Here is an 858,287-nt window from a genome sequence, read left to right as displayed (position 1 = left end):
AGAATCCTAAGGCCGACGGAAGAAGCATTGTTAAGGAACTCGGCAAAATGACCCCGTAACTTCGGGAGAAGGGGTGCCCGTGTAACAGCGGGCCGCAGAGAATAGGCTCAAGCAACTGTTTAGCAAAAACACAGGTCTATGCAAAACCGAAAGGTGAGGTATATGGGCTGACGCCTGCCCGGTGCTGGAAGGTTAAGAGGAGAGGTTAGTGCAAGCGAAGCTTTGAATTTAAGCCCCAGTAAACGGCGGCCGTAACTATAACGGTCCTAAGGTAGCGAAATTCCTTGTCGGGTAAGTTCCGACCCGCACGAAAGGCGTAATGATTTGAGCGCTGTCTCGACAATGCATCCGGTGAAATTGAAGTACCAGTGAAGATGCTGGTTACCTGCGCCAGGACGGAAAGACCCCATGGAGCTTTACTCCAGCTTGATACTGGGATTCGGTATTGCATGTACAGGATAGGTGGGAGGCTATGAAATGGTAACGCCAGTTGCCATGGAGCCGCTGTTGGGATACCACCCTTGCAGTACTGGGTTTCTAACCAGCAGCCGTGACCCGGTTGGGGGACAATGTCAGGTGGGGAGTTTGACTGGGGCGGTCGCCTCCGAAAGGGTATCGGAGGCGCTCAAAGGTTCCCTCAGAATGGTTGGAAACCATTCGAAGAGTGCAAAGGCAGAAGGGAGCTTGACTGCGACACCGACGGGTGGAGCAGGTACGAAAGTAGGACTTAGTGATCCGGTGGTATTAAGTGGGAATGCCATCGCTCAACGGATAAAAGCTACCCTGGGGATAACAGGCTTATCACTCCCAAGAGTTCACATCGACGGAGTGGTTTGGCACCTCGATGTCGGCTCATCGCATCCTGGGGCTGTAGTAGGTCCCAAGGGTTGGGCTGTTCGCCCATTAAAGCGGTACGCGAGCTGGGTTCAGAACGTCGTGAGACAGTTCGGTCCCTATCCGGCGTGGGCGTAGGATATCTGAGAGGAGCTGTCCTTAGTACGAGAGGACCGGGATGGACGGACCGCTGGTGTACCTGTTGCAGTGCCAGCTGCATGGCAGGGTAGCCAAGTCCGGAAGGGATAAACGCTGAAGGCATCTAAGCGTGAAGCCCCCCTCAAGATGAGATATCCCATTCTATAAAAGAAGTAAGACCCCTTGAAGACGACGAGGTAGATAGGGCAGAGGTGGAAGTGCAGTAATGTATGGAGCTGACTGTTACTAATCGGTCGAGGGTTTGACCTGAGGGCTTAGAGATAAGCAGAGTGGTCGATCGCAAAGCAGTAGGAAGTGGATGTTGTGTGTATGCAGTTTTGAAGGTATATGCCTTTAATTGAATATAGGGGATTAGTTCAATGGTAGAGCACCGGTCTCCAAAACCGTCGATGGGGGTTCGAATCCCTCATCCCCTGTATAGTAAGAACAACAGTTAACTGTTGTTCTTTTTTTGTGTTGTATATCAAAAACCGATCCAGTGGACCGATTTTGCTTGCTACTTGTTATATCTTGTCATTTTAACTGTGAAATTATATAATAAAAACAGCTTGTACAGTGAATACAAAAGAAGGGGGAAGGAAGCGTGAAGAAGTTTATCAAAGAGTTTCGGGAATTTATCAACCGTGGAAATGTGATGGATATGGCTGTCGGTATCATTATTGGTGGTGCTTTTACCAGCATCGTATCTTCTTTGGTTGATGATATCATTAATCCGATTCTTGGACTGTTCGGTGGTATGAATTTTGATCAGCTGAAATGGAACATTTTAGGCGAGGTTACTTTGAATTATGGTAAGTTTATCTCAGCTGTATTGAATTTCCTGATTATGGCACTGGTGATCTTTACGATTATGAGAGTTATGAACAGTGCGGCTGCAAAGCTGAATCATAACAAAGAAGAAAAACCGGCTGCACCGACAACGAAGAAATGTCCTTATTGTAAGACAGAGATTGCCATTGATGCAACCAGATGTCCGCATTGTACTTCGATGCTGGAAGAAACGAAAGAGACGAAATAAAAACGATATATAGAAACTCCCCGGAGGATTTTTCTGGATACAGACCAGATACATCCTCCGGGGAGTTTTGTGTTATACAGGAATCGAGATTCGGGTTACGAGTTGGGTTTCGTTCTCTACTGCCATTTCATCCAGAACCGCTTCTTTATAGCAATAAGTTCCAGGTGTCAGGTTATTTTCTTGAATATAGTCCAGGAGAGTTTCAAAAGCCTGGTCAGCTTCGTAGTAGTCGCCTTTGAGATAGATAACTGCATATGTTCCTGCTGGTTTGCTCATCCAGGGATGACCGGTTGGTGGTTGGATCACCTTGGTGAAAAAGTGAGCATACACATCCTGATGTCCCTGCAACAGTTCCTCGGTGGCGAGCATGGCACCGTAGGGGTGACCGGCATTTAACAGGTTGTGGTTGCAGTATGCGATGTGCTGATAGATGGCGGAAAAGATCTTTTCGTGGTCGCTGGTATGTAACGGAGGGCTGACGATCAGATATTCTTCCGGGAAATCTTCGAGGCTTACGGCTGAGACGGAATCGGAAAATTGCAGATGTTCTCCGGCGTGGATCAGCTGCAATTTGGTGTCGATGACCTGACGGATCCGGTGGAGACGTGCAAAGTCAGCCTCCACTTTCTGTTGCTGCTGTAACAGAAGCGTCTGTAAGTCTTCGGGATTTTTATGGTCAATGTATTGTTTGATTTCTTTTAAGGGCATACCGATTTCTTTGAGACAGGTGATCGTAAAGAATGTGTCACACTGATTTTCACTGTAATAGCGATAACCTTTTTCATCGGTATACGCCGGGGAAAAGAGACCGATTTCATCGTAATGAATCAGTGTACGTTTGTTTGTGTTGCATAATTTTGCAAAATCACCGGTTTTTATGCAGGGAACAGAAAATTTTTGCATAAATATACATCCTCCTATTGACTATACCGTAACGGTATACTTTATTATAGACGAGGTTTGAAAGAAACACAAGTCCATACCAGGGGACATCAGGACAGAAAAGTTTAGTATTACTGAGTACGAAGTGAACAATACTTCAAAAAGTGACAGATGAGACAGGTATGGGCAGAAAAATAATATAGAAAATACAAAAAGCAAAGGAGAACATACAATGCCAGGATTAAGTAACAGGGTACAGACATTTACGGATTCGGTAATCCGCAGAATGACGCGAATCAGTGATGAGTATGGAGCAATCAATCTTTCTCAGGGATTTCCGGATTTTGATCCGCCGAAGGAGATTATGGATGCGCTGGCGAAGGCAGCTTATGAAGGACCGCACCAGTATTCAATTACTTTCGGAGCGGAAAACTTCAGGGAAGCGCTTGCAAGAAAACAGGGACGGGCGATTGGACGGACGATTGATCCGGATAAGGAGATTGTTGTGACCTGTGGTGGTACGGAAGCGATGATGTGTGCGATGATGACCATCTGTAATCCGGGGGATAAGGTTATGGTATTTTCTCCATTTTATGAAAATTATGGAGCAGATGCGATTTTATCCGGAGCAGATCCGATCTACATTCCTCTGGTTCCGCCGGAATATCATTTTGATATGAGCCTGGTGGAAAAAGGATTTCAGGATGGAGCAAAGGCAATCATCGTGTGTAATCCGTCAAATCCGTGTGGAAAAGTATTTTCCAGAGAGGAACTGATGGGAATCGGGGAACTTGCAGTGAAATATGATGCGTTTGTGGTAACGGATGAGGTGTATGAACATATGGTATATGCGCCGTATCATCACACCTGCATGGCATCCCTACCGGGTATGTATGAGCATACGATCACCTGCAATTCTCTGTCAAAAACATATTCCATTACCGGATGGAGACTGGGATATCTGATCGGACCGGAAGAAGTGATCGAGGCAGCGAAGAAAGTGCATGATTTCCTGACGGTCGGAGCGGCTGCACCGTTACAGGAAGCCGCTACGGTAGGTCTGAATTTCCCGGAGAGTTATTATACGGAGCTTCTGGAGACCTATACAAAGAAACGTGCCTATTTCCTGGATGGTCTGGATCGGATCGGGCTGAAACACAATGTTCCGCAGGGAACGTATTTTGTACTGATTGATATTCAGGAGTTTCTGGATCTGCCTCAGTTTGCGGGGTATACGGATCTGGAATTCTGTGAATGGATGATCAAAAATATCGGAGTGGCTGCGGTTCCGGGTTCCAGCTTCTTTAAGGAGGATGTAAACCATCTGATCCGTCTGCACTTTGCGAGAGAGGAAGCAACGATTGATGAGGCACTGGAGCGTCTTAGCAAATTAAAGGAGTTGTTGAAATAATGAATATAGAAGCAGTTTTCTTTTGTAATTATTCGATCGGAACAGATACATGGAAAGAAGTTCCCTTTGTGTGCGGGCTGTACGGAAAACGGATCCTTCTGATCGGTGGGAAAAAGGCACTGCGTGCGGGAAAAGAGCGCCTGGTGCAGGCAATTGCCGGAACCGGGATGGAAATTGTGGATACGGTTGTTTTTGGTGAAGACTGTACATATGAAAATATTCACCGCTGGGCGGCATATGCAAAAGAAAAACAGGTGGATATGATCTTTGGTATGGGTGGCGGTAAAGCGCTGGATACGGCAAAGGGAGCCGGATATGAGGCAGGATTTCCGGTCTTTACATTTCCGACGATCGCAGCGACTTGTGCGGCAACAACAGCACTTTCTGTTGTATACAAAGAAAATGGAACGTTTGACAGCTTTTATTTTTATGAGCGTCCGGCGAGACATTGCTTTATCGATCTGGAAGTGATTGCAAAAGCACCGGCAAGATACCTGCAGGCGGGAATGGGAGATACGCTTGGAAAATATTTTGAGTGCCATTTTGCGGCGCGGGGAGATCAGCTGGAACACAGTTCGGCACTGGGAAGAGAAATCAGCAATATGTGCTATACCCCGCTTATGGAATATGGCGTGCAGGCGTGGAAAGACTGCAAAGAAGACAAAGTATCCACAGCACTCAAACAGGCGGTACTCGCCAACATCGTAAGTACCGGGCTGGTATCGCTGGTGGTGCTTGATGAATATAACTGTGCGATCGCACATTCGGTATGTTACGGGCTGGATGTACTTCCGGGATTCGAGGAATCTTATCTGCATGGAAATGTGGTAGCTTACGGGGTGCTGGTGCAGCTGGCAGTAGACGGGCAGCTGGATGAGGCACGGAAGCTGAAACGGTTCCTACAGAAACTGGAGATTGCAACAACTCTGTGCGAAATGCAGGTTCCGCTGGAACGGCTGATCCTTGCACCGGTATTAAAAGAGACGGTAGAGGGTCCGGATATGGAACATATTCCATATGAAGTGACAGAGGATATGATCTATCAGGCAATGGAGGATGTAGAAGCACTGGAGTGCTGATGCTGCGTAGATCACAAACTGCAATCAGGAAAAGAAAAAACAAAATCTGAGTCGGAGAAACGGAAACGGTTGTCGATAGGAGGTTTTGAAAATAAAACAAAGAGAGGAAGAACGATGAAGGAAAATCATGTAAATGCGAAGAATCTTCTGAAGTTTATTCTTGGTTCTGCATTTGGAATCGCCATGTTTCTGGTGCCGATTCCGCAGGGAGAATCATTTACGACTTTACTGGATTATCTGAAAAACTTTTTAAAGAGCCTGTTTGGCGGCTCACTGCCGTATATCCTGCTGGTGATCGTTGTGGGATCGGCGATTCTCACGGTATATGACTATATCTGCAAACCGGACTGGATCCGGAAAAATCATTATCTGAGCAAGGCATTTTCGACGACACCGCTGTATCTGGTATCAAAAGTGATCGGTGCGATTGTGATCGCGATGGTTGTACTGGGAAAAGGACCGGAATTTATCCTGTCTGCGGATACCGGAGCAAGTATGGTAAGCTTAAGTGGTACGCTGTTTTGTATCGTACTGGGATTCAGTTTTATCCTGCCGTTTTTGACGGACTGTGGAATCATGGAGTTCCTCGGTGTGCTTCTGCGCCCGGTAGTACGGCCGCTGTTTCATGTACCGGGTAGAGCTTCGGTCGATCTGATGGCTTCCTGGTTTGGTGCGTCAAATGCAGCCGTTATCCTGACAAGAGAGCAGTATATGAAAGGATTTTACACAAAAAGAGAAGCCGGTTATATTATGACGAACTTCTCCCTGGTATCCATTCCGTTCTGTCTGCTGGTTGCGGATACGGTAGGAATTGCCAATCTGTTCCCGGCATTTTATCTGTGTATCTGCGTGGTTGGAATCATTCTGGCAGTGATCATTGCGAGAATCCCACCGATCCGGACAATCCCGGATACCTACCAGGAACAGGCGGGAAAACAGCTGCATGAGGAAGTGCCGCAGGAAAAAGGAATCCTGAATTATGCGCTGGAGATCAGCTGCAAGCGTGCGGAAGGATTTAACGCAAAAGGCGTGCTGGCAAGCGGTATGGAAGTTGTTATGGGTATGGTCTTTGACCTGATCCCGATCGTTATCGCATGGGGAACGATCGCACTGGTGATCGCGACTTACACACCGGTATTTAACTGGATCTCTTATCCGATGGGATTATATATGAAGCTGTTCGGTGTGAAAGAGGCATTTGCGGCGGCACCGGCTACACTGGTAGGGTTTACCGATATGTTTATTCCCGCACTGCTTCTCGGAAGCATCAGTGCGGTAAAGACCAAATTTATCGTAGGTGTGCTTTCTCTGGTACAGATTATTTATCTGACAGAGGTTGGAACCATCATTATCAAGAGTGAAATCCCGCTGAATCTGTGGAAACTGTTTGTGATCTTTATGGAGAGAACATTAATTGCGATTCCGCTGATTGTACTATTTGCAAATTTGTTTTTATAGGTTATAATGAAGTTTCGGTACAAAGAATATTGTACCGGAACTTTTTTCTATATAAAGAAAGAAGGCAGAAAACAGGGGAAAGTGAGCAAAAGGGAAATGGACTACAAGTTGTTACTGGATACAGCGGTGTTTGCCGGGGATATCCTGATGCAGAACGGGGCGGAGACATACCGGGTGGAAGATACGGTCTACCGGATCCTGCAGAAATCAAATCTGAAGACGGTGCAGGTACTGGTGATGATGACCGGATTTGTTGCCACGCTGGATGATCCTTCGATGGATTCGCTGACCGTTGTGCGACGGATCCAGAGTCATGGAACGAATCTGGAGAAGATCGACCGGGTAAATCAGATATCCAGGGAGTTTTGTAATGATGAACTTACGCTGGAAGAAGCGTTTAAACAGATGAAGGCACTGTGGAAAGAGAAAGAACGGCTGAAGATCCGGCTGTCGGCGTTTGCCTTTCTGACCGGAGGATTTGCCGTGATGTTCGGCAGCAACTGGGCGGAGGCGATTGTGGCGGCCGTTGTAGGAATTGTGGGAGCGGTGGTACAGTTTTCCTGTAAAAAGGGGCATATGCATATGTTTGTGGAAAATATCGTGTGTTCGTTATCTGTGGCGGTTGCCATCGGTTTTTTGACGGCGGCACTTCCGGGAACATATGATACAGACCTTCTGATCATCAGCTGTATCATGCCGTTTGTTCCGGGCGCGGCTATTACCAATGCGGTCTTTGATACGCTGCATGGAGACTATCTTTCCGGACTTGCAAGGGCGGCTGAAGCTTTTGTGATCGCACTGGCGGTTGCAATCGGTATCGGTATGGGACTGTTTGTGACGGCAGCAGTTCTTGGAAGATAGGGGGGAGAAGACGATGACAGACATGATCATACAGAGTATCGGCGGTATTGCCGCTGTGTACGGATTTGCCGGGATTCTCGGCGTACCGAAGAAGTTCCTTTTATGGGCGGGAATCGATGGAGGTATCGGCTGGTTTGTGTACCTGCTGGTGGGAGCAATGACACATTCGGAGCTTCTGGGAGCATTTTTCGGAGCAGCGGTGATATCTGTAGGCGCAAATGTGTGTGCAAGAGTATTTAAGACACCGGTGACGATGATATTAATTCCAGCGAATATGACACTGGTTCCGGGTGCGGGAATGTACCGGATCGTATATCATATTTTATATCCGGAGGGAGAGCAGGCGGCGTATTATTTTCAACAGACATTACTGATGGCAGGAATGATCGCGATTGCCATGTTTATTGTTAACATTATATGGAGTTCGGTAACGGGAGCCATGAAAAAAAGAAGGGATTACAGAAATGAAAAAGTGGAGTAAAAAGAAAAAAGGGGTTGTGATAGCAGCAGGAGTGGCGCTGCTTGGTCTGGCGGGCACATACGGATATCAGGTTTCGGTATATCAGAATCATTTTCTGCCGGGAACCAGGATCAACGAGTTGGACTGTGGAAAAATGACAGCAAAAGAAGCTGAAGATGCATACAGAAAAGAAACAGAGACCTATCAATTGACACTGACATTCCGGGGAGACGAAAGTGAAACCATAGCGGGAAAGGATTTTGATTATACTTATCAGGATGATGGAGAAATTGAAAGTTTTTTAAAAAAACAGAATCCGTTTTTATGGATGAAATACTGGTTTGAACAGTCAGAGTATGAACTGAAAAGTGGGATCGTCTATGATGAAGACAAACTGGAAAAGAAGCTGAACAATCTTTCGCATCTGTCCGAAGAATCACAGGAAGCACCGGTGGATGCGAAAATCGTTTATAAAGAAGATCAGTTTGTAGTCAAAAAGGAAAAACAGGGAACGACGATCGATACGGATGCATTGGGAAAAGCAGTGGAGCAGGCATTGAAAGAGGGTGAAGAAACACTGGATGTGGAACAGGCAGACGGATATGTGAAACCTGCAGTTACCAAAGACAGTGAACTTCTTGCGAAGCAAAAAAAGCAGTTAAACGAACTGGCAAATGTACAGGTGACATATGAGCTTCCCGAGGGAGAGAAAGTTCTGAATGGAAATACGGTAAAAAAATGGCTGAATCTTGATGAAGATGGCAATTATAGTCTTGATCAGGATAAGATGAATGCGAAGATCAAAAAATATGTTAAGAAACTGGCGGAGGAAGTAGATACGCTTGGAAAAGAACGACCGTTTCATACGACTTCTGGGCTGGATGTGACGGTATCCGGCGGGAATTACGGCTGGAAGATCGATCAGAAAGCAGAGATCAAAGCGCTGAAAAAGAATATCAAAAACCGACAGCAGGTGACGAGAAAGCCAGAGTACAGTCAGGAAGAGCTGTATACAGATAACTATGGTCTGGGGGATACTTACATAGAAGTCAATCTGACGGAACAGCATCTGTATTATTATAAAAAAGGAAAAGTGGTTCTGGACACCCCGTTTGTGTCCGGAAGAATGACAAAAGACCGGTTTACTCCACCGGGAGTTTATTTCCTGACATATAAGCAAAAAGACAGAATCCTTCGGGGACGTCCCAATGCCAGCGGACAGCCAAGTTATCAGTCTCATGTAAATTACTGGATGCCATTTAACGGTGGAATCGGGCTGCACGATGCTTCCTGGAGATCGAGTTTCGGAGGAACCATCTATATTTACAGCGGTTCCCATGGCTGCATCAATCTGCCGGGGAAAAAGGCGGCGAAGATCTATGAGATGATCGATAAGGAGACGCCGATCGTGTGTGTGTATAATGACGGGTATAAGCTGCATGGGTAAATAGATATTTAAGAAAAGGGGCTGCCTGCATAAAACTGCGGACAGCCCCGAAGTATTTAACAGATTTTTTGAAAAATTTAAAAAATATTAAGAAGATCTCCCGGGCATTGGATGGTATAATCAGGAGAAGAAACCTGACCAAATCCATAGGATGCGAAAACAAACGGAATGCCTGCATCTTTGGTGGCGTTGAAATCGCCGAGGGTATCTCCGACATAAACCGGAGTTTTCAGATTGTAATCCCGAATGATCTGGCGGATATTGTCGGCTTTGGCATTGCCGGTGTCTCCCGGACAAAGATGACCTTCGAAGTAAGAGCCAAGACCACTGGTTTCTAAAAAGACTTCGATATAACCCGCCTGGCAGTTACTTACGATGAACAGGCGGTATTTTTCCTTTAACTGACGCAGGGTGTCTTCCAAAGCAGGGTACAGCGGTGCACACTGAGCCAGCAGAGCTTTATGTTCTTCCTGGCAGCACAGTTCGATGAGACGAAGCTGTTCTTCTTTCGGGTAATCGGCAAAGAGCACACTGGCGATATCGGGAAGCAGACGACCGAAAAGGCCTTTCAGTGTAGGGGCGTCAATGGTAAGAGAAAGATCGGTTTCCCGGTGGATCGCATCGGTCCAGGCTTTCGCGCAGATTTCCGTGGAGTCCCAGAGCGTTCCGTCGACATCAAAAATAATACTGTCCATATGAAAAATCTCCTTTATTTGTACAAGATTATTGTTTACAAAGTAAATAACAATGTTTATTGTAGAGAGAAAGAGGAGAAAAAGCAAGAAAAACTTCCGGTAGACTAAAAAACAGAGAAGAGGTAACATGTTAGAGAATATTGTAGAACTACTGATAGAATGGTATGAAGAAAATCACAGAATCCTTCCATGGAGAGCGTCGAAGAATCCGTATTATATCTGGATCTCTGAGATCATGCTGCAACAGACGAGGGTGGAAGCGGTCCGACCTTTCTTTGAAAGGTTTATAAAAGCATTGCCGCAGGTAGAGGATGTTGCGGTCTGTCCGGAGGAACAGTTATTGAAACTGTGGGAAGGACTCGGGTATTATAACCGGGTGCGGAATATCCAGAAGGCAGCCATCCGTATCGTGGAAGAGTACGGAGGCAGACTGCCGGCGGATTATGAAAAACTGAAAGATCTCCCGGGTATTGGAAATTATACGGCGGGTGCGGTGGCATCGATCGCGTATGATCTTCCGGTTCCGGCGGTGGATGGAAATGTCCTCCGGGTGTATGCAAGGATCATGGAAGATGACAGTGATATTTTAAAACAGTCCGTGAAGACGAAGGTGGAGAAAGAGTTTCTGGAAATTATGCCGGGCAGCAGATCCGGTACTTTTAACCAGGCACTGATGGAGCTTGGAGCGATGGTATGTGTACCGAACGGTGCACCGAAGTGTGAGCAGTGTCCGGTAGCACAATACTGTCAGGCGAGGGCACATGGAACGGCGCTGGATCTTCCGGTGAAAAAGAAGAGCAAAGAACGGCGGAAAGAAGAAAAAACCGTACTGGTTCTGCGGGACGGAGAACGGGTGGCAATCCGAAAACGTCCGTCGAAAGGGCTGCTGGCAGGCTTATATGAACTGCCGAATCTGGAAGGATATCTGAGTGAGGAAGAGATCCTTTCGTGGGTGGAAGAACAGGATCTTACGCCGCTTCAGATCGTACCGTTAGTTGATGCGAAACATATTTTTTCCCATGTGGAATGGGATATGAAAGGATATCTGATCCGGGTGGCGGCACTCGAAGAAAGTGCCGATCCGAAGATGATCTTTGCGGAAATCCGTGAGGTGGAAAAGGAATATCCGATTCCGGCGGCATTTCAGGCATATGCCGAACAGATCCAGATGCGGCTCGGACAGGACAAATACAGATAAAAAGTAATAAAAAATAGATACAGACGAAGAAAAGGAGAACAAAAGTGAAGACACTGAGTATTACAGTACCATGTTATAATTCGCAGGAATATATGAGAAACTGTGTGGATTCCCTGTTAAAAGGCGGAGAAGATGTGGAGATCCTGATCGTGGATGACGGATCCAAAGACGATACGTTGAAAATTGCAAAAGAATACGAGGAAAAATATCCGACGATCGTAAAAGCCATTCATCAGGAAAATAAAGGACACGGCGGAGCCGTCAACACAGGTCTGGCGCATGCGACCGGACTTTATTTTAAGGTTGTTGACAGTGATGACTGGCTGAATGAGGAAGCTTTCCGGAAAGCAATTGAAGTCTTAAAACAGTGTGTCAGAGGACCGAAGACGCTGGATCTTCTGATCTGTAATTATGTATATGAAAAAGTGGGAGCGAAGAGAAAGACCGTGATGCGGTATCGCTCGGCACTGCCGCAGAATAAGATCTTCGGCTGGGATGATGTGAGACCGCTGGGTACCAGCCATTATCTGCTGATGCATTCGATGATCTACCGGACGGAACTGCTGTGGGAATGTGGGCTGAAACTGCCGGAGCATACATTCTATGTGGACAATCTGGTGGCATTTATTCCGCTGGCGAGTGTACAGAGCATGTATTATCTGGATGTAAACTTGTACCGCTACTTTATCGGAAGAGCGGATCAGTCTGTCAGCGAGAGTGTGATGATCGGCCGTATGGATCAGCAGATCCGGGTAAACAAGCTAATGATCGATTATATGGGACAGGTGAAGAATCTGCACCGCAGCCAGAGAGGTTATATGAGACATATGCTGATCATGATCATGACGGTATCCAGTATTTTCCTGATCCAGGCGAAGACGGATGAGTGTTTTGAAAAGAAAAAGGAACTGTGGCGGTATTTGAAAGTAAATGACCGTGCAGATTACGGTAAGATCCGCGTGAGCCTGCTCGGACGGCTGTGTAACCTCCCGGGAAAAGGCGGAAGACAGGTTTCTGTGACCGGATATAAGGTGGTACAGAAAATCTATGGATTTAACTAGAGCGTGTCTGAAAAAGGCTTTTCGTGAGCTGCGAGTCTCAGTTTGTGGGAGATTTTATGCGAATGAGGGCGGCGTAGCGGGCTACGGCAACCGAATGAGGGTAAAATATACCGCAAAGTGGGGCTTGCAGATTGCGGAAATGATTTTTCAGACACGCTCTAGAAAACAGATCAGGCAGTGCCAGGGGATGCTGGTGCTGTGAGAGGTGTGAAGAGAAGACAGGATATCAGAAAAAGAATAACCGGCGAGTGAAATTTTTCCACTCACCGGTTATTCTTTTTGATATAAAACTCAAGATTAAAATTCTACATATGTGTATCATGCTGATGAAGCGGGGAACGCTGTTTTGCTTTTGCGCCCTGCTTTTCGGTTACTCTTGCGTAAAACAGCACATGTGTTGCCACCGCGCAGGTAATACCTGTTGCCACATCGGCGATCGAGTGTTGTTTTAAGAACATCGTGGACAGAATGATCAGTGTGGTCAGGATAAATGCACCGATACGGATTCCTTTGTGTTTCTGTAATTTTTTACAGGTATGTATTGCCGAAAAAGCAGCCACGGAATTATACACATGAATACTTGGAAGTACATTGGTTGGTGTATCTGTCCGGTATAAAAACTGAACCATACGGGTAAAGATGGAATCATTGGAAAATTCCGTCGGCCGGATATTCAGTCCGTTTGGATATACATAAGATACAATTAAAAATAATGTCATACCGATGGCAAGATTCAGGATCAGGCTCCAGAACTCGGTTGTATTTTCGTTGAAAAGAAGAAAATAGCCAATGGTCACAGTGATGTAAAGAAACCATAAAAAATAAGGAATAATAAAATATTCGCAGAACGGAATCTTATCATCCAGGCTGGAATCAATAATATGATACCGTACATGCCGGTTCTCAAGATAAGAGAAACAAAGCAGATAAAAGACGGTATAAAGTGCTACCGGAATGACACGTTTGATACGGGTGCCTGTGCTCATAGTGAGAAACGCCTCCTCTTATTACGCGTTGGATTTTATAATAGTAGCAGCCTTCCAAAAAGCTATTGTGATTATAGCACAGAAGAATTTGCAAAGCAAAGGAAATAGAGAAGAATTTGGAACTTTAAGAAAAAGTTTAAAATTTATTCATAGTATTCATAGTTTTTTAGGGAGCAGTTCGTGGATTAAAATATGTATATAAAAAAGATTTTTTATTGATTTTTAATGCATCTATGCTATAATCGATGTAAAGTGTGATAAGTGTGGGCAAAAGTTCTGCACAAAATATTATATGATTAGGAGAAGTGTCTATGAAAGCCAGAAAGAAAAAAGCGGCCCAGAGAGCGGCGAAGAGAACAACAGAAATCACAGAAAAAGTTGCAGCAAATGCAGAAGATAAAAAGGCAGAAGTAGTAGACTCAACAGAAAAGACAGCAGCTGCACAGGACACAACCAAAAAAGAAGTGAAAGCAGAGCCGGCCAAGGAAGAGAAGAAGCCGGAAGTGAAAGCAGAACCGGTCAAAGAGGAGAAAAAAACGGAAGCGAAAGTTGAACCGGTCAAGGAAGAGAAAAAGCCGGAAGTGAAGGCAGAACCGGTTAAAGAGGAGAAAAAAACGGAAGCGAAAGTTGAACCGGTCAAGGAAGAGAAAAAGCCGGAAGTGAAAGCGGAGCCGGTAAAAAAAGAAACAGAGAAAGCAGAGAGCACAAAAGAGCTGGAACAGGAATTCGAGAGACGTATGGCGCATCATTACGATGAACTGAAATGGCTGTACTGCGAACTGTATGAAAACCGGATGGATATGTTTGAAGATCTGTGTAAGAATCTGAAAAATATCTACATGGATAGAAAACCAGATCTGAAAAAGCAGGACAGAGTCAGAGAGCAGAATCCGGAATGGTATAAGAAAAATGATATCCTGGGAATGATGATGTATGTCAATGCATTTGCAGGAAACTTAAAAGGTGTGAAGGAAAAACTGGATTATGTACAGGAATGTAATGTCAACTACCTGCACCTGATGCCGTTACTGGAGTCTCCAGAAGGAAAGAGCGACGGCGGATATGCGGTCAGCGATTTCCGAAAAGTACAGCCGGAACTGGGTACCATGGAAGATCTGGAAAGCCTGGCAGACGAGTGCCGGAAAAAAGGCATCAGCCTGTGTATGGATTTCGTCATGAACCATACATCCGAAGATCATGAGTGGGCAAGAAGAGCCAGAGCCGGAGAACGCGAATATATGGATCGGTACTATTTCTATGATAATTACGATGTACCGTCTCAGTTTGAGCAGACCGTTCCGCAGGTATTCCCGACAACTGCACCGGGTAACTTCACCTGGCTGGATGATATGAAGAAATTCGTTATGACGACGTTCTATCCATATCAGTGGGATCTGAACTACTGGAATCCGGTAGTTATGAATGAAATGATCTACAACATGCTGAACCTGACTAACAAAGGTATCGACGTCATCCGTATCGATGCCGTTCCGTATATCTGGAAACAGCTGGGAACCAACTGCAGAAATCTTCCGCAGGTACATAATATCGTCCGCATGATGCGTATGATCTGTGAGATCGTGTGTCCGGGTGTACTGCTTCTTGGTGAAGTTGTCATGGAGCCGGAAAAAGTCGTTCCTTATTTTGGTTCTGTAGAAAAACCGGAATGCCATATGCTGTATAACGTAACAACCATGGCAACAACCTGGAATACTGTAGCGACGAGAGATGCGCGTCTGCTGCGCCAGCAGATGGATATCATCAACCGTCTGCCAAAGGACTATGTATTCCTGAATTATCTGCGTTGCCATGACGATATCGGCTGGGGACTGGACTATGGATGGCTTGGACAGTTCGGTATCGATGAAGTGGCTCACAAGAAATACCTGAGTGATTTCTTCACAGGCAATTATGAAAATTCTTTTGCAAGAGGAGAACTGTACAATGCAGATCCGACTTCCGGAGATGCCCGCCAGTGTGGTACAACCGCTTCTCTGTGTGGTATCGAGAAAGCTGCCTATGAGAGAGACGAAGAGGCAACAAAGAGAGCAATCCGTTACGATCTGACACTGCATGTGTATATGCTGACGCAGTCCGGTATCCCGGTTATCTACAGCGGGGATGAGATCGGTCAGGAAAATGACTATACTTACCATGAAAATCCGAAAAAATGGGATGATTCCCGTTACCTGCACAGAGGAGATTTCCGGTGGGATAAAGCGGAACTTCGTCACACCAAAGGCACGATTCCGGGAGAAATGTTTGAAGGACTGGACAAGCTGGAGAAAATCAGAAAATCTCATCCGGTATTCGAGAGCACTGCGGACTGCAGAACCGTGGATACCTGGGATGATTCCATCCTTGGTCTGATCAAAGAAAAAGACGGAGAAAAACTGGTAGCTCTGTTTAACTTCAGCGAGTATGACAAAGTTGCATGGATCAACGAAGAGGACGGCATGTATGAGGATCTGATCAGCGGCAGACAGATGGAAGCAAGAGGAGTTCAGATTCCTGCATTTGGCTGCTACTGGCTGCTGAAGAAATAGGTATCCGTATGACAATCAGTGAGATTGCAAAACTGGCTGGCGTCTCAAGCGCAGCGGTCTCCCGTTACTTAAATGACGGGAGTCTCAGCCAGGAGAAACGGCAGCGGATCGAGAAGGTGATCCGGGAGACCAATTACCGGCCGTCGGAGTATGCCAGAACGATGCGGACGAAAAAGAGTAACCGGATCGGCGTACTGGTTCCGCAGATCGATTCCGAGGCAGTGCCGAAGATCTTATCCGGTATTTCGGAGCGGATGGATCAGAAGAATTATCACGTATTGCTGATGAATTCGAATCTGAGTCTGGAAAAAGAGATCGGAATCCTGGAAACATTTGAACAGAGCCAGGTGGATGGACTGATCTTTGTAGCTTCGATCCTTACGAAGCGCCACGAGGTGGCACTGGCACATATGGGTGTTCCGGTGGTGATCCTCGGACAGAAAAGTGACAGATATCCCTGTATTTATCACGATGATGAGGGCGCGGCATGTGCCATGATGACGGAACTTTTAAAGAGCGGCTGCAGGCATCCGGCATATATCGGTGTCGACAGGCGGGATAAGGCAGCAGGTAAGAGCCGTTATCAGGGCGTCTGTCGGGCACTGGAGACGTATGGACTTCATATGGATGAGATCGCATATCGGGAAGCGACATTCTCCGTGCAGGCAGGATATCAGGCGATGGAACAGATCCTTGCGGAAGAGAAGCGGCCGGATGGTGTTCTTTGCGCGACAGATATGATCGCAGCAGGTGTATTATCCTGTCTTTCGGAGCGGAAGATCGCAGTGCCGGAGAAGATGAAAGTTGCCGGTATGGGACACGGCGCTATCGCGGATCTTCTGTGTCCGCGACTTACGACGGTGCACTATCATTATCATACCAGCGGAAGGGAAGCGGCAGATCTGCTGCTGGATCTGATGCGGAAAAAGAAACCGCGGCAGGAAGCAAGGATGCTGGAATATGAGATAATCAGACAAAAAACGACATAATCGTTGGTTATTCAACACTCAAATACATACATGTAAAACTATTAGCACTCATTTGAAATGAGTGCTAATTTTTTTCTTGACATTTGGAAAATTCAGTATTAGTATTAAGGTCAGTGAAAGAGTTTTAGGTCTTTCAAAGAGAAAATGCAGGGAACGAAAGAGCCATTTAAAGAAAGCAGGTGGCTGAGTTCCGGTAAGAAAAGGAGTGTGTATAACCATGGGAGCAAAACATGGAAATCTTTCAATTAACAGTGACAATATTTTCCCGATTATAAAGAAATGGCTGTATTCCGATCACGATATTTTCGTTCGTGAGCTGGTATCGAATGGCTGTGATGCAATTACAAAATTAAAGAAACTGGAAATGATGGGAGAATATACTTTTCCGGATGATTATAAAGGAAAAATCGAAGTGATCGTCAATCCGGAAAAGAAAGCCTTGAAGTTTATCGATAACGGTCTTGGTATGACAGCGGATGAAGTAGAAGAATATATCACACAGATCGCTTTCTCCGGAGCAACCAAGTTCCTGGAGCAGTACAAAGACAAAACCAACGATGATCAGATCATCGGACATTTCGGTCTGGGATTCTACTCCGCATTCATGGTAGCAGATGAGGTTCATATTGATACGTTATCTTATAAAGAAGGTGCTGTACCGGTACACTGGGAGTGTGATGGCGGTTCTGAGTACGATATGCAGGACGGCGACAAGACAACCGTTGGTACAGAGATCACCCTGTTCTTAAACGAAGACAGCCTGGAATTTGCCAACGAGTACAGAGTCCGTGAAGTTCTGGAAAAATACTGTTCCTTCATGCCGACCGAGATTTTCCTCTCCAATGAGAACGCTGAACAGGAATATGAGACGATCGATGAAGCCGATCTGCGTGACGATGATGTTGTCGTAGAACATATTCATGAGGATGCGAAGACCGAGGAAAAAGAAAATGAAAACGGAGAAAAAGAAGTTGTAGAAGTTTCTCCGGCAAAAGAAAAAGTAAAAATCAACAAACGTCCGGTATCCATCAGTGATATTCATCCGCTGTGGATGAAACATCCGAATGAGTGCAGCGATGAAGATTACAAAGCATTCTACCGGAAAGTATTTATGGATTATAAGGAGCCTCTGTTCTGGATCCATCTGAACATGGATTATCCGTTTAACTTAAAAGGTATCCTGTATTTCCCGAAGATCAACACCGAGTATGAGTCCATCGAAGGAACCATCAAACTGTATAACAACCAGGTATTTATCGCCGATAATATCAAAGAAGTGATTCCGGAATTCCTGATGCTGTTAAAAGGTGTGATCGACTGCCCGGATCTGCCGCTGAACGTATCCAGAAGTGCTCTGCAGAACGACGGATTTGTCAAGAAAATCTCTGATTATATCAGCAAGAAAGTCGCTGACAAACTGACCGGTATGTGCAAGACAGCCAGAGAAGATTATGAGAAATACTGGGATGATATCAGCCCGTTCATCAAATTCGGATGCATCAAAGACGCAAAATTCTCTGACAAGATGGATGATTATATCCTGTTCAAGAATCTGGACGGCAAATATCTGACACTGAAAGACTGCATCGAAGAAAATAAAAAACCGGAAGCAGAAGCCGAGAAACCGGAAGAAGAGAAAAAAGACGGCGAGCAGGCGGAAGAGAAAGAGCCGGAGAAGACAACCGTTTATTATGTATCTGACGAAGTACAGCAGAGCCAGTACATCAACATGTTCAAGGAACAGGGTATGGATGCAGTAATCCTGAAACATAATATTGATACTGCTTTTATTACCCATGTGGAACAGAAACATAACGATGTAAAATTCCAGCGTATCGATGCGGATCTGACCGAAGACTTTAAAGAAGACGGTGAAGATCTGAAAGAAATGACTGAAGAGCTGACTGCAACCTTCAAGAAAGCGCTGAACAATGAGCAGTTGGATGTGAAAGTAGAAAAACTGAAAAATGAAAATATTTCTTCTATGATGACCCTGTCCGAGGAAAGCCGCCGGATGCAGGATATGATGAAAATGTACGGCATGGATGCCAATATGTTTGGTGGAGCAAACGGAGCCACACTGGTTCTGAATGCAAATCATCCGCTGGTAAAATATGTGGCTGAACACAAAGACGACGAGACCAATGTTCCGCTGATCTGCCAGCAGCTGTACGATCTGGCTATGATGGCTCACAAACAGCTGAGTCCGGAAGAAATGACACAGTTTATCGCCAGAAGTAACCAGATTCTGCTGGCACTGGCAAAATAAAAGGAAGCCGGAGGTAGTGGTATGACGATTGAAGAATTAAGCAGTGTATTACAGATGCAGGAAGAAATCCTTCAGTTTTCCAGTTTTACGAATGCAGATGCATGGGAACTGGGGAATCTGATCGTGGCAGAGGCAGCAAAAAGAGGTGCGGCAGTGCTGATACGGATCCGCTTAAACAACGGCTATACCGTATTCCAGTATGGTATGGACGGCACAAATCTGTACCATGAACAGTGGCTGACCAGAAAAGAAAATACCGTGCGCCTCACCGAAAAGAGCAGTCTGCGGATGTACATGGATCTGAGAGAGCGGGGAGAAACCCTGGCAGACAGACTTCTGGATGAGAAAGAGTATGCAGCCTGTGGCGGCGGATTCCCGATCCGTGTGGAAGAAGTGGGTGTGATCGGAACAGTCGCAATCACCGGTCTGGATCACGTATCCGAGCATGATCTGCTGGTAAAATGCATCAGCAAGTATCTGCATGTGGCAGAAGTGCCGCGGATTCGCGCGATGTAGAAAAGCAGGTATTACATGAAAAATAAAAAAGATCTGAGAAATGTGGAAAACGTTGGTTCTTTCTGAATTTTGGGTATAACCAAATGAAACATTAGCGGGTATCAAATTGATACCCGCTTGTTTTATAATAGATCCGAAAGAGAGAAAGAAGCTTTGGCAAACGGAAGATCTTCCATAAAGACTTTGCATTCACAATCCCGGTTTTCACAATCATATTTATAAACATTTGCATGTAAAAAAGTCTGCTTGCAATGAATTGGGGTATTCTGAAATTTTTTTCTGTAAGTGGCATGAAGTTTTGTGCTCATTTTTTCACACAGGGGACATTTACAGCCATGTTCTTTAGATTTAATGTAAGTATGTAAGCTATCTTCATCTTCAACATGATCATAAACATAATGGTTTTCATCAAGCAGAAAAGAATAATCTTGTGTTGGAATATAAGTACATATATTATATCATAAATACCCAAAGATAAGAAATAGATATTTATAGAAAAAGCAGATATTTTTCATACCTGCTTTTTGCTTGATATACTCAAAGTTCAGAAAGAACCAAAACGTTTCTCAGATCTTTTTTTGCACGAGCAACGAGCCAAAGTCCATGCTTGTTGCACGAAACCCTGGCGACTGCCGCGATAATCAAAATCAGTTTTTGCAACAACGGTATCAAGTATTACAGTCCGGAAAAAATTCTACCATATCTTCTGGCAGTGGAGACGTAAACTCCAGCGAAACTCCAGTGACAGGATGCGTAAATGCCAGCCGGTAAGAGTGCAGTGCCTGGCGGTTCATTAGAGCTGTTTCCGGATTATACAGCGTATCTCCGATCAGCGGGTGGCCGATGGAAGTCATATGCACACGGATCTGATGGGTGCGTCCGGTCTCAAGCTGCAACTGTACCAGAGAAAGTCCATCCTGTGGAACAGGTAAAGTTTCCGGATAGAAAGTCTTCGGATGCCAGCATTTTTGCAGATAGTGGGTGCAGGCAGAATCGCCATTTTCGTGATCCACCTGCCGCAGAATCAGAGACTGATCTGTACGTCCGATCGGACTGTCGATCGTGCCAGCGGGATCTGTCTTTCCCTCTGTGATAGCAAGATAGGTGCGGTGGATCGCTCTTTTTTTCATCTGGTCGGAAAGAATGGCACCGCTTAGCATATGTTTGGCGAGGATCAGAAGCCCGGTGGTGTCGCGGTCCAGCCGGTTGATGCAGCGGAATACAAAAGGGATATCCTGCTGGTGAAAGTACCAGGCAGCTGCATTTGCCAGGGTGTTTTCATAATTGCCGATGGAAGGGTGTACCGGCATATCCGCCGTTTTATCAATGACCATCAGATCTTCGTCTTCGTAGATAATATGAATCGGTAGATCTACCGGAACGATATTTTCCGAGGGGTGTTCCTCTTCCAGTGAGATTTCCAGCAGATCGCCGTTTTTTAGTGGAAAATAAAAGAGTGCTTCCTCGCCGTTCAGACGGACGGAACCGGGATGCTGTTTTAACCAGGTGCGGATGTGTCGGGAATATCCGTGGTGGTACAGGAAATCATAGATTCGCTGGTCGCTGTCGGATTCCGTTATTGGATAAGTTAAGATTCGTTTCATATGATAAATTCTCCTGAAAATTTATGTTCGTATTCAAAATTATCATAGTGAGTGTAGCATAGAAGAAAGACAATTCGCAAGTTTTTTAAGAAAGAATTGTGAAATAGTCAGAAATATGATAAAATAATCAATAGATATTAAAAAATACGCAAATTTTGCAAAGAAAGGAAAAAACATCATGGAAAAAGAAAAATACATTGCATATGTTGGAACTTATACACATGGAAGCAGTATTGGAATTCATTTGTATGACGTGAATGTGGAAGAAGGTACCCTGAGTGAACGAAAAGTAGTGCCGGTAAACAATTCGTCTTATGTGGTAAAATCGAAAAACGGCAAGTATCTGTATTCGATCGCAGATGAAGGCGTGGCAGTGTTTGAGATCAAACCGGATGGAGATCTGGAGCTGATCAACAAAGTGGGTATTGATGGAATGAGAGGTTGTTACCTGTGCGTGGATGATAGCGGAAAATATCTGTTTGTTGCAGGTTATCATGATGGCAAGATCACAGCAGTACATACCCACCAGGATGGCCGTCTGGGTCAGGTGTTTGACGGTGTATTCCACAAAGGTGTTGGAAGTGTGGCAGAACGTAACTTCCGTCCGCATGTAAGCTGTGTGAAGACAACGCCGGAAGGCAAATATGTATGTGCAGTAGATAATGGTATCGATCAGGTGAAGGTTTACCGGATCAATACGGCGAGAAACCGGATGGAACTGGTGGATATTCTTCGATGCAAGAGAGAGTCCGGACCGAGAGAGATCCTGTTCAGCAAGGATGGGAAATATGCGTATATCCTGTTCGAGCTGATCAATAAAGTGGGTGTATTTACTTATAAAGATACCGATAAGGGACCGGAGTTTGAACTGATTCAGTTAGTAGAGCCGCTGTCTGATCAGCTGGATCCGATGCATGACTGCGGAGCAGCCATGACGATGTCTCCGGATGGAAAGTATCTGTTTACTTCTACGGCGGGAGATGATTCGGTAGCGATGTTCGCGATTAATCCGGACGATGGTACGCTGACGAAAGAGTTTGCACTGCCGATCAGTGGAGAGTACCCGAAGGATATCGCATTGTTCCCGGATGGAAAGCATCTGGCAGTTGTCAATCATGAGTCGAACAGTATTACGACGTTTGCGATTGATTATGAGAAGAAACTGATCGTGATGAAAGGGAAACCGATGAAGGTGGAGACGCCGAATTGTATTTTGATGACGAATATTGAAGTAGAGTGAGGTTGAAAAAGGGGGACGCAATAGGCTCCGGAGTTCCTTTGCTGGTTTTTCAACTCGGGAGGGAGAGTGGTTGTGTAGGGAAAGTTTTGTGGATGCCAGTGGGGACGGTTCCGACAACCACCAAGAACCGTCCCCATTGGAAAGTTCAACAATAAAAGCCGTGGTGACATTAGGATGTGTTTTTTTATGTCACCGCGGCTTTTTAGGTGATGCGTTTATTTGTCGGTATAGATTTTTTTTACGTTGTCCATCGTTGCAGTCATGTTCAGCAGGAGTGCGTCGGCGAGGACGAGGGAAGTCATGGACTCTACGACTACTACGGCGCGGGGGACGATGATGGGGTCGTGGCGGCCTTTAATGGAGACGGAGATGGGTTCCCCTTGTTTGTTTACGGTGTCCTGGAAGGAGGCGATGGACGGGGTTGGTTTGATGGCTGCCCGAAGGATCAGGGGGCTGCCGTCACTGATTCCGCCAAGGACTCCGCCGGCGTGGTTGCTGGCTTTTTTGATGGTTCCGTTTTCTCCAGGAAGGAACGGATCGTTGTTGGAACGGCCGGTAGCAGATGCTACTGCCATACCATCACCGATCTCGATCGCTTTTACGGCACCGATGGAGAGGATTGCTTTTCCGAGGTTGGCATCCAGTTTTTCGAAGACCGGATCGCCGAGACCGGTTGGAAGTCCGTTTACGATACACTCTACGGTACCGCCGGAGGAATTCTGCTCTTTCATGCAGTAAAGCAGGTATTCGGATGCTTCCGCAGCTGCATTTTCATCCGGCATATACAAGTTGTTCTTTTCAATCTGTTCCTGATCGAAGGTCTGAATGGTGACCGGACCGATGGAACGGGTATAGGTGGTCATGGTGATACCAAGAGTGGCGAGCAGTTTGGAGGCGATTGCTCCGGCTGCTACACGGCCGATCGTCTCGCGACCGGAGGAACGGCCGCCGCCGCGGTAGTCACGGAAACCGTATTTTTCATCAAATGTGTAGTCGGCATGTCCCGGACGGTAGTAAGAAGCGATTTCCGAATAATCACGGGAGCGCTGGGAAGTATTTCTTACCAGCATGGAAATCGGTGTACCTGTGGTTTTTCCCTCAAAGATACCGGAGAGGATTTCCACTTTATCGTCCTCTTTTCTTGGGGTGGCAAACTTGCTCTGCCCCGGTTTTCTGCGGTTTAAAAAGATCTGAATGTCTTCCTCACATAAGGGAAGACCAGCCGGGCAGCCGTCTACGACAACGCCCAGTCCGGCACCGTGGGATTCGCCCCAGGTGGTGATACGAAAGATGGTTCCAAAAGATGATCCAGCCATAAAATCTCCTTATTATAATGGTTAAAAAATTATCAATAGAATATTAGAAAAATACTGATCTTTGGCTATTATATATCAGGGAAGAAAATTTGTAAAGAAATTGACAAACGGTAGTTGACGGCTTTATAATGAACTTAAATTTTGGCGTTTTATCAAGTCAAAGTGTGCACCCGAAAAAGAAATTTGTAAAAAGAGAAAACGGGTGCGATAGAAGTTTGAAATTGGGAAAGGAAGTGTGTTATAAATGGAAGCCGGGTCTGATCCTCGAGCGGATAAATATATAAAATATCTGAATAAGCCGCCCCTGGGACAGGAAGCACTTTCTGTGTCTTAGCAGTGGCAAACACGCAGAAGGGAGATTTATAACATGGTTAAGATTTTCAGAACCATAGATAATAATGTGCATCAGATCAATGAAGCACAGGAGGGAAGCTGGATCGCGCTGATCAATCCGACTGCCACCGAGATTGTGGAAATCGCAGAGAAATATAATATTGATGTGGATCATCTGCGAGCACCTCTGGATGAGGAGGAACGTTCGCGTATCGAAGTGGAGGATCACTATACACTGATCCTGGTAGATATTCCTATGATCGAGGAACGAAATGACAAAGAATGGTATGGAACGATCCCTATGGGTATCGTGGTGACGGACGATAAGATTTTTACCGTATGTCTGGAAGATACCCCGGTATTGAGTTCTTTCATGGACGGAAGGGTACGGAATTTTTTTACCTATAAGAGAACCCGTTTTATCCTGCAGATCCTGTACCGCAACGCATCGCTGTATCTGCATTATCTGCGAATCATCGATAAGAAGAGTGACGAAGTAGAACAGAAACTGCACAAATCACAGAGAAATCAGGAGCTGATCGAGCTGCTGGAGCTGCAGAAATCTCTGGTATACTTTACCACCTCCCTGCGGTCAAACGAAGTGGTTCTGGAAAAACTGTTAAAAGTGGAAAATATCAAGCAGTATCCGGAAGATACGGAACTCCTTGAGGATGTTATCATCGAGAACAAACAGGCCATTGAGATGACCAATATTTACAGCGGTATCTTGAGTGGAACGACAGAGGCGTTTGCTTCGATCATTTCTAACAACCTGAATATCGTTATGAAGTTCCTGGCGACGGTGACGATTGTCATGTCGATTCCGACGATGATCTTCAGCGCGTACGGTATGAACTTAAAATCGATCGGAATGCCGTTTGCGGATAATTCGATGGGATTTCTCTATGTGATCCTGCTGTCTCTGGTGTTCAGTATTCTGGTAGCCATTGTTTTCCGTAAAAAAGACTTATTTTAATTCTGATTTTAAAAGGAGAAAACTATGAATTTTTTGAACAAGATGGAGCGGAAATTTGGACGATATGCACTGACCAATCTGTCCATGTATATCGTGCTGACTTATGCGGCTGGATATCTGCTGTATATGGTAACTCCGCAGGTGCTTAATTATATGACGCTGGAACCTGCCATGATCCTGCGCGGACAGGTATGGCGGATCGTCAGCTGGCTGCTGATTCCGCCGTCTACACAGAACATTTTCTTTACACTGATCACTCTGATGTTTTACTATTCGATCGGAACTTCTCTTGAGCGAACCTGGGGTGCGTTCCGATACAATGTATACATTTTTTCGGGAATCCTGATGACGATCATCGGGGCGTTTATCCTGTATTTTGTACTGGACGGAAACGTTTTATTTGGCGGACTGTTCAGCACGTATTACATCAGCATGTCTATTTTCCTGGCTTATGCGGCTACTTATCCGAATAACCAGGTGCTGTTTATGATGATTATCCCATTAAAAATCAAATGGCTTGGCGTTGCCTATGCGCTGATGATTCTGGCAGAGATGATTCAGTCCGGATGGGCGGTAAGAGTTGCGATTATCTGTTCTTTGATGAACTTTATTATATTCTTTTTCATGACACGAAATATGAGCCGGTACAATCCGAAAGAGATTCACAGAAGGAAAGAATTTCAGAGAGCCGTTCATCGAAGCCAGGTAAACAACAATGGAATCACCAAACATAAATGTGCGATCTGCGGAAGAACGGAGAAGGACGGAGAACATCTGGAATTCCGTTTCTGTTCCAAGTGCAATGGCAATTATGAATACTGTCAGGATCATCTGTTTACGCATACGCACATAAGATAGGGAGGCAAACTTTATGAAGAGAACGAAAATTATCTGCACCATGGGACCGAACACAGATGACGAAGAGATGATGCGAAAACTGGCAAAAGCCGGTATGGACATCGCCAGATTTAATTTTTCTCACGGAGATCATGAAGAACAGAAAACCAGAATGGATCTGTTAAAGAAAGTACGAAAAGAACTGAAGCTGCCTATCGCTATTTTGCTGGACACAAAAGGACCGGAGATCCGTACCGGTATCCTGGAGGGCGGACAGAAAGTATATCTGGAAGAGGGAAGCCAGTTTACACTGACAACCGAGCAGATCGAAGGAAATAACACCCGCTGCAGCCAGACATATAAAGATCTTCCGAAAGATGTAAAAGCGGGAGATACGGTCCTGATCGATGACGGTCTGATTCAGCTGACTGTTGAGGAGGTAACCGATACCGATGTAGTCTGTCGGGTTGTCAATGGTGGAGAACTGGGTCAGAAAAAAGGAATCAATGTTCCGAATGTAGAAGTAAAACTCCCGGCAATCACCGAACAGGATAAGAACGATATTCTGTTTGGTATCGAGCAGGGCATCGACTTTATCGCCGCTTCTTTCGTAAGAAATGCAGAGGCGATCAAAGAGATCAAAGAACTGCTTCGCGCAAACGGCGGAGAGCGGATCGATGTGATTGCCAAGATTGAAAATGCGGAAGGTGTACATAATATTGATAAGATCATCAAAGCAGCCGATGGCGTGATGGTAGCCAGAGGCGATCTGGGTGTGGAGATTCCGGCACACGAAGTTCCACATATCCAGAAAATGATCATCCGTAAATGTAACGAATCTTACAAACCGGTTATCACAGCCACACAGATGCTCGACTCCATGATGCGCGCACCACGCCCGACCAGAGCGGAAGTGACAGATGTTGCAAATGCAATCTACGATGGTACCGATGCAATCATGTTATCCGGTGAAACTGCGATGGGTAAATATCCGGAGCAGGCGGTACAGATGATGGTGAAGATCGCGGAATGCACCGAACCGTATATGACACACAAACGTTTCCTTGATTACCGTGCACTGCGCGGCAATAAAAACGTATCAAGTGCTGTCGGCGTAGCTGCTGTACAGACCACAGAAAATCTGGGTGCAGACTGTATCGTAACACCGACCATTTCCGGACAAACCGCCCGTCTGATCTCTAACTTCAGACCGAAAGTACCGATCTACGCCGTAAGTCCGAATGAGTGGGCCAGAAGAAAGATGCAGATCTACTGGGGAGTCACTTCCGTAGCAGGTTATGAAGAAGATTCCACAGAGAATATCATTTCACATGCCATGTATATTGTGAGAAGAGAAAATCTGGTGAAGAAAGGTGACATTGTGGTATTTACCGCAGGAGACCCGGCTACCAATATGGTAAACGGGGAAGGCGCAGTGACCAATATCATGCAGGTTATTCAGGCAAAATAATGTAACAGAACACAACAGAGGAGATTATGAAAAAATGAACAAGAAACCATTTGTAACAAAGGAACAGCTGGATGAGATTACCGCAAAATTTCCAACCCCTTATCATCTGTATGATGAAAAAGGAATCCGGGACAATGCAAAAGCAGTAAAAGAAGCTTTCGCATGGAACAAAGGGTACAGAGAGTACTTTGCGGTGAAAGCATGCCCGAACCCGACACTGATTCAGATCATGAAAGAATATGGATGCGGATGTGACTGTTCCTCTCTGACCGAACTGATGCTTTCTCAGGCAATGGGATGCAAAGGATCCGACATTATGTTTTCTTCCAATGCAACGCCGGCAGAGGAATATCAGTATGCGGCAAAGCTGGGAGCTATCATCAACCTGGATGATATCACCCATATCGATTTCCTGGAAAAAGCAATCGGCTATATTCCGGAAACCATCAGCTGCCGTTACAATCCGGGCGGCCTCTTTAAGATCAGCAATGATATCATGGACAACCCGGGAGATGCAAAATACGGTATGACTACCGAGCAGCTTTTTGAGGCATTCAAGATTCTGAAAGCAAAAGGCGCAAAGAAATTCGGTATCCATGCATTCCTGGCAAGCAACACCGTAACCAACGAGTACTACCCGATGCTGGCAAAAGTACTGTTTGAGGTTGCTGTAAAACTGGAAAAAGAGACCGGTGCAGATATTGAATTCATCAATCTGTCCGGCGGTGTGGGAATCCCTTACAAACCGGATCAGGAACCGAACGACATCCGTGCAATCGGTGAAGGAGTACGGAAGGTATACGAAGAAGTGCTTGTACCGGCAGGAATGGGTGATGTGGCACTGTATACCGAGATGGGACGTTTTATGACAGGACCTTACGGCTGTCTGGTAACAAAAGCAATCCATGAGAAACACACTTACAAAGAGTATATCGGATGTGATGCCTGCGCGGTAAACCTGATGCGTCCGGCAATGTACGGAGCATATCATCATATCACAGTCATGGGAAAAGAAGATCAGCCGTGTGATCACAAATATGATATCACCGGATCTCTTTGTGAAAATAATGACAAATTTGCGATCGACCGGATGCTTCCGAAGATCGATATGGGAGATTACCTGGTGATCCACGATACCGGTGCACATGGATATGCGATGGGTTACAACTACAACGGTAAACTGAAATCTGCGGAGATCCTGCTGAAAGAGGACGGAAGTTTTGAGATGATCCGTCGTGCAGAGACACCGAGAGATTATTTCGCAACACTGGATTGTTTCCCGATTTATAACAAAATTTTTGAATAAGGAGACAAGGAGCTGTCGCATGAGCAATCGTGCTATGGCTCCTTTTACATACCTATGAAAAATCTGGTCTTTTGTTTAAATGCCACGCTGCCGATCTTTTTTACGATGCTTCTGGGATATGCCTTCCGGAGGATCGGACTGCTGGATGAAAGTTTTATCAAGAAAATCAACCGGTTCGTCTTCCGGGCAGCACTGCCGCTATTACTGCTGGAAGATCTCTGGGAGGCGGATTTTCAGACGCTGTGGGATGGAAAATTTGTCGGCTTCTGTGCGGCGATCACGATCGTCGGCGGGCTGCTCAGTGTATTGTGTTCGAGACTCGTCAAAGATGCGAAGATCCGCGGGGAGTTCGCACAGGCAGCTTTCCGGAGCAATTCGGCACTTCTTGGCATCGCATTTATCAGCAATATTTACGGAAAATCGGATATGGCATCCTTAATGTTAATCGGAAATGTGCCGTTTAACAACATTCTGGCGGTGATCATCCTGCTCTTTATGAAACCGGACGGGGAAAAGAAGGATGCAGGGAATCTGGCAAAGGAGACGGTGAAGGGGATCCTTACAAATCCGATCATTCTCGGTATCGCCGGGGGAATGCTTCTGTCCGTCTGTCATGTGCCGCAGGTGCCGATCGTCAGCAAGACAGTGCACAATCTGACCAGTCTGGCCACACCGCTTGGTCTCATGGCGATGGGTGGCTCCTTTGAGGGAGAGAAAGCAATCGGTCAGATCCGGCCGGCACTTGGTGCAACGTTTTTGCGACTGGCAGGAATTGCCATGATTGCCCTGCCGCTTGCAGCCCTGAGCGGATTACGAAACGAACAGATGGTAGGAGCACTTGTAGTGGCAGGTTCTTCTTCCGCAGTCAGTTGCTTTATTATGGCAAAAAATATGGGACACGAAGGAACGCTTACCTCGAGTGTGGTCATGCTTACTACGCTGGGAAGTGCTTTTACTATGACAGCATGGCTGTATGTGCTGCGTTGCTTCGGTCTGGTGTAGGAGAGTAACATGGAAAATCTGATATTTAGTCTGAATGCCACAGTGCCTATTTTTCTTACGATGATTCTGGGATTCGTCTTTCGAAAAGTGGGACTGATGGATGAAGAGTTTACCAATAAAGCGAATAAATTTGTCTTCCAGGCGGCACTGCCGGCGCTGCTGTTTTCGGATCTTTCCCAGGCAAACTTTCTGGATGTGTGGAACGGTACGTTTGTGGCATACTGTGCACTGACAACGATTGCCTGTATCGTGATCACCATTCTGATCTCCTGTCTCTGGAAGGATAAAAGTATTCAGGGAGAATTCGTGCAGGGAGCGTACCGCAGCAGTGCGGCGATCCTTGGCATCGCATTTATCCAGAACATCTACGGAACTTCCGGAATGGCACCGCTGATGATCATTGCTTCTGTGCCGATTTATAATATCATGGCGGTTACGGTGCTGGCATTTTTAAAACCGGAGAGAGACCGGCTGGATGGAGCGCTGATCAAAAAAACGCTGAAGGGAATCGCAACAAATCCGATCATTCTTGGTATCCTTGCAGGAGTCATCTGGTCAGGGTTCAAACTTCCGTGTCCGCCGATCCTGATCAAAACGGTGGATAATCTCGGAAAACTGGCAACACCGCTGGGACTGATGGCGATGGGTGCTGCGTTTGATGTGAAAAAAGCATTTGGAAAGATCAAACTGGCAGTTACAGCTACCGTGCTCAAACTGGTGGTATGGTGTGCGGTATTTTTACCGATCGCTGTGATGCTTGGCTTCCGTCAGGAAGAACTGATCGCGATCCTCGTTATGCTTGGTTCGGCGACAACGGTGAGTTCTTATGTTATGGCAAGAAATATGGGACATGAGGGGGTACTGGCGTCGAGCATTGTGATGTTGACGACATTTTTCAGCGGATTCACACTGACATTCTGGCTGTACCTGCTTCGCAGTATGGGAATGATCTGATGAGAAAGTATATGGTAAACATGATGGCGGAAACAACATGTGAAAACGGGACAGCCGGAGACAGGAACAGTGCTTAAAAAGCAGATAGAATATATATACAGGAGAACAAAAAGAATGAAAAGTGAAGTTGTGATTCTTTCCTGCGAAAGTTATGAGGAAGAACTGGTTTACAGCACACTGAAAAAGGGAATAGCTTTACTAGGGGGATGGGAAACTTTCCTGAAAAAAGAAGAAAAGATTCTGCTGAAACCAAATCTGGTACGAAAAACGGAAGTGGAGCGGGCAGTCATTACCCATCCGGCAGTGGTCAAAGGTATCGTAAGACTGTTGAAAGAAGAAGGCTATGTGCATCTGAGCTGCGGTGATTCCTGCGGTGTGGGGTCAGCGAAGAAAGTCATGGAAGGCACCGGCATGGATCAGATGCTGGAAGATTATGGTGTCACGATCGTTGATTTTAATGAGGGAAGTACGGTATCTTATCCGCAGGGACACACGGCAAAAGAATTCTTCCTGGCAAAACCGGTGCAGGAGACGGATGCGCTGATCAATCTCTGTAAGATGAAGACACATGCACTGGAGCGGGTGACCGGCGGGGTGAAAAACCTCTATGGCTGCATCAGCGGGCTTCACAAAGCCAAAGGACATACCCAATATACAAATGCAGATATCTTTGCAAGACAGCTGATCGACCTGAATCAGCTGATCGCCCCGCGGTTCTGTGTGATGGACGGGATCGTGGCGATGGATGGGAACGGACCGACCTCAGGGGATCCGGTGAAGATGAATGTACTGCTCCTCGGCAATGATCCGGTGGCGATCGACAGTGTATACTGCCACCTGGTACATCTCGATCCGCAGATGGTTCCGACCAATGTGCACGGAGAGACGATGGGACTCGGGACCTGGCGGGAGGAAAATATCCGGTTACTGTCAGAAGACGGCGAGATCACGATGCAGGAGGCGGTGGAACGCTTCGGCAACCCGGATTTTAACGTGGACCGCAAAAAACAGAGGAGCAATCTGTGGAACCGGTTCAACAATGGGTTCCTGCGGTATTTTCAGAAGAAACCGTATATTGTGACGGACAAATGTAAGAAATGCGGCGTCTGTGTGGAAGCCTGTCCGGTGGAAGGAAAAGCGTTGCAGTTTAAAAATGGCAGAAAACAGCCGCCGGTATATAATTACCACAAATGTATCCGGTGCTTCTGCTGTCAGGAAATGTGTCCGCACAAAGCAATTCAGGTAAAATAAATTTGCGATGAAGCGTGATTAATGGTATAATGTAGTCGCTAATTGTCGATTCTAACTTGCCGGTACGGGTGAGTTTCATATAAAGAAGGGAGATTGTTATGAAAAAGCTTGAAGAATATGTGAGAAGTATTCCGGATTTTCCGGAACCGGGAATTATCTTTCGTGATGTAACCAGTATTTTACAGGATGCAGACGGATTACAGCTGGCGATCGATTCGATTCAGGAAAAAATCAAAGATGTGGACGTGGATGTGATCGCAGGTACCGAGTCGAGAGGTTTTATTTTCGGTGTGCCGGTGGCATATAATTTACATAAGCCATTTGTGCCGATCCGTAAAAAAGGAAAACTGCCGTGCGAGACGATTTCCCAGGATTATGATCTGGAATATGGAAGTGCAACGATCGAGATGCACAAAGATTCCATCAAACCGGGGCAGAAAGTCGTTCTGATCGATGACCTGATCGCTACCGGTGGTACCATAGAAGCAGCTGCAAAGATGGTGGAACGTTTGGGCGGCGAAGTTGTAAAAATTGTATTTCTGATGGAACTTGCAGGACTGAAAGGCAGAGAACGTCTGAAAGATTACGATGTGGAATCTGTCATCTGTTACGAGGGTAAATAAAGAAAACAGGTGGTGAATCTATGGAAGATGGAAAAACAAAAACGGAAGAGGAACGAATCCAGGAGATCGAAGAAGTAGAAGCAAATGTCAAATGCATGAAGGATTTTACCAGTCCGGAGCAGCTGTATGAGGAACTGATCCGCAGTATTCGAAAATATCATCCGTCCACCGATATCTCCATGATCGAAAAGGCCTATCGGATCGCCGCAAAGGCGCACGAAGGCCAGAAGAGAAAATCCGGGGAGCCTTATATCATTCATCCCCTGTGTGTGGCGATCATTCTGGCGGATCTGGAGCTGGATAAAGAGACGATCGTTGCCGGACTGTTACACGATGTCGTAGAGGACACCGTGATGACAACAGAGGATCTGACGCGGGAGTTCGGCAGTGAGGTGGCACTTCTGGTAGACGGTGTTACCAAACTGGGACAGCTGAATTATTCTGCGGATAAGGTGGAAGTACAGGCGGAAAACTTAAGAAAGATGTTCCTTGCCATGGCAAAGGACATCCGTGTGATTCTGGTAAAACTGGCGGACCGGCTGCACAACATGCGTACCGCACAGTACTGGTCGGAGCCGAAACAGAAGGAAAAAGCCAGAGAGACGATGGATATCTATGCGCCGATCGCACAGCGTCTCGGTATTTCCAAGATCAAGATCGAGCTGGATGACCTTTCTTTAAAATATCTGAAGCCGGAAGTCTATTACGATCTGGTGGAAAAGATCAATCTCCGAAAAGGAGAGAGGGAAGCGTTTGTCCAGGGCATTGTGGATGAAGTAAAAGAACACATGGAAGAGGCGGATATCCAGGCAGAGGTCAACGGAAGGGTAAAACATTTCTTCAGTATCTATAAAAAGATGGTCAACCAGGATAAGACGCTGGATCAGATCTACGATCTGTTTGCCGTGCGTATTATCGTGGATACGGTCAAGGACTGTTATGCGGCACTCGGTGTGATCCATGAGATGTATACGCCGATTCCGGGACGGTTCAAGGACTATATTGCGATGCCGAAACCGAACATGTATCAGTCTCTGCATACCACGCTGATCGGACCCAAGGGAAGACCTTTTGAGATCCAGATCCGTACGTTTGAGATGCATCGTACCGCAGAGTATGGTATTGCAGCACACTGGAAATACAAAGAAGCTTCCGATGGCAAGAAACCGGTGGCACAGCAGGAAGAAGAGAAGTTGAGCTGGCTTCGTCAGATCCTGGAGTGGCAGCGGGACATGTCGGATAACAAAGAGTTCCTGAGTCTGTTAAAGAGTGATCTGGATCTCTTTAATGAAAATGTATACTGTTTCAGTCCGGCGGGAGATGTCAAGACTCTTCCACGTGGTTCCAGCACCGTAGATTTTGCCTACAGTGTACACAGTGCCGTGGGAAATAAGATGGTTGGCGCGAGAGTCAACGGAAAACTGGTTCCGATCGAGTATGAGATCAAAAACGGTGACCGTGTGGAGATCATCACCTCACAGAATTCCAAGGGACCGAGCCGTGACTGGTTAAAGATCGTCAAAAGTACCCAGGCAAAGAATAAGATCAACCAGTGGTTCAAGCAGGAGCGGAAAGAGGATAACATCCTCAAAGGAAAAGAAATGCTTGCCAGCTATGCCAAATTAAAGGGCAGAACACTGGGAGAACTGACCAAGCCGAAATACATGGAAGCCGTGATGCGTAAATACGGATTCCGTGACTGGGAAAGTGTGCTTGCCGCACTGGGACACGGAGGCTTAAAAGAAGGACAGATTCTGAATAAGCTGATTGAGGCTTACGAGAAAGAGCATAAAAAAGAGATCACCGATGAGAAAGTTCTGGAGGCAGCTGCGGAAGCAAAAGAAAAACTGCCGATCGTGAAGAAAGAAAAAGGCGGTATCGTTGTAAAAGGGATCGACGATGTGGCAGTACGATTTGCAAAATGCTGTAGCCCGATTCCGGGAGATGAGATTGTCGGTTTTGTAACGAGAGGTCGTGGTGTCACGATCCACCGCACAGACTGTGTCAACGTCATGAATCTTTCCGAGGCAGAACGCGTGCGTCTGATCGATGCGGAGTGGCAGGGCAGCAATCTGACCAGCGGACTTTATACGGCAGAGATCAATGTATATGCCAATAACAGAACCGGTCTTCTGGTCGATATCTCAAGGATCTTTACCGAGCGTAAGATCGACCTGACAACTATCAACAGCCGGACGAGCAAACAGGGACGTGCGACGATTTCCATGACATTTGATGTACACAGTACGGAAGAACTGAACAGTATCGTGGAAAAGATCCGTCAGGTGGAGAGTGTCCTTGATATTGAACGTACCACCGGCTGATAAAAGGAGTAATCCGAAACTATGAAAAAAGCAGTGATCGAACAGCTGGTACTGGGGATGGTAGGAACCAATACCTGGCTGATCAAAAATAAAGAAAACGGCGAACTGCTGATCGTCGATCCGGCGGATGAGAGTGCACGGATCGAAGAAAAAATTAACCGTATGGGAGGAAAGCCTGTGGCGATTCTCCTGACACATGGTCATTTTGATCACATGCTGGCGGCAGATGATCTGAGGGACGAATACGGGATCCCGGTCATCGCCTGTGCAGCGGAACAGCAGGTGCTCACCGATGCGATGAAAAATCTTTCGGGAAGCTGGGCAAGTGCTCATGTACTGCTGGCGGATCAGTGGGTCTGTGACGGAAAAAAACTGGATCTTGCAGGATTTTCCATTGAAGTCTTCCACACACCGGGACATACGGCGGGAAGCTGCTGTTATTATCTGCCGGAAGAAGAAGTGCTCTTCTCCGGAGATACGCTGTTTGCACAGAGTGTTGGAAGAACGGATTTCCCGACGGGAAGCGGTGCCGATATGCAGGCGAGTGTGAAACGCCTGTTAAAAGAACTTCCGGAGACAACGAGAGTCTGTCCGGGACATAACGAAGAAACAACAATAGGATATGAAAAGAGGTACAATCCTTTTGCTTAACAATATAGCGATTCGATTTAATAAAAAAGATTTTGAATATGATGTATACTCTCTGGTGAAAGCCTTTTATCCTCATGCACAGGTTACGATGTTCTATGAGGGAGAGGAAGAACCGGAGGGAGCGTACGGGATGCTTCTCCTGGTTGCCTATGGCAGTCAGGAGATTTGTCTGGCTGTTGAAAAAGACGGCACGGAGATTTTCAGACAGCAGGTAGCTGTGGATTATGAAAAAGACCGTCCGGAGACGAAAAACGTGCTGAAACGTCTGGTGTACGGCGCCCTGTGCCAGGTGACCGGGAAAACGCTTCCGTGGGGAGATCTTACCGGAATCCGGCCGACGAAGATCCCGATGAAACTTCTCGAAGAGGGATGGAAAAATACACAGATCGCGCAGTATATGCGGGAAACATATGGCGTAAGCAACGAAAAAACCGCTCTGGCGATCACGATTGCCAACCGGGAGAAGGCGTTGCTGCAGGATCTGGACTATGAAAACGGTTACAGTCTCTATGTAGGAATTCCGTTCTGTCCGAGTATCTGTCTGTACTGTTCCTTTGGATCTCATCCGTTGGAACGGTGGACGAAACGGGTGGATGAATATCTGGATGCTCTGTGCAAGGAGCTGACCTTTATCCGGGAAGAGATGGGAGAACGGAAACTGACGACGGTTTATATCGGAGGCGGTACGCCGACGACGCTGGAACCGGAGCAGCTTCGCAGACTGCTTTCTCACATTCAGACGACTTTTGATTTTACCTGGGTCAAAGAGTATACCGTGGAAGCGGGACGACCGGACAGCATCACCAGAGAAAAACTGCAGGTGATGAAAGAATTTCCGGTGACGAGAATTTCCGTCAATCCGCAGACGATGAACCAGAAAACGCTGGATGTGATCGGAAGAAAACATACCGTGGAAGATACGGTCAATATTTTCCATATGGCAAGAGAACTGGGATTTGACAATATCAATATGGATCTGATCATCGGTCTTCCGGGAGAGGGAAAAGAAGAAGTGGCGCATACGCTGCAGGAGGTAGAAAACCTGCATCCGGACAGCCTGACGATCCATTCCCTGGCACTGAAACGTGCGACAAGACTGAATCTGTTCAAAGATAAATACGAAGAAATGTCGTTTGAGAACAGCCAGGAGATCATGGAGATGACCCAGCAGTGTGCCAGAAATATGGGCATGGGTCCGTATTATCTGTACCGCCAGAAGAATATTGCGGGAAATTTTGAAAATGTAGGTTACGCAGAGGTTGACAAAGCGGGAATATACAATATACTGATTATGGAAGAAAAACAGACCATTCTTGCGGCGGGTGCGGGAGCATCCACCAAATTTGTGTTTGAGCACGGAACCCGGATCGAACGGGTGGAGAATGTAAAAGATGTCAACAATTATATTCTCCGGATCGATGAAATGCTCGAGCGGAAGAGAGTGGGAATAGAGAAATATCTGAACGGGTGACACCAAAGAGAGACATGCGGAGGAAAAGGATGATTGCGGTGAACAAATATGTCAATCAGCAGCATCTGCTACAGTACAGCCTGGATGAGCAGCTGATACACGGGATGCGGGTCAGCAACCTGGCGTATCAGGTGGCAAAAGAACTGGGAGAACCGGAAGAATTCTGCCATGACCTTGCGGTAGCGGGGATGCTTCATGATATCGGAAAAGAAGCGGTATCGGAGGATCTGGACGATATGGATGCGCCTCTGATCGTAGAAGAGATCCATTATGTCCGGCTTCATGCGCAGGCGAGTTATGAGATTCTGAAAGCAAAAGGCTATAAAGAATCCATTCTTCTTGCGGTGCGCCATCACCATGAAAATTATGATGGCAGCGGCTATCCGGACAATCTTTCAGGAGAAGGGATTCCGCTTGGTGCCCGTATTATCCGTGTCTGTGATGTATATGCAGCACTGACTTCAGACCGTCCGTACCGCAAGGCTTTTGAAAGCCAGTCGGCGGTGCAGATGATGATCGAAGAGATAAAAGATTTTGATGTAAAGGTATTTCTTGCCTTTCAAAGAATGATCCATAAGAATAAGGAAAAGGAGATTACATTATGGCATTAAAGAAAAAACCTGTGACAGGTATGAAAGATATCCTGCCTGCAGAGATGGCAATCCGTGATTATGTGATTCGCCTGATAAAGGAAACTTACGGTACTTTCGGTTTCTCATCTATCGAGACTCCATGCGTGGAGCATATCGAAAACCTGTCGAGCAAACAGGGTGGAGAAAACGAAAAACTGATCTTCAAGATTTTAAAAAGAGGAGAAAAACTGAAACTGGAGACTGCGGAATGTGAAGCGGATCTGGTGGATGGAGGTCTTCGTTATGACCTGACATTGCCTCTTTCCAGATATTATTCCAACCATGCCAACGAACTGCCGTCACCGTTCAAAGCCCTGCAGATGGGAAATGTATGGCGTGCAGACCGTCCACAGAGAGGACGTTACCGCCAGTTTATGCAGTGCGATATTGATATTCTCGGTGAGCCGACCAATCTGGCAGAGATCGAACTGATCCTGGCAACCACAACCCTGCTTGGAAAACTGGATTTCAAGAACTTTACGATTCGTATCAACGACAGAAGAATCCTGAAAGCAATGGCTGCCTACAGCGGATTTGCACCGGAATCTTATGATACCGTATTTATCATTCTGGACAAGATGGATAAGATCGGTCTGGAAGGTGTCAGAGAAGAACTGGAAAAAGAAGGATTTGACAAAGCATGTGTGGATAAATATCTTGCTATGTTTGAAAAAATCACCAATGATGTACAGGGTGTACGTTATGTAAAAGAAAAACTGGAAGGTGTACTGGATCCGGAATACGCAGACGGTCTGGAACTGATCATGAACAGTGTGGACGCTGTGAAAGCTGCAGACTTTAAGATTGCGTTTGATCCGACTCTGGTACGCGGTATGTCTTATTATACCGGACCGATCTTCGAGATTTCCATGGATGAGTTCGGCGGAAGCGTCGGCGGTGGCGGACGTTACGATGAGATGATCGGCAAATTCACAGGAAATAATACCTGTGCATGCGGATTCTCCATCGGATTTGAGCGTATTATCATGCTGCTGATGGAACGTGGTTTCCAGGTTCCACAGATCGGAACAAAGAAAGCACTTCTGATTGAGAAAAACATGCCGGCAGAGGGCATGATGAAAGTTCTGAAACAGGCAGAAGAAGACCGGAAAAACGGATCTGTTGTTACGATTGCGGTTATGAAGAAAAACAAAAAGTTCCAGAAGGAACAGCTTAAAGAAGAGGGATACGAAGAAATCGTAGAATTCTTTGCAGACAGAATGTAATTGGTGTGAAAACACACTGTTACGAATAGAGTGTTAATATTGGAGGAAGAAACAATGGCAGAGTCAATGAAAGGGTTAAAACGGACCCATCGTTGTACCGAGATTTCCACAGCAAATATCGGAGAAACCGTAACACTGATGGGATGGGTACAGAAGAGCAGAAATAAAGGCGGTATTATTTTCGTAGATTTAAGAGACCGTTCCGGTATCGTACAGCTGATTTTTGAAAATGGCAGCATCGATGCGAAAGGATTCGAAAAAGCAACGAAACTGAGAAGTGAGTTTGTTATTGCAGTGACCGGTGTGGTAGAAGCACGTTCCGGTGCGGTAAACAATAACTTAAAAACCGGTGAGATCGAAGTTCGTGCAAACGGACTGCGTATTCTTGCAGAGGCAGAGACACCGCCGTTCCCGATCGAAGAGAACAGCAAGACAAAAGAAGATCTGCGTCTGAAATACCGTTTCCTGGATCTGAGAAGACCGGATATTCAGAGAAACCTGATGATGCGTTCTCAGGTAACAACACTGATCCGTCAGTTTATGGCAAATGAGGGATTTCTGGAGATTGAAACTCCGATGCTGACAAAGAGTACACCGGAAGGCGCAAGAGATTACCTGGTTCCGAGCCGTATCCATCCGGGTAACTTCTACGCACTGCCACAGTCTCCACAGCTGTTCAAACAGCTGCTGATGTGCTCCGGCTATGACCGTTATATCCAGATCGCACGCTGCTTCCGTGATGAGGACCTTCGTGCAGACCGTCAGCCGGAATTTACACAGATCGATATGGAGCTGTCTTTCGTAGATGTAGACGATGTCATCGATGTAAATGAGCGCCTGCTGGCTTACCTGTTCAAACAGGTACTGGATGTGGATGTGAAACTGCCGATTCAGAGAATGACCTGGCAGGATGCGATGGATCGTTTTGGCTCTGACAAACCAGATCTGCGTTTTGGTATGGAACTGCAGAATGTATCTGAGGTTGTTCGCGGATGTGAATTTGCTGTATTCAAGAATGCACTGGAAGCAGGCGGAACTGTCCGTGGTATCAATGCCAAGGGACAGGGCAGTATGCCGAGAAAGAAAATTGACAAATTGGTTGAGTTTGCAAAAGACTATGGTGCAAAGGGTCTGGCTTATATCGCCATTCATGAAGACGGAACTGTAAAATCTTCTTTCGCAAAATTCATGACAGAAGACGAGATGAACCGTCTGGTAGAAGCCATGGACGGACAGGCTGGTGATCTTTTGTTGTTTGCTGCTGATAAAAATAAAGTTGTCTGGGATGTACTTGGGGCACTGCGTCTGGAACTGGCGCGTCAGATGAATCTTCTGGACAGCAGTGAATATCGTTTTGTATGGATCACAGAATTTCCTCTGCTGGAGTGGTCTGATGAGGAAAACCGTTTCAAAGCGATGCATCATCCATTTACCATGCCGATGGAAGAGGATCTGCAGTATATCGACAGCGATCCTGGCCGTGTACGTGCAAAAGCTTATGATATCGTACTGAACGGTACTGAGATCGGTGGCGGTAGTGTGCGTATCCATCAGGATGATATTCAGGAGAAAATGTTTGAGGTTCTTGGATTTACCAAGGAAAAAGCCTACGAACAGTTTGGTTTCCTGCTGACAGCATTCAAGTATGGTGTTCCGCCTCATGCCGGTCTGGCTTATGGTCTGGATCGTCTGGTTATGCTGATGGCAAAACAGGAGAGTATCCGTGATGTAATTGCATTCCCGAAGGTGAAGGATGCGTCCTGTCTGATGACAGAGGCACCGAACCTGGTGGATGAGAAACAGCTGGAGGAGCTGGGGATTGCGATTCGCAGTGAGGAATAATTAAATAGAGTTTCTTGCCAGATTTTTGGCAGAGGGACGCGGCAGGCTCCGGGTTTCCTTTGTCGCAACGTGGGCAGGGCAACTTTAAGCTAAGTCCTAAGAAGAACTAAATGCCAGTTCGCGGAGAGCCGCTCACTGTCAAGTCCTTCTAAGGACTGGATCTTAAAGCTTGCCCTAAGCGCCCACAAAGTGTTGCGACAAAGGAAACCCGGAGCCTGCCGCTGTGTTTTGGCAAAAAACTGAGTGGTGGATGTTAAAGATTAGAGCGTGTCTAAAAAGGCTTTTCGTGAGCTGCGAGTCCCAGTTTGTGGAAATGATTTTTCAGACACGCTCTAGGAAAGAGCGAATTGCTGAGCAGAAGAAGCAGTGTTGAAAAGGGAAAATATGGGGAAAGATAAATAAAAGCAGGTGCGAAGGAGAATATAATCTTTGTATCTGCTTTTTGTTGTGTTGTATCAATTGATTCAGTGGCTCAAGTTTGAGTGTTCTGAATCCGAAGAAAGTTGCCGGTGGCAGCTTAGGCAGGGTGATGTCAGATATCAGCTTTCCGGCTGCGTGAGAATAGTGGTGAGGGCTTCTTCCAGGTTTCCAAGGAGGGCGGTTGTGATTTCGTCGCTTTTGGTGATGCGCCAGTTTTTGCTGTCGTTGTTCAGGTGGATGGTTACAGGGGTGGTGGTGGTTTGAGTGCTGGTGGCGATACAGTCTGTCAGGAGAGCGGTGGCGTGGGTCTGGCGGCCTTCGGTTCCGTCTTCCAGAGCCTGGGAGGACGCCAGGTAGGCGGTGTATTGTTCCTGATAGGAGTATACAACAGAAGAAAAATCGCAACTGGTCAGATTCAGATCTACAGAGGCATCCATACCGTCTTCAGACAGGAGTTCCGACGTGATGGAGTAGTCCAGGCAGTTCAGAAGCTGACTGGCGATGGCTTTGACAACGGAACGGCTCGAAGTATCTTCGGAATTGAAGAGGAAGTCCAGTGCCAGATAACGGTTTAATTGTTCGGTGTCGAAAGCTTTCAGAGTATCCAGATGGATCGCGATGATCTCAGAGGGGGAAAACAGGGAAGCATCGGCCACGTAAGTGGAAAAGTTTCCGGTTACTGCAGCAGACAGGCTTTTCGGGGAATCAATGTTCCAGACTTTTCCGGATCGGGTGAGGGTGATCGTATAGTCAGAGGTAATGCTTTTATAATCATTGTTTTTTAGAACATTGCCAAGAAGCAGATAGCAGTCTTCCAGAGAAAAATCTACGGAAGCAGGACTTGCAGAGTTCTGAATCTGTTTGATCATTACCTGGCGGGAGTATTCTTTTGCCAGTGTTTTACCGTCAGGTGTGGTAAGGGAAACAGTGACCGAAGCTGAATTCCCCTGTTCCGAGAAATCTCTGATATGATATGAAAAATCATGAAAGAAATCAGCAAATACAGAGGTGATATCGGAAGATACGGACTGTTTATTGTCAGCAGACGGGAAAACATCATGGACATTAAGTGTTTTTGCAATGTCAGATTCTTTCCGGTGGGACAGAGAGGAAAGTTCGTGACGAACTACTTTGACAGGATCCTGCCGGTATGGCGTATGATTGCGGATGGTATAAACACACACACATCCGGCGATCAGTTCCACAATGAGAATCATAGGAATCCCGATCCGGAAAGAAGGATGCAGGGTTTTGTGATGAAATACACGCATACCGATGAGACAACCGACACTTCCACCAAGGATAGCGATGGCAAACAGTGCGGATTCCCGGATCCGCCATTTATGATGGATAGCTTTGTATTTGTCGATGCCAAAAGCGGCAAAGCCGGTCAGATTGATAACGGCCAGATAAGAAAGAATACCGGTAAGTGTCATAAGAACCTCCTAATATATATAAATTGTAACTGTTCAGTACCTTCACAGTTACGAGCCAAAATACATTTAAAATCACCTTCGGTGATAGCATTTTGGCTTGTATGTCTCGGGATTTTGGCATATTCATGCCAAAACACCTCGCGGTACAGTGGCTACTGAATAGTTGCTATAAAGCATTGTATTTTCAGAAAATACCGGAATCGCGGTAACAGATTTAATATAACAGAACCAGGAAAAATGTCAACTCCGGGGGCAGGGGAAAATGGCAAGAAAAGAATATCGGAAGCTACTATTCACTGGTAATATCCCGCGAGGTGTTTTTTGTGAGCAAAGGTCACAGAAAACCCGAGACATATCGCGCGAATTTATGCGATCAGCATAAATTCTGTGCATCGCGCAGCGTGTTGCTGGGCACGGAGTGAACAGTAACTATCGGAAATGTCCATAGAAATGTAAAGAAAAAGTAAGGAAGAGCAGAATGTACTATGATATACTGAAACCATGAGAACCTATCAGATACAGGAGGAAGACATGAAGAAAAAGAAAATTATTCTTATCGGAGCAGCTGTTGCAGCCGTTGTGGTAATCGGAATCGGTGCGCGGACATTGTTCGGCAGAACATCATCGGATGAAAGTACGGAAAATGTAGTATATGTAAACAGCGTAGATAATCTGATGAATCCGGGAAGTGGTAACGGGGCAGTGAATCGCTTTGCCGGTGTGGTAGAAACACAGAAACAGGTGGACATTCAGCAGAGTCAGGATAAAACAGTAAAAGATATTTATGTGGAAGTCGGACAGGAAGTATCCAAGGGAGATCCGTTATTCTCTTATGATACAGAAAAATCACAGGAAGACCTGGAAAAAGCAAAGCTGGAGCTGGAACGGATCGATAACAATATCGGAAATAAACAAAATGAGATTGCTGCACTGGAAAAGGAAAAAAGGAGTGCAGGAAATGATGCACAGCTTGACTATACAATGCAGATCCAGAGTGCCCAGATGGAACTGAAACAGAGCGAATATGAAAAGAAAAGCAAACAGGTGGAGATTCAGAAATTACAGGACTCCATCGAGAACTGTCAGGTTACCAGTGAGATTGATGGTGTAGTCAAATCCATCAATAACGGAAATCAGGACAGTTATTCTTATTCAGGAGACAGCCAGGCATTCATGTCCATAATTGCAATGGGAGATTTTCGAATTAAATGTAAGGTAAACGAACAGAATATCGCATCTGTAACACCGGGGCAGGCTGTAATCATACATTCCAGAGTAGATGATTCTGTCACCTGGAAAGGAACGATGGGTGCAGTAGATACAGAAAATCCGGGCAACGATTCCAATAATGGCTATTATTTCAGCAGCGGTGACGGATCCACCCAGTCCAATTCCTATCCGTTCTATATAGAACTGGATTCTTCTGAGGGGCTGATGCTTGGACAGCATGTTTATGTGGAAGCCGATTACGGACAGAGTGAGGAAAAGGCGGGTATCTGGCTGGATGAATCTTTCATCTGTGATGCAGATACGGACAGCCCATATGTTTGGGTTGACGATGGAAAAGGAAAACTGGAGAAGCGTTCTGTGACGCTGGGACAGCATGATGATGAACTTTTCCAGTATGAGATTGCAGATGGACTGAGTAAAGATGATATGATCACTTATCCGGAAGACGGATTAAAAGAAGGCATGAAGACTGCAGTGGGAAGCAACGGTCAGATGGGGCAGAGCAACCCGGTGACGGATGGAGACGATATGGATCTTTCGAATGAAGATTACTCAGAAAAAGATGGTTCCGGCAGTGATCTTTCTGATGAGAATGTGGATGGAGTGGATTCCGGCGAGACGAATCAGGAAGATCTCACAGAAGACGGGATGCAGCAGAATGAGTCAAATGCTGATGGCAGCGAAGATGTCATCGGAGGAACGGAGGATGCACAGTGATTCTTGAGTTAAAAGATATCTGCAAAGATTACCTTCAGGGAAAAATGGTGATTCCGGTTCTGAAACATATTGATTTTCAGATGGAACAGGGAGAATATGTGGCCATTATGGGACCTTCCGGTTCCGGTAAGACAACACTGATGAATATTGTAGGATGTCTGGATCAGGCGACTTCCGGCCAGCTTTTTTTGGACGGGCAGGATATCAGCAAATGTACGGAAAATGAAATGTCAGATCTGAGACTGAAAAAGATTGGGTTTGTTTTCCAGAACTTTCAGTTGTTGTCGAGACAGACCGCACTGGAAAATGTGGAACTGCCACTGACCTATGCGGGAGTTGCGAAAAAAGAGCGACGGGAACGGGCACTGCAGGCACTGACCCGTGTAGGACTGGAAGACAGAGTGAATTTTCAGCCGAATCAGCTTTCCGGTGGACAAAAACAGAGAGTAGCGATTGCCAGAGCACTGGTTAACCGGCCGAAGATCCTTCTGGCAGATGAGCCGACCGGTGCCCTGGACAGTACTTCCGGAGAACAGGTTATGGAACTGTTTCAGAGCCTGAACGATGAAGGAGTAAGCGTATTGATGATCACCCATGACAGCGAGATTGCAGCGAAAGCACAGAGAAAAGTAATTATCCGCGACGGCATAATGAAAAAGGAGGAGCAGCCATGAAGAAAAAATGGATTGTGGCTTTTATTGCTGCAGGAGTACTCCTGCTTGGAGGGGTGACTGTATATGCGGTGAAAACAAGCAGTCAGAGTACGGTAAAGGTGGTATCTGTCAGTGACATGTCAGGTGGCGGTGGATGGTCCGACAACAGTCTGTCAGGAAATATTACTTCAGATGTATCACAGAATATTTATCTGGCAGATTCACAGACAGTAAAGAAAATACATGTAAAAGAAGGAGATACGGTAAAGGTCGGCGATGATCTGCTCACGTATGATATGACCCTGGAGAATCTGGATCTGGAAATGAAAAAACTGGAAAAACAGGGAATCGAACTGAACATAGAGAAAGCAAAAAGAGAAATTACAAAATTAAAGAATACAAAACCGTCCAGTGATAACGACAATGAGGATCCGGGATTTGACATACCGGAAGATCCGGGCGAGGAACCGGAGAACCCGTCCATGGAGCCGGAAGAGCCGGCAGAGGCTTATCAGGAGCTTACAGCGGAGGCAGAACCGTATATGGGAGAGGGAACGGTGGAAGAACCGTATCATTTTCTGTGTGCTGCTGATGGTGTGATTCTGGGAAGCTTTTTAAACCGAATGGCAGAGGAACAGTGTTTCTTTGTGATTGAAGTCCGGGAGGGCGATGTAAGCAATGGAGAGCTGCTAAAAATCTGGGGACAGAAGATTACAGAAGATGATTTTCAGGTAGCGGATACTGAGCGGTTTCAGGTGAATCTTGAAAAAGAAACAGATGACAGTGATAGTCAACTGCCGGAGGATCTGAAAGCAGCAGCGGTTCTTGAAAAAGGAGCCAGTGCCTATCAGGGAGATGGAACAGAGAAAAAACCACTGACCTATCTGGTGAAAAAAGATGGTATTGTGAAAGGAAGCTTTTTCCTGGAAAGAAAAGAAGATGGAAAATATTTTCGTATTGAGGTTCGAGAAGAAAATGGTGATCTTATAAAGGCGTGGGAACAGAACGGAGCAGATGAGGATTTTGCATCAGATGTGAAAGAGGACGGGGAATATCTGGTGGATCTGAGTAAAAAGCAAAGTGGAGAGACACCGGGAGAGCCAACCGAACCGACCGATCCAAGTGAGCCAACAAAGCCGGGAGAAAGTCCGGAACCACCTGAACCATCGAATCCGGAAGAAAAGCCAACCAAACCATCGGTATCGCCGGAAGTTACTCCCGGAGAGAACTCGGAACCGACACCGGAAGCCGGCAATCCTCAGGAAACGGCAGGACAGGAAAATACCGTGGATGGAATGAGCACAAAGAAAAACAGTGCCGCTATTCGCTATCTGACAGTTACCAGCGTAATGGGAAGTGGAAGCAGAAAAGTGATCACTACCGATACTGGTTCTGATACGACAGGATCCGGTGATGCAGGAACTTCTTATGGAGGAACCGCTGCAGAGATTCAGCAGCAGATCAAGGATAAAGAAAAAGAAATCAGGGATTATCAGCTGGATATCAAAGAGGCCAATCTTGAGATTAAAGATATCCAGAAAAAGCTGAATAACCAGACAATTAAGAGTACATTAAATGGTGTGGTGAAAACAGTCGGTGATCCCGAAAAAGAAAGTAACGATGGAAAACCGCTGATTCAGGTGGTCAGCAGTGAAGGACTTTATGTGCAGGGAACGGTCAGTGAATCTAAAATGAATAAACTGAAAGTGGGAGCTACACTGAGCGGATACAGTTATGACAATGGTGTCAGCTTTACCGCAGAAGTACGGGAAATTTCTCCGTATCCATCCGATAACGGACAGGACGGAGCCAATGCATCTTCCTATCCCTTTACCGCATACATTGCAGATGCAAGCGGACTTAGTAATAACAGCTGGGCAGAACTTACACTGCTGGATGAGGGCGACGGACAGGGACAAGGAATCTATCTGGAGAAACCTTTTGTGCGGACAGAAAACGGCCAGTATTACGTCATGAAGGACGACGGAACCGGACATCTGACCAAACAGATAGTACAGGTTGGCGGTATTCAGTATGGATCCAGTTATCAGATCACAGGCGGTCTGAGTATGGATGATAAGATCACATTTCCTTATGGAAAAGATGTCAGAGAGGGTGCAAAGACAGAAGAAGGTACGCTTGATGACCTTTATAACTATTAACGGCAGATGGGAGGAACAACAATGCTAGAAAATATCAGATTGGCCTTTCGGGGGATATGGTCTCATAAGATGCGGTCTTTTTTGACCATGCTGGGGATTATTATAGGTATCGCTTCCATCATTTCCATCGCATCTACGATTCAGGGAACCAACGAGCAGATCAAACAGAATCTGATCGGTGCAGGAAACAACAATGTGGATGTACGGCTTTACCAGGGAGAAAGTGAGTACTGGATGGACAATGGTCTGCCGGATAATATTTCCGTGATTTCCGATGAACAGAAAGAACAGATTCGCAGTCTTGAAGGGGTTGAGAGTGCGACTTTTTATAACCGCAGAGGGTATGCGGACGGAATCACCTATCGGAACACCAGCCTGGACAGTGGAAGTGTGTACGGTGTGGATGCGGAGTTTCTGAAAACAAAAGGTTATGTAATACAAAATGGAAGGGATTTTGTAGAACGCGACTTTAAAGAGTTCCGGAAAGTGGTGCTGCTTGACGATGTGGCAGTGCAGACCTTATTTCCGGGAGACAATCCGGTGGGAAAAACCATAGAACTCCGTGGGGAACCATTTACCGTGGTCGGTTGTATCCGCAAGTCAGATGCTTTCGAACCGGTGATCAACAGTCTGGAAGATTACTATACGTATAATCAGAATACCAACGGAATCGTGCTGATTCCGGACAGTACCTGGCCGGTTGTCTATAATTATGATGAGCCGGAAGAAGTCAGCGTGATGGCTAGTGAGACAGACCTGATGAGTTCTGTAGGAAAAAAAGTGGAGGACATTATGAATCAGGCGGTAACCGGACAGACCGGTTCCGGTATGATTGATTCTGAAGAGGAAATGATGGACGGTGCCGGCAGCAGTGGTGCTGACAGTGGCAACGTCTCTTATAAGGCGGCGGATCTGTTGAAAACAGTTAAGAACCTGCAGAAAGTCAGTGAAAACACCAACAAACAGCTGCTTTGGATCGCAAGTATCTCTCTTCTGGTCGGAGGTATCGGTGTTATGAATATTATGCTTGTATCCGTTACGGAACGTACCAGTGAGATCGGTCTGAAAAAAGCAATCGGAGCGAGAAAAAACAGGATCTTGTGGCAGTTTCTTACAGAAGCTGCTGTGCTGACCAGTATCGGAGGGGTTCTTGGAGTAATCGCCGGAGTGATCCTGTCACAGGTGATATCGAAGATGTCTCAGACTCCGGTGGCAATCAGCGTACCTGTCAGTGTACTGGCTGTAGTATTTTCTATGGCAATCGGTATTATCTTCGGTTTGCTTCCATCCATTAAGGCAGCAAATCTGAATCCAATCGATGCACTTCGTCACGAGTAGAAAAAGGATACGAGTGTTCAGAATTAAATTAAGAAAAATATTAGAAATTATTCACGCGAAATTCACCATATCGGATGGAAAATGGGTTATACTGGTAATGGAAAACTGAAATGAAAGGGAAGAATGTCCGGTCATTTCAAAAAAAGATTTCTATGGGGGATTTATAGTAGATGAACATTTTATTTTTCTTAACACCAAAAAATGAAGTTGCCTATGTGGAAAATGATGACACTCTGCGTCAGGTACTTGAAAAAATTGAATATCACAAATATACTGCTATTCCGATGTTAAATAAGAACGGAAAATATGTGGGAACTGTAACAGAGGGAGATCTGCTCCGATATATCAAGGAGAAATGGTTTCTGAATATCCGGGAAGCGGAGGATTGCAGCATCAGCAGAGTACCTCTCCGATGGAAGTACCAGACAGTGGATATTAACTGTAACATGGAGGATCTGGTGGATACGGCCATGAAGCAGAACTTTGTTCCGGTGCTGGATGATGCGGATAATTTTATTGGTATTGTCCGCAGAAGTGATATTTTGAAATACTGTTATAAACAAAGCAAAGCAGGAAGACAAAAACAGGAAGAAGCATAGCAGATGAAAGAAAGACAGAAGTGATCCGTGGAATAAAAACAAACAATCGCTTCTGTCTTTCTTTATGTGGGCGGGGAATCTGGAGCGTGTCTGCATAAAAACAGTTGACAGAGGGGCAGACAGGGTGAATTCTTTTAGTTGACCAGCCTGTGTGCCCGTGATAAGATATAATGTAATGATTCTGACAAAGGAGTTTTAGGAAAGTATGAAAACAATAATCGAATTGATTTCCAATGAAGTAATGACCGCTTTTAAAGAAGCCGGTTATGATGAAAATATGGGAAAGGTTACGTTATCAAACCGACCGGACCTGTGTGAATATCAGTGTAATGGTGCTATGGCGGGTGCAAAAGTATATCATAAAGCCCCGATCATGATCGCCAAAGATGTAGTGGAAAAACTTGCCGACAGCAAGGTGCTTGAGATGGCAGAAGCTGTCAATCCGGGATTTATCAACCTGAAAGTATCCGGCGAATATATGGCACAGTATCTCGAAGAGATGAGAAACAGCGAGAAGATGGGTGTGGAGGAAGCAAAGAATCCACAGACCATGATCCTCGACTACGGCGGACCGAACGTTGCAAAACCACTGCATGTCGGACATCTGCGTTCTGCGATCATCGGTGAGAGCATCAAGAGAATGGGAAGATATCTGGGACATACAGTCATCGGTGATGTACATCTGGGAGACTGGGGATTACAGATGGGTCTGATCATCACAGAACTGCATAAGAGAAAACCGGAACTGGTGTATTTCCAGGAGAATTATGAGGGAGAATACCCGGCAGAAGCTCCGTTTACCATCAGTGAACTGGAAGAAATCTATCCGGCAGCCAGCGGAAAATCAAAAGAAGATGAGGAGTACAAGGCAGAAGCTCTGGAAGCAACGCATCAGTTACAGATGGGCAACAGAGGATATCGTGCATTATGGAAACATATTCTGCAGGTATCCGTTACCGACCTGAAGAAAAACTATGCAAATCTGAACGTAGACTTTGATCTGTGGAACGGAGAATCCAGTGTACAGGATACGATCGCACCGATGGTACAAAAACTGAAAGATCAGGGACTGGCTTACGAAGATCAGGGTGCGATTGTCGTAGATGTCAAAGAAGAGAGCGATACCAAAGAAGTACCTCCGTGTATGATCTTAAAATCAGACGGAGCAGCTCTGTATACAACCACAGACCTTGCTACTATCGTGGAACGTATGGAAAAATACAATCCGGATGAGATCATGTATGTGGTAGACAAACGCCAGGAGATGCATTTTGTTCAGGTATTCCGTTGTGCAAAGAAAGCAGGCATGGTAAAAGAAGATACCAAACTGACCTTCCTCGGTTTCGGTACGATGAACGGAAAAGACGGAAAACCGTTCAAGACAAGAGAAGGCGGCGTGATGCGTCTGGAAAACCTGATTCGCGATATCAACGAAGAGATGTATAAAAAGATCGTGGACAACCGCAGCATTAAAGAAGAAGATGCGAGAGCAACCGCAAAGATCGTAGGACTTTCCGCAATCAAATACGGTGACCTGTCCAACCAGGCATCCAAAGATTATATCTTCGATATCGAGAGATTTACTTCTTTTGAAGGAAATACCGGTCCGTATATCCTGTATACAACCGTTCGTATTAAATCCATCCTGAACAGATACAAAGAAGAAGGCGGTAATCTGGATATACTGAAGATCCTGGCAGCAGGAAGCGACAGTGAGAAAGCACTGATGCTGGAGGCATCCAAATTCAATCAGGTCATTACAAATGCCTATGAGGAGAAAGCACCGCATAAGATCTGTTCTTATATTTATGAACTGGCAAATGCATTTAACCGTTTCTATCATGAGACAAAGATTCTGGCAGAAGAGGATCAGGCAAAGAAAGAATCTTATCTGGCACTTCTGATGCTGGTAAAAAATATTCTGGAAGCATGCATCGATATGCTGGGATTTGAAGCACCGGAAAGAATGTAAGTGTGATTTCCGGAAGGAGGAACTATTATGAAGAAACCTTCAGGAAACAGAGTGAATCTGGCGATCATGATCATCGTGATCGTCGTGCTCGCTCTGGGTCTTGCAGCCATCCTGGGATATGGAAAAGCCAGAAAGCAGATGGAACAGATGCAGCAGGCACAACAGGAGGCAAAAGAAGTTTCGGTAACGCCGACACAGACGGTGACACCGGAACCGACGGAAGATCCTTCGGATCCTGTCGTACAGAAAAAGAATCTGATCGCTGCGATTGAAAAGGCAGTGGAAGATAACAATGTAAAAACGATGACAGCAGATCTCCGGTATGCGGCAGAGGATGGACAGATCGGAACGTATGAGAAAGAAGATGTGGCAGCGGTTCTTCTGCACCTGAAAAAGAATCAGGATGATTATCAGGCGTTTGTGGAAAAACTGCAGGATGAAAGTGTCACTGTGGGAGAAGAAGACGGAGTGCCGTATCTTCTTCTGACAGATTCCAACCTCAGAAAGATGACAGGGACGGAAGAACCTGTCGAAACGGTAGAGGCGGAGATCGTGACACCTACGCCGACGCCGGAAGGCAATGGAAAGAAAGTTGCGATTGATGCCGGTCATCAGGCACATGGAAACAGTGAACAGGAGCCAATCGGACCGGGAGCATCCCAAACGAAAGCAAAAGTGGCATCCGGAACAACCGGAAGAACCACAGGAGTGACAGAATATCAGCTGAATCTGGATGTATCACTGAAACTTCGCGATGAACTGGAAGCAAGAGGATATGAAGTCTATATGATTCGTGAGACGAATGATGTGGATATCAGCAACGCAGAACGGGCACAGCTTGCAGCAGAGTCCGGAGCGGATATTCTGGTTCGTATCCATGCCAACGGTTCGGACAATACTTCGGTAGCCGGTGCGCTGACGATGGCACCGAGCACTGCCAATCCATACCTGAGCCAGGAACTGATCGCAGAGTGCCAGAAACTGTCCCAGTGTATCATCACAACCTTCTGTGCGTCCACAGGAGCCAATAATCAGGGCGTATATCAGACGGATGAGATGAGCGGACTGAACTGGTGCAGCATCCCTGCAACAATCGTTGAGATGGGTTATATGACCAACCCGGACGAAGATACCCGGATGCAGACAGCGGAATATCAGCAGCAGATGGTAACGGGAATCGCAGACGGAATTGATCAGTATTTTGCATCGTAAACATGGTAACAGAAAGTAGCAGAAAAAAGAAAGGAGGATCTGAGAAATGAAGAAAGTGAAAATGCTTGGTCTCCTGGTCGTGATGTTATTGCTTGCGGGAATTTTCCCGGTAAAGACATATGCGGCGGGATGGATCCAGGGAGACAACGGTCTGTGGTGGTATCAGCATGAGGACGAAAGTTATACAACGTCGGGCTGGGAAACCATCGGAGGAAAAAATTATTACTTTGATGAGGCAGGCCGGATGAAAACGGGCTGGTTAAAGCTGGAAAATACATGGTATTACCTGAGCATATATGGTGATATGCAGACCGGCTGGAAAAATATCGGCGGAGCGTGGTATTATCTGAAGGAAGACGGAGCGATGCTGACAGGCTGGCAGAATATTGGAAATAACCGGTTTTATCTGGATGGAAGCGGAGCCATGTATACCGGCTGGCTGAAACTGGGAAACAACTGGTATTATATGAACAACAGCGGAGCCATGTTGAGAGGCTGGCAGAGTATCGGCGGGGCGTGGTATTATCTGAATGATGACGGAGTGATGCTGACAGGCTGGCAGAAGATCGGAAATAACTGGTTCTATCTGAATGGAAGCGGAGCCATGACAACAGGCTGGCAGAACGTTGGAGGAACCTGGTATTATATGAACAACAGCGGAGCGATGCTGACGGGCTGGCAGGTGATCGGCGGAGCGTGGTATTACCTGGACGGAAGCGGAGCGATGCACACCGGCTGGATACGACTGGGAGAGACCTGGTATTATCTGACTGCAAGCGGAGCGATGGCAGCGAACACCTGGATCGGCAGCTATTATGTCGATGAGAATGGTGAATGGATACCGGGAAAAGTCAGAAGCAAGATCATTGCGATTGATGCAGGACATCAGAGAAAAGGAAACAGTGCGCAGGAACCGATCGGACCGGGAGCTTCTGCGACAAAGCCGAAAGTAGCATCCGGAACCCATGGCAATGCCTCCGGACTGAATGAATACGAGCTGACTTTACAGGTTTCCCTGCAGCTTCGGGATGAGCTGGAAGCACGCGGATATGAAGTTTATATGATCCGTACCACACACGATGTCAATATCAGCAATGCAGAACGTGCACAGATGGCGGCAGCAGCAGGTGCGGATATTCTGGTTCGTATCCATGCCAACGGTTCTGATAATACATCCATTTCCGGAGCACTGACGATGGCACCGTCCAACAGCAATCCATATCTGACGAAGAGTGTCATCAGTGCAAGTCAGACGTTGTCCAGAAAAATTGTGGACAGTTTCTGTGCAGCTACCGGAGCCAAAAATCAGGGCGTGATGTCAACTGATGCCATGAGCGGTATCAACTGGAGTACGATTCCGGTAAGTATTGTTGAGATGGGTTACATGACCAACCGGGCAGAGGATCTGAAGATGGCAAGTGCTTCTTATCAGGCAAAAATGGTTCAGGGAATTGCCAACGGAATCGATGCCTACTATGGAGCAACAGCTTAAAAGAAAAGAGAGCAGGACGTAAATTATGTCACAAGTAATATTATTTGACCTGGATGGCACATTGACGGAATCCGGCGAGGGCATTATCAACTGCGTTGCATATGCACTGGAAAAGCTGGGAAAGAAAGAAGAGCACCCGGAAAAGTTACAGTGTTTCGTAGGACCGCCCTTAAAAGAACAGTTTATGAAATATGCAGGTCTGAGCGAGGAGGAGGCAGAACAGGCGGTGGTGTATTACCGGGAACGGTATACAACCAAGGGAATGTTTGAAAACTGTCTGTATCCAAAAGTTCCGGAATTACTGGAACTGCTGAAAATCAACGACAAGATCCTTGGCGTTGCTTCCTCAAAACCGGAAGTGTATGTGAAACAGATTCTGGAGCATTTTCAGATTGCAGACTATTTTACGGCTATTGTCGGAAGTGAGCTGGACGGAAGAAGAACCGATAAAGCAGAAGTCATTGAAGAGGCATTAAGACGGATGCATCTGGAAGAAGAACGGGACAAAGTTCTTATGGTCGGAGACAGGAGTCACGATGTGCAGGGGGCTGTCAGCTGTGGGCTTCAGTGTATCGGTGTCACATACGGATACGGAAGCCGTGAAGAACTGGAATCTGCAGGTGCTGTTTATATTGCAGACAGCGTGGAAGATCTGGGGATTCTGGCAAGTCCGAATGACGAAGAGACGACAGAAAAGGTAGAGTCGGTCAGAAAAGATACATCAGGTAGTATGATGCATGTATCCGCAAAGGCATCGTTTGCGAAGAAAATGGGACCGGTGGAAGAAAACACAGAGGAAGAACGCGAGAATGAATATCCGAAAAAAACATCCGGATACTCCACGGTACGTCAGATCTGGAGACTGGTGTATCCGTTCCTGATCCATTACGGCGCGACAATGCTGGCAACGATAGCTCTGTATCTGAGTTATATCTTTCAGGCAGGTGGCGTACAGGAGATCGCAAGCGCGGGAAAGAGACTGTTACAGAGTACCCTGTATGTGACTCTGATCGGAGATGTGGCGGCTGGTGTTATTCTGTATCTGTTTTACAGAAAAGATCAGCAGAGACGGAAAGAGGGATTCAGTGGAAACCGAAAGAATTTCGTGTGGGCACCGCCTGTTATCTGGTTCAGTGTGATTGTCCTTGCGATTGCGATAGGACAGTTCCTTAACGATTTTATCCAGGTGATTCATCTGAATGATCTGTTTCCGGGTTACAGTCAGGTTTCTGAGAAAGCATTTGGCGGACAGTCCATGGGACTGATGATCCTGGTAGTCGGTATCATCGGACCGGTTTGTGAAGAGCTGATGTTCCGGGGAATTATCTTTCACAGACTCAAAGACTGGATCCGGCCGGAAATTGCGATTGTGGTTTCCGCAGTATTGTTCGGAATCTATCATGGGAATGTTGTACAGTTTTTCTATGCGACCTGTATGGGAATCATGCTGGCGATCGTCTATGATAAGACCGGGACGCTGTGGACAAGCATCGTGGCACATGTGGCTGCAAATCTCTGGAGTCTTTTCGGGAGTGGACCGTGGAATGCACTGTGGCAGGGAATTCCGGCGGGAATGATCTTCAGTGTTGTCATAGAGATCCTTCTGTGCGTTATCCCGGTGTACTGGCTGTTTGGTTATAAAAGAAAATAAAAGAAGCAAGAAAATGGCTGACTGAAAAAAAGGTCAGCCATTTTTCTTATGGATTCGGAAAAAATATAAAAAAATACTTGTAACTGAAAAAACGTTATGCTATAATCAGCACGATGCATAAAACACCCATGCCGATTCCGAGAAGGTGCCTGTCAGTCAGGTCTCGAAAAGAATGAGAAGTATGGGGAAGATTAAAACCAAAAAAGGAGATTGAAATCATGAGCGTTATTTCAATGAAACAGTTACTGGAAGCCGGTGTACATTTTGGACACCAGACAAGAAGATGGAACCCTAAAATGGCAGAGTACATCTACACAGAAAGAAACGGAATCTACATTATCGACCTGCAGAAATCCGTTGGAATGGTAGATGATGCTTATAAAGCTGTATCTGACATCGCTGCAGAAGGCGGCACAATCCTGTTCGTTGGTACAAAGAAACAGGCTCAGGATGCTATTAAAGTTGAAGCAGAGCGTTGCGGAATGTACTATGTAAACGAAAGATGGTTAGGTGGTATGCTGACTAACTTCAAAACTATCCAGAGCAGAATCGCTAGACTGAAAGAGATCGAAGCTATGCAGGAAGACGGAACATTCGATGTCCTGCCGAAAAAAGAAGTTATCGCACTGAAAAAAGAGCTGGATAAACTGCAGAAAAACCTGGGCGGAATCAAAGACATGAAGAGAATCCCGGATGCTATCTTTATCGTAGACCCGAAAAAAGAGAGAATCTGTGTTCAGGAAGCTCACACTCTGGGAATCCCGCTGATCGGTATCTGCGATACCAACTGTGATCCGGAAGAACTGGATTACGTTATCCCGGGTAACGATGACGCTATCCGTGCTGTAAAACTGATCGTTTCCAAAATGGCAGACGCTGTTATTGAAGCAAATCAGGGAGCAACAGGCGAAGAAGAATTCGTTGAAGAAGCTGTTGAAGAGACAGTAGAAGAGTAAGACTCGATATCCATTCAGCTGTCGGAGGCAACTTCGGCAGCTGAGTAACTGTAAAAACTCAATTTTAGGAGGAAATCATAATGGCTATTACAGCAGCAATGGTAAAAGAATTAAGAGAAATCAGCGGCGCTGGTATGATGGACTGTAAGAAAGCTCTTACAGCTACCGAAGGTGATATGGACAAGGCTATGGAATTCCTGAGAGAAAAAGGTCTTGCAACTGCACAGAAGAAAGCAAGCAGAATCGCAGCAGAAGGTATTGTAATGCTGAAAGTTGCAGAAGATTCCAAAAAAGCTGTCGCTGTAGAAGTAAATGCTGAAACTGACTTTGTTGCTAAAAACGAAAAATTCCAGGCATACGTTGCACAGGTTGCTGAGCAGGCACTGGAAACAGAAGCAGCAGATATCGATGCATTCCTGGCTGAGCCATGGAAATTCGATACAAGCAAAACTGTAAACGAAGCTTTGGCTGGACAGGTTGCAGTAATCGGCGAGAACATGAAGATCCGTCGTTTCCAGAAAGTAGAAGAAGAAAACGGTTTCGTAGCTTCCTATACTCATATGGGCGGAAAAATCGGTGTTCTGGTTGACGTTGTAACAGATGTTGTAAACGATGAAATCAAAGAGATGGCTAAGAACGTAGCTATGCAGGTAGCAGCTCTGAACCCGAAATATACAAACAGAAACGAAGTAAGCGAAGAGTACATCGCTCACGAAAAAGAAATCCTGATGGCTCAGATCCAGAACGACCCGAAAGAGTCCCAGAAACCGGAAAAAGTTATCCAGGGTATGATCAGCGGACGTATCAACAAAGAACTGAAAGAAATCTGCCTGCTGGATCAGGTTTATGTAAAAGCAGAAGATGGAAAACAGTCCGTAGAAAAATACGTTGCAGAAGTTGCTAAAGCAAACGGCGCAAACGTAACCATCAAAGGCTTCGTTCGTTACGAGACCGGTGAAGGTATCGAAAAGAAAGAAGAAGATTTTGCAGCAGAAGTTGCAAAACAGATGGGAATGTAATTTCCACTGCGAACTTGCTTCTTAAAATCCCTGAAACTATAGGAAAATCAAGGGTTTCCGCTCTTTCGAGAGCAAAAATCCAGATATCGTAAAGTTTCGTAAAATATCGCAATTTATCAACGGTTTTTTGGTACAAAATTGGTAGGGATTTTGGTACAGAACTTTACCAAAATTTGAAACGAAAAGTTTGCGAAGTTTTTAATAAGTCTAAGGGATGTAGTATTTCCGCAATATGTCAAAACGACAAAATAACAGACCTGTATACTTGTAGATATATAAGTAAGCAGGTCTGTTTTAATATGTAAAAAGGATTCCTTGTTTACTGCATTTTCAAAACCCAGCGTTCCGAAGGATGCCCAGAACGACGGTTCCTAACAGGGCAGAGGGTCGGCTGGGCAAGCGTACTTTTGTAAAAAATGATATAAAAAAGGTACTAACCAAAAGCGATTAGTACCTTGAAAAATTTTGTTACTGAACTGCTCCACATTCTGAGCATACATTTTTGGTAATGGTTTCTGTCCATGCTTCTTTGTCTACTACCGTTTTGTACTCAGCGTCGTGCTGAACAGTTTCAGTATAAGCTTCCTTGTCTACGACATATGTAGCCGGGTACATGACGTTACGGGTGTCGTACTGTTCCATGATATAAGCTGTATGGAATGATGCACAGTTAGTATTTCCGTCGAGTACATTTGACTCCAAGTGCTCATTGTAATTGTTTGTAATATCTTCACCACAACCATTACAGAGCTCTTTAGCAACCTCATGATACATAGGAGTCTCAACCTCATAACCTATTTCGTTACACTCAACGGTCTTAGGCTCTACCCATTTACTATCTGTGTGCATATGTTTTGTGACCACAAAACGTGTTCCAGTAGTTCCATCGGCTTTTTCGTACTCTTCTTCGTACCCCTCTTTAGGCACTTGTACATACTCCCAGTGTCCCGGTACAGTAGCCTCGTAATGACCCTCTTCCTCATGAGGAATCTCCTCAGTCCATGCTTCCTTAACCAATTCCTGATGTGTTTCAGCAGGATGTTCTACAGTTGAAGTAACAGGTTGCCAGACATGTTCATGCTGTTGTTTATTAGGAACCCACTTACCAGATGCATCCACATAATAATTACCGATCCACTGATCGGTAAGCATAGCACCCGTAGGTCCCACATAGTAATCGCCTACCCACTGGTTGGAAAGCATAGCACCATCTGAGTTCATGTAGTACCATCTACCGTTGACTGACTGCCACCCGGTCTTCATAGATCCGTCATTCGCAGCACCGAGATAATACCATTTCCCCTTACTGAGAAACCAGCCGGAGCGCATATATCCCCGTGCATCAAAAGCATACCATTTTCCGTTGATGACTTTCCACTGGCTTACCGGATAAGATCCGTTATCCTCCTGCCACCACCAGCCGGTCTTGTTCTGCTTCCAAGACGTAGCCTGTACGCTGACCGGAGCAAGTGAAGATGCCAGTAAAAATGCAGACATTCCGATTGCAAGTCCTTTCTTGAGCATTTTGTTTTTCATGATTTTCCCCCTTTGTGAAGTATTTTATAAATTTACAGGTTGGAAGGCAATAATACCCTTTATATTACAGATGCATGAAATCCGATTTTGGTTTTGAGATTCCCTGTGTGAGCAAAATAACATTACAAAAGGGGTTTCCCCTCCCCCTTTTTTATGAACTCTATTGACAAGAAAACTTGGTATGTGTACAATTAAAACATGCAAAGAAAACTTGGTATGGAGGTGTTTTTATGAAAAAGGACGAAATCTTAAATGCAAGCAGAAAAGAACATCGCAATAAGGACTTGGCTGAAATGGAAGTGGTATATCAAGCCGGAAGTCACGCAAGCAGAGTTGGTGCTTTAGTGTGTTGTTTGCTTTCGCTGTTATCTTCTGTGCTTGCTCATACTATGATTTACAGTCCGTGGGTTATATACTTCAGCATTATTGCAACACAATGGTTAGTTCGTTTTATCAAAATGAAGCGAAAGAGCGATTTGGTCTTGACTGTTCTGTTTTTTGTGTTTTCCATTTTGGCATTTGTTGGATTTGTTAGCCATCTTTTAGAGGTGAGAATATGAAAGAACAATTACAACTGAAAAATCACTTAAAGGAAGTTCGCACAGAAGCAAATCTTTCTCAAGCTCAGCTTGCAGAAATGGTAGGGGTATCAAGAAATACCATTAGTTCTATTGAAACAGGACAGTTTAATCCAACTGCAAAATTGGCTCTAATTCTTTGTATTGCATTGGACAAAAAATTTGAGGAACTATTCTATTTTTAGGAGGTCATTATGGAAAATATTATAATGTTGATTTTGGGAGTGTTCATATCTGTTGTGGGAATTGTAAATATCAAAGGCAATATCAGCACAATTCACTCTTATAACAGGCGAAAAGTAAAGGAAGAAGATATACCAAAGTATGGAAAAACAGTCGGCACAGGAACGCTTATTATAGGTGTGTCTTTTGTATTAGGCTTCATAGTTTCGTTTTGGAGTGAAATAATTATAGATTATATCATTCTTCCAGCAATTATTGTCGGATTAGGCTTTATATTGTATGGACAGTTCAAATACAATAAAGGAATTTTTTGAGAATCAGGGAGGTATAAAGATGGAATTGAACACAATATCAGGTCTGGCGATAGCGGGAGTTATCTGCTCCGTTGTCCTCTCGATGGGGGTACCGATTGCTTTGTTCATTGCAGGAAGGGTGAAGCTTAAGGCAAGGATTTCCTCGTTCTTTATCGGAGCAGGAACCTATCTGCTGTTTACCATGCTGTTGGAGCAGCTGCTGCATGTTCTTGTCATTCAGGTCTGCGGACTGAACGCACAGAGCAGACCATGGCTTTACTATGTGTACGCGGCTTTGGCTGCAGCGGTTTTTGAAGAGACCGGAAGACTGATTGCCATGAAGTTCTGGATGAAGAAATGGCTGGATTTTCCAAATGCACTGATGTATGGAATCGGGCATGGCGGTGTGGAGGCCATTCTGATCGGAGGACTCTCCGGAATCAGCAATCTTGTGTCCATGCTGATGATCAACAGCGGAGCCATGCAGAATACGCTGGCGGCACTTTCTGCTGAGTCTGCAAACCAGACCGTGTCACAGCTGTCGGCCCTATGGACAACACCGGCACCACTCTTTTTTGTAAGCGGAATCGAAAGAATTAGTGCCATCATTCTGCATATCGGGTTGTCACTGCTGATCTACCGGGCGGTAAAGGCAGGCAAATGCAGGACAGCGGCTTTTACAGCGGTTCTTGCATATGGGATTCATTTTATCGTGGACTTCTTTGCCGTGGCAGGTTCGGCGCTTCTTCCCATCTATGTGATTGAAATTGGTGTCTTTGTGATGGCAGCCGGAACTCTTGTTATGGCGCTGAAGATGGGAAGGATGGAAGAACTGTGAATTCCAGTTTTCTGCTATCATAAAACAGAATATATCTGACAGAACGCACCGTAGAAATACGGTGTTTTTTGTTACCCCAAACCCATAATTCAATACATAACCACAGGTTAGTACAAATACCTTATGTGCTTTTTTGAAAGGCTTAGAAAGGGATATTTACCCCGATTTTCGCGGTGATCCGGGAACTTCCGACAGGAAAAGGATTTGCAGATATTTGTTTTATACCAAGAAAAATGTATGCAGATAAGCCTGCGGTTGTAGTTGAACTGAAATGGGACAAAAGTGCCCGGGGAGCACTGGAGCAGATAAAAGACCGGGAGTATGTGGAGGCGTTGAAGGAATATAAGGGAAATTTGCTGTTGGCAGGAATTAATTATGATAGGAAAACGAAAACGCATACATGTGTGATTGAAAAATTCCAGAAAGTGTGAGTTATCAGTATTGGTTTGAGAAAAAAGCGAAGAGGGTCTAGCGTGATGCCGGACCCTCTTTAGTAATACTATCTTTGTTTGAAAGAAACTCTTTCTGTAACATTCACATGAATTTTATCCCAGAGCCTGTTGCAAAGAACCGTATAAGCAGCACCGAAGATGTTGGTTCCGATACGGAGAACCAGGGCGTAAGGAAGACCGAAAAGTGTGGTGGCGATGGAGAGGGCACCAAAGGTGTTGAAAACGGTCTGCCATGGATAGCTTGCAGAGTATCCAACGCCGATTCCGCCGATCATTCCGATATATGGGTACATACTCTCGGGAAGCAGAAAATAGAGCACCAGAAAAACAGCGCATCCGATGATATTGTATAATCCTCTCGGAACAGCACGTTGTTCACAGTCTTTTGTAAAAGGAAGACATACGGACATACAGGCGATTCCTGCCCACATGGCACGGGGAAGACCTGCCAAATTTATAAAAAGCATGGCACTCGAAACGATAAAAGTCAGTTTCAGATACCAGCGGCTTCTTGCAGAGTGCAGATCGAATTCGCGGAAAAGATCTGAAAAAGTTCTGCGGTAGGGACGATTTTTCTGATTCTTATAGAAAATCCCCATACACAGGAGCATTCCCACGAAAAGACCGATGACGCGAAGCAGATAGGCATGTCCCTGCACATCATATCCGGTCAGAAGAAGATAACCAAGAACAAAAGTGGAATGATTATACATAATAACATTGTGGCATCCAAAAATCATTAGTAACAGGATGCAGACAAGATGCACAAGAAATCCTGCTAGTGGCGGAAGCATATTTGCGAGACGCGGTCCGGTCATGAGAATAGCAAAGAGGAGGACGATAACACCAAGTCCATGTGTGGTTCGAATCCCGAAATCGGCCTGCCGGAGTACCAGAATAGCCAGAAGTACCGTAACACCTACGACGCTGTTCTCGGGTTCAAGAAATTTGCTGAAAAGAGAAACAACCGCTACACAAAAAGCCATGACCAAATATACTTTAAAATTGTAAATCAGAATATGGCGCCTTTTTTCTTTTGGGGTGGTAGTTTTGTGAATCAGTTGCTTGGATCCGGCAGAACTTAACTGCAGTTCCTGATAAAAAGTCATAAATTGATCATCCTTTCTATTTAAAAAGTAAAACGTAGAGGGAACTATAACGCAAAACAGGAGAAAGGTCAAGAGAAAAAGAGTTTGGTTATGGGAATTTGATAGTGCGGGACAACAGCTGGGCATGAAACGAATCGTGAACTGTACAGAAAAACGCAAGACTTATAAAAAATATGAAAAATTTGTAAAAAAAGCCGATTGACTTTTGGAAAAAAGCAAGGTAGGATAGATAAAAACTGTAGAGTGGAAAATAATTACAGTTTGTTCGGGTGATAAAGGAAGTCATCCGGAGAGGTTTTATGAGAGGAGAAAAATATGAAAAACCAGAAGTACAGGAAGTTACTTGCGTCAGTGCTGGTCTGTTCGATGATACTGGGGAATGTACCGGCTGCGGTTTATGCGGAAAGTGATGTACGGATGCAGGAAGTGCAGGAACAGCAGCAGGAAGAAGCTTCCGTGGATACGGAAGGAAACGGGAATGTTGTGGATTCTGAAAAAGACAAAGATGAGAACACAGCAGGAAGCAATGAAAGTGTGGAGACTTCGACAAACGATGCAACAGGGAAGGTGACAGAAGGTACGCAGTCCACAGAGCAGAAAGAAGCATCACAGGATGCAAAAAGCAGTGATGCAGCACAGTCCGCAGATACAGCGCCACAGAGCATGTCGGCAACACAGGCGGATACAGCGGAAAAAACGCTGGAGATCCATGCAACAGATGCCGTAAAAGGAGCCGGACTGCTGAGTAAATTTAACGAATGGTTTGGTACAGCTACCAAATATCGATATACGCAGGGCGAAAAACAGGCGGAGGTTTCCGCGTTAAACGCTCTGACGGATTATCATTTTTCAGCTGGCAGCATGACCGTTGAAAAATATGTGAATAAAGGAAGTGTTTTTAAACCAAAGTATGTGTGGGAGACTGCCGGAAGTGTTACGGTTAAAATCTATTATAATGTAACATTCAGCATCACAGATCTCACAGAAGCCGGCGTGCAGATGGATGGTGCGGATGTAACCGGTACGGTGAAAGTATACAGTGATGAAAGCAAAACTTTTACCGTGAAACAGATAGAAGGCTATACGACAACGGTAAAAACCAGCGAAACCGTGATGAATCCGGAAGCGGATGGTACATATAAGCTTTCTGCCCTGACAGCGGATACAACGATCAGCGTTGTATATGAGGCGTCGGAAGGTGTCAATATCTATGTGACGACACCGTCCAATGGAAGTATCCAGGTAAATGGTCAGACCGCAGACAGAATCCGGGTGGGACTGAATGAGAGTTATAACGTCAGTGCAGTACCGGAAAGTGGTTATGCAGTAGAGAACATTCTGGTCAATGGGACACCGGTGGAAAATGTTACCTATCAGAATCAGACGGCAACCGTTACATTGAATTCCGGTGCTGTCAACGATGCTGAGATTCAGGTGACAGCTGAGACTGTTGCATGTAATCTGGACGCAGCAGATGCGGAAGTGTCTTACCGTGAAGGAATGTCCATGGATAAGGTGACACAGAATATCTTTGATGCAGTCATGGGAACGGAAAGTGTACCGGAGGTAACGCTCAACAATCTTACAATAGAATACGATGCATCACTGACCGGTCTTGGAAACTGGAAAGCACTGGGATATCAGCCGGAATGGTATGAACCTACCTTACACAGTTTCGGAAAATCAACAGAAAAAATACGGATCACCTATTCGGGAACGGAGAAATATCCGTCCATGAGCAAGACGGTCATCATTACTTTAAAGGATTTGCGTGAGGCAACTACGGTTTCTGTAAATGACGGAATCATGATGAAATATCAGAGCACCGAAATGATGGATGCAGTGATCCGGGTTTTGATCGCACAGAATGCAACGGTGACCGATGCAGAAGGAAATGTGATCGATACAACAGCAGATGACTTTTCCTATACTCCGGCAACAGACGAATGGTCTGCGGGAGAACAGGAAATTACCGTTACTTATAATGGAAATGATGACTATCTTTCCAGCAGTACGACCACGGTTATCACAATCAAAAAAGGGGATGCCAGTGTATGGGTGAACAGCCAGAATATCAAATACGGCGAAAGCTTTTCACAGGTATTTGCGGCAGATCCGGCAGATGCAGTGCCGATAGGCATGATTGTGGGAATTGACGGAAACGGAAAAACTTTTGTCGGATTCGATGTGTCCAATGTAGTGATCAAACAGCAGATCCCTGTTATTGGTACAACGATAGAAATTCCGCTGGAAAATGCGATTCTGACGCTGGTACCGAGTGGAAAAGTAAAGATCGGAAATCTGATGACTATTATCAATAAACTTCCGAATCTGGGAGACAATGCAGGCGTTATTTCCGCAGTCCAGAAAATTGTGGATGCCATTCTGAAGATTTATCCGGCAGCAGCGGATTTTGAAATCTCTTTCAAGCGTCCGACAGAGTCCGGGGTATATCTGGCAGTTGGAGCATCCACGAGTCAGAACTATGAGACGGCAGTTGGTGTCGGCTATCTGACAATCGCTCCGCAGACCGAGAACGTAAAACTGGAGTTCAATAATCCGCTTCCGGAAGGCTGTACACTGACCTATCAGGAAGCACAGAACTTTGGATTTGGCGGAAAAGCCGTACAGAATGGACAGACTGTTACAGCCAATGTAAAAGCAAAATATTCCGGTGTGGCAAATACAGGTGAAGTAATCACATGCAGTGAGGAACCACTTCGTGAGCCTGGATCTTATATAGAAACCATCTATACCATTGGCGGAAACTATGTGGCAGAGCCGGTCATCAGATGCTATACCGTGAAGAGAGCGGAGACAGAGATCCGGTTCGACGGTGCAGATGCCGATAATATCTATACCGTTCCATACGACGGCAATCCACATGGGGTGACAGCCGGTGTATACAGTGGAGAGGAAAGAATTGCGGAAGCAAGTATTATTTATATGAGTTCTTCCGGATATAAGAGTGAAATTCCGCCGACAGAGACAGGCATGTACCAGGTAATGGCATCTTATGCAGGCAGCGACAAATACAAATGTATCGAAGCTGTCTATGCAAGACTGTTTATTGTACAGAAAGAGGTAACCGTTACACCGGACAGCTGTGGACCGGTTTATTATCGTGATACACTGCCGGAATTCACCTATACAGTGACCGATGCAAATGAGAATGTACTGTCAGCAGAAGAAATCGCAACACTTGGAACAATTTCCGTTGTGAAAACAGATCCTGCAGAGACAGCAGGTTTCTATACACTGACAACACAGATCGAAAATGCAAATAAAAACTATAAAATCAACTGTGTGGATCGTACCTTTGAGATTCGGAAAAGACCGGTTACCGTACAGACCGATTCTCTGGAAATGACATATGGCGATACCGTGCCATCCGTTACTTATACGGTTTATGATATGGACGGAACAGTTGCAGCACCGGAAAAAGTCAATGTGGCAGAGGATTTCCCTTCTCTGACTTTCGGTATTGAAGGACAGGAGGAAGGAAAATATCTGGCAGCCAATCAGGCATATGCGATTACTGCGACCGGACTGGAAAATGAGAACTTTGAGGTGACATATACAGCAGGTACACTTACGGTACAGCCAAGAAAACTCAGTGTTACCATTGACCCGAAACAAAAGACCGAGGGAGAAGAAGATCCGGAACTGACTTATGTAGCAGCCAGAGTGACAGATGAGGTAACTGCACAGGCGGCAGAAGAAAATGCGCTTGTGGACGGAGACGAGCTGGGAATCACGCTGACACGTGAAGCAGGAGAAGAACCGGGATTCTATGACATCTATGTCAATACCGCACAGATGAACAGCAACTATGTGTTAGCACAGGAGCCGGATGGAGCAGACAAGTTTGAAATTGTCAAGAAAGCTACGGATCCGGATGATAACAAACCGATCACTCCGGAAGAGCCAGATAAGAATCCGGAGGAGCCGGACAAAAACCCGGATAACAAGGATGATGAAAACGGCGGAACCAATACACCGGGAAATACGGACAATAACGGTGGAACCGCTACATCCGGAAACACGGATAATAACGGCGCAGGACAAGATACCGTTCAGGAAAATCCGACAACTGGCGATACAGCGAACAGCACAATAAACAAAGTAAGTAATACGGCAAATACAGCTGGAAGCACAACGGAGAGCAAAGGTGTGAATACAGGGGATACATCGAATGTAGTGATGTATCTGTGTATGATGGCAATTGCACTTGTGGCTGTAGCTGCAGGTGTAATCTTCAAAAGAAGATACAGAAAACAGTAAAAGACAGTAGCACAGAGAACCACAGAGGACGTTTTGTATAAAACAGAACCTGTGGTTCTTTTTGTATACCGCTTTCGCAATCGCCACACCGCCAGTCACAGAAACGGTTTGTGTGCATATATTAACCAAAACGGTCATCATTGAGAGGAACTCTCAAAATGTCATCTCCTGTTATAAAATCCATGCAGACCGCATCCGACCGTGGTCAGCTTCAGATCCAGATTGTGTCTCGGATTCAGAACCGACCCATCCGGGAAGCAAAAATCAGTATCAGTTATACCGGAGCGCCGGGGCAGCCGTTAGAACAGGTACAGACGAACAGCAGCGGGCAGACGGAAATGCTGGAACTTGCAGCACCGCCGGTGGAGTACAGCCTGCAGCCTTCGGTGGAACAGCCGTATTCGAAATACAATCTGAATGTGGAGGCAGAAGGATACGAACCGGTGGAAGTATCCGGAAGTGAGATCCTGTCCGGTGAGATCAGCAGACAGAAAATAGAACTTCGACCGCTCAGCGACGGTGCCTATGAAGATGTGGTGATCCCGGATCATACGTTGTTTGGTGATTATCCGGAAAAAATCCCGGAGGAAGAGGTGAAACCGGTGAATGAGTCCGGGGAAATCGTACTGAGCCGTGTGGTAATCCCGGAATATGTAGTGGTTCATGATGGCTCTCCGTCAGATTCAACCGCCAATAATTATTATGTGAGATACCGGGATTATATCAAAAATGTGGCGTGCAGCGAAATCTATGCAACCTGGCCGGCAGAGACGATCAAGGCAAATGTCCTGGCGATCATGTCGTTTACACTGAACCGCGTGTATACCGAATGGTATAGAAATAAAGGATACGATTTTACGATCACTTCGTCCACCGCCTTCGATCACAAATGGATCTACGGCCGCAACATTTTCGACAGTATCTCCAACATTGTGGATGAACTTTTTGAAAATTACCTGTCCCGTCCGAATGTCCGGCAGCCGATCCTGACGCAGTACTGCGATGGACAGAGAGTGACCTGTCCGCAGTGGATGAGTCAGTGGGGAAGTAAGTATCTGGGAGATCAGAACTATACTGCGATCGAGATTCTCAGAAACTATTACGGGGACAGCATGTACATCAATTCCGCGGAGGAAATCTCCGGGATTCCGGCATCCTGGCCGGGATATGATCTGGATATCGGGGCGAGCGGTGTGAAAGTGAGACAGATCCAGGAACAGCTAAATACGATCGGAGAAGTTTACACGGAAGTTCCGCAGGGACCGGTGGACGGAATTTACGGAGAGCGGACAAAAGAGGCAGTCCGGCAGTTTCAGTCCGTGTTTGGACTGGGGCAGACGGGAATTGTCGATTATCCGACCTGGTATAAGATTCAGGAAATCTATGTGGGCATTACGCGGATTGCAGAACTGTATTGAAGAAAGTTCGGTGATTAGCATAAATTTTATGGATAAAATTTGTCAATAATGCCAGCATTACAATTTTGACAGGAAAACTATAAAGGATTATAATAGATAATCAGGGGAATATACGTGACGAGGAGCAACAGGAGGAAATACCAGAAAGTGATAAGAAAAAAATGGAAACGCATGCTGGCACTGTCCATGGCATGTACGATGACAGTATCTATGGCAGTGCCGGCTGTGGCTGCACAGGAGGGAGAAACCAGTTTACAGACGGCAGAGGCAGCAGAATTACAGGAGACCCCGGAACAGTTTGAGGCAAGAACGGGATATCATTTACCGGATGGATATACATATGTATTGAATAACGGTTTTGTGATCATACAGACAGATGGTTCGCCACAGATTACACCGGTTGCAACGCCGGAACCGACACCGGAGGAAACACCGACGCCAACAGTGACGCCAACGCCATCGGCAACACCGGATGTGACAACACCAACTCCGGCACCGACAGAGACAACCACACAGCCATCTGCGACACCGGAAGCAATCACAACACCGGAAGCGGCAGATCCGGCGCAGGAGGCAGAAGCGGAAAATATACCGGTTATTACCGCATTTCCACAGTCGGTAGAAGTGCCGGTGACCGTAGAAGATTATCGTTTCTGGACGGTATCAGCCAGCAAAAAAGCAGCACAGGCGAAGGCAAATCTGGAGATCAAAGAAGAGATGTCTGAGGATTCCCGGAGCGTGGGAAGTCTGAAAGAGGGCGGTATCTGCTATATCTTAAAGAAAGAAGAAGGCTGGTACTATGTGGAGTCCGGAAATGTCCGTGGCTTTGTAGAGAAAAAAGCGGTGAAAAAAATCGGAGATAAGAATGAAGCACTGCTGACTCCGGTTTATGCGGTGGAGATGATCGCACCGGCGGAAAATCAGGCGTACACCTATTATCGTGCGACGATTCAGCAGACCGAAGCAAAAAAAAGCTATGCACTGTGCAAAGGTGATGAGCTGAATATCCGGGCGGATAAGAACACAGACAGTGAGATCGTCGGAACGATGAAAAAAGGAAATCTGTGCTATATTCTGGCAGATGAGACGGAAGAATGGGTGTATGTGGAATCCGGAGAGGTCCGTGGATTTGTAAAGAAAGAATACCTGCAAACCGGCAAGAAAGTAAATAAAAAAGTGAAAAAGACCGGGGAGGATCAGTTTACACTGGCAGTTGCTCAGGTAGATCCGAAGGAGAATCCGGCACTTTATTATACAATTACTTCCATGAAAGCAGGAATTCCGGACGGAGCAATCCGTGATTCGATCGTGGATTACGCCAATGGGTTCCTCGGAACAGTCTGGGAGAAAGAAGGAACCAGTCTTTGCGAGGGAATCGACACGAAGGAATTTGCCGAGCAGATTTATGAGGCGTACGGATATGATGTTACGGATAAAGATGGAAATGTACAGGAACAGGGAAAGGTTTCTGTGGATCAGGCAAAACCGGGCGATGTAATCTGTTACGGATCCGGGGAGGAAGCAAGTGCAGCCGGTATCTATGTGGGTGACGGCAAGATAGTACAGGCTTCTGAGACGAGAGGAAAAGTAGCGACGGTAAAGGTAGATACCACGCAGGAGAGTTTTGCACTGGAACTTTTTGAAGATACGAAAGTGATCGCAGGAAGTAAGAATATCAGCGAGGTCAATGCAACAGAAGCGATGTACGGACAGGATCTGGGGCTTTTTAAGCTGACATATTACTGTGCCTGTGCAAAGTGCTGCGGAAAGGCAACCGGAATTACGGCTTCGGGAGCGAGAGTTGCGGAAGGAGAAACGATTGCGGTGGATCCTTCGGTGATTCCTTATGGAACGAAGGTTATTATCAACGGACATATTTTTACGGCGCAGGATTGCGGCAGCGGAGTGAAGGAGAATCATATTGATATCTATGTGGATGATCATGAGAGAGCACTGGCGCTGGGATGCAATTATGCGGAGGTGCATTTGATGAAATAAAGAGAAGGAACTGTCACACTCGGGTGAGTGTGGCAGTTTTTGTCTCTATATAAAAAATAAATTTCGATAAATGTATACACAATTAAGTGAATACAGCGAAGAAATGGGAAAATAAAAAGGATTTTGCGGGAGAGGGGTGGAATATATTTAACAGAATAGGTGAAAAAGAAATGTCTTTTTGGCGTTTTTTGTAATGGAAGGGGTGGTGTGTTTGAATATCAGGGAACGGGCAGAAGAACGGGAGTATCAGTATCTGAGTCCATATGCTTCGCACAGCAGGGAGTCGAAGGGACGGGCGCGTGTGGAGGAGGAGTGTGATATCCGGACGGTTTATCAGAGAGACCGGGATCGGATTATTCATTCGAAGGCGTTTCGGAGGCTCAAGGATAAGACGCAGGTGTTTCTGGCGGCGCAGGGGGATCATTATCGGACCCGGCTGACGCATACGCTGGAGGTGTCGCAGACGGCGCGGACGATCGCGAAGGCACTGGAACTGAATGAGGATCTGGTGGAGGCGATTGCGCTGGGACATGATCTCGGACATACGCCGTTCGGGCATGCGGGTGAGTCGGCGCTGAATGAGATCTGCCCGGAAGGCTTTGCTCATTTTAAGCAGAGTGTCCGGGTGGTGGATCGGCTGGAGAAGAATGGGGAAGGGCTGAACCTGACCTGGGAGGTACGGGATGGAATGTTGAATCACCGGACATCCGGCACACCGCATACGCTGGAAGGACAGGTGGTGCGGCTGTGTGATAAGATTTCCTATATCCATCATGATATGGACGACGCACAGAGAGCCGGGATTTTTCAGGAAGATGATATCCCGATTACAATCCGGGTGACACTGGGAGATTCCTGTAAGGAACGGTTAAATACATTGATTCATGATACCATTCGAAACAGTTACGGCAAAGATAAGGTGGAAATGACGCAGGAGATCGGAGAGGCAATGCGGGAACTGCGGGCACTGATGTTTCGAAGTGTTTATAATAATCCGGTAGCGAAAAAGGAAGAGGAAAAAGCAAAGACCATGCTGCAGGAGATGTACCTGTACTACAGCAAACACCCCGAGCAGATGTCCGGAGAATATCAGAAGCTGATCGCAGAAGGTGAGAGTAAGGAACGTGTGGTATGCGATTATATTTCCGGTATGACGGATCAGTATGCGATGGCAAAATTCAAAGAACTCTTTATTCCAGCAGCCTGGGCGGTATATTGATCAGACCAGATATCTGCCAAAGAAAAGAAATTATATAAAAAGACAAAACAGTAGCGAAAAACGCGAATTTTGTCGAAGAAAAAGAGAAGCCGGACAAATAAAAAAGGATATTGTCGCCGCACGGGGAATATATATATACGTGGGTAAATGACAACAGTGGATAAAGGAGAGAGAAAACATGCGTTATTCGGATGATCTGATCGAAGAAATTCGAATGAAAAACGATATTGTAGATGTGATTTCCGGCTATGTGAAATTGCAGCGAAAAGGAAGTTCTTATTTCGGACTTTGTCCCTTTCATAATGAAAAATCACCGTCATTTTCCGTAAGTCCCGGAAAACAGATGTATTACTGCTTTGGATGCGGAGCAGGTGGTAATGTATTTACCTTTCTGATGGAATATGAGAATTTTACATTCCCGGAAGCACTGGAGATGCTGGCGGACCGCGCAGGAGTGGAACTTCCGAAGCTGGAATATTCCAAAGAAGCAAAAGAACAGGCGGATCTGAAATCAGCACTTCTTCAGATTAATAAAGAAGCGGCGAAGTTTTATTACTATCAGCTGCGTCAGAAAGTCGGGGAACAGGGGATGGCGTACCTGAAAGGCAGAGAACTCAGCGATGAGACAATCAATAAGTTCGGTCTCGGGTATTCTGATAAGTTCAGCAACAACCTGTACCGCTATCTGAAGGGAAAAGGATATTCCGATGATCTGCTGAGACAGTCAGGACTGTTTAATGTGGATGAAAAACGTGGCATGTACGATAAGTTCTGGAACCGTGTGATCTATCCGATTATGGATGTAAACAACCGCGTGATCGGATTTGGCGGCAGGGTTATGGGGGATGCGAAGCCCAAATACCTGAACTCCCCGGAGACGAAGATCTTTGACAAGAGCCGGAACCTGTACGGACTGAATATGGCGCGTTCATCGAGAAAGAAAAACCTGATCATCTGCGAGGGTTACATGGATGTGATCTCCATGCACCAGGCAGGATTTAACAATGCAGTGGCGTCTCTGGGAACGGCGCTGACCTCCCAGCAGGCGAGTCTTCTGAAACGGTATACTGATGAAGTCCTGATCATCTATGACAGTGACGAGGCGGGTGTGAAAGCGGCACTTCGGGCGATTCCGATGTTAAAGACTGCCGGACTTTCCACAAAGGTGATCAATCTGAGACCTTACAAGGATCCGGATGAATTTATCAAAAACATGGGAAAAGAAGCGTTTCAGGAGCGGCTGGATCATGGAATGAACAGCTTTATGTATGAACTGAAAGCACTGGAGGGTCAGTACGATATGGAAGACCCGCAGGGCAGAACGGACTTTTTCAAAGAGACGGCAAAACGGCTGCTGCGTTTTGAGGATGAGCTGGAACGGAGCAGTTATATCAAAACCATTGCCCGAACCTATCAGGTGGAGCCGGAGGAACTCAGAAAAATGGTCAACCGGCTGGCGATGAAAGGTGCAGGAATGACAGAGACCGTCAAACCAAAATCGGGTCAGAACCGTAATAAAGAAAAGCAGAACGGATACGAGGTATCCCAGAAACTGATGCTTACCTGGCTGACATCTTATCCGGAGATTTTCGGGGAGGTGAGCCGGTATATCGGACCGGATGATTTTACCAGACCCCTCTATCATCAGGTTGCCGAACTGTTGTATGAACAGTACCGGCAGGGGGAACCGAACCCGGCAAGACTTCTGAACCAGTTTACGGACAGCGAAGAACAGACCGAGGTGGCAGCTGTATTTAACGCCACGATACCGCTGGATTCGGAACAGGAGAGGGAGCAGGCATTACTGGATGTGATATGCAGAATGAAGGAAGACAGTATCGCGCACCGCACGGAGCATCTGGTACCTACGGACATGCAGGGGCTGATGCAGCTGATGCAGGCGAAAAAAGAGCTGGAAGAACTGAAAGCCGGAAAGCTGCATTTGCATATTTCTTTTCGTTAAGGATAAAATATAAACAATATATGGAAGGATGGAAAAACAGATGGAAATGGATAAAGCCCAATTTGCAGAACAGTTGAAAAACCTTGTGGAATTAGGCAAGAAGAAGAAAAATGTGCTGGAGTATCAGGAAATCAATGATTTCTTCAAAGGAATCACCCTGAACAACGAGCAGATGGATCTGATCTTTGAATATCTGGAATCCAACGGTGTGGATGTACTCCGGGTAACCGAAGATGACGCACTGCTGGATAACGAAGACATGCATATGGAAGAAGAGGAAGTGGATCTGGAAAATATTGACCTTTCCGTGCCGGAAGGTGTTAGCATCGAAGATCCGGTCCGTATGTACCTGAAAGAAATCGGTAAAGTACCGCTTCTGAGTGCAGAAGAAGAGATCGAGCTGGCAAAACGAATGGAAAACGGAGATCAGGCAGCGAAAAAACGTCTGGCAGAAGCCAACCTTCGTCTGGTAGTCAGCATCGCAAAACGTTATGTGGGACGTGGCATGCTGTTCCTGGATCTGATTCAGGAAGGTAACTTGGGGTTGATCAAAGCAGTAGAAAAATTCGATTACACCAAAGGATACAAGTTCAGTACCTATGCAACCTGGTGGATCCGTCAGGCAATCACCCGTGCGATCGCCGATCAGGCGAGAACGATCCGTATTCCGGTGCATATGGTAGAAACCATCAACAAACTGATCCGTGTGTCCAGACAGTTATTGCAGGAGTTAGGCCGTGAACCTACGCCGGAAGAGATCGCAGAAGAGATGAACATGCCGGTAGAGAGAGTCCGTGAGATCTTGAAGATCTCTCAGGAACCGGTATCTCTGGAAACCCCGATCGGTGAAGAGGAAGACAGCCACCTGGGAGATTTTATCCAGGATGATAATGTTCCGGTACCGGCAGATGCGGCAGCATTTACCCTGTTAAAAGAACAGCTGGTAGAGGTGCTGAGCACGCTGACCGAGAGAGAACAGAAAGTACTTCGCCTGCGTTTTGGTCTGGATGATGGAAGAGCCAGAACGCTGGAAGAAGTAGGAAAAGAATTCAATGTCACAAGAGAACGTATCCGTCAGATCGAAGCGAAAGCGTTAAGAAAACTGCGTCACCCCAGTCGCAGCAGAAAGCTGAAGGATTACCTGGATTAATGGAATTATCCAGAAGACTTCGGATGAATGCTTCTTTTGTGACACCGGGGAACCGGCTGGCAGATGTGGGAACGGATCACGGATATATTCCGATCGCTCTGCGTCTCGAAGGCGTGATCCCGTCGGCGCTGGCGATGGATATCAATCCGGGACCGCTCGAGCGTGCAAAAGAGCATATACGACAATTTGATCTGGAAACAGATATACATACCCGCCTCTCCGATGGTGTACAGGCTCTGTGCCCTGGGGAGGCGGATTCTGTCCTGATTGCCGGTATGGGCGGGGCGCTGACGATAAAGATCCTGGAAGCGGGGAAAGATGTACTTTCTTCCGTACAGGAACTGATCTTACAGCCCCAGTCGGAGATCGACAAAGTGCGGTTGTACCTTCTGACCCACGGCTATGCGATCACCGGAGAAGAGATGGTGTTCGAGGACGGAAAATATTATCCCGCCATGCGGGCAGTACATGGGGAAATGCCGCTGTGGCAGGATGTGGAGTTACAGTATGGAAAGTATCTGCTGGAAGAGAAACATCCGGTATTACAGGAATATCTGAAAGAAAAAGAGAAAACCTGTAAAAAAATACAGGAAAAACTTGCAGCAGACGGGAAAAAAGCAGAAAAGATCACCGCACGGCAAAAAGAGCTGGAAGATGAACTCCGGCTGATCGGGCAGGCACTGGAGGTGTATGAACGATGACCTGTAAAGAAATCATGGAAAAACTGGAAGAACGGTGGAATCCTTCCTATGCACTGGAATGGGATAACGTAGGACTTCTGGTGGGAAGAGAAGACAAGGAGATCAAAAAGGTTTTCACGGCGCTGGATGCCACGGAGGAGACGATTGCACAGGCACTGGAATTCGGTGCGGATCTTCTGATCACGCATCATCCGATGTTGTTTTCTCCGGTAAAGAAGGTGACAAGTGCAGATTTTATCGGTCGCAGACTGATCACGATGATCCAGGCGGATCTGTGTTATTATGCGATGCATACAAACTTTGATGTGAAGGGTATGGCACAGCTGAACCAGGAATGTCTGGGGCTTGCGGAATGTGAAGTACTCGAAGAGACCGCTCCCGGGGAAGGGATCGGAAAAGTGGGTGTGCTGGATGCACCGATGGATCTGAAAACATTTGCCGAAAAAGTAAGAAATGACTTTGAGATTCCGGATGTACGGATGTACGGGGATCCGGCAAAAAGCGTCTGTCGTGTGGCAGTCAGCAGCGGATCCGGAAAAAGTATGATCCGTGGCGCGATCGCCAAGGGCGCGGATGTGATCGTCACCGGAGATGTGGACTATCATTCCGCAATCGATGCGGTAGCACAGGGAATCGCTGTGATCGATGCCGGTCATTATGGAACAGAATATGGATTTATCGCATATATGAAACAGGAATTGGAAGCAATGTTTCCGGAACTTGAAGTTGGCTCCGCCAGAGTACATCATCCGTACGAGGTGGTGTAGCGGCAGATGAAAGGAGTGGTGAAGATGGGACTTAAGATGTGTAAAGTAACAGTCGGTACCAGACAGAAGGAATATCCGGATGGAACGCCTTATGGAGAAATTGTCAAGGATTTTGACCAGGACTGTAAGTATCCGGTTGTACTGGTGACGGTGGATGGAAAGCTTCGCGAACTTCACAAAAAGATACACCGGGACTGTCAGATCTCACTAGTGACGGTGGCAGACAGTATCGGGCATAAAACCTACAAAAGAAGTATGAATCTGCTGCTGTTAAAGGCGATTTATCATGTGGCAGGACATGAGAAAATCAGAAAAATCGTCCTGCATTTTACGGTGGGAGAGGGATTTTATTATACGATCGACGGAGATGTGACGATCGATCAGCCGTTTCTGAATCGGGTGGAAGCGTATATGCACGAACTGGTGAAAAAACGTGCGCCGGTGATGAAACGGAGTGTGTCTACGGCTTCTGCGATTGATCTCTTTCACAAATATGGTATGTATGACAAAGAAAAACTGTTTCGTTACCGGAGAAGTTCCCGGGTAAATATCTATAATCTGGAGGAATTTGAGGATTATTTTTACGGGTATATGGTATGGCATACCGGATATCTGAAATATTTCAAATTGTATCCGTATGACGAGGGCTTTGTGATGCAGATGCCGACCCGGAAAGAACCGGAAAAACTGCCGCCGTTTACGCCGTCACCGAAGATTTTTCAGGTGCAGAAAGAAGCGGAAAAATGGGGCGAGATGATGGGAGTTTCCGTGGTAGGGGAACTGAACGAGAAGATCTCGAAAGGAAAAATGCAGGAACTGCTGCTGATCTCGGAAGCCCTGCAGGAGGGAAGAATCTCAAAGATCGCAGAGCAGATCATCGAGCGTGGCGGTGTAAAATTCGTTATGATCGCCGGACCGTCCTCTTCAGGAAAAACCACATTTTCTCATCGCCTGTCAATCCAGCTGGCGGCTCACGGGATGAAACCGCATCCGATCGCGGTGGATAATTATTTTGTGAACCGGGAAGATACGCCGCGGGATGAAAACGGGGACTACAATTATGAATGTCTCGAAGCCATCGATGTAGAACTTTTCAACCGTGATATGAATGCGCTGCTCAAGGGTGAGCGGGTGGAACTGCCGCGCTTTAATTTCAAACTGGGAAAACGGGAGTACAAAGGCGATTTCCTGCAGATGCAGCCGAACGATATTCTGGTGATCGAGGGAATCCACGGACTGAACGACCGGCTGAGCTATTCGCTTCCGACGGAGAGCAAATTCAAGATCTATATCAGTGCGCTGACGCAGTTAAATATTGACGAACACAACCGGATTCCGACGACGGACGGACGATTGATTCGCCGGATTGTCCGGGATAACCGAACCCGCGGAACGAGTGCGAAAGCAACGATTGCGATGTGGCCGTCGGTTCGCCGTGGAGAGGATGAAAATATCTTCCCCTATCAGGAACAGGCAGATGCAATGTTTAACTCGGCACTTCTGTATGAACTGGCAGTGCTGAAACTGTACGCGGAGCCGGTACTCTTCCAGATCGGTCCGGACGAACCGGAGTATCAGGAAGCGAAGCGGCTGTTAAAATTTCTGGATTATTTTGTGGGGATCCCCAGTGAGGATATCCCGAAGAACTCTATCCTGAGGGAATTTGTGGGCGGCAGCTGTTTTGATGTGTAAAATAATGTGCGAAAAATATATATTTATAAAAGATATATGAAAAAATGTCAGGGGTGAAAGTGATTTTGTCCCTGGCATTTTCAAAAGAAAGGGTGGAAAGTATGAAAGTATTGATGTTAAACGGAAGCGCAAAAAAAGAAGGCAATACATACCAGTCTCTTCTGGAAGTAGGAAAGGAACTGGAAAGACAGGGCATCGAGTATGAGATCTTTCAGATCGGCAGTCAGCCGGTGAGAGACTGTATCGGATGCGGACAGTGTAATGAAAATGGCTGTGTGTTTGCGGATGACAAAGTCAATGAATTCGTGGCAAAGGCGAAAGAGGCGGACGGATTTGTCTTCGGTACACCGGTCTATTATGCACATCCAAGTGGACGGATCCTGTCATTTCTGGACAGAGTATTTTACAGCAGCGGCAGAGCATTTGCCTTCAAACCGGCGGCTTCTGTAGCAGTGGCAAGACGCGGTGGATGCAGTGCTTCCTTCGATGTACTGAATAAATATTATGGCATCTGCCAGATGCCGGTAGCCGGCTCTACTTACTGGAACATGGTACACGGCTGTGAACCGGGAGAAGTGAAGATGGATGCAGAGGGAATGCAGACCATGCGGAATCTGGCAAAGAACCTGGCCTGGATGATGAAATGTTTTGAAGCCGGAAAAGTAGCAGGTGTGTCACTTCCGGAGACAGAGAGAGGAAATCAGACAAACTTTATCCGATGATGAAAAAACAATATTCTAAGGTTATAAAAATTGTAATCCAGATTCTGTTTTTTCTGTGGATACCGGAGTCTTTTGCTGCCAGTCTGTATGCGGTAAAAAAGCTGATCCATGCAGTTTCGGTGATGGATTTTACTTATGCGCGGGAACCGGTTCTTCTGCTGCTGGAAACTGTTGTAACAACAGCGGTTTTCGGACGGTATTACTGCGGATATATCTGTAGTTTTGGTGCGGCACAGGATCTGAGTTATGATTTGGGAAACCTGATACGAAAACAGACAAAATACCGTAAGAAACGTATGCTTTCGGTGAAAACAGACAAAATTCTTTCCAAACTGAAATATCCTGTTCTGGTGATTGTGGCAGTGAGTGCTGTCTGGAAGAAAAATCTGCTGGATGTCATCAGCCCCTGGAAGGGATTTGCCAGTCTGCTGTCCCTGCTGAGAGGAAATTTCAGCAAAGAGAATCTGATTTCTGCAGGTGTCTGGATCTGTATCATTGTTCTGGTCATATCGGCAGTATTTTTCAGAGCGTTTTGCAGATATCTGTGTCCGATGGGAGCAATTTATACACTGCTTTCCTTTTTCTCTTTGGACAGAAGAAAGCGAAGCTGCAAAAACAGCGGAGATTGTTCAATCTGTCCGTATCAGTGCAAACAGCAGAAAAGTAACCGCTGGGGTCTTGCGGTGACAATACTTGTCTTTTCCTGCATGAATCTGTATCTGTTAAAAGCAACGGGAAATGAAACGGCAAGCGTAACAGCAGATGTAAAAGTGACAGAGAAAGGGTCGTATACAGATGGAACGTATACAGGAACCGGTAATGGATTCCGTGGTAAGATCGATGTGACGGTCACTATTAAAAATGGAAATATTTCTGATGTGCAGGTGCAGGATTATGAAGATGATGCTACTTATATGCAGAGCGTTATCAGAGAGCTGATTCCGAAAGTGCTGAAAGAACAATCAACAGAGGTGGATACGGTTTCCGGTGCGACCTACAGCAGCAAAGGACTCCTGAAAGCTGTAGATCAGGCGATTTATCCGGAAAAAACAGAAAACGGGACAGATGTCACGAGTCAGATCCGGCTGAAAGACGGTAACTATGAGGGAACAGCCAATGGCTTTCGCGGAGAAATCAAAGTAGAAGTTACGGTAAAAGATCAGAAAGCAGAAAAAATCAGAATTCTATCTTATTATGACAATGAGGAATATCTTTTCCATGTGGCACCGGCAGTGATCACAGAAGTGCTGGAAAATAAACCGCTGGATACCGATGCTGTTTCGGGCGCGACATACAGCTGTAATGGTCTGACCAGAGCCATAGAAAATGCGTTGCAGGTAGAGGAAGATACCTATACCATTCTGGAAGCAAAACCACGCGCCGAAAAACATAAGAAAGCGCACCATCAGGTTCAGAAATTCGTAGAATCGGAGGAACAGTACGAAGAACTTGTGGAAAAATACAAAGAACTGATTTACGATTCCAACGGAAAGAAAAAAGAATAAAAAGTGATAAAAAGGAGTTTTCAAAAAACGTTTGTATGTTATTGAAAACTCCTTTTGTGTTTTGTTTGGTTGTCAGTTATCAAACATATGATCTTTCAGCTCCTGATACCAGTTTTCTGCCTGTATTTTTGTCGGAGCCGTAAGAAATACCGTGTATTCATCGGTCTGAATGGAAAGAACCGGGGATTCATCCAGCTCTACATACATTCTGCACGGACCGGTTTTCTTTCCTCTAAACACACCGAGCAGCTGATGCCCGTCAGCGGATCCGTTGGAGCGGACGAAGGAATCGTCCGGCAGGCTGTCCAGAAGCTGCAGATCCAGGATCTCGTCTGTAGAGAAAGAAGTGTCGGTGTAACCGGAAGTGATGGAAACTTGTGTACCATCTATGGACATCTGCACCGGAACAAAATCCATACGTAAGAACAGTCCGCACATCCAAATCAGCAGTCCGGCAACTACAACTGCCAGACCGGCGGTGAGAATCTTTCCTGCAGGTCTTCCCATATTGGTAGTAAAGTTCGTCCCGCAGAAACGGTCGGGAACTATAAGCCGGGGATCGACGGGATTGTTATACCAGCCGTTTCTCCAGTAATAATCGTCATCCACGTATATTGGTGCATCGTCTGCTGCAAGAATCTGTGCCTTTTTCTTCTTTACACGGAAGTAGATCACGAAAATGGTAACGATCGGAATCGTCTGGAAGATAAAAAAGAGCAGATGCGACCACCAGTACCATTCCAGATCGTTTGCCAGGAAAATCAGTTCACTGATAAAGGCCAGGCTGTTGCACAGGCTGTAGAAGAAAAACATCCAGGACCAGGAACGATGTTCCTGCATGTTGATAGCAAGATTAATCTCCGTATGGGCACTGTAGATTCGGTTACCGGTTTTCGAATAGCACCATGCGATCAGAAGAAAAAGCAGCCAGACGGCAATCCAGGTAACCAGAAAGAGTAAGCCGGTAGTATCGGCGTGGATATAGTTACGGACAGAGGAGAAAAACAACGGAATAAAAACCATCACCAGCGGAAGCAGATGCCAGTACAGAGGGAGTTTTGCCTTTCCTGTCTGTGTGGCAGTGTGAGTATCAACAGCTGCTGTGAAAGATTCTTCTGCCCTATTGCATAGTTTCAGATCCTGCTTCAGAAGATACAGTTGACGGTGGGCACTGTACAGCAAAGAGACTGCACGGATCAAAAACACACAAAGCCAGATACACCAGAGGATCATAGCCACAGAAGTCCGCCAGAAAAAAGGAGCGGCAACTGCAACACCCAAAAACAGATGCAGCAGATAAAACTGTCGGATACGTTTTTTGTAGCTGTCAGTCAGCTGAACTACAGGCGGGAGGGATGCAGCAGACTCCGGCAGATGAACGCCAAGGAGCATCCCGTCCCGATACGTTGCCGAACTTCCATAAACCGCCCAGGTAATGCCGACCATGATCAGATCGGTAATCGCAAGAATCCAAAAGAGCATCATTCCACAGCCACCTCCATTTCCACAAATACTTTGCTGCAAAGACTGAGAAAATCTTCCAGGTTCATTCCGCGGATCCTGGCTTCCGCACTTAAAAGTTCCAGTTCGTCCTCCAGTTTTTCCTGAAAAAGAGAAGAAGGTTCCTCGTTTTCCGGAATATGAACGATACTTCCCAGACGGCGGTCAGTATAGAGAAAACCTTCATTTTTCAAAAGCTGGTAGGCTTTGCTCACTGTCATGGTATTGATACCAAGATCGGCAGCCATCTGCCGCACGGTGGGAAGGGACTCACCCTCGGTCAGTTCCCCTTTGCCGATGCCTTTTACAATCTGGTTGCGAAGCTGCAGATACAGGGGAATCTGCGAGAGTGTATTGATTTTTATGATCATGAAAACACCTCCTTGTATTTTGTATTATACTACACGATACAAATAATACAATAGAAAATGTATTTGACGAAAAGTTTTTCCTGTGGTAGACTGATTCGGTAAGTAGAATAAATGGTCGCGGCTGACAGAACCGAAAGGGGTCAGGTGAGGAAAGTCCGGGCTTCAAAGGGCAGGATGCCGGATAACGTCCGGTGGAGGTGACTCCAAGGCCAGTGCAACAGAAATAAACCGCCAGGTTCGCCTGGTAAGGGTGGAAAGGCAGTGTAAGAGACTACCGCCTGTCTGGTGACAGAGAGGGCACATGTAAACCCCATCCGAAGCAAGACCGAACAAAAAACTATGTGGCTGCCCGTCACGTTTTTAGGTAGGTCGCTGAAGCCTGCTGGCAACAGCAGGATTAGATAGATGACCATTCAAGACATAACCCGGCTTATCGTTCTGCTTACTTTCACAGAATATGGCTGTCGTCCGGAACATGAAAAGAAGTGTTTCGGACGGCAGTTTTTTTACGTGAGCAACGAGTCAAAGTCTGTGCTTGCACAAGACCTTGACGACTGCTGCGATAATGAGTGAAATTCGCGAAGCGTATTTTATCTCGTTACTGTATTGTCTGAATGAAAAACGATTCACAAAAAAGAGAGAATATGGCATAATAATAGAAGAAAATACTGTCGCGGAATTGTAATTGCACAGGAACGGCAGAAGGGAGAAAACGGAGAATTATGAAAAATATTATACTCGCATCCCAGTCCCCAAGACGAAGAGAACTTTTAACACAGATCGGATTAGAATTCGAAGTGCATCCGGCAGACGGTGAGGAAATTATCACAAGCACAGATCCTGTGGAAGTGGTAAAATCGTTATCGACACAGAAAGCAGCTGCGGTGAAGGAAGAGCTGGAGCCACAGTTACCGGAGAACTGGCTGGTGATCGGGGCGGATACGATTGTGGTTTATGACGGGAAGATTCTCGGAAAGCCAAAAGATGAGGCAGATGCGATCCGTATGTTACGCATGCTGCAGGGGCAGACTCACAGTGTATATACCGGTGTGACGCTGCTGGAGGAAGGAAAACAGACAACCTTTGCGGAAGAGACAAAAGTATCCATGTACCCGATGACAGAAGAAGAGATTGCATGGTATGTCAGCACGAAAGAGCCGATGGACAAAGCAGGAGCCTACGGGATCCAGGGACTTTGTGCGCGGTTTGTAGAAAAAATCCAAGGAGATTATAACAATGTGGTGGGACTTCCGGTAGGACGGATCTATCAGAAACTGAAAAAAGAAGAATCCTTTTGAAAATAAAAATGTTGAAGTGAGAGAAAACGATTTGCGATGGTGCATTTTAAAATTGAAATCGCAAAAATGTGGAGAAAAACGACAGAACAGAAATGTATGGGACAGAAAGGGAAGAGACACAGATGGAAAGGACAGAACAATACCCGGGTTATAACCATCGGGTGCAGTATTATGAAACCGATCAGATGGGATGCGTGCATCATTCCAACTATATCCGCTGGTTCGAGGAAAGCCGGAGCGATTATCTGGCATATCTCGGCATGGATTATGACAAAATGGAAGCCGCAGGTGTGATCAGCCCGGTACTGACGGTGGAGGCAGCCTATCACTCCATGACACGGTACGGGGAAGAAGTATCTATTGAGGTGACAGTGAAAAAATATAATGGCGTAAAAATCTTTCTGGGATATCATATCAGGGATAAAAAAGACGGAACCCTGCGTTGCAGCGGACAGACCAGTCACTGCTTTCTGAACAGGGAAGGGAAACCGTTATCCTTAAAAAAAGAAAAACCGGAATGGCATGAGCTCCTGAAAAGAGAATGTGAACGGGCACAGGAACAAAACGGATAACAGAGAGAAGAACCGTCCGAAAAAGAAAAATGCAGAAAAAACACGGATAACAGCGTACATGAAAATCTCCAAAATTGATACAGCACGCAACGAATCCACAATTACAGGAAACAAATCCTATATTTTTCAGTTTCGCAGCATGGTATACTGAGTATAGTCTGTGAATAGAAAACAGACTGCAAAACATAACGGTGAATGTGAAAATCAGTGATGTAAAAAACAGTGATGTAAAAACAATAAACTGTGATGCAGACAGAGCGATAAAAAGGAGGACGAACATGGCAATTTATATAGACGAACAGAAAAAACTTTTTACGTTGTCAACAAACAATACAAGTTATCAGATGATGGCAGACAAATATCTGGTGCTGAATCACCTGTACTATGGAGAAAATATCGGTCAGGAAGATATGAGCTATCTTTTAGACTATCAGGATCGGGGATTTTCCGGAAACCCTTACGAGGCAGGAAATGAGAGAGACTATTCTCTCGATTCCAGACCACAGGAATACTCCACCAACGGCGTCGGCGATTACCGGATCAACAGTGTGAGCGTGATCAACGCGGACGGAAGCGATGCCGCAGACTGGCGTTATGCAGGATATACCATCGAAAAGGGCAAATATGCGATCCCGGGAATGCCGGCACTGTACGGAGAAGAAAAAGATGCCGATACCCTGATCGTGGAACTGGCAGATAAAGTAACCGGACTGCATGCATTTTTATACTACAGTGTGTGGGAAGAAAGAGATATCATTACCCGTTGCGTAAAATTCGTAAATCAGGGAACCGATGCGATCGTGCTGACAAAAGCTGCTTCCATGAATCTGGATCTGATGAGCGGTGACTGGGAACTGATGCATTTTCACGGAAGACACAATCTGGAACGCCAGATGGAACGGGTACCGCTGATGCGCGGAAAGATGACCGTGGAAAGTGTCAGAGGAGCATCCAGCCACCAGCATAATCCATTTGCCATCTTGTGCAGCAAAGATACCACCGAAGAAGCGGGATCATGTTATGGAACAGCACTGGTTTACAGTGGAAACTTCTCGATCGAAGCAGAAAAAGACCAGATGGGACAGACCAGACTGACTGCCGGCATCAACAGCCAGAGATTTGCCTGGACACTGGAAGCAGGAGCAGAGTTCTGGACACCGGAAGCTGTTATGACCTACAGCAGCGAAGGATTTGAAAAGATGAGTTCCAACTTCCATCATACCTTCCGGGAACATCTGTGCCGTGGCAAATACAAACACGAGAGACGTCCGGTGCTGATCAACAACTGGGAAGCAACCTACTTTGATTTTGATAAAGAAAAGATCCTGAACATTGCAAAAGGCGCATCCGAACTTGGCGTGGAGATGCTGGTTCTCGACGACGGCTGGTTTGGAAAACGTGAGGGAGATGTCAGCGGACTGGGTGACTGGTATGTCAACACCGACAAGCTGGAAGGCGGTCTGAAACCGATCGCAGACGGAATCAATGCCATGGGCATGAAGTTCGGTCTCTGGTTTGAGCCGGAATGCATCTCCGAGGACAGTGATCTCTACCGCGCACATCCGGACTGGGCGATCCAGATTCCGGGAAGACAGCCGAACAGAAGCCGTTACCAGCTGATCCTGGATATGGGAAGAGAAGATGTCCGGGATTATCTGTACGAACGCATGACGGCGATCCTCGACAGTGCCAATATCGAATATGTCAAATGGGATATGAACCGTCACATCAGTGATGTGTACAGTGCCGTTTTACCAAAAGAACGCCAGGGAGAGGCAAGCCATCGCTATATGCTGGGTCTGTATGATCTGCTGGAACGTCTGGTGAGCCGTTATCCGGATCTGTTACTGGAGGGCTGCAGCGGCGGCGGTGGACGTTTTGACCTTGGTATGCTGTATTATTCCCCACAGATCTGGTGCAGTGATGATACCGATGCAGTAGAACGTCTCAGTGTCCAGTACGGAACATCCTTCTGCTATCCGATCTCAACAGTCGGCTCCCACGTATCCGCTGTTCCGAACCACCAGACCGGTCGTATCACTCCGGTAGAAACCAGAGGAACCGTAGCCATGGCAGGAAGTTTCGGATACGAACTGGATCTAAACCTGTTAAGCGACGGGGAAAAAGAAGAGGTCAAAGAACAGATCAAAACCTTTAAGAAATACTACAACCTGACTCATGAAGGCGAATACTACCGCCTGACCAACCCGATGGAAAACCGTCTGTACGCAGCCTGGGAGTTCGTATCTCAGGATCAGAGCGAAGCTCTGGTACACGGCATGCAGATCCTGGCACAGCCAAGCGGCCCGTCCATTCACATCCCGGTAAGAGGGCTGAAAGCGGACGCCATGTACGAAGTAAACGGCGAACTGGTAAGAAGCGGCCGCGCCCTGATGCACGGTGGCCTGAACTTCCCGCGCCAGACAGGGGATTTCAAAGCGGTGGAGTTTTATCTTAAAGAAGTAAAATGAAGCATACCGCAGCAGAGTTGAATATCGATGATATCAAGGCAATGTGCGACGAACTGATCGAGGCGCATGGTGATTATGTGAGTATGTATAAATAAAAAGGTAGAATAAATATGATACTCCCGTCATTTCCTTTCAAAGGGAAGTGGCGGGAGTTTTTTGTATAGTATATCAATAATTGATCAGGCGGAGTGTTTGGGTGGAGATAATATTATTGAAAATACATTTAAAGGACCAATTCATCAGCAGCTTAGAGAAGCATTGCAATTTATAAAAAATTCAATTGTAACAAAGAAAATTGTTAAGAGTGCGGATAAAACAGAAGCGGATTGGGTATACAATTATCCATATGCAGCATTGGAGGAAGCGCTTGCAAATGCAGTTTATCACCGTGCGTATGATATCCGGGAACCGATAGAAGTAAGGGTTGAAAAGGAAATGATTGAAATTGTAAGTTTTCCAGGACCGGATCGTTCGGTTACAAAGGAAGGCTTAAAACGATATAAGGTATCAAATCGCAGATATAGAAACCGGCGTATTGGAGAAATTCTGAAAGAATTACATTTGACAGAAGGACGAAATACTGGATTTGGCAAGATTCTTAGAGCACTTGAAGAAAATGGATCGCCGAAACCTGAGTTTGAAACAGATGATGATCACAGTTATTTTATCTCAAGATTATTTGTGCATGAAGCATTTTTGAGAGAGGAAAAGAAAGAGTGTGAACAAAAAGGAGCCAAAAAGGAGCCAAAAAAAGGAGCCGAAAAGAAATGGGATATTTTACAAAGAATGAAAGAAGATTCGGCGATAACGCAGGTTAGACTTATGGAAGAATTCGATCTTACAAGAAAACAGGTCCAGAAAATAATAAAAGATCTGCGAGAGGATGGATTCGTTGAAAGGCAAGGATCCAATAGAAGTGGAAAATGGATTGTGAAAAAGTAAAGGGGCAGCCATGCTCGAACCACATACCGCAGCAGAGCTGAATATCGATGATATCAAGACAATGTGCGACGAACTGATCGAGGCGCATGGGGATTATATGAGTATGTATAAATGAAAAGATAAGGTATGACAATAAGGAAGGGTCTGTCGCACTGATATGGTGCGGCAGACCCTGTTTGCGTCAGGCTGGAATCCAGTTTCCAATCCAATGACCGGTTTCTATATTGTAGAGTCGTTTATATGTTTTCCCATTAACTGTTTTATATACCCAAACAACATTAGTGTTTCGAACAGTACATTGGGATTGGTAAGTAGTTAAAGTTGAATTGGCTAATGGAGAATCAACTGAAATGCTAGGACTTTCCAAAGCAAATATAAAAAAGACAAATAAGCAAGTCAAAAGTAGATGACTATTTTTCAGAAATAATTTTTTCATGTTTTCGTGCCTCCTGAATGTTTTTGTAAGTAGTAATACCGATAATGCAATGCTCCTTGTCTGGTAATGTTTCTATGTATTTGCCATATAGATAAAAATCATATTGACCATCGGGACATTCTATAACGAAGCAATTATCTTCGGTGGGAATAATAATATCATCAGTAAATAAATCTGCTGGAAAATAGTTACTTTCAAAAGTTATAAAATAAGATCCTAAATATAAGAAGATTGCAAAAAACAAAAAAGTTATTTTAAATGTATAGGAGTCTTGTCTTTTATTATTTTTTGTGATTGAGTCAAAACGTTGAACAAGAACTGAATCACAAAAGTTAATAGAAAAATCTGGTATGGATACAGGATTTTCTATTTGATAAGAAGCTGTTTTTAAAAGACAAGAAAGATATTCCACTTTATGTGCAGGAGTATCAGCCAATGTCTGATCAATCCGCATTTCTAATATCGTATCTGTGTCATTCTTTAAAAATCGACAAAATGGATTCCACCAGTAAATTATGCAGATGATATGTAATAAAAATTTTATATATAGATCTTTATGACGATAATGATTGACTTCATGTAATAAAACATAACGCCATTCTGTTTCTGATAGTTCCAAAGTGTTTGGAATGAGAATAAATGGCTTCCAAAGACCGTAGATTATAGGACTTTTAAGAAGCGGAAGAGCCAGTAATTGCATTTTTTGAATGCCTTTTTTGGTGGTTTCTAACTTGATTTGAGTGAAAACACGCATTTGTATACTGGATTCAGATAAAGCACTAGCATGCTTTTTTACATACTTTCGAAAAGCATGATTTCGATTAAAGTATTTTAGTGAGGAATATAGTATGCCACATATCCATACAAGCTCCAAAATATTCCACCACGATACCGTATCATGAAGAAAACGTGTACGGCGTGTTTCACCTACAATGGTAGTCAGTAAATCTGGAAGATATACATTGTGGGAGATCGGCAATAGTTCGACTGGAAATATCATGCGAACACAAATAAGAATCACGAATCCAACCAGTAGAGGAAGCCCCAGTCGAAACAGAATCTTACGATTTCGGAAAATAAGAACCAGAAAAATGATAAAAAGATTACTTACCAAAATCGCCATGTTTACAGAGGAGATAGAGAAATCTAACATAATTATGGCTCCTGTTCTTCCAAAGTCTTCTTGTATTCATCTAACATTTTCTGCAATTCATCAATCGTTTCCCGTGCTTTGACAGGATCTTCCTCCGTGTCCAAAAGCGCAGAGACCAGTAACGGCTTTGAAAGCGTTTTCTCGAATGCCAGATAATCAGAAGTTACCTCAAGAACAGCGAATTCTTCAGAGGTAATCGTCGGGCGGTACGAACGGGATAAAACCGTACCGCTGTATACGATATCCGCAACCTCAATTAACTGATATTTCAGAAGCTTTCGCAGAACTGCCTGAACAGTATTAATCGTAAGGTCAGGTCTGGCATCTGCTATTTCAGAAGCAATTAATGGTTTTTCATTTTCCCAGAGGATGTTCATAATATCAACTTCACGGGAAGTCAGTTTTGGAATTCCTTTTTTCTTAAATAACAAATAGAATCACTCCTTTATCAAATTGTAAATATAATATATACCAAAAAAGCAATTCAGTCAATTAAAAAGTATTGACAAAAATATATTGTATTAATATAATGACAATGTAAATTAAATACAATCTATAGAAATTAAACAAGCCACCAGCTGAGAAGGAGGTACTATATGAAAAACAAAATAAAAAAACTATTGACGATTATGGCAGCAGGAGTTATGTTACTTATAAGTGTTGTACCGGCAAGTGCACAGGAAATGCAGAATTTTCCGACACAGTCAAAGTCTGGTTATTATGCATCCTATGTAAGAGGCATCCAGACAATGTTAGTAAACTACAGCACATCAACGCGTAAGTATATTATTAATGCTGGCGGTGTAGATGGCAGTTATGGAAATGGAACCTGTAATGGAGTAAAAGCTTTTCAGGGAGCAGTTGGACTGGATATTGATGGAGCATGCGGAAAAAATACATGGACCAAATTCAGATCCACATTACGTTCTACAGGTACAACAAACAGTTATAAAAATTTTACCGGTAATGCTCCGTATTTCTCAGAAGGTTATAACATGAGACAGGTAAATGCATACAATGGAGCATGGCAATGTTATTGGTATGGTTGGAAATCTGTTGGTTAAATAACAAATAAGATAAAAACTGGTGGCTTGTTTAATAATAAATTGGAGACTATATGAAAAAAAATAAATATATATTTTGGTTAGCGTTCCCGATTTGCCTTGCGCTTACCGGCTGTGCCGAAAACCCGACAGAAGACATTGTGGTTAATAAAAATGAGGGAAAACTGGAACAGGCGATTCAGGGAGAAAATAAGAAAGACAGTGACGCATCAGTACCGGAAAAATATACGGATCAGTTTCAGGCAGATGGAGGAAAAATAGAGGTATCTGTGGATGCGAGTGTTACGGGACTGGAAGGAAACAAACCGGTGGTGAGAGTAAAACCGCATCTGATTACGGAAGAAGAGGCAAAGCGGTGGGCGGATGTGCTGTTTGAGGGTGCAACGGCATATGAACCTGGAGAAAAAAGTAAGACAGAGATAGAAGACAGGATTCTCCAACTGAAAGAACGCATAAGTGATCAGGATAAACTTCTGGAGGATTATGGAAGCCAGGAAGAGGCAGACCGGATAAAAAAGGAGCTGGAAGAAGAAATCAAAGAATACGAAAAACAATATGCGTCAGCCAGCGATGCCGATGAAAAAATTCCGTGTACATGGGAATTTCATCCATATGGCTATTATGATGACCTGCCAATGCCCAAATCCGGTGATGCAAATTATGAAGGACTTGACAAAACCAGTCAGCTGATCGCGCAGGCAACCGTGAACGGACATCAGGCGATGGTGGAAGTGGATAACAGAGAAGAGAATGACTATCGGTTAAATACACAATGGTTCCTGTATGAAGATGAACAGGAATGGATCAAAGAAGAAACAGGAACATTATCCAAAGAAGAAGCGGTAAAACAGGCAGATGAGATAAAAAATCAGCTGGGAATGGAAAACTGGAAATATGCGGAATATAAAGCATCGGAAGCAGAAAACATACAAAATGTAATGGTAACCTACACACCGTCTTATGAAAGTATTACGGCATTTCAGGGACCGCTGATTGATCTGAAAGCAGAAGATCTGTATGCGGCAAATTATTATTATTCATCCCTGAGTATTGGATTTGAAAACGGTGTACTGACGAGTGTGGAACTGATATCTCCGATGGATGTGGTACAGATAGAAAATGAAAATGTAGAAACGATGGATTTTGAGGAGATTTATCAGACATTCAAAAAACAGGCACAGGCACAGTTTACAGAATCTGCATTTCTGGATTTGGATGCAACGGAGACAGGAAAGATTCAGATTGAAATATCTGAAATCACAGAAGGGCTTTTCAGAATCAAAGAAAAAAGCAACACGGAAGATTTTCTTATGGTTCCAGCATGGTCGTTTTCCGGAACACTTCGTGTGGATGGTGAAGATTGGGGAAAACAGCAGTTTTTGATGATAAATGGGATTGATGGGAGTGTAATCAATACATCCCTCGGATATTAAACGGAGAAAATGAATGTTACCGTATGATAGAAAAAGAGCATTTCGAAAACAATGGCTGTACCTGGGAACTTTTCTTACTGTGATATTTCTCACCGTAACCAATCTGGAAATGGTGGCAGAGGTGCTGAGAAGTGGCAGGAAACTGAGTGCAGGATGGATGGAAAGTTATATTTTGAAAGTTCTGACGGGCGATGGGATTCGGTTGTATTTTCCCCTGTTGTGCACGGTACCGTATGCGACCGGATTTGTGGATGAATATAAAAGTGGTATTTATAAATTTGTACTGGTTCGAAAAGAACGAAAAAAATACATAATGTCAAAAGCAATCACAAATGCAGTTGCAGGTGGAAGTATTCTGGTAGCAGGGACAGTGGCTTTTATTTTGTGTACATGGATGGTTTTTCTGCCGATGGAAAAAGGATTTTCATGGAGGATTATACAGAATTTTTGGGGGAAATATGGACAGATGTTGTGTCAGTTTTTTGCTTTTGGAGCACTGGAAGCAGAAATTGGAATGTGGATTTCAACGTTGGTGAATCATCGATACATGGCATGGCTTGCGCCATTTATGAGTGAATATCTGCTGATTATTTTATGTGAGCGATATTTCCCGGAATGTCGGGTGTTTTATCCGCCGGATTGGCTGGTGGTACAGGCAGACTGGCCATTGCATGGCTGGTCTGTCTTTTTCTGGCTTTTGTTTCTGACCGGGATTGCAGGATATGCTTTTGCGGATGCAGCGAGAAGGAGAATAGGATATGCGTAGGATCAGCAGAATGATACTTGTTACAGCCGGTTATAATTTTCGAATGTGGAAGAAAAATATGCGCGTGATTGCAGCATTTTTGCTGGCGTTTATTTTATGTTTTATGCTGACAGATAAATTAGTTCTGTTTGCCAGGGAACAGGAGACAACCATGCAGTTGGTGGAGCCGTTTATATGGACGTTTGGTGATGGCAATTCTATTTTGCTTGGGTCCATGTTATTTTTGCTGCTGTTCGGTGACCTTCCCTTTATTACGACAGCAACGCCGTTTTTCCTGATCCGTGAAAACAGAAAGATATGGATTGCAGGGCAGTTTTTGTATATTGTGGGAGCCTGTGTATGTTATCTCATGTTTATCCTGGGTTCTACAGGAATACTGTGTATGAAATATCTTTTTCCCAAAAATACATGGAGTTATACAGCAGCAATGCTGGCATATTCGGAAAAAGGAGAAACACTGGGAATTCCTGCAGCAGTAAAAACACTGGAAATGAGCAGACCATACCAGACGATGTGCTGTATCTTTGTTCTGCTGTTACTGTATGCATTGGTACTAATGTTTTTGCAGATGTTTTTTACACTGTGGAAGGGGCAGCTGGCAGGGGTTATCAGTGCATTGACGTTCAGTGCATATGGGCTTTTGCTGAATCCGGATAATCTGAAAACATTGTTGAAACTTCCAGATGAATTTTATTATAAAGCAAGGGTAATTGTAGGATGGATTTCACCGTTGAATCAGGCAACCTATTCGATGCATAATTTCGGATATGATAATCTTCCAAGCCTGAAAGAAACTTTTTTGATTTTTGGCAGCATACTGACGATTCTGGTGTTTTTGAGTACAAGACAGATGAAGAGATATAATTTTCAATTCAGAGGGACGGAAGAGTAACAGGAGGAAAAGAATGCGTACGGTGATTAAACTGGAACATGTTTCAAAACAATTTTCCGAAGAACAGGTATTAAAAGATGTCAGTTTTGAGTTTCAGGAAGGGAAAATTTATGGGATCGTGGGAAATAACGGAAGCGGGAAAACGGTACTGATGAAATGTATCTGCGGTTTTCTGAATCCCTCCAGTGGAAAAATTCTGGTGAACTATAAAGAAATCGGGAAAGATGTGGATTTTCCGGAGGATATTGGTGTGATTATCGAAACACCCGGATTTTTGCCCAATCTTACCGGCATGAAAAATCTGGAGATCCTGGCGTCATTACAACATAAAATTGGAAAAGAAAGAATCCAGGAAGTACTTCTAACCGTAGGACTGGATCCGAAACTGAAAAAACCGGTATCCAAATATTCACTCGGTATGCGGCAAAGACTGGGAATTGCACAGGCGGTAATGGAAGATCCCTCCATTCTGATTCTGGATGAGCCGTTTAACGGACTGGATAAAAAAGGGGTAAAGCAGATGCACGAACTGATTCTGAGCCTGAAAAGTGAGAGAAAAACGATTTTGTTATCCAGTCACAGTCAGAATGATATCGATGTACTGTGTGATACGGTATGCGAAATGGATGCGGGAACGATGACATGTATCCGGGAAAGAGCGGGTGAGAAGGATGGATGAAATGTGTCTGGAAATGTGTAAGATTACCCGATGGGAACGTGGATATCGGCTGATTCTGGATCATGTGGATTTTTCGGTTCACAAGAAAGAGAAAGTGCTGATCAGGGGGAAAATCCAGGAAGATATCAGGCAGATGTTTCTGGTAGCTTCGGGAGTAACGGCAGCGCAGGAAGGAACATGCAGAATATCACGTGCGGGTATCATACCGGAGCAATTTCCGGATCTGGAGCGTATGAGAGCAATGGATTATCTGTTGCTGCCGTTGCTTACGCAAGGGTATGAGAGAAAGCAGGCGTGGGAACAGATAAAACCGGTGGTTAAAGCGAGTACATTGTGGGAAAAACGAATGATATATGTGAAAAATCTTACGGCATATGAAAAAGTCGTTTTACTAAGCATCGCAGCACTTTCTACAGAGCCGGAAATATTGCTGGCAGGAGATGGCATCAGTAAAATGACAGAAGAAGAACGTAAAAAGTATGGAACCTGGATTTCCGGGCGGCTGGCAGATTCGGGCATGGCTTTTGCGGCATTTGGAAATTTATGGGAAGATATTTTGTGCTTTGACAGAATCTGTGAGATACAGAACGGACATCTTCTGGAAATCCATAACACACGGGAGGAAAAAGGATGAGGCGAAACATAAGAAAAGTACTGTGTCTGCTGTTGCTTTTACTGTTTCCCATGCAGACATGGGGAGCGGTGGCAGCAGAGCCAGAGCCGACAGCGCAGAATGAAAAACTGAGACTGGACAATGAAAACCGGTACGAGGATATGGAAAAAGCGTACCAGGATGGTTATGAACCGGAAGTAAGTGGAGAGTGTGTGTCTGTGATTCTTCCACTGCTGTGGAATGGGAAAAATGAAGTGAATACGATAACTGCATCGCTGGATCTTGGAGATCAGAATACAGCACCGTTTATATTTCAGAATTATCAGAAGACATTTCGAAAGACAGAAGAAAAAATCAATGATAGCGATCAGACGAGAGAAGTCTTTCTGATAAAATTTGTATTAAAGCTAAAAAGTGACAGGAGAAATGGTGCTTATCCGGTACATATAAAAACGGCATTGCAATTGGAAAAACAGGAAATAGAACAAAATTTTACGGTGTATGTACAGATCAATGATGAAAAAACGGCAGAAATCACGCCAACAGCAACGCCGGAACCGACACCTTCTGATACGAGTGGTATTTCAGAGGAGACAGACAGTACCGTGCCGGCAGCAGAAATTGCAGGAGGAGGGGATGTTGCTGCCGCCGTTGTAGCGGGAGGAGAAAATAAAGAGGAAAAAGCGACATCCGAACCGAAAGTGATCGTGGCAGACTGTAAAGAGATTCCGGAACATATTTATGCGGGAGATTCCGTGACTTTGAAAGTGATTCTTAAAAATACGAATAAAAAGAAATATGTGCAGAATATGACCGTTACAGTAGGATGTGAAGGGGATGGGATTTCGCTTGGAAATACTGCGAATACGCAATATTATGAAAAACTTGGTGCGGGAAAAACACTGGAAGTTCCGGTAGAGATCCAGACAGATAAAAAGACAGAAGCAGGAAGATATAAACTGACGTTGGAACTGTCGTATGATAATCCGGACGCAGTAACACTTACCGCAACCGGGCAAATAGAAATAACGATTAAACAAAAAAGTGAACTTACGATGGAGATTGGTCAGATTCCGGAAGAAGTCAATGCAGGAGACCGTTTGCAGATACCGGTACAGCTGGTGAATGTTGGAAGAGGAATGGTTTATAATGCGAGATGCACAGTGGATGTTCCTGGGTTACAGACAGATAAGAGTCTCTTCCTTGGAAACATTGAGGGAGGAACCGCTGTTTCGGGTGAATTGGACGCTTTCGCAGGTGTGGTAAACGCAGGGGAAGTGACACCAGAAAAAAGATACGGACGGACAGGTGGAAAAATTCTTCTGACTTATGAGGACGAGGATGGCAACAGCTATGAAGAAACCAGCGATATTGTACTGACGATCCAGCCATTAAAGATAGAAGAAAAAAATACAGATAAAAATGGAAAAGAAAGCAATAAGATCGGTCGCCAGTTTCTTATCGGAGTAACCGCAGTTGTCGGTTTGGGTATTGTCGGAGTAGTTCTTCCGGGCTGGATTCGCAGAAGAAAACAGGGACAGTCTTATGAATAGAAGAGAAATACTCTGTTATACGGGAAAAATTGTATGGCGAAAAGATGCAATCATCATCTGCCTGTTTTGGAGTATGGTATTTTTTTGCCTGAATGCGCTGGTTGTTTGTGGGAAAAACATGAATGAACAGAAAAAGACCGCTGTGGATATTCTATGTGAGATTTCGCAGGAATATCAGGAGCAGATGGGGACTCTGCGGAATATGGAGGGGGTACAGGCGGTAACTGTGTGGGAAGAGAGTTCACAGCTGCTTGAGTGGAATGGATATGAAGCGGAAATCACGCTGACAGGAACGGATCAGGAATATTTGCAGACACAATTTCCGGAGGCGTACAGTCAGGGGAACCATTCATCCATGGCATGGGCAGTCGTAGATGGGAGTATAATAAAACAGCTGAAGGATACAAAAAAACATGCGATTCAGAGAGATTCGCCGGAAGATCTGTTGTATCAGATTGTGGAAATCAACGGGGAAAAAGTAAGGATATATGGAATCAACAGCCCAAAAGAAAAACAGGAAAAATCTCAGGTCTTTGTGTATACGGATATAGAAAAATACGAAGAAATAGTAATGGCAGATACAGAAAACAGAGAAAACGTTACAGATACCACAGCTACCTTGCAGGGAGAAACTCATACTGACCGGGAAGTATATCATTATCGGATTCAGGTGGTGAATGAAGCTGCAGCAGAAAAAGTTATTGATACACTGTCCCTTTCCGGAATTCCTGTACAGAATACGGAAGATCTGGAAAAACAGCAGGAACAGAGGGAAAGGAATCTAGGAAAAATATGGCAGTGGATCTTTGGGCTTTCGGGTTCTCTTATGAGTGGAATTATACTGATATGGCAGCAGGGGAAACTGTGGATGGCAGAACACCATGCATTTGTCCAATACATGCAACAGATAAGTCCCGAAATCTGGAAAAAGATCTGGAAAAACCGGAAAGTGTTCTATATCGTTGCGGGAGGGGCGGCAGGAGAAATCGTTTATTTACTGTTGCTATGCAACTTGAATGAAATATTATAAAATATACTGGTTGATATGGAAATTATAATGACCAAAATAAAAAAATATGATATAATACATATAACAAAAACGATATGAAAGAGCGAGCGAAGAAAATAATGGCAGGAGGTGAAAAAAATAATGAAGAAAAAGATACTCGTTGCGCTTGGAATCGGAATCGTAGTTATAGCGGGTGCAGGAACGGTTTATGCGACTCGCAGTCAGGAAGCAAAAAACAGCAGCAATCAGGCGTATGAGCTGGGGCAGATGATTCAGGAACAGGACAAAGAGACGGACACATCGGATGAGCTGTATGCGGTTGGAAAAGATATTCAGATCACGAAGCAGGAGATGGAAAATCATGAAAAGCGCTTCGCACTGGGCGAGGAAGATGCACAGGATTCGGTGACGGATGATGGAAAGTCTTCGGAAGAAAAGGCATTTCAGGCGCTGGTTCGGAGAAAGACACTGGCGGTTGCGGCGGAAGCGGCAGGGTATACAGTCAGTGATACAGAACTGGATCAGATCGTCAGCGAGAAACGGGAAGCCATGGATGCGGGCATCGATGATCCAGAAAATAAGGAATACGGGGAGATACTGAAAGCATTGTATGATTCCTTTGGCGGGGAAGATCAGTACTGGGAATACATGCGCGAAGAGACGAGAACATCAGCGGAGATCGAAAAGTATTTCGCGGATAAAGAAAAGGAGTACAAAGAACAGCTTGGCTCCGATGGAGAGACCGCTCAGACGTGGGATGAGGCACGGGAAGAACTGGTGGATCAGCTGATCGCGGAGCAGGATGTGAAAACTATTTAAAAATCAGACAGATGTAAAGATAAGAAAAAGGCAACTCCTGGAGACAGGGGTTGTTTTTTTGATGCAAACCACACTTTACAGTAGTAATTTACCGAAGGCTCATGTATAATAAAATACGGAAATGTTGATGCAAAAGGGAAGGGTCCTGGGACAGGAGCTTTCCTGCGTGAAAAAACGGAATATGGAAACATATTCTGCGAAAAAGGGAGAACAAGATGAGTAAGAGAAATGATGTACACAAAGTATTGATTATCGGTTCCGGTCCAATTATTATCGGTCAGGCGTGTGAGTTTGACTACTCCGGAACACAGGCGTGTAAAGCACTGCGCCAGCTGGGATATGAGATTGTACTGGTAAACTCCAATCCGGCAACGATCATGACGGATCCGGGGATTGCAGATGTCACGTATATCGAACCACTGAATGTAGAGAGACTGGAACAGATCATCGCAAAAGAGCGTCCGGACGCGATTCTTCCGAATCTTGGAGGACAGTCAGGGCTGAATCTTTGTTCTGAACTTGCAGAAGAAGGGATCCTGGACAAATACGGTGTGAAAGTCATCGGCGTTCAGGTGGATGCGATCCAGCGTGGCGAGGACCGTATTGAATTTAAGAAGACGATGGACCGTCTGGGTATCGAGATGGCACGAAGCGATGTCGCGTACAGCGTGGATGAGGCGCTTGCGATTGCTGACAGACTGGGATATCCGGTTGTGCTGCGACCGGCTTACACCATGGGTGGAGCAGGCGGCGGTCTGGTATATAATGTAGAAGAACTGAAAACTGTATGCGCCAGAGGTCTGCAGGCCAGCCTGGTAGGTCAGGTTCTGGTAGAAGAATCCATCCTTGGATGGGAAGAACTGGAGCTGGAAGTTGTCCGTGACTCCAAAAACAATATGATTACTGTATGCTTTATCGAAAATATCGATCCGATCGGCGTACATACCGGTGATTCTTTCTGTTCCGCTCCGATGCTGACCATCTCCGAGGAGGTACAGCAGGAACTGCAGAGACAGGCATATAAGATCGTAGAAGAAGTAGAAGTCATCGGTGGAACCAACGTACAGTTTGCCCACGATCCGGTCAGCGGAAGAATCATCGTTATCGAGATCAACCCGAGAACCTCCCGTTCCTCCGCACTGGCAAGTAAGGCAACCGGTTTCCCGATCGCACTGGTATCTGCGATGCTGGCTTCCGGTCTGAACCTGGACGAGATCCCATGTGGAAAATACGGAACCCTGGACAAATACGTTCCGGACGGAGACTATGTGGTAATCAAATTCGCGCGCTGGGCATTTGAGAAGTTCAAGGGCGTAGAGGATAAGCTGGGTACACAGATGCGTGCTGTCGGCGAAGTTATGAGTATCGGTAAAACCTATAAAGAAGCGTTCCAGAAAGCTATCCGAAGCCTGGAGATCGGTCAGTTCGGTCTTGGCTTTGCCAAGGATTTCCATGAGAAATCAAAAGAGGAACTGTTAAAGATGCTGGTAGAACCGAACAGCCAGAGACAGTTTATCATGTATGAAGCACTGCGAAAAGGTGCAACGGTAGACGAACTGTTTGCTCTGACAAAAATCAAACACTATTTCATCGAACAGATGAAAGAACTGGTGGAAGAAGAGGAAGCACTTTTGGCAAACAAAGGTCAGGTGCCGGCTCCGGAAGCCCTGAAACAGGCGAAACTGGACGGTTTTTCTGACAAATATCTGGGACAGATCCTGGAAGTTCCGGAAGAAGACATCCGTAATGCGAGAATCGCACAGGGTGTGGAGGAAGCATGGGAAGGTGTCCACGTAAGCGGAACGAAGGATAATGCTTATTATTACTCCACCTATCACTGCAAAGACGAAAGTCCGGTCAGCGATAACAAGAATAAGATCATGATCCTCGGCGGCGGTCCGAACCGTATCGGTCAGGGTATCGAATTTGACTATTGCTGTGTACATGCGGCGATGGCACTGAAAAAAGCAGGTTTTGAGACGATCATCGTAAACTGTAACCCGGAAACGGTATCTACCGACTATGATACTTCCGATAAACTGTATTTTGAGCCACTGACACTGGAAGATGTACTGTCTATTTATAAGAAGGAACAGCCGCTCGGTGTGATCGCACAGTTCGGTGGCCAGACACCGCTGAATCTGTCTGCAGATCTGGAAAAATACGGGGTGAAGATCCTTGGTACTTCTCCGGAAGTCATCGATATGGCAGAAGACAGAGATCTGTTCCGTGCGATGATGGACAAACTTGGTATTCCGATGCCGGAAGCAGGTATGGCAGTGGATGTGGATGAGGCACTTGCGATTGCAGAAAAGATCGGTTATCCGGTTATGGTTCGTCCGTCCTATGTACTGGGCGGCCGTGGCATGGAAGTGGTATACGATCCGGAAAATCTTAGAATCTATATGGAAGCAGCAGAAGGTGTGACACCGGATCGTCCGATCCTGATCGACCGTTTCTTGCGTCATGCGACCGAGTGTGAGGCAGATGCGATCAGCGACGGTAATCATGCATTTGTTCCGGCGGTTATGGAACATATCGAGCTTGCCGGCGTACATTCCGGTGACTCCGCTTGTATCATCCCGTCAAAAAATATTTCAGAGGAAAATCTGAAAACCATCAAAGAATATACAAAGAAAATCGCAGAGGAAATGCATGTGCGTGGTCTGATGAACATGCAGTATGCGATCGAAGACGGAACGGTCTATGTACTGGAAGCCAATCCGCGTGCATCCCGTACCGTACCGCTGGTATCCAAGGTGTGCAATATCTCCATGGTACCGCTGGCTACACAGATCATTACCTCCGAGTTCAGCGGCGCACCGTCGCCACTGGATGGTATGAAAGAGAAAGAGATTCCATATTATGGTGTCAAAGAGGCTGTCTTCCCGTTCAATATGTTCCCGGAAGTTGACCCGTTGTTAGGACCAGAGATGCGTTCTACCGGTGAGGTTCTGGGCCTTGCGGACACTGTGGGAGAGGCATTCTATAAAGCACAGGAAGCAACCAAGAGCAAACTGCCGTTAGAGGGAACTGTCCTGATCAGTGTTAGCGACCGTGACAAAGGAGAGGTTGTGGAAGTCGCAAAACGGTTTAAAGAAGCAGGATTTGCTATCCTGGCAACCGGTCACACGAAAGAACTGATCGAGCAGGCTGGCATCGAGGCAGAAAGAGTATTCAAACGCAGTGAAGGACGCCCGGATATCTATGATGTGATCACCAACGGTAAAGTACAGCTGGTAGTCAACACACCGAAGGGTGACGAGGATGGTCCGGATGATAGTTATGTGAGAAAGGCTTGCATCAAGAGCCGTGTGCCGTATATCACAACGATGGCAGCAGCACTGGCAAGCGCAGACGGTATTCTGGCAGAGCAGAAGCAGGAGAAAAATGAAGTAGTATCTCTGCAGGAACTGCACAGCCGGATCCGTGAAAAATAAAAGGCAAAAAGGGAGTAACGAAATATGATGGATATGAGAGAATTTCAGGAAAAACTGGAGCAGCTGATGGAACTGGCAGCAAAGCAGGAGAAGAATCTGAATAACGAGCAGATTCTTGAGATCTTTGGGCTGAATCAGTTATCTCCGCAGCAGTTGCAGAGTCTGTATGAATATCTTCGTATCCAGGGAATCCGTATCCAGGGGGCAGATCTTGCCCCTATGGATATCGGAAAGGCACTGGATCCGCAGGAAGAACAGGAGGAAGAGAAGAAGCCTGTGATTCTGGAAGCAGAGGATGAGCAGTGTCTGAAGGAGTATGAGGAGATGCTCCGGCAGTTCCCTTCGGAAAAGGAAGGGGAGCGGGAGGCTCTGCTTTTACAGGCAGTGACAGATGTTGCCGGTGTGCAGGAGCGTCTGGCACAGTTGTATCTGAAGGAGATCTTGCAGTATGCGAGAAAGCTGTGGAGACAGGGGATTTATATTGGTGACCTGATTCAGGAAGGGAATATGAGTCTATTGCTGGCGCTGGCGGAAGAGATGCCGGAGGAAGGTAAGGCGGGCTGGATGGAGCAGAGGCTGCTTGACGGTATGGAATCCTGGGTGAAGGAGCAGACGGAGCAGAAGTATCGGGATGAGTCGATGGTTGAGAAGGTTCGAAAGCTGGAGGCTGCGATCCGGGAGTTGTCGGATGATGAGGAGCAGAAGTTCAGTGTGGAGGAGCTGGCGGCTTATCTGGATATGGATGAGGAGGAAATCCGGGCTGTGCTGAGACTTACCAGCGAAGGGGCGGATGAAGAAAAGTAAGGATTGCCTGTTTTTTTGTTTGGTTAGACGGACGCTGCAGGCACCTGTTCCATGGGGTGTGGACAACGTGGGCAGGGCAACTTTGAACTAGCCACTAACTGCGACTATATTCACGAGGGTCGGCTGACCCTCGCGAAAGTCTCCGTAAGTGTCGGATTTCAAAGCTTGCCCTAAGCGCCCACAAAGTGTTGTCCACACCCCATGGAACAGGTGCCTGTCGCTGTGCGTTTAAGGCGGGAGAGAAAAAACAGAGGGAGATATTTTTCGGCATCCGGATAGAAAATGTCTGTTATATAATACATGATATGATAAGATAAGGAAAAAACTAAGAGCATATATAAAAAGAAAGCCAGCGGTGTTCGGTGAGGGAACGCCGCTGGCTTTTTATAGGGGTGAAGTTGAAGATTAGCAGAGTCAGGAATTACTTGTCTTGTTTTTCGGCTTCTGTCGTTGCTTTTGCATCCGCGTTTGTAGCTATGTCTGTTGGAACAACCGGGGGCTGAGCAGTTGGAGGAGTGATGTTCTCTTTTTTGGCTCTATGTCTGCGGAGCAGTTTGCGGATCAGCAGGATGATCACGATAAGGATGGCAGCTAGGACAACCAGGATTGGGAGGTTGGCGATGATGGCTACGAAGAGGTCTACGAAGAAATCGCGGACTTCGTAGAGGCTGTTTCGAAAGCCGTTGCTGATGCGGCTGCCTATGGTGTTGGAGGTGGACTGTTCGTAGGCTACTTCGGTGATGTAGAAGTAGACAGTGCTATAGTCTACCAGGTTATCGTAGGTTCGAAGCTGGGTTTCGTAGCTGTTGATCTGGTAGCGGAGGTCGGAGAGTTTGGATTCGAGGGCCAGGATCTGATCCAGTTCAGTGGCCTGTTCGAGAAGTTCACTGACACGGTCGTATTCGGTCCGGAGCGAATCCAGGTAGGCTTTCTGATCGACGTATCGGAGGGTGATGTCTTCGGTTTCGATATTTTTGTTGGTGACGGTGCCCAGAGCTCCGGCAGTTTCCAGGAAACTATCCAGGTTGTCGGAAGGGATCCGGGCAGTGACGTAGTAGGAGCGTCTGCTGTAGCCGTTCTGTGGAGTATCCAGGGTGGAGGATTCGATATAGCCACCGCAGGAGGTGATGGAGTTGTCCAGTTTCGTTCGGAGGGTGTCAAGATCTTCGGTGGCGATATCCATCGAGACGGTGCGGATCAGTTTCCGGGTGCTCTGGTCGTGGGTTGCCTCAGCAGCATCGGTCGCAGCATCAGAACCGGAAGAGTCAGAAGATGAACCGGCAGTTTCAGCTGTGGCGGTATCGTCCATCATATCCGCTTCGCCGTCATAGGAGAAGCCGGAGTCGTCCAGGGGTTCGCTGGCTTCGACAGCCCAGGAGTCTGCAGATTTATTCTGGTGGACCGCAGAGGTGGTTGCAGAACTTCCGCAACCGGAGAAAAGCAGGATGCCACTCAAAAAGAGTGACGGGGCAAGTAAGGTTTTCTTTTTCATAACGAATTCCTCCTTTTTCATGAAAATATAGAAAAATAAAAAAATTAAAATTTTTTGAAAAAAACACTTGCATTTTCCAAAAAGGTGTAGTATTATAATCATGCAAGGTTCGTTGGTCAAGCGGTTAAGACGCCGCCCTCTCACGGCGGAAACAGGGGTTCGATTCCCCTACGAACTGCTACTAACCCGGAAGTCGGAAATGATTTCCGGGTTTTTTGTTGCTATAGATAAAACCTAACTGTGAAGATGCCTGCCGAACAGTTAGGTTTTATCTATAGCAACAAAAGCATTGAAATAATGGGTGGTTAGCAAGTCTTTCTTTGTATTTATTATAAGTGATATATATAGAAAAGACAAGAAAGTTCAGAAAATCTTTGAAAAAGTTATAAAAATGTAAGCAATTGTGATCGCGGTGTGTGGCCTTGGCCCTATTGTCCATTTCTTTAATATCCATGTAACAGACTAACGGTTGAAAACAGAGAACACATATCAAAATTGGTCCACCGGACCAATTTTGATATGCAATGCAAAGAGCTGATGTCTATTGTTTCTCAGAAATACGTGCGGTGGATTTTCTTTCAATCAGCTGCGCATGCAAAAGGAATGTGCTGATGGAAACATGATTGAGAAGGCTGGACAATGCAAAAAATCCACTTTTACCAAGTTCGGTTCGATCCTGACGGATGGTGGTAAGGGGCGGTGATGTATAAGCAGCTATTGGCAGATCATCAAAGCCTACGATACTGACATCTTCAGGAACCCGATATCCGAGCTGTTGACACTGAACCAGAGCAGCACTGGCAATGGTGTCCTGGCTGCAGATAATGGCAGTCATTCCACTTTTTAAAAAGTTTGGAAGATGTTTTTCCATACATTCGGAAAGAAAACAGGAACAACCAGCATTGTCATAAGAAGCTTTCAGTCCGTGTTTGCGCATAGAACGGAAGAAAGCAGAGTATCGGATCTGGATAATCTGAGAACCAAGAGAATTGCTCAGATATGCAATTTTTTGGTGCCCCTGCCTGACAAGATGGGATACCGCCAGTTCCATCCCCTCGTCATTATCAATACCCACATAGGCAGTGGAAGGGTTGCCTGTAATATAGTTATCATAAAGTACAGTTGGAGTACAACTGTTTTCAAAATCCTTAAGCCATGGATCGGCAAGAGAAAAACCGATCACAAAAGACCCCACATAATCATGTTCCAGCATATAAACATCATAAGGCTGGTTGCGTTGTATCTGGATATCAACAGGTTCGATCACAACATCAAATCCCTGTGGCTCCGCCAGCTGCCGGAATCCCATAATGATATCATATGCAAAATGATAAGGTTCTTCATACTGTATATTATCTTTTTCTATTAAGACACATATTTTTCTGACAGAATTTCGATAACGCCGTAACTTTGTATAACCAAGTGCGACGGCAGTTTCTAAAACTTGTTTTCGCAAATTTTCGCTGATGTCAGGGGCATTATTCAGAGCCTTTGATACAGCACTTTTGGAAATCCCCATTTTATCAGCAATATCCTGGATCGTGGTCATGATTAAATGTCCTTCTGTGTAAAAAAGAGTTATTCTACCTTCGTTATATGATGAGGATTGTGAGAGTACGAAGTACGGAACAATCCGGTATCAAAGGGGTCAAAATACCTTTCGCCCACAATATCATTATATAGAATATGATTGTAAAAATCAATGGAACAGTGGAAATAATTTAGTAAAGTTTTGCTACAAAATCGGAGGGTCAATAATTAATAAAAATACAAGTGGATAATTATATAAAATGCATAAAATAGTATGGGAATAACAAAAAAGATTGACGCTGAAAAGAAAAAGAATTATAGTAAAGACATCGAAACAATTCGAAACAAATATCTAAAAATTTAGTTTGTTAAATAATTTGGAGGAAAATCAGATGGAATTTGCCGGCGTATATCATAAGACATCAGAACAGATGAGTTATGCATTGGACGAGAACCAGCTTGTTGTAAATATCAAGACCGGATATGATGTAAAGAAAATTTTTATTCATTATGGCGATCCCTTCGATGCAGGAATCCTGGGAGGAAATGAGAAGTGGACAGGAAAAAGGGAAGAGATTGTATACAAAAAACGTCTGTCCCACCAAATCTGGTGGACAACAACACTTTTGCCTGTGTATAAGCGATGCAAATATTATTTTGAACTTCATACAGAAAAAGAAGTCTGGTATTACTTTGAAGATGGTTTTCTGACGGAAGATCAGCTTAAGATGGACGGTCGTATGTTGCAGTGTTTTGTTGTACCGTGGATGAATCCGGCAGATATAAACCGTACACCTTCATGGGTGAACGATACGATCTGGTATCAGATCTTTCCGGATCGATTCTGTAATGGAACTCCGGAAAAAAACGGAGAAGACATTCTGCCATGGCGAAATCAGGGCAGGGTGACCAATGAGGAAAAATTTGGGGGAAATCTGGAAGGGATTCGTCAGAAATTATCCTATCTGGAAAAACTTGGAATTACCGGTATTTATTTGAATCCTATCATGGAAGCCGAGTCAAACCACAAATATGATACAACAGATTATACGAAAATTGATCCGTCTTTTGGCGATGGAGATACCATGAAAGTACTCTGTAAAGAGGCACACGAAAAAGGGATTCGAATCATGGTGGATGCCGTATTCAACCACTGTGGAAGAAAATTTGCTCCCTGGATGGATGTACTGAAAAATGGAAAGAATTCCCGCTATGCGGATTGGTTCATGGTTGAAAACTGGGAGCAGATCGGAAAGAGAGCGGATACCAGAGACAGACGTTTTTATTCTTTCGCATTTTCCGATGGGATGCCAAAGCTGAATACTAATAATGAAGAAGTGATTCAATATTTCTGCAAGATCTGCGAAGACTGGATTCGGGATTATGATATAGACGGAATCCGGTTTGATGTGGGTAATGAAGTATCCCATCGATTTTTAAAACGGATAAGGGAGCATCTGAAAAAGATAAAACCAGATATCTATTTGCTTGGAGAAATATGGCATGATGCAAGTCAGTGGCTGCTGGGTGATGAATATGATTCTGTAATGAACTATCCCCTGTTAAGTGGAATCCATGATTTTTTCCTGGATCAGACCATGAAAAAAGAAGAATTTGAATACATGGTAAATCGTTGTTATACGATGTATATGCAGCAAAATAACAATGTATTGTTCAATCTTCTGGATTCTCATGATACAGAGCGTCTGATAAACCGGCTTCATAATCTGGATATTTTTTACCAGCAGCTGGCAATTCTTTTTACACTTCCCGGAAGTCCATGTATTTATTACGGGACGGAGATTGCTATGGAGGGCGCTCATGATCCGGATTGCAGAAGGTGCATGCCGTGGAGCGAAATCGAGAGTGATGAGAACCAGGAGAGGATCGGGACGATCAATCGTTTGATCATGCTTAGACGGAATGAGAAAACCTGCAGAAGCCCACATTTTCATTTTCCAAATACCTATGAAAACGGACGATGTGTGGAATATGTAAAAATCGACGAAGAAGGAAATAAAATAGAAGTATTATTAAATGCGTCTAATGAAAATGTAAGAGTAAAAGGAGAAGGCGAAATCCTTTTTGCACGGAAATTTGATGGTGACATACTTGGAGCAAACGGAACCCTGATTCGTAAGATCGGAGTAACTATTCAGTAGCAAATATCCTGTCAGGCACCAAGGTCTAGAGCAAGCACGGACTTGACTTATTGCTCATGTAAATGAAAAGACGGCGGATTTTGTGATTGTACAAAACCCGTCGCCTTTTTGTCTGTGAAAATCAAAATATAAGGTTTCATGAGGAAAAACAGTAATTAATATTTTTTATGTTCTTCCTCGGACATAGCCTGATAATCATAAATTGGACGAAATTCCTTACTGCAATCAAAAGATTCATACTGCATAAAAATCCGATCCATAATATTCGGGATCGCGGATTCCAGAGGCTGGAACAGAAGAATCAGGTATTGCATGGAACTGTAACGAGTGTAGATATCGATTTTTCGAATACTCTTACGAATGATTTCTTCCATTTGTAATAAAGCCTGTTCAGCTTTTTCGATGCTTGGCGAGGTTTCACCGGTGGATTCCATGGTGAGCATGATCAGGTAACATCTGCAATGGTTTCGGATGACCAGTTGATGAATATAGGAATACTGTCTTGCAAAATCACGGTAATCCAGATTCAAAGCACCCATATAGCTGCCACTGTCCTGAAGAGATTTTGCAATCTGAGTCAGATTATTGCCGGCTCCGGATACACTGGTGGACAGATGGTCGATCTGAGGCTGATAGAAGGAAAACTGATTTTTTCCATTTTGCTTGGCATAATATAAAGCATTGTCGGCTTTTGAACTGCAATCAGGGAATGGTTCATTGCCGGAACACATATACAGGCCTGCAGACAGGGAGGCGTATTGAATCTCCGCATCATCTCTGGTGAGAACATGGAATTGATGGAACAGTTGTGTCATATGCTCTGAAGCTTCCTCATGGGTGATGTCAGGAAAGAAAAGCAAGAATTCATCACCACCAAGGCGACAGGCATATCCATTTGATGCAAAGCGTGCCAGAAGTTTGCCCAGAGTCATCAGAGCGCGGTCACCAGCCTTGTGTCCATGCACATCATTAATTTTCTTCAGGTTATCCATATCCACAAACGCAAGACATCCATTGTGATCCTGAACGGCACAGGCGATTTGTTTTTCACCAAGAGTACGCAATGGAAGACCGGTAAGGAAATCGTAGCTGGTGATATCTTCCTGACTTTTGATGGTAGTAAACACATCGGATATAAACTTATTGATCGTGTGATTGGAATCCATGTACAGAGAGTTTTCCATTTCTTTGTATTTGCTTGTAACATCCTCCAGATGCCCTTCGTCCATTAAGTCCAGAAGAATAGCAGAGATTCGAGGATCAAACTGTTTGCCGGCACTTTCCGAAAATTCTTTTCGAATCTGATCCTCAGACAGAGCATTTCGATAGATCCTTCTGGAATGCATGGCATTAAAACTGTCTGCCACGGCGACGATTCGTGCATAGAGAGGAATAGCTGCTCCGGAAAGACCTTCCGGATAGCCGGTTCCATCATAGCGTTCGTGATGACTTTTTGTTACTTCAACCAGGTGAGGAACCAGTGTAATATCTTTTAAAATATGGGCACCTATGAGGGTATGCTGTTTCATGAGGGCATATTCCTCTTCGCTGAGTCTTCCCGGTTTGCTTAAAATCTGATCCGGGATGCCGATGGCGCCGATGTCGTGCAGGTAGGCACAATCCTTCAGATTTTCTATTTCTTCAGAAGACAAACCAAGTCGTTTACCGATCAATGCTGCATATTCGGCGACACGGATGGAATGTCCGCAGTTATTTCGATCCTTTCCCTCAATGGTTGCAGCCAGGGTGCGCATCATTTGCAAGGTCATATCCTCTGTCTGCTTTTGCTTTCTTTCCAGTTCCTGTTGCTGACGCATATCTTCCATATGCTGGATTCCACGAACCGTACGGACTACATTTACAAATAATAGAATGATCATGCCGATACCGGTAAAGATACCGGACACCGAGGTGACAAAATATACAGAGGCAGATTCAATAGTCACACAAACCATGATGAGCAGCAATCCCACCAGCAGTAACCGGTCCGTGTGGTATTTGCTCTTATGCAGATACTGAAAGAGATGGACATATACCATGACAAAGACGGCAGCGAGGATAATCTGGCCCAATGGCAGCATCTCAATGTAGTCTTTCATACCTGTGCTATACAAAACAGAACTGATTGCAAAATTAGCCAGAACAATTCCGCCTGCGATCAGATACATACGTCTGTGCCGGCCATTTTGTATGCTGTCTGCATAAAGCAAAAGAGGAATCGGACACAGAATGATCATGACAAAACATAAGGAGCTAAGCGCCGAAGCATTGGGAATGAGAATCTGCCTCAATTTGGATTCTCCCAGCAGCCAGACAGCACCCATGGTCATGCACCAGCCAAGGTATTCCATATCAAAGTCAATATGATAGAGAAAACCAAGGATCATGCTGAATAAAATAATAGTCATTCCGGAAAAAAGAACAAAGAAACCGATAAAAGTGGTAGGTGCATATTGATGGAAGATAATCTGCCAGATGGCTGACTGATCTCCACAATAGATGGAATTAACTACCCCGGAATAGTTTGATGTATAAGTCGTCAGTTCCAGACGAAGTTCTTTTCCTGCATCCTTATAGGAAGTAGGGCAAAAAACAAATCTGCTGGCGGAATTCTTCCCAACCAATCGGGTTTCTTTGGTGGAGTATTCGGCTCTGAGTTCTCCTCCTATATAAAACTTTACATCCTGGAGAGAAGAACGAATAGCAAATGCTGTCTCATCATAATTATCCGGCAGTGTTGTGGTGAGAACCATAGTCTCTCCCGCCGGAACCCGGTACCTTCCCGGCACTTTAATTTCTTCGGAAGTCCCATCTGCCTTTTCCCATACAAAGGTACCGGAATAAAGTGCGGCTGTTGAAGTGCGGTTTGCACTCTGCTCATCTGCACCAAACAATTCCATGAATAAAAACCAGCCGAAGATCGCGGCCATTAGGATATAGAAAAAGTATCTCAATTTATGTAAATATGATGCTTGCGTGTTCAAGGAAAAGCTCCTTTCGTGCTTAAAAATATTACCGTTAACAATATACCATTTTTTTCACGGATAGTCATTAGATTTATCATTTTAAATTGTGAATTGTTTGTGATACGGATTCAGGACTTCGCTACAGGAATGTATGTGGAAATAAAAGAAATGGATGATAATACGGTTATAAAACGAAGATTAAGGATAAAACAGCAATATTAATAATTGGAAATCGGTGGTATAATACATATGTGATTTGGTAACAGTTCAGTATATTCACAGTTACCAAGTGTTCAAGAATAATGCATCAGATATAAAAATTATAAGAATTCCAGGTAGCTGATGCGAAATTATAAAGGAGATAAATAAAGAGTGATCAATCAGGCAGCAAAACGTATATTAAAAGCCTTATCTTTTGATGGTGTAGAAGTGGATGCATTTCGCCATATGGCAGACCTGAAGCGTCTGGATCCGATGAAGATATTTTACAAGAAGATAGACGAAAAAATATATAATGGAAGTCATGCAGTACCGGTTCGTATCTTTTTCCCTAATGAAAAGTGCTTTCAGGAAAGTAATGACAAAACCAGTGACAGCAGAGATAAGAAGCTGCTTTTGTTTATCCACGGTGGTGGCTGGGTAACGGAGAGTATCGATAATTATGAAAGAATCTGCGCACGGCTTGCAGATGCAACAGGACAGTATGTGGCAGCGGTAGAATACAGACTGGCGCCGGAGGATAAATTTCCATCCGGTCTGGAGGACTGTTATGTGGTTGCGAAAGCACTGTATACCGGGAAATTTGTGCTAAATGTAAAACCGGAAAATATCACTCTGATCGGCGACAGTGCAGGAGGAAATCTTTGCGCAGCACTGTCTTTGATGGCAAGAGACCGGGGAGAATTCATGCCGAAAAGACAGATTCTGATTTATCCGGCCACTTATAATGATTATACGGAAAAATCCCCATTTCCCTCCGTTAAGGAAAATGGAACGGATTATCTTCTGACAGCAGGAAAAATGCAGGATTATATTGACCTGTATGCGAAAAATGAAGAGGATAAACAAAATCCGTATTTTGCCCCTTATCTGGCAAAAGATGTGAGTCATCAGCCGGATACCCTGATACTTACTTCTGAGTTTGATCCTCTTCGGGATGAAGGAGAGGCATACGGAAAACGTTTGAAGGAAGCAGGAAATCATGTACAGATCCATCGTATCAAAGGTGCACTACATGGCTATTTTGCACTGGGAATCAAGCATCTGTATGTGCAGGAAAGTTTCACTTATATCAATGCGTTTTTGAAGGGAGAAGCATTGTGAATCAGAAAAAAGCACGTTGGAGAAGGCTGGACAATGCGGCAAAGCTGTATTCCGCAGCCAGTAACAAAAGGGATACCAGAGTATTCCGGTTTTATTGCGAATTAAAAGAAGAAGTCCGGAAGGAACTTTTGCAGGAGGCACTGGATCAGACTGTGGAGACATTTCCCATGTTTCTTATGGTACTGAGAAAAGGATTATTCTGGCATTATCTGGAGCCATGTAACCTGCATCCGGTCGTAAAGGAAGAGTATAAAGAGCCTTGCAGCAGGCTTTATGTAAAAGATAAGAAGACACTTCTTTTTGAGGTGACTTATTATAAAAAACGAATTAATTTTGAAGTGTTTCATGTGCTGACAGATGGTACCGGTGCAACGGAGTTTCTGAAGGAACTGGTGAGTAATTATCTGTATCTGGCACATCAGAAAGAGGGGCTTGAGCCGGTTTCCATGTTGCCGGAAGATATGACTGTTCAGGACCAGGAATCAGACAGTTTTCTGAAGTATTATTCCAAAGATCAGAAACGGCCGAAGGAAAAGAAAACACGTGCCTTCCAGATCCGAAGAAAAAAGAAGGATGGGAACCATCTCCATGTTCATGAAAGTGTGGTTTCCGTAAAGGAAGTGTTAAAGCGAAGCAGAGAACTGGGGGTATCCATGACGGTCTTTCTGACAGCTGTCTTTCTCAAGGCAATCCATGAAGAAATGTCAAAGATGCAGGAGAAAAAACCGATAGTTTTGATGGTGCCGGTAAATCTGCGAAAGTTTTTTCCGTCCACATCCATGTTGAATTTCTTCAACTGGATAGAACCGGGATATGACTTTTCAAAGCGGGACAGAAGCTTTGAGGAGGTGCTTGGATATACCAAAGATTTTTTCGAAGAACAACTGACAAAGGAAAAAATGTCTGCCCATATCAACGATCTGCTTGCACTGGAGCTGCATCCGATCCTGAGACTTGCTCCATTGGAACTGAAAAATCTCTGTATCCACGCAGGAGCAAAATTTTCTGAGAAAAATACAACGGCAATATTTTCTAACATGAGTGCCGTCCGTATGCCGGATAGTTATGTGCCTTATATTGAACGCTTTGGTGTGTTTACCAATACGCCGAAGCTGGAACTGTGTCTGTGCTCGTTTGAAGATAAGTTATCCTTCGCTTTTACATCCAGATACGATACCGTGAATATCGAGCGAAATTTCTATCGTCTGCTAAAAGAGCAGGGAATAACAGCAGAAAAAGTCGAACCGGAATTTCCAAAGCCCCAGATGCCAAGTGAACAGGAGATGAAAGTCTATAAAGTCTATAGTTTTCTGTGTCTGGTACTTGCTGCAGCTATGGTAGTTACGGATCTGAACTTTCATCCACGCATCCGTTGGACTTGGTTTACTGCCGGTGGTGTGGCAACAATGTGGATTGCCTCTTCGATTGGATTCTTCAAAAGGTATAACCTGCTGAAAAATGTAATGTGGCAGCTTTTGATCGGTTCGATTATCTGCTTTATCTGGGATGGTTTTACCGGGTGGCACGGCTGGTCGGCAGATCTGGCATTGCCCATCTTAAGTGTAGCGACTCTGGCAGGCATGTTTGTAATTGCCAAGGTGCAGAAAAGTCCGGTGAGGGAGTATCTCATTTACGAAATCATGGCCGCCGGCTATGGGTTGATCCTTCCGGTAATCCTGCTTTTATGCGGAATTGTTAAGAAGCCGATGGTGAGTATGTTCGGAGCGCTGATCTGCTTTTTGTTCTTAGTGGGCGTGATTTTATTTAAGGGGAGAGAATTTAAGGAAGAGATGCATAAGAATCTGCATGTGTAGCATCCTAAGATATTTTGTTGCTATGCAGTACCTTCATCACTTGCAGAAAGAGTGTGGAATTATATGAACTATAAATACGATGACAGGTCGTTCAAAGGAATCGAGAAGATGTCGTTTCAGCTTCATTGTCCCGCTCGGCAGTTTTTTGATAGCGAGCAAAGTTATGAGTGTCCAGACTGTGGAAAGATTATTCGCATTTCTGGTTGGAAGAGAGAATATCCAATGGGAGCTTTCGATTCTGAGGATGTGGATGTTGCCTTGGTGGAAGAAAACGATTAATAACCTTCGCAAAATTTACAATCCCTATTATGAAGTAAAATTTTAAGGAGGCTGGATATATGGCAGTAGTTACAGAAGCATTCGATATTCCGCTGGATATCATGACCAAGTTAGCAACAGGAGAATACCGCAGAATTGGAGGCGTTGTAAGAGTTGCAATGGGTCCAAACAAAGGACAGATTGTGAAGCACCTTAAACCAGTGAAATTGGAACAGGCTGCACAGGCGCAGAATGTTGGAGCTAAAGTTCTACAATTTGCAAAGAACAATAAAAAGGGACTGATTATTGGTACAGTGGTTGCTGGCACTATTACAGCCGGTGGCGTGGTGTACCATAAGATAAAAAACAGAGAGCCAGAAGTGGTGAAGAAGTATCATGCAGCATTACGAGACTACATCAACGATATTCGAAGTGGAGAATTGAGTATGAAGTCCATCAACCGTCTGATGGATGCATTGGATGAGCTTAAGCAGAACAAGAACTATGAGAAGATTAAGATTGAACTGACAACGGAAGAATTAAATGTTCTGGTTAATCGTATTTATGAGTATACTATTAAACCTGCCAGTGAAAATGCAGTTGAGCTAACAGATGACGAGTTGCGCTCTTCTGATAATACCATTCTTAATCTACAGAATTATCTCAAAGCACAGAAACGTATATTCGAAGCTGCAGCATAAAAAAACAGCCTTACTACCGGAGTGAAATCTAGTAGTGGGGCTGTACATTTATGCCTTGATTTCCTGACCATTCTTGAAGGTGAAACGAATATCGTCGGCACTGTAGATGGTGGCATATTCGACAAGGCTGTTCCAGCTGTCGATGCTGAACTCTTCCAAAGAGTCCTGCAGCTGCTTGAATGTCTTGAGGAAGGATTCGTATTCAGCTCTTTGTAGTTGCATCTGTTGCAGGTCGGCCATGAGCTGTTCGAGCCTTGCTTTTGATTTGTCGAATTTTGCCGAAAGACTGTCGTAGCGCTTCTGGTATTCGGTCTGGTCTAAGGCAACCGTAGAATTTTCCATGATGGCGGCTTGGACCATTTCGGAAATAAGCTGTGTCTCTTCGAGTAGTTCATCCTGTTCTTTTTGGATGAATCTGATTGGACAGTATTGTGTTTCAAGGACTTAAAGACGAAGAAAGTTGTTGGAGAGAAATACTTTCCAGCAACTCTGTCTTTAATAAATAGAGTTCATTTTTTTATTCAACTATTCCCATGATATATATGATATATACAATATGTAAATGTGCAATTCAAATATCAGTTTATGCTAAATAAAAATAACAATATTAATTACTATTATTGACAAAAGAATAATTATCATGTATAATACAGATATACAAGAAACAAAGTGTTAGAAAAATTGCTAGGAATTTGATAACAAAAATAAATCGACATTGAAAAGGGAAAATGACTATGAAAAAATATGAATGTGAACCATGTGGATATATTTATGATCCGGCAGTAGGAGATCCAGACGCCGGTATCGCTCCAGAAACTGCATTTGAGGATATTCCAGATGACTGGACATGCCCAATCTGCGGATTAGAAAAAGATGTTTTCGTTCCTGTAGAAGACTAAGCAGAAAATGCAGGTACGAAACTGCCAGACATTAAAAGAGCCTAAGAGAACATATAAAAGAAATGGAGGTCAAATTATGACTTACGATTTAAACATTACCTTTGATGACAATTTAGTAACAGGAAATAAAACAATCGATACACAGCACAAAGAATTGATTGACCGTATTCAGAACTTTGTAATTGCCTGTCAAAATGGCGACAGCAAGGTAAAGGCGATCAAACTTCTGGATTATCTTAACGAGTATACTGACTTTCATTTTAAAGAAGAAGAAGCACTTCAGGAAAAAGCCGGTTATCCAGAGCGTGAAAAACATTATGAAAAACATGAAGAGTTTAAAAAGACAATTCAGGAACTGTATGAATACCTTCAGGAGTATGAAGGACCAACAGATCGGTTCAGTGAACTTGTACAGAAAAATGTAATCGACTGGCTGTTTGGACACATTAAAACATACGACCGCTCTGTGGCAAAATTTATCTTTATGAAACAAAATCCAGACCGATGCTAAAATAAACCAGGGAACGAGTTCACTCAGAATGTAGACAACGTGATGAAGTAAATTAGGGGCTGTCACAATGCAGCCCCTTTCCTGTTATAGCGATATTCTAGGTAATATATTGCGCTGGCATGACATATTATTTTACTACTACTATATGGGAAGAGCAAGCAGCTCTTCTTTTTTTGTCCTATTTATCCAATTTTAAGTTGTAAAGTCACTTTTCATGCCAACAGTATCGGAGGAAAATGAATGAGAGAGAAAACTATATATGAGAAGATTGCAGAAAAGTATAACACAACACCAGAAGAAGTACGCAGAGAAATGCAGATAGCCATAGATGCAGGATTTGATAATCCTGACCCGGCTGTACAGGAAGAATGGAAGAAAATGACACTTAAAGGAGACAGCCCACACCGGAAGAAGTAATCAATTACGCAGTAAAAAAATTAAAAGGAAATTAAAAATATGAAGAAAAAGATAATTGCAGTAATTTCAGGAACAGCAATCTTGATAATTGCTGCAGGAAGTATTTATGGAAAATTTGAATCCAGTCATAAAGAAGGCGAACCAGATGTAGTTGGAACTTTTTCTGTAAATCGGGATGAAAATATAACCGTGGTCGCAAATAGGGAAGATATTGAGGATAGAGAAGCGTTTGCAAGAAAACTTTTGTAGATGTATAAGGATGATTCTTTTCATTCAACAAAATTCTCCACAGACAGAGGATATGCGACGAGCATTGATATGAACATCTATTTATGGAAAGAGGATATTGAAGACGGGGAATCGGTAATGACAGCCGAATATAGACCTGTAGAATACGGAAAGGACTATGATGTTGTCAATAATCCTGATAAATTTCAACTATATATAGATGGAAAAGAGATTAAATAGTAATCTCCTGAAAGCAAGCTTTTTGTCAATTATTTCAAAGAAAAATTAAAGGATAACAATACATAGTTTTGACAATGATATTTTGAAAAAATTTATAGGAATGCTCTATTATCAAATTGACATAGGAATATGGTAGCGTATAATTAGAATTGAATACACTGAAAAAATGGAGGAATTACATGAAAGCACATAAATATTGGTCAGTAGGAGCATTGCTCACAATGATTGGAACTTTTTATACAGGATATAAAGGGTTAAAAGCAGCACACAAATACTTTGCATTTGGCTCTCTGATATGCATGATTATGGCAGTCTATTCTGGTCATAAAATGATTTCAGGTAGTAAAAGAACAAGAAAACAGGTGGAAAAAACAAAAGCGGAGGAATAGTAAATGCTAGAGTTAGGAATAAAAGCACCGGATTTTGAATTGCCGGATCAGAACGGAGAAGTGCATAAATTAAGCGATTATGCAGGTAAAAAAGTGATCTTATATTTTTATCCAAAGGATAATACACCAGGATGTACGAAGCAGGCATGTGGTTTTTCTGAGCGTTATCCACAGTTTACTGAGAAGGGAGCTGTTATTCTCGGAGTAAGCAAGGACTCTGTAGCGTCTCACAAGAGATTTGAAGAAAAATACGGACTGGCATTTACGCTATTAGCAGATCCGGAGCGTAAAGTTATTGAAGCATATGATGTCTGGAAAGAAAAGAAAAATTATGGAAAAGTATCTATGGGTGTAGTGAGAACTACATATCTTATTGATGAGCAGGGAATCATTATAAAGGCAAATGATAAAGTCAAGGCGGTAGATGATCCTGAAAATATGCTTAAGGAATTGGCATAATGAAGATTATTTTATCACCTGCAAAAAAGATGATTGTAGATACCGATAACTTAGCACCGATTGAACTGCCTGTCTATATTGATAAGACAGCAGAAGTATTAAACTGGATGAAAAGCAAATCAAAAGAAGAACTGAGAGCTATCTGGAAATGTAATGACAAGATTGCAGAGCAGAACTTTAACAGATTGGAAAATATAGATCTTTATAACAGGCTTACTCCGGCTGTTTTAGCATATGAAGGGATTGCATTTCAATATATGGCACCATCTGTGTTTGAAATCCAGCAGTTTGAGTATTTGCAAAATCATTTAAGAATCTTGTCTGCGTTTTATGGCATTTTAAAACCAATGGATGGTGTGACTCCTTATCGTTTGGAAATGCAGGCAAAGGTTGGAATTGGAGATGCAAAAAATCTGTATGAGTACTGGGGAGAATTGTTATACCGCTCAGTAATCGATGACAGTAGGATTATCATTAATCTTGCATCAAAAGAATACTCAAAATGTATAGAAAAGTATCTGACACCACAGGACAGATATATTACGATTGTATTTTGTGAGTTATCCGGAGATAAATTGGTAACAAAAGGTACCTATGCCAAGATGGCTCGTGGTGAAATGGTCAGATTCATATCGGAAAATAATATTGAAAATCCGGTGGAAATTCAGAAATTTGACAGAATTGGATATTCTTTTAGATCTGATTTATCATCAGATTCAAAATATGTATTTGAACGCAAAATAAAATAGTTATTCAGGTAAAAGATTCTCAGTTTGGTAGCTTTTATAATAATGAGAATTATTACTATTTTTATTGGCAACAGGATAATAGTGGTGTATAATCCTTATTAAGAACTAATCCTAATAAGACGGACGAATGACAAGTAGGAGAAATACCATTCAAAAAGATCTTGTAAGAAATACCGTATACGAAATGAGAAGACACGTTACGGCAAATGATGGCATGAGATTTTGAAATAGTAGTAAAGAAAACGGAGGTAAAAGAGATGGCTGCTAACAAGTACACAGGAACACAGACAGAAAAAAATTTACAGGAGGCATTTACAGGAGAATCACAGGCAAGAAATAAGTATACTTATTTTGCATCCGTAGCGAAAAAGGAAGGCTACGAGCAGATGTCAGCATTATTTTTAAAAACAGCAGACAATGAGAAAGAGCATGCTAAGATGTGGTTCAAGGAATTAGCAGGAATTGGTGATACAAAGGAAAACCTGGTGGCAGCGGCAGAAGGCGAAAATTATGAGTGGACAGATATGTATGATGGCTTTGCTAAAACAGCAGAGGAAGAAGGTTTCCCTGAGCTTGCAGCAAAATTTAGAGCAGTAGGAGAAATTGAAAAGCACCATGAGGAGAGATATCGTGCACTTCTTAAGAACATTGAAACTGCGCAGGTGTTTGAGAAGAGCGAAGTGAAGGTATGGGAATGCCGCAACTGTGGACATATTGTAGTTGGAACGAAAGCCCCGGAAGTCTGTCCGGTATGCGCGCATCCACAGAGCTACTTTGAGCTTCACGCAGAAAATTACTAGAATAGAATTAAGAAAGATGTCTGAAAAGAAAAACTTATGAACAATATAAAAGAACGAATCAAGATATTCTCAGGAGCGCAATTGAAATATATCGCTTTTTTATCGATGTTCATTGACCATACGAATAAGGCATTGATCTATCCAAATCTGGATGGAGGAGCATTGAATCGATTGAGTGATTTTTTTGATATTTTAGGAAGAATCGCTTTCCCGATATTTATCTTCCTTCTTGTGGAAGGATATTTCCACACAAGCACTAAATGGAGATATTTAGTTACACTTCTTGTATTTGGAGTGATATCAGAGGTTCCGTTTGATATGTGCACATCGGCTAGATTTGTTGAAATCAACTGGAACAATATTATGTTTACACTGGCACTTGTGCTTGCTATGATCTGGGTGATCGATGTACTGAAAGAAAAGATGGCGTCACTACCGAAGGCTTTGTGGTATTTCGTATCATTTCTCATTGTAGCGGTGTTGTGCATTGTAGCAATGAATGCAAGTCTGGACTACGAACATCATGCGGTACTGATCGGTTATTTCTGTTATATTTTTCATGAGAGATGGGCACTTGGAATTCCGTTTTGTTACATCTCTATGTTTAAAGAGCCGTGGGCTCTGCTTGGATTTGGACTGACGCTTACTTACAATGGAGAGCGTGGAAAACAGAATAAGTTAGTAAATTATCTTTTCTATCCGGTGCATTTGCTGATTTTAGGAATCATAAGAATGTATCTTGGAATTTAAAAAGAGGGTGTAAATGTGAATGCATTTACGCCCTTTCGCTTCTATATTTGAGGACTTTTCATCTTAACTATTTAAAACACAATACCCGAATGGCATTTCCGTCTGTTCTTATTTTTCATGATGTTCCAGAGAGTATTGATTATGAAATGACATCAAAGCATTCGCCGGATGTGATTAAAGGAAAGATAGAAATTGCTTAGTAGTAACCAAATCCCGTTTTACTACCAACTTTACTACTAACAGCCCACAACAACTTGCTCCATCTTGCCCTATTTTGCCAAGATGTCAGCCAATACACACATTTCACAAATTCCCGAAATTCCTTGCAAAACATGGCATTCCGGGGCAAAACAAGGAGAAACAAAACTATGATTAAAGTACTTTTTATTTGCCACGGCAGTGTTTAATGGATGCTGTGAAAGCCTAGGCTTTAAAGGATTTTTTGATGATTGACGAATAATTTACACCTTATTTATACCTTTGGAAGACCGGATCGGAATAATAGAGAAATAAAGAAATAGATAAATATAACAGGAAGCAATTTTGTCATATTGGAAATAATTAAAATTTGCTGAACCGTGTTGATTTTATTGATTGAGTATAATAAAAGTAAGAACAGAAACTTCCATGTTTGAAGCGGTTACCAGAATTGACAAAGAAATGCAAGTTAGCCAATCCGGTAGTCCAGCATATTTTTTCATTGTCACCCGACGTTTTTACAAAACATATACTTATTCCGCTTGATGCGTCATTCTTGTTCTGAAAACAGGAACAGAATCCTTACAGCGACTGTAAGTGTTATTTATTGTGCTTCTGTGCTATCATTTACCCAGAAATGGATAGGAGGCATTCACATGAAACCAATTTTGAATATTGAAAATCTTACCAAAGTCTATGGGACGTTGCCAAACCAGACGAGAGCACTGAACGGAATCACTTTTCAGGTCATGCCGGGAGAGTTTCTCGGTATTATGGGAAGCAGTGGTTCCGGCAAATCCACGCTTCTCAACTGTATTGCAACTGTGATTCAGCCTACAGGTGGAAGCATTCAGGTGGAGGGAGATACTCTGCAATCCCTCAAGGAAAAGGCTCTTGCCGAGTACCGTGGCAAAAAAGTTGGTTATCTATTCCAGAACTTTGAATTGCTGGACAACCTGACTGGCAGGGAAAATATCCTGCTCCCGACTTCCTTGCATGGGGTAGCCGAAACAGAAAGCAGCCAGCGGCTGAAGCAGTTGGCTGACTATCTGGAAATTTCTGATGTTCTGGATAAGTTTCCGTCCAAGATGTCCGGTGGCCAGCGTCAGCGTGTTGCGGCAGCAAGGGCTCTGATCTTACATCCCCAAATGATCCTTGCCGATGAACCGACGGGTGCGCTGGATTCTAAGAACGCAAGAAGTCTTATGGAGAAGCTGTCCGGCCTGAATCGTGACGAACAAGCTACGATCCTGATGGTAACCCATGATTCCAATGCCGCCAGCTTCTGTAAGCGCATCCTGTTCATCCAGGATGGCGTGATCTTTCATGAGCTTCGGCGTGGAGACGAAAGCCAGCAGGAGTTCTACGGGCGCATCCTGAAGGTGATGGCGCAACTGGGAGGGGGCAGTGCAAATGTTCTCTAATCTCATTCTTCGGAACAGTCGCCGCAGCCGAAAGGAAAACGGTCTGTTTTTCAGCTCCCTGGTGATTTCTATTGTTGCATTTTACATGATTCTTTCCATCTCCACTCAAGATGTGATGCTCTTTTTGCAGAAAATGGAGAGTGACGCAGTTGACAAACTCCTGCTTCTGATTCCTGCGTTTTATGGGATGACCCTCGGTATTCTGTTCTTTTTGATCTATTTTGCCTGCAAGTATCAGTTCGAGCGCAGACGGCATGAGTTTGGTGTTTATCTAATGTTGGGGATGCGTAGAAGTAAACTGTTTGGTATGCTTCTGGCGGAAGATTTCCTGACCAGTATTCTTGCCATGCTCATAGGATTACCTGTGGCTGTGGTGCTTTCAGAAATTGTCAGTCTTGTCACCACCAAGCTGGTAGGCATGGGGATCATCGGTCATCAGTTTTCTTTATCCTGGTTTGCGATTGAATGGACGCTGGCAGGATTTCTGGCAATTAAGCTGACGGCACTTCTGATTTTGAGTGGACGAATCAGCCGCCAGGAGATCGGTACTTTGCTATCCCAGCCAACGAACCGCCCCAAAAAGCAAATGCCATCTGTTATCTATGGACTGGCTGCTATATGCGGAAGTGTGATGTTGGCAGTGGCTTACTACATGGCGATTCAGGGAATTGCATGGACAAAGGTAAGTATGATGGGACTGACTTTGCTGTTGGGCATAGTTGGTACGATGCTGCTTTTCTATGGGATGCGTGCACTGATTGCTTTGATTGTTAAGAAAGGAAAAGGAAATAAGCAGCTTCATGTATTTACCTTCCGGCAGATTCAGGAGAATGTCATTCATCAGTCAAACTCCATGGCCATCAGCTCCCTGCTGATTCTGGCGGCGCTGTGTTGTTTTGGTGCGGGCGTAGGAATTGCAGGAACGAATAACCTGTCTTCTGGCCATGTAATCGACTATACTTTTGAAGATCATACTGCAGAAGATTCATCGCAGGTTCTTCCGAATATAAAGGCAGTCCTGAAAGAAAACAGTTTGGAAAATCAATTTTCAGAGCTTTTTGAAATGAGGGTTGGGCGTATTCGCACCACAGAAGATTATGATAATGCCTACAGCATGGACGCTGTTATGGACTCTCTTCGGAGCCTGCCCCAGTCGGAAGACCGGGATGTCCTTCTGAACAATCTTGGTTATGCCACATACCCATATTTGATTTGTTTATCGGACTATAATCGTTTGTTGGAATTGTCCGGCAATCCGGCTCTCCAATTAGGCGAAAAGGAGGCCGCTGTCTATATTGATACAGAGTTTACTACGGTAAGCCGTACCGCAATGCTGAACCAAGTATTGGCCGGGCATCCCAAGGTGGAACTGGATGGTAGTCCGATTCATCTTACAGGAGAGGTTCAGTCTGTGAATTTGGTCACGGACCGTTCTATAACCTTGTCCTTTGCATTGATTCTTCCGGATGAAGCATTCCTATATTATAGTCAGGGAATGTATGATACCTATGTCAATGCGGTGCTCAGTGAGCAAGCTCTGAATGGAAATAGCCTTATGACTGCATATTTGGATTTGAACGAGAAGCTGGACGAAACTGACATTGAATATGAAAGCTATCTTCAGAATATGGGTCGTCAGCTTTTCTACACCATAGCATCCAGTTATATTACCCTCTATCTTGCGATTGTTTTCCTGGTAGTTGCCAACACCATCGTGGGTGTTCAGTTCCTGATGAGTCAGCAGAAAACCGGGCGCAGATACCAGACTCTGATCCGCCTGGGAGCTACTTACGAAACCCTTTGCCAGTCTGCTGGAAAGCAAATTACCTGGTTTATGGGACTTCCTGTATTGGTTGCGGCTGTCAGCAGTTTGTTTGGAGTCAGGGCGTTATTTACAGGGATACTCTCGTCCCGAACCCGTGGGACAGTGGCTGAAATGATGTTTGTATCTGCTGCTATGATTTTGCTGCTTTGCGTGATAGAATATATTTATATGAGAGTGGTCAAGCGCTCCAGTGATCGGTATTTGCTGACACTGATGCAGCCACAGAGAGAAGAATAATTTGGAAGGAGGTGCTGCCGTGAAAAGAATTGCTGTTGTGGAAGATGAAGTCTATATGCGGGAAGAACTCTGCAATATGCTTCAAAAGGACGGGTATCTTGCGGAGGCAATCACCGAGTTGGAAGATGCCGCTCGGCTCCTGGCAGCCCTCCGTCCTGACCTTGTGATCTTAGACCTGAATTTGCCGGAGATCAGTGGCTTTCAAATCTGCCAGGAACTAAAGAATAAAACCGCTATCCCCGTCCTGATACTGACTTCCAGAGATCAGGTAAAGGATGAACTGCAAGCGTTCCACTTGGGTGCTGATGAATATTTGACGAAGCCGTGCAGAAAAGATCGACTTCTTGCCAGGGTATCCAATATTCTCAAAAGGTATGAAGGCCGTACCAATCTCATAGAGGGACCAGATTTCCTGTTAGACCAGCAGACCTACACGCTTTATATTCATAATACCTCTGTCGTGCTTCCAAAAAATCAGGGAAAACTGTTGGTTGCTCTTTTGTCCGGCGGCGATGCTCTGGTCACGACGGAGCAACTTTGCATAGCACTATGGGGAACCACGGAATACATAGACGAAAATGCCTTGCAGGTTAATCTGACCAGGCTGAAAAAGACGATGTCCGGTCTTGAGATGAAGCAGCGAATCGTTGCGGTTCGTGGGATGGGCTATCGTCTGGAAACGGGGGTGGCTCCATGAAGCGGCTTTGGCGCATGATAGAACGGTACTACCCCTGGCTGCTGTTGCTGTTGGGCGTGGATTGCTTTTGTGCTATCATTCTTTGGATTTCTGACATTCAGGCATTTCAAACCTTGAGTGGGTTAGTAGTTCTGACAAGCCTCCTTTTGTTTTCAGCAATTCTGTTTGTACTAAACAAGCGGGAGACCACCCGCCGAGAGCTGTTCCGGGATTTCCTCAGTGATCCTGCCATCTGCAACGAGGAACGGCTGCTCAGTGCCATCAGCCGGGAAGAAGGAGAATCTATCCGGCTTCTGGCATCAGTTTTACAGGAACACAAAACTGAGAGTAACAGTATGGCAGATGCCCTACAGGACTATGAAGAATATGTGGAGGGCTGGGCACATGAAGCGAAAACGCCCCTATCGTTGTTGACCATGCTCCTGGATAATCGGAGCAACGAAATGTCTCCTCCCCTGCAAGCAAAACTGGATTATGTCCGCAGTCAGCTTCAGGAGGATGTCACTCAGATGTTATACTATGCCCGGTTAAAGAGCAGTACAAAGGATTATCAGTTTAAGGATATCAATTTGAATGACTGCTTGGGGGAAGTTCTGGAGGACTATGCCCCACTTCTGGAAGAAAAGCAGTTTGTAATTATCAATAAACTGCAATCTGAAACAGTCTATACAGACCGTAGAGGGCTTCAGTTTATGTTGGGACAGATCGTGAGCAATGCCATAAAATATAGCAGCGATAGTCCCATGCTAACAATCTCTATGATACATTCGGAGATCGCAGATGTCCTTTCAGTTGAGGATAATGGCATCGGTGTAAAAAAATATGATCTGCCGTATATTTTTCAAAAGGGCTTTACCGGGGATTCTACTGACAGCAGAAAGAAAGCTACCGGTATAGGGCTTTACCTGGTTAAGAAGATGGCTGACGATCTAAACCTTCGTCTGGAAGCTGCTTCCCCGTGGGAAAAGGGCTTTAAGATAGTCATCTTCTTTCCAAAATTGAAATCCAACGGAGGAAAATAATATAAGCAAAAAACGGGGCTGTAAAATAAGTCTCTGCTAAAGAAACGCTAGTTCCGACAAATGCTGGTTCTGGCGTTTCTTTACATTAATATATGTTTTTTGAAAATCGTCACTGTTTTATGTAAAAAGGGTACACTTAATAAGCTTGGATAGATTTCTTCTGTACGTCCATATTTTTTATATCTTACATGTTGTTTTCGTTTGAAAAGAAATTTACGTCCATTAGGGCATATAGGATTTCCGTTCTCATCTCTTATATAGTTTACAGCACGATAAGGATTCGTGTGATGTTTTTTATCTGCCGTTTCTTTTTTGTACATGGTAAATATCATTAAATTTTTCCATTAAAGGTACAAAGCATTCCATGCCTTGTCTTCCATAAAATCAATTCTACGTTAAAAACATACCGTCTAGACAGCTATTTTTTAAGCTATCATTTGAAAGACATATATAATATATAGGCTCAAATGGTGAAAGAGCCCATTTGGGCCTATTATTGTATGAATTCATACGTTACAACCAGAGCAAGATCCACCCGTGTATTACAGTATTGTCATTTTGACAATATTGTATTACTTACGAGTGGCAGACTTGATGGGGATTACGTCCCCATACCCACGTGAAAATATAATTGCTGGCAATTACATTTTAGCAGACACGCAAGCGTTTCTGAGTAAGTGTCACAGACAACAAAATAAGGAAATTTTGATAAGGCATTCACCTGGAATAGGTGAGTGTTTTTTGGCTTTTAAGTATTCAATTAACCGAAAAAATAAAAAAATTTTCCTCAGGGGGCTGTAAAAATGCCTCTCAGCGTTTCGTTTTATGTAAGGGTATTTTGGACAGGAAAAATTTAAAAAATTTTTATCAAGAACCTGTATTTATGCCCTTCATCTTTTGAATATGTGTAAGGACATTTTTGAGCCGGTATAAAAATGATTTTTACAACAATTAGAAACAGAAACGAGGCGAGAAAAGAATGAAATATGAATACATGAAGGAGTCAGAGCAGATGCTTCAGTACTTCCAGTTTCCGAAGTTTTTGCTCAAACTGCGCATTTCCCAAACTGCAAAATTTCTTTATATGATTTTGTATGACCGGGCACGGATATCGAGAAAGAATAGCTGGATAGACAAGTATGGAAATGTTTATCTGATTTTTCCGATAGAGGAATTGTCTGCTCAAATCGGCAAATGTAAATCTTCTGTAAAAACAGCATTGAAGGAATTAGATGATGTGGGACTATTGGTTCGCAGATCTGGTGGTTTTTCAAAACCCAATCATTTATATGTAAAAATTCCATCTGATGAGATTGGTTTACAGCTGGTTGAGAATAAGGCGGTTGAAAAGATGGTTGCAACAGAGTCGGAAAAGCAACCTTCATCTGGTCGTAAAAATGGCTGTGCAGGAGTCGGAAATGTGGCACCTAGTAAAGTAACTGAGAAATATAAAAGAAATAAATATCATGAAGTAAATTATTGCTATGGGGAAGGAGAGAGTTTGTGATGAGAGAAGAAGATACTGTATGTGTAGGCAGTGATGGTTTGCAATACTGTAAAGTCTGTGGGGAAGCGAAAGAAGCATTTTTTCCTGAGGGTGGATTTATGGGGATGAAGAAACATTCCAGGCAATGTGCCTGTGACAGAAAAGCGTATGAAGAAGAACAAAAATATTTTAAAGACAAAGAACACCGGGAATTAGTCAGCAGAAATACGAGCATCTGTTTTGACGAGAGCAGAATGGAAGAGTGGACATTTGAGAACGCAGATATGTCAGATGCGGTAATGCATAAGGCAAAAAATTATGTTGATAACTGGGAGAAAATGAAAAGAAATCATATAGGCTGTTTGTTCTGGGGACCGGTTGGTACCGGGAAAAGTTATGCTGCAGGGTGCATAGCCAACGATCTTCTTAAACGAGAAGTAACGGTAAAGATGACCAACTTCAATACCATTATCGATGATATATTTCCACTGGCAGACAAAACGGAATATATCAATGCATTGGCTTCGTATCAGCTTTTGATTATTGATGATCTTGGAGTGGAACGAAATTCAGAATATGCGTTAGGAATTATTTTTAGCGTCATAGACCGCAGGATTCGTTCGGGACGACCTTTGATCATCACGACCAATCTTCCGCTGAAAGAAATAAAAAGCGAGACCATGTTAGATAAAAGACGTATCTATGACCGTATTTTAGAAATGTGTACACCCGTGTATGTTGGAGGCACAAGCAAACGAGAAGCGATTGCAAGTATGAAAATGGAGAAAGCGAAAACGCTGTTGAACACAAACAAAGGGAAGGAGGAATGCGAATGAATCATACAGAAAAAACAATACCTGTTTGGAAGAAATATTCTTTAAATGTTTCCGAAGCAGCAGAATATTACGGAATTGGAGAAAAGAGATTGAGACAAATCGCAGGTGAAAATGAAGGAGCAGATTTTATTTTGGAAGTTGGTTCGCATATCCGGTTCAAAAGAAAATTATTTGAAGATTATCTGGACACAGCCAGTACAGTTTAAGTGACAGAATAGAAGAAATAGTAATGAAAATAATGTTCATTTTATCTTAGCGAAGAGAAGGTCTTGTGGTATAATGAATAAACCGAAACGGTCTTCCAAGTTAAATGAACATTTGATGAAGGAGACTAAAAAATTATGAGTGAAAAAAGGAGAGATCATAGAGGACGTATATTACACAATGGAGAAATACAGTTATCTGATGGCAGATATCGATTTAAGTATGTCGATGAGATGGGAAAGGAGCGCTGCGTATATAGCTGGCGCTTAGACCATAACGATGCAACTCCGAAAGGAAAGCGCCGTACTTTGTCGCTTCGAGAGATGGAGAAGAAAATTCAGGCGGATCATTTCGAGCAGATTGCAACAAATGGCGGAAATATGACAGTGCTGGAACTAGTTGAAAAATATACATCAACCAAAACCGGCGTCAGACCTACTACAGTTGCAGGATACGGAACAGTTATCAATTTATTGAAGAAAGATCCATTTGGAAAAAGAAGGATTGATACGGTTCGGATTTCGGATGCAAAATGTTGGCTGATACATCTTCAGCAGATAGAAAAGAAAAGCTATAGTTCCATCCATTCGATCCGAGGAGTTCTTCGTCCGGCATTTCAGTTGGCGGTGGATGATGACCTGGTCAGGAAAAATCCATTTCAGTTTCAGCTAATGGAAGTGGTCGTGAATGACAGTGTGACAAGAGAGGCAATCAGCAGAGCAGAGGAACGTAAGTTTCTACGATTTGTGAAGGAAGATCCTCATTTTTGCAGGTATTATGAGGGAATCTACATTTTATTTAAAACCGGTCTTCGCATCTCGGAATTTTGTGGTTTAACGATTTCTGATATTGATTTCAAGGAGCATACAATCAACATCGATCATCAATTGCAGAAGAAATCAAAAATCGGATATTATATTCAAGAGACTAAAACAACCAGCGGAACGAGAAAGATACCTATGACTGCGGATGTAGAGGAATGCTTTCGGAAAATAATAGAAAAACGAAACCCGCCCAAAGCAGAGCCTATGGTAGAGGGAAAAAGTGGATTCTTATACTTTGATAAAAACGGAAGTATTTGTTATTCTCTGCACTGGGAGCATTACTTTCAACATATCATTCAGAAATATAATAATACTTACAAAGCGCAGATGACTGTTATCACACCACATGTATGTCGGCACACCTATTGCTCAAATATGGCAAAATCCGGAATGAATCCAAAGGCATTGCAATATTTGATGGGTCACTCAGATATCAGCATAACGCTGAATACATATACGCATGTAAATCTTGAGGATGCCAGGGAAGAAATTGCTCGGATTCAGGTTGGGTAATTACGATTCTTAATTGAAAACAGCAAGGTGTAAAATGGAAAAACATACACCTTATTTTACACCTTTTGCTGACGATATTATGCGAAAATAAACCAGGTTATGCCAGAAAGCAAAAATTCACAGAGGCTTACAAAGCCCGAAATATCAAGAAAAACTAAGAAATGCGAGGTTATGCAACGATGATAAAAGTGCTCTTCATCTGCCACGGCAATATTTGCCGATCAACCCTAAGCGAGAGCGTATTTACCCACAAAGTAAATACCATTGGATTGGAAAACATGTTTGTTATAGACAGTGCTGCAACAAGCAGAGAAGAAATCGGTAATCCTCCACACAGAGGTACAGTGAATAAATTGAGAGAACTGGGAATTCCATTGGTGCCTCACAGAGCCAGACAGGTCACTTTAGACGACTATGACAAGTTCGATTACATTATAGGTATGGATACTGCAAATATACGAAACCTGAATCGGATGTTGAATCATGACCCGGAAGGGAAGGTATATAAACTGTTAAGCTTTGCCGGATCTGGAAGAGATATAGCAGATCCCTGGTATACAGGAGACTTCGATGAAACTTACAGGGATGTGGAAGAAGGAACAGAGGGGTTTCTGAATTATCTGAGAGAAAAGGGAGAAATATAGGAATCTACAATCTAAAGTACTTTTTAACTTGTTTCTATGTATAAAAATATGGTATAATAATCGGCAGTTTTCGTTAAGTACCCCAGTACCCCATGAAAAACCGCCGATTAATTATGTACGCGAGCAACGAGCCAAAGGAAAGTACCGGGGAGAGAAAGAATAGAAAGGAAAGTATTATGGCAAAGAAAGACAGTTATGACGCCAGTAGTATCTCAGTTCTGGAAGGTCTTGAGGCAGTCCGGAAGAGACCGGGTATGTATATAGGCAGCGTTTCCAGAAAAGGTCTCAACCATCTGATCTACGAAATCGTGGACAACTCGGTGGATGAGCATCTGGCAGGGTACTGTGATTTGATCCGGGTTACGTTGGAAGCAGACGGTTCCTGCACCGTGTCAGATAACGGACGTGGAATCCCGGTTGGAATGCATGAGAAAGGAATATCTGCGGAGCGTCTGGTATTTACCACCCTTCACGCGGGTGGAAAGTTTGATAACGGTGCGTATAAGACCAGCGGTGGTCTTCACGGCGTAGGTTCCTCTGTGGTAAATGCACTGTCTACCTATCTTGACGTAAAAGTCAGCAGAGAAGGATACGTACATCATGACCGATATGAGCGTGGAATTCCGGTAATTGAGTTGGAAGAGGGTCTGCTTCCGAAAATCGGACGTACAAAAGAGACCGGAACCTGTATCAATTTTCTTCCGGACCCAGAGATTTTTGAAAAAACAAGATTTACAGAGGAAGAGGTAAAAAGCCGTCTTCATGAAACTGCGTATCTGAATCCTAAGCTGACCATTCATTTCGAAGATAAACGGAAGACGGAACCGGAAGTTATCGATTATCATGAGCCGGAGGGGATCATTGGTTTTGTAAGAGATTTGAACAGAAAAAAAGAGACGCTTCATGATCCGGTTTATTTTTCAGGAGAAAGTGATGGAATTACGGTGGAAGGGGTTTTCCAGTATATCAACGAATTCCATGAAAATGTTCTTGGATTTTGTAATAACATTTACAATGCAGAAGGCGGAACCCATCTGACAGGTTTCAAGACCATGTTTACCACGGTTATGAACAACTATGCAAGAGAACTGGGAATTCTGAAGGAAAAAGACAGCAATTTTACCGGTGTGGATATCCGAAATGGTATGACTGCAGTTATCTCTATCAAACATCCGGCACCTCGTTTTGAAGGACAGACCAAGACCAAGCTGGATAATCAGGATGCATCCAAGGCGACAGCCAAGGTCACAGGAGATGAGATTGTTCGATTCTTTGATCGTAATCTTGAGACCCTGAAAACAGTTCTTTCCTGTGCAGAACGTTCTGCCAAGATTCGTAAGACCGAAGAAAAGGCAAAAACCAATCTTTTGACGAAACAGAAGTATTCTTTTGATTCCAATGGAAAACTGGCAAACTGTGTGAAAAAAGATCCGGAAAAATGCGAAATATTTATTGTCGAGGGAGATTCCGCCGGCGGCTCTGCAAAATCAGCCAGAGACCGTAATTATCAGGCTATTTTACCAATCCGTGGAAAAATCCTGAATGTGGAAAAAGCAACGATAGATAAAGTGCTGGCGAATGCAGAAATCAAGACCATGATCAATGCATTTGGTTGCGGATTTTCCGAGGGGTATGGGAATGATTTTGATATTACAAAGCTTCGGTATGACAAGATTATCATCATGGCCGATGCGGATGTGGACGGAGCCCATATTTCTACCCTGTTGCTGACTCTGTTTTATCGTTTTATGCCGGAACTGATCTATGAAGGCCATGTATACATTGCTATGCCGCCATTGTATAAAGTGATCCCTTCCAAAGGGGAAGAGGAATATCTGTATGATGACAAGGCACTGGAAAAATACAGAAAAACTCACACCGGATCCTTTACTCTGCAGCGCTACAAAGGTCTGGGAGAAATGGATGCCCAGCAGTTATGGGAGACAACTTTGGATCCGAAGACAAGAATTTTGAAACGGGTGGAAATTGAAGATGCGAGAATGGCATCTGACGTGACAGAAGCACTGATGGGAACGGACGTACCTCCCCGAAAAGCATTTATTTATCAGCATGCACAGAACGCACAGCTGGATATCTGATAGAACAATCAGGAGGAAAACATGGAAGGACAGATTATCAGAACCGAATATTCCGAGGTAATGCAGAAGTCTTATATTGACTATGCCATGAGTGTTATCGTGTCAAGAGCATTGCCGGATGTTCGTGACGGATTGAAACCGGTACAAAGAAGAACCCTGTATGATATGTATGAACTGGGTATCCGCTATGACAGGCCTTATCGAAAATGCGCCCGTATCGTAGGTGATACCATGGGTAAATATCATCCACATGGCGACAGTTCCATCTATGATGCCCTGGTGGTTATGGCACAGGACTTTAAGAAGGGACAGGCTCTGGTAGACGGTCATGGAAATTTTGGTTCCATTGAGGGTGACGGAGCCGCTGCCATGCGATATACGGAAGCAAGACTGGAAAAAATCACCCAGGAAGTATATCTGAGTGATATGGATAAGAATGTTGTAGACTTTATGCCGAACTTTGATGAGACAGAGAAAGAGCCGGTGGTACTTCCGGTTCGTGTTCCGAATCTTCTGTTAAACGGAGCGGATGGTATCGCGGTCGGTATGGCGACCAGCATCCCGCCACATAACCTGGTCGAGATTGTGGACGGTGTGAAAGCCTACATGAAAAATAATGAGATCAGCGTGAAAGGTCTGATGAGATACATCAAAGGACCGGATTTTCCGACCGGCGGTATCGTGATCAATAAAGATGAACTTCTGAAGATCTATGAAACCGGAAGCGGAAAGATCAAGATCCGCGGAAAAGTGGAAGAAGAGAAATTAAAAGGCGGAAAAGTCAACCTTGTGATCACCGAGATCCCTTATCCGATGGTGGGGGCCAATATCGGAAAATTCTTAAACGATGTGGCAGGTCTGGTAGAATCCAAGAAAGCCACAGACATCGTGGATATTTCCAACCAGTCTTCCAAAGAAGGTATCCGGATCGTTCTGGAGCTGAAAAAAGGCGCAGATGTGGAAAATCTGAAAAATATGCTCTATAAAAAGACCCGTCTGGAAGATACTTTCGGTGTGAATATGCTCGCCGTAGCAGACGGAAGACCGGAGACGCTGAGCCTGAAACAGATCATTGAGCATCATGTGGATTTTCAGTTTGAAGTCTGTACGAGAAAGCATCAGACCCTGTTAAATAAAGAACTGGAAAAGAAAGAGATCCAGGAAGGTCTGATCAAAGCCTGTGATGTGATCGATCTGATCATCGAGATCCTGCGTGGAAGTAAAAACCAGAAACAGGTAAAAGAGTGTCTGGTAAACGGTGTGACCGAGGGCATCCGTTTTAAGACCAAAGCGAGTGAGAAAGCTGCAAAGAAACTCTGCTTTACCCAGAGACAGGCAACCGCGATCCTGGAGATGCGTCTGTACAAGCTGATCGGTCTGGAGATCGAGGCGTTGATGGCAGAACATGAGGAGACGCTGAAAAATATCGCAAGATACGAAGAAATCCTGAATAATTACGATGCGATGGCACAGGTCATCATGGAGGATCTGGATCACATCAAGAAAGCTTACGGAAGAAAACGCCGCACCGTGATCGAAAACAGGGAAGAGGCGGTATTTGAAGAAAAGAAAGTGGAAGAGGCGGAAGTCTGCTTCCTGATGGATCGTTTCGGATATGCCAAGACACTGGATAAGAACACCTATGAGCGAAACAAAGAGACGGTGCACGGGGAATACAAGTATGTATTTACCTGTATGAACACCGATAAGATCTGTCTCTTTACGAACAAAGGACAGATGCACACGGTGAAAGTGATGGATCTGCCGCTTACGAGACTGCGGGATAAAGGTGTTCCGGTGGACAACCTGAGCAATTTCTTGAGTGCACAGGAAGAACTGCTCTGTGTCAGCAGTATGGAAGCGGTAAAGAATTCGCATATCATCTTTGTTACGAAATCCGGTATGATCAAACAGGTGCCGGGAACGGAATTTGATGTGATCAAGAGAACGATCGCCTCAACCAAACTGGCAGAGGATGATGAACTGGTGCTGGTGGATCTGTGTGATACGATGGATTATGTGGTGCTGCAAAGCCACGACGGATATTTCCTGCGGTTCTTAAAAGAAGAAGTGCCGGAGAAGAAAAAAGCGGCACTCGGTGTGCGGGCGATTAAGATGAGTGATAAAGATTATCTGGAACACGGTTATCTTCTGGAGAGCCGGATGGAATACCAGATCGGGTACAAAGAAAAACAGATGATCCTCAACAAGATCAAGCTCGGAAAACGCGATACCAAAGGAACGAAAGTGCGGGTATAAAGGAAAAAGCCTGAAAACGCTTGCATTTTAGAATAATAAATGGTATGATAACCATGTTAATAGATGATTACTAGTTATAAGAGTGGGCGATACGTCCACTCTTATTTGTTGCATTGCAGATCAAAATTGATATAACAGATCAGTTTTGACTGCTGTGGACAGCGGCGCTGTCCGTGTAGAAGGTGGTGAAAGCATGAGTGTAAGAGAACAGTATGAACAGAAAGCGGAAGCTATGGCACAGCCGATCATCGATCAGTTCGGTTTTGAACTGGTGGATGTGGAGTATGTAAAAGAGGCAGGAAACTGGTATTTACGTTTCTATATCGATAAGGAAGGCGGAATTACCGTAGATGACTGTGAGGCAGTCAGCAGAATTTTCAGTGATAAACTGGATGAACTGGATTTTATCGAAGATGCTTATATTATGGAAGTAAGTTCCCCGGGTCTTGGCCGTCCTCTGAAAAAGGAAAAAGATTATGCGAGAAGTATGGGAAAAGAGGTAGAGATCCGTACCTACCGTCCGATCAACAAAGAAAAAGAATTCTACGGGATTCTCAGCGCATATGATGAAAGTAGCGTGACGATCACCACAGAGGAGCAGGAAGAACAGACATTTGAAAAAGCAGATATCGCATTGATTCGTCTTGCTTTTGATTTTTAAGGAGGATAAAGAAAAAAATGAATACAGAATTACTCGAAGCGTTAACTATTCTGGAAAAAGAAAAAAATATCAGTAAAGAAGTTCTGATGGATGCCATCGAACAGTCTCTGATCCAGGCCTGTAAAAACCATTTTGGAAAAGCAGATAACGTACATGTAACCATCGACCATGAGACCTGCGAGTTCAGCGTATATGCTGACAAGACCGTAGTGGAAGTGGTAGAAGATCCGGTGATGGAGATTAGTCTTTCCAACGCAAAAATGATGGATTCCAAGTATGAACTGGGCGATATCGTACAGGTTCCGATCCAGTCCAAACAGTTCGGACGTATCGCAACACAGAATGCGAAGAACGTGATCCTGCAGAAGATCCGTGAAGAAGAACGGAAAGTTCTGTATGATGAGTATTTCCAGAAAGAAAAAGATGTGGTTACCGGTGTGGTACAGCGTTACATGGGAAGAAATGTCAGCGTAAACCTGGGTAAGGTAGATGCGATCCTGAGTGAAAATGAACAGGTAAAAGGTGAGGAATACAAACCGACCGAACGTATCAAAGTATATGTACTGGAAGTAAAGGATTCACCGAAGGGACCGAAGATCATGGTTTCCAGAACCCATCCGGAACTGGTAAAACGTCTCTTTGAAGCAGAAGTAACCGAAGTAAAAGACGGTATCGTAGAGATCAAGAGTATCGCGAGAGAAGCAGGTTCCAGAACCAAGATCGCGGTATGGTCCAACGACCCGGATGTTGATGCAGTCGGCGCCTGTGTAGGTATGAACGGTGCCAGAGTCAACACCATCGTGGAAGAACTGCGCGGTGAGAAGATCGATATCATCAGCTGGGATGAGAACCCGGCACTGCTGATTGAAAATGCACTGAGCCCTGCAAAAGTTATCACGGTACTGGCAGACCCGGATGAGAAGACCGCACTGGTTATCGTTCCGGATTATCAGCTGTCTCTGGCAATCGGTAAAGAAGGACAGAACGCCCGTCTGGCAGCCCGTCTGACCGGATTCAAGATCGATATCAAGAGTGAGACACAGGCAAGAGAAGCCGGTGATTTCGAATATTATCAGGAATCTGACGATGAAGAGGGTGAGGATTCCATGGAAGACGCTCTGGCAGGTGTAGAACTGGAAGAAGAACCGGAGACAGAAGAGTAAGACCCGAAAGAAACAGTGAGGCGGATAGCTATGGGAAATATAAAAAAGGTACCGCTGCGGAAATGTATCGGATGTAATGAGATGAAAAACAAGAAAGAAATGATGCGTGTACTGAAGACACCGGAAGGTGAGATCACACTGGATGTGACCGGGAGAAAGAACGGCCGCGGCGCATATGTTTGTTTTTCGAAGGAATGTCTGCACAAAGCCATCAAGAACAAAGGGCTGGAGCGTTCCCTGAAGATGCAGATTCCTCAGGAGGTCTACGAGAACCTGGAAAGGGAGCTGGATACGATTGAATTGTAATAAAGTACTATCACTGATCGGACTTTCCACCAAGGCAGGTAAGATTGTCAGCGGAGAGTTTTCAACAGAAAAAGCGGTAAAGACAGGAAAAGCCTGGCTGGTCATCGTCTCGGCGGAAGCGTCGGACAATACCAAAAAGAAATTTCATAACATGTGCACCTATTATGAAGTGCCGTGCTATGATTTCGGAGGGAAAGAGGAACTGGGAAGAGCCATGGGAAAAGAATTCCGTGCGTCTCTGGCAGTAACCGATGAAAACCTGGCGGCAGCGATGGAAAAACAGCTGAAATCTGAATAGTTACATTTCTTGGCATGGAACAGAAAGGTTGGTGGTAGAATGCCAAAAACAAGAGTCTATGAAATTGCACAGGAATTAAATAAAACAAACAAAGAAGTTATTGAATTTTTAAAGGAGAAAAAGGTAGAAGTTAAGAGTCATATGAGTACATTGGAAGAAAAAGATGAAAAAATGGTCCGGGATGCATTTGCCGGGAAAAAAGAAGGAAAAGAAGAGAAGAAAGAAAATACAGACCGCCCGAAAAAGAAATCCAATCTGATTCAGGTATTCCGTCCGCAGAACGCGCAGACACAGGAAGGCAAGAATTTCAGAAGAAACAAACCGCAGTCTGACAAAAACGGACAGGACAGACCGGCAAGAGGAAACGGCGAAGGAAACCGTGGTGGACAGAACCGTGATGGACAGAACAGAGACGGTCAGGAGAGAAGATTCAACGGAAGAAGAGACAATCAGAACCGTGACGGACAGAACAGAGACGGTCAGGAGAGAAGATTCAATGGTCAGGGAAGAAGAGACGGACAGAACCGCGATGGTCAGAACAGAGACAATCAGGGCGGACGCCGCTTCGACAACAGAAACGGTCAGAATAATAACCGTTATCAGGGACAGAATAACCGTCAGGACGGTGGAAACGGAAACCGCCGTTTCGATGGCAACAGAGACGGACAGAACAGAGATAACCAGGGCGGACGTCGTTTTGACAACAACAGAAACGGTATGAACCGTGACAACAGAGACCGCGACGGAAGAGAAAACAACGGACGCAGAAATGACCGCAGAGATTCCAGACCGGCTATGGACAGCATGGATCTGGGACTGGCAAGAAAACCGGTCAGAGACGTAAAGAACAAAGAAAAAGATAAAGAAAAAGAGCGCGAGAGAGAAGAGAAAAAGACGCAGGACAGAAGAAACGGACAGGGAGGAAACCGTCCGAACCAGGGTCGTTTCCAGAAGAGCAGACTGCCGAAGGCACTGCAGAAACCTACCCGTCCGCAGCCGAAGGAAGAAAAGAAAGAAGTAGTCAAAGAGATCACACTTCCGGAGAAAATGACCATCCGCGAGCTGGCTGAAAAGATGAAAATGCAGCCTGCAGTGATCGTTAAGAAACTGTTCATGGAAGGAACCATGGTTACCGTAAACCATGAGATCGATTTTGAAAAAGCACAGGAGATCGCACTGGGCTACGATATCATCGCAGAACAGGAAGAAAAAGTCGATGTGATCGAAGAACTGTTAAAAGAGGAAGAGGAAGATCCGAAAGATCTCGTTCCGAGACCGCCGGTTGTCTGCGTTATGGGACACGTTGACCACGGAAAAACTTCCCTGCTGGATGCGATCCGTAAGACCAATGTAACCGACCGTGAGGCAGGTGGTATCACACAGCACATCGGTGCGTATGTGGTATCCATCAAAGGTCAGAAGATCACATTCCTGGATACTCCGGGTCACGAAGCATTTACCGCAATGCGTATGCGTGGAGCAAACTCCACTGATATCGCCGTTCTGGTAGTTGCAGCGGACGACGGTGTGATGCCGCAGACTGTAGAAGCGATCAACCATGCAAAAGCAGCAGGTGTTGAGATCATCGTTGCGATCAACAAGGTAGATAAACCGAGTGCCAACATCGAGAGAGTAAAACAGGAACTTTCCGAGTACGAGCTGATCCCGGAAGACTGGGGCGGAAGCACCATCTTCGTTCCGGTATCTGCAAAGACACATGAGGGTATCGAAGACCTGCTGGAAATGATCCTGCTGACTTCCGAAGTATGTGAACTGAAAGCAAACCCGAACAGAAAAGCACGTGGTCTGGTTATTGAGGCACAGCTTGATAAAGGAAAAGGCCCTGTTGCTACCATTCTGGTACAGAAAGGTACCCTGCATGTCGGTGACTTCATCGCAGCAGGAGCTTCCTCAGGTAAAGTCCGTGCGATGATGGACGACAAGGGACGCCGTGTCAAAACGGCAGGTCCGTCTACTCCGGTAGAGATCCTTGGTCTGTCTGATGTACCGAATGCCGGTGAAGTTCTGGTAGCTACCGAAAATGATAAAGAAGCAAAGAACTTTGCAGCAACCTTTATTTCTGAAAATAAAAACCGTTTGCTGGAAGAGACGAAAGCGAAGATGTCTCTGGATGATCTGTTCAACCAGATTCAGGAAGGTAACCTGAAAGAACTGAACATCATTGTAAAAGCCGATGTACAGGGATCTGTAGAAGCCGTAAAACAGAGTCTGGTGAAACTGTCCAACGATGAAGTTGTCGTTAAGATCATCCATGGTGGTGTAGGTGCGATCAACGAATCCGACGTAACTCTGGCTTCCGCATCCAACGCGATCATCATCGGTTTCAACGTTCGTCCGGACGCAACCGCAAAAGCAACCGCAGAGCAGGAAGGCGTAGACCTGCGTCTGTACCGTGTCATCTATCAGGCAATCGAAGATGTGGAAGCTGCCATGAAGGGTATGCTGGATCCTGTCTTCGAAGAGAAAGTGATCGGTCATGCAGAAGTTCGTCAGATCTTCAAGGCATCCGGTGTCGGCAATATCGCCGGAAGCTACGTTCTGGATGGTGTCTTCCAGAGAGGCTGCACCGTAAGAATCTCCAGAGAAGGAAAACAGATATTCGAAGGACCTCTGGCATCTCTGAAACGATTCAAAGATGATGTAAAAGAAGTAAAAGCCGGTTATGAATGTGGTCTGGTATTCGAAGGATTCAACGATATCCAGGAACTGGATCAGGTAGAAGCGTATATCATGGTAGAAGTACCGAGATAGGCTTTGCATACCGGATTGAGGTGATAGAAAATGAGAAAAAACAGCATTAAAAATACAAGGATCAACGGCGAAGTGATGAAGGAATTAAGCCTCATCATCCGCCAGGAGATCAAAGATCCACGGATTCATATGATGACATCCGTCACTTCCGTGGAAGTGGCACCGGATCTGAAAACCTGCAAGGCTTACATCAGCGTGATGGGTTCCGATGAGGAAAAGAAAGATACCATCGCCGGTCTTCGCAGTGCAGAAGGATATGTACGCCGCCAGCTGGCAAAACGTCTGAACCTTCGCAATACCCCGGAGATTCAGTTCGTACTGGATCAGTCGATTGAATACGGCGTACACATGTCCAGATTAATTGACGAGGTAAACAAAGAAACCCCGGAAAGGGATGAAGAAGATGATAAATAATATTGCGTCTGTACTTGAGGGCGTAACCACAGCAGCCATCGCCGGTCATGTAAGACCGGACGGTGACTGTGTGGGTTCCTGCATGGGAATGTATCTGTACCTGAAAGAAAATTATCCGCAGATCCAGGCAGATGTCTATCTGGAAGAAGTGCCGGAAGTCTTTCATTTTATTCAGGATATCGACAAGGCAAAACAGGAGTGGGAGGACAAAGCGTACGACCTGTTCCTGGGCTTTGATGTCAGCAGTATAGATCGGATCGGCGTTGCCGGTCGGGCACTGGAGACGGCGAAGATGACTGCGTGCATCGATCATCACATCACAAACAAAGGACTTGCGCAGAAGAATCAGATCGTTCCGGATGCAAGTTCTACCTGTGAAGTGCTCTATGAACTGCTGGAGCCGGAAAAGATCAACAAAGCCTGTGCGGAAGCACTGTATACCGGAATTGTTCATGATACCGGTGTGTTCCAGTACAGCTGCACCGGAACCCGAACGATGGAGATTGCCGGACAGCTGATGGCAAAAGGCATTGATTTTACCAGCATCATCAAAGATTCTTTCTACACCAAATCCTACGCGCAGAACCAGATCATGGGCCGGACGATCATGGAGAGCATCATGCTTCTGAATCAGCGGTGTATCGTGGGTTATGTGAGACAGAAAGACATGGATTTTTACGGTGTGACACCGAAAGACATGGATGGTATCGTCAACCAGCTGCAGAACACCCGTGGCGTGGAAGTTGCGATCTTCTTATATGAGATTGGTGTGCAGGAATACAAAGTCAGCATGCGTTCCAACGGCAAAGTAGATGTGGCGAGAGTAGCTTCTTATTTCGGAGGCGGCGGTCACGTGAAAGCGGCCGGATGTACGATGCAGGGATCCGTGTTCGATGTGGTAAACAGTCTGACACTGGATATAGAAAGACAGCTGCAGGAGTAAACAGATGGAAAGAAGCGGTGTAATCAACATATACAAAGAAGCAGGCTACACTTCCCATGATGTGGTGGCGAAGCTTCGTGGAATCTTAAAACAAAAAAAGATCGGTCATACGGGAACCCTGGATCCACAGGCACAGGGTGTCCTGCCGGTCTGCCTTGGAAAAGGAACCAAACTGTGCGATCTGCTGGCAGATCATGATAAGGAATACGAGGCAGTGCTTCGGTTGGGAATCACCACCGATACCCAGGACATGGAAGGAAATGTCTTGCAGGAGTCATCAGTGCAGGTGTCGGAAAAAGAAGTCCGCACCTGCATTCTTTCGTTTCAGGGAGAACAGATGCAGGTTCCGCCGATGTATTCTGCGCTGAAAGTCAACGGAAAGAAATTATACGAACTGGCACGGGAAGGAAAAGTCGTGGAACGAAAAGCCAGACCGGTTACCTTTCATAAAATTGAGGTTCTGTGGATGGAACTTCCGAAAGTAAAGATCCGGGTGCAGTGTTCCAAGGGAACATATATCCGGACTCTTTGCAACGATATCGGGGAAAAACTGGGCTGTGGCGGCTGCATGGAAGAACTTCTGCGTACCAGAGTGGAACGGTTTGCACTGGAAGATGCGGTAAAACTCGATGAAGTGCAGAAAGCCATGGAAGAGGGAACGGTCGACAGCCTGATCTTTCCGGTTGACCGGATATTTGACCAGTATCCGACGGCAAAGACGACTACGCAGGGCGATCTGCTGGTGCATAACGGCAACCGGCTCTTTTCGGAACTGTTACAGGAAGAACCGGAGGCAGAAAGCGGTTATGTCCGGGTTTACGACAGCGAAGATACCTTTATCGGGCTGTTTGAGAAGAAGACAGACCAGCTGGTACCGGTGAAAATGTTTTACCGGAAAGAAAATTAAACGGAAAACTGGATGTATTGTATACAAAGAGAAGAATGGAAAGAGACATGAAATATATTACAAAGAATCTGGATTTTCAACTGGATAAACGAAGCGTGGTGACACTCGGAAAGTTTGACGGCGTCCATACCGGACACAGCAAACTGATCAACCGGGTGATGGAGATCGGCAAAGAAGGGTATGAGACAGTGGTATTTACCTTTGATGTCTCCCCTCTTGTAAAACTGGGAACCAGGATCAAACGGACGATCCTTACGAACGAAGAGCGCAGGATTCTTCTGGAACGCCGTGGCGTAGACTGCCTGGTGGAGTGTCCGTTCATTCCGGAGATCATACAGATGGAGCCGGAGGATTTTATCAGGGAAATCCTGGTAAAACAGCTGCGCGCCGCGTATGTGGTGGTCGGACCGGATTTTCACTTCGGATATGAAAGAAAGGGAACTCCGCAGCTGTTACAGGAGCTGGGAACCCGATATGGATATGAAGTGGAGATCTTAAGTAAAGAGACCAGAGAAGAACGACCGGTCAGCAGCACCTGGATCCGCGAAGTGCTTCAGGAAGGAAATATCGAGAAAGTCAATGATCTTCTGGGATACCGGTATTTTGTGCTGGGTGAGGTTGTACACGGAAGACAGCTCGGACGGACATGGGGACTTCCGACGATCAATCAGGTACCGGAGGACGGAAAACTGCTTCCGCCGTTCGGAGTCTATGCGTCGAAAACGTTTATCAAAGGGAAAACATTCTACGGAATCTCCAATGTCGGTGTGAAACCTACCGTGGAAGTGCCGTTTGCAGGTGTCGAGACCTATCTGTTCGACTGCGACGAAGATCTGTACGGGGAGGAAGCATGGGTGGAATTCTATCATTTCGTGCGTCCGGAGTGCAAGTTTGATTCGGTGGAAGAACTGAAAGCACAGATCCAGAGAGATGCCAATGCAGGAAAGCAATATTTTCAAAAAAGAGGTTTACATTCCTGAGAGCATATGGTATACTGTCCAAGTATGAGTTAGCCCATATTCAGATATCGGACACTCCGACCATTTCTTAATATGTGGCGATTGAAAAAATAGGAGGAAAACAAAATGATTTCTAAAGAAAAGAAACAGGCTATTATGGCTGAATACGCAAGAACAGAAGGCGACACAGGTTCACCGGAAGTACAGGTAGCTGTACTGACAGCAAGAATCCAGGAGCTGACAGAGCATCTGAAAACACATCACAAAGATCATCATTCCAGAAGAGGTCTGCTGAAAATGGTAGGTCAGAGAAGAGGTCTGCTGGATTACCTGAAGAAAACAGATATCGAAAGATATCGTGCACTGATCGAAAAATTAGGAATCAGAAAGTAATTCAACTGCACAGAGATAAGAATGGCGAGGGGTGGAAGGTATTCTTCCATCCCTTTTATCTTATACAGTGCAAAATGTACCTGTAAGACGCCGGAGAGGACGGCCGAGACCACTGAAAAGCACATTGTCGGAATGAAAAGAGAGTGTGTTTTTCAGTTGTTTCGGAGCATATCCGCCGGCAAAAATCGCCCGGAGAGGGCAGAAAAAGGAGAAAATGTATGTACAAAAGTTATTCTATGGAACTGGCAGGAAGAACACTGACAGTTGACATTGACCGTGTGGCAAAACAGGCTAACGGCGCAGCATTTATGCATTATGGTGATACCGTTGTACTTTCTACCGCAACCGCATCAGAAAAGCCAAGAGAAGGAATCGATTTCTTCCCGTTAAGTGTAGAATATGAAGAAAAAATGTATGCAGTAGGAAAGATTCCGGGTGGATTCAACAAGAGAGAAGGAAAAGCGTCCGAGCATGCAATCCTGACCTCCCGTGTGATCGACCGTCCGATGCGTCCGCTGTTCCCGAAGGATTACCGTAACGATGTTACCCTGAACAATATGGTAATGTCTGTAGATCCGCAGTGTAATCCGGAAGTCGTAGCAATGCTGGGTTCCTCTATCGCAACCTGCATCTCCGATATCCCGTTTGACGGACCGTGTGCAGCAACACAGGTTGGTATGATCGACGGCGAGCTGATCATCAACCCGACGCTGGAGCAGAATTCCAGATCCGATCTGAAACTGACCGTTGCTTCTACAAGAGAAAAAGTGATCATGATCGAAGCCGGAGCAAACGAAGTTCCGGAAGCTAAGATGATCGAAGCAATCTTTGAAGCTGATAAAGTAAACAAAGAGATCATTGCATTTATCGACAAGATCGTAGCTGACTGCGGAAAAGCAAAACACAGCTATGAATCCTGTGCAGTTCCGGAAGAACTGTTCGCAGCAATGAAAGAGATCGTAACACCGGAAGAGATGGAAGTTGCCGTATTCTCCGATGACAAACAGACAAGAGAAGAAAATATCCGTCAGGTAACAGCAAAACTGGAAGGAGCATTTGCAGATAATGAGGAATGGCTGGCTGTTCTGGGCGAAGCTGTATACCAGTACCAGAAAAAGACCGTTCGTAAGATGATCCTGAAAGACCACAAACGTCCGGATGGCCGTGCGATCACACAGATCCGTCCGCTGGCAGCAGAAACCGATATCGTACCGCGTGTTCATGGTTCCGCTATGTTTACAAGAGGACAGACACAGATCTGTACCATCACCACTCTGGCACCTCTGTCTGAGGGACAGCGTCTGGATGGACTGGATGAGTTCGAGACCGGAAAACGTTACATGCATCACTATAACTTCCCGTCCTACTCTGTAGGTGAGACAAAACCGAGCCGTGGACCGGGACGTCGTGAGATCGGTCATGGCGCACTGGCTGAGAAAGCTCTGGTTCCGGTACTGCCGAGCGAGGAAGAATTCCCGTATGCAATCCGTACCGTATCTGAAACTTTCGAATCCAACGGATCTACTTCTCAGGCAAGTATCTGTGCATCTACCATGTCTCTGATGGCAGCAGGTGTACCGATCAAGAAACCGGTAGCAGGTATCTCCTGTGGTCTGGTAACCGGTGAGACCGATGACGATTACATCGTTCTGACCGATATCCAGGGACTCGAAGACTTCTTCGGCGATATGGACTTCAAAGTAGCAGGTACTCATGACGGTATCACAGCGATCCAGATGGATATCAAGATTCACGGTCTGACCCGTCCGATCATCGAAGAGGCAATTGCAAAGACAAAACAGGCAAGAGAATATATCCTGACCGAAGTTATGGAAAAATGCATCGCAGGTCCGAGAGAGCATGTGAATGAATACGCACCGAAGATCGTTCAGATCAAGATCGATCCGGAAAAGATCGGTGACGTTGTAGGCCAGAGAGGAAAAACAATCAACGCGATCATCGATGAGACCGGTGTAAAAATCGATATCACAGATGACGGAGCAGTTTCTATCTGCGGAACCGAACAGAAGATGATGGATAAAGCAATTCACTATATCCAGACCATCGTAACAGACTACAAAGAAGGTCAGATCTTCACCGGTAAAGTAGTAAGCATCAAAGAATTCGGTGCGTTTATCGAGTTCGCTCCTGGAAAAGAAGGTATGGTTCATATCTCCAAGATCGCCAAAGAGCGTATCAACCGGGTAGAAGATGTTCTGACACTGGGCGACGAAGTGAAAGTAATCTGCATGGGTAAAGACAAGATGGGAAGAATGAGCTTCAGCATCAAAGACGTACCGGCAGACGCAAAATAAGATAAAAATGATGAGAAGTCGAAGAACTGGGACACAGTTTTTCGGCTTCTTTTTACGAAAAATCCGCTGAAAAACTGAAAGTACTTTCAAAAAACGCGGATTTTGCGGGGGGGGGTAGAAAAGATAGACACTGCGTCGAAAATACGTTATAATATATTCTGATATATTAGAGCGTGTCTGAAAAATCATTTCCGCAATCTGCAAGCCCCACTTTGCGGTATATTTTACCCTCATTCGGTTGACGTAGCCCGCTACGCCGCCCTCATTCGGATAAAATCTCCCACAAACTGAGACTCGCAGCTCACGAAAAGCCTTTTTCAAACACGCTCTAGAGTGATAAAGTTAAATAATATATAAAATGGTGATTATAGTGGCGGGGGGTTAGCAACAACCATTACATGGAGAAAATGCCAATGAAACAGATGAGAAAGAAAAAGATCCTGATTGTCGATGACTCCGAGATGAATCGGGACATTCTGACCGGGATGCTGGAAGATGAATATGAGATTGTGGAGGCGGAAGACGGGGAAAAAGCCATCGAGATCATGAAGGAAGGACGCTTTGGTTTTTCTATCGTGCTTCTGGATATCACGATGCCAAAACTGGACGGTTTTGGGGTTTTACGCGTGATGCAGGAGCAAAACTGGTTGAAAGAACTTCCAGTTATTATCATATCCGCAGAGACATCCAACGAATATATCGGACGGGCGTATGAGATGGGCGCAAGCGATTATTTCAGCCGGCCGTTTGATGCAAGAATTGTTATCAGCAGAGTAAGAAATACGATTGCACTGTTTGAGCGGGACTACATAGACCAGATAACCGGAGGATATAACAGAAAAGCATTTATCCGCCAGGTTGCCGGAGTGCTGAAAGAGAGAGAGACAGAAGAATATATTCTGTTATTCTTTAATATTAAAAATTTCAAAGCAATCAATGAATTGCTGGGAGTGGGCGGCGGAGATAAACTGCTGCAGTGGTTTTATCAGCGGATTCTCCGGTCAAAACTGGATCCGGTGGATATGGCACGTATCGAGTCCGATCATTTTGCCTGCCTGATTGAGAAAAAAAACTTGGATTTTGATTATCTGACAGAGTTCTGTGATTTCAGTTATGGCGAAGAGAAGAGACAGATGCACATTTACAGTACCTGTGGCGTGTATTACATCCAGGATGAAACCATGTCGATCACAAGTATGATCGACAGAGCAAAACTGGCGAAAGAATATATTACAGATGAATATCTGAAACCATATACGGTATTTAAAAATAATATGCAGGATACTTATGTGGATGAGATGGAGATCTGTTCGGAGTTCGAAGACGGGATCGCGAAACGGGAATTTCAGGTGTTTTATCAGCCGGTTGTAGATGTGAAGACCGGAAAGATCGCGTCGGCGGAAGCACTGGTGCGGTGGTTCCATGAAACCAAGGGATTTATCTCACCGGGACAGTTTATTCCGGCACTGGAAAAGGGAGGATATATTTCCGAACTTGACCGTTACATGGTTCGGAAAGTTATAGAATGTCTGGAACAGCGGAGAAAAGAAAGCCGTCCGGCAGTTCCGGTATCGGTAAACCTTTCCTGGATGGATTTTTACGATGAAAATATGCTGGAATGGATTGTATCGGGACTGCAATGTGGAGGGAAGGAAGAGGAAAAAATGATCCGTTTTGAGATCACGGAAACTTCCCTTGCCGCGATCGGAGAGAATCACACCCGGATGCTGATGCGTCTGAGAGAGAACGGAGCGAAGATCCTGCTGGACGATTTCGGAAGCGGCTATTCTTCGTTTGGAATGTTGCAGGACTATGATTTCGATATCCTGAAGATTGATATCAGCTTTGTGCGAAATATCGGTGTGAACAAAAAGACAGAGAGCATCCTGCGGGCGATCATCGATATGGCACACCAGCTGGGGATCCGCCTGGTAGCCGAGGGCGCGGAGACCGAAGAACAGGTAGCGTTCTTACGGGAGAACGGATGCGATTATATTCAGGGATATTATTATTACAAACCGATGCCACAGGCAGAGTTTCTACAGCTGCTGGAAGAGGGAAAATAAGAATCAGGAGAGTTATATGCAAACAAAAGCGTATGGCTCTTTTTTCGCGGGTAACGAACCAAAGTTCGTGATTGTACGAGAGTTTGGTGACTGCCGTGATGATCAAAGTTGTGCGATTTAGAAACAAAACTTAATAAAGAATATTAAAATATAAGTATAACTTATTAATAAGCTGCTTTTAAAACTATAAGTGAAAACCGGGCAAGGTATTGACAATCTATCTCAGATAGTGGTAGGCTTTTTTTGTACTGAAAATACATCAGACATTGTCTAAGAAAAAAAGGATGAGGTGTGTAAAATGCAGGAAATGAAACCTATTAAAGAAGGAAAAGTACGTGAGATTTATGATAACGGTGACAGCCTGATCATGGTAGCAACAGACCGTATCAGCTGTTTTGATGTGATCTTGAACAACGAAGTGACCAAGAAAGGTACTGTTCTGACACAGATGTCCAAGTTCTGGTTCGACATGACAGAGGATATCATTCCGAACCATATGATTTCTGTAGATGTCAAAGATATGCCGGAATTCTTCCAGCAGGACAAATTTGACGGCAACAGCATGATGTGCCGGAAACTGGAGATGCTGCCGATCGAATGTATCGTTCGTGGCTACATCACAGGAAGTGGCTGGGAAAGCTATAAGAAAACCGGAAAAGTCTGTGGTATCGAACTTCCGGAAGGACTGAAAGAATCCGATAAACTGCCGGAGCCTATTTACACCCCGTCTACCAAAGCAGAGATCGGTGATCACGACGAGAACATTTCTTTTGAACAGAGCGTAGCGCACCTGGAAAAATACTTCCCGGGAAGAGGACAGGAACTGGCTGAGAAACTTCGTGACAACACCATCGCACTGTATAAAAAATGTGCAGAATACGCACTGAGCAAAGGCATCATCATTGCAGATACCAAATTTGAATTTGGTCTGGATGAAGAAGGAAATATGGTGATCGGTGATGAGATGCTCACACCGGACAGCTCCCGTTTCTGGCCGGCAGATGGCTACGAAGCAGGACACAGCCAGCCATCTTTCGACAAACAGTTTGCCCGCGACTGGCTGAAAGCCAACCCGGATAACAACTGGACACTGCCGCAGGAAATCGTGGACAAGACCATCGACAAATACCTGCAGAGCTATGAGATGCTGACAGGAAAGAAACTGGGCGAATAATACAGCGTGCACTTGGTTGACAAGCGGAACATAATCATGTAAAAATAATAAAAAGCATACGAAGAACCGGAGAATGACTTTGCAAAGAGCTGTTCTCCGATTTTTCCGTTTTGTCTCGTTTATGGAGACGGTAAACCAAACAAAATATTGGCTTGTTCGTCGGAAAAATTCCAGGAGTACGGATAAGAGCAGGAGGAGGAAAACACATGGAATTAGTAAAAGGCATCAAAGAGAGAAGAAGCACCAGAAAATTTACCGATCAGGCAGTGAGCGAGGACGATATCCGTGAGATCGTTGCCACGGCTGCGTATGCACCGAGCTGGAAAAATACACAGACATCCCGTTATATTGCGGTAGTAAACCCGGAGAAAAAGCAGGAGATCGCCGATACCTGTGTCATGGGATTCGCCGGCAATCAGCGGATTATTGGAGAGGCGCCGGTACTGATCGTGGAGACAACGGTCAATGAGAGATCCGGGTATGAGAGAGACGGTTCTTTTTCCACTTCCAAGGGAACACACTGGCAGTCCTACGATGCAGGGCTTGCGGGAGAAGCCTTCTGCCTGGCAGCCTGGGAAAAAGGTCTGGGAACGGTTATCATGGGAATCTTTGAAGAAGAAAAAGTAAAAGAAGTTCTCCAGATCCCGGAGACGGAATCCGTATCCGCACTGATCGCACTCGGCTACCCGGAAGAAGTACCGGAGGCTCCGAAGAGAAAAGAGACGGAAGTACTGTTGAAAATTGTGAAATAAAAAGAAAAAGCATCGGATGGAAAAAACGCTTTGCCTTTTGAAAAGGGCAGGGCGTTTTTTCTTATATATAGAAACTATCAGGCAGAACCGGGAAAAGAGGGCATGCCCAAAAATAATAAAAGAAATTCAGAAAAACAGTTGACAATCAGAAAACTGATGATATAATAAAATCAAACATATGAACAAGTGCTCATATATAACATTGAAAACAAAAAGAAAGGTAAAAGGTAACGGATATGAAAAAAACATATAAGATCGAAGTAGACTGCGCAAACTGTGCAAACAAAATGGAAGAAGCAGCAAAGAACACAGCTGGTGTAAAGGACGCAAACGTAAACTTCATGACATTGAAGATGAGCGTAGAATTTGAAGAAGGACAGGATCCGAAAGCCGTTATGCAGGATGTTCTGAAAAACTGCAAGAAAGTAGAAGACGACTGCGAGATTTATCTGTAAGATACCATGACAGCGTAAAGAGAGAACTGCCCGGGAAAACGAAGTTGTTTCTTTACGCTGTATTTTTACGTGAGGGAGGCTTTATTATGAATAAGAAGCAGAAAAAAATGCTGATTCGTATCATTGTAGCGGCTATTCTGGTCGTTGCTTTTTCCCTGCTTCCGATCGAAGGATATGTAAAGTTCGGGCTCTTTATGATCCCGTATCTGGTGATCGGGTATGATATCCTGAAAAAAGCAGGAAAGGGTATCATGAACCGGCAGGTATTTGATGAGAACTTTCTGATGGCAGTGGCAACCATGGGAGCGATTCTTCTCGGTGACTACAAAGAGGGCGTTTCCGTTATGCTGTTTTATCAGATCGGAGAACTTTTCCAGAGTTATGCGGTTGGAAAGAGCCGCAGAAACATCAGTGATCTGATGGATATCCGTCCAGATTATGCAAATATTGAGAAGGATGGAAAACTGGAACAGGTCGATCCGGATGAGGTAGAGATTGGCTCGATCATCGTGGTACAGCCGGGTGAGAAAGTGCCGATCGACGGTATTGTGGTAGAGGGATCCTCCACACTGAATACCAGTGCCCTGACCGGTGAGAGCGTACCGCAGGATGCAAAATGTGGCGATGAGATTGTCAGCGGATGCATCAACATGAGCGGTGTATTAAAGATTCAGACAACTAAAGAGTTCGGAGAGTCCACCGTATCCAAGATTCTGGATCTGGTGGAAAATGCAAGTTCCCAGAAATCAAGATCCGAGAACTTTATCTCCAAATTCGCAAAATATTATACTCCTGCAGTCTGCTACGGAGCAGTAGCGCTGGCTGTTCTGCCTCCGCTGGTACGGATGCTTTTCATGGGTCTGTCACCGGAATGGGGCGACTGGATCTACCGTGCACTGACCTTCCTGGTTATCAGCTGCCCGTGTGCACTGGTTATCAGTATTCCGCTGAGTTTCTTCGCCGGTATCGGTGGCGCGAGCAAAGCGGGTGTCCTGGTCAAAGGCTCCAACTATCTGGAAACCCTGTCCCAGACAAAATATGTGGTATTTGATAAGACCGGCACGATGACACAGGGTGTGTTTGAAGTAAGCGGTGTACATCATAACGAGATGGAAGAAGAAAAACTTCTGGAGTATGCAGTGCTTGCAGAGTGCTCATCCTCCCATCCGATTAGTAAGAGCCTGCAGAAAGCGTATGGAAAAGAAATCGACAGAAGCCGTGTCACCGATATGGAAGAGATCAGCGGTAACGGTGTCACCGCGAAAGTGGATGGCGTGTCCGTAGCGGCAGGAAATGAAAAACTGATGGAAAAACTGGGCATCGAGTTTTTAGCGTGCAGCCATGTCGGCACGGTGGTGCATATGGCAGTAGACGGTAAATACGCAGGACATATCCTGATTTCCGATACAGTAAAACCGCATGCAAAACAGGCAATCAAAGAACTGAAAAAATGCGGTGTGAAAAAGACGATCATGTTGACCGGTGACCGGAAGAATGTAGCGGATTATGTAGCAAAAGACCTGGGTATCCAGGAAGTTTACAGTGAGCTGCTTCCGGGCGATAAAGTAAGCAAAGTAGAAGCATTACTTGCCAACAAGACAGAAAAAGAAAAACTGGCATTTGTCGGTGACGGAATCAACGATGCACCGGTACTCTCCAGAGCTGATGTGGGAATCGCCATGGGTGCGATGGGATCCGATGCGGCTATCGAAGCAGCCGATATTGTTCTGATGGATGATGATCCGCTGAAGATCGCGACAGCCATTCATATCGCAAGAAAATGTATCCGTATCGTATACGAAAACATTTATTTTGCCATCGGCATCAAGCTGATCTGCCTGTTACTCGGTGCAGTTGGTATCGCCAACATGTGGATGGCAATCTTCGCCGATGTCGGTGTCATGGTGATCGCAGTACTGAACGCGATCCGGGCACTGTTTGTGAAGAAATATGAGATGTAAGAAAACAAAATAGCATAGAGAAAATAGAAACACCTGTAGCATGAGGATAAAAATATTCCGTGTTGCAGGTGTTTTTTGCTTCCTTTCATAGTAATCATGGAACCAGGTTAATTACAGTTTTATGAAAAACAGATAGCAGATAAGGGGGCAATCGCATAGAATAAACCAGCGGTGCCAGTTCTGCTACTCTGTACATTGCGAAAGATTCTCGGTAAAGCAAAAAGGAATTGAAAAAACAAATGAGTTAGAATAAACTAACCATAAAGAGAAAGGAGTAGTGATAAGATGAATATAGAAGTTATTTATGGAATTTTGATTCCTTTTGCGGGAACAACGCTGGGAGCGGCGGGGGTATTTTTTATGAAGAAGGAGCTGAGTGATCTCGTACAACGGGCACTGACCGGTTTTGCGGCAGGCGTGATGGTGGCGGCTTCGGTGTGGAGTCTTCTGATTCCTGCGATGGAACAGTCGGAATCCCTTGGACGGCTGGCATTTCTTCCGGCAGCAGTGGGATTCTGGATCGGTATTTTATTCCTGCTGTTGCTGGATCACATCATTCCGCATCTGCACCGGAACAGTGAGAAAGCAGAAGGACCGAAGAGCAAACTGGCGAGAACGACGATGCTGGTGCTGGCAGTGACCCTGCACAACATCCCGGAAGGAATGGCGGTCGGTGTGGTTTACGCGGGATATCTGACCGGAAATACCAAGATCACAGCGATGGGAGCACTGGCACTTTCCATCGGTATCGCGATCCAGAACTTTCCGGAGGGAGCGATTATTTCCATGCCGCTTCGCGCGGAGGGTATGAAGAAATCCAAAGCATTCGTGGGAGGAACGTTATCCGGCATCGTGGAGCCGATCAGTGCGGCGATCACGATCCTGGCGGCAGGTCTGATCGTTCCGGCGCTGCCTTATCTGCTCAGTTTTGCAGCGGGAGCGATGATCTATGTGGTTGTGGAAGAACTGATCCCGGAGATGTCCACCGGAGAACATTCGAACATCGGAACCCTGTTTTTCGGGGTTGGCTTCTGCCTGATGATGATTCTGGATGTGGCACTTGGATAAAGAAATACAAGCGGATAGTAAATGAAAAAATTTATCATCAATGGAAGCCAAAAGCAGAATAAATAGTGGTAAAATAGTTAGAAAAAACTAATTGCGAACAGCTGCAACTGAACAAAAACAGTTGCAGCGAATCACGGAAACGGGAATACGCGGCAGCAGTTTTCTGAGGGAGAGGATGCGCCAGCGGAAAGCAATTAGAAAAAGGGAAAGAAAACCGGAGGAAGTTTATGTTTCTTACATTACAACAAATCAAGAAGTCCTTTGGACAGGGCGAGAGTAAGGTAGACGTATTAAAGGGAATCGATCTGGAAATGGAACAGGGAGAGTTTTGTGTGCTCCTTGGACCATCCGGATCCGGAAAATCGACACTGCTAAATATCATCGGTGGTATTGACCAGGCAGATGAGGGAGAAATCGTGATCCATGGCGAGCAGATGGCAGATATGAAAGAAAAACGACTGACCATCTATCGAAGAAAACATCTGGGTTACATTTTTCAGATGTATAATCTGATCCCGAATCTGACCGTGCGGGAAAATATCGAAGTCGGAGCTTATCTGAGTGATAAACCGCTGGATGTGGACGAACTGTTACATACACTCGGACTTTACGAGCACCGCAACAAACTGCCGAATCAGTTGTCCGGTGGTCAGCAGCAGCGAACCGCGATCGGACGAGCTATCGTCAAGAACCCGGATATCCTGCTCTGCGATGAGCCGACCGGAGCGCTGGACTATAAGACATCCAAGGAAATCCTGAAACTGATCGAAACGGTCAATGAAAAATACGGCAATACCATTATCATGGTTACGCATAACGATGCGATCAAAGATATGGCTACCCGCGTAGTGCGGCTAAAAGACGGCATGATCCGAAGCAACGTGATCAATGAGAAGCGGGTACATGCGGAGAATCTGGAATGGTAAGGGGGAAGAAGATGAAAAATCCACTGAGAAAACGTCTGCCCCGGGAACTGAAAACGGAATTTGGAAAATATCTGGTGATTTTTCTGCTGCTGGTAGCCACGATCGGGCTGATATCCGGTTTCCTGATAGCGACCAGCAGTATGCTGAAAGCCTACAACGATGGATTTGAAACATACAATGTGGAAAACGGGAATTTCCTTCTGGAAAAGCAGGCGAACAAAGCACAGATCAAAAACATCGAAGATGCGGGCGTAACGTTATATGAGAACTTTTATACCGAGGAAGCACTGACGAACGAGAGTACGATGCGTATTTTCAAAGACAGAGAGGAAGTCAACACGGTCTGCCTGATGAAAGGGGAAATGCCGATGCAGACCGATGAGATTGCCATTGACCGTATGTATGCGGACAATAACAGCCTGAAAGTCGGGGATACGATCGAGAGCGCCGACGGAAAATACAGCTGGAAGATCACCGGCTATGTGGCACTGCCGGATTACAGCTGCCTGTTCGAGGACAACAACGATACGATGTTTGATGCCGTGAAGTTCGGCGTTGGTATCGTGACACCGGAGGGCTATGCGGCGCTGGCAAACGAACAGCAAAATTACAGTTATTCCTGGAAATACAGGAATGAGCCTTCGGATGAACTGCAGGAAAAAGAGATGGCAGAAGATCTGATGGATGTGGTGAGGGATGAAACAAAATTAGAGACCTTTATCCCGAGATATCTGAATCAGGCGATCACTTTTACCGGGGATGATTTTGGAAGCGATAAGGCGATGATGACAGTGCTTTTGTATATTATCATCGTGATCATGGCATTTGTCTTCGGCGTGACGGTGAGCAATACGATCAGCAAAGAGGCAAATGTGATCGGTACGCTGCGGGCTTCCGGTTACACGAAAGGAGAACTGGTACGTCATTATATGACGATGCCGCTGGTTGTTACTCTGATCGGGGCACTGATCGGAAATATCCTGGGCTATACGGTATTTAAGAATTTCTGCGCCGGCATGTATTACGGAAGTTACAGTCTGCCGACGTATCATACGCTCTGGAGTGTGGAAGCGTTCTGGAAGACCACACTGGTTCCGCTGGTACTGATGGCAGTGGTAAATGCGGGAATCCTTTATAAAAAACTTTCCCTGTCTCCGTTACAGTTCCTTAGAAGAGATCTGAAAAAGAAGACAAAGAAGAAAACATTTTATCTCAGTAGCAGGATCCCGTTTTTTGCAAGATTCCGTATGCGTGTCATTTTTCAGAATGCGAGCAATTATGTGGTACTTCTGGTAGGAATTTTATTTGCCAATCTGTTACAGATGTTCGGACTGGCACTTCCGGCGGTACTGGATCACTACCAGAGTGTGCTGAAAGATAATCTTTTGAGTAATTATCAGTATATTTTACAGATCCCGGCGGAGGCGATGGACGAAGATAAGAAGCTGGAAAGTCTGGTACAGATGATGTATGTCCAGAGCCAGATGGAGACGGAGAACGAAGATGCGGAGAAATTTTCCGCGTACTCGCTGAATACGCTCGGAGATCAGTATAAGAGTGAAGAAGTCATGCTGTATGGAATCCAGCCGGACAGCCGGTATGTGCAGATCCCGGAGGACCAAATATCGAATGGAAATGCATATATTTCTTCTACCTATGCAGACAAGTATCAGCTGAAACAGGGCGATACCATCACATTAAAAGAAAAATACGAGGACGATCAGTATACCTTTACCGTCAATGGCATCTATGATTATGAGGGCGGACTTGCCATCTATCTGTCGCAGGATTCCCTGAATGAGACCTTTGACCTGGAAAAATCGTATTTCAGCGGTTATTTTTCGGAGACGCCGATCACGGATATCGATGAAAAATACATTTCCACGGTGATCGACCTGGAAAGTCTTACGAAAGTCAGCCGGCAGCTGGATGTTTCGATGGGAAGCATGATGGGGCTGGTGGATGCATTTGCAGTGTTGATGTTTATGATTCTGATCTATCTGTTGTCAAAGATTATCATTGAAAAGAATGCACAGTCAATCTCGATGGTCAAGATCCTCGGCTACAGCAACCGGGAGATCAGCCGGTTATATATCGTATCGACATCGATCATGGTGGTACTGTTCTTGCTGTTGAGCCTGCCGGTGGAATACTGGGCAATGGTATATCTGTTCCGGGCGGTGATGCTGGAGAGTATCAGCGGATGGATTACGTTTTATATCGAGCCAGCCGTTTATATCAAGATGTTCCTTCTCGGAATCGGAACATATGCGGTGGTGGCAGCGTTGGAATACCGCAGGATCTGTCGGGTACCGATGGATGAGGCACTGAAAAACGTAGAATAATGTACGCTCGGAATCTTTCTGTGCCTGATTTTGGGAGATGATTTTTTGTCAGTTGTGCCCAAATTTCTGAGGCGTACGTTGATGAAATTCGGGTGCGGATGGCGAAAAATCAGCCACAAAAGCAAGTGCAGAAAGAATCCGAGAGTACATAATAAAAGAATGGCTGAAAAGGGAGAAAAAAGATATGAAAAATAAAATCAAAGACAGGATTCTCCGACTGACTCTGGGCGTTGGCGTGGCTGCGGCTGTGGGAATGACCGGATGTGGAAAGACAGATACCTCATCGGACAGTGCGCAGACTGCGAAGACAGAAGATGCCAAGGAGGCAGCGTACGCACAGGAAGCATCCAAAACTTCGGATGATACCAAAAAAAAGGATACCGAAGAAAAAGACAAGACAGAAACGGTCTATGTAAAAAGCGATGCCAAAGGCAATCCGAGAGAGATCACCGTACAGACAAAGCTGAAAAATACCAGCGACGGCGATACAATTGAGGATTACACGAATCTGACGGATATCAAGAACAAAGAAGGGGACGAAGCCTTTACACAGAATGCAGACGGAACCATCGAGTGGGAAAATCACGGAGAGGATATTACCTATGAGGGAACCGGAAGCGAAGAACTGCCGGTGGATGTGAATATCAGCTATGAACTGGACGGTCAGCCGATCGAGCCGGAAGAACTGGCGGGAAAGAGCGGATCGCTGAAGATCCGGTTTGACTATAAAAATAAAACCACACAGACGATCAAAATCGAAGGAAAAGAAGAGCAGGTCAGTGTGCCGTTTGCGGTGATCTCCACGATGCTGTTATCCGAGGATCACGCGTCCAATATCAAGGTGGAAAACGGAAAAGTCATGGATATCGACGGACAGAAACTGGTCGTGGGATATGCCTGCCCGGGACTGACGAAGAGCCTGAAACTGACAACGTATGAACCAACGGAAGATATTGATATTCCGGAGTATGTAGAAGTGATGGCGGATGTCACGGATTTCTCTCTGGATTTTACGGCGACGATCATTTCCTCCGGGCTTCTGGAAGATATGGATCTGAAAGATCTGGATGATGTGGATGAGATGTCGGACAACATGAAAAAACTGGAAGAAGCAACCGACAAACTCTCTGACGGCGCCGGTACACTGGAAGACGGTATGAAAACATATCAGACCTATCTGGATCAGTACCTGTCCGGTGTGACAGCGCTCGATCAGGGAGCGGGTGCGCTGGAGAGCGGACTGCAGGTGATGAATGAAAAAAAAGGTGATCTGCAGGCAGGGGCAACCCTTCTGAAAGAAAGCCTTACCACGCTTCACGATACACTGGCAGCGATCCAGCTTCCACAGGGAAGTTCGGTGGATCTGTCCGGTATGGAGACAGCGGCAAAACAGCTGGAGGCAGACGAAACGAAGCTGAATGAAGTGCTGACGGAGATGGGAACCGGACTTGCCGAGATGCAGGAACTGGCGAAAGAAGCTGCCGGTTATCAAACAACAGTGGAAACACAGCTGGAAACCGCGAAGACGGCACTTGATGCGATTGACTGGACAAAGCTGGATCAGGCAGTGAGAGCGGACAGCCAGACAAAGGCAGATGCGGCGATTGACAGCGCGATGAAAAAAGCACTCGAAAACTACGGACTGAGCGCAGAACAGATCCAGGCGGCATCAGGAGAAGTAAAAACAGAGGTAAACGGAGCACTGGATCAGATATCGGTAAGCGATGAAGCAAAGGCGCAGATCAAGAAGGCAAAAGAGGCGCTGGAAGCCATTCCGACGATCACCATACCGGAAGTTTCTCTCGATACCGGAAAACTGACAGAGACGTTGAACGATATGCAAAAACAGATGAAAATTCTGGCAGGCTATAGTACCACTCTTGGCACGGTATCTCAGACGGCGGCAGCAGCCCTGCAGGAATTACAGACCGGTCTTACCGCATTACAGACCGGAACCGCACAGTTACAGGAGGGAAGCGGTCAGTTAGAAGCCGGAGTGGCAGCTTTTGGAGAAGGTATCCAACAGCTGTATCAGGGCTCCACCGCACTGCATCAGGGCAGCGGTCAGCTCTCCTCCGCAGGAACCGCACTGATCAGTGGTCTGGATACGATGATCTCCGGCATGGACAGCCTGCATCAGGGACTGATCAAATTCGACGAGGACGGTATCCGGGAACTGAGCGATCTGACAGGAAAAGATCTCACGAATTTGGCAAACCGTATCCGCGCTTTAAAGAAAGTAGACGGAAAATACGACAATTATGGCGGTATCCGCGAGGGTGAAACCGGAAGTGTCCGTTTCATCATCGAGACCGACGAAATAAAAGCAGAATAACCAATGGGGACGGTTCCAACAACCACTGAGAACCGTCCCCATTGGTTTTTTTAGAATTCCTAGAAAAATACTAAGAAATTAGTTGACAACTAGCAAAAGTTAGTGTACACTAATTTCAACGGTTAGATAAAACTAACAAAAGAAGAAACAGGTAACATTTTTAAGACAAAAACCGGTGAGATCCCGGATGGAGCGTTTATAAAAAGTATTTGACAAAACAGGAGGAATCATATGAGCGTTGTAATCGTAGGCGGACATGACCGCATGGTAGCGCAGTATAAAAAGATCTGCAAATCCTATAAATGCAAGGTAAAAGTATTTACCCATATGGGAGCAGATTTCAACAAACAGATTGGATGTCCGGATCTGCTGGTATTATTTACCAATACCGTATCCCACAAGATGGTGCGCTGCGCACTGGATGAGATCGACGGAAAACATACCGATGTGGTTCGCTGTCACACCAGCAGCGGAAACGCGCTGACCGGTATTCTGGAAAACTGCTTTGCAAACTAAGAGGATGTGACGGAGGAGAGACATGCTGGAAAAATATCTGATCGATCACTGTTCTCCAACACTGGCGTCTTTAAAGACAGCGAATATGTTCAGCTGTCCGTATGAGTCGGGCGAGAGCCTGGCGGAAGATGTCTGGCAGTGGAACCTGCAGATGAAGGACAAAGGACTTTATCTTACCATTCTTCGAAAGAGCGAAAAAAAAGCGCTGGTTTATCTGTGCAGACCACAGAGACTGGAAAACGATCTTCACAAACCGGGGGTGCAGAAGTTCCTGCGGGCGTGTGGATATCAGGGAGAACACTGGGAAGAGGCACTGAAAGAACTGAAAGAAAGATTACATATGTGCGAGAAGTTCCCACATGAGATCGGTCTGTTTCTCGATTATCCGCTGGTCGATGTGATAGGATTTATCCGTAACACCGGAAAAAACTGTAAGTGTTCCGGCTGCTGGAAAGCCTATGGCAATGCAAAAGAAGCAGAAAAAACATTCTGCAAATACAAAAAATGCAGAGAAATCTATTCCCGTCTGTGGGAAAATGGCAGGAGTGTTTTGCAGCTGACTGTAGCTGCTTAACCATAAAAACGGGGGGAATCCCGTAAATATCAGGAGGAATATAAAGATGAGTAAAGTAGCAGTTGTTTATTGGAGCAGTACAGGAAATACAGAAGCTATGGCAAATGCAGTAGTGGATGGAGCAAAAGAAAAAGGCGCAGATGTAACTCTGTATGAATGTGCGGATTTCCGTCCGGAACTGGTAGCAGATTACGATGCCATCGCATTCGGATGCCCGGCTATGGGAGATGAAGTGCTGGAAGAAGACGAATTTGAACCAATGTTTGACGGCTGCAAAGCTGAACTGAAAGACAAAAAAATCGCACTGTTCGGATCTTATGGATGGGGAGACGGTGAATGGATGAGAAACTGGGAGGAAAGCTGTAAAGAAGCAGGAGCTGTTCTGGCAACAGAGAGTGTAATCTGCAACGACATGCCGGATGATGACGGCGTAGAAAACTGCAAGGCACTGGGCGCAGCACTGGCATAAAGCTTTGACAAATAAAATCGAGGACCTTATGGATTCCGTAAAAAGAATCCGTAAGGTCTTTTTTTATGGAAAATCTTAGGGTATAATCAAAACATATTTTTACAGCACGACAGAAAAAGGAGCAGCAGGATATGACATTATTACAGTTACGCTATGCAATTACCGTGGCGGATTCCCGTTCGATGAATCAGGCGGCGCAGAAATTATTTATCTCCCAGCCCAGTCTCTCGGCAGCCATCCGGGAACTCGAAGACGAAGTGGGAATCGAGATTTTCCGGAGAACGAACCGCGGGATCCAGGTGACACCGGACGGAGAAGAATTTATCGGCTATGCCAGACAGGTCGTGGAACAGTATGCCCTGATCAAGGCACGGTATGTGGATAAAGAAAAAGTAAAGAAAAAGTTCGGTGTTTCCATGCAGCATTATTCGTTTGCGGTGCAGGCATTTGTGGAGATGGTGAAACGCTTCGGGATGGATCGGTATGAATTTTCTATTTATGAGACACAGACGTATGATGTGATCGAAAATGTGAAAAACTTCCGGAGCGAGCTTGGTATTTTATATCTGAATGATTTTAATCGGAAAGTGCTGGAAAAGATCTTTGAGGAAAATAATCTGGAATTTCATGAGCTTTTTGACTGTCAGGAATACGTTTACCTGTGGAGCGGTCATCCGCTGGCAAAAAAGAAAAAGATTACCCTGGAAGATCTGGAAGATTATCCATTTCTCTCGTTTGACCAGGGCAGCAACAATTCGTTTTATTTTGCGGAGGAAGTATTCAGCACCTATGAATACAAACAGTCGATCAAGGCAAATGACCGCGCGACGATGCTGAACCTGATGAAAGGACTGAACGGATATACGCTTTGCAGCGGCATTATCTGCGAAAATCTGAATGGTTCGGAATACTGTGCGGTAAAACTCTCCACAGAAGAAACGATGACGATCGGCTACCTGAAACGAAAGGGGATTCCGTTAAGTTCGATCGGAAAGGAATATCTGAAAGAGATCAGTAAATATAACGGTCAGGCATAGATCCTGGCGAAAAAACGGTCAGAAATCGTGAAAATGCGGGGAAAAGAGAAAAAATATATAACAAATTGGAATGGATAAATGCGTTGTCAGGATGCAGTTTCTCTGGTACAATGACAGACGCGTTACATTCAGGATATAAGTTGCAATAAGCATTGATAGAGAAAACGGTGCAAATCCGTTGCGGTCCCGCCACTGTGACAGGGAGCCGAGAATACGATCCACTGGGAGAGCGGAATTCCGGGAAGGGGTTTGAGGCGATGAACTGAAGTCAGGAGAACTGCTTATATCTTTGAGATGTTTCTCACGGCTGATGAGAACTCTTAAAATATGATAAAGTGATTTCCGGCATGATTCAGATGAAAACTTGTCTTATGACTGTGGAGGAGCCGGAAAACTACTGCGTCAGAAATTAAGAGAACAGTCTGCATAAAGCTACAGACTGTTTTTTCTATGCGATAAAACAGGAAATTTGCGAAACAAAAAGACAATACCAGACAAAACACAGGAGGAAAATCAGTGAAAAAGGAAAAGATACTGGCACTGCTGCTGGCAGGCGTAATGGCAACAACGGTTCTGGGAGGATGCGGAAGCAAAGGAAGTGACAGCTCCTCTTCATCATCAAAAGCTTCATCCGATGAGAAGGTTCTGAACTTCGGATGTGCAATGTACACCGACGGAAGCGTCAACACTGCAGGTGACGAGAACGGTGGCTGGAACGCGATGCGTTACGGAATCACAGAGACATTGTTCAAGTTCAACGATAACATGGAACTGGAACCATGGCTGGCAGAAAGCTATACCGTGAATGATGATCATACCGAATGGGTCGTTACCCTGAAAAAAGGTCTGAAGTTCTCTGACGGATGCGATCTTACTGCAAGCAAAGTAAAAGAAGCATACGAACATCTGAAAGAAGTAGGACCGTCCGGTTCCGCAAAACCGGAAAAATATCTGGAGTTCGAGGCAACCATTGATGCAGATGATGAGGCGGGTACACTGACAATCAAGACCACACAGCCTTACGCTAACCTGATGGGACAGCTCAGTCATCCGACCATGGGTATCGTAGACGTAGAGCATACGGAGAACTTTGATAACGGTACCATCGGAACCGGTCCGTACATGATCGATTCCTTCAACGGTGTGGGTGTCGGTTATACACTGGTCGCAAACCCGAACTTCCGGGAAGAAGTACCTTATGATAAAGTAAACCTGCTGTATATGGGTGACAACTCTGCGAAAGCAATGGCACTGGAAAGTGGACAGGTTGACCTGGTAGAGAACATCACCAACGTAGCAGATATCCAGAAATTCCAGGATTCTGATGATTATACCGTAGATATCGCAACCGGTGTGCGCTGCGGGTTCTCCTGGATGAACTTTGATGGCGTTCTGGGTAACAAGACACTGCGTCAGGCGATCCTGATGGCGATCGATTATGATACCATCTGTAATTCCAAGACGATCGGAGGACTGTATACACCGGGATTTTCCGTACTTCCATCCAACCTGTCCTATGGATATGAGAAACTGAACAATCCATACACCTATGATCCGGAAGGTGCGAAGAAACTGCTGGATGATGCGGGGATTGTAGATACAGACGGAGATGGTATCCGTGAGATTGATGGAGAAAATATCAATCTGCGTTATATTTCTTATGAAAACCGTCTGCTGAATGAATTTTCTGATGCACATACCCAGTATCTGACAGAGATCGGAATCGGTGTTACTTCCGAGTACGGAAGTTCTGATGATCAGTGGAGTAAGCTGGCAGCACTGGATTATGATTTTAACAACAACAACTGGATTACCGTAGGAACCGGAGATCCGTTCGCCTACATGGCAAACTGGGCAACAGAAAGCACTTACTGTGCATATTCCAATCCGGAATACGATGCCTTATATCAGGAACTGAAAAGTGAGATGGATGAGGACAAACGTGCAGATCTGATTTTCCAGATGCAGCAGATTCTGATCGATGATGCGGCAGTTCTGATCGACGGATACTACAACTCCAGTATGATCTATTCCAAAAATGTAGGATATGCGAAGATTCATACCGCAGATTATTACTGGTTAAGTACGGAGATTGTTCCGGCAGAATAAAAAACTCTGGAAACGCCTGGTTGTTTTTACAACCGGGCGTTATGCCGTTGCATGACAAGGTAACATGTATTTTTTGTAAAAGAAAGGTGTGAACGATTTGAATAAGAAGCAAATACTCATGCGTCTGCTGCAGATCATCGTGGTACTGTTCGGTATCAGTTTTATTACATTCGGTCTGACATATATGTCACCGGGAGACCCGGTGCGAAACATGTATTCCGCCAACGGTGTAATGCCGACCGAGGAGATGGTAGAGCAGACAAGAGAAGAGATGGGATTAAATGATCCGTTTTTTGTACAGTATGGAAGATGGCTTGGCAACTGTCTGCAGGGAGATTTCGGGAAATCCTATTCCCTGAACAAACCGGTAACAGAACTTCTGGCAGAGAGACTGTGGCCGACCTTAAAACTGACACTGATGGCGATGCTGCTGATGCTGGTACTTTCTATTCCCCTCGGTATGGCATCTGCTTTGAAAAAAGATACCTGGATCGATTATCTGGTACGGGGGATCACGTTTATCGGCTGTGCGATGCCGAACTTCTGGGTGGGACTTCTTTTAATGATGGCGTTTTGTGTCTATTTCCAGATTTTTCCGGTAATCAGTTCTGCGGGAGACTTTAAGAGTCTGTTCCTTCCGGCACTGACACTGGCGATCGCGATGACATCCAAATACACCCGTCAGGTGCGTACCGCAGTTCTTGATGAGCTGAGCCAGGATTATGTGATCGGCGCCCAGGCGAGAGGAGTAAAATGGTCCAGAATCGTCTGGTTCAATGTATTCCCGAACTCTCTGCTTCCTCTGATCACCATGTTCGGTCTGTCCATCGGATCTCTGCTTGGTGGTACGGCAGTAGTAGAAGTTATTTTTTCCTATCCGGGTCTTGGAAACCTTGCAGTGTCTGCGATCACTTCCAGCGATTATAACCTGATTCAGGGGTATGTACTGTGGCTGGCGCTGATTTATATGGTGATCAACCTGATCGTGGATGCTTCTTATGTATATATTGACCCGAGAATGAGATTAAAGGAGTAATGAGTATGAAAAAGAAGAATTTTTTTGCACAGTATAAGCAGTTTACCTTTTTTCTTATTCTGGCTGTTGTGATCATTCTGATTGCAGTATTTGCCCCGGTTGTGAGCGGGGGTGTGGATCCGCTGAAAGGAAGCCTGGATGAAGCCCTTCTGGCTCCGAGCAAGGCACATATCTTCGGAACCGATAAGATGGGACGTGATATCTTTGCCCGTGTGATCTACGGAGCGAGAGCGTCTCTGACAGCAACGTTCGGCGTAGTTGCACTGATTTTCTTTATCGGAACCACACTTGGCGTGATCGCCGGATATTTTGGCGGTATCGTGGACAGCATTATCATGCGAATCGCTGATATGATGCTGTCTTTCCCGGGTCTGGTTCTGGCACTTGCAGTAGCCGGTATCATGGGAGCAAGCATGAAAAATGCAATTGTAGCCGTTGTCGTAGTAAACTGGACAAAATACGCCCGTCTCGGACGAAGCCTGGTTCTGAAGATCCGTCACTGTGACTATGTGGAAGCAGCGATCGTAACCGGTTCGAAAACACCGTATATGATCTTACGTTATATGTTGCCGAATGCACTGCCTACACTGATCATCACGGCAGCTACCGATATCGGTGGTATGATGCTGGAACTGGCAGCTATGTCCTTCCTGGGATTCGGAGCAAAACCTCCGGCACCGGAATGGGGCTATATGTTAAACGAAGGAAGAGCATGTATTCAGTCTGCGCCATGGATGATGATTTTCCCCGGTCTGGCAATTTTTATTGTAGTTGTAGTTTTTAATATGCTGGGAGATTCTCTCCGGGATATTCTGGATCCGAAAGACGAGTAAGGAGGGCAAACATGGTAAATATGTTACAGTTGAAAAATGTGACCGTTTCCTATAAGAATGTACCTACCGTGCAGGATTTTAACCTGGATATGAAACAGGGACAGATCGTATCACTGGTAGGTGAATCGGGAAGCGGAAAGACTACCGTGATCCGTGCCGTTCTTGGACTTCTGGCAGGAGGCGGAGTGGTTTCCGGGGGAAGCATTACGTTTGAGGGAAAGGATCTGCTTTCCTATAACCGCGAAGAGTGGAGAAACCTGCGCGGCAGTGAGATCTCCATGATCTTTCAGGACAGCGGTGCGATGATGAACCCGACAAGAAAGGTTGGAGATGTATTTGTGGAATATCTGCGCACCCATGAAAAAATCTCGAAAAAAGATGCCTGGGCAAAAGGCTGTGGGATGCTGGAAAAAATGAATCTTCCAAGCCCGGATAACGTGATGAAATCCTATCCGTTCCAGCTTTCCGGCGGTATGCGCCAGCGTGTGGGAATCGCGATGGGCATGTCCTATCAGCCGAAACTGCTGCTTGCGGACGAACCGACCTCCGCACTGGATGTGACAACACAGGCACAGATCGTGCGCCAGATGATGGAACTGCGCGATGATTACGGAACCAGTATCATCGTGGTGACGCATAACCTCGGAATCGCAGCGTATATGTCTGATTATATCGTGGTTATGAAAGATGGAAAAATGGAAGATCAGGGAACGAGAGAATATATTCTGCATGAGACCCGGAATGCATATACCAGAAGTCTTCTGGGTGCCGTTCCTTCCGTGGGAGGTGAGAGATATGTCTGAATCAAAAGAAGTAATCCTGGAAGCAAAACATGTGACCCGGCGTTTTCGTACGACAGACGGACGGACACTGCTTGCCAACAACGATGTCAATCTGAAGTTTTATAAAGGAGAGACACTGGGACTGGTAGGAGAGTCCGGCTGTGGAAAAAGTACGTTTATGAAATTTCTGGTATCTCTCGATATCCCTTCCGAGGGTGAGATCCTGTACCGTGGAAAAGATATCACAAAATTAAAGGGAGAAAAACTGCGTCAGAACCGCCAGCATATTCAGATGGTTTTTCAGGATCCGACCGCATCCTTTAATCCGAAAATGAAGATCCGTGATATCATATGCGAACCGTTACTGAACTTCGGGAGAATCAAAAAATCCGAAAAAGAAGAAAACTGTCGCAGACTTCTGGAGCTGGTAGAACTGCCGGCAGAATTTTCGGATCGTTATCCACATAATATGAGCGGCGGTCAGAGACAGCGTGTGGCGATCGCCCGTGCCCTGGCTCTGGAACCGGAAGTGATCATCATGGATGAAGCAACCTCCGCACTGGATGTATCGGTGCAGAAGACGATCATCGAGCTGATCACGAAATTACAGAGAGAAAAGAATATTACGATCGGATTTATCTGTCATGATATTGCGCTGATCGAGCAGTGTGCCCATCAGATCGCAGTCATGTATCTGGGAAATGTGGTGGAAGTACTTCCGGGCGGACAGCTTTCCAAAGATGCTGTGCATCCGTATACGAGAGCACTGATGGGGTCTGTCTTCGATATTAACATGGATTTTTCCAAACCGATCGAGAACCTGGAAGGAGAAGCGCCAAGCCCGCTGGAGCTGCCGGAAGGCTGCCCGTTCCAGGGACGATGCACCAAATGCATGGCGATCTGCAAAAAAGAAGCTCCGCAAATGGTCAGCCTTACACCGGATCATCAGGTCGCCTGTCATCTGTATACAAAAAATATGCAGAAATAAATAAAACGGGAGAAAAGTAAGGTGAAAGAAAATAAGAGTAACAGTCTGATTGAAGGAAACATTGGGAAAGCAATTTTATTCTTTGTGCTGCCTCTGATCGTGGGAAGCCTGATCCAGCAGCTGTATGTGACGGTGGATGCAATCATTGTAGGACGGTTTGCAGGAAAAGTGGGATTGGCAGCGATCGATTCGATCAATACGCTGTTTAAGTTCCCGATCAACTTTATGAATGGTCTGGCGGCAGGAGCAACGATTATTATTTCCAGGTATTTCGGAGCGAAAGCTATAGAGCATCTGCATCGTTCGATCCGTACGGCGGTCACGATCGCATTTGTCCTGGGAATCATCAGTTCTTTCGGAGGCGTACTGCTTGCTCCGCAACTGCTGAAACTGATGCGTGTTCCGGCGGATATCTACAGGGATACGCTGATATACTGCACGATTTATTTCGGTGGTCTGTGGTCCCTGATCCTTTATAATATGGCAGCGGGGATCCTGCGTGCCTTCGGGGATTCGAAACGTCCGCTGTATGTACTGCTTGTGAGCAGCTGCATCAATATTTTAGGTGATCTTCTTTTGGTAGGTGTTCTGCACCTGGGAGTAGGCGGTGCGGCTGCTGCCACGGTTGCGGCACAGATCGTCAGCGTGGTTCTGACCTTTCTGTTCCTTGCGAGAGAAGAACATCTTCGCGGAAAAGTGCATGTCTGGCATCTGCATTTTGGCAGAGAGCATATGGCGATGATGATCCGTACCGGATTTCCGCTTGCCCTGCAGTCCATGCTGTTTCCAATCGCAAATTCCATCGTACAGGCGAGTGTCAATACGATGGGAACCGACAGCATTGCAGCCTGGAGTATCTGTGACAAGCTGAACATGCTGATCTGGCTGCTCGCCGACTCCATGGGACCGGCGATGACGACTTATGTTGCACAGAACCTTGGTGCCGGACAGAAAGAAAGAGTCAAAAAGGGAGCGGTGATCGGAACCGGAATCTCCGTACTTGCGGTGGGAGTCGTCAGCCTGTTTCTGTTTTTTGCCTCTGGATGGGTCGGTCCGTGGTTTATTGATAAAAAAGATGCTCAACTTTTAATTCCACTTGTGGTAAAATATATGCAGATGATGGCGCCGTTTTATCTATTTTATGCGATTGCGGAAGCATTATCCGGTGCAAGCTGCGGTTTAGGGGAGACCGTTGCACCGATGATTACGACGCTTCTCAGTATCTGTCTGTTCCGGGTATGCAGTATCTGGGTGATCCTTCCGAAGTTTGAGACGATGGAATGTATCATCTGGATCTACATTGCTTCCTGGATCGTGGCAGGTCTGTCTTTTATCGGATTATTCTGGTATAAGAGCAGAAGAAAATTACAGGAAGACAGGTAATGCATCCGGAAAACAGCTGAAACAGAAAATGTAAGATTCCGGACATACCTGTCGGAAAAGATGGGAGTATCGTATGGAATTAAGAGAATTACAGTTCTTCGTTGTGAGTGTGGATGCAGGAAGTTTGAGTCGGGCTGCGCAGATTTTGTATACGACGCAGCCGCATGTAAGTAAAACAATCAAAAAGCTGGAGAGAACACTTGGGTATCAGCTTCTCGAGCGAAGTAAAAAAGGTGTGGAGCTTACGAAAGAGGGAGAAAAAGTATACGATCAGGCGAGAAAAATGTTAAGCTCTATGGAAGAGATCCAGAGGATCCATACGGAGACACGTGAGAGCACGATCCGTATCGCATCCATGCCAAGCAGTCTTCTGAGCGAAGAATTTGCCACGTTTCTTGCCGAACATCCGGAACTGCGAGCCGTCTATTATGAGGAAGCACTTGAAAAGATCATTCATCATATCTGCCACCGGCAGGTGGAGGTCGGCTTTGTGTTTATCTCCAAGATGCAGCGGCAGGCGTTTGAGCGGATGATACAGAAGAGAAAGATGACGTTCACACCGTTAAAAGAAAAAGATATGGCATTGTATGTGGGACCGAATCACCCGTATTATGAAAAGGAGTATGTGACAAAAGAAGAACTGCGAAATCTTCGCTATGTACAGCATGAGGAAGATCAGATTTCTCTGCTTCATACCTCAGGACATCTGCAGGAAGATCTGATCGACGGCAGAGACTTTCAGCAGATCGTCACGGTAAACAGCAGTTCACTGATGCAGGAACTTTTGAGAGAGACAGATCTTGCCAATCTCAGCTGTGATCTGCAAAAGGAGAAAGAGAGGGACAGCCGGATCCGGACCATTCCGATCCGGAAAAGTCATGCGAAAGTCTGCTTCGGTTATCTGCACCGACAGGACTGCCAGCTCAGGAGCTACACGGAAACATATCTGAAACGATTGCAGGAAAAACTGAAATAATAGACAAAAAAAACAGGAAAAATTTGTTGTTTTCATACAAGGTCATGATTGCAAATCTTCCGGAAAATGGTATGATAAAGAATGACAAAATAAAAGAGATAACGATCCGGTCGGGAGGATAACGAAAAGGGGCGGAACGTTACGGGGAGAGATGTGACGAAAACGATGACAACAAAGAAAAAGATTCTGACAGGGATTGCAGGTGCGCTTTTTGCAGTCGTAGCAGCCGGATACGGTGCTGCAGCGTATTATTACAGCAATCATTTTTATTCTCACACAGAGATCAACGGTACGGACTACGGGGAGATGACCGTACAGGAAGTAAAAGATAAGATTACGGAGCAGTTACCGTCTTATCAGATTACAATAAAAGAACGAAACGATCAGGAAGAGACACTGACCGGACAGCAGTTACAGCTGACCTATCAGGATAACGGAGAGATCGATGACCTGATGAAAAACCAGAAGTCCTGGGGCTGGGTGCTGCATGCATTTACCGGGGTCCATGCGGAACTGAAAAACATGGTGGCAGTGGATGAGGATGCATTAAAACAGGCAGTGGAAAGTCTGTCCTGTATGCAGCCGGAGAACATGCAGGCTCCGCAGGATGCCTGTGTGAGTGCGACCGATGACGGATATGCGGTGATCCCGGAAGAACAGGGAACGACGTTGGAAGAAGAAAAAGTGATTGACGGTATTCGTCAGGCACTTGTAAACGGAGAGACGGTCTGTGATCTGGATGCCGCAGACTGCTATGCAAAACCGCAGATCTTACAGGACAATGCAGATCTTCAGGCGCAGGCAGATGCGATCAACCAGAAACTTTCGGCGAGTCTGACGATGGATTTTGGAACAGACCGGCAGGAGGTGCTTGATAAAACCACACTGAAAGACTGGGTGGTACAGGCAGAAGACGGAAGTTACGCGATCGACGAAGCAAAGGTAACGGAATACGTAGCCGGACTGGCACAGAAATACGATACCGTCGACAGCGAACGGTCGTTTACCACAACTTCCGGAAGTACGGTGACGCTGACACCGGGAGATTACGGATGGAAGATCGATCAGAACAGTACGACAGCGAACCTGCTGGATGCGATCAACAACGGAACACAGGGAGCGTTTGAAATTGTTTATTTAGCTACCGCGATGAGCAGAGAGGCAAATGATATCGGCAGTTCCTATGTAGAACTGAGTCTGACGGATCAGCATTTCTGGGTTTATGTGGATGGAAAGCAGGTGCTGGACTCTGCGGTGGTAACCGGATGCCTGAACAAGGGAACACAAACGCCAAAAGGTGTCTATAAAGTAAAAGGAAAAACAACGGACTATACGATGCGCGGCACGAAGAATGCCAGCGGCAACTGGTCCTATGAAGTGCACTGCAATTACTGGATTCCGTTTGCAGCGGAAAATACGATCGGATTTCATGATCTGGTCACCAGAAGCGACTGGAGCAGCACGGCATATATCAACAATGGATCACATGGATGTGTCAACACACCGTTGGATAAAGTAAAAGAGTTGTACAATATTGTCTCTTACAAATTCCCGGTTGTAGTATATTAACACAATAAAAGCCATTCTGACAGCAGACAGCTGTTGGAATGGCTTTTATTGTGTTTTAGGTCGATATTGACATGAAAAAAGGTCGGAATTAACACTGTCACTTTTAGCTGGAAATAGTATACTGAGATTGTTTCTGTTATGGGGATAGCAGCAAAATAAAGACAGGTTTCAGGCGGGAAAGGATTGAACAGGAGATGAATTCAAAAAAATTAACTGCGCAGTGTGCTGTATTACAGGGGAGTTATTGGGTGGCGGTCTGTGCGATCAATGGATTTGCAACGGTATTTTTATTACATATCGGATTGAAAAGTTCTCAGATAGGAGTCGTGCTGGCTCTTGGAAATATTCTGGGAGTTATATTACAGCCGTTTGTTGCAGCGGCGGCGGACCGTGCAAAACGGGTAACTTTACAACAGATGACTGCAGGGATGGCAATTGCCATAATCCTGCTGCTGATTCTGATGCAGTGTATGTCAAAAATGGTACCGGGAATCGTGCTGTCATTTTTGATTATCAATATGTTATTACAGGTGGTACAGCCACTGATCAATTCTATCAGTTTGTATTATGTGAATCATGGTATCTATGTGGATTTTGGAATCGGTAGAGGAGTGGGCTCTGCATCCTATGCGGTAGCAGCTTCATTTTTGGGGATTCTGATCGGCAGGTATTATGGTCTGGCAATTATGGCTGTCGGATGTCTGTCTTTTGCGGTGATGTTCGTTACCTTAATTTCCATGCCGGTTGTGAAGAATCCGAATGAAAGTAAAAAAGAAGAACAAAAAAATACTGCAAACAGACAGAGAGGTGGCGGGATTCTGGAATTTGCATGTCGCTATCGGAATTATATGCTGGTATTACTGGGAATGATATTAATCTATGTAGAAAGTACATATGTGAACAATTATCTGATCAATATTGTGGTAAGCCTCGGGGGAGATATAAAACGGATGGGAACACTGCTGACAGTATCTGCAATGAGCGAACTTCCTACGATGTTGTTGTTTTCCAGGCTGGTTGGCAAATGGGACAGCAGAAAACTGATTCGGTTTGCGGCGGTAATGTTTTCTGTGAAAGCACTGGGGTATCTGGTGTGTGGCAGTATATCGTTCCTGTATGTAGTGCAGATGCTGCAGATGTTATCATTTGCATTATGTCTGCCTTCTGCGGTATACTATGTAAATGAAACGATGGCTGTGGAGGACAGAGTGAAGGGGCAGTCGCTGCTGATTGCGTCAAGTACCATGGGAGGGGTATTTGGCAGTCTGTCCGGTGGTGTGCTTGTGGATTTTGCAGGAATAAAGGCAATGCTTGCAACCGGTCTGGGACTGTCCATTATCGGCACGGCAATCGTGTGCATTTTTGTATCGCGAAAAGACAACTAGGAGGAAACGATGAATTTTATCAGTGCGTTTGAGGTGATCGGCCCCAATATGGTGGGACCGTCCAGCTCCCATACAGCGGGAGCAGTATCTATCGGAAAGATGGCAAGAAAGCTTTTCAAAGAGAAAGTGACAGAGGTGACATTTACCCTGTATGGTTCTTTTGCAAGAACTTATAAAGGACATGGTACAGACCGGGCACTGCTTGGCGGCGTACTTGGATTTGAAACCGATGATCTGCGGATCCGGGATGCATTTTCCTGGGCAGAGAAAATGGGAGTGAAATATCAGTATATCGCTGATAAGGAGTTTGTTCCGGATCATCCGAATACCGTGGATATCCGGATGACAGGGGAAAACGGCACAAAGATGCAGGTGCAGGGACAGTCTATCGGCGGCGGCAAGATCAAGATCACGCAGATCAACGGCATCAATGTGGAATTTACCGGAGAATACAGTACGCTGGTGGTAAAACAGATTGACAAACCGGGTGTGGTAACACATATTACTCAATGTTTGAGTAATCAGAATGTAAATATTGCTTTCATGCGGCTGTTCCGTGAGGGCAAGGGGAAAACGGCTTATTCTGTTGTGGAGTCGGATGAGCGGATTCCGGATGAGATTCTGGAAGAGATTCGACAGAACCCGTATGTGCAGGAAATATTACTGATTCAGATATAGGAGAGACGGACAGATGACAGATTTTAAAAACGGACAGGAATTATTGGAAGTATGTAAGAAAACGCAGTGTTCGATCTCCGAGGTGATGAAACAGCGGGAGATCGAAGGCACATCCTCCACAAAGAAAGAAGTGGAAGATAAGATGCGAAAAGCCCTCGCCATCATGAAAGAGGCAGTAAGAAAGCCATTAGAAGACCCGAAGCCGTCCATGAGCGGTCTGATCGGCGGAGAGGCAAAGCAGATTACCGGATACCGAGAGAACGGAAAAAATGTCTGCGGAACCTTTATGAACAAACTGATCGCCTACAGCATGGCGGTTCTGGAAGTCAATGCCTCGATGGGTGTCATTGTTGCGGCGCCGACGGCAGGTTCTTCCGGTGTGGTTCCGGGCGTGCTCCTGGCATTGCAGGAGGAAAAAGGTTTTACGGATGAACAGATGGTAGACGCGCTGTTTCACACGGCAGCGATCGGTTATCTGATGATGCGGAATGCCTCGGTGGCAGGTGCGGAGGCAGGCTGTCAGGCAGAGGTTGGCGCTGCATCGGCGATGGCGGCTGCAGCTGTGACGGAACTGATGGGCGGAACCCCGCAGATGTGTTTGCAGGCGGCAGCCATGGCGATCTCGAATCTGCTTGGTCTGGTCTGTGATCCGGTAGCAGGTTTGGTGGAAGTTCCCTGCCAGAGTCGGAATGCGGTTGGTGCGGTCAATGCCGTGACCTGCGCGGAGATCACACTGAGCGGCGTGGTATACCCGATTCCGTTTGATGAGATGGTGGATGCGATGTACAAAGTAGGAAAGAGTATTCCGTTTGAACTGCGTGAAACAGCCATCGGTGGATGTGCGGGAACACCCACCGGATGTGGAATGCGTTGCAGAATCTGACGGAAAAACGACAGAAAAATAAAAAATGTATAAAAACTATACAAAAGAAAAATGAATTTTGTATAAATCGACAGTTGTGTGAAAAAAACAAAAGTGGTAAAACTAATATAAGCTCAGATAAAGAAAAACATTGATGAAGACAAATTACACAGGAAGATTTCTTTCAGAGAGTTGCCGGCTGGTGTAAGACAACAGAAAACCTGATGTAATATCCCTTCGGAGTATCCGCTCTGAAAATAGAGTAAGAGCAGACGGCACTCACCGTTATCGGAGATCTGTTATCACCGGAAAACCGGCTGACAGTACAAAAGAGATTGTCACTATGACAATAAAGCAGAGTGGTACCGCGGAAAAGATTCGTCCCTGCAGCAAATAAAGCTGCAGGGCTTTTTATTTTGAAAGAGTGAAAAACTCAGGGTATCCTTTATGCGACGGGGAAGTCGTTCATGTTTTCTGAATGAGTCAGAAAAGGAGGAGAAAAACATGAGTGGTATTATGATGATGGTAATTGCCATTGTGGTATTAGGCGGAGCCTATATCTTCTATGGCCGTTACCTCGAGAAAAAATGGGGCATTGATCCCAACGCCAAAACTCCGGCTTATGAAATGGAAGACGGCGTAGACTATGTGCCTGCTGATACCAATATCGTATTTGGTCATCAGTTCGCATCCATCGCAGGTGCAGGCCCGATCAACGGACCGATCCAGGCTGCAATCTTCGGATGGCTGCCGGTACTGTTATGGATCCTGATCGGTGGTGTATTCTTCGGAGCAGTACAGGATTTCTCTGCAATGTATGCTTCTGTAAAGAACAAAGGACGTTCCATCGGATCTATAATTGAAGCTTATATCGGAAAAACAGGAAAGAAGCTGTTCCTGCTGTTTTGCTGGCTGTTCTGTATCCTGGTTGTCGCTGCTTTCGCTGATGTCGTAGCAGGTACCTTCAACGGATTCTTAACCGCAGATGACGGAACGGTATCCAAGATCACTGCAAACGGCGCAGTAGCAACAACTTCCATGTTATTTATCGTTGAAGCTGTATGTCTTGGTATGATCCTTCGTTACGGAAAGCTTCACAAATGGGTGAACACAGCAATCGCAATCGTAATGCTGATCGGAGCAGTAGCACTGGGTATGAACTTCCCGATGTTTCTGCCGAGAACTACCTGGCATGTGATCATCTTCGTCTACATCCTGATCGCATCGGTAGCTCCTGTATGGAGTCTGTTGCAGCCTCGTGACTACCTGAACAGTTACCTGCTGATCTTCATGATCATTGCAGCCATCATAGGTGTATTCGTGGCAAATCCACAGTGTCATCTGGAAGCATTTACTTCCTTTAATGTAGACGGACAGACTCTGTTTCCAATTCTGTTTGTAACCATCGCTTGTGGTGCTGTATCCGGTTTCCATTCACTGGTATCTTCCGGAACTGCATCCAAACAGATCAAAAATGAAAAGAACATGCTGCCGGTATCCTTCGGTGCCATGTTGATGGAAAGTATGCTGGCTATCATCGCTCTGATCGCCGTTGCATCTTTCGCAAAAGGAGAAGCAGCAGCACAGGGACTGACCACACAGCCGCAGATCTTCGCAGGAGCAATCGCAAACTTCCTGGAAGTGATCGGTCTGCCGCATACTCTGGTGTTTACCCTGATCAACCTGGCAGTATCTGCATTCGCACTGACCTCTCTGGACTCTGTAGCCCGTGTCGGACGTCTGTCCTTCCAGGAATTCTTCCAGGATAACGATGTGGATGAAAAAGATTACACACCATTCCGTAAACTGATGGTAAACAAATATTTTGCAACTATCCTGACTCTGGTACTGGCTTACCTGCTGGCAAAAGTCGGATACGCTGAGATCTGGCCGCTGTTCGGTTCTGCCAACCAGCTGCTGTCTGTACTTGCTCTGGTAGCATGTGCCGTGTTCCTGAAGAAAACAAAACGTCAGGGTATTATGCTGTGGGCTCCTGCAGTATTCATGATGGCTGTTACTTTCAGTGCACTGGGTCTTACCATCTACAAACTGACAGGTGCTCTGATGACTACAGGTCTGGATTTTGGAAATACCCTGCAGCTGATCTTCGCAGTACTGCTTCTGATCCTTGGTGTGATCGTAGCAGTACAGGGTATCAAGAAACTGTTCGAAAAACCGCAGGAGAAAGCTGCTTAATCGGACAGGAAGTTATCTGAATAAAATAAAAATACATAAAAGGCTTTCGCAGCCGGAGATGAATGAATCCGAGCTGCGGAAGCCTTTTTTGTTGCAGTTCATATCAACCAGCGGTTCAGAGAAAGCAATGTTGATTCTTTCACTCTTTACCAAAATAAAATTTTTTGTAAAAAGCATAAAAACATAGTTGACAAGTAGGTATAAGGGGATTATAATACACTCAACAAAACAAAAACAACGTAACTGTTCAGTACATTCACAGTTACGAGGCAAAATGCATGAAAAATCACCTTCGGTGATGGCATTTTGACTTGTAGGTCTCGGGATTTTGGCATATACATGCCAAAACACCTCGCGGAATATTACCTACGGAATAGTTACAAAAAAATTATGTAGCTGCGAGGGGAACGAACGGTTGCGAAATAAAAAAGGAAAAGAGAGGAAATGTATTATGGGAAATATTTATAAGGGAACCTTAGGACTGATCGGAAACACCCCACTGGTAGAAGTGGTAAACATAGAAAAAGAACTGGGTCTGGAAGCTACTCTTTTGGTAAAACTGGAATATTTTAACCCGGCCGGAAGCGTAAAAGATCGTATCGCAAAAGCAATGATCGAAGATGCAGAAGAAAAAGGACTCTTAAAAGAAGGTTCCGTAATCATCGAGCCTACCTCCGGTAACACCGGAATCGGTCTGGCATCCATCGCAGCATCCAAAGGATATCGTATCATCCTGACCATGCCGGAAACCATGAGTGTTGAGAGAAGAAACATCCTGAAAGCTTACGGTGCAGAACTGGTGCTGACGGAAGGAGCAAAAGGAATGAAAGGAGCCATCGCAAAAGCAGACGAACTGGCAAAAGAGATTCCGAACAGCTTTATCCCGGGACAGTTTGTAAACCCGGCAAACCCGAAAGTACATCGTGAGACCACCGGTCCGGAAATCTGGAAAGATACTGACGGAAAAGTAGATATCTTCGTAGCTGGTGTGGGAACCGGCGGAACTCTGACAGGAACCGGTGAATATCTGAAATCCCAGAACCCGGATGTGAAAGTCATCGCTATGGAGCCTGCAACTTCTCCGGTACTTTCCCAGGGCAAGAGCGGTGCTCACAAGATCCAGGGAATCGGTGCAGGATTCGTACCGGATGTACTGAACACCAAAGTATACGATGAAGTGGTTACCGTAGAAAACGACGATGCATTTGCAGGAGCAAAACTGCTGGCTAAGAAAGAGGGTATTCTGGTAGGTATTTCTTCCGGTGCAGCTCTTCAGGCAGCGATTGAACTGGCAAAACGTCCGGAAAACAAAGGCAAAACAATTGTTGCACTGCTTCCGGATACCGGAGACAGATATTACTCCACACCACTGTTCACAGAATAAAAACAAGAATCAGAAAATACGGGCGGACTGTTGCGAAAGTGACAGTCCGCTTTCTTTGTTTTTATGTATTTTTATGCAGAACCGTCTGAACAAAGCAGCCGGGAAATTGTTGCGGGAAAAGCTTCTTGTATAAATATGCACTGAGAATACAAAAAATCGTCATTTTATGTGTCACTTTGTCGAACGAAAATGGGAAAAATGTGTTGTCATATCTTGAACCAAAAAAAGATTTTTTTTATAATAGAATCAGCATTTGGAACACAGTAATCTGTGGCAGGGCCCATACTTTCCAAAATACTAAGTAGATGGAGGAGTCAGTTTAGAATGGAAAAATTAAACGTAGCCATAGCAGATGATAATGAACGAATGGTAGATCTTCTCAGTACACTGGTGAAGGGAGATAAAGAGCTGGAACTCGTCGGACAGGCGGCCGACGGACAGGAAATATACAAGATCATAAAAGAAAAAGAGCCGGATGTTGTGCTGCTGGATATTATTATGCCTAAGATGGATGGAATTACAGTCATGGAAAAGGTGAATGAAGATCCTTCTGTCAGAAAGCGTCCGGCTTTTATTATTATATCGGCAGTTGGTCAGGAACGGATCATTGAAGATGCGTTTCGGCTGGGCGCCTGCTATTATATTATGAAGCCATTTGACAACGACATGGTATTAAACCGGATCAAACAGTTCCGCAAATTTGGAAAAGGAATCCGCAGAGACAACCGGGGCACAGGCGGTCTGGGAAGAGCAGGCGAAATATCGGAAAAAAATCTGCAGATTGATGTGACGGATATCATTCATGAGATCGGTGTGCCGGCACACATCAAAGGATACCAGTACCTGCGGGATGCGATCATGATGTCGGTGGAGGATATGGAGATGCTCAATTCCATCACCAAGATCCTGTATCCGACCATTGCCAAGAAACACCAGACTACACCGAGCCGTGTGGAACGTGCGATCCGTCATGCCATCGAAGTTGCATGGAGCCGTGGCAAGATGGATACGATCGACGCACTTTTCGGCTATACGGTGAACAACGGAAAAGGAAAACCGACCAATTCTGAGTTTATCGCTCTGATTGCGGACAAGATCCGACTGGAATATGAACACGGGACGCTTCATCGATAAATACAGATGAAAAATGCATAAAAAAACAGGCATAACCCCTTTCCTGTTTGGTAAAAATGCGGTATAATATAAGACAGATGTTGTTATAAGAAAAACAGGAGGTTATTCGCATGAAAAAGGTACTATATGTTGCATCGGAAGCCGTACCGTTTATTAAGACCGGAGGGCTTGCGGATGTAGTCGGCTCTTTACCGAAATGCTTTCCAAAAGAATATTTTGATGTGAGAGTTATCATTCCAAAATACGCCTGTATGAAACAGGAATTTAAAGATCAGTTACACTACATAACCAATTTCTACATGGATCTGAACTGGAGACAGCAATACGTAGGAATCTTCGAGCTGGAATATGAAGGAATCAAGTTCTATTTTATCGATAACGAAGAACATTTCAGTGGGGACAAACCATACTACGGCATGCCGGGAGATCTGGAAAAATTTGCATTCTTCTCCAAAGCGGCACTGTCGATTCTTCCGGTGATCGATTTCCGACCGGACATTATTCACTGCCACGACTGGCAGACCGGACTGATCCCGGTATATTTGAAAGAACGTTTCCAGGGAAGTGATTTCTACCGTGGAATCAAATCGGTTATGACGATCCACAACCTGAAATTCCAGGGCGTATGGGACATCAAGACTGTAAAGAGCATCACCGGTCTGTCCGATTACTTCTTCACACCGGACAAACTGGAGGCAAACAAAGATGCCAACTATCTGAAAGGCGGTCTGGTATACGCAGATGCGATCACAACCGTAAGTAATACCTATGCAGAGGAGATCAAGACGCCGTTCTACGGCGAAGGTCTGGATGGACTGATGCAGGCAAGAAGCAACAGCCTGCGCGGTATCGTAAACGGTATCGATTATGACGAGTACAATCCGGAGACCGACTCCATGATCGTAAAGAACTACAATGCAAAGACATTTCGGAAAGAAAAAGTGAAAAATAAGACAGCGCTGCAGGAAGAACTGGGACTGGAAGTCAATCCGAAAGCCATGATGCTCGGTGTTGTATCCCGTCTGACGGATCAGAAAGGATTTGACCTGATCGCTTACATGATGGATGAACTGTGCCAGGATGCGATCCAGTTAGTAGTGCTTGGAACCGGTGAGGAAAAATATGAAAATATGTTCCGTCACTTTGCATGGAAATACGATAAAAAAGTTTCTGCCAATATCTATTATTCAGAAGCAATGTCTCATAAGATCTATGCAGCGGCAGACGCATTCCTGATGCCGTCTCTGTTTGAGCCGTGCGGACTGAGCCAGCTGATGAGTCTTCGTTACGGTACCGTGCCGATCGTCAGAGAGACCGGTGGCCTGAAAGATACCGTACAGCCGTACAACGAGTTCGAAGGAAACGGAACCGGCTTCAGCTTCACAAACTACAATGCCCATGAGATGTTAAATACGATCCGCTACGCAGAGCGTGTATATTATGACCGCAAACGCGAGTGGAACAAGATCGTCGACCGCGGCATGGCACAGGATTATTCCTGGAAGAATTCTGCAAAGCAGTACGAAGAGATGTACACCTGGCTGGCAGGATATTAGAAAAATAATATAAAAATATGTATGATAGCAGGGAACGCCGGCGGATCTGCCGTCGGCGAAAATTCCTGTTCTTTTCTTAATTTTATTGCATTGTATATCAATAATTGGCTCAGTGAACCAATTTTGATTCTTACCCGGTAGATCGCCGAAATTGTTAGATTCCCCTCAAAAACCGAAAATACCAGTTGACAACAAAAGTAATTTGTAATAGTATGGAAACAGCAAAACGAACATAAGTTCGCACATGAAAAAAGGAGACCATTATGGCAAAAGAAGATAAATTAAAAGCCCTGGATGCGGCTTTGGGACAGATTGAAAAACAGTTTGGAAAAGGGTCCGTGATGAAACTGGGAGATTCCGGTAAGAACATGAATGTACAGACCGTACCGACCGGATCTCTGAGTCTGGATATTGCACTGGGACTGGGTGGTGTTCCGCGTGGACGAATCATCGAGATCTACGGACCGGAATCCAGTGGTAAGACAACCGTAGCATTACATATGGTAGCGGAAGTACAGAAGCGCGGCGGAATCGCCGGATTCGTGGATGCAGAGCATGCGCTGGATCCTGCCTATGCAAAAAACATCGGTGTGGATATCGATGAATTGTATATTTCACAGCCGGATAACGGAGAACAGGCACTCGAGATCACTGAGACAATGGTGCGTTCCGGTGCGATGGACATCATCATCGTGGACTCTGTAGCAGCCCTGGTACCGAAAGCAGAGATCGAGGGAGATATGGGAGATTCCCATATGGGTCTGCAGGCACGACTGATGTCTCAGGCACTGAGAAAACTGACCGGTGTGGTAAGCAAGTCCAACTGTATCGTGATCTTTATCAACCAGCTGCGTGAAAAGATCGGTGTCATGTTCGGTAATCCGGAAACAACCACAGGTGGACGTGCCCTGAAGTTCTACGCTTCCGTGCGTATGGATGTCAGAAGAACCGAGACGATCAAACAGGGCGGAGAAGTGATCGGTAACCGTACCCGTGTCAAAGTCGTGAAGAATAAAGTGGCACCGCCGTTTAAAGAAGCAGAATTTGATATCATGTTCGGAAAGGGAATCTCCAAAGAGAGTGATATCCTGGATCTGGCAGTGAATCTTGGTATCATCCAGAAGAGCGGTGCATGGTTCGCCTACAATGACGGCAAGATCGGCCAGGGAAGAGAGAATGCAAAGATCTTCCTGAGAGAGAATCCGGAGATCGCAGAAGAGATCGAACGCCAGGTAAGAGCACATTACGGACTGGGTGAAGACGGACCGCAGGATACCGCAAAAGAAGCGGATGAAGCAACCGGTGCACAGAAAGATACACCGGATGAGGAAGTATGAGAATCACAGAGATTGTCCCGGTGACAAAAGCGAAGTACCGCGTTGTGACAGATGAACAGCTCGCCTTTATGTTATATAAGGGCGAGCTTTCCCGTTATCGACTGAAAGAGAACGGAGAGCTTCCTGCGGAGACTTTTCAGGAAATCTTTAAAGAGATTCTGGTCAAAAGAGCGAAGCTGCGGGCGATGCATCTGCTGACGCGGATGGATTATACGGAAGCGGAACTGGAAAAGAAGCTGATGAAGGGCGAATATACACCGCAGGCAGTAAAGATCGCCATGGATTATGTGCGCTCGTATCATTATCTGGATGATGAGAGATATGTCACACGGTATCTGTCCACCTATCAGGGAAGAAAGAGCAGACGCCAGATGCAGTTTGAACTGGAGCGGAAAGGCATTCCGCGGGAACTGATCCGACGGGGACAAGAAGCCATGGAGGATGAAGAAGGGTGTGCGGATGAGACGGATATGATCCGCCAGCTTCTGGAGAAACGCTGCAGAAATCCAAAAGAGGCCGATGAAAAAGAAAAAAGACGGCATTACGGCTATCTGATGCGCAGGGGATTTACCTCTTCGGAGATCCAGTCGGTATTCCGGGAGTATTTTTCACGGGAAGAATAAAGGATTATAACTATATCTACGAAAATAATGGGGAATCCGTTGACAAATTTGTGAAATCATTATAGAATTATACTGTTGTAAACGTACAATGAAAACTAAATAAGGAGGTGCTCCTATGGCAGACGGAATCAATATATTAATTCCAATTATTGCTGTAGTCATTGCGCTGGTAATAGCGGTTCCTGTGGCTTGCAAGCTTGCCGTTGCCAAGAAAGTGAAGCAGGATGCGGAAAAAATTGGCACTGCGGAGGAAAAAGCAAGAAACATCATAGATGAAGCCCTGAAAACGGCGGAAACTAAGAAACGCGAAGCTCTTCTGGAAGCAAAAGAAGAATCTCTGAAAACCAAAAACGAACTGGAAAAAGAGACAAGGGAGAGACGCAGCGAACTGCAAAAGTATGAAAAGCGTGTGCTGGCAAAAGAAGAATCTGTAGACCGCAAGGCAAATGCACTGGAGAGACGGGAAACAGAGTATTCAGCAAAAGAAGCAGAGTTAAAGAAGAAAGAGAAACAGGTTGACGAATTACATGACCAGGGAGTACAGGAACTTGAGAGAATCTCAGGACTGACCTCCGAACAGGCAAAGGATTATCTTTTAAAATCTGTTGAAGACGAAGTAAAAATTGATACTGCGAAACTTTACAAAGAGCTGGAAAGCAAAGCAAAAGAAGATGCTGCAAAGAAAGCAAAAGAGTATGTGGTAACAGCGATTCAGAAATGTGCTGTTGACCATGTGGCAGAATCTACGATTTCCGTTGTACAGCTTCCGAGCGATGAGATGAAAGGAAGAATCATCGGTCGTGAAGGAAGAAACATCCGTACGCTGGAAACACTGACCGGTGTGGATCTGATCATTGACGATACCCCGGAAGCAGTTGTTTTATCCGGATTTGATCCGATCCGTCGTGAAGTTGCAAGAATTGCTCTTGAAAAACTGATCGTGGATGGACGTATTCATCCGGCACGTATCGAGGAAATGGTGGAGAAAGCACAGAAAGAAGTAGAGACCATGATTCGGGAAGAGGGGGAGAACGCTGCTTTAGAAGTTGGTGTTCACGGAATCCATCCGGAACTGATTCGTCTCCTTGGACGTATGAAATTCCGTTCCAGTTATGGACAGAACGCATTAAAGCATTCCATCGAAGTTGCACAGCTGTCAGGTCTTCTGGCGGCAGAAGTTGGTACGGATATCCGTCTGGCAAAACGTGCCGGCTTATTACATGATATAGGAAAATCCATCGACCATGAAGTGGAAGGATCCCATATTCAGATCGGTGTTGACTTATGTAGAAAGTATAAAGAATCTCCAATTGTCATCAACGCAGTAGAAGCCCATCACGGCGATGTAGAACCGGAATCTCTGATTGCCGGAATCGTACAGGCTGCGGATGCAATCTCAGCTGCCCGCCCGGGTGCGAGAAGAGAGACACTGGAAACATATACCAACAGATTGAAACAGTTAGAAGATATCACAAACTCCTTCAAGGGAGTAGACAAATCCTATGCTATTCAGGCAGGCCGTGAGGTTCGGATTATGGTATTACCAGATCATGTCAATGATTCTGATATGGTATTACTGGCAAGAGATATTTCCAAACAGATTGAAGCTGAACTGGAATATCCTGGACAGATCAAAGTCAGTGTAATCCGTGAAAGTCGTGTCGTAGATTACGCAAAATAAAGTTTGCAGATGACGACCGATGAGGACAGTCAACAACACCCCGGTGTAAAACGAAAGTTTTAGACCGGGGATTTTTAATATGGAGCAAAACGATGAAAAAAACGATAGTAAGGGAGTATCGACTCCAGTCTCCTTATATAAAAGAGAAACAGGAACTGACACTTGCCTTTTTGACGGATCTTCATGATCAGGTCACAGGTGAGGACGGGGAGCGGATTTTTCAACTCCTCGAAAAACAACATCCGGATCTGGTGTTGGTCGGCGGGGATGTCGTTGTCGGAAAAAAAGGGTGTGAAACAGAAAAAGCGTTTGGTTTTCTGAAAAAACTGTCGGAAACATATCCGGTATATTATGCAAGCGGCAACCATGAACAACGGATTGTCGAACATCCGGAGATTTACGGAGAGGTCGGGAAAAGATATGAGGCAGCAGTAGAAGAACTGCCATTACTGCGGCTACGGAACCGGAAAGTGCAGGTGGAGAAGAAGGGAATACCGCTTACCATCTGCGGGCTGGAGCCGGACGAACGATTTTATGAGAAAGGGCGTCGGAAAGAGGGCATGGTGGAAGAACTGGAAAAACGGTTCGGACAACCGGATCGTGACCGGATCACGATTCTTCTGGCGCATAATCCACACTATAAGAAAGAGTATCTTTCCTGGGGTGCAACGGTGACATTCTGCGGACATTACCACGGCGGGGTGATGATGCTCGGGAAGAGACGGGGAGCGATTTCTCCGGATTTTCGGATCTTTCCGGCCGAATGTGGAGGAATCCACAAAAAGGGAGAACATGCAGTGATCGTCAGTGCCGGGCTGGGGGAGCATACGATCCCGTTACGGATCCACAACCCAAGAGAACTAACGATCCTTCGAATCTGCGCTTTACAAAACCGGAAAATGCCTGTAAAATAAACATTCAGGTATAAACGAAAAGAAAAAGAGGAAGAAACATGGGAATACCGGTAAAACTGGAGGCATTTGAAGGTCCGCTGGATCTGCTTTTACATCTGATCGAAAAGAATAAGATTGATATTTACGACATTCCGATCGTAGAGATCACAGAACAGTATATGGAATATATCCGGCAGATGCAGGAAGAAAACCTGAATATCATGAGTGAGTTCATGGTAATGGCGGCAACGCTCCTGGATATCAAGTGTAAGATGCTTCTTCCAAAAGAAATAACTGAAGAAGGGGAAGAAAAAGATCCCCGTGAAGAACTGGTACAGCAGCTGTTGGAGTATAAGATGTATAAATATATGTCCTACGAGCTGCGGGACCGGATGGCAGATGCTTCCCGTTGTGTATACCGGGCGGAGAGCATGCCGAAAGAAGTGCTGGAATATCGACCGCCGGTGGATATCCAGGAACTGATCGGTGATCTGACACTGGCAAAACTTCAGAATATTTTCAATTCTATCATCAAACGACAGGAAAACAAGGTGGATCCGATCCGAAGCAAATTCGGTAAGATCGAGAAAGAAGAAGTCAGTCTGGAAGACAAGATGAGTGATCTGGAGCTGTATGCCAGAACACATCGCTATTTTTCCTTCCGGGGACTTCTGGAAAAACAATCGAGTAAGATTCAGGTGATCGTTACGTTTCTTGCGATCCTGGAACTGATGAAAACCGGTGTGATTATCATAGAACAGGAACATTTGTTTGATGATATTCAGATTACATCTTTAAAATATGAGGAGCAGCAGGAAGATGGAGAAACTGGAAGCAGCGATTGAGGCTATTTTATTTTCCGCGGGTGATTCGGTGGAGACAGGAAGAATCGCGAAAGCAATCGGGCAGGATAAAAACACGACGGAAAAAATCATCCGGAATATGATGTTAAAATACAATGCCAGAGATCGTGGAATCAAAATCCTGGAACTGGACGGAGCATTTCAGATGTGTACCAAGCAGGAATATTATGAATATCTGGTGGAGATCGCATTGCAGCCGAAAAAAGCAGTGCTGACAGATGTCATGCTGGAGACACTCTCGATTATCGCCTACAAGCAGCCGGTAACGAAACAGGAGATTGAAAAAATCCGTGGAGTAAAGTGTGATCATCCGATCAATAAACTGGTGGAATATAATCTGGTACAGGAATTGGGACGACTGGATGCACCGGGACGACCGATCCTTTTTGGAACGACGGAAGAATTTTTAAGAAATTTCGGGGTGCAGTCCACCGAGGATCTGCCGACGATCAGCCCGGTAAAACTGGAAGATTTCAAGGCAGAGGCGGAAGAAGAGATTCAGTTACAGCTGGATCTGTAAAAATAAGGTTCTAAAAGAAAAAGAGCCGCATATAGTATCTTTGGAAAACTGTGATAAAAAACGGGGGATACTATATGGGAAGAATAAAGCGGGGATTATTGTTGCTGCTTTTCCTGCTGTTGGGAACGCCGGCAGTGGGATATGGTATGCAGTTGAGTGAATCAGAACTTTATGCGCGTTCGGCATGTCTGATGGATGCAGACTCCGGACGTGTTTTGTATTCTAAAAACAGCGAGCAGAAGCTTCCGATGGCAAGTACCACGAAGATTATGACCTGTATTCTGGCACTGGAAGACGGACGGATGGACGATCTGGTCACCGTATCTGCCTATGCGGCGAGCCAGCCGAAAGTACATATGGGCGCAAAAGCAGGAGAGCAGTTTTATCTGCAGGATCTTCTGTATGCGCTGATGCTGAATTCGGATAACGATGCGGCGGTAATGATCGCAGAGCAGGTCGGGGGATCGGTGGAAGGATTTACGGAAAAGATGAATCTGAAAGCAAGGGAAATCGGCTGTGAAGATACTTATTTTATCACGCCGAACGGTCTGGATGCGGAGAATGAAAATGGGATCCACAGTACCACGGCGGAGGATCTGGCAAGGATTCTGCGATATTGTATTATGGAGTCTCCGAAGAAAGAAGATTTTCTGGCAATCACGCGGATGCCGTCCTATACATTCTGGAACTACAGCAAGACACAGGTCTATCAGTGCACAAATCACAATGCGTTTCTGGGAATGATGGACGGAGCGCTGACGGGGAAAACCGGATTTACGGGGAATGCCGGGTACTGTTATGTGGGAGCCTTACAGTGGGAAGGAAAAACACTGATCGTGTCTCTGCTTGCGTGCGGATGGCCGAATAATCGGGGATATAAATGGGAGGATACCAGAAAACTGATGACTTACGGGCTGACGAATTATGAATACCGGGAAGTCTTTGAAAAGAAGGATCTCGGACGACTTGCAGTGGTCAATGGGCAGAAAAAAGGGACTGCGATTGACGATGTGGCAACGACGCGTCTGGAATACGGGGCAGATACGGAGCAGATGCATCTGTCGCTGCTTTTACGGAAGGATGAACAGATTACCGTTCGTTATCAGCTGCCGGCACAGCTGGAAGCTCCGGTCAGGAAGGGACAGCAGGTCGGGGTGGTGCAGTATTTTCTGGGAGAAAAGTTGCTGCAGGAATATCCGGTGTATGCGGGAGAACGGGTGGATGTGAGAGATTATTACTGGTGTCTGGAACAGGTAGGTGCGGCGTACTGCGCCTGAGAGGAAGAAAACATGAGAAAAATGACAGAAGAACTGGAAGACTGCCCGGTAATTGCGGCAGTGAAAGATGAAAAAGGCCTGGAAGAGTGCCTGAAGATGGATGTGGGAATGGTATTTGTCTTATATGGAACGGTATGTAACATCGGCGAGATCGTAAAAAAGATCAAGGAAAAAGGGAAAATTGCGGTAGTACATATCGATCTGATCCAGGGGTTGAGTGGAAAAGAGGCGGCAGTGGAGTTCCTGAAAACCTATACCCGTGCCGACGGAATCATTACAACGAAACCGGCACTGGTCAGGTGTGCAAAAGAACTGGGAATGTTTACCGTGCTTCGCTTTTTTGTGATCGATTCGATGGCGTACGATAACATCCAGAGACAGACTGCGGGTTATCGTCCCGATGTGATCGAGATCCTTCCGGGACTGATGCCGCGCGTGATAGAAAAAATCCGAAACAGCGTGCGCTGTCCGGTGATTGCGGGCGGTCTGATCAGCGAGAAGGAAGATATTGTGGCAGCCCTGAAAGCCGGTGCTGTCGCAATCTCGACCACAAATGAAAATGTATGGAAAATGTAAGAAGATAGACAGCATTTGCCTGTTGTGTTTTCGGAAAGTTCGGTATATAATTTTTCCATACGAAGAAACGCTGTAAAAAGAGAAAACAGTAACACAGATAATGGAGGAAACAGCATGTTTTGTAAATATTGCGGAAACCGTCTGGATGACGGAGATCGTTTCTGTGGGGCATGTGGTCATCCGGTAGATGAAAAACCGGTGCAGGAAGCTGCGCCTGAAAAAGTCTATAAAAAACAGGAGGATGAAGCGCCCAAGATCAGAAAGAGAAATCCGGAACCGGAATACGATAACCGTATGACTGCCGGTATGGGGTATGGATATCGGGTAGATGAGGATTCCGATTCGGAAGATGACGATGAGGATGATTACGAAGAAGAGTGGGAGCGGGAAGAGAAAAAAGAAAAGATTACCTTTGCCGTTCTCGGCGTAATCATTGTAGTTCTCGTAGTTGCGATCGTATTTGGTGTGGTAAAACTGGTTGGCGCCGGAGGCGGTGATACGAAAAAAGTTTCTCAGCTGAACGAGCAGATGAAAGAAGATATGCAGAAGAGTCAGGAGAGAGATGATAACGAGACCGCGGAGGCAGCAGCCGAAGAACCGGAAACAGTGGCACCGGAAGTTACAGCGACACCGGAACCGACACAGGAAGTTGTGCCAACGCAGGAAGCGGAGGCAGCAACGGTGGCACCGACACAGCAGGCGACACCGGAACCAACCCCGGAGGTTGTGGTTCAGGAACAGAACGAAGCGGCAGCCAGTGACGCGGGAGCAGATACCGGAAGCGGCGATTATGTGATTCCGGACAGCAGTACCAGATATCTGACGAATGCAGATCTGAACGGACTCTCCGAGTGGCAGATCCGTATCGCGAGAAATGAAATTTATGCCCGTCATGGCAGAATCTTCAAGTCGGATGATCTGGCAGACTATTTTGCATCGAAAAGCTGGTACACACCAAGTGTATCGGCAGATCAGTTTGACAATTCGTATCTGAACTCGATCGAGATCGAGAACCTGAAACTGATCACCGCCTATGAAAAGGCTCACAATCTGAATCAGTAACAGAAAAGTCAAAAACAGGAATCTCCTGAAACAGAGAAACAAAGTATGTGGATCTGTTTCGGGAGATTTTTTTTGATACCGGATTATTCCGTACTTTATCCCCTGGTATCATTATAAAAAAATATGAAAAAAGTATAAAAACACTTGTATAACATAAAATAAGTGATATTATTAGTTAGTCGACGAAATATTAGTCAACGAACTAATAAGAAAGGAAGAGAGAACGAATGAATGAAAAAGAGCATTCCGCAGAGTTCCTGATGATGAAATTGCTTCATGTGTATGCGGCAAAGACGTTTCATCAGCTTTCTCATGTGAATCTGCACCCCGGACAGATGCCGATGCTAAATCTCTTGTATCAGCAGGACGGACTCAGCCAGAAAGAAATCTGCAGTAAACTGTGTATCAAACCATCGACGGTGACAGTATCTTTACAGCGGATGGAAAAATCAGCTCTGGTCTGTCGGGTAGCAGATGAAAAGGATAAACGGATCCAGAGAATTTATCTGACGGATTACGGCAGAGAGCTTCACCGGGAAGTGGAGAAAATACGAAAAGAAGTAAATGCAGTGATGGTGCAGGGGATGACACCGGAAGAGGTGGATCATCTGAAAGACCAGATTCTCCAGATGCAGGAAAATCTGGAAAAAATGCCTGGAAGTATGGAAATCAAAGGTTATTTTAGGGAAGGAGAACAATAGGTATGTTACGGATGTTTCGGGAACTGAAGGGTTCCTATCGTTATATCGTGCTGATCTTCGCCCTGCTGTTCGGGCAGGCATTCTGTGATCTGGCACTGCCTTCGTACACTTCGGATATTATCAATGTCGGTGTACAGCAGGGCGGTATTCCGGACAGTGTACCGGATCAGATCCGGGAAGAATCCATGGATCAGCTGTTTTTATTCATGGACAGTGATCAGCAGGAAGAAGTCAAAGAATATTATATACTGGAAGACGGTGTTTATACCCACGAAAAACTGAAAGATGAAGAAAGAGATTCTCTGAATACGATCTTCGGAAAGGCAATGCTGGCAGTGACCAGCCTGCAGCAGCCTGAGACGCAGGAGGCACTGGCACAGCAGATGCAGCTTCCGGACGGGGTGGATGTGATGGATGCGATCGCACAGCTTCCGGATGAAGCGAGAAGCCAGATGATGGAACAGATGACCGAAAAGCTGGAGGATATGCCGGAATCTATTGTGACACAGGGAGCCATCCAGTATCTGAAAAACGAGTATCAGGAGATGGGCGAAGATCTGGACCGGATCCAGATGCAGTATGTGTTGTGGTCCGGCATCAAGATGCTGCTTCTGGCAGCACTGATCATGGTCGCTTCTGTCTGTGTGACTTTCTTCTCCTGTCGGATCGCGGCAAAACTCGGTCATGATCTGAGAAATAAAGTGTACCGGAAAGTATTATCTTTTTCGAGCAAAGAAATGGATAATTTTTCCACCGCGTCTCTGATCACCAGAAGTACGAACGATATCCAGCAGGTACAGATGGTATTTACCATGTTGTTCCGTATTGTCTTATACGCGCCGATCCTTGGTATCGGTGGTGTGCTGAAAGTGCTGAACACAGACGCATCCATGACCTGGATCCTTGGAATCGCAGTGGCAGCGATCCTGATACTGGTAGCCGTTCTTTTCTGGGTTGCGATGCCGAAATTTAAAAAACTGCAGGATCTGATCGACCGTCTGAACCTGGTCAGCCGTGAGATCCTGACCGGTATTCCGGTGATCCGTGCGTTCAGCCGGGAAAAACACGAGGAAGAGCGGTTCGAAGAAGCGAACCGGAGACTGACGAAGACCAACCTGTTTGTCAACCGTACAATGACGTTTATGATGCCTCTGATGATGCTGATCATGAACGGAATCAGTGTACTGATCATCTACACCGGTGCACACAGTATTGATACCGGTAATATGCAGGTGGGTGATATGATGGCGTTTATCCAGTATGCGATGCAGATCATCATGTCGTTTTTGATGATCACGATGATGTCCATTATGCTGCCGCGTGCCGGTGTGGCTGCCAACCGTATCCTGGAGGTTCTGGATACCCCGCTTTCCATCGAAGATCCGGAAATCAGTGAAAAACCGGAAGAAAGCGAAAAAGGAACGGTAGTATTTGACCATGTAAGTTTTGCCTATCCGGGAGCGGAAGAGGAAGTCCTTTCTGATATTACCTTCGAGGCGAAGAAAGGTGAGACGGTTGCTTTTATCGGAAGTACCGGAAGCGGTAAGAGTACGTTGGTAAATCTGATTCCACGTTTCTTTGATGTGACAAAAGGAAGCATCCGGGTGGACGGTGTGGATATCCGCAGGATGGAACTGAAAGATCTGCGGGATCGCATCGGTTATGTGCCGCAGAAAGGGGTACTGTTTTCCGGAACGATCGACTCGAACCTCCGCTACGGAAGAGAGAACGCGACGAAAGAAGAACTGGAGAAGGCAGCAGCCATTGCCCAGGCGACAGAATTTATCGAACAGAAAGAGGAAGGCATGGAAAGCCCGATCGCACAGGGCGGAAGCAATGTGTCCGGTGGTCAGAAACAGCGTTTGTCGATCGCAAGGGCAATTGCAAAACAGCCGGAGATTTATATTTTTGATGACAGCTTCTCCGCACTGGATTTTAAGACGGACGCGGCTCTTCGAAAAGCATTGAAAGAAGAAACCGAGGAAGCCACAACCCTGATCGTTGCACAGCGCATCAGTACGATTCTGCATGCAGACCGTATCCTGGTGCTGGACGAAGGAAAGGTTGTCGGTATGGGAACACATAGAGAACTTCTGCAGTCCTGCGAAGTATATCGGCAGATTGCACAGTCACAGCTGTCACAGGAGGAACTGGATCATGAGTGAAAATAGCAGACGCCCCTCTAGAGGACCTATGGGACGGGGAAGAATGAGCGGAGAAAAGGCAAAAGATTTCTCCGGAGCAGTAAAAAAATTACTGCGTTATATGAGCAAATATAAGATCCGGCTGATCGGCATGATGATCTTTGCCATCGCCGGTACGGTATTTAACATCGTGGGACCAAAGATTCTTGGTAAAGCGACGACAGAACTGTTTAACGGATTGGTAGCTAAGGTCAACGGAACCGGCGGGATCGATTTTGACAAGATCGGACGGATCCTTTTGTGGACACTGGGACTGTATCTGTGCAGTGCGGCATTTTCCTTTATCCAGGGATTTATCATGACGGGAATCTCCAACGATGTCAGCTACTCCCTGCGAAAAGACATTTCCGGGAAAATGAACCGGCTGCCGATGAAGTATTACGAAAGCCGGACTTACGGAGAGGTGCTCTCCAGAATCACCAACGATGTGGATACCCTGCAGCAGGGGCTGAACCAGAGTATCACGCAGCTGATCACTTCGGTGACAACGCTGATCGGTGTATTTATCATGATGCTGAGTATCAACGTATGGATGACTTTATGTGCCCTGCTGATCCTGCCGTGCTCGATGTTCATTATCGGCAAGGTGATGAAGCGGTCCCAGAAGTATTTCCAGCAGCAGCAGAAATATCTGGGTGATGTGAACGGTCAGGTGGAAGAGGTCTATGCCGGACAAAATATTGTAAAGGCATTTAATAAGGAAGAAGCTGTGATGGCGACTTTCGAGGAGACGAACAAAAAGTTATACGAATCCGGCTGGAAATCTCAGTTTTTCTCTGGCATGATGATGCCGATCATGCAGTTTGTGGGAAATATCGGATATGTGATGGTGGCACTTCTCGGCGGTTTCATGACGATCAAAGGAGCCATCGAAGTCGGTGACATCCAGTCATTTTTCCAGTACATCCGAAACTTTACCCAGCCGGTACAGCAGATCGCGCAGGTTACAAATATGATGCAGTCCGCAGCGGCAGCTTCCGAGCGTGTTTTTGAATTCCTTGAGGAAGAGGAGGAAGAACAGACCGCCGAGCATCCGGTGAAAATGGAAAACGGCGTGGAAGGTCGCGTAACATTTGAACACGTAAGCTTCGGCTACCGCCCGGATCAGATCATCATCAAAGATTTCTCCGAGCAGGTGCAACCGGGACAAAAGATCGCGATCGTCGGTCCGACCGGTGCCGGAAAAACCACACTGGTGAAACTGCTGATGCGTTTCTATGATGCCAACAGCGGAAGAATCCTGATCGACGGACACGATATCCGGGACTTTAACCGGAGAGATCTGAGAGAATGTTTCGGTATGGTATTGCAGGATACCTGGCTGTTTAACGGTACGATCATGGAAAATATCCGTTATGGAAGACTGGATGCGACCGACGAAGAAGTGATCGCAGCGGCAAAAGCCGCGCATGCACACCGGTTTATCCAGACACTGCCGGAAGGATACAACACCGTGTTAAATGAAGAAGCCAGCAACGTATCCCAGGGACAAAAGCAGCTCCTGACGATCGCAAGAGCGATTCTTGCCGATAACCGGCTGCTGATCCTTGACGAGGCGACTTCATCAGTCGATACCCGAACAGAAGAACGGATCCAGAAAGCGATGGATTACCTGATGAAAGGCCGCACCAGTTTCGTGATCGCACACCGCTTATCTACGATCAAAGATGCAGATGTGATCCTGGTAATGAAGGACGGAGATATTATTGAGCAAGGAAATCATGAAGACCTCTTGGCAATGAACGGATTTTATGCTAATCTATATAATAGTCAGTTTGAGAAAGTCAGCTGACAGGCAAGAGAAAAAAGGGGGATGTTGCGATGACGCAGAAAACATCCCCTTCTTTATGCAATCTTAAGGAGGAAATCAATGAGAAATCTTTTGGTAGCACAGTCCGGAGGACCGACATCAGCAATCAATGCGACGATCGCAGGAGTGATCATGGAAGCGTATGCATCCGATCAGGTGGATACGATCTATGGTGCAGTCAACGGCATCAAAGGCGTTCTGGAGGAACGGTTTGTCAACCTGAGTGAGAAAGTACCGGGTGAGGACGAACTGGAGATCCTTTGCCAGACACCGGCAGCAGCACTGGGATCCTGCAGGGTAAAACTGAAAAATCCGGAAGAAGACGACAGTCAGTTTCAGGAAATCATCCGGATTTTCCGCAAACATGGAATTGCGTACTTTATTTACGCAGGTGGAAACGATTCCATGGATACGGTGGATAAACTGGCGGCATACTGTAAAGAACACGAAATAGAAGATATTCATGTCATGGGAGCACCGAAGACGATTGACAACGATCTGGTGGGAACTGATCACTGTCCGGGATTCGGCTCCGCAGCAAAATATATTGCAACTACATTTTCCGAGCTGGAAAGAGACTGCCATGTGTACGATACCAAGGCAGTCACGATCGTGGAAGTGATGGGAAGAAATGCCGGATGGCTGACCGCAGCTTCCGCACTTGCGAGAAATAACGGAGCAGAAGGTCCGAGCCTGATCTATCTTTGTGAGCCGGCATTTTCAGTGGAGAGTTTTCTTGCAGATGTAAAAGGAAAATTAGAGAAACAGGACAGTGTTCTGGTGGCAATCAGTGAGGGAATCAAAGACAAAGACGGTGTGTATATCTCCGAGCAGGTACAGAGCGGAGCCGTGGACAATTTCGGTCACAGCTATATCGCGGGAAGCGCCAGAGTGCTCGAAGATATCGTGCGAAGAGAAATCGGCTGCAAAGTAAGATCCATTGAACTGAATCTGATGCAGCGATGCGCCTCCCATATCGCAAGCAAGACCGACATCCAGGAGTCAAAGATGCTTGGCATGACCGCCTGCCGCTGTGCCCTGCAGGGGAAAAGCGGGCTGATGGCTTCGGTAGAAAGAATCAGCAGCCATCCGTATCAGGTGCGCTACACTGCGGTTCCGGTCTGCGAGGTGTCGAACCAGGAGAAAAAAGTACCGGCAGATTATATCAATGAAGCAGGAAACGATGTGACAGAAAAGATGATGGAATACTTGAAACCACTGATTCACGGCGAAACAGAAGTGATCTATGAAAACGGAATTCCGAAACATTTATACCTTTATTAAGTTTTTCTGAAGGCTTTTGTCAAAAAGTTATTGAAAAAAAAAGCAAAAAATAGTAGAATTATAATCGGCTGAAATTTTGTTTTCACTTAAATTTTTTATAAAAATGGAGGGCTGAAGTATGAGCAATACAGCACAAAGCGCAGCAAGCACAAGGATAGCCTCTTTGCTTGATGCAAACAGTTTTGTTGAAATCGGTGGACAGATTACTGCAAGAAGTACAGATTTCAACTTATCTGCAAAAGAAACCCCGTCAGATGGTGTTATCACCGGATATGGTGTGATCGATGGCAGTCTGGTGTATGTATACAGCCAGGATGCTACCGTACTGAACGGAACTGTTGGTGAGATGCATGCAAAGAAAATTGCAAGACTGTATGATTTCGCAATGAAGACAGGTGCACCTGTGATCGGTCTGATCGATTGCGCAGGTATGCGTCTGCAGGAAGCAACCGATGCACTGAACGGTTTCGGTGAGATCTACATGCAGCAGACAAAAGCAAGCGGTGTGATTCCACAGATCACAGGTATCTTCGGAACCTGCGGCGGTGGAATGGCTATGATTCCGGCACTGACAGATTTTACTCTGATGGAAGAGAAAAAAGCAAAATTATTTGTCAATTCTCCAAACGCCATCGAAGGAAATGAAATCTCCAAATGCGATACTTCCGCAGCTGAGTATCAGGCAAAAGAAGCAGGTCTGGTAGATTTCAAAGGAAGCGAAGAAGATGTTCTGGCACAGATCCGTGCGCTGGTAACTATGCTTCCTGCAAACAACGAAGATGATATGTCTTACGAAGAATGCACAGATGATCTGAACAGAGTATGCAAAGATCTGGCAAACTGTGCAGGAGATACTTCTATCGCACTGTCTCAGATCAGCGATAACAACGTATTCTTCGAAGTAAAAGCAGACTATGCAAAAGATATGGTTTGTGGATTCATCAAACTGAACGGTTCCACTGTAGGTGCTGTTGCAAACAGAACAGAGATCTACGATGCAGAAGGAAACCTGACAGAAACCATGGATGCAGTATTATCCGCAAGAGGAGCAAGAAAAGCAGCAGACTTCGTAAAATTCTGTGACGCTTTCAACATCCCGGTTCTGACACTGACCAATGTTACCGGATTCAAAGCAACCAAATGCTCTGAGGCAAACATGGCAAAAGCAGTTGCTGAACTGACTTATGCATTTGCAGATGCTACTGTACCGAAAGTAAACGTGATTGTAGGAAAAGCTTACGGAAGCGCGTACCTGGCTATGAACAGCAAATCCATCGGTGCAGATATGGTTTATGCATGGCCGAACGCTGAAATCGGTATGATGGATGCAAAACTGGCAGCAAAGATCATGTACGCAGATTCTGATGCAGCTACCATCAACGAGAAAGCTGCTGAATATGCAACCCTGCAGTCCAGCGTGGAATCCGCAGCAAGAAGAGGATATGTAGATACTATTATCGAAGCTGAGGATACAAGAAAATATGTGATCGGTGCTTTCGAAATGCTTTACACAAAGAGAGAGGATCGTCCAAGCAAAAAACACGGAACAGTATAATGAGGTGAGCATAAATGAAGCAGAGATGGAAAAAAATTGCCAGTCTGATGCTGGTTACAATCTGTGCATTTTCTCTGACTGCCTGCGGTAAAAAAGAAGAAACAGCTGCTTATCAGCAGATTACCGATGATATGGTAAGCAACTGTGCAGAGGTATCTCAGAGTGCGGTAGAATCTCTTGCAGGTTTCGATGATGAAACTCTGAATCAGATGACTGCAAACAGAGACACATTTACCAGACTTGCAGTATCAGCATGGATGGACCAGGAAAACGAACTTGGTAAATATGAGGAAATGGGAACCCCGACAACAGATATTGACCGTGAAGAAGGACAGGTAACTGTTGATATTCCGGCAAAATTTGACAAAGGTGATGCAGAAATCAAAGTTGTATTCAATTACAGCAGTGATTATGACCAGATGGTTCCTGCTTATATGACTATTTCCGAAGTTGAAACGACCGGAATGAAATTAAACGGTGCCGCTGTCAATACCGTTATGGGTGTTGGCTGTGTATTCGTTGTTCTGATCTTCCTGATTTTCGTTATTTCCTTATTTAAGTATGTTGGAAAGATCGGACAGAAAGAGACAGCACCGAAAGCAGCACCAGCACCTGCACCAGCAGTACCGGCAGCACCTGTTGAGGAAGACCTGACAGATGATCTGGAACTGGTAGCAGTTATTTCCGCAGCGATCGCTGCATCTGAGAACACATCCACAGACAGCTTTGTGGTTCGTTCCATTAAAAAAGTAAACAGAAGTAAATGGCAGAGAGCCTGAGCATAGGAGGAATATCACATGAAAAACTATACTATTACTGTTAATGGCAATGTATACAATGTAACTGTTGAAGAAGGACAGACAAGCGGTGCATCTGCAGCAGCTCCGGTTGCAGCTCCGAAGGCAGCACCTGCAGCAGCTCCGAAGGCAGCAGCACCTGCAGCTTCCGCCGGTTCCGTAAAAGTAACAGCCGGAGCAGCCGGAAAAGTATTTAAAGTAGAAGCAAGTGTTGGACAGGCTGTAAAAGCCGGTGATCCAGTGATCATCCTGGAAGCAATGAAGATGGAAATCCCGGTTGTTGCTCCGCAGGACGGAACCGTTGCAAGCATTGACGTTGCTGTTGGTGATGCAGTTGAAGCTGGTGCTACTCTGGCATCCTTAAACTAAGACTGAATTTGCAGACAATGTAAATTCCCAAACAGCGACGACTTGCTGAATTCAACAACGGGAGGTTAAAAACATGAGTATAATGAATACATTGTCAAACTTATGGGAACAGACTGCGTTCATGAACCTGGATTGGGGTAACTATGTTATGATCCTGGTTGCGTTGGTGTTCCTGTATCTGGCAATCAAACACGGATTTGAGCCACTGCTGCTGGTGCCGATCGCATTCGGTATGCTGCTGGTTAACATCTATCCGGATATTATGGCAGATCCTTACGTAGATGCTATGGGTATCGAACATGCCGGTGGTCTTCTGCATTACTTCTTCATCCTGGATGAGTGGAGTATCCTGCCGTCCCTGATCTTCATGGGCGTTGGTGCGATGACAGACTTTGGTCCGCTGATCGCCAACCCGAAGAGTTTTATTCTTGGTGCTGCAGCACAGCTGGGTATCTACAGCGCGTACTTCCTGGCTATTTTCCTGGGATTCAACGGAAAAGCAGCAGCAGCAATCTCTATCATTGGTGGAGCCGATGGTCCGACCTCTATCTTCCTGGCAGGTAAACTGGGCCAGACAGAACTGATGGGACCGATCGCCGTGGCAGCATATTCTTATATGTCCCTGGTTCCGATCATTCAGCCGCCAATCATGAAACTTCTGACAACTGAAAAAGAAAGAAAGATCAAGATGGAACAGCTTCGTCCGGTATCCAAACTGGAGAAGATCTTATTCCCGATCGTTATCACAATTGTAGTTTGTATGATCCTTCCTACAACTGCTCCTCTGGTAGGTATGCTGATGCTTGGTAACCTGTTCAAAGAGAGTGGTGTTGTAAAACAGCTGACAGAGACAGCTTCCAACGCGCTGATGTACATCGTAGTTATCCTGCTGGGTACTTCCGTAGGTGCATCTACAAGCGCAGAAGCATTCCTGAACGTAGATACTCTGAAGATCGTTCTTCTGGGTCTGGTTGCATTCTGTGTTGGTACTGCCGGTGGTGTTCTCTTTGGTAAGATCATGTGCAAACTGTCCGGTGGAAAGATCAATCCTCTGATCGGTTCAGCCGGTGTATCTGCCGTTCCTATGGCAGCCCGTGTATCCCAGAAAGTTGGTGCGGAAGCAGATCCGACAAACTTCCTTCTGATGCATGCTATGGGACCTAACGTAGCAGGTGTTATCGGTACCGCAGTAGCGGCCGGAACTTTCATGGCTGTATTCGGAGTATAATACGGTAATACAAAAGCCACAAATCCCGCTGTAAACATGGAGTTTGCAGCGGGTGATCATAGAAAGAAAGGATAAGACTATGACAGATATTGCTAAAAAACCAATTAAAATTACTGAAACAATTCTGCGTGATGCTCATCAGTCTCTGATCGCAACAAGAATGACCACAGAGCAGATGCTGCCGATCGTAGATACTATGGATAAAGTAGGTTACCATTCTGTAGAGTGCTGGGGTGGTGCAACATTTGATGCTTCCCTGCGTTTTCTGAAGGAAGATCCATGGGAAAGACTTCGTAAATTCCGTGACGGATTTAAAAACACAAAACTGCAGATGCTGTTCCGTGGACAGAACATCCTGGGATATCGTCCATACGCAGATGATGTAGTAGAATATTTTGTACAGAAATCTATCGCAAACGGTATTGATATCATCCGTATCTTTGACTGTCTGAATGATATGAGAAACCTGCAGACAGCAGTAAAAGCAGCAAACAAAGAAAAAGGTCATGCACAGGTTGCACTGTCTTACACACTGGGCGATGCTTATACTCTGGAATACTGGACAAACATTGCAAAAGAGATCGAAGAGATGGGTGCAGATTCTATCTGCATCAAAGATATGGCTGGTCTGCTGCTTCCTTATAAAGCAACAGAACTGGTAAAAGCTCTGAAAGAGACTGTCAAGATCCCGATTCAGCTGCATACACATTATACTTCCGGTGTGGCTTCCATGACTTATATGAAAGCTGTTGAGGCTGGTGTTGATGTAATCGATACAGCGATCTCTCCATTTGCGCTGGGTACTTCTCAGCCGGCTACAGAGGTTATGGTAGAAACCTTCAAAGGTACTCCATACGATTCCGGTCTGGATCAGAAACTTCTGGCTGAAATCGCTGACTACTTCCGTCCGATCCGTGACGAGGCTCTGGACAGCGGTCTGCTGAATCCGAAGAACCTGGGTGTAAACATCAAAACTCTGCTGTATCAGGTACCGGGTGGTATGCTGTCCAACCTGACTTCTCAGCTGAAAGAACAGAACGCAGAAGACAAATTCTACGATGTTCTGGAAGAAGTCCCGAGAGTAAGAAAAGACCTGGGCGAGCCGCCTCTGGTTACTCCGTCTTCTCAGATCGTAGGTACACAGGCTGTATTTAACGTACTGATGGGCGAAAGATATAAAATGGTTACAAAAGAAACAAAAGCTGTTCTCTCCGGTGAATATGGTAAAACTGTTAAACCGTTCAACAAAGAGGTTCAGAAGAAATGTATCGGTGACAAACAGCCGATCACCTGCCGTCCTGCAGATCTGATCCCGGACGAACTGGATACTCTGCGCAGCGAGATGGCTCAGTGGTCCGAGCAGGATGAGGACGTTCTGTCCTACGCACTGTTCCCACAGGTTGCTACTGACTTCTTCAAATATAGAGAGGCTCAGCAGACAAAAGTAGATGCTACGGTAGCGGATAATAAGAATGGGGCTTATCCGGTTTAAGATTGGGTAGGATTCCTTTTTAGAAAAATAGAAGAAAGTCTCACAAGATTTTTGAGTTTATCAGAGGTCTTGTGGGGCTTCTTTTTTTGTATTGGCAAAGGGGACGCCAGGACACGGGACTCCAAGGTCGGCAAACGTGGGCAGGGCAACTTTAAGCTAGCCGCTAACTTCGGCTATCGTTCACGAGGGTCGGCTGACCCTCGCGAAAGCCTGCGTAAGCGTCGGATCTTAAAGCTTGCCCTAAACGCCCACAAAGTGTTTGCCGACCTTGGAGTCCCGTGTCCTAGCTGAGTTTTGGCAGACACTAGAAAAGAAGAGCCGGGACTCTTGAAAAAGTGGGAGAAAAGATGGTAAGATAGTGCTGTTATGATTTTAGGATTGATGAGGAGTTTTGAATGAATATTATTAATATTGAGCATATCAGTAAGATTTTTGGGGAGAAGGTTATTTTTGAGGATGCTTCGTTTGGTATCCAGCAGGGGGATAAGATTGGTATTGTGGGGATTAATGGTACCGGGAAGTCTACGTTGTTGCGGATGATTGCGGGGGAGGAGGAGCCGGATGAGGGGCAGATTATCCGGCAGAATGGGTTGAAGATTGCTTATCTTCCGCAGAATCCACATTTTCCGAAGGGTGCTACGGTATCTTCGTATGCGTTGAACGGGAATGGAGATAAGGACTGGCTGGTGCAGAGTAATATGACGAAGCTTGGAATCGAAGTGTCTGAGCAGGAGGTGGAGAATCTTTCGGGAGGACAGCGGAGAAAGCTTGCGCTGGCGAAGGTGCTGGCGGGGGATTTTGATGTACTGCTGTTGGACGAGCCTACCAACCACCTGGATGAAGGGATGATCAACTGGCTGGAAGAATATCTGAAAGGATATAAGGGAGTGCTGGTGATGGTTACACATGACCGGTATTTCCTGGATAAAGTGTCCAACCGAATTCTGGAGATCAGCAGGGGAAATATGTATGGGTATGATGCGAATTATTCCCGTTTTCTGGAACTGAAGGCAGAGAGGGAGGAGATGGAACTTGCCAGTGAGCGGAAACGTCAGAGCATCCTGCGGATGGAACTGGAATGGGCGAAACGTGGATGCCGTGCCAGAAGTACAAAGCAGAGAGCACGACTGGATCGACTGGAAGACTTAAAACAGGGAAAAGCGCCGGTCAGCGATGCGGTTGTTGAGATGGATTCCGTAGAAACCCGGATGGGCAAGAAGACGATTGAACTGTATGAGGTGACGAAGAAATATGGCGATCAGATGCTTTTGAAGGATTTTACCTATACGGTTCTTCGCAATCAGCGCCTGGGAATCGTTGGACCGAACGGATGCGGAAAATCTACCCTGTTAAAGATCATGGCAGGACTGGAACAGCCGGATGAAGGTCGTGTAGAGGTAGGGGAGACGATCAAAATAGGATACCTGGCACAGGAAGAGCTGCCGATCAAAGACAGCAATCAGCGTGTGATCGATTATGTGAAAGAGATCGGAGAATATGTGCAGACAAGAGACGGCAGAATCAGTGCATCACAGATGCTGGAGCGGTTCTTATTCACACCGGATATGCAGTACACCCCGATTTCCAAACTCTCCGGTGGAGAAAAACGGCGGCTGTATCTGTTGTCTGTGCTGGTCAGCGGAGCGAATGTATTGATTCTGGATGAGCCGTCGAATGATGTGGATATCCCGACAGTTACGATCCTGGAAGATTATCTGAATGCATTTTCCGGTATTGTGATCACGGTTTCTCATGACCGGTATTTTCTGGATAATGTGGTGGATCGCATCTTTGAATTTGACGGAAACGGAACACTGCGCCAGTACGAAGGCGGTTATACGGACTACCGGGAGGCGAAAGAGCGCAGATTTGGAGAGACGGGAGCGATATCCAGCGTGCCGGGTGGAGAAAAAGAGAAGAAAGAAAAATCCACCGGAAAGGACTGGAAACAGAACCGCCCAACCAAATTGAAATTCACCTATAAAGAGCAGAGAGAATATGAGACAATCGATGATGATATCGCAGCGTTAGAGGAAAAAATCGAAAAACTGGACGATGATATGGTCAAGAATGCCACCAACTCCGGAAAGCTGGCAGAAATCATGCGGGAAAAAGAAGCTGCGGAAGCACAGCTGGAAGAAAAGATGGATCGCTGGGTATATCTGAACGATCTGGCGGAACAGATTGAAGCGCAGAAGAGTGGAAATTAAAACAAGACCGCGCATCAGAAAAGATGGGCGATCTTGTTTGTAAACAATACAAAAGGTTTTCTCGATAAAAACCATACCAGGAAGAAGCAGAATGCCAGCAGATACAGACATTCCAGATTGCTCTCAACCGAAGTCAGAATGGAAGAACCGTATCTGAGGCAGCTGTAGACGAAACCGTGGAAGATATAGATTGCCATGGTTCGTTCTCCCAGATAGGAGTAGGATTTCTTTTCGGTCGGAAGTACCAGCATGAACAGGTAGATCAGAAGAAAAGAGATCAGATAACAGCCGATGCGGACAAGTACACCTTCGACGGAACCCATATCCATATCTGCGTAGGAGTATCGTCCATAGAAAATTTTCTGATCCAGCCGATGATGGTAATTGTCGGTAAATAAAAAAACGGCAAAACCTCCCAAGATGGTCAGTGCACCCAGATACCCCTTCCGGTTCCGGAAGCGGGCGAGGGAGGAAGAATCAAATTTTTTCCCGGCAAGAAAGAACGGGAAGAAAAACAGAATACGCGGAATCGAAAGAAAATTCCCAAAATCCGTGAATCCAATAAGAATTCCGGCAATGACGGACAAAATCATGCAGCCGGGGATTTTCTCAACCAGAGGAGAGAACAGTCTCCAGGCGAACAGTGCCATCAGATACCAGAGAGAAAATTTCGGTCTGGCAAAATAAAACCCGGTCTCTTTGTCCAGAACAAACGTATATAAAAGATAATACAGGATCTCGTATACAAAATAAGGAATGACCAGTCCGCAGAGCATTTTCTTTAAGGACGGGATCCGCTTGGAAAAATATCCGGAGATAAAGATGAAAGCAGGCATGTGGAATGCCACGATTCCCCATTTTAATTCGTAGAGAAATGAATTCTGATCGTTGCTTGGTTCAATAAAGTGACCGATGACGACCAGAAGAATCAATAATACTTTGTAATTGTCAAACAGATATTCACGCTGATCTCCCGATACGGCAGGTGCCTTTACAGTAGTGTCCATGATGAATCCTTTCTATATAAAAAGTGCAATGATTACAAATCAGTAGCCATAGGTATTCTAAGAGTCATGGAGAAAAAATGCAAGGCGCAATATGGAGAAAATAGGAAGAAAAATAGATAAGTGATTGTTAAAAATTGACAGAAGTTTTTAAGAAAATTGACAGAAAGAAAAAGATACGACAAAATAAGAAAAGACAGTAGCAGAAAGGAGCAGAAAAATGGAACAGCAGAAGAGAAAAAAACGGGCGATGGCATTTGGTCTGGTGGCGATCGTACTGATTTTCTGGAATCTGATGCAGAATACAGCAGATCAGCAGAAATTACGGGTGGCATGTGTCGGGGATGAACTGACTTTTGGAACCGATGTGGAAGACCGGGAAGACAACTGTTACCCGGTACAGTTGCAGAAATACATGGAAAAGGCAGAGAAAAAATACCGGATCGGAAATTTCGGTGTGGAAGGTGCAGCGGTTCAAAAAAAGAGCAAAAAGCCATATACAAAAGAAGAACGATATGAGAGCAGTACCGAATATAAAGCGAATCTTGTTGTGATAATGCTTGGAACGAACGATACGACAGAGGAAAACTGGACAGATATCGATACGTTTCAAAAAGATTATCAATCCCTGATCAAAAATTATCAGGATTTAAAGAGCAGTCCGGAAGTCTGGCTGATTACACCGCCGATGATCCAGTCTGATGGAAGCACAGAAATGGAAGAGAGAGCCAAAAGAGTGGAAGAAGTCAAAGATGCGGTCGAAACCATTGGCGAGAAGAACAAACTGACAGTTCTGGATCTTTACAGCTACAGCCAGGAGCATCCGGAATGGTATCAGAAAGACGGTATTCGTCTGAACAAGGACGGAGCAAAGGCAGTAGCGGACATGGTAGGCGACTGTAGCGTAAATAAAAAGAAGTAGAAGCGGACAGAAACACGAAAATTTGCAGACATTCATATGATAAAGAGAAATAGAACTCAGAAATAAGGAGAAGAGAATGGATCCGTATCGTATGAATTGCCGGAACTCTTCCGGTAACTGCAGAAACCGGACCTGTGGCAACATGACAGGAAACAGAGAAGCGATGATGCCGATGGACACCAATGGCAAAACCTGCACCAATACACGCGATCGTGGTGCACAGGAAACATCTGTACAGGAGCATTTGCAGATGCTTCCACTGGCAATGGCGTATGTGCCAATGCAGAAATTCGGAAAGGTATACGAACCGGCCAGAGGATTTCAGCTTGGCACGATTTTCCCGGAACTTTGTAAACCATTTTGCGGGAAAGGAGGCGAATGCAGGCGATGATGGGACGAAACAACTGTACCTGCCAGGGAGAACGGAGCAAAGCACAGCTGATGGAGACGATCGGGCAGTCTGCATTTGCCGCTTATGATACCCTGCTTTATATGGACACCCATCCACAGGACCGGGAAGCCATGGCTTACTACCACAAACAGTCGGCAATCCGCCAGGAAGCTATGGAAGAGTATGCCAGACGCTTCGGTCCTCTGACAATGGATCTGATTGACGAGAGCAACTGCGACACCTGGGAGTGGATGATGCAGCCATGGCCATGGGAAAGATCCCGGAAAGGCAGGTGTTAGTGTATGTGGATCTATGAAAAAAGACTGCAATATCCGGTAAACATCACGAAGACAGACGCACGGATCGCGAAGATTATAGCAACACAATATGGTGGCCCCGACGGCGAGATCGGTGCCTCGATGCGCTACCTCTCCCAGCGTTTCACCGCTCCGAACCGTGTCTGCATGGCGGTTCTTACCGATGTAGCGACAGAAGAGCTCGGACATCTCGAAATGGTATCCACGATCGTTCATCAGTTGACTGCCAACCTCACTGTGGAAGAAATCGAGAACCAGGGATTTGCGGACTACTATGTGGACCATGCAGTGGGAATCTGGCCGCAGTCGGCGGGAGGAATTCCGTTTAACTCCTGTGAGTTCCAGTCCAAGGGGGATCCGATCACGGATATGTTTGAGAGCATGGCTGCGGAACAGAAAGCACGGAGCACCTACGACAATATCCTGCGGGTTGTGCGGGATATTCCGGAGATTGCGGATCCGATCCGGTTCCTGCGGGCGAGAGAAGTGGTACACTTCCAGAGATTCGGTGAAGCTCTCCAGTCTCTCCAGGATCAGCTGAACAGTAAGAACTTCTATCAGATGAATCCGAGTTTTGACACCGGACTGACGCGGGAACCGTGCGACTGCCAGGGAGAATGTGTACAGTAAAAACGTAGAAAATTCAGACAATATTTTATAAAAAACAAGCTGAAATGACAAATATAAAAAAACGATAAAAATTTTATTGACACAAACGAAATACAGGTGTAAGATACACCCATACAAAGCAAAGGCGCTATGGAAAAACATCCGTAGTGCCTTTTGTCGTATCAAGGGAAATCGCACACTCTGTTTTCTTATGATACGGCAGGGCTTGAAAAAAGCGAAACAACGGCGTTTTGCAGCTTCTTATATATAATAGAAGCAAAACGTCGTTGTTTCGCTTTTTTCATTACAAAGAAAAGAGGAGGACAAAAGTATGACAGAAGAAATTATGGAAGTTCTGAACGGTCAGGTATTTGGCGTATGGTTCCTGATCGGCGCTGCATTGGTGTTCTGGATGCAGGCTGGATTCGCGATGGTGGAGGCAGGTTTTACCAGAGCGAAAAACACGGGTAACATTATCATGAAAAACTTGATGGATTTTTGTATCGGTACCTGTACCTTTATCCTGATCGGTTTCAGCCTGTTACTGGGAGAAGATATGGTAGGGCTGATCGGAAAACCGGGATTTGATATTTTTACCAGTTATGCAGATTTTGACTGGTCGAACTTCGTATTCAACCTGGTGTTCTGTGCAACAACAGCAACAATCGTTTCCGGAGCCATGGCAGAAAGAACAAAATTCTTATCCTATTGTATTTACTCCGGTGTAATCTCCGCACTGATCTATCCGATCGAAGCACACTGGATCTGGGGCGGCGGCTGGCTGGCTCAGATGGGATTCCACGATTTTGCAGGATCCTGTGCAATCCATATGGTAGGTGGTATCTCCGCACTGATCGGTGCCAAGATCCTTGGACCGCGTATCGGAAAATTTACGAAAGATAAATCCGGAAAAATCACAAAAGTCAATGCATTTCCGGGACACAACCTGGCAATCGGTGCACTTGGTGTATTTATCCTGTGGCTTGGCTGGTATGGATTTAACGGCGCAGCTGCAACATCTGTAGAACAGCTTGGTTCTATCTTTGTAACAACAACCATCGCTCCGGCGATCGCAACCGTAACCTGTATGATCTTTACCTGGGTTCGTTACGGAAAACCAGATGTATCTATGTGTCTGAACGCTTCCCTGGCAGGTCTGGTAGCCATCACGGCACCATGTGATGTAACCGATGCACTCGGAGCAATCATTATCGGTATTGTATCCGGTCTGCTGGTAGTATTTGGTGTATGGTTCCTTGATTATGTATTAAGAGTAGATGACCCGGTTGGTGCAGTCGCAGTTCACTGCTTAAACGGTATCTGGGGAACGATCGCAGTTGGTCTGTTCGCAACCACATCCGCACCTGGAAATGATGATCTGGTTGGTCTGTTCTACGGCGGTGGATTTACCCTTCTTGGAAAACAGCTGATCGGTTTTGCAGCAGTAGCATCATGGACCGTAGTAACCATCACAATCACTTTCCTTGTGATCCGTGCTGTTGTAGGCTTGAGAGTTACCGAGGAAGAGGAAATCGTAGGTCTGGATGCAATGGAACATGGTCTGGCATCTGCTTACTCAGGATTCAGTATCATGGATGTTTCCAACACCATGATGATGGATGTCAATGAAAATACAAACCTTGGTACAGATGATTACAAAGCAGCATCTGATGCGCAGAAAAATGCAGCAGTTAAAGTAGTAAAAGCTCCGGCAGCAGCAGATACCGGTATGTATAAAGTAGTTATCATCTCGAAACTGTCAAGATATGACAAACTGAGAAAAGCTATGAACGATCTGGGTGTCACCGGTATGACCGTTACACAGGTTATGGGCTGTGGCGTTCAGAAAGGTGCCGGCGAGAAATACCGTGGTGTTGAAATCGATGCAACCCTGCTTCCAAAAGTAAAAGTAGAAGTGGTAGTCAGCAGCATTCCGGTCGATCAGGTCATCGAAGCTGCAAAGAAAGTTCTGTATACCGGACATATCGGCGATGGCAAGATCTTTGTATACAATGTTGACAGAGTCGTAAAAGTCCGCACCGGTGAAGAAGATACGGATGCACTGCAGGATGTAGAATAAAAAGTAAACATTCTCCTTAGATAAAGCAGAACCTCCGGACATCTCAGAAACATAAAAAAAGAGATGTCTGGGGGTTTTTTTCTCTTTTTAATAGTGTTATACTAAACAAAGATATCCGGTTGTTACCTTCGGCGGGATATCGATAGCAGGGGAGCATTAAAAGAAATGAGGGTATTGCATGGAACAAAAAGAGAAAAAAAGAAAGAAAAAGAAAAACTTTCGGGGTGGATATTATGATTATAATCTTCTTGCGATCGTAATCCTGCTGATCTGCTTCGGACTGATTATGCTCTACAGTACCAGTGCCTATGAGGCGCAGATGAAATTTCACGGGGATGATATGTATTATTTCCGCCGGCAGGCGCTGATCAGCGTGGGAGCGATTGTCATTGCAATTTTGATATCAAAATTGGATTATCATCTGATGATTCCGTTTACGGGAGCGTTGTACGTGATCTCGCTTATACTGATGGCAATGGTACGTTTTTCTCCGTTTGGTGTGGAAGCATACGGTTCCAGACGATGGTTAAAACTGGGAATCCAGTTCCAGCCGTCCGAGATTGCCAAGATTGCAATCATTACTTTTTTACCGGTTCTCATTATTAAGACGGGGAGAAAGGTAAGAAAACCGGGGACGGTAGCATTTCTTGTGCTGGTCGGTCTGATTCAGGCGGCAGGGGCATTCGTGCTCACCGATAACCTGAGTACAGGTATTATCATTGGCGGAATTGCCATGGTTATGATCTTTATCGCACATCCGAAGACCAAACCGTTTCTTGTGGTAGCAGCCATCATCGGTACGATTGCGGGAAGTATTGTTGCCTATATGGGACTGACCATGACAACCAGTGAGGATTTCCGTATTCGGAGGATTCTGGCATGGCTGCATCCGGAGGCAAATATGTCGTCCGGAGGATATCAGGCATTACAGGGACTGTATGCGATCGGAAGCGGCGGTTTCTTTGGCAAGGGTCTGGGAAACAGCGCTCAGAAACTTGGAACGATCCCGGAGGCCCAGAACGATATGATTTTTTCTATCGTCTGTGAGGAACTGGGGGTTTTCGGAGCGGCGCTGTTACTTCTAATGTTCGGCTATCTGCTGTATCGTCTGTTTTTTATCGCACAGAACGCACCGGATCTTTATGGAACGCTGGTTGTGGCGGGCATTTTTGTACATATCGCGCTGCAGGTGATCCTGAATCTCTGCGTAGTATTAAATCTGATGCCGACCACCGGTATCACGCTTCCTTTTGTCAGTTACGGAGGTACATCGATCCTGTTTTTGATGACGGAGATGGGGATTGCCCTGAGTGTTTCGGGGCAGATCCGGACGACGGAAGCGGAACGTGAAGAAATGATGGAAGTGGAAACAGAGCAATAACAAAGTTTTTTGCATATTTCCACGAATGGGTTGACAAATGATTTTATAATAGATATACTTTCGTTAAACAAAGGCGTAAGTCGAAAAAGCTTTATTAAGGAGATAAAAAGATATGCTGGAAAAAATGAGAGAGATTATTGCAGAGCAGTTAAACTGTGATGGTGAGACAATCGGTCTTGACACCTCATTTAAAGATGACCTGGGAGCTGATTCACTGGATCTGTTCGAACTGGTTATGGCTCTGGAAGAAGAATACGGACTGGAGATTCCTGCAGAAGAACTTGCAGATGTGGAAACCGTTGGAGACGTAATTGAATACTTAAAAAGCAAAGGTGTGGAGGATTAATTCCACACCTTTTACCTTGAATAAGGGGATTGTGAATGTGCTAAGCACACAGCAGTCCGGAATTACAGGTGTCAGAAGATTCAGTGACATCTACATTATAAATAACAGGAGAAAATATTATGAGCACAGTAAAAACAAGATTTGCACCAAGCCCTACCGGAAGAATGCATGTAGGAAACTTAAGAACTGCATTATATGCATACCTGATCGCAAAACATGAAGGCGGAAAATTCATGCTGCGTATCGAGGATACCGACCAGGAACGTTTCATGGAAGGCGCACTGGAGATCATCTACCGTACCCTGGCAAAGACCGGTCTGGTACATGATGAAGGTCCGGACAAAGACGGTGGTGTAGGTCCCTATGTACAGAGTGAGAGACAGGCACAGGGTCTGTATCTGAAATATGCAAAAAAACTGATCGAGCAGGGAGACGCTTATTATTGCTTCTGCGATAAAGAACGTCTGGAAAGTCTGAAGACAGAAGTAGCAGGAAAAGAGATCACCGTATACGACAAACACTGTCTGCATCTGTCCAAAGAAGAAATCGAGGCAAACCTGGCAGCAGGAAAACCATACGTTATTCGTATCAATATGCCGACCGAAGGAACCACAACCTTCCACGATGAGCTGTACGGAGATATCACCGTAGAAAATAATGAGCTGGATGATATGATCCTGATCAAATCTGACGGATATCCAACCTACAACTTTGCAAATGTTATCGATGATCATCTGATGGGAATTACTCACGTAGTAAGAGGAAACGAATATCTGTCCTCCGCACCGAAGTACAACCGTCTGTATGAAGCATTTGGATGGGAGATTCCGAAATACATCCACTGCCCGCTGATCACAAACGAAGATCACCAGAAACTGTCCAAACGTTGCGGACATTCTTCTTATGAAGATCTGCTGGATCAGGGATTCCTGACCGAAGCGATTGTAAACTTCGTAGCACTTCTGGGATGGAGTCCGTCTTCCGACAATGAGATTTTCTCTCTGGAAGAACTGGTAAAAGAATTTGATTACCACAGAATCAGCAAATCTCCGGCAGTCTTTGACATGGTAAAACTTCGCTGGATGAACGGCGAATACATGAAGAAGATGGATGATGACAAATTCTATGGAATGGCTCTGCCGTATCTGAAGGAAGTGATCACAAGAGATCTGGATTTCCACAAGATCGCAGCCATGGTAAAAACAAGAATCGAAGTATTCCCGGATATCAAAGATCACGTAGATTTCTTTGAAAAAGTACCGGAATATGAGACATCCATGTATGTGCATAAAAAGATGAAAACTAACGAAGAAACTTCTCTGCAGGTACTCAAAGAAGTACAGCCGTTACTGGAGGCGCAGGAAGATTTCAGCAACGATGCACTGTTTGCAATGCTTTCCGCTTACGCAAAAGAGCATGGATACAAAGTTGGTTATGTAATGTGGCCGATCCGTACCGCTCTGTCCGGAAAACAGATGACACCGGCAGGCGCTACAGAGATTCTGGAAGTTCTCGGAAAAGAAGAGAGCCTTGTAAGAATCCAGGCAGCTATTGAAAAGCTGACAAAAGCAGCAGAATAATTCCCATATGGAGGGAAAGAATGGAGTTTAACAGGGAACAGCAACAGGCGATGGAACACAAAGATGGTCCGATGCTTGTACTTGCCGGACCGGGATCCGGTAAGACGGAAGTCATTATCCGCCGTACCCGTAAACTGATTCAGGATTATCAGGTCGCTCCTTCATCTATCCTGGTGGTCACCTTTACCAAGGCGGCCGCAGGACAGATGAGGGAGCGATTTTTACACCTGTGTGGAGTAGAAAAAAGCCAGGTGACTTTTGGTACATTCCATGGAATCTTTTACGGCATCCTCCGGCAGGCATATGGTATCACATCGGCGAACATCGCCAGTGAAGAAATAAAATATCAGATTTTACGACAGATTTTGCAGAATTCCTCGATGCAGGTGGAAGATGAAAATGACCTGCTGGAGTCGTTGGCGAGAGAGATCAGCACGGTAAAAAACGGAAGGATCCCGTTAAGCCATTATTATTCGGCAAGCTGTCCGGATGAGGAATTTCGGAAAATCTATGAGACATACGAAAAACGGCTGCACGGGAAACGACTGCTGGATTTTGATGATCTTCTGGTATACTGTTATCAATTATTTCAGAAACATCCGGATATTTTACAGGCGTGGCAGAAAAAGTTTCGGTATATCTTGATCGACGAGTTTCAGGACGTCAACCAGTTGCAATATGATATCGTCCGTCTTCTGGCACTTCCGGAAAATAATCTGTTTTTAGTGGGCGACGATGACCAGTCGATTTACCGGTTCCGGGGAGCCAGACCGGAGATCATGCTGCAGATTCCGAAGGATTTTCCGCAGTTGCAGCAGGTGATCTTGAAGCAGAATTATCGTTGTACCGGAGAAATTGTGGAAAAATCTCAGAATGTGATCCGCTGGAACGATGCGAGATATGAAAAACAGCTGTTTACGGAAAATGACAAGGGAAAACTGATCGAGATCCGGACTTTTGAAAATGAGAGTGAGGAGACGACCTGGCTGTTAAAACAGATCCAGAAGGATCTGGCAGAAGGCTGTCCGCACAAAGAGGTTGCGATTTTATTCCGTACCAATCATAATTGCAGAATGACGGTGGAGCGGCTGATGGAGTACAATATTCCGTTTACGATGCGCGATGTCCTGCCGAATCTGTATGAACATTGGCTGGCGAAAAATATGGTCGCTTATATGCATCTGGCGATGGGCGGTCGGGAGCGAAAGGATTTTCTTGCCATCATGAACCGTCCGAACCGGTATCTTTCCAGAGAAGCATTTTACGAAAAAGAAGTGCCGTTTGAGATTCTGTATCAGTTCTACGAAGGAAAAGAATGGATGTGTGACCGGATCGAGAAGTTCGAGCATGATCTGAAGATGATGAAAAATATGGCACCGTTCGCGGCTATCAATTATATCCGATATGGGATTGGCTATGACGAGTTCCTGAAAGAATATGCGCAGTACCGGAAGATCAAAGTGGAAGAGCTGTATGATCTTTTGCGGGAGATCCAGGAGAGTGCCAAAGGATACAAAACATTTCAGGAATGGTTTGATTCCATGGATGCCTATAAGGAAAAACTCAAAGAACAGTCGGAGAAGGTGCGCCAGCAGGAAGGAATCGTTGTATCGACGCTGCACAGCGCCAAGGGACTGGAATTTGAACGGGTGTATATTCTGGATGTCAATGAGGGGTGTATGCCTTATCAGAAAGCGATTCTGGATCCGGAGATTGAAGAAGAACGCCGGATGTTCTATGTCGGCATGACGAGAGCGAAAAAGGAACTGCATCTGTATGCGGTGGAAGAGCGGTTCGGAAAGAAGATGGAACCTTCCCGTTTTCTGGTAGAACTGGAAGAAGCACCGAAGCGTGGCAGCGGGGGGCAGAAAAATGGAAAATAATGTAAATACAGAACATATTTTATGGCGGTCCCCGGATCAACAGACAGAAGTCTGGATGCAGCAGGTCAGCGGCAAAAAACCGGAAGAAAAGAAAGAACAGTCCCGGGCAGGATATTGCCTGTTGGCGGAAATGGTAAAAACGAGATATGGATATGATTTTTGGAAAGAGACAGATCCGGTAGTAAGAACAGAAACCGGAAAACCATATCTGCGTCTGCACCCGGAACTGTTTTTTAATATCAGTCATTCGGGGGACTGGATCGCCTGCGCGCTGGGAGATGCACCGGTGGGGCTTGATATCCAGTATCACAGAGAAATAAAAGTGGAACAGACAGCCAGAAAAATCTGCAACCCGGAGGAATGGAAACTTTTTCAACAGGCAGATACGGAGCGGGGGAAAAAGGATGTTCTGTTTCAGATCTGGACAAAAAAAGAAAGCTATCTGAAGTTCACCGGCGAAGGAATCCGCAGGGAGTTGTGCGAGATTTCTTACGAGGAATGCAGCTTTTACCAGTTGACGATGCCGGATGAGTATTCCGGTATGATTTGCGTAGGGAAATAGTTCTATTTACAGTCTGTCCACATATAGTAGAGGTAAGAGGTGATGTACATGAAACGGGAGGAAGTTATCCGTCTGTTTCCGGAGCGTATCCGAAAAATCTTACAGCAGGCAGACTGGAATCCACAGGGGTTGCAGGAGATTCGTCTTCGGGCAGGGAAACCGCTGATTTTGTGGCAGGATGGGCAGGAATATTTTGTGGCGGAACAGGGATTTTTGACGAGGCATCGGGAACAGGCATATATCGTATCGCAGGAAGAGATCCGAAGAACGATGGAGACAGTAGGAACGTATTCCCTCTATGCGTATGAAGAGGAATTAAAACAGGGATTTCTGACGATACAGGGTGGGCATCGGGTCGGTGTGGCGGGAAAAGCGATCATGGAAGAGCAGAAAGTAAAAGGACTTTCGCAGATTTCCTGTATTAATATCCGGTTTGCACATCAGATTACCGGCTGTGCGGATATGGTGATCCCGTATGTGACGGAAGAGGGAAAACTTTGTCATACGCTCATTATCTCCCCACCGGGCTGTGGAAAAACGACGCTGCTGCGGGATCTGGTGCGGCAGATTTCCGATGGCTGGGAGACGTTTCCGGGCTATACGGTGGGCGTGGTGGATGAGCGGTCAGAGATCGGCGGCAGCTATCAGGGAATTCCGCAAAATGATGTGGGAATCCGTACCGATGTGCTGGACTGCTGCAGCAAGGCGGAAGGGATGGTCATGCTGCTTCGCTCGATGGCACCGCAGGTGATCGCCGTGGATGAGATCGGTAATTATGAGGATATCCGTGCCATTGAGATGACGCTGAACAGCGGATGCAAACTTCTGGCAACAGTCCACGGAAGTTCCATCGATGAGATCCGGAAAAAACCGCTATTGGAACGACTGATGAAAGAACATGTTTTTGAACGCTATATCATCCTGCAGAAAGAAACGGCAGGGCAGATCGGAAAAGTCCAGGAAATCTATGATGAACGAGGAACCTGCCTGTACCAGAGGCAGCGGTCGGTGTGCTGAAAGCAGGCGGTGCTCTGCTGGTATTTTTTGCCGGCTGGGGCATGGGAAACTGGAAGAGCAGACAATATCAGCGGCGGATCGAAGACTTACAGATGTTACAGCTGATCATCAGCTGCCTGACCGGAGAAATCTCCTTTGCAAGAAATACGCTGCCGGAAGCATTTTCCAGGATCAGCACAAAAGTGGTGTCTCCTTTTCGGGAATATCTGCAATCCATTGCAGAGCGATTGAAAGCGCAGACCGGCGAAGCATTTGCAGGGATTTTGAAAGAATAGACACAGACGGTGCGGGAAAAGACCGGTCTTTGGGAAGAAGACTGGGATCTGTTTTTACAGACGCTTGGACATCTCGGTTATCTGGATGCAAGAATGCAGATCCGGCTTCTTGAGAACGGACGGGCAGAACTTGCGGCGAGGGAAGAGAAACTGCAGCATCAGCTGCCGGAACAGAAAAAAGTGTGGCAAAGCCTCGGGATCCTGGGGGGAGCCTTTCTGGTGGTGATCCTTATCTGAGACGGGAGGCGGTTGTGGAAGTCGGGATTATATTTAAAATCGGTGCAGTGGGGATCCTGGTATCCGTCCTGAGTCTGGTGTTAAAGCACAGCGGGCGGGAAGACCAGGCATTTCTGACCAGTCTTGCCGGGCTTGTGCTGGTATTGTTTTGGGTACTCCCCTATATTTATGATCTTTTTGAAACCGTAAAAAAATTATTTGCCCTGTAGTGTAGGCAGGCGGGGAGGATGGCGATATGGAAATTATCCGGATCAGTGCAGCGGGCATCGCCTGTGTACTGGCTGCGATCTTTATGAAAACGGCAAAGCCAGAGTATTCGGTCTATCTGACGATGGCGGCAGGACTCTTTATTCTGGCGTTCGCGGTGGGAAAGTTCAGTTATCTGTATGAATCCCTGAAAAAAATACAACAATATGTACCTGTAGATACTACATATATGAATATCCTTATGAAAATGATCGGTATCACCTATATCGGTCAGTTCTCGGCAGGAATCTGTAAGGACGCAGGCTATTCTGCAGTGGCGGGACAGATCGAGATCTACGAACGGCTGGCAGTACTGGCAATCAGTATGCCGATCCTTACCGCACTGCTGGAGACGATCCATGCGTTTCTGGGATAAGAAAAAGAGTGGGAAAATACTGAAAATAGCAATCTTCAGTCTGTTCCTGCTCTTTTTTTGTACCCGGATCTGTGTGTATGCTGCCGAAAATCAGGACTTTTCACGCGAGGAAGAAGCATTGGAAGAGCTGGATCTGAAGGACGTGGAGACGGCGGTGGATCAGCTGCTGGAAGAAAAACAGAGCATGCGCGGGATGATCCGGGAAATTCTGACAAGCGGACAGGCATTTTCCGCAGAGCAGTGGAAAGCCGTGATTCAGCAGGGCGTGTGGGATGCCATGGGGATCCAGAAGGAAACTTGCGTACACATTCTGGTGCTGGTGCTTCTTTCCGCAGTGTTCTATCATCTGTCCGGAGTTTTTCAGAATAACCAGATCGGAGATATTTCTTTTTATATGATCTATCTTCTGTTGTTTTTACTGCTTTTGCAGGCGTTTGATCAGATGGCGGGGCAGATGGAAAGCCTGCTTGAGGGTGTGGCGGTATTTATGAAAGCACTGCTTCCGGCGTATTATATCGCACTGACCGGGGCATGTGGCGTGGCAACGGCGACAGCATTTTACCAGATGATCCTGATTTTGATTTTTCTCACAGAAAAGATCCTGTTACTTTTTATCCTTCCGGCGATCCGGATGTATCTGGTGCTGGAACTGATCAATTTCCTCACAAAAGAAGAATTTTTATCGAAAATGACCGAACTTTTAAAGAACGGAATCCTCTGGGCACTGAAATCCATGGTAGGCGTGATCGTGGGGATCCAACTGATCCAGCGTCTGATCTCCCCGGCGGTTGACACCCTGAAACGATCATTGATCGGCAGGACAGCCGGTGCGCTTCCCGGGGTGGGAAACCTGTTTTCCGGGATCACAGAAGTAGTGCTCGGATCGGCGGTGCTGATCAAAAACTGCCTCGGTGCGGCGGCAATCGTGATTCTTCTGCTGGCAGGCGCAGCTCCCCTTTGTCGGATGGGAATCAGTGCACTCGTTTACCAATTTCTGGCAGCCCTGGTACAGCCGGTGACGGACAAGCGGATGGTAGGGTGCATCCATACGATGGGGGAGAGTCTCGGGATGCTGGTACGGATGCTTCTGACGATGGAAATTCTGTTTTTGCTGACGATTGCGATTCTGGCGGGATCTCTGCAATGAAAAAGTAGGTGTTCGAGGTTGAGTGTAGGGGAAATACAGGTGTTACAACAAGACGGAAGGAGGGAAAATATTGGAATGGCTTTCCCAGTGGGTGCGAAATCTGGCGTTTTATTTTATTTTCCTGTCGGTATTGATGAATGTGATCCCTCAGGGAGAGGAACGAAAATACATCCGTTTTTTTATGGGACTTTTGCTGATATTGGTACTGATCAAACCGCTACTGACCGTCGGAAATCTGGATCAGATCCTCTCCTGGGAGACACTTTCGGAAGGAATCCGGCAGGAATACGAGGACTTTTCGATGGAGAAAAAATATCTGGAACAGGAAGGAAATGATTATGTACAGGAAAACTGCCAGAAGGAGATGGAACGCCAGATAAAAGCGCTGCTGGAAGAGCTGTCTTACGAGAGTACAGAGGTCAGTGTGAAATTTTTTAACGGGGAGGAACTGGATGTGAAAGAAATCCGCTGTGTGATCCGGCGTATGGACGGGAATCCGCCCGGGGAAAGTGAGTCTGACGAGGTAAAAAGGAAACTTGCACAAGTCTATAATCTTCCGGAAGGGAATATAAATATAAAGATACAGGAGTAGTCTATGAAGGAGAGGGTGTTTGCAGCAGTCAGAGGGATGAAACGGGAGCAGTGGCTGATCTGCGGGCTGGCAGGTCTTTTACTTCTTGTGATTGCCGCTCCTGTAAAACAAAAGGAACAAAAAAAGACGCAGGAGGAGGTAACGGTACAGTCGCAGGAACCGACCGACGACCAGATCCGGCAGTCCTATGAAAAACAGCTGGAGAGTGTGCTGTCGCAGGTAGAAGGTGTGGGAACTGTGCAGGTGGCGGTGGCGATGGAATCCACCGGGAAGAAACAGGTGGAAAAAGACAGCCCGGAGGATACCAGCACGTCCAGTGAAAAAGGAGATTCCGGAACAGAACGAACCAGTCAGGCGGTAACCACGGGGGAAACTACAGTATACGAGGATACCGGAGACGGGGGACAGACACCCTATATATCCTCAAGTACCTATCCGGAGATCCGCGGCGTGATTGTCGTAGCCCAGGGAGGCGGCAACCCGGTGATCGTACAACAGATCCAGGAGGCGGTGATGGCATTGTTTCACGTCGAAGCTCATGAAATCAAAGTGTTAAAAATGAAATGAGCCCCAGGGATTGTGGAGTACGAAGTACGGAACAATCCGGTATCATAGTATCAGCAGAGTCAAAATGAATAAAAAAGGAGAGCAGCAGTGAAAAAAATATTTAAAAAGAATCAGATCATTATCACAGCGCTGGCAGTCATGATTGCCGCGGCAGGCTATATCAGCTATTCCGATGCACAAATAAAAGGAAAAAAAGATAAGACTGCAAAGACCGAGACCGCCAGTGAGACGGAGACTTCGGTCAATATGGATCAGGTTCTGCAGGATATGGAAAATCTGGATCTTGATGTTACGGATGAGACCGGTGCGGCGACCGCCAGCGACGGTACAGATGCCACGGCTTCCGGCGAAGGGTCATCCGGCACAGAATCACAGATTCAGGAGACACCGGGGGAGGCTGTTCTGACAGGTGCTTCTACATATATGGCACAGGCGCGCATCGAACGGGAACAGATCCGCTCCCAGAATAAGGAATCTCTGTTATCGATCATCAACAACGAAGCACTTTCCGAGACAGAAAGAGAAAGTGCGATCGCCAGTATGGTAAATATGACCGATCTTGTGGAGAAAGAAGCGGCGGCAGAACTGCTTCTCGAAGCAAAAGGATTTCCGGATGTGGTTGTAAATCTGACCGGAGAGACAGCGGACATTGTAGTACCGGATACCCAGGTGGACGATGCCAGCAGAGCGCAGATTGAGGATATTGTCAAACGGAAAACCGGCATTGCAGCAGAAAATATCGTGATCACGCCGATGAGCAGCCAGTCAGGTGACGAAACACAGGAAAATCAGTAAAAGGATCTGCTTGTAAATCAAAATAAAGGGTGCTACGATGGATACAGAATATAAAAAATGGTGATGTATACAAATGAATGAACAACAACATCTGGAAGAAGTGATCAAACGTTTTTTGCAAAGCACGCAGGAAAACGAAGAAATAGCAAAAGAGGATGCAGCTTATCTGAAACGCAGGATCCGCCCCGCCATGGAGTATCTGATCGGGCAGGAAAATATTGACGGGATGAAAAAACTGGAAGACAGGGGATGGTTTGGAGAACAGGAACTGAACGGGTTTCTGACAAAAGCAGGAGAACTGGAAAAATGGGATGCTTTCCGGGTATTGCTGGCTTGGAAGAACCATATTTCCGTAAAAGAAAAATCCACAGCCACAGAGACGAAACAGGAACTGATCGCCGGTCTGATGAAACACTGCAAAAATGAGTTATGCTGGCGGTATCCGGAGCTTGGCAGGGCGTTGCTGGAGCTTCGGGTACAGCCGGATGAGCAGGTAACCGCTATGGAGACAGACGGGGAGAGCCTGTATGTGAATCCGGAATATCTGATTCAACTTTTCGGAGAGAATCCGGAGAAGGTATATGAGAAATATCTCCGGCTGATCCGCCAGTGTCTTGAAATGCCGGAACGTTTTGGAGAGAAGACAGCGAAACAGAAAGCAATCTGCAAAAAATGGAAGGAAATCGCAGAAGAACTTGCGATTACCTACGGCGCAGGCGGAAAACGAAGAGGCGAGAACCGCGGTGGTCAGAGCGAAGAACTTTCTGAAATCGAGAAGGGAAAATATGACTACCGGCGGTTTTTACGTCGTTTTACCGTTACAAGAGAGGAGATGAAACTGGATCAGGATGCGTTTGACCCGGTTGCTTATTATTATGGGATGGAACGGTATGGAAATCTTCCCATGATCGAGCCTCTCGAAACCCGGGAGGGGAACCGGCTGGAGGAACTGGTGATTGCCATAGACACCTCCGGTTCCTGTAAAAAAGAAATGGTAGCCCGTTTCCTTGGAGAGACCAGAAGGATTCTGGAAGAAAAGGAAAATTTTTTCGAGAACTGGAAAGTATGCCTGATCCAGTGTGACAGTTTTATTCAGGAAAAAGTGATGATCCATTCCGCAAAAGAGTGGGAAACCTACCGGGAGCAGATGGTGATTCACGGAAGAGGAGGAACCGATTTTCGCCCGGTGTTCGAGGAAGTGGAGCGGATGCGGGAGAAAAGAGAATTCAGCGACTTGAAAGCACTGATTTATTTTACCGACGGTGACGGGATCTATCCGGAGAAGAAACCGGATTATGAGACAGCATTTGTATTTGTAAAAAAGAGTGAGAAGATGGACCGGGTGCCGGGATGGGCGAAAAAACTGCTGGTGACAGAAAAATAATACAGGGGAAAGAGAAAACAGATGAATATCAAAGAAGCAAAAGAAACGATAACACATACGCTGCAGGCGTATTTTCAGAAAGAGGAAAACGGGTATCCGCTGGTTCCACTGCGGCAGCAACGGCCGATCCTGATGATCGGACCTCCGGGAATCGGAAAGACTGCCATCATGGAACAGATCGTCGGAGAATGTGGCGCAGGACTGGTGGCGTACACGATGACACATCATACGAGACAGAGTGCCATGGGACTGCCGAAAATTGTGGAGCGGACGTTTGGCGACACGCAGGTCAGTGTGACCGAATATACGATGAGTGAGATCATTGCTTCCATTTATATGTGTATGGAACGAACCGGAAAAAAGAGAGGAATTTTATTCCTGGATGAGATCAACTGTGTATCAGAGACACTTGCGCCGGTGATGTTGCAGCTTCTTCAGGATAAAACGTTCGGAAACCAGAAGCTTCCACCCGACTGGCTGATCGTAGCGGCAGGCAACCCGCCGGAATACAACAAATCCGTCCGGGAATTTGACATCGCGACGCTGGACCGTGTCCGAAAGATCGTGCTGGAGCCGGATCTCGATGTCTGGATGGAATATGCACTGCTCCATCAGGTACATGGAAGTATCTGGTCGTATCTGGAAGCACACAGAGATCGCTTCTACCGGATCCGTCAGGAGGACGGAAAAAAACAGTTTGTGACGGCGCGGGGATGGGAGGATCTGTCTGCTGTGCTGAGAAGCTATGAAAAAATGGGATTTCCGGTAGAAAAAACACTGGTGGAGCAGTATCTGCAGGAAGAAAAGACAGCGGCGGAATTTTTTTCGTATTACCAGATTTATCAGAAGTACGGACAGGATTATCAGATTGGACAGGTTTTGGATGGAAGCCTTTCGGATACAGAACGGAAGGCGATTACCCGGATGGCAAAAGAAGGAACGCCGCAGGAGCGCAGCATGGTACTGGCGTTTCTGCTGGCTGTGCTGGATCAGAACATCGAACAGTATTTCCGGGAAAGGCAGATACAGAAGGCGCTGGCAGAAAGCCGCAGACAGCTCGGTATTTTCTGGGGCAATGATGCCGGAAAGACATTCGGAGACTGGATCGAGAGCAGAGAAAAAAGTTTGCAGATCCGTACAGAACGGGAACTGATCCGAAGAGAAAAGCGACAGATCGAAGAGGCGGTGCTGAAGATCCTGTGGAAGATCGATCAGGAGGCAAAAGTGGATCATGAGAGTGGACGGGAAGCACTGAACCGACGGCTCGAACAGGTCTGTGAGGAAGAGACGAAACGGTGTGACGAACGGCAGGAGGGCATCTCGCAGAAGTTGGAGCGGGGATTTGCATTTCTGGAAGAAAGCTATGGTACAGGGGCAGAGCTGGCATTATTTGCAGCGAATCTCACAAGGAATGATCGGATCCGGAAGTTCCTCGGAACCTATGGCTGCCCGGCTTATACCAGATATGAACAACAGCTGCTCGGCGGAGAAAAATTGCTGAAAAACAGATGCAGGGATATGGAAGAAAGGTCAAAGAACGGGAATTGACAGAAAGATTGCAGGACGTATAATGAGTAATAGAGCGTGTAACTGTTCCATAGGTAGTCATTGTGAAGGTACTGAACGGTTACTAAAATTTTTAAATGCAGAATAAAGAATGTGCCTTGTCAGGTACAAGTAAGACAACAGAGAAAGAGTCAGGAGGACACAACACTATGATTTGCAAAAAGATTGATATCAGCGTAGACAGTTATCAGGAAACCGCAACATTATATACCTATTTTCTGGACAACTCTCCGGAGATGATTCCGGACAGAAAACGTCCGCTCGTTCTGATCTGCCCGGGCGGCGGCTATGAGATGACATCCGACCGGGAGGCAGAACCGGTGGCGATTCAGTATATCGCAAAGGGATATCAGGCGGCGATCCTTCGTTACAGCGTGAAACCGGCAAAATATCCGCTGGCACTTTTGCAGCTGGCGAAAGCAGTGGCACATCTGAGAGAATATGCGGACGAATACCATATAGATACGGAAAAAATAGTGGTACAGGGATTTTCCGCCGGCGGTCATCTGGCATGCAGCCTTGGAGTTTTCTGGAAGAAACCGTTTCTTTCCGAAACACTTGGCGTGTCCGCAGAACAGATCCGGCCAAACGGAATGATCCTGTGCTATCCGGTTATCACTTCCGGGGAATATGCCCACAGAGGTTCTTTTGAAGCATTGCTTGGAGAAGATGCTTACGATCCGAAAAAACGGAAAGAACAGTCGTTGGAACTTCAGGTGACAAAGGATACCCCTCCGACTTTTTTATGGCATACAGAACCGGACGACTGTGTTCCGGTGGAAAATTCGCTGTTCTTCTTTGAAGCATTACATAAAAATAAGATACCGGTGGAAATGCATATCTACCCGGCAGGCGGTCATGGTCTGAGTCTCGCAAACGAAGAAACAAAACGCCAGGACGGCAGCGGCATCCAACCAGAGTGCCAGAGCTGGATGGAACTGGCTTGCGGATGGATGTCACGGTTGTAAAAAGTGGGAGTAATTGTGCAGTGAAATTAAAGAATGTATTGATCGTTGTAAAAGATATAGAAAAAGCAAAAAAATTTTATCACGATCTGTTCGGTCTGGACGTAGTGCTGGATCAGGAAGGAAACGTGATTTTGACCGAGGGACTGGTGCTTCAGGATGAAGCAATATGGAAAAAATATCTTGGTAAAGAGGTTGTTCCGAAAAATAATTCCTGTGAGTTGTATTTTGAAGAAAAAGAGATAGAAGATTTTGCTGAGAAATTGGAAAAACAATATCCGGAAATCTATTATGTCAATCGGTTGATAACACACAGCTGGGGACAGAAAGTGATCCGTTTTTATGACCTGGATGGCAACCTGATCGAGGTTGGAACACCGGTGTAGTGTACTATAGTATGGAATCTGCAAGAAAAAGAAGAGTAGAAAACTGGGCTGTTACAGAAAATAAAGAATTCTGTGACAGCCCAGTTTTTCTGTTGATATAGATATCAATACCTGTTATAATATATAAAACACATTATAGTATTTTATATACACATCTGATATACATATTCTGAAAATATTCCACAACCTAAAAATTAGAAAAAAGCATTTGTATAAAATTAGTAAAGGGAGCGATATATGGATAAAAAAGAAAAACATAGAAGAAATGCAAAATATGGATGATATCGCTATGATTCAAGATTTGCACTTCCGGTATATGATGGGAGTGGAGAAATTGAAAGACATAATATATTTCATGCATCATTGTTAATCAGACATGCATCAGATGGGAGAATGTATCTGTATGATATAATTGACATAAAAAAAGAAACGAGCAACTCCTTCAGTTTATAAACACTTACCGGACAAAAAACCTATTTCTTATGTATTAATAGTAAAAGTATTTTGAAGGTTCGTCAAGTCCTTTTGAAAATAAATTTATAGATATTTTATGTAAAAGGTAAGAGTTCATAATAAATAATAACTGAATGAAAAAGCGCTGTACAGTATAAATGTTTTCGCTTACAATAAAAATATCGGACGAAGGACGGAGAAGAAAGGATGAAGCGATTATGAAAATAAAAATTGTGAAAAAGACAGATGAATATTCCAGTGAATATCAGATCGGTGATATTTTTGAGGTTGAGGGCACCTGGTACGGAGGAGTGCACATTACTGGGAAAACAGGAATTCCGGTTTCTCTGGATAGAGAGGAATATGAAGAAATCACAGATATGACTCCGGAAGAATATCAGGCAGCAGCCGTTTACTGGGTGGAAAAAGATAAAGAAAGCAAACACATGGAACCGGAACAGCTGAAACAGGAGGCAGACGCCTTTTTACGTGCACACAATACCTGTGCCCTGGCAACCGGTGGGGACGGAGTGATCCGGTGTACACCATTGGAATACAGCTGGCACGACGGTGCTGTCTGGATCTTCTCAGAGGGCGGAAAGAAATTTGCGGGACTTGAGAAAAATAAGAAAGTAAGTCTTGCTGTCTATGAAACATATAGCGGATTTGGCAGTCTGAACAGCATCCAGATTACGGGTACAGCTGTGATTGTGCCTCCATTTTCAGAAGAATATCTACAGGCGGCTGAATTCCGCAAAATCCCTGTAGAAGCACTGAAAAAACTGGAGCATCCGATGCACCTGATCAAAATCGTTCCGGAGGAGATGGAACTTCTGAATTCTGATTTCAAGAAACAGGGATATGGAAGCCGACAGAAGTTAAGGTTTACGAAGACGGTATAAAAAATCTGGAAAATTCGATAAGAAAGGTCAGAATAAAAGGTAAAAATGAAGATTAGAAAAGCGAAAGAGGAAGATTTGTCAAGAATCGCAGAAATATTTATCTGCAATAATAGAATCAACTATTTTCCAATATTCAAAGATGAGAGCTACTCATTCGGTGAGCTGCAGGTTGTTCCCTTTATAGATAATTACCTGAAAAAAGACGAGGTCTTCAAAAATCTCTATATATATGATGACGGACTGATCCGTGGCTTTATCCAGATGAACGGAACAGAGATCTGTAAGCTGTATGTGGATCCATGGTTTCAGGGGCGAAAAATCGGTCATGAACTGATAACATTTGCGGTGGAACAGTTTGGTGCGGATCATCTGTGGGCGCTTGAGAAAAATGAGCGGGCGCTTGCATTTTACCGGCGTCACAGCTTTACACCGACAGGAAAGAGAGAATTTGAAGAAGGGACAACGGAGTATATTGTAGAACTCAGAAAAAAAACAGATGGAGAGAGAAGAACAGAAAACAGTGACCAGCGAATATGACAATAAAACATTTTTTGAGGAATACGCCAAAATGTCCCGCAGTCAGGAAGGTCTGCGTGCGGCTGGAGAATGACACCAGTTTAAAGAGCTTTTTCCAGAGTTACAGGGAAAAAAGTGCTTGATCTTGGATGCGGCTACGGCTGGCACTACATTATACTGGTCAGATGTTCCTGCGTCTGGGGCTTGCAACAGTGATCGTTGTTGGAAATACGCTGATCATGAAAGAGCAGATTACCTTATTTTCCTACCTGTTATTCCTGATCGCAGCATCCCGATTATATGATCCGCTCTCGGGAGCAATGGTAAATATGGCAGAATTATTTGCTGTGGATCTTCAGGTGAAACGTCTGAAAGGCATCCAGGATTTCTCGGTGGTATTCCAGAAGGTGGTGTTGTTTAATAATACGATTATGGAAAATATCCGTATAGGCCGGAAAAATGCAACGGACAAGGAAGTTATCGCTGCTGCGAAAGCCGCACGGTGTCACGAATTCATTGAGCGTCTGCCGCAGGGATATCAGACAGTGATAGGAGAAAACGGATCCACACTTTCCGGTGGAGAGTGTAAGCGCCTGTCCATCGCCAGAGCACTGTTAAAAGATGCCCCGGTGATCCTTCTCGATGAGGCAACCGCATCCCTGGACGTAGAGAACGAAACCGAGATATTTGATGCCGCAGCATTTAAGGAAAAATGAAAATATAAGGAGAAGATATGGAATCAGATATTATTAAAATCAGCCGTCTGAATAAAAGCTTTGGCGAAGTAAAAGCTGTAAATGATTTGAGCTTTTGTGTGAAAAAAGGAGAATTGTTTGCGTTTCTTGGAGTAAACGGTGCAGGGAAAAGTACAACCATTTCTATTCTCTGCGGACTGCTGAAAAAAGACAGTGGAACGGTTCAGGTAAACGGAATAGAAACTGACAAAGCCGGCGCACAGACAAAAAGGATGCTTGGTGTTGTATTTCAGGATAGCGTACTTGATAAACCGCTTACAGTGAAAGAAAACCTAATGAGCAGAGCTGCTTTGTACGGCATTACAGGAAATGCCTTTGATAAGAGATTACAGGAGCTGGTCGAGATTCTGGATTTTGACGAGTTTTTAAACAGACCTGTAGGTAAGCTGTCGGGAGGTCAGAGAAGAAGAATTGATATTGCCCGTGCATTATTGCACAGACCGGAGATTTTGATTCTTGACGAGCCTACAACAGGGCTTGATCCGCAGACAAGGCAGTTACTCTGGAATGTTATCGAGAAACTTCAGAAAACAGAAAATATGACAGTATTTCTGACTACACATTATATGGAAGAGGCTGCTAATGCCGGGTATGTTGTGATTCTTGACAAAGGAAGTATTGCAGCGGAAGGTACACCGTTTGAACTTAAAAATGATTATGTACAGGATATCGTGTCAGTTTATGGTGTTTCCGAAGATGAAATGAAGTCATTGAACAGAGAATATAAAAAAATACGTGACGGATATCAGTTAAAAGTAAGAAATACGAAGGAAGCAACGAGACTTATTGTAGAGCATCAGGACTTATTCACGGATTATGAAGTAGTAAAAGGCGGAATGGATGATGTATTTCTTGCAGTCACAGGAAAAAGGCTTGGAGGTGAGCATTGATGAGAACAGTATTGGCACTAATGAACAGGAACAGGAAACTGTATTTTAAAGATAAAGGGATGTTGTTTACATCAATGATCACACCAGTTATTCTGATTGTTCTGTATGCTACGTTTCTTGCAAAGGTTTTCAGAGATTCTTTTACAGCAGCGATTCCGAATATGATCACGATTTCGGATAAGCTCATTAATGGAACCGTGGCAGCACAGCTGACAGCATCACTTATGGCAGTGAGCTGTATCACTGTAACATTTTGTGTGAATTTGACTATGGTGCAGGACAAGGCAAATGGAACAAGGAAGGATTTTAATGTTTCGCCTGTCAGCAAAGGGAAAATTTATTTGGGATATTTTCTGTCAACAGTAGCTAATTCATTGATGGTCAATGGACTTGCGCTTATATTATGTCTGGGATATCTGCTTAAAATGGGATGGTATATGAATGCAGCAGATGTATTATGGGTATTATTTGATATGATATTGCTCGTCCTGTTTGGAAGTACGCTTTCAAGTATCATTAGCTTTTCATTGACAACCCAGGGACAGCTTTCGGCTGTGGGTACCATTGTCAGTGCAGGATATGGTTTTATATGTGGTGCTTATATGCCAATTTCAAATTTTGGATCAGGTCTTCAGAAGGTGCTGTCTTATCTTCCGAGTACATATGCCACTTCATTGATCAAGAATCATATGCTTCACGGAGTGTTCAGAGAGATGGAGAGAAAACATTATCCGGATGAAATGGTTGAAGTGATAAGAGACACTCTTGATTGCAATCCGGTATTTCATGGAAATGTGGTAAGTGTCAATCAGATGATCGGTATTATGATAGGAAGTATAGCTGTATTTGGAATTATTTATTATTTTGTTACATTGCTGCCGGAAGGTGAAGGCAGACGATAGATACGGTACTTACAAATTTTCCTTTGTTTTGTCTGAAGTGTAAAGAAGAAAGCCTGATTGATGCAAAAAAATTTATAGTAAAGGATGCCAGACGCTAGAATGCGTGCCAAAATGGTCGGACTGCTTGAATGGCTGGAAGAAAAAGATAATCAACTTAGAGAACCATACAGTAAAATGCTTGATGATGGAATATTTGAAATCCGGTGTACTGTTGGAAATAATATAACCAGGGTGGTGTATTTCTTTTATTATGAAAGAAAGATAATACTTACAAATGGTTTTATAAAGAAGACGCAGAAGACACCATCAAGACAAATCAAACTGGCGAAAAGGCGAAGAGCAGATTTTCAGGAAAGGATGGGAAGATCATGAAGACATTAAAAGAGTATAAAGCTGAACAGATGAGAGATACAGAATTTGTGAAAGAATATGAAAGTATTCAGCCAGAGACGGATGTTATCAGGGCGATTGTAGAAGCAAGAACCTCTCAGAACCTTACACAAAAGGAACTTGCCGAACGTACGGGCATCAATCAGGCTGATATCAGCAAACTGGAAAATGGAACCAGAAATCCTTCCGTGAATTTGCTGAAAAGACTAGCGGATGGTATGGGAATGGTACTCAAAATAGAGTTTGTGCCGGAACAAAAGGTATGATTACAGAGGAGAAAAGTATGATTACGACAATTTTATGGGATGTAGATGCCACGTTGCTGGATTTCCTGGCGGCGGAAAAGGCGGCGATAAAGAAACTGTTTCAGGAGTTTGCTCTGGGAGAGTGTACGGATGAGATGATCAGGCGGTATTCGAAGATCAACCGGTCGTACTGGGAGCGACTGGAATGTGGAGAACTTACCAAACCGGAGGTGCTGGTCGGAAGATTCCGGGAGTTTTTTGAGACGGAGTGGATCCGCAGCGATGTGGCGGAGGCGTTTAATGACCGCTATCAGCTATGTCTGGGAGATACCATCGTGTTTCGGGATGACAGTTATGAAATCGTGAAGTCCCTGCGGGGAAAAGTGAAACAATATGTGGTTTCAAACGGCACGGTCGTTGCCCAGGAGAAAAAACTGCGTCTTTCCGGTCTGGGAGAATTGATGGACGGCATCTTTTTGTCCGAAGCCCTAGGCGTGGAAAAACCAAACGTAGAGTTTTTTGAAAGGATGTTTGAAACCATCGATCCGGTCGAAAAAGACCAGGTACTGATCGTGGGAGATTCTCTGACCAGCGATATCCGCGGCGGCAACAACGCCGGGATCCAGACCTGCTGGTACAACCCGGATCATAAAGAGCGGTATGCGGATGTAAAGATTGATTATGAGATCGCGGATCTGCACGAAGTTTACGATATCATAGATGCCAACGAGCAGAGGTAAATGCAGTTTGTTTATTAGGAGCGGTGAATAGGTGTCCCTGATAACTGGGAGAGGAGTGACAAGCACCGAAAAGTGCAACTCATGATGTAATATATTATATAAAGAAGAGAAAAACAGCGATATCGTACAAGCTATATACCTGCATGATATCGCTGTTTGTACATTTTTGCACTTTTGCAGAAGCAGAAATATTATCAGCGAAAAACTACGTTATATCTGTATTACGGGCAAAACGGATATGCAATCTCCGTATCCGTCAGAATCTCATATTTCTCCGGGTGACGCCAGGCGCCGGGGCGTTCGTCTTCGCGGTAGCTCCGCAGCATGGAAAGATCCAGGGTTGCAAGATAGATGCCTTCTTCTTCCGGTGTTTCCAGCACACAGGTATCCCGGGAACCGGGTTCGTCAGGCAGATAAACCACACCATCAAAAAGCGTAGAGTGCCCGTTGCAGTCCGGATACGGAGCCGGATAGTTGCAGGTTGCGATGGCAAGCATATTTTCATAAGTCCGTCCCCGCAGCTGTGCCAGCCGGTTGATCTCCATCGGACAGGCATTTGGAACAAGAATCAGTTCCGCTCCTTTTAACATCATGATCCGGGCACTTTCCGGGAATTCCCTGTCATAACAGATCATGGCACCGACCTTTATCGGTCCTTTGGCGGTCTGTAAAGTCTTGACATAAAAAGTATCTCCCGGTGTAAGTCTTGCCTCCACATCAAACGCGCAGGTATGCACCTTCGCATAGCGGAGCACCGGTTTTCCATACATATCAAACAGACAGATCGTATTGCGCGGCGCCGGATGGTAACTTTCAAGAAACGTGATACCGATCGCCATTTGCAATTCTTTTGCAAGTTCCTGAAATACGGTTACAAAAGGACTGTCTACAGAAACCGCCAGTTTCCGAAGCGTCTCCGGTTCCTGGTCGATATCATAGCCGATATTCCAGATTTCCGGAAACAAAGCGATATCCGCCCCTTTTTCTTTTGATTTCCGGCATGCCAGCAGTCCCTTTTCCAGATTTTCTTCCTGCGTTTTCCCAGGAAGAAGCTGTAAAAATGCAATATTTAAATCCATAAAAATCCCCCTTTAAACATATAGAAATGTTGGAGGCAAAAGTATTTTCCCCCTTTGAGACCAGATTGTTCTGTATTTCGTAATCTACTGGTTTTATTATAACACAGAACACCGATAGATTCACACGATCTGATTTCGGTAAAGTTTCGGCGTGGTATGATAGTATTTATGAAAAAGCTCGCAAAAATAACTGGTATTGGAAAAACCACAGGTATAGGCAATGTCCGTAACCGAAAAGCCAGTGCTTCGCAGAAGTGTACTTGCCTTTTCCAGACGGTATTGCGTTACATACTGCACAGGCGGAACTCCGAGATATTTCTGAAACAGCATCGTACATTTGGTCTTACAACAGTTTCCAACAGCGGAAATATCCCGGAGCAGGATTTTATTCTGATAATTTTTCTGCACAAATCCAATCATTAACGTGAGCGACTGGATATCATCCGTATTGGTTTTCACATCAGAAACAGAATCCATATTTTCGGAGAGAAGACCGAGTATATGAGAAAATTTTTCCAGAATAAGAAAAGGCTTCAGCTTGTCCGTAGATTCTTCGTACAGGCTCAGAAGATCACGAAGAATCATATTTTGCCAGGAAATAGCAGGAATCAGTTTCTGGTAAGGAAAACTCGTATTCTGCATCAGAGGATCCAGAAATTGCCGCATAAAATATTCGTTGACAGAAAGAAGATGGGGCGAGAGCAGAATACAGATAAAATTGCAATCGGCATAGCGATCAGAGTAGCCATAATGAAAACACTGACTGCTTATAAAAATACCTTCCCCGGCCCGAAGCGAAATATGCTGCCCGTTGACATCATAGGACAATTCGTCGTCCAGCAGCAAAATAAATTCAAAATCATCATGCCAGTGACTGGTAGTACGAAAATTCGGATAGGTAGACAGCTGCCCCAGCTTTATATAGGCTGGAAAATCCGGAAGATTATAGACCACATTTTCAGAAAAATCAGAATTTAAAACGGTATGTGGATTGACTTTTATAGAAATCACCTTCTTTATAAATGCTTGAAACTGTTCAACAGATAGTATCCCGCGAGGATACTGAACAGTTACGAACGATTGTTATATAAGTATGTCAAATATTGGTATAAAAATCAACAGAAATATATTATTTTTGTAAAAGATAAATAAAAAAGTTTGCAAAATACAAAAAATCAGGAAAGATGGGGAGAATAAATTATGAACAATATTGAAAGAAGAGACGCAGGACTGCCTTACATATCAGATGCTGAGGTCCTTGAACAGCAGAAACCGGCAAGAAGACTGACACAGGCGTTAAATACAGCAGATCGTTCGGACTTTGATAAGATCGGGGCGATTGTAAAAGAATTGCTGGGAAAATCAGACGGCGCTTTTATCAATCCGCCATTCTACTGTGATTATGGTTTTAACATTGAAGTGGGTAAGAACTTCTTTGCAAACTATAACTGCACGATTCTGGATGTAGGTAAAGTTACGATCGGAGATAACTGTCAGATGGCTCCGAATGTGGCAATCTATACCGCAGGTCACCCGGTGCATCCGGATTCGAGAAACAGTGCGTATGAATATGGAATTCCGGTTTCCATCGGAGATAACTGCTGGATCGGTGGCAACAGCGTGATCTGCCCGGGCGTAAAGATCGGTAACAATGTAATCATCGGTGCCGGAAGTGTCGTGATCAAAGATATCCCGGACTGGGCGATCGCAGCCGGTAATCCATGCAAAGTGATCCGTATGATCACAGATGAAGACAGAAAATATTATTATAAGAACAATGAGTTCGATGAAGAAGCATGGAATGATCTGGCAGCCAGAGGATTTGCAGGTACAGAAAATAAAAACTAGAGCGTGTCTGAAAAAGGCTTTTCGTGAGCTGCGAGTCCCAGTTTGTGGGAGATTTTATCCGAATAAGGGCGGCGTAGCGGGCTACGTCAACCGAATGAGGGTAAAATCTCCCACAAAGTGGGGCTCGCAGATTGCGGAAATGATTTTTCAGACACGCTCTAGGACGGAAGCATCGGTTATCTGTCAGAGCCGATGCTTCCCTTTTTGCATTTTGCTTTTCGGCAGGATGCGATGTCGGCGAACGACGAATGGAGATCATGATAGAATCCGATGAGATACGAGGAGAATATATAATGAAAACAAATACATTATTAAAACAGATCAGACAGGAACATGCGTCTGCCTTTACCCACGGCGGAAAGTTTCATGCAGATGATGTGTTTTCTGCAGCTCTGCTGTTATATCTGAACCCGGAGATTACGATCACAAGGGGGAATAAAGTGCCGGAAGACTTCGAGGGGATTGTTTTTGATATCGGAAGAGGGCAGTACGATCATCACCAGAAAGACAGTCGGATCCGGGAGAACGGAGTTGCGTATGCTGCGCTTGGGCTTTTGTGGGAAGCACTGGGGGCAGAGATCCTGGGAGAAGAACTGGCACAGAAATTTGATGAAGCGTTTGTACAGCCATTAGATAACAACGATAATACCGGTGAGAAGAATGAACTGGCGGCGCTGATCGGAAACTTTAATCCGACCTGGGATGCCAACGGGAGCAACGACGAAGCATTTTTCCAGGCGGTCAGTGTGGCAGGGATGATTCTGGAGAATAAATTCGAGCGGTATCTGGGAAATGAACGGGCGGACAGACGGGTGGAAGAGATTCTCGAAGCGCATGAGAGAGCGTTACAGTCCGGCGAAAAGAAAGAAAACGAGGCGAAGATTCTGATTCTTCCGGAATTTGTACCGTGTCAGAAAAGACTGTCCGAGACGGAGATAGCCTTTGTGATCTTTCCGTCCAACCGGGGCGGATACTGTATCCAGCCACAGAAGAAAGAATATTCACTGAATTACAAATGCAGTTTCCCATCCGAATGGCTGGGTCTGGAAAATGAAGAATTACAGAAAGAAACAGGGCTGGTAAGTGCGGGATTCTGTCATAAAGGAGGCTTTCTGCTGACCACAGGGACGTTGGAAGATGCGGTGAAAGCATGCGAGATCAGCCTTGCAGAGTACAGGGAAGAACCGGTACTTGTGAACTTTGGTGGAGGTGCAGCGGCAGATGAACTGCTTGGAAAACTGCCGGGTCTGCAGACTGCGCGGATCATTCATATGGATTATGCGGAACTTCCGGAGCTGGAATTTCAGGGAATCTACGGGGAAGTTGTGATGGAAAAGCAGGAATGGAAAGCGTTTGTGAAAACACAGGTAAAGCAGATACTGAAATATAAACCGGAGGCGGTTTATGTGGCAGATCATATGTTTGAAGGGTATCCGGTTGTGCATGCGCTGAGAAAGAAACATATTCCGGTGCTGACGATGGTGGAAAAGGACGGACAGAAACTTCTGGTGAGAATCCCATCGGGATCATAAAAAAGGCAGCTTAAGCTGCCTTTTGGGTTCCGAGTGGTAATGGTGCATTTATAGAGGATTCTTTGTGAGGCGAAGTTTTTTGATACAGATAGAAGATACCTCCAAAGAATCCGAAAATCAGACCTGTGTAACCCGCAGAACAAAAGAGGACAACTGTTTGTGTAGAAAGGGAAACGGTGCTGATCAGGAAGACAACAGAACCGGCAAGCAGTCCGATCAGTGTCCATCCCGCCAGCAGCGCTGCGAGAAACATTGCTGAAACATGTGAGCTTTTTACATGATGGTTCATAAAATTCCATACAGTCTTATACATAACGATCCCTCATTTCTGTGTTTGATCTTATTCCTATTGTTTTCTTTTACTGTCATGATTATAAAAAAACTGTGTAAAATACGCATGCGCAGTAATGAAAAATTTATGTAAAACTTGCATGGAAAGCGTTGCAGGAAATTATGAGAATGCACAGTGTGGAGGGAGCTTCTACAGGATCTCCCCGTGAAATCCTGCAGCTTGGTTATAAAGTTGGATTGCAACTATTCAGTAGCCACTGTCCCGCGAGGTGTTTTGACATGAATATGTCAAAATCCCGAGACATACAAGCCAAAATGCCATCACCGAAGGTGATTTTTTATGCATTTTGGCTCGTAACTGTGAAGGTATTGAACAGTTACGTTGGATTTATTAACGATGCAGAAGTATGGCTGCTTATGTTAAAAAGGCGTAATACATCTGTCCATATATGGAATGAAGATGAAGTGAATGAAATGATCATACTGATACGTGACAGCTTTATTCCTGCTTTCAAGATTCTTACCGAGACATTATTGGAGAAACCGGACGAAGCAGAAAGTGACCGGAGGTAGGATAAGCATGTGTGCATTTTACCTGTACAGGTATCGCCGTACAACTTCGAGTCCCGGGACAGGGGCACAAAACTGCGTGTTACGGTTTCGACAGTTCTGGTATGTTTCTTCCAGATCAAACCACCGCACCGATTCCACCTCCTCTTTTTGCAGGACGAGTGTCTCGATATCGACAGGCTGCTGATAGACATAGACAAAGGCAATTTCGTTGTCCCGGAAGATTTTTCCGTGGAATTCTTCTGCAAAACTTCCGTGGATGCATCCGGCAAATGCAAGATCCTCCGGTTTGGCGTGGATGCCCAGCTCTTCCGCAAGCTCCCGCAGGCCGGATGCAAGTGGTTCATCGCCTGCCTGAATATGACCGGCGGAAGACGTATCGTATTTTCCGGGAAAAGAATCTTTGCTCATTGCGCGTTTTTGCATCAGAACCTGAAAATGTTCGTTTTTCCTGCAAACGATCCAGATATGAGCTGTTCGATGGCGGATTCCTTTCGTGTGTGCAAGGGTGCGGGAAATGATTTCCCCGGTCGGTTGTCCCTGTTCATCTACGATATCCAGATACTCCATGTGCGTCCTCCTGTGCGAGATTTTGTCATCGGTAACTATATGTCTTTCTGTATTATGATGTAAATACGCCATTTTATGGAAGTTCGAGGTGTTCAAGGGTTGCGGGAATTGCGTAGCAATGGAGCAATCCGATTACATCAATGAATGGCAAAATTTACTTTTGCCACTCACATCGTATTATAGTATACGGGGCAGGAAGTTACAAGAAGCAATTGATTATCGCGTGTGTTACCGTTCGCTGGTAATATCCCGCGAGGCGTTTTTCGTGTGACTGCACAGGAGAAAGACTGTGCTTGCATCTCGTACAAAATGCGGGTATACTCATAAGTAACTGTGGTTGCCGCAGATGTGTGACAATCGATGACAGAATATGGAAATGACTGGAGAAGGTAGTATGAACGAGAACAAATTAAGAGAATACGCGAAACTGATCGTAAAGATCGGAGCTAATGTACAGAAAGGACAGCGTGTCCGTTTGCAGGCAGGGGTCGATCAGATCCCATTGGTAACGATGGTGACGGAGGAGTGCTATAAAGCAGGAGCAAGTTATGTTGAGATGTTCTGGGAGTGTGGAGAAATCAACAAACTGCATTATCAGTATGCGTCAGCAGAGGTACTCGGTGAAGTACCGGTATGGGAAGAGGAGCGGGCGAAACAGATGACCGTGGATCTGCCGGTTCGTATCTTTATCGATTCTTCCGATCCAGATGAACTGGCAGGAATCCCAGCAGATCTGATTTCTACCGTCAGCCAGATGCGTCAGAAAGTCATGAAAAAATACCGTGATCAGATCGATGGTAAACATCAGTGGCTGATCGTGGCAGCAGCTTCTGGAAAATGGGCGAAAAAAGTATTTCCGGATGATACAGAGGATGTGGCAGTGGAAAAACTGTGGGATGCGATCTTTGACTGCGTATATCTGAAAGATGGTGAGGATGCGGAAAAAATCTGGCAGGCACATAACGAACGGATGACGCAGAAAGCAAATTGGTTAAATGAACAGAATTTTAAAACACTGCATTATACAAGCAGCAACGGTACGGATTTTCGTGTAGATCTGATTCCGGGAGCAAAATGGGGCAGTGCAGGAGATATCAATCATCTGAATCGTGCTTTCTTTGTTCCGAACATGCCGACAGAGGAAGTCTTCACAAGCCCGATGAGAGGAGAATGCGAAGGTCGTCTGGTTTCTACCAAACCGTTAAGCCGTTCCGGACAGGTGATCGATCATTTTACGGTTGATTTTAAGGACGGAAGAGTGGTAGACTGCCACGCAGAAGTAGGGGAAGAAGTTCTGAAGAAAATGTTTGCGATGGATGAAGGTGCTTCTATGCTTGGTGAAGTGGCACTAGTTCCGAAAGAGTCTCCGATCAACCAGTCTGGGTTAATGTTTTATAATACTTTGTTTGATGAAAATGCTTGCTGTCATGTGGCTGCCGGACGTGGATTTTCTGAGGTTATTGAAGGATTTATGGATATGACGGATGAGGAGATCTATGCGAAAGGGATTAATGATTCTATGATCCATATGGACTTTATGGTTGGCTCAGATGATCTGCATATTGTGGGGATCCGGGAAGATGGCAGTGAAGTGGATATTTTTGTGGATGGGACCTGGGCTGAGTAAGCTGGGGGAACATGCCATATAGAAAGGGTGTTCAAGACGGACGCCCGAAAACAGACCGCGCTGTCTGCGGCAACGTGGGCAGGGGAACTTTGAACTAATCCCTAACTTTGACTAAGACTCTCGCGAGAGCGCTCGAGCCTAAGTCTACGTAAGGGCTGGATTTCAAAGCTTCCCCTAAACGCCCACAAAGTGTTGCTGCAGACAGCGCGGTCTGTTTTCAGGCTGGGTGCTGGCTGAGAACTTGAAAGATGAACGAGAGGATTTTGAAGTAGGAGGTTCTGAAAGGAGAGCTGCTGAAAACTGCATTATATTATGCTATGAGGATTGTGAAAGTACGAAGTACGGAACAATACGGTATCAAAGGGGGCAGAATACCTTTTGAACCAAACAACATATCATATAAATGGAACATAGTATTATATAGATAAAACCGAGGGGAGAAGAGGGATCTCAGCCTCGGTTTTGTTGTGGTGTATATTTATAATTGATCCAGTGGATTAAGTCAATATTTGATATAGCCGGAATGTGCAGGAGAGTAATTTAGTGTATCTGTACTGCCTGGATCAGGCGGAAGACCTGTTCGGTGGTGGTGGTTAGGTTTTGGCGGGTGGTTTCGGGGTGCATGGCTTCTTCCAGGGTGGTTATGGTGTGGAGGATGGGGAAGAAGGCGTCGATGCCGTGCTGGTTGCAGAGGGTGGCTTCTTTGGTGGTGCAGCCGGAGAAGGCGAGGACGGTTTTGTTGTATTTTTTGGCGATGGCGGCGACGCCAATGGGGGCTTTTCCCATGATGGTCTGGCCATCGAGGCGGCCTTCACCGGTGATAACGATGTCAGCATCTTTGATGCAGGATTCCAATCTGGTTTCTTCCAGGACGATCTGGATGCCGGACTGGAGGATGGCATTTGTGTAGGAAAGGAAGGCGAAACCGAGTCCACCGGCGGCTCCGGTGCCAGGGTGGCTGGGGTCAGCGTTCGGGTATGTTTCCCGGGTGATGCTGGCGTAGAAGGCAAGCCATTGATCCATCTGGCGAATCATGTCCGGGGTTGCGCCTTTTTGCGGACCGAAGATGGCACTGCATCCCTGTGGACCGCAGAGTGGGTTTGTTACATCGCAGGCAATCTTAAAGTGACAATCTTTAAGTTCCGGGAGAACGTGTGTGTCATGGATCGTTGCAATCTGTGACAGACCGCTGGCTCCGAAGGGAACCGGCTGTCTGTTTTTGTCCAGAATATCGTATCCGAGTGCCTGAAGCATACCGATGCCGCCGTCGTTTGTGGCACTTCCTCCGATGCCGACGATGAAGTGCCGGCATCCGTTGGTGACGGCGTCGCGGATCAGTTCACCTACACCGTAGGTGGTTGTATATAATGGATTCCGATTCGATTCGTCCACCAGTGTGATACCGGCGGCAGCGGACATTTCGATAATGGCAGTTTTGGAAGCATCAAGAATCCCGTAAGAAGCTTCTACGGGTGTTCCGAGCGGACCGGTAACGGTCACTGTGCGGATCCGGCCGTTCATGCCGCGTGCGAGAGCCTCCACAGTTCCCTCCCCACCGTCAGCCAGAGGGCGGACAAGCACTTCTGCCTCTGGGAATACCCGGTGGATTCCTTCGCGGATGGCAGCTCCGGCGTCCAGAGAACTGATACTTCCTTTAAATGAATCGATGGCGATTACGACTTTCATATCTGAGATTCCTCCTTTAAGGCAATGGCGATTCCGTCCTCGTTGTTTGTGATCGTGACGGTATCTGCCGCTTCTTTTACCGCATCTTCTGCATTTCCCATAGAAACACCCCATCCGGCAGCTTTTAACATCGGAATATCATTTTCTGAGTCACCGAATGCAGCGGAGGCAGAGAGCGGGATTTCCAGACGGTCACAGATATCGGAGAGACCTTTTCCTTTGTTAATAGAGATGGGAATGATCTCCAGATAGAAAGGTGCGGTACGGACAACGGTAAGATCAGGAGTCAGATGCGAAGCGATGGTTTTCTGAACTTCAAAAAGTAAAGAGGGATCGACCGAAAGCAACAGTTTTACCGGTGCAAAATTCAGAAAATCCGCCAGGTTGTCCACCTGCGTACAGGACATCCGGTTACAGTGACATTCGTATTCCACCTTATAGCCGGAAGGATCAGTCACATAGAATTGTGTGCCGTCATCGAGAATCACAGTTACCGGAAGGGTTTCCAGAAAACGAAGGAGTTTTCGGGTCACTTCTATAGACATATGTGTCTCGGAGAGGATTGCTTCACTTGCAGCATCTACGATTTTTCCGCCGTTATATGCCATCAGGATTCCATGATATTTCTTTAACTGTAACAGTTCAGCAAATTCCAGAAGTCCATGGAGCGGTCGCGCGGAAGCAAGTACCAGCCGTGTTCCGTTTTCCTGAACGGAAAGAAGGGCATCCTGGGTAGCAGGAGTGATCTGTTTCTGATCGTTGGTAAGAGTTCCATCAATATCGAGTGCAATTAATTGTATATTCATAAGTACGTCCTTTCTGCTTTCTTTGTCTTTTAGTATAGCAGAAGAAAGAATCCATGTGTGAGGATTTTTCGGAGTAATCGTTGTAAATACACATATTTTTTTCGGAAATCATGCATATACAGACAAAATGTCTATACGATAGCAGGACGGTTGTGTTAAAATATAGAAAAATAGCGTTGGAAAGGTCACAACAAAATCTGATTTTTCCCACAGTGACGATGTGCGTAAATTTGTGCCGCAGCTTCAGGAAGAGAATCCTGGAACAGCAGGGCAGCAGCATGGCAAACTGGAACCGGAAATAAAATATATGAAAATAATTTGCGGAAGGAACGAAAAATGTCACTGGAAAAAGCAAAAGCATATCTGCGGGAGAAAGGCATGGAGGATCGCGTGATCCGGCTGGAAGATTCTACGGCAACGGTAGATGATCACAGCGCCGTGCGCCTGACCATCCCGGAACTGGAACGTATCGCCGGGGCAAAAGGCTGGGTGGATGTGTGTAAAGAGTAAACAGGCGAGAACAGAAAAGCAGGAGGGGATGCGTATGGATAGATTCAGAACCGTAATATCAGTAATTGGCATGGTGCTGGCCGGTGTGATCGGATATTATTTCGGAGCAGCACTGGGAGAATCGATGGGGTGTGCTATTCTATTTTCTGTCATTACGGGATTTGCCGGTGTGATTTATGTGCTGGATAATCCGAGAAAACAGTGATGACACACAGGAGGTTGGCAAAATGAAGTATGTTTCGTATCGGATAAGAAAATTACATCAGGAGGAAATAAAGATCTTAGACGATTTTCTATATGAAGCAATTTTTATCCCCGAAGGAACCAAAGCACCGCCGAAAGAGATCATCAAAGAGCCGGAGTTGCAGGTGTATGTTGCGGATTTTGGGAAAAAGAAAGATGATAACTGTTATGTTGCGGAAACGTCTGGGAAAATAGCAGGAGCGGTCTGGTGCCGGATTATGGATGATTATGGGCATGTAGATAATGATACGCCTTCACTTGCAATATCGGTTCTTGAGGAATTCCGGCATTGCGGAATCGGAACCGCATTGATGCAGCACATGCTTACCGCATTAAAACAACAGAGCTATCCACAGGTATCTCTGTCAGTGCAGAAAGCGAATTATGCTGCACGGATGTATAAAAAACTCGGGTTTGAAACTGTGGAGGATAAAGAGGAAGAATACATTATGGTTCGCAGACTGTGAACACAGAGATGAAGTCTGGTTTTACAACCTGGAACGAGTTGTACGCAGAGATGGGAGAAACAAAATGTATCGGTCATTTCCAGACAAAGGTATTAATTGCAGAAATGATTTTTTAGACACGCTCTAGAGCGTGTTTGAAAAACATTTTAAGTTGTTCATTTTAACCAAATTAATATTGAAACGATACATAAGAAGCCTAAGTAGGTGAATGCTAATTTATCATAACGTGTTGCTATTCGGCGAAATGCTTTCAATTTCAAAAAATAATTTTCGACCAGATGTCTTTCCTTGTAAAGCCACCAATCGCAACAACGGTCAAATTTAGCTCCTCGACGGGATGGAATGGTCGGCTCTCCTCCGTGGTCGTAAATGTAATCCATCAGTTGATTACTATCGTATCCACGGTCCGCCAGAACCTTGCTGCCATCTATTCGGATATGATCCAACAAAGGGATTGCGTAATTGATATCATTACGCTGCCCTTCACTGATCATAAAATACACCGGATACCCATAGGCATCTACTACTGCATGGATTTTGGTACTGGCTCCTCCACGGCTATGTCCGACTTCATTTGGGAGCCCCCCTTTTTAGCACCTGCACTATGCTGGTGAGCCTGAACAATAGAAGCATCTATAGATAGTTCTTCCAATTCAGCTTCCAGACTTAGAACGCGAAAAATATTATCCAGAATCCCATCATCAATCCATTTGCGAAAACGACTATATACGGTTTGCCAGGATCCATAACGTTCTGGGAGATCTCGCCAGGGTGCACCACTGCGTGCCAACCAGACCATCCCATTAAGAATGATGCGGTTATCTTTTCGTGGACGTCCCTGTTTCCCTGTATTTTCAGGCGGGAGTAACGGTGCAATGCGGTTCCATTCTTCATCTGTTAACTCATATCGTCTCAACATAGTGAACACCCCTTTTTCTTTATTTTATCATGAAAAAGGGAAATGAAACATGCGTTTTGTGCAATTTTTATTTTTCAAACACGCTCTAGTACTGACGCCGAAAGTACGAAAGGAGCAGGCTACGGGGATTCTCTGGATGCATGGGGGAGGATATATGACCGGAATGAAAGAAACGGTAGGATATGAAAATCAGGGGAAATTTGCAAAGGTATTTGCCGAAACATATGGTGTTTTACCGTTGGAGTATCGACGTCTGCCGGAAATAAGGAGCGTCAGAAGGAAGAAAAACGGATTCTGAGGAAATACTTGACACCGGGTACACCTGCTGTGGTATTCTTATCTAAAAAGAATTTACAGGAGGAATAAACTATGGAGAAATCAACCGTTTATTTTACGGATTTCCGATGTCCGGTAGGAACCAGTCAGCTGGATAAGCTGAAAAAACTCTGTGTCGCAGCAGGCATTAAAGATATCGATATGGATGGAAAATTTGTTGCGATCAAGATGCATTTTGGAGAGCTGGGAAACATGGCTTTCCTGCGCCCGAATTATGCAAAAGTGGTTGCAGATCTGTGTAAGGAACAGGGCGGGATGCCATTTCTGACAGACTGTAATACCCTGTATCCGGGAAGCAGAAAGAATGCACTGGAGCATCTGAACTGCGCGAATCTGAATGGATTTAACACGATCACAACCGGATGTCAGATCATCATCGGTGATGGACTGCGCGGAACGGATGAGGTGGAAGTTCCGGTCGTCAATGGAGAGTACTGTCAGACTGCACTGATCGGACATGCGATCATGGATGCGGATATTTTCATCAGCCTGAGTCATTTCAAAGGACATGAAGCAACCGGATTTGGCGGGGCGATTAAAAATATCGGTATGGGATGCGGAAGCCGTGCAGGAAAAATGCAGCAGCATGCAAGCGGAAAACCGGCAGTCAATGAAGAGGTCTGTCGTGGCTGCCGCCGCTGTGCAAAGGAGTGCGGCAGTGACGCGATCACCTATGTAAATAAAAAAGCAGTGATCGACTATGACAAATGCAAAGGCTGTGGACGTTGCATCGGAGCCTGCAGTTTTGATGCGGTATACAATCCAAACAGCAGTGCCAACGAACTGCTTGACCGGAAAATGGCTGAGTATGCACAGGCTGTCTGTCATGGCCGTCCACATTTCCATATTGCACTGGTACAGGATATCAGCCCAAACTGTGACTGCCATGGAGAAAACGACGCACCGATTCTTCCGGATATCGGAATGTTTGCAAGTTTCGACCCGGTAGCGCTGGATCAGGCGTGTGCAGATGCCTGTCTGCAGGCAACACCGATTGCAAACAGCCAGCTCGGAGAACATCTGGCAGAAGAAGGATGGCACTGCCACCACGACCATTTCAAAGATTCCAACCCAAACATCGAGTGGAAAGCAACGCTGGATCAGGCGGAGAAGATCGGTCTTGGAACGAGAGAATATGAATTGAAAAGAATAAAATAGGAACTGACGGCCAGACAAGAGAAAAAGATTGACATTTCCGACGGGACATTTCATAATGACGATGGTAGTTTGTTAAAACTAACAGGAGAAAGAATATGAGGCACTGGCAGAAACATATGTCAGTGACAAAACCGATGTTACAGAGGGAAAAGAGAGAAAAAGAAGGACTGGTGGCTTACCGAGGTAACGGTGGAGTTTGAGAAACTGCGAAAAGAAAATGCGGATATTGTGGCATGGATCCGTTTTGATGATCCGGACGAGATGGGCATTGATGATCCGGTGCTGTATTCCGGGGATAATGAGACATATCTGCGGAAAAATCTGCATGGAAAGATACATATTGCAGCCAGTATTTTTCTGGAAGGACTGAATCAGCCGGATTTTTCCGATTATTATAATATCCTTATCGGCTACCAGCCGGGAGAAGAATATCAGAAATTGATCGATCATATGGTAAATAATTCTTCAATCCAGACCGGAATAACTCCGCAGTCTTCCGACAAAATCCTGACATTGTCGACCTGTACGGGACAGGGCTATGAAAAACGGTTTGCGATACATGCGGTATGTGTGGATACACAGAGTGCAGATGTGAAATGAATGAGAAAATAAAATATGTATACAAAAAGGAGCTGTCGCACGAAAATCAGTGCGTCAGCTCCTTCTTGTATGTCAGGAATTAAAATATTTATTTTCCTTCGGTAGCAAAATACTCCTTCACCAGTTTCACAACGGTTCCCGACAACAGGAACACCGCGATCAGGTTCGGGATCGCCATCAACCCATTAAAGGTCTCTGCGATACTCCACAGAAGTCCAAGTTCCACGGTAGCACCAAGAATCGCTACCAGAGAATACACAACCATAAACGGCTTTACGATCTTCTCACTGGAAAACAGAAACTCGATACATCTTGCTCCATACAGTCCCCATCCGATGATTGTAGAAAAAGCGAAACAACACATCGCAACGGCTGTAAAAACAGAAATCCAACTGCCATATACAGAAGTAAATCCTGATATCGTGAGTTCTGCACCGGCAGCATGTCCATAAGTGACCGGGGTGCCGCTGCATAGAATAACCAGAGCAGTCAGGGTGCAGATGACAATGGTATCGGCAAATACTTCAAAGATACCGAACAGACCCTGTTTCACCGGTTTTCTGGTATCCGCACAGGCATGGGCGATGGATCCGGTACCAAGACCTGCTTCGTTGGAGAAGATACCACGGGAAACTCCTTTTTTCATGCTGAGGAAGAAGCTTCCTACCACACCGCCGGTTACAGCACGCGGGCGAAAAGCACCATAAATAATAGAATAAAAAACATGCGGAATATTACGGAAGTTGATCAGTACAACACCAAGTGCCAGAAGAATATAAAACAGTGCCATAAAAGGAACCAGTTTTTCCGTCACACTTCCGATTCGTTTGATACCGCCAAGAAGGATCAGACCAACCAGGATCGTGATCACGATTCCGATGATCAGATTCAGTGTGCTGACAGACTGATCAGAAATCAGGTGGAAATTGATCAGTGCGGAATCGACAGCCGTTGTGATCGTATTGACCTGTGTGGCATTACCGGTACCGAATACGGTAAGGACACCAAAAGCGGAAAACAGGTATGCCAGCCAGTGCCAGTGTTTTTTCAGACCATTTTTTATATAGTACATAGGTCCGCCGACGAGATCTCCCTGCGCGTTCGTCTCACGGAAATGAACGGCAAGTGTTACTTCGGCGAATTTGGTACACATGCCAAGCAGAGCCGAGATCCACATCCAGAAGACGGCACCAGGTCCACCGATGGCGATGGCACCCGCGACTCCGGAGATATTACCGGTACCGACCGTCGCGGCAAGAGCGGTACAGACTGCCTGGAATGGCGTCAGAGAACCGTCAGATGCGTCTTTTTTTCGGAACATACGTCCGATGGTGGTCTTAATTGCATAGGGAAATTTGCGGATCTGTAAAAAATTGGTGCGGATCGTCAGATACAGACCGACACCGATGATACAGATCATAGCAGGGACTCCCCAGATAAAATTGTTGACCGCCGAATTGATGGATTCGATTGTACTTAACATAGTTTATCCCTTTCTTTGGTTAAAATAAAAACTGATTTGTCCATTTGGCTGAAAAAAGCTGAATAGACTTTATCAGTATAGCATAGTTATGTGCAAAAGTGAAGAAAAAATATCCCCCATAGAGGCTTGTGAAAAAAGAAACAATCATGATATAATGAGCGGAAGAGAGCCAGAGGGAGCTTGCTCACTCTTGGCGAACGGCGAAATTATGGAGTGATGAAATCACGACATAATGGCATTTATGAGTGGATGGTACATGCGCGTATCAGATATAGAGGAAATGGTCGGGCGTACATCTAAGTTAAGCGGAGGAACGGAATATATGGAATTACTGGAACAGATAGAGGACTATTGGACCGACAGAGCCGAAGGGTACTCTCAGGTCAATCAGGAAGAACTGGCGGGAGACAACCGGACGAACTGGAGACGGGAACTTGAGAGTCATTTTCCGGAAAACAGAACAAACGAAACCTATAAGATCCTGGATATCGGAACCGGTCCCGGATTTTTTTCGATTATTCTTGCGGAAGCCGGTTATTCGGTGATGGCGGTGGATTATACGGAAGCCATGCTGGAAGAAGCAAAAAAGAATGCGGGAGCACTTGCCAAGAAGATCACCTATCGTCAGATGGATGCTCAGCATCTTGATTTTGCGGATGAAACCTTTGACGCGGTAGTCAGCCGGAATCTGACCTGGAATCTCGAAGATCCGGCACAGGCGTATAAAGAATGGATGCGGGTACTGAAAAAGGGCGGAGTTTTGTTAAATTACGATGCCAACTGGTATCATCATTTATTTGATGCGGAAAAGAGAGCGGAGTATGAGAAAGACCGTGAGATGGTGACCGAGTCCGGGCTGGAGGATCATTATACCTGTACGGATATCGACACGATGGAAGAGATCGCAAGACAGGTACCGCTCAGCAGGATCGGACGTCCGCAGTGGGATCAGAATGTGTTGGAGAAACTGGGTGCGGAACATATCACAGTAGACGCGGAGGTCTGGAAACAGGTATGGTCCGAGGTAGAAAAAGTGAATTATCATTCTACACCGATGTTTGGCATTGAAGCAGTTAAATAATGAAAGAGGAACATTATGAGAAACGAAAATAAATTTCAGATAGCAGGACAGGAGATAGCCCCGGGAGAGAGATGGCAGGGAATGCTGACAATCGGAGACGGGGAGTTTGTTCTTCCGGCAGCAGTCCTGCATGGAGAAGAAGAGGGAAAGACGGTACTGATCACGGCTGCTGTACATGCAGGGGAATATGTCGGCGTGGAGACGGCTGTGGAGCTTGCCAATGAATTAAAGATCGAAAAAATCACAGGAACCGTAGTGATCGTGAAAGTGGTCTGTCCTGATGAATTTGAACAGAGAGCGGGAAGTCTCTGTATGGAAGATGGGAAAAATCTGAACTGGCAGTTCCCGGGAGATGCACAGGGGACAAGGACGCAGAGACTTGCCAGTGCGATGGAAAAAGATTTGCACAGTGTGGCGGATTACTATATCGATCTGCACAGCGGAGATAATTATGAAGATCTGACCCCATTTGTATATTATGCGGGAAAAGGAGAAAAAGAAGTTATCGAGATCGCCAGAAAGATGGCACAACATGTGGATGTTCCATATATGGTACGTTCTAATGTGGCGTCCGGCGGTTCTTATAACTATGCTGCATCCTGCGGAATCCCGAGTATCCTGATCGAACGCGGCGGCATGGGACGATGGACGAGAGAAGAAGTAGAATCCAATAAGCGGGATCTGAAAAATATCCTGCGTTACCTCGACATTTACCGGACAAACCGCGGCTACTGGAACCACTATCCGATGGAAGTGAATGATGTGGTGTATCAGTCAGCGAACCAGGCTGGTTTGTGGTATCCGGAGAAAAAACCGGGCGATATGTTCCTGGAGGGCGAAAAACTTGGAAAAGTGACCGATTACGAAGGAAAAACACTGGAGACAAGTTATGGTGAGTATGATGGTGTGATCCTTTTCCAGACCGGAAGTTTACAGGTCACAAAAGAAGGACCGATGATCGCCTACGGAAGAATCGCCTACGAAAAAGATGACCGGAAAGAGAAAATCGCCGGTTACTGGACGAAACGAAGCTCGGATTTTAAAGAACAGCGAAGAGAAGAACTGCATAGTCCGCTGGCGGGACGCTGGATGGAAGAAATTGATAAGTATTTACCGAAAGGGGAACATCTGCGGATTCTGGATGTGGGATGTGGAACCGGATTCTTCACGATTCTGCTGGCAAAGAGAGGGCATCAGGTAACCGGTATCGATCTGACACCGGATATGATCCTCCATGCGAGAGAACTGGCGAAAGAAGAAGGGGCAGATTGTGAATTTCATGTGATGGATGCGGAAAATCCGGAGTACGATGACAATACCTTTGACTTCGTGATTTCCCGAAATCTGACCTGGACGCTTCCGGATGCGCAGAAAGCCTATAAAGAATGGATGCGCGTGCTGAAACCGGGCGGTGTGCTGTTAAACTTTGACGCCAATTACGGAGCCGTTGATTTTACAGACACCTCAGATCTTCCGAAAAATCACGCTCATAACCAGATTGAAAATACACTGATGCAGGAGTGCGAAGATATCAAACGCCAGCTCTCCATCAGCAATTACGCCCGCCCTGCCTGGGATCTGGAGGCTCTCAGTAACAGCGGCGTGCAGCAGTTCCAGATTGATGTGGGAGTCAGCCAGCGTGTCTATATGGAAAAAAATGCATTCTATAATCCGACCCCATTATTTGCAGTCTGTGGAAAAAAAGGTGACTTATGATCGATATCAAACAGTTAAAATGCTTCATAACCTGTGCAGATGTCGGCTCTTTCAGCGAGGCGGCATCTGTTTTGTATACCACGCAGTCCAGCGTGAGTAAAGTGATCCGGGCACTGGAAGAGGAGATGCAGGCATCCCTTTTCATCAGAAATCCCCACGGAATCAGCCTGACACCAAACGGTAAACAGGCGTACGCTTACGCCAGCCGTGTACTGGAAAATGTGGAAGCGATGGCAGAACTGTCCACTGCGGGAGACACCCAGTGGCTGAATATTTCGTTCAATCCGAGTTCCTGGATGGCGGATTGCTTTGTAAAATTCTATCAGTTGCATGGAAAAGAAAATCTGCACTGTCAGGCACACACGGGAAAAATGCGTGAAGTGCTGGAACGCATCCATGAATACAAAGACGAACTCGGCTTCCTCTACGTGACCACCCGCCAGCAGACCGATCTGCAATACCTGCTGGTACGAAAACAACTGGAATTCGTCCCCCTGAAAGAACTGGACACCTGCCTGTACCCCGGCGGCGGACACCTGCAAAAAGAGGGAAAACCGCTCACCCAGGAAGAAATTCAGAATCTACATTATATCCAGAACTTCCTCGAAGACGCCAGAAACTACGAAGGCTGGAAACTGGACACAGACGACAACCTGACCCTCGGTAAAATCGACGTCTCCGTCGTAACCAACAGCGACTACATCATGGAAAAAATGCTGGATCACGGAAACCTCGCCAACATCAGCGGTGACACTCTCACCCCAGCCAAAACAAAATCCCGCCCCAGCATCCGCCTCACCCACGAGTCCAGCAAAATAACCTTCGGCTATGTAAAACGCGAAAACACCCCCCTAACCCCACTCGCCGAAACCTTTTTAACTTATATCAAACAGGAATTAACAGAAGAATAAAGAACAAAAAGCGACTAATTTCTTATATGTATAATATAACATATAAAAAATCAGTCGCTTTTTACTATCAGATATCTTTAAATTTCCATCCACGTCAGTTTTAGCCAGTAACAAGAAACGGAACCCGGGGGCAGCGGTTGTTCCACCCCCTGCCCCCGGGTTCTGTTTCGGCCCCTAGACAAAACCTCCACAAAAACCCCTTGACATCCCCAAATCCCATATACTACAATATCTACCGTATGAGCAAAAACCCAATCCGGTTCCTACATATATAAAAGCAACCGGAATTCAAATAACAAACCAACAAAACCCAATTCGAAAAATGGAGGAAAACCCCTGTGACAGACTACACAAAAGAAATTCAAAAACGGCGAACCTTCGCCATCATATCCCACCCCGATGCCGGAAAAACCACCCTGACTGAAAAATTCCTTCTCTACGGCGGCGCCATCAACCTCGCCGGAAGCGTAAAAGGAAAAGCAACCGCCCGTCACGCCGTATCCGACTGGATGGAAATCGAAAAAGAACGAGGAATCTCCGTAACATCCTCCGTACTCCAGTTCAACTACGATGGCTACTGCATCAACATCCTGGACACCCCGGGACATCAGGACTTCTCCGAAGATACTTATCGAACCCTGATGGCAGCCGATTCCGCCGTCATGGTCATCGACGCATCCAAAGGAGTGGAAGCACAGACCAGAAAACTCTTCAAAGTCTGTGCCATGCGCCACATCCCGATCTTTACATTTATCAATAAAATGGACCGCGATGCCAACGACACCTTCGAACTCTTAGACGATATCGAAAAAGAACTCGGTATCCCGACCTGCCCGGTCAACTGGCCGATCGGATCCGGAAAAAAATTCCGCGGTGTCTATGACCGAGATACCAAAAAAGTCCTGACCTTCTCCGATACCATGAAAGGAACCAAAGAAGGCCATATCGAAGAAATCGATATCGACGATGCAAAAATCGACGAAGTCATGGATGAAGATCAGAAAGAACAGCTGATGGATGAGATCGAACTGTTAGACGGCGCAAGCGCAGAATTTGACATGGAAGCTGTAAGCTGCGGAAAACTCTCTCCGGTATTCTTCGGATCTGCTCTGACAAACTTCGGTGTGGAAACCTTCCTGCAGCATTTCCTGACGATGACCACCTCACCGCTGCCAAGAACCGCAGACTGTGGCGTGATCGATCCGATGACGGAAGAATTTTCCGCGTTTGTCTTTAAGATTCAGGCAAACATGAACAAAGCCCACAGAGACCGAATCGCATTTATGCGTATCTGCTCCGGCAAATTCGATGCCGGAATGGAAGTCTACCATGTACAGGGCGATAAAAAGATGCGACTTTCCCAGCCACAGCAGATGATGGCACAGGATCGCCATATCGTAGAAGAGGCGTATGCAGGAGATATTATTGGCGTTTTCGACCCGGGTATTTTCTCCATCGGAGATACCGTGTGCACACCGGGTAAAAAATTTGCCTACGAAGGAATTCCTACCTTTGCACCGGAACACTTTGCAAGAGTCCGTCTGTTAGACAGCATGAAACGAAAACAGTTCGTCAAAGGTGTCAACCAGATCGCACAGGAAGGTGCTATCCAGATCTTCCAGGAATACATGGGAGGAATGGAAGAGATCATCGTCGGCGTTGTCGGTGTCCTGCAGTTTGATGTATTAAAATACCGTCTGGAAAACGAGTACAACGTAGATATCCGTCTGGAAAACCTGCCATACGAACATATCCGCTGGATCGCTAACAAAGAAGAAGTTGATGTGGAAAAACTGACCGGAACCTCCGATATGAAGAAGGTAAAAGACATGAAGGGCAATCCGCTGCTCCTGTTCGTAAACTCCTGGAGCGTAGGTATGACACTGGATCGAAACGAAAACCTGAAATTGGAAGAATTCAGCAAAAACTAAGGCAATTCCCCTTTTAATTTACGCAATTTTTTGATATAATAAATATAAATAATGGTTCCTGACTGAAAAATCAGAAAAAATCAGGACAACTCTTGATTATAAGGAGGGTTTGAGATGACAGAAAATAAAAAAGATATGCGTGACACGTATACCATATATGACGATCAGACCATTGGAAAAGTACAGATTGCAGATGAAGTTGTGGCAATTATCGCAGGTCTGGCAGCGACCGAAGTAGAAGGCGTGGCTTCTATGGCAGGAAACATCACCAACGAACTGGTTGGAAAACTGGGTATGAAAAACCTGTCCAAAGGTGTAAAAGTAGATGTTCTGGAGAACGTGGTATGCGTGAATCTGAACCTGAATCTGGAGTACGGATACAGTATTCCGGAAACCTGCAAGAAAGTACAGGAAAAAGTAAAAACAGCCATTGAAAATATGACTGGTCTGGAAGTTTCCGATGTAAACATCAGCATTGCCAGTGTAGCACTGGAAGAAGGAAAATAAAATAGAACGCAGGACGGAAGGAAAGGGGGTCTGGATGAGGCTCCCTTTTTTACTACTGACGAATACGAGGAGAAAACCATGGGAAGAAGAGAATTAAGAGAAAGCATTTTTCAGCTGCTGTTCATGACAGAATTTAACGACAATCAGGAGATGGCAGAACAGAAGCAACTGTATCTGGAAGGAATCGAAGACATCCAGGACAAAGATCAGAGTTATATTCAGGACAAATTTGAAAAAATCCGTGAAAAACTGCCGGAGATCGATGAAGCACTGAACGAGGCAAGCAAAGGATGGAAAACCAGCCGTATGGGAAAAGTAGAACTTTCTATCCTGCGTCTGGCAGTTTATGAACTGCGTTACGACGATGATGTACCGGGAAAAGTAGCGATCAACGAAGCCGTAGAACTGGCAAAGAAATTCGGCGGAAACGAAGCACCGGCATTTATCAACGGTGTACTGGGAAAACTGGCGAAAGAAGCCGATGAGTAGTGTATATTCTGTAGAACAGGTCAACAGATATATTAAAAATATGTTCACCCAGGACTTTATGCTGAGCCGGATCTCCGTAGGCGGTGAGGTGAGCAACTGCAAATACCACAGTTCCGGGCATATTTATTTTTCACTGAAAGATGGCAGTGGATCTCTGGCGTGCGTGATGTTTGCGGGACAGAGAAAAGGGCTGGCGTTTGCGATGAAAAACGGTGACCGGGTGATTGTTACGGGCAGTGTGGACGTATACGAACGCGATGGAAAATACCAGATGTATGCGAGAAAGATCACACTGGAAGGTGCAGGGATTCTCTATGAACGATTTCTTGCGTTAAAAGAAGAACTTGAAGAGATGGGAATGTTTGCACCGGAATACAAACAGCCGATTCCGTCATTCGTTCAGACAGTAGGTGTGGTGACAGCGCCCACCGGTGCGGTGATTCAGGATATCCGAAATGTGACAGCCCGGAGAAATCCATACGTGCAGATCATCCTCTACCCGGCGCAGGTGCAGGGAGAGGGTGCGGCAGAGAGCATCGTGGAAGGAATCGAAGCGCTGGATCAGCTTGGCGTGGATGTGATCATTGTCGGTCGTGGCGGCGGATCTATGGAGGATCTGTGGGCATTTAATGAAGAAATTGTGGCAAGAGCGATTTTTCACTGTTCTACCCCGATCATTTCCGCGGTAGGTCATGAGACGGATGTGACGATTGCCGATTATGTGGCGGATCTTCGCGCACCGACACCGTCGGCGGCAGCGGAACTTGCTGTTTTTGATTATCGTGTGTGGCAGGAGCTACTCGCGGGTTATGTGCGGAGACTGGAACTGTCCATGGACAGCAAACTGGAGATGACCAGGCAGAGACTGACGGAGAAAGCAGCACGTCTGGCATATCTCAGTCCGGAAAACCAGATCCGGGAGAAACGAATGTATCTGCTGCGGGCAGAAGAGAAACTTACCGAGCGGATGGAAAAAAAGTTACAGACAGAGAAAACCAGGCTGTATCTGTATGCGGAACGACTGCGCGGTGTATCTCCGCTTGAAAAACTGCAGCAGGGGCTCGGCTATATGGAACATGAGGACGGAACCCGGATTTCTTCCGTAGGACAGGTACGGGAGGGAGAACGGATGAAGACTTATGTCAAAGACGGTGTGATCTGGTCGAACGTAGAAAAAACAGAGAACTCGGATGCGTGGATCGTCAGCAGAGGCAAAGAAACGGATAACTGTGAATAGTTGTCGCTGACAGGCGTTAGAAATAGAAAAGAGACAGAAAATATGCCAAGAAAAACAGTAAGCATGGAAGAGGCGTTTCAGGAACTCGATGCGATCCTGGAACAGCTGGAAGGAAAAGATATTTCACTGGAAGATTCCTTTGCTTTATATCAGAAAGGTATGGAACTGGTGAAAACGTGTAACAGTAAGATTGACACGGTTGAGAAAAAAATGATAACGATTCAGTAGGAAGTATCCCGCGAGGTGTTTTGGCATGAATATGCCAAAATCCCGAGACATACAAGTCAAAATGCCATCACCGAAGGTGATTTTAAATGTATTTTGACTCGTAACTGTGAAGGAACTGAACAGTTACGAAAAGATGATAACGATTACAAAATAATGAGAAAATCCCGTAAGGTTGGTGAATAGAGTGAATTTTGAAAAAGAATTGCAGGAAAAGAAAGAGCAATGCGAAGAGATCATCCGAAACTATCTTCCAAAAGAAGAAGGATTTGCCGCACGGCTGGCGGAAGCGATGAATTACAGCATGGAGGCCGGAGGAAAACGGCTGCGACCGATCCTGATGGGCGAGGCGTATCGGATGTTTGGAGGGACATCAGCTGTCATTGAGCCTTTTCAGGCAGCGATGGAGATGATCCATACCTCTTCTCTGATTCACGATGACCTTCCGGCCATTGACAACGATCAGTACCGGAGAGGAAAAAAGACCACCCATGCAGTATATGGGGAGGCACTGGGGATTTTAAGCGGCGATGCATTACTGAATTATGCATATGAGACAGCCAGTGCGGCATTTTCCATGGAACCGGCGAATCCGGCGATTGGAAAAGCCATGGCATTACTTACGAGAAAGACTGGCGTGTACGGAATGCTCGGGGGACAGAGCGTGGATGTGACCAACGAAGGAAAACCCATGGAGCGGCAGATGCTGGATTATATATATGAAAACAAAACCTCGGCTCTGATTGAGGCTTCCCTGATGGTGGGAGCGATTCTGGCAGGAGCCACAGAGGAAGAGACCGCGCAGATGGAACAGATCGGCAGTAAAGTAGGGCTGGCGTTCCAGATCCGGGACGATATCCTGGATGTGACAAGCACGGAAGAAGAACTGGGAAAACCGATTCACAGCGATGAAAAGAATCAGAAACAGACCTATGTGACACTTCGCGGACTTGAGGGTGCGGCGGAGGACGTGGAGAGAATTTCAGAGGAAGCACTGGAACTTCTGGATACATTTCCTCAGAAAAATGAATTTCTCCGGGAATTGATAGGATATCTGGTGAACAGGAGAAATTAAAAAGGATGAATGCGTATGATACTGGAAAAGATCAAAGAGGCGAATGATGTAAAACAATTATCTCTTTCGGAATGTGAGCAGCTGGCACAGGAAATCCGTGATTTTTTGATTCGGTCGCTCAGTGAGACCGGCGGACACCTTGCATCGAATCTGGGTGTGGTGGAGCTGACCATTGCTTTGCACCGATTTTTACATTTTCCGGAAGATAAGCTGGTCTGGGATGTAGGTCATCAGGCTTATACACATAAGATTCTGACAGGAAGAAAAGAACAGTTTGCCACCCTTCGAAAGACGGGTGGCTTAAGTGGATTTCCGAAGAGAAAAGAAAGTGACTGCGATGCCTTTGACACTGGTCACAGTTCTACTTCGATATCCGCGGGACTTGGTCTGGTACAGGCACGGGATCTGAAGGGAGAGGACTATCAGGTTGTCTCCGTGATCGGTGACGGTGCGCTGACCGGCGGTATGGCGTATGAGGCGTTAAATAACGCGGCGGAATTAAAGAAGAATTTTATTATTATCCTGAATGACAATGAGATGTCGATCACCCGCAATGTGGGTGGGATGTCTTCCTATCTGGATCATATCCGGACGGCGGCACCGTACACAGAGCTGAAAATGGGCGTAACCAACGCTCTGAAAAAGATTCCCAAAGTGGGAGATGGCATGGTGGATGCACTTCATAAGACAAAAAGCAGCATCAAACAGCTGGTGATTCCTGGAATGCTTTTTGAAAATATGGGACTGACTTATCTTGGTCCGGTGGATGGACACGATATGCGGCAACTGGGAAAAGTGTTGCAGGAAGCAAAACGGAAGCAGGGTCCGGTACTGATCCATGTGCTGACAGAAAAAGGCCGTGGATATGAACCGGCGATGCGCCATCCGGCCAGATTTCACGGGGCAGCACCTTATGAGATAGAGACCGGACTTCCAAAATCGAATGGAAATCCATCCTATACCGACATTTTTTCAACAGTCATGCGAAAATTCGGCGACCGGGAACCGGATGTAGTGGCGGTATCGGCAGCAATGGTACCGGGAACCGGACTGAAACGGTTCGGCAATATGTTCCCGGATCGCCTGTTTGATGTGGGAATCGCAGAAGAACATGCGGTGACTTTCGCTGCGGGACTGGCACTTGGAGGCCTTCGCCCGGTGGTCGCGATTTATTCGTCATTTTTGCAGCGCGCGATCGATCAGATCCTGCACGATGTGTGTATGCAGAATCTTCCGGTCGTATTTGCCGTGGACCGCGCAGGTTTAGTGGGAAGTGATGGAGAGACACATCATGGATGTTTTGACTTAAGTTACCTGTCCATGATGCCGAATATGACCGTCATGGCACCGAAAAATAAATGGGAACTTTCCGATATGATGAAATTTGCCATCCGGCAGAACGGTCCGGTGGCAATCCGATATCCGAGAGGCGAAGCCTATACCGAGTTGGAAGAGTACCGGGCACCGATCGAGATGGGAAAAGCGGAAGTTCTGGAAAAAGGAAAAGAAATTGCCATTCTGGCAGTGGGAAATATGGTACGGACGGCCGTACAGGTGACAGAAAATCTCCGTAAAAAGGGATATGAACCGACACTGGTAAATATGCGGTTTGTGAAACCACTGGATACGGAGCTTCTGGATATTATAAAAGAAGATCACAGTCTGATCGTCACCATGGAAGAAAATGTAAAATCCGGCGGTTTCGGAGAACAGGTGATGACATATTATGGAAGCAGAATGCATGGTCCGGCAGTGCGGATCGTTGCGATCGAAGACCGGTTTGTGCCGCATGGAAGTGTGGAGGATCTGATGCGTCAGCAGCAGATGGACAGTGATTCGGTGACAGAACGGGTGCTTCAGTGGCAGACGAAAGTAAAAACGAAGTAGTTATTCAGTATGCGTAACTGTGAAAGCAGTGAACAGTTACGGACAGAGCAAAACTGCAGATACAGAAATAAGACAGGAGATACAGGAATGAAAGAACGATTGGATGTACTGGTAGTCAGCCGTGGACTGGCACCGTCAAGAGAAAAAGCGAAAGCGATCATTATGGCGGGCAATGTGCTGGTTGACGGACAGAGAGAAGATAAAGCGGGATCCATGTTTAAAGATACGGTAGAGATCACGGTAAAAGGACATACCTTACCGTATGTCAGCCGAGGTGGACTGAAACTGGAAAAAGCCATGACACACTTCGGTGTTACGCTGAAAGATAAGGTCTGCATGGATGTCGGAGCTTCTACCGGAGGATTTACCGACTGCATGCTGCAAAACGGTGCGGTGAAAGTATATTCCATCGATGTCGGACACGGACAGCTGGACTGGAAATTAAGAAATGATGAGCGTGTGGTCTGCATGGAACGGACCAATATCCGTTATGTCGTGCCGGAAGATATTCAGGAATTATCCCAGTTTACTTCGATCGATGTATCATTTATTTCTCTGACCAAAGTTCTTCTTCCGGTGAGAAATCTGCTGACCGAAGACGGAGAGGTCGTATGTCTGATCAAACCGCAGTTCGAGGCGGGAAGAGAAAAAGTAGGCAAAAAAGGTGTGGTGAGAGATCCGGCAGTGCACCGGGAGGTCATCGAGATGGTGACCGCGTATGCACAGAGTATTTCTTTTGCACCGTGTCATCTGGAATTTTCCCCGATCAAGGGACCGGAGGGAAATATTGAATACCTGCTGCATCTGAAAAAACTTCCGGAAGGAGAACACTGCGAGGAAGTACCATTTGAGATTGCAAAAGTCGTGGAGGCGGCACACGAAGAACTGTCATCAACAACCCCGCATCCTGCACAGAAACGCTGAAAATACAGGATGATACGGGAAACAGAGAGTGAGCATCATGGATAAATTTACGATCATAGTCAACGGAGCAGAAAACAGAAGAGGGAAGAATCAGGCGGTTGCCGGAAAGATTGCAGACTATCTGAAAAATCATCAGAAAGAATGTGTGATTCTGCCGGCAGGTGAGAAGAAAGAAGGACAGTCCTATTCGTATACAGATCCGGAGCGGATCCCGGAGGGAACGGAATGTATCATTGTGCTTGGGGGAGATGGAACGCTTCTTCAGGCAGCAAGGGACGTGGTGGATCTGGAGATTCCGTTGTTTGGTATTAATATGGGAACGCTCGGTTATCTGGCGGAGATCGACCAGTATTCGATCTACCCGGCGATGGACCGGCTGATGAGTGACCGGTTTACGATTGAAAAGCGAATGATGCTGTTCGGAACCTTGATCCATGAAGGGCAGGCAGCGGGCAGCGATATCGCCCTGAATGATATTGTGATTAGCAGAGAGGGCTCTCTGCGTGTGGTACGGTTTAACAATTATGTCAATGATACTTATCTGAACACCTACAAGGCGGATGGAATCATTATTTCCACGCCGACGGGATCGACCGGCTACAGTCTGTCTGCCGGTGGTCCGATCATATCTCCTGCGGCATCCATGATTCTGATGACACCGCTGGCACCGCATACCCTGAATACCAGAAGCATTGTATTTTCACCGGAAGATGTGATCGAGGTGGAACTGGGAGAGGGAAGAGATGGCAGTATCGAGAGCGGCATGGCGTATTTTGACGGTGCAGCCGCGATGCCGATGGTGACCGGTGACCGGATACGGATCGAAAAATCAACCAAGGCAACCAGGATCATCAAGATCAACAACATTAGTTTTCTGGAAATTCTTCGTAAGAAGATGCGAAATAATTAGGAGCGAATAATCATGAAGATAGAGAGACATTCCCAGATCATCCGTCTGATCAGTCAGTATGATATCGAGACGCAGGAGGAACTGGCAGAAAAACTGAACGAAAGCGGTTTTCAGGTGACACAGGCAACGGTATCGAGAGATATCCGGGAACTGAAACTGACGAAAATATCCAAACCGGGCGGGGGTTCCCGCTATGCGGTACTGCAAAGCGTCGATCAGGAGATGAGCAGAAAATACACGAATGTGCTGCGTACCTCTTTCCAGTCGATGGATCTGGCACAGAATATCCTGGTCGTAAAGACCGTATCCGGTATGGCGATGGCGGCCGCTGCAGCACTTGATGAGATGCAGATTCCGGAGATTGTAGGCAGCATCGCAGGGGACAATACGCTGATGTGTGTGGCACGAAGTGCAGACGAAGGTCTGGTACTGATGGAAAAGATTCGGAAAATGATTGTATAGACAAAATTTTTATTAACATGGAGTACATTACTTAAAAAGGAGCAGAATGCTAACATATTTACATGTAAAAAACCTGGCCCTCATCGATGAGGCAGAAGTGGAATTCGGGCCGGGATTAAATATTCTTACCGGTGAGACAGGAGCCGGTAAATCTATCCTGATGGGTTCCGTAAACCTTGCACTCGGACAGAAAATGTCCAGAGAAATGCTGCGCGATGAAGAAAAACCTGCGCTGGTGGAACTCATTTTTCAGGTGGACAATCCAGGATGCGTGGAACGATTAAAAGAGAAGGAAATCTCTGTGGAAGAAGGGCAGATCATTATATCCAGAAAACTCACCGGAAACCGGAGTATCAGCCGATTAAATGGTGAGGTTTGTACGGCTGCCCAGATCCGGGAGATCTCTTCTCTTCTTTTGGATATACACGGGCAACACGAACACCAGTCCTTGTTGTACCAGGATCAGCAGTTAAAGATTCTGGATGCCTACGGGAAAGAAGCAATTCAGGAGAAAAAACAGACCGTCCGGGAGCATTTTCAGATCTGGAGTCAGAAAAAGAAAGAACTGACATCCTATCAACTGGACGAAGAAACCAGAAAACGGGAAATTTCTTTTCTGGCATTTGAACTGCAGGAGATCGAGGAAGCAGGACTTCGCCCGGGTGAGGATGAAGAACTGGAAAAACAGTACAAAAAGATGTCATCGAGCAGAAATATCCTCGAAGCGATGGCAGCAGTCAGAGGCTATACAGGCAACGACAATGGCGCACAGGATCTGGTCGGCCGGGCCGTACAGGAGACAAACCGGATGCTTGGAGTCGATGAAGCGCTGCAGCAGATTGCAAGCCTTTTACAGGATGTGGAAAGTCTGCTATCTGATGTGAATCGTGAAGTCAGCGACTATGTGGAAAATATGACGTTTTCCGAGGAAGAATTCTATGAGACAGAACAGAGACTGAACCTGCTGAACCGTCTGAAAGCGAAATACGGTTCTACCGTAAAAGAGATTCTGGCATGCCAGGAAGAAAAGCAGAAAGAACTGGATCGCCTGTATCATTTTGAACAGTATAAAGAAAAACTGGAAAAAGAGACGCAGAAAGCGGAGGAGGAACTGGCAGCTGTCTGTGGTGAATTGTCTGAATTGCGTAAAAATTATGGAAAACAGCTGGAAGAGCGGATCATTCAGGGATTACAGGATCTGAATTTCCTGGATGTGAAGTTTGAGATTAATTTTGAGATTACGGAACACTATACGGCAAATGGAAACGATAAAATCTGCTTTACGATTTCCACAAACCCGGGAGAACCGTTACGACCGCTGGCAAAAGTGGTATCCGGCGGTGAGCTTTCCCGTATCATGCTGGCGATCAAAACGATCCTTGCGGATAAAGATGAGACAGAGACGCTGATCTTTGACGAGATCGACACCGGTATCAGCGGAAGAACGGCACAGAAAGTATCGGAGAAGATGGCAGTGATCGGAAGAAACCATCAGGTGATCTGTATCACGCATCTGCCGCAGATCGCAGCGATGGCGGATGAACATTTTGAGATCGCCAAAAAGACGGATCATCAGGTGACAAGAACACAGATTCGTCTGCTGGATGAAGACGCTTCGGTAGAGGAGATTGCAAGGATCCTTGGTGGCGCGCAGATCACCGAACATACGATGGAAAGCGCAAAAGAGATGAAAGAACTGGCACGAAAGAAGAAGGAAGAACTATAGGGGGAATACCATGGGAGGATCTTTAAAAGAGACATCCTACGAAAAACGGATACAGCGACTGATGCTTCTCGGAGAAGACGGGGATCAGTATGGTCTGTATATTGACATTTCGAATAATATCGTATGGGAAGTAAAAAACCCGGAACAGGCGTGCTGGGAAGGCGAGACAGGGCGCGCCGGTGGAGTCACGGCGTGGCTGAAAAAGCAGATTTATCCGTACATTATGGATAACGAAGAAGAACAGAAATTCCGTCGTACTTTTATGCAGGGAGAACTGCTGCGGCTTTTCCAGTCGGGGCAAAGACAGGTACAGCTTGGCTACCGGTTCAGAAAAGGAAAGTACATTACTTATTATCATGTAAATATAGAGATGTTTGAACATCCCCGGAAACACACGATCGAGTGCTGTGCAATCTGGAGAAATGATACCATCCCGTATGTCAATCGGGTGATCAGCAAGGTACTTTTACAGGATAAATACCGGATGATCGCTGTGCTGGATATTCAGGAAAAAACAGTATTTGTACGGAAACATACATTTGATGATATGGAACTGGTCTGTGACCAGCCGCTGGAATACCGTGAGTTTATTGAAAAACTGTGTGAACATCGGGTGGAAAAGAAAGACAGAGACTGGTTTGTAACTTCCACTCGTCTGGACTATATGGAAGAAAACTTACAGATGGCAGGGACATATTCACTTACGGTTTATAATGAGGAGCGCGGAGCAGAACGATATACTTACCGATGGCTGGATAAAGAGTACCGGGAGGTGCTGATCGCAGTGGAAGACCGGACGGTGGAGATGGAAAAGGATCCTCTGACCGGTTATCTGAACCGCAGCGGATTTCTTCGAAAGACAGAGCATATTTTGAAAAAGAATGCAGATCAGTATCAGTTTGCTGTAATTTATTTTAATATCCGCAAGTTTTCTGGTTTGAATGATGTCTATGGCTATGAAAATGGGGATAAGATCATCCGCTCCTATATGGATCGGATCCAGAACAGCGTGCTTCGCCCACTGGCACTGGGACGGGTATCTGCTGACCGGTTCCATGCACTCGTCGATGTGAAGAATCTGGAACTTTCCGAACTGGGAAAACTGTTGCAGTATCCGGTGCGGATCCGCGGGGAACAGGTGGAAATCTACGGCCGCTGTGGAATTTATTACATTCCGGAGCACTGTGATCTGGATGTTTCTCAGATGTGCGATCTGGCAAAAATGGCAAAAAATAAGATTTCCAACCAGTATATGCAGCCGTATGAGATTTATCAGGAGAATATGAAGACCGAGTACGGGCAGAAAAATCTGGCACTTCTGAATCTGGAAAAGGCGCTGGAACAGGAAGAATTCGTAGTCTGTTACCAGCCGGTGGTAGATGGACAGACCGGGGAAATTGTATCAGCGGAAGCGCTCGTTCGCTGGAACAGTTCAGGGGCAGAACCGATGGTTCCGTCGGTGTTTGTACCGGAACTGGAGGACAGCGGATATATCACAAAACTGGATACCTATATTGACCAGACGGTTCATCGGTTTCAGGAAGAACGGTATTGTCAGGAAAAACGGATGGTTCCGGTGGCAGTGAATCTTTCAAGGATGGATCTGATGGACGGGCGGATGACGGAGCGGATCTTTACGGAGATTCAGGAAACAAAGGTTCCGAAACAGTATTTTCGATATGAGATTATTGAATCTGCATGCACAATTATCAGCACGCAGGGAGAAGAATTCCTGGAAAGTCTGAGACAACAGGGCGTTCAGATTTTTCTGGATGATTTTGGAACCGGAGTTTCCACGTTCGAGACGGTACGAGATTATACGTTTGACGCCTTGAAGTTGGATATGGGATTTGTCAAAAAAATCGGAAAAGATCAAAAAAGCGATGCAATCGTGGTATCGATCATTGATCTGGCGCATCGGATGGGAATGAAAGTCGTTGCAGAAGGCATTGAAAATCAGCAGCAAAGTGATTTCCTGCGTGCGCATGGCTGCGATTACTTACAGGGTTTCTACTATTATAAGCCGATGTCCGCAGAAAAATTTTCCAAGCTTCTGGATAAATAATGAAAAACAACAAAAAACTGCAAGTGTGAAATAAACGCTTTGTCACATACTAACGGAGAAGACAAAAACGAAAGGATGTGGCGGAAACTTGCAGGAAAGACAGAAAAAATATCGAAAATTTTTGTGGTACGCTCTGGCGGGGACGCTGCTGGGTTTATTTGTATTAATATATGGAACTTTGAAGGAAAACATACCGGATGAACTGTTTGTCTATGCAGACGAGGAGACGGACTGGGAGACATTTTTTGACGATCCGCTGATCTCTTACGATGAGACCGTGGAGGTTTCGCAAAATGACAGCTATCAGATCCGGTGCAGCTGGCTTGGTGTACTTCCATTAAAAACGATCAAAGTCAATACCGTGGAGAAGCAGGAAGTGCTGGCTGGCGGATCGCCCGTTGGGATCTACATGGAGACAAAAGGCGTCCTTGTGATCGACAGCGGCGAGATTACGGACCGGGAGGGAATCCGCCGGACACCGGCAGAACATATTATCCAGCCGGGAGATTATATCTGCGAGATTGACGGAGAAGTCCTTACAGGGAAAAAACAGCTGATGCAGCTGGTGAAAGAAAATCAGGGCGAACCGATGGAAATGCAGGTGATCCGCCACCAGGAGACGATTCAGCTGGAAATGACCCCGGTACAGACCGCAGACGGTTCCTATAAACTTGGTATCTGGGTGCGGGATAATATTCAGGGGATCGGAACATTGACGTTTGTGGAACCTGACGGAACCTTCGGAGCACTTGGTCACGGAATCAGCGATGTGGATACGGGAGAACGGCTGGAAATCTCAGATGGTGATCTCTACCATGCGGATATTTTATCAATCCAGAAAGGAACTGCCGGTACACCGGGGGAACTGCGAGGCGTGATCAATTACAGGGAAGAAAACCGGATTGGAACGATCAGCGGTAATTCCCAGTATGGCATCCGCGGGCAGTTAGATCCGGGTAAATACACGGAATCCATGGAAAAGATCCCGCTAGGACTCAAACAGGAGATCCAGACCGGAGCTGCCGCGATCCGCTGCGATATCGGGGATGGAATCCGGGAATACGCATGTGAGATTCTCGAAATTGATGCGAATGCAAGGGACACGAACAAATGCTTTGTCCTTCGGATCACAGATTCCGACCTCCTGTCAAAAACCGGTGGAATCGTTCAGGGAATGAGCGGATCCCCTGTGATCCAGAACGGCAAACTGATCGGTGCGGTAACTCATGTATTTGTTAACGATCCGACGAAAGGATATGGGATTTTTATAGAAAATATGATGGGATGATCCGAGAGGCAGAGAGTGCAAAAAATAGCTTTCCCAAAAATCCGGATGAAATTTGCCGGAAAGGATTGACCTGAAGTATGGTTTAAGGAGTATAATACATCTGTTATGCGCTGGATCATGGAATTAATTATATCGACCTAGAGCGTGTCTGAAAAATCATTTCCGCAATCTGCAAACCCCACTTTGCGGTATATTTTACCCTCATTCGGTTGCCGTAGCCCGCTACGCCGCCCTCATTCGGATAAAATCTCCCACAAACTGGGACTCGCAGCTCACGAAAAGCCTTTTTCAGACACGCTCTAGCGGGCGGTCATGCCGCAATCTTCCCGGAAATCGGAAAAGCACTGGAGGGAAGAAGAGAGAAACTATTCGATCATCAGCACCCTGACCCCGGATGACACCAAGGGAAAATGCGTATACTGCAAACACTGTCATCCATGTCCGGCAGGCATCGATATCGGTCTGGTAAACAAATATTACGATCTTTCCAGACTGGGTGATACGCTGGCAAAAGAACATTATAAAAGGAATTCATAGTAAGAAAGAAATAAAACAAGGGAAACGAAGAAATGGGACAGAAATTATATTTGGAATGTTATTCAGGAATTAGCGGGGATATGACGGTGGCAGCACTGTCCGGGCTTATGAAAGACCGGACACCACTGTTTCGGGTACTGGATCATATGCCGGTGGAAGGATTTTCCTATGAATTAAAACAGGTAAAAAAATCCGGGATCGACGCCTGGGATTTTCTGGTAAAACTGGATGCACAGCATGAGAATCACGATCATGATATGGCGTATCTTCACGGACACAGCCATACACATGACCATGAGCATCATCACGACCATGAACATCACCATGATCATGTACATGCAGAGGAGCATCGTTATGATCCGGAACAGGCGGAAACGATACATACGCAGGATGGAACTGGGCATGAAGAGAAGCACCATCACCATCATCACGAACATCGCGGACTGGGAGATATTTTCCCGATCATTGACCGGTGTGAGATGACGGATACGGCGAAAGAACTGGCAAAACATATTTTCCGGATTCTGGCGAAAGCAGAAGCGAAAGCGCACAATGTACCGGAGGATCAGGTACATTTTCATGAGGTGGGGGCAGTAGATTCTATTGTGGATATTGTTGCAGCTGCGGTCTGCATGGACAGCCTGCAGGTGGATGGCGTGATCGTTCCGTTTCTTTGTGAGGGAAAGGGAACCGTGCGCTGCCAGCATGGTATCCTTCCTGTACCGGTTCCGGCGGTTACCAATATTGTCCAGAACAGCGGTCTGAAACTGCGGATGACACAGGTAGAAGGAGAACTGGTAACTCCGACAGGAGCAGCTTTTGCGGCAGCAGTCCGCACAGAAGAAACGCTCCCTGAGACATTCCGCATCCTCAATGTGGGAATCGGCGCCGGCAAACGCAAATACGAGTGCCCGGGTATTCTCCGCGCGATGCTGATCGAGACGGAAGAGAAGAGAGAAGACAAAATTTGTAAACTGGAAGCCAACATCGACGACAGCACCGGTGAACAGCTTGGCTATGTTCTCGGCTCCCTGATGGATGCCGGTGCCAGAGATGTGCACTACACTCCTGTCTTTATGAAGAAAAACCGTCCGGGATGGCAGCTGAATGTGATCTGTATGGAAGAAGATCGCGAGAAACTGGAAGAGATCATCTTCCGGGAAACTACGACCATCGGCATCCGCAGACAGAACATGGATCGGACGGTGCTTCGGAGAACGAAAAAAACAGTACAGACGCCTTATGGGGAAGCCGAGGTAAAGATCTGTGAAAAAGATGGATTGAGAAAAGTCTACCCGGAGTACGAGTCGGTGACACGGCTCTGTAAAGAGAGCGGAGCAACGTTTCAGGATGTGTTTGAGAGTGTGAAACACTCGGCGGGGGAGACGATCAAAACAGTATAAGATGCATTAAAAACATTATTTTATATACAAGAAATGCCGCGTATATAAAATAATGTTTTTTTAATGTGTTCGCAATTACAATTTTTCAATATCCGCAATTAACTGCGCGACTTCCTCTTCTGTAGTAGCCCAGCTTGTACAAAATCTTGCAACAATTCCGTCCGGTGTATTTCCGGTTTTTTCAAATGTATAATTTTTGCCAAGAATATCCTGCTGCTGAGGGGAGAGAATCACAAACTGCTGATTCGTAGGACTCTCCACCCAGAAAGGAATCCCTTTTTTTGCAAAAGCATCCCGGATCTTCATAGCCAGCATATCTGCTTTCCGTGTGATTTCAAAATAAAGATCATTCTCCAGTAATGTATAAAATTGCAATCCCAGAAGCCATCCTTTTGCCAGAACCGCTCCGTTCTGTTTCATATAAGCCTTAAATCTGCGTTTCAGATTGTCCGAAGTGATCACAACAGCTTCTCCAAACAGTGCGCCACATTTCGTTCCGCCAAAATAAAAAACATCCGTAAGTGCTGCAAAGTCTTCAACCCGGATATCATTTTCTGCGGCGCCAAGCCCATATCCAAGCCGTGCACCGTCCACGAACAGATACATTCCGTATTTATCACATACTTTGCGGATCGCTTTCAACTCTTCGAGTGAATACAAAGTTCCCTGTTCGGTAGGAAAAGAAATGTATACCATTTTAGGCTCTGTGTAATATTCCGGTTCATTTTCTTCGTAATAGGAACGGGCACAGGCATCAATCTGTGCAGCGGTAATCTTTCCATCTTTATTTGGAAGCGTCTGAATCTTATGATTTGTATTTTCCACAGATGCAGCCTCATGACAGTTAATATGCCCGGTATCCGCAGCGATTACACTCTGTACAGAAGAGAGTGCGCTGGCGATCACAATAAAGTTCGCCTGTGTAGCACCTGGGAAAAAGTGAACGGCGGCATCCGGACAATTCACCTTTTTACGGATCAGATCAGCTGCCTTTTTACACCATTCGTCTTCGCCGTATCCTCCAAAACTATCGTTATTGATAACCGTGAGCGTCTCCAGAATCTTCGGATGAGCGCCGTGATTGTAATCATTGTTAAAACGTATCATAATATATAATCTCCCTACATAATAGTCTGCGTCGGCTCCGCAAGTTAAGCTCTGTGAGCCGAAAAACATCTGTAGTTATTGTATCGACTACAGGGAAAAATAGCAAGATGAAAATGCGATGCAGCAGATATTCTTGCTATCCGATTGTGAGAATGGTAAAATGAAATACAAGTAAAAAGGATGACAGGCGGATGATAACCTGTTGTCAAAAGAAAAGAGGAGAATAACAATGTATTATGTACCCGATGGCACCAGAGAGTGTGGATTTTATGAATGTAAAAAATGTGGAAACCGCTTTTTATCCCTACAAACTATGAAAAAAATTCCCTGCCCGGATTGTGAAGCAGAGATTGACTATGAAATCGGCCCGGATGAGTCTCTGGAGGATGTTCTTGATACCGCAGAACTCATTGAAAAAATTGAAGGCGTAGAAGAAGTAGAAAAAATGGATGCTCTGCTGAGCCTGGCAATCACTGGTGGAGATGACAGTTGGATTTAAAGAGAAATAAAATATAAAAGCAGCCATATAGAAGAATGAGATGTCCCTCAAAGTTTCTTTTATATGGCTGTTTTCATGTAATTATGGTTCAAAAGTATTTCAGCGAATTTTCAGCGTTTCTTCCCACACAAACTGATTCTCCGCCCAGATTGTTGCAAACTGTTCCGCAGGCACAGGGCTGTCCTGAAGTCCGACTTCGATGGTCAGGCTGGGGATCCCCTGATTCTGAATTGCCCAGTCTTTGTAGCCTGCGGGATCGAGGGACTGATAATCAGCATCGAGCGGATAACCGGTTGTTGCTGCGATGGTGTTGGCGAACGAGAGCGTCTGGTCATACAGATCCCCCTCCTGCCCGAAATACCAGTAGATCACATCTCCCTGGGTGTGATAGCTGATCGTGCGGGTAAACTGCTGTTGTAACGTAAGTTGAATCAAGGCAGCACTCTCGATTTCGCATCCGGGAGCTGTTCCCTTGTAATGGTCGGAGGAGGGATGTCCGGCAGGATCTGCATAACTGTCCCACAAAGCATCGAAATTCCGGTTCAGATCCACACCGTTTGCATTGGCTTTCCAGCGTTTCAGATAAGTGCTGTCAGCAAGAGAAGCCCCATCCAGCTGTGCAATCTGGCTCAGATTCTCCCGGACGGCATCCGTCTGTACGCCATCGAGTCCCAGCTGACTGATGGAGATCCCATCCGGATTCACCATACAGATCACATGGATCGCCGTATCCCGAAGCAGATCTTCATAGGAAATATCCCCATAAGAATCCCCGTTTGACAGATGTTCAAGAAAAGATACCGTCTGCTTCATAACCAGCTGACAGGTGATGTATTCCCGCGCATGGATGCCTCCATTGATCAGTATTTTCCTGGAAGCTTCTTTGTCCCCGATGACAAAATGAAGAATCTGCCGTCCATCCACAGTTTCTCCAAGACTGTCTGCAGAAAAAACAGAAGCATAGCGGGACTTTAAAATATCAGTATCAGACACCAGATTTTCATAGGTATAAACAGCTGGATCCTGGTCAATGATCAATGTTTTATGCTCCTTCCAATAAAAGAAACCGAAAAATATCAGTAAGATAGCTGCAAGAAAAACTGCAGGAATCGTCAGGCGAATCTGTTTTTTTTCCATAAATTTACCTCTTATAAAACAGTCTATGCAAATATCTTATCATGAAAGGCGTGTATTCACAACAGAATTAAATTTACAAAAAACAGATTTGTGATATGATAATTACAGCAATCAGAAAGAAAGGAAGTAACCAATCGTGTTTGATATCATAGAGCATCTGCAGATCCGACCAGAATTAAAACAATCGATTCTCTCTTTCCGGGAACAATATCTGGTGGAGGAGCAGCTTCAGTCCAGAATACCTGTTCCGGACAATATTTATTATGGAACGGATATCTGGGAAAAAGCAGTGACGGCGCTTCTTTGCGGAAAAAATATCCTGCTGGTGGGACATAAAGCGACCGGAAAAAATATTTTCGCGGAAAATCTTGCCGCTGTGTTTGGGCGTCCCCGCTGGGATGTCTCTTTCCATGTCAATATGGACGCGGCATCTCTGATCGGTATGGATACCTTTAAGAATCAGGAGGTAGTTTTCCGACCGGGTCCTATCTGCTGTGCAGCGCAAAATGGTGGATTTGCCGTGCTGGATGAGATCAATATGGCAAAAAGTGAAGCGCTGGCAGTACTTCATGGCACGCTTGATTTTCGAAGAAGTATCGATGTGCCGGGATATGAACGGATCGAACTTCATCCGGCGACCCGGTTTATCGCAACGATGAATTACGGCTATGCGGGAACCAAAGAACTGAATGAAGCGCTGGTATCCCGGTTTGTGGTGATCCAGATGCCGATGATCTCACAGGAGCATCTGATCTTATTATTACAGGATCATTATCCGACTTTGAAAACCGACGGGGCAAGAGAACTGGCAGCTGTTTATCTGGATCTTCAGAAAAAATGTGAAAATGCACAGATTTCCTCCCGTGCGATGGATCTTCGCGGCCTTCTGGATGGCGTGGCACTGATGGAAAAGGGGCTGGATGTACTGGATGCCCTGGATATGGGAATCACCAACAAAACTTTTGATTCGTATGAACAGACACTGATTCAGGATACGATTCGTGGAAGAATCTCGAAAAAACTGAAACCGGAGGATCTGTTTGAAAAAAACGGACAGGCAGCAGATGACAGAAAAAACAGGAGATAGAACAGAAGGACAGAAACATGGAACAACAGGAGATGCAGGAAGAACGGAGAGCGAGAAATTTTGTGTGGGCAGCGGCAGGTCACTACGGTCTGGAGCCGCTGTTTCTTGCCTATGCACCTGACGGAACGGCAGATATGTATTTAAACATGATCATCGGACTCAGTTATAAGTGGTATGATGCTGAAAAGCTGGAAACATTTTTTCATATGCTCGGTGGCAGGCAGGAAGAACTGTATCAGGGAATGTTGTGGATCGGTCTGGAACAGGCATTATACGAAAAAGAGAAAATACACCGTCCGGTGCTTGCCGAGCTTCGTCAGGAATACGCGCAGGAAAACCTGGCAAGATATCGTGTCCTGAAAGAGTATGAACTGATCGATCAGCTGCGAAACGGTCACTGCGCGGAGATTCTCGGAAAGTCCTCCGGTTTATCCGGACGGACAGAAGAACTGCTCCGGGAACTGACCTTTACCGGGGAGATGGGCATCGAACAGATCCTTGCGAAGATGAAAGAAATTCTATGGAAATATTTTTCCTATGAACCGAAAATGATAAAAAAAGAACGGGGAACCTATTTTCTACAAAAGCTGCTTCCGGCGTTTCATTCGATTGGAAAGATGCATGCGACCTATGTGAAGACAAAACGATATGACGATCTGTCATGGGAAGAGTCGGGAAATGGCGGAACGATGGAAAAAGCCAGACATTATCTGTTGCAGTTTTCCCGCCAGGGAGATGAAGAAAAAGACCGGGCATATATCGAGGGATGTTTTGGCGCAAATATTTATACACCGAGGGAACAGAAACTGCTCGAAGACGAGGTGTGTACGGAAAATCATAAAAACAGTCATCTGTATATCACACGGGGATATCCGATGGAAGAGCCGGTGACACAGACAGGGAGCAATACAACCGTAAGGCATCAGGAAGAAAGTACGGAGAGAGAGGCGACAGATCGCGGCAAAACAGCGAGCCACACAGCAGAGGATATCGGTCAGGTTTTCGGATCTGGCGCGATAAATAAAAGAGAGTCCCGGGAGATCCGGGAATTTCGTGAAAACAGCAGACGGCAGGCAGAAAAAAACCGACAGCATTACGAGAAAAACCGGACAGTATATGAGAACAGTATCCGCAGAATGACAGAAAAACTCCGTCTGGAACTGGACGCCCGGATGGACGATGTTCCGGTGCAGGCAAGACAGGGAAATATCCGGGCCAGCCAGGTCTGGCGTGCACTGTATCTGGAAGATCCTCGGGTATTTGAAAAAAGAGAAGAAGTCTCTGATGCAGGATTTTCGGTGGATATTCTGATCGATGCCTCCTCTTCCAGAAAAAACAGTCAGGAACAGATCGCGGCGCAGGCATATATTCTCGCAAAAAGTCTGGATCTTTGCGGGATCCCGCTACAGGTGTATTCCTATTGCAGTATTCGAGGTTATACCGTTTTGCGGCTGTTTCAGTCCTATGGGGAAAACAGAAAAGCAGAAGAAGTATTTTCCTATGTGGCAGCGGGAAATAACCGCGACGGACTGGCACTTCGCGGGGCGGGACATCTGATGGCACAGAGTGAACAGGAAAAGAAACTGCTTCTGGTACTCACAGACGGCAGCCCGCAGGATGACCAGATCGCCGCAGAGGGCGCATTTTACAAAAACAGGGAATACACAGACCAGATTGCCGTGGAAGACACCACCGAACAGGTGCAGCAGCTGAAACGGAGAAACATTCAGGTCGTTGGTATCTTCATGGGAACCGAACGCGGACTCCAGACCGCCCACCGGATCTTCGGCAGAGATTTTGTACGAATCCAGAATATCCAGCAGTTTGCAGAGGTTGTGGGAAAAATTTTGCAGGAGAAGATCCGTGAGATGTAATTTGCACGAGCAACGAGTCGAAACCTTGACGACTGCAGCGATAACCCAAATTGGTCCATGAAAAAGAAAATATTTGACAAATGCTTTTTACTGTGTTAAAGTAAATCAAAAGTAATCTATACCCGGTTTTCCAGGGGAAGACCGGGTTATTTAAAAACTATTTGTTCACAAAAGGAGAAAAAACGCTGTATATGAACAAGCAAGAAAGCGATATCATGAAAATATTATTACGGGAACCTTTTAGCAATCAGCGGATCCTGGCAGAGAGTTCGGGACATTCGCTGGGGGTGGTGAACCGTTCGGTGAAAGAACTGGTGGTGCAGGAGTATCTGGATGAGCAATTGCAGCCAACCGAAAAAGCGAAAAAAGAATTCCGGGCGTGTTCCCCGCAAAGGGCGATCATCCTTGCGGCAGGATTTGGGATGCGGATGGTTCCAATCAATACGGAAGTTCCCAAAGGCCTGCTGGAAGTCAACAAAGAGCCTCTGATCGAACGTCAGATCCGCCAGCTTCACGAAGCGGGGATCCGGGAAATCTATGTGGTGGTCGGATTTATGAAAGAGCGATATGAATATCTGATCGATGAGTTCGGGGTGGAACTGGTGGTGAATGCGGAATACATGACAAAAAATAATCTACATTCCGTATATCTGGTAAGAAACCATCTGAAAAATGCCTATATCATTCCCTGTGATATCTGGTGCGACCAGAATCCCTTCGATGCATACGAGTCCTACTCCTGGTACATGGTCAGCGATCTCGTGGAAAATGAAAGTTCTGTCCGCGTCAACCGAAAAATGGAATTGGTCACGGTGCAGGAAGGAAACGGCGGCAATGCAATGATCGGAATCTGTTATCTGACTGGCGAAGAGGCCGCTACCGCTGCAGAAAACATCGAGAAACTCAGCAGAGATTTCCGGTATGACGGTGCTTTCTGGGAAGAAGCATTATACCGAAAAGATAAAATGATCGTTGCAGCTAAGGTGGTGCACAGTTCCGATGTAGTGGAAATCAACACTTATGAACAGTTGCGGGAACTTGACAGCCATTCCAACCAGCTCAAAACCGATGCCATCCAGGTGATCTGTCAGGCACTCGATGTAAGACAGGATGAAATTACCGATATCACCGTGCTGAAAAAAGGAATGACGAACCGATCCTTCTTATTTAGCAGCAAAGGGAAAAAATACATTATGCGTATCCCGGGCGAGGGAACGGAGCAGCTGATCGACCGCAAAAAAGAGGCAGCAGTTTATCGTACCATTGACGGAAAGAAGATCTGCGATGACATCGCCTATATCAATCCGGAAAATGGCTATAAGATCACAGAATTTCTGGAAGGCGCAAGAGTCTGCGATCCGGAAAATCCGGACGATGTGGCAAAATGCATGAAGCGGCTACGCCGGTTTCATGAGATGAAACTACAGGTGGAGCATACTTTTGATATCTTCGGTCAGATAGAATTTTATGAAACGTTATGGAACGGTACACCGTCGGATTACCGGGATTATCAGAAAACAAAAGCGCATGTGCTGGAGCTACGCCCGTATATCGAACAGTGGAGTGGAGAAAAAGTGCTGACGCATATCGATGCAGTGCCGGACAATTTTCTGTTTACACAAAAAAACGGAGAAGAAGAGATCCGCCTGATCGACTGGGAGTACGCCGGGATGCAGGATCCGCACGTGGATATCGCGATGTTTGCCATTTATGCGATGTATGGAAGGAAACAGGTGGATGCGTTGATCGATGTGTATTTTCCGGAAGGATGTAAAAGAGAGATCCGGATCAAGATATACTGTTATATTGCGGCATGCGGACTTTTGTGGAGCAACTGGTGCGAGTATAAGAAAAGCCTTGGCGTAGAGTTTGGTGAGTATTCGCTGCGGCAGTACCGGTATGCGAAAGAATACTATAAGATCGTGCAGGAAGAACTGGAATAAAAACAGACAGAGCAAAGGAGTGCAAAAAATGAACAGAGCAGAACGGGCAATTATTATGGCAGCGGGTCTCGGCAACCGGATGCGGCCGGTCACGCTGACCACACCGAAACCGCTGGTGAAAGTAAATGGTGTGCGGATGATCGATACCGTGATCCGGGGACTTCATGACAACGGGATTACGAAAATCTACATCGTAGTCGGTTATCTGAAAGAACAGTTTTACACACTGGAAAAGGAATATCCGGGCGTGACGATCATAGAAAATCCTTATTATGACACCTGCAACAACATTTCCTCCCTGTATGTAGCGCGGGATCATATCGAAAATGCGATGATCCTGGACGGAGATCAGATCGTGTATAACAAAACGATCCTTTCCCCGGAGTTCGAACGATCCGGTTATAACAGTATCTGGACGGACGAAGAGACGGATGAGTGGCTGCAGACGGTAGAAGACGGAATCGTCGTTTCCTGCTGCAGAACCGGAGGAAAGGGTGGCTGGCAGCTGTACAGCATTTCCCGGTGGAGCAAAGAGGATGGAAAACGGCTGAAACATCACCTGGAAGTGGAATTTGAAGAAAAGCAAAACAGACAAATCTACTGGGATGATGTGGCGATGTTCTGTTATCCGAAAGAATACAAGCTTGGCATCCGACCGATGAATCCAGGCGATCTGATCGAGGTGGACAACCTGGAAGAGTTGATCGCTCTGGATGACAGCTACCGCAGTTACCTCACCGAAAAGGAGTAAAATAGTGATGAATAAAAAGAAAACAAATACAAAAGGAACAATTGACTGGATGATCACACTGGTTCCGCTGGGAATCGTGATCGCGCTGTGTATCCTGTTTTTCCTTCTTCCGGAACAGTCCAATGCAATCCTGAGCCAGATCCGCTTTTTCTTCGGAGACACCTTCGGCACGTATTATCTGGTGATCGGACTTGGGATTTTCCTGCTGTCTCTGTATATCGCGGGATCAAAATACGGAGATATTGTACTCGGTGAAAAAGGAGAGAAGCCAAAATATTCGTTCTTTTCCTGGGGCGCGATGATGTTTACCTGCGGTCTGGCAGCCGATATTTTATTTTACTCTTTCTCGGAATGGGTATTATATGCAACCGATCCGCATCTGGAGGAAATGGGAAGCATCCAGGAGTGGGCTGGTGTCTATCCGCTGTTCCACTGGAGCTTTATCCCGTGGGGATTTTATCTGGTACTGGCGGTGGCATTTGGTTTCATGCTCCATGTGCGAAAAAGAAACCGCCAGAAATACTCCGAAGCCTGCCGCCCGATTCTTGGAAAATATACGGATGGTTGGGCAGGAAGAATCATTGATCTGCTGGCAGTATTTGCCCTGCTTGCGGGAACGGCGACAACCTTCAGTGTGGCAACACCGCTGATGGCAACGATCATTGGGGAACTGTTCCACATTACAGTGAGCCGGACAGTCATCAATGTAATTATTCTGCTGATAACATGTGCTGTATATACATATTCTCTGCTGCATGGATTTAAGGGAATCAGCCGACTGGCAAATATCTGTATTTACCTGTTTTTCGGTCTGCTGGCGGTTGTACTCCTTTTTGGAGGAGAAACCCGATATATCATTGAGACAGGGCTGACCTCGCTGGGAACGATGATTCAGAATTTTATCGGACTGTCCACCTACACGGATCCGCTGAGAACCTCAAACTTCCCGCAGACCTGGACGATCTATTACTGGGCATACTGGATGGTGTGGTGTGTGGCAGCTCCATTCTTCATCGGAAGCATCTCCCGCGGCAGAACCGTCCGCCAGACGATCCTCGGCGGATATGTCTTCGGCGTGGGATCCACCCTGGTAAGCTTCATCATTCTCGGAAACTATTCCATGGGAATGCAGGTAACCGGAAAGGCAGATTTTATCGCACAGTACCTGAAAGACGGCGACCTCTATGGAATGATCGTCTCCATGATCAAAACCTTGCCGTGCGCGCCGGTCATCATGGTAGTCGTACTTCTGACGATGATTGCTTTCTACGCAACCTCCTTCGACTCCATCGCCCTGACAGCCTCCTGCTACAGTTACCGCAAACTCGAAGAAGGCGAACAGCCCCACCGGGGAATCCAGCTGATGTGGTGTCTCCTGCTGATCGCCCTCCCCATCGCTCTCCTCTTCGCAGAAAGTTCAATGAGCAACCTGCAAAGCGTAAGCATCGTAGCCGCCTTCCCGATCGGAGTAGTAATTCTGCTGATCGCAGGGAGCTTTTTAAAGGATGCGAAGAAATATATAAATGAAGAAAAGAAAGATTTGAACTGACTTCATTAAGAAAAATGTGAAAGTACTTGCAACATTCCCCCATTTGTACTATGATAGAACCATTGGATCTCCAAAAAATTCAATAAAATCATGAAAGTAACCGACAAACACACGAAAACAGACGCTGCCCTGTGCAGCCGAAACGTGAATACGAAGGGAAAAGGGAAAATGGGTAAATATTTTGGAACGGATGGTTTCCGTGGGGAAGCCAATGAAAACTTAACTGCAGACCACGCATATAAGATCGGTCGTTTCCTTGGCTGGTATTATGGAGAACTGAAACGCAGAAACGGGGATGACACTCCGGCGAGAATCGTCATCGGAAAAGATACCCGGCGTTCCAGCTATATGTTTGAGTATACACTGGTAGGTGGTCTGGTGGCTTCCGGGGCAGATGCGTATCTGCTTCATGTAACGACGACCCCATCCGTTGCCTATGTGGCAAGAACCGATAATTTTGACTGCGGAATCATGATCTCCGCGAGCCATAACCCATATTATGATAATGGGATCAAACTGATCAATGGAAACGGAGAGAAGATGGAAGAAGAAACCATCGCTCTCGTAGAGGATTACCTGGACGGAAAAGTGGAAGTATTCGGTGAGACTTACGAAGAAGTGCCGTACGCACACAAAAACCGGATCGGATGTACCGTGGACTATGTAGCAGGAAGAAACCGCTATGTCGGTTATCTGATCTCACTTGGCATGTATTCGTTCAAAGGGAAAAAAGTCGGTCTGGACTGTGCCAACGGAAGTTCCTGGAACATTGCCAAAACAGTATTTGATGCACTCGGAGCTAAAACCTATGTGATCAACGCCCAGCCGGACGGAACCAACATCAACAACAACGCCGGATCCACCCACATCGAAGGACTGCAGAAATATGTAGTGGAAAACGGACTGGATGTAGGATTTGCCTACGACGGAGATGCTGACCGCTGCCTGTGCGTCGATGAAAAAGGCAATCTGGTGGACGGAGATGCGATCCTCTATATTTATGGAAAATACATGAAAGAGAGAGGAAAACTTCTGACCAACACCGTAGTAACTACCGTCATGTCAAACTTCGGACTCTACAAAGCGTTCGATGAACTTGGCATCGGCTATGCGAAGACTGCGGTAGGAGATAAATATGTATACGAATATATGAACCAGAACGGCTGCCGGATCGGCGGGGAACAGTCCGGTCATATTATTTTCTCAAAATACGCTTCCACCGGAGACGGTATCCTCACCAGTCTGAAAATGATGGAAGTCATGATGGCAAAAAAAGCAAAGATGAGCCAGCTGACCGAAGGCTTAAGCATTTATCCGCAGGTGCTGGAAAATGTAAGAGTGCTGGATAAGACAGCCGCACAGGAAGACCCGGATGTGAAAGCAGCCGTGAAAGCGGTAGAAGAGGCACTGGGAGATACCGGACGCATCCTGGTACGCGAGTCCGGTACAGAACCACTGCTCCGTGTTATGGTGGAAGCCGAGACCGAGGAATGCTGCCGGAAATACGTTGACCAGGTAGTCAGCGTAGTAAAAGCCAAAGGTCACGTAGTCGGCTGACACAGACAAATAAAACGATGCAAACGATCTGAGAGGAGAAAAATAATATGTGTGGAATCGTAGGATATACCGGAATGCACAGCGCAGCCCCGGTTTTACTGGACGGACTGTCAAAACTGGAATATCGCGGATATGACTCTGCCGGAATAGCCGTCCGGGACGGAGAAAACCGGTCAGAAGTGATCAAAGCCAAAGGCCGGCTGAAAAAACTGGTGGAAAAAACAAACGGTGGCGACTCTGTACCGGGAACCTGTGGCATCGGCCATACCCGATGGGCAACGCACGGTGAGCCGTCTGAAAATAACGCCCACCCACATATGAGCGACGATGGCAATGTCGTAGCGGTTCATAACGGTATCATCGAAAACTATCAGGAATTAAAAGACAAACTGATCCGCAAAGGATATACCTTCTATTCTGAAACTGATACCGAAGTAGCAGTCAAACTGGTGGATTACTACTATAAAAAATACGAGGGCACACCGGTAGATGCGCTGACCCATGCCATGGTCCGTATCCGCGGATCCTATGCGCTGGCGATCATGTTCAAGGAGTACCCAGAAGAGATTTATGTGGCAAGAAAAGACAGCCCGATGATCCTCGGTGTGGAAAATGGGGAGTCCTATATCGCTTCCGATGTTCCGGCAATCTTAAAATACACACGAAATGTCTATTATATCGGCAATCTGGAGATGGCGCGCGTCAGAAAAGGAGAAATTACATTCTTTAATCTGGATGGTGATGAAGTGGAAAAGCAGCCGAAAGTCATCGAATGGGATGCGGAGGCAGCCGAGAAGGCAGGCTTTGAACACTTTATGATAAAAGAAATCCATGAACAGCCGAAAGCCGTAGCAGATACACTGAATTCTGTTCTGCATGACGGCATGATCGATCTGAATGATGTGGGACTCTCGGAAGAAGAGATCCGTAACATCAGCCAGATCTATATCGTGGCATGCGGATCCGCCTATCATGTAGGCATGGCAGCCCAGTATGTGCTCGAAGACCTTGCAAGAATCCCGGTTCGTGTGGAACTGGCGTCCGAATTCCGCTACCGGAAACCGCTGTTAGATAAAAATGGTCTTGCCATCATCATCAGTCAGTCCGGTGAGACTGCAGACAGTCTTGCCGCACTGCGGGAGGCAAAAGCAAAGGGTGTCCGCACCTTGGGAATCGTCAATGTTATCGGATCCTCCATCGCCAGAGAAGCGGATAATGTCTTCTACACTCTGGCAGGTCCGGAAATCTCTGTGGCGACCACAAAAGCCTACAGCACCCAGCTGATCGCTTCCTATCTGCTGGCGATTCAGTTTGCAAAAGTAAGGGAAGAGATCACACAGGAACAGTATGACGGTATGATCGCAGAATTACAGACACTTCCTGAGAAGATCCAGAAGATCATTGATGACAAAGAACGTCTCCAGTGGTTTGCATCCAAACAGGTCAACGCGAAAGACATTTTCTTTATCGGTCGAGGCATCGACTATGCGATCAGCATGGAAGGCAGCCTGAAAATGAAAGAAATCAGCTATATTCACTCCGAGGCATACGCCGCAGGAGAACTGAAACACGGAACGATCTCTCTGATCGAAGACGGTACGCTGGTGATCGGATGCCTGACGCAGCCGAACCTGTATGAAAAAACCGTCAGCAATATGGTGGAATGTAAGAGCCGTGGTGCTTATCTGATGGGACTGACAACGTACGGCAATTATAATATTGAAGATACTGCAGATTTCGTCACCTACATTCCGAAAACAGATCCGCATTTTGCCACCTCACTGGCAGTGGTTCCGCTGCAGCTGATGGGTTATTATGCATCTGTGGCAAAAGGTCTGGATGTCGACAAGCCGAGAAACCTGGCAAAGAGCGTGACGGTAGAATAAGCTGGGATGCGAAAAGGGGAGAAAATTCATCCGAGCGTACAATAAGGGGAAAGGGTAAATTCCAGGCGGTTCACGGAACCAACCGCTGATAGACAGGAACATAAAAACAGCCATGAAACAAAATATCTTATCATAAAAAAGATTTTTGTTTTATGGCTGTTTTTTACAGATGCATGCAAATATCAGGTATTACCCAAAACACTTCTTACAAGGCTCATATCCCCGGCTTTCCGCCTCCGACCGGCTGATTTCACTTGCCTTGCTCGGGTCAGTCCGTCCGCAGTTATTTTTATTATGATACTTGGAACCCGTAGCCGTGATCCATACCATTTCTTCATTGGAAGTGGAAGAAGTATCCTGTGGGGCCTCCGTCACCTGCGGGGTGGCTGTGATCTGGATGGAGCTGCCTGCGCTGGCGTCAGCCGCCTTGCTTTTCGAGGAAGATTTTCCGCTCTTGCCGGTGTTTGTACCGGAAGAACTGCTGTTCTCTGTCTCCGCTTTCTGCGTCTGCGTGCCCTGATCTTCTTTTTCACCCGGCGTATAGTCATTGCATGGTTCCTGATTCCAGGTGATCGTCGTTCCGTCGCTGACGGCAACAATCGTTCCCTGCTCATCGGTACGATACACCTGAATATCCATAGATTCCAGCTTGTCCATCACATCCTTCGCCGGATGTCCGTACTGGTTATCCTTTCCACAGCTGATCACCGCATATTCCGGAACGGTCGCCTGAAGGAAATCCCAGCTGGTAGCTGTGGCAGAACCGTGATGTCCCGGAACCAGCACATCACAGGAAAGATCAATGCCGGATGCACACATCGCCGCTTCACTGGTACTTTCCGCATCTCCGGTGAAAATAAAGGAATTTTCTCCGTTGGTCAGTTTGATGGCTACCGAGTTTTTATTGCTGTCATCCGGATCGATCGTTGCCGGAGCCAGAATCTGAAAACTTCCGGTTCCGAAAGAAAATTCCGTTCCAACCGCCGGATGCTGCATCGTAAGTCCCTGATCCGCAACTGCCTGGATAAACGACTGATACAGCTTGCTGTCATGTTCATAATCGCTGGAGATTACATTTTTTACATCGAAAGCACTCAGGCATCCGATCAGCCCCGCCATATGGTCGCTGTCATAATGCGAAGAAATCAGATAATCGATCGTGGTAACATTCTGCTTTTGCAGATAGGAAACTACAAAACTTGAAGTGCTTTTGTCTCCGCCGTCATAGATCATCGTCTGTCCGCCGGACTGCACCAGGATACTCAACCCCTGTCCGACATCCAGAAAATGCACTTTCATCTCCCCGGCTTCTTTCGTCGGTTCCGGCGTTGGCGTTTCCGTCTCTTCCGGTGTCGGCGCAGCCGTCGGAGTTTCGGTCGGTGTGGCTTCCGGTGTATCGGTCACGCTGCTGTCTGTAGCATCCGTCTCATCGGTCACAACGATCGTCCGCGACTGCACCGAACTTGCCGGAACAAACGGTGTCGCAGCAATAAAGAACAGAAGCGGCACCAGAAAAGGAATCCATCGGGCAAACGACATCCGTTTACCGAGCAGTTTCCAGACAAATGGAAAAATAAAGATTCCGGCAAATGTGATCAGCAGTCCGAACGGAACAGAAGCCGACAGATTCCCCAGTCCGCCGATGATCAGAAAGACCCCGAAAATATACCGGAGAATGTTAAAAATCTTTGCGTTTTTCATACAAATCCTCCCTTACAAAATCATCATTTTTATTCTACTATGCTTATACGAAAAGGTCAAAACAATAATCGTCATCATTGCCTGACAGCACCCCGAAAAACAGGATAGAATACACATGCCTGTTTGCGGACTTCCTGAACAGTCTGACTGTGACATTCTTTATCAATTCCCTGTAAGAGAGCAGGAAACAAATTATAACAGAGGAGAATAACATCCATGTTTTGGAAAAGGAAAAAAGCAAATCATCGTGAATATAAAATAGAAAGCGAAAATCTCGCAATCCCGGAGATCCATATGCGGCGCCGCAGAAATAATAAAAACCGGTCGAAAAAAGAGGGAAGAAAAAGGCAAGACTATCCGATTGGATAGTTCCTTTTCCTTCTCTCTTTTGTTATAATTATACAAAAGGTGAAAACTATAGAAGGAATGTGGAATATATATGGAAAAAGAAAGAATCAGACACAGAGAAAAAAGCTTTCTGACCGGAAAAAAACGAATGGAAAAATTAAAAGTGCTGATGAAATATGCCGGTATTTCCGTCTTTGAATATTTCCCGGATGCCGACCGGCTGGTACTGTATGACGAACAGCTGAAAGAAGAGCGCCGGATGCAGCCATTTCTTGGACGACTCGAAGAACTGTGTACCGTTTATCCGGAGAACAGAGAAAAACTGCGTGGATTTCTGACAGGGAACATCCAGGGAACCGTAGAACTGAAAATGCTGGAAAACGGTCATTATCGGATGGTCCTCCTGGATGCACTGCAACAGGAGGAAGATGATCCGTCGATCATCGGCTGCGCCAGAGATATTACGGAGATCCGAAAAAGAGAAGAGCTTCTCGAAGACCAGGCGCGGAGAGATTCCATGACCGGACTGTACAACCACGATACCGGAAAACGGCTGGTGAACGACTATCTGATGGAAAAACGGGCAGAGCAGCCCTGCGGACTCCTGATGATGGATGTGGACCGCTTTAAAAATGTCAATGATGTCTACGGTCATCTGTTCGGCGATGAGGTGCTGACCGGATTTGCCCGTTTTTTACAGAGTTTCTTTCGAAAAGAGGACATCCTGATCCGCACCGGCGGCGATGAATTTGCCGTATTCTTAAAAGAGATTAACCGGGAAGTGCTGGAAAAGAAAGTCGGGGATCTGGTGAAAAAAGTGGGAGAACTGACCTTTTCGAAGAAGGAATTTTCGATGACCTGCAGCGTGGGTGTCTGCTTTTTGCCGGGTGGCGCCGGAGCGTACAGCTATGAACAGCTTCTCGAACACGCAGATCTCGCTCTGTACCGCGCTAAGATCGCCGGAAGAAACCAGTATGCCGTAGGAGAAAAACTGGTGCCGCTGCAGAAGGGCGAAAAAGGCGAGACGGCAGTGAAACTGCTGATGGATGAAACCATGGAAAAGAGAGAATTCGAGATCTATTTTCAGCCGAAAATATCGCTTCATAATTATAAGATCGCAGGTGCGGAGGCACTGGTGCGCTGGCGCAGACCGGACGGGATCGTGGTAAAACCAGAACATTTCCTTCCGTTTTATGAAAAAAACGGGAAAATCACGGAACTGGACTATTATGTATTTGAACAGGTAGCGGTCTTTCTCGAAAAAACAAAAAGAAGCGGAATCGTTCCCGGTCCGGTATCGGTCAATGTATCTGCACTGCACGCGGAAGATCCGCAGACCACACAGCGCTATCTGGAGATCCTGCAAAAACACGGGGTTGATCCGTCGATGATCCAGATGGAACTGAAGGAAACCGATACGATCCGGTATGAAAATATCCGGAACCTGTTACACTCCTTCCAGCAGGCAGGCTTCCAGACGGCACTTGATAACTTTGGCGTCGGTTCTTCATTCCTCAATCTGGTCGGGGAAGTCCCGTTAAATGACGTGAAACTGGGACGGGGATTTATAGAAAAATGCGAAAAAGACCATCGCGGAACTGCGTTCTTAAAACAGCTGATCGAGATGCTCAAGAGCTTGGGATTTCAGGTGGTCTGTGAGGGCGTGGAATCGGCACGGCAGGTGGAAGTGTTAAAAAATGCGGGCTGTGACCTGGTGCAGGGAAACTGGTTTTCGATGCCGCTCAACACAAAAGAATTCGAAAACATGCTGTCTCTCCCGGGAGAACTGCGCTGCCGTTGCAGAGAATATACAGAATATACAGCAGGAGGGAAAACAGAATGAACGGAGAAGTCTATTTATGGCCGTCAGCCGCAGAGAAAAAACTGCGCACGGCATATCAGACCGAACTTCCGGCATACCTGTACGGCGTTACCGGCGTGGGAAAAACTTCTCTGATCGAACATTTTCTGAACAGGAAACCATACCAGTATTTTTCGGCGCTGAACACCACACCGGAAGATCTGGATACCGGAAAAATCAGTGCGCCGACCGTGGTACTGGATGACCTCTACACCATCGCGGATATCCGGCTGAAAGACGCGTATTTTCAGAAGATTCAGGAACTGATGGAACGAAAAGACCTGTGGGTGGTTCTGATCTCCCGCGCCCCGTTTCCGGCATGGCTGCTGTCTCTGCGGATGAAATATTCGTTTGTGATCATTCAGGAAGAGGACTTCTGCCTGACCAGAGAACAGCAGGATGAATATCTGGAACAATATGGACTGCAGGCGTCGGATGAGCAGCTGGCGAGAGCATGGGCGGTAGGCAGAGGCAATCCGATGGCCCTGCGCGTCTATGTGATGGAAAACGGTGATCTGGAAGCGACGATGCGGACCGTCTGGACATATCTGGAGAGTCATGTATACGATCAGTGGGATACGGAACTGCAGGATTTCTTTATGGATGTGTCGATCGTAAAAGAGTTCACGGTAGATCTCGCGGCGATGATCACCGGGAACAAACATGTGGAACATATGTTGGCGCAGGGTATGGAAACTGGTAACTTTTTTGAGAAAATGGGAGAAAAAGACGGGATCTGGCGCTGTAAAGACCCGATGCGCTGGTCGATGGAGCAGCGATTGCACAAAAAACGCTCCTCGGAACAGATCCGCCGCCTGTATTATAACGCCGGTCTGTACTATGAACTGGAGGGTGATCTTCCGAAAGCCCTGGAAATGTATAAAATATATGATGATACAGAAAGCATCTCCCGCCTTCTGGTGGCAAATGCCAGAAAAAATGCAGCCAGCGGCAATTACTACGAACTGCGGAAATACTATCTGGAGCTTCCGGAGGAGATCATCCGGGAAAATCCGGTTCTGATGATGGGAATGAGCCTGCTGCAGTCGATCCTGATGAATGTGGAGGAGAGCGAGCGGTGGTATCACGAACTGGAAGAATACCAGAAACGGGCAGAAGGAAGCGAGGCGCGGGAAGCCAGAGGACGGCTGATCACGCTGGATATCTCCCTCCCACACCGCGGCATCACCGGAATGACGGATCTGCTGCGGGCGGCAGGTGTGCTGCTTACGGACCGGAAAGTATGCATCCCGGAACTTTCCGTGACCAGTAATCTGCCATCGATGATGAATGGTGGTAAAGATTTCTGCGAGTGGAGCCGAAGAGATAAAGAACTGGCGGGAAGTATCGGAAAAGTCGTAGAATTTGTTCTCGGAAAATATGGGAAGGGTCTGGTTCCGCTGGCGCTTGCCGAGAGTTTTCAGGAAAAAGGGCAGGATGATTACGAAGTCATGGCACTGATCCAGAAAGGTCGCATGCAGGCGGACAGCGGCGGCAAGATTGAACAGGTCTTTGTGGCAAATGGTCTGCTCTGCCGGATGTACCTGATCCGTCAGGATCTCGAAGAGGCGATCCATGTGATGACAACGTTCCGGGAGCGGTGTGAAAAAGAAGCACCGCGGCTGTTGGACAATATCGATGCCTTTTTATGCCGGCTGCATCTGTACCGGGGAGATACGGCGGAGATATTGGCGTGGATGGATACGGCACCGGATGAAAACCGTGAATTTTACATCCTCGAACGGTTCCGGTATCTGACGAAAGCGCGTGTCTACCTGCAACAGGGCAAATACGAAGCAGCCTGCAATCTGCTGCAACAGCTGCTATACTATGCCAGAGAAATGAAACGAACCTATATTTATATAGAAAGTACGCTGCTTCTGGCTGTGACCTGTTACCGGATGGAGCGGGAAGCGTGGACGTCGCTTTTGCAGGAAGCTGTGAGCGAAGCAGAATCGTATCATTTTGTCCGTGTCCTGACAAAAGAAGCCGGTCTGTGGCTGCCGCTGTTAAAAAAAGGTACGAAAGAGATCCGGTGGAAAGATTCTGGATTTCGCAGGCAGGTACTCGAAGAAGGAAAACGGATGGCACAGATGTATCCCGGTTATCTGCGAACCAAAGCAGAAGGGGAAGTCACACTTTCTGATACCGCTCTGAAGATCCTGCGGATGCAGGCGGAAGGCGATTCGATGAACAAGATCGCCGGACAGCTTGGACTTGCCGAAGTGACGGTAAAATACCACTGTCGGGAGACCTACCGGAAACTTGGTGTGAATGGCAAGGCAGCAGCGGTCAACGAGGCGAGAAAACGAAAACTGATCTGAAACAGCAGTGTGGAATATGCAAGGATACCGGCGCGTACCCTTGCATATTTTATGCTTTTCTTTTATAATAAAACCTACGCGACCATGGTACGGGAGACAGCCGCTATACCGGTATCCCGTGGCAAAATACCTCGCAGGATCCGGTCAGAGCAGACAGCGGATCCGGAAAACAAAGGAGAAATTATTATGGCACAGAACGTACTGGCAGTGGTAGCCGGACACGAGATCACCGAAGAAGAACTGCAGGCATTTATCGGACATCTGCCGAAAGAACAGCAGGCATATGCAGCCAATCCGCAGTTCAAAGAACACTGCAAAGAGCAGCTGATCACCTTCCACGCACTGGCAAAATGCGGTGAGGACGAAAAACTGGAGGAAACTGAAGAATTCAAAAAAGGAATGGAAAGCGCAAGACAGGATATCCTGGTACAGATGGTGTTAAAAGAAACCATCGAGAGTGTAAGTGTATCCGATGACGAAGTAAAAGACTACTTCGAACAGAACAAAGCACAGTTTGTAAAGGGTGCTACCGTAAGTGCAAAACACATCCTGACCGATTCCGAAGAAAAATGTGCAGCTATTCTGGAAACAATCGTAAACGGCGAAAAGACCTTTGAAGAGGCAGCGAGAGAATCTTCCACCTGCCCGTCCGGCGCACAGGGCGGAGACCTGGGCGAGTTCGGAAAAGGTCAGATGGTAAAAGAATTCGAAGACGCAGCCTTCAATGCAGAACCGGGACATGTCGTAGGACCGGTAAAAACACAGTTTGGCTATCACCTGATCAAAGTAGAGAAGAAAAACGAAGCCAAAGAAGCAGGATTCGATGAAGTGAAAGATCCGATCCGCACAGAGCTCCTGAAAAGAAAACAGGATCAGGCATATCTGGCGAAAGTCAAAGAACTGAAAGAAAAATACGTGCAGAAATAATTCGAAAATTGTTAGAACTTTATCATTTCTTTTTCATAAAAATATTGTATAATAAACTATATTTGACAGCTAATGTCGAAATGACAGAAAAAAGGCAGGGAAAAACAAATGAAAAGTAAGAAAAAGACAAAAAAAGTATACATGATCCTGCTGATCGTCTGCCTGGTGATTATGGTGGGACTGGTTGCAGGACTGTTTGGGTATGCACACCATATGGGAACAAAAACCATGGGGAGCAGGATAAAAATCTTCGGAGAGGATGTATCCGGACTTACCGTGGAGGAGACGGCGAAGAAACTGGCAGATGATTTTCAGAAGATCCCCGTGACATTTCAGGAAAACGGAGAGACGGATTATCAGACGACACTCGGCGATCTCGGTTACAGCATCGACGAGACACAGCTGAAAAAAGATCTGAAAACTCTGAGAGACAAACGCTGGAAAGAAGACGGTTACTTCCCGAAACAGGCAGATCTTACCGTAACGTATCAGGTGAACCGGGACGATGAGACATTTTCTGCAGCGCTGACAGAAGAACATTTTCAGCTCTCCACGGAACGTGTGGATGCGACGGATGCCTATGTGGCATATGACGGTGAACAGAACGCCTATGTGATCGTTCCCGAGGTGGTCGGCAATCATATGGATCAGGCAGCCGTCGAGACCTATGTGGAAGAACAGATCCGTTCACAGGTTGCGACAGACTATCCGAAAACAGGACTTGAGATAGAGATTCCTTCAGATGTTTATCTGAAAGTGGCTGTTACGCAGGATTCTCAGGAATTACAGGAAAAAGCAGCAGCGTTAAATACCTCCCTGCAAAAATACCAGGGTGTTTCCATAACCTACACCTTCGGAAACGAGACACAGGTGCTGGATAACGCGACGATCTGTTCCTGGCTGGTGATCTCGGATGACAGCGTGTCGATCGATACCGCCCAGGCACAGGAATACATCAAGAATCTTGCGACAAAATACAACACGATCTACAAACCGCGTTCTTTCACCACCACAGGCGGTGAGACAATCACGATCGAAGGCAACGAATACGGTTACCGCGTGGATCAGGACGGCGAACTCGCCCAGCTTCTGACGGATATCGACGGCGGGGCAGCAGTGACAAGAGAACCGGTATACAGCAAATCCGGCTATTCCAGAAACGGAACGGATGATCTGAACGGAAGTTACATAGAAGTCAGCCTGGATCAGCAGCATCTGTGGCTGTACAAAAACGGGGTGCTGGTGACGGAAACCGATATTATCAGCGGACTTCCGGTCGATGGAAGGGAAACATACCGGGGTGCATGGCCGATCGCCTACAAAGCAAGCCCGTTTACTCTGAGCAGTGATGTTTACGGCTATGATACGGCCGTCACTTACTGGATGCCTTTCGTCTACGGACAGGGACTCCATGATGCCAGCTGGCAGACCAACTTCGGCGGGGATACCTATAAAACCAAAGGAAGCCACGGCTGCATCAACCTGCCGCCGGATCAGGCGAAGATCATCTATGAGACGATCGACAAAGGCTATCCGATTCTGCTGTATTAATAACAGATAAAGGATCCGGGCGTTTGTTCCAGGGTCTGCATATAAAAAACAGGAAGTGTGAACTGTCCCAAATTATGGCACAGTCTCCACTTCCTGTTTTTTATATGCAATCATTCGGACATAGCACAGATGAACGAATGAATACGTTTCCAAAATACTTATACTGCGTTCAAATCAGATCTCACACAGCGTCAGCAGATGTTCCAGAGAAAATACTTCCTCGTGCTCCAGCAGTTCCTCCAGTGTATTCAGATTCTGATCCGAATGTTCCAGTTCCCGGGAGAACCGGTAGCTGACAGAGACCAGATCTTCGAACGCCAGCGCCTCTTGTCTTTCCACAAACAGCCCAAGTACCAGTTCCTCGATAAAAAGAGTGCAGAGCACCGCCATCTTTCCCTTGGCAAAGATCCGTTCATCGTACACCGCCCCGCAAAAATACGTGTACAGCCAGTACACCATCAGCTGTTCTTTCTGCACCTGCCATTCCGGGAAAGTCTCCTGAAACGCAAGCAGCAGCTTCCGGTACGAGGTTTCCTCCGGACAGGCATGATACAGATCGGTAAGCGTCTGTCTGAGAAATCCCGTCCAGCTTGGGGAGAGCACTTCCAGTTTCGGAACGACTGTCTTCCAGATCTGCTTCATCAGATCCGTCCGGTCCACATCCAGAAAACAGCGATCGGAGATCTTCTCCAGAAAAGCAGAAGAGAAGCCGGAGCGCTCATGCCGTGCACGGATCGTCTCCCAGGAAAATAATTCCTGTTTTGCTACCGCGAGCTGAAAATCATGTGTACAGACCAATAGCTTAGCCACCCGATCCCGTACCGGAACACTTCGATCCTGAAGCACAGCGAGCAGGTAGTCTCTCGTATCCATCAGCGCGCTGAAAAGAAAATAGTCAAAATCATCGTAGGTCTCCTCAGCCGTCTCTTTTTCAAAAGTCCGGAAAGCCACCGGATCTGTCTGCGAGAGAATGATCCGCGCCGCCTCTGGACAGGAGAGTGACAACGAGATCTCCCGCATCCCCTCAAATTCCTCGATATGACGCGGATATCTGCGGCAGGTATCACAGAGCATCCCGGATCCCGCCTCGATATACATATCACAGAGATTTTCTTCATTTAAAAAGGCACACCGATGCCCGTACTGGCGGAACGCATGCTCCTCCCAGTCGATGTCATTGTGCAGCCGGTTTCGGAAAGTACCCTGGAACCGGCGGTATTTTTTCAGGCTTCTGTCATCAATCATGATCTGCCACCCGGCACAACAGGTATCCGGACAGGCATCCGCGATGCAGGAGAAGGCTTTATAATAGGAAGGAAAAGTAACTTGCATAATCAATAATAAACTCCTTTGTTTTCAATAAAAGATACTCCGTTGACCATTGTAGCACAGATTTCTCGAAAAGGGAAACGGGTTCTCGTTGTAAAAAATCATATCCTGATGTACAATAGAAATATTGAGCAACCGCAATTCGGAATATACAGAAAGAGAACATCATGAACAAGATACAGATTATCGTAAATAACGGCGCCGGTACCGGAAGTGCCGTACCGGTCTGGAAAGAAACAAAAGAATACTTACAGGAAAAAGAAATCCCATACAACGCCTATCTGACCCGCTACGAAAAACACGCAATGAAACTGGCAGGACAGATCTGTGAAAAATTTCCGGAGGGACCGATCTACCTGCTGGTAGTAGGAGGGGACGGAACCATCAACGAAGTCCTGAACGGAATCCCCGACTTTGACCGCGTCCGCCTCGGCGTGATCCCGACCGGCTCCGGCAACGATTTCGCCAGAAACCTGGGAATCCTCCGAAACACCAGAGGCAATCTTGCAGAAATCGTCTCCTGCATCGAACAGGAACAAAACGGAGAAGCCCTGCAGCGGATCGATCTCGGCGAAGTAAGCTGGGAAGACTGTACAAAACCAAGAATCTTCGGTATCAGCGCCGGTGCTGGACTGGATTCGATCGTGTGTAAGAAAGCGCTCCATTCCACTCTGAAAAAAGTCCTGAACCGGTTCCATCTGGGAAAACTGACCTACCTGATGCTGACCGTACAGACCTTATTTTCCATGAAAACCTTCCGGGCAACCGTGACCGTGGACGGAGAGACAGAAACCTGCCAGAACATGATCTTCGCCGCAGCCATGAACCTGCGCGCAGAGGGTGGCGGTGTTCCGATGGCACCGGACAGCACCCCATACGACGGAAACATCTCCCTCAGCAGCGCCTCCGGCATCCCGAAATGGAAAACGTTCTTCCTGCTCCCGCTCCTCGCACTGGGAAAACAGGGCGGGATCAAAGGCTTTGACGTCAAAGACGGCGCAGAGATCACCCTGGAACTGGATCAGTCGGTGGTGGTTCATGCGGATGGAGAGTATTGTGGGGATGTGCGGTACATAAAATTCTGTTGCCGCAGGGATACGCTGTGGCTGCTGCATCCACGCAGGGAAAAATGAGCCGGAAATTTTGCTTAAGAAAGTGTTAAGGAATTTATTAAAAAAGTATAAAATATATATTGACGAAAGATGACGGTCAAGGTAGAATTATTATAAATGTGTAGAAGTATATATTTTTATACTCCAAGTAATGTTTCAAAAAACACATAATTAATATTGGTAGAAGCATGTGATTACGAAACAGCAACTCTGAAGAAGTATTATGAAAGGGAGAACCTTCCACGAGACATGGGAGGAGAGGAACAAATGAGCAAATCCAAAGAAAACAGCAGAAATATCCATGTGAATAACGAAAAACGAAAGCATACACTGAACGTCCGGTGGCCACTGATGGTATATGACCTGATTGTGTATGCAGTCGTAGTAATGCTGACTTAGCTAGGTTCCTTAGTATGATTCTTATGATTTGTCCTTAGAGGAAACCAATCGTATTTCCAGTGGGAATATATATAATAAAGTGGTTTCCTGGATGCTCCGGATTAATGCTCTTCTTTGTGTAGCAATAATCCTATCTAGTTTTAAATCACTCAAATTTGAAGGCAATTTCTACAATTGTGGGGACGATTGTAGATTAACAAATAGATTACAAAAAAATGGAAGAGGAAAGAAAAAATCCATGTATAGAAAAGATTCTGAAGGATGGTTAAAACACACAGATTTTATAATCTTAGACATGATCTGTTTGCAATTAGCGTATGTTCTGGCATATGCAATTAGCGGATATGGATTTAATCCATATGAAACAATTATTTATCGAAATATGGCAGTTTTCCTTGAACTGGCAGATCTGGTTATGATTTTTGCATATGGCACCATGAAAAGCGTGTTAAAGAGAGGATACTATCGTGATTTTGTAGTTACGTTAAATCATGCGATTATGGTAGGTGCCTTAGCGGTTTTATATTTATTCCTGCTTCATGAAGGGCAGGACTTTTCAAGATTAACATTGATGCTGACCATAATAATTTATTTAGTAATGACGTATGTTGTCAGAGAACTTTGGAAAAAACTTCTGCGAAAACAGATGAAAGATGGCGGAGAACGTAAACTACTGATTGTAACATCAGAAGATGTGGCTGAACAAGTAGTGTTAAGTATGCAGGAAAACAATTATGCCAGATTCTCATTGGCTGGTGTAGCTGTAATTGATGCGGACTGGACTGGAAGAGAAATTCATGGAGTTCCGGTAGTTGCCAACGAAGAGACTACAGCAATGTATGTATGTCAGGAATGGATTGACGAAGTTCTGATTGTTGTTTCAGAAGTTCTTCCGTATCCGTCAGAGTTAATTGAGCAATTATCAGAGACAGGAGTAACCATTCATCTTAATCTTGCAAAGATCACAAGTGTGCCAGGGAAAAAACAGTTTGTGGAAAAGGTTGGTAATTACACAGTCCTTACGACAAGTATTAATTATGCATCAACCAGACAGTTAATGTTAAAACGATTGATGGATATTGCGGGTGGATTAGTTGGATGTATTTTTACCGGAATCATTTGTATTTTTGTCGGACCGGCAATTTATATTGCATCACCGGGACCAATTTTCTTTGCTCAGGAGCGAGTTGGAAAGAATGGAAAGAAATTTAAAATGTACAAGTTCCGCAGTATGTATATGGATGCCGAAGAACGTAAGGCAGAGCTTATGAAAGATAACAAACTTGGAGATGGAAAGATGTTTAAACTGGACTTTGATCCTCGTGTTATCGGAAATAAGATACTTCCAGATGGGACACATAAGACAGGAATCGGTGATTTTATCAGACGAACAAGTTTAGATGAATTTCCGCAATTCTTTAACGTATTACGTGGCGATATGTCGATTATAGGTACTCGCCCACCCCTTATTTCAGAAACGAATCTGTATGAGCTTCACCATCGTGCAAGGCTGGCAATTAAGCCTGGAATCACCGGCATGTGGCAGGTAAGTGGACGAAGTGATATTACTGATTTTGAAGAGGTAGTTCGTCTTGATAAAGAGTATATCACAAACTGGGACATTGGGCTAGATATAAAAATATTGTTTAAAACGATATTGGTAGTCTTTAAGAAAGATGGATCAATGTAAATCCTACAAGCAGCTTATTTTATAGAGAGAATAAGCTGCAAAAGGATAAATATAGATAAGTTGTAAATAGGGTATTTGGAAGGTGATGCGTCATATTATGTTATTGATAAAGTGAATGCAAAGCGGAAAATTCTTTGGGTGCATAGTAATTTTGACAATATTAAGAAAAATGAAGATGCATCTGTTTATAAGGAATATTTTCGTGAAGCTGATAATATTGGTTATGATGTTTATGGTCTTAGTGAGTGTCCAAAGGATAAGAATGATAAAGCAAATAATACCAATTTTATTAAATATATTTATATGAAACCGTATCCTGGAAAAGGTAAAATTAGAGGAGCAGGTTGGGTGGCAGATCAATTTCTTGGCTTTCATACATATAATGCTTTTGTTAAAGCCGTGAAAGATATTTTGACTGCTTCTGGCGCAGATGCCTATGGCTGCCGTATCGGTGGTGAGCAAAGTGGCCATATCATCTTCTCCAAATACGCCAGCACCGGCGACGGCATCCTGACCAGTCTGAAGATGATGGAAGTCATGCTGGCTAAGAAGAAGCCGATGAGTGAACTGGCAGCACCAGTGCACACGATGTGTTCTTCGTAGGTCGTGGCATTGACTATGCTGTCTGCTTGGAAGGTAGTTTGAAACTGAAAGAAATCAGCTACATTCACTCGGAGGCATATGCAGCTGGTGAACTGAAGCACGGGACCATCAGTCTGATTGAGCAGGGAACACTGGTCATCGGCGTGCTGACCCAGAGCGAACTCTATGAAAAGACTATCAGCAATATGTTGGAGTGCAAGAGCCGTGGTGCTTATCTGATGGGGCTCACTACTTACAATTATTGCTTCGCTTGGGTACATTTCAGCTATCGGACATCTTCTACAACACAGTCGGCGGAGTGCTCGGTGGATTGATGTATTGTGTGGTGATGAAGGCAAGAAAACATCTATAAAACTGGATGAAATTGTGATATACTGAAAGCGGTAGCTCCCTACGCTGCTCGGATAATCACACACCTCTCCGTGGTGAGCAGCAGGCAACGATCTTACAATCGGCGAAGATGTGAGAAAAGATAGTTGAAAATGAATCATACTACCCAAAAGAATAGGGGGTGTGTATTATGGGAATCTTGTCACTCTTTCAAAGAAAACAGAAAAATACACAAGTAGTTCTAAAAAGTAATACTTCTTTGGAAAGAGCAGCAGACAGTATTCTTAGCCAAAGAGGAAAGCAAATAGTAGATGGACTAAACAAACCCACAGCAAGTACCGGAACTCCGATGGATAAATTACATGGTGGAGCAAAAAGGATGGCTCAAATGTCAAACATAGGTGGTGGCTCAAAAGCAACTGGTGGAGGTGGTGTTGATGAAGGAATGAAAGCAATGCTACAATACACACAGGCCAACACTGTGAAAAAGATGGTGTCGCAGAGCGAGAAGAAAAAGATTTCAGGTAAGAAGTAATATTGCCCTCACCCAAACACAGTGCTATACTTAAACCACTAAAAAGGAAAGAGGTTATCACCTATGCCCAGAACAAAAGGCAGCAAAAACCGTCCCAAAACTACCTATACCGACTACGCATCTCAGATCACGGAGAAGCAGGAATCTATCACTTCCCTGACTGCTGAGATTTCATCCATCACCGCAAACATTGACACTTTGAAGACTGCTCTGAAGAAGGCCGAAAAAGAAGTGGCATCCCTGGAATCGAAGAAGGCAAAGGCAGATGCTAAGGCCGCTGAAGAAGCTGCTGGCCAGCGGCATGAGTGCGGATGAAATCCTCGAAAAACTGAAATAAGATCGGTCGTGTGGACAAACTGAACTCCAGAAGTTCACACGGTTTTTTTGAAGGTCACTATATAGTTTATAACGGAAATAAAAGAAATGGAGTGTGACATAAAATGAATTTATCAAAAATACATCATATTGCAATCATCGTATCTGACTATAAAGCAGCTAAGGATTTCTATGTGAACAAGCTGGGCTTCTCTGTTATCAGAGAAAACTACCGTCCAGAGCGTAAAGATTGGAAGCTAGATCTGCGTGTTAACGAACACACAGAGCTGGAGATTTTTGCAGAAGAAAACCCGCCGAAGCGTGTGAACCGCCCGGAGGCCTGTGGGCTGCGTCACCTTGCATTTTGTGTGGAGAGCGTGGAGCAGACAGTGAATGAGTTGGCAGAGGTAGGAATTGAATGTGAGCCAATTCGTGTGGATGATTACACCGGCAAGAAGATGACTTTCTTCCATGACCCGGACGGACTGCCGTTGGAGCTGCATGAGTAAAATGAAGAAAACAAGAAAACCAGGCGGTGGCCGGAAGAAGTTGAAGCCAGAGTACGATGCCGGGAAAAATCTGAAAGAGCAGATGGAAAGTGCTGTGGCACTTTATGATTCTGAGATGTCCTTGCAGGCCATCGGCGAAGAACTGGGATTAAATCCAATCAAAGTAAGAAAGCTGCTCATCACGGCCGGTGTGTATGAATCTGAAGTGGCGGAGAAGGTGCAAGCTACCTTTCAAGAATACCGTGAAACACAAGACTACAAAACCTCCATACTCTCAACTGCAAACACTCTGAAACTTTCCAAAGCCTCCGTCACCTCGTACCTGCCATATCGGAAAGGTGTGTACTTCCCAAGCACAGCAGAAAAAGGGAAGATCAGTGTCGGAGCAGAGCGGCAACGGAGATACAGAGCAATGAAGCGGTGGAGGGGTGATCCGACAGAAGAAAACTTCTGGGGCATGGTTGTGTCCTATGCCGGGATAGGATTTAAAACCTACTCTGGATTGCCATTCTCTTACGAAATTAAAAAAGGCAGGAACGGTGAGTACACAAAAGAGCTGTGGATCGACCGCCGGGAGAAGAGTAAAAGTCTAGCGTGGAGTTCAGTGCTGCTGGCGCTGAAGAATATTAAGGGAGAAGTGGTAGACCGCCCGAAAGCTCTGGGCGATATCCGGGGAGTGACTTACATCTACGGAATGTTCTATCGGTTTGGATTGATCGATGTGCCGGATGAAGTGAAGGAGAAGATGGGGCATCCTAAAGACCGCAAAAAATAGGTTGCTATGAGCAAAAGTCTACGGTAAGATGTGCCGTAACTGAGGATGTGAATCTCAGTTGGGAAGGATGGTAGCATTATAGAAAAATTGAAGAAAATGCTGGAAGAGTATTTGAAGAAAACGGAACCAGAGTATTATCCGCCAGTAGAGAACCAGAGATGAACGGTATAAATATGCGTGAAACGGAATGATATCATCTAGGGGTACTTCGTACCGTTAAAAATGGAATAGCCGTTCCGCAGTAGCGGAACTGGCATTCCGTTTAAGCATAATTTGCAGGGAACGCCCGGGAGCACGTTTCTTACTCATAATGAAACCTCCAAATGTAGTAAATTTCTACATCCTATCAAGCGGAGTGTAGTAAAAATCTATTTACTATCATTATGAGTTTAAAAACGTAGACAGTAAAGCTACCCAAGATTTAAGCGCTTACTTTAAAACGGCAACTGGATTACCATTCCGATATAAATTAAAGGTCGGTAAAAACGGAGAGTATAACAGAGAGTTGCTGATAGACCGAAGAGAGAAGAGTAAGAGTCTTGCCTGGAGTAGTTAAGCAATCTGGTGACAGCTCATGAGAACAAGTTAGTGACATCTCATGAGGTCAGTAACAGTTTCTGACCAAGGCAGAAGCTCTTCCAGAAAATTGCTATTTTTATCATCCATATGTTTTGGTATCTCTGTCAGCAGATATTCAAAATACTCATATGGCTTCAGCTGGTTTGCCTTCGCTGTTTCGGCTATACTGTAGATGATCGCAGAACTGGTGGCTCCATTGACGGTATCGATCATTTCCCAGTTCTTTCGATTATGTTCTACAGAGCATAACAAGAAGAACTGGATGACGATCAACACAGTACGTGGAGCCCAGGCAAGTGCAATGATCTACAGTATTACCGAAACGGCCCGTGCGAATGGCCTGAATGTTTATTACTATGTAAAGCATTTGCTGGAGGGCCTGCTGGAGATTGAACTTGCCGATGGAAGCATTGATGAAAAAGAATTAGAACAGCTGATATGGAATTGAGAGAAGATATTCTGCAGGAATTAAAGGAACAAAAACAGAAAGCCATATATAATCAGGAAGAATGGTTGGCTAATGAATTATGGTGTCTGATAGAAGTATATAACATACACAAAAATTATCTTGCTATGTTTCAACTGTTGAAATCAGGTAAATATGAAGAAGCATGGCGGGTGATGAATCGAATTGATATATCAATGGGAAATCTCAGAATAAATTTTGGCGAGGGGATGAATCATTATAATTTGACGTTTATTAATCAAATTATAAAATATTATGAGAAGGTATTTCCGGACTTTGTATATACGAGCAGGGAAGGGATTATCAAGTCAGAAAAGTGTTCTATTTGTGGAGAAAAAGTATCATTACGAGGGGGATGCAGTCATGTCCCGGGGAAATTGTATATGGGGGAGCTATGTTTAAGAGAAGTAACAGATTATGAGATCATTGGCGTGGCAATCGTTAAGCATCCATTAGATAAATATGCTATATTAAAGCTGGAGGGGCAGGAGTATAATTATCAAGTATTGGATTATTTAATGAGAAAATTAGATAGTCCATTTAGACCATGGTATATAGAAGAATTAAAGAGAAAACGACCGGAGTTTATGAACGTTGGGAGAAATGAAAAGTGTCCCTGCGGTTCAGGAAACAAATATAAAAGGTGTTGTTATAACACTCCCAAAGAATACGGTCTTCATTATAGGATCACTTTGCTGGGTGGTGAAAAAATGAAAGAAGAAGCTATCGAATATTCAGGAAGATGGGTAGAAAAACAAGCGATAAAATAACAGTAATGAAAGGTGAAAGAAAAATGTTTCAATCTGACGTAGTACAAGACTTGAAAAAAATTTATAAACAGGCAGCCGAATACTCAAAACGAAAAAATCATATAGATTTTTATATTTGCTTAAAAAGTTTTTTGGAAAAAGAAGCGTGCGCTACTGGAAATAAGGATCAGACATTGCAACAATACATGATTGCATCAAAGGCTTATATTGAAAGTGATCTACTGACATTTTGTATTAGCGTGATAGCGTTACTCGTGTCTATTTTTACGATGACAAATATTAAATGGAATATGTCAAAGGGGATTAATATAATTCTTATGGTTGCTTTAATAATAATTGTTTCTGCTTGGACAATATATCATCATATACAGAATAGAAAATTAAAAGAAATCTATTTGGTATTAGAGAACGACAAGTTGAAAACATGTACAGTTATGAATACGATCTGAGTTTGTACATGGGAGTGTGAGCTCATTAGTGGGCAGTAATGCACAGGCAGAGCTTGGAAAGTTGTCATCAGAAGTAGATAGCTATGTTCGCAGGGCATTGAGAAAGGCATTTTCCGATGAAAATATTAATTATGAAGAAACAACGGAAGATAAGAAACGCGTGCGAGAGTATTTGAGAAACCATTGGCCGTGCTGAGAAACCAGAATGGATACTTTGGTGATGATGGAAGTCTGCTTTATGTTTGGGAAGATGTTCTTATATACATCTGGTACCAAGAGGATAAGAGAAATCTTTTACCGTCAGCATATTGACAATCGCAAATCATATTGCTATAGTAGATACAACATATCTGGGAAGCAATTCTTCAACCATTCGGTTATCTGATTCCCCATATGAAAAAAGAAAATCTGGAGGAACAGAGAACGGAATGTCTGGGCAGGAAGCTCTGTTCCTTGTAGAAAGGAAAGGAGCATGCCTATGGGAAAGGTGGATACAGTCACCAAGGCCTATATGAGAAAAAACAACATTTTTGCAGATGCATTTAATTACCTGATCTATGAGGGAAAACCGGTCGTTGATCCGGAACGGCTGAGAGAACTTGATACAACAGAGATTGCCCTGCCGTTTGGTTCGCAGGAAAAGGAAAATGGGCAGTCGGATGATCTGGTTCAGAAGTATCGTGATATTTTGAAATCCGCAGTTGTGATGCAGGAAGATGAGGTCGCATATATCCTGCTTGGAATCGAGAATCAGACAGACATCCACTATGCGATGCCTGTCCGGAATATGATATACGATGCCCTACAATACGGAAAGCAGGTCGCAGATACTGCTGCGAATCACAGAAAAAGTGATAAGAGTTTCAGAAAACGTACAAGTGGGGAATATTTATCCGGATTTTACAAAGAGGATGTATTAAAACCTGTAGTCACGCTTGTGATACATTTTGGAGCGGACGAATGGGATGCGCCGTTATCGTTACATGAGATGATGGGAAGCCAGAACGAAAAACTGATGCACTATGTCCAGGATTACCGGATCCATCTGATCGACCCGGCGAAGCTTACCGAAAAGGATCTGAAAAAGTTTACGTCCAGTCTGCGGGAAGTGATAGAGTATATTAAATATTCGAAAGATAAAGAAAAATTATCGAGAATCTTAAAAGGCAATTCACGGATGCTGATAGACCGTGAGGCAGCGCTGGTGATAAAAGCAATCACGAATACAGCGATAGAAATTTCAGAAAAAGAGGAGAAGATTGATATGTGTAAAGCAATTGATGATATGCTGAGCGAGAGAGAGGCTAGAGGAGAGATAAGGGGGATTGAGATCGGAGAACTCCGGATGCTGGTTAAACAGGTAAAAAGGGGACGGCTAACGATAGAGGAAGCGGCTGAAGATGTAGCAATGAGCGTGGAAAAGTTCAGAAATGTGACAGATGATATGTTGAAGGAAGGTTAGAGATGTGACACCATAAAAGAGTCTGAGTGAAAGAGTAACGTTGATTTTCTTTGCTATGTGTGATATCATGTTGGTAAATATACACGAACCGGGGAAGGTAGTGTAAAAGCAAAGGAAGATACCAGGGCCACGGGAAACCGTGGCCTTGATGTTTTTATACACGAAAAATTTTAAAATATATGATCGGAGGTATTGCCATGATCAGATGTCGTCTTTCAGAGATCCGCAGTTTGAGCGAATAAGAAAATATTTGGAAAATGATGAACTTTAGATAGCCAATGCAGCCCAGGCATCAGGGAAAGATAAAGGACGATTATTGCCATTTGGCATGTTGAATGGTAATATTAAAATATCTTATGAAAAATGTAGATTTTTATACTGACTGGAAAAGAGAAAACAATATGTGGGAAAAAACAATAAGAGGATTAAAAAATCCTAAAAAACGAATAAGGGTTTCACTGCTCATCTTATACGATATTCTGGTAATAGGGATATCCGAATATATGGCGCTTTTGATCCGGTTTGAATTTCGCCCGGGAATGATTAAAAAAGTATTTCTGGAATCGATGATTCAATATACACCGGTGAATATTGGGTGTACATTGGTAATATTTGCGTTGTTTAGTTTATACGAAAGTCTCTGGCGTTACGCCAGTGTGACAGAACTTTTAAATCTTACACTGGCATGTATTGTGTCGTCCATGTTGCAGTTGGTAGGAATGTATATGATGGGATATCATCTTCCAAGATCTTATTATATTCTCTATCTGCTGATTTTACTTCCACTGATGATGGCGGGAAGGTTTTCGTATCGACTGCTCCGAATTTTTAAACAGAGAGTATATACAGATCGTCTGGAAAAACCGATTATTACAATGGTAATCGAGGCTGGGGATGCAGGAACTCTGATTATTAAAGAACTGCAGTCCAGTTATCATCTGAGCAACAAAGTAGTCTGTATTATTGATGATAATCCGCAGAAAAAGAATACAAAATTGCTCGGTATTCCGATTGTCGGAGGCAGGGAAGAAATTCTGAATGCGGTAAAGCATTATAAAGTGCAGGAAATTATCGTGGCGATTCCAACCATGCATCCAAAAGATAAAAAAGAACTGCTGGAATGCTGCAAGGACAGCGGCTGTAAGCTAAGAATTCTTCCGGGAGTTTATCAGTTAATTAATGAAGAGGTCAGTATCGCGAAGCTGCGGGAAGTTGAGATTGAGGATCTTCTGGGAAGAGATCCGGTGGAGACAAACCTGGAATCGGTATTACAATATGTACAGAATAAAAGAGTATTGATTACCGGCGGGGGTGGTTCTATTGGAAGTGAACTCTGCCGACAGATTGCTGCGCATCATCCGGCGCTGCTGATAGTTGTGGATATTTATGAAAATTCAGTATATGATATTCAACAGGAACTGAAGAGAGATTACCCGGAGCTGAATCTGGTAGTCCTGATCGGGTCAGTAAGAAATACTCACAGAATAAACAGTATTTTTGAAAAGTATCATCCGGAACTGGTGTATCATGCAGCTGCTCATAAACATGTACCGTTGATGGAAAGCAGTCCTAATGAGGCAATCAAAAATAATGTGTTTGGAACACTGAATACGGCAAAGGCGGCATCAGAAAATGGATGCAGACGTTTTATACTGATATCTACAGATAAAGCGGTCAATCCTACAAATATTATGGGAGCCTCTAAAAGAATCTGTGAGATGATCATACAGACATTGAATATGACCAGCAAAACAGAATTTGTTGCTGTTCGTTTTGGAAATGTGTTAGGAAGTAACGGAAGTGTGATTCCACTGTTTCGAAAGCAGATAGAGGAGGGCGGCCCCGTTACAGTGACAGATAAAAATATTATCCGATATTTTATGACGATTCCGGAGGCAGTATCTCTGGTATTACAGGCTGGAGCGTATGCTAAGGGTGGAGAGATTTTTGTGCTGGATATGGGTGAACCTATGCGGATAGATGATCTGGCACGAAATTTGATAAAATTGTCTGGACTCAAACCAGATGAAGATATTAAGATTGAATATACAGGGCTTCGCCCGGGAGAAAAATTGTATGAAGAACTTCTGATGGCAGAAGAAGGGTTACAAAAAACAGCGCATGAAAAAATATTCATTGGAAAGCCTCTGGAATTTGACCGGGAAGAATTTTTGAAACAGTTGCAGGAGTTGAAAAAAGAGGCTTATCAGGATGGAGAACATATTCGGGAATCTGTAAGGGCAATCGTGAGTACATACAGATATCAGTAAAAAATAAAATGCAAAATAATGAAGATCTTATATCTATCCGATTTTATGGAAATTTGGTCTGATAAAAGTGCCGGAACAGACAGAAAAACAGATAGAAGCGTTGGAAGATGAAAATGTACAGGCTGATCAGGAAAGGTTTTGAATAAATTGCTTGACAAAAGAAGAAAGTTATTACAGAATAGTAATGCGTAATTTTCCATGGGTTTATTATGTTTACTTGTGGTATTGAAAAATAGTAAAATAAGAAGGGAAAGAGGTATGGATAACGGACGAGGCAAAAAATGGTTAGTTGCTTTGTTAGCAGTAATTACTGTAGCTGCTGTTGGAGCATGTCTGTATCTGGTTATGAACAGGGATAAGACCCCGCCTGTGATTTCAATTGCAGATGATGGATTTATATATAACCAGAGTATGAGCAGAACAGATTTACTTGCAGGAGTAACTGCGCAGGATGACCGTGACGGTGATGTAACTGATCAGATTGTGGTAGAACAGGTAACGGTTAGTGAGGATGGTGCAACGGCAAGTATTACATATGCAGTAACAGATAACAGCAAAAACGTTGCTAAAAAAGTAAGAGAAGTACCTTGTAGTGATGAAGTGACTCAGCAAACAGCAGAAGAGTCTGTACAGGAAGAACAGGAGACAGAGACAACTACAGAAACAACAGATAATACGGAAGCAGATGTCCAGGATGAGGAAACAGAACCGCAGACTAATCCGGAAGCACCGGTAATTACATTGACAGATAAAGAAATAACAGTAGAGAAAAATTCCAGTTTTACAGTTCTGAAATATGTAAAAGAAATTACGGATGATAAAGATACTCAGAAGCGACTGTATAATAATATTGAAGTAAAAGGACATGTAGATATATCGACATCTGGTGAGTATGATCTGATATATTTTGTGACTGATAGTGATGGAAACCGCTCCAATGAAGCAGAGCTGAAAGTGACTGTACAGTAGCAAAAAGGAAAAGTACAATAGATAAGGAGAAAAACCAGTGAATAAACTGTTTATAAACGAAGATGAAATAATGAGCCAGCAGGCAAGAGAAGCATTTCGTAGTTTTCGAAGTAATATTGAGTTTACCGGTGTGGATAACAGAGCAATCGTGATTACCAGCTGTCTTCCGGCAGATGGAAAAAGTACAGTTTCATTACGTCTTGCTATGACTTTTGCGGAGTCTGAGAAAAAGACTGTGCTGGTAGACGCAGATATGCGCCGTTCTGTTCTGATGCGGAGAGTTCGAGCAGAAGGAGACAATACATCAGTTGGACTCAGCCATGTGCTTTCTGGACAAAAAAGTGTTACAGAGGCACTTTACGAAACTAATTTAAAAAATTTGTATGTGATTCCATCGGGAAAATTCCCGACAAATTCGACAGAGCTTCTTGGAAATTCCAGATTTGAAGAACTGATTATTGCATTGAAAAAGACATTTGATTATGTAATCGTGGATACACCGCCGCTTGGAAGCGTGGTTGATGCGGCAGTTGCTGCCAAACGATGTGATGGAAGTGTTTTGGTTATTTCCGAGGGAAAAGATTCCAGAAAAATGGCAAAAAGCGTACTGGAACAGTTAAAGGCGGCAAATTCGAATTTTCTTGGAGTTGCAATGAATAATGTAGAAGTTCGAAAAAATAGTTATTATTATAAACGGTATTACAATTATTATAGCCACGATAAAAGTATGAAGGAGGACTAGAAGATGAAAGAGAATATGTACGATGAGGATACAATAGATCTTCTGGAACTTGCTCGTGTATTGTTGAAAAAATGGTGGCTGATTTTATTATCGGCTGTTTTTGGCGGAGCACTTGCATTGCTGGTTACAATAACAATGATCAATCCACAGTATCAGTCTAATGCAATGCTGTACATTCTTTCGAAGACAACGACAGTAACTTCTCTGGCTGATCTACAGTTGGGTAGTGAGCTGACAGCTGACTTTGAAGTGATTGCAAAAAGTAAACCGGTATTGGACAGTGCGATTGAAAAACTGAAAACGGAAAGTGATAAAAAATTTACCAGAGATGAACTGAATCAGATGCTTTCTGTGAGTAATAAATCAGATACACGTATTCTGGTGATTTCAGCTACCAGTACAGATCCGACAGACGCAAGTCTTGTAGCTAATGCAGTAGCAGAAGCTACTGCTGAGCAGATGGCATACATTATGAAATCAGATGAACCGACAACAGTGGAAAAGGCGGAAGTGGAAAGCACACCGGTAAGTCCGAGCCTCAAGAAAAATCTTCTCATGGGAATTCTGGCAGGTATGGTACTTGCATGTGGTGTTCTGGTGGTGGGCTACCTGATGAACGATACTATTAATACAGAAGATGATATCAAACGTTATCTGGATGCGCCTACGCTTATTATAATCCCGGCAGAAAAAGGTCTTGCTAAAAAAGAAAAACGAAGACGGAAATAAAGAGGGTGAAGTTCTATGAGTACAGGACGTAAAGTGCTGTTTTGTCTGTTTGCGATACTTTTTGTCGGTGCGCTTACTTATGGAGGTTTATATATCCATTCGCAGAGAGAACGGGAAAAAGTGTATCAGGATATGGAAACAGAAAAAGACCCTGTAGAAACAGAAGAAGAAAAAGTACAGATGACGGAAACAGAAGATATTGCACAGGAAGAAACTGTAAAACCGGATATTCCGGTGGATTTTGAAAAACTCCAGAAAGAGAATCCGGATATTTATGCATGGATTACGATTCCGGATACAGAGATTGATTATCCGGTTTTACAAAGTGAATCAGACGATACCTATTACCTTAATCATACGGTAGAAAAAAAGAAAGGACTTCCTGGTTCTATATACAGTGAAAGCCAGAATCGAAAGGATTTTTCAGATCCTAATACAGTTTTATATGGACATAATATGAAGAATGGTTCCATGTTTGCAGGGCTTCATAAATTTTCAGACGAAGATTATATGACAGAACATCAGAAAGTAATCATTTATACACCAGAACATATTCTGACCTATAAAGTTTTTGCAGCTGTAGTTTATGATAACAGACATATTTTGAATTGTTTTGATTATTCGAAAATATCTGGAAAGGAAGAGTTTTTGCAGAGCTTAAAAGACTCCAGAAATTTGTCAAATATATATATTGATACAAATATAGATGAAGGGGACAGACTTCTGACATTATCTACCTGTAACAGTAATACAGAGCAGAGATTTATCGTAGAAGCAGTATTGACAGATGAGCAATAGAAGAGAAAAACATAAGAAAAAAATATCGGGCAAGGCAGTTGTCTGTGTAACTTTGAGTCTTGTAATTGGTGTGGGTGCTGGATGGTTGACATGGAAATATAAAGATCAGACAGAAAAAGCAGTCAGTACAGAAACAGAGCAGGTACAGACCACTGGTGATAATGTGATTTACGAGGGGAAAACTTATCAGTATAATAAGAACCTCACCAATATTCTGTTTATGGGAGTTGATAAGGAGGCACAGGTGCTTACCGGCGATATTCCCGGAACAGCGGGGCAGGCAGATTGCATTATGATTTTGTCTTTGAATCAATCAGATAAGACATGCAAAGTTCTTCAGATTTCCCGGGATTCAATGACTGGTATTGATATTTATGACAGTTCAGGCAACTATTATACGTCGATCAATGCGCAGTTGGCAACACAGTATGCGTATGGAACTGGTGGTGAAAACAGTTGCTGGGCAATGAAAAAAACAGTAAAAGAATTGCTTTACGGATTGCCGATTGAAGGTTTTTTTTCTATGAGCATTGAGGGAATTGGTACGTTTAATGATGCACTTGGAGGTGTGACGCTTACAGTTCCGGAAGATTATACGAATATTGACCCTGCTTTTGAGCAGGGAGCGGAAATTACCTTGTCAGGATCTCAGGCAGAAAAATATGTTCGAAGCAGAGATACAAATGTGGAAGGCAGCAACAATGGACGTATGGAACGGCAGGTACAGTTTGTCTCGGCACTGTTTTCTCAACTGAAAGAAATGGAAACAGCAAGTCAGATCAGCTATGAGTCTCTGTATCAGACGATGGAACCGTATCTTGTGACGGATTTATCGGTAGAACAGATCAAAGCAATGGCATCGTATACATATTTGCCCGATGAGACTGAATATGTGCCGGGAAAGGTTGTGCCAGGAGAAAAAAATGAAGAATTTCATGTGGACGAAGATGCGTTACAAAAATTAGTGCTTAAAATGTTTTACAAAGAAATAAAATAGTGATATAATAGCAACATATAGAGTTTATGCGCAACGAATGAGGAGGTATGCGAGATGAAAAAAATTTTAGCAGTATTATGTAGTGCAGTTTTGACTGTAGCTATGACAGTTACAGCATTTGCACAGCCAAGTGTAGTTGCCAGTGGTGTGGTAACGGGTATCAACAAAGCGGTTGATGCAGATGGTAATACAATTGGTGAAATTAAAATTGATCCAATTGAATCAAGATTTGATAACCTGACAGATGAGCAGAAAAAAGAAGTAGAAGCTATCAAAACTCTTGATAAACTGAAAGAAGTTCTTGGCGACAAATATCAGGATGGAATGTCCGTGGTAGATTTAAAAGATGTTTATCTGTATGGAGATGCAGATGTAAAATTCCCGATTACCATTACTTTTGATGTCCTTGGTGTAACTTCTTCTTCTAAAGTTGAAGTTCTGCATTATGATACTACAGCAAGTAAATGGGAAGTTCTGGAATCTTCTGTAGGAGAAGGTACTATTACAGCAACATTTAATTCCCTTTCACCGGTTGCTTTTGTGGTTGATAATCAGACAGCCGCAGCAATCGACAAAGCAAATGCAGGAACAACTACCGGAAGCAACACATCCACTGTTTCTCCAAAAACAGGTGAAGGCAATACCATGATGATGGTTGCAATGTTTGCAGCAATCGGACTTGCTGGAATGACAGTTGTAGCTGCAGGAAGAAAAAGAGCATAAATAAGGCGCATACGAGGAGCAGGGCAGTCGATGTCCTGCTCTTTTTGTGATTATATGAGGTTGTAATTTGATGGATTCTTTCGTATAATAAGCGAAGTAGTATAGTGAAATTGTGTAAACGTCAAACCATGCGCCTGACATTAAATGAAACGCCGCTTTTTTATGAGCGGCGTGGTTTCCTGCATTCGTCTGGAAGTTCTGATGACCAAGGCATCAGATCATCTAATTCCGCAGGATCTATATTTCCTTGTTTATCGCAGCGTTTCGGCAGCTCTGTGAGGATATACTTAAAGTAGTAATACGGCCGCAGGTTGTTCAGCTTCGCAGTTTCTGAAATGCTGTACACCAGTGCACTGGCATTCGCCCCGTTTGCGGTGTTGTGGAACATCCAGTTTTTCTTTCCGATGCAGAAGGTCCGGATCGCCCGTTCCGAAGCCGAGTTGTCAATGGGAACATCGCCGTCTTCCAGGAAAACTTTAAGATATTTTTCCTGGTTGATCAGGAAGTTCAGTCCCTGGGCCGTTTTTGATTTCGGCGGTACAGCACATTCCGCAACCTGTTGTTTTACCCACGCAAAGAATTCCTCAACCATCGGCCGGATCACCTCCTGCCGCTTTTGAAGACGTTCTTCCGACGAGAGCCCTTTTAGCTCCGTATCGATATTATAGAATCCTGCGATCTTTTGCAGTGCCTGATATGCAACCGACTGTTTGACCGCCTGTGGGTCTTTTTTATCGGCTGCTTTTACTGCATCTGCAAAATCGCGCCTTGCATGTGCCCAGCAGTTCGCGTTTGTTACCTCTGGGAGTTTCCTTTCAAGTACGTGGTACTGCTGGAGGCTGTCTGTTACAAGGATCCCTTTATAGTCCCGGTAAAAATCCAGAGGTTTGTGGTGGTCGCGCCCTTTCTGGTATTCATAGATCACGATGGGGCGCTCCTTATACAGTTCACCGGAACGGTGCACCCACATGTAACACTTGCTGTTGGGATGATCGCTGTCTGCGATCACCTGCGTCGGCGTTTCATCAGACTGTGTGACATGCAGCGACAGCAGTTCTGATTTCATCCGCTCAACAAAAGGTGCAAAGTATCTGTCAGCACATTTGATGATCCAGTTGGACATGGTCTGCCGGGATATCTTTACACCATTGCGCTCGAATTCCTGCTCGATCCGGTGAAGTGCGGATGAGTTTACATACTTTACGTTCAGGATAGCTGCCAGCAGGGACGGGGTCACAATGCTGTTCCGGAGCAGATCCTTTGGCCTTTCTCCGCGGATGAATTCGTCCTGATGGTCACCGTCAGTCCCAACATATACTTCGACCGTATGAACCTCAACGGTCCATGATGCCGGCTCGTAGCGAAGCCTCTTATAGATCTCACTTGGAATCTGACGCCAGTTGCCATCGCCATAGAAGGCATCCAGTTCTTCTTTGGAAACATGATACGGTGGAAGGATCTCTACCGGGAAATCTTTCAGGTCCAGATCCCGTTTTCCTTTTTTCTTCTGACTCCGTTTGGTGGGCAGGATCTCATCTGCAGAAGGTTCTGGAACTGATGCATCATATGCGGCTTCTGCTTCATCAAAAAAGGAAAGCTGTCCGTCGATCGATTTTAAAGTTTCCGTATGTTTGCCAAAACGATAGCTGTTGGCGAGGCGTACCTGTTCGATCAGTTTTTCTATGTTCTGGTTCAGCATATCCAGCTGTCCCTGCATGGAAAGAACCATGGTAATCAGTTCCTCGCGGCTGCAGTTATTCAGTTCAGTAAGTGTATGTTTATGATCCATTGTCCCGCTCCTTTTCACTGTATCCATTATAACAGAAACAACGGAAAATGGCGAATTTCCAAGAATGACGTTTTCGTCATTATGCCTATGTGCCAAAAAGCCGTATAACGTCCATAAACATAAGAAAATATAGTATTTTCAAGGTTCAAAAAATTTATTTTCAATCATTCTCAGATGCACTGAGTGCGTCTGGAAAGAGTGAAAACCTATGTTACAACGACTGATTTTTGACCTGATGAAAACGCTGAAAAAATCTCTGTTTTGCACAAAAGTCAGAGTGCTCTTTTCGGATGGACCTCTTTGATCTTTGGATCCAGTGGGTTCAGTCCGAGCATCAGATACTGGAACTGTTCCTCTGTAAGTTCTGCAGCTTCCTGTTCTGTCCTGGGCCAGGTCAGGGATCCGTCTTCTAAGCGTTTGTACAGAAGCAGGAATCCATCTCCCATCCAAAGCAGACCTTTGATCCGGTCGGATCTTCTTCCGCAGAAAAGAAAAAGAGTTCCTTTTTCAAAAGGATTCTGATGGTATCTGTCACCGATGATCATGGACAGTCCGTCAATGCCTTTCCTCAGATCAACATATCCGCAGGCGAGTACAACCCTGCGGATTCCTGCTGCATCGTTAAGCATGACGGATCACCTGGAAGATCCTGTCAAGCAGGGCTTCCGAAATATCGTTAGATATCGCAATGGATAAAGCACCATTTTTGATGATGGCAGCCGGAGGTTGTTCCTGAAAGGAGTGTATCGGTTCTTCCTGCCTGCTTAACGGAACAGAGATCTCAGCAAACGTGATTTCCGGAGATGAAGTGGCTGGTGGCATCTGCATTTGCTCATACGCTTCTTTGCGGAATTTTCGGAGCCAGTAATAATAAGATTTTTCTTTGATACCATTATCGGCAAGCCATTGCTTCACGGTCATATTTTCCGGCCTTTGCTGACATTGTTCTATAATGTTCAGCCAGTTGGTGCGTCTTACATCATGAGTTGATTGGTCCATACTTTAGTCCTCCTCTAAAAAACTAGTTAGTTTTTTCGTACTTTTTAGAGTATCTCATAAATGCGCTGATCCGGCTAGGCGAGTGGTTTGACGTTTACGAAATTGTGAAAAAAGAGAAAGGATTACTGGCAGCGAATGAAAGGAATATAGACGGTGTGAATTTTTTTCTGTAAATTCAGATCTTCTATGATAATTGATGCGGCTTAACAGCAGATTTCTGGGTTAAGCCGTTGTTTATTTAATAGCAAAAAATGGTCTGGCGGCTATCATCAAATTAAAATTTCACCTCGACCCATACTCACGCTGCATGTTTGCGTTCTGCAACCGTCGGCGTACTTCTATAAAAATCCTTCAATGGGACGGATCCGGATTCTGGATCCTGATGAAACGGCTCGACCGTAATGCCTTCCACTGGCCGGATACTCCGGACGAACTCCGTCAGGTGACTCTGAAAGAGATCCACTGGCTGTGTGACGGGCTTTCCTTAAATCCCAGGGGTGCATTTGAGGAACACCATCCAAAGATCATCCTGTAAGCATAAGACAGCGGAGCTGTCAATCCCGTAAAAATCATGAAAAACATGGCATTTCCCAGGGTGTGCAACTTTTATTTTTCAGACACGCTCTAAAGCAAACCACCCGTTGGACGGGTGGTCCTGATTATAAGATGACTGGATTGACATGGGAATATATGTCGATAAATGTCGAGTGAATGTTAGAAATTATGTTGTATTAGGAGGGATGGAGGAGTAAGATGAAAAATAAGGTATAATTTAAAATCAAAAATGTCAAGTACACTTACGATTTCAATTTTGAGATTTACATTGCGTGTTTTGAATACTTTGAAATCGATAGTAGTGGATTGATTCCACTGGAATATAGAGAGGCGGATGCTAGATGAAGTACAATATTCCCAAATATTATAGATATGTAATTTTGTTTAAAAAAGAGGAAATGGAAGATGTAGAACCTATTATTAAAGTACCTAATTTGTCCGAACTGAGATCAATTAATAAAGGCAGACTGCATCTGTTTGATGAAGAATTACTCTCTATATTACCAGCGATAGAGTACTGTCTTCACATGCCACGAACAGAACTTGACACATATGATACAGATACGGAGATATTGGATAAGGAATATGATGTTTCTCATGATATAGTGATTGGACCAGAAAGATTAATATTTTCAAGGCTTGATTTATTTCAACCTACACTAATTATATATTCTGATGATTGTTCAGAAAAGATAAAAAATGAGGTGAAAAAGTGTAAGTCTGAATTGGGGGCTGTATCGGTATTAGAATTGTCGCAAAGATTGCTTATTAGTCAATGGAATACTCTTTTCGAGAATAGAGTTTTAAGAGACGGAGAAAAGCTGGAAGACATTAATAAGCAGTTTTTGTTAGATGGAGAAAAGCAATTAGTATTACCTGCGCTATATACAGCTAGGCAGTATGGAAAAGCAGATTCTGTGTATAACGATGTTTTTAATTCCACGAATGTATTTGAAACATGTGCAAAATTGATGTGGAATCAGCTAGTACATCACAATGCATTGATGTCCTGTAAAGATTTTGTGGGAACAGATGGGACAGAATTTAAAAAAATGTATGTAGAGGGTATGGAAAATGCAGAAAAGACAACAAGAGTAAATGTTGTTATTACAATGCCAGGTGTTCCGAGAAGACAGATAACTTATGGTGGTTTGGCATCAGAAGTGCCAAACGATGAAAAAAAGGTCATCAGATTATTAGGTGTACATCGGGCAATTGCCAAAAAAGCCTTGTTGATTGAATTGCCAATGGTAGAAAAAGAATTATTTGAAAAGCTTAATGAATTAGAGATTAATTGTATACAAGGAACAAATAATAAGTATGTGCATAAGATCCTGCGAGACATTGGAAAGATGCTTGAAAGGAAGTTTACGAAGGCGCAATTGTGGGTAATAAATTGGTCGAAACATATTACTGTGTTTTCGGATTTTCCAATTGGATTAGCAATAATAGGAAACGCTAATACATCGCTGCAATGCTATAAGGAGATCTCTTATAGACCGTTAAGTCCACTGACAAGGTGCTTCCAAAATGAGATGGTTAAGCATAAACAATTGTTTTATGGCGCTCAATGCAAAATTGCATTTGCTGAATGTGTACTAAATGATGAACAGAATCAGGGAATTAGAGCTTGCTCTGATGCCATTGTCAATGTGTTGAAAGGATTGATCAAAGAAAATAAGAAATTGCAAGTTTCATACGGTGAAACATTGACAATATCTGATTTGAAAAAGTTTATTGCTGACAACATGGATGCAGATATTTTGCATATATCAGGGCATGGTTATTATGATCAAAGGAGTAACATGGCAGGACTGATGGTAGGAAATGAATTTTGGATGGCTGACGGGAATGATTATACGGTTCCACCAGTTGTGGTTTTAAGTGCATGTCATGTTAGTCCGAGAGGAAGCGGAACGGTGAATGTTGCAGATATGTTTATTCGTGCAGGGGCAGAAGCGGTATTAGGAACTTTTATTCCGATAGATGCAAAGAGAAATACGGTGTTGATTAGCCGTCTTTATACATATATAGCTGAAGCACAAAAAGGAAGCGAGCAGTATAAAACTTTGTCAGAAGCGTGGTCAGGTGTGGTTGCAACTAATGCTATTCATGAAATGGCGGAGACATCTAAAAAATTTTCTGAATGGATTTGGGGGATAAACAGTAAAGGCAAGAGACGAATGATAGATTTTACGATGGAAAGAAGTGTTGGAAGACTACACGGTTCAACAATGTATGCAGATACTATTTTGATTGTAAAAGAAATGCTTCATGAAGAAGGTCTGGATGGGAAATTTGACGATGTTCTTAATCAAGAAAATTATTTTCCGGAGTCATTTTTTTATCAATGGGTAGGTGTTCCGGAGAATATTTTTTTGTATAATGAAGTGTTTGCAGAAACAATGGATTTATAGGAAACGGATGACTTGTTAAAGATTCTACGGCTTGCTAGTTGGCGTGGTGGATGGTAAAATTAAAAGTACAGAGAAAGAAGGAATATTAATGAAAACAGGTATGCATAAGATATTTATTTCACACTCCAGTAAAGATGCAGAGTATGTAAGAGAAATTGTAAATTTATTGGAAGTGTTGGGACTCAGAAAAGATGAAATTGTCTGTTCATCAATGCCGCCATATTGTGTTCCATTAGATAATAAGGTGTATGACTGGCTGATAAATGAATTTCAGCAGAATAAACTTCGTGTTATATATATTCTTTCTGAAAATTATTATGCGAGTGCAGCTTCGCTGAATGAGATGGGTGCAGCCTGGGCGCTGAAACAGGAATGGACAGGAATTTTGTTGCCGGGGTTCTCTTTTGATGATATTACGGGTTGTATAGATAAGACTCGGATAGGTATAAAACTTGATGATACAGATAAAGATACATTAAATTATCGACTGGAAGAATTAAAAGATATTCTTGTAGAAGAATTTGGACTGCGCAGTATGCCACCGATAATATGGGAGCGAAAACGGAATGAATTTCTGAGAAACATAGAATTAATTACAAAAGGTGCAGGTGATAATGGGAAAACATTATTGACACGATTTTCTGATTTTATCGAGAAAGGAAAAACCTTTGATCTGCTTGGAGACTATACAGAATTTTGCGATATCAAATCGTGTGTAAATAAGGAAGCCCAGAATATTATAAAGATAAATACATATCAGAATGGTTTTGATGCAAAGGTGGAAGTTGATGATGAAAAAGAACTGAATCAAGAGGGATTTGCTATGGCTTTCTTTAAATATGTGCCCTGTGAGAACTGGAGAGAGTTTCGGGAATCCGGCTATCATCTGGAGTTTGACGCTGCAGGTACAGAAAATCTCCATACAGTACAATTAGAGGTAAAAAACAGTGAGGGATATAAAATCATAGATGAACCGCTGTATGTCAGTACAATGGAAAGTCATTTCAGCATACCGCTTTCTAAAAAAATGAGAGACAGTTCAGTGTGGGAAAGCGTGTCAGAACTGTGTTTTACGATGCTTTTTAATAAAGACTGTGTTACTGGAAATAAGTGGACACTGAGTGTCAGAAATCTGAAACTTTCAAAATAATCCATTGATGGAAGACGGGACGGCGTGAAAGTACACATGCTCATGTAGTAAATCACCATAAAAACAATGCAAGCTTTTCAGTTAACTATCAATTATGAGGTTCCCCTTATGGATAGACTTTTACGAGACGACCTTGGTCGTCTCGTATTTCTTTACACATTTCTTTTTCCACATATATATTCAAAAGTGAATTCGTTAGTTTTACTACTAACTTTACTGTATTTTGGAGAAACAGAGGAATCTCGAAGAATACCAATTCCTTTGGTTTTGATATCTGAGGTTAAGGAGATATTTTTCAGGTTGGATTCTTCGAGTAGATAATATTCTTCAGGAACAGTGAGACTTTTAAAGTTCTCCAGAAACTCAGAAATAGGTTGGTTGTTCTCATATCGTTTCTGCAAGTTATCAAGCTCGGTTTTAGAAATCAGTATTTTGGAACTGTTTAAACGGAGCTGTCCTTTTACAAATTCTAAGTCAGAAGTATCATCTCCCATTATATTAAGCGGTTTTTGAGAGATTAAGATTCGTTGTACGACAGGTAGGCGATTTCCACCGCTGGAAGTAGAAGATATTGTTCCCATGCGACATTCCAAAGACTGATTAAAAAGAAACATATGCTTAAAATTCAGAAAACAGATTTCCCCGATATCGGTATTAGTAAGAAGACAGTAACAGGATCCCATAGTCAGAGAAATAATAAGTTCTCCTGAATAACATTTTTTAATAGGTTTATTATTAGAATCAGTCTTTCCGGTGTCCAATGTCATTTTTGCCTTGCAAAAAGAAGAGGTCTTTGTATCAAAGGAAAGTGTGCCGGTCAATAAAAAAGATTCAGAAGAAATAGTAGAATACAGATACATATAGAAGGATTTATCTTTGTATCCGTTAAACGCAGGATGATTCTTATCCCGAATAAAAATCTGTTCATTGAGAAACTGTTCATTTATAATACCATTTTCTGTGTACGGTTCAAAATCGAAAGAAGATAAATCGGAAGAGAGATCTTTATTAATAGCTATAAGATCCTCCGGAGCTATTTTTAATGCTGTACATATTTTGAAAATATGCTGCAACGTTAATTTCATTTCGCCCTTTAACAATTTAGAAAGAGAGGACTGCCCTATATTGCTGAGATTCGCCAGGTCTGATTGCTTTATTTGTTTTTGTTCCATTATAGAAAGGATTCGTTTGATAACAAGCTGATCATATACTTCAGGTTTTAATGCTTGGGTGTTCATATGGATGCTCCTTTTCGATGAAATATTGACTATATAATAACATAACTATTTGAAAAAATGAAATGATAACATTAAAAAAGAAGAAAACAAATTGACAAATTCAAAAAATAGAAAAATATATACGAAATTTTCAATAACAGAAATTTCTTAAAAAGATAATAAAGATAAAAATAATAGAAATTCCATAAAATGTTGAAATGATTGTAAAAATATGCTAATCTATAAATAAATTTAATGAGAACGTTTCAGAAGCAAGAGTTTTAGGAAGTAGAGGAAGGATATCTATGAAGAACGAAAAAGCAGAGAAGTGGGTAAATATAATAAGTACATTTGGGGGTATAATAGCAATTTTAGGGGTCATTTTCAATAAAGAGACAATAATGATATATCCGGAGTATCGGAAGAAAATTGTGTTCTTGGGAATTGTATGGATAGTTAGTGGCATTCTGAGAGTTGTTTGGAAAAAAGGGGTAGATGGTGGAAAATTCAATGCTTACATAAGAAGGAATAAGTTGGAACATTATATTTATGCTATAATTATAATTTTAAATAGTGTGGTATTGGCAACGATTTTTATAGAGTGGCTTAAATATTCTATTTATCCACCAGCTTTAAAAATTACTGAAAGTGATATGTTCTATACAGTAGTATATGCATACGAAGAAGAGGAAAAAGTCCTTTATCCTAAGGTTTATGAGATTGGAAAGAATGAAGAAAACCCGACCGCATATATGGAATTTATGATTACAAACGAAATAAACCAGAGTGTTTCAATTGAAAGTATTAAGATGAATATTTTAAATTATAAATATGAAAAAAATCTCTTTATGTTTGCAAGAAGCGTAAATGCGGGAGGCGATGGAGAACTTTCAGACCATGTGTATCACACGAAGCTGGATACAGACAAAAGGTATAAAAAAATGGACTATTGTGGGGATTATACTTTAGATGATATTGATGAGAATTATGTGTTTGAGCCAGTGTTGAGTCATGTGAGTATTAATGGGAATGAGACGGATTTTTTTGATATTACATTTAGCACTGAAAATTCAGGAATTTATACGTTTGAAATAGAGATAAATTATGTTGTTAATGGTGAAAGGCGTTCTCAAAAAACAAGGACATATCAATTGTATTTTCCGACTGCATCTGAAATAAATAGTCAGGGAAGTTTTGATTTGCTAGATCAATCATCGGAAGAGGCAGGTTATTTATATGAGCGGACAAAAAATGATTATGCTCATCCAATAGTGCTTTCACGTAAAATGGACGAATGTGTAAGAACATTAAAAGATTTATATAGTGTAGCAGAACCACCTGTAGCTGCAACAGGAGATTCTGCACAGATTCAAGGAGGATATGATCTGAAAGATTTTGAAGGTTACTATTATTTTGGCGTAGATGAGGAAACTGGTAACGGAATGTCGACAGAGTGGCTTGACTGATGCTGCATGGTGTCATGAACATGGGATATCTCCGAGCTGTTTTTATAAGACGATTATCCGGTTAAGAAAAAGGGCATGTCAGATACCTGACCACATAGGAAAAGTAAGTTGGAAGCATTTCGGCAGGCACGGCAAACGCATGAGTAAATAAATTGTAAACAACGCCTCTTTTCTGATAAAATAAAAGAAAAGGGGTGTTGTTATATGCAGGAATTGTTGGAATGGATGGAGTATATCGAAGATACGCGTCAACAAAGAAAAGTTAGACATACATTAAAAGATATTCTTGTTATCGTATTGTTTGCAACACTTGCAAATGCAGATGATTGGGTAGAGATGGCAGTGTTTGCAGATTATTATCAGGACTATCTTAGAAAGTATATTGAACTAAAAAATGGGCCACCATCACATGATACAATTCGCCGTGTGATGGGAATGATTTCCCCTGAGATTCTCCAGCAACTTTATGGGAAATGGCAAGAACGTTTAAATCAGAATGATGGAGAATTATTGAAAAAAATCATTTGTATTGATGGGAAAACTATACGATCAAACAAACGCAAAGAGGAAAAAGCGGCTCATATTGTTTCGGCATGGAGCAAAGAGGGCGGATATTGTCTTGGACAAAAGGCTGTTGAAGAAAAAAGTAATGAGATTACAGCGATTCCGGAATTGTTGGATAAGATCCAGATAAGAGGCAAGATTGTAACGATAGACGCTATGGGAACACAAACGGTAATCGCGGAAAAAATAAAGAAAAAACGGGCAGATTACGTATTGGCACTCAAGAAAAATCAAAGCTGTATGTATGAAGAGATAAGAGAATATTTCTCGGATGAAGAGTTTTTAAAAGTAATTCAAACCGAAGGAAATCACAGAAAAACCCAGGAAAAAGCACATGGACAAATAGAAATACGTGAGTACTATCAAACGGAAGATATTAAATGGTTAAACCAAAAGAAAAATTGGAAAGGGCTGAAAAGCATTGTCATGGAAAAGAAAAGATTTGTAATTAGCTTGCGACCAATTCAATTTTTAGAAGAACTTCTAGAAGTTTAAAAAAGGCATTAGAGAAAGAAAATAGAAAAATAATCATTCATGCGTTTGTCGTGTTCGGCAGGCTATAGTATTTGACAAAACATAACTTTTAGGGTATGATAATCGTAAGCATTTTATATTTCTATTTTCTTTACGGCAATCAGTTGTATCTATTTTATTCAAACCGCATTCGCGGACTTAGAAATTTCCAATGCAGAATTAAATAAGAAAAGAGCGGAGGAGGATTCTGAGGAAGCGAAGCAGAGGATCCTTCTCTCAAAAGTCAGGAAGATTTGTTATGGGTAATGTAAAGGTAGCAGATGCTTATAAAGATTGATTATTTCGGATGATCTTTAATGACAAAAAGAAATTATTAGAATTTTATAATAGAATGAATGGGTCGGAGTATAAAGATGCCAGTGAACTACAGGTGGCGACACTTGAGAAGGCGATCTATTTAGCGATGAAAAATGATGTGGCTTATGGCTGATTTTCTGAAGAGAAACAGGGCGGAGGTTGTAAAAATGTGTCTTTATGAATATGACGAAGAAAAACAGCGAGAGTTCGACAGGGAAGAGGGCAGGATGGAACTGCTGAAGCAATTATCTCTGCAATAACCATAGCAAAATAATATTGGAATTGAAAGATCAGTTATAGTTACAGTTTGTAAAGAAAGTGACAGAGAAATAGAGGTTGATTCATTAGTATAGAAAAATATTCATTGGTGCAGAAGGAAAAAGAGGTTACAGAAAAGTTCATGGTCCTCCAAATGTATGAATTGACGGTGATAAGAGGAGTAGAGTATACTAAATAATAAAACAAAGCTTATATATGGGTGAAATTGAATGTATAATAATGAACGAGTAAGAATTGATATAAGAAAATATAGCTTAGACGAGATGGTTTATCGATATAGTCAAAATAAGATTTTATTTTGTAATCATAGATATGGATGGACAAAAGGGAATCCGAAGGAAAAATTAAAAGAAACGGTGAAAGCTCTGGCAAGGGGGATACCATTTCCGTCTGTATATGCATCAGAATTACAGACGGGTGAATTGCTGATATTAGATAAAAGTGAAAAATTTAGAATTTTATTAGAACAATTAAACTATGAAAATCTCGACAGGGATATTATGGACAGATATATGCTTAAAGATGTTTTGTACTCTCAGATAATTATTTATGTGATTGACTATATGAACCCTAAATATATGCATATGGAAGTTGGAGAATTTATTGAGGAATGGCAGCCATCTCAGGAACAGTCTGTACGTAACATTCTGTATAAAGAAGATAAAATGGAAATATTAGCAGAATTTGTAAAACAAATTAAGAATACGAGAACTTCCGAATTGCTCTTACAGTATTATTTTATATATTTCATAATGGCTGCGTTTATTAAATCGAGAGGATTGCATATATACGAAAATATTGATAAATACCAATTGTTAGAAAAGGTAATAAAGCAGTTTCACTATTTAACAACTGTAGAGTGGAACAATTTGTATAATGAATTTGAAGATGCATACAGATTGATGCATCAAAAATTTGTAAAAGGATATAGATACAAGATGCATTCAACGGAAACCAGAATGAAAATTTTGTGTTTTTTGTATTTATGTAATGGCTTTCGTCAGCAGGTAGAAGATTATGGCGATGAGTCGATATTTCAAATAAAGATAAAAAAGGTATTGGAATCATGCGATATGAGTTATGAAAGCATTATGAAAACTGCTGATATTTTAGAACGAGGTAGATTTTAACATGTTAAGAAAAATAGAGATAAATAATTTTAAATCATTTGAACATGCAGAATTTGATTTGAAAAACTTTACATTACTGGCGGGCAGAAATTCTATGGGAAAGACAAGTGTTATCCAGGCGATTTTTGCTATGATTCAAAACGGGAAAAATCCATTTCGTGGTGAGTATATGAATATCGGAAAAGTACAGGAGGTAAAAAATGCAATAACCGGAAATGGTGATATAGAATTTAAGATTTGTTATAAGACGAGTGAAAAAGAAATAGAAGCATCAAAGGTGATAACAAAAGAAGGAGTTAGTGAGTCAGGGGAAATAGACAAATTAATAAATGTAATATATTGTTCTTCGGATAGAATAGGCATTGAAGATACCTATAAAAAGTATTTAGGGGACAAGATTATAATTGGAAAGAATTGCGAGTATGTATTTCATTATTTAAATGCTCATGATGAAGACCAGATGGATCCTGACAGGGATTTTGTATATGATGTGGAGTCTTCTAAGTTGACATTTGGAGGACAGGTAAGCTATTGGCTGGATAGAATTATGGGATATCGCGTTAAAGCAAGAGAGATAGAACAAACAGAATTTATACAGGTATTGTATAGCAACGATAAGGTACCATTTGAAATGCGCCCGAAGAATGTAGGTACAGGTGTGACATACATTACGGAGCTTATCATTGCAGCTTTGGCGTGTAAAGCTAATGATTTATTGGTGATAGAAAATCCTGAGATTCATCTGCATCCGTCAGGTCAATCGGAATTGGTGGAATTTCTTGCCTTTTTGGCACAATGTGGAGTACAGATTATTGTAGAGACTCATAGTGATCATATCTACAATGGAATAAGAAAAAGTATTCGTTTGGATCAGATAGACGATGATAAAGTAAGCATATATTCTTTTGAACAGGATGAAAGAGGATGCAGTATTCCAATAAGTATACCAATCAATGCGAATGGTAAGGCATTGAAAAATGCGGAAGGTTTTTTTGATCAGATAAATAAAGATTTAGACGTAATTTTAGGGTGGTAATATGGAATTTTTGCTAAATGAAAAGTCTTTATGTGGTCAATTTCAGAATGTCAGCTCTTTTTTATATGCAACAAAATCTATTGTCAGATGTATAAAGCTGATTCATGAAAATACGGATATCCCTATATATAAGACTATGAATTTTTATAATTGTAATGTGACAAAAGATGAAACTTTATGTGATTTGAAATGTTATGGGCTTACAGATGAATTGTTGCGTTTTAAATCAAGTTTGGATAGGGAAATATATGAAAAACCCTACTGGGATCAAGAACCTGTACATGATGTGTCACAAAAGTTCTTTTGGAATGAAGAGGATGTATCAGCTACATCTTTAGCGGAGGCTGCGGTAAAAGAAGGTTCGTTATTATCCTTTGATTTGGAACCATTCAATGATAAAAAACTAACAATTTTGAGCGGCGATACAAATTACATAGTTGATTCGGTGAATACACCGAAGTATCTGGTACAAAATTATAATACTTACTTGAATGTAAATCGAAAAAAATTACTTCAAATAATTTTTGAAAATACCAGAATAGATTGTAGTACAATAGAAGATAAATATGGTGCGGATATTCTTGAAAGAGAAGAATTTGATGGTCTTATAAAATCGTTAAAAAAATTCGTAGAGCATGAGTCCTGGGAAAGTATTGCCTTGGATGATGGGTTGGAATACAAAAAATACACACCAAAAAATGACGAAAAAAACTGGTTTAGAGGATTAAAATACTCAGGACAGACGATTATGAAATTTCGATTTAGTAGTAAAATGAGGTGTTTTGGTTATCGGAAAGAGAATAAGTTTATGGTATTAAGATTAGAAAGAGACCACAGCATAAGTGAGAACGGATAATCTTGTAAGAAACCGTACCTTCTAAGAATATAGGATCACATATGGACAATGGATTCTTGCGAAAAAGGATTGGTCAGTTAAGAAACTGATTAATCCTTTTTCTTACAAGCAGAAACGTAAATGTCAGACCGCTCTTTTAATCTAAAGCTATAAGCGCTCGGAAAGGGAGATTAATATAAATATGAGTAAAGTATTTGCGGTTAATGAAATTGATGCACAGCAGACAATAGACAGGTTTGTTTCGGAAAATTTTCCGGAGAGCTATGCAATATTTTCGCAGTATGGGAATCGTAGTCAGACAAAGACAGAACGATTTACCACAGTACCATTCATGATGCTGAACGGAAGTATGCAATGGAAGGTTCCGCTGAAAGCAGCTACAATGGGGGATTTCCTGAAAACATTTGAGATACAGAACCATGAGACTGTTACAGTAGAAAATGTATCGTATGCTGTCGGAGATGAAACAGATCGTCAGGAATTGCTGAAAGTGTTTTCGGGATTTTACCGGGAATGTATAAGAAAATGGGAACCAAAGGGAAGGCACCTGGATTACAGATATTTTAAGCGTTTTATACTTTCGAAAGGGGTATATGTTTCGGATGTACTGCATGCTATTTGGATAAAAGACAGTTACACAGTTCATGAGTGTTCGGGAATTTTTCAAATTTCTCCCAAACATGCAAAGATGTTGCTGCAGGCAGCAGGATATCAGAAAAGAACCTGCGAAACATATTTCTGGTGTGATTATGCGAGAAAAGCGGCAATTGAAGAGTGTGTAGAAAAAGCGTTTAGTGTGCTGAGAGATTTGCCGAATGTGGCGAAAGCAAAGATGCATATAGTGAACTGGTTGGGAAATCAAATTACAAGTTTTGGAGATCGGGTGGCTGATCGTGGTCGGAGAATGACTTATATGACGGCTCCGAATCGTGTTTGGAAGGAACCGGCGTATAGTGAGAGAAAATATAAAAGAGAAAAGTTCTTTTCTGTTATCTGTCTGACGGTGATGATTGGTTTTTCGTTTGCTGTGATTGGACTTTTTATAAAACAATTCCAGACTTTGCAGCAACAAGGGGCGCCGGGAGCAGATTTTGGAACATTGTATGGATTTTACGGAAGTATCGTAGGTTCGGTTATTGCGGGATTGGTAACGATTTTTACTACATATCTGATCATTAAGAGAAGTTATAAAGTAGATAATCATCAGGAACGAATGGGTGCCCTTCCTCATTTTCGACTGAATACGGTTCCTGTAGAAGAAGATCGAATAGAGATGATGGAAAAACTGGAACAGACAGCCCCATGTTATATCCGGGATTGTGGTCCGGAAAGTATAGTGCTGGCAGTGGAAAATGTCGGCAAAGATGAAGCGTTTGACGTAACTGTGATGGGGTACGGTTTGGATGATGGATGCATGATAACAAGTATGCACGTAGGGGAGAAAAAATACCTGATGTTTGAATACAGACCCTATTCTAAAATAAAGATACAATATGGGGATATCTATGGAAACAGATATTACCAGGAATTTGATCCGGAGGGGAATGAGGGTAAGATCTGGTTCAACGCCAGAATTCCGGAATTAGTGCTTCGGACAGATCGGGTGAGGTATCAGCAATAATTGAGCAGACTGATAGCATATGAATGTAAAGATGAAAGGTGTCAGATAACATAAACACACCGAAACTTTTTTGATATGTTACAATGAGGTTGTATGTTTGGCTTTTTTATTATAGAATGTTAAAAAGTTATACAGTGAATAAAACTTTGAAAAGGAGAAAGTGGAGTATGGATACAACATTGAAATTACCGGTTGGTATCGAAGATTTTCAGGAAATCCGTCGACTCGGCTTTTACTATATTGATAAAACAAAACTGATTGAACAGCTCCTTGAGCAATGGGGAAAAGTCAATCTTTTTACAAGACCGCGACGCTTTGGAAAAACCTTAAATATGAGTATGCTCCGCTGTTTTTTTGAAATTGGAACAGATAAGACTTTATTTGATAATCTTTATATTTCAAAAAGAAAAGATTTTTGCGAAGAATATATGGGAAAGTTCCCGATTGTATTTTTGACGATGAAAGGTGTAGAGGGAAACACATTTGAAAAAGCAAAAGCAAAGCTGAGTAAATTAGTTGCGCTGGAAGCAGAACGCTTTTGCTTTTTGAAGAATAGTGACAGATTGACAGACAATGAAAAAGAAAGATACAAGGCGTTAATTCGGATAAAAGATGGAAAATATTCGATGGATGAAGAAACACTGGAATCAGCTTTGCAGACATTGTCAGAACTGTTATTTCGGCATTATGGACAGAAGACGATTATTTTGATCGATGAGTACGATGTACCATTGGATAAGGCATACCAAAATGGTTATTATCGAGAAATGGTATCATTGATTCGAGCTCTTTTTGGAGATGCGTTGAAAACGAATAATTTTTTACAGTTTTCTGTTTTAACAGGGTGTTTGAGAGTTTCAAAAGAAAGTATTTTTACAGGTCTAAATAATTTTAAGGTACTTTCTATTACAGATGCCCGTTTTGATGAACAGTTTGGATTTACAGAAAATGAAGTTGAAAATTTGCTGAAAGCGTATGGGATGGCCTCGCATCTTGAAGAAACGAAGGAATGGTATGATGGTTATCGATTCGGAGATGCAGATATTTTCTGCCCTTGGGATGTTATTAATCATGTGGACAGACTGTGCAAAGAACCGGATGCAAAACCACAGTCGTACTGGTTGAATACGAGCAGCAATGAACTTGTAAAATGTTTTATTGATAAGGCAAATAAAACAACGCGGGATGAAATTGAGCGTCTGATTGCAGGAGAGCCGATGGAGAAATTTATTCGGTTAGAATTAACATACGATGAAATTGATACCAGTATTGATAATTTATGGAGTGTTTTGTTTACAACAGGATATTTGACGCAGGCAGGGGTAACTGAAACCGGAGCATATAAGCTGATGATTCCTAATAGAGAGGTCAGAGAAGTATATAAATTGCAGATTCAGGAATGGTTCAGGGAAAATATATTAAGGAATACGGAAAACCTAACAGCATTCTGGAAAGCTGTGGAAGAAGGAAATACAGAATGCATAGAGAACTATCTGAATAGGACACTCAGTAATACGATTAGTGTTTTTGACACGAAAGCACCGGATGCAGAGAAAGAAAATTCTTATCATACATTTTTAGCTGGACTTTTGGCAGGAAATTCCAACTGGCTGGTAAGATCAAATGTAGAAGCGGGTGAAGGATTTGCGGATATTATTATTGAACCGGAAGATCCGGATGCAGGGATTATTTTTGAGTTGAAGCATGCAAGGGTAGCCTCTGGTTTGAATAAATCCTGTGAGAATGCGATTACACAGATACGGAATCGAAGATATGAGGAATATTTAAAAAATGATGGAAGAAATAAAATAGTATTATATGGTATAGCATTTTATAAGAAAAGATGTAAGGTTGTTGTTGAGAGAATCAATGGAGAAAGAGATTGATGAATGGTTTAATTCTACACGAGAAGAATAAATTTTAGATGATACAAAATAAAATAATCCAGACAGATGAAAACATTCAAGCTTGTCTGGATTGTTTTATTTGATGGTAAAGTAAAAATAAGGACGGTGTGAAATTTTTTCTGTAAATTCAGATCTTCTATGATAATTGATGCGGCTTAACAGCAGATTTCTGTGTTAAGCCGTTGTTTATTTAATAGCAAAAAGAAGCTGATATGTCAAGAGCGCCCAGAGAATTCTGGGCGTATATTTACTCTTGATATTCCGGCTTTTATTGCTATATCTGCATTCTGTCCGGGTACATGATTTCGAGTTCACCACGGACTTTGCCCCAATTACGGATTGGCATTGTCCATTTTTTGGCTATTTCAAAAGTCCCCAGGTATAGTGCTTTCAACAGTGCCTGTGAACTCGGAAATACGCTTCTCTGCTTGTTTAGCCTGCGATAGCATGAATTCAACGATTCAATGGCATTTGTAGTATAAAACGCAGTACGAACCTCTTTGGAAAATTTAAAAATCGGGGAGATTGCGTCCCAGTTATCATGCCAGCGGTTCATGGCACTCGGATATTGTCCCGACCATTTTTCGGTAACGGTCTTTAACTGTTTTCTGGCAGCTTCTTCATCGGCAGCTGTATAGATTGTTTTTAAGTCTTTAGCAAAAGACTTCATATCCTTGTTTGCAACGTATTTGAGTGTATTTCTCACCATATGCACTATGCAGCGCTGTTGTTCCGTTTCAGGAAATGCGGCAGAGATTGCATCCTTGATTCCTGTCAGTCCATCAGAGCAGAGAATAAGAATGTCCTGAACGCCTCGATTTTTCAGACTATTCAGCACTGACAGCCAATACTTGCTGCTTTCATTTTCACCTACAACAATGCTTAATACTTCTTTCATTCCGTCTTCGTTAATTCCAAGGACGACATATGCAGCAAGCTTTCTGATCACACCATCGTCACGCACAGAAAAATGTACAGCATCAATAAAAACGATTGGATATACCGCTGACAATGGGCGAGTTTGCCATTCTTCTATTCTGGGAAGAAGCTTATCTGTGATATCGGATACCATTCCTTCACTGACTTCAAAACCATAAATATCCTCTATCGTTTCTGAAATCTGTCGTGTGGTCATTCCTTTTGCATACATCGAAATGATCTTGTCATCGATGGAAGAGATGTCTTTCTGGCGTTTTGGAAGCACCTGCGGCTCAAAGGAACTCTGGCGATCCTGAGGAACATTGACCTCAAATTCACCATATTTGCTTCGAACGGTCTTAGGCTTGGTTCCATTGCGATAGTTAGGCTCGCCGGATCTTTCATAACGATCATAGCCAAGATGATTATCCATTTCTGTTTCAAGCATATCTTGGATTGTTCCGGACAGAAGATCCTTTAATGCCTCCTGGATATCGTCAGCAGACTGGATATCATACTCTTGGAGCAATCCCTGAATCAGATTTCTCTTTCCTTCAGTCATTGGTTTTGGTTTGTAAACTTCTTTTTTTCTGTTTGCCATAATAAAAGGCCTCCTATGATTTTAATATTTTATCATAGAAGACCTTTATATTGTTTAATTTACAGAATTTTTTTCACAGGCTCAAAATAAGAATCAGTATAAATAGATAAATCTACAAAGCGTATATTTGCACTTACGACAGCACACCCACATGCTTCTTAATAGCCTCAAAACTCTCCTTACTGATCACATGCTCCATCTTACAAGCATCTTCCGTTGCAATCTCTTCCGGTACACCCAGATGCATCAGCCAGGAAGACAGCAGCTCGTGCCGCTCGTAAATCATCTCTGCAATCTCTCTCCCGGATTCAGTAAGATATATGAATCCAGCATCGGTGACTGTAATATGCTGATGTTCTCTCAGGTGCTTCATTGCCACACTTACACTGGATTTTTTATAACCTAATTCAGTGGCGATATCTACGGAACGAACAACTGGAAGTTTTTTACTCAGTATCAGAATCGTCTCCAGATAATTTTCTGCTGATTCATTTTTTGCCATAATACAAACCCCCTTCATGTACAATTCCACTATAAATAAGTAAATCAAAACTAATCCACCCGATCAATTGTTGATATACAAAATAATAAAAGCAACTATCCAGAAAACTTATCTGAAACTTCCAAATACCGGATAGCTACTCATTAAGTATATGTAAGTATACCACAAATATTACAATATTACAACCGAGTAAACTGCATTTTTCTGTCGGAAATCAATTAATGAAAAAAATTTCCAATTAGTACTTGACATCTAATAGCTATTAGCATATACTAACCCCAGTAAGGAACAAAATCATTGTGTTCACATTGAAGAAAAGAGGTTGATATGATGCCGTTATCTATGGTAAAACCAGGAGAAACTAACACAATCAAAAAAGTTGGCGGAAAAGAAGAAACAAGAAAATTCCTTGAGAATCTTGGATTCGTAACTGGAGGAGAGGTTACGGTCGTGTCTGAAATCGAAGGAAACCTGATTGTGAATGTAAAAGATTCACGTGTGGCAATCGGAAAAGACATGGCAAACCGCATCATGGTATAAGCAGGCGGATTATCAAGGAAAGAGGGAGAATGTTATGAAAACTCTGAAAGAGATTGCTGTTGGACAGACAGTCACAGTAAAGAGATTGCATGGTGAAGGCCCTGTAAAAAGAAGAATCATGGACATGGGTATCACCAAAGGCGTAAGTGTATATGTACGCAAAGTTGCACCGTTAGGTGATCCGGTGGAAGTAACCGTAAGAGGGTATGAATTATCTCTTCGTAAAGCCGATGCCGAAATGATTGAGGTTGAATAATTTTTTTGCCTGTGCGTTAGCGAAAGCTAATAAAAGATAGCGCAGACCAAAAATTAGTAGGAATGTATAACAACATTTCAACAAATAAGAAAAAGGAGCAAAAAAATGTCAGTTAAAATTGCATTAGCAGGTAATCCTAACTGCGGTAAGACAACATTGTTTAATGCGCTGACCGGTTCCAATCAGTTTGTAGGTAACTGGCCGGGCGTAACGGTGGAGAAAAAAGAAGGTAAGTTAAAAGGTCATAAAGATGTGACTATCATGGACTTACCGGGTATCTATTCCCTGTCTCCATACACTCTGGAAGAAGTCGTAGCCAGAAACTATCTGATCAATGAAAGACCAGATGCGATCATCAACATCGTAGATGGTACCAACATCGAACGTAACCTGTATCTGTCCACACAGATCATGGAACTGGGTATTCCGGTTGTTATGGCTGTCAACATGATGGACCTGGTAGAAAAAGCGGGTGACAAGATACATACTGACAAACTGAGCAAACTGTTAGGATGCGAGGTTGTGGAAATATCCGCACTGAAAGGCACCGGAATCCAGAAAGCAGCTGAGAAAGCAATAAGTCTTGCAGAGAGAAAGAACGAAGTCACACCGGTACATGAGTTCGACAGTAAAGTGGAAGATGCGATCACGGCTGTAGGAACCATGCTTGGCACGGATATCCCGGAAGCACAGAAGAGATTCTTTGCGATCAAACTTCTGGAGAAGGATGACAAGATCAAAGAACAGATGAAATCTGTTCCGGATGTATCCGCTGAGATCAAAACTCTGGAAGATGCATTCGATGATGATACCGAAAGTATTATCACAAATGAAAGATATGTATATATCTCCTCTATTATCGGAAAATGCGTAACAAAAGGTCAGAAGGGCGGAATGACCGTATCCGATAAGATCGACCGTATCGTAACTAACCGTTGGCTGGCACTGCCAATCTTCGCAGTAGTTATGTTTATTGTTTACTATGTATCTATTACAACAGTAGGTGGATTCCTGACAGACTGGACAAACGATGTTCTGTTCGGTGATATCATTCCTCCGGCAATTGAGAAAGCGCTGGTAGCTGTGAACTGTGCTGACTGGTTACAGGGACTGATCCTTGATGGTATCGTAGCCGGTGTTGGTGCTGTACTTGGTTTCGTACCGCAGATGCTGGTACTGTTTATCTTCCTGGCATTCCTGGAAGGTTGTGGATACATGGCCCGTGTAGCATTCATCATGGACCGTATCTTCCGTAAATTCGGTCTTTCCGGAAAATCTTTCATCCCGATGCTGATCGGTTCCGGTTGTGGTGTTCCTGGTATCATGGCATCCCGTACCATCGAGAGCGACAGAGACCGTAAGATGACAATCATGACAACCACCTTTGTTCCTTGTGGAGCAAAACTGCCGATCATTGCCCTGATCGCAGGTGCATTCTTTAATAACGCAGGATGGGTAGCATGGAGTGCTTACTTTGTAGGTGTTGCTGCTATTATCTGCTCTGGTATTATCTTAAAGAAAACAAAAATGTTCTCCGGAGAACCTGCTCCGTTCGTTATGGAGCTGCCGGCTTACCATATGCCAACAGTTGGAAACGTACTGAGAAGTATGTGGGAGCGTGGATGGTCCTTCATCAAAAAAGCAGGTACCATCATCCTGTTATCTACCATCATTCTGTGGTTCCTGATGAGCTTCGGATGGGTAGACGGAAAATTCGGTATGCTGGATGCAGAACAGTTAAATGACAGTATTCTGGCATCCATCGGCAACGTGATCGCTCCGATCTTTGCTCCTCTTGGCTGGACAAAAGCCGGTGAAGGATGGAAGATGGCAGTTGCAGCAATCACCGGTCTGATCGCAAAAGAAAACGTAGTAGCTACCTTCGGTATGCTGTTCGGTTTTGCAGAAGTTGCAGAAAATGGTTCTGAGATCTGGGGCAACCTGGCACAGGTTATGACTCCGATCGCAGCATACGGATTCCTGGTATTCAACCTGTTATGTGCACCTTGCTTCGCAGCAATGGGAGCTATCAAACGTGAGATGAATAATGCAAAATGGTTCTGGTTCGCTATCGGATATCAGTGTGGTCTTGCTTATATCGTATCTCTGTGTATCTATCAGTTTGGTAACCTGTTTACCGGTGGTGGATTCGGACTGTGGACAGTAGTTGCGGTTGTACTGCTGATTGCATTCCTGTATATGCTGTTCAGACCTTATAAAGAAAGTAAATCATTGAAAGTTGCGTAAGAAAAGTCTGATCTGACTTTAAGAAAGGAGACCTTTGCATGGGAACAGTAGTTGTTGGCGCGGTTCTGGTTGGTGTGGTAGCACTTATCGTCCGCAGTATGGTAAAAGATAAAAAGAACGGAAAATCACTGCAGTGCGGTGGTGACTGCTCACATTGCGGAGGACATTGCAGCCATTAAAGGTACTATTTGGAGGTGTTGACATTAATTGCAGAAAGAGCCAAAGAGTATCATAATTTCAAAATTAAGAGAGCGTGGCTGCCGGATCACCCGGCAGCGGCGCATCATCCTTGATATTATTCTGGATGAGGACTGCTCTTGTTGCAAGGAGATTTATTACAAAGCCTGCAAACAAGATCCCAGTATCGGGGCCGCAACCGTGTACCGCATGGTGAATACATTAGAAGAAATCGGAGTGATCAACCGGAAAAACATGTATAAGTTTACCGGTAATGCTGATGATGAAGAGATGGAATGTGTTCCGTATTGCAGAATGGAACTGGATGATGGCACGGTACTTCAGCTTTCCGACAGAAAGTTTCGTCAGGTATTAACCTGTGGACTGGAGAGCTGCGGTTATATGACTGGAAAAAGAATCGTAAAGTATACGAATAATCCCGGACAGGCTTCCTAGAGCGTGTCTGAAAAAGGCTTTTCGTGAGCTGTGAGTCCCAGTTTGTGGGAGATTTTATCCGAATGAGGGCGGCGTAGCGGGCTACGGCAACCGAATAAGGGTAAAATATACCGCAAAGTGGGGCTTACAGATTGCGAAAATGATTTTTCAAACACGCTCTAGCCCCTCCGGGATTTCTTTTTGAGAAAAAATCTCAATTAGAAAAAAGTTCTTGCGAAATTATCGCGGGGCGATATAATAGTAGGTAAACAAATTTGATAAACACAAAGGAGATAATATTATGACAAACATTTTTAAAAATTTCGATGCAAAAAAAACTGGTATTTTCGCAGGTGGTGTACTGTTCGGTACAGCAGGAATCAAGATTCTGGCAAGTGATGATGCGAAAAAATTCTATGCAAACTGCACAGCAGCTGTTCTGCGTGCAAAATCCTGTGTCATGAAAGTTGTAACATCTGTTCAGGAAAATGCAGAAGATATCTACGCAGAAGCTCAGCAGATCAACGAAGAGCGTGAAGCAAAAGCAGCAGTTGTAGAAGATGAAGAAGTAACAGAAACAGCTGAAGAAACAGAAGAGACTGAAGAAGAAGACTTTACAGAAGCATAATTAACTTGCACAAGGACAGTGTTATTCTATGAAATTTATAATTAAACATGAAATTAAAGGACGTATGCGTGTCCATCTTCTTCAGAATCGTATGACATTTGGACAGGCGGATACGTTACTGTATTATCTGAGCAGCCAGAAACTGGTAACAGGCGTAAAAGTCCGGGAGAAAACACAGGATGCCACGATTAATTTTGTAGGTGACCGTGAAGAAGTGATCCGGGCACTGAAGGCATTCCACTATGAGACTGCCAAAGTGCCGGAAGTATATCTGAAGAATTCCGGTCGTGAACTACAGAATGAATATTGGGAAAAACTGGTAAATAAAGTGGTCATGCGTATGGGAAGCAAGATGTTCCTTCCTGTATCGGTGCGTTCTGTGATCACAGCGATCAAATCAGTGAAATATCTGTGGCATGGCGTGCGGACACTTGCAAAAGGAAAACTGGAAGTTCCGGTTCTGGATGCAACAGCAATCGGCGTATCGATCTTCCGCGGTGACTTTGAGACCGCAGGTTCCACGATGTTCCTTCTGGGAATCGGTGAAATTCTCGAAGAGTGGACTCATAAAAAATCAGTGGATGATCTGGCAAGAAGCATGTCACTGCATGTATCCAAAGTATGGATGGTAAAAGACGGTCAGGAGATCCTGGTTCCGGCAGATCAGATCCAGGCAGGAGACGAGATTGTTGTCCATATGGGTAATGTCATTCCGTTCGATGGCGTGGTAACGGCCGGAGATGCAATGGTAAATCAGGCATCCCTGACAGGTGAGTCTGTTCCGGTACAGAAAAATGCACAGAAGTATGCGTATGCGGGAACTGTTGTGGAAGAAGGCGAACTGACCATCTGTGTCAAAGAAGTAAATGGCGGAAGTAAGTTTGAAAAGATCGTTACAATGATCGAAGAATCTGAAAAACTGAAATCCAACGTAGAAGGAAAAGCAGAACATCTGGCAGACCGTCTGGTTCCATATACACTGGCAGGTACCGGTCTGACCTATCTGATCACACGCAATGTTACCAAGACACTGGCGGTACTGATGGTAGATTTCTCCTGTGCACTGAAACTGGCGATGCCGATCAGCGTACTTTCTGCGATCCGTGAAGCAAGCCTTTATGATATTACCGTAAAAGGCGGCAAATTCCTGGAGGCAATTGCAGAGGCAGATACCATTGTATTTGATAAGACAGGTACACTGACAAAAGCAGAGCCGACGGTTGCAAAAATCGAAACATTCTGCGACCGTTCCGAAGAAGACCTGCTTCGTATTGCAGCCTGCCTGGAAGAGCATTTTCCTCATTCTATGGCAAAGGCTGTTGTTGATGCTGCCAAAAAACGGAATATTTCCCATGAAGAGATGCATTCAAAAGTAGAATACATCGTTGCACATGGAATTTCCACAACGATCAATGGACATAAAGTAATCATCGGTAGTGCTCATTTTGTCTTTGAAGATGAACACTGTGTGATCCCGGAAGGTATGGAAGAAAAATTCGCGGCACTGCCGGAAGAATATTCTCATCTGTATCTGGCAATTGAAGGGGAACTGGCTGCGGTTATCTGCATTCATGACCCGATTCGTTCGGAAGCATCTGCAGTGATCAATTCTCTGAAACGTACCGGTATCAGCAAAGTAGTTATGATGACCGGTGACAGTGAGCGTACTGCAAAAGCAGTAGCAGCACAGATCGGTGTTGACGAGTATTACTCTGAGGTACTGCCGGAAGATAAAGCCGGATTTGTAGAGCGTGAAAAAGCAGCGGGACGAAAAGTCATCATGATCGGTGACGGTATCAATGATTCACCGGCGCTGTCTGCCGCAGATGTCGGAATCGCAATCAGTGACGGTGCGGAGATTGCCCGTGAGATCGCAGATGTGACAATTGGTGCAGATAATCTTTACGAAATTGTTACATTAAAAGCAATCAGTAACGGACTGATGAAACGGATTCATAAGAACTACCGTTCGATCATTTTGGTCAATGCCGGACTGATCGCACTTGGTGTAACCGGTATGATCCAGCCGACGACATCTGCACTGCTGCATAACACTTCTACTCTGGTTATCGGACTGAAGAGTATGCAGAATCTGATTGATTAAGTGCAAAAAAGCCTGTAAATAAAGGGAATTTTCTAAAAAAGAGAACCGAAGAGAAAAGATCGGTTCTCTTTTTGCATGTGGAAAAGAAAAAATATGCAGTGCGATACACCGGAAGATTTCAGGAAAAAATCAACAAAATCCACTGAAAATGTGAAAAGTCTGTGAACATTTTGCAAATTCTGAGATATACTTCTTGCATTTACAGGGGGAACGTGTTAGTATGTAAAAAGTAACGAAATTGTTACAAAGTCATTAAAAACAAAGTAACAAGGGCAACAAAAAGAGAGGTTTTACATGAAAAAAAGAGTAGTATGTGCGTTTTTGGGACTTGTAATGATGGTATCTCAGTCATTTGCCGTTTTTGCGGATACGGAATCCGATATCAAACAGCAGAAGGCGCAGGCAGAGAGCCAGTTAAGTCAGACGAATGAGACAATCGCATCTCTGTCTGAACAGCAGCAGCAGATCCAGTCAGAAATCAATGCTATGGATGCAGATATGGTAGACCTGATGATCCAGATTGATGCTACCAAGACAGACATTGCAAGTACAGAAGATGGAATTGCACAAAAAGAAGCAGATATTACAGAAAAAGAGGGAGAGATCGAGACAACCACCAGTCAGCTGGAGGCTGCGGAAGCAGATCGCGACAAGCAGTATGCGGATATGAAGAAACGTATCCAGTACATATATGAAAACGGTGGCAATGAAGCATGGCTGAATATGCTGAGCGGTGCGGACAGTATCACATCTCTTCTGAATAAAGTGGAATATGCACAGAGCATGCATGACTATGACAGAAAACAGCTGGAAGCTTTTAAAGAAGTAGTACAGCAGGTGTCTGATCTGAAGACAGATCTGGAAAATCAGAAAGCAGATCTGGAAAATCAGAAGAGCGATCTGGAGGCACAGGAAGCATCTCTGGAAAGCCAGCAGGCAGATCTGCAGAGTCAGCAGTCAGACTTACAGGCGCAGATGGATGCGAAGAAAGCAACCAGCAGTGATTATGAAGCACAGATTGCAACGGCACAGCAGCAGGCCGCTGAGATCAGTAACCTGATCAGCCAGCAGCAGGCACAGCTGGATCAGATCGCAGAAGAAAAACGTCAGGCAGAAGAAGAGGCAGCCCGTCAGGCAGCAGCGGAAGAAGCGGCAAGACAGCAGGCGGCAGCAGAAGAAGCAGCCCGTCAGCAGGCAGCGGCAAGCGCAGCAAGTTCTTCTTCCAGCAGCAGTTCAACTTCACAGAGCAGTTCCGGCAACAGTAATAGCAGCTCCAACAGAAATAACAGTACAACAAGTAACAGCAGTTCAAGCAGTAGTAACAGTACAGCAAGCTCCAGCAGCACCAGCAGTTCCACAAGCAGCAGCGGAGTATCCGGAAGTGCTATCGTAGCTTATGCCGATCAGTTTGTTGGTAACCCATATGTATGGGGTGGAAATTCTCTGACCAATGGTATTGACTGTTCTCACTTTGTATATCAGGTTCTGAAAAATACCGGAGCATACAGTGGTGGATATACAACATCCGCAGGATGGAGAAGTCTTGGAAAGGCAGTATCCAGTCTGTCCGAAGCAAAAGCAGGTGATGTCATCTGCTATTCCGGACATGTAGCAATCTACGACGGTAACGGTGGAATCGTGGAAGCAAAAGGAAGTAAATGGGGAATTACCCATGACAGAAGCGCAAACTGCAAGACCATTCTTGCGATTCGCCGGTTTACCTGATTGTGATACAGGTACTTTGAAAGTATCTAACGGTTCAGCAGGTAATATTATAATAGGTAGAAACACAGTAGATGTATCGTCAGAAGGATTCATGTAATGACCAGATGATATATATTGTGATATAAAAGAAAAGTGATCAGAATCTAGAGTTCTGGTTGCTTTTCTTTTTTTGCGTGAACAATGAACCAAAATCCATGCCTGCATGTGAGTTTATATAACATAGCAGTTTGAAAGGTTTTCACGAATTTTACTTGCATTTTCAACAGAACGTGATAGAATAAAATATGAAAATCAGCACTCGTAAAGAATGAGTGCTAACAAAAGAAGAACAAGGAGGAAACATCATGATTACATTGCCCATTTCTGACCTGTTGTTACTGCCAGGTGTGACATTTTTCTTTAAAAAAGATGTGTTTCCCAGTGGAGAGATAACAGCAGAGTCTGTTGGAGAAGATATATTATTTGTAATGGAAAAAGAAGAGAAGGAACAGATGACACCGGATGATTTCTATCCGATCGGTGTGATCGGCGCGATCGACAGCGTGGATGACGAGGGAAATGTGCGCGTGAAAGTGAGAGAGCGTGTACAAATCTCTGATATCGAGCTGGAGAAAGACGGCGTGATCACGGCGGATGCTTCGATCCTTCCGGATGTGGACGATTTCCCGAAGGAAGAGGCGAAGGCTCTGTTTGAGAAAATGAAACAGGATATTCTTCGGTTTATCAAAGGATTTCCGTGGGGCGTCTGGGCGCGTGGCGTGATTCTGCACTGGAAGAATGTGGAAGAGATCGGATGTGCGCTTTCATCTTATTTTAATATCACATGGGAAGAAAAATATGGTATCATAGAGACAGATTCGAAGAGAGAACGGTGCAAAAAGATTGAGGAAGCTGTTTATGAATTTATGGAGGTCTTCCAGGTGGGAGAAGAAGCCGAGGAAGCCCAGAAAGAGATTCATGAACAGGTGTACCGGGAATCTGCCATTAAAAAACAGATCGAACTGTTGCAGCAGCAGCTCGATGAGATGCATCCGGAAAATATCTCGGATGTGCGGAAGTTTGAGACGAAGATCGCACAGTCCGGTATGAACGAGGAAGCCCGAAAAGAGGCGGAGAAAGTTCTGAATCGAATGAAACAGGAAGGAAAAGACAGCCACGAATACGGTATGCTGTACGATTATCTGGATTTTGTGACTTCCCTTTCCTGGAAGACAGAGGAACAGACCGAGATTAATCTGCAGGAAGCAGAAGAGATTCTGGACGAAGATCACTATGGTCTGAAAAAAGTAAAAGACCGTATCATCCAGCAGCTTGCGGTAATGGCACTGAATAAAAAACAGTCCGGCTCGATCCTGCTGTTCGTGGGTGCGCCTGGTACCGGTAAGACCAGTATCGGACAGAGCATTGCGAAAGCGCTGCACCGTGAATATGTGAGAATCAGTCTTGGTGGTATCCGGGATGAGGCAGAGATCCGTGGACACAGAAGAACGTATGTGGGAGCGATGCCTGGCCGGATCATGGAAGGCATGAAACGGAGCAAAGCACAGAATCCGGTTATGGTACTCGATGAGGTGGACAAGCTGGCGAAAGATTACGGCGGAGATCCGGCGAGTGCTCTTCTGGAAGTGCTGGATCCGGAACAGAACTACAGCTTTACCGACCATTATATGAATGTACCGTATGATCTGTCGAATGTATTTTTCGTATGTACGGCAAACAGTACGGATACGATTCCGGAACCATTATTAAACCGTATGGAAGTGATCCAGTTCCCGGGGTATACACCGGTGGAGAAGTTTCATATTGCGAGAAAACATCTGCTTCCGAAGGCGATGAAAGCGATGGGAATCAAGGCGCAGAATTTGAAAGTTACCGATGGAGCGCTGGAAAAAGTCATTGCAGAATATACCGCAGAGTCCGGTGTGCGTGGTTTAAAGAAACAGATCGATGTTCTTTGCCGGCATGCGGCAGTGAAACTGGTAAAAGGAGAACAAAAGAGTATTACCGTCAATGAAAAACGGGTGCAGGAGTTTTTAGGACAGGGAATCATTCACGATACGATCCTGAAACATCCGCAGCCGGGTGTGATGACCGGCCTGGCATGGACCAGCGCAGGCGGTGAGATCCTGTTTATTGAGACTTCCTTCACGAAAGGATCCGGCAAGATCATCATCACCGGACAGCTGGGAGATGTGATGAAAGAATCGGCACAGATCGCGATCACACTGGTGAAAAAACGCTACCCGGACAAAGCGGATTTATTTAAAGAAAATGATCTGCATATCCATGTGCCGTCCGGTGCGGTTCCGAAAGATGGTCCTTCCGCCGGTATTACACTGGTGACAGCGCTGACTTCCCTGGTAACGGACACACCGATCAACCCGGAATACGCCATGACCGGTGAGGTATCCCTGCGTGGCGGTGTGATGCCGATCGGCGGTCTGCCGGAGAAACTGATGGCAGCACAGCGGGCAGGCATCAAAAAAGTATTGATTCCGGCGGAAAATGAACGGGATCTGGAAGAAGTAGCAGAAGAAGTGAAAGAAAAACTGGAAATTGTCCCGGTAGAGACGGTGGAGCAGGTTATGAAACTGGTGTTTGCCTGAACGAACGGGAAGGAAGCAGACAGAAAAGAACAGGGTGAACAAAGAGATGGATACAAGAGAAGTATTGGAAAAAGTAAAACAGGGTGAGATTTCTATCGAGGAAGCGGAGCATTATTTTCGGAAGGCTCCGTTTGACGAGATGGGTTATGCAAAGCTGGATATGCACCGGCAGATCCGCTCCGGATTTCCGGAAGTGATTTTCTGCAGCGGAAAGGCAGATGCACATCTGGTGCCGATCGTAAAGCGGCTGTATGAAGCAAACGGAGAGGTATTTGGAACCCGGGCTTCCGAGCAGCAGTATGAGATGTTGAAAGAAATCTATCCGGAGATTCAGTACGATCCGATTTCACATATTCTGAAAATAGAGAAAAAAGAAAAGAAAGAGGGTGTTGGTCTGATCGCTGTGTGTACAGCAGGAACGGCGGATATCCCGGTAGCGGAAGAGGCTGCACAGACGGCAGAATATTTCGGATCAAAAGTAGAGCGGATTTATGATGTCGGTGTGGCAGGAATCCACCGTCTCTTTGCCAGACTGGATGCGATCCAGGATGCGAACTGTGTGATCGCAGTGGCAGGTATGGAAGGTGCGCTGGCAAGTGTACTGGGCGGTCTGGTGAACAAACCGGTGATCGCTGTTCCTACCTCGGTTGGCTATGGCGCCAGCATGAACGGAATCTCCGCACTGCTTACAATGATCAATTCGTGCGCGAACGGAATCGCAACCGTAAATATCGATAATGGTTACGGCGCCGGTTACATTGCGACACAGATCAACCGGATGGGTTTGAAAGAAAAATAGAAAGATAAAATAAAAAGAAGGAAGATATCGAAACCACGATCATTCTGATGGCTCGATATCTTCCTTCTTTAAGTTTAATAAGTACCACTTCGTATCTTTTCCCGGTACTGTCGGGGTGTCATACCAATCTGCTGTCGGAAGTGATAACAGAAAGCAGCAGAATCACGGAATCCACAGGAATAGGCAATTTCTGTCACGGTATAATCCTGTGTCTGCAACAGTTTTGCCGCCGCGCGGATCCGGTACTGGAGAAGATATTGTTTGGGAGAAATCTGTGCCTCCCGCATGAAGATCTTATACAGATACGTTCTGTCCACACCTATATAATCCGCAATATCCTGAATCCGGAGATTGTAGGAATAATTGTTGGTGATATATTCAAGTGCCCGCTGATAATACTGTTCGTTATGATCGCTTCGCCCGCCGCTTTCCGGCCGGGTCATACAGGAAAACAGCTGTAAGAATGCAGAAGCGAGTGCCAGAGGATTCTTCTCCGGGGAAAAAAACAGGGTATTCAGCTGGAGCATAGGCTGACAGCACAGATCCGATGGACTGTAAAAGACCGGTGAAGAGCGAAGGACAGTTGTATTCAGTATCTTTTCCACACAATTTCCGTCAAATCCAACCCAGGCATATTCCCAGGGATCCTCTTTATCTGCCTGATAATAATGTGTCTGCATCGGTTCGATCAGAAAGGCATCTCCGGAAGAAAGGGCATATTCTTTTCCATGATACAAAAAGGTCCCCTTTCCGTGCAAAATCACGTGAAGTAAATAATGGGGGCGGATAGCCGGCCCCCAAAAATGTCCGGGAGCACATTGCTCCCTTCCGCAATAATAGATACGAAGTGCAGTGGTATGTTCCGTATTTGGATGTTCCACAGCCATAACATTCCTCGCTTTTATTTATTACGATGTCCTCTGTATTTTTCTTCACAGTATTTGCAGCGGTATACTTCTTTCTCCGGATCGGTCAGGATAAATACCTGATCCAGTTCCTGTTCAATCGAAGTGATACAACGTGGGTTTTTGCAACGGATCACGTTGACTACCTGAGAAGGCAGATGCAGTTCTTTCTTTGAAGTGATCTTGCCGTTCTGGATCACGTTCACCGTGATGTTGTGATCGATAAATCCGAGAATGTCAAGATCCAGCATATCTACGTTACACTCTACTTTGATGATATCTTTTTTGCCCATTTTATTGCTGCGGGCATTTTTGATGATGGCAACACAGCAGTCCAGCTTGTCCAGTTTCAGATCATGATAAATTGTCATGGATTTGCCGGCTTTGATGTGGTCCAGAACAAATCCCTCTTCGATACGTCCTACATTTAACATACTTTTACCTCCAGTAACGTCAGGATCAGTGCCATACGGACATAGACGCCGTACTGTACCTGTTTAAAATATGCAGCTCGCGGGTCAGAATCTATCTCAGTGGAGATCTCATTGACACGTGGCAGTGGATGCAGAACCAGCATATCCGGTCCGGCGAGTTTCATTTTCTCTTTGTCCAGAATATAGAAGTCTTTCATACGGACATAATCGTCTTCGTTGAAGAAACGTTCTTTCTGTACTCGTGTCATGTAAAGAACATCCAGTTTTGGCAGTGCGTCTTCGAGACGGGTTACTTCCTCAAACTCATGACCGCTGGCTCTCAGAACATCTTCACGGATATAGTCCGGGATACGGAGTTCTTCCGGGGAGATCAGGACGAATTTTACATTCGGATAGCGAACCAGAGCTTCAATCAGAGAGTGTACGGTACGTCCAAACTTCAGATCGCCGCAAAGACCGATCGTAATATTATCCAGTCGTCCTTTCAGAGAACGAATCGTCAATAAATCAGTTAATGTCTGGGTAGGATGTTGATGTCCACCGTCACCGGCATTGATCACGGGAATTTTGGAAACTAAAGAAGCGACCAGTGGGGCACCCTCTTTCGGATGACGCATGGCACAGATGTCTGCAAAACAGGAAACAACGCGAATGGTATCAGAAACGCTTTCACCTTTGGAAGCGGAACTGGAATCGGCGGAAGAAAAACCAAGAGCCTTTCCACCAAGATTCATCATGGCAGCTTCGAAACTGAGACGGGTACGGGTACTTGGTTCATAGAACAAAGTTGCAATTTTTTTACCGTCACAGGCGTGCGCGTATTTTTCCGGGTTTCGTTCAATGTCATTTGCCAGATCCAGCAGATGCTCAAGCTCCTCAACGGAGAGATCCAGAGGACTCATCAGATGTCTCATCATATACCTCCTTGTATGTCATAAAACTATACAGAGTACCATCATTTTTTACTCTGCCTAACATCATATAATAAATACTTTTGGATTGCAAGAGAAAAATGAAGGATTTTGTCGGAACCATAACGGAACAACTGTTCCTTGTCAAATGGTGTCGTTTGTACTATAATAACAACAGTTTACTCGCAATAGGAGGTTCCATATTTTATGGATTATATAAAAGCAAGAACATATATAGATGAAAGTCATCGGTTCGGCGGTGAGATGGGTCTGGAGGCGATTACCTGTCTGCTGGAGAAACTGGGAAATCCGCAGGATGATCTGCAGTTTCTCCATATTGCCGGAACGAATGGAAAAGGAAGCGTGGGGGCTTATCTGGCAGCAGTTCTTCAGGAAGCAGGGTACCGGATTGGCAGATTTATCTCTCCGACACTGTATGAATACCGGGAACGGATCCAGATCAACGGAGGATATATCACAGAAGAAGCATTTGGCCGTCTGATGGATCCGGTAGTGAAAGCAATCGGGGAACTGAAAGCGGAACAGAAGCCTCTGCCGTCTCCGTTTGAGATTGAAACGGCACTTTCTTTTCTATATTATAAGGAAAAGCAATGTGATTTTGTCCTGCTGGAGTGCGGCATGGGCGGAAAGACCGATGCGACGAATGTGATCCGGAATACAAAACTAGCGGTGATCACATCGATCAGTATGGATCATATGGAGTATCTGGGGGATACTCTGGGAGCGATCGCCGGGCAGAAAGCCGGTATTATCAAACCGGGCAGCCGGGTTGTTACCTGCAGACAGGAAAAAGAAGCGATGGATGTTATCGAACAGGTCTGTAAAGAGCAGGGATGTCCGCTGTATGTGGGAGAGAAAACACAGGCAGAGCTTGTGACGGCAGATCTTGATCATATGGTATTTACCTACCGGGAAGAAACCTATATGATTCATCTGGCAGGTTCGCACCAGCTGGAAAATGCAGTGCTTGCGCTGGCGGGAATCCGTGCTTTGCAGGATGCGGGCTATCGGATTTCTTTCGAACAGATCCGAAACGGAATGGAAAAAGCACGGTGGAATGGAAGATTTACTATTCTGAGAAAGAACCCGTATCTGGTGGTGGATGGCGCACATAATCCGGATGCGGCGAAAAAACTGCAGGAGTCTTTGCGGATGTATTTTCCGGATCGGGAGTTTGTCTTTCTGATGGGTGTTTTTCGGGATAAACAGTACGACGCGATCGCAAAACGAATGGCGCCGATGGCAAAGGAAATCGTTGCGATGGAAACGCCGGACAACCCGCGGGCACTTCCGGCAGAGGAACTGGGAGAAGTTCTGAAAAAATATCAGTCACCGGAACATGTTCACGTAGCCGGCTCTTTGGAGGAAGCCTTGCAGCTGGGGGAAGAACTGGCGAAAAAAGAAGATGTGATCGTGGCTTTTGGTTCGCTGTCTTTTATCGGCGATCTGACAAAATTAAGCGAAAAAATGGGATAGGAAAAAGAAAGTATGGATAATAAAACATTGGATTTACTCGAGATCAGAGATCAGATTGATACCATTGACAAAGAAATCGTAGAACTTTTCGAGAAACGGATGCAGCTGAGTGCAGATGTGGCGGAATATAAGATTTCCAACAACAAAGAAGTGCTGGATCCGAAGAGAGAAAAAGAAAAACTAATGACACTGGAACACTATGCATCCAACTCCTTTAACCGGGTCGGCGTATACGAACTGTTTCGTCAGATGATGGCGATGAGCCGTAAATTACAGTACCGTATCCTGGCTGAGCACGGAAAAGCAGGAAACATTTCGTTCCGCAAAGTGTCTTCCCTGCCGATGCAGAAGGCAAAAGTGGTATTCCAGGGTGTGGAAGGAGCATACAGTTTTACCGCGATGCACAGCTTTTTCGGAGAGTCTATCGAGAACTATAATGTGGAAACCTGGCGGGATGCGATGGAAGCGATCAAAAACGGCGATGCAGATTATGCCGTACTTCCGATCGAAAATTCTACTGCGGGCATCGTAGCAGATATCTATGATCTTCTGGTGGAATATCATCACAGTATCGTCGGCGAGCAGATCATTCAGGTGGATCATGCGCTGATGGCACTGAAAAATTCCACACTTGAAGACATTAAGACGGTATATTCTCATCCGCAGGCACTGTCCCAGTGTAAAAAATTCCTGGAAGAGCATCCGGAATGGAAAGCGGAGAAATATCTGAACACCGCAATGGCAGCAAAAAAAGTAAAAGAAGACGGAGATCTGACACAGGCAGCGATCGCAAGTCCATATGCGGCACAGTGCTTCGGATTACAGATTTTAAAACCGCATGTATTCTCCAGCCAGCAGAATTCCACCCGGTTTATTATCGTATCCAAAGAAGAAATCTATCAGGAAGAAGCAGGAAAAATCAGTGTATGTTTTGAGATCCCTCATGAGAGCGGAAGTCTGTATAACACACTGTCCCATTTTATCTATAATGATCTGAACATGACAAAGATCGAATCCCGCCCGATCCCGGAGAAAAAATGGGAGTATCGTTTCTTTGTTGACTTTGAAGGAAACTTAAGTGACAGCGGTGTGAAAAATGCGCTGTATGGTATTTCCAGAGAGGTGAATAATCTGCGGATTCTTGGAAATTATTAATGATACATGAGAACTGTCCGGCTGTGAAGACAGGGAACAGCCGGAATAAGCAATTACATATTAGATGTAAGAAAGACAGGTAAAGACAATGACAGGAATAAGAGAATGCATTTTATATCGTGATTTTGAACAGGGCGAATTGCTGGAGAAGATGACTATGTTGATGGAAGATATCTCTCATCCGAAGGTGCTCTACGGAAAGGGCGGGGAGTATTTTGCATGTATTCACCAGCTGGTAGAGATGGCAGGAACCTACGGATTTGCGGGAAACCTGTGGCATGATTATCTGACCTATCTGCTGGTCAATCATGAAAATGCGTTCAGTACTGCCTGTGAGATTGTAGGTCCGGTGGAAGGTACGATCAATGCGTTTGCAATGCATGATTTTGAGATCTTTAAACAGCTGTATGATTTTGATCTGAAAGAACTGGAAAAGATTTATCCATCCGTGGACAGCAGCCTGATCACCAATTATCAGAATATCAACGAGGGCAGCAAGTTCTTTAACAAACGCATCCGCGACCGGATCTGCACACTGGCAGAAAAACTGGCAAAGGCAGAGTCCACAAAAGAGTTCATGGATGATATGGTACAGTTTTATAAGGAATTCGGTGTTGGTAAACTGGGACTTCACAAAGCATTCCGTATTGACGGAACGGTGACTCCTGCCCGGATCGTGCCGATTACGAATATCGCACATGTGCATCTGGATGATCTGGTTGGATATGAGATCGCGAAGAAGAAACTGATCGACAATACAGAGGCTTTCGTACAGGGACGTCCGGCAAACAACTGTCTGCTGTTCGGTGATGCAGGTACCGGTAAATCTTCCAGTATCAAAGGTATCCTGAATCAGTATTATGATCAGGGACTTCGTATCATCGAGGCGTATAAACATCAGTTCAAGGATCTGAACGATATTATCGCACAGGTGAAGAACCGGAATTACAAGTTTATTATTTATATGGACGATCTGTCTTTTGAGGAGTTTGAGATCGAGTACAAATATCTGAAAGCTGTAATCGAGGGTGGTCTGGAGAAAAAACCGGATAATATTCTGATTTATGCGACCTCCAATCGAAGACATCTGGTTCGGGAGAAATTCTCGGATAAAGAAGAGAGAAGAGATGATCTGCATTCTTCCGATACGGTTCAGGAGAAGCTGTCGCTGGTTGCACGTTTTGGCGTGTCTATTTTCTTCTGCGCACCGGATAAGAAACAGTTCCAGAATATCGTGAAGACGCTGGCTGAGAGACACCATGTGGAGATGCCGGAGGAGGAGCTTTTGCTTGAGGCGAATAAGTGGGAGTTGCAGCATGGTGGGCTGTCGGGTCGGACGGCGCAGCAGTTTATTGATTATCTTTGTGGCAAGACGGAAAATGAGTAAATAAAATATAGGTTTCGGCTTAGGGAACGCGGCTGAACTGGGATTCCTTGGGTGAACAACGTGGGCAGGGCAACTTTGAACTAGCCACTAACTTCGACTATATTCACGCGGGTCGGCTGACCCGCGCGAAAGTCTACGTAAGTGTCGGATTTCAAAGCTTGCCCTAACCGCCCACAAAGTGTTGTTCACCCAAGGAATCCCAGTTCAGCCGCTGTTTGTTAGCAGAGAACTGTTTGTTGGCGGAAACCAATGGGGACGGAGAGTTGTGGCTTTTTTCGGGGCTTGCCGGTGGGGACGGAGTTTTATGGTTCTGCTAGAGCGTGTTTGAAAAAGGCTTTCTGCAAGATGTGCGTCACAGTTTGTGGGAGATTTTTCCTGAATGAGGGCGGCGTAGCGGGCTACGTCAACCGAACGAAGGTAAAATATGCCGCAAAGTGGGGCGTGCAGATTGCAGGAATGATTTTTCAAACACGCTCTAGAGAAGGGTTCGTGAGATTTTAAGTTTTTGGTAAGGACTTTGGTGGGGGAATGATGGTACACTGTAGGGGAACAGGTGGGCGGGTTGCCCGGTGGAGTACGAAAAAATATTTGGAAGTGACTGTTCTGTTTGGCAGAGAGGATTCTGTGAGGCAGGGATGGGTAACATTCTGAGAAATACATAATGGGATATGGAGGATATGGGAGATGAAAGAGACCAGAATTTTAGTTGTGGATGATGAACAGGAGATTGCGGATCTGTTGGAGTTGTATCTGATCAGTGACGGGTATCAGGTGGTGAAGAGTTCGGATGCGCTGGAAGGGCTTGCGATTATGGAGCGGGAGAAGATTGATCTGGTGCTTTTGGATATTATGATGCCGAAGATGGACGGGTTGGAGATGTGCCGGAGGATTCGGGAGAAGCACAATGTGCCGATTATTATGGTAAGTGCCAAGACACAGGAGTTAGATAAGATTGTGGGACTTACGACCGGGGCGGATGATTATGTGACGAAACCGTTTAATCCGCTGGAACTGATGGCGCGGGTGAAATCTCAGCTTCGGCGTTACCGGGATCTGAATCCGGCGAATGAGAAGAAGGAGGAGGAGGACAGCACGATCCGACTGAATCATGTAACGATTATCAAAGAGACACATCAGGTGTTTGTGGATGGAGAGAGTGTCAAGCTGACTCCAATCGAATTTGACATTTTGTATCTGCTGGCTTCTCATCCGGGACGGGTGTTCAGCACCGATGAGATTTTTGAAAAGGTATGGAACGAGAAGGTCTATGAGGCGAACAATACCGTCATGGTACATATCCGTCGGCTTCGCGGAAAGATGAAAGACGACACCCGAACCGACAAGATCATCACTACAGTCTGGGGGGTAGGATATAAAATTGAGCAGTAGATTTATTCGAACATTTGAGGGAAGGATTGCCTGGTATACGATCATCAGTCTGGCGGTTACCGGTATCATGGAAGTTATCATGGCATTTCTGATCTATAAGGTGGCGGGAACGCTGCGCTACATGGGATATCGCAGTGCCATGCTGGGACCGGACGGGCTGTATCCGAATTATCGCCTGCTGTTCCTTGCGGTCTGCGGAGCACTGACCTTTCTTCTTACTTTTTACACGCTGATCCACAAATACATGAGTTATGTGCGAATGCTGGAGCGTGCGATGCGGGATATTGCAAACGGGGATCTGAATCAGGAAATCCCGGTAGAGAATCTGGATGAATTCGGTGAGATCGCCCGGTATATGAACCAGATGGAGCGACATGTCAAAGATCTGATGGAACGGGAACGGGAAGCGGAACGGACCAAGAACGATCTGGTAACCAGTGTGGCGCACGACCTTCGGACCCCCTTGACTTCGGTGATCGGTTATCTGGATTGGGTAAGAAATAAACCGGATCTGGATGAACAGGTGCGGCAGCAGTATTTGGATATTGCCTATCGGAAAGCCATTCATCTGGAACAACTGACGAATGAACTGTTTGGATTTGTAAAGATGGAACATAAAGAGATGAGCCTGCATCTGGAACAGCTGGATCTGCAGAAACTACTGGAGCAGTTGTTGGATGAAGCGTGGCCAAGTTTTGAAAAGAACGGTCTGGAAGCACAGTTCAGCTGCGCGGAACATGGAATCCCCCTGGAGGGGGACGGTAATCTGCTGGCACGCCTTTTTGAAAATCTTCTGAATAATGCGGTCAAATATGGAAAAGACGGAAAAATCATCCGTGTGGCAGCAAAAGTGGTACATGAACATGTTCTGGTACAGGTGATCAACTATGGGTATGTGATCCCGAAAGAAGACCTGGAAAAGTTATTTCAGAAGTTTTACCGGGTGGAACAGTCGCGTTCACAGAATACGGGAGGAACCGGTCTTGGACTGGCTATCGTTCATCAGATCGCAGTGCTTCATGGCGGAGACGTACAGGTGAAAAGTGATCTTGACGGAACGGTATTTTCTGTATGGCTTCCGTTGCAACAGACAAAGGAGAGACAGACATGAGAAAACATATCCGGGGAATAGTACTGGTACTGCTGATCTTGCTGCTGCCCTGCCTGGTATGGGCAGAAGATGAGCCGGAGAACGACATTGAGATAACATTAAACTGGGGATTTAACGGCAAGGCGGGAAACAGTGATGCCTGCCTGCCGGTTACGGCAACACTGACAAATCATGGGGAAGCGTTTGAAGGACAGCTGGAGATGGAAGTGCCGGTTGCCGGCAATCAGGAATCTGATCTGGGAGAGAGTCTGACGATGATCGGCAATGATATGGACTATACCAGAAGTAAAGTGTGCGTATGGAAGAAAAATATAGCACTCGCTGCAGGGGAAACACGGCAGGAAACGTTTTATCTGACCTTTCCATGGGCTAATGGTACCGTACAGGCGTATCTGAAAGATGGGTCCCGAACAGTACAGACAGCATCACTGAGTAAGAACTTTTCTGCAAACCAGGACATTGCACTGATCGGAGTTATAGGAGCACAGCCGGAAGACGTGCAACAGCTTGACGGGATACAGATTTCTGCGGAAACTACCGAAGGCATGGGTGATATTTTTGTGTCTGTTTATCAGATGGATGCATCGGAGATTCCGGACAGCTGGAAAGATCTGGATCAACTGGATGCACTGCTGATCGGACCGGAGGCTGCGATTTCCGGAGAACAGTGGGTGACACTCCATCGCTGGCAGCAGGAAGGAGGTATCCTGCTTACTGTTGAAGAAGGGCAGGATTTTTTTGAAGTATTTGAGAATTTTCTGAATGGAGAATCACGACCAACATTTTTTGACAGGCTCAGTGAAAAATGGGGCTATGTTGTATATACCGGCTATGACACCAGTCAGATTCCGGTACGAAAACGCCCCAGTCTGATCAAATATTTTATACTGATTCTTTTTTATGCCTGTGTGGCAGGACCGGGACTGTACCTGATCCTGAAAAGACAGGGAAAAAGAAAATATTTCTGGTCAGGAGTTACACTGCTTTCCGTTCTTTTCCTTGGTATTATGGCAGTGATGGGGACAAGCACCAGACTGACTGCTCCGGTACTTACCATGAAACGGATGTATACCCAGCAGGATCATATCTGGGGAGAAACGATGCAGCTGGGTGTACAGGCACCATATAACAGTACATATCAGCTCTATCTGGATAAAAGTTATCATCTGACAATGTCTTCAGAAAGCGGATACAGTGTAGAAGAGGTCAATACAGATATCACGGATAAAGTGGAAATCTACGAAAAAGAAGACTGCTACAAACTGACATTCAGCAGGCTGCCGGTGTTTGCAGGCAATGCATTTTTTTTGAACCGGGATCATGCGGTATCACCGGAAGAAGAAATACAGATCCATGCATCCGGGGACAATGAGCATATCGAAGGCAGATGGAAGAACCCTACAGGATACAGAATCGAGAATGCGATTCTTGTACTCACGAACCGTATCGTATTTCTGGGAGATTTGGAACCGGGAGAAGAAGGTACTTTTTCCGAAAAAATCCATTCCTATGGAAATGGAGGTCTGGAAAAGATTCTGAGAAAATATCTGGATCTGAAAGATGCAGAGTATCCGGATTATGCGGTGAACGCCGTGATGGAACAGGTATGGGATGCACAGAGAAAAGAAACGGAAGGCGTCTGCCTCCTCGGAACGATTTCCAACAGTGATACTTCTTTTGAGATGAATTCCGGTTATGAAGTAGACGGAATCTCACAGTTTTATATGCCGGTGGATATCAGCTGGCAAAAGGAAGAGGGAACCATATTCTGTCCCAACGCAGAAGTGCTGGCTTCTGTGGAAAGTGGAAGCGCGACCGCGGGAACGAATCTGATGTACGGACAGGATGCAGTCCTTAACTATGATCTTTCCGGACTGGGAGAAATTACAGAGATAAAATTCTTTAAACCGGAATATGATGATCCGAAATATTTTGAACCATTTCGTGGGCAGGTTGCTTTTTATTGCTGGTCCAGTGGAGAATATGAGACGATTTCAAAATGGGAAAAATTGTTTGACGGGACGGAACTGGAAAAATATCTGTCGGCAGAGGGGACGTTGCGGGTTCGCTATCAGGTGGCGGACGATATGGATGTTACAAATAAAAACTGTACACTTCCCTGTCTGCAGATCACAGGAAAGGTGGTGACCCCGGATGCTTAAGATTGAAAGTCTGACCAGAAGGTATCCTCACGTAACGGCGTTGGACGGACTGAATATGGAAATCGGGCATGGACAGCTGTATGGATTTGTAGGACCAAACGGTGCCGGAAAAACGACCACGATCCGAATCATATCCGGATTACTGCGGCCGACTTCAGGAAAAGTGTGGATCGATGGTATCCGGGCAGAAAAGGAGACACGCGTCTTAAAAAGCAAGATCGGCTATGTGCCGGATTTTTTCGGTGTCTATGATAATCTGACGGTGATGGAATATCTGGAATTTTATTCGGCTGCCTATGGAATCGATGAAAAAGAGGGGCGCTTAAGGGCTTCGGAGGTACTGGAACGGGTACATCTCTTTCATATTGAGGACCGTATGGTAGATGAATTATCCAGAGGGATGCAGCAGAGGCTCTGTCTTGCCCGTGCCATGATTCACCGGCCACAGCTTCTGGTGATGGATGAGCCGGCATCCGGACTGGATCCGGGTGCAAGGAGGATCTTTAAAGAAGTTTTGCGGAGTTTGTGTGAAGAGGGATATACGGTACTGATCAGTTCACATATTCTGTCTGATCTGGCAGATATGTGCAGCAATATCGGAGTTATCCATCAGGGGAAAATGGTACTGGAAGGTCCCATCGATGAAATCATGACCTCTATCGACAGTTCCAATCCGATCCTGATCGAGGTATATCAGAATCTGGAGACTGCCGTTCACCTGCTGAACCGGCACCCGCTGGTATCCAGAATAGCAATCGATAAAAATATGATTTCCATTCTTTTTACCGGAAGCAGGGAAGAAGAGGCGCAGCTTCTGAGACAACTGGTGGAGCAGAAGGTGCTGGTAACTTCTTTTCGCAGAGAACACAATAATCTGGAATCTGTATTTTTCCATCTTACAGATCCGGTACAGGGAGGAACGACAGTATGAGGAAGAATCCGGTTCTGGAAAATGAAATGAAACGTTATACAAGAAATATGAAATGTGCCTGGATTATTCTCGGCGTGAATCTGGTTCTGGCATTGTTTGCCCTGATCGCACAGATGGGATTGAGCGGAAGAGAAAATTATATGACGATCCTGCAGTACCGTTTTCCGATCCAGTGCTATGTCCTGATGGGATATGGTTTGTTCCTTGCCATCTGTATACTGATCCCGGGACTGGCAGGAGGTGCCATTGCGGGGGAACGTGAGAGAAAGACCCTGGATCTGCTTCTCACCACCCATCTGAGTCCCTGGAAAATTATTCTGGGAAAACTGGAATCTTCTCTCTGCCTGATTTTCCTTATTTCCTTTTCAACACTTCCTGTAATAGGACTGGTGCTGATCTATGGAGGAATTACTCTGGTAAATCTGTTTCAGCTGATCCTGAATCTTGTCATCACCGGTATATTTATAGGAAGTATCGCTATCTTTTATTCGGCGATCATACGTAAAACTACGGTTGCGGTGATTTTAAGTTATGTGACAGTGGTACTTCTGGTGTTCGGAACGATGGGTATCCTGTTTGGAACCGGCTATATTCAGCAGATGCGGGGAATGTACCAGGAAGGCTTTACAGGCATCCGGCTTGGCGGGCTGGTTTATCTTCTGTATTTTAATCCGGCAGTCACGCTGTATGGACTGATCGGACAGCAGACAACCAACGCCTACGGACTGGTACGGCTGTGTGATTATTTTGGAGATTACAGCCATTCTTTTGGGGTGGAGCATATGGTAGAACTGTCGATTCTGGTACAGCTGGGCTGTTCCGCTCTTCTCCTGATCGCTGCAGGACGGCATATTAACCCGATGCGGAAATGAAGAAACCATGCGAACTTGTGGTGATCGCATACATTTTGGCTTGTATGTCTCGGGAGTTTGGCATATTCATGCCAAAACACCTCGCGGTACAGTGACTATTGAATAGTTATTATAAATTTTACAATTATAATTTGTAACCGTGTCGGAAAAAGGTTATAATATCTGTAAAGAAAATAGTAATGACTATCTGCGAAAGCGCAAAAAGACAAGTCGTTATGAAAACTGTACGAAAAGGGGTGAGGGTATATGAAGTTCGATATGCATTGCCATACCAAGGAAGGTTCCATGGATGGAAAAGTCATGATCGAAGAATATATCAAAAAACTGAAAGAAAAAGGATTCGGCGGGATGCTGGTATCCGATCACAACTCTTATGACGGTTACCGGGAATGGAGAGATTCCATCAAAGGAAAGAATCATACAGATTTCGTGGTGTTAAAGGGTGTGGAATATGATACGATCGACTGTGGACATATGCTGGTGATCATGCCGGAGGGAGTGAAGCTGAAACTTCTTGAACTGCGCGGTCTGCCGGCTCAGATTCTGATCATGGTGGTACACAAATACGGAGGAATTGTCGGACCGGCGCATCCATACGGAGAAAAATACCTCAGTCTGATCAAAACCCAGGCGAGAAAGAAGTTTCACGAAGAACGGCTGAAAAGTCTGATGGAACAGTTTGACTTTGTGGAAGTTTTCAATGCCTGCGAATCAGAAGAAGTGAACGAAAAGGCCAGAAAACTGGCCAGAAAGTATCATAAACCCGGATTTGGGGGAAGCGATGCTCACAGACTGGAATGTATCGGAATGGCGTACACCAAATTGCCGGATAATATCCGCTGTGAATCGGATCTGATCAAATATGTAAAAAGTGTTTCCTATATTACCTGTGGCGGAACCCGGTACGATAAAACAACCAAGGACAAACTGGGTCCCTTTAATAAACTGCTGGTGGAATCGTTCTTTGTATATAATAAAAGCGGTGAACGTCTGCGCCGGAGAAAACGAATGAAAGAACTGGAAAACCTCCATTGAGCGGTAAGATAAATATTAAAATTTTATTAAAAAATATTGTCTTTCCGGTGTAAAAATGCTATAGTAGGCAACAGTGCGGTTCTGACCTGAAGATGGGAACCGCAAAACACAGGGAGGAAAAAACATGGAAACAACGTACAATTTTTTACTGGATCTGGCATTGATCCTGCTTACTACGAAGATCCTTGGACTGGTAACACGTCGTTACAATATGCCACAGGTGGTAGGGGCATTGCTGGCAGGTCTCCTGATGGGACCGGCCTGTCTTAATATTCTCCATGAGACCACTTTTATTCATGATGCTGCGGAGATCGGAGTTGTGGTTCTGATGTTCTGTGCAGGTATGGAGACGGATATCGACGAGTTAAAGAAGAGCGGAAAAGCCTCGTTTGTGATCGCATTGCTGGGTGTTCTGGTACCTCTGGCAGGCGGGTTTGCCGTGGCATATTTCTTTAACAAGCCCGGAATTATCGATTCTGATGCGGGAGCCAGTGCGTTTTTACAGAATATTTTTATCGGTGTTATCCTGACGGCAACGTCTGTAAGTATCAGTGTGGAAACGCTGAAAGAGATGGGAAAATTAAAAACTCATTCCGGTAATGCGATCCTGGGAGCCGCAATTATCGATGACATTCTGGGTATTATTGCACTGACAATTGTTACCAGTATGGCAGACTCTTCCGTAAGCCTCGGTATGGTACTGTTAAAAATCGTAGGTTTCTTTGCATTTGCGCTGATTGCAGGTGTGGCATTCTATTATGGTTACAAAAAATGGGAAGAACTGACAAACAGACCACTGCATCGCCATGCAATCATGGTATTTGTATTCTGTCTGTTGCTGTCATATTGCGCAGAAGTATTCTTCGGCGTGGCAGATATCACAGGTGCTTTCGTGGCAGGTCTGGTAGTATCCAAGACACAGAGAACACAGTGGCTGGCATCCAAATTCGATACGATTTCTTATATGCTTCTTTCGCCGCTGTTTTTTGCAAGTATCGGTATCAAAGTTGTACTTCCGGCTATGAACGGAAAAGTTGTGGGATTTACAGTTGTTCTGGTAATCGTCGCAGTGCTGACGAAAGTGCTGGGCTGCGGACTGGGTGCAAAAGTGTGTGGATATAAGAATTACCAGTGTGCCCGTATCGGTGTCGGTATGATCTCCCGAGGTGAGGTTGCACTGATCGTTGCTGATAAAGGATCGGCTCTCGGATTGATGGGATCTTCCTTCCTGGGACCTGTGGTTATTGTAGTTGTGATCACGACTATCATAACGCCAATCCTTCTGAAATTTGTATTTCGTTTCGGACCAAATGGTGCAAGCGGAACGGGTGCTCTTGCAAGCAACTATGAGCAGATTGAAAAATACCGTGAGGGTGAGATGGAAAAATAAACCAGTCAGTATATCGTTTTTATGCAAAAATCATGCGAGAGCATGATTTTTGTGCTATCTGGAGCAAGACATTATTATTGACATATGAAAATGAGAAATCTATAATAGGAGAAAAATGAAAAACCGCATATGTACAGTTATGCACAGAGGAGGAAAACATGAAAAAAGTAGTGAAGTTTGGTGGCAGCTCTCTTGCCAGTGCGGAACAGTTTAAAAAGGTAGGTGATATCATCCGTTCGGATGAAGCAAGACGCTATGTGGTTCCGTCAGCACCGGGAAAACGTTTTGATGGAGATATCAAAGTAACCGACATGCTCTATGAATGTTATCGGGCAGCTGAAAAAGGTGAAAAGATTGCAGGAAAGATCAAAAAAATCCAGGCGAGATACCAGGAAATTATTGACGGACTGGGACTGGATCTGAAACTGGATGAACAGTTTGCAGAGATTGAGAAAAACTTCATTGCGCAGGCAGGAAGTGACTATGCAGCATCCAGAGGAGAATTCCTGAACGGTATCGTGATGGCAAATTATCTGGGTTACACATTTGTGGATCCTGCAGAATGTATTTTCTTTGAAGATAACGGAAATCTGGACGGTGAGATGACTTATAAAAAGCTGGCAGAAAGACTGGGAGGAATCGATCATGCAGTAATCCCGGGATTTTATGGATCTCTCCATGATGGAAGTGTGAAGACATTTTCCCGTGGAGGTTCTGATGTAACCGGATCCATCGTTGCAAAAGCGATCCATGCAGATCTGTATGAAAACTGGACCGATGTTTCCGGTATGCTGGTAACAGATCCGCGTATCGTGGATAACCCGGCCGTCATTGAGACAATTACATACAAAGAACTCCGGGAACTGGCTTATATGGGAGCCACTGTACTGCACGAAGATGCTATTTTCCCGCTTCGTCAGGAAGGTATCCCGATCAATATCCGTAACACGAACCGTCCGCAGGATAAAGGTACGGTTATTGTGGAAAGCACCTGCTACAAACCGGCCTATACGATCACAGGTATTGCGGGAAGAAAAGGATTTGCTTCTATTAATATCGAGAAAGATATGATGAACTCTGAAATCGGATTTGGCAGAAAAGTTCTTCAGGTATTTGAGGATAACGGGCTGTCCTTTGAACATATGCCTTCCGGCATTGACACACTGACTGTGTATGTGCATCAGAGTGAATTCGAAGAAAAGGAACAGAACATTATCTCAGGTCTTCACCGTGCGGTAGCACCGGATGCCATCGATCTGGAAGCAGATCTGGCATTGATCGCGGTCGTTGGAAGAGGTATGCGAAGAAACAGAGGTACAGCAGGAAGAATCTTCTCAGCACTGGCACATAAGCATGTCAATGTAAAGATGATCGATCAGGGATCCAGTGAACTGAATATTATCATCGGTGTGGAAAACCGTGATTTTGAGACTGCGATCCGTGCGATCTACGACATTTTTGTAACGGCTCAGCTGTAAAAGAGAGAGAACCGGATAGGAAGATGGGAGATCCATCCAGTTGACAGATAATTCTGAAAATGTTACAATATGACACAGGGATGAAAAGAAATTGTAACATTTTAGTAACTGTACGGAACAGTTACACATTTTAAAAATAAAAGGAGTACTATATATGAAATTAAAAAGGGGATTACTTGCAGGCGTGGTACTTTGCTGTATGCCGCTGATGACAGCCTGCTCGGCAAAAGATACGATTGGTATTCTGGTAGGCAGCAACAGTGAAGAGACACAGAAAGAAGAGAAAACGGTGGATCTGAACGCTGCCAATATTGACGACAGTGTGGGGAAACCGGAGATTACTTCCGAGATGGGAGATCCGGTGACTTATGATCTGCATGCAACAGCAGATCCTATAACCGTGGAAGCTACGGTATCAGAAGGAACATTAAGCTACCAGTGGTATCGTAACAATGTTGATTCCAACGGTGGCGGAACCGCGATCGACGGAGCAACAGAAGCTACTTATACACCGCCGACTACAGAATCCGGAACACTTTACTACTATGTGGTAGTAACCAATACCGTAGGAGATGGCGTTCAGCTGACAGCCAGCGGAACAAAATGTGTAACCATCACGGAACAGGAAGCTGCAACCGATGATACGGAAGCCACAGAAGAAACCGGAAGCTGGCAGCAGAGCGGCGATAACTGGTGGTATCAGAGAGAAGACGGTACTTATCCGGCAAATGGTTGGGAAGAAATCAAAGGAAAATGGTATCTGTTTGACGAAAACGGTTATATCCGTACCGGATGGTATCAGTGGGGAGATAACTGGTTCTATTTTGATGAAAACGGAGCAATGGTATGTGATGCAGATATAGATGGATATCATCTGGGATCTGACGGAATCATGCAGTAAACAGAAAGAAATATGCAAAGGATCTGTCTGTGAAAGGCAGATCCTTTTTTTGTTGCTTTTTTGCAGAATGTCTAGTATCATATAGATAGTTATACGTTTCTTGTTCCGAAAAAGAAATGCCGGAAGAGAATACGCGAGGTTTATGAGAAAAGAGGACAGAATATGAGTGAATATATAAAAGTTGCCGTGGACGCCATGGGTGGAGATTACGCGCCGCAGGAGCCGGTAAAAGGTGTCATTGATGCACTGAATGAAAAACCGGAACTGTTCGTGTATCTGGTAGGACAGGAAGAGGTCCTGAAAAAAGAGCTGGAAAAATATTCCTATCCGAAAGACCGCCTGGAAGTGGTTCACGCGTCCGAGATCATTGAAACCGGAGAACCACCGGTACAGGCAATCCAGAAAAAGAAAGACTCCTCTCTGGTAAAAGCGCTGCGCATGGTGAGAAGCCAGGAGGCATCTGCTTTTGTATCCTGCGGAAGTACCGGAGCGGTACTGGTAGGCGGACAGGTTCTGGTAGGAAAGAGCAAAGGGGTGGAACGTGCACCGCTGGCACCACTGATCCCTACTGCAACCGGTGTTTCTCTTCTGATCGACTGCGGTGCCAATGTGGACGCCCGTTCTTCTCATCTGGTGCAGTTTGCACGTATGGGATCGATTTACATGGAATATGTTATGGGAGTCAAGAACCCGAAAGTAGGTCTGGTAAATATCGGTGCAGAAGAAGAAAAAGGAAATGCGCTGGTAAAAGAGACATTCCCGTTATTAAAAGAATGTAAAGACATTAATTTTATCGGAAATGTGGAAGCAAGGGATATCCCGAAAGGTGTCTGTGACGTTGTAGTCTGCGAAGCATTTGTGGGAAATGTAATTCTGAAACTGTATGAAGGCGTTGGTTCTACGCTGATTTCCAAAGTAAAGGCAGGTATGATGTCCAGCCTGCGCAGCAAGATCGGAGCACTTCTGGTAAAACCGGCACTGAAAGAGACACTGAAAAGTTTTGATGCCAGCGAATACGGCGGAGCACCGCTTCTCGGTCTGAAAGGTCTGGTGGTAAAAGCACACGGAAGTTCAAAAGCAAATGAGATTAAGAATTCACTGATCCAGTGTATTGCATTTTCAAAAGAAGACATCTGCGGAAAGATTCAGGAGAATATGAAGCAGGAGAAAAAGGGGGAAAACTAGAGATGGAACTGGAAAAATTACAGCAGATAATTGCAGAAGTACTGAATGTGGATGCTTCGGAGGTAATGCCGGGTACTACATTTACCGACGATCTGGGAGCGGATTCCCTAGATCTGTATCAGATCATTCTTGGCGTGGAAGATGCATTTGACATCGAGATTCCACAGGAAGAAGCAGAAAAAATCGTGACGGTTGGCGATGCAGTGGAACTGATCCAGAGCGTTGTCGAATAAGAGAAATTGGGAGATATTATGAGAGAATTAAAGGAACTGGAAAAAAAGATAGGATATCACTTTCAGAATCCGGAACTTCTGGAAAAGGCATTGCGTCACAGCTCTTATGCCAATGAACACAGAATGAACCGGATCGAATGTAACGAGCGGCTGGAGTTTCTGGGAGATGCGGTGCTTGAACTGGTAAGCAGTGAGCATTTATTCACGCAGTTTCCACAGATGCCGGAGGGAGAACTGACCAGGCTGCGTGCGAGTCTGGTATGTGAGCCGACACTGGCGTTCTGTGCCAGAGAGATTGAGCTGGGAAGTTTTCTGCGTCTGGGAAAGGGCGAAGAGATGACCGGCGGACGACACAGGGATTCGGTGACCTCCGATGCACTGGAGGCAGTGATCGGTGCGGTTTATCTGGATGGTGGATTTGCTAATGCAAAAGAGTTTGTGTTGGATTATGTGTTAAATGATATCGAACATAAAAAACTCTTTTTTGATAGCAAGACTATCTTCCAGGAGATGGTACAGGGAAATTTTCCGGGAGAAATTTCCTACCATCCGCTGGGTGAGAGCGGACCGGATCATGATAAGACATTTTCTGTGGAAGTGTGGATCGGTGAACAGTGCATGGGACAGGGAAGCGGAAGAACCAAGAAAGCAGCCGAACAGATGGCTGCATACCGCGCGATCTGTCGCCTGAAAGCTGCGGAAAACAAAAAACAGTAGGTGACCGTATGTATTTAAAGAGTATCGAAGTACAGGGATTCAAATCCTTTGCCAATAAGATCGTATTTGAATTCCATAACGGTATCACCGGCATCGTAGGTCCGAACGGAAGTGGAAAGAGCAATGTCGGCGATGCTGTCCGCTGGGTACTGGGAGAACAGAGTGCAAAACAGCTGCGTGGAGGAAACATGCAGGATGTTATTTTCTCCGGTACAGAGACCAGAAAACCGCTTGGTTTTGCGTCGGTTGCCATTACGCTGGATAATTCCGATCACAAACTGGATATCGAATACGAAGAAGTAACCGTTACCAGACGGCTGTACCGTTCCGGAGAGAGTGAGTATCTGTTAAATGGAACCAGCTGCCGTCTGAAAGATATCAATGAACTTTTCTATGACACCGGTATCGGTAAAGAAGGATATTCCATCATCGGACAGGGACAGATCGATAAGATCCTGAGTGGAAAGCCGGAAGAGCGAAGAGAACTTTTTGACGAGGCTGCCGGTATCGTCAAATTCAAGCGAAGAAAAGCTACCGCGTTGAAGAAACTGGATGAAGAACAGCAGAACCTGGTTCGTGTGACGGATATTCTGTCGGAACTTACCAGACAGCTGGGACCTCTGGAACGCCAGTCAGAGACAGCCAGAATTTATCTGAAGAAAAAAGAAGAACTGAAAATTCTGGATGTGAACATGTATCTGGCAGAGAGTGCTCACATCAGAGAACAGTTAAAGGAAACAGAGGAAAAATACCGGATTTCTCAGGGCGAATTACAGCAGACACAGGCACAGTTTGACCAGACGAAGGCAGAATACGAACGTCTGGAAAAAGAGCTGGAAGAACTGGATACAAAGATTCAGGAAGCGAGGACCCAGGCAGGGGAGAATGCTCTGAAAAAGCAACAGCTGGAAAACAGCGTGGAACTGTTGAAAGAACAGATCCGGGCGGCACAGCAGAACCATCAGCACTACGAAGAACGGATGCAGGCGATCCGGCAGGATCTCGAACGCAGACAGCAGGAAGCGCAGGGACATGAACAGGAGCAGGAAGCCCTGAAAGAAAATCTCGGTGAAGCAGCTGTCAGAAAAAAAGAAGCGGAAGAAAAACTGGCGATCCTGCATCAGAGTATAGAAGAAACCAGTCAGATCATCGAGGATGGAAAGAGTGAGATCATCGAGATCCTGAATCAGCGGGCATCAACAAAAGGTAAGATGCAGCGTTACGATGCGATGCTTGAACAGATCGGGATCCGAAAAGCAGCACTCAGTCAGCGTGTGCTGAAACTGAAAAGTGACGAGTCCCAGCAGCAGGAGATCATCCAGGGACATCAGGAAAAATACAAAGAAATCAGCGTCCAGATGGACGGTATCCAGATGGAGTACCGGAAAGTGGAGCGGGAAGTCACTTCTCTGCGAAGCCAGATGGAAGAGCAGAATAAAAAACTCGAACAGGGGCAGACCGCCTACCACAGAGAGGCATCCCGTCTGGAATCTCTGCGGAATATCGCGGAGCGTTATGAAGGATACGGCAACAGTATCCGGCGTGTCATGGAACAAAGAGACCGCCAGCCGGGGATCCACGGTGTTGTTGCGGATCTGATCAAGGTAGAGAAAGCGTATGAAGTGGCTGTGGAAACGGCACTTGGCGGAAGTATCCAGAACATTGTTACGGATAACGAACAGACTGCCAAAGGGATGATCGAATATCTGAAAAAGAACCGGTACGGACGGGCAACTTTCCTGCCACTGACCAATATGAGAAACAGCAATTTTCAGAGTCCGGCAGCTTTAAAAGAACAGGGAGTGATCGGACTTGCCGATACGCTGGTGACGGCGGAGAGTACCTATCGTACCCTTCTGTCCCAGCTTCTTGGAAGAACATTGGTGGTGGATACGATCGATCATGCGATCGCAATTGCAAGAAAATACCGTCACACTCTGCGTATCGTAACGCTGGAGGGAGAGTCACTGAGTCCGGGCGGTTCGATGACCGGTGGTGCGTTCCGAAACAGCAGTAATCTTCTGGGACGGCGCCGTGAGATCGAGGAACTGGAAGGAAAAGTCGGTGCACTGAAAGAAGAACTGCAAAAGATCCAGAAAGTGATCCTGGACAAGCGGGAGAGAAGAAATGCCCTGCGGGATGAACTGACAGAGATGACCCGGCAGTTACAGCAGTTACAGATCGGTCAGAACACGGAGAAAGTAGGGATTACGCAGGCGGAAGCCCGCATCCGCGAAGTGCGGACCGGTTACGGACAGCTGAAGGCAGAAGGCCGTGAGATTGAAAACCAGATCGCAGAGATCAAAGGCAGCAGTTCGTCGATTCGTGAGGAGATGGAACAGTCGACGACCAGAGAACAGGAACAGGAAACCCTGGTGAACAGTCATCAGGAGATCCTGGAGCAGCTGCAGGAAAAAGAAGCCGCTTACAGTCAGGAACTGAACCAAATCCAGTTAGACTATGCATCTCTGGAGCAGAAAGTAAGTTTTGCAGGAGAGAATCTGAGCCGTATCCATCAGGAAGAAGCAACAATGCGGGAAGAACTGCAGCAGATGCAGGAAGCACTGGAGGCAGGCGGCAAGGAAAAAGAAGAAAAAGAACAGGGTATTCTGACGATTCAGCAGACGATTCAGGAAGCCGAACGGATCCGCGAGGAAGATGAGACGCAGATGCAGAACTATCTGGCAAAGAAAGAGGAGCTGAGCAGCCAGCATAAAACATTTTTCAGCCGCCGGGATGAACTGTCCGCACATATCAGCCGAATGGATAAAGAATGTTTCCGACTGAACAGCCAGAAAGAGAAACTGGAAGAACGACAGGAAAATCAGATCAATTATCTCTGGGAAGAATATGAAGTTACGCCGGGACAGGCGAATACTTACCGGATGGAAGAGATGCCGGAACGCGGTGAGATCCGCCAGCAGATTGCAGAATTAAAAGATGCGATCCGAAAACTCGGAAATGTCAATGTCAATGCAATTGAAGAATATAAAGAGATTATGGAACGTCACACATTCCTGAATGCACAGCATACTGACCTGGTAGAAGCAGCGGAAACGCTGAAGGGTATCATTGCGGAACTGGATGAGGGAATGCGCAAACAGTTTACGGAGAAATTCCAGGAGATCCGTCAGGAATTTGACAAGGTATTCAAACAGTTGTTTGGCGGTGGAAAGGGAACGCTGGAACTGATGGAGGATGAGGATGTACTGGAAGCAGGTATTAAGATCATCTCCCAGCCACCGGGAAAGAAACTGCAGAATATGATGCAGTTATCCGGTGGAGAAAAGGCACTGACAGCGATCGCACTGCTGTTTGCCATCCAGAACCTGAAACCGTCTCCATTCTGTCTGTTAGACGAGATCGAGGCGGCGCTGGATGATTCCAACGTTACCCGTTTTGCACAGTATCTGCATAAACTCACAAAAAATACACAGTTTATCGTGATCACGCACCGACGTGGTACGATGAATGCGGCAGACCGTCTCTACGGTATCACCATGCAGGAGAAAGGTGTCTCCACACTGGTATCGGTCAACCTGATCGAGAATCAGCTGGATGAGTAGAATTGTTTGCAAATCGAAAAAGGACTTGCAGTCGTATATACATCATTCTATAATGAGATAGTGCAGTAAAGTGAAAAAGATACAATAAGGAAGAAGTAAAAAAATAAGAGAGGAAACCATATGTCAGAGGAAAAGAAAGGCTTTTTCAGACGTCTTCGCGAAGGTCTGACAAAGACAAGAGATAATATTGTAGCCGGAATCGATTCTATTTTCAGCGGCTTTTCCAGCATCGATGATGATTTCTATGAGGAAATAGAAGAGATTCTCGTAATGGGGGATATCGGTATCAATACGACCACATCCATTATTGAACATCTGAAAGAAGAAGTGGCAGAAAAGAAGATCAAAGAACCTTCCGAATGCAAACAGCTTCTGATCGATGAGATCAAACGACAGATGGATGTCGGTGACACTGCCTATGAATTTGAAAACAGAAAATCCGTTGTGCTGGTGATCGGTGTCAATGGTGTGGGAAAAACCACATCTGTCGGAAAACTGGCAGGAAAGCTGAAAGATCAGGGCAAAAAAGTCATCGTTGCCGCAGCGGATACTTACCGTGCCGCAGCCGGTGAACAGCTGACCGAATGGGCGCATCGTGCCGGTGTGGATCTGATCGGAGGACAGGCGGGTGCTGATCCTGCAGCAATCGTATACGATGCCGTGGCAGCAGCCAAAGCGAGAAATGCAGATGTACTGCTTTGTGATACTGCAGGACGTCTTCATAATAAAAAGAATCTGATGGAAGAACTTCGAAAGATTTACCGCGTGCTGGAGAGAGAATATCCGGATGCTTATCTGGAGACGCTGGTTGTTCTGGACGGTACGACCGGACAGAATGCGCTGGCACAGGCGAGACAGTTCAAAGAGGTGGCAAATGTCACCGGTATCATTCTTACGAAACTGGACGGAACCGCAAAAGGCGGTATCGCCGTGGCCATCCAGTCCGAACTGGATATCCCGGTAAAATATATCGGCGTAGGAGAATCTATCGACGATCTGCAAAAATTCAATGCAGAACAGTTTGTAAATGCACTGTTTGATGTAAAAACAGAGGAGGAAGAATCATAATGCTTACAATTGACAAATTTGAAGAGGCTTCAGAGGTTGTAAAAAGAGTAACCCAGGATACAAAATTGATTTTCAGTGACTATTTCAGCCAGATGACAGGAAATAAAGTATATTTTAAACCGGAAAATATGCAGAGAACCGGTGCGTACAAGTTAAGAGGTGCGTACTACAAGATCAGCACACTGACCGAAGAAGAGAGAGCAAAAGGTCTGATCACCGCTTCCGCAGGTAACCATGCACAGGGTGTGGCATATGCGGCAAAAGCATACGGTGCAAAGGCAGTCATCGTTATGCCGACAACAACACCGCTGATTAAAGTAGAAAGAACAAAAAGCTACGGTGCAGAAGTTGTTCTGTACGGAGATGTATATGATGATGCATGTGCGCATGCGTATGAGCTGGCAGAAGAACACGGATATACGTTTATCCATCCGTTCGATGATCCGGCAGTAGCAACCGGACAGGGAACGATCGCTATGGAGATCATCAAAGAACTTCCGCTGGTTGATTATATCCTGGTTCCGATCGGTGGCGGCGGACTGGCTACCGGTGTTTCCACACTGGCAAAACTGCTGAACCCGAACATCAAAGTCATCGGTGTAGAACCGGCAGGAGCAAACTGTCTGCAGGTTTCTCTGGATAAGGGAGAAGTTACCACGCTTCCTACGGTCAATACGATTGCAGACGGTACTGCGGTAAAAACTCCCGGTGAGCATGTATTTCCGTATCTGCAGAAGAATCTGGATGATGTGATCACAGTAGAAGATGATGAACTGATCGTAAGTTTCCTGGATATGGTAGAAAATCACAAGATGATCGTAGAGAACTCCGGTCTGCTTACGGTTGCAGCACTGAAACACCTGAATGTAAAAGGTAAAAAAGTAGTTTCTGTTCTGAGCGGCGGTAACATGGATGTGATCACAATGGCATCCGTTGTTCAGCTGGGGCTGATCCAGAGAGATCGTATCTTTACGATTTCTGTTCTGCTGCCGGACCGTCCGGGTGAACTTACAAAGGTTTCTCAGAAGATTGCGGAGCAGCAGGGTAATATTATAAAACTGGATCATAACCAGTTCTATAGTACAAACAGAAATGCAGCTGTGGAGCTTAAGATTACTATGGAAGCGTTTGGTACGGAGCATAAGCAGCAGATTATGCAGGAACTGGAAAAAGATGGATATCGGCCGAAATTGATTCGGACGAATCTGTAAAAATGAATAGACGGAGGCGTCTGGCCGGTATGGGGACGCCCGAAAGCAGACTGCACCATTTGCGGCAACGTGGGCAGGGCAACTTTGAACTAGCCGCCAACTACGACTATATTCACGAGGGTCAGCGGACCCTCGCGAAAGTCTACGTATGCGTCGGATTTCAAAGCTTGCCCTAAACGCCCACAAAGTGTTGCCGCAAATGGTGCAGTCTGCTTTCGGGCTGGGTATCGGCTGTTTTCTAAAGAATCCCACATGTATAACATACTTCCAAATCTAGAAAGCTAACAGAAAAACTTCCGTCCTTTTCTGGTGTAAAAATTGCCGGACATGCATATTTTGCTATAATTCTTTTCCTTTCGAGTAGATGAAAGAAAAGTCAAAATTGGAATCGATAAAAAATAAGACTGAGATGTTACAAGTAGAAAGAAATTATTTGAGAAGAATCAGAAACCATGAAACATGATAAGAATATTGTCAATGTTTCATGGCTTTTGATTCTCCTATGATGAAAATAGTGTATGTTAAAAATGTATAGTTTTATTTGTTACCGCTCAGCTCTCTGTCCTTACCCATAAAGAACAGTGCAAGAGTATCCGGGCCTACGTGGCTGCCGGTGCAGAAGTCGTAGGAGGTATTGATGAATCCGCGGACTTTCACTCGTTTTTGGATCTCTTCCATAATGTACAGAGATTCTTCGTAAGCATCTGCATGGGCGATACCGATGATCTGTTTTTCCGGTTCTACGATGTTGTTGCAGACCAGGGAGATCAGTTCGTGGATCACGGATTTGCGGCCGCGGCATTTTTTGTACTGGACGATGTAGCCGTCCTTGTTTCCGCGAAGAATCGGTTTGATACTTAAGACGTTACCGATGACAGCGGCAGTTCCGCTCAGCCGTCCGGTTTTTGCAAGATATTTCAGATCGCCAACGGTGAAGACACCGTTCATTTTTGCCGGGCAGGTTTCCAGGATGTCAGCCACTTCATCAAAAGCCATGCCTTTTTCACGCATCTCACTGGCATAGATCGCGAGGATTCCCTGTGCCAGGGAAGCGTTGAGGGAGTCGATCATACGGATCTTTCTGGTATAATTACCGGATTCCATCAGATCTTCGGCAGCGATTCTTGCGGAATTATAGTTTCCACTGATATTTTTACTGAGAGAAAAATAAAGCACATCTTTATCCGCCTCCAGAGCCTCCCGGAACGCATCTTCAAAGACACCACTGCTGATCAGTCCGGTCTTGATATCCGCACCGGCACGAACCATATCATAATAATCTTTTCCTTTCTGACGCTCCTCCTCCGGCGTAAGATCCGGATCAAAACAGGTCATTTCTTTACCATTTACAAGATTTACAAAAGAAAGCACTTTAATCTTAAATGCCTTCACAAGCTCCGCCGGAATATTCGCAGCAGAATCAACAAAAATTTCAAACATAATATAAATATCCTTATCAGAAAATCAAGGTAAAAGGGTTGCAAAAAGCAGTATAGGAAAAATGGTGAGGAAAGTCAAGATACGTTTTTGTGGATGCGTCGTATTTTTATAGAATTTTTAGAAAAATGAAATATTAAAAATAATCAGAGCGTTTTGGGACAAAATGTGGGATATCAGCTGACAATGGATAAGCAAATATGATAAAATATAATTTATATATTCTGAAATATTGGATATAGGAAGAGGTTGAAATGAGGAAAAAACGAAGGAGGGAGAATATGTATTGTGAGAACTGTGGAGAAAAATTAAATGAAGACGATGCGTATTGTGGCAATTGTGGGACGCCTGTTAAAAAAACACCGAATCCCAGAAAAAAGAATTGGAAATGGTTTGCGATTCTTGCGATGCTTGGATGTATTGTGTTCGTATTGGCAGTATTTGCAGGAAGCGCAATAGCCATCAGCCGGGACAAAAAAGGGGGAGATGGAAACAATACCGTATCTTCAGATGGAGACAGTCAGCAGGAAGAGAAGGATGTTGCTGATGATGAAAAAGGAGCAACGCACGTTACATGTGAAGCTTTTTCGGAAGATACAGAACTTAATGGTGAAAAAACGGAGGGGGAATATGTCGTTGCAACCGGTTATGATGATTTCGAAAAGGAAATCTGGCAGTTTAAAAGTGACACTATTCCGATGACAGAAATGCCGACATATTATGAAGTTGGTATTCAAAATAATAATTATTATCTGGAAGTTGGAGAAACGCTATATGCATTCGCATTGTCCAATGGAGAACAGCTTTGGTCGTGTGAAGTGGGTAGCTCTATTTCCGGCCATGTTTTTGATGAAAACAATAACCTTTATGTGTGCTGTTATTACGGTCCGGATTTTTGTCATATAAATGAAGATGGAGAAGTGGTAAAACAAATAGATGCTTTTTATACAGAACCGGATGCAATGTTTTGGCCAAGTAAGATAGAATATGACAGCAATAAAGTAATTGTCACGATGGATGGTTCTTCTGATGGTGAGGGTGGAACTGTAACAGTTGATCTGAAAGATTATTCTTATACCAGATCCGATGAAGAACTTGTTGAGAGAAGAGAAAGTGCGAAAAAAGCAAAATATAAGTTATTAACCAAAATACTGAAAGAATATAAAAATGATGAGGTTGCGCCGGCATACAGCGAAATGGATCTGGATGGAAATGGTATCCAGGAGATTATCATACGGACATTTACAGATCAGGCAACAGAAGGTGGAAAATATATCTATCAGATCTATGCTTACAATGATGCAAAAAATGCTTATACCTGTGATGTGGAAGAATTTTATTCGTTTCTTACAGATGTGGCAGTGCATTATTATTATGAAGACAAGATGATAAAACTGGCAGTGGACTGGAGTTTTGCGGATGAAGTAACTTTTGTGATTTATACTTATGATGGTTCCGGATTGACGGAAGAAGAGGTAACGGATGATTTGACGGATTATCTTTCTGTGGAATTTCAAGACATTACAGAACTTGGTTTGAAAATATATGAGAAAACTCAAAAAGAAGAGCCGGCTGATCCTAAGATGACATACGATGTGGAAGATTTTATCGGATATTATTGTATGGATGTAGATGAGGAGCTGTTGAATAAATATCCAAATATGAATCCGGAAATTATCGATTTGTATTTCAATGAGGATGGATCGCTGGAAGCAGCCAGAAAATATCGTTTTGGAACGACAGGTACTTCAAATTTTTATCCTTATGACAGCTACACAATTGAGGGTAATACTTTGATCTGTCAATACAGTAAAGTGGAATCATTCTTTGATGAGCAAAGTGAAACAGGTGAGCATCGATATCAGCTTACCAGTAACGGGAATCTGATAGCAGATCAGGAGGTATGGTTTCGACATAATATAGAAGAAACAAATTCACAGTCTGACAATTCGCAGTCCGACAGTTCGAAAAACACCCCATCTCCTTTTTACGGCATCTGGTGTGGTGCGGCAAAGACGGAGGCAGAGGCTCAGAAACAGGAAAAGAAAATTCGGGAAAATGGATTTGATGCGCAGATGTTTGTGACTACGGACTGGAGCAATCTGAATACTGAGAAATGGTATGTTATCACGGCTGGTACCTATGGAACAAAGGAAGCTGCCTCTGCGGTACTCCAGGATGTGCAGAGAGTTTGTTCGGATGCGTATATCAAATATTCCGGAAACTGGCAGGGATAAAAGGGAATCCCGTAAATCGATTTTATGAAAAGAACCGATAGTTTTTGAAAGATACAGAAAACTATCGGTTTTTGATTTTACGCGAGCAACGAGTCAAACAGCGTATCATGGCTGAAAGCCGGAAAAATACAGCTTCTCAATCCCCAGATATTTACTGATGCAAACCCTTGCCGCCCCAAGAAGCACCCCTGTATCCTGAAGCGTGGAAAGTTTCAGCTGACAGGTAGCGCGGAAACGTGCGGAAAGTTTCTGCAAAATCTCCGGGAGCAGTTGAGGGAGGTAAGCGGTCAGTTGACTGTTCAGGATAATACATTCCGGGGAGAACAGGTTCCAGAGATTGTTGATTCCACAGGCGAGATAGGTAGTGAATTCATCCACTACAGCCAGAGCATCAGCTTCCTTCTGATTATAGCTCCAGACCAGATCGTCGATCGAGACAGTGGTGCGACCGGATAATTCCTGGTAGCGGGAGAGAACCGCCGGTTCGGAAATATATTGTTCGAGACAGCCATGATTGCCACATGGACAGGAACGGCCGCCGGGCTGGACGATCATGTGACCGGCTTCTCCTGCTGTTCCGGCGAAGCCGGTATATAAATGGTGATCCAGAATAATTCCCGCACCGACACCTGTATGAATGCTGACATGAATCAGGTTTTTATGATTTTCCACAAAAGTCTTCTCGGCGAGGGCAGAAAGATTTGCCTCATTTTCCAGCCATACCGGAATATCGAGAGCGTCTGTCAGAACATCTACAATGGGAAGATCTGCCAGATGATAATTCGGAGTAAAAGTGATCTCATTCCGGCAGACGGTTCCATGGATGCCGATACCAATTCCCACGACACCAAAAGGAGTAGCGGGAAGAAGACGAATCTGATTCTGAATGATCTGCAACAGGAAATCGATTGCGGTGTCCCGTTCCAGCGTACAGTTATACTGATGAAGCCGGCAGTTTTGTCCAAGCAGATCACAGACCATCAGCACGGTGCATTCCACGCCGAGATCGAGGGTGATAATATAACCATTCTGTCGACAGAACTGTAACAGGATCGGTTTTCGACCATACTGAGTCTGGTCGCTTCCGATTTCTTCGATATATTGTTCGTCCAGCAGATCCTGCACGATAGCAGAGATCGTTGCTTTGGTGAGTCCCAGTTTTTTTGATATAGCCGCCCGGGAAAGCGGACCGTCATTGATGACCGTTTCTAAAACAAGCCGCCGATTCATCTCCCGGATCAGTTCTTTGCTTCCTGTGACCATGCAGGCATCTCCTTCCTGTAAAATCTTCTTTTTCTTAAACTAATATTTACCATACCACAATTTGTTTGATAAGTAAACAAATTAAAATAAAGAATGTTCCAGGACACATTTTTTCACAATTTTCAGTAAACTAAAAAATATCTTGACGAAAGATATAACAAGTGATACAGTGTGATTAGTTTAGTAAATAAACAAATGAAACGAAAAAGAAACTGCACGGAAGATCCGTCAGAATAAACAGTGAAAGAAAATCAAGGAGGAATAAGATCATGATGAACATGCCGGAAGTAAAATTAGGTATCGTGGCAGTAAGCAGAGATTGCTTCCCGATCACACTGTCCGAGTCCAGAAGAAAAGCAGTGGCAGCAGCTTATAAAGGGGAACTGTACGAATGTCCAACTGTAGTAGAGAGCGAGCTGGATATGCAGAAAGCGCTGAAAGAGGTACAGGAAGCAGGATGTAATGCCCTGGTTGTCTATCTTGGAAACTTCGGTCCGGAGACCGCAGAGACTCTGCTGGTAAAATATTTTGACGGACCTTGTATGGTAGTTGCAGCAGCAGAAGAACACGGAGATAATCTGGTACAGGGACGTGGAGACGCCTACTGCGGTATGCTGAATGCAAGTTATAACCTGCAGCTTCGTAACCTGAAAGCATACATCCCGGAATATCCGGTAGGAACACCGGAAGAAGTAGCTGAGATGATCGAAGAATTTGTTCCGGTTGCAAGAGCCGTTGTCGGACTGAAAAACCTGAAAATCATTACCTTCGGTCCGCGTCCGCAGGATTTTATGGCATGTAACGCACCGATCAAACAGCTGTTCAACCTGGGTGTGGAGATCGAAGAAAACTCCGAACTGGATCTGTTCGAAGCATTCCACAAACATGACGGAGACGAGAGAATCCCGGCAGTTGTTGCAGATATGGAAAAGGAACTGGGTGATGGAAACAACAAACCGACCATTCTTCCGAAACTGGCACAGTACGAGCTGACCCTTCTTGACTGGATCGAAGCCCATAAAGGTTCCAGAAAATACGTTGCCATCGCAGGAAAATGCTGGCCGGCATTCCAGACACAGTTCGGCTTTGTTCCGTGCTATGTCAACAGCCGTCTGACCGGAAGAGGTATTCCGGTATCCTGTGAAGTGGATATCTACGGTGCACTGAGCGAATTCATTGGAACGATGGTAAGTAACGATGCGGTAACCCTGCTGGATATCAACAACACCGTACCGGCAGACATGTACGAAAGCGAAATCAAAGGAAAATACAACTATACACTCAAAGATACGTTCATGGGATTCCACTGTGGCAATACCACAACCGGAAAACTGACTTCCTGCTCTATGAAATATCAGCTGATCATGGCAAGATCCCTGCCGGAAGAAGTAACACAGGGAACATTGGAAGGAGATATCGTACCTGGAGATATCACATTCTTCCGTCTGCAGAGCACCGCGGATGGAAAACTGCGTGCTTATGTGGCAAACGGTGAAGTACTTCCGGTTGCTACCCGTTCCTTCGGTGGCATCGGTATCTTCGCGATTCCGGAGATGGGAAGATTCTATCGTCATGAGCTGATCGAAAAAGGCTATCCACATCACGGAGCCGTTGCATTCGGACACTATGGAAAAGCATTGTTTGAAGTATTCAAATACATCGGCGTAACACCGGATGAGATCGGATACAACCATCCAAAGGGAGACAGATATCCGACAGAAAATCCTTTTGCATAAACTGACAGCAGTGGAATTTGAGGTTCAAAACGAGTGTGAAAAACATCGGGCAGTAATAGAAAACTGCGAATAAAATGCATAGGTTTGAGAGCGTGTTTCAAAGAAGTTTGAAAACACGCTCTCGTATGTTACAGAATGCTTTCTTGCTCATATACATGGAGGAAATTGAAGAATGAAATATTATATTGGAGTAGATCTTGGAACATCTGCAGTGAAACTTCTGCTGATGGATCAGGAAGGTCAGGTTGTCAATATTGTATCCAGAGAATATCCGCTGTCCTTTCCACATCCGGGCTGGTCAGAACAGAACCCGGAAGACTGGTGGGAACAGTCAAAAGAGGGAATCAAGGAACTGATCAGCAAGATTGATGCGACGGAAGTGGCAGGTATCAGCTTTGGCGGACAGATGCATGGTCTGGTTATTCTGGATGAGAACGATCAGGTGATCCGTCCGGCGATCCTGTGGAACGATGGACGAACCACAAAAGAAACCGATTATCTGAATCAGGTAATTGGGAAAGAAAAACTGTCCGAATATACGGCAAATATTGCATTTGCCGGATTTACCGCACCGAAGATTCTGTGGGTGAAAGAAAATGAGCCGGAGAATTTTGCAAAAATCTGTAAGATTATGCTCCCGAAAGACTATCTGGCTTACTGTCTGACCGGTGTACATTGCTGCGATTACTCCGATGCGTCCGGTATGCTTCTGCTGGATGTGAAAAACAAATGCTGGTCAGAACAGATGCTGGAAATCTGTGGCGTCAGCAGAGAACAGATGCCGGGACTTTTTGAAAGTTATGAAAAAGTGGGCACATTAAAACCGGAGGTGGCAAAAGAACTGGGACTGCCGGAAACCTGTCTGGTAGCAGCAGGAGCTGGAGATAATGCGGCTGCAGCTGTCGGAACCGGTACGGTAGGGGACGGACAGTGTAACGTGTCTCTGGGAACCAGCGGAACAATCTTTATTTCCAGTGAGAATTTCGGCGTAGACCCGCACAATGCCCTGCATGCATTTGCTCATGCAGACGGACATTATCATCTGATGGGATGCATGTTGAGCGCGGCTTCCTGTAATAGATGGTGGATGGATACCATTATTGGAACAAAAGATTACGGAAAAGAGCAGGAAGCAATTGAAAATCTTGGAGAAAATCATGTATTTTTCTTGCCGTATCTAATGGGAGAACGCTCCCCACATAATGATCCGCAGGCGAGAGGCACCTTTATCGGGATGTCCATGGATACCAGTCGTGCGGATATGACACAGGCGGTTCTGGAAGGTGTGGCATTTGCCATTCGTGATTCTTTTGAGGTGGCAAAATCTTTGGGAATTCATATCGAGAGAACCAAGATCTGCGGTGGTGGAGCGAAGAGTCCGCTGTGGAGAAAAATCATTGCCAATGTATTGAACATCAAAGTAGACCGGATCGCTTCCGAGGAGGGACCGGCGCTTGGCGGTGCGATGCTTGCTGCAGTTGCGGATGGAACCTTTGCATCGGTGGAAGCGGCAGCTGCAAAGATCGTAAAAGTAGTGGAAACCGTAGAACCGGACCCGGAGATCGCAAAAAAATACGAGACACAGTATCGGAAATTTGTGCAGATCTATCCGACGGTGAAAGCGTTATTCCCGAAGCTTTCCTGAATACAAACGAATGTACAGACAATAAAGTGATGGAAAAACGGGCAGGAAACTAGTTTCAGATAGTATTCCTGCCTGCTTTTACATTTGTGCTTTATACAGAAAACATATATAATATAGATAACTGTGAAGGTGTGGAGCAGTTATTGATAAGAGTAATTATATACACATGGAGGTTTTTACAAATGAAATACGATTTTACAACAATCATGGATCGTCACGGTATGGATGCGATTGCGGTAGATGGTCTCAGTGAAGACGGACAGGGAAGTCCGGCGAAACCAAAAGAGGGATTTGATATTATTCCGATGTGGGTGGCGGATATGAATTTTGCGACAGTACCGACTGTACAGGAGGCAATTGCGGAGAGAGTAAAGCACCCGGCATTTGGATATTTTGATCCGCGGGAAGAGTATTTTCAGGAGATTATCGACTGGCAGACGAAACGAAACGGTGTAGAGGGACTGACTGCGGAGGCAATCGGGTATGAAAATGGTGTACTCGGCGGTGTTCTGTCTACATTACAGGCATTTGCAAGTCCGGGGGATGCAGTGCTTCTGCATAGCCCGACTTATATCGGATTTACCGGAAGTATCGGAAATTATGGATATAAGATGGTTCACAGTCCGCTGAAAAAAGATGCGGAAGGAATCTGGAGGATGGATTATGAAGATATGGATGCGAAGATCAAAGAGCATCATATCCATGTGGCAGTCTTCTGTAATCCCCATAACCCGTGTGGCCGGGTATGGGAACGCTGGGAGATTGAAAAAGCGATGGAAGTATATAAGGCCAATGACTGCGTGGTTATCTCCGATGAGATCTGGTCGGATCTGATCCTGGAAGGATATCATCATACGCCGGCACAGTCTGTCAGCGAGGATGCGAGAAACCGCACCGTGGCGATGTATGCGCCGAGCAAAACCTTTAACCTGGCAGGCCTGGTGGGAAGTTATCATATCATTTATAATTCCTATCTTCGTGACCGGGTGATGGCAGCCAGCAGTAAATCACACTATAATGCGATGAATGTACTTTCCATGTATGCACTGATCGGTGCATATAAACCGGAAGGTTATGAGTGGGTGGATGAACTGTGCCGGGTACTGAGCGGAAATGTTTCCTATGCCTGCGATTTCATCAAAGAACACTTTCCCGGTGTCGCATTAAGCCGCCCGCAGGGAACCTATATGCTGTTCCTGGACTGTGAAGAATGGTGTAAGACACATGAAAAAACCATCGACGAGGTCCTCAAAGCCGGTTGGGATGTAGGTGTGGCATGGCAGGACGGCCGCCCGTTCTTTGCCCCGTACGGCATCCGCGTAAACCTGGCACTGCCACTCAGCAGAGTGCAGGAAGCTTTTGAACGGCTGAAAAAATATGCGTTTGTAGATAAATAATAATCTGAATATGCGGAGAGCCGTGAGAACGAAAAACCTGTCCTTTATCCGGCTATAGAATGGGACATAGACGAAAAGGTGAGGAAGATATCGAAAAAACACCAGTGTCAAGAAAAAGTACTTGACACCCATAAAAGATTGTTGTATGATGTCCAAGGTGATGAACATGGATAGGCTTGCGAGACAGGCATTGTTATATGATTTTTATGGCGAACTGCTGACGGAACATCAGCGAAATATCTATGAAGATGTTGTGTTGAATGATTATTCGCTCAGTGAGGTGGCGCAGGATCAGGGAATCAGCCGACAGGGGGTTCATGATCTGGTGAAGCGCAGTACCAGGATACTGGAAGAGTATGAAGAAAAACTGCATCTGGTAGAAAAGTTCGTAGCGGTCCGCGAGAAAGTACATGAGATTCACGGACTGACACAACACTATGAGGAAAAGAATCTGAATCAGGTGATGAGCCGGATCGAGACTTTATCCCACAGCATATTAGAGGAGTTATAATACATGGCATTTGAAAGTTTAACTGAAAAACTGCAGAATGTATTCAAAAACCTGAGAAGCAAAGGCCGTCTGACCGAGGCAGATGTAAAGGTAGCATTAAAAGAAGTTAAGATGGCACTTCTGGAAGCAGATGTCAGTTTTAAAGTGGTAAAACAGTTTATCAAAGCGGTGCAGGAACGTGCGATCGGTCAGGACGTTATGAACGGACTGAATCCGGGGCAGATGGTAATCAAGATCGTAAACGATGAACTGGTATCTCTGATGGGAAGTGAGACCACAGAGATTGCACTGCGTCCGGCAGGAGAGATCACAGTCATCATGATGGCAGGTCTTCAGGGTGCAGGTAAGACAACAACCACAGCAAAGATCGCCGGAAAGCTGAAAGCAAAGGGCAGAAAGCCATTGCTGGTAGCATGTGACGTTTATCGTCCGGCAGCGATCACACAGCTGCAGATCAATGGTGAAAAACAGGGTGTGGAAGTTTTCGCGATGGGAGACAAACAGAACCCGGTAAACATTGCAAAAGCAGCGATTGAACATGCAAAGAATCAGAACTTCAACGTTGTGATTCTCGATACTGCCGGTCGACTTCATGTAGATGAAGATATGATGCAGGAACTGATTCAGATCAAAGAAGAAGTTCAGGTAGACCAGACGATTCTGGTCGTTGACGCGATGACCGGTCAGGATGCAGTCAATGTGGCAGAGTCCTTCAATCAGAAGGTTGGCATTGACGGCGTCATCTTAACAAAGATGGATGGTGACACCCGAGGCGGTGCGGCACTTTCTATCAAAGCGATCAGTGGAAAACCGATCCTGTATGTAGGTATGGGAGAAAAACTTTCCGACCTTGAACAGTTCTATCCGGATCGTATGGCTTCCCGTATCCTGGGAATGGGAGATGTGATGAGCCTGATTGAAAAGGCGCAGCAGAGCATCGACGAAGACAAAGCCCGTGAGATGGAACAGAAGATCAAGAAAGCAACCTTTGGTTTCGATGATTATCTGGAAAGTATGAACCAGATGAAGAACATGGGTGGTATTTCCAGTGTATTGAACATGCTTCCCGGACTGGGAAACAAAGCAAAAGATATCGAGGGTATGATCGATGAGAAAGATATGGCGAGAAAAGAAGCTATCATCCTTTCGATGACTCCGAAGGAGAGAGCCAACCCGGATCTTTTGAACCCGTCCAGAAAGAAACGAATCGCCCAGGGCGCAGGTGTAGATATCGCAGAAGTCAATCGGATGGTCAAACAGTTTGATCAGACCAGAAAGATGATGAAACAGATGCCTGGTATGCTGGGTGGCAAAAGTGGTAAAAGAGGCGGCTTCAAGCTTCCCTTTTAAATAAACAAATAAAACTATAATAAACAAGGATAACCTTAAGGAGGAAATTAAAATGGCAGTAAAAATCAGACTGAGAAGAATGGGTCAGAAAAAAGCACCTTTCTATAGAATCATCGTTGCAGATTCCAGATCTCCAAGAGATGGTAGATTCATCGAAGAGATCGGAACATACGATCCTACTTGTGATCCAAGCGTATACAAAGTAGACGAAGAAGCAGCTAAAAAATGGCTGGCAAACGGTGCTCAGCCTACAGAAGTTGTAAGCAAAATCTTCAAATTAGCTGGTATCGAAAAATAATGCAGATCCGATAAGGACTGCGGAATCGTTTTTGCCTGGTATATCTTCTGAGAAAAGAAGATATACTGACAAATGCGTGGAGGTGCGTGATGAAAGATTTAGTAGAAGTAATTGCAAAATCCCTCGTAGACCATCCGGAAGAAGTGGTAGTAACCCAGACTGAAGAGAGCAATGCGATTTTGGTAGAATTGAAGGTGGCACCTTCCGATATGGGCAAGGTGATTGGCCGTCAGGGACGCATCGCAAAGGCAATTCGAACCGTGGTAAAAGCTGCTTCCTCTAAATGTGATAAGAAGGTTGTAGTTGAAATTCTGCAATAGCTGAAAATATGAGGATATAGCTGATGGGCTATATCCTTTTTCATTTTACGCGAGCAACGAGCCAAATTCGCGGAGCGTATTTTATCTCGTTGCGTTGCATATCAATAATTGGTCCAGTGGACCAATTTTGATACTATGCGAACAAAGAGGAGTACAGATATGGAACAATTGCTGCAGGTTGGAGTGATCTCCAGCACTCACGGGATTCGGGGAGAGGTAAAAGTATTTCCTACGACAGACGACCCGAACCGATTCAAAAAGTTAAAACAGGTCATTCTGGATACCGGAAGAGAACAGAAAGATCTGGAAATCGAAGGGGTAAAATTTTTCAAACAGTTTGTAATTTTGAAATTTAAAGGCATTGATAATATCAATGACATTGAAAAATACAAAGGAAAAAGCCTGTATGTAACGAGAGAACATGCAGTAAAATTAAAAAAAGACGAGTATTTTATTGCAGATCTGATTGATATGCAGGTGGAACTCGAAGATGGAACACTATTTGGTGTTCTGAACGATGTGATGCAGACCGGAGCGAACGATGTGTACTGCATCCAGACAGAAGAACACGGGGAAGTTCTGATCCCGGCGATCAAAGACTGCATCCTTGACGTGGATGTGGAAACCAGAAAAATGAAGATCCATCTGATGGATGGTCTGATCTGATAATTACAGGAAGGAAAAATTATGCATTATCATGTACTGACATTGTTTCCCGAGATGATCGAGCAGGGCATGGGAACCAGTATCATGGGGCGCGCCATGGAACAGGGGCTGATCCAGTTGACTGCTACCAATATCCGGGATTTTTCAACCAATAAACATATGAAAGTGGACGACTATCCATACGGCGGGGGAGCCGGCATGGTGATGCAGGCGGAACCTGTCTACGGAGCCTGGAAACATGTGACCGAATCGATCGGCTACAAACCCCGTGTAATCTACCTGACGCCGCAGGGAAAAGTATTTCAGCAGTCGATGGTGGAAGACTTTGCGAAAGAACAGGATCTTGTATTTTTATGCGGCCATTATGAGGGGATTGATGAGCGCGTACTCGAGGAAGTGGTGACCGATTATGTATCGATCGGAGATTATGTGTTGACCGGTGGGGAACTTCCGGCGCTGGTTATGATGGACGCGATCTCCCGTTTTGTACCGGGCGTACTGAATAACGAAGAGTCCGCGGAATTTGATTCGTTCCACGACAATCTTCTCGAATACCCGCAGTACAGCCGTCCGGCGGAATGGATGGGGAAAAAAGTGCCGGATGTCTTACTTTCCGGTCATCATGCCAATATTGAAAAATGGCGGAGAGAACAGTCTATTTTACGAACGCTCAGGAACCGTCCGGAACTTCTGGAAGATGCGGTGCTGAGTAAAAAGGAAAAACAATATCTGGATCAGCTGCGCAGGGAACTGGCAGCGGAACAGTCATCGACCGGAGACGGTGAAGAATAAAAATCCGGTATTAGAAGAAAACCTTCTCACATATACTGAGTAGTAGTATAGGTGAGGAGGTTTTTTATATGGAGCCATTTGCTGTCTACAAAGATATACAAGCCCGTACCAAAGGACAGTTTCTTCTGGGCGTGGTAGGACCGGTTCGCACGGGAAAGTCGACATTTATCCGGCGGTTCATGGAACTTCTGGCACTTCCGGGGATGGAGGAACAGGATGCGGCGGAGGTGCGGGATCAGCTTCCGGTCTCCGGTTCGGGGAAAACGATCACAACCGTGGAACCAAAATTTATTCCCAAAGAAGCGGTAAATGTCAATCTGGGAGAAGAGATTCCGGTGAAGATCCGGCTGATTGACTGCGTAGGATTTATGGTGCCGGAAGCCACAGGAGATATGGAGCAGGAAAAAGAACGCATGGTAAAAACGCCCTGGTACGAACAGGAGATTCCATTTCATCAGGCGGCAGAGATCGGAACCAGAAAAGTGATCCAGGAACATTCTACGATCGGCCTGGTAGTTACCTGTGACGGCTCTTTTGGAGAGATTCCGCGGAAAAACTTTGAGAACGGGGAAGAAAAGACGGTACAGGAACTGAAAAAGCAGGGCAAACCATTCCTGATCCTTGTTAATTCAAAAAAGCCGTACGGAGAAGAGGCGCAGAAGCTGGTGAAGGAACTGGAAGATAAATATCAGGCTGCTGTGCTTGGCGTAAACTGTGAACAGCTTCGAAAAGAAGACGTGATTCGGATCCTCGAAAAGATTCTCTATGAATTCCCGGTGCGCCAGATCGAATATTACATACCCAAATGGGTGGAACTGCTTCCGATTACCCATTATCTGAAAGAAGATCTTCTGAAACAGATGAAAGAACAGATGGGAAAAATGGAATATATCCGGGATATCCGGCAGGAAAACTTACAGATGGACAGCAGCTATGTCAAATCCATCACGCTGGAGGAGATCAATCTTTCGAACGGCGTGGTAAAAGTCCGCATCCAGATCGGAGATCCCTATTATTATCAGGTGATGAGTGAGATGACCGGTGTGCCGATCGAGAGCGAGTATCAGCTGATCCACACCTTAAAAGAACTGGCACAGATGAAACAGGAGTATGCAAAAGTCCAGCATGCGATCGAATCCGTCCGCGGAACCGGCTACGGGGTGGTGATTCCTGAGAAAAATGAGATCACCCTGGAAGAACCAGTTGTGATCCGGCAGGGAAATAAATACGGTGTCAAGATCAAGTCAGCCAGCCCTTCGATCCATATGATCAAAGCCAACATTGAGACGGAGATCGCGCCGATCGTAGGAAGTGAGGAACAGGCACAGGATCTGATTGCATTTATCAAGGAAAATGAAAAAACAGCCGATGACGGCATGTGGGAGACCAACATTTTCGGAAAATCCATCGAGCAGCTGGTAGAAGACGGCATCCGCACCAAGATTGCCCAGATTAGCGAGGAAAGCCAGGTGAAACTGCAGGATACGATGCAGAAGATCGTCAATGACAGCAAGGGAGGGCTGATCTGCATTATTATCTGAGGAAAAGTATCGGATAAGCGAAAAGAATTTGACAAAGTTCTGTAACAAAGCTATAATAAATTCTGTTGAAAATGACCAAAAAATAAGGGGAGAAACGAAAGAATATTTATGTAAAGTACATAATGTCTCTCTTTATGAGACAACCAAAATACGATGAAGGGACTTACATATGAAGAAAAAATACGTGAGCATATTGCTGGCTGGATGTATGGCAGTATCTATGATGACACCTGCAGGTGCGGTCTGGGCGGATGAAAATCCGGTGGTTGCAGCACAGGGAACGGTACAGGGAGAGAAAACAGCCGAAGACCAGGAAATGATAACGGATCAGCAGCCGGAAACGGAGGAAGAGAAACCGGCAGAAGAGCCCGTTGTATCCGAATCACAGGATATCGGAGAAGGGGAGAAGGAAACAGTAGCCGAAGAAGAAAAGTCGGGAGACAGCCTTTCTACAGATAATAACGCAGAGAATGAGCTGGAGGTACAGGCGGCAACAAACCGATGGGTTCGAAGTGGAAATCGATGGTGGTACTGTCATCGAGATGGAAGTTACACAAAAGATGACTGGGAAGCAATCAATGGAGTCTGGTACTATTTTGATCAAAGTGGCTGGATGGTAACCGGCTGGCTGAAAAAACCGGAAGGCTGGTACTATCTGAATCCATCGACCGGAGCAATGGCGACCGGCTGGGCAAGTATCAACGGGAAATGGTATTTCTTAAACAGCGCAGGACGAATGGTAACGGGATGGCTTTCGCGATCCAGTGGCTGGTATTATCTGTCAGACAGTGGAGCGATGGTAACGGGATGGCTGAAAAAGCCGGAAGGCTGGTACTATCTGAATCCATCGACCGGAGCAATGGCAACCGGCTGGGCGAATGTGAATGGGAAATGGTATTTCTTAAACAGCGCGGGACGAATGGTAACCGGCTGGCTTTCTCGTCCGAGCGGCTGGTATTATCTGTCAGACAGCGGGGCGATGGCGACCGGCTGGCAGTATATCCGGAATGCATGGTACTACCTGGAAGAAGGAAATGGAAACATGGTGACCGGCTGGAAGCAGGTAGGAAACAACTGGTATTACCTGCAGTCAAGTGGAGCCATGGCGGCAAATACATGGATCGGAGATTATTATGTAAATGGAAGTGGTGTCTGGGTTCAGGGATACTGGGTACAGAGTGGAAACCGCTGGTGGTACGCGAACCCGGATGGCACTTATCCGAAAAACGGATGGAAAACGATTCAGTCGAAACAGTACTATTTTGATAAAGACGGCTGGATGGTAACCGGCTGGCTGAAGATCGGAAGTACCTGGTATTATCTGAATCCGTCCGGAGAGCGCGCTTATGATCAGTGGGTAGGAACTCCGAAAGCGATCGGCAGCTGTTATATCAGCAAATACGGAAAAGCAGTTACAGGTACTACCTATAGTCTGGGAGATTACATCTATACGTTCGATGCCAATGGATACTGTACAAAAAAAGAGAACCGTTACAGTTATGCGACCGACAGCAAGAACGGAAAAACTTATAAAGTAGAAAAACAGTATGACACTGATGCGAGCAACATGTCGGAGGATGATTTCCTTGCGGCTGCTGTGTATGCGGAATCTGCCAACCAGGGACTTACAGGAATGACTGGTGTGGCTATGGTCATGCTGAACCGGATGGCAAATGCAGCGTATCCGAGTGATGCGAGAATTATGATCTATCAGGCATCCCAGTTTGAGGTGGCAAGAGATGGAGCACTGACAAAAGCGATTGCAAAGTTGAATTCATCGGAGACTGCGATGAAGAACGCAAAAGAAGCTGTTCGAAAAGCAAGAGAAATCCGTGCGGCGTATCAGAAAGACGGAACAGTAACACCGATTGAGGGGCTGAATGTACCGGCAGGTCATACGATTTTTGAATATCTGGGATTTATGACACCGGCTGCTTTTCAGAGTTCAAACCTTGATCCGGTAAAAACAGCTATGTTTACATATAAAAATACCGCTTTTTATACCAGTTGGATTAAAAAATCCTGATAGTCTTCCACATTGACAGCCTATAGGAAAACGTTTATAATATTGTCGTGAAAATTTGCCACATACAGGTGCAGGAAAACAGGTGAAATTCCCGTACAAGTCCGTTATCGTGAAAGTCGGAGCACTCTCTGTATTGTGTGGACTGTATGCATTTGCGGCAACCGAAGAATTACAGAATAGAAATGAGCAGGAAACCGTTGTCTTTTTTGACAGCGGTTTTTTTTTCGCGGGCAACGAGTCAAAGTCCGTGCTTGCACGAGACCTTGATGACTGCAGCGATAACGAATAAAAAGTGAGAATACTATGGACAAGAAAAATCATCATACCGGACTGGAAGGATATTACGCGGTAGACGAAAAAAACAGAAAACTTTGTTATGGATACACGACCGGTTCCTGCGCGGCGGCAGCGGCACAGGCGGCGACACGGATGCTGCTGACCGGTGAAAAAGTGGAAGAGGTGGCTTTGCAGACTCCGAAGGGGATTTTACTGCATCTGCTGATTGAAGATATTTCCCGGGAAGAAGGGAAGGTTCGCTGCGCCGTACAAAAAGACGGTGGCGACGATCCAGATGTAACGACGGGAATCTATGTGTATGCGAACGTTTCTTACAGCGATACTCCACAGATCACGCTGGACGGAGGGATCGGTGTCGGAAGAGTGACAAAACCAGGACTGTGGCAGGCAGTCGGGGAAGCGGCGATCAACAAAGTTCCCCGTCAGATGATCCTGGAAAATGTAGAGCAGGTCTGCAAAGAATATCACTATACCGGTGGACTGAACGTAGTGATCGAGATCCCTGCAGGAGTGGAACTGGCAAAGAAAACCTTTAATCCACGACTCGGTATCGAAGGCGGAATCTCGGTTCTCGGGACAAGCGGCATTGTAATTCCGATGAGTGAGGCAGCGCTGGTGGCAAGTCTCCGACTGGAGATGAAGATGCTAGTGGAAGGCGGCGGCTCTTATCTGGTGATCACGCCGGGCAATTACGGACAGGCATTTTCAAAAGAACAGACACAGCTGAATCTGACTTATTCGATGAAATGCAGTAATTATGTAGGAGAAACACTGGATATGGCGCGGGAGCTTGGTGTAAAAGGAATCCTGTTTATCGCCCATATCGGAAAGTTCGTAAAAGTGGCAGGCGGCATCATGAACACCCATTCCCGCCAGGCAGACAGCCGAAGTGAACTGATGGCAGCGAATGCGATCCGGGCTGGTGCGGATCTGGAGACGGCAAAAGAGATTCTGGATACGATCACCACAGAACAAAGTGTGGAGATCCTGCGACAGAAAGGTTATCTGGAAGCCACGATGAAGGAGATCAGCGACCGGGTAGAATTTTACCTGAACAAACGGGCAGGGGAACAGCTGGAAGTGGGAACCATTTTATTTTCCAATGTGTATGGGAAACTGGGAGAGACTTCAAAGGTTGCGGAACTGACAATGAAGATTAATGAACAGACAGCGAGTACAAAGAAAGAGTGATCTCCCGCAGAGACGGGATTACTGATAAATAAAAAACAGCAAAATAGAGGAGAAAACATTATGAGTGGAACATTATATGGACTTGGCGTAGGACCGGGAGATCCGGAACTGCTGACCTTAAAGGCACTTCGCCTGATCCGCGAAAACCGCGTGATCGCAGTGCCGGGAAACGATACAAAGAGCAGTGTAGCGTATCAGATCGTAAAAGGCGCCTACCCGGAACTGGACGAAAAAGAACTGATCCCGGTAGCGATGCCGATGACAAAAGATAAGGAGGTACTGGAAGACAATCATAATAAGGCAGCAGATGCCGTGGAATCCTATCTGAAACAGGGAGAAAATGTAGTGTTCCTGACACTGGGAGATCCTACCGTATATTCCACTTATCTGTATGTGCATAAACGGATCCTGGAGCGCGGCTATCAGGCAGAAATCGTAAGTGGTATCACTTCTTTCTGCGCGGTTGCTGCCCGATTAAATATGGGACTGGTGGAGATGGCAGAGCCACTGCATGTGATTCCGGCAACGTATAAGGCAGAAGAGATGGACAATCTTTTAAAACTGCCGGGAACCAAAGTTCTGATGAAGAGCGGAAAACGGCTGAAAGCAGTACGGGAAAGTATCTTAAGAAGTGGTCAGAAAGCGGTGATGATCGAAAACTGTGGAATGCCGGATGAAAAAATCTATGAATCAGCGGAAGAGATTCCGGAAGAGGCAGGATATTATACCCTGTTGATTGTGAAAGAAAAGTAAGAAAAAAGTAAGAGTGCCTGACACTAGGAGAACAGGAGGAAATGTATGGTACATTTTGTAGGAGCAGGTTCCGGAGCACCGGATCTGATTACCCTGAGAGGAAAAAAATTTCTGGAGGAAGCGGATGTTGTGATCTATGCAGGATCCCTGGTCAATCCGCAGCTTCTCGAATATACAAAAGAAAACTGTGAAATCTATAACAGTGCAAAGATGACACTGGAAGAAGTTCTGGACGTGATCTTCGCGGCAGAAGAAAAAGGTCTGACGACCGTGCGCCTTCATACCGGCGATCCATCTTTGTACGGTGCGATCCGTGAACAGATGGATGTTCTGGAAGAAAAAAATATTGCATTTGATTACTGTCCGGGTGTCAGCAGCTTTTGTGGCGCTGCATCCGCACTGAATCTGGAATACACGCTTCCGGATGTATCACAGAGTGTGATCATCACCCGTATGGAAGGAAGAACGCCGGTACCGGAGAAAGAGAGCATCCAGTCCTTTGCTGCACACCATGCAACGATGGTAGTATTTTTGAGTACCGGCATGCTGGAAGAACTGAGCAGACGGCTGATCGAGGGCGGCTATACCGCAGACACCCCGGCTGCTATTGTATACAAGGCAACCTGGGAAGACCAGAAAACCTTTGTCTGCACTGTGGGAACTCTGGCACAGACTGCGAAAGAAAACAATATTACTAAAACTGCACTGATGATCATCGGTGATGTGGTGGCGCACAGCCATTACAATCGTTCCGAACTGTACAATCCGGCATTTACCACGGAGTTCAGGGAAGCTACCGAATAAGATGAAAAAGACAGGAATTATTGCTTTCACGGAACATGGGTGCGTTCTTGGAGAGAAACTTCTGAGAGATCTGCAAAAACAGGATCAGGAAATATATGGATTTGTAAAAAGTAAATATGTGGATCTGCCGGAACGACATTCCTTTCAGAAAGTGACAGGAACGCTGCGGGAATGGGCGGAAGAATGGATCCCAAAACTGGATGGAATTGTATTTTTCAGTGCCACCGGTATCGCGGTGAGAACGATCGCACCGTTCGTGGTCAGTAAAAAGACAGATCCGGCGGTTGTGGTGATCGACGAACAGGGAAATTATGCGATTTCTCTTCTGTCCGGTCATCTCGGCGGAGCCAATGAACTAGCAAAATTTGCAGCAGAGAGCATCGGAGCCGTTCCGGTGATCACGACAGGGACGGATGTGAACCATACCTTTGCGGTGGATGTATTTGCCCGGAAAAATAACTTGGTGATCGCGGATATGCGGCTGGCAAAAGAGATGGCGGCATTGCTGATCCGGGGAAAGACGATCACCTGGGGAGCCGGGGAAGGATTTGTCTATCCAAAAGGACAGAACATTCCGTTACAGCTGCAATTTCAGGAAACAGAAAGCCCGGACGGAAAAAAAGGAACGTTGTGGTTTGCGATTCCGCAAAGCGACGGTAAAGAGGTGCAGATTCTTCATCTGTATCCGAAAAATGTGTATCTCGGCGCAGGCTGCAGGAAACATACGCCGGAAGAAAAAATCGAAACGCAGATCCGAACCTATCTGTCCGAAGCCGGAATATCCATAACACAGATCCTGCAGGCAGCCAGTATCGATCTGAAAAAAGAGGAGCCGGGACTGCTGGCGTTCTGTGAAAAGTATCAAATCCCTTTTGTGACTTACAGCAAAGAAGAGCTGGAAAGAGCAAAGGGAACCTTTACCCCGTCTGCATTTGTCAGCAAGATCACAGGTGTGGACAATGTATGCGAACGAAGTGCCAGCCTTTCCAGTGACGGCGGAGCATTTATCATGAGAAAACAGGCCGCAGAGGGAGTGACCGCTGCGTGTACGATAAAGAAATGGAGTGTGAACTTTGAATAAATTATATGTAATCGGCATTGGGCCGGGAGAATACGAACAGATGACACTGAAAGCGATCCACGCAATGGAAAAGAGCGAGGTAATTATCGGATACACCGTATATGTGGATCTGGTAAAAGAACATTTTCCAGGAAAAGAATTCATGACAACGCCGATGAAAAAAGAGGTGGACCGCTGTGTGATGGCATTTGAAGAAGCCAAAAAAGGAAAAGTGGTTTCCATGATCTGCAGCGGTGATGCCGGAGTTTACGGCATGTCCGGACTGATGTATGAAGTTGGTGTCAACTATCCGGAAGTAGAACTGGAAATTATCCCGGGTGTAACGGCAGCGACCGGTGGTGCGGCATTGCTTGGTGCTCCGCTGATCCATGATTTCTGTCTGATCAGTCTAAGTGATCTGCTGACTCCGTGGGAGAAGATCGAGGCACGTCTGCTGGCAGCGGCACAGGCGGATTTTGTGGTATGTCTGTACAATCCGTCCAGCAAGAAACGAAGCGATTATCTGCAGAAAGCCTGCGACCTGATGATGCAGTACAAGAGCCCGGAAACCGTATGTGGTATCGTGAGCTACATCGGAAGAGACGGCGAGCATTATGAAGTGATGGATCTGAAGACTCTGCGGGATACGAAAGTAGATATGTTTACAACCGTATGGGTAGGCAATTCACAGACCAAAGAAATCAACGGTAAGATGGTAACACCGAGAGGATATCGAAATGTATAAAGTTCTGTTGTTCGGCGGAACAGTGGAGGGACGCACTGTCGCGGAATATTTGAATGAAAATAAAATACCTGCTATGGTATGTGTGGCTACGGAATACGGCGAAAGCCTGCTGCCACAGGGCGAATATCTGGAACTCTCCCACGACCGTCTGGATGAAAAGCAGATGGAAAAGAAGATGTTACAGATGGAGGATGGACTGGTTATCGATGCGACGCATCCGTATGCACAGGTGGTGACGGAAAATATCGAAGCTGCCTGCGAACGTACCGGAACCGCGTATCTGCGCGTGGTACGCCAGGAAAGCCAGCGGCTCGAGGAAGAAGAGACGATCACCTATGTAAAAAGCATCCGGGAAGCGGTGGAATATCTGGAAGGAACCAGCGGAAATATTCTGGTTACGACCGGAAGCAAGGAACTGGCTTCCTATACGTCACTGACGGATTATCAGGAGCGTATCTATGCCAGAGTACTCTCTCTGGTGGAAGTCGTATCTTCCTGCGCAAGCCTTGGCATCGAAGGAAAACACTTGTTATGTATGCAGGGGCCATTTTCGAAAGAAATGAATGTAGCGCTGATCCACCAGTTTGACATCGCATGGATGGTCAGCAAAGAATCCGGAAGAGCCGGAGGATTTCTGGAAAAATACCAGGCGGCAAAAGAGACCGGCTGCAAGATGATCGTGATCGGACGACCGAAAGAAGAACATGGCGTGGAGCTGGAAGAGTGTATCGGGTATCTGAAACGTCGGTTTGTATCGGAAGAAAATGTCACAAATGATGCAAAAAACGGAATTACAGATACAAATGCAGACAATATAGAAAGTGCGGAGAATCCGGAAACGGAATCTGGAAAAATACAGGGAACCGTTGAACAGGAATCCGTTACGCAGGAAACATTCACGCGGGAAACGAAAGAAGCAGCCGAAGATATCCTTCTGGGGCAAAAAGTGTCTCTTGTTGGAATCGGTATGGGAACATCGGACACCCTGACACAGGAAGGAAAACAGGCGCTTGAGAGCGCGGATCTTCTGATCGGGGCAAGACGGATGGTAGAACATATCAAAAGACCGGGACAGGAAGTCTGGACCGGATACAAACCGGAAGAGATCTGTGCTTATATCGCTGCACACCCGGAACATAAAAACGTAGCGATTGCGCTCTCCGGGGATGTCGGATTCTACAGTGGAGCGAAAAAACTTCTGGAGACATTGCATCGGGAACTTCCGATGGTACAGAAAAAAGTGTACTGCGGCATTTCTTCCATGATTTATTTCTGTGCAAAACTGGAAACTCCATGGGAAGACGTTCATCCGGTGAGCCTTCACGGAAGAGAATGTAATTTACCGGGGCTGCTGCGCATTTACGGAAAGATTTTTGCAATTGTGGGAACTACCGACGGCATCGCAAAACTGTGTCAAAAACTGCAAAGTTACGGCATGGGCGATGTGCGGGTGGAAGTGGGTGAGAGACTCTCTTACCCGGAAGAAAAGATCACCCGCGGATATGCATGGCAGCTGACGGAACTTGAAACGGACAGCTTGAGCGTCGTTTTATTTACCAGAGAGGGAAAGGAAACGGTCGTGACGCATGGCATCCCGGACGAAGCATTTATCCGCGGGAAAGTGCCGATGACGAAAGAAGAAGTGCGAAGTATTTCCCTGTCCAAACTGCAGTTAACGCGTAATTCCGTCATTTACGATGTGGGAGCCGGAACCGGTTCGGTATCCGTGGAGATGGCGATGCAGGCGGTAGAAGGTCAGGTATACGCGATCGAGAAAAAACCGGAAGCTGTAGAACTGTTATATAAAAACAAAGAAAAATTCGCAGCAGACAATCTTACGATCATCGAAGGTCTGGCACCGGAGGCCTGTGTGGATCTGCCGGTACCGACGCATGCATTTATCGGAGGATCTTCCGGGAATATGAAAGAAATCCTGGAACTGCTGCTTTCCAAAAATCCGAAGATCCGAGTGATGATCAACTGTATCGCTCTCGAATCGGTCGGAGAAGCGATGAACTGTCTGAAAGAACTGCCATTGGAGCAGGTGGATATCGCACAGGTACAGGTCGCAAAAGGTAAAAAAGCGGGATCCTACCATCTGATGATGGGACAGAATCCGGTCTATGTGATCTCCTGTCAGGGAAAGGAAGAGACAGATGAATAAACAACGCAAAGTGCCGAGAATCCTTCTTGGCGCAGCGGCAAGCGGAAGCGGAAAGACGCTGATCACCTGTGGACTGTTACAGGCATTGAAAAATCGGAAGTTACAGGTGACTTCCTTCAAATGCGGTCCGGATTATATTGATCCGATGTTTCACAGCCGTGTGATCGGAACAAAGAGCAGAAATCTGGACAGTTTTTTCGCGGATGAGGATACCGTGCGGTATCTGCTGGAAAAAAATGCAAGAGACTGTGAGATTTCCGTGATTGAGGGCGTAATGGGTTATTACGACGGTCTTGCGGGAATTTCTCCGAAAGCCAGTGCCTACGATGTGGCAAAGATCACAAAAACGCCGGCGGTTCTGATCGTCAATGCGAAGGGAATGAGTCTGTCGGCAGCTGCGTTTATCAAAGGATTTGTCGAATACCAAGAAGACAGCCAGATCCGCGGAGTGATCCTGAATCAGGTTTCATCGATGATGTATCCGCGGTTAAAGCAGATCATCGAGGAGGAACTCTCGATCAAAGTCTACGGATATGTGCCGGTTGTGAAAGACTGCATGCTGGAGAGCCGGCACCTGGGACTGGTCATGCCGGAGGAAATTGTCGATCTTCAGCAAAAACTAATGGAACTGGCAGAGATCCTGGAAAAATCTGTGGATATTGACGGACTTCTGGAACTGGCAGAACATGCAGAAGAACTGCCGGTGCAGGAATCCCCGGTTGCTTATCATACCGGGCGAAAAATAAGGATCGCTCTGGCAAAAGACGAGGCATTCTGCTTTTTTTATCAGGATAATCTGGAACTTTTGGAAGAGATGGGAGCAGAACTGGTTCCATTTTCTCCGATCCACGATAAAAAACTGCCGGAACATATTGATGGGATGCTCTTTCACGGAGGATACCCGGAACTGTATGCAAAAAAATTAAGTGAAAATAAAGAAATGCTCGCAGCTGTCTGTGCGGCGGTACAGACCGGCATTCCGTACATGGCGGAGTGCGGCGGTTTTATGTATCTGCATCAGGAGATGGAAGATATGGAAGGACACAGTTGGCCGATGGCAGGAGTGATCCATGGAAAATCCTGGCGGACGCCACGGCTTACCAGATTTGGCTATATCACACTGGAAGATGGGACCTGTTTTGGTGAACATGTGGGAGCTATCCGCGCGCACGAATTTCACTATTTTGATTCGAATCACTGCGGTGAAGCGTATACGGCAAAGAAACCTCTGAGCAGCCGGTCGTGGAAGTGTATTCATAGTGATGGACAGGGAATGAGCGGATTTCCGCATATGTATTATTACAGCAATCTACGGGTGCCGGAGCAGTTTTTACGCGCCTGTGAGGAAAGGAAGGCAGAAGTATGACATTAGAGGAAACACTGGAGAAGATTCATCCGGCAAATCAGGCTGCCATGGCAGCATCACTGGAACACTGGAGCAATATTGCGATGCCGTTACACAGTCTGGGACGGCTGCAGGACACCGTCGTTCGTATCGCCGGCATGACGGGAGATCCGCGGGTGGATCTGAAGAAAAAAGCACTGGTGGTTATGTGTGCCGATAACGGTGTGGTGGAAGAAGGCGTGACGCAGAGCGGACAGGAAGTGACGAAGATCGTAGCAGAGAACTTTCTGAAAGAAAAGGCTACGGCAAGCATCCTCTGTAAGAAAGCAGGCGCGGACATCTTCCCTGTGGATATCGGAATTGCCACAGACAGCACGATCATCCAGCACAAAGTGATGTATGGAACGAAAAATATGGCGAAAGAACCTGCCATGACGAGAGAACAGGCAGTGCAGGCACTGGAGGTCGGCATCCATATGGTAGAAGAACTCAAAGAAAAAGGCTATGGAATCGCGGCAACCGGCGAGATGGGAATCGGAAATACGACAACCAGCAGTGCAGTGACCGCCGTTTTACTGGAACAGGATCCGGCAAAGGTAACCGGACGCGGCGCAGGGCTGTCCAGCGCGGGACTGGAAAAGAAGATTTCTGTGATTCGGGATGCCATTGCGTTACATAAACCGAAAAAAGAAGATCCGATCGATGTGCTCGCAAAAGTGGGAGGACTTGATATTGCCGGTATGGCGGGTGTATTCTTAGGCGGAGCAGCCTGTCAGATCCCGGTGGTTGCCGATGGATTTATCTCCTGTGTGGCAGCACTGTGTGCGATCCGAATCTGTCCGGCGGTAAAAGATTATGTAATTACTTCACATAAATCAAAGGAACCTGCGACGGTGATGATCCTGGAAGCACTTGATATTCCGGTATTTTTGGACTGTGACATGTGCCTGGGCGAGGGAACCGGCGCGGTAACAATCTATCCGATCCTGGATATGGCACTGGCGGTTTATGGAAGCATGTCTACATTTGCGGATATTCAGATGGATAATTATGTGCCACTGGTGTAATAAGAGAAAGTGAAGGAAATCAGAAATGTTTCATGTAGTAACAGGGGGAAGCGGCAGTGGAAAATCTGCCTATGCGGAACAGTGTATCCTGGATTTTCAGGGAGAGAATAGAATCTATATTGCGACGATGTACCCGTTTGATGAGGAAAGCCACCGGCGGATCGCGAGACATCGCGCCATGCGGGCGGAAAAAAAGTTCACGACGATGGAACGGTATACCGATCTGGAGCATCTTACGATACCGGCAGGTGCGGATGTACTGCTCGAGTGCATGTCAAATCTGGTGGCAAATGAGATTTATCAGGAGGGCGGAGCCGGGGAAAATACTGTGGCCGCAGTTCTTTCGGGAATCCGCCATCTGCTGGAACAGGCGGGAAATCTGGTGGTCGTGACGAACGAGGTGTTTTCCGACGGTATCACCTACGATCCGGAGACCGAAAAATATCTGGAAAAGCTGGGTGCGATCAACGGTCAGATGGCACAGCTGGCAGACGCAGTCACGGAAGTAGTCTACGGAATCCCGATTTCTCATAAAAAGACAGGTGAGGAGAGAAAAAATGAAGAAGTTTTATCATAGTTTTCTGATCGCATTTTCGATGTACTCGAAGATCCCGATGCCGCAGTGTGAATGGAATGAGGAAAATATGGCGTATGCGATGTGTTTCTTTCCGTGGGTAGGTGTAGCCATCGGCGGTGTCACCTGGCTGTGGGGAACATTCGGGGCGCGGCTGGGACTTTCAGCAGCTTTTTATACCGTGATTCTGACATTGATCCCGTGGCTGATCACGGGTGGAATTCATCTGGACGGACTGTTGGATACGGCAGACGCGATGAGTTCCTGGCAGGAGCGGGATCGCCGGCTGGAGATCCTGAAAGATTCAAATTCCGGAGCGTTTGCGGTGATTACGTGTGTGGTTTATTTCCTGTTCTACTACGGCGTATACAGCCAGATCAGTACACGGGCGCTTGCGATGATTCCGTTTACGTTTTGTCTGTCACGGACGTTAAGCGGACTGGCGGTTGTGACATTCCCGAAAGCGAAGAAGACGGGATCGGTATCAGCGATGGCACGCGGAGCGAAGGATCAGAGAGTGAAGGTTACGATGTGTGTGTATCTGGTGGTGCTGTTGATCGGGATGCTGCTGGTGGACTGGAAGGTTGGACTTCTGGTGTATGCGATCGCAGGGCTGGTTTATGTGCTTTATTATCGGAATGCGATGAAATATTTTGGCGGAACTACCGGGGACCTGGCTGGGTGCTTTTTGTCGCTTTGTGAGGTGTTTATGGCTTGTGGGGCAGTGCTTGGTGCGCTCTGGTTTTAAAAGATGAGATTGAATAACTGTATAGTAAAGTAAAAGGAGAACCAACAATGAAATTAGTAATCGGCGGTGCTTATCAGGGCAAACAATCTTACGCATCGAAAACATACAACCTGACCAATCCCGACTGGAAAGACGGCCAGACCTGCACGATAGAAGATCTGAAAACAGCAAAAGCAGTCCATCATTTCCACTCCTTCATCCGCAGAGAACTCGACGAAGGAAGATCCGTCCAGGATCTCGCAGAAACAATATGGAAAGAAAACCCCAATCTGCTCATCGTAACGAATGAGGTAGGCTACGGAATCGTCCCGATGGAAGCGAAAGAACGGGAATGGAGAGAAGCCTGTGGTCGTGTCTGTACGAAACTGGCGGCTTATGCGGATCAGGTAACCCGTGTATGCTGTGGGCTTGGAACGCGGATCAAGTGAGAAAAGGAGAAAAACAGATGAAAATATATCTGATCCGGCATGGAAAAACACCCGGGAATCAACTGCAGCGATATATCGGGATCACCGATGAACCCGTTCTGGAAGAAGATCAGGAACGACTGAAAACACAGAACTATCCGAATGCAGAAAAACTTTTTGTAAGTCCCCTGCTTCGCTGCCGTCAGACAGCCGCGTGTATCTATCCTAGACAGGAACAGCAGGTGATTCAGAATCTCAGAGAATGTGATTTCGGAAGATTCGAAAACAAAAACTGGAAAGAAATGACCGGTGATGCCGAGTATCAGGCGTGGGTGGACAGCAACGCAACGCTGCCATTTCCGGGAGGAGAAGATCCGCAGGAATTCCGCGACAGAGCATGTCAGGGATTTCTGGAAGGACTGAAGATCTGTGCAGAAGATAGAGCAGAATCAGCAGCGTTCGTAGTACATGGCGGGATCATCATGGCGGTGCTGGAACGGTTTGCGGAAACAAAAAAAGAATTTTATGAATGGCATGTAGGTAACGGATGCGGATATGAGGCGGAAGTAAATCTGGAATGGATGGAAGGAGCGGGAGAAAACCCAGTGCTACGTGTAATAACGGCGATCCAACTGACAGAAAAAGAAAAACAGTAGTAGGCAATGATACATAGTACAAACATAATAAATTCGAACAAACACATATTTTCGTATGCGAATGACTCGAGAAAACGAGGCGAAAATATGAGAACATAAACATAATGGAAGAAAAAAGAAAACACGCAACTGCAAAAAAGCAGGCGGTTACAGAAAGAGGAAGAAAAGATGAGATGGACATTACTGGCAGTAGTACTGGGATTTTTGCTGGATCTGTGTTTTGGGGATCCCAGATGGCTGTATCATCCGGTGCGTATCATCGGAAAGGGAATCACATTTTTAGAAAAAATCCTGCGGAACATATTTCCGAAAACAAAAACAGGAGAGCGGATCGCCGGAGGATTCCTGGTGGTGGGAATCGTGGCGGCTTCGTCTTTTGTTCCGTGGCTGATCTTGCATCTGGCGTATGGATTCCGTACCTGGCTGGGTGTGGCACTGGAAAGCTTTATGTGCTACCAGCTGCTTGCCGCAAGATCCCTTCGTGATGAGAGCAAAAAAGTCTACGATGCGCTGCAAACCGGAGATATCGAGAAGAGCCGTTACGCGGTATCGATGATCGTAGGACGCGACACGCAGAATCTGACCGAGGAAGGTGTAACCAAGGCAGCAGTTGAGACCGTTGCGGAAAATACATCCGACGGTATCATTGCCCCGCTTTTTTATATGATGATCGGCGGCGCAGTGCTTGGATTTGCTTATAAAAGCGTGAATACCATGGATTCCATGGTAGGCTATGTGAATGACAAATACCAGTATTTCGGAACGGCGGCGGCAAAACTGGACGATGTGTTAAATTATATCCCGGCAAGACTTTCCGCCTGGCTGATGATCGCGGGAGCCTGGTTGATCGGTATGGATGGAAAAAATGCAAAGAAAATCTATCTCCGCGACCGTAGAAAACATGCCAGTCCGAACTCTGCACAGACAGAAGCAGTGATGGCGGGCGCACTGGATATCCAGCTGGCAGGAGATGCATGGTATTTTGGAGAACTGCATAAAAAACCATTTATCGGCGATTCGATCCGGAAAGTGGAAATGGAGGATATCTTAAGATCACATAAACTGATGTATGCAGGAACAGTACTGTCACTGGTCGTATTTGGACTGGTGCGTGTTCTGGTCTGTCTGTTTATTTAAAATTATAATAAAAGGAGAAGCAACGGACTCATGAAAGAATACATACACGGCGGAGACATCTACCGCCACCCGGATGTGCTGGATTTTTCAGCAAATATCAATCCGCTGGGAACACCGTCCGCGGTCGTTCAGGCGGCAAAAGACAGCATGGAATGGATCTGTCATTACCCGGATGCCTGTCAGGAAAAACTGAAACAGGCACTGGCTGCATACGAACAGGTTCCGGTGGAATGGCTGATCTGTGGAAACGGGGCGGCGGAACTGATCTTTGCACTGGTGCAGGCAGTAAAACCGAAACGGGCGCTGGTCATGGCACCGACTTTTGCGGAATATGCCCAGGCACTGGAAGCCGTTGGATGTGAGGTGGACAGGGAAATTCTGAAAAAAGAGGATGGATTTACCTTACAGCGTACGATTCTGGAGAAACTGCAAAAAGAAGACTTGCAGATGGTATTCTTATGCAATCCCAACAATCCAACGGGAATACTGATAAATCCGAAGCTTCTGCGGGAGATTGTAACGATCTGTGAAGAGAAAAATATTTATCTGGTAGTGGATGAGTGTTTCCTGGATTTCGTTTCGGAACCGGAAGTGCATACGCTAAAGGGTGAACTGGAAGGAAAACAATATCTGTTTCTTCTGAAAGCATTTACCAAACGATACGCGATGGCGGGCTTAAGACTGGGATACGGAATCACATCGAGTGAAACACTGATGGAGAAAATGGAACAACAGCTGCAGCCGTGGAATGTGTCGATGCCGGCGCAGGAAGCGGGGGTTGCGGCGTTAAAAGAAACCGCGTATGTAGAAAAAGCAAGAGAACTGATCTTTCAGGAACAGGCATTTCTGAAAGACGGGCTGAAAGCGTGTGGATATCCGGTGCTGGACTCCCAGGCAAATTATGTGTTCTTTGAGGGAGAGCCGGATCTGTATGAAAAACTTCTGGAAGAAGGCGTGATGATCCGGGACTGCAGCAACTATCCGGGCCTCTGGAAAGGATGTTATCGGATCGCGGTGAAGCTGCATAACGAAAACGAACAGTTATTACGGAAGATTCGGAAAGTGAGGAGATGAATCATGGCAAAAGCAATTATGATACAGGGAACCATGTCAAATGCGGGAAAAAGCCTGCTGGCAGCCGGACTGTGCCGGATCTTTAAACAGGATGGTTATCGGGTAGCACCGTTTAAATCACAGAATATGGCACTGAATTCCTTTATCACCGAAGAAGGACTCGAGATGGGACGAGCACAGGTCATGCAGGCGGAAGCGGCAGGCATCAAGCCTTCCGTTCTGATGAATCCGATCCTGTTAAAACCGACTAATGATGTAGGCAGCCAGGTGATCGTAAACGGCGAAGTTCTTGGAAATATGAGCGCACGCGATTATTTTGCCTACAAAAAGAAACTGATCCCGGATATTATGAAAGCGTATGATACTCTGGCGGCGGAAAATGATATCATCGTGATCGAGGGCGCAGGAAGTCCGGCGGAGATCAACTTAAAGCAGGATGATATCGTCAATATGGGTATGGCAAAGCTTGCAAAAGCCCCGGTGCTTTTGGTTGGAGATATCGATCGCGGCGGCGTATTTGCCCAGCTGATCGGTACGGTAATGCTTTTGGAAGACGATGAAAAAGAGATGGTAAAGGGTCTGATCATCAACAAATTTCGAGGGGACAAAACCATTCTTGATCCCGGTGTGGAGATGCTGGAAGAACGAAGCGGCATCCCGGTAGTTGGTGTGGCACCGTACCTGCAGATCGAGGTGGAAGACGAAGACAGTCTGACGGAGCGGTTTGACAGTCAGCAGGAGGTGGGACAGATCGATATCGCGGTGATCCGGGTTCCACGGATCTCTAACTTTACAGATTTTAATCCATTTGAAAATATTCCGGGTGTGTCTCTTCGATATGTAAAGCATATCCATGAACTGAAGCATCCGGATATGGTGATTCTCCCGGGAACAAAAAATACTATGGGAGACCTGCAGTGGATGCGGGAGAGCGGAATGGAAGCGGCAGTCCTCAAACTGGCAGCAGCCGGAACCGTGATTTTCGGTGTCTGTGGCGGCTATCAGATGTTAGGGGAAACCCTTTCCGATCCGGATGGCGTGGAAGCGGGTGGAACCATGAAAGGTATGGGACTGCTTCCGATGGATACCGTATTTGCAGACGGAAAGACCAGAACCAGAGTCAGCGGTACATTCGGACAGGTAGAGGGCGAACTTTCCCAGCTTTCCGGCGTGGAGCTGGAAGGGTATGAGATTCATATGGGTGTGACGACTTTGCATAAAGGGGCATCCCCGCTGACAACGATCCGGGATCATGCAAAGACCACAGAGGAAAAACAGGATGGTGCGTATACTTCCCGTGTCTATGGCACCTATGTTCACGGTGTATTTGACAAAGAAGGTGTGGCGGAGGCTGTGATCCGGGCACTGGGGAAAAAGAAGGGAATTGATACCTCAGAGATGAAAGGTGTGGATTTTCAGACATTCAAGGAGACACAGTACGATATTCTGGCAGCAGCGCTGCGGGAACATCTGGATATGAAAGCAATATATGAGATTCTGGAAGCAGGGGTATAAGTTATGAAAATAGAACTGGAAAATGTAAAACCAAGAGATATTGAACGCAGAAGCTTTGAGATCATCACGGAAGAACTGGGCGACCGGAAACTGGACCCGGACAAAGAACTGATCATCAAACGCTGTATCCATACAAGTGCAGACTTTGAATATGCGGACAGTCTGTGTTTTTCTGACAATGTCGTGGCAAAAGCCATGGATGCGATTCGCCAGGGTGCCTGTATCGTTACGGATACCCAGATGGGCAGATCCGGCATCAACAAACGTGCCCTCGCCCGTTACGGCGGAGAGGTTTACTGCTTCATGTCCGATGAGGATGTGGCAGCCACAGCGAAGGCAAACGGAACCACAAGAGCCACTGCAAGTATGGATAAGGCAGCACAGCTGGACAAACCACTGATCTTTGCGATCGGTAACGCTCCGACTGCTCTAGTACGTCTCTACGAACTGATCGAAGAGGGAAAACTGAATCCGGCACTCATCATCGGTGTCCCGGTAGGATTCGTCAACGTGGTACAGTCCAAAGAACTGATCATGAAAGCGGATGTCCCATATATCGTGGCACGGGGAAGAAAAGGCGGAAGCAATATCGCAGCGTGCATCTGCAATGCGTTACTGTATATGATCGATGATCGGAGAGATTAGACGATAACAGAAAAAAACAGAAATGTGCTTGTATAAAATACCATATGTGTGATAAAATATTATGCAAGAAAAGCACCCATGACAGGGTGAGGTAGCCTCCCGAGGTTATGGTACCGTTTGACGGAATACATAAGAAGGGAGGTGGCGCGATGACAGCTTATGAAATTCATTCGATTGTTCTTGGGATATTGGCATTATTGATATCTCTTGGTAACATGTTCGTAGCGTTGCTTACCTTTTTCGATAAGAGAAAGAAGCGAAAATAAAAAAGCCTATCCTGTCAGCCCACAGGATAGGCCGCATCCTTAAGGACATAAGTTAAAGCCTAAACTCGGAGCATCCACCATTGGAGTGGGTGCTTTCTGTTACATTGCAAATCAATAATTGATCCAATGGATCAGTTTTGATTTAATTAAATACTATCACTTTATATCAAAGAATTCAAGTGTTTTATATGTGAAAGATTGAAATAGAAGATAATGAGGTTGCTGAGAACGGAGTGAACAGTAACGATAGTGAGGGACAGGCGATAAAGAATATGAAACAACAGCTACAAAGAAAAGCAATCAACCAATTCCCATACGGCGAAGCCCACATGCACATTTTTATGAACGGCACAGACTATAAAAAAGCCGTAGCCGACCAGAAAAATGGCGTCTGCGACCGGGTGATCCACGCGCATCTTGCGGAATACCGGAAGCGCGGAATCACCTGGCTGCGGGAAGGCGGGGATATCTACGGAACATCAAAACGGACGATGGAACTGGCACCTGCCTATGGGATCACCTACCGGACACCGATCTTTGCCATTCACAAAAAGGGGCACTACGGAGGCATCGTGGGAAGAAGTTATGAAACCATGCAGGAATACTGCGAATTGATCCGGGAGCTGCGCAGGCAGGGAGGCCATTTCGTGAAAATTATGATCTCCGGGATCATGGACTTTACGCATGGAGGTCTGACGGAACCCTCACTTGCCGACAGTGAGATCCGCGAACTGATCCATATTGCCCATGAAGAAGGTTTCCCCGTTATGGCACATACAAACGGCAGTCAGGCAGTTCGGGCAGCAGCTCTTGCAGGTGTGGACAGCATCGAACATGGAAATTTCTGTGATGAGGATGCGCTTCGGGCACTTGCTGCTTCCGATGCTGTCTGGGTACCTACGATAGTAACAGTAAAAAATCTTCTCGGAGACGGACGGTTTCCGGAACAAGTAGTGAAAAATATCTGGGAAGGACAGAAAAAAGCATTACTCCGCGGGTATCAGCTCGGAGCAAAACTTGCTCTCGGAAGTGATGCCGGAGCCTATCGTGTCCTCCACGGTCAGGGACTTCTTGATGAATACCGGGCTTTCCGGGAGATTCTGGAAGAAGACTTCCCGGACTGGGAAAAGCGGATCCGAAACGGTGACCGGCTGATAAAAGAAAGATTCTCATAGCAAGACAAAAGGAAAAAGAATCTTACAGGCAGAAATTCCCGGTTGCAAAAAAATAAAAAGCTGTTATAATAAAGAAGATTTTAATTAGTATAAAAATGCACTCACTCTGTATAGATATGCAGAAGGATGAATCAGACGGAAAACTATATGCAGATTCGTGAGTACACAAGAATAACAGGAGGATAAGAGTATGAAAAAGGCAGTTGTATTTGCACTGACAGGTATTATGGCAGTATCCATGTTCGGATGCGGCAGCAAAAAACAGGTAGAGGTATCCAGCGTAGATGATCTGAAAGATCTGACCATCGGTGTGCAGACCGGTACTATCGGAGACAGCAATGCCAGCGATGCAGTAGCAAGTGATTCTCAGATGAAACGTTATAACAAAGGTGCGGATGCCATCCAGGCTCTGAAGACCGGTAAGATCGATGCGGTTGTGATCGACTCTCTGCCGGCTCAGAAGTTCGTAGATGCCAACGATGATCTGAAGATCGTAGAAAATATCTGGGAACCGGAAGAATATGCGATCTGTCTGAAAAAAGGAAATACAGAACTGACAGAGAAAATGAATGCGGCCATCAAGGAACTGAAAGAGGATGGAACTCTGGATAAGATCATGGCAAACTACATCGGTGATGACCAGGGAAGCTACCAGTACGAGACTCCGGAAGGAACCGAGTATACCAACGGTACTCTGACCATGGCTACCAACGCAGAGTTCGAGCCTTGGGAGTATAAAGAAGGAGATAATATCGTAGGAATCGATGCAGATATGGCGAAAGCAATCTGCGACAAGATGGGTTATGATCTGAAGATTGACGATATGGCATTCGAATCCATCCTGGCAGCAGTTTCCAGTGGTAAGGCTGAATTTGGTGCGGCTGGTATGACTGTGACAGATGAGAGAAAAGAGAGTGTTGATTTTACGGATACTTATGCGAATGCGTCTCAGGTTGTGATTGTTAGAAAATAAATATTTGGATACCCGGGTGGGGTTCGCTTGATATTTCAATACTCCGACCCGCTCCCGCTCAGCTGACACTGGCAGCGGTACTAAGGCAGCAAAATACGCTGCCTAAGGACCGGCCGTGTCAGATGGTCTGCGTATTGAAATATCAAGCGAACCTTCGCAGGCGGGAGGTAAGAAAATATATTTTCTGACAATGGGGGATGGCTTTTATGTTAGTGAGGTTTAGTAAGGTGAAAGATAATCCCCGGGATATGAGAGATGAAGTAAAAAATATACGAAAAGACCTTGTAAAAGGAGTGTAAGGGAAACGATATGGGATCTTTAAGTCATTGGGTTCACAGGTATTTTGTGGATAATGGGGCTTCCAGTTGGTGGTTGACGGGTTTGCGGAATACGTTGCTGATTACGGTGCTGGCACTTTGTATTGGTGTGGTGCTTGGGTTTACGGTGGCGATTATCCGGTCGACTTATGAGCAGACAGGGAAGCTGAAGGTGCTGAATGCGATCTGTAAGGTGTATCTGAGTGTTATCCGTGGTACGCCTACGATGGTTCAGGTGTTGATATTTAACTTTGTTATATTTGCTTCCATCGCGGTGAATGAAGTTATCGTTGGTGGTGTGGCATTTGGTATTAACTCCGGTGCGTATGTGGCGGAGATCGTGCGGTCGGGTATCATGTCCATCGATAAAGGACAGATGGAGGCCGGACGGAGTCTGGGACTTAGTTCCGGACAGACGATGAAGCTGATCATTATGCCCCAGGCATTTAAAAATGTGCTGCCGGCACTGATCAATGAGATGATCGTGCTGCTGAAAGAGACATCTATCATCGGTTATATCGGTATGACAGATATCACGAAAGCAGCGACACTGGTACAGAGTCGTACATACGAAGCCTTTGTACCGTTGATCGCAGCAGCAGTATTTTACTGGGTGCTGGTAACGATTCTGACATACTTTATGGGTAAACTGGAGAGGAGGTTGAGAAAAAGTGACCGCAAATAAAGGAAAAGTTTTATTGCAGGTACAGGGACTGGAGAAGAAGTTTGATGATAACCAGGTTCTGGACGGTATCACCACAGATATCTGTCAGGGTGAAGTGGTAGCAGTCATCGGCCCATCCGGTTCCGGAAAATCTACGTTTCTTCGTTCTCTGAACCTTCTGGAAGTGCCTACCGGTGGTCAGATCCTTTTTGAAGGTGTGGACATTACCGATCCGAAAGTCGATATCAACCGTCATCGCCAGAAAATTGGTATGGTATTCCAGCAGTTTAACCTGTTTCCACATAAGACCGTTAAGGAAAATATTATGCTGGCTCCGGTTACGCTCGGACTGACGAAAGAAGACGAAGCTGCAAAAATAGCGGAAGAACTTCTCGCCCGTGTAGGACTTCCGGATAAAGCGGATGCTTACCCGGACAGCCTTTCCGGTGGTCAGAAGCAGCGAATCGCAATCGCCCGTGCACTGGCGATGAATCCGGATGTCATGCTTTTTGACGAGCCGACTTCAGCGCTTGATCCGGAGATGGTTGGAGAAGTACTGGAGATCATGAAAGAACTGGCACAGAGCGGTATGACCATGGTGGTTGTTACCCACGAGATGGGATTTGCAAGAGAAGTTGCAACCAGAGTTCTCTTCATTGATGAAGGAAAGATCCAGGAAGAAAATGTTCCGGAAGAGTTTTTCGCACATCCGAAGAACGCGAGACTACAGGAATTTTTATCGAAAGTATTATAAAATAATGAGCAATGACTGGAAATGGTCATTGCTCATTATTGCGTTGAACATATTTCTGTACAGGGGGAAATTTATATGGACAAGATAATGATGTGGATCATGGCAATCTGTGCTCTGATCGGTGGAACGGACCGGTTGCTGGGGAATCGTCTTGGGCTGGGAAAACGATTTGAGGACGGATTTCAGCTCCTTGGACCGACAGCGCTTTCCATGGCTGGACTGATTTGCATTACGCCGTTGGTATCACTGGGATTGGAATACACGATTGTGCCATTTTATCGTATGCTTCATCTGGATCCAGGTATGCTGGGTGGGATTCTGGCTCTTGATATGGGAGGCTACCAGCTTTGTAAAGAACTGGCACTGGATCCTGCGATTGGAAGATACGGAGGAATTATCGTCGGTGCTACGCTTGGCTGTACGATTACTTTTACGATTCCGGTAGGGATGGGAATGTTAGGCGAGCGGGAGAAGCCATTGTTTGCAAAAGGAATATTAGCAGGTTTGAGTGCGCTGCCTGTCGGAATTTTGGTGGGCGGACTGTTGTGCGGTCTTTCTATTGGGAAATTGCTCATTCAGAGTATTTCGGTATTTCTTCTGGCGGTACTGTTGATACTGGGACTTTCCCGATTCCCGGATGGGATGATTCGTGGATTTCGTGTTTTTGCAGAAATAATTCGTGGTGCAGGAACAATTGGCATTGCTCTGGGAGCATTTTCCTACATGACCGGAGTGCAGCTGCTTCCGGAGATGGCAGGTCTGGATGAGGCACTGGGGGTAGTTTCCTCTATTGGGATTGTTCTTTTGGGCAGTCTGCCATTTGCAGAGATTCTGCAGCGCCTGCTGAAAAAACCGCTGGAATGGGTGGGCGAGAAGATTGGTCTTGGACGACTTGGTACTGCGGGACTTCTTGTGGGAATTGTCAGTGCCTTGCCTGTGATAGCAGATATGAAACAGATGAACGAGAGAGAAATTGTGATGAATGCAGCTCTTCTGGTGTGTGGAACATCCATGGTGGCAGCACATCTCGGATTTGTCCTGGGTGTGGATGCTCCGGCGACAGGAGCACTTCTGGCTGGAAAACTGACCGGGGGCATTGCAGGAGTCTGGATGGCATGGCAGATCATGAAAAAGACTGAAAGCAGCAGAGACAGATAGATACAAATCTAAAATACAGGTATAGAAATACAGAATTTTAAGTTGAGTTTTTCTGACAATATGGTATACTAAATATTATGACGCATGTGACACGGAGTAGAAAAGACTGAAATTACATATACAACCGGCATCCGTATAGAAAAGTCAGAAATACGAAAGGATATAGAACTATGAATCAGGAAAACTTACAGACAGGAAGACAGGAGGCAATCCAGGGATTCGATATTGAGGGAATATTTCTGGAATGTACACCTTGTGGAAATGGTCATATTAATGATACTTTTATGATGTCATTTGACAGAAACGGGGAAACACATCGGTATTCTCTGCAGCACATGAACCGGTCCGTATTCAAGGATCCGGTTTCTCTGATGAATAATATTCTTCATGTGACTGCTTATCTGAAAGAGCAGATTAAGGCACAGGGTGGAGATCCGCAGAGAGAAACACTGGATTTTGTATGTGCCAAGAATGGAGAAGCGTATTTTGTAGACAGTTTTGGAGAGTACTGGAGAGCCTATCATTTTATAGAAGATGCATATGCACTGGATGAAATAAAGGATCCGCAGGATTTTTATGAGAGTGCTGTGGCATTTGGAAATTTTCAGAGAATGCTGGCAGATTTTCCGGCAGATACACTGACAGAAACTATTGCCGGATTTCATGATACCAAGGCACGGTTTGCAGCGTTCGAAAAAGTAGTAGAAGAGGATGTATGCGGAAGAGCAGCTGAAGTGCAGAAAGAGATTCAGTTTGTGAAGGATCGCTATGATGTGGCATGTGTGCTGGGTGATTTGTTAGAAGCTGGTGAACTTCCACTTCGTGTAACGCATAACGATACCAAGTCAAACAATGTTCTGATGGATAATGCGACCGGCAAAGGTCTTTGTGTCATTGACCTGGACACAGTAATGCCGGGACTGGCGGTAAATGATTTTGGTGATTCCATTCGTTTCGGCGCGAGTACAGGTACGGAGGATGAAAAGGATCTTTCCAAAATTTCCTGTGATATGGAACTGTATGATATTTATACAAAAGGTTTCGTAGAAGGATGCGGCGGTGCGCTGACGGATATGGAGATTGAGTGTCTGCCGATCGGAGCGAAGGTTATGACCTATGAGTGTGGAATGAGATTCCTGACAGATTATCTGTCCGGGGATACATATTTTAAGATTGATTATCCGACACACAACCTGGATCGCACGAGAACACAGCTGAAACTGGTGTGGGATATGGAACAGAAGTGGGAGCAGATGCAGGAGATTGCTAGGAAGTATAAAAATAAATAGAGTTGTGGTAACGGATAGACAGGACTAACGGACGAAAGGACGAGCCTGCTCCGTAACCTCAGACAACCGTTGGCAATGCAATTTTGAACTAAATTCCCATGCGCGCTTCGCGTGCTACATCATGAATAAAACCGGAGTTGTATCCGGAAGTTTTTTACAAAAAGATATTGTTTCCTATGTAAGTGTGTTGCATCGAAAATGATATCTTTTTTGTTTAGAAAAGATTGTGGAATAAACATATCGGGCAACTTTGGAAAGAGAATTCTGGCAAAAGCGAAGTACGATGTTGTAAAAAGAAATTAAGGCAGAATGTTGCAAAAATGTAATATTCTGCCTTCTTTTTTGGCGTCACCTGAAAAAATGTTACAAAATCATCAGAAATGTTAAAAAACAATTAAATGTATCGAAAAATAGAAAAAAGTGGGTTCTTGATATCAAAAATACTGTCGTTTTTCATGAAAAAGTGGGAGCAAATTCGTGAAATAAGTAGAAAAAACATAGATTCTTTTGACTTTATTTAGAAATGTGAATAGAATATTACAAAAGTATGAAAAAATAGAAGAACGAAGAGGAATAGAAATGGAACGATTAAAGAAGGCCTGGAATTCTCTTCGGACGATGCTTCTGCGGACAGTCAGAGAACGGAAAAAAGAATGTCTGGCAGTGGGAGCAGGCGCAGCGGTGATCATCGCGGGTGCTGGAAGTCTGATGGGCGGCAAACCGACGATCATAAAGCAGACAGAGGGAGTGGAAGTTACGCAGGAAGCAGTCGGACAAAAAGAGGAAGAGTCGGATACCGGAGACGATGACCCTGACGGGTCGATCCCCTGTGGCTATGCAGGGGTAATCGATGGTATTCAGGCTACGAAAGGGCTGACGAAGAGTTATCGGGCTGTTGGAGGTCCGTGTGAGACGGTTCTCGTGGGACAGTGGATGATTCGAACCGAAACAGTGGCAAAGTTGGATGTGGGAACCCGAATGATCCAGGCGGTGGAGGCTGCAGATCAGCAGACGGAAGATTTGACGAAACAGATGCGTATGTCAGATAAAGACTATGAAAATCTTCTGTCGATCGTGGAGGCAGAAGCCGGTGGAGAAGATCTGGAAGGAAGAATCATGGTTGCGGATGTTATTTTAAACCGTGTGGCGAGTGATCAGTTTCCGGATAATGTAACTTCCGTGATCTGGGACCGGACAGGAGGAAGCCCACAGTTTTCGCCGACCGAAGATGGAAGAATCTATACCGTAACGGTTTCGGATGATACGAGAGAAGCAGTAAACCGTGCGATCGATGGGGAAGATCTGTCGCAGGGGGCGTTGTATTTTATTGCAAGAGACCAGGCAGACGAAAAAAACGTAAAATGGTTCGATGAGAAACTGACTTTTCTGTTTGAACATGGCGGGCACAGTTTTTATGCCTGATATCAGTGATATGTTTTGAACGAAACGATGGAAGCATATTTTGCGATCGGAAATCCGAGAAAATAGGATTGCCAGAAAAAGTGACCTGTGCTATAATTCTAAACTATAGTGATTTACTACATAAAAGCATAAAAATATGTGAGGAGTGTACAGAATGGAAGTATTATACAGAAGTACCAGAGGAAATGGAAGTACAGTAACTGCATCAAATGCAATCTTAAAAGGTCTTTCCGAAGATGGCGGGTTATTTGTACCGGATCAGATTCCGGCACTGGAGGTTCCCATGGAGCAGCTGGCACAGATGTCTTATCAGGAAGTTGCCTATGAAGTAATGAGTCGTTTTCTGACTGATTTTACAGAGGAAGAACTGAAAAAATGTATTCAGTCTGCTTATGATCAGAAATTTGATACCGATGTCATTGCACCTCTTGTAAAAGCAGATGGCGCTTATTATCTGGAGTTATTCCACGGATCTACCATTGCTTTCAAAGATATGGCTCTGTCGATTCTTCCATATCTGCTGACAACAGCAGCAAAGAAAAACGGTGTGACCAATGATATCGTGATCCTGACCGCAACCTCCGGTGATACCGGAAAAGCAGCGATGGCAGGTTTTGCAGATGTACCGGGAACAAAAATCATCGTATTTTACCCGAAGGACGGTGTAAGCCCGATCCAGGAAAAACAGATGGTAACTCAGAAAGGTGACAATACTTACGTTGTTGCGATCCGCGGAAACTTTGATGACGCGCAGACCGGCGTGAAGAAAATCTTCAACGACAGTGAGATGAAAGCAGAGCTGGCAGATGCAGGTTATCAGTTTTCTTCTGCAAACTCAATCAATATCGGTCGTCTGGTTCCACAGATTGTATATTATGTATACGCATATGCAAATCTGTATAAAACAGGACAGATCCAGCCAGGTGAAGAGATTAATGTAGTGGTTCCTACCGGTAACTTTGGAAATATTCTGGCAGCGTACTATGCAAAAAATATGGGACTGCCGATCAAAAAACTGATCTGTGCATCCAATGATAATAAAGTTCTGTTTGACTTCTTTACTACAGGAACTTATGATAGAAACAGAGAATTTATCCTGACAACATCACCGTCTATGGATATTCTGATCTCCAGCAACCTGGAACGTCTGATTTACAGAATTGCAGGAAATGATCCGGAGAAAAATAAAGTTCTGATGGAAGAGTTGACAAAAGATGGTGCTTATCATATCACAGACGAGATGAAAGCACAGCTGGCTGATTTCTATGGAAACTATGCGACAGAAGAAGAGACTGCGGAGACGATCCGAAAGATCTACAAAGACTGTGGTTATGTGATCGATACACATACCAGTGTTGCTGCAACCGTATATGGTAAATACACAAAAGAAACCGGTGATACAGCCAAAACTGTTATTGCATCTACCGCAAGCCCGTATAAGTTCACAAGAAGCGTGATGGAAGCAATTGATGAAGGCAAATATGCTTCCATGGGTGATTTTGAACTGATCGATCAGCTGTCTGAGATTTCTGGCGTTGCTGTACCGAACGCGATCGAAGAGATCCGCAATGCAGAAGTGCGTCACAATACCGTTGCAGAGGTGGCAGAGATGCCTGCTGTTGTGAAGAATATTCTTGGTATTAAATAAACTAAATATTCGCTGAAAATTTGATATTTTTGTACATTATTCCTTGAAATACAACATAGACTAGGGTATAATACAATAAGAAATAACACCTGGGGTGTACGATCCTCTCTTTATTTTGAACCTACATTTACGTTTATGGGACTCCTATATTGTTGATTGGATGTCAGGCCGTCATTACGCAGCGGAAGACAAAAGAGATACTGCGGTCACCCACCTAGCAGTCGCTAGGCGTCAAAAAAAGGGAAACGGCACTCCGGGGTTATAAAAAAAGAAAATGAGGAGTCAGAAAATGACTCTTTTTTTATGTGATTACATAGTTGCTCGGCAGAAAATCAGGAAGCGGCTGGAATGGAGGATAAGATGAGTGTAGAGAAACAGAGTTTTGGAACAACGAAAAAAGGGGAAGCCATTTCTTTGTATACGGTAACCAATAAAAACGGTATGGTAATGAAAGTGACAGATTTTGGTGCGATTCTGGTAAGCGTGCTGGTGCCGGATAAAAACGGAGTTCTGACCGATGTAGTACTCGGATATGATCACGGAGAAGATTATCAGGTAAATCCACCACATTTCGGTTCTACGATCGGAAGAAACGGAAACCGTATCAACGGAGCAGCTTTCATGCTGAATGGAAAGAAGATCCAGCTGACACCGAATGAAAACGGAAACAACCTGCACAGCGGTCCGGATGGATTTGAATTTATGATGTGGGAAGCTGAGACAAAAGAACAGGCAGTTGCCTTCCATCATCACAGCCCGGACGGAGAACAGGGATTTCCTGGAAACTTCGATGTGACAGTTACTTATACACTGACAGATGACAATGCTGTAGAGATCCATTACGAAGGAATTTCCGATCAGGACACCGTAGCCAATATGACCAACCACAGCTACTTTAATCTGGGTGGACATGATTCCGGTAATGTATATGAACAGACTATGCAGCTGAATGCAACCACATATACACCGGTGATCGATTCCAAATCCATTCCTACCGGTGAGATCGCTCCTGTAGTCGGAACTCCGATGGATTTCACACAGCCGAAAGCAATCGGTAAAGAGATCGATGCGGACTTTGAACAGCTGCAGATGACAGGCGGATATGATCATAACTTTGTACTGGACAAACCGAAAGGAGCTTTTGACTGGATGGCAAAAGCATACTGTGAAAAAACTGGAATCGCGCTGGAAGCTTATACAGACTGCCCGGGTGTTCAGTTCTACGCAGCAAACTTTGTAGATAACGAAAAAGGAAAAAATGGTGCGGTATATGACAAACGCCATGCATTCTGCCTGGAATCCCAGTACTGCCCGAATGCGGTCAACGATACGCATTTTGCACAGCCATTCCTGAAAGCAGGAGAAAAATACGATACAAAAACAGTATATCGTTTTCTGGTAAAATAAGAAAAGAAGAATAAGAGGACGCTGTATCCGGTATAACATTCCGAATACAGCGTCTTTTTAACTTGTTTTACTGTCTGTCAGTCATTGTTCAGTGAATCAACTTTGATCGACAGAAAAAAACACAACCCGTCCCGCTGGATAATTTTTTGAAAAATGCCATATACTGAAATATGGGAAAAAATGGTGAAACAAATAAAAATATTCCATGGAAATGGATGCTGACGATTGCAGGAACGGTACTGTTTTTTATTTTACTCTTTCTGATGGGAATACGGGAAGGGAGACAGAAACGGGAAGAGGAAAATGATTATCTGGAGAAATTACAGGCGGAACAGCAGATGGCAAAAGTCGGGACTTCCGGGGAAAATATAGAGGAAGAACAGACGGAAAATGAAAGAAAAGAAAATCAGGATGTATCACAGGAGGATTTCGCAAATCTGGAAAATGAAACGAAGACGGACAGAAAGGAGGATACGATCCGGGTACTGATCTCCGTCGACGGAACGGAACATTATGTTCATTCAGAGGTGCGGATATCCTGCGCGGGAGCCTACTGTGTGAAGGGAGATTTTACGGTGCAGGAGGAGGCGGGCACGGAACTTTGCCTGTCGGAACAGATGCAGCCGGGGCAGACTGTCTGGGTAGAACCGACAGAAGCGACAACACCGCTGACATTGGAATCTGTCAGAAGAAATCAGGGAGCACCTGCCTATCGGGGAATCCTGGAAGTGACAAGAGAGGAAGAGGGATTTCGGATCATTAATCAGGTGGATCTGGAATCGTATCTGAAAGGAGTTGTACCAAGTGAGATGCCTGCTGATGCACCTGTGGAAGCGCTCTGTGCACAGGCGGTCTGCGCGCGAACCTATGCGGTACGCCAGATCAGAGAACAACGAATGGCAGAATGGAATGCAGATGTGGATGATACGGTTTCCTGTCAGGTGTATAACAATATTCCGGAGCAGGAAACAAGCAATCAGGCGGTGGATGCTACCTGTGGGATGGTGATGCTCTGTGGTGGAGAGCCGATCGAAGCCTACTTTTTTTCGACTTCCTGGGGATATACCGATACGGATGAAGTCTGGGATGCAAAGAAAAGCGCGTCTTATCTGAAAAGTGTTGCAGTGAGCCATCAGGCAGTGGAAGCTATGGCAACCGGGAATGGCGCAGAAGAGCAGACAGGAACGGCAAAGCAGACAGACATGTCAGAAACATATTTCCGGGAACTGATATCACAGACAGAAGCGGGAGATTATGAAAAAGAAGATATCTGGTATCGATGGAAAGTGAGTATTCCCTGGGAGGTGCTGAAGGAGCGAAGTGAGAGACAGTATCCCCAGATTGGCACATTTACCGGTTTAGCGATACAGGAAAGAAATCCCGGCGGAGGGGTAAAAATGCTGGAGATTCAGGCAGACAAACAGAGTGTGACACTGGAAAATGAATATGCGATCCGAAAGTTTCTGTCAGTAAAAGGGCTGTCTATTATCAGAAATGATGGAAGTACCTGTAACACGATGGAACTGCTGCCGAGTGCCTGTTTTGTGATCGATACCGGGAACGAACAGGGAATTGATTTGTTGGTATTTACCGGTGGCGGTTATGGGCATGGCGTGGGGATGAGTCAGAACGGAGCAAAGCATCTTGCGGAAGACGGAATGGGTTGGCGGGAGATCCTGCAGGTTTTTTATCAGAATATTACGATAGAAAACTTGCAGGATTTCTGAAAAAATAGTATGATAAAAATAAGTATATAAAAAATAAATATTGCGCAGAAAGGAAAACAAAATGAAAAAGTTCATAAAAATCATGACCGGATTCATGAACCGCATGAATCAGGATCATGTGAGTGCGTTTGCTGCACAGGCAGCATTCTTTATTTTGATGTCCTTTGTGCCCTTTTTGATGCTTCTGCTTCCGCTGGTCACCTACGTTTCGATTACGAAAGATATGGTTGTGGAGATGATTTTACAGGTGATGCCGGATGCAGGGGATTTTCGAAGTTTTCTTTTGAGTATTATTCAGGAAGTTTATGATAAGTCGACTGCAGTGGTACCGATCAGTGCGATCTTTACCCTGTGGAGTGCGGGAAAAGGTCTGCAGGGACTGACGAACGGGGTAAATGCGATTTACCATGTAAAAGAGACAAGAAATTATGTGGTAACCAGGATCCGGTCCGCTTTGTATACGCTGGTTTTTATCCTCGCCGTTATCGGAAGTCTGATCCTTCTGGTATTTGGTAACAGTATCCAGAAGCTTCTGACACGATACATTCCGGCGCTGGCGCGAGTGACAGCTTATATCATTGGCATGCGTACCGCGGTTTCTCTGGTCGTACTGGCACTGATTTTCCTGATGGTCTATAAATTTCTGCCGAACAGGAAAACATCTTTTCGAAGCCAGGTACCTGGTGCGGTGATTTCTGCGGTGGCATGGTCGCTGTTTTCCCTGGGATTTTCCGTTTATCTGGACTATTACGACGGATTTTCCAATATGTACGGAAGCCTGACAACGATTATTTTAATCCTTTTATGGCTGTATTTCTGTATGTATATCGTTCTGATCGGGGCAGAGATCAACGCCTACTTTGAAGAACGTCTTCGCAGACTGCACCGGGTGGCGAGCGAGCGGATCCGCAATGAGTATCAGGGACTTCTACGGGGAATCCGGGAAAATGATCCGGAAGAAGAGAAAACAGAGGAAAAGAAAGAGCAGTAGCAAAAAGGGCGGGAATCGGAAATAGAACTTGACAGATAAGAAGATTCATACTATAATTGATGCCGATAGAAAAAAGCTGTGAAAGTGTCAGTAGATATGTATTTTCTTACAGAGAGAAGGAGTCACCGGCTGCAAGCTCCTTTAAGTTCAGATGCATATTGAGATTCCCACCGGAGCTGCTTCTCTGAAAATACAGTAAGAGAAGACGTACAGACGCGTTAAGTCTTAATGAGTGTCCGTTAATTTTTTAATCGGAAATCAGGGTGGTACCGCGAGATTATGAGATAGTTGCCTCGTCCCTCCAGGAAACTGGAAGGACGGGGCTTTTTTTGTACTGCATATCAATAATTGGTCCGGTGGATCAATTTTGATTCGCGAGCAACGAGCAAAAGTTCGTGCTAGTACGAGACTTTGGCAACTGCTGCGAAAACGAGTGAAATTCGCGAAGCGTATTTTACTCGTTGCCTTGCATCCGCCCCAAACAAATAGAAAAGGAGAACTGCCATGAGCAATAGTATCAAAGAAACATTACAGGCGATTCTGGATGAAGCTTCTGAGAAGATTGAACAGTCCGATGCCCTGGACAAACTGAATGATGTAAGAGTAAATTTCCTTGGTAAAAAAGGACAGCTTACTTCTGTACTGAAAGGTATGAAAGATGTAGCTCCGGAAGACCGCCCGAAAGTAGGACAGATGGTCAACGAGGCCAGAGCAAAGATCGAAACCATGATGGAGGAGACAAAAACCCGTCTGGAGAAAGAACTGCGGGAAGCAAAGATGGCAGCAGAAGTCATCGATGTGACTCTGCCGGCTAAGAAAGCAAATGTAGGACATCGTCATCCGAATACCATTGCTCTGGAAGAAGTAGAAAGAATCTTCATCGGTATGGGTTATGAAGTTGTAGAAGGACCGGAAGTAGAGTATGCGGACTACAACTTCACCAAACTGAATATTCCGGAAGATCATCCGGCTCGTGACGAACAGGATACCTTCTTCATCACAGACAGCATCCTGCTTCGTTCCCAGACCTCTCCGGTACAGGCGAGAACCATGGAACAGGGCAAACTGCCGATCCGTATGATCGCTCCGGGACGTGTATTCCGTTCTGATGAAGTGGATGCAACACATTCTCCGTCCTTCCATCAGATCGAAGGTCTGGTTATTGACAAACATATCACATTTGCAGACCTGAAAGGTACACTGGAAGAATTTGCAAAAGAACTGTTCGGACCGGAAACAAAAACAAAATTCCGTCCGCATCATTTCCCGTTCACAGAACCGAGTGCAGAGGTTGACGTATCCTGCTTCAAATGCGGCGGCAAAGGATGCCGTTTCTGTAAAGGATCCGGCTGGATCGAGATCCTTGGCTGTGGTATGGTTCATCCGCATGTACTTGAGATGTGTGGCATCGATCCGGAAGAATACACTGGTTTTGCATTTGGTGTAGGTCTGGAGCGTATCGCACTTCTGAAATACGAGATCGATGATATGCGCCTTCTGTATGAAAATGACTACAGATTCTTAAAACAGTTCTAGGAGGATAAAAAGAATGAATACATCTTTATCATGGATTAAAATGTTTGTCCCGGATCTGGACGTTACAGCTCAGGAATATACAGATGCGATGACACTGTCCGGAACAAAAGTAGAAGGATATGAATTACTGGATGCCGATCTGGAAAATATCGTGATCGGACAGATCGAAAAGATCGAAAAACATCCGGATGCAGATAAACTGATTATCTGCCAGGTCAATGTAGGAAATGAAGTAACACAGATCGTTACCGGTGCTCCGAACGTAAAAGAAGGAGACAAAGTTCCGGTTGTTCTTCCGGGCGGAAGAGTTGCAGGCGGACACGACGGTAAGAAAACTCCGGGTGGAATCAAGATCAAAGCCGGAAAACTGCGTGGTGTGGATTCCTACGGTATGATGTGCTCCATTGAAGAACTGGGTTCCACAAGAGAAATGTATCCGGAAGCTCCGGAATACGGAATCTATATTTTCCCGGAAGATGCTATCGTTGGTGCAAGCGCGATCGAAGCACTGGGATTGAACGATGCAGTGATCGAATATGAGATCACTTCCAACCGTGTAGACTGCTACGGTGTACTGGGTATCGCAAGAGAAGCAGCAGCTACTTTCCAGAAAAAATTCGTTCCTCCGGTTGTAACAGCTACCGGTAACGACGAAGATATCAACGATTATGTAAAAGTAACTGTAGAAGATAAAGATCTCTGCCCACGTTATTGTGCAAGAGTCGTAAAAAATGTAAAAATCGGTCCGTCACCGAAATGGATGCAGAGATGTCTGGCAGCCAACGGTATCCGCCCGATCAACAACCTGGTAGATATCACAAACTATGTCATGGAAGAATATGGTCAGCCGATGCATGCCTATGATCTGGATACGATCGCAAACCATGAGATCCATGTACGCCGTGCCGGAAAAGACGAAAAATTTGTTACTCTGGACGGACAGGAACGTCAGATGGATGAAAATGTCCTGATGATCTGTGATGGAGAAAAATCCATCGGTATCGCAGGTATCATGGGTGGAGAAAATTCCATGATCACAGACAATGTAAAAACCGTTCTGTTCGAAGCGGCATGCTTTGATGGTCCGAACATCCGTCTGTCTGCAAAGAGAATCGGACTTCGTACCGATGCTTCCGGAAAATTCGAGAAAGGTCTGGATCCGAATAATGCGCAGGCAGCCATCGACCGTGCCTGCCAGCTGATGGAAGAACTGGGAGCCGGTGAAGTTGTCGGTGGTATGGCTGATGTATATACCAAGAAAAAAGAGCCGGTAAGAGTACCGTTTGAGCCGGAAAAAATCAACAGCCTGCTGGGAACCGATATTTCCAAAGAAGATATGCTGGAGTATCTGTCCAGAGTAGAACTGGCGTATGATGAAGCAACTAACGAGATCGTTGCTCCGACTTTCCGTCATGATATCTTCCGTACCGCAGATATCGCAGAAGAAGTTGCACGTTTCTACGGATATGACAATATCCCGACCACACTGCCAAGTGGTGAGGCAACAACAGGAAAACTGCCATTTAAATTGAGAATCGAAGAAGTGGCAAGAGATGTGGCTGAGTACTGTGGATTCTCCCAGGGATACTGCTATTCCTTCGAAAGCCCGAAGGTATTTGACAAACTGCAGATTCCGGCAGAGGATGAACTGAGAAAAGCAATCACAATCTCCAACCCGCTGGGTGAAGATTTCAGTATCATGAGAACCATTTCTCTGAATGGTATGCTGACTTCTCTGGCAACCAACTATAACAGAAGAAATAAAAATGTCCGTCTGTACGAACTGGGCAATGTATATCTGCCAAAAGAACTTCCTCTGACCGAACTGCCGGATGAACGTATGATGTTCACTCTGGGTATGTACGGAGATGGTGATTTCTTTGATATGAAGGGTGTGGTAGAAGAGTTCTTCGATCAGATCGGTATGCATAAGAAAACTGAGTACGATCCGAAAGCCGGTAAGACTTTCCTGCATCCGGGTCGCCAGGCTCTGATCAGCTACGAAAATGAAGTGATGGGTTATCTGGGCGAAGTGCATCCTGCAGTAGCTGATACCTATGGTATCGGAACGCGCGCATATGTGGCAGTTCTGGATATCCTGAATGTCGTAAAACATGCATCCTTCGACCGCAAATACGAAGGAATCGCAAAATTCCCTGCAGTAAACCGTGACATCTCCATGGTAGTACCGAAAGACATCATGGTTGGACAGATCGAGCATATGATCGCACAGAGAGGTGGAAAGATTCTGGAACACTTCGAACTGTTTGATATTTACGAAGGTGATCAGATCGAAAAAGGATTTAAGTCCGTTGCTTATTCTCTGACCTTCCGCTCCAAAGAGAAAACTCTGGAAGAAGCAGAAATCAATGGCGCTATGAACAAGATCCTGAATGGTCTGGAAGGCATGGGAATCCAGCTTAGAAAGTAAAAAAGATGAAAATATATCTGATTCGTCATGGAGAAACTCCATGGAACACACTGGGACGGCTGCAGGGAAGAACGGATATTGAACTGAACGAAAATGGTATCCGCCTTGCAAAAATCACCGGTGAAAAATTAAAAGATGTGCATTTTGACCTGGCAATCGCAAGCCCGTTAAAGCGGGCTTACGAGACCGCCAGACTGGTACTGGGTGACAGAAATATACCGATTCTTACGGATGAGAGAATAGAAGAGATCAGTTTCGGAGAATGGGAAGGGCTTTGCTGTCGAAGGAAGAATTATCAGATTCCGTCAAAAGATTTTGAACAGTTCTTCACGGATCCCTTCGGTTACAAGCCACCGAAAGACGGCGAATCTATTCAGCAGATGATTGACCGCTGCGGTGCCTTCTACGAGGATCTGATCCACAACCCGGACTACCAGAATAAAACAATTCTAATAGCAGCACACGGCTGCTCGACACGGGCCTTTCTCTATTACATTGACGGCCGGAAAGACGACTTCTGGAGAGGTCACGTACCGCCAAACTGCGCGGTAACGATTATTGATGTGAAAGATGGAAAAGCGACGATAGAAGAGCAGGATAAAGTGTACTATAATCCGGAAGATGTTGTAGATTTCTACAAATAAGATATTCAAGGCGTACGCCCCAAATTGCAAAAAGCTCCCCTGCAAAAGCAGTGGGCAGGACGATTTTAAGCTATGTGTTAAGTGCGACTTGTACATCTTATGAAAAAATCCCCATATCACTCGCTTGTCTGCAAATCCGATTGCACAGACAAAAAAGCCTCAGCGTAGCCCGCTACGCCTACGTTTTTTTACCTGTACACTCGAATCTGCATCCTGCGTGATTGATATGGGGAGTTTTTTCAACGATGTACATGATTCGCGGAGAGCCGCTCATCGCCTAGTCTTACTAAACACAGGATCTTAAAACTCGCCCTAACCGCCCGCAAAATGCTTTTGAAAGGCATCTTTTTGCCCTGCTGGGCTGGGTATCGATAAAAATTGTCATTGCGTGCAACTGGAAAGATATGACGAAAAATTAACGGTTGTTTCAAATTTGTTTTGCCAGGAAACAGCCGAGAGCTGCGGGAAACCGGGGTGGACAACACTTTATGGGCGGTTAGGGCAAGCTTTGAAATCCGACGCTTACGAAGACTTTCACTTGGGTCAGCTGACCCAAGTGAATATAGTCGAAGTTAGCGGCTAGTTCAAAGTTGCCCTGCCCATGTTGTCCACCCCGGTTTCCCGCAGCTCTCGGCGTCCCTCTAGCCAATAAAAAATATTACTTCATCAGCTTACCAAGATCCGCATAAAACTCCGGATAAGAAATATCCACACAATCCGCCCGCAGTACTTCCACTCCCCCTTCGGAAACCAGACCGGCTACTGCAAACGACATCGCGATCCTGTGATCCAGATGACTGTCGATAGAAGCATGATGCAACGGTTTGCCACCTCTGATGATCATACCATCATCTGTACCCTCGATATCACATCCCATAGCTCCCAGACTGTTCACCATAATATCCAGTCGGTTCGATTCCTTCACCTTCAGTTCTTCCGCATTTCGAATCACCGTAGTTCCATCTGCATAAGCAGCCAAAACCGCCAGAACCGGAATTTCATCAATCAAAGTCGGGATCAGTTCCCCCTCAATGACCGTACCGTGAAGTTCACTGTGTCGAACCAGAAGATCAGCAACCGGTTCGCCGGCGGCTGTCCGTTCGTTTAACAGGGTGATATCAGCCCCCATTGCCTTGCAGACACGAAGAATCCCATCTCTGGTAGGATTGATTCCCACATCTTTGATCAGCACTTCAGAACCCGGAACCAAAAGAGCAGCCACGATAAAATAAGCAGCGGAAGAAATATCTCCCGGAACAGAAATATCCAATCCGTGAAGTTCCGGATCCGGAGCAATCGAAGCCGTGGTTCCCTCACTGGTGACCTGTGCACCGAAGTGGGAGAGCATCAGCTCCGTATGATTTCTCGAAAGATAAGGTTCCGTAACCGATGTGACACCGTCCGCATACAGTCCGGCAAGCAGGATGCAGGATTTGACCTGCGCAGAGGCTACCGGAGACTGATAATGAATCGCAGTCAATGGGTGTCCCTGAATCTGTAACGGTGCACATTGGTTTTCCTTCAGACTCTCGACCGTAGCACCCATCATAGAAAGCGGTTTGATGATTCTTCCCATCGGCCGGCTCTGGATCGATGCGTCACCGGTAAGTGTTGTGGTAAAATTCTGACCGGCAAGAATACCGGAGATCAGTCGTGTTGTAGTTCCACTGTTACCGGTATCCAGAATCTCTGTCGGAGCAGTAAGCCCGTGAAGGCCTTTCCCATGAATCCGGATTTCCTCCTGTGTATTTTCAATATCGATTCCTAACTTGCGGAAACAGGAGATCGTAGAAAGACAATCCGCTCCCTGCAAAAAATTCGTCACTCTTGTCGTACCGTCAGCCAGTGCACCAAACATCACAGCGCGGTGGGAGATCGACTTGTCTCCCGGAATCTTCACCTCTCCGCGAAGAGGCATTTTTGCCTGCATAAGTTCCATATGTACATCCTCCTTACCGAATATGAAGTGTATAATTCCGTTCTTTCAAAACACCCTGTGCCTTCACACAGGATTCCTCATCATAAAACTCGATCCGAAGAACACCTTCCTCGAATTCTCTGTTGTGAATGATGCCGATATTTTTAATACTAATTGAATTCATCGCAAGCAGTGTGGCAATTGTAGCGATACCACCGGCTTCGTCATAAATATCACAGTAAAAGGCATAAATCTTCTCGATTACCCCTTTGCTCGCTTCCGGAAGAGAATTGCGGTATTCTCTGGAATTACTGAACATATTATAGATTTCATCTGAATCACCATTATCCACCCAGCATTTTGCCTGTACGATCAGGCGGATATACTCGTCGAGCACTTTGGAGATCATTGACCGGTTTTCCAGGCAGATCTGCTGCCACATCACAGGAGAAGAAGAGGCAATACGGGTAATATCCTTAAAACCTCCGGCTGCGATCAGTTTCATATTTTCCTCCGGCGTATCCATCTTCTGTACGGCGTTGACCAGCGTAGAAGCGATGATGTGTGGCAGGTGGCTCACAGCTGCGGTGATGTAATCATGCTCTTCATAAGTAAGTACCAGAGGGATCGCTCCCAGAGAAGAAATCAGCTCCATAAACTGTGTCAGGCGTGGGATATCAATCTGTCCGCCCGGCGTCAGAATATAGTAAGCATTTTCAATCAGCATGTCGGTAGCATTTTCAAAACCGGTCTTTTCGGAACCTGCCATTGGATGTCCTCCGATGAAATGATCGTCCAGACCAAGTTTCTGAACCGCCTGATGGATCTCACCTTTTACACTTCCCACATCCGTAATAATACAGTCCGGACTTATATGATCCTTCAGCCATTCAAGATAAGAAATATTGTCGTGAACCGGCGCGCAGAGGAAAATATAATCGCAGGAAGCAAATGCCTCATCTTCTTTCGTACATTTTACATCCACAATACCCTCAGACACGGCAAGATCCAGCGTAGCTTCCGTTCTGGTATATGCAAAAATTCTAGTCTGCGGGTGAAAACGTTTCAGAGATTTGGCGATGGATCCGCCGATCAGCCCCAGACCGATAAATCCTATATTCAGTGAATCACTCATAGTTGTCTGTCAAAATCCTTTCTCCGTAATTACGCGTGTATTTTGCGTACTTTCACCATTGTAAAACACAGGAGGGGAAAAGTCAATGATTTAGCACTTTAAACTATGGAACTTTAACGCCAAAAAGCATAGAAGGAAAAGAGAAGAGAAAAAGGCACACAGTATAGAAAAAACAGTTCCTCTGAGAAAAATTTCATAAAATGAAGATAAAATATACAAAAAAGAAACAATTTATACACAAAAAACATAAAATATACAAACATAGATCAAAAAAGTTCGGAAAATAATTGTCAATATTTCATAAATAACTTGAAATATTCGAAGAAATTTAGTAATATATAACCATACTAATTTTTGGGAGGTATTACATATGGACGTTTTTAGAACTGACCGAATAAGGAATGTAGTGCTGCTTGGTCATGGCGGAGCAGGTAAGACTACACTGACAGAAGCTATGGCTTATCTTTCAGGTATTACAAATCGTTTAGGCAAGGTGACAGATGGCAATACCATCAGTGATTACGACAAAGAAGAGATCAAGAGAAAATTCTCGATCAGTACTTCCACCGTGCCGGTTGTATGGGATAAGGTAAAAGTAAATATTTTAGATACACCTGGATTCTTTGATTTCGTAGGAGAAGCTGAAGAGGCAGTTGCAGCCGCCGACGCAGCAGTGATCGTGATCTCCGGTAAATCAGGCGTACAGGTAGGAACCCAGAAAGCATGGGAACTGTGTGAAAAATACAGACTGCCGCGTATGTTCTTCGTAACAGAGATGGATATGGATGATGTCAGCTACCGTCAGGTAGTAGAAGATCTGACCGAGCTGTATGGCAAGCGGATCGCTCCGCTGCACATGCCGCTTCGTGAAGACGGAAAATTTGTCGGATATATCAACATCGTAAAGAACAAAGGTCGTCGTTACATCGAAAAAGACAAAAAAGAAGAATGTGAGGTCCCGGAATATTCCAAAGAATATCTGGAAAAATACAGAGAGATCTTACTCGAAGCCGTAGCAGAGACCAGTGAAGAATTCATGGATCGCTATTTTGCGGGCGAAGAATTCTCCGTAACCGAGATTTCCGCAGCATTATCCATGTGCGTAGGTGATGGAAGTCTGGTTCCTGTATGCATGGGATCTCCGGTCAATCTGCAGGGTGTTAAGATCCTGTTAGACGATATCTGTGGATACTTCCCGAGCCCGAATCTGAGAGAACGCGCCGGTATCGTAAAATCAACCAGTGAAATTTTCGAAGCTGACTATGATTTCACCATGCCAAAATCCGCACAGGTCTTCAAGACGATCGTAGATCCGTTTATCGGAAAATACTCACTGTTGAAAGTTTGTTCCGGTGTTATCAAGTCCGGAGATACCTTATATAATGTAGAAAGAGAAGAAGAACTGAAGATCGGCAAGCTGTATGTTATGGAAGGATCAAAACCGATTGAGGTTCCGGAACTTCATGCAGGTGATATCGGAGCCGTAGCCAAAATTAACGAACTGCGTACTGGCGATACTCTGGCAACAAAAGCTGTCCCGGTATTCTACGGCAAACCGGAGATTTCCATTCCATATACCTGCAAACGCTACAAAGCAGTGAACAAAGCAGATATGGATAAGATTTCCCAGGCACTCTCCAAGATGTGTCAGGAAGATCTGACAATGAAAGTAGTCAATGATTCTGCAAACCGTCAGACTCTTCTTTATGGCATGGGTGACCAGCATATAGACGTGATCGTCAGCAAACTGCAGGAACAGTATAAAGTGAATGTGGAACTTTCCAAACCGAAAGTAGCTTTCCGTGAGACCATTCGTAAAAAATCAGATATTGATAAAAAATATAAAAAACAGTCCGGTGGACATGGCCAGTATGGTCATGTAAAGATGACCTTTGAACCATCCGGTGATCTGGATACACCATATGTATTTGAGCAGATCGTTGTCGGCGGAGCCGTTCCGAAGAACTACTTCCCGGCAGTAGAAAAAGGTCTGCAGGAATCTGTAGTATCCGGTCCTCTGGCGGCATACCCGGTAGTCGGTGTGAAAGCGGTTCTGTATGATGGATCTTATCATCCGGTAGATTCTTCTGAGATGGCATTCAAGACAGCAACAAAGATGGCATTCAAAGACGGTTTCCTGGCAGCTTCGCCGGTTCTGTTAGAGCCTATCGTAAATATGCAGATCCGTGTACCGGATAAATTTACCGGTGATGTTATGGGTGATCTGAACAAACGGCGTGGTCGTGTGCTTGGTATGAACCCGGATAAACAGGGATATACCATCGTAGAAGCAGATGTTCCGGAACTGGAGATCTACGGATATGCAACGGTACTTCGTTCCATGACAGGTGGAGCCGGTGATTTCTCTTATACATTTGCCCGTTACGAGCAGGCACCTGGCGATGTACAGGAAAGAGAAATTGAAGCAAGAGCCAGCAAGGTAGACAAAGGGGAAGAATAACCCGACAGTATGAAATAAAGAATAAAAGTGTAAGGGAGAACATCCTGTACAGTTTTAAATGTACAGGATGTTCTTTCTGCTTGCGAAAATATCCGTGAGATTATATAATTCACATAGCTGTGAAAATATTTCATAAAAATTTAATGGTGCCTGACACCATCGACGACCGGCGGTCGAAGGGGCCAGCCAGAAAGGATTATAGAATTATGTACGAAAATGGATATAAAAAACTGCAGGACAGTCTGATCGATGTGATTGCAGAGGAACAGGCAAAGCTTGGATATATGAAAGAACCGATCCGGCTGTATTATCCTTTGAGTTCTCTGCATCATTTTTTTGAAAGCGAAGGTGATGCGGAGGCGATGCAGGAGTCACTGGAAGGATTTCCGAGGGCAACAAAAGAAATATTCGGGGAAGTACAGGTATCGCACAAAGGAGATCGTTTCTGCTTCTTTCTGTCGGAACATGCGACAGAATATGTGCACGAACACCGGGACGAGAATGCATTTATCTTTGCACTGGTACAGTTGCTTACAAAACACGGAACGACGTTGGATGAGGTAAAAGAATTATTCCGCAGTCAGACATCTGAGTGCGCGATGGAACCGATGGACAACGGAGAATTTGACCTGATGATCCGCTTTGTGGACTCGGAAGATCCATATTACTACTGTTTTAAAGATGAGGGCTGCCATATCATTTACCACAGATTTCTTCCGGAGGATTATGCAGATTTCGGATTCTAAAAGAAGAATCATTGGTTGTAAAATATCAGAAATGAAACAGAAAGTTGATATTTTGGAAAAAATATAGGAAAGAAGAGAAAAAGAGGATGTCTGAAAAACAGAAAAAAAGGCAGTGGCATACGCCGGCAGAAAGAATTATGATGACCGGATTTGGTGTAGTGATCATACTGGGAACGCTTCTTTTGTGTCTGCCGGTTTCATCGGCCAGTGGAAAGGGCGTATATTGGCTTGATGCGTTATTTACGGCGACTACATCTGTGTGTGTAACCGGCCTTGTGACCGTGCCCACTGCAACCACCTGGAGCGTGTTTGGAAAAATTGTGATTCTGGGGCTGATTCAGTTTGGCGGGCTTGGAATCATGGCATGTCTGATCATGATATTTCTGGTTTTGCGAAGAAAAATCAGCCTGCAGAGTCGCAAACTGATTCAGGATACCTATAATCTGCCGGTGCTGAAAGGAAGCGTGGGAATTGTCAGAAGACTCCTGATCGGAACAGCGGTGGTTGAGATTGCAGGAGCGATATGTTATAGCTTTTGGTTTGTTCCTCATTATGGATTGTGGAGAGGAATCGGGTACAGTATTTTCCATTCGATATCCGCGTTTTGCAATGCAGGAATCGATCTGGTAGGTGAATCTTCTTTTGCGCCTTTTGTAACCAATCCTCTGATGAATGTTACAACCATGGGACTAATTATCTTGAGCGGACTTGGCTTCCCCGTCTGGTGGGAAGTGATCGAGCATGTGCAGGATCTGCTGAGAGGAAAACGAACCAGAAAAAATTTTATCCGCGGATTTACCCTTCATACAAAACTGGTATTGACGACGACAGTAATCCTGATCACAGGCGGGGCACTTCTGATCCTCCTGTTGGACTGGAATCATACAGGGTCTCTCGGAGATCTGAAACCGGGAGAGAAAGTGATGGCTGCTTTTTTTCAGTCCATAACAACAAGAACAGCCGGATTTGAGACGATTCCACAGAAAAATTTTACGGATGGGTCTGCGATGGTGAGCATGATTCTGATGTTTATCGGCGGTTCACCGATGGGAACAGCCGGTGGTGTGAAGACAATTACGGTTGCTCTTCTTATCGTGCTGGTTACTTCTTATATCAGTGGAAATCATGATACGGTAGTATGGGGAAGAAAAGTTGTGGAAGAAAATATCCGCTCTGCGGTGGTGATTTTCTTTTTTGCACTGGCTACTGCTCTTACGGCCACAATCCTTCTGGTTGCCGTCAGTGGTTATCCGCTTCTGGACTGTGCCTATGAGGTTGTTTCGGCGGTGGCGACGGTGGGACTGACCCGTTCTCTGACTTCACAGCTTCCGACAGCAGGGAAAATCATTGTTATACTTGTTATGTATATGGGACGAATCGGGCCGATTACACTTGCGGTAGCCCTTGGGCGCAGAACAAGACATGTGGATGCGGATATTCAGAGACCGGAACAGAGGATTCTGATTGGATAAAAGAATAGGGGAGAACAGATTAACAGAAAGGAAAATTAAAATCATGGATAAACAATATGCAGTAATCGGACTTGGAAAATTCGGTTATGCTGTGGCACAGACACTGTCACAGGCAGGAAAACAGGTTCTGGCAGTGGATAAAGACCAGGAACTGGTGCAGGAGATAGCAGATTATGTGACTTATGCTGCAAGGGCAGATGTGACGGACAGCCGTGTATTTGAATCGCTGGGAATCAGTAACATGGATGTGGTGATCGTAGGGATCTCAGAAGATATGGAGTCAAGCATTCTGGCGACATTGCAGGCAAAAGAGGCAGGTGTGCCACTGGTAATCGCCAAGGGGATGAATCAGATGCATGCCAAGATTCTGAAAAAGATCGGTGCAGACCGTGTAGTGATGGCCGAAATCGAAACGGGTATCCGTCTTGGTAAAAACCTGATTTCAGGAGGATTTCAGGATTTCTTTATGCTGTCAGATTCCTTTTCGATGGTAGAACTTGCGGTTCCGGATAGTTGGATCGATCATAATCTGGAAGAACTGAATCTTCGAAAAAAATATGAAATTAATGTTATTGCAATCAAGAGGGGGGAAACGATTTGCGTCAGCATCAATCCGGAAGAAAACCTGTGCAGAGGAGAGATTTTGATTCTTGCAGGAGAAAATAAAGCACTGGCTAAATTAATGAAAAAATATAAAGAGGGAGATATTTGAAGCTCTTATACGAATAGAAAAAGAGAACGATAGGCAGGATTTGAAAATATTACACGGATTTTGGCAAAAGAGGAGAATGACGGGGATGAAAAACAAGGAACTGCAAAAGAAGAGAGAGGATGAGAAGTTTTGTCCGGAAAAAATCGGTTCGTATTTTCGGGTAGAATGGAAAGTTCTTCTTACAATTACAATCTCCGGCCTGATCTATAACCTGGGACTTCTGGCGGAACCGTGGTTTGAGGGACGGATGACGGGAATGTTGGTGGATATTCTGAGAGGCAGCGGAACTTTTGCCAATATGCTGTTTCTTGTAATCGGTTATGTGGCAGCAATCGGGATCGTACAGGTATCCAGATATGTCAAACGTTTTTATGTACGCAGGTTTGCAAATAATGTAAACCGGAGAATGAAAGAGATCCTGTATCACAGTCTTGTGACCAGGGGGAGGGCGAGTCTTCGGGAAGAAGGGGAAGGAACCATCATGACAAAAGCCATCCTGGATGTAGATGATTGTGTGGAGGGAATGCGTAAATTCACGACGGAGATTTTTGATACCGGTGTGGCTCTGACTGCCTATGCAGGCATGCTTTTGTGGTATGACTGGCGGCTTGCTCTGCTGTGTATGATCTTTCCGCCGATTTCATATATTACAGCGGAGAAGATGAAACGGATGATCCAGAGAACCGGAGCAGCATATAAAAAGCAGTGCGGAGTATTGAGCGCAGTGACTCTTGATCGTGCACAGAACGCTGTCACCTACCGGGTGTTTGGCTGTGAGAGAGACCGGCAGATGGCTTATGAGAAGAATCTTACCGATTATGAAACATCCGCGGTAAAGGCAAATATCTGGAACAGTGCCATGCCTCCGATTTATAAAGTGATTTCTATGACCAGTGTATTGTTTATTCTGTATTTTGGTCAGAAAAACATACTGGGAAGCGGATGGAGCAGCTGGTCAATCGCAACATTTACCACGTTTCTGGCATGCTTTGTGAAGCTTTCTACAAAATCATCCAGTGCGGCAAAACTCTTCAATGCCGTACATAAAGCGCAGGTTTCCTGGAATCGTATCCGTCCGCTGCTTGACTCGGTAAACGAGGAAGAAGACGGAAAAGAATGGAGACCTGGATATCTGGAAGTAAAAGATGTCTCATTTGCTTATCCGGATGGAAAGCGCGTGCTGGAACATGTGACTTTTTCAGCAAAACCGGGACAGATCATCGGCGTGACCGGTCCGGTAGCCTGTGGAAAATCAACTCTTGGGAAGTTATTTTTATGTGAATGTCCATATGAGGGAACGATACGATTTGCAGGAAAAGATTTGCTGCAGATGGAAGAGGCAGAACGTAAGGGTATCGTAGCCTACCTGGGGCATGATCCGGAGCTGTTTCATGACAGCGTCAGAGATAATGTGTTGTTGGGAGACGAAAAAGATTTGAAAACCTATCTGAAAGCAGTGTGTATTGACCGGGAAGTTTCTGATATGGAAGAGGGAGAGGATACCTTGATTGGAAATGGTGGGGTTCGCCTTTCCGGAGGTCAGGCACAGCGTGTGGCACTGGCAAGAACACTGTGCCATAAAAAGCCGTTACTGGTACTTGATGATCCGTTTTCTGCACTGGATAAATCGACGGAGAAAGAAGTGTTTGCCAATGTACGGGCGATGACCCGTGATTCAATCGTGTTGCTTTTGTCACATCGACTGTATCTGTTTCCACAGATGGATCAGATCATCTGGATGGACGAGGGAAAAACAGTCGTAGGAACACATGAGGAACTGTTGCAGAAAGTACCGGCGTATACAGCATTATTTACCACACAGGAAGGAGAGGACAGTCATGAAGCATAAAGGAAATGTACGAAATATTCTGATTACTACAGTAAAAAGACAAAAATGGCTGTCGATCGGGATCCTGATCGCGGTACTTGGAGCCATCGGAGCCTCTCTGATCCCGCCGCTTCTTCTTGGAAAAATCGTGGACAGTATTACGGAAGGAGATGCGGTAGCGTTTTCGTTCTTTGTCCTCTATTTTGTTGTGCTTGCCCTGACCGGTTTTATGGATACGGCGCGCGAGAGTCTTCTGACTGTTTTCGGACAGAAGATCACGCATGCACTTCGAAGCCGCCTGATGGAAAAGTTTCTCGGCCTCAGTGCAGATACGATCAATCAGCAGGAGCCGGGAACGATGGTATCTAGGTTTGTGGGAGATGTGGATACGGTAGAGAACCTGTTTACTTCCGGAATCATCAGTATGTTTGCGGATACGTGTAAGATCTTGAGTATCCTGGCTGTGATCTGGTTTCGGAATAAGGGATTGACGTTGGTTTTACTGTTTTTATTGCCATTTTTGTTCTGGTTTACCAGACATGTACAGAAAAATATGTTAACCGCGCAGATCGAGAATCGAAGAGCAGTAGGCCGTGCCTCAGGTCATGTGCCGGAGACGATTCACAATATTCGGACGATCCATTGCTTTGGAAAAGAAAAATATATGGAAGAGCGGTATGACAAATATATCAGCGACAGCTATCGGGCGATGGAACGAACGAACTTCTATGATGCGATCTATTCACCGGTGATTCTGATCCTGAACGCGGTTGTGGTTGCTGTTGTGATGCTGTTATCTGCATCTGGCGATCAGCAGATTCTGACATTCTTTGGAATGTCTGCCGGAACAGCAGTAGCCGTGATCAATTATATTTCCCAGATTTTCACACCGGTAGAAAGCCTTGGTATGGAGATTCAGACGATCCAGTCAGCGATGGCAGGTATTCACAGAATCAATGAGTTTTTCAATCTGGAGGCGGATGAAGCAGACAGAGCGAGCGGAAAACGACAGGGTGTCCGGAAAACAGCAAAAGATATCAGTGAACAGAAAAAACAGGTTACAATAGATAAGATACATACGGCAGATGCCGGAGATCAGACCGCGGTATCCTTTGAAAATGTAGTCTTTGGCTATGACGAACATCTGGTTCTGGAAGGTGTGAGTTTTGAGGTGAAAAAAGGCGAACAGGTCACATTGTCCGGGCGTACCGGTGCCGGAAAGAGTACGATCCTGAAGCTGCTGCTTGGTCTGTATGAGCCGCAGAGTGGAAGCATACGGATCGGTAATGTTTCTGCTACAGAAGTTCCGGAAGAGGAAAGGAGATCGCTGTTTGGCTATGTGGAGCAGTCTTTCCATATGGTGCCGGGTACGGTGCGTGAGCAGATCACACTGTATGATCGGAGCATCACGGAAAAACAGGTGCAGGCGGCAGCAAGACTGACTGGTCTTGAAGATTCGATCGCCAGTCTGGAAAATGGCTACGATACCGTGTGTACCCCGGAGATCTTTTCGCAGGGGCAATGGCAATTGTTATCCATCGCCAGGGCAGCAGTTGCAGAACCATCGATTCTGTTGCTGGATGAGATCACGGCAAATTTGGATGTGGAGACGGAAAAGGAAGTCTTACAGGCACTGCGGCGCGTATCGGAAAACCGAACGGTAATCTCGATTTCCCACAGAACTTCAGCGGAAATGGGACGGATCATAATGGTTTAGTAACGTTTTCACTTTTTTTTTTCGGAAAATCATGGTAAACTGTTAAAGTGTGACAGGGTAACTGTTCAGTACCTTCACAGTTACGAGCAAAAAAGGAAATCGAAAAAACAGAAGAACTGTTCCGGTGATGAGAGTTAAAAACGGAACGGTGATAAAGGAGAAATTACAATGCCAGTATTTGATTTTAATAATACCCCGGATAAAGACAAACCGTTGACCTGTACTTATACAACCTTCCGCTCCGACGAATCCACCGCTACACCGGAACGCCCGATGCTGGTGCTGGATAATAAAAAACGGCAGTGGAAACATCATTCCAGCGGATTCTTTTCCAATCCGGCGAAACAGACAACTTTTGAATTTGAGGAGGAAGACGGTATCGTATCCGCGGACATCCTGCAGATCGATGCCCGTTTTGTCAGTCTGTTAAAATGGCTCGGCGGCAATCATATTCATATCCGGCTGTCCGGTGAGAACCGAGAAAATGGGTATGCCGTTTATAAGATCCGTGAGATCGCTTTCGGCGGCGGCACCAAACTTTCGGCGGAGGATGGTTTTTTACAGTTTATGATCGAACGTCTTCTGGCAAGCAATGCACCGGAAGAAATCGAGGAAGATGAGGATGCAGAAGAAATCGGCGATGATATGAAACTGACCAGTATACAGAGCATCACCGACTTTATGACCTGCGCCGGAAAAACACTGCCGGATAATATTCGTCTCTGGGCGAGAAGAAACCTGGCGGTTGCAAAATCCCATGAGGTATCTCCGGAAGAGAGACGGCATGCACAGAGAGCACTGTCGATTATGATGAATGTACAGTGGAAGAGTAATTACTTTGAGTCTATCGACCCGCAGGAAGCAAGAAGAATCCTCGATGAAGAACTGTACGGCATGGAGAAGGTAAAACAGAGAATTATCGAGACGATCATCCAGATCAACCGTACGCATACGTTACCGGCATACGGTCTGCTTCTGGTAGGACCTGCCGGAACAGGAAAATCACAGATTGCCTATGCGGTTGCAAGAATCCTGAAACTGCCGTGGACAACCCTGGATATGAGTTCCATCAATGATCCGGAACAGCTGACCGGAAGCTCCCGTGTCTATGCCAATGCAAAACCCGGTATCATCATGGATGCATTTTCGATGGCAGGAGAGTCCAATCTGGTATTTATCATCAACGAGCTGGACAAAGCAGCCTCCGGAAAAGGAAACGGAAACCCGGCGGATGTTCTGCTGACCCTGCTTGATAACCTGGGATTCACCGATAACTATATGGAATGTATGATCCCTACGGTAGGTGTCTATCCGATCGCCACCGCCAACGACAAATCCCAGATCAGTGCACCGCTGATGTCCCGTTTTGCGGTGATCGACATTCCGGATTATACAGATGAAGAGAAGAAAATTATTTTCTCAAAATATGCACTGCCGAAAGTACTGAAGCGAATGAGTCTGAAAGAAAATGAAATTATTCTGACAGCTGAGGGGCTGGACAGAATCATTCAGAAACATGCGAATACCAGCGGTATCCGTGATCTGGAACAGGCCGCAGAGCATATCGCAGCCAATGCTCTGTATCAGATTGAAGTCAATCATATGCAATCTATAACGATCGATGCACAGATGGTAGAGAAAGTGCTTGAGTAATAAATATGAAAGAAAGTGTGACAGATGACTGGGTACACTAAAATTGCCCAAGGAGGATAAGTGTTATGTGGAATGGAAAGAAAAAAGCAGTAACATTCAGTTACGATGATGGTGTGACACAGGATCGCCGTCTGGTGGAAATGATGAATACTTATGGTGTAAAAGGCACCTTTAACTTAAACAGCGGTACGCAGTCTTATGCAAATGTATGGGAACATCCCAAGGGGCTTCTGATTCATCGAATGAACACTGAAGGTTTAAAAGAACTGTATCAGGGACATGAGATTGCAGCACATTGTCTGACGCATGCAGATCTTCCCAAATATGATGAAGAGACGATCCGCAATGAGATTCTGGAAGACAAGAAAAATCTGGAAGAACGGTTTGGGCAGCCTGTTGTGGGAATGGCGTATCCGTTTGGTACTTATAACGATACAGTAGTGGATATTGCGCGTGCCTGTGGTATCCGTTATTCCCGTACGGTAGAGCGGACCGGAAATTTTGGAATTCCGGAAGAGCCGCTGACACTGAATCCAACCTGCCATCATAATGATGCGGATGTGATGGATCTGATTGACCGTTTTCTGGCATCTGACAGTGAGGAACCACAGCTTTTCTATCTGTGGGGACACAGTTATGAGTTTGACGTGGATCAGAACTGGGATCGGATGGAAGAGATCCTGAAAAAATTGTCCGGTCATGATGAAATCTTTTACGGAACAAACAGAGAAGTGTTATTTGGTGAATAATAACTATCTCGTACATAATATTATGATTATGTTCTGAATACTATCAGAATCTGTGGCAGATGCAAAGAAAAAAGGAGAACACAAATGCAATATGCAATCATAGGAGCCGGAGGAACCGGCGGAGTTGTGGGATATTTTATGACAAAGGCAGGAAAAGATGTGACACTGATTGCCCGTGGCCGTCATCTGGAAGCTATGAAAGAGCATGGATTGACTCTGGAGCGTCTCTGGGATCCGAATCCTGAGACAATTGCTGTGAAAGCAACGGATATGGAACACTACAAGGAACAACCGGATGTGATCCTGGTGTGTGTAAAAGGGTATTCACTAGAAGATACCGTCCCGTTTATCCGCCGCGTGGCAAAACCGGATACGATCGTGATTCCGATTCTGAATATCTATGGAACCGGTGCAAAACTGCAAAAAAAACTGCCGGAACTTCTGGTGACAGACGGATGCATCTATGTATCTGCCAACATCAAAGAACCGGGTGTGTTATTGCAGCATGGAAAGATCCTGCGGATTGTTTATGGAGTGCGAGAAAAAGCAGACTGGAGACCGGAATTCGAAGAGATCCGTCAGGATTTTGCGGACAGTGCCATCGACGGTATTTTATCCGAAAATATCCGCAGAGAAGCACTGGAAAAATTCTCCTATGTCTCCCCGATCGGAGCAGCAGGACTGTACTGTAACGCAGTAGCGGGGGATTTTCAGGAAGAGGGCGCTCCGCGGGAACTGTTTTGTTCGATGATCCAGGAAATCGCAGCACTTGCAGATGCTATGGGCGTTCCGTTTCAAAAAGACATGGTAGATGTTAATTTACATATTTTGTCTACTCTTGCACCGGAAACAACTACTTCTATGCAGAGGGATGTAATGGCTGGGAAACCATCAGAAATCGACGGACTGGTATACGAAGTGGTTCGCATGGGAAAACTGTATGGTGTGCCGGTTCCCTCGTATACGAAAGTAGCTAATCGACTGGCTGAGAAAAAAGGGATCATTTTTGATATGGATGGTGTTCTGGTCAATACGGAACCGTTGCATTTTCGGTGTTGGCAGGAAGTGCTGAAAGAGGACGGAATCACGCTGGACTATGAGATTTACAAACCGTGCATCGGTTCTACCAGAGAAGTTTTCCGGCAGCTGATGGTGGATGCTTACGGTGATATTTTCGAGGATTATCCGACGATGAACCGGAGAATGGAAGAAAAGAAAAAGGAAATCGTGGAAAAAGAAGGATTCCCGCAATGTGAAGGAATCCGGGAAGTTCTGGAAAAACTACATCAGGAAGGATATCTGCTGGCAGTCGGATCTTCTTCTCCGGAGGATGTGATCCAAAAAGTGTTGAAGGATCTTGACCTGGCTCAGTATTTTTCTGCTTTTATCAGTGGAGAAAATATGGCACATCCAAAGCCGGCACCGGATACGTTTCTTGCTGCGGCAGAAGCACTGTTATTAGATTCTTCCGCATGTATGGTAGTAGAAGATTCCACTAATGGAGGAAAGGCGGCAAAAGCAGCAGGAATGTCCTGCGTCTGGTTCCATAATCCAGATTCCGGAGATCAGCAGATTCCGGATGCAGTTTTGGAGATTTCTTCCTGGGATCCTTCCAGTGCAGAGAAAATTATGAAAGTATCGGAACAATGAGAAAAAACAGAACAGCCATGCAAGTATTTTGGATAAAAGGAGCAGATGGAAATGTGTACAGCAGCTACTTATAAGACAAAAGATTTTTATATGGGACGGACGCTGGATTATGAATTCTCCTATGGAGATGAGATTACAGTAACACCAAGAAATTATCCGTTTCATTTTCGCCATATGGAAGAACTGGAAAATCATTATGCGATCATTGGTATGGCACATGTAGCGGACGATTACCCGCTGTATTACGATGCGGTCAATGAAAAAGGCCTTGGAATGGCAGGGTTGAACTTCGTAGGAAACGCTGTCTACCAGGAAATCCAGGAGGGACGGGAAAATGTGGCTCAGTTTGAGTTTATTCCATGGATCCTTTCCCAGTGCGCGTCCGTGGAGGAAGCGAAGAAAATGCTGGCAGAAATGAATCTGGTGGGAACCGTATTCGCCCCACAGTTTCCGGCGGCACAGCTGCACTGGATTCTGGCGGACAAATATGCGTGTATCACCATCGAATGTGTCCGGGAGGGACTGAAGGTTTATGATAATCCGGCAGGTGTACTGACCAATAATCCGCCATTTGAACAGCAGATGTTTTTATTGAATCAGTATATGCATCTGTCACCGAAACAGCCGGAGAATCATTTTTCCGAGCAGTTGCCATTACAGACCTACAGCCGCGGCATGGGTGCACTTGGACTTCCGGGAGATCTTTCTTCTACTTCCCGCTTTGCAAAAGTGGCATTTACCAGAGCACATGCAGTATCGGGAGATTCTGAGGCGGAAAGTGTCAGCCAGTTTTTCCACATTCTGGGATCGGTGGACCAGCAGAGAGGATGCTGTGAGGTGGCAGACGGAAAATATGAGATCACGATCTACACTTCCTGCTGGAATGCTCAGAAGGGAATCTACTATTATAATAGCTATGAAAATCATCAGATCACTGCGGTTGATATGCATCGTGAGAATCTGGACGGAACCATACTGGCACGGTATCCACTGATTCAGAAAGGTGAGATCCGGTGGCAGAACTAGAGCGTGTCTGAAAAATCATTTCCGGAGAGCCTTTTTCAGACACGCTCTAGAAGATGTGAAAGGTATTCCCGGGATTTTTTTACTCGTTATTGCGATAGTCGTCAGGGTCTCGTGCAAGTACGGACTTTGAATCGTTGCTCGCGTAAATAAAAAAGACAGAAATCTGTTTCAGACATGTACCAATGGTACGGGACGATTCCGATTTCTGTCTTTTTGTGTTTATTGCTCGAATGATTCTATTACAGAATCTATGGTGATTACTGCGCCTTCTTCATGCGATAACTTCCACTACTGGTGCGGAAAGCGTCGATGATGCGCCGTACACTACAGAGTAAGGTAAGTCCGTATCCGATGAACAGATCGCTGTAATAGCTTCCGGTGAGTTCGGAAAGATCCAGAATGTTATCCAGATACTGATAACACTCGGAAAAGGTGTATCCTTCGTCTTTCAGTGCATCGTAAGCATCCCAGGTCCAGGAAAGCCGATTGGCAAAGAAAATCATCACCAGCATCATCACAGTGGAAATGATCACACCCTTCCGATCCAGATGACCGCCAAGCAGTTCATATCCACGCAGTGCGCAGATTGCAGTGACTGCACCGGCAATACCCGCGATGTATCCGAGCCGATAGATCAGTACCCAGAGCACACATCCGATCAGAGAACCGACGAAAGCACCTACGAGTCCGGCAACCAGATTACTCTTTTTTGCACGGGTTGTCTGCTGATTTTGCTGAAGATTCTGCTCGATCTGCTGTGCACAGGAAGTACACAGATAATGGTAGGAACCATTAACCTCATAATTTGACAGATATTCCTGTGTGCTGCCACAGGACTCACAGCAAGGCTGATAGTTACCGCCATGAAGATACTGAATCAGAGGATCTACGACACTGTTGATCATATCCGGAACTTTGTTTCCGTTTACTGCCGGCATTTTTATGGTCAGTAAGGCGGAAGTAGAAGTACAGGAATAGTCTGCCAGGTGTTTGACATTTTGCTTCTGGTATTCCAGATACTGTGCCAGCTGTGCGTTGTCCGGATCCTGTGTGGAGACGGCATTGATACGAACGTGGTAAACCGTCGATTCCGTTGTAATGACAACCGGATATCCCTGATAATTGCCATCTGCATAGCTGCCGTGATCCGTCAGACTTCCCCCGAGAAGTAGTACACGTATTTTTTCCTTAAACATATTGAAATCCTCCCTCAAAATTTATATGTTCTACCCGTATCATAACAAATTCTGACATGTTTTACCACAAACTTCAGGATTTTGTAAGAAATAGAAGGAAGGTATTATATAGACAGAAAGATATAGTATAATTCATGAAAATGTAATGATTATTTCACGCTTGTAATGATAGGAATTTCATGTTAAAATAATTCAAAAATGAACATTCTAAAAATGAAAGAGAGGTATAGAAGGCATGATAAGCATTGAGTATATACATAAATTGCTGGATGTCTATAATCAGCTGTGCCGACCGTTATGCCAGCAGACCGGCATTCCGCAGACATCCCTGGATATCCTGATGTTCCTGAAAAATAATCCGCAGTATAAAAATGCCGCAGATATTGTAAAGATCCGCGGGATCAAGGCGAATCTGGTATCCATCCATGTGGAACGGTTGGTGCAGGAAGGATATCTCGAACGCCGGGAGGTTCCGGGCGACCGGAGAAAGACAGAACTAATCTGTACCCGGAAAGCGGAGCATGTCTGGAGACAGGGATGTGAGATTCAGAAAACATTTATCGAAACCTTATTTTCCGGTGTGCCTGCGGAGTCCAGAAAGATCTTTGAACAGGTGATGGAACAGACAGAGGAAAATCTGAATACATATCAAAAGGAGAACAAAAAGAAATGAGTATTTTACTGACAGTAATTGTTACATTTTTTGCAGGTATGGGTGCAGGTCTCGGGACCGGATTTGCCGGCATGAGTGCGGCGGCGGTCATCAGCCCGATGCTGATCACATTCTTGGGAATGGATCCCTACATGGCAGTGGGAATCGCATTGTCCTCGGATGTGCTGGCAAGTGCCGTATCCGCATATACTTATGGGAAGAATAAGAATCTCGATATAAAAAATGGTCTGATCATGATGGTTACCGTGTTGTTGTTTACCATAGTGGGAAGTTACGTTTCCAGCCTGGTACCGTCCACAACGATGGGAAATTTCTCCGTCTTCATGACCTTTCTGCTCGGTATCAAATTCATCCTTCGCCCGGTCATGACTACAAAAGAAGCCATGGCACAGGTGTCTGCGAAAAAACGTGCGATTCAGTCTGTGATCTGCGGAGTGATGATCGGCTTTATCTGCGGATTTATCGGTGCCGGTGGCGGTATGATGATGCTTCTGATCCTGACATCCGTTCTCGGATATGAATTGAAAACAGCCGTGGGAACCAGTGTATTTATCATGACGTTCACCGCCCTCACCGGAGCCGTATCCCACTTTGCCATCGGCGGCACACCAGACTGGACAGTATGGATCCTGTGTGTGGTCTTTACCTTCCTCTGGGCAAGAATCGCAGCCGTATTTGCCAATAAAGCAACGCCAAAGACTCTGAACCGTGCTACAGGAGTGATCCTGGTGGTGTTGGGAGTTGCGGTTATGGCGTTTTCGGTGTTGGGATAGAGTACCAAATGTCTGCTGGTCGGATGGCTCTTTGAAAATATTATGCACAACCACGCAGACTATACCCGAAAATGATATCAGCTGCGAAATGGAAAGAAAAAAGTTAATAGATAATAAATTGGAGGATACAATATCATGATAATCAGAACTGCAACCATAGATGATCTGCCACAGATCGCCGCCGTAGAGTCCGAGTGCTTCCCACCGGCCGAAGCCGCCACAAAAGAGGAATTCGCCGACCGCCTTATTCATTACGCCAACCATTTCTGGCTGATGTTCGACGAGCAAAATGACAACAAACTGGTTGCGTTCGTCGACGGTTTTGTCACCAACGAACCGGATCTGACGGATGAAATGTATGAAAAAGCTTCCATGCACGACGAAAGCGGTGCCTGGCAGATGATTTTCGGGGTGAATACAATCCCGGCTTATCGAAGACGCGGGCTGGCAGGAGAACTGCTGGAGCGGGCGATCGAAGATGCCAGAAAACAGGGAAGGAAGGGTCTGGTGCTGACCTGCAAAGATGCATTGATCCATTATTATGCAAAATTCGGTTTCCAAAATGAAGGAGTAACAGACAAATCTGTCCACGGCGATGCTGTCTGGAATCAGATGCGCCTGACCTTTTAACTGGAGTTAACAGGAACTAACTACCAGCTTTACACAGATTTAACGAAAATCATACAATACCATGATAGAGCCATATGCGTTCTCCCACTATACTGTAAACCGTAAATGAATTATACAGATTCATAACAGAGATTTTACAGATGATTTCAAGAATCGAGCAGCAGACAGCTGTCGGAAAAGGGAGAACACAAAATGAATGAAAATGTAAAAGTAGTATTTGGGCTGATTGGTGGGTTGGCGCTGTTCCTTTATGGAATGAACAGTATGAGTGATGCGCTGCAAAAGGCAGCCGGAGAAAAGATGAAGAAGATTCTGGAATTTCTCACGAAGAATCCGATCATGGGAGCGCTGGCCGGAGCCCTGGTTACGGCTGTGTTACAGAGCAGTTCGGCAACTACCGTTATGGTCATCGGCTTTGTAAGTGCCGGACTGATGAGCCTGCCACAGGCGATTTCCGTTATCTTTGGAGCCAACATCGGTACGACGATGACTGCCCAGCTGATGGCATTCAAAATCAGTGATTACATTTATCCGTTGATCTTCATCGGATTCATGCTGAACTTCTTAGGGAAAAAAGAAAAGGTTAAAAATATTGGTATGGTTATCTTTTCTTTCGGACTTTTGTTTGAAGGAATCGAGATCATGGGCAGCGTTATGAAACCACTGGCAGGAAGCCCGATCTTTGTAGATCTGATGGGAAAAGTATCTTCTGTTCCGGTGCTGGGTGTTGTCCTCGGTGCGGTGATGACTCTGGTGGTACAGAGTTCCTCTGCAACGATCGCAGTCCTTCAGAGCTTTGCTTCCCAGGCAGGACCGGACGGTGTCAGCAGCGTGATCGGACTGACAGGAGCGATTCCGATTTTGCTTGGCGATAATATCGGTACGACGATCACAGCACTTCTGGCATCCATCGGACAATCCAAAGATGCAAAACGTACCGCAATTGCACACAGCTTTTTCAATATCACGGGTACCTGCGTATTTATCTGGATCATTCCGTGGTTTGCACAATTTATACGTTATATCTCTCCAAAAGGAAATGAGATCGATGTGATCTCCCGCCAGATTGCCAATGCACATACGACATTCAACGTGGTCTGTACGCTGGTATGGCTGCCGCTGATCCCGATTATGGTGAAGATCGTTACCACGATTATACGCGGAGAAGATAAGAACACAGGTGTAGTTTATGAACCGAAGTATCTGGATAACAAAGTGATTGATCAGCCGGTGGCTGCGATGTATCTGGTATCTCAGGAACTGGAGAATCTGGCAGGATTTGCCGTACATATGCTGAACAGCCTGAAAGGTTCTCTGAATCAGAAAAAGACCTCAGCTGCATATGAAAAATTCAAAAATCAGCTGGATATCGTCCAGCACCTGCAGGAAGAAATCACGGACTATATCACCAAATTGTTTTCCAGTGGTAATCTGACAGAGCTTCAGTCTGAACAAACAGCAGGACTTCTGTATGTAACCAACAATATCGAACGTATCGCCGACCGGTGTCAGGATATCGACAGCATCTGGATGAAAATCCAGGACGATGGCATGAGCTTTTCCGAGGAAGCCGGTAAGGAGATTGAAAATTGTATCGATGTCCTTCTGTCTCTGCTGCGTCAGGCGATGACAGCGGTAAAACAGGGCAGCGAAGAGGAAGCGGAACTGGTATTTAAAAATAAAAAGAAACTGCATAAAGCAGAAAAGAAATTCAACAAAGCCCACTTGAACCGCGTAAAGAATCAGAAATGCGATCCGGCGATGACCGGCTACTTCTCCGGCATCCTCTACAACCTGGACCGAGCTGCAGACAACTGCGTAAGTATCGCAGAAGAAGCTCTGGATAATCAGGGATATGTAAAATTAGGCGAAGCTGCCAGAAACTTTGCAACACCGTCTGCGGTTGTGGAGGCTGTGTAAAAGATAATAACAGTGATAAGAAATATATAATTTAAGAGAAACAGAGTATTTTTGATTTTGAGATACAACAAAATTTGAAAATACTCTGTTTTTGGTTGTTCGAGCAATGAACGAAAATCTTTTCCTTCATAAGAAACTGGTGATTAACGCGGTGGCTGAAGATGGAATTAAAATTGCAAATTTTATTTGATGTGATATGATTTTTATAGATAACATATTATCCAAAACAAGTAAAAAATCCAGATTTTGGATAATATATGATCCATAGAAAGGAAAAATCGACATGTCAAACTATGAAACGATGAAAGACCGTATGTCCTCCCATTTCCTGGAATACGATCAGGAAAAAATGATCCGGAAATTTGCTCTGGAGCATGATGAAAAGTATCTCTATATTTTCTTTGTAGGAAGAAAATACCGGATTAACCGCATCACCGGAGGAATCACCTGGTCTGTGGATGAATTCCAGACGGAAGAAAATGCAAATTACAACGAAGCCATGACAATTTACGATGTCCTGTGTAATTCCAAAGAATACTGTCATCCCGCCCATGAATGGGTTCATATCGGCAGCCTTTCTACGGTGCGGGGAGGAAATCTGGCAAATGACAGTAACTTTTTCAAGGATGCAGGAAAGAAATTCGATGGAAAGACTGCAGAACTTGCAAAAGCCTGCGAGCGGCTGCATGGGATTAAGATGGAAAAAGACGATGTGGCTTATCAGCTGGAAATGTTTTCGTTTCTGCTTGTCGTACTGAGATTCTGGGAATCCGATGACGAATTCCCAGCGAGTTTGCAGGTGCTGGTGGACCGGAACATTCTGGAGTATATGCATTATGAGACGGTGATGTTTGCAATTGGACATTTGCTGGAGAGAGTGGGAGAAGAGATGGAGCGAAAGTAAAGAACAGGTTGCTATAAACCGCTATTATCTGGAAGAACGGTAATAGCGGTTTTATTGCATTTCATATCGATAATTGATCCAGTGGAGCAATTTTGATTATGGAAAGAAACATCTGGAAAACAATATGAATTGGAAAAATAAATAATAATTTGTCGAGAAGTGTCGAATAAAATAGCAAAATACACTATAAAATGTCGAAAAGCTTTGGAAACATTACCTGTTATATGCTATAATATAAAATAATGCATCATTTTTAATACGGATTTAAAATAATGGAGACAGAGAATATGGTGAGAGCAGCAGATAGCGATAATTTTCTGATACAACATACAGATTTTTCTTTGAGAGAACAGGTGAACTACCCGAATGGTGGAATATCAAGATTTTATGATAATGGCATCGATATGGTCATTATTGATGAAAATATTTGTGACCATAACCCGGGTGAGCCTGTTTTTTCTTATATGCTTATTACAAACAAACAGAACAGTTATATCCATCAGTTTAAAAGAGTTTTTCGTTTCTTAGGTTATATACAGTCTGAAGTTGACAGCTATCTTGCTAACGATGAAATGACATTACCTGAAGATTACAGGATAACCGTTGGGGACCGGGCAGAACAGGCGGATGCATCACCTCTGGAGATCCATTTTGAGGATAGCTTTTCAAATACCTACGGTATGAATGCGCTCAGATATTTGACACGCGAATATGGAATCTGTGATGAAAACGGAAACAATTATTTTCTCGATTATTTTATCAGAACACAGAATGAAAGATACGCTGTAGAAGAAAATGGACTGAGTTTTCATCATCCACAGATTATCGGAGAAGAAAAATACAAAAAACAGTTGAAGAAACAGAATACCTGTGTTTTATGGGGAATCAAACTGTTCCGATTTTCAAAAGAAGATTGTGCGTTTCAAAATCGAATCGAAGATGATATCAAACAATATTTCGGAAAAGATACCACAGCATTTGTCGATGACGGATTGAAAATCGACAGAAAAGTGGAATTATATGAACACCAGACGATCAGTTTACAGGAAATACAAAAACGTAGAATGGCAGGTATCAAAGCATTTTTGATCGTATTACCAACGGCATCCGGAAAATCCAGGATTGTAGAGGAAGACCTGCGCGAATTTGCAAAAGAAAAACCGGGATTCAGAGGACTGATACTGGTTCCGGGAATCAATATTCTTGCGGACTGGAGGGCAAGAGTACAGGAATCCGTACCGGAACTGGCAGAGAAAATTGAGATCAGAACCTATGCCTATATGTGCAGACATTATACGGAATTTCCAGCAGATTATTACAATTATATCGTAGTGGATGAGGCGCATCATGCGGTTGCACCGATGCTGAAAAGAGTGATTCAGTATTATGAGGCGGATTTTACGGTTGGACTTACCGCAACGGATCAGCGTCCGGATAAGAAAAAACTGGAAACAGTTTTCGGAACATACTCCACTTCGTTATCCTTAAAAGAAGCCATGGAAAAAGGAATCGTTGCCCGGGCAAATGTTTACAGGATCGAAACAAATATTGATCTTTCAAAAGTCCGATTCAACGGAAAAGACTATATCAATGCAGATCTTGAAAAAAGAATACGGGTTACTTCAAGAAATGAGCTGATTGTCAATGTCCTTCAGGAATATTTTGGAGACGGAGAAGCTGCCAGACGGCAGGGAGTCATCTTTTGTGTCAATGTTGCCCATGCAAATGAGATGGCAAAACTACTCAACAAAGCCAATATCACTGCAGCCAGCTACACCAGACAGACAAAGAATCCGGCGGCTGTTATGGCAGATTTTAAACAGAAGAAGATTCGGTTTTTGTGTGCCTGTAATATGATCTCCGAGGGCTGGGACTATCCGGAACTGGGAATTCTCGTTATGGCAAGACCTACGCTTCGCTGATTGTCAAGGTAGTTGTCAGTAAAAATTTATATTTTTTGTTCGTGCAGGTTATCAGATATTGTTCTGTACCTGACGTGAGTATCAATAAATGATCTAATTTATTGGCAATCACGTCAGGCACAGAACCCTGCTTGAGCGCTAGCATTTTGAATGAATTGATTTTTATGATACAGCAGTCTTTTCAGCTTCTGTTTCAAGCTGCTCCGGCATCTTATCCGGATTCAGATACACTGTATCTGGAAGACTCCAGTCACGGGTTGCACGTCCATTCCAACGTTCTGGATGCTCTGCTTTGGCAGCTTCGTAGACCTCTTTGCGTTTGGCCAGTATCTTATCAGACAAGCCGCTGCGGCGCTGGTATGGAGTAAGAAACTTCAACCCACTGTGATGGTGATCGTGGTTATACCACTTTACAAACAGGCTGACCCATTCCCGTGCCTCTTCCAGTGTTCCAAATCCTTTGGGCTGATAATTCGGACGATACTTCAGCGTTTTGAATAGGCTTTCGGCGTATGGATTATCATTGCTCACACGCGGTCTGCTGTTTGAAGGGGTGATTCCAAGCTGATACAGTGTCGCCAGCATTGTTGCCCCTTTCATGGGTGAGCCGTTATCAGAATGTAACACTAACGGTTCTGTAGTGAGCCGGCCTTGTTTCAGACAGATCCTTTTGATCAAGCTGCTGGCACAGTCTGCACTTTCTTCTTCGTAGACTTCCCAGCCAACGATACTACGGTCATAAAGGTCTGAAAAAAGGTACAGGTAATAAAACATCCCTTTATGTGGTCCATTCAGATAAGTGATATCCCACATATACACCTGATTCGGAGCTGTTGCGCTGTATGTAGATGGACGGTTGTGTTTTGGTGCTTCGCTGCGTCCACGATGATTTAACATTTTTTCTTCCCGCAATACACGGTAAAAGGTTGATTCAGAGGCAACATAAATCCCCTCATCGGCTAATGCAGGAACGATCTCACATGGTGCCATGCTTGCGTATTCTGGCCTGTTACAGATACTTATGATCTCCCGGCGTATCTCTGCCGATATCTTATTTGCAGGATCCGAGTGATCTGCTGAAGGACGTCCATCCCCATAGGAATCCGTATCTGTCTTTCGTTTTTTCCAACGGTAGAAAGTCCGTTCCGTGATCCCGAGACGGTCACATGCCTTTTTGCAGGTAGCCCCCGATGCAATGGCCTCATCGATCAGCAGTACAGCAGTTTCGCGGTCTGGGGCGCTGATCATTCGTCCTCTGGATCCCCCCAGATCGCATTTGCTTTTTTTGACAGTACAAGTAAAGCTGCCGCTTCCGCAAGAGCTTTTTCCTTGCGCTGTAATTCTTTTTCAAGTTTTCTGCGTTCTTTTTCAGAATCCTTGAGTTCACGGTTAAGCCGGGAAGCTTCCTTCGCGATACCGCCATTTGCATTCATGCAGGCATCTTTCCAGGCTTTGATCTGTTCAATATAAAGTCCTTTTTTACGGGCATACTCAGCAAGTTCCGTCTCATTCATGCTTGCTGTTTCAACGACAACTAAAAATTTGTCCTGTGTGCTCCAGTCGTCAGGGACAGCATCTGTACCAGGAGCGGCATAACCTTCCTTTCTGGCTTTATCCCGCCAGTTACGAAGTGTCTGTTCAGAGATACCTTCTTCCCTGGAAATCTTGGTAATGGATTCATTGTTTGGTGGAAGCATCCTTCTAAGGAGTGCATCCTTTAATTCTGGACTATAGTTCATAGTGAAAGCTCCTTCCTGTGATGGCTCTATACTACCACAAAAGTAATTATCTTTCACTGACAACTATCCTAACACACAGGGGCTTTCCAAAGTGCTCTATCTGCAGCAGATTGGAAGAGGACTGCGGAAAACGGATACAAAGAAAAATATTATCGTTATCGATGTGGTGGACGAGTATGGTGCAATGATCAAAGCCTGTAATATGCACACGATCTTTGCCAATTCATATTATGTGCCGTTTGGAGATATTATAAAAACAGATTATACACCCGGAGATATGGTTGTTATCGATGGGCTGAAAGAAAGAATTGAACGTATCATGGAAGTCGATATCAATTCTTTCGAGGAAAAATATGGCGATTATCTCAGTCAGGAACAGGTTGCCAGAGAATATTTCGTCAGTACTGGAACCGTGACAAGCTGGGTCAAAAAGAAAAAGATCGTGCCGAGTGTAGAATACCGGTTCGGCAACAAATCCATTTACCTGTTCAGTCCGGACGATGTCGAAAAATACCGGAAAGAATTAAACATCAAAGAACATAATGACAGTACGATCAAAGAAGATTTCTTTGAATTCCTGGAAGAAAGAGATTACTCACTTTCGTATAAAATGCCGTTCCTGCTGGCGATTGTGAAACATATAGATGCTATCGGAGACGCGAAAATAGAAGATGTTCTGGATGATTATATTGCCTTTTATCAGGACAGATTGGCCAGAGGACTCCAGGTGGATCGAAGCACCTGCCCGTATGATGAAAAAATGCTGAAAGACCGAAAAGCGGTGCAGAGAAATATGCTTACGAATCCATTTGAAAAATTTGAAAGAAAGAGATTTCTGTATTATTCGAAAGATTTGAGCGTGATTTCGATGAACCATGCGCTGTTTGGACAAATGAAAGAGGAAGACTGGGAAAGAGTGCGGAGACAGATGAGGGAAGATTTGCGGAAGTATTATGACGGGATGGGCGGAGTTTAAATGATTTTTAAGCAAAAATAAGTTCATTACACATGTTGCCAATGTATGTGATATAGTGGGGGAAAAACAAATGACAAATAGTGAATATCCGGAAAACAGAGAATGGAAACAAAAAGCATTTGGAATGCCAAAACTGCCCAGTGGAGATATGGGGCAGGATAAAGTGTTGTACTATATTCTGAAAATGGTCAAGGACGGTAAATCAGCAAATATAATGCTTAATATTGAAGGAAGCAACAGCACAGCCACCTTAGGTCGAATGTGTGAATGGATCCGTCCGATTGGTCTGGTTAATAAAGAGAAACAGGTGTGGACGCTGACAGAATTAGGAGAAATGGTTTTGGAACGACAGGATAGTTGCTTTTCTACCGCTGTTTTCTGTTCAACAATTGTATTTATGGGAGAAATATTATTCTATCTTCAAAAACCAAAAAACTCACAGGAACTCCTGAAAATTGCAGAAGAATATCATTTGAACTGGAAAACAAATTCTGAAATTCATAACCGGATCAAATGGTTTCGGGATGTGGATATGGTTCGGTTTGAAGAATATAAACTGGAGTATAGTCTGACACAAAAAGGACAGGAATTTCTGCAGCAGATAGAGGTTACTATGCCGTCAGAGACAGAGGAAGAACCGGACGAAACACTTCTGGAAACCCAGCTTCCAATGTCAGAATGGGCAAGTGCCTTAAAGCCTGCACCAACAGAGAAAAAAAGAATGGCGATCGGATACATGCCGGGAAAAACAGCCGATGCATGTATAACAATCAGCGCATATTTGCAATTGATGAATCAGGCGATTTCTATCGAGGAGATTCGGGAATATTCGAAAATCAATTATCAGATTGCAGTGTCATCGTCGAATATGTTTCTTTCATTTCTGGAAAAAATAGGATTTGTTGATCGTATCAGTAAGAATATGTATGTAACCTCTGAACTTGGAAATACATGGATTGAAAAACAATCACCGGTTGATCTGATCGCATGTCTGGAAGCAAGATATTTATTTGTCTATGAATTGCTGGCAGAGCTCAGAAAAGAACCGAAAAATGCAAAAACGCTTTCTATCATAGCTAAGGTATCTTACGGATTCGACAGGGAAAGTATTGATGAAACGCGTAAAAGACTGATTCTTTTATCTGCCGCCAAGCTGATTTACAGTGTGACAAACGATAAATATGGACTCACTGCCAGAGGAGAAAAACTTCTGGATACTTTTGGCATTGTGGCGAAAGAGAGTGTGAAATCATCCGAAATAAAGAAAGAGGAAAATGCAGGCGATTGTTACGATGATTCCTGTGAAAGCCTTATTACAGAATTAAGACTGTCCAGTAAAGATTCCTACAATCCCAACAGATTTGAAAAAGCCATAAAAGCAGCATTCGATTTTATCGGCTATGATGCAACCTGGCTTGGCGGTTCCGGAAAAACCGATGTCCTGATCAAAGCAAGAACAGCCCCCAAATTATCTTATGCAGTCGCGGTAGATGCAAAATCTACGCAATCTGGAAATGTTACGGAGGATCAGATTGACTTTGACACTTTGAAAGACCACCGAAAACTTCATCATGCGGATTATTCTGCAATTGTTGGATGCTCTTTTCGAGGTGAACGACTTTTAAACCGATGCAAAGAACATAAAGTTGCACTGATTGATGTGGACACACTGGAACAGTTGATTCGCAACCAGGTAGGGATTCCATTAACCGGAGAAGATTACAAAAAGATCTTTGAACAGACAGGAATCGTAGATATCAGTGTCCTGGACGAAGCCAGAAACCGAACCGAACGCTACGGTTTATTGGTAGATGCAATTGTGGGATGTCTTGTAAACGAAAGCAAAGACGAAGTGACAGAAGGGATCCTTACTTCCCGTGAGATTTATCGGACAGTGAGGGATGACGAGAGATTTTCGATAAATCCTAATCTGGATGAAATTGAAGATATCCTTAAATTCCTGGCATCTCCGTTGATAGGGTGCGTGGGGAAAAATAAGGATGGGTATTATGCGATTGGATCGTTGAATGAAGTGGCGAAGAAGTTTCAGTTTTATGCGAAGAGTTGCAAGCGGACGAGTTAAGAGAAATGTATAGTGACGGAATGTAGGTCGACTTGAAAAGGAAAATAATATATTCACTGCTGATTTTTAGCACTGAAGGAAACTACTCTTAGATAGCTTAAGAGAATTAGTGAATGGATAAGAAAATATGGATGATTATTGAAAAAGAGAAGCTAACAAAAAATACAGTAAATAAACTTAAAAAATAGGAGAGCATTTGCACGAAAGCAAAGAGTACAGAAACTAACGATAATTGTTTGAGGGAGACGATATATATGTCAGATAGAATAGATTTAGTTAAAGGGTTAATTATGCAAAATAGAATAAAAACATATTCAAAAAAAGGAGATAAAAAACAAGCATCGAAAATATTAATACAGATTAAAAGAATTTTTAATGATATATTGAAAGAAACAGATGAGAAAATATTCGAAAATGATATGAATAGATTAATTTCATCGCCTATAGCTAATCCTTATATTTCAAGCAATTTTTTCCCTGAAAATATATCAGAATATGGGAGATATAGGAACATTATTGAATTCACAAATGATTTACGTTTAGAATTGCGTTGGATGATTTATTGTTTACGATTCTATAGTGAATCGATTTCCATCTTTGTAAGAGCAAGAGAATTATACGATAATTACATTTTGCAGAATAAATATGAGGAGGCGTTAGGCGTTGTAGAAGATGTAGAAAAATCTCTGGGAATTTCACTGTGGAGTTTAGAATGCAAATATTACCTTTCATCGAAACTAAACCTAGATAAAACTGAACTTAAAAAGACCACTCCAGAAACAGTCCTTGACGCAATAATGAATTTTTATGAATTGAAAAATAGAAACAACGTTACAAGTGATGAATATTTTTATATTGCTAATAAAGAAATTAATATTGTCAAGAAATATTTTGTAGGCGATAAAAATATTGTAGAATTTTATGCGTATAAAATAAGTTCTTTGGTGTATGAATTAGATAAAGATAAAATAATACAGATAATTAGTGTAATGCGGCAAACGAGTTTAATTGATAGATATATATTTTTCATTGATGTGTGTGATTATATAGTTACGTTGCCTGAAAATAATGAAATACGAATGATACTAAAGGAATATGTGTTATTATTAGACGATATTGAAGATGATCATTTGAATGCATTACGTTTTGTTTTAGACGACACGGATAATAGAAAAACAAAATATATACCAAAAACACGGCTGGATTATGCTAGATGTGAATTTATAAAAGGGAATATATTAGAAGCAAAAAAAGAAGCGGTTGATTTATTACAAAAATTTCCTAATAATATAGGAGCCATGAATCTTTATATTGAATCAAATATATTGCTGGGTAATGAAACAGAGATATGTGGAGATAAAAATTTAGGTATGCTTTTGAAAAATTTAACGAATGTTTATATGTTAAATAAAAATCGAGATGAAAGTATGGAAAATGTGAGGCAGTTTGCAAATGCTTGTAGTCAATCGACATGGTCAAAAGGAATTTTAAGCAATATTGTATATCGTTGCCAAACGCGAGATGAACAGAGGTCTATGTGTACAGATATTATCTCGAACATTCAGCATTTAGATATAGAGACGATGATAGCATGTTGGAGAAAAGAGAAAAATACTAATTTTATTAAACAAATGAATCAAGAAGAAGATTTATATATTAAATTTAGATGTGCACTACTAAATGAAAAGTACGATATTGCTTCACAAATATGTGGTATAGATCAGATAAGAGATTTGATTATTGTATATAATAAAAATATTTCTATTTCGAAAAAAATAAAGCATTTAAGAAAAATACAAGGAAAAGATGCTTTGATTGCTATTAGATCAATGAGTAATTTTTTAGGTGATATTGATCTAGATAAATATTTGGAAATTGCGATGCAAATATCGTCGGAGCTTATTATAGATAATGTTTTCACTTCATTATTTATTCCATTAGAAAAGATAGTTAGATATATTGAAAAAAGTGGAGAGACGGTAAGAGCTAATATTTGCACTCCAATCTTATATTATGTTTATGCAACATATTTTAATAAAGAGAAATTTGATGATTTAGGAATTATATGTGAAGATTTTTTCCTTTTTAGAGATATAGAAAAGCCAACTAAAATGGATATTTATAACCAGGAATATAAAAGAGAGGAATTAATATATTTTTTAAAAAACGTTTGTAGCACTAAGATATTAGATATTTCGATTCCAATGTTTAAAAATTCACAAGAAAGAGATCAAGAACGGCTAGAAATATGTAACATATTAACTCAATTAGATCCGGATAACTTGAAAGAATATGAAAAGGAAATTCGTGAAATAACACAGAAATTAATGATTAATGCTGAGTTGAAAATTATAGAAGAAAATAGAATTCATGTTAATGTTGATGGAATGAAAGATCGTTTAGAAAAAGCTTATAAGAGTGATTTCATTAGATATCAGTTTTATCAGGACGAGAGAATTAAGCAGGTAACAATGGGATGGGATGATAATACTGCAGAACGATTACGTGTGATTCAAAATACCCCAGAAAGAATTCTTAAAGAATTGATTTTACATATCAGAGATGCATTTGTTTCAAGTGACGAATATGGATTAAACGGATATCTTAGTTTAAATATACGTCACGGTACGTTAGAAGATGAACTAAGGAGCCCATTATCTAAAGCTTTTTTAAGTGCAAGGAAAGATGTACATACAGGAAAATATATTTTAGATCCACATTGGAATAATTATTCAAATCGACAGGATTTAATAATAGTAGAAAAGGCTATTACGGAATTTTATATAAAAACTGAAGCAATAATTTCAAAATTAAAGGGTACATATATACAAATCAGAACAGAAGAAAAGGTTACGGATGGTATATTTGACTACAGACTAAATAGTTTAGACTATCTTGAAATAACACTTGAAATGCAAGAAGTCGCAACTTTTGAAGAATTTTTAGATATTGTTATAAATCATTTATGGGAAATAACAGAAAAAAATTTATGTGAAATTAAAAAAATAATAAAAAATGAAATAGCACAGGATTATAATACTTCTTTTGAAGAGTTAAAAAATGCAGTATCAAAAATCAATAATAAAGCTCAGTTACGTGATTTGCAACAAAAAATAGCTGAAGCGTCGACAGATATGTTGAATACTCTTGATAAAATATGTTATTGGTTTCAAAGAAGTACAGAGAGTAAACATAATGATTTTGATTTACAGTTTGCTTTTAATTTGGGACTTCAAACAATTAGAAATATGCATCCAGAAAAACGCTTTATTGCAAAAGCGCTAAAGCCAGTTGAGAGTGAAAAGATTTCAGGTGGATATTTGAAAAATTTTGATGGAATATTTTATAACTTGTTTGATAATATATATAAAAAAGCTATCTCTTCGGATGGAATAAATATTGAAATTCGATATGAATTACAATATAAAAATCAGAAGTTTTATATTTACATTGAGAATGATTATAATTGCTCTGCTAATATTTCTGAGGATGAACTAAAGGTGGAGCAGGCTAAAGAGCTAATTCAAACAGGGAAGTATTTGGAAAAAGTGAAAGGAGAGGGAGGTACTGGTATACCTAAAATTGTAAAAATTATAGCATATGATTTAAAAAGAGAACCAGATATTGATTTTGGTTATATAAAGGAGAAAAATATATTCTTTATGAAAATTAGATTTTGAGAGGTGTAAATGCAGATATTATTAATTGAAGATAATTCGAATAAATTAAAACAAATAAAAACCGTACTTATAGAAATATATCCACAGGCAAGCATAGAAGAAGCATATTCTTTTAATAGCGGGGTGCGAAAAGTATATGAAAATAAATGGAATTTAATTATTTTAGATATGTCATTGCCAACTTACGATATTACACATACTGAAAGTGGTGGTGATAAAAAACCTGTTGCAGGAAAAAATATTATGAAAAGAATGTTAAATCGAAAAATTATTGTTCCCGTGGTTATTATTACACAGTTTGAAACATTTGATGACGATAAAATTTCATTAGATTCTTTGAATGCAGAATTTCAGGAGGGGTTTAAAGATATATGGAAGGGAACAATTTTTTATGGAAATGATGATTGGAGTATGGAACTGAAAGATATATTAGAGAAAATATAGGAGAAGAACATGGTTAATATACTAATTGTAGACGATGCAGCTAACAAAATACAAGCAATTAGGCGTGTACTAGAACCCCTAATTACAGAGGATATTGAAATAATTGTTGCCAATTGTATTAATTCTGCAAAACGGGAGTTAAAAAAAAGAAATTTTGATATTATGATTTTGGATATTTGTTTACCACAAATTTTTGGTGAAAATCCGCAACAAGACGGTGGAATGCGTTTGTTAAAGACAATAAAAGATTCAAAATTTTATTCGTATCCCAGATACGTAATTTCTGTATCTAGATATGAACAAAGTACAGAAGTATTTAGTAGTTCTGAAGGAAAAATACATACGGCAATCTTTTATGATGAGGGTTCAAATGCATGGGAAAATAAATTGAATTCTTGTGTAGAAGCAGCAATTTCTATCGTGAAAAATACCACTGTCCATAGAATATATGATTTTGATATAGCAGTTATTTGCGCATTAGAAGAAGAAGCAGAAATGATCAAGAATTCCTTAGTTAGCGTTGAAAAATATCAAGTGGAATATGACGATGATATATACTATAAAGGTTTTTTTGATACAGAAGATAAAAAGATTTCAGTCGTATTGTCATTTGCAAACCAAATGGGTATGGTGGCAGCAACATCATTAGCAACAAAAATGATTAATAATTTTGCACCTAGATATATGGTTATGACTGGAATCACTGGTGGAACGAAACCGGATAAAATGAATTTTGGTGATGTAATTGTTGCAAATACTTCTTGGGATTATAGAGCTGGAAAGGATATTAGAAATCAAGATAGTGCTTACCATTTAAATTCAATTAACGCATTGACTATAGATACCAAAATGACAAGTTATTGTAGAAATTTAAGTCAAAACAAAACTAAATTAAGAGAAATAAAAGATAATTTTAGAATGGGAGATGTTCCAGGAACAGAATTACAGTTGCTAATTGGACCTGTTGTGTCGGGAGCTTCCGTAGTAACTGATCCTGAAATCGTTAAGGATGTGTTGGAAAATCAGGATAGACAAGTGTTAGGAATTGAAATGGAAATATATGGTATGTACTATGCAGCCAATTGGGGAATAAATCCAAGACCTAAATTTGTTGCGTTAAAAGCTGTGAGCGATTTTGCTGATTCAGCTAAAGGAGACAAATATCATAAATATGCTTCTTATACAAGCGCCAAGGTATTTGAAGTACTGGCAAAAGAATATTTCGAATATGAAGAATAAATATTTCTATAAAATATTATCTGATATTTGTGAAATTTTATAAAAATTCAATAATACCAAATAATATGGATTATGCAGTATAAAAGATGACATTATTAGAGTAATAATAGAAAAATACAAATAAATATACTTGATGAAAATAGGGGAACTTAATGAATGATGTATTAAAAATAGCTGTGGAAGAATATTATAACCAAAAGAAATATGAACGGGAAAACTATGGACAATGTTATGCTGCTTTTGTAAAGTTTTTTAAAGATTTTGAATATTCTGGATTAAAAGATTTATTCAATAATGTGATAACGGAATATGATATTGTGCATTCTTGTATGTTATATTGCCAAAGTAGCAAAAAAGTAAAGGGAGTTGAAGCGGTAAATAGATATTTAAGTGCCATTGATTTGTTTTATTCCGAATACATTTCAAAATTAGGAGGAATATGTTGTCCAGCGTTAGAACGAGGGTGCCGAAATAAACACTTAATTACAAATATTTGCCGAAATCTTAATCAAGAATTGGAACGTGAAATATATGTTCCTATTGATGAGAAAGAACTTGCTTGCTTACATACAATTATAGATCAACTAAATGTGAATAATTTTTATCAATATGGTCAAAAGGTTATTTGTGAGTTATTGTTAAATTATGGATTTAAATTAAACGTTATTGTTGGTTTAGTTAGAACAAATGTAGATTTGGAAAATGGTATTATGACTATAAAAAATCGCAAAGGTGTTTATAAAATAAAATTATATGATGAAATACTAGAGCATATGAATTATTACAATTATCTACAAGAATATCATAACAGAACGTACTTTTTTACAAATACAAAGGGAGAAAAATTGGATTCTAATTCTGTTTTACAAACTGTAAAAAGTAAATTTTCAACAGAAAGCCAAAACAATATTACAGCAACAACAATTGCCTTGAACGGAATAGCTAGACTTATTGCCCAAGGATTAACTGTGAGTGAGATAATGCGCATAACTGGATTTGAAATCCAAAAAATAGTTGATGTATCAGAATATTTAATAGAAGAAAATGACATAAATAAAATATTTTGCGAGAAGTTGTTTAATTACTAATTGATATTAAATATAATAAGACAATACAGTTCAAGAAAAAATTGAGTTTATATATATTTGATTTGATAGTGAGAAGATACTAAAAATGAATAAAATAAAAATAACGAATTTGAATTATGCGTTAACCACAGCTTTCATCGACCACACCGTCTCCTCCAACCTGGCTTACCGACCGCAGTTTGTATCCAACAATTACAAAGAGGGACGTAAGGTAATCTCATCCATTGAGGATGAATTATTATCCTGTGAGCAGTTTGCCATCAGTGTGGCATTTATCACGATGAGTGGAATTACACCGCTGCTTCAGACATTAAAAGAACTGGAGAAGCGGGGGATTCCGGGGCGGATTTTGACAACGGATTATTTGACATTCAGTGATCCGAAGGCGTTGCGGAAATTAGAAGAGTTTTCCAATTTGCATGTAAAGATGTATGTAACAGATCAGACAGAAGAAGGATTTCACACAAAAGGGTATATTTTCAAAAAAGAAGAGATGTACCGGATTATTGTGGGAAGTTCCAATATGACACTCAGTGCGCTTACTGTGAATCGGGAATGGAATACGAGGATTGTTTCTACGGAACAAGGGGAATATGCGCAAAGTGTACTGACAGAATTTGAGGATTTGTGGAATTCTCCGCAGGCGGTGGAATTTGAACAATTTATTGACAGTTATACGGAAAACTATACAAGAAATAAAATTATCCGTAAACAGAAGGAACTGGCGCGCCAGGAACAGATTCCGTCGTTAGAGGCGTATCGGTTACAACCAAACTCCATGCAGACCGGATTTATCAATAATCTGCAGAAAATATATGATGCAGGGGAAGATAAAGCGTTACTGATCAGTGCGACAGGTACGGGAAAGACGTATGCTTCTGCCTTTGCCATGAGAGAGCTTGGCTTTCGGAAGGTATTATTTTTAGTACATAGGAATCAGATTGCAAAGCAGGCAAAGAAATCTTACCGTAAAGTATTTGGCTGCAGTGTTTCGATGGGAATGGTTACCGGTCAGTATCAGGAAATGGACAAAGATTATATATTTGCAACTATTCAGACTATCAGTAAAGAACAGACATTGCATGCTTTTGAACGGACAGCATTTGACGCGATTATTATTGATGAAGCACATCATAGTTCTGCCAACAGTTATAAAAAAGTGATGGAGTATTTTACACCAAAACTGTGGCTTGGTATGACTGCGACACCGGATAAGCGAGATGATAATCTGGAAGGCAGAAATATTTATGAGATTTTTAATCATCAGATTGCCTATGAGATTCGGTTGCAGGATGCTATGGAAGAAGATTTGCTATGCCCATTCCATTATTTTGGAATTACAGATCTGGAAGTGATTGCGGATGAGGCGAAGGGAGCAGAGGAAAAACTGGAGAATTTTCGGTGTTTGACTTCGGATGAGCGTGTGACAAATGTTATGAAACAGGCGGAGTTTTTCAGCTATAGTGGTGATCGGGTGAAGGGTTTGATTTTCTGCAGCCGGATTGATGAAGCAAAAGAATTATCAAAGAAATTCAATAAGCGTGGTTGGAGAACACAGGTATTAAGCGGAAATGATTCTGAGTCAGCAAGGGCAGATGCAATTGAACGGCTGGCAGCAGATGCTGGAGAAAATATACTGGATTATATTATTTCCGTGGATATTTTCTCAGAAGGTGTGGATGTGCCGGAAATCAATCAGGTTATCATGTTGCGTCCTACGGAGTCTCCGATTGTATTTATCCAGCAATTGGGTCGGGGACTGCGTAAAGCAGAAAATAAGGAATACGTGGTGGTTCTGGATTTCATTGGAAATTATCGTAATAATTTTATGATTCCAATTGCGTTATCCGGAGACCGAAGTTATAACAAAGATAATATTCGTCGGTATGTAACCGAAGGCGGACGGGTGATTCCGGGAGCAAGTACCATTCACTTTGATGAAATTTCCAGGAAAAGGATTTTCCAGGCGATTGATACGGCGAATTTTAATGATATTAAGCTAATCCGAGAGAATTATACAAATCTTAAAAATAAACTGGGACATATTCCGAAGCTATCGGATTTTGACCGATATGGCGAGATGGATGTGTTGCGGATTTTTGAGAATAACAGTCTGGGTTCGTATTATAAGTTTCTGGTGAAATACGAGAAAGAATATACGGTACGGCTTTCCGAAGAGGAAGAAAAGGTTATTGAATTCATATGTAAAAAATTAGCCAGCGGGAAAAGAATTCATGAGTTGGAACTTCTGAATCGTATGCTAAAGTATCATCATGGACTGTTGAATATTTTGCAGCAAGCGCTGGAGAAAAAATATCATCGTGCTATGACAGAAAACTGCGCGGAAAATGTAGTAAATATCATGACGAATGAATTTCCAACCAGTGCGGCAAAGAAAACGTATGCTTCCTGTGTTTTTCTTGAAAAAGAAGGGAAAGATTATCGGGTTTCCGAAAATTTTGAAAAGATGTTGGAAATCGGGAGTTTTATAAGATACTGGAAGAAGTTGTGGAGTTTGGTATCGCCCGGTATCAGATGAACTATAGTAAGACATATCAGGATACGGATCTGGTATTATATCAGAAATATACGTATGAGGATGCCTGTCGGTTGTTAAACTGGGAGCGTAATGAAGTTCCGTTGAATATCGGTGGGTATAAATATGATAAGAAGACAAAAACATTTCCTGTATTTATCAATTATGATAAACAGGAGGATATCAGCGATACAACAAAATACGAAGATCATTTTCTCACAGCGGATCGTCTGATTGCTATTTCGAAAAGTGGGCGAAGCAGGGATTCAGAGGATGTGCAAAATTTCCTGAAAGCAAAGGAACGGGGGATTGATGTACAGCTTTTTGTGAGAAAGAATAAGGATGATAAGATTTCCAAAGAATTTTATTATCTTGGTCGGATGACAGCTACGGGTCGAACCGAAGAATTTGTCATGGCTAATACGGACAAGACAGCAGTAGAGATTGAGTGGGCGTTGGATACGCCGGTCAGAGAAGATATTTATGAGTATATTATCAATGGATAAAGGAGACGCAGGATGAAGACAATTAAGGTAGTGGCAGCGATTATTATAGACAACGGAAAAGTATTTGCAACGCAGAGAGGTTACGGTGAATTCAAAGATGGCTGGGAATTTCCGGGAGGTAAGATTGAAGAAGGGGAAACAGCCAGAGAAGCAATCGTAAGAGAGATCCGGGAAGAACTGGATACGGAGATTCAGGTGGAAGAACTTTTGGATACCGTGGAGTATGATTATCCGAAGTTTCATTTGTCGATGGATTGCTTCATCTGCACTGTGAAGTCTGGAGATTTGGTGCTGAAAGAGCACGAGGCAGCAAAGTGGCTGACAAAGGAGACACTGGGGAGTGTGGAATGGCTGCCGGCGGATGAAGGGTTGATTGAGAAGATCAGGGAGTATATCCAGAAAAATTGAAAATTTCTTCCGCCCATGATACTATAATGAATAGTTAGGCAGAATAACTGGAGGATTCATAGTGAAAGAATATTTTATCAGTGAAATTAATATAGAAAAGTTGTATCATTTATCAAATATAACGATCGAGTTGGATACAACAAAACGGCAGCATTTGCTGTTGACTGGAAAAAATGGTTCGGGAAAAACATCGTTACTGTTAAGATTAGTGAGATATCTGAAAGTTCTTAAGGATGGATATCTTATGTCATTAACGGGGAATTGGCCACGATGGGTAGCAGATGCAAAACAAGAAATAGAAAATGCTTCAAGTGAGACTGAACGATTTAAAGCAGAAAAAGAATATAAGAAATGGTCTAATAGAATTCAAGAGTATAATGATGGTATCAGGGTTACATGGAATGAAAGTGATGGACTTGAAGGTGTATATCAAAAAGGAGAATTTATAACCGCGTATTTCCCGGCAGAACGGAAAGCGGAATTTGCGAAACCGAATGGTGTGGAAAATATTAAACTGGCTGAGGTATATAATACCACAGAGAACGCCGGAAATATTCTTCTTAAATATATGGTTCACATGAAAACCCAGCAGTCTTTTGCAAGAAACGAAGGCGATAAGGAAATCGTAGAGCGGATTCAACAATGGTTTGACAGATTTGAATCTGCGCTGCAGGTTTTGCTGGACGAAAAATCGATTCATCTGGAATATGATTATAAAAATTATAATTTTAAAATCAGACAGGAAGGCCGGGAGCCTTTTGAATTCAGTGAACTGTCAGATGGCTATTCATCTGTAATCTATATTGTATCCGATTTGATTCTTCGAATGGATAAAAACTGGTTATTGGATGAAGAAATCAGTCAGTATAATGCACAGGGAATTGTTCTGATTGATGAGTTGGAAACGCATCTTCATATTGAACTGCAGAAAAAAATTCTTCCATTCTTAACAGAATTTTTCCCGAATATTCAATTTATCGTGACAACACATTCGCCATATATTTTGAATTCTATTTCCAATGCGAAAGCATATGATCTGGAAAAGCATGTGGAACTGGAAAATCTGGCTGCTTTTTCATCAGATGAACTTGCGGAAGGCTACTTTGAGGCAGATGAATATTCAGATACATTAAAAGAGGAACTGGAGCGATATGCACAGTTGTGTTCTGGAAAAAAACTGACGGAAGAGGAGAGGGCTGAACGGGCAGAATTAAAAATAAAATTTAAAAATCTGTCAACAGATCTGTCAGGAGCTGCCAGAGAAAAGTTTGAGGATATCGAACGGAGAAGGGGAACAAATGATTAAGATTGAGAGGAAAACAACCCGGCATACACAAGAGGCAATGGATGATTTGCAGGAAGCATGTAATACAGGACATTCATACAATACAGAACATGTGAATCAGGCTTTACGGGAAGTATTCCATGGAAAATGTTATATTTGTGAAAACAAAGAAGCAACATCCTATCAAATTGAACATCTGATTCCACACCGGGGCAATAAGAAACTGAAATATGATTGGAATAATCTGTTTTGGGTATGTGCACATTGCAACAATATTAAGTCAGACAAATATGAACCAATATTGAACTGTACAACAGAGCCTGTAGAACACCTGATTGCTTTTCGGAAAACAGGTTATTTTGGAACGGATGAAAAACTGGAGTTTGTGCCGGTGAAGGATGATAATGTAGCGATCAGAAATACCATTTTGCTGTTAAATGATGCATATTATGGAACGACTCCTCAGAAGAAAATGGAAGCAAGGATTATACGTAAAACGTTGCGGAAAGATCTTTCAAAGTTCAAAGAATATGTAAGGGAGTATCAGGAAGCAGAGAACGAAGAGGAAAAAGAGGATATTGCGATGCTTCTGAAGAGGGAACTGAAAGACAGTTCTGCGTTTACGGCATTTAAGAGATGGCTGATATGGGATAATGAGGAAAAGTATGGGGAATTGGAGAAATTTATTCCTGAGAATCAGAAGAAAAAATTATTTGACATTTAAAGGTGGATGGCGCTAACCATCCACCGCTCTGGAAAACCAGAGAAACCTCGTCGGTCAAAGTGTTTTTAATGTATGGTCTTGTCGACCAAAATACTTGTTGATTTGATTATACATGATTTTATGAAAAATCCACAGGAAAATAAAAGAAATTGGTGCAATGAATGCAAGATGAAAGGTGGATATGAATACATAAAAATTTGCACATCCGTCTTTCCAGTGCTATACTTATCTCAAACATATCACCACAGAAAGGGGCATAATCATGGAGACAGTATTACAATTTTTAAAAGACGCAGAGACATATTATCTGGCAACTGTAGAGGGTAATCAACCGAGAGTTCGTCCTTTTGGAACAGCTCATATTTTTGAGGGCAAGCTGTATATCCAGACCGGAAAAGTGAAAGATGTCTCAAAACAGTTACATGCCAATCCGAAAGCTGAGATCTGTGCTTTTAAGGGTGGTGAATGGATCCGTGTGGCTGGCGAACTGGTAGAGGATGATCGTGTGGAAGCAAGACAGTCCATGCTGGATGCATATCCGAGTTTACAGAAAATGTATGCCGCAGATGATGGCAATACAGAAGTTTTTTATTTTAAGAATGCAACCGCAACGATTTCTGCATTTACGCATGAACCGGAAGTGATTACTTTTTAAAAAATAAAAAATTCTGGAAATTATATGAATACGGAATTGAGTAACGATGAGCCGGTAGCCGATGGTTATCGGCTCATTATGGGATTATAATATAAAGATATTGTGTGAGCTGGATAAAAGTTTTGTATAGAATAAAAAAGAAACGAGCAACCCGCTTGGATCCTAAGACCGTACACGACACAAAACCCATTTCTTAACTTCATTATAAAGTATTTCTATCAAAAGTCAATCAAAGATGTAAGAAATAAAGGAGAACAACCAATGAACAATCACGATAACAACCCCAAATACATCCAAATCCGAGGTGCCAGAGTCCACAACCTGAAGAACATAAACGTAGATATCCCCCTGCACCAGATCGTAGGCATCGCAGGTGTGTCCGGCTCCGGGAAGTCGTCGTTGGCGTTGGGGGTGTTGTATGCGGAGGGATCCAGGAGGTATCTGGAATCGCTTTCTACTTATACGCGAAGACGTATGACGGGTGCGGCGAAGGCACAGGTGGATGAAGTTTTGTATGTACCGGCGGCACTTGCGCTGCATCAGCGGCCGGGAATTCCGGGAATCCGGAGTACGTTTGGCACGGGAACGGAGCTTTTGAACAGTCTGCGGCTGATGTATTCGAGGCTGGCTTCGCATCGGTGTCCCAATGGGCATTATGTGGAGCCGACATTAAAAGTGGCAGCGGAGCAGGAGATTCTTTGCCCAATCTGTGGGGAGCAGGTGCAGCCGCCGAGTGCGGAAGAACTTGCGTTTAATTCTCAGGGTGCATGCCCGGAATGTGGTGGTACCGGGCGAGTACGGACGGTAAATATTGATTCTCTGGTACCTGATGATTCGATCAGTATCGATGACGGGGCGGTTGCACCGTGGAACAGTCTGATGTGGTCACTGATGACGGATGTATGTCGGGAAATGGGTGTGCGCACGGATATTCCGTTTCGCGAGCTGACGGAGAAAGAAAAAGATATTGTTTATCACGGGCCGGCGGAAAAGAAACATATTTTTTATAAAGCAAAGAATTCGAACCAGGCAGGAGAACTGGATTTTACCTATTATAATGCGGTGTATACTGTGGAAAATGCCCTTGCTAAAGTAAAAGATGAAAAGGGCATGAAACGTGTGGAAAAATTCCTGAAAGAAGAGATCTGCCCGCAGTGTCAGGGAAGCAGACTTTCCGAAAAAGCGAGAGCACCGAAACTTCGAGGCATCGGACTGGCGGAGGCGTGTCAGATGACTTTAAAAGATTTGGTTGTGTGGGTTGCCGATGTTCCGGATTCTCTGCCGGAGGAAATGCGTCCGATGGCAGAGGCAATCTGCGAATCTTTTCAGACAGCTGCAAAAAGACTGATAGATCTGGGACTTTCTTACCTGTCTCTTGACAGAGCCGCCGCTACATTATCTACTGGGGAGCGGCAGCGGATGCAGCTGGCGAGAGCTGTGAGAAACCGTACGACAGGTGTGCTGTACGTGTTGGATGAGCCTTCGATCGGATTACATCCTTCCAATATTAATGGATTGAATGCCGTAATGCATGATCTGATCGCAGATGGTAATTCGGTTCTTCTGGTGGATCACGATACGCAGATTCTGTCGGAAGCTGACTGGATCGTGGAGATGGGACCGGAGGCAGGAAATGGCGGCGGATATGTGATCGCAGAGGGAACGATTCCGGAGATTACAAAGAATCCGGCTTCCATGATTGGTCCGTTTTTAGCGCAGAAAACGAATTTGCCGGTACGGGAACAGACGCATGCTGAAAATATGTTTGATCTGGGAGTTATCCATCTTTCTACCAATGCGATCCATACGGTAAAACCTCTGGAAGTCGATATTCCAAAAGGCAGGCTGACCGTTGTGACCGGTGTGTCCGGCTCTGGCAAGACTACGATGGTACTGGAAAGCCTGATTCCGGGACTGGAGGCAGCATTGAACGGAGAGACATTGCCGGAACACGTGAAAAATGTTTCTGCGGAGGGGATTTCCCATGTGAAACTGATCGATGCGTCACCGATTGGAATCAACATTCGTTCTACCGTGGCAACGTATGCCAATGTGCATGATGAACTTCGAAAGATTTACGCAAAAACTGACGATGCAAAAAGGATGAAATACAAGGCAAAGGATTTTTCCTATAATACCGGAAATCTCAGATGTCCGGCATGTGATGGAACAGGGCAGATCACACTGGATGTACAGTTTTTGCCGGATGTAGATGTGGTGTGTCCGGAATGTAAAGGATCTCGGTATGCGAAAGCGGCATGGCAGGTTTGCTATGAAAAGAAACCGGGGAAAAGGTATTCGCTGCCGCAGATGATGGCGATGGATGTGAACACAGCACTACAGGCGGCAGGAGACTGGAAAGTGGTGCGGCAGCGGCTGGAAGTACTGCGAGATCTTGGGCTTGGCTATCTGACCCTGGGAGAGGCGACACCGGGACTGTCCGGTGGGGAAGCACAGAGACTGAAACTTGCCAGTGAGATGGGAAAAGGGCAGTCCGATTCCGTCTTCGTGTTCGATGAACCGACGATTGGATTACATCCATTGGACGTAAAGACACTGCTTCAGGTGTTCCAGGCACTTGTGGATCAGGGGGCAACCGTAATCGTGATCGAACACGATCTGGATGTGATCCGAAACGCAGATTATATCATAGATATGGGTCCGGAAGGCGGCGAAGCAGGCGGAAGAATCGTTGCCTTGGGAACACCGGAGCAGGTTGCAGAAAATAAGAATAGCGTTACCGGGGAATTCATACGTCGAAGATAATTTTGCTTTATGCGAATTACGGGTCAAAGGCTGTAATTGTACAAGACGGATTTACGGTTTCCTAAGTCCGGACCGCAGTGACACGGAGCCCGGATTATTCACTTGGAAGCATAACCCTATAAACATCATTGCCGCCTGAACTCAGGCGGGGACGGATGACAGAAAGTTCATCAATCTGATGACAATCCATGTGAGCAAGTCGGTGACAGCTCATGAGGTCAGGAACATGAAAGAAATATGAGAGGATGTAAAAAATGGTAGTGTTTTACGAAAAAAGCTCTTTGGGATGGAACTATCTGAATACATATTCAGCTTGGCCATATGATTGAAAAAGATGCGGTTTATTTTGAAATGTCAAATGGAGGGGTTACATTTGGCGGAGGAGAGCCACTATTATATGCTGATTTTATTCGAGCATTTCATCAACAATATCCAGAATGGAACATAGATGTTCAAACCTCTCTAAATGTATTGGCATATGAGATAGAAAAGCTTATTGATGTTGTAGACGTGTGGCACATTGATGTTAAAGATATGAATTCACGAATATATGAATTTTATACTGGATGTTCTAATGAAAATGTAATTCATAATCTAAAGATGTTATGTACACAAATTCCGCAATCCAAGATAAAAGTGAGAGTTCCTCGGATACAAGGATATAACTGTGAAAAAGATATTGCATACTCTATTCAAGTATTAAGAAAGATGGGGATTGAAAATATCGAAGAATTTGATTATCTAGTTTGTTAAATAAAAAAGAACTGAGCAATCTTTTCCGAGCAAATAATAATAATCTCCTTGATTTATTTTATATAAAAAAGGCAATCCTTCGCTATTGTTGTGAATTTTGTGCATTTGCCATAAAATGTAAAAAACAATCCATGGCCAGAGTATATTCTCTGGCTTTTTTATATGCAAATCCAATCCGGAGTACCGGTGATTCTTCCAACGGAACAGATATCACGCCCTCATGTTGAAACAGACGAAAATTGCTCTCTGCAAAAAGGCTGATACCTTCTCCGACAGCAACGGCACTGATTAAAGACTCTACGCGTGCAGTGCGAAGAATCGACGGATGAATACCTGCATTTTGAAAAATCTGCATACACAGCTGATAAATGGATGTGTATGGGTGCATCAGCAGAAAAGACTGATCGGTCAGTGCTGTAACAGAAAGCTTTTGTCGTGTTGCCAGTGGATGATCTGCCGGAAGCATGACACAGATCCGGTCGGTTGCAATAGGAAAAAAATGATAATGTTCCGTATCGATCATAGATTCTCTGGCAAGAATCATGGCAAATCGCTTTTTTTCGATGCCTTCCATTAATTCGCTTTCTTCCACCTCGGTAAGAGCAAGAGAAATCTCTGGGTGTTCTTTCTGAAACAGGCGGAAACTTCCGGTAAGATGATACTGAGAGAGTACAGGAAGCGTTCCCACAGATAATTGCTGTTCCTTGGCAGTCTGATACAGAGACATCCGGTAAAGCATCTGCCGGTATTGCCGGGAAAGTTCCTGGGCTTCCTGATAAAAAAGTTCTCCGGCGGGTGTCAGCACTGCATTTCGACGGCTGCGGTCAAAGAGTTGAAGATTCAATTCTTTTTCCAGCTTCTGAATCTGTTTGGAAAGAGTAGACTGGGTTGTATGGAGCAATTCTGCCGCATCAAAAAAGGTATCTGCGTGTACGGCAGCAATAAAGCAGTCAATCTGTTCAAAAGTCATGTAAAATCCTCCCGATTTCGTATTGTATTGTTTCGTTTCATTCCATTCTGGAATTAATCATATCACAAAAAGAATTGATTCGCTATGAGAATCTATTTAAAATAATTTATCAGAAAATGCATTTTATAAAGAAAATAAGAGAAAGGCAGCAATCCTATGGAACAGAAAGTAAGAGATTTGAGAAGTGCCCTGAAGCTTCTGGAAAGTATGCCGGGGCAGCTGGTTGAGACGGATGTGGAAGTAGATCCAATGGCAGAACTGGCCGGTGTGTATCGTTATGTGGGAGCCGGTGGAACCGTAAAACGACCGACAAAAGAAGGTCCGGCGATGATATTTAACAAGGTAAAAGGTCACCCGGACGCAAAAGTAGCGATCGGACTTCTGGCGAGCAGAAAAAGAGTGGCAGCACTGCTGGACTGCCAGCCGGAAGATCTTGGCAAGATGTTATACGAAAGTGTGGCAAATCCAATTCCTCCGATAGTCACGAAGGCGGCAGCACCGTGTCAGGAAGTGGTACATAAAGCGACAGATCCTGATTTTGACTTGTACCGTCTGGTTCCGGCACCGACCAATACACCGGATGATGCAGGTCCGTATATCACTCTTGGTATGTGTTATGCCACCCATCCGGATACCGGCGTTCACGATGTGACGATTCATCGTCTGTGCATTCAGGGCAAAGATGAATTATCGATTTTCTTTACACCGGGAGCAAGACATATCGGAGCGATGGCAGAACGTGCAGAGGCACTGGGACAGAAATTGCCAATCTCGATCAGTATCGGTGTGGATCCGGCGATTGAGATCGGATCCTGTTTTGAGCCGCCGACAACACCGCTTGGCTATGATGAGCTTTCGGTTGCCGGAGCTCTTCGGAAAGAACCGGTTGTTCTGTGCGACTGTGTTACCGTAAAAGAACGTGCCATTGCCAATGCGGAATATGTCATAGAGGGTGAAGTGATTCCGGGTGTCCGCGTACAGGAAGATCAGAACAGCCATACCGGATATGCGATGCCGGAATTTCCGGGATATACCGGACCGGCAAGCGATCAGTGCTGGCTGATCAAAGTAACCGCTGTTACCCATCGGAAGAACCCGATCATGCAGACCTGTATCGGACCAAGTGAAGAACATGTTTCCATGGCAGGTATTCCGACAGAGGCAAGTATCTACGGAATGGTAGAAAAAGCGATGCCGGGCAGATTGCAGAATGTATACTGCTGTTCCGCAGGTGGTGGAAAATACATGGCAGTTTTGCAGTTTAAGAAACTGACAGCCAGCGATGAGGGAAGACAGCGACAGGCTGCGTTGCTGGCATTTTCGGCATTCAGTGAGCTGAAACATGTATTTCTGGTGGATGAAGATGTTGACTGTTTTGATATGAGTGATGTACTGTGGGCGATGAATACCCGTTTTCAGGGGGATGCAGATATTATTACGATTCCGGGGGTTCGCTGTCATCCGCTGGATCCGTCCAATGATCCGACCTGTTCTTCCAGCATCCGGGATCATGGAATTGCCTGCAAGACGATTTTTGACTGTACCGTGCCATATGATCAGAAACATCGGTTTGAACGTGCAAACTTTATGGAAGTGGATTCGGAAAAATGGCTGAAACACACCGATAAATAACCGGAATCTATCATGATGCAAGGAGTAGAAAAATGAAAAAGCGAATCATCGTAGGCGCTACCGGAGCCAGCGGTCAGCCGCTACTGATCAAATGTCTGGAAATTATCCGGGAATCGGAAGAATTTGAATCGTATCTGATCATGACAGAAAGTGCGCGTCTGACGCTGGAATCAGAAACAACGTGGAAAGTAGAAGAAGTGGAAGCGCTGGCGGATCATGTGTTAAAACCGGAAGAAATAGGAGCCGGACCGGCCAGTGGTTCGTTCCAGACAGCCGGGATGGTGATCGTTCCGTGTAGTATGAAAACGATTGCCGGCATCCACAGCGGCTATGCGGAAAACCTTCTTCTTCGTGCAGCCGATGTGACGATCAAAGAACAGCGACCGCTGGTACTTGCAGCAAGAGAGGCACCACTCAGTCCGATTCATCTCCGGAATCTGCAGGAACTTTCGATGATGCCGGGCGTTCGGATCATTCCGCCGATGATGACTTTCTATCATTGTCCGGAGAGTATTGATGAAATGGTCTATCATCTGGCTGCAAAATTGCTGGAACCTTTTGGCATCGAGGCAAAGGAGTATCGAAGATGGACGGGATTATAGAACTCACAGAAAAAATTTTTACAGTCCAACGTGAAGTATGCGGATATATGCTGCAGGTCAGTGCAAAGAAACTAGGGCAGGATCTTCTGGTAAGTGTGGAAGGCGGGCAGAAACCGCATATTGGCTGCGTGATCCAGTCTGTTCCACGCACCTCCCTGACAGGCGATGGTAGTTACAGTGCCACGTCTTCCGTACTGAATCTGACCGGACACAAAGATGAGTATCTGTGCCGGAAACTTTCCGAGCAGATCTGTGCCGCATGCAAGACTACAGTGGTATGTACCGGAGGTGTGCATATTGATCAGATTACAAAAGACGAGATTCAAGAAATTATGCGAACCGTAGAAGAAATGGGAAATATTGTCATTCGACACATTAAGAAACGGAATGAGGATTCTAAATAACAGACGGGTTCGGAGATCCATTAGTTTACCCGGTATAGCAAATATCGAACTGATACTCTACGGCAATATCTCGTACAGTGTGTCAGCGAATTTTGAATAACCGGCAACAATATCAATAATTTCTCTGATAATCACAAATTTTCCCGTGACAAGTCATATATTTTAACGTATAGTAATAGATAGAAAACAAATGTCAACCGGCGATGGAAAACCTTTGGGACGCCCTTTTCCATCGTCGGTTGTACTATGAAAGAGAAGGAGAAAAAGATGTATACACTATTACTACTGTTGATTTATCTGGCATTTATCAGTCTCGGACTGCCAGATTCCCTTCTGGGTTCTGCCTGGTCGGTGATGCACAAGGCTTTTCAGGTTCCGCTGTCTTATGCGGGTCTGGTAACTATGATTATTTCCGGAGGAACTATCTGTTCCAGTTTGATGTCTGAGCGTCTGACAAAGAAATTCGGTACACAGATTGTAACTGTGTTCAGCGTGATGCTTACTGCAATCGCATTATTCGGATTTTCAACGGCAAGCGCCTTCTGGATGCTCTGTCTATGGGCCATTCCCTATGGACTGGGTGCGGGAGCGATTGATGCTGCACTGAACAACTATGTAGCGCTTCATTATAACTCCAGGCATATGAGCTGGCTGCATTGTTTCTGGGGACTGGGAACCATTATCAGTCCGTATGTGATGAGTTATGCACTGACCACATCGGTGTGGCAGAACGGATATCGCATGGTATCTTTCATCCAGATCGGAATAACATTGATTCTTTTCGTGACACTGCCGATATGGAAGGTGAATAAAAAAGAAACTGCGCAGGAAGAAAAGGCAGAAGAAGAGATGGTAGGAATCAAAGGTGCACTGAAGATCAAAGGCGTTCCGAATCTTCTTCTTGGATTTTTCTCCTATTGTGCACTGGAATCAGCAGTGATTCTGTGGGGAAGCAGCTATCTGGTAGGAGCAAAGGGAATCTCTGCGGAACGTGCAGCAGCCTTTGCGTCCCTGTTTTGCATCGGTATCACACTTGGAAGATTTCTGGCAGGCTTTATTACAGAAAAAATGGGAGACCACAAGATGATTCGTCTGGGCATCGCTATCATTCTTGTTGGATGTATCGGTATGTTGTTACCGGTATCCATCGATGAATTTGCACTGTTTGGTCTGGTTATTATGGGACTTGGCTGTGCACCGATTTATCCATCTATCATCCATGCAACACCGTCCAATTTCGGAGAGAAGAACTCCCAGGCGATCATCGGTATCCAGATGGCAAGTGCTTATGCCCTGTGTGTTAGGATAGTTGTCAGTGAAAGATAATTACTTTTGTGGTAGTATAGAGCCATCACAGGAAGGAGCTTTCACTATGAACTATAGTCCAGAATTAAAGGATGCACTCCTTAGAAGGATGCTTCCACCAAACAATGAATCCATTACCAAGATTTCCAGGGAAGAAGGTATCTCTGAACAGACACTTCGTAACTGGCGGGATAAAGCCAGAAAGGAAGGTTATGCCGCTCCTGGTACAGATGCTGTCCCTGACGACTGGAGCACACAGGACAAATTTTTAGTTGTCGTTGAAACAGCAAGCATGAATGAGACGGAACTTGCTGAGTATGCCCGTAAAAAAGGACTTTATATTGAACAGATCAAAGCCTGGAAAGATGCCTGCATGAATGCAAATGGCGGTATCGCGAAGGAAGCTTCCCGGCTTAACCGTGAACTCAAGGATTCTGAAAAAGAACGCAGAAAACTTGAAAAAGAATTACAGCGCAAGGAAAAAGCTCTTGCGGAAGCGGCAGCTTTACTTGTACTGTCAAAAAAAGCAAATGCGATCTGGGGGGATCCAGAGGACGAATGATCAGCGCCCCAGACCGCGAAACTGCTGTACTGCTGATCGATGAGGCCATTGCATCGGGGGCTACCTGCAAAAAGGCATGTGACCGTCTCGGGATCACGGAACGGACTTTCTACCGTTGGAAAAAACGAAAGACAGATACGGATTCCTATGGGGATGGACGTCCTTCAGCAGATCACTCGGATCCTGCAAATAAGATATCGGCAGAGATACGCCGGGAGATCATAAGTATCTGTAACAGGCCAGAATACGCAAGCATGGCACCATGTGAGATCGTTCCTGCATTAGCCGATGAGGGGATTTATGTTGCCTCTGAATCAACCTTTTACCGTGTATTGCGGGAAGAAAAAATGTTAAATCATCGTGGACGCAGCGAAGCACCAAAACACAACCGTCCATCTACATACAGCGCAACAGCTCCGAATCAGGTGTATATGTGGGATATCACTTATCTGAATGGACCACATAAAGGGATGTTTTATTACCTGTACCTTTTTTCAGACCTTTATGACCGTAGTATCGTTGGCTGGGAAGTCTACGAAGAAGAAAGTGCAGACTGTGCCAGCAGCTTGATCAAAAGGATCTGTCTGAAACAAGGCCGGCTCACTACAGAACCGTTAGTGTTACATTCTGATAACGGCTCACCCATGAAAGGGGCAACAATGCTGGCGACACTGTATCAGCTTGGAATCACCCCTTCAAACAGCAGACCGCGTGTGAGCAATGATAATCCATACGCCGAAAGCCTATTCAAAACGCTGAAGTATCGTCCGAATTATCAGCCCAAAGGATTTGGAACACTGGAAGAGGCACGGGAATGGGTCAGCCTGTTTGTAAAGTGGTATAACCACGATCACCATCACAGTGGGTTGAAGTTTCTTACTCCATACCAGCGCCGCAGCGGCTTGTCTGATAAGATACTGGCCAAACGCAAAGAGGTCTACGAAGCTGCCAAAGCAGAGCATCCAGAACGTTGGAATGGACGTGCAACCCGTGACTGGAGTCTTCCAGATACAGTGTATCTGAATCCGGATAAGATGCCGGAGCAGCTTGAAACAGAAGCTGAAAAGACTGCTGTATCATAAAAATCAATTCATTCAAAATGCTAGCGCTCAAGCAGGGTTCTGTGCCTGACGTGATTGCCAATAAATTAGATCATTTATTGATACTCACGTCAGGTACAGAACAATATCTGATAACCTGCACGAACAAAAAATATAAATTTTTACTGACAACTACCTTGACAATCAGCGTATGTGGGATCTACTTTTATGCCGCCGCTGTTCGGACTGATCGCAAACCATATTTCTGTCGGTTTACTTCCGGTTTATGTATTGTTCTTCCTGATTCTGATGTTCTTTATGCTGGAAAAGACATTTAAACTGGTGAAATAGTAATAATCAAACAGCTTCCGGGTTACGTGTCAGTTTCCTGAAAGCTGTTTTTGATTTGCATAATTTTATTTGCAACAGAAAAGGATATAAATATGTATAAAGAAAACAAGGATATAACATTACAATATTATAATCAAAATGCCGGTTCTTTTGTCAGCGGTACAGTTCACGCAGATCTGACAGATACATTGAATCGTTTTTTAAGCAGACTGGAACCGGGAGCGGCAATTCTTGATTTTGGCTGCGGTTCCGGCAGAGATACCAAATATTTTCTGGAACATGGATATCAGGTGGAGGCCATAGACGGATCCGAAGAACTGTGTAAAATCGCCAGTGCCTATACAGGAATTCCGGTACGCCAGATGTATTTTCAGGATCTGGATGTCCGGGAGCAGTATGACGGTATCTGGGCGTGTTCTTCGATTCTGCATCTGGAAAAAACAGAATTAAGATCTGTGCTGAAAAAAATGGCGGATGCCCTGCGTCCCGATGGATGGATCTACACTTCTTTCAAATATGGAGAGTATGAAGGGATGCGAAACGGCAGATATTTCACGGATTTCACCTGGAGCAGTTTCCAGAGATTCATCCGTGATACTGAGTCACTTTCCATAGAAGAATCCTGGGTGACCGGTGATGTGCGTCCGGGAAGGGAAGAAGAAAAGTGGCTGAATCTGCTGTTGCAGAAGCGATAATAGAGAATGGCACAAAAACCATCCGTTGTATCAGTGAAATCCTTATTTATTCCGTGCAATTTCAATAAAATCCCTGGCGTATTTGGGAAGATAAGTTCCCCTGCGAAAAGCGATGCTCAGTGTTGTAAAAATTCCTTTTTCATCGACAGAAAAGCAAGCCGGTTTTCTGAAAAAATCCATATTTTGTAAATATGTTTCCGGCGTAAAACACATGCCCATTCCCTGCATACAAAGTTTTACACAGGTCTCCGTGTTCCGGCTTCGAACCGGTACACGGGGCTGGACACCGGCGCGATCCAGGGCTTCAAGAACCAGTTTTCCGGTGGTTTGTTCCGGAAAATGGAGAATAAAAGGTTCGCTGGCAAGCGTGGACAGATCGATTCTCGGGTACTGGTCGGAGGGAGACTGATATCCGGAAGATGCCAACGGATGATCCGGTGGCATAACCAGAAGAATTTCCTCTCTTTTCAGCAGTTCGTATTCCAGTTTTGGATGTTCCCTCGTCTCATTAAAAATCCCAAAATCAAGCTGATCATTCAACAGAAGTTTTTCCTGAATAGAGTATGCCTCTTCCCAGATGCTGACATTGACATTCGGATATTTTTTTGAAAATTCTGCCATAATCTGTGGAATCATACAGCTACTTCGCATCAGTGGAACAGCAATATTCAATTCCCCTTCGTTATTTTCCGTCAGATCTTTCAGTTCTTTTTCCCAGTCTTGTTTTACCTGAAGAATTTTACGGGCGTATTCCATGTATTTTCTTCCGGTATAGGTCGGCACATAAGTATTTCCATTTCGGCTGAAGAGTTTCGCTCCCATTTCCCGTTCCAGTTTTTGCAGATGCTTGGTGAGTGTGGGCTGGGAAATGTAGAGTTCCTGCGCTGCTCTGGTAAGATTCTGGTGTTTGGCGATACATAAAATATAGTGCAATTCACTGTAGTTCATAAAATCCCCCTGACTATTCTGTTTTGGCATAAAATTTATGTAAAATATGAATTTGACTTCCTGCACTGCCTATTTTACAATATTTTCTATCAGCTTATCAAGACATATCTTATTGAGGGAGGAAAAACAAATGAAAAATTGGCTGGAAAAACAGTTTCGGTTGTCAGAATTTCATACGGATGTCAAAACAGAGATTCTTGCCGGACTGACTACTTTTGTTACTATGGCATACATTCTTGCTACTGTACCAAACATCATGTCCGGAGCCGGATTTGACAAACATGTAACTCTGACAATTATGATTCTTCTGATTATCGTGACTACCTGTGCGATGGCATTGTATACCAACCGTCCGTTTGCATTAGCACCGGGACTTGGAAGCGTGGGTATTATCGCGTCTATGATTACGAATGAGGGTATCAGCGCACCGATTGCTGCAGGCGTTATTTTCTGGAGTGGTGTACTTTTTATCATCATTTCTTTTCTGGGACTGCGGGAAGCTGTTGTGCGTGTGATTCCAGTCAGCCTGAAACAGTCAGTAAGTGCCGGTATCGGTCTGTTTATTGCGCTTCTGGGAGCAAAAAACTGTGGGCTGATCGTAGCAAATGATGCGAAAAACTGCCTGTCTTTTGGTGATCTTGCTTCTCCGTCCGTTATCGTGGCAGCCATTGGTTTTCTGATTCTGATGGTTATCAAGGCACGGAATGTTCCGGGTGGTATGATTCTGGCAATTGTGCTGACTACGATTGTGGGAATTCCGTTCGGTGTGACACATGCTCCGGAGCAGATTTTTTCTCTTCCGGCTGGTATTGGCAAACAATTTATGAATATTGATTTTCTTGGAGCGCTGAATTTTGCTTATATTCCGTTCCTGATCGCCTTGTTTGTACCGGATTTCTTCTCTACTTTTGGTACGGTTCTCGGTGTTGGAGCGAAAGCAGGATACCTGGACAAAGACGGCAATCTGCCGGGTATTGATAAATGTTTTAAAGTGGACGCTATTTCCACAAGTCTTGGAGCACTGTTCGGTATGCCGAGCATGACCACATATCTGGAATCTTCTGCGGGTGTGGAAGCAGGTGGTAAGACAGGACTTACAGTCATCTTTACCAGTATTTTCTTTGGAATCTCTCTGTTCCTGGCACCACTGGCTCTTGTGATCCCGTCAGCAGCAACCGGTCCGGTACTGATCTTTATTGGAATCAATATGTTGAGTGCAATGAAAAACATTGATTATTCCGATATCACAGAGTATATCCCGGCATTTTTGTGTGTGACCTTCACAATTTTTGCCAACAACATCGCAAATGGTATCTGCGTGGCACTGCCGGCATATCTGGTAATGAAGATTGCAACCGGTAAGATTAAAAAAATCGATCCGGTGATGTATGTTCTTGTGGCTGTCTGTCTCTTATATTTTTATTCTATTGTATAAATGAGGTGAAAACAGATGGAGAAGATTCAGCTGTTGATAAAACATGCGAAAGTATTTAATTCGTATCTGAAAAAATTTATCGATGCAGATGTCTCTGTAAAAGATGGGAAATTCTACTATATTGACAGAAAGCACGAAAATCTGTTTGATGCGGAACATACAATCGATGCAGATGGGCAATACATGATTCCCGGCATGGTTGATATCCACATGCATATTGAGAGTTCTATGACAACGCCGGGCTCTTTTGGAAACTGTGCAGCGAAAAATGGTGTCACCACAGTGGTTTCCGAACCACATGAGATGGCAAATGTCAAAGGGGTTCGCGGAATCCTTGAGATGATATCTGCGGCAAAAGATGCACCCATTGATATTTTCTACGGGATTCCGAGCAGCGTTCCATCGACCAGTGAAAAACTGGAAACCACCGGCGGTGTGATTGATTTTGAGGCGATGAAGCATCTGCTTGGTGAAAAAGATGTGGTCTGCGTTGGCGAGATTATGAATTATCGGGAAATTATCCAGGAAAATCATCTGGAAATCACAAAATTTCTGGATTATCTGCGGCAGGAACATCCGGGATATGTGATTGAAGGACATTGCCCGTCTCTGATGGATCTGGATCTTGCAAAATTCCTGTATCTTGGCATTAACGGAGATCATACAGAACATACCTTGGAAGAGGTAAAACAGCGGATCGAAAATGGAATGTTCTTTGAGATCCAGGATAAGATGTTGAAGCCGGAAGTGTTATCGTATATCTGTGAAAATCATTTATTTGAATATTGTTCTTTTGTGACAGATGATACGATGGCAGATGTTTTATATGAACAGGGGCATCTGAATACTGTAGTACAAAAGGCGATAGAGATGGGCTTCCCAAAGGAACAGGCGATTTACTGCGCGACCTATACCCCGTGTCAGAGAATGCATTTTTATGACCGGGGTGTGATTGCTCCGGGAAAACTGGCAGATTTTATCCTTCTGAAGGATCCGGCAAAATTACTGGAGCCTGAAACGGTGTTTAAAAATGGAATTTCCATCTATAAAAAAGAGGACAGACAGGCATTCCCCGTAGAACCGTATGCATTCCCGGAAGATTTTTATCACAGTGTTTCCATTCCGGAAGTAACACTTTCGGATTTTGATGTTAAAGTTCCGGTCGAAGAAGGGGAAGTAACGGTCCGTGCGATGGAAGTACATCCGGATCGCACCCAGACCACGGAGAAACTGGTAACCATGCAGGTAAAAGAGCACAAGATCTGCTGGCAGAAAAGCGGATGTCTGCTGGCGATGGTTCTGGAACGCCATGGGAAAAATGGGAATATCGGTTATGGATTTCTGACAGGTTCGTGTCAGAGAGAGGGAACCGTAGCAACTACATTTTTTCATGATCACCACAATCTGTTTGTTGCGGGAAATGATCCGGAGGATATGTTGTTCGCCGTACAGAGAATCGGAGAATTGCAGGGCGGTTTTCTTACAGTAAAAGATGGGCAGATTCTCTCGGAACTTGCATTACCTGTCTGTGGAATTCTTTCGGAGGCATCCATTGAAGCAACAGGAAGCGCGCTGAAAGAAGTGCGGGAAAGCCTGATCGATCTGGGATATGAGCATCATAATCCGATCATGTCTGTGGGAACGCTTGGACTCCCTGTAAGTCCTGCATTGAAACTGACCGATCATGGATTGATCGATGTAAAAAGAGGAGAAATCGTGCCTCTGGTGTTATCCTGTTCTTGATTTTTTCACAGGATTTGCTATATACTGTTTCATAGTTCATCGGAGGGTAATTTGTTGCATTGCATATCGGGGATCGGTTCAGAGGAATGATCCTGGGTTCATTGGAAGCAATAGCCGGATAAGATGTCAGGTTGAGATACCTGCCTCTTATCCGGCTTTTTCCATGGAGATCTTCTGGCGAATATCCTTTCTTCCGATTCCGAAGTGATCCTGGCAGCGATCGATTATCTGAAAGCTCAGGTCGGCGGCAGATAGCTCTTGTTCCCGGAGCTTTTCGGAGATAAAATCGGCAAAAGAGCAGCTGATATGTTCCTGTTTTAACGTTTTTGTATAAGCCTGTAATTCCTCGGGCGTTTTTGCAGAAGAAAGAATCTGCATCAGTTCATTTGTATTTTTGGATTTCTCAGATGGTTTCATAAATTTGGCAGCTTCTTGCATTATAAGTGAGGGTATTATATAATTTTTCCTGTACGAATGCAAGAGGGGGAGTTTTATGACACGGGCAGAAGAATACCGTTTATCGCAGTATCAGCATCTGGGCGCATTGAGAGAAGATAAATCCATTGACCTGGTAAGAAATCAGCAGACAGGTCTTATCGGAGTACAGAAAGTGATTTCTTCGGAGCTGTATCCGGTGTATTTGTTTTTAAAAGAATATACGAATCCGTATCTTCCGGTCATTTATGAATGTATCCAGCTGGACGGAACAATATCTCCCGGAAAGAAAATGGATGGAATGGTCGGCTTCGAAGTCCCAAAAGACTGGAAGACGATGGAGATCCATTTTAAGGATGATGTCTGGAGTAACAGTAAATTTAAGTTTGAGATTGAGAAATAGAAACAATAGTTGAATATATCAAAAAGTTTACAATCGTGTAGACAACTACTATAATATCTACACGATTGTAAACTATAGTAAAACACGAAAAGTAGTCGTTCTTGTACACAAATCTTTTAAAACAATTCTCTATCCTGTACGTTTTGAATTGAGAAAGTATAATGATCTTATACTTCATCAAAAGGAAATGAGACGGATATCATATGAAAACTCAGATGAAAGAAATTTTAAGTATCATATGGAAATACAGTCGCTTATGGGGCTGTATGAAATTATTGAATTCTGTTTTAACAGCAATCATTGTTCCGGTGAATACTGTGCTTCTTCAAAGGATAGTAAACGATATTTTAATTTTATTACAGGAGAATCATTTCCACTTCATATTGAATACGCATTTGGTAATATTTATAGCTGGTGTATTTTCAGAAGTGCTTTTGACGGGGTTGGATCGCTATGTGGAAATTCGATTCGATATGCAAATAACGGATCGGTTGGAAAAAGAGATTGTGCGGAAATACAGAAAGCTGGATTACAGCTGTTATGAAGATCCGCAGACTTATGACAGTATTTCGAGAATTTCGCAGAATCCAGGTGAGAAAATAAGAATGATTTTCTGGAAACTGTGTGAAATGGTCAGAATTATAATCTTGCTGATCGGGTATCTGCTGATTTTTCAACAGGCATCCCCGTTGTTGGTGGGTATCTTTCTGCTGTTTTTACCCCCTATATTGTATGAAAATTATAAGGCAGGATGTCTGTGGTATGATTTATATTCCAGGCAGACGGCAGATGAACGAAAAATTGCTTATTATGAAAGATTGCTGACCGGAAAGACAAGTCTGGCGGAACTGAAAATATATCAGGCAACGGATTACATAGAAAAACTTTGGAAAAAACAAAGCAGTAAACTGAGAAAAGAAAAAGAGGAGACGCTGATCAGAGTAGAGAAAACTTTGTTAAGAAAAAGTACATTTGCTGCATTGTGGTATCTGTGTTCCGGAGGGTTCCTGCTATATGGTGTGATTACCGGACGGATTTCTGTTAGTATGTTTCTGGTCTTATTCCAGACGATTCTAAACATTGTCGATACGGTCAATGGTTTACTGGAAACTTTTGGAAATTTTTCCAGAGAGATTCAGGAAATGTCGTATCTTCATTCCTTTTTTGCGTTAAAAAATATTCCGGAACGAAAAGGATGCATAGACAGACCTGTCCGCCGGATCCGGTTTGAGCATGTTTGTTTTTCTTATCCAAACGCGGGAACGGAAACTTTACATGATATCAGTTTTGAACTGGATCTTTCAAAAAGTACTGCCATTGTAGGTGAAAATGGTTCCGGAAAAACCACAATCATAAAATTATTATGTGGGCTGTATCAGCCGACCAGTGGGAGGATTTTGTTTGATGAATATGATATAAGAAATCTGAACAATGGTGAGATTGGAAAAGCTATCAAAGTGGTATTTCAGGATTTTTTTCAGTATGAGCTGACAATTCGTGAAAATATTGGTTTTGGAAATTTAGCCAGGATTTCTCATGATCTGGAATTGCAGGAAGTTCTGGATGCGGTGCATCTGGAAGAACTAAAGAAACTTGGACTGGATACCAGTCTCGGAAAACTGGAACATGAGGGGATAGATTTATCCAGAGGGCAATGGCAGCGATTGGCTGTCGGCAGGATTTTCCTGAATGATACCGGTTATGCAGTCCTTGATGAGCCTACGGCATCTGTGGATCCGGTATCAGAATATAATATGTATCAGTTATTTTATTTGCTGTTACGATCCAGAGGAAGTCTGATGATTTCACATCGTCTGGCAAGTGCAAAGATGGCGGATCATATTCTGGTACTGAAAAACGGAACAATAGCAGAACAGGGAAACCATACAGAGTTGATGAAAAATCAGGAGTTGTATCATGAACTATTCTGCAGACAGGCAGAATGGTATCAGTAGGAGAACTGAAAAATGAAAAAACTATTATTACGCTCATTGAGAGATATCCACCGAATTGTTCCGCGTACACTTGTTCTTCAGATCATCTGTATGATGTTACAGTCGCTGATGGCGGCAATAACGATCTGGTTGACGTCCGTTTTTCTTAATCTGGTTTACCAAAAAGATTTCAAAAGCAGCCTGATCTGTTTCTGTATGATTCTGGCAGTTTTTGTTCTGTCAGAAGTAGCAAACAGTATCTTTTATTCTTGTATGGTCAGAATTGATTTTCAGACAGGACAGCAATTACAAATAGAACTTGGAGAAAAAGGAACCCGGTTGTCAATGATCTGTTATGAAAATACAGAAACAAATAATATGCTGAAACGGGCAAAAAACTGTATTGAGCAGGAACGTTTTTCGGATCTGAGTTTATCGGTATTTAATATACTGGCAGAATTTCTTAAAGTAAATGGCACGTTGCTTGTACTGGCTGGATTTCATCCGGTTCTTGTGGGGATATCTTTGTTGAGCGTGTTCCCATATCTCATTGTGCGACTGGTCCGGGGAAAAGAATTTTATGAGTTAAAAAGATATCAGGCAGCAGGAGAACGACGCAGAAATTATCTGTATCATCTGTTTGGAGATAAGCAGGCAGTAAAAGAACTTCGAATCTTTGAAATCGAAGATTATATTGAGCAGAAAATGTATGCGGCGCGGGATAATATGAAGCAGGAAGTCTGGAATTTTAAGAAACGTGATATGCGTAGTTTACTGATATGTGAGATTTTCTGTGAAAGCGGATATCTGCTGAGTATTTTTAGTACAATACTACTCTTATTACATCAGGTATTGGATGTGGGAATGATGGCGGCAGCCTTAGCAGCATTTACTTCATTTCAAACAGCAGCAAAGTATTTTCTGGTCAGTCTTGGCCGGATTCCGGAATGTGCAGCATTCGTAAAAGATTATTATGATTTTATGGATATGGAAGAAGCGGAAAAGGGAACGGAAAAACTCTGTTCAGATTTTGACAGCATCAAAGTAAAACAATTAAGTTTTTCTTATCCAGGGAGAAAAACTCCGGCAGTTTCGAATCTTTCTTTTACAATAAAACGAAACGAAGTTGTCGCTATTGTAGGAAATAACGGTAGTGGGAAAACAACACTGGTAAAATTACTGACGGGCTTGTATCAAGCACAAAAAGGACAGATATATTACGGAAGGCAAAACCTGCGATCTCTTGATCCGGAAGAATTTTATAAACAAATTTCTTTTGTCAGCCAGGATTTTATAAAGTATGAATTGACTGTAAGAGAAAATATTGGGATTGGCGACTGGAAGCAGATGGAAAATACGGATAAAATATACATGCTTTTGCATCAGGTTGGGTTAGAGACATTCATTTCCCAGGCATCTGTAAATCAACTATTGGGAAATGAATTCGGCGGCAGAGAACTTTCTGTAGGGCAATGGCAGAAACTTGCAATTGCAAGAGGAATGATGAAAGACAGCAGTGTTATTTTTCTGGATGAGCCAACAGCAGCTCTGGATCCGCTTATGGAAACGAAAGTATTAAAAATGTTTCTGAAAATTGCCAGAGAAAAAACAGCAATCATCGTATCGCACCGAATTGGAATCTGTAAAGAAGTGGATAAGATCATCGTCATGAAAGAAGGAAAGATAGCAGAGATTGGAAATCATGAGGAGTTGTTAGCTGAAAAAGGAGAATATTACAGGCTTTATACGATGCAACAGAAATGGTATGAAGAATAATTCATTTACTTATCTTTTTCAGTATATTATAATAACAGTATCAAAATCAGCGAGGAAGCAGACAATGTGTAAAATACTTATACTTATAAAGAAATCAAATAATATGATAGGATCCGAACTCTATATATCGCAAAACATAAAAACGGCGATTGGATATGTAGAGTAAGAAGAGATCGCCAGCAAATATGTTTTGTGATATCTTATGAAAATTCATTTCAAAAGGAGAAAACGCATGACATATTTGAATGGAAAAGATATCCTGCCTGAGGAACTTTTCATACAGGTTCAGGAATACTGTGCAGGAGAACTGATCTATATTCCGAAAAAAGATGGTACAAGACAAAGCTGGGGAAACAGCACGGGAATAAGAAAAGAACTAGATGAAAGAAATCAGATGATCCGTGAGAAGAAGAAAAATGGATGTTCTCTGAAAGAACTTACGGAGGAATTTCATTTGTCGATATACAGTTTAAAGAAAATTTTGTACCATTGATTTTTTTAAATTAATATTGTATTATATCTGTAACAGGACTCCCCACACCTCTCACGCAAGTGATGTGTCCCATGGGGAGATATTTTGTATTATGGAGGAGTAGTATGGTAAAACCAATTATGAGAGATATCTTTTTTCTGAACCAGCCATCTGAGCCTGCAACTGAGGCGGATCGGAAGACGGGGATGGATCTGTTGGATACTTTGAAGGCACATGAAGAAGAATGTGTCGGTATGGCGGCGAATATGATCGGGGTACGGAAAAATATCATTGCTGTGCATATGGGATTTATGAATGTTTTGATGTATAATCCGAAGATCATCAAAAGGTCCGGGGCATATGAAACGGAAGAAGGGTGTTTATCTCTGGCAGGGGTGAGAAAATGTATGCGGTATCAGGAGATTGAAGTGCAATACCAGGATATTAATTTCAAACAACAGCGACAGATGTATTCCGGCTGGATCGCGCAGATCATACAACATGAAATAGATCATTGTTGCGGAATATTGATATAAATAGAAAGACTAAAATCTGTACCATATACATGGTAAAAGAGTAATTACGCTTCCAGCTATGTGAAAAATCTGATTTTTCATATGAGCATTAAAGTGAAATTATCTAATGGATCAAAATGGGTAATTATGAAAGTATGGAACAGTTACAAAATCAAAATAAATGAATGATAGTAGAAAAGGAAAAAACAAACATGAAAAAAGGAAATGGAATTGCATTACTCCCTATCGGCGTGTTCCTGGTATTGTATCTGGGGCTTGGAATTTTGTTTGAATATGTGTTAAAGATTCCGATGGGATTTTATAACGTGCCGATCGTCGTAGCGTTTCTGGCGGCGATTTTGGTGGCGTGTGTACAGAATCGGAAAGTAAATTTTGATAAAAAACTGGAGCTGATGGCGCAGGGGGTGGGCGATAAGAATATCATTACGATGTTATTGATCTTTCTGACCGCCGGCTGCTTTGTCGGCGTTGTCGGAAGAAGCAGTGCGGAGAGTGTGGCCTATTTTATGCTGGCGCTGATTCCGGCGCGGTTTTCGGTTGCAGTGCTGTTTATAGTGGCCTGTTTCGTGTCGGTGGCAATGGGAACCTCCGTGGGAACGATCACCTTGCTGACACCGATCGCAGTTGCGGTATCTGCTGCATCCGGGTTTGATCTTCCGTTTTGTGTCGGAGCGGTCATGGGTGGTGCAATGTTCGGGGACAATCTTTCCTTTATTTCCGATACAACAATCGCAGCCTGTAACGGACAGGGCTGCGAGATGAAAGATAAGTTCCGGGAAAACTTCTGGATTGCATTTCCGGCGGCGGTGATCACACTGGTTCTGATCCTGGTTCTGTCTTTTCAGACAGAGATTCACGGAAGAGTCGATCAGTCGTACCATCTGCTGCAGGTACTTCCCTATGTGCTGGTTCTGATCGGTGGAATCATCGGTATCAATGTATTTGTGGTACTTCTAACCGGCATTGCCTCCGGTGCACTGATCATGCTGCTTGGCGGACATACCACACCGACCGATCTGTTGGCAAATATGGGTTCCGGCGTCTCGGGTATGTTTGAGACCTGTATGGTGGCGATCCTTGTTGCAGCCATGTGTGCGCTGATCCGGGAATATGGCGGATTTGATGCGTTGCTCGGCTGGATCCACCGGATCTTTAAAGGAAAACGCGGCGGGCAGCTGGGTATGGGACTGCTAGTCGGAGCGATGGACATTGCAACTGCCAACAATACTGTTGCAATCGTAATGGCGAATCCGATTGCAAAAGAGATGGCCCAGGAATATTGCGTGACACCGAAGAAAACAGCTTCGTTACTGGATACTTTTTCCTGTATCTTCCAGGGAGTCATCCCTTACGGTGCACAGATGCTGGTAGCCATCTCGGCGGCACATGAACTGGGATACGAGATTTCCGCCTTCCAGATCATGCCACGGCTGTTTTATCCGATGTTTCTGCTTCTGTGTTCTTTGATCGCTATCTTCGGAGTCGAGAAAAAACAGAAGTAACATCCGATATAACCGGCAAAGCATCGGAAAGAGGACAGCATAAAAAGCAGCGCTTGCAATATAAGAAGAGTGACAGAAAACACATTTCACGCATATGGTAAATCAGATAGATAGCTGGGTATCGTCTCACAGATGCGGTGGGACATATCAGGAAGTGGGGAATGCGATATGAGCAACAAAACATATGATCGATTAAAATGGCTCGCCATGTATTTTCTGCCGGCACTGGGAACGTTGTATTTTGCACTGGCTGGCATCTGGGGGCTTCCCTACGGAGAACAGCTGGTGGGAACCATCACGGCAATTGATACGTTTCTCGGTGTGATTCTTGGAATCAGCAAATCAAAATATAACAAATGCAGTCAATAACAACTTCATACCAGAGCGTGTCTGAAAACACGGGAACTCTTGCAGGCGGACAGAGCTGGCAGGAGTTCTTTTTATGCTGCGATGTATCTGAAAAAGCTGGCAGTCACTGGTTTCTCAGTCAAATCAACGATCTTCATATTCCTTTTCGTGCAGGTTTGTAGTAAAATATAAAAACGATTGTCGATGCAAACTGGTATATTTGCAACTACAGGAAAAGAACAGACAAGGAGTATAAAGAATGATACAGGCAGTAATTTTTGATATGGATGGAACACTGATTGACACAGAAAAATATTACCGGATCTGCTGGCCACAGGCACTGGCGCATTTTGGTTATACGATGAGTGATGAGCAGGCACTTTCCATGCGTTCGCTGGGACAGCCATATGCGCCGGAGCATCTGAAAGAAATGTTTCAGGATCCCGATCTGGACTATCCGGCGATTCGTGTATATCGGAAACAGCTGATGGAAGAATATCTGGAACGGGATGGAATCCAGATCAAACCGGGAGCTGTAGAACTTCTTGAATATCTGAAAGAAAAGAAGATCCAGCGTGCGATCGCTACGGCAACTGATACGGAACGCGCGGCACGATATCTGAAACAGATCGGACTGTACGAGTACTTTGACCGGATCATCTGTGCAAATATGGTCAAATGCGGAAAACCGTCACCGGATATTTACATCTATGCCTGCCAACAGCTGGGACTCGCCCCTTCTGCATGCATGGCGGTAGAAGATTCACCGAACGGAGTGACCAGTGCGTACCGGGCAGGCTGTCAGGTTGTCATGGTGCCGGATCAGACAAAACCGGACGCGGAACTTCAGAAGATGCTGACCGCGTGTGTAGATTCGCTGGATCAGATGAAAACACTGTTTGAATAAGAATCATAAATAATGTAAACGTAATGTAACTATTCAGTAGGTAATATTCCGCGAGGCGTTTTGGCATGAATATGCCAAAATCCCGAGACATACGAGCAAAAATGCCATCACCTAAGGTGATCTTAAATGCATTTTTGCCTGTAACTGTGAAGGAACTGAACAGTTACAAAAATACGAGAGATCTGCAGGGGATGGGCACTGTCGTATGTGAGAATGTATAGGAGAAGAGCTATGGCAGAAAAAATGAAAAAGGATGCAGCAGAACTTCCCGGTACCAGCCGAGAAGCGGAAGAACAACAGCTTGCATATGTCATCGACATTGCGCAGGAACATCTGGTGCAGGCGCGTAAAGCCATCCGGGAGGCAAATGAGGATCTTGCCGATCTGATGGAAGTCTACGATGCAAAGGATAAAGAAGGTCTGACACTCTGGAACAATGCAACAGCGCGTCTGAAGGAATATAAACAGAATATGGTGCGCCTGGAAAAAGCCAGAAAGAAACCGTATTTTGGCAGAATTGATTTTCTTGCAGAAGAAAAACAACAAAAAGAAGCGTATTATATCGGTCGTGTTGGAATCTCCGGGGATGATGCGCAGCCGTTAGTATTGGACTGGCGTGCACCGATTGCTTCTGTTTATTATGAAAGCGGTCTTGGTCCCTGTTCGTATACCGTTCTTTCCGAGGGGACGCATACGATCGATCTGGAGAGAAAACGGACGTATGAGATTGAAAATGACCGGCTGAAAGACTATTTTGACTCGGATGTGGTGGCAAATGATGAACTTCTGACCAAATACCTTGCCAAAAGCAAAAAAAACGTACTTGGAGAGATCATTGCAACCATTCAGAAAGAACAGAATCTGCTGATCCGTCGCTCCCCCAGGACTAATCTGATTGTCCAGGGTGTGGCGGGTTCCGGAAAGACCACAGTGGCGATGCACCGTATTTCCTATATTCTTTATAATTACAAAGAGGATTTCCGCCCGGAAGATTTTTATATTATCGGGAGCAATAAAATTTTGCTGAATTATATCACCGGTGTTCTGCCGGAGCTGGATGTATACGGGATTCGTCAGATGACGATGGAAGAGCTGTTTATCCGCCTTCTGTATGAGGAATGGAATGGAAAAATATACAGCGTTCATCCGGTATCTCAGGAGGCTTGGCAGGAACAGAAAGGAAGTACTGCCTGGTTCGAAAAACTGGAAGCGTACTGTCAGGCATACGAAAATCAGGAGATTCCACAGGAGGCGATCGTGATGGAAAAAACGGGTGTGCGTCTGATGCGTCCTGCGATGATCCGGGAGTATCTGCGTGACAATCCGCTCCTTTCGATGGAAAGCAAGATCCTGATGTTAAATAAAATGCTGTATGCCCGCTATGAAAATGTGATCACGGGAAAAGTGATCTCTTTCACAGAAAAAGAGCGGAAAATACTGGACAAAAAATACAGCACTTACTTTGGCAACGGAAAATGGAATGGTTCTGTGCGAACTTTTTATCAGGATTTTCTCCGTGCACAGCAGCAAGAGGGAATTCCTATCGAAATACCAGATACATCGTTTGATGTGTACGACCTTGCGGCGATGGCATATATCTATAAACGGATCAAGGAAACCGATCCGGTGAGGGAAGCAAGCCATGTGGTCATCGATGAAGCACAGGACTTTGGTATGATGGTATATCGCTGCCTGCACTACTGTATGCGGGGATGCACCTATACTGTTATGGGAGATACTTCTCAGAATATCCATTTTGGACAGGGGTTAAATGACTGGGAAGAACTTCGTGCGCTGATCCTGCGGGGAACATACGATGCATTCGGACTGCTTCGGAAAAGCTATCGAAACACGGTGGAAATCTCAGAATTTGCCACAGAGATCCTTCGGCATGGAGATTTCCCGATTTATCCGGTGGAACCAATCATTCGTCACGGGGCGCAGGTGAAGGTGGAAGCCAGTGCGGACGCGGCTGCTATGAAAGACGCAGCGGTAAATCAGATTCAGGAATGGAAGAAAAACGGATACGAAACGATCGCCGTGATCTGTCGCGATGAGGCGGAAGCCGAAGCCGTGTCGGAACTTTTGCGGGATAGTCTGGATCTAGAGGGCTATACACCGGAACGCAGTCAGTTCGGAGAGGAAATTATGGTTCTTCCGGTCGTGTATACGAAGGGACTGGAATTTGATGCAGTACTTCTGTGGAATCCAACAAAGAAACAATACCCACAGGATAACGGTCACGTCAAACTGTTGTATGTTGCCGCTACCCGTGCGCTCCATGAACTGACCGTGCTGTATCAGAATTCTCTTACGGACATTATAGGAACCGAAGTGCCGAAAGAAAAACATATGCAGGAATTTCAGACCGAAAGTCTGCAAAAAGCGAAAGAATACGCAAAACCGGTACACACACAGAAAGAGATCGAACAGCAGCGAAGAGAAGAGGGTGACAGGGAACGACAGGCAAGAGGCTATCTGGGTCCTCGAAAGATCCAGTTGGAAAAGGAACAGGAAATTGCCGGAACAGAGACACCGGTGCTAATTCCAAAACCGTTTGAAGTACATCAGGCACTGATTCCCAAAAACAGAAATCTGTTAAAGAAATCAACGGATAAGAGATTAAAATCTTCCGCCATCGACGGACTGGTGAATCCATCCCCGTATACATATGGAACCTTCCCACCGGAGAGTCATCTTCAGGTCAAAGGACATTCCAGAGGAAATTTTTCTGTAAAATGGGTGAAAAAGACAAAGCAGTATCTGGAGATCGCCAGTGCAGTCGGACTTCTTCGGCTGACACCGGTCACACCGTCGACGATCCGTGTCAGCTTTGTAAAGGGCGTTACCGGCACGATCCGGGATACGAACTGGAAAGCACAGGCAGATACCGCAGTAACATGGAGCGCAAAAGAGTCGCGTTCCGAGGTGCAGCTTCTGACCGATCGTATCCTGATCCGGGTGCAAAAAGCCAATGGTGCGGTGCAGTTTTTAAACAGAGACGGCAAGAAACTGCTTGCGGAAAATCCTTCGGAACCCCGCCTACTTCTGGACAGTCAGACCTGGAACTTTTTCGCCTGGGATAAAAATGAGCGCCTGAAATCCAAAGGTGTTCTTGCAGATGATTTTATGGATCTGAGCACGAAAGCGCGGTATATCTCTTTTGGACAGAAAAAACTTCGGATGCCACTGGTACTGTCCAATAAGGGATATGCCATCGGTGTTGCGGCGGGAAGTACCGTATTATTCTGTAACGTGAGAACCTATGGACAATATATTTATACCCAGGGAACCGGTCAAATCGATTATTATTTCATTTACGATGAAAATCAGGAGAGAAACATCGAGCAATACCGCACTCTCCCGGTGTAGTTTCTTTCCCAGCCGTTTTGAATTCATGTACGGAAAACTAATTTTCTGGAACTGTCAGATTTATCTTTTATCAGATCAGAGTCTATAGTATAATAACCATAAATGGCCATATTTCTCAAAACATAATTGAGAAATCTACATAATAACTGATTTTTATACAAGATGAAGTACAATGGAGGTTATGAACATGAGAATCTATGTAGATGTGAATGCTGTACGTAACGGAAATGGAACCGAACAAACTCCTTTTCGAAAAATCAATGATGCTGCAAAGATCGCACAACCGGGTGATGAGGTTTTAGTGTTCCCGGGAACTTACCGTGAATATGTAGATCCAATCTATGCCGGACGTGAAGATGCCCGGATCACCTATCGCAGTGTAAAGCCACTGGGTGCTGTGATTACCGGTGCGGAGGAGATTAAAACCTGGACACCGTATCAGGACAACACCTGGGTATGTCGTGTGGCAAATAGTGTGTTCGGTTCTTATAACCCATATACGACTGCAGTATATGGTGACTGGTATTTTGCAAAGGCAGACAAACATACCGGCTGCGTATATCTGAATGGTCGTGCGATGTATGAGGCAGTAACCCTGGACGAGTGCCTGCGTGGGGAAGTTTATTCATGCAGTTGGGTTCCGGAAGAATCCGTATACAAATGGTATGCCGAACAGGATACCGAAAAAGACGAGACCGTGATCTACGCCAATTTCCAGGGAAAAGATCCGAATGTGGAAAACGTGGAAATCAATGTTCGTCGTGAGTGCTTCTTCCCGTCAAAAACAGGGGTAAGTTATATTACAGTCAGCGGATTTACCATTTGCAAGGCAGCAACCACCTGGGCACCGCCGGCAGCATTTCAAGACGGTATGATCGGTCCGCACTGGAGCAAGGGATGGATCATCGAGGACTGCGATATCTCCAACAGCAAATGTGCAGGTATCTCCGTAGGTAAATATCTGGATCCGGATAACGATCATTATTTTACATATAAACAGGTAAAAAGTCCGACACAGATGGAACGTGACGCTGTATGCCGCGGACAGTATCATGGCTGGCTGAAAGAAAAGGTAGGAAGTCATATCATCCGCAGAAATAACATCCATCACTGTGAACAGGGTGGTATCATCGGTCGTATGGGCGGCGTGTTCAGCGTGATCGAGGACAACCACATTCATCACATTAATAACATGATGGAACAGGGAGGTGCAGAGATTGCAGGTATTAAGATGCATGCAGCGATCGATGTTCTGTATCAGCGCAACCATATCCATCACTGCACGATGGGAATCTGGTGTGACTGGGAAGCGCAGGGAACACGAATCACGCAGAACCTGCTCCATGACAACCAGCGTCCGTCCTATGCACAGAACTTAAAAGGCGGCATGATGTCTCAGGATCTGTTTGTGGAAGTGGGACATGGACCGACACTGATCGACAACAATATTCTTCTGTCTGATGCTGCCCTTCGTTTCGCAACACAGGGTGTAGCAATGGTACATAACCTGATCTGTGGTTCTCTGACCTGTGTTGGTGAAGGAACCGGCTGGAGATATACACCGTATCATATTCCGCACCGTACAGAGGTGATGGGATTCATGACGATTCTTCACGGGGATGACCGTTTCTATAACAATATTTTTGTACAGAAATGGCCGAAAGAAGATGTGATTACCCCTCACGATTCCGATGATGGATATGACACGGAAAATCGTCTGGCTGGTACCTGGACATTCGACGAGTATCCGACATATGAGGAATGGATCTCACAGTTTGACTTTACAAAACCGGTGGATATGGTAAAACTGGAACCGGTACACTTTGGTCATCTGCCGGTATGGAGCGAGGGCAATGTGTATCTCGGAGGAGCAAAAGCATGGAAAAAGGAAAGAAATGGTCTGACCGTAGCAGAGAACAGGGAGGATGTGAAGGTTGAACTGGTGGAAAAAGAAGACGGATATCATCTGGAAACCAATATCTATGAGTTCCTGAAGGGCTTTACCGGAAGAATGATCAACACTGAAGTGCTTGGAAATGCCTTCGAACCGGAACAGCCGTTCGAAAATGCAGATGGAACACCGATCCGGTTTGACGAAGATTATTTCGGAAATCACCGCGGTGTGGCAACTGTGCCCGGACCATTTGCCGATGCAGAAGATGCTGAAAAAATGCTTTATGTAAAATAGCAAATATTTCTACAATTAAGAACTGTACGGAATCCTGGAAAATATTTTTTCCGGGATTTCTGTACTTTTTTTATTTTGTATCGTATTACTATTGACATTTCATACCGTATAGGTTATCATATAAATATCACATACGGTATTGATAAAAACATGAAAGGAAAGTGAAAAAATGGATTATATCATTATGGAAAACGGAGAAAAAATTCTTTTGGAAACTCAGCAGAAAGTGACGATTCAGCGAACCGTCGACATTTACAAACAGTACCGCAAAGAACTGGGACTGACGCAGAGTGAACTTGGAAAACGTGCCGGTATCTCTCAGCCGAACATCACCCGTTTTGAGAGCGGAAATTACAACCCCAGTCTGGAATTCCTGGTAAAGATTGCCGGAGCTATGGGTAAAAAAGTGAAAGTTACTCTGGAAGATTAATCAGGGGGCAGTAGCAATGGTAGAAGATATTTTGAAGAAAGACGGACTGTCTTTTGCCCTGCTGCGAAAGTTGTCCTTTCGAACCAGACTGGAAGAGAACCTGGCTCAGGCAATCAGCTGTCTGGATGAAGCGTTTCTTACAGAAGAACTGAAAAATATCGTCGTCTGGTATGATTCCAGTGATATTTTATCCGGACTTCCGATTGATTACCGCATCAAAAGTCTTCAGGCGATCCTGCGGAAATATCAACGGGCATCCGGGGAAAGCCGGGTAGAGCGGGTATTTAACGATATCCTCGGTTTTCGGACATTATGCGATAATTACGAGGAAATTTTACGTCTGAGAGAAGCAAAGAATATTTCCGTTGCAGACATGTCCAACGGGAAAACACACGATGACGGATACCGCGGTGTGTATATCTATTATCAGTATGGCCACCGACATTATCCGATCGAGATTCAATATAATACTTACTATGACCGTCAGATGAACAACTGGCTGTATAAATATGTATGGAGTAAACATTATCCGGCAAATGTAGGAATCACCCTGCGAAGAGAGTACGAGAGAGGAAGAATCCGAACAGAATGTGAATGTGAGGAGGTGCTTTGGGATGTGTTATCTGATTGCAAAAAATAATCAGGGTGGGAGCAGTCTGGCAATTCAGATGATGCATGGAAAAGAACTGGCAAAATTAAAGCAGAAACTTCTCTCGGATCTTCCCGGTGAAGAAATACAGCTGCTTACTGTCAGCCGTCCGTCTGCATACACGGAGTATGAACCGTTTTGCTTTATGGATACGCCGGATCATTTTGCACAGGAAGTGAAAAACAGTTTTTCCTGATATATATACCCACAAAGGTATTGATTGAAAAAGCTTCTGTTTTTGAAGCGATTTCGTGTTATAATGCATTTATGCGTGAAATCATCTCAAAAATATTTTTAAGAAATCTATGAATTACAAATGGTGTGTTTCAGGCGCAGTGCACACCGGACAGGAGAAAGAAATATGGACTATATAGCAAGAGAAGATGCACTGGCATTATTAAAAAGATACAATCAGGATCCGTTTCATCTGCAGCATGCATTTACCGTGGAAGCTGTAATGAAATGGTATGCTAACGAACTTGGATACGCTGAAGACGCAGAATACTGGGGTATCGTAGGACTTCTGCATGATATTGATTTTGAACAGTATCCGGAAGAGCACTGCCTGAAAGCACCGGAACTTTTAAGAGAGGGAGGCGTTGGTGAAGATATCATCCACAGTGTAGTCTCCCATGGATATGGTATCACGATCGGATGTGGTGTTACTCTTGATGTAGCACCGGAACATGAGATGGAAAAAGTACTGTTTGCAGCCGATGAACTGACCGGACTGATCTGGGCGGCAGCGCTGATGCATCCTTCCAAAAGTACAAAAGACATGGAACTGAAATCCTTAAAGAAAAAATACAAAAGCAAAGGATTCGCTGCAGGATGCTCCAGAGAAGTCATCCAGCGCGGAGCCGATCAGCTCGGCTGGGAACTGGAAAAACTGCTGACGATGACAATGGAAGCAATGAAAGCAACCGAAGATACGATTAATGCGGAGTGTGAATCTCTGTAAAACAAATCGAGATACTTAATCCGAAAGTGAATCGGCTATTTGACAACTGGTTTACTTTCGGATATTTTTATAATTCCTGTGACCGCGGTTTCCTTAAGAATTCGTGAATTCTTGTGGGTTATACTTGCGAAAAACAGCGTATACTGATATAGTACAAAAAACAACAGTTCCAAAGAGGAGAGCAAACAATATGAAAAAAGGAAAAATCAAAGCGCTTCTAGTGCTGCTGGTGATCGTTCTTGCGGGGATTTATTATTATGTAACAATCCCGGCGATCAACATTCATTCTACGGGAATCTGGATTTTTATCCTGTTGGTACTCGTATTGATTCTGGCAGCTTATGCAGCTAAAAAGAAGTTTACCAGCATCCGTGAGGTGAAAAGCAGCAAGTTTCTGAAAATCGGAGGCATTGTACTGATGGTTGTACTGCTTGTATTTGCAGCAGGAAGCATCTTATCTTCCCCCATCGTAAACGCAAAACAGTATCGAAATCTGCTGACCATCGAGGAACGCGACTTTTCGGAAGATATCCAGCCAGTGAATTTCAGTCAGATTCCGTTGCTTGACAAAGACAGCGCGATGATTCTTGGAAACCGAAAAATGGGAAGTATGGTAGATATGGTTTCTCAGTTTGAGGTCAGCGATCTGTATTCGCAGATCAATTATCAGGAAAAACCGGTTCGCGTGACTCCACTGGTCTACGCAAGCCCAATCAAATGGCTGACCAACCAGTCGCAGGGAATCCCGGCGTATATTATGATCGATATGACGACACAGGATACCTCGCTGGTAAAACTGGACAAACCGATCCGTTATTCTGAGGCAGAATATCTGAACCGGAATATTTATCGCCATCTGCGTTTTCATTATCCAACCTATATCTTCGATCAGTTAAGTTTCGAGATTGACGATAATGGCACTCCTTACTGGGTCTGCCCGGTGCGGAAGTATACAATTGGACTTTTTGGTGGTGCAACAATCGGCAGAGTTGTCCTGTGTAATGCCCAGACAGGAGAGTGCCAGGATTACGCGTTAAAAGACTGTCCGGAATGGGTAGACCGTGCCAATCCGGCAGATCTTCTGATTCAGCAGTATAATTATTATGGAACACTGGTACACGGTTATATCAACAGCATCTTCGGACAGAAAGGCTGTCTGAAATCTACAGACGGATATAATTACATGGCGATGGAAGACGATGTATGGGTATACACCGGTGTGACTTCTGTCAGCGGAGATCAGTCCAACGTAGGATTTGTTCTGATCAATCAACGTACCAGAGAGACACGATATTATAAGGTAAACGGAGCAGAAGAGTATTCGGCGATGGGATCTGCGGAAGGGCAGGTTCAGAACCTTGGGTACAAGGCAACTTTCCCGATCCTTCTGAATATTTCCAATGAACCAACATACTTTATGGCATTGAAAGACGGTGCCGGACTGGTAAAAAAATACGCGATGGTAAATATCCAGAAATACCAGAATGTTGCCATCGGAGATACCGTATCCGCCTGCCAGGACGCTTATGTGAAACTCCTGAATACCAGTGGAATTACTGCTGGAAATGAGAGCGATTTCAAAACTGTCACCGGAACGATCCAGCGGATCGCGCAGAGCGTTATCGACGGCAATTCCCATTTTTACCTGGTATTAAACGGACATTCCGAGATCTTCGATGTCCCGGTTCAGGATTATCTGCAGGTCGTAACATTGCAGGAAGGAGACACGGTTACCGTAGAATACCTGGAAGGAACTCCGGTTTGTACGGTGTTGAACCTGGAGTAGAAAATTTTCACTTGGCGGCAAAAGAATTTCATGTTATAATAAGAAAAATCAACTGATAAACAAAATATAGATGAGATATGTAAGTCCAAGGGCGGACATCCGAGAGGGTGTCTGCCTTTTTTCGATATACAGGAAATTATCTTCCTGCATATCAAGATCGCGAAGCCTATGTTATCTTATTGTCGGCATAATATTCCGCTATATGCCATAAACTGATATATCCTGTACAGGAATCAGAGCACCTGGAAAACGTACAGAATCTTTTAAACGCTCAGCAACTATGAAGTTTATGAGATTTACATATCTACACCACAGAAGGGAGAACAAACATATGGAAAAGTTCAGTCAACTGGTAACCTGGGTGGACGGAAAAGTCTGGGGCTGGGGGATGATTCTGTTACTTCTCGGAACTCATCTTTTCATGACCGTCCGAACCGGGTTTATCCAGAGAAAAACAATCACAAAAGGAATCAAGCTTTCCGTATCCAAAGAACCGGATGCCGACGGTGAAGTCAGTCAGTTCGGAGCACTTGCCACTGCGCTGGCATCTACGATCGGAACCGGAAATATTATCGGTGTGGGAACTGCCGTTGCCTTAGGTGGTCCTGGTGCCGTTTTATGGTGCTGGCTTACCGGTGTGTTCGGTATCGCGACGAAATACAGTGAATCACTGATTGCAGTAAAATATCGCGTCAAAACCGAAGATGGACGAATGCAGGGTGGTGCCATGTACGCACTGGAACGCGGTTTGCATATGCGGTGGCTGGGGCTGATCTTTGCTGTATTTGCCGGGTTTGCTTCGTTCGGTATCGGATGTGCCACACAGGTTAACGCCATCGCTACTGTCTGCAATGAGAATCTTCACATCAATAAAGCAGTTGTCGGAATCATCGTTGGCGTTCTGACAGCAGTTGTCATCTTTGGTGGAATCAAAAGCATCGCAAGGGTCTGTGAACGATTGGTTCCGTTTATGGCACTTTTCTATGTGCTTGGCTGTATCGTGATTCTTGGAATTAATTATGACTATATCATACCTGCAATCACAACTATCTGTCGCCTGGCATTCCAACCGGGAGCAGCAGCCGGCGGTCTGGTAGGAAGCGGTATCATGCTGGCGATGCGTTACGGAGTTGCCCGTGGACTGTTTTCCAATGAATCCGGTATGGGTTCTGCACCGATTGCCGCAGCGGCAGCACAGACTCGAAACCCTGTACGCCAGGCACTGGTATCCTCCACCGGAACTTTCTGGGATACTGTAGTTGTATGTCTGATGACCGGTCTGGTACTGGTTTCTACGATTATGAAAAACCCGGCTATCAATGCCAATGAGATCACCGATGGTGGTGTACTGACCTCCCTTGCCTTCGATCAGATTCCGATCATCGGACCTTTGATCCTTGTCGTTGGAATTATTTCCTTCGCATTCTCTACGATCCTTGGATGGGCATATTATGGGGAACGTTGCGTGGAATACTTTGCAGGGAAAAAGGGACTGATACCTTATCGTGTGTTATATATCGCCGTGGCTGTGATCGCCCCGGTAGTAGCCCTTGATGTAGTATGGGACATCGCCGATATCCTGAACGCCCTGATGGCAATCCCGAACCTGATCGCCGTACTGCTCCTTTCCCCGATTATTGTGAAAGAAACGAAAAAATACTTGGATGACCTGGATGCGAAAGATGATACGGAGATTCCGGTGATTAAAAAATAGCAAAAGATGATGATGAGTAAATAAGCGAGCATATACCGATTATTTTGTCGTGGTGTATGCTCGCTTTTTTGCTTGTATGATAGAGATTGTCGCTTAACTGTAAAATAATAATATTAGTCTGCAAAACCAATAGTATTTGACGAATCATAACTTTTAGGGTATGATAATTACAAACATTTTATATTTCTATTATCTTTACGGCACTCAGCCACATCTATTTTATTCAAACCGCGTTCGCGGACTTAGAAATTTCCAATGCAAATTAAATAAGAAAAGGGCAGAGGGAGATTCTGAGGAAACGAAGCAGAGGATCCTTCTCTCAAAAGACAGGAGGATTTATATGAGTAATGTAAAAACAGCGAAGGATTACAAAGATCGTTTGTTTCGGATGATCTTTAATGGCAAGGAGAAATTATTAGAGCTTTATAATGCGATGAATGGTTCGGATTATAATGATGCCAGTGAACTACAGGTGGTAACGCTGGAGAACGCGATCTATTTGTTAATGAAAAATGATGTGGCTTATGTGCTGCATGATGAATTGTTTTTGTATGAGCAACATTCTACAAAAAATGCCAATATACCGTTACGCTGCCTATTTTATGCAAGTGACACATATTCGGTATTGGTGAAAGATAAAAATATTTATGGTTCGAAGATGCTTCCGCTTCCATCGCCTACGTTTGTAGTGTTTTATAATGGAAAACAGAAGATGGATGAGGATGAGGAACTGAGACTTTCGGATGCCTTTGTGAAGAAACAGGAGCATCCGAATCGGGAAGTGATTGTGAAAGTAAAATTATTAATTTGGGAAACAGCCGTAAACTTTTCGATAAATGCAGACCGATGCGGGATTACATGATCTTTGTGGATAAGGTAAGAAGGTATTCACAGGAGCAGACATTGGAAGACGCAGTGGGACGGACGATTCAGGAATGCATGGAAGAAGACGTGATGACTGATTTTCTGAAAAGGAACAGGGCAGAGGTTGTGAAGATGTATCTTTCTGAGTATGGCGAAGAGAGGCAAAGGGAGTTTGATCGGGAGGAAGGCAAGATGGAACTGCTTGAAGAATTAATCAGAAAAAAATTGAAAAAGGGATATTCAAAAGAAATGATTGTGGATTCTCTTGAGATTGATTCCGATACCGTTGAAACGATTATCTCTGCAATAAACATATTAAAATAATATTCCAGGGGGTTTTTAATGAAAAAAGCAACTACAACTTATGCATTAGGACTTGATTTTGGTACATTATCCGTACGGGCGGTACTTGTCAGTCTGCTGGATATAGTGGTTCAGTTGTCAAGACAAAAAACTAAGCTTTTTATAATGAACTGATATATGTAACTGGGTAGGGGAGAAAATCCCCCCTTAGGCTGCATGATCATCCAGTAACAGAATCGGATAATAGCAGGATGCAGGTGTCTGATTATTGAGTGCAGAATGACAACGTTCAAAGTTGTAAGTGTGCACATATTTACCGATTGCCTTCCGTGCTTCTCTGATATTGTTATATTGGGTCAGATATGCTTCCTCGTACTTGAAGCTTCGGAACCATCGTTCAATCATGATATTGTCAGCCCACCGGCTTTTACCATCCATGCTTTGACGGATCTGGTTCTCTTTGAGGAAATTCATGTACTCATTGCTTGTAAACTGACAGCCCTGATCTGAATTCAGGATAACAGGTTTTGCCACTATAACGCCTTTTTTAACGCAGTTATGACCATTCTGGTATCCAGAGTATCATCGACTTCCCAGCCAACGATACAGCGGCTGTACCAGTCAATCACAGCGGTCAGATACAGGAATCCACGCTTAATGGGGATGTATGTAATGTCGATTGACCATGCCTGATTTGGACGGTCGATAACGGCGTTACGTAGCAGATACGGGCAGACTTTAGCCTGTTGCATACGTTTAGAAAGGTTCATTTTTGGATAAATTGGATCAATCCCCATTTCATTCATATAACGGCGCGTTTTCCGGCGGCCAACCTGATGCCCACGCTTCTTCAGTTGAGCAGACAGTTGTCGTGCTCCCCAGGCCGGGTTATCTGTGTGTAATCGATCTATGATCGATTTGCAATCTAACTCCTCCTGAGATATGGGCGTGCCCTTGTAATAAACACTGGTACGATTGATATCAAGAAGCGCAGCTCCTGTTTTAACTGGAAGTTCTTTAGTCTTCAAAAGGTTTTGGACTAAATTTACTCTCGTAGTCAGGTCCAAGTGTTTCTTCAGATTTTTTTTTCAACCAATCCACCTGCATGGTGAGCTGGCCAACTTTTTTCGCATATTCAGCTTTTTCCTTGCGCTCTAAAGCGAGCTTTTCTTTCAGGTTATCCTCTCGTGTGTCATCAAAAACCACAGATGCTTTATCGAGGAACTCCTTCTTCCAGTTGCGGAGAAGATTCGGCTGAATATTGTTTTCGGTTGCGATTGTATTTAAGTCTTTTTCTCCTTTGAGCAGTTCAATCACTAATTCTGATTTGAATTTGGCGGAGAAATTTCTTCTTGTTCGAGACATAATAATAATCCTTCTTTCTGTAGTGTTTACAGTATATCAGATTCATTAAGAAATGTCTCTTGAAGTGTCTTAAATTACGATACCATTATAGGACGGGCAGATTGTTGCCAGCGAAACCTGTGCGTATGCACATGGGATTCTTGATCCGACAGGATTTGATTATGGAAAAATCGATGCAAGCTGTGCCCTGCAGGAGCCGGACGATTATCTGAAAGCAATGCAGGAAATTGTTACGCATGCAATAAAAAGCAGTGGACTTGCATCGGAACAGATCAAATGTATCGGTGTGGATTTTACTTCCTGTACGATGCTTTCGGTTGATAGGAACGGCATACCTTTAAGCCGACAGGAACAGTGGAAGAATCACAAAAATGCATATGCAAAACTCTGGAAACATCATGGGGCACAGCGTTTTGCTGATCGGATCAATGCTGTTCTGGAAGAAAAGAATCTGCAGTACAGCCCTGTATTTGGGGGCAGAATCTCCTGCGAACTGATGATTCCGAAGATTATGGAAACACTTGCGGAGGATCCGGAGATTTATATGGCGGCAGACGCTTTTGTGGAAGCAGGAGACTGGGTCACACAGATGCTCACGCATACGGCAAACCGCAGTATATCAATGGCAGGTTACAAAGCCTGGTATGATAATGCCAACAGATATCCTGAGGCTAACCTGTTGGCTTCGTTTGATCCGGCGCTGGAGAACGTAGTATCAGATAAATTGGCCGGAAATATCTGTCCGATTGGAACACCGGTTGGAACGCTTACCACGGAATGGGCTGATATTCTGGGCCTTTGTCCCGGACTTCCGGTTGCACCTGCCATCATTGATTCTCATGCCGGTGTTCCGGGATGTGGTGTCAGCAGACCGGATCAGGCAATGCTTGTTCTGGGAACTTCCAGTGTGCTGATCAGCCTTGGTTCCGAAAAGTATTCTGAAAAAGGAATCTATGGAAATGTCCGTGATGCCATCGTTCCAGGATTCTATGCTCTGGAATCGGGGCTTGCATGTGCGGGGGATCTGTTATTTGCCGAATGCGGAGTATATGGAAATTTATGACAGGATGTACGAACGGTATAAAAAGTTTGCGGAAGTGACTCATAAGAATGCCTGAGAGCCATGTGTTTGATAATTTATTATTTTTCAGTTTTGTATAAAGAAAACAAAGGAGAAAATTGAGTGAGACTATGATAATATGACAAAGCGTATTTTCTGATATTATAGAAAATGTTATAATGAATATTAAGAAAAATTTGGAAAAATAATCGTTTAATAATATGAGGGAATAGCAGATGAGTACGATACGGTGGATTCAATTTTCAGACTTACATTTTAATAAGACAAATATTAATACAAGATTGTTACGAGATAGTATAAAATCTTTTTTGAGAGAAAAAAGAATTAAATGTGACTATGCATTTTTCGCTGGAGATTTGCGGAATGCTCCGGATAAATATTTCTTACCAAACTCAGTACAATATCTGAGAGAATTGTGTGCGGCAGTCGAAGTATCTCCAGAATGTTTTTTTATGGTTCCTGGAAATCATGATATAGACAGAAATATAGAACAAAGAGATCAGGCGGTCAAAAGAATATTAAATAATAACGGTGTTGAAAAAGGGTATTATGATATAGAAGAGGGAAAAATACAGAAGACAGATCTTCAGGACATAAAAATCGGACAGACAGAATTTTTCAAAATTGTTGAAGAATTTTATAAAGATGTCCCTAGTCGAGCAGAAAAATATCGGGAGCTAGGACATTTTTTGATTAAAACAGAAGATTTTAATATTATACATTTGGATTCAACGATTACTTATACAAAGGGTCAGGAAGAAAGTCTCGTTATCGGTACGGACTTATTATATGACATTCTTGAGAAGGTAAATCCACAAAAGTATACCATTATTTTAAGTCATTTTCCGTTTGATTCTTTAAAACCAGAAGAAAAAAATGAGGTTTGCAGAATTCTTGAACAATTTGGTGTACAATTATGGATGTCAGGGCATTTACATGATGCGTTAGTGCAGATGCATCGAAAGGCATTTCACGAATTACAGTGCGGAAGTTTGTTGACGGATGGTGGAACACCGAATGTATTAATTGGACAACTGGATACAGAGACAGGATGTGGCGAAATACGAGCATATATCTGGCAGAAAAATGCAGGGTGGATATTAAATGAATATTTGGATCGTATGTCTGAGACAGATAAATCGGTTTATGAATTTGAGTTACGCCCAACAGAGGTTATGAAACTTTCTGGAAAGTTTCATAAAAAACAAGAAATTGATCCAGAAACTATGCGACTTATCGGGAGCGTTGTCGACAGAATCGAACAAACATATGAAGATAGATATACTATTATAAAAGATTGCACATATGGGGAAATAACATATCCTGTTGTCGTAAAGGCCTGGACTCCAGGGGATATGGATAAAATTTATGCAATTGAAATAATAGACCGAAATACATATAATCTTGAAAAAATGCGAAAATGGATAGACAAATTATCGGTGTCGTTCAGAAACTATACCAAGATCCTTGATAAGAAAAATGTTGTTGCAGAATTATATTTGATTTCTAAAGATGTTTGCAGCAATGAGCAAAAAGAACGCTATTCAAAAGATTTTTATGATATCTGTGAAAGAATTTATAGAAATCATTGCTTTCAAGTGAATATCGTTGAAAAAGGCATCCTTGAAAATAGAAAAAGTGGACTGCAAAAAGACAGGGTATTTATCAGCAGTATTTCTGTAGTTCCTGTTGAAAAAGAGATGCTTTATACTATGGATATTGGAATTGTTGCAAAAGTAAAAGCTTCAAAACCAATGTTGCTAGGCGAATATGATTCTGTACAAGAGATAAATGCACAAATTAATGAATATTACCAGAATGTGTGGACAGAATGGCAACAGGATATTTCAGGTCATAAAGAAGATCCATTCATACTGAAAAGAATAGCTGCACAACAGGAAAAGGAGCAAATTTCAGAGGGAACCCTGACAGATAATTTATGCTATGAGATAACACATAATGATGCCGGACTCTTCTCTGTAATATTTGATCGTTATTTGTATCTTGGTGGTGTTCATGGTACTCCATTGCGAAAATGTATCGTAGCAGATTTGAACACTGGTGTACTACTCAGTTTGCATGAAGTTTTGCCAATGTCATTTATAGAATTAATGACTATCATAAGAGAAAGATTGTATACAGAATATAGTCAAGACTATAATGATGTTTTAGAAGAATGCTATCAGAATATATCTAATCTATATCATCAAGTTGATGAGTTTAAATTTTATATCAAATACTCATCTTTATATATTTATTTTGATATATACGAAATTTCCGGTTATTCTATGGGTTATATGGATCTTTATATTATGGATTTAACCGATTATTTGAGAAACCGATACAATATCGAAGAATGCGATATTGTCAGAAAACAACCTCTTTTTGAAAAAATAGAAAGAGAAACAGCTCGCTGATGGTTTGACTTGGCGAAACTTGACTTTTAAACCGATTTGTTTTATTATACTCATAAGAAAGTAACTTATGAGTTGCTTTCTTATGAGTATATTTTGTGGAGGTAAGCAGATGAATCAATTTTATTGTCGTGAGAATGAACTTCGGAAGCTGAATAAGCGGTATGAGGACGATAAGTTCGAGTGCATTGTCATTTATGGCAGACGTCGTGTTGGAAAAACGGCATTGATTAATGAGTTCTGTAAGGACAAGCCCACTATTTTCTTTTCAGCTTTGAATACGACAGGAAAGGAAAACCTAGAGGCTCTCTCAAAGTCAATTATGAGCTACGAGCGGACGGATATGGAGTCTGCCCCCGAGTTCAGGTCTTACGATGCTGCCTTGGATGAGTTGACAGTACTTTCAAAAGAGAAACGAATCGTCTTTGTCATTGATGAGTATCCGTATCTTGCCAAAGCGAAGCCCGCCATTTCAGCAATGCTTCAACATATCATCGACCACAAATGGACAGAATCCAAGATGTATCTGATCCTTTGTGGCTCGTCTATGAGTTTTATGGAGAGTCAGGTGCTTGGAAAGGAAAGTCCACTGTATGGAAGGCGTACCGGGCAGTTCAAGATTGAACCACTGGACTATAAGGAAACAGCTGTGTTTCACCCGAATCTGTCCGTAGAAGACAATTCTCTGATTTATGGAATCACAGGCGGAGTTCCTCATTATATTAATAAATTGGATGTGAAAGATAGTGTGGATGAGGCTCTGCTGGATAATTTTTTTGACCGTTCCAGTTATCTGTATGAGGAGCCGGGAAATCTGTTGAAACAGGAACTGCGTGAGCCAGCCATCTATAATGCAATTATAAAAGCAATTGCGGAGGGGGCTTCCCGAATGAACGATATCAAGTTGAAGGTTGGTGAGGAAAATTCAGTTGTATCGAAATATCTAAAAACACTGATCAACCTTGGTATTGCCAGGAAAGAAACACCAATCACAGAAAAACCAGGTAAGAAAACCATCTATCTACTGGCTGATAATTTCTTCCGGTTTTGGTATCGTTTTGTACCTGTCAATATAAGTGCCATTGACTCTGGTAGAATTACAAAAATCTATCCCCACGCGGTAAAACAATATTTTTCTGATTATATGGGGTTGATTTTTGAGAAGATGTGTCAGGACTATCTGCTTTACTATTCAGATAACCTTCCGATTGAGCTAAGTGAAATCGGTCAATGGTGGGGGACAGACCCGAAAAAGAAAAAGCAGATACAGATTGATATTATCGGAACGCCTGTAGATGGTAATGACTATATTATCGGTTCGTGTAAGTACAGAAATGAGAAAATTGGTATGGACGAACTTGATTTAATCAGAGATTATGCATCAGCTTTTGGAAAAGGCAACAACTATCACTATTATATCTTTTCCAAAGGTGGATTCACGGATGGACTTCTTCAGGCTCAAGAACGTGGGGAAGTTCATCTGGTAATGTTAAAAGATCTCTACAAATAAAGTCCAATGAATTCCCATTGATGAAACATCTCAAAAGAGCTATACTATAATAGAACACGCTGCTAAAACTTCCTTAAGTGAAGGCAACAATAGTTTTTTACAATTTTTTTATAATGGAGAACAAAATGAAAACTACAAATCAACAACCGACAACTGTACGAACATCCCCAAGATGGAAGCAGCCACTGATATCGACAGGCTGCGTACTTTTCGCATCGTTACTGATGTCTGTCAATATCAAATCTTTCGTCCGGGCGGGGAATCTGATTCCGGGGGGATTTACCGGTTTATCGCTTTTGTTACAGCGTACGGCGGAGACATTTTTCGGGATTGTATTGCCGTATTCGGTGATCAATATTGCGTTGAATGCGATACCGGCGGTGATCGGTTTTCGGATGATCGGAAAGAAGTTTACCTCATATACGGTATTGATGATCGTACTGAACTCTTTTCTGGTCGATCTGATCCCGGTAACGCCGATTACATATGATCCGCTTCTGGTGTCTGTGTTTGGCGGGATTCTGAACGGAACAGCAATCTCGATTGCCCTGTTTGGAAAAGCTTCCAGCGGTGGAACGGATTTTATTGCGGTTTATCTTTCCTCCAGATTGCATAAACCGTCCTGGAATTTTGTTTTTGGTATCAATGTGGTGATACTTACGACCGCAGGTTTTCTGTTTGGATTTGAAGCTGCGATGTATTCCATCATTTTCCAGTTCGTTTCCACACAGACGATCAACACACTTCACAGAAAAGATCAAAAAGCAACCATGTTCATCGTCACTCGTCACGGAGCGATGCTGGAGCAGAAGATTATGGAATGTACCAGGCATGGAATCACACATCTTGCCGTTCAGGGCTGCTATCTGAAAGAGGACAAAGACATGCTGTACACAGTACTGGGAGAAGATGAGGTGAAAGAAGTGACTGCACTGGTTCGCAGCCTGGATCCGGAAGCATTTATCAACATTATCAAATCCGAGGGAATCGCGGGAAGATTTTATGAGGAACCGTTAGAATAAAAGAATAACAAGAACTTTGAATAGTTACAGAACAGTTATCAAAAATGCTCCTGGAATTCCAGGAGCATTTTTGAAAGAAATTATTTACTCAGTCGAATTACATTCCAGCTGTGTTTCCCAAAGACGGTCTGTAATTTGCCATTTTCCAGTTTGGTAGCAGAAGAGAGTGTCGGAGCTACTGTGTTCGGAGCGGCTTCTGTATTAACCGCTTTCAGATCATCGTTGGTCAGAACGATATGTTCAGCTACTTTGTAACCTTCAAACTGTCTCAGGTCACAGCTGACTTCCATATCTTCTTCCAGGCTCTTATTCACAGCAAAGATTGTCAGAGTATCTTCTTCCTCATTCCAGATACATACAGAATCCAGATACGGAGCTTCTCCGTAAGTTTTGCTTTCATATACCGGGGTGTGTACCTGGGTGTTCAGAACAGTACCTCTTCCGTATACACTTGCGTGGAAATATGGATAGAAAATAGTCTGTCTCCATGCACCGGTGTCAGAAGTCATGATCGGTGCGATAACATTGACCAGCTGTGCCAGGCAGGCAATTTTTACACGGTCTGCATGGCGAAGAAGTGTAATCAGCATACTTCCGACTAACAGGGCATCTTCAAAATTGTAGATATCTTCCAGCTGATGGGGTGCCTGGATCCATTTTTCCAGTTTTTCATCTGCTTCGTTGCTGTGATACCAGACATTCCACTCATCGAAGGACAGGTTAATATTCTTTTTGCCGTGTTTCTTTGCTTTGACAGCATCGCAGATACTTACGACACCTGAGATAAAATCATCCATTCCTTTGGAACTTGCCAGAAAATCAGGGGTATCGTCATCACGGTTTCCATAGTACTGATGCAGGGACATATAATCAACCTCATCATAAGCCTCATCCAGAACGGTGTATTCCCAGGAACCGAAGGTTGGCATATCCAGATTGGAGCTTCCGCAGGCTACGGTCTCGATCGTAGGATCCATGAATTTCATCAGACGGGAAGTCTCAGCTGCGATTCTTCCGTATTCTGTAGCCGTTTTATGGCCCATCTGCCACGGACCATCCATTTCATTTCCCAGACACCATACTTTGATATCGTGCGGATCTTTGTAACCGTGTTCTTTTCGCAGATCACTGTAGTAAGTGCCGCCTTTGAAATTACAGTATTCCAGAAGATTCTTGGCATCTTCCGGTCCGCGGGTTCCCAGATTGACAGCCATCATGATGTCACTTCCTGCTTTTTTTGACCAGTCGGCGAATTCATTTAATCCGAACTGATTGGTTTCGATCACACCCCAGGCAAGCTCCGGTCTGGATGGACGTTTGTCTTTTGGTCCTACGCTGTCTTCCCAGCGGAAACCGGATACAAAGTTACCGCCCGGATAACGAACGATCGGAACTTGCAGTTCTTTGACCAGATCCAGGGTATCTTTCCGAAATCCCTGTGCATCGGAGTTCGGGTTGCCTTCCTGATAGATTCCTTCGTACACGGCTCTTCCCAGATGTTCAATAAAAGAACCGAAGATTCTTTTGTCTACCGCGCCGGTGAGAAAATATTTGTCTACAATAATTTCAGCTTTTTTCATTGTAAAAACCTCCTGTGGTTATATAATGTGCTCTCGACATGTATTGTCTGTACTGTCTATGATTGTAACAGAACATTGGCAGAATACCAGATGTTTTTGTCCGAAGTAATTGACTTTTTTTCCGGTGTCAGGTATGCTTTTTGTAGAAAATACGAGAGGGTGATGAAGTAATGATTTCAGATATTTCCATACAGTTTTGCGAATACAACCGCTCCAACCCAGATGCTGACCGGATCTACCGTCCACAGGGGAGCGGCGATTATTTGTTTTTATTGCTGAAAACTCCGATGAAAGTTTATCAGGCGAATGGTATACTGATTACCGGAGAAAATGCCTGCATCCTGTACACACCAGGACAGATGCAGCACTATCAGGCAGTACAGAAGTTCCGGAACAGTTATCTTCATTTTGTTGCACAGGAGAATCTTGCAGAATATTTTCATCTTCCGCAAAACCAGATATTTTATCCGCAAAATCCGGAAGAAATAGAAGAAATCATCCGCAAGCTGCAGCAGGAATACATCACCCGCGGTTCTCATACGGAAGCAATGCAGAGTGCACTGATCTGCCAGCTTCTGGTCACGGCAGCCCGTGGACTTGAAAAAGGGCAGCGACATAACCCAGAAGAAGAAGGGTTGTACCGGGATTTTCAGGCACTTCGCATGGAGATGCTCCGCCATTATGAAAAACACTGGACAACCGAACAACTCTGCAATCAGATAAACCTGGAAAAAAGTCAGTTCTACGCTTATTACCGGCAGTTTTTTCACAGTACCCCACACAACGACCTGCTACAGGTCCGTCTTGACAAGGCCAAAAATCTACTGACAAATGAAGCGCTGCCGATCCAACAAGTGGCTCTTTCCTGCGGATTTCGAAACATGTCTCATTTCAGCCGATATTTTAAACAGCAGTGCGGTTGTTCGCCAAAAGACTGGATCTCCAGCGTTTCTCCTCAATGAAAAATCACTGTTTACTGATAACAATAATCAAGAGACCAGTGGATCATTTTATAAGCCAAAGTCACACAAACCGCACAATATATGGTACAATGTAAAAAAGGAATTCTGTATATCATTCTATTTGCTATAATCAGAAGAAAGGAGACTACGCTTATGAAAAGAAAATGGCTTTTTGCTTCACTGCTCCTCACAGCAGCATTGACCATGACATCCTGTTCTTTCAAACTTCCGGTCGAATTACCCTTCAAGATTCCATTCATTACTGCAGATAGAAACACCAAACAAAACGACGAGGATCCATCTGACCCGAAAAAAAACACTGATCCGATAATAACGGACGAACCTGAAGTTCCTGAAAATATCGACACCACAGAAAACACTCAATCAGGTAATGATCATGGATCCCATACACCTGATGAGGCAGATCCTTCTCCGTCACAACCAGATGAAGACCCTGTTGATGCGCCGTCCGGTCAGGAGAATTCTGTGGACATACCGGTTCTCATGGGAGGTGCTCTTCCTTACACCGGTATGATTTCTATACTAAATGAAAATTATGAAGACGGGACTCACCGATATGACGATATGTTAGAAGACGGGATGTCTTGCATCGTTGACTATTGCTATGTCAACCCGGAAGATCTTCCGGACACTCCGGAGGCATACGCAACCCTTGCAGCAGAAAAACTGACCGACGGTGGCATATATAACATTCTTTCCGTTTACCAGGACGATGGTTATACTGAGAGTCTTTCCTATCCGGTGTATATTGTTTCCTTTACCAGCGGAAACAACGAGGATACCAATTTCTGGCTGGTATTTATGGTTATACGGGATGGATATACGTACCTGTATGCTCCCAGCGTATCCTGCAATGCGGATTATACCGCGGAAGAGCTCGGACAAGATCTTTTCCCACGTCTGTTTTTTTCCGATTCTCTGGACAACTGATGCTATGAAAAAGCATCTGACTGTTATATGTTATTGTTATGTACCGTGGCAATACTTTTCTCGAGAACAGATGGCTTTTCCTACACAAATATGTTACACTTAACCCTGTAGTAATATTAACTGGGAGGTAGAAAAACTATGACTGAGCAGGAGAGAATGAAACAGGGGTATGTATGGCAGGATGATGATGAAAATATGAGTCTGCAGGCTCACACAAAAGCACTGGTAAGAGAATTCAACAGTATGCCACCGGAAGATATGGAAGGAAGAGAAGCACTTCTTCACGATATTTTCGGAAAAGTAGGAAAAAATGTATGGATCACTCCACCGCTTACAGCAGCTGTTGGAAAATATGTATCCATCGGAGACGGCACCTATTCTAATATGAATCTGACACTGATCGATGACTGGAAGATCACCATCGGAAAAAATGTGTTGATCGGACCGAATGTAACCTTGTGTACCACCGGACATCCCATTGATCCGGAACACCGGGGAGACGGAATGTATTCATTCCCAATCACCATTGGTGATAATGTATGGCTGGGAGCCAATGTTGTCGTTCTTCCGGATGTAACTATCGGAGAAAATTCCGTGATCGGTGCCGGTTCTATCGTAACCAAAGACATTCCGGCAAACTGTATTGCTTTTGGAAGTCCATGCAAGGTATATCGTGAGATCAATGAGCACGATAAAGAATACTATTTTAAAAACCATCGTTTTGATGAGCAGCCATAACGAGATAAAATATGCTTCGCGAATTTATACGATTGGTATAAATTCTGTGCATCGCGAGGTGTGTTACCGGGAACGGAGTGAACAGTAACACTTTGGCTTGCTGCCCGTGTAAATAACAGGAAAGCCTTGACAAACACTGTCTTTGCAGTTAAAATATTTTATGTTTTATAAAGTATACGACTTGGAAGGGGAAGAGTAAAAGCGGTATCGTTCTTTCAGAGAGCTGTCGGTTGGTGCGAGTCAGCAGAAGAGAGCTTTGAACTGGCCCCGGAGTCCTTTTTCCGAAACATTTTCATAATTTATAGAAGATGCAAGTAAGAAAAAGCGGGAGTTCCCGTTACAGAATCCATAAGTGCATGAGGCTTATGCTTCATGAAGTAGAGTGGTACCACGGAAATAAAGTCCTTTCGTCTCTAGTTGAAAAACAGAAACAAAAGGACTTTTTATATTTCAAGCAATACCTAGGAGGAAGAAACCATGACAGTACCTTATAATCATAGGGCAGTAGAAAAAAAATGGCATGATATCTGGGAAGAACACCCGGTGAATGTGGATGATGGCAAAAAGCCAAAATATTATTGTCTGGACATGTTTCCATATCCGTCAGGAAATGGTCTTCATGTCGGACACTGGAGAGGATATGTAATTTCTGATGTATGGAGCCGCTACAAATTATTGAACGGTTACTATATCATTCACCCGATGGGATGGGATGCTTTCGGTCTGCCGGCTGAAAACTATGCGATCAAAATGGGTGTACATCCTGCAAAATCAACCGCAGACAATGTAGCAAATATCAAACGTCAGATCAACGAGATCGCAGCTCTGTATGACTGGGATCGCGAAGTAAACACCACAGATCCTGAGTTCTACAAATGGACCCAGTGGATCTTTGTAAAGATGTTTAAAGAAGGTCTGGCTTACGAAAAAGAATTCCCGATCAACTGGTGTCCATCCTGTAAAACAGGTCTGGCAAATGAAGAAGTTGTCAACGGAAAATGTGAACGTTGTGGTTCTGAAGTAACTAAGAAAAATCTGCGTCAGTGGATGCTGCGTATTACAAAATATGCAGACCGTCTGTTGAATGATCTGGACAAACTGGACTGGCCGGAAAAAGTTAAAAAGATGCAGAGTGACTGGATCGGTAAATCCTATGGTGCAGAAGTTGAATTCCCGGTTGAAGGAAAAGACGAGAAGATCACTGTATACACCACCCGCCCGGATACCCTTCACGGTGCAACTTTCATGGTACTGGCTCCGGAGCATGCCATGGCAAAAGAACTGGCTACCGATGAGACAAGAGAAGCTGTGGAACAATATATCTACGATGCATCCATGAAGTCTAACGTGGATCGTCTGCAGGACAAAGAAAAGACTGGTGTATTTACCGGATCTTATGCAATCAACCCGTTAAATGGTGCCAAAGTACCGATCTGGCTGTCTGACTATGTATTAGCTGATTACGGTACTGGAGCAATCATGTGTGTACCTGCCCATGATGACCGTGACTTTGAATTTGCAACCAAGTTCAATATTCCGATCATTCAGGTTATCGCAAAAGATGGAAAAGAGATTGAAAATATGACAGAAGCATATACAGAGGCTTCTGGAACTATGATCAACTCCGGTGACTGGAACGGTATGGAATCTTCTGTACTGAAGAAAGAAGCTCCGATGATGATCGAAAAGATGGGTATTGGACGTAAAACCGTAAACTTCAAACTGCGTGACTGGGTATTCTCCCGTCAGCGTTACTGGGGCGAGCCGATCCCAATCGTTCACTGCCCGAAATGTGGAAACGTTCCGGTACCGGAAGAAGAACTTCCGCTTCGTCTGCCGGATGTAGAATCTTACGAACCGACAGGAACCGGTGAATCACCACTGGCTGCTATCGACGAATGGGTTAACTGCAAGTGCCCGGCCTGCGGCGGACCTGCAAAACGCGAGACCAACACTATGCCGCAGTGGGCAGGTTCTTCCTGGTACTTCCTGCGTTATGTAGATAACAAAAATGATAAAGAACTGGTTTCCAAAGAAAAAGCTGACAAATATCTGCCGGTAGATATGTACATCGGTGGTGTGGAACATGCGGTACTGCATCTGCTGTATTCCCGTTTCTATACCAAGTTCCTGTATGATATCGGAGCTATTGACTTTGATGAACCATTCCATAAACTGTTCAACCAGGGTATGATCACCGGTAAGAACGGTATCAAGATGAGTAAATCGAAAGGAAACGTTGTTTCTCCTGACGATCTGGTAAGAGATTACGGATGTGACTCTCTGCGTATCTATGAGCTGTTCGTAGGACCGCCGGAACTGGATGCAGAGTGGGATGACAGAGGAATCGACGGTGTATACCGTTTCCTGAATCGTTTCTGGAAACTGGTACAGGACAGCGCAGAAGCAAATGTTGCAGAAACTAAAGAGATGGTAAAACTGCGTCACTGCCTGATTCACGATATCACAGAACGTCTCGAAAGCTTCAGCCTGAATACCGTTGTTTCCAAATTCATGGAATATAACAACAAGATGATTGACATGGCTAAGAAGACCGGTGGTATCGACAAAGAAACACTGTCTGCCTATGTAATTCTGCTTTCTCCGTTCGCTCCGCACATTGCAGAAGAACTGTGGCAGGTTCTGGGTCATGACACATCCGTATTTGCAGCAAAATGGCCGGAACATGATGAAGACGCTATGAAAGATGACGAAGTAGAGGTACCGGTACAGATCAACGGAAAAACCCGTGCAGTCATCAGTATCCCGGTTGACATTTCCAAAGAAGATGCAATCGCAAAAGGAAAAGAAGCCGTTGCTGACAAACTGACAGGTACAATCGTAAAAGAGATCTATGTACCGAAGAAAATCATCAACATTGTTCAGAAATAATTAAAAACAGTAAAAGACAAGGAGGTCTGCATTGTATTTGGCAGGCCTCTTTTGCATATCACGGGATAAAGGAGGATGTTTTATGAATACGATTGAATTACTGGATGCACTGCAGCTGAAAGCCAAGAAAGACCCGGAACTTCGAAAAGCACTCTTTGCAACCCGCAGTGAGAAGAATCCTGTCGATGCTTTCTGTAAAAAATGTCAGGAAGAAGGTTATCCAATCTATACGATGGATCTGATTCAGGCAGGGGAAGAGTTTTATGCTTCCATGCGTCGCAGTACCAACGGTGGGGGAGAAAATTCGCCAAAACTGGAAGGCGAGGACGATTTTTATGAATTATTTTTCGCCACTCTGGAAAATTGAGAACATGATATGATATCTGGCGTGTTTTGTCATTGGAAAATGACATGCGATTTTTCTGATAATATAGTAGAATTTGTCGTTTTCACCGAAATTATTTGTTAACATTCGTTTAAGTTTCACAAAGCAGTTGCTGTTTCTGTGAAAACATGTTACAATCTATATAACTTTTTAAGTGACAAAAATATAGATAATAGGAGTGGTAAATAATGTATCAGGAAGAATACAAACGCTGGTTGGCAGCAGATCTTGAGGATGCCGATCTGAACCCGGAACTGTCCAGAATCGAAGGAAACGATGATGAGATCAAAGAACGTTTCGCGGTCGCATTAAAATTCGGAACTGCTGGTCTTCGTGGGGTCCTGGGAGCAGGTACCAATCGTATGAATATTTATGTGGTCCGTCAGGCAACACAGGGACTGGCCAACTGGGTAAAAACACAGGGCGGCACACAAACTGTAGCCATCAGCTACGACAGCCGTCTGAAAAGTGATGTATTTGCAAAGACTGCTGCAGGTGTATTGGCAGCCAACGGAATCAAAGTCAGAATCTATGATGCTCTGATGCCGGTTCCGGCCCTTTCTTTCGCAACCAGATATTACAACTGTAATGCAGGTATCATGGTAACTGCTTCTCATAACCCTGCAAAGTACAATGGTTATAAAGCATACGGTCCGGACGGATGCCAGATGACAGACGATGCAGCTGCTATCGTATACGATGAGATCCAGAAAACCGATGTTCTGACCGGTGCAAAATACATGTCTTTTGCAGCAGGTGTGGAAGAAGGTCTGATCCGTTTCGTAGGTGATGACTGCAAACGTGCCCTGTACGATGCAATCGAATCCAGACAGGTTCGTCCGGGTCTGTGCAAAACAGCTGGACTGAAACTGGTATACAGCCCGTTAAATGGTTCCGGTCTGGTTCCTGTTACACAGGTACTCAAAGACATCGGAATTACCGATATTACTATTGTTCCGGAACAGGAATATCCAAACGGTTACTTTACAACCTGCAGTTATCCGAACCCGGAAATTTTTGCAGCACTGGAACTGGGACTGAATCTTGCAAAAGAATCCGGCGCAGACCTGATGCTCGCAACCGACCCGGATGCAGACCGTGTCGGTATCGCTATGAAGTGCCCAGATGGTTCTTATGAACTGGTCAGTGGAAATGAAGTTGGTGTTCTGCTTCTGGATTATATCTGTGCAGGACGTATCGAAAAAGGTACGATGCCACAGAACCCGGTAGCAGTAAAATCTATCGTATCCACACCGCTGGCAGATGCAGTTGCAGAACATTACGGTGTAGAACTGAGAAGCGTTCTGACCGGTTTCAAATGGATCGGTGATCAGATTGCACAGCTGGAAGCAGCAGGTGAAGTTGACCGTTTCATCTTCGGTTTTGAAGAGAGCTACGGCTATCTGGCTGGTCCTTATGTTCGTGACAAAGATGCCGTTATCGCTTCCATGCTGATCTGTGAGATGGCAGCATATTACAGAAGCACCGGAAGTTCTCTGAAAGCAAGATTGGAAGAGATCTATAAAGAATACGGCCGTTACCTGAACAAAGTAGACAGCTTCGAATTCCCTGGTCTGAGCGGTATGGACACCATGGCAGGCATCATGGAAGGACTTCGCAAAAATCCTCTGACGGATATTGCCGGTCATACAGTTGTCAAAGTAACGGACTATGAGAAACCGGAAGAGACAGGTCTTCCGTCAGCGAATGTTCTGATCTACAAACTGGATAACAACGAGACCGTTATCGTTCGTCCATCCGGAACAGAACCGAAGATCAAGATTTATTACACCACACTAGGTAAAGATCTTGCAGAAGCTGAAGCTGAGAAAGAAAAACTGGCAGAAGCTTTAAAACCGATTATGGCATAAAACTACAAGAAACACGCTTCGCGAGTTTCTCGTAGTTATCGCGGCAGTCGCCGAGGTCTCGTGCAAGCACAGACTTTGGCTCGTTGCTCACGTAAAAAAATTCACTCTCGGAAAATAATGTCCGAGGGTGAATTTTTTTACGCAAACAGCAAGTCAAAATGCCTGCTAAGAAATAAAGATTACTCATCAAGAATGGAACTGTGCAAGAGTGGAAAGTGTCCATAAAGCGATCTTACATAAGCGAAAAATCTTGGAAAACAAATTTTTTGTTCGTGCGATTAAATTTATATACTGACCGGTATATAAAACACTGGATTTTCTATCAAATATGTGTTATGATAGAAAAAGTAAATGCAATTGATTTAATAATATGAATAATTGCAAATTTTAGAAAATAGAGGTGCATTCATATGAGTTGGTATAATGAAGCTGTTTTTTATCATATTTATCCCCTTGGCCTGACCGGAGCACCGGCACAGAACGATTACGGCACACCGGTACATCGACTGAACACATTGCTTCCATGGATCGATCATATCCAGAAACTGGGATGTACAGCTCTATATATTGGTCCTTTATTTGAAAGCGTAGGACATGGCTACGAGACAACCGATTACAAAAAGCTGGATTCCCGTCTGGGAACTAACGAAGACCTTACCGCATTTGTGGCAGCCTGTCACGAAAAAGGTATCCGTGTGATTTTCGATGGTGTTTTCAACCATACCGGACGCGATTTCTTTGCTTTCAAGGATATTCAGGCTAACCGTGAACATTCCCGCTATGTCAACTGGTACTGTAATGTTAACTTTGGCGGCAATACAGAATACAACGATGGATTTTCCTATGAAAACTGGGGTGGATATAACCTTCTGGTGAAATTGAACCAGAGAAATCCGGAAGTTCAGAATTATATCTGCGATGTGATCCGTTTTTGGGTATCGGAGTTTGATATCGATGGCATCCGGCTGGATGCGGCAGATGTACTTGATTTTGACTTTATGCATGCCCTGCGCCGTACCGCAGACGAAGTGAAAAAAGATTTCTGGCTGATGGGTGAGGTTATTCACGGAGATTACAGCCGCTGGGTCAACGGTGGAACACTGCACAGCGTAACCAACTACGCGCTGCACAAAGCTCTTTACAGCGGACACAACGATCATAACTATTTTGAGATCGCACATACGGTAAAATATCTGCAGAACATGGGTGATCTGGATCTGTATAATTTTGTGGACAATCACGATGTAGAACGTATCTACACAAAACTCAGCAATAAGGCGCACTTTGCACCGGTACATGTGTTGCTTTACACGCTGCCTGGTATTCCAAGTATCTATTACGGATCGGAATTCGGTATTGAAGGAAAGAAAGAAAAATTCTCTGATGCGAGTCTTCGTCCGGCATTGCAGTTAGCTGATTATCAGGATGCGATAGAGAAAAATCCTTACACTGCACTGATCGCGGCTCTCGGAAAAGTACGTCAGGCCACTCCGGCGTTAAGTTACGGAAGTTATAACGAACTGTTACTGACCAACCGCCAGTATGCATTTGCCCGTGATCTGGATGGTGTTCGGGTAATCGTGACTGTCAATAACGATGACAATCCTGCAGGAATGAATCTTGCAGCCGGTAATACCGGTGTCTACATCGGAGCACTTTCCGGAAACCGGGCAGAAGTGCAGGGAGGACGGATCAATGTAACGATTCCTGGAAATAGTGGAGATATCTGGATTCCGGAAGAACATTATAGTGAGAAAGGTCCGGCTTTGACGGCTATTCCAAAAACCACAAAGGTAGAGGAAACTAGAAAACCAGCGGAAACTACAAAGTCAGAGAAAACTACGATTGAAACTGACAATGCAGACGTATCAAAAACAGAACAGGTAGAAAATCTGGCTGGAGGTAAAGAGATTTCTGTGGATTCAGAAAAAGTATCTGCACAAGAGCATAACAATCATTCATCCGAAAACGAGACTGCAAACAGTCCGGCGGCTGATTTTACAGCAAATGAACTCACATCACCATCAGATGAAACAGCAAAATCAGAGCCATCTGCTTGTGTAACACCGGATCCGAATAAGGCACCGGAAGAGATGACCGTTGAAGAACTCCAGGCGGCCATCCTTGGCAAAATGGCAGCAAACGGTCCGGTAGATGATCAGATGCGAAAAACCGTTTATGATAACATCTGGCATGATTCACTGGTGAATTGGGTGAAGAGTTTTAGGTAGACAGCATAATATGATTAAAATCCCTTTTGAAAAAGATATAATCTTATTCTTTTCAGAAGGGATTTTTTACAGAAATATCAGTTTAAAGGATATAAGATTGGAATAGACATACAGTGTTAAAATTATGGGAAGAAAATGAGGTGTCACAGTGTCATTTAAGATAATTCGTAATGATATTACAAAAGTAAAGGCAGATATTATTGTAAACACAGCAAATCCAAATCCGATCTGTGCTAGAGCGTGTCTGAAAAACATTTGTTTTTGTTTATTTTAACCAAATCAATATTGACACGATGCATAAAAAACCCAAAAAGGTTGATGCCAGTTTATCATAACGTGTAGCTATTCGGCGAAAAGCTTTTAATCTAAGAAAATAGTTTTCTACTAAATGTCTTTCTTTATAAAGCCACCAGTCGCAATGACGGTCAAATTTAGCTCCTCGTCTGGAAGGAATAGTTGGTTCGCCACCGTGAGAATAAATGTAATCAATCAGTTGATTGCTATCATATCCACGATCTGCCAATATGTTACTTCCACTTGTATCAACGTGTTCCAATAGCGGAATGGCATAGTTAATGTCATTTCGCTGTCCTTCACTGATTATAAAATAAACTGGATATCCATACGCATCTACTACGGCATGGATTTTAGTGCTTGCTCCACCGCGGCTGTATCCGATTTCGTTGGAAGGCCCCTTTTTTTTACACCAGCACTATGCTGATGAGCCTTAACAATAGAGGCATCTATAGATAACTCTGTAAGTTCAGCTTCAAGGCTTAAAACACGAAAAATATTATCAAGGATGCCATCTTCAATCCATTTACGAAAACGAGAGTAAACCGTTTGCCAAGCCCCATAACGTTCAGGAAGGTCTCTCCAGGGAGCACCACTACGGGCGATCCAGATCATTCCATTAAGAATAGTACGATTACTTTTTGCTGGGCGGCCCTGTTTACCAGAATTTTCAGGCGGAAGCAAAGGAGCAATTTGTTCCCATTCTTCATCGGTTAATTCATATCGTCTTAATGTCATAATAAACACCCCTTTTTCTTTATTTTACCATGAAGAAAAGGGTAAAAACATATGTTTTGTGCAAATTTTATTTTTCAAACACGCTCTAGTACATCGTTTTCGAAATAACTGTATCATTCACTTGTCTACGAATCCGATTGCACAGTTCAAAAAGCCTCAGCGTAGCCCGCTACGCCTACGTTTTTTGAACTGCACACTCGAATCAGTATCCTGCGTGAATAATACAGTTATTTACGAAACGATGTACTGGTAATTAACAAATAATACAAAAAAACATGAATTACAGAAAAATATTTATAAAAGATAACAATAAATATATAAACTGGTGGCGGATTTAACTGTAAAACTGCTTAAAATGGTTGAAAATGATTAAAAAAAGGTTTGGAATAAAATTTCAAATCCGACAGAGAATGATATACTTGCAATAAATTAAGTGCGGCGCTTAAAAATGATATTTTCCGGCTGAACGGCGACAGCTGAAGGAAAAGAGAATGTATTTGGGAAAGGAAGAAATTTTATGAGAAGAATCAAAAACAGCAGAAGCTTACGGCGCAGAGGGTTTGGCCTTTTCATGACATTGGCTGTGGCAGTTACATCGTTACCTTTTCATGTGTTGGCAGCAGAAGCCGGGGAAGTACCGGAAGTGACTTCTGCAGTTGGAAGACCCAGCGTTCATGATTACGGAAAATCTGGAGATGATCCTACAACGGCTGAAGATGAATCAGCAATTGTGTACAACGACGATGTACGGAAATCTGCCCAGTATCAGGAATCGACAAAGTATGAACTGAAAGCAAACGGAACGCCGGTGTCGGTATATAAGTACCAGAAACAGAGTGCACCAGGAAAATATTATCACATGGATGTGGCGAGATTCTCTTCAGATGATGCAGAGCCTGTATTTGAAGTGACGTTAAAAGACGGATCAACGATCGACAGTGTGGTTGCTTATCCTGAGAGATATTATCCGCAGGATGCTTTTACGATCAGTGAGGATAAAAAAACGGTTACTTTTCAGATGTCGGAAGGATTGCGATACTGTATTCTGAATATTAACGGTACGCAAAACGATGTAAACGGTAAACCACAGCTGGCAATTATCAATGATCCGACAGAAGTAAAGCCGAATCTCAGTGGGAATAATGTACTGAACTTTAAAGAATTTTCCGAACAGTATCTGGAAGAACATCCTATCACAGATACAGTTGGTGAAAAATGCAGAGATGCGGGTTCTGTAACAGATACTTCATTAAATAATGGAACAGAATATACCTGGGAATACGGCGAAGGAGTGTATGAAGAGTACCAGAGCAAAGGAGTTACTTTTCCAAATAAGCGTGCCCGGCTTTCTTATGATGTATCTGACGCTTTTCAGGCAGCTCTTGAGAAAGTCAGAAACAGTGAGAACCTGGATACCATTTATTTCCCGGCAGGAACTTATGTATGGTCAGGACTTTCCATTAAGGACTGGGATGGAAATGGAGCAGATGGTGCACTGACGATCTATACGGATGAAGATGCTTTGATGGTAAACCGTCTGCAGGAATGTCAGGAAGCAATGGAGCCTGCTATCGGAATCTGGAATTCCTCCAATATTACCATATCCGGACGGGGTATTTACGATGGACAGGGTACGTATATATGTACTACCGACAGCATTGATGCAGACAAATCCGGTCATCAGGGTGGATGTATGCTGGTACATTCTCAGAATATTACATTCAACGATACCTACGTGAGAGATGCCAAACAGTGGAACTGGGAATGCCATACTGTACAAAACATAACCTATAACAATATCAAAGGGTTAACACCATTCCAGCATTCATGGGTTGACGGTCTTGATCTGACAAGTGGAAAGAATATTACGGTAAATGGTGCCATCACTATGGGAAATGATGACACGTTTGCAGCCGGTCATTTCAACCCCAGTGACGGTTTTCCAAATAGTGCACTGAAAGGAAAGAATTTATCAGCATTAACAGATACAGAAAAAAATATTGCGGCAGCAGCCGGTATTTATAATAATGACAGGTTACAGTGGGATCAGGATGATTCTGAAAACTGTACGGTTAATAATACACTGGGCTGGAGTACTTTTGCCAATGCGGTCCGCCTTGGTCATAATACCAGGTGGAAAGAGAATGGCGGAAGCTACCAGATGAAGAGTTATACGTTCAATAACATGAATACGGTTCACGTGACCGGCTGGAGTCCGAATGGTGGCGGCGGTGCACTGAGTATTCAGAATGGTACGAGTGGATGCACCCCTAATTATGAGAGCCTTGTATTTAACAACTGTTCCTTTGCAGATAATGGAGAAAATAATCTCAGATTCCCTAATACGACAAATCTGACGAATTTCCATCCGGAAGAAGTAACAGTAAGAGACTGCTGGTTTAACGATGCGGACTCCCCTCTGGAATTTCGTAATATTAAAAATGTTACAATCGAAAATCTTCATCTTGGCGGAAAACTGATCGAATATACAAGCCAGCTGAGTAAACTTACGGTTGAAAATGTTGATAACTTTACATTCACGGCAAATGGTATGCCGCTAAAAGATAATGAACTTCCGGTTATCACAGCTCCGGCGGAAAGTCTGCAGGCTTATGCGGGAAATCCACTGATCTTCTATCTTCAGGCAGAAGATGCCGATGGAGATGAGGTGACGATTCATGAAGCGGATGTAAGTGCTATGGACGGAGCCGTTTTTGACAGTACAACAGGTAAATTCAGCTGGACACCATCCGAGGATGAAATCGGAAAATCATATAAAGTAACCTTTGCGGTGTCCGATTATACAGAACAGCAGGTGAAACGTACCGTCAAAATTGAAGTTGGTTCTCCGACAAACAGTGCAATGAGCTTTCCTGTTGCAGAAGATGCACATGTGCAGAGCTGGAAGGGTGAAAAAGAAAGTAATTACGGAACAACCAGATATCTCTCAACGGTTCTGATTCCGAACAGTGGTCTGATGAGTGAAGATTTCACCAATACAAATACCGGTGACGGAACTGATGGAAAAATTATTTATCTGAAATTTAATCTGGATAAAATAAGAGAAAAAGAAGGTCTGTATAATAAAGCAGAACTGATGCTGACTTACATAATCAGGAGAAGGAATGCGAATGAGGATGCAACAAACAGTATAAGAGTTGCTGCGGTTGAGGATGCCGACTGGAGTGCAGACACCATTACATGGAACACAAAACCGACGTTTGCAGAAACTTTGACAGAAGAGAATACAAGCGTGTCCGAAGAATTTCATATGGGAACAGCAGGGCAGGATAAGCCATCCGGTGATAATCAGGCAATCAACGGTGCAAAAGTAAAAGTTGATATTACTGATTTTGTTACGGATGCTATAAAAGCAGGGAAAGATGCTCTTACACTGGCAGTATGTGAAACCAGCGGAACGGAAGTATATTTTGTGAGCAGCGAAGGTGCAGCAGCTTTTAAGAATGCAACTGCAGATATGGCACCGTCTATTCTGCTGAATCTTCCGGTTGCGATTGACCTCGAAGGTCCTTCCGGTATGACGATTACAGAAGGATATGAAACTACAGAAAGCAGCAGTTTTGCACTGAAAGGAACAGGACCTTTTGAGGTAACTCTTTCCTGTGAAAACGGAGACGGTAAAATTACCTGGAATGAAGAAACACAGCAGATTCAGATTGAAAAAGGACTTGCCGATGGAACCTATCAGGTAACACTTAAGGTTAAAAATGCAGCCGGAGATGAAAAAACTGCAGAATTTACCGTTACTGTTCTTGATAATCCTGAAATTACGGATACACCTTCTGTTGACAAGACCAAACTACAGGATCTTTATAATGAGAAAAAAGATCTGACACAGGGAAACTATACGGATAATACCTGGGCATCATTTACACAGGCACTGAAAGCAGCAGAAGAAGTTCTGAAAAATGAAAATGCGACCGAAGAAGAGGTGGCAACAGCAATGAATAATCTGCAGAACGCATCTGAGGGACTGGTTGCCATTGAAGTGAATAAAGCAAGTCTCAAAAAAGCAGTAACAATGGTTCAGGAAATTATAAACGGTGATCAGGCATTTACTGAAGAAAGCTGGAATAACCTGTTGAATTCATATAATGTGGCAACAGAAGTATTAAACAATGAAAATGCTTCGCAGCAGGAAGTAGATGATGCATGGCGCAATCTGATTCTTGCATACGCTGATCTGGAAAACGGTGTGCAAAAGACCGGCCTTCAGATGGCAATCAATAATGCGGAAACACTGCTGGCAGACCCGGATACGACAGCTGATTATACAGGAGAGAGTATTCAGGCAGTACAGGAAGCACTGACAAAAGCAAAAGAAGTACTGAACACGGAATATGAAGATGTGGAAGCAGGGCAGGCAGCTGTAAATGAAGCAACGACGAGTCTGATCACAGCGGTTACACAGATGCTTCAGAAAGATTATGGACGATTGCAGGATCTCATTGATCAGGCGGAAAATATACTGGAAAAATCTGATAAATTCACACCGGATTCCACCGGGATACTTCAGAATGCGGTGGATGAGGCAAAACATGTTATTGAACAGAAACTGGATACGGCGGATATCAACCAGGCATATGAAAAGCTGATGGAGGCCATGACTGGTATCCAGCTAAGAGCAAACAAGGCAGAACTGGAAGCCGTACTTGCAAAAGCAAAAGAAATTCTGGACAATGCGGATAAATATCTGGATACAACGCTGGAAGGACTTCAGGATGCATATAACAGTGCAGCGAAAGTCGATGCGGATGATAACGCAGTTCAGGAAGTGGTGGATCGTGTACTGGAAACCTTAACGAAGGAATGTATGGAAGCAAGAATACTTGGAGATGTTGATCTGAATGGAACTGTGGATTCGGCTGACAGTGCATTGCTGCTGAAATACAATGCGGAGTTGACGGAGCTGACCGAAGAACAATGTCTGGTTGGTGATGTGAACAGAGATGGTGTAAGCGATACAGCGGATGCTTCTGCTATTCTGGAACTGGTTTCTGAAAAAATAACTGTATTTTAATCGGATATTCGGAGAGAAGGGCAGGCAGCATATGAAAAATATAATCAGAAAATTAGCAGTAGTGGCAGCAATTGTTCTTTGCCTGGCACAAACCTGTCAGGTGTTTGCGACAGAGAACAGTAACGTTACTCTCAAAAATCAGGGAATCAACATGAAACAACGAACCATACAGGTTCAGTGTGATATCAGTGGTGCAGATCCGATCACAAACGGTAAAATACGGATTCTGTATAACAGCAGCCAGCTTCATTTAAAAGCAAACGAGAAAGGAGAGCTTGTTACAAATGCCCTCTGTGAGGTGAACGATTGCATAAGTGGCAATAAGGAAGAAGGGGAAATCGTTCTTGCATTTGCATCGGCCGAGGAGCTGCCTGCACAGGGATGTCTGACAACAATGACATTTGAACTGGATGGTAACGTAAAGACCGGCGATGTCATTAAGATTACGACAAATGTTGAAAAACTGGCAGGAAACAGTGGCAATGTGTCAGTGGAAAAGAAGGATTTGTCAGTAACTGTTCCGGAAAAAGAAGAGAAAACAGGATCCGGACAGGAAGAAAAAAAGGAAGAAAACAGTGGTGATGCGTCAGAAACTGTTACGAAAAAAGAAGATGATAAAATATCCGGTCAGATAGAAAATACGTCTGCTAAGAACTCTTCAAGCGGACAGTCCGGCAGTAAAAAACAGAGCAGCTCCGAAGGAAAAACAAATGCAGTAAAGTCTGTTAAAACGGGGGATACAGTAAATGTTTTATGGCCGGCAGCTATGGTGACAGTATCAGGAGCAGTGATCATTGGGATTATCAGAAAAAGAAAAACATGCAGATAGACAGCACCGGAACAAAAATTGTGGGAGTTGTCCCGGTTAATGAATCCTGTTATCCTATCCGCTGAATAAAGAAGTTTGCAGAAGTTGTTGACTCAATATCAATCAGAAACTTCTGCAAATTTTTTTATGCCATATTTTGAAAAAAATAAATTCCAGAAAAACATGAGGGGATTCAACTATTGTAATGAGTATGGTAAAATATATCTGTATTTATACGGAAGAAAACAAAATTGCGGAAGATGTTTTTAATGGAAAGAGGTAGAAAAGTTTGAAAACAGTGGAAAAGGAAAGAGTAGAACTGCGATATTATGAACTGCCGCAGGGAATGCCACTCCTGGCATTATTAGGGGAAAGATGGGAGACAGAATACGGAAATGATTCCATGCATTTTCATAATTATCTGGAAATAGGTTATTGTTATAAAGGCGAGGGATGGATGTGTCTGGGAGACAAGATGGTTCCCTATAGTTCAGGGTGCATTACCGTGATACCCAAAAACTTTCCCCATCACACTGTGGCAGATAACGAAAAGATTCAGAAATGGGAATATCTTTTTGTAGATGAAGAAAGTTTTCTGAAACAGGCAATGCCGGGACAAGTGCTAAAAACAGAACAGATTGTAAAAAGACTACAGGAAAGAACGTTAGTGCTGTCCCCCGGTGAAGGGGGTGAATGTAGTTTCCTGATAAAAAGTATTCTCGATGAGATGCGTGCGAAAGGAGAAATGTATTCGTTGGCGGTAAAAGCGAAACTTCTGGCAGTGCTTATAGAACTGGTGAGGCTGAATCCGGAAGCAAATTTTACAGAGACAATGAATATTCACGATAAAGTGTTGGAAAGTATATTGCATGTTCTGGAATATATCGAAAAGAATTATCAGGAAGATATCGGTATCGAAGAACTGCTACAGGTAGCTCATATGAGCGAGACACATTTACGGAGAAAATTCAAAGAGTATCTTAACATCTCTCCGGCAGAATATATCAATCTGATAAGGATAAAAAAGGCATGTGAAATTCTGGAACGTTCGGATGATAACCTGTCGGATATTGCACTGCGTGTCGGTTTTCAGACAACAGGTACGTTTATCCGTAATTTTAAGCAGATTGTAGGTACAGTTCCCAAAGAGTGGCGAAGAATGGCAAAAAACGGTGTGAACAATCCTGTGAATTATAATGTATCTGTGTTAAAAGGCTGGTAAAAAGTTATTTTTCATGCCTGCTTAACAGAGAGCCATCAGATAGTAGTCTGCGATTATATGATTGAAGAATTACGACTTGTAACGGAACGGATATTTTCTGCAAAGAAAAAAATGGAGGTTAAGTGTTGCAGGTCCTCTTCCTATACTCAGAAGGTGTCATTCCGAATTGTTTTTTGAATGCGGTATGAAAATGACTCTGGCTGGAAAAGCACAGGAATTCGCTGATCGTACTGATGGACTTATCCGTGTATTGCAGAAGTTCTCTTCCTTCTTCCGGTTTACAGCGCAGGATAAATGCACTGACTGAGAAACCAAGTGTTTTCTTGAAATAAGCAGAAAAAGTAAGATTTACTAAATCCAACATAATCAGCAACATCTCCGCCAGTGAGATGCTTGAGCAGATGGTAAATGCGTTAAATCAATTATAGGATGAAATAAGAGGGGGATAAAATGGCTAAAACAAAAAAGAACTTGGACTGGACTCGATGGGAGTCCAAAAATCGATGAGAATTTGTCATGACAGACTGGACATCCAGTGATACCTGCGATATCGCCAATGCAATTGCAGCCGGAAATGGCTGGCTCAAACCGGTTAGGCTTTCGGCGGAGTGTTACGATAAACACTTCGCTTTTTTTCTTTCGGGCGTTAAAATGGTAATGTTTATCTTGTGTACAGTAGAGTGCTATAGTATAATAAAATCAGTTTTTTGCATAAGTAATCCATAATAAGGAAATCGGCAAACCAGATGAAAGTCTGGGACGCAAAGCTACAGGGCCTGTAAAATGGCAGCCAGTTGCATAAAATGACGTGCACTGTCTGTATGACAGTGCTTTTTTCGGTGTTATTTCATAGATGTAACAATAATGATTTTATCAGGAAAGAATGAGGAAAATAAAAGTATGAAAAAGGCAAAACGTTGTCTGATAGCAGTGGTGTCAGGTGTACTTGTAGCAACTGCTGTCTTGTCTGGACGTGGACAGTCAAAGAAAGAGATATCTAAAAATGATGATCATCTTATCGTTTAATCCAATCCTCCTTAAGTGTCTGAAAGAACTGAGTCGTCAGTTTTCGAAAATGCCTGATAAAGGGATGGATGATAATAAATATTACAATGAGATACAGAGACTTTCGAATGAACTCAATTGATTACAATGCAATTTCAGGTCAATGAACTATCTTAAACGGAAAACAGCAGATATTATGTCAGAGGGATGATCCGAAATTTGATCTGTTCAAAGAATTTGGAGTAATTGAAGAAGATGTTCAATATATTCGGGGTTTGTTACACCAGACATCTGTACAAAATAAAGAAATCTCTGTGCAGATAAAAGTGACGGTGGAAAATAACAGTCAGATGTATAAACTGAAATTGCATACATTGTGGTCGCCTGTGAAGAAAGACGTATGCATAGGAATTATCGGGTATTTTGACACTGTAAGACAGAAGAAATGAAAAGGAAACTCAGAGGAGGACTCATAATGAAAAAGAAAAAATGGAACAGAGTTTTGGCTGTGCTTTTGGCGATGGTGACAGCCGTAACACTTCTTTCAGGCTGTGGCTGGAAGAGTGCGGAAAAAGAAGATGCAGAAACAATCACGGTGTATTTATGGACCACAAACCTGTATGAGAAATATGCACCATACATTCAGGAACAGCTCCCGGATATCAATGTTGAATTTGTAGTAGGGAATAATGACCTGGATTTCTACAGGTTTCTTAAGGAAAACGGTGGACTGCCGGATATTATAACCTGCTGTCGTTTTTCACTACATGATGCAAGTCCGCTGAAAGACAGTCTGATGGATCTTTCCACAACCAATGTGGCAGGAGCTGTCTATGATACATATCTCAGTAGTTTTATGAATGAAGATGGAAGCGTAAACTGGCTTCCGGTGTGTGCAGATGCGCATGGTTTTGTAGTGAATAAAGACCTTTTTGAAAAATACGATATCCCGTTGCCAACAGATTATGAAAGCTTTGTCTCTGCCTGCGAGGCATTTGAAGAGGTGGGAATCCGTGGGTTTACTGCAGACTATTATTATGATTATACCTGTATGGAAACACTGCAGGGTCTGTCAGCATCAGAGCTGTCTTCTGTAGACGGACGCAAGTGGCGTACCACCTACAGTGACCCGGATAATATAAAGAGAGAAGGCCTGGACAGTACTGTCTGGCCGAAGGCTTTTGAACGTATGGAGCAGTTCATCCAGGATACAGGGCTTAGCCAGGATGATCTGGATATGAATTATGACGATATAGTTGAGATGTATCAAAGCGGCAAGCTTGCCATGTACTTTGGCAGTTCTGCCGGTGTAAAAATGTTTCAGGATCAGGGCATAAACACGACATTTCTTCCATTCTTTCAGGAGAACGGTGAAAAGTGGATTATGACTACGCCATATTTCCAGGTGGCTTTAAACCGTGATCTGACAAAAGATGAAACACGCAGAAAGAAAGCAATGAAGGTGCTGAACACAATGCTTTCAGCGGATGCGCAGAACAGGATTGTTTATGATGGACAGGATCTGTTAAGCTACAGTCAGGATGTGGATCTTAAGCTTACAGAATATCTGAAGAATGTGAAACCTGTGATCGAAGAAAACCATATGTATATCCGCATTGCGTCAAATGATTTCTTCTCTGTTTCTCAGGATGTGGTTTCCAAAATGATCTCTGGAGAATACGATGCAGAGCAGGCGTATCAGTCATTTAATTCTCAGCTTCTTGAGGAAGAATCTGCTTCTGAGGATATCGTGCTGGATTCACAGAAATCCTATTCAAACCGCTTTCGCAGCAGTGGAGGAAATGCAGCATATTCTGTTATGGCAAACACTCTGCGTGGCATCTATGGGACAGATGTGCTGATCGCAACCGGAAACAGCTTTACGGGAAACGTACTGAAAGCCGGTTACACAGAAAAAATGGCGGGAGACATGATCATGCCAAATAGTCTTTCGGCTTACAGCAGTAAGATGAGCGGTGCTGAACTGAAAGAGACAGTTAAAAATTTTGTAGAAGGCTATGAGGGAGGCTTTATTCCGTTTAACTGTGGTTCTCTGCCTGTAGTCAGTGGTATTTCTGTGGAAATTAAGAAAACAGATGATGGTTACACATTGAGCAAAGTTACAAAGGACGGAAAACAAATTCAGGACGATGATACTTTTACAGTAACCTGCCTGGCGACACCACAACACATGGAGGCCTATCCGACAGATGATAATATAGTGTTTGACGGAGGAGATACTTCTGTGAAGGATACCTGGACAGGATATATTTCAAATGGTGATGCCGTTCTTGCAGAGCCAGAAGATTACATTAATGTGAGACGAGAAGAATGAATATTAAGAATCATAATACAAACAGAGAAAAGACTGTTATGAGAAAACAGTTAAGGATTGCGGTCTTCATAGCTGTTTTGGTGGGAATTGTTTTGATGGTTTTCCAGTATTTCAGATTTGTGTCGAAAACTATTTATGAGGAAAGTGTTTCTCATCTGACAGAAGTTTTTCATCAGTCTGATAACATGCTGAGAGAACTGACTGATAAGAATCTGACATATCTTCATATGTGGGGCGAGAATCTGCAGGATATTTCCAACGAAGACGCAATCCGTGATTATATAAAGAAAGCGCAGAAAGATGCCGGCTTTAAGGAATTCTTTTTTCTGTCTGCTGAGGGGAACTATAAGATGGCAACAGGGGAAACCGGATACCTTGGATTACAGGAAGATATTGGAGAGGATATCCGGCAGGGAAATGATGTGATAGCGAATGCGGCACTTCCCGGAAAATCCCAGCTGCTTGTTTTTGCTACACCTGAGGCTCATGGAATATATCAGGGATTTGAATATGATGCGATTGCCATTGCCTATGAAAATTCTGATATCGTAGAAGTGCTGGATATTTCTGCTTTCAATGGAAATGCCCAGAGTTTAATTGTTCATCCGGATGGTCGTGTTGTGATTGATCATTCTTCGGAGTCATGGGGGAACGTGTATAATTTCTTTGGACTTCTGAGAGAGCATTCTGATATGTCTGAAAAAGAGCTCAATGAACTTTTGGAGAAGTTTAAAGCGGGACGTACCGATGCGATGCTGCTGAATCTGGATGGAGGAAATTATTATCTGGTCTATGAAAAATCGAATATTCAGGACTGGATGTTCCTGGGACTTGTCCAGGCGGATATCGTCAATGCCAGTATGAACAGTCTGCAGCGTAGTACAATGCTTCTTGTTGGTGCGGTGGTGCTCTGTATTGCTGCTTTTCTTATCAGTCTTATTATTCAAACAAACAGGACCAATCTCAGAAGAAAGGATACGGAGATCCTGTACCGTGATGAGCTGTTTCAAAAACTTTCAATGAACGTGGATGACGTGTTTCTGATGCTGGATGCCAAAACATATCAGGCAGATTACGTCAGTCCAAATGCGGAAAAGCTGCTGGGGATTACGGTAGAACAGATTCATAAAGATATTCATGTTCTGGGAAAACTGTATCCGGAGAAAAAATATCTGGAGGAAATCCAGGTTCATGAACAGAGAGAATGGGATTTTGAATATGTTCATCTGAAGGCAGGGGAAAGACGCTGGTTCCATAATATTGCAATGGGCAGTGAGGTAAATGGGAAAAAGAAATATATCCTGGTTATGTCAGATCGTACCTCTGACCGGAAAATGAACCAGGCACTTTCTGAGGCAGTACGTGCGGCAGAGACAGCAAATAAGGCAAAGAGTACTTTCCTTTCCAACATGTCTCACGATATCCGGACACCAATGAATGCGATCATCGGTTTTACCACACTGGCAGTAAGCAATATTGATGATAAAAAAAGGGTTCAGGATTATCTTGGTAAGATACTTTCATCCAGCAACCATCTGCTCTCACTGATCAACGATATACTGGATATGAGCCGGATTGAGAGTGGAAAGATCCATCTGGAAGAAACGGAGGTCAGTCTGTCGGAGGTGCTTCATGACCTGAAGACGATCATCAGTGGTCAGATCCATGCAAAGCAGCTGGAACTTTATATGGATGCAATGGATGTTACAAATGAGGATGTCTATTGTGATAAGACGCGGCTGAACCAGGTGCTGCTGAATCTTTTGTCCAATGCAGTTAAGTTTACACCTGCAGGAGGAACCGTTTCTGTTCGGATCAGACAGTGTCATGGAACACAGAAAGGCAGTGAGCTGTACGAAATCCGGGTTAAGGATAATGGAATCGGTATGAGTCAGGAATTTGTACAGAAGATTTTTTCTCCTTTTGAGAGGGAGCATACTTCCACAGTCAGCAGGACTCAGGGTACAGGACTTGGAATGGCCATTACCAAGAATATTGTGGATATGATGGGCGGTACTATTGAGGTTCAGACAGAGCAGGACAAAGGCACCGAATTTATAGTCCGTCTGCCATTTCGAACTCAGCCTGAGCATCAACGCACAGAGAAGATCGCAGAACTGGAAGGACTTAAGGCACTGGTTGTAGATGACGATTTTAATACCTGCGACAGTGTGACAAAAATGCTTGTGAGGGTTGGAATGCGTTCGGAATGGACACTTTCCGGTAAGGAGGCTGTTCTCCGTGCACGACAGTCTATGGAACTGGGAGATGCATTCCACGCTTATATCATCGACTGGCGTCTGCCGGATATGAATGGCATTGAGGTAACTCGTCAGATCCGCAGTCTTGGGGATGATACACCGATTATTATCCTGACTGCTTACGACTGGTCTGATATTGAGGCAGAAGCCAGGGCAGCAGGAGTGACTGCATTCTGTGCGAAACCTCTGTTCATGTCGGATATCAGAGAAACTTTGATGACTGCCATCGGCCAGAGTCAGTCTGAACCAGAAGACTCGGTTCTTCCGGCAGCAGGTTCAGATTTCAGAGGCAGATGTATACTGCTTGTGGAAGATAATGAACTGAACAGAGAAATTGCGGTGGAGCTCCTTAATGAATATGGATTCCTGATTGATAGCGCAGAAAATGGAGCAGAGGCAGTGGAGAAAGTTAAGAATTCGGAGCCAGGTAATTATGATCTGGTGCTGATGGATGTGCAGATGCCGGTAATGAACGGATATGAAGCTACGAAGCAGATCCGTGCGCTGGATGATCCGGCGCTGGCGGGAATCACCATCCTTGCCATGACTGCCAATGCTTTTGATGAGGACAGAAAGAGAGCCCTGAAATGTGGTATGGATGGATTCTTATCCAAGCCAATAGTTATTGAGGAATTGATCAGTACATTACAGAAGAATCTGGATCAGGTGTCAGGAGTATAAGAAAAGCCACATAAATAAAGGAAATAGAAGAATGAATAAAAGTAAAAAAAACTTAGCTGTATTATGCACAGCTATATTTGTAATCCTGGGAATGTGGGTGATGTTATCAGTACACTGCCAGGCTGCTGAGACGAATAACGATGAAAAACAACAGCCACAGATCATCCGTATCGGGTCGTTTGAGGATACCTTCAATTATGTCGACAAAAATGGTGTCAGACGGGGTTATGGATACGAGCTCATGCAGGCTCTGGCAGGTTATACCGGATGGAAATTCGAGTATGTGAAATGTGACTGGTCCAACTGTTTTGATAAGCTTGAAAATGGTGAGATTGATATCATGGGTGATATCTCTTACACCGATGAACGTGCACAAAAGATGCTTTTCCCGGATGAACCGATGGGTGAGGAAAAATATATCCTTTATGCTGATTTATCGGATATGGATATTGAAACCTCTGATTTTAAGTCGCTGGATGGAAAACGTGTAGGCGTGCTCTTAGGCACAGAACCTGAAATCATGCTGACAGAATGGGAAAATAAGAATGGCATACATACAGAACATGTAAATGTGAATAATAATGATGATGTCGAAAAGAAACTGGCAAATCATGAGATTGACTGTTTTGTATCTCTGGAGGAATCCATCTGGTCTGAACAGGGAATATCATCTGTTACAACTATTGGAAAATCAGGTATATATTTTGCAATAAATAAAGAACGCAGCGATATCAAGACAGAGCTGGATTGGGCAATGCGTCAGCTGGAACAGGACAGCCCTTTTTTTAAGGCCGATCTGTATAAGAAGTATTTTACCCTTGATTATAGTCAGATTCTTACAGGTAAAGAAAAGGTCTGGGTGGAAGAGCATGGAGATATCCAGATAGGATTTTTGAACAATGATCCGGCAATCTTTTCCATGGATAAAGAGACTGGAAAACTTACCGGTATGCTGGCGGAATATTTCTCCTATGCCAAAGATTGTCTGGGAAATCAGACATTGGAATTTAATATACAGGCATATGATAATTATGACGAAATGATTCAGGCTTTGCAGAATCGTGAGATTGATGTGGCTTTTTATGCCGGCAGAAATCCTGATTTCGCAGAAAAAAATGGCTATGCACTTACAAACACAGCCTGGACCTACAGTCTGATGGCGGTAACTGATGAGAAAAATTTTGACGAGAATAAGGCGTATACTGTAGCTGTACCAAAGTATAAATATGCTTTAAAACAGCATATTGCATTTAATTATCCCCAATGGAAGCTTGTAGATTGTGATTCGCTTGACGATGCTGCAGATATGGTCACCCAGGAAAAAGCAGACTGTTTCCTCATGGGAGCAAGCCAGGCACTGATATATGATAACAGTCAAAATTTCAAGAGTTTTCCACTTACAAATACAATGGAGGCATGCTTTGCAGTAAGAGGCGGAGAGGGAAGCCTTTTATCAATACTGAATAAAACCTTAAAGGCTATGCCATCTGATATGCTTACAAGTGCACTTGCTATCTATGACAGTACACCAGATAAGGTTACATTTTTGGATTTTATAAAAGGCAATATGCTTGCTTTTATTGTCACGGCAGGATTTTTGTCACTTGTCATCATTGGCATTATCCTGGTACTTTTACGGAAGGCAAGAAAAGCAGAAGCTGTCGCAAAGCTTGCTGCAAATGATACACAAAAGCTTAATGACAAATTGGAAATCGCTCTGAAAAAAGCAGAAGATGCCAGCTTCGCAAAGACCCGTTTCCTTAACAATATGTCCCATGACATCCGTACTCCTATGAATGCGATTCTGGGCTATGCACAGCTTATGGAGGATGAAATGAAAAGAAAGGATTTGCCTGAAACTTCAGAATACTTAAAAAAACTGCAGCAGTCAGGAAATCTTCTTCTGTCAATCATAAATAATGTACTTGATATGGCTCGGATTGAAAGTGGAAGAATGGAGATTGATGAGAACTATGGAATGATTGAAGATATCTGGCAGACCTTATTTGAAATATTCGATGATGAAGCAAAGAAAAAGAATATTGCACTTCATTATACGATAAATGTAGAACATGAGCACATACTGACAGATGCTACAAAGGTAAAAGAAATATTTGTTAATATTCTGAGCAATGCCATGAAGTATACTCCATCCGGTGGTTCTGTTATGATAAACGTAGATGAATTACCATGCAGTGAGCCTGGATATATGATGGTGAGGACCAGGGTGAGTGATACAGGAATTGGTATGAGTCAGGAGTATCTGACAAATATTTTTGAGGCATTCACGCGTGAGCGGAATACTACAAAGAGCAAAATTGCAGGAACCGGGCTGGGAATGTCAATTGTCAAGAAATATGTTGAACTGCTTGGTGGAACAATAGATGTAGAGAGTGAGCTTGGAAAGGGCAGTACTTTTACAGTTACACTGAAACATAAGATAGCGGATGAAAACTATTATGTAAAAAATTATGCTGAAAATCCAGAAACATATAGTGAAGTCCTTAAAGACAGGAAAATCCTTCTGGCAGAGGATAATGATCTGAATGCAGAGATTGCTAAGGAAATACTTGAACGTGCCGGTCTTAAGACAGAGCGAGTGGAGGATGGCATTCAGTGTGTAAATAAGATAGAAAAAATGCCGGCAGGCACATATGATATGATCCTAATGGATATTCAGATGCCGAAAATGAACGGTTATAAAGCAACACAGGCAATCAGACGCCTGCCAGATAAGGATAAAGCATACATACCGATCGTTGCAATGACAGCAAATGCATTTGAAGAAGATAAGAGAGATGCTTTTGCAGCCGGAATGAATGGTCATATCGCAAAGCCAATCCAGGTTGATAAACTGCTCTCGACATTGGCGGAAGTCTGGGGAAAGGAGATGACAGATGAAACGGATTGCCATATGTGATGATAATGAAAGATAATTTTGCTCAGGCGAGAGTTATGCCTGGAATTGAATCGAAAATGAGGCAGCGGAAAATCCGTTGCCTCATTTCATTGAGTGGATGTTTTGCAATGGGGAAAAAGAAAATAAACATAAAGTTTGAGTAATGATGACAATTTCATACTGTTTTGTTATAATATTTTTATCACATAATGCTTTTTATGCAATACACTAGTATAAGTACGCATGTTCTGCTGGCGGAGGATAATGATCTGAATGCGGAAATTGCAGTGACGCTTCTGGAAGAAACCGGGATTGTTATCAAGCGCGTGGAAGATGGAATTCAGTGCGTGAACAGGGTAGAGCAGATGTCACCGGGAACTTATGATCTGATACTTATGGATACCCAGATGCCAAATATGGATGGCTATCAGGCAGCACAGCGTATCCCGCATTTAAATGATAAGACGAGGGCAGAGATCCCGATCATTGCCATGACAGCAAATGCCTTTGCAGAAGACAGGAAAAGAGCATTTGATGCCGGCATGAATGGACATATTGCAAAACCCATTGATATTGAGAAACTGGGGGCGGCCATTCTTTCTGTATTAAAAAAGCAGGAAAGCTTACAGACCGGGAAGAACAACAGTATGAGCAAGTAGCGAAAGCGGATTGCGAATGTCCGCTTTAATGGATCATAAGAGGGAAAGAATGAACAGAAAGACAGAAAAACGGATGAGAAAAAAAGGTAAGAAAAAAAGAATATGTTTGAGCATTTTAGTACTTATGATGTTACTCTTTGTACCGGTTTCTGCTTATGCGTCAGAAATTAAAAGTGACGAGAAAACAACTCAGGGAATAGAGGAAGAGAATAAAACAGTGCGAGTTGGCTATTTCCCATATGCCAATTTTCAGGAAGGCGGTTATGGGGAACACAAGCAGGGAGCAGGCTATGAGTATCTCCAGAAGATTTCTTATATAACCGGCTGGAAGTATGAATATGTCTATGCTTCCTTTAAAGAGTGTCTGGATATGCTGGCAGATGGAGAAATAGATATACTTGGAAGTGTCAGTTATACACCGGAAAGAGCAGAATCTATCGATTTTTCGACCTATGCAGAGGGAACAGAACGATATTGGATCTATACCCGGGAAGATCATATGAATCTTACGAATGGTGATCCAAAGCAGATGAATGGCTGTCGTATCGGTGCTGCGGATGGAAGTTATCAGAAAGAACTTCTGGAAAAATGGCTGGACAGCAATCAGATCCAGGCAGAGGTGGTTGTCTGTAAGGGCTATGATGAAATGATAGAAAAAATGGATGCAGATGAACTGGATGCGCTTGTGGTCCCGGCACTGTCTGTCAACAGCGATTTTATTGCAATTGCCAACATCGGTGCAAGTGACTGTTATTTCGGTGTATCAAAATCAAGACCGGATCTGTTAAAGGAATTAAATTCTGCCCTGGAAGAAATCAACAATACAGAAACGGACTACAGCAGCAAGCTGTATGCCCGTTATGAAGGGAAAGCGGTTATAAATTATGTGCTCAACGAGGAAGAAAAACAATGGCTGGATGCACATGAAAATACAATCCGTGTGGGATACCTAAAGGATAATCTCCCTTTTTGTGGTGAAGAAAATGGGAAACTGACAGGAATCCTTGGAACCGTTCTGGATACGGTTCGGGAAAAATATGAAATCACGATCAAGACAGTTCCGTGTTCTACGGGAGAAGAGATGAATGAGGCATTGCAATCCGGCGAAATAGATATTGCAGGTCCTATCCTTCAGGATTTTTATACACAGGAACAGTTTCAGGTGGTTTTGACGGATGAAATCTTTGATATTACGCCGGTTGTTATATACAAAGGAAATGAATATACTGACAGTCTCTCTACAATCGCAGCAACAGAGACCTCACTGTATTCTAAATTGATGGTGTCCCGTCTTTTTCCGGATGCAGAAATCAAACTGTATGATACACAGGAAGAATGCCTGGAGGCAGTAGCAAATGGAAAAGTGGGAGCAACTGTTATTCCATCTTCAAAGATTAATCTTCTTAATGAAAGTTCATTGACCAAAAGTCTGTCCTTTGCAGAAATGGCAAAACGGCAGGAATTGGGAATGTTCACGACGAGAGAAAACAGAAGAGCAGCTACCATTATCAATAAAGCAATTGTGCAGTCCTCCAATATTTTAAATGGCGTGGTCCTTGCACAGAATTCTGTTTCAGAAAAGAAAATGACCTTGCAGGATGTCCTTGCGGAGTATGCAGGCTTAGCTATCGTGGTTTCATTTGTGATTATTTTTGTACTGCTTCTGCTGGTCTATTCCCTTTCAGTAAGCAGAAAAAAACAGATGGAAGCCCTGAAAGAAGCACAGGATGCAAATGCGGCGAATATTGCAAAAACAACGTTCCTGAATCATATGTCCCATGACATCAGGACACCGATGAATGCAATTGTTGGATTTACAGAGATTGCTATGAAAAGGAAACCGGACAAAGAAGTGGAGAATTGTCTGAAAAAGATCAGGCAGAGTTCAGAATATCTGATGACGCTTATGAATGATGTGCTGGATATCAGCCGCATTGAAAGTGGCAAACTGGAATATAAACCGGTACCGGTAGATCTCAGGGATATGCTAAATACTGTTTTGTCGATTGCAAGGGGATATATAGAAAACCGTGATCTTAACCTGTATGTTTCAAGAGAAGAACTAAAAACCCCTTATGTGATGGCGGATGAACTCAGGATCAGGGAAGTATTGCTCAACATCATCAGTAATGCAGTCAAATTTACAAAAGACGGAGGTACCATTTCATTTGTTGCAGAAAACTGTCCGGGAAATGATGCGCACCATGTGATTGTACGCTATCGTATATCGGATACCGGAATTGGTATGAGTGAGGAGTTCCTGGACAGAATATTTGATGAGTTCAGTCAGGAAAATGATGGAGCAAGAACCAGTTATAAAGGAACCGGACTGGGAATGGCGATTGCTAAGAAATATGTAGACCTTATGGGTGGGAAAATTGAGGTCAGCAGCAGACAGGGCATTGGTTCAATATTTACGGTAGAAATCCCACTGCTTATAGCAGAACATGTAGAAACTGAAGAGAAAGAAAAGTTAAGGAAAGATATAGATCTACATGGTTTACATGTCCTTTTGGCAGAGGATAATGATTTAAACGCCGAGATAGCAGTATCTCTATTGGAAGAACAAGGGATGATTGTAACCAGAGCTGCCGATGGAAAATCAGTCCTGGCACAGTTTTGCCATACAGATCCGGGGACTTTTGATCTGATTTTGATGGATATCATGATGCCGGAAATGAATGGATATGAAACGACAAAAGCTATCAGAAATCTGCCGGACCGTCCGGATGGAAAGAAAATACCTGTTATTGCAATGACAGCAAATGCATTTGCAGAGGATGTACAGGCTGCTTTGGATGCCGGAATGGATGACCACGTGGCGAAGCCGGTTGATATGGAGATTTTAACATCTGTTATCACAAAATACATAGAACGATGACTCGTTTGTTGAAAAATGGATCGGGAAATTCATACTGGACAACATTCCTTATGTTTTTTTATCAATCAGATGAATCTGTAATGTCAATTATGGAAGTGCAGGCAGAGTCAGATATGATAAGCAATTATATCGAAATGTATCACCTTGCTCCGGCAAAGTACATGAATCAGAAACACTGGCTGGCAGTTCCGGCAGATGTGGTGTATGAAATGGAGAACGGCAGAATTTCATAACAGCCGGAATGCAGAAGAAAATTGCGATAACCGTAAAAGTCCGTCGGAAAACAAATATATATTAGAAAAAGCAGAGGGGCAAAAAGCCTCTCTGCTTTTCCTTCATGAAATCTTAATCTGTTACCGCATTGTATCTTAATGAGTAAAACAATATAATAAAAAGCAAACAGGAGGACAGGAGGAAATGAGAACGCAATGAAAAGAAAATCAAATTACTTGGCAACTATTCTGTTTTTTATTTATCTGGCTCTCTTGATTTGGATCATATTGTTCAAACTACAATTTTCAATCCATGATCTGGATAAAATAAGAAGTGTGAATTTTATTCCTTTCTACTATGACAAGGAAATTGGAGTGGCATTTCACTTAACAGAGATACTCGAAAATGTTTTGATTTTCGTGCCTATGGGTATCTATCTTCAGATGCTGATGCCAAAAGTAAAACTATATGTGAAAATAATACTAATTGCAGGAACAAGTTTTTTGTTGGAAACCATGCAATATGTTTTAGCAATTGGACGTTCTGATATTACCGATGTACTTACCAATACGGTAGGCGGCCTTTTGGGGCTTGCTGTATATTCAATGGTGGTTCGGTTGATTGGAAATAGAGAGAAAGCCAACAGGATGTTTTCTGTTCTGGCGGGCATAGTAAGTGTCGCTGTAATCGGACTACTTGGAGTTATCCTGTATGCCAATCGGTAGAAGGTGCAGTTCTGTCGAACAAAGAAATAGTAACAGACTTGTCTGCAAGAGATCAATATTGAGTAGAACGTGAAGATAAAGCAGGTAAAGGATATGTAGATTTCATCTTTTACCCTGTACGATATGATCAGGACTGCCTGATTCTGGAATTGAAAGTAGATCATACCCCGGAAGACGCGATTGCACAGATCAAAGAAAAAGAGTATGCACTACGTTTCCAAGGCAAGACAGCAGAGAATATGACGTATACCGGTCGTATTCTTGCAGTTGGAATCAGCTATAATAAAGAAACGAAAGAACATCATTGTAAAGTGGAAGAATTGCATTTTGGAAGTAATCAGGTAGACATTTTATAAATCGGACACTGGGCACGAAGTTGGTAACAGCACCAATGTAACACGCTCTAGAAATCGCGCAGAATATTTTAGGAAATTCTGCGCGATTCTTATGTTTACCTCTGTTCCAATATCTTCCGAAGCTGCAGCGGATGCGGCATATCCAGCGCGGCCTTATCCAGCACATCTTCCCGGACAAAGACTTCCGACGGACTGCCATCTGCCAGAAGTTTTCCGTGAGCCAGTACGATCACCCTTGAAAAGCATTGTGCAACAAAGTCCATATCGTGAAGAATAGCCAGCACCAGTTTTCCCTTTTGAGACAGGCTGGTTATGATCTTGCGGATGATTTCTTTTCCCTTGTAATCCTGTGCAATGGTTGGCTCATCCAGAATGATCACATCGGTATCCATCGCCAGTACGGAAGCGATCGCAACCAGTTTTCGCTGGGAAAGTTCCAGATCGTATGGATTTTCCTCTGCATACGCAGAAAGCTCAGTCAGTTCCAGTGCCTCCAGCGCTTTTTCTCTGGCCTGTTCCTTGGACATTCCGATATTCAGCGGACCGAACATGACTTCGTCGATCACTTTGTATTTGAAGATCTGATCATCCGGATTCTGGAAAACATAACCGACCTGGCTTGCCAGAGAAGCAACCGTTCGTCCGGAAATATTTTCGCCTTTATATAATATGGTTCCGGACAAAGGCTTTAGCAGTCCTTTCAACAGACGGATCAGGGTAGTTTTTCCGGCGCCATTTTGTCCAATGATCGCTGTAGGACGTTGATCCAGCTCCAGCTCAAAGTTTTCAAAGATCGGATGGTCTTGCGTATAAAAGAACTGAAGATTATGAACGGAAAAACGATTTTCTTCTGTTCCTGTAAAAACCGGATCTTTCAGCGCAGGCAATCCGGTGGTTTTTCCGGTTTCGCTCAGTGCCTTTTTTATCCCTTCCACCGTAATCGGATACGTTCCATCTTCCAGACAGATTCCCTGCTCTTTACAATAACGGGCAGGATAGGGCGGGCAGATTCCAAGTGTGTCCAGATCCTTTCGTGAAAAGATCTGTTCCGGTGTATCAAAAGCAACCTGTTTTCCTTCATGAAGCAGAAGAATCTTGTCGCAGTAAGCAGCCAACTTTTCCATTTTCTGCTCGATCATAAAAATTGTAATACCGGTCCTGGAAAGAAGCTCTACCGTATGGAAAACCTCTTCGCTTCCCTGGGGATCCAGCTGGGAAGTGGGCTCATCCAACAGTAAAACCTCCGGTTCCATCGCCAGAATAGAAGCGATCGCCACACGCTGCATCTGACCGCCGGACAGATCAAACGGATTCTTGTCTCTGAACTGCCAGATGTCCAGCTGATGAAGGACCTTATCCAGCCGTTCCCGAATCTGTTCTGCCGGTACCCCAAAGTTTTCCAGTCCGAATGCCACCTCATCCCATACCGTATCCTTGGCACCTGAGAGCTGGTTGAATGGATTCTGGAAGATCAGTCCGACTTTTTTACAAAGCTCTGCAGTCGGTGTAGTAGCGGCCGGTATACCGTCGATGGTCACTTTACCGCCGTAAGCGCCCTTATAGAACTGCGGAACCAGTCCGCAAAATGCCTGACTGAGCGTGCTTTTCCCGGCACCGTTTTCTCCGATAATTCCAATAAATTCCCCTTTTTCTGCCGTAAAAGAAATATCATCCAACGCCAGTTTTTTCGCATGGGGGTACCGATATTTCAGATGTTCTACTTCTAAGAAAGCCATAAGTAAACCCTCCCAATCACTGCCAGGATCAGACCGATGATACATAACCGGCTGAAGATCCTGTCTGCTTTTGTTTTTTTGTGGGGATGCATCCATGTTTTCGTTCCTTTGACTCCAAATCCCCGCACTTCCAGAGCGATCGCGCGCTCCCGGGTGGCTGTCAGTGCACTCATGACCACCGGTGAAATCAGTGGAAGAAACGCTTTGATGCGGACCAGAAGATTTCCTTCGGTCTCCATGCCACGGCTTCTCTGCGCATCCGTGATCGTATGCATGGTTCCCATCATCTGTGGGATGATCTGGAATACAGAGTTGATGATATAGCCAAATCTTGGAGAGAAACCTTTACGCTCCAGTTCATCTACCAGTTCCGAAGGACGGGTGGACAGTACAACGATGGCAAAGGAGAGCAGCATATTCAGGATATTCAGACCGATATGTGCCGCATAAAGCAGGCCCTCTTTGTAAAACTTGAGAAATCCGATGGTAAACAGTACATTCTTATTCTGCCGGTTTACAAGTCCGTGAATCAGAAAAATTGTCAGAATGATCGTAAAAGAAAATGCAATCAGCGGCAGAGCTTTTTTGATAAGCCTGCCGCTTTTTAACAGTACAAAACTGATGACGATCATCGCTGCAAATCCCCATAAAGAACCACTCAGAAGGGGAATGCAGATCGCTGCCGCCAGATACCATAACTTGGTAAATGGGTGAAGCTGTGTCAGCCAGCTTCCGTTATTTGTGTATAAACTGATGGTTTTCATATATTAATCCAGACTTTCGATGGTTTCTTCTGTATCGTACAGAGTAGTAAGTTTCTTTGGAAGACCTTTCATGATCAGGAATACGATAATCAGTGTGATCAGTTTATCCGGTACATCCACAACGATCTCATCCAGCAGAGAACCAAGTGCCAGTGGGAGTTTTGCTGCCTGTGTTGCGGCAAATACTGCATCGCCCCATACATTTCCGGTTGTGCCTCCCCAGAACAGAATGTTCAGCGGTGTGGAAACAACAACGGCTGCCAGTCCGCCGGCGCATGCAGTCAGCAGGGCTTTCGGGAATGTCTTCATAAATCCGATACGTGCCATGATACCTACAACAAGACCGATAAAGAGACTGGTCAATGCATAAACCAGGGTAATATTATCACCGGTGGTAAATCCGTAGATCAGGTTGTTTGCAGCACCACAGATGGCTCCGATGATCGGTCCGCCCAGTGCCGCACCGATACAGGTTCCGATGCTGTCCAGCCATAATGGCAGTTTCAGGAAACTGGCGAACAGTTTTCCGAGATAGTTGATTCCGATACATGCCGGTATCAGAACGATGACTGCGGCGCTCAGTTGTGTTTTAAAAATCTTTTTCATAGTACATCCTCCCTCGATGTCATTTTATTTTTTCAGATGTTCGGATTCCGGTTTATGCCTGGATCCTGGTAAATGCTTCCAGCGCTGTCAGGATTTCCCGTTCTTCTCCGCTCATGGAAGTTGCTTCTTTGCTGGCGTATTTTCCAATATCTTCTGCAACAGAGGACTGGTAAGCAGCTACGACATTCAGAATAGAAGCGGTGCGCACCCCGCGAAGCGAACCGAGGACAAACAGCGCCGCGGTTTCCATATCCGATGCAACGGCACGTTTTCCGGTCCAGTAACTGTAAAATTCCGGGTTCCGTTCCCCGTAGAGACAGCTGTGGCTGCGACAGATACCCATGTGATATGGAATCTTTTTGGCAGCTGCGCTTTCCCGGCAGGCACTTAACAGGTCAAAATCAGGAATCGCAGGATACTGTGCTTCCACATAAGCAGTAGAAGTACCATCATCCCGGATCGCTCCGGTTACAAGAATCAGATCCCCAAGGGCACATTCCGGCTGCAATGCTCCGCAGCTTCCGATACGGATCAGGTTACGGACACCACACTGGATCAGTTCCTCCACGGCAATCGCACAGGAAGCAGCACCGATTCCGGTAGAAGTAACCAGCACTTTTTTACCCTTATATGTACCGCGCCAGCTGCGAAATTCCCGGTTGGATGCAAGCAGTTCGGCATCTTCCAGATGAGTAGCCACCGCATCCGCCCGCGCCGGATCTCCCGGTAACAACGCACAGTCCACGTCCAGATCCTTCGGAAGACGAATATGAGGCATCAGGTTTTCAGACATAAACAAAACCTTCTTTCTAAAAATATTTGCCTGTTTACCTTAACACTTTACAACTGTCTTGTCAATTGTAAATATAACTGTATACATAGAAGGACGGAAAGTTGTTATATGATAATGGAAGTTCTGTGAAAAAGTAACCTTGGACAACAGAAATATGATGAACTGCAACATAGGAAAACAGGATTGACATTTTCCAGGGATATCCTTATAGTGAAATTTAGAATTTTTATTTTTAGAATGTGATTGTTTACACAGACAGAGAAAAACAGAAAATAGAGAAAAAGGAGATCTGTAACATGAATGATTTATTATTAGTAATTGATATGCAAAACGTATACCTTCCCGACCAGCCATGGGCATGCGAGACCGCAGCGCGCACAAAGGAAAATATCCTGAAACTTCTGGAAAACCATCCAAAAGATCAGACCATCTTCACCCGCTACATCGCCGCCGAACACCCGGTCGGGACCTGGAAAACCTATAATGAACTGAATCGCAAAATCAATGAGAATCCGTGGATGAACGAACTGATGGACGGAATCAAAGAAGCCGCCGAATCATACCCTGTCTACGACAAAAGCACCTATTCCTCCTTCCAAGTCCCAACCATCCGCAAAGCCGCCCAAAAAGCCGACCGCGTCATCCTGACCGGCGTCGTTTCCGAGTGCTGTGTCCTTTCCACCTTCTTCGAAGGCATCGACCTCGGTTGCAAACTCATCTGGCTCACCGACGCCACATCCGGCCTGAATCCGGTCCTGGAGGAGGAAACTTTGCATATTTTACAGGGATTGTCACCACTGCATGTGGAATTTTTAAGTACAGAGGATTATCTGTCAAACAGATAATCGTAATATTTTTGCAGAATGAATAAGAAAATATTTGCAGCTTGGCACTTTTATGTTATCATACTTACACAAACATTCGTAATGAGGGGGAACACTACAGATGAAAAAACAAAAAGTGTGTGCGTTGTTTTGCATTGCTGCAATAAGTATGAGCCTCGCTACACCAGCGAAAGCAGATGACAGGTATCCAAGTCTGAACGAAACAGAAGAAACTCTTTATGAAAAAGAAAACCAGGAAGAATATGAGTTGCCCGATGATATCGTGGTCGATTCAAATAACCAGAGCCAGGAACAGCAGATAACGGAAGAAGGAACCTGCTATGTCAATGGCAAAGCATATCTGTTTGATCAGAATGGTGCCATGATCAAAGCTTTGTAAAAAGCTATCGCATATTTTTATACTACAGAAGCCATAACCGAATCAACATCTGATTCGATTATGGCTTTTCTTCGTTATTCATAAGATAATTTCTATCCCGTTTGTAAAAATCACAAATAATTTCTCGTAAAATTGATTTTCATTAACAATATAATGATTTATTTTTTCTGAAAATAATATATATTTATGAAAATACAATAAATTTTTATTTGATTTCAATCATTTTTGTGCTATTATACACATATAAACTTTTGTGATGAGGGAGGAAATACACATGAAAAAACAAAAAGTATGTGCATTACTTTGCGTGGCAGCTCTGAGTATCAGTTCTGTCACACCGGCAATGGCGGCAGATCTTGCCGAAACTCCACAGGTTGAGGCGGGAACAGAAGAGCAGCAGGAAGTGGTTACTGATCAGGCGAATAAGGAAGCCCCTGAAGGGGTTTCAAGGGAAGAGAAAACACAGGAAGAAGTGGATCAGAAAACAATTGAGGAGCCTGTACCATCCGGTGATGAAAGCACCGCGGAAATCACAGGTGATGAACAGGTCGTTCCGGAAGAAACGGTTTCCGGTGACGGAATTTCCAATGATACAGCTCCGGTTACGGATCAGGGAACTGTCGAAGGCGACGAAGAAGACGGCATTCCCACAGATGGCTGGTACACCGATGAAAATGGAAATACATATTATTATGAAAATGGAGAAAAACTTCAGGAAGTCATCGTAGAGATCGAAGACGAAGATGGTTCCATCTATGGATATTATTTCAACGAAGAAGGTGTGATGGCTGTATCGGGAACTACCTGGATTTCTTATTACGATGAGGAGTCTCAGACATGGATTTCTGGACAGATTTATGCTGACGATAACGGACATCTTTACAAAGGTTGGAACCAGTATCCTGGCCCTGGCAAGGCAGAATATTACGGTGACGATTATATCGCATACTGTGAAAAATTTTTACAGGACGGCGATGTATTGTATTATTTTGATGAAAGCGGTTATCGTGTGAAAAATAAGACGATTATCGTTAATGGTATTATGTACAAAGCAGACAGTAATGGAGCGCTGACGGTACAGGATACTTCAGCCAATACCGGCTGGCAGATGATTGACGGTTCGTGGTATTACTATAAAGATGGGGAAATACTGAAAGATACCTACGCAACCATCCGTGGTACTTTATATTATTTTAATTCTGATGGAACAATGGCAACTGGCGTTTTTTATGATGAAAAACTTGGTTATAACAGACTGGCGGAACCGAGTGGAAAAGTAGTATCTGCAACTGGCTGGTATCAGTCCCCGGAAAACAAAAAATGGTACTGGTTTGATGAAAAAGATGTTGTTACCATGGCGTCGCTGAAGACAATTAATGGAAAACAGTTTTATTTTGATGAAGATGGTATCATGCGGACCGGGTCCTTCTGGGCAAATTACGAGGATGAAAATGGCGAATGGGTATCTACTGTGTTATTCGCAGATCAGTATGGTGCCGTCAGTAAAGCACCAGGCTGGAAACAGATCGATGGAATCTGGTACTATGTCAAAGGAACCGGTGAAGCCGCAGCTAATGAAATCATAGATGTAAAAGGAAAATCCTACTATTTTGATGAAAATGGAATTATGCAGACCGGCTTTATTTCTGTATGGGATGGCGCCCATGAATATACCTATGTAGCGGATGCATCCGGTGTTCTCATTAAAAATCAGTGGGTAAAAAAAGGCATAGAATGGTATTATACAGATGCTTCAGGAGCTGTATGCACTAACCAGTGGCTCAAGAATGGCATGTACTATGTCGGTGCCAAAGGAGTTATGGCAATTGGTTCAGAATATATCGATGGTAAATGGTATGTCTTTGATGAGAACGGTCGGAAACAGGCAACCATCGGAGAGAAAAACGGCTGGCAGCTCATTGAAGGTTTCTGGTATTATGCAGCAAATGGAGAACCATACAATGGCTGGCTGAATCATTCTTACTATCTTGTAAATGGTAAGATGATCACGGACCGTACCGTTCCTGCTGAACATAACAGTGAACAATCCTGTTATCTGGGAAGTGATGGAACTGTTCAGACCGGCTGGCTCTATCAATATGGAAGCTGGCATTATGCAGCAAAAGATGCGAAGACCGGAGATACTGTTCTGGTTGAAGATGACTGGAAAAAAATCAACGGTAAATGGTATTATTTCGACGGTATCTATATGGTAGAGAATACACTTATGAAAATTGGCGGACAGGTATCCCGGTTTGCATCAGGCGGTGCATGGCAGGGATATGTGAACACAACAGGCTGGGTATCTGTTGGCGGCGAATGGTACTATATCAATACGGACGGAACACTCAATACGGAAGACAAAGTGATTAACGGACATATGTATCATTTTGGCGGTGGCACAGCCATGATACGGCAAAATTTCTTTGAGGATAAGGATACCGGAGATCTTTACTGGATTAACCAGGATGGTATTATTGATACAACACCAGGCTGGAAACAGGATCGCTGGGGCAACTGGTATTATGTGAAAAATGGTAAACTTGTAACCGGAACGCAGACGATCAATGGTACAACCTATGATTTCTTCATGGGAAATGGCTGTATGGAAGCGAATACTTATGGACGTGTAGGAGATACATTATTCCTTTATGACAAGGATGGAAAAAGAACTCCTGTTTCTGACGGCTGGTATCTGAATAAAGAAACGACGGGAAATGTATGGTACTATTTCAAAGACGGAAAGGCATATGAAGGTAATATCGGTCAGTATTATGTAGAATATGGGCAGATGGTTTGTGGAATCACCAGAAGCTGGACAACCGATTCTACATATGTGTTATATATGTATGACGACAATGGTCATCTGGTAACCAATCGCTGGATCTACCGTTGGGGTCATTGGTATTATGCGGGAGTTACTGGAAAACTGTATACTGGAACCTGCTATGTCAATGGAAAAGCATATCTGTTTAATTCAGAGGGAGAAATGGTGAAGGAATTGTAATCCATTCATTTTTCAAGGTATCTTGTTAATTGTCCGGCAGATCGTCGGAACTGAAAAGAAGAGGAAATCGATAGTTCTAACAGCTATCGACTCCCTCTTCTTTTTATCTTTCTTTTTTTATTTTACTCCGTGTCGGATATTTTTTATCCAGCCGTTTTTCATATTTTCGTAATACCCGTTTCCGAGCCCCCGCCACGATCTGTGAAATATACCTCAACAGCGGCTCCGTAGCGATCGCGAAGATGATCAGTGTCATACAGCACTTCCGCGTCATCACTCCAATTCCAAACAGATCCTTCAAAAAGATCACACAGAACAGCAGTCCGGCGACCATGCCGCCCCATACGATCCAGCGGAACACATTCATCGGTTTACTGATCTTGAAGAGAATCATCAGGCCGACGATTGCCAGCAGAAGCGTGGCTGCCGTGGAAATTTCTTCATTGGATAATCCGAATGTCTGTCCAAACACGGTAAGGAATCCTACGATCAGGACATCCGTAAGGCCGGCCGGCAGTGCTTTTAAAAGTACATTCGTAAGAAAGTGTCCCTCGATCATCTTCTTGTTCGGTTCCATCGCCAGCAGGAATGCCGGTATACCGATGGTGAACATGGCGACCATGGAAATCTGTGACGGTTCCAGCGGATAGGTGATCATAAACGCCATGGAGAACAGTGACAGCAGAAAACTGAAAATGTTCTTTACCAGAAACAGGCTGGCGGAACGTTCGATGTTATTGACAACCCGACGACCTTCCAGTACAACCGAAGGCATACAGGAAAAATTCGATTCCAACAATACCAGTTGAGACGCCTGTGCCGCTGCATCACTTCCCGATGCCATCGCGATACTGCAGTCCGCATCTTTCAGTGCCAGTACATCGTTGACGCCGTCACCGGTCATTGCAACCGTTTTTCCGGCTTCTTTTAATGCACGGACAAATTGACGTTTCTGATCCGGTGTCACACGACCAAAGACCGTGTATTTTAATACAGCCCGTTTGATATCATCCGGTGTCTTTAACTGGCTGGCATCAATATAATTATCGGCGTTGGCGATTCCCGCCTGAGAAGCCACTTTCGATACCGTAACCGGATTATCACCGGAGATAACCTTGATATCCACACCCTGATCCGCAAAATACTGAAATGTCTCCCAGGCCTCTTTTCGGATCGGGTTGGCAAGCAATACAAGTCCATATGGAATCACGGATTCTGTCAGTGCCTTTCCGTCTGGTGTTCCCTCATATCGCCCGAAGACGAGAACTCGGTAACCTTCGCTACCATAAGATTCGATCGTTTCTTTATATGTCTCATAATCGTTCCGAAGTACAAACTCCGGTGCACCAAGTACATAAGAAACCGTACCGAATGTCGCGCTGCTGTATTTGAAAGCAGAAGAGAAGGAAGTCACGGAAGTGGCAACCTGTCCGCTTCCCTGTGTAAAATACTCCTGCATCGCTGCCATCGTTATATTATCTTTTGACATCGCATGGGCAAAATCACCCAGCAGTTCTTTTAACGGTGGAAGTTCTTCTTTTTCATAAGGTTCCAGAGAAACCACATCGTGAACCTTCATTGTATTTTCGGTAATTGTACCGGTCTTATCAACACATAGTACATTAACCCGGGCAAGTGTCTCGATACATTTCATATCGTGAACCAGAACCTTTTTCTGCGCCAGCCGCATGACACTGACCACCAGAGCCACACTGGCAAGCAGATACAATCCTTCCGGGATCATACCGATGATCGCAGCAACCATCGCCTGCATACTGGTTTTGATCGAACTGTCACCGAGCAGATACTGCTGTACAAAAAGGACGATACCAATCGGAATGATCAAAAATCCTACAACCTGTACCAGCTTATTCAGTGAGCGAATCATCTCGGACTGTTCGCCTTCTTTGGTTGCCTTTGCCTCCAGCGTCAGTTTTGAGATATAAGAATCTGCGCCGACCTGTTCGAGACGGCCAAGACAGGAACCGGAAACCACAAAACTTCCGGACATCAGTGTATCCCCCGGCTTTTTCGTGATTTCGTCGGATTCGCCGGTCAGCAGGGATTCGTTGACCTGTACTTCTCCGTCAATCACACTAGCATCGGCACAGATCTGATTACCCGCCTGAAACTTTACAACATCATCCAGCACTGCCTGTTCAGCAGGAATCGTCTGGAACTTACCGTCACGCATAACGGTTGCTTTCGGAGCATTTAACACACTCAGATTATCCAGAACTTTCTTGGAGCGGATCTCCTGAATGATACCGATCAGCGTATTACAGATAATAACCGGTAAGAAAGTCAGATCACGAAATGCGCCGACCATGATCAGCAAAACGGCGATCACAATGAAAATCAGGTTAAAATACGTGAATACGTTACTTGTGATAATTTCCTTCGTCGTTTTGGAAGGAGAGTCCACCGGAGCATTGCTCCAGCCCTTTTCCATTCGTTCCTTTACCTGTGCCTGGGTAAGACCGGTATCCGCGGCTGTCTCAATCCGCGCTACCGGTTTTCTCAGAATCTTTGCTTCCTGAGAATCTTTTGTTTTCTTCAATGGCGCTGCCTCCTTTTACTGTACCTGCTGAAGTCCCGTGATGTCCGGCTCGATCAGAAGAGAATAGTTGGTATAATATACGACAAATCCCGGTTTCCCGCCAGTTGGCTTCCGGAGATTTTTCTTCTGTGTATAATCAATTTCCACTTTCGGTGCCTGTCGGCCTTTGGAGTAGTAAGCAGCCAGTTTGCCGGCCTCCTCAAAGGTACGGTCCGGAAGTTCTTCATTTTTGGATTTTACAATCACATGCGATCCCGGCTGCCCTTTGGCGTGAAACCACCAGTCGTTGCCGGAAGCAAATTTAAAGGAAAGCTCGTCATTCTGAAAATTATTTTTTCCGACATAGATATCATATCCATCGCTGGAAATATAATGATACGGGCGGGAGGTGATTCGTACTTTTTTGCCGCCACCTGTATTTTTCCGTTTTACATAACCGTATTCCATCATCTCTTCTTTGATCTGTATCAGATCTTCTTCCGAAGATGCGATATCAAGAGAAGCGGCGATGGATTCAAGATGTTTGATCTCGTCCCCGGTTTCCTGTAAAAGCGTATCCAATGCCTCTTTGGTTCGCTTTAACTTACTGTATTTATCGAAATATTTCTTTGCATTTTCCTGTGGTGTCATTGTTTCATCCAGTGGAATCTTGATCATCTCGTTTGTGTAATAATTCAACGCTTCCATGGATTTTGCCCCAAGTTCTACTTCGTAGCCGTAAGTATTCAACAGTTCGCCCCAGACACGGTATTTTTCTTTCTTTTCGGTATCTTTGAGCTGTTTTTGCTGCAACTGATATTTTTTCACGTTTCGTTCCAGCGCATTCTGTACGATCTTTCGCAGATCCACTGTTTTCTGTCGCATCTTGGTGACGATATTCTTTTCAGCATAGTATGTCTCCAGTACCGGGAAGATCGAAGGGTAGGAGACGGAGCGGTAATCCTGATACTGAGATAACGGGAAACAGGAAAATTCTACCGGCTCTTTTCCTTTATATATAATGTTCGGCTCAAAATGTCCGTCCCGGATATCTTCCACCATGCGAAGAAAGGTATGTGCCAGATGCACCCGTTCTGCATCGTTAAGACCGTCCGTAGGGATGCCGCCGTCGATGCCGGCACGGTAGCAGACTTCTTCCGCCATCAACGGACTGATGCCTGTGATAGAAGTATAGATCGCTTTCGCCACATTCATCGGACGCGGGAAAATCTTTTCCCGGAAAAGCTCTTCGGTCAATGTGAACGGGTTCAGTTTTGACTGGGTTTCCGGGATAAAATACGGACGTCCCGGAAGAACTTCCCTGACAGAACTCATATGTGCGGATACGTGCTTGATACTGTCGATGATCTGATCTTCTTCGTTACAGAAGATAATATTGCTGTGTTTTCCCATGATCTCCACGATCAGATATTTGGTACACAGATCACCCAGTTCATTCAGATGCTCGATCGTAAAACGGATGATTCGTTCCATACCGGGCTGTTCTACCGCGATGATCTTGCCGCTTCCGATATGTTTTCTTAAGAGCATACAGAAGTTCGGCGCTGTCAGCGGGCTTGGTTTATTGGTTTCGGTCAGATAAATCAGCGGGAGAGAAGCACTGGCTGATAAAAACAAACGGTACTGTTTCCGCTGATTTTTAATGGTTATGATCAACTCATCATTTTCCGGCTGAGCGATCTTATTGATCTTGCCGCCGGTGATGGTCTGGTTTAATTCTGTTACAATATTTGCAATTGTAATTCCGTCAAAAGCCATAAAAACACACTCCTTCTTTGAATATTTTTATTATAACAGAAAAAAAGGATTTGACTAGGGTTTTGTAATGACTTATAATAAAAACATATGCATATTAAGCAATAATTAAGAATTATTTAAAGTGAGAGAACTATTATGATTAAAAGCATGACAGGATTTGGAAGAGCCGAGGCACAGGACGAGCAGCACAAATTTACGGTTGAGATCAAATCCGTAAATCATCGGTATCTGGACTTTAATATCAAGATGCCGAAAAAGCTCAGCTTTTTTGACAGTGCGATCCGTACACTGCTGAAAGAGTACATGCTGAGAGGAAAGGTTGATGTATTTATCAGCTACGAGGATTTTACACAGTCTCATATGATTCTGCAGTATAATCGGGAAGTAGCCGGTCAGTACATGGCTTACTTTAAGGAGATGGCAGATACCTTTGGTATCCGTAATGACATCACCGCAGCGGAGCTTGGCAGGTTCCAGGATGTATTTACAATGGAAGAAGCGGATTCGGATGAAAAAGAATTATGGGGGCTTCTGGAACAAGTTCTCCGGAAAGCCTGCGAACAGTTTGTTACAACACGGAAAACAGAAGGGGAAAACCTCCGCACTGATCTTGTGCAGAAACTTGATCAGATGCTTGAAAAAGTTGGAATGGTGGAGGAGCGTTCACCGCAGATTCTCCAGGAGTACCGGCAGAAACTGGAAGATAAGATGAAAGAACTATTAGGCGATACGCAGATCGAAGAGAGCCGGATCGCATCGGAAGTGATCATCTATGCAGACAAGATCTGTACAGATGAGGAAACCGTTCGCCTGAAAAGTCATATCCAGCATATGAAAGATGTACTTGCCGAGGGCGAGGGGATCGGTCGGAAACTGGATTTCATCGCACAGGAGATGAACCGGGAGGCAAACACGATACTGTCCAAGGCAAATGATCTCGAGACATCCAACCTGGCAATCGACCTGAAGACAGAGATTGAGAAAGTGCGGGAACAGATTCAAAATATTGAATAGTCCGCAGAATGAGGACACGGAATGGCCGGTTTTATTAATATCGGATTCGGTAATATTGTCAACCGGGACAAAATCGTTGCCGTAGTCAATCCGGATGCTGCCCCGGTAAAACGGATGGTGCAGCAGGGAAAAGAAGAAAAGAAAGTGATTGATGCTACCCAGGGAAGACGGACAAAAGCGGTGCTTGTCACCCAGGAAGGATTTCTGGTTTTGTCGGCATTGCAGCCGGATACCATCGGGAAGCGTCTTCATGCAGAAAAAATTATAGAAGAAAAAGGTGATCTGGATGAGTAAAAAAGGAAGTCTGGTAATTATTTCCGGTTTTTCAGGTGCCGGAAAAGGAACCGTAGTCAAAGAACTGATGAAGAACTATGACTGCTACGCGCTGTCCATCTCAGCGACTACAAGAAATCCACGGCCGGGTGAGGAAAATGGTCGGGAGTATTTCTTTAAGACCAAGGAAGAATTTGAAGAACTGATTCGTCAGGATGCACTGTATGAATACGCACGGTATGTAGATAATTATTACGGTACACCGAAAGCCTATGTCGAAGAACAGCTGGCAGCCGGTAAAGACGTGATCCTGGAGATTGAAGTACAGGGTGCACTGAAAGTAAAAGAGAAGAATCCACAGGCACTGTTATTATTCATAACCCCGCCGTCCGCCGAAGAACTGAAACGTCGTCTGGTAGACCGTGGAACAGAAACCATGGACGTGATCAACGGTCGTATGCGCCGTGCTGCGGAAGAGTCCGAGAGCATGGATCGTTATCAGTATCTGGTCGTCAATAATGATCTGGATACCTGTGTCAAGGAAGTTCACCAGCTGATTCAGAGAGAACACCTGAAGGTGTCCGAGAATCTTGATCTGGTTGCTGATATACAAAAAGAACTCAAAGAAATGAAAGGAGAATAAACTATGATACATCCATCTTATACAGAATTAATTCAGGCAGTAAACAAAGACGTTGAGGAGAGTGATACTCCTGTATGTAACAGCCGTTACTCCATCGTACTTGCTACCAGTAAACGTGCAAGACAGCTGATCGCAGGTGCAGAACCGATGGTAAATTATCCGCTGAACAAACCGCTGTCTATCGCAGTAGAAGAGGTTTACAAAGGAAAAGTAAATATCATTCCGGACAGCGAAGATGTAGAAGAGGCTGAGGCAGAAGCAGCTCTGGAAAAAGAACTGGAAACTGAAGAGGAAGCAGCAGAAGAAACTACAGAAGAGTAAAAAGGATCAGAAGGGATGTTGTGCAGATGCGTGCTGGCATCCCTTTTTACACGAACGGAAAGGATTTATTTATCTATGTATATATTTTTCATGTCTCTGGGATGTGATAAGAACCTGGTAGATTCCGAGGAAATGCTTGGTGCACTGGTAAGCCGTGGATTTGAAGTGACAGATGATGAATCACAGGCAGAGGTGATCGTTGTCAACACCTGTTGTTTTATCCATGATGCAAAGGAAGAGAGTATTCAGGCGATTCTTGATATGGCGAACTATAAAACCGAGGGTAATCTGAAAGCTCTGATCGTAACCGGATGTCTGGCACAGCGTTACAAAGAAGAGATCACCAAAGAGATCCCGGAAGTGGACGCAGTTCTTGGTACCAACAGCCAGGCGGCGCTTTTAGATGCCGTAGACGAGGCTTTGAAAGGAAAAGTAAGCCACGTATTTACACCGCTGGAAGGGATTCCACAGATGCCGGGAAAACGTATGATCACAACCGGCGGTTTTTATGAATATCTGAAGATTGCAGAAGGTTGCGACAAACACTGCACCTACTGCATCATCCCGAAGATTCGCGGAAATTACCGCAGTGTTCCGATGGAAACGCTGATCGAACAGGCAAAACAGCTGGCAGAACAGGGCGTCAAGGAACTGATCCTGGTGGCGCAGGAGACTACAATCTATGGAACCGATCTTTACGGTAAGAAATCTCTGCACCTGTTATTAAAAGAGCTGTGCAAGATCCCTGGTATCGTCTGGATCCGTGTTCTGTACTGTTATCCGGAAGAAATTTATCCGGAACTGATCGAGACGATCCGCGATGAGAAGAAGATCTGTCATTACCTGGATCTGCCGATTCAGCATGCGAGCGATAGGATCTTAAAACGGATGGGAAGACGTACCTCCAAACAGCAGCTGATCGATATCGTATCCACACTTCGAAAAGAGATCCCGGATATCGTTCTTCGCACCACACTGATCACCGGTTTCCCGGGAGAGACACAGGAAGATCATGAAGAACTGATGGAATTCGTGGATCAGATGGAGTTTGACCGTCTCGGCGTATTTACCTATTCTCCGGAAGAAGACACACCGGCGGCAACCATGGAAGATCAGATCCCGGAGGAAGTCAAACAGGATCGTCAGGCAGACCTGATGGAACTGCAGCAGGAGATTTCTCTGGAACGCGGAGAAAAATGTGTCGGAAAAGACTACCTGGTAATGATCGAGGGAAAAGTAGCAGACGAGAATGCTTATGTGGGACGTACTTACGCAGATGCACCGGGAATTGACGGCTACATGTTTATCAATACCGGCGAACTTCTGATGTCCGGTGATTTTGTGAAAGCACATGTGACCGGGTCCCTGGAATATGATTTGATAGGAGAGATTGCAGATGAATACACCGAATAAACTTACGATGCTTCGTGTTATTTTGATTCCGTTTTTTGTAGTATTTCTTCTTGGAAATTTTGGCACCTGGTCCAAATGGGTGGCACTTGCCATCTTTATCGTAGCCAGCCTGACCGATATGCTGGATGGCTATCTGGCACGCCGCGATAATCTGGTGACCAATTTTGGGAAATTCATGGATCCGCTGGCAGATAAGCTGCTGGTTTGCTCCGCAATGATCTGTCTGGTTGACATGTCCCGGATCCCGAGCTGGATCGTTATCATCATCATCGGACGTGAGTTTGTGATCAGCGGTTTCCGTCTGATCGCTTCCGATAACGGTGTCGTGATCGCAGCCAACTACTGGGGAAAATGCAAAACCGTCTGCCAGATGTTTATGATCATCGTCCTGATCGCGAACCTTGGTGGTGGATTTGTGGTTGTGGAACAGATCCTGATCTATGCTTCTCTGATCCTGACCGTGATTTCCCTGATCACCTATCTGTGGCAGAACCGCAGTGTTCTTTCCATGCAGGAATAACATACCGCAGAGATATTAAAGCAGGAAGAAAGGATATATGTATTTCATTTGCGAATACATATATCCTTTCTTTTGGTATCGATCCGATGGCGTTTCTCTTTTATCCCCGCCGGAGCATTTTCATCATCGACAGCATCCGGTCCATCTTTGCGGTTTCCTGCGGCGATTTTCCTTTTTTCAACGCCTTCGCGATCATATCCATTTCCCCCGGACTGAACTGCAGTCCGTTTCTTTTGGAATTGGCTGCGGCAGACATTAAAAACGCAAGCATTTCATTCTGATTCTTTTTGCTGCCCTGCTGTACCAGAGAATTTAACAGTGCCATCTTGGCGGGATCGATGCCTGCCAGTGTGGGGTCATTCATCCATTCCTGAGCCATGTTTGTCACCTCCTGATCAAAGTGGTTCTGCGGGTTCCTGCGGCATCTGCAAAATCTCCAGTGCGTGAAAAGCAAACAAGATCTGATCGATCGTTTCTTTCTGGCTGTCGCCTGCATACGTTCGAAGCTGCTGCAGAATGTCCAGAGGCTGTGAAGACCGGGGCTGCTCGGACATCATCGTCAGCTCTGCCGGTCCTCCGGAAAACATGGAGATCGTATGCGAAAGCTCCATCATTTTTGCATACAGGGCAAAGATCCGCTGGGCGCCTGCCGGGAAATACGGAACGGCTGCTTTTAACATTTGCAGAGAATCCTGCGCCAGCATCTGATCCAGAGGTGTCATCGGAGAGGTATGTTCTTCATTCATAAAAACTTCCCCGTTTTTTCTACTATCTTATGCTGCGCGCCGGAAAAAGAGACGCCGGCTGCATAAGATAACAGTAGGAATGTAACTGGTGAAAGGAAGTACTGTTATGAAGAGTCGAAAAAAAGAAGCGGAGAAACTGGTGATTGACGGAAATGCACTCTATGAACTGGATACCGAATGTCTGGAACGAAAACGGAAAGGAAATTCCTTGCAATCCACCCGGAATACCCCTATAATAGAACAGGCGAAAAATAATAAAATAAGAAAAAGGAGACGTTATGACAAATCAAACAAATGATGTAATTCGCGATGCCAAACAGCTCGGTATCCCGAAAATGTTAATCCTTGGTCTGCAGCATATGTTTGCGATGTTCGGTGCAACCATCCTGGTTCCGATCCTGGTAAACAGCTACTTTGTAGATGCCTGCGGCGAAGGTCCGACACGTGGTCTGACGGTTGCTGTTACCCTGTTTTGTGCAGGTTTCGGTACTCTGTTATTCCATGTATGCTCTAAGTTCCAGGTTCCGGCTTTCCTAGGATCTTCCTTTGCTTTCTTAGGAGGATTTTCTACTGTAGCCAACTTGAACACCGGTATGTATGCAACCATGAGTGTCAATGACAAGGCAGCGTATGCCTGCGGTGGTGTAGTTGTAGCCGGACTGATGTATCTGATTCTGGCTCTGATCATCCGTCTGGTAGGTGTAAAACGCGTAATGAGATTCCTTCCTCCTGTAGTAACCGGACCGGTTATTATCTGTATCGGACTTAGTCTTGCAGGTTCTGCGATCAACAACGCGTCCACCAACTGGTTCCTTGCCGTTGTTGCTCTGGCAGTCATCATCATCTTTAACATCTGGGGAAAAGGTATGTTCAAGATCATTCCGATCCTGATGGGCGTTGTGATCTCCTATGTGGTAGCGCTGATCATGAATGCGATGGGAATCACCAATCCGGACGGATCTGCGATCCTGAACTTTTCTTCTGTAGCTTCCGCAAACTGGGTAGGTCTTCCTCCGATGCAGTTCGCAAAATTTGATGTGACAGCGATCCTGGTTATGGCTCCGATCGCTATTGCAACCATGATGGAGCACGTAGGTGATATGTCCGCAATCTCTGCAACCGTAGGAAAGAACTTCCTGGCAGAACCGGGACTTCACAGAACACTGCTTGGTGATGGTCTGGCAACTGCTCTGGCAGGTTTCCTCGGTGGACCGGCAAACACCACATACGGAGAAAATACCGGTGTACTGGAACTGAGCCGTGTCCATGATCCGCTGGTTATCCGTATCGCTGCATGCTTTGCGATCATCGTCAGCTTTATCCCGAAGGTATCTGCGATCATCAGCACCATGCCGTCATCCATCATCGGTGGTGTCAGCTTCATGCTGTATGGTATGATTTCTGCAATCGGTGTGCGTAACGTAGTAGAAAACAAAGTAGATCTGACCAAATCAAGAAACCTGATCATCGCAGGTGTGATCTTTGTCTGCGGTCTTGGATTCAGCAATGGTATCACATTTACCATCGCAGATACTCCGATCACCCTGACAGCACTTGCTATCGCAGCCATCGCAGGTATTCTGCTGAACATTATCCTGCCGGGTAACGACTACGAATTCGGTGTCAACGAGTCCGGTGATGAGAACCGTGGAATCCATGCAAGTACAGGTAAAAAGAATGCATAATACGACAACCGAAAAATTATTTTCTTTTATTGAAAGCAGTCCAACTGCATTTCATGCGATCGAAACGATGCGGTGCAGACTGGACACAGAAGGTTACCAGCCACTTCTTGAGGGAAGTGACTGGAATCTGCAGGCAGGTGGAAAATACTATGTCATCCGCAACGGTTCTTCCATCATCGCATTCCGGATCCCGACAGCGGAATGGAAAGGCTTCCAGATCATGGCAAGCCACAGTGATTCCCCGATGTTCAAGATCAAAGAGAACCCGGAGATGGAAGCGGAAGGACACTATGTAAAACTGAACGTGGAAAAATACGGCGGTATGCTTTGTGCCCCGTGGTTTGACCGCCCACTGTCCGTAGCAGGTCGTCTGGTCGTGAAAGAGGGGAACCAGATCGTCACCAAACTGGTGGATGTAAAAAAAGACCTGGTCATGATTCCAAGTCTTGCGATCCACATGAACCGTGATGCCAACAACGGCGTAAAGTTCAATCCACAGAAAGATCTGCTTCCTTTGTACGGTGATGAAACCGCCAAAGGCACTTTTATGGCACGTATTGCAGAACTTGCCGGTGTTACCGAAAATGATATTCTGGCACATGATCTCTATGTATACAGCCGGACGCCCGGAAGTGTCTGGGGTGCTTCGGAAGAATATATTTCCTGCGGTCGCTTGGATGACCTGCAGTGTGCATTTTCTTCTCTGGAAGGCTTTTTGCATGCAAAAGACGGAGAGAGTATTCCGCTGCACTGCGTCTTCGACAACGAAGAAGTAGGAAGTTCCAGCAAGCAGGGAGCCGCGTCTACTCTGCTGTATGACACGCTGGTTCGCATCTGTGAGGCAATGGGTAAATCCCCTGCCGCATACCGCAGATATCTGGCGAACAGCTTTATGATCTCCGCGGATAACGCACATGCCGTACATCCGAATTACGCGGAAAAAGCGTGTCCGACCAACCGTCCGTATATGAACGGTGGTATTGTGATCAAATACAGTGCCAACCAGAAGTATACCACCGACGGCGTGGCAGCCGGTATTTTCCAGGAGATCTGCAAGCGGGCAGAGGTTCCGTATCAGACCTTCTTAAACCGTTCGGATATGGCGGGAGGTTCTACCCTCGGCAATATCTCCAACACGCAGGTGGCGTTAAATACCGTAGATATCGGACTTCCGCAGCTCGCCATGCATTCGCCTTACGAGACAGCCGGAAGCGAGGATACCGGGTATTTGATCCGCGCAGCGGCATATTTCTTTGAAAGCTCGATCTGCGAGGACGGATACGGAAGATATACGATTGAACATATGTAAATAAGCGTATTGTATACATATATAATTATGTTTATACTGCCAAAAGGCAGGTGCATCAAATTGCCATGCACCTGCCTTTTTTATCGTTTTGAGAATTCGGTCATCAGAAGCAGCCGTTTCCGTTTCCACATCCGCCGCAGAACAGAAGGATCAGCAGGATCAGGCAGCAGCTGTTGTCATTTCCGCATCCACATCCGTCATTGTTTCCGCAGCATGCCAGAAGGATCAGAACCCAAAGGATGCAGCTGCAGCTTCCGTTGCCGCCCCAGAGATTAAACAGTCCGGTTCCGTTGCAACCATTGTTGCATCCGTTATTACAGCCGTTGTTGCAACCGTTGTCGCATCCGCAGTTTGTAGCAGTGATATCACTCATTGAAGTATTCCTCCGTTTAGGATTGATTACACTTCATCTTATGGAACGGACAGGCAGATGGTTACGAAATTACCGGAAATTTTTTTATGTGGTGGAGATCGCACGGAACACCTGATAAACATCCAGTGTTCCATAGCCCCATTCCCGGTTGGGATAGAACAGATCCTGATTTCTCGCCGCTCCGCGGATCAGGAGATTCTTCATCTCGTAGGTCGATAGATACCGGGGAACCGGCAGATTCCGTCCCCATTCCATCAGAAGGGCACAACTTCCTGCTGTCAAGGCAGCAGCGGCACTCGTTCCGTCCCGCTGTATATAACGATCTCTGGCTCCGGGACCGGTTACATTCACCCCCGGGGCACAAAGATCCGGTTTTACCTGCAGATTTCTTGTATAACCACGGCTGGAGTTTAGATAGATGCTTTTGCTGTAGGCGTCGTAAGCGCCCGCTGTGATCACATACACCGAATTGCCTGGGGCTGTGATGGTTGTGTAAGAATCCGGCGTAAGGAATGTAACATTCGTGGAGATAAACCCACTGATGGGAAGCCACAGATGGAATTCGCTTCTGGAATTCCCGGATGCATAGACCTGGATCGTCCAGATACCCGGTGTGGGAGCCACAAACCGAAGAAAGATCAGCTGGCTGCCGGAAGTGCTCTGCACCACCTCATAATACAGTTCAATGCGCGTGCGGTCGAGAAAAAAGGGAATACTCTGCATCTGTCCCAGTCTTGCAGGTACACGCGGGATGACCTCGCCGGAGGGAGAGCGGAAACCGACAGAAAAAAGTTCCGGCGGGAAGCACCACAGTTCCACAAAGAATCCTTTGCATCCGTCCGGAACCAGGATTTCCACGGAGGCTGATTCCGTGTTGCCCGTAATGCTTCCAAAATAATGGTGTGCTTTGCCTGCTTCATTCCCCGCTGCGGTGACACTGGCGATTCCCGGAACCGTGCCAAGGTTCTGCAAGCTGATATCGAGCGGGGTATATCCCATATGATCCCCCTGATTACTTCCCAGCGCCAGGCACAACACCAGCGGCAACTGTAGACGGTCTGCCAGTTCTACAAGGTACTGGATTCCCGCCATAATATCATTTTCCTGATACACCGGTCCTTCGCCGGAATAAAAATAAAAATCCTGTAATGGCTGTTTTGCCTCTTTCAGTTTTACCACCGCAATCTGTGCCTCATCGGCTGCCCCGATAAATTCCTGCTGCCGATTTTCGCTTCCTGCCGCTACCCCGGTCACAAAGGTTCCGTGTCCCTGCGGATCACTGACCGGAACAAGTGAGAGTGGATCCTCCCGCCCGAGTGCTTCCTGAATCTGTTCTGCCGTATAGACCGTCCCGTACCCGAAAGGACCGTCCCCGGCGGGAGAGGGCAGTGTCTGATCCCAGATTTCCACGATCCGTGTTTGACCGGTTGCAGTTAAAAAAGCAGGGTGTGTGTAGTTGATCCCCGTATCCACAAACCCAAGTAATATATTTGCTCCATGAAGTTGTAATCCCGGCTGGTTCTGCGTCTGAAGGATTCCGCTGACTTCCAGACTGGTTGTGTCTAACGGAACATACAGATTCGGAACCAGACTGTACACAAACTGAATATTTCCCAGAATCGCATTCGAACGCATTGGTACATGGATCACTGCAAACTGGTCGTTCAGTATCGTAGGCGTATACGGAGCGATGATCTGCTGATAGTATACTTCCCCGATCTTTCCGTAGGGGATGATCAGATCCATCCTGTCATTTGCATAAATATCTTCCTGTTGCTGCGTCATAGTATACCTGTTAGTCTTTTTTTCTACTATATGCCCTGTTTTCTCTTTCCTTCTAACCTTTTGACCCTGGTATCATAACATAGAAAAAAGGCCAGATTTTCTATGCATGCAAATACATGGACGGGAACCGGTATCGGTGTTGCGATCCTCGATACCGGACTGTACCCTCACGCGGATTTTGGAGATCGGATCCGGGGATTTCAGGATTTTCTTGGACGCCGTCCTTACCCTTATGATGACTCCGGGCACGGAACTCATGTGGCGGGGATTCTTGCAGGGGACGGAAGTGCCTGTGAACGGCATTATCGGGGTATTGCGCCCGGCTGCCACCTGATTGCTGCAAAGATCCTTGATAAACGGGGAAACGGAAGATTACAGGACGTTTTACGGGCCCTGCAATGGATCTCAGCCAATCAGAAGCGCTACGGGATCCGTATTATCAATATTTCTGTGGGCGCTGCAGCAAAAGATTCAAAAGCCGCCACACGGCTGGTAAAAGCAGTAGAACAGGCATGGGATCAGGGATTTGTGGTGGTAACCGCGGCAGGAAATATGGGACCCGCATATGGCAGTGTCACAGCTCCGGGAAGCAGTAAGAAAGTGATCACCGTCGGAGCGAGTGATATGCTTGACCGGATCAGTTCCGTCTCCGGTGCAGGTCCGACGGCAGAATGTGTCTGTAAACCGGATCTTGTCGCTCCGGGCGCCGATGTGATCTCCTGTGCCAATAAAAGGAACAGTTATGCGATCAAAAGCGGAACCTCGATGTCCACACCAAAGGTCTCGGGTGCGATCGCTTTACTGTTGCAGAAAGATCCGCTTCTTACGAACGTGGAAGTGAAGATGCTGTTACGGGAATCCTGCATCGACCTCGGATATCCGAGAAACCGGCAGGGGTGGGGAAAACTGGATATCCGAAAGCTTCTCACGCTCTAAACGAAATGCAGAAGAGAAAAGCAGCTACGACCATGTTTTTCAGGATACAATCTCTGCCGCAACTTCATGCAGCCTCAGAGTCTCAGCATCTTGAAGTTGTGTGATATAAGATAGAAAAAGTCCGTGAAAACCGATTACTATTGGTTTCTCACGGACTTTTATTGTAGTTAAATGATGATTATTCGTCTTACTATATGTCTGACGGATTGGCAGCCTCCGGGCTGTCTACGCCAGTTCTTCCCATTTCGCATACAGTTCTTCCAATTTTTCTGCGATTTCCGCTTTTTCTTTCGAAAGCCGTACACATTCCGCCACATTGACGGCGACTTCCGGCTGCGCCATTTCCTCGTCGATCTCGCTGTCTCTGGTTTCAAGTTTTTCGATCTCGGCTTCCGTCTTTTTCAGATCATTTTCCCGTTTTCGAAGTCTCGCCTGTTCCTCTTTCTGCTGTTTCCAGTCGAGTTTGGTGGCAGAAACGGATGCATCTGCGACAGCCTCATCCTCCTTCGGCGCATAGATCTGTGTCAGTTCTTCTTTTTTCTCCAGATAATAGTCATAATTACCGATGTAATTAACCATCGCCTGGTTCGTAAGCTCCAGGATCCGGGTTGCGGTCTGGTTAATAAAATAACGGTCGTGGGACACATACAGAACCGTTCCGGTGTAGCGGTTGAGCGCCTGCTCCAGAATTTCCTTCGATACGATATCCAGGTGGTTGGTCGGCTCGTCGAGGATCAGGAAGTTTGCTTCCGAAAGCATCAGCTTCGCCAGGGATACACGACCACGTTCCCCACCGCTCAGGGCACTGATCAGTTTAAATACATCATCCCCGGTAAATAAGAACGCTGCCAGCACATTGCGGATCTCTGTATTGGTCAGATACGGGTACTCATCCGAAATCTCCTCAAAAATTGTTTTTTCCATATGGAGTACATGGTGTTCCTGATCGTAGTAACCGATCTGTACTTTGCTTCCCAGTTCGATTTCTCCCGCATCCGGCTCCACAAGACCATTTAAAATCTTGAGGATCGTTGTTTTACCGGTTCCGTTGGCACCGATGATTGCAACCCGTTCTCCGCGTTTTATCGAGAAATCTACGCCTGAGAAGAGATCCTGCTGTGGAAATGCTTTCGCCAGATCTTTTACCGTCAATACATCATTTCCACTGACCACTCGCGGTGTCAGTTCCAGATGCATCTCCGTATTTTCTTCCACCGGTTTATCCAGCACTTCGATCTTATCCAGCATCTTTTCGCGGCTCTCCGCACGTTTGATTGATTTTTCGCGGTTAAAAGATTTTAACTTTGCGATAACTTCTTCCTGATGCTTGATTTCCTGCTGTTGATTCATCCATGCTTTGTATTCCGCATCACGGATCATCGCTTTTTTCTCCGCATATGCAGAATAATTACCCATAAAGGTACGAACGTGTCCCCGGTCGATCTCAACCACCTTCGTCACGACACGATCCAGAAAATACCGGTCATGGGAGACAATAAATACAGCTCCTTTATAGTTAATGAGATATGTCTCCAGCCATGCGATCGAGTCCATATCCAGGTGGTTGGTCGGCTCGTCAAGAAGAATGATATCCGGATTGGATAACAGCAGGCGGCCGAGCGCCACACGGGTCTTCTGACCACCGGATAACGTACCGATCTTTCTGGAAAAATCCTCTTCCTCAAAGCCAAGACCTTTTAATACCCCCACAACCTCACTGCGGCAGGCATATCCGCCTTCCAGTTCGAACTGATGGGTCAGACGGGAGTAGGAAGAGAGCAGTTCATCCAGTTCCCGGCCGGTCAGCGTCTTCATCTGCTGTTCCATCGTACGGATCTTTTCTTCCATATCGAGCAGATATTGTTTGACAGAAAGCAGTTCCTCGTAGATGGTATTATCCCCGCTGACTTCCTGATGCTGTGCCAGATAACCGAGCGTTTTCCCTTTGGCAATAACTACCTCACCGGAATCTGCCGGTATTTCCTGCATGATAATTTTTAACAGGGTGGACTTACCGGCTCCGTTCGGTCCAATCAGTGCTGCCTTTTCCCGCTCTTCCAGATGAAAGGACACATCCTGTAAAATATCATCGGTTACGAATGATTTATTGATATTCTGACATGATAAAATCATGAAAAACCTCCTTAAATTTCACAAGTCTACCGAATATTATACATGAATGAGGAAAATTCGCAAGAAAATCGCAACAAAATCCCTAAGATTATTTGACAAACTTTTCACACTTAACTATAATAAAACTAATATGATGCAGGAGGAAAGCAGTGTGGAGGAAAAAGATATATCAAGAGCAGTCATCAAACGGCTCCCCCGATATTATCGTTATCTGGGAGAACTGATGGAAGATGGCGTAGAGAGAATCTCGTCCAATGAGTTGAGCGGACGGATGAAAGTGACAGCATCTCAGATCCGGCAGGATCTGAACAATTTTGGTGGATTTGGACAGCAGGGATACGGATATAATGTAAAATATCTCCATTCGGAAATTGCGAAAATCCTGGGTCTGGATCGCACACACAATATGATCATCGTAGGTGCCGGTAATCTCGGTCAGGCACTTGCCAATTATACGCAGTTTGAAAAACAGGGATTTAAGATTGTGGGAATCTTCGATGTAAACCCGGTCATGCGGGGAGTTTCCGTGCGTGGCATCGAGATTCGTATGATTGATGAACTTCCGGAATTTGTAAAAAATAATCATGTGGAGATTGCAACACTGACTCTTCCAAAAGCAAAAGCACTTGATATGGCGAAACTTCTGGTAGATGTGGGAGTAAAAGCGATCTGGAACTTTGCACATACCGACCTGAACCTTTTCATGCCGGATGATGTGATTGTGGAAAATGTACACCTTTCGGAAAGTCTGATGCGGCTGTCTTATAACCTGAGCCGCTTTGAGAAAGACCACCTACAGGAATAAAGAAAATTTCAGCGAGGCTGCTGCCGAAAAGGGCAGCAGCTTTTTTGCATTACACGTCAATCATTGGTCCGGTGGACCAAGTTTGATGATAGTGACAGGAGAGATCATAACTATGCAGATTTTAGTAACAGGAGAACAGATGAAACAGCTGGATCAGGCTACGATCCAAACGATGGGGATTCCGTCCCTGGTTTTGATGGAGCGGGCGGCACTTGCTGTATTTGATTGTCTGAGACAGCATTTTTCTCTGAAAAAAACACTGGTTGTGTGTGGTTCCGGCAATAACGGAGCGGATGGTATGGCAGTTGCAAGACTGCTGCATCTGGCAGGGTATTCGGTGGATCTATATCTGGCGGGCAATCCCGCTTCTTTTACCGAAGAGATGAAGATCCAATGGCAGGCAGCCAAAAATTATCAGGTATCCATAGTCAACAACTGCCGGTTTTCTGAATATACTACTATCGTAGATGCACTTTTTGGCGTCGGATTATCCCGGGAATTGTCAGGAAAATATCAGACTCTGGTGGATGCGATCAATGCTTCCGGCGTTCCGGTTCTCGCGGTGGATATTCCTTCCGGCATCCATGCGGGAACGGGACAGGTTATGGGAACCGCTGTCCGGGCAGCAGAAACCGTTACGTTTGCCTACCGCAAACTAGGGATAAGCCTGTATCCGGGAACCGTCTATGCTGGTAACGTCCAGGTAAAAGATGTCGGAATCTACGGTGCATCCAAAGGAATTTATGCATTGGATAAAGAAGCCATTTCCTGGCTTCCCGCGCGGGATCCGGGAGGTAATAAAGGAACCTTCGGAAAAGTCCTTCTGATTGCGGGCAGCCGCAACATGAGCGGCGCCGCGTATTTTTCCTCGAAAGCAGCACTTGTAAGCGGTGCCGGAATGGTCCGTATCCTGACCGATGAGAGCAACCGGACGATCTTACAGCAGCAGTTTCCGGAAGCCATGCTCTCGGTTTACGATTCCTCCATGCAGCACGAGAAACTTGCAGATGTTCTGAAAAAAGCCATGCACTGGGCAGATGTAATTGCGATTGGTCCGGGGCTTTCCACTTCCAAAACAGCAGAGGATTTGCTGCAAATGGTATTGACATTCCGCCAGAGCAAGCCTATAGTCATGGATGCAGATGCTTTAAATCTTCTGGCAAAACGAAAAGATCTGCAATCACAGTGTGACGCTTCCTGTATCCTGACACCCCATATGGGAGAGATGAGCCGACTGGCAGACTGCACCATCGGTGATCTGAAGGCACATCCGCAGGAAGCTATGGAAACTTTGTACAGACAATGTCCGTGTACTCTGATCATGAAAGACGCACGCACCTGGATCCGGACAGCAGACGGAGTATATTATCTGAACCTGACCGGTAATCATGGGATGGCTACTGCGGGTTCCGGCGATGTTCTATGCGGGATCACAGCAGGACTGCTGGCGCAGGGGATGCGTTCTTCTCAGGCAGCACCATTTGCCGCATGGCTTCATGGAATTGCCGGTGATCACGCTGCACAGGAAAAAGGAGCGCGTTCCATGACTGCCTCAGATATCCTTTCGGGGCTTTGTGTACAATTGCAGATGCTTGATCGAAAAATTGCCAGAAAAGAAGATACAGGAGAAAATAATTATGAAAAATAACAGTCGGATCTATGCCGCCATCCATATGGATGCGCTGGAACAGAATCTGGAAAATATGAGAAAAAATCTTACACCGGGAACGAAGATGATCGGCGTGATCAAAGCCAACGCTTACGGTCACGGATCCGTTCCGGTTGCCCGCCTGATGGAGAAAAAGGATTATATCTGGGGATATGCGGTGGCAAATGTACCGGAAGCGGAAGAACTTCGGGAGGCTGGAATGAAAAAACCGATCCTGATTCTTGGCTATGTCTTCCCGGAAGATTATCAGACACTGGTGGATTTGGAGATCCGACCGGCAGTATTTGATTATGAAACAGCTGAGCTTTTATCTCAGGAAGCACAGAAAGCCGGAAAAGTACATCCGATTCATCTGGCATTCGATACCGGCATGACCCGGATCGGTTTCCGTCATCCGAAAGAAAGTATCCCGGAGATCCTGCGGATCAGCAAACTTCCGGGCATTACGATTGAAGGTGCTTTTACACATTTTGCAAGAGCAGATGAGCAGGATCTGACCTTCGCACACCAGCAGTTTGCGAAATATCAGGAATTTCTGATGCTGCTCGAAGAAGCAGGTATTCAGATTCCTGTCCGTCACTGCAACAACAGTGCGGGAATTCTCTGGCACCGCGAGGGCGATCTGGATGCGGTACGTCCGGGAATCACGCTCTATGGAATTGCTCCTTCCAACGAAGTTGTCAATCCGGGAGTGGAACTGCACCCGATGATGGAGCTGAAGAGCCATATTTCCTTTGTCAAAGAAGTAGAAGCCGGCGTTGCCGTAAGCTACGGAGGAACCTTTGTCACAACGAAGGACTCTACACGGATCGCAACCATTCCGGTCGGCTATGCGGACGGCTATCCGCGCTCCCTCTCTAATAAGGGATATGTACTGATCAATGGAAAGAAAGCACCGATCATCGGAAGAGTCTGTATGGATCAGTTCATGGTCGATGTATCCGATATTCCGGAAGCGGTTCGCGGAAGCGAAGTAACGTTATTGGGAACGGATCACGGTGCTGCGATCACTGCAGAGGCACTCGGTGACCTCTCCGGTCGTTTTTCCTATGAACTGGTCTGTTGCATCACAAAACGCGTACCGAGAATCTATCTGTAAAAACATTCGTTTATAAAGTTCTTATATACCTGCATACACCGGATAATCATGGAAATACTATAGATGTCAGAACAAAGAATACTAAAGTTCTGGCAGAACATAGGAATCGGAGTGTGGAGAATGTGAATATAAGAAGAGGAGATATTTATTACGCGGATCTTCGTCCGGTAGTGGGAAGCGAGCAGGGCGGGATCCGTCCGGTACTCATCATTCAGAACGATATCGGCAACAAGCACAGCCCGACGGTGATCTGTGCCGCCATTACTTCCAAGATGAACAAAGCCAAACTGCCTACGCACATCGAGATCAACGCGTCTGCCTATGATATTGTCAGAGATTCAGTGATTCTTCTCGAACAGCTGCGCACCATCGATAAAAAAAGGCTGAAAGACAAGATCTGTCATCTTGACCCGGAAGCCCTTGCAAAAGTGAACAAAGCGCTGAAAATCAGTCTGGAACTTCCTACATAACATGGAGTTGCTTGACGAATAAATGGTAAGGTGATATACTTTTTCGGGCGTAACCGTGTGTTTACGCCTTATCATTCTATAATACGCACAGGAAAAAGGAGTGTATATGGATAGTAGTGACAACCCGGTCGCCGGGTGGATGTTATTTCTGCTGTTTATAGTGATCAACAGTATTTTTTACGGATTTGGTTCCGCGATCCAGAATCTCAACGAAAATGAGGTCGAAGACAAAGCGGAACAGGGAGACAAAAAAAGCAAACTTCTCCTTCACATCATAAACGCCCCCGGACCACTGATTCATACGGTACAGTTTTACCATATGCTGTTAAGTTTTCTGGTGGGTTATATACAGCTGAAAAGTGTCATGTCAACCGTTTCTGTCTGTCTTTCCCGCACGGATGCAGGCACGTTTTTTGAACAGACACCGGGACAGATCATACTGTTTGTACTGGTACTTTTCATGGATATGATTCTTCTTGCGACCTTCGGTATCCTGGTTCCGAAAAGAATCTGTTCTCATCATGCCACAGGTGCCGCTTACCGGCTGGTACATATGGTGCAGGCAGGGATTTTTCTCGCCTGGCCGGTTACAAAACTGATGGAACTGTTAACCAATCTCACGGTACGACTTTTCGGCATTGATCCGAACCACACCGAAGATGATGTAACGGAAGATGAGATCATTGATCTGGTGGATGAGGCTCATGAACAGGGAATTATCCAGGAGAACGAAGCGGAGATGATCCAGAACATCATGGAATTCCATGATAAAGCGGCAAAAGATATTATGACACACCGGAAAAATATCAATGCACTGGATGATACCACGCTGTTAAAAGATGCCATCCTGTACATGTCAGAACACAGCAATTCCCGCTATCCGGTCTATCATGAAGATATCGATAATATCGTAGGATTTATTCATATCAAGGATGCGATGGAACATCAGAACCGTGCAGAGTATGAGAGTAAAAGTCTGATGCAGATTCCGAAATTGGTTCGTTCCGTAGCCTATATTCCGGAGACACGCGGCATCGATTCGCTGTTTCAGGCGATGCAGAGCAAGAAGATCCATATTGCGATCGTTGTAGACGAGTACGGACAGACAGCCGGACTGGTGACGATGGAAGATATCCTCGAAGAGATCGTAGGAAATATTTTCGATGAATACGATGAATCCGAAGAATTTATCCAGCCACAGTTTGACGAAAGTATCCTGATGGACGGTCTGACCCCGCTCGACGATGTGGAGGAAGTGCTCGGCATTGATCTTGGCGATCATGCGTTTGAAACCTTAAACGGATATCTTACTTCACTGTTAGGACATATCCCTACAGCTGAAGATAAAGAGATACATGCGAATGGATATTGTTTCCAGATCCTTTCTGTCGAGAACAATATTATTCAAAAAATAAGAGTAGAAAAAATACAATAGAAAAAGGAGTTTTTATTATGTCAGGACATTCTAAGTTTGCCAACATCAAACATAAGAAAGAAAAGAATGATGCAAAAAAAGGAAAAATCTTTACAATCATCGGTCGTGAGATTGTAATCGCAGTAAAAGAGGGTGGTCCGGATCCGGAAAACAACAGCAAACTGCGTGATGTAATCGCAAAAGCAAAAGCAAACAATATGCCGAACGATACCATCGAACGTGGTATCAAGAGAGCAGCCGGTGATGCCAATGCCGATAACTACGAAGTGATCACATACGAAGGATACGGTCCGAACGGTATCGCAATCATCGTAGACACACTGACCGATAACAAGAACCGTACCGCTGCAAACGTAAGAAGTGCCTTCACAAAAGGAAGCGGAAACGTTGGTACTCCTGGATGTGTATCTTTCATGTTCGATAAAAAAGGTCAGATCATCGTTGCAAAAGAAGACTGTGAGATGGAAGCAGACGACCTGATGATGATGGCACTGGATGCCGGCGCAGAAGACTTCTCCGAAGAAGAAGACTGCTACGAGATCATCACTGATCCGGACGATTTCTCCACAGTACGTGAAGCTCTGGAAAAAGAGGGTGTGGTAATGGCAGAAGCAGAAGTTACCATGATCCCGCAGAACTATGTAGAACTGACAGACGAAACTGCCATCAAGAACCTGCAGAGAACTCTGGATCTTCTGGAAGATGACGATGATGTACAGGCTATATATCACAACTGGGACGAATAATAACGAGTAAAATACATTTACGCCGGACATGGGCTGCCATGTTTCCGGCGTATTTTTTTGCCTTTCCCTGCTCATACTGATTACGAATGTTTTTGATATCACGATAGAAAGGGAGACACATCGTATGAGCAGACAGGAAAATGAAAAAAATCCACAGCCAAAAGCTGAAAAAACAGATAACGCAGCCCCGTTAGAAAGCCGGATCCATCTTCTCACCATCATCGGAGAAGTCGAAGGCCACGAATCGCTGGGCGATCGAACTAAATCCACAAAATACGAAGAAATCCTTCCACGCCTCGCCCTGATTGAGGATGACGATCAGATTGAAGGGATCCTGATCCTTCTTCATACCGTAGGCGGCGATGTGGAAGCCGGACTTGCCATCGCGGAGATGATCGCATCGCTCAGCAAACCGACCGTATCGCTCGTTCTTGGCGGCGGACATTCGATCGGTGTGCCGCTCGCCGTTTCCGCAGATTACAGTTTTATCGTGCCAAGTGCTACCATGGTTTTACATCCGGTGCGTACCAACGGCATGTTTATCGGTGTCATGCAAACCTACCGCAATATGGAAAAGACACAAGACCGGATCACCGGTTTTATCGCCGCTCATTCAGATATCAGCCAGGTGCGCCTGGAGGAACTGATGCTGGATACTTCTATGTTAGTCAAAGATGTCGGAACCATGCTGGAAGGAGAAGATGCCGTCAGAGAAGGACTGATCAACGAGATCGGCGGCATCCGGGATGCACTGAACAAATTAAAAGAACTGATGGATCAGAAAACATCCTCCTTGCAGGCTGAAAAACAGAAGGTTGTCCTGTATTAAAATACGTGTTAAAATATGTGTGAAAACCATTTGTATGTGCTTCTGAAATTCGGAAATACATACAAGCGCACGGGAGGAATGAGATTTTATGAAACGTTGTACAGAATGTGCCCTGTTATTTGAAAACAGTCAGACCCACTGCCCACAATGTGGACGTCTTCTTGTCAAAGATAAAAAAAGTTCCTGTTTTTTTGTGGTTACCGTGCTGGCGATCGTGCTGGCTGCTGCCTGCGGGGTTCTGATTTCTTTTTCTCCGATTATTCCGTAGTCCACACGATTCTGTAAAATTTTCAAAAAGATTCCCATAGAGAAAAAACAGGCGGGAGATTGTATCTCCCGTATTTTTATGGTATAATATTTTTTTGATGTAAGAGAAATAAATAAAAGTAACTATTCAGTAGGTAATAACTGTGAAGGTACTGAACAGTTACAAATAAAATAAGTAAATGAGGATAACCATGAGTTTTTTTGATGCCATGATTCTGGGAATTGTCCAGGGGCTTACGGAATTTCTGCCGATCAGCAGTTCCGGTCATCTGGTCATTCTTGAAAACTTACTGAATATCCGGACAGATACCGGTGTACTTTTTGATGTTCTGCTACATTTCGGTACGCTGTTTGCCATCTGTCTGGTCTTTAAAAAGGATCTTTTCCGTATGTTGGTGGAAACCATACATATTTTTCAGGATCTGACAGCGAACTTGAAAATATATATAAGCAATAAAATGCATAACGCGCAGGTAACGCCTTATCGCAAGATTCTCTATAATAATTATCGCACCATGGTCGTGATGATCCTGGTATCCACGATACCGACCGGTATCATCGGATATCTGATGCGCGGACTTGTGGATACATGGAGTTCTTCTCTTCTGGTTGCCGGACTCGGACTGCTCATCACTGCAGTTTTACTGTTTGTGGTAGATAACTGGCAGCTGGGAAATAAATTACCGAAACATATTACCGTCCCGCAGGCACTTGCAATCGGCATCTGTCAGGGAATCGGTGTGATCCCGGGGATATCCCGTTCCGGTATCACCATTACTGCAGGACTGTTATGCGGTTTCCGCCGCAGCTTTGCCGTTCGATATTCTTTTCTGGTATCGATTCCGGCGATTCTTGGCGCCATGATCCTGGAGTGTGGAAAACTGAAATCCGCATCGATTACCTGGTCACTCGGATTTCATTATGTGGCAGGAATGATTGCCGCAGCAGTTGTCGGATATTTCACGATCCGTTTTATGCTGAACTTTGTAAAACGCAAAAGATTTCGTATTTTTTCTGTTTATTGTTTTATCATGGGAATTATTGCGCTCGTCTGTCATTTTGCCTAGAGCGTGTTTGAAAAAGGCTTTTCGTGAGCTGCGAGTCTCAGTTTGTAGGAGATTTTATCCGAATGAGGGCGGCGTAGCGGGCTACGGCAACCGAATGAGGGTAAAATATACCGCAAAGTGGGGCTTGCAGATTGCGGAAATGATTTTTCAGACACGCTCTAGTGCATCGTCATGTTAGATAAGGGGAGGAGAAGACCAGTTATGCCGTCAACGGGGACACGAAAAAAGAACAATACTGCCAGAAGGAAAACGACCCGTAAAAAAAATCCTTCTGTTAAAAAGCGCCAGAGACAGGCGTATAACCGGGAACTGGTAACAGAGATCACGATTCTGATCGCTCTTGCCGTTTCCGTTCTTCTGGTGATCAGTAACTTTGATATCGGAGGAAAAGTAGGCACTGTGATCAGTCAGTTTTTCTTTGGACTGTTTGGATGGATGGCATATCCGTTTCCGGTGATTCTGTTCCTGGGAACTGCATTTGCTATTGCAAACTCTGACAGCGATCTGATGCCGCGAAAACTGTGGGGTGTCGGATTTGCTTTCTGGTGCCTTACCACGCTGATTCATCTGTTTAGCATGGGGTATCTGAAAGGAGATACCATAAGCGGATATTATACGTACTGTTCACAGCACAAAACCGGCGGCGGCATCATCGGTGGTGCGACAGCAAAGTTCCTGTGCATCTCGTTTGGTACGGCTGGAGCATATGTGCTGCTGTTCATTTTCCTGATTATTTCCGTAATCATCATTACACAGCATACCGTTCTTGCTCCGCTGAAAAAAACCGGTGAAAAAGTATATCAGGAAGCCAGAGAAAATCATGCCCGCCGGGTAGAAGAGCGTGGGGTATTTGCCCTTGAAGAGACAAAGCTTCCACGGGAAAAAGAAATCAAAGAAGCGAAAGAAAATGAAAAAACTGCTGCGAAAGAATCTGCAAAAGAGGAGAAACGCAGACAGCGGGAAGAACGCAGACTGGCACGGGAAGCTGCAAAAGCACAGACAGGAGAATCCCGGCAAAACGACGAAAGAGATTCGGATTCGGAAGCACCGGATGCATCTTCTTCTTTCCTGCCGCAGCTTCATATTGAACGTCCGGAACCGGCTCCCGTACCGGAAGAATCTGCCTATGCGATGCAGCAGGATCTGCCGTTTGACGTACAGGAATTAAAACCGGTCACAAACGAAGAAATGCAGGCTGACCCGGAAGTATCCGAACAGTCAGAAGAAGTTCCTGCCGCACATGCCGAAAAAACGACACGCACTAGGAAATCTCGCTCTTCACAGGAAGAGATTGCAAACGGTATCGAAAATATCCAGCAGGAAATCGCAAAAGAGCCGGTAAAAAAAGAATATATCTTCCCTCCGCTTGATTTCTTAAAGCGGGGAGACCGGAAAGTTTCCGGTGATTCCGATGCGCATCTGCGTGAAACTGCAATGAAATTGCAGACAACGCTGCATAATTTCGGAGTCAATGTGACGATCACCAACGTAAGCTGCGGACCTACCGTTACCCGATACGAACTACAGCCGGAACAGGGTGTAAAGGTCAGTAAAATCGTGGGACTGACTGATGATATCAAGCTGAATCTTGCAGCAGCCGATATCCGTATCGAAGCACCGATACCCGGAAAAGCAGCGGTCGGTATCGAGGTTCCGAATGCCACCAACAGTCCGGTCATGCTCCGGGATCTGTTAGAGACAAAGGAATTCCGCGAATTTCCGTCAGAACTGGCATTTGCCGTCGGCAAAGATATCGGCGGAAAAACCGTTGTGGCAGATATCGGCAAGATGCCGCATCTTCTGATCGCCGGTGCTACCGGGTCCGGTAAATCGGTATGTATCAATACCCTGATCATGAGTATTATCTACAAGGCAAAACCCGAAGAGGTAAAACTGATCATGATCGACCCGAAAGTAGTAGAATTAAGTGTTTATAACGGTATTCCGCATCTGTTCATCCCGGTGGTCACAGATCCTAAAAAAGCAGCGGGAGCGCTGAACTGGGCAGTGGCTGAGATGACCGACCGTTATAATAAATTTGCAGAATATAATGTCCGTGATCTGAAAGGATATAATGCAAAAGTTGCACAGTTAGATGATATCGAGGACGAAAATAAGCCTCAGAAACTGCCCAAGATCGTAATTATCGTGGACGAGCTGGCAGACCTGATGATGGTAGCGCCTGGTGAAGTGGAAGATGCGATCTGCCGTCTGGCACAGCTTGCCAGAGCCGCCGGTATCCATCTGATCATCGCCACCCAGCGACCGTCCGTCAACGTCATCACCGGACTGATCAAGGCAAATATGCCGTCCCGTATCGCATTTTCCGTATCTTCCGGTGTGGATTCCAGAACCATTCTGGATATGAACGGAGCGGAGAAACTTCTGGGCAAAGGAGATATGCTCTATTATCCGCAGGGCTACCAGAAGCCGGTACGACTGCAGGGCGCTTTTGTATCGGATAAAGAAGTGGGAAAAGTTGTGGAATTTCTCACGGACAATCATCAGACCGATCAGGTCTACGACAGCAAAATCACAGATATGATGAACGCCTCCCAGAGCAATGCACCCGGTGGCGGATCCGGACGCGATCTGGACGCCTATTTTGTAGATGCCGGAAAGTTTATTATTGATAAGAATAAAGCATCCATCGGTATGCTGCAACGGATGTTCAAAGTAGGATTTAACCGCGCAGCCCGTATCATGGATCAGCTGTGTGAAGCAGGCGTCGTAGGACCGGAAGAGGGCACAAAGCCACGAAAAGTCCTGATGTCGATGGAAGAATTTGAAAACTATATCGAAGAATGTTTATAACATATATTTAAAGGAGAATAAGAATGAGATGTTCAAATTGTGGAGAGCCGATTGAAGAAGGACGACTTTTCTGTTTGAATTGCGGTCAGGAAGTCCAGTGGGTTCCTGACTATGATTCCTTTGGCGATTATATGGTTCAGGAAAAACTGAAAAAAGAAAAAGAACAGGCAGAAGCCGCCGCTGCGAAAAAACGTGCGGCGATCGCAGCTGAGAACCGCCGTCGGAAAAAAGCGAAGAAAAAACGGACGATTCTGGTATCCATAGCCGGTGTCTTGGTACTGGTTGCTGCCGGTTTGTTTATCAAACTTGGCATGGATAAGAAAAATTACAATGATTTTGATTATCAGATCCGTATGGCGGATACCGCATTTTCCAATCACAAATACGAAGAAAGCTATAAGTTCGTGGAACGTGCCGTCAGCCTGGATGATTCCGATATTGATGCAAAACTCCTTCTGGCACAGGTACAGGTAAAACTGGATAAGACGGATGCGGCAATCAAAACGCTTCAGGATATTATCAGCCAGGAACCGGATAACCAGTCCGCGTATAATCAGCTGATCAAGATTTATATGGAAAATGAGCAGCCGGAAGAAGTCAAATCACTGCTGGATGGCTGTGATAATGATGAGATCTTAAAGAAATTTTCAGCTTACATCAGCAAGAATCCGGTATTCAGTCTTCCGGAAGGCAGCTATGACGAGCCGAAAACACTGTCATTATATGCAAAAGACGATGAGGATAAGATTTACTATACAACAGACGAAACCGATCCGACTACTTCAAGTACTCTGTACACGGACAACATCACACTTGAAGAAGGACAGACAACGATCAAAGCGGTAACGATCAATAAAAATGGCATTCCAAGCGATATTGTCAGCAACACCTACACGATCGCCTACGAAGCACCGGACCCGCCGCAGATTTCTCCGTCATCCGGAACTTTTACCACTGATATGGATACGCATATTTACATCATCGTTCCGGAAGGCTGCAGAGCCTATTATGCTTTTGACAAGAAGCCTACGATTGCCGACGAACAGTACGAGGCAGACAAGCCGGTCAAGATGCTGGAGGGTACCCATACGTTCTATGCGATCCTTGTTGACGAACACAATAAAGTCAGCAGTCCGGGCAGTGCAATTTATAAACTTACGGATGCCAAATAGAAGCTATTGATTTTTCTACATTTTTGTGGCAAAATAGACAGAGGATTATAACACGTTACCCTATGAAATTGTGCCGTGTTAAAATAAAAAATAACTAGGAGGATGTTATGTACAAAATTATTAAAGCGGAAAAGCTGAATGCAGTTGTATATCTCATGGTTGTGGAAGCACCGATGGTAGCAAAGCATTGTCAGCCTGGTCAGTTTGTTATTGTAAAAGAGGACGATGCCGGAGAGCGTATTCCTCTGACAATCTGTGATTACGACAGAGAAGCTGGTACTGTAACCATCGTATTCCAGCCAATCGGAGCATCTACAGAAAAATTTGCAAAACTCCAGGCAGGAGATGTATTTGAAGATTTCGTAGGACCTCTGGGATGTCCGTCCGAATTCGTAAACGAAGATCCGGAAGAACTGAAAAAAGAAAAAATCTTATTCGTAGCAGGTGGAGTGGGTACTGCACCGGTTTACCCACAGGTAAAATGGCTGCATGAACATGGTATTGATGCCGACGTTATCGTTGGTGCAAAGACCAAAGACCTGATCATTCTGGAAAAAGAGATGGAAGCTGTAGCAGGCAACCTGTACATCACAACAGATGACGGATCTTACGGAAGAAGCGGTATGGTAACAAAAGTAATCGAAGATCTGATCGCAGAAGGAAAAACATATACAAAATGTGTATCCATCGGACCTATGATCATGATGAAATTCTGCTGCCTGACCACTCAGAAATACAACATTCCTACTATCGTATCCATGAACCCGATCATGGTAGACGGTACCGGTATGTGCGGAGCCTGTCGTGTCATCGTTGGTGACGAAGTAAAATTCGCATGTGTAGACGGTCCTGAATTTGACGGACATCTGGTTGACTGGAATCTGGCTATGCAGAGACAGCAGATGTACAAAACAGAAGAAGGAAGAGCATTATTAAAACTGCGTGAGGGTGACACTCATCACGGCGGATGCGGACAGTGCGGAGGTGACAAATAATGGGTGACGTATTAAAGAAAGTTCCTGTAAGAGAGCAGGCACCGAAAGTAAGAGCAACAAACTTTGATGAAGTATGTCTTGGATACAACAAAGAAGAAGCAATGGAAGAAGCTTCCAGATGTCTGACCTGTAAAAATGCAAAATGTGTACAGGGATGTCCGGTAAATATCAATATCCCGGCTTTCATCAAAGAAGTAAAAGAAGGCAATTTTGCAGAAGCATACAAAGTAATCGGACAGTCCAGTGCACTGCCTGCAGTCTGTGGTCGTGTATGTCCGCAGGAAACACAGTGTGAAGGAAAATGTATCCGCGGTATCAAAGGCGAAGCCGTATCCATCGGTAAACTGGAACGTTTCGTAGCTGACTGGGCAAAAGAAAACGGTATCAAACCGGAAGCTCCGGCAGAGAAAAACGGTCATAAAGTTGCAGTTATCGGTTCCGGTCCTTCCGGTCTGACCTGCGCAGGTGACCTGGCAAAACTTGGTTACGATGTAACCATCTTCGAAGCACTGCATCAGGCCGGTGGTGTTCTGGTTTATGGTATTCCGGAATTCCGTCTGCCGAAAGACAAAGTTGTAAAAGCAGAAGTAGAAAACGTAAAATCTCTTGGCGTTAAGATCAACACCAACGTTATCATCGGTAAATCCACAACAGTAGACGAACTGATGGAAAAAGAAGGATTCGAAGCTGTATTTATCGGATCCGGTGCAGGTCTGCCAATGTTCATGGGTATCCCGGGTGAAGTATCCAACGGTGTCTTCTCCGCAAATGAATACCTGACAAGAAGTAACCTGATGAAAGCTTTCCGCGATGACCATGACACACCGATCGTAACCGGTAAGAAAGTTGTTGTTGTCGGCGGTGGTAACGTAGCAATGGATGCTGCAAGAACCGCTCTTCGTCTGGGTGCTGAAGTACATATCGTATACAGAAGAAGTGAAGAAGAACTGCCTGCAAGACGTGAAGAAGTACATCACGCAAAAGAAGAGGGCGTTATCTTTGATCTGCTGACCAACCCGACGGAAATCATCGCTGATGAAAAAGGCTGGGTAAAAGCAATCAAATGTGTTCGCATGGAACTGGGCGAGCCGGATGCATCCGGAAGAAGACGTCCGGTTGTTATCGAAGGTTCCGAGTTCGAAATGGACGTAGATACTGTTATCATGTCCCTGGGAACTTCCCCGAACCCGCTGATTTCTTCTACAACGATTGGTCTGGACATCAACAAGAGAAAATGTATCATCGCTGACGAAGAGACTGGTGCTACATCCAAAACCGGTGTATATGCCGGTGGTGATGCCGTTACCGGTGCAGCTACTGTTATCCTGGCTATGGGTGCCGGTAAAGCAGCAGCAAAAGGAATCGATGAGTTCATCAAAAATAAAACAAAATAATCAGTAACAACTGATTGCAACTGCCGGAGGACTTTTTCTACGCTGAGAATCTTCCGGCAGTTTTTACTTTACAGGAGTTTACCACAAAAATAAGTTACCATAATAGCATTATGTCAACTCTTTCTTTTTCCTTAATATTTTCCTGCCTGCTTGTGAGTTAAAAGATTCCATGCTATAATGAAAAACAGAAACGCATAAGATACACAAGAAAAATGCAGATAGTCTGCATGAAAAAGGAGAACTATATGACGTGGACAAGATTTGATCTAAAAGAGAGAGGCAAAGCAGCCTTTCAGCGTAACTACTGGCGCAGTGTACTTGTTGCATTGATTCTGATGATATTCGTCAATGGTGGCAGCAGTGCGATATCCAATACCTGGAATCAGGTAACTTCTTCCAGCGATTCCAATGATTCTTATTATACAGAATACTTTGATGATGGAATTGTCGGAAACGTATACAGTTCCGGAACTTCTATTCCAGGCATGCTGGTAAGTGGAGTTGTTGCCGCTGTCGTAGGTGGAGCCATGATTGTCGGTGTACTGCTCCGGATCTTCCTTCTGAATCCTCTGGAAGTCGGCGGCTGCCGGTTCTTTATGGAGAATTCTGAATATCAGCCAACCGTCGGAAGACTGGGATACGCTTTCCAGAACGGCATGTATGGAAAAACAGTACTGACTTTGTTTTTGCGAAAACTGTTTATTGGTCTGTGGGCCCTGCTTCTGATCGTTCCCGGTATTGTAAAATCCTATGAATACCGCATGGTTCCGTTCCTTCTGGCAGATGATCCGAACATGACAAGACAGGATGCTTTCCGTCTCAGCAAAGAACTGATGTATGGACAGAAATGGGATACCTTTGTACTGGATCTTTCCTTTATCGGATGGTCCCTGCTTTCCGTGTGTACCTGTGGACTGCTGGCAATCTTCTATGTGAATCCTTATGTTCAGGCAACGAACGCTGAACTGTTCCTGGAGTTGAAACGTCAGTATTTCGCAAACCGTCAGAACGCATATCCAAGTATGTAAAGGAACGGTTACCCATATATGAAGATTACATTATTAACAGTAGGCAAGATCAAAGAAAAATATCTCCGGGATGCCATTGCCGAGTATTCCAAACGTCTCAGCAAATACTGCAAACTGGAGATCGTTGAAGTAGCCGATGAAAAGACACCGGATCACGCCAGCGAAGTGGTGGAAAAAAGTATCCGGGATAAAGAAGGCGAACGCCTGATGCGTTATATCCGGGATGATGATTATGTGATCACTTTGGAAATTGGCGGAAAGATGCTCGATTCCGTTGCATTTTCCCGTCAGTTGGGGAATCTTGGCATCCAGGGACAGAGCCATATCTGCTTTGTGATCGGTGGTTCGATCGGGCTCGGGGATGCACTTTTGAAGCGTTCCAACTATGCGCTGAGTTTTTCGAAAATGACATTTCCGCATCAGCTGATGCGGGTGATCCTGCTCGAACAGATCTACCGTTCTTACCGGATCATGACGAATCAGCCTTATCACAAGTAAAACAGCAACAAAACGAGACCTTGACTCGTTACCCGCGTAACTATAAGGTCAGGAGATTACTGTCTGTAATATAATCTCCTGACCTTTTTCTATCTATTCAAAGGAATGAAATTTGCCCAATCCCGTTATCCATCAGCATCTCTGACAGACTCGTTTATATCTTCTCCGCCAGTTCCGACAACGGCGCAAAATGATACCCCATTTCTTCCCATTTTGTCAGCAGTTCATCCAGAATCTGCGCGTTGGTGGAAGAGGTACTGTGAAGCAGCACGACGGCTCCCGGATGGATCCGTTTTAACAATTTGTCAAAAGCTGCTTCTTTTGTCGGCTGCTGATCCTGGATCCAGTCCACATAGGCAAGGCTCCAGAAAAAGGTCTTATAGCCGAGATTACTCGCCATCTGTAAATTTTGCGTATTGTATTTGCCCTGCGGCGGGCGATAGAAGCGGGTAAGTTCTTCCCCGGTGATTTCCTGATACCGTGTTTCCACATCCTTCAGCTCTTTTTCAAAAGCTGCCACGTCAGAGATTTTTGACATTTCCGGATGGTGCCAGGTGTGATTTCCCACCGTATGACCTTCCACCACCATCTGTTTTACCAGTTCCGGACTGGTTTCGAGAAAGTTTCCAACTACAAAAAAAGTGCCCTTCGCATTGTGCTTTTTCAGTGCTTCCAGGATCGCGGGCGTGTTGCCGTTTTCATATCCTGCATCAAACGTAAGATAAATCACTTTTTCATCCGTCGGATCCATATAGGCGGCATGGTAGGTTTTTAATTCTTCCGCCGACACATTTCCTGTTGGTTTTTCTCCTTCCTGCCCAAAGCCGAGTCCCCAGTTTTCGGTTTCCGGATATATTACCTGCCCGGCAGTTTCCAGATCTTTCTTCTGTGCATGGCAGTGCAGTGCCGCACCGACAAAAAAGCAGGCGATCAGTACCACAATTCCGGTAAGAAGATCCATTTCCCGGATCTTTTTTCCTCTCTGCACCCATTGGTTTATACGGTTCAGATGCTTCATACATACTCTTTTCTTTTTCCGTCTTTACTGTATATGCCGGAGGGCAGGGCAGTATTCGCCACTTGTATTCTGGCAGTACAGACGGTATAATATAGAGTAATGACTTAGAGAAAAAAGGAGTACATATGAATTTTCAATCAATAGAAGACTATATCACCCAGTTTCCCATTTATCAGTATGCGTTTCTTTCCATCGATGATATTGAGTTCAACGATAAAGTCCGCACGATCTGCAAACGGGAATGTCCAAGATACGGCAAATCCTGGTCATGTCCACCTGCAGTCGGAACCGTAGACAAATGCAAAGAACGCTGCCAGCAGTACACACACGCGCTGCTGTTTTCTTCTGTGGCAGAAGTGCCGGATTATTCCAATATGGATGCCCTGCTTGCCACCAAACGGGAACATGAGGAAATCACCGCAAAAATCGAAGCATTTTTAAAGCAGGATGCCTGGAGATGTTATACACTGTCCACCGATTCCTGTTCCATCTGCGATAAATGCACCTACCCGAAAAAATCCTGTAATCACCCGGATCTGATGCATCCGTGTATTGAAAGCCACGGAATCCTGCTGACAAAAAATATCGAAGACAATCACATGGATTATTATATGGGCGAACAGATGGTTCTCTGGTTTTCTCTGATTTTCCTGCGGGAAGCATAAAGAACGGAAAAATCCCATAGACTGAATAATAAACACCGGGAGCGTTCTGTGAAAAGAGCAAAAAAAGCAACGGTGAGAGAGCGTCTGGCTGATCTGCTGGAACTTCCCGGCGATCTGGCATATAACGGATGTATCATCACACTGATCGGTGAGCGGGAGATTCTTCTGGAAAATTACCGGAGTATCCTGGAATATCGCTCCGACCATCTGCTGGTACTGACCGGAAACGGCAAGATACGCATTCAGGGTGTTGCCCTGCATGTCCTTTATTATACAGAACTCGAGATGAAAGTGACGGGACAGATCACTTCTGTTCTGTACGAAATCTGACAGCAGCGATCGGGAGGTACGTTCTTGGATTCTATGGGAAAATATATCCGCGGCTACGTCCGCATCCGTCTGGAAAGCCCTGCACCGGAACGGTTTTTCAGTCTTTGTGTACATAATCGGATTCCCCTTCGGAATCTGACACAGGAAGGTTCCTGCTATGAGATGGAACTTTCCGCCCGGGATTTTCTGCGTCTTGGCCGTTTTCGCCGGAAAACAAATGCCCGGATCCACATTTTACGAAAAAACGGTCTGCCTTTCTTTTTACACCGTGCGCAAAAAAGAAAGGCTTTTTTTCTCGGAATACTTCTTGGGCTGGTGCTGTTAGCGATATGTTCCTTTCGCATCTGGGATATTCAGATTGCAGGAAACCGCTATTATACCACACCGGTTCTTCTTGAGACGCTTTCCGAATGGGAGATCAGCTGTGGCATGGCAAAAAGAAATGTTGATTGCCAGAAACTGATGCAAAAGATCCGCCAGACCTTTCCCGGCATCGTCTGGGTGTCAGCAAGACTGGAGGGAACCTGCCTGATCATCGACATCAAAGAAAATGATGAAATCCCGCAGGAAACACCCGTGAAAGAAGATACCCGCAGCTGCTGGGATCTCACCGCACCGTGGGATGGCACCGTCGTCAGCATCATAACCCGCGCCGGCATGCCACTGGTAAAACCGGGAGATCTCTGTAAAAAAGGGGATATTCTGGTATCCGGAGCGGTTGCCATTTTGGACAATGACAGTCAGATCCAGCGCTACGAATATGTACGTTCCGATGCGGATATCGTCATAGAAACCCGATTTCCCTATTATGATGAATTCTCCCGGACGATCACGGTAAAGTCCTATCCGGGCGAACAGAAAACCTATCCTTTTTTTACTTTATTCGGAACGGATATTTCCTGGTATCACACCCCGAAAAACACTTCTGAGATCTACCGCACCGAACGGCAGCTCACCCTTACTCCCAGCTTTTATCTGCCCGTCACCGTCGGCGAGATCATAACGATTCCCTATGAGAAAAAGTCTTATTGTTACACACCGGAAGAAGCTCTGGAACTTTCACAAAAACACCTGCAGAATTTCCTGAAAAATCTGGTAAGTGAAAACGCCGTTATCCTTTCCCGGTATATCCAGATAAAGCTTACTGCAAACCGCTGCCGCTCACAGGGCTATATCACCATACAGATCCCGGGAAGCGACAAATCCGCTGTCACTCCGAAAGAATTTCCGGATCTGTCTGCGGAAACAACAGAATAGAAAAGCGGAAATTCTTACAAAAAACAGAAAATTCATAAAAAGGGGTTCAATTCCACCGAAATGGTGATAAAATAAAGAAATAGAATGTCCGTGTTGACATCTAAAAAGAAAAACAGTTACGAAAGGACAAGATGAATGGCGGCAAGAATCATCGAACAGTTGATAGAAATTCCGGCAGAACATGAGAGAAATATTTTCGGGCAGTTTGATGAACACATCAAAAAGATCGAACGCACCCTGCAGGTGACGCTGATCTCCCGTGACGGCGTGCTGAAGATTGTCGGACCGGCTCCGAATGTACAGAAAGCAGAGAGTATCATCCGGGAATTGCTGGGTCTTTCTGTCAGAGGAAATACCATTCAGAGTCAGAATGTGGATTATGCACTGTCACTGACCATGGAAGAGAAAGAGGCTTCGCTGGTGGAGATGGATAAAGATTGTATCTGTCACACGATCAACGGAAGACCGGTCAAACCAAAGACCCTGGGACAGAAAGCATATGTGGATAAGATCCGGGAAGATATGATCGTCTTCGGCGTAGGACCTGCCGGTACCGGTAAAACCTACCTTGCCATGGCAATGGCGATCACAGCATTCCGAAACGACGAAGTGGGAAGAATCATCCTGACCCGTCCTGCCATCGAAGCAGGAGAAAAACTCGGATTTCTTCCGGGAGATCTGCAAAGCAAGGTAGACCCTTATCTGCGTCCGCTTTATGACGCGCTGTATCAGATCATGGGACCGGAGAGCTTTGCAAAAAATATGGAGAAAGGGCTGATTGAGGTTGCACCTCTCGCCTATATGCGTGGACGTACGCTGGACAATGCATTTATCATTCTGGATGAAGCGCAGAATACCACACCGGCGCAGATGAAGATGTTCCTGACCCGTATCGGTTTTGGCTCAAAAGTCATTATCACCGGAGACTCTTCGCAGAAAGACCTTCCTTCTGGTCAGAAATCAGGTCTGGAGATGGCACTTCAGGTACTGAAAAAAGTGGAAGGCATCTCGATCTGCCAGCTGACCAGCAAAGACGTTGTCCGTCACCCGCTGGTACAGAAGATTGTACAGGCATATGAAGCCTACGAAAAGAAACACCCGGAAAAACCGGCACCACAGAAGAATCAGAGACGGAGGGGAAACAGTTATGAGTATTGATTTTTCCAATGAACAGGATCAGACTTTTGATTTTGATTTTCTGAAGGTCGCAGAAGATGTGATGGAGACCGTTCTGGATCAGGAAGGATGTCCCTATGAGTCGCAGGTCTGCCTGGTTCTGACAGATAATGAGACGATCCATAAAACCAATCTGGAATATCGCCAGATCGACCGGGCAACGGATGTACTTTCTTTCCCGATGGTGGATTTTCCGGCACCGGCAGATTATTCTGTTCTGGAAGACGACGACAGCTGCTTTGATCCGGAGAGCGGCGAACTGCTTCTGGGGGACATCATGATCTCCATACCAAAAGCAGTGGAACAGGCGGAAGCTTACGGACACAGCGTAAAAAGAGAATATGCATTTTTAGTTGCCCACAGTATGCTGCATCTTCTGGGCTATGACCATATGGTGGACGAGGAACGTATCGTCATGGAACAGAAGCAGGAGAAGGCTCTCCAGCAGTTACAGATTGGCAGAGATTAACGATTTTATTACATGAAAAGGAGATCACATATGAAAAAATATGCAAAACTGATCATCACTCTTGGACTGGCAGGCGGTATCATGCTGGCAGGATGTCAGAAAAATGAAACTGCGGAAGCAGAACCGACAGCTACGCCGGAGCCGACACAGGAAGCAGAAGCAACACCGGAACCGACAGCCATGGCTGCCGAAGAACCGGAACCGACCGAAGATCCGATTCCTGACGGCTATGTGGTAAGTTATCTGACCGGCGAATACGTTCCGGAATCCATCGGAAGAAGACGCCCGGTAGCCGTTATGCTCAACAACTTAAAACCGGCCTGCCCGCAGGCCGGTATCGCTAACGCAGGTGTTGTATACGAAGCGCCGGTAGAGGGCGGTATCACCCGTCTGATGGGTGTATTTGAAGATTACGATAATCTGGAAAAGATCGGTTCTGTACGAAGCTGCCGTGATTACTATATCTTCTATGCATCAGGATTTGACGCGATCTATACGCATTACGGACAGTCTGCTTACGCACTTCCGTTCCTGGAGTTACCGGAAGTAAATAACATCAGCGGACTGGCAGGATACGGGGATCAGGTATTTTACCGTACCACCGACAGAAAATCCCCACACAACGCATATACAAGCTTTGAGGGCATCCAGAAAGGTATCGAGATCAACGGCTACAGCCAGGAATACGATGAAGACTTCCAGCCGGGATATGCATTCTGCGGCGTGGACGATGAAGTGGAACTTCCGGCAGAGACCGAAGCAAACGTTGTAAAACCTGGGTATTTCCTGAACGAGCCATGGTTTGAATACAATCCGGAGGACAAATTGTATTATCGTTTCCAGTATGGCGACAAACAGATCGATGAGCTGACCGGTGAGCAGATTGCTTATAAAAACATTATTCTGCAGTATTCTTCCTGGAGAAAATACGATGAAAACGGTTATCTGAACATCGATGTTGACGAACCGAACGTAGGAAAATACATCGTAAACGGAAAAGCCATTGATATCACCTGGAAAAAACATACCCCATGGGGTGCTACTTTCTACTATGATACCAATGGAAACCAGATCACCATGGATACCGGTAAGACCTGGGTATGTATCATCCAGGATACTTACGCAGACCGTGTAGAGATTCTTGGTTCCGATGACAATTCCGATACTTCTGCCGACACACAGGGCAGTGAGGAACAGGCGGCAGCAGAAGAGGCTGCGGCATCGGATACCGAATATTAGAAAACAGCATAAGCATTTATTTATGAATAAGACAGGAAACATTCGCTGATACTGTAAGAAAAAGGAGTGTTCTATATGCGCCGATTCTCTTACGTACTCATCGTCTGTTCCTGTCTTTTTCTTTTAACTGCCGGATATTATTTCAGCTATCAGCTTGGGAATTCCGATCAGCCAGAGATACAGCCACCCACGACACAGGAGACGGAACAGATTCTACAGCCGTCTTATCTGATTCGCATCGTAGATGGAAAAGTCGTGATCCAGCATTCGGATGGTTCTGTCTATGAGACGACAGAGATTTCTGAGGAAAGTCTGCCGTCTTCTGTCAGGGAAAAGATTCAAAAAGAGTACCGTCTGAATTCCCGTCAGGAGCTTTACAGCTTTCTCGAAAACTACTCCAGCTAAAAAAATACTGGAACTTTCCCCTGTAGTGCGGTACAATGTTATAGAATATTGCGATTGCGAAAGCAAGTCCGCATATGTAAGTAATACAGGCAGGAGAGTAAGACGAATGAATACAGCATTTCGTGAAAAACTGAAAGATAAACAACGAATCGTCATCAAAATCGGTTCTTCTTCGCTGACCCATCCGGATACCGGCTATCTGGATCTGATCAAACTGGAGGTTCTGGTCCGTGAGATCAGTGATCTGAGAAATCAGGGAAAAGATGTGATCCTGGTTTCTTCCGGCGCGATCATGGTGGGAAGTAAAACCATGGGTTACGATCGAAAACCGTCGAAAATGGCACAGAAACAGGCTTGTGCGGCCATCGGACAGGCAAAACTCATGATGATCTATCAGAAATTATTTGCAGAATACAATCAGGTTGCCAGTCAGATCCTGATGACCAAACACACGATTCTGAATAATCTGAACCGGTTAAACGCAAAAAATACATTTGAAGAACTCTTACGCATGGGTGCGATCCCCATCGTAAATGAAAATGATACCATATCCACTTACGAGATTGAATTTGGTGATAACGATACCCTGTCCGCAGTGGTTTCCGCTATGGTAGGTGCCGATCTTCTGATCCTTCTTTCGGATATCGATGGATTGTTTACCGACGATCCGCATAAGAATCCGGAAGCCAAATTTATTGATGTGGTGGAAGAACTGGACGAGCATCTGCTGTCCATGGGAAAGGGAAGTACCGGAAGCAATGTGGGAACCGGCGGTATGGCAACCAAACTGACCGCAGCCGAGATTGCAAGTGCTGCCGGAACCGACATGATTATCGCCAACGGTGCAGACTTTCATGTCATCCATAAGATCATGCAGGGACGCGCTTATGGAACCTTATTCCTGTCCCACAAGAAAAATGATTTTTACGTTCTGGATTTTCTGGAACGGATACTGTAAAAGGAGAACAGCAACATGGATCAAAAAGGAATTGACCGTATCAACGAACTTGCCAGAAAGGCAAAAACACAGGAACTGACACCGGAAGAGAAAAAAGAACAGCATAAACTTCGAAAAGAATTTATCGCAAGTGTCCGCATGAATCTCCGTTCTCAGCTGGATAACATCAACATTCAGGAAAAAGACGGAAGTATCACCAATTTGGGAGAAAAATATGGAAACAAAGAAAGTCATTAGAAAAGAGATTTTCCGGCGCAGAAAAGAAGCCGATCCGATCGCTGTCCATAAAAACAGTGAACAGATCTGGCAGAAACTTTTCTCACTTCCTGCTTTTCAGGAAAGCGACTGGATCTATCTGTACATAGACTGTAAAAACGAAGTTATGACAGACGGAATCATCGAAGAAGCGTTCCGTCTCGGAAAAAAAGTGGCAGCTCCAAAGGTTGTCGGAGAGGATATGATCTTTTATCAGATCTCACACCCAGAGGATCTGGAACCGGGATATTTTGGCATCCGCGAACCGAAAACGGATCTTCCGGTTGCAGACGGAGAGGATGGACTGATGGTAATGCCAGGAGTCGCATTCGACGATCGGCGCCACCGGGTAGGATACGGCGGAGGCTTTTATGACCGGTATCTTAGCAAACATACCCGTCATTTTACCGCAGCACTGGCATTTGAATTTCAGATGATGGAAGAAGTTCCGACCGAACCGACCGATCTGCTGCCGGATGTGGTAATCACAGAGAAAACTATTTACCGGTAAGTACTGCCAGACAGGAACTTACAGAAGGGAGAATGCATATGGAATACCTGGATAATATCGGAAAACGGGCGCAGGCCGCAAAACCGGATCTGCAGCATCTCAAAAGTGAAGAAAAAAATCAGATTTTAAGAAAATCTGCCGACAATCTGAAGCTCCATGCAGCCAAGATCCTGGCTGCCAACGAAAAAGATATGGAAAAAGGCCGGACAAACGGCATGTCCCAGGGACTTCTGGACCGTCTTTTATTAACGGAAGATCGTATCGCACAGATCGCAGAAGGTCTGTATCAGATTGCCGCCCTCGATGATCCGATCGGCGAGGTGCTCGGCATGAAACAGCGTCCGAACGGTCTTCGCATCGGTCAGAAGCGTGTACCCCTCGGTGTTGTCGGTATTATCTATGAGGCGCGTCCAAATGTAACTGCCGATGCCTTCGGTCTTTGCTTTAAGACCAGCAATGTCGTGATCTTAAAGGGCGGAAGCGATGCATTTCATTCGATCCAGGCGATCGTAACCTGCATCCGCCGGACACTGTCCGATTCAAATGTGAATCCGGACGCGCTGCTTCTCATCGAAGACACCTCCAGAGAGACCACCGCTGCATTCATGAAGCTGAATCAGTATGTGGATGTTCTGATTCCGAGAGGAGGCGCTGGACTGATCCGCGCCGTCGTGGAAAACAGCACGATCCCGGTCATTGAAACCGGTACCGGCAACTGCCATATCTTTGTCGATGCCACCGCAGACCTTTCAATGGCTGTGGATATCATCATCAACGCCAAGACCCAGAGGGTAGGTGTATGCAACGCCTGTGAGTCCCTTCTGATCCACAGAGACGTAAAAGAGAAACTGCTCCCGGTTCTTGCTGCACGCTTGCAGGAAAAACATGTGGAGATCCGCGGCGATCAGGAAGTCTGTGAACTGGTTCCTGACGCAGTCGCTGCAACCGAAGAAGACTGGGGGAAAGAGTACCTGGACTATGTCATCTCCATGAAGACCGTAGATTCCGTGGAGGAGGCAATCGCCCATATCAACCGCTACAATACCGGTCACTCGGAAGCGATCATCACCGAAAGTTATACCAACGCGCAGAAGTTCCTCGATGAAGTCGACGCAGCCTGCGTATATGTCAACGCATCCACCAGATTCACCGATGGATTTGAATTTGGTTTCGGTGCGGAGATCGGTATCAGCACGCAGAAACTTCACGCAAGAGGTCCGATGGGTCTTCTTGCACTGACCACCACAAAATATATCATCTATGGAAACGGACAGGTTCGTCCGTAAACCATATCCTGAACGGACATCTGTGACAGCGACGAAAAACGGTAAAACAGATGTCCGTTTTTCTAAAACATACATTTCTTCCCAGTATCCTCATATATCCGTTTTTGTTTAGTAAAAAAGTAAAACTCATAAAATTTTTCAATCTTTCAATTTAAAAAATGCATGGCGCATTTAGTAAAACCATGTTTTCTTCCAGATTCTACTTCTTTTTGTGCATATTCCATAAAAATTCAATGGTAAATTTTGATAAAAATTCTGGACCAGTGATAACACGGATGCCTGCGACCGCCTGACCATTCAGGATACATATTCTTATATTTACCAGATCAAGGCGATGCGTGCATGGGTAACCGATTGTGAAGAAGACTGCCGTTCAAATTTGTTTTTGAACGGCAGTCTTTTTACACATTTTTCTTCTCTGGTTCTAAAATACGATCTGCCTCATATATACATAAAAGGGGAAATATTTCCCATCAATCTTATGACACAGGGAGGTTTGTATGATTACGTTAAATCAATCCTATACTTATGAAGAACTCCTCCGCAATCTGCAGGAATCCGTTGCACAGTATCCAGATTTCACGGTATACAAAGAAGTGGGGGAGAGCCATGACGAACGATCGATTCCGATGCTTCGTGTCGGACTTGGACTGGACGCGCTGATTCTGACGGCAGGTATCCATGGAAAAGAATCCATCAATCCGGTGCTTCTGACTAGGATGGCGCAGGAATACAGTCAGGCTTATCAGGACAACTTGAATATGGGAAATTATCCGGTACGGGAATTGCTCGACCACTGTTCGATCTGTTTTCTTCCCATCGTCAACCCGGACGGTTATGTGATCGCCACCGAGAGTTTCAACGCGATCCGCAATCCCATTCTCCGACAGGCATGCAAAATGCGCGGCGTGGACTGGCCCTACTGGAAATACAACGCAAGAACGGTCGATATCAACCGGAATTTTCCATGCAAATCCTACATTCAGCAGCAGTTCGGCGAGTATCCCGCCAGTGAACAGGAAACCAAGGCACTGATCCGTGTCTTTGAACAGTGTGATACGATCGGCTATCTCGATTTTCATTCCAGAGGACGCATCATCTACTATTATCGGCAGGCGATGCCATTTTCCTATAACCAGCGCAATCACAAGCTGGCGCGGTATATGCAGAAATTATCGAATTACTCTCTCGGAAAACAGGAGGAAGAGTATCTCTCCCGTTTAAACGGCGGAAGTCCTGTGAATTATTATTCCGAACTGCTGCACAGACCGGCGATCACCGTAGAGACGGTAGAAGAGAACGCTGATTTTCCACTCAATCCGTCCTGCCAGGAACGGACTTACGAAGAAATCCGCATGCTGCCGCTTGAGATCATTGCACAATCCGTCGGAAATTCTGAACCGTTGAAAAATCCACAGAAAATCAGATAATAATCCCTTTACATGCGGTGAGTGAAATTCTATACTGAGTATATGAAAATATCAGGCTTTCTGGTACAGAAGCAGCCGGTATCAAAATCTTTGTATATACGGGGGAATCTCACATATGGATAAAAAAGTAATACTGATCTCCATCGATGGACTCAGACCGGATGCCGTGGAAACCTGCGGTCATTCTTTTGTAAACACACTGAAAGAAAACGGATGCTATTCCCTGGATGCAAGTTCTGTTGTGCCACCGGTTACCCTGCCGGCGCATACCTCGATCTTTTACAGCGTACCGCCCATCCGCCACGGGATTATCACCAACGACTACATGCCGCCGGTACGACCGATCCGCGGACTGGCAGAACAGCTGGAGCGTGCTGACAAAACCTGTGCCGCTTTCTATGGCTGGGAACCGATGCGCCATGTATGGACATCTGGAAATATGAAATATTCTTTTTTCGTCAATGAATACGAAGAGGACAATTCGGATCTACTGCTCACGCAGGAAGCCCTTTCCCTGATTGCCCGGAAAGAGCCGGATTTTGTGTATCTGTATCTGGTGGAAACAGACGACAAAGGCGGTCACGACCACGGCTGGATGACACCGGAATATATGCACCAGGTAAACAATGCATTTTCCTGCGTCCAGCAGGTCTACGAAGCCGTCCATGATCGATACACCATCGTGATCACCGCTGACCACGGCGGTCACGACCGAGGACACGGCGAAAACATCCCGGAAGATATGACGATCCCAATGTTCTTTGTAGGAAAAGAATTCCCTAAGGGCGTGCAGCTGCATGGACTTACCCTGCTTGATCTTGCACCGACGATTGCAGATCTTATGGAGATCTCGAAGTCTAGAGAGTGGGAAGGAACATCGGTATTGGAAAAATTAGCTTGATCTATACCCTGAGGATTCTGTTTCGGATTCTCAGGGTATTCTTTTCTGTTTCATTTTCTCAATCTGTGGTATAATAAATATTATATTTTATCGCAACAGAAAGGACGAAAACATCATGTCAGACACCAAACAGATCTTATCCCCTTATTTTAAAAGCATCGTTGATCAGGACCGACTTTCTATTGTAATCTGTGATCTGGAACATACGATTATTTATATGAATCCTGCTGCCATCAAAGATTATCATAAGTATGGCGGGGCAGCGCTGATCGGGAAAAGCCTCTTAAACTGTCACAACGCGGATTCGAATACGAAGATTCATCAGATCATCAACTGGTTTGCAGCGGATTCATCACACAATATCGTTTATACGTCACATAACGAAAAGAAATTAAAAGATGTTTATGTGATTGCTTTACGGGATGAAGACGGAACACTGATCGGCTATTATGAGAAACACGAATATCGGACACCCGAAACAATGAAGACTTATGATCTCTGGTAACTCCAGGAGATTGTGTCGATAACTATCAAACTATATTTGCAAAGGAGAACATATATTATGAACGTAGAAGTAAAAAGAGATGGATTAACCTTACGTGGAGAACTGGTAGTGCCGGAAAAAGATAGTTATGACATTGCTATTCTCATGCACGGATTTACCGGAAACCGCAACGGAGAATTACTGACGGCTCTTGCCGATGCTCTGCTAGAAAAAGGGGTTGCTTCTGTCCGGTTTGATTTTAACGGACATGGAGACAGCGACGGAAAGCTGGAAGATATGACCGTGTTAAATGAGATTGCAGATGCAAAAGTAATTCTCGATCATGTCAGATCTCTGGAGCATGTCCGTAACATCTTCCTGTTCGGTCATTCCCAGGGCGGTGTGGTTGCAAGTATGATCGCCGGATACTATCCGGAAGTTTTCAAAAAGGTAATCCTGTCTGCCCCGGCTGCTACCTTAAAAGATGATGCCATCAAAGGAGAGTGCCAGGGAACCACTTACGATCCTGTACAGATCCCGGATAAAATCCATGTACACGAACACACCATCGGTGGTTTTTACTTCCGTATCGCACAGAATCTGCCAATCTATGAGATTGCTTCCCACTACACCGGAGAAGTTCTGTTGCTGCATGGTGACAGCGATCCAGTTGTAAATAAGATTGCTTCGGAACGCTACCATGACGTCTATAAAAACAGTAAACTGCACATCGTAAAAGGAGCCGATCACGGATTTGGTCCAAGCATGCAGCCGGAAGCAACGCAGGCAGCTGTTGATTTTTTCTGCAAAGAAGACTAAAATGACCAATCATCTTGCTTTTGATATCTTATAAAAACGCTGGGAGAACAGATACTATGACAACAAGAGAAGAAGCACTGGCTTACGGTCTGTCGTTTGACAATGTTTACGAAGAAAAACCGTTTCACGATCCCAACTGGCAGCTTGTCCGGGTTCGTGGAAGTAAAAAAGCATTTCTCTGGATCTATGAGCGCAACGGCTTTATCAATCTGAACGTGAAGGTTGCGCCTGAATGGCGGGATTTCTGGCGCTCTGCCTATGATTCGGTAACTGCCGGCTATCATCTGAACAAGGAACACTGGAACACGATCATTCTGGACGGAACGATCCCAGAAAAGGAGATCCGCCGGATGATTGCCGAAAGTTATGATCTGGTCACAGACAGTCCAACCAAACGGATCTACGAAGCAGTAAAACAGATTCCGAAAGGTCATGTGGCGACCTATGGTCAGATCGCAGCCATGGCTGGTGAGCCGAAGATGGCAAGAGCGGTAGGAAATGCGCTGCACAAGAATCCGGATCCGGAACACATTCCCTGTTTTCGCGTCGTCAACGCCAAAGGTGAACTCGCCGGAGCCTTCGCCTTCGGCGGCGAGCAGGTACAGGCACGGCTTCTGGAAGAAGATGGGGTGGAAGTGGTTGACGGGAAGGTCGATCTGGATAAGTATGGGATGCAAACAATAATATAAAATATTTATAATTAAACAAAAAGAAAGTTTCTTCTGCTATACCTATAGAAACTTTCTTTTTTGTTTTGACTAATTTTTCTGTTGTCATGTTAGCTGACCCGCAGCCATAGCCTAAAATTATGTATTTTAGAAGTTTATTTTCTACTTAACCAGCGCCTCCATCACCGCATATGTTCCTTTCTCACAGATCTACTCCAGATAATTGCAGACCGCCGTTTCGAATCCTGTAATCTCTGTCAGATCTTCACCCCAGAACGCAGTGTTCGTACATACGGCATGAACAAAATCTTTTACATTGTCATCCCTGTGGGCATAATAAAATTCCAGAACCGTCCGTTCGTCTTTGATCGTATAAGAATTGCCTTCCCTGTCCCCAATCAGTCCGTCTTCCGTCAGTGTATGACCGTGGAAGAAAGCGATATAAAAGGCAAGCATGCGCGCCGCTTAAGATGCGGACTTTCCGCTGTTTGTACAGTTTGTGATTATCCGTCACAAGAATCGGAAGATCGGCTTTCTCAAACCTTCCTGGGATTACTTTTATAAATGGTTTTCTATCCGTCCTGCGTTTATATTCATCAACGCCTATTCTATGCATCTAAAGCAATGAATAAAGAGATCGTTAAAAGAATCTCTTATAATAACGCAGTGAAATATTTCGGATTTGATGTGCAGTGACTTGCAGCATTTGCCTTGGATGCATGCTCAGAATTATCTGGCGATTCCGGACGAATTCTCCGTAACCGGGTACAACAATTCTATTATGGCAGTCAGCTGCGAACCGGAACTTACCTCCGTGGACAACCAGCTGGAACTGCTGTGTCAGACGACCGTGCAGCATATGATCGCACTTCTCGAAAAACAGGAGGAAGTGGAACAGCAGATTCTTGTTCCCTGCGAGATCGTAAGACGGTGTACCACGGATTTCTGAAATTCTGATCCTTTTGTGTACTTGGTAACACACTTGCTTTGCAATTCATTTGACGGCAGTGCAATTATCCGATATACTAAGCAAAGATATGCAAAAGGAGAGTATTGGGAATGGCGAAGTTATATTTTCGATATGGAGCCATGGGAAGTTCCAAGACGGCGAACGCCCTGATGGTTGCCTATAATTACAAAGAACGTGGAAAACGTGCATTGCTTGCAAAACCGAAGCTGGATACCCGGGAGATCGGTGTGATGCACAGCCGGATCGGACTGGAAGAGCCGTGTATCTATGTGGAAGATCTGGTTGAGATGTCAACGGAAGATCTGGAAGCGTATGACTGTATCATCGTGGATGAAGCGCAGTTCTGTAAAAAAAGTGATATTGAATTTTTCACACATCTGGTCGATGACCTGGAGATTCCGGTGATCTGTTACGGGCTTCGGACGGATTTTCAGATGCATCTTTTCGAGGGCAGCATGTGGCTGCTTGCCTGGGCGGACAAGATCGAAGAATTAAAGACTGTCTGCTGGTGCGGAAGCGGTGCACGGTGCAACGCCCGCATCGACAGCAATGGAAAGATGGTCCACGCCGGAAAACAGGTGGAAGTAGGAGCAAACGAGCGGTATATCGCTCTGTGCCGCAAACACCACGTAGAAGGAAAAACCGGACTGGAAAAGAATGAATAAAATATTAGTACACGAATAAATCCGAAGCAGAATGTCTGGAATCAGATGTTCTGCTTTTTAATTTACGCGAGCAACGAGTCAAAGTCCGTGCTTGCACGAGACCTTGACAACTGCCGCGATAATCAAAATTGATCCACTGGATCAATTATTGATATGCAATGCAACGAGTAAAATTCGCGAAGCGTATTTTATCTCGTTTTTTCTTGACTTAATTATTATAATAGTTCTAATAATTATTAGAAAATATGTGGCGGTGACACTTTGAAGGATACCGCGCAACTTCGTGTTGAAAACAAGAAAAAGATCCGAACCGTCATGCGGGAGGGAAAAGAATTCACCAAACAGGAACTTTCCAGACACACCGGTCTCTCTACGGCAACCTGCAATACGTTGATCAATGAGATGGCAGCCGACGGGGAAGTGACCGGTCACAAATTACAGCTCGGTGAAGTCGGAAGAAGTTCACTGGCATATCAGTTGAACGAATCCTATGAATTTACCCTGTGTGTGGTTTGAAATGATGGGTGAATCACGGGTTTTATATCTATATCTTCTGAACGCGCTTGGCAACATCGCTGGGAAAAGACAGGCAAGTTTCTCTTTTCTGGATGAAGCATGCCTGATAAACGAAATCGAACAGATGATGCAAAAGCAGAAGCGGATCAGGGCAATTATGATCGGAACTCCGAGCCTTTTAAAAGAGGGCAAAATCTCTCACTGTGATATTCCGGAACTCGACGGCTGCGATCTCGTGGGAAAATTACAGAGTCGTTTTTCCGTTATGGTTCATATGGAAAACGATATGCACTATCGTGTTTACGACTATTACAAGAAAAACTGCCAGCCGGATCAGATCGTCACACTGGCAAATTTCCCACTGCATGTTCTTCCCGGTATGGCAAGCATTCATCACGGGGAAGTCCACATGTAATGGAAGTGCTGAAACCCAAAAACAATTTCTCCATTGGAGATTTGTTCGACTTTTCAGAATTTTCATTATCTGCCTGACAAAACGTATTGAAGTATGAGTGATTTTTTAATCTTCTTGGGTAGTGGAAATGAGATAGGGGCTTCTGTATGGGATCTGTACAATCAGATCCCCGTTTTTGTTTATTAAAAAAATTTGTTAATAAAAAAGTACAATTTTTTTAAAATAGTATATTTTTGAATTGTTGTGTGTTATAATAATTTGCTCAGTGCTATGTAATCCCACAAAATAAAATGTCGTAACATGCAAAAAAAGTGGCTGAAATCACTTCAAAAAGAGCCTGAAAATGGTCCAAAAGCTTGCATTTTTTTGCGATTTAATGTGGTAAAGTAGTCTGTTAAATGTAGCTTGAAATGTTTATAAAATTACAACAAAAGGTGAAATTATGAGGAAATTAGCTTTAAGTGATGAAATTTTATTATCAATAAGTAGTCCTGCACGTTATATCGGTAACGAGATCAACGCAGTGATGAAAGACAAATCGGAAGTTGCGGTCCGGTTTGCCATGTGTTTCCCGGATGTCTACGAAATAGGGATGTCCCATCTCGGAATACAGATCTTATATGATATGTTTAACCAGCGTGACGATATCTGGTGTGAAAGAGTGTATTCCCCGTGGCCGGATATGGACAAAGTGATGCGTGACAAAAAGATCCCGTTGTTCGCACTGGAATCTCAGGAGCCGGTGAAGGATTTTGATTTTCTTGGTATCACAATCCAGTATGAGATGTGTTATACCAATATTTTACAGATCCTGGATCTGTCCGGGATTCCGTTAGAGGCTAAAGAGCGAACCTGGGATGATCCGATCGTGATCGGTGGCGGACCATGCAGTTACAATCCGGAACCGCTGGCACAGTTCTTTGATATTTTCTATATCGGAGAAGGTGAAACCGTTTATTTCCAGCTGATTGATCTGTATAAGGAAGAACGGGCGAAGGGCAGCAGTCGTATGGAATTCCTGAAAAAGGCTGCACAGATCCCTGGAATCTATGTACCGATGCTGTATGAAGTTACTTATAAAGAAGACGGAACCATTGCTTCTTTCACTCCGATTGACGCATCTGTTCCTGCATCTGTGGAAAAACAGATTGTCATGGACATTACCGATTCTTATTATCCGAGTGCACCTGTTGTACCATTTATCAAAGCGACACAGGATCGTGTGGTTCTGGAGATCCAGCGTGGCTGTATCCGCGGATGCCGTTTCTGTCAGGCAGGTATGCTCTACCGTCCGACCCGTGAACGTGATGTGGAGTTTTTAAAACAGAAAGCAGTGGAAATGCTGGACTCCAGCGGTCACGAAGAGATTTCTCTGAGTTCTTTAAGTTCCAGTGACTATTCACAGCTCCCGGAACTGGTGAATTTCCTGATGGAAGAATGTGACAGACGAGGCGTGAATATTTCCCTTCCATCTCTTCGAATTGATGCGTTCTCCCTGGATGTTATGAAGAAAGTACAGGATATCAAAAAGAGCAGCCTGACCTTCGCACCGGAAGCCGGTTCCCAGAGACTGCGTGATGTTATCAACAAAGGTCTTACCGAGGAAGTGATTCTGGAAGGTGCCGGAAAAGCTTTTGAGGGCGGCTGGAATAAAGTGAAACTGTATTTTATGCTCGGACTTCCTACCGAAACCGAGGATGATATGAAAGGTATCGCTCATCTTTGTGAAGAAATCGCGGAACGTTACTACGAAATCCCAAAAGATCAGCGAAACGGAAAATGTCAGATCACAGCAAGTACTTCTTTCTTTGTTCCAAAGCCATTTACCCCGTTCCAGTGGGCGCCGATGTGCCGGGAAGAAGAATTCCTTGACCGTGCAAGAATCGTCCGTGAAGAGATCCATGCACAGCTGAACCAGAAGAGTATCCGCTACAACTGGCACGAAGCCGATGTTACCGTTCTGGAAGGTATCCTGGCGCGTGGAGACCGTAAGGTTGGGGATGCGATTCTGAAAGCTTACGAACACGGTGCACTCTTTGATGCCTGGTCAGAGTATTATCATCCGGAATACTGGAAAGAGGCATTTGCCGAGTGCGGCATTGATACTGATTTTTATACCGTCAGAGAGCGAAGCGATGACGAGATTTTCCCATGGGATTTCATCAAGATCGGTGTCACCAAGAAATTCCTGTTACGTGAATGGAAACGTGCCCATGAAGAGACCGTAACGCCGAACTGCCGTATGCAGTGTTCCGGTTGTGGCGCAGCAAAATATCAGGGAGGTGTATGTGTTGAAAGTAAGGGTTAAATTTTCCAAAGAAGGTGCCATGAAATTCATCGGACACCTCGATATCATGCGTTATTTTCAGAAATCCATCCGAAGAGCCAATATTCCGATCGCTTTCTCCGGAGGATTTTCTCCTCATATGATCATGTCTTTCGCTGCACCTCTCGGTGTCGGAGTCACAAGCAGCGGAGAATATTTTGATATGGAACTGACAGACGATTCCCTGTCTTCCAAAGAGATGGAGGACCGGTTAAATGCAACAATGGCAGAGGGAATGAAAGTGATCAGTGTCCGTCAGATTCCGGACGGAAAGGCAAGTGCCTGTATGTCTCTGGTTGCTGCGGCTGATTATACCGTAACATTCCGCGAGGGAAAAGAACCTTCTGTCGAGTGGAAAAACGGACAGCTGGAAGCATTTTTTGCACAGGATAGCATTGAAATCCTGAGAAAAACCAAACGAAGTGAGAAAATCACCGATATCAAACCGTGGATCTACAAACTGGAACTGCGTGGTGACAAAGTCTGGATGCAGCTTTCCCAGGGAAGTGTTCACAACCTGAAACCGGAATTAGTGATGGAAGCCTTCGCTAAATTTCTCGGAATCGAACTGGAACCATTTGCACTGATGATCCACCGGGAAGAAGTCTATGCCGACCGCGGGGAAGAGGAGGTACGACAGCTGGTATCCCTGGAAGCGTTGGGAGATGTGATTGCATAAAATGGAACGTGTTATTATTACCACTCTCTGTTATCACGGAACAAACTGCCGGGTAGCTGCCTGGCAGTCAAATGGAAAAATCAGCCGGATCTGTCTGGAGGATCCTCAGGGGGAACGCCTGCTTGGAAGTATCCATGTGGGAAAGGTCCAGAAAATTCTCCCGGACATCAAAGGTGCTTTCGTGGAAATTGAAAACCGCACCAGCTGTTATTTTCCATATACGAAAGAATCTAATTTTCTCTATACAATGCCAAAGAAAACATCCGGCTTGCGGGCCGGTGACGAACTTCTGGTGCAGGTGACCAGAGAAGCGATAAAAACAAAAGCGCCCTGTGTGTCTTCAAACCTGAATTTTACCGGGAAATATCTGGTACTCACAACGGGAAATCGCACCCTCGGTATTTCCACGAAGATTCCGGCTGAAAAACGGGAAGAGTTAAAAGAACTTCTTGAAGAGCTGTTGCCGGAGGAACGCACTTACGGCATCATTCTTCGAACCAATGGCGCGCTGGCTTCTGCCGAAGAGCTGAGAGCGGAACTGCGGTCACTGGAAGCGCAGTTTACACAGCTGTATCGGAAAGCACTGCATACGCCGTGCTATACGAAGCTTTCCAGAGGAGAATCCATCACCGCATCCATTCTGAAAGATGTGCACTGGGAAGAAACGGAGAAAATCATCACCGACCAGAAGGCATTGTATGAAGAACTGTGTGTTTCCCGTCAAGATACTCCGGCTGCATCGATGTGTGCGATCGAATATTATGAAGATTCCCTGCTGCCGCTTGCACGGCTCTATAATCTCGAACGGGAACTCGATCAGGCACTTCAGGAGAAAATCTGGTTAAAATCCGGTGGATTTCTGGTGATCCAGCAGACCGAAGCCTTTGTTGCTATCGATGTCAACACCGGAAAACACAGCAGTAAAAAAGATGCAGAAGAAAATTATAAACAGATCAACCGGGAAGCTGCCCTGGAAATCGCAAGACAGATCCGCCTTCGGAATCTGTCCGGTATGATTCTGATTGACTTTATCAATATGCGGGACTGCGAAGACCGTTCGGATCTGATTCAGTATATGCGTTCACTGGTCCGATCCGATTCGATGCAGACCGTAGTTGTGGATGTGACCACCCTCGGTATCATGGAGATCACACGGAAAAAGTCAGCCAAAACCCTCGCAGAACAGCTGAACCTGCTGAGAAAGGGAGAATAAAGTATGCGTGAGAGAACTTTAAAGCCGTGGCATGGAGCTGCATTTTTTCTTTTGGTTATGATCGTATTTTTCGTAATCTGCGTGCCGCTGCAGTCTTATTTCGGACTGTACGGGGTGGCAGTTACGGAAATTATTTTACTGATCATGGCACTGATCTTTGCAAAAGTGATGGGACATTCCCTGCAATCTCTGTTTCCGGTATATTCGCCGGAAGGTCTGCCGATGTTAGGAACCATTCTGATGTGGATTTCCGTTTATATCCTGACAATGGTGGTTTCGCTGATCCAGTATCGGCTGTTTCCGAGACAGATGGAGGCAGTCAGCGGCGGTTTGGATGATGTAATCTACAGCGTACCGTTCTGGGTATCCATCATCGTAGTTGCAGTGCTTCCGGCAATCTGCGAGGAAGCAGTTCACCGTGGAGTGATCATTCATACCATGTACCGCATCCGAAAAGAATGGCTGGTCGTTCTGATCATGGGTATCTACTTCGGACTTTTCCATGCAAATCCGCTTCGTTTCCTGCCCACGGCGATCCTGGGCGCAGCCATGTCATATATTATGCTGGAGACGGAAAATATGGTCTATTCCTCCGCATTTCATATGGTAAATAATCTGCTTCCGATGCTGTTGCAGGAAATGCTTCTGAAAAATTCTCAGGTACAGCAGGCACAAAACCAGCTTGCCGCAAATGATGGAACTGTGACGATGCCTCTGGTTTCCATCGGTGTGTATCTGATTCTGGGAGCTGCCGCTCCTTTTGGTATGTATCTCGGAAATTATCTGTTACATAGACGAGGTGGTTCAAAACCACCGTTTTTCCCGAAAGAACAGATGGATCGCACCGTGCTCAAAATTGCGGTTCCGTCCGCCGTTCTCTTTATCGCAGGAAGCATTTGTTTTGGGTGTGGAATTTATTTTGAGTCCGTGTTATAATTATTTTATTGAGCTAAAATAACATATTGTAGAAAACCGTTACAGCAGTGTAAAAGGAGGAACAAAAGTATGAGCAGTGTTGCCATCGTCACCGACAGTAACAGTGGTATTTCACAGGCAGAAGGAAAAGAACTTGGAATTTATGTAATTCCGATGCCTTGCTTAGTAGATGGAAAATTATATTATGAAAATGTAGATATAACCAAAGAGCAGTTTTATCATTTTATGGAAAGTGATGCGGATCTGACTACTTCCCAGCCGTCACCGGGGGATGTCATGGATCTGTGGGATAAGCTCTTAAAAGAATATGATGAGATCGTACACATTCCGATGTCAAGCGGTCTGAGCGCATCCTGTTCCACAGCGATGGGACTGGCGCAGGACTATGACGGAAAAGTACAGGTAGTAAACAACCAGAGAATCTCCGTTACCATGCAGCAGTCCGTTATGGATGCAAAACACCTTGCAGCCACAGGAAAATCCGCTGCACAGATCAAAGAGATCCTGGAAAAAGAAGCACTCGAATCCAGTATTTATCTGGTAGTAGATACCTTAAAATATCTGAAAAAAGGCGGCCGTATCACACCGGCTGCAGCACTTCTCGGATCTGCGCTGAACCTGAAACCGCTTCTTCAGATCCAGGGAGAAAAACTGGATGCCTACAAAAAAGTCCGTGGTATGAAAGCTGCCAAGAAAAACATGCTGGATGCCATGAAGAAAGATGTGGAAGGCCGTTTTGCCGATTACGTTGCAAAAGGTCAGTTAAAACTTCATGTAGCTTATACCACAGATGAAGAGACTGCAAAACAGTGGATGGAAGAAGTGCAGAATGCATTCCCGGATCTTACGATCACAAGAGTGGATCCGCTATCCTTCAGTATCACCTGCCATACCGGCCCTGGCGTTCTGGCAATCGCGGCTTCCCATGCACTGGATGCTGAATAAAGTTTTAAAAAGAAATTTGTAAAAAACAGTTGACGAATCGTAAAAGTCATGCTAATATTACGAAGTATGCCGCACAAAGAGGTAGAAGTGCTCGAGAGAGCCACCATATTTGGCGAGTAATGATAATAGGAGGTGTGCCATATGTACGCAATTATTGCAACAGGTGGTAAACAGTACAAAGTAGCCGAAGGCGATATCATTAGAGTAGAAAAGCTTGGTGTAGAAGCTGGAGAGACTGTTACATTTGACCAGGTACTTGCTGTAAACAACGACGGTTTAAAAGTTGGAGCTGACGTAGCTAATGCCAGCGTTACTGCATCTGTAGTTGAAAACGGAAAAGCTAAAAAAGTAATCGTTTACAAGTATAAGAGAAAAACTGGTTATCACAAGAAAAACGGACATAGACAGCAGTTCACAAAAGTGAAAATCGAAAAGATCAACGCTTAATCAGGTGATCTGATGACAAAAGTTACGTTTTATCAGAATTCAGAAAATCAGTGCGTAGGCTTTACGAGTGAAGATCATGCAGGATATGCACAGGAAGGTGAAGACATTGTCTGCGCCGGTATCTCTGCATTGGTGATCAACACGGTGAATTCGATCGAGGCCTTTACAGAAGATGAATTTACGGTTGATGTGGATGAAGCATCTGCCCGTATTCATTTTATGATAAAGAACAAGCCTTCAAAGGAGAGTCTCTTGCTGCTGAATTCGCTGATTCTCGGATTACAGAGAATGGAAGATGAACAGTACACAGAATTTATTGATATAATCTTCGAGGAGGTGTAAAACCATGTTAAATATGAACCTTCAATTTTTTGCTCATAAAAAAGGAGTTGGTTCTACTAAGAACGGTAGAGATTCCGAGTCCAAAAGATTGGGAGCAAAAAGAGCTGACGGACAGTTTGTAAAAGCTGGTAATATCCTTTACAGACAGCGTGGAACCAAGATTCATCCAGGTGTAAACGTTGGACGTGGTAAAGACGATACTCTGTTTGCATTAGTAGACGGTGTTGTTCGTTTTGAAAGAAAAGGAAGAGATAAGAAACAGGTTTCTATCGTTCCGGTAGCTGAATAAGCATATGCAGCGGGCTTCAAATCAGAATGGTTTGGAGCCTTCTTTTTATATATTTGATATAGATACCAGGGTCAAAAGTTGAGATTTCTGAACTTGGGACTCGCCAAAACATGAATAATAGGAGAAAAATATGTTTGCAGACAGAGCAAAGATCGTGATCCGTTCCGGAAAGGGCGGGGACGGTCATGTAAGCTTCCGCAGAGAGTTGTTTGTGCCAAACGGTGGTCCGGATGGCGGTGACGGCGGCCGCGGAGGTGATGTGATTTTTGAAGTGGACGAAGGTCTGAACACATTGAATGAATTTCGTCACAAAAGAAAATATGCAGCAGAAAACGGTGAACAGGGCGGAAAGAAACGCTGCCACGGTGCCGATGGAAAAGATATCACTCTGCGTGTTCCGGAAGGAACCGTCGTCTACGAAGCAGAAAGTGGTAAAGTTATCGCGGACATGTCCGGTGAGAATCGCCGTCAGGTGATCTTAAAAGGCGGACGCGGCGGTAAAGGAAACATGCACTATGCAACTGCTACCATGCAGGTTCCGAAGTACGCACAGCCAGGTCAGCCTGCACAGGAACTGGAAGTGCGTCTGGAGCTGAAAGTAATCGCAGATGTCGGACTGGTAGGATACCCGAACGTAGGAAAATCCACATTTCTTTCCCGTGTAACCAACGCACAGCCAAAGATCGCCAACTATCATTTCACTACCCTGACACCAAACCTTGGTGTGGTAGACCTGGAAGGCGCTGACGGATTTGTTATCGCAGATATTCCGGGACTGATCGAAGGTGCATCGGAAGGTGTTGGTCTTGGACACCAGTTCCTGCGTCACATCGAGAGAACCCGCGTTATGATCCATATCGTGGATGCTGCTTCCACAGAGGGCAGAGATCCGGTAGACGATGTATATAAGATCAATGCGGAATTAAAGGCTTATAATGCCGATATCGCTTCCAGACCACAGGTGATCGCAGCCAATAAAGTAGATGTGATCTATCCGGACGGAGAAGATCCGATCCAGCGTCTGAAAGACGAATTTGAACCACAGGGCGTAAAAGTATTTCCGATCTCTGCTGTTACCGGCAAAGGCGTGAAAGAGCTTTTATATCACGTAAAATCCCTGCTGGATTCCATTGAGAAAAAACAGATTGTATTCGAGCAGGAGTTCTTCCCGGAAGATGTTCTGATCGCAGAAAACCTGCCATATACCGTAGAAAAACTCGACGATGGTCACACTTATGTGGTAGAAGGACCGAAGATCGAGAAGATGCTTGGATATACCAACCTGGATTCCGAAAAAGGATTTGCTTTCTTCCAGAAATTCCTGAAAGACGGCGGTATTCTGGAAGAACTGGAACAGGCAGGTATTGAAGAGGGAGATACTGTCCGTATGTACGGATTTGAATTTGATTATTATAAATAAAGGAGAGCTTATGACAAGCAAGCAAAGAGCATATCTGAAAAGTATTGCCATGACAACCGAACCGATTCTGCAGATCGGCAAATCCAGCCTGACACCGGAATTTACCCAGTCTGCAAAGGAAGCTCTGGAAGCAAGAGAACTGATCAAGATCAGCGTGTTACAGAACTGTATGGATGATCCGAAAGAGATCGCACATGTTCTGGCTGAAAGAACCGGTTCCCAGGTCGTTCAGGTTATCGGCAAGAAGATCGTTCTGTATAAAGAAGGAAAAAAAGAGAAGAAAAAGATTCAGCTTCCGTAAGGAGGAAATCATGAAAAAACGAATTGGAATTATGGGGGGAACCTTTGATCCGATTCATATAGGACATCTGATTCTGGCGGAAAAGGCTTATGAGGAACTGGATCTCGACGAGGTCTGGTTCATGCCTTCCGGTAATCCTCCCCACAAGCAAAACCGGGCAGGACGTGCCAGCGATAAACAGCGTGTGGAAATGGTTCGAAGAGCGATCGCTGACAATTCTCATTTCCGTCTTTCCACAGAAGAGATGCATCCGGACGGATACACATATACCTACGAAACATTGGAACGCCTGCATGAGAAATATCCGGATTATATCTATTATTTTATCATCGGTGCAGATTCCCTGTACGATTTCGACATGTGGCGCAGACCGGACCGAATCTGCAAGGCAGCCAGTCTGCTGGTCGCCACAAGGAACGATGTTCCTGAAGAATCCCTGAAAAAGAAAATGGCGTATCTGGAAGAGAAATACCAGGGCGAATTTATATTGCTCCACACCCCAAATCTCGAGATTTCCTCCCAGACACTCCGCGACTGGATTCGTGAGGGGAAAACCGTACGGTATTATCTTGTGGACAAGGTATGTGATTATATCCGTGACGAGGGCGTCTACCGGACAGAGTCCTGATTCCACGAACAGGAAGCTGACTGCTTTCTGAGACGACTTGTACCGGGAAATATACAAAGGATACAGGAGGAATGTTATGGAAGAACAGAAGTTTAATCTGATGAAGATTGCCGAAAAACTGAAGAAATATCTGGATGAAGACCGCCTCTGGCACACCCTCGGTGTGATGCAGATGAGTGCATCCCTGGCAATCCGCTACGATTATCCCATGGAACGCGCACAGCTGGCAGGTCTTCTTCATGACTGTGCCAAGTGTATTCCGGCAAAGAAAAAACTGAAAATTTGCAAAGAAAATAAAATTCCGGTCACAGACTTTGAAAGAGAGCACACCTTTTTGCTCCATGCAAAAGTAGGTGCCTGGGTGGCCCGTGAAAAATACGGCGTGACCGATCCTGAGATTTTAAGCGCCATCACCTGGCATACCACCGGAAAAGAAGATATGACGCTTCTGGAAAAGATCGTATATATCGCGGACTATATCGAGCCGGCAAGAAACAAAGCACCAAGGCTCCCTGAGATCCGCAAGATCGCTTTCGAAGACCTGGATCACTGCATGTATGCGATTCTGCATGACACACTAGAATATCTGGACGGTGACCCACAGGACATCGATCAGGCAACGATACGGGCTTATGATTACTATAAAAAATTGGTTAACGCAGAATAAGGAGAACGCAAAATGACAGATGCAAAAAATATGGCACTGCTGGCATGCGAAGCTTTGGAAGATAAAAAGGCTTCTGATATCAAAGTGATTGATATCGAACAGATCACCACACTGGCTGATTATTTTATCATCGCAAGCGGAAGCAACCGTAATCAGGTACAGGCTATGGCAGACAATGTAGACGAGGTACTGGGAAAAGCCGGCTATCCGTGCAAACAGACCGAAGGTTATTCCAGTGCAAACTGGATCCTTCTGGACTACGGCGATATCGTAATTCATCTTTTTGATGAAGAGAACAGACTGTTCTATGATCTGGAACGTATCTGGAGAGATGGAAAAGTGATGGATGCGAAGGAACTGAAAGAAGAGCAGTAGGCACATCAAAAGAGGGTACAGAAATTGATTTTGATTTCTGTACCCTCTTTCTATTCATTTCATTTCGATTTTACGTCTCTTCAGACAGCTTACTCCATAAATCGATATACACCAATCACTTTACCAAGAATCTGTAACTGATCATGTACAATGATCGGATCCATGTAATCGTTCTCCGGCTGGAGACGGTAGTAATCTTTTTCTTTATAGAATCTCTTGACTGTGGCAGAATCATCTACCAGAGCCACCACGATATCACCATTCTGTGCATCCGCGGTCTGTTCTACGATAACCTTATCGCCATCAAGAATTCCCGCGTTGATCATACTTTCCCCGACAACATTCAGAATAAACGTCTGTGCGTTCGGCATAAATTCCGCCGGAATCGGGAAATAGCTTTCCACGTTTTCGATTGCCAACAGTGGTTCACCGGCCGCCACACGACCAAGTACCGGAACATTCACCATCTCTCTGCGTACCAGATTGAAGTTGTCATCCACAATCTCAATTGCTCGCGGTTTGGTAGGGTCTCTCCGGATATAACCGTTCTTTTCCAGACTCTCCAGATGCGCGTGGACAGAAGAAGTAGATTTCAGATTCACCGCTTCGCAGATCTCACGTACTGCCGGTGGAAATCCTCTGTTTAAGATCTCACTCTTAATATATTCCAAAATTTCACGCTGTTTATCTGTAATTTTTCCGTATGCCATAACTGAATCCTCCCGAACATCTGATTCTTTTTCTTTATCGTTCTTTTTTTATGTATCCGTAATTGTATCTCTATGATTTCTCAAAAATTCATAATCTACTTGTTTTCTTCGAAAAATAGTTACATACAAATTGTATAATTATTTAATTATAATGATAACATATACAGGATTAAAATGCAAACACATATTCCGAAAATTTGTTCGAATTTTTCCCAAAACCATATTGACAAACGGATGTTCGAGAATTATAATAATCTCACAGTCAAAGAACAAATGTTCGCAAACGTATGTTTTGAAAGTATGGGAGGAATTTACTATGATGAAGGAATACAAAGGACAAACAACTGTTACTGGAAACACTCGCAGAAATGTGCCATCCACAAAAAAGCATACCCGGAAAGCACAGCGCAGACATTTTCCTTTCGCCAGTCTGCTTCTGCTCTGCCTGGCTGTAATCGCAGTGCTCCGTTTCACCAGCGTTGATGCAAGTGCAGATGTACCGGAACGTTACAAATACTATACCAACGTGTATGTAGATCGTGATACCACTTTATGGGGTGTTGCCCAGGAATACATCAGCGATGAGTATGCAAGCGCCCGTGCCTACATGGAAGAAGTAAAAAGTATCAACCATCTTCCGGATGATCAGCTGATTTACGGAACCACGATCTGTGTTCCTTATTATTCAGACGAATATCGGAAGTAAACATATCTTATTTTTTTAATCTGTGAAAGTTTTGAAATAATTATTAATTAGAAAAATTAATAAACGAATCGTTATTTATTACAAAAAGGGGTGTTCAAATAACTTTTCTCCATATATAATAAATGAGAAAAAATGTGCAGTTGCAGAAAAGCAGCTGCGCAGGAATTTTACTTCGCGAACTATATTCGAACATTCTGTTCGTTCATCCTGCGAAGTGTAACATCAAGGAGGAAAAGATAGTATGAGTACCAAAGAAACAGGTCATTCCAGACAGATGGACAAAGCATTGTTTGATTTTTATGGAAAACCATCGTTCGGACAGGCTATGCCGCTGGCGATCCAGCACGTACTGGCCATGATTGTAGGATGTGTAACCCCATCCATCATTGTTGCCGGAGTAGCCGGACTTTCCCAGCAGGATTCCGTCATTCTGATCCAGGCTGCCCTAGTCATGTCAGCACTTACCACATTATTACAGTTATTCCCGTTTATAAAAACCAAATGGTTCGCCATCGGCTCCGGACTTCCGGTTATGATGGGTATCAGTTTTGCTTATGTACCAAGTATGCAGGCAATTGCAGTAGAATATGATATTGCCACCATCCTCGGTGCACAGATTGTCGGCGGTATCATTGCGTTACTGGTCGGATTAAATATCAAACGAATCCGTAAATTTTTCCCGCCATTGATCACCGGAACGGTTGTATTCGCTATTGGATTATCCTTATATCCGACAGCTATCAATTATATGGCAGGTGGTGCCAGCAGCGAAAAGTATGGTTCCTGGCAGAACTGGCTGGTAGCAATTATTACCCTGATTGTTGTAACATTCCTGAATCACTATGGAAAAGGAATCTGGAAACTGGCATCTATTCTCATCGGAATTATTGTCGGATATATTGTGGCACTGTTTTTTGGTATGATTGATTTTTCATCCGTTGCAAGTGCATCTTTCTTCCAGTTACCAAAACCGATGCACTTCGGAATTACCTTTGAGCCATCATCCTGTGTAGCAATTGGCATTTTATTCGCGATCAATGCCGTACAGGCAATCGGTGACTTTTCCGCAACGACAACTGGTGCTATGAATCGTATGCCGACCGATAAGGAATTAACCGGCGGAATCGTAGGATACGGTATCAGCAATATTATCTGCGCATTCTTCGGTGGTCTGCCTACCGCAACCTACAGCCAGAACGTAGGAATCGTTGCCACAACCAAAGTAACCAGCAGAAGAGTAATGGGATTATCTGCAGTGATCCTGCTTGCAGCCGGACTGATCCCGAAGTTTTCCTCTTTACTGACTACCATTCCTTATTGTGTACTGGGTGGTGCAACCATTTCTGTATTTGCATCCATTGCCATGACAGGTATGAAGCTGATTGCCTCTGAAGAACTGAACTTCCGTAATACCTCCATCGTAGGTCTTGCAATCGCAGTGGGTATGGGTGTTACACAGGCAAGCGCATCCCTGGCGCAGTTCCCGGACTGGGTAACCACAATTTTCGGAAAATCTCCGGTTGTGCTGGCTACCATTTCCGCCATCATCCTGAATCTGGTTCTTCCGAAACAGATGGATGTGAAAGCAAAATAAATTCGTTGTAACACGATAATATTATTTACATTTATTGATGATTAAGAGGGCATATAGAAAAGAAGATCCATGATTATTTTTTTCTATATGTTCTTTTTTTACAGAAACAGAGTTTTTCCTATACATTGGAGTAAATCTCTGGAATTTCTGTGACTGTTATTTTATAATATATGTGTATGGTATTTTTATGTAAAATCAAATACGCATTATATATCATATCAGGGTTACAGAATCGGATGGCTGGCACAAGTTTTCCTGCAAAAAGATTTTTGACCTCGGACTTACAAAAAAACATTAAGGAGATGGCTAAAACTTATGAATCTGATATTACAGCATGGACGTCCGGAAAACATGGCGGATCGTCTGGAAAAAGAACAAAAAGTATATAAATTACTGGATCAGCTGCATATCGAATATGACCGGATCGATCACGAACCGGCTATGCATATGGATGTCTGTGAAGAAATAGACAAAACACTGGGAGCAATGATCTGTAAAAATCTGTTTTTATGTAACCGACAGAAAACGGACTTTTATTTATTGTTAATCCCGGGAGATAAAGTATTTAAAACCAAAGATTTGTCCGCACAGATTGGCAGCGCACGTTTATCCTTTGGAACTGCGGATTACATGGAGGAATTCCTTGATGTAACACCCGGTTCCGTGAGCATCCTGGCACTGATGAATGACACCGAACACCTGGTTCGCCTGTTAGTCGACAGTGATGTACTGAGAGAAGAATACTTCGGATGTCATCCATGTATCAACACATCCAGTTTACGTTTAAAAACAGAAGATGTATTTGAAACGTTTCTGAAGGCAGTGGATCATACCATGACGGAAGTACATTTATAGGCACTTCTGGTGGTTTTCCTGTCAATCTATTTGAAAAACTGTTGTTTGTCGTATAGATTGACAGAGCTCTTTTGCTATGTTAAAATTCTTTCAGTGCCTTTATTTTTTAACATTCAGAAAGGATTTTTATTATGGATCGAATTACTTATCATGAACAAACGGATATGGAAAATGTTTTAAAACTTCGTGAAGTCCTTCGTACTCTTCCGGAATTTTCCAGAGATTATTTTCGGGCAATTGATTCAACAACAACTACCAAAACCAGAATTTCCTATGCCTATGACATACGGATTTTTTTCCAGTTTCTCGTAAACGAAAATCCACTGTTTAAGGATAAAAAAATCACAGATCTGACTATCGACGTCCTGGATCAGGTACAGGCTCTTGGTATCGAGGAATTTATGGAATATTTGAAAGTTTATAAAGACAGCCAGGATTCTTATATCACCAATGGAGAAACCGGCTTAAAACGCAAAATTTCGACGTTACGAAGCTTTTATAATTATTACTTCAAACACGAAATGATCAAGACCAATCCCCCCGCTTTGATCACTATGCCAAAACTTCATGAAAAAGCCATCATTCGCCTGGATACGGATGAAGTTGCTATGCTTCTGGATTATGTTGAACATGCCGGTGATCAGCTTTCCGGACAGAAAAAAGCTTATTATGAGAAAACAAAAACCCGTGATCTCGCGCTGATCACTCTCCTGCTCGGAACCGGAATCCGTGTATCAGAATGTGTTGGTCTGGATGTCGAAGATCTGGATTTTAAAAACGACGCAGTAAAAGTCACCCGAAAAGGTGGAAACGAAATGTTTGTATATTTCGGTGAAGAAGTTGAAAAAGCACTGCTCGATTATCTGGAAGTACGTGAATCAATTACACCGATAGCCGGTCATGAACACGCTCTCTTCTATTCTATTCAGAGGAAACGAATGGGCGTACAGGCCGTGGAAAATCTGGTCAAAAAGTATGCGCAACATATTACTTCCACAAAAAAAATCACGCCTCACAAATTGCGCAGTACTTACGGCACCGCCTTATACCGCGAGACCGGAGACATTTATCTGGTTGCCGACGTACTTGGTCATAAAGATGTCAATACCACTCGGAAACACTATGCTTCTGTCGGTGACGAACAGCGCCGGAAAGCAGCTTCCGCTTTGCGATTGAGGGAAGAACCGCCCAAGCAAAACTAAACATCGCAAATATCACTTTATTACATGAAATCAAGATTGGTCGGTCCACTAACCCAATTTTGATATGCAATGCAACAAAAAAATAGACAGAGTCGCTAATTCGGTCTCTGTCTATTAATTATATTCTATATTATCTTTGAAAAATGTTTTCTGCAAGATTCGCATCACAGCTTGTGGAACGTGCAATTGCAGAAATGATTTTTCATACACACTCTAACCAATTTTATGGTCTTGAAATATAATTCCACGGTGACACATAATTTCCATTCAGGAGAATTCCAAGATGCAGATGTGCTCCAGTTGCTACGCCTGTTGATCCCACATATCCAATGGTCGTTCCTGCAGAAACACTCATACCGGTATGTATATTTGCGATCCTGCTCATATGCATATATACAGATACAACGCCATTTCCATGACTGATCTTTACATAGTTACCCATAGTTCCATTATATCCATAACTTTGTACTGTTCCGCGATGAATCGATGTAACAGTTGCCCCTTCCGGTGCTGAAATATCAATTCCACGATGATAAGATGATGCTCCTGCTGTAGGACGGGGCCGTGGACCATAATCACTGCTGATCCTGGTATACCCCGGGCAAGGCCAGGTATAAATATTATCATATGCAACAGAAGGATCCCATGCTCCTGAACTCGTAAGATAATAGGAATCTATCCAGGTATCTGCTGCCATCAAACCGCTTTCACGGAAATAGTACCAGTAATCACCAATCTTTTGCCAACCGATAACCATCGCTCCGGATTCACTCAGATAAAACCAACCGCTGTTTATCTGAATCCATCCGGTAAGCATTGCTCCGGAATTATTCAGATAATACCAGCTGCCACCAGCCTGCTGCCAGCCAATGCTCATAGCTCCACTTCCCTGAAAGAAGTACCAGTTTCCGCGAATCCTTTGCCAGCCAATGACCATTTCTCCCGAGCTGTTCAGATAGTACCAGGTGCCGTTTACATACACCCAGTCTGTAGCCATCGCTCCGGAACTTCCCAGATAATACCAGCTGTTACCATTCTGCAGCCAACCGGTACACATAGCACCGCTCTCCTGAAGATAATACCACTGCCCATCAATTTTTTGCCAACCGGTACGCATTGCTCCTGACGAGTCCAAATAATACCAGTTTCCTTTTACATAAATCCAGCCATTCGTTACCATATTTCCGGAATCGCTGAAATAGTACCAGGAACCATCAAGAAAAAGCCATCCGACAGTCATATAACCATCGCTGTCAAAATAATATGTAACATTATTAATGTCCTTAAAACAGGAGGTCGGATAAGATCCATCCTCATTTTGCCACCACCATCCTTCAAAGTTCAATCTCCATCCCGGATCATGCCAAACCATTGAAGGATCCAGCTCCCCATTTTCATCCAGATAATACTTTTTCCCATTATCTTCTATCCAGGTGTTGTATGCAAAAGTGCCATCCGCATACTGCCAATGACTCTTGTCATCTATCAAAACCCAGCCTTCTGTATAATCTTCTGTATGAATTTCACCCACTTTCTCAGATAACTCTGATTCCGGCACATCCTGCCCGGATTCCTGCACGTACTCCTGTTGCTCGTCTTCCGCAAACACCATCGCAGGCAGCGGAATAAACAATGCAAACGCTGTTAACACTCCGCAGAATACCTGTATAAACCATTGACTTTTATTATCATGCATGAATAGTAGTTCCTTTCTATTTTTTATGCAAATGCCGTATCGTCCAAAACAATCGTAAACGGTCCATCATTAACTAATGATACTTTCATATCCGCTCCAAAAATTCCGGTTTCTACAACAGGTACCTGCTCCTTTGCTTTTGCGATCAGATATTTGTATAAGCGTTCTGCATTTTTCGGATCTCCTGCATCTGTAAAGCTGGGCCGGTTTCCATGACGACAGTTAGCATAAAGGGTAAACTGCGAAATCAGCAATAATGAGCCACTCACATCTTTTAATGAACGATTGGTCTTCCCATTTTCATCCTCAAAGATTCGCAGTTGCAGTAATTTTTTCAGATATTTGTCAGCTATTTCTTCCGTATCATCTTTTCCCACACCGATCAAAACCATCAACCCGTTTTGTATCGTACCTACTGTCTCTCCAGCAACCGACACGCTGGCTTCCTGACACCGCTGTATTACCAATTTCATATCATTTTCTCCCTTATATTCTTCTTATTCTGAAATTTTTTTCAGAAATTCTTACTTATTTTCTTCTTTTTTCTGTTCTTCCGAGACTTCTTCTACTTCTCCATTCATTTTTCTCTTTTCCCTTGACATCAGACTTGCCTTTGACTGGATCTTACGGTAACTTTTAAAAGCACTGTCACTTCCCGGCTTTTGTGCTGAAGGCGCTATCGGCTGCAGAGTTTTCGCATCCAGATGATCAATATCCCGGTAGCTTTCAAGATCTATCGGCATTTTCTTTTTCTCCAGTCGGCTCTGAATACCATTCCGGATCACCGTGCAGATAATTGCACAGGCCGGAACACCTACAAACATACCAAAGATTCCAAAAAGACCACCACCCACAAGGATCGCAACGATAACCATAAAACTGGAAAGTCCTGTAGAACCACCGAGAATCTTCGGTCCGAGGAAGTTTCCGTCAAACTGCTGCAGCAGTAAAATAAAGATAACAAAATAAATGCACTGAATTGGATTAACCAGCAAGATCAGCACCGCACTTGGTACCGCTCCGATATATGGTCCGAAAAACGGAATCACATTTGTTACACCGACAATTACACTGACCAGCAGAGCATATGGCAGATTAAGAATCGTAGTGCCTATATAACACAAAATTCCAATAATCAGAGAATCCAGAACTTTTCCTATAATAAATCCGCCAAACGTTTTGTCCACATATTGAAGATCACGAATGATATTATTTGTTGTCTGCGTACTGAACAGACAATATAGGAGTCTCTTCCCCTGTGCAACATAGGACTCTTTCCCATATAACAGATAGATGGAGATCATCGCACCGATCAGAAAATTTTTCAAAAATACCAGTGCACCCATAAAGCCTGTAGAAAAACTTGCCACCAGAAGATTGATCTTAGGAAGCAGGTCATTCGTAAGCCATGTCTCCGCCCGCGCCGTTACGGTAGAAAAAATCATACTGGAGTTTTCTTCCAGTTCCGGATAATTTTTCAGCAGATTCGTCAGCCATTTTTCAATATTATTGATATATCGTGGAAGGTTATCAATAATATTGGTAATACTGTTAATCAATTCCGGAATCAGCATAGACAGCAATCCATAAATTCCAAAGAAAAACAAAAGTAACGTAACAATCACACAGATCATCCGGATTCCATGGCGAACTTTTTCCGACGGCTTCCAGTTCTTTTTTTCACAGATCCGATAAATAATACTTTTCTCCATAAAACGGATAAGCGGCCACAGAACATAAGAAATCGCAGCCGCATACACAATCGGTGTGAGAATGTTGTAAATAGCCTTTAATCCCTTTGTAATCGATGCTGTGTGAAAGATTCCAAAGTAAAACAACAAACTAGCTGCAATCACACAAAAAGCCGTGACACCAATCTGTACATATTTCTTTTCCAAAAAATTTTTCATCTAAACGCCTCCAACCGTGTTTTGGTACACATATATCAAGTATTATAACACAGATAAAATCTTATGCATTAACTTTTTGTGACTTTTCTGTAAACCATTTTTTTGATATACTGCATATCAGGAATACTTTTCCAGACAGACTCTACTATAAAAAGGAGAAATTTATGAAACTGCAACAGTTGATGAGTCAGACAAGACGAGCCATAGACGATTATGGCATGATCCATACCGGAGACAAAATTGCCATCGGTATATCCGGCGGAAAGGACAGTCTAACGCTTTTATACGCACTTCATGGTCTGCAGCGCTTTTATCCTGAAAAATTCGATCTGGAGGCAATTACCGTAGATCTGGGGAATCCTGATTTTGATCTTTCTCATATCCGGCACTTATGTGAGACCATGCAAATCCCCTATACAGTAGTCAAAACAGAGATCGCACAGATCGTGTTTGAAGAACGGAAAGAAAAAAATCCATGCTCTCTGTGTGCAAAGATGCGAAAAGGCGCACTAAATGATGCTGTGAAAAAACTTGGCTGCAATAAAATTGCCTACGCACATCACAAAGATGATATCGTGGAGACTATGATGATGTCCCTGATTTATGAAGGTCACTTCTACTCTTTTCCTCCGATCACGCATCTGGATCGTACCAATCTGACCGTAATCCGTCCTCTGATGTATGTCAGTGAGGCTGACGTCAAAGGATTTTGCAGAAAATATCAGCTTCCTGTAGTCAAGAGTCCTTGCCCGGCAGACGGTTATACCAAACGCCAGTATGTGAAAGATCTTCTGAGAAAACTAAATCTGGAAAATCCAGGTGTGAAAGAGCGTATGTTTTCTGCTATCATAAACGGTAATATTTCCGACTGGACCCCTCGGATCCGATAAGCAACAGAAAACCAGATTCTACAGTACTTAACCTAATAAACTGTAGAATCTGGTTTTTTGTGTTATCCGAACTTATCTTGATCGTATCACCTATCAAGACATGTTTCTTTTAATAAATTGCCTTCTTATATCCTTTTTCTTTTAACTGAATCGCGTTCAGCAACAATTCCACGGAACCATCCACACCAAACTTGCCACTGTCGATACACAGATCATAGGAATCTGCATCTCCCCAGCGTTTGCTGGTATAGTAGTTATAGTAGCTGGAACGTTTCTTATCTGTCTTGATGATACGGTCTTTTGCTTTCGCATCCGTCAGATCGTAAATCTTTGCAATTCTGCGAATACGCGTCTGTAAATCTGCATGGAAGAATACGCTGAGACAGTTATCAAAATCTGCCAGTGCATAATCTGCGCAACGACCGATCATGATACACGGTCCTTCTGATGCGATCTTCTTGATGGTTTCAAACTGAGCAAGGAAAACTTTCTGATTGATTGGCATATCAGAGAATGCAGATGAAGTATAACCAAAAGAGTATGTATCCATCACCAGAGAATACAGAAAACTGTTGGTTGGTTTCTCATCATGGTTCTCAAAAAGTTCTTCACAAAGTCCACTTTCCTTTGCGGCACGTTCCAGTAACTCTTTATCGTAACACTTGATACCTAACTCTTCTGCAAGGGTTCTTCCAATCTGGCGTCCGGCACTTCCGTACTGACGGCCTATTGTAATAATGGTATTGGTCTTCATAGCAACCCCTCCCGTTCTTTTAATTTGTTATATTTATTATAAAATAAAACAAATCAATTGTACAGTACCTATTTTCTTAAATTTTCTAACAAATCCGTAAAATATTCTGGTAATGGGGCTGAAAATTCAATATATTCACCCGTTCTCGGATGAATAAAGCCAAGAACCATGGCATGCAGGCACTGTCCCTGCAGATGTTTGAACGGACATTTTGCCGGACCGTATGTGACATCACCCACCAGCGGATGTCCGATGCTTGCCATATGCACACGGATCTGATGAGTCCTTCCGGTCTCTAACTGACACTCGATAAAGGTATACGAACCGAAACGTTCGAGCACTTTATAGTGTGTCACCGCCGGTTTTCCGTTTTTATGATTGATTGCCATCTTTTTCCTGTCTGTGGGATGACGTCCGATCGGACCTTCTACCATCCCCTCATCCTCTTTCAGATTGCCATGCACCAGGGCACGGTATTTTCTGGTGATCGAGTGTTCTTTTAACTGATCCGCCAGGCTCTGATGCGACATATCATTTTTACAGATAACAATCGCACCGGTTGTGTCCATATCAATCCGATGTACAATTCCCGGACGCATCACACCGTTGATCCCAGAAAGATGATCCTTGCAGTGGAACATCACCGCATTTACCACCGTATGGGTGTAATGACCGACACTTGGATGAACGACCATTCCCTTTGGTTTGTTGATGATCAGTACATCTTCATCCTCATACAGAATATCCAGTGGAATATCCTCCGGCAGAATATCAAGGTTCTCCGGTTTCGGAAGTTCCAGTCTTACCGTATCCGAAAGCTGGACTTTATAATTGGCTTTCACCGGTTTTTCATTGACCGTTACATTTCCCTCTTTTAAAAGCTTCTGCAAATAAGAACGGGACTGATCCGGCAGCTGTTCGGAAAGGAATTTGTCGATACGGACATTTTTCTGTTCGTCATCTGGCGTAAATGTATAGATTTCCACTATGCTTTATGCTCCTTTTTCTTTATACTTAAGAAGTCAAACTCTTCATCCTTGTATACGAATAAAACACTGATTGCGATACCGATAAACGACACGACGACAAAAATATCCGCCACGTTAAATATCGGAAAATTGATCAGTGAAAAATAGAAAAAGTCTACGACATATCCCAGACGAAGCCGGTCGATAAAGTTCCCAAGAGCTCCCGCAGTCAGTACCGATGCAATGATATGCAGCAGAGTATATCGTCCGGTTTTCGGACACCGGCGCAGGAACCAGAAGACAGCTGCCAGATAAATCACGGTCAGTACCACAAAGACCGCACGCTGATTCTGCAGAATTCCAAAAGCAGCCCCCCGGTTTTCCAGATAATGCAGCTGGAAGACGCCAGGAATCAGTATTACATCGCTTTGTCCTTTGAGATGATGGACAACCAGACTTTTGGTCCACTGATCCACCATCGTCAGGAGGATCATAAGAATACAATCCAACCCGATAAACTGCATGATTTTATTATTTTTTTCCATGCTTTATTCTCCTTCGATCATATCGCCATTGATAAACTGAATCGCTTCCAGAATCTCCTCATCCGTAACTGTTTTATCGATGTAAGCCTGTCCGAGCTTTTTCAGGAGAATAAACTTAATCGTTCCGTTATCCATCTTTTTATCTGATTTTGTCGTCTGTAATACCGCTTCATTTTCCAGACCATTAAAGAAGATCGGAAGATCAAATCCTACATTCATATCCCGAATCTCATAAAATTCCTCTGTGGACAGGTATCCACGTTTGAAAGAAATATAGGCAGCAGCGATCGTTCCCAGTGCCACACACTGACCGTGGAGAAGTTCGAAGTTTTTCAGTTTTTCTACCGCATGGCCTACGGTATGCCCCAGATTCAGCAGGGCACGTTCTCCCTGTTCCGTCGGATCGCTCTCCACAACAGCTGCTTTGATCTCACAGCACTTGCGAACCATCTTTACCAGAACCGGATAGATTCGTTCCTGAATCTCAGACATATGGTTGATCGTCCACTCGTAAAACCTGGCATCACGGATCAGACCTGATTTCAGCACTTCCCCCATGCCACTCGCAAACTGATCATCCGGAAGGGATTTCAGCGTATTCAGGTTCATGTAGACCAGGCGCGGCTGATGGAATGCACCCACCATATTTTTATACTGTTCAAAATCCACACCGGTTTTTCCACCCACACTGCTGTCTACCTGTGCCAGAAGCGTTGTCGGAATCTGAATAAAATCAATACCGCGCAGATAGGTAGCTGCCGCATATCCGGTAAGATCTCCGGTTACACCGCCGCCAAGAGCTGCCAGGATATCTTTTCTCGTATAGTGATGCTCAATCAGAAACGCATACAGATTCTTTACCGTATCCAGGTTCTTGGAAGATTCTCCTGCCGGGAAAGTATAAAGATCCACCGTCACGTTCAGGCTTTCCAGGGCTTTCTGTACTTCTTCTCCGTACAGTCCGGCAACGGTATCATCTGCAACAATACAGATCTTTCCGCAGGTCAGATTCAGCGGCTTTACCGCGTCTGCCAGTTTTGTAAAGTCTTCTTCCCAGAGGATCTGATAGTCAAATTCTGTCTTTGCGCCTTCTCTGTATACGCGTAATTGTTTGCTCATGAAACTTTCCTCCAAATGCTTATATATATTTCTGTACGGTAACACTGCACCGTCCTTTTTTCGTCGTTCCCGCCATGCCATCATAGCGGAACTTTCCATATCCACGGACAGACACAATATCTTCCGGTTTTAAAGGATGTCCGTTGGATACAACCATTTTCCCATTGACAAAAACTTTTCCGCCTTCAATCAGTCCGAGCATGCTGCTCCTGGATGAAGAAAATGCCAGCGCAATCATTGCGTCGAGCCGCACGGAGCTGACGGTTCCGTGAATTTCTTGAAACCGTGGTTTGGGAAGATCTGCCGGATCCGTAACAACCGATACTTTCACCGTCGTATGACGAATCCTGGTAATGTTCTGTAAAAGAAATTCTTCCATCTGTGCATGGCAGAACACATACGCATCCTGGTCTTTGATCACAATGTCTCCCAGACGGGATCTCTCAATTCCAAGATGAATCAGCGCCCCAAGATAATCCCGGTGCGTAAGCGTCTCACTGAACTTTTTAGAAAGGGAAGAGATACGAATGCATCGGATCGGATACATCGAAAGAGGCATTTCTTCATTTTCTCCGTAATCATAAGAAAGAGCATCAGGAAGGAATGCTGCTATCTGACGCTCTGCTTCTTCATAGCCGCCGAAGGTACAGATCGTAACACCCGTCTCCTCCGGTCGAAAGCTATGTACCATATGAAGTTCATTCAAATCCAGGAAATCCGTAAACACGGGAATTTCCCGATAATAAGCTGTTCTTGCCAGATCCTGCAACCGCTTTCTGAACTGTACTTCCTGTTCTTTCATCTTAGAAGTTTGTCCGAACAGAAGGAACGTCAAAAGCTCCGCTTAAAATCTCCTGGAAATCACCGGAAATTTCCACGTTGGCTGGTGTCAGGATGAAAATATAACTGGAAATCTTCTGCAGACTTCCTGCGATAGAATAACATGCTCCGGAAGAGAAGTCGATAATTCTCTGAGCAACATCTACATCAATACCTTCCAGATTCAGTACAACCGTACAACGATCGATCAGGGTATCTGCGATCTCTCTGGTATCTTCCATAGAAGAAGGTTTGATGACACAGACTTCCATGGTGCCATTTCCGCTGTTTCTCTTTCTCATCGGAGTGATCTTGTTGGAAGTAGAAGGAGCTGCCTGTTTTGCAGTCTGCTTCGGAGCTTTTGTCTGCTTTGGAGCAGCAGCTTTTCTCTCCGGTTTTACATATTCTTCTTCGTCATCATCGTCGTCATAATCATCATCAAGTTTCTTGAAGAAACGATGTTTCGGTTTTTCCTCATCTAATGCTTCCAGATCTTCATCATCGAAGAATTCATCATCATCGTCAAAATCATCATTTAAACGGATGGCATCTAAAAACTTATCTAAAACACTCATTTTTTATCTCCTATCTAATTTGTTTTGGAATAATCTCTTTCACCAAAAATACCGGTACCAACACGAACCATAGTGGCACCTTCTTCAACAGCTACCTGATAATCGTTCGTCATACCCATACTCAGAGTATCCATATGTACATTATTCATGTTTTTACTGCTTATGTCAACACTTAATTGTTTCAATTTTCGGAAAACAGGTCGATTTTCTTCCGGATCTGCTACATATGGCGCGATTGTCATCAGTCCCCGGATCTGTACATACGGCAATTTGCTGATCTCTTCAATCAACGGAAGTGTTTCCTCCACAGAAACACCAAATTTCGTTTCTTCTTCTGCAACGTTTACCTCGATCAGAACGGGAATCACCCGCTGAATCTTCTCACCTTCGTGATTGATGGTTTCTGCGAGCCGAAGGGAATCCACGGAGTGAATCAGTGCTGCCTTGTCTGCAATGTACTTTACTTTGTTTCTTTGCAGATGTCCGATCAGATGCCATTCGAGATTTTTCGGAAGTTCTTCGTATTTGGTGCAAAGTTCCTGTACTTTGTTCTCTCCGAATATCGTCTGTCCTGCCTCCATCGCCTCCTCAATCATGGAAATCGGTTTGGTCTTGCTGACTGCGATCAGAGTCACTTCTTGGGGATCTCGTCCGCTTTTTTCGCAGGCTTTTCTGATCTCATCGCCTACGTTCTGTAACTGTTCTGCTACCATACATCATTCTCCTTTGTTTAGGTACGTTATTTTTTTATTTAAACAAAATATCGTCTTCATTTACGGTATTTCCGTTTCTGACAATATAATCAAACTGGGAAAGTCCATAGGTTGTCCCTGTCTCAACTATACAATATTCATCATTTTGCTCAATCATGACGATTTTCCGGAAAACTGCATATCCTTTGTTGATACAGTAGACACCTTCTAAGGCTTTCTTTTCTTTGATCTCATAGGTAGACTGGCTGTCCGGCTTCAGGATCACATCTCCGTCCTTGAAAGTATCTGTATCCACATAGTAGTAATCATCATCTTCCTGGTAAACGGTTGCACTGACAAATTCAGAGGAATCGTCTTTCCCCCGTCTGGTGACTTTTCGATAAAATCCTGCATCCCCATTATCCTCATCCTTCGCCATATATTCTTTCGGAATGACATAAAAATTCTTCTTCACAATCGAACTGAGAGGGATCTTCAAACCGGTTTTGATATTGGTTACCAGTTCGATATTCAGGAAGCGGTCACCACTATAACGGATCATTCCACGGCTGAATGTGATCTTGCCATAATAATTGCCATCCTCACCGATAACAATTGCCAGAGAACCGGTCTGTGTGGCATCATCTTTTAAAAATTTTACACGAATCGTCTTTTTTTCTGCCAGTGAAACAATCTGTTCACTGCTCAGCGGAATAATCACCGACCAGGTCTCGCTCGTGATCAGTTTATATACCGGATCTCCGGAAGTCACTTTTCGTTCTTTCTGAAGATTGGTAATCTGATAATTCTTTTTACTGAACAGGTCCGCGGTCAGCTGATCTGCGGTAACATCTTCATATCCGTCTACCGAATACACAACGATACCGTCCTGTGATGCCCGGTAGATCGCCTGCCCGTTGGCAGTCTGTGTGGCATCCGTGGAATCATCGGTCTGAAGTCCGCTGTACTGAAGGATGGATCCTTCCAGCTGATATTTGTAATTATAAACATCATAAAAATTATCACTGTCATAAGTGGAGGCAAAACCTGCCATGGAAGAACGGATACCGGCATAATCCTGTTCTGTCAGGTCATTGACTGCCGCCTGAGACGGACTGTCACCCAACGTATAAACCGCTCCTGATTTACCGATCTTGCTGTTTTCTCTCGCATAGTAGGTAATATAGCCGGAAGCATTCGTATTTACCACCGATTCTTCCCGGATCGCCAGTGCCGTGTATGTCTTATTACTTGATAACGGTCCTGCCGTCACCTGATACGACTGAATATGATCCGCAGTAAGATACAGAATCACGGTGATGAGCATATACACAAACAGCGCCCCGAAAATAAACGTACCTATATTCAGCGGAATTTTATGAAACCATTCGGATATTACATTTTTCTTTTTTATAGTCATGAAAACACTCCCCTTCGTTTTTCTGACCGAAACTCATATAAAATTATTTTATCATTCATCTGCTGAATACACAAGGAAAAAAGTATACATATTCTGTGAAATCATGGGAATAATGGAAATAACGTAACTGTGAAGATATTGAACAGTTATGAAATAACGATAAAAACAGGAGGTTGAACAAACGATATGAAAGGTTTGGATTATACTGCACTGGTACTGACAATTATAGGAGCGATTAACTGGGGACTGGTAGGACTGTTCAAATTCGACCTGGTTGCCTTCCTCTTCGGCAATCTGTCCTGGTTTTCCCGACTTGTATACATTCTGGTCGGCTTAAGCGGTCTGTATCTTTGTACCTTTTTCAGCCGTCTCGCCGACAACAACGCGTAACATGCAGACAGACAACAAAAGAGGGTCACCGTCATGGCAACCCTCTTTTGATCTGCTACAGTTTTACAAGGCAATGATGATATCATCCTGAAATTCTGCAGGGATTTCTTCTTTGTCCATAGAAACGCTCAATACAAAATTAATCTTGTATGCTTCGGAAATTTCTTTTAACTGATGCAGTGCATCGGTAATATCTTTTCCTTCCAGTTTTGCGTTTTTCAGGAAGCTGTCCAGATACATCTCCTGAAGATCATGATCCTGAGATACGATACCACATACAAAACCGATGAATTCATCCGCATTTTTGATCGGATATCCGGATACGTCGATCAGACGAACTTTGTTGTTCAGTTCATACATATGTTTGGAACTCTTATCCAGATACACGATGTTACCTTCAGCAGCTTTAATGGCTCCGTTCACTTTATCTAAAAGCTGCTTAGTCTTTCCTTTACCTTTTTTGCCTACAATTAATTGAACCATAGCAGTTTCCTCCTTTGATTTCTGGTATATATCACCAAAAAGTTCTGTCTTGTTGTTGTAATTATAGAACATTTCACCAAGAAATACAATGGTAAATTCGAAAAAAGTCTGAAAAACTTTCAACAAAAGCAGGAAAATTTCTACTTTTGTTTATTGATTGATCGCTGACAGCAGCTGATTCATATACGTGTACAGATTCGTTTTATTCGCCGCATGAAGAACAATCGAAATATACGGCTCTCCATAGGCATTCTGGCTTAACAGTGCCAGACAGGAACCCGCATCAGATGTCGTACCCGTCTTGCCGCCAAGTACCGTCACATTCTTCGGTGCTGTTACCTGCCGGGTCAGATACTGGTCTGTGGAATCCAGATGGAACGTAACCTCCTGATCTCCTCTGGTCGCAGTCAGATTGTAGGAACTGAGCTGTGCAATTTCCAGAAAATGCGGATAAGTCATCGCTTCCTGTAACATCAGATAAATATCATATACCGTTGTATAATGATTCTCATCCTGCAGCCCGGAAGGGTTTGCAAAATGGGTATTGGTTGCACCGAGTTCCAGTGCTTCCTGATTCATCATCTCCACAAACTGGTCGATGCTTCCGCCGATATGCTGTGCGATCGCTACGGCTGCATCATTACCGGAATAGATCAACAGACCATGCAGAAGTTCATCAAGTGTTACCTGATCACCTTCCTGGAAACCGATTTCTGTAGAACCGGATTCCTGATTCAGCGCCTCTGCCGGAATGGTCACAACATCATCCATATTTCCATACTTGAATGCCAGGATTGCTGTCATGATCTTTGTGATACTTGCCGGATAGGATTTCTCATGAATGTCCTGTGCGAACATCACAGTTCCATGATCCAGATCAAACAGACCGGCTTTCGTCGTGTCACTGATTGCCACGCCTTCCAGGCTCTTATTTCCGGAAGATACCGCATAGCTCGAAGCAAAAGAAGATGCTTTCTCTGCACTGCTCTCGGCACCGTGTGTGCCGTACATCTCATCCTTCACCGAATATGCCGAGGTCATATCCAATTCAGAAGAACGGCGGAGGAGTACCAGTGCTGTAATTCCTACACCAAAGACCAGTACAAGAATCCCGATAAGGATCAGCGTACTTCGCCATTTTTTCCTGATAGATTTAAAAAAACGCTTTTTATTTATAGATTTCACGCCAGTCAAGTTCTCCTCTGTCCAGGGATTTGATCAAAAGTTCTGCTGTGGCAAGATTGGTTGCCAGCGGGATAATATGGGTATCACACAGCCGGAAAATCTTATGTGCATCCGGTTCGTGTTTTTTCTCCTGATACGGTCCGCAAAGGAAAATCACCAGATCCATCTGGTTCTGTTCGATCATGGATGCCATCTGCTGTTCGCCGCCCACATGACCTGCGAGCAGTTTATGGACGTCCAGGTTCGTAGCCTCCTCAATCAGACGCCCGGATGTTCCGGTCGCATAGAGCTGATGCTTGCTGAGGATTCCTCTGTATGCAATACAAAAATTCTGAAGCAGTTTTTTCTTAGATTCGTGTGCGATGAAGCCGATGTTCATTTTTTTCTCCTCCCAAATATCTTCTGTTTTGCAGACCTACATTTAATACCAGTCCCATACCGATGTACAGACTGACCAGAGATGTCAGACCATAACTTACGAACGGAAGCGGTGTTCCTGTGTTTGGCAGGACGCCGGTGGCTACACAGATGTTCAGAAAACTCTGGAAACCGACAACGCCTGCTACTCCGCAGCATAAGATCTTACCCGATAAATCTTTGGCCTTTCTGCTTGTCAGTATACATTCAACTACGATAAGAAACAAGAGTATTACGATAAAAGTACTCCCGACAAATCCAAGCTCTTCCCCTGCAACTGCAAAGATAAAGTCCGTCTGGATCTGAGTAACAAAATTTCCCTTGTTTGCAGAAGAAACTTTGTTGTTGTTATATCCCTTTCCGGTAAGTTCACCGGAACCGATGGCTGTGATAGAATTTTGCTGCTGGATAACATCATCCTTGTAAGTCTCGTCTTCCGGATACAACCAGGACATAATTCGGGCTTTCTGATAGGAATCAATAATTTTGATATCTGTCTGTGTGATCAGGACAAACGCTGCAATCACCAGTGGAATGGCAATTCCGAGAACCACTCCGATGATCTTATAACTGAGTCCTGCCACATACATCAACAGACAGAATACAACCGTTACGGTAATCGTATTTTTCAGGTCCGGCTGGATCTTGATCAGTACCAACGGTACCGCAAGGAGAGCCACGGAAGCCAGAATCGTCTTCCAGGTATTCAGCGTGTCTTCGTGATCCATTAAAAACCGGGCAAAAAACATGATCAGCAGGATCTTTGAAAGCTCCGTCGGCTGGAAACGGATAAATCCAAGATCCAGCCATCGGGTAGCACCACCCGCCGAATCGCCGAAGAAACGGACGATCAACAGCATCACAATGTTGAACACATAGATGATCCAGTAAAAATTCAGAAGCCAGCTGTAGTCCATCAAAGAAACAGCAACCATCACCACAAGACCGAGGATCACACCGATCAGCTGTCTCGACTGCAGGGAAGCCTTCGCGCTTCCCACCAGCAGTACTCCGATCCCGCTGATCATCAGAAGCCAGATGATCAGCCGGAAATTATAGTTTTTCAATCTGTAAAGTTTAAACATGTTAAGATCCTGTATCCTTTCTGGATTTTAACGGTATATCTGCTGTGAGAACGGGCGGTGACTGATGAAAACAGATCGTCACCTTTCCTGCATCAACAGGTATGTATTTTCCCGCAGCTTTTATCATATCGTTTTTTAACATCTGCATCGTCTGGGGTGAACAGCTCACCCGATCCGATATGAGAAGCAGTTTGAGTCTGTCTTTTGCAATGGTGCCAGAGGCTTTCCGTTTTTTGCTGAAGATTCCCATTGCTTTCCTCCTATCTGCCAAACAACCGTCCCAAAAATCCTTTTTTTACATCGAGATCCAGGAAAGGAACTTCCTCCCCCAGGATCCGCCGACAGATATTGGTATACGCCTGTCCGCACAAACCGGGCTTTCCGGCAAGTGGTTCTCCCTGATTCGTCGCGATCACAACCTGCTCATCATCAGGAAGAATTCCGATCAGAGGAACCGCCAGGATGTCTGAGACATCTTCCACAGACATCATGTCCCCACGTTTTACCATATCCATACGGAGACGGTTGATGATCAGATGGATATCTCTCAGATCCTCCGCCTCCAGAAGTCCGATGATTCGGTCTGCATCGCGAATCGCAGAAACCTCCGGCGTTGTCACCACCAGTGCTTTGGAAGCCCCGGCAATCGCATTTCGAAAGCCCTGCTCGATTCCTGCCGGACAATCCAGCAGGATATAGTCAAACTGCTTTTTCAGTTCTTCACACAGCTTTTTCATCTGTTCCGGTGTGACGGAAGTCTTGTCTCTGGTCTGTGCTGACGGGAGCAGGAACAGATTCGCATACCGTTTGTCTTTGATCAGTGCCTGTTTTAACCGACAGTTTCCTTCAATCACATCGACCAGATTGTACACGATCCGGTTCTCCAGACCAAGCACTACATCCAGGTTCCGAAGACCGATATCTGTGTCTACCAGCACTACTTTCTTATCCAGTGCCGCAAGTCCGGTACCGATATTTGCAGCTGTCGTTGTCTTACCGACGCCGCCTTTCCCGGATGTAACAACAATTACTTCACTCATATCCAATCCTCCTGAGATTTGTTCATATTGTCTGTCTTTCGCATCTTGATCAGTCCGTACCTGCGTTGGAATTGCTGGCTGAACTTGCCTGTCCGGTAAGAATCTCTGTTTCATCTTTCAGTCCGAAGTAGTAGTTCAGAATATCTTTTGCTACCAGTTCGGAGTTTGTTGACGCATAACCGTTTGCGATACGGATCGCCCACGCGATCTGCGGGTTATCCGCCGGTGCATAACCGATGAACAAACTGTGGTTTGCACGGTTTTTACTCTGCTGTGCCGTACCTGTTTTACCTGCTAGTGTAACATTCAGATCTTGGAAAATGCCCCAGTTGGATTTGGTGATAACGCCTTCCATACCGGCATGGACATCATCCCAGATACTCTGGCTCAGATCCGCATGATCGATCATTTCCGGTGTATAATCCTCAATCAGATTGCCATCGGAATCTGTTGATTTATCTAACAGTGAGAGATTATATACATTACCACTGCTTGCCAGAACTGTTGCATAGCGGGCAAGCTGAGATGTGGTATAACTGTGAGTACCCTGTCCGATAGCGGACGGGATCGGCAGTTCATTGGAAACCTGCGGAGATGCTTCAGAGATCTCCAGACCGGACTTCTTATCCAGTCCCATAAGGTTGGCATACTGGATCAGCTTCTGCATGGCGGTATTATCGTTAAAAGTTCCTTCCTCATTCTGTCCCAGACGGTAAGCTGTCTCACTGAAGAATACGTTGCAGGAATTAGCAATACCATCCCGGATGGAAAGTGCGCCATGTCCGCTCAGTAACCAGCAGTTCAACGGAGCACCCGGCAGCTTGTCAAATCTTCCGCCACAGTAGATATAATCATTATCTGTGATCACACCTTCCGACAGACCGGCAATCGCAGTTACCGGTTTAAATGTAGAACCCGGTGCCGTACGTTCCTGCGTCGCCTTGTTATAAAACGGTGTGGACAGATCCTTGTTCAGTTTTCTGTAATAATCCGTATCCATATTATTGGCAAGACGGTTATTGTCATATCCCGGATAGGATACACATGCCAGGGTCTCTCCGGTAGACGGGTTGGTAATCACGACCGAACCGGAACACGGATCCAGTGCCAGCTGTGCCGGTGTGATCTCCAGAGAACTGATCTTTCGAAGCATCAGATCCATCGAGGAAAGATTTCCTGATTTAAAATTCTGATAGTCCTCATCATCGGTAGACAGGATTCCCTGTTCATACAGAACCGTGCAAAGCTGTTTTCCTGTGATCTCATCATCCAGCAGCAGATATTTATATAACATCTTACTGAAATCCTGATCGGTAGACAGATAATCTGAAATATACGCCGACAGTTCCTGATATACCTCTGTGGAATCCAGATAGGTATTTTTATCTGAGAACTTGGAAATATCAATCCAGTTCTGACTTGCCGCATAGGTCAGGTATTCCTGCAGGGAGATCGTCTCATCTTTTGTCCACGCTTTATACATCTCATCGTTCTTATCAATGGATGTCTCTGAAAGGATTCCTGTTTTGTCCATCAGAAGATCGTTGACAATATAGCTGACATATCCCTGCATCTCTTCGCTAAGATCCTTATACGGCTTAGTATCACTTCCGGTCAGCTGTTCATCCACTTTCTGGAAGATTTCTTCCTGCTTCCGTTCCAGTGCCGCTGCAATCTTCTGTTCGGTCTCGGACGCATCTGAAGCTGTAAAATGATCGATATCAAGCACGGAGTTATTGATCAGTGCATAATACACATCATAAATCGGAATCGGGATGGTAGATGCATCGGTATTTTCATCCGCCTTGAAGGATTTGATATTCTGAATATTTGCCACCAGCACACCTGCAATCTTCTGCTCAAGCACTTTATAGCAGGCGATCTGCAGATCCTTATCGATGGTAAGATATACATTATTTCCCTGTACCGGATCTTCTTGGGAATCGTCATCAATCTGTAAAACTTTTCCATAATAATCTACATATACTTTCTCCGATCCGTCTTTTCCCTGAAGCGTTGGCTCCAGGACTTTCTCCAGACCGGATTTTCCTACGATAGAAGTCGTACTGTAACCCGCATCCGGATTCTCCGTACGAAGATCCGCAAGTTCATCAGAAGAAACTTTTCCGGTATAACCGAGAAGCGGTGCAAAATAAATGCTGTCCGTATAGACACGTACGGAATCTTCCTGCACATCCACACCCTCGAGCAGGCTCTTATTTTCCTGAATAGCAGCTACGGTATCTTCCGAAACATCTGTTGCAATCGTTACCGGGATATATTTTCGGAAACTTGTAGTCGAAAGTGCATACCGTACGGAAATAATCTTGAGTGCTTCTTCTTTTGTCAGCTGCTCCGGAAGTCCCGCCTCCTGTGCCGCTTTGAGTTCCGTATCTTTGTACCCGCTGTGGTCGTACGGGATCTCATATCGTTCCAGCATGGCTTCCACCATCTGCTGCGCGGAAGCATTGGTCTCGTCAGCTGTCAGATCGTCGATATAGCTGTGTCCATATACATCCGCTTTGAAACGTGACAGTGTCGTGCCTTCCACATCATAGCTGTAGTTTCCGGAACTGTCGACGCTGATACGGAAATCGCTGTTGATTGTGTCTCCGTTGCTTTCAATAATCTGAATAATCTTGTAGATTTCTCCATTCAGACTACGGTTTCTTTCTGTATTATTTGCATAGTCACCACTGTCCTCCAGTGTGATCGAATAAGACAGTTCGTTAGAAGCAAGAACCTGACCGTTTCGATCATAGAGATTGCCTCGGGTACTTTTCAGTGTCCTCGTCTTTGTCGTCATAATGCTGAAGTTATCCGCATATTCCTGCCCGTGAATAATCTGCAGAGAAAACAGCCGATGGATCAGCACCAGACTCAGTGCCGCAAAGATAAAAATCAGCACAGTGGTTCTTGGAATTACAAATTTTTTACGTTTTTTTCTTGGTCGTCTCATCAAGGTAACTTGGGTCCCTCCCATTCATTTTCCGTAAGCCAGTGATTCAGCCGGTACAGTGGACGGTAAAGTACCGCGGTGAGCAGTACTGTGTACACCATCTCCGGCAGAATGATATGTTGCAGATAGCTGAGAAAATCCAGTCGTCCGCGCATCATAAACTGCAATCCGTATACGATCACCCCATAGGCGATATCGCTGACTGCAACCAGCACCATGGGGACTTTGACATCCTCGTCAAAAAAGATCTTATACAGAAAACCGTTTCCAAAACCGATATACATATAGATCAGGGCATAAAATCCAATCATATTTCCATAGAAAATATCGATCAGCAGTCCGCAGAAAAATCCTACGAACAGTCCTTCCTTCTTTCCCCGCATAAATCCAAAGGATACTGTGAGAATCAGCAGCAGATTCGGAACGATCGAAGCAATGGACAGTGTCTGAAACACGGTTCCCTGTAAGACAAAAGCCAGCAGAATCAATACTGCCAGAATCAGCTTTCTTCTCATTCTTTCGTATCCTCCTGTGTATCCTGTGCAGGATCCGGTGTCGGAGTTGTACTGTCATCCGGAGTCTGCGATTCCTCTGAAGTCACATCATCGGTCTTTTGCTGTTTCAGTTCTTTGATCACCAGAACTTCCTGAATGTCATTAAAATCAACCGCCGGAATAATCGTACCACTCTTTGTCAGTTTGTTGGCATCGGTTGAGACCTCGCTGATATAACCGATCAGAATTCCCTTTAAAAACTTGTTACTTACAGAAGAAGTTACTATCTTATCTCCTTCATGTACCTGATCCTCTTTATCAGTCAGCTGGATAAAACGGATCTTCCCGTCATCCATCATCTGCAGGTCTCCTGTCACCATACAGTTCTGGGAAATTGATGTAACCGTAGCACTTACATTACTGCTGTCATCAATGATGGAACGAACCGTAGCCCAGTGTGCACCGGTCTCGGTAACGATTCCAACAAGACCGCCATCCGCGATCACATTCATATCCACCTCAATGCCATCAGAACTTCCCCGATTGATCAGAAAGGTACTGTACCAGTTACCGGTATCTTTTCCGATAACCTGAGCGGCAACCTTGTCATACTCGGAATAATCGGTATCCAGACTGTACAATGCTCTCAGGCGGTCCAGTTCTTCCTGATCCTGAGACAGTGTCGTATTTTTCGCCTGAAGTTCATCCACCTGTTTTTGCAGTTCTTCATTTTCCGCAGCCAGTTTTTTCATGCTCTGGAATCCTTTTTTCTGATCTGTCATCCAGGTTCCGACTTCATTAATACCATTCTGGAAAGGAACGATCACATAGCCCAGAACATTTCGCACCGGTGCAAAAGAAAAACTGGTGGACAGAGAAAGGACGATCAGTCCGAGACACAGGATTGTCATCATAGTGATCAGATGTTTTGTTTTCATTTTGTATTGTTTCTTTTTTTTCATGACAGCTCCTTACTTCTGTTTTTTTGGAGTGAACGCCCAGTGATGAAGCGCATCGTGGGTGATGATCTCTTTCAGTCCGTAGACTGTGCAGAGTTCGTAATAATGTGACAGCAGGATCGGACAGCCGATTTGTCTGGATACTATCCGGTCTATGTACGGCAGATGTGTACTGCCTCCGGTAAGATAGATACCTTCCGAAAGAATCACTCTATGTATCTGGGGTGGAATACGTTCCAGAAAAGCCCGAATCTCTGTGATGATCTCACGGACAGCCGGAACAATCGCTTCGTTCACCGCTGCGGATGTGATCACCCGCTCGCGCGGAAGACCGCTCACACAGTCAATGCCGATAATTTTTCTGGCATCTTTCGTATCTTTTTCCAGATTTGCGAGGGAAAGTTTTAATCTGCCCGCCGTCCGTTCACTGATAGAAAAATTAAGTTTTCTGCGGATCGTGTTCTGGATATCCTGTGTCAGACGGTCACCGCCTACCGGGATCACCTTACTGATGATCACACGGGAATCTGCGATGACAGAAATCTCCGTCGTAGCTGCACCAATGTTTACGATCATCGATCCTTTGGTCCGCATGATCGGGATACCAAGAGCCAGTGCATCTGCAATCGGTCGTTCCACCAGAAGGACTTTGCTTTTCCGCAGCCGCCCGGTCTGTGCGATACTGTAATACGCACGCTTCTCAATCTCCGTCATATCCACCGGAACAGCAAAATAAATCACCGGGTGCCGCCCCACGCTGCGCTCGGTCTTATCCAGCAGCAGTTGAAGCATGATCTCCAGGTGACTGATGTTTGCGATCATACCATTCAGCATCGGAGAAGATACCTTTACATTTGTCGGATTCTTTTCGTATATTTCATATGCTTCATCTCCAACGGCAAGTACGGTATCTTTGTTGCGAATGGCAATCATATTTTTCTCTTTTAAGATTTCATTACTGTTCTGAGAGTAAATTTTGATCATATTACTTCCCAGGTCAATTCCATATACATGGTTGTTAAACATAAATGCATATCCCTTCTGTTTTGCATATCATCCCAGCAGTAGCTGTTCAGTACCCTCCCTGTTACGAGAGTAACCCTTCCTGTCGAAAACTGAAATACTGCTGATCCCCTATCACAATATGATCCAGCAGCGGAATATCCACCAGTGCTCCGGCTTCCCATACCCTCTTTGTAAAAAGAAGATCGTCTTTGCTCGGTTCCGGATTACCGCTCGGATGATTGTGCACCAGGATCATATAGACCGCCCGGTGTCGAAATGCTGCAAGGATCAGGTCTCTTGGCGATACCAGAGAAGCATTCACGGTTCCTCTCGAGATCACTTCGTCCCCTAAAAACTGATTTTTTGTATTTAACATCGCACAGATCATCTGTTCCTGCTCTTCGTGACGCATCCGTTCCATATAATACGCCGCAATTGTGTCAGGGCTGTGAAAATCCAGAAGTTTTCTGGCTTCCCGGGTGGCAATCCTTTTGGAAAGTTCCCCGATACATTTGATCTGTACGGCTTTTACCTGACCGATACCATGAATCTGCATCAGCTCTTCCATGGAAAGATGATAGATTCCAAGAAGACCCTGTTCCTTTCTCCCCAGATGCAGGATCTGGTCAGCCAGCTGCACAGAGGAACGCCCACGGGTCCCGGACCGCAGAATCACCGCCAGCAGTTCGCTGTCTGTCAGATTCTCCGGTCCGGTGCTAAGACACTTTTCATATGGCCGTTCGTCCGGTGGCAGTTCCTGAATACGTTGTGAATACTTCATATATATCTCTCCTTGCCAGGATCTCTTCAGGCGGAGAGCGAAAGTCTGTTTGCCAGACTTTGATTTATCTTATCATAGATTTTCTGTGAATTCAAGAGCGCTATAAGCGCTGCTATATACAATACTTTTTGCAGACTGCCTCCGCAACCCGCAGCCCGTCCATGGCAGCCGATGTGATTCCACCCGCATAACCGGCGCCCTCGCCACATGGATAAAAGCCTTCGATATTGCCTTCCATCTGCTCATTTCGCGGGATCCGTACCGGAGAGGATGTTCTGCTCTCCACACCGGAAAGCACTGCGTCCGGGCGGTCAAATCCGTGAATCTTTCTTCCACAGGCAGCAATTCCAAGATCCAGCGATTCCGCCAGAAAATCCGGGAAAATCTCCCGCAGATTGCTCATCGCATACCGTCCCCGGATACACGGTTCTACATCGCCGAACGCTTTGGTTTCTTTTTTATCATGAAAATCCCCGTATGTCTGCACCGGAATCTTTCCTTCATGCATCTGATATGCTTTCTGTTCCAGATACCGCTGAAAATACATTCCTGCCAGTGGATTCTGATCCAATGTGGCTGCAAGAGCGTCTTCGCCCATCCGCTGCAGATAATCCATACCGTAGGTCACATAATCCTGCGGTGAAACCGTTACGATCATGGCACTGTTCGCATTCCGGCTGTCCCTCGCCTGGTAGCTCATACCGTTGACTGCCAGATACCCTTTTTCCGAAGAGGCATCTACCACATAACCGCCCGGACACATGCAGAACGAATAGATTCCTCTGCCATTTTCCAGCTGATGTGTCAGTTTATAATTTGCCGCGCCAAGTTCTTTTACTTCCGGTCGTCCATACTGACTCCGATTGATCATCTCCTGCGGATGTTCGATACGCACACCTACGGCAAATGATTTTGCTTCCATCGCGATTCCATGTTTTTTCAGCATCCGGAAAGTATCTCTGGCACTGTGACCGATCGCGGCGATACAAACCTGTGTTTCCACCCACTCACTGTCATTGAGCTGGATCCGGCATATCTTTCCATCGCGGATGTCCAGATCCGTCACTTTTTTTGTAAAACAGAAGCTTCCACCCATCTGTTCGATCTGTTCCCGCAGAGATGTCACGATCCCGATCAGCTGATCTGTACCGAGATGCGGTTTCTGTTCATATAAAATATGTTCCGGCGCACCGCCCTGTACAAAAATCTCCAGAACTTTTCTGTGGCGTCCCACCGGATCTTTTACCAGCGTGTTTAACTTTCCGTCGGAAAATGTACCCGCACCGCCTTCTCCGAACTGTACATTACTGTTCGGATCAAGGATGCCATCTTTCCAGTACTGATCGACGGTTTTCTTTCGTTCCGCCGCCTTTTCTCCACGCTCATAGACCACCGGGCGAAGTCCTGCTTTTGCAAGCATCCATGCACAGAACAGTCCTGCCGGACCGCTTCCGATCACAACCGGCGGCTGCTGTAATTTCTCGCTTCCTCCCGTCGGGAACTGATACTCCGTCCTTTTTGTTAACATAATATATTTATCGTTAACCTTTTGCACACGGTGGAGAATTTTTCGCTCTTTCGGTGTATCCACATCGATTACATAGACAAATTTCAGATCCGGTTTCTTCCGGGCATCCAGAGACCGGCGCACGATCTGCCAGGAAGAGAGTTCTTCTTTTTTGATCTTTAACTGCTGACAGATCTTTTTTTCCAGTGCCTCTGTGGTATGTCCCACCGGCAGTTTTAACTGTGAAATACAAATCATAACGCTCTCCCTTCTTCTGCTGCCGCTCTTCCGGCAACCGCTCCGCTCGACCATGCCCATTGCAGATTATATCCTCCGCACGGACCATCCACGTCGATCACTTCTCCCGTAAAATAAATGCTCGGATGCAGCCGCGATTCCAGCTGCTCTGTCAGTTCCCGCGGATCCACACCGCCGGAACAGATCTGTGCCTGCTGAAGCGCATAAGCGCCTTTCACCGGAACCTGCCAGTCCTTTAATCGTTCGGCAATTTTCTCCGGTTCATACGTTTTTTTCACCAGGACATCTATCATTTTCCGCGGAAGCAGTCCGATCAGCAATTCCTGCGGATTTTTATAAGATCCCGCCTGCTGTCTGTCCAGCAAAAGCTTTACCAGTTCTTCTTTTGTCAGCTGCGGCATCAGATCCAGATGATAAGTGGCTATTTTTCCCTCGTCTGTTCCGCGCACCGCATAACGGCTCAGCTGAAAGACACCGATTCCGGAGATTCCATATTCTGTAAATAAAATTTCACCCTGTTCTTCTCCGACCGTTTCTCCATCTATCTCTAACGTGATGCGTCCGTCCATCCGGCTTCCTGCCCATTTGGCATAATAATTGTCTTTTCCACGGATGCCGCACAGAGACGGAAGCGGTTTTACCACCGTATGTCCCAGTTTTTCTGCCAGTTCGTACCCTGTTGTGCTGCTTCCTTCCACGTTTGATGCCGAGCTTCCGCAGGAGATGATCACGCTGTCGCACGGATACTGCCAGGTTGCCGTCTTGACCAGATACTGTCCGTCTTCCCGGAGAATATCGGTCACTTCTTCCGTTGTTTTGATCTTTACTTTCTGATGCCGGGCTTCCAGCTCCAGAACCTGAGCGACACCTGCCGCCTGATCACTGTACGGGTAGACCCAGCCATTCCGGTTCTTCGTATAGATCCCAAGTTCTGAGAAAAATGCCAGTGTATCTTCTAATGGGTACTGTGTGATAATTTTCCATGGAAAATCCGGCTGACTGCTTCGATAACGAGAAGGTTCCTGTACGAGATTGGTCAGATTACACCGTCCGTTTCCTGTCGCAAGAATCTTTTTCCCCGGTTTTTCATTGTGCTCTAAAAGCGTAACCGCTGCTCCCGTCCGGGCGGCCTGGATCGCTGCCATCATTCCGGAAGCCCCGCCGCCTATGATCACAACTTTTTTCATGAAAGTTCTACCAGTCCTTTTTCATATAATTTCTGTAAACTCATCATAATACCAAGTTTCGCATGCTGCCAGGTCAGTCCACCCTGGAAATATACCGCATATGGCGGTTTGATCGGTCCGTCGGCACTCAGTTCAATCGAAGATCCCTGCACAAAGGCCCCTGCTGCCATGATGACATCGCTGTCGTATCCCGGCATTGCCCACGGTTCCGGATCTACATAACTGTCGATCGGTGCCGCTGCCTGAATACCCTTACAGAACGCAATCACTTTTTCCGGTGCTCCGAACGTTACCGCCTGAATGATATCGTGGCGGCTCTCCGTACTGTTCGGAACCACGGCAAATCCAAGACGCTCATAGACATTTGCCGCAAAGATCGCACCTTTCAGTGCGGAAGCAGTGACCGTCGGTGCAAGGAAAAATCCCTGATAGAAAGACTGGTTGACACCAAGCGTTGCACCGACTTCTTTTCCCAGTCCCGGGGAAGTCAGACGATACGCAGCATTATCTACATATTCTTTCTTACCTGCAATATAACCACCGATCGGAGCCAGTCCGCCGCCCGGATTCTTGATCAGAGAGCCAACGATCAGATCTGCACCCACATCGGTAGGTTCGATCGTTTCTACAAACTCGCCGTAACAGTTATCTACCATGCAGATCACATCCGGTTTAATCTCTTTGATAAAGCTGATCAGCTGTCCGATTCTTGCTACGGAAAGCGTCGGTCTGGTCTGATATCCTTTGGAACGCTGGATGGTTACCAGTTTTGTTTTCTCATTGATGGCTTTTTTGATATTCTCAAAGTCAAAGGCTCCGTCTTCTAACAGATCTACCTGACGATAAGAAACACCATATTCTGCCAGAGAACCGTTCGACGGACGGATCCCGATCACTTCTTCCAGCGTATCATACGGTTTTCCTACCGGAGAGAGCAGTTCGTCTCCCGGGCGCAGATTTCCGGCAAGTGCAACAGCAAGTGCATGGGTTCCGCAGGCAATCTGTGGACGTACCAGCGCAGATTCCGTATGGAAGGTAGCTGCGTAGATCTCTTCGAGGGTATCTCTTCCCACATCGTTATAGCCGTAACCGCTGGAAGCATACAGACATGCTTCGCTGGCACGGCACTGCTGCATGGCATGAACCACTTTCAGCTGATTGTACTCCGCTACACGGTCAATCTCTTCAAAACGCTCTTTCAGGCTCTCCGCGATCTCCTGTCCGAAAGAAAAAACTTTCTCGTCGATTCCCATTTCTTTGTACATTTCTTTTGTTATTGCTGTATCCATAATTTTCTGTTCTGTCCTTTCGTAAATTTTATGATTTATTTTACATATATACTTCATACCTATCGGCTTTTCACGTTCACTCGATTATTTTTTTCTCTCTTAACGACGCAAGCATGGCATCCAGAATCGCCTGTGAATCATAGCCAAATTCCTGTTTGTCAAACCACTCCACCTGCCGTTCTCTCTTAAACCAGGTGATCTGCCGTTTGGCGAAATGTCTTGTATCACGTTTCAATACATAGACCGCCTCTTCCAGTGACCAGGTACCATCCAGATAGGAAAGAATCTCTTTATAGCCAAGCCCCTGCATGGACACCATTCCTTTATGATACCCCATCTCTTTCAGCGCTTTCACCTCATCGATCAGTCCCTCATCAAGCATCTGGTCGATGCGGGCGTCGATGCGCTCATACAGACGGCTTCGATCATCATTCAACACAAAATATGCCAGATTATATGGTGATTCTTTCTGCCGCTGTTCTTCGTTATGCTGAGAGATCGGCTTCCCGGTCTGCTGATAATATTCCAGAGCGCGGATCACCCGTTTGACATTGTTCGCATGAATCGCTTCCGCGGATGCGGGATCCACAGCGGCAAGCATCTCATGAAGCATCTGCGCACCCTCGGCCTTTGCCTTTTCTTCCAGCATCCGCCGATAAGTCGTATCCTCTCCGTGTACGGTAAAATCGATATCCCCGGTCACTGCCTGGATATAGAATCCGGTACCGCCCACCAGCACGGGAATCCGCCCACGCGCATAGATCCCTTCCATGGCTTCTTTTGCCATCTGCTGAAACCGTACCACATTAAACTCCTCATCCGGCTCCAGACAGTCCACCAGATGATGGGGAACTCCATGCATCTCCTCCGGGCGGATTTTCGCAGAACCGATGTCCATATGGCGATAGACCTGCATGGAGTCCGCGGAAATGATCTCCCCGTTTACTGCTTTGGCAAGCGCGATCGAGAGACTTGTTTTTCCTACTGCAGTAGGACCTGTTAATATAATCAAAGGTTTTTTCACTCTGTTCACCTACACAATTCGCTTAAATTTCTTTTCCAGTTCGTATTTTGTCATGGAAATGATCGTCGGGCGTCCATGCGGACAGTTATACGGGTTCTCCAGCTGCAGCAGTTCATCGATCAGCGCTTCTGTCTCCCGGAAAGATAATCTCTGGTTTCCTTTTACTGCTGCCTTACACGCCATGGTCGCCATACGGTCTGAGAGTACCTCCAGTGTTTTCGAAGACGGATCTTCCTCCAGATGATCCAGCACCTCGATGAAAAATCCCTGTTCCGTCATGCCAAACAAATTCTGTGGAACCGCCCGAATACTGTAATCCCGTCCGCCAAAGGATTCAATCTCGAATCCAAGCGTTTCAAAAATCTTCTGATACTTTTTCATTTTCTCCTGTTCTTCGAGATTCAGAGAAATGATGATCGGCGGGCTGACGATCTGGGACGTCACGTTTCGCGCTTTCATTTCTTTTACGATCCGCTCATACAGCACTTTTTCGTGCGCTGCATGCTGGTCGATGATATACAGTTTATCTTCCATTTGTACCAGCCAGTAAGTGTCAAAGACCTGCCCGATGATCTTATGATGTTTTTTTGCTTCCGGGCTTAGCAGTTTTCCGTCGAAAAGATCCATCTGTTCGGCTTTCTGGACAACCGGAGCCGGGGAAGTTTCCTGGGTTTTCGGCTGTACGGAAACATTCTGTAAGTTCTGTGCACGATTACTATTATCTGATTCCGCGGAAATCTTTTGTTCTGGCATCTGCCCGGACACACCTGGCTGTTTTGCCGTTCTGTTCCCGTCTGTCTCTTCCTCTGTGACCGAACAATTTTCTTTTCCTGTATCTGTTGAATGAAGAAACACTTTATTCTCAGTCTGCTTGATGGCAACCGGGGAGTCTGTTTTCTTGTCTTTTTCCTTTGAGACAGGTTGTTCCACCTGTAAGTTCAGATTCGGGCGCACCAGATTCTCATTACCGCTTCCAGTCTCCCGTTTTTCTCCGTAAAATCCGGTTCCCTGCTCCCTTACCATCGAACCATTACCGGCTGCCGCCGATGGTGCTTTTGTGAAAGAGGATGCAGGCGCAACAATCGCCGATGCAGAACCTGTGTTAGTTTCAACCACACGACTTTTCAACTCTCCAGGCTGCACCTTCCGCTGCATCTGGTATCCTCTCGGTTGTTCGATCTGTCGGCGCTGCACCTCAAAAGGCTCCGGCGCAGCCCCCTGACTGGGACGACCGGCAGGACGCTCTTTTCCGATCGTCACCTGCGGGATCAGTTCCTTGTGCTGCAATCCCTGTAAAATTGCCTGATAGATCTGCCGGTAGACCAGCTCCTGATTGGAAAAACGTACTTCCATCTTGGTCGGATGCACATTGACATCCACATCCGAACCTTTGATCTGGATATGCAGACAGGTAAACGGATACTTGTGCTGCATCATAAACGTATGATAGGCATCTTCCACCGCTTTTGTCACAATTTTACTTTTCACATACCGTCCATTGACGTAATAATTTTCAAAATTACGGTTTCCTCTCGAGATCACCGGTTTTCCGATAAATCCATCGATCCGGATCGTCTCATCCCGGTCTTTCGTGTGGATCTCGATCAGTTCCCGGGTAATATCCCTTCCGTAAATCTGATAAATCGCTTCTTTCAGATTGTTATTCCCGGAAGTGTGCAGCTTTGTCTGTCCGTTCTGCATGTATTTGAAAGAAATATGGGGATGCGACAGCGCCAGCTGCTCGATAAAACTGCTGATATATCCGGCTTCCGTGGTCGGTGTCTTTAAGAATTTTGCCCTCGCCGGTGTATTATAAAACAGATCACGGATCAGAAAGGTCGTTCCATCCGGCGCCCCGATCTCTTCCATGCCTTTTTCCATACCGCCCTCTATCTGATAGCGGACGCCGATCAGCTGTTCATGCGGCTTCGTGATCAGTTCCACGCGGGACACTGCAGCGATACTCGAAAGAGCCTCACCACGGAAACCCAGAGAAGAGATCAGTGAAAGATCTTCCACTTTGCGGATCTTGCTGGTCGCATGGCGAAGAAATGCCAGCGGAACCTGTTCTTTGTCGATTCCTGCACCGTTATCGGTGATGCGGATAAATGTCGTACCGCCTTCCTTGATCTCGACGGTAATCGCACTTGCCCCTGCATCAATGGCATTTTCCACCAGTTCTTTGACAACCGAAGAAGGGCGCTCGACCACTTCTCCCGCTGCTATTTTATCAATTGTACTCTGATCCAAGACTGAAATCTGTCGTTTCATCGATCCATTTCCTTCCTAATCTGTAAAATACTGTCATTTACCAGCGATTCTTTAATTTATTCTGTAACCGATATAAGGTATTCATCGCATCCATCGGCGTCAGCGTCGTGATATCCAGTTTTTTCAGTTCTTCTATAATATCCTGATCCTGTACCGTATCAAACAGGGAAATCTGTTCGAGATCCACCTCGTCATAATGTACGGCTTTCGGTTTTGTCTTTCTGGAACTTTCCGCCAGATCTTTAAAGGTGCTGGTGATATCCGTATGTACCAGTTCATCCACCAGCTCTTTGGCACGATTCAGAACACTGTCCGGAACACCGGCAAGTTTTGCCACCTGAATACCATAACTCTTATCTGCGCCGCCCTTTACGATCTTTCGTAAAAATACGATATCATCGCCCCGTTCTTTGACCGCAATGCAGTAATTATTGACACCCGGAATCTTTCCTTCCAGTTCCGTCAGTTCGTGATAGTGCGTAGCAAACAGCGTTTTCGCTCCCAAAAGTTTCGTATTACTGATGTGTTCGATAACTGCCCATGCAATCGAAAGTCCGTCAAAGGTACTGGTTCCGCGACCGATCTCATCCAAGATCAGCAGACTCTTTGCAGTCGCATTACGAAGAATATTAGCCACCTCGGTCATCTCCACCATGAACGTACTCTGTCCGCTGGCCAGGTCGTCCGAAGCTCCGACACGGGTGAAAATACGGTCTACCACACCGATCTTTGCTTTCTCTGCCGGAACGAAAGAACCGATCTGTGCCATCAGAACGATCAGGGCAGTCTGCCGCATATACGTGGATTTTCCTGCCATGTTCGGTCCGGTGATGACGGAGACACGCTTGCTTCCGTTGTCCAGATAGGTGTCATTCGCGATAAACATGTCGTTGTTGATCATCTTTTCGACAACCGGATGACGACCATTTTTGATGTCGATCACGCCTTTTGTATTGACGGTCGGGCGTACATAGTTATTGCGCTGAGCAACCACGGATAATGATGCATAGACATCCAGCTGTGCGATCGCCTTCGCGGTCTCCTGGATCCGTGGAATCTGCGCAGCAAGTTCTTCTCGCACCTGACAGAACAGATCGTATTCCAGAGCAAATAATTTATCTTCTGCACCAAGAATCATATCTTCGAGTTCTTTTAACTTCGGCGTGATATACCGCTCGGCGTTCGTTAGTGTCTGTTTTCTTGTATAGTATTCCGGCACCAGATCTTTAAAGCTGTTGGTCACTTCCAAGTAATAGCCAAATACCTTGTTGTATTTGATCTTCAGATTCCGGATACCGGTTTTTTCTTTTTCTTCAGCTTCCAGCTGTGCCAGCCAGGATTTTCCCTGCGTTTTGGAGTTCCGGTAGGTATCTACCTGCTCGTTATAACCTTCCCGGATAATTCCGCCCTCTTTGACTGCCAGCGGCGGATCTTCGGTGATCGATGCTTCCAGCAGGGAATACAGATCTTCCAGACCGTCCATCTGTTCGTTGATGCGAACCAGCAGCGGACTGGTAAAATTCGCCAGCAGATTTTTAATATGCGGGATCATCTCCAGAGAACTTTTAAATGCCAGCAAGTCTCTCGGATTCGCAGATCGATAACTGATCCGGCTGACCAGACGTTCCAGATCGTATACCGGATTCAGGTATTCACGGATCTCCTCGCGAAGCATCGCCTGCATATTCAGTTCCGTCACCGCATCCAGCCGTTCGTTGATCGCATCCGCATCAATCAACGGCTGTTCCACAAAGTTTCGCAGCATACGGGCACCCATAGCTGTTTTCGTCTTATCCAACACCCACAGAAGGGAACCACGTTTCTGTTTTTCCCGCAACGTCTCCACCAGTTCCAGGTTTCTTCTCGAAGAACTGTCGATGACCATATAGCGGTCTGTAGTATACGGGATAATTTTATTCATATGCTCCATGGTGTTTTTCTGGGTATCCAGAAGATACCGGAACAGGGAACCGGCTGCGATCACACCGCTATCATAATCAGCCAGTCCAAGCCCCTCAAGAGAGGAAATCTTAAAATGTTCCAGTAATGTCTGCTTACACAGATCATCTCCAAAATACCAGGATTCCAGTGCAAATACAGAGATATGCAGACGGTTCCTCAGGTCGTCCACATCCACGCCGGAGACCAGAAAGGCATCATTACAGATGATTTCTGCCGGAAGGAACTTATTGATCTCATCCCAGAGTTTCCGCTCCTCATCAATCTCTGTCACATAGCAGTCACCGGTTGTGATATCTGCAGTGGATACCCCAAAATGATCTCCCACACATACGATGGCCATCAGATAATTATTCTTTCCTTCATCCAGTTCCTGCATATTAAGATTCGTTCCCGGTGTCACAACACGGGTCACTTCTCTTTTTACGATTCCCTTTGCCGTTTTCGGATCCTCTACCTGTTCGCAGATGGCTACCTTATACCCTTTATCGATCAGACGATTGATATATGTTTCTGCTGCGTGATACGGAATCCCGCACATCGGAGCCCGTTCAGAAAGCCCACAGTCTTTGCCGGTAAGTGTAAGTTCGAGCTCACGGGAGACCGTTTTCGCATCCTCAAAAAACATTTCATAAAAGTCTCCGAGGCGATAAAAAAGAATCGAATCTTTATACGCACACTTCGTCTGACAGTAATGGACCATCATCGGCGATAATGACCTGCTGTCTTGCGGAAGTCCCAGTTTTATAAGAGTCTCCGGTGTTATTCCGGCCTCTTCAAATACATTTGTTGATATTTTTGAGTTCAAATTATAAAATACCTCTTTCTAATCCATTGTATCATTCTCTTCCACGTTCATCTTCCTGTAAATCATTTTCCATGATTTTACTGTCATTTACAGGGATAAGACATGACACTCCGTACTATATTAGCATTTTGATAATTAACTTTCAAGATTGCTTCACCGACCATTTTCGAAATTTTTGCGATTCATCCCGGAAACGGGCATTTGAAAAGGGTCAGTCTATCACGACTGACCCTCTGCTTATTGAATATAGCTTCTGAAAAACTCTTTTAATCAAAATAAATTGTCTTACCGCTCTTTGCTGACTCATAGATTGCTTCCAGTACACGGGTGACAACTGCAGCCTGCGCAGGTTTTACAATCTGTTCTGCTCCGTCTGCAACGATGTGGTAGAACAGTTCCTGCTCATAGTCCGGTGCTTCTTTCTCTTCTCCTGAGAAGAATGCTACTCCTTCGCCGAATAATGCCGGTTTCTCTACTACCTGTTTATTGTGGTGGATGTAGTTGATCCGCAGGCCGTCTTTCATATCTGCTCCGGCTTTTGTTCCGCACAGACTTGTCTTGGCCTCATCAACTTCCAGTGTGTTCAGTGCCCAGGCTGCTTCCAGCTCGATCACTGCACCGTTTTTCATACGGATGAATCCGAAAGCGGAATCTTCTACACTGAATTCCTTCGGATCCCAGTCTCCAAAATCATTTCCCTGATTGGTCTGGTCAGCCAGTTTGCGGAAAGTCTGTCCTGTTACAGACTCTACTTCATAGTTGTCCATCATCCATAAAGTCAGGTCCAGTGCATGGGTTCCGATATCGATCAACGGACCGCCGCCCTGTTCTTCTTCATTTAAGAATACACCCCAGGTAGGAACTGCTCTTCTTCTGAGTGCATGGGCTTTTGCAAAGTAGATCTCTCCCAGTTCGTCAGCCTTGCACATCTCCTTCAGAAACAGGGAGTCTGGACGGTAACGGTTCTGGTATCCGATGTTCAGAATTCTGCCTGTTTTCTCTGAAGTCTCCACCATCTTCTGTGCTTCTGCATAATTCTTTGCCATCGGTTTTTCACACATAACATCTTTTCCTGCTTCCATGGCTGCGATAGAGATCTCTGCATGGGAGCGGTTCGGTGTGGTTACATATACAACATCCAGGTCCTCTTTGATAAGCTCCTGATAGTCTTCAAATACTTTTGCATCTTCTGTACCATATTCTTTTTTTGCTTTCTCTGCACGGTCTCTGATGATGTCACAGAAAGCTACGATCTCATAGAGATCACTTTTCTTCATAGCCGGAAGATGTTTTCCGTTGGCGATTCCTCCGCATCCTACGATTCCTGCTTTTAATTTTCTCATGATATTATCTCCTTTTTCTTTATTCTATATTAAATCACGAACTGTTCCAGATATCTCTTACTGAGGATCAAAGAATTCTCAACCTTTTCCTTGGAATCTTCAAAGGCCTTGTCCTCGACCTCAATGCATGTATATCCGTCATATCCGATATCCGTAAGTGCTGATACATATTTTCCCCAGTCTACATCTCCGAGTCCCGGGAGCTTCGGTGACATGTATTCCAGCGGATATGCCATGATACCGCAGGATTCCAGCTTGTCTTTGTAGATCTTGATATCCTTATAGTGGACATGGAAGATCTTGTCTTTGAACTCATAAAGTGGGCGGATATAGTCGATCATCTGCCAGATAAAGTGGGATGGATCGTAGTTGATGCCCAGATGGTCGCTGTCCAGAATCCGGAATACCTCTCTCCAGATCGGCGGTGTTGTCATCAGGTTCTGTCCTCCCGGCCACTGGTCCTCGCCGAAAAGCATCGGGCAGTTTTCGATGGCGACCTTCACGTCACATTCCTCAGCCAGTTTTATGATCGGCGGCCAGATCTCTTTTACCAGTTCCAGGTTCTCCTGTACATTTTTGGTCTGGTCCCTTCCGATAAATGTGGTAACCATGCCCACACCTAATTTCCTACTTGCAAGGATCACCTGTTTCAGGTGTTCCACAGCGGCTGCGCTTTTCGCTTTATCTGCCGCCATTACGTTTGGATAATAGGCCAGTGACGAGATCTCCACTCCTGATTTTTTTGCATATTCCACGATATGCTCCGCATATGCATCATCCTGGTTGACCCGTTCTGCATCGATATGGCTTACACCGGCATATCTTCTTTCTGCTTTTTCCTGTGGCCAGCATGCCACTTCCACACACTCGAATCCCTGCTCAGATGCAAAATCCATCATCTCTTCATAGTTCCAGCTGTCAAGGATCGCTGTAACAAACCCAAGTTTCATAGGAATGCCCTCCTGTATCTTTTAATTTTTCTGTATGCTGTTCAGCACCATTGTGAAGGTACCGAACAGCTATTATCTGTGTTATTTTTCCCATGGGGTTGGTGTGAATTCACCACCACGGCACCATTTCAGATAGTTCAGTGCGTGGAGCTGTCCGGTCATCTCCAGTTCTCCCCGGTATACCGGATCATGATATCCCTCGATACAGATATCGTCCTCATATCCGTTGCTTCTCAGGATAGAAATGATATCTCTCCAGTTTGTGTCACCAAATCCAGGCATACGGTGCCATACGAACGGAACTGCTCCGGAGATACCGCCGTGTCTTACTGCATCCCAGTCGATGGTCGCATCTTTTCCATGTACATGGACGATCTTTTTGCACCATTTTCTCAGCTCTGTCACAGGGTCGATCAGCTGTACCATCTGGTGGGTCGGCTCCCATTCCAGACCGAAGTTGTCATTCTTTACTTCCTCAAACATCACTTCCCAGGCTTTCGGGTTGAAACCGATGTTGCAGGTGGCATGTTCCCAGGTTCCATCCATCAGGCAGTTTTCGATACCCAGTTTCACACCTTTCTCTTCTGCAAGGTCTGCCAGTTCACGGAACACTTTTCCGAACTCTTCGTATGCGGATTCTACCGGTTTTCCTTCCCAGGCTCCTGCAAAGGTGCTTACGTGGGTAGCTCCGAATTTTTCAGCAGTGCAGATCACCTTTTCCAGTGTTTTTCTGTGCTCTGCGTACTGGATCGGGTTACAGTAGTATCCAACGGTAGTGATCTTGGAATCTGTACCGGCAAGAATCTTTTCTGTGTTCAGTGCCAGTTTGTCAAGGTCTGTTCCTTCCAGTGACATATGGAAATTGATGGAAAATGTTTCAAAGCCTTTTCCCGCAAATCCCTTTAACCATTCTTCCGCCTTTGTACCCGGCACGCAGGTTCCGATTCTAATCTGTTTCATACTTATTTCCTCCTGTTTTCTCCCATTTATTTTTAATTTTTATTTATGGTTTCTACTTATAACTGTTCACGTTCTTCCCTGTTACACCTGATCCTGAAATTCGATCACCTGGTTTGTCTCCGCTGACTGGAAAATTGCTTCCATCAGTTTCATCACGCGCATCACCTGGAACAGTTTGATCTCAGGTTCTGCTCCGTCCCGGATCACTGCAACTACATTTCTGTGGAAGTCTGCAATATCTCCGGATACTTTTGGTAAGTCTTCTTTCACAATGGTATCTTCCCGTCTCGGTGCCATGGTCTTTGTCAGACCGGCTGCTGTCTTAACCGGTACTACCGTCTCTTCCGTCATACCGGTCTTACGGATGATCTCACCGTTTAACTGCCAGTCCCGGATCACTGCGGTACCGTCTTCTCCCAGTACATACCATCTCGGCAGAGAAATATAATTGTTGGTGCCGACTTCCACCAGGACTTCCGTTCCACCTTCAAAGGTCAGGATAGCAGTGAAGCCATCGTCCACTTCCTGGTTGGTGACATTGGTAAGTGAGGCGTATACGGTCTCGATCTTTCTGTCACCGTACATATATAAGATCTGATCCAGCAGATGTACGCCCCAGTCCAGGACCATTCCGCCACCATGGACCTTTTCTTTTCTCCAGTCGCCCGGGATACCTCTTGAACCATGGACACGGCTCTCGATCCGGAAGACATGTCCCAGTTTCTGCTCCTCTACCAGCTTTTTGATGATCAGGAAATCATCATCCCACCGTCTGTTCTGGTGTACAGTAAGTAATTTTCCTGTCTCTTTGGCTGCATTTTCCATCTCCAGCAGATCAGCGGAAGATAATGTCACCGGTTTTTCCGATATTACATTCTTCCCTGCATGCATGGCACGGATGGCGATAGGTTTGTGGCAGTCATTCGGAGTAGCGATCAGAACCACATCGATATCCGGATCTGCCAGCATAGCTTCTTCTGTTTCATATACAAAAAAGCCCTTCTCCTTCGCTTCTTCTCTCTTTTCTTCCTTGATGTCATAGATGCCACCGATTACGGCTTCCGGAACATTGGAAAGGATCTCCGTATGCCATCTGCCCATTCCGCCATATCCGATCAGTCCGTAAACTACTTTGTTTTCCCTCATTTTACACCTCCATATATAATTTAATTATCATAACATTACTGTTCACTCTGTACCCAGTAACACGCTACGCGATGTACAGAATTTATACGAATCGCATAAATCTTCGCGAACAGCTGTCAACTATCTTATGTTTTCTCAGATCCGGTAAAATCCTGCTGACTGTGCCGGAACAGTTATTTTTCCATTTTTAACCTCTGCGGCTACGCCAAAATTATAGATTGCTTCTTTTGGCTCTGCATCGCATGCAAATGTTTTTACCTCTGCGGCTGCGTTGATAATCACAAGGATCTTCTCATCACCGGCTTCACGGATGTATGCCAGCGGATATGCATTCTTTTCCGCATAAACAAAAGTGATCTTTCCTCGGCTCTGCAGAGCTTTGTGGCTCTGACGGATCCGGATCAGTTTTTTCACTTCATGATACAGAGAATCCGGAGCTGCCATCTCTTTCTTTGCTGTTGGCCGATCTTTATCCGGATCCATGGCAATATACAGATCACTTGCCGGTGCACTGGAAAAGCCTGCGTTGGTGCTGTCATCCCACTGCATCGGAGAACGGGAACCGGTACGGTTGTAACCGCCTTCTACAGATTTCAGTCCTTCTACATAACGCATACCGATTTCATCGCCATAATAGATAAATGGCGCACCTGGCATAGACAGGATAAATGCAAAAGCCACTTTCAATTCATCACCGTGAAGATGGCGTGCCAGGCGATCTACATCATGGTTTCCTGAAAACATACACATCAGACCTTTGCCGGCTGTCTTTTCGCAGTTTTCTTTATAGGATTCTACGAAATCATAGATATTTCCTTTTGCACGGGATGAAAAATACGGCTCTTTGCAGCGGAACAGATCGTTGGAATGTGAAGTACCAAACTCCAGCAGAAAGTCCATGTGGAATCCTCCCTCCAGAGATCTCTGTGGATCACCCCATTCAGATACCATTGCTGCATCCGGAAATTCTTTATCAAGGAATTCTCTGATCTGTTTCCATACACGGATGGTTCCTTTTTTCTCCGGGTCATTTTTCACCAGAGACTCGGCCATATCAACACGGAAACCGTCACATCCCATACCCAGCCAGAATCTCATAACGTCTTCCATAGCTGCGATAGTTGCCTGTGGTCCTTCATCGTCGATTGACTGCTGCCACGGTTTCTCCGGATCCGGCTGATAGAAACCATAGTTTAATGCCGGCTGATTAGAGAAGAAGTTGACAGCCACCGCACCGTCACGCTCAGAGATACCTCTCAGAGAGCCGCCGAAGCTGACCTCCGGTGATTCCCATACTTTATCGGTCCAGATATAGCGGTCGGTATATGGGTTCTTATCTGCTTTCATGGATTCGATGAACCATGGGTGCTCTATAGAAGTATGTCCCGGCACCAGATCCAGCAGTACATGAATTCCCTTTTTATGTGCTTCTTCAAATAACTGTTTCAGATCTTCGTTGGTTCCGTAACGTGGAGCTACACGACAGTAATCTGCAACATCGTATCCTGCATCTCCGAACGGAGAGAGAAAACAAGGATTGATCCATAAAGCGTTACATCCAAGTTCTCTGATGTAATCTAACTTTTCGATAATACCCTGAAAATCTCCGATTCCGTCCCCGTTAGTATCTTTAAATGACTGCGGATAGATTTCATAAAAAATTGCATTATCTAACCATTTTGACATTTTGTAAAACCCTCTTTCTTTCTGATGTTGTCTCGTTTCTCTATAACAACTACCTTCGCTTACCAGAATACTATTTATTTTCCTACATTTCCAGCAATATACTATTTATTTCTGATACTATTCTATTGTTTTTGTATAATATTCTTGTATTTCTTCTTATTCATATATTTTTTTTGGCTATTTTTATCCCATATTTTATTCTCAAAAAATAATTTATATTATTTTTCACAGCAAAAAAGGGTTCCTGATGCCACAGATTTTCATTCTGCAACATCATACCCTTCCCTGTTTTCCGTTGCAACACGTATCATTATATGATATATTACAACTGATTCTTTTATATTTCCCGGAAACAGTATTCTTGGCAATACTATTCTATGATTTTAATTATTCTGCCGGAGATATTTATTTTACGGAGGCGTATGTTATGAATCTTTATGCGATAAAAGAGAAATGCCAACACGGATCCATTCAGGTTCCATACAGTTACTATGACTGCGGTATACCGGATTATTTTACGAGTGTACCGCTACACTGGCACAGTGAAATGGAATTAAATTACATAAAATCTGGAAATGGTTTTTTCAAATACGAGGATCAGACCATCTCTGCCAAACCGGGAGACATCTTTCTGATCCAGCCCAACGTCCTTCATGCTATCATGTCGGATGAGCACAGCTCTTTTTTTTATGATACCATTGTTTTTCATCAGAATATGCTGGTGGGAAGTTACGATGACCGTTGTTATACAGATATTCTGCTGCCGATCTTTTCTTCCAGGCGAAGAGTTCTGGTCCCTGTATCTCAGGAAAACCAGGGGTATCATGAACTCCATGATTCGGTCCGGACTATTATGCAGTGTGCGCACAAAAATCTTGCAACGTCGGATCTGTTGCTGAAAAGCGAACTGCTTCGCTTATTTTATCTGCTGGCATCGACACCGGGACTCTGCACCGAACACACGGCTTCGACAGAATCCCGGCTGACCGAAACACTTCGGCCTGTTCTCACTTATATACAGAAACATCATTCCGAATCTGTTACCATAGAGCAGCTGGCAAAGATCGCTCATATGAGCAGCAGTTACTTTATGAGCTGTTTCAAACAGAATTTCGGTCTCGGAGCCATTGAATATCTGAATCAGGTACGTATCCGATCAGCATGCGACCTTCTGCGCAATACGGATCGCAATATCTCCGACATTGCTTTCGATACCGGATTTCATAACCTTTCAAATTTCAATCGACAGTTTCGCACCAAGGTAGGATGTTCTCCTCAGACTTACCGAAAAGAATCCGTTCTTTCCTGATAGATCCGGTAAGTGATCATCAACATGATCCAGGCGCCGATCCAGGCAGATACTTCTGCCAGAGCAACACCACGAAAAGCCAGATATGGAGTCAGCAGCTTTACCATGACCACTCGAAGAGACACTTCCAGGACTCCTGAAAGCATCGGAACAAACGTATGCCCCATGCCCTGACACCCGTTGCGGAACACAAACAGCCATCCCAGAGGAAACAGACAGATGCCTGTAACCGCCAGAAAATCTCTTGTGTAAGAAATAATCGACGCATCATTCAACATGAAAGAAGTCAGAAACTCAGGAATACACAGCAACATCAGAGCCAGTGGAATATTTATCAGGATCGTCAGGATAACTCCTTCCCGGATACCGGTACGTATCCGCTCCTTTTTTCCGGCACCATAATTCTGTCCCACAAAAGTAAGAAGTGCCAGGCCCACTGTATTTGCCGGCTGTTCAAAAAGACCGAGGATCTTGGTGCATGCCGCATAGGCAGCCACATAGCTTGTTCCCATATTGTTGACAAACGTCTGTAACACCATTCCGCCCACTGCAGTGACAGAATTCATAACGGCAACCGGCAGACCTTTCAATGTCAGTTTTTTGATGATCACGCCCTGTGGTTTCCAGTCCGTTTTTCTCGGGATCAGATTTTTTTCTCTTCCTATGTAGTAACAGCAGTAAAGCGCAGACAGAACCTGTGCCAGAACAGTGGCTAACGCTGCACCAAAAACACCCATATGCAACGGAAAAACGAATAACAGATCCATCAGGACATTAGCAATGGCAGAAATTATCATTGCAACCAGAGGCACCCGGCTGTTTCCGACGGAACGCAGAAGTGTCATGGCAAAATTATTAAAAATTGTAATGGTGGTTCCCGCAAGAATTGTTCCGAAATATTGCAGTGTTTCCGTCATCAGATCTTCCGGTGTATGGAGAAATGTAAATAATTGCCGCATGAAGGCCAGACTTACCACTGTAATCACAATCCCAACGGCCAGACAGATCCAGACAGACATTGCCAGCTCTTTACGAAGTTTTTTATAATTGCCACTTCCAAAAGACTGAGAAATACAGATTCCCAATCCTCCTGTCAGCCCGATTGCGAAACCGATGATCAGAAAATGTACGGAACCGGTGTTCCCAACCGCTGCAAGTGCCGTATCGCCAATTCCTTTTCCCACCACCATGGAATCTGCAAAACTGTATAACTGCTGAAACAGATTTCCTGCCAGGATCGGCAGGAAAAACTGTACCAGCAAACGCATACAGTTTCCCTGCGTCATATCATTTGTCGTATTCTTACCCATTATGCTACCTCCTGATGTCTAAACGGTATTCTCAAATACTGTCTGCTTTTAGCCAGTATTTTACTACTGAAATGATCCTTTTTCCATGACATTACTATTCTGTTTTGATACTATTCTATGATGTTGAGGTAAAAGTCAGAGTGAACAGTAACATTTTCTATTCTGCAGGCGTTCCCATATAGTAGAATCCCTTGCATACGTCCAGATGGATCTGTTTGAATGTGCCAATCATAGAAGCATCCCCCGGAAAATGTACCAGAAGATTATTGCCCATTCGTCCGGTTACCAGAGATGCATCCTGATCGTTGACACTCTCTACCAGAACTTCCTGTACCGTTCCCTCAAAACGGGAAGAACGTTCTCGTGCAATTTCCTGCACCTGCGCTAAAAGACGGTCGAAACGATCTTTTACAACCTCTTCCGGCACCTGATCCTCTTTGGCCGCTGCAGGTGTTCCGCTTCTTTTGGAATAAATAAAGGTAAATGCGCTGTCATATCCCACTTTTCCGACTACATCCATGGTCTCCAGAAAATCTTCTTCTGTCTCTCCCGGAAATCCCACAATAATATCCGTCGTCAGAGAAATATCCGGAAGTTTCTCACGGATACGGTCAACCAGAGCCAGATAAGACTCTTTTGTATACCGACGGTTCATCTCTTTTAACACCCGGCTGCTTCCTGACTGCAGAGGCAGATGCAGATGCGGACAGATCTTTTTACTCTCGGCCATCACCTCGATCAGTTCATCGGACAGATCCTTTGGATGAGAGGTCATGAACCGGATCCTTTTCAGCCCTTCGATCTTTTCGATCTCTTTTAACAGCTGAGCAAACGTCATCGGCTCTTCCAGATTCTTTCCATAGGAATTGACATTCTGGCCCAACAGCATGACTTCTACCACGCCGTCCGCTACCAGATGTTCGATCTCTCTGACAATATCTTTCGGATTCCGGCTTCTCTCACGACCACGGACATACGGTACGATACAGTAACTGCAGAAATTATTGCATCCAAACATGATGTTGACACCGGATTTGAACTTATACTTTCGGTCTACCGGCAGGTCTTCCACGATCTGATCCGTATCTTTCCAGACATCGATGATCATGCGGTCAGATTCCATCGCATAACACAGAAGTTCCGGGAATTTGAAAATATTATGGGTTCCGAAGATCAGATCCACGAACCGGTAACTCTTCTTCAGTTTTTCTACCACATGGGCTTCCTGCATCATACAGCCGCAGAGCGCGATCATCATATGCGGTTTCTTCTTTTTCATGCTGCCAAGATATCCCAGGCGGCCATAGACACGCTGGTTGGCATTCTCACGGACTGTACAGGTATTGTAAATAACAAAGTCTGCTTCGTCTTCTTTATCTGTCTTGATATAACCGACCGCCTCCAGAATACCATCCAGTTTTTCGGAGTCGCGGGCGTTCATCTGGCACCCGAAGGTAGTCGTACAGGCATATAACGGACGTCCCAGTTCTTCTGATTTTTCTCTGACATAGATGCGGGCTTTTTCAATAAACTGCTGCTGACGTTTCTGTTCTTCGACAGCAGTGAGGGTTTCTTTCTTATTTTCCATCTTTATTTTCATCCTTTCATAACTGCGGTTTTCTCCTGTTTCTTAGGGTGCAGTCACATCGTTGTTTTCATAAGCAATGTAACTGAGCAAACCATGCGCAGTTACCGACAATGCTTTATTATACTTGATACGAGTAGGAATTTCAATGGCTTCTTTTTCTTCTGGCATTTACCTGTGAGTTGACGAATAAAATTCTTCCCCGGTATCCAGACAGAACGCAGCAAGCCGTCCACCCGGAAAACAGGCTCCGCAGTCAATATAAATCCGATTATTTAATTTGAATATGTATCCAGGATGTGGATTTCCTGGTATCCCCATGGTCGGCGTATGTCCTGTGATGGTAATGACATCATCAAAATATTTTTCTCCCAGAACGCCTCTGTCCCATACAAGATCGTGAATCGTATACTCACTCAGATCTTTCTCCGGTGAAAAATTACCCAGTCCGGCATGTACCAGGAGATACTCTTTCTCTCCGACTGACATTTCTTCATAAGCAGAAAAATCCTGGATAAATGCAATCACATCCTCGCGTTCCGATACGCTTAATTTTCTGAATTCATTAATCGTAGTAGATGCACCATTATATTGCCAGGTAACCAGCTTATCCAACGTCACCTGATCCAGATTTTCGATCGCTTTATCTGAGATTTCCTGCAGCAGAAACTCCAGACACTCCAGTGCCATTACTTCATGGTTTCCTGCAATACAGATCGCATTTGGCATTGTCATCAGCTTCCGCATCACTTTAATGGGATTTGGTCCTCTGTCCAAAACATCCCCCAGAATATACAGCGTATCCTCGTCTCCAAATGATATTTTCGCCAGAAGTTCCTCAAACGCATCATATTCCCCATGGATATCCGCAATCACATAATTTGCCATCGCCAATTCCTCCTCAAAATGTTTTGAATTGTTTTATACGAATACTTTTTGTACTTTCCGATTATTATATCATATTTTATACATATAATAAAAATATATCCCAATTTCAGAAATTAAAATTCATTCGAAATCAGGATATACTTCTTTCACTTTATTACTCTATTGAACAGCTAACAACTACAACGCTTCTTCTATTCTCTACACAAACGGATTATAAAATCTCCCAAACAGAATCGTCACCGTCAGGCTCACCCCCAGCAGCACAACTCCGAGTCCCAGCACGATAAAATCATTTCTTGCGAATGACCGTTTCGTATACCAGGTTCTTTTTTTATGTTTTCCGAATCCCCTCAGTTCCATCGCATTCGAGATCGTATCGATGCGGTTCAGGCTTGTAAGGATCAGTGGCAGCAGGATGTTGACAGAGTTTTTCAGTCTTGTGAAAAAGTGTTCTTTTTTTCCAAGTTCCACACCTCTCGCCTGCTGTGCCTGGCTGATGCTGTGGTAGTCTCGCTGGATGTCCGGGATGTAACGCAGGGCGATAGCCACGGAATAGCCTACTTTGTAGGAGATACCGATGCTGTTCAGGCTGGCAGCGAATTCACTGGGGTTCGTCGCTGAGATAAACAGGATCGCTACCGGCAGTGCCACGAAGTATTTGATGGAAATATTTACCATATAAAACAGCTGCTCCGCTGTCAGATCATACCTCCAGAACAGATGGCAGAGTACATGCCGGGTGCCATACAGTGTTGTTCCCTGATCCGGGTCGAACAAAAAGATGAACAAATTATTCAACAATAGAAAAACAAGCATGAAAATCATCATAAAACGGACTTCTTTGAAGCGGATCTTGCTGAGTTTGAACGCTGAGATACTCACCGCCAAAAGTCCCAGAAGCACCCAGGTGTTGTAGGTGATCATGCTGGCGAAGGTAAATAACAGGAAAAATGCCAGCTTGGTAGTTCCGGTGAGTCTGTGAACTACACTTTCCCTTGGCAGATAATTTAATACCGTATTAGCGGCCATGGCTGCGTACCTCCCGATCTTCTTCGATAAAACATTCCACAAAGGCTTCCGCCGGTGCGATACCTGCCCGGTTTGCCAGCGTAAATAAACTGGTTTCTTTCAGCGCTGCCCGTTCAACCAGCTTCTGATTACATAAAACTGCAGCTGCACAGTCATCAGCAATCAGCCGTCCGTCCGCAAAAACAAGTGCCCGCGATGTATATTCCAGCATCAGATGCATGTCATGGGTGATCATCACAACGGTGACACCCTCTTCATTTAATTTTCGCAAAAATTCCATAATTTCTGTATAATGATAAAAATCCTGCCCCGCCGTCGGCTCATCCAGAATGATCAATTCCGGATTCTGTACCAGAACGCTGGCGATGGTCACACGTTTTTTCTGTCCGAAACTCAGAGCTGAGATCGGCCAGTTTCGGAACGGATACAGGCCACAGATCTTCAGCGTCTCTTCCACCTGCTCCCGGATCGCAGCCTCGTCCATTCCTGTATTGCGAAGACTCAGTGCCACCTCGTCAAAAATCATGGTCTTAGAAATCATCTGGTTTGGATTCTGCATCACGTAGCCGATATGTTTTGCTCTGTGACGGATATTTTCTGTCAGCAGATCCTTCCCCGCAAAGCGAATCTCTCCCTGATCCGGATCCTCGAAACCACAGACCAGTTTGGAAAATGTCGATTTTCCGGCTCCGTTCTTGCCTACGATGCTGACCATCTCTCCTTTTCGGATCGTCAGGCTTACATCTTGAAGCGTTCGCTCTCCTTTTGTATATCCAAAACTCAGATTTTTCACTTCCAGAAGAGGTTCTCTTTCTGTCTCCTGTTTTCCTGCCCCGCGTGACTGGAACCACTGTTGTAATTGTTTTACATCATTTTCCGGCAGTGTAACCGTGTCTGCATGGGACGGTTTTTTCTCCGGTGTCAGCGTGATTCCGGCATAGCGCATCGCAGTCAGATACAGTGGCTCCCGGATCCCATTTTCAACAAGAAGATCCGTTGCCAGAAGCTCATCCGGATGCAGATCTGCCAGGATCCTTCCTTCACTGATCAGGATGATCCGATCCACATCTCTCCATAATACATCTTCCAGACGATGTTCGATGATCACTACCGTAGTGTCGGTCTCTTTCTGGATCTCATCGATCAGCTCGATCGTCTGTTTTCCGGTTGCCGGATCCAGATTGGCAAGTGGTTCATCAAATAACAGGATCTTCACCTGATCCACCATAACACCGGCAAGACTGACCCGTTGTTTTTGTCCGCCGGAAAGTTCATGGGGTGCATAGTCCAGATGGTTATTGATTTTTACCAGTTCTGCTACTTTTCGCGTGATCTGATGCATCTCATCCTGGGGCATACAGCTGTTCTCCAGGGAAAACGCGATATCCTCTCCTACAGTCAGTCCGATAAACTGTCCGTCCGGATCCTGCAGAACCGTTCCCACATGAGCGGAAAGCTCAAAAATACTGCTTTTTGTGGCATCCACCCCATCGATGATCAGTTCGCCGGTGGCTTTGCCCGGATTGGAACAAGGATTCAGTCCGTTAATACAGCCCGCCAGAGTACTTTTCCCACAACCGGAGGGACCTGCGATCAGAACTCTCTCACCCGGATAGATATCCAGATTGATATTTGTTAACGTCGGTCGTTTCTGGGCACGATACTGAAAGGAATAATTTTTGAATGAAATAACAGGGGATTGTTTGTTTGTCACGTTTTTCTCTACCTCGTCTTACTATTTACAAAAGAAAAAGCTTTTTCACAAGTCTCTGAGACTTTATGAGAAAGCTTTTTCGTAATCAGCAACTGATTTTATTCCTGATCCAGGGATCCTTTTTTGGCAATGGTCTTTGTGTAAGCCAGGATCAGAAGTCCACCTACTACCACACCGGTGATCGTATTGGATACTGCGGCAAATGCACCCTGTGCAAATACTTTTTTTGCCGGTTCAGCATAAATCAGAATATCCAGTACCGGAGCCACTACAACCCATCCGATGACATGAGCAACTACGTTTGCGATTGCAAATACTGCTGCTTTTGCTTTACCAAAATCACCTTCCTGAACGTTCAGCTTTCTGGCGAATGCTCCTACAACCACACCGACAAATGCAGATGTGATCACCCAGCTCCACCACGGGATTCCACCCCAGGACAGATCCACCAGTGTATGACCGATGAAACCGATCAGACCACCGGCTACCGGACCGTACATAGCAGCCAGCAGAGCCAGTACTGCATACTGAAGACTGATGTTGGTGTTCGGAACCGGGCTCGGGATCGCCACAAAACGTCCCAGCACAAAGAACAGAGCCGCGCCGATACCGATGGCTACCACAGTTTTGATACTGTTATTCTTTTTCATATTCATTTCCTCCCTCGTGTTTTCGCTGTTGTAAACTCCGATTCTTATGCGGATCGCTCAAAATTTTTGCCAAATACAACAACGCCATATTCCTGTATAGTATACGCTGTTTTACGGGGAGTTGTCAATATTTTTACCGAATCGCTGCCACGATCGCACGCTCCATTACATAAGCCGCAAGCGTTCCTGCAACGTTCAGATCTGCTTCCACCTCACCCGCAGATGCCGCGTAAATGCTGTCACCATCCGCCATAGTTCCCACCGGGTTAATGCAGCGGGCATAGGCATTTCTGGTCATGGATGCGATCTTGTTCATCTGTGCTTTGTTAAATTTTCCGTTTGTGATCACGGCTCCGATCGTCGTATTGCCGGTAAACAAGTTTTCTCTCTGCCCCATTTTCCACAGTTCCTCACAGCTGTCACTGAACGCAGTACCGTCCTCCGTCCGGAGTCCGGCGATCTTTCTTCCGGTAGAAGAATCAAAAATATCTCCCAGGGCATTGACTGCCACAACAGCTGCCATCCGCAGTTCTCCCAACTGTACCGCATACATACCAAGCCCTGATTTCATCGCCCGTTCCATACCACAGATTTTTCCTACCGTAGCACCCGTTCCCGCTCCCACACTGCCACTGGACGGATTGCCTCCTGCAAGCGCTTTCTCACAGGCTGCATATCCCATCTCACTGTCCGGGCGCACGGTAGCACTTCCGTACCCGAGGTCATAGATGCAGGACTGGCACACCAGCGGAACCTTCGCATATCCGGTCTCAAAGCCGATCCCATGATCTTCCAGGCAACGCATCACACCGTCCGATGCTGCCAGACCGTAAGCCGATCCACCGGATAAAACAATCGCATTGATCGGGTTATCTGCTGTAACCGGGGAAGTCAGCGGAGTCTCACGGGATGCCGGACCTCCACCACTGATATCCACACCGACAACAGCACCTGTTTTCTTATCAAACAAAAGAACTGTCACACCGGTTTTTGCCTCTTCATTCTGCACATTGCCGATCGAAACCTCCGGCATTTCTGTCATTGCTATTTCACGTATTCCACTCATTTATCTCAAATCTCCCTTTCCCCTAAAATGTTGAGAGCATGCCAGACTCCCCGCTGGAAAGTTCCGGCATGCTCCGTATATTATCTCAAATCCAGTTTTTTCTCAGATTCTGTGCAGTGCCGCACTCAGTGCTCTTGAGATTGCTCCTGCCAGGATAAAGCAGACAATCGCCTCGATCAGTCCCTGCACACCGACAAATGCCACAACAAACGTAAACGGGTTACTTACTCCCAGAGACGTTACAAATCCCTGGATATAATCTGTATTGTAAAAAATCAGCACCAGCGTACTCATAAAAAACAGCGTGTTCAGCAACGGGCACGCAAGACTTGCTACCAGGTAAGCACCGTTTTTCATTTTTCCGCGAATTGCTTTAAAAATCAGTCCTGTGATCCAGCCTTCCAGGAGTCGTGGAATGATACATACTACTGCTGTTCCCAGTGGGTTGATGCTGAATAACATGGTTCCGAAAGCGCCCATACCGAAGCACTGCATAAAACTGGTGATACCGAATGCCAGACCACAGATCGCACCGCCTGTCGGTCCAAGAATCATCGCGCCAACCGCTACCGGTACCGTCAGAAACGTAATGGATAATCCAAGTGTCCGGAAATATCCCAGCGGGGTAAATGCCATAACGAAAATAATGGTCACCATCAGTGCCAGTTCCACCAGATACCGTGTCCGTGATGCATGTGTGTTGTTCATAGTTTCTTTTTCTCCTCTTCTGTCCGATGAAACGGCGCACTGCCAGAAAATATGGAAATACGTTCCCTGTCTCTCGGCTCATTAAATTATAGAATATTGGGAATCATTTTGAACATAACATACCTGTAGAAAAGCAGACATACTAACAGATAACTGTACCAAAACTATACAGTTACAGATAAGATTTTATGGACTTTCCGTATAGTTGCCGCCAAAACGGTCAGCACTATCCTCTTTCCATATTATTTTAAATACTGAAAATGTTATAATAGAATGATGCGTTTTCACACAGGAATAACGTTCCTTTCTACTATAACATTTATTTTTCAAATGGCAAGAAGAAAATGGAAAAAGATTGTATTTCTTCGAATACCCGCTACCGAACTGTTTTCCGTAACATTTTTTTCGGATTACGGATCAATATTTGTTTTGTATAATCACGTCCCATATGTTTTTCCATATACTCTGCACATCTTCCCATCTGTGGCATCCGGTTTTTCATATTATGTGCATCGCTTCCTACAAAATGCAGCAGATCACGTTTCATCACCTTTTTGCAAAACCATTTCATACGCAGTCCATCTGCCCCGCTGATACTGTCTGCATTCATCTGAATATAGGCTCCCATATCATGCAGCCGCTCCAGATAATCCATATTTTTCTGTAAGGTCGGATATCGTTCCGCATGAGCAATCACCGGAGTGTAACCGTTCGTGAGAAGTTCATGACAGGAATTCTCTATAAACTGAAAGGTATGCAGCTGAGAAAATTCTGTCAGCACGCAGGAAGTTCCGTTCAGAGTCGGACGTTCCCCATGCTTCAACATCTGAACCATCTCGGTATTTACATGAAATTCGCATCCGAGAAGCACCTGCAGATCCGGCGCAAGTTCCGCTGCAAGTTCCTGCACTTTCTGATAACCAGCCTGCACTTTCGTCATCGGCGATTCAAACATTCCTTTACGAAAATGCGGTGTCAGAACAATCGTACGCACGCCATCCGCATATTCTCTCCGTATCATCTTTTTCGCTGTTTTCAATGTATCCGCACCATCATCCACTCCCGGAATAATATGTGTATGGATATCGTATATTTCTTTCATTCGCTGCCAGTAATCCTTTCTCTTTTTCACAATCTCACTGTACTACTTCGCTTATTATACGAAAGAATCCATCAAATTACAACCTCATATAACCACAAAAAGAGCAGGACATCAACTGCCCTGCTCCCCGTATGCGCCTTATTTATGCTCTTTTTCTTCCTGCAACTACAACTGTCATTCCAGCAAGTCCAATTGCTGCAAACATTGCAACTATCATCATGGTATTGCCTTCACCTGTTTTCGGAGAAACGGTGGAAGTGTTACTTCCGCTTCCTGTAGAAGTTGCTGTATTGATTGTTCCAGCTGTCTTACCATCTACTACAAAAGCAACCAGAGAAAGGGAATTAAGCACTGCTGTAACTGTTCCGTTACCTACTGTGCACTCTACGACTTCCCACTGACCTGTTTCATCGTTATATGCAAGTACCTGAACTTTGGAAGAAGATGTAACTCCAGTTACATTAAATGTCATCGTCAGAGGGAATTTTCCACTGAATGCTCCGTATGGATACAGGTATTTCACATCGATAACTGTCATTCCTTCTTCATATTTGTCGCCCAGAACTTCTTTCAGTTTTGCTGCTGTCTTAATCTCTTCAGCTGCTTTTTTCTGCTTATATATGGAAGATACGAGTGCACCGACGCTCTCGAAAGTCCTGTGATATCCATAATCTCCGGAACCGATTTTCCTTCCTCGCGCAGTCTGCAAACCTCTGTGCTGGTTTCTGATGAAAATGCTCCCGCCGTAATCAGCGGCTTACGAAGTTTTAATGGTGTAATATCCAGTTCTGCTGCCATCGTCCGAAGAGAATCCGCTTCCTGATATGCTGCCGTCAGTTCTTCCAGAAACGCATCCAGTTGTTGTTTTTCATCGTAATCCGGTTTCTTTTTCGGTCTTCCTGCCATTTTCTTCCTCTTTTCCTGTTGTTCCACTTTCATTCTCCATATACAAAAACAAAGCTATCTGTTCATAGATAGCTTTGTTTTTTTCCTGTACACACTTTACCTTTTCCTGTACACAGTTTTCCCTACGGATTTATCGGTTATTAATAGCGGTAACTAAGGCATCGATGGAAGCGCGGATGATGTCGCTGTCGACGCCAGCGCCCCAGGAAAGGGATCCGTCCGGTTTCTGGATACCTACGTATGCGATTGCTTTGGAGCTTGTGCTCATCTCCAGTGCATGCTCGGTATAGGAAACCAGTGTGTACTGCATGTCGTATGCTTTTTTCAGTGCGTTGCTTACCGCATCCAGACGTCCGTTACCATTTGCTTCGGTTGTGATCACACGACCCTCGAAGGAAGAAGTAACCTGTGTGGTAATGTGTCCATTCTGCTGGAAATGTACTTTCTGGATATCCAGCGGTTTCTTGACATTTTCGAAAGTCTCTTTGAACAGTTCGAAGATCTCATCCGGATGAAGTTCTTTATGAGTATGATCAGATACTGCTTTTGCTGCGTATCCCATTGCTTCACGCATCTTCGGCGGCAGGTTCAGACCGTATTTTGTTTCCAGAATATAGCCTACGCCACCTTTACCGGACTGGCTGTTGATACGGATAACATTTGCATCGTAGCTTCTTCCGACATCTCTCGGATCGATCGGCAGATACGGAACAGTCCAGTGATCCGGGTCTTTTTCTTCGATCCAGTGCATTCCTTTTGCGATTGCATCCTGATGGGAACCGGAGAATGCGGCAAATACCAGAGAACCGCTGTACGGGCTTCTCGGGTCTACGTTCATACCGGTGAATTTTTCATATTTTTCGCAGATATCAGGCATATCGGAGAAGTCCAGTTCCGGATCTACACCCTGTGCATACATATTCATAGCCAGTGTGATGATATCTACGTTACCGGTACGCTCACCGTTTCCGAACAGTGTTCCTTCGATACGGTCTGCACCGGCAAGAAGTCCAAGTTCAGAGTCTGCCACACCACATCCACGGTCGTTGTGCGGATGCAGAGATACGATAACATTTTCTCTGTAATTCAGATTGTCGCACATGTACTCGATCTGGCTTGCATATACGTGCGGCATGGAATGTTCTACGGTTACCGGCAGGTTGATGATTGCTTTCTGCTCTGCGGTTGGTTTCCATACATCCAGAACGGCGTTACATACTTCCAGTGCATATTCCGGTTCTGTTCCGGTGAAACTTTCCGGGCTGTACTCGAACAGGAAGTTTCCGTCTGTCTCATCAGCCAGTTTCTTTAACAGTGCGGCTCCGTCTACAGCGATCTTTTTGATCTCTTCTTTTGATTTGCGGAATACCTGCTCTCTCTGGCTCAGAGAGGTGGAATTGTATACATGAATGATGGCTCTCGGTGCACCTTTTACCGCTTCAAAAGTTTTACGGATAATATGTTCTCTTGCCTGTGTCAGTACCTGAATCGTTACATCTTCCGGAATCAGGTTCTGTTCGATCAGTGCTCTTAAGAATTCATACTCGGTCTCGGATGCTGCCGGGAAACCTACTTCAATTTCCTTAAATCCGATCTTTACCAGAAGTTTGAAGAACTCGATTTTCTGCTCCAGACTCATCGGGATTACCAGTGCCTGGTTACCGTCACGCAGATCCACGCTGCACCAGATCGGAGCTTTCTCTACATACTCTTTCTCTGCCCATTTCATGCATTTTACCGGTGGCATAAAATACTGTCTTACATACTTTTTGTAATTCATCATGTTCCTTGTCCTCCTAAATTTGATTCCCTGCACAGCTCTGGCATCTATCTTCTTTATGGATATGTAAAAATGCGCAAAAAAAACTCCGTCTCTCTTTTCAAGAGACGAAGGATTATCTCCTACGCGGTACCACTCTTTTTCATGAATCTCTTCATGCACTCTGCCAGATACGGGTCTACACCTTATATCCTCCCCCGTGATAACGGTGGGGTGTTCCGACTACTCCTACTGGAAATATATTTCGTTCAGGCAGCAGCTCCGAGGGCAGTTCCAAACTCTTCATCCACTGCTTCACACCAGCCAGCAGTTCTCTGAAAGCCGAATCCTCTGTACTCTTCCTCTTCCACGCTTTTTACAAAACAAATCTTATCATAGAAATATGCCGATTGTCAACTGCTTTCTACGGTAAGTTTTGCAATCGGGGCAACAGGATTTGAACCTGCGACCTCACGGCCCCCAGCCGTGCGCGCTACCAAGCTACGCCATACCCCGGCAAGTAACATATATTATATGGAATTTTCCTGTTTTTGTCAATGCCTAACTTCTGAAACGAGATAAAATACGCTTCGCGAATTTTACTCATTATCGCGGCAGTCGTCAAGGTCTCGTGCAAGCACGGACTTTGACTCGTTGCTCGCGTAAATACAGACGACCGGATTTCCCGTATCGTCTGTATCTGATAGCTTGATTTATTTTTCTGTATTTGCGTTGATGTAATTTACCAATCCGCCGGCATTGATCAGTCTCTGCATGAATTCCGGGAATGCCTGACCTTTGAACTCGGTTCCTTTTGTCTTGTTATAGATCATACCGCTGTCGAAGTCGATCTCTACTTCATCCCCTGCATCGATTCCTTTTACTGCTTCCGGGCATTCGATGATCGGGAGTCCGATGTTGATGGAGTTTCTGTAGAAGATACGTGCAAATGTCTCTGCGATCACACAACTTACACCTGCTGCTTTGATCGCGATCGGAGCATGCTCTCTGGAAGAACCACATCCGAAATTCTTGTTGGCAACGATGATGTCACCTTTCTGTACTTTGTTGACAAATTCTTTGTCAATATCTTCCATACAGTGAGTAGCCAGTTCCGCCGGATCCGAGGAATTCAGATAACGTGCAGGAATGATTACGTCTGTATCTACGTTGTCACCATATTTAAATACTCTTCCTTCTGCCTTCATCTTCTTTTCCTCCTATAAACCTAATTCTTCCGGTGAAGAAATCTTACCGGTAACCGCACTTGCTGCTGCAACAGCCGGGCTTGCCAGATAGATCTCAGAATCCACATGTCCCATACGTCCTACGAAGTTACGGTTGGTTGTGGATACGCAGTGTTCATTTTCTGCCAGGATACCCATATAACCACCCAGACACGGTCCACAGGTCGGAGTACTTACAACAGCGCCTGCTTCGATAAAGATCTTTAACAGACCTTCTTCCATTGCCCGCAGATAAATCTTCTGTGTTGCAGGGATCACGATACAACGGATACCTTTTTTCACTTTGTGATCTGCCAGGATCTCAGCTGCGATACGCAGGTCATCGATACGTCCGTTGGTACAGGAACCGATAACTACCTGATCGATCTTCACATCTTCTGTGATCTCGTCGATGGTTTTTGTATTTTCCGGCAGATGCGGGAAAGCAATGGTCGGGCGCAGAGTGCTCAAATCGATGGTGTATTCTTCATCGTATACAGCATCCTCGTCTGCCTCAAATACTTTCCATTCCCGTTTGGAGTGTTCTTTCATATATGCCATAGCAACATCATCAACCGGGAAGATACCGTTCTTTCCACCGGCCTCGATTGCCATATTTGCGATTGTAAAACGATCATCCATAGACAGGTTCTTGATACCTTCACCTGTGAATTCCATGGATTTGTACAGGGCACCATCCACACCGATCATACCGATGATGTGCAGGATCACATCTTTACCGCTTACCCATTTTGCAGGTTTTCCAACGATATTGAATTTGATCGCGGACGGTACTTTAAACCATGCTTTTCCGGTTGCCATACCGGCTGCCATATCCGTACTTCCCACACCGGTGGAAAAAGCACCCAGTGCGCCGTATGTACAGGTATGAGAGTCTGCTCCGATAATGACATCACCTGCTACTGTCAGACCTTTTTCCGGAAGAAGTGCATGTTCAATACCCATCTCTCCTACGTCAAAGTAATTGGTGATGTCGTGTTTACAGGCGAATTCTCTTACGCACTTGCAGTGCTGTGCGGATTTGATATCTTTGTTCGGGATAAAGTGATCCATGACCAGAGCTACTTTATCTTTATTAAATACGGTATCTACCGTCATTTTATCCATCTCATGAATCGCTACCGGTGATGTAATATCATTACCCAGTACCAGATCCAGTTCTGCCTCGATCAGCTGTCCGGCCTCTACTTTATCAAGACCTGCTGCCGCTGCCAGAATCTTCTGTGTCATCGTCATTCCCATGTCTCTGTTCCTCCTACGTATATGATGTTGAAATTATTTTTCATTTACTGTTTGCTATTGTAACACATCTTGCGGTATAATAACAATACATATAAAATATATTTTTCATAACTACAGATTATAGCATTTTTCTTATACGCTCTTATTTACGGAGGAATCTATGGAACAGAATCTTTCTCTTTATTATGTATTTCACACCGTTGCAAAGAAAGGCAGCATCTCTCATGCCGCCAAGGAGTTATACATCAGCCAGCCCGCCATCAGCAAATCGATTCAGAAGCTCGAGGTTAATCTGAACACCACCCTGTTCAAGCGAAGTTCACGGGGTGTGACACTTACCGCCGATGGCGAGATCCTTTTTCAGCATACGAGTGCGGCGTTCGACGCCCTGATGGAAGGTGAGGAAATCCTGGCGCGACATCATGCGCTCGGTGTGGATCAGCTTCGTATCGGTGTCAGCACAACACTCTGCAAATACATTTTGCTGCCGCATCTGCAGCGTTTTATCAAAGCATATCCGCATGTAAAAATCTCGATCAGCTGTCAGTCCACGTACCAGACGCTGACGCTGCTGGAGGAAAATAAGATCGACATCGGACTGGTCGGGGAGCCAACGATCCAGAAAGGATTTTATTTTCAGCCATTGCAGAAAATTCAGGATATTTTTGTGACGACCTCTTCCTATCTGGAGCATCTGGAACTGCGCTCCGGAGGCAGCGATCTTTTTCAGACGGCTACATTTATGATGCTGGATGAAGAAAATATCACCCGGCAGTATATCAACCGTGTATTTCTGGAACACGGTGTGGAACTGTCCAATGTTCTGGAAGTCTCAACGATGGATCTTTTGATTGAATTCGCAAAGATCAGTATGGGAGCCGCCTGTGTGATTCAGGAATTTGTACAGGAAGAACTCGACGGCGGAGACCTGATCGTTCTGCCGCTTGGACTTACGTTTCCCCCAAGGCAAATAGGATTCGCCTGCCGTAAAAACGAACAGGCGAATCCCGTCATCGAACATTTTCTTCATCTACAGGAAAGTCCTCTCCTGTAAAATTCAAAACGCTATTCTATTTTACTTCCTGCAGGATCAGTACATCCCATTTTTTCAGTACTGTTCCTGCCGGGATAACTTCTCTACTGATCAGATCGATCTTTCCTGCAAGACTTTCCGGAAGAATCTGATCTTCGTCTTTGAAGTTCATCACATAATAATATCTGGTATCGTCGGATGTTCTGCAGGTTACTTCCAGTCCGGTTGTCTCCGGAATCACAGCTTTCACACCCACTTCGCTGACTGCCCGATCCAGAATCTTTGCAAGTCCCGCAGCATCCATCTGCGTTCCTACATAATAAGCAGCACCTTCGCCGTATGTATTTCTGGTGGCTGCCGGCATGCCTGCATAGAAATCTTTCTCATAAGTTGCCAGTGCTTCGGCACCTTCCAGATGCATCAGATCGCATAACAGGTTACAGGAGGCTGTGGTTCCGTCGGTGAATTTCACTTCGTTTGTCTGTTCCGGAGCCAGAGCATCGATCTCTTCCACCCATACACCAGCCATCTCACGCAGTGGTCCCGGATAGCCGCCCAGATGTACGTTATCGGACTCGTTTACAATTCCGCTCATATAAGTAATGATCAGAATACCGCCATTTTTCACAAACGCTTCCAGCGCTTCCTTCATACCCTCTTTGACCATATACAAAACCGGTGCGACAATCACTTTATACTGTGAAAAATCTGCATCTGTCGGAATCATATCTACACTGATATTTCTCTCATAGAAGTAAGTATAATATTTATGGATCTGATCTACATATTTGAGATCTTCGGAAGGTCCGCTGGTATATTCCAGTGCCCAGTAGTTTTCCCAGTCAAAGATCATACCTACCTCTGAAATATTTTCGCTGCCCAGGGTCTTTGTTCCGAAGCTTTCCAGTTCTCTTCCCAGCTGTGCCACTTCACGGAACACTCTGGTATTTTCCGTTCCCACATGGGCGATCACTGCGCCGTGGAATTTTTCACATGCTCCCACACTTCTTCTCAGCTGGAAGAACTGAATGGTGTCTGCTCCGTGTGCTACCGTCTGATAACTCTGTGCACGCATCTGTCCCGGTCGTTTCAGGGAGTTGTATTTCTGCCAGTTCTGCTGGCTTGGTGTCTGTTCCATCAGCATGAACGGTGCTTTTTTCAGTCCACGCATCAGATCATGTGTCATCGCGATCTTACTCCATGGGGTATCGTAAGCAGGATAGTTATCCCAGGACACAATATCCATCTCTTTCGCCCATTTGAAGTAATCCAGATCCTTGAAGGTTCCCATCAGATTTGTCGTGATCACAACGTCTTTGTTGTATTTGCGGATCGCATCTCTCTCCATCTTGTAACATTCCAGAACACTGTCTGAATTAAATCTGCGATAATCGATGGAAATACCTGCAAATGCGGTTTTCTCGGTTCCGATTCCTTCACTTAATGCATTCGGAACTACCACGTCATCCCAATCATATACGGTGTGTCCCCAGAACTCCATGTTCCATGCTTTGTTCAGTTCCTCGATAGTTTTATATTTGTCTTTTAACCATACACGGAATGCATTCTGACAGTTGTCACAGAAGCAGGTAACTCCGTATTCGTTGTTGATATGCCAGCAGGTGACATGGGGATTGGACGCATAGCGCTCTGCCAGTTTATCTGCCATTGCGGAAGCATATTTGCGATATACCAGGGAATTCGGGCAGGCATTATGACGCTGACCAAACCGGTGCTGTCTGCCTTCGTAATCGGTGCTCATCACTTCCGGGTATTTTCTTACCATCCAGCCCGGAAGAGCTGCGGTAGAAGTAGCAAATACAATATCGTAATTTTCTTCGGAGAGCATCTCCACGATCTTGTCCAGTTCCGCAAAGTTATATTCATGCTCTGACGGCTGAATCTTTGCCCAGGAAAATACGTTGATCGTAGCGCTGTTGATCCGCGCATCTTTAAAGATTCTCATATCCTCTTTTCATACTTCTTCCGGCCACTGGTTGGGGTTGTAATCTCCTCCGTAAAGGATTCTTTTGAATTTTGACTGCATAAAATTTCTCCTTTCGATCTCTTTGTTTCTATAATTATCCGAATCTTTTCTGTCAATTTCCGATAACCTCTTGTTATCTGCATTATACTGCTTCTTTTTTCAAATTTGTATAACAGGATACACTTCTTTCTATAACATTTTGAAACTCCTTGACAGATGTTTTTTCTGTATGCTACCATGAAGTTGAAAATACTTCAGACTGTGTATGATTTTTTATGGAGGATCACCCTATGCCTATCTATTTTAATTCTGCTCCGGTGGATTTCCCTTTTCAGTTTGATTCCATCGGGAATAACTGGGATCAGGAACCTACCATGCGTCCGGATGGTTTCCCGGTCTATCATTATCTGCAGACACAGGAAGGTTCCGGTATTCTTACCATCGACGGGCAGCACTACACGATCGGTGAAAATCAGGGCGTTCTGCTCGCTCCCGGAATACCTCATGCTTACCGTTCCGTCTCCGGAAAATGGATCACTTTATTTGCCACTTTCAGTGGATCCCTGAGTCCTTATTTTTCTGCTCTGTTCGGCTCCTCGCATCTTCTGTTTTTTGAAAATGAGAAAGCCGCCACCATCCGAAAACTGATCGACCAGGCTGTCCTTCATCATCAGGAAACGCCGGTAGATTCCCAGCTGTTATCACAGGAATGTTATCAGGTGCTTTTGCAGTTCACCGGTGGTCTTCAGGTCAATCCTTCCAAACAGCCTGCCTGGGAAAAATACATCCGGCCGGTTCTAGCCAGCATCCACACCCGGTACATGGAAGACCTCACCGCTGATGCACTCAGCCGGGAAGTCTTTGTCACACCCCAGTACCTCTCCCGGCTCTTTTCGAGATATCTGGGATGTTCGGTCTATGAGTATCTGACCAAATTCCGGCTCAGCAAGGCAAAGGAACTTCTGGTCAGTCATCGGGGGCGAAAAATTCAGGATATTGCTCAGGATGTGGGGTACACGGATGCCAGCCATTTTGTTCTGATGTTTCGAAAAATGACCGGCATGACACCTTCTGAGTTTCGGAAAATCAATTAAACGCTGTATTCTGTTATTTTTACTGTTTTTCTTCTCAAGAACACTTGTTCTTTTTTCTGATCTGTGATATGCTGAAAAATATATAAGTAACTCAAGTACGTTTTTATTAAAATCGGACAGTTACAAATTAATTTTTTATATAGATTACAGGAGACAGTAACACATGGATGGATATCAGTTTGAATATCAGTGTGCGGAAATATTAAAAAGAAATGGATTCTCCAGAGTTCAGGTTACACAGAGTTCCGGAGATCAGGGCGTGGATATCATCGCCCATAAACATCGAAAAAAATACGGGATTCAATGCAAATATTATTCCTATCCCGTCGGAAATAAAGCCGTGCAGGAAGCCTACGCAGGTGCAAATTTTTACGACTGCGACCGGGCGATGGTGATGACCAATCTCACCTTCACACGGGCAGCTACGGAACTGGCAGAAAAGCTGGGAGTGGAACTTTGGGATCACTGTCCTACCACACGGTATTACAGTCTGCTTTTTAAATTGATGAGCCTGATGAATATTGTATTTTTCTTATATGGAATCCTGCTGTTATTTCTTATGCAAAATAAAAATATGTTTCCCATCCAACTGCCCGGTGATTTTCTGATCGGTGCGCTTCTGGTAGCGGCTTCTGTCTTTGGGTTTCTTGGATGGCGATTCGTTCTTTGTAATCTGGCAGCAGGCGGTATCTATCTGTACCTGTCACTCCATACCGTTCTGCTCCCGGCGATCACCAATGCAGCTTATTCGGATATCCAGCTGGTTGTTCTGGTTCCGACGGTAATTTATGTATTACATGCCTGCTGGCTGGTGGGACACAAACGACATTAGCATATACTTTGGCTCATTATTTGCATAGACAAAAAAGTAGTTGTTATCCGTAAAATCTGTTTCCATGTTGGAATGATTTTCCGGACAGCAACTGCTTTTTCATTACATATTAATTTTCCATTCAGCAGGCAATTCTGACTGCTTACAACTTTTTATCCTTCAAACGGTTTGACATCTTTTACTGCTTCTTTCGGGCAGATCCGTGTATCGTCGTTATCAATATCGCTCAGGATATAGCGGTCATTTCCCATCTGCAATTCTTTCATATAGCTTAACTGGCGAAGACCGTGACGGGTCTCCATACGTTCTACCAGATCCTTGTGGTCTTCCTCTTTCAGCGCATATACAAGATCGACAGAAGCCTGATCTGCTGCAAGAATATCTACGGAAGCGACGATACCGATATTCGGTGTTACAACCGGTGCTGCTGCACATCCTTCACAGTCACAGGATACAGACATATTGCGAAGAACGTTCACATAGGTCACCTGTTTGCCAAAGAAATCGATGGTTGCCTTTGTAGACTCTGCAATTCTCTCCATCAGTTCTTCTTCTGCAATACTCCACATATTATCAGAACCTTCTGCGGTATGGATCATAGCTTTACCGATCCGACCATCTGCGCAGCCGATACCGATGTTTTTATTGGATCCACCGAATCCACCCATCGTATGACCTTTGAAATGCGTCAGCGTTACCATGGAATCATAATTCAGCATATGATTTCCTACAGACATCTCAGTGAACCATTTTCCGTCTTTTACCGGAAGCATGGCGGTTCCTTCTTCATCCATGATGTCTACCGGGCAGAATGTCCAGCCATTCACCTTCAGTGTCTCGCGGTGTGCTTCTGTTGTATAACGGTCGCCTTCGTAATAAGTGTTTGTCTCGATGATAGATACATCCGGCAGTTCTTCCTGCACCAGATGTTTTACCCACTCTCTCGGGATGATATTTGGACCGTTTTTCTCACCGGTATGCAGCTTGATACCTACTTTTCCTTTGATATTGCCACTTACCCGTTTATATATTTTCTGTAATCCCTCCGGTGACAGATCTCTTGTAAAATATACGATGGATTGTTACCGGTTCTCTTTTCATACGATACATAATGTGCTCCGTCACCACCTGGAACAATCTGCTGATGTTTCATGCTTTCTTCCTCCTTCTGTGCTTCCTTGGTCTGGGCATAATATGTTATTGTTATCTAACTCATAGTTTAGCACTTAAAGTCGGGTTTAAGTCAAGTAAAGAAAAAGACCCCGGAAAAAGTTTTTCCGGAGTCTTTTAGGTATCTCGTATTTACACAATTACTGGATTGAGAATTAGTTGTTGATCAGCTTATCCTCTTCGTTGTTCCAGCTGTACAGTTTACGGATCTCTTTACCAACTTTCTCTGACGGATGTTCAGCAGCCAGTTTACGCATAGCTTTGAAGTGAACCTGACGTCCTGCTGGGGACATGTCTAACAGGAATTCTTTTGCGAAAGAACCATCCTGGATATCTGTCAGGATCTGTTTCATAGCTTTCTTTGTTTCTGCCGTAACGATCTTCGGTCCAGTGATGTAATCACCGTACTCAGCAGTGTTGGAGATAGAATATCTCATTCCTTCGAAACCTGACTGGTAGATCAGATCTACGATCAGTTTCATTTCATGGATACACTCGAAGTAAGCGTTTCTTGGGTCGTAACCTGCTTCACACAGAGTCTCGAAACCAGCCTGCATCAGGGCGCATACACCACCACACAGAACTGCCTGCTCACCGAACAGGTCTGTTTCTGTTTCTGTTCTGAAAGTTGTCTCCAGAAGACCGGCTCTTGCTCCACCGATTGCCAGACCGTAAGCCAGTGCTCTTTCCAGAGCTTTTCCTGTAGCATCCTGTTCTACAGCTACCAGACAAGGAGTACCTTTACCAGCCTGATATTCACTTCTTACAGTATGTCCAGGTGCTTTTGGTGCGATCATGGTTACATCAACGTTCTTCGGAGGTTTGATGCATCCAAAATGAATGTTGAAACCATGTGCGAACATCAGCATGTTACCTTCTTCCAGGTTTGGCTCAATATCTTTTTTGTACATATCAGCCTGCAGTTCATCGTTGATCAGGATCATGATAATGTCAGCTCTTTTAGCTGCTTCTGCAGCTGTATATACTTCAAATCCCTGAGCTTCTGCTTTTGCCCAGGATTTGCTTCCTTCATACAGACCAATAATAACATTACATCCAGACTCTTTTGCGTTCAGAGCATGTGCATGTCCCTGGCTACCGTAACCGATAACGGCAATTGTCTGTCCTTCCAGCATAGATAAGTTACAATCTTCCTGGTAATAAATTTTGTTTGCCATTTTTTTGTTCCTCCTAAAATGGATATTTTTCTATTGTTAGGGGGTTTCCCCTCTAGCACACTATGTAATTGACAGCTTTTCGCTGTATCTTCTGACCGGGCTTTTCATCCGGTTTCACGTTTTTATAAAACTAATACGTAATCAGATCCACGTGACAGTCCGGATACTCCGGTTCTTGCCAATTCCAGAATCTCATTACCATCTGCCAGAAGCTGGAGAAATGCCTCCAGTTTTGATTTTGAACCTGTCAGTTCCAATACCATGGAATCGACGGACACATCTACAACCTTCGCACGGAAAATCTCTGCGATAGATGTGACATTCTGTCTGTTTGCCTGAGATACTCTCACTTTTACAAGAATCAACTCTCTGATAACACTGGCATCCGGTTCAAGAATCTTGATATCTCTAACATCCACCAGTTTGTTCAGCTGCTTTGTAATCTGCTCGAGGACATCATCATCTCCGCTGCAGACAACCGTCATACGGGAATATCTCGGGTCTGCGGTTACACCTACTGTAAGGCTGTCTATATTGTAGCCTCTCCGGCTGAACATACCGGCGATTCTTCCTAAAACACCGGCTGTGTTATCTACTAAAATAGATAAAATTCTCTGTTTCATATTCTTTCCCACTTTCTCTTGGTAATGTGTAAAACAGCTTTGTTTTTCATTCTACCAACTATGCCCTTCTTTGTCAATGCATAATTGACGAAAAAACAACCCCCGTTTTGCATTTTTATGTGCTATAATGATTGAAATAGAACAAGTATACACATTTTTATGAATATATGCAGCAATATCGAAAGGAGCCACACAACTATGTTTTGTCCCAACTGCGGCGCCAAACTGAAAGACAGCGATGTCACCTGCCCTTACTGCGGTACGGTTCAGCCTTCTGCTGCCGAATCCGAATACATGCACAAGCTCGAACATCTGAAGCAGGATGTGCAAAATCTTGAAGCCTTTCCCACAAAAGAATATACCAGGGAACTGAAGCATCAGGGAATCTTTACCGCAAAGATCATTATCATAATTGTCGGTATTTTCTTTCTGCTTTTTGCAATCGGTGTTTCCGTTCTTTATGGAAGCCGATATATAGAAAAGAAAGAACTCCGGGAAGAAAATGCTTTTGTAAAAGAATATTTTCCAAAATTAAATGAACTGTATGCTTCCGGGGATGACGAAGAAGTTTATACCTATATCAACAGTTTGTATGATCTCGATGGCAGCACTGCTTTGTATCGCTGGAAACATATGGATTATTACAATTACTATACTTTATATATGGACGTAAAACTTTTAAACGACGCCATTGCCGACGGAAGCTACAATGAATATGATATCAGCGGCGGATTTTATTCCGCAATGGTTCTTACCCGGGAAGATTTTTCTCTGTATCGCAAAGATAACCTGACCGAGACAGAACTTGCCAAACTGGATACCTTTATTCAGGAATCAGAAACTCTGTTGCTGGAACATTTTCATCTGTCTTCCGAGGAGGCAGATCAGGTGTATCAGAACTGCCTTGAAGACGGTTATCTGAGTTATCAAAAATGTGAGGATTATACATCTAAGCACATTTTCACAACTATTCCGTAGGTAATATTCCGCGAGGTGTTTTGGCATGAATATGCCAAAATCCCGAGAGATACGAGCAAAAATGCCATCACCGAAGGTGATTTTAAATGCATTTTTGCTTGTAACTGTGAAGGTACTGAACAGTTACCAATTTTCATAAAAGGAGGAACAAAAAATGAAATGCCCACATTGCGGCGCGCAGGTCGGTCTGGAAGATAAATACTGTCCTTTCTGCGGTCTGCCAAATGAATTTGCCCAGAAACATCAGGAAGATATGGACCGGTATCAGCAGGAATTTCAGCAGACGCAGTCGGATGTCTATCAGAAAACCAGACGGTTTACCGGGTTGACGGTGCCTCTGACTGTTGTTTTCGTTCTGATCATATTAAATATCGGTGCTTATATTTTCGTATCCAAAAGCTGGGAGATCGGTTCTTCCCTTCAGAAACAGGAGATCCACAGCCATCTGACCGAGCATCAGGAAAATATTGATACTTATATCCAGAACGGTGAATTCTGCGGACTTTCTTCTTATTACAGCCAGAATTCCCTGTACTACGAGGATGAATTTGACAAATACAATGCCCTGATCCGTGCATCCGATTCCTATCGTGATATTTACCGGATTCTTGTGGATACCAGCAGCTATTATCCCAATTACTATTTCGATGACGATGAGATTTCTCATACCATCACAACACTGGCAAGGGACATTCACGATATCTTTAATCTTGAGGAGAATTACTCTTATAACAAAGAAGAATATTTTACCGACGAGACAAATGCTGCTCTGGTTGACCTTCGTACGCAGACAAAAGCGGTTCTGGTTGCTTATGCCGGACTGACCTCTGAGGAGGCAGATGCGCTCCCGGATCTCTCCACAACGAAGCTGAAAGAATATCTGGAAAGGGGGCTTGAGAATCGATGAAACGTTTTTCCCCATTAAAACTGATCTGTGGGATCATTACTGTGATTCTGACACTCACCTGCCTCATGATGGTAGCTGCCGGAATCTCTGAGATCCGTGATTCCGCGACCGTTTCTTCTTATTATCTGGAAGAAGAAGATTATATCTCCACGCTGCAACAGGAGGATTATATGGAACTGTATGATATGACCTGCAGAGACTGTATTCTCGGTAAGAAACGAAGTGCTGATATCAAAGCCTGCCAGGCAGTCGCACATTATTATCAGGCTGCTACACTCTATAAGGCATATCTCCTGAATAACGATACCCTTCCGCTCTCCCGTCAGGTGCAGCAGATGGAACAATACGCTTCACAGACCGGAGATTACAGTGAGTATGTGGAAAAAATCAATCAACTGCTGGATCTGGAGGATCTCCAGACCGGAAACTCTTCTGCTAATTAATGCTATCTTCCAGGATACATCATTTTAAAAGCGAACCGACAGATGCACGGCTTGCAATGACCAATGATCGTAACAACATCATTGGTCATTGCAAGAATTTTAAACGGTTCATAAGACAGCTCGATATTCGGATCTTCCAGTTTACTTAATTGCAATGCATCATTAATCAGGGAAAGCAGATGATCTGCTGCTATTTTCGCCTTCCTGCGATTTTTCTTTGTAAGTTCCGTATCATCGGCTTGTTTTTCATTGATCTCAATCAATCCCTGGATTCCGTTCATCGACGTTCGGATATCATGGAACATCCGTGCCAGAAAGGCTGTCTTGGCTTCATTTGCCAGTTTTTCCTGTGCCAGTGCTTCTGTAAAAGCTTTTGCCACATACTCACGATCATCCGGATGCGCTCCCTGCAGCCACATCTCCCAGGTATCCGGGGCATCTTTCTGATCGGTATAACCATATAATTTTCGCAGGGCATCGGAAAACTTTATGTTCAGCAATTTTCCATCCAGATCATAGGTACAGATATAAGAACCGGAATTCAGAATCATCTGTACCGCATCTCTCGCCTGCTGCAATTCTGTATTTTCATCTGTAAGCGTTGCCTTGTCCGTCTGTAGATTGATGATCTGCGTAACATCCACAAAAGTAGAGATGAGCACCATACCGCCATGTCTTCCCAACAGAGATTTGCTTTCTGCAAGCACCTTCTTTTCGTTCTCCGTACCCGGACCAATCGTAAAATAATACTTTACAGAATCTTCTGTTTTCCTCAACAGCAACAGCTTTTCTTTATCCTCATGGTTTTCCAGCCGTATCTCTCCCCAGTATTTCGTCAGATATGTGGCTGCATCTTCTTTGTTTTTCCATCCACAGATGCGCATTGCCGCTTTATTGATCTGTAAAATATTTCTTCCCGGAACCGTATATACCAGTACTCCGCAATCCGTGGTATACGGGACGGTTTGACGAGACGTATGCGGATGTCGAGCGGGGGTGTGATGGGCTGCTGGATTATCTGATGCATGGGGATGCGTAGATTCTTCTTATTCTAGAGCGTGTTTGAAAAATCATTCCTGCAATCTGCACGCCCCACTTTGCGGGAGATTTTACCTTCATTCGGTTGACGTAGCCCGCTACGCCGCCCTCATTCAGGAAAAATCTCCCACAAACTGTGACGCACATCTTGCAGAAAGCCTTTTTCAAACACGCTCTAGCGGGAACGGAAACATCGCATTATATTCTTTATCGTTATCATTTATCAACTCAATTATATCATTTTTGCAAAAATGGTACAATTGAACATGGAAAGTTTAAGACGGTATACAAAAAACATCGATTGCATCTTATTTATAATAAGCGTAATCGATGTTTTTCTTTCTACCCTACCACACTGGCTCCAAACGGCATCAGGGACAGGCGTGCCAGTTTAAAGAACTGTCTTCCGAACGGAATTCCAACAATAGTGATGCACCACAGCAATCCAACAATCAAATTACCGAGCGCCATTTCCCATCCGAAGAAAACAATCCAGATCAGATTGATCAAAAACGAAAACACACCTTTTCCATATACTACATCTTTACCAAACGGCCAGAATGCCAGCGTTGCAAACTTAAAGCACTGCATCCCAACAGGTATCCCGACAATGGTGATACACCAGATACAGCCTGCAAAGATCCACGATAGTCCTCCCAGCAGACCTCCGAAAAGAAACCACAGGATATTGCCTAAAAATCTCATATTTTTCTCCTTTGTATGTTATCGGCTAAAAGTCATACCGAACCACTGCGCAGTTTTTCACACCCCATGCAGCGTATTCTTCATTCGTCATATCCGTAAAATAGGACTGCACTACTCTGGCGATTCCGTTATGTGCAACCAGAATATATGTTTTTTCCTCTGACTCTTTCTTAATATCATCGAGAAGATTATAGATTCTCTGCGCCAGACGAAGCGTCGATTCTCCTCCCTCATGGCTGCATGCAAAGAATTCCTTCGCTTTCTTAAAGTCCTCTCCATCCCGCGGCGTAGATTCCCATTTGCCGAAGTTTTGTTCGATCAGTCTCGGTTCTACCCGGCATGGGATTCCTGTCATTTCGGAAATCAGCTGTGCCGTATCTTTTGCACGACTGAGCGGAGAACAGAGAATTTCATCTGCCTGGATCCCTTCCGCAAGAATCTTTCTTCCGGTTTTTCTTGCCTGTTCGCGTCCGTATTCGGTCAGCGGACTGTCGGTACAGCCGCAGATCTTATTCTCCACATTCCACACGGTCTGTCCGTGACGGACGAAGTAAAAGTGTCCCATTTATTATTCCTCCTAGTTTCTTTCGCAATACTTCTTCAATTCTTCTTTCAACTTCTCGTACCGCATCCGCTTCTCTTCCTTCGCAAAATGCACTTCCCGAAACTGTTCAGGATTCTCCTCATAGTCCAGTACTTCATCGCCGAACTGCTCACTGGTAAGATCAAACTTACAGTCTCTGATCACATTATAGCAGTGATAATTTCCACCCGGTCTGAGGATTCCGTACACTTTACCGCCGAAGATATCCTGAGCCAGAAAAGCGGTGATCGAACACTGTCCCAGTGTCATATTTTCTTTTGTCCAGTTCTGCCTCATCCGCGGCGCACAGGTATCCGCACACCAGACATGTGATAATGCATCGTATAAATCAACAGGTGTCTCGATCCCTTTATATTCGGCTGTAATCGCTTTTGCATCTGCGTGTTCCCATCCCCAAAATCTATATTTCATACTTGTTTCCTCTCTGCTACTCTGTCATAATTTTCACTTTCTTACCGGAAAATGCAATTCCGAATTTTAGAATTTTTCCAATGCCTTCTTCCCGCATTTCCGTATCATATCTTTTATTTTTCATCTGATGCAGTGCTTCTTCGGCAAGACGTTCCAGCATCTTCTCATCCAGACCGTTTTTCCACTTCAGTTCCATCAGAATTCCCGGATGTTTTTCTGTTCTGGGGATCAAACTGATATCGTATCTTCCGTCTCCCGACTCTCTGTTGGATTTTATTCTGTACTGATTATCCATCAATGCGATGAGTCCGAGAACCAGTCCATGATAAAATCCTTCTGCTCCGGTATCATAAAAACTGATCGAGCGATCCAGATATTCCGCAATTGCCTTTTGCATTCTGTCAGAATCGTTGCTGTAGAGGCTCTCTGCAATTTTATTCGCCGTCGTTCTTGTGATGGCTCCGACCTGCAGCAGATGCGATAATATTTCACTTTTATAAACAGCTGCAATTTCCCGATTCGGAATGGATACTTCACACAGCCAGGATCCATCTGCCTGCAATTCTTTTCCCGGTGCTTTCAGATAACCGGCTACCAGTAACAGGCTGTAAATATTTGCAGGATCCTCGGAAAGAGAACGATATACAACATTCTGATCAATCTTCGCAACCACCCGCTCCCCCTGTAAAAGCGCATACAAGCGTTCGGTAATATCATCCGTTGCATTCTTCAGAACATCTTCGAGGATTTCATTTTTTCCGGTATTTACCCAGTATGCCTGTGGGATATATCCTTTTGCAATATAATTAATTACGGACCATGGGTTGTATATCTCTTCTTTTCCAAAAAGATACCCATCATACCACTCTTTCAGTTCCTGGTATTTTCCCAAAGCACCATAATATTGCAGCATCTCACGTACTTCTGCATCCGTAAATCCGAAATATTCATCATATTCTTCATCCAGTACCGAATTCACCGTCAGATTATTCAACCCACTGAAAATGCTCTCCTGGGCAATCCGCAGAATCCCGGTAAGGAATCCATAGGAAAGATAGCGGTTATCTTTGAATGCTCCGGAAAAAAAGTTTCTCATAAATCCAATGATTTCCTGATAGAAGTTCTGCGAATACCCTTCCTGAATCGGCGTATCGTATTCGTCGATAATAATAATCGGTGCGGTTCCGTAATATTCCGTCAGCATCTTTGACAGTTTTTCCAGAGCACTGCTCAGATCAACTTCTGACGCTGTTCCATCCAGAATTCTTATAAAATACTCTTTTTCATATTCCGCGAGTCTGTCTCCGGAAAGAATATTTTCATGCCTTCCATATTCTTCCTGTAACAGGCTTCGAATCTTGTCTCTTGTTGCTTCCCAGGAAGTAAATTTTACATCTTTAAAGGTAAGGAAGATAACCGGATATTTCCCCTGATGAGACCGATAGCTTTCTCCGCATTTCCAGATCTTTTTATCTGTAAAAAATCTGCAGGTATCCTCATCGGATATTTCAAAAAATACTCTGAGCATATCCATATTCAGTGTTTTTCCAAATCGTCTCGGTCTGGTAAATAAAGATACCAGGGGTTTCTGATCCAGAAATTCTTTGATCATCATTGTTTTATCTACATAATAATACTCTGCCTGCGCCCGGATATAATCAGAAATCCCGATTGGAAGTGGTTTATATTCATTCGATGTCCGTTTTATATATTTACCGGACTGTACTCTTCCATCTGCCGGTTTTTGTGCGTCATCCGGAATCTGCCAGCTTTTCCCAATTTTTACAGCACCGGGAATCTTACCCGCCTTACAGAACGCGCTTATGGTACGTTCTGTAACGTTCCAGCGTGCAGCCATTTCTTTACAGTTCTTCATATTTATTCACCTCCGTTCTTTTGCATCGTGTGTTTTCTTTATTATATTCCAAAGATAACATGTTATCAATTATTTTTGATATCTTTCCGAAATTTATCATCTGCTACTGATATTTTTCTTTTTACAGATCATGCTTTTCCGTACAAAAAAAGCAACCATCAGATATCACTTGTATTTTCTATCCAATGATTGCTTTTTACTGATTTCTCTTAAATGATTATTTCACTTCCACCAGTTCAATCTCAAAGTTCAGTTCTTTTCCAGCCATCTCATGGTTTGCGTCAAATGTAATCGTCTTTTCATCTTTCGCATTTACCTTCACCGGGAATGGCTGACCGTACTGGTTGGAGAGATACACCTGCTGTCCCACGGTAAGGTCTTCGGAACCTGGAAGCTGGGCGATCTCCACAGTAAAAATCGCATTTGGATCCGACATGCCATAAGCTTCTTCCGGCATCAGATGAACGGTAACCTTCTCACCGACTTTCATTGTGGCTACTGCTTTATCAAAACCAAGGATCATCTGTCCGGCACCGCAGGTAAATTCCAGTGGTTCGCCACGGTCATAGGAGCTGTCGAACTGAGAACCATCGTTAAATGTTCCTCTGTAATGTGTCCGGCAGATTTTTCCTACATTTGGTCCTTCAAATGACGGCTGATGACTTCCGCAGCCACCACCGCAGCCGCTGCATCCGCCGTCGCCACAGTTCGATCCGCAGGAATGTCCTTCCTCTTCTTCATGATGATGATCACAATTTACGCCGGTAGATATCAGTTCTCCTTTCAGGTATGCTTCCACTGCCTGATCAGCATCACCTTCTGCTCCGGAACATACTTCGATTCCCGCCTCTGCCAGTGCTGCCTGTGCGCCACCACCAAGACCTCCGCAGATCAGTACATCAACTCCCTGACCTTCTAACACTCCGGCAAGAGCTCCGTGACCTTCTCCGTTGGAACCGATCACTTCACTGGAAATTACTTTTCCCTCTTCCACTTCATATACTTTAAATGTTTCTGTCTTTCCAAAGTGCTGAAATACCTTTCCATTTTCATATGTTACCGCTATTTTCATTTGTAAAAATCCTCCTACGTATTTTTCTTTTACAGCGCTTTGTTAAGTATAACACATTTGCCACTGAAATGACAAAGAAATAAATAACTTTTGTTACTACGCCTGTCTTAAAAACACGTTTTCGAGTTTTTATTCCTGATTTCCTGACAATGTAGTATCCAGTGTAAACCAGAATTCCACTCCATTATCATAATTTTTCACACCACACTGCTGATTCATAGACTCCATGATCGCTTTTACGATAGACAGACCGATACCACTTCCGCCGTACTCTCTCGTCCTTGCTTTGTCTACTTTATAAAATTTGATCCAGATCTTATCCAGTTCTTCTTCCGGAATCGCATCTCCGGTATTGAAAACCGAGGTGCGGATCACACCATTCTCCTGGGTACATCGGATATCTATTTTCCTTTCATTTTTAGCATAATGAATCGCATTGGTGACATAGTTTGTGATGACCTCTTCCACCTTGAATTCATCTCCCCACACATGCAGAGGTTCTGTCTGGTGGAACATAATCTCAACTTCAGCCTGCTGTGCCAGAATCTGGGAAGACTGGATCACTCCCTGTATCAGAGATGTCAGATCAAAACGTTCCATATTCACCTGATCATTACCAAATTCCAGCTGATTCAGTGTCAGCAGTTTCTTCACCATCTGGTTCATCTTTCCCGCTTCATCTATAATCACATCACAATAGAACTGACGGCTTTCTTCATCATCGTTAATATTATCCTGCAGACCTTCTGCATACCCCTGAATCAATGCGATCGGCGTTTTCAGCTCATGGGAAACATTCGACAGAAATTCTTTTCGCATCTCATCAATTTCTTCTTTTTTTTCAATGTCTTTCTGCAGTTCATTATTTGCCGTCTTCAGTTCCGAAATCGTCTGTTCCAGGGTTTCTGACATCTGATTAAAATTGTGTCCCAGCACACCGATCTCATCTTCTCCGCCACTGGTATATTTTACATCAAAGTCCAGATTCGCCATTCGTCTGGAGATCTCTGTAAGTTCCGTCAGCGGTTTTGTCAGACGTTTTGCCAGAAAAGCGATAAATGCAGCACCGATCACACACACACCTAACGCCACCATCAGATAAAATCGATTGGATAATGCAATACTTTTCTGAATGCTTTCTATCGGTGATCGTACAATAAAATTCACACCGTCATCCAGCGTACCCCAGATTTCCAGAAATTCCATGTTCAGACTGGCATCCCTGTTAAACTGAATCGTATAATTATTTGTTTTCTCAATGATCTTATCGCCCTTGGGCTCAAAATTATAAATATATCCGAATAATTTTGCTGCAAGTTTTTTTGATTCACTGTCCCGCAGATTGCTGTAACCTTCCGGTTCAGATCCATTCCAGTCAATGATAACAAACGACAGGTTATTGGTAGATGCAAACTTTAATGTGTCTGTCTTATCCACCGCGTCGTATTCTTTGGCTATCGTTTCATAACTGGTTTTCAATATTTCTTTTTTATTCTCCAGATAATACTGCTCCATGAATGTCATATTCAAAAAAATGATCAATCCCAGAGCGAGTACCAGAAAGCCAAGAAATGCTCCTGTTATCTGCCAGCGTATGGATTTTGATTTTTTCATTGGTCTACCTCGAACTTATATCCCATGCCCCAGATTGTTTTGATATAATCTCCTTTATCTCCCATTTTGCTTCGCAGTTTTTTTACATGGGTATCAATCGTTCGGGCATCTCCGAAATAATCATAATTCCATACATGATTCAGGATTTTTTCTCTGGATAATGCAATTCCCTGATTTTCCATAAAGTAGGTCAGCAGTTCAAACTCCTTGAAACTCAGTTCGATATTTTTCCCGTCCACGCTGACCATATGTGCTGTTTTGTTCAGTTCAATACCGCCGCATGCCAGCACATCTTCCTGTTCTCCGTGACCGGATCTTCGAAGGATTGCCTCTACTCTGGCAACCAGAATCTTTGGACTGAAGGGTTTGGAAATATACTCATCCACTCCCAGGTCGAAGCCCATCAGCTCATCCCGTTCATCACTTTTTGCTGTCAGCATAATGATCGGAACCCTGGAGTGTGCGCGAATCTCACGACATACCTGCCATCCGTCCATCTTTGGCATCATGACATCCAGAATAATCAAAGCAATGTCTTTCTCTTCAAAAAATATATCTACCGCCTGTTCTCCGTCACCGGCTTCCAGCACATCAAAATCTTTTTTCATCAGGAAATCTTTTACCAGTTTCCGCATTCTGCTCTCGTCATCCACAACCAGAATCTTCAGTTTTCCCATTCCTGTTCCTCCTCATAACCATGTGATCTGCTATCACGTTTTATGTGCTCAGTATATACAAAAAATATGTAGCTTTTGTGTTTTTTAATCTCTCTTTTACTTATGTGTGGTCTTAAACTGAAAAAGTACTCCCGCCGGGACACAGACAGCCATAATAAGCAGCATCAGAATCCCTGAATCTTTCTGCAGGATCCCGCAGACACCGGTTGCTATACTCATACCGCCACTGACAGCCATCAGCCAGATAATACATGGGCGGGCATATTTTACTACCAGGATCCCCACAAGAACACCAAAAAGTGTTCCTGCTGCCAAAAGCAATATTTCCATTTTGGGTTCTATATCCAGCTGACGGACCACCATTAATATTCCATAAGTTGTGAGAACCCATCCCAGAAAAAATGCACCTACAAGGTACACCTCATATCCCAGAACCGCAGTTATGCCCCCTGCTGCCAGTGGCAGAATCCATTTTACATTTCCGGACAACTGCAGAACATACACAGCGGTCATACCTATTCCGGTCCCCAGAAAAAAGCCACAGACTGAAATCCAGAACTTCAACATCCGATACCCCATAAAACAATTCAGAGCCCCAAAAGCAACACGGACAATCAAGAGTAATACAGATAACTGTGCCGCCACCTGTGTAAATTGATTAATTCCGGACAAATAATCCATTCTTCTCTCCCCTTTTGTTTTTATTTTCGTGTATTATACTCTTTTTTTCAAACTCCTGTCAAATATCACCAGGCATGCTCGATCAGCAGTTCTGTATTGACACCAAACAATAGAATTCATAATTACTCAGTACCTTCACAGTTACGAATAAAGAATCTGCGAGAAATACCTCAACATTCCATCATTCTCCCAGCACAGCATCCCTGCGGCATCTGCCATTTTCTGCGCATCCACACAGTATGCCGACATACATGAATTGTGTTTATATGGTCCGGCAGTCATAATTAAAATATCTTTTATCCCCTCTTCTTCCATCTTTCCGGCAAGCTTTTCTGTCATTATATTATGTCGAAGCTTGTCTTTCTTATATCGAGCCGGATCCCGGCTATCTTCCAACGTGGTCTGCAGTACCAAAGTATTCTTATAACGAAATGCACGCTGTTTCATTTCTTCTGCCGTTCCACAACTCGGTGGACATGCAGGATTTATATTATAACAGCCGCACCTGTTTTCTTCACAAAAGATTCGATATTCCGGCACAAAAACCAGTTGCTTTGTATCCATAACGGCAGCATTTGAAAATCCCAGATCTATTGCTTCTTTCACAAGATTCATGTTTTGTATCCCTCCATAATCTAAACGTTATCCTTTGATCTTTCATTTTTAATATCAATCGGTTTATAAATGTCATATATCACCAAAGATAGTATATCACTATTTCGTACCCCTAGTACAGCGTTTCATAAATAACTATACCATACACGCAGGATACTGTTATTTACGAAACGATGTGCCGGCCTGACATATCATTATATTCAGAAAGAAATATAGTGAAAATTTGTAACTATTCAGTAGCCACTGTCCCGCGAGGTGTTTTGACATGAATATGTCAAAATCCCGAAACATACAAGCCAAAATGCCATCACCGAAGGTGATTTACGCGAGCAACGAGTCAAAGTCCGTGCTTGCACGGAACCTTGAGGAGTGCCGCGATAACGATAAAAACTCGCAAAGCGTGTTTTTATCGTTTAAATGCATTTTGGCTCGTAACTGTGAAGATACTGAACAGTTACGAAAATTTTAAATAATGCATGGAATTGTAGAACTATTTCTGGTAAAATATTTTATTAAGGGAAAGTGTGTGACAAATGAAGCAACACGTAATAACACCAATGCAATACTACTTGTAACAGAAGGAGGTTACTTCCAAGATGGGAAATTATTTTGTATGCAGTAAAACAGATCCAATAGTGGAAACAAAGGCTGGAAAGATCCGCGGTTTCCGCATAAACACCACATATACATTCCACGGAATCCATTACGCTGAGGCTGACCGTTTCCAGATGCCTCAACCGATAAAACCGTGGACAGGAATCAAAGACGCATTGTCTTATGGCTATGTATGTCCGTTGTTAAAGCAGGATGAGCCTAACATGGAGGTTCTGGTGCCCCACCGTTACTGGCCCCAGAACGAACATTGTCAAAATCTGAACATCTGGACCCAAAGTCTTGATCCGGATGCGAAAAAGCCTGTAATGGTGTGGCTTCACGGAGGCGGTTTCAGTGCCGGGTCATCCATTGAACATGTAGCCTATGAGGGCGATCACTTAAGTGAGTTCGGTGATGTGGTTGTGGTTTCCGTGAATCATCGTCTGAATATTCTCGGCTATCTGGATCTCTCTCCATTCAGTGAAAAATATAAGAATTCTGCTAATGCCGGAAACGCTGACATGGTGGCTGCATTGGAGTGGATCCATGACAATATTGCCAACTTTGGCGGAGACCCGGAAAATGTCACGATTTTCGGTCAGTCCGGTGGCGGCATGAAGGTGGCAACCCTTATGAATACTCCTGCAGCAGATGGTCTGTTTCAGAAGGGTATCATTGAAAGCGGTGTTTATGAGGCATGTATTTATCAGAAAGAGGACGGGGACGGCACCGAGATCGTGAAAGCCCTTTTAGAAGAGTTGAAGCTGGATGCATCTGAGATAGAAAAGCTGGAGACGATTCCTTATTATGAACTGGCAAACGCCTATAATAACGTAGAAAAGAAGGTGGCTGCAAAGGGATGCTATATCGGACAGGGCCCCCTGGAAAACGACTGGTTCCTCGGGAATCCAATCAAATGTGGATTTACTGATCATGCCAAAACGATTCCGGTGATTGTGGGATCTAATATCGGTGAGTTCGATTTTGGTCCCGTTGTGCCCGGAAAGCATGATATGAACCGTGAGGAACTTATCACATTTCTGACAAGAAAATATGCCGATGCAACACCGGAGTTGATCTCTCTGTTTGAGAAGGCATATCCGGACAAATCAATTGCCGACCTGTGGTCAGTGGACACTTTCTTTCGTCCGGCAACCATCGAATTCATTCGCCAGAAATCAGAGTTTTCTGAAGCACCTACCTATTCCTACCAGTTTACTTATGAGTTCCCGATTGACGGGGGAAAAGCCGCATGGCACTGTGCTGAGATTCCATTCGTATTCCACAACATCGACCGAGTGGCTGTCTGCAACGTCCCAGGTGAAACCGACCGTCTCCAGGAACGCATGACCACTGCCTGGATCAATTTTGCCCGATATGGCAGTCCGGAAACTCCATCTCTCCCGAAGTGGCCGGCATCTACCCCGGGTGACGAGGCAACCATGATTTTCGACAAGACCTGCGAAGTCCGTCACAACTTTGATCACAAGCTGGTAAAGAAACTTTCGGAAACGGAGTTCAACCCGATGACTCCTGTTGTGGAAAATGAGGAAACTGACGCTTTCTTTATCCATTGATAAGAAGCTGTAATAAAAATACAATCCACATAACTGTTCAGTATCCACTATCCATTAAGTGTTTTAAGTCGTATGCATGAAGATACCAAACAATTATAAATCCAGAATGAAATTCGAAGTAGTAACTTCTGATTTCATTCTGGATTTTTTACGATATCTACCTCTGCTGAAACATATAACCAATAGCAAGATCAGATATGATTTTAATGACATATCATTTGCAACGATGAACCTCTCATTTAACGTTCGATTGCTTCGCAATACAATTCTGACCATGCAGGAACAAATCCTGCTCCCAGGGCAACTCTTTGTGACGCAATGTGAGACATTGCTGTACCATAAAAAGGCAATCTATTTTTGTCTAAAATCTCGTTTTTAATGGCAGCAACAAGCATCGTGCCTATTCCAAGTCCTTCTGCCTCAGGCATGACATTAATCCCGATCTGCCACATCCTATCACTGTCGCTGGTTGCCCCAGCCATTCCTAAAAGCCTTCCGTCCTTATACGCACCAATGCCTATTTCATCTTTTGGTAATCCGTCAAAAATAAAGGCTTCTCCAAAACGCTCATCGCCTCGAAACTGCTCCAGTTCGTCTCCCTCATATATTTTTATATCATAATCTTTTGTATTAACATCCGATTTCTTTGTGGCAATATAAAAAGGATGCGCCTGTCCGATTCGGCATTGAAATCTCAGGAGACCTTCTTCCAATTCATGAAGACATCCCATATCCATAAACCATGCACCATTTTCCGTCTTGAACTTTTCCCTTGCCCATTGAATAATATCTTTTCGCCCGGATGCAACAATTTTACCATTCACAGACGCGGCCTTAAAATAACATTCTCCTTCTTTAAAGATTCTGCGACCCTCTAGTTGCTTATATTCCGTGAAGACATTCTCTTTGCTCAGGATTGAATTTACATCCGTGCAAAAATCAATTGCTAACTGCTTTGCCAATATTTCGTTCATTTTCTATTTTCCTTATTATACGATAGATAAGTGGTCTGCTGATATTCTAATCAACTCCTTGCTTACGTTCTTAATAATTATCATTCGTAACTGTTCAGTAACTTCACAGTTACGAGCAAAAATGCATTTAAAATCACCTTCGGTGATGGCATTTTTGCTTGTATGTCTCGGGATTTTGGCATATTTATGCCAAAACACCTCGCGGGATAATGGCTACTGAATAGTTACTATCATTCTTAATATTCAAACTGTCGATAATATCTCCGAATAGAAAGCGGATGTCTTAAAAACAGTTCCATGTATGCATCCACACGATTGTTTACGCCGTGCATCACAAGATGAGAGATAGTTCCTCTGTATTCCGGGCTGATTCCCTTTAATTCGAATTCTTTTGTATCAATGATTGTATAATTTCCATTTACGCGAGGCAGAAATCTTGCCACACGTTCTGCAAGAGGTCTCTGCTCATCTTCTCCCATAAATAAGGTGACTGGTGTATCATCCACAATGATCTCCTGCATTCCATGGAAAAATTCCTGGCAGCTGATGGATTTGGTACGGATCCACATCTGTTCTTCCCAATAGCACATTGCATAAGAATAGGTTGCACCATACTGGTTGCCGGAACCTATAAAGTAATGTGGAAGGTCTTTATGCTCCTTCAGAAATGCCACCTTATTCTTTGCATATTCATAAGCCCATTCATCCGAATCCTTTTCAACCTGAACCAATGCATCTGCAAGGTAAGTTTCCATTTCTTTATTGTAGCGATCGTATTCGTCGAACTCCCCATTTTTATACATCAGATAGTTTGCTGTCATATAAAATTTTAACTGTTCATTCATAGGATAGAGGATCAGATAATCCTGTTTGTCCGGTTGTGTAAGAATACTGTTCGGTGTATCAATAAATGCGAAGACTCTCGCGCCAATCTCGTGAACCCGGTCAACCAGCTGAACCATTTCCTTGGTATTCCCTGAAACGGAAGAATAGATAACTACAGATTTTTCTGTAAATCTTTTATTTCCGGTCGTGAGAAATTCTGCTGCATTTTCAACATATACCGGAAGTTTTGACCGCCCCCGCATGTAGACTTCCACCTGCATACCGGATGCATAGGTTCCTCCAATACCAATAAAATAGATACCATCAAATCCCTCTTCCCAGATCTGGTCAATGATTGCTTCAATCTGAGGTCTTAAAGCCAGTGCTCCATTGACGCTGTCAATCTGTGCCTGTTCGTTAAAATTACGAAGACAGGCTCCGTCTGTTTCTTTCCATGATCCTGCTGTATACTTCATTTTTCAAATCTCCTTATCCATATTTTTCAGGTTATAGTTTTCTGTGCCGTTTTGGGAAAATCACCAGGCACCAAAGTATTTTAATGTTTCTGTGGCATTCGTTGCACCTATTTCCATCGCTGCTTCGACAGATTTTCCTTCTGTCATTCCCTTTAAGAAACCTGCGATATAGCTGTCTCCGGCTCCCATGCTGTCTACAACTTCTTCACATGGAATAATTCCAAATCTGTGAAAATCTTTTCCGTCATAACACATACTTCCGGCAGTACCCATCATGCAGATCACATATTTGGGCCCTTTTTCATGAATTTTCTTCATTTGTTCTCTCAATTGTAGATTATCATTTTCATCTGTTGAGTAGAATAAATAATCCGTGTATGGAATAGCCTTCTCGCTTGCATTACTCTCCAGATATGTAGCACAGTCAAAGGCAGTAGTAATACCTCGTTCTTTCAGTTCCTTGAACTGTCCTTCCACTTTTCCCCATACGTCGCAGATCACTACATCAAACTTTCGGATAAAATCCATATCTTCATCACTGAGTACGTAGGTTTCCAACACTCCTTCCTCATAATCTCCAAAGATTCTTTCGCCATCCACAAGCTCAACCTGTGAGACAGCTGTCTTCCCCTCTTCCACTCGCAGATGAGAAGTATCAACACCTTTCTTTTTCATGGCATCGATCATAAGCTCTCCGTATGAATCGTTGCCAACCGGACCGATATACGCTGCTTCACCCCCAAGGCGAACTGTATATACAGCCATGTTCACCGGACCACCTCCGGGAAATGCTTTTCCCCCTTCCAGATTATTATAATAGTCAATACAATTACTTCCGACTGCTGCTAATTTCATTACTTTTATCCTCCCATTGATAAACCGCTTTCCTCCACCCCGGTACAGCGTTTTCAATCTGTCTCTTTTCATGTGCTGTCAAATACCAAACATCTCACTGCAAATCTTCTTCCCGCATGGCGTTTTGAAAATATTCTGATAAGCTTTTATAGCTGCCTCCTTCGATGACCCTTCCTCCATAATATTAACCAGAAAATCAGCCTCTACCAATATCTGGTAATCCATTTCGTTAATATTGCCATAGGTATGATGATGGGCAATCAAATACTGAACCCGTTCGGATACATTGCGGTCAAAGCCCAATTCTCCAAGCAGCTTTTCTGCAATTGCCGGACCTTCTTTTTCTTGTAATTTTCCATTGCAGCTTCCATATTTTTCTTCACAGATATGAATCCCAATATCATGTGTCAAAGCTGCTGCTTCTATGATAAACAGACAATTCTCGTCTACATTCTCCGTTTCTGCTATTAACTTCGCATAGCTATGTACTTTACAGAAATGTTGAATCCGCTTTGCATCTCCCTTATATAATTCAATCATGGCCAAATGTAATTGATTAATCATCTCATAGTTCCTCCTCTTGCACCTGCAGATAATCATAAGTCAAATATACAGCTTTTATAAAACTGTCACAAACGACATCTCCTAATATATTCTTCTTCATTTTTATCCAAAAAGTAACACCTATTGAGATTTATCGTTTATTTATAACATTATAACATAAAACCTGGCCAACCGGTAAACAGATTATGCTATTATTACCAAAAATTACTGTTTTATTCTTACCTGCTGGAGGCTGTCGAAGGTATTTTAAAGCGTCTCCGGACGGATTACCTCGATCTTCTGCTGCTCCACCGTCCAGATGCACTCGTTGAACCGGAAGAGGTGGCTGCTGCATTTGATGTCCTGTTTGACAGCGGAAAGGTTCGCCATTTTGGTGTTTCCAACCACAAACCAATGCAGATTGAACTCCTGCAGAAGTATGTCCGCCAGCCACTGGTTGCCAATCAGGTACAGTTCAGCATTCCGGTTTCCAACCTGGTTGCAAATGGCATGGAAGTCAATATGGAAACACCTGGCTCCATCGACCACGACGGAAGTCTGCTTGACTACTGCCGTCTCCACGATATTACCCTTCAGGCATGGTCTCCCTTCCAGATGCCTGCATGGAAGGGCTGCTTCCTCGGAAGTGACGAGTATCCGGAACTGAATCAGAAACTTCGTGAGCTGGCCGAGAAATATCATGTCAGTGATACTACGATTGCAGCTGCATGGATCTTACGCCATCCGGCGAATATGCAGCTTATCACAGGAACTACAAGTGAAAGCCGTCTGAGAGAAATTATCGCAGCATGTGATATTTCACTGACACGTAAAGAATGGTATGAGCTGTATCTGGCAGCAGGACATCCTCTGCCGTAAAGATTTTGGCACGCCCCAGAGCGTGTCTGAAAAGCAGGTTGCATGCTCTTTTCGATATTTCTGACGGCAAAAAAGCATTTCTGTCACGGCTTTTTTGCCGTCAGAAATGCTTCCACATATGCCTATTCGTCTTCTCACACTTATATTCGAATTGTGATTTCTACAATATATCCGCTAAATGTCCAATTTTATCCACTGCCTCATTAATTGTATTCCACTTAACAACATGGCAATTTCCCTCTTCCAGTAATTTTTTTGCCATCATAACTCCATATTCGCGTTGTTCATCATTATTTCCAGTCCAATGATGCCAATTCGGATAATTTAAATCCACTGGCGAATAAAAATTTACCGCCAGCAATTCTTCCATATCTTCTACCCATCTTTGTCTTTCATTTACTAAAAATATCGTATGCGTTAATTTTACCTCGCTACACTTTTGTTCAATCCCAATTTCATCGGCAGTACATTGGATTTTGACATTGACAGCATCCAACTCTTGATCGCTTAACTTTTCATATTTCTCCGGCAACATAGATCTTGTCTTACTGAAATCCCGCATCGTTCTCAACGTCAGATTATAATAATTAGGCCATCCATATATGTAAAAGCTTTGTTTTTCCGGCTTCAAAATAACGCGGTCCCGGGATACCTCCGAACATCCATGTTCATAAAGAAACTTTAAAGATAAGGTTGTTTTTCCACTCCCCTTTCCTCCAATCAGCAAAACCCCTTTATCATTTTTCTTGAATGCCGCTGCGTGAACCATAACGCCGCCACTATCTTCTGCTAAAGCTTTTACAATATCTCGAATCACACGAATCCCATCTTTTACTAACGAACTTTTATCTTTATTAAAAATATTAATTTTTTTCGAAAGATAGTTTAACCGATACACACTTTTAGTTGCTTTATTATATATCATTCGAATATATCCATTCAAATACACTAACCCTTCTTCATGCACTGATGGTTTTTTGCTATTATGAATTGTAATGGGTACTCCATATTCCAATATTTCTGTCAAATCACTACTTATTTTCTCTACTAACGTTACTTCGAAATCTACCTTTGGAGCATATGATTCCTTATAATAATCTCCCAATAAACAATCCATTTTCCCCAAAATATCTTTTTCCGCATTTACTTTCCAATTAATTCCCATATACTTATACTGTCTCATCATCTTTTTATTCCTCTCTTTCAAGAATAGTTTGTTTATGTGATACAATCTCAACAATATTTTCAACACTTTCTTTTTGCTCATTTTCATCATACAATCCACCAAAAGGTAATACATCTATTCTAAGATCCGGTGGAAGTCCAATCGATATGTTACCTGAATATTTATTATATTCAATATATTGTTCTGTCTCTTTTTTATAATCAGAATATATTGTATTATTTAAACTACTTCTTTTAAAATACTCCATCGGTATCACACTAAACTCATCTACAACATGAACAAACAATACCGGTGCATATACCTCCATAGTTGTAATTATAGAACCAATGCCATCTTCAATCAATATTGTTTTCTATAATTTTCCCCCCACACAGTAGTTTAAAATTCTGCTTACTACACTGGTTAATCAGTTCCAACGTTCTATCTACAACTTGATTATCATATATTGGACCGATATCTGTTTCATAATTTAATGGTTCTCCAACACTTAACTGATACACTTGTTCCAATAAAAATGGTAATAAATTTGCAATAGTATTTTTATGAACAAATAAATTCTTTAATCCAATACATCTCATTCCACTTTGTGCAAACGATGCTTGAGCCAACTCCTTTGCTACTTTTTCATATCCTTTATCAATATGTACATAAGCCATTGCAGATGAACCAGTTTCAAAAATCCCAGGTATTCTACCTATATATTTCTTAATTATTTTTGCGGTTTCACTTTTACCAGTAAACAAAATTGCTGAAAACTCAAATGCAGATAATACGTTTATCATTTCTGTATCATTTATTCCCGGTAAAAAATTCAGTATTTTGTCATTGTATTTCGACATTATATTTGAAATAATAGTATATAATTCATAACTACATTTTTCAGCTTTCGGAGATGGCTTAAAGTACAATACTCCTCTTCCTAATAAAACTCCTATTACTTTGTGTATAAAACTACTGTACGGAGAACTAAATGTGTTAATACACAATATTCTTCCTCTTCCAATCCGCCTCTCATAATACCTCATAGAATATCCCATATAAGCAACACTTTTTACTTCAGCTTCAGAATTACATTTTCATCAAAATTCTTAGCACCAATTTCTTTTCCCACAATATAATTTACAATTTTCCCTTCCACAACGTAATATGATTCTCTTTTCTCAAGATAACACTCCCTCCATTCACATCACTATATTTTAATTATCCATATCCTAATAAAAAAACAATAGCATTACCCTTATTTTATAAACACAATCCATAGTTCTGTTTTTTATACTTATTGTGGATATTCTAAGTCAAATTAGATGATTGAGTGATACGCTTACTCTGTATGTACAAAAATCTGGAAAGTATTTTTTAATTTGTTGATTCTTTCCGGATTTTTTGCGTACTTTAATAAGTCTATTGATTTCCTGATCTATTGTCTCCATATCACTTTCCATTACCTATCGGTCCTCTTTAATACTCATCATCTTCGCTACAAAGTGTACGATATGCTTCTAATTCCTCCAACATATCATTTTTCCTGTTTCTTTTTCAAATCTATAAAAATCTTCTCTCTCTGTTCTGGCGTGATTTTATCATAATTTCTTCCCAGCCACTCAAAAATATTACCCGGTAAATCTCTTACTTCACCCACTTCTTCATATTTCTTTTGTTCTGACATCTGATTCAGCAAATCCACATCGATCCCTGAAACAGTGTCCGTAAATTCCATTCGCATAAAATTTTCTTCTGATAAATCAATCACTCGGACATCCTCACCTTTTTTTACCTGTTCCTTAAAATACGCTACTTCAGCATCATTTAGCGGAATCAACTTACCCTCTGATTTCACAGTGACATATCCTCCACCTTTAGTTTTTTTAACACAAATATCCGGAACATAAGGACCCAAGTTTTTTGCTTCTTTAAACTCTTTCATATCCTGTGTATTGTACTTTTTATCATATATCGGTTTTTCACCTGAAATGAAAATGATACAGTCCTCATCCGGCATTCTGGAAATCTCCTCGCTGGTCAATAACTCTCTGCTCTGCCGATCAAAGTTTATACTGGTGCTTCCACTCGTTCCTTTACTTAAACCATCATTCTTTTTATCAATTGTTGCTGTTCCCAATAAATCAGCAATGTATTTGTGAGTGGAATAGGCTCCCCGGCCTCCGCCCAAATAGAGAAACGTTGAGCAGGCATCCATCAGGATTTCCCATGTATCGTTTTTATAAATCTGTTTTAGCTGGCTGACCGACTGTAAAAATATAATCACAGATATATTTCTGCTTCGAAGTGTAGTAAACAGTTTTTCAAAACTTTCCGGTCTGGAGCCGTTGGCAAATTCATCCATCCAGACTTCTACCGGAATCGGTAACGCACCACCATTTTTTCTTGCACACTCAATTAATACTTGAAATAGTGAGGTATACAGCATTCCAACAATAAAATCAAATGACCTGTCATCATCCTGGACACACAAAAAAAGGGCTGTCTTCGTGGTTTTATCCCCGTTGACACCCATTCCAAGCTCATACAAATTCATCTCATCTTCCGAAAATAATCTTTTTGCTGCAGCTACACCCATAAATTTAAACATCGAATTACACATAATAATGATAGATCTTACTGTATCTGGCGCACCTTCCTTTAACTTTCTATAATTACTAACTGCCGGATGCTCATTTCCCATAGGCGAGCGTACCGCAAGTGTATTCATACGTTTTTCCAATTCCGTTTCCCCTGTCTCTTCATCCAATATCCGGCTTTCTTCATTCATCAATAATTGGATTTTCGGCAAGGTTGGTTCCTCCATTTCCAACCATACATAATAGAAACATGCTAAAAGATACATCGTTACCCCATCCTTCCAAAATGGTTCTCCTTTGGATGTATCCCGCGGTGTCAGAGATATCTGTATATTGCTTACCAGACGAATCATATCTACTTTGCCCGGACAGCAAATAAATCGGACGCTTTCCGGTGCCGATGTTCATATCCGGACACATTGCGCTCTCTTTCTTTCACAAATGGCATCAAATATTCCGGTTTATAATTCTGTGTTTTAATGATATAGTAAAGGTGATAATTATTCTTTCTGTACTTTCGGAGTTCTCCCACGCTTGCTTTGCAGCAAACTCCGCGAATACAGATTCATTGCAAAGGAGAAATTTCTATTATGAAAGAAACGATTTTAGGCAATCAGCTGCGAAAGGTTCCTTCTATTGCAGTCGGATGCATGCGGCTTTCCGAAAAGACAAAAGAAGAAATGAACCATTTTATCCACTACGCGCTGGAGCAGGGAGCATATTTCTTTGACCACGCGGATATCTATGGCGGCGGCATGAGCGAGACTGTGTTCGGTGATGCATTTTCCCACGATCCGTCCCTGAAAAGGGAGGATGTTTTTCTCCAGTCAAAATGTGGCATCCGCCAGGGCTGCTATGATCTGTCAAAGGAATACATTCTGGAAGCTGTCGATGGTATTTTAAAGCGTCTCCGGACGGATTACCTCGATCTTCTGCTGCTCCACCGTCCGGATGCACTCGTTGAACCGGAAGAGGTGGCTGCCGCATTTGATGTCTTGTTTGACAGCGGAAAGGTCCGCCATTTTGGTGTTTCCAACCATAAACCAATGCAGATCGCACTCCTGCAGAAGTATGTCCGCCAGCCACTGGTTGCCAATCAGGTACAGTTCAGCATTCCGGTTTCCAACCTGGTTGCAAATGGGATGGAAGTCAATATGGAAACACCGGGTTCTATCGACCACGACGGAAGTCTGCTTGACTACTGCCGTCTCCACGACATTACCCTTCAGGCATGGTCTCCCTTCCAGATGCCTGCATGGAAGGGCTGCTTCCTCGGAAGTGACGAGTACCCGGAACTGAATCAGAAACTTCGTGAGCTGGCCGAGAAATATCATGTTAGTGATACTACAATTGCAGCAGCATGGATCTTACGCCATCCGGCGAATATGCAGCTTATCACAGGAACTGCAAGCGAAAGCCGTCTGAGAGAAATTATTGCAGCATGTGATATTGCACTGACACGTAAGGAATGGTATGAACTGTATCTGTCAGCAGGACATCCGCTTCCGTAAAGATTTTAGCACGCCCCAGAGCGTGTCTGAAATATAGATTTCATGCTCTTTTCGATATTTCCGTACCAATCAAAATTGATCCACCGGATCAATTATTGATATGCAACGCAAAAAAGCATTTCTGTCACGTTTTTTCCGCCAGAAATGCTTTTTGTTGCTTTCTCTGTTTGTACGGTTCCAATAGACCTCTTTTACTTATAATCGTTTATCCGAATGAGGGCGGCGTAACGGGCTACGGCAACCGAACGAAGGTAAAATATACCGCAAAGTGGGGCTTGCAGATTGTGAAAATGATTTTTCAGACACGCTCTAGCAATCTTAAAGCACCGAAAAGCATGATCTTTTGCCCCCTTGTATCCTTATATTGCATATGGATCGTACAGGAAAAATGTTCCAAGAAATGCCAGCGCCACATAGATAGCCGGCTCCCATTTTCTTTCAGCCATTTTATATTTCTCCCCACAATTCTTTCCTGCAATTTTCCTGGTTATAAACCATATCACATATCCAAGACATGCACCTGAAGTATTTGCAATCAGGTCATCAATATCTGTTGCACGTCCGTTGAAAATCTGAGAACATTCGATCAACAAGGATACGGCAAATCCCAACCTCACCGTATACCTGACACTTTCACATTTTTTCCAGATGCATGGTATCACAATTCCAAGTGGCAAAAACATTACAATATTTAACCAAAACCCTATTCCCAGGTCGGCAAAAGGTCTTAAGTTAACTCCACCTCGGATCCCCGGTCTTATAATGTCCGCCAGCAGACCAATTCCTGTTACTTTGAAGACTGCCCACAAGTACACCAGAAAAGTATATACACCAACATAATACTTTGCCGGAATTTTTTTCATGTTACTCTTTGCTTTTGTCTTCATAACTCCCTGATATATGAGACACGGCAGCAATACAGTGATAAGCAGGTATATATTATATACCCCATCGTCGATCAGATAACTACACAATAACTTCATCGTTTTTCTCTCTTTCTTTTATGATTCGAGAGGAGTTTATCAGATACGTCTTAATATCCTGTGGAGGATATTCTTAAGTTTTTTTGAATCTGTTGTTATCGTGGATTTTTATCAGATTTTAATGCAGCGCCTTTTTAGGGCAGGACTTCGTGCATTCGTAACAGAGAATGCATTCTGTCCCATTTTTACGTTTGCGGGTTTCTTTGTTGACCTCCACGTTCATAGGACATACCTGCAGGCATTTACCGCAGTGGACGCATTTCCTCTCGTCGCAGTGAACGCGCAGCAGGGAAAAATAGCTCATAGGCTTGAGAAATACTGTGACAGGACACAGGTATTTGCAGAACGCACGGTTATCCTTGAAAATTAAGGCAAGCGTAATTCCGGAAAGGTAATAAAACGCATTTCCGGCAAGGAACATCCAAAACATGATTTTCTCCAAATGCGTGACCTGCATCAGAAACAGAGCTGAAACCAATGCCAGCGACAATAAAAACATCACATAACGCAGAATCCCCAGCTTTTCCTTTCGTGGCTTCTGCGGCTGCTTGTATGGCAGAAAATCCAGCACCATGGCTGTCCAGCAGGCGTAACCGCACCAGCCCCGTCCGAACAGCAACGGACCAAAGATCTTCGCCACTGCATAATGGATAGTCGCCGCTTCAAAAGTACTGAGAAACAGATAATACCAGAACCCCTCAATCTGCATATTCTCCCGGGAAAACACGCCGAGGTAAAGCAGCATATAGCACCCAACCGCCAGCTGCACAAAATGCCGGGCATAGCGTTTCCCGGCTGTAAAGAGTGCTGTCCCCAATGAGAGGCAGCATCCTATATAGCTGAAATTTAGCAGATAAAACAGGTTGTTTTTTGTGAGCCATAGTGTGATCGCTACTGTTTCAAACAGCAAAAACAGCAGAATCGACACAAGATATTTTGAAAATCCACTTCTATTTTTCGTCGTTGTTCTTTTCACCATCGCTTGTTTTCTTCTTTCTTTTTAATATTACGGCAGCCGAACCGCCGCATAGGCCTACAGCAACGCCGATCATCATACCAAGACCGATATTGTCTGTCACGATTCCGAAGAGGATACCAAGGCCAAGGCCCAGGCCGATGCTAAGGCCAAGGGAAGTATCAGTGGTGCTGCTCGTGTCTTGGGAGTTGTTTTTATCGTTTTGTCGCTTCAGCATTGTATTCCTTTCCATTCTGAGTTTATTTCGCTTTTTTTAAAGCACCTGTAATTGCAATGACAGTAAGAAGCAGGATGCCTGCAATAATACATTTCCCATATTGACGATTGTAAGTAAATCAGGTCACGAAGATCCGTATAGATACTTTTCCTGTCAGCTGTGATATCGTATTCTGCCAAACTCTCCATAATCTCCGGCATTGTAATATAATGTTCTTCATCTGTTTTTTCCAGCATGATCTGTGCCAGCCGGTACAGCTTAAATTTCTGATTTGTTTCTTTCGGCATGATGCACTTCTCCCTTCAGCCAATAATATTTTAAGTATACCATAGATGGGAGAAATATTGTGCATCTTTTCACATATTTTCCTATTTTTCTTATCTGGTTTTATGCAAAATTCAGGTTCAGACCAGCAAATAGTTCACCCAATGTGCTGCATAGATGCTCTGACGGTTTGTCCGGCATTTCATAACTTACCAGTTGGAACTCTGGATCTAATTCCAGTTTTTCGATCAGATACGCTGTATTTACAGCATCATCCAATCCATCATGAAATCTGCCCTCCGGATCAATCTCAGCACGTCCAAGTGCCTCCTCCAGACTTAACCGTCGTGACAACTCGAATCGCTTCGTAAATACTTCTTGATAATCAACCCATTTTTCTGCTTTCATAAATTCCTGGATTCTTTCATCCGTCATTTCTTTTGCTTTGATTTCATGTAACAACTGGTCCCTATCGGATTCACTCCAGGCATAGATTTTATAATCACGTTCTCCAAGCCAGTCTATCATATGTATCAGCACTTCTTCCAGCTTCGGTGCTTTTTTTACCTGGCTGTTCTTTATACCTGTCAGATTCTCAATAAAATAATCGATCACGCCGTGCTCCGGGTGGACATATTGGCAAAGTGTACCGATTCTTTTGAATGAATCATCAAGAAGAACCGCACCAATCTGTATTGTTTCATACGCATATCTATAGGATTTACTCCGATAGTCTCTCGGGACTTTACACATTTCCAAATCAATCACTAAGTGAAACATTTCCTCATTACCTCCATCTAAAATCCTCATCACCATTTGTTGTAACCCTTAATAGTTATAGTGTAGAGCAACAGGTGGGATATAAAAACCCCATCTTATTTAGGTAAATTACTATTCACATTTTCTTTTTATTTATAAAGGAGAAATGAGAAAAGAATTCATATAATTCGATTCATGCATTTGGGTTCTGGAATAGAAAAACACCTTAATTGATTCTGGCGTTTGCTACTACCAGATGTTAAAAAAACTTTTTGAAATATTCGCACAATTCGTGTATGATAATATTATAATTTTAAAAAAGGAGGATTTCCAATGATTTGTATTAAGAATGGAACACTTCACACAGCAGTAACAAGGGAGACCTTTGTCGCTGACATTCTGATCGATAACGGAAAGATTGTAACGATCGGAAAGAATATTTCTTTTGAAAATGCTGAAGTAATCGATGCAACCGGGCTTCACGTGTACCCTGGCTTCATAGACGCACACTGCCACACAGGTCTTGATGGCTATGGAATCGGCTACGAGGGACAGGACTACAATGAACTGAATGACCCTGTCACTCCACAAGTGCAGGCTATCGATGGACTCAACCCATTTGATCCCTGTATGAATATGGCTGCAAAAGCCGGTGTTACCTGTTTTGCAACCGGTCCTGGCAGTTCCAATTCAATTGGCGGAACCTTTGCAGCTATCAAGCCTGTCGGTACTCGTATTGACAATATGATCGTAAAATTTCCCATTGCCATGAAATGTGCCTTCGGAGAAAATCCGAAGCGTTGTTATCAGAACCAGGGAATCTCCAGCCGTATGACAACTGCTTCCAAAATTCGTGAAGCATTACACACTGCAAAGCTTTATAAGGCGAAAAAAGAAGCAGCCGGTGACGATATTTCCAAACTTCCATCTTACGACCAGAAATCAGAGGCTCTGATTCCGGTATTGAATCGCCAGATTCCGTTAAAGGCTCACGCACATCAGGCAAACGATATTTTTACTGCGATCCGCATTGCTAAAGAGTTTGGTGTCGGACTGACTCTGGAACATGTAACAGAGGGACATATGATCGCAAACGAGCTTGCAAAAGAGAAGTTTCCTCTTGCTGTTGGTCCTACCTTTGGTCATGCCACAAAATTTGAGCTTCAGAATAAGACCTGGGAGACCCCAGGAATTCTTGCAAAAGCAGGCTGTCATGTTTCCATTATCACAGATGCACCGGTAATTCCTCTCCATCATCTCCCTCTCTGCGCAGGATTTGCAATCAAAGCCGGAATGGATGAATTCGATGCTCTTCGTGCTGTAACAATCAACCCTGCTGAACATATCGGTATCGCAGACCGCGTTGGCTCCCTTGAAGAGGGAAAAGATGCTGATATCGTTATCGTAGACGGCAACCCATTTGATGTGACTGGTGTGATCAGACATGTGCTGATTGACGGTAAGAAAGTGGAATGATACTTCCTGCACTTTCCAGGAAATCACTTTCTCTACCGGAAAAGAATATTTTTCCGGTTCCCTGCTGCACACAATGGGCTTCCTATAACCATTACATGCTATTCCGGGGTATTTTCCGAAAAATATTTTAGCGAAATTAATGCGCCAAACTCACGGATACGCTCCGTTTTTTCCCCTGTTTCATCCCTATTTTTGATGCCAATTCCTGACGCCAATTTTGACGCCAATTTTTCCACTCTGAACCGGTTTGAAACGGTTGAAAACGACATTTTTTCTCTCCACCAGACAGCAAAAAACCCCGGAAATCAAAGATTTCCAGGGTTTTTTAAATATGGGTCTGAGGGGAATCGAATATACGTTCAATCCCCTGAAACCCCTATGTTTCCTTGCTTTTTAAATATCATTCGTCAAAATTTCACTGCTCTGCTTAGTGAACAAAGTTCACAGATTTACCCTTCTCGACGAGATAATGTACAACTATAAAATGTTTTTCTTTAGTCGACTGATATGTAAGAAGAACACTGACTACAAAATCAGTGTCCTTCTTTCTTCCTTTACATATATTTCATAATAGTCGGCAATAATACATTCATATCTATTGGTTTTGCAACATGATCATTCATGCCACTTGCCAAAGCCATCTTCTTATCTTCTTCAAACGCATTTGCTGTCATTGCAACAATTGGAATCTGCGATTTGTTACCGTCTTTCAGTTCTCGAATTCTCCTGGATGCTTCATATCCGTTCATAATCGGCATCTGAATATCCATCAGAATCAGACTGTAGTAATTTTGCTTTGCTTTGTTAAACATATCAATACATGCAACGCCGTTCTCCGCTCTTTCTATCATGATTCCCTCTTCCGTCAAAAGTTCCGTTGCAATTTCTGCGTTCAAGTCATTATCTTCTACCAGAAGAACCCTTTTTCCTTCCAGTTTTTTGATATTCAACTGACCGTCTGCATGTTTCAGATTCCTTTCTTCCGCATTTGCTATTTTTAATGAAAACGTGATTGTAAAAGTAGAACCTGCTCCCGGTTTGCTCTGAACTGTGATCTTGCCATTCATTAAATCCACCAGTTTCTTCACGATTCCCATGCCAAGCCCACTACCTTCTATTCCGCTGTCTGACGAAGATCGTTCCTGTGAAAATGATTCAAAAATATGTTTTTGGAATTCTTCTGACATTCCGATTCCGTTGTCTGCTATGATAAGCTCTAATATACTCCAACCTTCTTTTTCGCCAGGATATTGGTTCAATGTACAGCTTATGTTACCGCCTTCACCCGTGTATTTCACAGCATTACTCAAAATGTTAATTGTAATTTCAGATGATCTTGCATCATCCATATACAGGTATGGATATCGAATGTTCTTATTGACTTTCAGTGTTTGATGTTTTTCTTCTATCGGTTTCCTAAACATATCAATACATAAATCAAAGTTTTTAGAAACATCTGTTATTGTTTCATCCAGCGTTGCTTGGTTGTTTTCGATTCGTGCTAATTCAAGAATGTTATCAATCAAATGCAGCATTTTCTTTCCGCACAATAATATTTTTTCAAAGTAATCCTCTAATATAGTTGGCTCCTTTAAATGTTTCTCTCCCAATTCTGCATATCCAATGATTGCATTCATAGGGGTACGAATATCATGAGACATATTAAACAAAAATGTTGATTTTGCTTTATTAGCTGAATCGGCCAGTCTTGCAGCTTCCTGCAACAGTTTTTGCTGTTTCTGCTCATTTTCTTTTTGCTTCTTATATGCAGAATATCCACAGGTACATAATATTAACAAAATACACGCTGTAATGCATCCCAGTACAATACTTAGCTTATTCGTCTTCTCAACCATTCCATACGCTTTCTGCATATCCATTTCTATGCAGAAAGCACCTATCACTTCATTAGATTCATCTTCCGCTGTCACAGGATAACAGGCTGTAAAAATAGGTCCCCATGTTGTATCAACAATATCCTGAGAATATACTGTTTTTCCAGAAAGTGCTTTTTCTATATAAGGAACCATCTCCTTTTCAATCGGATCTCCTGGATGTCTGACGTCACCAGCCGATGGATCCAGTCCGTCTACAACGTAAATCAATCTACCGTCTTCATTTCTGGTTGCTGTGTAAATATATCTCGTAGAATTCAGCGTTCTGATTTCATTCATATATGTCGATATATTCTTGAATAGTTCTGTATTCTCATCAGCTTTACTTTTTATTTCATTAAAATCTTTTCGTCCCAGTCTGTCATTTACCAGCTTATGAACCGCATCTGCACTGGAAATATCTCGTTCAATTTCTGTTTTCAGAGCAGTTTTGGTATATGCTTGTTGTAAAATAAAAGTATATGCAACAACAAACAAAATCACCATTGCCAGAAGGAATACCAACTGTCCCTCAAAAATTTTCCAATGATTTACCGGATTTTGATCTTTTCTTTTTTGTTTTATATAGTTATTTTTCATCATTGTATTTCACATGCCTTTTCCCTAATTTTAATTTAATACAAAAACGCCTCAACTCTTCACGTATTTTGCATCTGGTACACCAATCCTGACAATTTTCTCTTTCTGATTTCCTGCTGCAAAAGCATAAACCGGACAGATTGAAAAAAGGATGCAAATGCACAATATAAAAATGATACCCCTTTGCAATACTGATTTATTCATTTTCATTTTATTCTTTCCTATATTAGGAACAACTACTTTTAATAGTCTTTTTCATCTTTTCAATATCCAAAGGTTTCGCCAAATGAGCGTTCATACCCACGGCAATGCACTTTTCAGCATCTTCCCTAAATGCATTTGCAGTCATAGCAATGATAGGGATTGTTTTTGCATCCTGCCGTTCCAGGGATCTTATTGTTTTTGTTGCAGTGAGCCCATCCATCACCGGCATCATGACATCCATTAAAATAACATCGTATGTTCCTGATTCGCAGGCTTCAAAGTGCTGAACAGCTTCTAACCCATTTTTCACTGTTTCTACTTTAGCCCCATTTTCCGTCAGCATAAATTCTGCTATTTCCGCATTCAGCTCATTATCTTCAACCAATAATATCCGGACACCTGATATATCTGCATTGAAATCTTCTTTTTCTTCCGATCGTGCATTCGTATCAATTTCAAATGGAAGTACTACAGTAAAACAGCTCCCTTCACCCAGCTTACTTTCAACTGTTATGGTTCCACCCATCTTTTCTACAAGTTGTTTCACAATAGGCATTCCAAGACCTGTCCCATTATAATCAGAACGTGGGGAATTATCTGCCTGTACAAATGGAGTAAACAATTCATTTTTTATAAATTCTTCTGACATTCCAATTCCATTATCTTTTATTTTAAATTCACATGTCATGTGATCTTCTGATCTTTCAATCGTTCTCATACTCATGTAAATAAAACCATTCACCTTATTGTACTTCATACTGTTTGTAAACAGATTCATCAATATTTTTTTCAGATGAACTGCATTGCTCCAAACATATATACCACTGTAATCATCATGTTCTTCTATAACATGAAGTCCTTTTTCTTCTGCCTGAAAAGATAGTGACTCCGTGATTTCCTGACATACCTGATCCAGATTGATGGATTCATCACTAAAAACCACGGTATCCGATTCTAACTTTGCCATGTCTAAAACATCATTTACCAATGATAACAGCAACTTTGACGATTTATCAATTTTGTTCAGACAATCTTTTGCCCGCTCACCATCATTTCCGCTTTTTTCAAGAATTGTAAGCATGCCCATAATGCCATTGATCGGTGTCCTGATGTCATGAGACATGTTATTTAAAAAGGAAGTCTTAGCCTTATTGGCACTCTGTGCTTCTACAAGTGCATTTTGTAATTCCTGCTGTTTTTCTTCAAGCTCCTGATTCAGCTTCAATGCTTGCTCAGCAGACTTCTTGGATTTTTCTTCCGCACGTTTTGATTTTTTCAAAGAATCAAGAATTATACACAGGACAACAAAAATAGAGATTCCAACTATGAATGAGACAGCCAGTAAATTATCCTGAATAAAATCCTTCGCTGTAACTTTTCGTGCGGAAGCATTATACGAAACTACTGCCCCCGAGAATTGAGCTGCAGGCATAGATGTCAGTGTTTTATTCAGAATGGACAAAAGAACCGGTTCTCCCTGCCGAACAGCAAATGAAACATCGGCTTCTTTTGTCAGGAAAACACTATGAAGCTTATTATTTTTCAAATAGTCAGAAACAGTACCTGAATTGCTTACAATGCAATCTGCCTCCCCTTTCTGCATCGCTTTTACTGCTGCATCTGATATCCCATATTCTATAACCTCCCATTGTGGATAATTGTATGAAAGATATGCCTTCAATGCAAAATTATCTTTTTCAACGGCAACTATATTCTCTTTATTTTCATCAAAAGAATCCTTTGCCGTAATTGCTGCCATATTGAGAGTCAATAGCGTATCCGACAAAGCAAATCCATTTGTTTCTGCAAAGTATGGATTCTGGTTTGCATGAAAAATCAGGTCTATTTTTCCATCCTGCAATGCCTGAAGCAGTTCACTTCTTGTATCATATCCATTTAATTCAAATTCCAGAGTCTGACCTTGCAGACAATTTTGGGCAAGATCCACATAATCTGTGATAACACCTGTCAATTTGCCTGTTGATGGATCTACACTGCTGATACCTCCATCCTGATTCAGATACCCTATCCTGATTGCTCCATGCTGCCCGATCCAATCCCTTTCTTCATTTGAAAGAAACGAGCTGCTCTGTGCAGAAAGATAACGCCTGTAGAGATCATCAGTGTAAAATGGATTGTCATCCTTGATTCTGCGCATAGCACTATCCAGTGCTTCTTTGATATCCGGACGTTTGGGATTTATGGCAAAATAGATTTCTGTCTCTCCAATACTTGTAACAGGCGAAATATCAGATTCTTCCCAACGGGATTCTTCTACTGAAACGAAGCAGTCAATTTCATGTTTCGACAGTTTGTCCATAACTTCTGCGGTATTAGAAGCATTGACATGCTGCGTATGCAGACCATACTTTGACTCCCATTCGTTAAGCACATCCTCCGGTATATGATCTTTAAATACACCAATATTTTTCCCCTCGAAAGAGTCAAGATTTCCTGCTGTAAGATCCATATTTGAGGTATCCGTATAGATGTAATATTTTTCTTCTCCCATAGGCATATCGGAAAAAAGCATATTTTCAGCACGTTCGTCTGTATAGGAAATACCGCCAAGAATGTCAATTTCTCCATTTTCCAACTGTGTAAAGCAATCTTTCCAATTACTTGTTATGTAATCATAGCTCCAACCTGCATAACCTGCTATATCTTGAAGATACTCATAACCATATCCTCTTCTTTCCCCCTTTTCATTGACGGTATTATAAGTTTCTTCAAAAGATCCTACCCGGATAACATTGTCAGAGTTTTCTTTGGCAGATGTAGGAACGGATAAAACAATAAAACATATAATTGTGCAAAATATAATGTAACAAAATTTGAAATTCATTATATTCTGTACTAATTTGCACTTCTTCATCTTTCTCCCATCCTCTAGGCTACAGTTGCTTGCTTGCTTGCTTGCTTGCTTGCTTGCTTGCTTGCTTGCTTGCTTGCTTCCAGATTTTAATTTTACATTCATTAATTATCAATAACCTCCCCGCTATTTTTCACAGTATTTTTCCAAACAGCTTCTGTATTACTTATTCAAGTGCTCTACCATAAAAAAACACTGCCAAACAGACAGCGCACCTCATTTCATACAACTGGCTGCCATTTTACAGGCCCTGTAGCTTTGCGTCCCAGACTTTCATCTGGTTTGCCGATTTCCATATTATAGCTTTAATACTTATACAAAAAAACTGGTTTTATTATACTATAGCACTCTACTGTACACAAGAAAAACATTACCGTTTTAACGCCAAAAATAAAAAAAGAACAGCCGATACATATACTCGAACTGTTCTTCTACTTCCGAAGTCCACGCAGCATTGACATTACTGTTTCCTGCTCATTTGTACTCAGATCGTTCCATATCCCTAGAACTTTTTTCTGTCAGATTCTCTGAATTACCTTCCTGAAAAAACTGTGATAATGTCACGCCTAATGCTGTACATATTTTTTCAAGTGTGATCAGCGACGGCAGGTTTTCCTGCGCCATGATTCTTCCCAGTGACGACTGGGAAATTCCCGACAGCTGCGATAATCTATATTTACTGATATCACGCTTTTCACACAAAGATGTTATTTTATCCGCAATATACTTCTCTATCTGCAAGTAACTATACCTCATTTCCGCTATTACATGTTCTTATTGTACCTGTAATAATGAAAAAATATTAGTATTCAACTTTGCAATCATTTAATCCCATAACAGGAAGTATTCGCATAAAAAATATAAAGATACTTTCGTTTCTGCAAAAGTTATTTTCGCTTATACGTTTTTATAATATCATAGGTTGTTTCATTTGTCACATAAAAATTTGAAGCACTATCATTCAAAACAAAAAAGCCGGAAGCTACGTTATCATCCGTGACCTCCGACTCATTGTGCTTATACTACACTGTCCTTACACCCAAATCAGCTCCTCTCTCCGGCTTATCTTTTCCCTGCTTTTCCTGGCATTGCCTTTTTCTGTGCTACTGCCTTTCTTTCAGCTTTCCCTGCGTCCTTAACTGCTGTATTTATTTCAACACCAGCTCTCGGCACAGCTTCTCTGCTCTCATTTTTCTCTGCTACCTGCTGTTCTCGTCTCTCCTTCACACCTTTTTCTTCCAGACTGCAAAAGCTCTGCAAATACGGTAGTACATGATTCTGCATATCCGTCAGATCTTCCATATACTTCTGATATTCTTCATTACCTTTTCCTTGCTGATAGCTGATCCAGCTTTCATCCGTCAACTTCATTTCATTCTGCATCTTTAATTGACTGATGATGCCGCCATTTCCGCTACCAATGTCTATCTTACCTTGAAAATGATGCAGCATCTTGTCGCCCTTCTCAGCATAATATACTGTAAAAAACATCTGTGCTGTCTTTTTTGGTTCGTTGGTGTTTGGATCACAGTCGGCATACCAGGCTTTGTCCTGTTCTACTGTTTTGGAATCCAAATCAGATAACTTCTCTTTACATGTCACCAAATGACTACGAAGAACTATACCGTAGATTGCAACAGAACGAAGGGCCAATGGCAAGTTAAGATGGGGAAAACCTCATTTTAACTTGTACTGAATCTTGACATAGGACCAGTATAAAGATTTTGCACATTTTTTTCATAAAACCTATTCTGTTTTTCAACTTCTGTGATATAATGCTTTATTATAAAAATTTCCATGGACAAAATGAGGTGAACCAAGTGAAAAAGAAAACACTTGTGCCTCTTATCATTTTTTTACTGGGCATATGCCTTGTTAGTTTGATTGTATACAAAACAGACACCCACGAAAAAGAGCAGAGACACATAACAGCACAATTAAACGTAGCCAACTATGGCGAACGAATAAAGAATGAAATTACAAATGGAATTGAGATCACAGATACCTTGAAGCAAATCTTAATAAGTGAAAATGGCGAAATCCATCAGTTTGAAACAATTGCCGGAAATATTATGTCTGATTCTATTGAAAGTGTACAGCTCGCTCCTAATGGTGTTGTTACAGATATTTATCCGGCTAATGGAAATGAGGCAGGTAAGATTGATTTGATCCATGATAAAGACCGCGGAAAAATTTCCCGTTACGCAAGAGATAACCATACAATCATTACGCAGGGCCCCTTCTAATTAAAACAGGGAGAATATGGAATTGCAGTCCGCAATCCCATATACCTGAAAGATAAAAACGGACATGAGTATTTCTGGGGATTTACTATTGTTATCCTGCGTGTTCCGGATATTTTTTCAGATTCAATCAGTGCACTTTCAAATTTTGGATACGAATACAAAATTTCAAAAACAGACGCTCCATGGAGTGATACTTATAAAGTGGTTTATCAATCAGATGGGCAAATAAATCATTCTGTTTCTTATACTTTTAAAATAGGAGATGAAAACTGGAAATTTGAAGTAACTCCTAAAAGTGGATGGAGAAATGTCACACTACTGATAATCATCATCGGAATGTTTCTTACAATAAGCCTTCTCCTGTCAGTTCTTAGCAGAGTATGGTTAGTAGAAAAAGAACATAAGAAAAAGTTTCAGATACTGGCGCGCACAGATTCTCTTACAAATATTTATAACCGCTATGGATTTGATGAATTTGCAGAAAAAATGATTCAAAAAAATCCAAAAGCACATTTTGTGGCTGCGCTCCTTGATATCGATGATTTCAAGTTTATTAATGATATCTATGGACATAATTACGGAGACAGGGCATTAAAAAATCTTGCAGACAGCATGAAGGCTTTTTTCCCATCCGATGCATTACTTGGAAGAAATGGTGGTGACGAATTCTGCATTCTTTTACCAAATTGTACCTTTTCAGAAGCAGCTATACAGCTGCAGAAATTCACCAAACTTCCTAAATCATTCTCATACCATGGTAAGGAACATGCATTTTATATTTCTCTAGGATATGCAGAATATCCAACATTTGCATCCAATCGTTCACAGCTCATGCGCTGCGCAGATGCCGCTCTTTATGAAATAAAGCTTCATGGAAAAAATGGTTGTATGGTCTACAGAGAAGGACTTCGGTCAGGTGCCCGCAAACAGCTTGGATTCACATTCAAGAATATCGCGGAACATCTTCCAGGTGCATTCATCATATACAGAGCTGACAAAGAAGATGATGAACTATTTTTTGCAAATGCTGAATTTCTTCATATGTCCGGATATAAAGATATAGATGAACTGTTCAGACTTACTAAGAAAAGTTTTCGCAACTTGATTCGTGAAGATGAACAGCAACAGATAGAATCAAGTATCTGGGAACAGATTGACAATGGTAATGAAAATGACTATATTCACTTTCATCTTCGAAAAGCTGACGGAACTTATTTTTCTGTTCTTGATCATGGAAGAATTGTAGAGAGTCCGCAATACGGGAAAGTATTTTACGTATTGTTCATGGATTGGGAAGATATGCATATTCGTTACAATGATAAATTCGCAAGATAAAATATTGCAAAAAACAGAGCGTATGATCTATTTTCATATAATGTTTATGTCGGCAAGCTCTATCAAAATGAAATCGACTTTGTTGCTCAGAGAGGCAGCGAGAAGTTTTATATTCAGATCAGCGACAACATTTCCGGGCAGGAAACATTTGAGAGAGAATGCTTTCCTCGGCTTCAGATTCGAGATGCTTATCCGAATATGATTATTGCTAGAATCAAACATCCCCAATATAGCTATGAAGGAATCGTAATTCACGATATAGCCGATTGGTTACTACAAGAATAAGCAGGGCGAAATATCTCCAGCATTCTCTTTTGAAATGATGGAGATATTTTTATTATGACGGAGATTGTAAATGAATCCAGATGAAGCATTCTACGAAAAGAGTTTTATATGGATGTACTGAACTGTGATCCGATGTCTTTTGACAAGAAATGCGAACTGACAAATGCTCATTTTCACAAAATAAGAACTTGAAGTTGAGATAATCCCGCCTAATTAAAAATTCGCCACAACATTTCTACCAAGCCATCTATGTTTTGCTCCAGATTTCTCTCGTACTCTTTCTTAGTAATCTCATTAACACCGACTGCTTTGTTTCCGTCTAATTCTTTGTGACATTGCAAAAGCATTTCTTTATTGATTAGATGATACAACGATGTGAACTCTGGTCTCGGCAAATTTGCCGATATTTCTGCTATTCTTTCTAATTTCGTTTCCATCAATACCTCCGTCCCTGAGTACGGTTGATGTGTCCTCAGAAAGACCTCATTATGTAGCTCACTTTCCTCCGTTGGCATTACCCAACTTCTTCAGTACTATAAAGCTATCCGACTGCCTACTGTTCTTTTGACATTCTCCTGTTTTGCAGTTGTTTGCCACTTGCAATGGCAAGAAACAATAGGTTCTCCCCAGTTGACTGAATAATCACAATGTAAAACATAAAGTGCTCTTTGACCCCGCAGAAGCAAACCATTTCTCACCAATGCGAATTGATTTGTATTGCTTTACGTCAAAATTAGAACGTCAGCCTTCTAAATGTCAAAATTTCGAGGCTCAATCACACTCTCTATTTTCTCGCTGTCTACGCTTAGCAACTACCATTACTGACAGTCACCCAAGACTCACTACTGGCGGTTGGTTAGACCTTACCAGACAGGCATTCCACCTGCTAGACTACCCGCCCTTATCTGGGCGCACGATCTCGATGTCCTCCATTCTCCAAACTTGAAGTTATTTTACTTGCGTTCCATAAATCCTATGATTGAAAAAATCAATCCTACAATCCCAATTCCGATAACGAGCAGCCCCATTCCTGATGAGCAAAGAGAAATTATAATGGCAAAGAGTAGTATTGCAATACCTAATCCAATTTTCTTCATTGTAAATCCTCCTTTACAAATGCCGAGTTATCTCTATCTTTATCTTTTAATTATACACAGGATTTGAATCTTTTTCTACTTATCTATAATCAAAAAATCCTCTCGAAAAATCCTCTTCCTTGTATTATAAAACCGCTTTCATAAAATTTTTCTTCTTTTTCAGAATACCTGCGTATCACTACGAATATTCCGACTGTCAAAATCACTCCAAATACGATTCCTGCCAGAATTCCATTCGTCCCCATTCCATAACTCTCATTCAGATAATAAGATGGCAGGAAAGAAAGGATTGTTCCCACAACCGATGGCGGTATAAATCTTAGAAAATTCTTATAGCATAGGCACTTTACCATTTCCTTGTCTATCATTCCCAACATTCGCAAACTACAAACGACCCTGCTATTTTCTTCCTTCTCTGCCTGGATACGTGAATGAATTAACAGAAACTCAGCCATTATCATAAGCCCTATCACAAATGCCATCAAAAATAATAAAAATTGTCCTGATTTCTTTGCATCCTGGTATTTCTCCACTTTCGAAGACAATTCATAATATGTCTGCTCATCTTCATTCAACTGATTGCTTTCCTGCAGATATTCTTTTACTTCACATACTCCCGCATAAGAATCTTCCCAATTCTGAAACTGAAACAAGTTTGCGATACCAGCACTACCTGTTATATCTGCACTTAATTTTTCGAAATCAGAATCGTTGATGATCAGTGTTTTATCTGCAAAGGTCGGATTTTGATTAAACAGTATCTTTACATCTGTTCCAACAGACTGCAGCTTTCTGTCCCCGGAAATCGTTACAGTAGATACTGGCTGTATGTTATGTTCATACCCATCTTCCAGATTGTACTGAAACAAATTCAAAAACTCGCCTTCCTGAATCTGATAATCACATCCAAAATCCCGGTTTATTTCTGTCACAGGAAGGTAATTAAAAACATCATCTCTGATATAGGGAAGCTGAATGACCTGTTCTACAGTAACACCATTTTTCTCTAATATATGAAGGACATCCTGTACTGAAACCTGATTCATTCCATAGATTCCTGAGTACACCATGTCATAGGGAGAATAACTTTTTGCATCCTGTAGAAAAGCCGGATATAAAGTCACACATACCCCCGTAAGCATAACAGATACCGCTATTATGAGAGAGGCTAAAACATACCTACATCCCCATTCTTTCTTGTGTCTGCGGACAAATGACCATTCCACCAGATGAAACCTCATGTAGTTGGGTGCAAGTCTGCATAAGAACGTACCGATCTTTCCTGTTTTTTCTGCCCGATATTGTGCTTTTAGCAGGGTTCCGATTTTATCCAGCATAAGTCTCCCGGCATTCAGGATAAAGGCAACTGCCACCACTACTGTATATAGAACTGCTGTAAACTTATATGCTTCCGGGCAAAACTGCCATTGCACTCCGTGAACATCTATTGCATAAATGATAACGAAAAAAAATAAAAATGACAGCACAGTTCCTGCCACAAGTGCTATTGCTAATGCCAGCACGGATATGATCACATTTTCAAAAAGTAAGTTTCTAAACGCTTCCTTCCGGCTCATGCCAAGAGAAAACATCACGCCGTATTCCTGTTTTCTTGATGCCAGAAATGCTTGACACGAAACAGGAAGAAAAAAAACCAGAAACACTGCAGACAGAAAAAATGGAAGATAAATGTTATTGGATATTGATGAATTTACAATCGACGCATTCATAAACGTTCTGTTTGTGGAAATAACTGCAAAACAACAGAATAATGCCGTTGCAGATAAATTGCATAGAAAGTACAATCGATATTTGTAAAAACCAGCTTTCAGCATCTTTCGGGAAATATCAAAAAAAGTCATCTTTTCCACCTCCCAAACCGCACAGCGTTTTCCATATATCTTCTCTGAAATTATCGGCAGTGTTCTCTTTCTTTACTTCTTTTGCCAGATTCCCATCCTGTAAAAAAAGTACCCGGTCACAAAAGGATGCCGTATAAGCATCATGTGTCACAAGCAGAAAGCTGATGCCAGACCGTTGATTCATCTGTTTCATACATCGCATCACATCCCCGTTGGTCTTTCGGTCAAGGCTTCCTGTTGGCTCATCTCCAAAAATAATATCCGGTTCATTGATTAGCGCCCTGCCAATCGCAACTCTCTGTTTCTGACCTCCCGATATTTCCGTAATTCCTTTGTCAGCTAATTTTTCAATGCCGAGCACATCCGCTATTCTTGAAAAACGCTCTTGCTGGATGTCTGCTTTTTTTCGTTCAAGAATGAGTGGTAACAATATATTTTCTTTTACCGTCAAACTCTCCAAAAGCTGGAAATCCTGAAAAATCATTCCTATATGCTTTCTGCGAAAAAATGCCTTCTCTTCTTCCGTAAGCTGTGAAAACGTTTCTCCTCCTATTACGATTTCTCCATCGTCCGGTGTGTCAACCCCGGTCAGCACATGGAGCAGAGTAGTCTTTCCACTGCCGGATGGTCCCATAATAGCAACCATTTCTCCTTTCATAACTTGCAGATTCACATTCTGCAAAATCCGCATAGTTTCTCCTGCAGTTTTATAACTTTTTGAAATATGATTTGCATTTAATACATACATCGAAGTTCCTCCTGATAATAAATTTTAAATTTGATTATCAGAAGTATTTAATCATCCATCCGAACCGATAGACTGCAAAGGGTAACTCCCGGTCTGAAAGAAAACTCACCTTGTCCGAGGTCTTTAAAGCCATCATATACCCAGAGCACCATTATTTCTATTCCACCGAAACATATACACTCATAGAAATGCAAACATATACTTTCGCTTATATCGTTTTCACTATTTGACTTTTCCAAGCATTCCATCTGCTGTATGACTATACTTTCCAAATCCCCTTCTGCATAATATCCACTCCAGATTCGGAAATTTAGCGACAAAAGTAAAATCAGCATGATGGAACTTAAAACCATAATAGCAGCAATTCTCTGTTTTTTTACTGAAATCATATGAATCAAACCCTATACTTCTGCTTTATCATCTGGAATTTGACTATCTCTTAACTCGTTTTGATAAATGAAGTTCATTATCATCTACATAACCAAGTTTATTATATACAGATTGTGCAACGAGATTTTCTTGTCCTGTTAAGAGTTCGTACTTATGAAGTGGATAATTCTTACTGCAATAATTTTCTGCAAAAATAATCATTTCACTCGCAATCCCTCTATTTCTATATGTCGGTTTAACATACACTTCCGTAATTTCAGGCATATATTCATCATAGCAGAAGGACTTTTTAAGTTGAACACATACAAATCCTACTAATATATCATCTTCATCGGCAACGATAACAACCTCCTGTTTATTACTCACAAGAGAATTTCCAATATTATCTATGCTTGCACCTTCACCATTAAATTCGTTATTTAAGATATTTAATTGCTCTGCATCATTTACTGTTGCAATTCTTACCATAATTACACCTCATCAAATTCAAATTTTTTGTTCCCTATAAAATTAATTTATTGGGATTTACCAAATCGCCAAACAACGATTTATCACTCTGTATCGTTTAGCGACATATCCACCAAAGCCGCAATCTGATCTCTCCGCCCATAAATCACTGCCGTAATCCATACTGCCTTCTTGTCCTCGTCAATCAGACAATAAACAGGAAAATTCTTGAATGGCATTTTGCGGATTCCGTTTGTATGCCACGGTTCTTCCTCTGTAAGAGGGTAGCGTGACGGCATAAAATCCAGCTTTGCGATTTCACTTTGCAGAGCGTCTGCCCATTTTCGTGCCGTTTCCGGTACAAACAGCACTTTGGAAATATACTGCACGATTGCTTCAATTTGACCGATTGCCTGTGAAGTCAGCCTAACTTCGTATCGCAAACTTAAATACCCTCACGAATTTTAGCAAAGGCTTCATCAACAGAAAGTCCTTCTCCAGTCTTTGCCTGATGATAGCCTTTTTCCATCATTGCATTAAACTCGGCGTCCGTCATACTGTCCCTTGTGGGCAAGTTCGGAACTGTTAGGGAATACGGAACGCCGCCTGTCATAATGATTTGTCTGTATAAGGTATCAATCAAAACCGAAACAGGTAGTCCTATCTTATCCAAAATTGCCTCTGCCTGCCGCTTAATTTCAGGCTGCACACGAGCCGTTACATTTGCACTACAGCCGTAAAATCTGCACATATCTTATCCAAAAGCCGCCTTTCCGCCATCTGTTCTTCCAGCGTACGTTTCAGTTTTCTGTTCCTCATATGTACCATTACAGTCAGGATAAGAAGCAGAACGATCAGCACGGTTATAAAAACCAAAACAGTCACAGACTGCGGTTGCTTCGGAAATAAATTAATTTCTGTCATAACAAAATCCTCTCTCTATGTTTCCTGTCTGCTTTTCCCATGCATCTGGAAGGCTCCTGATTACTGCGGTTGCCTCATAACCATTCATGACAGGCATTGGGATATCCATAAAAATAAGATCATACAAGCCTTTGGGAGCAATCTCCACTTTTTACTTTCCATTTATCACTGTTCAATGACCTGCATTTCGGTGCCCCCCGCCGGATTTTATGCTTCTGATCGTCTTTTCCAATACCTTCATCTCAACCGGTTTTGAAACATGGGCATTCATACCGGCTGCCAGAGAATGCTGAATATCCTCAGAAAACGCATTGGCGGTCATAGCAATGATCGGAATTGTCATTGCCAGTTCATGAGAACTTCTGCGGATTGCTTTTGTTGCCTCATAACCGTTCATGACAGGCATCTGCACATCCATCAGGATCATGTCATAATCCCCCGGGGCAGACTGTTCAAATGTCTCCAGAACTTTTTCACCATTTTCACAGATTGTACACTCTGCCCCCTCGATCTTTAACAGTTCCATCAGGATTTCTGCATTCAGCTCATTATCCTCTGCGCACAGGAACCTCATTCCTTTCAGGGTATTACTATCCGGTTCAGCTATTTCTTCTTGTGCTACCAAAGCAACTGTTCTGTTCTCTGCAATTCTCAGATCTATAAAAACTTCAAAACAGCTTCCCTGTCCCAGTTCACTCTCCAAATCAATGGTGCCTCCCATTGCTTTAACCAGATTTCTGGTAATAGCCATTCCGAGACCGGTTCCCTGTATCTTATTAGTCATAGAACTTTCAGCGCGGGTAAACGGATCAAAAATCGTCTCTTTGAAATCTGCAGACATTCCCATACCATTATCGCTGACTAAGAAACGGTACTTTGCATAGACAGATGACTTTGTCTCACATTCTTCTATCAGAAACTGAATTTTTCCACCTTCCTGCGTGTACTTCACTGCATTAGAAAGCAAGTTGCTGAAAATCTGCATCAGATGAATCTGATCTCCGTTCACCCATTCGTGCCGGATGTTTTCTTTTATGATCGTAAGAGTCTGTTTTTTTTCATCTATCTGTGACTGAAATAAAGTATTGATTTCCTGTATAAAATTCAGAATGGAAAAATCATTGTATTTAAAAACTGTTTTTCCTGCTTCAATCTTACTCATATCCAGAACATCATTAATAATCCCTAACAGATGCTGTGATGAAATATCTATTTTATCTGCATACTCTATTACTTTATCTTTATTCCCTGCATCATATCTGATTAATGATGTCATACCAATAATTGCATTCATTGGTGTACGAATATCATGTGACATATTGGACAGGAAATCTGTTTTCGCCTTATTTGCATTTTCAGCGGTCTGCAAGGCTTCCGTTGTAATGTCCTTTGCTTTTTTCAGTTTTTTATTGGACTCCTCCATTTCCTTCATTGCCTGCGTCTGAATCTCATTATTTCTTTTTTCATATTCAGCTTTTTGCTCAGCAAGACTACGTCTAGAAATACTGTAGAATAATCCGACAAAAAGCAAAAGTATAAAACCTGCCATGAGTATTGTTTCAAACACTATTGTTTTCTGATAATCTTCCAGTACATTATCTACAACACTCTTTTCTACAATACAGATCAGCATGGTGTTATTATTTTCTATCGGACAGTATCCCAGATAGTAAGGTTTGTCACTTCCCAGAAGTTCTACCCCCTGTTCTCTGCCATCCAGCTTTTTTTGAAGAGAACCAGCCTCTTCCTCAGTGATAGCCTGATCTCCTTTTAAATGCTTTAACAAAAAATAGTTCCTAAAAAATTTATCTTCTATCTGATTTGTATAAGTAATATTTCCGTCGTTATCCAGCATAAACAGATACGCATTCCCGTTATAGCTTTTCACACTTAACATGGAATCTAATTTTGAATGATCATACAAGGTTCCAATTGCCGTATAAGTTTCCCCATTAATCGTATATTCCTGACATGGAATTGCAACCAGATAACCATCTTTTTTATTCTGCTCATAATCAAGAGAAACCAATTTTCCAATATTATATCCGTTCCTCAAATCCAACAAACATTTACTTGGCATGTCAACCCGAAGTTTTGTTCCATCAGTGGTGATTGCCTTTCCATTTTCCTGGAGAAATAGAAGTGTACTTTCAGATTCTTTCTGCCATGCCTCAAAGAACTTCTTGTTTCTATCCAGTTCAATAGATCTCACTTCCTCTTGAATAAGAGAATCCTCAAGCAAATGCAGCTGGCTGTAGTATCCATTCACCTGCAGATCATAGGTCTGCTGTATCTGTTCAACAACAGCTCCCATACTGCTTTTCCCGTTTTCCGCGATATAGCTGTTCATCCTGTTCAAAAGGAGCTTTACAAAAATTAAGCTTAAAAAGATAAGAATTAAAAAGAACAATGGCATTATCATCTTTTTTCTTTTTGTTATCGCTTGTTCTATTCCCACTTTTATATTTCAACCTCTATATAATCTTCCGGTGCTGACGGTTGCTGTCCGTTTGCCATTGCTGCAGTCCATGCACTTGATAATGTTGTGTCCTTAAGCTTGTCCTTAAGCTGCCTGATCTCACATTCCGGATTTATTTTTTTCAAAACAGACATTGTGGTTTCTGTAAGAAGAATAGAGTACTCCTTGTCTTTGTCTATTTTTTTCTTATTTACTTCTATGTCCTTTAATGAGAATCCGTTTTCCTCCTGCCTGACGATTATTTTCATACCGGATGCAATTGGCAATTCGTATTTATTGGTTATGTGAAATTTCTCATCGGACTCGGCAAGATATTTCTCCGCAAGTTCATAAATTTCTTTGCCATTGATTTTTGCCAGGTATAAAAATGTATCTGAACTCTTTGCCGTCATCAAAGCAACTCGGCTGCCGGTGCACTCCCCTTTGTAAATGGAAGAAGTAAAATAATAATATGGCACCAGAGCCAGCTGCGCATCATTTTCTTCTCTGATCGTAGTTAAAATAGAAGATGCCGCATCGCGACCGTTTTTATCATTTAGCGAAATGGCATATTCGTTTTCAAAACTTACTGTGGTTTTTTCTTTTGAATCCTTACTGTTCATTGTGCTTCGAAAAGCATCATAAGCCTGTGTTTCATCCATTTCCCCTGACAATAATCCGTGAACAGCCTTAAGGCTGGCATCAAATGATTTTTGAGCAGAATATCGGATATAAACAGAATTATTATTAATTTCATCTTCCAGGCCAGGTACCTCTTCCATCATGTTTGGAACATCTACATTTAATGAAATTACACCCTTTCCATCTGCGATCAGCGTTTGTCCTTCTTTTGAAATCATGCAATCCAGGACATCGAATGCCAGATCCAGTTTTTCCTGATCCTTTTCCAGGTCTTTGTTGAATGCAATATTCAGAGAAGGGGTCATATTTATAAAAGCTTCATCCGAAATCTGTGAAAAAAACGGTATACGGGTTAATTCTGCATCCATCTGTCCCTGATATTCCTGCATAAGTGCCGGATAACCATGAAACATTGCTGCTTTTCCCTCAAGGAACATCTGCGCTGCAGTATTAATATCGATGCTGATATCATCACTTGTAAAATGTGAGTCCTTCAAAAATGTATTGGTTTCTGAAAAAATACGTTTCCATAACGCATCATCAAACGCAATATCCCCTGATGCACTTTCAGCTGAGCTTCTCCATTCGATTCCATCCAGACTCATGAATTCACCGATTGCACCTGTCTGAATCACCTCATGAGCAGACCAGTCTTCTGCAAGATCCAGGGAATACGGTTTTATACCATTATCATAAAATTGCTGGCACGCCTGTGCATATTCCTTATAGTTTTTCGGTATCTTGATTCCATACTGTTCAAACAATGTCTTGTTGGCAATAATCGTCTGCGGCATACCGCAGATAGGAAGCCACTGAATCTCATTTTTTGAATTTTTATAATATTGCAATGCATAGGAGTAATACCTGGAAACTACATCATAAGAAGCAAAATCCATTAGATATGGCTCCAGATCCTGTGCATCTTTTCCAGAAAATCGACGTACGGTTATGATATCCGGCAGTTCACCATGTTCCTCAAAATATCTATATAAATCGGTATCATTGTTACCGGTAATAAACTCAATATCCTGATCTGGAAACTGCTCATGGATATAGGGTACAATATTTTTAATTAAACGATTTTCCCACAGATACACGGTAAGGTGATCGTCATTTTTAGATACTACTTTTTTAGATTGTCCACAGCCAGACAAAACAGTAGCTGCTACAAGCACCCCTGACAATAAAGCTATCAGATAATGCTTTGCCTTTTTCATACTCTTATTTTCCTCATTCTTTCCTGATAAAAATCATAATTCAATAATCCCATCTCAGACTTTCATCTTATTTGCCGATTATTCTATTATAACTTGTAAAGCGGATGTTCGCAATCCGCTTCGCTACTTGCTCATGCAAAAATATTAATGCTATTATACCTCTCTCTACTTTTTCAGAAGCTTTTCACATGCACCTGTGAAGCAATTACAGCCAGTTGTCCAGAACATCATTCAGCTTATTCATATCCAGCGGTTTCGCGATATGTCCATTCATGCCTGTATTTTTTGCCAGCTGTACATCTTCTGCAAAAGCATTTGCTGTCATGGCAACAATTGGCAGTTTTCCCTGTTCACCCGGAAGGCTCCTGATTGCTGCGGTTGCCTCATAACCATTCATGACAGGCATTTGAATATCCATAAAAATAAGATCATACAAACCTTTTGGAGAAGCTTCCACTTTTTCAACTGCAATTTTTCCATTTTCCGCTGTTTCCACTTCTGCTCCTGTCATCTGCAGAATTTCAACAGCAATTTCTCTGTTTAGCTCATTATCCTCGACCAGCAGAATTCTTTTTCCTGTGTAATCTGCTTCCGACAGCTCATCCAGATAATTTCCTGCTGTTTTTTCTTTTCTGCCAGAAGTAAACTGCCGCAATGTAGCCGTCAAACGGGAACGGAACAGCGGTTTTGCAATAAAAGCATCTACGCCTGCAGCCTTTGCTTCTTCTTCGATCTCGCTAAATTCATAAGATGTCAGTACAATAATGGTAGTCTCTTTCCCTATCCGTTTCCGAATCTGTCTGGCTGTTTCAATTCCGTCCATATCCGGCATTTTCCAATCTAAAATAACAGCAAAGTAATCATTTTTTAGCTCATGACGTGCATAACAGCGCTCAACGGCTTCTCTGCCGGAGAGGACCCATTCGCCTGTAATCCCAATCTCCTTCAATGTGGCAACTGTACTTTCACAACATGTCTTATCATCATCCACAACCAGAACAGGCAGATTCATCAGATTTCTGTCCTGTTCTTTTTCTTTTTCCTGAAGTTCCAGATAAATTGTTACTGTAATTTTAGTTCCCTTATGTAAGGTGCTTTCCACTTTAATATTACCATTCATCAGGTTCACAATATTTCTGCTGATTGCCATTCCCAGACCTGTTCCCTGAACTCTGGTTGTCCGATGGTCATCTGCGCGGCTGAAAGGATCAAACATGATTTTCTGGAATTCCGGTGACATACCGATCCCATTATCCTCAATCGTAAATTCATAGCATCCAAGTTCCGAAAATCCATTTGGCTTTTCCTCTATGGAAAAAGTAATATTCCCACCATCCGGTGTATACTTGATCGCATTACTCATCAGATTCACAAATACCTGCTGGATTCTCAGGCTGTCACCACAGACACTTTCATGTTCAATGTGATTAATGTGTATATCTAAATTGTGTTTATGTTCATCAATCACCGGTTTTATGAGTGTTATAAGATTATCCACCAGATCTGGCAAATTGAAATCCTCCTGTGCCAGCGTCATTTTTCCGCTTTCAATGCGTGCCATATCCAGCACTTCATTAATTAACCCCAGCAGATGACGGCTTGATTTTGTAATTTTGCTGAGACACTCAATGACTCTGTCCTGACTCTCAATATTTGCTCCTGCGATTGCCGTCAGACCCACAATGGCATTCATCGGCGTCCGGATATCATGGGACATATTGGAAAGGAATTCTGTTTTCGCACGGTTTGCATTTTCAGCAGACCGGTAAGCCTCTTTCAGTGCCTGGCGGGATTCGATCTCTGCTTTCTTCTCCTGTGTCACGTCCATGGATGCCATCAATACTTTTATCAGTTTTCCATTCTCCCATTCCATAGGAATATAAGAAGCGATTTTATAAGTCTTTTCATCTAGGCTGCAGTACTCAAACTTATAAATATCATTTTCACTTTTCAGATTTTTCCGGATATTTTCCGGGGCTGTCAGAACATCAATAGGTTCCAATGTTTCCAGTGTCTTATACTTTTCAAGAACCTGCATCTGAAAATCATGATAGAATCCCAGAGGTTTATATATCATCTGTCCATTCAGGTTGTAGAATTCATATCTGTCATTTTCCAGATCACAGACAACAAAGCGGTCAACCAGACGCACAATACTCTGGATCAGCTGCTCCATGGAAGCATTATCCGCTGCCATCTTCAGATGCCGTGCGCTCTCTACCTTTGCCTCTGTGATATCACGCAGAAAGATCATGGCATATTCTGAATCCTCTATTTCGCCACGTATGACCACATTGCGGACCCATCGTTCTTCTCCATTCAGAGTGATACGGCACTCTAAAGCCAATTCGGTTTCCAGACCCTTCAGCCTTTCTGCAATATAACCACGGTCGTAAAAAGAGGATACCGCCTTCTTATCTGTCTCCACAACATAGGAATCCACAAAATGCCGGATCAGTTCATCCCACGTATGACTCTGTTCAAAGACGGTCATCAGGGACGGTTCAACCTTAAAGGTATCAAAAGTATTCGCTTCCAGATTCACATAATACTCGCACAAATCTGCTTTCGTAAAAGCCCGGTGGAAAGCAGCAGATTTTTGTGCCTGCATGGTTTCTTTTTTCTCTGTATCAATGTTAATAAAAATTCCGGCAATCCTGCTGGCAGAACCATCCAGACGGCGTATTACTTCTGCCGATGCCCGAAACCACTGGTACTGATGATCCTTCATTCTCATACGATACTCTACCTGATATTTTATCTGGTTCGTCTTATCCTTAATTGCCGCCTGAAGCTGCACCATTACTCTTTCTTTATCCTGTGGATGCAGAAGATTTGACCAGGATTCCAGTTTATTCGGAAAGTCCAGAGTGTCATGATAGCCAAGCATTTTTCGGAATTCATGACTCCAGTTTGCATTCACAATCTCACTGTTTTCGTCACAGTCAAAATACCAGAAGCCGGAATAGATAGCCTCATTGAGCAGTGTCAAATTTACATGATCCCAGTTGACCTGTACGGACATAACCCAGATCTGTCTGCCCGCTTCATCTGTCGCATCCTCTTTATAAAGTCGTACATTATTCACGGTACCGTCCGCAGTAAGGATCTGTGCTTCCCCTGCTCCGCGAAGCTGCAAAAAACGATTTCGATCCAGTATATCTTCCTCATCATAAAAGAAGTTTTTCAATGAGCCTTTTGTCTGTTCCATGAAGGTGTCGAAGGTATGTCCTGTACTATGTAACAGCAGATTATTCACAGACAAAATAGACAGGTTTTGGTCATAATATCCTGTCATTATACCTACTCCGCCATTATTTTCCAGTGTTTTCTGTACGGCCTGTGACATATCCTGTGTCTGTCCCGTTACAGTCTCACCTAAAGAATATATTTTGTCTTCATAATTTCGCATTTTATAAAATCCTCTCTTCGTTTTATGTCTTCTTCATCCTACTTTTATCTGTATACAGAGAACCTGTCCCTACTAGTACATCGTTTTCGTATTTATTTTGACATATAAAAAGGACACCTGACAAAATATGCCAGTGTCCCTACTATATTTTTTAAAATCACACATCTATATAGTATAAAAGTTATCGAAATCTCTTCCGTTTTCACATCTTTTCCATATATGATATGGAAACAGTGGTAACCGGCTGACCTGGTCAAATTTTCTGACTTTAGCCCCTTCTGGCTTTGCGTCCCTGCCTTTCAACAGGTTTGCCTTTAAAATAATCTCTTTCTTCAAAAGAAGATACCACGCGGTTTTCCGCACGTCAATAATTTTTTTAAAAATCTACATATATTTTACTTCTGTTTTTGAACTTCTCTTTATAAAAGATCTAAATCGATGAATCCTAAAAACCTAACATTTTTTCATATGAAGCTCATTCATCATTTATAGTGCTATTCTCTCCATTAACTAAACATAACCTATTGTTCGATAATAAATTTTAGATCCAAAAAGAGGCTTCACACCACGAACCAACTCGCAATGCAAAGCCTCATTACTCACCCATTATATACCTTCCATACTATTTATCAGTATCCGCAGTGCTGGATTTTCGTTCACAATTCTCATTGCTTTCACCTGGAGTTCACGATATTCTGAGTGATTCTTTTTCAAATACTTAATCACCCATTTCTCCACTGATTCCCATAATCTACTTTGCTCCCATATGATATCCTATTTTTTTCGCATATTGCATTTCTCCCTTCTGAAGTTCTCTTTTCAGTTACATGACTATACCAGAAGTCAGAGAAATAGCAATTCATCAGATGTACCGAAAATGCGTGGAGGAGATTGGGGATAGTAGACAATATGGGGAAATCGGGATAAAAGAAAAGCCATGGTTCGTGCCATGACCTTTTAATTCATATTTGCTGTCTTATTCAGCAGAAATACCTGCCAGTTTTACATTTACGTTATAATATCCTACAGAACGTGAAAAATAGGTATACGGATTTGAGAAGTTGCAACCACTACACACAATATTCACACAAAATTCTCTTTATGTTTTCAATTTTTATAGGCTTTGCCAAGTGAGCATTCATTCCTGCTACCAGACACTTTTCTTTATCTTCTCTGAATGCATTTGCTGTCATGGCAATAATCGGGATCGTCTCAGCATCTGGATGTTTCAGTGACCGGATTGTTTTTGTCGCAGTAATCCCATCCATTACAGGCATCATGGTATCCATCAGAATTGCGTCAAAATAACCTTCCGGTTTCTCCTGGAACATTCTGACCGCCTGCAATCCATCTCTTGCAACTGTCAGATTTGCACCTTCATCAGACAACAGCGTTTCTGCAATTTCTGCATTCAGTTCATTATCCTCCACCAGCAATAAGTTTAATCCGCTGATATCCATCTGTGCCGCTGTTTTCTTTACTGTATCTGGTGCGGAAGCAAGTTTAAACGGAATCCTGAGGATAAAGGTTGAGCCAATGCCTTCTTTGCTTTTAACTTCAATAGTTCCACCCATCTTTTCAATCAGACCTTTTACAATCGCCATTCCCAGTCCAATTCCCTGCTGTGTACTTCTTGCATCCTCTCTTTCCTGCGAAAACGGCTCAAATATATGCTCCTGGTATTCCCTGCTCATACCAATGCCAGTATCAGTTATGGTCCACTCATATGTCGTAATTCCGTCAACAGCTTCTGTATAATCTGACACCGTTATTATCTTGCCGCCAATTCGGTTATACTTAATACAATTTCCATAAATATTAAGAAATATCTGTCTTAAATGCACCGGACTTCCATAAATAAAAGGATATCGAAGCCCTTCTTTTTTTTGAACAGAACTGCATCTGGATTCCTCTGTCTTTTGCCCGCTGTTCTATGATAGTCAGAACGTCCTGGCTTAATTCCTCAAAATTGATGATTTCCTGCGTCAGAGGTACATTTCCATCTTCAATCTTGCTCATCTGAAGGATATCGTTAATAAGAGACAATAGATAATCTGCAGCTACCTGCATTTTTCTGAAATTTTCCAGGACCAATTCCCTGTCATCAAAATGTTTCTCAGCAATCTTCATCAATCCGATAATTCCATTCAGCGGGGTTCTCATATCGTGAGACATCCTGGAGAGAAAATCAGACTTGCTTTTATTTGCTTTCTTTTCACTTTCCAAGGCAATTGATTTGTGCATGAAGTCATTTTTATCCAGCATGAGATTCCAATGTTCAATGGTTCCGTCTTCCTTTATTACTTTCTGTCCGCGATCTTCGATGTATTTGTATGTACCATCCTTACAGCGTATCCGGTAAATAGTAGCATAATGATCGGAATGAGTATATTGATTTAATGCATCTGCAAGTCCGACCTTCACGTCATCTGGATGAGCAAGGCCGATAATATTACCGCCAGAAGCGTCCAACAGTTCCTTTGGTGTTGCGTAACCGAGCATATTTGCAAATTGTTCTGAAACATATTTGAAAGAGTATTCCGGGTCATCATTACTGATTTTGACGCCGCCGGGGATGGATACGGTAAACAACTCCAACTGACTTTGCAGTTTCTTTGTCAATTCCTCGATCATAGCCGTATGCTTTTTCTCTTCTTCCAGAAGCTTCGCATACTCTCTGTTTGATTTTTCCAGTGCCCGCTCTTTTTCCTCTAAGCGGTAATGTTCTGTACGGTCAAGAACATAATTAACTGCAATGACATCTCCAGTTTTCTCTTCACGGTACAGAGCCATGTGATCTTCTGCAAGCATGGGCTCAAAAGTAGCAGTCCTGGTCCAGTATCGGAACGATATATGACGTTCGCCATTTTCAAACCGATTTAATAATCGTTCTCTGTCAAACTCGTGCAGAAAATCTTTAAGACCTTCCTCAGGTATGGTCAATGCCCATGCATCTACCAGACTCTGTAAGCTTGAATTTTCCGGCAAACCTAATTGTTCATTCAGATTATATTTTTTTCCATTAACTACCTGATACATGGAACCACGTACAATACTCTTTGTGAGATTGATCACGCAGTATCCATCGGCAATAGCAAATACCGACTCTTCCAAAAAGCGATTATTAATAATATCCTGACTCATGTTTATTTGTCTCCCTGTAAATTCTCTGATACAGATTATATTCTTATCCAAATATATCCGTCAACTGTTTCTTTAATTGTTTTACCGCCACAAGGCCATCTCCTTCCTCACAGTATTTCTTTTAAATAATCCTCCCTCCGCCACAACCGGAGAGAGAATATATTCTATTCTGAATTAATTCTGATTGTCAGCTGTTGTAAACTTATGTGCCGGATGTTTTGCACAATATACAACAGGTACATCATCTACTGATTCTTCTTCTTTACACAGTTCACAACCTGCAATATTCTCTATCCGCATTTGATTGACATCTTTCCCATTATGTGATTTTGTCTCGAAGAATCCCAGACAATATAAACCTTCCTTACCCTCTATATTCACTGGTGTGAAATTATACTTTTCATGTGCATCTCCGGTCTCATTGACAAAACTTCCGCCATTTACTGGAATATCCCTTCCATCTTCGTTTCCCCGGTATTCTTTCATTCATGCTATATTGCAAAAAAGTATTCTCATATCATCAGCCCTCTTTTCCTTTTGAAAACGGACTCAAATCAATAAATAATTCCTTTAATCCGTTTGTATCTTTAAATTCCTTGAACAAATATTCCAGAAGTTCTTCCTGTCTTGCCTGACCTAATGTGAGCCGGTAAAGAGATAGAATCTTTATCAACCTTTCATAATTCACCTCGTCCTTGCTCATCGGGTACATTGGCACGAGTCTCTCTATCTTTACACTCTGATCTTTCCCAAAACACCAGAATGGTACAAGTTCTGATTGATCATCCTGCTTTTCTGCTTTTCCGCTTTTGCTGCTTCAAACATTTCTTTCCAAATGTCACGCTTGTTGTCCAATGTTTGGCATGCACTATCCCTTACCTTCCCGTTAATCCTGATTAAAGCAGAGCCCCTTTTCTCCCATTGTTTTTCTTACCAACAGTTCATAGATACTATGGGCTCCTCCGACTTCTCATACCACTTCCCAAGAAATTTCGCATGCGTGCTTATATCCTCAGTTACATACTTGTGGCTATATGATGGTATGAGATCTCTCCTGTTCCGTTATCAACTTTCATAACATTCCGCTCCCTCTACACCGAAGGGTTCTTCAATGCTATACCCCAGTATCCCCACATCTTCCATGGTCTTCGTCAGAAAGTCAGTGACTCGACTCCCTCTTGTCCCCTTACGGGGCTAACGTAACGATGCTACAGGATTCACTTTATGTTACGGACTGTTATTTTGCACCTGTTTCTCACAGGCATACCTCGCTTCAACACAATCAATCACCCAAAAGCATTGGAGGCTCGCTACAAGGCTCACTGGCGATTACCTTGACCAGACTTTCACTGGCAAGCTGATAACAGCTTGCAGAACACACGACTCTCACCCGTTAGAGCGCACCCATGGTGCGCAAATCAGGACCACCCGTCCATGGGTGGTTTGCTCTAGGGCTATAAGCCCTTGTTACTAGGCCAGCGTCTCAAGGCGCTGGCTTTCTCTTTCGGCTATGAGAATTCTGTTTACACAGCCTTCCCACAGCTCCGTTCAAGCCATATTGCTCTTGACATCATCATGATTTGGATGTGCAGATTCTCCCATATATTTAAGCCAACCAACGATTGGAATAGCTTCTCTTGACGGCGGAAAAATCTTTGTTTTTTTGATCTGCATATCTCTTACAAATTCATATCCAATCACAGATTCAACGCTGACCTCCCACGGAGATTCTTGAATTGTTTGCCCCACGCATTCCCCCCTTTCTAACGCTTTTTTTGTTTCTACTGGAATCGGTGTCAAAATGATCATTTCGACTCCCTCCTTTCTAAAGACTTATTAACGGTTACATTTATAGTATGTCGAATTTTTGAAAAATTGGATTTTTTCGGACAGACGTTTTTTCCGGATTTTAAAAAGATTTTTTGAGTATAATACAAAACCCCTAACGCCACTTAGAATGGCATTAAGGGTAAATGTTTTTCCTTCCTCATATACTTTTATTCAGAAAATACGTCGAATACTTCAGCCTTATACTATCATTTTTTAATTTGAAACACTCTAAAACCATAGATTTTTCAAATGATTTCAGCTTCGATTTTGACCCCAATTTTGACCCCAATTTTTCCACTCTGAAACGGTTTGAAACGGTTCAAAACAGCATTTTTTCTCTCCACCAGACAGCAAAAAACCCCGGAAATCAAGGATTTCCAGGGTTTTTTAAATATGGACCTGAGGGGAATCGAACCCCTGTCCGAAAGCCTATCCATTCAGGCATCTCCCATTACAGTCATTCTTTTGACATTCCCTCCGTCTGGCGCCGGATGACAGGCTTCAGACTTCAGTAGCTTCATAAATTCTTTTTTCTTCTCAAAGCTTTGAAGGAAAAGTGCCCCGCGGAGTTTGATGCCGGAATCTGGGTTGCGGGAGACTCAGAAACCGACAGCTGCCATTAGGCAGCGTACGCTAAATTTTCGTCTGCGTTTAAATTTAATTTCCAGGTTGATGACGCAGTCCCAGAACTGCGAATGGCTTCCCAAACTTCAAAACCCCCGTCGAAACCAGTACAAGCCCTCACATATAAAATCTTATGAGTAAACAGTTGTATGGTTCGCAGACAGTTTCTGTTTGTACTTGTTCTATTATATGTGACATAGAGAGCATTGTCAAGACCTGAACGATTTCTTCTGTAAATATCCCTGTATGGTCAGGACTTTTCACTTTTTCCGATCAACAACCACCAGGGAAAGCAAAGCCTCCTAACCATGCTATGATATCTGAAATCCATCATAATTGATACATTGCATCAGCACAATCTAAAATCATGCAATCCAATCTGTCAATTATTTCAATTTCTAAGCCATTTTCCTAATACAGATTCCGAACCTTGAAATCTCTCTCTGCCTCTCTTCTCTGATCCTTCTTGGCGATATCCTGTCTCTTGTCGTACAGTTTTTTACCTTTTGCCAGACCGATCTCCACTTTTACCAGGCTCCGGTTAAAATATACTTTCAAAGGTACCAGCGTGTAACCTTTCTCTGCGATCTTGCCTTTCATTTTACGGATCTCGCTTTTATGCAACAGCAGTTTTTTCACACGCAGCGGATCCCGGTTGAAAATATTTCCTTTTTCGTAAGGGCTGATGTGCATCCCGTAGATGTACACTTCCTCATTTTCGATTCTCACAAACGATTCCTTGATACTGCATTTTCCCATACGCAGCGATTTTACTTCTGTTCCATGGAGTGCAATACCGGCCTCGTAAGTCTCTTCAATAAAATAATCATGATACGCCTTTTTATTGTTCGCGATCAGACGGCTTCCCTTTTCCTTTGCCATTTCTTAATCCTCCCAATCCATGTATTTATTAAAACAGCTGTTTTCTTCTTTTAAAATGAAATCAATACTCTTCGTGGACAGATCTACCTGTGATACTTTTACCGTCACTTTCTGTCCCAGACGGTACGTGTGTCCGGTCTTTTCGCCCACCAGACAGTATGTTTCCTCATCAAAGTGATAGTAATCATCCATCAGTGTACTGATATGCACCAGACCTTCCACCGTATTCGGCAGTTCCACATACAGCCCCCAACCGGTGACTCCGGAAATAATACCCTCATAGTTCTGTCCCAGTCTGGTTTCCATGTATTCTGCCTTTTTCAGTTTTATGGTTTCCCGTTCTACCTCTTCGGCTCTGCGTTCCAGCGCACTGGTTTTATCTGCCACATCCCCGAGAATCTGTGCATAATACATCTTTTTCTCCTGATTCATCCGACCGCGGATCGTTTCTTTGATGATCCGGTGAATCTGAAGATCAGGATATCTTCGGATCGGTGAAGTAAAATGACAGTAATGCTTTGCTGCCAGTCCGAAATGTCCGCTGCAGCCTGTCGTATATCTTGCCTGTTTCATTGAACGAAGTAACAGACGGCTGATCAGTGGCTCGGTAGGTTCTCCTTCGATCTCATTCAGAATCTCCTGGACTTCTAATGGTGTAATTTCTTCGTGTGACTTGTGTACCGGAATATCCTGATTACGGATAAAGGTCAGTACTTTTTCCATCTTATCACTGTCCGGATTCTCATGGGTACGGTATAAAAATGGAATCTCTCGCTCACAGTATTCTTTTGCCACCGTTTCATTGGCAAGAAGCATAAAATCCTCAATGATCTTTGTCGCTACATTCTGCTCATACGCTTTGATCTCCACCGGTCTTCCCATCTCATCCAGATACACTTTACTCTCCGGAAAATCAAAATCAATGGAGCCGCGGTTGCTTCTCTTTTTCCGAAGGATCGCAGACAGATCTTTCATATGATGAAACAGCGGCACAAAATCCTGATATTCTCTTCGAAGATCTGCATCGCCTTCCAGGATCTTCTTCACTGCCGTATAAGTCATCCGGCGATCGACACAGATGACGGTCTCTGCAATCTTATGACTGACCACATTTCCCTGCGCGTCAATATCCATCAGACAGCTGAGTGCCAGTCGGTCTTCCCCCTGATTCAGGGAACAGATCCCGTTGGATAGACGTTTCGGAAGCATCGGAATCACACGGTCTACCAGATACACGCTGGTTCCACGGCGCAGCGCTTCCCGGTCGAGGGCACTTCCGCCCTGCACATAATTGGTGACATCTGCGATATGCACACCAAGATGATAGATATTTCCATCTTTTGTCAGAGAAATTCCATCATCCAGATCTTTTGCATCTTCTCCGTCAATGGTAACAACCGTCCAGTTTCTCAGATCCATACGTCCCTGAAAATCCCCTTCGATCACATGATCCGGCACGCGATCCGCCTGGTTTGCCACTTTTACCGGAAAATCCATCGGAAGTTCATACGCTCTCGCAATAGAAAGTACGTCGATGCCCGGTGCGCCCTGTGCTCCCAGCACTTCCTGCACTCTTCCCTCCGGATTCTTATTCTTTCCGCCGTAGGAAGTAATCTTTGCCACAACTTTATCGCCATCGTTCGCTCCCAGCGTGTGTTCTCTCGGAATAAAAATATCCTGTTGGATTTTCTGATTATCCGGAATCACAAATCCATAATTTTTGCTTTTTTCAAATGTACCGACCACTTCCGTGATTCCATGTCCAAGGATCTGGACAATGGTTCCCTCCCGGCGCTGACCGGTTCGTTCTTCTTTTACTTTCACCTGTACCCGGTCTTTATGGAAAGCACCCATGGTATCGTCCTGCGGAATATACAGATCTTCTTCCTGATCTTCCAGTTCCACAAAGCCAAATCCTTTCGGATGAGCAATAAACGTTCCCTCTAACAGTTCCTGTGCAGATAGATTTGCCGCAGCACTTTTCCGTACTTTCTCGTATTTTCCTTTTTTACAGGTAATTTTTCCTTCTACCTCCAGTTCATCCAGAACCTGAAAAAGTTCGGATCGTTTTCCTTTCGGAATCTGCAGCAACATCGCAATATCTTTTGCGCGCATCGGCTGATATTCCTTATTAGATACGAAATCCAGAAGCAGTTTTTTTCTGTTTTTTAACTTTTTATTATTTGTTCTCATGTTCTTTTCCCTTTATGTGCAAAAACACCCTTGCAAAGAGTTGCAAGAGTGTTCTTTTTCACGCCAATTAAAAATTCATATTTAATACGATTGCCAGTACCATAAACAGAATAGCCATGATCTTTGTAGCCAGTACCAAATGACCTTCCATGGAACGACCTTTATTCTGTCCCCAGTAAGAATCTGCCATACCGGAAATAGCTCCCAGACCTTTCTGTTTTCCTTCCTGCATCAGGACAACTACTGTCAAACCTATACAATCGATTACAAAAATAACCGTCAATACAATCCGTAAAATGTTCACAATTACACCTCCTATGGTCAACCTCATTTATTTTACCATAGGGGATTCTTAATTTCAACCTTTTCCTGCAATTTGTACGAATTTCTTTATTTTTGCTTATTTATCTGTTCGATTTGCCGGTTGGATGGCAAAAAGGATTCTCATACACCGCCGTTTTACCCAGATAATCCTCGATACGCAACAGCTGGTTATATTTTGCATTGCGGTCTGACCTGCACGGCGCACCGGTCTTGATCTGTCCGCTGCCACAGGCTACCGCAAGATCTGCGATAAAAGAATCTTCTGTCTCTCCGGAACGATGGGAAATAATCGCACGGTATCCGAAACGGTACGCCATCTCTACCGCTTCGAGAGCTTCTGTCAGGGTTCCGATCTGATTCACCTTTACAAGGATCGCATTGGCAGCATCCAGGCGGATGCCACAGTTCAGCCGCTTTTTATTGGTCACAAAGAGATCGTCTCCCACCAGCTGTACCCGGTTTCCAAGCCTCCGGGTCATCTCCGTCCAGCCTTCCCAGTCCTCTTCTTCCAGACCATCTTCAATCGAAACAATCGGGAAGCGATCCAGCAGGTTTTCATAATATGCAATCATCTCTGTGGATGTCCGCACAACCTCATTTCCCTGCATCCGGCTCTCCCCGGGAAAATAGTACCCTTCCCGGTCCTCATCATACAGTTCACTTGCCGCCGCATCAATGGCAAATACCACATCGCTTCCCGGTGTGTATCCTGCGTCTTCAATCGCTTCTGTCAGAAATTCCAGCACCTGTTCCGCGCTTTCCAGATCCGGCGCGAAACCGCCCTCATCACCGACCGCGGTAGACAGCCCCTTGTGTTTTAAAAGGATCTTCAAGCGCTGATAGATCTCCGCTCCCATGCGTACTGCCTCCCGAAAGCTTTCCGCTCCCACCGGCATGATCATGAACTCCTGAAGATCTACCGTATTGTCCGCGTGGCGCCCCCCGTTCAGAATGTTCATCATCGGAACCGGCATCCGCACCGCATGCACGCCCCCGAGATACTGATACAATGGCAGACGCAGCGCTTTCGCCGCAGCACGGGCTACTGCAAGGGACACGCCAAGTGTCGCATTTGCTCCCAGGCTGCTTTTATTGTCGGTTCCGTCTTCCTGGATCAGCAGTTGGTCAATATAGGACTGATTCAGCGCATTTTCTCCTACGATCTGTTCTGCCAGACGGACATTGACATTTCGTACCGCCTGTTCCACACCAAGACCATCGAAGCGTTCTTCTCCGTCCCGCAGTTCCACAGCCTCATATTTGCCGGTAGATGCTCCCGACGGCACAATGGCTCTTCCTGTATATCCATCCACTCCCATGATTCCTTCTCCTACCGTCACTTCCACTTCCACCGTAGGATTGGATCTGGAATCGAGGACTTCTCTTGCGTAGATTCTTCGAATCGGTAGATATCGATACATCACATATTCCTCCTGTTTCTGTCATCTGCTGCTCTTTTTCAGTATGTCCGAAGCAGAGAAAAATATGTGTGTTTCATTTCTTATTTATGTAAAAAATATATTCTATTGTCATTTCATAACACTTATGTTATACTTTTCCATATTAATTATTGGAAATTGATTTCCGGCAGGAGTGGTTCTGTGAATACCTTACATAAGTCGAAAAGAAATATCGCATTAGTGATCATGTTTTTCATGCTTGGAATGTGTTTTGCTCCATATCAGACACATTCTTCTTTGTATGCTTCCATTTCAGCCGATTCTGCCACTTTCTATTCCGGATCGGATACCATATCTGCCAATAATACGACTCCCTGCACCAGGGAAATGCTACAGGAGCGCGTTTATACTCTTTGTGAACAGTACCTTTCGCGCAATACCAATGCACGAAACAGTATAAACAGGCTTGCATATACTCCAGGTCTTTATTTTGTTCCCCGCCTTTCACAAAATTATTATTTTATTTCTTTCATTATTCTGTTCTGTCCCGTATTACCGGGCAAAAAAATCATCAGTTATCTTCATAAATCGGACGGTAAAAAACGACTCTGATTCTCATTTTCTGTATCCCATTATTATTACTGTAATGGGCTGTTTTTGATGCAAAAAACGAGTGTATTTCAGGCTCTGCCTGATGAACGGCAGACAGCCTGAGGAAATGGAGAACGAAATGGGTCAGAATATTTTTGTAGGAATTTTATGTGTATTAGCTCTGGGTGCCTGTGTATGGGCATGGTGGATCAGTCGTGGAGACTCTTCCGAAAATAACAATCATTCCAACGAAAGTGAGGACAGAAAAAATGAGAAAAACTAAATTGATCTGTACCATAGGTCCGGCATGTGAAGACGAGCAGATACTTGAAGAAATGTGCCTGGCAGGAATGAATGTAGCGCGTTTAAATTTTTCACATGGCACTCATGAAGAACACGGAAAGAAAATCGAACTTATTAAAAAAGTCCGGGAGAAACTGAATCTTCCTATACCAATTATGTTGGATACCAAAGGACCTGAGTATCGTATCCGTACTTTCCGGAACGGAAAAGTATTTCTTCATGATGGAGATGATTTTACATTTACCACAGAAGACATTATTGGAGATGAACATATTGTTTCCGTGAACTTTAAGCAGCTGATGGAAAATTTGGAGATTGGAGATACCATTCTTGTAAATAATGGGCTGGTTATTTTCAAAGTTGTTGGTCTCAGTTCTTCCCGTGCAAAATGCAAAGTTATTGTTGGTGGTGAACTGTCCAACTCTAAAAGCATGAATTTTCCAAACCGGGTAATGAAACACGAATTTTTGAGCGAGCAGGACAAAGAAGATCTTCTGTTCGGAATTGAAAACCAGGTTGATTTTGTTGCTGCTTCCTTCGTCTCCTGCAAGCAGGATATGCTGGATATGCGGATCTTTTTAGATTCCAATAATGGAAAGGATATCGACATTATAGCTAAAATAGAGAATCGCTCCGGTGTAAACAATATTGACGAGATTTGTGAAGTAGCAGATGGAATTATGATTGCCAGGGGCGATCTGGGAGTGGAAATTCCAGCCAGGGAAGTGCCCAGCATTCAAAAATATCTTATACAGAAGTGCCGTATGCTTGGCAAACGTGTTATCACTGCAACTGAGATGCTTGAATCTATGATTTATAATCCAAGACCAACACGAGCAGAACTATCAGACGTTGCCAATGCTGTTTATGATGAAACTTCAGCTGTAATGCTGTCCGGTGAAACAGCCTCCGGAAAATATCCGGTTGCCGCTGTTAAAAATATGGTAGAAACCATTGCTTTCACTGAAAGCAGTATATCTTATGAGAACCGTTTTAAAAAAGCTGAGTTTGCAATCACCAATAATCTGGATGCCGTTTCCCATTCTACCTGTGCTATGGCTACTGATTTAAAGGCAAAATTTATCATTGTAAACAGCCTGTCAGGACACACCGCTAGGATGGTCAGCAGATTCCGTTGCCCGGTAGATATCCTTGGTATGACATACTCTGAAAGAGGCTGGCGCAAACTTAATTTAAGTTGGGGTGTAACCCCGATCCTGTGTGGCAGATTCGACTCCATGGAGGCCATGTTCCAGCATGATCTTGCAAAAGTCCGGGAAATATTTTCACTGGAAAAAGGTGACAACCTTGTCCTTACCGGAGGTGCAATAAACGGAAGCACCGGCAATACAAACATTCTGAAAGTTGAGCAGATTTAAACACACATCTGTAAACGAAAAAAATGCAGGAGATAAAGCACATTGTGTCTTTATTTCCTGCATTTTTATTTACGTGAGCAACGAGCCAAAGTCCGTGCTTGCACGAGACTTTGGCGACTGCCGCGATAACTATAAGAAACTCGCAGAGCGTGTTTCTCATAGTTATTCATGTTTGAAAAATCAAACTTCCTTGAATCTTACTTTTTGATCAGCAGAGATTTTCCTGTCATTTCAACAGGCTGTTCCATACCCATCAGTTCGATCAGGGTTGGGATGATGTCTGCCAGGCATCCGTTCTCACGCAGTGTGTAAGAAGGATCTGTATTTACCAGGATGAACGGAACCGGGTTGGTGGTATGAGCGGTGAATGGTTCGCCTGTCTCATAGTCTATCAGCTGTTCGCAGTTTCCGTGGTCTGCGCAAATGAACATCTGTCCGTCTACTTCTTTCAGAGCGTCAACTGCGCGTCCTACGCACTCGTCAACAACTTCTACTGCTTTGATTGCTGCTGCTTCCACACCGGTATGTCCAACCATATCCGGGTTAGCGAAGTTGATGATAATCACATCATATTTGTCGGATTTGATCGCATCTACCAGTTTGTCACACACTTCGTATGCACTCATCTCCGGTTTCAGATCGTAGGTTGCTACCTTCGGGGATTTAACCAGGATTCTGTCTTCGCCCTTGTTCGGCTCTTCCACACCACCGTTGAAGAAGAAGGTAACGTGTGCATATTTTTCTGTCTCAGCGATACGAGCCTGTGTCATGTTATGAGCTGCCAGGTACTCGCCGAATGTGTTTTTGATCTCCTGTTTTACGAATGCTACCAGTTTGTTTCCGATAGTTTCATCGTAATCGGTGAAGCATACAAAAGTTACATCCAGTTTTTTCTCACGTGCGAAACCTTTGAAATCATCATCGCAGAATGCTCTTGTGATCTCACGTGCACGGTCAGGACGGAAGTTGAAGAATACAACAGAATCTTTATCTTGAACGGTTGCAACCGGTTTGCCGTCTTTTTCGATAACGGTCGGCAGAACGAATTCATCGGTCTTTTCTGCATCGTAGGAGGCCTGTACAGCTTCTGCTGCGTCTGTTCCTTTTACGCCTTCGCCTTTTGTCATGGCTTTGAATGCCAGTTCTACACGATCCCAGCGGTTATCACGATCCATTGCATAGTAACGTCCTGCAACGGTTGCGATCTCGCCAACACCAATTTCTTTCATCTTAGTCTGCAGCTCTTCTACATAACCTTTTCCGGATGCCGGCGGAGTGTCACGGCCATCCAGGAAGCAGTGTACATATACTTTTTCCAGACCTTCTCTTTTTGCCAGTTCCAGCAGACCATACAGATGTGTATTGTGGCTGTGTACACCACCATCAGATAACAAACCCATAAAATGCAGTGCAGAGTTGTTCTCTTTTGCATTCTTTACAGCTGCCAGCAACGCTTCGTTCTTGAAGAAATCGCCGTCCTGGATCTCTTTGGTGATTCTTGTCAGTTCCTGATATACGATACGACCTGCACCCATATTCAGATGTCCAACTTCTGAGTTACCCATCTGTCCTTCCGGAAGACCTACTGCCATGCCGCTTGCGTTACCTTTTACAAACGGGCACTGAGACATCAGCTGATCCATAACCGGTGTTTTTCCTTCACAAACTGCGTTTGCTTCGCACTTGTCGTTTAATCCATAACCATCTAAAATCATTAAAACGGTAGGTTTTTTACTCATGTTTTCCTCCTCTTGCTGTACAGAACTATTCTGTACGACTGTTTACTCACATCGTATACGGTTTTCACGTAATACGTGAAAATCGCACTACAGATATTTTAACAGAAATACGGATTTTTTCAAGGGTTATCAGAGAAACAACATATGAAATAAAAAATCTTCCGGGAACAGATTCGGATATTCGTTTCTGTCCCCGGAAGATCTATATCACTTTATTATGTTCTGATAAAATGATTCCGCGCTTACATATATTTTCTCATAGCTGCTTCTACCACATGTCCTACCAAAACAGATGTGGTAACACTTCCAACACCGCCCGGTACCGGAGTGATTGCATCTACGATCGGCTCTACAGCTGCGTAATCCACGTCACCGCAGAGTTTTCCTTCTGCATTTACATTGATACCTACATCGATGATGGTCTGACCCGGTTTTACATAGTCAGCGCCAACAACGCCTGCACGACCTGCTGCTACGATGATGATATCTGCTTCTTTTGCTACAGACGGCATGTCAACAGTTTTTGTATGGCATACGGTAACAGTTGCATTTTTCTTGATCAGCATCATCGCTGCCGGTTTTCCTACTACCAGGCTGCGGCCGATCACAACTGCTTTTTTACCTGTGCAGTCGATTCCGTAATGATCCAGGATCTCCATACAAGCCTGCGGAGTACATGGAGGGAATCCAACCTGTTTTCCGGTAAATACGCCGGACATGGAACCGTCTGTCATACAGTCCACATCTTTTGCAGGATCCAGAGCGTTTTCGATCACAGACTGATCCAGATGTTTTGGCAGCGGACGGAATAACAGTACGCCGTGAATGCTGTCATCTTTGTTTACTTTATCGATGGTAGCCAGAAGTTCTTCCTGGGATACATCTTCCGGAAGCAGGAATTTTACACACTCTACACCCAGAGTCTCGCAACGTTTGGTTGCTCCTCTTTCGTAAGAGATATCACTTCCGTTTTCACCTACACGGATAATACCCAGTGTCGGGTTGATGCCTTTTTCTTTTAAAGCTGCAACGTTTGCTTTGATTTTTTCATTCAGAGCTGCGGTTACTTCTTTTCCTAATAACTGTTTTGCCATTTCTGTTTATCCTCCCTATTTCAGTCTGCCTAATACGCTTTCAAAAACTTCGTCTGCAATCTTGGTATATTTTTCCAGCATTGCGTCACATTTTGCATTCAGTTCCTCTGCGTATTCTCTGTTTTTCATGGATTTGGTATTGATGTATACGTTCAGGCTGGCACCCTGTAAAGCTGCTTTGCAGAATGCTGCGCCTACACCGGCATCGCTGATTGCCAGTGTGGAGCCTTTTGCTGCAAATTCCACGATGATCTCGATCGCTTCACAGCATTTTTCCATGATTTCCATCGGTACAGAGCAGGCATCTTTCAGGACGATTTCCATAACTCTGGCTTTCTCTGCTTTTTCCTCTTCGGTCTCTCTCGGCATTCCGTATGCTTTGGAGAGTGGTTCGAAAACTTCCGCATCACGTTCGATCAGATGCAGCAGTTCTTTCTGAAGTTCATCAGCTTTTTTCTTCAGCTCCCACATCTCCTCTTCTACATCCGCATATTTTTTCTTACCTACGGTAAGGCTTCCTACCATGTTGCCCAGAGCGGTTCCGATTGCTCCAACCAGAGCAGATGCGCCGCCGCCACCCGGAACCGGTGCTTTGGAAGCCAATACTTCTACAAATTCATTGCATGGTACAGTTGAAAATCCCATTGCTTCTTTCCTCCGCTTATTTTTTATACAGCTGCCCGGCTAACCGGGCAGCCATATGGATTATTCGTGACTATTCAGTAGGAAATATTCCGCGAGGTGTTTTGGCATGAACATACCAAAATCCCGAGACATACAAGCCAAAATGTTATCACCGAAGGTGATTTTAAATACATTTTGGCTCGTAACTGTGAAGGTACTGAACAGTTACGATGATTCTTAGAACAGACCAGTAATTTTTCCTGTCTCATCTACATCGATCTTCTCAGCAGCCGGTACTTTCGGCAGTCCAGGCATGGTCATGATCTCACCGGTCAGGGCTACGATAAAGCCTGCACCTGCGGAAACTTTCAGGTTTCTTACGGTTACTTCAAAGTCTGTCGGTGCACCTAGTTTGGTCTGGTCATCGGTCAGGCTGTACTGTGTCTTAGCCACACAGATTGGGCAGTTGCCGAATCCAAGAGCCTCTAACTGTTTTGCCTGTTTCTGAGCGTTGGCTGTCAGAACGACACGTTTTCCACCGTATACTTTCTGTACGATCTGGTTCAGTTTGTCTTCGATAGAACCTTCCAGTTCGTAAGCGTATGTGAAGTCGTTTGGTTCCTCTACCAGACGGATCACTTCTTCAGCCAGTTTCAGACCGCCTTCGCCGCCTTTTGCCCATACTTCAGACAGAGCTACGTTTACGCCCAGTTCTTTACATTTTTCTTCTACCAGATCCAGTTCTGCTTTGGTATCGGTCGGGAATGCATTGATGGCAACTACACATGGCAGTTTGTATACATTCTTGATGTTGCTTACGTGTTTTAACAAGTTCGGCATACCTTTTTCCAGAGCTTCCAGGTTTTCTGCATTCAGCTCAGCTTTCGGAACGCCGCCGTTATATTTCAGGGCACGTACGGTTGCTACGATAACAACTGCAGACGGTTTCAGTCCTGCCATACGGCACTTGATATCCAGGAATTTCTCAGCGCCCAGATCTGCACCGAATCCGGCTTCTGTGATTGCATAGTCAGCCAGTTTCAGAGCCATCTTGGTTGCGGTTACGGAGTTACATCCGTGTGCGATGTTGGCGAATGGTCCGCCGTGTACGATTGCCGGTACATGTTCCAGTGTCTGTACCAGGTTCGGTTTCAGAGCATCTTTTAACAGGGCGGTCATTGCACCTTCTGCATGCAGATCGTGTGCGGTTACCGGTTTCTGTTCTGCCACTTTACCGTATGTATATCCAATGATGATACGTCCCAGACGTTCTTTCAGGTCGTTGATATCGCTTGCCAGACACAGAACTGCCATGATCTCACTTGCTACGGTGATATCGTAGCCGTCTTCTCTCGGCATACCATTGGTCTTTCCGCCGAGTCCGTCTACGACATTACGAAGCTGACGGTCGTTCATATCTACACAACGTTTCCAGGTGATCTTTCTCGGGTCAATGTTCAGAGCATTTCCCTGGAAGATGTGGTTGTCGATCATGGCTGCCAGCAGGTTGTTAGCTGCGCCGATGGCATGGAAGTCACCGGTAAAGTGCAGGTTAATATCTTCCATCGGAACTACCTGTGCGTATCCGCCGCCGGCTGCTCCACCTTTTACACCGAAGACCGGTCCTAAGGATGGTTCTCTTAAAGCTACCATAACTTTCTTGCCCATTTTCTGCAGGGCATCTGCCAAACCTACAGTTGTTGTTGTTTTTCCTTCACCTGCCGGTGTCGGGTTGATGGCAGTCATCAGGATCAGTTTTCCGTCCGGAGCATCAGACTCTCTTAACAGATTGTAGTCGATTTTTGCTTTGTATTTTCCATACTGCTCCAGATATTTGTCATCGATACCTGCTTTCGCTGCGATCTCGGTGATCGGTTTCATTTCGCATTCCTGTGCGATTTCAATGTCTGTTTTGTATCCCATATCATTTACCTCCTTTTATACTTCTCTGGTTTTCTGAGACGCAAAGATCTGATTCACATACGGGGTCAGTGCACTCTGATATAAGAGGGAAACCAGAATTGTATTTGCAATTGTAAGCGCAATCGTCTGAAGCGTTCTCGTTGCATACAGTACACTCCATGGTGTTGCGTAATATACATGAAGACCAAGTACTGTAAATCCAAGGGAACCTATGATTCCGTTTACAATCAGCATCACTGCTATTTTCCAGGTATTTATTCTATCCCGGAACACGTACTTTTTGAACACTGCCGGCAGTACACCGGAAAGTACAGAAGATACCAGGATCAGTGGATTCGGTGCATATCCCTGGATCAGGCACCCAAGCAGATCTCCCAGACCACCGCAGATTCCCCCTACCAGCGGTCCAAACCAGAGACTTGCCAGATAAATCGGTGTTGCACTTATCGTAATTCGGATGGTTGGACCGATATTGATCGCCAGCACCCGGCTTAACACCAGATTCATTGCCACTAAAACAGCTGCAAAAACGATAGTTCTACCATTCAGTTTTTTCATTGTATTTTCCTTTCTCAGGTATAGCAGTATACTACACCAAAGGCAGATAACACAGAAACTGAATCTATCTTTAATGCAGTAGCGGACGCAACATTACATCGTGGAAATATTTCGCGGTTTCCTTCGTCAACAGGCAACTTCCCATCCTGAAGCACTTTACGCGCAATGTTTACTCTACTATCCTTGCTCATTTGCATTCTCCTACTGTCGGGAATGAAAGTCATTCCCCGTTTCACATTTTTTTACAAATAAATCAGTAAATTATAATTCAGTTATGCCAGTGCTTTTATCATAGTGATCGATACATCGCCCACTACAGCCATATCCTCTGCCTGAAAAGCAATGGGAAAATTGTCAGAGAATAAAATCTGAGATGACGGAGGAAATTCGTCATCTCCTGCCCATAAAATCATCTGTACACGGAAACCATCGATCACTTCGAACTCATAAGCGATATCTCCGTGTTCCAGAGGTGTTGCGCCGATCTTTTCCATTGCAGATCGGAACGCTTCCTGTTTGTTGCCAAACCCATAAGCAAGACGCATCAAGCATCTGCCCTGAAACTGTTTCAGATATACCGTTCCCCACGGCGTCTCCCGGTAAGTCAGATATTTTCCGGTCGACGGAGCAGCGTGTCCTTCCACCAGGTAACGAAGTACCAGAATCCGGGCATTGATCGCGTTTTCCAGCGGATAATATCCTACCGTACTCTCCGGATCGTGTCTTACTACATAATCCGGAAAGTGAACCTGATAGGCAACACCTAACAGATGAAGGGTAAAGGTTTGTGATTGTTGGTCGTAAGAAATTCCTGTTCTCGCACTGATTTCTTCCGGATCTGCTTTCTGAAGCAACTCCATGTAGTGCTCGTAAGGGATTCTCTCCTTACTGTCTTTGTCGTACTGCAATTCCATGTTTGTTCTCTCCTGCATGTCAATCTTTACTGCTGAGAAACGGACGGGAACATACTGGTATCCGTATGTGGAATAAAGCATGCCGCAACAAATTCATCCATATAAGTCGGTACGGTACTCAGTTCCAGATAAGTCATATTGGATGCAACCTGGTATGTCATACGCTCTGCTTCTTTGGACAGGAGCATCGTATAAGCGCCTGACAACGAAGAGTTACCAATGTAATGGAATTTTTCCAGCGGGATATCCGGGAACATTCCGATATTGACCGCATTCTTCATATTGATACCACTTCCGATACCACCGGCTACATACACTTCTTCGATCATCGATACATCAAATTCCAGAGAATTCAGCATGGTGCGAATAGCTGAGAAAATCGCACCTTTGGCACGAATAAAGTTGTCGATATCCACTTCTGTGATCTCAACATCTTTCTCTGCACCTGCATCCTTCTGGAATGCCAGAACATAACTTCCCATACCATATTTGTCTCTGCGAATTCTTTCACCTTCCCGCACGAATTTTCCTTTCGGATTGATGATTCCTGCGGAGAACAGTTCACTGATCACATCGATAATTCCGGAACCACACAGACCGATTGGTTTCTGTCCCGGATCTCCTACCACCGTAAAGGTTGGTTCCATGGTTTCTTTGTCGATGGTACATGCCTCGATCGCACCGTCTGTCGCGCGCATACCACAGCTGATATCACCACCCTCAAAGGCAGGACCTGCGGAACATGCACAGCTCATCATAAAATCAGAGTTACCAAATACCAGCTCACCATTGGTTCCAAGGTCGATAAACAGAGAAAATTCCGGTTTATTCCACAGCATGCTGACCAGTGTACCGGCAGTGATATCTCCGCCCACATAACTTCCGATATTCGGAGCGATAATGATATGAGCATCCGGATTCACGGTCAGACCAAGATCTGATGCATACAGAGAATTTGTTTTATAGAATGTCGGTATATACGGTTCCATACGGACCGGATCTGCATTTACACCTGCAAACAAATGGTTCATCGTTGTATTTCCGGCAACGCACATACGGTAGATCTGTTTATTCGGGAATTTTGCCGCACGACACATCTGCTGGATCAGCGGATTGATCGTCTCATCAATAACTGCTTTCTGCAGACGGCGTCTTCCGCCAGGTTTTGCAGATTCAATGATACGGTTGATAACATCTGCTCCATAACGGATCTGACCGTTTCCTGAGGATGCTTTTCCAAGAATATCTCCGGTTACCATATCAATCAGCAATGCGGATACGGTTGTAGTACCGATATCGATAGCAAGACCACCGATGATCACTTTTGCATCTTTCGGGAAAATATCATAGACGAAAATATTGCCTTTGCTTCCTGTTCTTCCAATGACACACCGAACAGAAAAATTGGTTTCCCGCAGCACATCTGCCATCTTGCAGATTACCGTATATGGAAGAATCACATGTTCTACCTGCATCTGTTTTTTCAGTGCACGCATCAGACGTTCATTGTCCGGCATGGTATCTTCCAGAGACGGGGCATCCATTGTAACATCTACCACTTCCATATCATTTTTCAGAACAATTCCCGCCGCCTCTACATCTGCTTTGGCATTGTCAAAAATAGCTACTTCTTCCGGGGAACTTAAATCCGCAACCTTCATTCTACTGCGGTAAGCAGATGCAATATCCGGTACTTCTACTTCGATATCGCCTTCCACTTTACTCGCACAGGACAATCTCCATCCCTCTGCATATTCTTCCTCTGTAATATGTCTGGTTCTTGGCGAATTCAGAGTTCCTTTTAACAGTTTTACGCGGCATTTTCCGCAGGAACCGTTACCGGAACAAGGGGCATCAATTGCTACATTCGTTTTTCTCGCAACTTCCAGAAGATTCTCCTCGGCTGCTGCAAAACCATCTACGGCTTCACCGTTTTCAAAACGAAAAGTTACTTTAAACATGATTTAAGCCTCTCTTTTTTTCGAATTTGTGAAAGGAGGCTGTCACCTCAGCCAGAAAAGGCTAGTGGCGACGGCCTCATTATCAGCAGTATTATAAATATTTTTCTGTAATAGAATGTGTCAAGACACATTCTCGCGCCAGTGGCGGTCGCTTGCGACATCTACTTTGTACGCCGCTGTGCGCATCTTACAGTTCCAGATAAGAATCTGCGTACAGAGTATTTCCTTTGAATACGTCACAGGATTTGATGGTTTCCATCAGACGCAGATCGTTAGGGTTAACGATTGCGGATGTCAGACCATTCATCATAGCCATAGCAACCAGTGCAGAGTCCATGATCGGACGGATATTCTTCGGCATACCGTTGGAGTTATTGGACAGACCACCTGTGGAGTTCAGACCCATGTCGGAGATCATTTTGATGAATTCCAGGACTTCCATCTGTTTGTCCTGCATTCCTTTTACTACCAGGAACAGAGGATCGAACCACATATCTGTTTCTGCCATACCATGTTCCAGACCTCTTTCCAGAAGCATTGTCAGATAACCCATACGTTCGTCGTTGTCTGCAGCGATTCCTTCACCGTTACACAGAGCGATAACAATGGCATCATTTGCTGCTGCCAGGTCGATGTTCTCGATTCTTCCAGCTGCATCTGCAGAGTTTACGATTGGTTTTCCTTTAGAACGGTTGTATACAGAGATACCAGCTTCGATAGCTGCTTTGTTAGAAGTATCCAGTGCCAGCGGAACATTATCGAATTCGCTCTGCAGTAACTGTACTGCCCATTTCATCAGATCTTCGCCGTATCCATCAGCAGGTCCGATGTTTACATCCAGATATACAGCACCAGCATCCAGCTGCTGTTTTGCTCTTTTCAGGATCGGTTCAGGATCTCTTTCCATAAATGCTTTGTTTACTGCCGGAGCTGTGGTGGAAAGTCTCTCACCAATTGTTACAAATTTTGCCATAGTGTGTGTCTCCTTTAATTATATTTATTTGCCGGAATCCCCACAGGGAGGATTCCGGTCTTTCTTCACTTTCCGGTATTCCCGAAATCTTAGATTTCTCCTGCTTCTTTCATATCTTTCAGGAATTTAACCAGCTGTACTGCTTCCAGAGGAGCTACGATAATCTCCCATCCAGGAAGTTTTGCTTCCAGGTCACCTTTCAGAACGGCAACTTTACCCGGAATAACAAGTTTTCTGCATGATACTTTACTTTCAATGTTTTCTTTGATGAAAGTAGAGATAGATGTACCGGAGAACTTACCTGCTGCCCAGGATGTCAGTACGGAAAGTCCACCTGCATCGTTGATGATCAGGTTTACAGGTACGCCTGATCTTTCCAGCTCGCCGGATACGATGAAATATGTAAGAGCAAAGTCTACAGTTGTCAGACACAGAGAATTCTCATCTGCACCATTCAGTGGATACAGACCCGGTTCAACTTTCATTGGTTTCTGAGGATCGGTAAATACGTTCTGACGCAGACCGAACAGCGGCAGAGCTTCTGCATATCCCAGTTCATCAACAACTACGATAGAACCGTATTTCATGGTGAACAGAGAAACCAGTGCTTCCTGCATGTATTTGTCTTTTACTGCCAGTTTGGATGTATTTACGATTGTCGGGTAACCGAAAGTTCTGTCCTGATCTTTCAGTGCTGCGCGACGAATCTGTACAGCGTTTGCATAAGCTTCTTTGATGGAAGCGCCTGTTGCATCGATTACCAGGTTTTTGTTTCCTGCTTTTTCCAGAGCTGCAACAGTGTCATAGATTTCATCCAGATTTGCACCGCTTACACCTAAAACAACGTCTGCTTCTTTTGCAAGAGCGTTCATTGCTTCATAGTTGGAAGCGTTTGCACCATTCAGAATCGGTTTTCCAGCTTTTGCGATTTCCAGAGCTGCTTTTGCAACTTCAACGTCATCACAACCCAGTACCAGAGTTTTTCCGGTAGCAACAGCTTTTTTCACCAGTTCCAGATATTTGTCTGCACCAGCTTCAGCGCCATAGTTGACATAGATCATCTCAACACGCATGCGCTCGCCGATACGTTCATAATCTACTGCCGGGATAGCTGCGATCTTAGCATCAATAGTAGCATCGTCCATGCAGCTGCACAGAGATACTGCGTATCTTGTTTTGTTTACGTAGGTTTTCTCATGTCTGTACAGAACGGTTTCTCCACCCAGTGTATACTCTCCTTCGCCTGTTCCGACTTTGATCGTCTTCATTGGCGGTGCAGTAGCCTCAGACAGCGCTTCCAGAGCTTCCGCAGAAACGTGTGGACACTGTTCGATTTTCAGTGCGCCCTGTGCTACTTTCATAGAGAATGCCATACAAGTAGGGCATCCACATTCTTTACAGTTTTTCTTTGGTAACATTTTAAAAATCTGAATACCTGATAATGCCATAGTTTTTATCCTCCTGTTCTATCGCTTACACTTAAACTAATTCTTTGATCATTTTAGAAATGGTTGCTACAGACTGAGGATGCATTAAAATTACGGCATCAGATCCACAGGCCAGATCGGCTGCTGCGGTCATGATTTCCATAGAAATTGCACGTTCTTCTGTTGGTCCCCATTCCGGCATATCTTCCTCGGAAGCCATGGATTCTTTTACGTTCCATGTTTCAGAAGATACTGGTGTAATGATAGGCATCTGGAGCATGGCATCACTCTGAGACAGTGCTGCTGCTTTGATACGGTCCATAGTAGATACTACATATTCATAACCATATCCAACGGCTGCAGAACCAACGTTCATAACGATGCTTTCCGGTTTGACACCCAGCTGTGTGGTAACTACGTTCAGCTGTTTTGCCAGGTTGATATCTACTGCAGATTCAGCTCCTACTTTCTGATCGTAAGCAAGACCTGCTGCTGCTCCAACAGATTTGTAATCTTCTTCTCTTGCAGACAGGATCAGAGCGTTTTTACCCTGCAGTGCCTCTGCAACTTTCGGAAGAAGTTCTCCATCTTTTTCTACGTTTTTGCAGCCTTCTACAGCTAACGGTACATCGATTGCATCTGCTACCTCTTTTACAACTGCAATCAGTTCGTCTACGGATTTGTTTGCTCCGTTCGGATCTCCGCCTTCCAGACGCAGGCAAACAAAATCAGCACCTTCCATTTCAGAAGCACGTTTTGCAATTTCTGCCATGGTAGAACATCCTTCATAGTAAGCTTTCAGACCTGCTACTTCCGGAACTCCCATATCGGAAATTTCAACGGCTACTTTTGGCGCATTGGTGATTTCTCCATCAAATGAGTAGAAAGGATAAACATTTTCCCCTCCTAATGTGACTGCTTTTTCACCGCATCCAATTGTTACTTCTTTGATAGATGCATTAAATTTCTGTGGTTTACGATTAAACGGCATTCTCATTAGCCTCCTTAATATTTATTTATGGCTGACAATCCTCTGACATTTGGCATAGAAAAATGCCAGGCATTTGTCAGCCACTTTCTTCCATTACTAATTATATTACATCATCGGGTCCATTCCAAGTGCCGGATGACCTTTTTCTGTTAAAAATTCTACCAGAGTTTCCGGATCTGTAGCTACAGTCTCATCACCGATCATATCTGTGAAGTTATCAATACCATACAGTTCTTTTGCTGTCTGGTTCAGTCTGTCTGCTACAAATTCTTTCAGTTCTTTCGGCATCCATACAATACGTTCGATACCACCTTCTGCTTTCATAAACTTTTTAGAGCCGATGAAGTGTTTTCCGTGTCCCATGAATCCAGGTGTCTGAACTCCACCACCTGTCATGGAAGCCAGTTCAGGGAAGGTCATTCCCAGAGGAGTCATGCCGGCATACTCACGGTTGGCGATACATACACCGTTGGAGAATGGCTCGATACCACAGATACACTCGAAGCATCCACAGGATGTCATTGGTTTTTCCATGATAGAGTACAGGGATACATCTTCCAGAGCACCCTGAGACAGTCTCTTAACAGCTTCATTAACGTCTTCATATTCACCGATTCTTTCATCGATCGGACGCTCTTTTGTGATTACCTGGCAAGGTCCGTTCGGATCCAGCTCGTTGGTAGCTTTTGCATCCAGCCATGAAACGGCACCACACAGTCCCAGACGTTCCGGTGTAACCACACATACGTGGCTCGGGGAGAATGCCTGGCACAGGATACAGCTGTAATATACATCTACAGATTCATCTGTCAGATTTTTCAGACGATCATCACGTTTGTTGAATGTCGGGATAGCAACTTCGTGACGAATTCTTGTACACTCTGCAGGATCTGTGTAAATAACAACTTCACATTTGTCAACAACTGCTTCAAATTCATTTTTAACGGAAGCATACAGAACTTCACCGATATGTTTCAGACGGAATCCTGCAGCAAATGCGTTTTTGCTGATACGGATACGCTGCATATCTCTCTGTCCGGTATGGTATACACCTTCGATACAGTTGATGTAGTTATGGAATTTACGCTCGATAACCGGTTCAAAGTCAGGCTGCATGGATTTGCCAGCAACTTTAACAACATATGCAATGCTGTTTTTGCTTCCCAGTTCCATCTCGTCTACTTCCGGTCCAACAACTGTGATCTTATGATCTTCGATCTCACTGGCCTCAACAGTATGTACCAGCTCTGCACAGTCTACACGGGAACCATCGAACTCAACCTGCATATCCCCACGACGAATGATTTCTCCTTCGAATGCGGATGCGAATGCTACCGGGATATCGATGTTTGTGATCTTGATCTTGATATCACGAGCTTCCAGAGATGTTGCATTGAATTTGCTTACATCTTCCTGAACGATCAGGCTCTTCGGAACTCTTGCGATATTTTCTGTTTCATTAGTGATAACCGGGAATCCCAGTGCGATAGCACCTGCACCACAAGCTACGATTACGTCATCCAGAGGAGCGAATGCGTTAACGAATGCCGGTACACGCTGCATGGTGTATTCCATCAGAGTCTTAGCATCACCAGGTGTTACGTTACCGAAGATCAAAGCTGCTCTCAGTGCTACGGATACTACATGGATAACTGCTGTTACATCTTTACCCAGCGGGATAACACGTACGTTTGCGCCGGTAGCCATACCTGCTTCTGCTACCTGATCACAGATACCGCCTACCAGTGTTACCAGGATACCCTGTGCCTGATAAGATTTTACCAGTGCAACACCTTCTTCTACTGTAGGAGCAGATCCCAGGATAACAGCTACACCAGGGATATCACCTGTTACAAGCGGTACACCCAGTTCACGGATCACTGCATCTGCCAGATGTCCGTATAATGGCTCTTCGTATGGAGCAGCACCGTCAATATATTTTAAAGCTTCGATAAATTCCGCACACAGTGCTGTAGCAACGCCGGACATAAAAGCGTCATTCAGACGAGGTTCTCTTGTCATCAGAGTTTTGACAACTCCCAGTGCTTCCTTTAATTCTTTCAGATTAGTAACTTTTACACCTGTTACAGCGTAATAGCAAGGCAGACAGTAAGCAGTGTTTGGAAAGCTGACTGCTTTCTCTTCACCATGCTGTGCAATTGCTGCATCAATTGCCTGTTCGGTCAGGCCGTATACTGCATCATTTCCATTGAATACTCTTTCAAATAATGTCAATGTCTTTTCCTCCTAGATTATTTATTGCAATCATCGATTTTATCGATGGTCGTTTTGATTTTACGGATCTCTTCCACTGCTGATTTGCTGTAGTCGTATGGAGAACATCCCTGACGGTCTGCATCCATGATCTCCGTATTATAGTGGATAAATCCCAGCAGATCCTCTGCCGGAATATGTTCTTTTACGAATGCTTCATCTTTTTCATCCCGGATCTTATTGGCAACTACATGTACCTGTTTGACTCCCAGATCCTTCGCCAGACGTTTCACATTTTTGTATGTCTGTACGCTTCTTGAACCGGGTTCGATCACCACGATGAACTGATCCATACCTTCTGTGGTTCCCCGACCCATATGTTCCAGACCAGCTTCCATATCCAGCACCACCACATCACCTCTGTGAAGTACCAGGTTATTAATGATTCTTCTCAGCATTACATGTTCCGGGCAGACACATCCGGCGCCGCCGGTTTCCACTGTTCCAAGAACCAGAAGTTTCACTCCGTTGCATACTTTTCCATATGCATCCGGAATATCGTCTACCTTCGGATTGATCTTATAATACTGATTATCCGGTCCAGCACCGGTACGTTCCTCTACAAGCTTACGCATCTTACTGATCGGAACGATCGTATCCAACTCTTCCTCTGAAAATCCAAGAGCCAGTCCCAGATTCGCATCCGGATCCACATCGGCTGCCAGTACATGCCGCCCCTCTTCTGCATACAGACGTGCAAGAGTAGCAGCAAATGTTGTCTTTCCCACGCCGCCTTTACCGGTAACTGCAATCTTCATAATTTGTCATCCACCTTATCATTCTATTTCTATCTGATGTCAGAAGCGATCCGCTTCCGACATCAGATCAATGAGAAATCTCTTCTATTAGATTCCAAGAGCTGTTCTCTTCTCTTCGATTCTTTCGATCATCAGATCGGTCAGTTTTTCGATATCTGTTTCTACTGTATAAGCAGCGCCAGTCCATTTTCTGGTTCCTTCTGTCAGCAGTTCACACATTTCACTGGAACCGGATACGTAAGGATCAACACCCAGGAAGGTATCAATACCGGTTCCTACTACGTAGTTACCGATAGATACAGCTTTTTCAGACATCCATTCAGGAGCGCATCCAACTACCGGAAGCTGATTGATCTGCAGACCGGAATCTTTTGCCAGTTCTGCTGCCAGGATCATCATACGAGAGATATCTACACAGGATCCCATGTGCAGTACCGGCGGGATATCTGCCAGTTCACATACACGTTTCAGGCCTGCACCGCAGATTTCTTTCGCAGATTTGTCCATCAGACCAGCTTTTGCTGCTGCCTGTGCGGAACATCCGGAAGCGATAACGATGATATCGTTTGCGATCAGTTTCTTCATCAGTTCGATATGTGCATAGTCAGGACGGATCTTCGGATTGTTACATCCAACCATAGCAACAGCACCACGGATAACACCGGAAGTAATACATTCCAGAAGTGGTTTTGTTGTTCCGGTTTCGTCAACCTGGCTGTTGGTAACTCCATCCAGAGTTTTTACGATTGCTTCTACAGAATAACCAACGGTTGCTTTCGCTTTCATATCCGGGATATGTACCAATTCCGGTTTTCTGTTCTTGAAGTTCTCGATTGCCATCTTAACGATTGCTTTTGCATTTTCTCCTGCTGTCTCAGCATTGAAACGGATAAATTCAGAATCTGGCATCTGAGCGATCGGAGAAGTTGTCACGAATTTTGTATGGAAACATTTGCTCAGAGGTCCTAACGCCGGGAAGATACACTGAACGTCTACAACGATCGCTTCGCAGGCACCTGTCAGAACCACGTTTTCCTGCTGCAGGAAGTTACCTGCCATCGGAACACCACGACGCATAGCTACTTCGTTGGAAGTACAGCATACACCGGATACGGTGATTCCTTTTGCTCCCATTTCTTTTGCGTATGCGATCATTTCCGGGCTGTCAGCATATTCGCAGATCATCTCGGAAAGGCTCGGATCATGTCCGTGTACAACGATGTTTACGTTTTCAGCAACCATAACACCCAGGTTTGCCTCTGTATCGATTGGCTTCGGAGTTCCGAACAGGACATCAGAGAACTCTGTTCCCATCATGGAACCGCCCCATCCATCTGCCATACCGGCACGCAGAGACTGTTTTACCAGTGCTTCCGGCAGAGAAGAGCATCCCATATGAGCCATATGTAAGGAAGTGGAAACTTCACGGTCGATCGCACGCGGTGCAATCTCGTTCTCGATCAGTTTTTCTTTCTGTCCTTCCGGCATTCTGTCCAGGAATTTCTGGTATCCGAATGGTTTACCATATTCCATCAGACCGATCTCAGCCATCTCATGCGCCAGATCATAGATATCTTTTCCTTCTGTCTCAACGCCCCATTCTTTTGCCAGACGAAGCAGTTTGTCAGGATCTTTTACTTTGTAGTTTCCGTCTTCTGCTGTACAGTACAGAGTGTGGCAGATCTCACGACCATGATCAGAGTGAGTAGCTGCTCCAGCTGCTGTAAATTTCAGGAAGTTACGTCCTACGATACCGTGAGCATCACATCCGCAGATTCCTCTCGGAGCTTTCGGGGTAATACGGCAAGGTCCCATTGCACAGATTCTACAACAGACACCCTGTTCACCAAATTTACAGTGTGGAGTCTGGTTTTTCACACGGAACTGCCATGCGTCAGCTCCTACCTTTGCTCCTGTTTCCAACAGTCGATTGGTGGCCGCTTCCATCTCTTCGATGGTAGTCATCTTAAATTCGCTCATTTTTTTCCTCCTTTTGTTTTGTAGCCATTCCTCCGCTTTCTCCGCTTTATGGCTATTATATATTCTTTCACCCGGAAGTGTGGTTTTTTGTGTGTCTTCCGGGTGAAGACACTCCGGAAATTTACTTTCCGGTAATATCCGTATAAACGACGAATTGTAAATTATATATTCAGTTTTTTAACAATTTCACTCATCGCTTTGCGAACCGGTGAATTCTCCGGAAGTTCCACAGTCGGTCTTCCTTCACAATCGTATTCATATACCAGTTCATCCTGAGGAACCACACCCAGAAGGTTCAGACCCTGGATCTCAATTTCCTCTTTTGTTCCTTCGTTGAGAACTCCGTTTGGTGCACGGTTTACGATCAGTCCGATCTGCTGTGGATGCATATCGCATTCCTCGATCAGTTTTTTGATTCGTCCGACCGCCTGGATTCCTCTTCTGGAACAGTCGCTGACCAAAATAGCAGTCTGCATGCTCGGAAGAACTCCACGGCTGATGTGTTCCATTCCTGCTTCATTATCCACAACCATATACGGATAATTGTTCTGCAGTTTAGCAAGCTGTGCCTGTAACAGTCCGTTTACAAAGCAGTAGCATCCTTTTCCCTGGGTACGTCCCATGACCAGCATGTCGAAGTCATCATCTTCGATCAGTGCGGAATTGAACTTGAACTCGGCATAATCTGCCTTGCTCACACCTGCTGGAATCGGATTTTCTTTTGCCGTTTCCGCTCTGGCAATCTCTTCTCTGATATCGCCCAGGGTAGCTTCTACTTCTACACCGAGCACTTCGTTCAGATTGGAATTGGCATCTGCATCCACTGCCAGAATCGGTCCCTTTTTCTGTTCGCAGAGGTACTGAATCAGAAGTCCGCACAATGTGGTCTTTCCAACTCCACCTTTTCCTGCGACTGCAATTACATGTGACATTTTCTTATCCTTTCTGATAGTTTCTTGTTATTCAGTTCTACCTTATCACTATAGAATCTATCGTATAAGATTGTTACATCTTATGACCTTATCATTAATCGCACTGTAATTTTACAATGCTGTTTGCGAGATCGACCATCAGGATCTTTCCTTCGATGCTGGTCTCTTCTCCCATGATATCGCGGATAATAACTTTTTCATCCTCTACCAGAATCTTGCTTACATTCCGGCAGATAACGGTATCATCGCTTTCTTTATATACAGTAGCCAGACACATTGTTATTCCTCCTTTAACCAAGATGTCTTATGCATCTCACTGATTATGACTCTTCTAACTCTTCTTTTACCGTTGTGAGTGCCAGACGTAATCTGAGATTACCTTTCTGGAAATCAGATACAGCTTCTTTGATCTGTTTTGCAGCTGTATCCATACCCAGTTTTGCCAGATTATCAGCCATCTGATCGAGTTCTGCTGCATGATGTTCGTTATGATCCACCATGTAATTTAACAGTGCTACGGATTCGTTCTTACATTTATCAGAACCGCCACTGCATCCGTCGCATGCATGTTCTTCACAGCCATGGTCATGCTCATGTTTATGGGCAGGGCCGTCACCATGTGGAATTACATTTCCATTCTCATCTTTTAATAAGTGCATGTCCTACTCCTTTCTCTCATTTCCCCCAGTAGGGGATATGACAATCTTTTGTCAATTATGTTTTATTATACTCCTTTTCCCTATGGTATTCAATAGAATCTATGCAAAATATTTATAAATTCAGCTGTACTTTTTTATATACAATAGGTGGTTTTTGTAAAAAATGTCATGTTTTCTGTGTTTAGCACTTTGATTTGTTAAATCGTTAACATGACATTTCACAGTTTTTCCTGTTTTTCTGCATCCTTTCGTCGTTCTATCCTATCCGGGGGATGGGGTCACGACATGCCGCAGACAGCTTTCATGTTACAGGTTCGTAATATTTTTGCCCTAGTTATTTCACATTTTTATGGTAAAATGCAAAAAATTGGGAGTTTTCCGGTATTATTTATACTTTTTATAAAATACCGGAGTTACGAGAGGAGGTTTACATCATGTCAAACATCCCATCTTTGATCTTGAATACAAATGACCGCATGCCTCTTTTGGGGCTTGGCGTATATAAAGCCACTGCACCCGGCGAAGTGGAAGGTGCTATCGCTGCTGCTCTGGACTGTGGTTACCGGCTGATTGATACGGCTTCTGCCTATAAAAATGAAGAGGGCGTGGGACGTGGCATCCGCTCTTCTTCTGTTCCGCGGGAGGAACTTTTCATCACGACGAAGTTATGGAATACCGCACAGCGGATCGGTGATATCGACGGCGCTTTTCAGAGGAGTCTGGATCGGCTCGGACTTGATTACGTGGATCTTTACCTGATCCACTGGCCGGTTCCCGGCTGTTTCATCAATTCCTGGCAGGCACTCGAACGCATCCATGAATCGGGACAGGCGAAGGCAATCGGTGTCAGTAATTTTGAGATTCCGCATCTGGAAGCGCTGTTTCAGACTTCCGGGATTGTTCCGGCGGTGAACCAGATTGAGTATCATCCGTTGTGGAATCACTCTGAATTATATGAGTATTGCAGGGAACGTGGTATTGCGGTACAGGCTTATGCGCCGCTGGCACGTGGAGCGTACCTAAAAAAAGATACCTTGCTTCATATCGGAGAAACTTACGGAAAATCACCGGCTCAGATCGGGCTTCGGTGGCTGGTTCAGAAGGGGATCTCTGCGATTCCGAAGTCGGTAAATCCGAAGAGAATCGCGGAAAATGCAGATATTTTTGATTTTGAACTGACGGATCTGGAGATGAAGACGATTGATGCGTTGGATGAGAAGTTTAGGAGCGCGGGGATCCCGGAGGATATGCAGGGGTTTGTGCGTTAAAAATAAGTAAAAAACAGCCCGCCCGGTAATAGAGCCTTTGGAGGCTCTATTACCGGGCTGGCATCCATTTTAAAATCATTTATTTCTCATCATCCCAGAGTTCAACCCCAAGCTCATCCTTTTTCATTCGCTGCATCAGTTCATTCACCGCATCCGCAGCGCTCTTATCTTCAAACAGCACCTTATTGACTTCCACAATAATCGGCATGTCTACTCCATATTTCTCAGCCAGTCCCAGTGCTGCCTTGGCGGAATATACACCTTCTACAACCATCTTTACTTCATCCATGGCTTCTTTCATGGTATATCCCTTGCCCATCAGATAACCGGCCTTACGGTTACGGCTGTGCACGCTCGCGCAAGTAACGATCAGATCACCGATTCCGGACAGTCCGTAGAAAGTTCTCGCATGTGCACCCATCGCGATACCCAGGCGGGAGATCTCTGCGATTCCTCTGGTGATCAGGGCTGCTTTTGTGTTGTCTCCGTAGCCAAGACCATCTGCCACACCGGCTGCCAGGGCGATGACATTTTTCAGAGCTGCTCCCAGTTCGATGCCGAGGACATCCGGGCTTGTGTAGACGCGGAAGACCGGGCTCATGAAGATTTCCTGCAGGTATTCTGCTGTCTGTCTGGTTCTCGCTCCTACTACGCAGGTCGTCGGAAGACCTTTTCCAACCTCTTCCGCATGGCTTGGTCCGGATAATACTGCAACATTTGCTTCCGGTAATTCTTCTTCAATGATCTGGCTTAATGTCATCAGGGTATGTTCTTCCACACCTTTTGCCACATTGACAACAATCTGTCCCTTTTTCAGATACGGTGCCATCTTCTGTGCGGTGCTTCTGGTAAACGGTGACGGTACGGCCAGTACCAGTACATCCTTATCTGTCATTGCTTCTTCCAGATTACTTGTCAGCTGAATACTGTCCTGCAGTTTTACACCCGGAAGTTTGGAAGTATGTTCTCTTTTTGTGCGAAGCATCTCCACTTCGTCTTCCATGATGGACCACAGAGTTACTTCATGTCCGTTATTGGTCAGAAGCCATGTGAGGGCAGTTCCCCAGCTTCCGGCTCCCAGTACGCCGATTTTCTTCATACGACACCTCCATTATGCTTTTTTCTTTTTCAGATATGTTTTATTTTCATTTCCATGAATCAGACGCAGAATGTTCGGCCAGTGTTTATAATATGCAAGGATGGCAAGCAATATGGCAAGTACATACATTTCATAAATATTTGCCTGACCCATTCCCGCAAACTGTCCGGTCTGTCCCATGATGATGATACCTGCTACAAATACCACATAAACCAGTAAAGATCCCAGTGATACATAGTGGGTAAGGAAAAATGCCGCAAGGAACACAATAGCTGCAACCAGTGTCAGCCGCAGGTCAAACGATAACAGCAGACCTGCTGTGGCAGCAATTCCTTTTCCGCCTTTAAAGTTCAGGTAAAACGGAAAATTGTGTCCGAGAATCGTTCCGGCTGCCGCATACAACCCCAGTAGCCGAATCATCTCCGGATGGCTTTTTCCAAAAATCAGATGTACGATCACAACCGCGATCACACATTTAAAACAGTCTCCAAGCAGTGTGATTGCTCCTGCCTTTGCGCCCAGTGTACGCAGTGCATTGGTCGTTCCGGCATTTCCGCTTCCGTAATTGCGGATATCGATACCCTGTGCTTTTCCATACAGATAAGAGGTCTGGAAAAGTCCACAGATATATCCGATCAGAACGCAGAGAATCCGTTCCATAATTATCCCTCCCCGGATCATCTATTATTTTTTATTTTTCACCGTTTCTTTCCCGAATGATAAACTTCAGAGAAGTTCCCCGGAAGCCAAATGCTTCACGGATCTTGTTTTCCAGATAACGGGTGTATGAAAAATGCATCAGCTCTTTATCGTTGACAAAGATAACAAATGTCGGCGGTTTGATGGATACCTGTGTCATATAGTACAGTTTCAGACGTTTTCCTTTGTCTGACGGTGGCTGCTGCATCGCGATCGCTTCTGTCATGATCTCGTTGAGCACACCGGTCTGGATACGCAGTGTCTGGTTTTCCAGTACCATATCGATCGTCTCGAACAGTTTCGGAAGACGCTGTCCGGTCTGTGCGGAGATAAACAGGATTTCCGCATACGGCATGTACGCCAGGACTTCACGGACTTTATTTGTGTATTTGTAAATGGTTTTGTCATCTTTCTCGACAGCATCCCACTTGTTTACTGCAATGATCACACCTTTTCCACGTTCGTGGGCGATACCGGCGATCTTGGCATCCTGTTCTGTGATACCTTCCACCGCATCAATGACCACGATGACCACATCGGCGCGTTCTACTGCCGTTACGGTACGGATAATACTGTAACGCTCCAGTTCTTCTTTGATCTTATTTTTTCTTCGAAGACCGGCAGTGTCAATAAATACATATTCTTTTCCGTTCCACATTACATTGGTGTCAATGGCGTCACGGGTGGTTCCTGCCACGTTTGATACGATCACACGGTTCTGCCCCAGTAATTTATTGACAATAGAGGATTTTCCTACGTTTGGTTTTCCTACGATGGCGATATGAGGGATCTCATTTTCCTCTTCTTCCTCTTCTTCGGTCGGGAAATATTTTACCACTTCGTCAAGCATATCCCCCATACCCAGCTTGCTGGATGCGGAGATCGGAATCGGATCACCGATACCAAGGTTATAGAACTCGTATACATCCGGCATGAATTTTGCAAAGCTGTCTACTTTATTTACCACCAGAAGTACCGGTTTGCCACTTCTTCTTAACATATCTGCTACTTTGGAATCGGCATCTACCAGTCCCTGACGGACATCGGTGATAAAAATAATAACATCTGCGGTATCAATCGCGATCTGCGCCTGATCTCTCATCTGTGCCAGGATAACATCCTTGCTCTCCGGCTCAATACCACCGGTATCGATCAGTGTAAAACTGTAATTTAACCAGGTTGCGTCCGCATAGATACGGTCTCTTGTTACGCCCGGCGTATCTTTTACGATGGAGATGGTCTCTCCTGCCAGGGCATTGAATAATGTGGATTTACCCACATTAGGTCGTCCCACAATTGCTACAATCGGCTTGCTCATAGATCTGCCTCCTTTTATGATTTTCCAATATTGTATCATCTACCACTGCGTGTACGAAAGATGCACCATCCTCATTTACCACAGTGATTTTTATCTGTAATGCTTCTTCTGCCTCTTCTACGGTAATATCGTCCAGGAACACATTTTCTCCCGCCCGAAGCATGTTGCACGGGATCAGAAGCCGTTCCCCGAGTTCCTGATCTTTCAGCTGTGCGATCAGATCCTGTCCTGTGATCAGACCGGATACGGTGATCATCGGACCAAAGAAATCGTTGCGGATCGCATAGACCGTTCCCTGGATATTCGGGAATTTTTCCTGAACATACGAAAGATTTTTTTCTATATAAGGTGCTGCCAGTTTTCCGGTTGCCACAGAAAAATGTCGGACTGTGTCATTTCTCTCCATGGCCTGCACCGCCTCCTGTACTTCTGTATTCAAAAGGCGCAGCATACCCACACCATTTTCCAGCTGTAAATATCCGTCATACTGTTCTTCCGGCGGCATGGGCTGCTCTGCCAGGATATACCATTCATCACTGCAATGAATAAAATGCAGACCATACGCAGCATACAGCTTTTTCTGCCATCTGTGAACGCGTTCCAGCACATTTTCGGCATCTTCTTTTGTAAATGGCTCCAGTGGGTACAGACCATCCCTGTATTTACTCAGTCCCACAGGAACGATCGAGACACTTCGAAGATGTGGCAGATACTGACTGAGATCCCGGATACTCCGCTCCAGTTCCTCTCCGTCATTCACGCCTTTACATAGAACAATCTGACCGTTCATTTCAATTCCGGCTTCATACAGGCGTTGTACTTTTGGAAAAATATCCCCGGCAAACCTGTTATGAAGCATCTTGCATCGAAGTTCCGGATTGGTCGTCTGGAAAGAAATATTGATCGGACCCAGATGGTACTTTATGATACGGTCAATGTCATGATCGCTCATATTTGTAAGCGTCACGTAATTGCCCTGTAAAAAAGAAAGGCGGGAATCATCGTCTTTAAAATACAAAGTTTCCCGCATCCCCGGCGGCATCTGATCGATAAAGCAGAAAATACAGTTGTTTCTGCAGGAACGATATTCATCCATCAGTCCATTATCGAACTCGATTCCCAGATCTTCCTCATAATCTTTTTCTATCTCCAGTTCCCATTCTTCCCCGTTGGTCTTACGAATCAGTACCGTCAGATAATCATCATTTACCAGATAATGATAATCGAAGACATCTTCGATCTCCTGGTCATTGATGGAAATCAGTTCATCTCCCGGTTCGATCTCCAGTTCTTCGGCTATACTTCCGGGCTGAACCGTCTTTATAATATGTTTGTTTTTTTTCATTCACTTTCTCCGTTCTCGTAGTAAGAACAATTATAACTCTTCCATAGGAAATATTCCGCGAGGTGTTTTTGCATGAATGTGCCAAAATCCCGAGACATACAAGCCAAAACGCCATCACCAAAGGTGATTTTAAATGCATTTTGGCTCGTAACCGTGAAATATTGAACAGTTACGAACATTTTTCAGGTTCTTTCCGCTACCTTACTATATAGAAACCGCCCCGAATTGTCAAGGAAAAGCCAAAAAATACTATTTTTCCCGTTATTTTTCACAAGAATTCTACATATTCTTGACGGGCTTTAGTTTCTAATGGTATAACTATTATGTCTGTAAAAATCGTGTAAAATACAACAGGTTAAATCACTTTATTTGGAGGTTATTATGGCAAACTTAGACTTATTGGAAAAATCCATTCCAGTCGCACCTATCAAAATCGCAGCACTGAAAGGCTGTGAAGAACTGGGAAAAACCGTCAATGATTATCTGGTTCAGTTCCGTAAAGAGCTGATGGAGCACCGGACAAACGGCATCGAGTGGTCAGGCTACGCGGAGGAATCTTACCTGATCAACTGTGACTGCCCTCGTTTCGGTACCGGTGAAGCAAAAGGTGTCATCAACGAATCTATCCGTGGAGTGGATCTTTTCATTCTTTGCGATATCACCAACTACAGTATTACTTATAAGGTAAGCGGTTATGAGAATCATATGTCTCCGGATGATCATTTCCAGGATCTGAAACGTATCATCGCTGCTGCTACCGGAAAAGCGCATCGTATCAATGTTGTTATGCCGTTCCTGTATGAAGGAAGACAGCATAAACGCAGCAAACGTGAGTCTCTGGACTGTGCAATGGCTCTGCAGGAGCTGGTTTACATGGGTGTTTCCAACATCATCACTTTTGACGCTCATGATCCTCGTGTACAGAATGCGATTCCTCTGTCCGGTTTTGATAATTTCATGCCGACTTATCAGTTCCTGAAAGCGCTGCTTCGTTCCGTACCGGATCTGCAGATCGACAATGAACATCTGATGATCATCAGCCCGGATGAAGGTGCTATGGCAAGAGCCGTATATTTCTCCAATATTCTTGGTGTTGATATGGGTATGTTCTACAAACGTCGTGATTATTCTACCGTCGTAAACGGCAAGAACCCGATCGTTGCTCATGAGTTCCTGGGTGACTCTGTTGCCGGCAAGGATGTGATCGTTATCGATGATATGATCTCTTCCGGCGAGAGTATGCTGGATGTAGCAAAACAGCTGAAGGATCGCAATGCAAACCGTGTATTTGTTTGTACTACTTTTGGTCTGTTTACAGATGGACTGAAGAAGTTTGATGAGTACTATGAAAAGGGTTATATCCATAAAGTGATTACTACGGACCTGAATTATCGTACACCGGAGCTGCTGGAACGTCCTTATTATGAGCCGGCTGCTATGGGTAAATATCTGGCAAGTATTATGGATACACTGAATCATGATGTTTCGGTTGAGAAGGTTCGGTCTACGACTTCTAAGATTACGAAATTGCTTGCTAAGAACAGAGAAGAGAAAAAATAGAGTTTCTTAGAAAAGTTTTTTAAGGCGTACGTAAACGACCCGGGGGATCGGGGGCTGGAAACGTGAGCAGAGAAAATTTTAGCTAGTCGCTAAGAAGAACTATATGCCAGTTCGCGGAGAACCGCTCACTGTCAAGTTCTTCTAAGCGCCGGATCTAAAATCTTTCTCTAACCGCTCACAAAGTGTTTCCAGCCCCCGATCCCCCGGGTCGTTTACTGATATTGGCAAAAACTCAACCGCTGTTCGGAAAGTGTTTGATGATTTTTAGATATTCTTTAAAATAGATATATCAGTAGCAATCTTATTCATATGTTCAAATTATATTTATGTATAAAAACACTGTGTAACAACTCAAATAACCATTATAATAATGGTTATTTGAGCGTACACAGTGTTTTTGTATGTATATGATTCTTTCTTTATCGTAGTCCCAGGAAGGCTGCGAGGTTTCCTCGTTTGCCGTGGGAGGCGCGGTGGGAATAGAGGAAATCAGGGTTGCAGCAGGTGCAGAGGTTGGGGGTAAGGATATTTTCTTCACATATGCCACTGGTGAGGAAGTTCTGGTGGCAGGCTTCCCAGAGGTTTAGCTGGTACTTTCCGTTGGGTTTCCGGTAGAAGAGTTTTTTGTGGAGGGTTTCCGGATAAGCCTGGCGGAATTCTTCGATGACGTCTTCGCTTACTTCGTAGCAGTCCTGGCAGATGGAGGGACCGATGGCTGCGATGAGGTCTGCCGGATCGGTGTGATAGGCTTTCTGCATGGCTTCTACGGTTACTTTTGCGATGTTTCCTACGGTTCCCCGCCAGCCGGAATGGGACAGACCAATGGCTTTGTGGGTTGGATCGTAGAAATATAAGGGGACGCAGTCGGCGTAGAACGTAGCGAGGGTTACACCCGGCTCGTTGGTAATCAGACCGTCGATGTCGTGAAAGGTACGCGGTGTCAGGACGCCGCATCCGCAATCTTCTTTTCCTACACGGCGCACGTTTGTCGTATGGGTCTGATCGGAGGTAACGATGCTTTCTACCGGAAATCCGATCGCTTTGCTGATTCTCCGGTAGTTTTCCAGTACATTTTCCGGGTTGTCGCCTCTGGAAAAACTGAGGTTCATGCTTCCCAGATATCCCTCACTCACACCACCCAGACGGGTGCTGAAACCATGGACAATGGCGGATTCCTGTTCCAGTCTCGGGTAGGAAAGATACGTTACACCGTTGTTTTGTCTGACCTGCATGTCTCCTGTATGCTTCTGTTTCCAATGAATATCCATAATCTGCTCTCCTGCTGTACTGTTTTATTTTCTGATACTGTCTGTTTGTTTTCTGTATTTCATCTCTTTTGAAAGACTTTCTGTCCGTTTTTTGTTTTCGGATATTTTTGTTTTCAGATATTTCTGTCTTCCAGATGTTTTCTTTTAACTCTGGTAGTAAAACGCGTCCCGGTAAAGGCGGTTCTCTTCTCCCTCGATCGCCACCACATCAAATCTGCACGGCGTATAGATATCCAGTCTTTTTTCTGTCAGATACCATGCGGCCACGCGGGAGATCTGACGCTGTTTCCGCAGGTCTACGGCTTCTTCCGGCAGACCGCTTTCGTTTGTCGATCTGTATTTTACCTCCACAAATACCAGATACTGTCCCTCCCGCGCAACCAGGTCGATCTCTCCCCTTTTGCACCGGTAATTCTGTTCCAGTATCTGGTATCCCTGTGTTTTCAAGAAGCAGGCGGCTTTCGCCTCCTGCTCCTGTCCTGTTTTTCGTTTATTCAAATATGTTTTCCTCTTATTTTTTGAGAAAGTAAATATTCGTGTTTCGTTTTGTTTTTACCTATCCTGCATCACAGAAAATTTTTGATAAACGTCGCTCTATGAATCGGTGACGGACCGTATTTCTGAATCGCCTCGATATGGCTTTTTGATCCATAGCCCTTATGCGATGCAAAACCATATTCCGGCATGATTTTATCATACTCTACCATCAGCCGGTCCCTGGTCACCTTCGCGATGATACTTGCAGCTGCGATCGAAACACTTTTTGCGTCTCCTTTGACGATCGGCACCTGTGGGATCTCGATCTGAGGGATCGTCACCGCATCATTTAACAGGATCTGTGGCTGTACGGAAAGTTTTGAGATAGCTTCCCGCATCGCTTCATACGTCGCCTGTAAAATGTTGATCTCATCGATCCGCGCCGGGCTTGCATATCCGACACCAACGCTGATCGCTTCTTCCATGATCACATCATAGAGTTCTTCTCTTTTTTTTGCGGACAACTGTTTGGAGTCATTCAGCCAGAGGATCTTGCTGTCTTCCGGAAGGATTACAGCACCTGCCACGACAGGTCCTGCCAGCGGACCTCGCCCTGCTTCGTCGATGCCGCAGATCCAGCCCACGTGACTGTAGGTGTTCTCATAGACTTTCATATCCTCGATCCGGTGTTTTTCTTTCTCCAGTAGTTCTTTTTCCCGGTCGTATTTTTTCACCAGGCTGACCACGCCGCTTCGGGAATCCTCACGGTGCTGCTCCAGAAGTTTTTCCCGTTCTGTTCCCGATGCCGCCTGTAATTCTTCTTTAATCTCCCGGATGGTCTTCATGTGCAGTTTCCTCCTCAACCGGTGGAAATTCCAGTGTGATTCTTCCGATCTTTCCATTACGGAATTCTTCCATCACGATTCCTGCCGCTTTCGCATAGTCGATCTCCTGCCCGCGGATCAGACATTTTCTCTTATCTGCTACCGCTTCCAGCAGAGATACCGGTGTGCCCTCTTCCTCGATACCGTAACGGGCATTTAACAGTCCCGGATAATTTGTGCGGATATAATCCAGCAGTTCCAGAGACAGTTCTTCCAGATTGAGGATCTCATCCTTGATAGATCCGATAAACGCCAGACGTTTCCCTACTTCCTGATCCTCAAATTTCGGCCAGAGGATACCCGGTGTGTCCAGAAGCTCCAGAGTCTTATTCAGACGGATCCACTGTTTTCCTTTCGTCACACCCGGTTTGTTTCCGGTCTTTGCACAGGCTTTTCCTGCGTAGGAATTGATAAATGTGGACTTACCCACGTTCGGGATGCCTACAACCATCGCACGGATCGGACGGTTCTTGATCCCTCTTCTTCTGTCTCTCTCGATCTTTGCCTTACAGGCTTCCTGGATCACGCCCTGGATGGACTTGAGTCCTGCGCCTGACTTCGCATTTACTTTGACCACGTAAAATCCTTTTTTCTGGAAATACGCGGACCACTGTTCGTTATATCTTTCATCTGCAAGATCTGATTTGTTTAACAGGATCAGTCTTGCCTTATTTTTACCCAGTTCATCAATATCCGGGTTTCTGCTGCTTAACGGGATGCGGGCGTCCACTAGTTCGATGATCAGATCGATCAGTTTCAGATCTTCCTGCATCTGCCGTTTTGCCTTGGTCATATGACCTGGATACCATTGTAAATTCATCTGCTTACCTCATTCTATACGAATCCGAACCTGCTCCACGGTGACGCGATAAACCAGACCTTACCGATGATATTTCTCTTCTTGACATTTCCCATATCGGCGTATCTGCTGTCTTCACTGTTGTTCCGGTTATCACCCAGCACAAAATATTCACCGTTGCCCAGTGTCACCTTTGTCTCAGCAACCCCTGCATTTTCAATCGCAGGAAATCCGCCGTCTTCCTGATAGGTCTCCCCGTCTATCAGAATCTGTCCGTCCTTGATCTGTATCGTCTCTCCCGGAAGTCCGATGATCCGTTTGATATGTGTACTTGCTTTTTTACTGTCATCGCCTGTTTTATATACGATGATATCTCCCCTCTTCGGCGTACTGAATCTGTATGCCATGCGATTGACCAAAAGTACATCTCCTGCATTTAACGTAGGATCCATAGAGCCTTCCTGCATAACGGTGATCTTCCCATAACCAACCGCCAGTACAATGCCGAGGATAAGCACCGCTGCGATCTCCACCGCCCAGATAACGGCCGATTTGATCTTTGCAGCTGCCACATAGTCTCTTACATATCTTGCTTTAAAAAATCCCATATTCATTTGCCTCAGAGTTCTCACAGTAACGAGTAAAATACGTTTCACGAATTTTGCTCGTTGTCGCGGCAGTCGTCAAGGTCTCGTGCAAGCACGGACTTTGACTCGTTGCTCGCGCAAATGAAACAGGGGCAAGTACATGATGTATTTGCCCCTGCTCCTCTACCTGTGAATTATTTTACCAGTTCTTTTACCTTAGCTGCTTTACCAACACGGTCTCTTAAGTAGTTCAGTTTTGCACGTCTTACTTTACCACGTCTTACTACTTCTACTCTCTCTACGTTTGGAGAGTGCAGCGGCCATGTTTTTTCTACGCCGATACCGTTGGAGTTCTTTCTTACTGTGAAAGTTTCACGGCAGCTTCCACCCTGTTTTTTAATTACGATACCTTCGAAGATCTGAATTCTTTCGCGGTTTCCTTCTTTGATTTTACCATAAACTTTTACGGTGTCACCAACGTTGAATGCCGGTGCTTCTGCTTTCAGCTGAGCAGCTTCGATGTTTTTAATAATTTCGTTCATCTTTTTTCTCCTTTTGTTCCTGGATGTTCTTAATACCTTTTGTAACAGAGGACCATCTCGTTTATTCATACGTCAAATATTATACACTACCATATTTTAAATTGCAAGTCTTATTTTTCTGCTATTTTTCTTTTTATTGTTCACCATGCCCGACACTGTTTGTCATTCTTTCTGCGACACAATATTCTGCAACCAGACGCCTTTCTTAACCAGTACAAAGCCGATCACGCATTTGATCCAGTCTGCAATATTGACGCATGCGAAAATCACTACTACAAACAAACCGGTAAACCGGCTCAGCACAAAGGCGATCGGCACGCTGACGATCCACACGAAGACGCTGTCGAAAAAGAACGTGACCACTGTCTTGCCACCGGAACGCAGGGTAAAATATGTCGCATGCAGGAACGCATTCTGCGGCATAAAGACTGCCTGTGTCATGATCAGGTATTCTGCCAGATGTCTTGTCGTACTGTCCGTGTTATACAGCTGTGGAAACAGCGGCGCGATCAGGAACATCACAATCGCAACACCGGTACAGCACATCACAGAAAAGGCGATCATCTTGTTGTCCAGATCCCTTGCCTCATCCATCTTGCCGGCACCCAGCCTCTGTCCTACCACTATGGCTACCGAATCACCCAGGGCGATAAATACTACATTAAATAAGTTTGCAATCGTATTCGCAATATTGAACGCCGCTACTACGCTCAGCCCGCGCACCGAATAACACTGCATCAGTGTAGCCTGTGCTGCAGCCCACAGTGTCTCGTTAAAGAGCAGCGGAGAGCCTTTGATAATAAATTTCTTTATCAGATACCCCGGAATCTTCATGGTCTTATAAATCCCGACGATATAGGTATTGATTTCCTTATGCTTGTGTGTCCAGACTAAAACGATCGCCATCTCCACATATCTGGAAAGTACCGTTGCAATTGCAGCACCGACAACGCCCAGTTTTGGAAAACCGAATTTTCCGTAGATCAGCAGATAGTTAAATACCAGATTCACCAGAACCGCTGTCACACCGGCTTTCATCGGCACCATCGTCTCTCCGCACTCACGAAGTGTACTCGCATATGTCTGTACCATCATAAAGGCCGGCAGTCCGCATAACATCACCAGCATGTACTGTCTTCCATAGCGAAGTGCAGCCGCCAGATCACCGCCGTCACTGCTGCCGTTCAGATAGATCTGAATCAGGCTTTCTCCACTGATTAGAAAGATCACAATAACCAGTGCAGTCAGAATCGCAGATACCCACAATTTGAACCGGAAGGTATGACGGATACCTTCATCATCTTTCTGCCCAAAATACTGCGCGGTAAAGATCCCCGCACCGGACACTCCTCCGAAGATACACAAATTGTATACAAAGATCAGCTGATTGACAATCGCAACCCCCGACATCTGCTCCGTTCCAATCTGACCAACCATGATGTTATCCAGCAGGCTTACAAAGTTTGTGATTCCGTTCTGGATCATGATCGGTATGGCGATGGCAAGTACCATCTTATAAAACTGCTTGTCTCCAATAAATTTTTTTCTTACGTTTCCCAGCATAAATCCCCCTTCTGTCCTGTTTTTTCGGTCTGAAAATTGCTCATAAAAAATGCAGTCCATGCATCCCAGCCGCAATGCTTTCTGATTTACCCCATCCCCATAAAATTCTTCCTCATACATCAAAATTCACGCAAATCAAAAAGCAGGTATGCCCGACGACATCCCTTATCTGAAATATTTTATCATTTATCCAATGTTTTGTCACGCTTATTTTCCTTTATTTCCGGTCTTTTTCGCCTTTTTGTTGTATGGAATTTTTTATTTTCACTAATACAGACAAATTTGCTTTCTATCTCTCCGTCTGCTATACTGTTTTTATCTATTTTCATATACAGAAAGGCGTAAAATCTATGAAAAAAGAGGGCTACTACTCGTCCGGGGAATTTGCGCGTATGGCGCATGTGACGCTTCGGACGATCCGCTATTATGATAAACAGAATATTTTAAAACCTTCCTATGTAAATGATGCCGGTGCGCGGTTTTACACGGATGAAGATCTGGCGCGGCTGCAGCAGATTTTGTTGTTGAAGTTTCTGGGATTTTCGCTGGATGATATCCGGGATATGACGATCAATGATACGGACTATCATTTTATGCGGGATTCCCTGGATGTGCAACTGAAGCTGGTGCGCGACCGGATCGAACAATTACAGTTGGTGGAGAAGGCGATTCAGGATACTTCCGATGCGATCCAGACCCAGCACACCATCGACTGGAACCAGATGCTTGATCTGATCCATCTGACCGGTATGGAAAAGAGTATGAAGAATCAGTATCAGAACGCAACTAACATTGCAGCCCGAATCAAGCTGCACAGTTTATACTCTATAAATAAAGAAGGATGGTTTCCGTGGATCTATTCACAGTGCCATCTGCAGTCCGGCATGAACGTTCTGGAACTGGGATGTGGGGACGGTGCTTTATGGAAACAAAACATCTCTCTGCTTCCTCAAAACATCCACCTTACCCTCTCCGACATCTCCGACGGGATGCTGCGCGATGCAAGACGTGCACTGGGAGCCAGAGATTCCCGGTTTTCTTTCGCTGCTTTTGACTGTGAAAAGATTCCGGCAGCTTCTGAAAGCTATGATCTCGTGATCGCCAACCATGTGCTGTTCTACTGTGATAATCTGGAAAATGTGTGTAAAGAAGTCCGGCGGGTACTGAAACCGGGCGGACGGTTCTTATGCAGTACCTATGGCAACTCTCATATGAAGGAAATCAGTCAGCTGGTCAGCCAGTTTGATGAGCGGATCGTGCTCTCCGCCAACAAATTATATGAAAAATTCGGTCGCGAAAACGGCGCACAGGTGCTCGAACCCTGGTTTTCCCGTGTGGAATGGATCTCTTATGAGGACGGTCTTCTGGTGTCCGACCCGGAGCCTCTGATCTCCTATATCCTCTCCTGCCACGGCAATCAGAACCGATACCTGCTTGACCACTACAAAGAATTTCGATCCTTTGTAAAGAAAAAAACAGAAAAAGGATTGCATATCACAAAAGATGCCGGGATTTTTATTTGCAATTACTAAATTTCCCCTCTGTTTTTCTCTGTCCTATAAGTAAAAACCAACAATTTTACCAAAATTTTAAAAAAGTACTTGAAGGTGACCTAAGGTCACCTTTTATAATGGTATCATCTTAGGATACGGAACTGAAAAAACAAATGGTAACTGTTCAGTACCTTCACAGTTACGAGTCAAAATTCATTTAAACCTTCGGTGATGGCATTTTGACTTGTATGTCTCGGGATTTTGGCATATTCATGCCAAAACACCTCGCAGGATACTACCTACTGAATAGTTACAACAAATGATCTGAAAGGAGAATACTCATGAAAGGAATCATTTTAGCAGGAGGATCCGGCACACGCCTTTATCCTCTGACCATGGTAACTTCCAAACAGTTACTTCCCATCTATGACAAACCGATGATCTACTATCCGATGTCAGTCCTGATGAACGCCGGCATCCGCGATATCCTGATCATCTCTACCCCGCAGGATACCCCACGTTTTGAGGAACTGCTGGGCGACGGTCATCAGTTTGGCGTAAACCTGACCTATGCTGTACAGGAAAGCCCGGATGGACTGGCACAGGCATTCATCATCGGAGAAGAATTCATCGGTGATGACTCTGTAGCTATGGTTCTGGGTGACAACATTTTCGCCGGTCATGGTCTGACCAAGCGTCTGCACGCAGCGGTAGAAAATGCAAAAACCGGAAAAGGTGCTACTGTCTTCGGTTACTATGTGGATGATCCGGAGCGTTTCGGCATCGTAGAATTCGACAATGAAGGAAAAGCTATTTCCATCGAAGAGAAACCGGAACATCCGAAGAGTAATTACTGTGTGACCGGTCTGTATTTCTACGACAATAAAGTAGTGGAATACGCTAAGAATCTGAAACCGAGTGCACGTGGCGAGCTGGAGATTACTGATCTGAACCGCATCTATCTGGAAGAAGGACAGTTAAATGTAGAACTTCTGGGACAGGGATTTACCTGGCTGGATACCGGTACCCATGAGAGTCTGGTAGACGCTACCAACTTCGTAAAAACCATGGAAACTCACCAGCACAGAAAAATTGCGTGTCTGGAAGAGATCGCTTACTTGAACGGCTGGATCTCAAAAGAAGAAGTTCTGAAAGTATACGAACTGCTGAAGAAAAACCAGTATGGTCAGTATCTGATGGATGTTCTGAACGGCAAATATCTGGACGCACGCCGCTAAGCCCGTGCCCCGGATTTGTTTATAAATTTTTAAAGGAGAAATGTTATGAATATTATTGTTACCGGCGGTGCCGGATTTATCGGAAGCAACTTTATTTTCCATATGCTGAAAAAATACCCGGATTATCGGATCGTATGCCTGGACTGCCTGACATATGCAGGTAACCTGTCCACTCTGGCTCCTGTTATGGACAACCCGAACTTCCGTTTTGTAAAAGAAAGCATCACAGACCGTGAAGCTGTATACAAACTGTTCGAAGAAGAACATCCGGATATGGTTGTAAACTTCGCAGCAGAAAGCCACGTAGACCGTTCCATCGAGAACCCGGAAGTATTCCTGGATACCAACATCAAAGGTACTGCTGTCCTGATGGATGCCTGCAGAAAATACGGTATCAAGAGATATCATCAGGTATCTACCGATGAAGTATACGGAGATCTGCCTCTGGATCGCCCGGACCTGTTCTTTACCGAAGAGACTCCGATTCACACCAGCAGCCCGTACAGTTCCTCCAAAGCAGGTGCTGATCTTCTGGTTCTGGCTTACCATCGTACATATGGTCTGCCTGTTACCATCAGCCGCTGCTCCAACAACTACGGACCGTATCATTTCCCGGAAAAACTGATTCCGCTGATGATCGCCAATGCACTGAATGACAAACCGCTTCCTGTATACGGAAAAGGTGAAAATGTCCGTGACTGGCTGTATGTAGAGGATCACTGCAAAGCGATCGATCTGATCATCCACAACGGTCGTGTCGGCGAAGTTTATAACATCGGTGGACACAACGAGATGAAAAACATCGATATCGTAAAAATCATCTGTAAAGAACTGGGTAAACCAGAAAGCCTGATCACCTATGTATCTGACAGAAAAGGTCATGACATGCGTTATGCCATCGATCCGACCAAGATCCACAACGAACTGGGCTGGCTGCCGGAAACCAAATTCGCAGACGGTATCAAAAAAACCATTCAGTGGTATCTGGATAACAAAGAATGGTGGAAAACCATCATCTCCGGTGAATACCAGAACTACTATGAGAAAATGTACGCAAACCGCTAATTCCTGCCGGTGCGTACCGTGACACTGAACTAATAAATCATTTAAAATCTGCCGTTCTGTCAGGCATATACTCTAGTACAGCGAAAATTAAGTATCTGCTATATTGACGCAGGATGATTTCTTCATCTGCAAGGCGGAGGAATGAGGCGTAGCGGTGGCTACGACGATTGACGACAACGCAGCAGATGAAAAATCAGACAAGTCAATATGGCGGTTACTTAATATTCGCTGTACTAGCTTTGCAGCTACGGCAGATGAATTATGGAGAGAACAATATGAAAGTATTTGTAACAGGTGTTGCCGGACAGCTGGGACACGATGTGATGAATGAGCTGGCAAAAAGAGGTTATGAAGGAATCGGAAGCGATATCGCTCCTTCCTACAGCGGTGTACAAGACGAAAGTCCGGTAACAACCATGCCTTACGTTGCCATGGATATCACAGATAAAGAAGCTGTTTGTAAGACGCTTACCGAGATCAAACCGGATGTTGTCGTTCACTGTGCTGCATGGACTGCTGTCGATCTGGCTGAGGACGAAGACAAACAGGCAAAAGTAAAAGCTATCAACGTAGATGGAACTGCGAATATCGCTTCTGTCTGCAAAGAACTGGATGCGAAAATGGTTTATATTTCCACCGACTATGTATTTGACGGACAGGGAACCGAACCGTGGCAGCCGGACTGCAAAGATTACAAACCGCTAAATGTATACGGCCAGACCAAACTGGACGGAGAACTTGCCGTATCTTCCACTCTGGATAAATATTTTATCGTTCGTATCGCATGGGTATTCGGTAAAAACGGAAAGAACTTTATCAAAACCATGCTGAATGTGGCAAAAACGCACGACAAACTGACCGTTGTTTCCGATCAGATCGGTACTCCTACTTATACCTACGATCTGGCAAGACTGCTGGTTGATATGATCGAGACAGACAAATACGGTTACTATCACGCAACCAACGAGGGCGGCTATATCAGCTGGTTCGATTTCACAAAAGAAATCTTCCGTCAGGCTGTCGCTATGGGACGCGAGGAATATTCCGAAGACCGTGTATCCGTTGCTCCGGTTACCACCGCGGAATACGGCGTATCCAAAGCAAAACGCCCGTTCAACAGCCGTCTGGACAAATCCAAACTGGTAGAAAACGGATTCGAGCCGCTTCCTACCTGGCAAGATGCTGTGGCACGGTATCTGAAGGAGATTGAGTTCTAGAGTGTGTCTGATTATCAACGCAAATGATATATTGTTTAACTAAAAACAGTGTAGTACGGTTTGAAATCAAACATTGTACTACACTGTTTTTAGTTTTCCTCAGATATTTATACATAATGCCTCATTGACAGCCCCAGTCTACAACATACTGGATTTGCTTTTCTTACCATCCTGGTAAATCACAATTGAATTTTCTTAAATATCTGTCATAATCCGAAAACAATTATCCCAGCTCTCTCTCACTCATATCCAGTGCCGCTGCAATCACCGCATCCATATCATAATACTTATATTCACCCAGTCTGCCGCCGAAAATCACATCAGTTTCTTTCTCAGCAAGTTTTTTATATTCTTCATAGAGTTTTCCGTTCTTTTCATCATTGACCGGATAATAAGGTTCATCGCCCGGTTTCCACTCGGAGCTGTATTCGCGGCTGATGACTGTTTTCGGAAGATCCTGACCGTTCTCATCTTTTCCGAACTCAAACCATTTATGCTCGATGATTCGTGTCCACGGAGTCTCTGCGTCTGTATAATTCACCGCTGCATTTCCCTGGAAATTCGGTTTGTCCAGTACTTCTGTCTCGAATCGCACCGAACGGTATTCCAGCGTACCCAGTGTATATGCAAAATACGCATCAATCGGTCCGGTATATACGATCTTTTCTCCCAGACTGTCATAATACTCTTTCTTCTCCAGATAATCCACGCCAAGTTCTACCTCAATGCCATCAAGCATGTTGGCAACCATCTTTGTGTAACCACCTACCGGAATTCCCTGATATAATGCATTGAAATAGTTGTTATCAAAGGTCAGACGTACCGGCAGACGGCGGATGATAAATGACGGAAGCTCCGTACACGGACGTCCCCACTGTTTCTGTGTGTAACCCTTGATCAGTTTCTCATAAATATCCGTTCCAACCAGAGAGATTGCCTGCTCTTCCAGATTCTTCGGCTCGGTGATGCCTGCTGCCTGTCTCTGTTCTTCGATCTTGGCTGCTGCCTCTTCCGGTGTCACCACACCCCACATCTTATTGAAGGTATACATATTAAACGGCAGGCTGTACAGCTCACCCTTGTAATTTGCCACCGGGGAGTTCGTAAAGCGGTTAAACTCCGCAAAAGATGTCACATAGTCCCACACTTTTTTGTTGTTGGTGTGGAAAATATGCGCACCGTATTTATGTACATGAATCCCTTCGATCTGCTCTGTATACACATTTCCTGCGATGTTTGGGCGTTTGTCGATTACCAGCACCTTTTTCCCTTTTTTTACCGCTTCCCGGGCAAATACGGCGCCGTACAGACCGGCTCCTACGATAACATAATCATATGCTTTCATTTTGTTTCTCCTTGTATCTTTTTCTTTCCGTCTCGCTGTCGCTTCTTCCATTATATACAGCCTCCGGCAAAATGTCATCCCTTTTCTTTTTCTGCCCGTTTTGTCTCATTTTTACAACCATGCGAATTCCCTAAGTTTTGTAAAATTATGGAAGAACTCAGAAAATGAGACAATTTTATTTTACCAAAGAAAAAGGAGCTTATCCTGCCATGCCAAAACCAAGAACATCGAACGGAAACAAAAATATGATTGGCAAGAATCTGATGCGTCTTCGCCAGAACCGGGAACTTTCCCAGCGGGATCTGGCAAGAGAACTGCAACTGATCGGATACGATATCGACCGGAACGTGATCACGCGGATTGAAACAAATCAGCGTTATGTCACAGATATCGAGATTCTTGCATTCTGCCAGATTTTTCATGTGACATTTGAAGATCTGATCAAGGATGCACAGGTCTAAGATTGATTCTTCATAAGAAATTCCGCACAGATACGAGTTATATTAACAGCGTCTTCTGTCGCCTGTTGTCGCGACAGCCATCCGGTTTCCCGTACAGACCCAGACTTTAACCCGTCGCTTGCGAAAAAGAAAAGCATCAGATAAAAAATCAGATTTTGGGAATTTCCACATCTCTGATTTTTTATTTGATGCTGTTTTTTCATATTTTTTATCCTTAATTTTCTTCTTTTAGAATCAATCCCACAGTTTCTCCGGATATTTACCGGAACGGATCATTTCACGGAAACCTGCCTGTGCCAGTTCGGTATCTTCTTTATAAGTAATACCGATCCATTTGTCCTGTGTCTCCAGAACTTTTACGGTTGCTTTGTTCTGTTTTAACAGACCGTCCACGATGATCGGAATCAGATATTCTTTCTTCAGCGGATCACCGGAATCATCCTTCAGGAATTCTACAAATCCACTCTCCAGCTTGTTCAGAAATTCCGGATATGCGGCCCACATATTCATAGATACATGAACATCCGGTGTGATCCAGGATCTTACTTCTTCTCTGTCGCAGACTACGGTTCCGTCCGCCCCGATTGCAATACCGGATGTCTCCAGAACATCTGTCAGCATATCATCGTCATCCACGGTACAGATACCACGGGTAACAGCTCCGTTCTCGCTGACAGTATTTTTCAGGACAAATCCTGCCATCGCCATGTTCAGCACTTCGCCTTCCTGTTTTCCGTTTACCAGAAAATCATGCAGCTTTACGAAAGCCTCTTTTCCGTAGTAATCGTCTGCATTGATGATCACAAACGGGTCTTTGACTACATCTTTGCACGCCAGTACCGCCTGACCGGTTCCCCATGGTTTTTTACGTCCTTCCGGCACAGTGAAGCCATCCGGCAGATCGGTCAGTTCCTGGTATACATATTCCACTTCGATCTGAGAGCCGATGCGGTTTCCGATCACCGCTTTGAACTCTTCCTCGATATCTTTGCGGATTACAAATACCACTTTGTCAAATCCTGCTTCTTTTGCATCATAGATCGAGTAATCCATGATGATCTCTCCGTTGTCCGACATCTTTGCCAGCTGTTTGATCCCTGTTCCGAACCTGGAACCAATACCCGCTGCCATGATAATCAGTGTTGTTTTCATATGTTGTTCCTTTCTGTTGCAGAAGAATACCTGCAGCGCACGCTCCCGTCTCTGCAGGTATTCTTTGTCTCGTGTTCATTTGCTAATATCTTAACATTTTTCCCCACAAAAAGCAATACAGGAAACATATTTGAACCATCTGTTATGCTTTTCAGGTATAGCACAGCCGTTTTTTATTATTTCTCCAGTTTTTCAGCTGCTTCCTCCAGCAGAGAAATAATGGACAGATGCTGCGGACAGACACTCTCGCACTGACCGCACTGGATACAGTCACCTGCTTTTCCGGATGTCTGTGTCAGTTTTTCATAATAAGACTGTGCACGGTCTTTTTCTCCGTACAGGCGGATCGTATTTAACGCACGGAAGACATCCGGGATGGAAATCTGCTGTGGACATCCATCGCAGCAGTAGCGGCAGGAAGTACATGGAACGGTTGGATTTTTCTTCAGTTCCTCCTGTGCTTTTTCGATCACTTTCTGCTCTTCCTCTGACAGTGGCTCAAAGTTGGTAAATGTCTTCAGGTTGTCGTTCATCTGCTCTTCGTTGGACATACCGGACAATACGGTGGCAACACCTGGAAGAGATGCCGCAAAGCGCAGTGCCCAGGATGCTACGGAAGCGTCCGGTTTGATCTTTTTCATCTCTGCCTCGACTTCCGGAGATGCACTGGCGAGAGAACCGCCTTTTACCGGCTCCATAACCAGGAAAGGCATGTTGTATTTGCGAAGAACCTCATACAGTCGACCGGACTGTACCAGCGGATTCTCCCAGTCTGCATAGTTCATCTGGATCTGTACGATCTCTACTTCCGGATGCTCGGAGAGGATCTTGTCCAGCAGTTCCGGTGTTCCATGAAAAGAGAAACCGAAATGACGGATCAGTCCTTCTTCTTTTTTCTTCATCGCCCAGTTGAAGCAGTCGTATTTGACGTAACCTTCGTAGTTTGCTCCGTCTTCTACGCTATGTAACAGATAATAATCAAAATATCCCGCACCGGTACGTGCCAGCTGCTCATTGAAGATCCGATCTCTTCCGTCAATTCCTTCGTCCATCATCCACTGCGGAAGTTTGGTTGTCAGCGTAAAGCTGTCACGCGGATAACGCTCTACCAGCGCTTTTTTGATGATGCTCTCGGATTTTCCTCCGCAGTACATATAAGCGGTATCAAAATAATTCATTCCGGATGCCATATACGCATCCACCATCTTACAAAGCTGCTCCAGATCCAGTTCCCCGTCCTTCTCCGGCAGTCTCATCAGACCGAAACCGAGTTTCGGCATTTTTGTTACATCAACACTCATTGTAAAAACCCTTCTTTCTTTTTTGTTTACTTTTATGATAACATTCAAGTATACTTGAATGTCAATCTTTTTTTCTTTTTTGTGATATTTTTATGCTGAATATTCGTAACTGTTCAGTACCTTCACAGTTACGAGTCAAAATGCATTTAAAATCACCTTCGGTGATGGCATTTTGACTTGTATGTCTCGGGATTTTGGCATATTCATGCCAAAACACCTCGCGGGATACTACCTACTGAATAGTTACGAATATTCTTTCTATTTCAGAAGATAATAGATTGTTATAATCACTGCAACTAATAAAAACAGGAGAAACATCACAAAAAGTATCATTCCTGATGACCAGTTTTCCAATGGTATTCCTGTTAGTTCCGACAGTCCGATTACCCCTCCAAAAACCACAATCAAGCCAAATGCAATCCACAGACCGTCTCCACCGCCACCTCTCCTCGGCGAACCTCCGCTTCCTCCATCGCATCCACAGGGACCGCCTGCACAGCCGTCATAGTGGAATCCACTGTCATCCAGCTTTCCTCTTTCATGATCTCCCATAATGTTTTTCTCCTTCGCGTTCCTTAACTTTCCATATTTCAACCTGCGATTTCTCCCAGTTCGAATACTACGATTCTTTCCCTTGGATTTTCTCCCGGAAAGAGATCTTTACAATCAATCTCGTCCGAAAACTGTAACTCTTCCACACTCATCAGACACGCTATGTAGTCATCCGAAGGATAATAAAAGAACAATTGGATCGGTCTCATATTCCGGTAATAGGATTCCAGTATTCTTGCTATCACATGCTGTAATATTTCTACAGAAAACGGATTAAAAAAATACATCCTGTCCGCCTGATCCGGGACAACGAATTCTGTCGCATCGACCTTTTCGAAAGATACCCGCCCGGAGGAGACTGCGGTTTCTTTATTCTTCTGTGCACTTTCATAGATCCGCTCATCATATTCAATTCCTACAGACTGACATCTGGTCTGCCAGGACAAAAAGAAATCTACCCGTCCTTTTCCGCAGCCATAATCCAACAGCAGATTGTTCTTTCGGATATACCCGGAATCCGCAAGGCGTTCCAGCACGGTATACGGTGTCGGCTCATACGGGTATCTGTGTTGATCCGAATGAGAATCATCCCTTCCGCTTGTGCGGATGTGCAGTAGTTTATCCCATCGCTGTTCGGTTTTGTCTTCTCTCATATCTTATTACCCGATTTTCTGTAATATTTTTTGATTCATATCATCGTAAGAATCCCAGTATTCCTTGCGAATCGCTATTCCCGTATAATGAAACAGTTCTTTTATCATGTTCATAATTTTCTCGCCTGTATATCCTGTTTTTTCCACAATGGTTTTATCCGTAATCGACACAATTTCATGAGCTGCCAGATTTCGAATATTTTTTTCAACTTTTCTTACTTCATCTACTGTTCTTATTAATCGCCGATCTTTTGACAAACCAATAATTATCATTCGAAGATGGTCTGAATATACTTCTTTACCTTTAAATCCATTGCGATACTGTCTGTCTAATAAATTTCCAATTACAGTTCCTGATAATTTTCTTTTTGACCAGTTCCTTACTGAATTTTCATTTATTTCGCAGTAATCATTGATATCAATATTAAATTCTTTTTCCAAAATAGTTTCAAACAAATCCACTATTAACGGTGTGATTGCGCGTATAAAATCAGCATACTCTCCTCGCTTCAATTTTATATTTGTACTCAACGCATACTCAAAATATTTTCTTTCCTCTGTGTCCTCCACTGGAAAACACTGCAATTTTGTTTTTTCTATAAGTTTATCTACTCTGGAAAAGTCCAGTAAAATTCTCGAATTTGCTAAATACAATAAATCGTTATAGTTTTTCGTTTCTTTCTTCGGTAATGTCTCCGCAACATCAATGGCAGCTTTATAGTCATAAACAGAAATGTGTTTTTTTATTATTTCTTCTTTTTTTATTTTCGACAACGTTGGACAAGTTACTTCTTTACACCTGTTTTTGTATCCTTCGCGATTGTCTATATCCTTCTCCCACAACAATCGTACGTTATAATTTTTGCGACTATGTTCATTAATCTTTTCTTCCGGTGTTGCAACCTGAATCGGTTTCGCCGGGAATTCTCCCAATGTCTGTAATACCAGTAAGCCACTTTTCATCGCCGGAGTTCCCGATGATACATTCAGAAGAAGTGTATCCGAATCATCCATATTTTCATGAATCTTTTCTATGATCATCCGAAAATCCTGATAATAATAATCAAATTCATGCACTTTCGTGAGATTTCGCCGTTCAATAATTCTATATTCCATTTTCCGTTTCTGCAATTTCATCAACTGATCGAGGCAGTATCGATATCGATCATCTTCCTCCTGATAATCCAGCATCTCCTTGGACATATACATAATAACTATATCCGGTTTGTAAACCCGACAGATATGTAACATGGATCCATCATAGCAGTTCGTTGATGAAATAGGATCTGTTCCTCCCACCGGGGTAAATAAAATTGTTCTATTCATTTGCTTTCCTCTTTAAATAATAATAACTTCTTCATTTTCAATTTTCTGGTTCAGTCCGAAAAGATTCACTTCTCCGGTTCCACGAATCTTATATACCCGTACACTGTCTTCTGATTTATCAATCAATGTTGGTATCTCATCGATCAGTTTTCGATACATACCTTCCGAAATCATAGCTTCAAATGCCGACTTCTGTACGCGGAATCCATAGCCATTCATTTTCTTGGCAAAAGCAACTCTCCGTCTGTTATTTACTATATCATAAATCACCAGAATATATAGTTTTTTCTCTTTATAATTTTCTTCCGTATTCCAAAAATAATTTTCCATTCGTATTTTCCTGTTTTTATCGAATTATAACCGGTGAGTACTCATTTACATCTCCTGTTTCAATTACCTTTACCAACTGATTCACCTGCATATCTAATGCCCTACGAAAACTGACTCTGTAATTAATGTATGAGAGATACTTATTGTCCGACCTGAATTTCATCTCCAGCTTCTGGATATATTTTTTAAATCCGTCTTTATCCAGATACACTCCAGGATGTTCTGTGTCCGTATAAAAATTTTCTGTGGCCAGTTCATGCCCATTCAACATACTCAACGCCGTCGTATCGATCAGCACTGCCCTCCACTCTTCCATCAAATCACTGGCTAATGTCGGGTGTTTTTCTCGATCTTTATGCATAATTCCAAAATATGGATTTAATCCCTTTCCTTCTATTTTTCCATACAATTCGTTCAAAATAATAGAATATCCCAGACTGATCATGGAATTAAAAGGATCCATAGGAGGCCGCCTTGATCTTCCTGAAAACCGAAAAGCCGGATCGATTAGTTCTCCTAAAGTTCTGAAATATATTTTTGCAGCTGTTCCTTCATATCCCATAATCTGTTCTATACTGACCGCACGTGGCAACTTTCTTTGCATATTTTGCATCTCCGCAATCGCCCGTTCAACATTTTGCTGCCTTCCTCTTGCATATCGTCTCAATACTACAATCTGATTGTGAATCTTGGCATCTATGATTTTCCTTGAGAAATCAAGCTGAAACTCTTTGTTTTTTCCAAGATCCGCCTGTTTTCGTTGCCGCTGTACATTTACATGGGTAGTTGAAATCAATCGTCCAAAATAAGACCCGTTCGTTGAATAAAAGATCACATTGATTCCCCGTTTCAGACATTCGGTCAGGCATTGTGTTGTAATCTGAATCTTTCCAAACACCTCAATGACTTCCAGGGTTTCTGCCGGAACACTTTTTAACAATCCATCTTTGTATTTTACCTGAAATCGATTTTCCTTTATCCCGATACTTGCACCCTGTTCACATACATAAAGATAACTCATTACTGTTTCACCTCTTTCAAATATAACTTACTGTTTCCGTCCCCTCCACGGGGTTTTTCTTTATCTACACTCTGGACGCTATGGAGGATGAACCTACACATCCGTTTTCGTCCCCTCTATGAGGCTCTTTTTTATCTACTGTAAAGAGAAAGAAACAGCCGAAAGGCAGAAAATTTTTTGTCCCCTCTGCGGGGTTCTCATTTATCTACATGATATCGGAAAAGATGGATTAATTTCATCATTGACTGGGTTTTCGTCCCCTCTACGGGGTTCTTATCTATCTACATTATCCGAATGTATTCCTCTGGCGGACATTGCTTGGTTTTCGTCCCCTTCACGGGGTTCTTATCTATCTACGCAATAACGGGAGGCGTGGCAATGTTAAAAGAAAATGTTTTCGTCCCCTCCACGGGGTTCTTCTTTATCTACAAGTTCACAATGATGGACATTATCACAACTCTGTAAAGTTTTCGTCCCCTCCACGGGGTTCTTCTTTATCTACTGAAACAATTGAGCGTGTAGAAAATCTTTCCGGATCGTTTTCGTCCCCTCCACGGGGTTCTTCTTTATCTACGGCGGATATGCGTTATCCTAAGGCTAGGGTAGGTAAGAGTTTTCGTCCCCTCCACGGGGTTCTTCTTTATCTACACAAATTTATATCTTCTTTCGCTTGGCTGGTGTGGTGTTTTCGTCCCCTCCACGGGGTTCTTCTTTATCTACGTGAACGGACTGAAACTTTTCAACATTCCCTCTTTCCGTTTTCGTCCCCTCCACGGGGTTCTTCTTTATCTACCCTCTTTCAGAAATTACATCCCTGTCTGAGCGTGACCAGGCGTTTTCGTCCCCTCCACGGGGTTCTTCTTTATCTACGTTGCACTGAAAAACAATGAAAGTATGGATATTGTGTTTTCGTCCCCTCCACGGGGTTCTTCTTTATCTACCCTATAACAACTGTACCTTGAAAAAAGAATAAAAGCCGTTTTCGTCCCCTCCACGGGGTTCTTCTTTATCTACTACATAAGAGTATACAGACACGAAAAGCGTAGCAGAGCAGTTTTCGTCCCCTCCACGGGGTTCTTCTTTATCTACAACAGATTGGCAACCTTAAAGATAACGAGGATAAATGTTTTCGTCCCCTCCACGGGGTTCTTCTTTATCTACTACGCTCGAACCGATTACGTTAGGGCAAAACAAAAAGTGTTTTCGTCCCCTCCACGGGGTTCTTCTTTATCTACATTGCGTGTACTCGCTTCCTGGAATAACTCTAAACTCGTTTTCGTCCCCTCCACGGGGTTCTTCTTTATCTACTAGAATCGCTACGAACTAATGTTTTGATATCCTGGACAGTTTTCGTCCCCTCCACGGGGTTCTTCTTTATCTACATATGCTAATAAATGTAAGGAATTGAATGAAACAATCGTTTTCGTCCCCTCCACGGGGTTCTTCTTTATCTACGAGAAAAGAAGGCTATAGATTACGGATGAATTCGGTTTTCGTCCCCTCCACGGGGTTCTTCTTTATCTACCCTGCCTCTCGCAGCCCCCTGAATCTCGTGGTTTCCAGACGGGTTTGCGGAGGAAACCGGATTCGTTTGCGGAATCTTTCCAAAAAGATACAAATTTTTTTCAAAATCCCTTATTTTATGGGCTGCGGGGCAAAACAGAGTTTTAGATTGGTCGGTATGTCATATATCCCATACCCATATCATATAATTTTCCCTCATATTTTGTACATTTACATACATGAGGTGCTATTTTCAGGCCGATATCCTTTGCATGTTTATGCATCCTATAGGAACTGCCCAATGTGTTTTTATAAATATTATCGATAATTCTGACCGCCTGACTGCCATATAGCGGATATAGAATCGTCTTGGAAAGGAAACCACAGCCTCCACCCAGCCAGATAATGCCCGTTTTTTCAGTACCCCTGCGGAATCTGGAATAAAAATATTTGTAACAGATTTTCTGAAAAAGATTCAGTGCTTTCATGATATCTTCCATCGTGTACGGGCAAAGCGTTGTATCAATTGTAATATCAGCTTCTATCTCCGTTCCTGGTTTCAGTGTTTCTCTCAAAAGTGGTAACGGTTTTTCCTGTCCATCCAGAGTATAATCGATTTTCTGACTTAATGTCAATTGTTCTACCGGAATCGGATAACTGTCTCCCACACGTAAGCCAGCTAGATTATCATTCACTGCACTTGATCTTTTTTTCTGATCTCTGTTCAATGTGTAAAATATCTGCTGCTCCAATGCGTTTGTCTCTTTGGAAAGACACATCTTTCTGTTCGCCCGCACTCTGGAACTTGCTGCAATTTTCTCTCTGATTGCTGTATATTTTTCCGGATCTTTTCTTATCTCCCAGGCGATGAGAGCTGTCCGGATCATTCCTTTTATGCTGCTTCCCGGAATATACGGCATTCCATACGAATCCTTGACAAAAGCATCGATCTCTTTCGGACGTGCCGCCTGCGAAACAAATGCCTCGCCTGCATCCATCTCATATTTTTTCCACGCAGTATATTGTGACACAGGCACCTGTGATTGCTTTAACCACTGTCCCAGTGCAGGTCCTCTGCTGCCATTCGATAACAGATATTCCATATACGCTTTTCCAAGACCTTTTCTCTGCAAATCCCCATACATTTTTTCAATATCCGGAATCAGCACATGATGATTGCGTGGCAGATAAATATATTCTTTTTTGCTTATTTTTTCTCCCGACCCTATATGAATCGGGGATAATGCCGTAATTTTTATCCTGTATGTTTTTAAATATTCCTTCATACCTACACCCCCATAAAGAGTGGCTTTGCATAACGATATACCGGATGACTTCCCTTTTCTGAAACATCATAGATATCTCCCTCAAACCGATGTTCAAAGCATGACCCGGCTGCAAACACATATAAATCTTTTTTCTTTCTCAGTTCCTCCGCATAGGTATCTGAGGATACAAAACCGGATCGTTTTATCAGCTGATATGAAGCGCCCTCCAGCGCATTTTCCAGTTCTTTATCCTGTGGAAGTCCAACGGAGAGTAAAATATTTCTGTCTGCATCTTTTTTCAGATGTCGTTCCAGTGCTTCCAGAAGTTTTACCGGTCGCAGAATATACTTTCCGAGTCCTGTTGATTTTTTCCCTCCGATGCCGGTATAAGCCAGCGATTCTAACAGTTCCTCCGCAAGATATTTCTCTTCTTTTTCTGTATAGCCAAGAATAACATATAATCCACAATCCTGATTATAAAAATACGTTCCTACCCGAAACGGCAAAGTATCTTCCTCCGTTCTTACCCGCGCCATTGTCTGCTGTTGAAAGGATCCATACTCTTTTAAAGGATTTACAGAAACATCCATCGTTCCATTCATAAAATTTTCCAACTGCTCTATCGGAAGAAATTTTAATTTTTTATATGCTTTTTTCTGTTCTGACTGCCCTTTTTTCTGAGGTTCTATATAAATCATTGGTTTCGGAACCATATACTGCTGTCCGATATATGGAAAGGCATCTGAAAAGAGCAGGTTTCCTCGCTTGGTCATATCAAGGAACTCTTTTTCTTTCTGCATCTTCAATGCTTCAATAAACATTGCGGAAAACAACTGATCTGCCTGAAACGTGTATGCGCTTTCATTCAGCATTCCGGTTCCAAAATGAACTCCTGTCTGAAAATCTAATTTATAGATTGAATATTCCATATACGCTCCTTTAGCTTTCCATAATCTGCTCGCATTTTCTCATGACTTCATCCGGAATCTCACCGATTACTGTATCCAGATGCAGATCCGTAATTTTCACTCTTCCGTATCCTCTTGATCCGCTTCCGCCAAGATAATCGTACTGCAACAGTCGAAATCCCTCTTTCAGGATTTCAAGATCTTTATACAGGGTTTCCTCGTCTTTCATTTCATAAATCAGCTGTAATGGAAACTGTGCACCTCGAACCACCCGTTCAATCTGTCTTGGATTCGCTACCGCTGTCGTTCTTTTAATACTGTTTTCAAATTTAATCTCTACCGGATCCTCTACACCTGCCAGTTTCAGTTCTTCTTTATTATCTAAAAACATATCTGAAAATAAAATCCTGCTGGTTTTCACTTTTCCCTTTTTCGCACTTCCAAAAAGTTCTGTCAGACAGTCTGCATCATCATCCGGAGCAGCCGCCACGGTTTGATTATATCTTTTCGCAAGTAATGTCCGCATTTTCCCTTTCAGACTGCTTCCCGGTATCATCGGCATGTTCGTTCTGCTGTCTCTGATAACCGGTGAGTCTACGGCTCCAATTGCTGAAAATGCACTGGAACCGCCAATATGTAATCCAGTAACTACTTCTAATTTTCCGCTGATTTCTATCTTTGCAAACATGTTCATATCCCCCTATTCATCTTTTTCGTAAAATTTTCTATATGCTACCAATGCTTCCATATACCTGCTGAATAAAATATACTGTGACCGACTGCCCTTAATCGCATCCAGACATTGTAAGATCTGTGCTGTTTCTACCAGACGTTTTACTTTCTGTTCCCGTCCTGCCTCATATACAAATCTCAGTTTCAGATAATTAATACGTCCTATTACCTCATTGGAAAGATGTTCACTCTTTGTATTTACAACATCATTGTATATGTTTGCTGTCATAGATAACAGATTTCTGATCTTAGAGGTCGTTACGATTCCTATTGGCTGACCTTTCTGATTTTTCTCCTCATGAAGTTTTTTTATCACCTGTTCTGCAATTTCTACATAGTTTTCCTCTGTCAGTTTCATTCTTCTTCCTCCTTCTCTTTCCGATGCAGATAAACATACAGATAAATCGCTGTAATCAGCTCTCTTCGATCTTTGGAGTTCTTACTCCATTCATACATTTTCTTTGAGAATTCCCGATATGCTTTTCTCTGTAATGGTTCGTTCTCATCCGGCTCCATTCTTGAAAGCAAATACACATACCTGGCAAAATTAATCTTTTCACTGTCCCGCCTTAACAGTTCCATCAGATGATACAAAAACGCCATCCCATGCTCATCTGTCTGTTTAAAATAGTTGTCCAATACCCTGATTTTCTCATCTGCTACACTCTGCAGGAATTCTTTCCAGGAGTATGCCTGTGTATCATCAAAAACGGTGACCGCATTCTTTCCAGCTACTTCTTTCGCCGCCGTTTCCAGTTCTTCCACTTCTTTAGCCATAACATTCAACGGATACTTTTCATGATAAATACCAATTCCACCTGAAATATGCAGTGTACCCTGTGTAAAACGTTCCAGTGCTTCCCTCAGATCCATGAACGCAGCGATTACGTCATTCCAGGCTCCCACCAGGAAAACATCATCACCGCCGGAGTACACAATCGTAACATTTCTGCCTGTTTCTCTGCCGAAAATACCCGGCTCCCCATTTTTCAGAATCTGATTGATATAGCATTTGAAAAAGAGCGATAACTGTCTCGACAACGTAGCTGTTCTGGAAAGTGTCACATAACGGTCGTCCCCGTTTTCTCTCTGGAATCCGTATACAAATGTCGTTCCCAGGTTATCTACATCTGCCCGCAAAACAGCGATTCGCTTTACTCCTTCTGCCTGTTTTGCAAATTCCGCAAACGTATTTTTTGTGGTATAATCACCAACCCAGAGTTTTGTAGTGACATGTTTTCCTGTATATATACCATTTTTCGTATATGCCCGGACATAAATATCCTGATTCATATGTTTTAAAAGTCTGCTTTCTGTATCCGCTGCCAGATATTTCTCTCCGGGAAGCGGTAGTGCATCCGGTATTTGCTCACATAATACCGTAAAATATTTTTCCTCCAAAATACCGCCTGACATTTTTTCCAGCGCATTGCAGATACTGCATTTATCATCTACAAGTTTTGCAACTCTCCTGCATACTTTACACTCACGTTCTCCTTCTTTTTGTTTTCTGTTCAGGGAACAAATCATATCCTCTGTATATCTGTGCGATTTCTTCATAGAAATCATTTTCGATATCTGTAAATACAACTCAGAATAGCTGCCGTCCGGAACATTTCGCAATGCGTTCGCGGTTGCCGTTGCATATCCACACGCCACATAAAGAGCCGTATCAAAATGCTCCATCAACCACTGGTTCGTATCTTTTTCATACTGTTCCATCACATTACGTGTCTTTTGTGTGTTGGAAAGTAACATATAACAGTGACCGCCACCTGTGTATATCAGATTGGCTCTGGAAAGAGACAGTTTTTCCAGTAACTCGTCTACCATATGTTCCATCATAATTTCCAGATAAAAACTTCTTGCACGCAGCCCTTTCAACGCACCTTTTTCTCCCACAGTATAAATAAAATTTTGAATTCCCGAAATATCCATAGAATACAAAAGAAACATTTCTTTTTTGTAAGACTCCTGTGCCTCCGTAAACAGCCATTTTTTATAATCTTTTTCCTGATGTTCTTCCAGATACTGTTCCACACAGGAAGCAATCGCTGCTGTCATTTTTACATGATCGTATAAGGAAATGTCTGTCAGTTCTTTTTTAGCCGTGGAAGAAGGAATATAACTTAAATTCGCCTCCAATACTGACAACAAAGAATTGATATATTCTTCATCCCAGGAAATCCCCTTCAGATTGTCCGTTATATTTTGTATTACCTGTCGGTAAAATGTTTCATTCATGACAACAGGATCCTGTGTCGGATAGTTAATTCCATTTCGGGGATCTAAAACATTCATCGCGTAATGACTGTTCCCATGATTTCCGTTCAAAATATTAAACACACTGGCAAGTGGAACCATCTTGTCAAATCCGTATTCTCCATTCTCTGCTTCTCTGCGATCTGTGAAAGCTGCTACGTTGTCCGCATAATAGGTAACATATGCACACGCATCTGACTCAATATTCGCATTTTTCAGATGATTTCCATGATGAAATCTTATACAATCCAACACCTCTGTATCCTGCATATCTGTCTCTTGTTTCAGATATTCGTATCCACTCTGACTGTGATTTCTTCCATCGCCACTTCTGTATACAACTTTTCCGATATCATGTAATAGACTTCCGATGATTAATTTTATCTGCCTGTCTGTAATCATTTTCTTCCCCTTTCTTCTGTCATTTTTATATACCCCATTCCAATGGCTGTTTTAATTCCAACTCCTGCATATTCTCCAAATCGGAAAAGCATGTTGGCAAAATTCACCATCGTTTGTGTTCCGTTCATTTTAATTGTAATCTTTCCGATAAAAGCCGGAATCTTTATCCCCTCCATGGGAAAGCTTGTACTTTTCAGATCATACCGGATCACCTGCGCCGCATCACATAACTGGTCCAATGTATCTCTATCCAACATCGTTTCTTCCTGAACTGCGACATCATATTTATTCATCAAACTCTGAAAAATGCAACGCAGATCCGGGTAAAAAACATATTTTCCCTGTTGCTTGAACGCTGTAGGAGAAATAAAATGAAGCTGTATATAACGATTTGCATCTTTTTCATAAAATTCTTCCATTAATTCCCGATATGAAACTTCATCATACTTTTTCTGTCCAATAAAAATCTCCATATCTCTTTTTTTGATTTCAATTTTTTCTGTGTTCCACAACGTATCCTGAATTATCGTTTTCGTTGTTTCTTTATTCAGGCAACACACAACCCAATACCAGTTTTTTTCTTTATATTCCAAATGTTGTGTATATGGATGCAACTGCGACAGATGCAAATAATCTGCATATTCTTTTGGTAAAAGTTCCATCAGAACACCATGAAAAAGCGAACTCATCTGGTAATTTAACTCTTCCTCACATTTTAATTTCATTTCCAGTCTGGCTAACATATCTTTCTCCATTTACAAAATACAATTTTACTTATACTATATCCCGTTATTGTGTATTTCGCAACAAATATTTTCACTTTTCTTCCTCTTTTTATTATATTTTCACAATTTTCATACAAAGAGACTCGATACTGCTAAAATCCAGCATCGAGTCTTTCACTTAAAATTTTATTTCCTTTATACTTTCCAGAATCATCTTCTTATTTCTGTCATGAAGATAACTCTTCATCGAATCTTAACTGTGAAGTCACTGAACAGTTACATTATTTTTTCAGATTCATTCCATCATGAAACGCTCTTCCAACGGTTGCCCCCAGTACCACATAGGTATTGTTAAACGGATCAAACGTAATTGGCTGAGCTTTTGCCACATCCACTTTACCGTTCTCGTCCAGTACACGCTCATCCACACTGATGTTTACGATTTCTCCCACCATCCGGCAACTTTCCGGGTCGTAGCTTTTCAGTCTGCATTCTACGGCAATCGGGAGTTCTTCGATCAGTGGTGCATCTATGAACTCTGATTTTACTGCGTGAAATCCTGCATTTGCGAATTTGTCCGGCTCTTTGGTTCCGGAAACGATTCCCACATAATCACATGCTTCCACATGAGCGGCATCTGCCATACTTACGGTGAATGCTTTTCTTGCCAGGATATCTTCGGTTGTCTTATGGCTGGCACTGATGCACATGGTCAGTTCTTTGTCATCGCTGATGCCGCCCCAGGCTGCATTCATTGCATTCGGTGTTCCGTCCTCTCCGTAAGCTGCCAGGATAAATACCGGCTGTGGATATGTATATGCTTTTGCTCCTAAATTTTTCCTCATGTTAAAACCCTCCTGCTTTTTTGTTCTCTTTTCTGACAGATTCTGTTCTTTTATTATATCTCTGATTTTCCTTCATCTCAACTGTTGTTTTCTGAAAAGGACCTGATTTTCTTATTTATATTTTCCGCATTTATTTGCCAATCATTAAAAGATGTTGTATACTTAAAAACGTTTGGAGCAAACTATGAAACGCTGTTTCAAACACGCTCTAAATCACAGAATCAAAAACAAAGGAGTCTTACCCATGAAATTTATGTACCCTGCTGTCTTCCGCAAAAATGAAGACGGAACATACAACGGCTACTTTCCGGATCTCGAATGCTGCACCTCCACCGGAGATACTCTGGACGAAGCCATCGAGAATGCCAACGAAGCCGCCTACAACTGGATCACCGTAGAACTGGACGAAGAAGAACCCAACCTTCCCAGCATCTCCGACCCCTCCGACCTCGACCTGACCCCGGAAGACATCGTCCGCATCATCTCCGTAAATATTCGATTCTACGAAGGCTGGGATGAGTAGTACACAAAACACTATGCTACCATCCTCAAAACATTAAAACCGACAGGTATTGTATCTCACATCACACAGATACACCTGTCGGCTCTTTGTTTCCAGTCTTTTCACCTTCATAATCCATCAACATATTCTAATTATACTGTCCAACCATCAATTTTCATGTTTCATTACCAACATCTCCCAGTTACTACACCACTTCTCTTCTCCCCTTGCCGACACCGCTCACCACAATTACAGCCAATAAACAGCCAGAAAGCCGATCGCACTGTTTGCGAGCAACACTTTGTGGGCGGTTAGGGCAAGCTTTAAGATCCGACGCTTACGCAGGCTTTCGCGAGGGTCAGCTGACCCTCGTGAACCATAGCCGAAGTTAGCGGCTAGCTTAAAGTTGCCCTGCCCACGTTGCCGCAGACAGTGCGATCGGCTTTCGGGCGTCCGCCCGCCAATTCTCTTTCTGGCGTTCGTCTTGGCACACCTTTTTTTAGAACTTCCTCCACGTATCCGGAAAGAACACCAGCAGCAACGGAAAAATCTCCAACCTTCCCGCCAGCATATCAAAAATCAGCACATACTTGCCAACATCTGAGAACAAATCAAAGTTCGCCGTCGGTCCAACCAGTTCCAGTCCGGGACCAATATTATTAAAAGTTGCCGCAACCGCCGTAAAATTCGTGATCAGATCCAGATTATCAAATGCCAGAACAAACATAGAAGTCGCAAAAATCATGATATACACAACCATAAACACATTGACATTTCTTACCACTTCATGCTCCACAACTCTTCCATCCATCTGGATTTTCCGGATCTGACGGGGATGCAGATACTGCTTGATCTCTTTCTTCATCGCTTTTAACAGGATAATAAAACGCGAAACTTTAATACCTCCACCGGTACTGCCTGCACACGCACCGACAAACATCAGAAGCACGAGAATCGTCCGGGAAACCTCCGGCCAGAGATTAAAATCGACCGTCGCAAATCCGGTAGTAGTAATAATCGATGCAACCTGGAAAGCAGCCTGTTGGATTGCCTTTCCCATGCTTCCATAGACTCCCCGGATATTCCATCCAATCAGAAGAACCGCTCCCAGAATGATGGCCAGATACCAGCGTACCTCCTCATTTTTCAGTGCCTGTTTCCATTTTTTTGACAGAAGCAGAAAATACACGTTGAAATTAATACCAAACAGAATCATGAATACAGTAACAACAATCTGAATCGTTGTGCTATAGCCTCCCATACTGTCATTCTTGATTCCGAACCCTCCGGTACCGGCTGTACCAAAAGCAGTTGTCAGTGCATCAAATACCGGCATTCCACATAACAGCAGAATCACAGTCTCCAGCACCGTCATCAGAAGATAGATCGTATACAGAATCTTTGCCGTAGAACGTACGGTAGGAGCCAGACGGCTGACTGAGGGACCCGGACTCTCCGCTTTCATCAGATTCATCTGTGAACCACCACTCATCTTAATAATAGAAAGCAATAATACCAGGACACCCATACCACCGATCCAATGGGTAAAGCTTCTCCACATCAGGATACAACGTGGTGCATCTTCCACCGATGCCATAATGCTTGCTCCTGTTGTTGTAAAACCGGAGACCGTCTCGAAAAGAGCATCCACAAAATGCGGAATCGTCCCACTGATCATAAAAGGTAACGAACCAATCAGACTGAGCACAATCCAGGAAAGAGCTACCGATACACATCCCTCTTTCATAAAAAAGTGCGGTTTTTCCGGTCGACGCACTACAAGGAGCGTTCCTGCCAGTGCACTGATCAGTCCTGTGATCAAAAAGGAGGTCCATGTTTTTTCTCCATAGATCAGCCCGGTAACTGCAGGAAGTGCCATGCAGATGGCTTCCAGATTCAGTACCCAGCCGATCACATAGGTAATAATTCGATAATTCATACGTATCTCTCCTATTTTTCCAGAATATCTTCAATGTCCCGCAGGCATTTCTGACTGGTTACCACAACAACCGTATCACCCACCATCAGACAGTCATCGCCGCGTGGAATCAATACCTTACCACCTCGGTTGATACAGCCCACCAACAGGTTATTCTTCAACCGCAAGTCTTTCAGTTCTACGCCAACTACCGAAGAGTTTTCCCGGATCACGAACTCCAGAGCCTCTGCCTTGCTGTCAAGAATATGATACAGTGTCTCCACATTACTTCCGATGGAGTTCTGAGTTGCCCTCGTATATTGAAGAATCCGATCCGTCGTGATATATTTCGGATGGATCAGACTTCCCAGTTCCAGTTCGTCTGTAATATCATCAAACGCCACACGGTTGACCTTTGTGACTACTTTTGCCTGGGACATCCGCTCCGCAAACATACCAAGCAGAATATTTTCCTCATCCATATTGGTCAGTGCCACAAACGCTTCTGCGTTTTCCAGATTTTCTTCAAACAGCAGGTTCTTGCTTGTACCATCCCCGTTGACCACCGTTGCATCTGGCAGCAGATCTGCCAGCAGCTCACATCGCTCTTTGGACTGTTCGATGATCACAACGCGCATTTTCATCTCCAGCAACATTCTTGCAAGGAAGATAGCGATGGTTCCGCCACCCACGATCATACAGTTTCTCACCTGATTGGTCTTTAAACCAATAGACTTGAAAAATGCGGAAGCATTCTTCGGAGATGCCAGGAGCGATACCAGATCACCGTTTTGCAGTACAAAATCACCGTTCGGGATGAATACCTGCTCGCCACGTTCTACACCCGCAACCAGAATATTATGTTTCCCTTTCATGTTGATCTCAACGATAGACTTCCCGTCCAGACGGAATTCCGGTTTCAGACGGAACTTTAACAGTTCCACTTTTCCCTTGGCAAAAGGATCAATTTTAATGGCCGAAGGAAAGCGAAGCAGCCGTGCGATCTCTGCAGCAGTTGCCATCTCCGGGTTGATGATCATGGAAATGCCAAGACTCTCTTTCATCAGATTGATTTCCTTGTTGTAAATCGGATTTCTTACCCGGGCAACTGTATGACATTTTCCCAGATTTTTTGCCACAAGACAACACAGCAGATTCAGTTCATCCGATCCGGTCACAGCGATCACCAGATCCGCCATCGCTGCTCCGGCATCCATCAGAACGTTGATGCTGGATCCATTTCCCTGAATCTGCAGGGCATCCAGATCCTCTCCTACCTCCTGTAATTTCTGGGCAGATATATCTACAATCGCCACCTCATGATTCTCCATGGTCAGCTCTTCTGCCAGGGCAGAACCTACTTTTCCACATCCGATAATTATAATCTTCATAGTTCCTCCAGATATCTGTTACGCTGCTGTGATGTATCATTTTCTACTGACAAGTATCTCTGCATTCATCAACAGTACAAAAAAAATGCTATAACAGGATAAAATAATAAAATAAAATCATATCCTATTATAGCATCAATACTAAAATACTCAAGACATATTCTGTCTAACAATTAACTGAAAACCATGTTGATTTTTTATGCATTTCATCTGTTTTGTATGTCTTATCAAGACAACCTTCAACCATTTTCCGCTACATTATCGCTTTTCATAATTTCTTTAAAAAAGCAGCTGCGGCTTCCGGTATGGCAGGCTGCACCGACCTGATCCACCCTTGCCAGAATCGTATCGTTATCACAATCCAGATACAGTGACCGGACATACTGAAAATGTCCGCTGGTAAGCCCTTTGACCCAAAGCTCATTTCGACTGCGGCTCCAGTAAGTCATCACACCGGTCTCCAGCGTCTTTTCATAAGCTTGCCGGTTCATATAAGCAACCATCAGAACATCTTTATTTTTATCGTCCTGTACCACCACACAGACCATCCCGTCACTGTTCAGTTTCAGCTCATCCCATGTAAATGCAGCTTTTAACGGTGTTTCTTTTTTTTCTTCCATGCTCATTGATTCCTCTGTTTTTGTATAAATATATCCCTGGAGTTCCCTTGCGTCTGCAGCACAGCCCTTTTACAGACTGCCCTTTGTAGACAAAACTCCCTGAATCCGCTCATCCATCTGTGTTGCCTGATCCAGTGCTTTGGCAAACGCTTTGAACATTGCTTCCATGATATGGTGATTGTTCGTTCCGTCCAGTACCTTGATGTGCAGATTCATGCCGGCTGCATAGCTGACAGCATAGAAAAACTCTCTGGCCATCTCAGTATCCATATCTCCAAGACGTTCTACGGTAAATGCACCGTCAAAGTTCAAATATGGACGGCCGGACAGATCGATGCCGCAAAGTACCAGTGTCTCATCCATGGGAAGAATCATGCTTCCATAACGGCAAATCCCTGCTTTATTGCCCAGTGCTTCTTTAATAGCCATACCCAGTACGATTCCGGTATCTTCGATCGTATGATGGCTGTCCACATTCAGATCACCGTCTACGGCAAGATCCAGATCAAAGAATCCATGACGGGCAAAACCATCCAGCATATGATCAAAAAAACCGATTCCGGTATTCAGGCTGGCTTTTCCGGTTCCGTCCAGATTCAGGCTCATCGTGATCTTCGTCTCTTTGGTATTGCGCTGCACCAGTACATTACGGGTCATACCCTGTTCTTCCAGTCTGCGGATCTCCATACCTTATTCCTCCCCTTCAAAACGCACTGCGATCGAGTTGGCATGTGCGGTCAGCTGTTCGCATTTTGCAAACTGCTCGATATCTTTGTGGATCGGCTGCAATGCTTCTCTGGAATAGTAGATGATGCTGGATTTCTTCACAAAATCATCAACAGACAGCGGAGAGAAGAATTTTGCGGTTCCGTTGGTCGGCAGAATGTGGTTTGGTCCTGCAAAATAATCACCCAGCGGTTCACAGCTGTATTCTCCGATGAAGATCGCTCCTGCATTGCGGATCTTTGTCATGACCTCAAACGGATTGGCAGTAACGATTTCCAGATGTTCGGAAGCAATCTCATTTGCAGTGTCAATCGCTTCGTTCATGTCCTCTGCCACCAGGATATATCCAAAATTGTCCAGAGATTTCTGAATAATCGCTTTTCTTTCAAGAACCTGTACAAATCCCTCAACTTCTTCGCTGACTTTCTTTGCGAAGTCTTCGCTTGTCGTGATCAGGATCGCAGATGCCAGCTCGTCGTGTTCTGCCTGAGATAACAGATCTGCTGCCACATAGCGCGGGTTGGCTGTCTCGTCTGCCAGTACCAGGATCTCGCTCGGTCCCGCGATGGAATCGATGCTTACATGACCATATACGGCTTTTTTCGCCAGCGCTACATAGATATTTCCCGGTCCTACGATCTTGTCTACTTTCGGGATGCTTTCTGTTCCAAATGCAAGGGCTGCAATCGCCTGTGCACCGCCTGCTTTGTATACTTCATCTGCGCCTGCCTCTTTTGCAGCGACAAGAACTGCCGGATTGACTTTTCCTTCTGCATTACATGGGGTGGTCATGATGATCTTATCGACACCTGCCACTTTTGCCGGCATGATGTTCATCAGAACAGAAGACGGATATACCGCTTTTCCACCCGGTACATAAACACCGACTTTCTCCAGCGGTGTCACTTTCTGTCCCAGCATCGTTCCCTGCGGCGTGCTCTTGAACCAGCTGTTCTGTTTCTGCAGTTCATGGTAGCTCTCGATATTGACCAGTGCTTTGCGGATCACGTCCAGAAGTGCCGGATCTACAGTTTTGTATGCCTCTTCAAATTCTGCTTCTGTTACTTTTACATTGGAAGCATCGATGTCTGCCTTGTCAAACTGTTTCGTATAGGAAAACAGGGCTTCGTCTCCGTTTTCCTTGATGTTCTGAATGATCGCCTGTACCCGGCTTTCGTACTCTCCGTACTGGCTCGGGCTTCTCTTTAACATGTTTTCCAGAATATTTTTTGTGGTTTCTTTTGTTAATTTTACGATTCTCATCTGTCTGCCTCCTTGATGACCTGTTTTAACTTTCCTAAAAGTTCTGAGATCCGTTCACTTTCCATCTTCATGCTCACCTGGTTGACAACCACTCTCGCGGACAGCGGGCATACTTCTTCGAGAACATGCAGACCGTTTTCCCGCAGTGTTGAACCGGTCTCTACGATATCGCAGATCACTTCGGAAAGTCCTACGATCGGTGCCAGTTCAATGGAACCGTTTAATTTGATGATTTCCACGGTCTGGTTCTTTTTATTATAGAAATAATCTTTTGCAATATTCGGGTATTTCGTTGCCACACGGATCTGCTGGTTTCCGTCTAACAGTTCTTTCGCTGATTCCGGTCCGCAGATACACATTCTGCATTTGCCAAAGCCAAGATCCATCACTTCGTATAATTTTCTTCCTTCTTCCAGGATCGTGTCGCGTCCCACAACACCAAGATCTGCTGCCCCGTATTCCACATAGGTCGGAACATCCGGACCCTTTGCCAGGAAAAACCGCAGTTTCAGTTCTTCGTTGACAAAGATCAGCTTTCTTGTCTTTTTATCTTTCATCTCTTCACAGGTGATGCCTACGGCTTCCAGCATCTCCAGTGTTTTCTCCGCCAGACGGCCTTTCGTCAGTGCGATGGTTAAATATCTCATTGGTCTTTCCTCCTACTGAAAACTTTTCTGATTGGTCATCTGTACTTCATCGGTAAACAGATTGATTACCTGGATCTGATCCTCTCCTACCGGGGATACGATATCCGTGAACTGATGACTCTTGCCATAAACGATGTAGTCTTCCGCTTTCAGTCCTTCTTCCATCCGCATACACTGGATCTGCATGCCGTGTGTTCTCTGCATACCGGCAATCTGGATCGCTGCCTCGCGGTTTCTTTCATTATATAAAACCAGACGTTTTCCTTCCAGAACCGGAACCTGAATGTTCTGACGGTTCAGTGCATTTAACACCTGTTCCATCACCAGACAGAAACCGATCGCCGGAGCCGGTCTTCCGAAATGTTCCAACAGTTTGTTGTACCGTCCACCGGTTACCAGCGGCTCACCGGTACCATAGGTAAATCCCTGGAAAATAATGCCGGTATAATACTGATATTTGCTGAGCATACCAAGGTCAAAAGAAATATACTCTTCACAGCCGTAGCAGGTTGCCACCTGATACAGTTCCCGTAACCGGCGGATCGCAGCAAGTGCTTTCGGGTTACCGGTCAGGCTTTCTGCTTTCTTCAGGACTTCCGGACCGCCGAAAAGCTGTGGCAGTGCAGTCAGCGCCTCTACCTGTTCTTTGGACAGTCTCTGATTCTCCAGAAGTTCTTCCACGCCAAAATAATTTTTATTGGAGATCAGCTGGCGCAGTTCCTGGATCGTCTCTTCGGACATACCGGAGTCATCAACCAGTGCCTTGAAGAAATCCACCTGACCAATACTGATCTGAAATTCTTTCAGTCCTGCTGCCTTTAACAGTTCCACGGTCATGGCAATGATCTCACCATCTCCGTCCACCGACGCATCGCCCAGAAGTTCCACACCCATCTGGGTGGATTCTTTCAGTCGTCCCTGGTAGCTGGAGCGGTTCACAAACGTGTTTCCGCTGTAGCAGAGACGGATCGGCATATCTTCCTGATGATAATACATGGATGCCGCTCTCGCGATGGAAGGTGTAAAGTCCGGACGAAGCACCAGGGTATTACCATCGCGGTCAAAAAACTTGTAGAGTTCTCTGGACGGCGTGGTTCCCACCTGTTTTCCGAACACATCGAAAAACTCAAAGGTAGGTGTCTCTATACTCTGGTAACCGTATGCATGAAAGATCTTCTCCATTTTTCTCTGAAGATACAGTTTCTTTGCACATTCGGTTCCGTAAACATCCCGGACTCCTTCCGGGGTATGAAATAATTGTCTCATGGTTCTATCCTCTTCTTTATCTTTTTTCTGTAACTTTTTGATTTATCATATCAGTTACTTTTTATGCGCTTTAGTCTGCTAATGTGCTACTATGCTAATACATTATATGTGAAGACAGCACACTTGTCAATCCCTGTCCTGCAAATCTTTCTGGATTCCGTCCAGATACGGCACCAGAATCCCACCGTGGTTCGCAAGGAAATAAGAAGGATTCAGTTCTTCGTAAAGAAAACTTTTTCTTCCACCATTCTGCGCCCGCTCCCAGAACCACCACAGATCTCGAAATGTCAGATAATAGAATTCATTTCTTCCCGAAAAATAAATCAGCAGGAAAGAAATTCCCTCCTGCTGTTCAAACTCTCTCATAAACCGCACCTGATGCTCATGGATATTGGCAAGGGGAAAGACTGTTTCTTTGCACTCTTTCGCATCGAAGCATACAGGAATCCCCTGCACTGCCCCGATATAATCCACCGTACTTTTCTGTTCAAAATACGCCAGGGTGATCTGTCTGGTATCCTTGGCGATCCGAACCGGCGTGATCGGTGTCGGCACTTTCTGAATCAGTGCCAGCCCCTTTTCACGGTACTGTTCATTGCTCCGGTTGATCAGTTCTTCCAGTGTAGAACCCCTGAGTCCTCTTGAATTCCAGGTTGCCATATTTTCCTCCCATCAGTCCTTTTCGATCACACCGATCTTGTTAAACGGGTAATAACGGAAGATCGCTTTTGCGAGAACTTTTTCTTTTTTCACATAGGTATTCTGCCAGAATCGGGAGTCTTTCGACCAGTTCCGGTTATCCCCCAGCATAAAATAGCTGTCTTCCGGCACATAATACGGACCATAATCCCCTTCCGGTGTCTCCGGCAGGTAAGGCTCGTCCAGCGGTGTCTCAGAGTCATTGATATAGACTTTTCCGTCAATGATCTGTACTTTATCTCCCGGAAGTCCGATCACCCGCTTGATATACAGCTGACTCTCATCATCCGGAAACTTGAAGATCGCAATATCCCCTCTCTGCGGCTCGCCGAACTCATATGACAGCCGGCTTCCGAAAATCCGGTCGCCCGTCATGATCGTATCTTCCATCGATGCCGAAGGAATGACAGCATTGATCAGCACATAATTTTTCATCACCCAGACTGTTATCAGAACGAACACGATCATGATAATATCTTCCATAAGCTCTCTTTTCAGACTCTTTTTCGGTTTCTTTTTTCCAGTAGTTTCTTCTCCGCCTATTCTCTCTTCTGTCATGATTTACCCTTCTTTCTCTCGCCCTCTGTGATCCGTTCCAGTTCTTTGGGAAGCGGTGCTGTAAAACATTTTCCAGACAGCGTTTCCAGTGCTCCGGACATCTGTGGAAATTCCACCTGCCATGCATGCAAAAACTGGCGTTTCAGACCATATTCCTGCTTCAGTCCTGCATTCCACCGGGCGTTTCCGTACTTTGGATCTCCCGCCAGCGGATAACCGAGACTTGCCAGATGGCAGCGGATCTGATGCGATTTTCCGGTGATTAGCTCCACTTTTAAAAGCGTCTCCTGCCCGTTGCTCCAGACCGGCTCCCAGGCGGTCTCAATCGGAGAACTTCCGGGCATCTGCCTGGTGCTGACTTTCACCTGATTCGTCTTTGTATCTTTACACAGCCATGCTTTCTGATGCCCCGGCTGATCGACCTTTCCGAGCACCAGTGCCAGATAGTATTTTTTCATCGTTCGCAGTTTCAGTGCTTCGGATAATGCCTGCAGCCCCGCAAGGCTCTTTCCGCACAGCACCAGCCCGCTGGTATTCCGGTCCAGCCGGTTACACGGAGCCGGATGAAAAGTCTCTAACTCCTGTTCACTGATTGCTCCCGTATCCAGCAGATACCTCTGAAAATACTCCACCAGTGACTGATCCGACGGTTTTGCTTTCTGTGACAGCATCCCTGCCGGTTTGTTGACCATCGCCACATGTTCATCCTCATAGATCACATCCAGTTTCACACCGGGAGTTTTCTTTCGGGAGACCGCCGGTGTTTTCTGTGTCCCGCGGAACTTCTCAATTGTCTCTTCCGCCAGGTACAGCCGGATACAGTCGCCCTGTTTCAGCATTTCTTTCCCGTCTGCCTTTTTTTCATTTAACAAAATATTCTTCTTCCGAAGCATCTTATACAAGAACCCAGAACCGGCTTCCGGAAAATACTTTTTCAGGTATTTGTCCATCCGCTGACCGGCTTCATTTTTTCCGATTGTCAGATCTCTCATATATTTTCTTTTCCCTTACAAAGAAATCGCCAGGATCGTATGTTTGATCAGCTGATCTCTGGACAGATCCGGATACCGCTCATCCGGTTTGAAAGAAATATTCTGCTCCAGTTCCTGTTTGTGTGCGTTCAGATAATCCATCCGTTCCAGATAGGTTTTCAGTTCTTTGAACACTTTCACTTCTACTTTATAACCGTTCTGTTTCAGGATGCCCCGCACATGATCCTCGATAAACTGTGTGGAACCATCCATATGGCTGGTGTAGCCGATGACCTTGTTGCCGCACACCGCAAAGCTTTCCACAAATACACTCTTCTCATAAGTGGTCAGGTAAGTCTCATAAGTCACTTCCAGCTCACCCTCATGTGCCTGGATCTTTTTATAGACTTTCGCATCCATCGGTTTCTGCAGCCACATCATGATCATATTCACCAGAGCACGGCACGCCGGAAGGCAGCCTACCATGGCAATGACGGTAATAATATTTTTCTTGGTTCCCGTGATGAGAAACGCTGCCAGAAATGCCGCCAGAGGAATCAGAAACAAAACTACCGTTGTCAACAGTCGTTTTTTCTTCTCATATCGAATGTATCCATAATCACCTTTTTTTACTTTTTTCATGCTTTATCCTTTCTGTTACCGTTTTTTATGCACGTTACGGATGGTCTTTTTCTTACCCGCATGCTGCTTTTGCTGTCTGCCATTCGGCTGTTGACTCTGATTTAGATTTCCTCTTCCATTTTTTCTGTTCTTTCCTGCGGAGCCTGTCTGTGTTTTCAGATTTTCAACCTTCTGTGCCCGTCTGCCGTCATACGGACGGATCAGGCACTTCGGACCGAATCCGATCAGATCCTGTCTTCCTGCCTTGATCAGCGCTTCCTCCACCAGTTTCCGATTCTCCGGACGCCGGTACTGGATCAGCGCCCTCTGCATGTTTTTCTCATGCGGATTGACCGGTACATACACCTTCTCCATCGTCCGCGGATCCAGTCCCGTATAATACATACAGGTGGAGATCGTCGACGGTGTCGGATAAAAATCCTGTACCTGCTCCGGCATAAATCCCATATCCCGGATATATTCTGCCAGTTCCACCGCCTCTTTCAGTCCGCATCCCGGATGGGAAGACATAAAATAAGGAACCGCATACTGTTCTTTCCCGCTTTTTTTACAGCAGGCATAATACTGTTTTAAAAATTCCTGGTAGACTTTATGGGATGGTTTTCCCATTTTTTCCAGGACTTTGTCCGCCACATGTTCCGGTGCCACCCTCAACTGCCCGCTCACATGATAATCCGCCAGTTCCTGTAAGAAATGGCTCTTCGGATCCGCCAGCACATAGTCAAAACGGATGCCCGAACGGATAAATACTTTCTTCACTTTCGGAACCTTCCGAAGCTTTCGAAGCAGGGTAAGATAATCCGAATGATCCGCGATCAGATTCTTACACGGTGTCGGAAACAGACATTGACGGTTCGTACAGGCTCCTTTAGTCAGCTGCTTTTTACACGCCGGCTGACGGAAATCTGCCGTAGGACCGCCCACATCGTGAATATACCCCTTAAAATCAGGATCTTTCGTCATCTCGACTGCTTCTTCTAACAGCGATTCGTGGCTTCGAACCTGCACGATCCGCCCCTGATGAAAGGTCAGTGCACAGAAATTACAGCCGCCGAAACATCCACGGTTACTGGTAAGACTGAACTTGATCTCCTCAATCGCCGGGATCCCGCCTTTTTTTTCATACATCGGATGATACGTCCGCATAAACGGCAGATGATATACATCGTCCATCTCCTGCTCGCTCAGCGGATACGCCGGCGGATTCTGTACCACATACCCCTGATTGCCGTAATCTTCTATCAGAACCTTTGCCTGATACGGGTCGGTGTTCTGATGCTGGATACCGAAGCTTCTTGCATACTGCTCTTTCTTTTCTTTGATTTCTTCAAAGGATGGCAGATACAGCGGTTCCGGTATATGTTCCACACTCTTGCAGCGGTACACCGTTCCCCGGATAAATGTGATATCTTTCACATCCAGTCCGGAAGCCAGCGCATCCGCGATCTCAATGATCGAATGTTCTCCCATGCCGTAAGAGATCAGATCCGCCCCGGAATCCAGCAGTACGCTTCGTTTCACCTGATCGGACCAGTAATCGTAATGCCCCAGTCTCCGAAGGCTCGCCTCAATACCGCCCAGGATGATCGGCGTCTTTTTATACGTTCTGCGGATCAGATTGCCGTAGACGATCACTGCCCGGTCCGGCCGGTGTCCCATCTCTCCACCCGGAGAATAGGAGTCTTTTTGTCTGTGTTTTTTGGATACGGTATAATGATTTACCATAGAATCCATATTTCCGGCAGATACGAGGAATCCAAGACGCGGTTCGCCGAACACCTGAACGCTTTCCGGATCTTTCCAGTCCGGCTGGGCGATCATTCCCACCGAGTATCCCCGGCTTTCTAACAGGCGACAGATGATCGCCGCTCCGAAAGAAGAATGATCCACATAAGCGTCTCCGCACACATAGACAAAATCCGGCTGTTCAATTCCTCTCTCCCGGCATTCTTCCATCGTCACCGGCAAAAACTGTCCGCTCATGGCTGCATCCTTTCTCTTGGTATCTCATCATAACTTTCTATATAATAATCCGCAAGTTTTTTCTTTTCTTCCCGCTGGTTGGCGCTGAAGGTATCTTCTACCGCACAGACGCGCATACCGGCATTTTTTCCTGCCAGAATGCCCATCGGAACATCCTCGAAGACCAGACATTCTTCCGGTTTTACTCCCAGTGTCTCTGCCACCATAAGATAAATATCCGGGGCAGGTTTCCCTTTCGGAACTTCGCAGCAGGTATGTACGGATTCCAGATATTCCCGGATCCCCTGTGCTTTCAGGACAGTCTCAACCAGCTCGATTCCGTTGGAACTTGCGATTCCTGTACGGATCCCCTGCTGTCTCAGCCACACCAGAAACTCTCTTGCTCCCGGCTTCAGTGGCACTTCGTGGGTATATTTATCCCTTGCCATATCCATCCAGGTGCTCTTGATTTCTTCCAGACTCTCCTGGATGGCAAACCGTTCCTTAAAGTACACGGCTGTCTCGGAGAGGCTCATTCCTTCAATCTCTTTTTGCAGTTCCGACGGTAATTCATATCCATACCGCCCCAGATATTCGATATCGATGTCCTTCCACATCCACATCGAATCCACCAGTGTGCCGTCCAGATCAAACAGCACTGCTTTGATATTTTCTAACATATATAATAATCCTTTATAACTATTCAGTACCTTCACAGTTACGAATCAAAATGCAATGAAAATCACCTTCGGTGATGGCATTTTGGCTTGTATGTCTCTGGATTTTGGCATATTCATGCCAAAACATCTCGCGGAATATACCTTACTGAATAGTTACTCTTTCTGTTCTGTATCAATGAATTCCAAGCGCTTTCCGCTCGTCTTCCCGCAGTTCCCGGTAAACGCCTTTTGGCAGATCCTCGCCGAGTACAAGTGGTCCCATCGTCATCCGTTTCAGGTAGATTACCTGTTTGCCTCTTGCCTGAAACATCCGTTTCACCTGATGAAAACGCCCCTCATGTATCGTCAGCAGGATCTCGGAAACATCCGCGCTCTCTAAAATCTCAAGCTTCGCCGGGAGTGTCTTCGTCTCATCCCCGATATCCACGCCCTGTAAAAACGCTTCCTGATCTTCTGCTACCACTTTTCCGTCAATCCTTGCATAATAGGTCTTGTCCACATGTTTTTTCGGAGACAGCAGCCGGTGTGCGAGATCTCCGTCGTTCGTCAGCAGTAACAATCCCTCCGTATCTTTGTCAAGCCGTCCCACCGGGAACAGGTCTTTGCGAAGTCCCTCCGGCAACAATTCCAGTACGGTCTGATCCCGGTTATCGGTGGTCGCCGACACGTAACCCGCCGGTTTGTGAAGCAGCAGATACCGGTATTTTTCATAGCAGATTTCTTTTCCCGCCACGCACACGCGGTCCTGCCCTGTGGTGATCTTCAATTCCGGCTTTTTCGCCTTTTCCCCGTTGACCTCCACCTGACCTTTACGGATCATCTGCTTCACCTCACTTCTGGTTCCACAGCCCATATCCGCCAGGTATTTATCCAAACGAATGGTTTTGCTCATTTTTCTCTCCTTATTGCCAGCGCCAGCCCGCATAATATTTGTTTTTCAGGCTTCCGTTGGCAAGTTTTCCCCAGCCAAGCGGATAGCCGTCCACGCAGACCAACTGCCAGCCTTTTTGTTTCTTCAGATCCAGATCCGATACATCCAGCGTTTCTCCTTTCAGATAACGGATCACCCGCGGATCTTCCCGGTTCAGATGGATCCGGTTCTCCCCGTTTCCATCGAGTGCCATCGCCAGTGCCTGGTATGGCTCAAACCGCTTTTTCTTGCAGTCGCCGAGATACAGCCCGGTGCGAAGATACCGCAGATTTTCCGGCATGCCGTCTTTCTTTCCGAGTGCGTACAGCCGGTCCTCCCGCAGATAATACTGCCATTCTTTCCTGTACATGCCCCAGGCTTCCAGAAATTCTTTTGCTTCCGCAGGAAGTTCCGAACTTCTTTTCGTTGTGTTTTTCCGTTTTCCCGGCTCTCCCTCTTTTTCCAGTAACGCCAGAAAATGTCCTTCCCCGTTCATGCGGTGTGGAAAAATCCGCACACAGTCTTCCAGCCCTCTGCGTCCTTTGGCAAATCCTTCGTACGGCGCGCAGGGGATCAGTTTCATCTCCGGTCTCTGTTCCAGGAGATACTGAATCGTTCCCTCATTTTCCAGCTCACTGAACGTACAGGTGGAATACATAAGTTTCCCTCCCGGTCGCAGCATATCTGCCGCATCCAGAATGATCTCCCGCTGGAGTTTGCTGTAATATTCCGGTCCCTGCTGTTCCCAGTCCGCCATCATCCGCGGCTCTTTCCGGAACATTCCTTCTCCGGAACACGGCGCATCCACCAGAATCTTGTCAAAAAATTCCGGCAGCACCTTCGCCAGCTTCTCCGAGGTCTCGCTGGTCACATAAATATTGGGGATTCCCATCAGTTCCAGATTCTTTAACAGCGCTTTCGCCCTGCTGTTGCTGATATCGTTTGCCAGAAGCAGTCCTTCCCCGTTCAGTCTCGCGCCAAGTTCGGTCGCTTTTCCTCCCGGTGCCGCACACAGATCCAGCACATAATCACCGGGTTCGGGAGCCAGACGGTTGGCAGGTGTCATCGCGCTCGGTTCCTGCAGATAATACAGTCCCGCGTAATAATACGGATCTTTCGCCGGTGTCTCCTCCCCGTAAGTATACCCGTTATCGATCCACGGAATCCGTTTCAGCAAGAAAGGTGTCCGAGCCAGGAACTCCTCCCCCGTCACCTTTCTTCGATTCAGACGTAACCCGTTCTCCGGCTGTCTGTCATAACTTTCTGTAAATGCTTGATATTCATCCCCCAGAAGTGTTTCCATCTCCTTCTGGAATTTCTCAGGTAAGTGCATCTGTGTTCTTCCTTTTTATCGTAATCGTGATTTTGATACTCATTGATACTCATTTGATACCACGGATTGCTCCGCAGCTTTGCTGATATCTACAGGTTCTGATCCCATCCCTCGCTCGTCACTGCCTGGGCGCAATACCCTTCTGCAATGATATCCAGCTGTTGATGGAAACGTTTGAGCTGCTGCAAGTCGTTGGATGCATAGATCCGGTAAAACTCATCCTGTATCTTTTCCACCTCTCTGCGGTTGGACTTCTGATACAGATTTTCAATATTCTGTAAAATGTCCATCACCAGATTCCGCTGCATCAGAGACGAGTTCTGTGCGTTCATGATCTCGTTTCGCACGGAAGACATCTCACTGTCCAGCGCAATGATCGCCTGCGCTGCGTTGGCAAGCCGCTCTTTGACATGCGGCGGGATGTTTGTCTTATATTTGTACTGCAAAGAATGTTCAATCGTCGCCCAGAAATTCATCGCCATCGTCCGGATCTGGATCTCTGCCTGGATCTTCTTTGGTCCATTCAACGTCTCCACGTGATAATAAATGACCAGATGGTAACTGCGATAGCCGCTCTCTTTCTGGTGTGCAATATAATCTTTGATACATTTGATTTCCATGTCAGAACGACCGGCGATCAGATCCGAAACTCGCTGGATATCTTCCACAAACTGACAGATGATCCGGATGCCGGCGATATCTTCTACCTGTTCTTCCATTTCCTCAAACGGAATTTTCTTTCGTTTCATTTTTTCCAGAATACTGGTAATGCTTTTTACACGCCCTGTGACCTGTTCGATGGGAGAATACAATCCCCGTTCCCTGTGCTCCAGACTCAGATGCTGGAACTTTTCCACCAGTTCTGTCACTGCCTGTTCGTAGGGACTGAGTATTTCACGCCATAATTGTATTTCCATGTTAACCTCTCCTTATTCTGTCGTCATAATCTAGTCTCTTTCGTACATTATATCGTGATTTCATCACTCCATAATTTCGCCGTTCGCCAAGAGTGAGCAAGCTCCCTCTGGCTCTCTTGCGCTCATTATATCATGATTCGCACCTTCGGTGCTTGACGCTGCTTTCGCAGCTATCATGGTCGCCATTCACCGCTCCCGATGAACAAACTTCGTTTGTTCCCACTCGCTAACGTTCATTATATCATACTTTTTCCTTCAGGAAAACTTCTCTTGCATTTCCATTTTCCCCATCCTATATATCCTATGCTCTCTCCCCGACTCTCAGAACTACAATTGTAACGTTTTTTTATTTCAGAGAAAAAGGCTGCCGCGCCGCGACAGCCCCCTCCTTTTTATTTTTCTGTATTTTTATTTACTGAATCGTATTCATTTTCTCCAGTGTGCGTACCAGATACTTCCACATCTTTTTGGTCGATGGGATCGACAGTTTTTCCTCTGTGGTGTGGATATCGATCATGGTCGGTCCGAAGGATACGCAATCCAGTCCTTCGATCTTGTCGTAGAACAGACCACATTCCAGACCTGCATGGATCGCTTTTACTGCCGGTTTCTCACCAAACAATTCTTCGTACACATCCACCATCAGATCTCTCATCTGAGAATCCTTTTTATACTCCCATGCCGGATAGTCACCCTGTTCTTCGTAAGAACCGCCCAGGAATTCTGTCAGATACTGTAATTTTGCGGACAGATGTTCTTTGGCGCTTCCCACAGAGCTTCTCACACTGCTGGTGGAATATAATGCATCTTTTCCCAGTTTCAAGATACCAAGATTGCTGGAAGTCTCTACCAGTCCTTCGATCTCACCGCTCATTTTCTCGATGCCGAACGGTACATGCACCAGATAGAAGACTACTTTTTCTTTGCTGACCATAGAAAGTGCTTCCACCGTCTCTTCTTTTCCCGGTGTCACGGAAATGGTGATTCCTTCATCACTTCCCGCATATTCTGCACGAAGTTCTGCCTGCAGTTTTTCCGCAACAGCTTTTACTTCTTCCACATCCTCTGCATCTGTTACGATGGCTGCTTTACAGCTTCTTGTAATCGCATTGTCTTTGGTTCCGCCGGACAGGTCTTTGATGCTGTATCCGATCTTCTGTCCCAGTTCATAGAGGAACAGTCCCATTAATTTATTGGCATTGGCACGGTTTTTATCAATCTCTGCTCCGGAATGGCCGCCGTTCAGACCGTCGATCAGAACTTCTGTCACCACGCCTTCCATCTTCTGATATTCTACCGGGATCCGGCTGGTTCCGCTTAAGCCTCCGGCACAGCTGATCCACAGATATCCCTCTTCCTCGGAGTCCATATTGATCATGTGGGTTCCTTTCAGAACAGAAGCATCCAGTGCCTTTGCACCCAACAGACCAATCTCTTCATCGGTAGTGATCACACACTCCAGCGCCGGATGTTTTAACGTGTCATCATCCAGAACTGCCAGCATATAGGCAACTGCAATCCCGTCATCACCGCCCAGTGTCGTACCATCTGCTGTGATATAATCTCCTTCGATCTGCAATTTCAGACCGTCTTTCATGAAATCATGATCCGAATCCGGTGTTTTCTCTGCAACCATGTCACAGTGACCCTGTAAGATCGTAATCGGTGCATCTTCGTAACCTGCGGTCGCATCTTTATAGATAACTACATTGTAGGATTCATCCTGATAATATTTCAGATTTCTTTCTTTTGCAAAAGAAACAAGATAATTACTGATCTCTTTCATATTCGTGGATCCGTGTGGGATCTCACACAGTTTTTCGAAAAAGTGAAATACTTTTTCCGGTTTTAATCCTTCTAATACTGCCATTTGTTCTAACCTCCTGCGATCTGACGCGCTCCGTTCACGACGTCAGTTTTTCAGCCGAACACCTTACCCCGTCGGCCACAATACAATTATTTTATGATAAATACATTCAAAAATCAAGGCATATATATAATCAAACACCGATGTCTCACTAAAGGAGCTGCCCATGCGATCCGGAATCTTATGCACCCTTCTTTTTTTCGTTTTTGTCTATCTGCTTCGCTTTCCCGAAGATGCCTTCCAGGCTTCCGCCTCCGGTGTGACGCTCTGGTTTTTTCATGTGCTGCCGTCACTGCTTCCGTTTATGATTCTCTCCGACTTTTTTATCCATACCGGTCTGGCTTCCGTCCTTCTTCAGAAAACAAAGGGAATTTTCCGTTTTCTGTTCGGTCTGTCCATGTACGGATCCTATGCTTTTCTGCTTGGGCTCTTCTGCGGTTATCCCATGGGATCCAAACTGACCGCCGATCTGTTTGCCGAGGGAAAAATCACGAAAAGTGAAGCTCAGTACCTCTTAACGATCTGCAACAATCCGGGACCGATGTTTGTAAGTTCCTACCTTCTCGTAGATACTTTACACCTCTCCCATGCTGCCGGGCACACATTTCTGATCCTGTATCTTTCTTTGTTCCTGACTTCCCTGATTTTTCGTCTGCTCCTGAAACCGGACTGCCGGGATCTCACAACCGCTCCCGTATCTCCATCATCGGAATCGTTCCGAAAGTCTGTCAGTCATATGATTGATGCTTCTATCATGCATGCATTTGAAACCATCACAAAGCTGGGCGGTTATATCATCCTGTTTTCCATCCTGGCTTCCCTGGTCGTACGCTGCAGTTCCCCGGTACCCGTTCTCTCCGTATTTCTCACCGGATTTACGGAAATGACCACCGGAATCGCTCTCGTCGGTGCTTCCTCTTTGAAATTATCCTGGCGCTATCTTCTGTCCCTGACCTTCGCCTCTTTCGGCGGACTTTCCTGTATAGCGCAAACAAGGGGAATGCTCGTCGGCACCCCCCTCTCTATTCGTACTTATATTGCGGGCAAAACCGTCCATGCGGTCTGTACCCTGTTTGTTGGCTGGCTCTTACTCTTCGTCCAGATCTTCCACTGAAGTTTCTGCTTCTGCGGTCTCTTCTGTATCCACTGCATCCGCGCCGGATACCTGAGGTGCCAGTTCGGATCTGTTCTGTTTTACTACATCGTAGCAGCTCTGAATAGACGCCATGTAATTTCTGTATTTTTCACCGGATTCGTTGATTGCGGTAGCAAGGATCTGCTCCATATTTGCCATCATATCATCGGTGTATGAGATTGCACTCAGACGGATATTGTTTGCATCCATCGTTGCTTCATCCAGAATCTGCTGTGCCTGTTTGTTTGCATTTGCAATGGTCTCATTTGCCTGTGCATATGCCTGCTGCATGATTTCATGCTGGCTTACCATCTCTTTGGTCTTTGCCTGTGCTTCCGCGATCAGGCTGTCAGATTTTGCCTGTGCATCTGCCAGGATCGCATCTTTATTGCTGATGATCTTCTGATATCTTTTGATCTCATCCGGTGTTTTCAGACGAAGTTCTCTTAACAGTTCTTCCAGCTCTTCTTTATTGACAACAATCTTGGTTGTAGATAACGGCTGATATTTACAGCTCTCTACAAATTCTTCGATTTCTTCAATAATCTGTTCAATTCTGCTGCTCATCTTTCTTCTCTCCTTATCAGTAAGTTCCTGTTTTTCTATTTTTTAAATTTTTTATGTACCTCATCCATCACAAATTCCGGTACAAATTTGGAAATATCACCGCCGAACGCTGCCACTTCCTTTACTGTTGTTGAACTGAGATAAGCGTACTCCAGACTGGTTGTCAGAAACATCGTATCCACATCCGGTGCCAGCACACGATTGGTCTGTGCCATCTGCAGCTCATATTCAAAATCTGTGATTGCCCGAAGGCCACGGATAATCACTTTCGCTTCACACTGTCTGGCAAAATCCACCGACAGTCCGCTGAATGCGACAATCTCCACATTGGGCAGATCTCTGGTCGCTTCGTTTAATATTCTAACACGTTCTTCCACAGAAAACAACGGACTTTTTGTAGAATTGTGTAAAACGCCCACAATCACCTTGTCAAAAAGCGCCGCGCCCCGTGATATTACATCTAAATGTCCATTTGTAACCGGATCAAACGAACCGGGATAAACAGCAGTTGTCATAATTCTCCTCTTTTTTTCAGAAATACATGCTGATTCGTCTTGTATTTCTTTTCTTTTATGATTTCATAGCCGAGAGCTTCCGCCTGCTCCCAGGTAACGTCAAGAGACTCTTCGATAATGATTCTTGTCTCTTCATCGACCAACGTAGTTCCCTGCAGCGCTTCCAGCACCTGAAACTCCAGACCTTTGCCATATGGCGGATCCATAAAAATCCAGGAGAACGCTTCTTCCCCGTTCAGTTTCCGCACTGCCGATACCACATCTGTCACTAGCAGAGTCGCGCTGTCTTTGAGTCTGGTAAATGCCAGATTCTCCCGGATACATTCCGCTGCCTTTCTCTGTTGTTCCACAAATACACAACAAGAAGCACCGCGGCTCAACGCCTCGATGCCAATGCCACCGCTTCCCGCAAACAGATCCAGAAATCTGCTGTCTGCGATGAATGGCTGAATCATATTAAATAATGTCTCTTTGATCCGGTCAGTGGTCGGTCTTGTGTCCATACCTTCGATGGTTTTCAGACGCAGACTACGCGCCTTTCCCGCAATTACTCTCATATCGTTCTGTTTTCTTCCTTAACTATTCTTATATCTGGCTTCTCCAGTCCAGGTCACCTCTGTCCAGTCCCAGAATCAGAGATTCTGCCGTTGCAATGTTGGTTGCTACCGGAATATTATACTGATCACAGCAGCTTGCAATCTGGTACACGTTCGGTTCCTTCGGACTTGTCATATTCGGATTATGAAATAAAATCACCAGATCCATGGCGTTTCTCTCAATCATCGCCATAAACTGTTTGTCTCCGCCCACGGATCCTGCCAGGAACTTGTGCACTCTCAGATTGGTAACTTCCTCAATTCTCCGGCCGGTAGTGCCCGTTGCGTATATTTCATGTTTTCCCAAAATTCCTTTATACGCAATACAAAAATCTTCAATCAATGTTTTTTTGCTGTTATGCGCAATAATTCCAATGTTCATGCTCTAACCCGCCCTCTCATCCAAATTTAGCTTTATTATATCAAATCACTAGGTTATCTGCAATTGTTTTTGTAAGTTTGTACCAAAAAATCTAAGGTTATCCAGTATTTGCAAAAATTTCTAGTGTTATTTTTTTCTTCCGTCACATACTAACAGCGTAACAACAAGTTACACAAAAACCTATAAGTCAAGGAGGAAACCAATCATGTCCAAAACTTCTACTAACACAGCAGCAGTACCGGAAGCAAAAGGTGCGTTAGACCGTTTCAAATTTGAAGTAGCAAACGAACTGGGTGTACCCCTTTCTGATGGGTATAACGGAAACCTGACCTCCAAACAGAACGGATCTGTCGGTGGTTATATGGTCAAAAAAATGATCGAAGCTCAGGAAAAACAGATGAGCCAGGGATCCGGTTATACAGGGGGCAGCATGCAGTAATCGACTGCTGACTTCCTGAACGCACAAAATCTCCCGGGAAAATGCTCTCCCCGGGAGATTTTTCGTTGCATTGTTTTTCAGTCTCTATTATAAGCCAAAACTTCCAGTCTCTTCATTGTTGATCACATAGTAAGCTGCATTCTCTTCCGGTTTTACATATACTTTGATGTCCTTTAAGTCTGCTGCTTTTTTACCCATCTCTTTCCAGATCTCTTTTACTTTTGCGGTCAGATCTGCGGATGAGAATTCTTTTCCCGCATACTGCAGATACACTTCTTCTGTCACTACAGCCGCTTTCTTTGTTGTCGTTCTCTTTGCCGGTGTTTTTCTTGCGGTTGTTTTCTTCGCAGGTGCTTTCTTTGCAGTTTCAGTTGTCTTTGCTTCTGCTGCTTTCTCGGTAGTTTTTGCTGCTGCTTTTGTTGCTTCAGCTTTTACTGCCTCTGTTTCAACTGCCGGTTTTGCTGCTTTCGCAACTGTTTTCTTAACTGCCATATTCATAATCCTCCTCAAAATCACACTCAAGTCAACGTTACCGTTTCCTTCGTTTTCGCTGTCTGTTTTTCAGAATATCATCTGCAAACATCAGTCAACTACAGCAGTTAGTTTACCCCATCTTTCCACATTTTGCAAGTTTTTCTTCAAAAACACAACCTACAACCCCGGATCTTCCATCTGTCTTCCGGCAAATTCTTCCAGTTTTTCTTTCAGCAGACGATGCTGCGGAAGTTCCAGTGTACCATCCAGAGACAGGATATATCCTGCCGCATCGCTGGCTTTTTTGAGGATGGATGCATCCCGGAAAATATCAGCAATCTCAAAGTTCAGATCCCCGCTCTGGCGCACACCAAACAGATCTCCCGGTCCACGCAGTTTCAGGTCTTCCTGTGCAATATAAAAACCGTCATTTGACTTGTTCAGGATCTGCAGGCGTTTTGATTTTTCCGCCTGATTTTTTCCGTGAATAAAGATACAGTACGACTGCCACTGTCCACGTCCCACGCGCCCGCGCAGCTGATGCAGCTGGGCAAGCCCGAAGCGTTCCGCATTTTCCACCATCATCACAGTAGCATTCGGCACATTGACGCCGACCTCCACAACCGTCGTGGAAACCAGCACCTGAATCCGGTTCTCACTGAACGCTTCCATGATCTCATTTTTTTCTTTCGGTTTCATCTTTCCATGGAGAATTCCCACGGTGATCGAAGATGGCAGCTCATGGCGCAGCCGTTCGGCATAGTCGATGACATTTTCTCCATCCATGCCCTCGCTCTCTTCCACCATCGGACAGATCACATAGACCTGGTGTCCTTCCTGTACCTGTCTTTCGATAAAACGATAGGCTTTTTCGCGGTAATTGGTGTCCACCACACAGTTCTTGATCGGCAGTCTCTGTGCCGGCAGTTCGTCGATGATCGAGATATCCAGATCTCCGTACAGAATGATCCCGAGTGTTCGCGGGATCGGTGTCGCACTCATGACCAGGATATTCGGTTTCTGCCCCTTCGAAGAAAATTCTTCTCTCTGGCGCACACCAAACCGGTGCTGTTCATCGGTGATCACCAATCCCAGGCTTTCGTAGATCACCTTTTCCTGGATCAGTGCATGCGTTCCCACGATCATCCGTGTCTCCCCGGATGCGATTGCCTCATAGATCTGCCGTTTCTCTTTCGCTGTGTTGGATCCCGTCAGAAACACCGGCTGGTACTGTTCCAGCAGACCATTTTCTTCCAGAAGTTTTGTCAGCGCCTCATAATGCTGTTTTGCAAGTACCTCGGTCGGAACCATGATTGCACTCTGATAACCATTTTCTGCCGTCATGATCATCGCCAGAAACGCTACGATCGTCTTACCGCTTCCCACATCTCCCTGCACCAGACGGGTCATCAGTTTTTCGCCCCGCAGATCCTGCTCGATCTCATACCAGACGTTCTTCTGTGCCCCGGTCAGCTGATACGGCAGATTCTCGATCACTTCCTCCGTCTTCCAGACTTCTTTCATCCGGTAGTGGTTTTTATCCGCCGCCGTCTGTTCTTTCAACTGCTTCAGCCCCAGGATAAATAATAAAAATTCATCGAATGCCAGCCGTTTTCTCGCTTCCAGATACTGTTCCTGGTTCGATGGAAAATGAATCTGCACCGCTGCAAAATTATACTCTGCCAGTTCGTATTCCAGCCGGATCTCTTCCGGCAGATAATCCTGTGTCAGATCCAGTTGTTCCAGCGCAGCTTTCACCATTTTCGTGACCATATGATTGCTGAGACCGGCAGTCAGCGCGTATTTCGGCTGCATGCTGTTTAGTTTTTCCTCATATGCCGCCGGTGTATAGATCTCGGGCTGTTCCAGGACGGACAGATTCCCCTTTTTACTCATTTTTCCACGAAATACAAAAGTCATCCCGCGCCGCAGCTGGTTACGAAGATACGGCTGATTAAACCAGGTGACGCGACAGCGTCCGGTAGCATCCGCAACCGTTCCGGAGATCACGGTCAGATTCCGGACTTTTTTCATATCCAACGATGCCGTCAGCGTTGCAAGAACCGCACCCGTCTCCTGATCATTCAGACTGTCCACGCTCACCGGTTCCCGGTAAATATCATAATCTCTGGGATAATACCGGAGAAGCTGTCCCACCGTAGAAACTCCCACTTTCTGAAATAACTTCTCTGTCTTCTCCCCCACGCCCTTCAGCGCACGAATCGATTCATTTTCTCTCATACTTTTCTCTCACCTCTTCCCAAACCTGAAAAAGATGCTGAACTGCTCATAGGTCCAGCATCTTTTTCTATTCTTCTCCCATTTTTGGGTATTATTATTCTACAGAAATAATACAGTAGTAGATCGGCTGTCCACCGCAGTTTACTTCGATATCACAGTAATCGTACTGTTCTTCCAGTTCTCCTGCCAGTGCTTCCGCCTCTTCCTCTGTGAAACCTTCTCCATAGTAGATGCTGATCAGTTCTGTCTCGTCATCTACCATCTGTTCTACGGTTTCTTTTGCTACTGCTGCCACTTCTTTTCCGACAGCCAGCATACCATGATCGCCGATACCCATGATATCTCCCTCATGGATCTCTTTGTCATCGATATGGGTATCTCTTACCGCATAAGTGATCTGACCGGTCTTTACGCGGGAGATTTCTTCTGTCATGTCTTTTTCATTGTCTTCCACGGATTTTTCCGGTACATAGTTGATCACTGCTGTGATACCCTGTGGTACGGTCTTGGTCGGGATTACAATGATATCTTTATCTTTTGTCAGTGCTTTCGCCTGATTTGCTGCCAGAATGATGTTTTTGTTGTTCGGCAGGATAAAGATATGGTCTGCATTTACTTTGCTGATCGCTGTCAGCATATCTTCGGTACTCGGGTTCATGGTCTGACCGCCCTCGATCAGATAATCCACACCCAGGTCACGGAAGATCTGTCCAAATCCGTCACCGATCGATACAGAGATAAATCCTACCTCTTTCTTCGGTGCTTTTGCTGCCTCTTCTTCTGCCTGCTGTGCTGCTACTTTTTCTGCATCTTTGATCAGTTTTTCCTGATGTTCTTCACGCATGTTATCGATCTTGATTCTGGACAGGGAACCATATGTCAGTGCACGCTGGATCGCCAGTCCCGGATCGTTGGTATGTACGTGAATCTTAACCACTTCATCGTCAGCCACGCACACAATAGAATCACCCAGAGAACTCAGGTATGCTTTAAAGTCCACCTCATCCTCTGCTGTGAATTTTTTATTTAATACAATGATAAATTCTGTACAGTATCCGAACTTGATATCTGCTTCTGCCTGCGGAGTCACTTTTACGACTTTTGCATTTTCTCCGGCATCAAAGGTCAGATCTACTTCTTTTCCCATAAATGCGTCAAATGCACCTTCCAGAACAACCATCAGACCCTGTCCGCCGGAATCCACAACACCAGCTTCTTTCAGTACCGGCAGCATATCCGGAGTTTTGGCAAGCACTCTGCGTCCTTCTTCCAGTACATCCTCCAGGAAGGTCTGTAAATCTTCCGCATCCTCGGCCAGCTCCAGTGCTTTATCTGCAACCCCTCTTGCCACGGTAAGGATCGTTCCTTCTTTCGGTTTCATAACTGCCTTGTATGCAGTCTCCACACCTTTGTCTACCGCACGTGCCAGTGCTACGGCATCCAGTTCTTTCAGATCACGGATTCCTTTGGTAAATCCACGAAGCAGCTGAGAGAGAATAACACCGGAATTTCCCCGCGCGCCACGTAAAGATCCTGAGGAAATAGCTTTTGCCAGCGTGGTCATCTGTACGTCTTCCAGACCGTTTACCTCTTTTACTGCTGACATGATCGTCAGAGTCATATTGGTTCCTGTATCACCATCCGGTACCGGAAACACGTTTAACTCATTGATCCACTCTTTTTTTACTTCCAGATTCTTAGCTCCTGCCAGAAACATCCTGGCAAGCAGTTTGGCATCTATTGTATTCATCGCTTTCTAAAGCTCCTCCTTCAATTAATCAATCACACGGACGCCTTCTACCAGAATATTGATGTTTTCCACTTCAATACCGGTGAATGCCTCCACTTTATATTTTACATTGGCAATCAGGTTGTCAGAAACCGCACGGATACTTACTCCGTAAGCTACAATCACATGGAAATCCAGGGAGATCTTGTTTTCATTTAATGTAACGTTGATTCCATGTTTGAGACTGTCTCTCTTCAAAAGTTTTACCAGACCGTCTTTCATATTTACTGCAGCCATACCTACAATACCGAAACACTCCACAGCCACACTGCCTGCATAAGTGGCGATTACATCTGTGTTGATGGTAATTTCTCCCATTCCCGTGTTCATACGCCCTTTCATAGGTCAACCTCCATTCCCGGTTATTGTTCTGCCCGCCGTTCGTCTTCTCCGGTTTTCCGGTTCTGCTGCCCGGACACTTTTTGAGTCTTCTACAATAACCTGCTCTTTTTCTCATTTTATAATCCATTTTGGGGTAGAAATTCCCTCGTTCATGAATTATACTGTATGTATTATAACCTGTTTTTGTAGAAAAAGAAATATAATTTTTGAAAAATTTATATTTTTGCTTGCAAAATGATAATTCTTCTGTTAGAATATCTAGTGTTGCGAATCTATGATTACGAACGATTACGATAAATAGTGTTAAGGAGGTGCAGTCATGGCAAAGTGTGCGATCTGTGAAAAAGGTGCTCATTTCGGAAACAACGTGAGCCATTCCCATAGAAGATCTAACAAAATGTGGAAATCCAATGTAAAATCTGTAAAGGTTAAGGTAGACGGTGGAGCTAAGAAAATGTACGTTTGTACTTCTTGCCTGAGATCCGGCAAAGTTGAAAGAGCATAATATTTGCATCCCTTAACTTGAGAAAATGGCCTGGAAGCTGATGCTTTCGGGTCATTTTTTTACTTTACAGGAAATTACGTATACAAAAGAAGTGTTTTCCATGTGGCCGCACGGAAAACACTTCTGTCTATTCGAACCTGTTAGTATAATAAGATCTCCTTTGATGTTCCTATCATACCATACACTTCTGACGAATCTTTCTTCTTTTTTCTTAACTTTTCCTTAAAATCTTTCAGGCAGCTTCGTCCGTCCCTGTCGTCGCCTGATCATCCTGTGAATCTGCTGCCGTATCTGCCACAGATCCCTGTTCTCCCGCCTGGATACGGTTATAGACGGTTTTGGCATCCTCGATATGGTATGGCTCGGTGGAAGGTCCTCCCGGGGCTCCTGCGGTCACCAGGATATATTCCACATCGTCTACTTTGGCAAGACTCGCCAGACACTGTCCGGCTTCGCTGGTATATCCGGTCTTTCCGCCTTCGATCTCTCCGCCATTGACCGCGGGAGAATCCATCTTCTTGAACATCGTACTCAGGAAATGCAGTCCTTCCGGTGCGGATGCGGTAGCACTTGTCGTATATTCTGAGGTGCAGTAGATCTGCCGGAAGGTATCATTCTGCAGGGCGTAACTTAACAGTTTGGTCAGATCACGCACGGTTGTATAATGATTTTCATCATGCAGTCCTGTACAGGTCACAAAATGTGTATTGTCCATACCCAGTTCTGCTGCCTTTTCATTCATCTTTGCCACAAAATTCTCCTCGGAGCCGAACAGATGCTGTGCCAGTCCCACGCAGCACTCTGCGCCGGAAGGAAGCATCACGCCGTAAAGGATATCGATTGCCTTTACTTCATCTCCCGCTCCGAAACCCGCCAGAGAAGCGCCTTCGATATACAGCCGGTCATACATATCCCGGTCGATCGTGATCGTCTCGTTCAGATCCGACAGATTCTCCAGACCGACGATCGCTGTCATGATCTTTGTCATGGATGCAGGATAAATCTTTGCATCTGCGTCTTTTTCTGCCACTACTTCACCGTCAGAAAGTCTCACCAGAATCCCGGACTGGCTGTTGATATCGCTGATATCGACCGATGGTACCGGTTCTGCCGTCGGTGTCGGTTCAGCTGTCGGCTCCTCTGTAGCCTCCGCGGACGGCACCGCTTCCACCTCACCGTCCTCTGCTTTTGATGGTCCGCATCCTTTGGAACTGAGCAGAAGCAGGATCGCGGTAAATACAACCGCCACAAGCAGCAATCCACCGCCAAACATCAGTCTCTGTTTCCGTCTTCTTTGCCGCATTCTTTCTTTTTTTGTCATTCTCTTTTTCGCCATTGTTTTTCCATGCCACAGGGCATGTCCTCCTGTGAATCCTTATGAGGGGTCTATCCCTCACACTTTTTCCTTAATCTTTTATCACCATCTGGTTTCGTTAATCTGTCTGGTCTTCTCCAGCATTTCCGAAATGATACGTTTCTGATTTCTCATCGGCAGAACGATCTGTCTGTTTCGATGTTTCTGTTTTTGTTTCCTCTTTCCGGCTGTTTTTCTCCGACATATAATCCTCGTATACCCAGGCTTCCTGTCCCTGGTAGCGAATCTTTATCCAGCCGCCGTCCTCACCAATTTTTTCCACCTGATCTCCCTTTGCGAGTTCCCCGATCACATGGCTCTGGCTGCTTGCCGCATCACGCACATTGACCGGAGAGGTGCAGGTGATCATGTGACCGCTTTCCTCTTTCTTTTCCGCCACAGACGGCGTCGGTGTCGGCGTATGACTCGGTTCCGGTGTCGGTGTCTCGGAAGGCATCGTTACCCTCTTTTTATCCGTCTTGTTACTGTCCGTCGTGCTGTCTTTTGTGTCACTCTTTTTCGTATCATTCTTTTTCGTGTCGTTCGTTTTTTCGTCATTTCCGAAAGTCGTTTTGCTGTCTGCCGTTTCCAGATCTGTACTGTCATCGTCTTTTACCTCCGGTGTCTTCCCCTCAAGATCCACCTTCGTTCCGTTATCTTTTTCCACTTTTGTGGTTCCGACAGCCAGTACATCACAGACTACATCCCAGGCTTTACATCCGGACAGTCCCATCACTCCCGCCAGCATAAGTGCCAGCAGCACTGTTTTTTTCTTCATACTCATAACCCTCTTTGTCTCTTATTTATTATTTTATTTGCTGATAATACTTCCTACATTTTTGATCAGTACGGAGATCGTTCCGTCCGGATTCGTGATAAAATCAACTTTATCTTTGTTCTGATACTGTTCCATCGGGATCCGGATCTCAATACCGGTATCGGTGATCAGGTTCTGTTTTCCGTATTTTCTGGTTGTCGCCGGATTCTGCGGTTCCACTTCCGTCTCCGTCAGATGATACTTATCCAGCTTTTCAATCACCTGTTCCTTCATCTCTTCCTGTTCTTTGAAAATCTTATCGATCAGTACCGGCACCGCGAAGCCCCCATCTTCTTCCAGTGCCTGATTGATGATGCTTTTCGTCTCCATCTGCACCTCAAACTGCTCGGACTCGTGATAAAACTTTTTCTGCACATCGTCCACTGCTTTTGCCACGATCGCCAGTTTGGATTTTGGTGACAAGGAACCGTGGCACTGCAAAAACAGCTGAGAAAAATAATTTGTCTTTACTCCGTTGACATCATATTTTTTCTCGATGACCTTCAGGTTTTTATCCGCCAGATCGATCAGCGCCGCCTCTGCCAGTTTCTGGTTTTCCCCCGGCAAGATCGCTTTCTGTTTGATGACGGAATTGCTGTTTCCCCACGGATCCGAGTCCGTCATGTGGGTGTAATACGTTTTATAATTCATCTTTAACAGCGCCAGAAAACGCTGCTGTTCGATCTCATATTCCACCACCAGAAGATCCGCCGGCGGAATGTCGATATTTTTATTCATAACACTGTAAAGCAGTTCTCCCAGTTTCTGACTGACCGGGATAAAGTTTTCTTCGCTGTACGCTTCCAGTTCCGCCTGTACCTGAGAGCCTTCGTCAAAAGAACATTTTTTCATATCATCGCTCTCTAACAGCCGAAAAATATGTGCCCGCAGGAAATCCCCAAAGTCCGATCCGAAATCAATCACCTGGTCGGACAGCACCGGCATCCCCATCGTAGAATCCATAATATGTATGATCACCTGTCGTAACCGAACATCTTCTTTTTGCATCTTTTCCTCCTAGTTCAGCCGGATATTCTTCAATGCATCGGCAAATGCAGAATTCACCGGTTCTTTTGCCTCTTTCTGCTGTTTCTTCATATAAGCATGCACGTCCCGTTTGGATACACCGCCGCCCTCTTTTTTCCGTCGCTCCTGGAATTTGGAGAGACGTTCTTTGTGTCCGCAGGAGCAGACAAACATACTGTCATCCCCTTTTCCGATCATTTCCATCCGCTTATGGCAGACCGGACATCTCGCGTTCGTTGTGCGGGATACGGTTTCGCGGTATCCGCAGGCACGATCCTGGCACACCAGAAGTTTCGCGTTCTTTCCATTGACGGCAAGCAAGCGTTTCCCGCAGTTCGGGCATTTTTTATTTGTCATGTTTTCATGGCGGAAGGTTCCCTCTTCCGTGCGGATCTCCTGCAGCAGTTCTTTGGTATAGCCGCGGATCTCACTCATAAACGCACGGTCGTCCAGCTCTCCTTTTGCAATTTTCGAAAGCTTCATCTCCCACTCGGCAGTCAGTTCCGGCTTTTTCAGATCCTCCGGCACTAACTCCAACAGCTGTTTTGCCTTGGATGTAATATGGATCTCGTTGCCCTTCTTTTCCAGCAAGAACGTGTGGAACAATTTCTCGATAATATCCGCTCTCGTGGCAACCGTTCCGAGTCCGCCGGTTTCTCCGATAGTTTTTACCATCTCGCGGTCTTTGTTTTCCATGTATTTTACCGGATTTTCCATCGCAGAAAGCAGTGTTGCCTCGGTAAAACGTGGCGGCGGCGTGGTTTTCCCTTCCCGGATATCCACCCGCACCTGTTTCATTTCCATTCCCTGGCTGATCTTCGGAAGCGTCTGATCTTTGAGTTCCCGGGAGGTATCTTCTTCATCCTCCGTATCCAGTTCCTGCGTCTGACGGAATCCCTCGTCGATCATGACTTTTCCTCTGGCAACAAACTGTTCACCCGCGCTCTCTGCATAGATCACCGTCTCTTCATATCTGCACGGCGGGTAGAAAGCGCTTAAAAACCGGCGCACCACGAGATCATAGATTTTTCGCTCCTCATTTGTCATATGCGTCAGATCCACGAACTGTTCCGTAGGGATGATCGCATGGTGGTCAGATACTTTTTTATTATCCACAAAAGACCATTTTTTCGTCTCCGGGTGCTGTGCTTTTACTGTCAGTGCCATCTTCCGGTACGGACCGACCGCACAGGCATCCAGACGCTCCGATAAGGTTCCCACAACATCCGAGGTCAGATACCGGGAGTCTGTTCTTGGATAGGTAAGTACTTTATGATTCTCATAGAGGCGCTGCATAATATTCAGAGTCTCTTTTGCGGAAAATCCAAACCGTTTGTTCGCATCCCGCTGAAGTTCGGTCAGATCATACAGGAGTGGCGGGTATACTTTTTTCTCTTTCTTTTCTGTCTTTTTGATGATCAGGCTGTGGTTCTCACATTTCTTTTTGATCTCCTCGGCACGCTCTTTCTGATAAGTGCGGAGGCTGCCTGTTTTTCCTTCTTTCCAGGTAAATGTGATACCGTCTGTTTTTGCTGTGATCGTATAGTAGCTTTCCGGCACAAACTGGTGGATCTCATTTTCTCTCGCCTGGATCATCGCAAGCGTAGGAGTCTGTACCCGGCCGCAGGACAACTGTGCGTTATATTTGCAGGTCAGTGCTCTGGTCGCGTTGATGCCGACCAGCCAGTCCGCTTCTGCGCGGGACACTGCTGCCCGGTATAACGGATCGTACTCTTTGCTGTTTTTCAGATGAGCAAATCCATCCCGGATCGCCTTGTCTGTCACGGAAGACACCCACAGTCTCCGGCACGGTTTCTGGTTTCTCGCTTCTTTTAAGATCCAGCGCGCCACCAGTTCTCCCTCTCTTCCGGCATCCGTCGCAATCACGATCTCTTTGACATCCTGCCGCTGTACCTGTTTTTTCACCGTCTGGAACTGTTTTGCCGTCTGTCGGATCACTTCGGTTTCCAGTTTTTTCGGCACGATCGGAAGTTCTTCCATCTTCCATTCTTTATATTTTTTATCGTATCCTTCCGGGTCTTTTAAGGTGACCAGATGTCCCAGTCCCCAGGTAACGATATAATCCTTTCCTTCTAGGAATCCGTTTCCCTGTGGCGTACAGTGAAGCACCCGGCCGATGTCCCTTCCCACAGAAGGTTTTTCTGCCAATACTAAGGTTTTCATTTTTATCCTCATTTCTGTCTGTTCTGACATGATTCTTATTCTCTTACACTCTGGCATACTATCGCCATTGCCGCTCCCGATGAACAAACTGCGTTTGTTCCCGCTCGCTGACGCTCATTATATCATGAACTTCGTTCATGATCGCCATTCGCCGCTCCCCATAACCGTGCAAGCACGCTTCTGGCTCGTTAACGCTCATTATATCATACTCTCCTCAGATTTCAAAGCGCGAACCAGCCTCATATTCTCTGTCTTTCCGTCCTGTTTTTGATGAGTTTTCCTGTTTTTTCAAAAAGTTCCATAAAAATGCACAAAAGCTCTTGCCTTTTTTTCACAAATCATATATAATATCTTTTGTGTTGAGTCACAGGCTGAAATAGCTCAGTTGGTAGAGCACTTCACTCGTAATGAAGGGGTCGTGGGTTCAAGTCCCATTTTCAGCTTTCCAGAAGCGTTCGTCATTTGCATCGCAGGTGGCGGGCGTTTTTTCGTTCTGCCGCATGGTATTTACCATTTCCATGCAGCAAGATCATTTCCAAGTATCATAACTATATTTCAAGAAAAGGTGATGGAGCTTCTCTGTTCCATCACCTTTTCTTTTGCTATCTCTTCTCTTATTTCTTTTACAGTTTTCGGAACGCATCCAGAGACCGTTCTACTTTCTCCGTCTCGATGCAGTAAGCCATACGGAAATATCCCGGGCAGCCGAAGGTATCGCCAGGTACTAACAGCAGATCCTGTTTCATCGCTCTCTTACAGAATGCAACCGCATCCGGTTCCGGAGCTTTCGGGAACATGTAGAAGGTTCCGCCCGGGCGTACGATCTCAAATCCCATACCGGTCAGGGCATCATAGAGAATATTGGCATTTTTCTCATACACTGACAGGTCTGAAGTATCGTACAGACAATCTGCCACTGCCAGCTGAATCAGGGATGCCGGGCAGTTATGACCGATACCGCGGGAAATCTGACCGCACATATCTACGATGGTTTCCGCCTCATTACAGTTCGGTGACACCGCCACATAACCGATTCTCTCTCCCGGAAGGGACAGGGATTTGCTGAAGGAGTAACAGGTGATCGTATTTGGATAGCATTTTGCGATAAACGGTGCATCCACGCCTTCAAAAACAATCTCACGGTACGGCTCATCTGAGATCAGATAAATCTCATGACCGTATTCTGCTGCTTTTTTCTCCATGATCCGCGCCAGTTCTTTGACTGTCTCGTTCGTGTATACGATACCGGACGGGTTATTCGGTGTATTGATCAGAACTGCTGTCACATCGTTTGTCAGCATGGTCTCGAATTTTTCAAAGTCAATCTGGAATCCTTTCAGATCCGGCGGAACAACTTTCAGCTTTGCTCCTGTCAGATTGACATACGGGTTGTATTCCGGGAAAAACGGTGCAAAAGTAAGGATGGAATCTCCCGGGACAGTGACTGCACGGAAGGCATGTGCCAGAGCTGCTGCAGCACCGGAGCACATGAAAATATGTTCTTTTTTATATGGCAGACCGAAACGTTTTTCCAGAGATACCGCTACCGCCTCACGCACGCTGTCGATACCGAGGCTCGGGCTGTATCCATGAAGGGCTACCGGGCTTTCCGTCTCCAGCAGTTCGATCATTTTCTTTGTGAATTTTTCCGGAACCGGTACAGACGGATTACCAAGACTGTAGTCAAATACATTCTCTCTTCCGATCTCTTTTGCCCGTTCGGTTCCGTAAGTAAACATCTCACGGATTACGGATTTTGCTCCTAACATTTTTTTATATTCCTGTGCAATCATAGTCAGTCTCCTTACTTTCTCTTTGTTTCATTTCTAATATACAATCACCGGAGTTCCCACCGATACCGTCTCATAGATCGTCTTCACAGCCGCCAGAGGTGTATTGATACATCCATGGGATCCATTCGTTTTGTAAATATCGCCGCCGAAATTATTTCCGCGGCTTGCCAGATCATGAATTCCGACACCACCATTAAACGGCATCCAGTAATGAACGAACGTCGTATATTCCGGTGTTCCGTTCTCATCCCTCGGTCCGTTCATCGTGTACTCTGTTGTCTTCCAGAAGATCGGCCAGCATCCGTTTTTCGGAGTAGCTCTTCCCGCTTTGGAAATATCTCCGGTAACAACCGGTGTCTCTACCACAACCTGTCCGTTTTTGTAACACCACATCGTCTGTCTGTCAATGCTGATCTCCACATAGACATCGCCCAGATCATTGTCGCCGCTTCCCTTCGCCTTATGGCTGTAAGACAGTTCCATCTCCTGTTCTTTGCCTTCTGCCAGGGCTTCTTTCAGATCCTCCAGGGATTTTTCCCGATCTACCTGCCAGCCGTATTTGTTGGTCGCCAGGGTGATCTGTGCACCGTCATGGGTTGTGAACTTTCTGGACTTTCCATAGGTGTCGATCTGATCTGCCAGCTGGTTGATAAACTCTTCCTCCTTCGACTCATCGATCGAATAATTGCCATTTTCATCCTGTACCAGCCAAGATTTTAGTACTGCATGGTCAATCGTAGAGGTTGTACCTTTTACCGTGTAGGTCAGTTTTGCACCGGTCAGAGAGTTCAGCGTGTGCATCTGCTGGTTCAAAGCTTCATCATTCTGATAAACCGTCGGTTTCAGATAACAGTCCTGATCCGCTAAGGAAAGTTCTGTCGTTTCATTCTGCACCGCTTCCTTCACCAGTGAGATCACTTTGTCCTCATCCAGTGCATTTCCTTCTACCTCAGGCGTGATCACATATCCGCTGTCTGTCTCCTGCAAAGCAGCATCCTGTGGCTGTGTGATATTCGCCTCATTCATAAAAGGAAGGCTTCTCAGAATCGGTTCCACTGCATCTTCTTCATAGGTGGTATTTGCCGATACCTCGTATTTGCCACCTTTGAACGCATGCAGGATCCACTGCATCGGTTTCTGTTCTGCTAGCAGCTTGTCCACGCCTTTATCGTCCACATACGTCAGATGGAACTGTGGTCCGGTGACAGTATAGATTTCGCCTTCTTTTGTTTTGATACTAAGCGTGTATTCACTGACTGTTTCCTGCAGCAGATTCTTCACTTCCGAAGCTGTCAGATAACTGCAATCCTGTCCGTTGATCCAGGTATCCTTATAAAAATGTGTTTTGTAATAATTACTTCTCCAGATATACCCGGCTGCAACTGCCAGCAGCAGGATCAGTCCGGTATAAACGCCGATAAGTATCTTTTTCTGTTTTCTCTTTTTTCTTCTTCTACCCTTCTTTTGTGACATAATACCCCTTCATCTTACTCCGTTTCTTAGTATTTCTGAATTATTATATACCATTTGTCGAAGAATGCAATTTCAATTCTCTTAACATTTTTTTACACTTTGTAAAATCTGCAAGCCGACCGGTCAATGATGCATATGCACATCCATCTGCGGGTACGGAATCTGAATGCCCCTCTTATCAAATTCCAGCTTGATCTGTTCATTCATTCTCCATTTGGTATTCCAGAATTCTTCCGTCTTTACCCAGGCACGAAGTCCCAAGATCACGGCGCTGTCACCCAGCTCATCCACGAAAACCTGCGTTTCTTCCCGCTCCAGAAGTTCCGGATCCTTCTCGATCAGTTCCCGGAGGATCTGTTTTGCCAGGAGCAGATCGGATTCATAGGAAATTCCGACCTTGATCTCCAGCCTTCTTTTTTCCATCGCGGTTACATTCGTGATACTGTCGTTCGTCAGCACAGAGTTCGGAATCACGATCCGGCGGCTGTCGATGGTCATCAGCGTCGTGTAATACAATTCAATCTTCTGCACCGTTCCCTCGGTCTTTTCCCCGTTTTCAATGATGTAATCACCCACGGAGAACGGACGCAGGAACATGATGATCAGTCCGCCTGCAAAGTTTGATAAGCCGCCCTGCAACGCCAAACTGATCGCCACGCCGGCGGAACCAACCAGCGCAGCCACCGAAGTCTTGTCCACACCAAGGTTCCCGGCGATCGTCAGGATCAGGATCAGATGCATTCCGATCTTGATTCCCGATAAAAGAAAACTTTTCGTAGCCTCATCGCTTCCAAACTTCATCAGCTGTTTCCGAAGTTTTTTACAGAACCATCCAATCAGTTTTGTTCCGATGAAATAAACGATCAGCGCAAGAATTACTTTCAGCACAAAATCAAGAAGTCCGCCCTGTGGAATGCTCCCCTTCCACTGAACCAGCGACTTTAATGCATTCATCATTCTGTCTTAGTCTCCTTTTTTGCTGTTGCTGTCTTTTTCGCTTTTGGTTTTTTCGCAGCTTCCGCTTCTTTCGCCGTGCGTTTTTCTTTCTCCTCGGCTCCCTTCTTCTCCGCAGTCTCTAATTTCTGCTGGATTACTTTTCGGAGTCCTTCTTTTTTTGCCGTTGCAGATGTCGCTTTCTCTCCTTCTTTTCCGGCTGTCTTTTTCGAGGTTTTCGCCGTTTTGTTCGTTGATGTCTTTGCAGCTGTCTTTGTAAAACTGTAGATAGACACACTCAGCGGTGCAACTTTCACTTTGATCGTATACGGCCGGTCATCCGTCTCTTCTTTCTTCGCAATTTTCACACGCGGATTGACCACGCCGGAACCACCGTATTCTTTCGCATCGCTGTTCAGGATTTCTTTGTATTTTCCTGCATACGGAACGCCTACCAGTTCCTCTTCATAGGTAACATCCGAGAAATTGCAGATCACAACCAGTGTATCTTCCTGTTTTTTTGCTTTTCGAAGGAAGGTCACCATGCTCTTTTCCCATTCCACACAGTTGATCCACTCAAATCCATCGGAATCATAGTCCAGTTCCCACAGTGCCGGATGCGTCTTATACAGCTGGATCAGCGCTTTGGTATAGTTCTGCATCTGCCGGTGTGCCGGTTTTTCCAGGTCTTCCCAGTCAAGAGCTTTATTTTCCGCCCATTCGTGAACCTGACCGTATTCCTGTCCCATGAACAATAATTTCTTGCCCGGATGCGTCATAAAGAAACCATATGCCGCACGCAGGTTGGCGAATTTCTTATCTTCGGTTCCCGGCATTTTCTCTAACAGAGAACCTTTCTGGTGTACCACCTCATCGTGGGAGAGACTCAGCATAAACCGCTCGCTGTACGCGTAGATCATACTAAAGGTCAGTTCGTTATGATGGGAACCACGAAAATACGGATCATTGCTCATATAGCCGATGAAATCGTTCATCCAGCCCATATTCCATTTGTAATCAAATCCCAGACCGTCTTCCGTCTCCACGCTTCCGGTCACTCTCGGCCATGCCGTGGACTCTTCTGCGATCAGCAGGGCATCCGGATGTTTCTTTTTGAAAATGGAATTCAGGTGTTTTAAGAATTCCACGGCATCCAGATTTTCATTGCCGCCGTAGATATTTGCCACCCACTCACCGTCGTTCTTTCCATAGTCCAGATACAGCATCGAAGCCACCGCATCAAAACGGATACCGTCTGCATGGAACTTTTCTGTCCAGAACAGTGCATTGGCGATCAGGAAGTTCTTCACCTGTGGTCTGCCGTAATTATAGATCAGTGTACCCCAGTGCGGATGATACCCCTGTCTCGGATCGAGATGTTCGTAAAGGCATGTGCCGTCAAAATTGGCAAGTCCAAACGTATCCCGCGGAAAATGCGCCGGTACCCAGTCAAGAATCACACCGATTCCCGCCTGATGCAAGGTATCCACAAAATACATAAAGTCTTCCGGTGAACCGTAACGGCTGGTCGGTGCATAATATCCGGTCACCTGATAGCCCCAGGAGGCATCAAACGGATGTTCCATAATCGGCATCAGTTCTACATGGGTATACCCCATCTCTTTGACATATGCCACGATCATCGGTGCCAGTTCCCGGTAATTGTAAAATTCTCTTCCGTCTTCCGGTTTCTTCCAGGATCCCAGATGCATCTCATAGACAAACATCGGTGCATCCTCGGTCTGGATCTTTTTCCGGTCTTTCATCCAGGTCTGGTCTTTCCAGGTATATCCGTTCAGCTCTGCCACGATCGATGCCGTTGCCGGACGAAGTTCCGCCTGGTTTGCATACGGATCGGCTTTCAGATAGATCAGACCATCCTTTAATTTCAGTTCGTATTTGTACAGGGAGCCTACCGGAATCTGCGGGATAAACAGCTCATAGATTCCCGATACGGAAAGCCGCTGCATCTGGTACACTCTGCCGTCCCAGTGGTTAAAATCGCCAACCACGCTGACACGTGATGCATTCGGTGCCCAGACTGCAAAATACACGCCGTCCACACCGTTGACAGTCATCGGATGCGCACCCAGTTTTTCGTAAATATCATAGCAGATGCCATTGATAAACTTCTGTTCTTCCTCCAGTGTAATCTGACAGGGAAATGCATACGCATCATAACATTCTGTCTGCTCTCCCTCTTTTTCCACCAAATAAGTATACTCCGGAATTTTTCTTCCGTTCAGTAATACGGCAAAATATCCCGCATCGTCTTCTTTGCTCATCAGGTATTCTTTGCCGTCTTTTGTTGTCTTCACCGTTACTTTGTCCGCTCCCGGAAAAAAGCACTGTACCAGCACCCCATCACCGGTCACATGTGGTCCGAGGATTTCTCTCGGTGCGTATTCTTCGGAATATACCACCGCTTCAATCTCCGGCCAGTCCATCAATTCATATAATTTATCAGACATAAACCCCTACCTCCTGCTTTTTTTCTCATATATTATATCTATCATACCATTTTCATACTCGAATTACAATCGTAAGAAGAAGTAAATAGAATACTATATTACACAAAAAGAGAATCGTCCAGCCTCTCGGATGTAACGACTCTCCTCTCTATATTATTTTCTATTTATTTTACGATTCTGACTTTCAGAACGCCCTTGATCTCGTCTAATTTATCGATGATCTCCTGCGTTGCCGGGGTTTCCAGGTCGATCAGGGTGTATGCGTAATCCCCTTTACTCTTGTTTGTCATATCGGAGATGTTCATGCCTGCGCCACCGAGAACGGTTGCGAACTGGCTGATCATATTAACTACGTTTCTGTGGTTGATGGCGATTCTTCCGGCTGCACTACAGATGCCCATATCACAGTTCGGATAGTTCACGGAATTATGGATATTACCATTTTCCAGATAAGCTCTCAGTTCTTTGACTGCCATGCATGCACAGTTGTCCTCGGATTCTGCTGTGGATGCGCCCAGATGCGGTGTTACCAGTGTATTTTTTGCACCTGCAACGGTCGGATTTGCAAAATCTGTAACATATTTTTTCACTTTTCCTGCTTCCAGTGCTTCTACCAGAGCAGTTTCATCCACCAGAAGGTCTCTGGAGAAATTTAACAGAACCACACCGTCTTTCATCATGGCGATACTGTCTTTGCTGATCATGCCCTTTGTGCTGTCAAGAAGCGGCACATGCAAGGTGATGTAATCACACTCTTTGAAAATATCTTCTACGTTAGCAATATGTTTGATCTCTCTGGAAAGCTTCCATGCAGTGTCTACGGATATATATGGATCGTATCCGTATACTTCCATGCCAAGATAAATAGCGGTATTGGCTACCATGGCTCCGATGGCTCCCAGACCGATGACACCGAGTTTCTTTCCTTTGATCTCGCAGCCGGCAAACTGTTTTTTCTGTTTCTCTGCCAGTTTTCCGACATTTTCGTTATCTTTTTCCTGTTTTACCCATTCTACACCGCCTACGATATCACGGGAAGCAAGGAGCATACCGGCGATCACCATTTCTTTGACACCGTTTGCATTGGCTCCCGGTGTGTTGAATACGACGATACCTTGTTCTGCACAGTCTTTTAACGGAATGTTGTTGACACCTGCTCCGGCACGGGCAATTGCCTGAATGTTTTCCGGTAATTTCATCTCATGCATCGAAGCACTTCTTACCAGGATCGCATCGGCTTTTTCTATTTCTTCTGTTTTTATGTAATCATTTGTAAATCCATCCAGTCCCACCTTGGAAATTGGATTCAGGCATTGATACTGAAACATCTTACAGATTCTCCTTCTCGAATTTTTTCATGAACTCTACTAATTTTTCCACGCCTTCGATCGGCATTGCGTTGTAAATACTTGCACGCATACCGCCAACGGTTCTGTGTCCCTTCAGATTCTCCAGACCTGCTTCTTTTGCTTCTTTTACGAATTTTGCATCCAGGTCAGGATCTCCGGTTACGAAAGGAACGTTCATCAGAGAACGGGAAGCTTTTTCTACAGTTCCCTTGAACAGTTTACTTTCATCCAGATAATCATACAGGATCTTGGCTTTCTTTTCGTTGCGCTCTTTCATTGCTTCCAGACCGCCCTGTTTTTTCAGCCACTTGAACACTTTACCACAGATGTAGATGCAGTAGCAGTTCGGTGTATTATAAAGAGAATTTGCATCAGCATGTGTTTTATATTTCATCATGGTCGGAGTTCCCGGCAATACATCGTCTGTGATCAGGTCATCTCTTACGATTGCAATGACCATGCCGGCCGGTCCGATATTTTTCTGTACACCACCGTAAATGATTGCATATTTACTTACATCTACCGGTTCAGACAGGAAACAGGAAGAAACATCTGCCACCAGATCTTTTCCTTTGGTATTTGGCAGTTCTTTGAATTTTGTTCCATAGATCGTATTATTCTCACAGATATATACATAATCTGCATCTTCGCTGATCGGAAGATCGGAACAGTCCGGGATATAAGAGAATGTCTTGTCTTCGGAAGTGGCAATCTTGTTTGCTTTTCCGTATTTCTGTGCTTCCTGCCATGCCTTCTTTGCCCACTGACCGGTTACGATATAATCGGCAACCTTGTTTTTCATCAGGTTCATCGGGATCATGGCAAACTGCAGAGATGCTCCGCCCTGAAGGAATAACACTTTATAGTTATCCGGGATGTGCATCAGGTCTCTCAGATCTTTTTCTGCTTCCTGAATAATCTGATCAAAAGCTTTGGAACGGTGACTCATCTCCATCACAGACATTCCTGTACCCTTGTAATCTAACATTTCTGCCTGTGCTTCTTTCAGCACTTCTTCCGGCAGTACAGCAGGACCCGCTGAAAAATTGTAAACTCTACTCACCTTAGTTTCCTCCTCTTTCTCACATTTTCATAACTGTTCCGTACCTTCGCGTATACCGGCTGAACAGTTATCCTTTTTCTTCTTTCCCGTCAACACTTTAGCGTGCTAACATATGAAACACTATACACCTCTGACAAATTATTGTCAATATCAAAATTCTGTTAAATATATTTTTATAGCAATAAAGCAAACCAGATATATATTTTTAATGTATCAGGTTTGCTTTATTTATTAATTCCTATTTTTCTTTCTTCGCAAGATCCTCTGCATCAAAGACTTCCTCGATTGGAGCTCCTGCAGGAACCATCGGGAATACTTTATCATCACAGTCGATCTGGCAGTCCAGCACAACGGTTGTGTTCAGTGCGATTGCTTTTTCGATCGCCGGACCCACCTCTTCTTTTTTGGTCACACGGATGCCAACTGCACCCATGGATTCTGCAAATTTTACGAAATCTACTTTATCATCCAGAATCGTACTGGAATAACGATGATCGTAGAACAGTGTCTGCCACTGGCGTACCATACCCAGTACATGGTTGTTAATAACGATCTCAATAAGCGGCAGGTTATTTCTTGCTGCCGTAGCAACTTCGTTCATGTTCATACGGAAGCATCCATCGCCTGCGACATTGACTACCACTTTGTCCGGGCATCCGAATTTGGCACCGATTGCTGCACCAAGACCGTAACCCATGGTTCCCAGTCCGCCGGAAGTGAGCAGAGTACGCGGTTCTTTGTATTTGTAATACTGGGCAGCCCACATCTGATGCTGTCCCACATCGGTAACGACGATCGCATCACCTTTTGTCACACGATACAGTTCTTCGATGACATACGGTCCGGTCAGACCTTCCTGGTTATATTTCAGCGGATATTTTGCTTTCATATCTTCCACTTCTTTCACCCAGGCATCGTGATTCTTCGGATGGATCTTTTTGTTTAATTCTTTTAATACTTCTTTAACATCGCCGATGATACTGCAGTCTACTTTAATGTTTTTGTTGATCTCTGCGGCATCCACATCGATCTGGATGATCTTTGCATTCTGTGCAAATTTTGCAGTGTTACCGGTTACTCGGTCAGAAAAACGTGCTCCCACAGTGATCAGGAGATCACACTTTGTCACACCCAGGTTGGATGTTTTGGTTCCGTGCATACCAAGCATACCGGTATACAGTTCGTCTTCTCCGGAAAATGCGCCTTTTCCCATCAGGGAATCCGTTACCGGAGAATTAATGGTGTGTGCAAATTTGCGCAGTTCTTCTGCCGCTCCGGAAGTGATCGCACCACCGCCCACGAAAATGAATGGTTTTTCTGCCTCACTGATCAGTTTTGCTGCCTGATCCAGGTCAGATTCCAGCATCTCGGCAGTATACGGAGCGATCGGTGTCGGCTCCTGATAAGTATATTCTGTAACAGCTGCTGTCACATCTTTTGTCACATCCACAAGTACCGGACCCGGTCTTCCGCTCTGTGCAATGGTAAATGCACGTCGGATCGCAGGTGCAAGGTCATGGATATCTTTTACGATCATACTATATTTGGTGATCGGCATAACAACGCCGGCGATATCAATCTCCTGGAAGCTGTCACGTCCGAGAAGTCCTGTTGCCACGTTAGCTGTGATCGCTACCATCGGGATAGAATCCATATGGGCTGTCGCGATACCGGTTACCAGATTGGTTGCTCCCGGACCGGAGGTTGCCATACATACACCTACTCTTCCGGTAGCACGGGCATATCCGTCAGCAGCATGGGAAGCACCCTGCTCATGAGATGTGAGTACATGGTGGATCTCATCGCTGTGTTTATATAAAGCATCATAGACATTCAGAATCGTTCCTCCCGGATATCCGAATACGGTGTCTACGCCCTGTTCTTTCAGGCATTCAATAATAATTTCTGATCCTGTAAGCTGCATCAGTCTTTCCTCCTAAATTATTTCTTCGGTACTTCGAGAATGGCACCACGGTTACCGCTGGTTACCATAGCTGCATAACGTGCCAGATATCCGGTCGTTACTTTCGGCTCACGCGGCTGCCAGTTTGCTTTTCTCTTTGCCAGTTCCTCGTCAGATACCAGCAGTTCCAGACTGGTTTCCGGAATATTAATACGGATCATGTCGCCTTCTTCTACCAGTGCGATTGGTCCGCCTACGGCTGCTTCCGGTGATACGTGTCCGATAGAAGCTCCTCTGGATGCTCCGGAGAATCGTCCGTCTGTGATCAGTGCTACGGAAGATCCCAGTCCCATACCTGCGATTGCGGAAGTCGGGTTCAGCATTTCTCTCATGCCGGGACCACCTTTTGGTCCTTCGTAACGGATCACAACAACATCACCCGCAACAATTTTTCCGCCTTTGATGGCTGCAATCGCATCTTCTTCGCATTCAAATACACGAGCCGGTCCTTCGTGTACCATCATTTCTTCGCAGACAGCACTGCGTTTTACAACACCACCGTCTGGTGCCAGATTACCTGTCAGAACAGCAAGTCCTCCGGTCTGGCTGTATGGATTGTCTAACGGTCGGATAACTTCCGGATTCCGGTTAACGCAGTTTGCAATATTTTCTCCTACTGTTTTTCCGGTTACTGTCATGCAATCCAGATTCAGCAGATTTTTCTTTGATAATTCATTCATGACAGCATACACACCGCCTGCTTCGTTCAGGTCTTCCATGTAAGTCGGTCCTGCCGGTGCCAGATGGCACAGGTTTGGTGTTTTAGCACTTACTTCATTTGCCAGAGTGATATCGAAGTCAAATCCGATTTCATGTGCGATTGCCGGCAGATGCAGCATACTGTTAGTAGAACATCCCAGTGCCATATCTACAGTCAGTGCATTCATGACTGCTTCTTTTGTCATGATATCTCTCGGACGGATATTCTTTCTGTACATTTCCATAACCTGCATGCCGGCATGTTTTGCCAGTTTGATACGTTCGGAATATACAGCCGGGATGGTTCCGTTTCCACGAAGCCCCATACCCAGTACCTCGGTCAGACAGTTCATACTGTTAGCTGTATACATACCGGAACAGGAACCGCAGGTCGGGCATACTTTATTTTCAAATTCTTCCACATCGTCTTCTGTCATAGTTCCGGCTGCGTAGGATCCTACTGCCTCGAACATACTGGACAGGCTTCGTTTCTGACCGTGTACATGACCTGCAAGCATCGGACCACCGCTGACAAATACAGTTGGTACGTTCAGTCTGGCTGCTGCCATCAGAAGTCCCGGTACATTTTTATCACAGTTTGGCACCATAACCAGTGCATCGAACTGATGGGCCATCGCCATCGCTTCTGTGGAATCAGCGATCAGGTCACGGGTTACCAGGGAATATTTCATTCCGATATGTCCCATGGCGATACCGTCACAGACCGCAATCGCCGGAAACATGATCGGCGTACCGCCTGCCATGGCAACTCCCTGTTTTACTGCATTAACGATTTTATCCAGATTCATATGACCGGGAACGATCTCGTTATAAGAGCTTACGATACCGACTAACGGTCTCTCCATCTCTTCTTTTGTCATTCCCAGTGCGTTAAACAGGGACCGGTGAGGTGCCTGCTGCATTCCAGTTTTTACTGCATCACTTCTCATATTCGTTACGCTTCCTTTCTGTTTTCCCATTCAGTTTTAGTGAATCCGTTCTGCGATCAGGTCACCCATCTGTACGGTTCCTACCTGTGTGCATCCTTCAGACATAATATCTCCGGTACGGTATCCTTCTTTTAAGACTGCCTGAACAGCTGTTTCCACTGCATCTGCTTCTTTGTCCAGATTCAGGGAATAACGAAGTAACATTGCTGCGGACAGAATAGTTGCGATCGGGTTTGCAATTCCCTTTCCTGCGATGTCCGGTGCAGAACCGTGGCTTGGCTCATACAGTCCAAAGCTTGTCTCGTTCAGACTTGCGGAGGAAAGCATACCGATGGATCCGGTTACCATACTTGCCTCATCGGAAAGGATGTCTCCGAACATATTCTCTGTCAGAATGACATCAAACTGACCCGGGTTATGTACCAGCTGCATCGCACAGTTGTCTACAAGCATATGTTCCAGGGTTACTTCCGGATAGTCTTTTGCTACTTCTTCTACGATTTTTCTCCACAGACGAGAGGAATCCAGTACGTTTGCTTTGTCTACGCTTGTTACTTTCTTTCTTCTCTTCATCGCGATCTCAAATGCTTTGACAGCGATTCTTCTGATTTCTTTTTCATTATAAGACAGGGTATCCACAGCTGTCATCACGCCATCCTGTTCTTCGGTCTTTCTTTCTCCGAAGTAAAGACCTCCGGTCAGTTCTCTGACGATGATCATGTCAAATCCGTCACCGATCCGATCTTCTTTTAACGGGCATGCAGCTTTCAGTTCATCATACAGGTATGCCGGACGAAGGTTTGCGAACAGATTCAGAGCTTTACGGATCGCCAGAAGCCCTGCTTCCGGGCGTTTGGATGGCTCTAACTGATACCACGGGGATGTTTTTGCGTCTCCTCCGATGGATCCCATCAGAACAGCATCGCTTGATTTTGCTTCTGCGACAGCTTCATCAGTCAGCGGGACACCGTGTACGTCGATGGATGCACCACCCAGGAGTACGTTGGTGTATGTAAATGTGTGTCCGTATACCTGGCATACTTTATCTAATATTTTTTTTGCTTCATTCACAATTTCAGGACCGATTCCGTCGCCGTGAATTAATGCAATTTTGTAGTTCATAATCGTTTCATCCTTTCTTTCTTTACCTCTTTAATCTGTTACAGACTATCATAATCTATTTTTGCGGTATTTTCAAGGGAAAGTTGAGGGGGTTATTGGGAACGGACGCCGGAAAGGAGCAGGGACAGGGTGTGGCGGCAGCGTGCAGAGCGGTTTTCAGCTAGTCTCTAAGAAGAACTAAATGCCGGTTCGCGGAGAGCCGCTCACCGTCAAGTTCTTCTAAGAGCCGGATCTGAAAACGCACTCTAACCGCACGCAAAATGCCACCACACCCTGTCCCTGCTCCTTTCCGGCTGACATTGGCAAATACTCTATTTCCTGATCATTAAAGCTTTTCAATATTCTATAAAAATATTGATTTTGCCTCCTTTGTCATATAAAAGAAAAAACGACCAGCCAAGTTCTCTGTTGAAAACCTGATTGGTCGTTTTGTTTATCTTGCTTATGTCATTTTATGCAGTTGCGTCAGATGCTTTTTCTACTTCTGCGATAGCTGCTTTTTTCATTGGGATTCGGCAGTTTTTGTTGTTTCCGAATTCTACGATTACATCTTCATCGGTGATATCGATGATAACTCCGTAGAAACCACCGGTGGTAACTATTGCATCGCCTACTTCCATATCATTCAGCATGGCTGTGACCCGTTTTTGTTCTTTTTTCTGCGGACGGATCATTAAAAAATACATCAGAGCGAACATAATAACCAGCATAACGATCATATAGATAGTGCTTGCTGCTCCTGCTGCCTGTGTTGAAGTCATTACTACTCCCATTGCACATTCCTCCTGCTTTTTCTTTTCCGTTTACGGACGTTATTACTACTATACACAAAAACAGGGGTTCCATCAAGCTGTTTTTGATATTTTTATTGTTTTTTTACTTTTTGTCGTTTTCCAGGAAACCTTCCAGCTTCTGTTTTTTATATTCTTTGTATCTGCCTTCTTCGATGGCCTGACGAATCTCGCTCATCATTGTGTTGTAGAAATACAGATTATGCAGAACACAGAGACGCATGCCCAGCATCTCTTTCGCTTTTAACAGATGACGGATATAGCCGCGGCTGTAATTTCGGCAGGCCGGGCACTGACATCCTTCTTCGATCGGACGCTGATCCAGTTCATATTTGGCATTGAACAGGTTTCTCTTTCCCTGGTTGGTGTATACATGTCCGTGACGGCCATTTCGGCTCGGGTATACACAGTCGAAAAAGTCCACACCACGATCTACTGCTTCCAGAATATTGGCCGGGGTTCCGACACCCATCAGATACGTTGGCTTTTCCAGTGGCAGATGAGGTACGGTCACATCCAGGATATGGTACATTTCTTCATGGCTTTCTCCTACAGCCAGTCCACCTACTGCATAACCATCCAGATTCATCTCACTGATCGCTTTTGCGTGATCGATACGGATATCATCAAAGATAGCTCCCTGATTGATACCGAACAACAGCTGATTTTTATTGATAGTATCTTCCAGGCTGTTCAGTCTGGCCATCTCGGTTTTACATCTTGCCAGCCAACGGGTGGTTCTTGCCACGGAATTCTCCACATAGCTTCGTTCTGCCACACTGGACGGGCACTCATCAAAGGCCATCGCAATGGTGGAAGCCAGGTTGGACTGGATCTGCATACTCTCTTCCGGTCCCATAAAGATCTTGTGACCATCGATGTGGGAACGGAAAGTTACGCCTTCTTCCTTAATCTTTCTTAAACCTGCCAGGGAAAATACCTGAAATCCGCCGGAATCCGTAAGGATCGGACGATCCCAGTTCATGAATTTATGGAGGCCTCCCATCTGTTTTACGATTTTATCACCCGGACGTACATGGAGATGGTAGGTATTGGACAGTTCTACCTGTGTGCCGATTTCTTTTAAATCTGTAGTCGCCACCGCTCCTTTGATGGCTGCTGCAGTACCTACGTTCATAAATACCGGAGTCTGGATGGTTCCGTGAACGGTCTGGAATTCTGCACGTTTTGCATTTCCATCTCTGGCTATGATCTTATACATATTTTTATCACCTTTCTCTTTTCTTTTACCGGATGTTCCGGTATATGGTCCATATGTTCAGTTTTTCTGATCCTCTGATTTTAAAACATCATTGCTTTTTTTCTTCAATAATGCCCATGTTCTTTCATACAGTACCGCTTATTATATCTGTTTCCGCCTTTTTTTTCAATAAATATTTCACAATTATTTTCTCTTTTTTTAAAGATTATCTCTTTTTTCTACATTGCCATATTCCAATAAATGTCATATAATAAGTCAGTCCGGATTTTCGGACATGTTCCTATTTAAATATGTAACTGTTTATATGACAGTTTTCATATCTGACAGGATGTAGGATTCGTAGAAAGTAATCCCTTTGTGGCATTCCATCTGTTTTCTTTTCATGAATAACGGAATGCACGCAGACACCTATGTAACTGTTGAAACTCAGGAACGGTTACTCATATACATGTAACTGTTCAGTACCTTCACAGTTACGAGCCAAAATGCATTTAAATCTTCGGTGATGGCATTTTGGCTTGTATGTCTCGGGATTTTGACATATTCATGTCAAAACACCTCGCGGGACAGTGGCTACTGAATAGTTACATATACATACAGAAAAGGAGGTGGCAGTTATTACTGCTACAACAAACAACACACCAAATTATACCCTGGGAATCGATATCGGTTCCACAACGGTTAAAATTGCCATACTGGATGAGTCTCATCAGATTCTGTTTGCTGACTATGAACGGCATTTTGCCAATATTCAGGAAACTCTGGCTTCCCTTCTGTCAAAAGCCATTGATAAACTGGGAGAGATGACCGTACATCCGGTTATCACCGGTTCCGGCGGACTGGCTCTTGCCAATCATCTGGAAGTTCCTTTTGTACAGGAAGTAATTGCAGTTTCTTCCTCGTTGCAGGAACTTGCCCCAAAAACAGATGTAGCCATCGAGCTTGGCGGCGAGGACGCCAAAATCATTTACTTTGAGGGCGGCAACATCGAACAGCGCATGAACGGTATCTGTGCCGGTGGTACAGGATCCTTCATCGACCAGATGGCTTCCCTGTTACAGACCGATGCTACCGGACTGAACGAATATGCAAAAAATTATCAGGCACTGTATCCGATTGCAGCCCGCTGCGGTGTATTTGCAAAATCAGATATCCAGCCGCTGATCAACGACGGTGCTACCAAAGAAGACCTGTCTGCTTCTATTTTCCAGGCAGTTGTCAACCAGACCATCAGTGGACTGGCCTGCGGAAAACCGATCCGCGGTCATATCGCATTTCTTGGCGGTCCGCTGCATTTCCTGTCTGAGTTAAAACAGGCATTTATCCGTACCCTGAAACTGGATGAGGAGCACACGATCGTACCGGAAAACTCCCATCTGTTTGCAGCCATCGGCTCTGCACTGAATGCAAAAGAGGATGTTACGGTATCCCTGACAGCCATGAAAGAGCGTATGGCACAGTCCATCAAACTGGACTTCGAGGTTGCACGTATGGAACCGCTGTTCGCTTCTCAGGAAGATTACGATGCCTTTAATGAGAGACAGAGTCAGTACAACGTAGCGACCGGTGATCTGGCTTCCTATGAAGGCAACTGTTTCCTTGGTATCGATGCAGGATCTACCACAACAAAAGCCGCTCTGGTCGGTGAAGATGGTTCCCTGCTGTATTCGTTCTATGACAACAACAACGGGAATCCACTGGCAACCACCATCCGTGCCGTGCAGGAAATCTATTCCCAGATGCCGGACACTGCCCGGATCGCTTACTCCTGCTCCACCGGTTACGGTGAAGCACTGATCAAAGCTGCTCTGATGCTTGATGAGGGCGAGGTTGAAACTGTATCTCACTATTATGCAGCCGCTTTCTTTGATCCGAAGGTCGACTGTATCCTCGATATCGGCGGTCAGGATATGAAATGTATCAAGATCAAGAATCACACCGTAGACAGCGTACAGTTAAATGAAGCCTGTTCCTCCGGATGCGGTTCCTTCATCGAGACCTTTGCAAAATCCCTGAACTACAGCGTACAGGATTTCGCGAAAGCCGCTTTATTCGCAGAGAATCCGATTGACCTCGGTACCAGATGTACCGTATTCATGAACTCCAAAGTAAAACAGGCACAGAAAGAGGGCGCTTCCGTCGCTGATATCTCCGCCGGTCTAGCTTACTCTGTTATCAAGAATGCGTTATATAAAGTAATCAAAGTTTCTGATGCTTCTGAGCTTGGTAAAAATATTGTCGTACAGGGTGGTACATTCTATAACGATGCGGTATTGCGAAGCTTTGAAAAAATCGCCAACTGTGAAGCGATCCGCCCGGACATTGCAGGTATCATGGGTGCTTTCGGTGCCGCTCTGATTGCAAGAGAGCGTTTCGAAGATGGCAAAGATACAACTATGCTTTCCATCGACAAAATCAATGATTTGAAATACACCACCAGCATGGCAAACTGTAAGGGATGTACCAACAGCTGCCGTCTGACTATCAACCGTTTCTCCGGTGGTCGTCAGTATATCAGCGGTAACCGCTGTGAGCGTGGTATCGGAAAACAGAAAAATAAAGAAAATATCCCGAACCTGTTTGACTACAAATACAAAAAAATCTTCGGTTACACACCGCTTGATGCCGATCAGGCTGTCCGCGGTAAAGTAGGTATCCCGAGAGTCCTGAATATGTTCGAGAACTATCCGTTCTGGTTCACCTTCTTTACGAAGCTGAAATATCAGGTGGTACTCTCTCCTACTTCCAACCGTAAGATCTACGAACTGGGTATTGAATCGATTCCGAGTGAGTCCGAATGTTATCCGGCAAAACTGGCACACGGTCATGTGACCTGGCTGCTTCGTCAGGGTGTGAAGTTTATCTTCTATCCATGTATTCCATATGAACGTACCGAGTTCCCGGAAGCAATTAACCATTACAACTGCCCGATTGTAACCTCTTATGCAGAAAACATCAAAAATAATGTAGATGAATTAAATGATCCATCCATCACCTTCCGCAACCCGTTCCTGGCTCTGACGAATGAAGAGACAGCCACAAAGCGCCTGGTGGAGGAATTCTCCGATCTTCCGAAAGAAGAAGTTCTGGAAGCGGCACATGCTGCGTGGGCAGAACTGGAACATATGAGAAACGATATCCGCAGAAAGGGAGAAGAAACCCTTCGCTATATGGAAGAAACCGGAAGACGCGGCATCGTTCTGGCAGGTCGTCCGTACCACATTGATCCGGAGATCCATCATGGTATCCCGGATATGATTAATTCCTACGGAATCGCCGTACTGACCGAAGATTCTGTGTCTCATCTGGCACCACTGGAGCGTCCGCTTCGTGTCAATGACCAGTGGATGTATCATACCCGATTATATGCTGCTGCAAACTTTGTCAAAGAACGTGACGATCTGGATCTGATCCAGTTAAACTCCTTCGGCTGTGGTCTGGATGCCGTAACCACCGACGAGGTACAGGAAATTCTCTCCAACAGCGGAAAAATCTATACCTGCCTGAAGATTGATGAAGTAAACAACTTAGGTGCTGCCAGAATCCGTGTCCGCTCTCTGTTGGCTGCCATTCGAACCAGACAGAAACAGCAAAAGAAACGGGAGATTCAGCCTTCTTCTATCAAGCGGATACCATTTACCGAAGAGATGCGAAAAGACTACACTATCCTCTGCCCACAGATGTCTCCGATGCATTTTAATATCCTGGAGGCAGGTTTCAATGCCAGCGGCTATCATCTGGAAGTCCTTCCGAATGATAACAAAGAGGCCGTCGATGTAGGACTGAAATATGTAAATAACGATGCCTGCTACCCGTCCCTGATGGTTGTCGGACAGATCATGCAGGCACTGTTATCCGGCAAATACGACCTGCACAAAGTAGCGATCATCATGTCACAGACCGGTGGTGGATGCCGTGCTTCTAACTATATCGGATTCATCCGCCGTGCATTGAATAAAGCGGATATGGGACATATCCCGGTAATCTCCATTAACCTGAGCGGTCTGGAGAGCAACCCCGGCTTCAAGATTACTCCCGGCCTGGCACGCAGACTGGCATACGGATGTATCTTCGGTGATATCCTGATGAAATGTGTGTACCGCATGCGTCCTTATGAAATCAAAAAAGGATCCACCGACCGCTTACATAGAAAATGGGAAAAAATCTGTATCGATTTTGTATCCGGCAAACATCTGAGCCATACCCGGTTCAAACAGATCTGCCGTACGATCATCCACGATTTTGACCGTCTGCCGATCGATGAGAACTTAAAGAAACCGAAAGTCGGTATCGTAGGTGAGATCCTGGTAAAATTCCTTCCTGCTGCCAACAATCATCTGGCTGAGCTTCTGGAACAGGAAGGTGCCGAAGCTGTCGTTCCGGATCTGACTGACTTCATGTGCTACTGCTTCTACAACCAGAACTTCAAACATGAGAAACTGGGCTTTAAGAAGACTTCCGCTATCACCGGAAATGCCGGTATCGCCGCTATCAACTGGCTGCGCAGTGCTGCTACCGAAGAATTCAAGAAGAGCCGTCACTTTGATCCGCCGGCAAATATCTCGGATCTCGCCCGTATGGCTTCACCGATCGTATCCATGGGTAACCAGACCGGTGAAGGATGGTTTCTGACCGGTGAGATGATGGAACTGATCCACGGTGGTACACAGAATATTGTGTGTACGCAGCCATTCGGATGCCTGCCGAACCACATCGTTGGTAAGGGTGTTATCAAAGCGATCCGCAGAAGCCATCCGGAGGCAAACATCGTAGCCATTGACTATGATCCGGGTGCTTCTGAAGTAAACCAGCTGAACCGTATCAAACTGATGCTGTCTACGGCTGTGAAGAATATGAAGTAAATGCAGAACGATTATCTTGTATTATTCATCATATAGCTTAGTAATAAACGGACTGAAGATTTGTCATAGAACGTTTCTTCAGTCCGTTTATTTATAATTTACAGAAAATTGCTCACCTGTAACAGGCTCAAAATATTTCAAGACAACGTAACTGTTCAGTCCCTTCACAGTTACGAGCCAAAATGCATAAAAAATCACCTTCGGTGATGGCATTTTGGCTTGTATGTCTCGGGATTTTGACACATTCATGTCAAAACACCTCGCGGGACAGTGGCTACTGAATAGTTACAAGACAACATTCTTTATTTTACATCTCCCTATACCACCTCTACCTGTCAATCATCAACTTCCGCAAATTTTGTCTCATTATCCGCATAAAAAAAGCGAATACACTACTCTTTATCTTTTGAGCTCTGCATTCGCTTTTTTCTCTCTAAAATCCTTCCCGTCTCCGCTGTTTTCTCAGCTGATACCGTTTTTCTCCGCCTTCCCATTCTGCCCTGTCATTTTCCGACTCGACGATCAGTCCCGGGACCGGAATCGGGTGATGGTGTTCATCAACGGCTACCATTACCACATATGCACGGTTGATCACCTTCCGGATACCGTGACGACTTTCTACATATGTGTCCACACGTACTTCCATCGAAGTTCTTCCCACATACGTAATCTTTCCCCGAAGAACTACTACATCATTTACAGTAGCTCCCTCTTTGAAATTCAGGTTATCGATCGCCGCTGTCGTGATGTCCGCCTCGCAGTGACGCATCGCCACGATACTGGCAATTTCATCAATCCAGCCCATCAGCTGTCCTCCGAACAGATTTCCATAACAGTTCAGATAATTGGGGCGCATCAGATACGTCTGCTCCGTCTGAGAATCCACTACCCTTTTACATGGTCTCTGTGTTTCTTCCATTGTAATATCCTTCTTTCTTCCATTACACAAATCATTGCTGTTCTATTCTTCATTAATTGCAGGTAACTATTCAGTACCTTCACAGTTACGAGCAAAAACGCATTTAAAATCACCTTCGGTGATGGCATTTTTGCTTGTATGTCTCGGGATTTTGGCATAAATATGCCAAAACACCTCGCGGGATAATGGCTGCTGAATAGTTACAATTGCAGCTTCATTATCTGTATAGAAAACAAAGCAAAGCTGGCGTTCTGTACAGAATCTACCAGCCATACTCGAATTACTTTATTTCAGGGAAATCCCATTCCTGTCTTTATCGGAATACTTTCAGGATCCGTAGCACTTTCACCACATAATTTCCCATCGGGAACCGCCGCATCTGTTCCACCGTTGTTTTCGTAACGATCACATACAAAATCAGATATACCAGTGCTGCCAGAATTACAGAAACACCCAGACACACGATACGGATCGGCACCAGAAGATGTAGTCCATAATATACGATCCATGCCACAACACCCATACCTGCTGCCGCTGCCAGTGGTTTTCCGTAACCGTTGACAAAATCGTTCTTGTGACCCAGATATTTTTTCAGGGACATGGCATTCAATACACACATGGCGACTGCCAATATCAGACTGGCGATCAATACAGAGAACACGCCCATCTGTGGAGCTGCAAAAGAACATACCGCCACAGTGATCACATTCAGTACCAGAGAAATCGCAGAGTTTCGAAGCGGAATTCTCGCTTTACCGATTGCCTGCAACACTCCGTTCGTAATCGTAGACAGTGCGGAGAAAATAACCGTTATGGAACCTGCTAAAAGCAGCTGTCCCGACAGTGTTCCACTGGATGGAAACAGCACTTTTGTGATTGGAAACGCCAGCACAGCCAAACCGACTGCTGCCGGGATACACAAAAACATCGTCAGCTGGATTCCCTCGTTGATCTTTTCATTTGCCTCTTTATACTCATTTTTGATAAATCTCGTTGCAATCTCCGGCATCATTGCAGAGGAAGTGGCACTTGAAAGTGCCAGCGGAATATTGATCAGCGTAATGTAGTAATTACTGTATTCTCCCCACTGCCCACTGACTACTTTTGCAGCGATGCCTTTCATATTCAGGATATCCGAGAAAATCTTGGAATCCAGGTAACTGCTGGCATTGTATACAAAAGTATTGAAAATAATCGGCGTTACCATCAGGAAAATGATCTTCATAACGCCCACCATGGACTCTTCCTGTGTATGTTTATCTCTGGCGATCTTTTTATGGATTGATTTCCGGTTTGCCGCATAGACGATCAACATAAATGCCAGACCCGTAAGCACACCGGCTCCGGTACCCATCGCACCACCGGCTGCACCATAAATTGCATGCGTCTCCTCGTCCACTGCAAACTTCTTGATCAACAGCCATGCCGCCAGAATACTGACGATCGCATTAGCGATCTGCTCCAGAATCTGGGAGATCGAGGTTGGCATCATCGTGCTGTGCGCCTGAAAATATCCACGCATAACGCCAAGAATTGCTGAAAAGAAAATTGTCGGCGCCAGCATCCGCAAAGCCAGAAGTGCCTGCTGCTGATTGACCGGAAGCAGATAATTACCAAAGAAAAAGGCAACCAGAGCTGCCACTCCACCCACGATCATTGCATATAATAACGCCCCATGAAAGACTTTCTGGGCATTTCGATATTGTTTCAGTGCCAGACGTTCCGATACGACCTTCGATACTGCCATCGGAATACTGTAGGCAGAAATCAGAAGCAAAATAACATACACGTTATTCGCATATCCATAATATCCAAGTCCTACCGTTCCCAGCACAACCCCCAGAGGGCTTCGATACAAAAGACCGATCACCCTGGAGATCAAAGTCGCCATCATCAGAAATGAGGCGTTTTTCACTAATCCATTTTTCTCACTCATCATTTACTCCTGCTTTATCTCTTTTTCGATTTTTCCGGCTTTCATGGAAAAATCCCGGCAAATACCTGATCTGTCTTCTATAGCCGGACTACCTATTCTCGATCTGCCAGTCAATCGGCTCCAGACCATGTGCTGTCAGATAAGCATTTGTCTTACTGAACGGCTTACTTCCAAAAAATCCCCGGTAAGCGGATAGCGGACTGGGATGAGGAGCCTCCAGAATCAGATGTTTGTCCGGGTCAAGCATGGATTTTTTACTCTGAGCCGGTTTGCCCCAGAGGATAAAAACCATCGGGCGATCCTGCGCCGCCAACACCCGAATAGCCGCATCGGTAAATTCTTCCCAGCCGATCCCCCGATGGGAATTTGCCTGATGAGCACGTACGGTCAGAACTGTGTTTAACATCAGAACACCCTGTCTTGCCCATTTTTCCAGATATCCGTTGTTTGGGATATAACATCCCAGATCATCTTCCAGTTCTTTGTAGATATTCACCAATGAAGGCGGAATCTCCACATCCGGTTTTACCGAAAAACAAAGCCCGTGCGCCTGTCCGTCTCCGTGGTACGGATCCTGTCCGAGAATCACTACTTTCACCTGATCCAGCGGTGTAAAATGAAACGCATTAAAAATATCATCTCCCGCCGGAAAAATCTGATGGGTTGCATATTCTTTTCCCACAGTTTCAAATAGTTTTTTATAATAGGGTTTGTGAAATTCCCCTTCCAGGGCTTTTGCCCATGCTCCTGAAATTGGAGGCATACGCCCTCCTCCTCTCCTGTGCGTGCAATGGCAATCTTCCAGTATCCGGATTTTACCGGATTTACACGCACACTTGTATTTTCGTAGCTGTGAAGGTACTGAACAGTTACGTATTTTCTTATATTTCTGATATCTTTACAGACGAACCGGAAGTCCTCTGTCCCGAAGATATTCCTTTACTTCCCGGATCTCCAGTTCTTTGTAATGGAACAGAGACGCTGCCAGTGCGGCATCTGCACCGCCCTCTGTCAATGCGTCATAAAAGTGCTCCAGCGTGCCCGCACCACCGGAAGCAATAACCGGAATGGATACTGCATCCGCGATCGCACGGGTCAATTTCAAATCGTATCCTGCTTTTGTGCCATCTCCGTCCATACTGGTGAGAAGAATCTCTCCTGCTCCCAGGGCTTCTGCTTTTTTTGCCCATTCCACAGCATCCAGACCCACATCGATCCGCCCACCATTTTTATAGACATTCCATCCAGATCCGTCTGCACGCTGCTTTGCATCAATAGCAACTACCACGCACTGACTTCCGAACTTTAAGGCTGCTTCATGAATCAGTTCTGGGCGGTTTATCGCAGAAGAATTGATGGAAATCTTGTCTGCTCCTTCCCGCAAAAGCAACCGAAAATCATCCACAGTGCGGATACCGCCTCCTACGGTAAAAGGAATAAATACGTTAGCTGCAACTTTCCGCACCATATCTACCACTGTATTACGATGATCCGAAGATGCTGTGATATCCAGAAAAACAACTTCATCTGCACCGGCCTCGTCGTACGCTTTCGCTACTGCCACCGGATCACCCGCATCCTGAAGATTGACAAAGTTCACACCTTTTACTACTCTTCCATTATTTACATCCAGACATGGAATAATTCTTTTTGTCAGCATCTTATCGTCCTCCTTTTCCTTCCAGTTTTGCAAAATTTTTCAAAATCTGCAAGCCCACATGGGAACTTTTCTCGGGATGGAACTGGCAGGCAAACAGATTGCCGCTTTCCACAGAAGCATGGATATGGGTACCATATTCGGTTGTTGCAGTCACAATTTTTTCATCCTGTGCTTTCAGATAATAGGAATGTACAAAATACACATATGCATCTTCCGGAACTCCCGCAAACAACCGTCCTTTATTCGGAAATCGGATATTATTCCAGCCCATATGAGGGATCTTCAGTCCTTCTGCCGCAGGAATCCGAAGAATCTCTCCCTTTAAGATGCCAAGGCCCTCCACGCCCGGACTCTCCTCACTTTTTTCAAACAGAAGCTGCAGTCCCAGACAGATTCCCAAAAACGGAGTCTGCTCCTGAACTACCTGGTGAATCACGGGTACCAACCCGAAATGGTGCAGATTTTCCATCGCATCTCCAAAACTACCCACACCCGGTAACACCACTTTATCCGCAGCCAGAATCTCTTTCGGATCTCTGGTCACCAGCACATCCTCTCCTATCAGCTGCAGAGCTTTTTCCACGCTTTTCATATTTCCCGCATCGTAATCAATCAGTGCTATCATGTCTTCACTCCTCATCTGTTTTTCTGACACTGCCGCTACTCCATCACAGCTGTGTCTGCGACCTTTTAGATCGATTGTTTTATCAAATCATAACCGTAATAGATACAACTACAAAAACTGACAAAACATTACAGTTCAGTTTATCATAATTTCAACTCGAATTCCATATCTATTCTGCATAATATACTAGAGCGTGTTTGAAAAAGGCTTTTCGTGAGCTGCGAGTCCCAGTTTGTGGGAGATTTTATCCGAATGAGGGCGGCGTAGCGGGCTACGGCAACCGAATAAGGGTAAAATATACCGCAAAGTGGGGCTTGCAGGTTGCGGAAATGATTTTTCAGACACGCTCTAGTGCTTTGGATTAAGTGTTACTGTTCACTCCGTTCCCGGTAACGATGAATCTTTCTCTGTAACCTGCAATAATTCAATTATTTTCAGGAATCCTGCTGCATCGCTGCCGGAAGTTTTCTCTCCTTTGCAGTAAATTCTTTCACATCAATACGGATTACATTCACAATTGATACCAGTTTCTCATCAAAGGTAAAATCCTTTCCCGTCTGCTGTTTCATCAACAGGGACAGTGCTTTTTCCTTTTCTTCCACATCCGCCACCAGGGTTCCATATCCGCGTCCCATCACGCTCCGGTATGCCATCCCGTACTGGCAGGCTACCTTTCCCTCAAACGGAATCATATCTGTCTCCAGAGCAAATGAGACTTTTGGATTCTTCTCCAGAACATCAAATTTGTACCCTTTGGTGGCACCATGGAGATAAAATGTCAGCTTTCCGTCCACATATTCATATCCATAATTCATCGGCACCACATAAGGCCATCCCTCATCAGACAAACCCAGATGCAGGATCTTTGTTTCGTTGATGATCTGTAATATATCATTAATATCAGTTACTTCTCTTTCCCGTCGTGTCATAATTTTTCTCCTTCACCGTAGTCTGATTCTCTCTCTATTCTCCAAAATCAGCTGCACAGATCTTCAGTTTTTCCCGGATCGGCAGGTGATATGGACAGCGTGGTTCGCATTTGCCACAGCCGATGCAGGCAGAAGCTTTAACTTTTAAGGTACTGTATCGATCTCTGGCCCACTGCTCCAGATCATAACGTTGCAGATAACCGGCAAACAAGAAAACACTTGGAATCTGGATTCCTACGCTGCAAGGTGCACAGTAATTACAACGACGACAAAAATCCGTTCCCAGCTGGTCACGGACTGCCTGAATCTTTTCCTCTTCTTCTTTCGTCAGCGGTTCCTGATTCTCACAGGCCTTCTGATTCTCTTCCAGTTCCCGAATCTCTGCCATACCAGGAATAGTGATCGTCACATCCGGGTTAGAACAGACATATCGAAGTGCCAGTGCTCCGTCTTCGATGGCACCTCCTGCCAGTGGTTTCATATCAATAAATCCGATGTTTTTCTCTCCACACCGACGAATCAGTTCAGCCCCCTGCTGTTCCACAATATTATAAGGAAACATAATCGTCTCCACCCAGTCCAGGGTCAGCGCACGCTCAAAAACTTCCGTGGAATGCGCCGTGATTCCGATATGTCCGATCTTTCCAGCGTTTTTCGCCTCCAGCAGTGCTTCCAGTGCCCCACCTTCTCCGATCACCTGATTCAGCTGTTCCATACTCGGATTATGTACCTGATACAGATCAATATAATCTGTGCGGAAATTCCGAAGACTCGTCTCGATATCTGCTGCCATCGCTTCTTTTGTTCTCGCCATGGATTTTGTCGCCAGCACGAACTGATCACGGATTCCTTCCATACCGTAACCGATGTACTGCTCGCTGACGGTATAGCCTCTCGCAGAATCAATATAATTGATTCCCCGTTTCACCATATCCTGTAACAGTTTTCTTGTTCCTTCTTCATCAATCTTCTGGATCGGAATCCCACCAAATCCCATGCGGGACACTTTCAATCCTGTTTTTCCAAGTGTTCTGTATTCCATTTATGTTTCTCCTTTTTCTATATTGTATATTTTGATTTTCATGAGATACATTATAACATTTTATGAGTCGGAATAAAATCTAAAAAAGCCAGTATTCTTATATTTCGATAAGAAATACTGGCTTTGTTGAACTAACAGATCACACACAAGATCGAACACGTTTTCTCATTTTTTATTTTTTAGTCATTCCTCAGTGCCGTCACCGGATCACTCTTTGCAGCTTTCTTCGACGGGATCAGTCCACCGATAAACGTAAGAAATACGCTCAGCACGATCAGGATAAGTGCCGGAATCACCGGCAGGGATGCACTGACAGCAGTGGTATCTGCCAGTTTGTGAATCAGGGCATTGCCCGGGATCAGAAGTAACAGTGTCAGACCGATACCTATCAGACCTGCACACAGACCGATGATACAGGTTTCCGCATTGAACACCTGGGAAATATTTCCTTTAGATGCTCCTATTGCCCGCAGGATACCGATTTCTTTCCGGCGTTCCAGCACACTGATATAGGTAATCACTCCGATCATGATCGAAGAAACCACCAGTGAGATCGCCACAAATGCAATCAGCACATAACTGATAATATCAACAATATCCGTCACCGAGGACATCAGCGTTCCGACCATATCTGTGTAGCTGATCACCTGCTCGTCTTTTCCTTCTCTTTCCATCTTACTGTTATAATCATCCAGCAGCTGCACGATCTGTTCCTTGCTCTCGAAGTTTTTCGGATAGATTGAGATACCACTCGGTTCTGCCTTATCTGCATAGCCGAGTTTCTGCAGGTTCGAATCATACGTTGTACTTCCGGTATTTCCCATGGACATCATCAGTTCGGTCAGCTCTTCTCCGTCCATGCTTATATCAAATGCCCCGGTAAATGCATCCGCATCGATAGAGAATGCATTCTGCAGATTCTCTCCCACCCGGCTCATCGCCTGCGTCATGGCTTTTTCCATACCACCGGCGATCTGTGTCATCATCTGCTCCATTGCTTTTGAAATCTGCGTTCCCAGTGCCTGTGACAGAGTATTTCCATAAGAAGAAAATGCACTCTGCATATAGGTTCCGATTGCCGCGGATATCTGTTCTTCCACACCCTTCGTGTTGATCATCTTCATAAGACCTGCGGAAAGTTCCTGCTTCGCGCTGTCTGTTCCCAGATAATCCATAAAGTACTCACCCATCTTCGCCGGATCCGGGTAACCGTTTTCCTGTACATAAGCTTCATATCCTTCCAGCAGTTCCTTCGAAAGTTTTTCCAGCTGTTCTTTTGTGATATTGACATCTCCGTTAATATGAATATTTTTCTCTGCCCAGGCAGTCAGGATCTGCTGGCATTCTTCTGTCTGGAGATATTCCGTCAGGTATTCATCCAGCTTCGTCATATCCGTATATCCCTTTTCCTGGGCATACTTCTGAAATCCGGTCATGATATCTTTGATCAGCTGCTGCAGTTCTTCTTTTGATACTTCGACAGAACCGCTCGCTCCGATGATGTCTTTGATATTATTTTTCAGAATTTCCTGTGCTTTTTCTGTATTCAGATAACCAATAAAGTTCTCACCCAGACCGGAATAATCTGCTTCCGGATGTTCTTTTGCATATTCCTGGTAGCCCTTTAACAGTGCAGCAGCAAGGTTGCTCACATCATCACCGGACGCCTGGATCTTGATTCCACTCATCAGATTACCGAACGACAGATCCGGTGCTTCCGGAAGCGAAATATTGATGGCACTCAGATCCAGCATGCCCGAAAGATCCAGTGTATTCGGATCGACGGAAAATGCATCTGAGAGATCCGTGCTTCCTGCCATTGCATTTGCCATGGCATTTTCATCAAATTTAAATGCATTTTGCAGTTTATCCTCATCGATCTTAAAGAGGGATCCCATATCAAAATCATTATCCGATTCTTTACCAAATTCTTCATTGGTAAAGACATCAATATCTTCATTTTTCATCTGAGCTTTTACGATTTTACTGTTTTTCGCTTCCTCGATCACATGATCAGTCAGCTCTGCCGGATAATAGATACCGGTTCGAAGCAGAGCTCCGTTGGCATCCTCCGATGGTTGCACGATACCGACCACTTTCAGATCTTCCCCGTTTTTCACCAGTTTTTTCATATATTTGTTATTATCCGATTTGTCTTTCCAGACCTTGTATTCACTGTCATAGCTGTAATAATCCGAAGCATTGACCAGTTTAAAGGTGGTTCCCAGAATATCCTCATAACGGTATGTGCCGATATTATCCGGAGTATCCACATCTTCATCCTTCATAAACTGTTCGATCATATCGTCAAGTTCCATAGCATCTCTGAGTCCCAGTGTGTACAAGAGAAAATCGCTGATACTTCCGTCCGCAGTCATAACTACCACACATTCGTCATAACTTTCCGGCCAGCGACCTGCTTTTACATCATACTGGTTTTTATACAGATTCTCCTCTCTCGGCATCTCATAAAACACATCTGTACTCATCATCGAGGACATCATACTATTTGCACTCGACGAAGAACCAAGCCCCAGAGAAGCAAAGGATTTGTCCGGATTAACCTGACGAATCTTATCTCTATCTTTGTCCAGTCGAAAGATCTGTGGTGTTACACTGTAGCTGTATTCCACGGATTTTGCGTATTTGCCGATTTCCTTTTCATGGTCATCCAGATATTTTTTCAGCGATTTCAGGTCATTGGAGTCCATCGTGGAGAACATATTTGTGATCATCTGCACGACATTGACCTGATCGTCGTCTTCCTTCTCCGCGTCTTTATCATCTGTCCCCATGTTCATCGTCATCATGGCAGTCAGGTCAAACCCGGTACTCTGGATCTCCAGTGGATATTCCGATAACGTTTCTTCTTCCACCGACTGGATATAAGCATTGACACCATTTGACAGTGCCAGGATCAGCGCGATACCGATGATACCAATTGATCCGGCAAAGGAAGTCAGAAGGGTTCTGGCCTTTTTGGTCTTTAAGTTATTAAAACTCAGTGCCAGAGCTGTCAGAAATGACATCGAAGATTTTCCCATATTTTTATGTTCCGGCGGAGACAGTGCTGCCTCATCCACCTCATAGGGATTTGTATCCGAACGGATCTTTCCATCCCGCAGATTGACGATTCTTGTGGCATAAAGTTCCGCCAGTTCCGGGTTATGGGTAACCATCACAACCAGGCGGTCTTTCGCCACCTCCCGCAGCAGATCCATAACCTGTACACTGGTATTACTGTCCAGTGCTCCGGTCGGCTCATCCGCAAGCAGAATCTCCGGATCATTGACCAATGCTCTGGCGATCGCCACCCGCTGCATCTGTCCGCCCGACAGCTGGCTTGGTCGTTTTTCAATCTGTTCTCCCAGACCTACTTTTTCCAGGGCTTCTTTCGCTCTTCTTCTTCGCTCCGCCTTTCCCACGCCGGAGATGGTCAGCGCCAGCTCAACATTGGCGAGCAGTGTCTGATGCGGAATCAGATTATAACTCTGGAAGACAAATCCGATCGTATGATTTCGGTAGGAATCCCAGTCGCGGTCTTTGTATTTTTTCGTGGAAATCCCGTTGATGATCAGATCCCCGCTGTCGTAACGATCCAGACCGCCGATAATATTTAACAGTGTGGTCTTTCCTGAACCACTGGGCCCGAGAATCGCAACAAATTCATTATCCCTCAGATTCAGACTGACATCATCCAGGGCTTTCTGAACCAGTTTTCCTGTTTTATATTCTTTTCGAATGTGTTGGATTTGAAGCATGTTCTTCTTTCCTTTCTTTTGCTTCGCTGTTTTCATGATAAACCACCATAAAACATACGGCGCCAACACCAAGATCATCCAGTGTCAACGCCGATTTTCGCAGATGATTATATACTAACATAAATTTTGCGGGGTGAAAATAAAAAGAATCTAAACTTCTGTAAAACATATCTAAAGAACCGGGCAAATGCAAGTGCTGACATCTGTCCTGTTCTGTTTTCTACATATTTTTTAAGGATGATAAAGCATGAAAAGACTATTGTTGGCTGTTACTGTTTAATTCGAACTCATGGTAAATTCTACAGTTTCCTGTGCACTGTCCAGTGCCTCATCTACACCCATACCACTCTGTGCTGTGAGAAATCAATACTACTGTCTGTAATATCGTTAAAACCTCATTTCAGTCTTGTCCGTAGCTGCCCCATGTTCTTACTCTTACAATACCAGTACATTATCAGATAATGTCTACGCTGTTAACACCCGGAATCTCTTCCAATTGTTCCACATATGTACTTTTGTATGCAGTAGGTAACCGCAGAGTCAACAGCAGAGCGCATGGTGTTTTCTTCGTTTTCCCCTTTATCACATCCATAGTATCTACCTGTATCTGATTCTCCTGAAGTTTTTCCAAGAATTCAGAAATGCTTCCATTGGTTTCCAGTTCCACATAGACGGATAGATATTTACTGCGCCGAAAAAAATATTTTTCCAGACGTGGAAGCACGTGAAGGGAAATCAGTACACACACCGTAATGATAACTCCACCATCCAGAAACCCGATCCCCACTGCAAGACCAACGCATGCACATGCCCATAAACTTGCCGCAGTTGTCAGTCCCCTCACCTGATGCCCTGACACAATGATGGTTCCTACTCCAAGAAATCCTACCCCGCTGATCACCTGCGATGCCATACGCGAAAGATCCGATTTCCCAGGAAAATATACCTCCATATACTGCGCCGTCAACATAACCAGCGTTGCTCCCAGACATACGATCGTATTCGTCTTTGTTCCTGCTCCACGTTTTTTCAATCCTCTGTCCAGACCGATCACACATCCAAGTATCATGGAAACTACGATTCTAATCAAAACATTGGGAATTGTCCATTCCGCACATGAAAAACCAAACATGCGATTCCTCCTTATAACTTTTTGTTCTCGTATTTCTTTTATTATACTATATCATATTTTTATATGCTTTTTCAAACATTTCAATATACTTTGTTTCTTATTTATTATACTTTATTTTAATGCATATTATTTTCAACTTTACCGGAATAAAATAATCGTATCTTTCTTCTGCCAGTAAGCAGATCCTCACAAAATATCATCTTTTTTATAGAAAGGACAGACCAGGTCGGATGTCACGGCTCTGGTCTGTCCTTTCACGCTTTATTCTTTTTCAGAAGCGATTTTCTCCATAAAGATCCCCGGAATCAGATAGTCTTTTTCCTCTCCGGTGTTTCCAATCAGTTTATCCAGCATACGCTCCATCGCACACTGCGCGATTTTCTGCTCATCCTGGCGGATATGTGTCAGTTTGTACTGCCCGGATCCGATGTGGTTTTCATCCATGCAGCACACTTCTATTCTGCCCTTTAACGCTTTTGCTTCCAGAACAGCCTCTGTCTCCATGGCAACACTGTACTCACCACATACGATACCTTCGAGTTCCTTGCTGTATCTCTCAATATACTCTGCAATCTGTTTTCGATAGATCTCTCCGCGGGCTTCCACCGGATTATCATAGGTAATATACGGGAGACTACACTTTCCGACCGGAGTCATACCATATTCGGAGATTCCCTGATAAAATCCTTCATTGCGTTCTCCAAGTGAAGACGTTCCTGTTTCTTCCACTGTGATAAATCCTATTTTTTTCTTCCCGGTTTCCGCAAAATACCGAACCAGCCGCGACATGCTCTGCACATTGTCCGTCCGTACCGAATCCAGTGAAATTCCATCCAATTTTTTATCAATAAGTACAGTGGGATATCCGTCAATCACCAGTCGAAGAATCTCGGTATTATAATACGAGCCATGGCATGGCATTACAAACATTCCCTTCGCACCGATACCGCGTAGATAGCGGATTGCCTGTGTCTCCAGTTCCCGGTTTCCGTAGGAAAAACATGGGTACAGATGGTATCCCGCCTTTCTGGCCTGCTGCTCCAGTTCATACATGATCTGCAGACCATAGCTGGAACTGATATGTTCAAAAATCACTCCGAGAACAGGTTCCCCTGTCTGAGGAATCTCCGATTTTTCCGGTAATACCGCTTTTTCTTCCACCTCAATCCTGCCAACTTCCGGGTATTCCATGACAAAGCTGCCTTTCCCTCTGATCCTGCGAATCCTGTGTTCTTCTGCCAGAAGATTCAGTGCTTTTTTTACCGTGATCGCGCTCACTCCGTAATGTGCAATCATATCCTCCTCCACCGCAAGTTTATCACCCGGTTTCAGATCACCACACTCTATCTTCTGTTTCAGATCATTATATACATTTTCGTATAGAAACTGCTTCTTCGCCATGAGTACCCTCCGTTTTTTCTAATTCTGCCTCCAATTTTTCCACCAGATCCAACAGTTCCAGTGGTTTGTGGATAATATAATCCGGCACTTCTTCCTCATTTTTCGGCTCCATCGGATACCTCGGACTCCATTTGATAAATACAGAAGTAATCCCAAAACGGTTGGCACCCACAATATCTCTCTCCAGATTATTCCCTACCATAATAATACGTTTTTTATCTTCGTCCGTCAGATGCAGCAGTTTCATCGCCGTCTCAAACATCGCCTGTGATGGTTTTTTTTCTCCTACTTCCTCTGAGATCGTTCTCGCATCGAAAATATTTTTCAATCCATGCTGGCCGTAAGAATTATCAAAAGACTGCGTATATCCATCCGCTACCAGTTCAATCGTATACCCTCTTTCTTTCAGAGTAAGAAGCAGCTCTTTTGCACCGTCGATCAATTCGCAGCTTTGTACGATCGGTGAACCTTCGTTTCTGTACTCGGTTCCTTCATTTACCAAAGTGTCTCCGCTGTCTATAAATACGATTAATTTTTTGCTCATGATTTTCTCTCCATCTATGTTTTGCTGTCATTTTCTGTTTTCGTATTCTCATTTTAACATATTAATTATATTTTGCAACGGTTTAAAGTATATTTAATATGGCTTTCATATATTTTGCTTATCAGTAGTTATATGAAAATATAATAAATTACAAAAAAAGTGGTATAGCATCTGTTTGTCAGTCACCACACCACTTTTAGTTGTTATATTCTTATTTTTCTTCAAAACTGCACAGCGCCTTCACCTGTGCCCCATAGATCGAATGATTTCCATTGACCATATATGCCAGCAGGCAGACCACAACCAGAGGGATCGCATTCTGGCTTCCAAAGACTTCCAGTCCGATCAAGATCGGTGCAATTACCGTGTTGGTCGCACTGCCAAATACTGCTGCATAGCCAAGGGATGCGCAGATAACCGGTGAAATTCCGAACGCAGAGCCAAGCGCCACGCCCAATGACGCACCAATAGAAAATAACGGTGTTACCTCTCCACCCTGAAATCCAATCGCAAGTGTTGCGATCGTCAGCAAAAGTTTCAGGATCCAGTCGTATCGGTAGATGGTATCGCCGGTAAAGGATGCCGTGATCAGGTTGGTTCCCAGTCCACTGTATCTTGCACTGTGTAATACCATCAATACAATTGCAAGAGGGATCGCAAGACAGCCGATCCGTACCAGTGGATTGCTGATTTTGTCTCCTGCCAGCTTCTTCGTCTTCTGCAAAAGTACAGAAAAACACCGCCCGGTCAGCCCGAACGCCAGACCGAGAATTACCAGAATAACTACATTTTTTATATTTCCAATCTGCCAGATTTCCTGTACATCCACCGCGAATTTTTCCAGTCCCAGCAGATGTGATGTCATGGATGCTGTATAGGACGCGATCAGTGCCGGAAGCAGCGCATCATATTCCACATAACCGGAAACCCCCACTTCCATCGCAAAAAATACTGCTGCCAGCGGTGTCTGGAACAGCCCGCCAAATCCCGCTGCCATACCGGTAATCAGCATCACCGGTTTTGTTTCTTTGATATGGAGCCGTCTGCCCGTCTCATGCGAGAGCGTCGCACCAATCTGCACCGCCACCCCTTCCCGTCCGGCACTGCCGCCGAAAAGATGCGTGATCCACGTTCCGATCATCACCAGCGGAACGAGTGCCAGCGGTATTTCTTCCCGTTTTTTCTGTCCCACTTCGAATACCAGTGTCATCCCCTTCAGGCTCAGACTGCTGAAACGCTGATACATCCAGGCAATTGCCAGACCAGCCACCGGAAGGATCGGGAGTAGATAACGATAATATTGCCCACGAAAATCTGAAATTGCCAGCAACCCTCTTCCGAAAATCGTGTCGACGATTCCCACGCAGATACCTACTAATACGGCAAGAATCACGTATTTTCCTTGCAGAATCCATTGTTCCTGTTTTTCTGCGGATATTCCTGTTTTCTTCTGTTTCATTTCGTTTTCTCTTTCCTCCATGTTCTTCTGATTTATTTCTCCCCTGAATGAGATAAAATACGCTTCGCGAATCTGACTCATTCCCTGCATAATCAAAGTTGAACCGCCGAACTAATAACTGATAGTTCCTGTAGCAAAAAAGGCTGATACTCCCGTGCCATGCACAGAAGTCATCAGCCTTTTGGCGGTTTCGATCAAAAATCGTGGGAGAACCTCATTCCCGTTCTGGATGAAAGTATAACAGTTTTTCCGCATATTCGTCAAGCCGAAATCTGTTACAGCCACTTCTCCCTCTTATCTGTTTGTATCAGAACCCCCTCTCAATTTCCCGGTTCTTCCACATCCGCCGGAACACCCCTTCCGGGATTGCCACGCAGAGTCCGCCGAGGATCAGCAGTACACCGATCAGTTCTCTCCACGGGTACACAAATCTAAAATAACCAACCCGGCTTTTCATCACCACGGCAACCGCACCGAGCACGCCACTTCCCACCGTCAGTACCAGAACCCCGACGATCAGTCCGTAGAAAATCCCTTCCATCCGCGTCATGTTCTTCAGCTGCGGGGTTGTCATGCCGATGCTTTGCATCATGGAAAATTCTTTTTGTCTTACGGTATATCCGGTTACGATCACATGGAAATAGTTCATTGATCCCATAAAAAGCAGCACCAGACAGAGTCCGTACATGATGATTCGGCTGGCCGCGATATAGGATCTGGCAGCGGACAACAGTTCTGATTTGCTTACCAGCATCAGTGTCCGCGCATCCGAGATATAATCTCCATGACTGCTTCCCGTCACGAACTGCATATTGTAGCTGTCCACGGATTTTTCTACGGATTCCCGGATCATCGGCTCCATCGATCGGTTGACGTCCATCTCCAGCACAAAGGTCTGTACCGGCAGCTGCATCCGCTCCATCCCTTTCTCGCTCACCAGAAAATACACGATCCCCGGTCCGTTCCAGGTCGTGTCGAGTGCCGGAAGCCCCTTTTCTTTAAAGTTCAGGTAGCCGCAAAACTTCATATCCGCCGTCTTTTCT

General features: G+C 44.4%; 769 protein-coding genes, 4 tRNA genes, 1 rRNA gene, 3 other RNA genes, 22 pseudogenes, 1 CRISPR repeat array, 6 riboswitches and 4 other annotated features (2 of these 810 only partly in view). Of the genes and pseudogenes, 520 read left to right on the top strand and 279 right to left on the bottom strand.

Annotation, left to right across the window (positions count from 1 at the left end):
• The 3 genes from ETP43_RS10440 to mscL form a co-directional block, all read left to right on the top strand.
• A 23S ribosomal RNA gene (locus ETP43_RS10440) occupies positions 1-1,242 on the top strand; it begins 1,652 nt to the left of the window's first position.
• A gap of 96 nt (positions 1,243-1,338) precedes the next feature.
• Positions 1,339-1,409, top strand: a tRNA-Trp gene (locus ETP43_RS10435).
• A 167-nt stretch (positions 1,410-1,576) separates the two neighbouring features.
• Positions 1,577-2,011: a large conductance mechanosensitive channel protein MscL gene (mscL, locus tag ETP43_RS10430; RefSeq protein ID WP_022399605.1), complete on the top strand. Its 435-nt coding sequence runs from the start codon at positions 1,577-1,579 to the stop codon at positions 2,009-2,011.
• A gap of 72 nt (positions 2,012-2,083) precedes the next feature.
• Here the strand turns inward: mscL and ETP43_RS10425 are convergent, their stop codons facing one another.
• Positions 2,084-2,914 carry a MerR family transcriptional regulator gene (locus tag ETP43_RS10425; protein ID WP_022399604.1) on the bottom strand — a complete coding sequence of 277 codons (831 nt, stop codon included), beginning with the start codon at positions 2,912-2,914 and terminating at the stop codon, positions 2,084-2,086.
• 211 nt (positions 2,915-3,125) lie between these two features.
• Here ETP43_RS10425 and ETP43_RS10420 point away from each other — a divergent pair, with 211 nt between their 5' ends.
• The 6 genes from ETP43_RS10420 to ETP43_RS10395 all read left to right on the top strand — a co-directional run bounded on the left by ETP43_RS10420 (position 3,126) and on the right by ETP43_RS10395 (position 9,609).
• Positions 3,126-4,304 carry a pyridoxal phosphate-dependent aminotransferase gene (locus ETP43_RS10420; RefSeq protein WP_129258004.1) on the top strand — a complete coding sequence of 393 codons (1,179 nt, stop codon included), beginning with the start codon at positions 3,126-3,128 and terminating at the stop codon, positions 4,302-4,304.
• Positions 4,304-5,383 (top strand): iron-containing alcohol dehydrogenase family protein, encoded by a 1,080-nt coding sequence (locus tag ETP43_RS10415; protein ID WP_129258003.1) that lies wholly within the window; start codon positions 4,304-4,306, stop codon positions 5,381-5,383. Before ETP43_RS10420 ends, ETP43_RS10415 begins: the two co-directional genes overlap by 1 nt.
• A gap of 114 nt (positions 5,384-5,497) precedes the next feature.
• Positions 5,498-6,841: a YjiH family protein gene (locus ETP43_RS10410; protein WP_022399601.1), complete on the top strand. Its 1,344-nt coding sequence runs from the start codon at positions 5,498-5,500 to the stop codon at positions 6,839-6,841.
• 96 nt (positions 6,842-6,937) lie between these two features.
• Positions 6,938-7,702, top strand: a complete 765-nt coding sequence (locus tag ETP43_RS10405; RefSeq protein WP_022399600.1) for a threonine/serine exporter family protein — start codon at positions 6,938-6,940, stop codon at positions 7,700-7,702.
• A gap of 13 nt (positions 7,703-7,715) precedes the next feature.
• Positions 7,716-8,183 (top strand): threonine/serine exporter family protein, encoded by a 468-nt coding sequence (locus tag ETP43_RS10400; protein WP_129258001.1) that lies wholly within the window; start codon positions 7,716-7,718, stop codon positions 8,181-8,183.
• The gene (locus ETP43_RS10395; protein ID WP_129258000.1) at positions 8,167-9,609 is read left to right on the top strand and encodes a L,D-transpeptidase family protein; all 1,443 of its coding nucleotides are present in this window, start codon (positions 8,167-8,169) and stop codon (positions 9,607-9,609) included. The genes ETP43_RS10400 and ETP43_RS10395 overlap by 17 nt, the downstream gene beginning before the upstream one ends.
• Before the next feature lie 77 nt (positions 9,610-9,686).
• Here the strand turns inward: ETP43_RS10395 and ETP43_RS10390 are convergent, their stop codons facing one another.
• A complete protein-coding gene (locus tag ETP43_RS10390) occupies positions 9,687-10,304 on the bottom strand; it encodes an HAD family hydrolase (protein ID WP_129257999.1) in 618 nt (205 codons plus the stop codon).
• A gap of 127 nt (positions 10,305-10,431) precedes the next feature.
• Here ETP43_RS10390 and mutY point away from each other — a divergent pair, with 127 nt between their 5' ends.
• The 3 genes and pseudogenes from mutY to ETP43_RS18490 all read left to right on the top strand — a co-directional run.
• Entirely contained in the window at positions 10,432-11,502 is a 1,071-nt protein-coding gene (gene mutY / locus ETP43_RS10385; protein WP_129257998.1) for an A/G-specific adenine glycosylase, read from the top strand.
• A gap of 44 nt (positions 11,503-11,546) precedes the next feature.
• Positions 11,547-12,563, top strand: coding sequence for a glycosyltransferase family 2 protein (locus ETP43_RS10380; protein WP_022399595.1), 1,017 nt, complete (start codon positions 11,547-11,549; stop codon positions 12,561-12,563).
• A pseudogene (locus tag ETP43_RS18490) lies at positions 12,550-12,681 on the top strand (DUF6783 domain-containing protein); the annotation flags it as partial. The gene ETP43_RS10380 and the pseudogene ETP43_RS18490, both read left to right, overlap by 14 nt.
• On the opposite strand, the pseudogene ETP43_RS18485 reads toward ETP43_RS18490, so the two are convergent.
• A pseudogene (locus ETP43_RS18485) lies at positions 12,655-12,714 on the bottom strand (DUF6783 domain-containing protein); the annotation flags it as partial. The pseudogenes ETP43_RS18490 and ETP43_RS18485 sit on opposite strands and share 27 nt — an antisense overlap.
• A 154-nt stretch (positions 12,715-12,868) precedes the next feature.
• Positions 12,869-13,549, bottom strand: coding sequence for a phosphatase PAP2 family protein (locus ETP43_RS10375; RefSeq protein WP_022399594.1), 681 nt, complete (start codon positions 13,547-13,549; stop codon positions 12,869-12,871).
• 737 nt (positions 13,550-14,286) lie between these two features.
• On the opposite strand from ETP43_RS10375, the gene ETP43_RS10370 reads away from it, so the two are divergent.
• The 4 genes from ETP43_RS10370 (at position 14,287) to ETP43_RS10355 (ending at position 19,869) form a co-directional block, all read left to right on the top strand.
• Entirely contained in the window at positions 14,287-16,095 is a 1,809-nt protein-coding gene (locus tag ETP43_RS10370) for an alpha-amylase family protein (protein WP_243114341.1), read from the top strand.
• Positions 16,096-16,103: 8 nt separating this feature from the next.
• Positions 16,104-17,084 (top strand): LacI family DNA-binding transcriptional regulator, encoded by a 981-nt coding sequence (locus tag ETP43_RS10365; protein WP_129257996.1) that lies wholly within the window; start codon positions 16,104-16,106, stop codon positions 17,082-17,084.
• A gap of 217 nt (positions 17,085-17,301) precedes the next feature.
• Positions 17,302-19,353, top strand: a complete 2,052-nt coding sequence (gene htpG / locus ETP43_RS10360) for a molecular chaperone HtpG (RefSeq protein WP_129257995.1) — start codon at positions 17,302-17,304, stop codon at positions 19,351-19,353.
• Between the two features lie 21 nt (positions 19,354-19,374).
• Positions 19,375-19,869: a heme-degrading domain-containing protein gene (locus ETP43_RS10355; protein ID WP_129257994.1), complete on the top strand. Its 495-nt coding sequence runs from the start codon at positions 19,375-19,377 to the stop codon at positions 19,867-19,869.
• Between the two features lie 668 nt (positions 19,870-20,537).
• Here the strand turns inward: ETP43_RS10355 and ETP43_RS10345 are convergent.
• Positions 20,538-21,473, bottom strand: coding sequence for an RluA family pseudouridine synthase (locus ETP43_RS10345; protein WP_129257993.1), 936 nt, complete (start codon positions 21,471-21,473; stop codon positions 20,538-20,540).
• 178 nt (positions 21,474-21,651) lie between these two features.
• Here ETP43_RS10345 and ETP43_RS10340 point away from each other — a divergent pair, with 178 nt between their 5' ends.
• Positions 21,652-22,713 (top strand): lactonase family protein, encoded by a 1,062-nt coding sequence (locus tag ETP43_RS10340; protein ID WP_022399588.1) that lies wholly within the window; start codon positions 21,652-21,654, stop codon positions 22,711-22,713.
• Positions 22,714-22,928: 215 nt separating this feature from the next.
• Here the strand turns inward: ETP43_RS10340 and aroC are convergent, their stop codons facing one another.
• Complete coding sequence (gene aroC / locus ETP43_RS10335) at positions 22,929-24,029, bottom strand: chorismate synthase (RefSeq protein ID WP_129257992.1); 1,101 nt, start codon at positions 24,027-24,029, stop codon at positions 22,929-22,931.
• A 367-nt stretch (positions 24,030-24,396) separates the two neighbouring features.
• Here aroC and ETP43_RS10330 point away from each other — a divergent pair, with 367 nt between their 5' ends.
• From ETP43_RS10330 to aspS, 14 genes are all read left to right on the top strand, one after another.
• Positions 24,397-25,338: a magnesium transporter CorA family protein gene (locus ETP43_RS10330; protein WP_129257991.1), complete on the top strand. Its 942-nt coding sequence runs from the start codon at positions 24,397-24,399 to the stop codon at positions 25,336-25,338.
• Between the two features lie 24 nt (positions 25,339-25,362).
• Complete coding sequence (locus ETP43_RS10325) at positions 25,363-26,196, top strand: hypothetical protein (RefSeq protein WP_129257990.1); 834 nt, start codon at positions 25,363-25,365, stop codon at positions 26,194-26,196.
• A 13-nt stretch (positions 26,197-26,209) separates the two neighbouring features.
• Positions 26,210-27,646, top strand: a complete 1,437-nt coding sequence (gene pyk / locus ETP43_RS10320; RefSeq protein ID WP_129257989.1) for a pyruvate kinase — start codon at positions 26,210-26,212, stop codon at positions 27,644-27,646.
• Between the two features lie 34 nt (positions 27,647-27,680).
• The gene (locus ETP43_RS10315; RefSeq protein WP_129257988.1) at positions 27,681-28,952 is read left to right on the top strand and encodes a diaminopimelate decarboxylase; all 1,272 of its coding nucleotides are present in this window, start codon (positions 27,681-27,683) and stop codon (positions 28,950-28,952) included.
• Positions 28,953-29,006: 54 nt separating this feature from the next.
• Complete coding sequence (locus ETP43_RS10310) at positions 29,007-29,954, top strand: AEC family transporter (RefSeq protein WP_129257987.1); 948 nt, start codon at positions 29,007-29,009, stop codon at positions 29,952-29,954.
• A 9-nt stretch (positions 29,955-29,963) separates the two neighbouring features.
• A complete protein-coding gene (locus ETP43_RS10305; RefSeq protein WP_129257986.1) occupies positions 29,964-30,908 on the top strand; it encodes an AEC family transporter in 945 nt (314 codons plus the stop codon).
• 114 nt (positions 30,909-31,022) lie between these two features.
• The gene (locus tag ETP43_RS10300; protein ID WP_129257985.1) at positions 31,023-32,159 is read left to right on the top strand and encodes a DUF362 domain-containing protein; all 1,137 of its coding nucleotides are present in this window, start codon (positions 31,023-31,025) and stop codon (positions 32,157-32,159) included.
• 98 nt (positions 32,160-32,257) lie between these two features.
• Entirely contained in the window at positions 32,258-32,782 is a 525-nt protein-coding gene (locus ETP43_RS10295) for an adenine phosphoribosyltransferase (RefSeq protein WP_022399580.1), read from the top strand.
• 20 nt (positions 32,783-32,802) lie between these two features.
• Entirely contained in the window at positions 32,803-35,106 is a 2,304-nt protein-coding gene (locus tag ETP43_RS10290; protein ID WP_129257984.1) for a RelA/SpoT family protein, read from the top strand.
• Positions 35,107-35,127: 21 nt separating this feature from the next.
• Positions 35,128-35,757: an MBL fold metallo-hydrolase gene (locus tag ETP43_RS10285; protein WP_022399578.1), complete on the top strand. Its 630-nt coding sequence runs from the start codon at positions 35,128-35,130 to the stop codon at positions 35,755-35,757.
• Positions 35,729-37,228, top strand: coding sequence for a coproporphyrinogen dehydrogenase HemZ (gene hemZ, locus ETP43_RS10280; RefSeq protein ID WP_129257983.1), 1,500 nt, complete (start codon positions 35,729-35,731; stop codon positions 37,226-37,228). Before ETP43_RS10285 ends, hemZ begins: the two co-directional genes overlap by 29 nt.
• 29 nt (positions 37,229-37,257) lie before the next feature.
• The gene (locus ETP43_RS10275) at positions 37,258-37,839 is read left to right on the top strand and encodes an HD-GYP domain-containing protein (protein WP_243114254.1); all 582 of its coding nucleotides are present in this window, start codon (positions 37,258-37,260) and stop codon (positions 37,837-37,839) included.
• Positions 37,830-39,086: a histidine--tRNA ligase gene (gene hisS / locus ETP43_RS10270; RefSeq protein WP_129257982.1), complete on the top strand. Its 1,257-nt coding sequence runs from the start codon at positions 37,830-37,832 to the stop codon at positions 39,084-39,086. Before ETP43_RS10275 ends, hisS begins: the two co-directional genes overlap by 10 nt.
• A 54-nt stretch (positions 39,087-39,140) precedes the next feature.
• The gene (gene aspS, locus ETP43_RS10265; RefSeq protein ID WP_118567769.1) at positions 39,141-40,928 is read left to right on the top strand and encodes an aspartate--tRNA ligase; all 1,788 of its coding nucleotides are present in this window, start codon (positions 39,141-39,143) and stop codon (positions 40,926-40,928) included.
• Positions 40,929-41,467: 539 nt separating this feature from the next.
• Here aspS and ETP43_RS18065 read toward each other — a convergent pair.
• A complete protein-coding gene (locus tag ETP43_RS18065) occupies positions 41,468-42,784 on the bottom strand; it encodes a DUF1294 domain-containing protein (protein WP_129257981.1) in 1,317 nt (438 codons plus the stop codon).
• A 531-nt stretch (positions 42,785-43,315) separates the two neighbouring features.
• On the opposite strand from ETP43_RS18065, the gene ETP43_RS10255 reads away from it, so the two are divergent.
• From ETP43_RS10255 to tsf, 11 genes are all read left to right on the top strand, one after another.
• Positions 43,316-44,731, top strand: coding sequence for an efflux RND transporter periplasmic adaptor subunit (locus ETP43_RS10255; protein ID WP_207668923.1), 1,416 nt, complete (start codon positions 43,316-43,318; stop codon positions 44,729-44,731).
• Complete coding sequence (locus tag ETP43_RS10250; protein ID WP_022399490.1) at positions 44,728-45,405, top strand: ABC transporter ATP-binding protein; 678 nt, start codon at positions 44,728-44,730, stop codon at positions 45,403-45,405. Before ETP43_RS10255 ends, ETP43_RS10250 begins: the two co-directional genes overlap by 4 nt.
• Positions 45,402-47,546, top strand: coding sequence for a hypothetical protein (locus ETP43_RS10245; protein ID WP_129257979.1), 2,145 nt, complete (start codon positions 45,402-45,404; stop codon positions 47,544-47,546). The genes ETP43_RS10250 and ETP43_RS10245 overlap by 4 nt, the downstream gene beginning before the upstream one ends.
• A gap of 21 nt (positions 47,547-47,567) precedes the next feature.
• Entirely contained in the window at positions 47,568-48,884 is a 1,317-nt protein-coding gene (locus ETP43_RS10240; protein ID WP_117525348.1) for an ABC transporter permease, read from the top strand.
• Positions 48,885-49,054: 170 nt separating this feature from the next.
• Positions 49,055-49,483 (top strand): CBS domain-containing protein, encoded by a 429-nt coding sequence (locus ETP43_RS10235; protein WP_106492701.1) that lies wholly within the window; start codon positions 49,055-49,057, stop codon positions 49,481-49,483.
• Between the two features lie 205 nt (positions 49,484-49,688).
• On the top strand, positions 49,689-51,455 hold the full coding sequence (gene argS, locus ETP43_RS10230; protein ID WP_129257978.1) for an arginine--tRNA ligase: 1,767 nt from the start codon (positions 49,689-49,691) through the stop codon (positions 51,453-51,455).
• A 27-nt stretch (positions 51,456-51,482) separates the two neighbouring features.
• On the top strand, positions 51,483-52,667 hold the full coding sequence (locus tag ETP43_RS10225; RefSeq protein ID WP_243114253.1) for an N-acetylmuramoyl-L-alanine amidase family protein: 1,185 nt from the start codon (positions 51,483-51,485) through the stop codon (positions 52,665-52,667).
• 46 nt (positions 52,668-52,713) lie between these two features.
• Positions 52,714-54,159 carry an N-acetylmuramoyl-L-alanine amidase gene (locus tag ETP43_RS17370; protein ID WP_207668922.1) on the top strand — a complete coding sequence of 482 codons (1,446 nt, stop codon included), beginning with the start codon at positions 52,714-52,716 and terminating at the stop codon, positions 54,157-54,159.
• Positions 54,160-54,184: 25 nt separating this feature from the next.
• Positions 54,185-55,810, top strand: a complete 1,626-nt coding sequence (locus ETP43_RS18060) for an HAD hydrolase-like protein (RefSeq protein ID WP_129257977.1) — start codon at positions 54,185-54,187, stop codon at positions 55,808-55,810.
• Positions 55,811-56,028: 218 nt separating this feature from the next.
• Entirely contained in the window at positions 56,029-56,766 is a 738-nt protein-coding gene (gene rpsB / locus ETP43_RS10210; protein ID WP_022399482.1) for a 30S ribosomal protein S2, read from the top strand.
• 80 nt (positions 56,767-56,846) lie between these two features.
• Complete coding sequence (gene tsf / locus ETP43_RS10205) at positions 56,847-57,785, top strand: translation elongation factor Ts (protein WP_129257976.1); 939 nt, start codon at positions 56,847-56,849, stop codon at positions 57,783-57,785.
• A 468-nt stretch (positions 57,786-58,253) separates the two neighbouring features.
• Here tsf and ETP43_RS10200 read toward each other — a convergent pair whose 3' ends face one another.
• Positions 58,254-59,321: a hypothetical protein gene (locus ETP43_RS10200; RefSeq protein WP_243114252.1), complete on the bottom strand. Its 1,068-nt coding sequence runs from the start codon at positions 59,319-59,321 to the stop codon at positions 58,254-58,256.
• Positions 59,322-59,551: 230 nt separating this feature from the next.
• Between ETP43_RS10200 and ETP43_RS10195 the strand changes: the two genes are divergently transcribed.
• From ETP43_RS10195 to ETP43_RS10175, 5 genes and pseudogenes are all read left to right on the top strand, one after another.
• Positions 59,552-59,881 (top strand): DUF6442 family protein, encoded by a 330-nt coding sequence (locus ETP43_RS10195; RefSeq protein ID WP_005349825.1) that lies wholly within the window; start codon positions 59,552-59,554, stop codon positions 59,879-59,881.
• Positions 59,878-60,084, top strand: coding sequence for a helix-turn-helix transcriptional regulator (locus ETP43_RS10190; protein ID WP_003865061.1), 207 nt, complete (start codon positions 59,878-59,880; stop codon positions 60,082-60,084). Before ETP43_RS10195 ends, ETP43_RS10190 begins: the two co-directional genes overlap by 4 nt.
• A gap of 9 nt (positions 60,085-60,093) precedes the next feature.
• The gene (locus ETP43_RS10185) at positions 60,094-60,396 is read left to right on the top strand and encodes a hypothetical protein (protein WP_129257975.1); all 303 of its coding nucleotides are present in this window, start codon (positions 60,094-60,096) and stop codon (positions 60,394-60,396) included.
• A gap of 19 nt (positions 60,397-60,415) precedes the next feature.
• A complete protein-coding gene (locus tag ETP43_RS10180) occupies positions 60,416-61,213 on the top strand; it encodes a YhfC family intramembrane metalloprotease (RefSeq protein ID WP_243114251.1) in 798 nt (265 codons plus the stop codon).
• A gap of 167 nt (positions 61,214-61,380) precedes the next feature.
• Positions 61,381-61,644: pseudogene (locus ETP43_RS10175) on the top strand (PD-(D/E)XK nuclease domain-containing protein); the annotation flags it as partial.
• A gap of 68 nt (positions 61,645-61,712) precedes the next feature.
• Here the strand turns inward: ETP43_RS10175 and ETP43_RS10170 are convergent.
• Complete coding sequence (locus ETP43_RS10170) at positions 61,713-62,774, bottom strand: FUSC family protein (protein ID WP_129257972.1); 1,062 nt, start codon at positions 62,772-62,774, stop codon at positions 61,713-61,715.
• A gap of 315 nt (positions 62,775-63,089) precedes the next feature.
• On the opposite strand from ETP43_RS10170, the gene ETP43_RS10165 reads away from it, so the two are divergent.
• The 11 genes from ETP43_RS10165 (at position 63,090) to ETP43_RS10115 (ending at position 80,193) form a co-directional block, all read left to right on the top strand.
• Positions 63,090-67,058 carry an MBG domain-containing protein gene (locus ETP43_RS10165; protein WP_129257971.1) on the top strand — a complete coding sequence of 1,323 codons (3,969 nt, stop codon included), beginning with the start codon at positions 63,090-63,092 and terminating at the stop codon, positions 67,056-67,058.
• A 182-nt stretch (positions 67,059-67,240) separates the two neighbouring features.
• Entirely contained in the window at positions 67,241-68,476 is a 1,236-nt protein-coding gene (locus tag ETP43_RS10160) for a peptidoglycan-binding protein (protein WP_243114339.1), read from the top strand.
• Between the two features lie 147 nt (positions 68,477-68,623).
• A complete protein-coding gene (locus ETP43_RS17930) occupies positions 68,624-70,474 on the top strand; it encodes a 3D domain-containing protein (protein ID WP_129257969.1) in 1,851 nt (616 codons plus the stop codon).
• A 211-nt stretch (positions 70,475-70,685) separates the two neighbouring features.
• A complete protein-coding gene (locus ETP43_RS10150; RefSeq protein WP_129257968.1) occupies positions 70,686-71,693 on the top strand; it encodes a deoxyguanosinetriphosphate triphosphohydrolase in 1,008 nt (335 codons plus the stop codon).
• 178 nt (positions 71,694-71,871) lie between these two features.
• Positions 71,872-73,656: a DNA primase gene (dnaG, locus tag ETP43_RS10145; protein ID WP_129257967.1), complete on the top strand. Its 1,785-nt coding sequence runs from the start codon at positions 71,872-71,874 to the stop codon at positions 73,654-73,656.
• Positions 73,657-73,696: 40 nt separating this feature from the next.
• Positions 73,697-74,806: an RNA polymerase sigma factor RpoD gene (gene rpoD, locus ETP43_RS10140; RefSeq protein ID WP_129257966.1), complete on the top strand. Its 1,110-nt coding sequence runs from the start codon at positions 73,697-73,699 to the stop codon at positions 74,804-74,806.
• Entirely contained in the window at positions 74,806-75,507 is a 702-nt protein-coding gene (locus ETP43_RS10135) for a tRNA (adenine(22)-N(1))-methyltransferase (protein ID WP_129257965.1), read from the top strand. The genes rpoD and ETP43_RS10135 overlap by 1 nt, the downstream gene beginning before the upstream one ends.
• Complete coding sequence (locus ETP43_RS10130; RefSeq protein ID WP_129257964.1) at positions 75,504-76,274, top strand: Nif3-like dinuclear metal center hexameric protein; 771 nt, start codon at positions 75,504-75,506, stop codon at positions 76,272-76,274. The genes ETP43_RS10135 and ETP43_RS10130 overlap by 4 nt, the downstream gene beginning before the upstream one ends.
• Positions 76,275-76,298: 24 nt before the next feature.
• Positions 76,299-77,966, top strand: coding sequence for a nucleoside kinase (locus ETP43_RS10125; RefSeq protein WP_129257963.1), 1,668 nt, complete (start codon positions 76,299-76,301; stop codon positions 77,964-77,966).
• Positions 77,967-78,067: 101 nt separating this feature from the next.
• Positions 78,068-78,688 carry a flavodoxin family protein gene (locus ETP43_RS10120; protein ID WP_129257962.1) on the top strand — a complete coding sequence of 207 codons (621 nt, stop codon included), beginning with the start codon at positions 78,068-78,070 and terminating at the stop codon, positions 78,686-78,688.
• Positions 78,685-80,193: an FMN-binding protein gene (locus tag ETP43_RS10115; RefSeq protein ID WP_129257961.1), complete on the top strand. Its 1,509-nt coding sequence runs from the start codon at positions 78,685-78,687 to the stop codon at positions 80,191-80,193. The genes ETP43_RS10120 and ETP43_RS10115 overlap by 4 nt, the downstream gene beginning before the upstream one ends.
• Before the next feature lie 72 nt (positions 80,194-80,265).
• On the opposite strand, the gene ETP43_RS10110 is transcribed toward ETP43_RS10115, so the two are convergent.
• Together ETP43_RS10110 and ETP43_RS10105 are read right to left on the bottom strand one after the other, a co-directional pair.
• Positions 80,266-81,678 carry a hypothetical protein gene (locus ETP43_RS10110; protein ID WP_129257960.1) on the bottom strand — a complete coding sequence of 471 codons (1,413 nt, stop codon included), beginning with the start codon at positions 81,676-81,678 and terminating at the stop codon, positions 80,266-80,268.
• Positions 81,675-82,064: a GntR family transcriptional regulator gene (locus ETP43_RS10105; protein WP_022398528.1), complete on the bottom strand. Its 390-nt coding sequence runs from the start codon at positions 82,062-82,064 to the stop codon at positions 81,675-81,677. The genes ETP43_RS10110 and ETP43_RS10105 overlap by 4 nt, the downstream gene beginning before the upstream one ends.
• A 99-nt stretch (positions 82,065-82,163) precedes the next feature.
• Here ETP43_RS10105 and rnpB point away from each other — a divergent pair.
• The 5 genes from rnpB (at position 82,164) to ETP43_RS10080 (ending at position 87,347) form a co-directional block, all read left to right on the top strand.
• An RNA gene (rnpB, locus tag ETP43_RS10100) (RNase P RNA component class A) lies at positions 82,164-82,513 on the top strand.
• Between the two features lie 273 nt (positions 82,514-82,786).
• A complete protein-coding gene (locus ETP43_RS10095; RefSeq protein WP_129257959.1) occupies positions 82,787-83,362 on the top strand; it encodes a Maf family protein in 576 nt (191 codons plus the stop codon).
• A gap of 92 nt (positions 83,363-83,454) precedes the next feature.
• Entirely contained in the window at positions 83,455-83,934 is a 480-nt protein-coding gene (locus ETP43_RS10090) for an acyl-CoA thioesterase (protein ID WP_243114250.1), read from the top strand.
• Positions 83,935-84,212: 278 nt separating this feature from the next.
• On the top strand, positions 84,213-86,405 hold the full coding sequence (locus ETP43_RS10085; RefSeq protein WP_129257958.1) for an alpha-galactosidase: 2,193 nt from the start codon (positions 84,213-84,215) through the stop codon (positions 86,403-86,405).
• A 192-nt stretch (positions 86,406-86,597) separates the two neighbouring features.
• Positions 86,598-87,347, top strand: coding sequence for an ATP-binding protein (locus tag ETP43_RS10080; RefSeq protein ID WP_243114249.1), 750 nt, complete (start codon positions 86,598-86,600; stop codon positions 87,345-87,347).
• A gap of 181 nt (positions 87,348-87,528) precedes the next feature.
• On the opposite strand, the gene ETP43_RS10075 is transcribed toward ETP43_RS10080, so the two are convergent.
• Genes ETP43_RS10075 through ETP43_RS10065 form a run of 3 tightly spaced genes read right to left on the bottom strand, consistent with a single transcriptional unit; the run spans position 87,529 to position 89,367 of the window.
• On the bottom strand, positions 87,529-87,783 hold the full coding sequence (locus ETP43_RS10075) for a cytochrome c family protein (protein ID WP_129257957.1): 255 nt from the start codon (positions 87,781-87,783) through the stop codon (positions 87,529-87,531).
• Entirely contained in the window at positions 87,758-88,936 is a 1,179-nt protein-coding gene (locus tag ETP43_RS10070; protein WP_129257956.1) for a M56 family metallopeptidase, read from the bottom strand. Before ETP43_RS10070 ends, ETP43_RS10075 begins: the two co-directional genes overlap by 26 nt.
• Positions 88,937-88,938: 2 nt before the next feature.
• Complete coding sequence (locus ETP43_RS10065; protein WP_243114248.1) at positions 88,939-89,367, bottom strand: BlaI/MecI/CopY family transcriptional regulator; 429 nt, start codon at positions 89,365-89,367, stop codon at positions 88,939-88,941.
• 165 nt (positions 89,368-89,532) lie between these two features.
• Here ETP43_RS10065 and ETP43_RS10060 point away from each other — a divergent pair, with 165 nt between their 5' ends.
• The 11 genes from ETP43_RS10060 (at position 89,533) to ETP43_RS10010 (ending at position 102,008) form a co-directional block, all read left to right on the top strand.
• A complete protein-coding gene (locus tag ETP43_RS10060; protein ID WP_129257955.1) occupies positions 89,533-90,000 on the top strand; it encodes a peptidoglycan-binding domain-containing protein in 468 nt (155 codons plus the stop codon).
• Positions 90,001-90,053: 53 nt separating this feature from the next.
• The gene (locus tag ETP43_RS10055; RefSeq protein ID WP_129257954.1) at positions 90,054-91,433 is read left to right on the top strand and encodes a DUF6034 family protein; all 1,380 of its coding nucleotides are present in this window, start codon (positions 90,054-90,056) and stop codon (positions 91,431-91,433) included.
• Positions 91,434-91,446: 13 nt separating this feature from the next.
• Complete coding sequence (locus tag ETP43_RS10050) at positions 91,447-92,199, top strand: hypothetical protein (protein WP_129257953.1); 753 nt, start codon at positions 91,447-91,449, stop codon at positions 92,197-92,199.
• The gene (locus ETP43_RS10045; protein ID WP_129257952.1) at positions 92,192-93,091 is read left to right on the top strand and encodes a hypothetical protein; all 900 of its coding nucleotides are present in this window, start codon (positions 92,192-92,194) and stop codon (positions 93,089-93,091) included. Before ETP43_RS10050 ends, ETP43_RS10045 begins: the two co-directional genes overlap by 8 nt.
• Before the next feature lie 13 nt (positions 93,092-93,104).
• Complete coding sequence (locus tag ETP43_RS10040; protein WP_129257951.1) at positions 93,105-93,770, top strand: ATP-binding cassette domain-containing protein; 666 nt, start codon at positions 93,105-93,107, stop codon at positions 93,768-93,770.
• Complete coding sequence (locus ETP43_RS10035) at positions 93,763-94,404, top strand: hypothetical protein (RefSeq protein ID WP_129257950.1); 642 nt, start codon at positions 93,763-93,765, stop codon at positions 94,402-94,404. The genes ETP43_RS10040 and ETP43_RS10035 overlap by 8 nt, the downstream gene beginning before the upstream one ends.
• Entirely contained in the window at positions 94,401-95,936 is a 1,536-nt protein-coding gene (locus tag ETP43_RS10030; protein WP_129257949.1) for a COG1361 family protein, read from the top strand. Before ETP43_RS10035 ends, ETP43_RS10030 begins: the two co-directional genes overlap by 4 nt.
• Complete coding sequence (locus ETP43_RS10025; protein ID WP_129257948.1) at positions 95,929-96,966, top strand: hypothetical protein; 1,038 nt, start codon at positions 95,929-95,931, stop codon at positions 96,964-96,966. Before ETP43_RS10030 ends, ETP43_RS10025 begins: the two co-directional genes overlap by 8 nt.
• A gap of 120 nt (positions 96,967-97,086) precedes the next feature.
• Positions 97,087-97,764, top strand: a complete 678-nt coding sequence (locus ETP43_RS10020; protein ID WP_129257947.1) for a hypothetical protein — start codon at positions 97,087-97,089, stop codon at positions 97,762-97,764.
• 215 nt (positions 97,765-97,979) lie between these two features.
• Positions 97,980-101,204: a carbamoyl-phosphate synthase large subunit gene (carB, locus tag ETP43_RS10015; protein ID WP_022171038.1), complete on the top strand. Its 3,225-nt coding sequence runs from the start codon at positions 97,980-97,982 to the stop codon at positions 101,202-101,204.
• A 33-nt stretch (positions 101,205-101,237) separates the two neighbouring features.
• Entirely contained in the window at positions 101,238-102,008 is a 771-nt protein-coding gene (locus ETP43_RS10010; RefSeq protein WP_207668921.1) for a sigma-70 domain-containing protein, read from the top strand.
• A 421-nt stretch (positions 102,009-102,429) separates the two neighbouring features.
• Here ETP43_RS10010 and ETP43_RS10005 read toward each other — a convergent pair whose 3' ends face one another.
• The gene (locus ETP43_RS10005) at positions 102,430-103,500 is read right to left on the bottom strand and encodes a DUF4349 domain-containing protein (protein WP_164979683.1); all 1,071 of its coding nucleotides are present in this window, start codon (positions 103,498-103,500) and stop codon (positions 102,430-102,432) included.
• Between the two features lie 106 nt (positions 103,501-103,606).
• On the opposite strand from ETP43_RS10005, the gene ETP43_RS10000 reads away from it, so the two are divergent.
• Positions 103,607-103,678: transfer RNA gene (locus ETP43_RS10000), tRNA-Glu, on the top strand.
• 363 nt (positions 103,679-104,041) lie between these two features.
• Here ETP43_RS10000 and ETP43_RS09995 read toward each other — a convergent pair.
• Positions 104,042-105,049 (bottom strand): LacI family DNA-binding transcriptional regulator, encoded by a 1,008-nt coding sequence (locus ETP43_RS09995; RefSeq protein ID WP_106492336.1) that lies wholly within the window; start codon positions 105,047-105,049, stop codon positions 104,042-104,044.
• A 373-nt stretch (positions 105,050-105,422) separates the two neighbouring features.
• Here ETP43_RS09995 and ETP43_RS09990 point away from each other — a divergent pair, with 373 nt between their 5' ends.
• On the top strand, positions 105,423-107,192 hold the full coding sequence (locus ETP43_RS09990; protein WP_129257945.1) for a glycoside hydrolase family 13 protein: 1,770 nt from the start codon (positions 105,423-105,425) through the stop codon (positions 107,190-107,192).
• A gap of 155 nt (positions 107,193-107,347) precedes the next feature.
• Here ETP43_RS09990 and ETP43_RS09985 read toward each other — a convergent pair whose 3' ends face one another.
• Complete coding sequence (locus ETP43_RS09985) at positions 107,348-110,122, bottom strand: HD domain-containing phosphohydrolase (protein WP_129257944.1); 2,775 nt, start codon at positions 110,120-110,122, stop codon at positions 107,348-107,350.
• 408 nt (positions 110,123-110,530) lie between these two features.
• Between ETP43_RS09985 and ETP43_RS09980 the strand changes: the two genes are divergently transcribed.
• The 4 genes from ETP43_RS09980 (at position 110,531) to ETP43_RS09965 (ending at position 114,254) form a co-directional block, all read left to right on the top strand.
• Positions 110,531-111,481, top strand: a complete 951-nt coding sequence (locus ETP43_RS09980; RefSeq protein ID WP_129257943.1) for an alpha/beta hydrolase — start codon at positions 110,531-110,533, stop codon at positions 111,479-111,481.
• Entirely contained in the window at positions 111,475-113,295 is a 1,821-nt protein-coding gene (locus ETP43_RS09975) for a DUF6320 domain-containing protein (protein WP_129257942.1), read from the top strand. Before ETP43_RS09980 ends, ETP43_RS09975 begins: the two co-directional genes overlap by 7 nt.
• Positions 113,296-113,358: 63 nt before the next feature.
• On the top strand, positions 113,359-113,574 hold the full coding sequence (locus ETP43_RS09970; RefSeq protein WP_129257941.1) for a hypothetical protein: 216 nt from the start codon (positions 113,359-113,361) through the stop codon (positions 113,572-113,574).
• A 59-nt stretch (positions 113,575-113,633) separates the two neighbouring features.
• Positions 113,634-114,254 carry a hypothetical protein gene (locus tag ETP43_RS09965; RefSeq protein ID WP_129257940.1) on the top strand — a complete coding sequence of 207 codons (621 nt, stop codon included), beginning with the start codon at positions 113,634-113,636 and terminating at the stop codon, positions 114,252-114,254.
• Between the two features lie 48 nt (positions 114,255-114,302).
• Here the strand turns inward: ETP43_RS09965 and ETP43_RS09960 are convergent, their stop codons facing one another.
• Positions 114,303-114,596 (bottom strand): hypothetical protein, encoded by a 294-nt coding sequence (locus ETP43_RS09960; protein WP_129257939.1) that lies wholly within the window; start codon positions 114,594-114,596, stop codon positions 114,303-114,305.
• 392 nt (positions 114,597-114,988) lie between these two features.
• Here ETP43_RS09960 and rd point away from each other — a divergent pair, with 392 nt between their 5' ends.
• The 15 genes and pseudogenes from rd (at position 114,989) to ETP43_RS09885 (ending at position 125,099) form a co-directional block, all read left to right on the top strand.
• Complete coding sequence (gene rd, locus ETP43_RS09955; protein WP_129257938.1) at positions 114,989-115,153, top strand: rubredoxin; 165 nt, start codon at positions 114,989-114,991, stop codon at positions 115,151-115,153.
• Positions 115,154-115,229: 76 nt separating this feature from the next.
• Positions 115,230-115,664, top strand: coding sequence for a bacteriohemerythrin (locus ETP43_RS09950; protein WP_019161195.1), 435 nt, complete (start codon positions 115,230-115,232; stop codon positions 115,662-115,664).
• Positions 115,665-115,904: 240 nt separating this feature from the next.
• The gene (locus tag ETP43_RS09945) at positions 115,905-116,081 is read left to right on the top strand and encodes a sporulation initiation factor Spo0A C-terminal domain-containing protein (RefSeq protein WP_243000325.1); all 177 of its coding nucleotides are present in this window, start codon (positions 115,905-115,907) and stop codon (positions 116,079-116,081) included.
• Between the two features lie 39 nt (positions 116,082-116,120).
• Complete coding sequence (locus ETP43_RS09940) at positions 116,121-116,330, top strand: hypothetical protein (RefSeq protein ID WP_129257937.1); 210 nt, start codon at positions 116,121-116,123, stop codon at positions 116,328-116,330.
• Positions 116,331-116,549 carry a hypothetical protein gene (locus tag ETP43_RS09935; RefSeq protein WP_129257936.1) on the top strand — a complete coding sequence of 73 codons (219 nt, stop codon included), beginning with the start codon at positions 116,331-116,333 and terminating at the stop codon, positions 116,547-116,549.
• 179 nt (positions 116,550-116,728) lie between these two features.
• Entirely contained in the window at positions 116,729-116,938 is a 210-nt protein-coding gene (locus ETP43_RS09930) for a DUF6219 family protein (RefSeq protein ID WP_129257935.1), read from the top strand.
• Positions 116,939-116,941: 3 nt separating this feature from the next.
• Positions 116,942-117,397, top strand: coding sequence for a thioredoxin-dependent thiol peroxidase (gene bcp / locus ETP43_RS09925; protein WP_129257934.1), 456 nt, complete (start codon positions 116,942-116,944; stop codon positions 117,395-117,397).
• Complete coding sequence (gene yaaA, locus ETP43_RS09920) at positions 117,397-118,146, top strand: peroxide stress protein YaaA (RefSeq protein WP_129257933.1); 750 nt, start codon at positions 117,397-117,399, stop codon at positions 118,144-118,146. Before bcp ends, yaaA begins: the two co-directional genes overlap by 1 nt.
• A gap of 127 nt (positions 118,147-118,273) precedes the next feature.
• Positions 118,274-118,369 (top strand): annotated as a pseudogene (locus tag ETP43_RS18475) (Fur family transcriptional regulator); the annotation flags it as partial.
• 34 nt (positions 118,370-118,403) lie between these two features.
• Positions 118,404-118,946: a rubrerythrin gene (gene rbr, locus ETP43_RS09910; RefSeq protein WP_129257932.1), complete on the top strand. Its 543-nt coding sequence runs from the start codon at positions 118,404-118,406 to the stop codon at positions 118,944-118,946.
• A 36-nt stretch (positions 118,947-118,982) separates the two neighbouring features.
• Complete coding sequence (locus ETP43_RS09905) at positions 118,983-119,696, top strand: TraX family protein (RefSeq protein WP_117526128.1); 714 nt, start codon at positions 118,983-118,985, stop codon at positions 119,694-119,696.
• Positions 119,697-120,550: 854 nt separating this feature from the next.
• Positions 120,551-121,318 (top strand): ABC transporter ATP-binding protein, encoded by a 768-nt coding sequence (locus ETP43_RS09900; RefSeq protein ID WP_062304187.1) that lies wholly within the window; start codon positions 120,551-120,553, stop codon positions 121,316-121,318.
• Entirely contained in the window at positions 121,308-123,380 is a 2,073-nt protein-coding gene (locus ETP43_RS09895; protein ID WP_129257931.1) for an ABC transporter permease, read from the top strand. The genes ETP43_RS09900 and ETP43_RS09895 overlap by 11 nt, the downstream gene beginning before the upstream one ends.
• 19 nt (positions 123,381-123,399) lie before the next feature.
• The gene (locus ETP43_RS09890; protein ID WP_055218786.1) at positions 123,400-124,077 is read left to right on the top strand and encodes a response regulator transcription factor; all 678 of its coding nucleotides are present in this window, start codon (positions 123,400-123,402) and stop codon (positions 124,075-124,077) included.
• Positions 124,074-125,099 (top strand): sensor histidine kinase, encoded by a 1,026-nt coding sequence (locus ETP43_RS09885; protein ID WP_109216666.1) that lies wholly within the window; start codon positions 124,074-124,076, stop codon positions 125,097-125,099. The genes ETP43_RS09890 and ETP43_RS09885 overlap by 4 nt, the downstream gene beginning before the upstream one ends.
• 80 nt (positions 125,100-125,179) lie before the next feature.
• Here ETP43_RS09885 and ETP43_RS09880 read toward each other — a convergent pair whose 3' ends face one another.
• Positions 125,180-125,419, bottom strand: a complete 240-nt coding sequence (locus ETP43_RS09880; protein WP_178264975.1) for a hypothetical protein — start codon at positions 125,417-125,419, stop codon at positions 125,180-125,182.
• Positions 125,420-126,078: 659 nt separating this feature from the next.
• Between ETP43_RS09880 and ETP43_RS09870 the strand changes: the two genes are divergently transcribed.
• The 19 genes and pseudogenes from ETP43_RS09870 to ETP43_RS18775 form a co-directional block, all read left to right on the top strand.
• Entirely contained in the window at positions 126,079-126,606 is a 528-nt protein-coding gene (locus tag ETP43_RS09870) for a replication initiator protein A (RefSeq protein WP_055218792.1), read from the top strand.
• Positions 126,606-127,421, top strand: a complete 816-nt coding sequence (locus ETP43_RS09865; protein ID WP_129257930.1) for an ATP-binding protein — start codon at positions 126,606-126,608, stop codon at positions 127,419-127,421. Before ETP43_RS09870 ends, ETP43_RS09865 begins: the two co-directional genes overlap by 1 nt.
• Complete coding sequence (locus tag ETP43_RS09860; protein ID WP_004844954.1) at positions 127,418-127,627, top strand: MerR family transcriptional regulator; 210 nt, start codon at positions 127,418-127,420, stop codon at positions 127,625-127,627. The genes ETP43_RS09865 and ETP43_RS09860 overlap by 4 nt, the downstream gene beginning before the upstream one ends.
• Positions 127,628-127,762: 135 nt before the next feature.
• Positions 127,763-128,962, top strand: a complete 1,200-nt coding sequence (locus ETP43_RS09855) for a site-specific integrase (protein ID WP_129257929.1) — start codon at positions 127,763-127,765, stop codon at positions 128,960-128,962.
• 179 nt (positions 128,963-129,141) lie between these two features.
• Positions 129,142-129,606, top strand: a complete 465-nt coding sequence (locus tag ETP43_RS09850) for a low molecular weight protein-tyrosine-phosphatase (protein ID WP_129259572.1) — start codon at positions 129,142-129,144, stop codon at positions 129,604-129,606.
• A 176-nt stretch (positions 129,607-129,782) separates the two neighbouring features.
• The gene (locus ETP43_RS09845) at positions 129,783-131,705 is read left to right on the top strand and encodes a DNA gyrase/topoisomerase IV subunit B (protein ID WP_129257928.1); all 1,923 of its coding nucleotides are present in this window, start codon (positions 129,783-129,785) and stop codon (positions 131,703-131,705) included.
• 21 nt (positions 131,706-131,726) lie between these two features.
• Complete coding sequence (locus ETP43_RS09840; RefSeq protein ID WP_129257927.1) at positions 131,727-133,964, top strand: DNA gyrase/topoisomerase IV subunit A; 2,238 nt, start codon at positions 131,727-131,729, stop codon at positions 133,962-133,964.
• Positions 133,965-134,157: 193 nt separating this feature from the next.
• Positions 134,158-134,625, top strand: a complete 468-nt coding sequence (gene rimP, locus ETP43_RS09835; protein WP_022400526.1) for a ribosome maturation factor RimP — start codon at positions 134,158-134,160, stop codon at positions 134,623-134,625.
• Between the two features lie 17 nt (positions 134,626-134,642).
• Positions 134,643-135,788, top strand: a complete 1,146-nt coding sequence (nusA, locus tag ETP43_RS09830; RefSeq protein WP_022400525.1) for a transcription termination factor NusA — start codon at positions 134,643-134,645, stop codon at positions 135,786-135,788.
• 30 nt (positions 135,789-135,818) lie between these two features.
• Positions 135,819-136,094 (top strand): RNase P modulator RnpM, encoded by a 276-nt coding sequence (gene rnpM, locus ETP43_RS09825; protein WP_022400524.1) that lies wholly within the window; start codon positions 135,819-135,821, stop codon positions 136,092-136,094.
• Positions 136,084-136,392, top strand: coding sequence for a L7Ae/L30e/S12e/Gadd45 family ribosomal protein (locus tag ETP43_RS09820; RefSeq protein WP_022172244.1), 309 nt, complete (start codon positions 136,084-136,086; stop codon positions 136,390-136,392). The genes rnpM and ETP43_RS09820 overlap by 11 nt, the downstream gene beginning before the upstream one ends.
• 39 nt (positions 136,393-136,431) lie before the next feature.
• Positions 136,432-139,164: a translation initiation factor IF-2 gene (infB, locus tag ETP43_RS09815; protein ID WP_129257926.1), complete on the top strand. Its 2,733-nt coding sequence runs from the start codon at positions 136,432-136,434 to the stop codon at positions 139,162-139,164.
• 30 nt (positions 139,165-139,194) lie between these two features.
• A complete protein-coding gene (gene rbfA, locus ETP43_RS09810; protein WP_022172242.1) occupies positions 139,195-139,578 on the top strand; it encodes a 30S ribosome-binding factor RbfA in 384 nt (127 codons plus the stop codon).
• Positions 139,559-140,521 (top strand): DHH family phosphoesterase, encoded by a 963-nt coding sequence (locus ETP43_RS09805; RefSeq protein WP_243114247.1) that lies wholly within the window; start codon positions 139,559-139,561, stop codon positions 140,519-140,521. The genes rbfA and ETP43_RS09805 overlap by 20 nt, the downstream gene beginning before the upstream one ends.
• A 4-nt stretch (positions 140,522-140,525) precedes the next feature.
• The gene (gene truB / locus ETP43_RS09800; RefSeq protein ID WP_129257924.1) at positions 140,526-141,428 is read left to right on the top strand and encodes a tRNA pseudouridine(55) synthase TruB; all 903 of its coding nucleotides are present in this window, start codon (positions 140,526-140,528) and stop codon (positions 141,426-141,428) included.
• 47 nt (positions 141,429-141,475) lie between these two features.
• Positions 141,476-142,408, top strand: coding sequence for a bifunctional riboflavin kinase/FAD synthetase (locus ETP43_RS09795; protein WP_129259571.1), 933 nt, complete (start codon positions 141,476-141,478; stop codon positions 142,406-142,408).
• Positions 142,409-142,513: 105 nt separating this feature from the next.
• Positions 142,514-142,780 (top strand): 30S ribosomal protein S15, encoded by a 267-nt coding sequence (rpsO, locus tag ETP43_RS09790; protein ID WP_022172238.1) that lies wholly within the window; start codon positions 142,514-142,516, stop codon positions 142,778-142,780.
• Positions 142,781-142,998: 218 nt separating this feature from the next.
• A complete protein-coding gene (locus ETP43_RS09785) occupies positions 142,999-145,095 on the top strand; it encodes a polyribonucleotide nucleotidyltransferase (RefSeq protein ID WP_022400519.1) in 2,097 nt (698 codons plus the stop codon).
• A gap of 165 nt (positions 145,096-145,260) precedes the next feature.
• Positions 145,261-145,332 (top strand): annotated as a pseudogene (locus ETP43_RS18775) (DUF6783 domain-containing protein); the annotation flags it as partial.
• On the opposite strand, the pseudogene ETP43_RS18470 reads toward ETP43_RS18775, so the two are convergent.
• A pseudogene (locus ETP43_RS18470) lies at positions 145,321-145,416 on the bottom strand (DUF6783 domain-containing protein); the annotation flags it as partial. The pseudogenes ETP43_RS18775 and ETP43_RS18470 overlap by 12 nt on opposite strands.
• Before the next feature lie 92 nt (positions 145,417-145,508).
• Here ETP43_RS18470 and ETP43_RS09780 point away from each other — a divergent pair.
• The 47 genes from ETP43_RS09780 (at position 145,509) to ETP43_RS09550 (ending at position 202,126) form a co-directional block, all read left to right on the top strand.
• Positions 145,509-147,161 carry a two-component system response regulator gene (locus ETP43_RS09780; protein ID WP_164979681.1) on the top strand — a complete coding sequence of 551 codons (1,653 nt, stop codon included), beginning with the start codon at positions 145,509-145,511 and terminating at the stop codon, positions 147,159-147,161.
• A gap of 298 nt (positions 147,162-147,459) precedes the next feature.
• Entirely contained in the window at positions 147,460-148,335 is an 876-nt protein-coding gene (locus ETP43_RS09775; RefSeq protein ID WP_022400516.1) for a phosphoribosylaminoimidazolesuccinocarboxamide synthase, read from the top strand.
• A gap of 206 nt (positions 148,336-148,541) precedes the next feature.
• Positions 148,542-149,087, top strand: coding sequence for a nitroreductase family protein (locus ETP43_RS09770; RefSeq protein ID WP_022400515.1), 546 nt, complete (start codon positions 148,542-148,544; stop codon positions 149,085-149,087).
• A 236-nt stretch (positions 149,088-149,323) separates the two neighbouring features.
• Positions 149,324-149,542 (top strand): cation transporter, encoded by a 219-nt coding sequence (locus ETP43_RS09765; RefSeq protein ID WP_022400514.1) that lies wholly within the window; start codon positions 149,324-149,326, stop codon positions 149,540-149,542.
• Positions 149,543-149,628: 86 nt separating this feature from the next.
• Positions 149,629-151,503, top strand: coding sequence for a heavy metal translocating P-type ATPase (locus ETP43_RS09760; protein ID WP_129257921.1), 1,875 nt, complete (start codon positions 149,629-149,631; stop codon positions 151,501-151,503).
• A gap of 285 nt (positions 151,504-151,788) precedes the next feature.
• Positions 151,789-152,571, top strand: a complete 783-nt coding sequence (locus tag ETP43_RS09755) for a ZIP family metal transporter (RefSeq protein WP_129257920.1) — start codon at positions 151,789-151,791, stop codon at positions 152,569-152,571.
• 227 nt (positions 152,572-152,798) lie between these two features.
• Positions 152,799-153,497, top strand: coding sequence for an ABC transporter ATP-binding protein (locus ETP43_RS09750; protein WP_022400511.1), 699 nt, complete (start codon positions 152,799-152,801; stop codon positions 153,495-153,497).
• 11 nt (positions 153,498-153,508) lie between these two features.
• A complete protein-coding gene (locus ETP43_RS09745) occupies positions 153,509-155,842 on the top strand; it encodes an ABC transporter permease (RefSeq protein WP_129257919.1) in 2,334 nt (777 codons plus the stop codon).
• A gap of 184 nt (positions 155,843-156,026) precedes the next feature.
• Positions 156,027-158,177, top strand: coding sequence for a hypothetical protein (locus ETP43_RS09740; RefSeq protein WP_129257918.1), 2,151 nt, complete (start codon positions 156,027-156,029; stop codon positions 158,175-158,177).
• A 231-nt stretch (positions 158,178-158,408) separates the two neighbouring features.
• A complete protein-coding gene (locus tag ETP43_RS09735; protein ID WP_022172220.1) occupies positions 158,409-158,693 on the top strand; it encodes a DUF2325 domain-containing protein in 285 nt (94 codons plus the stop codon).
• Positions 158,694-158,715: 22 nt separating this feature from the next.
• Positions 158,716-159,267, top strand: coding sequence for a DUF3793 family protein (locus tag ETP43_RS09730; protein WP_129257917.1), 552 nt, complete (start codon positions 158,716-158,718; stop codon positions 159,265-159,267).
• A gap of 46 nt (positions 159,268-159,313) precedes the next feature.
• Complete coding sequence (locus ETP43_RS09725) at positions 159,314-159,736, top strand: flavodoxin (protein WP_117523499.1); 423 nt, start codon at positions 159,314-159,316, stop codon at positions 159,734-159,736.
• 131 nt (positions 159,737-159,867) lie between these two features.
• Positions 159,868-160,773, top strand: a complete 906-nt coding sequence (locus ETP43_RS09720) for a LysR family transcriptional regulator (RefSeq protein WP_129257916.1) — start codon at positions 159,868-159,870, stop codon at positions 160,771-160,773.
• A gap of 120 nt (positions 160,774-160,893) precedes the next feature.
• Positions 160,894-161,072, top strand: a riboswitch (cobalamin riboswitch).
• Between the two features lie 217 nt (positions 161,073-161,289).
• Positions 161,290-162,882: an ABC transporter substrate-binding protein gene (locus ETP43_RS09715; RefSeq protein ID WP_118316064.1), complete on the top strand. Its 1,593-nt coding sequence runs from the start codon at positions 161,290-161,292 to the stop codon at positions 162,880-162,882.
• A gap of 97 nt (positions 162,883-162,979) precedes the next feature.
• Positions 162,980-163,918 (top strand): nickel ABC transporter permease, encoded by a 939-nt coding sequence (nikB, locus tag ETP43_RS09710; protein ID WP_181951938.1) that lies wholly within the window; start codon positions 162,980-162,982, stop codon positions 163,916-163,918.
• Positions 163,919-163,923: 5 nt separating this feature from the next.
• A complete protein-coding gene (nikC, locus tag ETP43_RS09705) occupies positions 163,924-164,751 on the top strand; it encodes a nickel transporter permease (protein WP_129257915.1) in 828 nt (275 codons plus the stop codon).
• 11 nt (positions 164,752-164,762) lie between these two features.
• Positions 164,763-165,554, top strand: a complete 792-nt coding sequence (locus ETP43_RS09700) for an ABC transporter ATP-binding protein (RefSeq protein WP_022400502.1) — start codon at positions 164,763-164,765, stop codon at positions 165,552-165,554.
• Entirely contained in the window at positions 165,547-166,521 is a 975-nt protein-coding gene (locus ETP43_RS09695) for an ABC transporter ATP-binding protein (protein ID WP_022400501.1), read from the top strand. Before ETP43_RS09700 ends, ETP43_RS09695 begins: the two co-directional genes overlap by 8 nt.
• Positions 166,522-166,542: 21 nt before the next feature.
• Positions 166,543-167,904, top strand: coding sequence for an MATE family efflux transporter (locus ETP43_RS09690; protein ID WP_164979679.1), 1,362 nt, complete (start codon positions 166,543-166,545; stop codon positions 167,902-167,904).
• Between the two features lie 73 nt (positions 167,905-167,977).
• On the top strand, positions 167,978-168,880 hold the full coding sequence (locus ETP43_RS09685) for a LysR family transcriptional regulator (protein WP_022400499.1): 903 nt from the start codon (positions 167,978-167,980) through the stop codon (positions 168,878-168,880).
• A gap of 165 nt (positions 168,881-169,045) precedes the next feature.
• Positions 169,046-170,449: a L,D-transpeptidase family protein gene (locus ETP43_RS09680; protein ID WP_129257913.1), complete on the top strand. Its 1,404-nt coding sequence runs from the start codon at positions 169,046-169,048 to the stop codon at positions 170,447-170,449.
• A 194-nt stretch (positions 170,450-170,643) separates the two neighbouring features.
• Positions 170,644-171,834 carry an MFS transporter gene (locus ETP43_RS09675; protein WP_129257912.1) on the top strand — a complete coding sequence of 397 codons (1,191 nt, stop codon included), beginning with the start codon at positions 170,644-170,646 and terminating at the stop codon, positions 171,832-171,834.
• Between the two features lie 9 nt (positions 171,835-171,843).
• Positions 171,844-172,512: an L-serine ammonia-lyase, iron-sulfur-dependent subunit beta gene (sdaAB, locus tag ETP43_RS09670; RefSeq protein WP_129257911.1), complete on the top strand. Its 669-nt coding sequence runs from the start codon at positions 171,844-171,846 to the stop codon at positions 172,510-172,512.
• Between the two features lie 13 nt (positions 172,513-172,525).
• Positions 172,526-173,395, top strand: a complete 870-nt coding sequence (gene sdaAA / locus ETP43_RS09665) for an L-serine ammonia-lyase, iron-sulfur-dependent, subunit alpha (RefSeq protein ID WP_129257910.1) — start codon at positions 172,526-172,528, stop codon at positions 173,393-173,395.
• 121 nt (positions 173,396-173,516) lie between these two features.
• Positions 173,517-173,763 (top strand) — a binding site (T-box leader).
• A 115-nt stretch (positions 173,764-173,878) separates the two neighbouring features.
• Positions 173,879-175,570, top strand: coding sequence for a carbon starvation CstA family protein (locus tag ETP43_RS09660; RefSeq protein ID WP_129257909.1), 1,692 nt, complete (start codon positions 173,879-173,881; stop codon positions 175,568-175,570).
• A 451-nt stretch (positions 175,571-176,021) separates the two neighbouring features.
• Positions 176,022-176,954 (top strand): cysteine synthase A, encoded by a 933-nt coding sequence (gene cysK / locus ETP43_RS09655; RefSeq protein ID WP_022400494.1) that lies wholly within the window; start codon positions 176,022-176,024, stop codon positions 176,952-176,954.
• Positions 176,955-177,278: 324 nt separating this feature from the next.
• Positions 177,279-178,088 carry a sporulation transcription factor Spo0A gene (gene spo0A, locus ETP43_RS09650; protein WP_129257908.1) on the top strand — a complete coding sequence of 270 codons (810 nt, stop codon included), beginning with the start codon at positions 177,279-177,281 and terminating at the stop codon, positions 178,086-178,088.
• Positions 178,089-178,198: 110 nt separating this feature from the next.
• Complete coding sequence (gene glgA / locus ETP43_RS09645; protein WP_022400492.1) at positions 178,199-179,644, top strand: glycogen synthase GlgA; 1,446 nt, start codon at positions 178,199-178,201, stop codon at positions 179,642-179,644.
• 263 nt (positions 179,645-179,907) lie between these two features.
• Positions 179,908-180,981, top strand: a complete 1,074-nt coding sequence (gene recA / locus ETP43_RS09640; RefSeq protein WP_022400491.1) for a recombinase RecA — start codon at positions 179,908-179,910, stop codon at positions 180,979-180,981.
• The gene (locus ETP43_RS09635) at positions 180,978-181,604 is read left to right on the top strand and encodes a regulatory protein RecX (RefSeq protein ID WP_129257907.1); all 627 of its coding nucleotides are present in this window, start codon (positions 180,978-180,980) and stop codon (positions 181,602-181,604) included. Before recA ends, ETP43_RS09635 begins: the two co-directional genes overlap by 4 nt.
• A gap of 115 nt (positions 181,605-181,719) precedes the next feature.
• Positions 181,720-183,285, top strand: coding sequence for a ribonuclease Y (gene rny / locus ETP43_RS09630; RefSeq protein ID WP_022400489.1), 1,566 nt, complete (start codon positions 181,720-181,722; stop codon positions 183,283-183,285).
• Between the two features lie 92 nt (positions 183,286-183,377).
• A complete protein-coding gene (locus tag ETP43_RS09625) occupies positions 183,378-184,199 on the top strand; it encodes a metallophosphoesterase (RefSeq protein ID WP_129257906.1) in 822 nt (273 codons plus the stop codon).
• Between the two features lie 38 nt (positions 184,200-184,237).
• Complete coding sequence (locus ETP43_RS09620; protein ID WP_129257905.1) at positions 184,238-185,023, top strand: segregation and condensation protein A; 786 nt, start codon at positions 184,238-184,240, stop codon at positions 185,021-185,023.
• A complete protein-coding gene (gene scpB, locus ETP43_RS09615) occupies positions 184,998-185,561 on the top strand; it encodes an SMC-Scp complex subunit ScpB (RefSeq protein ID WP_022400486.1) in 564 nt (187 codons plus the stop codon). The genes ETP43_RS09620 and scpB overlap by 26 nt, the downstream gene beginning before the upstream one ends.
• 74 nt (positions 185,562-185,635) lie before the next feature.
• On the top strand, positions 185,636-186,838 hold the full coding sequence (locus tag ETP43_RS09610) for a D-alanyl-D-alanine carboxypeptidase family protein (RefSeq protein ID WP_129257903.1): 1,203 nt from the start codon (positions 185,636-185,638) through the stop codon (positions 186,836-186,838).
• A 12-nt stretch (positions 186,839-186,850) separates the two neighbouring features.
• Positions 186,851-187,414, top strand: a complete 564-nt coding sequence (locus tag ETP43_RS09605; protein ID WP_022400484.1) for a glycerol-3-phosphate responsive antiterminator — start codon at positions 186,851-186,853, stop codon at positions 187,412-187,414.
• A gap of 114 nt (positions 187,415-187,528) precedes the next feature.
• Complete coding sequence (locus ETP43_RS09600) at positions 187,529-188,476, top strand: YARHG domain-containing protein (protein ID WP_022400483.1); 948 nt, start codon at positions 187,529-187,531, stop codon at positions 188,474-188,476.
• Positions 188,477-188,703: 227 nt separating this feature from the next.
• Complete coding sequence (locus tag ETP43_RS09595; protein WP_129257902.1) at positions 188,704-189,177, top strand: MarR family winged helix-turn-helix transcriptional regulator; 474 nt, start codon at positions 188,704-188,706, stop codon at positions 189,175-189,177.
• Positions 189,178-189,179: 2 nt separating this feature from the next.
• Positions 189,180-191,342, top strand: coding sequence for an ABC transporter ATP-binding protein (locus ETP43_RS09590; RefSeq protein WP_129257901.1), 2,163 nt, complete (start codon positions 189,180-189,182; stop codon positions 191,340-191,342).
• Positions 191,335-193,173 carry an ABC transporter ATP-binding protein gene (locus ETP43_RS09585; RefSeq protein WP_129257900.1) on the top strand — a complete coding sequence of 613 codons (1,839 nt, stop codon included), beginning with the start codon at positions 191,335-191,337 and terminating at the stop codon, positions 193,171-193,173. Before ETP43_RS09590 ends, ETP43_RS09585 begins: the two co-directional genes overlap by 8 nt.
• A 78-nt stretch (positions 193,174-193,251) precedes the next feature.
• Complete coding sequence (locus tag ETP43_RS09580; RefSeq protein ID WP_129257899.1) at positions 193,252-194,475, top strand: 6-phosphofructokinase; 1,224 nt, start codon at positions 193,252-193,254, stop codon at positions 194,473-194,475.
• Positions 194,476-194,593: 118 nt separating this feature from the next.
• A complete protein-coding gene (locus tag ETP43_RS09575; protein ID WP_022172188.1) occupies positions 194,594-196,030 on the top strand; it encodes an acyl-CoA carboxylase subunit beta in 1,437 nt (478 codons plus the stop codon).
• A 14-nt stretch (positions 196,031-196,044) separates the two neighbouring features.
• Positions 196,045-196,809 (top strand): OadG family protein, encoded by a 765-nt coding sequence (locus ETP43_RS09570; protein WP_022172187.1) that lies wholly within the window; start codon positions 196,045-196,047, stop codon positions 196,807-196,809.
• Positions 196,810-196,827: 18 nt separating this feature from the next.
• Entirely contained in the window at positions 196,828-197,196 is a 369-nt protein-coding gene (locus tag ETP43_RS09565) for a biotin/lipoyl-containing protein (RefSeq protein ID WP_129257898.1), read from the top strand.
• A 73-nt stretch (positions 197,197-197,269) separates the two neighbouring features.
• Positions 197,270-198,424, top strand: coding sequence for a sodium ion-translocating decarboxylase subunit beta (locus ETP43_RS09560; RefSeq protein ID WP_117523449.1), 1,155 nt, complete (start codon positions 197,270-197,272; stop codon positions 198,422-198,424).
• Between the two features lie 79 nt (positions 198,425-198,503).
• Positions 198,504-199,916, top strand: a complete 1,413-nt coding sequence (locus ETP43_RS09555; RefSeq protein ID WP_129257897.1) for an oxaloacetate decarboxylase subunit alpha — start codon at positions 198,504-198,506, stop codon at positions 199,914-199,916.
• A gap of 395 nt (positions 199,917-200,311) precedes the next feature.
• Positions 200,312-202,126 carry an ABC-F family ATP-binding cassette domain-containing protein gene (locus ETP43_RS09550; RefSeq protein ID WP_129257896.1) on the top strand — a complete coding sequence of 605 codons (1,815 nt, stop codon included), beginning with the start codon at positions 200,312-200,314 and terminating at the stop codon, positions 202,124-202,126.
• Between the two features lie 14 nt (positions 202,127-202,140).
• Here ETP43_RS09550 and ETP43_RS09545 read toward each other — a convergent pair whose 3' ends face one another.
• Positions 202,141-203,133 (bottom strand): acyltransferase family protein, encoded by a 993-nt coding sequence (locus tag ETP43_RS09545; protein WP_129257895.1) that lies wholly within the window; start codon positions 203,131-203,133, stop codon positions 202,141-202,143.
• A gap of 217 nt (positions 203,134-203,350) precedes the next feature.
• Between ETP43_RS09545 and ETP43_RS09540 the strand changes: the two genes are divergently transcribed.
• From ETP43_RS09540 to ETP43_RS09370, 31 genes and pseudogenes are all read left to right on the top strand, one after another.
• A complete protein-coding gene (locus tag ETP43_RS09540) occupies positions 203,351-204,052 on the top strand; it encodes a GDSL-type esterase/lipase family protein (protein ID WP_129257894.1) in 702 nt (233 codons plus the stop codon).
• Between the two features lie 76 nt (positions 204,053-204,128).
• Entirely contained in the window at positions 204,129-204,443 is a 315-nt protein-coding gene (locus ETP43_RS17645) for a spore coat associated protein CotJA (protein ID WP_022400472.1), read from the top strand.
• Entirely contained in the window at positions 204,440-204,742 is a 303-nt protein-coding gene (locus ETP43_RS09530) for a spore coat protein CotJB (protein WP_243114246.1), read from the top strand. Before ETP43_RS17645 ends, ETP43_RS09530 begins: the two co-directional genes overlap by 4 nt.
• 3 nt (positions 204,743-204,745) lie before the next feature.
• Positions 204,746-205,390, top strand: a complete 645-nt coding sequence (locus ETP43_RS09525; RefSeq protein ID WP_022400470.1) for a manganese catalase family protein — start codon at positions 204,746-204,748, stop codon at positions 205,388-205,390.
• A 310-nt stretch (positions 205,391-205,700) separates the two neighbouring features.
• Entirely contained in the window at positions 205,701-207,449 is a 1,749-nt protein-coding gene (locus tag ETP43_RS09520; protein WP_022173066.1) for an ammonium transporter, read from the top strand.
• A 178-nt stretch (positions 207,450-207,627) separates the two neighbouring features.
• Positions 207,628-208,830, top strand: a complete 1,203-nt coding sequence (locus tag ETP43_RS09515) for an FtsW/RodA/SpoVE family cell cycle protein (protein ID WP_129257893.1) — start codon at positions 207,628-207,630, stop codon at positions 208,828-208,830.
• Between the two features lie 112 nt (positions 208,831-208,942).
• On the top strand, positions 208,943-209,176 hold the full coding sequence (gene acpP, locus ETP43_RS09510) for an acyl carrier protein (protein WP_022400467.1): 234 nt from the start codon (positions 208,943-208,945) through the stop codon (positions 209,174-209,176).
• Between the two features lie 119 nt (positions 209,177-209,295).
• Complete coding sequence (gene gltX, locus ETP43_RS09505; protein ID WP_129257892.1) at positions 209,296-210,756, top strand: glutamate--tRNA ligase; 1,461 nt, start codon at positions 209,296-209,298, stop codon at positions 210,754-210,756.
• Between the two features lie 20 nt (positions 210,757-210,776).
• Positions 210,777-212,639, top strand: coding sequence for an ATP-dependent helicase (locus ETP43_RS09500; protein WP_129257891.1), 1,863 nt, complete (start codon positions 210,777-210,779; stop codon positions 212,637-212,639).
• Positions 212,629-213,201 (top strand): 4'-phosphopantetheinyl transferase family protein, encoded by a 573-nt coding sequence (locus ETP43_RS09495; protein WP_129257890.1) that lies wholly within the window; start codon positions 212,629-212,631, stop codon positions 213,199-213,201. Before ETP43_RS09500 ends, ETP43_RS09495 begins: the two co-directional genes overlap by 11 nt.
• Positions 213,202-213,249: 48 nt before the next feature.
• A complete protein-coding gene (gene spoIIIAA / locus ETP43_RS09490) occupies positions 213,250-214,218 on the top strand; it encodes a stage III sporulation protein AA (RefSeq protein ID WP_129257889.1) in 969 nt (322 codons plus the stop codon).
• Positions 214,212-214,730: pseudogene (locus ETP43_RS17640) on the top strand (stage III sporulation protein AB). The gene spoIIIAA and the pseudogene ETP43_RS17640 overlap by 7 nt, the downstream one beginning before the upstream one ends.
• Before the next feature lie 14 nt (positions 214,731-214,744).
• Positions 214,745-214,939 (top strand): stage III sporulation protein AC, encoded by a 195-nt coding sequence (gene spoIIIAC, locus ETP43_RS09475; RefSeq protein WP_022173058.1) that lies wholly within the window; start codon positions 214,745-214,747, stop codon positions 214,937-214,939.
• Between the two features lie 26 nt (positions 214,940-214,965).
• A complete protein-coding gene (locus ETP43_RS09470) occupies positions 214,966-215,352 on the top strand; it encodes a SpoIIIAC/SpoIIIAD family protein (RefSeq protein ID WP_022400461.1) in 387 nt (128 codons plus the stop codon).
• Complete coding sequence (locus tag ETP43_RS09465; RefSeq protein WP_129257886.1) at positions 215,336-216,499, top strand: stage III sporulation protein AE; 1,164 nt, start codon at positions 215,336-215,338, stop codon at positions 216,497-216,499. The genes ETP43_RS09470 and ETP43_RS09465 overlap by 17 nt, the downstream gene beginning before the upstream one ends.
• A 70-nt stretch (positions 216,500-216,569) precedes the next feature.
• Entirely contained in the window at positions 216,570-217,091 is a 522-nt protein-coding gene (spoIIIAF, locus tag ETP43_RS09460) for a stage III sporulation protein AF (RefSeq protein ID WP_164979677.1), read from the top strand.
• A gap of 3 nt (positions 217,092-217,094) precedes the next feature.
• The gene (locus ETP43_RS09455) at positions 217,095-217,658 is read left to right on the top strand and encodes a stage III sporulation protein AG (protein WP_129257884.1); all 564 of its coding nucleotides are present in this window, start codon (positions 217,095-217,097) and stop codon (positions 217,656-217,658) included.
• 87 nt (positions 217,659-217,745) lie between these two features.
• Positions 217,746-218,453 carry a SpoIIIAH-like family protein gene (locus ETP43_RS09450; RefSeq protein WP_129257883.1) on the top strand — a complete coding sequence of 236 codons (708 nt, stop codon included), beginning with the start codon at positions 217,746-217,748 and terminating at the stop codon, positions 218,451-218,453.
• Positions 218,454-218,526: 73 nt separating this feature from the next.
• The gene (locus ETP43_RS09445) at positions 218,527-219,837 is read left to right on the top strand and encodes a vWA domain-containing protein (protein WP_243114245.1); all 1,311 of its coding nucleotides are present in this window, start codon (positions 218,527-218,529) and stop codon (positions 219,835-219,837) included.
• 21 nt (positions 219,838-219,858) lie between these two features.
• Positions 219,859-221,385, top strand: a complete 1,527-nt coding sequence (locus tag ETP43_RS09440; protein WP_129257882.1) for an ATP-binding protein — start codon at positions 219,859-219,861, stop codon at positions 221,383-221,385.
• Between the two features lie 167 nt (positions 221,386-221,552).
• Complete coding sequence (locus tag ETP43_RS09435) at positions 221,553-222,371, top strand: alpha/beta hydrolase (RefSeq protein ID WP_129257881.1); 819 nt, start codon at positions 221,553-221,555, stop codon at positions 222,369-222,371.
• A gap of 20 nt (positions 222,372-222,391) precedes the next feature.
• A complete protein-coding gene (locus tag ETP43_RS09430) occupies positions 222,392-222,754 on the top strand; it encodes a VOC family protein (RefSeq protein WP_106492421.1) in 363 nt (120 codons plus the stop codon).
• Between the two features lie 671 nt (positions 222,755-223,425).
• The gene (locus ETP43_RS09415) at positions 223,426-224,109 is read left to right on the top strand and encodes a pyridoxamine 5'-phosphate oxidase family protein (protein ID WP_279222154.1); all 684 of its coding nucleotides are present in this window, start codon (positions 223,426-223,428) and stop codon (positions 224,107-224,109) included.
• Positions 224,110-224,154: 45 nt separating this feature from the next.
• Complete coding sequence (locus tag ETP43_RS09410) at positions 224,155-224,646, top strand: GNAT family N-acetyltransferase (RefSeq protein ID WP_129257880.1); 492 nt, start codon at positions 224,155-224,157, stop codon at positions 224,644-224,646.
• Positions 224,647-224,807: 161 nt separating this feature from the next.
• Positions 224,808-225,320, top strand: a pseudogene (locus ETP43_RS09400) (ATP-binding cassette domain-containing protein); the annotation flags it as partial.
• Positions 225,321-225,358: 38 nt separating this feature from the next.
• Complete coding sequence (locus tag ETP43_RS09395) at positions 225,359-226,270, top strand: ABC transporter ATP-binding protein (RefSeq protein WP_129257879.1); 912 nt, start codon at positions 225,359-225,361, stop codon at positions 226,268-226,270.
• Positions 226,270-227,172, top strand: a complete 903-nt coding sequence (locus ETP43_RS09390; RefSeq protein WP_129257878.1) for an ABC transporter permease — start codon at positions 226,270-226,272, stop codon at positions 227,170-227,172. The genes ETP43_RS09395 and ETP43_RS09390 overlap by 1 nt, the downstream gene beginning before the upstream one ends.
• A 23-nt stretch (positions 227,173-227,195) precedes the next feature.
• The gene (locus ETP43_RS18460) at positions 227,196-227,270 is read left to right on the top strand and encodes a hypothetical protein (RefSeq protein WP_334295521.1); all 75 of its coding nucleotides are present in this window, start codon (positions 227,196-227,198) and stop codon (positions 227,268-227,270) included.
• Position 227,271: 1 nt separating this feature from the next.
• Positions 227,272-227,544, top strand: a complete 273-nt coding sequence (locus tag ETP43_RS09380; protein ID WP_129257877.1) for a type II toxin-antitoxin system RelE/ParE family toxin — start codon at positions 227,272-227,274, stop codon at positions 227,542-227,544.
• Positions 227,541-227,828: a helix-turn-helix domain-containing protein gene (locus tag ETP43_RS09375; RefSeq protein WP_129257876.1), complete on the top strand. Its 288-nt coding sequence runs from the start codon at positions 227,541-227,543 to the stop codon at positions 227,826-227,828. The genes ETP43_RS09380 and ETP43_RS09375 overlap by 4 nt, the downstream gene beginning before the upstream one ends.
• A 17-nt stretch (positions 227,829-227,845) precedes the next feature.
• Positions 227,846-228,547, top strand: coding sequence for a YjjG family noncanonical pyrimidine nucleotidase (locus tag ETP43_RS09370; protein ID WP_129257875.1), 702 nt, complete (start codon positions 227,846-227,848; stop codon positions 228,545-228,547).
• A 221-nt stretch (positions 228,548-228,768) separates the two neighbouring features.
• Here the strand turns inward: ETP43_RS09370 and ETP43_RS09365 are convergent, their stop codons facing one another.
• Positions 228,769-229,626, bottom strand: a complete 858-nt coding sequence (locus ETP43_RS09365; protein WP_129257874.1) for a carbon-nitrogen hydrolase family protein — start codon at positions 229,624-229,626, stop codon at positions 228,769-228,771.
• Positions 229,627-229,746: 120 nt separating this feature from the next.
• Positions 229,747-230,637 carry an AraC family transcriptional regulator gene (locus tag ETP43_RS09360; RefSeq protein WP_129257873.1) on the bottom strand — a complete coding sequence of 297 codons (891 nt, stop codon included), beginning with the start codon at positions 230,635-230,637 and terminating at the stop codon, positions 229,747-229,749.
• Between the two features lie 189 nt (positions 230,638-230,826).
• Here ETP43_RS09360 and ETP43_RS09355 point away from each other — a divergent pair, with 189 nt between their 5' ends.
• Positions 230,827-231,474: a sugar O-acetyltransferase gene (locus ETP43_RS09355; protein WP_129257872.1), complete on the top strand. Its 648-nt coding sequence runs from the start codon at positions 230,827-230,829 to the stop codon at positions 231,472-231,474.
• On the opposite strand, the gene ETP43_RS18455 is transcribed toward ETP43_RS09355, so the two are convergent.
• Positions 231,368-231,604 carry a DUF6783 domain-containing protein gene (locus tag ETP43_RS18455; protein ID WP_334295520.1) on the bottom strand — a complete coding sequence of 79 codons (237 nt, stop codon included), beginning with the start codon at positions 231,602-231,604 and terminating at the stop codon, positions 231,368-231,370. The two genes, ETP43_RS09355 and ETP43_RS18455, sit on opposite strands and share 107 nt — an antisense overlap.
• Here ETP43_RS18455 and ETP43_RS18450 point away from each other — a divergent pair.
• Positions 231,503-231,748, top strand: coding sequence for a DUF6783 domain-containing protein (locus tag ETP43_RS18450; RefSeq protein ID WP_334295519.1), 246 nt, complete (start codon positions 231,503-231,505; stop codon positions 231,746-231,748). The genes ETP43_RS18455 and ETP43_RS18450 overlap by 102 nt on opposite strands.
• A gap of 19 nt (positions 231,749-231,767) precedes the next feature.
• Complete coding sequence (locus tag ETP43_RS09345; RefSeq protein ID WP_129257870.1) at positions 231,768-233,006, top strand: MYG1 family protein; 1,239 nt, start codon at positions 231,768-231,770, stop codon at positions 233,004-233,006.
• Positions 233,007-233,016: 10 nt separating this feature from the next.
• Here the strand turns inward: ETP43_RS09345 and ETP43_RS09340 are convergent, their stop codons facing one another.
• Positions 233,017-233,319, bottom strand: a complete 303-nt coding sequence (locus ETP43_RS09340; RefSeq protein ID WP_129257869.1) for a hypothetical protein — start codon at positions 233,317-233,319, stop codon at positions 233,017-233,019.
• Between the two features lie 338 nt (positions 233,320-233,657).
• On the opposite strand from ETP43_RS09340, the gene ETP43_RS17635 reads away from it, so the two are divergent.
• A complete protein-coding gene (locus tag ETP43_RS17635; protein ID WP_164979523.1) occupies positions 233,658-233,870 on the top strand; it encodes a nucleotidyltransferase substrate binding protein in 213 nt (70 codons plus the stop codon).
• A gap of 18 nt (positions 233,871-233,888) precedes the next feature.
• On the opposite strand, the gene ETP43_RS09330 is transcribed toward ETP43_RS17635, so the two are convergent.
• A complete protein-coding gene (locus ETP43_RS09330) occupies positions 233,889-234,437 on the bottom strand; it encodes an NUDIX hydrolase (RefSeq protein ID WP_129257867.1) in 549 nt (182 codons plus the stop codon).
• Positions 234,438-234,831: 394 nt separating this feature from the next.
• Here ETP43_RS09330 and ETP43_RS09325 point away from each other — a divergent pair, with 394 nt between their 5' ends.
• Entirely contained in the window at positions 234,832-236,064 is a 1,233-nt protein-coding gene (locus tag ETP43_RS09325; RefSeq protein WP_129257866.1) for an aminopeptidase, read from the top strand.
• 540 nt (positions 236,065-236,604) lie between these two features.
• Here the strand turns inward: ETP43_RS09325 and ETP43_RS09320 are convergent.
• Positions 236,605-237,750, bottom strand: a complete 1,146-nt coding sequence (locus ETP43_RS09320) for a glycerate kinase family protein (RefSeq protein ID WP_129257865.1) — start codon at positions 237,748-237,750, stop codon at positions 236,605-236,607.
• A complete protein-coding gene (locus tag ETP43_RS09315) occupies positions 237,747-238,556 on the bottom strand; it encodes a Cof-type HAD-IIB family hydrolase (RefSeq protein ID WP_129257864.1) in 810 nt (269 codons plus the stop codon). Before ETP43_RS09315 ends, ETP43_RS09320 begins: the two co-directional genes overlap by 4 nt.
• Before the next feature lie 336 nt (positions 238,557-238,892).
• Between ETP43_RS09315 and ETP43_RS17085 the strand changes: the two genes are divergently transcribed.
• The 3 genes from ETP43_RS17085 to ETP43_RS09310 are packed head-to-tail and all read left to right on the top strand — an operon-like array spanning position 238,893 to position 239,776.
• On the top strand, positions 238,893-239,066 hold the full coding sequence (locus ETP43_RS17085; RefSeq protein WP_164979676.1) for a hypothetical protein: 174 nt from the start codon (positions 238,893-238,895) through the stop codon (positions 239,064-239,066).
• Between the two features lie 34 nt (positions 239,067-239,100).
• Positions 239,101-239,271, top strand: a complete 171-nt coding sequence (locus ETP43_RS17080) for a hypothetical protein (RefSeq protein WP_164979675.1) — start codon at positions 239,101-239,103, stop codon at positions 239,269-239,271.
• Between the two features lie 22 nt (positions 239,272-239,293).
• Positions 239,294-239,776, top strand: coding sequence for a GNAT family N-acetyltransferase (locus ETP43_RS09310; RefSeq protein WP_129257863.1), 483 nt, complete (start codon positions 239,294-239,296; stop codon positions 239,774-239,776).
• Positions 239,777-239,931: 155 nt separating this feature from the next.
• Here ETP43_RS09310 and ETP43_RS09305 read toward each other — a convergent pair.
• Positions 239,932-240,695: pseudogene (locus ETP43_RS09305) on the bottom strand (IS5 family transposase).
• A 154-nt stretch (positions 240,696-240,849) separates the two neighbouring features.
• On the opposite strand from ETP43_RS09305, the gene ETP43_RS17075 reads away from it, so the two are divergent.
• The 3 genes from ETP43_RS17075 (at position 240,850) to ETP43_RS09295 (ending at position 242,789) form a co-directional block, all read left to right on the top strand.
• Entirely contained in the window at positions 240,850-240,993 is a 144-nt protein-coding gene (locus ETP43_RS17075) for an AraC family transcriptional regulator (RefSeq protein WP_164979673.1), read from the top strand.
• Positions 240,994-241,064: 71 nt separating this feature from the next.
• Positions 241,065-242,189: a DUF362 domain-containing protein gene (locus ETP43_RS09300; protein WP_129257862.1), complete on the top strand. Its 1,125-nt coding sequence runs from the start codon at positions 241,065-241,067 to the stop codon at positions 242,187-242,189.
• A gap of 189 nt (positions 242,190-242,378) precedes the next feature.
• On the top strand, positions 242,379-242,789 hold the full coding sequence (locus tag ETP43_RS09295; protein ID WP_129257861.1) for a class B sortase: 411 nt from the start codon (positions 242,379-242,381) through the stop codon (positions 242,787-242,789).
• 88 nt (positions 242,790-242,877) lie between these two features.
• Here the strand turns inward: ETP43_RS09295 and ETP43_RS09290 are convergent, their stop codons facing one another.
• Complete coding sequence (locus ETP43_RS09290) at positions 242,878-244,272, bottom strand: alanine/glycine:cation symporter family protein (protein ID WP_129257860.1); 1,395 nt, start codon at positions 244,270-244,272, stop codon at positions 242,878-242,880.
• 322 nt (positions 244,273-244,594) lie between these two features.
• On the opposite strand from ETP43_RS09290, the gene ETP43_RS17305 reads away from it, so the two are divergent.
• The 16 genes from ETP43_RS17305 to spoIVB all read left to right on the top strand — a co-directional run bounded on the left by ETP43_RS17305 (position 244,595) and on the right by spoIVB (position 262,706).
• Complete coding sequence (locus ETP43_RS17305; RefSeq protein ID WP_129257859.1) at positions 244,595-245,353, top strand: class I SAM-dependent methyltransferase; 759 nt, start codon at positions 244,595-244,597, stop codon at positions 245,351-245,353.
• Between the two features lie 15 nt (positions 245,354-245,368).
• Entirely contained in the window at positions 245,369-247,069 is a 1,701-nt protein-coding gene (locus tag ETP43_RS09280) for a M14 family metallopeptidase (RefSeq protein ID WP_129257858.1), read from the top strand.
• Positions 247,066-247,980, top strand: coding sequence for a LysR family transcriptional regulator (locus ETP43_RS09275; RefSeq protein WP_129257857.1), 915 nt, complete (start codon positions 247,066-247,068; stop codon positions 247,978-247,980). The genes ETP43_RS09280 and ETP43_RS09275 overlap by 4 nt, the downstream gene beginning before the upstream one ends.
• Positions 247,981-248,318: 338 nt before the next feature.
• Entirely contained in the window at positions 248,319-249,911 is a 1,593-nt protein-coding gene (locus ETP43_RS09270) for a peptide chain release factor 3 (RefSeq protein ID WP_129257856.1), read from the top strand.
• 114 nt (positions 249,912-250,025) lie between these two features.
• Entirely contained in the window at positions 250,026-250,418 is a 393-nt protein-coding gene (locus tag ETP43_RS09265; RefSeq protein WP_164979671.1) for an Asp23/Gls24 family envelope stress response protein, read from the top strand.
• 78 nt (positions 250,419-250,496) lie between these two features.
• On the top strand, positions 250,497-250,907 hold the full coding sequence (gene nusB, locus ETP43_RS09260) for a transcription antitermination factor NusB (protein ID WP_022399074.1): 411 nt from the start codon (positions 250,497-250,499) through the stop codon (positions 250,905-250,907).
• Complete coding sequence (gene xseA / locus ETP43_RS09255; RefSeq protein WP_129257855.1) at positions 250,900-252,144, top strand: exodeoxyribonuclease VII large subunit; 1,245 nt, start codon at positions 250,900-250,902, stop codon at positions 252,142-252,144. Before nusB ends, xseA begins: the two co-directional genes overlap by 8 nt.
• Positions 252,145-252,186: 42 nt before the next feature.
• Positions 252,187-252,372 (top strand): exodeoxyribonuclease VII small subunit, encoded by a 186-nt coding sequence (xseB, locus tag ETP43_RS09250; RefSeq protein ID WP_022399072.1) that lies wholly within the window; start codon positions 252,187-252,189, stop codon positions 252,370-252,372.
• A gap of 184 nt (positions 252,373-252,556) precedes the next feature.
• Positions 252,557-253,444 (top strand): polyprenyl synthetase family protein, encoded by an 888-nt coding sequence (locus ETP43_RS09245; protein WP_129257854.1) that lies wholly within the window; start codon positions 252,557-252,559, stop codon positions 253,442-253,444.
• A gap of 15 nt (positions 253,445-253,459) precedes the next feature.
• The gene (gene dxs / locus ETP43_RS09240; RefSeq protein WP_129257853.1) at positions 253,460-255,331 is read left to right on the top strand and encodes a 1-deoxy-D-xylulose-5-phosphate synthase; all 1,872 of its coding nucleotides are present in this window, start codon (positions 253,460-253,462) and stop codon (positions 255,329-255,331) included.
• An 87-nt stretch (positions 255,332-255,418) separates the two neighbouring features.
• The gene (locus ETP43_RS09235) at positions 255,419-256,255 is read left to right on the top strand and encodes a TlyA family RNA methyltransferase (protein ID WP_129257852.1); all 837 of its coding nucleotides are present in this window, start codon (positions 255,419-255,421) and stop codon (positions 256,253-256,255) included.
• 37 nt (positions 256,256-256,292) lie between these two features.
• Positions 256,293-257,165 carry an NAD(+)/NADH kinase gene (locus ETP43_RS09230; protein WP_129257851.1) on the top strand — a complete coding sequence of 291 codons (873 nt, stop codon included), beginning with the start codon at positions 256,293-256,295 and terminating at the stop codon, positions 257,163-257,165.
• A 12-nt stretch (positions 257,166-257,177) separates the two neighbouring features.
• The gene (gene argR / locus ETP43_RS09225; RefSeq protein WP_129257850.1) at positions 257,178-257,627 is read left to right on the top strand and encodes an arginine repressor; all 450 of its coding nucleotides are present in this window, start codon (positions 257,178-257,180) and stop codon (positions 257,625-257,627) included.
• A 46-nt stretch (positions 257,628-257,673) separates the two neighbouring features.
• Positions 257,674-259,353, top strand: coding sequence for a DNA repair protein RecN (gene recN / locus ETP43_RS09220; RefSeq protein WP_129257849.1), 1,680 nt, complete (start codon positions 257,674-257,676; stop codon positions 259,351-259,353).
• Positions 259,354-259,363: 10 nt separating this feature from the next.
• Complete coding sequence (locus tag ETP43_RS09215) at positions 259,364-261,418, top strand: GGDEF domain-containing phosphodiesterase (protein WP_129257848.1); 2,055 nt, start codon at positions 259,364-259,366, stop codon at positions 261,416-261,418.
• Between the two features lie 88 nt (positions 261,419-261,506).
• Positions 261,507-262,706, top strand: a complete 1,200-nt coding sequence (spoIVB, locus tag ETP43_RS09210; protein WP_330546492.1) for a SpoIVB peptidase — start codon at positions 261,507-261,509, stop codon at positions 262,704-262,706.
• Positions 262,707-262,833: 127 nt separating this feature from the next.
• On the opposite strand, the pseudogene ETP43_RS18445 reads toward spoIVB, so the two are convergent.
• Positions 262,834-262,938: pseudogene (locus ETP43_RS18445) on the bottom strand (DUF6783 domain-containing protein); the annotation flags it as partial.
• On the opposite strand from ETP43_RS18445, the gene ETP43_RS18440 reads away from it, so the two are divergent.
• The 3 genes from ETP43_RS18440 to larC are packed head-to-tail and all read left to right on the top strand — an operon-like array spanning position 262,897 to position 264,646.
• Complete coding sequence (locus ETP43_RS18440) at positions 262,897-263,094, top strand: DUF6783 domain-containing protein (protein WP_334295518.1); 198 nt, start codon at positions 262,897-262,899, stop codon at positions 263,092-263,094. The pseudogene ETP43_RS18445 and the gene ETP43_RS18440 overlap by 42 nt on opposite strands.
• A complete protein-coding gene (locus tag ETP43_RS09205) occupies positions 263,019-263,243 on the top strand; it encodes a hypothetical protein (RefSeq protein ID WP_129257846.1) in 225 nt (74 codons plus the stop codon). Before ETP43_RS18440 ends, ETP43_RS09205 begins: the two co-directional genes overlap by 76 nt.
• 32 nt (positions 263,244-263,275) lie before the next feature.
• Complete coding sequence (gene larC, locus ETP43_RS09200; RefSeq protein WP_129257845.1) at positions 263,276-264,646, top strand: nickel pincer cofactor biosynthesis protein LarC; 1,371 nt, start codon at positions 263,276-263,278, stop codon at positions 264,644-264,646.
• Between the two features lie 75 nt (positions 264,647-264,721).
• Here the strand turns inward: larC and ETP43_RS09195 are convergent, their stop codons facing one another.
• Positions 264,722-265,753: a threonine aldolase family protein gene (locus tag ETP43_RS09195; RefSeq protein WP_129257844.1), complete on the bottom strand. Its 1,032-nt coding sequence runs from the start codon at positions 265,751-265,753 to the stop codon at positions 264,722-264,724.
• A 229-nt stretch (positions 265,754-265,982) separates the two neighbouring features.
• Here ETP43_RS09195 and ETP43_RS09190 point away from each other — a divergent pair, with 229 nt between their 5' ends.
• Positions 265,983-266,252, top strand: a complete 270-nt coding sequence (locus tag ETP43_RS09190; RefSeq protein ID WP_022399923.1) for an FmdB family zinc ribbon protein — start codon at positions 265,983-265,985, stop codon at positions 266,250-266,252.
• A 99-nt stretch (positions 266,253-266,351) separates the two neighbouring features.
• Here the strand turns inward: ETP43_RS09190 and ETP43_RS09185 are convergent, their stop codons facing one another.
• Entirely contained in the window at positions 266,352-267,389 is a 1,038-nt protein-coding gene (locus tag ETP43_RS09185) for a M14 family zinc carboxypeptidase (protein WP_129257843.1), read from the bottom strand.
• A gap of 136 nt (positions 267,390-267,525) precedes the next feature.
• On the opposite strand from ETP43_RS09185, the gene ETP43_RS09180 reads away from it, so the two are divergent.
• From ETP43_RS09180 to glmS, 7 genes are all read left to right on the top strand, one after another.
• Positions 267,526-268,476 (top strand): AAA family ATPase, encoded by a 951-nt coding sequence (locus ETP43_RS09180; RefSeq protein ID WP_129257842.1) that lies wholly within the window; start codon positions 267,526-267,528, stop codon positions 268,474-268,476.
• Between the two features lie 17 nt (positions 268,477-268,493).
• Positions 268,494-270,350, top strand: coding sequence for a vWA domain-containing protein (locus ETP43_RS09175; protein WP_129257841.1), 1,857 nt, complete (start codon positions 268,494-268,496; stop codon positions 270,348-270,350).
• A gap of 191 nt (positions 270,351-270,541) precedes the next feature.
• Complete coding sequence (locus tag ETP43_RS09170; protein WP_129257840.1) at positions 270,542-272,293, top strand: phosphotransferase; 1,752 nt, start codon at positions 270,542-270,544, stop codon at positions 272,291-272,293.
• Positions 272,294-272,321: 28 nt separating this feature from the next.
• Positions 272,322-273,044, top strand: a complete 723-nt coding sequence (locus tag ETP43_RS09165; RefSeq protein ID WP_129257839.1) for an NTP transferase domain-containing protein — start codon at positions 272,322-272,324, stop codon at positions 273,042-273,044.
• Between the two features lie 7 nt (positions 273,045-273,051).
• Positions 273,052-274,593, top strand: coding sequence for a BCCT family transporter (locus ETP43_RS09160; protein WP_129257838.1), 1,542 nt, complete (start codon positions 273,052-273,054; stop codon positions 274,591-274,593).
• Positions 274,594-274,761: 168 nt separating this feature from the next.
• The gene (glmM, locus tag ETP43_RS09155; protein ID WP_129257837.1) at positions 274,762-276,150 is read left to right on the top strand and encodes a phosphoglucosamine mutase; all 1,389 of its coding nucleotides are present in this window, start codon (positions 274,762-274,764) and stop codon (positions 276,148-276,150) included.
• A gap of 47 nt (positions 276,151-276,197) precedes the next feature.
• Entirely contained in the window at positions 276,198-278,036 is a 1,839-nt protein-coding gene (gene glmS, locus ETP43_RS09150) for a glutamine--fructose-6-phosphate transaminase (isomerizing) (RefSeq protein ID WP_129257836.1), read from the top strand.
• Between the two features lie 189 nt (positions 278,037-278,225).
• Here the strand turns inward: glmS and ETP43_RS09145 are convergent, their stop codons facing one another.
• On the bottom strand, positions 278,226-279,737 hold the full coding sequence (locus tag ETP43_RS09145) for a ComEC/Rec2 family competence protein (protein WP_243114244.1): 1,512 nt from the start codon (positions 279,735-279,737) through the stop codon (positions 278,226-278,228).
• 216 nt (positions 279,738-279,953) lie between these two features.
• Here ETP43_RS09145 and ETP43_RS17070 point away from each other — a divergent pair, with 216 nt between their 5' ends.
• From ETP43_RS17070 to ETP43_RS09125, 5 genes are all read left to right on the top strand, one after another.
• A complete protein-coding gene (locus tag ETP43_RS17070; protein ID WP_164979669.1) occupies positions 279,954-280,106 on the top strand; it encodes a hypothetical protein in 153 nt (50 codons plus the stop codon).
• A 70-nt stretch (positions 280,107-280,176) separates the two neighbouring features.
• Positions 280,177-281,928 (top strand): putative bifunctional diguanylate cyclase/phosphodiesterase, encoded by a 1,752-nt coding sequence (locus tag ETP43_RS09140; RefSeq protein WP_129257835.1) that lies wholly within the window; start codon positions 280,177-280,179, stop codon positions 281,926-281,928.
• Complete coding sequence (locus ETP43_RS09135; RefSeq protein ID WP_129257834.1) at positions 281,925-284,270, top strand: LuxR C-terminal-related transcriptional regulator; 2,346 nt, start codon at positions 281,925-281,927, stop codon at positions 284,268-284,270. The genes ETP43_RS09140 and ETP43_RS09135 overlap by 4 nt, the downstream gene beginning before the upstream one ends.
• Positions 284,271-284,456: 186 nt before the next feature.
• A complete protein-coding gene (locus tag ETP43_RS09130; protein ID WP_022399910.1) occupies positions 284,457-285,197 on the top strand; it encodes a peptidylprolyl isomerase in 741 nt (246 codons plus the stop codon).
• A 108-nt stretch (positions 285,198-285,305) separates the two neighbouring features.
• Complete coding sequence (locus tag ETP43_RS09125) at positions 285,306-286,748, top strand: L,D-transpeptidase family protein (protein WP_129257833.1); 1,443 nt, start codon at positions 285,306-285,308, stop codon at positions 286,746-286,748.
• Between the two features lie 174 nt (positions 286,749-286,922).
• On the opposite strand, the gene fliB is transcribed toward ETP43_RS09125, so the two are convergent.
• Positions 286,923-288,080 (bottom strand): flagellin lysine-N-methylase, encoded by a 1,158-nt coding sequence (gene fliB / locus ETP43_RS09120; RefSeq protein ID WP_129257832.1) that lies wholly within the window; start codon positions 288,078-288,080, stop codon positions 286,923-286,925.
• A gap of 164 nt (positions 288,081-288,244) precedes the next feature.
• Here fliB and ETP43_RS09115 point away from each other — a divergent pair, with 164 nt between their 5' ends.
• From ETP43_RS09115 to ETP43_RS17630, 9 genes and pseudogenes are all read left to right on the top strand, one after another.
• On the top strand, positions 288,245-289,210 hold the full coding sequence (locus ETP43_RS09115) for a diacylglycerol/lipid kinase family protein (RefSeq protein ID WP_129257831.1): 966 nt from the start codon (positions 288,245-288,247) through the stop codon (positions 289,208-289,210).
• 246 nt (positions 289,211-289,456) lie between these two features.
• Entirely contained in the window at positions 289,457-289,588 is a 132-nt protein-coding gene (locus ETP43_RS17925) for a hypothetical protein (protein ID WP_279222153.1), read from the top strand.
• A 238-nt stretch (positions 289,589-289,826) separates the two neighbouring features.
• Positions 289,827-291,278, top strand: coding sequence for a sugar transferase (locus ETP43_RS09110; protein WP_129257830.1), 1,452 nt, complete (start codon positions 289,827-289,829; stop codon positions 291,276-291,278).
• A gap of 438 nt (positions 291,279-291,716) precedes the next feature.
• Positions 291,717-291,863: pseudogene (locus tag ETP43_RS18435) on the top strand (phosphoglucosamine mutase); the annotation flags it as partial.
• A pseudogene (locus ETP43_RS09100) lies at positions 291,857-292,123 on the top strand (SIS domain-containing protein); the annotation flags it as partial. The pseudogenes ETP43_RS18435 and ETP43_RS09100, both read left to right, overlap by 7 nt.
• A 278-nt stretch (positions 292,124-292,401) precedes the next feature.
• Positions 292,402-292,746, top strand: coding sequence for a hypothetical protein (locus ETP43_RS09090; protein ID WP_118610515.1), 345 nt, complete (start codon positions 292,402-292,404; stop codon positions 292,744-292,746).
• 63 nt (positions 292,747-292,809) lie between these two features.
• The gene (locus ETP43_RS09085; RefSeq protein ID WP_243114243.1) at positions 292,810-293,061 is read left to right on the top strand and encodes a hypothetical protein; all 252 of its coding nucleotides are present in this window, start codon (positions 292,810-292,812) and stop codon (positions 293,059-293,061) included.
• Between the two features lie 125 nt (positions 293,062-293,186).
• On the top strand, positions 293,187-293,570 hold the full coding sequence (gene gloA2 / locus ETP43_RS09080; RefSeq protein WP_129257829.1) for an SMU1112c/YaeR family gloxylase I-like metalloprotein: 384 nt from the start codon (positions 293,187-293,189) through the stop codon (positions 293,568-293,570).
• Between the two features lies 1 nt (position 293,571).
• Positions 293,572-294,345: a hypothetical protein gene (locus ETP43_RS17630; protein WP_243114242.1), complete on the top strand. Its 774-nt coding sequence runs from the start codon at positions 293,572-293,574 to the stop codon at positions 294,343-294,345.
• 585 nt (positions 294,346-294,930) lie between these two features.
• Here the strand turns inward: ETP43_RS17630 and ETP43_RS09070 are convergent.
• A pseudogene (locus ETP43_RS09070) lies at positions 294,931-295,152 on the bottom strand (transposase domain-containing protein); the annotation flags it as partial.
• On the opposite strand from ETP43_RS09070, the gene ETP43_RS09065 reads away from it, so the two are divergent.
• From ETP43_RS09065 to ETP43_RS09015, 11 genes are all read left to right on the top strand, one after another.
• Complete coding sequence (locus ETP43_RS09065; RefSeq protein ID WP_243114359.1) at positions 295,097-295,372, top strand: hypothetical protein; 276 nt, start codon at positions 295,097-295,099, stop codon at positions 295,370-295,372. The pseudogene ETP43_RS09070 and the gene ETP43_RS09065 overlap by 56 nt on opposite strands.
• Positions 295,363-296,160, top strand: coding sequence for a YecA family protein (locus tag ETP43_RS09060; protein ID WP_129257828.1), 798 nt, complete (start codon positions 295,363-295,365; stop codon positions 296,158-296,160). Before ETP43_RS09065 ends, ETP43_RS09060 begins: the two co-directional genes overlap by 10 nt.
• Positions 296,133-296,609 carry a hypothetical protein gene (locus tag ETP43_RS09055; RefSeq protein ID WP_129257827.1) on the top strand — a complete coding sequence of 159 codons (477 nt, stop codon included), beginning with the start codon at positions 296,133-296,135 and terminating at the stop codon, positions 296,607-296,609. Before ETP43_RS09060 ends, ETP43_RS09055 begins: the two co-directional genes overlap by 28 nt.
• Positions 296,610-297,087: 478 nt before the next feature.
• The gene (locus ETP43_RS09050) at positions 297,088-298,071 is read left to right on the top strand and encodes an Rpn family recombination-promoting nuclease/putative transposase (protein ID WP_164979667.1); all 984 of its coding nucleotides are present in this window, start codon (positions 297,088-297,090) and stop codon (positions 298,069-298,071) included.
• Between the two features lie 401 nt (positions 298,072-298,472).
• Positions 298,473-300,341, top strand: a complete 1,869-nt coding sequence (locus ETP43_RS09045) for a polysaccharide biosynthesis protein (protein WP_129259551.1) — start codon at positions 298,473-298,475, stop codon at positions 300,339-300,341.
• A 258-nt stretch (positions 300,342-300,599) separates the two neighbouring features.
• Positions 300,600-301,310, top strand: a complete 711-nt coding sequence (locus ETP43_RS09040) for an immunoglobulin-like domain-containing protein (RefSeq protein ID WP_164979665.1) — start codon at positions 300,600-300,602, stop codon at positions 301,308-301,310.
• Positions 301,311-301,347: 37 nt separating this feature from the next.
• On the top strand, positions 301,348-302,052 hold the full coding sequence (locus ETP43_RS09035) for a CpsD/CapB family tyrosine-protein kinase (RefSeq protein ID WP_129257824.1): 705 nt from the start codon (positions 301,348-301,350) through the stop codon (positions 302,050-302,052).
• Between the two features lie 3 nt (positions 302,053-302,055).
• Positions 302,056-302,781 (top strand): YveK family protein, encoded by a 726-nt coding sequence (locus ETP43_RS09030; RefSeq protein ID WP_129257823.1) that lies wholly within the window; start codon positions 302,056-302,058, stop codon positions 302,779-302,781.
• Positions 302,782-302,796: 15 nt separating this feature from the next.
• Positions 302,797-303,579, top strand: a complete 783-nt coding sequence (gene srtB / locus ETP43_RS09025; RefSeq protein WP_129257822.1) for a class B sortase — start codon at positions 302,797-302,799, stop codon at positions 303,577-303,579.
• On the top strand, positions 303,569-304,576 hold the full coding sequence (locus tag ETP43_RS09020; RefSeq protein ID WP_129257821.1) for an LCP family protein: 1,008 nt from the start codon (positions 303,569-303,571) through the stop codon (positions 304,574-304,576). Before srtB ends, ETP43_RS09020 begins: the two co-directional genes overlap by 11 nt.
• A gap of 54 nt (positions 304,577-304,630) precedes the next feature.
• The gene (locus ETP43_RS09015) at positions 304,631-305,299 is read left to right on the top strand and encodes a hypothetical protein (protein ID WP_129257820.1); all 669 of its coding nucleotides are present in this window, start codon (positions 304,631-304,633) and stop codon (positions 305,297-305,299) included.
• Positions 305,300-305,459: 160 nt separating this feature from the next.
• Here the strand turns inward: ETP43_RS09015 and tnpC are convergent, their stop codons facing one another.
• The 3 genes from tnpC to ETP43_RS09000 form a co-directional block, all read right to left on the bottom strand.
• Positions 305,460-307,088: an IS66 family transposase gene (tnpC, locus tag ETP43_RS09010; protein WP_129257819.1), complete on the bottom strand. Its 1,629-nt coding sequence runs from the start codon at positions 307,086-307,088 to the stop codon at positions 305,460-305,462.
• Positions 307,089-307,360: 272 nt separating this feature from the next.
• The gene (gene tnpB / locus ETP43_RS09005) at positions 307,361-307,717 is read right to left on the bottom strand and encodes an IS66 family insertion sequence element accessory protein TnpB (protein WP_117526118.1); all 357 of its coding nucleotides are present in this window, start codon (positions 307,715-307,717) and stop codon (positions 307,361-307,363) included.
• Positions 307,710-308,087 (bottom strand): hypothetical protein, encoded by a 378-nt coding sequence (locus tag ETP43_RS09000; protein WP_118710427.1) that lies wholly within the window; start codon positions 308,085-308,087, stop codon positions 307,710-307,712. The genes tnpB (ETP43_RS09005) and ETP43_RS09000 overlap by 8 nt, the downstream gene beginning before the upstream one ends.
• 241 nt (positions 308,088-308,328) lie before the next feature.
• Between ETP43_RS09000 and tnpB (ETP43_RS08995) the strand changes: the two genes are divergently transcribed.
• From tnpB (ETP43_RS08995) to ETP43_RS08985, 3 genes are all read left to right on the top strand, one after another.
• Positions 308,329-308,622, top strand: a complete 294-nt coding sequence (gene tnpB / locus ETP43_RS08995) for an IS66 family insertion sequence element accessory protein TnpB (RefSeq protein ID WP_164979767.1) — start codon at positions 308,329-308,331, stop codon at positions 308,620-308,622.
• 361 nt (positions 308,623-308,983) lie between these two features.
• Complete coding sequence (locus ETP43_RS08990) at positions 308,984-311,059, top strand: CHAT domain-containing protein (protein WP_129257817.1); 2,076 nt, start codon at positions 308,984-308,986, stop codon at positions 311,057-311,059.
• Between the two features lie 31 nt (positions 311,060-311,090).
• On the top strand, positions 311,091-312,209 hold the full coding sequence (locus ETP43_RS08985; protein WP_129257816.1) for a toll/interleukin-1 receptor domain-containing protein: 1,119 nt from the start codon (positions 311,091-311,093) through the stop codon (positions 312,207-312,209).
• 152 nt (positions 312,210-312,361) lie between these two features.
• Here the strand turns inward: ETP43_RS08985 and ETP43_RS08980 are convergent, their stop codons facing one another.
• A complete protein-coding gene (locus ETP43_RS08980) occupies positions 312,362-313,447 on the bottom strand; it encodes a helix-turn-helix domain-containing protein (protein ID WP_129257815.1) in 1,086 nt (361 codons plus the stop codon).
• A 284-nt stretch (positions 313,448-313,731) separates the two neighbouring features.
• Between ETP43_RS08980 and ETP43_RS08975 the strand changes: the two genes are divergently transcribed.
• The 9 genes from ETP43_RS08975 (at position 313,732) to ETP43_RS08940 (ending at position 323,095) form a co-directional block, all read left to right on the top strand.
• A complete protein-coding gene (locus tag ETP43_RS08975; RefSeq protein WP_129257814.1) occupies positions 313,732-314,892 on the top strand; it encodes a hypothetical protein in 1,161 nt (386 codons plus the stop codon).
• Positions 314,849-315,043 (top strand): IS66 family insertion sequence element accessory protein TnpA, encoded by a 195-nt coding sequence (gene tnpA, locus ETP43_RS18770; protein ID WP_129257813.1) that lies wholly within the window; start codon positions 314,849-314,851, stop codon positions 315,041-315,043. The genes ETP43_RS08975 and tnpA overlap by 44 nt, the downstream gene beginning before the upstream one ends.
• 53 nt (positions 315,044-315,096) lie before the next feature.
• A complete protein-coding gene (locus ETP43_RS08965; protein ID WP_243114240.1) occupies positions 315,097-315,951 on the top strand; it encodes an ISAs1 family transposase in 855 nt (284 codons plus the stop codon).
• A 461-nt stretch (positions 315,952-316,412) separates the two neighbouring features.
• Positions 316,413-316,547 carry a hypothetical protein gene (locus tag ETP43_RS17920; RefSeq protein ID WP_279222152.1) on the top strand — a complete coding sequence of 45 codons (135 nt, stop codon included), beginning with the start codon at positions 316,413-316,415 and terminating at the stop codon, positions 316,545-316,547.
• A gap of 228 nt (positions 316,548-316,775) precedes the next feature.
• Entirely contained in the window at positions 316,776-317,696 is a 921-nt protein-coding gene (locus ETP43_RS08960; protein ID WP_022171407.1) for a hypothetical protein, read from the top strand.
• Position 317,697: 1 nt separating this feature from the next.
• Positions 317,698-318,732 carry a DUF3696 domain-containing protein gene (locus ETP43_RS08955; RefSeq protein WP_129257812.1) on the top strand — a complete coding sequence of 345 codons (1,035 nt, stop codon included), beginning with the start codon at positions 317,698-317,700 and terminating at the stop codon, positions 318,730-318,732.
• Position 318,733: 1 nt separating this feature from the next.
• Positions 318,734-319,588 carry a hypothetical protein gene (locus tag ETP43_RS08950; RefSeq protein ID WP_129257811.1) on the top strand — a complete coding sequence of 285 codons (855 nt, stop codon included), beginning with the start codon at positions 318,734-318,736 and terminating at the stop codon, positions 319,586-319,588.
• A gap of 181 nt (positions 319,589-319,769) precedes the next feature.
• On the top strand, positions 319,770-321,209 hold the full coding sequence (locus ETP43_RS08945) for a hypothetical protein (RefSeq protein ID WP_129257810.1): 1,440 nt from the start codon (positions 319,770-319,772) through the stop codon (positions 321,207-321,209).
• A 167-nt stretch (positions 321,210-321,376) separates the two neighbouring features.
• Complete coding sequence (locus ETP43_RS08940; RefSeq protein ID WP_129257809.1) at positions 321,377-323,095, top strand: AAA family ATPase; 1,719 nt, start codon at positions 321,377-321,379, stop codon at positions 323,093-323,095.
• Positions 323,096-323,390: 295 nt separating this feature from the next.
• Here the strand turns inward: ETP43_RS08940 and ETP43_RS08935 are convergent, their stop codons facing one another.
• Both ETP43_RS08935 and ETP43_RS08930 read right to left on the bottom strand, forming a co-directional pair.
• A complete protein-coding gene (locus ETP43_RS08935) occupies positions 323,391-324,635 on the bottom strand; it encodes an IS256 family transposase (RefSeq protein ID WP_129257808.1) in 1,245 nt (414 codons plus the stop codon).
• Between the two features lie 133 nt (positions 324,636-324,768).
• Positions 324,769-325,137 carry a metal-dependent transcriptional regulator gene (locus ETP43_RS08930; protein WP_129257807.1) on the bottom strand — a complete coding sequence of 123 codons (369 nt, stop codon included), beginning with the start codon at positions 325,135-325,137 and terminating at the stop codon, positions 324,769-324,771.
• 327 nt (positions 325,138-325,464) lie between these two features.
• On the opposite strand from ETP43_RS08930, the gene ETP43_RS08925 reads away from it, so the two are divergent.
• The 11 genes from ETP43_RS08925 to larB all read left to right on the top strand — a co-directional run bounded on the left by ETP43_RS08925 (position 325,465) and on the right by larB (position 336,654).
• Positions 325,465-325,677, top strand: a complete 213-nt coding sequence (locus tag ETP43_RS08925; RefSeq protein WP_022173024.1) for a FeoA family protein — start codon at positions 325,465-325,467, stop codon at positions 325,675-325,677.
• A 34-nt stretch (positions 325,678-325,711) separates the two neighbouring features.
• Complete coding sequence (locus tag ETP43_RS08920; protein WP_022173023.1) at positions 325,712-325,933, top strand: FeoA family protein; 222 nt, start codon at positions 325,712-325,714, stop codon at positions 325,931-325,933.
• A gap of 105 nt (positions 325,934-326,038) precedes the next feature.
• Positions 326,039-328,180: a ferrous iron transport protein B gene (feoB, locus tag ETP43_RS08915; RefSeq protein WP_129257806.1), complete on the top strand. Its 2,142-nt coding sequence runs from the start codon at positions 326,039-326,041 to the stop codon at positions 328,178-328,180.
• A 38-nt stretch (positions 328,181-328,218) separates the two neighbouring features.
• Positions 328,219-328,359 (top strand): FeoB-associated Cys-rich membrane protein, encoded by a 141-nt coding sequence (locus tag ETP43_RS08910; protein WP_022173021.1) that lies wholly within the window; start codon positions 328,219-328,221, stop codon positions 328,357-328,359.
• 28 nt (positions 328,360-328,387) lie between these two features.
• Positions 328,388-328,813 (top strand): Fur family transcriptional regulator, encoded by a 426-nt coding sequence (locus tag ETP43_RS08905; protein WP_129257805.1) that lies wholly within the window; start codon positions 328,388-328,390, stop codon positions 328,811-328,813.
• Between the two features lie 94 nt (positions 328,814-328,907).
• Positions 328,908-328,997, top strand: a complete 90-nt coding sequence (locus tag ETP43_RS18430) for a DUF6783 domain-containing protein (protein WP_334295517.1) — start codon at positions 328,908-328,910, stop codon at positions 328,995-328,997.
• Between the two features lie 96 nt (positions 328,998-329,093).
• Positions 329,094-329,420 carry a DUF6110 family protein gene (locus tag ETP43_RS08900; protein WP_118567676.1) on the top strand — a complete coding sequence of 109 codons (327 nt, stop codon included), beginning with the start codon at positions 329,094-329,096 and terminating at the stop codon, positions 329,418-329,420.
• A gap of 28 nt (positions 329,421-329,448) precedes the next feature.
• On the top strand, positions 329,449-331,524 hold the full coding sequence (locus tag ETP43_RS08895) for a heavy metal translocating P-type ATPase (protein ID WP_129257804.1): 2,076 nt from the start codon (positions 329,449-329,451) through the stop codon (positions 331,522-331,524).
• 294 nt (positions 331,525-331,818) lie between these two features.
• Positions 331,819-333,249 carry a C40 family peptidase gene (locus tag ETP43_RS08890; RefSeq protein WP_129257803.1) on the top strand — a complete coding sequence of 477 codons (1,431 nt, stop codon included), beginning with the start codon at positions 331,819-331,821 and terminating at the stop codon, positions 333,247-333,249.
• A gap of 344 nt (positions 333,250-333,593) precedes the next feature.
• The gene (gene lon, locus ETP43_RS08885; protein WP_129257802.1) at positions 333,594-335,855 is read left to right on the top strand and encodes an endopeptidase La; all 2,262 of its coding nucleotides are present in this window, start codon (positions 333,594-333,596) and stop codon (positions 335,853-335,855) included.
• 46 nt (positions 335,856-335,901) lie between these two features.
• Complete coding sequence (larB, locus tag ETP43_RS08880; protein ID WP_129259548.1) at positions 335,902-336,654, top strand: nickel pincer cofactor biosynthesis protein LarB; 753 nt, start codon at positions 335,902-335,904, stop codon at positions 336,652-336,654.
• 74 nt (positions 336,655-336,728) lie between these two features.
• On the opposite strand, the gene ETP43_RS08875 is transcribed toward larB, so the two are convergent.
• Genes ETP43_RS08875 through pyrB form a run of 3 tightly spaced genes read right to left on the bottom strand, consistent with a single transcriptional unit; the run spans position 336,729 to position 338,907 of the window.
• Entirely contained in the window at positions 336,729-337,541 is an 813-nt protein-coding gene (locus ETP43_RS08875; protein WP_129257801.1) for an AraC family transcriptional regulator, read from the bottom strand.
• 14 nt (positions 337,542-337,555) lie between these two features.
• Positions 337,556-337,993, bottom strand: a complete 438-nt coding sequence (locus ETP43_RS08870) for an aspartate carbamoyltransferase regulatory subunit (RefSeq protein ID WP_022399095.1) — start codon at positions 337,991-337,993, stop codon at positions 337,556-337,558.
• Entirely contained in the window at positions 337,987-338,907 is a 921-nt protein-coding gene (gene pyrB / locus ETP43_RS08865) for an aspartate carbamoyltransferase (protein WP_022399096.1), read from the bottom strand. The genes ETP43_RS08870 and pyrB overlap by 7 nt, the downstream gene beginning before the upstream one ends.
• A gap of 204 nt (positions 338,908-339,111) precedes the next feature.
• On the opposite strand from pyrB, the gene ETP43_RS08860 reads away from it, so the two are divergent.
• The 3 genes from ETP43_RS08860 (at position 339,112) to ETP43_RS08850 (ending at position 342,943) form a co-directional block, all read left to right on the top strand.
• A complete protein-coding gene (locus ETP43_RS08860) occupies positions 339,112-340,401 on the top strand; it encodes a bifunctional folylpolyglutamate synthase/dihydrofolate synthase (RefSeq protein WP_129257800.1) in 1,290 nt (429 codons plus the stop codon).
• 12 nt (positions 340,402-340,413) lie between these two features.
• A complete protein-coding gene (gene pheA, locus ETP43_RS08855; protein ID WP_129257799.1) occupies positions 340,414-341,556 on the top strand; it encodes a prephenate dehydratase in 1,143 nt (380 codons plus the stop codon).
• Positions 341,557-341,644: 88 nt separating this feature from the next.
• Positions 341,645-342,943: an ATP-binding protein gene (locus ETP43_RS08850; protein WP_129257798.1), complete on the top strand. Its 1,299-nt coding sequence runs from the start codon at positions 341,645-341,647 to the stop codon at positions 342,941-342,943.
• A 204-nt stretch (positions 342,944-343,147) separates the two neighbouring features.
• On the opposite strand, the gene ETP43_RS18425 is transcribed toward ETP43_RS08850, so the two are convergent.
• Positions 343,148-343,369, bottom strand: coding sequence for a DUF6783 domain-containing protein (locus ETP43_RS18425; protein ID WP_334295516.1), 222 nt, complete (start codon positions 343,367-343,369; stop codon positions 343,148-343,150).
• Here ETP43_RS18425 and ETP43_RS18420 point away from each other — a divergent pair.
• The 16 genes from ETP43_RS18420 (at position 343,319) to ilvA (ending at position 362,192) form a co-directional block, all read left to right on the top strand.
• A complete protein-coding gene (locus tag ETP43_RS18420; RefSeq protein ID WP_334295515.1) occupies positions 343,319-343,444 on the top strand; it encodes a DUF6783 domain-containing protein in 126 nt (41 codons plus the stop codon). The genes ETP43_RS18425 and ETP43_RS18420 overlap by 51 nt on opposite strands.
• Before the next feature lie 183 nt (positions 343,445-343,627).
• Positions 343,628-344,332, top strand: coding sequence for a response regulator transcription factor (locus ETP43_RS08840; protein ID WP_022399100.1), 705 nt, complete (start codon positions 343,628-343,630; stop codon positions 344,330-344,332).
• Positions 344,322-345,443 (top strand): sensor histidine kinase, encoded by a 1,122-nt coding sequence (locus ETP43_RS08835; RefSeq protein ID WP_129257796.1) that lies wholly within the window; start codon positions 344,322-344,324, stop codon positions 345,441-345,443. Before ETP43_RS08840 ends, ETP43_RS08835 begins: the two co-directional genes overlap by 11 nt.
• A complete protein-coding gene (locus ETP43_RS08830; protein ID WP_129257795.1) occupies positions 345,440-347,605 on the top strand; it encodes a hypothetical protein in 2,166 nt (721 codons plus the stop codon). The genes ETP43_RS08835 and ETP43_RS08830 overlap by 4 nt, the downstream gene beginning before the upstream one ends.
• A complete protein-coding gene (locus ETP43_RS08825) occupies positions 347,598-348,536 on the top strand; it encodes an ABC transporter ATP-binding protein (protein WP_129257794.1) in 939 nt (312 codons plus the stop codon). The genes ETP43_RS08830 and ETP43_RS08825 overlap by 8 nt, the downstream gene beginning before the upstream one ends.
• The gene (locus tag ETP43_RS08820) at positions 348,533-349,408 is read left to right on the top strand and encodes an ABC transporter permease (RefSeq protein ID WP_022399104.1); all 876 of its coding nucleotides are present in this window, start codon (positions 348,533-348,535) and stop codon (positions 349,406-349,408) included. Before ETP43_RS08825 ends, ETP43_RS08820 begins: the two co-directional genes overlap by 4 nt.
• Positions 349,409-349,654: 246 nt before the next feature.
• Complete coding sequence (locus ETP43_RS08815) at positions 349,655-350,443, top strand: PHP domain-containing protein (RefSeq protein WP_022170913.1); 789 nt, start codon at positions 349,655-349,657, stop codon at positions 350,441-350,443.
• Between the two features lie 124 nt (positions 350,444-350,567).
• Positions 350,568-351,833 carry a cation:proton antiporter gene (locus tag ETP43_RS08810; protein WP_129257793.1) on the top strand — a complete coding sequence of 422 codons (1,266 nt, stop codon included), beginning with the start codon at positions 350,568-350,570 and terminating at the stop codon, positions 351,831-351,833.
• A 158-nt stretch (positions 351,834-351,991) separates the two neighbouring features.
• Entirely contained in the window at positions 351,992-353,311 is a 1,320-nt protein-coding gene (locus tag ETP43_RS08805) for an aspartate kinase (protein WP_129257792.1), read from the top strand.
• Between the two features lie 154 nt (positions 353,312-353,465).
• Positions 353,466-354,212, top strand: a complete 747-nt coding sequence (locus tag ETP43_RS08800; RefSeq protein WP_022399107.1) for a hypothetical protein — start codon at positions 353,466-353,468, stop codon at positions 354,210-354,212.
• Between the two features lie 162 nt (positions 354,213-354,374).
• Positions 354,375-355,397 (top strand): phosphate acyltransferase PlsX, encoded by a 1,023-nt coding sequence (gene plsX / locus ETP43_RS08795; RefSeq protein ID WP_129257791.1) that lies wholly within the window; start codon positions 354,375-354,377, stop codon positions 355,395-355,397.
• A 2-nt stretch (positions 355,398-355,399) separates the two neighbouring features.
• Positions 355,400-355,630, top strand: a complete 231-nt coding sequence (gene acpP, locus ETP43_RS08790) for an acyl carrier protein (protein WP_129257790.1) — start codon at positions 355,400-355,402, stop codon at positions 355,628-355,630.
• 15 nt (positions 355,631-355,645) lie between these two features.
• A complete protein-coding gene (gene rnc / locus ETP43_RS08785; RefSeq protein ID WP_129259546.1) occupies positions 355,646-356,347 on the top strand; it encodes a ribonuclease III in 702 nt (233 codons plus the stop codon).
• An 8-nt stretch (positions 356,348-356,355) separates the two neighbouring features.
• Complete coding sequence (gene smc / locus ETP43_RS08780) at positions 356,356-359,913, top strand: chromosome segregation protein SMC (RefSeq protein WP_129257789.1); 3,558 nt, start codon at positions 356,356-356,358, stop codon at positions 359,911-359,913.
• A 120-nt stretch (positions 359,914-360,033) separates the two neighbouring features.
• Positions 360,034-360,981: a signal recognition particle-docking protein FtsY gene (gene ftsY / locus ETP43_RS08775; RefSeq protein WP_022399112.1), complete on the top strand. Its 948-nt coding sequence runs from the start codon at positions 360,034-360,036 to the stop codon at positions 360,979-360,981.
• Complete coding sequence (ilvA, locus tag ETP43_RS08770; protein ID WP_022170904.1) at positions 360,981-362,192, top strand: threonine ammonia-lyase; 1,212 nt, start codon at positions 360,981-360,983, stop codon at positions 362,190-362,192. The genes ftsY and ilvA overlap by 1 nt, the downstream gene beginning before the upstream one ends.
• 537 nt (positions 362,193-362,729) lie before the next feature.
• Here the strand turns inward: ilvA and ETP43_RS08760 are convergent.
• Positions 362,730-363,632 carry a DegV family protein gene (locus ETP43_RS08760; RefSeq protein WP_129257788.1) on the bottom strand — a complete coding sequence of 301 codons (903 nt, stop codon included), beginning with the start codon at positions 363,630-363,632 and terminating at the stop codon, positions 362,730-362,732.
• 278 nt (positions 363,633-363,910) lie between these two features.
• Here ETP43_RS08760 and ETP43_RS08755 point away from each other — a divergent pair, with 278 nt between their 5' ends.
• Positions 363,911-365,866, top strand: coding sequence for an SPOR domain-containing protein (locus tag ETP43_RS08755; protein ID WP_164979662.1), 1,956 nt, complete (start codon positions 363,911-363,913; stop codon positions 365,864-365,866).
• A 105-nt stretch (positions 365,867-365,971) separates the two neighbouring features.
• Here the strand turns inward: ETP43_RS08755 and ETP43_RS08750 are convergent, their stop codons facing one another.
• Positions 365,972-367,129 carry an ROK family transcriptional regulator gene (locus tag ETP43_RS08750; protein ID WP_129257786.1) on the bottom strand — a complete coding sequence of 386 codons (1,158 nt, stop codon included), beginning with the start codon at positions 367,127-367,129 and terminating at the stop codon, positions 365,972-365,974.
• Positions 367,130-367,398: 269 nt separating this feature from the next.
• Here ETP43_RS08750 and ETP43_RS08745 point away from each other — a divergent pair, with 269 nt between their 5' ends.
• From ETP43_RS08745 to ETP43_RS08535, 43 genes are all read left to right on the top strand, one after another.
• Positions 367,399-368,865, top strand: a complete 1,467-nt coding sequence (locus tag ETP43_RS08745) for an L-fucose/L-arabinose isomerase family protein (RefSeq protein ID WP_129257785.1) — start codon at positions 367,399-367,401, stop codon at positions 368,863-368,865.
• Between the two features lie 172 nt (positions 368,866-369,037).
• Entirely contained in the window at positions 369,038-370,510 is a 1,473-nt protein-coding gene (gene xylB / locus ETP43_RS08740) for a xylulokinase (protein ID WP_129257784.1), read from the top strand.
• A 182-nt stretch (positions 370,511-370,692) separates the two neighbouring features.
• Positions 370,693-371,907: a MalY/PatB family protein gene (locus tag ETP43_RS08735; protein WP_129257783.1), complete on the top strand. Its 1,215-nt coding sequence runs from the start codon at positions 370,693-370,695 to the stop codon at positions 371,905-371,907.
• Positions 371,908-372,052: 145 nt separating this feature from the next.
• A complete protein-coding gene (gene ylxM, locus ETP43_RS08730; protein WP_164979661.1) occupies positions 372,053-372,418 on the top strand; it encodes a YlxM family DNA-binding protein in 366 nt (121 codons plus the stop codon).
• Between the two features lie 3 nt (positions 372,419-372,421).
• Positions 372,422-373,768, top strand: coding sequence for a signal recognition particle protein (gene ffh, locus ETP43_RS08725; protein WP_022399284.1), 1,347 nt, complete (start codon positions 372,422-372,424; stop codon positions 373,766-373,768).
• 52 nt (positions 373,769-373,820) lie between these two features.
• Positions 373,821-374,066 (top strand): 30S ribosomal protein S16, encoded by a 246-nt coding sequence (gene rpsP, locus ETP43_RS08720; RefSeq protein ID WP_022170896.1) that lies wholly within the window; start codon positions 373,821-373,823, stop codon positions 374,064-374,066.
• Positions 374,067-374,155: 89 nt separating this feature from the next.
• Complete coding sequence (locus ETP43_RS08715; RefSeq protein ID WP_022399285.1) at positions 374,156-374,386, top strand: KH domain-containing protein; 231 nt, start codon at positions 374,156-374,158, stop codon at positions 374,384-374,386.
• A gap of 159 nt (positions 374,387-374,545) precedes the next feature.
• Positions 374,546-375,052: a ribosome maturation factor RimM gene (gene rimM, locus ETP43_RS08710; protein ID WP_022399286.1), complete on the top strand. Its 507-nt coding sequence runs from the start codon at positions 374,546-374,548 to the stop codon at positions 375,050-375,052.
• Positions 375,053-375,073: 21 nt separating this feature from the next.
• Positions 375,074-375,844, top strand: a complete 771-nt coding sequence (trmD, locus tag ETP43_RS08705) for a tRNA (guanosine(37)-N1)-methyltransferase TrmD (protein ID WP_022399287.1) — start codon at positions 375,074-375,076, stop codon at positions 375,842-375,844.
• A 68-nt stretch (positions 375,845-375,912) separates the two neighbouring features.
• Positions 375,913-377,385: a stage IV sporulation protein A gene (spoIVA, locus tag ETP43_RS08700; protein WP_129257782.1), complete on the top strand. Its 1,473-nt coding sequence runs from the start codon at positions 375,913-375,915 to the stop codon at positions 377,383-377,385.
• A gap of 169 nt (positions 377,386-377,554) precedes the next feature.
• The gene (locus ETP43_RS08695; protein ID WP_129257781.1) at positions 377,555-379,411 is read left to right on the top strand and encodes a cell wall hydrolase; all 1,857 of its coding nucleotides are present in this window, start codon (positions 377,555-377,557) and stop codon (positions 379,409-379,411) included.
• A 109-nt stretch (positions 379,412-379,520) separates the two neighbouring features.
• A complete protein-coding gene (locus ETP43_RS08690; RefSeq protein WP_164979658.1) occupies positions 379,521-379,700 on the top strand; it encodes a hypothetical protein in 180 nt (59 codons plus the stop codon).
• A gap of 14 nt (positions 379,701-379,714) precedes the next feature.
• On the top strand, positions 379,715-380,899 hold the full coding sequence (cbiD, locus tag ETP43_RS08685; protein ID WP_129257779.1) for a cobalt-precorrin-5B (C(1))-methyltransferase CbiD: 1,185 nt from the start codon (positions 379,715-379,717) through the stop codon (positions 380,897-380,899).
• A gap of 60 nt (positions 380,900-380,959) precedes the next feature.
• Positions 380,960-381,652, top strand: a complete 693-nt coding sequence (cobI, locus tag ETP43_RS08680; protein WP_129257778.1) for a precorrin-2 C(20)-methyltransferase — start codon at positions 380,960-380,962, stop codon at positions 381,650-381,652.
• Positions 381,653-381,697: 45 nt separating this feature from the next.
• Positions 381,698-382,456, top strand: coding sequence for a precorrin-4 C(11)-methyltransferase (gene cobM / locus ETP43_RS08675; RefSeq protein WP_022399292.1), 759 nt, complete (start codon positions 381,698-381,700; stop codon positions 382,454-382,456).
• 1 nt (position 382,457) lies between these two features.
• Positions 382,458-383,537, top strand: a complete 1,080-nt coding sequence (locus ETP43_RS08670) for a cobalt-precorrin 5A hydrolase (RefSeq protein WP_022399293.1) — start codon at positions 382,458-382,460, stop codon at positions 383,535-383,537.
• Positions 383,530-384,261 (top strand): precorrin-3B C(17)-methyltransferase, encoded by a 732-nt coding sequence (gene cobJ / locus ETP43_RS08665; RefSeq protein WP_022399294.1) that lies wholly within the window; start codon positions 383,530-383,532, stop codon positions 384,259-384,261. The genes ETP43_RS08670 and cobJ overlap by 8 nt, the downstream gene beginning before the upstream one ends.
• Positions 384,254-386,425: a precorrin-6A reductase gene (gene cobK, locus ETP43_RS08660; RefSeq protein ID WP_129257776.1), complete on the top strand. Its 2,172-nt coding sequence runs from the start codon at positions 384,254-384,256 to the stop codon at positions 386,423-386,425. Before cobJ ends, cobK begins: the two co-directional genes overlap by 8 nt.
• A complete protein-coding gene (locus ETP43_RS08655; protein ID WP_129257775.1) occupies positions 386,418-387,791 on the top strand; it encodes a cobyrinate a,c-diamide synthase in 1,374 nt (457 codons plus the stop codon). The genes cobK and ETP43_RS08655 overlap by 8 nt, the downstream gene beginning before the upstream one ends.
• The gene (gene cobT / locus ETP43_RS08650; protein WP_129257774.1) at positions 387,788-388,837 is read left to right on the top strand and encodes a nicotinate-nucleotide--dimethylbenzimidazole phosphoribosyltransferase; all 1,050 of its coding nucleotides are present in this window, start codon (positions 387,788-387,790) and stop codon (positions 388,835-388,837) included. Before ETP43_RS08655 ends, cobT begins: the two co-directional genes overlap by 4 nt.
• 25 nt (positions 388,838-388,862) lie before the next feature.
• On the top strand, positions 388,863-389,414 hold the full coding sequence (locus ETP43_RS08645) for a bifunctional adenosylcobinamide kinase/adenosylcobinamide-phosphate guanylyltransferase (RefSeq protein WP_129257773.1): 552 nt from the start codon (positions 388,863-388,865) through the stop codon (positions 389,412-389,414).
• Positions 389,395-390,159, top strand: coding sequence for an adenosylcobinamide-GDP ribazoletransferase (locus tag ETP43_RS08640; RefSeq protein WP_022399299.1), 765 nt, complete (start codon positions 389,395-389,397; stop codon positions 390,157-390,159). Before ETP43_RS08645 ends, ETP43_RS08640 begins: the two co-directional genes overlap by 20 nt.
• Before the next feature lie 47 nt (positions 390,160-390,206).
• Positions 390,207-390,587 carry a bifunctional adenosylcobinamide kinase/adenosylcobinamide-phosphate guanylyltransferase gene (locus tag ETP43_RS08635; protein WP_022399300.1) on the top strand — a complete coding sequence of 127 codons (381 nt, stop codon included), beginning with the start codon at positions 390,207-390,209 and terminating at the stop codon, positions 390,585-390,587.
• A gap of 17 nt (positions 390,588-390,604) precedes the next feature.
• Positions 390,605-391,222, top strand: a complete 618-nt coding sequence (locus tag ETP43_RS08630; protein ID WP_129257772.1) for a histidine phosphatase family protein — start codon at positions 390,605-390,607, stop codon at positions 391,220-391,222.
• Positions 391,223-391,390: 168 nt separating this feature from the next.
• Positions 391,391-392,359, top strand: a complete 969-nt coding sequence (gene cbiB, locus ETP43_RS08625) for an adenosylcobinamide-phosphate synthase CbiB (protein ID WP_129257771.1) — start codon at positions 391,391-391,393, stop codon at positions 392,357-392,359.
• A gap of 30 nt (positions 392,360-392,389) precedes the next feature.
• On the top strand, positions 392,390-393,433 hold the full coding sequence (gene cobD / locus ETP43_RS08620) for a threonine-phosphate decarboxylase CobD (RefSeq protein ID WP_129257770.1): 1,044 nt from the start codon (positions 392,390-392,392) through the stop codon (positions 393,431-393,433).
• Between the two features lie 3 nt (positions 393,434-393,436).
• Complete coding sequence (locus ETP43_RS08615; RefSeq protein WP_129257769.1) at positions 393,437-394,948, top strand: cobyric acid synthase; 1,512 nt, start codon at positions 393,437-393,439, stop codon at positions 394,946-394,948.
• Positions 394,949-394,951: 3 nt separating this feature from the next.
• Positions 394,952-395,593 (top strand): precorrin-8X methylmutase, encoded by a 642-nt coding sequence (locus tag ETP43_RS08610; RefSeq protein WP_022172883.1) that lies wholly within the window; start codon positions 394,952-394,954, stop codon positions 395,591-395,593.
• 499 nt (positions 395,594-396,092) lie between these two features.
• Positions 396,093-397,034 carry an amidohydrolase family protein gene (locus tag ETP43_RS08605; protein WP_243114238.1) on the top strand — a complete coding sequence of 314 codons (942 nt, stop codon included), beginning with the start codon at positions 396,093-396,095 and terminating at the stop codon, positions 397,032-397,034.
• A gap of 190 nt (positions 397,035-397,224) precedes the next feature.
• On the top strand, positions 397,225-398,007 hold the full coding sequence (locus tag ETP43_RS08600) for a transporter substrate-binding domain-containing protein (RefSeq protein ID WP_129257767.1): 783 nt from the start codon (positions 397,225-397,227) through the stop codon (positions 398,005-398,007).
• 309 nt (positions 398,008-398,316) lie between these two features.
• Positions 398,317-399,009, top strand: coding sequence for an amino acid ABC transporter permease (locus ETP43_RS08595; RefSeq protein WP_022172880.1), 693 nt, complete (start codon positions 398,317-398,319; stop codon positions 399,007-399,009).
• Positions 398,996-399,742 (top strand): amino acid ABC transporter ATP-binding protein, encoded by a 747-nt coding sequence (locus tag ETP43_RS08590; protein WP_022399309.1) that lies wholly within the window; start codon positions 398,996-398,998, stop codon positions 399,740-399,742. Before ETP43_RS08595 ends, ETP43_RS08590 begins: the two co-directional genes overlap by 14 nt.
• Before the next feature lie 75 nt (positions 399,743-399,817).
• A complete protein-coding gene (locus ETP43_RS08585; RefSeq protein WP_129257766.1) occupies positions 399,818-400,900 on the top strand; it encodes an ethanolamine utilization protein EutH in 1,083 nt (360 codons plus the stop codon).
• 170 nt (positions 400,901-401,070) lie between these two features.
• Positions 401,071-402,189, top strand: a complete 1,119-nt coding sequence (locus ETP43_RS08580) for a phosphotransferase enzyme family protein (RefSeq protein ID WP_129257765.1) — start codon at positions 401,071-401,073, stop codon at positions 402,187-402,189.
• Positions 402,190-402,768: 579 nt separating this feature from the next.
• The gene (locus ETP43_RS08575; protein ID WP_243114237.1) at positions 402,769-403,611 is read left to right on the top strand and encodes a cell wall hydrolase; all 843 of its coding nucleotides are present in this window, start codon (positions 402,769-402,771) and stop codon (positions 403,609-403,611) included.
• A 154-nt stretch (positions 403,612-403,765) separates the two neighbouring features.
• The gene (thrC, locus tag ETP43_RS08570) at positions 403,766-405,259 is read left to right on the top strand and encodes a threonine synthase (protein WP_022399315.1); all 1,494 of its coding nucleotides are present in this window, start codon (positions 403,766-403,768) and stop codon (positions 405,257-405,259) included.
• 83 nt (positions 405,260-405,342) lie between these two features.
• A non-coding RNA gene (gene ssrS, locus ETP43_RS08565) (6S RNA) lies at positions 405,343-405,523 on the top strand.
• Positions 405,524-405,619: 96 nt separating this feature from the next.
• Positions 405,620-406,666 (top strand): aldose epimerase family protein, encoded by a 1,047-nt coding sequence (locus ETP43_RS08560; protein ID WP_129257764.1) that lies wholly within the window; start codon positions 405,620-405,622, stop codon positions 406,664-406,666.
• Between the two features lie 170 nt (positions 406,667-406,836).
• Entirely contained in the window at positions 406,837-408,393 is a 1,557-nt protein-coding gene (locus tag ETP43_RS08555; protein ID WP_129257763.1) for a SpoIID/LytB domain-containing protein, read from the top strand.
• A 61-nt stretch (positions 408,394-408,454) separates the two neighbouring features.
• Entirely contained in the window at positions 408,455-409,384 is a 930-nt protein-coding gene (locus ETP43_RS08550) for a YihY/virulence factor BrkB family protein (RefSeq protein WP_129257762.1), read from the top strand.
• 69 nt (positions 409,385-409,453) lie between these two features.
• Positions 409,454-409,688 (top strand) — a binding site (T-box leader).
• A gap of 200 nt (positions 409,689-409,888) precedes the next feature.
• Complete coding sequence (gene pheS / locus ETP43_RS08545) at positions 409,889-410,920, top strand: phenylalanine--tRNA ligase subunit alpha (protein ID WP_022399319.1); 1,032 nt, start codon at positions 409,889-409,891, stop codon at positions 410,918-410,920.
• A 13-nt stretch (positions 410,921-410,933) separates the two neighbouring features.
• Entirely contained in the window at positions 410,934-413,351 is a 2,418-nt protein-coding gene (gene pheT / locus ETP43_RS08540; RefSeq protein WP_129257761.1) for a phenylalanine--tRNA ligase subunit beta, read from the top strand.
• 5 nt (positions 413,352-413,356) lie between these two features.
• Positions 413,357-413,995, top strand: a complete 639-nt coding sequence (locus ETP43_RS08535) for a histidine phosphatase family protein (RefSeq protein WP_129257760.1) — start codon at positions 413,357-413,359, stop codon at positions 413,993-413,995.
• Between the two features lie 658 nt (positions 413,996-414,653).
• Here ETP43_RS08535 and aroA read toward each other — a convergent pair.
• Both aroA and ETP43_RS08525 read right to left on the bottom strand, forming a co-directional pair.
• A complete protein-coding gene (aroA, locus tag ETP43_RS08530) occupies positions 414,654-415,925 on the bottom strand; it encodes a 3-phosphoshikimate 1-carboxyvinyltransferase (protein WP_456297956.1) in 1,272 nt (423 codons plus the stop codon).
• A 22-nt stretch (positions 415,926-415,947) separates the two neighbouring features.
• Positions 415,948-417,048, bottom strand: a complete 1,101-nt coding sequence (locus tag ETP43_RS08525; RefSeq protein ID WP_129257758.1) for a prephenate dehydrogenase — start codon at positions 417,046-417,048, stop codon at positions 415,948-415,950.
• A gap of 370 nt (positions 417,049-417,418) precedes the next feature.
• On the opposite strand from ETP43_RS08525, the gene ETP43_RS08520 reads away from it, so the two are divergent.
• The 10 genes from ETP43_RS08520 (at position 417,419) to bsh (ending at position 431,062) form a co-directional block, all read left to right on the top strand.
• Complete coding sequence (locus tag ETP43_RS08520) at positions 417,419-419,509, top strand: elongation factor G (RefSeq protein WP_129257757.1); 2,091 nt, start codon at positions 417,419-417,421, stop codon at positions 419,507-419,509.
• A gap of 206 nt (positions 419,510-419,715) precedes the next feature.
• Positions 419,716-420,255, top strand: a complete 540-nt coding sequence (locus ETP43_RS08515; RefSeq protein WP_129257756.1) for a DUF3877 family protein — start codon at positions 419,716-419,718, stop codon at positions 420,253-420,255.
• An 86-nt stretch (positions 420,256-420,341) separates the two neighbouring features.
• Positions 420,342-421,727, top strand: coding sequence for a TrkH family potassium uptake protein (locus ETP43_RS08510; RefSeq protein WP_129257755.1), 1,386 nt, complete (start codon positions 420,342-420,344; stop codon positions 421,725-421,727).
• A gap of 43 nt (positions 421,728-421,770) precedes the next feature.
• On the top strand, positions 421,771-422,439 hold the full coding sequence (locus ETP43_RS08505) for a potassium channel family protein (protein WP_118635265.1): 669 nt from the start codon (positions 421,771-421,773) through the stop codon (positions 422,437-422,439).
• A gap of 85 nt (positions 422,440-422,524) precedes the next feature.
• On the top strand, positions 422,525-424,288 hold the full coding sequence (locus tag ETP43_RS08500) for an ABC transporter ATP-binding protein (RefSeq protein WP_129257754.1): 1,764 nt from the start codon (positions 422,525-422,527) through the stop codon (positions 424,286-424,288).
• Positions 424,278-425,984: an ABC transporter ATP-binding protein gene (locus tag ETP43_RS08495; protein WP_129257753.1), complete on the top strand. Its 1,707-nt coding sequence runs from the start codon at positions 424,278-424,280 to the stop codon at positions 425,982-425,984. The genes ETP43_RS08500 and ETP43_RS08495 overlap by 11 nt, the downstream gene beginning before the upstream one ends.
• Before the next feature lie 168 nt (positions 425,985-426,152).
• Positions 426,153-427,637 carry an AAA family ATPase gene (locus ETP43_RS08490; protein WP_129257752.1) on the top strand — a complete coding sequence of 495 codons (1,485 nt, stop codon included), beginning with the start codon at positions 426,153-426,155 and terminating at the stop codon, positions 427,635-427,637.
• Positions 427,638-427,702: 65 nt separating this feature from the next.
• A complete protein-coding gene (locus ETP43_RS08485) occupies positions 427,703-428,386 on the top strand; it encodes a polysaccharide deacetylase family protein (RefSeq protein ID WP_129257751.1) in 684 nt (227 codons plus the stop codon).
• A gap of 84 nt (positions 428,387-428,470) precedes the next feature.
• Positions 428,471-430,036 carry a 2-dehydropantoate 2-reductase gene (locus ETP43_RS18050; RefSeq protein WP_129257750.1) on the top strand — a complete coding sequence of 522 codons (1,566 nt, stop codon included), beginning with the start codon at positions 428,471-428,473 and terminating at the stop codon, positions 430,034-430,036.
• 51 nt (positions 430,037-430,087) lie between these two features.
• A complete protein-coding gene (gene bsh / locus ETP43_RS08475) occupies positions 430,088-431,062 on the top strand; it encodes a choloylglycine hydrolase (RefSeq protein ID WP_129259538.1) in 975 nt (324 codons plus the stop codon).
• Positions 431,063-431,319: 257 nt separating this feature from the next.
• Here bsh and ETP43_RS08470 read toward each other — a convergent pair whose 3' ends face one another.
• The gene (locus tag ETP43_RS08470; RefSeq protein ID WP_129257749.1) at positions 431,320-432,258 is read right to left on the bottom strand and encodes a hypothetical protein; all 939 of its coding nucleotides are present in this window, start codon (positions 432,256-432,258) and stop codon (positions 431,320-431,322) included.
• A gap of 235 nt (positions 432,259-432,493) precedes the next feature.
• Here ETP43_RS08470 and ETP43_RS08465 point away from each other — a divergent pair, with 235 nt between their 5' ends.
• From ETP43_RS08465 to ETP43_RS08440, 6 genes are all read left to right on the top strand, one after another.
• Positions 432,494-432,931 carry a MarR family winged helix-turn-helix transcriptional regulator gene (locus tag ETP43_RS08465; RefSeq protein WP_106491630.1) on the top strand — a complete coding sequence of 146 codons (438 nt, stop codon included), beginning with the start codon at positions 432,494-432,496 and terminating at the stop codon, positions 432,929-432,931.
• Positions 432,928-433,704 (top strand): sulfite exporter TauE/SafE family protein, encoded by a 777-nt coding sequence (locus ETP43_RS08460; RefSeq protein ID WP_022172378.1) that lies wholly within the window; start codon positions 432,928-432,930, stop codon positions 433,702-433,704. The genes ETP43_RS08465 and ETP43_RS08460 overlap by 4 nt, the downstream gene beginning before the upstream one ends.
• 135 nt (positions 433,705-433,839) lie before the next feature.
• Positions 433,840-434,334, top strand: a complete 495-nt coding sequence (locus tag ETP43_RS08455) for a GNAT family N-acetyltransferase (RefSeq protein ID WP_129257748.1) — start codon at positions 433,840-433,842, stop codon at positions 434,332-434,334.
• A gap of 192 nt (positions 434,335-434,526) precedes the next feature.
• A complete protein-coding gene (locus ETP43_RS08450) occupies positions 434,527-436,254 on the top strand; it encodes a Na/Pi cotransporter family protein (protein WP_129257747.1) in 1,728 nt (575 codons plus the stop codon).
• Positions 436,255-436,537: 283 nt separating this feature from the next.
• The gene (locus ETP43_RS08445; RefSeq protein WP_129257746.1) at positions 436,538-437,158 is read left to right on the top strand and encodes a DUF3786 domain-containing protein; all 621 of its coding nucleotides are present in this window, start codon (positions 436,538-436,540) and stop codon (positions 437,156-437,158) included.
• A 287-nt stretch (positions 437,159-437,445) separates the two neighbouring features.
• The gene (locus tag ETP43_RS08440; RefSeq protein WP_207668920.1) at positions 437,446-439,080 is read left to right on the top strand and encodes a DEAD/DEAH box helicase; all 1,635 of its coding nucleotides are present in this window, start codon (positions 437,446-437,448) and stop codon (positions 439,078-439,080) included.
• 162 nt (positions 439,081-439,242) lie between these two features.
• On the opposite strand, the gene ETP43_RS08435 is transcribed toward ETP43_RS08440, so the two are convergent.
• Positions 439,243-440,819 (bottom strand): IS3 family transposase gene (locus ETP43_RS08435; RefSeq protein WP_408608685.1). Its coding sequence is split into 2 segments (ribosomal slippage): positions 439,243-440,357 and positions 440,357-440,819, totalling 1,578 coding nucleotides; the frame shifts between segments, so codons are not numbered across the junction.
• Between the two features lie 91 nt (positions 440,820-440,910).
• On the opposite strand from ETP43_RS08435, the gene ETP43_RS08430 reads away from it, so the two are divergent.
• From ETP43_RS08430 to ETP43_RS08370, 13 genes and pseudogenes are all read left to right on the top strand, one after another.
• Entirely contained in the window at positions 440,911-441,795 is an 885-nt protein-coding gene (locus ETP43_RS08430) for a DEAD/DEAH box helicase (protein WP_129257744.1), read from the top strand.
• 70 nt (positions 441,796-441,865) lie between these two features.
• A complete protein-coding gene (locus tag ETP43_RS08425; protein ID WP_129257743.1) occupies positions 441,866-443,878 on the top strand; it encodes a restriction endonuclease in 2,013 nt (670 codons plus the stop codon).
• 254 nt (positions 443,879-444,132) lie between these two features.
• Positions 444,133-447,558 (top strand): hypothetical protein, encoded by a 3,426-nt coding sequence (locus ETP43_RS08420; protein WP_129257742.1) that lies wholly within the window; start codon positions 444,133-444,135, stop codon positions 447,556-447,558.
• A gap of 9 nt (positions 447,559-447,567) precedes the next feature.
• Positions 447,568-448,002, top strand: coding sequence for a DNA-binding transcriptional response regulator (locus ETP43_RS08415; protein WP_129257741.1), 435 nt, complete (start codon positions 447,568-447,570; stop codon positions 448,000-448,002).
• Positions 448,003-448,011: 9 nt separating this feature from the next.
• Positions 448,012-449,241: a 5'-methylthioadenosine/S-adenosylhomocysteine nucleosidase family protein gene (locus ETP43_RS08410; RefSeq protein WP_129257740.1), complete on the top strand. Its 1,230-nt coding sequence runs from the start codon at positions 448,012-448,014 to the stop codon at positions 449,239-449,241.
• A gap of 152 nt (positions 449,242-449,393) precedes the next feature.
• Positions 449,394-450,329 (top strand): hypothetical protein, encoded by a 936-nt coding sequence (locus ETP43_RS08405; RefSeq protein WP_129257739.1) that lies wholly within the window; start codon positions 449,394-449,396, stop codon positions 450,327-450,329.
• A gap of 85 nt (positions 450,330-450,414) precedes the next feature.
• Positions 450,415-453,371 (top strand): annotated as a pseudogene (locus ETP43_RS08400) (DUF3427 domain-containing protein).
• Positions 453,372-453,383: 12 nt separating this feature from the next.
• On the top strand, positions 453,384-453,779 hold the full coding sequence (gene mutT / locus ETP43_RS08395) for an 8-oxo-dGTP diphosphatase MutT (protein WP_022399343.1): 396 nt from the start codon (positions 453,384-453,386) through the stop codon (positions 453,777-453,779).
• Positions 453,780-453,840: 61 nt separating this feature from the next.
• Complete coding sequence (locus ETP43_RS08390; RefSeq protein WP_164979653.1) at positions 453,841-455,085, top strand: AAA family ATPase; 1,245 nt, start codon at positions 453,841-453,843, stop codon at positions 455,083-455,085.
• Positions 455,078-455,788 carry an HNH endonuclease gene (locus ETP43_RS08385; protein ID WP_129257737.1) on the top strand — a complete coding sequence of 237 codons (711 nt, stop codon included), beginning with the start codon at positions 455,078-455,080 and terminating at the stop codon, positions 455,786-455,788. Before ETP43_RS08390 ends, ETP43_RS08385 begins: the two co-directional genes overlap by 8 nt.
• A 262-nt stretch (positions 455,789-456,050) precedes the next feature.
• Positions 456,051-456,443 carry a pyridoxamine 5'-phosphate oxidase family protein gene (locus ETP43_RS08380; protein ID WP_129257736.1) on the top strand — a complete coding sequence of 131 codons (393 nt, stop codon included), beginning with the start codon at positions 456,051-456,053 and terminating at the stop codon, positions 456,441-456,443.
• Positions 456,444-456,704: 261 nt separating this feature from the next.
• The gene (locus ETP43_RS08375; protein WP_129257735.1) at positions 456,705-459,209 is read left to right on the top strand and encodes an excinuclease ABC subunit UvrA; all 2,505 of its coding nucleotides are present in this window, start codon (positions 456,705-456,707) and stop codon (positions 459,207-459,209) included.
• A 321-nt stretch (positions 459,210-459,530) separates the two neighbouring features.
• Positions 459,531-459,962, top strand: coding sequence for a glycyl-radical enzyme activating protein (locus tag ETP43_RS08370; protein WP_118635243.1), 432 nt, complete (start codon positions 459,531-459,533; stop codon positions 459,960-459,962).
• 82 nt (positions 459,963-460,044) lie between these two features.
• On the opposite strand, the gene ETP43_RS08365 is transcribed toward ETP43_RS08370, so the two are convergent.
• The gene (locus ETP43_RS08365; RefSeq protein ID WP_129257734.1) at positions 460,045-460,932 is read right to left on the bottom strand and encodes a LysR family transcriptional regulator; all 888 of its coding nucleotides are present in this window, start codon (positions 460,930-460,932) and stop codon (positions 460,045-460,047) included.
• Positions 460,933-461,088: 156 nt separating this feature from the next.
• Here ETP43_RS08365 and ETP43_RS08360 point away from each other — a divergent pair, with 156 nt between their 5' ends.
• The 7 genes from ETP43_RS08360 to ETP43_RS08330 all read left to right on the top strand — a co-directional run bounded on the left by ETP43_RS08360 (position 461,089) and on the right by ETP43_RS08330 (position 467,523).
• The gene (locus ETP43_RS08360; RefSeq protein WP_129257733.1) at positions 461,089-462,564 is read left to right on the top strand and encodes a UbiD family decarboxylase; all 1,476 of its coding nucleotides are present in this window, start codon (positions 461,089-461,091) and stop codon (positions 462,562-462,564) included.
• A 32-nt stretch (positions 462,565-462,596) separates the two neighbouring features.
• On the top strand, positions 462,597-463,166 hold the full coding sequence (locus ETP43_RS08355) for a UbiX family flavin prenyltransferase (RefSeq protein ID WP_129257732.1): 570 nt from the start codon (positions 462,597-462,599) through the stop codon (positions 463,164-463,166).
• Positions 463,151-463,570, top strand: a complete 420-nt coding sequence (gene lpdD / locus ETP43_RS08350; RefSeq protein ID WP_243114236.1) for a prenylated flavin chaperone LpdD — start codon at positions 463,151-463,153, stop codon at positions 463,568-463,570. Before ETP43_RS08355 ends, lpdD begins: the two co-directional genes overlap by 16 nt.
• Positions 463,571-463,837: 267 nt before the next feature.
• Positions 463,838-464,896 carry an MFS transporter gene (locus ETP43_RS08345; RefSeq protein WP_181951936.1) on the top strand — a complete coding sequence of 353 codons (1,059 nt, stop codon included), beginning with the start codon at positions 463,838-463,840 and terminating at the stop codon, positions 464,894-464,896.
• A gap of 46 nt (positions 464,897-464,942) precedes the next feature.
• Positions 464,943-466,519, top strand: a protein-coding gene (locus ETP43_RS08340; RefSeq protein WP_408608685.1) for an IS3 family transposase whose coding sequence is annotated in 2 segments (ribosomal slippage) — positions 464,943-465,405 and positions 465,405-466,519 — 1,578 coding nt in all. Because the reading frame shifts where the segments join, the coding sequence is not laid out codon by codon here.
• A 171-nt stretch (positions 466,520-466,690) separates the two neighbouring features.
• Positions 466,691-466,828 carry a hypothetical protein gene (locus tag ETP43_RS08335; protein WP_330546470.1) on the top strand — a complete coding sequence of 46 codons (138 nt, stop codon included), beginning with the start codon at positions 466,691-466,693 and terminating at the stop codon, positions 466,826-466,828.
• Positions 466,829-466,920: 92 nt separating this feature from the next.
• Complete coding sequence (locus tag ETP43_RS08330; RefSeq protein WP_129257731.1) at positions 466,921-467,523, top strand: class I SAM-dependent methyltransferase; 603 nt, start codon at positions 466,921-466,923, stop codon at positions 467,521-467,523.
• A 42-nt stretch (positions 467,524-467,565) separates the two neighbouring features.
• On the opposite strand, the gene ETP43_RS08325 is transcribed toward ETP43_RS08330, so the two are convergent.
• Positions 467,566-468,501, bottom strand: a complete 936-nt coding sequence (locus tag ETP43_RS08325) for a LysR family transcriptional regulator (RefSeq protein ID WP_243114235.1) — start codon at positions 468,499-468,501, stop codon at positions 467,566-467,568.
• A gap of 100 nt (positions 468,502-468,601) precedes the next feature.
• Between ETP43_RS08325 and ETP43_RS08320 the strand changes: the two genes are divergently transcribed.
• Both ETP43_RS08320 and ETP43_RS08315 read left to right on the top strand, forming a co-directional pair.
• Positions 468,602-469,906: an NCS2 family permease gene (locus ETP43_RS08320; protein WP_129257730.1), complete on the top strand. Its 1,305-nt coding sequence runs from the start codon at positions 468,602-468,604 to the stop codon at positions 469,904-469,906.
• Positions 469,907-469,921: 15 nt separating this feature from the next.
• A complete protein-coding gene (locus tag ETP43_RS08315; RefSeq protein ID WP_129257729.1) occupies positions 469,922-471,649 on the top strand; it encodes an adenine deaminase C-terminal domain-containing protein in 1,728 nt (575 codons plus the stop codon).
• 147 nt (positions 471,650-471,796) lie between these two features.
• Here ETP43_RS08315 and ETP43_RS08310 read toward each other — a convergent pair whose 3' ends face one another.
• Positions 471,797-472,066, bottom strand: a complete 270-nt coding sequence (locus ETP43_RS08310) for a hypothetical protein (RefSeq protein ID WP_129257728.1) — start codon at positions 472,064-472,066, stop codon at positions 471,797-471,799.
• Between the two features lie 76 nt (positions 472,067-472,142).
• On the opposite strand from ETP43_RS08310, the gene ETP43_RS08305 reads away from it, so the two are divergent.
• The 19 genes from ETP43_RS08305 to ETP43_RS17905 all read left to right on the top strand — a co-directional run bounded on the left by ETP43_RS08305 (position 472,143) and on the right by ETP43_RS17905 (position 492,403).
• Positions 472,143-472,487: a DUF4352 domain-containing protein gene (locus tag ETP43_RS08305; protein ID WP_129257727.1), complete on the top strand. Its 345-nt coding sequence runs from the start codon at positions 472,143-472,145 to the stop codon at positions 472,485-472,487.
• Between the two features lie 395 nt (positions 472,488-472,882).
• Positions 472,883-474,442, top strand: a complete 1,560-nt coding sequence (locus ETP43_RS08300) for an ABC transporter ATP-binding protein (protein WP_164979652.1) — start codon at positions 472,883-472,885, stop codon at positions 474,440-474,442.
• Between the two features lie 12 nt (positions 474,443-474,454).
• Positions 474,455-476,197: an ABC transporter ATP-binding protein gene (locus tag ETP43_RS08295; RefSeq protein ID WP_129257725.1), complete on the top strand. Its 1,743-nt coding sequence runs from the start codon at positions 474,455-474,457 to the stop codon at positions 476,195-476,197.
• Between the two features lie 232 nt (positions 476,198-476,429).
• The gene (locus ETP43_RS08290; protein WP_022172403.1) at positions 476,430-476,690 is read left to right on the top strand and encodes a CD3324 family protein; all 261 of its coding nucleotides are present in this window, start codon (positions 476,430-476,432) and stop codon (positions 476,688-476,690) included.
• A 104-nt stretch (positions 476,691-476,794) separates the two neighbouring features.
• On the top strand, positions 476,795-477,205 hold the full coding sequence (locus tag ETP43_RS08285; protein ID WP_129257724.1) for a peptide deformylase: 411 nt from the start codon (positions 476,795-476,797) through the stop codon (positions 477,203-477,205).
• 191 nt (positions 477,206-477,396) lie between these two features.
• Positions 477,397-478,707, top strand: coding sequence for a Na+/H+ antiporter NhaC family protein (locus tag ETP43_RS08280; RefSeq protein ID WP_129257723.1), 1,311 nt, complete (start codon positions 477,397-477,399; stop codon positions 478,705-478,707).
• A 168-nt stretch (positions 478,708-478,875) separates the two neighbouring features.
• Positions 478,876-479,076: a phage holin gene (locus ETP43_RS08275; RefSeq protein ID WP_129257722.1), complete on the top strand. Its 201-nt coding sequence runs from the start codon at positions 478,876-478,878 to the stop codon at positions 479,074-479,076.
• Between the two features lie 238 nt (positions 479,077-479,314).
• Positions 479,315-479,962: an HAD family hydrolase gene (locus ETP43_RS08270; RefSeq protein WP_129257721.1), complete on the top strand. Its 648-nt coding sequence runs from the start codon at positions 479,315-479,317 to the stop codon at positions 479,960-479,962.
• A gap of 231 nt (positions 479,963-480,193) precedes the next feature.
• Entirely contained in the window at positions 480,194-483,334 is a 3,141-nt protein-coding gene (locus ETP43_RS08265) for a 3'-5' exonuclease (protein WP_129257720.1), read from the top strand.
• Positions 483,335-483,521: 187 nt separating this feature from the next.
• Positions 483,522-485,522 (top strand): right-handed parallel beta-helix repeat-containing protein, encoded by a 2,001-nt coding sequence (locus ETP43_RS08260; RefSeq protein WP_129257719.1) that lies wholly within the window; start codon positions 483,522-483,524, stop codon positions 485,520-485,522.
• A gap of 169 nt (positions 485,523-485,691) precedes the next feature.
• Positions 485,692-485,952 (top strand): helix-turn-helix domain-containing protein, encoded by a 261-nt coding sequence (locus ETP43_RS08255; protein ID WP_022172410.1) that lies wholly within the window; start codon positions 485,692-485,694, stop codon positions 485,950-485,952.
• A 16-nt stretch (positions 485,953-485,968) separates the two neighbouring features.
• A complete protein-coding gene (locus ETP43_RS08250) occupies positions 485,969-486,592 on the top strand; it encodes a nucleotidyltransferase family protein (RefSeq protein WP_129257718.1) in 624 nt (207 codons plus the stop codon).
• On the top strand, positions 486,567-486,797 hold the full coding sequence (locus tag ETP43_RS08245) for a DUF6718 family protein (protein WP_022172412.1): 231 nt from the start codon (positions 486,567-486,569) through the stop codon (positions 486,795-486,797). The genes ETP43_RS08250 and ETP43_RS08245 overlap by 26 nt, the downstream gene beginning before the upstream one ends.
• A gap of 165 nt (positions 486,798-486,962) precedes the next feature.
• A complete protein-coding gene (locus tag ETP43_RS08240) occupies positions 486,963-487,562 on the top strand; it encodes a hydrolase (protein ID WP_129257717.1) in 600 nt (199 codons plus the stop codon).
• A gap of 190 nt (positions 487,563-487,752) precedes the next feature.
• Positions 487,753-489,348 carry a CvpA family protein gene (locus tag ETP43_RS08235; RefSeq protein WP_129257716.1) on the top strand — a complete coding sequence of 532 codons (1,596 nt, stop codon included), beginning with the start codon at positions 487,753-487,755 and terminating at the stop codon, positions 489,346-489,348.
• Positions 489,349-489,679: 331 nt separating this feature from the next.
• Positions 489,680-491,062 carry an alanine/glycine:cation symporter family protein gene (locus ETP43_RS08230; RefSeq protein ID WP_129257715.1) on the top strand — a complete coding sequence of 461 codons (1,383 nt, stop codon included), beginning with the start codon at positions 489,680-489,682 and terminating at the stop codon, positions 491,060-491,062.
• Between the two features lie 340 nt (positions 491,063-491,402).
• On the top strand, positions 491,403-491,924 hold the full coding sequence (locus tag ETP43_RS08225; RefSeq protein WP_129257714.1) for a hypothetical protein: 522 nt from the start codon (positions 491,403-491,405) through the stop codon (positions 491,922-491,924).
• The gene (locus tag ETP43_RS08220) at positions 491,921-492,250 is read left to right on the top strand and encodes a hypothetical protein (protein WP_207668918.1); all 330 of its coding nucleotides are present in this window, start codon (positions 491,921-491,923) and stop codon (positions 492,248-492,250) included. Before ETP43_RS08225 ends, ETP43_RS08220 begins: the two co-directional genes overlap by 4 nt.
• An 18-nt stretch (positions 492,251-492,268) precedes the next feature.
• A complete protein-coding gene (locus ETP43_RS17905) occupies positions 492,269-492,403 on the top strand; it encodes a hypothetical protein (RefSeq protein WP_279222150.1) in 135 nt (44 codons plus the stop codon).
• A gap of 33 nt (positions 492,404-492,436) precedes the next feature.
• Here the strand turns inward: ETP43_RS17905 and ETP43_RS17620 are convergent, their stop codons facing one another.
• The 4 genes and pseudogenes from ETP43_RS17620 to ETP43_RS17605 all read right to left on the bottom strand — a co-directional run bounded on the left by ETP43_RS17620 (position 492,437) and on the right by ETP43_RS17605 (position 493,594).
• Entirely contained in the window at positions 492,437-492,763 is a 327-nt protein-coding gene (locus tag ETP43_RS17620; RefSeq protein ID WP_009244783.1) for an integrase core domain-containing protein, read from the bottom strand.
• Positions 492,763-492,981: a DDE-type integrase/transposase/recombinase gene (locus tag ETP43_RS17615; protein WP_243114333.1), complete on the bottom strand. Its 219-nt coding sequence runs from the start codon at positions 492,979-492,981 to the stop codon at positions 492,763-492,765. Before ETP43_RS17615 ends, ETP43_RS17620 begins: the two co-directional genes overlap by 1 nt.
• Positions 492,982-493,062: 81 nt before the next feature.
• Positions 493,063-493,257: pseudogene (locus ETP43_RS18415) on the bottom strand (IS3 family transposase); the annotation flags it as partial.
• Positions 493,247-493,594 (bottom strand): transposase, encoded by a 348-nt coding sequence (locus ETP43_RS17605; protein ID WP_071143926.1) that lies wholly within the window; start codon positions 493,592-493,594, stop codon positions 493,247-493,249. The gene ETP43_RS17605 and the pseudogene ETP43_RS18415, both read right to left, overlap by 11 nt.
• 100 nt (positions 493,595-493,694) lie before the next feature.
• Here ETP43_RS17605 and ETP43_RS08210 point away from each other — a divergent pair, with 100 nt between their 5' ends.
• From ETP43_RS08210 to ETP43_RS08195, 4 genes are all read left to right on the top strand, one after another.
• Positions 493,695-494,657, top strand: coding sequence for an FGGY family carbohydrate kinase (locus ETP43_RS08210; protein ID WP_330546569.1), 963 nt, complete (start codon positions 493,695-493,697; stop codon positions 494,655-494,657).
• 233 nt (positions 494,658-494,890) lie between these two features.
• A complete protein-coding gene (locus tag ETP43_RS08205) occupies positions 494,891-497,092 on the top strand; it encodes a metallophosphoesterase (protein ID WP_129257711.1) in 2,202 nt (733 codons plus the stop codon).
• 109 nt (positions 497,093-497,201) lie between these two features.
• A complete protein-coding gene (locus ETP43_RS08200; RefSeq protein WP_129257710.1) occupies positions 497,202-498,599 on the top strand; it encodes an ATP-binding protein in 1,398 nt (465 codons plus the stop codon).
• 113 nt (positions 498,600-498,712) lie between these two features.
• Positions 498,713-499,621, top strand: coding sequence for a YitT family protein (locus ETP43_RS08195; protein ID WP_243114234.1), 909 nt, complete (start codon positions 498,713-498,715; stop codon positions 499,619-499,621).
• An 80-nt stretch (positions 499,622-499,701) separates the two neighbouring features.
• Here ETP43_RS08195 and arfA read toward each other — a convergent pair whose 3' ends face one another.
• Positions 499,702-501,201, bottom strand: a complete 1,500-nt coding sequence (arfA, locus tag ETP43_RS08190; RefSeq protein WP_118575108.1) for an arabinosylfuranosidase ArfA — start codon at positions 501,199-501,201, stop codon at positions 499,702-499,704.
• Between the two features lie 170 nt (positions 501,202-501,371).
• On the opposite strand from arfA, the gene ETP43_RS08185 reads away from it, so the two are divergent.
• From ETP43_RS08185 to ETP43_RS08155, 7 genes are all read left to right on the top strand, one after another.
• Positions 501,372-502,163 carry a helix-turn-helix transcriptional regulator gene (locus ETP43_RS08185; protein ID WP_243114233.1) on the top strand — a complete coding sequence of 264 codons (792 nt, stop codon included), beginning with the start codon at positions 501,372-501,374 and terminating at the stop codon, positions 502,161-502,163.
• A 153-nt stretch (positions 502,164-502,316) separates the two neighbouring features.
• Complete coding sequence (locus ETP43_RS08180; protein WP_129257708.1) at positions 502,317-503,114, top strand: hypothetical protein; 798 nt, start codon at positions 502,317-502,319, stop codon at positions 503,112-503,114.
• A gap of 138 nt (positions 503,115-503,252) precedes the next feature.
• Complete coding sequence (locus ETP43_RS08175; RefSeq protein WP_106492964.1) at positions 503,253-503,852, top strand: sugar O-acetyltransferase; 600 nt, start codon at positions 503,253-503,255, stop codon at positions 503,850-503,852.
• Positions 503,853-504,025: 173 nt separating this feature from the next.
• Positions 504,026-504,270 (top strand) — a binding site (T-box leader).
• Positions 504,271-504,329: 59 nt separating this feature from the next.
• Complete coding sequence (leuS, locus tag ETP43_RS08170) at positions 504,330-506,744, top strand: leucine--tRNA ligase (RefSeq protein ID WP_129257707.1); 2,415 nt, start codon at positions 504,330-504,332, stop codon at positions 506,742-506,744.
• Positions 506,745-506,826: 82 nt separating this feature from the next.
• Positions 506,827-507,111 carry a hypothetical protein gene (locus tag ETP43_RS08165; RefSeq protein WP_022172422.1) on the top strand — a complete coding sequence of 95 codons (285 nt, stop codon included), beginning with the start codon at positions 506,827-506,829 and terminating at the stop codon, positions 507,109-507,111.
• Positions 507,112-507,317: 206 nt separating this feature from the next.
• Positions 507,318-509,000 carry a phospho-sugar mutase gene (locus ETP43_RS08160; RefSeq protein WP_129257706.1) on the top strand — a complete coding sequence of 561 codons (1,683 nt, stop codon included), beginning with the start codon at positions 507,318-507,320 and terminating at the stop codon, positions 508,998-509,000.
• Between the two features lie 410 nt (positions 509,001-509,410).
• Positions 509,411-511,231 (top strand): alpha-amylase family glycosyl hydrolase, encoded by a 1,821-nt coding sequence (locus ETP43_RS08155; protein ID WP_129257705.1) that lies wholly within the window; start codon positions 509,411-509,413, stop codon positions 511,229-511,231.
• Between the two features lie 268 nt (positions 511,232-511,499).
• Here the strand turns inward: ETP43_RS08155 and ETP43_RS08145 are convergent.
• Positions 511,500-512,230, bottom strand: a pseudogene (locus ETP43_RS08145) (IS5 family transposase); the annotation flags it as partial.
• Between the two features lie 550 nt (positions 512,231-512,780).
• Here ETP43_RS08145 and ETP43_RS08140 point away from each other — a divergent pair.
• From ETP43_RS08140 to ETP43_RS08130, 3 genes are all read left to right on the top strand, one after another.
• A complete protein-coding gene (locus ETP43_RS08140; protein ID WP_129257704.1) occupies positions 512,781-517,304 on the top strand; it encodes a CBM96 family carbohydrate-binding protein in 4,524 nt (1,507 codons plus the stop codon).
• A 31-nt stretch (positions 517,305-517,335) separates the two neighbouring features.
• Positions 517,336-518,133, top strand: coding sequence for a hypothetical protein (locus ETP43_RS08135; protein WP_129257703.1), 798 nt, complete (start codon positions 517,336-517,338; stop codon positions 518,131-518,133).
• Positions 518,134-518,410: 277 nt separating this feature from the next.
• Positions 518,411-519,334 (top strand): AraC family transcriptional regulator, encoded by a 924-nt coding sequence (locus ETP43_RS08130; RefSeq protein ID WP_243114332.1) that lies wholly within the window; start codon positions 518,411-518,413, stop codon positions 519,332-519,334.
• A gap of 118 nt (positions 519,335-519,452) precedes the next feature.
• Here the strand turns inward: ETP43_RS08130 and ETP43_RS08120 are convergent, their stop codons facing one another.
• Positions 519,453-519,698 carry a helix-turn-helix domain-containing protein gene (locus ETP43_RS08120; RefSeq protein ID WP_243114232.1) on the bottom strand — a complete coding sequence of 82 codons (246 nt, stop codon included), beginning with the start codon at positions 519,696-519,698 and terminating at the stop codon, positions 519,453-519,455.
• A 362-nt stretch (positions 519,699-520,060) separates the two neighbouring features.
• Positions 520,061-520,136: riboswitch (cyclic di-GMP riboswitch) on the top strand.
• Between the two features lie 62 nt (positions 520,137-520,198).
• On the opposite strand from ETP43_RS08120, the gene ETP43_RS18040 reads away from it, so the two are divergent.
• From ETP43_RS18040 to ETP43_RS08075, 9 genes and pseudogenes are all read left to right on the top strand, one after another.
• Positions 520,199-520,360 (top strand): hypothetical protein, encoded by a 162-nt coding sequence (locus ETP43_RS18040; protein WP_330546468.1) that lies wholly within the window; start codon positions 520,199-520,201, stop codon positions 520,358-520,360.
• 454 nt (positions 520,361-520,814) lie between these two features.
• On the top strand, positions 520,815-522,674 hold the full coding sequence (locus ETP43_RS08110; RefSeq protein ID WP_129257701.1) for an ABC transporter substrate-binding protein: 1,860 nt from the start codon (positions 520,815-520,817) through the stop codon (positions 522,672-522,674).
• Positions 522,671-525,616, top strand: coding sequence for a hybrid sensor histidine kinase/response regulator (locus ETP43_RS08105; protein ID WP_129257700.1), 2,946 nt, complete (start codon positions 522,671-522,673; stop codon positions 525,614-525,616). The genes ETP43_RS08110 and ETP43_RS08105 overlap by 4 nt, the downstream gene beginning before the upstream one ends.
• 31 nt (positions 525,617-525,647) lie before the next feature.
• Entirely contained in the window at positions 525,648-528,536 is a 2,889-nt protein-coding gene (locus ETP43_RS08100; protein ID WP_129257699.1) for a transporter substrate-binding domain-containing protein, read from the top strand.
• Between the two features lie 197 nt (positions 528,537-528,733).
• A complete protein-coding gene (locus ETP43_RS08095) occupies positions 528,734-529,174 on the top strand; it encodes a response regulator (RefSeq protein ID WP_330546466.1) in 441 nt (146 codons plus the stop codon).
• A 106-nt stretch (positions 529,175-529,280) separates the two neighbouring features.
• Positions 529,281-532,055 (top strand): ATP-binding protein, encoded by a 2,775-nt coding sequence (locus tag ETP43_RS08090; RefSeq protein ID WP_164979650.1) that lies wholly within the window; start codon positions 529,281-529,283, stop codon positions 532,053-532,055.
• Positions 532,056-532,135: 80 nt separating this feature from the next.
• Complete coding sequence (locus ETP43_RS17365) at positions 532,136-532,288, top strand: hypothetical protein (protein ID WP_207668931.1); 153 nt, start codon at positions 532,136-532,138, stop codon at positions 532,286-532,288.
• A gap of 195 nt (positions 532,289-532,483) precedes the next feature.
• The gene (locus ETP43_RS08080; RefSeq protein WP_129257695.1) at positions 532,484-532,993 is read left to right on the top strand and encodes a VanZ family protein; all 510 of its coding nucleotides are present in this window, start codon (positions 532,484-532,486) and stop codon (positions 532,991-532,993) included.
• A 38-nt stretch (positions 532,994-533,031) separates the two neighbouring features.
• Positions 533,032-533,349, top strand: a pseudogene (locus ETP43_RS08075) (PD-(D/E)XK nuclease domain-containing protein); the annotation flags it as partial.
• Between the two features lie 95 nt (positions 533,350-533,444).
• On the opposite strand, the gene ETP43_RS08070 reads toward ETP43_RS08075, so the two are convergent.
• Genes ETP43_RS08070 through ETP43_RS08055 form a run of 4 tightly spaced genes read right to left on the bottom strand, consistent with a single transcriptional unit; the run spans position 533,445 to position 537,248 of the window.
• Positions 533,445-535,085 carry an ABC transporter ATP-binding protein gene (locus ETP43_RS08070; RefSeq protein WP_129257694.1) on the bottom strand — a complete coding sequence of 547 codons (1,641 nt, stop codon included), beginning with the start codon at positions 535,083-535,085 and terminating at the stop codon, positions 533,445-533,447.
• Positions 535,073-535,849, bottom strand: coding sequence for an energy-coupling factor transporter transmembrane component T family protein (locus ETP43_RS08065; protein ID WP_129257693.1), 777 nt, complete (start codon positions 535,847-535,849; stop codon positions 535,073-535,075). The genes ETP43_RS08070 and ETP43_RS08065 overlap by 13 nt, the downstream gene beginning before the upstream one ends.
• Positions 535,850-535,852: 3 nt before the next feature.
• Positions 535,853-536,455: an ECF transporter S component gene (locus tag ETP43_RS08060; RefSeq protein WP_129257692.1), complete on the bottom strand. Its 603-nt coding sequence runs from the start codon at positions 536,453-536,455 to the stop codon at positions 535,853-535,855.
• A 52-nt stretch (positions 536,456-536,507) separates the two neighbouring features.
• Entirely contained in the window at positions 536,508-537,248 is a 741-nt protein-coding gene (locus tag ETP43_RS08055) for a nucleoside phosphorylase (protein ID WP_129257691.1), read from the bottom strand.
• Positions 537,249-537,544: 296 nt separating this feature from the next.
• On the opposite strand from ETP43_RS08055, the gene ETP43_RS08050 reads away from it, so the two are divergent.
• The 3 genes from ETP43_RS08050 to ETP43_RS08040 all read left to right on the top strand — a co-directional run bounded on the left by ETP43_RS08050 (position 537,545) and on the right by ETP43_RS08040 (position 541,479).
• On the top strand, positions 537,545-538,093 hold the full coding sequence (locus ETP43_RS08050) for a cysteine hydrolase family protein (protein ID WP_129257690.1): 549 nt from the start codon (positions 537,545-537,547) through the stop codon (positions 538,091-538,093).
• Positions 538,094-538,193: 100 nt separating this feature from the next.
• Positions 538,194-538,472, top strand: a complete 279-nt coding sequence (locus ETP43_RS08045) for a hypothetical protein (protein ID WP_129257689.1) — start codon at positions 538,194-538,196, stop codon at positions 538,470-538,472.
• A 274-nt stretch (positions 538,473-538,746) separates the two neighbouring features.
• A complete protein-coding gene (locus ETP43_RS08040; RefSeq protein ID WP_164979649.1) occupies positions 538,747-541,479 on the top strand; it encodes a hypothetical protein in 2,733 nt (910 codons plus the stop codon).
• A 103-nt stretch (positions 541,480-541,582) separates the two neighbouring features.
• Here the strand turns inward: ETP43_RS08040 and ETP43_RS08035 are convergent, their stop codons facing one another.
• Positions 541,583-544,039 (bottom strand): cation-translocating P-type ATPase, encoded by a 2,457-nt coding sequence (locus ETP43_RS08035; protein ID WP_330546465.1) that lies wholly within the window; start codon positions 544,037-544,039, stop codon positions 541,583-541,585.
• Between the two features lie 15 nt (positions 544,040-544,054).
• A complete protein-coding gene (locus tag ETP43_RS08030; protein WP_129257687.1) occupies positions 544,055-545,797 on the bottom strand; it encodes an Rqc2 family fibronectin-binding protein in 1,743 nt (580 codons plus the stop codon).
• 135 nt (positions 545,798-545,932) lie between these two features.
• Here ETP43_RS08030 and ETP43_RS08025 point away from each other — a divergent pair, with 135 nt between their 5' ends.
• The 6 genes from ETP43_RS08025 (at position 545,933) to pgsA (ending at position 549,981) form a co-directional block, all read left to right on the top strand.
• Complete coding sequence (locus ETP43_RS08025; protein WP_022398493.1) at positions 545,933-546,811, top strand: YicC/YloC family endoribonuclease; 879 nt, start codon at positions 545,933-545,935, stop codon at positions 546,809-546,811.
• Positions 546,812-546,832: 21 nt separating this feature from the next.
• Positions 546,833-547,105: a DUF370 domain-containing protein gene (locus tag ETP43_RS08020; protein WP_022398494.1), complete on the top strand. Its 273-nt coding sequence runs from the start codon at positions 546,833-546,835 to the stop codon at positions 547,103-547,105.
• Positions 547,098-547,727, top strand: a complete 630-nt coding sequence (gene gmk / locus ETP43_RS08015) for a guanylate kinase (protein ID WP_129257686.1) — start codon at positions 547,098-547,100, stop codon at positions 547,725-547,727. Before ETP43_RS08020 ends, gmk begins: the two co-directional genes overlap by 8 nt.
• Before the next feature lie 3 nt (positions 547,728-547,730).
• Positions 547,731-548,048: a DNA-directed RNA polymerase subunit omega gene (rpoZ, locus tag ETP43_RS08010; protein WP_129257685.1), complete on the top strand. Its 318-nt coding sequence runs from the start codon at positions 547,731-547,733 to the stop codon at positions 548,046-548,048.
• Between the two features lie 75 nt (positions 548,049-548,123).
• The gene (rimO, locus tag ETP43_RS08005) at positions 548,124-549,461 is read left to right on the top strand and encodes a 30S ribosomal protein S12 methylthiotransferase RimO (protein ID WP_129257684.1); all 1,338 of its coding nucleotides are present in this window, start codon (positions 548,124-548,126) and stop codon (positions 549,459-549,461) included.
• Positions 549,445-549,981, top strand: a complete 537-nt coding sequence (pgsA, locus tag ETP43_RS08000) for a CDP-diacylglycerol--glycerol-3-phosphate 3-phosphatidyltransferase (protein WP_022398498.1) — start codon at positions 549,445-549,447, stop codon at positions 549,979-549,981. Before rimO ends, pgsA begins: the two co-directional genes overlap by 17 nt.
• 100 nt (positions 549,982-550,081) lie before the next feature.
• Here the strand turns inward: pgsA and ETP43_RS07995 are convergent, their stop codons facing one another.
• Complete coding sequence (locus ETP43_RS07995) at positions 550,082-550,360, bottom strand: hypothetical protein (RefSeq protein ID WP_022398499.1); 279 nt, start codon at positions 550,358-550,360, stop codon at positions 550,082-550,084.
• A 16-nt stretch (positions 550,361-550,376) separates the two neighbouring features.
• A complete protein-coding gene (locus ETP43_RS07990) occupies positions 550,377-550,727 on the bottom strand; it encodes a hypothetical protein (RefSeq protein WP_022398500.1) in 351 nt (116 codons plus the stop codon).
• A 106-nt stretch (positions 550,728-550,833) separates the two neighbouring features.
• On the opposite strand from ETP43_RS07990, the gene ETP43_RS07985 reads away from it, so the two are divergent.
• From ETP43_RS07985 to ETP43_RS07975, 3 genes are read left to right on the top strand one after another with little or no spacing between them, the layout of a single operon-like run.
• Complete coding sequence (locus tag ETP43_RS07985) at positions 550,834-551,025, top strand: hypothetical protein (protein WP_129257683.1); 192 nt, start codon at positions 550,834-550,836, stop codon at positions 551,023-551,025.
• Positions 551,006-552,412 carry a uracil-xanthine permease family protein gene (locus ETP43_RS07980; protein WP_129257682.1) on the top strand — a complete coding sequence of 469 codons (1,407 nt, stop codon included), beginning with the start codon at positions 551,006-551,008 and terminating at the stop codon, positions 552,410-552,412. The genes ETP43_RS07985 and ETP43_RS07980 overlap by 20 nt, the downstream gene beginning before the upstream one ends.
• The gene (locus tag ETP43_RS07975; protein ID WP_129257681.1) at positions 552,405-553,721 is read left to right on the top strand and encodes a M18 family aminopeptidase; all 1,317 of its coding nucleotides are present in this window, start codon (positions 552,405-552,407) and stop codon (positions 553,719-553,721) included. Before ETP43_RS07980 ends, ETP43_RS07975 begins: the two co-directional genes overlap by 8 nt.
• Positions 553,722-553,824: 103 nt before the next feature.
• On the opposite strand, the gene ETP43_RS07970 is transcribed toward ETP43_RS07975, so the two are convergent.
• Positions 553,825-554,094: a chorion class high-cysteine HCB protein 13 gene (locus ETP43_RS07970; protein ID WP_129257680.1), complete on the bottom strand. Its 270-nt coding sequence runs from the start codon at positions 554,092-554,094 to the stop codon at positions 553,825-553,827.
• Positions 554,095-554,178: 84 nt separating this feature from the next.
• Entirely contained in the window at positions 554,179-555,879 is a 1,701-nt protein-coding gene (locus ETP43_RS07965) for a S8 family peptidase (protein ID WP_129257679.1), read from the bottom strand.
• Between the two features lie 102 nt (positions 555,880-555,981).
• Here ETP43_RS07965 and ETP43_RS07960 point away from each other — a divergent pair, with 102 nt between their 5' ends.
• Positions 555,982-556,815: a S8 family peptidase gene (locus ETP43_RS07960; protein ID WP_129257678.1), complete on the top strand. Its 834-nt coding sequence runs from the start codon at positions 555,982-555,984 to the stop codon at positions 556,813-556,815.
• Between the two features lie 225 nt (positions 556,816-557,040).
• Here ETP43_RS07960 and ETP43_RS07955 read toward each other — a convergent pair whose 3' ends face one another.
• Positions 557,041-558,948: an ABC-F family ATP-binding cassette domain-containing protein gene (locus tag ETP43_RS07955; protein WP_022398507.1), complete on the bottom strand. Its 1,908-nt coding sequence runs from the start codon at positions 558,946-558,948 to the stop codon at positions 557,041-557,043.
• Between the two features lie 151 nt (positions 558,949-559,099).
• Between ETP43_RS07955 and ETP43_RS07950 the strand changes: the two genes are divergently transcribed.
• The 16 genes from ETP43_RS07950 to rlmH all read left to right on the top strand — a co-directional run bounded on the left by ETP43_RS07950 (position 559,100) and on the right by rlmH (position 575,236).
• Positions 559,100-559,753, top strand: a complete 654-nt coding sequence (locus tag ETP43_RS07950) for a redox-sensing transcriptional repressor Rex (protein ID WP_129257677.1) — start codon at positions 559,100-559,102, stop codon at positions 559,751-559,753.
• Between the two features lie 112 nt (positions 559,754-559,865).
• Positions 559,866-561,401 (top strand): NAD(P)H-hydrate dehydratase, encoded by a 1,536-nt coding sequence (locus tag ETP43_RS07945; RefSeq protein ID WP_129257676.1) that lies wholly within the window; start codon positions 559,866-559,868, stop codon positions 561,399-561,401.
• Positions 561,391-562,521, top strand: a complete 1,131-nt coding sequence (gene alr / locus ETP43_RS07940) for an alanine racemase (protein WP_129257675.1) — start codon at positions 561,391-561,393, stop codon at positions 562,519-562,521. The genes ETP43_RS07945 and alr overlap by 11 nt, the downstream gene beginning before the upstream one ends.
• Positions 562,522-562,643: 122 nt before the next feature.
• Complete coding sequence (locus tag ETP43_RS07935) at positions 562,644-562,991, top strand: type II toxin-antitoxin system PemK/MazF family toxin (RefSeq protein ID WP_022172455.1); 348 nt, start codon at positions 562,644-562,646, stop codon at positions 562,989-562,991.
• Between the two features lie 106 nt (positions 562,992-563,097).
• Positions 563,098-564,426: a hemolysin family protein gene (locus tag ETP43_RS07930; protein WP_129257674.1), complete on the top strand. Its 1,329-nt coding sequence runs from the start codon at positions 563,098-563,100 to the stop codon at positions 564,424-564,426.
• A 17-nt stretch (positions 564,427-564,443) separates the two neighbouring features.
• A complete protein-coding gene (locus ETP43_RS07925; protein ID WP_129257673.1) occupies positions 564,444-565,172 on the top strand; it encodes a YebC/PmpR family DNA-binding transcriptional regulator in 729 nt (242 codons plus the stop codon).
• 124 nt (positions 565,173-565,296) lie between these two features.
• A complete protein-coding gene (locus ETP43_RS07920) occupies positions 565,297-566,001 on the top strand; it encodes a ClpP family protease (protein ID WP_129257672.1) in 705 nt (234 codons plus the stop codon).
• A gap of 88 nt (positions 566,002-566,089) precedes the next feature.
• The gene (locus tag ETP43_RS07915; protein ID WP_129257671.1) at positions 566,090-566,269 is read left to right on the top strand and encodes a hypothetical protein; all 180 of its coding nucleotides are present in this window, start codon (positions 566,090-566,092) and stop codon (positions 566,267-566,269) included.
• A 190-nt stretch (positions 566,270-566,459) separates the two neighbouring features.
• Positions 566,460-567,335 (top strand): undecaprenyl-diphosphate phosphatase, encoded by an 876-nt coding sequence (locus ETP43_RS07910; RefSeq protein ID WP_129259526.1) that lies wholly within the window; start codon positions 566,460-566,462, stop codon positions 567,333-567,335.
• The gene (locus ETP43_RS18410; protein ID WP_408608688.1) at positions 567,310-567,513 is read left to right on the top strand and encodes a DUF6783 domain-containing protein; all 204 of its coding nucleotides are present in this window, start codon (positions 567,310-567,312) and stop codon (positions 567,511-567,513) included. Before ETP43_RS07910 ends, ETP43_RS18410 begins: the two co-directional genes overlap by 26 nt.
• Before the next feature lie 23 nt (positions 567,514-567,536).
• Positions 567,537-570,149 carry an FtsK/SpoIIIE family DNA translocase gene (locus tag ETP43_RS07905; RefSeq protein ID WP_129257669.1) on the top strand — a complete coding sequence of 871 codons (2,613 nt, stop codon included), beginning with the start codon at positions 567,537-567,539 and terminating at the stop codon, positions 570,147-570,149.
• A gap of 23 nt (positions 570,150-570,172) precedes the next feature.
• Positions 570,173-571,321: a chitobiase/beta-hexosaminidase C-terminal domain-containing protein gene (locus ETP43_RS07900; RefSeq protein WP_129257667.1), complete on the top strand. Its 1,149-nt coding sequence runs from the start codon at positions 570,173-570,175 to the stop codon at positions 571,319-571,321.
• A 107-nt stretch (positions 571,322-571,428) separates the two neighbouring features.
• Complete coding sequence (locus ETP43_RS07895; protein WP_022398605.1) at positions 571,429-572,316, top strand: sulfide/dihydroorotate dehydrogenase-like FAD/NAD-binding protein; 888 nt, start codon at positions 571,429-571,431, stop codon at positions 572,314-572,316.
• On the top strand, positions 572,316-573,710 hold the full coding sequence (gene gltA, locus ETP43_RS07890; RefSeq protein ID WP_022398606.1) for an NADPH-dependent glutamate synthase: 1,395 nt from the start codon (positions 572,316-572,318) through the stop codon (positions 573,708-573,710). Before ETP43_RS07895 ends, gltA begins: the two co-directional genes overlap by 1 nt.
• Positions 573,711-573,955: 245 nt before the next feature.
• Positions 573,956-574,738, top strand: a complete 783-nt coding sequence (locus ETP43_RS07885; protein ID WP_129257665.1) for a DUF975 family protein — start codon at positions 573,956-573,958, stop codon at positions 574,736-574,738.
• An 18-nt stretch (positions 574,739-574,756) separates the two neighbouring features.
• On the top strand, positions 574,757-575,236 hold the full coding sequence (gene rlmH, locus ETP43_RS07880; protein WP_129257663.1) for a 23S rRNA (pseudouridine(1915)-N(3))-methyltransferase RlmH: 480 nt from the start codon (positions 574,757-574,759) through the stop codon (positions 575,234-575,236).
• A 154-nt stretch (positions 575,237-575,390) separates the two neighbouring features.
• Here the strand turns inward: rlmH and ETP43_RS07875 are convergent, their stop codons facing one another.
• Positions 575,391-576,197 carry a polysaccharide deacetylase family protein gene (locus tag ETP43_RS07875; RefSeq protein ID WP_370825548.1) on the bottom strand — a complete coding sequence of 269 codons (807 nt, stop codon included), beginning with the start codon at positions 576,195-576,197 and terminating at the stop codon, positions 575,391-575,393.
• 182 nt (positions 576,198-576,379) lie between these two features.
• Here ETP43_RS07875 and ETP43_RS07870 point away from each other — a divergent pair, with 182 nt between their 5' ends.
• From ETP43_RS07870 to ETP43_RS07790, 16 genes are all read left to right on the top strand, one after another.
• A complete protein-coding gene (locus tag ETP43_RS07870) occupies positions 576,380-576,919 on the top strand; it encodes a DUF2284 domain-containing protein (RefSeq protein ID WP_022398610.1) in 540 nt (179 codons plus the stop codon).
• 48 nt (positions 576,920-576,967) lie between these two features.
• Positions 576,968-577,249 carry a YabP/YqfC family sporulation protein gene (locus tag ETP43_RS07865; protein WP_022398611.1) on the top strand — a complete coding sequence of 94 codons (282 nt, stop codon included), beginning with the start codon at positions 576,968-576,970 and terminating at the stop codon, positions 577,247-577,249.
• A gap of 33 nt (positions 577,250-577,282) precedes the next feature.
• Positions 577,283-578,506, top strand: a complete 1,224-nt coding sequence (locus tag ETP43_RS07860; protein WP_243114331.1) for a sporulation protein YqfD — start codon at positions 577,283-577,285, stop codon at positions 578,504-578,506.
• Positions 578,507-578,641: 135 nt separating this feature from the next.
• Positions 578,642-579,664, top strand: coding sequence for a PhoH family protein (locus ETP43_RS07855; protein ID WP_022398613.1), 1,023 nt, complete (start codon positions 578,642-578,644; stop codon positions 579,662-579,664).
• Entirely contained in the window at positions 579,654-580,151 is a 498-nt protein-coding gene (gene ybeY, locus ETP43_RS07850; protein WP_129257657.1) for an rRNA maturation RNase YbeY, read from the top strand. Before ETP43_RS07855 ends, ybeY begins: the two co-directional genes overlap by 11 nt.
• A gap of 30 nt (positions 580,152-580,181) precedes the next feature.
• Positions 580,182-581,390, top strand: coding sequence for a DUF3048 domain-containing protein (locus ETP43_RS07845; protein WP_129257656.1), 1,209 nt, complete (start codon positions 580,182-580,184; stop codon positions 581,388-581,390).
• Between the two features lie 75 nt (positions 581,391-581,465).
• On the top strand, positions 581,466-581,795 hold the full coding sequence (locus ETP43_RS07840; RefSeq protein WP_022398616.1) for a hypothetical protein: 330 nt from the start codon (positions 581,466-581,468) through the stop codon (positions 581,793-581,795).
• A 106-nt stretch (positions 581,796-581,901) separates the two neighbouring features.
• Positions 581,902-582,753, top strand: coding sequence for a glutamate 5-kinase (gene proB, locus ETP43_RS07835; protein WP_022398617.1), 852 nt, complete (start codon positions 581,902-581,904; stop codon positions 582,751-582,753).
• Between the two features lie 15 nt (positions 582,754-582,768).
• The gene (locus ETP43_RS07830; RefSeq protein ID WP_129257655.1) at positions 582,769-582,990 is read left to right on the top strand and encodes a DUF896 domain-containing protein; all 222 of its coding nucleotides are present in this window, start codon (positions 582,769-582,771) and stop codon (positions 582,988-582,990) included.
• Positions 582,968-583,519, top strand: coding sequence for a 5-formyltetrahydrofolate cyclo-ligase (locus ETP43_RS07825; protein WP_022398619.1), 552 nt, complete (start codon positions 582,968-582,970; stop codon positions 583,517-583,519). The genes ETP43_RS07830 and ETP43_RS07825 overlap by 23 nt, the downstream gene beginning before the upstream one ends.
• A gap of 38 nt (positions 583,520-583,557) precedes the next feature.
• Entirely contained in the window at positions 583,558-584,805 is a 1,248-nt protein-coding gene (locus tag ETP43_RS07820; RefSeq protein WP_129257654.1) for a glutamate-5-semialdehyde dehydrogenase, read from the top strand.
• Positions 584,806-585,305: 500 nt separating this feature from the next.
• Positions 585,306-586,235 (top strand): M14 family zinc carboxypeptidase, encoded by a 930-nt coding sequence (locus ETP43_RS07810; RefSeq protein WP_129257653.1) that lies wholly within the window; start codon positions 585,306-585,308, stop codon positions 586,233-586,235.
• 115 nt (positions 586,236-586,350) lie between these two features.
• Complete coding sequence (locus tag ETP43_RS07805) at positions 586,351-587,136, top strand: alkaline phosphatase family protein (protein WP_129257652.1); 786 nt, start codon at positions 586,351-586,353, stop codon at positions 587,134-587,136.
• A 115-nt stretch (positions 587,137-587,251) separates the two neighbouring features.
• Complete coding sequence (locus ETP43_RS07800; RefSeq protein WP_022172481.1) at positions 587,252-587,641, top strand: PAS domain-containing protein; 390 nt, start codon at positions 587,252-587,254, stop codon at positions 587,639-587,641.
• 57 nt (positions 587,642-587,698) lie between these two features.
• The gene (locus ETP43_RS07795) at positions 587,699-588,439 is read left to right on the top strand and encodes an alpha/beta hydrolase family protein (protein ID WP_207668917.1); all 741 of its coding nucleotides are present in this window, start codon (positions 587,699-587,701) and stop codon (positions 588,437-588,439) included.
• 56 nt (positions 588,440-588,495) lie between these two features.
• A complete protein-coding gene (locus ETP43_RS07790; RefSeq protein ID WP_022172483.1) occupies positions 588,496-589,128 on the top strand; it encodes a methylated-DNA--[protein]-cysteine S-methyltransferase in 633 nt (210 codons plus the stop codon).
• A gap of 189 nt (positions 589,129-589,317) precedes the next feature.
• Here ETP43_RS07790 and ETP43_RS07785 read toward each other — a convergent pair whose 3' ends face one another.
• Entirely contained in the window at positions 589,318-589,563 is a 246-nt protein-coding gene (locus tag ETP43_RS07785; RefSeq protein WP_022172484.1) for a hypothetical protein, read from the bottom strand.
• 259 nt (positions 589,564-589,822) lie between these two features.
• Here ETP43_RS07785 and ETP43_RS07780 point away from each other — a divergent pair, with 259 nt between their 5' ends.
• The 17 genes from ETP43_RS07780 to rsfS all read left to right on the top strand — a co-directional run bounded on the left by ETP43_RS07780 (position 589,823) and on the right by rsfS (position 602,241).
• Complete coding sequence (locus tag ETP43_RS07780; protein WP_164979647.1) at positions 589,823-590,056, top strand: substrate-binding domain-containing protein; 234 nt, start codon at positions 589,823-589,825, stop codon at positions 590,054-590,056.
• Between the two features lie 110 nt (positions 590,057-590,166).
• Positions 590,167-590,742, top strand: coding sequence for a thymidine kinase (locus tag ETP43_RS07775; RefSeq protein WP_022172487.1), 576 nt, complete (start codon positions 590,167-590,169; stop codon positions 590,740-590,742).
• 261 nt (positions 590,743-591,003) lie between these two features.
• Entirely contained in the window at positions 591,004-591,258 is a 255-nt protein-coding gene (locus tag ETP43_RS07770; protein ID WP_129257650.1) for a winged helix-turn-helix domain-containing protein, read from the top strand.
• Positions 591,233-591,673: a hypothetical protein gene (locus tag ETP43_RS07765; RefSeq protein ID WP_164979645.1), complete on the top strand. Its 441-nt coding sequence runs from the start codon at positions 591,233-591,235 to the stop codon at positions 591,671-591,673. The genes ETP43_RS07770 and ETP43_RS07765 overlap by 26 nt, the downstream gene beginning before the upstream one ends.
• Positions 591,674-592,115: 442 nt before the next feature.
• Positions 592,116-593,981 carry a TIGR03960 family B12-binding radical SAM protein gene (locus ETP43_RS07760; protein WP_129257646.1) on the top strand — a complete coding sequence of 622 codons (1,866 nt, stop codon included), beginning with the start codon at positions 592,116-592,118 and terminating at the stop codon, positions 593,979-593,981.
• A complete protein-coding gene (locus tag ETP43_RS07755; RefSeq protein WP_334295490.1) occupies positions 593,962-594,678 on the top strand; it encodes a TIGR03936 family radical SAM-associated protein in 717 nt (238 codons plus the stop codon). The genes ETP43_RS07760 and ETP43_RS07755 overlap by 20 nt, the downstream gene beginning before the upstream one ends.
• A gap of 1 nt (position 594,679) precedes the next feature.
• Positions 594,680-595,891, top strand: a complete 1,212-nt coding sequence (locus ETP43_RS07750) for a ribonuclease E/G (protein WP_164979644.1) — start codon at positions 594,680-594,682, stop codon at positions 595,889-595,891.
• 3 nt (positions 595,892-595,894) lie between these two features.
• Positions 595,895-596,827: a CPBP family intramembrane glutamic endopeptidase gene (locus ETP43_RS07745; protein ID WP_129257640.1), complete on the top strand. Its 933-nt coding sequence runs from the start codon at positions 595,895-595,897 to the stop codon at positions 596,825-596,827.
• 69 nt (positions 596,828-596,896) lie between these two features.
• Positions 596,897-597,772: a DegV family protein gene (locus ETP43_RS07740; protein WP_129257639.1), complete on the top strand. Its 876-nt coding sequence runs from the start codon at positions 596,897-596,899 to the stop codon at positions 597,770-597,772.
• A 141-nt stretch (positions 597,773-597,913) separates the two neighbouring features.
• Positions 597,914-598,219 (top strand): 50S ribosomal protein L21, encoded by a 306-nt coding sequence (rplU, locus tag ETP43_RS07735; protein ID WP_022172494.1) that lies wholly within the window; start codon positions 597,914-597,916, stop codon positions 598,217-598,219.
• 12 nt (positions 598,220-598,231) lie between these two features.
• The gene (locus tag ETP43_RS07730) at positions 598,232-598,561 is read left to right on the top strand and encodes a ribosomal-processing cysteine protease Prp (protein WP_022398659.1); all 330 of its coding nucleotides are present in this window, start codon (positions 598,232-598,234) and stop codon (positions 598,559-598,561) included.
• 4 nt (positions 598,562-598,565) lie between these two features.
• Positions 598,566-598,850, top strand: coding sequence for a 50S ribosomal protein L27 (gene rpmA, locus ETP43_RS07725; protein WP_022172496.1), 285 nt, complete (start codon positions 598,566-598,568; stop codon positions 598,848-598,850).
• A 130-nt stretch (positions 598,851-598,980) separates the two neighbouring features.
• A complete protein-coding gene (gene obgE, locus ETP43_RS07720; protein ID WP_022398658.1) occupies positions 598,981-600,270 on the top strand; it encodes a GTPase ObgE in 1,290 nt (429 codons plus the stop codon).
• Between the two features lie 10 nt (positions 600,271-600,280).
• Positions 600,281-600,571 carry a ribosome assembly RNA-binding protein YhbY gene (gene yhbY, locus ETP43_RS07715; protein WP_129257637.1) on the top strand — a complete coding sequence of 97 codons (291 nt, stop codon included), beginning with the start codon at positions 600,281-600,283 and terminating at the stop codon, positions 600,569-600,571.
• Between the two features lie 10 nt (positions 600,572-600,581).
• Complete coding sequence (gene nadD / locus ETP43_RS07710) at positions 600,582-601,199, top strand: nicotinate-nucleotide adenylyltransferase (RefSeq protein ID WP_129257635.1); 618 nt, start codon at positions 600,582-600,584, stop codon at positions 601,197-601,199.
• Between the two features lie 76 nt (positions 601,200-601,275).
• Complete coding sequence (gene yqeK, locus ETP43_RS07705; RefSeq protein WP_129257633.1) at positions 601,276-601,866, top strand: bis(5'-nucleosyl)-tetraphosphatase (symmetrical) YqeK; 591 nt, start codon at positions 601,276-601,278, stop codon at positions 601,864-601,866.
• A gap of 12 nt (positions 601,867-601,878) precedes the next feature.
• A complete protein-coding gene (gene rsfS, locus ETP43_RS07700) occupies positions 601,879-602,241 on the top strand; it encodes a ribosome silencing factor (RefSeq protein ID WP_022398655.1) in 363 nt (120 codons plus the stop codon).
• A gap of 89 nt (positions 602,242-602,330) precedes the next feature.
• Here rsfS and lexA read toward each other — a convergent pair whose 3' ends face one another.
• Positions 602,331-602,951 carry a transcriptional repressor LexA gene (lexA, locus tag ETP43_RS07695; RefSeq protein ID WP_022398654.1) on the bottom strand — a complete coding sequence of 207 codons (621 nt, stop codon included), beginning with the start codon at positions 602,949-602,951 and terminating at the stop codon, positions 602,331-602,333.
• Between the two features lie 316 nt (positions 602,952-603,267).
• Between lexA and ETP43_RS07690 the strand changes: the two genes are divergently transcribed.
• The 4 genes from ETP43_RS07690 (at position 603,268) to ETP43_RS07675 (ending at position 607,308) form a co-directional block, all read left to right on the top strand.
• The gene (locus ETP43_RS07690; RefSeq protein WP_129257631.1) at positions 603,268-603,657 is read left to right on the top strand and encodes a hypothetical protein; all 390 of its coding nucleotides are present in this window, start codon (positions 603,268-603,270) and stop codon (positions 603,655-603,657) included.
• 241 nt (positions 603,658-603,898) lie between these two features.
• Entirely contained in the window at positions 603,899-605,251 is a 1,353-nt protein-coding gene (locus tag ETP43_RS07685; protein WP_129257629.1) for a uracil-xanthine permease family protein, read from the top strand.
• 321 nt (positions 605,252-605,572) lie between these two features.
• Complete coding sequence (locus ETP43_RS07680) at positions 605,573-606,106, top strand: prolyl-tRNA synthetase associated domain-containing protein (protein ID WP_129259522.1); 534 nt, start codon at positions 605,573-605,575, stop codon at positions 606,104-606,106.
• Positions 606,107-606,237: 131 nt separating this feature from the next.
• Positions 606,238-607,308, top strand: coding sequence for a tyrosine-type recombinase/integrase (locus ETP43_RS07675; protein WP_129257627.1), 1,071 nt, complete (start codon positions 606,238-606,240; stop codon positions 607,306-607,308).
• Positions 607,309-607,531: 223 nt separating this feature from the next.
• On the opposite strand, the gene ETP43_RS07670 is transcribed toward ETP43_RS07675, so the two are convergent.
• Genes ETP43_RS07670 through ETP43_RS07660 form a run of 3 tightly spaced genes read right to left on the bottom strand, consistent with a single transcriptional unit; the run spans position 607,532 to position 610,914 of the window.
• Positions 607,532-609,004, bottom strand: a complete 1,473-nt coding sequence (locus tag ETP43_RS07670) for a peptidoglycan DD-metalloendopeptidase family protein (RefSeq protein WP_129257625.1) — start codon at positions 609,002-609,004, stop codon at positions 607,532-607,534.
• A 23-nt stretch (positions 609,005-609,027) separates the two neighbouring features.
• Positions 609,028-609,477: a D-aminoacyl-tRNA deacylase gene (dtd, locus tag ETP43_RS07665; protein WP_129257623.1), complete on the bottom strand. Its 450-nt coding sequence runs from the start codon at positions 609,475-609,477 to the stop codon at positions 609,028-609,030.
• 51 nt (positions 609,478-609,528) lie between these two features.
• Positions 609,529-610,914 carry an AI-2E family transporter gene (locus ETP43_RS07660; RefSeq protein WP_129257621.1) on the bottom strand — a complete coding sequence of 462 codons (1,386 nt, stop codon included), beginning with the start codon at positions 610,912-610,914 and terminating at the stop codon, positions 609,529-609,531.
• Positions 610,915-611,078: 164 nt separating this feature from the next.
• On the opposite strand from ETP43_RS07660, the gene ETP43_RS07655 reads away from it, so the two are divergent.
• Entirely contained in the window at positions 611,079-611,804 is a 726-nt protein-coding gene (locus tag ETP43_RS07655; RefSeq protein WP_022398646.1) for a tRNA lysidine(34) synthetase, read from the top strand.
• A gap of 109 nt (positions 611,805-611,913) precedes the next feature.
• Here ETP43_RS07655 and ETP43_RS07650 read toward each other — a convergent pair whose 3' ends face one another.
• The 8 genes from ETP43_RS07650 to ETP43_RS07615 all read right to left on the bottom strand — a co-directional run bounded on the left by ETP43_RS07650 (position 611,914) and on the right by ETP43_RS07615 (position 618,696).
• Positions 611,914-612,558, bottom strand: a complete 645-nt coding sequence (locus tag ETP43_RS07650; RefSeq protein ID WP_022398645.1) for a cytidylate kinase-like family protein — start codon at positions 612,556-612,558, stop codon at positions 611,914-611,916.
• A gap of 68 nt (positions 612,559-612,626) precedes the next feature.
• The gene (locus ETP43_RS07645) at positions 612,627-613,538 is read right to left on the bottom strand and encodes an RluA family pseudouridine synthase (RefSeq protein ID WP_456297955.1); all 912 of its coding nucleotides are present in this window, start codon (positions 613,536-613,538) and stop codon (positions 612,627-612,629) included.
• Between the two features lie 5 nt (positions 613,539-613,543).
• Positions 613,544-614,071: a signal peptidase II gene (gene lspA / locus ETP43_RS07640; protein ID WP_022398643.1), complete on the bottom strand. Its 528-nt coding sequence runs from the start codon at positions 614,069-614,071 to the stop codon at positions 613,544-613,546.
• Between the two features lie 3 nt (positions 614,072-614,074).
• The gene (gene aroB, locus ETP43_RS07635; protein ID WP_129257617.1) at positions 614,075-615,190 is read right to left on the bottom strand and encodes a 3-dehydroquinate synthase; all 1,116 of its coding nucleotides are present in this window, start codon (positions 615,188-615,190) and stop codon (positions 614,075-614,077) included.
• A gap of 19 nt (positions 615,191-615,209) precedes the next feature.
• A complete protein-coding gene (locus tag ETP43_RS07630) occupies positions 615,210-615,992 on the bottom strand; it encodes a YlmH family RNA-binding protein (RefSeq protein ID WP_129257616.1) in 783 nt (260 codons plus the stop codon).
• Position 615,993: 1 nt separating this feature from the next.
• On the bottom strand, positions 615,994-616,584 hold the full coding sequence (locus ETP43_RS07625; protein WP_129257614.1) for a cell division protein SepF: 591 nt from the start codon (positions 616,582-616,584) through the stop codon (positions 615,994-615,996).
• A 14-nt stretch (positions 616,585-616,598) separates the two neighbouring features.
• Positions 616,599-617,297: a YggS family pyridoxal phosphate-dependent enzyme gene (locus tag ETP43_RS07620; RefSeq protein WP_129257613.1), complete on the bottom strand. Its 699-nt coding sequence runs from the start codon at positions 617,295-617,297 to the stop codon at positions 616,599-616,601.
• A gap of 34 nt (positions 617,298-617,331) precedes the next feature.
• Complete coding sequence (locus tag ETP43_RS07615) at positions 617,332-618,696, bottom strand: HlyD family efflux transporter periplasmic adaptor subunit (RefSeq protein ID WP_129257611.1); 1,365 nt, start codon at positions 618,694-618,696, stop codon at positions 617,332-617,334.
• A 186-nt stretch (positions 618,697-618,882) separates the two neighbouring features.
• Between ETP43_RS07615 and ETP43_RS07610 the strand changes: the two genes are divergently transcribed.
• Positions 618,883-619,086, top strand: coding sequence for a DUF378 domain-containing protein (locus ETP43_RS07610; protein ID WP_022398637.1), 204 nt, complete (start codon positions 618,883-618,885; stop codon positions 619,084-619,086).
• Positions 619,087-619,149: 63 nt separating this feature from the next.
• On the opposite strand, the gene ETP43_RS07605 is transcribed toward ETP43_RS07610, so the two are convergent.
• From ETP43_RS07605 to ETP43_RS07500, 22 genes are all read right to left on the bottom strand, one after another.
• The gene (locus ETP43_RS07605; RefSeq protein WP_022398636.1) at positions 619,150-619,569 is read right to left on the bottom strand and encodes a hypothetical protein; all 420 of its coding nucleotides are present in this window, start codon (positions 619,567-619,569) and stop codon (positions 619,150-619,152) included.
• A 150-nt stretch (positions 619,570-619,719) separates the two neighbouring features.
• Entirely contained in the window at positions 619,720-620,754 is a 1,035-nt protein-coding gene (locus ETP43_RS07600) for a D-alanyl-D-alanine carboxypeptidase family protein (protein WP_243114231.1), read from the bottom strand.
• Positions 620,738-621,133: a methylglyoxal synthase gene (locus ETP43_RS07595; protein WP_022398634.1), complete on the bottom strand. Its 396-nt coding sequence runs from the start codon at positions 621,131-621,133 to the stop codon at positions 620,738-620,740. The genes ETP43_RS07600 and ETP43_RS07595 overlap by 17 nt, the downstream gene beginning before the upstream one ends.
• Positions 621,102-622,256, bottom strand: coding sequence for an FtsW/RodA/SpoVE family cell cycle protein (locus tag ETP43_RS07590; protein WP_022398633.1), 1,155 nt, complete (start codon positions 622,254-622,256; stop codon positions 621,102-621,104). The genes ETP43_RS07595 and ETP43_RS07590 overlap by 32 nt, the downstream gene beginning before the upstream one ends.
• Position 622,257: 1 nt before the next feature.
• Positions 622,258-622,506 (bottom strand): cell division topological specificity factor MinE, encoded by a 249-nt coding sequence (gene minE, locus ETP43_RS07585; protein ID WP_022398632.1) that lies wholly within the window; start codon positions 622,504-622,506, stop codon positions 622,258-622,260.
• Positions 622,507-622,516: 10 nt separating this feature from the next.
• Positions 622,517-623,296, bottom strand: a complete 780-nt coding sequence (minD, locus tag ETP43_RS07580; RefSeq protein ID WP_129257609.1) for a septum site-determining protein MinD — start codon at positions 623,294-623,296, stop codon at positions 622,517-622,519.
• Between the two features lie 49 nt (positions 623,297-623,345).
• The gene (locus ETP43_RS07575) at positions 623,346-626,255 is read right to left on the bottom strand and encodes a penicillin-binding transpeptidase domain-containing protein (RefSeq protein ID WP_243114230.1); all 2,910 of its coding nucleotides are present in this window, start codon (positions 626,253-626,255) and stop codon (positions 623,346-623,348) included.
• Positions 626,255-626,770: a rod shape-determining protein MreD gene (gene mreD / locus ETP43_RS07570; protein WP_022398629.1), complete on the bottom strand. Its 516-nt coding sequence runs from the start codon at positions 626,768-626,770 to the stop codon at positions 626,255-626,257. The genes ETP43_RS07575 and mreD overlap by 1 nt, the downstream gene beginning before the upstream one ends.
• Positions 626,767-627,687: a rod shape-determining protein MreC gene (mreC, locus tag ETP43_RS07565; protein ID WP_243114229.1), complete on the bottom strand. Its 921-nt coding sequence runs from the start codon at positions 627,685-627,687 to the stop codon at positions 626,767-626,769. The genes mreD and mreC overlap by 4 nt, the downstream gene beginning before the upstream one ends.
• Positions 627,688-627,720: 33 nt before the next feature.
• On the bottom strand, positions 627,721-628,734 hold the full coding sequence (locus ETP43_RS07560) for a rod shape-determining protein (protein ID WP_022398627.1): 1,014 nt from the start codon (positions 628,732-628,734) through the stop codon (positions 627,721-627,723).
• A gap of 61 nt (positions 628,735-628,795) precedes the next feature.
• Complete coding sequence (radC, locus tag ETP43_RS07555; RefSeq protein WP_022398626.1) at positions 628,796-629,494, bottom strand: RadC family protein; 699 nt, start codon at positions 629,492-629,494, stop codon at positions 628,796-628,798.
• 112 nt (positions 629,495-629,606) lie between these two features.
• Positions 629,607-631,259, bottom strand: a complete 1,653-nt coding sequence (locus tag ETP43_RS07550) for an NAD(P)/FAD-dependent oxidoreductase (protein ID WP_129257603.1) — start codon at positions 631,257-631,259, stop codon at positions 629,607-629,609.
• The gene (locus ETP43_RS07545; RefSeq protein WP_129257602.1) at positions 631,256-632,446 is read right to left on the bottom strand and encodes a BaiN/RdsA family NAD(P)/FAD-dependent oxidoreductase; all 1,191 of its coding nucleotides are present in this window, start codon (positions 632,444-632,446) and stop codon (positions 631,256-631,258) included. The genes ETP43_RS07550 and ETP43_RS07545 overlap by 4 nt, the downstream gene beginning before the upstream one ends.
• A complete protein-coding gene (locus tag ETP43_RS07540; RefSeq protein WP_129257600.1) occupies positions 632,443-633,735 on the bottom strand; it encodes a methionine gamma-lyase family protein in 1,293 nt (430 codons plus the stop codon). Before ETP43_RS07540 ends, ETP43_RS07545 begins: the two co-directional genes overlap by 4 nt.
• Before the next feature lie 76 nt (positions 633,736-633,811).
• The gene (miaA, locus tag ETP43_RS07535) at positions 633,812-634,759 is read right to left on the bottom strand and encodes a tRNA (adenosine(37)-N6)-dimethylallyltransferase MiaA (protein WP_129257598.1); all 948 of its coding nucleotides are present in this window, start codon (positions 634,757-634,759) and stop codon (positions 633,812-633,814) included.
• A 9-nt stretch (positions 634,760-634,768) separates the two neighbouring features.
• Positions 634,769-637,030, bottom strand: coding sequence for a DNA mismatch repair endonuclease MutL (gene mutL, locus ETP43_RS07530; RefSeq protein ID WP_129257596.1), 2,262 nt, complete (start codon positions 637,028-637,030; stop codon positions 634,769-634,771).
• A gap of 37 nt (positions 637,031-637,067) precedes the next feature.
• Complete coding sequence (gene mutS, locus ETP43_RS07525) at positions 637,068-639,695, bottom strand: DNA mismatch repair protein MutS (RefSeq protein ID WP_022399276.1); 2,628 nt, start codon at positions 639,693-639,695, stop codon at positions 637,068-637,070.
• Between the two features lie 368 nt (positions 639,696-640,063).
• Positions 640,064-641,140 (bottom strand): Gfo/Idh/MocA family protein, encoded by a 1,077-nt coding sequence (locus ETP43_RS07520; protein WP_129257594.1) that lies wholly within the window; start codon positions 641,138-641,140, stop codon positions 640,064-640,066.
• A gap of 29 nt (positions 641,141-641,169) precedes the next feature.
• Positions 641,170-642,090, bottom strand: a complete 921-nt coding sequence (locus ETP43_RS07515) for a sugar phosphate isomerase/epimerase family protein (protein ID WP_129257591.1) — start codon at positions 642,088-642,090, stop codon at positions 641,170-641,172.
• Positions 642,091-642,171: 81 nt separating this feature from the next.
• Entirely contained in the window at positions 642,172-643,050 is an 879-nt protein-coding gene (locus ETP43_RS07510; RefSeq protein WP_129257590.1) for a sugar phosphate isomerase/epimerase family protein, read from the bottom strand.
• 81 nt (positions 643,051-643,131) lie between these two features.
• A complete protein-coding gene (locus ETP43_RS07505) occupies positions 643,132-644,196 on the bottom strand; it encodes a Gfo/Idh/MocA family protein (RefSeq protein WP_129257588.1) in 1,065 nt (354 codons plus the stop codon).
• A gap of 135 nt (positions 644,197-644,331) precedes the next feature.
• Positions 644,332-645,882, bottom strand: coding sequence for an alpha-amylase family glycosyl hydrolase (locus ETP43_RS07500; protein WP_129257586.1), 1,551 nt, complete (start codon positions 645,880-645,882; stop codon positions 644,332-644,334).
• Positions 645,883-646,243: 361 nt separating this feature from the next.
• Here ETP43_RS07500 and ETP43_RS07495 point away from each other — a divergent pair, with 361 nt between their 5' ends.
• Positions 646,244-647,191 (top strand): AraC family transcriptional regulator, encoded by a 948-nt coding sequence (locus ETP43_RS07495; RefSeq protein WP_207668916.1) that lies wholly within the window; start codon positions 646,244-646,246, stop codon positions 647,189-647,191.
• On the opposite strand, the gene ETP43_RS07490 is transcribed toward ETP43_RS07495, so the two are convergent.
• The 16 genes from ETP43_RS07490 to leuC form a co-directional block, all read right to left on the bottom strand.
• A complete protein-coding gene (locus tag ETP43_RS07490; RefSeq protein ID WP_129257582.1) occupies positions 647,164-648,501 on the bottom strand; it encodes an MATE family efflux transporter in 1,338 nt (445 codons plus the stop codon). The two genes, ETP43_RS07495 and ETP43_RS07490, sit on opposite strands and share 28 nt — an antisense overlap.
• A gap of 157 nt (positions 648,502-648,658) precedes the next feature.
• Complete coding sequence (gene miaB, locus ETP43_RS07485; protein WP_243114228.1) at positions 648,659-650,089, bottom strand: tRNA (N6-isopentenyl adenosine(37)-C2)-methylthiotransferase MiaB; 1,431 nt, start codon at positions 650,087-650,089, stop codon at positions 648,659-648,661.
• A gap of 42 nt (positions 650,090-650,131) precedes the next feature.
• Positions 650,132-650,257 carry a hypothetical protein gene (locus ETP43_RS17900; protein WP_279222149.1) on the bottom strand — a complete coding sequence of 42 codons (126 nt, stop codon included), beginning with the start codon at positions 650,255-650,257 and terminating at the stop codon, positions 650,132-650,134.
• The gene (locus ETP43_RS07480; protein ID WP_129257578.1) at positions 650,258-650,974 is read right to left on the bottom strand and encodes a metallophosphoesterase; all 717 of its coding nucleotides are present in this window, start codon (positions 650,972-650,974) and stop codon (positions 650,258-650,260) included.
• Between the two features lie 198 nt (positions 650,975-651,172).
• Positions 651,173-652,003: an energy-coupling factor transporter transmembrane component T family protein gene (locus tag ETP43_RS07475; RefSeq protein ID WP_129257577.1), complete on the bottom strand. Its 831-nt coding sequence runs from the start codon at positions 652,001-652,003 to the stop codon at positions 651,173-651,175.
• Positions 651,993-653,717 (bottom strand): ABC transporter ATP-binding protein, encoded by a 1,725-nt coding sequence (locus tag ETP43_RS07470; protein WP_129257576.1) that lies wholly within the window; start codon positions 653,715-653,717, stop codon positions 651,993-651,995. The genes ETP43_RS07475 and ETP43_RS07470 overlap by 11 nt, the downstream gene beginning before the upstream one ends.
• Before the next feature lie 98 nt (positions 653,718-653,815).
• Complete coding sequence (locus ETP43_RS07465) at positions 653,816-654,367, bottom strand: ECF-type riboflavin transporter substrate-binding protein (RefSeq protein WP_022170786.1); 552 nt, start codon at positions 654,365-654,367, stop codon at positions 653,816-653,818.
• A gap of 133 nt (positions 654,368-654,500) precedes the next feature.
• The gene (locus tag ETP43_RS07460) at positions 654,501-655,433 is read right to left on the bottom strand and encodes a P1 family peptidase (protein ID WP_129257575.1); all 933 of its coding nucleotides are present in this window, start codon (positions 655,431-655,433) and stop codon (positions 654,501-654,503) included.
• Between the two features lie 102 nt (positions 655,434-655,535).
• Entirely contained in the window at positions 655,536-656,141 is a 606-nt protein-coding gene (locus tag ETP43_RS07455; protein ID WP_129257574.1) for an ECF transporter S component, read from the bottom strand.
• A 376-nt stretch (positions 656,142-656,517) separates the two neighbouring features.
• The gene (locus ETP43_RS07450) at positions 656,518-657,273 is read right to left on the bottom strand and encodes a CpsB/CapC family capsule biosynthesis tyrosine phosphatase (protein ID WP_129257573.1); all 756 of its coding nucleotides are present in this window, start codon (positions 657,271-657,273) and stop codon (positions 656,518-656,520) included.
• Between the two features lie 112 nt (positions 657,274-657,385).
• The gene (locus ETP43_RS07445; protein ID WP_129257572.1) at positions 657,386-657,781 is read right to left on the bottom strand and encodes an LPXTG cell wall anchor domain-containing protein; all 396 of its coding nucleotides are present in this window, start codon (positions 657,779-657,781) and stop codon (positions 657,386-657,388) included.
• 32 nt (positions 657,782-657,813) lie between these two features.
• On the bottom strand, positions 657,814-658,176 hold the full coding sequence (locus ETP43_RS07440; protein ID WP_164979640.1) for a hypothetical protein: 363 nt from the start codon (positions 658,174-658,176) through the stop codon (positions 657,814-657,816).
• Positions 658,177-658,279: 103 nt separating this feature from the next.
• Positions 658,280-659,932, bottom strand: a complete 1,653-nt coding sequence (locus ETP43_RS07435; protein ID WP_181951935.1) for a 2-isopropylmalate synthase — start codon at positions 659,930-659,932, stop codon at positions 658,280-658,282.
• 97 nt (positions 659,933-660,029) lie between these two features.
• Positions 660,030-660,287 (bottom strand) — a binding site (T-box leader).
• Between the two features lie 63 nt (positions 660,288-660,350).
• Positions 660,351-660,424 (bottom strand) — tRNA-Pro (locus tag ETP43_RS07430).
• A 197-nt stretch (positions 660,425-660,621) separates the two neighbouring features.
• Positions 660,622-661,116 (bottom strand): 3-isopropylmalate dehydratase small subunit, encoded by a 495-nt coding sequence (gene leuD / locus ETP43_RS07425; protein WP_129257570.1) that lies wholly within the window; start codon positions 661,114-661,116, stop codon positions 660,622-660,624.
• Between the two features lie 12 nt (positions 661,117-661,128).
• Positions 661,129-662,397 (bottom strand): 3-isopropylmalate dehydratase large subunit, encoded by a 1,269-nt coding sequence (gene leuC, locus ETP43_RS07420; protein WP_129257569.1) that lies wholly within the window; start codon positions 662,395-662,397, stop codon positions 661,129-661,131.
• A 160-nt stretch (positions 662,398-662,557) separates the two neighbouring features.
• Here leuC and ETP43_RS07415 point away from each other — a divergent pair, with 160 nt between their 5' ends.
• Positions 662,558-663,451, top strand: coding sequence for a LysR family transcriptional regulator (locus ETP43_RS07415; RefSeq protein WP_129257568.1), 894 nt, complete (start codon positions 662,558-662,560; stop codon positions 663,449-663,451).
• A gap of 16 nt (positions 663,452-663,467) precedes the next feature.
• On the opposite strand, the pseudogene ETP43_RS07410 reads toward ETP43_RS07415, so the two are convergent.
• Positions 663,468-665,477 (bottom strand): annotated as a pseudogene (locus tag ETP43_RS07410) (beta-galactosidase).
• A 230-nt stretch (positions 665,478-665,707) separates the two neighbouring features.
• On the opposite strand from ETP43_RS07410, the gene ETP43_RS07405 reads away from it, so the two are divergent.
• Together ETP43_RS07405 and ETP43_RS07400 are read left to right on the top strand one after the other, a co-directional pair.
• Positions 665,708-666,511, top strand: coding sequence for an AraC family transcriptional regulator (locus ETP43_RS07405; protein ID WP_164979638.1), 804 nt, complete (start codon positions 665,708-665,710; stop codon positions 666,509-666,511).
• A gap of 163 nt (positions 666,512-666,674) precedes the next feature.
• Entirely contained in the window at positions 666,675-667,343 is a 669-nt protein-coding gene (locus ETP43_RS07400; protein WP_129257566.1) for a restriction endonuclease, read from the top strand.
• A 152-nt stretch (positions 667,344-667,495) separates the two neighbouring features.
• Here the strand turns inward: ETP43_RS07400 and ETP43_RS07395 are convergent, their stop codons facing one another.
• From ETP43_RS07395 to ilvN, 4 genes are all read right to left on the bottom strand, one after another.
• Positions 667,496-668,293, bottom strand: coding sequence for a DUF362 domain-containing protein (locus ETP43_RS07395; RefSeq protein WP_243114330.1), 798 nt, complete (start codon positions 668,291-668,293; stop codon positions 667,496-667,498).
• 65 nt (positions 668,294-668,358) lie between these two features.
• Entirely contained in the window at positions 668,359-668,496 is a 138-nt protein-coding gene (locus ETP43_RS17355) for a hypothetical protein (RefSeq protein ID WP_207668915.1), read from the bottom strand.
• A 172-nt stretch (positions 668,497-668,668) separates the two neighbouring features.
• A complete protein-coding gene (ilvC, locus tag ETP43_RS07390) occupies positions 668,669-669,691 on the bottom strand; it encodes a ketol-acid reductoisomerase (protein WP_129257565.1) in 1,023 nt (340 codons plus the stop codon).
• A gap of 122 nt (positions 669,692-669,813) precedes the next feature.
• Positions 669,814-670,314, bottom strand: a complete 501-nt coding sequence (ilvN, locus tag ETP43_RS07385) for an acetolactate synthase small subunit (protein ID WP_022171618.1) — start codon at positions 670,312-670,314, stop codon at positions 669,814-669,816.
• Positions 670,315-670,512: 198 nt separating this feature from the next.
• On the opposite strand from ilvN, the gene ETP43_RS07380 reads away from it, so the two are divergent.
• From ETP43_RS07380 to ETP43_RS07370, 3 genes are all read left to right on the top strand, one after another.
• Positions 670,513-671,292, top strand: coding sequence for a zinc ribbon domain-containing protein (locus ETP43_RS07380; protein ID WP_164979637.1), 780 nt, complete (start codon positions 670,513-670,515; stop codon positions 671,290-671,292).
• 154 nt (positions 671,293-671,446) lie between these two features.
• Positions 671,447-672,199 (top strand): zinc-ribbon domain-containing protein, encoded by a 753-nt coding sequence (locus ETP43_RS07375; RefSeq protein ID WP_129257563.1) that lies wholly within the window; start codon positions 671,447-671,449, stop codon positions 672,197-672,199.
• Positions 672,196-672,642, top strand: a complete 447-nt coding sequence (locus ETP43_RS07370; RefSeq protein ID WP_129257562.1) for a hypothetical protein — start codon at positions 672,196-672,198, stop codon at positions 672,640-672,642. Before ETP43_RS07375 ends, ETP43_RS07370 begins: the two co-directional genes overlap by 4 nt.
• A gap of 2 nt (positions 672,643-672,644) precedes the next feature.
• Here the strand turns inward: ETP43_RS07370 and ETP43_RS07365 are convergent, their stop codons facing one another.
• On the bottom strand, positions 672,645-673,526 hold the full coding sequence (locus ETP43_RS07365; RefSeq protein ID WP_129257561.1) for a sensor histidine kinase: 882 nt from the start codon (positions 673,524-673,526) through the stop codon (positions 672,645-672,647).
• A gap of 130 nt (positions 673,527-673,656) precedes the next feature.
• The gene (locus tag ETP43_RS18405; RefSeq protein ID WP_334295489.1) at positions 673,657-673,827 is read right to left on the bottom strand and encodes a DUF6783 domain-containing protein; all 171 of its coding nucleotides are present in this window, start codon (positions 673,825-673,827) and stop codon (positions 673,657-673,659) included.
• Between ETP43_RS18405 and ETP43_RS18400 the strand changes: the two are divergent.
• Positions 673,765-673,944, top strand: a pseudogene (locus ETP43_RS18400) (DUF6783 domain-containing protein); the annotation flags it as partial. The gene ETP43_RS18405 and the pseudogene ETP43_RS18400 sit on opposite strands and share 63 nt — an antisense overlap.
• A gap of 78 nt (positions 673,945-674,022) precedes the next feature.
• Here the strand turns inward: ETP43_RS18400 and ETP43_RS07350 are convergent.
• From ETP43_RS07350 to ETP43_RS07310, 9 genes are all read right to left on the bottom strand, one after another.
• Positions 674,023-674,385, bottom strand: a complete 363-nt coding sequence (locus tag ETP43_RS07350) for a YccF domain-containing protein (protein ID WP_129257559.1) — start codon at positions 674,383-674,385, stop codon at positions 674,023-674,025.
• Between the two features lie 25 nt (positions 674,386-674,410).
• Positions 674,411-674,950 carry a histidine phosphatase family protein gene (locus tag ETP43_RS07345; protein ID WP_129257558.1) on the bottom strand — a complete coding sequence of 180 codons (540 nt, stop codon included), beginning with the start codon at positions 674,948-674,950 and terminating at the stop codon, positions 674,411-674,413.
• Between the two features lie 12 nt (positions 674,951-674,962).
• Positions 674,963-675,400, bottom strand: a complete 438-nt coding sequence (locus ETP43_RS07340) for a YunG family protein (protein WP_117526076.1) — start codon at positions 675,398-675,400, stop codon at positions 674,963-674,965.
• A 16-nt stretch (positions 675,401-675,416) separates the two neighbouring features.
• Entirely contained in the window at positions 675,417-677,276 is a 1,860-nt protein-coding gene (locus ETP43_RS07335; RefSeq protein ID WP_129257557.1) for an AAA family ATPase, read from the bottom strand.
• Between the two features lie 217 nt (positions 677,277-677,493).
• Positions 677,494-678,348 (bottom strand): FKBP-type peptidyl-prolyl cis-trans isomerase, encoded by an 855-nt coding sequence (locus ETP43_RS07330; protein WP_129257556.1) that lies wholly within the window; start codon positions 678,346-678,348, stop codon positions 677,494-677,496.
• 129 nt (positions 678,349-678,477) lie between these two features.
• Positions 678,478-679,962 carry a HAMP domain-containing sensor histidine kinase gene (locus tag ETP43_RS07325; protein WP_129257555.1) on the bottom strand — a complete coding sequence of 495 codons (1,485 nt, stop codon included), beginning with the start codon at positions 679,960-679,962 and terminating at the stop codon, positions 678,478-678,480.
• The gene (locus ETP43_RS07320) at positions 679,959-680,639 is read right to left on the bottom strand and encodes a response regulator transcription factor (protein WP_106493293.1); all 681 of its coding nucleotides are present in this window, start codon (positions 680,637-680,639) and stop codon (positions 679,959-679,961) included. Before ETP43_RS07320 ends, ETP43_RS07325 begins: the two co-directional genes overlap by 4 nt.
• Before the next feature lie 96 nt (positions 680,640-680,735).
• The gene (locus ETP43_RS07315) at positions 680,736-681,320 is read right to left on the bottom strand and encodes a hypothetical protein (protein ID WP_129257554.1); all 585 of its coding nucleotides are present in this window, start codon (positions 681,318-681,320) and stop codon (positions 680,736-680,738) included.
• Positions 681,321-681,461: 141 nt separating this feature from the next.
• The gene (locus ETP43_RS07310; protein WP_129257553.1) at positions 681,462-681,935 is read right to left on the bottom strand and encodes a DUF2284 domain-containing protein; all 474 of its coding nucleotides are present in this window, start codon (positions 681,933-681,935) and stop codon (positions 681,462-681,464) included.
• A gap of 596 nt (positions 681,936-682,531) precedes the next feature.
• Here ETP43_RS07310 and ETP43_RS07305 point away from each other — a divergent pair.
• Positions 682,532-684,106, top strand: a complete 1,575-nt coding sequence (locus ETP43_RS07305; RefSeq protein ID WP_129257552.1) for a carboxylesterase/lipase family protein — start codon at positions 682,532-682,534, stop codon at positions 684,104-684,106.
• A 239-nt stretch (positions 684,107-684,345) separates the two neighbouring features.
• Here ETP43_RS07305 and ETP43_RS07300 read toward each other — a convergent pair whose 3' ends face one another.
• The 4 genes from ETP43_RS07300 to ETP43_RS07285 all read right to left on the bottom strand — a co-directional run bounded on the left by ETP43_RS07300 (position 684,346) and on the right by ETP43_RS07285 (position 687,800).
• The gene (locus tag ETP43_RS07300; protein WP_118619370.1) at positions 684,346-685,080 is read right to left on the bottom strand and encodes a GNAT family N-acetyltransferase; all 735 of its coding nucleotides are present in this window, start codon (positions 685,078-685,080) and stop codon (positions 684,346-684,348) included.
• Between the two features lie 236 nt (positions 685,081-685,316).
• Positions 685,317-686,381: an SIS domain-containing protein gene (locus ETP43_RS07295; RefSeq protein WP_129257551.1), complete on the bottom strand. Its 1,065-nt coding sequence runs from the start codon at positions 686,379-686,381 to the stop codon at positions 685,317-685,319.
• 60 nt (positions 686,382-686,441) lie between these two features.
• Positions 686,442-687,236 carry a fructoselysine 6-kinase gene (gene frlD, locus ETP43_RS07290; protein ID WP_129257550.1) on the bottom strand — a complete coding sequence of 265 codons (795 nt, stop codon included), beginning with the start codon at positions 687,234-687,236 and terminating at the stop codon, positions 686,442-686,444.
• Between the two features lie 78 nt (positions 687,237-687,314).
• Positions 687,315-687,800 carry an HD domain-containing protein gene (locus tag ETP43_RS07285; RefSeq protein WP_129257549.1) on the bottom strand — a complete coding sequence of 162 codons (486 nt, stop codon included), beginning with the start codon at positions 687,798-687,800 and terminating at the stop codon, positions 687,315-687,317.
• A 231-nt stretch (positions 687,801-688,031) separates the two neighbouring features.
• Here ETP43_RS07285 and ETP43_RS07280 point away from each other — a divergent pair.
• Positions 688,032-688,658 (top strand): annotated as a pseudogene (locus ETP43_RS07280) (aldo/keto reductase); the annotation flags it as partial.
• A gap of 160 nt (positions 688,659-688,818) precedes the next feature.
• Here ETP43_RS07280 and ETP43_RS07275 read toward each other — a convergent pair.
• From ETP43_RS07275 to ETP43_RS07260, 4 genes are all read right to left on the bottom strand, one after another.
• Positions 688,819-689,823 (bottom strand): phosphoenolpyruvate carboxykinase (ATP), encoded by a 1,005-nt coding sequence (locus ETP43_RS07275; RefSeq protein ID WP_129257548.1) that lies wholly within the window; start codon positions 689,821-689,823, stop codon positions 688,819-688,821.
• A gap of 25 nt (positions 689,824-689,848) precedes the next feature.
• A complete protein-coding gene (locus tag ETP43_RS07270; protein ID WP_164979636.1) occupies positions 689,849-690,151 on the bottom strand; it encodes a hypothetical protein in 303 nt (100 codons plus the stop codon).
• Between the two features lie 28 nt (positions 690,152-690,179).
• A complete protein-coding gene (locus tag ETP43_RS07265) occupies positions 690,180-690,881 on the bottom strand; it encodes an aldehyde dehydrogenase family protein (protein ID WP_129257546.1) in 702 nt (233 codons plus the stop codon).
• A 479-nt stretch (positions 690,882-691,360) separates the two neighbouring features.
• Entirely contained in the window at positions 691,361-692,776 is a 1,416-nt protein-coding gene (locus ETP43_RS07260) for a VirD4-like conjugal transfer protein, CD1115 family (RefSeq protein ID WP_129257545.1), read from the bottom strand.
• A 237-nt stretch (positions 692,777-693,013) separates the two neighbouring features.
• Here ETP43_RS07260 and ETP43_RS07255 point away from each other — a divergent pair, with 237 nt between their 5' ends.
• The gene (locus ETP43_RS07255; protein ID WP_129257544.1) at positions 693,014-693,934 is read left to right on the top strand and encodes an aldo/keto reductase; all 921 of its coding nucleotides are present in this window, start codon (positions 693,014-693,016) and stop codon (positions 693,932-693,934) included.
• 191 nt (positions 693,935-694,125) lie between these two features.
• On the opposite strand, the gene ETP43_RS18395 is transcribed toward ETP43_RS07255, so the two are convergent.
• The 6 genes from ETP43_RS18395 to ETP43_RS07230 all read right to left on the bottom strand — a co-directional run bounded on the left by ETP43_RS18395 (position 694,126) and on the right by ETP43_RS07230 (position 697,154).
• The gene (locus tag ETP43_RS18395) at positions 694,126-694,194 is read right to left on the bottom strand and encodes a hypothetical protein (protein ID WP_334295514.1); all 69 of its coding nucleotides are present in this window, start codon (positions 694,192-694,194) and stop codon (positions 694,126-694,128) included.
• 99 nt (positions 694,195-694,293) lie between these two features.
• Complete coding sequence (locus ETP43_RS07250) at positions 694,294-694,797, bottom strand: VanZ family protein (RefSeq protein ID WP_243114227.1); 504 nt, start codon at positions 694,795-694,797, stop codon at positions 694,294-694,296.
• Positions 694,798-695,035: 238 nt separating this feature from the next.
• Positions 695,036-695,896 (bottom strand): 4Fe-4S binding protein, encoded by an 861-nt coding sequence (locus ETP43_RS07245; RefSeq protein ID WP_129257542.1) that lies wholly within the window; start codon positions 695,894-695,896, stop codon positions 695,036-695,038.
• Entirely contained in the window at positions 695,868-696,110 is a 243-nt protein-coding gene (locus ETP43_RS07240) for a hypothetical protein (RefSeq protein ID WP_129257541.1), read from the bottom strand. Before ETP43_RS07240 ends, ETP43_RS07245 begins: the two co-directional genes overlap by 29 nt.
• Positions 696,104-696,397 (bottom strand): hypothetical protein, encoded by a 294-nt coding sequence (locus tag ETP43_RS18890; protein WP_243114226.1) that lies wholly within the window; start codon positions 696,395-696,397, stop codon positions 696,104-696,106. The genes ETP43_RS07240 and ETP43_RS18890 overlap by 7 nt, the downstream gene beginning before the upstream one ends.
• A 100-nt stretch (positions 696,398-696,497) precedes the next feature.
• On the bottom strand, positions 696,498-697,154 hold the full coding sequence (locus tag ETP43_RS07230) for a 3'-5' exonuclease (RefSeq protein WP_129257540.1): 657 nt from the start codon (positions 697,152-697,154) through the stop codon (positions 696,498-696,500).
• A gap of 312 nt (positions 697,155-697,466) precedes the next feature.
• On the opposite strand from ETP43_RS07230, the gene ETP43_RS07225 reads away from it, so the two are divergent.
• A complete protein-coding gene (locus tag ETP43_RS07225) occupies positions 697,467-698,609 on the top strand; it encodes an amidohydrolase (protein WP_129257539.1) in 1,143 nt (380 codons plus the stop codon).
• A 554-nt stretch (positions 698,610-699,163) separates the two neighbouring features.
• Here ETP43_RS07225 and ETP43_RS07220 read toward each other — a convergent pair.
• From ETP43_RS07220 to ETP43_RS17060, 4 genes are all read right to left on the bottom strand, one after another.
• Complete coding sequence (locus ETP43_RS07220) at positions 699,164-701,086, bottom strand: hybrid sensor histidine kinase/response regulator (RefSeq protein ID WP_129257538.1); 1,923 nt, start codon at positions 701,084-701,086, stop codon at positions 699,164-699,166.
• 223 nt (positions 701,087-701,309) lie between these two features.
• Positions 701,310-704,264 carry a response regulator gene (locus ETP43_RS07215; RefSeq protein ID WP_243114225.1) on the bottom strand — a complete coding sequence of 985 codons (2,955 nt, stop codon included), beginning with the start codon at positions 704,262-704,264 and terminating at the stop codon, positions 701,310-701,312.
• A gap of 116 nt (positions 704,265-704,380) precedes the next feature.
• Positions 704,381-704,456: riboswitch (cyclic di-GMP riboswitch) on the bottom strand.
• Positions 704,457-704,633: 177 nt separating this feature from the next.
• Positions 704,634-704,900, bottom strand: a complete 267-nt coding sequence (locus tag ETP43_RS07210) for a helix-turn-helix domain-containing protein (RefSeq protein ID WP_243114224.1) — start codon at positions 704,898-704,900, stop codon at positions 704,634-704,636.
• Positions 704,901-705,221: 321 nt separating this feature from the next.
• Positions 705,222-705,734, bottom strand: a complete 513-nt coding sequence (locus ETP43_RS17060; RefSeq protein ID WP_243114223.1) for an LPD25 domain-containing protein — start codon at positions 705,732-705,734, stop codon at positions 705,222-705,224.
• A gap of 245 nt (positions 705,735-705,979) precedes the next feature.
• Here ETP43_RS17060 and ETP43_RS17595 point away from each other — a divergent pair, with 245 nt between their 5' ends.
• The 3 genes and pseudogenes from ETP43_RS17595 to ETP43_RS07200 form a co-directional block, all read left to right on the top strand.
• Positions 705,980-706,405 (top strand): hypothetical protein, encoded by a 426-nt coding sequence (locus ETP43_RS17595; protein ID WP_243114222.1) that lies wholly within the window; start codon positions 705,980-705,982, stop codon positions 706,403-706,405.
• Positions 706,406-706,606: 201 nt separating this feature from the next.
• Positions 706,607-707,740: a GGDEF domain-containing protein gene (locus ETP43_RS17590; protein ID WP_243114221.1), complete on the top strand. Its 1,134-nt coding sequence runs from the start codon at positions 706,607-706,609 to the stop codon at positions 707,738-707,740.
• Between the two features lie 36 nt (positions 707,741-707,776).
• Positions 707,777-708,025 (top strand): annotated as a pseudogene (locus ETP43_RS07200) (ATPase); the annotation flags it as partial.
• A 209-nt stretch (positions 708,026-708,234) separates the two neighbouring features.
• On the opposite strand, the gene ETP43_RS07195 reads toward ETP43_RS07200, so the two are convergent.
• The 22 genes from ETP43_RS07195 to eno form a co-directional block, all read right to left on the bottom strand.
• Positions 708,235-708,462, bottom strand: coding sequence for a hypothetical protein (locus tag ETP43_RS07195; protein WP_330546452.1), 228 nt, complete (start codon positions 708,460-708,462; stop codon positions 708,235-708,237).
• Between the two features lie 516 nt (positions 708,463-708,978).
• A complete protein-coding gene (locus ETP43_RS17055; RefSeq protein WP_164979630.1) occupies positions 708,979-709,122 on the bottom strand; it encodes a hypothetical protein in 144 nt (47 codons plus the stop codon).
• Between the two features lie 89 nt (positions 709,123-709,211).
• Positions 709,212-710,852 carry an ABC transporter permease gene (locus ETP43_RS07190; RefSeq protein WP_330546566.1) on the bottom strand — a complete coding sequence of 547 codons (1,641 nt, stop codon included), beginning with the start codon at positions 710,850-710,852 and terminating at the stop codon, positions 709,212-709,214.
• Positions 710,853-710,970: 118 nt separating this feature from the next.
• Positions 710,971-711,732, bottom strand: coding sequence for an ABC transporter ATP-binding protein (locus ETP43_RS07185; protein ID WP_129257536.1), 762 nt, complete (start codon positions 711,730-711,732; stop codon positions 710,971-710,973).
• Between the two features lie 47 nt (positions 711,733-711,779).
• Entirely contained in the window at positions 711,780-712,121 is a 342-nt protein-coding gene (locus tag ETP43_RS07180) for a hypothetical protein (RefSeq protein ID WP_012740935.1), read from the bottom strand.
• Between the two features lie 43 nt (positions 712,122-712,164).
• The gene (locus tag ETP43_RS07175; protein WP_002587423.1) at positions 712,165-712,590 is read right to left on the bottom strand and encodes a GNAT family N-acetyltransferase; all 426 of its coding nucleotides are present in this window, start codon (positions 712,588-712,590) and stop codon (positions 712,165-712,167) included.
• A gap of 83 nt (positions 712,591-712,673) precedes the next feature.
• The gene (locus tag ETP43_RS07170) at positions 712,674-713,012 is read right to left on the bottom strand and encodes a type II toxin-antitoxin system RelE/ParE family toxin (RefSeq protein ID WP_129257535.1); all 339 of its coding nucleotides are present in this window, start codon (positions 713,010-713,012) and stop codon (positions 712,674-712,676) included.
• 2 nt (positions 713,013-713,014) lie between these two features.
• Positions 713,015-713,320: a type II toxin-antitoxin system RelB/DinJ family antitoxin gene (locus ETP43_RS07165; protein WP_129257534.1), complete on the bottom strand. Its 306-nt coding sequence runs from the start codon at positions 713,318-713,320 to the stop codon at positions 713,015-713,017.
• Positions 713,287-713,493, bottom strand: a complete 207-nt coding sequence (locus tag ETP43_RS07160; protein WP_129257533.1) for a hypothetical protein — start codon at positions 713,491-713,493, stop codon at positions 713,287-713,289. Before ETP43_RS07160 ends, ETP43_RS07165 begins: the two co-directional genes overlap by 34 nt.
• Positions 713,494-713,665: 172 nt before the next feature.
• Positions 713,666-715,843, bottom strand: coding sequence for an ATP-binding protein (locus ETP43_RS07150; RefSeq protein WP_243114219.1), 2,178 nt, complete (start codon positions 715,841-715,843; stop codon positions 713,666-713,668).
• Positions 715,844-715,953: 110 nt separating this feature from the next.
• On the bottom strand, positions 715,954-717,810 hold the full coding sequence (locus ETP43_RS07145; protein ID WP_129257530.1) for an ABC transporter substrate-binding protein: 1,857 nt from the start codon (positions 717,808-717,810) through the stop codon (positions 715,954-715,956).
• Positions 717,811-718,015: 205 nt separating this feature from the next.
• Positions 718,016-721,222, bottom strand: a complete 3,207-nt coding sequence (locus tag ETP43_RS07140; RefSeq protein WP_129257529.1) for a response regulator — start codon at positions 721,220-721,222, stop codon at positions 718,016-718,018.
• Between the two features lie 232 nt (positions 721,223-721,454).
• Positions 721,455-721,545, bottom strand: a riboswitch (cyclic di-GMP riboswitch).
• Between the two features lie 747 nt (positions 721,546-722,292).
• On the bottom strand, positions 722,293-723,066 hold the full coding sequence (locus ETP43_RS17585) for an ATP-binding protein (RefSeq protein WP_243114218.1): 774 nt from the start codon (positions 723,064-723,066) through the stop codon (positions 722,293-722,295).
• Entirely contained in the window at positions 723,041-724,366 is a 1,326-nt protein-coding gene (locus ETP43_RS07130; protein WP_243114217.1) for a sensor histidine kinase, read from the bottom strand. Before ETP43_RS07130 ends, ETP43_RS17585 begins: the two co-directional genes overlap by 26 nt.
• Positions 724,367-724,540: 174 nt before the next feature.
• Positions 724,541-724,852, bottom strand: coding sequence for a hypothetical protein (locus ETP43_RS07125; protein ID WP_129257528.1), 312 nt, complete (start codon positions 724,850-724,852; stop codon positions 724,541-724,543).
• Positions 724,853-724,886: 34 nt separating this feature from the next.
• A complete protein-coding gene (locus ETP43_RS17580; RefSeq protein WP_243114216.1) occupies positions 724,887-725,078 on the bottom strand; it encodes a hypothetical protein in 192 nt (63 codons plus the stop codon).
• Positions 725,079-725,914: 836 nt separating this feature from the next.
• Positions 725,915-726,175, bottom strand: a complete 261-nt coding sequence (locus ETP43_RS07115; RefSeq protein ID WP_129257527.1) for a hypothetical protein — start codon at positions 726,173-726,175, stop codon at positions 725,915-725,917.
• A gap of 412 nt (positions 726,176-726,587) precedes the next feature.
• Positions 726,588-726,937: a transfer-messenger RNA gene (gene ssrA / locus ETP43_RS07110) on the bottom strand.
• 294 nt (positions 726,938-727,231) lie between these two features.
• Positions 727,232-727,702: an SsrA-binding protein SmpB gene (gene smpB, locus ETP43_RS07105; protein WP_022171797.1), complete on the bottom strand. Its 471-nt coding sequence runs from the start codon at positions 727,700-727,702 to the stop codon at positions 727,232-727,234.
• Positions 727,703-727,705: 3 nt separating this feature from the next.
• Positions 727,706-729,895: a ribonuclease R gene (gene rnr / locus ETP43_RS07100; RefSeq protein WP_129257526.1), complete on the bottom strand. Its 2,190-nt coding sequence runs from the start codon at positions 729,893-729,895 to the stop codon at positions 727,706-727,708.
• A 67-nt stretch (positions 729,896-729,962) separates the two neighbouring features.
• Positions 729,963-730,199 carry a preprotein translocase subunit SecG gene (secG, locus tag ETP43_RS07095; RefSeq protein ID WP_022398428.1) on the bottom strand — a complete coding sequence of 79 codons (237 nt, stop codon included), beginning with the start codon at positions 730,197-730,199 and terminating at the stop codon, positions 729,963-729,965.
• A gap of 100 nt (positions 730,200-730,299) precedes the next feature.
• Positions 730,300-731,640, bottom strand: a complete 1,341-nt coding sequence (gene eno, locus ETP43_RS07090; protein ID WP_129257525.1) for a phosphopyruvate hydratase — start codon at positions 731,638-731,640, stop codon at positions 730,300-730,302.
• Between the two features lie 673 nt (positions 731,641-732,313).
• On the opposite strand from eno, the gene ETP43_RS07085 reads away from it, so the two are divergent.
• Entirely contained in the window at positions 732,314-732,493 is a 180-nt protein-coding gene (locus tag ETP43_RS07085) for a hypothetical protein (RefSeq protein WP_129257524.1), read from the top strand.
• The gene (pyk, locus tag ETP43_RS07080; protein WP_118316023.1) at positions 732,480-733,892 is read left to right on the top strand and encodes a pyruvate kinase; all 1,413 of its coding nucleotides are present in this window, start codon (positions 732,480-732,482) and stop codon (positions 733,890-733,892) included. The genes ETP43_RS07085 and pyk (ETP43_RS07080) overlap by 14 nt, the downstream gene beginning before the upstream one ends.
• Before the next feature lie 197 nt (positions 733,893-734,089).
• On the opposite strand, the gene gpmI is transcribed toward pyk (ETP43_RS07080), so the two are convergent.
• From gpmI to ETP43_RS07000, 16 genes are all read right to left on the bottom strand, one after another.
• Positions 734,090-735,631: a 2,3-bisphosphoglycerate-independent phosphoglycerate mutase gene (gene gpmI / locus ETP43_RS07075; RefSeq protein ID WP_129257523.1), complete on the bottom strand. Its 1,542-nt coding sequence runs from the start codon at positions 735,629-735,631 to the stop codon at positions 734,090-734,092.
• Between the two features lie 242 nt (positions 735,632-735,873).
• A complete protein-coding gene (locus ETP43_RS07070; protein ID WP_022171783.1) occupies positions 735,874-736,725 on the bottom strand; it encodes a bifunctional 5,10-methylenetetrahydrofolate dehydrogenase/5,10-methenyltetrahydrofolate cyclohydrolase in 852 nt (283 codons plus the stop codon).
• A 15-nt stretch (positions 736,726-736,740) separates the two neighbouring features.
• Positions 736,741-737,370 carry a cyclodeaminase/cyclohydrolase family protein gene (locus ETP43_RS07065; protein ID WP_022398433.1) on the bottom strand — a complete coding sequence of 210 codons (630 nt, stop codon included), beginning with the start codon at positions 737,368-737,370 and terminating at the stop codon, positions 736,741-736,743.
• 216 nt (positions 737,371-737,586) lie between these two features.
• On the bottom strand, positions 737,587-739,272 hold the full coding sequence (locus tag ETP43_RS07060) for a formate--tetrahydrofolate ligase (protein ID WP_118316020.1): 1,686 nt from the start codon (positions 739,270-739,272) through the stop codon (positions 737,587-737,589).
• Between the two features lie 15 nt (positions 739,273-739,287).
• The gene (locus ETP43_RS07055; protein WP_129257522.1) at positions 739,288-739,830 is read right to left on the bottom strand and encodes a folate family ECF transporter S component; all 543 of its coding nucleotides are present in this window, start codon (positions 739,828-739,830) and stop codon (positions 739,288-739,290) included.
• A 77-nt stretch (positions 739,831-739,907) separates the two neighbouring features.
• Positions 739,908-740,009, bottom strand: a riboswitch (THF riboswitch).
• Between the two features lie 93 nt (positions 740,010-740,102).
• Positions 740,103-740,744 carry a DUF3786 domain-containing protein gene (locus ETP43_RS07050; RefSeq protein ID WP_129257521.1) on the bottom strand — a complete coding sequence of 214 codons (642 nt, stop codon included), beginning with the start codon at positions 740,742-740,744 and terminating at the stop codon, positions 740,103-740,105.
• A 26-nt stretch (positions 740,745-740,770) separates the two neighbouring features.
• Positions 740,771-742,705 (bottom strand): corrinoid activation/regeneration protein AcsV, encoded by a 1,935-nt coding sequence (acsV, locus tag ETP43_RS07045; RefSeq protein ID WP_129257520.1) that lies wholly within the window; start codon positions 742,703-742,705, stop codon positions 740,771-740,773.
• Positions 742,706-742,892: 187 nt separating this feature from the next.
• A complete protein-coding gene (gene acsE / locus ETP43_RS07040) occupies positions 742,893-743,678 on the bottom strand; it encodes a carbon monoxide dehydrogenase/acetyl-CoA synthase methytransferase subunit (protein WP_022398442.1) in 786 nt (261 codons plus the stop codon).
• 89 nt (positions 743,679-743,767) lie between these two features.
• Positions 743,768-745,126 (bottom strand): acetyl-CoA decarbonylase/synthase complex subunit gamma, encoded by a 1,359-nt coding sequence (gene acsC, locus ETP43_RS07035; protein WP_022398441.1) that lies wholly within the window; start codon positions 745,124-745,126, stop codon positions 743,768-743,770.
• 31 nt (positions 745,127-745,157) lie between these two features.
• Positions 745,158-746,096, bottom strand: a complete 939-nt coding sequence (gene acsD / locus ETP43_RS07030) for an acetyl-CoA decarbonylase/synthase complex subunit delta (protein WP_022398440.1) — start codon at positions 746,094-746,096, stop codon at positions 745,158-745,160.
• Positions 746,097-746,201: 105 nt separating this feature from the next.
• Positions 746,202-748,331 (bottom strand): acetyl-CoA decarbonylase/synthase complex subunit alpha/beta, encoded by a 2,130-nt coding sequence (gene acsB, locus ETP43_RS07025; RefSeq protein ID WP_118634759.1) that lies wholly within the window; start codon positions 748,329-748,331, stop codon positions 746,202-746,204.
• A 17-nt stretch (positions 748,332-748,348) separates the two neighbouring features.
• The gene (locus ETP43_RS07020; RefSeq protein ID WP_022399534.1) at positions 748,349-749,128 is read right to left on the bottom strand and encodes an ATP-binding protein; all 780 of its coding nucleotides are present in this window, start codon (positions 749,126-749,128) and stop codon (positions 748,349-748,351) included.
• Positions 749,129-749,215: 87 nt separating this feature from the next.
• A complete protein-coding gene (gene cooS, locus ETP43_RS07015; RefSeq protein WP_129257519.1) occupies positions 749,216-751,108 on the bottom strand; it encodes an anaerobic carbon-monoxide dehydrogenase catalytic subunit in 1,893 nt (630 codons plus the stop codon).
• 161 nt (positions 751,109-751,269) lie between these two features.
• Entirely contained in the window at positions 751,270-752,040 is a 771-nt protein-coding gene (locus ETP43_RS07010; RefSeq protein ID WP_129257518.1) for an ATP-binding protein, read from the bottom strand.
• A 94-nt stretch (positions 752,041-752,134) separates the two neighbouring features.
• Positions 752,135-752,317 carry a CooT family nickel-binding protein gene (locus ETP43_RS07005; RefSeq protein ID WP_022399537.1) on the bottom strand — a complete coding sequence of 61 codons (183 nt, stop codon included), beginning with the start codon at positions 752,315-752,317 and terminating at the stop codon, positions 752,135-752,137.
• A gap of 43 nt (positions 752,318-752,360) precedes the next feature.
• Entirely contained in the window at positions 752,361-752,699 is a 339-nt protein-coding gene (locus tag ETP43_RS07000; protein ID WP_129257517.1) for a cobalt transporter, read from the bottom strand.
• Between the two features lie 434 nt (positions 752,700-753,133).
• Here ETP43_RS07000 and ETP43_RS06995 point away from each other — a divergent pair, with 434 nt between their 5' ends.
• The gene (locus ETP43_RS06995) at positions 753,134-753,967 is read left to right on the top strand and encodes an aldo/keto reductase (protein WP_129257516.1); all 834 of its coding nucleotides are present in this window, start codon (positions 753,134-753,136) and stop codon (positions 753,965-753,967) included.
• Positions 753,968-754,046: 79 nt separating this feature from the next.
• On the opposite strand, the gene ETP43_RS06990 is transcribed toward ETP43_RS06995, so the two are convergent.
• Genes ETP43_RS06990 through ETP43_RS06975 form a run of 4 tightly spaced genes read right to left on the bottom strand, consistent with a single transcriptional unit; the run spans position 754,047 to position 758,428 of the window.
• Positions 754,047-755,066, bottom strand: a complete 1,020-nt coding sequence (locus tag ETP43_RS06990; RefSeq protein ID WP_129257515.1) for an NAD(P)H-dependent glycerol-3-phosphate dehydrogenase — start codon at positions 755,064-755,066, stop codon at positions 754,047-754,049.
• Between the two features lie 12 nt (positions 755,067-755,078).
• Complete coding sequence (gene plsY, locus ETP43_RS06985) at positions 755,079-755,726, bottom strand: glycerol-3-phosphate 1-O-acyltransferase PlsY (protein ID WP_129257514.1); 648 nt, start codon at positions 755,724-755,726, stop codon at positions 755,079-755,081.
• A gap of 31 nt (positions 755,727-755,757) precedes the next feature.
• Entirely contained in the window at positions 755,758-757,083 is a 1,326-nt protein-coding gene (der, locus tag ETP43_RS06980) for a ribosome biogenesis GTPase Der (RefSeq protein ID WP_022171176.1), read from the bottom strand.
• Positions 757,046-758,428: a DUF512 domain-containing protein gene (locus tag ETP43_RS06975; RefSeq protein WP_129257513.1), complete on the bottom strand. Its 1,383-nt coding sequence runs from the start codon at positions 758,426-758,428 to the stop codon at positions 757,046-757,048. Before ETP43_RS06975 ends, der begins: the two co-directional genes overlap by 38 nt.
• Before the next feature lie 381 nt (positions 758,429-758,809).
• On the opposite strand from ETP43_RS06975, the gene ETP43_RS06970 reads away from it, so the two are divergent.
• Positions 758,810-759,988 (top strand): ribose-phosphate pyrophosphokinase, encoded by a 1,179-nt coding sequence (locus ETP43_RS06970; RefSeq protein WP_129257512.1) that lies wholly within the window; start codon positions 758,810-758,812, stop codon positions 759,986-759,988.
• Between the two features lie 419 nt (positions 759,989-760,407).
• On the opposite strand, the gene pgeF is transcribed toward ETP43_RS06970, so the two are convergent.
• The 7 genes from pgeF to ETP43_RS06935 form a co-directional block, all read right to left on the bottom strand.
• A complete protein-coding gene (gene pgeF, locus ETP43_RS06965) occupies positions 760,408-761,256 on the bottom strand; it encodes a peptidoglycan editing factor PgeF (protein WP_129257511.1) in 849 nt (282 codons plus the stop codon).
• Positions 761,257-761,400: 144 nt separating this feature from the next.
• Positions 761,401-761,754 carry a YraN family protein gene (locus ETP43_RS06960; RefSeq protein ID WP_129257510.1) on the bottom strand — a complete coding sequence of 118 codons (354 nt, stop codon included), beginning with the start codon at positions 761,752-761,754 and terminating at the stop codon, positions 761,401-761,403.
• A gap of 68 nt (positions 761,755-761,822) precedes the next feature.
• The gene (locus ETP43_RS06955) at positions 761,823-762,578 is read right to left on the bottom strand and encodes a ribonuclease HII (RefSeq protein ID WP_022399546.1); all 756 of its coding nucleotides are present in this window, start codon (positions 762,576-762,578) and stop codon (positions 761,823-761,825) included.
• The gene (ylqF, locus tag ETP43_RS06950; protein WP_022399547.1) at positions 762,556-763,437 is read right to left on the bottom strand and encodes a ribosome biogenesis GTPase YlqF; all 882 of its coding nucleotides are present in this window, start codon (positions 763,435-763,437) and stop codon (positions 762,556-762,558) included. Before ylqF ends, ETP43_RS06955 begins: the two co-directional genes overlap by 23 nt.
• A 14-nt stretch (positions 763,438-763,451) precedes the next feature.
• A complete protein-coding gene (gene lepB / locus ETP43_RS06945; RefSeq protein ID WP_243114215.1) occupies positions 763,452-764,024 on the bottom strand; it encodes a signal peptidase I in 573 nt (190 codons plus the stop codon).
• A gap of 173 nt (positions 764,025-764,197) precedes the next feature.
• Entirely contained in the window at positions 764,198-764,545 is a 348-nt protein-coding gene (gene rplS, locus ETP43_RS06940; RefSeq protein WP_022171184.1) for a 50S ribosomal protein L19, read from the bottom strand.
• 162 nt (positions 764,546-764,707) lie between these two features.
• On the bottom strand, positions 764,708-766,108 hold the full coding sequence (locus tag ETP43_RS06935) for an MATE family efflux transporter (RefSeq protein ID WP_243114214.1): 1,401 nt from the start codon (positions 766,106-766,108) through the stop codon (positions 764,708-764,710).
• A gap of 350 nt (positions 766,109-766,458) precedes the next feature.
• Between ETP43_RS06935 and ETP43_RS06930 the strand changes: the two genes are divergently transcribed.
• The 4 genes from ETP43_RS06930 (at position 766,459) to rfbD (ending at position 771,121) form a co-directional block, all read left to right on the top strand.
• Entirely contained in the window at positions 766,459-767,640 is a 1,182-nt protein-coding gene (locus tag ETP43_RS06930; RefSeq protein WP_129257508.1) for a MerR family transcriptional regulator, read from the top strand.
• Between the two features lie 302 nt (positions 767,641-767,942).
• Positions 767,943-768,839: a glucose-1-phosphate thymidylyltransferase RfbA gene (gene rfbA, locus ETP43_RS06925; protein WP_118567625.1), complete on the top strand. Its 897-nt coding sequence runs from the start codon at positions 767,943-767,945 to the stop codon at positions 768,837-768,839.
• A gap of 45 nt (positions 768,840-768,884) precedes the next feature.
• Entirely contained in the window at positions 768,885-769,904 is a 1,020-nt protein-coding gene (rfbB, locus tag ETP43_RS06920) for a dTDP-glucose 4,6-dehydratase (RefSeq protein ID WP_129257507.1), read from the top strand.
• A 275-nt stretch (positions 769,905-770,179) separates the two neighbouring features.
• Complete coding sequence (rfbD, locus tag ETP43_RS06915) at positions 770,180-771,121, top strand: dTDP-4-dehydrorhamnose reductase (RefSeq protein ID WP_129257506.1); 942 nt, start codon at positions 770,180-770,182, stop codon at positions 771,119-771,121.
• Between the two features lie 223 nt (positions 771,122-771,344).
• Here rfbD and glf read toward each other — a convergent pair whose 3' ends face one another.
• Positions 771,345-772,466 carry a UDP-galactopyranose mutase gene (gene glf, locus ETP43_RS06910; RefSeq protein WP_129259510.1) on the bottom strand — a complete coding sequence of 374 codons (1,122 nt, stop codon included), beginning with the start codon at positions 772,464-772,466 and terminating at the stop codon, positions 771,345-771,347.
• 209 nt (positions 772,467-772,675) lie between these two features.
• Here glf and ETP43_RS06905 point away from each other — a divergent pair, with 209 nt between their 5' ends.
• The gene (locus tag ETP43_RS06905; protein WP_129257505.1) at positions 772,676-772,927 is read left to right on the top strand and encodes a helix-turn-helix domain-containing protein; all 252 of its coding nucleotides are present in this window, start codon (positions 772,676-772,678) and stop codon (positions 772,925-772,927) included.
• Positions 772,928-773,161: 234 nt separating this feature from the next.
• On the opposite strand, the gene ETP43_RS06900 is transcribed toward ETP43_RS06905, so the two are convergent.
• From ETP43_RS06900 to ETP43_RS06835, 14 genes are all read right to left on the bottom strand, one after another.
• Complete coding sequence (locus ETP43_RS06900) at positions 773,162-774,079, bottom strand: nucleotidyltransferase family protein (RefSeq protein WP_022399555.1); 918 nt, start codon at positions 774,077-774,079, stop codon at positions 773,162-773,164.
• Positions 774,080-774,255: 176 nt separating this feature from the next.
• Entirely contained in the window at positions 774,256-775,380 is a 1,125-nt protein-coding gene (locus tag ETP43_RS06895; RefSeq protein ID WP_243114213.1) for an aldo/keto reductase, read from the bottom strand.
• 258 nt (positions 775,381-775,638) lie between these two features.
• Positions 775,639-775,932 (bottom strand): hypothetical protein, encoded by a 294-nt coding sequence (locus ETP43_RS06890; protein WP_129257504.1) that lies wholly within the window; start codon positions 775,930-775,932, stop codon positions 775,639-775,641.
• Between the two features lie 38 nt (positions 775,933-775,970).
• The gene (locus ETP43_RS06885; protein WP_129257503.1) at positions 775,971-776,585 is read right to left on the bottom strand and encodes an SAM-dependent methyltransferase; all 615 of its coding nucleotides are present in this window, start codon (positions 776,583-776,585) and stop codon (positions 775,971-775,973) included.
• A 6-nt stretch (positions 776,586-776,591) separates the two neighbouring features.
• A complete protein-coding gene (csm6, locus tag ETP43_RS06880; protein WP_129257502.1) occupies positions 776,592-777,911 on the bottom strand; it encodes a type III-A CRISPR-associated CARF protein Csm6 in 1,320 nt (439 codons plus the stop codon).
• 12 nt (positions 777,912-777,923) lie between these two features.
• Entirely contained in the window at positions 777,924-778,241 is a 318-nt protein-coding gene (gene cas2, locus ETP43_RS06875) for a CRISPR-associated endonuclease Cas2 (protein WP_129257501.1), read from the bottom strand.
• Between the two features lie 16 nt (positions 778,242-778,257).
• Complete coding sequence (gene cas1 / locus ETP43_RS06870) at positions 778,258-779,262, bottom strand: CRISPR-associated endonuclease Cas1 (protein ID WP_129257500.1); 1,005 nt, start codon at positions 779,260-779,262, stop codon at positions 778,258-778,260.
• Positions 779,263-779,294: 32 nt separating this feature from the next.
• Positions 779,295-780,787: direct repeats of the CRISPR family, unit length 36 nt; unit sequence GTTTTCGTCCCCTCCACGGGGTTCTTCTTTATCTAC.
• A 142-nt stretch (positions 780,788-780,929) separates the two neighbouring features.
• Positions 780,930-782,051, bottom strand: coding sequence for a type III-A CRISPR-associated RAMP protein Csm5 (gene csm5, locus ETP43_RS06865; RefSeq protein ID WP_129257499.1), 1,122 nt, complete (start codon positions 782,049-782,051; stop codon positions 780,930-780,932).
• A gap of 2 nt (positions 782,052-782,053) precedes the next feature.
• A complete protein-coding gene (gene csm4 / locus ETP43_RS06860) occupies positions 782,054-782,962 on the bottom strand; it encodes a type III-A CRISPR-associated RAMP protein Csm4 (RefSeq protein WP_129257498.1) in 909 nt (302 codons plus the stop codon).
• 10 nt (positions 782,963-782,972) lie between these two features.
• Entirely contained in the window at positions 782,973-783,629 is a 657-nt protein-coding gene (gene csm3 / locus ETP43_RS06855; protein WP_129257497.1) for a type III-A CRISPR-associated RAMP protein Csm3, read from the bottom strand.
• Positions 783,630-783,641: 12 nt separating this feature from the next.
• Entirely contained in the window at positions 783,642-784,031 is a 390-nt protein-coding gene (gene csm2, locus ETP43_RS06850; RefSeq protein ID WP_129257496.1) for a type III-A CRISPR-associated protein Csm2, read from the bottom strand.
• Complete coding sequence (gene cas10 / locus ETP43_RS06845) at positions 784,028-786,337, bottom strand: type III-A CRISPR-associated protein Cas10/Csm1 (RefSeq protein ID WP_129257495.1); 2,310 nt, start codon at positions 786,335-786,337, stop codon at positions 784,028-784,030. The genes csm2 and cas10 overlap by 4 nt, the downstream gene beginning before the upstream one ends.
• Positions 786,334-787,062, bottom strand: a complete 729-nt coding sequence (cas6, locus tag ETP43_RS06840) for a CRISPR-associated endoribonuclease Cas6 (RefSeq protein WP_243114212.1) — start codon at positions 787,060-787,062, stop codon at positions 786,334-786,336. Before cas6 ends, cas10 begins: the two co-directional genes overlap by 4 nt.
• Positions 787,063-787,343: 281 nt before the next feature.
• Positions 787,344-787,907 (bottom strand): flavin reductase family protein, encoded by a 564-nt coding sequence (locus tag ETP43_RS06835; RefSeq protein ID WP_129257493.1) that lies wholly within the window; start codon positions 787,905-787,907, stop codon positions 787,344-787,346.
• A gap of 244 nt (positions 787,908-788,151) precedes the next feature.
• Here ETP43_RS06835 and ETP43_RS06830 point away from each other — a divergent pair, with 244 nt between their 5' ends.
• Positions 788,152-788,430 (top strand): type II toxin-antitoxin system HicB family antitoxin, encoded by a 279-nt coding sequence (locus ETP43_RS06830; protein ID WP_022399562.1) that lies wholly within the window; start codon positions 788,152-788,154, stop codon positions 788,428-788,430.
• A gap of 478 nt (positions 788,431-788,908) precedes the next feature.
• Here the strand turns inward: ETP43_RS06830 and ETP43_RS06825 are convergent, their stop codons facing one another.
• The 17 genes from ETP43_RS06825 to ETP43_RS06745 form a co-directional block, all read right to left on the bottom strand.
• Positions 788,909-790,348, bottom strand: coding sequence for a TrkH family potassium uptake protein (locus ETP43_RS06825; RefSeq protein WP_129257492.1), 1,440 nt, complete (start codon positions 790,346-790,348; stop codon positions 788,909-788,911).
• A gap of 11 nt (positions 790,349-790,359) precedes the next feature.
• Positions 790,360-791,718 carry a Trk system potassium transporter TrkA gene (gene trkA, locus ETP43_RS06820; RefSeq protein ID WP_129257491.1) on the bottom strand — a complete coding sequence of 453 codons (1,359 nt, stop codon included), beginning with the start codon at positions 791,716-791,718 and terminating at the stop codon, positions 790,360-790,362.
• Between the two features lie 239 nt (positions 791,719-791,957).
• Complete coding sequence (gene hisI / locus ETP43_RS06815) at positions 791,958-792,338, bottom strand: phosphoribosyl-AMP cyclohydrolase (protein ID WP_330546447.1); 381 nt, start codon at positions 792,336-792,338, stop codon at positions 791,958-791,960.
• A gap of 69 nt (positions 792,339-792,407) precedes the next feature.
• On the bottom strand, positions 792,408-792,995 hold the full coding sequence (hisB, locus tag ETP43_RS06810; protein WP_129259506.1) for an imidazoleglycerol-phosphate dehydratase HisB: 588 nt from the start codon (positions 792,993-792,995) through the stop codon (positions 792,408-792,410).
• A 33-nt stretch (positions 792,996-793,028) separates the two neighbouring features.
• Positions 793,029-794,327: a histidinol dehydrogenase gene (gene hisD, locus ETP43_RS06805; protein ID WP_129257489.1), complete on the bottom strand. Its 1,299-nt coding sequence runs from the start codon at positions 794,325-794,327 to the stop codon at positions 793,029-793,031.
• Complete coding sequence (gene hisG, locus ETP43_RS06800; protein WP_129257488.1) at positions 794,324-794,974, bottom strand: ATP phosphoribosyltransferase; 651 nt, start codon at positions 794,972-794,974, stop codon at positions 794,324-794,326. The genes hisD and hisG overlap by 4 nt, the downstream gene beginning before the upstream one ends.
• Before the next feature lie 12 nt (positions 794,975-794,986).
• Positions 794,987-796,240, bottom strand: a complete 1,254-nt coding sequence (hisZ, locus tag ETP43_RS06795; RefSeq protein WP_129257487.1) for an ATP phosphoribosyltransferase regulatory subunit — start codon at positions 796,238-796,240, stop codon at positions 794,987-794,989.
• Positions 796,241-796,366: 126 nt separating this feature from the next.
• The gene (locus tag ETP43_RS06790) at positions 796,367-796,900 is read right to left on the bottom strand and encodes a Holliday junction resolvase RecU (protein WP_129257486.1); all 534 of its coding nucleotides are present in this window, start codon (positions 796,898-796,900) and stop codon (positions 796,367-796,369) included.
• A gap of 12 nt (positions 796,901-796,912) precedes the next feature.
• Positions 796,913-797,497, bottom strand: coding sequence for a signal peptidase I (gene lepB, locus ETP43_RS06785; protein WP_243114211.1), 585 nt, complete (start codon positions 797,495-797,497; stop codon positions 796,913-796,915).
• Positions 797,494-798,489, bottom strand: coding sequence for an RluA family pseudouridine synthase (locus ETP43_RS06780; protein WP_129257485.1), 996 nt, complete (start codon positions 798,487-798,489; stop codon positions 797,494-797,496). The genes lepB (ETP43_RS06785) and ETP43_RS06780 overlap by 4 nt, the downstream gene beginning before the upstream one ends.
• 15 nt (positions 798,490-798,504) lie before the next feature.
• Positions 798,505-799,110, bottom strand: coding sequence for a hypothetical protein (locus ETP43_RS06775; protein ID WP_129257484.1), 606 nt, complete (start codon positions 799,108-799,110; stop codon positions 798,505-798,507).
• Between the two features lie 15 nt (positions 799,111-799,125).
• Positions 799,126-801,093, bottom strand: a complete 1,968-nt coding sequence (locus ETP43_RS06770) for a YgiQ family radical SAM protein (RefSeq protein ID WP_129257483.1) — start codon at positions 801,091-801,093, stop codon at positions 799,126-799,128.
• Positions 801,090-801,752, bottom strand: a complete 663-nt coding sequence (locus tag ETP43_RS06765; RefSeq protein WP_129257482.1) for an HAD family hydrolase — start codon at positions 801,750-801,752, stop codon at positions 801,090-801,092. Before ETP43_RS06765 ends, ETP43_RS06770 begins: the two co-directional genes overlap by 4 nt.
• A 172-nt stretch (positions 801,753-801,924) precedes the next feature.
• Entirely contained in the window at positions 801,925-802,644 is a 720-nt protein-coding gene (locus tag ETP43_RS06760; RefSeq protein WP_129257481.1) for a pseudouridine synthase, read from the bottom strand.
• Between the two features lie 10 nt (positions 802,645-802,654).
• On the bottom strand, positions 802,655-803,995 hold the full coding sequence (locus ETP43_RS06755; RefSeq protein ID WP_129257480.1) for an RsmB/NOP family class I SAM-dependent RNA methyltransferase: 1,341 nt from the start codon (positions 803,993-803,995) through the stop codon (positions 802,655-802,657).
• Between the two features lie 89 nt (positions 803,996-804,084).
• The gene (locus ETP43_RS06750; protein ID WP_022400355.1) at positions 804,085-804,912 is read right to left on the bottom strand and encodes a GTP pyrophosphokinase; all 828 of its coding nucleotides are present in this window, start codon (positions 804,910-804,912) and stop codon (positions 804,085-804,087) included.
• Positions 804,913-805,324: 412 nt separating this feature from the next.
• The gene (locus ETP43_RS06745) at positions 805,325-806,782 is read right to left on the bottom strand and encodes an aminoacyl-histidine dipeptidase (protein WP_129257479.1); all 1,458 of its coding nucleotides are present in this window, start codon (positions 806,780-806,782) and stop codon (positions 805,325-805,327) included.
• Positions 806,783-806,945: 163 nt separating this feature from the next.
• Between ETP43_RS06745 and ETP43_RS06740 the strand changes: the two genes are divergently transcribed.
• Entirely contained in the window at positions 806,946-807,893 is a 948-nt protein-coding gene (locus ETP43_RS06740; protein WP_129257478.1) for a sporulation protein, read from the top strand.
• Here ETP43_RS06740 and ETP43_RS06735 read toward each other — a convergent pair.
• From ETP43_RS06735 to ETP43_RS06720, 4 genes are read right to left on the bottom strand one after another with little or no spacing between them, the layout of a single operon-like run.
• Entirely contained in the window at positions 807,867-808,481 is a 615-nt protein-coding gene (locus ETP43_RS06735; protein ID WP_022400358.1) for a hypothetical protein, read from the bottom strand. The two genes, ETP43_RS06740 and ETP43_RS06735, sit on opposite strands and share 27 nt — an antisense overlap.
• A 35-nt stretch (positions 808,482-808,516) precedes the next feature.
• Complete coding sequence (coaD, locus tag ETP43_RS06730; protein WP_022400359.1) at positions 808,517-808,996, bottom strand: pantetheine-phosphate adenylyltransferase; 480 nt, start codon at positions 808,994-808,996, stop codon at positions 808,517-808,519.
• Positions 808,993-809,553 (bottom strand): 16S rRNA (guanine(966)-N(2))-methyltransferase RsmD, encoded by a 561-nt coding sequence (gene rsmD, locus ETP43_RS06725; RefSeq protein ID WP_129257477.1) that lies wholly within the window; start codon positions 809,551-809,553, stop codon positions 808,993-808,995. The genes coaD and rsmD overlap by 4 nt, the downstream gene beginning before the upstream one ends.
• Before the next feature lie 28 nt (positions 809,554-809,581).
• Entirely contained in the window at positions 809,582-809,974 is a 393-nt protein-coding gene (locus tag ETP43_RS06720; protein ID WP_022400361.1) for a methylglyoxal synthase, read from the bottom strand.
• A 205-nt stretch (positions 809,975-810,179) separates the two neighbouring features.
• Here ETP43_RS06720 and ETP43_RS06715 point away from each other — a divergent pair, with 205 nt between their 5' ends.
• Positions 810,180-810,413, top strand: coding sequence for an alpha/beta-type small acid-soluble spore protein (locus ETP43_RS06715; protein ID WP_022171754.1), 234 nt, complete (start codon positions 810,180-810,182; stop codon positions 810,411-810,413).
• An 87-nt stretch (positions 810,414-810,500) separates the two neighbouring features.
• Here the strand turns inward: ETP43_RS06715 and ETP43_RS06710 are convergent, their stop codons facing one another.
• The 4 genes from ETP43_RS06710 to ETP43_RS06695 all read right to left on the bottom strand — a co-directional run bounded on the left by ETP43_RS06710 (position 810,501) and on the right by ETP43_RS06695 (position 815,259).
• Positions 810,501-810,905, bottom strand: coding sequence for a DUF6465 family protein (locus tag ETP43_RS06710; protein ID WP_129257476.1), 405 nt, complete (start codon positions 810,903-810,905; stop codon positions 810,501-810,503).
• A 159-nt stretch (positions 810,906-811,064) separates the two neighbouring features.
• Positions 811,065-813,128 carry an ATP-dependent DNA helicase RecG gene (recG, locus tag ETP43_RS06705; protein WP_129257475.1) on the bottom strand — a complete coding sequence of 688 codons (2,064 nt, stop codon included), beginning with the start codon at positions 813,126-813,128 and terminating at the stop codon, positions 811,065-811,067.
• A 94-nt stretch (positions 813,129-813,222) separates the two neighbouring features.
• Positions 813,223-814,878 (bottom strand): DAK2 domain-containing protein, encoded by a 1,656-nt coding sequence (locus ETP43_RS06700; protein ID WP_243114210.1) that lies wholly within the window; start codon positions 814,876-814,878, stop codon positions 813,223-813,225.
• A gap of 24 nt (positions 814,879-814,902) precedes the next feature.
• Complete coding sequence (locus tag ETP43_RS06695) at positions 814,903-815,259, bottom strand: Asp23/Gls24 family envelope stress response protein (RefSeq protein WP_022400365.1); 357 nt, start codon at positions 815,257-815,259, stop codon at positions 814,903-814,905.
• Positions 815,260-815,578: 319 nt separating this feature from the next.
• On the opposite strand from ETP43_RS06695, the gene rpmB reads away from it, so the two are divergent.
• On the top strand, positions 815,579-815,764 hold the full coding sequence (gene rpmB / locus ETP43_RS06690; RefSeq protein WP_022010540.1) for a 50S ribosomal protein L28: 186 nt from the start codon (positions 815,579-815,581) through the stop codon (positions 815,762-815,764).
• Positions 815,765-815,996: 232 nt separating this feature from the next.
• On the opposite strand, the gene ETP43_RS06685 is transcribed toward rpmB, so the two are convergent.
• From ETP43_RS06685 to ETP43_RS06670, 4 genes are all read right to left on the bottom strand, one after another.
• Positions 815,997-817,085 (bottom strand): D-alanyl-D-alanine carboxypeptidase family protein, encoded by a 1,089-nt coding sequence (locus tag ETP43_RS06685; protein WP_243114209.1) that lies wholly within the window; start codon positions 817,083-817,085, stop codon positions 815,997-815,999.
• Positions 817,086-817,197: 112 nt separating this feature from the next.
• The gene (locus tag ETP43_RS06680) at positions 817,198-817,896 is read right to left on the bottom strand and encodes an SH3 domain-containing protein (protein ID WP_164979627.1); all 699 of its coding nucleotides are present in this window, start codon (positions 817,894-817,896) and stop codon (positions 817,198-817,200) included.
• A gap of 33 nt (positions 817,897-817,929) precedes the next feature.
• The gene (locus ETP43_RS06675; RefSeq protein WP_129257473.1) at positions 817,930-818,943 is read right to left on the bottom strand and encodes a nucleoid-associated protein; all 1,014 of its coding nucleotides are present in this window, start codon (positions 818,941-818,943) and stop codon (positions 817,930-817,932) included.
• 9 nt (positions 818,944-818,952) lie between these two features.
• Entirely contained in the window at positions 818,953-821,145 is a 2,193-nt protein-coding gene (locus ETP43_RS06670; RefSeq protein ID WP_129257472.1) for a DNA topoisomerase III, read from the bottom strand.
• A 370-nt stretch (positions 821,146-821,515) separates the two neighbouring features.
• On the opposite strand from ETP43_RS06670, the gene ETP43_RS06665 reads away from it, so the two are divergent.
• Positions 821,516-821,588 (top strand) — tRNA-Thr (locus ETP43_RS06665).
• Positions 821,589-821,768: 180 nt separating this feature from the next.
• Here ETP43_RS06665 and ETP43_RS06660 read toward each other — a convergent pair.
• The 11 genes from ETP43_RS06660 to tgt form a co-directional block, all read right to left on the bottom strand.
• Positions 821,769-822,938, bottom strand: coding sequence for a pyridoxal phosphate-dependent aminotransferase (locus ETP43_RS06660; RefSeq protein ID WP_129257471.1), 1,170 nt, complete (start codon positions 822,936-822,938; stop codon positions 821,769-821,771).
• A 33-nt stretch (positions 822,939-822,971) separates the two neighbouring features.
• Positions 822,972-824,411 carry a L,D-transpeptidase family protein gene (locus ETP43_RS06655; RefSeq protein ID WP_129257470.1) on the bottom strand — a complete coding sequence of 480 codons (1,440 nt, stop codon included), beginning with the start codon at positions 824,409-824,411 and terminating at the stop codon, positions 822,972-822,974.
• A 123-nt stretch (positions 824,412-824,534) separates the two neighbouring features.
• Positions 824,535-825,368 carry a mechanosensitive ion channel family protein gene (locus ETP43_RS06650; protein ID WP_022400372.1) on the bottom strand — a complete coding sequence of 278 codons (834 nt, stop codon included), beginning with the start codon at positions 825,366-825,368 and terminating at the stop codon, positions 824,535-824,537.
• Positions 825,365-827,815: a 1,4-alpha-glucan branching protein GlgB gene (gene glgB, locus ETP43_RS06645; protein ID WP_129257469.1), complete on the bottom strand. Its 2,451-nt coding sequence runs from the start codon at positions 827,813-827,815 to the stop codon at positions 825,365-825,367. The genes ETP43_RS06650 and glgB overlap by 4 nt, the downstream gene beginning before the upstream one ends.
• A gap of 164 nt (positions 827,816-827,979) precedes the next feature.
• Positions 827,980-829,143 carry a phosphoglycerate dehydrogenase gene (locus ETP43_RS06640; RefSeq protein WP_129257468.1) on the bottom strand — a complete coding sequence of 388 codons (1,164 nt, stop codon included), beginning with the start codon at positions 829,141-829,143 and terminating at the stop codon, positions 827,980-827,982.
• Between the two features lies 1 nt (position 829,144).
• Positions 829,145-830,227, bottom strand: coding sequence for a 3-phosphoserine/phosphohydroxythreonine transaminase (gene serC, locus ETP43_RS06635; RefSeq protein ID WP_117524567.1), 1,083 nt, complete (start codon positions 830,225-830,227; stop codon positions 829,145-829,147).
• Positions 830,228-830,465: 238 nt separating this feature from the next.
• Positions 830,466-832,151 (bottom strand): biosynthetic-type acetolactate synthase large subunit, encoded by a 1,686-nt coding sequence (gene ilvB, locus ETP43_RS06630; RefSeq protein WP_129257467.1) that lies wholly within the window; start codon positions 832,149-832,151, stop codon positions 830,466-830,468.
• A 17-nt stretch (positions 832,152-832,168) separates the two neighbouring features.
• The gene (gene ilvD / locus ETP43_RS06625) at positions 832,169-833,839 is read right to left on the bottom strand and encodes a dihydroxy-acid dehydratase (protein ID WP_022171737.1); all 1,671 of its coding nucleotides are present in this window, start codon (positions 833,837-833,839) and stop codon (positions 832,169-832,171) included.
• A 36-nt stretch (positions 833,840-833,875) separates the two neighbouring features.
• Positions 833,876-834,961: a 3-isopropylmalate dehydrogenase gene (gene leuB, locus ETP43_RS06620; RefSeq protein ID WP_106492572.1), complete on the bottom strand. Its 1,086-nt coding sequence runs from the start codon at positions 834,959-834,961 to the stop codon at positions 833,876-833,878.
• Positions 834,962-835,413: 452 nt separating this feature from the next.
• Positions 835,414-835,680: a preprotein translocase subunit YajC gene (gene yajC, locus ETP43_RS06615; RefSeq protein ID WP_370825576.1), complete on the bottom strand. Its 267-nt coding sequence runs from the start codon at positions 835,678-835,680 to the stop codon at positions 835,414-835,416.
• Between the two features lie 157 nt (positions 835,681-835,837).
• Positions 835,838-836,974 (bottom strand): tRNA guanosine(34) transglycosylase Tgt, encoded by a 1,137-nt coding sequence (tgt, locus tag ETP43_RS06610; RefSeq protein WP_129257466.1) that lies wholly within the window; start codon positions 836,972-836,974, stop codon positions 835,838-835,840.
• Positions 836,975-837,582: 608 nt separating this feature from the next.
• Between tgt and ETP43_RS06605 the strand changes: the two genes are divergently transcribed.
• Positions 837,583-841,836 (top strand): 2-hydroxyacyl-CoA dehydratase, encoded by a 4,254-nt coding sequence (locus ETP43_RS06605; protein ID WP_129257465.1) that lies wholly within the window; start codon positions 837,583-837,585, stop codon positions 841,834-841,836.
• Between the two features lie 433 nt (positions 841,837-842,269).
• On the opposite strand, the gene ETP43_RS06600 is transcribed toward ETP43_RS06605, so the two are convergent.
• From ETP43_RS06600 to ETP43_RS18385, 7 genes and pseudogenes are all read right to left on the bottom strand, one after another.
• Positions 842,270-842,755, bottom strand: a complete 486-nt coding sequence (locus ETP43_RS06600) for an acyl-CoA thioesterase (RefSeq protein WP_106492574.1) — start codon at positions 842,753-842,755, stop codon at positions 842,270-842,272.
• 66 nt (positions 842,756-842,821) lie between these two features.
• A complete protein-coding gene (locus ETP43_RS06595) occupies positions 842,822-843,028 on the bottom strand; it encodes a hypothetical protein (RefSeq protein WP_106492575.1) in 207 nt (68 codons plus the stop codon).
• Between the two features lie 40 nt (positions 843,029-843,068).
• Positions 843,069-844,691, bottom strand: coding sequence for a putative polysaccharide biosynthesis protein (locus ETP43_RS06590; protein ID WP_164979625.1), 1,623 nt, complete (start codon positions 844,689-844,691; stop codon positions 843,069-843,071).
• Positions 844,692-844,779: 88 nt separating this feature from the next.
• The gene (locus tag ETP43_RS06585; protein WP_022171729.1) at positions 844,780-845,454 is read right to left on the bottom strand and encodes a uracil-DNA glycosylase; all 675 of its coding nucleotides are present in this window, start codon (positions 845,452-845,454) and stop codon (positions 844,780-844,782) included.
• Positions 845,455-845,589: 135 nt separating this feature from the next.
• Entirely contained in the window at positions 845,590-846,351 is a 762-nt protein-coding gene (gene hisF / locus ETP43_RS06580; RefSeq protein ID WP_118575919.1) for an imidazole glycerol phosphate synthase subunit HisF, read from the bottom strand.
• A gap of 1 nt (position 846,352) precedes the next feature.
• Complete coding sequence (gene hisH, locus ETP43_RS06575; protein ID WP_022171727.1) at positions 846,353-846,976, bottom strand: imidazole glycerol phosphate synthase subunit HisH; 624 nt, start codon at positions 846,974-846,976, stop codon at positions 846,353-846,355.
• A 143-nt stretch (positions 846,977-847,119) separates the two neighbouring features.
• Positions 847,120-847,257: pseudogene (locus ETP43_RS18385) on the bottom strand (DUF6783 domain-containing protein); the annotation flags it as partial.
• Between ETP43_RS18385 and ETP43_RS18380 the strand changes: the two are divergent.
• Positions 847,195-847,341, top strand: a complete 147-nt coding sequence (locus ETP43_RS18380; RefSeq protein WP_334295513.1) for a DUF6783 domain-containing protein — start codon at positions 847,195-847,197, stop codon at positions 847,339-847,341. The pseudogene ETP43_RS18385 and the gene ETP43_RS18380 sit on opposite strands and share 63 nt — an antisense overlap.
• Before the next feature lie 69 nt (positions 847,342-847,410).
• Here ETP43_RS18380 and ETP43_RS06570 read toward each other — a convergent pair whose 3' ends face one another.
• From ETP43_RS06570 to ETP43_RS06535, 9 genes are all read right to left on the bottom strand, one after another.
• Positions 847,411-847,905 (bottom strand): pyridoxamine 5'-phosphate oxidase family protein, encoded by a 495-nt coding sequence (locus tag ETP43_RS06570; protein ID WP_106492579.1) that lies wholly within the window; start codon positions 847,903-847,905, stop codon positions 847,411-847,413.
• A gap of 34 nt (positions 847,906-847,939) precedes the next feature.
• Positions 847,940-848,947: an aldo/keto reductase gene (locus tag ETP43_RS06565; RefSeq protein WP_129257463.1), complete on the bottom strand. Its 1,008-nt coding sequence runs from the start codon at positions 848,945-848,947 to the stop codon at positions 847,940-847,942.
• A 179-nt stretch (positions 848,948-849,126) separates the two neighbouring features.
• Positions 849,127-852,708 (bottom strand): ABC transporter ATP-binding protein/permease, encoded by a 3,582-nt coding sequence (locus ETP43_RS06560; RefSeq protein ID WP_129257462.1) that lies wholly within the window; start codon positions 852,706-852,708, stop codon positions 849,127-849,129.
• Positions 852,674-852,829, bottom strand: a complete 156-nt coding sequence (locus tag ETP43_RS17050; protein ID WP_164979624.1) for a hypothetical protein — start codon at positions 852,827-852,829, stop codon at positions 852,674-852,676. The genes ETP43_RS06560 and ETP43_RS17050 overlap by 35 nt, the downstream gene beginning before the upstream one ends.
• 333 nt (positions 852,830-853,162) lie before the next feature.
• A complete protein-coding gene (locus tag ETP43_RS06555; protein WP_022171723.1) occupies positions 853,163-853,840 on the bottom strand; it encodes an MgtC/SapB family protein in 678 nt (225 codons plus the stop codon).
• Between the two features lie 261 nt (positions 853,841-854,101).
• Positions 854,102-855,241, bottom strand: a complete 1,140-nt coding sequence (locus ETP43_RS06550) for a GntR family transcriptional regulator (protein WP_129257461.1) — start codon at positions 855,239-855,241, stop codon at positions 854,102-854,104.
• Entirely contained in the window at positions 855,204-855,785 is a 582-nt protein-coding gene (locus ETP43_RS06545; protein ID WP_129257460.1) for an HAD family hydrolase, read from the bottom strand. Before ETP43_RS06545 ends, ETP43_RS06550 begins: the two co-directional genes overlap by 38 nt.
• A gap of 211 nt (positions 855,786-855,996) precedes the next feature.
• The gene (locus ETP43_RS06540) at positions 855,997-857,244 is read right to left on the bottom strand and encodes a chloride channel protein (RefSeq protein ID WP_129257459.1); all 1,248 of its coding nucleotides are present in this window, start codon (positions 857,242-857,244) and stop codon (positions 855,997-855,999) included.
• Positions 857,245-857,401: 157 nt separating this feature from the next.
• A riboswitch (Fluoride riboswitch) is annotated at positions 857,402-857,475 on the bottom strand.
• Between the two features lie 76 nt (positions 857,476-857,551).
• Positions 857,552-858,287, bottom strand: partial view of an ABC transporter permease gene (locus ETP43_RS06535; RefSeq protein WP_129257458.1) — the end only. It continues 1,835 nt past the right edge of the window; 736 of the gene's 2,571 nt are visible here — the last part of the coding sequence; its start codon lies off the right edge, out of view; its stop codon occupies positions 857,552-857,554.

The organism is Blautia faecicola, assembly GCF_004123145.1.
In the GTDB taxonomy this organism is placed as follows: domain Bacteria; phylum Bacillota; class Clostridia; order Lachnospirales; family Lachnospiraceae; genus Oliverpabstia; species Oliverpabstia faecicola.
The sequence above is the reverse complement of the archived record's forward strand: the minus strand, read 5'-3'. Positions and strand labels throughout refer to the sequence as shown.

Bases quoted from the DNA above. Each gene is read 5' to 3' on its own strand.
- ETP43_RS06975 (WP_129257513.1), bottom strand. From the start codon at position 758,428: ATGAAAAAAAACAAACATATTATAAAGACGGTTCAGCCCGGAAGTATA.
- ETP43_RS07150 (WP_243114219.1), bottom strand. From the start codon at position 715,843: ATGAACAGCTATATCGCGGAAAACGGGAAAAGCAGTATGGGAGCTGTT.
- ETP43_RS06755 (WP_129257480.1), bottom strand. From the start codon at position 803,995: ATGCACTTACCTGAGAAATTCCAGAAGGAGATGGAAACACTTCTGGGG.
- ETP43_RS08110 (WP_129257701.1), top strand. From the start codon at position 520,815: ATGAAAAAGAAAAAATGGAACAGAGTTTTGGCTGTGCTTTTGGCGATG.
- ETP43_RS09275 (WP_129257857.1), top strand. From the start codon at position 247,066: ATGATCGATATCAAACAGTTAAAATGCTTCATAACCTGTGCAGATGTC.
- hisD (WP_129257489.1), bottom strand. From the start codon at position 794,327: ATGAGAATCGTAAAATTAACAAAAGAAACCACAAAAAATATTCTGGAA.
- ETP43_RS17920 (WP_279222152.1), top strand. From the start codon at position 316,413: ATGGCTGATTTTCTGAAGAGAAACAGGGCGGAGGTTGTAAAAATGTGT.
- ETP43_RS09850 (WP_129259572.1), top strand. From the start codon at position 129,142: ATGATAAAAGTGCTCTTCATCTGCCACGGCAATATTTGCCGATCAACC.
- ETP43_RS09855 (WP_129257929.1), top strand. From the start codon at position 127,763: ATGAGTGAAAAAAGGAGAGATCATAGAGGACGTATATTACACAATGGA.
- ETP43_RS07900 (WP_129257667.1), top strand. From the start codon at position 570,173: ATGAGATGTTCAAATTGTGGAGAGCCGATTGAAGAAGGACGACTTTTC.
- ETP43_RS06885 (WP_129257503.1), bottom strand. From the start codon at position 776,585: ATGAGAGAAGACAAAACCGAACAGCGATGGGATAAACTACTGCACATC.
- rnpM (WP_022400524.1), top strand. From the start codon at position 135,819: ATGGGAAATATAAAAAAGGTACCGCTGCGGAAATGTATCGGATGTAAT.
- rfbB (WP_129257507.1), top strand. From the start codon at position 768,885: ATGAATATTATTGTTACCGGCGGTGCCGGATTTATCGGAAGCAACTTT.
- ETP43_RS09755 (WP_129257920.1), top strand. From the start codon at position 151,789: ATGAATATAGAAGTTATTTATGGAATTTTGATTCCTTTTGCGGGAACA.
- ETP43_RS08500 (WP_129257754.1), top strand. From the start codon at position 422,525: ATGAAAAACAAGGAACTGCAAAAGAAGAGAGAGGATGAGAAGTTTTGT.
- ETP43_RS07745 (WP_129257640.1), top strand. From the start codon at position 595,895: ATGCGTGAGAGAACTTTAAAGCCGTGGCATGGAGCTGCATTTTTTCTT.
- spoIIIAA (WP_129257889.1), top strand. From the start codon at position 213,250: ATGAAACGGGAGGAAGTTATCCGTCTGTTTCCGGAGCGTATCCGAAAA.
- ETP43_RS07270 (WP_164979636.1), bottom strand. From the start codon at position 690,151: ATGGAGGTATATGCACCGGTATTGTTTGTTCATGTTGTAGATGAGTTT.
- ETP43_RS07760 (WP_129257646.1), top strand. From the start codon at position 592,116: ATGAGGAAATTAGCTTTAAGTGATGAAATTTTATTATCAATAAGTAGT.
- ETP43_RS07975 (WP_129257681.1), top strand. From the start codon at position 552,405: ATGCATAATACGACAACCGAAAAATTATTTTCTTTTATTGAAAGCAGT.
- plsY (WP_129257514.1), bottom strand. From the start codon at position 755,726: ATGGAACGGATTCTCTGCGTTCTGATCGGATATATCTGTGGACTTTTC.
- ETP43_RS07175 (WP_002587423.1), bottom strand. From the start codon at position 712,590: ATGGTAAGAATTGCAACAGTAAATGATGCAGAGCAATTAAATATCTTA.
- gltA (WP_022398606.1), top strand. From the start codon at position 572,316: ATGGGTGACGTATTAAAGAAAGTTCCTGTAAGAGAGCAGGCACCGAAA.
- ETP43_RS10390 (WP_129257999.1), bottom strand. From the start codon at position 10,304: ATGGACAGTATTATTTTTGATGTCGACGGAACGCTCTGGGACTCCACG.
- ETP43_RS09720 (WP_129257916.1), top strand. From the start codon at position 159,868: ATGACATTATTACAGTTACGCTATGCAATTACCGTGGCGGATTCCCGT.
- acsC (WP_022398441.1), bottom strand. From the start codon at position 745,126: ATGGCATTATCAGGTATTCAGATTTTTAAAATGTTACCAAAGAAAAAC.
- ETP43_RS06720 (WP_022400361.1), bottom strand. From the start codon at position 809,974: ATGAACATTGGAATTATTGCGCATAACAGCAAAAAAACATTGATTGAA.
- larC (WP_129257845.1), top strand. From the start codon at position 263,276: ATGGGACAGAAATTATATTTGGAATGTTATTCAGGAATTAGCGGGGAT.
- plsX (WP_129257791.1), top strand. From the start codon at position 354,375: ATGAGTGAATATATAAAAGTTGCCGTGGACGCCATGGGTGGAGATTAC.
- ETP43_RS08640 (WP_022399299.1), top strand. From the start codon at position 389,395: ATGAAGAAGTTTTATCATAGTTTTCTGATCGCATTTTCGATGTACTCG.
- ETP43_RS07275 (WP_129257548.1), bottom strand. From the start codon at position 689,823: ATGGGAATTAATTGGAAAGTAAATGCGGAAAAAGATATTTTGGGGAAA.
- ETP43_RS10115 (WP_129257961.1), top strand. From the start codon at position 78,685: ATGATGAAAAAACAATATTCTAAGGTTATAAAAATTGTAATCCAGATT.
- ETP43_RS09765 (WP_022400514.1), top strand. From the start codon at position 149,324: ATGAAAAAAACATATAAGATCGAAGTAGACTGCGCAAACTGTGCAAAC.
- acpP (WP_022400467.1), top strand. From the start codon at position 208,943: ATGCTGGAAAAAATGAGAGAGATTATTGCAGAGCAGTTAAACTGTGAT.
- ETP43_RS06765 (WP_129257482.1), bottom strand. From the start codon at position 801,752: ATGTTAGAAAATATCAAAGCAGTGCTGTTTGATCTGGACGGCACACTG.
- ETP43_RS17085 (WP_164979676.1), top strand. From the start codon at position 238,893: ATGTCACTGGAAAAAGCAAAAGCATATCTGCGGGAGAAAGGCATGGAG.
- ETP43_RS08965 (WP_243114240.1), top strand. From the start codon at position 315,097: ATGCAGGAATTGTTGGAATGGATGGAGTATATCGAAGATACGCGTCAA.
- nikC (WP_129257915.1), top strand. From the start codon at position 163,924: ATGAAAAAGAAGAATTTTTTTGCACAGTATAAGCAGTTTACCTTTTTT.
- cobK (WP_129257776.1), top strand. From the start codon at position 384,254: ATGTATAAAGTTCTGTTGTTCGGCGGAACAGTGGAGGGACGCACTGTC.
- mutY (WP_129257998.1), top strand. From the start codon at position 10,432: ATGTTAGAGAATATTGTAGAACTACTGATAGAATGGTATGAAGAAAAT.
- ETP43_RS08105 (WP_129257700.1), top strand. From the start codon at position 522,671: ATGAATATTAAGAATCATAATACAAACAGAGAAAAGACTGTTATGAGA.
- ETP43_RS08485 (WP_129257751.1), top strand. From the start codon at position 427,703: ATGTGGAATGGAAAGAAAAAAGCAGTAACATTCAGTTACGATGATGGT.
- ETP43_RS09845 (WP_129257928.1), top strand. From the start codon at position 129,783: ATGGCAAAGAAAGACAGTTATGACGCCAGTAGTATCTCAGTTCTGGAA.
- ETP43_RS08580 (WP_129257765.1), top strand. From the start codon at position 401,071: ATGAATCAGGAAAACTTACAGACAGGAAGACAGGAGGCAATCCAGGGA.
- gloA2 (WP_129257829.1), top strand. From the start codon at position 293,187: ATGAATTTATCAAAAATACATCATATTGCAATCATCGTATCTGACTAT.
- ETP43_RS07465 (WP_022170786.1), bottom strand. From the start codon at position 654,367: ATGAAAAAGAATAACAGTATCAAAACTGTGGTAGCCATCGGTATCGGC.
- aspS (WP_118567769.1), top strand. From the start codon at position 39,141: ATGGCAGAGTCAATGAAAGGGTTAAAACGGACCCATCGTTGTACCGAG.
- ETP43_RS08820 (WP_022399104.1), top strand. From the start codon at position 348,533: ATGAGGAAGAATCCGGTTCTGGAAAATGAAATGAAACGTTATACAAGA.
- ETP43_RS10345 (WP_129257993.1), bottom strand. From the start codon at position 21,473: ATGAAACGAATCTTAACTTATCCAATAACGGAATCCGACAGCGACCAG.
- sdaAB (WP_129257911.1), top strand. From the start codon at position 171,844: ATGAATTTTATCAGTGCGTTTGAGGTGATCGGCCCCAATATGGTGGGA.
- ETP43_RS10070 (WP_129257956.1), bottom strand. From the start codon at position 88,936: ATGTTAGATTTCTCTATCTCCTCTGTAAACATGGCGATTTTGGTAAGT.
- ETP43_RS08270 (WP_129257721.1), top strand. From the start codon at position 479,315: ATGATACAGGCAGTAATTTTTGATATGGATGGAACACTGATTGACACA.
- ETP43_RS07655 (WP_022398646.1), top strand. From the start codon at position 611,079: ATGAAACTGCAACAGTTGATGAGTCAGACAAGACGAGCCATAGACGAT.
- ETP43_RS09880 (WP_178264975.1), bottom strand. From the start codon at position 125,419: ATGTACAAAAAAGAAACGGCAGATAAAAAACATCACACGAATCCTTAT.
- ETP43_RS09230 (WP_129257851.1), top strand. From the start codon at position 256,293: ATGGATAAATTTACGATCATAGTCAACGGAGCAGAAAACAGAAGAGGG.
- nusB (WP_022399074.1), top strand. From the start codon at position 250,497: ATGGGAAGAAGAGAATTAAGAGAAAGCATTTTTCAGCTGCTGTTCATG.
- glmM (WP_129257837.1), top strand. From the start codon at position 274,762: ATGGGTAAATATTTTGGAACGGATGGTTTCCGTGGGGAAGCCAATGAA.
- ETP43_RS08160 (WP_129257706.1), top strand. From the start codon at position 507,318: ATGTATCAGGAAGAATACAAACGCTGGTTGGCAGCAGATCTTGAGGAT.
- ETP43_RS09190 (WP_022399923.1), top strand. From the start codon at position 265,983: ATGTATTATGTACCCGATGGCACCAGAGAGTGTGGATTTTATGAATGT.
- ETP43_RS09565 (WP_129257898.1), top strand. From the start codon at position 196,828: ATGAAAAACTATACTATTACTGTTAATGGCAATGTATACAATGTAACT.
- ETP43_RS07595 (WP_022398634.1), bottom strand. From the start codon at position 621,133: ATGAACATCGGCTTCATCGCACACGAATCTAAGAAAAAACTGCTTCAG.
- thrC (WP_022399315.1), top strand. From the start codon at position 403,766: ATGGAAGTATTATACAGAAGTACCAGAGGAAATGGAAGTACAGTAACT.
- cysK (WP_022400494.1), top strand. From the start codon at position 176,022: ATGGGAAATATTTATAAGGGAACCTTAGGACTGATCGGAAACACCCCA.
- ETP43_RS18040 (WP_330546468.1), top strand. From the start codon at position 520,199: ATGATTTTATCAGGAAAGAATGAGGAAAATAAAAGTATGAAAAAGGCA.
- ETP43_RS10245 (WP_129257979.1), top strand. From the start codon at position 45,402: ATGAAGAAAAAATGGATTGTGGCTTTTATTGCTGCAGGAGTACTCCTG.
- ETP43_RS07320 (WP_106493293.1), bottom strand. From the start codon at position 680,639: ATGGGAAAACTGAAGATTCTGGTTGTGGATGACGAGAGCAGAATGCGG.
- ETP43_RS09740 (WP_129257918.1), top strand. From the start codon at position 156,027: ATGAAAAATAAAATCAAAGACAGGATTCTCCGACTGACTCTGGGCGTT.
- ETP43_RS08695 (WP_129257781.1), top strand. From the start codon at position 377,555: ATGAAGAAAAAATACGTGAGCATATTGCTGGCTGGATGTATGGCAGTA.
- xseA (WP_129257855.1), top strand. From the start codon at position 250,900: ATGAGTAGTGTATATTCTGTAGAACAGGTCAACAGATATATTAAAAAT.
- ETP43_RS08415 (WP_129257741.1), top strand. From the start codon at position 447,568: ATGCAGATATTATTAATTGAAGATAATTCGAATAAATTAAAACAAATA.
- ETP43_RS10225 (WP_243114253.1), top strand. From the start codon at position 51,483: ATGAAGAAACCTTCAGGAAACAGAGTGAATCTGGCGATCATGATCATC.
- rpsB (WP_022399482.1), top strand. From the start codon at position 56,029: ATGAGCGTTATTTCAATGAAACAGTTACTGGAAGCCGGTGTACATTTT.
- ETP43_RS08550 (WP_129257762.1), top strand. From the start codon at position 408,455: ATGAAAAAGTTCATAAAAATCATGACCGGATTCATGAACCGCATGAAT.
- rsmD (WP_129257477.1), bottom strand. From the start codon at position 809,553: ATGAGAGTAATTGCGGGAAAGGCGCGTAGTCTGCGTCTGAAAACCATC.
- ETP43_RS08600 (WP_129257767.1), top strand. From the start codon at position 397,225: ATGAAAAAGGCAGTTGTATTTGCACTGACAGGTATTATGGCAGTATCC.
- ETP43_RS10105 (WP_022398528.1), bottom strand. From the start codon at position 82,064: ATGATCATAAAAATCAATACACTCTCGCAGATTCCCCTGTATCTGCAG.
- ETP43_RS07825 (WP_022398619.1), top strand. From the start codon at position 582,968: ATGGAAACAAAGAAAGTCATTAGAAAAGAGATTTTCCGGCGCAGAAAA.
- ETP43_RS07225 (WP_129257539.1), top strand. From the start codon at position 697,467: ATGATTTGTATTAAGAATGGAACACTTCACACAGCAGTAACAAGGGAG.
- obgE (WP_022398658.1), top strand. From the start codon at position 598,981: ATGTTTGCAGACAGAGCAAAGATCGTGATCCGTTCCGGAAAGGGCGGG.
- ETP43_RS06545 (WP_129257460.1), bottom strand. From the start codon at position 855,785: ATGAGCAAAAAATTAATCGTATTTATAGACAGCGGAGACACTTTGGTA.
- ETP43_RS09455 (WP_129257884.1), top strand. From the start codon at position 217,095: ATGAAGGAGAGGGTGTTTGCAGCAGTCAGAGGGATGAAACGGGAGCAG.
- ETP43_RS07180 (WP_012740935.1), bottom strand. From the start codon at position 712,121: ATGATTTCAGTAAAAAAACAGAGAATTGCTGCTATTATGGTTTTAAGT.
- ETP43_RS07085 (WP_129257524.1), top strand. From the start codon at position 732,314: ATGAACGGCAGACAGCCTGAGGAAATGGAGAACGAAATGGGTCAGAAT.
- ETP43_RS07325 (WP_129257555.1), bottom strand. From the start codon at position 679,962: ATGAAAAAATCAAAATCCATACGCTGGCAGATAACAGGAGCATTTCTT.
- ETP43_RS09770 (WP_022400515.1), top strand. From the start codon at position 148,542: ATGGAATTAGTAAAAGGCATCAAAGAGAGAAGAAGCACCAGAAAATTT.
- ETP43_RS09115 (WP_129257831.1), top strand. From the start codon at position 288,245: ATGAACAAGATACAGATTATCGTAAATAACGGCGCCGGTACCGGAAGT.
- ETP43_RS08560 (WP_129257764.1), top strand. From the start codon at position 405,620: ATGAGTGTAGAGAAACAGAGTTTTGGAACAACGAAAAAAGGGGAAGCC.
- ETP43_RS07960 (WP_129257678.1), top strand. From the start codon at position 555,982: ATGCATGCAAATACATGGACGGGAACCGGTATCGGTGTTGCGATCCTC.
- ETP43_RS08410 (WP_129257740.1), top strand. From the start codon at position 448,012: ATGGTTAATATACTAATTGTAGACGATGCAGCTAACAAAATACAAGCA.
- ETP43_RS10030 (WP_129257949.1), top strand. From the start codon at position 94,401: ATGAGGCGAAACATAAGAAAAGTACTGTGTCTGCTGTTGCTTTTACTG.
- ETP43_RS07255 (WP_129257544.1), top strand. From the start codon at position 693,014: ATGAAAGAAACGATTTTAGGCAATCAGCTGCGAAAGGTTCCTTCTATT.
- ETP43_RS07670 (WP_129257625.1), bottom strand. From the start codon at position 609,004: ATGCATGATAATAAAAGTCAATGGTTTATACAGGTATTCTGCGGAGTG.
- ETP43_RS08895 (WP_129257804.1), top strand. From the start codon at position 329,449: ATGAAATTTATAATTAAACATGAAATTAAAGGACGTATGCGTGTCCAT.
- ETP43_RS08800 (WP_022399107.1), top strand. From the start codon at position 353,466: ATGAAATTAAAAAGGGGATTACTTGCAGGCGTGGTACTTTGCTGTATG.
- ETP43_RS08225 (WP_129257714.1), top strand. From the start codon at position 491,403: ATGAGTAATGTAAAAACAGCGAAGGATTACAAAGATCGTTTGTTTCGG.
- rbfA (WP_022172242.1), top strand. From the start codon at position 139,195: ATGAGAAAAAACAGCATTAAAAATACAAGGATCAACGGCGAAGTGATG.
- ETP43_RS08165 (WP_022172422.1), top strand. From the start codon at position 506,827: ATGAATACGATTGAATTACTGGATGCACTGCAGCTGAAAGCCAAGAAA.
- ETP43_RS09330 (WP_129257867.1), bottom strand. From the start codon at position 234,437: ATGGAGTATCTGGATATCGTAGATGAACAGGGACAACCGACCGGGGAA.
- ETP43_RS09310 (WP_129257863.1), top strand. From the start codon at position 239,294: ATGAAGTATGTTTCGTATCGGATAAGAAAATTACATCAGGAGGAAATA.
- rplS (WP_022171184.1), bottom strand. From the start codon at position 764,545: ATGAACGAAATTATTAAAAACATCGAAGCTGCTCAGCTGAAAGCAGAA.
- ETP43_RS06835 (WP_129257493.1), bottom strand. From the start codon at position 787,907: ATGAGGAAAAATTTAGGAGCAAAAGCATATACATATCCACAGCCGGTA.
- ETP43_RS08575 (WP_243114237.1), top strand. From the start codon at position 402,769: ATGGAACGATTAAAGAAGGCCTGGAATTCTCTTCGGACGATGCTTCTG.
- aroB (WP_129257617.1), bottom strand. From the start codon at position 615,190: ATGAGCAAACAATTACGCGTATACAGAGAAGGCGCAAAGACAGAATTT.
- acsV (WP_129257520.1), bottom strand. From the start codon at position 742,705: ATGTTTAAAGTAACTTTTCGTTTTGAAAACGGTGAAGCCGTAGATGGT.
- smc (WP_129257789.1), top strand. From the start codon at position 356,356: ATGTATTTAAAGAGTATCGAAGTACAGGGATTCAAATCCTTTGCCAAT.
- ETP43_RS07775 (WP_022172487.1), top strand. From the start codon at position 590,167: ATGGCGAAGTTATATTTTCGATATGGAGCCATGGGAAGTTCCAAGACG.
- ylqF (WP_022399547.1), bottom strand. From the start codon at position 763,437: ATGAATTTACAATGGTATCCAGGTCATATGACCAAGGCAAAACGGCAG.
- ETP43_RS09540 (WP_129257894.1), top strand. From the start codon at position 203,351: ATGGAACAGCAGAAGAGAAAAAAACGGGCGATGGCATTTGGTCTGGTG.
- rfbA (WP_118567625.1), top strand. From the start codon at position 767,943: ATGAAAGGAATCATTTTAGCAGGAGGATCCGGCACACGCCTTTATCCT.
- csm6 (WP_129257502.1), bottom strand. From the start codon at position 777,911: ATGAATAGAACAATTTTATTTACCCCGGTGGGAGGAACAGATCCTATT.
- ETP43_RS06685 (WP_243114209.1), bottom strand. From the start codon at position 817,085: ATGACAAAAAAAGAAAGAATGCGGCAAAGAAGACGGAAACAGAGACTG.
- ETP43_RS10005 (WP_164979683.1), bottom strand. From the start codon at position 103,500: ATGAAAAAGAAAACCTTACTTGCCCCGTCACTCTTTTTGAGTGGCATC.
- ilvA (WP_022170904.1), top strand. From the start codon at position 360,981: ATGCTTACAATTGACAAATTTGAAGAGGCTTCAGAGGTTGTAAAAAGA.
- ffh (WP_022399284.1), top strand. From the start codon at position 372,422: ATGGCATTTGAAAGTTTAACTGAAAAACTGCAGAATGTATTCAAAAAC.
- ETP43_RS07335 (WP_129257557.1), bottom strand. From the start codon at position 677,276: ATGAAGAACTGTAAAGAAATGGCTGCACGCTGGAACGTTACAGAACGT.
- ETP43_RS17080 (WP_164979675.1), top strand. From the start codon at position 239,101: ATGGATAGATTCAGAACCGTAATATCAGTAATTGGCATGGTGCTGGCC.
- mreC (WP_243114229.1), bottom strand. From the start codon at position 627,687: ATGAAAACAAAACATCTGATCACTATGATGACAATCCTGTGTCTCGGA.
- ETP43_RS09265 (WP_164979671.1), top strand. From the start codon at position 250,026: ATGACAGAAAATAAAAAAGATATGCGTGACACGTATACCATATATGAC.
- ETP43_RS10085 (WP_129257958.1), top strand. From the start codon at position 84,213: ATGGCAATTTATATAGACGAACAGAAAAAACTTTTTACGTTGTCAACA.
- ETP43_RS09530 (WP_243114246.1), top strand. From the start codon at position 204,440: ATGATGGGACGAAACAACTGTACCTGCCAGGGAGAACGGAGCAAAGCA.
- ETP43_RS10120 (WP_129257962.1), top strand. From the start codon at position 78,068: ATGAAAGTATTGATGTTAAACGGAAGCGCAAAAAAAGAAGGCAATACA.
- ETP43_RS07905 (WP_129257669.1), top strand. From the start codon at position 567,537: ATGCCGTCAACGGGGACACGAAAAAAGAACAATACTGCCAGAAGGAAA.
- ETP43_RS09660 (WP_129257909.1), top strand. From the start codon at position 173,879: ATGAGTGGTATTATGATGATGGTAATTGCCATTGTGGTATTAGGCGGA.
- ETP43_RS07315 (WP_129257554.1), bottom strand. From the start codon at position 681,320: ATGGATTATTTGTCCGGAATTAATCAATTTACACAGGTGGCGGCACAG.
- ETP43_RS06570 (WP_106492579.1), bottom strand. From the start codon at position 847,905: ATGACACGACGGGAAAGAGAAGTAACTGATATTAATGATATATTACAG.
- hisB (WP_129259506.1), bottom strand. From the start codon at position 792,995: ATGACCCGTAATGTACTGGTGCAGCGCAATACCAAAGAGACGAAGATC.
- ETP43_RS07245 (WP_129257542.1), bottom strand. From the start codon at position 695,896: ATGGTGAAAAGAACAACGACGAAAAATAGAAGTGGATTTTCAAAATAT.
- ETP43_RS06715 (WP_022171754.1), top strand. From the start codon at position 810,180: ATGTCCAAAACTTCTACTAACACAGCAGCAGTACCGGAAGCAAAAGGT.
- ETP43_RS07055 (WP_129257522.1), bottom strand. From the start codon at position 739,830: ATGAAAAAACTGAATGGTAGAACTATCGTTTTTGCAGCTGTTTTAGTG.
- ETP43_RS09610 (WP_129257903.1), top strand. From the start codon at position 185,636: ATGGGAAGAATAAAGCGGGGATTATTGTTGCTGCTTTTCCTGCTGTTG.
- ETP43_RS09520 (WP_022173066.1), top strand. From the start codon at position 205,701: ATGACAGAAGAAATTATGGAAGTTCTGAACGGTCAGGTATTTGGCGTA.
- ETP43_RS10255 (WP_207668923.1), top strand. From the start codon at position 43,316: ATGAAGAAAAAGAAAATTATTCTTATCGGAGCAGCTGTTGCAGCCGTT.
- ETP43_RS08325 (WP_243114235.1), bottom strand. From the start codon at position 468,501: ATGCCAAAACAGAATAGTCAGGGGGATTTTATGAACTACAGTGAATTG.
- ETP43_RS06735 (WP_022400358.1), bottom strand. From the start codon at position 808,481: ATGAGCAGCAGAATTGAACAGATTATTGAAGAAATCGAAGAATTTGTA.
- ETP43_RS17050 (WP_164979624.1), bottom strand. From the start codon at position 852,829: ATGTTAGTATATAATCATCTGCGAAAATCGGCGTTGACACTGGATGAT.
- hisI (WP_330546447.1), bottom strand. From the start codon at position 792,338: ATGGAAGAAAAAAAAGAAACACCGTTAAAAGCTGCATTTACATGGGAT.
- ETP43_RS08935 (WP_129257808.1), bottom strand. From the start codon at position 324,635: ATGGCAAACAGAAAAAAAGAAGTTTACAAACCAAAACCAATGACTGAA.
- ETP43_RS09745 (WP_129257919.1), top strand. From the start codon at position 153,509: ATGAAAAATCCACTGAGAAAACGTCTGCCCCGGGAACTGAAAACGGAA.
- ETP43_RS07785 (WP_022172484.1), bottom strand. From the start codon at position 589,563: ATGCTTGCCTTTTATATCGCTTTCTTCCACGGTCATACACTGACGGAA.
- ETP43_RS08635 (WP_022399300.1), top strand. From the start codon at position 390,207: ATGAAATTAGTAATCGGCGGTGCTTATCAGGGCAAACAATCTTACGCA.
- ETP43_RS10075 (WP_129257957.1), bottom strand. From the start codon at position 87,783: ATGAAAAAATTATTTCTGAAAAATAGTCATCTACTTTTGACTTGCTTA.
- ETP43_RS09445 (WP_243114245.1), top strand. From the start codon at position 218,527: ATGAATGAACAACAACATCTGGAAGAAGTGATCAAACGTTTTTTGCAA.
- ETP43_RS08025 (WP_022398493.1), top strand. From the start codon at position 545,933: ATGATTAAAAGCATGACAGGATTTGGAAGAGCCGAGGCACAGGACGAG.
- ETP43_RS09290 (WP_129257860.1), bottom strand. From the start codon at position 244,272: ATGTTAAGTACAATCGAATCCATCAATTCGGCGGTCAACAATTTTATC.
- ETP43_RS07995 (WP_022398499.1), bottom strand. From the start codon at position 550,360: ATGGCTCAGGAATGGATGAATGACCCCACACTGGCAGGCATCGATCCC.
- csm5 (WP_129257499.1), bottom strand. From the start codon at position 782,051: ATGAAGGAATATTTAAAAACATACAGGATAAAAATTACGGCATTATCC.
- ETP43_RS09785 (WP_022400519.1), top strand. From the start codon at position 142,999: ATGTACAAAAGTTATTCTATGGAACTGGCAGGAAGAACACTGACAGTT.
- ETP43_RS08535 (WP_129257760.1), top strand. From the start codon at position 413,357: ATGAAAATATATCTGATTCGTCATGGAGAAACTCCATGGAACACACTG.
- nadD (WP_129257635.1), top strand. From the start codon at position 600,582: ATGAAAAAACGAATTGGAATTATGGGGGGAACCTTTGATCCGATTCAT.
- ETP43_RS09750 (WP_022400511.1), top strand. From the start codon at position 152,799: ATGTTTCTTACATTACAACAAATCAAGAAGTCCTTTGGACAGGGCGAG.
- cobM (WP_022399292.1), top strand. From the start codon at position 381,698: ATGGTACATTTTGTAGGAGCAGGTTCCGGAGCACCGGATCTGATTACC.
- lspA (WP_022398643.1), bottom strand. From the start codon at position 614,071: ATGGAAAAAAATAATAAAATCATGCAGTTTATCGGGTTGGATTGTATT.
- frlD (WP_129257550.1), bottom strand. From the start codon at position 687,236: ATGAAATTAGCAGCAGTCGGAAGTAATTGTATTGACTATTATAATAAT.
- ETP43_RS06830 (WP_022399562.1), top strand. From the start codon at position 788,152: ATGAAATTTATGTACCCTGCTGTCTTCCGCAAAAATGAAGACGGAACA.
- ilvD (WP_022171737.1), bottom strand. From the start codon at position 833,839: ATGAGAAGTGATGCAGTAAAAACTGGAATGCAGCAGGCACCTCACCGG.
- ETP43_RS10275 (WP_243114254.1), top strand. From the start codon at position 37,258: ATGATTGCGGTGAACAAATATGTCAATCAGCAGCATCTGCTACAGTAC.
- ETP43_RS08060 (WP_129257692.1), bottom strand. From the start codon at position 536,455: ATGAAAAAGATTTTTAAAACACAACTGAGCGCCGCAGTCATCGTTCTG.
- hisZ (WP_129257487.1), bottom strand. From the start codon at position 796,240: ATGAGACAATTATTTCATACCCCGGAAGGAGTCCGGGATGTTTACGGA.
- ETP43_RS08260 (WP_129257719.1), top strand. From the start codon at position 483,522: ATGAGAATCTATGTAGATGTGAATGCTGTACGTAACGGAAATGGAACC.
- ETP43_RS09555 (WP_129257897.1), top strand. From the start codon at position 198,504: ATGACAGATATTGCTAAAAAACCAATTAAAATTACTGAAACAATTCTG.
- ETP43_RS09130 (WP_022399910.1), top strand. From the start codon at position 284,457: ATGGCACAGAACGTACTGGCAGTGGTAGCCGGACACGAGATCACCGAA.
- ETP43_RS09930 (WP_129257935.1), top strand. From the start codon at position 116,729: ATGAAAGCACATAAATATTGGTCAGTAGGAGCATTGCTCACAATGATT.
- ETP43_RS08070 (WP_129257694.1), bottom strand. From the start codon at position 535,085: ATGGCTTTCTTAGAAGTAGAACATCTGAAATATCGGTACCCCCATGCG.
- ETP43_RS07330 (WP_129257556.1), bottom strand. From the start codon at position 678,348: ATGAAAATAGCGGTAACATATGAAAATGGAAAGGTATTTCAGCACTTT.
- ETP43_RS07515 (WP_129257591.1), bottom strand. From the start codon at position 642,090: ATGAAACTTGGGTTTGTTACAGCGATCCTTGACAGCTGGAACTATGAA.
- ETP43_RS08505 (WP_118635265.1), top strand. From the start codon at position 421,771: ATGGATAAACAATATGCAGTAATCGGACTTGGAAAATTCGGTTATGCT.
- ETP43_RS08205 (WP_129257711.1), top strand. From the start codon at position 494,891: ATGAGTACGATACGGTGGATTCAATTTTCAGACTTACATTTTAATAAG.
- ETP43_RS07065 (WP_022398433.1), bottom strand. From the start codon at position 737,370: ATGGGATTTTCAACTGTACCATGCAATGAATTTGTAGAAGTATTGGCT.
- ETP43_RS08120 (WP_243114232.1), bottom strand. From the start codon at position 519,698: ATGTTGGATTTAGTAAATCTTACTTTTTCTGCTTATTTCAAGAAAACA.
- ETP43_RS10355 (WP_129257994.1), top strand. From the start codon at position 19,375: ATGACGATTGAAGAATTAAGCAGTGTATTACAGATGCAGGAAGAAATC.
- lon (WP_129257802.1), top strand. From the start codon at position 333,594: ATGATTACATTGCCCATTTCTGACCTGTTGTTACTGCCAGGTGTGACA.
- ilvC (WP_129257565.1), bottom strand. From the start codon at position 669,691: ATGGCAAACAAAATTTATTACCAGGAAGATTGTAACTTATCTATGCTG.
- ETP43_RS07915 (WP_129257671.1), top strand. From the start codon at position 566,090: ATGAAACGTTGTACAGAATGTGCCCTGTTATTTGAAAACAGTCAGACC.
- ETP43_RS10200 (WP_243114252.1), bottom strand. From the start codon at position 59,321: ATGAAAAACAAAATGCTCAAGAAAGGACTTGCAATCGGAATGTCTGCA.
- ETP43_RS07615 (WP_129257611.1), bottom strand. From the start codon at position 618,696: ATGACTATAAAAAAGAAAAATGTAATATCCGAATGGTTTCATAAAATT.
- ETP43_RS09365 (WP_129257874.1), bottom strand. From the start codon at position 229,626: ATGGATTTAAATATTGCATTTTTACAGCTTCTTCCTGGGAAAACGCAG.
- trmD (WP_022399287.1), top strand. From the start codon at position 375,074: ATGCATTATCATGTACTGACATTGTTTCCCGAGATGATCGAGCAGGGC.
- ETP43_RS10170 (WP_129257972.1), bottom strand. From the start codon at position 62,774: ATGACTTTTTATCAGGAACTGCAGTTAAGTTCTGCCGGATCCAAGCAA.
- ETP43_RS07260 (WP_129257545.1), bottom strand. From the start codon at position 692,776: ATGATTCGTCTGGTAAGCAATATACAGATATCTCTGACACCGCGGGAT.
- ETP43_RS09950 (WP_019161195.1), top strand. From the start codon at position 115,230: ATGACTTACGATTTAAACATTACCTTTGATGACAATTTAGTAACAGGA.
- ETP43_RS10290 (WP_129257984.1), top strand. From the start codon at position 32,803: ATGGAAGATGGAAAAACAAAAACGGAAGAGGAACGAATCCAGGAGATC.
- pgsA (WP_022398498.1), top strand. From the start codon at position 549,445: ATGAATACACCGAATAAACTTACGATGCTTCGTGTTATTTTGATTCCG.
- ETP43_RS09110 (WP_129257830.1), top strand. From the start codon at position 289,827: ATGTATAGAAAAGATTCTGAAGGATGGTTAAAACACACAGATTTTATA.
- hisG (WP_129257488.1), bottom strand. From the start codon at position 794,974: ATGAGATATTTAACCATCGCACTGACGAAAGGCCGTCTGGCGGAGAAA.
- rpsP (WP_022170896.1), top strand. From the start codon at position 373,821: ATGGCAGTAAAAATCAGACTGAGAAGAATGGGTCAGAAAAAAGCACCT.
- tnpA (WP_129257813.1), top strand. From the start codon at position 314,849: ATGAGGAAACTGGTAACGGAATGTCGACAGAGTGGCTTGACTGATGCT.
- lexA (WP_022398654.1), bottom strand. From the start codon at position 602,951: ATGGCATACGGAAAAATTACAGATAAACAGCGTGAAATTTTGGAATAT.
- ETP43_RS07285 (WP_129257549.1), bottom strand. From the start codon at position 687,800: ATGATTAATCAATTACATTTGGCCATGATTGAATTATATAAGGGAGAT.
- ETP43_RS08425 (WP_129257743.1), top strand. From the start codon at position 441,866: ATGACAAATAGTGAATATCCGGAAAACAGAGAATGGAAACAAAAAGCA.
- rimP (WP_022400526.1), top strand. From the start codon at position 134,158: ATGAGTGTAAGAGAACAGTATGAACAGAAAGCGGAAGCTATGGCACAG.
- ETP43_RS09895 (WP_129257931.1), top strand. From the start codon at position 121,308: ATGTTCTCTAATCTCATTCTTCGGAACAGTCGCCGCAGCCGAAAGGAA.
- ETP43_RS07220 (WP_129257538.1), bottom strand. From the start codon at position 701,086: ATGATGAAAAATAACTATATAAAACAAAAAAGAAAAGATCAAAATCCG.
- ETP43_RS18065 (WP_129257981.1), bottom strand. From the start codon at position 42,784: ATGACACTTACCGGTATTCTTTCTTATCTGGCCGTTATCAATCTGACC.
- ETP43_RS10060 (WP_129257955.1), top strand. From the start codon at position 89,533: ATGAAAAACAAAATAAAAAAACTATTGACGATTATGGCAGCAGGAGTT.
- pheS (WP_022399319.1), top strand. From the start codon at position 409,889: ATGAGCAATAGTATCAAAGAAACATTACAGGCGATTCTGGATGAAGCT.
- ETP43_RS08825 (WP_129257794.1), top strand. From the start codon at position 347,598: ATGCTTAAGATTGAAAGTCTGACCAGAAGGTATCCTCACGTAACGGCG.
- ETP43_RS09380 (WP_129257877.1), top strand. From the start codon at position 227,272: ATGCGTGCCAAAATGGTCGGACTGCTTGAATGGCTGGAAGAAAAAGAT.
- cas6 (WP_243114212.1), bottom strand. From the start codon at position 787,062: ATGAAATTAAAATGTGAGGAAGAGTTAAATTACCAGATGAGTTCGCTT.
- ETP43_RS08840 (WP_022399100.1), top strand. From the start codon at position 343,628: ATGAAAGAGACCAGAATTTTAGTTGTGGATGATGAACAGGAGATTGCG.
- ETP43_RS08655 (WP_129257775.1), top strand. From the start codon at position 386,418: ATGAATAAACAACGCAAAGTGCCGAGAATCCTTCTTGGCGCAGCGGCA.
- ETP43_RS06590 (WP_164979625.1), bottom strand. From the start codon at position 844,691: ATGAGTGAGAAAAATGGATTAGTGAAAAACGCCTCATTTCTGATGATG.
- ETP43_RS08760 (WP_129257788.1), bottom strand. From the start codon at position 363,632: ATGTTTGAAATTTTTGTTGATTCTGCTGCGAATATTCCGGCGGAGCTT.
- ETP43_RS09620 (WP_129257905.1), top strand. From the start codon at position 184,238: ATGGGAATACCGGTAAAACTGGAGGCATTTGAAGGTCCGCTGGATCTG.
- ETP43_RS08455 (WP_129257748.1), top strand. From the start codon at position 433,840: ATGATAATCAGAACTGCAACCATAGATGATCTGCCACAGATCGCCGCC.
- ETP43_RS09760 (WP_129257921.1), top strand. From the start codon at position 149,629: ATGAATAAGAAGCAGAAAAAAATGCTGATTCGTATCATTGTAGCGGCT.
- trkA (WP_129257491.1), bottom strand. From the start codon at position 791,718: ATGAAGATTATAATTATCGGATGTGGAAAAGTAGGTTCTGCCCTGGCA.
- recG (WP_129257475.1), bottom strand. From the start codon at position 813,128: ATGAGAGAAAATGAATCGATTCGTGCGCTGAAGGGCGTGGGGGAGAAG.
- spo0A (WP_129257908.1), top strand. From the start codon at position 177,279: ATGGAAAAATTAAACGTAGCCATAGCAGATGATAATGAACGAATGGTA.
- ETP43_RS08875 (WP_129257801.1), bottom strand. From the start codon at position 337,541: ATGGCTGTGGAACATCCAAATACGGAACATACCACTGCACTTCGTATC.
- pheT (WP_129257761.1), top strand. From the start codon at position 410,934: ATGAATACATCTTTATCATGGATTAAAATGTTTGTCCCGGATCTGGAC.
- ETP43_RS08405 (WP_129257739.1), top strand. From the start codon at position 449,394: ATGAATGATGTATTAAAAATAGCTGTGGAAGAATATTATAACCAAAAG.
- pyrB (WP_022399096.1), bottom strand. From the start codon at position 338,907: ATGAGACATCTGATGAGTCCTCTGGATCTCTCCGTTGAGGAGCTTGAG.
- ETP43_RS06995 (WP_129257516.1), top strand. From the start codon at position 753,134: ATGTCAAACATCCCATCTTTGATCTTGAATACAAATGACCGCATGCCT.
- ETP43_RS08745 (WP_129257785.1), top strand. From the start codon at position 367,399: ATGATGAACATGCCGGAAGTAAAATTAGGTATCGTGGCAGTAAGCAGA.
- ETP43_RS09725 (WP_117523499.1), top strand. From the start codon at position 159,314: ATGAGTAAAGTAGCAGTTGTTTATTGGAGCAGTACAGGAAATACAGAA.
- ETP43_RS07250 (WP_243114227.1), bottom strand. From the start codon at position 694,797: ATGAAAAAAATTCCGGCAAAGTATTATGTTGGTGTATATACTTTTCTG.
- ETP43_RS10125 (WP_129257963.1), top strand. From the start codon at position 76,299: ATGGGACTTAAGATGTGTAAAGTAACAGTCGGTACCAGACAGAAGGAA.
- ETP43_RS08930 (WP_129257807.1), bottom strand. From the start codon at position 325,137: ATGGCAAAAAATGAATCAGCAGAAAATTATCTGGAGACGATTCTGATA.
- argS (WP_129257978.1), top strand. From the start codon at position 49,689: ATGAAAACAATAATCGAATTGATTTCCAATGAAGTAATGACCGCTTTT.
- ETP43_RS07740 (WP_129257639.1), top strand. From the start codon at position 596,897: ATGAGCAGTGTTGCCATCGTCACCGACAGTAACAGTGGTATTTCACAG.
- ETP43_RS07480 (WP_129257578.1), bottom strand. From the start codon at position 650,974: ATGGCAAATTATGTGATTGCGGATATCCATGGGGAATATGATGCGTTT.
- ETP43_RS09945 (WP_243000325.1), top strand. From the start codon at position 115,905: ATGAGAGAGAAAACTATATATGAGAAGATTGCAGAAAAGTATAACACA.
- ETP43_RS09160 (WP_129257838.1), top strand. From the start codon at position 273,052: ATGAATAAAAAGAAAACAAATACAAAAGGAACAATTGACTGGATGATC.
- rplU (WP_022172494.1), top strand. From the start codon at position 597,914: ATGTACGCAATTATTGCAACAGGTGGTAAACAGTACAAAGTAGCCGAA.
- ETP43_RS07620 (WP_129257613.1), bottom strand. From the start codon at position 617,297: ATGGTAGCAGAACAGTTACAGAACGTAGGCGATGAGATCAGAAAAGCC.
- ETP43_RS06670 (WP_129257472.1), bottom strand. From the start codon at position 821,145: ATGAAAACCTTAGTATTGGCAGAAAAACCTTCTGTGGGAAGGGACATC.
- ETP43_RS09605 (WP_022400484.1), top strand. From the start codon at position 186,851: ATGAGAAAAATGACAGAAGAACTGGAAGACTGCCCGGTAATTGCGGCA.
- ETP43_RS09140 (WP_129257835.1), top strand. From the start codon at position 280,177: ATGGAAAAAGAAAGAATCAGACACAGAGAAAAAAGCTTTCTGACCGGA.
- ETP43_RS09685 (WP_022400499.1), top strand. From the start codon at position 167,978: ATGGAATTAAGAGAATTACAGTTCTTCGTTGTGAGTGTGGATGCAGGA.
- ETP43_RS10055 (WP_129257954.1), top strand. From the start codon at position 90,054: ATGAAAAAAAATAAATATATATTTTGGTTAGCGTTCCCGATTTGCCTT.
- ETP43_RS10420 (WP_129258004.1), top strand. From the start codon at position 3,126: ATGCCAGGATTAAGTAACAGGGTACAGACATTTACGGATTCGGTAATC.
- ETP43_RS06890 (WP_129257504.1), bottom strand. From the start codon at position 775,932: ATGGGAGATCATGAAAGAGGAAAGCTGGATGACAGTGGATTCCACTAT.
- ETP43_RS09415 (WP_279222154.1), top strand. From the start codon at position 223,426: ATGAAAATAAAAATTGTGAAAAAGACAGATGAATATTCCAGTGAATAT.
- minE (WP_022398632.1), bottom strand. From the start codon at position 622,506: ATGGGAATCTTCAGCAAAAAACGGAAAGCCTCTGGCACCATTGCAAAA.
- ETP43_RS17615 (WP_243114333.1), bottom strand. From the start codon at position 492,981: ATGCAACAGGCTAAAGTCTGCCCGTATCTGCTACGTAACGCCGTTATC.
- ETP43_RS10240 (WP_117525348.1), top strand. From the start codon at position 47,568: ATGCTAGAAAATATCAGATTGGCCTTTCGGGGGATATGGTCTCATAAG.
- ETP43_RS17365 (WP_207668931.1), top strand. From the start codon at position 532,136: ATGTCAATTATGGAAGTGCAGGCAGAGTCAGATATGATAAGCAATTAT.
- ETP43_RS09940 (WP_129257937.1), top strand. From the start codon at position 116,121: ATGAAGAAAAAGATAATTGCAGTAATTTCAGGAACAGCAATCTTGATA.
- ETP43_RS08870 (WP_022399095.1), bottom strand. From the start codon at position 337,993: ATGTTAAATGTAGGACGTATCGAAGAGGGATTTGTTCTGGACCACATC.
- ETP43_RS08975 (WP_129257814.1), top strand. From the start codon at position 313,732: ATGAAGAACGAAAAAGCAGAGAAGTGGGTAAATATAATAAGTACATTT.
- ETP43_RS06825 (WP_129257492.1), bottom strand. From the start codon at position 790,348: ATGAATTATCGAATTATTACCTATGTGATCGGCTGGGTACTGAATCTG.
- ETP43_RS10405 (WP_022399600.1), top strand. From the start codon at position 6,938: ATGGACTACAAGTTGTTACTGGATACAGCGGTGTTTGCCGGGGATATC.
- glgB (WP_129257469.1), bottom strand. From the start codon at position 827,815: ATGTCTGATAAATTATATGAATTGATGGACTGGCCGGAGATTGAAGCG.
- ETP43_RS08445 (WP_129257746.1), top strand. From the start codon at position 436,538: ATGTCAAACTATGAAACGATGAAAGACCGTATGTCCTCCCATTTCCTG.
- ETP43_RS09570 (WP_022172187.1), top strand. From the start codon at position 196,045: ATGAAGCAGAGATGGAAAAAAATTGCCAGTCTGATGCTGGTTACAATC.
- ETP43_RS07000 (WP_129257517.1), bottom strand. From the start codon at position 752,699: ATGCACTTATTAAAAGATGAGAATGGAAATGTAATTCCACATGGTGAC.
- ETP43_RS06770 (WP_129257483.1), bottom strand. From the start codon at position 801,093: ATGAGCGGACAGTTTTTGCCGGTGACGATGGAAGAATGCCGGGAGAGA.
- ETP43_RS08645 (WP_129257773.1), top strand. From the start codon at position 388,863: ATGTTTCATGTAGTAACAGGGGGAAGCGGCAGTGGAAAATCTGCCTAT.
- ETP43_RS08715 (WP_022399285.1), top strand. From the start codon at position 374,156: ATGAAAGATTTAGTAGAAGTAATTGCAAAATCCCTCGTAGACCATCCG.
- ETP43_RS09300 (WP_129257862.1), top strand. From the start codon at position 241,065: ATGGAGAAATCAACCGTTTATTTTACGGATTTCCGATGTCCGGTAGGA.
- der (WP_022171176.1), bottom strand. From the start codon at position 757,083: ATGAGCAAGCCGATTGTAGCAATTGTGGGACGACCTAATGTGGGTAAA.
- ETP43_RS10305 (WP_129257986.1), top strand. From the start codon at position 29,964: ATGGAAAATCTGATATTTAGTCTGAATGCCACAGTGCCTATTTTTCTT.
- ETP43_RS10195 (WP_005349825.1), top strand. From the start codon at position 59,552: ATGAAAAAGGACGAAATCTTAAATGCAAGCAGAAAAGAACATCGCAAT.
- ETP43_RS07930 (WP_129257674.1), top strand. From the start codon at position 563,098: ATGGATAGTAGTGACAACCCGGTCGCCGGGTGGATGTTATTTCTGCTG.
- ETP43_RS09625 (WP_129257906.1), top strand. From the start codon at position 183,378: ATGAAAAAAACGATAGTAAGGGAGTATCGACTCCAGTCTCCTTATATA.
- ETP43_RS09320 (WP_129257865.1), bottom strand. From the start codon at position 237,750: ATGAAAGTCGTAATCGCCATCGATTCATTTAAAGGAAGTATCAGTTCT.
- proB (WP_022398617.1), top strand. From the start codon at position 581,902: ATGAATACAGCATTTCGTGAAAAACTGAAAGATAAACAACGAATCGTC.
- ETP43_RS08630 (WP_129257772.1), top strand. From the start codon at position 390,605: ATGAAAATATATCTGATCCGGCATGGAAAAACACCCGGGAATCAACTG.
- ETP43_RS07560 (WP_022398627.1), bottom strand. From the start codon at position 628,734: ATGTTTAACAACCATGTATATGGAATTGACCTGGGAAGTAATATGATC.
- ETP43_RS07520 (WP_129257594.1), bottom strand. From the start codon at position 641,140: ATGAGAAAATTAAAAGCAGGAATCGTAGGATGCGGAGGAATCGCCAAC.
- ETP43_RS07365 (WP_129257561.1), bottom strand. From the start codon at position 673,526: ATGCGCATCTGTGGATGGAAAAACAAAGAAGATGCAGCCACATATCTG.
- ETP43_RS08910 (WP_022173021.1), top strand. From the start codon at position 328,219: ATGGGAACAGTAGTTGTTGGCGCGGTTCTGGTTGGTGTGGTAGCACTT.
- ETP43_RS09235 (WP_129257852.1), top strand. From the start codon at position 255,419: ATGAAAGAACGATTGGATGTACTGGTAGTCAGCCGTGGACTGGCACCG.
- ETP43_RS07925 (WP_129257673.1), top strand. From the start codon at position 564,444: ATGTCAGGACATTCTAAGTTTGCCAACATCAAACATAAGAAAGAAAAG.
- ETP43_RS08255 (WP_022172410.1), top strand. From the start codon at position 485,692: ATGGATTATATCATTATGGAAAACGGAGAAAAAATTCTTTTGGAAACT.
- ETP43_RS07845 (WP_129257656.1), top strand. From the start codon at position 580,182: ATGAAAAAATATGCAAAACTGATCATCACTCTTGGACTGGCAGGCGGT.
- ilvN (WP_022171618.1), bottom strand. From the start codon at position 670,314: ATGAAACAGAGAATTTTATCTATTTTAGTAGATAACACAGCCGGTGTT.
- ETP43_RS10340 (WP_022399588.1), top strand. From the start codon at position 21,652: ATGGAAAAAGAAAAATACATTGCATATGTTGGAACTTATACACATGGA.
- scpB (WP_022400486.1), top strand. From the start codon at position 184,998: ATGGAGAAACTGGAAGCAGCGATTGAGGCTATTTTATTTTCCGCGGGT.
- leuD (WP_129257570.1), bottom strand. From the start codon at position 661,116: ATGAAGGCAGAAGGAAGAGTATTTAAATATGGTGACAACGTAGATACA.
- ETP43_RS09860 (WP_004844954.1), top strand. From the start codon at position 127,418: ATGAATCATACAGAAAAAACAATACCTGTTTGGAAGAAATATTCTTTA.
- ETP43_RS08920 (WP_022173023.1), top strand. From the start codon at position 325,712: ATGAAAACTCTGAAAGAGATTGCTGTTGGACAGACAGTCACAGTAAAG.
- ETP43_RS07870 (WP_022398610.1), top strand. From the start codon at position 576,380: ATGAATTTTCAATCAATAGAAGACTATATCACCCAGTTTCCCATTTAT.
- ETP43_RS10395 (WP_129258000.1), top strand. From the start codon at position 8,167: ATGAAAAAGTGGAGTAAAAAGAAAAAAGGGGTTGTGATAGCAGCAGGA.
- ETP43_RS07820 (WP_129257654.1), top strand. From the start codon at position 583,558: ATGGAATACCTGGATAATATCGGAAAACGGGCGCAGGCCGCAAAACCG.
- ETP43_RS09960 (WP_129257939.1), bottom strand. From the start codon at position 114,596: ATGGAAAATTCTACGGTTGCCTTAGACCAGACCGAATACCAGAAGCGC.
- ETP43_RS17630 (WP_243114242.1), top strand. From the start codon at position 293,572: ATGAAGAAAACAAGAAAACCAGGCGGTGGCCGGAAGAAGTTGAAGCCA.
- acsE (WP_022398442.1), bottom strand. From the start codon at position 743,678: ATGGCAAAATTTGTAACAATTGGTGAGAGACTTTCCACCACAGCTCCG.
- ETP43_RS10050 (WP_129257953.1), top strand. From the start codon at position 91,447: ATGTTACCGTATGATAGAAAAAGAGCATTTCGAAAACAATGGCTGTAC.
- ETP43_RS08315 (WP_129257729.1), top strand. From the start codon at position 469,922: ATGGAGAAGATTCAGCTGTTGATAAAACATGCGAAAGTATTTAATTCG.
- ETP43_RS10295 (WP_022399580.1), top strand. From the start codon at position 32,258: ATGAAAAAGCTTGAAGAATATGTGAGAAGTATTCCGGATTTTCCGGAA.
- ETP43_RS08140 (WP_129257704.1), top strand. From the start codon at position 512,781: ATGAGAAGAATCAAAAACAGCAGAAGCTTACGGCGCAGAGGGTTTGGC.
- yqeK (WP_129257633.1), top strand. From the start codon at position 601,276: ATGGAAGAACAGAAGTTTAATCTGATGAAGATTGCCGAAAAACTGAAG.
- ETP43_RS09315 (WP_129257864.1), bottom strand. From the start codon at position 238,556: ATGAATATACAATTAATTGCACTCGATATTGATGGAACTCTTACCAAC.
- ETP43_RS06565 (WP_129257463.1), bottom strand. From the start codon at position 848,947: ATGGAATACAGAACACTTGGAAAAACAGGATTGAAAGTGTCCCGCATG.
- ETP43_RS08180 (WP_129257708.1), top strand. From the start codon at position 502,317: ATGAAAAGAAAATGGCTTTTTGCTTCACTGCTCCTCACAGCAGCATTG.
- ETP43_RS08080 (WP_129257695.1), top strand. From the start codon at position 532,484: ATGAAAAGAAAATCAAATTACTTGGCAACTATTCTGTTTTTTATTTAT.
- ETP43_RS08345 (WP_181951936.1), top strand. From the start codon at position 463,838: ATGTATACACTATTACTACTGTTGATTTATCTGGCATTTATCAGTCTC.
- ETP43_RS06775 (WP_129257484.1), bottom strand. From the start codon at position 799,110: ATGAAAAAAGTAAAAAAAGGTGATTATGGATACATTCGATATGAGAAG.
- tsf (WP_129257976.1), top strand. From the start codon at position 56,847: ATGGCTATTACAGCAGCAATGGTAAAAGAATTAAGAGAAATCAGCGGC.
- ETP43_RS09695 (WP_022400501.1), top strand. From the start codon at position 165,547: ATGTCTGAATCAAAAGAAGTAATCCTGGAAGCAAAACATGTGACCCGG.
- ETP43_RS08065 (WP_129257693.1), bottom strand. From the start codon at position 535,849: ATGAAAACCATCAGTTTATACACAAATAACGGAAGCTGGCTGACACAG.
- ETP43_RS09590 (WP_129257901.1), top strand. From the start codon at position 189,180: ATGTTACGGATGTTTCGGGAACTGAAGGGTTCCTATCGTTATATCGTG.
- glmS (WP_129257836.1), top strand. From the start codon at position 276,198: ATGTGTGGAATCGTAGGATATACCGGAATGCACAGCGCAGCCCCGGTT.
- ETP43_RS08020 (WP_022398494.1), top strand. From the start codon at position 546,833: ATGGCCGGTTTTATTAATATCGGATTCGGTAATATTGTCAACCGGGAC.
- ETP43_RS09560 (WP_117523449.1), top strand. From the start codon at position 197,270: ATGAGTATAATGAATACATTGTCAAACTTATGGGAACAGACTGCGTTC.
- ETP43_RS09060 (WP_129257828.1), top strand. From the start codon at position 295,363: ATGGAATTGAGAGAAGATATTCTGCAGGAATTAAAGGAACAAAAACAG.
- ETP43_RS09470 (WP_022400461.1), top strand. From the start codon at position 214,966: ATGGAAATTATCCGGATCAGTGCAGCGGGCATCGCCTGTGTACTGGCT.
- ETP43_RS10095 (WP_129257959.1), top strand. From the start codon at position 82,787: ATGAAAAATATTATACTCGCATCCCAGTCCCCAAGACGAAGAGAACTT.
- ETP43_RS09090 (WP_118610515.1), top strand. From the start codon at position 292,402: ATGGGAATCTTGTCACTCTTTCAAAGAAAACAGAAAAATACACAAGTA.
- ETP43_RS08370 (WP_118635243.1), top strand. From the start codon at position 459,531: ATGATTGAAAAAGATGCGGTTTATTTTGAAATGTCAAATGGAGGGGTT.
- ETP43_RS08135 (WP_129257703.1), top strand. From the start codon at position 517,336: ATGAAAAATATAATCAGAAAATTAGCAGTAGTGGCAGCAATTGTTCTT.
- ETP43_RS10285 (WP_022399578.1), top strand. From the start codon at position 35,128: ATGAAAAAAGCAGTGATCGAACAGCTGGTACTGGGGATGGTAGGAACC.
- ybeY (WP_129257657.1), top strand. From the start codon at position 579,654: ATGAGTATTGATTTTTCCAATGAACAGGATCAGACTTTTGATTTTGAT.
- rpmA (WP_022172496.1), top strand. From the start codon at position 598,566: ATGTTAAATATGAACCTTCAATTTTTTGCTCATAAAAAAGGAGTTGGT.
- ETP43_RS18060 (WP_129257977.1), top strand. From the start codon at position 54,185: ATGTCACAAGTAATATTATTTGACCTGGATGGCACATTGACGGAATCC.
- ETP43_RS06710 (WP_129257476.1), bottom strand. From the start codon at position 810,905: ATGGCAGTTAAGAAAACAGTTGCGAAAGCAGCAAAACCGGCAGTTGAA.
- ETP43_RS10375 (WP_022399594.1), bottom strand. From the start codon at position 13,549: ATGAGCACAGGCACCCGTATCAAACGTGTCATTCCGGTAGCACTTTAT.
- ETP43_RS09735 (WP_022172220.1), top strand. From the start codon at position 158,409: ATGAGCGTTGTAATCGTAGGCGGACATGACCGCATGGTAGCGCAGTAT.
- hisF (WP_118575919.1), bottom strand. From the start codon at position 846,351: ATGCTGACAAAAAGAATTATTCCATGTCTGGATGTAAATAATGGAAGA.
- cobI (WP_129257778.1), top strand. From the start codon at position 380,960: ATGAGTGGAACATTATATGGACTTGGCGTAGGACCGGGAGATCCGGAA.
- ETP43_RS09900 (WP_062304187.1), top strand. From the start codon at position 120,551: ATGAAACCAATTTTGAATATTGAAAATCTTACCAAAGTCTATGGGACG.
- tgt (WP_129257466.1), bottom strand. From the start codon at position 836,974: ATGTATAAGATCATAGCCAGAGATGGAAATGCAAAACGTGCAGAATTC.
- ETP43_RS09000 (WP_118710427.1), bottom strand. From the start codon at position 308,087: ATGGACCAATCAACTCATGATGTAAGACGCACCAACTGGCTGAACATT.
- aroA (WP_456297956.1), bottom strand. From the start codon at position 415,925: ATGCAGGCAAAAATGCCTCTTCGCGGAGAGGTGAAGATTCCGGGAGAC.
- miaB (WP_243114228.1), bottom strand. From the start codon at position 650,089: ATGGAAAATAAGAAAGAAACCCTCACTGCTGTCGAAGAACAGAAACGT.
- ETP43_RS07795 (WP_207668917.1), top strand. From the start codon at position 587,699: ATGAACGTAGAAGTAAAAAGAGATGGATTAACCTTACGTGGAGAACTG.
- dnaG (WP_129257967.1), top strand. From the start codon at position 71,872: ATGCGTTATTCGGATGATCTGATCGAAGAAATTCGAATGAAAAACGAT.
- ETP43_RS09600 (WP_022400483.1), top strand. From the start codon at position 187,529: ATGTTTTGTAAATATTGCGGAAACCGTCTGGATGACGGAGATCGTTTC.
- ETP43_RS07610 (WP_022398637.1), top strand. From the start codon at position 618,883: ATGAAAGGTTTGGATTATACTGCACTGGTACTGACAATTATAGGAGCG.
- ETP43_RS18050 (WP_129257750.1), top strand. From the start codon at position 428,471: ATGCAATATGCAATCATAGGAGCCGGAGGAACCGGCGGAGTTGTGGGA.
- bsh (WP_129259538.1), top strand. From the start codon at position 430,088: ATGTGTACAGCAGCTACTTATAAGACAAAAGATTTTTATATGGGACGG.
- ETP43_RS08375 (WP_129257735.1), top strand. From the start codon at position 456,705: ATGAACAATCACGATAACAACCCCAAATACATCCAAATCCGAGGTGCC.
- ETP43_RS07965 (WP_129257679.1), bottom strand. From the start codon at position 555,879: ATGACGCAGCAACAGGAAGATATTTATGCAAATGACAGGATGGATCTG.
- ETP43_RS08040 (WP_164979649.1), top strand. From the start codon at position 538,747: ATGAAAAAACAAAAAGTATGTGCATTACTTTGCGTGGCAGCTCTGAGT.
- ETP43_RS08990 (WP_129257817.1), top strand. From the start codon at position 308,984: ATGAAGTACAATATTCCCAAATATTATAGATATGTAATTTTGTTTAAA.
- ETP43_RS07575 (WP_243114230.1), bottom strand. From the start codon at position 626,255: ATGAGACGACCAAGAAAAAAACGTAAAAAATTTGTAATTCCAAGAACC.
- ETP43_RS07790 (WP_022172483.1), top strand. From the start codon at position 588,496: ATGACAACAAGAGAAGAAGCACTGGCTTACGGTCTGTCGTTTGACAAT.
- ETP43_RS09970 (WP_129257941.1), top strand. From the start codon at position 113,359: ATGAACTATAAATACGATGACAGGTCGTTCAAAGGAATCGAGAAGATG.
- ETP43_RS09020 (WP_129257821.1), top strand. From the start codon at position 303,569: ATGAGCAATAGAAGAGAAAAACATAAGAAAAAAATATCGGGCAAGGCA.
- smpB (WP_022171797.1), bottom strand. From the start codon at position 727,702: ATGGCAAAGGAAAAGGGAAGCCGTCTGATCGCGAACAATAAAAAGGCG.
- ETP43_RS08510 (WP_129257755.1), top strand. From the start codon at position 420,342: ATGTCTGAAAAACAGAAAAAAAGGCAGTGGCATACGCCGGCAGAAAGA.
- ETP43_RS06680 (WP_164979627.1), bottom strand. From the start codon at position 817,896: ATGAAGAAAAAAACAGTGCTGCTGGCACTTATGCTGGCGGGAGTGATG.
- ETP43_RS10400 (WP_129258001.1), top strand. From the start codon at position 7,716: ATGACAGACATGATCATACAGAGTATCGGCGGTATTGCCGCTGTGTAC.
- ETP43_RS10020 (WP_129257947.1), top strand. From the start codon at position 97,087: ATGAAGAAAAAGATACTCGTTGCGCTTGGAATCGGAATCGTAGTTATA.
- ETP43_RS08320 (WP_129257730.1), top strand. From the start codon at position 468,602: ATGAAAAATTGGCTGGAAAAACAGTTTCGGTTGTCAGAATTTCATACG.
- ETP43_RS17580 (WP_243114216.1), bottom strand. From the start codon at position 725,078: ATGTACCCGATGAGCAAGGACGAGGTGAATTATGAAAGGTTGATAAAG.
- ETP43_RS08615 (WP_129257769.1), top strand. From the start codon at position 393,437: ATGGCAAAAGCAATTATGATACAGGGAACCATGTCAAATGCGGGAAAA.
- ETP43_RS07005 (WP_022399537.1), bottom strand. From the start codon at position 752,317: ATGTGTCTGGCTACTGTATATAAAGAAAGCGATGATACCGTTATCTGC.
- ETP43_RS09795 (WP_129259571.1), top strand. From the start codon at position 141,476: ATGAAATATATTACAAAGAATCTGGATTTTCAACTGGATAAACGAAGC.
- ETP43_RS08610 (WP_022172883.1), top strand. From the start codon at position 394,952: ATGAAAATAGAACTGGAAAATGTAAAACCAAGAGATATTGAACGCAGA.
- ETP43_RS07545 (WP_129257602.1), bottom strand. From the start codon at position 632,446: ATGAAAAAAGTTGTGATCATAGGCGGCGGGGCTTCCGGAATGATGGCA.
- lepB (WP_243114215.1), bottom strand. From the start codon at position 764,024: ATGGGATTTTTTAAAGCAAGATATGTAAGAGACTATGTGGCAGCTGCA.
- ETP43_RS08185 (WP_243114233.1), top strand. From the start codon at position 501,372: ATGATTTCAGATATTTCCATACAGTTTTGCGAATACAACCGCTCCAAC.
- ETP43_RS18405 (WP_334295489.1), bottom strand. From the start codon at position 673,827: ATGTGCGTCACAGTTTGTGGGAGATTTTTCCTGAATGAGGGCGGCGTA.
- ETP43_RS06930 (WP_129257508.1), top strand. From the start codon at position 766,459: ATGAAAAAAGAGGGCTACTACTCGTCCGGGGAATTTGCGCGTATGGCG.
- feoB (WP_129257806.1), top strand. From the start codon at position 326,039: ATGTCAGTTAAAATTGCATTAGCAGGTAATCCTAACTGCGGTAAGACA.
- ETP43_RS07875 (WP_370825548.1), bottom strand. From the start codon at position 576,197: ATGGATCTTCTTACCGGAATTGTGGTACTGATCGCCTGCTTTTTTGTC.
- ETP43_RS08525 (WP_129257758.1), bottom strand. From the start codon at position 417,048: ATGAGTGATTCACTGAATATAGGATTTATCGGTCTGGGGCTGATCGGC.
- ETP43_RS08830 (WP_129257795.1), top strand. From the start codon at position 345,440: ATGAGAAAACATATCCGGGGAATAGTACTGGTACTGCTGATCTTGCTG.
- ETP43_RS09635 (WP_129257907.1), top strand. From the start codon at position 180,978: ATGAGAATCACAGAGATTGTCCCGGTGACAAAAGCGAAGTACCGCGTT.
- ETP43_RS08045 (WP_129257689.1), top strand. From the start codon at position 538,194: ATGAAAAAACAAAAAGTGTGTGCGTTGTTTTGCATTGCTGCAATAAGT.
- ETP43_RS09325 (WP_129257866.1), top strand. From the start codon at position 234,832: ATGAACGAGAACAAATTAAGAGAATACGCGAAACTGATCGTAAAGATC.
- ETP43_RS10165 (WP_129257971.1), top strand. From the start codon at position 63,090: ATGAAAAACCAGAAGTACAGGAAGTTACTTGCGTCAGTGCTGGTCTGT.
- ETP43_RS10315 (WP_129257988.1), top strand. From the start codon at position 27,681: ATGAACAAGAAACCATTTGTAACAAAGGAACAGCTGGATGAGATTACC.
- ETP43_RS06555 (WP_022171723.1), bottom strand. From the start codon at position 853,840: ATGTTTGGTTTTTCATGTGCGGAATGGACAATTCCCAATGTTTTGATT.
- ETP43_RS07215 (WP_243114225.1), bottom strand. From the start codon at position 704,264: ATGAATGTAAAATTAAAATCTGGAAGCAAGCAAGCAAGCAAGCAAGCA.
- ETP43_RS08815 (WP_022170913.1), top strand. From the start codon at position 349,655: ATGAAGTTCGATATGCATTGCCATACCAAGGAAGGTTCCATGGATGGA.
- fliB (WP_129257832.1), bottom strand. From the start codon at position 288,080: ATGCAAGTTACTTTTCCTTCCTATTATAAAGCCTTCTCCTGCATCGCG.
- hemZ (WP_129257983.1), top strand. From the start codon at position 35,729: ATGAAAAGAGGTACAATCCTTTTGCTTAACAATATAGCGATTCGATTT.
- ETP43_RS09040 (WP_164979665.1), top strand. From the start codon at position 300,600: ATGGATAACGGACGAGGCAAAAAATGGTTAGTTGCTTTGTTAGCAGTA.
- ETP43_RS08470 (WP_129257749.1), bottom strand. From the start codon at position 432,258: ATGTTTAAGGAAAAAATACGTGTACTACTTCTCGGGGGAAGTCTGACG.
- ETP43_RS10300 (WP_129257985.1), top strand. From the start codon at position 31,023: ATGAAAAGTGAAGTTGTGATTCTTTCCTGCGAAAGTTATGAGGAAGAA.
- rpsO (WP_022172238.1), top strand. From the start codon at position 142,514: ATGATTTCTAAAGAAAAGAAACAGGCTATTATGGCTGAATACGCAAGA.
- ETP43_RS07475 (WP_129257577.1), bottom strand. From the start codon at position 652,003: ATGGCCGCTAATACGGTATTAAATTATCTGCCAAGGGAAAGTGTAGTT.
- ETP43_RS09205 (WP_129257846.1), top strand. From the start codon at position 263,019: ATGCCGCAATCTTCCCGGAAATCGGAAAAGCACTGGAGGGAAGAAGAG.
- ETP43_RS09700 (WP_022400502.1), top strand. From the start codon at position 164,763: ATGGTAAATATGTTACAGTTGAAAAATGTGACCGTTTCCTATAAGAAT.
- ETP43_RS08295 (WP_129257725.1), top strand. From the start codon at position 474,455: ATGAAAAAACTATTATTACGCTCATTGAGAGATATCCACCGAATTGTT.
- ETP43_RS07230 (WP_129257540.1), bottom strand. From the start codon at position 697,154: ATGTTTCACTTAGTGATTGATTTGGAAATGTGTAAAGTCCCGAGAGAC.
- ETP43_RS07300 (WP_118619370.1), bottom strand. From the start codon at position 685,080: ATGAACGAAATATTGGCAAAGCAGTTAGCAATTGATTTTTGCACGGAT.
- cbiB (WP_129257771.1), top strand. From the start codon at position 391,391: ATGAGATGGACATTACTGGCAGTAGTACTGGGATTTTTGCTGGATCTG.
- ETP43_RS10235 (WP_106492701.1), top strand. From the start codon at position 49,055: ATGAACATTTTATTTTTCTTAACACCAAAAAATGAAGTTGCCTATGTG.
- ETP43_RS07885 (WP_129257665.1), top strand. From the start codon at position 573,956: ATGACGTGGACAAGATTTGATCTAAAAGAGAGAGGCAAAGCAGCCTTT.
- ETP43_RS07690 (WP_129257631.1), top strand. From the start codon at position 603,268: ATGATGAAGGAATACAAAGGACAAACAACTGTTACTGGAAACACTCGC.
- ETP43_RS18890 (WP_243114226.1), bottom strand. From the start codon at position 696,397: ATGCCGAAAGAAACAAATCAGAAATTTAAGCTGTACCGGCTGGCACAG.
- ETP43_RS07990 (WP_022398500.1), bottom strand. From the start codon at position 550,727: ATGAATGAAGAACATACCTCTCCGATGACACCTCTGGATCAGATGCTG.
- spoIVA (WP_129257782.1), top strand. From the start codon at position 375,913: ATGGAGCCATTTGCTGTCTACAAAGATATACAAGCCCGTACCAAAGGA.
- ETP43_RS06540 (WP_129257459.1), bottom strand. From the start codon at position 857,244: ATGAAACAGAAGAAAACAGGAATATCCGCAGAAAAACAGGAACAATGG.
- ETP43_RS06900 (WP_022399555.1), bottom strand. From the start codon at position 774,079: ATGAAAACAACACTGATTATCATGGCAGCGGGTATTGGTTCCAGGTTC.
- yhbY (WP_129257637.1), top strand. From the start codon at position 600,281: ATGACAAGCAAGCAAAGAGCATATCTGAAAAGTATTGCCATGACAACC.
- ETP43_RS09905 (WP_117526128.1), top strand. From the start codon at position 118,983: ATGAACAATATAAAAGAACGAATCAAGATATTCTCAGGAGCGCAATTG.
- mreD (WP_022398629.1), bottom strand. From the start codon at position 626,770: ATGAGAAGAAAGCTGATTCTGGCAGTATTGATTCTGCTGGCTTTTGTC.
- ETP43_RS09375 (WP_129257876.1), top strand. From the start codon at position 227,541: ATGAAGACATTAAAAGAGTATAAAGCTGAACAGATGAGAGATACAGAA.
- ETP43_RS08250 (WP_129257718.1), top strand. From the start codon at position 485,969: ATGGTAGAAGATATTTTGAAGAAAGACGGACTGTCTTTTGCCCTGCTG.
- ETP43_RS08280 (WP_129257723.1), top strand. From the start codon at position 477,397: ATGAAAAAAGGAAATGGAATTGCATTACTCCCTATCGGCGTGTTCCTG.
- glgA (WP_022400492.1), top strand. From the start codon at position 178,199: ATGAAAAAGGTACTATATGTTGCATCGGAAGCCGTACCGTTTATTAAG.
- tnpB (WP_117526118.1), bottom strand. From the start codon at position 307,717: ATGCTTAACGATGCAGCAGGAATCCGCAGGGTTGTACTCGCCTGCGGA.
- gmk (WP_129257686.1), top strand. From the start codon at position 547,098: ATGAGTAAAAAAGGAAGTCTGGTAATTATTTCCGGTTTTTCAGGTGCC.
- pyk (WP_118316023.1), top strand. From the start codon at position 732,480: ATGAGAAAAACTAAATTGATCTGTACCATAGGTCCGGCATGTGAAGAC.
- ETP43_RS06695 (WP_022400365.1), bottom strand. From the start codon at position 815,259: ATGAAAGGGCGTATGAACACGGGAATGGGAGAAATTACCATCAACACA.
- ETP43_RS09390 (WP_129257878.1), top strand. From the start codon at position 226,270: ATGAGAACAGTATTGGCACTAATGAACAGGAACAGGAAACTGTATTTT.
- ETP43_RS08100 (WP_129257699.1), top strand. From the start codon at position 525,648: ATGAATAAAAGTAAAAAAAACTTAGCTGTATTATGCACAGCTATATTT.
- ETP43_RS08355 (WP_129257732.1), top strand. From the start codon at position 462,597: ATGAAAAAGCGAATCATCGTAGGCGCTACCGGAGCCAGCGGTCAGCCG.
- ETP43_RS10135 (WP_129257965.1), top strand. From the start codon at position 74,806: ATGGAATTATCCAGAAGACTTCGGATGAATGCTTCTTTTGTGACACCG.
- ETP43_RS07190 (WP_330546566.1), bottom strand. From the start codon at position 710,852: ATGAATGCGTCGATTGTAAATTCATCAATATCCAATAACATTTATCTT.
- ETP43_RS07375 (WP_129257563.1), top strand. From the start codon at position 671,447: ATGAAATGCCCACATTGCGGCGCGCAGGTCGGTCTGGAAGATAAATAC.
- ETP43_RS07060 (WP_118316020.1), bottom strand. From the start codon at position 739,272: ATGGGATACAAAACAGACATTGAAATCGCACAGGAATGCGAAATGAAA.
- ETP43_RS08030 (WP_129257687.1), bottom strand. From the start codon at position 545,797: ATGGCTTTTGACGGAATTACAATTGCAAATATTGTAACAGAATTAAAC.
- ETP43_RS07020 (WP_022399534.1), bottom strand. From the start codon at position 749,128: ATGAAGATTGCAGTTACCGGTAAAGGCGGCGTGGGAAAGACAACATTT.
- ETP43_RS07050 (WP_129257521.1), bottom strand. From the start codon at position 740,744: ATGGAATTGCAGTACGACAAAGACAGTAAGGAGAGAATCCCTTACGAG.
- ETP43_RS06780 (WP_129257485.1), bottom strand. From the start codon at position 798,489: ATGAGAGATCTGACAATCGGAAAAAATGAAGCCGGTCAGCGGATGGAC.
- ETP43_RS09435 (WP_129257881.1), top strand. From the start codon at position 221,553: ATGATTTGCAAAAAGATTGATATCAGCGTAGACAGTTATCAGGAAACC.
- leuS (WP_129257707.1), top strand. From the start codon at position 504,330: ATGACAGTACCTTATAATCATAGGGCAGTAGAAAAAAAATGGCATGAT.
- ETP43_RS09585 (WP_129257900.1), top strand. From the start codon at position 191,335: ATGAGTGAAAATAGCAGACGCCCCTCTAGAGGACCTATGGGACGGGGA.
- ETP43_RS07805 (WP_129257652.1), top strand. From the start codon at position 586,351: ATGGATAAAAAAGTAATACTGATCTCCATCGATGGACTCAGACCGGAT.
- ETP43_RS09525 (WP_022400470.1), top strand. From the start codon at position 204,746: ATGTGGATCTATGAAAAAAGACTGCAATATCCGGTAAACATCACGAAG.
- yajC (WP_370825576.1), bottom strand. From the start codon at position 835,680: ATGATCGTTATGCTGGTTATTATGTTCGCTCTGATGTATTTTTTAATG.
- ETP43_RS07800 (WP_022172481.1), top strand. From the start codon at position 587,252: ATGTCAGACACCAAACAGATCTTATCCCCTTATTTTAAAAGCATCGTT.
- ETP43_RS08305 (WP_129257727.1), top strand. From the start codon at position 472,143: ATGACACGGGCAGAAGAATACCGTTTATCGCAGTATCAGCATCTGGGC.
- ETP43_RS09465 (WP_129257886.1), top strand. From the start codon at position 215,336: ATGCGTTTCTGGGATAAGAAAAAGAGTGGGAAAATACTGAAAATAGCA.
- ETP43_RS08230 (WP_129257715.1), top strand. From the start codon at position 489,680: ATGGAAAAGTTCAGTCAACTGGTAACCTGGGTGGACGGAAAAGTCTGG.
- ETP43_RS06990 (WP_129257515.1), bottom strand. From the start codon at position 755,066: ATGAAGAAAATCGGCGTACTGGGAGCCGGAAGCTGGGGAACTGCCCTC.
- ETP43_RS08330 (WP_129257731.1), top strand. From the start codon at position 466,921: ATGTATAAAGAAAACAAGGATATAACATTACAATATTATAATCAAAAT.
- ETP43_RS07895 (WP_022398605.1), top strand. From the start codon at position 571,429: ATGTACAAAATTATTAAAGCGGAAAAGCTGAATGCAGTTGTATATCTC.
- ETP43_RS09580 (WP_129257899.1), top strand. From the start codon at position 193,252: ATGAGAAATCTTTTGGTAGCACAGTCCGGAGGACCGACATCAGCAATC.
- ETP43_RS07985 (WP_129257683.1), top strand. From the start codon at position 550,834: ATGAAGAGTCGAAAAAAAGAAGCGGAGAAACTGGTGATTGACGGAAAT.
- ETP43_RS17075 (WP_164979673.1), top strand. From the start codon at position 240,850: ATGACCGGAATGAAAGAAACGGTAGGATATGAAAATCAGGGGAAATTT.
- ETP43_RS07265 (WP_129257546.1), bottom strand. From the start codon at position 690,881: ATGGGATATTCTATGAGGTATTATGAGAGGCGGATTGGAAGAGGAAGA.
- cooS (WP_129257519.1), bottom strand. From the start codon at position 751,108: ATGAGCGAATTTAAGATGACTACCATCGAAGAGATGGAAGCGGCCACC.
- ETP43_RS07855 (WP_022398613.1), top strand. From the start codon at position 578,642: ATGGCGGCAAGAATCATCGAACAGTTGATAGAAATTCCGGCAGAACAT.
- ETP43_RS09175 (WP_129257841.1), top strand. From the start codon at position 268,494: ATGGAACAACAGGAGATGCAGGAAGAACGGAGAGCGAGAAATTTTGTG.
- ETP43_RS07435 (WP_181951935.1), bottom strand. From the start codon at position 659,932: ATGATGAATTACAAAAAGTATGTAAGACAGTATTTTATGCCACCGGTA.
- aroC (WP_129257992.1), bottom strand. From the start codon at position 24,029: ATGGCTGGATCATCTTTTGGAACCATCTTTCGTATCACCACCTGGGGC.
- ETP43_RS08380 (WP_129257736.1), top strand. From the start codon at position 456,051: ATGGAGACAGTATTACAATTTTTAAAAGACGCAGAGACATATTATCTG.
- ETP43_RS07445 (WP_129257572.1), bottom strand. From the start codon at position 657,781: ATGACAGTTATCGATGTGAAATACCTGTATCCATACGGAGCATTCAGT.
- bcp (WP_129257934.1), top strand. From the start codon at position 116,942: ATGCTAGAGTTAGGAATAAAAGCACCGGATTTTGAATTGCCGGATCAG.
- ETP43_RS10365 (WP_129257996.1), top strand. From the start codon at position 16,104: ATGACAATCAGTGAGATTGCAAAACTGGCTGGCGTCTCAAGCGCAGCG.
- ETP43_RS08595 (WP_022172880.1), top strand. From the start codon at position 398,317: ATGGGATCTTTAAGTCATTGGGTTCACAGGTATTTTGTGGATAATGGG.
- ETP43_RS17370 (WP_207668922.1), top strand. From the start codon at position 52,714: ATGAAGAAAGTGAAAATGCTTGGTCTCCTGGTCGTGATGTTATTGCTT.
- ETP43_RS08850 (WP_129257798.1), top strand. From the start codon at position 341,645: ATGACAGGAATAAGAGAATGCATTTTATATCGTGATTTTGAACAGGGC.
- htpG (WP_129257995.1), top strand. From the start codon at position 17,302: ATGGGAGCAAAACATGGAAATCTTTCAATTAACAGTGACAATATTTTC.
- ylxM (WP_164979661.1), top strand. From the start codon at position 372,053: ATGATGTCCAAGGTGATGAACATGGATAGGCTTGCGAGACAGGCATTG.
- ETP43_RS07460 (WP_129257575.1), bottom strand. From the start codon at position 655,433: ATGAGTGGAATACGTGAAATAGCAATGACAGAAATGCCGGAGGTTTCG.
- ETP43_RS09125 (WP_129257833.1), top strand. From the start codon at position 285,306: ATGAAAAGTAAGAAAAAGACAAAAAAAGTATACATGATCCTGCTGATC.
- rfbD (WP_129257506.1), top strand. From the start codon at position 770,180: ATGAAAGTATTTGTAACAGGTGTTGCCGGACAGCTGGGACACGATGTG.
- ETP43_RS09805 (WP_243114247.1), top strand. From the start codon at position 139,559: ATGAAGAAGATGATAAATAATATTGCGTCTGTACTTGAGGGCGTAACC.
- ETP43_RS08585 (WP_129257766.1), top strand. From the start codon at position 399,818: ATGGACAAGATAATGATGTGGATCATGGCAATCTGTGCTCTGATCGGT.
- ETP43_RS08275 (WP_129257722.1), top strand. From the start codon at position 478,876: ATGAGCAACAAAACATATGATCGATTAAAATGGCTCGCCATGTATTTT.
- ETP43_RS07730 (WP_022398659.1), top strand. From the start codon at position 598,232: ATGACAAAAGTTACGTTTTATCAGAATTCAGAAAATCAGTGCGTAGGC.
- arfA (WP_118575108.1), bottom strand. From the start codon at position 501,201: ATGAAAAAAGCTGAAATTATTGTAGACAAATATTTTCTCACCGGCGCG.
- ETP43_RS10330 (WP_129257991.1), top strand. From the start codon at position 24,397: ATGGTTAAGATTTTCAGAACCATAGATAATAATGTGCATCAGATCAAT.
- ETP43_RS08520 (WP_129257757.1), top strand. From the start codon at position 417,419: ATGGACGTTTTTAGAACTGACCGAATAAGGAATGTAGTGCTGCTTGGT.
- ETP43_RS08900 (WP_118567676.1), top strand. From the start codon at position 329,094: ATGACAAACATTTTTAAAAATTTCGATGCAAAAAAAACTGGTATTTTC.
- ETP43_RS10010 (WP_207668921.1), top strand. From the start codon at position 101,238: ATGAGAGAATTTCAGGAAAAACTGGAGCAGCTGATGGAACTGGCAGCA.
- ETP43_RS06640 (WP_129257468.1), bottom strand. From the start codon at position 829,143: ATGTTTCAGTATCAATGCCTGAATCCAATTTCCAAGGTGGGACTGGAT.
- ETP43_RS06560 (WP_129257462.1), bottom strand. From the start codon at position 852,708: ATGCTTCAAATCCAACACATTCGAAAAGAATATAAAACAGGAAAACTG.
- ETP43_RS07650 (WP_022398645.1), bottom strand. From the start codon at position 612,558: ATGAAGACCAATACCATTATTACAATAGGCCGTCAGTACGGAAGTGCC.
- glf (WP_129259510.1), bottom strand. From the start codon at position 772,466: ATGAAAGCATATGATTATGTTATCGTAGGAGCCGGTCTGTACGGCGCC.
- ETP43_RS07970 (WP_129257680.1), bottom strand. From the start codon at position 554,094: ATGAGTGATATCACTGCTACAAACTGCGGATGCGACAACGGTTGCAAC.
- ETP43_RS07920 (WP_129257672.1), top strand. From the start codon at position 565,297: ATGAGCAGACAGGAAAATGAAAAAAATCCACAGCCAAAAGCTGAAAAA.
- ETP43_RS06740 (WP_129257478.1), top strand. From the start codon at position 806,946: ATGCGATCCGGAATCTTATGCACCCTTCTTTTTTTCGTTTTTGTCTAT.
- cas2 (WP_129257501.1), bottom strand. From the start codon at position 778,241: ATGGAAAATTATTTTTGGAATACGGAAGAAAATTATAAAGAGAAAAAA.
- ETP43_RS08515 (WP_129257756.1), top strand. From the start codon at position 419,716: ATGTACGAAAATGGATATAAAAAACTGCAGGACAGTCTGATCGATGTG.
- ETP43_RS07345 (WP_129257558.1), bottom strand. From the start codon at position 674,950: ATGGGACACTTTTACTTCGTCCGTCACGGACAGACCGTGTGGAATGTG.
- ETP43_RS09065 (WP_243114359.1), top strand. From the start codon at position 295,097: ATGATCGCAGAACTGGTGGCTCCATTGACGGTATCGATCATTTCCCAG.
- ETP43_RS06675 (WP_129257473.1), bottom strand. From the start codon at position 818,943: ATGCAAAAAGAAGATGTTCGGTTACGACAGGTGATCATACATATTATG.
- ETP43_RS10025 (WP_129257948.1), top strand. From the start codon at position 95,929: ATGAATAGAAGAGAAATACTCTGTTATACGGGAAAAATTGTATGGCGA.
- csm3 (WP_129257497.1), bottom strand. From the start codon at position 783,629: ATGTTTGCAAAGATAGAAATCAGCGGAAAATTAGAAGTAGTTACTGGA.
- ETP43_RS08810 (WP_129257793.1), top strand. From the start codon at position 350,568: ATGGAAACAACGTACAATTTTTTACTGGATCTGGCATTGATCCTGCTT.
- ETP43_RS06895 (WP_243114213.1), bottom strand. From the start codon at position 775,380: ATGAGTGTTGATGTAACAAAAATGCCGAAACTCGGTTTCGGTCTGATG.
- ETP43_RS10045 (WP_129257952.1), top strand. From the start codon at position 92,192: ATGCGTAGGATCAGCAGAATGATACTTGTTACAGCCGGTTATAATTTT.
- ETP43_RS07910 (WP_129259526.1), top strand. From the start codon at position 566,460: ATGAGTTTTTTTGATGCCATGATTCTGGGAATTGTCCAGGGGCTTACG.
- ETP43_RS07955 (WP_022398507.1), bottom strand. From the start codon at position 558,948: ATGATTTTATCATGTCAGAATATCAATAAATCATTCGTAACCGATGAT.
- ETP43_RS09170 (WP_129257840.1), top strand. From the start codon at position 270,542: ATGAACAAGCAAGAAAGCGATATCATGAAAATATTATTACGGGAACCT.
- lepB (WP_243114211.1), bottom strand. From the start codon at position 797,497: ATGACAGAAGAGAGAATAGGCGGAGAAGAAACTACTGGAAAAAAGAAA.
- ETP43_RS09015 (WP_129257820.1), top strand. From the start codon at position 304,631: ATGAAAAAAATTTTAGCAGTATTATGTAGTGCAGTTTTGACTGTAGCT.
- ETP43_RS10160 (WP_243114339.1), top strand. From the start codon at position 67,241: ATGCAGACCGCATCCGACCGTGGTCAGCTTCAGATCCAGATTGTGTCT.
- ETP43_RS07400 (WP_129257566.1), top strand. From the start codon at position 666,675: ATGGATGGATATCAGTTTGAATATCAGTGTGCGGAAATATTAAAAAGA.
- ETP43_RS06760 (WP_129257481.1), bottom strand. From the start codon at position 802,644: ATGAGCAAAACCATTCGTTTGGATAAATACCTGGCGGATATGGGCTGT.
- ETP43_RS07350 (WP_129257559.1), bottom strand. From the start codon at position 674,385: ATGAGATTTTTAGGCAATATCCTGTGGTTTCTTTTCGGAGGTCTGCTG.
- ETP43_RS08235 (WP_129257716.1), top strand. From the start codon at position 487,753: ATGAAAAAAGGAAAAATCAAAGCGCTTCTAGTGCTGCTGGTGATCGTT.
- rbr (WP_129257932.1), top strand. From the start codon at position 118,404: ATGGCTGCTAACAAGTACACAGGAACACAGACAGAAAAAAATTTACAG.
- ETP43_RS08555 (WP_129257763.1), top strand. From the start codon at position 406,837: ATGGGAAAAAATGGTGAAACAAATAAAAATATTCCATGGAAATGGATG.
- ETP43_RS06600 (WP_106492574.1), bottom strand. From the start codon at position 842,755: ATGGAAGAAACACAGAGACCATGTAAAAGGGTAGTGGATTCTCAGACG.
- ETP43_RS08440 (WP_207668920.1), top strand. From the start codon at position 437,446: ATGGTGAGAGCAGCAGATAGCGATAATTTTCTGATACAACATACAGAT.
- ETP43_RS09990 (WP_129257945.1), top strand. From the start codon at position 105,423: ATGGAATTTGCCGGCGTATATCATAAGACATCAGAACAGATGAGTTAT.
- ETP43_RS10310 (WP_129257987.1), top strand. From the start codon at position 29,007: ATGAAAAATCTGGTCTTTTGTTTAAATGCCACGCTGCCGATCTTTTTT.
- ETP43_RS10185 (WP_129257975.1), top strand. From the start codon at position 60,094: ATGGAAAATATTATAATGTTGATTTTGGGAGTGTTCATATCTGTTGTG.
- ETP43_RS07685 (WP_129257629.1), top strand. From the start codon at position 603,899: ATGAGTACCAAAGAAACAGGTCATTCCAGACAGATGGACAAAGCATTG.
- srtB (WP_129257822.1), top strand. From the start codon at position 302,797: ATGAGTACAGGACGTAAAGTGCTGTTTTGTCTGTTTGCGATACTTTTT.
- leuC (WP_129257569.1), bottom strand. From the start codon at position 662,397: ATGGGAATGACGATGACACAGAAGATTCTGGCAGCGGCAGCAGGTCTT.
- ETP43_RS07780 (WP_164979647.1), top strand. From the start codon at position 589,823: ATGCATGCTCAGAATTATCTGGCGATTCCGGACGAATTCTCCGTAACC.
- ETP43_RS07550 (WP_129257603.1), bottom strand. From the start codon at position 631,259: ATGATTTGTATTTCACAGTTAAAACTGCCGGTGGGACATACCACAGAG.
- ETP43_RS07810 (WP_129257653.1), top strand. From the start codon at position 585,306: ATGATTACGTTAAATCAATCCTATACTTATGAAGAACTCCTCCGCAAT.
- larB (WP_129259548.1), top strand. From the start codon at position 335,902: ATGGATACAAGAGAAGTATTGGAAAAAGTAAAACAGGGTGAGATTTCT.
- ETP43_RS07660 (WP_129257621.1), bottom strand. From the start codon at position 610,914: ATGAAAAATTTTTTGGAAAAGAAATATGTACAGATTGGTGTCACGGCT.
- ETP43_RS06550 (WP_129257461.1), bottom strand. From the start codon at position 855,241: ATGGCGAAGAAGCAGTTTCTATACGAAAATGTATATAATGATCTGAAA.
- ETP43_RS09370 (WP_129257875.1), top strand. From the start codon at position 227,846: ATGATTACGACAATTTTATGGGATGTAGATGCCACGTTGCTGGATTTC.
- ETP43_RS08175 (WP_106492964.1), top strand. From the start codon at position 503,253: ATGACTGAGCAGGAGAGAATGAAACAGGGGTATGTATGGCAGGATGAT.
- ETP43_RS07590 (WP_022398633.1), bottom strand. From the start codon at position 622,256: ATGTTTAAACTTTACAGATTGAAAAACTATAATTTCCGGCTGATCATC.
- xylB (WP_129257784.1), top strand. From the start codon at position 369,038: ATGAAATATTATATTGGAGTAGATCTTGGAACATCTGCAGTGAAACTT.
- ETP43_RS07070 (WP_022171783.1), bottom strand. From the start codon at position 736,725: ATGGCAAAACAGTTATTAGGAAAAGAAGTAACCGCAGCTCTGAATGAA.
- radC (WP_022398626.1), bottom strand. From the start codon at position 629,494: ATGAAGTATTCACAACGTATTCAGGAACTGCCACCGGACGAACGGCCA.
- ETP43_RS07240 (WP_129257541.1), bottom strand. From the start codon at position 696,110: ATGCTGAAGCGACAAAACGATAAAAACAACTCCCAAGACACGAGCAGC.
- rpoD (WP_129257966.1), top strand. From the start codon at position 73,697: ATGGAAATGGATAAAGCCCAATTTGCAGAACAGTTGAAAAACCTTGTG.
- ETP43_RS09195 (WP_129257844.1), bottom strand. From the start codon at position 265,753: ATGATACGTTTTAACAATGATTACAATCACGGCGCTCATCCGAAGATT.
- gpmI (WP_129257523.1), bottom strand. From the start codon at position 735,631: ATGAGTAAAAAACCTACCGTTTTAATGATTTTAGATGGTTATGGATTA.
- ETP43_RS08285 (WP_129257724.1), top strand. From the start codon at position 476,795: ATGGTAAAACCAATTATGAGAGATATCTTTTTTCTGAACCAGCCATCT.
- ETP43_RS08460 (WP_022172378.1), top strand. From the start codon at position 432,928: ATGAGTATTTTACTGACAGTAATTGTTACATTTTTTGCAGGTATGGGT.
- ETP43_RS09675 (WP_129257912.1), top strand. From the start codon at position 170,644: ATGAATTCAAAAAAATTAACTGCGCAGTGTGCTGTATTACAGGGGAGT.
- ETP43_RS09280 (WP_129257858.1), top strand. From the start codon at position 245,369: ATGAGAAACGAAAATAAATTTCAGATAGCAGGACAGGAGATAGCCCCG.
- ETP43_RS08465 (WP_106491630.1), top strand. From the start codon at position 432,494: ATGATAAGCATTGAGTATATACATAAATTGCTGGATGTCTATAATCAG.
- ETP43_RS09165 (WP_129257839.1), top strand. From the start codon at position 272,322: ATGAACAGAGCAGAACGGGCAATTATTATGGCAGCGGGTCTCGGCAAC.
- rimM (WP_022399286.1), top strand. From the start codon at position 374,546: ATGGAACAATTGCTGCAGGTTGGAGTGATCTCCAGCACTCACGGGATT.
- ETP43_RS09865 (WP_129257930.1), top strand. From the start codon at position 126,606: ATGAGAGAAGAAGATACTGTATGTGTAGGCAGTGATGGTTTGCAATAC.
- ETP43_RS10410 (WP_022399601.1), top strand. From the start codon at position 5,498: ATGAAGGAAAATCATGTAAATGCGAAGAATCTTCTGAAGTTTATTCTT.
- hisS (WP_129257982.1), top strand. From the start codon at position 37,830: ATGGCATTAAAGAAAAAACCTGTGACAGGTATGAAAGATATCCTGCCT.
- ETP43_RS10040 (WP_129257951.1), top strand. From the start codon at position 93,105: ATGCGTACGGTGATTAAACTGGAACATGTTTCAAAACAATTTTCCGAA.
- ETP43_RS07010 (WP_129257518.1), bottom strand. From the start codon at position 752,040: ATGTCACATGTAATTGCAGTCGCAGGAAAAGGTGGAGTTGGAAAGACC.
- ETP43_RS09045 (WP_129259551.1), top strand. From the start codon at position 298,473: ATGTGGGAAAAAACAATAAGAGGATTAAAAAATCCTAAAAAACGAATA.
- ETP43_RS10180 (WP_243114251.1), top strand. From the start codon at position 60,416: ATGGAATTGAACACAATATCAGGTCTGGCGATAGCGGGAGTTATCTGC.
- ETP43_RS06905 (WP_129257505.1), top strand. From the start codon at position 772,676: ATGCCAAAACCAAGAACATCGAACGGAAACAAAAATATGATTGGCAAG.
- ETP43_RS09500 (WP_129257891.1), top strand. From the start codon at position 210,777: ATGGAGTTTAACAGGGAACAGCAACAGGCGATGGAACACAAAGATGGT.
- cas10 (WP_129257495.1), bottom strand. From the start codon at position 786,337: ATGATTACAGACAGGCAGATAAAATTAATCATCGGAAGTCTATTACAT.
- ETP43_RS08450 (WP_129257747.1), top strand. From the start codon at position 434,527: ATGAATGAAAATGTAAAAGTAGTATTTGGGCTGATTGGTGGGTTGGCG.
- ETP43_RS07130 (WP_243114217.1), bottom strand. From the start codon at position 724,366: ATGAGTCAGGATATTATTAATAATCGCTTTTTGGAAGAGTCGGTATTT.
- ETP43_RS07370 (WP_129257562.1), top strand. From the start codon at position 672,196: ATGAAACGTTTTTCCCCATTAAAACTGATCTGTGGGATCATTACTGTG.
- pheA (WP_129257799.1), top strand. From the start codon at position 340,414: ATGGATAATAAAACATTGGATTTACTCGAGATCAGAGATCAGATTGAT.
- ETP43_RS07145 (WP_129257530.1), bottom strand. From the start codon at position 717,810: ATGAAAAAGGCAAAGCATTATCTGATAGCTTTATTGTCAGGGGTGCTT.
- ETP43_RS08960 (WP_022171407.1), top strand. From the start codon at position 316,776: ATGTATAATAATGAACGAGTAAGAATTGATATAAGAAAATATAGCTTA.
- ftsY (WP_022399112.1), top strand. From the start codon at position 360,034: ATGTCAGAGGAAAAGAAAGGCTTTTTCAGACGTCTTCGCGAAGGTCTG.
- ETP43_RS08955 (WP_129257812.1), top strand. From the start codon at position 317,698: ATGTTAAGAAAAATAGAGATAAATAATTTTAAATCATTTGAACATGCA.
- hisH (WP_022171727.1), bottom strand. From the start codon at position 846,976: ATGATAGCACTGATTGATTACGATGCGGGAAATATGAAAAGCGTGGAA.
- minD (WP_129257609.1), bottom strand. From the start codon at position 623,296: ATGAGTGAAGTAATTGTTGTTACATCCGGGAAAGGCGGCGTCGGTAAG.
- ETP43_RS07160 (WP_129257533.1), bottom strand. From the start codon at position 713,493: ATGACAGAAATTAATTTATTTCCGAAGCAACCGCAGTCTGTGACTGTT.
- ETP43_RS06745 (WP_129257479.1), bottom strand. From the start codon at position 806,782: ATGGCAGTATTAGAAGGATTAAAACCGGAAAAAGTATTTCACTTTTTC.
- mutS (WP_022399276.1), bottom strand. From the start codon at position 639,695: ATGATGGTCCATTACTGTCAGACGAAGTGTGCGTATAAAGATTCGATT.
- sdaAA (WP_129257910.1), top strand. From the start codon at position 172,526: ATGACAGATTTTAAAAACGGACAGGAATTATTGGAAGTATGTAAGAAA.
- ETP43_RS07630 (WP_129257616.1), bottom strand. From the start codon at position 615,992: ATGAAAGAACAGGAAGTACAGTTCAGAAAGCGGTTGCAGGATCTGGCA.
- ETP43_RS08735 (WP_129257783.1), top strand. From the start codon at position 370,693: ATGAAATACGATTTTACAACAATCATGGATCGTCACGGTATGGATGCG.
- ETP43_RS08945 (WP_129257810.1), top strand. From the start codon at position 319,770: ATGAGTAAAGTATTTGCGGTTAATGAAATTGATGCACAGCAGACAATA.
- ETP43_RS07540 (WP_129257600.1), bottom strand. From the start codon at position 633,735: ATGGATACAGCAATAACAAAAGAAATGTACAAAGAAATGGGAATCGAC.
- ETP43_RS08265 (WP_129257720.1), top strand. From the start codon at position 480,194: ATGGCAGAAAAAATGAAAAAGGATGCAGCAGAACTTCCCGGTACCAGC.
- ETP43_RS06595 (WP_106492575.1), bottom strand. From the start codon at position 843,028: ATGGCTGGTAGATTCTGTACAGAACGCCAGCTTTGCTTTGTTTTCTAT.
- ETP43_RS07140 (WP_129257529.1), bottom strand. From the start codon at position 721,222: ATGCGAAATTATGAAGACAAAATATATTCTTTAGGTGAGACTGTAACG.
- ETP43_RS07295 (WP_129257551.1), bottom strand. From the start codon at position 686,381: ATGAAGTATACAGCAGGATCATGGAAAGAAACAGACGGAGCCTGTCTT.
- ETP43_RS06970 (WP_129257512.1), top strand. From the start codon at position 758,810: ATGGCAAACTTAGACTTATTGGAAAAATCCATTCCAGTCGCACCTATC.
- ETP43_RS10090 (WP_243114250.1), top strand. From the start codon at position 83,455: ATGTATGGGACAGAAAGGGAAGAGACACAGATGGAAAGGACAGAACAA.
- ETP43_RS10415 (WP_129258003.1), top strand. From the start codon at position 4,304: ATGAATATAGAAGCAGTTTTCTTTTGTAATTATTCGATCGGAACAGAT.
- ETP43_RS09935 (WP_129257936.1), top strand. From the start codon at position 116,331: ATGTATAAGGATGATTCTTTTCATTCAACAAAATTCTCCACAGACAGA.
- ETP43_RS17305 (WP_129257859.1), top strand. From the start codon at position 244,595: ATGGAATTACTGGAACAGATAGAGGACTATTGGACCGACAGAGCCGAA.
- ETP43_RS06655 (WP_129257470.1), bottom strand. From the start codon at position 824,411: ATGTCACAAAAGAAGGGTAGAAGAAGAAAAAAGAGAAAACAGAAAAAG.
- tnpC (WP_129257819.1), bottom strand. From the start codon at position 307,088: ATGGATCATAAACATACACTTACTGAACTGAATAACTGCAGCCGCGAG.
- ETP43_RS07500 (WP_129257586.1), bottom strand. From the start codon at position 645,882: ATGTCAAAATGGTTAGATAATGCAATTTTTTATGAAATCTATCCGCAG.
- rnr (WP_129257526.1), bottom strand. From the start codon at position 729,895: ATGAGAACAAATAATAAAAAGTTAAAAAACAGAAAAAAACTGCTTCTG.
- ETP43_RS09995 (WP_106492336.1), bottom strand. From the start codon at position 105,049: ATGACCACGATCCAGGATATTGCTGATAAAATGGGGATTTCCAAAAGT.
- cobD (WP_129257770.1), top strand. From the start codon at position 392,390: ATGAAAGAATACATACACGGCGGAGACATCTACCGCCACCCGGATGTG.
- ETP43_RS09680 (WP_129257913.1), top strand. From the start codon at position 169,046: ATGACAACAAAGAAAAAGATTCTGACAGGGATTGCAGGTGCGCTTTTT.
- recN (WP_129257849.1), top strand. From the start codon at position 257,674: ATGCTAACATATTTACATGTAAAAAACCTGGCCCTCATCGATGAGGCA.
- coaD (WP_022400359.1), bottom strand. From the start codon at position 808,996: ATGACAACTGCTGTTTATCCCGGTTCGTTTGATCCGGTTACAAATGGA.
- ETP43_RS08860 (WP_129257800.1), top strand. From the start codon at position 339,112: ATGGATTATATAAAAGCAAGAACATATATAGATGAAAGTCATCGGTTC.
- ETP43_RS10425 (WP_022399604.1), bottom strand. From the start codon at position 2,914: ATGCAAAAATTTTCTGTTCCCTGCATAAAAACCGGTGATTTTGCAAAA.
- ETP43_RS08925 (WP_022173024.1), top strand. From the start codon at position 325,465: ATGATGCCGTTATCTATGGTAAAACCAGGAGAAACTAACACAATCAAA.
- ETP43_RS08980 (WP_129257815.1), bottom strand. From the start codon at position 313,447: ATGAACACCCAAGCATTAAAACCTGAAGTATATGATCAGCTTGTTATC.
- ETP43_RS07310 (WP_129257553.1), bottom strand. From the start codon at position 681,935: ATGAATCTTGTGAAAGAAGCAATAGATCTGGGATTTTCAAATGCTGCC.
- cas1 (WP_129257500.1), bottom strand. From the start codon at position 779,262: ATGAGTTATCTTTATGTATGTGAACAGGGTGCAAGTATCGGGATAAAG.
- ETP43_RS08055 (WP_129257691.1), bottom strand. From the start codon at position 537,248: ATGTCTGAAAACCTGATGCCTCATATTCGTCTTCCGAAGGATCTGGAC.
- ETP43_RS07840 (WP_022398616.1), top strand. From the start codon at position 581,466: ATGCGCCGATTCTCTTACGTACTCATCGTCTGTTCCTGTCTTTTTCTT.
- pgeF (WP_129257511.1), bottom strand. From the start codon at position 761,256: ATGGATATTCATTGGAAACAGAAGCATACAGGAGACATGCAGGTCAGA.
- ETP43_RS09780 (WP_164979681.1), top strand. From the start codon at position 145,509: ATGAAACAGATGAGAAAGAAAAAGATCCTGATTGTCGATGACTCCGAG.
- ETP43_RS08290 (WP_022172403.1), top strand. From the start codon at position 476,430: ATGACATATTTGAATGGAAAAGATATCCTGCCTGAGGAACTTTTCATA.
- ETP43_RS07195 (WP_330546452.1), bottom strand. From the start codon at position 708,462: ATGGAAACGAAATTAGAAAGAATAGCAGAAATATCGGCAAATTTGCCG.
- ETP43_RS07860 (WP_243114331.1), top strand. From the start codon at position 577,283: ATGGGAAAATATATCCGCGGCTACGTCCGCATCCGTCTGGAAAGCCCT.
- leuB (WP_106492572.1), bottom strand. From the start codon at position 834,961: ATGAACTACAAAATTGCATTAATTCACGGCGACGGAATCGGTCCTGAA.
- ilvB (WP_129257467.1), bottom strand. From the start codon at position 832,151: ATGCAGCTTACAGGATCAGAAATTATTATTGAATGCCTGAAAGAACAG.
- acpP (WP_129257790.1), top strand. From the start codon at position 355,400: ATGGAACTGGAAAAATTACAGCAGATAATTGCAGAAGTACTGAATGTG.
- ETP43_RS06750 (WP_022400355.1), bottom strand. From the start codon at position 804,912: ATGGAAATACAATTATGGCGTGAAATACTCAGTCCCTACGAACAGGCA.
- dxs (WP_129257853.1), top strand. From the start codon at position 253,460: ATGATACTGGAAAAGATCAAAGAGGCGAATGATGTAAAACAATTATCT.
- ETP43_RS07405 (WP_164979638.1), top strand. From the start codon at position 665,708: ATGCCTATCTATTTTAATTCTGCTCCGGTGGATTTCCCTTTTCAGTTT.
- rd (WP_129257938.1), top strand. From the start codon at position 114,989: ATGAAAAAATATGAATGTGAACCATGTGGATATATTTATGATCCGGCA.
- eno (WP_129257525.1), bottom strand. From the start codon at position 731,640: ATGTATCGATATCTACCGATTCGAAGAATCTACGCAAGAGAAGTCCTC.
- ETP43_RS08495 (WP_129257753.1), top strand. From the start codon at position 424,278: ATGAAGCATAAAGGAAATGTACGAAATATTCTGATTACTACAGTAAAA.
- ETP43_RS09215 (WP_129257848.1), top strand. From the start codon at position 259,364: ATGGGAGGATCTTTAAAAGAGACATCCTACGAAAAACGGATACAGCGA.
- recA (WP_022400491.1), top strand. From the start codon at position 179,908: ATGGCAAAAGAAGATAAATTAAAAGCCCTGGATGCGGCTTTGGGACAG.
- ETP43_RS17355 (WP_207668915.1), bottom strand. From the start codon at position 668,496: ATGAAACATCAGCAGATTGTTCCAGGTGGTGACGGAGCACATTATGTA.
- ETP43_RS06650 (WP_022400372.1), bottom strand. From the start codon at position 825,368: ATGATGAATGCATTAAAGTCGCTGGTTCAGTGGAAGGGGAGCATTCCA.
- ETP43_RS09085 (WP_243114243.1), top strand. From the start codon at position 292,810: ATGCCCAGAACAAAAGGCAGCAAAAACCGTCCCAAAACTACCTATACC.
- ETP43_RS08310 (WP_129257728.1), bottom strand. From the start codon at position 472,066: ATGAAACCATCTGAGAAATCCAAAAATACAAATGAACTGATGCAGATT.
- ETP43_RS09965 (WP_129257940.1), top strand. From the start codon at position 113,634: ATGGCAGTAGTTACAGAAGCATTCGATATTCCGCTGGATATCATGACC.
- cobT (WP_129257774.1), top strand. From the start codon at position 387,788: ATGACATTAGAGGAAACACTGGAGAAGATTCATCCGGCAAATCAGGCT.
- ETP43_RS07125 (WP_129257528.1), bottom strand. From the start codon at position 724,852: ATGAAAGAATACCGGGGAAACGAAGATGGAAGGGATATTCCAGTAAAT.
- lpdD (WP_243114236.1), top strand. From the start codon at position 463,151: ATGGACGGGATTATAGAACTCACAGAAAAAATTTTTACAGTCCAACGT.
- ETP43_RS06790 (WP_129257486.1), bottom strand. From the start codon at position 796,900: ATGGCAACCTGGAATTCAAGAGGACTCAGGGGTTCTACACTGGAAGAA.
- ETP43_RS08385 (WP_129257737.1), top strand. From the start codon at position 455,078: ATGATTAAGATTGAGAGGAAAACAACCCGGCATACACAAGAGGCAATG.
- ETP43_RS07505 (WP_129257588.1), bottom strand. From the start codon at position 644,196: ATGAGGGAAAACAAAGTAGTTTACGGACTGATCGGATATGGCGGAATG.
- ETP43_RS08220 (WP_207668918.1), top strand. From the start codon at position 491,921: ATGATCTTTGTGGATAAGGTAAGAAGGTATTCACAGGAGCAGACATTG.
- ETP43_RS07980 (WP_129257682.1), top strand. From the start codon at position 551,006: ATGACAAATCAAACAAATGATGTAATTCGCGATGCCAAACAGCTCGGT.
- ETP43_RS08670 (WP_022399293.1), top strand. From the start codon at position 382,458: ATGAAAAAGACAGGAATTATTGCTTTCACGGAACATGGGTGCGTTCTT.
- ETP43_RS09410 (WP_129257880.1), top strand. From the start codon at position 224,155: ATGAAGATTAGAAAAGCGAAAGAGGAAGATTTGTCAAGAATCGCAGAA.
- csm2 (WP_129257496.1), bottom strand. From the start codon at position 784,031: ATGAAACTGACAGAGGAAAACTATGTAGAAATTGCAGAACAGGTGATA.
- rlmH (WP_129257663.1), top strand. From the start codon at position 574,757: ATGAAGATTACATTATTAACAGTAGGCAAGATCAAAGAAAAATATCTC.
- ETP43_RS06955 (WP_022399546.1), bottom strand. From the start codon at position 762,578: ATGAAGACCATCCGGGAGATTAAAGAAGAATTACAGGCGGCATCGGGA.
- acsD (WP_022398440.1), bottom strand. From the start codon at position 746,096: ATGCCGTTTAATCGTAAACCACAGAAATTTAATGCATCTATCAAAGAA.
- ETP43_RS09345 (WP_129257870.1), top strand. From the start codon at position 231,768: ATGAAAACAAATACATTATTAAAACAGATCAGACAGGAACATGCGTCT.
- ETP43_RS08200 (WP_129257710.1), top strand. From the start codon at position 497,202: ATGAATCAATTTTATTGTCGTGAGAATGAACTTCGGAAGCTGAATAAG.
- ETP43_RS08365 (WP_129257734.1), bottom strand. From the start codon at position 460,932: ATGACTTTTGAACAGATTGACTGCTTTATTGCTGCCGTACACGCAGAT.
- ETP43_RS06585 (WP_022171729.1), bottom strand. From the start codon at position 845,454: ATGCCTCCAATTTCAGGAGCATGGGCAAAAGCCCTGGAAGGGGAATTT.
- ETP43_RS07165 (WP_129257534.1), bottom strand. From the start codon at position 713,320: ATGTGCAGATTTTACGGCTGTAGTGCAAATGTAACGGCTCGTGTGCAG.
- ETP43_RS08095 (WP_330546466.1), top strand. From the start codon at position 528,734: ATGCAATACACTAGTATAAGTACGCATGTTCTGCTGGCGGAGGATAAT.
- rimO (WP_129257684.1), top strand. From the start codon at position 548,124: ATGTATATATTTTTCATGTCTCTGGGATGTGATAAGAACCTGGTAGAT.
- ETP43_RS09055 (WP_129257827.1), top strand. From the start codon at position 296,133: ATGGGTAGAAAAACAAGCGATAAAATAACAGTAATGAAAGGTGAAAGA.
- mutT (WP_022399343.1), top strand. From the start codon at position 453,384: ATGAAGACAATTAAGGTAGTGGCAGCGATTATTATAGACAACGGAAAA.
- ETP43_RS07605 (WP_022398636.1), bottom strand. From the start codon at position 619,569: ATGGTTCAATTAATTGTAGGCAAAAAAGGTAAAGGAAAGACTAAGCAG.
- ETP43_RS09985 (WP_129257944.1), bottom strand. From the start codon at position 110,122: ATGGCCGCGATCTTCGGCTGGTTTTTATTCATGGAATTGTTTGGTGCA.
- ETP43_RS10110 (WP_129257960.1), bottom strand. From the start codon at position 81,678: ATGATGCTCTTTTGGATTCTTGCGATTACCGATCTGATCATGGTCGGC.
- ETP43_RS10325 (WP_129257990.1), top strand. From the start codon at position 25,363: ATGAATTTTTTGAACAAGATGGAGCGGAAATTTGGACGATATGCACTG.
- ETP43_RS08195 (WP_243114234.1), top strand. From the start codon at position 498,713: ATGGAGAACAAAATGAAAACTACAAATCAACAACCGACAACTGTACGA.
- ETP43_RS10370 (WP_243114341.1), top strand. From the start codon at position 14,287: ATGGCGCATCATTACGATGAACTGAAATGGCTGTACTGCGAACTGTAT.
- ETP43_RS09340 (WP_129257869.1), bottom strand. From the start codon at position 233,319: ATGTATAAGACTGTATGGAATTTTATGAACCATCATGTAAAAAGCTCA.
- ETP43_RS09840 (WP_129257927.1), top strand. From the start codon at position 131,727: ATGGAAGGACAGATTATCAGAACCGAATATTCCGAGGTAATGCAGAAG.
- ETP43_RS07115 (WP_129257527.1), bottom strand. From the start codon at position 726,175: ATGATCATTTTGACACCGATTCCAGTAGAAACAAAAAAAGCGTTAGAA.
- ETP43_RS09395 (WP_129257879.1), top strand. From the start codon at position 225,359: ATGGAATCAGATATTATTAAAATCAGCCGTCTGAATAAAAGCTTTGGC.
- ETP43_RS09775 (WP_022400516.1), top strand. From the start codon at position 147,460: ATGCAGGAAATGAAACCTATTAAAGAAGGAAAAGTACGTGAGATTTAT.
- ETP43_RS06660 (WP_129257471.1), bottom strand. From the start codon at position 822,938: ATGATTGCACAGGAATATAAAAAAATGTTAGGAGCAAAATCCGTAATC.
- ETP43_RS09870 (WP_055218792.1), top strand. From the start codon at position 126,079: ATGAAATATGAATACATGAAGGAGTCAGAGCAGATGCTTCAGTACTTC.
- ETP43_RS10035 (WP_129257950.1), top strand. From the start codon at position 93,763: ATGGATGAAATGTGTCTGGAAATGTGTAAGATTACCCGATGGGAACGT.
- ETP43_RS17905 (WP_279222150.1), top strand. From the start codon at position 492,269: ATGAAAAAAGCAACTACAACTTATGCATTAGGACTTGATTTTGGTACA.
- ETP43_RS08750 (WP_129257786.1), bottom strand. From the start codon at position 367,129: ATGGTCACAGGAAGCAAAGAACTGATCCGGGAGATGAATCGGCGGCTT.
- ETP43_RS09050 (WP_164979667.1), top strand. From the start codon at position 297,088: ATGGGAAAGGTGGATACAGTCACCAAGGCCTATATGAGAAAAAACAAC.
- gltX (WP_129257892.1), top strand. From the start codon at position 209,296: ATGAGCACAGTAAAAACAAGATTTGCACCAAGCCCTACCGGAAGAATG.
- ETP43_RS08245 (WP_022172412.1), top strand. From the start codon at position 486,567: ATGTGTTATCTGATTGCAAAAAATAATCAGGGTGGGAGCAGTCTGGCA.
- pyk (WP_129257989.1), top strand. From the start codon at position 26,210: ATGAAGAGAACGAAAATTATCTGCACCATGGGACCGAACACAGATGAC.
- ETP43_RS08420 (WP_129257742.1), top strand. From the start codon at position 444,133: ATGTCAGATAGAATAGATTTAGTTAAAGGGTTAATTATGCAAAATAGA.
- ETP43_RS09145 (WP_243114244.1), bottom strand. From the start codon at position 279,737: ATGAAAAACGCAAAGATTTTTAACATTCTCCGGTATATTTTCGGGGTC.
- ETP43_RS07830 (WP_129257655.1), top strand. From the start codon at position 582,769: ATGGATCAAAAAGGAATTGACCGTATCAACGAACTTGCCAGAAAGGCA.
- ETP43_RS09030 (WP_129257823.1), top strand. From the start codon at position 302,056: ATGAAAGAGAATATGTACGATGAGGATACAATAGATCTTCTGGAACTT.
- ETP43_RS09545 (WP_129257895.1), bottom strand. From the start codon at position 203,133: ATGGACACTACTGTAAAGGCACCTGCCGTATCGGGAGATCAGCGTGAA.
- argR (WP_129257850.1), top strand. From the start codon at position 257,178: ATGAAGATAGAGAGACATTCCCAGATCATCCGTCTGATCAGTCAGTAT.
- ETP43_RS07340 (WP_117526076.1), bottom strand. From the start codon at position 675,400: ATGAAATATAGATTTTGGGGATGGGAACACGCAGATGCAAAAGCGATT.
- rsfS (WP_022398655.1), top strand. From the start codon at position 601,879: ATGACAGATGCAAAAAATATGGCACTGCTGGCATGCGAAGCTTTGGAA.
- ETP43_RS17605 (WP_071143926.1), bottom strand. From the start codon at position 493,594: ATGTCTCGAACAAGAAGAAATTTCTCCGCCAAATTCAAATCAGAATTA.
- ETP43_RS07675 (WP_129257627.1), top strand. From the start codon at position 606,238: ATGGATCGAATTACTTATCATGAACAAACGGATATGGAAAATGTTTTA.
- ETP43_RS07455 (WP_129257574.1), bottom strand. From the start codon at position 656,141: ATGAACAACACACATGCATCACGGACACGGTATCTGGTGGAACTGGCA.
- ETP43_RS09495 (WP_129257890.1), top strand. From the start codon at position 212,629: ATGGAAAATAATGTAAATACAGAACATATTTTATGGCGGTCCCCGGAT.
- ETP43_RS08950 (WP_129257811.1), top strand. From the start codon at position 318,734: ATGGAATTTTTGCTAAATGAAAAGTCTTTATGTGGTCAATTTCAGAAT.
- ETP43_RS08940 (WP_129257809.1), top strand. From the start codon at position 321,377: ATGGATACAACATTGAAATTACCGGTTGGTATCGAAGATTTTCAGGAA.
- ETP43_RS17645 (WP_022400472.1), top strand. From the start codon at position 204,129: ATGGATCCGTATCGTATGAATTGCCGGAACTCTTCCGGTAACTGCAGA.
- ETP43_RS07185 (WP_129257536.1), bottom strand. From the start codon at position 711,732: ATGTATGTATTAAATGCAAATCATATTTCAAAAAGTTATAAAACTGCA.
- ETP43_RS09135 (WP_129257834.1), top strand. From the start codon at position 281,925: ATGAACGGAGAAGTCTATTTATGGCCGTCAGCCGCAGAGAAAAAACTG.
- ETP43_RS07415 (WP_129257568.1), top strand. From the start codon at position 662,558: ATGGAACAGAATCTTTCTCTTTATTATGTATTTCACACCGTTGCAAAG.
- ETP43_RS06700 (WP_243114210.1), bottom strand. From the start codon at position 814,878: ATGAATACAATAGATGCCAAACTGCTTGCCAGGATGTTTCTGGCAGGA.
- cbiD (WP_129257779.1), top strand. From the start codon at position 379,715: ATGGACAAGAAAAATCATCATACCGGACTGGAAGGATATTACGCGGTA.
- ETP43_RS09355 (WP_129257872.1), top strand. From the start codon at position 230,827: ATGAACAATATTGAAAGAAGAGACGCAGGACTGCCTTACATATCAGAT.
- alr (WP_129257675.1), top strand. From the start codon at position 561,391: ATGAAAAATAACAGTCGGATCTATGCCGCCATCCATATGGATGCGCTG.
- rpmB (WP_022010540.1), top strand. From the start codon at position 815,579: ATGGCAAAGTGTGCGATCTGTGAAAAAGGTGCTCATTTCGGAAACAAC.
- ETP43_RS08050 (WP_129257690.1), top strand. From the start codon at position 537,545: ATGAATGATTTATTATTAGTAATTGATATGCAAAACGTATACCTTCCC.
- ETP43_RS08490 (WP_129257752.1), top strand. From the start codon at position 426,153: ATGCCAGTATTTGATTTTAATAATACCCCGGATAAAGACAAACCGTTG.
- ETP43_RS08755 (WP_164979662.1), top strand. From the start codon at position 363,911: ATGTATTGTGAGAACTGTGGAGAAAAATTAAATGAAGACGATGCGTAT.
- ETP43_RS08155 (WP_129257705.1), top strand. From the start codon at position 509,411: ATGAGTTGGTATAATGAAGCTGTTTTTTATCATATTTATCCCCTTGGC.
- ETP43_RS07765 (WP_164979645.1), top strand. From the start codon at position 591,233: ATGAATTTACCCTGTGTGTGGTTTGAAATGATGGGTGAATCACGGGTT.
- carB (WP_022171038.1), top strand. From the start codon at position 97,980: ATGAGTAAGAGAAATGATGTACACAAAGTATTGATTATCGGTTCCGGT.
- ETP43_RS17055 (WP_164979630.1), bottom strand. From the start codon at position 709,122: ATGAAGAAAATTGGATTAGGTATTGCAATACTACTCTTTGCCATTATA.
- ETP43_RS07305 (WP_129257552.1), top strand. From the start codon at position 682,532: ATGGGAAATTATTTTGTATGCAGTAAAACAGATCCAATAGTGGAAACA.
- ETP43_RS09595 (WP_129257902.1), top strand. From the start codon at position 188,704: ATGAATGAAAAAGAGCATTCCGCAGAGTTCCTGATGATGAAATTGCTT.
- ETP43_RS09575 (WP_022172188.1), top strand. From the start codon at position 194,594: ATGAGCAATACAGCACAAAGCGCAGCAAGCACAAGGATAGCCTCTTTG.
- ETP43_RS07625 (WP_129257614.1), bottom strand. From the start codon at position 616,584: ATGAGTGTTTTAGATAAGTTTTTAGATGCCATCCGTTTAAATGATGAT.
- ETP43_RS09440 (WP_129257882.1), top strand. From the start codon at position 219,859: ATGAATATCAAAGAAGCAAAAGAAACGATAACACATACGCTGCAGGCG.
- ETP43_RS10130 (WP_129257964.1), top strand. From the start codon at position 75,504: ATGACCTGTAAAGAAATCATGGAAAAACTGGAAGAACGGTGGAATCCT.
- yaaA (WP_129257933.1), top strand. From the start codon at position 117,397: ATGAAGATTATTTTATCACCTGCAAAAAAGATGATTGTAGATACCGAT.
- ETP43_RS07490 (WP_129257582.1), bottom strand. From the start codon at position 648,501: ATGGGTAAGAATACGACAAATGATATGACGCAGGGAAACTGTATGCGT.
- mutL (WP_129257596.1), bottom strand. From the start codon at position 637,030: ATGAAACGACAGATTTCAGTCTTGGATCAGAGTACAATTGATAAAATA.
- xseB (WP_022399072.1), top strand. From the start codon at position 252,187: ATGCCAAGAAAAACAGTAAGCATGGAAGAGGCGTTTCAGGAACTCGAT.
- ETP43_RS07945 (WP_129257676.1), top strand. From the start codon at position 559,866: ATGCAGATTTTAGTAACAGGAGAACAGATGAAACAGCTGGATCAGGCT.
- ETP43_RS09730 (WP_129257917.1), top strand. From the start codon at position 158,716: ATGCTGGAAAAATATCTGATCGATCACTGTTCTCCAACACTGGCGTCT.
- ETP43_RS06935 (WP_243114214.1), bottom strand. From the start codon at position 766,108: ATGCTGGGAAACGTAAGAAAAAAATTTATTGGAGACAAGCAGTTTTAT.
- rpoZ (WP_129257685.1), top strand. From the start codon at position 547,731: ATGATACATCCATCTTATACAGAATTAATTCAGGCAGTAAACAAAGAC.
- ETP43_RS07380 (WP_164979637.1), top strand. From the start codon at position 670,513: ATGTTTTGTCCCAACTGCGGCGCCAAACTGAAAGACAGCGATGTCACC.
- ETP43_RS17070 (WP_164979669.1), top strand. From the start codon at position 279,954: ATGTTTTGGAAAAGGAAAAAAGCAAATCATCGTGAATATAAAATAGAA.
- rny (WP_022400489.1), top strand. From the start codon at position 181,720: ATGGCAGACGGAATCAATATATTAATTCCAATTATTGCTGTAGTCATT.
- truB (WP_129257924.1), top strand. From the start codon at position 140,526: ATGGAAAGAAGCGGTGTAATCAACATATACAAAGAAGCAGGCTACACT.
- ETP43_RS09185 (WP_129257843.1), bottom strand. From the start codon at position 267,389: ATGGAAAAAAAACAGATTCGCCTGACGATTCCTGCAGTTTTTCTTGCA.
- ETP43_RS07510 (WP_129257590.1), bottom strand. From the start codon at position 643,050: ATGAAACAGATTAGAATCGGAACCTGCGTGCCGGGTACAAAGGCGGAA.
- ETP43_RS08890 (WP_129257803.1), top strand. From the start codon at position 331,819: ATGAAAAAAAGAGTAGTATGTGCGTTTTTGGGACTTGTAATGATGGTA.
- nusA (WP_022400525.1), top strand. From the start codon at position 134,643: ATGAATACAGAATTACTCGAAGCGTTAACTATTCTGGAAAAAGAAAAA.
- ETP43_RS07750 (WP_164979644.1), top strand. From the start codon at position 594,680: ATGGAACGTGTTATTATTACCACTCTCTGTTATCACGGAACAAACTGC.
- ETP43_RS10190 (WP_003865061.1), top strand. From the start codon at position 59,878: ATGAAAGAACAATTACAACTGAAAAATCACTTAAAGGAAGTTCGCACA.
- infB (WP_129257926.1), top strand. From the start codon at position 136,432: ATGCCAAAAACAAGAGTCTATGAAATTGCACAGGAATTAAATAAAACA.
- ETP43_RS09885 (WP_109216666.1), top strand. From the start codon at position 124,074: ATGAAGCGGCTTTGGCGCATGATAGAACGGTACTACCCCTGGCTGCTG.
- ETP43_RS17925 (WP_279222153.1), top strand. From the start codon at position 289,457: ATGAGCAAATCCAAAGAAAACAGCAGAAATATCCATGTGAATAACGAA.
- ETP43_RS17900 (WP_279222149.1), bottom strand. From the start codon at position 650,257: ATGCCAGAAGAAAAAGAAGCCATTGAAATTCCTACTCGTATCAAGTAT.
- ETP43_RS08360 (WP_129257733.1), top strand. From the start codon at position 461,089: ATGGAACAGAAAGTAAGAGATTTGAGAAGTGCCCTGAAGCTTCTGGAA.
- ETP43_RS09515 (WP_129257893.1), top strand. From the start codon at position 207,628: ATGGAACAAAAAGAGAAAAAAAGAAAGAAAAAGAAAAACTTTCGGGGT.
- ETP43_RS08805 (WP_129257792.1), top strand. From the start codon at position 351,992: ATGAAAAAAGTAGTGAAGTTTGGTGGCAGCTCTCTTGCCAGTGCGGAA.
- ETP43_RS09550 (WP_129257896.1), top strand. From the start codon at position 200,312: ATGAATATTATTAATATTGAGCATATCAGTAAGATTTTTGGGGAGAAG.
- csm4 (WP_129257498.1), bottom strand. From the start codon at position 782,962: ATGGAATATTCAATCTATAAATTAGATTTTCAGACAGGAGTTCATTTT.
- dtd (WP_129257623.1), bottom strand. From the start codon at position 609,477: ATGAAATTGGTAATACAGCGGTGTCAGGAAGCCAGCGTGTCGGTTGCT.
- ETP43_RS08240 (WP_129257717.1), top strand. From the start codon at position 486,963: ATGGACTATATAGCAAGAGAAGATGCACTGGCATTATTAAAAAGATAC.